The following is a 922,746-nucleotide window of genomic DNA, read 5'->3' as shown; positions in this document are numbered from 1 at the left end:
AACTGAAAGACAGAATCGTGCCCAGCGTCGCGCCCAGGTAAGTCGCGAAAAACGGCTTGGCGATACCGATGTCCGCCGGCAGGTAACGCGAATAGTCGGATACGTATGGCGAGAAGCTGATCTGCCAGATGATCCCCAGCGACACCGTCGCCAGCCAGCCCGACAGGTTGAAGCTACCGCGCGTCAGAAAGTCCGCTGGCAAATCGTGAGCAAAGATGTAAATGAAACCGGCGAGCAGCGCGCTGCCCATCACCCAGGTGCCGATGCGGTTGAGCGTATGGATGAAGTTGTAGCCGATCACACCAATCGCCGTGGCCGCCAGCGCACCCGTCAGAATGCTCAGCGGCGCGGGCACCGACGGCGCAATGCCGACAATCGATTTGCCGGCAAGGACGATGTTGGAAATGAAGAAACCAATGTAGATGAGCGCCGCGAAGAACACGATCAACAACGCGCCATAACGCCCGAACTGGCCGCGACTCTGGACCATTTGCGGAATGCCCATGCGCGGGCCTTGCGCCGACGCCAGGGCAATCACTACCCCGCCGATCAGGTGCCCCAGCGCAATTGCCAGCAACCCCCAGAGCAAATCGAGATGAAACACCTGAACCACCATGGCGCCGGTGACGATGGGCAGTGGCGCGATGTTGGTGCTGAACCACAAGGTGAAAAGGTCGCGGGCCTTCCCGTGGCGTTCCGCGAGTGGGACGTAGTCGACCGTATGATTCTCGATCAACGGATCTTGCCGGGACATCTGGGACATATGCATGAACTCGAGTTTGTCTGTTCTTATCTTTGTATGAAGCCAAATCGGGGGAGCTCTGTGGCCGCCCCTCAGATGCAGACCATATTATGGTATTCCAAACATTTCACAAGACTGATCCGTAGTTTGCAGCGCTATCTGATACGCCATCCTCACTGATACCGCGGCCTGCAGGCCAGCCAGAAGTCCAATAAACGCTGAGTTTCCGACGAAACAACTACGTTTATCGGTTTAGCCCAAAAGCCCTTGCAAAGAAAAAATACTGGTATACCATCAGACCAACAAACACATAAAAATAGCGTTACAACACCCGAGGACCGTCCAATGATTGATGCCGCCATCTACAAACAAGTCATGGGCTCGTTCCCGTCCGGCGTAACCGTTATCACCACGCTGGACGATGACGGTCAGATTGTCGGCCTGACCGCGAGTGCGTTCAGCTCACTGTCGATGGACCCGGCGCTGGTGCTGTTCTGCCCCAACTACAGCTCTGACTCCTACCCCGTGCTGATCAAGAACAAACGCTTCGCGATCCACGTCCTGTCCGGTGGCCAGCAAAGCGAAGCCTATGCCTTCGCCCGTAAAGGCAAGGACAAGGCGCAAGGCATCGAGTGGACATTGAGCGAACTGGGCAACCCGATCCTGGCCAACGCGACAGCTATCATCGAGTGTGAGTTGTGGCGCGAATACGAAGGCGGCGACCACGCGATCATGGTCGGCGCGGTGCAGAACCTGATCGTGCCCGAGCAGCACAGCGGACCGTTGGTGTACTGCCACGGCAAGATGGGCGCCCTGCCGGTTCTGGCCTGAGCAAAATTTCAGCCCCACAAAAATCCACTGTGGGAGGGGGCTTGCTCCCGAAGGCGGTGTGTCAGCCACCAGAGATTTCGATTGATCCACCGCTTTCGGGAGCAAGCCCCCTCCCACACAGTTTTGTAGCCTCAACAATAAAAGATCCGAGGAAGCGTCATGAAATTTTCCCTGTTCATCCACATGGAACGCTGGGACGAAAGCGTCAGTCACCGCCAACTGTTCGAAGACCTGACCGAACTGACCCTGATGGCCGAGGCCGGTGGTTTCAGCACTGTGTGGATCGGCGAACACCACGCCATGGAATACACCATCTCGCCGAGCCCGATGCCGCTGCTGGCCTACCTCGCCGCCAAAACCACGACCATTCACTTGGGCGCCGGCACCATCATCGCGCCGTTCTGGCACCCGCTGCGAGTGGCCGGTGAATGCGCCCTGCTCGACGTCATCAGCAACGGGCGCATGGAAGTTGGCCTGGCGCGTGGCGCCTATCAAGTCGAGTTCGATCGCATGGCCGGTGGCATGCCCGCCTCCAGCGGTGGCCAGGCCCTACGAGAGATGGTTCCGGTGGTCCGCGCCCTGTGGCAAGGCGATTACGCCCACGACGGCGACATCTGGAAATTCCCGACCTCGACCAGCGTGCCGAAGCCGATTCAGAAGCCAAACCCACCGATGTGGATCGCCGCCCGCGACCCCGACTCGCACAACTTCGCCGTGGCCAACGGCTGCAACGTGATGGTCACGCCGTTGATGAAGGGCGACGAAGAAGTGGTCGACCTGAAGAACAAATTCCAGACCGCCCTGGACAACAACCCCGACGTCCCGCGTCCGCAACTGATGGTGCTGCGCCACACCCACGTGCACACCGCCGATGACCCGGACGGCTGGAAAGTCGGCGCCAAGGCGATCTCCCGCTTCTATCGCACTTTCGATGCGTGGTTCGGCAACAAGCAAACCCCGGTCAACGGCTTCCTGGCCCCGAGCCCGGAAGAGAAATTCGCTGGCCGTCCGGAGTTTGAACTGGAGAGTCTGCACAAGACCGCGATGATCGGCACGCCCGAAGAAATCATCCCGCGGATCAAGTACTACCAGGAACTGGGGGTGGACGAGTTCAGCTTCTGGTGTGACAACAGCTTGCCGCATGCGGAGAAGAAAAAATCGCTGGAGCTGTTCATCCAACATGTGGTGCCGGCGTTTCGCTAAGGACTCTGCGGGTTGAGATCGAGCAAGCAAACGCCCCGACAATGTTTCGGGGCGTTTGCGTTCAACGCTTCGGTCAGTGCACAACGCCCAGTTGCGTCGCCACCTCTTGCGGTGCCAGCAGGCGGCCGTCGGCCGAACGCAATTCCAGCTTCCTGATCGGCTGACGCTGCTGCGCATCGACCATCACCGAACCCGCCTCCCCCGGCGCGTACATGTGCTCCCCACCCCATTGCGATAGCGCAACAATCACCGTCTGCAAGGCTTTGCCGCGCTCGGTCAGCACGTATTCCTTATAGGCACCGCCATCGGCGGCCGGCACCGTTTGCAGAATCCCTTGCTCCACCAGGCCCTTGAGCCGGGCACTGAGCATGTTCTTGGCGATGTCGAGGTTCTTCTGGAAATCACTGAAGCGACGAATGCCCTCCAGCGCATCGCGGATGATCAGCAGCGACCACCAGTCGCCGATCAGGTCCAGCGTGCGGGCGACCGGGCAAGCGTTGCCGTGCAGGCTTTTGCGCTTCACAGGGGGTATCTCCTTCAATCCTGGCGTGTGGTTGCATCTTACAACTGTGCTCGCGCAAAAGAACCCCACGCCGACAGCGCAGCACCTGCATACAAGTGGCGACGTTCGATTGCGCGGATAGTCAATCCTGCTTTCAAAGTCCCTCCCGTACGCCCACTCAAGCAAGGAGTTTCCATGAGCACATTCACCACCGACGACGGCACCGAGATCTATTTCAAGGATTGGGGCAGCGGCAAACCCGTGCTGTTCAGCCATGGCTGGCCGCTGGACGCCGACATGTGGGAATACCAGATGGAGTACCTGAGCAGTCGCGGCTACCGCACAATTGCCTTCGACCGCCGCGGTTTCGGGCGCTCCGATCAACCGTGGAACGGCTACGACTACGACACCTTTGCCGATGACATCGCGCAGCTGATCCAGCACCTGGACCTGCGCGAGGTCACGTTGGTCGGCTTCTCCATGGGCGGCGGCGACGTCAGCCGCTACATCGCCCGCCACGGCAGCGAACGCGTTGCCGGCCTGGTGCTGCTGGGCGCGGTGACGCCGCTGTTCGGCAAAAAATCCGACTACCCGCAAGGCGTCGACACGGCGGTGTTTGACGGGATCAAGGCCGGCCTGCTCAAGGATCGCGCGCAATTCATCGCCGATTTCGCCGCGCCGTTCTACGGCACCCATCAGGGCCAGACTGTCTCCGACGGCGTGCTGACGCAAACCCTGAACGTCGCCCTGCTGGCCTCGTTGAAAGGCACCGTGGATTGCGTCACTGCGTTCTCGGAAACCGACTTCCGCCCGGACATGGCGAAAATCGACGTACCGACCCTGGTGATCCACGGTGACGGCGATCAGATCGTGCCGTTCGAAACCACCGGCAAGCAGGCGGCGGCGCTGATCAAAGGCGCCGAGCTGAAAGTCTACGCCGGCGCACCTCATGGCTTTGCCGTGACGCATGCCCAGGCACTGAATGAAGACCTGCTGGGCTTCCTGAACCGCTGACACGCCGCGCTGACCGGGCGCCCGCCTGGTCAGCGCACGTTGCGATACAGCATCAGCCGCGCGCTCTCGTGCAGCCCCCGCGTCAATTCCAGTAGACGCTGGAACTCCTGCGGGTTTTGCTCCGCCACGTTATCCAGCGGCGTATTCGATGCCAGGTCATGCAGCGTCGGTAAACTGCCGTCATGCTCCATCTGCAGCAGGAAATCCTTCGTCACCCCGCCAATCAACGGGAACGTCCCCTCGCGCAACACCAGCGGCACCACACGCTCACCTTCCGGTGCCGGTTGCTGGACATCGCGGCCCATCGCGCCGTTGCGAAACGGTATGCCGGCCATCCCCGCCACGGTCGGCAACAGATCTGCCAGCCCCACCGCGTCCTCGATAACCCTGGGCGCCAGCAGCCCCGGTGCGTGGATCAGCATCGGCACATGATTGCTTTCCAGCCCCAATAGCTCGAACGCGGGCGGCATGTGCGGGATCTGACTGATGCGCGTGTTGTGGTCGCCGAAGAACACAAAAATCGTGTTGTCGTAATAGCCACCCGCCCTGGCCAGCGCCATCAACTTGCCGATGTTGAAATCCAGCAGGCGCACCGCGTTGTACTGCTCGACGCTGCGCGAACCGGCGGCCTGCACCTGTTCCAGCGACAGATTGCTGATCTGAAAACCGTCGTTGTCCTTGGGAATGGTGAACGGCCGATGGTTGCCCGAGGTTTGCACGTAGGCAAAGAACGGTCGGTCCTTCGGCAGATCGCGCAGGATCCGGTCGCTCTCCTTGAACAGATCCAGATCGGAAATCCCCCACACGTCCACCAGCGGCGAACGCCAGTCGCTCTCCTGATACAAGCGCACGCCGTCGATGCTTTGCTGGATCAGCGCATTGATATTGGCCCAGCCGGCGTTGCCGCCGATCATGTAGAGCTTCTGGTAATCGCTGAACGCATTGATCAGCGTGTGCTGGCGGGTGATCAGCGGATGGCGTGTCGCGGTTTCGCGACGGGTGACGTCCGGCACCCCGGTGATACTCGCCCACACGGTTTTCGCAGTGCCGGTGACCGGCACATAAAAGTGCTTGAAGAACCAGCTGCGGGCCGCCAATTGATCGAGGTTCGGCGTCGGGTTCAGCGGGTTGCCGTAGGCGCCGACGGCGCTGGTGCCGAGCGATTCGAGCATGACGAACATCACGTTCGGCGTGCCCTTCAGCTGATACGGCTGCACGGCTTGCTGACGCTCGAAAGTCAGGGTCTGCGCATTCGGCTGGTCCACTCCCAGATACCGCGCCACCACCGGGTAATGTTCGCGCACTTGCTGCTCATCGAACTGCGCCTGCCCGGCCTTGAGCGTGTCGTACAGGAACAGCACCGGGTTCAGGCCCACCGCGGCGATCTGGCCGTTGCCGGAAAAAAACGCATCGCTCCAGCGCAGCGGCACCGGATTTTCCAGATTGAGATTTTCCACCCGGCCGAGCAATGCCAGCAGCACCGCGACCACACCCAACCCTGCACCCAGTGCCAGCGACGAACGACGGATGACCTTGGGTTCACGGGCCAGCGTCAGACGCTCCAGCGCTAGAAAGCCGTAGAACCACAGGCCCAGTGTCGCCAGCCAGCCAAGGGCGATCCACACCACCGGATAGGTTTCCCACACCATCTGCTGCGAGATCTGCGTGTCGTCCAGAAAACGCAGCACCGTAGCGTTGATCCGCACGCCGAGGTAGGCGTAATGGCCGAAATCGATGATGTACAGCAGGCCCACCGCACCGAGCGCCAGCAACCAGTAAACCCGCACCAGCACGCGCAACCAAGGCAGGCGCGTGAGGTTCCAGCGTGGCAGCCAGGCCAGCAGCGCCAACGGCAATATCAGCAACACCGCCAGACGCAGATCGAAGCGCAAGCCGATGCCCAGGGTTTCGCGCAGCGCCGGATTATCGATGAACTCGCCGGGCGCGATCCCGGAAAATCCCAGCACGAATACCAGCCTGAGCACAGCAAACAACAAGAACGCCAAACCTGCCGCACCCACGCCGTAGCGCAGGCGGCGCGATTGCAACCAGCCCATCATTGACCTCTGTGTCATTGGTTCAGATAGAAGATGTCGGGGCCGCCGGTACAGGTCGCAGCAAACGCCAGACCTCGCGCAGGCACAGCGTCGCACCGGCCACCAGGCAATAACCCGCCAGGAGCGGATCGATCAGGTAATCCCAATAGTTTTCCGAGGCCTTGAGTCGCAGCGCAAAGGCCAGCGTACCCAGCGCGAGCATCAAGACTGCCAACGCATTGCCCAGCCACAACAACGCCAGCGTCAGCAGGCCGATAGCGACGATCAGCGACCGTGGGTTGAAGCCCCAGCGGTACGGATCGACATACGTCAGGCCCATCGTCGCCGGATACAACAGCGCGGCCAGCACGGCAAACAGCACCAGCACCTGAACCCGCGCCGACAGTGCCTGCTTCCTTACGACGCCGAGCCGGACCAGACTGGCCCAGCCGAGCAACACCAGGGTGGTGATCGCCAGATCGTCGGTAAAACTGCGCAGGTACGCCGCCACAGGCAGATCACCGACCGGAATGAAACTGACCGCCGCCAGTACCGGCAGCAGCCACGGACGCCAGCGTTGCGTGCAGTGCATCGAACCCAGCAGGACGAAACCGAGCAGGATGAAAGTCAAATGGGCTTGCCAGAGAAACAGCATCACAGGCGCTCCGCCAGCCAGGCTTCATTGAAGCTGACGTGTTTGATGAAGGTGTTGTTCCACGAATACACCAGGTGATACAGCCCGTCGCTGCCCCGGCTGAAGTACGGATATTCGTACTCGAAATCACAGCCCTGCGGCTTGCACACCCGGTAATCCAGATTGCTCAGAAAGCGCTGTTCCAGCGGCAAGCGTCGGGCACCGCTGGAGGCGCGAAAGCCTTCGCCGATGATCGCCTTGTAGGCTTGCGGGGCGAACGGTTGGCCGAGCGGGTCGGGCGACTGATCAAGTTCGATCACATTGCGCCAGTGATTCAGGTCGGCATCGGTACCGTACAGGCTGAGCTTGAAGCGTCCGTCCTGCAGATCGTTCAGCGCCACCAGCAAACCGTTGTCATCGGTGCCCACCGCCGCCAGCGACGAGTTGGGATTGGCCGGCTCCAACGGGTACGGCTCGCTCCAGGTCTGCCCGGCATCCTCGGTGCGGCTGGCCAGCACCCGATGATGGGTCTCGCCGGCATAGCGCAGCATCGCCACGGCACGTCGCCCGTCCAGCGGCACGATGGTCGGCTGCAACGAATGCTTGCCACGGCTGATGCGGAATTTGTCGATCACCGCGCCGTCCGCGCTCAGGTACAGATACTCGGCGAATTTGCCCATGAACTCGTGGTACACCGGCAGGCCGATCGAGCCGTCGGCATGGAACACCGGCGCCGCGCGCACCAGCGTGCTGATGTTGAAAAAAGGCGACGTGATCAACTGCCGTGGCGCCGTCCAGTTGCGCCCGAAATCATCGGAGACCATCACGTTGATCGCGCTGGTGGCCCAGCCACCGACGGACACTGACACGTAAAACATCCACAGGCGCTGATCCGGCGCGAGGGCAATTACCGGGTTGCCCAGTTTGCGGATGTAACGCCGGGTGCCGTCGCGGGTCGATTCGCGGGTGGCCAGCACTTGCTCGGCGCCCCATTCCGCCGTGTCGGCGTCGTAACGCGCGGTGCGGATCTGCACGTCGGCAGCGCCCTCGCGGGAGCCGGCAAACCACACCGCCATCAGGTCGCCGCCCGGCAGCGCCGTGACCGACGACGAATGCACGAAATCATTCAATTGCGAGGAGACGAAGCGGCTGTTGTACAGCGGTTCCGGCGCCTGCAACGACGCATCGATCCGCGGCGTCGCCACGGCAAACGGCGCCAGTACATGGGCCGGGTGACTGCGCCAGGCACCCCAGAAAATCAGGCACACGGCCAGTCCGCCAAGGGTCAGTTTCAAGCGATAGGACAGCGCACGCATAGTGGACTCACGGCAAGGACAGGATGGAGGGTCATCGGCAAAACATCCTTGTCAGCGCGTCGGATCGTCCGGCAAGCGGCGACGGCGTCCTGTGAGCATCGACAACGGCAAGTTGTCGCGAACCAGATAACTTTCGAACAGCGCGGCGGCGATATGCAGACACACCAGCACCAGCAAGGTGTCGACCGCGGTTTCGTGCACCTGCAACGGCCAGTCGGCGCCCCACAAGGCGTCGACCTCTTCCATGGCCCAGCCGCTTGCGCCAGCGGTGAACATCGCCAGCAGCATCAGAATCATCACCAGCGCGCCAATCGGCGAATGCCCGAGGCGATGCTCGGGCCTGCCGGCAATCAGCGAACGCGCATGGGCGATCAGCCGCGCCGGCGTCGGCCAGAAATCCGCCCAGCGCGCACTGCGTGGCCCGACAAAGCCCCACAGCAGTCGGACCAGCAGCCAGCCCATCGCGTAATAGCCGAGCCAGACGTGCCAGTCATCCCCGGCTTCATTGAAGAAATAATTGGCGACGAAGACGCCCGCGATGGACAGATGAAACAGCCGCACCACGGGGTCCCACAGGCGCAGGGACGCGCTCGGCATCAGCCCTTGATCTCGGTCTTCACCGCTTTGCCACTGACCGGGTCGTGGTAGATCTCGACCTTGCGCTTGTCCTTGTCAAAGCCATAGATCTCGTAGCAGTTGCCGTCGGTGACCTTGAACTTGCTGATTTCGTAGCCTTGGGCCTTGAGCTGCTCCTGAAAGGCTTTCTGGTCTTGCCATTGCGAGCGTTCGGCGGTGGTGCATTGCGGGCCAGCGACGGCCAACGGGCTGGCAACGATCAGGGACAACAGCAGAAGTTTGCGCATGGAAACACTCTCGCTCGATGAGGAAGGCCTCACTGTGCAAAAGCAACCTTAGTGAAAGCTTAGTTGGCAACGAGTCGTTACATCTTTCCCGTCGGGTGAGCTGCCACAGCCGGCTGCGCAGCGGCATGATGCGGCCGGTCACCCGCCCTGTTTCTGCAAGAGAATCCGCTATGCGCCTACTGCTGGTCGAAGATGATCGCGCCCTCGGCCAAGGCATTCGCGTTGCCCTCGGCAGCGAAGGCTACACCCTCGACTGGTTGCAGGACGGGGTCAGCGCCTTGCATGCCCTGCGCAGTGAAAGCTTCGATCTGCTGCTGCTCGACCTCGGCCTGCCGCGCCTCGACGGCCTGGCGCTGTTGCAACGGCTGCGCGGCGAACAACTGGATCTGCCGGTGCTGATCCTCACCGCCCGCGACGGCACCGCCGAACGCATTGCCGGGCTGGACGCCGGTGCCGACGACTACCTGATCAAGCCGTTCGATGTCGATGAATTGAAAGCGCGTATCCGTGCCCTGTTGCGCCGCAGTCAGGGCCGCGCGCAACCGGTGCTGGAGCACGCCGGAGTGTGCCTCGACCCGGTCACGCAACAGGTCAGCTGGCACGGCAACGAGGTGGTGGTGACGCCGATGGAATATCAACTGTTGCACCAACTGCTGGCCCGCCCCGGCAAGGTTGTCACTCGCGAACGCCTGTCCCGGGCGCTGTATGGCTGGCAGGAACGAGTCGAGAGCAACACCCTCGAAGTGCTGATCCACAACCTGCGCAAAAAGCTCTCGACCGAGTTGATCCGCACCGTGCGCGGTGTCGGCTATGTGCTGGAGCTCAAAGCATGATTTCCATCCGTGCGCGGATTCTGGTGCCGGTGCTGATACTGGTGTTGATCGGCGATGTGCTGATCAGTTGGCTGGTGCTGCGTGACAGCCACCATGAGATCGAAGAAGTCTACGATGCCCAGTTGGCGCAAAGTGCCCGTCTGTTGCAAGGCGTGCTGGCCCAGCGCGCGCCGGGCGACAACGACTGGAGCCGGCTCTATCAGGCCTTCGATGAAGCCATGAGCCGGGTCGGCGACGGCGAGGCCGCGCACCCTTACGAAACCCGGCTGACCTTTCAGGTCTGGCGCAGCGACGGGCAGTTGCTGGTGCGCTCGGCCGAGGCGCCGGAACTCGCGGCGCCACCGACCACTCCGGGCTCGCATGACCTGATGGAGAATGGCCGCGACTGGTGCGCCTTTCTGCTCAAGGATCCGCAACAGGGGCTGCTGATCTGGGTCGGCGAGCGCGACGATATTCGCCAGGACCTGATCGAGCGCATCGTCGGCCACACGCTGTGGCCGAGCCTGATCGGCGTACCGTTGCTGGCCGCGCTGATCTGGCTGACCATCGGCTGGGGCCTGCAACCGCTGCGCGCCATGGCGCAGAGCATTCGCGGGCGTGACACCGAAACCCTGAAACCGCTGCACCTCAGCCCTCTGCCGCATGATCTGGAGCCGATGCAAACCGCGCTCAATCGCCTGTTGCAGCAGATCGACAATCTGCTGGCCCGCGAGCGCCGCTTCATCGCCGACGCCGCGCACGAACTGCGCACGCCACTGGCGATCCTGCGGATCCATGCGCAAAACGCGCAACTGGCCGCGACCTCGCAACAGCGCGAAGAAGCCCTGGAATATCTGGTCAGCGCCGTGGATCGGGCGACGCGCATCGCCAGCCAATTGCTGACCATGGCGCGTATCGAACCGCGCCTGGCCAACCCCGAAACCAGCGCGGTGGACCTGACCGAACTGGTCCGCGAAGAGCTCGCCGAACTGGCGCCGCTGGCCCTGGAAAAAGACGTCGAACTGATCCTCGACAGCGAGCACCCCTGCCCAATCGAAACCGACCCGGTAGCCCTCGCCATCGCCCTGCAGAATCTGGTGACCAACGCCCTGAATTTCGCCCCGCCCGGCAGCGAGGTGCGGGTGCAGGTGCAACCGCAGGCAGGCGGTGCGGTGTACATCAGCGTCGAGGACGCCGGGCCCGGAATCAACGAATTGGAATACGCGCGGCTGTTCGAGCGTTTCTACAGCCACGGCCACGGCAATGGCGCCGGACTCGGGTTGGCGATCGTGCAGATGATCGTCAGCAAGATCGGCAGCTCGCTGCAGTTGTATAACCGAGCGCAGGGCGGGTTGTGTGCCGAGTTGCGGATCAACGAAGTTCCCAAGGGCCTGGCATCGGCCAGTTAAAATCCAGTGGCTCGCCACAGGAAATTCTGATCACAGAAGGCTCAAGGTGAGTGGACCTCTTCAGCTCGACTCTTTTGACAAAATTTTCATATTTGCCCGATTAAGATCCGGGGCCTCGTTGGGGAGTAGCCTGTTTCCGAGTCCCTCGGAAGCGTTCGTATCAACATTCTCGGCAACACGCCGTGGTGCGAACACCTTTTGGTTGGTGAGACCGACGACACATCCATGCCTAAAGTCGGGCGTGTGGTTGTGTCGTTGACTCATAGCCCGACTGGAAGTGTGCCCCCGTGAATCCTGTTTCCCTCATTTTCCTCGCCCTGGCCATGTCCACGGACGCGTTCGCCGCGGCCATCGGCAAAGGCTCCAGCCTGCACAAACCGCGTCTGAGCGAAGCACTGCGCACCGGTCTGATCTTCGGTGTGATCGAAGCCATCACCCCGATCATCGGCTGGCTGATCGGCCAGGCCGCCACCCGATGGGTCGCCGAATGGGACCACTGGATCGCCTTCACCCTGCTGGTCATCCTCGGTCTGCACATGATCTACAACGGCCTCAAACACGAAGACGAGGAAGAAGAAAAACCCGGTCAACACTCGTTCCTGATTCTGGCGGTCACCGCGTTCGCCACCAGCATCGACGCGCTCGCGGTCGGCGTCGGCCTGGCATTTGTCGACGTGAATATCTGGGTGGCCGCAGCGGCCATCGGCCTGGCGACCATGACCATGGTGACCATCGGCGTGATGCTCGGTCGGGTACTCGGCGCAGTGGTCGGCAAGCGTGCGGAAATCGTCGGTGGCGTGGTGTTGATGATCGTCGGCGCGACCATTCTGTACGAACACTTGTCCGCCTGATTCAACCCCTGACCAATGCTGCCAGTGCCAATGCGTTCCCCAAGGCGGCGCCACTGGCGGTGTTGTCGAAGATACACCAGGTCGCGGCGCCTTCTGCTGTCGCGACTTTCAGCTGCTGTGCCAACGCTTGCAGATAACGTTCGTCGTAGGTGCTGTGGTAAATGCGTGGTGAGCCGTGCAGCCGCCAATAGCGTATACCCGGCCAACCCTGCACTGAGCCATCGGTACTGATCCGCGAGGGATCGACCACCACTTGGGCGATGCGATACGCCCGCAACATCGGTTCCGCCGCCACCCACGATTCATGCCGTGGTTCAAGCACCACGTCACCGTCGAATCGCTGTCGCAACGCCACGAAAAATGCTTCAGCACTGGCCGGCGCAAATGCCAGCGATGGCGCAAGCTGTACCAGCAAACATCCCAGCCGATCCGCCAGGCCGCCGCACTGGCCGAGGAACTCATCCAGCGCCTGATCACAGTTTTCCAGGCGCAATTCATGGGTGATCCGTTTCGGTACCTTCACCGAAAAACGAAAGTCCGACGGTACCGAATCCGCCCAGCGCTCATAGGTCTGACGACGATGCGGGCGATAGAACGAGCTGTTGATTTCCACCGCATTCAGCCGCAACGCATAGCGCTGGAGGTGAGTGCCCTGCTGCGCAAACTCAGGCCGATACTCGCGCCCGAGGCTCCAGCCCGCGCAGCCGATGAAAATCGTTGGTGCCGTCAATCGCTCTCCCTCATCGCTATTTCTTGTGCGGCAGCACCGCGCCCAGCACTTGCTTGGCAGCCTGCACGATGATGCCCGCTTCGTCCGGGTCGCCCTTGAGCAGCGTCGTGGCAAATTTCTTCGCCTGTTCGAGCTTGATGTGTGGCGGCAACGGCGGCACGTTGGGGTCGGTCTTGAACTCGATCAGCACCGGTACGTCCGAGGCCAGCGCCTGCTCCCAGGCGGCGGCGACGTCTTCTTCGCGATCGACGAAAATCCCTTTCAGGCCGATGGAAATGGCGAACAGGTGATACGGCACGTCGGGGATGCTTTGCGAGGCTTCAAACTTCGGATCGCCCTCCATCACCCGCTGCTCCCAGGTGACCTGATTCAAGTCTTCGTTGTTGAACACTGCGCAGATCCACTTCGGGCTTTCCCACTGACGCCAGTATTTGGCGACGGTGATCAGCTCGGCCATGTTGTTCATCTGCATCGCTCCGTCGCCCACCAACGCAATCACCGCGCGCTCGGGATGTGCGAACTTGGCGGCAATCGCATACGGCACCGCTGCGCCCATTGAAGCCAGGCCACCGGACAGCGAACACTGCATGCCGCGGCGAATCTTCAGGTCGCGGGCATACCAGTTGGCGCAAGAGCCCGAGTCGCTGGTGATGATCGCCTGCTCCGGCAGACGCGGTGACAGCTCATACACCACCCGCTGCGGATTGATCGGGTCGGCTTTGGCCATGGCGCGTTTTTCCAGGGTTTTCTCCCAGCTGCCGCGCCAGCCTTCGACTTTTTTGCGCCACTTGCGCGAGGTCTTCTGTTCGAGCAAGGGCAGCAGCGCGGCGAGGGTTTCTGCGGAGTCGCCGACCAGATTGACCTCCATCGGATAACGCAGGCTGAGCATGTCCGGCTGCAGGTCGATCTGCACGCCGCGCGCCTGACCTTCCTTCGGTAGAAATTCGGCGTAAGGGAACCCCGAGCCAATCATCAGCAAGGTGTCGCACTCGCTCATCAACTTGTAGCTCGGCTCGGTGCCCAGCAGGCCGATGCTGCCGGTGACCCACGGCAAGTCGTCCGGCAACGCGGCTTTGCCGAGCAGTGCCTTGGCCACCCCGGCGCCGAGCTTTTCCGCGACAGCGATCACCTCATCGGTCGCCTGCAATGCACCGGCGCCCACCAAAATCGCGACTTTTTCGCCGCTGTTCAGAACGTCGGCGGCACGCTGCAGATCCGCCTCATAGGGCAGCACTTTCGGCTTGGTATAACCGACGCCGGAGTGCGCGGTGCCGTGCGCTCGCGCCGGTGGCTCGTACTCGAGATCCTGCAAATCATTGGGCAGGATGATCGCCGTCACCCGCCGCTCGCCAACCGCCGTGCGTACCGCTCGGTCGAGCAGATGCCGGACTTGCGACGGCGCCGACGCCTGCTGCACAAAGGCGCCGGCCACATCCTTGAACATCGAGACTAGGTCCAGCTCCTGCTGATAGTGGCTGCCGAGTGCGGTGCGCGCCTGCTGGCCGACAATCGCCAGCACCGGCTGGTGATCCATGCGGGCGTCATACAGCCCGGTGATCAAGTGCGAAGCTCCGGGGCCAGAGGTGGCAATACACACGCCCAGTTCGCCAGTGAACTTGGCATGGGCCGAGGCCATGAACGCGGCCATTTCTTCGTGCCGCGCCTGAACGAATTCGATCTTGCCGTTGGCTCGGGCGAGCGCGCCGAACACGCCATTGATGCCGTCTCCCGGATAACCAAAAATCCGCGTGACGCCCCATTGGCCAAGCCGCTCAACCAGAAAATCTCCCACTGTCGTCGTCATCTCGTTCCTCGCCTGTCACCGATGCATGAAGCTTGCCCGGCGTGATATCCGCCGGGCGGTACAAGGGTCTGGACAGTCGAGGCGCGCGCGAAGTTTCGATTGTTTTTGCCGCTAACCCGTGACGACCGGCGCTGTCTGCGCCCAGTCGGCCTCGTCGATCTGCTCAAGACTAAGGTGAGCCGTCTCCTTGAGAAGCAATGAACACAGCGCCACGATGCCCAGCGCAATCGCGCCGTAAACTGCCACCCCGAACGCGTCGTGATGGTTGGCGATCAGAATCGCTGTGGCCACACTGGATGCCGTCCCGCCACCCAGCGCCGCGCCGATCTGATAGGCCGCCGACATCCCCGAATAACGCATCTGCCGTGGAAACTGTTCGGCCAGGAACGCCGGAATCGGACCTTGCGTCGCCCCCATGAATGCACCGATGGCGATGTACGCAGCGGTAGAAATCCATAGGCTCTTGAGGCCGACCAACGGGAAGAACGCGAAGAAGCCGAGGGCCATGATCACCGCGCCGAGAACCATCACCTTGCGACGGCCGATCCGGTCGGAGAGCAAGGCAAACAGCGGCGCGGTCATCACGATGGCGATCGACAGCGACAAGTCGAAAACCAGCGCGTCAGTGCTGCCATAACCCAGCTGCGTGGCGTACGACAGAAAGAACGTGCTGCCGATGTAGGCAATGGTCACGTAGCCAAAGGCAATGCCGGTGCACAACAGCATGGCTCTGGGCCGTGCGCGCAGTGCTTCGAGCAGCGGCATGCGCACGTGCGCCTGCGGTTCGGCCGTTGTTTCGAGCGGCTTCTGCAAACGCGCATACAGGCCGATCAGCACCAGCACACCACCGAGCCAGAACGGAATGCGCCAGGCGAATCCGGCCAGGTCATCGTGCGACACGACACTGACGATGGCGAACACCCCGGCACCGAGAATCCCGCCGATACCGATGCCCATGCTGGTGAAACTGCCCCACAGCCCCCGTCGTCCGGGTGGCGCCGATTCGATACCGAACAACGCCGCACCGCCCCACTCGCCACCGGCGGCAAAGCCCTGCACCAGCCTGAGCAGCACCAGCAACACCGGCGCGCCGGCGCCGAGGGTGGCATAGCCCGGCAGGCAACCGATCAGCAGCGTGCTCAAGCCCATCAGCAGCAGCGTGATCACCAGCATTTTCTGCCGGCCCAGCTTGTCGCCGTAATGCCCGAACACCATGCCGCCCAGCGGCCTGGCGAAGAAGCCCGCACCGAAAGCCCCGAACGCCACCAGGGTCGCGGTCAGCGGATCCATCTGCGGGAAGAACACCTTGGGAAACACCAGCGCGGCGGCGGTGCCGTAAATCACAAAGTCATAGAACTCCAGGGCGGTGCCCATGCCGGAGACGAAAAACGTCCTCAGCGCAGACGGGGAACCGCTCTTGCGATCAATCTCGGTAGCCATGTGCAATGCTCGTTTTGTTTTTATTGGAAGCAGCGACTCAGAAACGCAGATAGCCGTTTCGGGCCAGTTGTTTAGGGTTGCCGGCAGCGTATTCGAGCACGCTGTTTTCAGTGTCGATGCCAATCGTCAGCAGGGTTTCCCAGCGCTCGGTGGCCGGCATGCTCAGGTCGGGGTGGAAGCAGATCGGCGCGTCTTCGCCCGCCTCGCCGCACATGGCGTCAGCCCGACGGCTCAGCTTGCCACTGGCCATGCTTTGCCGCGCCGCGTTGACATGGGCGAAGCGCGCGTAAGTCGTCGAAGCGTCAGGCGTGCGTTCGCCGAGGCTCAGTTCGGGGTCGAGAAAGTGGTTGGTGTGGGTGATCCAGCCCTCGGCATCAGGTCGCACCACAGCGGTGAAGGCCGGTGACATTTCAATGCTCACCGCACGAGGGCTGGAGTCCTCACGGGAGAACACGGTCAGCACCGTGGAGGCGCTCACCCGCGCCGAACGCGCCAGGGCAATCGCTTCATCAATACAGGTGGCTTCTTCGAGAATGCGCCGGGCAATCGCATGCACCGGTACTCCGGCAGACCCGTTGTCGCTGGCATGGTGCAGGATATTGAAGTGCAGCCCCAGCCCCGCACTGTTCACGCCGATCTTGCCGAGCATGCCGAATTCGGTGAACAGCTTGACCGTCATGCCCCCGGCCGTGGTCAGTTGCAGGAGCAGCCCGTTGGGCACCAGCGAATCGTGCCAGTCCCAGGTCTGAATGGTGCGCGGCGGCAGTGCGCCGTTGGGCGCGAACACGGCGGTCGAGCACTCGCCTTCGGTGGACGCCGGCATCACCGCCAGAATCTCGGTGCGGGCGTTGAGGCTGGCGAGCTGCCAAAGCGGCACGCCAGCACCTTCAGCGGTGGCGACGATTTCTTCGGCGAGGCTCGGGCACCAGCCTTGCAGGGTTTGCAGGCTGGCTTCGCCGATGGCCTGCACCTGTGCCTGGGGCACACCGACCTGATTGAAGAAATCCAGATAGAGCGCCACCGTCTGGCGGATCTGCGCGGCCCAGGTGGCGCCAATCTGATGCCCGCGAATCTGCGGATTACGGGTGTCGGTGACGAAGCAATGAACATTCACGAAAGGGTTTCCTTGTTTACGTTGCACAGAGAGGCCATCAAGGCTTGCGGCGGTAGATTTCGCGACCGGCAAACCAGGTAGTGAGCACTTGGGTGTCGCGCAGGGCTTCGGACTCGACACTGAACACATCGCGGTCGAGCACGATCATGTCCGCCTGCTTGCCGGGCTTGAGCGAACCGATCTGGTCTTCCAGGCGCAGGACCTTGGCCGCGTTGAGGGTGTAGGCCTGGAACATGGTCTGGCGATCGATGTCTTCGGCGGCGTTGAGCACACCTTTCGGGCCTTTGCGGCTGACGGCCTGATAGATCGCTTTCCAAGGCTCGGGGGTGGTGATCGGCCAGTCACTGGCGCCGGCGATAGTCGCGCCGTTCTTCAGCAGCGAGCGCGCCGGGTAGGTGTACATGAAGGCCATCGCGCTGACGTAGGGCTTGACCAGATCCATGCTCGACTCATCGGCGGCGGCCCAGAACATCTGCATGGAAGCGATCACATTCAGCGCCTTGAAGCGGGCGAACTCCTTGGGGTTGACCATTTGCAGATGGGTAATCGAGTGCGCGATGCCACTCTGGCGATCCTTGCGCGCCTGCTCGATGCCGTTGAGCGACTCACGCACCGCGCGGTCGCCAATGGCGTGGATATGCACCAGCCAGCCGCGCGCATCGGCGGCGTTGACCAGTTCGCCGAAATGCGCGGGGTCGATCAGCAGCTCGCCGGTCTTTTTCGAGTTGCTGTACGGCTCAAGCATCGCCGCACTTTGCGCCGGCACTTCGGCAACGCCGTCGGCGAAGATCTTGATCCCCGGTAAAGTCAGGTTGCTGACACCGAGGAACTGTTGACGGACCTTGTCCAGCTCATCGAGGTCGGCCGGTGTAGCCTTGGAATCGGCCATCAGCAACGCCGCAACGTGGGCGGTCAGCTCGCCGTTCTCCGAGAGTTGCTTATAGGTCGGCAACACCCCGAGCGTGCTGTTGGTGACGTCACTGCCGGGGACTTCGTTGGCAATCGGGTCCATCCACCCGGTGATTCCCAGACGCTTGTAATAGCTCAGCGCCGCGCGCCCGCCGGCCAGCAACGCCTCAGCCGTCGGCGGCGGCAGCAAGGCCTGCACCGGGTACAGACCGGCATCGACGAGGAAGCCATCCGGGGTGCCGTCGGGGTGATGGCCGATGGTCGCCTGCTCTTCACCTTTGAGGGCCTTGACCTTTTCAGGCGTGACGCCGGCACGTTCGAGCATGGCCCGATTGGCCCACCCGGTGTGCAGATCCCAGCCCAACAGCAGGATCGGCTGGTTCGCCCATTCGCCCTGATTGAAGCGCTGTTCGAGAGCCGCGACGTCACTCCAGTAGGTCGACGGCAACCCGCCGACACTGAGGAATTCCCCGCGTTGCGCCTTGCCGTCCTGGCGCCACTGGCGCAGGCGTTGCTCCAGTTGTTCGAGCGGCAACAACTGCCCATCGAGGTTGGCCTGCAACAACTGCAGCCCGCCCTTGATCGTGTGGGAATGCGAGTCGATGAAGCCCGGCATCAGCACTTTGCCGTGCAGGTCGATCACCTGCGTGGCCGCCGTTTTCAGGCGCAACACCTGCGCATCCGTACCCACTGCGAGGATCTTGCCGCTCTCCACCGCGACCGCTTGCTGCAAGGCCTGGCCGGGTTCGGCGGTGTAGACCTTGGCGTTGTGCAGGATCAGCTCGGCTGACGCCAGACTTTCCAGTGAGGCACAGGCCAGTGCCGATGACACCATCAGGGTCAGTAGCTGCTTCATGAGGTTTCTCGTTATTTTTGTTAGGCTGCGAACAAGCCTATCCAAGCCCTGGCGATAACTGAATGCCACCTCGCGCACAACTTCTGTGCCCAGCAGGAATAGATCAATGGACAAGATGAGCGCCCTGACCATGTTCGTCGCCACCGCCGAACACGGTAATTTCAGCCGCGCCGCCGAGGTGCTCGGCAAGACCCCGTCAGCCCTGACCAAAGCCGTGGCACAGCTGGAAGAGGAACTCGGTACACGGCTGTTCGACCGGACTACGCGGCGCATGGCGCTGACCGAGGCCGGGCGGATTTATCTGGACGGCGCGCGGCAGGCGCTGATGCAACTGCAACTGGCCTGCGAAGGCGTCGAACAGCTCAAGCACGAATTGAGCGGCGGCTTGCGCATCACCGCCCCGCCCTCCTTCGCCCCGGCGTTTCTCAACGAAGTCTGCTGCCGTTTCCTCGACGCCCATCCGCAGGTGCATCTGGAGGTCGACTTGAGCGACAGCTATGACGATCCGGTGGATGGCGGTTACGATCTGGCGCTGCGCGACGGCCCGATCGATCTGCCGGGAGTGATCGCCCAGCCCATCGTCGAAAATCAGGTGGTGTTGTGCGCCAGCCCGGCGTATCTGGCACGCAAAGGTCAAGAGGTGTCGCTGGACAACTATCAGCAACATGATTGGCTGATCTTCCGGCACCCGCTGCTCAACCGGCATTTCTGGTGGGTCAAGCAAGGGGACCGGCGGATACGTTTGACCCAGCCGAGCCCGCGCGTGGCCAGCGACAATTACGACTTTCTGCTGGCCTGCCTGCTACAGGGCCAGGGCCTGCAGTTTCTGCCGCAATGGAGCGCCGCGCCGTATCTGGCGCGTGGCGAACTGGTCGAGGTGATGCCCGAATACTGGCGTGAGCCGAGCGCATTCGGCCCGTGGATTTACGTGCTGTATCTGGCCCACCGCCGCAGCACGCGCAAGGTCAAAGTGTTTATCGAGTTTCTGAAGGCGCACTGGCGCCCATTACCGCAAGGGACGAATGAAAATGCAGCTACCACAGACATGGCGCAGCCGCTTCGCTGACAGCGCCTGCGAACAACAGACCATCGGCGAATCCCGCGCCGACGTGTTTCGCCTGACGCCCGCCGGCTCGGCGCCGCTGTTCGTCAAATCGGAACCACGCATCTCCTTTGCCGAACTGCCCGGCGAAGTGCAGCGCCTGCGCTGGCTGGCAGAGCAGGATTTGCCGGCGGCGCGGGTCCTCGACAGCATCGATGAGCAGGACCGCTATTGGCTGCTGATGAGCGCTGTACCGGGGCGCGACCTCGCCAGCAGCGAGCACCTCACCCCACAGCAAATCGTCACACTGGCGGCGAATGCCTTGCGCACATTGCACGCGCTCGACATCACCCAATGCCCGTTCGACCATCGCCTTGATCCGAAAATCGCCCTGGCCCGGGAGCACCTGCTGGCCGGTCTGATCGACGAAGAAGATTTCGACGATTCGCGCCTCGGCCAAAGCGCCGAAGCGGTGTTCCAGCAGATGCTCGACGCACGCCCGGCCAGCGAAGACCTGGTGGTGACCCACGGCGACGCGTGCCTGCCCAACCTGCTCGCCGACAACGACCGCTTCAGCGGTTTCGTCGACTGCGGGCGACTGGGAGTGGCCGACCGTTTTCAGGACCTGGCGCTGGCGGCCCACAGCATTGCCTACAACCTCGGCGAACAATGGGTGCCGGTGTTTTTCGACGCTTACGGGGTCCAGCCGGATCAGCAAAAAGTCGCCTTCTATCAGCTGCTGGACGAGTTTTTCTGAGGTGTGAAATCAGCGATGCGGGTGCACCGTCATTGACACAAGCTTGATCACAATCGGCCGCACCACGAGGATGCACAGAAACGCCACCGGCATCGCCAGCTTGTAGGCGTGCAACGCATTACTCAGGTAGTCGTTATCAATGCCGGAGTTGGCGGCGGTGATCACCAGCGACATCAGGAACGCCATGATCGTCGCCATGTACAGCGCAAACACATACGGCGTCACCCGCGACGACAGCTTGCGACGCGAGGGATACAAGGCTTCGGTGGTTGTTCTTTGATTCATATGGCTTTTCCATCCATTGACAGGGAGCCGGCACCTTAGCAAAGCCCCTGCCCCCCAACTAGACGGCCCGCCACAGGTACTTTATAAAGCAGAACTTACGAATCGAACCCACTCGGCGGGACACGGATGAATCTGTTGGCGGCGATTGCCAGTTTTATCAAAGTGGTCGAAGCCGGCTCCATCGTCGGCGCCGCCAAGACTCTGGGCGTCAGTGCGGCCGCCGTGAGCCAGACCCTCAATCGCCTCGAAACGCACCTCGGCGTACGCCTGCTGCAACGCACCACCCGCCGCATGGCCCTGACCGAAAACGGCGCGCAGTATTACGTAAAGGTCAGGCGCATCGCGGCGGATCTGGAGTCAGCCCAAAGCTCGATCATCAGCGATCAAGGCGAGCTGCAAGGTCGCTTGAGCATCGCCTCGACCTCCGCGTTCGGCCGGCATGTGCTGGCACCGCTGATTGCCGGTTTCGCCGCGCTGCACCCGCGCCTGCTGGTGGAACTGTCGATCACCAATGGCAAGATCAACCACATCCAGAACGGCATCGACCTGAGCCTGCGGATCAAGCCACAACTGGAAGACGGCATCGTGGCACGCAGGATCGTGTCCCTGCCCTTCGTCTTCTGCGCCGCCCCTGCCTACCTTGAGCGCGCCGGTGTACCGCAAGCGCCGCAAGACCTGCAGCACCACGCCTGCCTGGCGTTCCGCTACCCGCTGGACGGGCGCTTTCTGCGCTGGGGTTTTATCCGCGACGGCCAGCACTACGACACCCCGATCAACGCCACCGCCATCAGCGACGACATCGACGCCCTGGCGCAAATGGCCGTCAACGGCGCAGGCGTCACACGCCTGGCCGAATTCGTCGCCGCCCCCTATCTCGAAAGCGGTCAGCTGCTGCCGCTGTTCGAGCAATACCAGGCTGAACACCAGGCTTACGGCGAGCCGATGGAGATCTTTGCCTGCGTGCAGGAGCGTGCGGCGCTGACGCCGAAGGTCCGAGCGTTCATGGAATATTTGACGGAACATTTGAAGAAGCGCTGGCCGATGGAAAATGCTTTGGCCACCGCGTTTCACACACCTGATGAAAAGGGTTTGCAGTGAACACGCCACGTTATGCAAAAGACTCAGGGCAGCCCCCCGTACATCTGGCGTCGATCAAATCGACCGATTCGATGACGGGCCATCTGGTGTTTGCCGGTGCTGCAGCCGGAGAACGCACGCTAACGTTCACGTCCCACGCCGAGCTCGTACGCCTGCTCAACGAGCTGATGCTTGCGCGCGTACCTTTCGCGGCCGGAGGCATGTGCCCCGGCCCGGCGGATGAAGCGAGCTTGCTGATCGCCAACGCGCAGCTTGCAGGCCCCTACCTCGAGCTATCCTGGACGGGCCCGCAGCAATGGGTTGTACGCCAGATCACAGGCACCTGCGGTCAATGGCAGCTAGCACCTGACGTCAGCGAGATCGCCAACACATCATTCGATCCGGACTCGCTAAAAAGTCCATCCGAGACCTTGCGAGGCAGTTGCCTTTGCGGCGCAGTCAAATACCAGATCAACTCAAAACCAAAAGCGGTTGCTCACTGCCATTGCAGTCAGTGTCGCAAAAGCCATGGTGCAGCATTTGCCAGCTATGGCAGCGTGCTGCGTAATGACCTCGAGTTGTTGCAGGGCAACGACGACATCAAGTCTTATCCATCTTCTGAAGCAGTGCTGCGTCAATTTTGCACTCACTGCGGGGCTTCGCTGTTTTGGTCCCGCAGCCGAGGTGAGTTCTCGGACTGGATCTCAATAGCGCTGGGAACACTGGATACGGTTTTTATCCCTGACAAACAGCAGCATGTCGAGGTGACATCCAAAGCTTCGTGGTATGAAATTCAAGATCACTGGCCACATCGCTAGCACTGAACTGTCGATCACAGGCCGATTTTCCCGGCACTGATGGTACACAGCGGCGACTGATGGCGGGGTTAAACAGACTCGGGTGAGCGAACCGTAATTCCATCCCCGAGTTGCCGACCGCACGCACTCATCTGCTGCGTCACCCATTCGCGAAACAGCATGGCATTGGTGCTCTGCGCAAACGGTCGCGCTGACAACAGGCAATAGCTCGAACCGTCGCGCACAAAACCGAATGGCGCGATCAACTGGCCGGACTTGAGTTCGTCCTGCACCATCAGAAACGACGCCATGCCAATCCCCAACCCTGCCAGCGCCGCCTGAATGCACAGGTAGAAATGCGCGTAATCGACCCGGCTGGCGTCTGCCGCGGTCATATCCGCCAGCCGCAGCCAGTTGTTCCACGCCTGCGGGCGGGTCTTGCTGCGCAATAAGCAGGCGCTGCGCAAATGATCGCTTGCGGGACGACTGGACGGCACGCAGACCGGGCCGATCCACTCCTCGCAAATCGTCACGCCATGCACGCTTGCATCCCAATGGAAATCGTCACGATCGACAAGGTGATTGGTGCCGCTCTGATTGGCCTGGCAGCCTGTTTGATGATCCCGGGGGTTGCGCAGACTTGAGCCAGAGCGTTTATGCTGTCGCGTCTGATACCCGTCAGGTCATTCTCGGCACAATCACGATGAGGCCCGTTTCATGAGTAAAGCGCCCTACGTACCGCCCAAAGTCTGGAAGCACGAAGCACCGTCCGGCGGCCAGTTCGCCAGCATCAACCGCCCGATTGCCGGGCCGACGCATGACAAAACGCTGCCCGTGGGCAAGCATCCGCTGCAGCTTTACTCGCTGGCAACGCCCAACGGCGTGAAGGTGACCATCCTGCTGGAAGAGTTGCTCGCACTGGGGCACACCGGTGCCGAATACGATGCGTGGCTGATTCGCATCAACGAAGGCGATCAGTTCTCCAGCGGCTTTGTCGAGATCAACCCGAATTCGAAAATTCCGGCACTGCTCGACCGGAGCGCACAGCCGCCGATTCGGGTGTTCGAGTCCGGCTCGATCCTGTTGTATCTCGCGGAGAAATTCGGCGCCTTCCTGCCCAAAGACCCAGCCGGGCGCACCGAAACCCTCAACTGGCTGTTCTGGCAGATGGGCGCGGCGCCTTATCTGGGTGGTGGCTTCGGGCATTTCTACGCGTATGCACCGGAGAAGCTCGAGTACCCGATCAACCGCTTCACCATGGAAGCCAAGCGACAGCTCGACGTGCTTGACCGCCGTCTCGGTGAAAGCCGCTATCTGGCCGGCGACAGCTACACCATCGCCGACATCGCCGTCTGGCCGTGGTACGGCCAACTGGTGCGCAACAACGTGTATTCGGCTGCCGAGTTTCTAGCGGCCCAGGAGTACACCCACGTGCAACGCTGGGCAGAAGACATCGCCCAGCGACCGGCAGTCAAGCGCGGGCAACGCGTCAACCGCACCTGGGGTGACGAGGCGAGCCAGGTCGCGGAACGGCATCAGGCCAGCGACCTGGATTGATTCCAGGGCTTAAACGGTTTGCCGGCGCATGGTCAAAATCGCCGCACCAAAACCGATGAACGTGGTGCCCACCACCCGGCTGACCCAACGCGACAACGCGGGCCGGGTCAGCACACCCTTGGCCCGGGAGGCCAGCGCGGCATACAGGCTCAGCGACGTCACCGACAATGCCATGAAGATTGAGGTCAGGATCAGGAACTGCGGCAACAGCGTTGCGCCCTGATCAATGAACTGCGGGAACAGCGCGGTGAAAAACATCGTCGCCTTGGGGTTGGTCACCGCCGTGAGGAACGCCGACTTATACAGCTTCGTCCGGGTCGGCCGGCTCTTGCTCACGTCATCGGCAATGCCGTCGGGCAGCATCGGGCCTTTCTTGAACAACTGCTTGAGCCCCAGATAGAACAGGTAGCCGGCACCAAGAATTTTCACCGCATTGAACAGCCACTCGGAACTCGCCAGCAACGCCCCCAACCCCAACATCGCCGCCGCCGACAGGCAGAACAGGCCGCTGGCATTGCCCAGCGATGACCAGATCGCGCTGCGCTGCCCGTGAGCCAGGCTGTTGTTGATCGCCATCAAAGTCGCAGGCCCGGGACTGGCGATGGCAATTGCCGCAACCAGGGTGAAGGTCAGAATCGAGTGAGAATCCATTTTCAATGCTCGTGGGTAGTGAGGTGAGGCATGTTACCGCAGCTTCAGCTCTCTGCACGCGGATTCAGGCGATGGAAAAAAGTACCGGGCCTGACCCGGAGGCAGTGGCGGGTAAAGAGCTGGATACGCTGATCTACAAACCTGGGAATACGCGAAGAGTTCGCCTTTGATCCGGCGTACGACTTCCTCGCTGCCGGCGATATATGATGAGCGCTTTTGATCGCTGGCCATTGTCGGCAAAGGAACTCGCAATGCCCCCTGGAAAACGTGAACTGGCGCGGATCGAGCGGCGCTTGATTGCCACGCTCACTGACGCGTGTGAAACCGCAAAAGGTGAAATCAAAGGGTTCACCTGGCTGACCCACACCGCTGACCTGAACGAGTTGCCGGAAACCCTGACAGTCATCTGGGTGTTCGAAACCGAGGCAGACAAAACGCTCGCCCTGACGCAAGCCAAAGCACGCATCTTCGAACTGACGGCCACCGCACTGAGGGAAGCCGACATCGAACTGATCCCTTCAGACCGCTGCGTGCGTTTCGACTCCGAACAAGAGTGCCTGCGCACGCACGGTGGCAACTGGCGTGAGCGTCTGGCGCAAAACACGCGGGGGCAACGGTGATGGAGCTGTAAGCACCCGGCTTTCGATCAGGTTCGCTATCATCCTTCGCAGCTGGCTTTCTCCTTCAGGGACAGTTAAACCATGGAAAAGTCCAAACCAGATCCAGGTTCCGATTGGGTAGTGCGCAGCACTCAGCCGGGGCGGATAGAACGCATCGAGGCCTGGTTTGGCGGCCATGGCTACCAGCCACATCGGCACGACACTTATTCGATCGGCCGCACACTCTCCGGCGTGCAGAGCTTTCACTACAAGGGCACCTTGCGCCACGGTTTGCCGGGAAACACTTTGCTGCTGCATCCAGATGAACTGCACGACGGCATGGCCGGGACCGAAGCAGGTTTCCACTATCGCATGGCCTATATCGACCCGGCCCTGATTCAGCAGGTTTTAAAGGGTGAGCCGTTACCCTTTATCGCCGGCGGCCTCTCCAGCGATCCGCGTCTGTATCGGGCCAGCGAATCCTTCGTGCAGGCGATGGATCACGCACTCGATCCGCTGGAAGAACAGGACGCCCTGTTTGAGCTGGCAATGGCCCTGCGAGCGGTGGCGGGCAAACCTCGTGGACGCAAACTGCTCGACTACCCGGCAGCCGAGCGCGCCAGAGAATTCATCATGGCCCACCTGCACCAGAGCGTGACGCTGGAGATGCTGGAGCACGCCAGCGGCCGTGAAAAGTGGAGCCTCTCCCGGGACTTCAGAGTGCTGTTCGGCACCAGCCCTTATCGTTTCGTGACCCTGCGTCGCCTGGATGTATTCCGCATGCTGGTACTTGACCGGTTCTCGCTGGTGGACGCCGCGCTGGCGGCGGGTTTTCACGACCAGAGTCACATGACCCGACACTTCACCCGCACTTATGGTGTATCTCCGTCGCGTTGGCTGGAGCGCGTGCGCGCACAGGATCAACTTGCAGGATCGTACAAGCATTGCCAATCGCCCCTTCGCTAGGCTGACGACTCCCGTTTGAGAGAGGATCTGTCATGCCACACACCCGCAAAGAACCGAGTCTGCACGCCATCAATCTGGCGCAAAAAGCCGCACTGATCGACCAGCAATGGAGCCCGCGAGTGGTCGCCGAAATGAATGACTACCAGTTCAAGGTGGTTCGCATCGAAGGTGAGTTCATCTGGCACTCCCACCCGGAAACCGATGAAGCCTTTATCGTGATCGAAGGCACGCTGCGGATCGATCTGCCCCATGGCAGCGTCTACATCGGACCAGGTGAGTTGTACGTCGTGCCACGCGGGATCGAGCATCGGACGGCAGCAGAGGGAGAAGCGCGATTGATGATGATCGAGCCTCGGGGCGTACGTAACACCGGGCACGAAGGTGGGGAGCGCACGGCGGACAACGACGTCTGGATCTGAACAGAATGCGCCGTGAAACCGTGGCTTGACGGCGCCTTTGATGAGTTTTCCAGCCCTAGCGTTGCCGCTGATACTGTGCCACCAACTGGTCGAGAAACTCGAAGAGCTTGAGGTTCATCTCCTCATAGACATTGGTTCGAAGCGCCGCCGGCTGCTGCACGAATCGACGTCCAGTCGCCGCTGCCAACTCGTCGCCGGACGCGCCAATCAAGGACTCCACGGCATCCGCCGTGAACTCCATGTGGCACTGAAAGCCGTAGACCAGATCGCTGTACTCGACAATCTGTCGCGGGCAACCTTCACTTGCGGCGAGGATCTTCGCATCCGCCGTCAGCCCCGGCATATCGTTGTGCCAATGCCCTACCTCCAGCACATCGCCGAAGTGCGCCACCTTCGCATTGCCCTTCCCCGCCTCCGTCAGCCTGATCGCAAACTTGCCGATTTCCTTTTCCGGGCTGTGACCGTGTGCAGCCCCCAGCGCCTCACCCACCAGTTGCGCCCCCAGGCAGACGCCCACTACCGCTTTGTTCGCCTTGATGGCTTTAGCGATCAATCCGCACTCGGCAGCCGCGTCGAAATGCGGGCATTCCTCAAGCGTAGTCGCCGGCGATTGCGGGCCACCCAGCACCACCAGCAGGTCAATGCTCTCCACGCTTTCGGGCAAGGCATCGAACGCGTGGACATGCGAATAGCTTGCCTTGTACCTTCGCTGCAGAATCCAGGTCTCATAGGCACCGGGCAACTCGAATGCTTCGTGAACCACGAAATGAACGTTCATTGAAAATCCTTGATGGGAGGCGCGATGGAGCGACACGCAAAAGACTATATGACACACAGTGTCATTAGCAAGCCTGGCTTTCGGCCGGAAACGCTCCCGCTACATGCCCTGCGGATCTTCATAATTCGGCAGGTCGATTGCGTCAGCCTTCGGTGAAAGAATCTTTGCGAACAAGCTCCTCAACCCCGGTGCGGTGGCCATCCTCAACACTGCGTGGCCGAGTGCAATGCCCAGACGTGAATGTGGCGATGCCAGTCTCGGCGCGAACCCGGGCACGCTTTGCGCCTGCGTCACGTAAGGACGCAGGCGCTTTTCGTAAGCCGCGAACGCTTGGGTGTGGTCGGCGTGGCGGCCCAGTTCACCGGCCAGCACATACGCGCCGCACAATCCCAGGCTCGTGCCCATGCCGCTGATGGGCGAGGCACAATAGGCTGCATCGCCCACCAGCGCGATGCGCCCCTTGGACCAACGGGGCATCTTGACCTGCCCCACTGCGTCCAGATAAAGGTCGGTTGCATCCTCCAGCGCAGCGAGCACGCGAGGCGTCTCCCAACCGGCATCGGCGAACATGTGCTTGAGCAACGACACCTGCTGATCCTTCGGCAGTTTCTCGTACCCGCTCGGCGCTTGCTGGAAAGACAAAAAGGCCCGCGTGGTGCCCAGATTATCCGGGCGCAAACACACACAGCGGCCGCCGGGGATGTTGTACCAACGCATGACCTGACCATCGCTCGGCTGCCGAGGCACGGTGAAATAGGCGGTGTAGAGATTCAGGAGGCGGCGCTGGACTTCATCGCCAAATACCTGATTGCGCGTCGCCGAGCCGATGCCTTCGGCGACAATCACCAAATCGTAAACCTGCTCACTTCCCTGCTCGAAGCGCACCTGCACCTGCTCGCCATCGTCCTCGATGGTTTCGATGCTGTCGCCGAACCGATACGTGACCCGCTCCTGGCTGTGGCGGATCAAGAGTTTGGCGAGTTCGCCGCGCAGGATTTCCAGTTCGGCGATAGGGCCGTCACCCTCAAACGCATCCACATCAATGAACGCTTTGGTCTGATTGCCCCGGTCAACAAAGGCGATGCCCTGCTCATGGGTCGTGTTCGCCCGGATCTGGCCCTCAAGCCCCATACGCTGAACGACGATACGACCGGCACCCCGCACGTCGATCGTCTGCCCGCCATCGCGAAACGCCGGCGCCCTCTCGACCACGGTGACGTCCATGCCCTGCCGGGACAGCCAATAGGCCAGGGCAGGCCCGGCGATGCTTGCTCCGCTCACCAGCACTTTTTTTGCTTTCATCGCGCGCCCTGCTGTTCAGCGTCAGGATCAGCGCTACCGGGCAAGGTACTGCGGTAGACCTCGATCACCTGCCCGAGAAACCCCTCGACCACCGCGCGCTCCCGCCCTTCGAGCGCGCCGAGCACAGCGCTCAGGCCATTGAGCATTGGCGCGACATGCCGATAAGCCTGCGCCACCGACTCGGCTACGGGACAGACCAGCACCCGACGCTTGTCATCGAGCTGGCGCTCACGGACCACATGCCCGGCGCGCTCCAGTCGGTCGATGACTTGAGTAATGCCTGCGGTGGTCACAGAAAGCCGCGCTGCAAGCTCGGTGGGTGGCAGCGGTCCGTCCGTGATCAGGTGCTCCAGCGCGGCCATGTCGGTCTGATTGATGCCCAGGGCCATGCCCAGATGGCTCGCCGATTTTCGGGTCAGGATAGCGATCTGCTGCAGCTGCTGGCCGACGGTGTCGCTGGCGATTTGCAGATTGCGTGGGTCTTCGGCGGGGGGTGAAGGTGACTTCATGCTTAGCGGCTATCCAGAATTTCGAGGCTGATCGTGATGAGAAAAGCCAAGCTAACATATAGCTAACTTGCTTAGCTAGTTTCCGAAGCCGGGTTGATGAATGGCCCGCATTGCCGAAAAGACTCTAGGTAGGTTTCAAGTACCGATAAAGCGTCTGACGACTGATATCAAAATCACGTGCCAATCTGGATTTGCTTTCCCCGTTGCTGGCTCGGCCAATCAAACTGACAACCTGACTGTCAGACAGTTTTTTCTTGCGGCCTCTGTAGGACCCCCGACTCTTTGCGGTAGCAATTCCTGCGGCCTGTTTTTCCCTGGTCGCCGCACGCTCGAACTCTGCGAGCTGCTCCATGACGGCAATGATGGGCTCCACCACTTCAAGACAGTCATGGCGAAAAATCAGGCTTTCATTCAGAAACTCGAGCGTTACCTGTTTTTCCATCATCTGCCGAATGATGCTGCACAACTGTTCGGTGCTGGAGGTGAGCGATGCCATGCTGTCCACCACCACGGTGTCTCCGCATTGCACGTAACGAATCAGCCTTTGAAGGCCTGCGCGATTCACGGAATTGTCGGCAAGCTCATCGAAAAACATTGCGTCAAATACATCATGACGGCTGATTTTCTCTGTGTTGTCCTCGGACGGTTGTAGAGACAGCCGGAAATATTTTATGCGGTGCAATCTCATGGTGCCTCCTTGGCAATACTTGTACGCATGCATTTTATATTTGTACAAACTGTAACTAAATAATCAAATAATTACACAACACCTGTAACACTTGACCCACCCAAAATACACAGTTGCAAAGACGGGTACTTGCCTTATCATTTCAAAACCCGAAATGATTCTAGCAAGCTTTTTGGAATGCCGTCGATTTGGCACTTATTGAATAGCGCGCACGCACTTTGCGCGGTGTTTTTTAGCACCTGATGTTTTATCGCTCGAACAATTGACGTGACCGGCTTGACGGGACGGGTAACTCCCCGGCGCAAACAGAGGATGAATAAATGAATGTCATGGAAAACACCAGCCCACTTGAACGCCCTGATACCGATCAGGAAAAGATCGAGAATGTAACCAGGCGCATTACCGAACATGGCAATTATCTACGCAAGCGTTATCCGGTCCTGCAGTATCAGAATGCTCTTGGTGCGAGCGTCATGGCGTTTTCCCTGATAGGGATGGTCGTCACGGGTGGCCTCTACCTGGAGGGTTTTATCCCCGGATGGCTGTGTATTCTGGTCAATGCGCTGCTGACTTCGTTCATTCATGAAATCGAACATGATTTGATTCATCGTCTTTACTTCAGAAAACAGCCGCTTGCGCACAATGCCATGATGTTTTTGTGCTGGCTGGCCCGGCCGGGAATGCCCAGTCCGTGGCTAAGGCGCAATTTGCACTTTCATCATCACAAGGAATCCGGAACCGAGACGGATGTCGAGGCGTGGATCACCACCAGTGGCAATCCGTGGGGAATACTTCGGTTATTGAAACTCATGGATGGATTTGTATTTGGTTTTCTAAATGCAGTTTTTGCTCCGGGATGGCGGCAAAAGGTAAAATTGTTGGGCAAGATTATCCGCCTCAATACACCGTTCGGTCTTTTATATTGGGGATGCTGGTATCTGTTCCTCGGCTACCATCTGTATGTCTGGCTTGGCTCGATCATTGGACAGGAAATCCATAGCTCTGCTGCGACGCTGACGTTAATGAACATCATCAATAGCGTAGTTGTTATTCTGATCGCCCCAAACATGATACGGCAGTTCTGCCTGTTCTTTATAAGCTCAAACATGCACTACTACGGCGATGTTGCCCCACGCAATGCGCTACAACAAACCCAAGTAATGAATCCTTGGTGGTTGTGGCCGTTTCAGCTGTTCTGTTTCAACTTTGGCAGCACTCACAGCATTCACCACTTCGTGGTGAGAGACCCGTTCTATCTTCGTCAGATGACGGCACCTTATGCTCATAAAGTCATGGCCGAGGCAGGTGTCAGATTCAATGACTTCGGCACCTACAAGCGTGCGAACCGCTTCTCCATGGATCACTCTCACACTCGGTCGCGGGGGTGAATTTCCCAACAAACACTAATTGTTTGAAGCACTTCAAATAGGAGGAACTCGAGGGATGAAAGCGCAAGGGATGTGTGCCAAGCAGTTCGAAGCGGTCAAGCAAGCCTTCGAAGACATGTTTGATGATCCTCAAGAGCGCGGGGCCGGGCTCTGCGTGCAGGTCGGCGGAGAAATGGTTGTCGACCTGTGGGCCGGCATGGCCGATCAGGAGGGCAAGAAGCCCTGGGCCCGCGATACGCTGGCCAATACCTTTTGCGTTGTAAAACCCTATGTTGCGGTGGCCATTCTGATGTTGGTCGAGGCCGGCAAGCTCGAACTGGATGCGCCTGTGGCCCGCTACTGGCCGGAGTTTGCCCAAAACGGCAAAGCCAGGGTCACCCTGCGTCAGGTGATGAACCACACTGCGGGCCTGCCGGCACTGCGCGCACCCGACCATAACCCCATGATGTATGACTGGGAGCATATGGTGCGGATCCTCGCGGCCGAGCCGCTTTGGTGGGAAGCAGGAACAGACCTGGGGTACGGCACCACCACCTTTGGCTGGATTCTTGGTGAGTTGATTCGTCGGGTGGACGGACGAGATCCCTGTGTCTTCATCCACGAAGAGATTCTGGCCCCCCATGAACTCGACGTTCACCTTGGCGTGGACGACCAGGACTTTCATCGAATTGCTCGTTTCGACAGTGCCACGGGACGCGTTGGTGATCCGTACTCGCAAGCCTTGCGAACCGTGCTGAAAAACCAGCCAGCACATGTCGCGACACTCGCCTTCACCAACCCCGGGATGGTGCCTCGACGAACCAGTGATCCTCGCTGGTGGGCCTACCGTCAGCCGGCTGTGTGTGGTCACGGCACCGCTCATGGCCTCGCCGGTTTCTACAGCGCATTGCTGGCCGGACGCTTTATCGGTCGCGAACTGCTCAGCGAATTCACTCAAGAGCACAGTCATGGCATGGATCGGGTATGGATGCGCCCAATGCGTTATGGATTAGGCTGCATGCTGGAACAGCAAATCGACCCGACAGCTTCCCACGCCATGGGCCCGGACACCTTTGGTCATATCGGCCTGGGTGGCCCGATAAGTTTTGCCGACCCCGAAAAGCAAGTGAGCTTTGGTTTCGTTACCACGACCTCGGGCAGCCATTCGATGATTGATCCGCGCCCTGGCCGGCTCTCATCGCTGGTCTATGCGGCGCTTTGAGCGGGATATCCATCAGGCAGGGTGCGTGCTCAAGGCTACGCACCAGCCACTCTCTGCCCAGGCTCTTGCCGCAACGGGCCAAGGCCTCGAAACCCGATCCACCTGGCACCTCATCTGCCGCCGTTCAGGCGCAACGCCAATACCTGCAAATGCCCCGAACTTATGGCAATCGCCAACAGCACCAGCATGATCAACAGCCAATCAGTGGCACCTGGATGCTGGCCGAGGATCGCCATCGAACTGAAGATGCCAAACACCGGAATCAACAGTGACAACGGTGCTACCCGCGACATCGGGTATTCACGCAACAACAGGTTCCAGCCCCAGTAACTGAAATGCGTCGCGGCGTAGACCTGGAAAGCCAGTGAAAACAAGGTCATTGCATTGAACTGTGAAGGCAGCGCGCTGAACGGCGCCGAGCCATGCAACAACCACGTCAGCAACAGCAGCGGAATCGGCGGAAACAGGCTGGCCCACACCACGAAGGCGAAGATCTCACGGACCTTCGAGACCTTGATCACAACGTTGCCGATACTCCATGCCATTGCGCTACCGATGACCAGCGCCACACCGGCCCTCGATGCATCGCCGGGGCTGCTCACCACGATCCCGAGCAACCCTGCGGCTGCCAGCACGCTCCCGACCCATTGCGCCCGCCGCAGACGCTCACCGAAAAAAATCACTCCCCAGCCCAAAGTGAAAAATGCGCTGCACTGGATCAGCAGCGACGCAGTGCCGGGTGGCACGCCCCAAGCGATTCCGACGTTGATCAACGCCCACATCGCCACGCCAAAAATCAGCCCGTAGGCGGCCAGCCAGCGCAAGGCAACGCGCGGCCGTTTGACGAAAAACACCCAAGGCAAGGCAGCCAGCGCAAAACGCATCGCGGTCAATAGCAGCGGGTCGATGCCGGCAAGCCCAAGCTTTGTCACGGGGAAATTCAATCCCCAGACAGCCGTTACCAACACGGCGAGTAATACATGTTTTTTCTGCATATTCAGTCTTTCTCGACGCACAGCGGAAATGCTCGTGCGCAGAGAAATATGCAGGCAATCGATCTGGCCTGCTTTCCGTGGCAGGCCAACTTTCATTAGAATCGGGCCATGCGAGAAACAATCCAGGATACCTATCAGAATATTGCGCGCGATGCCGTCGTGACGGCGCGCGACTACGCCGACGGCGCACTGTTCCCGCGCCATGACCATCAACGTGGTCAGTTTGCGTACGCCGCCAGTGGTGTCATCACCGTGTTTACCGATGACGGCAACTGGGTCGTGCCACCCCAACGCGGCATCTGGGTTCCGGCGCAACTCCCCCACTCCATGCAGATGCGCGGCCCGGTCACCCTGCACAACACCTATATCCGCAAACACGCGGCTCGCCGACTGGGCCTGCCGGAGCAATGTCAGGTGCTGGACGTCTCGCCGTTGTTGCGCCAGTTGTTGTTGAAGGCCATCGATGTGCCCCCGCGATACTCCATTCAGGGACGTGACGGTCATTTGATGGGATTGCTGCTGCACGAAATTGCCGACATGCCCGCGCTGTCCCTCAATGCCCCGCTGCCGACAGACCCGCGTCTTGCGAGGGTCTGTCGTGAGTTTCTGGCCCAACCTTCGCTGGAGGTGAGCGTCGACGATATGGCCCTGCGCGCCGCAATGAGTCGCCGGACCTTCACCCGGCATTTTCGGCTGCATACCGGGATCAGCTACATCGAATGGCGACAGCAAGCCTGCCTGCTCGCAGCGATTGTCCAGCTAGGCAAAGGTCAGCCGGTGACACAAGTCGCCCTGGCGTTGGGTTACAGCAGCTCAAGTGCTTTCGCGACGGTGTTCAAGCAATTGCTGGGGGAAGTGCCCAGCCGTTATTTTGTCGAGCCATAGGTTCAGGGCGCATGATTGATAACGTTGCCCCCGGCCACAGCCGAAAGCCGTCAGCCATTAACAGCAGAAAACCACCGTATGCAAACACTGAACATGACCAACGCTACAGCGCCAGCATCGTCCGCTTCAATTGGAGGGCCACACCATGGACGCTATTGCCGATTACTCAAATGAACACCATCTCCAGCCTTTATTACAAACAAATGACAGGAATTACGCCCGATTAGTCCACAAACGCGACACCCACGTTGAGCCCGAATCCCGGCTGAGATAGAACACCTTGGCAGCATTGGCCGCAGTGGCTCAATCCGTGTTTTAAGGGCTCAAACGTGAAAATAAAAATAAACCAGATCTCCCCCTTGTTCCTCTCTCTACTGATGCTGCATGGCGCTCCCGCCTTTGCCGAAGAAGCCGCCAGCCCGCCATCGAATCTTCTGACCGCCGCCGTCGCCTGGAAGCAGACCGCCGCCGAGTTCGAGGCGCTTTATTACCAAGGGTTCAACATCGCCCGAATGCAACTGGATCGAGCGCTGCAGGCGCACAAGCCGGGCGATAGACCATTGGCGATCATCAGCGATGTCGACGACACCGTGCTCAGCAGCAACAGCTATTGGGGCTACATGATCAATGCCGACAAGGAGTTTTTCGACGACGCGGCCTGGGACCAATGGGTGGCTGACAATGGCCCGGTTGCCACGCCCGGTGCGGTGGACTTCCTCAGCTATGCGCAATCCAAAGGCGTTGAGATTTTTTACGTCACCAGCCGCGACCAGGGTGAAAAAACCTATGAATACGCCTTGGCGAACCTGCGCAAAAACAACCTGCCGGTGGCCGACGAGAAACACCTGACGGTTTACCGTGACAGCTCCAACAAGGAGCCGCGTCAACAGGAGATCGCCAAGGATTACGATGTGGTGGTGATGCTCGGTGACAACCTCAACGACTTCAAGCGCAAGTACTACGTTGCAGACGTCAAACAGCGCACCAGCCTGATGACCGAGGACAAGGAGCAGTTCGGGCGCAAGTTCATTATTTTCCCGAACCCGACCGATGGGCACTGGCTCAAAGCGATTTTCGGCGACTCGGAACCACCGGCCACCGCGCAGAATCGTGCGAAGTTCAAGGCGGCAGCGGGTTCTACGGCCTGGCAGCCCAAGCAGTAACTTGCTAATGCGATTGTCAGTCAGCGGGGGCGGCAACTAATGTCGTCCCCTGCTCGGCCCGACCGGGATCCGCGAATTCTCAGATAAACGCAGCCTCGACAAAGGCCTCCAGCGTTTTCTCTTGCAGTATCTCGATGGAAAAATGCCCGAAGCGCTTTGGCAACCAGATAATCCGTCTCCCGGAGGTGGCTCCCATCGAAACGATACTCATGGTAAGCACGACGCGATTGTTCATGTAGTCGGTTTCATCACCGATTTCCCCATTGGAATACCTTCCCGTCTGTGAGACAAAAGCCCGAGCCTTTCGAGGCAACCACGCCATCAAGGAGCGCTGCACCCCATGGATGAAACCATCACTTACCGAACTGCGACGGTCGAAGACGCACTGAGCATGTGTGAGCTGGGCCAACTGCTCAATGAGGTGCACCACACGGCCCGCCCCGACATTTATGCCCCGGCCACCGTGGAGTTTTCCCGCGATCTGCCTCACTGGTCAGGCCTTTTCGAGAAGCCGGGCCATGTTGTTTTCATCGCCAGTGTCGATGACCAAGCGGTGGCGTTTATCACCGCCAGCCTGTCGGCCAGCTCAGGGCCATTGATGCAGCCGCAAAACGTTGTGCGCATCGGCTCGGTGTGTGTCGCCGAACCGTTTTCGGGCAAAGGCATAGGGCGCGGGCTGATGGCGCTCGTGAAAAACTGGGCAGTCGAACAGGATGCTCAGGATCTGCGTTTGACCGTCTGGCCGTTCAATAGCCGTGCCGCGCGGATGTATGCGGAGTTCGGATTTGAACCCCGCGCCTTTGAAATGGGCATGCGTTTGTAGACGCTTGCCCGCTCGCAGAACCCTGCCTCAACCCAAGCGCATCGACAGTTCGATGTCGTCGGCAAACGGCACGGACAGGTAACCGTTCTGCGGTGCGCGCACGTAAGCCAGGTACTCCGGGCAATAGTTGGTGTTATCCGCCACCACCAGCGCGCCCGGTTTCAGGTGTTTTTCCACCAGGTTCAACACGTCGCCATACAACGCTTTGGCGCCATCGAGCAGGAGCAGATCAACTGAAGGCGGCAGGTCGCTGGCGAGGGTGACGAGTGCGTCGCCTTCACGGATCTGCACCAAGTCGCTGACGCCGCCTTCGACGAAGTGATGACGCGCCAGGGCGATTTTCTGCGGTTCGAATTCGCTGCCGATCAACACGCCGCCACCGTTGTCGCGCAGCGCCGCCGCCAGGTGCAGGGTCGACAGGCCGAACGAGGTGCCGAACTCGACAATCGCCTTGGCCCTGGCATTGCGCGCCAACATGTACAACAGCTTGCCGGTGTCACGGGAGACCGGCAGCCACAAGTCCTTGAGCATTGCGTAGAGCTTCAGGTACTCGGTCTTGCTGTGCATCAGGCGTTCGCGCTCCGCGCCGGATACCGTTTCCAGCAGCGGACTGGTGGCGGCGCTGGCCTGGTTGTAGAGGCGTTCGATCAGGCTCGCCAGTGGTTCAGTGGTCAGGGTTGTCATGATTGCTTTCCGTCAACAGGGGATTAAGATGCGAGCAATTCGTCGCATTTAAATGATGCGAGTGATTCACCCGATCCGCTATTCGCGTTTCCCCCGAGGCCCGAGCCGCCAATGAGCAATCGCCAGACCGCCCGTATTTCCTCACGCAAACAGCCGCAGCAGGCACGCTCCACCGATCTGGTCGCGGCGATTCTGCAGGCGGCTGTTCAGGTTTTGACCGAGCATGGCGCCACCCGATTCACCACCGCACGGGTCGCGGAAAAGGCCGGTGTGAGCATCGGCTCGCTGTATCAGTACTTCCCCAACAAGGCCGCGATCCTGTTCCGTTTGCAGCGCGATGAGTGGCTGCACACCACGCAGATGCTGCAGCGGATTCTGGAAAATCTCGAGCAGCCACCACTTCTGCGCCTGCGCACATTGGTGCAGGCATTTGTCCGTTCGGAGTGTGAAGAGGCACAGATGCGCGGCGCGTTGAACGATGCCGCGCCGCTGTATCGCGACGCCCCCGAAGCGCACGAAGTGCGCGCGGCAGGACGGCAGATCTTCGCCGCGTTCATCTCGCAACTGTTGCCCGAAGCCAGCGGGCCAACGCGCGCGGCGGCCTGCGAACTGATCCTGACCACGCTCAGTTCGGTGGGCAAGGATTTTTCCGCCAGCCCACGCGCCGATCTGGAAATCACCGCATTCGCCGACGGCCTGGCGGACATGTTCAGCGCTTACGTGGTGGCGCTGAATCAACCTTCAGGGTAAATCGGCTGCGTGCGGTCTGATGCGGGTGAACTGCTGTTCTGTCACGAGCGTGCCCCACTGATTGCCCTGCTCTTCCTTGCTCAGTTCGAAGCCGGACGCTTCATACAGTCGGCGCGCGGCGTCGAGGCCCTTGAAAGTCCAGAGCTGAATGGCGTCAAAACCCTGCTGATCACAAAACGCCACGGCCGCATTCAGCAGCTGCCGGCCGACACCGCACCCGCGGCAACCATCGTCGAGGATGAACCAGCGCAAATGCGCTTGCTGATGACCCAGGTCCTGCCCGTCGATCGCGATCGAACCGACGATGCGCTCGTTGAGGGTCGCGACCCAGATCTGGTTGCACGGCTGATCGAGGCGCCCGACGAACTCTGCCACGCCACTGGCGACCCGGCTTTCGAAGATCGCGCCGAAACCGGCATGCCGCGAGTAGTAATCGGCATGCATTTGCGCCACGCGGCCAATCAGGCCCGGGCGGTAGCCGGCGCTGATCGACAGGTTCGGCGTGAGTGTCTGTTCAGCGCCCAGGCGAATGCTCTTGAGGGCGTGGGCGTAGGTCGTGAGGCCTTGCGCCACGCTCTGTTGCTGCGAGGGATTGAGCGCCTGCAATGCCTTGTTGACCTGCGCCTGCCCGAAAGCGTGAATGGCGGCGACGGTCTGCCGGCCTTGCGGCGTCAGCTGCAAGCGCTTGACGCGAGCGTCCTCGGCGGCACGCTCCTGGATCTCGCCGGCCTTGATCAGCTTGCCGACCATGCGGCTGACACTCGACTTGTCCAGCCCCAGGCTTTGCGCCAACTGCGCAGCGCTCACACCGTCCCCTGCCTCGATTTCCAGCAACGCGTGGACACCCGAGGCGGAGTAGTCGGTCGCTGCCAGCGTGGCGCGCATGAAGCCCAGTTCCCGCACCATGGTGCGCGACGCCGTGCGGATGTCTTCGATCAACGCTGGGGCAATCGTCATGACCAATCGCCTCTGAAAAATGGTTGTACGATACAACCATAATCCGCTACCGCTGTGCAACGGGCCGACTACGCTGAGTAACAGCCAAACGCATCGGGTCGACAAATCCGGCAGCAGGTTCCACCATGGCCCCTTTCCTTGAAATGACAGCGAGGCGTTGTAATGAGCCAATCCACCATCCGCGCGTTGATCCTTGATGACTACGCCGACAACAGCTTTCGCGAAGCACAGATCGAACGCCCGGTGCCGCAAGCCAACGAGGTACTGGTGCGCATCGTGGCCAGTGGCGTGAACCCCATCGACTACAAGATCCGCACCGGCAACGCACCGTACGCCATGCCGCAGCTGCCAGCGATTCTCGGAACTGACATGGCCGGCGTGATTGAAGCGGTCGGCGCCAACGTCAGCCATCTGTCAGTGGGCGACGAGGTGTTCGGCATGGTCGGCGGCGTGCGCGGCCTGTCGGGGTCGCTGGCCGAATACCTGGCGGTGGATGCCGACCTGGTGGCGCTCAAGCCGAAGAACCTCGGGTTCCGTGAGGCGGCAGCAGTGCCGCTGGTGTTCCTCACGGCGTGGGAAGGTCTGGTCGACCGCGCGCACGTCAAGGCCGGTCAGAAGGTGTTGGTGCAAGGTGGCGCGGGCGGTGTCGGGCACATGGCGGTGCAAATTGCTGCGGCCTTGGGCGCTGAAGTGTTCGCCACGGTGTCGCCGGGCAAACGTGCGATTGTCGAAGGCTACGGCGCCACCGCCATCGACTATAAAAGCGTGCCGGTCGAGCAGTACGTAAACCAATTCACCGACGGCAAGGGTTTTGACGTGATCTACGACACTGTCGGCGGCCAGAGCCTGGATGATGCGTTCGCAGCGATCCGCCTCTACGGCCACGTCAGCAGTTGCGCGGCGTTCGGCACCCACAACCTGGCCACCGGTTCGCTGCGCAGTGCGACTCTGTCGGGGATTTTCGTGTTGCTGCCGATGCTCACCGGGATCGGGCGCAAGCACCACGCGGAAATCCTCGGTTACGCCACGCGGTTGATCGAGGAAGGCAAGGTCAAGCCGTTGATGCACGCTGAACGCTTCAGCCTCAGCCAGGCGCGACAGGCACACGACGCGGTGCAACAGGGCACGGCGATTGGCAAGGTGGTGATCGACGTCGCCTGAGCGGCAAAAAATCAGGGAAAAAAAAAGCCCCGCAACCGAATGAGGTGCGGGGCAAAGGATTGGTTGGTTGCGGCCAACCAAAGGAGCGCGGTTAAAACAGTTCGCAAGCCTGGGTCAGAGGCAATCCTGGGCAGCGCGTTCAAAGCTTGATGGCAGGAAGTTGGAGGCCAGCAAGTGGCGCTCGTAGATGAACACCTTGCCGCCGCTGCCGGCCTTGTAGGCTTCCAGCACGTTGTCCGCCGAGACTTTGCTCGGTACCACGATCCGGTAGCTGCGCTGCGTTTGCGAGACAGTCGGGTTCAGCGCACTGAGCTGCAGCTTCGGCACCACGCAATCGGCGTACTGCGCCGGGGTCTTGCTGGTCTGCAAGGTCAGCGTCGGGTCATTCGGCGCGGAAGCGCAACCGGCGAGCAGCAACGTGGCAACGGCCAGGGTCGGGGCAAATAAAGAACGCATCGGTGTAATCCTGAAAATAAAGGTTCGGTTCAACTGGCAGTGGTTCAGCGTCACGGCGCCGCCTCTGCCCTTTATGTTTTTGAGTATTCAGCTTGAAGCCACCAACGCCTTGAGCGAGGCATCGAACTGCTTCAAGGCATTGAGTTGCAGGTCACGTTGTTTCTCGATCTGCGCGGCAATCTCATGCGCCGCCTTGTCGTGTACCCAGACCGACGGGATCTGTTTCTCGACGGAGCCTTCGGCCTTGCCGATGTACTGCAGGTCGGCGTCGTAGAAACGCGCGATGAAGTGCGCTTCGAACAGGCTGTTCTGCTGGGTCAGCAAGCGGTTGAAGGTGTCGAGTTTCACCACGATGTCCGGATGTGCCTGAATCAGCGCATCGAGGTTGTCGTAGACAGTCACTGACATGAACTGGCGCTGCAGCGAGCTGAGCAACCAGTCGATCGCCAGCTCCGGATCAGAACTGCGCACAAAGGCTGCGCGAATCTGCGAGTCCAGCGCATCTTTGGCCCCGTGCAGCGCCATGTCGTGGTAACGCGTCAGGTACTGCAGGTTTTCCCGGGTGTTTTCGCTGTACAGCACACCCACGCTCTGCGAATGCTGCAACGTCGCGACGCTGCCGGCGATCGGTTGAAGATGACACGCACAGGCGTCGTCTGCGAAAGACGGTGCGGTGGTCATCACCCCGCCCATCAGCAGGGCGATCAGCGCCAGTCGGGTCAGTGTCTTCATCGCGCAATTTCCTTGAGCTGCGTGTTCAATGAAGGCAATTTTCCGCCTATTGCATACAAAGCTGAACTTGCGTTTCGTGATGGTCACTATTACTTCTAGCGATAGTTGCGCACGATAAAGACAGGTACACACTCATCCACAACGACCAGAACAACAGTGAGGTAGCCGATTTGAGAACCTTTGACCTGATCCGCGACGCGGTCTTGCCCGACTTTCGCGAGCGGGTGGCCGAATATCTGGTGCAGTACGAAAGCGTGTTGCTGGACAAAGGCATCACCGATGCGCAGCTCAAGCGTGACACCGCCAATCAGCTGCGCGGCTACCTGCGCGGGTTGAACACCACACGGGTATTGGGCATGGCCTACTGGGAAGAACTGGATCGACGGGTCATCGACACCTGGCTCGCGCCGGCGCCATGACCGACTAGACTTGCCGGGCTGCCAATGTCCCGTCAGTCGAACCGGAGGTGTCCCCATGAGCAACACCGAACCTGCAACTTTCAACGGCTGGGCCGCCACCGCTGCCGGCGCCCCGCTGGAACGCTACAGCTACGACCCCGGCCCGTTAGGCGCAGAAGACGTGGAAGTCGCGGTGGAATACTGCGGCGTCTGCCACTCCGATCAGTCACTGATCGACAACGACTGGGGCATCAGCCGCTACCCGTTCGTGCCGGGCCACGAGGTGGTCGGCAAAATCGTGCGCGTGGGTCCGCAGGTGCGCGGTCTCGAACTGGGCCAGCGCGTCGGCATCGGTTGGTACAAGGGCAGTTGCATGCACTGCTCATCCTGCATCAGCGGCTCACAACAGCTGTGCGGCACCGCCCAACCGACCATCATCGGCAGCCACGGCGGCTTCGCTGACCGTTTGCGCTCGCACTGGGCATGGGCAATTCCGGTGCCCGCCAATCTTGATCCGGCCATGGTCGGCCCGCTGTTCTGCGCCGGCTCCACCGTGTTCAACCCGTTGCTGCAGTTCGGCGTCAAACCCACCGACCGCGTCGGCGTGGTCGGTATCGGCGGCCTCGGTCATCTGGCGCTGCGCTTTCTCAACGCCTGGGGCTGCGAAGTCACCGCGTTTACCTCGTCGTTGAACAAACAGGACGAAGCCCGGCGTCTGGGCGCGCACAACGTGGTCGCCTCGACTGACAGCAATGCGCTGAAAGCGATTGCCGGTACCCTGGACTTCTTGCTGATCAGCGCCAACGCCGACCTTGACTGGACGGCGATGCTCGCCACCCTGCGCGGCAACGGCCGGCTGCATTTTGTCGGCATCGTGCCCAGCGCGATTCCGGTGCATGTGTTCGACCTGATCCCGCAGCAGAAATCCCTGTCCGCCTCCCCGGTCGGCTCGCCCGGGACGATGGCAACCATGCTCGAATTCTGCGCCCGGCATCAGATTCTGCCGCAGGTCGAGATGTTTCCCATGAGCAAGGTCAACGAGGCGGTCGACCATCTGCGCAGCGGCAAGGCGCGCTATCGCGTGGTGCTCGACGCCAGCCAGTAACGAAACCGTGCGGCGCCTGCCCGTGCAGACGCCGCCGTTCCTGCCAAAACAGGCCCAAACGCTTACAATCGCCGGTCTAACCGAACTTCAGACAGGCTCTTCAAGAAATGCCGCTCGATCCACCAACGATGCTGACCATCTCGATCGCTCTAGCGGCCGCTGCCGCGCTCTACCTGGCGGTCGAGTGGCGCAGTATTCGTGAGCCTTCGCTGCTGTTGTGGAGCGCCGGTTTCGCCACGATTACCGTCGGTTCCACCTTGGCCCTGCTGCGCAGCAACGGCTTTTTGCTGATCGGCATCTGGTTCGCCAACGGCCTGCTGGTGACCGCCCATTTCCTGTTTCTGCTGGGGGTGGCGCGCTTCACCCGGATTCGGCTGTCCCGGGCCTGGTACCTGATCTTCGTCACCTGGCTGGTGATGTTGCTGCTGCCGGACGGGCCGCTGTGGTCGAAGGTGATGCTGGCCGCCAACTCGCTGCTGGTGGCCGCCTCGACGCTCAAGGCCAGTCTGCTGCTGCGTCCGCATGGCAAATCGCTGAGCGTCGGCGCGGTGCAACTGCGCTACGTGTTGCTGGGCCACGGTATTTTCTATGTGGCCAAGGCCCTGACGGTGATGATCCCCGGGACACTGATCGATCTGGCCGCGTTCCGTGGCGAAATCATCCAGATCTCGCTGGTCGAGGGCGCGATGGCGATCATGCTGATCGCGCTGTCGATGACCGGCACCGAACGCTACCGGCGTGAAGAGCAGATCGCCCGGTTGGCCGCCCGTGATCCGCTGACCGCCCTTTTCAACCGCCGCGCCCTCGACGTGCGCGCCCCGCGCCTGCTGAGGGACGTCTCTGCGCAGCAACCCGGAGCGCTGCTGCTGATTGATATCGACAACTTCAAACTGGTCAACGACCAGTACGGCCACACTGCCGGCGACCGCCTGCTGGTGGCCTTGAGCGAGATGATCCGTGCCGAATCACCCGACGGCGCACTGGCCGCCCGACTGGGCGGAGACGAGTTCGTGATATTGCTGAATAACGCGCCGAGTGAACGCATCGTCGCCCTCGGCGACACCCTGCGCGATCAGTTTCAGCGCAGCGCCATTCAGGCATTCCCGACCTCGGAGCCGGTGACGCTGAGCATCGGCGCCACCCTGTTCAACAAGCCGCCAGCCAGCCTCGCAGCACTGATCGAGCAAGGCGATGCCGCACTCTACGAATCCAAGCGCGGCGGACGCAACCGCCTGCGCCTGACCGGACTCACCTCTTCAGGATGACCAGACCCATGCCCTGTTTCGACACTCCCCTGCAAGACCTCGCCGCCCCCGAAGGCGTCTGCTACGGCTGCGGCGGCCGCAATCCGCACGGGCTGCACGTGAAAAGCTTCTGGCACGAAGACGGCGTGCACGTCATGGCCGAACACCTGCCGGACGACAAATACTGTGGCTGGCCGGATCTGGTGTACGGCGGCTTGCTGGCGATGCTGGTCGATTGCCATTCCAACTGGACGGCGATGGCCTGGCACTACCGCAACGAACAGCGTGCACCGGGCAGCCTGCCGCGTATCGACTGCGTGACCGGCAACCTCGGCATCAAGTTCATCAAACCCACACCGATGGGCGTGCCACTGACCTTGCGCGCCAAGGTCGAGGGCGACGTCGGGCGCAAGACGCGGGTGATCTGCGAGGTGTACGCCGGGGATGTGCTGACGGCGATTGGCGATTCGGTGTTTGTGCGGGTCGATACCGGGCAACTGGCAGACGCAGCTCACGGGCGACAGGCATAGAGCAAACGCGGCTAGGCGCGACCCTGTCGAAAACGCAGAAGCTATCGCAGACCGCACTTCCCAGGAGTTTCCAACCCGTGTCCGAGCTGCCGATCCACTTCGCCTACACCCGACGCTTCAACGCCGTGCTCGCCTATATCGAGGCCCATCTCGAGGACGACTTGTCGGTGAGTACGTTGAGTCAGGTGGCGAACTTTTCGGTGTTTCACTTCCATCGGCAATTCAGCGCCTTCGTCGGCGTGCCGGTCTCGCGCTACGTGCAGCTGATGCGATTGCGCCGAGCGGCGCATCGGCTGGCCGCGCAACCGGAGCACTCGATACTCGACGCCGCGTCTGACGCCGGGTTCGAGAGTCCGGAAGCGTTCAGCCGAGCGTTCAGGCGCGACTTCGGCATGACGCCGAGTGCCTTCAGGAAGCAGCCGAACTGGCAGACCTGGAATGCGGTGTTCGCCATCCCTCACTTTTCCAGGAGCGTCATCATGCACACCAGAATCATCGATTTCCCAACCGTACGGGTCGCCGCACTTGAGCATTGCGGCTCGCCGGGTGAGGTTCAGCAAAGCGTGCAGAGATTCATTGCGTGGCGCATGCACAGCGGGCAGTCGCCCGTGGCGTCGAGTCGCACCTTCGGCATTCCCTACAACAACCCCGACACCACACCCGCGGAGGATTTTCGCTTCGCCATTTGCGGTGAGATTGACCAGGCCGTCACACCCAATACGTTCGGCGTGCGCGAAATGGTCATTCCCGGCGGTCGTTGTGTGGTGGTACGACACGTGGGTTCACCGGATCACATCGGCGAAACGATCTACCCGATCTACCGCGACTGGCTGCCAACCAGCGGCGAGGAATTGCGCGATCATCCGCTGTTTTTCCATTACCTGAGCGTGTATCCGCAGACGCCGCAGGAGCAATGGCAAACGGACGTGTACGTGCCGTTGCAATCGTAAGAGCCGCCGAGGTGTTTTTCCGCTTGTCGTGTGCAATGCCAACCCCTTATAAGAGCGGCTCTTTCTCTCGAACTAAAGGATGTACACATGAGCAATGCCTGGAACGAAGGGTATTTCACCGACGAGGGCTACACCTACTCGTACAGCCGGGAAATCAACCCGGTGTTCCAGCGCTTTTGTCTGTTGTTGCGTGGCTTTGCCACGCTGGAAAATGCCGGCGGCTATCACTGCGAGCTGGGCTTCGGTCAGGGCGTCTCGATCAACATCCACGCCGCCGCCAACCCGGGAAACTACGTCGGCACGGACTTCACGCCGTCCCAGGCGGCGCATGCCATCGCTCTGGCCAACGACTGGAACAGCCAGGCGCGGCTGTACGATGACAGTTTCGAGCAACTGCTGGCCCGCGATGATCTGCCGGCGTTCGACAGCATCAGCCTGCATGGCATCTGGACGTGGGTCAGCCGGGATAATCAGCAACTGATCGTCGAGTTCGCCCGTCGCCACCTCAAGCCGGGGGGCCTGTTGTATGTCAGCTACAACTGCTTCCCGGGCTGGTCGCCTTCGGCGCCATTGCGCAATCTGTTCAGCCTGCACAACCGCTTTGCCAGCCAGATTTCTACCAGCCCGGCCAAACGCATCGATGCCGCACTGCAGTTTTCCGAAGCGCTGCTGGCGGCCAATCCGAAATATGCTCACGCAGCGCCGAGCCTGGGCGCCCAGTTGAACAGCATCAAGGGCCAGAATCGTCAGTACGTGGCCCATGAGTATTTCAACCGCGACTGGAACTGCATGTATTTCACTGACGTGGTCGACGCCATGACCGCAGCCAAACTGGACTACGCCGCGACCGCCGTGCCGCTGGACACTGTGGCCCCGCTGAACCTGAGCGCAGAAGGCATGGACTTTCTCGAGGGCATCGAGCATCCGGTCATGCGCGAGCAAGCGCGTGACTACTTCGTCAATCAGAATTTCCGTCGGGATCTGTACATCCGTGGCGCCAATCGGCTGTCTGCCGCCGAGCACCGTGACGGCCTGCTGAGGACCCGCTTTGCCCTGTTGCAGACCGTTGAAAGCATTCCGGGCACGGTGACCGGTCCGGCGGGCGAGGCTGCGCTGCAAGCGGAGATTTACAGTCCGGTGCTCGCAGCGCTCGCCGCCAACGCCTGCCAGCCGAAAACCCTGCAGCAATTGTTGATGGCGGTCGGCTCCGTTTCGTATGACGATCTGTTGCAGGCCGTCACCGTGCTGATTGGCATGGGCGTTGTTGCGCCGTGCCAGAGCGAAGCCGCCGAACGACAGGTGCAGGAGCGTTGCAACACCCTCAACCTGCAACTGTGCAAGCGTGCGCTGTTCAACAGCAACATTCAGGTGCTGGCCAGCCCGGTTACCGGCGGTGGCGTGCCGGTCGGCCGCTTCCAGCAGTTGTTCCTGATTGCGCTCAAGCAAGGCATGACGCATCCAGGCGAATGGGCAGAGTTGGCGTGGGGCGTCATCAGTGCCCAAGGCGAAGCGCTGCTCAAAGGTGATCAGCCGCTGCTCACCGCCGCAGAAAACCTTTCCGAACTGACTGAGCAGGCCCAGGCATTTGCCGAGACATCGCTGGGCATTCTCCAGGCGTTGAAAATTGCTTGATCCTTGCCTGCGCAGCGACTGACGCGCAGGCAACCCGGGCGACTGGCCGCCATCGAAAGCGCCAGTCGTCTGCGTTTACCGCTCTGTGTGCCGTCATCTGAGCAGCCACACCGCTTGCCTCGCCCCGCGCCCCGCGCCCCGGCAAAAAAGCAAAATTGCCATGTGTTTCCATCGTTCCTTCTTGCGTCGCACTGTTCATTGCCCGTTCCTGTCTGGAGTTCCTCGATGCCCGCGTCAAAATCCCTGCCCACTGCCCTGTTGGGCCTCGCCCTCGCCTGCCCGGCCATGGCCGAGGAACCCAAAGGCATGGAATTGGGCCAGGTGCTGATTTCGGCCGAGGAACAGAGCGGCGCCGATGCCTCCGTGGCCGAGGCCGAGGCGCGCCTTGCGCAGGTGCCCGGCGGCACCAACGTGGTCGACCTGCGCCAGCCGCTGCAAGGTCGGGTGGCGAGCAATCAGGACGTGTTGGCGTATCAGCCGGGGGTCTACGCGCAGTCGGCGGGTAATGAAGGGGTGAAGATCTCGATCCGTGGCTCGGGAATCAACCGTGCACCCGGCGCTCATGCTTCGGGGCTGTACACCATGCTCGACGGCCTGCCGCTGACCGGCCCGGGCGGCACGCCCTACGAATTGCTCGAACCGCTGTGGCTCGACCATGTGGAGGTGCTGCGCGGCGCCAACGGCTTCGATCGGGGCGCTCTGGCGCTGGGCGGTGCCATCGATTACGTCAGCCACACCGGTTACGACGCGCCGAAATTGCAGGTGCGCTACGCCACCGGCAGCCATGGTTATCAGCAGCGTCAGGTCAGCTCCGGGCAGGTGCTGGGCGACTTCGACTACTACGTGTCGTTGACCGATTCGAACGCCGACGGCTATCAGGATCACACCGCCAGCGACAGTCAGGGGGTGATCGCCAATTTCGGCTATCGCTTCAACCCGAACCTGGAAACCCGTTTCTATTTCCGCTACCGGCAGACCGACAACGACCTCGCCGGGCGCATGACCAAGCACTCGATCGAGCACGACCCGCGAGCGGCCAACCCGGCCTACGTGTCGCGCGACGACAGCCGCAAGCAACCGGGCAGCACCTTCATCGGCAACAAGACCACCTACTACATCGATGATGATTCGAGCATTCAGACCGGGCTGGTCTACCACGACTACCCGATGGACCTGCGCGAAGGCCCGAACCGGCTGAAAGTGGCCTACACCGACGTCAGCGGCACCTTCGATTACAAGCGCCGCGACAGCATTTTCGGTATGGAAAGCCGCAGCACCGTCGGCCTGCGCACCACCAAACACCTGCCCAATGACGGCGCCAGCGAGTTCGTGCGCATCCCCAGCGGCAACACCGCCGGCTATGCGCCTGGCACCCGCATGCGTAACTTCACCTATCAGGGTTCGGACACGGTTCTGCACGTCGGCAACGACCTGGAAATCGCCGATGACCTGTGGCTGACGACCGGTCTCGCCGCTATCTATACCCGCCGCGAAAGCGCCGTCACCTACCCGCAAAGCGGCGGCAAGACCAGCCTGAGCGACTGGGACTACGCACCGCGCCTGGGCTTGCGCTATCAGCTCACGCCGGACCTGCAACTGTTCGGCAACCTCAGCCGTTCGGTCGAGGCACCGCATCCGTGGTCGCTGATCTACAGCTCGAACATCCGCTTCCCGGCCGGCAACGGTGCGGCGACCGGCACCCAGAGCGACCCGATCAAACTGCAAAACCAGACCGCCACCACCCTCGAACTCGGCGGGCGTGGCGACAGCGCAATCGGCCAGTGGAGCCTGGCGTGGTACTACGCGCAGGTGCGCCACGAACTGCTTTCGGTGCTGCCGGACGCCAACGCCGTCACGCCTTACGAACTCAACGCCAGCCCCACCGTGCATCAAGGCGTGGAAGCCAGCCTGCAAAGCACCCTGTGGTCAGCCGCCGACGGGCGCAAATTGAGCCTGCGCCAGGCTTACACCTTCAGCGACTTCCATTACCGCGACGATGAGCGTTTCGGCGACAACCGCCTGCCCGGCCTGCCGATGCACTACTACCAGGGCGAACTGCGCCACGACTGGCCGCAAGGCTTCTTCGCGGCGGTCAATACGCAACTGGTGTCCAAAGTCGCGGTGGATTACGCCAACAGCTACTACGCCGATCCCTACGCGCTTTTCGGCGCCAGCGTCGGCTACAACGCGCCGAAAAACGACTGGCAAACCTGGCTGGACCTGCGCAACCTGACCAACCAGCACTACGCCGCGACGGTCACTCCGGGGTATGACGACAAGGGCCAGGACGCGGCGCGGTCTACGCCGGGTGAAGGATTGGGGGTTTATGTCGGGGTGTCGTGGAGCCTGCTCTGACCGCATGAGCTGACCGTCACTCAAGGCATGCAGCGGGTCAGAACGGCCCCTGCGTCATCACCCGCGTCTCGATGATATTGCGCAGAGCCTCGACCCGCCGCTGATACAGATCCGTCAGACAACCGACCTTGGCGCCACAGGCCTTGCGGCTTTTCAGAAAGGCCTGTTGCTCGCCGATCAAGGCGTCGCGCCCGCCCATCGGCAGCAAGCGTTTGTCGAGGCTGAACAGCTCGCCCATGGTCACATCCAGATCGTTCAGCGCGCGGTTGGCGCAGACCACTTTTTCGTCCGCAGCCTTGGCCTTGGCGCAATCGAAGCTGGCGGCGCATGCCATTTCGGCGGCCAGCAGCAAACCGGCGCCGAGCAGCGCGCCGATCACCGATGAAATTTCTCGAACTCGCGTCATGTCGTGGTATCCAACGTGGTAAGCCAATGGAGGTATGAAAAATGAAAAGTACCGATGACAGCAAGCCTGCAACCCCTCACAACGCACCACCGCTCGACGCGGCGGGCAAACCGGTGGATGTCGTTCGCCGCGATCTGCAGGACGGCGACGACGACACCAGGGCCGTGGACGAGGTGATTACGCCAACCTCGATCCGCACCAAGGAACAGGAGGCCGAGGAACTCAAGCGTAAGACCGATGCGATCGAACGCAAGGTTGCCGACGGCAATTAGTTCGCCCAGCACCGGACAGCGCTGCTCGAATATGCCTGGCGGGTGCATTGCTTATTGCCAATGAATCCATCCGTTGTGTGCTCCTTTCTGTCCTACCGATAACCGTGTCCGCTCAAAGGCTTGGAGGCCTTGAGCGAGCACGCCCGGTTTACCGTCAATGTCCCGCGCACGACCGTTCGGCGCTTTCTCTGGCAGGCCTGCGAAATCGGATCTAGGGTTGCGTGGCTGGCGATATGCCAGCGACCCGCGAACGTCAGACAGACGCTCGCCCGTAGCGGCACTGGAAAAGAAATCAGGGATGGTTTTTGTGCTTGCGGTTCCCTCTGCGCTCTAGCCGAGCGCACCACTGATCCCTGCGTTTCGTTGTGTTCTATCAAGGACAGAAAGATGAACAACGTACCGGTCAATTCCTCTCGCCTGTCACTGCGACAGGCCACGCGCGACGCTCCGAAAGCCCAGCCCGGCGGCTTCGGCTGAGGACTCGCGCGCCAGCGCCGGTGTCTGCGCGCCGATGCTGGGCAAACTGAAAATACCACTCGATCAGATCCCGACGGATCAGGTTGCTCGCTCGCCGAGAACGCCGCTTGCCGGTGTTCTTGCAGGCAGAGGCTGCCTGTCTGTCAGGTAAGGCGCCCCTTCACCAGGGGCGGTTCTGCAGCACGGATGAGGAAACCCTCGTTATGACCCGTTCAACGGCCAACATCCCGCCTTACGGGGTCGCCATTCAAAGTGCGATCAAACAAGGCGATGTGCAGCACATGAAGACGTTGTTGCAACAACGCGACACCAGCAAACCTGAAGCGCAAGACCTGAAAGACGCGTACGAAAACCTGGCCAGGGAAGTTTCCAGGCACGAAAAGTCCTGAAGCCATCAATCACATTGCAATGGAGGCAAACAACATGTCCGGTTCTACTGAAAATGTCGGCCTGTTTCCGGTGAGCTACCGCATCGGCACCGGCGCGCCCGGTGCCCAGTCGCTGGCACTGCACCTGCTGGTCTCGACACCCAATACGAAGGTCAACGGTACTGCAGCGATCACCCAGGCAACCAATCCGCCACTCGACGTGCATTCAGACGTCTGGGGCGAGTACACCTACCTCACCGTGATGTCGCCCGGGGTCAGCAAAATCCTCGTGACCGCCCAAGGCAATCACGGCGGCCCGGGGTCCAACTCGATCATTAACTTCGATGTGCGCCTGGTGGTGGGTACCGACTGGCGCGAAGGCGTCGCCAACTATCGCTACTTCGATGGTCAACGCTGGCACGAGGTCAATAACGCCCCGGCGCATCTGCAGGAATCGCTGCCATCACCGTACAACCCAGGCCCTGTGATCATTCCGCACCCGCCAATCCTGCCGCTGTACGCCGCGCCGATTCAGAGCGCAATCGCCAGCGGTGATCTGGCCCAGATGAAGAATCTGGCCAAACTCGCCCAGCAGCAGCTGGACCAGCAACCGCAACTGCAGAGCGCACTGGAAGCGGCGAAGAAAGAAGTCAGCCGGCTGCAGAGCCGCTGAGTCAGGCCACTTGATCCGCCATTCACTTTAGGGAGTAGCACCATGTCGATCGGACTTTTTCACACCCGTCTCAGCATCAGCAATGCACTGCCGGGCGCACCGGTTCTGACCCTTGATCTGCTGGTCGATACCGCGCACAAACGTGTCAGCGGGATCGCCAGCGTGTTTCAAGCCACCTGGCCGACGGTCAATTACCGGGCGCAGGTCTGGGGCAGCTTTTCCGAAACCAAGCTGACGGCCAACGTCGAGAACCACATCATCCTTACCCTCGACGGCGGCCCGAGCGGCCCGCTCAGCCAGATTGCCCAGACGTTCCACCTAAGAGGCATTCTGGGCAGCGACTGGGCCAGCGGCTTTGTCGATTATCGCTACGAAGAACAGGGCCAGTGGCACGAAGTGAAGCACGTTGCAGTGCATCAGGCTCCCAACGAGCAGCCGCATCCGGGGCCACATCCGCAGCCGCTGTACGCCGTGGCTGTGCAGCAGGCGCAGACCAGCGGCGATCTGGCGCAGCTCAAAATCGTGGTGCAACAGGCCGAGCAACAAGTGGCGCACGAAGGTGCATTGCGCAGTGCCCTTGAGCATTTGAAAGCGGAAATCGCGCGACTGGAAGCGCGCTAACCGGTAGCCCCGGGCGAGATCGCAACGGATCTTGCCCGGGGCTTGTCCAACCGCGGTCAATCCCTTCGTAGCGCGCACAGGATTGTGCGCAAGGATTTCCCATGTCAGACGTGCGCCCCGCCCGTTACCTCAGCGACACCGATCTCAAACGCTATGTGCCGGTGCACGTAGTCTGGGAGATCACCCTGGCCTGCGACTTGAAATGCCTGCATTGCGGCTCCCGCGCAGGGCATCGACGGCCTGACGAACTCAACACCCGCGAGTGCCTGGACGTCATCGACGCGCTGGCCGCGCTCGGCACCCGCGAGATCACTCTGATCGGCGGCGAAGCCTATCTGCGCAAGGACTGGACGCAACTGATCAAAGCCATTCACGACCACGGCATGTACTGCGCGATCCAGACCGGCGGACGCAATCTGACGCCGGCGAAAATGCAGGCGGCGGTCGATGCCGGACTCGACGGCGTGGGCATTTCCCTGGACGGCCTGGCGCCGCTGCACGACGCGGTGCGCAACGTACCCGGCTCGTTCGACAAGGCCGTGGACACCCTGCGCCGGGCCAAGGCCGCGGGGCTGGCGGTGAGCGTCAATACCCAGATCGGCGCCGCCACACTGCCGGACTTGCCGGCGCTGATGGACACCATCATCGAACTCGGCGCCACCCACTGGCAGATCCAGATCACCGTGGCCATGGGTAACGCGGTGGATCATCCGGAGTTGCTGTTGCAACCCTATCAACTGCTGGACGTGATGCCGTTGCTGGCTCGGCTGTATCGCGAAGGCGTCGACCGTGGCCTGCTGATGAACGTCGGCAACAACATCGGTTATTACGGACCGTATGAACACCTGTGGCGCGGCTTCGGTGACGAACGTGTGCACTGGACCGGTTGCGCCGCCGGCCAGACGGTGCTGGCGCTGGAAGCTGACGGCACGGTCAAGGGCTGCCCGTCCCTGGCAACCGTCGGTTTCTCCGGAGGCAATGTGCGCAACATGAGCCTGCACGACATCTGGCACTACAGCGAAGGCATGCATTTCGGCCGTTTGCGCTCGGTGGATGATATGTGGGGTTACTGTCGCGGCTGTTATTACAACGATGTCTGTCGCGGCGGTTGTACCTGGACCTCGCACTCACTGCTCGGCAAACCCGGCAACAACCCCTACTGCCATTACCGAACGCTGGAACTGCAAAAACGTGGACTGCGCGAGCGCATCGTCAAGGTCGAGGAAGCCGCGCAGAAATCATTTGCAGTCGGCCGTTTCGACCTGATCACCGAACGCATCGACACCGGCGAGAAGGTCAGCAGCGTCAGTGACAGCGGCCAGGTGGTCAAACTGGCGTGGATCAATCAGGGCCAGCAGTCTCCGGAACAAGGCCGGATCGCCCCGCAGCTGAGCCTGTGTCGCAGTTGCCTGCAGTACATTTATCCGCACGAGGTCAGCTGTCCGCATTGCGACGCCGATGTCGCCACCGCCGAAGCCGAGTATCAGGCCAATCGCGCGCGGCAGCAGGCGATCATGAACACGCTGACCGGGCTGCTGGGCATCGCCCCCAGTCACTTGAACTGAGCGCCTGGCGCCCTTGCAGTAGATATTTTCCCTGTCTGTCCCGGGTTTTCCCGCCCGGGACAACCCTCCCCCTGCCCTGCAGGCCACGGTTTTACTGGGCTTGTCCTTTCTGCTTCAGCAATTTGTATTCACATCCCAGCTTAATAATATTTTACCGATACCCCCCTCCTGCCTAGTCTGACCGCAAGCAAAACGGACAAGCCTGAAGCGATCCGAATCCACTTGCCTTGCCAGGAAGGATGTAGAAATGACCACTGAAATAATAAAAACAGACACGCTTGTCGTGGGGGCCGGACAGGCCGGTGTGGCGATGAGCGAGCACCTGAGCAAACTCGGCGTGCCGCACCTGGTGCTGGAGCGCAGCCGCATTGCCGAACGCTGGCGCACCGGACGCTGGGACTCGTTGGTGGCCAACGGTCCGGCGTGGCACGACCGCTTTCCAGGACTGGAATTCGATGACGTCGACCCTGATGGTTTCGCCCATAAAGAACGGGTGGCGGACTACTTCGAAGCCTACGCGAAGAAATTCAATGCGCCGATCCGCACCGGCGTCGAAGTCAAAAGTGTCGTGCGCAATGTCGGCCGTCCGGGGTTCACCGTCGAGACCTCCGAAGGGGTGATCGAGGCCAGCCGCGTCGTGGCGGCAACCGGTCCGTTCCAGCGTCCGGTGATCCCGCCGATCGCCCCGCAGGATCCGCGTCTGTTGCAGATCCACTCCGCTGACTATCGCAATCCGCAGCAACTGCCCGACGGCGCGGTGCTGGTGGTCGGTGCCGGCTCGTCTGGTGTGCAGATCGCCGATGAATTGCAGCGCTCCGGCAAGCAGGTCTACCTCTCGGTCGGTGCCCACGACCGTCCGCCGCGGGCCTACCGCAACCGTGATTTCTGCTGGTGGCTGGGGGTGCTCGGCGAGTGGGATCAGGCCGCGATGAAACCCGGTCGCGAGCACGTGACCATCGCCGTCAGCGGTGCCCACGGTGGGCGCACCATCGACTTCCGCGGTCTGGCCCATCGTGGCATGACTCTGGTCGGCGTGACCGAATCGTTCAACAACGGCGTGGTGACCTTCAAGCAGGACCTGGTCGACAACCTCAAACGCGGCGATGACAACTACCTGGCCCTGCTGGACGCCGCCGACGCCTACATCGAGCGCAACGGCCTCGACCTGCCGCAGGAACCTGAAGCGCGCGAGACCTATCCGGATCCCGAGTGCGTGAAAAATCCGCTGCTCGATCTCGACCTGGCCAAGGCCGGCATCACCTCGATCATCTGGGCCACCGGGTTCGCCGTGGATTATTCCTGGCTGCAGGTCGCGGCATTTGATGACAAGGGCAAACCGCAGCACCAGCGCGGTGTGTCCAGCGAGCCGGGGGTGTATTTCCTCGGGCTGCCATGGCAGTCGCGGCGCGGTTCGTCGTTCATCTGGGGCGTGTGGCACGACGCCAAACACGTGGCCGATCACATCGCCACCCAGCGCAAATACCTCGACTACAAAGATGCCGAGCAGCGTGAAGCCGCCCTGCATTCGACCGCCAACACGAAAACCGCCGACACCGTCGACGCTTGACCTCCCTCTTTCGCGGCGGTGCCCGGTGCACCGTCGCCGCCACTGTCTGGAGCTGTACATGAGCAAGCCAACCCACACCCGCATCCGTATGTTCAACACCAAGGACACCTACCCTAACCAGACCCTGGACAACGACCTGTGCCAGGCCGTGCGCGCCGGCAACACCGTGTATGTCCGTGGGCAAGTCGGCACCGATTTCGACGGTAATCTGGTAGGCCTCGGCGACCCGCGTGCACAGGCCGAACAGGCTATGCGCAACGTCAAGCAGTTGCTGGAAGAAGCCGGCAGCGACATGAGCCACATCGTCAAGACCACCACCTACCTGATCGACCCGCGCTACCGCGAGCCGGTGTACCAGGAAGTCGGCAAGTGGCTCAAAGGCGTGTTCCCGATTTCCACCGGGCTGGTGGTGTCGGCACTGGGGCAGCCGCAGTGGCTGATGGAGATTGATGTGGTGGCGGTGATTCCCGAGTAAGTCGGCAGACCGCGTCGCGGCTATCGCGAGCAGGCTCACTCCTACAGGGGAATGCATTCCAATTGTGGGAGCGGGCTTGCTCGCGAAGAGGCCCGCAAGGACAACAAATTCCTGGAACGGAGTTAGACCATGACCTTTTCAATCGCAGCCCGTTGCCCCGAAACCGGCCAGTTCGGTGTCGCCATCAGTTCTTCCAGCATCGCCGTCGGCGCGCGCTGCCCCTGGCTGCTGCCGGGTGTCGGCGCAGTGTCGAGCCAGAACATCACCCTGCCGTCCCTCGGCCCGGAAGTCCTCGCGTTGATGGAGCAAGGTCTGGCGCCTGACGCTGCGCTGGACAAAGTGCTGACCCGTAACGGCTACAGTCAATACCGGCAGATCACCGCGATCAACCACCTCGGCCAGACCGCGCATTTCAGCGGCGCACAAACCCTCGGCGTGCACAACGCGGTCAGCGGCGAACAATGCGTGGCTGCCGGTAACATGCTCGCCGGACGCGCGGTGATCGAGGCGATGGTCAGTGCCTTTGAAGACGGTGAAGGCCAATTGGCCGACCGTTTGCTCAAGGCCCTGCACGCTGCACAAGCCCTCGGAGGCGAAGCCGGACCGGTGCATTCGGCGGCCGTGGTGGTGGTCGGCGAACAGACCTGGCCGATCGTGAATTTGCGGGTCGACTGGGCTGACGAAGACCCGATCGGCCAGTTGCAAAAACTCTGGGACGCCTATCAGCCGCAGTTGCAGGATTACATCGACCGCGCGCTCGACCCGGCCAAAGCGCCGGGCTATGGCGTTGCCGGTGATGATCGATGAACAGCGTCGCGTTGCTCAAGACGCTGGTAGGGTTCGACACCACCAGCCGCGAATCCAATCTGCAACTGATCGAGTTCGTGCGTGATTACCTCGCCGGTTTCGATGTGTCGTGCACGCTGATCTATAACGCCGAGCGCAGCAAGGCCAATCTGTTCGCGACGATTGGCCCGGCCGATCAACCGGGCATTGTGCTCTCGGGGCACACCGATGTGGTGCCGGTCGACGGTCAACCTTGGACCGTGGCGCCGTTCGAGCTCAGCGAACACGACGGCAAGCTGTTCGGACGCGGCACGGCGGACATGAAGGGCTACATCGCCTGCGTGCTGGCCCTGGTGCCGACGCTGGTCGCCGCAGCACTGCGCATGCCGGTGCACATCGCCCTGTCCTACGACGAAGAAGTCGGTTGCCTCGGAGTGCGTTCGTTGCTCGCCGAACTGCAACAGCGCCCGGTCAAACCGCTGTTGTGCATCATCGGTGAACCCACCGAACTGAAACCGGTGCTCGGCCACAAAGGCAAGCTGGCGATGCGCTGTGACGTGCACGGTCATCCATGTCATTCCGCCTACGCACCGCTGGGGGTCAACGCCATCGAGTACGCCGCCGAACTGATCGGCGAACTGGGGCGCATCGGCCAGCAACTGCAAGCGCCCGAGCATCACGACGGGCGTTTCGACCCGCCCTACAGCACGGTGCAGACCGGGGTGATCAGCGGCGGCAAAGCGCTGAATATCGTCCCTGCCGACTGCCGCTTCGACTTCGAGATCCGCGCCCTGCCCTCGCAGGATCCGGCGCGGGTCGCGCAGCAGCTGCAAACCTACGCCGAGCAGCAGGTGCTGCCGCGCATGCGTGCGGTGAGTGCGCACAGTGAAATCCGCTTCAGTGAGCTGTCAGCCTATCCGGGCCTGGTCACCGATGCGCAGAGTCAGGCGGCTGAACTGATCGCGGCGTTCTGCGGTTCCCGGGAATTCGGCACCGTGGCGTTCGGCACCGAGGGCGGGCTGTTCGATGCGGCGGGTATACCCACCGTGGTCTGTGGTCCCGGCAGCATGGACCAGGGGCACAAACCCGATGAGTTTGTCAGTCGTGCACAACTCGATGCCTGCGATGCGATGCTGCAACGAATGCTGAGCTCGATTCGCGCCTGACCCCTTCGGCCCGGCTGCCTGCCTTCAGGCGTACAGTCGGGCCAACTCCTCGCGACAATGATCGACGAACAACTGCACCGGTTTGGTCAGTTGCACCCGGCGCAGCCAGGCCGCTGACAATCCCGAGCCGGTCACGGTTTCCACCAGCGGCACGCACACCACTTTCTGCCCGTCGTAGGTGTACTCGCCGAACGGTCGGGTCACCAGAATCGAAAAGCCGAAACCACGCCCGACCATGCCACGCACCATTTCGATCGATGGCGAGCTGAAGACGATGTGTGGGGTCAGTCCGCGCTCTTCGAAGATGCTTACAAAGTAGGTGCGGCTGGGCACCACGTCGAGCAGGATCATCGGTTCCAGCACCAGATCGTGCAGCGAGACTTTCGCCTGTTGCGCAAAGCGATGATCGGCCGGCAGCAAGGCGTAAGGCTGTTGCGGCGGCATCAGCGGCGTGGTGTCGATAGTGGTGTCGAGGTCGTGTTCGAACAGCATTGCCACATCGATGCTGCCAGCGGTCAGGGCCTGCACCAGCTCCTGTTGTTCGCCATCGCGAATACGGATTTCCACCCCCGGCCAACGCTCCTTGAAACCGGCGATCAGACGCGGCAGGTACAGCGGCGCGACCGTTTCGAAACAGCCGATATCGATCTGCCCCGAGACCACGTCGTTATCAGCCAGCGCGTTCTGCTCGAACTCATGCGCCACTCGCAGCAACTCCATAGCCTTGCGATAAAACCGCGAGCCGCTGGGCGTCAGTGACACACCCTGGGCGTGATGACGGATGAACAGCTGCACACCAAAGCTTTCTTCCAGATGCTTGATCGCGGTCGACACCGACGGCTGGGCGATATAGAGCTTGCGCGAGGCTTCGGCGACGCTGCCGCAATCGGCGGTGGTGACGAAGTATTTGAGCTGGCGCAGGTTGTAGGCAGCCATATAAAACCTCTGCAGAGAAACGACGCGTTTGTGGCGAGGAGATTCATCCCCTCACCACAGAACTGTGTAAATCCAGAAAAGAGCGAAGCCTGAACATACCGGACAGCCCCCGGACCCGGGGCATATATTTTTTAAGGTCTGAAGCAACAAACTTACTAATTTATCTATCCCGGGCCTTTGCACATGATCGCTTCAACAAGAAATGCGCCGTCCGTGTCGGCGCTTACCGAAGTACGTCCACGTACTCATCCTTGCCTTGGAGTTCGTCATGTCCACCTCTGCAACAACGTCCGCCCCGCTCATTGAAAAACACACGATAGGATACGTGCCCCCCGAAGATCGCCACGGAAAGGTCAGGGATCTGTTCACGCTGTGGTTCGGCGGCAACATTGCGCCGTTGCCCATCGTCACCGGCGCGCTGGGCGTGCAGTTGTTCCACTTGAATCTGGTCTGGGGCATCGTCGCCATTCTGGTCGGTCATCTGGTCGGCGGCGTGCTGATGGCGCTGCATTCGGCGCAAGGCCCGCAGATGGGCATTCCGCAGATGATCCAGAGCCGCGCGCAGTTCGGCTCGCTCGGCGCCCTGCTGGTGGTGCTGATTGCCGGCGTCATGTACATCGGCTTCTTCGCTTCCAACATCGTGCTGGCCGGCAAGTCGCTGCACGGCGTGGTCGATAGCGTGCCGGTGCCGGTCGGCATCGTCATCGGCGCCCTCGGTTCGGGGATCATCGGCATCATCGGCTACCGCTTCATCCACGTGCTCAATCGCATCGGCACCTGGGTGCTGGGGATCGGCATCGTGATCGGTTTCGGCTACATCTTCACCCATATCCAGACCGATGATTTCCTCACCCGGGGCAGCTTCAACCTCTCCGGCTGGCTCGCCACCGTGTCGCTCGCCGCGCTGTGGCAGATCGCGTTTGCCCCTTACGTGTCCGACTATTCGCGTTACCTGCCGGCCGACGTCAAAGTCTCGTCGACGTTCTGGACCACGTATCTGGGTTCGGCGCTGGGCTCGAGTCTGGCGTTCATCTTCGGTGCCGTCGCCGTGCTGGCGACGCCCGTGGGGATGGACACGATGGACGCGGTGAAAATGGCCACCGGCTCGATCGGCCCGCTGATGCTGGTGCTGTTCCTGCTCAGCGTGATCAGCCACAACGCTCTCAACCTGTACGGCGCAGTGCTGTCGCTGATTACCCTGGTGCAGACCTTCGCGTACCGCTGGATCCCGACCGCCAAAAGCCGTGCGGTGATCTCGATCATCGTCCTGCTGGCCTGCTGCTTCGCCGCGGTGGGCGCGTCGAAGGACTTCATCGGCCATTTCGTCGACATGGTGCTGGTGCTGCTGGTGGTGCTGGTGCCGTGGACTGCGATCAACCTGATCGACTTCTACGCCATCCACAAAGGCCAGTACGACATCCAGTCGATCTTCCAGGTCGACGGCGGCATCTACGGACGCTACAACCCGCAGGCGCTACTGGCCTACGCGATCGGCATCGCCGTGCAGATCCCGTTCATGAACACCCCGCTGTACGTCGGCCCGATCTCGGCACACATCGACGGCGCGGACCTGTCGTGGCTGGTGGGCCTGCTGGTGACCTCGCCGCTGTACTTCTGGCTGGCCAGTCGTGACAGCGCCTATCGCCGGCGGATGCTGACCGGCGCGAAGCTGGTGGGCAGTCTGTGAGGGTGCCCGCATGACAAAAGAAGGCCCTCCATGCGCGGGCCTTCTGCATTGCAGTGTGGTATTTGTTGAGGCCCGACAGGCACCCACGAGACAGGGAATCCCATGCTGCGAATTCTGGGCAAGGCGTCATCGATCAATGTGCGCAAAGTGCTGTGGACCTGCGCCGAACTGCAGTTGCCGTTCGAACGCGAGGATTGGGGCTCGGGCTTCAAACCTACTGACACACCGCAGTTTCTGGCCCTCAACCCTTGCGCCATGGTGCCAGTGATTCAGGACGGTGATTTCACGTTGTGGGAATCGAACACGATCATTCGTTACCTGGCGGCCACCCATGACGGCGCAGACCTCTACCCCGCCGAGCCGCGAGCCCGCGCGCGGGTTGATCAGTGGATCGACTGGCAGGCCTCGGAACTGAACCGCTCGTGGTCGTATGCGTTTGTCTCGCTGGTGCGCCAATCACCGGATCATCAGGACAGCGCTGCTTTGGCTAACGGCATCGCGCAATGGTCAAGGAACATGGCGATCCTCGACCGGCAGCTACAGAAGACTGGCGCCTACGTCAGCGGCGAAGCATTTTCGCTGGCCGATATTCCCATCGGACTGTCGGTGAATCGCTGGTATGAAACGCCGCTCGCGCATCCGGACTATCCCGCCGTCAGCGCGTATTACGAGCGTCTGAGCCAACGCGAAGGCTTTCGGCTCTACGGCAGAAACGGTACGCCGTGACGCAAAAAAACCTCTGATTCCAGCGTTCGGAATCAGAGGTTTTTTATTGACCTGAACAGCAGATCAGGCAGGCACGCCCAGAATGATATGCGAAGCCTTGATTACCGCCGTGGCGCTGACACCCTTGGCCAGACCCAACTCTGCAACGGCATCACGGGTGACGATCGAGTAGACCTTCGAACCACCGGCCAGCTCGATCACCACTTCAGCATTGACCGCGCCGTCAGTCACGCTCAGTACTTTGCCTTCCAGGCAGTTGCGTGCCGACAGGCGAATGTCGCTGGACTCGGTCATCAGCATCACCCACGGCGCCTTGACCAGCGCCACGGCTTCTTTACCAACGGCAATGCCGAGGTTCTTGATGCTTTCCATGGTCACGACAGCAACCAATTGCTCGCCCCCGGGCAGAGTCAGAACCACTTCGGCGTTGACTGCGCCGGCTTGAACCTGGCTGACTTGGCCTTTGAATACGTTGCGTGCGCTGACTTTCATGACGGGCTTCCTTTTTTGACTTTAGAGTTAGGAAAAACGGCCTGCATCATCGGAGTAAACGCTATGTAGAAACAACTATAGCGCTGCGCCCTGTTGCCACACTTGAGAGCTGCCGAACAACGATAGATCAGATCAGCAGATCTTCATAAAACGCGCCGAACGGTCGCTGCGGGTGGGCAATCTGGATTTCCAGAATCCATACACCGGCATGCGGTGCCTGGTCGAAATCGCCGAGATTGCCACCCTTGTAAATCGCATGAGGGAAGTCGCTGACCCGGTGACCCTTGATGTCGAGGTGCAACACCCAGCCCATGGCGTTGGCCTGATCGGTGGCATAGCGGTACAACTCGACGCCGGACACGCCTTCGCGCCAAAACGCCTCGACCCGATCAAACAGCTCCTTGGCTGCCGCAGCACAAGCGATCATTTCCGGGTCGGAACCGGTGGTGAACGTCGCGCCGGCATCGCCTTCGTGCCCCTGCCAGACCACGCCCATGTCGATGAGGAAAATGTCGTTTTCACCCAGCACCGGATCGCCGTCGGAACGCTGCTTGAAGGTCTTCAGGGTGTTGGCGCCAAAGCGGATCAGCAGCGGATGCCAGATGCGGTCCATGCCCAGTTCGACGAGGATCTGCTTGCCCTGCTCCTGCGCTTCGGATTCACGCATGCCGGGCTTGATCACCTTGGCGATGGCGTCGACGGCTTTCCATGTCAGGCCTTGCGCGTGACGCATCGTTTCCAGCACAAACCGTTCGCCGACCGCTTCTTTACCGCTAAGGGCTGCACTCATTTCCTTGTTCCTCATGGCTACGCTGTATAGTTTTTTATATTGCGAAACGCAGATAAAGATACAGCCATGACACAAGGTGTCAATTACTCTTCTGCACGCACCACACCGCGCTCTTCCAGCAAGCGCACGAACATGCTCAAGCTACGCGACACTGTGCCCCGTCGCCACACCAGCCACGTGGTCAGATAACGAAAATCCGCCGCCAGCGGCCAGACGCTGATTGTGGCGCTGCCGGGCATGCTCTGCAGCATCTTGCGCGGCATCAGCGCCAGCCCCGCCCCGGCGCTGACGCAGGCGAGCATGCCGTGATAGGACTCCATCTCGAAAATCTTGCCTGGCACGGCGGCGTCGGTGCTGAACCATTTTTCGAAGTGGTGACGGTAGGAACAGTTGGAGCGGAACGCATAAATGTTCTCGCCGTTGACGTCCGCTGCGCGCAGCACCGGGGAGTGATTGAGCGGCGCGATGATGACCATTTCCTCTTCGAACGCCGGCACACCTTCGAGGGCCGGGTGCAACACCGGGCCGTCGACGAACGCCGCCGCCAGCCGCCCGGACAGCACGCCATCGATCATCGTCCCGGACGGCCCGGTCGACAGGTCCAGATCGACCTTGGGGTGCAACTGGTTGTACGCCGCCAGCAACTCGGGAATACGCACCGCCGCGGTACTTTCCAGCGACCCCAGAGGAAACGCGCCCTGCGGCTCTTCACCCGCGACGGTGGCGCGGGCTTCCTGCACCAGGTCGAGAATGCGCCGCGCGTACTCAAGAAAACTCCAGCCGGCGGGCGACAAGCGTAAACGGCTTTTCTCGCGGATGAACAGGTCGACGCCCAGATCCTGCTCCAGCTGTTTGATCCGCGTGGTCAGGTTCGACGGCACGCGATGGATCTGCGCCGCGGCGGCGCTGATGCTGCCGTGCTCGGCAACGGCCTTGAAGATTTCCAGTTGCACCAGATCCACAGTCATTCTCCAAACGTGAAAGAAACGATCTTTATTATTCAGTTTCCAGAAAACAAACGCCACCCTACTCTAGGCCCATCCACTGAACTCGCAGGAGCCAGCCATGAGCCCGATTTCCAGCCAGACCCACGCCATCTCGATCAACCCCGCCACCGGCGAGCAGATTGGTCATTACGCCTTTGAATCCGCCGCCGCCCTCGACGCCGCGCTGACCCGCGCCGCGTTCGGTTTTTCGAAGTGGAAACGCAAGCCGCTGCAGGACCGCTCCCGCGCCCTGAGCGCTCTCGCGGGTGCGCTGCGTGACAGCGCCGAAGCCATGGCGACCATGATTACTCTGGAAATGGGCAAGCCGATCGCCCAGGCCCGTGGCGAAATCGAAAAATGCGCCAAGCTGTGCGAGTGGTACGCCGAAAATGGCCCGGCCATGCTCGATGCCGAACCGACGCAAGTCGAAGGCGGCAAAGCGCGGATCGAGTACCGTCCGCTCGGCCCGATCCTCGCGGTGATGCCGTGGAACTTCCCGATCTGGCAAGTGCTGCGCGGCGCAGTACCGGCCCTGATCGCCGGCAATACCTACGTGCTCAAGCACGCGCCAAACGTGATGGGCAGCGCCTACCTGCTGCGCGATGCCTTCAAGAACGCCGGTTTCGCTGATGGCGTGTTTGAAGTGATCAACGTCACCCCGGAGGGCGTTTCCAGTGCCATCGCTGACCCGCGCATCGCAGCCGTAACCCTGACCGGCAGCGTGCGCGCCGGCATGGCCATCGGCGCCCAGGCCGGTGCCGCGTTGAAGAAATGCGTGCTGGAACTGGGCGGTTCCGACCCGTTCATCGTGCTCAACGATGCCGATCTCGACGAAGCCGTGCAGGCTGCCGTTATCGGTCGTTATCAGAACTCCGGCCAGGTGTGCGCCGCCGCCAAGCGCCTGATCATCGAAGAAGGCGTGGTCGAGGAATTCACCCGCAAATTCGTCGAGGCCACTCGCAAGCTGAAGGTTGGCGATCCGCTGTCCGCTGACACCTACATCGGCCCGATGGCACGTTTCGACCTGCGTGACGAACTCGATCAGCAAGTGCGCGACACCCTCGAAGAAGGCGCCACCCTGCTGCTCGGCGGCGGCAAGGCGCAAGGCCAGGGCAACTACTACGAGCCGACCGTACTGGCCGATGTCACCGACCGCATGACCTCATTCAAACAGGAACTGTTCGGCCCGGTGGCGTCGATCATCACCGCCCGCGATTGTGCCCACGCCATCGCCCTGGCCAATGACAGCGACTTCGGCCTGACCGCCACGATCTACACCGCCAACGTGCAACTGGCCCAGCAATTGACCAGCGAACTGGAAACCGGTGGCGTGTTCATCAACGGCTACTCCGCCAGCGACCCGCGCGTGACGTTCGGCGGCGTGAAGAAAAGCGGATTCGGGCGCGAGCTGTCGCACTTTGGCGTACGCGAGTTCTGCAACGCACAGACGGTGTGGCTGGATCGCAAATAACCCGAGACATCACCTTCCGCAGCGCCTACAGGTCTGGGGCCTGGCAACGACCTTGCGAGCGACACCGAAATCTGTAGGAGCGGGCTTGCTCGCGAAAGCGCTGGAACAGTCACTTTTGCAGTGATTGACCTGCCCTCTCGCGAGCAAGTCCGCCCCCACTGTGGCCTGGCGTCAAGCCGCTGCCTGTTGCGCCTTTGCGACCGTTCGATCCTTGCTCAACAGCCCGAGCACCACCGCCGCCGAGGCCAGGGTGATCACGGTCAGGATGTGCAGCAAGTATTGAAACGCTGAGGCATAACCCTGCACCAGACGCTCATTGGCCAGCCCCGGAAGCGTGTTGATCGCATGCACCATGTCCCCCGTGGTGACCCGGTGCGCCGTCTCGGCAATCAGCACCGTATCGACATTGCCTGTCACTGCACTCGACAGATCGTTCTGCAGCAGCGAAGCCAGAATCGCCGCGACACTCGCCAAAGCAATACCCTCACCCGCCACCCGCACCGTGTTGAAAATCCCCGCGGCCATCCCCGCGCGCTCTTTTGGCACGACGCTCACCGACAAACCATCCATCAGCCCCCACGGCAGGCCGGCACCGATACCGATCAATACCATCGGCACGATCAGCGCATGTTTCGGCTCGCCGACGTTGTACAGACTCAGCCAGTGCAGCCCGAGCGCGGCTATCAGAAAACCGCCCCCCGACAGGATGCCCGCCGAGACAAACCGGGTCATCGATGCCGCCAGCATCGGTACCACCAACATCGGAGCGGACAGCGCCAGCAACAGCAGACCGGCGTCGATTTCGCTCAAGCCTTCCACGCCGATAAAGCGCAGCGGCAACATAACCACCAGCACGATGTAGCAAAAGCAGGTGCCGATCGGCAGCATTTGTACGCCGATGAAGCGCGGAAAACGGAACAGGGTCAGATCGAGCATCGGTCGTTTGGCACGCATTTCGATCATCACGAACAATGTCAGCATCAATGCCGAAGCACTCAGCAGACCGACCACCAGCGGGCTGCCCCAACCACTTTCCGGTGCCTGGATCACACCAGAAGTGAACAGCGCCAGCATCGCGCTGAAGGTGATTGTGCCCGGCCAATCCAGCCCCTTGGCATCCGGATCGCGGGTTTCGCGCATGCGTGGCAGGCCGAAGACCATGGCAATCACGCCGATCAGCGCGGTGAAGACGAAAATCGCCCGCCAATTGAACGCTTCGATCAATGCCCCGGCCACTAACGGGCCAAACGCCAGACCGATACCGAACGTGGTGCCGAGCATGCTGTAGGCACGAGTGCGGGCATGGCCTTCGAACTCCTGCGCCAACGCCGCCGAACCACTGGCCAGCGCCGCAGCCCCGGCCACACCTTGAACAGCTCGCAGCACGTCCAGCCAGAACACCGACGGTGCCACGCTCTGGGCAAGCGATGCCGCCGTGAACAGCAACATGCCGAAGGTGAACAGGCGTTTACGCCCATAGACATCGGCCAACGCCCCTGCCGCCATCAGCAAACTGCCGAACGACAACATGAACGCATTGGTGATCCAGGTCAGGGCAACGGGACTGCCGCCCAAATCACGGCCAATGGCGGGCGTCGCCACCGCGCCACCGGTAAAACTCAAGGGCAGTACCAGTGCCGACAGGCACACCGCTGCGAGGATCAGCTGCTGGTTACGCGCTCCTTGCTGTTGAGCGACAGGTGTCATGAATTCGTCCTTTATGAAGTTTGCCAGGCTGCGACTGTAAGGCCGTGCTATTGATGTGATAATCCCAGCAAACCTGCATGACTTTATGAAAGGCATTCACAGATGAAATCACCCTCAACGGCAGACCTCTCAGTATTCCTCTGCACGGCACAACACTTGAACTTCAGCAAAGCCGCCGTCGAACTTGGCCTGACACCATCAGCCCTGAGCCATTCGGTAAAGGCACTGGAGAATCGCCTTGGTGTGCGCCTGTTCAATCGCACCACCCGCAGCGTGGCGTTGACCGAGGCCGGCGAGCGCCTGTGCGCGCGACTGAAACCGGCGTTCCGCGACATCGAAGACGCACTGGAAGACCTCGACCATTTTCGCGACAAACCCACGGGCAACCTGCGCATCACCTGCGGACGCCAGGCATGCGAACTGGTATTGCTGCCGATTGCCAGCGAGTTCCTGCAGGCGTATCCGGACATTCGAATGGAAGTGGTCGAAAGCGAGGCGCTACTGGATATCGTCGCCGGCGGATTTGATGCGGGCGTGCGCTTTGGTGATCGACTGGAGGCCGACATGGTATCGCTGCCGATTGGCCCGGCAATGCGTTCGGTGGTGGTCGCTTCGCCGGCATTCCTTGAGCGCCATCCTGCGCCACAACAACCCGAAGACCTGCACGACTTGCCGTGCCTTCGCCACCGCTATCCCAGTGGCACGATGTATCGCTGGGAGTTCGAACGTGAAGGCATTGCCCGGGAAATCGAGGTCAGCGGCCCACTGACCCTGGGCGACGTCAGCCTGATGGTCGGCCCTGCGCTGCAAGGCCTGGGGTTGGCGTATGTGTTCGATGAAATGGTCAGCGAACACCTGGCATCAGGGCGTCTGATTCAGGTGTTGGCCGATTGGTGCCCTTACTACCCGGGCCTGCATCTGTACTACCCGAACCGGCGCCATGTACCGGCGCCGCTCAAGGCTTTTATCGAGTTCGCGCGCGAGCGCAGTGGTTGCTAGGGTTTTACAGGTATTTCAGCCAGCCAATGTCGCGGCGCCGCGCCTTCAGCGCCGAGAACCAGCGCACTGCCGGGTACAGCGCAAGCGTCAACAGCGCCGATACCAGCCATATCGCCGCCACTGAATCGAAGCCGAAGTAGCTACCGTGGTTAAGGCCGAACAGCGCCACGGCGATCAGATACAGCACCTTCAGCACGTACAGGTGCAGCAGATAGAAAAACATCGGCGCCGAACCGAAAACGCACAGCCAGCGAATCCAGCGACGCGTCTGCACTCGCTCAAACACCCGCAACAACAGCAGTCCCACACTCAACGTCAGCGTGATGAACAACAGCGATGGCGGGTACTTGGTGATATTGAAAAACGCCATCAGCGTCTGCACGGTCGTGTCGTGCAGCGCCCAGGGCTTTTCGCCGTAACCGTTGAGCAGCCGCAGCCCCACGAAACCCAGCAGACCGGCGACACCGCCCAGCAACAGGCACTGCTGACGAGTCCCGGCATCGGCCATGCGCGCGAACCAAGGGCCCAGCGCATAACCCAGCCCGATCACACCGATCCACGGCAACAGCGGATACGAGGTACGCAAGCGCAAGCTGTCGCCGGCGTCGATCCAGCCGCGGTCATGCAGAATCGCCCATGGCACATGCAGTGCCGACTCCGGCGCGAAATGCAGCCCATCGAGCACGTTATGCCCGGCGATGATCGCCAGACTCAGCGTCAGCAGCAGCCAGCGCGGCAGCCACACCAGCAGCGACAACGCGATCATGCTCAGGCCAATCGCCCAGATCATCTGCAGATAGATCACACTCGGCGGCAACTGAAACGTCCAGGCGAAGTTCACCAGAGTGAATTCCAGAACCACCAGAAACAGCCCCCGCTTGAATAGAAAGGCACTGACGTCGGTCTTGCCCGCGTACTTCTCGCCAAACAACCACGCAGACAATCCGGTCAACAACACGAACACCGGCGCGCACAGATGCGCCAGCGTGCGGCTGAAAAACAACGCCGGCTCGGTGCTGGCGATGTCCATCGGGTCGGAGACCTGACGGTGCAGCACAAACGTCTCGCGCACGTGGTCCAGCAGCATGAACAGGATGACCAGACCTCTTAGCGCATCAATGGACAACAAGCGCCCGGTCGGCGCCGGGCTGGAAGGAGCACACGCAATCGTCATGGACATTTCGCTATCGAATGGATGAATCGGGGTGATCGCAACGGCGCGGCTTCCCTGTGAATTCTCGTTACTCTATAACATTAATAATCGAAGCCCAACCCAGACGCTACCGGTTCTCAAAAAAGCCGCAGAACCTTAGCCGCCATTTGCCCTATCACGTCAGGCTTCTATAGTGATCAGGCGCCCCCCGCCCTTTGCGCCTGCTGTCGAGCCTTGTCCATGACCCAGACCGAACACCTGATCATCTGCGAGCACTGCGATTGCGTGTACGAGAAAGTCGTGCTCGGCAAACACCAGAAAACCTCCTGCGTGCGTTGCGGTGGCGTGCTGCAGCGCTATAACGGCCTGACCGTCGAGCAGCGCCTGGCCCTGAGCTTCACCGCAGCCATGCTGTGGCTGTTCGCCAATTTCTACCCGGTGATGAGCATCAGCATGAAGGGCCTGAAAAACAGCGCGACGCTGTGGGATTCGGTGCTGGCGTTGAGTCAGGGACCGATCACGTTCATGGCGATGGTCGCGGCAATTTCGATCATCATCGCCCCGGCGTTTCAGCTGGTGCTGTTGATCTGGGTCCTGAGTTTCGCCCTGTCCTCGCGGCGCGCGCCGGGGTTCAGGTTGTGCATGCGCTGGCTGGAGACGCTGCGCCCGTGGAGCATGCTCGAAGTCTGTCTGCTGGGGGCGATGGTGGCGGTGTTCAAATTGGCCGGTCTGCTCGATGTACTGCCGGGCATCGGTCTGTTCGCCCTGGCGGTGTTGAGCCTGATGATGATCCGCATCGCCGGTCGCGACATTCGTGATTTGTGGGACATTCTATGAAGCGACCACCGACCGCCAGCGAACTCAACCTGTGCCTGTGCCACAGCTGTGGGCTGGCCTGCGACATGACCGATGAGCCGCACCAGTGCCCGCGTTGCGAGGCGCCCCTGCATCGACGCAAGACCAATTCCCTGGCCCGCACCTGGGCCTACATGTTCGCTGCGCTGGCGTTTTACGTGCCGGCCAATCTGCTGCCGGTGATGAACACCGTGATGCTCGGCAATGGCGCCGACAGCACGATCATGAGCGGCGTGCTGGAATTTTGGGAAGGTGGTGCGTGGGACATCGCCCTGATCATCTTTATCGCCAGTATCGCGGTGCCGGGGATCAAGTTCGTCGCCCTGACACTGCTGCTGATCACCGTACAGCGCGACAGCGGCTGGGCGCGCCGCGAGCGCTCGAAGCTGTACCGTTTCGTCGAATTGATCGGTTATTGGTCGATGCTCGACGTGTTGGTGGTCGCACTGGTTGCGGCGCTGGTGAAGTTCCAGGCGCTGGGCGATATCGAGCCACGACCGGGCATTCTGTTCTTCGGCCTGGTCGTGGTGTTCACCATGCTCTCGGCGATGAGCTTCGATCCGCGACTGATCTGGGACAACGCCCCGGAGGACGAGCCACTCAGCGACGCACCACCTCAAGCAACACCTGCAACGGATGGCGCAACGCCCGATCCGACTGGCGCTTGACCTGACTGCGGCACGAATAACCGGTGGCCAGCGCCTCGCCGCGCTCGCCCGGCGCCTCGATCTGGTTGGCCCAGGATTGCTCGTAGATCACCGCCGAGGTTTCGCGGTTGCGCGCCTCGTGGCCGTAGGTCCCGGACATGCCGCAACAACCGGTGGCCTGCGTCGCCAGTTTCAACCCGACCCGCTCGAATACCTGCTCCCACTGCCGGGTGGCGGCCGGTGCGTTGGTTTTCTCGGTGCAGTGCGCCAGCAGACGGAACGCCTGGGCCGAATCTGCGGCGGCCTGCTCCGGGATCACCTTGAGCAACCATTCCTGGACCAGCGCGACTTCCGGGCACTGCTGCATGCCGGGTACTTTCAAGTATTCCTGGCGATAGACCAGGGTCATCGCCGGGTCCAGTCCCAGCAACGGCACACCGACATCGGTCAGCTCACGCAGTTGCTGCGCATTGCGCAACGCCGCGCGGTTGAACGCCGAGAGGAAGCCCTGCACATGCAGCGGCTTGCCATTGGCACTGAACGGCGCCAGGTACACCTGATAGCCGAGTCGCGAAACAAGCTCCAGCAAATCCGCCAGCAGCGGCGCCTCGAAGTAACGGGTGAACGCATCCTGCACCAGCACCACACTGCGCTCGCGTTGCGCCGGGGTCAGTGCCGCCAGCCTGGCAACCGTCGCCGGCTGCACCTTCCAGCGGCGCAGCGCCGCGTGGAAATCAAAGCGGCTGAGCAACGGCACATCGACCATGCCACCGAGACGTTCAAGCAGATTGCGGACAAACGACGCGCCCATCACACCGTTGTACAGCGCCGGAATCCGCGCCATGTACGGGATGCTGTACTCCAGCGAGGCGATCAGATAGTCCCGCGCCGGGCGCAGATAACGGGTGTGATACAGCTCGAGAAAGCGCGAACGGAATTCCGGCACATTGACCTTGACCGGGCATTGGCCCGCGCAGGACTTGCACGCCAGGCAACCGGCCATGGCGTCGTAGACCTCATGGGAAAAGTCGGCGCCCTGGCTGCGGCTGTTGCGCCAGCGCGTCCAAAGGCTGCTGAAGAAGCCCGGACGACGGATCGCATCGGACAACACATCCACGCCCGCCTCGCCCTGTAACCGTAGCCATTCGCGGATCAGCGATGCGCGGCCCTTGGGCGATTGCGCACGCTCGCGGGTGGCTTTCCACGACGGGCACATGGCGTCATCGGGATCGAAGTTGTAGCAGGCGCCGTTGCCGTTGCAATGCAGGGCCGCGCCGTAGCTTTGCCAGACTTTCTCGTCGATCTGCCGATCCAGTTCACCGCGCAGGGTTACCTCGTCGATCTTCAGCAGTGTCGCGCCGCTGTTGGCCGCAGTGGCGATCTTGCCCGGATTGAACTGGTTGAACGGGTCGAACGCGGCCTTCAACGCTTGCAGCGCCGGGTACAACTCGCCGAAAAACGCCGGTGCGTATTCCGAGCGCAGGCCTTTGCCGTGCTCGCCCCACAGCAGGCCGCCGTAGCGCTGGGTCAGCGCTGCCACGCCATCGGACACCGGTCGCACCAGCGCGGCTTGCTGCGGATCTTTCATGTCGAGAATCGGCCGTACGTGCAGCACGCCGGCATCGACATGGCCGAACATGCCGTACTGCAACCCATGGCTGTCGAGCAGCTCGCGCAACTCGGCGATGTACTCGGCCAGGTGCTGCGGCGGCACCGCCGTGTCCTCGACAAACGGCTGCGGCCGCGCTTCACCGGCGACGTTGCCGAGCAGACCCACCGCGCGTTTGCGCATGCCATAGACCTTGTTCACCGCCGCCTGACCGACCGCCAGCGTATGGCCCAGGCGTTCGACCGTGGTGTCGTTGCTCAAGTGTTCGAGGAACGCTTCGACTCGGCGCTGCAGGTCTTCGGGATCATCACCGCAAAACTCCACCAGATTGATCCCCAGCGTTGGCCGTTCGGCACTTTGCGGGAAGTATTCGGCGACGCCGTGCCAGACGATATCCTGCATCGCCAGCAGCAACACTTTCGAGTCGACGGTTTCAATCGATAGCGGCCTGAGCGCCATGAGCGCCCGGGCATCACGCAATGCGTCCATGAACCCGGCGTAGCGGATGTTCACCAGCATCGTGTGTTTGGGAATCGGCAGCACATTGAGCCTGGCCTCGACCACAAACCCCAGCGAGCCTTCGGCGCCGCACAGCACACTGTTGAGGTTGAAGCGCTTGTCAGCCTCGCGCAGGTGCGCAAGGTCGTAGCCGGTCAGGCAGCGATTGAGATCAGGAAAGCGCTGTTTGATCAGTTCGCCCTGCTCATCAATGATCTGCCGCGCACAGCGGTAGACTTCGCCAACCCGATCTTCCCGCGCACACAGCGCTGCCAGATCGTCTTCAGCCAGCGCCTCGCCGTGCAGGCGCTCGCCGCCACGCAGGATCATCTCGAGTTGCAGCACATGGTCACGGGTCTTGCCGTAGGTGCAACTGCCCTGACCGCTGGCATCCGTGTTGATCATGCCGCCGACAGTGGCGCGGTTGGAGGTCGAAAGCTCCGGAGCGAAGAACAGCCCGGCGGACTTCAGCGCGGCGTTGAGCTGATCCTTGACCACCCCGGCCTGCACGCGTACCCAGCGCTCTTGGACGTTGATCTCCAGAATACGGTTCATGTGCCGCGACAGGTCGACAACAATGCCATCGGTCAGCGACTGACCGTTGGTACCGGTGCCGCCGCCACGCGGGGTGATCACCACTTTCTGGTAAGCCGGCTCGGCGATCAGTCGTGCGACCCGCGCCACATCCTCGGCGTCCATCGGAAACACTGCCGCTTGCGGCAGGCGCTGGTAGATCGAATTGTCAGTGGCGAGCACCACGCGGCTGGCGTAATCGGCGCTGATCTCACCGCGAAAACCGCTGGCTTTCAGGGCGTTGAGGAACTGCTGGTAATCGGCAGTCAATGCGGTGGCGGGCGACAGCTGGGCAATCATCGGTCAGGGAATCTCGGTCAAAATCGGGCCGTGTGGCGGTGAACAGTTGTGCGCAATGAATGATTGCGTCACGCTCCCGCCATCTCATGGTGCTTATGTTCATTGCTTGGCGCCATCGGGACAAGCGTAAAATCGACCCGCAATCCATGACTAAAACGAATGAATCCGCGAACCCTCACCCCTTCCATGTCGTTGTTGCTGGCCTTCGAGGCCGCCGCGCGCCATGAAAGCTACACCCGCGCCGCCCACGAACTGTCGCTGACACAGAGTGCGGTCAGCCGCCAGGTGCAGATTCTGGAAAAGATGCTCGGCATGCGTCTGTTCAGCCGCGAAGGCCGGCAAGTAGTGCTGACCGATGTCGGGCGCATGTATCAGCGCGAACTGGCCCAAGCGCTCGGACAGATCCGCAGCGCGACCTTGCAGGCCATGGCGTTTGGTTCGGGCATCCACAGCCTGCGGCTGGCGACGCTGCCAACCTTCGGCTCGAAATGGCTGCTGCCACGACTCAAGGATTTCTACACCGCGCACCCGGGCATGACCGTGCACTTGCATTCGCGGATCGAAGCGATCGACTTCGACACCAGCGAGATCGATGCCGCGATCTGTGTCGGTGGTGGTCACTGGCCGGGACTGAGCGCCCTGCCCCTGCACACCGAAGAACTGGTGGTGATCGCCAGTGCACAGCTGTCAGCAGTCGAGTATCAGGACGCCGAACAGCAGATTGCCGAACAGCTGCTGCTCAATGTCAGCAGCAACGCCCAGGCCTGGGCGGAATGGTTCACTCATCACCGCCTGCCGCACCGCAGCATGCGCATCGGGCCGAGCTTTGAAATGACCTCGCACTTGATTCAGGCGGTGCGGGCCAATATCGGCGTGGGGCTGGTACCGCGGATTCTGGTGGAGGATGAATTGCTTAACGGCGAGCTGCTGCAACTGGGGGAACCGATTACCAGTCGGCGCAGCTATTACCTGGTGTATCCGCCGCGTAACGAGGCGTTGCCGTCGTTGAAGGCGTTTCGGGATTGGTTGGTGGACATGCTGTGATCGGCGCCCCCGCACATGCAAAACATAACGAAACGCCGCTCGATGAACGGCGTTCAGTCAATCCCTGGACTGGCGCTTTAGCGGAGGCGGCGCACTCGGCCCTTTGACGAGGGGCTTGGCCAGCAGTTTGCCGTCCGGGCCATAAAAGAGGCGTCTGACGCTAGGCGGCATGGGAGTAGGCTCTTTTGCGCTCATGTTGAAACCTCTTCGATAGAACTGAATTCGACCCACTGAACTTTCGAGGAATCTATCACTAATAGTTCGGCGCCAAAAGGCAGCGCCACGCCATCCTCCCCCAGCCAGCCTGGATTGAGCATGATGAACTGTCCCTCCAGAGGTCCGGAAGGCCACTCGACGGGCCAGCCAAACAATCGCCTCTCATCCGTCAAATGCAGAGTTACCAGCCGATTGTGGCGGACAAACGTGCTGTACCACTCGTTGGGATAAGAGTTTTTATTCGTTACATTTTTACTTCGTAACCATTTGTGCAGTTTGTCATTCGAAGCCAGAGCACACGACAACAGCCCAAGCGCCATTGAAACGATAAACGCCCACAAAGCCTCGGCTTTACCATCCCACTTTCCTACAGAGATACCCTTCGAGCCTATCCACAAACAGGCAGCCCCGATCCCCAGCACCACCCCATGAATCACAAACGTAAAAATCAACGCCTGCACAATCTGCCCAAACGTGTCGGGTCGCTTGAATGCGGTGAGCGTATAAAAAATCCAGGTCGAGACAAACCCGGGAATCAGATACTGCAACAACGGAATCACTTCTTTGACCAGATCATCCATGATCCGTGGCTCCTTGAAAGACTTGCCGGCCCGATAAGTGACCGGCAATCAAAGCCTAGTGCACGCTGAAAGAATGCCTTCGCCCAACTGTCACAGCGCATTACGCCAGCCGCTAAACCTGCGCATCCTGCAAAATCAGATCCGCACCCTTTTCCGCCACCATCAGCACCGCCGCATGGGTATTGCCCGACGTCACGTTCGGGAAGATCGACGCATCGACAATCCGCAACCCTTCGAAGCCATGTACCTTCAGGCGCTTGTCGACCACCGATGTCTGCTCGTCCGCCCCCATCGCGCAAGAACCACAGAGGTGATAGATCGAGCCACAGTTGTCGCGAAAGTACTGCAACATCTGCTCATCGGTCTGCACCGCCGGGCCGGGCAACACTTCATCGACGGTGATGCTCTTGAGCGCCGGGGCGTTCATGATCTTGCGCATCAGGCGACTGCCCTGAATCACTTCATCGATGTCCTTCTGCGTGCTCAGGTAGTTCGGGTCGATCAACGCCGCGTCCCGTGGATTTTTCGAGGCGATTTCGACGCGCCCGCGACTGGTGGGCCGGCACGGATTGAAGCACAGCAAGAAGCCCGAATACGGTTCCGGCTTGAGACTGGCCTTGTTGTTTTTCGGGATCTGGTACGACAGCGGGTTGAAGTACAACTGCAAGTTGGGATGCACCTGCTGCTGGTCGCCGCGAAAGAACCCACCCGCCTGATTGACGCTCATCGCCAGTGCGCCCTTGCGGGTCAGCAGGTATTTGATGCCGAGCTTGAGCTGGCCGAACAGCGAGCTCAGTTCATCATTGAGCGTCGGGATGTTGGCCTTGTAGTAGTAACTGGCACACAGGTGATCCTGCAGATTCTGCCCCACCGCCGGCAGGTGCCTGACCAATGGAATCTGGTGCCTGGCGAGCAACTCGCGATCGGCCACGCCGGACAATTGCAGGATTTTCGGCGTATCGACCGCGCCCGCACACAGGATCACCTCCTTGCGCGCCGTAAACGTGCGCGTCACACCGTGCTGGGTGATCGAGATGCCAGTGGCGCGCTGCTGCGCAGCGTCAAACAGCACGCGATCCACCAGGGCGTAATGCTCGACCGTCAAGTTCGGCCGGCTCAGTGCCGGATGCAGATGTGCAAAGCTGCTGGAGCAACGCTGGCCGTTTTTGGTGTTGACGTCGTACAAGCCCGCACCTTCGAATTTCGCCCCGTTGAAATCGTCGCTGCGTGGATAGCCGAGCTGCGAACAGCCCTCAAGAAACACATCACAGATCGGGTGGGTCTGGCCCTTCATCGGGGTGATGCTGATCGGGCCGCTGCCGCCATGGTATTCGCTGTCGCCCAGCGGATGGTTTTCCAGTTTGCGGAAATACGGCAGCACTTCCTTGAAGCCCCAGCCGTCGTTGCCGTTGGCCGCCCAGTCGTCGAAGTCATGGGCCTGGCCACGCACGTAGATCATCGCGTTGATCGAACCCGAACCGCCCTGCACCTTGCCGCGCGGGGCGTAGATTTCGCGATTGCCCAGTTGCTTCTGCGGCTGGCTGTAGTACATCCAGTTGAAGGTCGGGTTGTAATACATTTTGGCGAAGCCGACCGGAATCCTGAACCACAGCGAGCTGTCTTTACCGCCCGCTTCCAGTAGCAGCACCGTGTATTGCCCGCAGGCCGAGAGCCGATTAGCCAGCACGCAGCCTGCTGCGCCGGCGCCAGCGATGATGTAGTCGTATGTCATGCACGGTTACCGCGTAAGTCGTTGTACAAATCGAAAAGCGCACCACACTCCCCTGTGGGAGCGAGCCTGCTCGCGAAGGCGTCGTATCAGCCGCCACTTTCAGAGGGTGACCCAGCGCTTTCGCGAGCAAGCCCGCTCCCACAATGGATCTGCGTCAGCCTTTGGCCGGGGATGTGTCTTTGACGTCCACTGGCGTCGGCGCCATTTGCAGGTGCAGGCGCTCGCCGGTGTACGGCGAATGCCTGCGCACCACGTCCATGTTCAGTTCCACGCCCAGGCCCGGTTCGGTGGACGGGATGATGTAGCCGTCCTCCCACTGCAGCGGCTTGTTCAGGATCTCGGCATGGAAGCCGCCCCAGGTCTCGATGCTTTCCTGAATCAGGAAGTTCGGGGTGCAGGTCGCCAACTGGAAACTGGCCGCAGCACCAATCGGTCCGTTGTACAGATGCGGAGCGATCTGCGCGTAGTAGACCTCGGCCATGCTGGCGATTTTCTTGGCTTCGAGCAGGCCGCCGCAGCGCGCCACGTTCATCTGCAGAATCGACGCGCCGCCGGCCTGCAACAGCTTGAAGAACTCGTACTTGGTGGTCAGCCGTTCGCCCGTGGCAATCGGGATGCTGGTCTTGGCCGCGACTTGCGCCATGGCCTCTTCCTGCCCCGGCGGCACCGGCTCTTCGAACCACAGCGGGTCGTACTTTTCCAGGCGCCTGGCCAGACGAATGGCCGATGACGGCACCATCTGCCCGTGAGTCCCGAACAGCAGGTCGCACTTGTTGCCCACCGCTTCGCGGATCTTGCGGCAGAAGGTTTCGCAGCGCTCCAGCACCTCCAGCGAAATCTGGTGCCCGGAATACGCGGTGTACGGGCCGGCCGGGTCGAACTTCACCGCCGTGAAGCCCTTGTTCATATTCTCCACGGCGCATTCAGCCGCCAGATCCGGATCGTCGTAGTCGTACTCGCCACGGCTGTTGACCGGGTACAGATAGGTGTAAGAGCGCAGGCGCTCATTGACCTTGCCGCCGAGCAGTTCGTAGACCGGCTTGTTCGCCGCTTTACCGATGATGTCCCAACAGGCCATTTCCAGGCCGCTGACCACCCCCATCATGGTCAGGTCGGGGCGTTGGGTGAACCCGCTGGAATAGGCCTGGCGGAAGAAGCGTTCGATATGGTGCGGGTCCTGATTGAGCAGGTAGCGTTCGAACACGTCGTCGATGATCGGCAGCATGGCGTTGGGGCCGAAGGTCGCGGCGTAGATCTCGCCGACGCCTTCGATGCCGCAGTCGGTCCTGAGCTTGACGAACAGCCAGTACATGCCGCCAATGTGCGGTGGCGGTACGGCGACGATATGGGTTTCCAGGGCGATGATTTTCATGTCAGGCACCAGTTTTCTTCGAGGATTTGCGATTGATTCGGGCACGCAAGGTCACAGCAGCCAGAGTGCCGAGCAGTCCGATAAAGGCGATGTAGCCGAAATACAGCTTGTAACCAAAGGCTCCCGGGAACCGTTCGGTGAGGTAGCCGTTGATCAGCGGAATAAAGGCATCCGGCATATAGCCGACCACCGAGACGATGCCGATGGCCAGACCGGTGATGCGCAGCGGAATGTTGCAGCTGTCGAGAATTGCCCAATACAAACCGCGAATCGCGTAAGTCATCAGGCCAATAAAAATCACCGTGGCAATCAGCAGCCCCATGCTGTTGAGCGCCGGGAATACGATCAGGCCGACGATCGCCAGACTCGCCAGCAACAGCGCGACGATCAGCACCGAAATGTTCGAGAACCTGTCCCCCAGCCAGCCGCCACCGATGCCGCCGATCGGGCGCATCCACAACTTGATCGTGGTGATAGTGCCGGCCATGACGGCGGTCAGGCCGCTGCCTTGCAGGTAGTCCGAGAAGCTGTAGGTGGCCCAGAAGATGTGATAACCGCAAAACACGATCGCAGTGACCAGCCATAGCTCGGGAATCTTCACCAGCGTCGCCAGATCCGTGAGCAGGTTGAACTTGCCCTTCTCCACCGGCGGCGTGTCCGCCATCGATTTCGGATCCTTGATCAACACCAGCACGCAGCCGATGGCGATACAGGTGAAGGCGTACAGATAGACCACATGGCGGAAGCCTTCGGCGGTGGATTCACCACGGGTTTCGGTGGCGAAGGCGAACAGCGCCAGCGCAACCGTCGCCAGCAGCGCCTCGACCAGGCCGCGACCCCCATCAAGGATGCCGAAGAAGCGCCCCTGTTCGGTGTGATGAGCAATCATCTTCACCCGTTTGAGCACCGAGGCCCAGAAGGTCAAACCGGTGGTCAGGCCCCAGCAACCGAAGATGATCATCAGCCCGCTCATCGACGGCGCCGTCGAATACCACAGGCCCAGCGCGCCGGTCGCCACCAGCGAAAAGAAAATCAGAAAGCGTGGCGCAATGCGGTCGGCCAGCCAGCCGCTGGGCAAGTAGCTGAGGAGGAAAATCGTGCCGAGCATCGAGTACAGATAGCCCAGTTCACTGTGGTTGATCTGGAACACTTCGAGCATCGTGGTCTGGTAGACCTGACGCAGGTACAGAATCGGATAGATCGCGCCGGCCGCGAGCACCAGCAACATCAATTGGACATAGCGACTTCCCTTGTCACTCTGGCTTTTCACAGCCGAGTTGGAACCCTGAACAGCGGCAGCAGAGGATGCATGCTTGGACATTGAAGTGACCTCGGGCGACCCGTGCTCCGGGCGCCCCTGATAATTGTTTTTATAGGTGCAGCATGAGGCGTGTTGCGGTGGATCAGTACTTCATGACCACGAGGCGGGTCTGGGTGAATTCGAGCATGCCGTGCTTGCCGTCATCGCCGCCCAGGCCCGAGCGTTTCCAGCCGGCGTGGTAGCCCTGATACGGGTCGGCCGGGGTGCGATTGACGTACAGCTCGCCGGCTTCGATAGCGTTGGCGACTCTCTGCGCGGTGCGATAGTTCTCGGTGTAGAGCACCGACGACAGGCCGAACTGATGATCGTTGGCCATCGCCAGTGCCTCATCGATGTCGCGGTACTTGAGCACCGGCAGTACCGGGCCGAAGATTTCTTCCTGGACAATTTCCATGTCCTGGCGGCAGCCGCTGAGCAGGGTCGGCGGATAGAAATGCCCACGGCCTTGTGGCAATACACCGCCGCTTTCGAGGACCGCACCGTCGGCGATGGCGCGCTCGACCATGGCGTGGATGTTCTGCTGCGAACTGGCGTTGACCAACGGCCCCATCAGGCTGGCGTCCGTGGCGCGATCGCCGAATTTCACGGCGGCAATCTTGGTCTTGAGCAAGGCGAGGAAGCGGTCATGAACGCTTTCCTGCACGTAGACCCGCTCCACCGCCGTGCACAACTGGCCGCAGTGGGTGGTTTTCGACGCAACGATCGCCGTGGCTGCGGCTTCCAGATCGGCATCGGCCTCGATGATCGCCGGGGTCTTGCCGCCCAACTCCAGCGATGGCTTGGCGATGTTGGCCTTGCAGTAGTCGAGGACGATGCGCCCGGCGTTGACGCTGCCGGTCAACGTAATCAGGCCCACGGCTCTATGGGTGCAGACTGTCGCTGCGGTCGCGTGATCCATGGTCAGAATATTGATGACGCCCGCCGGCATGCCCGACTGTTGCACCGCTTTGGCGATTTCGAACGCCGAGGTCGGGGTGTTGTTGCTCGGGCGCACCACCACGGTGTTGCCGGCAATCAGCGCCGGGGCAATTTTGCGCAACAGGGTATAAACCGGGTAGTTGAACGGGATCAGGCAGGCAACGACACCGATTGGCTCGCGGTGCAGAAACAGGTTTTCGTCGGGGCTGTCGCTGGGAATGATCTCGCCTTCGATGCGGCGTGCCCACTCGGCGTGATAGCGGGTGATCTGCGCGGCATAACGCGCTTCGTTGCTGGCGTCGGCGACGCTCTTGCCGGACTCGGCAGCCAGTGCGGCGCCGATGGCTTCGGCACGCTCTTCAAGGGCAGTGGCAAAGGCTCGCAGATGTTCGGCGCGTTCGATGCTGGTGAGCTTGCCCCAGACCTTTTGTGCGGTTGCTGCCGCATCGACGGCTGCGGTGGCTTCCTCGACGGTCGCGGCCGACACATGGCCGAGCAACGCTTCAGTGGCCGGGTTATAGACCTCGATCAGCGCCGCGCTGGCAGGCTCGATGAAGTGGCCGTTTACATAATTTCGCTCGATTCGCATGTGCATCGCCCATCGTTTGTTTTTATCAATGCCGCCAGTCTTGTCATCGCTGGCGGGTTGAACAAACGATTTAAAGGGCGCTTAAACATTCGAAAAATGCAGGTTACCCTCGCGTGCGCAGAATCCTGTGTGGGAGCGGGCTTGCTCGCGAAAGCGGGGTGTCAGGCGTTGACGATGCAAGCTGACGCACCGCATTCGCGAGCAAGCCCGCTCCCACGAGGGGATTTGGGGTGGGTCAGGTTGCAGCGGTCGAGGGCTCGAGTTGGCGCTGCGCCAGCCAGATTTCCTCCTGCAGCCATTGCGCAAACACCTGCAACTGCGGCATCTCGGTCTGCTCCGGCCGGGTCACCAGCCAGTAGGACTGGTGCCCTTCCACGTGCACATTCAGCACTTGGGTCAACTGCCCGCTGGCCAACTCAGCGGCGACCATGTGCCAGTCGGCAATGGTGATCCCCAGCCCGTCGGTCGCGGCCCGAATCGCCAGGTCCAGCAGATCGAATTCGTAACCGCCCTGGGTATCGACTCCGCTGATGCGCGCCGCGTCCAGCCAGTGTTTCCAGGTCAGATAGCGCTGATCTTCCTTGGCCAGCACGTGCAGCAGCGTCAGGTGATTGAGGTCGATGCCCTGCTCGCCGCCCTCGCGGGCATACAACGACGGCGCGCACACCGCAATGTGCCGTTCCTGAATCAGCAGCGAACTGTCGAGGCCGTCCCATTCACCGTCGCCAAAACGGATCGCACAGTCGAGTGTGCTGGTTTCCGCCAGGCTGTCCTGCAAGCGCGTGGTGATGCTCAGTTCGAGTTCCGGGTGCTGCTCGCGCAAACGCCCCAGGCGCGGCATCAGCCAGCGACTGGTGAAGGTCGGCGGCGCGTTGATGTGCAACCGGTTGGAATGGGTTTTCTGCTGGATGCTGCGCACCGTCAGTTCGATCTTGTCGAACGACTGGTGCAGTGCCCGCAGCAGCACCTTGCCGGCGGCGGTCAGCTCCAGATGATGATGCCGGCGTTCCAGCAGGCTTTCACCGAGTTGTTCTTCCAGCTGCCGCACCTGACGGCTGACCGCACTCTGGGTGACGTTGAGCAACTCGGCGGCGCGGGTGAAACTGCCGGTGCTGCCGGCCACCTCGAACGCCTTGAGCGCGTTCAGGCCAGGCATTTTGCGTTTCATATCAAGGCACTCGAAAACCACTGACAAGGCGTAAAGCATCCCATGCCTGTGCCGGACTGTCCTACAGGGTTTTTTGAGTAACATGCATTCGATGCAGGTTTGCGCATCGTTTTTATCGTTTGTTCAACCTCCAGCGGATGGCAAAACTGCGCGGCATCTCTAATAAAAACAATCGAGAGCCGCTCCATGCCCTTCCCTGCATCCTTGCGCCTGCGCACCACGTCTATCGTTCTGTTCTGCAGCGTTGCCGCTCCGGCGATGGCGGTACAAGTCACCGACAACCTTGATCTTGGCGGCGCCATTCGTGCGCGCTGGGACGTGGACCCGGATCGCGACATTCAGAAGTTTGGCCTCGACACGGTCTTCCTCAGCGCCAAATACAATTCCGACAGCTGGATCGGCGAGGCGCAGTATCGCTTCTACGGTCGCTCCTACCCTTACCAGTACACGAAAAACTATGGCGACATTCAGTTCGCCAAGTTCGCCTGGGTCGGCTACAAGTTCAATCCGGACCAACAGGTACAAGTCGGCCTGAACAGTGTGCCGTTCGGCCTGCAGCCGTATTTCGGCAGCACTTTCTACGAAACCCTGGGCAACGTCATTGGCCTGGAAGACGTGCAACAGGTCGGCGCCAAATACATCCAGCAAAGCGGCGACTGGAATGTTCAGGCCGGTTACTACTTGCGTCCGGCGTGGCAAGGCAAAGGCACCAGCAAAGGCGTCACCTATTCCAGCGTGGTGTCCGGGGCTGACAGCTACGTGGCGGACGGCAGCGACAACCAGGAACGCAACACCGTGGTGCTGCGGGTGGCGAAAGCGCTGGAGCTGGGGCCGTGGAAATCCGAAGTGGGGATCTCCGGCCTGACCTCGACCTTGGAAAACAAGGACACCGACAACGATGGCCGGCGCAACGCCGTGGCCGTGCATTATCTGGGCAAAAATGGCCCGTGGGGCGTGCAGTTGCAGGCAGCACGCCAGCAGATGTCGCCGCGCAATGCCGGCACTGATGAGCGGGTGACCCTTGGCGGTTACGACGGCACTTACAACGTTGCCAGTCGCGGCAATCTGTACGTGGCGGATCTGAGTTACGACGTGGCTGGCAAATACCTGTTCGATCAGGTCAGCGGAATCAAGCTCTACGCCAACTACAGTGCCTTCGACAAATCCGCCAGCGGCTTCAAGACTTCTGAACGGATGATCCTCGGCAGCTCGTTTTCAGTGAGCAAATTGTGGGTCGCAACCGAGTGGTTGTTTGGCAGGAATGACCCGTACATCGGTGGCAGCAGTTACACCCAGAGCCTCGGTGCGGGTGGGCTGGATCAGTGGGAGAATCAGCTGTATGTGAACGTCGGTTACTACTTCTGATCCGGGATTTACCGCGCCTGAAAGTCAGCCTTCGCGAGCAAGCCCGCTCCCACCGGATGTGTGTCTGACACACATCCAATATGGGAGCGGGCTTGCTCGCGAAGGCGTCCTGCCAAACAACGCTTGCATCCGCCCCCTCACCAATAGTCAGATAACCCCTACCAACAAAACCTACAAAAACAAAACCGAGCCAAACGCTCGACCCGGAGTTCCACCTCCATGCGTCAACTGCCCTCGCTCAACACCCTGCGCGTGTTCGAAGAAGTCGCGCGGCATCGCAGTTTCAGTCAGGCCGCACTGGGCCTGAACGTCACCCAGGGCGCCGTCAGTCGCCAGATCAAACAACTCGAAGACTACCTCGGCGTCGCGCTGTTCGTGCGCACGCCGCAAGGCCTGTCACTGACCGAAGCCGGCAGCAACCTCAAACCGCATCTGGCCGAAGCTTTCGATCACATGGAGCGTGCGCTGCAAGCGGTGCGCGTGCCCAATCTGCGCCAACGCCTGCGCGTGCTCGCGCCACCGACCTGGGCCACGCGCTGGCTGTCGCCGCACCTGCGCGCGTTCTGCCAGCGCTACCCGGACATCAGCCTCAGCGTAACCAATCAGGCCAGCCACGACAGCCTCGCCGAGATCGATTGCCACATCCGTTTCGGCCTCGCAGCGGCCACCCATTGCGCCAGCCAACTGCTGGTGATGGAACGCCACATCGCCGTTGCCAGCCCGGAGCTGTTCGACGGCGAGCAAGCACCGGATCTGCGGCAATTTCCATTGCTGCACATTCTCCACGACGGCAAGCGCTTGAAGGTCTGGGAAAACTGGCTGGCAGCCATGGGACGCGATGACATCGATGCTGCCCGAGGTCTGGAATTCAGCACCCTGGACCAGGTGATTCACACCGCATTGGCCGGCGGCGGGCTGGCGGTGATCGACCGGCAGATGATCGAAAAGGAACTGGCTAACGGCAGCCTGTTGCCGATCACCCCGATTGAAGTAATCGGCCCGTATGGCTACTGGCTGGACGTGGCGAATGACAAGCAGGGCTTGTCGAAAGTGAAGCTGTTCACCGACTGGCTGAGCCTGGTGAGCAACCCCTGACACCGCAAAACCAATGTGGGAGCGGGCTTGCTCGCGAAGGCGGCAGATCAGTTGAAATCAATGTCGACTGACACACCGCTTTCGCGAGCAAGCCCGCTCCCACAGTTTTTAGGGGGCAGGCCGTTAGATCGGGGTGGCGATTTTGGTCACGGTGATGACGCTTCCCTCCACCGGACTTTGCGCCTTGCACGCCTGGCTCAGTGTCAGCGACTTGGTCTCCGGCGCCCACGCCCATGACAGCCATGCGCCAATCGCCAGGATCGCCGCGAGAATGCCCATGGTCGGGCTCAGGCCGATCCCCGCCACACTCACCGGCAGCAGAAAGGTGCTGACCGCCGAGCCCAAACGGCTGACTGCCGTGGCCAGGCCAATGCCGCTGGCACGCACTTCGGTCGGGAAACTCTCCGCCGGGAACACCCCGACCAGATTGCTCACCGCCGACAGCACCAGGGTGAACACACCGAACACCAGCACCATCAGCCACGCTGCGCTACCCGGCAGCACCGCCAGCAGGAACAGCGCCACCGCGAGGATGATGAACGAGTTGATCAGGAAGCCGCGACGGCTGAACCTGATCGTGCACCAGATACCGATCAAGGCGCCGAGGATCAGCAACAGGTTGAGCATCAGTTCAGTGCCGAAACCTTCGGCCAGGCCCATCTTCTGCAGGATCGACGGCAGGAACGTGTAGATCGCGAAGTACGGCATCACGATGCAGACGAAAAACAGGCAGTTGAACGCCGTGCGTTTGCGGTACTCGCGGCTGAACAGTACCGCATAGCCGGAGCGGGTTTGCGTGGTGCGGGTTTCGTCCAGTTCGACATTGTCGCCCAGATGCTTTTTGACGATCGCCCGCGCCTCGGCGATGCGCCCCTGGTTGACCAGCCAGCGCGGTGATTCCGGGGTGCCGATGCGCGCGATCAGAATCAATGCCGCCGGGATCGCCGACGACGCAAGCATCCAGCGCCAGGCATCGTCGCCGAGGCTGAGCATGGCGGTGCCGACGAAGGTTGCGGCAACGTAACCGAAGGTCCAGATCACGCTGAACGAACCGAGCAGTACGCCGCGATGTTTCTTCGGCGAGAACTCGGCGAGCATCGCGTGTCCGACACTGAAATCACCGCCCAGGCCAATGCCGATCAATACCCGGCAGAGAAACAGGCTCATCGCGCTTTCGACGTAGAACTGCATCACCGAGGCGATCGTGATCAGCACGAAGCTGACGAGGAAAATCTTCTGCCGGCCGACCTTGTCCGAGATCCAGCCGAAAAACAGACTGCCGAGAAACAGTCCGATCAACGCCGACGCGCCGATCAATCCCTGCCAGAACGCATCCAGGTGCATCTGCGGGCTGAGCAAGGTAAACGCAATGCCGATCAGGCCGAGGATGTAGCCGTCGGTGAAGTGCGCGCCGAAGGTCAGCCCGGCGATCTTGATATGAAACCGGCCGATGGGCAGGTCGTCGATTTTTACTGGTTGAGCGGACATGTTCGTCTCCAATTGTTGTTATTGACGGAGAAACGGATTGCTCTTGCTTCTTCTGTAGGAGTGAGCCTGCTCGCGATAGCAGTGTGTCAGTCAAAGCCGTATTGCCTGATGCACCGTCATCGCGAGCAGGCTCACTCCTACAAGGGGTGGTGGGGTTCAGAGACCGCCCATCAACAGGTATTTGATCTCCAGATAGTCATCCAGACCGTACTTCGAACCTTCGCGCCCCAGGCCCGATTCCTTGATGCCACCGAACGGCGCCACTTCCGTGGAAATGATCCCTTCGTTGATCCCGACCATCCCGGCTTCAAGGCCTTCGGCCATGCGCCAGACCCGGCCGATGTCGCGGCTGTAGAAATACGCCGACAAACCGAATGGCGTGTCGTTGGCCCGCGCCAGCACTTCGGCCTCATCCTTGAAGCGGAAGCACGCGGCTACCGGCCCAAAGGTTTCGTCCTGGGCGATCAGCATGTCGCCGTTGACCTCGGTGAGGATGGTCGGCTCATAGAAGGTGCCGCCGAGAGCGTGGCGACGACCGCCACACAGCAACGTGGCGCCCTTCGCCAGCGCATCGCTGACATGGCTTTCGACCTTGGCCAGCGCGGCGGTGTTGATCAGCGGACCTTGCTCGGTCTCACCCTCGAGCGCGCTGCCGACGCGCATCGCGGCGACTGCTTCGGCAAGCTTGCCGGTGAAGGCCTCGTAGACGCTGTCCTGAACAAAGAAGCGATTCACGCACACACAAGTCTGCCCGGTATTGCGGAATTTCGAGGCCATCGCGCCTTTGACCGCGGCGTCCAGATCGGCATCGTCGAAGACAATGAACGGCGCGTTGCCACCCAGTTCCAGCGAGACTTTCTTCAGGGTGTCGGCAGCCTGACGCATGAGCAGTTTGCCGGTGCGCGTGGAGCCGGTGAACGACAGTTTGCGCACGACGCTTGAGGCTTGCAGCGCACCGCCAATCGCCACTGCATCGCCGGAAACGATGTTGAACACACCCGCTGGAATCCCTGCCTGCTCAGCTAACACTGCCAGGGCAAATGCCGACAGCGGGGTCTCCTCCGACGGTTTGAGAATCATTGTGCAGCCCGCCGCCAGCGCCGGGCCGACCTTGCGGGTGACCATCGCCAACGGGAAGTTCCACGGGGTGATCGCCGCGACCACGCCGATGGCTTCCTTGACCACGATGATCCGCGCATCGGCCTTGTGGCTCGGGATCACGTCGCCGTAGGCGCGCTTGGCTTCCTCGCCGAACCACTCGAGAAAACTCGCGGCGTAGACCACCTCGCCCATGGCTTCGGCCAGCGGTTTGCCCTGTTCGCGACTGAGCAATGTCGCCAGGTCCTTCTGGTGGGCGAGCATCAGATCGCTCCAGCGTTTCAGGCGCTGGCTACGCTCCTTGGCGGTGAGTTTGCGCCACGCCGGCAGGGCACGGTTGGCGGCATCGATGGCCAGATTGGTTTGCTCGGCGCCAGCCTTTTGCACGTCGGCAATCAGTTCGCCGTTGGCCGGGTTGCGCACCGCGTAGGTCGCACCGCCCTGCCCCCACTGACCATCGATGAAATTGCCGTGACGGATCAACTCGCTCATGCCACCGCCCCCTGCAAGGTGAACCGCTCAAGCCCCGGGCGTGCCGTGCGCAGGATGCGCTTGCCGGCGGTGTAGTCGTTGATCACATCGCACGGGGTGTAATTGCGCTCCAACTCGTGCAGCTCATCGGCATCCAGCCTGGTTTCCAGCGCCGCCAGCGCACTGTCGAACTGCGCGGTGGTATCGGCGCCGACCAGCATGCAATCGACCCCCGGATGGTTGGCCACCCACGCCTGGGCAATCTGCGCATTCGACACGCCACGGGCGCGGGCCACGCGCTGCACTGAGTGGGCGATTTCGAACGAGGCTTCGTCGCTGTACATCTGCTGGGTGAAGAAGTCGGTCTGGTTGCGGGTCGACTGCACGTCGCCAGTCAGCAGGCCACGGGCCAGCGGGCTGAACACCGAGACGCCGATGCCCTGATCGCGACAGAACGGAATCATCTCGCGCTCTTCTTCGCGGTAAGCGCAGTTCAGCTGCAATTGCATATTGATCGGCTTGACCCAGCCATTGCGTTCGCAGGCCATGAGGATCTTCGCCAACTGCCCGGTGAGCATGGTCGACACGCCGATATAACGGGCCTTGCCGGAGCGCACGATGTCGTTCAGCGCCGACATGGTTTCTTCGACCGGGGTGTTCACATCGAAGTAATGCAGCATGAACACGTCGACGTAATCCATGTTCAGGCGTTTCAGCGAGGCGTCGATGCTGTCCATGATGTGCTTGCGCGAATGGCCGCTGGCGTTGATCCCGCTGCGGGTGCCGTAACCGACCTTGGTGGTGATCACCAGGTCCTCGCGGCGAGCCAGGCGCTTGACGATGCGCCCCACCACTTCCTCGCCGACACCGGCGGAATAGAAGTCCGCCAGGTCGATGAAGTTCACACCCTTGCCCAGCGCGTGGGCGACGATCGGCTCGCTCTGTTTTTCATTGAAGATCCACGGTTTCCAGTCCGGCGTGCCCATGTTCATGGTGCCCAGGCACAGACGGGAAACCTGCAGGCCGGAGTGGCCCAAACGAATGTATTGCATGGCGCGGACCTCAGGCTTTTGGCGTGTAGAAAGGGTTGCTGATGTGATTGACCACATCGGCCAGCTGCGCGGTTTGCGGCTTGCCGGTCAGGGCGGCGCGGATCGCGGTGCAACAGGCGTTGTAGTTGTTCAGGTAGACCGCATCGAGGTCGTCGCAGGCCGGGTTGACCCAGTTGGCGGTGACAATCGCCCACTCGTCCTCGGCTTCCGGCGGCAAGGTGCCGTCGAGCAGCGCTTCGAGCACGGCTTTGGCGATCCCGGCCTGCGACGCGCCCCAGGTGGCATTGCCGTGCAGGTCGCTGCTGATCGCGGCCTTGTTCACATACAGGGTCATCGGCTTGACCGGAATGTTCGGCTGGGCGATCACCATGAATGGGCAATGGCCCTGACTCGGCGACGCCAGGCTGTTGGCGAACGCCTGTCCGGCCGGGCCATTGCGCGGGCCGATCAGGATATTGATGTGTGCGGCGTTCAAGCCCGGGCCTTCGAAACCTTCACCGATGTACAGGTCGAGTTCTTTCATCAGTCATTACTCTTTTGCGCTGCGAGGGATGGTCGATAGCTCACGCGGGCCGAATGGCCGGTGCGCTCAATAACGGGCGTAGGGAGATGTGGCGAGGGAAACGGGACATGGCTGCAAACGCTCTCTGGTTGTTATTGATGAGCTGTGTTTGCGATTTTTTAACACCGGGGTTTGCGCGGGCTGTAACCATTAAAAATCATGGGGCCATGAGTTTTGGTCATAGCCTTCGGGCGCAACATCGCGGCCTGAGCAAAAAGCCAAAAAAAAACAGAAACCGGTGATCCGGTTTCTGCTTTTTTTGGCGGCGGGCTTTTGCAGCTGAGGCTGGGTTTTACAGGCAGTCACGCACCGATTTGCGCAACGACCCGGACTTGGCCCATGGCGGCCCTTGGTACAGCGAAACCCGGCTGCCGTCCTTGTACTTGATGATGTCGAGAATCTCGTCAGCAGTAACGATGCTGGGCGCAGTGATCCGATAACCGTTGGAGATCGCCGTCTGCGTGGTCTTCGGAATGTCCTTCTGCCACAACGGCAACAGGCACGCGGCATAGTCTTTAGGCGCCTTGGTGCTGGTCTTGCTGAGATTCGGCTCACCCGGTACCAGTGACGCCGGCAACGAGCAACCTGCAAGCAATGCCAACGCCAAACTCCCGATCCATATCCGCATGGTGTTTCCCTGATCTGAAAAAAAGCGAATGTAACGTGTAACTGGGTGCACATCCATCGTGGCACCACGCCCACAGGGGAAATTGGACAAATATTTACATCCATTGCGTCCGGTGGCAGACGAGCTGTGCACCCTCGATGAAAAAATACGGCTACTCTTTTCTACCGAGAATGTTCCGGAGGTGATCATGCGGCTCAATGAATACGAACACGAACTTCAGCGCGACCTGCAAGCCGTTGCATCGGACCTGAGGTGGTCGGCGGTCGACCTCAAGCGCATTGCCGAACAACTGCGCAAGAGCGGCAATGAAGCGGATGCCCAGGCAGTGCTCAGGTCTTGCGAGGTGCTGCAAAGCGATGAAGAGCGGCTGCAGTTGTATGCCAGGGAAGTAAAGACGCGCACCATCAGCCGAAGCAAAGTCCACTGACAGCGCCCGCCCCTCAACAGAAGCCCCGGCAATCACCGGGGCTCTTTCGTTACATTTGCGTCAACTTGTGGTGTGACTTCGCGCCCGCGCCGAGCGTTGTTTGTAACCCGGCAACGCGGCGGCGTAAGCCAGCGCCTCTTCTCTGCTACCAAACGACGCAAGGCGGTCGCCCTGGGTACAAACCCGCCATGGGCCGTTGTTCACGCTGAGTACGTCGTAGCCGTTCATGTGCATCTTGTTCAGTACAGGAATGCTCATGGGTACCTCCTTTTCTGCCGGCGATTGATTCAGCCATACCTTTTTACCTTACACCCAGCTGCTGCCGGTGTGCCGACCGAGTGTCGCGCCAGCGTTCCGGCACTTTTTGCTCGACCGGGCAATCCAAGATCCCACGGAACCTCTGGTTTGCGGCCCGGCTCGAATATTGCAGATTTATTTCATCTATGTGACACGCAGTAAACAGGTAACAGATGAAAGTACGTGCAACCGTCATTTGCGAGCAGGATCGACACATCCTCCTGGTGCGCAAACCCAGATGTCGCTGGACCTTGCCGGGTGGCAAGGTGGAGCCCGGGGAAAGCAAAGCCACCGCAGCAACGCGCGAGCTGCAGGAAGAAACCGCACTGGAGGCGGAACAGATGCTTTATCTGATGGAGTTGCGCAGCGGCAGCACCCAGCATCATGTCTACGAGGCGTCAGTGCTGAACCTCGAACAGTTGCGCCCGCAAAACGAGATCACCGAATGCATCTGGCATCCGCTGGACGCCGTGCAGAATCTGCCCACCAGCGAAGCGACGCTGCGCATCGTGCAGGCATTTCAGCGACGCTTGTGAGGTTTCAACCGGCGAACGCTCGGCGTCCGGCGCTCATTTCCGTGCGCAATTCGCCGATGAAGTTGGAAATATCGCGGATCGTCACCAGGTGTTCCGGCGACACACCATTGAGCAACAACTCGACCCGTCCGGAGTCAGGCTCATAAACCTTGATCCGCAACAGTCCCTGCTCCACTTGGGTGCATTCGCATTCAAGCGACGGAAAGCCGGATTCGACTATCCGGCAAATGTCGGCAATGGCTAGCATGGGCGCACGCCTCGCAGGCGATGAGTCGGTCGACCCGTTTAGCATAGATGAGGCTTCGCCGACCTGCCGCCCCGGCAATTGCCAACCCGATCACATTTCTGGCGCAGCCTCAGTGCGCATCATGATCCCAGATCCAGTTCCACATCCCCGGCAGTTGCACCGGCTCCGAACTTTGCTGAACCGTACGCGCCAGCGCCGCTTTCTGCAACGCCGCATGATCATCGTAAAACGGCTTGTCCGCCAACCTCACGCCAGTGGCTGCGGCACTGTCGAGGAGGATTTGCAGGTACTCGCGGGTATGGCGTGCGGTATAGCGGTTGAGGTCATGAAAGGTCACCACCACCGGAATCACCCCGTCCACGGTCGGAAATTCCCCGAGGGCAATCCGCTCGCGGACTTCCGACAGCTGCCGCAACATGTTCGCCCGACGCCTGGGGCTGGCGTTGAAGCCCCAGATCTTGCCGTCGTTGGCGCTCAAATCGGTCAATAACACGTGCAGGCCGTGCTGTTGATAGGCCGCGAACGTGCGTTTGTCGTAATTCCAGAATGGCGGCCGCAGCAGGATTGGCGCCGCCCCGGTGATCGCGGCGATATCTGCACTGCCGTTGGTCAACGACTGCTCCAGTTCCTGCGGGTCGAGCGAGCGATGGTTGGTGTGCCAATGAGTGGCCGTGTGAAACCCCAGGATGTGCCCTTCGGCGTGCTCGCGGCGCATGATGCCGCGGCCGATCTCACTGTTGCCGGCACGGGGCGCGCGGGTCTGGACGAAGAACACCGCTTTGATGTCCGGTTGCACCGGGTTGACCTTGAGGCTGTCGAGCACCGTCGCCGACGGGTTCCAGAAGCTCGAAGCGCTCGGGCCGTCATCGAACGTCAGCAGAAACCGCACCGGCGCCTGGGATTCGAGACGGGTGGCGGTTTGCGCGGTCATCTCGATGGGCGCCGCTATGCAGCCGGCCAGCCCGAGCGCGATGGCCGCAGCACAGAGAAAGTTGAAAGCGTATTTCATGTTTTGCCTTGCGCCTGACCGTTGCGGCCCTGTTGTCGACTGGCAAAACTCCCTCGCCCTGATCCATCCCTGCGCCCGGCTGTTCGAGCCAGGTTTGGATAGGGTACACAGGCTTTGGTTCCGGCGCTCGTTCAGTCAGCCAGTGCCTGCTGAAACGAGGTGTCGATGATCCCGGCGGTGGCCAGTGGCGCCGGCAATGCCTTGACCTTGAACAGAAAGTCCGCGGTGCTTTGCAGGTCTGCTGCGGCCTGTTGATCCACTGGCCCGACCGTCATGTGCGCCTGACGCAACCAGTGGCGTGACACCTGCTGATCGAGGTTGGCTTTCTTCGCCCAGAGATCTGCGTATTCGTCGGTATGGCTGTCGACCCAGGCTCGTGCCTGCTTCAAACGTCCGAGAAAATCGGTGATCGCTGCGCGTTTACTGTCGATTGATGGCGCCGACGCCGCAATGGCGCTGAGGCCCGGCATCAGGTTCTTCGCGGTGAGAATCGGTCGCGCACCGGAAAACACGATTTGCTGGGATATGTACGGCTCCCACACCGGGAAGGCGTCGATACTGCCTTGCGGCAACGCAGCCGCCGCATCGATCGGCATCAGCTTGACGAACTCGACGTAATTTTCCGGCAGACCGCCCTGCTCCAGCGCACGCAAGGTCAATTGCTGGCTCCAGGCCCCGGGCCAATAAGCGACTTTCTTGCCTTTCAGATCGGCGATGGTTTTCACCGGCGAATCTCTCGGCACCAGCAACGCGATGGTGTCCGGGTTCTGCCGCGATACACCGATGAGCTTCACCGGCGCCTGTTTGGCGGCGAGAAACAGAAAACCGGAATCGCCGAGAAAGCCCAGATCCAGCGAACCGGTCTGCAACGCCTCGGCCAATGGCGCAGCCGCCTGGAAATGCTTCCAGTCAACGCTGTAAGGCGCGTCTTTCAACACCCCGGACGCTTCTATCGAGGCGCGGATGTTGTAGTAATTCTGATCACCGACGTGCAGGACCAATGGCTCAGCGGCGTAGGCCAGCGGAGTGGCGAACAGTCCGGCAATCAGGGTGGTACGGAGGAAACGGGAGAGCTTCATGGCGGGTCCTGCAATGGATTTTGCATAGACCATAACGCTCTTGATCAGTCATTTTTAAATTCGATTAATGCATAAGCTCAGTACCCTGAATGCTCGCTGTCCGTTACGCAACAGCCCCTCGTCACACTGTTGCTCCAGCAACAGCTGAACACCAGCAAACCTGGCAATCCTCCCGTAAACACGGGCTCAGACACACATGGCACAGAGCCTGCAATATTCCATTGATGCAGGACGCAGCCGTTAAAAATATATTTTCGGACATAAAAACAGTGCTTTTGCCGGAGCGCCCCCCATGACATCGTTCTTACCGTTTTCCCGTCTCAAAACGCTGCTGGTCGCCAGCGCCATGGCGCTGGGCCTGCAACCGCTGGCCCACGCCACCGAAGCCGCGCCCGCCGAGGTTCATCTGGATTACGCCTATTACTCCCCCGTGAGCCTGGTGCTCAAGCATTTTGGCTTCCTCGAAAAAGCCCTGCCTCAGACCAAAGTCAGTTGGGTGCTCAGCCAGGGCAGTAACCGTTCGCTGGAATACCTGAACAGCGGCGGCGTCGATTTCGCCTCCAGCGCCAGCCTCGCTGCCGTACTGAGCCGCGCCAACGGCAGCCCGATCAAATCGGTCTACGTCTACAGCCGCGCCGAATGGACCGCGTTGGTGGTGCGAAAAGACTCGCCGTACCAGAGCGTTGCCGACCTCAAAGGCAAGAAAATCGCCGCCACCAAGGGCACCGATCCTTACCTGTTCACCCTGCGCAGTCTGCAACAGGCCGGGCTGAAAAAAGACGACGTGGAGTTGGTACACCTGCAGCATCCGGACGGCCGCACCGCGCTGGAAAAGGGTGATGTCGACGCCTGGGCAGGCCTTGACCCGCACATGGCGGCCAGCCAAGTCCAGGCCGGTTCGCGCCTGCTGTATCGCAACCCGGCGTTCAACAGTTATGGCGTGGTCAGCGTCACCGAGCAGTACGCCAAGGAGCATCCGCAAACCATCGCCAGCGTGATCAAAGCCTACGAACAGGCGCGGGAATGGGCATTGAAAAACCCGGATGAGTTCGCCGCCCTGCTCGCCAAGGAGTCCGGCCTGCCGCTGGACGTGGCCAAGCTGCAACTGTCGCGCACCGACCTGAGCAGTCCGCAACTGACCGCCAAGGATGTGCAGGCCTCCAAGGCAGCGGCGCCGATTCTGGTTTCCGAGGAGCTGGTACGGCGTGGGGGGAATGTCGATCAAGTCATCGATCAGTTGCTCGACAGCGGTGTGCAGCAAGCCGTCGCCCGACAGTAATCGATCAGACTCACCGCGAACCTGCGCCTGACGCGGTTTCGCGGTGAACGGAGCCCACGTATGACCACACGCAGTAATGAACTGCCCGCACCTCGGCGCCTGTCGAAGACGCGTCCTTCCCCGCTCAATCCAACCTGGCGACGGCGCTTGAAAGGCCTGGCCCTGCCGCTGCTGATCGTAGTCGCACTGGAGTTCATCGTGCGCATCGGCTGGCTGCCGTCCTACCAAATGCCCGCCCCGAGCGAGATCGCCCTGACCCTCACCGACCTCGCCGAAGGCGCTTTGTGGAAGCACATTGGTGCCAGCCTGACTCGCGTGTTGCTCGGGTTTGCGATCGGCGCCAGCCTGGCACTGGTGTTTGCCGCCTGGGTCGGTCTGAGCCGTGAGGCCGAAGCGTATCTGGAGCCGACGTTCGCCGCCCTGCGTTCCATCCCGAGCCTGGCCTGGGTGCCGCTGTTGCTGCTGTGGCTGGGCATCGATGAAACCTCCAAAGTCGTGCTGATCGCCATCGGCGCGTTCTTTCCGGTCTACGTCAACGTGGTCGCGGCGATTCGCAACATTGATCGAAAACTGGTGGAGGTCGGGCACATTTATGGCTTCAGCCACCTGCAACTGGTTCGGCGAATTCTGTTGCCGGCCGCCCTGCCCGGTCTGTTCACCGGGCTGCGCAGCGGCATGAGCCTGGCGTGGATGTTTCTGGTGGCCGCCGAACTGATCGCCGCGACCAAGGGTCTGGGCTATCTGCTCAGCGATGGGCGTGAAACCTCGCGACCGGACATCGTGCTGGCGGCCATCATCGTGCTCGCCCTGCTCGGCAAACTCAGCGACGGGTTGCTTGCGGGGCTGGAGCGCCGCTGGCTGGCCTGGCGCGACACGTTCTCAGGTCAAGAGGCGAAGGCGTGATCCTCAATCGTCCCGCGTCAAAACCTCGAGCAACTCGATCTCGAACAGCAGATTCGAATTCGGCGGGATCTTGCCCATCGTCCGCTCGCCATAACCCAAGTGCGCGGGCACCAGCAGCTTGCGCTTGCCGCCCACCTGCATGCCCATGAGTCCCTGATCCCAGCCCTTGATCACCCTTCCAGTGCCAATCACGCACTGGAACGGTTTGCCACGACTGTGGGAAGAATCGAACTCGCTGCCGTCTTCCAGCCAACCGGTGTAATGAGTGGTGATCAGCGCGCCTCTGACGGCGGCCTTGCCCTCGCCCACCTGGAGATCGATTACCTGCAGTTCATCATTCATAACATTCACTCTATTGTTCAGCTGGCGGCCGTTTTCCCAGAATTGTCGGTGATTGGCAACCCGCAAGCGCAGATCAACGCTGTATCCGAAGTGAGTGACCAAGCATTAACATAGCAAACCGCCATTACTTCTCGGATCGACTCCTCATGCTGGCAGCGCCCCAATGATTCAGCTCTGGATCGGCCTTGCCATTGGCGTCGTCATGCTTGCTGTGATTGCCGTGCTGGTTTTGCGCGAACGCGACTTGCGCCGGCAGTTAGCCGAATACCGAGAACTGCTGGCCCGCGCCGCCGAAGGCAGAAACATCCATCAGGATCACGACGCCGAGCGCTTCAAGCGCAGCCAGTATTTTGCGCGGATCGGCACCTGGGATTGGGAAGTCGACACCGATCGACTGTACTGGTCGGACGCGATCTACGGCATGTTCGGGTTCAAGATCGGCGAGATCACTCCGTCCTATGCGCTGTTCTGTTCCTGCGTGCACCCGGACGATCGCCTGCGCGTGCGCGACGGCGAGTTGCGTTGCCTGGAAACCGGCGAAAACCACGACGAGGAGTACCGCGTGGTCTGGCCCGATGGCACGATTCGCTGGCTGCGGGAGACTGGTAACGTGGTGCGCAACGACCACGATGCGGTCATCAAAATGATGGGCGTGGTGCGCGACATCACCGAAGAAAAAGCCTCGGCCAGTTACCTCAAGCACCTCGCCCACTACGACCCGTTGACCGGACTGCCCAATCGACTGGTGCTGGAAGAGCGCCTGGCCGAAGCACTGGACCAGGCGCGACAAACCAACACTCGCGTGGCACTGGTGTTCGTCGACCTGAACGGTTTCAAAAACATCAACGACCACTACGGCCACGCCGCTGGCGACCGCGTCTTGATCACCACCGCCACCCGCCTCAAACGCATCCTGCGCGCCACCGACACCGTCGCGCGCATCGGCGGCGACGAGTTCGTGGTGATCCTGCAAGGCCTGGCGCCGAGCCTCAATCTGCAAGACGAAGCCCGCCGCATCTGCCAGAAGATTTTCATCGAATTGTCGCCACCGATCGGCATCGGCAACGACCAGCGCCACATCGGTACCAGCCTTGGGGTGGCGGTGTTTCCCGACCATGCGCCAACCATGGATCGGCTGCTGCACATTGCCGATCTGGCGATGTATGAAGCCAAGCGCAGTGGGAACAATCAGTATCGGTTGGGCGGCGAAAGCCCTGCACGAGTGCATGTGCAGGGCCTTTGAGCCCGGTGCTTAACGCTCGACTGGTTGCATCTGGACGATGGTGCCGTTGGTGATCATGACCATCACGTACTTGTCGTTGATTTGCACCCACTGCGCCTGTTCGATCGGTGCTTTCAAGCCTTTCTGTTTCCAGTTTTTCAAGGCTTTGTCGCTGCGCTGATAAATGTCTGGAGCCCGGTCGTTGACCTTCAATTCACGGTCGCTGGTCGGGGACTGGACAGCAGGTTCGCTTGAGGTTTGCGCCGCTTGAACAAGTGGACTGATCCCGGCAATGCCGGCGACGAGGGCCAGGCTGGCGATTAGGGTTTTGCTGTTCATCGGTGAACCTCCTTCAGATGTGTGATACCTGAACTCCGACTGCGGAGTCACAGAATCATTCCTTGTTTTTTTGCCTGGGCTGGCCGGGAGAGTGTAGTTGGCAGACAGGCCGTTTTCGCGAGCCAGCCCGCGCCCACAGGATCCGGGCTCAACCGCGTGTTTTTGCGCTAACATGCCGCGCAAAATCCCGCCGAGTGAACAAGGACATCACCGTGAACACCTATCTTGTCGTCAATCTGGTTTTGCTCGGACTCTGCGCGCTCTATTGCGTGTACCTGTTCAATGCGCTGGTTGCCCGGCGCAATGAAATCAAAAACGCCTTTGCCCAGGTTGAAGTCCAGCTCAAGCGCCGCTACGACCTGATCCCCAATCTGGTAGCGGTTGCCAAAGGCTACCTTGCCCACGAGCGTGAAACCCTCGAAGCGGTGATTGCAGCGCGCAATGCCGCAGTGGTCGGGCTCGAGGCTGCACAGGCGCAGCCGGGCAGCGCAAAAAACATCGAACAGTTGGGCCTGGCGGACAGCACCCTCAGCAGCGCTTTGAGTCGGCTGAATGTGACGCTGGAGGCTTATCCCGACCTCAAGTCTTCGCAAAACATGCAACAACTCAGCGAAGAGTTGAGCAGCACTGAAAACAGGGTCAGTTTTGCGCGCCAGGCCTACAACGATGCGGTAATGGCCTACAACACGCTCAAGCAGGGCTTTCCGGCCTTGCTGCTGGCCCCCGGATTCGGTCACGGCAGCGACGCGGCGCCGTTGAAATTCGCCGACACGCTGGCAATCAAAGTCGCCCCCAAAGTTTCTTTCTGACCCCTCTCTGCCCACGGACGGCCTCATGAATTTCTTCCAACAACAACGCCAGGCGCGTCACCAGACCGCTTTGCTCGTCGCGCTGATGATCATCGCAGTGCTCTGCCTGATCACCCTTGCCAGTCTGCCATTTGTCATCGGCGTCCTTGATAACCAGCATGACAGCGAGGCCAGGACCAAAGCCCTGCACACCACAGCCGTGGTCGCCCTGATCGTTTCGGGCATCGTGTTGCTCGGCAGTCTGTTCAAGTATTTTCAACTGTTGGGCGGCGGCAAAGTGATCGCGGAAAAGCTTGGCGGGCGTCCGGTCAACGACGACGTGCGCACAGCGGATGAGCGTCGACTGATGAATGTGGTCGAGGAAATGGCGCTGGCCTCCGGCGTCGCCATACCGGCGGTGTATCTGCTGCCCGACGAAACCATCAATGCATTCGCAGCGGGTTTCACCCCCAAGGATGCGGTGATCGGCGTCACCCAGGGCGCGATATCGCTGCTGACGCGCGAGGAACTGCAAGGGGTGATCGCTCACGAGTTCAGCCATATCTACAACGGTGACATGCTCCTCAATACCCGCTTGGTGGCGACTGTCCACGGGATTCTGGTGGTGGGTCTGGCCGGCGCCTATTTGCTGTTTGGTCTGACCAGGTCGAAGAAAAGCAAAAAGAACGATGACGGATATCTTTTGCTGCTGCTGGGGTTCATGGGCGTGGTGTTGTGCGTGGCCGGTTTCATCGGCAGCTTCTTTGCCAACGTGATCAAGGCTGCCGTGAGCCGACAGCGCGAATACCTCGCTGATGCCAGCGCCGTGCAATTCACCCGCAACCCACAAGGCATTGCCGGCGCGCTGAAAAAAATCGGCAGCCAGGGCTCGACCCTGAGTTCGCCACGGGCCAAAGAATTCAGCCACCTGTATTTCAGCGCCGGCTCGACGACATTCTTCAAGAGTCTGTTCGCCACCCATCCTGACTTGAGTGAGCGCATCCGGCGGATCGATCCGCAATGGGACGGCCAGTTTACGTTACCGCCCGCGCAGTAACCGCCTGCACACCTGAGCACGATGCCTCAGGCGCACTCGACAATTTCAGGACATTACGATGAATTTCTTCCAGCAACAGCGCCAGGCCAAGCGCCGCACCGTGTATCTCATTTTCTTGATGTTCATGGCAGTACTCAGTCTGATCGCAATGTCGTGTGTGCTGATGACCATCCCGGTCGAGGATGGCAGCGGTAACGTCCTGATGGATTTGAAGCTCGATCGGCAGTTGGTCATGACCGTATCGGCGGTGGTCGTCAGCATCGTGCTGCTGGGCAGTCTGACCAAGCTTGCGGATTTGTCAGAAGGCGGCAAAGTGGTTGCGCGACGCCTCGACGGGCGCGTGATCAACCACAGCGCACAGACGCTGGAAGAGCAGCGATTGATGAACGTGGTGGAAGAAATGGCCATCGCCTCCGGAACCGCCGTGCCCACGGTGTACTTGCTGCCCGATCTGGGCATCAACGCCTTCGCGGCGGGACTCACGCCACAGGACGCCGTCATCGGCGTCACCCAAGGCGCAATCAGTGTGCTGACCCGTGACGAGCTCCAAGGGGTGATCGCCCATGAGTTCAGTCATATCTATAACGGTGACATGCGCCTCAACACCCGACTGATTGCCATCGTCCACGGGATCATGGTTCTCGGGTTGACCGGCAGCTATATCCTGGAAGGCACAGAACAGGTCGGCAAAACCCCGCTGCAGCGCAGTAAGTTCGTCGCGATACCGATGTTGATTGGTTTTGTACTGTTGTTTGTGGGTATCGCGGGGACGATTTTTGGCAATCTGATCAAATCTGCAATCAGTCGACAGCGTGAATTCCTCGCCGATGCAACTGCTGTGCAATACACCCGCGACCCGCAAAGCATCGCCGGTGCGTTGAAGAAAATTGGCGGTTATGAATTGGGCGCAACCATCAGTTCCGCGCGCGCGGAGGAATACAGCCACTTGTACTTCGGACCGGGTTACTCGAACACCGACTCGACGGCTTCCCATCCTGATCTGCAGGAGCGAATTCGCCGAGTCGATGCGCAATGGGACGGCAGCTTCATCAAAATCGCAGCAGCGCAAACCGAGACGCAGTCCACCGCCAGACCGCCCCTACCGGAGGCGTTCGGCGGTGTTCCCGCTGCGGCCAAGTCGGTGCTTTACGATATGAATGCAGTTCAGGCTTCTGTTGCGGCCATGGGTGCCCCGCAAAAAGAACACCTGATGGAAGCTCGCCGTGTGCTGGAAGACATTGAGCAAACGCTCAAATCCGCAGCCCGCAACATTGAGGGCGCACAGGCCATTGTTTATGGGCTGCTGCTGTCACGTTCCGGTTCCCTGCAAGGGGCTCAACTTGATGCACTGCGGCGGGAAATCGACGAGAGTGTGTTTGATGCCGTGGGTCTGTTGCGTGAACCGCTAGCGCAGCTCAATCCCGGCCTGCGTCTGCCATTGCTTGATCTGGCGATTCCAAGCCTGCAACAGCTGGACAAAAAATCGTTTGCCAAGGTCAAGCGCAACCTGAATCTACTGATCGACGCCGATAACGAAACCGAGTTGCTGGAGTGGACGCTGCTGCGCATCGTCGAACGCAATGTCGAGGGCGCGCCAGCGGTACAGTTCAAATTCGGCCTGTTCCAGTGCGCCGAACAACTGCTGGTGCTGTTGAATGCGCTGGCGCGCGCCGGTCAGCAGAATCAGCAAGTGGCGTTACAGGCGCTGCATTTTGCCTGGGAGGAATTGCCGTTCGAGCGACCGTTGGAATTGCCTGTCGAGCTTGAGGATCTGCAAGGGCTCGAAGCCTCAATCAAACGCCTGCGTCACCTGATGCCCGAGGAGCGCCCCGCCCTGCTCAATGCCATGACCCGGTGTGTGATGCATGACGGGGTGATCACTGTGGCGGAGGCCGAGTTGTTTCGTGCGGTGGCGGATCTGCTCGATTGCCCGCTACCACCCTTCCTGGTCACACCACCCGAAACGCAAACCAGCAAGAAAGAAATTGCAGGCGAAGAAGCCAGACAATCCAGCATTGGCGTTGCCTGACACACCGCTTTCGCGAGCAAGCCCGCTCCCACAGGGCCCAGTGGCGTTAACGAGATTTGCAGACAACCCACAAACCTGTGGGAGCGAGCCTGCTCGCGAAGAGGCCGGCACATCCAATATTTTCTTCGCCTGATACACCGCTTTCGCGAGCAAGCCCGCTCCCACAGGGCCCAGCGGCGTTAACAAGATTTGCAGACAACCCACAAACCTGTGGGAGCGAGCCTGCTCGCGAAGAGGCCGGCACATCCAATATTTTCTTCGCCTGATACACCGCTTTCGCGAGCAAGCCCGCTCCCACAGGGCCCAGCGGCGTTAACAAGATTTGCAGACAACCCACAAACCTGTGGAAGCGAGCCTGCTCGCGAAGAGGCCGGCACATCCAATATTTTCTTCGCCTGATACACCGCTTTCGCGAGCAAGCCCGCTCCCACAGGGCCCAGTGGCGTTAACAAGATTTGCGGACAACCCACTAACTTGTGGGAGCGAGCCTGCTCGCGAAGAGGCCGGCACATCCAATATTTTCTTCGCCTGATACACCGCTTTCGCGAGCAAGCCCGCTCCCACAGGGCCCAGTGGCGTTAACAAGATTTGCAGTCAAACCACTAACTTGTGGGAACGGGCTTGCTCGCGAAGAGGCCGGTACATCCAATATTTTCTTCGCCTGATACACCGCTTTCGCGAGCAAGCCCGCTCCCACAGGGCCCAGTGGCGTTAACAAGATTTGCAGACAACCCACTGACTTGTGGGAACGGGCTTGCTCGCGAAGAGGCCGGCACATCCAATATTTTCTTCGCCTGATACACCGCTTTCGCGAGCAAGCCCGCTCCCACAGGTGCGGTGGTAATTCAGAGGATTGATCCACTTGGCGCATCAATCCATACCAATAATGCAATTAACATCCGGTTACACCTGCGCCACTATCCGCCGCAATAACAACCGTGCGCCGCTTCCACGTCGCGCACGTCATAAAAGCGGTGGAGTTCTTTTCTATGACAGCCTCAATCCCTCACGGCGGCTCGCGGGCCGGCGCCATTTTCCGGGTGACCTCGGGCAATTTCCTCGAACAGTTCGACTTCTTTCTGTTCGGTTTCTACGCCACGCAGATCGCGGCGGTGTTCTTCCCGGCGAGCAGTGAGTTCGCTTCCCTGATGATGACGTTTGCCGTGTTCGGCGCAGGCTTTCTGATGCGCCCGCTGGGGGCTATCGTGCTTGGCGCCTACATCGATGATGTCGGTCGGCGCAAAGGGCTGATCGTCACCCTGTCGATCATGGCCAGCGGCACGATCCTGATCGTGCTGGTGCCCGGGTACGAAACCATCGGTCTGTTCGCTCCGGCGCTGGTGTTGATCGGGCGGCTGTTGCAAGGCTTCTCCGCCGGTGCGGAACTGGGCGGGGTTTCGGTGTACCTCTCGGAGATCGCCACCCCGGGCCGCAAGGGCTTTTTCACAGCCTGGCAGTCGGCCAGTCAGCAAGTGGCGATCATTGTCGCCGCTGCGCTGGGCTATGCGCTGAATGCGTGGATGGCCCCCAATGTGATTGCTGATTGGGGCTGGCGGATTCCGTTTTTCGTCGGTTGCATGATCGTGCCGTTCATCTTTCTGCTGCGCCGTAACCTGGCGGAAACCGAGGAGTTCGCCGCACGCAAACACCGCCCGAGCATGGGCGAAGTTTTCCGCACCCTCGGCCAGAACTGGGTGGTGGTGCTTGGCGGCATGCTGATGGTCGCACTGACCACTACCGCGTTTTACCTGATCACCGTCTACGCGCCGACCTTCGGCAAAACCGTGCTGCACCTGAGCACCTCCGATGCGCTGCTGGTGACCTTGCTGGTGGGTGTGTCGAACTTCTTCTGGCTGCCGATTGGCGGCATGTTGTCCGACCGTATCGGCCGGCGTCCAGTGCTGATCACCATGTCGCTGCTGGCCCTGGCCACCACGTATCCGGCGCTGTCATACCTGGTGCAGGCGCCGAGCTTCAGCCACATGTTGCTGTCGCTGCTGTGGCTGTCGTTCATTTACGGCATGTACAACGGCGCAATGATTCCGGCGCTCACCGAGATCATGCCGGTGGAAGTGCGGGTGGCCGGTTTCTCTCTCGCTTACAGCCTGGCGACCGCAATTTTCGGCGGCTTCACCCCGGCGATGTCGACCTTCCTGATCCAGTACACCGGTGACAAGGCCGCGCCCGGTTACTGGATGAGCGTCGGCGCACTGTGTGCGTTGTGCGCCACGTTGTACCTCTATCGCCGCGCAGGCGGCCGGTTGCAACCGGTTGCCGCATAAGGAGCAATCACTTTGAAAAAACTGATCAACCTCAGCGCCGTCGCCCTCTTCGCATTCAGCGCCCTGGCACACGCTGAACAGCTGAACGTGATGACGTCGGGCGGCTTCACCGCCGCGTACAAAATCCTCGGGCCGAAATTTGCTGCCGCCACCGGCAACACCCTCGACACCCAACTCGGCCCCTCGATGGGCAAAGCCCCGGAGGCAATCCCCAATCGGCTCGCTCGTGGCGAACACGCCGACGTGGTGATCATGGTCGGCTATGCCCTCGACGACCTGATCAGACAAGGCAAGGTCGACCCGGCCTCGCGAGTCGAACTGGCGGACTCGCGCATCGGCCTGGTGGTGCGTGAAGGCGCGGCGAAACCCGACATCAGCAGCGTCGAAAGCCTGAAGAAAACCCTGCTCGACGCACAGTCGGTGGCCTACTCCGACAGCGCCAGCGGCGTGTACATCGAGCAGCAGTTGTTCAAGAAGCTCGGCGTTGAGGATCAACTGAAACCGAAGGCGAAGATGATCCCGAAAATCCCGGTCGGCTCGGTGGTTGCCACTGGCGACTATCAACTGGGCTTCCAGCAGGTCAGCGAATTGCTGCCAGTGCCGGGGGTGAGTTTTGTCGGCAAGATTCCGGAGTCGGTGCAGTCGGTCACACGCTTCGCCGCCGGCATTCCGGTCGGCGCGCAGCATCCAAAAGAGGCCAGAGCCCTGATTGCCTACCTCGCCGCACCCGCCGCCCAGGCGGATGTGCAGGCCACCGGGCTGGATTCGGTCAAGCGCTGATCGTGGGCGGCTGGACCTTCATTTCCACCACCAGCCGCTCCAGTTCCAATGCCGCCGGGGTCAACGTGCGATCCCGGCGCTTGATGATGCCGACACTGCGCATCACTTGCGGATCGGTCAGCGGCACCCGCGTCAGGATCGGATGATCCGGGCCGGGCATCGCCATCAGCGGCACGGCCGCCACGCCCAACCCTGCTTCCACCAATCCAATCATGGTCGTCACGTGCCGCGTCTCACAGATGCTCGGGCGCTGCGGCACCACGCTGCTCAAGGCCTGATCGAGGAGGAAGCGGTTACCCGAGGTCTTGTCCAGCGAGATGTAGTCCTGCTGATAGAACTCATCCCAGGTCACGCTGCTGCGCCCGGCCAACGGGTGATCGCGGCGACAGGCAACCACGTAGCTTTCCTGCACCAGCGGTTCGAATTCGACTTTGGCCTCCTGGGTGCCCATGAAACTCAAGCCGAAATCCGCCTCGCCGTTAACCACCGCGCTGAGCACATCGTGGGCGCTGGAATCGAGGACTTTGACTTTGATTCGCGGAAACTGCTGGTGATAACGGGCGACCACACGCGGCATGAAGTAGTACGCCGCCGACGGCACGCAGGCGACCGTGACATGCCCCAGTCGCGTCGAGGCCACTTCGCTGATGCCCAGCAGCGCCACGTCCAGGTCATCGAGCAAACGTTCGACGCTGGGCATGAAACCGCGTCCGGCCTGGGTCAGGCTGACCTTGCGCGTGGTGCGCTCGAACAGCTTCACGCCGAGGGCGTCTTCGAGCTTTTCGATGCGCCGGCTCAGGGCCGGTTGCGACAGGCGCACGGTGTCGGCGGCCTTGCGGAAACTGCCTTGCTCGACCACGGCGCGAAAGGCTTGCAGGTCGTTGAGATCGAAGTTGATGGCCATGGCGGGACTCGCAAAGGACTGATTCGCAGAGGCTATCAATGTAACCAATTGATGCGTGCTTTTACACAGCGCGTTGCGTCGAGAATTGCCGCTGAATCGAAGCCAGGTTGCGCCGCCGGATCCAGCCGCTGGCCAGGCGGATCAGCAGCCAGTAAGGGGTAAACAGCATTTTCGTGCGGGTATTGGCGCAATAGACGAAGGTTTCGGTGCGCAGCGTGCGAATGCCCTGAGCATGCTCGATGACCTGAAAGCGCAGTACCAGTTTGGCGACGTTCGGGTCGTCCAATGCCTTGAAAGCTTGAGCGTCAGGGATGCGGCCGGTCTTCAGATCCGGGCGCCAGAAGCGTCCCGCCAAACCGAAGGTCACTTCAGAGGCGGTGCGCTCAAGGAGCGTGAAGGCATCAAAACCAAAGGGCGCGGTTTGCTGTTGCAGTGTGGGGTCGCCGAACTTGCGCAGTATTTTTCCGGGTAATTCGCGCAGCGATAGCAGCGTATCGACCACGCGGTCTTCGCGCATGTCCAGCGCGCAAACAGCAGCGATGATGGCCTCGGGTTGCGCACTGATCGCACCCGATTCGTGGCACTCGTGAAACTGGAACAATCGCAGAAAAGGCGACGGATATTCCCACAGCAGATTGTCCCTGCGCCCGATGATGCCCAGTGCGTTGCAGAATGTGCGGTTCATGAATCAGCGGTCCCGTGTGATCAGACGATGTGAACCAGAGCGCGGCACCTTTGCGGATCGATGCGGGCATCGCCGCAAAGGTGCTGCGTATCGCCGGTCAATGGCTGGGTCAGGCTTGCAGGCGCTCACCTGTTGCCTGCGCCGGCGTGTCCGCCAGGCCGGACTTCTCCGGCACCTCGCAGGGTGCCACAGCGAGGGTCTGGCGCAGGTCGACCTTCAACGCGCCCCACGACAACCCGGCGCCGAAACCGCACAACACAACGTGTTCGGCCTGCGGCGTGCCGATCGCGGCATGGCGCGACAACACGATCGGAATCGAGGTGGAACTGGTGTTGCCGACACCATCGATGTCGACCGGCATTTTTTCCGCCGCCACACCAATCATCCGCCGCAGGTAATTGAGCATGAACGCGTTCGCCTGATGCAGCACCAGCAGGTCCAGCGTGGCGGGGCTCGACCCGGTGGCGTCGAGCAAGGCCTTGACGGTCTGCGGTACCCGGTTGAGGGCAAAGTTCATCACCGCCGTGCCATCCATCTGCAAACGCTGGATGGTCGCGCAGACGTGGCTGCCCTCCTCCCGGGCGTAGCCGATGTCCGACTGCAGCGCCGCACCGCCGCTGCCGTCGGCGCCGCAGATGAACTCGAACTTGCCTGCACCCGGCTCCAGCAAGGTCGCCGACGCAGCGTCGCCAAAGAGCATCTTCACGTGGCGGTCGCGCTCGTCGAGGATCCGCGTGGTCACGTCACCGGTACACAGCAGGATCTTCTTGCAGACGCCGGACGAAATCAGTGCGCCCGCTTGCACCAGCGCACTGATGTAGCCAGAGCAGCCAGCGGCCACGTTCAGCACCAGACAATGCTGCGGCAGGCCGAGAGCCTGCTGCACCATGAACCCGACACCCGGCACCCAGGAATCGGGCGTCTGGGTCACCACGATCAGGCCATCGATGTCCGCTGCCGCAGCATGCCCTTGGTCGAGCAGGTTGCGGCACGCGGCGATGATCAGGTCGGAGGTGTGCAGGGTCTTGGTTTCCCGAATCGACTGGATGCCGGTGCTCTTGGCGATGCGCGCAACTTCCTTGGCGCCGAACAGTTCGGCGAAGTCCTCTTCAGTCACACGGCGCTCGGGCAGCGCTGCCGTGACCGCACGGATGGCGACGCCTTCAATGGTCAGCAGGCTCATGCGGCGTCCTTGATTTTCCGGTCGATCAGATCGAACAGATCCTGCACCGTGACCACGCGCTCGATCTCTTCGCCCGACACACTCACGCCGGTCTGTTCGAACACCAGGGCGACAATCCCGATTCGCGCCATCGAGTCCCAGTTGTCGCTGTTTTCCAGCACGGTTTCGCCGTGCAGCTCGGCCAGCGGAATGAACAGGATTTCAGCGATGCTTGCGCGCATTTTTACCAGATCAACCATTTGTCATTTCCTTATAACGTGATGAGTAAACCGGTCTCACGACTGGGCGAGAACGCCGGGGTGACGCATTTTCTTGAAGCGGCTGGTGTACAGCGGAGTCTCGGCAATGGACACCACCCGTGGCAGTTGCTCCGGGGCCAAAACGCCGCGAACGTGCTGATACAGGCGGACCTTGAAGGCCTCCAGCGCTTCCGGTTCGAACAAGGTGAACTGCGCGGCAACAATCTGCCCGAGCAGCGGGTTGGGCTGCGCGTAGACCACCACGTCGCAGACGTTTTCCAGGCCCATCAGCACGCTTTCCACGTGCGACGGAAACACCTTCTTGCCACCGACGTTGATCAGATCGACCGCCCGCCCCGTGACCCGAAAGTAGCCCTCGTGTTCCTCGGCCAGATCGTGGGTGATCAGGTAGCCGTCACTCGACAGGTCGCCGGCGCTCGCCAGGTAGCCAAGCATGTTGGTTGCGCCACGCACGTGCAGAATGCCGTCGACCACCCGCAGGCTGTAATTCGGGTCCTCGATTTTCATCCACGCGCTGTCGCCATCCTTGCTGCGGCACGGCAGCACACCGATTTCCGACATCCCGTACAGCTGCTGCAATTGCACTTGCGGCATCACGTTGGCAATGCGCTGGATGGCTTGCGGCGAACTCGGCTCGGAGCCGAAATAGATGCGCTGCAGACTGGTCGTGTCCCACTTCTGGAAAACGCCAGTGATCGTCGCCAGGTTCAGCAGCGTCGGCGACACGTGCAGGGTTTGCACGTTGAACGATTCGATGCAGCGACCGACCTCTTGCGGCGAACGCTCCTTGGGCAACACCAGCGTGCCATGGGTCGCCAGCGCCTGCAGCACGGTGACCAGGCCACCGATATGATCGAACAACAAAAACGCCAGAATGGTGCCGCAGCGTTCGGCACTCAGGTAGCGCTCGAAAAATGGCGCGATGCTGTGCACCACGCCTTTGGCCGGCCCGGTCGAACCTGAAGAAAACACAATGAAACCGGCCTGATGTTGCGACAGCAGTCCGTCGACCGTGGGCGGTACCTGATTGTTGCCGTGAGCAATGACTGCCGACTCCGCCCCCCCGCCGATCACCGAAAACCGCGCGCCCGCAGCGCCCGCCAACTGCGCCAGTTGCTCCTCGCCCTTGGGCACAGAAAGCGCGACGACGTTGTTGTGCAGCCACAACGCGAACAGCATGCAGACACTGTTGAAGCTGTAGTTGTCGACCAGCAGCACGCACGAATCGCAGACGGACTTTGCCGCCAGTTCCGCACCATAAGCGTTTATTTGCGCGTGCAACTGATCATAGGTAAAGCGCCCCTCATCACTGACGATCGCCAATTGGCTGCCGGCGCTTTTCAGATGAGCCAAAAATGCTGCTACTTGCATACCCCAACCCCTCGTTCGGTCAAACGGCTGGAACCTGAGCTTGCGCTGCAGACAACCGGTCCATGATGTAGGCGATCAGCGTGCCCAGCGTGGCAAACGGTGTGGCGGCTTCGGGCAGGTCGGTGGTATCGGCCAGACGCACGTCAACGCCCAACTGGCTGCGCAGTTTTTCTTCGACATCGACGATGATCGACACCAGGGTCAGCGAGTCGATGCTGCCGTCCACGCCATAGAGGCGGCTGTCTTCGCCATGGGACAAATCGATCGGGGTACTCAACAACAGATCCTGTTGCCGAATGGCTGACTCGGTCAGCGCTTTGACTTCATTGAACATTCCAACATTCCTTTATTGGCTGATGCAGGTCCCAGCGTTGACTACGCCTGAGACAATGGCTGGTGCGCTTTCTGGTGATCGGCCAGCGCCGTGCGCATGTCGACAAATATCCCGCTCTTGATTCCGTAGGCATCGGGTGCGTCGATCATCGCCAGGATGTCGATTGCACGTTGCGCGGGAGAGACCATGTAGCCGGGCGCCAACGCCCTTTGCTGCAAGGACTTGAGATCGGCAAAGTCGGCGGTACGCTGGCTGAAGCTCACCTGCCGCGACAGCCCGGTGTCGACATTGCACAGGCCGAGCACGGCGAAGAAGATCTCCGGATTTTCCTCGGCATACACGCCGCCCAATGCCTTCAGCGCAGCTTTCGACAGGCTGTACGGCAGCGTACCCGCACGAAAGCGTACGCCGGCCATCGAGGCTGACAGCACGCAGGTCGCTGGACGGTGCGCGGCAGACAGCATCAAGTCGAGAATGGCCTTGTTCGCCAGCACGTTGACGTTGAGCACATGCTGCAACTCATCCAGCGAGAACTCCCCACCACGCCCCGGCACATTTCCGCTGACCCCGGCATTGAGGAAAAACCGGTCGACGCCCTGCTCCAGAACGGTGGCAAAGTTGTCCTTGAACAACTCGCCCATCTCGCTCGGCCGGGAGAGGTCGAACGGCCGAAAGTGGAAGTTCGGATGGCCCATCAGCTGATACGGCTGACGGCGCGAGGTGCCAAAAACCGTGTGCCCGTTTTGCAGATGCAGTTGCGCCAGCGCCTCGCCGATGCCGCTGCTCACGCCGGTGATGTACACCCGCTGTTTGCCCTTCTCGCGGGGACCTGTGGTGGCGTTGCGTTTGACCGTGTGCATCAGAATTTACCGGCCGAAAAACCGCCATCAACCGGCATCACGGTGCCGGTGACAAACGACGAGGCGTCGCTCAGCAGCCACAGGATCGCGGCAGAGATTTCGCCCGGATTGGCGAAACGCTTCATCGCCGTCACCTGCAACTTGTGTTTGGTCGATTCCGGGTTGGCCTTCAGGCGTTCTTCCGAGTTCATGCCGCCCAATGTCGGGCCGGGGCACACGGCGTTGACGCGAACCGAATGGCGCTCAGGCAAGGCTTCTTCAGCGCACTCGATCGCGCACACCTGGGTCAGCATGTTCAGCGCAGCCTTGCTGGTGGAGTAGGCGCTTTGCTTGGCCACCCCGAGCAGACCGGCGCAGGACGAGACGTTCACGATCGAGCCGCCGGCATGTTTCGAGATCAGGTTGGTCTCGTGCTTGAGCAACAGCAGCGGGCCCAGCAGATTGATCTCCAGTACGCGTTTCCAGTCTGGGAAATCCATGTCGCGGATCGGCGCGTGTTTGGAGGTGACGCCGGCGTTGTTGACAGCCAGATCAAGGCGACCGTGTTTGTCGTTGATGATGCGAAACAGCTCGATGATCGAGGCTTCATCGGTGACGTCGCTTCTGATGAACGTGCAGTTGTCGCCGAGGCGACTTTGCGCCGTCAGGCCATCGTCCTCGTTGCGCCCGGTGATGTAACAGATGCAGCCGGCCTCGATCAGCTTCTGGCTGACATCGAAACCGATCCCGCGTGTGCCGCCGACAACGAGGGCGATCTTGGCGTTGAAGTTCATTTCAGGGTTTCCTCATAGTGCTGTTGTAGTTGTTCTGGCCGTCGATAGTCAGGATTGACGCAGCAGTAAACGCGCTCGGCCATGGGGTCTTTTTTGTCGCGGAAACAAAAGGCATCGCCTCGGCAGCGGTTGACCTGATCCGCTCGGCCCGCCAGTTGCTTGGCGACAAAGCGCTGATCGGCGAGCATGGCGCGGCCGAACCCGACGAAATCGGCATCACCGCTGGCGATGATTTCATTGGCTTGCGCCACGTCCGCGACCGAACCGGTAAAGCCCAGTGGTATCCGCACGAAACGCTTCAGATAGCGGCATCCGGCGCGCGACATGGCCAGGGCCTGTTCGGTATTTTTGAAAAAGAAGCGGAAGGTCTCACTGATGCCCAGCGAACAGGTAATCGCCGCAACCCCACTGGCCTCCAGAGCGGTGACGACATCCCCCAGCAACGCGGCGTGCTGCCCTTCTTCGCCGAGGCCATCGTCCATGCCCAGGCGCACGGTGACCGCGACCTTGTGGTCGGTGGCCTCGCGGATGCCCGCCACGATGGCGAGCAACAGCCTGGCGCGCTTGAGCGGCGTGCCGCCCCAATCGTCCTCGCGCCGGTTGGTCTTCGGCGAGAGGAAGCTGCTGATCAGATAACCGTTGGACGCCTGCAACTGGATCAGCGTGGCCCCGGCCTGCTGCGCATAGCGTGCGGCGGCACAGAAATGCTCGATGCAGCGCTGGATCTGCGCCTCGGTCATTGCCACCGCCCGCGCCTCGGGATGCGCGCTGAGGATGGTTGGGGACGCAATGGCGCTGGGGGTCAGAATAATCCCCTGCTTCGACGGCAGAGACTGCGGCCCGTAATGCTGCAGTTGTACCCCGAGCGGAAAACCCCGCGCCCGCGCCGCATCAAACAGCGGACGCAGGGCCTGCGCGTGGGCCGCCGAAGTCAGCCGCAGCCCACGGCTGTTGTAACGCGCATCGGCGTCGACGCTGGCATTACCGAGAAACCCGAAGCCGGCGCCGCCGTCCATCAAGGTTTGATAAACCGCGAAAAACGCCGGCTGCGGGAAGCCATGTTCGTCACACAGATCCATGCCGAGCGAGGAAAAATACAGCCGATTCTTCGCCACCGCATGCGCACCGAAATGCAACGCCTGCGTGGCGGCCTCGAAGGTCGGGGGTTGCTTGATCATTGCTTCAGCGCCGCAAGCGCCGCCTCATCGAGGTAGACAAAACCGCGCTTGATGATGTCGCTGATCACCTGCAAGCCGTTGAAGTCCACCTCAGCGAACTCCCACGACGAATGCTCGCCCTGACCGGCACGGCGAATGCCGGTGGTAAAACTGAATTTGCCTTCGAAGACAATATTCAGGCTGACCGGGTCAGGCAGATCCGATGTCGTCGTCACGCAACCGCTCTTGCCCAGGCCCAACAGCTGCACCCCGGCGCTGCGGCCCTGCTTGTCGCTCAGGGTGCAGGCCAGCTTCAATGGTTGCAGCGGGGCAAACCAGTCGTTGGAGTGGATGAAGATGTTGCGCGTCTTTTCGAACAGCGGCATATCGATCACAGTGGCCTTGGTGTCGACCGTGGCGAACAAGGTCTGGCGTTGATAGAACGCAACCCGCAAATGGATTTTCTTCGGCGATGTGGCATCACTCGGGGTCATGTTGTCGACCACCAGTTCGATCGGATACATCAGCTCGGCGTAGGCGAAAAAGCTCGCGTTCAGCTCGTTGACGCTGACAGTGACGGCACCGCGTGCATGATCGGTGTGGTGGTACAGGTGGTGATAGACCGCCTGGCGCGCCGCCTCGATGAACATCGTACCCGGCACATGTTCGTGCGCCTTGCGGTAGAAGAAGTAGTTGTCGGCGTTATTGATGAAGCGAAACGAACTGGCGCGGCGAATGGCCGGAATCGATTCGCACAGTGCGGCCACCGAGAACTCCAGGTTGTCGCCCTTCGTCTGGACCGCCCCCAACTGCGCAGCGACGATCTGATAGGGCAGCGCCCTGACCTTGTTCCATTCATCATCGGCGCCGACGCCGGCCATCCGGGTCTTTTTCTGCAGCTCGGGCGCAATGTCGAAGCGCGGCTGCTGGTTGGCGCTCAAGGCATAGTTGCGCACCAGCGGGTTATGCCCGTTGGCCTCAATCAGGGCTTCGTCCAGATACAACGGAAGCGCGTCTCTGGGGGCGCAAATCAATACGTCGTCCGCCGAACCTTTGTGCAGGAGATCGGGCGAAATGCTGTCGTTATTCATCATGGTCAGCTCATCTCGGTAGTGGTTGTATTTTTTGTTGTACGGGGCTGGCGACAGCCTTCGGTTACGAGGCTTCCATCACGTCGCGTTCCTCTTCTTCACTCAGTTGCCTGGCGATGACAGCGGATGGCTGCCATGACTCGACACCGTGGATGACCGGTTTGTCCGCCAGAATCTGTTCGATGAGTTCTTTCTCGCGCAGACGTGCCGCCGCAATCGAACGGTCCTTGACGTGGCCGTAGCCGCGAATCGAATCCGGCAGACTCGCCCAGGCAACGAACGCCGACAGATTCTCCGAGCTCAATTTCGGCAACAGGCGTTGCAGGGTTTGCTCGTAATCGCTCAGCAGACGGCGTTCTTCGCGGCGCTCAGCGGAATAACCCAGCGGATCAAACCGGGTATGGCGCAACACGCGGCCCTTGGCCAGGACCTTCAGCAGCGGCAGGATCCAGCCGGAGAACGCGATTTTTTTCGGCTCGCCGGTGCTCTCTTGGTTCTTGCGCAGCAGCGGCAAGGCAAAGTGGAATTTCAGGCGAATGCCCCCGTCGAACCGGGCTTTCAGCGAGTCGGTGAAACTGCGCGTGGTGAGCAACCGCGCGACTTCGTACTCGTCCTTGTAGGCCATCAGCTTGAACAGATTGCGTACCACCGCCTGAGTCAGCGCGCTGTCATCACCGGCTGCCGGCAGCGCCCGCAGTTGCGCGATGACCTTGCGATAACGTGCTGCATACGCAGCGTTCTGGTAGTGGGTCAGGAACTCGCTGCGGTTGTTGATCAACTGCTCGAGACTTTCGCGGCGACCACGCATGTCGCTGATGTCGCGAATCGCAATCGTCGACACGGCGTCCACCGGTTGATCGAGATAAGGCGCAACAAAGGCTGCGTCCTGCGCCCACAGCCGGCCCCAGGCAAAAGCCAGATGGTTGGTGGCGGCGCTGCCGGCCAGGTCGATGGCCTTTTTCAACGCTGCCAGCGACACCGGCACTGTGCCCTGCTGCCAGGCATAACCGAGCAACAGCATGTTGGCTTGCATCGGACTGACCAGCGAGTTCGCCAACTCCCCGGCATCGAGGCTGTGGAAGTGCTCGGCGCCGACCTTTTCTTTCAAAAAGGCCTGAATCGCGTCGGTCTCGATATTCAGTTGGGTATTGCGCAGCATCGCGCCGGTCTGGGTCATGGCACTGTTGGCAATGACCACGGTCTTGTTTGGCCGCAGCGTCACCAATGCATCGTCCTCGCTGGCCACCACCAGATCGGCGGCAAGCAGCAGGTCGGCCCCGCCGATATCGATGCGGTGCTGGTGCAGCGCATCGGCACTGCCGGCCAGGCGCACATGGCTCAACACAGCACCGCCCTTCTGCGCGAACCCGGTGAAGTCAAGCACGCTGACTGCACGCCCATCCAGGTGAGCGGCCATGGCAATCGCCCGCGCCACGGTCACTACACCCGTACCGCCAACACCCGCCAGCAGCATTTCATACGGCAGCTCGAGCGAGCGCGGCACTGGCGGCATCGCCAGCGCTTCGGCCCGCGCCAGCACCTGGGCGCTGTCGGCCAGTTTGCGCGGACGCTGCCGTGGTTTGCCGGTCACCGTCACGAAGCTCGGGCAAAAGCCCTTGATGCACGACAGATCGGTGTTGCACGAGTGCGGATCGATGCGACGCTTGGCGCCGAACGGTGTTTGCACCGGGATCACCGACAGGCAGTTGGATTTGACCTGGCAGTCGCCACAACCTTCACAGACGGCTTCGTTGATCACCACTTCAGTCTTTACCAGCGGTGCCGGCAATTGCTTCTTGCGGCGGCGCCCTTCAACAGCGCAGACCTGATCGAAAATCAGCACGCTGACACCGCGAGTGTCGCGCAGCTGCAACTGCACTTCTTCCAGCCTTTCGCGGTGAAACACTTCGATGCCCTGGGGCAGACTGTCATGCGCCTGATAGCGCTGCAGGTCATCCGCCACCACCACGATGCGCTGCGCGCCTTCGGCCTTGAGCAGCTCAACGGCTTTTTTCACCGTCAGCTTGCCGTCGATAGGCTGACCACCGGTCATGGCCACCGCATCGTTGTAGAGCAGTTTGTAGGTGATGGTCGCACCGGCCGCGATGGCCTGGCGCACCGCGAGGAACCCAGAGTGGAAAAAGGTCCCGTCGCCGATGTTCTGGAAGATGTGCGGCGTCTGCACGAACGGTGCCTGGCCCAGCCAGTCGACCCCTTCCCCGCCCATCTGCACGCTACCGGTGGTCGAGCGTTCCGGCATGCGCGCCGCCATTGCGTGGCAGCCGATGCCGAGCCGCGCTTCACTGCCCTTCTGCACCTGGGTCGAGGTGTTGTGCGGGCAGCCGGAACACAGATAAGGCGTCCGCCGGATCCAGTCGCCAGCCCGCGAAATACCAGGCATACGCCAGAAATACGGAAGGCTGAGGTCGATGCCCAGGCCTTGCAGGCGCTGCTGCAACAGTGCGGCGATGCGCGACGGTCGCAGCTCTTCGTGGTCCGAGATCAGCGCCTGGCCATCCTCGTCGGTCTTGCCGATGATCACGGCACGCTGGTCGTGGGCCGCGTTGTAGTACTTCTGTTTGAGCTGCTCTTCGACGATCGCCTGCTTCTCCTCGATGACCAGCACCTTGCCGGCGCGCTGGGTCCAGGCGTCCAGCACCGGCGACAGCGGATACACCAGGTTGATCTTGAGCAGCGCGACGCCGGCGTTTTCCAGTTGTTCGAGGGAGATACCGCATTGCTGCAAGGCCTGGCGCACGTCGCCGTAGGCCTTGCCGACTGCCGCGATGACCAGCGTTGGCCGGGCTGGCGCGGTGACGGCGGTATCGATCGGATTGGCCTGGGCAAAGGCACGGGCAGCGTCGAATTTGAACGCGGTCCGGCGTTCGATCTGCATGCCTGGCAGGTCCGGCCAGCGCCAATGCAGGCCGTCCGGCCCCGGATCGATATCCGGGGTGACGAATGTCGGCAGCGTGATCGACTCGACGGAGGTGGTCGCCTCGACAGTTTCGGTGATGGCCTTGAACCCCACCCACAATCCCGAGACCCGGGACAGCGCCCAACCCCACAGGCCACATCGCTCATAGTCGCCAAGGCCGGCCGGGTGAATCACCGGCAAGCCCCAGGCGATCAGCGTGCGGTCGGATTGATGCGACATCGACGACGACACGCAACCGTGATCGTCACCCGTGACCACCAGGACGCCACCGTTGGGCGAGGAACCATAGGAGCTGCCGTGCTTGATCGCATCGCCCGAGCGATCTACCCCCGGCCCCTTGCCGTACCACATGCCGAACACGCCGTCATACAGACGTTGCGGGTCGGTTTCCACGCGCTGGGTGCCGATCAGGGCCGTGGCCGCCAGATCTTCGTTGATCGCCGGTAGAAAGCGGATGTTGGCGTTTTCCAGAACCGCCTTGGCCTTGACCAGCTCGCGGTCCACGCCGCCCAGCGGTGAGCCGCGATAACCGCTGACAAACCCCGCCGTGCGAATGCCGTTGGATCGATCAAGTTCGGCCTGGGACAGCAGCAGCCGCACCAGCGCCTGCTGACCGCTCAAAAAGATCCGTTCGTTGGGCTGCGCGTGTTCCCGGCAATACATCGAGCGACTGTCGTACTGCTCGATCCGCGACAGCGCAGCCTGAGCCTCAGTACTCGCGAGTTTGTCGGGTTGCAGGCGTTGACGTTCTGAATCAATGGAATCTAAGTACACAGTTTCAAATCCTTATGAAAACTTCACATTAAATGTGCTTTTTTGCGCACTACAGCAGAGGTTGCATCAAAACTTTCGGCCGCTATACGACGGAAATACGGGAGTACCAGTACCTGATTGGCCGCACGAAAAGACGCACCCGCATGGCTCCGCGACTTTTCGGGAGCACATCGAGTTATTTCAGTCCTTTTAAGCAGGCAGCAGAAAAACAGGCACAAAGTTTCAAATCCTTGTGAAAGCTTTACTTCAAATAGATGGATATTCTCGCCTCGGCGAGCACAACTTCAGACTGGCGAATTCGCCCCGGAAAGAGTGACGGCGTTATAAGCGCGTGACGGCTCGCGGGGATCCGATTCAACTGAAGTTGCCGACGTCATGAACCGTTCGGAAACGCATCACCTGCGGCTTGGAGAGCAAGCTGCTGCACAGGGGCTATTCGGTTTTTTGAAATGATCGATCCGGCCGAGTCCACGATTCTTCGGGACCCGGTCAAATGATTGTCATGAATTTGGCGACGTGACAATGGCGCCATGATTTCTGCCTGTCCACGATCTTGTGTCACGCCCCGGACAAAACAGGAAGCGAGCTGATCGAGCCGAAATCGCAGAGGTTCCGATCCAATGGAATCCAGATACAAGTTTCAATTCCTTATGAAAACTTTGCGACCATCCTGGCCGCTTTATTACGGCCGTTATAAACGGCCAGCATCTTGGCGGAAAAATAGTAGGTTCGGAGTGTGCACCTTGTCAATCGCTGTAACAAACATTTAATGGTCATTTGCAAACTATGAACTATCTGGTTCACGCAATCACAACGGGCACACATCTAGAACATGGCACTGCAAGCTTTACATTATCGAATCGGCTGTCTAAGTCTCCGACTTACCGCAGCAAGCGCTTTATCTTTCACAACTTCGCCCATCGCCAGCGATTATCGAGCCATCACACAATGGCTCGGCGATATCGCGCCCGCCACCCATAAGACCAAAGTCTAACTTTACTTAATCATATAACTGCAAAACCAACTTTAACTCGTTGACGGCAATTCGATAACTTTGAAGTTATTTCGATGATCATCGGCACCTGGCACTTGCGACAAAAAAGACATTGATCGATCAAACGCTGGCCAAGAGCGCCTGTGGTGCGACTGGGAATCAGCCTTTATCCTTGACGCCCCCGCCGTACCGCTGTCAGGAGACAACCCATGCCCCATGAAGGCAACCTGTTACAAGCCGCTGTCGTATTTCTGTTGGCGGCAGTGCTCACCGTACCCTTGGCCAAGCGCCTGCAACTGGGTGCCGTGCTCGGTTACCTGTTGGCGGGAGTGATCATCGGCCCGTCAGTGCTCGGCTTGATCGGCAACCCGCAAAGCGTTGCGCACATCTCGGAACTGGGCGTGGTGTTGCTGCTGTTCATCATCGGCCTGGAACTGTCGCCCCGCCGTCTTTGGGTGATGCGCAAATCAGTGTTCGGCGTCGGGCTGGCGCAGGTGCTGCTGACTGCTGCGGTCATCGGCGTGCTGGCGCTGTACGTGTTCGGGCAACCGCTCAACAGTGCGATTGTGCTCGGCCTGGGCCTGGCGTTGTCGTCCACGGCTTTCGGCCTGCAAAGCCTGGCCGAGCGCAAGGAGCTGACCAGCCCCCATGGGCGGCTGGCGTTCGCGATTCTGCTGTTTCAGGACATCGCTGCGATCCCGCTGATCGCGCTGGTGCCGATGCTCGCCGGCGGTGCTCACGACACCAGTAACGCCGCAAGCCTGAACCACGGTTTGCAGGTGCTCGGCGGGATTGCTGTGGTGGTGGTCGGCGGGCGTTATCTGTTGCGTCCGGTGTTTCGCGTGGTGGCGAAAACCGGTCTGCCTGAAGTCTCCACCGCCACCGCATTGCTGGTGGTGATCGGCACGGCGTGGCTGATGGATCTGGTCGGTGTGTCGATGGCGCTCGGCGCATTCCTCGCCGGCCTGCTGCTGGCGGACTCGGAATATCGCCATGAACTGGAAGCGCAGATCGAGCCGTTCAAAGGCCTGCTGCTGGGGCTGTTCTTCATCAGCGTCGGCATGGGTGCGAACCTGAGCCTGTTGCTCAGTGCGCCGATCACCGTGCTGGGACTGACGCTGTTGCTGATCGGTTTGAAGCTGCCGCTGCTGTTTGTGGTCGGGCGTCTGGCGGGTGGGCTGAACAAGGTCAGTGCGATCCGCCTGGGCATTGTGCTCGCGGCCGGTGGTGAATTTGCTTTCGTGGTGTTCAAGATCGGTCGCGATCAGGGTCTGTTCGAACCGCGCCTGTACGACCTGCTGGTGCTGACCATCACCCTGTCGATGGCGTTGACGCCCTTGTTGCTGTTGATCTGTGCACGGCTGGTCAGCCCGAAGGTGCAGCCGGTGGAGGTGCCGGAGAAATTCCGCGAAATCGATACCGAGACGCCGCGTGTGGTGATCGCCGGCATGGGCCGGATGGGGCAGATCGTGGCACGGATTCTGCGTGCGCAGAACATCAAATTTGTGGCGCTGGACACCTCGGTGGAAACCATCGAACTGTCGCGCAGCTTCGGCGGGGTGCCGGTGTTCTACGGCGACCCGATGCGCCCGGAGATCCTCAACGCGGCCAAGGTTGGCGAGGCGGAATATTTTGTCATCGCCACGGATGATCCGGAGACCAACATCAAGACCGCCGAGATCGTGCGCAAGCTGTATCCGCACATGAAAATCATCGCCCGGGCACGTAACCGTCAGCACGTGCACCGTTTGGTCGATGTCGGCGCCGAGCCGATTCGAGAGACGTATTACTCCAGCCTGGAAATGAGTCGCCGCACCCTGGTAGGGCTTGGTCTGACCCAGGCTCAGGCCGATGCGCGGATCAAACGCTTCAAGCACCACGACGAACAGGTGCTGGAAGCCCAGCACGCGATCTACGATGACGCTGCAAAAGTCCTGCAGACCGCCCAGGAAGCCCGGGCGGAACTGGCGCGATTGTTCGAGTCGGATCAGCTTGAAGAGGAATCGCGCAAGGCCTGACCTTCACACAAATCCAATGCAGGAGCGGGTTTGCTTGCGATGGCGCGGTGTCAGGCAACACAGCCGCAACTGACAGATTGCTTTCGCGAGCAAGCCCGCTCCCACAGGGTTTGGTGTCGTGCGCAAATGATCGGCATGCCATTGGTCAATGTGGGAGCGAGCCTGCTCGCGAACGCGGTGTGTCAGCCAACACGCAGGCAACTGACAGATTGCATTCGCGAGCAGGCTCGCTCCCACACGGTGCCGTACCTGGACTTTGTGAACACCAGAGAAAACGGTGGGAGTGGGCTTGCTCACGAAGAGGCCGGCACATTCAACATCGATTGCGCCTGTCCGGACGCCTTCGCGAGCAAGCCCGGTCCCACAGTGTCCAAGGTGTGGCCGAGACTGCATGCACAACCCCATCCTGTGGGTGTGACGCCCGAATCAGCGCCGCTTCAACGCCTGCTTGTGCGCATACATCGCTCCGTCGGCATCCGCCAGCAGGCGATCGACGCTGTCGTGACGCGGCGGGTCGTATTCGATCTGGCCAACACTGAAACGAATGTCATAGCCGCGTTGCAACATCGCATTGCGTTCGTCGAGGATGTCTTTGAGTCGCGTCATGATCGCCGTGGTTTCGACGTGACTGGAGCCAGTCAGCAACACCACGAACTCGTCACCACCGAGGCGTCCGACCACGTCGCTCTCGCGAAAGGCAATGCGCAGCACGTCGGCAAATGTCTTCAGCGCACTGTCACCTTCGGCATGCCCGTAAAGATCATTGATCTGCTTGAAGTCATTGAGATCGAAGAACAACAACGTCGCCGGTTTCTGCAGGCGCGCGCAGGCGTCCAGACCGTGTTGGGCAAGGGCCTTGAAGCCGCGGCGGTTGGACAGCAGCGTCAACTCGTCCATGCTCGCCATCTGCACCGCCATCAACTCTTGCTCGGCCATGCGCGCCAGATCGCGCAGCAGTTCACGCTCCTCGTCATCGAGTTGCCGGGGTTTGGTGTCGATCAGGCACAAGGTGCCCAGTTTGCTGCCATCGCTCACTTGCAGCGGACAACCGGCATAGAAGCGGATGCCCGGCGCACCGGTCACCAGCGGATTGTCGTGGAAGCGTTCATCCTGTGCCGCATCACTGATGTGCAGAATCTGGTCCCCCAGAATCGCATGCCCGCAAAACGACACGTCGCGTCCGGTCTCACTGGCATCCAGCCCCACGCACGACTTGAACCACTGCCGATTGGTATCCACGAGGCTGACCAGGGCAATCGGCACGTCGAACACTCGCCGCGCCAGGCGCGTCAGCCGATCGAATCGCTCTTCGGGAGCGCTATCGAGCACATTGAGCCCGCGCAGGGTCGCGACACGGGCCTGTTCGTTGGCGGGTTTTTCCGGGGCCAGCATGGGTTACTCCATCGAGGGGTCTACCGCTTCAGAGTAGACCATGCGGTGTTTGACTCCTCTGCGCTGTTACCTTTGGTCAGCCGCCCGCCACCGGGCATGGGCCACCGGCATCGGCCCAAAGCTTGAACTGCTCGACAAAAATGTCATGCGGCACCGGCACCGGCGTGCGCCCTGCCCCGGGATTCCAGCCCCACAGCACCAGTTTGTCGTCGCTGACGTGCTTGATCAGCGCCGCGAAATCACGGTCGCCGTTGCTGGAACGATCCTTGATCATGGCGCATAACTTGTCGGGCGGCAGGCCGATCCAGGCCATTTTGTGTGCCGCCGGCGGCAGGCTCCAGTGCGGTGCACCCGGCGGCGCATGCGGGCCGTAACTGGCCGGCGGGTTGCTTTCGGCGTGGCAGGTGGCGCAAGGCAAACCGGCGGCGCCCTTGCCGTCCATGCCGCGCACTACATTCATCGCGTGCGGGGTGCCGGCGTCGAACTGCAGCGGCGAATCACCCGGGATGTGGCAGTTCTGGCAGCGCGGGCTCTGGAACACCTTCTGCACCGTGCCGAACGCCTTGAGCGCTTCCTGGTCATCGGCAAACAGGTCCGAGGCGTAACCGCCCAGACCCAGCAGGATCACCGTGCCCAACAGCAAATGTCGTTTCATCTCACACCCCCGACAGTTGCAGCGGCAGTTCACGCAGGCGTTGCCCGGTCAGGGCAAAGACCGCATTGGCCACCGCCGGCGCGGTTGGCGGGACACCGGCCTCGCCGATCCCCCCGGGCTTGTCGCTGCTGGGCACGATATGCACCTCGACCAGCGGCATCTCGTTGAGCCGCAGCACCTGATAATCGTGATAGTTGGACTGCACCACCATGCCGTTCTTCACCGTCAGTTTGCTGTGCAGCGCCATGCCCAGGCCAAAGGTGATGCACGATTCCATCTGCGCCGCGATGCTCTGCGGATTGACCGCAATCCCGCAGTCCACCGCACACACCACCCGGTGCACGCGAATCGCCAGGTTGTCCTGCGAGACCTCGGCGACCTGCGCCACGTAACTGCCGAACGATTCGTGCACCGCCACGCCCAACGCATGCCCGTCCGGCAGCGGCGCGCTCCAGTTGGCCTTCTCCACCGCCAGGTTCAGCACGCCCAGATGCCGTGGATGATCCTTGAGCAGTGTTCGTCGATACTCCACCGGGTCCTTGCCCGCCGCCGTGGCCATTTCATCGATCAGCGACTCCATGACAAACCCGGTGTGGCTATGCCCCACCGAACGCAACCACAACACATTGATTCCGGTCTGCGGCGAATGCAGCTCCACCTGCTGATGGGCCAGGCCTTTGAGATACGGGCTGTCGGCCACGCCTTCGACCGAGGTCGGGTCGATGCCGTTCTTGACCATGGTCGCTTCCAGCAGCGTACCCGTCATGATCGATTGGCCGACCAGCACATGCTGCCAGCTCAGCGGCATACCCTGCCCGTCCAGACCGATGCGCGCCTGATGCAGGAACATCGAACGGTAATAACCGCCACGAATGTCATCCTCACGGGACCACACGGTTTTCACCGGCGCCCCGGCGGCTTTCGCCACCTGCACCGCTTCGGCGACAAAATCCGACGTCGGATTGGCCCGGCGCCCGAAGCCGCCACCGAGAAACTCGGTGTGAATCTCCACCTGCTCGGGCTTGAGCCCGGTGATCTTGCCGGCGATCATCTGGTCGAGGGTCTGGAATTGCGTGCCGGTCCAGATCTCGCACTTCTCGGCGCTGATCTTCACCGTGCAGTTGAGGGGTTCCATCGGCGCGTGGGCCAGATACGGCACGCTGTACTCGACGTCGATTTTCTTCGCCGCCTTGTCGAAATTACCCTTGGGGTCCCCGGCCTGGGCGGCCGATGTGCCCGGCGTCGCCGCCAGTTTGCGGAAACTGTCGAGCAGGCCCTGGCTGCTGAGGTCGGCGTGCGGCCCCATGTCCCAATCGACTTTCAAGGCGTCGCGGCCCAGTTTGGCCGCCCAATAATGCTCGGCGATCACCGCCACACCGGTCGGCACCTGCACCACTTTGTGCACGCCAGGCACTGCCAGCGCCTCGGCGCCCTCAAAGGATTTGACCGTGGCACCGAACACCGGCGCCCGCACGACCATCGCGGTCATCAAGCCTTCGAACTGCACGTCCATGCCGAACTTGGCGCGCCCGGTGATTTTCTCAGGGGTGTCGAGGCGCCTGGTCGGTTTGCCGATGACCTTCCAGTCCTTGGCCTCCTTGAACGTGATCGACTTCGGATCCGGTACCGGCAGTTGCCCGGCGTCGTCCGCCAGCTCGCCGTAGGTCGCGCGTTTATCGCCGGCAATCACCACGCCCGATTCGGTGCGGATCGTCGACGCAGCGACATTGAAGCGCTTGGCCGCTGCTTCCACCAGCATCTGCCGTGCCGTGGCCCCCGCCAGCCGGTAACGGTCGAACTCCATCCAGGTCGAGGTCGAGCCGCCGGTAATCTGCATCCCGCCAAACGCCGGCATGCCGTAATTGGCCGCCGAGGCCGGCGAGTGTTCGACGCGGATCTTCGACCAGTCGGCGTCCAGCTCTTCGGCAATCAGCATGGTCAGGCCGGTCCAGATGCCCTGGCCCATTTCCGAATGCCCGAGCAGAACCGTCACGCTGTTGTCCGCGGCTATCCGTAAAAACGCATTCGGCGCAAAGACCTTGCCTTCATTCTCCGCCGCCCGGGCAAACCGATGGGCACCGGGCACGACAAACGCCACCACCAGACCGCCACCCAGCACGGCACTGCCCTTGAGAAAGCCGCGACGCGATACAGGACTGTTCATCGTCTACCTCCCAATCAGCCAATCTCGGCCGCACGTTTCACCGCCGCGCGGATTCGCGGATAGGTGCCGCAGCGGCAGATGTTGCCGGAGAGCGCCTGATCGATATCGCTGTCGGTGGGCTTGGGGATTTTCGCCAGCAGCGCGGCGGCCGACATGATCTGCCCGGACTGGCAGTAACCGCACTGCACCACGTCCAGTTCGGCCCAGGCTTGTTGCACCGGGTGCGAGCCGTCCGTGGACAGGCCTTCGATGGTGAGGATTTTCTGGCCGTTGGCCACCGCGGTGGCGGGCGTGATGCAGGCGCGCAACGGCGCCCCATCGACGTGCACGGTGCAGGCACCGCACTGCGCCATGCCACAACCGAATTTGGTACCGGTCAGGTGCGCCACATCACGCAGGACCCAGAGCAGCGGCATGTCGGCCGGCACATCGAGTTCCTGATCCTTGCCATTGATATTCAAGGTCAGCATCGGGGGATTTCCTCAGACTCACGGTGTTCTGAAGGGGGCGTCGCTACAGCCGGCAAAGCCTGTGCGCGCCTCGGCTTATCCCTTTCAGCAAAGCCTAATTTGCGCCGCAAGCCAGACGTTGCGACCACCGGTCATGCCTCAACGCAAAAATGTCGACTTTAATCCTACGGCTGATAACGGCGCTCACCCGAGCCATCACGACCGGTCTGCAGCGTGCGCGCTAATTCATCACATTGCTCAGGAGTCGCGAACATGGGATTTGTCACCACCAACGACGGGGTCGATATTTTCTACAAGGACTGGGGCCCGAAAGACGCGCCGGTGATTCACTTCCACCACGGCTGGCCGCTCAGCTCGGACGATTGGGATGCGCAAATGCTGTTCTTTCTCGGGCAAGGTTTTCGGGTGATCGCCCATGATCGCCGGGGCCACGGCCGCTCGAGCCAGGTGTGGGACGGCCACGACATGGACCACTATGCTGACGACGCCCTGGCCGTGGTCAAACACCTGGGGCTGAAGAACGTCGTGCATGTCGGCCACTCCACCGGTGGCGGCGAGGTGATCCATTACATCGCCCGGCATGGGCAGGACAACGTCGCCAAAGGTGTGTTGATCAGCGCCGTGCCGCCGTTGATGGTCAAGACCGAGAACAATCCCGGCGGGCTGCCGAAATCGGTGTTCGATGATTTTCAGGCGCAACTGGCGGGGAATCGGGCGCAGTTTTATCGAGACATTCCGAGCGGTCCTTTCTATGGCTACAACCGGCCCGGCGCCAAGCCTTCGGAAGGGATCATCGGCAACTGGTGGCGCCAAGGCATGATCGGCGGGGCCAAGGCGCACTACGACGGCATCGTCGCCTTCTCGCAGACCGATTTCACCGAAGACCTGAAGAAAGTCACCGTGCCGGTGCTGGTCATGCATGGTGAGGATGACCAGATCGTGCCGTATGCGAATTCGGGGCCTTTGTCGGCGAAACTGCTGCCAAATGGCACACTGAAGTCATACCCGGGCTTTCCGCACGGGATGCCGACGACAGAGGCGGCAACGATCAACGCGGATCTGCTGGCATTTATACGCGGTTGAAATAAGTGGCCTTCACACAACATCGGGGCCAACCGAACCACCGCTTTCGCGAGCAAGCCCGCTCCCACAGGGGGTACCTGCTAACCACAGGATCGATGGCTGGCAGAAATCCCTTGTGGGAGCGAGCCTGCTCGCGAATGGGCTCAGGCCGGCGCCCAGCGCCGGTGCAGCCACCGCGCAAACGCGTCCAGGGCGAAGCCCAGCACACCGATCAGCAGCACCATCGCCATCAGTTCCGAATACGCCAGGCGGTCCCGCGTATCGAGGATGAAATAGCCCAGCCCCGCGCTGACCCCAAGCATTTCGCACGGCACCAGGACGATCCACAGAATGCCGATCGACAACCGCACACCCGTCAACACATGGCCGAGGACGCCGGGCAAAATCACCTTGCGCAGGGTTTCCCAACGGGTGGCGCTGAGACTGCGACTGAGCTGCAGCCAGCGCGGATCGAGTTGGCGCACGCCAGCCACGGTGTTGAGCAGGATCGGCCACACCGCAGCAAAGGTCAGCAGAAAGTAGATCGGCTGATCACCCACGCCCATCAGCATCACCACCACCGGCATCCACGACAGCGGCGAGATCATCCGCAGAAATTGAAATGCCGGGGTGGTCGCTGCTTCCAGATGCCGGTAGCTGCCGATCATCAGCCCCAGCGGCACGCCAATCAGCAACGCCAGCAGCAGGCCGAGCAGAATCCGCTTCAGGCTGACCAGTACATGCTCGTACAGCTCCGGGCGCAGCAGCAGTTCGCCGAGGCTGGCCAGCGTGGCTTCCGGGGAAAAACGCAACGCCAGGCTGTCGTTGCCGCCGAGCAGGTGCACGCCCAGCCACCACAGCAGCAACAGGCACAACAACCCGGCAACACCCAGCGCGCCGTGCAAGGTCGAGGAAGATCGCTGACGCATCAGAGGCTGAACTCCTCGCTGCGCTCGAAGCTTTCCGGCAAGCCGAATGCCTTCATCCCGCCGACTGCAGCAATGGCATTCCGCACGAAGCGATCGTCTACCAGATCCCTGGCGGTCTGCTGCGGATCAAGGCTGGCGAGGAAACCCTTGTCGCCTTCGATCAAGGTGTCCTTCAGGCGCCTGACCAGCTCCTCGGTGTAGCTGGGGAACGGGTACGGCTGGAAGTCGATGCGCTGCTCATCCCAATGGCTGTGCTGGATCGCCCCGCTGCTCAGGTACAACTCACGATCACTGGCGGCCGGCGCCAACACCCGGTCGAGCACCGTTTGCGCGTGGGGCGTGTAGCGATTGGCGCCGTCCCTGGACAGCAGTTTGGCCGCCTCGGTGCGGTTGTCGCGGGTCCAGACCTGCGCCTTGACGATCGCGTTGACCACTTTCTGCGACCACTCGGGACGGTTGTTCAAGTCCTGCTCGTGCATGAACACCACGCAGCAGGCGTGATTGCGCCAGACGTCGCCGGTAAAGCGCTGCACGCGGCCCACCTTTAGCTCCTCGGCCAGAGCGTTGAACGGCTCGGCGACGATGTAACCGGCAATCCGCTTGGTGGCCAGGGCTGGTGGCATGTCCGACGGCGGCAACACCAGCAGGTTGACCTCGTTCGGCGCCAGCGCGGCGCTGGCCGGCTTGCTCACCGGCACCAGCCCGTGGTCGCGGAACAGCTGCTGCACCACCACGTTATGGATCGAATACCAGAACGGAATCGCCACCGACTGCCCGCCCAGTTGCTTGACCTCGGTGATGCCCGGCGCCACGGTCAGGCCCGAGCCGCCGACGTGGTTCCACGCCACGACCTTGGCCGGCACCTTGCTGCCGTAGCGCGCCCACACGGTCATTGGCGACAGCAGGTGAATCACATTGACCTGCCCGGAAATGAACGCCTCGATCACCTGCGCCCAACTGCGCAACAGCACCGGGCGCTCGGCCTGAATGCCTTCGGCCTCGAACAGGCCATTGTTGTGCGCGACCAACAACGGCGTGGCGTCGGTGATCGGCAGATAACCGATGCGCACCGGCGCGTTTGGCTCGGATGCAGCGCGGGCGTTCAGGCTGTTGAGCAGCGGCAACGCGCCGCCAGCGGTCAGCAAGGCGCTGAGTTTGAGGAAGTCACGACGTGTGTGAGTGAAGTCGTCCAGGCACATGGTCAATCTCCGACGTAGCGGGCACAGGTTGAGTAAGAGGATTGCGGCTCGCCCGCCGAAGGGTTTTGAGAATGTCGATACGCAGCGCGCCCAGTTCCTCGACCAGCTCGGCACGCGGCTGAGGCAGGTCGATGCGCCACTCGCCGAGGATGTGCGCCGGGCTGTTACCCAGTAGCAGGATCCGCTCGGAGAGCAGCAGGGCTTCGTCGATATCGTGGGTGATCAACACGGCTGCGGTGTGGTGTTCGGCAATCAGTTGCAAGAGCAACTGCTGCATGTCGGCACGGGTGATTTCATCCAGCGCGCCGAACGGTTCATCAAGCAACAGCACCTGCGGCTGCCGCGCCAGACAGCGCGCCAACGCAGTGCGCTGGGCCATGCCGCCGGACAGCTGCGCCGGGTGCTGCAACCGTGCGTGCTCAAGGCCGACGGCGGCAATCGCGTGGTCGATCCGCGCCTTGCGTTGTTCGGCGGTCAGGTGCGGCTGCCGGGCGAAATCGAGGCCGAAGGCGACGTTCTTTTCCAGGGTCAACCACGGCAGCAGGCTCGGGTCCTGAAACGCCACCGCCACCCGAGGATGCGCGCCGGTCAACGGCTCGCCAAGCAGGCTCACGCGGCCCCGCTGCGGCGCCTGCAAACCGGCCAGCACCCGCAGCAGACTGGATTTGCCGACGCCACTGGGCCCAAGAATCGTCACCACTTCGCCGGGCTGCAGTTGCAGGTCGAAGTGTTCCAGCACGGTGTGCCAGCCCTGCTCCCGAGGGTAACCGAGGCTGATGCCCTGCGCCTCCAGCAACGGCGTAGTCATGCCGTCGCTTCCCGTTTCTGCCGCTGCAATTCGGCGCGCAGTTGCACCAGGCTCGGGGTGACAATCGGCACGAACGCCGACTCACGCCAACGCCGGGCGAAACCACTGCCGTGCGCGGTCAGATAAGCCTTGCCACCGCTGGCCTGCAATTCCAGTTGCACGGCGCTGGCGGCGGACTCAGCCAACGCGATGCGAACCCGGAACAAGGCCGCCGGATGCGTCAGGAAACGCCCATCCTGCAAGCCTTGCTTGAGCTCGCCAACGGTCTTCGCCAGTTGCTCGCGTTGCTCATGCAGCGGCTCCAGCAGAACCGAGCGACCGTCTTGCAAATGCCCTTCGACCTCGGCCAACGCACGTCGCGCCAGACCGATCGCCATGCCGCACTGCAAGCCGAGAAACGCCGGACGCACCGCTGGCAGAAACGTGCGCGCATCCTCATGCAACAACCATTCGCGAGCGACCGTCACCTGGGTGAAATCGATGGCCGCGGTGTTACTCGATTGCAGTCCCATCAATTGCAGATCGGCCGAACGTTGCACGCCGCCAGCGTCATCCGCGATCGCCAGCACGAACGGCGAACCGCCCTCTACGTGCTCGATCGCTGCGGCCACTACAAAACCGCTTTGACGCAGGTTGGTCACCCAGTGCAGACGCCCGTTCAAGGTCCAGCCGTCGGTGGCACTGGCCGCGCGCACTTGCAGCGCTTCGATGCCGGACAGGAACTTCATCGCGTTGGACAAACCGGTCGCCCCAGCGAGTTCGCCGCTGAGCAACGACGGCAGCAGTCTGTCGCGCAGCACGGTGTTGGGGCTGTGCAGCAGGTATTCGATAAAGGCGCGCTGGCCCCAGAACACGAACGCCGCCGCCAATGAATGGCTGGCAACGGCGGCCAGGGTTTCCACGGCGTCGCTGACGTGCCCCCCGCTGCCGCCTAGCGCCGGGGCGATGCCGACGCGCAGCACCCCGGCCTGTGCCAGCTGCGTCAGCACCTGCTGCGAATCGCCGTCGCCCGTATCCAGGGCCTGGGCGTTGTGTTCCAGCCATTCAATCAATGCCGGATTGAGCATGTCGTTTCTCTCCTTGTACGCAGCCGCATCAACCATAGACGATGCAGCCTGAAGCGCTCGCCGATCACGCGCGATACGGGGCCAGCTCAGGGTTGAGCGGCGTGTCGGCAAACACGTTGGCGAAGTTGCACAGGGTCGCGAGGCTGACACCGAGGATCACTTCCAGCGCGTTGCCTTCGGTGTAGCCGGCGGCCTTGAACTCATTGAAGGTCTGATCACTGACCTTGCCCCGGGTGGCAATCACTTCACGGGCGAACGCGGCCAGGGTTTCCAGTTTTTCCACGGGCACGGTGGCTTTCTCACGCAGCGCACTGACCACCTCCGGCGGCAGTTTGGCCTTATTCAGCGCGACGGCGGTATGACCTGCGACACAGAAATCGCAACCATGGTTGGTCGCGGCAATCAGTTGCACCACTTCGCGCTCGGCGAGGCTGAGTTCGGCTTTGCCATTGAGCACCGATACCGTAACGTAGGTTTCCAGCGCGGCTGGGGCGTTAGCCAATACGGCCAGCAGGTTGGGGATGAACCCGGAGTTCTTCTGCGCATTTTCGAGGAACGGCCTGGCCGCTTCGGGTGCGCTTTGCACGGTGTGTAAGGTAACTCGCGACATGGTGGAGACTCCTGCTGATGAGTGTCCGGCAAGTCTGTTAGTTATAAAAATTCCGATCCATATTCTAAAGTAGCGATTACTTGCTCCTGAGTGTTTCCATTAGATGATTTCGTCCAGCCCACTGGTTGATTGGTTATTAGAAAGCCTCGAACTCGACGCCCGCCTGTTCCACGTCGGCCGCTACTGCGGTGCGTGGCACGCGAGCACTCATGGGCTGGCGCGCGCAAGTTTCCATCTGATCGTGCAGGGCCATTGCTGGCTGCACATCGAAGGTCATCCAGTGGCCCTGCGCCTGGACAGCGGCGATGCGGTATTCCTGCTGCGCGACCTCAACTACCGGCTCTCCAACGCCGAAAATCCGGCCATCGCCCACACGTTGCCGCGCGTGGCCATGACCGCGCTCGACAGTCAGGCGCAGGACGGTGTCGGGCTGGTCTGCGGCTTCTTTCACTTCAAGTCCGGGTTGTCATCGCTGATCATCGAAGGCTTGCCGGACTGGATCATCCTGCGCGCAGGCGACCCGAGCTCGAGTGCGGCGCGGGCCTTGTTCGAGTTGATCCTGCACGAGTGCGAACGCCTGCCTGCCCCCTCCTCGGCCCTGCTGGAGCGCTTGAGTCATCTGCTGTTTCTTTACGTGCTGCGTCAGCAAATGGCCGACAACCAGCGCCTCGGCGGTCTCGTGGCACTGGCACGCAATCCGCAGTTCGCGCCGCTGCTGGATCAGTTGATCGAGCAGCCGCAATTGCCGTGGTCACTGGAAAGCATGGCGGCGCGCATCGGCCTGTCGCGCTCGGCGTTCTTCAAACGCTTCAACGAACTCGCCGGGCAATCACCAGGGCAAGTGCTGCTGGCGCTGCGCATCCGCCACGCCTGCCAGTTACTGCGCGCCAACCACACGGTGGAGCATGTGTGTGCGGCGGTGGGGTATCAGTCGATTGCCGCGTTTACCCGGGCGTTCGCCAAGTCGGTGGGCGTGCAACCGGGGGCCTATCGCAAGCAGCATGAGGGGCGCTGAGCGCATGTTAATATGCCATCACTTTTTTTCTTGATGGCGTGTCCCCGCATGGATGCCTTGATTCGGCGCTTCAATTGCTTGTCGTTAGTTACTCTGGCCGTGGCGCTCGCCGCCTGCCAAAGCCCTGCGAAGAAACAGACCTCGGCCGACCTCGACGCAATGGGCCGTGAAGAACTCAGCGCAGCCCTGGCCCTTCAACCGGAATCACATTCGATCGTGCGTGAGGGAGACTACGTCACCTACGTGGTGATGGAACTCAACGGCCGCAACATCCGCCATCTTGTGCGCTTCGATGCCAACTGCCACCTGCCAGACGCGCAAATGGCTCACCTGACCACGGGTGGAATGCTGCGCTTGGCGGTCGATCGAAAAAGTGCAACGGCGGAAGGCAGACAAATGCCTGGCGCAGAGAAACAACTGTTTTTGCAGAGCGCCCAACTCAAGCAGGTGTGCGCCCAGACGCCCGTACCTCAATGGCGTGTCATTGCCGCGCCCGAACAGCAGGACTGGCAGTTGCTGGATCGCGCCAGCCTGATTCAAAAGGACGGCCAGACGTTGTTCTGGTCTGCCCGGGTTCCCGCTGCCGAGGCGTTGATGCCGTCGGATAAAGACCTGTACGCGCAAGTCCGGCAACGCTGGAGTGCCGACTGCGCTCAGCAGCGATTGACCTCGCTCAGCACGTTTTATCTGGACAGGGACAACCGCGTGATCGGCGGCGCGATGGTCCAGCAACCCGCCGTGTTGCAAAACCCGGATGCCGATGAGCGCCAGTTGCTGACGCTGGCCTGCGGTACGCAGCAGGCGCTGGATCAATACAAGCCTTTCCCGGGCCGGACGCAAACTGCCTTCGTATTGCCGGATCCGCAACTGCCAGCCTCGGTTGTGAAGTCCATCGATGCGTTGAAATTGCCGGCGCCGGAAAAAAGCATCGAGCATCTGCGCCTTTCCTATAAGAGCTTTAACGAAGCACACGAACAAAAGATCGCAGAACAACTGGATCTGTCGATCCTCAAGGACAGGCTACGCAACCCCGGGCGTGACACTCGCTATCTGCCCTACCAGCCTGGCAAGCAGTTTATGGAGCGCTACGATGGCAACACGCGCCAAGTGGTCAACGTCAGCTTTCGCGGGCTGACCGAGCTGGCCAGCATTGACTACACCAAGGACCATTACGGAGTCAGGGTCAGAAAAAACGCCATCACCGATCTCCGATTCGAAGGTGACTGGACGAACATGCCGGTCGGCAGCCACCTGGCCTATACCGTGCAACGCGCCTCCGCCCGATATCAAAAAGCGCCTGAACCGGAGGACTCCAGATTTGACTGCCAGGTGGAGTCGCACAAACCTGCCAGTGAGTTCTATCCATCGTTGAGCGGCACCGCCAAGGTCATCACCTGCGCACGCAAAGACAAGGGCCAGGACAGCGCCACCTACGCCTATCTGCAAACCTACGGGTTATTTGTCCCGGTCGATGCCGGAAGTGCATATGGCTATGGTCAGTACAAGATCGAAGCGGCGGAGTGAGGCGTCACTGCAGCGAGAAAGCTGTTGCGAAACCCGTGGAAGCCGACTTGCCCGCGAAGGCGTCGGCACATCCGGCATCGCCTTGACTGACCCGGCGCTTTCGCGAGCAGGCTCGCTCCCACAGTGTTCGTGTCGATCAGCGGATTTGGGCATGCCACAAAACCCGTGGGAGCGAGCCTGCTCGCGAAGGCGTCGGCACATCCGGCATCGTGTCGACTGACCCGGCGCTTTCGCGAGCAAGCCCGCTCCCACAGTGTTCGTGTCGATCAGCGGATTTGTGCATGCTGCGAGACCTGTGGGAGCCGGGCTTGCTCGCGAAGGCGTCGGCACATCCGGCATCGCATCGACTGACCCGGCGCTTTCGCGAGCAAGCCCGCTCCCACAGTGTTCGTGTCGATCAGCGGATTTGTGCACGCTGCGAGACCTGTGGGAGCTGGGCTTGCCCGCGAAGGCGTCGGCACATCCGGCATCGTGTTGACTGACTCTGCGCTTTCGCGAGCAGGCTCGCTCCCACAGTGTCCGTGTCGATCAGCGGATTGGGGCACGCTGCGAGACCTGTGGGAGCCGGGCTTGCTCGCGAAGGCGTCGGCACATGCGGCATCGTGTCGACTGACCCGGCGCTTTCGCGAGCAAGCCCGCTACCACAGTGTTCGTGTCGATCAGCGGATTTGGGCATGCCACAAAACCCGTGGGAGCGAGCCTGCTCGCGAAGGCGTCGGCACCTCCGGCATCGCCTTGACTGACCCGGCGCTTTCGCGAGCAGGCTCGCTCCCACAGTGTTCGTATCGGTCGCCAGACTTGTGTTCGCAGTGAATCGTTTGGAAGCCGCGATTCTGGTACAAGGTATCGTTCAAGCCCCGGACAGATGACTTTTCTTATTCCAGAAATAGAACACAGAACCATTTTTTAATCTTTTATCGCTATTAACCTCGCCTTCTATAATTGCGCGTCGGCACTCAACTCATCAAAAGGGATGTTCCATGCAAAGACGCCTGTTATTGGCTGCGCTGTTCGTCGCTGTCGCCGGGTGCGCCAGTCCTCCTGCGGTTTCCGTGCACACCAAAGACCCCGCCAGTTCGACCCTGCAAGGCGACGCCACGCGTCCGGCGCAGGCACAGTGGATTCGCACCGAGTTGTACTTCTCGGTGGGCACGGTGGATGGCAAGGAAGGTGCGGTCAGCCCCGCGCGCTGGCGCGAGTTTCTCGATAAGGAAGTCACCTCCAGATTTCCCGACGGATTCACCGTCTTCGATGCCTACGGACAGTGGCGCGATCATGGGGCAAAGGAGCCTGAGCGCCTGAGCACCAAGGTCATCGTGATTTTGCACGAGAACAATCCGCAGAATGACGGCAACATCGAGGCGATTCGGCTGGCGTACAAACGCATCACCGGAGACTTGTCGGTATTGCGCCTGTCGCAACCGGCGCACGTTTCGTTTTAATCAGCGACAGGTCCAAGAGCTTGCCGAGGCGTCGACGCCAGGCGGCTCAATCCCGCCAGCAGCAACGCGCCCACCAGCAACACGCCAATCCCCAGAAACGCGCCCCAGCCCACCACTGTCACGCTCGAATAGAGCATGTACAGGCACAGACCGAAAAACAGCAGCGGCAACAGCGGATACAACGGCACCCGAACCGGCCGCGGCACCTCGGGAAAGCGCCGCCGCAAAATGATCAAGGCCAGGCTGCTCAAGCTGAGAAACAGCCAGTACACCGGTGTCAGGTACTCGACCATGGTGTTGAAACCGCTCTGGGTGAAACTGCCGAACAGCACCAGCAACAACGCGACCGCGCCCTCCGCCAGCAAAGCCTTGCGCGGCACGCCGTCGCGTTCATTCCACTCGCCGAAGCGGCGCAATTGCGGTACATCGCGGGCGGCGGCGTAGGTGGTGCGGGCGCCGACCAGCAAGGTCGAATTGATAGTGGCGATGGCCGCGATACCGACCATCAGCAGAATCAACAGCACGCCCGGCGCACCGAACGCCCGGTTCAGCAGTTCCACCGCGGGCGCGTTGCTCGCGGCCAGTCCGGCAAAACCCAGGCCTTGGACAAACGCCCAGTTCAGCGCCAGGTAGATCGCCATCAGCACCGTCAGTGCGCCGAGCATCGCAATGAATATGCCGCGTTGACCGTCGCGCACTTCCGCCGACAACGTTGCCGCATCGCTCCAGCCGCCGAATGCGAGAAACACGAAAATCATCGCCGCCGAGAACCCGGCCATGCCAGTGTTTTCCGGCGTGACCGATACGCTCGGAGCCGCTGCTTCGTTCCCCTGCCACGCCAGCCACACACCTGCGCTGGCAATGCTCAAAAAGCCCAGGGCCAACAAGCCCACCAGCAAGGTCTGAGTGATGAACCCGATGTGTTTGCCGGTGAGATTGAGCAGCACCAGCGCCGCTATTATTCCACCGGCAAACAGTCCCGGGCCGTATCGACCGAGCGGCACCACGGCGTTGAAGTAATCGGCAAACATGAACGCCGACAAGGCAATCCACCCGGTGTGCATCACCGAAAAACGCGACCAGGCGAACAGGAGCCCCATGCGCTCGCCATAGGCGGTGCGCAGAAAGTGATAGTCGCCACCCGGATGCGGAAAGGCCGTGGCCATTTCGGCGAAGCACAAGGCTCCGGCCATCGACGCCAGACCGCCGAGGACCCAGACCCAGTAAAAACAGGAAGGCCCGACGTTCAGTGCCACGGTCGGCGCAGTCTTGAGGATGTCGGTAGTGATCACCATGCCCAGCGTGATCAGCAACGCCTGCAACACCGGCAAATGGCGCTTGGGGCCGTTCGAGTGGCTCATAAACAGTCCTGCAGAAGATCCGCCGTCCGTGGCGGTTCGGCTCAGAAGCCGTAGGTGGCGCTGGCGTAGTAATAAGCACCATTGGTGCCGATCGGCGACAGCACGTCATACGGCAGGTTGCCACCGTAGTTGATCGCCGAGCCGGAGCGTTCCGGGTAGTTGTCGGTGAGGTTGTTGCCGCCCAGCGCCACGCTGAATTTCGGGGTGAATTTGTAGGTCACCTCAGCGTCCAGTTGCCACACCGCGCCATAGGTCTGCTCCGGTTGCGAGTCACCGAAATCGAACACCCGGGTGGTCTCGCCCTGACGGGTCAGACGACCGAGCAGGCCCCAGTGTTCGCTGGCCCAGTTGGCCGTGAACACGAAACGATCCTTGGGCGCGGCGTCGGTCAGGGTGTTGGTTTCTTCGACGCCGACCAGAGCGTCGCCACCGATGCCCAACGCGCTGAGCTGCGACGGCGTGCCTTTGGTGTGGGTGACGCTGGTGTGGTTATAGGTGTATGCGGTGGTCAAGCCCAGTTGTCCGTCATACAGCGGCTGGTGGTAGTTGAGCACCAGTTCGGCGCCGTGGGTGCTGGTGTCGGCGGCGTTGGTGAAGAAATTGACGTCGTGCACCCCCGGCACGCCGAAGGTGTCGTTGATGTATTGCTCCATGGCGTCGCTGCCGATGCGCTGCGACAGGGTGATGCGGTCCTTGACGTCGATGCGGAACACGTCGAGCGAGGCGTCGAAACGTTCGTTCAACTGGAAGGTCAGGCCGAGGCTGAAGTTCTTCGAGGTTTCCGGATCGAGCTTTTGCGCCCCCAGCGCACGGGCGATCGGGTCGTTGACCGAGAGCACGCGAATGTCAGTCAGGGTGCCGCCTTCGCCGAAATTGCTGGTGGTGTTCTGGAAACCGCTCTGGGCCAGCGACGGCGCGCGGAAGTTGTTCGACACCGCGCCGCGCAACGCCCACTGTTCGGTCAGTTTGTAGCGGCCACTGAGCTTGCCGGTGAGTTTGCTGCCGGCATCGTCGTAATGTTCCCAGCGAGTTGCGGCGTCGACGAAGAAGCGGTCAGTGAGATCACCCGAGACCTCGGCGTAAGTGGCAAACACGTTGCGGTCCAGGTCCGACTCTTCGCTGGGGCGCAAGCCATTCGCACCGTCAGCGCCAGAGCCGATGTAAGAGGCTTCGTCGCCGGCGTAGGTCAGGTAGTTTTCGTAGCGGTATTCGCCGCCCAGAGCCAACACAAACGAGCGCCCGCCGAGGCGCAATTCTCGGCTGAAGTCGAGGTTGGTGGTGGTTTGGCGCAGCTCGTAATCGCCAGTGTCGAACTTCGTCGGCGAATCTTCTCCGAGGCTGACGTTGAGGGTGCGGCGGGTGGACCCGTCAAACCGGTTGCGGCCATGGGTGACGCTGCTGTCGAAATCCCAGTCTTCGCCGATCATGCCTTTGAAACCGGCCGTGGCGGAGATGTCCTTGTTGTCGCCCAGCGACTGCGGCAAATAGCCGTTGGGATAGAATTGCGGCTGCTCGTAGGGGTAGCGATAGAACTCGGCGCCGGTGGTATGGCGCTGGTTGTAGGTGCCGAAGCTATAAGCCTTGCCGCCGGCCAGCGGTACCTCGCTGTTGAACCACAGGTTGACGTCCCGCGCCAGACCGTCCCCCATCACATAGTTGCGCTGCTCGGGGCTATCGGCGAAACCGTCGAAACCGGCGCGGTTGGTCGGGTTGCGGTTTTTGTACTCGGTACCGCCGCGAATGAAACCGCCCTCTTCGCCCAGACGCGTGCCGATCTTGGCGGTGGTCACGCTGTTCTGGCCGTCGGTGGTGGTGCGGCCGATCGCATCCTGATGGGTGTGATAGGCACCGTAACTGGTGGACACTTCACCACCTTCGGGGGCGTCGTCGAGGATGATGTTGATCACCCCGGCAATCGCATCGGAGCCGTACTGCGCCCCGGCACCGTCGCGCAGTACTTCGATGCGTTTGATCGCGCTGATGGGGATTGAGTTGAAGTCCACCGGCGCCGTGCCGCGGCCGATTTTTGATGAGTCGTTGACCACCGCCGAAGTGTGGCGGCGCTTGCCATTGACCAGCACCAGCACTTGATCCGGGCTCATGCCACGCAGCTGCGCGGCGCGCACATGGTCAGCGCCACCGGAGTTGGACTGACGCGGCATGCTGAAGGACGGCAGCAACGTCTGCAGCGCCTGGCCCAGCTCACCGTCGGCAGCGCCAGTGGACTTGAGGTCGGCGGCGGTCAACACGTCCACCGGCACCGGTGAGTCCAGCACCGTGCGCGCAGTGCCACGGGTGCCGGTGACCAGCACGGTACCCAGCCGTGTGTCATCGTCAACACGCGTGGACGTGTCCTCGGCTTGCGCCGGAAGTTGCCAGATCGCACCGACAACCGCGATGGCGAGTAATGAACGGGAACGCTGATGCATGTTACGGCTCCTTTATCGCAGCTAATACCCGGCCGTTGCCGACAATAAAGAGTTCGGCAATCAATGCGCGGCAATGTCTGCTGTAGTTTTAGAAATCAGGAAGGCGGTGAAGGCTGTTCTAACGTGGTTAGTGGCTGAAGCGCAGAACCCCCAAAGTAAGTCATTCCCCCTTGAATGCTGATGCTAGACGAGCCGGTGCCGGGCGCAAAAGAACCAATAACACTTAGGTTAGATCAGCCCCGTTAGTTGTTTTAAGGGCAACACAAGTGTTGCCAGAACAACAGCAATTCAACTAACCAACAACTAACTCAAGCATAACCACCACACCTGTGGGAGCGAGCCTGCTCGCGATGGCGGTGTATCAGTCTCCGAATATGCCGACTGGACTGGCCTCTTCGCGAGCAGGCTCGCTCCCACAGTTTTTATTGGGGGGGAACACAGATTTTCCGTACGACATAGATCCAATGTGGGAGCGAGCCTGCTCGCGATGGCGGTGTATCAGTCACTGAAAATGCCGACTGGACTGGCCTCTTCGCGAACAGGCTCGCTCCTACAGTTTTTATTGAGGGGAACACAGATTATCCGTACGACATAGATCCAATGTGGGAGCGAGCCTGCTCGCGAAAGCGGTGTATCAGTCTCCGAATATGCCGCCTGGAATGGCCTCTTCGCGAGCAGGCTCGCTCCTACAGTTTTTATTGGGGGGAACACAGATTATCCGTACGACATAGATCCAATGTGGGAGCGAGCCTGCTCGCGAAAGCGGTGTATCAGTCTCCGAATATGCCGCCTGGACTGGCCTCTTCGCGAGCAGGCTCGCTCCTACAGTTTTTATTGAGGGGAACACAGATTTTCCGTACGACATAGATCCAATGTGGGAGCGAGCCTGCTCGCGAAAGCGGTGTATCAGTCTCCGAATATGCCGCCTGGACTGGCCTCTTCGCGAGCAGGCTCGCTCCCACAGTTTTTATTGGGGGGAACACAGATTATCCGTACGACATAGATCCAATGTGGGAGCGAGCCTGCTCGCGAAAGCGGTGTATCTGTCTCCGAATATGCCGACTGGACTGGCCTCTTCGCGAGCAGGATCGCTCCCACGGAATCTGTCGTTGGATGATAGTTTTCAGTTGGCCACAGGTATCCACTCGGCCCGCGCCACATTGGCGGTATCACCGAAGGCCGGGAGTTTCTGCGCCAGGTCGCGGACGTTTTTCACGTCCAGGTCCAGCAACTGCTGACGGGTGATCAAGGTCGGTGGCACCAGCACCTGATGCCCCGGATTTTCGCCGGCAATCAACATCGCCAGACTGCGCACGCTGATCGCCCCCGCCACTTGCGGATTGACCGCCGCGGTCGCCGCCCAGGCGCTGTCCGGTTCTTTCATGATCTGGATGTCGGCGGTGGAAATGTCGGCGCTGTAGATCTTCACCTTGCGCCCCAACCCGGCCTCGTCGACAGCAATCTTCGCGCCTTTGGCAAACTCGTCGAACGGCGCGAAGATCACGCTGATCCCCGGATTGGCGCGTAACACCGCGCTGGCCTGATCCGCCACCGAGTTGGCAATCGGCGGGTTGAGCGTGCCGAATCGCGCCTTTTCAATGATGCCCGGATTAGCCTTCTTCACCTGACTCCAGATCTCGTCGCGACGCTCCATCGGCGTGAAGCCACTGATGTACACGTAACCGGCGTCGAACCGTGTGCCGTTGTCCTTCACCGCCTGCTCCAGCGCCAGTCGCGCCAGCGCGTGGTGATCCTGCTCGACCTGCGTCACTTGCGGGCTGTTCAGGTCGACGTCGAACGCCACCACCTTGATGCCTTTGGCGATCGCCCGGTCAATCGGCCCCTTGAGGGTTTCCGCCAACCCCAGTTGCACAATGATCCCGTCGACCCCGAGATCGATCGCCTGATCGATCATCTCGCCCTGACTCGCCGCCTGCTGCCGCGCATCGAATACCCGCAGGTTGGCTCCCAGCGCTTCGGTCTGTTTCTCCACGCCGCGCAGATACGCCTCGGGAAAGTCCCCGGAAAACAGATAACCGACCAGAGCGATCTGCACCTGGCCCTTGTCAAACGGTGCCGGCGCACCCGGTAAGGCCTTGGCCTGAGCGCTCAAGGCCAACGCCGAGAGCATGGCGCCGGCGAGGCAATGGCGCGCGAACTGTTTGAGTGAACCATGCATACGACTTTCCTTGAACGATGTCGACTCAGCGCGCCCGATGCGCGAGGCCGAAGGTGAACATCAGGGCCAGCACCAGCACCAGTCCCTTGACGAAATCCTGCGCGTAATACGGCGCGTTGAGCATGGTCAGGCCATTGAGCAGCGAGGCCACCAGCAATGCCCCGACCAGCGTGCCGAAAGCGTTTGGCTTCTTCGCGCCAAGCACGGCAAAACCGATCAGCGCCGCACCGAGCGCGTCCAGCACCAGACCATTGCCGGAGCTGACGTCGCCCCGACCCAAGCGAGCAGCCAACAACAAACCGCCGAGCGATGCGAGCAGCGCCGACAGCACGTAAGCGAGCAACTTGAAGCGCTGCACCGGTGCCCCCGCCAGCCGCGCCGCCTGCTCGTTGCCGCCAATCGCATAAAACAAACGCCCGACGCGCGTGCGCTCGAGAAACAACCACACCGCCAGCGCCACCAGCGCAGTGATCAACACCGGCACCGGCACCACCTCCCACAGCCGTCCGCGACCCAGGGCGAGAAACGCCGCACTGAAGGCCCCTTCAGTTTCCTCGCCACTGGGCAAAGTCATGCCCACCGCAATCGAGCGCCCACCGGTGGGAATCAGTTGCACCCCGATCACCAGAAACATGCTGCCCAGCGTCGCGAGAATGTCCGGCACCCGCAGCTTGACGATCAGCCAGCCATTGAGCAGTCCGACCAATGCGCCGCCGGCCAGACTGATCAGCACCGCCGGCACCGCGCCCCAACCGAGCACCACCATGACGTAGCTGGCAATCATCAGGCTCATCGCAGCCACCGCACCGATCGACAAATCCAGCCCGCCAACGGCCATGGTCAGCGTCACACCAAGCGCCAGCAGCGCAACAATCGATACCGACTGCAAGATGCTGAACAGGTTGCCAACGCGTAAAAACGCTGGCTCCGCGACGCTGAAAAACACCACGATCAGCGCCAGCAGCCACAACAGGCCATAGCGGATCAACGCTTGTAGCAAGCGCTCGGCGGGTGCCGCTGCGCTCGATAACAGTGAACTCGAATCAGGCACTCGCTCTGCTCCTTGGCGTGGCATGAAAGGGATGTTCGATCACCTCGGTGCCGGCCAGCGCGGCGACCAGCGTGGCGCGTTGCAGACCGGCGCGCGGGAAGTCGGCGACCACCGCGTGATCACGCAACAACAGAATTCGATCAGCGATTTCCAGGGCTTCGTCGACATCCGCGCAAATCACCAGCGTCGCCCGGCCGACGGCACTGTCGCGCAGCAGTTGACCGATCTCACGGCGGGCCCGGACATCAACGCCCTGAAACGGCTCGTCGAGAATCAACACCCGCCCTGCCCCAAGCAACCAGCGACCCAGCACGACCTTCTGTTGATTGCCGCCGGACAGCGCGCTCATCGGCACTTCAATTCCAGCGGTCTTGATCCCCAGCGCCGCAACTTGCGCCTCGACCGCCGCTGCTTCAGCGCGGTTGCGAATGAAACCGGCGCGGGTAAAGCGCTGCAGAAACGGCAGCGTCAGTGTGCGGCGCAAAGAAAAATCAGGCACCAGCGACTGGCTGGCCCGGTCCTGCGCCGCGAGAAACACGCCGCGATGAATGGCTTCCCTTGGCGAGTTCGGCTGCCAGTCCACGCCATCCAGTTGCAGGCTGCCAGCCACAGCTTGACGCAGGCCGAACAACACTTCGGCAATCTCGCTTTTGCCGGCGCCGAGCAACCCGGTCAGCACCACCACCTCACCTTCGTGCAGGTCGAAATCGAACCGTTGCGAGCGTGGCAAAATCTGCAGGCCGCGCACACCCAGGACTTTTCGCCCCACAGTCCCTGGCCTGTAGACATGCCCGTCAAGCGCCTGCCCGAGCATCGCGTGAACCGCTTCGGGCAACTGCCGCGCGCTGAACTCCCCGGCCAGGCGCCCGTCACGCAAGACAATGGCGCGATCCGCCACTCGTTGCAGATCGGACAGGCGATGAGAGATGTAGATGATCGCCACTCCACGGCTGCGCAAGGTGTCGATCAGACCGAACAGGCGCTGCGCCTCGGCGTCGGACAACGCCGCCGTCGGCTCATCCAGAATCAGCAGGCGCGGCTGCAAGGCAAAGGCCCGAGCCAGCACCACCAACTGCCGTTCGGCCTGGCCCAGATGATCAATGGTTTGCTCCAGCGGCAACACCAGCCCCAGCCCGGCGGCGATGCTCGCAGCGCGTTCCAGCAGGCGCTTGCGATTGAGCCAGAAGTCGGCGTCGGGTTTGCACAACTCATCGAGCAGCAGGTTTTCCGCCACACTCAAACCGGGGGCAATGCCCTCGTTGATCTGTTGATGCACCGCGACAATTCCCACCCGCCGCGCCGACAGCGGCGAGCTGAACTGCCGGAGCTGCCCATCAACATGAATCGCGCCAGCATCGGCACGTTGGCTGCCGGCCAGAATCTTCACCAGCGTCGATTTGCCCGCACCGTTGGCACCGAGCAACGCCACCACTTCGGCAGGATGAATCTGCAGGCTGACGCTATCCAGCGCGCGGTTCGAACCGAAGGTCTTGCTCAGTTCGCGCACTTGAATCAGCGGCTTTTGAGCCACGACGACACTCATACAATTCCTTAACGTCGATGGGCCAGCGACCGCACCAGCCGGTCTCCGAGGCTTTGCACGCCCTGAACCAGAATGACCAGCACCACCACGGTGGCGACCATCACTTCATTGTTGAAACGCTGGTAGCCATAACGGATCGCCAGATCGCCCAGACCACCACCGCCAATCACCCCGGCCATGGAAGAAAAACCGATCAGCATCACCAGCGTCAGGGTGATCCCCGCCAGCAACGCCGGCAGCGCTTCGGGCAGCAACACTTTGCAAATCACGTGGCGGATGTCGCCGCCCATGGCGAGGATCGCTTCGATCCGGCCCTTGTCGACTTCATCCAGCGCGTTCTCGACGATCCGCGCAAAAAACGGAAACGCGCCAATGGTGATCGGCACCACCGCCGCCGTGCTGCCCAGTGTCGTACCGACCACCAGCCGGGTCAGCGGAATCAGCGCGATCAGCATCACCACGAACGGCAGCGAGCGCCCCAGGTTGACCAGCGAACCCAGTGCCGCATTCAGCCGTGGCAGCGGCCACAGTCCGTCGCGCCGGCTGACAAACAGCAACACCCCCAGCGGCAGACCGATCAGCAGCGTGAACAGCCCGGCGAGCAGCACCATGTACAGGGTTTCGCCGGTGGCGTTGAACACCAGTTGCAGGATTTCATCCCAATTGATTGTGCGGTTCATGACTGGGCCGCCCGTACGCCGTATTGCTTGAGGAAGCTCAGCCCCGGCGCGGCATGCCCCAACGGCAGACCACAGGTCGGACGCAGCGAGGCGCCCAGCAGCGACTGCGGATCCGCCAGCAGTCGCGGCACCGGCCCGGCCTCGACCAGTCGCCCGCCAGCCATGGAGGCGGCGTGATCACAGATCGATTTGACCACGTCCAGCTCATGGGTGATCAGCACGATGGTCAAGCCCAGTTGCCGATTGATGTCGCGCAACAGGTCGAGAATCGATGCGGTGGTGTCCGGGTCCAGCGCGCTGGTGGCTTCGTCCGACAGCAGATACGCCGGCTCTGCTGCCAGCGCGCGGGCAATCCCCACGCGTTGCTTCTGGCCACCGGACAACTGCGAGGGAAAGGCTTGCGCCTTGTCACTCAAGCCGACCAGTTCCAGCAGTTCGCGCACCCGTACATGGCGCCACGGTTTGCCGACGTTGGCGATCTCCAGCGGCACCGCAATGTTGTCGAACACGGTGCGCGAGTGCAGCAGGTTGAAGCCCTGGAATATCATCCCGATGCGCTGACGCTGGCGGCGCAGGTCGCTGGCGGACAGCGTCAGCAAGTCCACGCCGTCGATCAGGATGCGTCCGCTGTCCGGGCGTTCGAGCAGATTAAGGCAACGCAGCAGGGTCGATTTGCCCGCACCGCTACGCCCGAGAATGCCGTAGATCGCGCCGTCGGGAATGCTCAGCGACACCTGATCGAGTGCCGGCGCGGTGGATGCCGGATACGTTTTGCTGACCTGCTCGACGACGATCATGGCGTGGCATCCACCACTGGGATCACCGAGCCATTGAAGGTGTCGGTGATGTATTTCGCCACTTGCGGCGAAGTCAGGTCCCTGGCCAGTTGCGCGATCCGTGGATCGTTCTGCAATTTCGGCGTGGTCACCAGAATGTTGGCGTACGGATTGTGCTCAGCCTTCTCCAGCCCCAGCGCATCCCTGGCCGGCACCAGCCCGGCTTCCAGCGCGTAGTTGCCGTTGATCACGGCGAGGTTGACATCGTCCAGCGCCCGGGGAATCTGCGGCGATTCGATTTCTAGGATCTTCAGCTGTTTGGGGTTCTCGGCGATGTCCTTGGGCGTCGCCTGATCGGCCGCCGGGTCCTTGAAACCGGGCTTGAGTTTGATCAGGCCGTTGTCCTGCAAAAGGTACAGCGCACGGCTCAGGTTGGTGACGTTGTTGGGGACGGCCACGGTGCCTTTTTCCGGCACTTGGGCGAAGTTTTTGTGCCGGCGTGAATAAATCCCCAACGGCTCGATATGCACCGTGGCCGCCACCGCCAGTTGCTGCCCCAGCGCCTGCTCCTGGGATTTGAGGTACGGCAGATGCTGGAAGTAATTGGCATCGACATCGCCGTGCACCAGCAGCTCGTTGGAGTTCACACCGTTGGGGATCTCGATGACCTTGAGGTTGAGTTGCGGATCGATCTTCTGGATGTAGGCGAGGATCTGCGCGTGCGGCACCGGGTCCGCCGCCACCCGCAATGGCTCCAGCGCCTGAGCGCCAAACGAAGTCACCAGCGCGCCGAGCACGGCCAGGGTCAAACCTGCTTTTTTCAACATGGGCGTAATCCTTGTGCGAGTGATGAATCAGGCGTTGGCGGTCTTGCGAACCGGTGCAACGGGCATCAGTGCGTCGGCATAAAAGCGTCGGGCGACGTCGGGGTGCGAGCGCAACCGGCCCTTGAGGTAGTTCCAGCCGACATCGCGAAACAACGGATTGAGCGGATCACTCGCCGGGCCGCGTGCTTCACGCAGCAGCACGGTGGGCAAGGGATACAGCGGCACCACGGCGTCGAGTTGCGCGCCGAGGAAAAACGCGATGGACAGACGTTCGCTGCCTTCAGGTGGCGACACCACCCGATGCACGGTGGCGCGCAGATAACCGTTGGTGGCCAGCTCCAGCAGTTCGCCGATGTTCACCACCAGCGTGTTGTCGCGGGGCAGCGCATCGATCCAGCGCCCCTCCTCGACTTCCACTTGCAGCCCCGCCTGCTGGTCTTGCAGCAAAAAGCTCAGGAACCCCGAATCCTTATGCGCGCCAACCCCCTGATGACTGGCCTCACGTGCCTGCCCCGGATAGCGCATCAGCTTGATGTGTTCGTTGGGCTTGTCGCCGTACAAGCGGTCGAAGGCATCGGCCGGCAGCGACAGCGCCTCGGCAAACGCCCGCAACAGACGCAGCGACATACGCGTCATCGCCTGCTGCCAGTCGAGCAGCAACGGCTTGAGTTGCGGCAGGGCCTGCGGCCATTGGTTGGGCCCCTGCAACCGCGTCCAGAAAGGGCTGTCCGGCGACCACGGCAACGCTTCGCGCTCGGCACCAAGATCGAACTGCTCGCGCAGGTCAGGTTGCCCGCGAGTGATTTCGGAAGCGGCACGGTTGTAACCACGAAAGTGCGGCGAATTGATCATGCCGACAGCGGCTTTATCGCTTTGCGGCAAGGCAAAGAACTGCCGTGCCTGATCCTGGACCTGTCTGAGCAGGGAACCGTCGATGCCATGCCCGGCCAGGTAAAAGAACCCGACGTCACGGGCGGCATGGCGCAGGTCTTCGAGAAATTGCCGGCGCTGCTGCGCCGAGCCGTCGAGCAGCGAAAGATCAAGAATAGGCAGCGTGTTGATGACTGATGCGTGCGGCATGATTCACTCCCGTGTGAATCAAACCTGAAGAGCCTGTGATCGATTCAGCGTGTGCCGTCATGGCAATCGGGAGGTCTATCGGTTTGATGCTTTGGTTCGTCTGTGAGCCAAAACTAAACGATATTAAAAACACCGAACAAATATCTTTTTTGCATTAGCTTAGCGCTGGGGATGATCAGCGCTGCGGGTGTCGAAAAAACAAAAGCCTGCTCTCCAAAGCAGGCTTTCAGTCTGGCACCAACGCTTACTTCTGCGCTGCGGTAATCGCCGAGTAACTGTTCATCAGGTTGCGATAGTTCGGGATCCGCTGCGACAGCAGATTGCCCAGCCCTTCGATGTCGTTGCGCCAGTCGCGGTGCAGTTCGCAGGCGACCGAGAACCAGTTCATCATTTGTGCGCCGGCCTGGGTCATGCGGCTCCAGGCGGCTTGCTGGACGGTGGTGTTGAAGGTGCCGGAGGCGTCGGTGACAACGAATACGTCGAAGCCTTCCGCCAGTGCCGACAGGGTCGGGAACGCTACGCAGACGTCGGTCACGACGCCGGCGATGATGATCTGTTTGCGGCCGGTGGCCTTGATCGCCTTGACGAAGTCTTCGTTGTCCCAGGCGTTGATCTGGCCTGGGCGGGCGATGTACGGTGCGTCGGGGAACATTTCCTTGAGTTCCGGAACCAGCGGGCCGTTGGGGCCTTGTTCGAAACTGGTGGTGAGGATGGTCGGCAGGTTGAAGAATTTTGCCAGGTCGGCCAAGGCCAGGACGTTGTTCTTGAACTCGTTCGGCGAGAAGTCCTGAACCAGAGAAATCAGGCCAGTCTGGTGGTCGACCAACAGGACTACGGCGTCGTCTTTGTTCAGGCGGTTGTAGGTTGCAGTGCTCATGGTTGAATCCCTTTTCTTGGTTGTGATGGTTGGGGTTGCGTTGAACATGGGCACAGATTACGGACACGACCTGATCGGATAAATCCGTTGAAACGCGTTTTACTGTCAACTTAAAAGGGACAATCGATCAAGAGCTGCAGGCGCTGCCTACAGAAATCCCGAGGGTCGGCAGTTATGAGCTAATAACACCTTCATTAAACCGTCTTCCAAACGTTGTACTAGGATAGGATCCAATTCCTGAAGTTTGCCTCGGCCAAGGAATACGGTCGACGCAGGCCAGGAATGGATTGTTTCACCTGTAATCATGGATGACGCTTATGAACTCACACCTGTTCCCCCACATCGGTAAAGTCATCGCCAGCACCGGCAGCCGGCACTTTCCGCGGATGCTGCATGACCTGATCCAGACCCAACTGGCGGTGGACGCCACGCATATTCGCCAGGTGCGCGTTGAGCCGGTGGGCCGTACCGCCAGTCACAATCAGCCGGACATCGGCAAAGACCCGGCCCTGCTGGCCGAGACAGTGTTCTCCGAACACAGTGCCGCACGCTCCGCTGAGCCGGCCGCCGCATTACCGGCGGCCAGTACCGACGCCTCGCAACTGCACCTCACCCGGCGCAAGGACGGCTACCGCTATGTGATCTCGGTGTATCGCAACGATCAGTCGCAGCGCTTCTCCGCCCAGGAGCGAAGTTTGTTGCAGGATATTTCCCCAGTGCTGTTACCGATGGTGGAAAAACACATCCATGCGCTGCAACCGGTACGGCCCGGCGCAGACGATCAATTGATCCACGCCGACGGCACGCAACCGGGTCTGGAAAACCTGCGCCAACGCTTTGCCGAGCGCCTCGATCAACTGGGTCTGAGCCTGTCCAATCGCGAAACCGAGGTGTGCATCGGTCTGCTTGCCGGGCGCACCGCACCGGAGCTGGCCGGGCAGTTGCAGTTGAAGGTCAATACGGTGGAAAGCTATCTCAAGCGCGCCGCGATCAAATTGGGCATCAGCGGCCGGCATTCGTTGATGCGCTGGATGTATTCACCCGAGGACACCAGCCACGCCACCACGGCGGCCTGAGCCCGCGACCGAACGCAAAAAACCGCCGCCCTCCCCGGGCAGCGGTTTTTTTTGGCGTCGTTCAGTCCCGGGCCAGCGCCTCGATCGGATCAAGACGCGAGGCGTTGCGCGCCGGTACGAAGCCGAAAACGATGCCGATCAAGGTCGAGCAGATCACCGCCGTGATCACCGAGGCCAGCGAGAAGACCATTTCCCATTCCTTGATGAACACCGAAAACAGGTGCCCGATGGCGTACGACAGGGAAATGCCGATCGCCCCACCCAGCAGGCAGACCATCACCGCCTCCACCAGAAACTGCTGGCGAATATCCGACTGACGCGCACCGACCGCCATGCGAATGCCGATCTCCCGCGTGCGCTCGGTGACCGACACCAGCATGATGTTCATCACCCCGATGCCACCGACCACCAGCGAAATCACCGCGATCAGCGACAGCAGCAACGCCAGCGAGCGGCTGGTTTTCTGCACGGTCTGCATCACGCTGTCGAGGTTGTTGGTGTAGAAGTCCTTGATACCGTGGCGTTGCAGCATGAGTCGGTTGACGTGCTCTTCCACCACTTTGCTCGACTGACCGTCCTTCATCCGCACGCTGATGCTGTCGAGAAACCGCTGGCCCAACAGGCGGCCGGCGGCGGTTTCGTAAGGCACCCAGACGTTCAGGGTCTTGCCCGAGGCAAACAGGTTTTTATTCTCCGCCGCGACCCCGATCACCGTGCACGGCAGGTTGCCGATCAGGATCACCTGGCCCAGCGGATCGACGCCCTCGGCAAACAACCGATGCCGGGTGTTGTAATCGATCACCACCACCTGCGCCTGACGTCGGGCATCGTTTTCACTGAAGGTGATGCCCGCCTCCAACTTGATCCCGCGTACCTGGAAATACTGGTCGCTGACACCGTTGATCTGTGCGTCGAGGTCGATGTTGCGATAACGCAGGAGCATGCTGCGGCCGACCACCGGGGTGGCGCTGTCGACGTAATACAGCTGATTCAGCGCGGTAACGTCGGCCGGCACCAGCGTCTCGATCGAGGCCGCGCGCTTGTCGCCGAAACTGGTGCCGGAATAGATATCGATGGTATTGCTGCCGATCGCCGAAATGTCCTTGAGCACGTAGCGTTTGGCGCCCTCGCCGATGGCCGAAATCGACACCACCGAAGTGATGCCGATGACAATCCCGAGCATGGTCAGCAAGGTGCGCATGCGGTGCGACACCAGCGCCACCCAAGCCATGTTGAACGCCTCCTTGAACAGGCCCAGGCTGGCCACCAGCCGGCGGGTCGCCGCTGGTTTCGGCGCGACGTCCTCTTCGCTCGGCAGTTGCCCGCTGTCGCGCACGTTGAGGCGGTCACTGAGGATTTCGCCGTCGCTGACCTCGATGATGCGTTCGGCGTTGGCCGCGACTTTCGGGTCGTGGGTCACCAGAATCACCGTGTGCCCCGCCGCGTGCAGCTCCAGCAGGATGCGCATCACTTCCTTGCCGCTGGCCGTGTCGAGGGCGCCGGTGGGTTCGTCGGCGAGGATCACTTCACCGCCGTTCATCAAGGCCCGGGCGATACTCACCCGTTGCTGTTGGCCCCCGGAGAGCTGACTTGGACGGTGCGTCAGGTGCCCCTCCAGCCCCAGCCGCGCCAGCAACTCGCGAGCGCGGGCGTGACGCTGCGGTGCAGGCGTGCCGGCGTAGATTGCCGGCATCTCGACGTTGTGCATCGCGCTCAGGTGCGGCAGCAAGTGATAACGCTGGAAGATGAAGCCGAAGTAATCGCGGCGCAGTTCGGCCAGCGCCTGATCGTCGAGGTCGCGGGTCTCCTGACCGTTGATCTTGTAGCTGCCGGCGGTGGCGTAATCGAGGCAACCAAGGATGTTCATCAAGGTCGATTTGCCGGAACCGGAAGCACCGATAATCGCCACCATTTCTCCGGCTTCGATCGTCAGATTGATGTTTTTCAGCGCCAGGAACTCGCGATCGCCAGCGGTGAAACTGCGGGTGATGCCGGTCAGTTGCAGCAGCGGTTGCGTCATGCTCAAGCCCCCGCCACGGCAGGTAACGGATCACCGATCACGACCCGGTCGCCTTCACTCAGGCCCTGATTGATCTGCACTTTGACGTTGTTGTTGATCCCGGTCTGCACGTTGCGCGACTGCGCCTGGCCCTTGGCATCCAGAACCCGCACCGTAAAGCTGCCATCGGCATTGCGCGGCCCGAGCGCCGCCACCGGCACCGTCAGCACCGATTGCGCGGTGTCGAGGACGATGCGCACCTGCGCGGTCATCGAAATGCGCAAGCGGTGGTCGGGGTTGGGCACCTCAAACAACGCGTTGTAGAACACTGCGCTGTTTTGTTTCGGCGTACCGGCCGGCGGCGTTTCGAGGAAATTCTGCGGCGCCGGTTCAGTGCCGCGCAATTTGCCGTAATAGCGTTTGTCCTCCCCCAGAATGGTGAAATACACCGCCTGCCCCGGTGCGATGTGGATCACGTCGGCCTCCGACACCTGAGCCTTGATGGTCATGGTGTCCAGGTCCGCCAGTTTCAGCAGGATCGGCGCCAACTGGTTCGCGATCACCGTCTGGCCTTCCTGAGTGACGATCCCGACCACGTCGCCATCGATCGGCGCGACAATCCGCGTATACGCAAGGTTGACCTTGGCGGTGTCGATCTGGATGTGTGCGCTCTTGATCTGCGCGTCCAGCGACAACAGGTTGGCCTGCTGCACTTCGTAGTTCGATTGCGCGGTTTCGAAATCCTGACGCGAGATCGACGCGTCTTCCTGCAGGTTCTGATAGCGCTCGTAGATCGCCTTGGTCTGCCTGAGCTGAGCCTGTGTCGCGCGCTTTTGCGCCTGCAGGTTTTCCTCATCGACCTGCGCTTGTCGCAGGGTGTTCTGCAGTACCAGCGGATCGATTTCCGCCAGCCACTGGCCCTTCTTCACCTTGTCACCAACCTTGATCTTGAGCGACTTCAACTGCCCCGACACCTGAGCGCCGACGTCCACCTGCTTGATGCCCTCCAGCAAGCCGGTGGCGAGTACGGTGTTTTCGATGTCCGTACGCTCGACCGGCGCCGTCTGGTATTTCGGTGCCTCGGCGGGGGCCTGCACCGTGTACAGCACCAACCCGGCCACCGCCGCCAACGCCAACCCCATACCGACTTTGCGCAACTTCGACTTTTCCATAAATAACCACAAGTCCGTTCAGGGATGAACCCGGCCAGCGGCCGGGTCTTGATAGAAAAACACCATTCAGGACAGCACTTGGCCGACCGCGACCGACAGGCCGTCGTGCCACCACGCCGCGAAACTGAAGACGTTGGGCGCCTTGAGAATCGTGAAGTGGTTGCCCGGCCCGTACCACACCGCCAGATCGTCGACCTGACGCTGCCAGCCCTCGAGCACCGCCGCCTGTTCGCGCTGATTGCCCCATTCGTCCAGCGTCGGGTCATCGACCAGTACCAGTCGCACCGGCCCGGTATAGGCCAGACGCGGTTGATAAACCGTGCGCAAGGCGCTGGAGAAGGTGCGTACCGGGCCGTGCATCGCGTTGGGCGCCGCCCGCTCCGACAACACCCCGGCGCGCACCATGCCTTCGTGCAGCAAGCGCAATTGCGTGGTGTCATCGGCGTTGGCGAACAGCGCAGGATCGATGCCCAGCGATTTGCCGCAGGACAACTGCAGGGTGTCGATCAGCCGTTGCAGCGCGGCAGTGGCCGTGTACGGTTTGCCGGCCGTGCCGTCGCCGCCCGGCGCCTCGCTGTCGATCAACGTCAGCGAAGCCACCTCACGTCCTGCCGCCTGCAACTGCGCGGCCATTGCATGCGCCACCCAGCCACCGAAGGAATGGCCGATCAGATGCACCGGCCCTTGCGGGTAGATCTGCGCGATCGCCTGCAGGTAGAACGCCGCGGCCGCCTCCACTTCGCTGTGCGGCACACTGACGCCGTCCAGCCCCCGGGGTTGCAGGCCGATGATCGGCCATTCCGGGCCGATGGCTTCGGTCAGGTGAATGAACCCGGTGACACTGTCACCCGCCCCCGGCACACAGAAAATCGGCGCATGCCCTACGTGTCCGGTCTGGATCGTCAGCAGCGGTTGATACGGCGTCGGCTCCGGCGCCACCAGAGTTTCCAGCGCCTGGGTAATCGCCTGACCGAGGGCCTGGATATGCGGCTGTTTCATCATCGTGCGGTGATCGCCGGGGATGTCGATGCAACGCAGCAATGTCGGGTCGAAACGCTCTTCCCAGCCACGGGTCGGGCTCGGCAAGGACTGCCCGTCCATCAACGCCTGGGCGCGGAACAGGTGGATCGTCTGGCTCGCCGGGCTGACCCGGTAATGCGCCAGCGCCAGGCGATGCGCCGCTTCGCGATCAAAGTAGTGCCAGGCATCCGCCGCGCTGACCGTCGCCAGTTCCGGGTCGGTCAGTTGTTGCGCCTGGCAACGCTGGAACAGCTCAATGAAATCCAGCTGTTCGACCTGCGCTTCCAGCGCTTGCACTGCCGCCAGTGCCGCCTCGCCTTCGGCACCGAGCATCATCGAACGCCCACGGCAATGGCCGAGCAACTGACGTTTGTCCAGCCCTTCACCGCTCCACATCGCCTTGTCCTGGGCCAGCGGATTGGGTGCATAGCTGTCGAGCATGCCGATGAACGCCACCGGTTCATCGAGGCCAAGCAATTGCTGCGCGACCTCATGCGCCAGCACGCCGCCAAACGACCAGCCGGCCAGACGATACGGCCCGTGCGGCTGCACCGCGCGGATGATCCCGACCATGCGCTGCGCCATGCACTCGAGGGTGCGCAATTGCGCTTGCCCAAGTGTCACGCCGGGCAAGCCGTAGATCGGGAACTCGCCGCCAATGTGCTGGGCCAGCGTCGGGAAATACACGTCGCGGCCGCTGAATTCATGCATCAGGAACAACGGCGTACCGTGCTCCCCGGCGCGCACCACGACCAGCCCGTCCGGCTGCCCGCCCGCCTCGTCCTGACTCAGCAGCGTGGCGGCAGATTCGACGCTCGGATGCTGGAACAGCTCGGCCAACGACAGTTTCAGCCCGGCCCTTTGCATCAGATTGACCAGCCGCACCGCCAGCAACGAATGCCCGCCCAACTCGAAGAAGTTGTCGTGCCGCCCGACCTGTTCAACACCGAGCACCTCGCCCCAGATCTGCGCCAGCGTGGTTTCGACGTCACCCTGCGGCGCCACGTAAGGCCGGTTGATCACCGCGTCCGCCCCCGGTTCCGGCAGGGCCTTGCGGTCGATCTTGTCGTTTGGTGTCAGCGGCAAGGCGTCGAGCCGCACGAACGCACCGGGCACCATGTACTCCGGCAAACGCTCCAGCACGTGGGCGCGCAAGGTCTCCAGGCTGGGTTCATCCACGCCAGAGCGCACGCTGTACCAGGCCACCAGACGTTCGTCGCGCACCATCACCACCGCTTCGCGAATTGCCGGATGCTCGATCAGCCGCGCCTCGATTTCTCCTGGCTCCAGACGCAAGCCACGCAGCTTGATCTGGAAGTCGTTGCGACCAAGGAATTCCAGTTCGCCGTCGTTGTTGTAACGCACCAGATCGCCGGTGCGGTACAGCCGATCACCCGCTACAAACGGGCTGTCGATGAAACGCTCGGCCTGCATCTCGGGCAAGCCGTGATAACCCCGCGCCACTCCGACACCGCCAATGTGCAACTGACCGCTGACGCCTTGCGGCACCGGTTGGTCGTAAGCATCGAGCACGTACAGGCGCGTGTTGCTCAACGCTTTGCCAATCGGCACCACGCTGTCCGGCACCGGCATTGCCGGTTCCAGCGTCCAGCCGGTGCTGTCGACCGTGGTTTCGGTCGGGCCATAGACGTTGTGCAAACGCACCCACGGCAGCCGCGCGCGCACCTGCCGCGCCAGCGCGGCACTGAGTTCGCCGCCACCATTGAGCACGTCGGTGAGGCTGGTACATTGCTCGACACCCTCCTGCTCGATGAACTGCTGGAGCAACGCCGGCACGAACTTGACCACCGTCACCTGTTGCTGGCGGATGGTCTGCACCACGTACGCCGAATCGCGGTTGCCGTCGGGCCGCGCCAGCACCAGACGCATGCCGGAGCACAGCGGCCAGAAGATCTCCCACACCGAACTGTCGAAGCTGAACGGCGCCTTTTGCAGCAGCGCACCGTGTTCGGTTGGCGGACTGAGCTGCGAACCCCAGTGCACCATGTTGCAGGCGCTGCGGTGCTCGATCATCACGCCCTTCGGCAGGCCCGTAGAACCCGAGGTGTAGATCATGTAAGCGAGGTTCGAAGCGCTCAGGCCCGGCACCTGCGAGTCATGCTCCGGCAGGGTCTGCCAGGTGCTGTGGTCAAGGTCGATCAGCGTCGCTGCCGCGTTATCGAACAACCCGCGAGTCGCCGTCTGCACCAGCACCGCCGTCGGCGCGCTGTCCTTGAGCATGTAGGCCAGACGCTCCGTCGGGTAGCTCGGGTCCAACGGCACATAGGCGCCGCCCGCCTTGAGGATGCCGAGCAGACCGACCACCAGATCCAGCCCGCGCTCGACGCAGATCGCCACTCGCGCATCCGGCTGCACACCAAGTTCGCGCAGGTGATGGGCCAGACGGTTGGCGCGTTCGTTGAGTTCACGATAGCTCAGGCGCTGTTCCGCCGTCTGCACGGCGACCGCGTCCGGTCGGCGCCGCACTTGTGCTTCGAACATCACATGCAGCGGTTGCTCCAGCGGGCACTCGACTTGCGTCGCATTGAAGTCCATCAACAAGCGCTGACGCTCGTCCGCCGCCAGCAACGGTACTTGCGCCAGCACCACCTGATCATCGTTGACCAGCGTCGCCAGCAGTTGCTGGAAGTAGCCGACAAAGCGGCGAATGGTCGCTTCGTCGAACAGCGCCGTGGCGTAGTTCAGCGCCCCGCGAATCCCGCTCGGGTGCTCACCGAGGGTCAACGACAGGTCGAATTTGACGAATCGGCTCGGCCCGGCCACGCCTTCAAGGCTCAGTTCACCCAGGGTCAGGGCCGGCCCGTCGTTGTTGTCCCAACTGAGCAGCGTCTGGAACAACGCGCTGTGGGACAGGCTGCGCAGCGGCTTACAGATTTCCACCACCTGTTCGAACGGCAAGTCCTGATGCGCCTGCGCTTGCAGGGTTTGCGCCTTGACCCGCGCCAGCAACGCCTCGCCGCTCGGCTCGTCCGAGGTGTCGATGCGCAAGGCCAGGGTGTTGACGAACATGCCGATCAAGCCTTCGATCTCGGCGCGAGTGCGGTTGGCCACCGGCGAGCCGATCACCACCTCGGTCTGGCCGGACAGGCGACTGAGGGTCATCGCCCACGCGCTCATGATCACCATGTACGGCGTGACTGCGCGGCGCTGACACAGGGTCTTGAGCCCGGCACTCAGCTGTTCGCCCAGCTGTATTTCGACACTGCCACCACTGTGGTCCTGCTGCGCCGGACGCGGTCGGTCGGTGGGCAGGGTCAGCAACGCCGGTGCGCCGGCCAGGGCCTGTTGCCAGTAATCGCTCTGGCGTTGCAGCACCTCACCGCTGAGCCAGCGGCGTTGCCACACCGCGTAGTCGGTGTATTGCAGCGCCAGTGGCGGCAACGGATCGGGTTGGCCGTGACTGAACGCCTGATACAACGCCGCCAGTTCACGGGTCAGCACGCCCATCGACCAGCCGTCGGAGACGATGTGGTGCAGGGTCAGCAACAGCACGTGGTGATCGTCCGCCAGCCGCACCAGACGACCGCGCATCAACGGATCGTCCAGCAAATTGAACGGCGCGCAGGCCTCGGCCTCGGCCAGTCTGTGCAGGGCCTCGTCGGCCTGCGGATAGCCACGCAAGTCTTCGACACGCAGGACCACACCGGTGTCCACCGGCAGGATCTGCACCTGGGCCTCATCGTCAAGCTGATGGAAACGGCTGCGCAGGGTTTCGTGGCGCGCAACGATCCGCGCCAGCGCCCGTTGCAGCGCGTCTTCGTCCAGCCGGCCGCGCAGGCGCAAGCCGACCGGGATGTTGTAGGCGCTATTACCGCCACCCATCTGCGCCAGGAACCACAGCCGTTGCTGAGCGAACGACAGCGGCAGCACTTGATCACGCGGGGCCGGCAGGATATCCGGCAGCGTGCTGCGTCCGGCACGGCTGAGCACGTCCGCCACGGCGGCCAGTTCCGGGTTGGCGAACAACTCACCCAGCGCCAGCTCGATCCCCAGTTGTTGGCGCACCTGCGACAACATGCGCATCGCCAGCAGCGAATGCCCACCCAGTTCAAAGAAGTTGTCGTGACGACCGACCTGCGCAACCTGCAACACCTCGGCCCAGACCCGCGCCAGACTGGCTTCCAGCGCCGTGACCGGGGCCTCGTAAGCGCGACTGAGCAGCGCCTCTTGGGTCGGCGCGGGCAACGCCTTGCGGTCGATCTTGCCGTTGTTGTTCAGCGGCAACGTCGCAAGTTGCACCCAGGCACTCGGCACCATGTATTCCGGCAACCGCGCCTGCAATTGCGCGTGCAGGTCGGCGCTGTCCAGCGGCTGATCGTGCACGGTGTAATAGGCCACCAGACGCGGGGTTGCCTGGCCGTCGCGACGCGCCAGCACCACCGCTTCCTTGACCCCGGCGCAACTGAGCAAGCGGCTCTCGATTTCTCCCAGCTCGATGCGGAAACCCCGGATCTTCACCTGATCGTCATTGCGCCCGATGCAATCGAGTTGCCCCGGTGCCAGCCAGCGTGCGAGGTCGCCGGTGCGATAGAGCAACGCGCCAGGCCGGTCGCTGAACGGATCACGCAGGAACTTCTCGGCGGTCAGGTCCGGGCGGTTCAGGTAACCCAGCGCCACGCCCTGCCCGCCAATGTACAACTCGCCGGTCACGCCCATCGGCACCGGTTGCTGGTGCGCGTCGAGCACATACACCTGGGTGTTGGAAATCGGCCCGCCAATCGGCACGCTCTCGGCGTTTTGCGCCACCTCAAGCACCTCGAAGGTGGTGGCGTAGGTAGTGGTTTCGGTCGGGCCGTAGCAATGCACGATACGTAGTAGCGGCGCAGCAGCCCGCAGCGTGCGGAACGCCGCCGGATCACCGCGCTCACCACCGCACAGCAGGATGCGCAAGCCTTTGAGCGCCTGCGGAATCAGTTGCACGTACTGGTTGAACAGCGCGGTGGTGACGAACAGGATCGTCGCCCCGGAGTTGCTCAGTTCGCGGCCAAAAGCGTTCGGATCGAGCAAGGTCTGGTGATCGATCACCACCACGCGCCCGCCGTTGAGCAGCGGGCCCCAGATGTCCATGGTGCTGGCGTCGAACGCCGGGTTGGAGGCGAACACCACGCGGTCCTGCGCGTTGAAATCGGCATAACCGTTGTTCAGCACCAGACGCCCGATGCCACGGTGCGGAACCATCACGCCTTTCGGGGTGCCGGTGGAGCCGGAGGTGTACATGATGTACGCCAGCGCCTCCGAGCTTTGCGCCAGGTTCGGGTTGTGCGTCGGCTGGCCGCTGAGCTTGAGCCGGTCAAGGTCGATGCGCGGCGCGGCGTAATCGATGGTTTCACTGCTGAGGGTCAGCAACGCCACTGCGCGGCAGTCCTCGACCATGAACGCCTGACGCTCGCTCGGCGCATTGATGTCCAGCGGCACATAGGCCGCCGCGCACTTGGCAATCGCCAGTTGCGCCACCAGCAGCTCCAGCGAGCGCGGCAACAGGATCGCCACGTGGTCGCCCGGCTGCACGCCTTGGCCGATCAAGTGGTGCGCCAGGCGGTTGGCCTGGGCGTTCAGTTCAAAGTAGCTCAGCGAATGCTCGCCATGCACCGCCGCCACAGCCTTTGGATGCGCTGCGGCCTGCTGCTGGAATACCCCGTGCACGGTCAGCGTCTGCGGGTACTCGCGCGCGGTGGCGTTGAACCCGCACAGCAAGCGCTGACGCTCATCCTCGGCGAGTAACTGCACCCGCTCCAACACCGCCTGATCATCACTGACCATCGCCGCCAGCAAGCACTGCAAGTAGCCGACATAACGCTGGATGGTCGACTGATCGAACAACGCCGTGGCGTATTCCAGCGAACCGCGAATCACCCCGTTGGCTTCGCCCAGGGTCAGGGTCAAATCAAACTTGGCGACCTGCCCCGGGGCGGCCACACCTTCGAGGCTCAGGTCGCCCAGTGCGAGGTTCGGTCCGACGCTGCTGTCCCAGCTCAGTGTGGTCTGGAACAGCGGGCTATGCGCCAGGCTACGTACCGGTCGTGCGATTTCCACCACCTGTTCGAACGGCAAGTCCTGATGCGCCTGGGCTTGCAGGGTTTGCGCCTTGACCCGCGCCAGCAGCGTGGCCACGCTCGGCTCACCCGAGGTGTCGATGCGCAAGGCCAGGGTGTTGACGAACATGCCGATCAGACCTTCGATCTCGGCCCGGGTACGGTTGGCCACCGGCGAGCCGATCACCACATCGGACTGCCCGGACAGGCGACTCAGCAGCAGCGACCAGGCACTCATCACGGTCATGAACAGGGTCACGCCGTGACGCTGACTCAAGGCTTTGAGCCCGGCGCTCAGACGTTCGTCCAGCAGCACCTCGACCGTGCTGCCGGCGTAATCCTGTTGCACCGGACGCGGACGGTCGGTGGGCAGGGTCAGCAAGGCCGGCGCACCGTCGAGGGTCTGTTGCCAGTATTGGCTTTGGCGCTGCAGCACTTCACCGCTGAGCCAGCGCCGTTGCCACACGGCGTAGTCACCGTATTGCAGCGCCAGCGGTGGCAGCGGATCGGGCTGGCCCTGACTGAAGGCCTGGTACAACGCCATCAGTTCGCGGGTCAGAACGCCCATCGACCAGCCGTCGGCGACAATGTGATGCACCGTCAGCAACAGCACATGGTGTTCGTCGGCCAGTTTTACCAGCCGCCCGCGAATCAGCGGGTCGTGCTGCAGGTCGAACGCCGTCGCTGCTTCTTGCGCAAGCAGCGCCTGCAACGTCGCTTCGGCCTGAGGGTCTTGGCGCAGGTCTTCCACCTGCAACAGCAGGCCGCTATCAACCGGCGCAATCGTCACCTGCGCCTGATCGTCAAGGCTGATGAAACGGCTGCGCAAGGTTTCGTGTCGCGCCACGATCTGCCCCAGCGAGTGTTGCAGCGCTTCGCCATTGAGCCGCCCGCGCAGGCGCAGGCCAATCGGAATGTTGTACGCCGAGTTGCCGCCAGCCATTTGCGCCAGGAACCATAGGCGCTGCTGGGCGAACGACAGCGGCAGCGCCTGATCACGCGGTGCCGGCACAATCTCCGGCAGCGTGCTGCGCCCGGCGCGGTTCAGCACTTCGGCCACCGCGCTCAGGTGCGGATCGGCAAACAATTCACTCAAGGGCAGCTCGACGCCCAGACGCTGGCGCACCTGCGACAGCATGCGCATCGCCAGCAACGAATGCCCGCCGAGTTCGAAGAAGTTGTCATGCCGCCCGACCTGCCCGGTTTGCAGGACCTCGGCCCAGATCTGCGCCAATGCAATTTCCAGCTCGCCCTGCGGCGCAGCATATTCGCGGGTGAACAGCGCCGCCTCATCCGGCTTGGGCAAGGCTTTGCGATCGACCTTGCCGTTGTTGTTCAACGGCAGGTTGTCGAGGGCCACCCACGCACTCGGCACCATGTATTCCGGCAGCCGCGCCTGCAAATGCTCGCGCAGAGTGGCAATGTCCACAGCGCCATCGTGGGCGGTGTAGTAAGCCACCAGCCGCAGCGGCTCCTGAGCATCACGGCGCGCCAGCACCACGGCTTCCTTGATGCCCGGATAGCCCAGCAGACGGCTCTCGATTTCCCCCAGCTCGATGCGGAAACCCCGGATCTTCACCTGATCGTCATTGCGCCCGATGCAATCGAGTTGCCCCGGTGCCAGCCAGCGTGCGAGGTCGCCGGTGCGATAGAGCAACGCGCCAGGCCGGTCGCTGAACGGATCGCGCAGGAACTTCTCGGCGGTCAGGTCCGGGCGGTTCAGGTAACCCAGCGCCACGCCCTGTCCGCCAATGTACAACTCGCCGGTCACGCCCATCGGCACCGGTTGCTGGTGCGCGTCGAGCACATACACCTGGGTGTTGGAAATCGGCCCGCCAATCGGCACGCTCTCGGCGTTTTCAGCCACCTCAAGCACCTCGAAGGTGGTGGCGTAGGTGGTGGTTTCGGTCGGGCCGTAGCAATGCACGATACGTAGTAGCGGCGCAGCAGCCCGCAGCGTGCGGAACGCCGCCGGATCACCGCGCTCACCACCGCACAGCAGGATGCGCAAGCCTTTGAGCGCCTGCGGAATCAGCTGCACGTACTGGTTGAACAGCGCGGTGGTGACGAACAGGATCGTTGCCCCGATTGCGCTCAGTTCGCGGCCAAAAGCGTTCGGATCGAGCAAGGTCTGGTGATCGATCACCACCACGCGCCCGCCGTTGAGCAGCGGGCCCCAGATGTCCATGGTGCTGGCGTCGAACGCCGGGTTGGAGGCGAACACCACGCGGTCCTGCGCGTTGAAATCGGCATAACCGTTGTTCAGCACCAGACGCCCGATGCCACGGTGCGGAACCATCACGCCTTTCGGGGTGCCGGTGGAGCCGGAGGTGTACATGATGTACGCCAGCGCCTCCGAGCTTTGCGCCAGGTTCGGGTTGTGCGTCGGCTGGCCGCTGAGCTTGAGCCGGTCAAGGTCGATGCGCGGCGCGGCGTAATCGATGGTTTCACTGCTGAGGGTCAGCAACGCCACTGCGCGGCAGTCCTCGACCATGAACGCCTGACGCTCGCTCGGCGCATTGATGTCCAGCGGCACATAGGCCGCCGCGCACTTGGCAATCGCCAGTTGCGCCACCAGCAGTTCCAACGAGCGCGGCAACAGGATCGCCACGTGGTCGCCCGGCTGCACGCCTTGGCCGATCAAGTGATGCGCCAGGCGGTTGGCCTGGGCGTTCAGTTCGCCATAACTCAAGGTTTGTCCGCCATGCACGGCGGCGATGGCTTGTGGGTCGGCCAGCACTTGCCTTTCAAACAGGGCATGCACGGTCAGCGTCTGCGGGTATTCACGCGTGCTGGCGTTGAACTCGACCAGCAGTTGCCGGCGCTCGTCCTGCGACAGAATCGACAACTGATCAACGCTCGACTGCGGCGCCTGTTCCAGCGCGTGCAACAGATTGCCCACGGCCAGTTGCATGTACTCGCAGATGCGCCCGGCGTCGATGCCGTCGCCGGCCATTGCGGTGAAACTGAAGCCTTCGCCCAGGTCATCGACACTCAGGCTCAGCCGGTAGTTGGTGCGTTCCTCGGCATTGAGCAACTGCATGCCTTGCCACGCGCTTGCTGCAGCCCGGGAAGACGCGCCGGCAGTGGCGCTGTGGCGATAGTTGAACAAGGTGCTGAACAACGGCGTGCCGGCAGGCATGGCGCTGCAATGTTGGGCCAGAGCCAATTGCGCATGCTCGTGTTGCAGCAGCGCGTTCAATCGTTGGTGGGTGGCGAGCGCGGCGTCCTTCACCGAGCGCTGGCCCAGATCAATGCGCAATGGCAAGGTGTTGATGAACACCCCCAGCGCCCGCTCGGCGCCCTCGCCCGCTTGCAAGCGGCCCAGCAGCACGGTGCCGAACACCACCGTTTCCCCCCCGGACAGTTGTCCCAGCACCTGCGCCCAGGCCAAATGCATCAGGCTCGCCGCGCTGATGCCCAGACGCCGGGCCTTGGCCCTGACGCGCTGACTCAGATCCAGGTCGAGCGAGCGCCGGGCTTCTTCACCGAGACCTTGCGCAACACTGCTTTGGCCATACGGCACGCTCGGTTCGCTGACGTCTCCAAGCATTTCGCGGAAGAAGCTTTCGTGCGCCTGAGCGCTCAACCCGGCACGGGTGTGCGCCACATAATTGCGGTACGCCACCGGTTCGGCCAGACGCTGCGCCTGACCGAGCAGGAACGCCTGCATTTCGTGTTGCAGCACTTCCAGTGCCACGTGGTCCATCACCAGGTGATGGAACAGCAGGATCGCCACCACGCGCTGATTGACCGTGTCCGGCGCGTGGACCACACGCAACAGCGGTGCCTGATCGATCGGCATCCGATAGTGACCGGCGTCAAAGCGGCTGCGCAGTTGCTCCAGCGCATCAGCATTCGCCGCGTCCAGCAGCACGCCCTCACACGCCAGCGGCGCGTGGCGCCAGACCACCTGCACCGGCTCCTCCAGTCCGTCCCAGAACAGCGAAGTACGCAGAATGTCGTGACGCTCGATCACCTGTTGCAAAGCCTGGGTGAAAGCTTCAAGACGTTGCTCGTCGGCGAAGGCAAACTGCGCTTGCAGCACATAAGGGTCGCCCTGAGGCGCCGACAGGTGATGGAAAAAGATCCCCGCCTGCAGCGGCGCCAACGGATAAATGTCCTGCACGTTGGTGACGCCGCCCGGGATGCTGGCGACGATGCGGTCAATGGCGGCCTGGTCGAGTGCCACCAGCGGCAGCAGCTCGGGGGTGATGCGCGGGCAATCCGCCGCAATGCGGTTGGCCGGCACGTCAGCCTGCGGCTCGCCACCGACAGCCGCGGCCAGTGCAGACAGGGTCGGCTGGTTGAACAACACGCGAACGTCTGCCGTCAGCCCTGCACGACGCATTTTCGCCACCAGGTTGACCGCCAGCAGCGAATGCCCGCCCAGTTCAAAGAAATGATCGTGGCGCCCTACGCGCTCGACGTTGAGCAGCTCGGCCCAAAGCGCGGCGAGCACGGTTTCCACTTCACCGACCGGTGCTTCGTATGCGCGACCCGGTAGCGACGCCAGATCCGGCACAGGCAGTGCCTTGCGGTCGAGTTTGCCGTTGGGGCTCAGTGGCAATGTGTCGAGGTGCACGAACACGGCAGGCACCATGTAATCCGGCAACTGCTCCAACAGATGGCTGCGCAACGCGTCGATGTCCAACGGCTCACCGGTGTAGTACGCCACCAGACGCTTGTCACCGGGCACGTCTTCGCGGGCCAGCACAGCGGTTTCCTGCACGCCGTCGAGCTGGGTCAGGCGTGCCTGGATTTCACCCAGTTCGATGCGCAGGCCACGGATCTTCACCTGATCGTCGTTGCGCCCCAGGTACTCGATATTGCCGTCGGCCAGATAGCGCGCGACGTCGCCGGTGCGGTACAGGCGCCCATGGGCCTGGAAAGGATCGTCGAGGAAGCGTTCGACGTTCAGTTCCGGGCGGTTCAGATATCCGCGGGCCACCTGCACACCACCGATGTACAGCTCGCCGACCACGCCGTGCGGCACCGGTTGCTGCTGTGCGTCGAGGATGTACAGACGGGTGTTGGCAATCGGTTTGCCGATCGGTGTGTTGCCCGGGGTCTGCTCCAGCGGCCCGGCGCAGTTCCACGCGGTCACGTCTACGGCGGCTTCGGTCGGGCCGTAGAGGTTATGCAATTCGCTGCCCGGCAATTGCCGTTTGAAACGCCGCACTACACTGCCCGGCAACGCTTCGCCGCTGCACATCACCTGACGCAAGCCACCGCAGCGTGCGGTGTCGGCGTGGGCGAGGAACACGTCGAGCATCGACGGTACAAAGTGCAGCGTGGTGATGTGTTCACGCTCGATGATTTCGCTCAGATACAGCGGGTCCTTGTGCCCGCCCGGCTGCGCCATGACCAGTCGCGCACCGGTCATCAACGGCCAGAAGAACTCCCACACCGACACGTCAAAGCTGAACGGGGTTTTCTGCAGAACGGTATCGGCCGCCGTCAGTTGATAGGCGTCCTGCATCCACAGCAGACGGTTGACCACCCCGCTATGCTCGTTGATCACGCCTTTCGGCTGACCGGTGGAGCCGGAGGTGTAGATGACGTAGGCGGTGTGCTGCGGGGTCAGTCCAGCGACCGCGAGATTATCCGTCGGCAGCAACTGCCAGTGCGGCTGATCCAGATCGATCAGCGGCACCGCGCCCTCGCCCAGCAATGCGCGGGTCGAACCCTGCACCAGCACCGCCAATGGCGCGCTGTCCTCCAGCATGTAGGCCAGGCGCTCCAGCGGGTACGCCGGATCCAGCGGTACGTAACCGCCGCCGGCCTTGAGGATCGCCAACAGCCCGACCACCATGTCCAGACCACGCTCGACGCAGATTCCGACCCGCGAATCCGGCTGCACACCCAATCCACGCAGGTGCCGCGCCAGTTGATTGGCCCGGGCATTGAGCTCGGCAAAACTCAGGCGCAGCTGATCACTTTGCAACGCGATGGCCTGCGGCGTGCGTGCCACTTGCGCCTCGAACAGACCATGAATGGTCTGTTCGAGGTTGTAATCCACCGCCGTGGCATTGAACCCCTCCAGCAAACGCTGCTGCTCTTCCTGCGCCAGCAGCGGCGCATGTTCCAGTACGGCCTGATCGTTGGCGACCATTGCCTGCAACAGGCGCTGGAAGTAACCGACAAAACGCTGCACGGTTGCCTCGTCAAACAGCGCCGTGGCGTATTCCAGCGAGCCACGAATCGCCCCGCTGGATTCGCCCAGGCTCAGCGACAGGTCGAACTTGGCAAAGTGGCTCGGTTCGGCCACGCCTTCCAGTGTCAGTTCGCCAAGGGCCAGCGCCGGGCTTTCGAGGCCGTCCCAGCTCAGCAACGTCTGAAACACCGGGCTGTGCGCCAGGCTGCGTACCGGCCGGGTGATTTCCACCACCTGCTCGAACGGCAGGTCCTGATGCGCCTGCGCTTGCAGGGTTTGCGCCTTGACCCGCGCCAGCAGCGCTTCGACGCTGAGGTCGCCCGACGTATCGATGCGCAGGGCCAGGGTGTTGACGAACATGCCGATCAGGCCTTCGATCTCGGCGCGGGTGCGGTTGGCCACTGGCGAGCCGATGACCACGTCCGACTGCCCGGACAAGCGGCTGAGCAACATCGCCCAGGCACTCATCAGCGTCATGTACAAGGTCACGCCATGGCGCTGGCCCAAGGCCTTGAGCCCGGCGCTCAAACGCTCATCGAGCAGCACTTCGACGCTGCTGCCGGCATAGTCCTGCTGCGCCGGACGCGCACGGTCGGTCGGCAGCATCAGCAGCGCCGGAGCGCCGGCGAGCGTCTGTTGCCAGTACTCGCTCTGACGTTGCAGCACTTCGCCGCTGAGCCAGCGCCGCTGCCACACCGCGTAGTCGGTGTATTGCAGCGCCAGTGGCGGCAACGGGTCCGGCTGACCGTGACTGAACGCCTGATACAGCGCCATCAGTTCGCGGGTCAGTACCCCCATCGACCAGCCATCGGAGATGATGTGGTGCAGGGTCAGCAACAGCACATGGTGATCGTCGGCCAACCGCACCAGCCGTCCGCGAATCAGCGGATCGTCCTGCAAGTCGAACGGCCCCGAGGCTTCGCCCTGAATCAGCGCTTGCAGGGTTTCGTCGGGCTGCGGGTGCTGGCGCAGGTCTTCGACCCGCAGCAGCAGGCCGGTATCCACCGGGGCGATCAGCACCTGGGCTTGGTCGTTGAATTGGGCGAAGCGGCTGCGCAGGGTTTCGTGGCGGGCGACGATGCGCGCCAGTGCGCGTTGCAGCGCCGCGTCGTCGAGACGGCCACGCAGGCGCAGGGCCACGGGAATGTTGTAGGCGGTGTTGGCGCCTTCCATTTGTGCGAGGAACCACAAGCGCTGCTGGGCGAACGACAACGGCAAGGCGCCGTCACGCGGTACCGGCAGGATCTGCGGTTGCGCACAGCGTCCGGCCTCGCTCAGCACAGAAGCGACCGCCGCCAGTTCGGCGTTGGCAAACAGATCACTCAGTGCCAACTCGACACCCAGCCGTTGCCGCACCTGCGAGACCATGCGCATCGCCAGCAGCGAGTGGCCGCCCAGTTCGAAAAAGTGATCCTGACGCCCCACCCGCTCGACCTGCAGCACATCAGCCCAGATCTGTGCCAGCGCGGTTTCCACCTCGCCTTCGGGCGCCACGTACTCGCGGGTGAACAACGCTGCCAGATCGGGCGCCGGCAAGGCCCGGCGATCAACCTTGCCATTGGCGGTCAGCGGCAGCGCGGCAAGTTTGACGAACGCTGCCGGCACCATGTATTCCGGCAACCGGCTGAGCAATTGCGCACGCAACTCGCCCACCGGCAGCGCCTCGACCTGCGCCTGTTCGGTGAAATACGCCACCAGTCGCGGCTGCCCGGGCTGGTCTTCGCGGGCCAGCAGCACCGCTTCCTGAATCCCCGGCAACTGGTTGAGGCAGGTTTCGATTTCCCCCAGTTCGATGCGCACGCCACGGATTTTCACCTGATCGTCGTTGCGCCCCAGGTACTCGATCGTGCCGTCTTCGCGCCAGCGCGCGAGGTCACCCGTGCGGTACATCCGCGCGTTGGCAGCCGTACTGAACGGGTCGTGCAGGAAGCGCTCGGCGGTCATTTCCGGGCGATTCAGGTAGCCACGGGCGACACCGGCACCGCCGACGTACAACTCACCGGCAACGCCGATCGGCACCGGGCGTTGCTGCTCGTCGAGCAGGTACACCGTGGCGTTGCTCACCGGTTTGCCGATGTGCAGCGCATCGCCGCTTTCCACCAGGCCCGAGGTCGCGACCACCGTGGCCTCGGTCGGGCCGTAATTGTTGATCACGTCGAAATGCTGGTGGCGGTTGAACTGCCGCAAGCGATCGCCGCCGATCAGCAGCGTGCGCAAGGTCGGGTGTTCGAGGTGCTGGCTGAAGGCGTATTCGGCCACCGGCGTTGGCAGGAAGCTCACGTCCAGCGGCTGCGCGCACCACCAGGCCAGCAGCGCGTCGATGTCTTCAACGCCCTCGTGGGTCGGCGCCAGATGCAGGGTCGCGCCCGCGCACAGCGCCGGCCAGACTTCCCAGGCCATGGCGTCGAAACCGAAACCGGCCAGGCTCGAGGTGTGGCGCCCGGCACACAGGTCGAACGCTGTGCAGTGCCAATCGACCAGATTACTCAAGGTGTGATGCTCGACCATCACGCCCTTGGGCAAGCCGGTGGAGCCGGAGGTGTAGATCACGTAGGCCAGGTGCCGAGGCGTCAGGCCCGGCACTTGTGGGTCAGGCGCCGCACTCGACGGCCAGGTGCAGCGGTCGAGTTCAATCACCGGCACGGCCAGCGCCGGCAAGCGCTCGCGCAGATTGCTTTGGGTCAGGACCACCACTGGCGCGCTGTCGCCCAGCAGATAGTTCAGGCGCTCGGCCGGGTGCGTCGGATCGATCGGCACATAACCGGCGCCAGCCTTGAGAATCGCCACCAGGCCGATCAAAGTGTCCAGGCCCCGACGCGCGACGATCGCCACGCGGGCGTCCGGGCGTACGCCCAGATCGATCAGGTGCAGGGCCAGGGCATTGGCGTGCTGATTCAACTCGGCGTAGGTCAGCGTCTGCCCCTGAAACTCTGCCGCGATGGCTTGCGGGCGCTCGGCCACCTGAGCCTCGATCCGCTGTGCGATGGTCAGTGGTTGCGGATAGTCGGCCCGGGTGGCATTGAACGCGACGAGCACTCGCTCGCGCTCCGCTTCGGGCAGGATCGACAATTGATCGAGCGGTGTCTGCGGCGCCTGCTGCAGCGCCAGCGTGAGGTTTTCCAGCGCGCACATCATGTAGGCGCAAACCCGCTGCGGATCGATCTGGCGACTCGCCAACAGGTTCAGGCTGAAGCTGTCGCCATAGTCATCGATACTCAGCGCCAACGGATAGTTGGTGCGTTCCTCCGAATGCAGCATGCCGATGCCTTCCCAGGCGGCGTGCGCCTCGGCGTCGGTTGCGTGGGCGTTGTGACGGTAATTGAGCAAGGTACTGAACAGTGGCGTCGGCGCGCTGACCCCGCTGCATCGCTGGGCCAGTGCCAGCGGTGCATGTTCGTGGCGCATCAGGGTCGTCAGGCGTGCATGCGTGGCCTTCACCGCGGCGCGCACGTCTTGTCCGTTCACATCCACCCGCAGCGGCAAGGTGTTGATGAAAATGCCCAGCGCCCGCTCGGTGGCCTCGGCGCCCTGCAGACGGCCCATCAGCACCGTGCCGAACACCACTTGCGGCTTGCCGGCGACCACCGCCAGCACTTGCGCCCAGGCCAGGTGAAACAGGCTCGCGGCACTCACGCCGAGCTGCCGCGCCTGCTCCCGCAGTCCCTCGCCCAGCGCCGCCGTCAGCGGCAGGCACAGCTCGGCAATGTCATGCCCTTCACCCTGCACGTCGTGCAGACCGAACGGCAGCGTCGGCTCGTCGATGTCACCCAGCATCTCGCGAAAGAACGCCTCATGCTGCGCTTCACTGATCCCCAGCCGCGCCTGCGCCACATAATTGCGAAACGGCACCGGTTGGCCCAACTGTGCGAGCCGCCCGGACAGGCAAGCCTGCATTTCCTGGCTGAGTACCGCCAGTGCCGAGTGGTCCATGGCCATGTGGTGAAACAGCAGAATGCCGACCACTCGCTGACCGATATCGTCCCAGGCATGCACCAGGCGCAGCAGCGGCGCCCGGGTCACGTCGAGGCGAAACCGCCGCGCATCGAAGCGTTGCTGCAACTGCGTGAGCACGTCGCCATCGGCGCTGTCGAGCAGCACCTCCTCGACCGGCAATTGCGCCTGGCGCACCACCACTTGCAGCGGCGTATCCAGGCCATCCCAGACCATCGCGGTGCGCAGGATGTCATGCCGATCGATGACGGCCTGCAACGCACCGATGAACGCCTGCAAGCGTTCGCGCCCGGCGAACTCGAACTGCGCCTGCATCACGTAGGGGTCGCCCTGGGTGGCACTGATGTGGTGATAGAGCATGCCTTCCTGCAACGGTGCCAACGGATAAATATCCTGCACATTGGCGGCACCGCCCGGCACGTCGCCGACGATACGCGACAGGGTCGGCTGATCGACCTCGGCCAGCGTCACCATCGCCGGGGTGATGTGTGTGCTGCCGGGCACGATGCCATTGGCCGGCACCTCGACCTGACCGGTGCGCGCCGCCGAATATTCACCGGCCGAGATCAGCTCGATCAGCGCCGGTTTGTGCTCACGCAACGCCGCCAGCAGTGCCGGATCGCTCAAGGCCTGCTTGTTGCCGTTCACCCGCAACTGGTCGTCCGTGACCGTCAACTGGATGTCTTTTGCCTTCAGTGTCGCCAACAGTTCGAGCACATTCACAGGACGATCTCCATTCTTTCTGTAATTGCGGCGTAGCCGGCCAGGGTCGGTTGTTCGAACAACGCCCTGACATCAGCTTCCATGCCTTCCTGACGCAAGCGGCCGATCAGGCTGACCGCGAGCAATGAGTGACCACCCAGTTCAAAGAAATGATCGTTACGCCCTACCCGTTCCACGTTGAGCAACTCGGCCCACAGCCGTGCGAGGAGGATTTCCACTTCACCGACCGGTGCTTCGTATTCACGGCTGAGGGCCGCGGTCTGATCAGGCAGCGGTAAGGCATTGCGGTCGAGTTTGCCGTTGGGGCTCAGTGGCCAGGCATCGAGGTGCACGAACAGCGCCGGCACCATGTAGTCCGGCAGATGCTCGAGCAGATGGCTGCGCAACGACTCGATTTCCAGCCGTTCGCCGGTGTAGTACGCCACCAGTCGCTGGCCACCCGTGGCCTCCTCGCGGGCCAGCACCAGGGCATCCTGCACGCCGCTGATCTGGCTCAGGCGCGCCTGGATTTCCCCCGGTTCGATGCGCAGGCCGCGAATTTTCACCTGATCATCGTTGCGCCCCAGGTATTGCACGCTGCCGTCGGGCAGATAACGACCGACGTCCCCGGTGCGATACAGACGCGCGCCCGGTGTTGCGCTGAACGGGTCGTCGAGGAAGCGTTCAGCACTCAATTGCGCCCGGTTGAGGTAACCGCGCGCCACCTGCACGCCACCCAGATACAGCTCGCCGATCACGCCTTGCGGCACCGGCTGGCGCTGCGCATCGAGAATGTACAGGCGGGTATTGGCGACCGGTTTGCCGATCGGTGGCAGGTTGCCCGTCAGTGGTGTGTGCGGCTCGAGCGTCCACAGCGTGCTGTCGACAGTGGCTTCGGTCGGCCCGTAGACGTTGTGCAGGCGCACCTGCGGCAGACGCTCGCGCACGCTATGCACCAGCGCCGCCGTCAACTCGCCTCCGCCGCAGAAAATGTCGGTCAGACTGCGGCACTCGGCGACGTCCCGGGCTTCGAGGAACTGCTGCAGCAAGGCCGGCACGAACTGGATCACGCTGATCTGTTGCTCGCGAATCACTTCGCTCAGGTAGTCAGGATCACGCTGCCCGTCCGGGCGTGCCAGCACCAGACGCAGGCCCGAAGTCAGCGGCCAGAACAGCTCCCACACCGAGGCATCGAAACTCAACGGAGTCTTGTGCAGCAACGCACCTTGCGCAGAGGTCGGGCAGGTGCGCGCGCTCCATTGCACCAGGTTGCACAGGCCCCGGTGCTCGACCATCACCCCTTTCGGCGTCCCGGTGGAGCCGGAGGTGTAGATCACGTAGGCGAGGTTCGCCGCACTGAGCCCCGGCACCTGCGGATCGCTGTCCTGGTGGCCCTGCCAGTCGTGCTGATCCAGATCCAGCAGCGGCACGCCGAAATCGCCGAGCAACGTGCGGGTCGAGCCGTGCACCAGTGCCACCCGCGGCGCACTGTCGCGCAGCATATGGCTCAGGCGCTCGGCCGGGTAACCCGGATCCAGCGGCACATAGGCACCACCCGCCTTGAGGATGCCGAGCAGACCGATCAACAGCTCCAGCCCGCGCTCGACACAGATCGCCACCGGGATGTCCGGCCCGACGCCTTGAAGGCGCAGGTGATGGGCGAGTCGGTTGGCCTGCGCATTGAGTTCGCGATAACTCAATTGACGTTCACCGGCTTGCGCGGCAATCGCCTGTGGCGTGCGTCGGGCCTGAGCCTCGAACATCCCGTGAATGGTCTGCTGCAGATCGAAATCGACCTCGGTGGCATTGAAGTCCACCAGCAACCTGTGCCGTTCTGGCGCCTGCAACACCGTCAGGCGATTGAGCGACTGTTGCGGGGCCTGCTCCAGCGCCTGGGCCAATGCCGCCAGCGCCATCTGCATGTACCCGCCTATCCGCGCAGCGCCGATGTGCGCCGGGGTCAGCGTGGTCAGGTAAAAACCGTCGCCCAGATCGTCGACACTCAGGCTCAGCGGATAGTTGGTGCGCTCCTCGCTGGAGAGGTTTTCGATACCTTGCCAGGTCAGGCGATTGGCTTGCTGCTGTTGTTCGTTGACGCTGTGCCGGTAATTGAGCATCGCGCTGAACAGTGGCGCCGGCGCCGCCACCCCGCTGCAACGCTGGGCCAGCGCCAGCGACGCATGCTCATGGCCGAGCAACGCGGTGAGTTGCGCATGGGTCGCACGCACGCCGGCCCGCACCGAGGTGTCGCCCAGGTCCACGCGCAACGGCAAGGTGTTGATGAACATCCCCAGGCCGCGATCGGCACCGGTACCGCCCTGCATCCGCCCCAGCAATACCGTGCCGAATACCACACGGTCCTGCCCGCAGGTCGCTGCCAGGACTTGCGCCCAGGCCAGGTGGAACAGGCTCGCGACGCTCACGCCCAACTGCCGCGCCTGACTGCGCAAGCGCAGGGCCAGGGCCTCGGGCACGCTCTGGCGCACTTCTTCGATGTCATTGCCGTCGCCGCGTACATCCAGCAGACCGAACGGCAGCGTCGGCTCGTCGATATCACCGAGCATCGCGCGAAAGAACGTTTCATGTTCCTGCTCGCTGACGCCCAGACGCGTCTGCGCCACGTAATTGCGGTACGGCACGGCCGGCATCGGCGCTTCGCCCTGCCCGAAGAGAATCGCCTGCATTTCCTGCTGCACCACTTCCAGCGCGGTGTGGTCCATGGCGATGTGATGGAACAGCAGCATGGCGACGACCCGGTCATTGACCGGATCCTGCGCATACACCAGACGAATCAACGGTGCCTGACTGATATCGATGCGGTAATGCCGCGCGTCGAAACGCTCGTACAACTGCGCCAGAACATCACCGGCCGCCGGGTCGAAAGCGACTTCCTGCACTGGCAGTTCGGCGTCGCGCCAAACCACCTGCACTGGCGTTGCCAACCCTTGCCAGACCACCCCGGTACGCAGGATGTCGTGCCGGCTCATGACCTGGCGCAGAGCGGCAGCGAAAGCCTGGAAACGCTCAAGGCTGTCGAAGGCCAGGCGCGATTGCAACAGGTACGGATCGCCGCGCTCGGCGGTGATGTAGTGATAAAGAATGCCTTCCTGCAACGGCGCCAGCGGATAAATATCCTGCACGTTGGCCGCCCCGCCCGGCACCGTCGCGACGATGCGCTCGAGGCTGTCATGATCCAGCTGCACCAGTGGCAGCATGTCCGGGGTGATGCGCGTACATCCGGGCGCAATCAGGTTGGCCGGCACCGCGACTTCGCGACCGCTGCCCACGGCGGCGGCCAGTGCGGCGAGGGTCGGCTGGCTGAACAGCACGCGCACGTCGGTGCTCAGGCCGAGCTGACGCATGCGCTCGATCAGGGTCACTGCCAGCAACGAATGGCCGCCCAGTTCGAAGAAGTTGTCGTGTCGCCCGACCTGTTCGACCTGCAACACCTCGGCCCAGACCTGCGCCAGCGCAGTTTCCACCGAGCCTTGCGGCGCCTCATATTCGCGGCTGAGCCAGGCGTCCTGATCCGGTTCGGGCAAGGCCTTGCGGTCGAGTTTGCCATTGGCGGTGAGCGGCAGCGCTGGCAGGCGCACGTAAGCGGCGGGCACCAGTGCCTGCGGCAAGCGTGCCTGCAGATGCAGCCGCAGGTCTTCGATGTCGACCGCCGTGCGCGCAGTGAACCAGGCAATCAGGCGCGCCTCGCGCACCAGCACCACCGCATCCTGCACCGCCGGATGGCTGGACAGCGCGGCGTCGATTTCCCCCAGTTCCACCCGCACGCCGCGCAGTTTGACCTGATCGTCGTTACGCCCCAGGTACTCGATGTTGCCATCGGCCAGCCAGCGCGCGAGGTCGCCGGTGCGGTACATGCGCGCCTGCGGTTCGTCGCTGAACGGGTCTTCGAGGAAGCGTTCGGCAGTCAGCTCAGGACGGTTCAGGTAACCCCGGGCCACGCCCGCGCCACCGACGTACAACTCGCCGGCGACCCCGACCGGTACCGGGCGTTGCAAGTCATCAAGCAGATAAACCCTGGCATTGCTCATCGGCCGGCCGATGTGCAGCAACTGTCCGGCATTGACCTGTCCGGAGGTTGCAACCACCGTGGCCTCGGTCGGCCCGTAGTTGTTGATCACCGCAAAGCTTTGCTCGCGATTGAACTGGCGCAGGCGATCGCCGCCGATCAGCAGCGTGCGCAACGTCGGGTGCTGCAGTTCACGGCTGAACGCGTATTCGGCGATTGGCGTCGGCAGGAAACTCACCTGCAATGGCTGCCCGCGCCACCAGTCGAGCAAGTCATCCAGGTGTTCGTTGCTGATCGACGGCGGCGGCAGGTGCAGGGTCGCGCCGACGCACAACGCCGGCCAGACTTCCCAGGCCATCGCGTCGAAACCGCAACCAGCGACACTCGCGGTGTGGCTGCCGGCGCGCAGGTCGAACGCCTCGCAGTGCCAGTGCACCAGGTTTTCCACGGTCGCGTGTTCGACCATCACACCTTTCGGCTGGCCAGTCGAGCCGGAGGTGTAGATCACGTAGGCCAGATGCGCCGGGGTCAGCGTCGGCAGCAGTGGATTGGAGTCCGGCAGGGCCTGCCAGACGGGGTTGTCCAGATCGATCACCGGCACCCGGCCCAGCAGGTCGCGGGTCGAAGCCTGCGCCAGCACCGCCACCGGATCGCTGTCCTGCAACAGGTACGCGATGCGTTCGGCCGGGTATGCCGGATCGACCGGCACATAACCGGCGCCGGCCTTGAGGATTGCCAGCATCGCGACCAGCATCTGCGGGCCGCGTTGCAGGCACACGGCAATCCGGTCGTCCGGTTGCACGCCGAGGCCGAGCAAGTGATGGGCCAGGCGATTGGCCTGCTGATTGAGTTGCGCATAGGTCAGTTGCTGCGCGCCTTGCACCACCGCCAGCGCCTGCGGTTGCTGCTCGGCCTGCACTTGCACCAGGGCCTGAATCGTCGCGCCGCGCGGGTATGCCGCCGCTGTCGGGTTGAAACCGACCAGCAAGTGCTCGTATTCCTCCACCGAAAGAATCGGCAAGCGGTTGAGCGGGCGTTGCGGCGCCTGTTCCAGCGCGTTCACCAGATGCTCAAGCGCGGTGTGCATGTAGCCGCAGATGCGCTGCGCGCCGATCTGCGCCAGCGCCAGCACTGCCAAGGCAAAACCTTCGCCCAGGTCGTCGACGCTGAGGGTCAGCGGGTAGTTGCTGCGCTCTTCACCACCGAGCAACTGCACACCTTCCCAGATGCCCTGACCGTCACGCGGCTGCGCTTCGGCCGCGCTGTGCCGGTAGTTGAGCAAGGCGCTGAACAGCGGCGCGCCGGACACCGCACTGCAGCGTTGGGCCAGCGCCAGTGGCGCATGCTCGTGGGCCAGCAGCGCGGTCAGCCGTGCGTGGGTAGTCTTGACCGCGCTGCGCACGCCTTCGCTGACGTCCACGCGCAACGGCAAGGTGTTGATGAACACCCCCAGCGTACGGTCGGCGCCCTCGCCGCCCTGCAGGCGGCCCATCAGCACCGTGCCGAACACCACGTCGCGGCGGTTGGCAAGCACGCCCAGCACCTGCGCCCAGGCCAGGTGCATCAGGCTCGCCGGGCTGACACCGAGTTGCCGGGCCTGCTCACGCAGACGCCAGGTCAGTTCGGGATCGACCGCTTGCTGCGCCTCTTCGATGTCACCGCCATCACCCTGCACGTCGTGCAGACCGAACGGCAGCGTCGGTTCGTCGATATCGCCGAGCATGTCGCGGAAAAATGCCTCGTGTTCCTGCTCACTGGCGCCCAGTCGCGCCTGCGCCACGTAGTTGCGGTACGGCATCGGCGTGCTCAGGCGGTCGGCCTGATCGAACATGAACGCGCGCATTTCCTGCCCCACCACCTCCATGGCGGTATGGTCGAGGATCAAGTGCTGGAACAGCACGATGGCCACCACCCGTTGCTGCGCCGGGTCTTCGGCGTAGACGATGCGCATCAGCGGCGCCTGGGTCAGGTCGAGACGGTTGTGCCGGGCATCGAAGCGCGCGTGCAACTGTTCAAGGACATCGCCCTGCGCCGGGTCCAGCGCCACGTGCTGCACCATCAGCGGCGCCTGGCGCCAGACTACTTGCTGCGGGCTCGCCAACCCTTCCCAGACCACGCTGGTGCGCAGAATATCGTGACGGGCGATGACTTTTTGCAGGCTGTCGGCGAAACCCTGCAAACGGTGGAGGTTGTCGAACGCCAGCCGCGATTGCAGCAGGTACGGATCGCCCTGCTCGGCGCTCAAGTGGTGGTAAAGAATGCCCTCTTGCAACGGCGCCAGCGGATAGATGTCCTGCACGTTCGCCGCCCCGCCCGGCACCGTGGCGACAATGCGCTCGATGCTCGGCTGATCGAGTTCGGTCAGGGTCAGCATGTCCGGGGTGATGTGCGTGCAGCCATCCGGAATGCGGTTGGCCGGCACTTCGATCTCGCGACCGCTGCCCACGGCGGCGGCCAGTGCGGCGAGGGTCGGCTGGCTGAACAGCACGCGCACATCGGCGCTGAGGCCGAGTTGGCGCATGCGTTCGATCAGGCTCACCGCCAACAGCGAATGCCCACCCAGTTCAAAGAAGTGGTCGTGGCGGCCGATGCGCTCGACCTTGAGCAGATCACTCCAGATCTGCGCCAGGGCGATTTCAACCTCGCCCTGTGGCGCGGCGAATTCGCGGCTGAGCAGCGCGCCTTCATCCGGCGCCGGCAAGGCCTTGCGGTCCAGCTTGCCATTGGCGGTCAGTGGCCAGGCTTCAAGGCGTACGTAGGCCGAAGGCAACATGTAGTCCGGCAACCGACCTTGCAGTTGTTCGTTCAGGTCGCTGATTGCCGGCGCGTGAGCGTTGTCCTGCGCGGTGAACCAGGCCACCAGTCGTTTGTCCCCGGGCACGTCTTCACGCAGCAGGACCACGGCGTCGCGCACACCGGCGCATTCGGCCAGGCGGTTTTCGATCTCGCCCAGCTCGATGCGATAGCCGCGAATTTTCACCTGCTGATCGTTGCGTCCCAGGTACTGCAGGGTGCCGTCGGCCAACCAGCACACCAGATCGCCGGTGCGGTACATCAGCTCACCCGGGACTTCGCTGAACGGGTCGGCGAGGAATTTCTCGCGAGTCAGTTGTGGCTGGTTCAGGTACCCCTTCGCCACCCCCGCGCCGCCCATGTACAGCTCGCCGACGGCGCCCACCGGCAACGGCTGCTGACGCGCATCGAGCACGTAGGCGCGGGCGTTGCCGATCGGCCGGCCAATCGGAATGCTGCCGGCCTCCAGCGCACGGATTTCATGGGTGGTGGAAAAGGTCGTGGCCTCGGTCGGGCCGTAGCCGTTGAGCAGGTGCTGCGGCGCGCCGTCACGCAGAACCCGGGCGATCACCGCCGGGTCCAGCACATCACCGCCGACCAGCAGATAACGCAAGCGACGGAACGCCGGCATCAGGTCATCGGCGTATTGGTGAAACAGTCCGGCGGTCAGCCACAACACGCTGACGGCTTGCGCCAGCAGCTCGTTGAGCAAGCCTTCGCGGGACAGCACCTGGTTCTGATCGATCACCACTACCGCGCCGCCGTTGAGCAGCGGCGCCCAGACTTCGAGGGTACTGGCATCGAACGCCGGGTTGGAGGCGAAGGCGACCCGATCACTGGCGTTGAACTCGGCGTAGCCATTGTTGATGACCAATCGGCTGATCGCCCGGTGCGGCACCAGCACGCCTTTCGGTGCGCCGGTGGAGCCGGAGGTGTACATGATGTACGCCAGCGCTTCGGCGGACTGCGGCAGGTTCGGGTTGTGCGCCGGATACTCGGCCGGCGTCAGCGTGTCGAGGTCCAGGCGCCGCGCCGGGTAGCCGACGGTTTCGCTGCTGCGGGTCAACAGCAGCACCGCGCGGCTGTCCTGCACCATGTAGCCCTGCCGGTCGGCCGGGGCGTTGATGTCCAGCGGCACGTACACCGCGGCGCACTTGCTGATTGCCAGTTGGCACACCAGCAACTCCAGCGAACGCTCAAGCAAGGTCGCAACGCTGTGCCCCGGCTGCACGCCGAGGCCGATCAGATGATGGGCCAGGCGGTTGGCGCGCTGGTTCAGTTGCTCGTAGCTCAGGCGCTGTTCGCCCTGCACCGCCGCCAATGCTGCGGGACGGCGTGCAGCCTGGGCTTCGAACAAGCGATGCACGGTCTGCTCGCGCGGATACTCGCGACCGGTGATGTTGAAACCGACCAACACCCGTTGACGTTCGCCCGGCGAGAGAATCGACAACTGTTGCAGCGGAGTCGCTGGGTTGTCTTCCAGCGCCAGCAGCAGATGGTGCAACGCGGTTTGCAGGTAATCGCCGACCCGCGTGCCATCGACCTGCGGCAAGGCCTGCACCGTCAGTCGGAAGCCTTCGCCCAGATCGTCGACGTTGACCACCAGCGGGTAGTTGCTGCGCTCGCGGGAGCTGAGAATTTCGATCCCGTCCCAGGCCACGCCTGCCGATTTCTCAGAACTATGGCGGTAGTTGAGCAAGGTGCTGAATAGCGGCAGCGCCGCAGAAACGCCGCTGCAACGCTGGGCCAGCGAGAGTGATGCCTGTTCGTGCGCGAGCAGTTGCGCCAGACGTTCATGGGTAGCACGCACGCCCTGTTGCACCGCGGTCGCGCCGGCACTGACCCGCAGCGGCAAGGTATTGATGAACATGCCCAGGGCCCGCTCGGCACCTTCGCCACCCTGCATGCGCCCGAGCAGCACGGTGCCAAACACCACCTCTTCGCGCCCCGAGACCTGCGCCAGTACCTGACCCCAGGCCTGATGCACCAGGCTCGCCGCGCTGATACCGAGCCGCCGCGCCTGTTCACGCAAACGGCGGGCAACACTTGAATCCAGTGCCTGTACGGTGTCGACAACCGTGCTGCCGTCGCCATGCACGTCCTGCAGACCGAAGGCCACGGTCGGCTCGTCGATGTCGCCAAGCATGTCACGAAAGAACGCTTCATGCGCCTGGGCATTGGCCTGCTGTTGCGCCTGCGCGACGTAGTTGCGGTACTGCACCGGCGTCGGCAGGTCGCGACCACTTGGCTGCAGACTGTCGTTCATTTCCGCCAGCAACACTTCCAGTGCGGTGTGGTCGAGCACGATGTGATGCAGCAACAGGATGCCGATCCAGCGCTGGTGTTCGCGGTCTTCGGTGTAGGCCAGGCGCATCAGCGGTGCGCGGCGCAGGTCGAGGCGATAGTGGCGCGGGTCAAAGCGCGCCTGCATCTGCTCCAGCACGTCGCCTTGCAGCAGGTCGGCGTCGATGCGCTCCAGCGCCAGTGGCGCTTCACGCCAGACCACTTGCATCGGTTCTTCAAGGCCTTCCCAGACCACGCTGGTGCGCAGGATGTCGTGACGTTCGATCACCGCGTTGAGTGCACGGACGAAAGCCTTGATCTGCGCCAGACCGGCGAAGGCGAATTGCGCCTGCAGCACGTACGGATCCCCGGCACTGGTCGCCAGGTGGTGATAGAGAATCCCCGCCTGCAACGGCGCCAGCGCATAGATGTCCTGCACATTGGCGACGCCGCCGGGGACCGTCGCCACGATGCGGTCGATCCCGGCCTGATCCAGCACCGCCAACGGCAGCAGGTCCGGGGTGATTTGCGTGCAGTCGGGGCCGATCAGACTGGCCGGGGCCGCAACGGTGTGGCCGCTGCCCAGGGTCGCGGCCAGCGCCGCCACGCTCGGTTGGCCGAACAGCACGCGCACGTCGCACTGCAAATCGTGCTGACGCATGCGCTCGATCAGTTTCACCGCCAGCAGCGAATGGCCGCCAAGTTCGAAAAAATTGTCATGCCGCCCGACCTGTTCGACACCGAGCAGGGTCTGCCAGAGGCCGGCGATCAGCGTTTCCACGTCGCCCACCGGGGCCTCGAAGCCGCGACGGGCGAAGGCATCGCTGTCGGGTTGCGGCAAGGCTTTGCGATCGAGCTTGCCGTTGGTGGTCAGCGGCAACGCCTCGAGGCACACAAAGGCGCTCGGCACCATGTATTCGGCCAGCGACAGCAGCAACTCGTCACGCAATTGCGCGGCGCTCGGCTCAGGCCCTTCGGCGGCCAGCCAGTAGGCGACCAGCCGCTGATCGCCGGGGCTGTCTTCGCGGGCGATCACCACCGCCTCGCGCACACCGGCGCAAGCTGCAAGGCGTGCTTCGATCTCGCCCAACTCGATGCGGAAGCCCCGGATCTTCACCTGATCGTCGTTGCGCCCCAGGTATTCAAGGCTGCCATCTGCGGTCCGCCGTGCGAGGTCGCCGGTCTTGTACAGACGCGCCTCGGCACGCCCGCTGAACGGGTCGGCAATAAAGCGTTCCGCGGTCAGCGCCTCGCGATTGAGGTAGCCTCGGGCAACACCCGCACCGCCCACGTACAACTCGCCGATCACGCCGGTGGGCACCGGTTCGCGCTGTTCATCGAGCACGTACAGTTGCAGGTCGGGAATGCCCACGCCAATCGGACTGCGCCCAACAGATTGCGCATCCGCCGCCACCAACGGTCGATAAGTGACGTGCACGGTGGTTTCGGTGATGCCGTACATGTTCACCAGCCGCGTGCCGGCATTGCCGACCCGGGCGTACCAGGGTTTGAGCACACCCGGTTCCAGGGCCTCGCCACCAAAAATCACTTCACGCAGCGAATGCTGCAACGGGCTGCGGCCCTGCGCCGAGATCAACTGACGGAAGGCGCTTGGGGTCTGATTGAGCACGGTCACGCCGCTGCGGCACAGCAACGCGTAGCAGTCGTCCGGCGAGCGGCTGACCGCCTGCGGCACCAGCAGCAACTGGCCGCCAAACGCCAGCGCGCCCCAGATTTCCCACACCGAGAAATCGAAGGCGAAGGAATGGAACAGCGCCCACACGTCCTGCGGATTGAAGTTGAACCAGTCATGGGTTGCCGAAAACAGCCGCACCACGTTGCGGTGTTCGACCATCACGCCTTTGGGCAGCCCGGTGGAACCCGAGGTGTAGATCACGTAGGCGAGATGACTTGGAGTGAGCTCGGGAATGTGCGGATTGCTGCTGAGTTCAGCCTGCAACTGCACACTGTCCAGATCGATGATTGGCACGTTGAGCGCGCCAACCCTGTCCAGCGTATCGGCCTGGGTCAATACCGCCACCGGGGCGCTGTCCTGCAAGGTGTAGGCAATGCGCTCCAGCGGATACGCCGGGTCGATCGGCACATAACCGGCGCCGGCCTTGAGCACGCCGAGCAGAGCGATGATCATTTGCGGGCCACGCTCGACACAGATCGCCACGCGCTGATCCGGGCGAATGCCCCGCGCCAGCAGGTGATGCGCAAGTTGATTGGCGCGGCGGTTGAGTTCGCCGTAGCGTAGCGTCTGCTCTTCGAAAATCAGCGCGGTGGCCTCGGGCCGCGCCAGTGCGTGGGCTTCGAACTGTTGATGAATCAACGGTGTTTCGGGGAACTGTGGCAACGGCGAGTTGACCCCGTGCACCAGGTATTCACGCTCGGCGGCCGGCAGAATATTCAGCCGTTGCAGCGACGCATCCGGGGTCGTTTGCAAGGCTTGCAACAGGCTGCGCAATGCCGTGTGCAGATAGCCGGCAATGCGTTCGGCGCCCAGCGCTGCATCCGCCAGCGCGGTGATGCGCAAGTCCTCGCCGAGGTCATCGATGTTGATCGTCAGCGGATAGTTGGTGCGCTCGCGGGCGCCCAGCACCTGCACACCCGGAACCAGCTCGCTGACGTCAGCAATCTCTTCGCGGCTGCTGTGGCGGTAGTTGAGGATTGCGCTGAACAACGGCGTCGGCACTGCCACCGCGCTGCAGCGCTGGGCCAGCGCCAGTGACGTCTGCTCATGGCCGAGCAATGCGGTCAGGCGCCGATGAGTGGCCAGCACCCCGGCACGCACGCCGTCCTGCCCGACATCCACTCGCAGCGGCAAGGTGTTGATGAACATCCCCAGCGCTTGCTCGCCGCCCTCACCCGCCTCCATCCGCCCCAGCAGTACGGTGCCGAACACCACCGCCGTGCGCCCCGACAACTGCCCGAGCACCCGCGCCAGCGCCAAGTGCATCAGGCTGGCGACGCTGACCCCGAGCTGACGCGCCTGGCCGCGCAGTTGCCGGCTGAAATCGGTGTCGAGCATCAGCAAGGCTTCTTCGATGCCCTGGCCGTCGCCTTGCACATCCTGCAAACCACAGGGCAAGGTCGGCTCGTCGATGTCGGCGAGCATCTCGCGGAAGAACTGTTCGTGAACCTGTTCATCCAGGCTCAGGCGCGCCTTGGCCAGGTGATCGCGGTACGGCACCGCCGGCCCGACCTGCGCGGCCTGCCCGAGCAAATGCGCACGGGTTTCCCGGCGCACCACGTCGAGGGCGACGTGGTCCATGATCAGGTGATGGAACAGCAGCAAGGCGACCACGCGCCCGTTGATCGGGTCTGCGGCGTGAACCAGACGCAGCAGCGGTGCCTGCTGCACGTCGAGCCGGAAGGACCGTGGATCGTGGCGCTCCAGCAGTTGCGTCAGCACATCCACGCCCGGGTCCAGGGCAATTTCTTCGCAGTGCAGCGGTGCATGCCGTTGCACCACTTGCAACGGTTCATCCAGGCGCTCCCAGACGAATGAGGTGCGCAGGATATCGTGCCGCTCGATCATCCATTGCAGCGCCTCGGCGAAGGCGTCCAGGCGTTCGCGACTGTCAAAGGCGAACCGCGCCTGCGACACATACGGATCACCAGCAGGCGCCGACAAGTGCAGGTAAAGCATGCCTTCCTGCAGCGGGGCCAACGGGTAAATGTCCTGCAGGTTGGCAGCGCCGCCGGGTACGTTGGCGACCAGCCGATCGATGGTTGGCTGATCCAGCTGCACCAGCGGCAGCATGTCCGGGGTGATGCGAAATGCCGGGCTCAGCCAGTCGCCACCGTGACGGGCGACCAGCTCCAGCAATTGCGCCTTGTGCGCAGCGAGGCTGTCCCACAACGCATCGTCCAGCGCGTCGTCGCTGCCCAGAATGACCAAGTCTTCATCTTCCTGTTGAAGGCGGATCGCATGGGTGGAAATAACAGCCATCAGTTCGCTGAAATGCATGGGATAACCTGCTGTAAATACGAGAAAAAGGAGCGCGCAGCCGCGAGTCCGTGCGAGATGCGCGCAGCCGGGAAAAGCTAAAACATCGAGGCCTGGGGGGCTGACATGGGAAGCGGGGACAAGCGGCCGGCCTTGGCGCCGCAGATCCTCCCTGTGGGTGCGGGCTTGCTCCGGGCGGCGTTCCGACGAATGCGCTGGTTCAGTCGATATTGATGGCGACTGTTACAGCGCATTCGGGAGCAAGCCCCCTCCCACAGGGTTTGGTTTGCACAATCAGTTCCGGGTCAGAGCCGGCGTTTGCGGTTGAGGCTCGGGATGGTGGTTTGTGGAATGAGCACTTGCTGCGCCTGATCGGTGGTGCTGAGCGCCAGCGCCGCCAGCGTCGGCTGGCTGAACAGCGCCCGGGCGTCGGTGTGCAGACCACTCTGACGCATGCGCGCCACCAGACTCACCGCCAGCAACGAATGCCCGCCCAGCTCGAAGAAGTTGTCGTGCCGCCCGACCTGTTCGACGCCGAGCACCTCGCCCCAGATCTGCGCCAGCGTGGTTTCGACGTCACCCAGAGGCGCGACGTAAGGCCGGTTGATCACCGCGTCCGCCCCCGGTTCCGGCAGGGCTTTGCGGTCGATCTTGTCGTTTGGTGTCAGCGGCAAGGCGTCGAGCCGCACGAACGCACCAGGCACCATGTACTCCGGCAAACGCTCCAGCACATGGGCGCGCAAGGTCTCCAGGCTGGGTTCATCTACGCTAGAGCGCACCGTGTACCAGGCCACCAGACGCTCGTCGCGCACCATCACCACCGCTTCGCGAATTGTTGGATGCTCGATCAGCCGCGCCTCGATTTCTCCTGGCTCCAGACGCAAGCCACGCAGCTTGATCTGGAAGTCGTTGCGGCCAAGAAACTCCAGTTCGCCGTCGTTGTTGTAACGCACCAGATCGCCGGTACGGTACAGCCGATCACCCGCTACAAACGGGCTGTCGATGAAACGCTCGGCCTGCATCTCGGGCAAGCCGTGATAACCCCGCGCCACGCCGACACCGCCAATGTGCAACTGACCGCTGACGCCTTGCGGCACCGGTTGGTCGTAAGCGTCAAGCACATACAAACGCGTGTTGCTCAACGCTTTACCAATCGGCACCGCGCTGTCCGGCACCGGCATTGCCGGTTCCAGCGTCCAGCCGGTGCTGTCGACCGTGGTTTCGGTCGGGCCATAGACGTTGTGCAAACGCACCCACGGCAGCCGTGCGCGCACCTGCCGCGCCAGCGCGGCACTGAGTTCACCGCCACCATTGAGCACGTCGGTGAGGCTGGTGCATTGCTCGACACCCTCCTGCTCGATGAACTGCTGGAGCAACGCCGGTACGAACTTGACCACCGTCACCTGTTGCTGGCGGATGGTCTGCACCACGTACGCCGAATCGCGGTTGCCGTCGGGCCGCGCCAGCACCAGACGCATGCCGGAGCACAGCGGCCAGAAGATCTCCCACACCGAACTGTCGAAGCTGAACGGCGCCTTTTGCAGCAGTGCGCCGTGTTCGGTTGGCGGACTGAGCTGCGAACCCCAGTGCACCATGTTGCAGGCGCTGCGGTGCTCGATCATCACGCCCTTCGGCAGGCCCGTAGAACCCGAGGTGTAGATCATGTAAGCGAGGTTCGAAGCGCTCAGGCCTGGTACCTGAAGACTGCCTGTCGGCTGCTGCTCCCAACTGCCGCGATCCAGGTCGATCAGCGCCACACCCGGGTCACCGAGCAGTTGGTGTGTGGCGCCGTGCACCAACAGCGCGACCGGCGCGCTGTCCTGCAACATGTAGTTCAGACGTTCCAGCGGATAGTCCGGGTCCAACGGCACATAGGCGCCGCCCGCCTTGAGAATGCCGAGCAGACCAACCACCAGATCCAGCCCGCGCTCGACGCAGATCGCCACTCGCGCATCCGGCTGCACACCAAGTTCGCGCAGGTGATGGGCCAGGCGGTTGGCGCGTTCGTTGAGTTCGCGATAGCTCAGGCGCTGTTCCGCCGTCTGCACGGCGACGGCGTCCGGTTTGCACTGCACTTGTGCTTCGAACAAGGCGTGCAGCGGTTGCTCCAGCGGGCACTCGACTTGCGTCGCGTTGAAGTCCACCAACAAGCGCTGCAACTCATCGGCTTGCAGAATCGGCAAACGGTTCAACGGCTGTTGCGGCGCCTGCTCCAACGCCTGCACCAGGCCGCTCAACGCCGCGTGCATGTAACCGCAGATCCGCTGCGCGCCGATCTGCGCCACAGCCCGGCCGGTGAGGCGCAAGCCGTTGCCATAATCATCCACGCTCATGGTCAGCGGATAGTTGGTGCGCTCTTCGTTGGCCAGGGTTTCGATGCCTTGCCAGGACTGCCGGGACGGTTCCAGCAACTCCGATTCATCACTGTGCCGGTAATTGAGCAGCGCGCTGAACAGCGGCGACGGCGACGCCACCCCGCTGCAACGCTGGGCCAGCGCCAATGAAGCGTGTTCGTGCCCGAGCAGCGCGGTCAGCCGCGCGTGGGTGACACGCACGGCGTCCAGCACTCCGGCGTCGACGTCGATGCGCAGCGGCAAGGTATTGATGAACACCCCCAGCGCCCGGTCAGCACCCTCGCCGCCCTGCATGCGTCCCATCAGTACCGTGCCGAATACCACACGTTGCTGACCGGACGTCGCCGCCAGCACCCGCGCCCACGCCAGATGAATCAGGCTCGCGACGCTGACACCGGCCTGGCGCGCCTGATGGCGCAAACGCTGATAGACGTCTGTCGGCAGCGCCTGCTGCGCCTCGTCGATGCCGCGCCCGTCGCCCTGCACTTCTTGCAGGCCGAACGGCAGGGTCGGTTCATCGATGTCCGCCAGTTGTTCGCGGAAAAAAACCTCGTGCTCCTGCTCGCTGACGCCCAGCCGCGCCTGCGCCACGTAATTGCGATACGGCACTGGCGGCGCCAGCGCCACAGCCTGCCCCGACAGACTGGCCTGCAACTCGCCGCGCATCACTTCGAGGGCGATGTGGTCCATCGCCAGGTGATGGAACAGCAGAATCCCCACCACCCTGCCCAGCGCCGGGTCACGGGCATACACCAGACGCATCAGCGGCGCCTGACTGACGTCAAGACGATAACGCCGGGCGTTGAAGCGCGCGTGCAACTGCTCGAGGATCGGCCCGTCAAGCGGATCAAGTTCGACTTCCTGCAACGGCAGCAGCGCGTCACGCCACACCACCTGCACCGGCGTGCTCAAGCCTTCCCAGACCACCGCCGTGCGCAGAATGTCATGACGCGCCATGACCTGGCGCAACGCAGCGGCGAAGGCCTCGACGCGCTCGATACTGTCGAACGCCAATTGGGATTGCAGCAGGTACGGATCGCCCTGCGCGGCGGTGATGTGGTGGTAGAGAATGCCTTCCTGCAACGGCGCCAGCGGATAAATGTCCTGCACGTTGGCAGCTCCGCCCGGCACCGTGGCGATGATTCGCTCGATGTCCGCCTGCTGCAGTTGCACCAGCGCCAGCATCGCTGGAGTGATGTGCGTGCAATCGGCGGCGATGCGATTGGCCGGCACCTCGATTTCGCGCCCGCTGCCGACCGAGGCGGCCAGTGCCGCCAGGGTCGGCTGGCTGAACAGCACGCGCACGTCGCTGCTCAAATCGAGCTGGCGCATGCGCTCGATCAGAATCACCGCCAGTAACGAATGCCCGCCCAGTTCAAAGAAATGGTCGTGACGCCCGACCCGCTCGACTTGCAGCACTTCAGCCCAGATCTGCGCCAAGGCCATTTCGACCTCGCCTTGCGGCGCTTCGTATTCGCGACGAATCAGATCGTCCGGCCCGGGCACCGGCAGCGCCTTGCGGTCAACCTTGCCGTTGGCGGTCAGCGGCAGAGCCGGCAGGCGTACGTAGGCGCTCGGCAGCATGGCGCTGGTCAGGCGCTCTTTGAGGTGCCCGTGCAATTGATTGATGTCCAGCGGCGCCTGCTCGGTGAACCAGGCCAACAACTGCCCGTCGCGCACCAGCACCACGGCTTCGCGTACTGCCGCATGGCTGGCGAGTGCGCTCTCGATTTCCCCCGGCTCGATGCGTACACCACGGATTTTCACTTGGTCGTCATTGCGCCCCAGATATTCCAGATGGCCGTCGGCGCGCCAGCGTGCAAGGTCGCCGGTGCGGTACATCCGCGCCCCCGTTTCAGCGCTGAACGGGTCGCGCAGAAAGCGTTCGGCGGTCAGGTCCGCACGGTTCAGGTAACCACGGGCGACCCCGGCCCCGCCGACGTACAACTCACCGCTCACGCCAAGCGGCACCGGTTGCTGCTGCTCATCGAGCAGATACACCGTGGCGTTGCTCACGGGTTTGCCGATATGCAGCGCCTGCCCGGCGTCGATACGCCCGGAGGTCGCCACCACCGTGGCTTCGGTCGGGCCGTAGTTGTTGATCACCGCGAACGATTGCTGGCGCGGGAACTGACGCAGGCGATCACCACCGATCAGCAGGGTGCGCAAGGTCGGGTGATCGAGTTGCCGACTGAACGCGTATTCGGCAATCGGGGTTGGCAAAAAGCTGACATCCAGCGGCTGCGCACGCCACCAGTCGAGCAGCGCATCGATGTCTTCGCTGCCATCGCTGGCGGGCGCCAGGTGCAGGATCGCGCCCACGCACAGCGCCGGCCAGACTTCCCAAGCCATCGCGTCAAAACCGAACCCGGCGAGACTTGAGGTATGGCTGCCGGCATTCAAGTCGAAAACGTCAGCGTGCCAATCCACCAGATTGCACAAGGTCCGGTGCTCGACCATCACCCCTTTGGGCAGGCCGGTTGAGCCGGAGGTATAAATCACATAGGCGAGGTTTGCCGGGGTCAGTCCGGGCACTTTCGGCGCGCCAAGGTTGGCGGCGGACCAGGTCTGGCGATCCAGCTCGATCACCGGCACCGACAACGCCGGCAGATGCCCGCGCAATGCACTTTGAGTCAGCACCGCCAGCGGCGCGCTGTCATCCAGCAGATAGCTCAGGCGTTCGGCCGGGTGCGCCGGGTCGAGCGGTACATAGGCGGCGCCAGCCTTGAGAATCGCCAACAGCCCGACCAGCGTGTCGAGCCCGCGCCGCGCGATGATCGCCACCCGGTCATCCGGGCGCACGCCGAGATCGAGCAGATGATGAGCAAGCGCGTTGGCGCGCTGATTGAGCTCGGCATAAGTCAGGCATTGCCCTTGGTGAACCGCCGCCAACGCCTGCGGCCGTTGCACCGCTTGAGCCTCGATGCGCTGCTCAATCGTGGTTACGCTCGGATAGTCCACCCGCGTCGCATTCCATTGTTGCAGCAGCGCGACTTCTTCAGGAGTGCTCAGGCTGAACTCCATGACCGGCAGGTTCACCGCCTCCAGTCCTTGTTCCAGGATCAGCAGCCAGCGTTCGGCCAGAGCCTTGACCTCCTCGGCACTGAAATACGCCTCGCTGTAAATCAGGTACAGGCGCGCGTCATCGTTGGCCAGATTACTCAGCAGGTGCACCGCCAGTGGCGTCGCCTCTTCCACGTTGGAGACCTTGGTAACCCGCGCCAGCGCCTCGCCATAGCGGTAATCGTGGGTGTCCTGCTCGTAGGAAACGGTCAGTTCGAACAGTTGCGAACGGTCCTCGCGCAACAGGCCCAGGGCGCGGTTCATCTCACTCAAGGGAAAGCGCTGATGACGGAAATCCTTTTTCAGTTCATCGCGAATGGCCCTGATCAGCTCACCGAATGTCTGTTCGCGGCCAAAGCCCATGCGCACTGCACTGATTTGCGCGAACAGCCCGAGGGTGGATTTGAAGCGTGCACCGGAGCGGTTGAGGATCGGCAGCCCCACCACCCATTCGTCACGCTGCGCGGTGCGGCTGAAATACACGTGCAACGCCGCCAGCAGGACATGGAACGCCGAAGCGCCAAACTCCCGCGCCACCTGTTTCATGCGCTGGTGCAGCAGCGCCGGCAGGGGCTGCGCAAGGACCTGAGTCTGGGCAGCGGCGCCGGCCAGACTCTGTTGGTGGCGCGGCAGCAGCAGCGGCTCGGGCAATTCTCGGTACTTGTCCAGCCAGTAGGCACGGTCCAGCGTATAGCGGGGCGAGCCGTGATAGCGCGCATTGTCTTCGATGAAGTCGATGTACGACGGCGCGGTGGCCGGTGCGGGCCGGCCGTGCGCCAAGGCGTTGTAGATCTCGTCCAGCGACTTGAGCATTTCTCCGAAGCTCCAGCCATCGACGATCAAATGGTGGGCCAGAATCGACAACCAATGCCGCTGCTCGTCGAGGCGGATCAGCAGGAAACGGAACAGGGGACCGCCATCCAGCACGAAGGGCTGATCGATGCGCTGCTGAATCAATGCCCGCGCTGCCGACTCCGGGTCGGCGTGCGCCGACACATCGTGAATCGGCATCGGTGCAGGCAAAGCGTGGGCAAATCGCTGCAAAGGCAGGCCATCGACACCGGCGCCCGGCAACAGGACCGTGCGCATGGCGTCATGCCGGGCCACCAGACCTTCGAGGGCCGCCTGCATGCAAGCCGGATCCAGTGGGCCGCTCAGGTTCATATACCCGCCGATGTTGTACAACGGCGAATCGCCGCGACTCAGCTGATCCAGCCAGATGTCCAGCTGCGCAGCAGTCAGCGGATACGTCTGGAGCGATGCGGACGGAGTGTCCACCGCAGGGGCAGAAATAGGCGGCATAAGATCCTTCTCATGTGATTTTGCGCCTATTCAAGCATCGCCCCCGGCGCTGACATGACACGTGAAACCCGGACAATCCGGTCCGCCGCACGGGGCTGTCAGCCCTTGTTGTGCCTGATAGGGCCGGAACTTTCTAAAAGTTCGGAGAGGAAACACTGAAAAGCTTGTAGGAAAAATGCCACACGCTAGCGCTGCCATCGACCTGCTCAGCCAGCACACAACAGCGCAACTTCCCCGGTTTCCGGGGCTTTAACGTGACCAAACAGTCATACAAAGCACGGCACCTGTACCAAACACCGTCAGAAGCCCGGCGCCAACTTTCAGAAATGATGGCACTTTGTGTCCCCGGTTTCCCCTACAGACGCAGGGCAAAACCATAGGCTTAAATCCCGCCCCAGATCAGTTTCAAGGAGAGATGATTGCGTGGGCGGCTTTTGCATAAACAGCGGACGACTCGGTGATGACTCGGAACCAGGGATGACAAGGATATGAATCTGACCGGCAGCATTCGCAACATGGAAAACCCGCATTTCTACTGGCAACTGGGAGAACTGATTGCCAGCACCGGCGACGATCATTTCGCCAGCAACCTGTTCCAGTTGGTCGACACCCTGGTGCCGGTCAACCGGGTCGATCTCAGCGAATGGACGCTGGACGAACGCCAGGCCAGCGTGGTCGAGATCAAGGCGCTGGGCAGCGCGGGCCTGCCGCAGACCTTCCCGCCGCCGGATCCGTTGCAACGCCCGGACGATCATCCGCTGTTGCAGAAGATGATCGAGATGAATGATTCACTGCTGATTCAACTCAAAGCATCGCTCCAGCCCAGACATCCGCAGCACAGCGTGCACCAGTGCAATCTGGTATCGCGCACCTCCAACCGCCGTTGTGTCATCTCGTTCTATCGGCCGCATACGCAACGGGTGTTTTCCCTGCCGGAGCTGTCGTTTCTCAAAAGCCTGTCCGACACGCTGTTGCCGCTGATCGAGCGCCACGCGCACCTGAGTCGGCAGATCATCGCCAAACAGCCACGCCAGCCATTGGCCGATCTGGAACAGGCACCCTTGCAGCAGGTGTTCGATGAGCGTCTGGCGCTGGGCGGCGTCGTCCTGTCGGCGCGGGAAAAAGAAGTCTGCCTCGGTCTGCTGACCGGCGGCACCGTGCCGCAGCTGGCCGAGAAGCTGCGGGTCAAGAGCAGTTCGGTCGAGACCTATCTCAAACGTGCGACCGCCAAACTCGGGGTCAGCGGGCGGCATGGCCTGGCACGGTGGATGGCCGGGGCCTGATCCCCGACAAGCGCAATCAGGATTTTCCATTGGGCCGAGGGGCTGCAGTGCCCTGGCCCGACCGTGCCGAAACGGGCACGCCTTTTTTCTGCATGAGAACGTTCGATGTTGCGCATTTCCTTATTGTCCCTGGCCGTTGTGTTGGCCGGTTGTTCGTTGATTCCCGAGTACCAGCGCCCTGCCTCGCCGAGCGCTGCGCAGTATCCGCAAGGCGCCGTTTACCCGGCACAGACACAGCCTGCAACGCGCACTGAAGACTGGCGCACGCTGTTCAACGACGCGGCGCTGCAACAGTTGATCGAAAGCGCACTGGTCAACAATCGCGACTTGCGGGTGGCGGCGCTGAACGTCGAAGCGTTTCAGGCGCAGTACCGGATCCAACGCGCCGACCTGCTGCCGGCGGTGTCGGCCAACGCCAGTGAATCGCGCCAGCGCGTGCCGCCCAGCGTGACCCGCAGCAAAGCGCTGATCAATTCGACCTATGGGGTGAATCTGGGCGTCAGCGCCTATGAACTGGATTTTTTCGGCCGGGTACGCAGCCTCAGCGAGCAGGCGTTGCAGACCTGGCTATCGACCGAACAGGCGCGGCGCAGTGCCGAGCTGAGCCTGGTGGCCAACGTCGCCAATGCCTACCTGACCTGGCGTGCCGATCAGGAGCTGCTCGAATTGACCCGCCAGACCCTCGCGGCCGACGAACAGAGCCTGCGCCTGACCACCCGCAACCGGGATGCCGGCAAGTCCTCGGCGCTGGAACAGGCTCAGGCCAAGACCAGCGTCGACAGCTCGCGAGCCAATCTGGCGCGCTATCAACGCCAAGTGGCTCAGGATCTGAACAGCCTGACACTGTTGGTCGGCACTCAGGTCCCCGCGACGTTGCCCGCGCAGCCGCTGTCCAGCGATCTGGTGCAGCAACTGCCGGCCGGGTTGCCGTCGGACCTGCTGCAACGGCGCCCGGACATTCTTCAGGCCGAGTCGAAACTCAAGGCCGCCAACGCCAATATCGGCGCGGCGCGTGCGGCGTTTTTCCCCAGCGTGAGCCTGACCGCCAACGCCGGCACCTCCAGCCGCGATCTCGCCGGGCTGTTCAGCGCAGGGTCCGGTGCGTGGACTTTCCAGCCGCAAATCAACCTGCCGATTTTCAACGCCGGTAGCCTGCGCGCGAGCCTGGATTATTCGAAACTGCAAAAAGACGTGGCCGTCGCCGAATACGAAAAATCGATTCAGACCGCGTTCCAGGAGGTCGCCGACGGACTGGCGGCACGAGGCACCTACCAGCAACAACTGCAGGCGCAACGCGACCTGGTGCAGGCCACGCAGGACTACTACAACCTGGCGCAACACCGTTACCAGAACGGCGTCGACAGCAGCCTGACGTTTCTCGACGCACAGCGCTCACTGTTCAGTTCGCAGCAGGGTCTGATCACTGACCGGCTGGCGCAGCTGGTCGCCGAGGTCAACCTGTACACCGCGCTGGGCGGCGGCTGGCGGGCCGATGAGGTCAGCGTTCAGTAGTCACTCGTCACTTTTTCTTACACCTTTTGTCGCCCGATCCTACGCTGCGCGGCGATCCGCGGCCGGCGTCTGCCTGCAGTTTGGTATCATGCGCCGCTTTTACGGTTAACCCCCCGCCAGTCATGCTGACTGACGGGCTGCAAAAGGCGGTATTAGATGACGGCTTTGTTGACTCGCCGCAAGGTGCTTGCGGGAATGGGCGTGCTGGGCCTGGGCCTGCTCGCCGGCTGCGACACCCGTGGCCAACTGTCGTACAAGTACGGCAAGGACCTGAGTGACAAGATCCTCGGACGCACCTTCAAACTGAAGAACACCGACGGCGAAACCATGTCGCTGTCGAGCTTCCGTGGCCTGATGCCGATGATCTTCTTCGGCTTCACCCAATGCCCGGCGGTGTGCCCGACCACCCTCGCCCGCGCGGCGCAAATCAAGAAACTGATGGGCAAGGACGGCGACCGTCTGCAGGTGATTTTCATCACCCTGGACCCGGAGCGCGACACGCCGCAGATCCTCGACGCCTACGTCAAAGCCTTCGACCCGAGCTTCGTCGCGCTGTACGGCACGCTGGAAGAAACCAAGGCCACCGCCAAGGAATTCGACGTGTTCTACGAGAAGGTGCCGGCGGGCGACACTTACACCATCTCTCACACGTCCACCAGTTACGTCTACGACTCGCGCGGCCAGCTGCGCATGGGTCTGTCTGTATCGCTTTCGGCACAAGAGTGCACGGAAGATTTGCTCACCGTTATGGAGGTCTGCTGATGCACCCCGTTCTGAACAACATCAAACGCGCCGTTTTCGGTCTGTCCCTGCTGGGCCTGGCATTTCAGGTTTCCGCCCAGACCAAGGTCGACGACGCCTGGGTGCGTGCGACCGTGCCGACCCAATCGGCCAGCGGCGCGTTCATGACCGTCACCGCCGACAGCGACAGCAAACTGCTGAGCGTTGCCTCGCCAGTGGCCAAAGATGTGCAGATCCACGAAATGTCGATGAAGAACGACGTGATGAGCATGGGCCCGGTCAAATCGGTTGACCTGCCGGCCGGCAAAGCCGTCAAGTTCGACCCGAACGGCTACCACGTGATGCTGATGGGCCTGAACGGCCAGCTCAAGGAAGGCGAAAGCGTGCCGCTGACCCTCACCGTGGAAAGCGCCAAGGGCGAGAAAGAGACCGTTGAAGTCAAAGCCCAAGTCCGTTCGCTGACCACTATGGAAGGTCACGATCACAGCAAGATGCATTGATCCGACTTTGCGGTAATGAAAAAGGGGCGGCCCGATCGATTGATCAGGCCGCCCCTTTTTTTTGCGCGTTACACGTTGGCGCAATCGCGCGGGTGATCATGTGTCTGGCCGCCCAAACGCAGCCGCTGTGTTCATAAATGAGTCGTCGGCGAATAACTGTCCCACATCCCTTGGTTCAAAGATTTCGCGCGAGCAACCGCGTGATCCTGCGCCGAGTCGCTTCACGCACATAACCCTTGCTCAATTTCTCCAGATGCAGATTCAGACCATTGACCAGAAGCATGTTGCGTTTGGCGCTCTCGGCTTTCAGCAGGTAGTAAACGACAAAGCCCGCAGACGCGCCCCACCAATCGAAGTAGGCCCCCGCCACTGCGCAAGTCGCCAGGCAGGCAATAAACGGGAGGTTCTTCCGGCTGCGAGGAAACAATTCTTCGTGAAGTGCTTTCCCCTCCGACAGCGGCGTGAGTCGGCCCTCGCAGTGGTTGAACACACAGATCGCGCTCCTGAGCTCGCCGCCCGGCACGCAACCGTAGAGCACCGATATCTCATGGCCCCGCTTGACCGGCAGGTCCTTGTTGAACAGATCCAGCGGCAGGTCACCCTGTGCAGTCCTGACCCAATATCGATCCTGACGCCCGCTGTCAGGCATCAAAAACTGCTCATGGCGAACCATCGTTCCTCTGAAATCAGCGAACTCGACGACGACCTTTCCACTCTTGAACGCTTGCATGGCTAATTCTGACCTGTCGTCATCAATGCTTTCGTGCCAATGCATCACGCACACTTTGCCGAGACATCCCCGAGCTGGAACTGATACGGGTTTTATGGTGAATCTCGCCGTTGACCAGGGTCACGACCGTTCGTTGTTGGCCATTGGGGGTGTTGCGCATGTCGATTCCTTGAGAGTTCCACGCCGGGCGACGTGCAAAGGGAAAATCCGTTGGGCGCAAATGCTACTGAGTGCCTACCACCCTGTCCACAAAGCACATCGACCGGAGCCTGCGACGGCGCCCCTTAAACAGTCTGAAACAATAAATCCACCGGAGCACACCACTCGTCATCGGTCCCCTATTCGGCTGACACGAACGCCTGGCACGGCGTGAGGGCATCTGCCGGGCTGACGAGAGCAGATCAGGCATGTGTTTAAAAAGGCGATCAGACAGCCCACCCTTGGTATCATCGCGCACACTTTTATGACGGTTTGATGGCTGGAAGATCTTTTTGTGAGCGTTCTTTTTCGTTGGTTGCGGCAACCACACGCCCGCCTCTTTTCTCTGATTCTGCTGGTACTGATCGTACCGGTGTGCCTGCGCGCGGCGCTGGGCTGGTCATCGCCGCTGGGCTACTTGTCCGATCTGGCGATCGGCAGCCTGCTGCTGGTGTTGCTGCATCGCCGTGCGTGGTGGTTGGCGTTGCCGTTGCTGTTGTTCTGGGGCCTGCTGGCGGTGGCTACGACCGAGCTGGTCAGCGCGGTCGGCCGACTGCCGAACCCTGCCGATCTGCATTATCTGATTGACCCGCAGTTCGTGGAAAACTCCACGGGGGGCGGTCTTGCCCATCCTGCCGTGGGCATCATTCTGGGACTGGCGCTGATCCTCTGGCTAGCGACCCGTTTCGCCAATCGCGCCCAACCCGCGCCCGCACTGCCCCGCTCGCTGTGGGCGGCACCGGCGCTGCTGTTTGCCGCGCACTGGGGTGTGCAGAACCTGTGGCCGAACGATCAAGACCCGTGGCGCCTGTACAACCTGCCGCACCACTTGCTCGCCACGCAGGTGGCCGATCTGCAATTGCAGGCCGAAGAATGGCTGGACGGTGACGCCGAAGAACCCGCGCCGCAGATGACCGGACTGACGGATCTGGACCTCAACGGACGCAAACTGCTGGCCGCGCCGGGGCAGGCGCGCAACGTACTGATCATTGCGCTGGAAGGCATTCCCGGCGCCTACATCCGCGCCAACCGCGAGGCGATCGGCAGCCATTATCAGGAAGACCTGATGCCCAACCTCAGCCGCTGGGCCGAGCGCGGCATGAACACGCCCGATTACGTACTGCATACCCACCAGACCATTCGCGGCCTGTACGCCATGCTCTGTGGCGATTACGACAAACTCAACAACGGTACGCCCAAGGGCGTGGAAATGCTCACCCAGCACGAACGCAATCAGGCATGCCTGCCGGCGCAACTGCGGCAGAACGGGTTCAGCACCCACTACCTGCAAGGCGCCGGGCTGCGCTTCATGGCCAAAGACAAGATCATGCCGCACATCGGCTTCGATGCGACCCATGGTCTAGAGTGGTTCACCAACGCCAACTACCTGGAATTCCCCTGGGGCAAGGATGACAAGGCGTTCTTCGAAGGCGCACTGGATTACGTCAGCCAACTGAAGAAGCAGAAACAACCGTGGATGCTCACCCTGCTGACCGTCGGCACGCACCAGCCCTACTCCGCACCGGAGCAATACCTGGAGCGTTACGACACACCGAAACAGGCCGCCGTCGGTTATCTCGACGATGCGCTGGAGCAGTTCCTCAGCGGTCTCGAACGCCAGGGCGTGCTCAAGGACACGCTGGTGGTGATCACCTCGGATGAATCCCACGGCATCGATGGCGTGCGCCTGGCATCGTCCTGGGGTTTCAACCTGACGCTGGCGCCGGAACACGAACAACTGCCGCGGCTGAATGCCGGAGTCTATGGGCATGTCGATCTGAGCGCGTCGATCCTCGACTATTTCGACCTGCCGGTGCCTACGGCATTGAGCGGCCGCTCGCTGTTTCGCGACTACGCCAGCGGGCGTGAAATCATGTCTTACACCAACGGCAAACTGCGCTACCACAACGGTCAGGGGACGTTCTCCGAGTGCGACATGCCGCGCCGTTGCCGCTACTACGAAAGTGCCGGGTTCATTGCCGACAGCGCCACCTTCAAGGGCAACGAAAGCAGCCAGCAGGCCCGACAGATTGCGGCGCGCGCCATGGCGCTGGACCTGTCGCTGCTGCGCACACCGCTCAATCAGCGCTATCAGTTCGGCAGCAACAACGTGATCCCGCTGCAGGCGCAGATCAAGGATGACTGGGCCGACAACCTGATCGGCGCGCAATACCTGGAAATGCCCAAGGGCTCGCACACTCGCGTGCGCCTGACCGTGCGTTCAGTCGATCCACAGCAGACGGCGTACATTCAGCTCAAGGCCAAGGAGTTCGAACAGGACGTGCAATTGGGACTGCCGACCGAGATGGTCGCCACGGCGGACCAGCCACTGGAGATGGATTTCAGTTTCGACAACCCGAAACAGCGCAAGGCCTTCTCGTTCCACTTGCTGGGCTATGGGCTGGGGGCGGTCGAGGTCACGGATTTCAGTGTGATCACTGAGTTGCCAGGGCAGGAAGATCCACTGGATGCGCTGCCAGACGACGACACCGCGCAATCGAGTTGAGGTATTGCCAACGTCACGCACCTGGCGTGACGTTGGCAATCGCCGGGTCCAATCAGAACGTCGTGCGCAACCCCACCTGAATGCTGCGCCCTTCTGCCGGCGCAACGTCGCGCAGGATCGAACTGGCGTAACGCACGGTCTGGTTGGTCAGGTTCTCGGCGTTGACGAAAGCCAGCCATTTGCTCTGACCGACATCAAAGTGATAACCCACATTGGCGCCCAGCGTGGTGTAGCCATCGGTGCTGCTTTCGCTGGCCGGCACGCGATGTTGCGAGCTGGCGTGCTCGATATCGATCCTCGCCTGCCAGCGATCCAGTTCCCACAACAAACCACTGTTCAAGCGCAACGGCGCGATGCGCGGCAGGTCTTGGCCGTTGTCGAGGTTCTTCGCACGGGTGTAATCGCCCGACAGTTCCAGGGCAAACTTGCCGTAGGCATTTTCGCCAAGCGTCCAGCGATCCTGCGCTTCGATGCCGCTGAAACGTGCGCGCACGCCCGAGTAGGTGTATTCGGGAATGCCACCGGCGTCCTGTTCCCCTTCGTCATTGAGCGTGCGACCCGTGCCTAGCAGACCGATGTAATTGGAGAAATGGCTATAGAACACGCCGACACTGCCCTTGTGCGTGCCATTGTCGAAGCGCAACGCCAGGTCGCTGGACACCGCTTTTTCTTTCGACAGTCCGGCGTCGCCGACTTCATAGGTGCCGGTCGCGACGTGCGCGCCGTTGGCGTACAACTCATAAAACGTTGGGGCGCGTTCGGTGTAGCCCAGTGTCGCGGCGACCGACCAGATCGGCGTCAGCGTGTACACCGCGCCGGACGACAGGCTGCCGGCGGTGAAGCTGCTGGAGCGGTCGGCGTTGGCGAAGCGCTCGTTGCCTTTGGCATCCGGATCGACCGTGGTGTGTTCCAGTCGCCCGCCGAGGGTGAACAGCAGTCGCTCGGTGGCCTGTAACTCTTCCAGAATGAACAGTGCGCCGGCATCCGTATCGGTGTGCGGCACGAATGCCTCTTCGCCCAGCGCCGAAAATTCGTTGCGACTGACCTGAGCGCCGATCACCCCATTGAACGGCCCCAGCGGCCGGTGCCGAGCCTCAACCCTTGCTTCGTAACCCTTGTTCTTGAAGGTTGTACCGACTTCACCGCCCTCGATTTCCCGATGCTCATAATCGGTGTAACCCGCGTCGAGTTTGATTGAGCTGAACGGGCCGTCGAGGTTGCGGATTTCCGAAGCAAACGCGTAGTGCTCCTGCTGCATGCGGATGCGCACGTCATCTTCGGCGGGTGAGCCGTAGTTCGAATCGTAATTGCTGTAGGACAGACCGGCGTAACCGTCATCCCAGGTGTAGGAACCGCCAACAGCGCCGCCGTCCTGGCGCCCGTCGCTGTTGGCCAGCCGATGCTTGCGCGAATCACCGTCGTCGTTGGCGCGCGCAGCGCCGGTCTTGGCGTAACCGGGGATTTTCAGATCGTTGAATTCACGGGCGCTGGCATCCAGGTGCAAGGCGAACTGGCCGTTGCCCGCTTCCAGTTTCCCCGCACTGCTGCGGGTCGTGTCGGCGCCACCGTAGCGCAGCTCGCCGGCGCCATGGATGCCGTCGATGGCTTCGGTAGGAATGCGGTTATCGAACGTGTTGACCACCCCGCCGATCGCGCTGCCGCCGTACAGCAGCGCTGCCGGGCCGCGGACGATTTCGATGCGCTCGACATTGACCGGATCCAGCGGCACCGCGTGATCGTAGGACAGCGACGAAGCGTCCAGCGCGCCGACGCCGTTGCGCAGGATGCGAATGCGGTCACCGTCCTGACCCCGAATGATCGGCCGACTCGCGCCCGGGCCGAAGTATGACGAGGACACGCCGGGCTGCTTGTTCAGGGTCTCGCCCAGGCTGCCTTTCTGCTGATACGTGAGGTCGTCGCCACTGAGGACGGTCGAGGGCGATGCCAGGGTCTGGCTGCCCAGTGGATTGCCGGTGATGACTTGTGGTTGCAGCTCGAGCGGTTCGGCGGCGAACACCGGCGAGGCAAGCAGCAGCGCGGCGGCCAGAGGCGTCAGGCGTCGTTGAAGGGGCTGGGAACGGGCAGGCATTTCAGAACTTCCATGAGCAGAACAATGAGAATCGCTGCCGGCGTTTTGCTGATGATTACCGGCAGAAACAGAATGAAATCTTTTTTATGTTATACAATAACATTTCTTTCTGTCATCCCGATTCTTGCAATTTGTTGTACAGCAAGCGCTCAAGGACGCGGATTTGCGGCTTTGGTCAAACGGCCCGGCAGCCTGCAAGAGCGCCTGAAGGCGCTGAAAGACTGCGGCTATCAGCCTCCAATAGTCGGCCTATTAGCTGACTGCCCGAGTCGGGTCTAGCCTTACTAGTCCGAAGTCGGCACGAGCCGGCCGTAGAAGACCTGATAAGGACCCGAACATGGCAAACGAATCGAAATGCCCGTTCAACCACGCCGCCGGTGGTGGTACGACGAACCGTGACTGGTGGCCGAATCAACTGAACCTGAAGATCCTCAGCCAGCACTCGCCCAAGTCCGATCCGCTGGGCAAGGACTTCGACTACGCCAAAGCCTTCAAGAGCCTCGACTTCCAGGCGCTGAAACAAGATCTTCGCGCGCTGATGACCGACTCTCAGGACTGGTGGCCGGCAGACTTCGGCCACTACGGCCCGCTGTTCATCCGCATGGCCTGGCACAGTGCCGGCACCTATCGCACCGCCGATGGCCGCGGTGGTGCCGGTTCCGGACAACAGCGTTTCGCCCCGCTCAACAGCTGGCCGGACAACGTCAGCCTCGACAAGGCCCGCCGCCTGCTGTGGCCGATCAAACAGAAGTACGGGCAAAACATTTCCTGGGCCGACCTGATCGTCCTCACCGGCAACGTCGCGCTGGAATCGATGGGCTTCAAGACCTTCGGTTATTCTGGCGGCCGTCCTGATGTGTGGGAGCCGGATGAAGACGTGTACTGGGGGTCGGAACATGAATGGCTGGGCGGCGACAGCCGTTATGGCAAAGACAAGGCCGCCATGCAGGAACCCGGTGACGGCACGCTGGTAGCCGAACCCGATTTGCACGGCAAAGAGCAAAGCCGCACCGATCAGGGCGAACGCAATCTGGAAAACCCGTTGGCCGCCGTACAAATGGGCCTGATTTATGTGAACCCGGAGGGCCCTGAAGGCAATCCAGATCCGGTCGCATCGGGTCGCGACATCCGCGAAACCTTCGGCCGCATGGCCATGAACGACGAAGAAACCGTGGCCCTGATCGCCGGCGGTCACGCCTTCGGCAAGACCCACGGCGCCGGCCCCGCCGACAACGTCGGGCCTGAGCCGGAAGCCGCCGGGCTGGAAGAACAAGGCCTTGGCTGGCGCAACGCATTCGGTAGCGGCAAGGGCGCCGACACCATCACCAGCGGTCTTGAAGTGACCTGGACCACCACCCCGACCCAGTGGAGCAACAACTATCTGGAAAACCTGTTCGGCTTCGAGTGGGAACTGTTCAAAAGCCCGGCCGGTGCGCACCAGTGGAAACCGAAAAACGGCGCCGGGGCCGGCACCGTTCCGCATGCCCACGATCCGAGCAAGAAACTCTCGCCGACCATGCTCACCTCCGACCTGGCCCTGCGTTTCGACCCGATTTACGAGCCGATCGCCCGGCGCTTCCTGGCCAACCCGGATCAACTGGCAGACGCCTTCGCCCGCGCCTGGTACAAGCTGATCCACCGGGACATGGGCCCGCTCTCGCGTTATCTTGGCCCGGAACTGCCCAACGAGGAACTGCTGTGGCAGGACCCGATTCCTGACGCCACTCACCCGCTGATCGACAGCAACGATGCGCAGGCGCTGAAAAGCAAAGTGCTGGCATCCGGCCTCTCGGTGTCGCAACTGGTCTCCACCGCGTGGGCCGCGGCGTCTACGTTTCGCGGTTCCGACAAACGCGGTGGCGCCAATGGTGGCCGTCTGCGTCTGGAGCCTCAACGCTCCTGGCAGGCCAACCAGCCTGAGCAACTGGACAAGGTGCTGAAGACCCTCGAAGGCATTCAAAACGAGTTCAATGCCGGCGCCTCCGGCAAGAAAGTCTCGCTGGCGGACCTGATCGTGCTGGCGGGCAATGCCGGGGTCGAGCAAGCGGCGAAAAACGCCGGGCACTCGGTTTCTGTGCCGTTCAATCCAGGGCGCACGGATGCGACTCAGGAGCAAACCGACGTCGAGTCGTTTGGTTTCCTCGAACCGATTGCCGATGGCTTCCGTAACTACAGCAAGGGCAAATACACCGTTTCAGCCGAAGCATTGCTGATCGACAAGGCCCAACTGCTGACCCTTTCCGCCCCGGAAATGACCGTGCTGCTGGGTGGTCTGCGGGTATTGGGAGCCAACGTCGGGCAGAGCCGGCATGGCGTGTTCACCACACGCACCGAAGCGCTGACCAACGACTTCTTCACTAACCTGCTCGATATGGGCGTGGAGTGGAAACCGACGTCACCGGCGGCGGACGAGTTCGAAGGACGCGACCGCAAAACGGGCAGCGTGAAATGGACGGCGACGCGGGTTGATCTGGTGTTTGGTTCCAACGCAATACTGCGGGCATTGGCCGAGGTGTATGCCAGTTCGGATGCCAAAGAACAGTTCGTGAAGGACTTCGTGGCAGCCTGGACGAAGGTGACAAACCTGGATCGGTTTGACCTGAAGTAGCTGGCTAGACGCAACCCCCTGTAGGAGTGAGCCTGCTCGCGATTGCGGTGTATCAGATGACATCTCCTTGTCTGACACACCGCATTCTCAAACAAGCTCACTCCTGCCAAGGATCTGTGGCGGGGACAGAATACGTGTTCGCCCCAATAAAAACGGTGGGAGCGGGCTTGCTCGCGAATGCGGTGCATCAGTCGACATCTCTGTGTCTGACACGCCGTATTCGCGAGCAAGCCCGCTCCCACATTTCGTTACGGGTTACGCCAGGCTTTTGCTCACCACCTCGTACACATCGCTCGACAACTGCCCCGAAGCCAGAATCCGCTCCAGTTCGGCCTTCATCAACGCCTGCCGCGCAGTGTCGTATTTACGCCAGCGGGTCAGCGGTGCCAATTGGCGCGAAGCGATCTGCGGGTTGAAGCCGTTCAGCTCGATTACCAGGTCCGCGAGGAAGCGGTAGCCCGAACCATCGGCGGCATGGAAGTTGATCAGGTTTTGCCCGGCAAACGCACCGACCAGCGCGCGCACCTTGTTCGGGTTCTTGATGTTGAACGCCTTGTGCTGCATCAAGGCTTTCACACGCTCCAGACCGCCCGGCAAAGTACTGCCGGCCTGCACGCTGAACCACTGATCCATGACCAGCGGATTGTCCTTGAAGTGCTCGGCGAAGCTCGCCAGCGCCCGCGCTTTCTGCTCGTCGAACGGCGAGTTGACCAACACAGCCAGCGCGGTCAGACGCTCGGTCATGTTGTCGCTGTTTTCGAACTGCTCAAGGGTGGCGGCCAGCACCTCGGGCTTGCCGCTGAGCATCAGGTACGACAGCGCAATGTTCTGCAACGCACGACGAGCGAAATGCTCGGCCTCGGCCACGTAAGGGGTTTGCTTCGACAAATCACGGTTGGCCTGATAACGCAGCCACAGCGCTTCGAACAGGTTGTCCGCCAATTGTTTGCGGGCAAATTCGCGAGCGTTGTGGATCGCCTCGACGTCCGCCACTTCGCTGATTTCGGTCAGGTAGGCTTCGCTTGGCAGCGAGAGCATTTCGGCGACCATGGCCTGATCCAGCGACTCATCGGACAGCACGGTTTTCAACGCCGAGATCAGACGCGGATCGAGCACCAGGCTCTCGCCCTTCTGCTGCTGGGCGATCAGCTCCTGCAGCACCTGTACCGACAGTTGCTGACCGGCATCCCAGCGGTTGAAGCCGTCGCTGTCGTGCTGCATCAGGAACATCAACTGGTCGCGGTTGTACGGGAAGCTCAGCTTCACCGGCGCCGAGAAACCGCGCAGCAGCGATGGCAGCGGCTGTTCGGCGATGTCGACGAAGGTGAACGTCTGCTCGGCTTCGGTCACCGAGATCACGCGGCTGGTGCCTTGCGCCGACGCTTCACCGGCCAGACGCAGGGCAATCTCGTTGCCTTTGCTGTCGAGCAGGCCCAGTTCGACCGGGATCACGAACGGCAGTTTTTCCACCTTGTCCGGGGTTTCCGGGCAGCTCTGGCGGAAGGTCAGGCTGTAGGTTTTTGCCGCCGCGTCGTAGGACTCGCTCACCGCCAGACGCGGTGTGCCGGCCTGGCTGTACCAGCGCTTGAACTGGGTCAGGTCGACCCCGTTGGCATCTTCCATGGCCTTGATGAAATCGTCGCAGGTCACGGCCTGGCCATCGTGGCGCTCGAAGTACAGGTCACTGCCCTTGCGGAAGCCATCGGCGCCCAGCAGGGTGTGGATCATGCCGACCACTTCCGAGCCCTTTTCGTACACGGTCAGGGTGTAGAAGTTGGAGATCTCGATGAAGCTGTCCGGACGCACCGCGTGGGCCATCGGCCCGGCATCTTCGGCGAACTGGTGGGTACGCAGGTACGCCACGTCCTGAATGCGCTTGACCGTGGCCGAGTTCATGTCCGAGGAGAAGCCGGCGTCGCGGAACACGGTGAAGCCTTCCTTAAGCGACAGCTGGAACCAGTCGCGGCAGGTCACGCGGTTGCCCGACCAGTTGTGGAAGTATTCGTGGGCGACGATCGCCTCGACCCGCTGGTGCGCGGCGTCGGTGGCAGTTTCGGCGCGGGCCAGCACGGCGCTGGAATTGAAGATGTTGAGGCCTTTGTTCTCCATGGCACCCATGTTGAAGTCGTTTACCGCGACGATCATGAAGATGTCCAGGTCGTACTCACGACCGTAGACCTCTTCGTCCCAACGCATCGACTTCTTCAGACTGTTCATCGCGTGCTGGCACTTGTCGATGTTTTCCGGCTCGACATAGATGCGCAGCGCGACGTTGCGCTGGGTCATGGTGGTGAACGTGTCTTCGACGCACCACAGATCACCGGCCACCAGCGCGAACAGATACGCCGGTTTCATGAACGGGTCTTCCCAGGTCGCCCAGTGCCGGCCATCTTCGCCCGGGCCGGAGGCGATCGGGTTGCCGTTGGACAGCAGCACCGGGTAGCTGTGCTGCTCGGCGACCACCGTGGTGGTGAACTTGCTCATCACGTCCGGGCGGTCGAGGTAGTAGGTGATCTTGCGGAAGCCTTCAGCCTCGCACTGGGTGCAGAACATCGTGCCGGACTTGTACAGGCCTTCCAGCGCGGTGTTGGTTTCCGGGTGGATCCGGACGCTGGTGTCGACGGTGAAGCTGGCGCTGGCCGGCTGCAGGGTCAGGGTGTTTTCCGTCAGCTGATAGTCGTCGGCGCCGAGTTCCTGGTCAGCCAGGGTCACCGACAGCAACTCCAGCTGCTGCCCATCCAGCACCAACGGCGGCAGGCCCGGGCCGCGCGCCGGGTTACGGCGCATCACCAGTTGCGCGTGAACCAGGCTGTGGTCCTCGAACAGCTCGAAGGTCAGGTGCGTCTCGTCGATCAGGTACTCGGGCGCCTGATAGTCCTTCAGGTAAATCATCTTCGGTTGTTCGGTGCGCATGCTGGAATCCTTATTGATGCACGGCGAGCTGATAAGCCGTGTACTTACGAATGTTGATCACGCCGGTGTCGAAGATCAGGTACTGGCCCTTGATCCCCAGCAGCGTGCCTTCGGCAATCGGGTTCTTGTCCAGGTTGAAGCTGACGATTTTGGCCGGGTATTGCTCGACCGGATAGCGGATTTCGAGAGGTTCTACATCAGTAATCGTCTGAATTGCTTGTAGGCCGAATCGCTGTTGCAGCCCCTGCAGCCCTTCGGCGCAGCTGGCGAACAGCTGATCGCGTACCTGGGCCAGATCCACCGCCGCCGCGTCGCCCTTGAGCAGCGCGCGCCAGTTGGTCTTGTCCGCCACCTGGCTGCGAAACAGGTCTTCGACGAAGCCAGACTGCTGCCGAGTCGCCACGCGCATGATCGGCAATGCCTGACTCGCGCCCTGATCGAGCCAGCGGGTCGGCAGTTGCGTCGCGCGAGTGATACCGACCTTGATCCCCGACGAGTTGGCCAGATACACCACATGATCGGTCATGCAGAATTTCTCGCCCCACGCAGGCTCGCGGCAGGTGCCGGCCTCGAAGTGGCAGCGCTCCGGGCTCATGATGCAGATGTCGCACTGCGCCAGTTTGGTCATGCACGGATAGCAGTAACCCTGGCTGAAACTGGTTTTGGTCTTGCGCCCGCAATGGGTGCAATGGATCGCCCCCAGGTATTCCAGACGCACCGTGGTGCCGATCATGGGATTGACCGGCACCTCGACGTCATCCAGACGAAACGCGTATTGCACATTCGGCCCGTCCAGGCGCGCCGACATTTTGCTGATTGCACCGCGGCCAATCTCGATCAATGGATAGCGTCCGACTTGAACAGGATGTTCGGCACTTCGATCGACTTCGACGCACACTCTTGCGGGCCCATGTAACCGGTACGCTGGTCTTCAGGCAGGTTCTGGATCTCCCAGGCGATCATCGCCTGCAGCGATAGCTCACGCTGTTCGGCGGTGAGCTTGCCACCGTCGGACCACTTGCCGATTTCCACGGCCAGTTTCAGGCTCTCGTAGATGTCCGGGGTAATGTTGTTGATCATGTCGTTAAAAGAGGACATCAGGGTCTCCGTGCTCTTTATTCACTGAAATTTTAGGCGGCCAGTTTACGGCGGTTATACAAACCACCCAACAAACCGGTGAAGCATCCGATGAGTAACCCGCCGACGTGGGCGGCGTTGGCGATCTGGCCGAAACCGATCATCGAGACCAGCCCGGACATGCAGATCACCAGCCACACCAGCATCATCACCAGCACACCACGCGGCAGGCGATACGCCGGGTTCGGTGCCAGCAACTGGAAGATCCAGCAGTGACCGAGCAGCCCGTACAACACGCCGGACAGGCCGCCGAACAGGGTCGGGCCGCTCCAGGCAAACTGCGCGTAGTTGGACACCAGGCTGAACAGCAGCGTCAGGCCGAGCAGATTGATGCTGCCCTGGCGCGATTCGATGCGCCGCCCCAGTTCCCAGTACCACATGCCGTTCATGGCCAGGTGGAGGATGCCGAAGTGCAACAGCATCGGCGTAAACAGCCGCCACCACTGCCCCGCCGCGAGGCTGTCGGCCAGTGGTGTGAAGTGGATGTAATCGCCGACGACGCGAAAGTCGAGGAAGGTCAGCCAGCGCACGGTCTCAAGGTTGTCACCCAGGTACGTCAGGCCGCCGACCAGCAGGCTCAGCAGCAGGATGAAACCGGTGGCCCTGGCGTGTTTGAGTTGCTCGGCGAAGCTTGGACGCTTGAAGGTCGGGGCCAGCGGGATGTCGAGTTGCTGATCGGGATCGCCGGCCGGAAAACGCTCGTACAGCGAACGCACATCCTCACTGATTTCCGACGGTGCCCACAGCACCTGCTCCCCCGCCTCCTCGCTGACCCGATGGGGCACCTGCATGCGTTGCAACAGTTTGACAAAACCGCTCAGGTCTACCGCCAACGGCAGACGCAATACCGCTACCGCACTCATTGCAGCACCTCCGGCCGCTCGACATCGACCCAGACAAATTTATGCGGATCCAGGCGTGTTTCCTGATCCAGACGATAGGCCACCAGTTTGCCGTAGAGCACCGCGCTGTAATCGAGACACGCGAGGTTCGGGCGGATCGGTGCCGGTTTGCCGCTGCGCCAGTAATGGCCGACGAACAGCAAAGGCTCATCGACGCCGTAGCGCAGCAGGTTGTTTTTTTCGCTGGAGGTCAGCGGCTTCTGCGCCACCGGCTCCGGCAGTGCATCCGGCTGGAAGACGATGTCGCCGTAGGTTTTCGGGTCGTCTTCCCAGAACTTGGTACGAAAGAACGAACGCACCAGACCGTCGCCGCTGGTCATGGTCAGCCCATCCGGCAGGCGCATGTCGGTGCCGCGCAACAGGCGATCGAACACGGTGCAGGCAAAGCTGTCCGGGACTGCCGAGGCCTGCAGGAAGTGTTCGTCGATGCAGCCATTGGGGAACAACGCGCGCAGCGGCTCGATCAGCCCGGCATCCCAGCAGGCGTGGACCACGCGGAACCGCCCGGCATCGACAAACAGCGGCAACTCGTAGAACCAGCGCTGGAAATCGTGCCAGTCGCCGGAGTGGCCCTCGAACTGGGTCAGGGTCTCGTGCAACAGACGCGCATGGCGCGGCGTGTGCTCGCGGACAAACTGCTTGCCGCTGCCCGGAGGGGCCGGCGTGCTCCAGCCCAGTGCGTTGAATTCGTGGTTGCCCATGATGCACAGCGCCTGTCCGGCCTCGACCATGTCGTGGACGATGTGCAGTGCCTCGCGGATCCGCGGGCCACGGTCAATGATGTCGCCGACGAACACGGCCATGCGCGATGGATGCCGCCAGACCCCGCCTTGCTTGTGATAACCGAGTCGGTCAAGCAAGTGTTCCAGGGTCAGGGCGCATCCGTGCACGTCACCAATCAAGTCATAACTGCGCGCGGGATCGAGCATCAGTCGCCTCCACCACCCAACTTGCTGCCCCAGCCGAGCTTGGTCCGGCAGACTTCGTAGTAGTTGTGGTCGAGCGGGTGAATCAGCCGCAGCTTCTGCGCTTTCTTGCTGACGGTAATGGTGTCGCCCGGCGCACAGGTGAAGTGGTTCTGCCCATCGCAGGAGACCTGCGGGTAGATCTGCATGTTTTTCGACACGACGATTTTCAGCTCACTGTTGCCATCGACCACAATTGGCCGGCTCGACAACATATGGGGGTACATCGGCACGATCACAATGGCGTCCAGCTTGGGATGCATGATCGGCCCGCCGGCGGACAGCGCATAAGCGGTGGAACCGGTCGGGGTGGCGACGATCAGGCCGTCGGCCTTCTGGCTGCAGACGAACTGGCCGTCGATGTACAGCTCGAACTCGATCATCCGCGTCGATTTGCCCGGGTGCAGCACCACGTCGTTGAGCGCATCGCCCTGGCCGATGGCCTCGGCATGGCGGCGAACTTCGGCTTGCAGCAGGAAGCGGTTTTCCACCAGGTAATGGCCGTCGAGCACCTTGGCCACTTCGACTTCCAGCTCATCGGGACGAATGTCGGTCAGAAAGCCGAGGCTGCCACGGTTGATCCCCAGTACCGGAATATTGTGCTTGGCCAGCGCCCGTGCAGCGCCGAGCAGGCTGCCGTCGCCACCGACGACGATGACCATGTCGCAGACTTCGCCGAGCATCTTGCGCGATGAGGTCTGCAGGCCATGGCCCGGCAGGACTTCGGCGATGGTGTCTTCGAGAATCACGTGCAGGTGACGATCGAGCAGAAAGCGTTTCAGTCGGCGGACGGTATCCAGCACCTGGGAGCTGCCCAGGCGACCGATGATGCCGATATTACGAAATTGCTCCATGGGACCTCTGCGGACAATCGAAAACGCGAAAAACACGATTATGGGCGAAAGCCCGCCATAGACAAAATCCTTTCAGCCTCAAGGGTGCGCTCGTGTTTCAGGCTATGCTCGCAAGATGATCCTGTTTCCCGAGCTGCTCCAGTTGCCACACCAATTACGCCATCCGGAGGTGCGGGATCTGGCGTGGGTGATTCTCGCCCCGCCAATGCTCGCAACGACGCCGTGGCCGCAGCGTCACCCGCTGGCGGGCAGCGATTGGGTGAGCGATCCGCAGCGCCTGGAGCAGTGGCTGCGGCAACTCGATCGCGACAGTTATGGCTTGCTGCATTGGCTGTCCCAGGCGCGCACCCGGCGGCTGGGTCTGTATTACGAGCGGTTGTGGCAGTTTGCCGTGGAGCATGCGCCGGGCATTGAACTGATTGCCGCCAACCTGCCGATTCGCCGCGAGGGCCACACCCTCGGCGAACTGGACATGCTGCTGCGCGATCGTGACGGCGTGCATCACCTGGAACTGGCGATCAAGCTCTACCTCGGCCCGCAGCATGGCAACGGGCATGATACGGCGCAGTGGCTGGGCCCGGGCTGTCACGATCGACTGGACCGTAAACTGGCGCACCTGGCGGAACACCAACTGCCGATCTCGGCGCGCCCGGAAAGCCGCGCGGTGCTGGCGAAGCTGGATATTGAAGTGTTCAGTGCGCAGTTGTGGCTGGGCGGTTATCTGCTGTATCCGTGGCCCGGTCAGGCCGAACCACCAAAAGGCGCGCATCCGCAGCACCTGCGCGGCAGCTGGCTGCACCAGAAGGACTGGCCGGCGTTTGTCGACCAGCGCCCGCCCGGGCGCTGGCAACCCCTGCCCCGGCATGCGTGGCTGGCGCCGGCGCATTACCCGGCGGATCAGACCTGGAACGCTGACCATCTGCAGATGTGGCTGGAGGCCCTGGAACCGCTGGCCCCGGCGCAACTGATGGTACGCCTGATCGAGAACGCACGGGGCGAATGGGAAGAGGCGGAGCGGTTGTTTCTGGTGTCGGATCTTTGGCCGAATGTACCTGGCCAGGCGTGAGTTTTTGTAGCGTCTGTTCCGGCCCTTTCGCGAGCAAGCCCGCTCCCACAGGGGGACTGCATTCCAATTGGAATGCCGTTCAAAATGTGAGAGCGGGCTTGCTCGCGAAGGGCTCAACGCGGTCTAGATGGAAAGCCGCAGCGCCAAAGCCGCCAAGGTAATCAACAGCACCGGCACCGTCAGCACAATCCCGACCTTGAAGTAATACCCCCAGCCAATCCGGATATCCTTGCGTGCCAGCACATGCAGCCAGAGCAAGGTCGCCAGACTGCCGATCGGGGTGATCTTCGGCCCCAGATCGCTGCCGATCACGTTGGCATAAATCATCGCTTCCTTGACCACACCGCTGGCCTGACTGGCATCGATCGACAACAGGCCGATCAGCACCGTCGGCAAGTTGTTCATGATCGACGACAACAACGCCGTCAGCACCCCGGTGCCCAGCGCCGCGCCCCACACGCCATACCCGGCAAACACGTCCAGCCAACCGGCCAGATACCCGGTCAGCCCGGCATTGCGCAGGCCATAGACCACCAGGTACATGCCCAGCGAGAAAATCACGATCTGCCACGGCGCTTCTTTCAGCACCTTGCGCGTGGAAATCTTGTGGCCATGGGCGGCAATCGCCAGCAGCAGCGCAGCGCAGGCCGCCGAGATCGCGCTGATCGGAATGCCCAGTTGTTCGAGGAAGAAGCAGCCGATCAGCAGGATCACCAGCACCACCCAACCGGCGTAGAACGTGGCTTTGTCGTGGATTGCCGTGTGCGGCTGGTCGAGTTGTTCGGGGTCGTAAACCTTGGGGATGTCACGACGGAAGAACCACAGCAACACGCCCAGCGTCGCGGCCACACTGACGAAGTTGACCGGCACCATCACCGCGGCATAGCGGTTGAAGCCAATGTGAAAGAAGTCCGCCGAGACGATATTGACCAGGTTCGACACCACCAGCGGCAGGCTCGCCGTGTCGGCAATAAAACCGGCGCCCATCACGAACGCCAGGGTCGCCGCCGGTGAAAAGCGCAGTGCCAGCAGCATCGAAATCACAATCGGGGTGAGGATCAGTGCGGCGCCGTCATTGGCGAACAGCGCCGACACCAGCGCGCCGAGCAGCACCATGAAGGCAAACAGCTTGCGTCCACTGCCCCGCCCCCAACGCGCCACGTGCAGCGCAGCCCAGGCGAAGAAACCCGCTTCATCGAGCAACAGGCTGATGATGATCAGTGCGACGAACGTGCCGGTGGCGTTCCAGATGATCTGCCACACCAACGGAATATCGCTCAGGTGCACGACGCCGCAGATCAGCGCCAGCACCGCGCCGAGCGTCGCGCTCCAACCGACCCCGAGGCCTTTGGGTTGCCAGATGACAAGGGTAATGGTCAGCAGGAAGATCAGTGACGCAGCGAGCATTCGCGACAGCCTTCAAATTTCAAATGAGTGGAGACCCCAATGTGGGAGCGGGCTTGCTCGCGAAGGCGGAGTGTCGGATGCAAAATTGTCATCTGACACACCGCCTTCGCGAGCAAGCCCGCTCCCACAGGATCTCTGTTTTACCGCAGATCTGACCAGATTATTTTTTGTGTTGTTCCACAAACTGCCCATACGCATTGATGAAGTTCTGCAGGAACGGCTTGACCGACTCGCTCAGCTTGCCCGCTTCGTCAAACGCCGAGCCCGCGCCGCCCAGATACGCTTCCGGCTGCTGCATGCACGGCACGTTGAGAAACACGAAGGATTGACGCAGATGCTGGTTGGCACCAAAACCACCGATGGCCCCCGGCGAGACGCTGATCACCGCCCCCGGCTTGCCACCCCAGACGCTTTGGCCATAGGGCCGCGATCCCACGTCAATCGCATTCTTCAACGGCGCCGGCACCGAGCGGTTGTATTCCGGGGTGACAAACAGCACCGCGTCGGAAGAGCCCACCTGTTGGCGGAAAGTGCTGTAGGCTGCCGGCGGTGAATCGCCGTCGATGTCTTCGTTGTAGAGTGGCAGATCGCCAATTTCGACAATCTTCAGTTTGAGGTTCGCCGGTGCCAGCTCGGCCAGCGCCAGTGCGACTTTGCGGTTGATCGATGCTTTGCGCAGGCTGCCGACGACTACAGCGACGTTGTAGACATTGCTCATGGAAGACTCTCGACTGTCCGTGGGAAGAGCGTGTAGTTATAGATGATTCGATGACGGTTTCACCAGTGAGCGAGGGAAATTCCTCCGCGTTGATTATTTTTTTCCTGTAGGAAAACTTACAGGGCTTGATGACGGTCTACCAAGCCGCAAATCAAGCGTTTTATCTCCAGAGGTTCTAAGCAGATGGCAGCAGTACTCGTCGGTCAGTTCCATGCAAGAGATGCGGAAGGCCGCGTTTATTCCGTGCATGAGTTCCAGGAATCCACCCCGTCGGCAGACGGTCTCACCGGCATGGAGCCTGTCACCACCTACAAGCTGGCCATTGGCGATCGCGTCAAAAAGCTCAGTGACAGCGAGTTTTTGCTGGTTCAGTCGGACATCACCCTGATCCGCGAACCCGAGCCAACCGTCGCTCAATAACCGCGCGTTATGAGCAGAAGTCATATGCGCAGACTTGGGGTAGGATTCAGCCACTGACCCCACCTGCTGAACATGGACTTCACGCATGCGTTTACGTCATATCGAAGTGATTCAGGCGCTCTTGCAGACCGGTCACCTGGGCACCGCTGCCGAATGGCTGCAGCTCCCAGTGACCGAGGTCGAAGAGCGATTGCGCGAAGCCGAGAGTCAGTTGGGGTTCATGTTATTCGCCAGCGTTCGCGGCCGGCTGCAATCGACGCCTGAAGCGCGGGCGCTGCAAGTCGAGATCGCTCACGTCTATGAAGCGCTGGAGCCGGTGCAGCGCCTTGCCAGCAGCCTCAAGCAATACCTCGCCGCGCCCCTGCGCATCATCGGTACCCCGCCGCTGGCGCAACACCTGTTGCCACAGAGCATCGCGCTGCTGCGTCGGCGTTTGCCTGATGCGCCGTGCCGTCTGCTCAGCGCTGCCACGTGCGACATCGTGCGCAGCCTGCTGTTGCGCGAAAGCGATCTGGGCCTGAGCCTGCACGACCCCGAACACCCCGACATCCACGCCCGGCCGCTGGCCCAAGGCAAGCTGCAATTGCTCGCGCCCCACGGCTGGCTGCAGCCGAAGCAGAAATACATCTCCCTGCAGGACCTGGCCGGGCAGGCGATGGTCGGCCTCGAAGGCCACGACCCACTGAACCCGGCACTGGACAACAAACTCCAGGCCCTGCACCCGGCGCCGAGCATCCAGACCCGGGTGCAAACCCATCAGATGATGCGCAGCATGGTCGAGGCCGGTGAAGGACTGGCCATCGTCGACCCGTTCACCGCCCTCGGCGCGCGAGCGGGCGGACTGGACGTCTGCCCATTGTCACCGGCGGTGCCGATCAGCCTGTATGCACTGACCTACCAGCACAGCGCCACGCCGGCGGCGATTCAGACCCTGCTGACGATCGTCACGGAACAAGCCGGGGCGATGCTGGCGAGTTGAGCGGGTTTTCCAACGGGTTACCGAACAGTCGATACCAGAACAACGCGATTTCGGCGGTGTTCGGATCGATGCCGCGATAACGCAAGTGGTCGACGCCACCAATCTCGTAGCCGCAACGCTCATACAGGCGACAGGCACCGAGGTTGTTGTTCTGGGTTTCGAGCATGATCCCCGGCAGCTTCTTCTTGCGACTCCAGAACTGCGCCACATCCAGCAACGCCTTGGCCACGCCATGTCGGCGCGCCGGTGCATGCACCGCCAGTTCGTCGATGTGCGCGAAGCCGTTCCAATTGGTGCTGATCACCAGATGACCGACCGGCTCGTCGTCCAGATAAGCCATGAAAATCGCGCTGTCGGCGGCATCACGATAGCTGCTGAACTCCTCGGGATCGATGCCATAGCATTTGCGGTACGGCACAATCGGCGTCACTGCCCACTGCGCCACGGGCTGACCGATCACCGCCGCGCCGTAGGACGCCACTTCGAAACTGAAGTCGCTGCCCCAGATGTAGGCGGCAAAACCATCGTCGGCAACGCGCACCGACAGCCCTGGGTATTTTGGATTCATGACCGGTTGCATACTCGGAAAAGTCCTCATTCCTTGACGCAATCGACGGTGTACTGCCGTCCATTGCCTTCATCTTCATGTTGCAGTCCATGCACATCAGCGACAAAACCGGGGAAGCTGCTATCGAACGTGCGGGCAAATTTCAGGTAATCGATGATCGAGCGAGTCGATTCGGTAAAGCGCTCGCCGGGCATGATCAATGGAATGCCCGGTGGATACGGCACCAGCATCACCGCGGCGATCCGTCCCTCCAGCTCATCGATCGGCACGGCCTCGACCTCGCCCCGTACCAGATGATCGTAGGCGTGGGCCGGCTTCATGGCGATTTCCGGCAGCACCGTGTACATGCGCTTGAGGTGTTTGGCGGTGGCGTTGCTGCGGTAGCAGGCGTGCAGTTGATCGCACAAGTCACGCAGACCCATGCCGCGATAGCGCGCGGTATCTTGCTGCGCGACACAGGGCAGGCAGCTCGCCAGACTGACGTTGGCGTCGTAACTGCGCTTGAACTCGAGCAGCTCGGTGAGCAGCGTGCTCCATTTGCCCTTGGTGATCCCCATCGAGAACAGCACCAGGAACGAATACAGCCCGGTCTTCTCCACCACCAGCCCGCGCTCCCAGAGGAACTTGCTGACCACCGCCGCCGGAATGCCCTTCTCGCTCAGCGCGCCACCGGCATTCAAGCCGGGCATCACCAGCGTCACCTTGATCGGATCGAGCAGCACGTAGTCGTCGCTGACCTCGCCGAAGCCGTGCCAGTCGGCGTCCGGCTGCAACAGCCAGTCTTGAGTCTGCACCCGGTCGATGCCTTCGACACCCGGCGGCTGCCAGATCGAGAACCACCAGTCATCCGCAGCGATATGCTGGCGCAGATTGGCCAGCGCACGACGGAAACTCAGGGCCTCGTCGAAGGTTTCCTGCAACAGCGAACGCCCGGCCGGCCCTTCCATCATCGCCGAGGCCACGTCCAGCGAGGCGATGATGCTGTATTGCGGCGAGGTCGAAATGTGCATCATGAACGCTTCGTTGAAACGGTCACGATCCAGTTGCCGCGCGCCGCCGTCCTGCACATGAATCATCGAGGCCTGGCTGAACGCGGCGAGCAGCTTGTGCGTGGAATGGGTGGTGAACACCAGCGGGCTGTCTGCGGTGCGCGAAGTGGCCATGCCATAGCGCCCGGCGAAGAACTCGTGAAACGCCGCATAGGCGTACCACGCCTCATCGAAATGCAGCACTTCGACACTGTTGCCCAGGCTTTGCTTGATCAGCTCGGCGTTGTAGCACAAGCCGTCGTAGGTCGAGTTGGTGATCACCGCCAGTTTGACTTTCGGCGCGCGCCCCTTGGTGAGCGGACTGGCGTCGATCTTGGCCTGGATCGATTCGCGGCTGAATTCGCTTAGCGGAATCGGCCCGATGATCCCCAGCTCGTTGCGTTCCGGACACAGGTACAGCGGAATCGCCCCGGTCATGATGATCGCGTGCAGCACCGACTTGTGGCAGTTGCGGTCTACCAGCACCAGATCATCACGGCCGACCATCGAATGCCAGACGATCTTGTTGGCGGTCGAGGTGCCGTTGATCACGAAAAAGGTGTGATCGGCGCCAAAATTGCGCGCCGCACGCTCTTCCGCCTCAGCCAGTGGCCCGGTGTGATCGAGCAGCGAGCCGAGCTCCGGCACCGATACCGACAAATCCGAACGCAGGGTATTTTCGCCAAAGAACTGGTGAAACGCCTGCCCGACCGGGCTTTTGTGATACGCCACGCCACCGCCATGCCCGGGGGTGTGCCAGGAATAGTTGGAATCAGCGGTGTGCTGCACCAGCGCCTTGAAAAACGGCGGCAGCAGGCCATCAAGATACTTGCGCGCCGCCCGCGCCACTTGCCGGGCCAGAAACGGCACAGTGTCTTCGAACAGATAGAGAATGCCGCGCAGTTGATTGAGCTCGGCCATGGCATCGGCCGGGGCGTTTTCCAGGGTGACTTGTTCGCCCAGGGCAAAGATCGGCAGATCCGGCGCCCGCACCCGGGCCAGGCCGATCAGCTCGGCCATGTTCTGCAGCAAGTGCGAATGGGTGCTGGCGTCTTCGGCAGCGATCAGCATGCACGCCAGACCGTGATGGGTCGACGCCACCAACCGCCCTTCGGTGTAGTCGATGGCCGAAACGATATTGAAACCTTCCTGCTCCAACTCACGGGCGATGCCACGGATACGGTCACCGGCGACCGTGTCGGCCTTGATGTCGCGGTGGACGATCAACACCGGAAACTTCAAATCTTTGTACATGAGGCTCAGTGTCCTGAGGCGGCGGATCAATGTCTGCCAATGCACTCAGGGTAGAGGGTTGCAGCGAAAGTGGCGAGGGTGGCCAGTTGGCTTCATTGAGCACAGTGGCCGAGCAGCCCAGAGAGCAGTGCTTTTTGTGACGAGGGAGCAAGCTTCCTCGCCACAGAGGGGATCAGGCCTGAGCATCAGCCTCGGCGATCTGCGTCCACAGCGCCGGGCCGCCAGCGGATTTGGCAATGATTTCCAGCCGCACCTGATGCGCCGCCAGCTCTTCTTCCGTCGCACGAATGATCCGCGCAGGCTGACGATCAGCCGGCAGGCGGCGGATTTCAGTGGCGGAGTTGTCCGCGCCCTCGCCCGTGCCATTACCGTCAGAGGCATTGCCGGCCAGCGACAGGCTGGTCTGGCCTCCTGTCATGGTCAGGTAGACGTCGGCGAGAATTTCCGAGTCGAGCAAGGCGCCGTGCAGTTCACGGCCGGAGTTGTCGACACCATAACGCTTGCACAATGCATCGAGGCTGTTGCGCTGCCCCGGGTGACGTTCCCGGGCCATCATCAGGGTGTCGAGGATGCTGCAGTGCTGCGTGATGTCAGCACGATCGTGCTGGCCCATCAGAGCGAATTCGTTGTTGATGAAGCCAACGTCGAACGCCGCGTTATGGATGATCAACTGCGCGCCGTTGATGAACTCGAAGAACTCGTCGGCCACTTCGGCGAAACGCGGCTTGCCGACGAGAAACTCGTTGGTGATGCCGTGGACGCCGATCGCGCCCTCGTCACTCTCGCGATCCGGTTGCAGATAAACGTGAAAGTGTCGGCCCGTCAGGCGCCGACCGATCAGTTCGACACAGCCGATTTCAATGATCCGGTGACCATCGGTCACCGGCATGCCGGTGGTTTCGGTATCGAGTACAACGGATCTGGTGGCCATCAGTGTTCAATTCTCAACGGGGTCAATCGTGCAAAGGCGGCGATGTTAACACGCTCGGCGGGGTGTTTCAGTCAGACCGTATCGCGCCCATTCGCGAGCAGGCTCGCTCCCACAGGTAACCGCATTCCAATGTGGGAGCGAGCCTGCTCGCGAAGGCCACGACTCGGTGCAATGGAGGGAATCAGCTCTGCTTGTAACCGCGCACTTCGTCAACCCCCCGGTTGGCCAACTGGTCAGCCCGCTCGTTGCCGTGATGACCGATGTGCCCGCGCACCCACTTCCAGGTGACCTTGTGCCGGTTGACCTGCTCGTCCAGCTCTTTCCACAGGTCGGCGTTTTTCACTGGCTCCTTGGCTGCGGTTTTCCAGCCGCGTTTTTTCCAGTTGGCCATCCACTCGTTGATGCCCTTCATCACGTATTGCGAGTCAGTCACCAGCAGCACTTCGCACGGCCGCTTCAAGGCTTCGAGGCCACGAATGGCGCCGAGCAGTTCCATGCGGTTGTTGGTGGTGTTGGCTTCGCCGCCCCACAGTTCCTTTTCGACGCCCTTGCACACCAGCAAGGCGCCCCAGCCGCCGGGGCCGGGATTGCCCTTGCAGGCGCCGTCAGTGAACAGTTCTACGCTATCGACGCTTTCGCTCATGCCACTCTATCCAGAAAAATGCCTGGCCCCGTCAATCGCGGATCGACGATGGCCGCGGCCGGAGCAAGTCCGGCCACTATAAAAAGAAGGTTTACGGTTCGATACGACGGCGGTTGACCTTGGCCATCGGCAGCGGAATCAGCTTGCCCATCGGCTCGCGGCGCTCCTGGCGCACCGGACGCAGGCCGACCACGATCTTGCGCGCGACCAGTAAATAGAAGCCGCCGCCCGACAGTTGCCAGTCACCGGCCTTGCGTTCCCAGCCGGCCAGTCGGGCCTGCCACTTGGGCGACGCGAGCGGCGGACGATAGCACCCGAAGCGGCGTTTCTCCAGCGCAAAGCCCAGCAGATTAAGCCAGTCAGCCACCCGTGACGGCGAGATACAGCGCGCCTGGCGCAAGGCGTCGTGGGCGAAAACATGGCGCAGCCCCCAGGCGCTCCAAGGGTTGATGCCGATGATCAGCAAATGCCCGCCGGGCCGCACGCTGCTCGCCGCTTCACGCAGCAAACCGTGGGGCGACAGGCAGAAATCCAGGCCATGCTGCAACACCACCACGTCGGCGGCGTGCTCGCTCAACGGCCAGGCCTGCTCCTCGCAGACGATCTCCACGCCCGGCAACGGCGCACCGAGGCGCACGTTGCGCTGCACCTGCGGCGCTGACGGCGGGGTCTGGGCCGAGGGCCCGTAATGCACCAGATAACCGCCGAAGAAGCGGCCCAACTCGTCTTCGAGCATGCGCCGTTCTTCATCCAGCAGAAATTGCCCGAGCGGGCCGGCCAGCCATTCACGGGCCGCGCCGATCAACGCCAGCCAGTCGGGATCGGCCTGAGCGAACGCTTTATCGGTCATGTCATTCTCCAACGCCGCTAGAAGCTCTAAGATGCGCCAATGTTTTCCGCTTGGCGAATTCCGACGATGATACAGATCAGTGCCCTGCCCGCGTTCACCGACAACTACATCTGGTTGTTACAGGATCACCGCACCCAGCGTTGCGCCGTGGTCGACCCGGGCGATGCCGCGCCGGTGCAGGCCTGGCTGGCCGCGCACCCGGGCTGGGTGCTGAGCGACATTCTGATTACCCATCACCACCATGATCACGTCGGTGGCGTCGAGCGTCTGAAAGCGGCGAGCGGCGCCAAAGTCTACGGTCCGGCCAGCGAGAACATTCCGGGGCGCGACGTGCCGCTCCAGGACAACGACACGGTCAGCGTCCTCGGCTGGGACTTCGATGTCTATGCGGTGCCGGGTCACACCCTCGGCCACATCGCCTATTACCACCACGGCCTGCTGTTTTGCGGCGACACCCTGTTCGCCGCCGGCTGTGGACGCTTGTTCGAAGGCACGCCGGAACAAATGCACCAGTCGCTCAGCCGTCTCGCCGCCCTGCCCGAGGATACGCTGGTGTATTGCACCCATGAATACACCCTGAGCAATCTGAAGTTTGCCGCGGCGGTCGAACCGAGCAACCCGGACATCGCCGCCCGTCTGAAAGAGGTCAGCGAAAAACGCGAGAAAGGCGTCATGTCCCTGCCCTCGACCCTGGCCCTGGAAAAGCTCACCAATCCGTTTTTGCGCACCGCTGAAACATTGGTTACACAAAAAGTGGACGAACGGGCAGGCGCTCAAAACCGGGCGCCGAGTGAGGTTTTTGCGGCTCTGCGGGCCTGGAAAGATACGTTCTAAGTGACTCACCACTCGGTACAAAAATTCTGAATGGTTGACCGCAGGGGGTGCGCTTTCTAGAATCGCCCGACATTTTTGCCCGGAACTTACTTCCAGCCAATGTCGTCATCCATACGTAAGTCCGTCAATTCAGACACGTTGACCCGCTTGGCGCAAGCCATCGCGGTGGCTGTGTCCGCCACGCTGGCGGGCTGCTCCAGCCATGCTCCGCAGACTGAAGCGAGCCATACGCCGAACATTGCTGCGCGAGCCAAGCAGAAGCCGATCTGGCTGACTGAAAAGCCAAGCCCACAGGTGCCTCAGGACATCTGGGAGCGCATGCGCGGCGGTTTCCAGCTGCAGGACGGCCTGGGCGTGAACCCGCGCATCGAGCAACAGCGCCTGTGGTTTGCCAGCAACCCGTCCTTTCTCGAGAACGCCGGCGAACGCGGCAGCCTCTACATTCATTACATCGTCGAGCGTCTTGAAGAGCGCAACATGCCGCTGGAACTGGCCCTGCTGCCAGTGATCGAGAGCGCCTACAACCCGATGGCCTATTCCCGGGCCGACGCGTCGGGCCTGTGGCAGTTCATCCCGTCCACCGGCCGCTACTACAACCTGCGCCAGACCCGTTTTTATGATGGCCGTCGCGATATCACCGCCTCGACCACCGCCGCGATGGATTACCTGACCCGTCTGCACGACATGTTCAACGGTGACTGGCTGCTGGCCCTGGCGGCTTACAACGCCGGTGAAGGCACCGTCAGCCGCGCCATCGAGCGCAACGAGAAGCTCGGCCTGCCCACCGACTACTGGAACCTGTCGTCGTTGCCGGCGGAAACCCAGGCCTACGTGCCAAAACTGCTGGCCTTATCGCAAGTGGTGCTGGCCCCGGAAGCCTACGGGGTGAACCTCAACCCGATCGCCAACGAACCGTACTTCCAGGTCGTCGAAATCAACCAGCGCATGGACCTGTCCAAGGTCGCGGCAGTGGCCAACATCGACGAAGACGAACTGTTCCAGCTCAACCCGGCGTTCAAGCAACGCACCACCGTCGATGGCCCTCAGCATCTGCTGGTGCCGACGTCCAAGGCGCAACTGCTGACCGCCAGCCTGCAGACCATGCGGCCTGAAGAACTGATCAGTCCGCGTTCGCTGAAACCGGTGTTCGACGGCGCCGACCCAAGCGAAGTGGCGAAGCTCAAGCGCGCCTACCGGGTCAAACGCGGTGACAACCTCGGCTCCATCGCCAAGGCCAACAAGGTCGAAGTCAAGGATCTGCAGCGCTGGAACAAGCTGACTGGCAAGAACCTCAAGGTCGGCCAGACCCTGGTGATGCAGGACACCACCAAGCGCACCCCGGCGCGCAGCGGTGGCCGGGTCAACACGGTGATCGCCGCCAACAGCAAGACCAAAGGCAAGGCCGACAGCCAGCAGCAGACCCAGTACAAGGTCAAGCGTGGCGACACCCTGTACGTAGTGGCCAAGCGTTTCAACGTCGAGATGCAGCATCTCAAGCGCTGGAACCCGGGTGCCGGCAAGGCGTTGAAACCTGGGCAGATGCTCACGGTTTACCAGCCGCACTGACAGAAGAGCCCCTGACATTCAGGGGCTTTTTTTGCTTTTGGCTCCCACAAAAGCAAAAGCGATAGAACACGATTAACAGCGCATTAAACCGCTGTCTTTTTCCTGTCCAGACAAGCTGTTACTGTACGGCCCACAAAGCCCAAGCCGCCTGGACCGGATCTGACTTGAAGCGTCCCCTCCTCCTGCTCCTGATCAGCCTGGCCTTGAGCTCACCCGCAAGCGCGACGATTACCGAAAGTCATGGTTATGCGCAGTTCGGCACGCTCAAGTACCCGGCCAGATTTACCCACTTCGACTGGGTCAACCCGCAAGCGCCCAAGGGCGGTACGTTGCGGGTGATGGCGTTCGGCACCTTCGACACGGTCAATCCGTACACCTTCAAGGGCACCAGCCCGGTCACTACACCGAACTTCCTGCAGTACGGCATCAACGAACTGAACGAACCGCTGATGGTCGGCACCGGCCAGTATTCGCCGTCTGGTGACGAGCCGGCGTCGAGCTATGGCCTGATCGCACAATCGGTGGAGTACAGCGAAGATCGCAGCTGGGTGGTGTTCAATCTGCGCCCCGAGGCGCGCTTTCACGATGGCACGCCGATCACCGCCTACGACGTGGCGTTCTCCTATCGGTTACTGCTCAAGGAAGGACATCCGCTGTACCGTACCGCCCTGCAGGAAGTCTCACGCGTCGACATCCTCAACCCGCAACGCGTTCGCTTCGTGATGAAGCGCTCGGGCAATCCGCTGCTGATCCTGCGTCTGGGCGAGCTGCCGGTGCTGCCACAACATTACTGGAAAGGTCGCGACTTCAAGGCCACCACCTTCGAACCGCCGCTGGGCAGCGGGCCGTACCGCATCACCTCGGTAACGCCAGGTCGCCAGTTGATCTTCGAGCGGGTCAAGGACTATTGGGGCAAGGACCTCGCCGTCAATCGCGGCAAGTACAACTTTGATCGCATGGAGGTCGAGTTCTACCGCGACAGCGACGTCGCCTTCGAAGCGTTCAAGGCCGGTGAATTCGACATCTACATCGAACATCAGGCAAAGAACTGGGCCAACGGCTACAAATTCCCGGCCGTGCGCCGTGGCGAAGTGATCAAGGCGCAGATCCCGCACCAGATCCCGACCCAGAGCCAGGGTCTGTTCATGAATACCCGCCGCGCAACGTTTTCCGATGTGAAGACTCGCGAGGCGCTGGGGCTGATGTTCGACTTCGAGTGGACCAATCGCGCGTTGTTCAGCGACGCCTACAAACGCACCACCAGTTATTACCCCAACAGCGAATTTTGCGCGACGGGGCTCCCGGTCGGGCATGAATGGCTGATGCTCAAGCCGTACAAGGAGCAACTGCCGGCCAAGCTGTTCACCGAGCCGTTCACGTTGCCGCAAACCGACGGTCGCGGCATCCCGCGGGAAACCATGCGCAAGTCGCTGGCATTGCTCGCCGAAGCCGGCTGGAAACTCAACGGCCAGCGTCTGCAAAACGCCTCAGGACAGCCGCTGAGTTTCGAGTTGCTGCTGGTCAACCCGAACCTTGAGCGGATCCTGCAGCCGTACATCGAGAACCTCAACAGCATCGGCGTCGATGCGCGCCTGCGCACGGTGGATCGCGCCCAGTACAAACAACGTCTGGACCAGTTCGATTTCGACATGATCCTGATGACGCTCAACCAGACCCTCAGCCCGGGTCTGGAGCAATGGCAGTACTTCCATTCCAGCCAGGTCGGGGTCAAAGGCAGCAAGAATTACGCCGGCATCGCCAACCCGGTGGTCGATCACCTGCTCGAACAACTGCTCGCCGCGCAAACCCGCGATGAACAGGTCGCCGCCGGCAAGGCGCTCGACCGCGTGCTGCTGTGGCAGCACTACAGCATTCCCAACTGGTACCTCAATTATCACCGACTGGCCTACCGCAACCGGTTGGCTTTCGTTACCACGCCGCCCTACACCCTGGGCCTGAGCGCGTGGTGGCTGAAATCTTCGGAGAACAATAAATGAAGCCCATCCGCGCCCTGCTCGTGCAGGCCAGCGGTCTGCTGTTCGCCGGGCTGGCCTGCGCCGCCCCGCAACACGCCGTGACCCTGTACAACGAGCCGCCGAAATACCCGGCCGATTTCAAGCAGTTCGACTATGTGAACCCCGACGCGCCCAAGGGCGGGATCTTCCGTCAGGCCGGGTTCGGCGGCTTCGACAGCCTCAACCCGTTCATCAGCAAAGGTGTACCGGCCGATGACGTCGGGCAGATCTATGACACCCTGACCAAGCACAGCCTCGACGAACCGTTCACCGAATACGGCCTGATCGCCGCCAAAATCGAAAAAGCCCCGGACAACAGCTGGGTGCGCTTCTACCTGCGCCCGGAAGCACGTTTTCATGACGGCCATCCAGTGCGCGCCGAAGACGTGGTGTTCAGCTTCCAGACCCTGACCAAGGACGGCTCGCCGCTGTTTCGCGGCTACTATAGCGATGTCGAAGAGGCCATCGCCGAAGACCCGCTCAAGGTCCTGTTCAAGTTCAAGCACAACAACAATCGTGAGTTACCGCTGATTCTCGGGCAGTTGCCGGTGCTGCCGAAGCACTGGTGGGCCACTCGCGATTTCACCAAGGGCAACCTGGAGATTCCGCTGGGCAGCGGCCCCTACAAGGTCGCCGACGTGAAGGCTGGGCGCTCGGTGCGTTATGAGCGGGTCAAGGACTACTGGGGCAAGGACCTGCCGGTCAATCGCGGGTTCTACAACTTCGACGTGATGACCACCGATTACTACCGCGACAACACCGTCGCCGTCGAAGCGCTGAAGGCCGGCCAGTTCGATTACTGGCTGGAAATGACCGCGAAGAACTGGGCCAACGCCTACAACATTCCGGCGGTCACCGAAGGTCGCTTGATCAAGGAACAGATCGCCAACAGCAACCCGACCGGCATGCAGGGCTTTGTCTACAACCTGCGCCGCCCGGTGTTCCAGGATGTGCGCGTGCGTCAGGCGCTCGGCCTGCTGTTCGATTTCGAATGGACCAACAAACAACTGTTCAACAGTGCCTACTTTCGCACCCGCAGCTATTTCGAGAACTCGGAAATGGCCGCCACCGGCCTGCCGGACGCCGAACAACGGGCGATCCTCGAACCGTTTCGCAGCAAGCTCCCGGCCCAGGTGTTCAGCGAAGCGTTCGAGAACCCGAAGACCGACGCCAGCGGCATGATCCGCGCCCAGCAGCGCGAGGCCTATCAACTGCTGCAAGAGGCCGGCTGGAAGATCGTCGACGACAAAATGGTCGACGCCACGGGCAAACCGGTGGTCATTGAATTCCTGCTGGCGCAGACCGAATTCGAACGCGTGCTGTTGCCGTTCAAGCGTAACCTCGCCGACCTCGGCATCGATCTGGTGATCCGCCGCGTCGACGTTTCGCAGTACATCAACCGCGTGCGCTCGCGGGACTTCGACATGATCGTCGGCAGCTTCCCGCAATCCAACTCGCCGGGTAACGAGCAGCGCGAATTCTGGATGAGCGCCGCCGCCGACAAACCGAGCAGCCGCAACACCATGGGCCTGAAGGACCCGATCGTCGATCATCTGGTGGAAAACCTGATCAACGCCGATTCGCGCAACAGCCTGGTGGCCCATGCCCGGGCGCTGGATCGGGTGCTGCAATGGGGTTACTACGTGGTGCCCAACTGGCACATCAAAACCTGGCGCGTGGCCTACTGGAACCACATCGGTCACCCGAAAGTCTCGCCCAAATACGACATCGGGATTAACACCTGGTGGGTCAAGCCCGACGCGAAACCCGCCATAGAAGTCGAAACCAAACTGCAAGCCGACCCTGTGGGCACGGAGTAATCAGATGCTGGCGTATATTTTTCGGCGACTGTTGCTGATCATCCCGACCCTGTTCGGCATCCTGCTGATCAACTTCGTGATCATCCAGGCCGCTCCCGGCGGCCCGGTGGAGCAGATGATCGCCAAGCTCGAAGGCTTCGAGGGCGCCACCAGCCGCATCGCCGGTGGCGGTGCCGAGGTGTCGGTGGCAGGTTCCGCCTATCGCGGCGCGCAAGGCCTGGACCCGGCGCTGATCAAGGAAATCGAGCACATGTACGGGTTCGACAAGTCGGCCCCGGAACGCCTGTGGATCATGGTCAAGAACTACGCGAAGCTGGACTTCGGTGACAGCTTCTTCCGCGACGCCAAGGTCATCGACCTGATCAAGGAAAAGATGCCGGTCTCCATCTCGCTGGGGCTGTGGAGCACGCTGATCATGTACCTGGTGTCGATCCCGCTGGGGATCGCCAAGGCCACGCGGCATGGCAGTCACTTCGACGTCTGGACCAGTTCGGCGATCATCATCGGTTATGCGATTCCGGCGTTCCTGTTTGCGATCCTGCTGATCGTGGTGTTTGCCGGCGGCAGTTATCTGGACTGGTTCCCGTTGCGCGGGCTGACCTCGAACAACTTCGATGAGCTGAGCCTGGGCGGCAAGGTCCTCGACTACTTCTGGCACCTGGCGCTGCCGGTGACCGCGCTGGTGATCGGCAACTTCGCAACCATGACCCTGCTGACCAAAAACAGCTTCCTCGACGAGATCAACAAACAGTACGTAGTCACCGCCAAGGCCAAGGGCCTGACGCGCAATCGCGTGCTTTACGGCCACGTGTTCCGCAACGCCATGCTGCTGGTGATTGCCGGTTTCCCGTCGGCGTTCATCGGCATTTTCTTCACCGGCTCGTTGCTGGTGGAAGTGATCTTTTCCCTCGACGGGCTCGGCCTGATGAGTTTCGAAGCGGCGATCAATCGCGATTACCCGGTGGTGTTCGGCACCCTGTTCATCTTCACCCTGCTGGGGCTGGTGGTGAAACTGATCGGCGACCTCACCTACACCCTGGTCGATCCGCGCATCGACTTCGCCAGCCGGGAGCATTGAGATGAACCTGTCCCCTCTCAACCGCCGCCGGTTCGAACTGTTCAAGGCCAACAAGCGTGGCTGGTGGTCGCTGTGGCTGTTCCTGATCCTGTTCGGCCTGAGCCTGGGCGCCGAGCTGATCGCCAACGACAAACCGCTGGTGGTGCACTACGACAACAACTGGTACTTCCCGGCGATCAAGCGCTACCCGGAAACCACCTTCGGCGGCGAATTCCCGCTGGAAGCCAACTACAAGAGTCCGTACATCCGCGAACTGCTCAAGGCCAAGGATGCGTGGGTCTTGTGGGCGCCGATTCCCTACAGCTACCAGAGCATCAACTACGACCTGAAAGTCCCGGCACCCGCGCCACCCTCGGCAGACAATCTGCTGGGCACTGACGATCAAGGCCGTGACGTACTGGCACGGGTGATCTATGGCTTCCGTATTTCGGTCCTGTTCGCCCTGACGTTGACGGTATTGAGTTCGATCATCGGCGTGATTGCCGGGGCCTTGCAGGGTTTCTATGGCGGCTGGGTCGATCTGGCCGGGCAGCGCTTTCTGGAGATCTGGTCGGGGTTGCCGGTGCTGTACCTGCTGATCATTCTGGCCAGCTTCGTCCAGCCAAATTTCTGGTGGCTGCTGGGGATCATGCTGCTGTTCTCGTGGATGAGCCTGGTCGATGTGGTGCGTGCCGAGTTCCTGCGTGGGCGCAACCTCGAATACGTGCGCGCCGCACGGGCGCTGGGCATGCGCAACGGCGCGATCATGTTCCGCCACATCCTGCCTAACGCGATGGTCTCGACCATGACCTTCATGCCGTTCATCCTCACCGGCGCCATCGGCACCCTCACCGCTTTGGACTTCCTCGGCTTCGGCTTGCCGGCCGGCAGTCCGTCGCTGGGTGAACTGGTGGCTCAGGGCAAATCCAACCTGCAAGCGCCGTGGCTGGGCATGAGCGCGTTCGCCGTGCTGGCCCTGATGTTGAGCCTGCTGGTGTTTATCGGCGAGTCCGCTCGCGATGCCTTCGACCCGAGGAAGTGAAATGAATCAGGACAATCTGATCGAAGTGCGCGACCTGGCCGTCGAATTCGGTTTCGGCGAGCGCGTGCATCGCGTGGTCGAAGGCGTGAGTTTCGACATCAAACGCGGCGAAACCCTGGCACTGGTCGGCGAGTCCGGCTCGGGCAAATCGGTGACTGCGCACTCGATCTTGCGTTTGCTGCCCTACCCGATGGCCCGGCATCCGGCCGGCAGCATCAATTACGCCGGGCAGAATCTGCTGGGGCTGAGCGAGAAAACCATCCGCCACATCCGTGGCAACCGGATCGCGATGATCTTTCAGGAGCCGATGACCTCGCTCAACCCGCTGCACTCGATCGAGAAGCAGATCAACGAGATCCTCGGCATCCACAAGGGCCTGAGCGGCAAAGTCGCGACCAAGCGCACGCTGGAGCTGCTGGATATGGTCGGCATCCCCGAGCCGCACAAGCGCCTCAAGGCCCTGCCCCACGAATTGTCCGGCGGCCAGCGCCAGCGGGTGATGATCGCCATGGCGCTGGCCAACGAGCCGGAACTGCTGATCGCCGATGAACCGACCACTGCGCTGGACGTGACCGTTCAGCTGAAAATCCTCGATTTGCTCAAGGAACTTCAGGCTCGATTGGGCATGTCGCTGTTACTGATCAGTCACGATTTGAACCTGGTGCGAAGAATTGCGCATCGCGTATGTGTCATGCAGCGCGGTTGCATCGTCGAACAGGCATCGTGCGAAGAGCTGTTCCGTTCGCCGCAGCATCCGTACACTCGGGAATTGCTCGGCGCGGAGCCCAGCGGAGGCCCGGCGAGCAATAAAATCGGCGCGCCGCTGCTTGAGGTCGAGAACCTGAAAGTCTGGTTCCCGATCAAGAAAGGCCTGCTCAAGCGCACGGTGGATCACGTCAAGGCCGTGGACGGCATCAACTTCAGCCTGCCTCAGGGTCAGACTCTGGGGATTGTGGGGGAAAGCGGTTCCGGTAAATCCACGCTGGGTCTGGCGATTTTGCGGTTGATCGGCAGCAAAGGCGCGATCCGCTTTGAAGGTAAGCAGCTAGACTGCCTGACGCAGAATGAGGTTCGCCCGTTGCGTCGGGAGATGCAGGTGGTGTTTCAGGACCCGTTTGGCAGCCTGAGCCCACGGATGTGCGTGAGCGACATCGTTGGCGAAGGCCTGCGGATTCACAAGATGGGCACCGCAGCCGAACAGGAAGCGGCGATCATTGCGGCATTGAAGGAGGTAGGTCTGGATCCGGAAACCCGGCACCGCTACCCCCACGAGTTTTCCGGTGGGCAACGGCAACGTATCGCCATTGCCCGGGCTTTGGTGCTGAAACCGGCGCTGATCCTGCTGGACGAGCCGACCTCGGCGCTCGACCGGACGGTGCAGCGGCAAGTGGTGGAGCTGTTGCGTTCACTGCAAGCCAAGTACAACCTGACGTATTTGTTCATCAGCCATGACCTGGCTGTCGTCAAAGCGCTGAGCCACCAGTTGATGGTGGTCAAGCATGGCCAAGTGGTCGAACAGGGAGACGCGCAAGAAATCTTTGCCGCCCCTAAACATCCGTATACACAGCAGTTGCTGGAAGCCGCTTTTTTGGCACCAGCCACTGCGCAATAACCTGAAAGAGGAGCAACACATGGGTTTTCTCGCCGGTAAGCGCGTACTGATCGTCGGTGTCGCCAGCAAGCTGTCCATCGCATCCGGCATCGCTGCCGCCATGCATCGCGAGGGCGCTGAGCTTGCCTTCACTTATCAGAACGACAAACTCAAAGGTCGTGTTGAAGAATTCGCCCAAGGCTGGGGTTCGAGCCCTGAGCTGTGCTTCCCGTGCGACGTGGCCAGCGATGAAGAAATCGCCAAGGTCTTCGAAGCACTGAGCAAGAAGTGGGACGGCCTGGACTGCATCGTGCACTCCGTTGGTTTCGCCCCGGGCGACCAACTGGACGGCGACTTCACCGAAGCCACCACCCGTGACGGTTTCCGCATCGCTCACGACATCAGCGCCTACAGCTTCGTGGCCCTGGCCAAGGCGGGTCGCGAAATGATGAAAGGCCGCAATGGCAGCCTGCTGACCCTGTCGTACCTGGGCGCCGAGCGCACCATGCCGAACTACAACGTCATGGGCATGGCCAAGGCTTCGCTGGAAGCTGGCGTACGTTACCTGGCCGGCTCCCTGGGCCCGGACGGCACCCGCGTCAACTGCGTATCGGCTGGCCCGATCCGTACCCTGGCAGCGTCGGGCATCAAGAACTTCCGCAAGATGCTGGCCGCCAACGAAGCGCAAACCCCGCTGCGTCGCAACGTCACCATCGACGAAGTCGGCAATGCCGGCGCCTTCCTGTGCTCCGACCTGGCGTCGGGCATCAGCGGTGAAATCATGTACGTGGACGGCGGCTTCAACACCACCGCCATGGGCAACATCGAAGAGTAATCTTCGCTTAGCCAATAAAAAACCCGCCCATTGGCGGGTTTTTTATTGCCTGCAATTTCTTGAACACCCGATAAACCTGTGGGAATGGGCTTGCTCACGAAGAGGCCAGTACATTCAACATCGATTTCGCCTGACCGGACGCCTTCACGAGCAAACCCGCTCCCACGGGGTTTTGTGCCGTACCTGGATTTTGTGAACACCCGATAAACCTGTGGGAGTGGGCTTGCTCACGAAGAGGCCAGTACATTCAACATCGATTTCGCCTGAGCGGACGCCTTCGCGAGCAGGCTCGCTCCCACGGGGTTTTGTCCCGTACCTGGATTTTGTGAACACCCGATAAACCTGTGGGAGTGAGCTTGCTCACGAAAAGGCCAGTACATTCAACATTGATTTCGCCTGACCGGACGCCTTCGCGAGCAAGCCCGCTCCCACAGGGTTTTGTGCCGTACCTGGATTTTGTGAACACTGGAGAAACCTGTGGGAGTGGGCTTGCTCACGAAGAGGCCAGTACATTCAATATTGATTTCGCCTGACCGGATGCCTTCGCGAGCAGGCCCGCTCCCACGGGGTTTTGTCCCGTACCTGGATTTTGTGAACACTGGAGAAACCTGTGGGAGTGGGCTTGCTCACGAAGAGGCCGGAACATTCAACATTGATTTCGCCTGACCGGACGCCTTCGCGAGCAAGCCCGCTCCCACGGGGTTTTGTGCCGTACCTGGATTTTGTGAACACTGGAGAAACCTGTGGGAGTGGGCTTGCTCACGAAGAGGCCAGTATATTCAACATCGATTTCGCCTGAGCGGACGCCTTCGCGAGCAAACCCGCTCCCACGGGATTCTGTGCCGTACCTGGACTTTGTGAACACTGGAGAAACCTGTGGGAGTGGGCTTGCTCACGAAGAGGCCGGCACATTCAACATCGATTTCGCCTGTCCGGACGCCTTCGCGAGCAAGCCCGCTCCCACGGGGTTTTGTGACGTACCTGGACTTTATGAACGCCCGATAAACCTGTGGGAGTGGGCTTGCTCACGAAGAGGCCGGCACATTCAACATCGATTTCGCCTGGCCGGACGCCTTCGCGAGCAGGCCCGCTCCCACAGGGTTTGGTGTCGTGCGCAAATGATCGGCATGCCATTGATCAATGTGGGAGCGAGCCTGCTCGCGAACGCGATGTGTCAGCCAACACGCCGGCAACTGACAGATTGCTTTCGCGAACAGGCTCGCGCCCGCTGGGGTTGGCCCTGGACGTGGGTCAGGCCAGTTCCAGTTCGCGCACCTCTTGCACTGGTGCGACCTCAAACCGATCTGCCAGAAACGGCGTGATGTCCAGGGGCAGCGCTTCGTGATTGACCAGTTTGTCCAGTAGCACCCCGGTAATCGCCGAGGTCAGGATGCCCGTGCGGAAGTGCCCGCAGGCATTCAGATAGCCCTCCACCCCACGCATCGGTCCGAGTATCGGCAGCTCATCCGGCGACCCCGGACGCAGACCGGCCCAGGTGCGTTTGAGATTGACGTCCTTGAGTTCCGGCAGGCAGCGCACTGCGCCCTGCACCAGTCCGGCGATTTCCGGGTAGGTGGTGGTGACGTCGAAGCCTTTGTCCTCGGTGGTGCTGCCGATCAGGATTTCACCGTTGTCCTTTTGCGCCACATAGCAATCGCTGGTGGTCAGGCAGCCGTTGAGGATCTTCGGCATGCGCTCGGTCAGCAGGATCTGGCCCTTGACCGGTTTCACCGGAATGCGCACCCCGGTGGCCCACTCGCTCAGGTCCGCCGCCCACGCACCGCCGGCGTTGATCAGGGTCTTGCAGTGGAACACACCCTCCTCGGTCGTCTGCACACCGGTCACACGGGTGCCGTGGTGCAACACGCCGGTGACGTTGGTGTTGACGTAAATGTCTACGCCATTTTGCCGCGCGCCTTCCATGTAGGCATCCGCGAGGCGGAACGGGCTGACCTGGTGATCGCAGAGGAACTCCAGCGCACCACGGGCCTCGTGGCTGACGCTCGGCTCGGCTTCGCGCAGCGCCGCCTGATCAAGCCAGCGCACCTGATCGGCGAGGTGCGGAATGCAGCCGACGATGTGCTCGGCGTAGAGCCGGTCTTCGTCGTCATAGATGACGAATTTCAGCCCGGTCTTTTCGAACTTGAAATCCATGCCGTGATTGTCTTTCAGCTCTCGGTGCAACGCCGGGTACAGCGCGTTGGACTGCAAGGCGAAATCGAAGAACGACTCCGGCAGGATGTGCGGCGTACTGGCATCCACCGCCACAGCGGCGCCCTGGGTTTCGCGCTTGCGATTGGCCGACATCATGCGGAAGAAAATCACCCCGCACCCCAGCCCCACCGACTCGCCGATGGCCCATAAACCACCCGCCGACGCACGGGTCGCATTGCCCGGGCGTTTGGCGTCGATCAGCGCGACCTTGAGGCCTTGGCGTTTGGACAATTGATAGGCGCAGGACGCCCCGATCACACCGCCGCCGGCAATGATCACGTCATAGAACTTACTCATGGGAAGCGGCCTCCGTGCCGACGGACTGGAACGCGGAAAAAGGAATCGGATCGATCGGGAAACGCGGGCGCAACCAGCCGACGTCCTTGCGCCCGGTGGCCTGGCGCAGGCGGTCGCTGCAATAGCCGACGCACATCCGCCCCTGACAATCGCCCATGCTCACCCGGGTACGCATCTTCAGGCTGGCGATGTCCTGCACGCCCTGCTCCAGCGCCAGATCGATGTCGGCGCGAGTGGCATGCTCACAGCGGCAGATCACTGTGTCAGCGGCCGGCAGCGCAGTCTGGCCGACACCGCGTTCGGTGTAGCGGTCCACTGCCGCGCGGAAACGCACGATGGTTTTCAGCTTGCTCAGGAAGCGGTCGCGACGCACCCGCGCCAGATCTTCTTCGATAATCTCGCGCTGGAGCAGGATCGAGGTCGCGGCGATCTTGCCGGCGAGCATCGCCGCTTCACCGCCGCGAATCCCGCCCATGTCGCCGGCCAGGTGCACGTGCGGCTCGTTGCTTTGCTGCCAGATATTCGAATTGGCGCGCAGGTAACCGTCGTCACTGAAGCCGTGATCCAGGCCCATTTGCTGACTGAGCTGGGTGCGCGGAATGAAGCCGTAGCCGACGGCGAGGGTCTTGGCTTCGAAGCGCTCGATGCGCGTCAGATCCGGCTCCCAGGTGGCCGAGTACGGTGCCACCGAGACGCTTTTCAGCTCACCGTCGCCGTGCGCTTCGACCACACCCCAGCCGTAGTTCATCGCGATGCCGTGCAGTTTCAGATAGGCGAGCATGCTCAGGCCATCGAGGAACAGCTGTGGTTTGTTCAGCAGCGCCAGGCTTTCGCGGGCAATCCTGCCGAACGCGCAGGCTTCATACACGCCCGCGACCTTGACGCCGGACGCATGCAACTGGGTCGCCACCAACGGCAGCAGCGGCCCGGTACCGGCGATGATCACCGGCCCCTGCGGTTTGACCACGCCACTTTTGATTTGCAGTTGCAGGCCGCCGAGCATGATCACTCCCGGCAGTGTCCAGCCGGGGAACGGCACGCTGCGCTCATGACAACCGGCAGCCAGCAACAGCTGCGGGTAGCCAATCTCGTGCAGTTGCTCGTCGCCATCGAGCACCACCAGCGCCCGGGTGCCTTCGGCGCCAACCACGCGGTGGTTCAGGCGCACGTCGATCAGAGCGGCGTGTTCCTGGAAATCACCGTGCAGTTTGCCCAGTGCCTCGGAGTAGCGTGGCCCCAGATAGTCGAGCTGCACACCGTCGCGCAACGGCCCGCGATAGACCACACCTCCAAGGCGCGATGCTTCTTCGAGTAACGTGCAGCGCACCCCGTGGCGCGCCAGTTCGATGGCTGCCGCCATCCCCGCCGGGCCGCCGCCGACGATCACCGGTTGCTGGCTCATACGACCTCCTGCGCAGCAACGCGATTGACCTGGGTTTCGATCTGCATGCCGTCACGCACGACGGTCTGGCAGGCACGGCGCTTGTGCCGACCGTTGATTTTCACCAGGCAGCACTGGCACACGCCCATGCCGCAGTAGGCACCGCTGATCTGGTCATGATCATTGCGCGCAATCTGGCGCACACCGATGGACTGGATGACGCTGAGGACGGTTTCGCCGATGGCGGCAGTCACCGCTTGGCCGTTGATGTGGACGGTCATATCCGCCTGGGTCAGGGGCTGGATATCGAAGGTTCTTTCTAGGCAGTGCATTGCAATGTTCATCCGTGAATGTTCGGTTGAGGTTGTGTCAGCTCCTTGCTGCACTACACCGTGTCGACTTTTATTGCTTTGATTGGGGCGTCGACGCGGGTACTTCGTCAGCGCAACGAGATGCGCGTGAAGCACTGTAGTTCATACCTCAGCAAAGGCCTGGATCATTTACGTTAGGCGAAATGACCGAACGAAATATTGATCCAGGCCAGTGAAAGCGGTCGGATTGTTCAACGATCTCAGTTGGAGAAGACGAACTGCCCCTTGATCTTTTTCGAGCCCATGAAACCGAGGTCGGGAAACAGCAGGTTTTTCACCCAGGCCACGAAAAACACCATGGCCAGCGTGATGACCGCACCGATGATGACCGACACCGGGTCTTCGGCGTAATCCTTGAACAGCCGTGGCAACTGGCTGATCGAAAGCAGCATGTACACGGTGTAGGTCTGCGCCGAGTTGCGGTAAAAACCCCAGGCGAACAGCAGCGGCACACCGCCACCGAGCAATCCGAGGAAGATCGCAAAACCACTGCTGATGGTCAGCCCCAGTAGATAGCCGCCCAGCAGCCCGATCAACGCCTGCACGTAAATCAGCCCCAACAACACTTTGATCTTGCCGGCATGACGCTCAAGCAATTGCGGATCCGGGCGGGAGCCGATCCAGTAAGCCAGCACCTTGTCCTTGACCGCACCACCTGCCAGCGCCTGGAAGGTCTCGGTTTTCGAGCGCCCCGCCTCAAGCATCTGCATGGCCTGACGTTTGATTTCCTTCTTGTCCAACGTACTTTTCCTTAAATAGAGGGCTCGCGGTATGAAGCGCAGCGCTTCAGCCGCCGATTCTCGCCTTGTTGGACTGCAGAAAGCAAAAAGCCGCTTCCACCGTGAAGTGGAAGCGGCCGAGGCAATCGCCTCAGAGGGATCAGTGTACGAACAGGGCGATCAGGATGATGATCGGGATCGGCACGCCGAGGAAAAACAGCAGTAATGAGCGCATGGTGATTCTCCTTGCTTAACGGACTGGAGGCAGCGTGGTGGTAGTGGTGGCGTAGGTGTCGACTTCTACGTACTCGACCGCATCCCGGCGACGACCGCCGAAGGTAGCGGCGAGGCTGGCGAAGAACGCACCGGCAAGCAGCGCGATGAACATCCACAACGAAGTCCAGGCAGCGACTTTGGCAGCGGTGTCGGCAGCCTGTTGGGCTTTGACTTTGGCGTCGGCAATGGCTTTCTGGGTGCGGGCATAGACTTCATCGACACGACGTTCGGCGTCGGCCTGACTCAGGTTGGTCCGTTGGGCGACCAGTTGCGCCAGGTAGGTACGGTCTTCAGGGCTGAGTTGGCCGTTGGCCAGGCTTTGGGCGAAGATCCGGGTCACGGCGCCATGGGCGGCGTCATCGCTGACGGATGCCGGGCGATCGTCGCGGAACAGGCTGTCGACAAAGTAACCGTACTGGTCGCTGCTGGTGTTCGCAGCAGCGGTACCGGCCGCTTGAGTCACGGCAGCTGCGGCGCCACCGGCCACACTGGCACCGGCCTGCACACCGCCACTGATCACACTGCTGACCGAGCCGACCACCAGGACCGCGGTCACCAGCGTGGCCACGCACCAGGCAAGGAAACCATGGGCGGTATCACGGAAATACACTTCATCACCGTGCATGTTGGCCCACTTCACCCGCAGGCGACCGGCAATATAGCCGCCAAGACCCGACGCGATGATTTGCGTCGCCGCCAGCCAGACAATCGTCGAAATCCCCAGGCTCTTGGCGCTGACGCCCTCCCCGGCCCAGGGTGAAACGGCAGAAAATCCCAAACCGAAGCCGAGCAGCACCAAAATCATCGACAGTGCTGCGGCCGCCGCTGCGCCCGCGAAAATCGCGCCCCAGGACACGCCTGACACGTTGCTCGATTCTCCTTCGAAGGCAGGATAAAACCCATCAGAGGATCTATTCATTGTTGTAGTGCTCCAGGCATGAAAAATGGTGTTACAACTCGTCATCAGAGGAATTGCAGCGACCGTGCCATCTATCAACTTTAAATAAATCCTTATTTTTCAACAGGTTAAAAAGACTGAACTTCTAGAATCATTGCAATTTGCAACAAAGCACTGAAAGCAGCGGGTTTTATGCATTGGCACAAGGCGAGTCATTTGCGCTTGTAGCTTTTGTTTCCGCTTGGCGTCAGGCAATACACGCCGCCACGCGGCCCGGTGCAGAATGAGCCGGTACCGCAGGTGCAGCCATCATCGCTTTGCAGAAATTGCTGTGAGCGCGCCTGGCCCTTGATTCCGAACATTGCTGCGCAACTCTTCTTCGAACCACTGATGGAGCCGTCGTTGCACAAAAACAGATCGCCGTCGCAGCGATCGATGCCGCCCTTCTTCCCGGAACACGGTGTGTTGCCGGCCAGGGTTGCAGTGCTCAGCAGCATCAGCAACAAACCGGTGATCGGCATCCAGCCGCGGCGAATCGAAGTACGCACGGAACCACTCCTGTCGAAAATTATGGCCAGATGATATCAATGATCGCGGAAATAATTCCGCAGCCTTGGCAAATCGCAGCTAAAACATGAAAGTTAATTTAAAGCGTCACGGAAAATACTTGGCAAAATGCTGCCATTCCGTTTGAACCGATCAAGGCCTGCCCTATGACTCGTATTTTGACCATCGAAGACGACGCCGTGACTGCCCGTGAAATCGTCGCCGAACTCAGCAGCCACGGCCTGGAGGTGGACTGGGTCGACAATGGCCGCGAAGGCCTGGACCGTGCCGTCAGCGGCAACTACGACCTGATCACCCTCGATCGCATGCTGCCCGAACTCGATGGCCTGGCCATCGTCACCACCCTGCGCACCATGGGCGTGGCCACGCCAATTCTGATGATCAGCGCGCTCTCCGATGTCGATGAACGTGTGCGTGGCCTGCGCGCTGGCGGTGATGACTACCTGACCAAGCCGTTCGCCACCGACGAAATGGCGGCGCGCGTGGAAGTGCTGCTGCGCCGCCAGAACAGCGTCGCCACTCAGGCCACCACGCTGCAGGTCGCCGACCTCGAACTGGACTTGATCAGCCACGAAGCGCGCCGCGCCGAACAGGTGCTGACACTGCTGCCGACCGAATACAAGCTGCTGGAATTCCTCATGCGCAACAGCGGACAGATTCTGTCGCGGATGATGATTTTCGAAGAGGTCTGGGGTTATCACTTCGACCCGGGCACCAACCTGATCGACGTGCACATCGGTCGTCTGCGCAAGAAGATCGACGCGGCGGGCAATGTTCCGCTGATTCGCACGGTACGGGGCTCGGGTTATGTCATTGCCGAACCCGTCTGACGGCTGGCGTTCCTCCAGCAGCCGTTTGCTGGCGCTGTACAGTTCACTGTTCGTGGCGTGGAGCGCGATCCTCATGGGGGTCATGTATTTCGAGGTCTCCGGTTACCTCGACAACCTCGCCAAGCATTCGTTGATGCAGCGTCAGCATCTGTTTTCGCACTTTCGCGGTGAGCAACTGGAAGAAGCGCTCGCCGCCAGCATGACCTTCGACATCCGCGGCATCGACGCCTATGGCCTGTTCGACGCCCAGGGCGTGTACCTCGGCGGTGCGCTGCAGCAACTGCCCGAAGGCCTGCCGCTGGACGGCAAGATCCACACCCTGGATGACTGCGCTGACTCCGACGACCCGACCCTGCCCGCCGACAGTTGCGACGCGGTGGCGACCCAGACCCGTGACGGTCGCTGGCTGGTGTTGCTGCGCGACAACGGTTCGCTGTTCGCAGTGACGCGGATCATTCTGCATGCGTTGTTCTGGGGCGTGTCGCTGACGATTCTGCCGGGGATTGCCGGTTGGCATCTGCTGCGCCGCCGACCGATGCGCCGCATCCGGGCCATTCAGGACAGCGCTCAGGCGATTGTCGCCGGCGACCTGACCCACCGTTTGCCGCTGTCCAATCGCCGCGATGAACTGGACATGCTCGCCGCCATCGTCAACGCCATGCTTGATCGCATCGAACGGCTGATGCATGAAGTCAAAGGTGTGTGCGACAACATCGCCCACGACTTGCGCACGCCGCTGACGCGTTTGCGCGCGCAGTTATATCGCATGCAGCAACAGGCGGGCGAAGGCTCACAGGAAGCCGCGCAACTGGATCTGGTGCTGGCCGACGCGGATACGTTAATGGCGCGGTTTCGCGGGTTGCTGCGGATTTCCGAGCTGGAAGACCGCCAGCGCCGCTCAGGGTTTATCGAACTCGATCCGGTGCAGTTGCTGGAAGAGTTGCATGAGTTTTACCTGCCGCTGGCCGAGGAAGGCGAACTGCTGTTCGTGTTGAACATGCCGGAAACCCTGCCACGCCTGAACGGTGACCGGGCGCTGCTGTTCGAGGCGTTGGCGAATCTGTTGAGCAACTCGATCAAGTTCACCCCGACTGGCGGGACTGTGATCTTGCGTGGCGTGAATAACGGCGGGCATACGCGGATCGAGGTCCACGATTCCGGGCCGGGGATTCCCGAAGCCGAGCGTGAGGCAGTGTTCCAGCGTTTTTATCGGGCCGAAGGTGGACAACCGCAAAGTGGCTTTGGCCTGGGACTGTCGATTGTCGCGGCGATTGTCAGCCTGCATGGCTTCAATCTTGAGGTGGGCAGCAGTGAGCTGGGGGGCGCGAAACTGGTGCTGGATTGTCGGCAGAGTTTGATCGCCAATACCTGACAGGACATGGCCCCCCTATGGGAATCGTCGCACCGCCGCTCCCATAGGGGGATCTTTGTCACCTCACGCGGGGTAGTTCGCCCGCAGCGCCTCAAGACCACCCTGGTAGATGCCGCTGAACAACGCCACCACTTCCTCATCGCTCACGCCTTTGGCGGTAAAACGCCCCGACCACGTCACGCGAGCGCCCTGTCCATGGCTTTCAACCTTGAGGGTCGCCAGATAGTCAGTGGCCGGAAACGGCGCCTGTTCAATCGAATAGCTGTAGGTCTTCGCTGCGTTGTCGAACGCTTGCAGACGCTCGATGACTACGCCGCCATCGGCGGTTTGCAGGGTGCGCACGCGCCCGCCTTCGCTCAGTTCACTCTTGGGAATGAACGGCAGCCAGTCCGGCAGCGTGTTGAAGCCGCCGATCAATTGCCAGACCTGATCGGCCGAGGCCGGGATGTCGATGGTTGCAGATGCAGTTGCCATAAATAAACGTTGCTCCAGAAAGATTCGGGGTCAGATCGCCATGCTGTCGACGACGCCGCCATCGACCCGCAGGGCCGCGCCGGTGGTGGCCGAAGACAGCGGCGAAGCGATGTAGGTGACCAGATGCGCGACTTCTTCGACATCGGCCACGCGCTGGATGATCGAGGTCGGGCGGGCCTTTTGTACAAAGGCGTCAGCCTCATCACGCAGGCTGCGCCCGGACTCGGCCGCGGCGCCTTTGAGCATCTGCTCCAGGCCATCGGTGAAGGTCGGCCCCGGCAGAATGGCATTGACCGTGACGCCAGTGCCGGCCAGCCGTTTGGCCAGACCATGGGACACCGCGAGGTTAGCGCTTTTGGTCACGCCATAGTTGAGCATGTCGGCCGGCGTCGCCACACCGGATTCAGAAGACAGGAAAATCACCCGGCCCCAGCCCTGCTCGACCATCGCCGGCACGTAATGCCGCGACAGGCGCACGCCGGAAATCACGTTGACCTCGTAGAAACGTGTCCACTCGCTGTCCGGGGTATCGAAGAAATCCACCGCGTCGAAGATCCCGAGGTTGTTCACCAGAATGTCCGCGCGCGGTTCGGCGGCGAAGAGTTTTTCAGCGCCTTCGGCGGTGCCCAGATCGGCCGTCAGACCGCGCAACTGCGCCCCTGGCACCTTCTGCCGAATGCTCGCCAGTGCCTGTTCGACCTTGGCCGTTTCGCGACCGATCACCACTACGGTGGCGCCGGCCTCGGCCAGCGACTGACTGATGCCCAGACCAATGCCGGCGGTGCTGCCGCTGACGATTGCGAGTTTTCCACTCAGATCGATTTTCATGCTTTCACCTCATCGATTGGCAACGGTGCACGTTCGGACACCAGTTTTGCGTCGCGCAGGGCCTGCCAGAAACCGGCCGGAATCGTGGCCGACAATGCTGCGACATCTTCAGCAATGCGCCCCGGCTTGCTCGCACCGGGAATCACCGCTGCCACTGCCGGGTTGGCCAGCGAAAATTGCAGGGCGGCGGCTTTTACATCGACGTTAAACGTAGCGGCGATGCGTTTGATCTGCTCGACCTTGGCGATGATCTGCGGGCTGGCTTTCTGGTATTCGAAGTGCGCGCCGCCGGCCAGGATCCCCGAGCTGTAAGGGCCGCCGACCACGATCTCGACGTTCTGCACCAGTGCCGCGTCCATCAGACGTTGTAGCGCACGCTCGTGATCAAGCAAGGTGTAGCGCCCGGCGAGCAGGAAGCCATCGGGCTGCGCTTCCGCAAGGTCGAGGGTCAATTCGCACGGCTCGACCTTGTTCACACCCAACCCCCAGCCCTTGATCACGCCTTCCTCGCGCAGGCGGGTGAGGACTTTGAAGGCCCCGGTGCGGGCCTGATTGAAGTACTCCAGCCACTGATCGCCGTAGAAATCCTGAGCGATGTCGTGAACCCAGACGATGTCCAGGCGATCGGTCTGCAGGCGTTTGAGGCTGTCTTCGATCGAGCGCAGAGTGGCGTCGGCGCTGTAATCGTTGACGATCTTGTTCGGCCGACCGTGTTCGAACACCCCGCTTTTTTCGCCCAGGTCGCGGGCGGCGGCGTCCTCGACTTCATCGAGAATCACCCGGCCGACTTTGCTGCTCAATACGTAGTCATCGCGGTGGTATTGCTTGAGCGCCTCGCCCAAGCGGATTTCCGACAGGCCCGAGCCGTAGAACGGCGCGGTGTCGAAGTAGCGTACGCCGGCGTCCCACGCGGCGTGCACGGTGGCTTGCGCTTCGTCTTCAGGGATGGCGCGGAACATGTTGCCCAGTGGCGCAGTGCCGAAGCCCAGTTGGCCAGGCAGTTTGTCTTTCAAACTCATTGAGGAGTCCTCGTAGGTGTCTGGGTCTGTGTGACCGTTGGGCAGATCCTAGATTGCGGCGCCGAGACCGTCCAAGACATAATGTGCAGCACTTGAGTCCCTATAGGTCTTACATGATCGACATCCGCCAATTGCGCTACTTCGTCGCCGTCGCCGAAGAAGAACACGTCGGCCGCGCCGCCGAACGGCTGCACATTTCCCAGTCGCCACTGAGCCGGCAGATCGCCCAGCTCGAAGAGCGCCTGGGCCTGACGCTGTTCGAACGCAGTCAGCAGCGCATCCGCCTGACTCGCGATGGCCAGACTTTCCTCGCCGAAACTCGCGCCCTGTTGACTCACGCCAGTCGCCTGGAATCCCTCGGCAAACGCCTGGGCCGCGGTGAAGAAGGCGGCCTGTGCATCGGCTACAGCGAGAACGCCATGCACGCCGGGGTGTTGCCCAATGCGCTGCGGGTGTTGCGGGTCGATCGGCCGAATGTGCATGTCGCGCTGTACAACCTGAGCGCCGCTGAACAACTCGAAGGCCTGCGTCAGCGTAGTCTCGATATCGCCCTGGTGAGTGAGCCGCCGACCGATGACGATCCGGACCTTTTGGGCTTTCAGGTGCTGGACGATCCGATGCTGCTGGCGCTCCCGGAACAGCATCCACTGGCCCGGCTGGCGGTGCTGCGTCCGGCGGATCTGGCCGATCAGGAGTGGATCGGCGTGCAATCGCGTCAGGGCGCAAGCGACGAGTTTGTCAGTGCCTGCATCCGCGCCGGGTTCACTCCGGATGTGCGCATGCAGGCCACCGAACCATTCACCGCGTTGGGGCTGGTGGCGTCCGGGCTGGGGATCGCGATGATTCAGAAAGGCCTGAGCCACAACGCACCACCCGGCGTGATCCTGCGCGAAGTGCCGTGGCTGGCGTTCACCACACCGTTGTGGGCGGCGTGGCACCGGATCAATTTGCGGCCGTTGGTGGAGACCTTCCGCAAAGTCCTGACCGCCCCCGCAGACCAGCACACACTCCCCTGCAGGAATGAGCCTGCTCGCGATGGCGCCGACACATCCAACATCATCAGCGACTGACACACCGCCTTCGCGAGCAGGCTCGCTCCCACATGGGGCCGGCGCTGCGCCAGCGTCCCTGACACCACCCAATTAAAACCGTGGGAGCGGGCTTGCTCGCGAAGAGGCCATATCAGCCACTTCATATGCTGACTGACACCCCGCCTTCGCGAGCAAGCCCGCTCCCACATGGGGCCGGCGCTGCGCCAGTGCCCTGACACCACCCAATTAAAACCGTGGGAGCGGGCTTGCTCGCGAAGAGGCCATATCAGCCACCGCATATGCTGACTGACACTCCGCCTTCGCGAGCAAGCCCGCTCCCACATGGGGCCGGCGCTGTACCAGTGCCCCTGACACCACCCAATTAAAATTGTGGGAGCGGGCTTGCTCGCGAAGAGGCCATGTCAGCCACCTCATATGCTGACTGACACTCCGCCTTCGCGAGCAAGCCCGCTCCCACATGGGGCCGGCGCTGTGCCAGTGACACTGACACCACTCGATTAAAACAGTGGGAGCGGGCTTGCTCGCGAAGAGGCCACATCAGCCACCGCATATGCTGACTGACACTCCGCCTTCGCGAGCAGGCTCGCTCCCACTTGGGGCCGGCGCTGTGCCAGTGACACTGACACCACTCGATTAAAACGATGGGAGCGGGCTTGCTCGCGAAGAGGCCATGTCAGCCACTTCATATGCTGACTGACACTCCGCTTTCGCGAGCAAGCCCGCTCCCACATGGGGCCGGCGCTGTGCCAGTGACACTGACACCACTCGATTAAAACAGTGGGAGCGGGCTTGCTCGCGAAGAGGCCACATCAGCCACCGCATATGCTGACTGACACTCCGCCTTCGCGAGCAAGCCCGCTCCCACATGGGGCCGGCGCTGCGCCAGTGCCCTGACACCACCCAATTAAAACCGTGGGAGCGAGCCTGCTCGCGAAGAGGCCATGTCAGCCACCGCATATTCTGCCTGACACTCCGCCTTCGCGAGCAAGCCCGCTCCCACATGGGGCCGGCGCTGTACCAGTACCCCTGACACCACCCAATTAAAATTGTGGGAGCGGGCTTGCTCGCGAAGAGGCCATATCAGCCACCGCATATGCTGACTGACACTCCGCCTTCGCGAGCAAGCCCGCTCCCACATGGGGCCGGCGCTGTACCTGTGCCCCTGACACCACCCAATTAAAATTGTGGGAGCGGGCTTGCTCGCGAAGAGGCCATGTCAGCCACCTCATATGCTGACTGACACTCCGCCTTCGCGAGCAAGCCCGCTCCCACGGGTACAGCGCTACCACTGGCGATCTACACTCAGGGGACGAGCGATCTGCCGTGAGGTGCCCATGAAGATGTCTGCACAAATGATCGTGGTCGCGGTGCTCGCCACCCTCGCCTACCTGGGCCTTGCGGTGTGGGGCATTGGCGGGCCGGCGGTATTCTTTGCCCACGGGGCGCTGGTGGTGATTGCGCTGGCAACCGTGCTGATGGTGGTGGCGTCACTGTTCACCGATGTGAACATGAGCTCCGGCGAGCGTGAGGATCGCGCCAATCGTTGGGTGATTCCGGCGTTCGCGGTGATCGGGTTGGTCAGCGGTTTTCTGCCGGCGTATTGCGACCGCGTCGACTTCTGGACCTTCGGCGCCGAAGGTGTGCGCTGGCTCGGTGCCTTGCTGTTTATCGTCGGTGGTGCGCTACGACTGTGGCCGGTGTTTGTGCTGGGCCGGCGGTTCAGCGGGCTGGTGGCGATTCAACCGGGGCATCGCCTGGTCACTGACGGCATTTACAGACGCCTGCGCAATCCGAGCTATCTGGGGCTGGTGGTCAACGCGATGGGCTGGGGGCTGGCGTTTCGTTCCAGCGTCGGGTTGATTCTGGCGGCGCTGACACTGATCCCGCTGATCGCCCGCATCCACTCGGAAGAGGCACTGCTGCGTGGCCAGTTCGGCGCTGAGTACGATGCCTATTGCGCGCGCAGCTGGCGGTTATTGCCGGGGGTTTACTGACCTGAGGTCACCGCAAATCCCTGTGGGAGCGAGCCTGCTCGCGAATGCGGTGGATCAGTCGACATCGCCTGCCACTGACAGACCGCATTCGCGAGCAAGCCCGCTCCCACACGGGCTGTTTTGTGTCAGCTTTTTTGCAGGTGCAATTGACCTTTGCCGTCGACGGTAACGCTGAGCGCTTCGTAACTGCCGACGGTCGCATGGCTGGTTTCGAGGGGATGCTGGTGCGTCGTGGTGATGATCATCAGCGCTGCGCCCGCCGCTTCTGCTGCGTGGATGCCAACGGTGGCGTCTTCGAAAATCAGGCAGTCGCCAGGTTCGACCCCAAGGCGCTTCGCCGCCAGGCGATAACCGGCCGGATCAGGTTTACCGACGCTCACATCCTCAGCAGTGATCATCACCGCAGGCTCGGAAATCCCCGCCGCCGCCATCCGGCGCAAGGCCAGGTCCCGTGGCGCCGAGGTCACCATGGCCCAGCGCCCGGCGGGCAGGCTGGCGAGAAACTCGGCAGCGCCGGGAATCTGCACAATCCCTTGCACGTCGTCGATTTCCGCCTGGGCAATGAACGCCGCTTGCGCCTCGGCGTCCACTCCCGGCAGGCTCAGGCGGCGGATGGTGTCGATGGCGCGCACACCGTGGATGGTCGGCAGAAACGTCTCGACATCAACCCCGTGGCGCTCTGCCCACGCGGCCCAGACCCGCTCGGCAGCGGCGATGGAGTTGAGGACGGTGCCGTCCATGTCGAACAGGAACGCGCCGAACGCGCGGTCGAAGACGTTATCGTGAGCAGACAAAAGGTCGCATCCTTTGACAAGACTTGGCAGATTGGCCGGGCAATGTAGCATTTTTGCCCTGCGATTCGACCTGCCACTTCAGTGCAGGCGCGGAGCCTTGGACTTGAACGCGCTGTCCACGCAGTCGAGCAACTGGCCGATAGCCCAGGGCTTCTTGATAAACGCCACCGGATGCTTGACCCCGGACGTCTCCGGGGTTTCATAACCGGACATGACCATTACCGGTTTGTCCGGCCAGCGCTCGCCGACCAGATTGGCCAGCCCAGCGCCATTGATTTCACCGGGCATGGTGATGTCGGTCAGCAGCAAGGCCACCTCGGGCGCGTGCTCTTCCAGATACAGCTTGGCGTCATCCGCGCTGGTCCGCGGTTCGACCACAAAACCTTCCTCCTGAAGAATTTCGCAGAGAAACTCCAGAATCAACGGATCGTCCTCAACCACTAGAATCAACCCGCCAGGAAGGTGCGCGCTCGACGTCGGTATTGGACTCATGAACTGGCACTCCCTGAATTGCATTAACGATTTAGCGGCTCGAATCCGCTGCTTATCTGGTATGAGCAGCGCGACCTGCATAAATTCATTTTTGATACAGGTCTTTTCTTAACAGTGCGGAGCGGCCTTGGGCGACAGGCGTTCGCCAAGCGGTTTTTGTGGTTAAAATGCCGGCCCTTTTACTTGCCGACCATGACTGATGAACCCTGAAGCCCTCGCCACCCTCCGCGCCCATCTGCTGCCTGCACTCGCCGCGGCACCGAGCGAAACCCGCCGCCTGTTCCATGGGCGCGGACGTTGCTGGCCGGGGCTGGAGCAACTGACGGTGGACTGGCTGCAAGGCGTGGTGCTGGTCTCACTGTTCAAGGAACCAGCGCCGGAGCAGCTCGAGGCGCTCAAGCAATTGCTGCTCGACATCAGCACCTCGGCGCAGTGGCAACAGTGCGGCGCCCACACTTTGCTGCTGCAACATCGCTACTTGCCGCAAAGCACCGCCGAATGGCTGCTGGGGGATGAAATCGACGAGATAAGCATTGTCGAGGGCGGCTTGCAGTACCGCGTCGATCTCGGTCGCAAGCAGAATGCCGGGCTGTTTCTCGACATGCGCTACGGGCGCAACTGGGTCCGCGAGCAGGCGGCTGGCAAACGGGTGCTTAACCTGTTTGCCTACACCTGCGGCTTTTCCGTGGCCGCGATCGAAGGCGGCGCCAGCCATGTGGTCAATCTGGACATGTCCCGCGCCGCCCTCAGCCGTGGCCGCGACAATCATCGCTTGAACGGGCATGACCTGAGCAAGGTGAGTTTTCTCGGCCACGACCTGTTCAAGTCCTGGGGCAAGGTGATCAACAGCGGCCCGTACGACCTGGTGATCATCGACCCGCCGTCGTTCCAGAAAGGCAGCTTTCTGCTGACCAAGGATTACCAGCGGGTGCTGCGCCGCTTGCCGGAATTGCTGACGCCACAAGGCTCGGTGCTGGCGTGCATGAATGACCCCTCGTTCGGTTCGGACTTTCTGATTGATGGCGTGACTCAGGAAGCACCCAGCTTGCGCTTCGAGCAGCGGCTGGAGAATCCGCCGGAGTTTGCGGATGTTGATCCGCAGAGTGGCCTTAAAGCGCTGGTCTTCAAACGCACGGAGTAACCTGACACCCCGCGCGCCCCTGTAGGAGTGAGCCTGCTCGCGATAGCAGTGTGTCAGTCACCACATGTGCTGGATGAACAGGCGCTATCGCGAGCAGGCTCACTCCTACAGGGGGTGTGGTGGGTCAGGGAGTGGGTGGGCGCAGTACCAGCGCAAACAGCTCGCCATGCCCGTTCACATTGAGTTTGTGATAGAGATTGCGCCGATGCACCTTCACCGTCTCCGGCGAAATGCCCATCTGCTGAGCGATGGCCTTGCTGGAGAAACCCTGCAGAATCAGCCGCGCGGTATCGACTTCGCGCGCGGTCAGGCGCGCATCGAAGCGGTCGAGCAAGGTCGCCAGGTCCCCCGCCACAGGTTCGGCGCCCGCCCCTTGCGGCGGCAACAGTTGCACATGGCGACGCATCGCTGCCAGCACCCAGTCGCGCACACACAGCAAGCGCCCCTGCTCGGCCAGATCGAAAGCGGTCGAGCGCCCCAGTGACAAGCCAAGCACACCGCCTTCGACGTTGATCATGAACTGCAACTCGTCCTCGCCCACCACCGAACGGAAATAACTCTGGTAATACTCGCTGTGCAGAAACTGGTCCGGCGCCACCGAGGCCAGGCTGTGCAAGCCGTCGGCAATGCCGGTCGAAGCGGTTTGATAAAACGGATCGAGCAGGTACATCCCGGCGCTGTAGCTGGCCAGTTCCTCCTGCTCATCGGCGCGCCCCTTGCTGTCGAAATCGATCAGTAATCGTGGCGCCTGCCCCGTCTTCATCAACGCCACCAGCGCATTGTCCAGCGGCACCAGCAGCCGCAACGTGTCCACCAGCGCGCGCCAGAAAGCGTCCTGGCCGACCGCGGCAAATACCCGCGCCAGACTTTGATGCACCGGCAACTCCTGCAACAACGCGTCCACGCACTACCCCTTTTGAGTAACCCATGATGGGAATGGGTCAGGCGTGACCGGCCCGATAGGCTGAGCACTCCCGATCATCACCGGCCTGCCGCAGGCCAGGAGTGCCGCATCATGCGTTGTCACCGTGGCTATATCAACTTGGGCCTGCTGGCCTGCATCAGCGTCGCAGGCGCCGCCAGTGCCGCCGATGCACCGAGCGTGCACGTCTACAACTGGTACGACTACATCGGCCCCACGACCCTGGCTGACTTCAAGCGCGACAGCGGCATTCAACCGGTCTACGACACCTTCGACAGCGCCGAAGTGCTCGAAGGCAAACTGCTGACCAGTCGCAGCGGTTACGACGTGGTGGTGGCGAGCAACTACAGTTTGCCGACGCTGATCAAGGCCGGCGCCCTCGCCCCGCTGCCGCGCGATCAACTGCCGGGCTGGAAGAATCTGGACAACGACCTGCTGAGCAAACTGGCCAATAACGACCCCGGCAATCAATACGCCGTGCCGTACCTGTGGGGCACCAACGGCATCGGTTACAACGTCGACAAGGTTCGCGCCGCCCTCGGTGACAAGGCGCCGGTGGATTCCTGGGACCTGGTGTTCAACGAAGAGAACCTCGCCAAGCTTGGCCAGTGCGGTGTGGCGATGCTCGATTCGCCGTCGGAAATGCTCCCGGTGGCCCTGCACTACCTCGGGTTGCCGCCCAACAGCACCCGCCCCGAGGACTACCAGAAAGCCGAAGCGCTGCTGCTCAAACTGCGCCCGCACATTGCCTACTTCAACTCGTCGAAATTCATCAGCGACCTGTCCAACGGCAACATCTGCGTAGCCGTGGGCTGGTCCGGCGCGATGCTCGAAGCCAAGACCAATGCCGAGCAGGCCAACAACGGCGTGAAGATCGCCTACAGCCTGCCCAAGGAAGGCGCGCCGGTGTGGTTCGACACACTGGTGCTGCTCAAGGATGCGCCGAACCGCGCTCAGGGCCTGGCATTCATCGACTACCTGCTGCGCCCGGAAGTGATCGCGCCAGTCAGTGATCACCTGTCGTATCCAAACGGCAATCGCGCCGCGACGCCACTGGTGGCCGAAGCCACTCGTGATAACCCGGCGGTGTATCCGTCCGCCACCGCGATGGCCACGTTGTACACCCTCGAACCGCTGCCCAAAGCCACCGAGCGGGTGCGCACGCGGGTGTGGAGCAAGGTCAAGAACGGCCAGTAAACCCACCACTATTTCCCTTGTGGGGTCGGTGAACAATCCAGCAACTTTAGAGAGACTGAATTCGATGAAACCGCGTGCCCGTGACCTCAATATCCGCATCGGCCAATTGCAACCCGGCCCGCTCAACGCCATCACCGACGTCCCCGGCGTGCGCGTCGGCCACAGTAATGTGCGCGGGCGCAGCGATGCCGGACGCGACATCTGCACCGGCGTCACCGTGATCGAACCGCGTCGCGGCTCGACCAACCAGCAACCGTGTTTCGCCGGGGTGCACGTGCTCAATGGCAATGGCGATGCCACCGGCCTTGAGTGGATTCGCGAGGCCGGGCTGCTGACCAGTCCGATCGCCTTCACCAACACCCACAGCCTTGGCGTGGTGCGCGATGCGCTGATTGCACTGGATCGCCAGCAGCAACCAGACGACGGCCGACTCTACTGGAACATGCCGGTGGTGCTGGAGACGTTCGATGGCTTGCTCAACGACATCAATGGTTTCCACGTGCGCCCCGAGCATGTCGCCGAGGCGCTGAATGACGCGCATGACGGTGCCGTCGAAGAAGGTGCAGTCGGCGGCGGCAGCGGCATGATCTGTCATGAATTCAAGGGCGGGATCGGCAGCGCATCGCGCCGTTTGAACAGCGCGCAAGGCGGATGGACGGTGGGGGCGATTGTCCAGGCCAACCATGGGATTCGCAGCGAGTTGCGGGTCGACGGTTATCCGGTAGGTCGTTACATGGAGCAGGTGGATTCGCCGTTCCTGCGCGCGGCGCTGCCACACCCGGGCATGGGTTCGATCGTGGTCTGCCTGGCCACCGATGCCCCGCTGCTGCCGCATCAGTGCACGCGTCTGGCGCAACGGGCCAGCCTCGGCCTGGCGCGCAGCGGCGGCGGCAACGAAGACCACAGCGGAGACATCTTCATCGCCTTCGCCACCGGCAATGATCACGTCCCGCCCGCCGCGTATGAAGGCAAAGGTGCACCCACCTGCGACGGTTTGCGCATGGTCAACAACGACCACATCAGCGAGTTGTTCCTGGCTGCCACCGAAGCGGTAGAAGAGGCGATCATTAACGCCCTGCTCGCCAGCGACAGCACCGCAGGCAACGGGCATGCGGTGCCGGGGCTGGACAAGGAAACCTTGCTCGCCGCCCTTGCCAGGGCAGGCTGGCCCGGCACCCGCTGACATTAAGATGCCCTGTGTGAGCGAGCCTGCTCGCGAAAGCGGTCTGTCAGTTGGCAATCAGTTCAACGTCATGGGCGCCTTCGCGAGCAGGCTCGCTCCCACCCAGAACCGGGAATATCCGGGTACCGAGCTTGCGCGCCGTCTGCAGATGCACCAGCGGATCACTCGACTCCGATTCCAGCAGCAACGTCGAACTCTGCACCATCGCCCCGCTGTAATCGAAAATGCCGTGCTCGATCTGCGCTTTCATCGCCGCGCCATAGCCGTGGCGTTCAAACGCCCCGGCGTCCGCCCCTCCCAGCCCGACCAAGTGCACCCGCAGACGCTGCAGCTTCTTCACATGCTTCTGGTCACTGCCGTAATCGAACGCCCAGCCATTGCTGAACACCCGATCGATCCAGCCCTTGAGCAGCGCCGGCATCGACCACCAGTACACCGGGAACACCAGCACCAGCGCGTCGGCGCGGTCAATTCGCGCATGCTCGGACTGCACGTCGGCGGGCGGATGCGCTTCGCGGTGATGCACGGCAAAATCCGCTGCGCCGAAAACCGGCTGGAAACCTTCGGCGTACAAATCAGCGATTTCAAAGGTATTGGCGGAGTCGGCCAGGGTCAGGCCCTCGGCAATCTGCATCGCCACGCTGTGCGTCAGCGAACGCGGTTGGTGATGCGCAATAACAATCAATGCGTGCATGGGGATTCTCCTGTAAGTTTGCGCTGACCAAGGGCTATATACTCTTGGTAAGTTACGAACAGTAAGTTACGTTTGGTATATTAGCGATGTCAACCACTGAAATGAGCGAAGCCGATTCCCCTGCCCAACCGCGCCGCCGTCTGTCGCGCGAAGACCGCAATCGCCAACTGCTCGACGTCGCCTGGCAGATCATCCGCGCCGAAGGCACCGATGCCTTGACCTTGGGCTATCTTGCGGAACAGGCCGGGGTGACCAAACCGGTGGTCTACGACCACTTCGTCACACGTGCCGGCCTGCTCGCCGCGCTGTACCGGGATTTCGACACCCGCCAGACCGCAGTGATGAACGCCGCGATTGCCAATGCCGAGCCGACATTGACCGGCACCGCACGGGTGATCGCCACGGCGTATGTCGATTGCGTGTTGTTGCAGGGCAACGAGATACCGGGGGTGATTGCCGCGCTGGCAAGCAGCCCGGAGCTTGAGAGAATCAAGCGCGATTACGAGGCGATCTTCCTCGAAAAATGCCGCAGCGATCTGGCGCCCCATGCCAATGGCGGACAGATCACCCAGGCCGGACTGCGCGCCATGCTCGGCTCGGCCGAAGCGCTGTCGCATGCCGCCGCCAATGGCGAGATCAGTGCTGCAGAGGCCAGCGACGAGTTGTTTGCGACCATCGTTGCAATGGTCGAACGCGCCGCCGCCCGTGCGACTGGCGGTACTTGAGCCGACCCCGGCACACTCCTAGGATGGAGTTACGCAGCGACTTGGCTCCTCCAGCGCTGCGTAGGCGCGGGTGTTCTGAACCCCAATCAAGCCCACGCCTTGTTCCACGCGCACCTTGAGCCTCACGGGCTCTACTTCCTCCCCATCAAAGAGCTTTGAGGCTCTTTTTTTGTCTGTGCATTTCAGGTGTCAGCGCCGTCAGCACCACGAATCGAACGCCACGCCCGGCAATAACTGTCGGCCTGGCCGATGATCAGCACCGCCACCGCCCTTTCCTGTTGCCGAAATGGTGAAAGATCGCGCCGACGCTGGTGTCGCATTCGGTCCCCTGCTTCGAATTCATAGCCACAAAAAAGCCCTTGCTGCGGGACGCGCAACAAAGGCTTTTGGAGGCAGACGGATAATCAGTGCAGCGTCAGGCGCTGGCGGACAAATGCCTCGGTGTGCCGGGTGACCTGATCCAGCTGCCGGTCGCGCTGTTTCTCGGCATCAAGCATCGCGCGCTTGCCGTTCTTCTGCAGCAGGTAGGTGTGGATCTGCTGCACTTCCAGTGAGCGGTAGATCGGCGTAGTGTCGATAAAACCGCGCAAGCCGTTGCTGCGGTAATGCCGGGTACTCATCAGCACCTGAGTCTCACGCGCGCCGATCACCTCGAAACCCAGCACCTCGAAGTACGGCACTTTGCCGACACTGCAGGTCAGCTCGGCATGCGGATAACGGGTGACCATCTCGCCGATCATCGCCCGCGCCACACCCTGGCGCCGGTACCCTTCGCGCACGGCCATGTAGGCGACGCTGCACGCTTCCCAATCGCCCTGCACCGGCAGGTACAAGAGGAAACCGATGACCAGCTCCGGGTCGTCCTCGGCCGTCGCGACCAGCAACTCCACCTCGGTGCCCTTCTCACCGTTCAGCGCTTCCAGATACAGATGCACCTCATAGCCAACCGCGTACTGATAGACGTTGTACAGCAGGTTGCTCGGGCCGAGACCGACCGCGCTGATGTCGGTCAGATAGTCGACCACCAGTTGCAGAATCTGACTGTTGACGCTTTCGGGGCATGGGGATTTGTAGTGGGTGATGCGTGGCATGACAGCTGAACTCCGGCGGTAAAGACATGTTGCCGGCGGTCGGGCTGCCAGCGAACCGCGACATCATACCGTGCCCGGCCCGGCCACGGCCTAAAGTTCCCGGATCCAGCGCCGATGCAGCGACTTCCAGCGTCTGCCATCACCAAGGATCAGGTCATGTTCTATCCCCGCGAATCTGCAAGAGACCACCTCTACAACCGTATCGTCTTGCTGACCGTCGCCTGCTGCGTCTTGTTGCTGCTGGCCGGCATGGCCCGACAGCAAGGCATTGTGTATGGCGCGCTGAATTTCAACGGCTTGGAAGTCAGCGGCACCGTCACGGAGCTGGAAGAGATCATGATGAACCGCAACGGCAAGATCATTCATTATCGTTACAGCGACACTCACGGCCAGACTCACGAGGGCCAGTATCAGGACGAACGCTACGCCGAGCACAGCCAATACGCAGTCGACGGCCCGGTGCCGCTGCTGGTATCGCGCTGGCTGCCGGACAAGAGCACCCTGGCCAGCGAGCTTCACACCTATCGTCCAGGCTTCTACATCATGACCGGCGGCTTCCTGCTCGGGCTGCTGTGCCTGCTGATCTCGGGCCGCACCTTCTGGCAGATCCAGGCCATGAAAGAGCAAGACCGGTTTTATTGATGCGCTGCGCATCCTTTGATGCCATGGCATGTTGGCGTGTTTGCCGATTGCGAACTACAAACAGGATGAGCGGGATACGCCCGCTCCCGCTTGCACGGGTGGCGCTGACCAGGATGCTCGGAGCATGGAATGAACACACGACGTCGATTTTTGCTGGCAACTTTGCTGTTCCTTGCAGCACCTGTGAGTTCCGCCGCCGACGGCCCCACGTTTAACGCGCCACACATGGATGTCCCTACCGCAGAGGTGCTGCAGAAGGAGTTCGCGATTCCTGCTCATCTGATCCCGCTGTATCAGATAGGTGGACACTTCTACACCGTTTCTTATATCGCCGAGCTGGCAGGTGTCGAACGCAGCAGAGCCGACAGATTGACGTGTTTTTCTCAGGCGCCGGACGCAATAAGCACTTACAACGCCATTCCGGTCTCGATCAAAAATACCTTCTACGACCGAGCCTGGCGGCACCAGATCGTCAATTCACTGCATTCATTGCATGGCGGCGACAGCCAGGCCGTCGCTGCCAGACGGTCCAACCTGCAAAGACTGGTGGCTGCCTCGTATGCGAGGGGCACAACGTCGGACTGGAAAACCGGCTTCCTGATCCACGCCCTCGGCGATAGCTATGCCCATGTCTACGGACCGCTTGAAGCCCCCCATGCCTACCCCGAGGCCTACGGGCATCTCTTCGCGCTGTTCCAGAGCCCGGATGACGTTTATGCCGGCGAGAATTACCGAGCGTTCGATGTTTACATCCACGCCCTGTTCGACACGCTCAAAGATCCGCAACACGCCGGGGAGCGCAGCAAAGTCGATGATCTCGCTGCGATCATCAAGAACAATGCCGGACAGGGTAATAAACAAGACTACCGACTCATTTCTCTGATGATCAGCCTGACACATGCGCCCATTTCGGAAAGCGATTGCACCCGCATCAATGCCGAACTGAACGAAGCGGATGTCCGCATATTCCTGGCCGAACTCACCCGTGAACTGAAAGCCCCTTAGCGCTCGACGAACCCTGCTGCCACCTGCTCGACCCTGAAGAAAATTTCATCTGCTGCAAACCGGATCTTTCGCCGATTTGGCGTCCAATTCTTCAACTGCGATGTCTTTTTCACGCAGGCCTTGAGGAGTTGTCATGAACGTTTTGCGTTCCCTGTTCAAATGGCGAAAGACCCTGCTGCTGGTGCCGATGACACTGGCGGCGCTGGCCAGTGCGCCGGTGTTCGCCCAACAAGTGGTGATCGTCCAGCAAGCCCCGCCGCCGATGCGCATGGAAGTGATGCCCGGGCCGCGTCACGGTTATGTCTGGGACCAGGGCCATTGGCGGTGGGAAGGACGTGGTTATGTGTGGATGCCCGGTCACTGGCAACCGGTGCGCTACGGCGCGCATTGGCGGCCGGGGCACTGGCAGGCTCGCGGGCCGAACTGGTTCTGGGTTGAAGGGCGCTGGGTGCGCTGAAATCTCGTCAACCTGAGCCTCTCAACTATAAGGAACTTCCCATGTCCAGAACCGTTAAAGCCTTGCTCGCTGCTTCACTGGTGGCCATCACCCTGTCCGGATGCGTCGTTGCCCCGGCGCGTCCGCACCGACCACCGCCGCCGGTGGAAGTCGTGCCGGTCATGCCTGCGCCGGGTTATCACTGGGTCGCCGGTCATTATCGCTGGGGCGGCAATGAATGGCGCTGGGTGCCAGGACACTGGCGGGCCTATTGACCCAAAGGGCTGGCGTCACTGCTGTGGCGCCACCACTTTGAATTTGATGGCGATGTCGTTGGACACCACCGTGTCCGCCCACTCCCCCGCCCCCAGCCCGAACTCGCTCCTTTTGAGTACCAGTTCGCCGTCGAAAATGCCGATCGCGCTGTCCGGTTTAAGCTCGACCGGCACCTGCACCTCGCGGGTGATGCCTTTGACGGTGAGCTGGCCGGTGACCAGATAGTGATTGTCCGCCACCTGGGTAAACCGACTGGACTCGAACAGCGCCACGGGAAAGCGCTGGGTATCGAACCACGCCGGCTTCACCAGCTCGGTGTTGGCATCGGTGCTGCCGGCGTCGATGCTGTTGAGGTCAATGTGCAACGTGGTGTGGGCGCCGGCGAGGTTGTCGCTGTCGAACTGCAGCGTCGCGTCGAACTTGCCGAAGGTGCCGTACATCTGCGAGCCCATCTGGTTGTAGGTGAAACTGATCTGGCTGGCAGTCGTGTTGACGCGGTTGTATTCAGCGGACTGCGCGACATGCATGACGCACAGGCAGGCAGACAGTGCCGCAGCGGTGAATCGGGCACGCATGGGATTCTCCGGACAGGGCAAACCTTCAAGGCTTCGACTGACTTAAGCAAACAACCTGCGAATGCGCCATGTCACCTGTCTGCCGAAGAGGCTCAACCTCAGACCAACCGCTCGATCTTCTGATGCTGCCAGACCAGTTTGTAATACAGGGTCTGCAACACCAGCATGCCCAGATACGCCACCGGGAACGCCATCCACACGCCTTGCAGGCCGTACTGCCCATCCAGCCAGTAAGCCGCCGGCAGTTGCACGCCAACCACACAGACAATCGCAATCGCCACCGGCACCAGCACCGTGCCGCTGGCGCGCATGATCCCGCCAATGATCGCCTGGAAGCCGAACACCAGCAGACTCCAGAGCATGATGTGCAGCAAGTGTTCTGCCATCACCCGGGTCGAATCTTCGGTCAGGAACAGCCCCAGCAACCAGTGCGATAACAGGTAACCCAGCACAATCAGACCGCCAGTGAGGCACACGTTGATCAGTAGCCCGGTGCGCAGGATAGGCGCCATGCGTTCCAAGCGCCCGGCACCGATGGCCTGCGCGCCGAGGATCGAGGCGGTGATCGCAATCGACAGCGCCGGGAATTGTACGTAGTTGACGATTTGCGTTACCGCGCCGTAGGCCGCCGTGGCCTGCGAGCCGTGCTGGTTGACCAGCGCGAGAATCACCAGCTCCGAGAGTGACAACACGATCATCTGCACCCCGGTCGGCAGGCCGATGCGCAGGACCTTGCCGAGAATCGCCGCGTCCAGCCGCAGTGCGGCGAAGAACTCGCGATCCGGTGCCAGCGGATGGTTCTTGCGAATCAGCCGCCACGCCAGCCACGCCATCGCCGACAGGTTACCCACAAGGCCGGCGTAGGCAGCACTCTGGATGCCCAGCTGAGGCAAACCGAACCAGCCACGAATCAACGCCGGGGTCAGCGCCAGCCCGACCGAGGTCGACACCATCAACGCCAACAACGGCGACACGGTATCGCTGACCCCGCGCAGCAATTGCGTGAACAGCACAAACACCAGCATCGACGGCAGAATCCACATCATCACGTGCGCATAGGCCACTGCATCGTCCAGCACATCCGCCGGCGTGCCCAACCCCTGCAAAGCCTGCCGCGCGAACACACTGCCGAGCACCGCCGCCGCCAGCCCGATCAACACGCCCAGCAACAACGTCGCCCCGGCAATTGCCTTGACCATATGCGCCTCGCGCGCGCCCCACGCCTGGCCGATCAACACCCCGGCGCCCGCGCCCAGCCCGATCACCAGCGCGATAAAGAAAAAGATGATCGGAAACATCCCCGACACCGCCGCCAGTGCCTGCGTACCGAGCATCTGCCCGATGTAGATGCTGTTGACCGTGCCCGACATCGACTGCAGGAAGTTGGACAGCACCATCGGCGCAAGGAACAGCAGATAGGTTTGCCAGAGGGGTTTGGTGGCACTGGGGGTTTGCATTGAGGGCAGATCCATCTCGGCTGCTGGGGACTGATAGACGACAGCTTCGGTGAGTTCAGGGCGATGATCAACGAACTTCTCGGTGAATGTTGAAGTTTTCATCTCGATGTCCTCGGCCCCACGGTTTACACGCGTTTTTTATTATTGCTGCGAGGATTACCGTCGAACCGTAGAGAGTGACCACTTTTTATCGGTCGCCGGCAGACCGGGTCGAGTGCGCGTAACCGGTACCCTCTTCAACACAATCGTGATAAACCGCAGGTTCGTTCATCCACTGAGACACTGTTCATGTCCTGCACCTTGCGTGTATCTGCAGGCGCCGTGCTGGCTCTGCTCGCCAGCACGGCCAATGCCGCCATGCCCTCTGCGACACCTGATCCACTGCAGCCTTTGCTGACGACCCTGAACCAACGCCTGAACATCGGCGACCTCGTAGCGCTGACCAAATGGGACAGCGGCAAGCCGATTCAGGACAGCCCGCGCGAAGCACAGGTCATCGCCAATGCCCGGACGCTGGCGAGCGAATACAAGCTTGATCCCGAAGAAGTCGCCCAGTTGATCGCCGCGCAAATGGAAGCGAACAAACTGGTGCAGTACGGGCTGCTGGCGCAATGGCAGGCGGCAGGTCGCGCGCCGGACACGCCGCGACCGGATCTGGCGAAACAGATTCGCCCGCAACTGGACCAATTGCAGAGCCGTCTGCTGCGCCAATACGCCGACTTCGTCCCTTATCGTCGTGACCCTGATTGTCCGGTCTGGCTGGCCAGGGCGCGTCAGGGTCTGACCCACGATGCATTGCACGATCTGGCCCTGACCCGCGCCACCGGGGAGCTGTGCATTCGGGCGGCGGGCCTCTGAATCGCGGGTTCCGGCACACATCGCTGGCGTCGATAGTCACCATCACGCCAATGAAGTTCTCATAAAAAATCCGCGGCGTAACATCGGCTCCAGACAAACCAACTACACCCCGGAGCACACGATCATGAAACGCCAAACCATCCTCGGCATCGCTTTCTCGGTTCTCGCAGTCAACGCTTTTGCAGCAACGCCCGCTCACACCCTGGTCGCTGAAGGCGGCTCGGACAAGTTGATAGAAAGCCGTCTGGCTGAAGGTGGTTCTGATCGTTTGCTGGAACGTCGCGTTGCCGAAGGTGGCTCCGATCGTTTGCTGGAACGTCGCGTTGCTGAAGGTGGCTCGGATCGTCTGCTGGAACGTCGTGTCGCCGAAGGTGGCTCGGATCGTTTGCTGGAACGTCGCGTTGCTGAAGGTGGCTCGGATCGTCTGCTGGAACGTCGCGTTGCTGAAGGTGGCTCGGATCGTCTGCTGGAACGTCGTGTTGCCGAAGGTGGCTCGGATCGTCTGCTGGAACGTCGCGTTGCTGAAGGTGGCTCGGATCGCCTGATCGAAAGTCGCAACGCCTGAACCAATGGTTCTCCCCGGAAGCCCGGCCTGATCAGCCGGGCTTTTTTTCATCTCGATTTTTTGCAGTTGTGGCTTGTTTCAACACAGGCCGTCAGCAATGACGACGCGGTAGCGAGCACTGGCGAAAGCTCCGACAAGAAGTGACCGAATCGACTGACTGGCAGCCCGACGCTCATTGCGCATACCATGCGCCGACAACTCCAAAACAGAATTCGCCCGCCCATGCTCAAAGCCAGTCTGCGAAGCCACCTGACCCTTTGGTTTGCCGGTTTGTCCCTGTTGACGCTGGTGAGCGTCGGTTTCTATGTCGGTCATATCGCCACCGAACAGATGAAACAGGCCAGCGGCAATGCGTTGTTGAATACCGCGCGTTCGGCAGCGACGTTGCTCGGTGATCAGTTGCGCGAACGCCAGTTGGAGGTTTACCTGCTCAGCCGCGCGCCGCACCTCGAACGGGGCGATCTGGACAACCCGGCGATTCTCAAATCAATGCAACTGCGCACCCAGGCCCGTGCCGAATATGCGTGGATGGGCGTGACCGATGCTCAAGGTCAGGTGCATCAAGCGGTCAACAATCTGCTGGTCGGTCAATCGGTGCAACAGCGACCATGGTTTCAGGCCGGTCTGCGCGGCGAGTACACCGGCGATCCGCACGAAGCCGTGTTATTGGCCAAATTGCTACCGGGAATGCCCAACGGCGAACCGCTGCGTTTCATCGACTTTGCCGCGCCTATCCGCAACGCCGACGGCCAGCTGATTGGTGTGCTGGGAGCGCACGCGCATTGGAGCTGGGTGACCCACATCGTCGAGTCTGCGGCGTTCTCCCATAAAAACACATCGCCGGATATCGAGGCGCTGATCATCGATCACGACGGCAAGGTGCTGTACCCCGAAGCGCTGGTGGGCCAGCAACTGGCGGTGAATGATGCGAAGTCGTCGGGCTGGTCGGTTGGCAACGGTTACCTGACCAGCATGGTCAGCGTACCGACGCCGCCGAGTACCGCGCTGTCCTGGTCGATCGCCGTACGCCAGCCGTTGGACACCGCCCTGGAGCCGGCGCGTCTGCTGCTCTATAAATTGTTGCTGCTGGGCGTTGCGGCGGCGGTCGGATTCGCCCTGGTGGCGTACTACCTGGCGCAATACCTGAGCCGCCCGATCGAGCAACTCGCGCACTCGGCCAAACAGGTACAGAACAAGCAGCCTGGCGCACACTTCCCGTTACAGCACCCGGTACTGGAAATCGCCCAGCTCGGTCAGTCAATCGACGCCATGACCCGGTCGCTGCTGGCCAAGGAACGCGAGCTACAGGAAGCGAACGCCTCGCTTGAAGCCATCGTCACCCAGCGCACCGCCGCGCTCATGCAGGCCAACGCCGAGCTGTTGAACCTGGCGACCCACGACGCGCTGACCGGCGTCTACAACCGGCGTCGCCTTGATGAAAAACTCAGTGAATACAGCCTGCTGTTCCGCCGTACCGGGCGACCGTTTGCCCTGTTGCTGGTCGACGCCGATCACTTCAAGCGCATCAACGATACCTACGGCCATGCGATTGGCGACGACGTGCTGCAGCAGTTGGCGCAGATCATTGAGGTCAACGTCCGCGCCACCGATTTCGTCGCCCGTTACGGCGGCGAGGAGTTCGCCGTGCTGCTGCCGGAAATCGCCCAGCCCGATACGCCGGACGTGGTCGCGGAGAAAATCCGCGCCGCCGTGGCCCAGTCGCACTTCCCCAACATCGGACAGGTTACCGTGAGCATCGGCGTCGGCCTGGCCGATCCGGCGGACAACAGCCACGCCATGCTGATCAAACGCGTCGACCAGCAGCTATATCAGGCGAAAGCGGCAGGACGCAATCAGGTGGCTTGATCAGCCTGAATGCCTTGCACAATGCCTCGGGATCGATGGCGTATTGCTCGGGTGAATAGCCGATGGGGTTGGCGTCATTGAACACGCGGACGCCATCCCGATTGCGGTGTCAGCGCACAGACAAGAGTGAAGCCTTGCGGGTACAGGCCGTGCATCCCTGCACAGCGCGAGTCGAGTGCGTGCACTCAGGTATTGGTTTTCAACTTGGTCCACAAGCGCGTCGACAACCGCGCAATCGCTGCCGGCAACTCTTCTACCGTGAACAACCGTTGCATCACGTCCTTGGGCGGGTAGATAGCCGGATCCTGCTTCACGTCCGCATTGAGGAACGGCTCGGCCGCCGCATTCGGATTGGCGTAGTGAATGCTGTTGCTGATGTTGGCCACCACTTTGGGGTCGAGCAGGTAGTTCATGTAGGCGTAACCGTTCTTTTCATGCGGCGCGCTTTTGGGCATGACCACCATGTCGAACCACAAGGTCGTGCCTTCTTTCGGAATCGAGTACGCGATGTTGATGCCGTTCTTCGCTTCCTTGGCACTGGCGGCAGCCTGAACGATGTCGCCGTTGAAGCCGATCACCGCGCAGACGTTGCCGTTGGCCAGGTCACTGATGTACTTCGAAGCGTGGAAGTACTGAATGTACGGGCGAATTTTCAGCAAGGCCTGTTCGGCCTGTTTGTAATCCGCTGGCTCATGACTGTGCGCTGGCAAGTGCAGGTAGTTCAGCGTGATCGGCAGCACCTGTGTCGGGTTGTCGATGAACGCCACGCCGCACTGGCTGAGCTTCTTGATGTTTTCTTCGTTGAAGAAAAAGTCCCATGACTGGGTGACATCGGTGCTGCCGAAGATCGCCTTGATCTTCTCGACGTTGTAACCGATCCCGGCCGTGCCCCACATGTAGGGGTAGCCGTACTGGTTGCCGGGATCGTTGACTTGCAGCTTTTGCAGCAGCACCGGGTCGAGGTTTTTCCAGTTCGGCAGTTGCGCCCTGTCGAGCTTCTGAATCGCTCCGGCCTTGATCAACCGCGAGAGAAAGTGGTTCGACGGACTGACCACGTCATAACCGGTGTTGCCGGTCATCAATTTCGATTCCAGCACTTCGTTGCTGTCGTGAATGTCGTAGGTAGTCTTGATCCCTGTGGCCTGGGTGAAATTGGCCAGGGTGTCCGGGGCGATGTAGCTGTTCCAGTTGGAAATGTTGACGGTTTCGTCGGCACAAGCGGCCGTGCTGGCCGCGAGCAGAATCGCCAGGGAAAGTGGATTGACGCGCATGGTCTGTCACCTGTGTTGAGTGGCTTTTGTTGTTGTGCGGTAGGCGAATATTCAGATTTCTGTTCTGGCCCTGACTGCCTCCACGCGCATGCGAAGCATGGCACCGATGTCGAAAAAAGGTCGCGGCGGCAGCCAACCGGGTTCGGCCCGTTGCATCACCGATTGCAGCAGCGGTGAATCAACGCCGGATGCCAGTTCCGCCAGTAAACGCCCCCACAGCGTGCCGCGCGCCACCCCTGAACCATTGCAACCGGCCACGGCAAACACGCCCTCTTCCACGCGCTGGAAAAACGCCTGACCGCTGCGGGTCGCGCTCAAGTGACCGGACCAGGTGTATTGCAGGTCTTGCTCACCGAGGAACGGAAAGCGCCGTTGCAGGCCGCGAACATGGTGCTGACGGCGCACTGCCAATTCACTCTCGGACAGATCCCGCGTGCGGTATTCGGCAGTGTTACGGATCATCACCCGACGATCCGGCGTCAGCCGCACCGTGGCACCCAACGGCCGGGTCGACAGCACGCCCCACGGCTCGACCGCGCCGATGGCCTGAAACTCCTGATCGCTGAGCGGCCGAGTCAGACTGGCGCTGAGTTCCATCGGGAAGGTACTGCTGTCATGGATTCCGACCCGGGGGATGAAGGCATTCAGGCACACCAGCACCCGTTTGGCCTCGACGCTGCCACTCACCGCATTGGCTCGCAGTCGCCCGTGGCTCATGCGCTCCAGGCGGGTGATGTCGGTGTGTTCGTAAACCGTGACGTTGCCCGGCAACGCATTGAGCAGACCTTTCACGTATTTGCCAGGTTGCAGCAGTGCATTGCCGTTGCCGCACCAGATCGCCGCCGTGTAGTGCGGTGTGCCGAGCTTTTGCGCCAGTGCCGCGCCCTGAAGAAATTCAGCGCGGGCACCCAGGGCGCGCAAGGTCGCCAGTTTGGCGTCGACATGGCTGAGCTTGGCGGCGTCGCTGACAGCGAAGAAATACCCGTTGTCACGAAAGTCGCAGTCAATCGCATGGTCGGCGATGCACTGGCGTACGGCGTCGCTGGCCGCACGGGAAATCGCCGTGTCGATTTCAAACCCGGCAAAGCCTGGTGCGCCGATCAATTCACTGTCGGCGGGATGCTCGTGGGCCACGACAAATCCCGAGTTACGTGCCGAAGCGCCTTGCGCCGCGCGCTGCCGATCCACCACTACGATGCGCGCCTGCGGGTGCATTTGTGCCAGGTTGTGCGCGGCGCTGAGACCGGTGATGCCAGCGCCGATCACCAGCCAGTCGGCGTGTTGCGTATCGCTCAGGCGACCGCGCTGTGGCGAACTGCCGGCCTGCGCGATCCAGCCACATACGTTTTCCATTACTGACCTCATTCGACTGTCGTTCCACGGCTTGCCTTTCGCCCTGCTCCATGCGTGAATCGCATGAAAAAACTGCAAAGGTCGCCGCCAGAGCTAAAATCTATAAGGTCCTGGCTTGCCCAACCAACGTTATAAAATCATCGAGCCATTCTGAAAACGCATGGATAAAATCCGCCACGTGCCCTCGCTGCAAGCCATGCAGACGCTGGTTGAAGTCGCCCGCTGCGCCAGCTTCACTCAGGCTGCACAGCAACTGTGCCTGACCCAGAGCGCCGTCAGCCGGCAGGTTCAGCAACTGGAAAGCCATTTCAACGTCGCGCTGTTCATCCGCACCAGCCGCAGCCTGCGCGTGACTCCGGAAGGCGAACAGGTTCTGGCCAGCGCCATCAGCATTCTCGACCAACTGAAAACCCTCGAAGAACGCCTCGTCCCGCAGAAGCGCCCGTTCCGTATCCGTATGCACGTGTCACTGGCGGTACGCTGGCTGCTGCCCAGACTCAGCGACTTCTACCTCAGCCACCCCGAGGTCTCGCTGGCGATTGAAACCGTTGCCACCGAAGTCGTCGAACCGGCCAGTGACAGCGACGCCTACATCCTTTATCTGTCGCAGCCGTCCGCTGGCGCGGATTGTCTGACGCTGTTCGAGGAAACCCTGGTGCCGGTGTGCGCGCCCAGCCTTGCGGGGGCACCCCGGTCAGTTGATGAGTTACAGCGTTTCGCCTTGCTGCATCGCTCGGCCGATCGGCAGGCCTGGATCGAATGGCTGGCAGCCAATGACGGCCAGCCGCTGGAGCGCTACCGGCACATCCCGTTCAACCTCGATGAGTTGGCGCTGGATGCGGCGGCGCGAGGTCTGGGCGTGGCGGTGACGGACATGACGCTCGCGGCGGAGTCCATCGAGCGTGGAGTGTTGGTGGTGCCGTTTGGGCAGCCGTTGAAGACCGGCGGAATTTACGCGTTGTGCCTGCAGCCGGCAGCGGCTTCAAATCCGGCGTGCGAGGTGGTCATGCAGTGGTTTGCCAGGCAGGCCGAGCACAATCTTTAATCGGAGAATTGCTGCAGATACGCCAGCAGGTTATCAATTTTCTCCTGATCACTCAGGCCCCAGAAAATCATCCGCGTGCCCGGCACCACGCCTTTGGGGTCTTTCAGATACGCAGTCAGCGTGTCGCGATCCCAGGTCACGCCAGAGTTTTTCATGGCGTCGGAATACACGTAATTGGCCGAGGTTCCGGCCGCTCGACCGATGATGCCGTTGAGCTGCGGGCCGAACCCCGGACGGGCGTCCGGCCCCACCTGATGGCAGCCGCCACACAGACGCGGGAAGATTTTTTCGCCAGCGCCTGGGTCGCCTGCGGCGCGGGTGGTCGAGCTGAACAGAACCGCGGTGGCGGTCAAGGCTAGCAAGAGTGCAACGGTGTTTTTCATCTAAGGTTCCGGAACGGCTTGAATCTGGCTGCGCAAGGGTAGCATTTGTACTCAGGGTCTCGTTTTACAGGTAAGCAGCGATGATCCTCCTGACAGTGATCAACGCCTGCTCCAACACATCCATTTCTACCGACCCCAGCGCCAGCCGAATCGCATGCGGCACATGCGCCGATACCGCAAACGGCTCGGCCGTGGTCACCGAAATCTGCTCGTGCATCAACTCCACCACGATCTGATCAGCGCGCACGTCTTCCGGTAATGGCAGCCACAGGAAGTACGAATTCGGATGGGCAACGCACGGCAAGCCTTTGAGCAACCGGGCGGCCAGTGCCTGGCGGGCCTGAGCGTCGCTGCGCTTTTGCGCTTCCAACTCGATCACGGTGCCATCGTCAAGCCAGCCACAGACAATCGCGGTCATCAGCCCCGGCGTGTTCCAGGTGGTTGCGCGGATAATCCGCTCCAATGCCGGCACGCTGGCTGCAGGTGCGCCGATGAAGCCAACGCGCAGGCCGGTGGCGATGTTCTTCGAAAGACCAGAGACGTAAACCGTGCGCTCCGGCGCAAGATCAACCAAGGGCCGCGGCGGGTTTTCCACCAGAAAGGCGTAGGCCGCGTCTTCGATGAGGGTCAGATCATGCCGCCGCGCGATGGCTACCAGTTCCTCGCGCTGCGCAAGCGGCATCACCCAGCCCAGCGGATTGTGCAGGGTCGGCATGCTGTACACGGCACGTACCGAACGACTGCGACAGAGTTTTTCCAGCGCTGGCAGATCCGGCCCGTGCTCGTTGACCGGGATCGCCACCACTTCCAGATGCAACGCTTCGGCCAGCACCTTGAACCCGGAATAAGTCAACGCATCGGCGGCAATCACGTCGCCGGGCTTGAGCAACGCCATCAGCGTCACCGCCAGCCCCTGCTGGGCACCGTTGACGATCAGCACTTGCTCGGCATCCACCGTCACCCCGCGACTGCGCAAATGCCGGGCAACCGAGGCCCGCTCATGAGCACGACCGGCATGCGGCTGATAGCGCAACAAGGCTTCCAGGTCACCGGACAACGCCAACTGACGCAAGGCGCTGCGCAACAACTGCGTCTGACCGGGCAACGACGGGTAGTTGAAATTGAGGTCGATCATGCCGGCCGCGACATCTTTCTGATCGATGCCCTGCCCCGGTGACAACGAAGTTTCACGCACAAAAGTACCGCGCCCGGTTTCGCCGCTGACCAGCCCCATGGCTTCGAGTTCGGCATACACCCGCGAGGCCGTGACCAGCGCCAGCCCTTCCTGCGTGGCCAGTTGCCGGTGCGTCGGCAGTCGCGTGCCGGGCGCCAGTCGACCGGTGCGAATGTCGGCGGCGTAAGTGTCAACGAGGGTCTTGTAACGGGAACGCGACATGTCGGGATGTATCCATGACAATTTTTTGATTGTCCTGATTCTCGATCATAGGATTCTCTCAAAGCAACCCACAATGAGCGTGAATCGTATGGAACGGACTTCGAACCTGAGCAGCCCTGCACTGGAAAAAACCAGCGGATGGATCAACGGCTTTATTGGCGTGGTGTTCTTCAGCGGCTCGCTGCCGGCCACGCGCCTGGCAGTGCTGGAGTTTGACCCGGTGTTTCTCACCGTCGCGCGTGCGGCCATTGCCGGCGTGCTGGCCGTGGCCTTGTTGTGGTTGTTCCGTGAACGGCGACCGGCAAGGGATCAGTGGTTGTCATTGGTCATCGTGGCATTGGGCGTCGTGCTCGGCTTCCCGCTACTGACGGCGCTGGCCCTGCAACACGTGACGTCGGCACATTCGATTGTGTTCGTTGGCTTGCTGCCGCTGGCGACTGCGTTGTTTGGTGTGTTGCGCGGTGGCGAGCGTCCGCGCCTGGTGTTCTGGATCTTCTCGATCCTCGGCAGCGCGCTGGTGGTTGGATTTGCCTTGTCGCAAGGGCTGTCCGCCTCGCCCACCGGTGACCTGCTGATGCTGGCCTCGATTCTGGTCTGTGGCCTCGGTTATGCCGAAGGCGCAAAGCTGTCGCGCACGCTGGGTGGCTGGCAGGTGATCTGTTGGGCGCTGGTCTTGTCGCTGCCATTGATGGTCGTCGCGAGCCTGTGGCTGGCGCCGCCGTCGTTCAGCGGCATCAGCGTGTCGGCATGGGTCTGCCTGGGCTACGTTTCGCTGTTCAGCATGCTGATTGCCTTTGTGTTCTGGTATCGCGGACTGGCCCAAGGCGGGATCGCGGCCGTCGGACAGTTACAGTTGCTGCAACCGTTTTTTGGCCTGGCCTTGGCAGCGACGTTACTGCATGAGCACGTCAGCATCGGCATGCTGGCGGTGACGGTAGGCGTCATCCTCTGCGTGGCCGGGGCCAAGAAATTCGCCCGGTAGTCCTCTTTGGGATCCCACTGGGATTGGTGGTGGATGAAGGATTTGGGGGCTGGCCAAGATCGAGGGTGGGAGTGGGCTTGCTCACGAAGGGGGCGGTACATCCGGCATCATTGTTGATTGATCTGACGCCTTCGCGAGCAGGCCCGCTCCCACAGTGGATTGGTGGTGGATGAAGGATTCGGGGGCTGGCCAAGATCGAGGGTGGGAGTGGGCTTGCTCACGAAGGGGGCGGTACATCCGGCATTGATGTCGACTGATCTGACGCTTTCGCGAGCAGGCTCGCTCCCACAGGGGGCGGCATATCCGGCATCGATTTTGATTGACCTGACGCCTTCGCGAGCAAGCCCGCTCCCACAGTGGATTGGTGGTGGATGAAGGATTCGGGGGCTGGCCAAGATCGAGGGTGGGAGTGGGCTTGCTCACGAAGGGGGCGGTACATCCGGCATTGATGTCGACTGACCTGACGCTTTCGCGAGCAGGCTCGCTCCCACAATTGATCAGTGGTGTTCCACTCCGGCGCGTTTCAACAGTTTCTTGCAGCGCTCGGACAGGTGAAACACCTGCAACTCCTTGCCAGCCTTGGCGTAACGCTCGCGCAAGGTTTTCAGCGCGGCAATTGCCGAGTAATCGACAAAGCTCAGATGCCGGCAATCCAGCGTGACTTTGGCTGGGTCATTGGCCGGATCGAACTGGTTGAGGAACGGCGTGGTCGAGGCAAAAAACAGCGTGCCGTGCAGGCGGTAGAGTTTGCTACCGTCAGCTTCGAGGTGCGCGTCGGCGTACAACTCACGGGCCTGCTGCCAGGCAAAATTCAGCGCAGCGATGATGATCCCGCACAGCACGGCAGTAGCCAGGTCGGTGAACACGGTGATGGTGGTCACCGCGATGATCACCAGCACATCGTTGAGCGGCACTTTGTTCAGTACCCGCAACGAGGCCCAGGCGAAGGTCTGCTGCGACACCACAAACATCACGCCCACCAGCGCCGCCAGCGGAATACGCTCGATCAGCGGCGACAGAAACAGGATGAACAACAGAATCAGCCCCCCCGCCACTACCCCGGACAAGCGCCCGCGTCCGCCGGAGCTGAGGTTGATCACAGTCTGGCCGATCATCGCGCAACCGCCCATGCCACCGAATGCGCCAGAGACCATGTTCGCCGCACCCAGCGCCACGCACTCGCGATCCGGGTAGCCACGGGTTTCGGTGATTTCGTCGGTGAGGTTGAGGGTCAGCAGGGTTTCCAGCAGGCCGACCAGCGCCATCAGAATCGCGTACGGAGCGATGATCTGTAGAGTCGCCAGGTTCCACGGGATGTCCGGCAGCGCGAAGCTCGGCAGGCCGCCGGCGATATGCGCCATGTCGCCAAGGGTTCGGGTCGGTAAACCGAACAGGTAAACCAGCAGCCCCACACCAAGGATCGCCACCAGTGCCGGCGGCACCGCGCGGGTCAGGCGTGGCAAGAGGTAGACGATGGCCATGGTCAGCAGCACCAGCCCGGTCATCAGGTACAGCGGTGTGCCGCTGAGCCAGTGTTCGCCGCTCTTGAAGTGCTCCAGTTGTGCCAGCGCGATGATGATCGCCAGGCCGTTGACGAACCCGAGCATCACCGGGTGCGGCACCATGCGCACCAGTTTGCCAAGGCGCAGCAAGCCGAAAGCCATCATGATCAAGCCGCCGAGCAGCACCGTCGCCAACAGGTATTGCACCCCGTGCTGCACCACCAGCGCAACGATCACCACCGCCATCGAACCCGCGGCCCCGGAAACCATCCCCGGCCGGCCGCCGAACAACGCGGTCAACGTGCAAATGATAAAGGCGCCGTACAGGCCCATCAGCGGATTGAGGTGGGCCACCAGCGCAAATGCAATGCATTCGGGCAACAAGGCAAACGAGGTGGTGAGTCCGGCCAGGACATCGGCGCGCAGACGTATCGGTTTCATGGCTTACCTGACTGAGCGGCCGACGAGCGTGGCCGCGGATGTTCGTAAAAAAGCGGGGTGCGGATGTTACGGAATAGTTCGGAATCGAGCCAGCGATCGCTGACACCCGTCGACTCGCGATTTATGCTGACGCGCTTCTGCCACCATCGAGTACGACCATGACTGCATTGCTGAGTGCCCGCGACGTTTGCCAGCGCCTGCGCGAGGCAGCGCTGGGTGTACTGAAGTTCGAAAGATGCATGACACCCGTCGACGGCGGACTGGCTGCGGTCGATATCGAGGGCTGGCGTCTGTTGCTGGATGTTGAGGGTGGGCGCTTGCATCACTGTGACCATTGCCGCTGTCCGGACGGCCGCGAATGGCGGTTCGACAGCCGTTACGGCACCGACCCGGTGAATCTGCTCAGCACCTGGGAGCTGGCACAGATCGAGAGTCTATTGAAGCACTGAGCGCTTCATGGGCGAAGACGGTTGCCCAATGATGGCACTCTGCCCATAATTCGCCCCCCCTTTATTCCGCACGCAAGGAAACGCCGTGAAAAAGTCTCTGTTGTTGATCCCGATGCTGGCCGTGCTGCTGCAAGGTTGTGGCATGACCATGACTCGCTATGAGCCAAGCTACGAAAACGTTCAGAAGCTCAAGCAGACCCCTCCCCTGCATGCGATCAGCAATCCGCAAGTGAGTGCCGAGTCCGGCGAAGGTTCGCTGACGGTGCGGGCCAACCCGGTGCGCTCGCCGTCCGGCAGCATCCCGGCGCACATTCAGGACGCCATCACCGAAGAGCTGCGCAAGGCCGGCCTGCTTGATCCGCAAGCCCAGCGTCAGCTGAAAGTGCTGGTGGTGAAGAACAACTTGTCGGCCGGCATGGGCACAGGCGATGGCGAACTCGCTGCACGCTTTACGCTGCTTGACGGTCAGCACGTGGTCTACGACGCGACCAAGAATGTCAGCAGCCAGTGGAGCAGCAGCTTCTTCGGTTTCATTGCGATTCCGAATGCGGTGAATGCCTACAACCCGATGCTGCGCGATCTGCTGAAGGAACTGTACAGCGATCCTCAGTTCATTCAGGCCCTGAAATAAGGGCAAAAAAAAGAGCCGCGATTGCGGCTCTTTTTTTTCGCATCACGCCCGTGGAATACGCGTCTCGAGCGCCGAGTATTTCAGGTGGTTGTTGTCGATCATTTGCTTGAGCAGCGCATTGACCTGACGGGCGAACGTGTCATTGACCGCCGCCTTCGGGGTATTGCCCATCAGCGGAATGAACCAGATGCCGATCCAGGTACCCACCGCATCGTGGTTGCTCGCGGAGGTCAGGGCCTGACCCGTTCCGTCCACGGCTTCGAGGCTCATGGTGTATTGATCAGTGCCGTATGCCGGGATCACCCCCAGACTGAAACCACTGATGAAGCCCAGCACCATCGAACCGGCATTCGGCGGATGGTTGTACATTTTCAGGCGCAGGCTGTAATCGCCCGGTTGCTTCTGGAACTCGTCCAGCGTGACACGGCCAAACAGGCCGGAATCGCTCAGAATCTTTTGCAGCTCTGGTTTGAGCTGGTCACGTGCCTGCGGCACCTCTACAGCCGAAGCGCTTTTCGGCTCGCCCTGATAGAAGTCGAAATCCACATAGACATTGGGCTTGTTGGCGTAGCTGGCCATCGATGGCAGTTTGACCGGCGCCACTTCGTCTTTGGTGAAACTGGCACAACCACCCAGCGTAAACACCAGCCCCAGCGCCAGGATTTTCCCGAATTGCATATTGTCTTCCCTATCTGAACCGAGCCAAGTGATATCAAAGAGCCTCCATTGCGGAGGCCGGGCGGATTCTAGAGAGAGCAGTCGCTTGAGGAAAGACTGAATCGGGAAATTTACACAAAAAGTCAGTCCTGTCGCAGATCGAGCATATAGGTGTAATAACCGCTATCACGCACATAACCCAGTGACTCGTACAACCCCTGCGCAGTGAAGTTGTCGGTAGCGGTTTCCAGCACCAGCCCTTTGGCGCCGGTCTGCAGCGCAAAGTCGCGGGCCGTGTTCATCAGCAATCGTCCGACCCCGCGACCACGGGCGGCAGGCGCGGTGAACAGGTCGCTGAGCAGCCAGGTGCGGTGGGCATCGATCGAGGAAAACGTCGGATACAACTGTACAAAGCCCAGCGCTCCGCCGTTTTCATCCTGCGCAAGAAAAATCGCCGACTCATCGCCGGCCATGCGCTCGGCAATGAACGCTCGCGATTGCGCCAGATTCGACGGCTGCTGATAGAAACCGCGATAAGCGTCGAACAGCTCTGCCACCGCCTCCAACTGAGCCGTGGTCGCGCGCATTACCTGAATAGTCATATCCCCTCCCCGTTATTCCAATGATCGAACCAGCATAGCGCTGTCCGACGAGTTAGCTGGCCTCACCGCTATATAGTTTTGTATATTGCGAAACCGAATTCGCCAGAACCTGCCCATGCCATCCACTCACATCGTATTCCCATGAGCGCCATCCGCGTACGCAACGAGCAACTGATCCTCACCGCCGCCAGCGAGGAGTTTGCCGCCAACGGCTTCGACGCGACCCAGACACGCGACATCGCCGCCCGCGCCGGCGTGCCCAAGGCCAACCTGTATTACTACTTCCAGACCAAGGAAAACCTGTATTGCAAAGTCCTGCTGGGGTTCGTCGAACCGCTGCTGGAAGCCTCGGCAGCGCTGCGCGAAAGCGACGATCCGCTGATTGGCCTGCGCGCCTATGTCGCCGCACGCATCCGCATCGCCCGCGAGCATCCGGCGATTGCCAAAGTGTTCAGTGGTGAACTGCTGCTCGGCGGTCGACAGTTGCCGGACGAATGCCGTGACCTGCTGCACGCCGAAGCCCGACGCAACGTCGACTGCCTGCGCAGCTGGATCGAGCGCGGCTTGCTGGCACCGGTGGACCCGGAGCATCTGATGCTGTTCATCTGGTCGGCAACCCGCACCTACACCAACATCGGCTGGCAAATGGGCTGCATCACCGGGCGCCCGGTGCCGCAGGATGAGGACTACCAAACGGCAGCGGATACGATCACGCGGATGGTGCTGGAGGGGGTGGTGTCGGAGCCGGTGGCGAGTGCGCGAGGGTGGATGTTTGCGACTTGAGCCAAGCGGGGCCTGCAGGGCAGCCCCGTCGATGTGTCGCTCAGTCCCTCGCGGCAGAGAATCAGGGCATGAAATCCAGCGGCAAAGTCTCACCGTTTGCTATTCGCTTATGCCAGGCAAGCAGTGCTTCGGGCACACGTTTTTTCCATTGCGGTACGTTGGTGTAATAGCGGGCACGCAATTGACGCTGCTCATCGAACACCAATAACACGAGCCATATCCGAGCGTCCGGCGCTCGCATCAGGATGCCTGCATTGGTATTGGCCAGCCCACGTAACCAGAACTCATCGACCTGAGCATCCGGCACATCGCTGGAAGCCTCCCCCGTCACCATCGAGCCGCTGTTTTGCAACAACGTCTGATAATCGCCTTTGAGCAGCGTGTGCAACAGCTCGTTTTCCTGCTCAGTCCGCGCCACCCCCAGACTGAGCAGGTCGTAATCAATCGACAGTGACTGTTCCGACGCCACGTAGCGCCCGCCGTAATAGACCCCCATACCACCACCGCAAGTAGGGTCTGCACCATCTTGTGCAATGTCCAACAGTCCGTTGAATGCGCTGAACTTCAACGAACAGTCGTCTTGGGCATAGTGCGCTTCGCTGCCCTCAATGGTGGCGACGCCATCCATGTCGCCGGAGTTGGCGCCGGCCACGCCTGAAATATCAAAGGCGATATGAGTGGCATCGATACGCTTGGTATTCACCACAACCGCCGCTGAGACGCCCCATGGAATGAGCTGCCATGTCGCATCCCAATTGAAGGGTTTTGTCATGAACTCCAGGGCCTTGAGGCGCATCAGGTATTGCCGGCGCAAACAAGCAACATCCGCAGCACATTCATTGCGTTGCTTCAGCCAGCCTCGTTGATCGACCTTCAAGGCTTTCGAATCCACAACGTTCGGCAACGTAGCACGCCACAGCGAGCCCAGTTTCTCATCAAGATTCGAGATATAGGGATCAGAGCAAATGGTTTTTTCAGCCGGACTGGTGGCGCTAGCGCAATCGAAACTGCTGGCGTGTACAGCGGGAATGAACATCAGGGACGCCAGCAGAAAAGCGTGGCGGGGTTTCAAAGACAACATCGACAGATTCCATTCTTCGGGGCGGCGGCATTATGCCAGCGAAGTGTTGTCAGTGCTGCCACCTTCGCGAGCAGGCTCGCTCCCACAGGGGACTTATGCCGGACAGGGAAACCTGCGAACACCACACATTATTGTGGGAGCGGGCTTGCTCGCGAAGGCGTCAGGTCAGTCGACATTGATGCTGGCTGTGCCGGCGCATTCGTGAGCAAGCCCACTCCCACTTTCGATCTCGGTCAGCCGCAAATCCTTCATCCACCCACAATCCCCAGTGGGAGCGGGCTTGCTCGCGAAGACGTCGTGTCCGCCAACACATGCGTCACTGGCACACCGCTTTCGTCGGAACGCCGCCCGGAGCAGGCTCGCTCCCACAGGGGACTTATGCCGGACAGGGAAACCTGCGAACACCACACATTATTGTGGGAGCGGGCTTGCTCGCGAAGGCGTCAGGTCAGTCGACATTGATGCTGGCTGTGCCGGCGCATTCGTGAGCAAGCCCACTCCCACTTTTGATCTCGGTCAGCCGCAAATCCTTCATCCACCCACAATCCCCAGTGGGAGCGGGCTTGCTCGCGAAGACGTCGTGCCCGCCAACACATGCGTCACTGGCACACCGCTTTCGTCGGAACGCCGCCCGGAGCAGGCTCGCTATTACAGGGGTATTCGCGGGCTCTAGAAAACGATATCGGCTGCGGGTTTGACGTCGATACGGCCGGTAGCACCCGTCAGGTGCGCCAAGTCTTTGTTGTGTTCGGCGATGATGTCTTCGGCGCTCATGTTGCCGTTGTCGAGGGTGGAGTGGGCGTCCGCGACGAGCACCACGTCATACCCCAGTTGATGGGCCTGACGCACGGTGGCGTTGACGCAGTAATCGGTTTGCAGGCCGCAAATGATCAGGCGTTCGAAGTCTTCGCCGGGCAGCAGTTTGCCCAGGTCGGTCTGGTAGAACGAATCCGGGGTGGTTTTGCGTACACGCAGGTCCTGCGTGTCAGTCAGCAAGCCTTCGGCCAGTTGCCAGCCTTCGGCGTCGTTGGCCAGCGGGCTGTCCTTTTCTTCATGCTGAATCAGCACCACCGGCACACTGGCCTCACGCGCGCGCGTGCTGAGCTGGTTGATGGTGGCGATGACGCGGTGGATGTCGAAGCACTGGTACTGGCCGGAGCAGAGGACCTGCTGGACGTCGATGATCAGCAATGCGCTAGACATGATGGGCCTTCCTTGATCGATCCTTGAGACGGGGGCGGACCAGAGTCCGCCCCCCTCTTTTACGCCTGTCAGTAACCCAGTGACAACCCGGTATTGCGCCGTGGATCGTTGGCGCCGTAGAAACGGTTTTTGCCCACCGGCTTACCGTCCAGCGACGGCGCACCGACCAGGATCGCAGCGATATGGTTGGCGTCCTGCGGCCCCGCAAACTTGTGGCCCCAGCTCTCGAGGATCTTCTTCGTGTCGGGGCTGGCGGCGAAGTCTTCGAGGTTGGTTTGCTCCGGCATCCATTGCTGGTGGAAACGTGGTGCGTCGACCGCTTCCTGCAGGCCCATGCCGTAGTCGATGACGTTGAGCATGGTCAGCAAGGTAGCGGTGATGATCCGGCTGCCACCCGGCGTGCCGACCACCATGACCACTTTGCCGTCCTTGGTGACGATGGTCGGGCTCATCGACGACAGCGGGGTTTTACCCGGCGCGATGGCGTTGGCTTCACCCTGGACCAGACCATACATGTTCGGCACGCCGACCTTGGAGGTGAAATCGTCCATTTCGTCGTTGAGGATCACCCCGGTCTTGCTCGCCATCACGCCGGCGCCGAACCAGTCGTTGAGGGTGTAGGTCACCGACACCGCGTTGCCCCACTTGTCGACGATCGAATAGTGCGTGGTGTTGTTGCCTTCATGCGGCGCGACGCCGGGTTTCAACTCGGCGGAGATCCCGGCCTTCTGCGGCTGGATCGCGTTGCGCAGTTTGGTTGCGTAGTTCTTGTCCAGAAGGTGCTCAATCGGGTTCTTGACGAAATCCGGGTCGCCCAGATAGCTGTTGCGGTCCACATAGGCGTGGCGCATCGCCTCGATCTGGTAATGCATGCCCTGGGCCGAATGGAAACCCAGGTCCTTCATCGGATAGCCTTCGAGAATGTTCATGATCTCGCAGATCACTACCCCGCCAGAGCTTGGCGGTGGCGCCGAAACCACGTGGTAGCCACGGTAGTCGCACTCCACCGGGGCCAGTTCGCGGGTCTTGTATTTGTCGAGATCGGCCTGGGTGATGATGCCCTTGTTGGCCTGACTGGAGGTGACAATGGCGTCGGCTACCCAGCCTTTATAGAAACCATCGGCGCCTTTTTCAGAAATGGTGCGCAGGGTTTTCGCCAGATCCTTCTGCACCAGTTTCTGCCCGACCTGCATCGGTTCGCCGTTGTGCAGGAAGATCGACCCGGAATCGCGCATGTCCTTCTTGAACACATCGGTGGCGTAGTCCAGCAGATCGACGTCGCCCTGCTCCAGTTCGAAACCGTCTTCAGCCAGTTTGATCGCCGGGGCGATCATGTCCTTGCGCGGCTTGGTGCCGTACTTGCTCAGCGCCAGCTCCATGCCTGACACGGTGCCTGGCACTGCCACGGCGAGATGGCCACGGGTGCTCAGGTCCGGGACGACGTTGCCGTCCTTGTCCAGGTACATGTTGGCGGTCGCCGCCAGCGGGGCTTTTTCGCGGAAATCGAGGAACGTCTTGCGCCCGTCCGCCAGCTGAATGGTCATGAAACCGCCACCGCCGAGATTGCCGGCTGCGGGATAGACCACCGCCAGCGCATAGCCAACGGCAACCGCAGCATCCACGGCGTTGCCACCGTTTTTCAACACATCGACGCCGACGTGGGAGGCCAGGTGTTGGGCGGTGACCACCATGCCGTTCTCGGCGGCAACCGGTGCCACCGACGCAGCGTGGGCCATGAGGCAGCTCAGTGCCAGTGACGTCGCAATCAGCGTTTTGGCCAAAGGTTCGTACTTCATGAGTCGATCTCTTTTATTGTTTTTGGATTCTGTGCAGGACAGACGGGAACGCTTCAAAAGCAACAAGCAGTATGGTCGCTATTGCGATTTGCGCCTCCTCGATCAGGCAGTATGCTGGGCGCTCTTGCCGTGCCGAACCGGAGTTCTGCCCATGCCTTACACGTTCATCACCCTGCCCTCACCGGTCGGCGAATTGAAGCTGGTCGCGAACGGCGCACGACTGGCGGCCATCCTCTGGGAAAACGATAAACCAGGCCGGGTGCGCCTCGGGCCGATGACGCAAGCGCCGGACGATCCGTTCCTGCAGAAAGCCGCTCGGCAGCTACAAGAATATTTTGCCGGCAACCGCGACTGCTTCGATCTGGAGCTGGATTTCGTCGGTACCGATTTTCAGAAGAAGGTCTGGGCTGCGCTGCTGACCATCCCCTTTGGCGAAACCCGCACCTACAGCCAGATCGCCGAACAGATCGGCAGTCCATCCGCCTCGCGAGCGGTGGGCGCTGCGAACGGGCGCAATCCGATTTCCATTGTCGCGCCGTGTCATCGGGTGATCGGCGCGTCGGGGAAGTTGACCGGATTTGCCGGAGGGCTTGAGGCCAAGGAGCGCTTGCTGACGCTGGAGGGTGGCCAGTGGTCAGCGATTGGCACAACCGGGGATCTGTTCTGACTCAGGCACTGAACAGATTATTCATTGCCGCATACTGCAACAGCATGATGGTCTTGGCGTCGCAGATCTCGCCGCGATGGAACGCCGCCAACGCGTCATCAAAAGCCCATTCCAGCACTTCCAGTTCTTCGGTCTCCTCTTCCAGGCCACCACCCTCGCTGACCTTCGACTTCGCGTCGTACTCGGCGATGAAGAAGTGCAGTTTCTCGGTCACCGAGCCAGGGCTCATGTAGGCCTCGAACACCTTCTTCACCTCGTGCACGCGGTAGCCGGTTTCCTCTTCGGCCTCGTCGCGGATCCGCTGTTCCGGCGCCGCACCTTCCAGCAGCCCCGCCGCCACTTCGATCAACAAGCCATCGTGGCCATTGACGAATACCGGTAGCCGGAACTGTCGGGTCAGCACCACGCTGCGCTTGTCGCGGTTGAACAGCAGAATCGCTGCACCGTTGCCACGGTCGTAGACCTCACGGGTCTGGCGCTGCCAGTCGCCATTGTTGCGCAGGTAGTCAAAGGTGATTTTTTTCAACAGGTACCAGTCGTGGGACAACACCTGGGTGTCGACAATGTTGACCCGCTTGGCTGTGTCGGACATGACGCATGATCCTTCTGTCATCGCAAAGCCCCCATAGTCGAATAATCGCGCCCACAAAAAAAGCCCGGCAGTGCAGCCGGGCTCGTTTACGGGCGTCAACGTGGCTTCACAGATCAACCAAATGCCGATCGATGCGCTTGAGCACGCCCTGGATCAGGTTCATCGCACTGTCAGCCCGAAACGGCAGGTTGAGCGACGGCTCGCATATTTCCATCTCCATGATCATCGGCCGGCCGGCATAATCGCGGATCACATCGACCCGGCCATAGAGCAGCGGCAGCTCCAGGCCCAACACCTGCGCAGACGCCACAAGCGCGGAAAGCGCCACCGCCTGCTCTTCGGCATCCGCCTCTCGCGGCTGGCGAAACTCGGGGGTCGGAACGTTGACCGTGCCGTCCGCCATGAGCATGGCGCCCTTGCGGATGGAATGGCTGAACGTGTCATCGAAGAACGTCAGGTCCGTTTCGCCATACGTGTCGATGGTGGTGATGTACGGCTGGATGATCACATGCGAACCACGCTGTTGCAGCGAACGGATATGCGTCAGCGCCGCAGCGCTGTCATCGCGGACAAACCGTTTGACCCCGCGCGAATACGAGCCGATGGTCGGCTTGACGACAAACTCATGGCTGTCGCTGTTCGCCCGCAGGAAGTCCGCCAGAAATCCTTCGGGAGTATCGTCAGGCGCCAGGAACACGCTGGGAATGATCGGCACGCCGCGCGCAGCAATGTCCTTCAAGTACAACTTGTTCAATCCCCAACGGGCCACGGACGGCACGTTCAACAGGCAGGTCAGTGCGTGCACCTTGTCGCACCAGGCAAAAAACGCGTCGAGGTTTTCAATGCAATCCCACGGTGAGCGGATCAACACGGCGGTGTAGGCCGCCCAATCGATTGACTCATCGTCCCAGAAGCACACATCAGCCTTGATCGACAGTTGCTCGCAAGCCTGGAGCAATGGCGGCATGTCGTAATCGATGTGCAGGTTCGGCTTATCTGTGACGAGTGCAAGCTTAATCATGAAGAATCCCTTCTACTGAACAACAAGAATAAAAACCGCCATTGACTCACCAGGGGATGACGCGGTCCTGATGCCGGTAGGTGCCCGTGGGGCCATCGGCGCCGATCATTGCCAGCGCGACACTGGTCCGCGCGCCCTCCTGCACCTCAAGATCACCGGCACCGTCATTCATGCCGGTTTTGGTATAACCGGGATGTACCGCATTCACCTTGATCGGCGTGTCGCGAAGTTCGTAAGCCAGGTGCACCGTCCACGAATTCACGCCACTTTTACTGGCGCTATACCCCGGCAAGGATTTGAACATCGGTGAATAGGCGTACGAATCAACGTCGGTATGAGTGGTGAGCGATGCCAGCAGGCTGGAGACGTTGACGATGCGTCCGGCCGGGGATTTGTGAATCAACGGCAATAAGTGCTGCGTCACCGCGACCATGCCGAACAGGTTGGTTTCAAACGTCTGTCGCCACTGTTCGAGTGGCTGTTGCGAAGGGTTCAACCCGTAGGATTCGATGCGAATCGCGGCGTTATTGATCAGGATGTCGAGCCGACCGAACCGCGCCTCCAGCAGTTTGGCCGCCGAGGCGATGCTGTCTTCATCCGTGACATCCAGCAGGCACGGAAAGGCCTTCAGACCCATGCCGACCAGCGTATCGCAGGCCTGCGCGACAGCCTGATAATCCCTGCCGCTGAGCACGACCGTCACCCCCTCACCGGCCAGTTGGCGTGCCACCTCGAAACCGATGCCACGGTTGGCGCCGGTCACCAATGCAACCTTGTCAAAATCGTTCATCGTGCAACTCCAGGCGACGCTCCGCCCTGCCCGCAGGAAGGACGGAGCCAATACGATTCATGAAATTTTCCAGCAGTGGCCCGAACGCTTGCAGATCGGTCAGAAAGGCATCGTGCCCGTCACGGCAATCCAGCCGGACAAAGGTCACCTGCGCGCCATCCTGTCCGAGTCCTTGGGCGATGTATTGCTGTTGGGCAACAGGAAACAACGTGTCGCTCTCGACCCCCACCACCAGAACCTGCTCAAGGCCTACAGTCTGAAAACCGCCCCGGGGGCTTTTCAGGCAGGCATAAAGGTCGATCGCGCGGCTCAGTTGCAAATAACTGTTGGGATCGAAGTCCCGGGCGAATCGACAGGCATTGGCTTGCAGATAATCCTCAACTTCGAAGTCGTGAGCCGTGCCCGCTGATTTCCCTGCCGACTCATCCGGGCGGGCAAATCGGCGATTCAACTCCGCGCCGGAGCGATAACTCAGCAGGCCCATCTTGCGGGCGAGCGTCATCCCGTGAATCGGCCGCGCATCCGGCGAGTACTCGCCACCGGCCCAGAGCGGGTCACTGCGAATGGCTTCCCGCTGCAATGACCGCAAGGCCGTGGACACCGGAAGCGAACTGGCGGCGCCGCAGAGGTTGATGTGATGCCGGACAAACCCCGGATGCCGGGTCAACAGGGCCAGCGCGCACATGCCGCCCATCGAGGTACCGATCAGGCAGGCCACTTCATCCATGTCCAACGCCTTCATGGCCATGACGATCGTGTCAGCGATGTCTTCGATGGCCAGCTCGGGAAAACGCGACCGGTAAGGTCTGCCGCTCCTCGGGTCGATGGACATCGGCCCGGTCGTTCCCTTGCAACCGCCCAGGTAGTTGAAACAGATCACGAACCAGCGGTCTGTATCTATCGGCTTGGCCGGGCCGGCAAAGTCTTCCCACCACCCGCTCTCAGGATCGCGGGCGACACTGCAGACATGGCTGTTGGCCGACATGCCGGGGAGGATCAGAACGACGTTGTCGCGACGTTCATTCAGTTGCCCGAACGTCTCATACGTTAGCCTGAGATCTTCCAGTACACCACCACGGTGCATTGGAAACGGGCGCGTGAACGCTATGTAATCTGCTGCTGCCGGAAGAGTTTCCACCATGATGCCAATCCCTTAGAACAGGTGCTCTGCGAAGTAACCGTTCCCTGTTACTGATCGAGCGATTGCAGCCAGTCATCGTCGGAACCTTCGGCGATGCCGTCCATCAGGAAGGTCGAGAGATAACGCTCACCGGTGTCCGGAAGCATGGCCAGCAGCACCGAACCTGCCGGCGCGGTCTCGGCAATTTTCAGCGCTGCGGCAACCGAGGCCCCGGAAGAAATACCGACAAAAATGCCCTCTTCCCTGGCCAGCCGTTGAGACGTATCGCGCGCTTCATACTCATTCACGGTCAGGACGGTATCGATGACCGTCTTGTCCATGATGGTCGGCGTGAAGTTGGGCGCCAGCCCCTGGATCTGATGCACGCCCCAGGTACCGCCCGACAGCAGCGCGGCGTTTTCCGGCTCCGCTGCCACGATCTGCACCGCCGGCCGGGCGAGTCTCAGCATCTGGCCGACGCCGGTCAGCGTGCCGCTGGTGCCGAAACCGGTGACGAAGTAATCCAGCCGTTTACCGGCAAAATCGCCGAGTATTTCCGCAGCGGTGGTTTCGCGGTGATAGGAAGGGTTGGCCGGGTTATCGAACTGCCGGGACCTGAACCAGCCGAATTTCTGCGCCAGCTCATCGGCCAACTGGTTGCCGCCGCTGCTGCCCAGGTGGGCAGGGAACAGCAGGACCTTGCCCCCATAGGCGCGAATCAGTTTGCGCCGCTCCATGGAATAGCTGTCGGACATCACCGCCACAAAGTTGTAGCCACGTGCCGCTGCCACCATCGCCAGCGCAATCCCGACATTACCGGAGGTGCATTCGGCGATCGTATCGCCAGGCTTGAGCAGCCCCTTGGCCTCGGCATCGAGGACCACGGCCAGTGCCAACCGGTCCTTGACCGAACCACCGGGATTGAACGACTCAACCTTGGCATAGACGGTGACGTGTTCCGGGGCGAGTCTTTGCAACTTGACGATTGGCGTACGGCCGATCGTGTCCAGAATGCTTTCATACAACGGCATGAGCGAGTTCTCCATCAAATACGAATTCAGCAGGGCCGGAGAGATACATCGCGGACAAATCACTCTCCCATGTCACTCCAAGGGTTCCGCCGGGCAGTTCGACATCGACCGAACGGTCGACCCGTCCGGCACGCGCCAACACCGCGACAGCCGCGCACGCGCCGCTGCCGCAAGCCAGGGTTTCGCCGGCGCCGTATTCGTAAACCTTGAGTTTTATCTTGTTTCGCGACTCCAGCTGTACAAACCCGACGTTGACGTCTGGAGAGAAATACCCGGAGTTTTGCAGGGCGCTGCCGACAGCCGGGATTGGGTAATCCTTGTCCTGGGCATCGATCACCGCGTGGGGATTGCCCATCGATACGGCGGCACACACAAGGTTCTGCCCGGCGACTTCGACCTCATAATCCGCCTGCGGCTCAGTGAAGCCGAAGACCGGTATTGCAGCGGGCGAGAAGTTCGGCGCGCCCATGCTGATCTGATAATTGCCACCCTCCATGACCCGGACCCGATGGGTCCCGGAAGGACTGTCGAGGGTGAACTCGCACGCGTCAGTCACGCCTGCACGTACCAGCCATGCCGCCACACATCGCGCGCCATTGCCGCATTGCCGGGACGACTCGCCCTGTGCAGTCCAGATATCGAACGAGGCGACAGACAACGGATTGCGCGGCGCCTTGACGCCCAGGACCATATCGCCACCGATTCCTTTATTGCGATTCGCCAGGTACTTGCACAGCTCGCGCGACGGATCCTGTGCATTGCGCAGATCCAGAATGATCATGTCATTGCCCGCGCCGTGCATTTTGCTGAAACGCAGCCGCCCAGTATCGGCGGTGTGTTTATGCATGACACACGCTCGCTTCAAGGTGCGCCTTGGACAGGATCGGGTCGACGATATCGATGATGTAGTTCGTCGCACGCTGGGCCGTGGCGGCATCGCAGGAGGCATTGAACTCGGCGATTTCCAGGCCCACGATCTGCTCGAGCGGAATTGCTCCCAGAATCGAGCTGAGTTGTTGCGGCAGCAGGCCGCCGGGCACCGCGTAGTCGGCTGGCACATAACCCGGCTCAAGGGAGTCCCAATCGATGTGCACCCAGACTTTCGATTGTCCGATGGCGCGGCGCACGTTCTCGGCAGTGGCGTCCTGCGGTGCAATCGTGCGCACGTTATGGGCGCTCAACAGTTGGCGCTCTTGCGCGTCGATGTCGCGAGCGCCCAAAAGCACCACGTTCTCCGAGCGTATGCCCGCGCCGCAGCCGCTGTCCCAGAGACCGCACAGCGCAGACACCACCATCCCGCCAAGGTAGCCCGTGTCGGTCGTCGCCGGGATATTGAAATCGCCGTGGGCATCAACCCACAACAGGCACAGGTCAGGGTATTGCCGGGCTGCGGCAGGGATGCTGCCCAGACTGGCCGGGCAGGTTCCGTTGATGACCACAGTGAGCTGCTCTTGCTCCAGCGCGCAGGCCACGGCGCGGTGCAGTGAATCAATCTGTTCACGCCCGGCTGGCAGACTGACCGTCCAGTCATCGGCTGCCGGTTCGCACTTTGCGTTACCGACATACAGCGGCGCTACCGCGTACTTTTCTTCGAGTGCCGAAGCGGCTTTCAATGCACCGATGCGTGTAAAGGCAGTTCGGTCCGCTACCCTGCCGTTGGATACAATCAACTTGAACATCAGGCTTCCTCTTTATTTTTATGGCTGGAATGTTTGAATGGACAAACATCCGTGCGCTCTGCATTTTCTTCAATCAAACCGTATTGCCACCACTCTTTGGCGCCAGATCCAAAACCGCCTAATTGCAAAGCGTGGGGCGCCGAATCATATTTAAGAATGCGTTTACGTATATTCGCCCGAACATTACGTCCACCCACGGTATCGCCGGCAAACACATCAAAGCGTTCACGCGGATTAATCACCAGCGCAAATCTTGACCCCAGGTTTCTGCTCTTGCGTTGTTGATGTGCCGGAGAACTCATATTCACAAACAGTTGCATGCCAGCGAAGCACATCGACCAGAACGGAGACTCCGGATCGACATCGACACTTTCCGGCCAGGGACTTTCGTCCAGCCAATGCAGGCTCTGCAGCACGCCCCACCCGGCCGAGTGATAGGCCTGGGCGGTATCGGCGCTAATGGCACCAGTTGCGAAAAACACGATGAGCGGATAAGCGTCTTCGATTGAACCGCTCCAGGTTCTGGAAAGCGTTACATACTCTTTCAAACCTTCGGCCAGTTTTGCCAGGCCTGTTGCATCCAGCGTTTCGACAAACACAAACTTGATCGCCGACTTCTTGAACGCGTTTTTCGAAAAGATGCAGGGAAAATCAGAGCCTGCCTCAAGTCGCTCTGCCAACTCGCCCAAGGCATCTTTCTCCCAATCGGCCCCGCGATGTTTTACATCATCCTGAGAGAGCATGACTCGATAAGAAACTTGCATATCAAAGTTCCGCATACTAATTCCCTTTATGCTGCACAACCTGGAAAGATGGCCGAGCGTGGCATCCAGCCTGACGCGCGCCGCTGACACGCCTGCCACAAACTTGCGTCTGGCACCGACAACTTGATTACTTGATTGCTGTTTGAATCAGAACACTGGCCACAGATCCCGGGCGCTATTCAACGCACGGCGAGTACTCAGGTTTTTGACCGACTTACGGCTGATGAATCGATGAATCCGCGCCACGGCATCCTCCAGATCCGGAACAGCTGCCAGCGTCACCACACGGAAATGGTCCGGCTCGGGCCAGTTGAACGCGGTGCCTTGAACGACCAGCAAGCGTTCCGACATCAGCAGCTCAAGGACAAACGTCTCGTCATCCATGATCGGGCAGACCTTGGGATCGATTTTCGGGAACGCGTACAGCGCGCCCATCGGCTTGACGCAACTGACGCCGGGAATATCGTTGAGCAATGCATGTACCCGGTTGCGCTGTTCGAGCAGGCGGCCTTGGGGCAACACCAGGTCATTGATGCTCTGGTAGCCACCCAGCGCGGTCTGGATCGCGTGCTGTGCCGGCACGTTGGCGCACAAGCGCATGTTCGCCAGCATGTCGATCCCTTCGATGTAGCCGGCCGCGTTGTGTTTAGGCCCCGAAATGATCAACCAGCCAGAGCGAAAGCCGGCCACCCGGTAAGATTTGGACAAACCATTGAAGGTCAGGCACAGCAGGTCCGGCGCAAGCGAGGCGGTGCTGATGTGCACGGCCTCGTCGTAGAGAATCTTGTCGTAGATCTCATCGGAGAACACCACCAGGTTGTGCTGGCGCGCAATCTCCAGCATCCCCAGCAGTACTTCTCTGGGGTACACCGCGCCCGTGGGATTGTTGGGGTTGATGATGACCAGCGCGCGGGTATTGGAGGTGATTTTCGCGCGGATGTCGTCAAGGTCTGGCCACCAGTCCTGCTGCTCGTCGCACCTGTAGTGCACCGCGTTGCCACCGGCAAGACTGACCGCGGCGGTCCATAACGGATAATCCGGTGCAGGCACCAGGACTTCATCCCGGTTGTTGAGCAACGCCTGCAGCGACATGACAATCAGTTCGGAGACGCCATTACCCAGATAGATGTCGTCGATGCCGACACCCTCGATCTGCTTCTGCTGGCAGTACTGCATGACCGCCTTGCGCGCGCTGAACAAGCCTTTTGAGTCGCTGTAGCCTTGCGCTGTCGGCAGATTGCGGATCACGTCCTGGAGAATTTCGTCGGGTGCCTCGAAACCAAAGGGGGCCGGATTGCCAATGTTCAACTTGAGAATGCGCTGGCCATCCTCCTCCATCTTTTTGGCCTGCTCGAGTGCCAGGCCACGAATGTCATAACACACACTGTTCAGTTTCAGCGATTTCAGATACTGCACGATCAAACTTCCTTGTTGTTTTTATCAGGACCGCGGCAACAACAATCATCAGGTCCGAGAGACTGCTTTCAATTCCTTGGGCGCAGACTTCGACAGCGCCCGCGACATATTCAGGAAGACAAACAGCACGACGATGGGAATTGCGATAAACAGTGCCAAGGCACGAACACCCAGTTCAGGAAACGAACTGACGAACAACCCGTAACCCGCGCCGGCCGCCATCTGGAAAAAGAAAAACTGTCCCGAGGAAATACCGATATCGCGGCTGACACTCTTCAACAGCCCAGCCTGAGTCGCAGGAATCACCATGCCGACCGACAACAGAATGAACACCATCGGAAGCAGCAGCGCTGGCAACACACTGCCAAACACCGACAACAAAATGGCCAGCAAAATACAACCGACCATGCCCACCCGGCTCCCCAGCAACAGGATTTCGTTCAACGCCCACCGGGTACTCAATGCGCGCGCCAGCGTACTGCCAACGACATAACCGACCGCACACAGGGAGATCACCGCACCGTAGCCGATGCTGGACATTCCCAGTTCGGTCTGCAGCGCGTAAGTCGAACACGACAAAAAGACGAAGTAACTCATCCAAACCAGACTGATGCCCGCTGCATAAATCAGATAATCGGTGTTTTTGAAGTTATCGGCGTAGACGGCAATGATGCTCCGTCCCGTCGAATCGCTCGCGCCCGGGGATGTCTCGACGCGCCAGAAGAGCAGCAACGCGCCAAGATTGAAGACCGCCACGCCGCCCATCATCCAGCGCCATCCCATCGTCGGCAGTAACAAGCCGCCTAACAACGGTGCGATACACGGTGTGAGGGCGATGGCCGAGGCCAGGGTCGTGAGTATTCGAAGCCGCCCGCTTTCCGGGTAGTTCGATTTCACAATCAGCCGCGTGGTTACCGTCCCCACACAGCCGCCCAGGGCCTGCATGAAACGCGCGATCGCAAACAGGTAGAAAGAATCCGAGAACGCGGCAAGCACGCAACCGGCAGCGCAAATCAGCAACCCCGAAAGTTGTACGCGGCGGGGGCCGATACGATCGGCAAGAATTCCTGCCAATACCACGGACAACGCATACCCGACCATGTAAACAACGAATGTTTCCTGAATGGCTTCTTGGGGAACTCGAAACTCCTCGGCCAGTTTTGCAACGGTGGGAGTCATCAGGCCGAGCCCAAGCTGCGGCACAATTACAGCTGCCAACAGTGCGGCAGGCAACAGGATTCCGGGACTGCTGGATTTCACGCAGAAAGCTCCTTGAGGTATTGATCACTCGTCAACAAGTGCGGCAGAACCCGGTCAATCTGACGCGTGATCATCGCCAACGAGCTGGTGTAGTAGTGGTTGCCTGCCGCCAGTTGTCCCAGGGCATAAATGACATCGCTGGCCTTGCCGCTGCGGTCGATCACCTTGTGCGAACCGAAAGACACATGCAGGCCGCCAAACGGGTGGTGTTGAGCAACGCCATTGTTGACCATCGACGACACCAGCTCGGTCCCGGCCTGGCCTACTCCACCTGTTTCAGATCGCGTGGCGTTGATGACCCAGTCCGAATGACAGGCCCCTGCCTGGTAATTCAGAACGAAACCGCCATCAGGGCACAGCTCCACTTCTTTCAGGCCCGGACGAATAACCAGTTGCCCGGCTTCGAGCATGTTGCGCAACTTGTTGGCTGTGGCCGGTGGCATCGGATTGCACAGGCTCATGAAGATCGAGTGATAGTTGGCCATGTAAAAGCGGCGGTCAGCGGCACTCAGACTGTCCCAGGCCAGCTCAACGTAATCGTTGGCGATATCGATCAGGATGGACAACCACTTGTCGCCATTGGTCGAGGCTTGCAGATGGCGCTCAAGCCGCTCGAACGGCAGTTGGCCGGGTGCCAGTTCGGCCTTGAGTTTTTCCAGATCGACGCCTTGCGCCGTCATTTCGAAGGTGATCAGGCCAAGCCACTTCGACCAGGAAATCAGCCCTTCGTCATCGCGAAGTTCTTCGATTCGATCTCGGGTGATGACCTTGTAGGAGAAGTCGTGATGCGGCATGCGGACCGCCGGCAGCAATGCATTGCGCGACAACATGACGATCTTCCCTCGATGCCCCTGGGCGTTCAGAGCCAGGACGGCATCGACTGCGGACAGACTGGAACCGATGATCGACACCTGGTCTTCAACACCAATGGCGGAAAACTTTGTCCACATCGGATAAGGGTTGCCAATGTAGTTCTGGGAACAGGCCAACGAGAAGATATCCGCCGGCTCCGCTGTACCGATACACAGAATCACACGGTCAAACACCTGCTGCGGCCCGTTTTCGATGCCCACGACCGCTTTATCATCATGCATCGACAAACTGGTGACCTTTTGCCCGATAACGCGAATCGGACGTTTCAGTTCTCGTGCCAGAGCAACTTGCTCGGCAAAACAATCGGACAGGTACTCACCGAAATAATGGCGTGGCAGAAAATCATGCTGCGCCAGCGCGCTGCCATATTTATGGGTGACCCATCCGACAAAGTGCTTGGGGTCATCACTTTTAACGGACATGAATCTGGCCTGACGATTGATCAAGCCATAATCACCATCGTTTTGATAGGCGCGACCAGGCCCGATTTTCTTGTCGGGTTCATAGAGGGTAATTGCAACATCCATATTGTTCAGCTTTGCGTCTCGCTGCAACGCATCAATTACACTAATCGCTGTTGCTCCACCACCGACTATCGCAATCTTTAGTTGCGGCTCGCGATGATTAGTCTTATTGAGTGTTGACAGTTTTTCAAAAGCAGTCATTGCCGACGATATCCCTATACCAATCCAGTTTTTCTTGACCCCAATGACTCGCGCGTCGCCTCTCAACGCGTTAGCTTGAGCGGCGTTGAGCGTATTTGTATGCCGCGATAAGATGAAGATCCATTAAATGGATTTTGGTGTGTACCACTATGACCAGAGGTAAGCGGCCAATTGGCCTCGATCTAGTCTTGCCGTTCGAATTGACCTCACATTCGCTGTCCACCAAACACCAGCTTTTGTATCGTTTCCTTGAACACCTCATCAGCTCGCGGCGGCTTGCGCCCGGCGAAGCACTGCCCTCCACCCGCACGCTCTCGCAAAGATGGGGCGTTTCCCGAGGTACTCTGGAGACGGTTTTCGATCAATTACGCGAAGAAGGTTTCATCCTTCGCAAACGAGGTGCCGGTTCGATTGTCTGCGCGACATTGCCGGACAATCTGCTCGCGGCAGCCAAAACCTCAGAACTGCAAGTCAGGCCTAATACCGACCGGTCATCTGAAACATCTGCGCCAATCACCTATTTACAGCCTTATGTACCGTTTATTTCCAGGCTGGCCGATCCCGGTTTGCTTGAAGAGAAAGATGTGAAATCGCTCTGCACACCTTCGGCCAAAGACCTCGCCACCGCAGTATCGGCTTCGTCGCTGGGAGGCGATGAAAACTTGCGCAAGTCTATTTGTGATCATATCCAGATCTATCGGGGCATTGATTGTTCGCCTCAGGACATCGTGATCACTCACGGCATCAGGCACTGCCTTGACTTGATCAGTCGGGTACTGGGAAAAGATGCAGTAGTTGCAATGGAAGATCCTGGTTATTACTGGGCAAGGCGAATATTCAATTGTTCCGCCAACACCATCATCGATATTCCAGTCGACAATGCGGGTTTGATCGTTGAAGCGTTGTCTCGAATCAAGCAAGTCCACGCTGTTTATGTAACGCCTTCACATCAGGCCCCGTTGGGCGTTTGCATGAGCATGGAAAGACGCCAGGCACTACTGGCCTCGGCGAAAGAAATGAATGCGATCATTATCGAAGACGACTATGACAGCGAGTACAACTATGGCAGTGCTCCCCTTCCCGCCATCAAATCGATAGATAAACATGACCGGGTTATTTTCTGCGGCAGCTTCAATAAAACCCTGTTCAGCAACTTTCGCCTGGGCTTCATGGTTATTCCCAGGCACTTGCAGAAGAAAATAATCAACCTTATCGAAGACACCGGGCAGACCCCAGGCATACTCGGCCAGCTCGCGCTCAACCAGTTTCTTTGCACCGGAAAATATGTCCGACACCTGCGGATTTCCCGGCAGACGTATCAGCATCGAAGAGATTTGTTGATCGCCAAACTGCGAGAAAACCCTGATCTGGAAATTTCCGGCGAGCAATCCGGGCTGCACTTTGTGCTGTCACTCCCGGCCGGCATTGATGAAGAAGAGTTCTGCGCACGCGCGACCCTCTTCAACCTCTGCCTGCAACCCGTCTCGGCGTTTACCAGCAGCCACACGGTCAAACCGGGCGTATTGATTGGCTACGCAGCCCTCACTGATGAGCAGATAAACCATGCTGCTGCCTGCCTGCTGGATCTTATCAACTCATTCACTCAAGGCGCCGAACACCACGCTTGAATAAACGACCCGCCCGATGGCCATTCACCTCAGCCCCTTCAGCACTCTGGCTGCACAAAAAAGCCCGGCAGCGCTACCGGGCTTCTTTATTTGCGTTTAACGGGCGAGGCGCGACAACGCGTCATCCGTCTCCTGCGCCGCTGTGCGGGCTCCGTGAATCAGCGGTCCATAACGCCGACTGAATTCCCAGTTGTACGGCACGCGGTCCTTGCTGGCGCCGTTGTCCCAGTTCACCGACCAGGTCATCAGCCCCTTGATCGGCAGACCTTTGATCGCCAGGCGCTTGAGCGCATTGCCCACTGCGGTGCTGTCGATCACATAACCGGTAGCGGCGGCGTCAACGTTGGCCGGCAGGCCGATAACGAATTTGTCTGCCGGGATTTTGGTGAAGCCACGGGTACCGGTCACCAGACTTTCGGTCAGGTAATAGAGGAAGTCCTCTTTCAGCGCGTCGTTGTTCTGCGCGATCCACGCACCGTTGCCGTTGTTGGCTTCCGGCACCCAGACCCCGTCGCCGCCCTGGTTATAGAACTGCGGGGCGATGAAGTCGTAGTAGCCTTCGAGCGCCTGCAGGTAACCGACGTACTTGCCATTGGTGGTCAGGTACGGAAACTCCGGGGCCATGCTGATGATGAAGTGCTTGCCCTGGCCTGCGTAGTGATCCTTGACCAGTTTCAGTGCGGCCGGGAGCACGGTCTTGTTGGCAGCGAAATCAATCGCGCTCTGTTCAAGATCGATGTCCAGTCCATCGAAGCCATAGGTTTCCACCAGGCGGATGATTTCATTGGCCAGCGGCTGTTCTTGTCCGGCACGCAGTTCGATGTGCGCATCGGCGCCACCCAGGGAGATCAGTACCGCCCGCCCCTGACTGTTGAGCACGCCGACCTGACGACGAAACTCGGCATCGGAGACGTTGTATGGCTTGAAGGTCGGAATTCCGCTGCCCTTCATGAACGCCACCGCGACCACGTTGTACTCCTTGGGCACTGCCTCCAGAGGCATTTCGGCGAACCGGCCCTGACGGTAGCCGTCACTCGGACCGGCCGGCCAGTTGTGCCAGAAGCCCATGAGGATCTTCTTGCCGGCGATGCTCGGCATTAACGAAGCAGCATCACCCGCCGCGTTTTGCATCAATGAAAAGTCGATTTTTGACATGTTCTAATCCTTCAGAACCTGTGAATTTGACGACGTTGCGCCGTTATTTGAAGTCGACGTCGAACGCCTGATAGAACGCGTTGCCCGTGTTGGCGACGATCCACATCAGCACGATGACGTGATGCCCCTTCTTGTTGGCCGGCAGTTTCACTTCGTGATCGACCTTGGCCTTCATCTCACCCGCATGACTGTAGTACGGCACTTGGGTGTAGAAATCCTCGAAGAACGGCTGTGCTTCCAGTTGCGCACGGCTGATGCGCTGCTGCGGATCCCAGCCATCCTTGGTGATCAGCCAGCGATAACCACGGGTGGTGTGCGGCGCGGTGTACACCCAGTTGACCTTGAGAGTCTGGCCCGGGGTGACGTTGAGCAGCGGCCACTCGAATGGGCGATTGAGCTTCTTGCTCATTTCGGCGCTGGTGAAGTTCACGCAATCACGGGCATCGGCCTTGCCGCCACTGAGGACGTAGCCATCGGCCGGCGGCGTGACGCTGTCACTGTCGGAGCCATACGGCGCCGGGAACGGCCCGGCCGCCAATGCCGGGAAGTTCTTGCCGCCTTCCATTTCGTTGACTTGCCAGCCGGCCAGCAGACCAAGGTCGATGGCGACCGAGCCACGGCTGGCTGGGGAGGTGACGCGACCGTGTCGCAGTTGGGTTTCAGGATTTGCTTGATTCATGTTGTTCACTCCGTTGATTTAAGAACTCTCCTTCCCGAGGAGAGGCCTTCAAGCTAACGGAGGTGGATTTTTTGTCCATCGGCGGTTTTGTCACAGGCATTCACCCTTGATGGCTGAAAACGCCGAAAATACTGGATGCATATACAGTTTATTACGACAAAACCCACCCGACGCATGGCTAAAAGACTACACGCCAACGCTGCAAAAACCGCCATTCACCGCTCACGGCAGTTGTGCCTGGTATTCCTTTTCGTATTGGCCCGCGAGCTGTTCCTTTTGCTTGTCGTCGAGCAACTTGCCGGCCATCTGGAAGAACTTCTGCTCCTCTTCCTTGAGATGGTGATGGACCTTGTCCGAGAGCTTCTTCGCGATTGCCAGCCACGCCGGGCTGGACATCTCGGTCTCGTCCAGCTCTTCCATCATTTCATCCATTTCATGGTGCTCGGCGATGGCATGGCGACTGAGGTCGACACCGTTGTCGAACTCCATCAGCGGGATGTAGAAGTGGCGCTCCTCAGCCGTTTCGTGGGCCTGCAGCTCAGCCTTGAGCTGCTGGTAGGCCTCAACCCGTTCGGGGGTGTCGCCGCTGGTTTGCACCAGAATCCTGGCGTAACTGCGCTGGCGGTCGTGGCTTTCGCGAAGGGCTTCGAAAATGTTCATGGAGGGTCCTCATCAACCGCGTTCGGAAATGACGCTGTAAAGGCTAGACCCCAGCGCATCAACGACGGTTCCAAAGGGTTGAGGAAGGACTTGGAACACGCCCTCCGGACAGGATAGGCTGCGAGTTCATCTCACAAGGAAGTTGCACATGACGTTGCGAATCGAGTTGTCGCAGAACCCCACCGAAGAACAACGCAAAGCCATTCTCGAGCCACTGATTGCCTATAACGACGCCAAGACCGGCGGCTCCACGTCGGAACCTTTCGCGCTGATGGTGCGGGATGAACACGACGCGATTCTCGGCGGTTTGTACGGCCGGGTGATTTTCCAGTGGATGTACATCGAGTTGCTTTCAGTGCCGGAACAGGGACGCGGCCAGGGCATTGGCTCAAGACTGATGGCCATGGCCGAAGAACTGGCCAACGAGAAGCGTTGCCTGGGGATCTGGCTGGACACCTTTGATTTTCAGGCGCCGGAATTCTACAAGAAGCTGGGATTCAGCCAGTTTGGCGAGATCATCGATTACCCGCCGGGGCACAGCCGCCATTATTTCCAGAAGCGGTTGATCGGCTGATCCGCAGGACTCTTCGCGAGCAGGATCACACCTACAGGATGGTGGCAAACGCAAATCCAACGTAGGAGTGAGCCTGCTCGCGATGACGGCAGTTGCCTCAACGCCTGATCAGAGACAGGTCGCCAACGCCGCCAACCGCCGCTTGGCAACAAAGTCATCCTTCTGCGCGTAGTAATTGAGCACGGTCCCGGAAGCATCGGTGGATACGTCGACAAACGATTCCGCCGAACGGGTATAAACCGTCGACCCGCCCTTCTTGCCCGGTTGCAGATACGCCCCGGCATCCACGCCGAACACCGCTTCGTCCTGCCAGCCGAATTGCACGCACTGGGCCACGACTTTCTCGGGTTTGTCCGAGGTCAGGACCTTGTAGGGGGCTTTGGTGCGAGAATCGTCCATTACCGATCCCGCGCAGCCGGCCAACACCGTCGCGGCCAGCGCTACCATCAGAATTCGCATTGCATTCGCTCATTCAGAAAAAAGCGGACTGTATCACCGCAACAGGCAAAATCGTTCTGCTTTACTGCATTAATAGCGCGACACGCACGGGCCGCTCCGGCACCCTAGGGTCATCAGCCTCACAAGGAACGCACATGGCGCCCACCGATCAGCGACATGAACAAGCCCTGAAACTGTTTCTCGACGCACGCCCCGAACTGCGCGAAACCCTCGATCATCTCAACCCGCTGCTGGCCCAGGCCAAAGGTGAAACGGCGGCGCAATACCGTGAAGAGCGCCTGCACGAGGCCTTCGAGGCCGAGGCTGAGAATCAAGGCCTGTTCGCCTGGGAATTGACCTTGCTGCTGACGGCGGCAACGCCCGAGGAGTATCAGGCCCAGCGCATGGAGGTGCATCGCGAAGTGGCGGAAATGGCGCACATGAGCTGGGCGGATTATTGCGACCTGTACGGGCTGGAACCCTAACCACCGCTCAAGGATATCGATGCTGCCCTCCACCTCCACTCACCGCGCCACTTCCGGGCATCTGCATCGGCAGAAATGGCGCGGGCGCATCGGTCTGGCACTGGTGGCCAGCCTTTCGGTACTGGCCGGGATGACCGACGCCATCGGCTTCATGGCCAGCGGCGATTTCGTCTCGTTCATGAGCGGCAACACCACACGGCTGGCAGTGGCGATCAGTGTCGGCGATCTGGGGCTGACATTGCGCCTGGTCATCCTTGTCGCCACGTTTGTGCTCGGCAATGCCCTGGGGATTGTGATCGGGCGTGTGGGCGGTCGGCGCACACTGCCGTTGTTGCTATGCATCGCCACCCTGCTCTGCGTGGCCGCCGCGTTGCCATCTGACACGCAACTGCCGGCGCTGCTGGCGGCGATCGTCGCGATGGGCATGCTCAACGCCGCGGTCGAGGAAGTGAACGGGCTGCCGGTCGGCCTGACCTACGTGACCGGGGCGCTATCGCGGTTTGGTCGAGGACTTGGGCGCTGGATGCTTGGCGAACGCCGGAACGGCTGGCGGGTGCAACTGGTGCCGTGGACCGGCATGTTCATCGGCGCGATCCTGGGTGCGGTGCTGGAGCATCATTTCGGGCTTCGGGCATTGTTCGCCAGCGGATTGCTGGCGGCGGTGCTTGGCGTGCTGTCGCTGAGCATTCCGCGGCGCTGGCAACTCGGCTACATGCCACGCTGAAATGCGCTCTTGCGGGAGCAGGCTTGCTCGCGAATGCGCCGTGTCATTCGAAACATCTTTGACTGAACCGCCGCTTTCGCGAGCAAGCCCGCTCCCACAGGGGGCATGTGCATGACTTCATAAAGCTTTATCATGAGCGCAGTTTTGCTGATCGAGTCTGTCATGAAGTTCGCCATTGCGCTGTTTTCCGCCGCCCATGCGCCCTCCTCTCGCCGCGCCCTGCTGTTCGCTCAGGCAGCGCTGGCCGGTGGGCATGAGATTGTCCGGCTGTTTTTCTATCAGGACGGCGTCTACAACGCCTCCGACGCGGTGGTTACCCCGCAGGACGAACTGGACCTGCCCAAACAATGGCGCGCATTTATCACCGAGCAGCAACTGGACGGCGTGGTGTGCATCGCCGCCGCTTTGCGCCGTGGCGCATTGAACGGCGAAGAAGCCAAGCGCTACCAGCGTGAGGCGGTCTCGGTCAGCGCACCGTGGGAACTGTCCGGCCTCGGCCAGTTGCACGATGCGGTGCAGGACGCCGATCGACTGATCTGTTTCGGAGGCGCGTGACATGGCCAAATCCCTGTTGATCATTAGCCGCCAGTCGCCGTGGTCTGGCCCCGGCGCCCGCGAGGCGCTGGACATCGTGCTGGCCGGTGGCGCGTTCGACCTGCCGATCGGCCTGCTGTTTCTCGATGACGGCGTGCTGCAACTGGCCGCCGGGCAAAACGCCAAGGCCTTGCAGCAGAAAGACCTGAGCGCCAACCTGCAGGCACTACCGATGTTCGGCGTTGAAGAGTTGTTCTATTGCGCCGACAGCGCCAGCGTGCGTAGCCTGAGCGATCTGTCGCTGGACGACGCGCAGCCACTTGGCGCCGAGCAAATCACCGCCCTTATTGACCGTTACGACCAGGTGATCACCCTCTGATGTCGACTTTGCATGTGTTGTCTCATTCCCCGTTCGGCGACGAGCGCCTGACCAGTTGCCTGCGCGTGATCGGCGCCAACGATGCCTTGCTGCTGACCGGCGACGCGGTGTATGCCCTGCAACCCGGCACCGCGCCGTTCACTGCGCTGCAAAGCCGTCAGGTGAAACTCTGGGTGCTGGCCGAAGATACACAGGCGCGTGCCGTGCAGGTGCCGGACTGGGCCAAAGCCATCGATTACCCGGGCTTTGTCGAGCTGTCGATTCATCACGACAAGGTCAACAGCTGGCTATGAATTCTTTGACCGTCGGCGCCCGCGCCATCGAACTGGACAAGGACGGCTTTCTGGTCGACCTCAGCGACTGGTCCCGTGATGTCGCCGGCGCCCTCGCCGCCGCCGAAGGCATCGAACTGACCGCCGAACACTGGGAAGTCCTCGAACTGCTGCGCAACTTCTACGCGCAATTCCAGTTGTCGCCGGCCACGCGTCCATTGATCAAGTACACCGCACTGAAACTCGGCCCGGACAAAGGCAACAGCCTGCACCTGAACCGACTGTTCAAAGGCACCCCTGCCAAACTCGCCGCGAAACTGGCGGGCCTGCCCAAACCGACGAATTGCTTATGACCGACTTTCCAGCGCTGACCCTTGAAACGCCCGCCGAACACCCGTTCGCTCAATTCGTGCGGATCCTCGGCAAGGGCAAGCGCGGCGCCCGCGACCTGACCCGTGAGGAAGCCCGGGAAGCCATGGGCATGGTGCTCGACGACAAGGTCGAAGACACCCAGCTCGGGGCCTTCCTGATGTTGCTACGGCACAAGGAAGAAGGCGCCGAGGAGATGGCCGGTTTCACCGAAGCCTTGCGCGAGCGCTTGCAGGCGCCGGCGTTGAACGTCGATCTGGACTGGCCGACCTACGCCGGCAAGAAACGTCATCTGCCGTGGTATCTGCTGGCGGCCAAATGTCTGGCGCAAAACGGCGTGCGCATTTTCATGCATGGCGGCGGCGCACACACTGCCGGGCGCCTGTACACCGAACAACTGCTCGGCGAGCTGAACATCCCGCTGTGCCGCACCTGGCAGCAAGTCGGCAGTGCGCTGGACAATGGCGGCCTGGCGTTCATGCCGCTGATGGACTGGGCGCCGTCGTTGCAGAAGATGATCGACCTGCGCAACACCATGGGCCTGCGCTCGCCAATCCATTCGCTGGCCCGGATTCTCAATCCGCTGCGCGCGCGGTGTGGCCTGCAAAGTATTTTCCACCCGGGCTATCAAGCTGTGCATCGCGATGCCAGCGGCCTGCTCGGTGACACGGCGATCGTGGTCAAGGGCGATGGCGGCGAAATCGAGATCAACCCGGATGCCGACAGCCACCTGTACGGCACCACTGGCGGCGAGAGCTGGGACGAGGAATGGCCGCAACTGTCGAGCCAGCGCCACGTCAAGCCAGCCACGCTGGACGTGGAACACCTCAAGGCCGTGTGGCGCGGCGAGACGCTCGACAGCTATCCGCAAATGGCCCTGATCTCGACCATGGCCCTGGCCCTGCGCGGCCTTGGTCAAAGCCGCGAGCAAGCGTTCGAAACGGCCGAACAGTACTGGGCAGCACGCAACAAATCGATTTAACCGATCATTGACGCCCGATCTTTGCGCTTTTTGTTCGAACTCATCGGAATAGACTCGGCTCCAACGCTTATTGGATTGTGGAGTCTTGATCATGGGTTTACTCGTCGATGGCCGCTGGCAGGACAAGTGGTACGAAAGCAGCAAGGACGGCGCGTTCCAGCGCGAACAGGCACAACGCCGCCACTGGGTCACCGCTGACGGCCAGCCCGGGCCGAGCGGTGAAGGTGGTTTTGCCGCCGAAGCCGGGCGTTATCATCTCTATGTCTCCCTCGCCTGCCCTTGGGCGCACCGCACGCTGATTTTGCGCAAACTCAAAGGCCTGGAAAACCTGATCGACGTGTCCGTGGTCAGTTGGCTGATGCTGGAAAACGGCTGGACCTTCGACAAGGCCCACGGCTCGACCGGCGACAAGCTCGATCACTTCGATTTCATGCACCAGCGCTACACCGCCGACACACCGGACTACACCGGCCGCGTCACCGTTCCGGTGCTGTGGGACAAGAAACTCAAGCGCATCGTCAGCAATGAATCGGCGGAAATCATCCGTATGTTCAACAGCGCCTTCGATGACTTGACAGGCAACGAACTGGACTTCTACCCCGCGCCCTTGCGTGGCGAGATCGACGCGCTGAACGAGCGGATCTACCCGGCGGTAAACAACGGCGTGTATCGCGCAGGCTTCGCCACGTCACAGTCGGCCTATGAACAAGCCTTCGACGAGGTGTTTGCCGAGCTCGATCACCTGGAACGGGTGCTGGGCGCCAACCGTTATCTGACTGGCGAGTACCTGACCGAAGCCGACGTACGCTTGTTCACCACGATGATTCGCTTCGATGCGGTGTACCACGGGCACTTCAAGTGCAACCTGCGACGGATTGCCGATTGTCCGAACCTGTCGAACTGGTTGCGTGAGCTGTATCAGATGCCGGGCATTGGCGAGACGGTGGATTTTCAGCACATCAAGCATCACTACTACGGCAGTCACAAGACCATTAACCCGACGGGGATAGTACCGAAGGGACCGGAGCAGGATTTCAGCGTGGCGCACGATCGGGCGCGGCTAAACGGGAAAGGAGTTTGGCGCAGGGGTTGATATTTGTGCGATTTTTGAGGGTCCCCTTCGCGAGCAAGCCCGCTCCCACACTGGATCTGTGTCATGCACAAATCCAGTGTGGGAGCGGGCTTGCTCGCGAATGAGGGCTGCTCGGTGTTCAGACTTGCGCCTGAGCCCCCTCGAACCACGCCAGTTTCTCGCGCAGTTGCACCACTTCCCCTACGATCACCAATGTCGGCGCATGCACTTCATGCTCCGCCACCAGACGCGGCAGGTCGGCCAGCCTGCCAGTAAAGACCCGCTGATTGACCGTGGTGCCCTGCTGGATCAACGCCGCCGGGGTAGCCGCCGAGCGGCCGTGTTTGATCAACTGCTCGCAGATGATCGGCAAGCCCACCAGGCCCATGTAGAACACCAGCGTCTGTGCCGGCGCGACGAGGTCGGCCCACGGCAGATCGGTGGAACCGTCCTTCAGATGCCCGGTAACGAACCGCACCGACTGCGCGTAATCGCGATGGGTCAGCGGAATTCCGGCATACGCCGCGCATCCGCTGGCCGCCGTAATACCCGGCACCACCTGGAACGGAATCCCGTGGGCCGCCAGCTCTTCAATCTCTTCACCACCACGACCGAAGATGAACGGATCACCGCCCTTCAACCGCACCACACGCTTGCCAGCCTTGGCCAGGTTGACCAATTGCTGGTTGATCTGATCCTGCGGCACCGCGTGGTCGGCGCGACGCTTGCCGACGTAAATGCGTTCGGCATCGCGACGGCACAGCTCAAGAATCGCCGGCGCGACCAGACGGTCGTACAGCACCACGTCGGCTTGCTGCATCAGGCGCAAGGCGCGGAAGGTCAGCAGGTCCGGATCACCCGGCCCGGCGCCCACCAGATACACCTCGCCGGTGGTGATATCGGCTTCACCATCGATCTTGGCTTGCAGCAGTCGTTCGGCCTCGGCGCCCTGCCCGGCCAGTTGGCGGTCGGCAATCGGGCCTTGAAACACGTCTTCCCAGAAACCGCGACGTTGCTGAACATCCGGAAACAGGTTTTTCACCTGATGACGGAAACGCGCAGCCAGTCCGGCCAGCTGGCCGTAGGTCGAAGGAATCCAGGTTTCGATCTTGGCGCGAATCAAACGGGCCAGCACCGGCGCATCGCCGCCGCTGGACACCGCAATGATCAATGGCGAACGATCGACGATCGCTGGGAAGATCACGCTGCACAACTGCGGCGCGTCGACCACGTTGACCGGCACACAGCGCCGATGAGCATCGCTGGACACTTGCGCATTCAGCGCTTCATCGTCGGTGGCGGCGATGATCAGCCCGCAACCGTCCAGGTCCGCTTCCACGTACCCACGCAACAGGCACTCGCCACCGCTGGCAGTGACCAGTTCACGCAGTTGGCTTTCGATCTCAGGTGCGACCACCCGCAGCAGCGCACCGGCATCGGCCAGCAGGCGGGATTTGCGCAAGGCAATTTCCCCCCCACCGACGACCAACACACGACTGCCGCGCAGGTTGTGAAACAGCGGCAGATATTTCATTTAGCCGATGACCTCAAGGCCACCCATGTACGGTTTCAGCACGTCCGGCACACGGATCGAACCGTCGGCCTGCTGGTAGTTCTCCAGCACGGCAACCAGGGTACGACCGACCGCCAGACCGGAACCGTTCAGAGTGTGCACCAGCTCAGGCTTGCCGGTTTCCGGGTTGCGGAAACGCGCCTGCATGCGGCGGGCCTGGAAGTCGCCGCAGTTGGAGCACGACGAGATTTCACGGTATTTGTCCTGGCTCGGGATCCACACTTCCAGGTCGTAGGTCTTCACGGCGCTGAAGCCCATGTCGCCGGTGCACAGTGCCAGGGTGCGGTAAGGCAGGCCCAGCAGTTGCAGCACTTTCTCGGCGTTAGCGGTCAGGCCTTCCAGCGCGTCCATCGACGTCGACGGCTCAACGATCTGGACCATCTCGACCTTGTCGAACTGGTGCTGACGGATCATGCCGCGAGTGTCGCGACCCGATGCGCCAGCTTCGCTGCGAAAGCACGGGGTATGAGCGACGAACTTGATCGGCAGCAGTTTCGAGTCGACGATTTCACCGGCCACGATGTTGGTCAGCGACACTTCGGCAGTCGGGATCAGGTACAGATCCGCTTCGCCTTCGCGAGCGATCTTGAACAGGTCTTCTTCGAATTTCGGCAGCTGACCGGTGCCTTGCAGCGCCGGGGCCTGAACCAGATAAGGCGTGTAAGCCTCTTCGTAGCCGTGCTCGTTGACGTGCAGGTTGATCATGAACTGCGCCAGCGCGCGGTGCAGACGGGCGATCGGGCCGCGCAGCAGGGCGAAACGGGCGCCGGACAGCTTGGCGGCAGTTTCGAAATCCAGCCAGCCGAACTTCTCGCCCAGGGCGACGTGGTCTTTGACCTCGAAGTCGAACGCGGTCGGCGTGCCCCAGCGGCGCACTTCGACGTTGTCGTCTTCGTCTTTACCGACCGGAACGGATTCGTGCGGCAGGTTCGGGATGCCGAGCAGGATCGAGTCCAGTTCGGTCTGGATCGCGTCCAGCTCGACTTTACCGGCGCTCAGTTCGCCCGCCATGCGCTCGACATCCGCCATCAGCGGCGCGATGTCTTCGCCGCGCTGCTTGGCCTGACCGATGGATTTGGAACGCGCGTTACGCTCAGCCTGCAGTGCTTCGGTGCGGGTCTGGACGGTCTTGCGCTGTTCTTCCAGCGCTTCGATGCGCGCGGTATCCAGGGCAAAGCCACGGGAAGCCAGGCGGTCCGCTACGTCCTGAAGGTTGCTACGTAACAGTTTGGAATCGAGCATGTCGGTTTCTCGTTATCAAAGTTTGGTCAAAGACAGGCCAGCCCACGTTGCGAGCAGCCCGCCGAATACGCTGAGTGCCGCATAGCCCAGGGCCAGCGGCACTTGCCCGCTTTCCAGCAGGCGCACCGTATCCAGTGAAAAGGATGAAAAAGTCGTCAGCCCCCCGAGGAAGCCGACCATCAACCCGGCACGCACCTCGATCGGTACTTCCGGGCGTATCAAAAACAGGCCGTACAACACGCCAATCAACAGACAGCCCACGATATTAACGGCCAGCGTCGCGGTATAGAAGTGCCGCGGCCAATTGGCGTTGACCCAATTGGCCGTTGCGAAGCGCAACAAGGTGCCAGCGACTCCGCCGGCGGAGACTGCAACGATCAATGGAAGCACTATTTTCTCCGCTGCCTTGGGCTTAAACGGTCGAGCTGGGCGAGGTGGTTGAGCTTCTCGCCGATCTTCAATTCCAGGCCTCGGGGCACCGGTTGATAGAACGGGATCGGGTCGAGTTCTTCCGGGAAATAATCTTCGCCGGCGGCATACGCATCCGGCTCGTCGTGGGCATAACGGTATTCGTCACCGTAACCCAATTGTTTCATCAGCTTGGTCGGCGCGTTGCGCAGGTGCAGCGGCACTTCCAGCGAGCCGTGTTCGGCGGCGGCGCGCAGGGCGGTTTTGAAACCCATGTACACAGCGTTGCTTTTTGGCGCGCAGGCCAGATAGGTAATGGCCTGCGCCACTGCCAACTCACCTTCCGGGCTGCCGAGGCGCTCCTGCACTTCCCACGCCGCCAGGCACAGGCTCAACGCGCGCGGGTCGGCATTGCCGATGTCCTCGCTGGCCATGCGCACCACACGTCGGGCCAGGTACAGCGGATCGCATCCGCCATCGATCATCCGCGCGAACCAGTACAGGGCGCCGTCGGGATTGGAGCCGCGTACCGATTTGTGCAGCGCGGAAATCTGGTCGTAGAACGCTTCACCGCCCTTGTCGAAACGCCGACGGGTGTCGCCGAGCAGGCTTTGCAGCAGCTCAGTGCCGATCTCGCTGTTGTCTTCGGCCAGGTCCGAGGCGTTTTCCAGCAAATTGAGCAGACGCCGACCATCGCCATCGGCGGCCGACAGCAACATCTGGAAGCCTTCATCGTTCAACGTCAGATTGCGCTTGCCCAAGCCACGCTCTTCGGTGAGCGCGCGGTGCACCAGCTTGCGCAGCGCCGTTTCGTCGAGGCTTTTCAGCACGTAAACGCGCGCCCGCGACAACAGGGCGTTATTGAGTTCGAACGAAGGGTTTTCGGTGGTGGCGCCGATGAAGATCAACGTACCGTCCTCAACGTACGGCAGGAACGCATCCTGCTGCGACTTGTTGAAGCGGTGCACTTCATCGACGAACAGGATCGTGCGCTTGCCGTACTGGCCGGCCTGCTGCTTGGCGATTTCAACCGCCTGACGGATCTCCTTGACCCCGGCAAGCACCGCCGAGACCGTTTCGAAGTGCGCATCCGAGACTTCCGCGAGCAACCGCGCCAGTGTGGTCTTGCCCACGCCCGGCGGGCCCCAGAAGATCATCGAATGCAGGGCACCCTGCTCCAGCGCCTCACGCAGAGGTTTACCGCGAGCGAGCACGTGCTCCTGACCGACATACTCATCCAGATTGGTCGCACGCAAACGCGCGGCCAGTGGCTGGGCAATCGGTGCACTGCGAAACAGATCCATCACGTAGCGTTGAAACCTCTATTTGATCTCAAGATCGATCATTTACCCCTGTGGGAGCGGGCTTGCTCGCGAAAGCGGTGTGCCATCCGACCTCGATGGCGGCTGATCCACCGCCTTCGGGAGCAAGCCCCCTCCCACAAAGGTTATGGGTTTATTCCTGGATCACGTCGGCACCTTTGGGGATGTCGAACTTGAACTTCGACGCCGGTACCGCTTCGTTGGCCTTGACCCCGGTGAACAGGATGTTGGTGCGCTGGCCGACGCTGTCGATCAGTTGCATGTCATTGACCAGGCCATTGCGGAACGACAGACGCAGGTTGTCGAACAGGGTGTCCTTGGTTTTCGGCTTGAGAGTGAAGTCGATCACGCCGCCCGCTTCTTTCGCGGTGATGTCGAAGCTCTGGCTGATCTTCGATACGTCACCGGACAGCAGCAGTGCCGGAGTCTGAGTCAGGCGCTCGTCGAGCTTCTTGATGGTCGCCTGTTCCAGATCAGGGTCCCACAGGGTGACCTTTTTGCCGTCGGAGACCATGGTCTGCTCGTTCGGCGCATTGGTGTGCCAGTAGAACAGACCTGGACGCTGCAGGGTCATCTCACCGGTGGTTTCCTGCAACTGGGTACCGCTGCCGTCGAGGGTCAGCTGGGAAAAGTTCGCGGTCAGGGTTTTCGATGTTTCCAGCAGTTGGGTCAGACGCGCCACGTCCTTGTCATCGGCGTGGGCCGTGAGCGTGGTCAGCGCCAGTACTGGCAACAGCATGCGGATAAGACGCATGGGAGTCCTCGTGAATACTCGTTGGGAGAGCGGCGGCACATCATTGTCCCGCCTCTTGCTTTTGCAATCAGTCGCGTACCGGGCCCGGGGCCAGAACTTCACGCGAACCGTTGGTGTTCATGGAGGTGACGACCCCGGCCATTTCCATGGCTTCGATCATCCGTGCGGCACGGTTGTAGCCGATCTTCAGCTTGCGCTGTACCGCGGAAATAGAAGCACGGCGGCTTTCCAGGACGAACTGCACGGCTTCGTCATACAGCGCGTCGGCTTCAGGATCATCGCCGTCGCCACCACCGCTGCTGCCTTCAAAACCGCTGCCCGCCTCTTCGACACCGTTGAGGATGTCGTCATTGTATTCAGGTGCACCACGCAGCTTCCATGCTTCCACCACACGGTGGACTTCATCGTCGGAGACGAACGCGCCGTGAACCCGGATCGGCAGGCTGGTGCCCGGCGGCATGTAGAGCATGTCGCCGTGGCCCAGCAGTTGCTCGGCGCCGCCCTGGTCGATAATGGTCCGCGAGTCGATCTTGCTCGACACCTGAAACGCCATACGGGTCGGAATGTTGGCCTTGATCAGACCGGTGATCACGTCCACCGAAGGACGCTGGGTCGCGAGAATCAAATGGATACCGGCGGCACGCGCCTTCTGCGCGATACGGGCGATCAGCTCTTCGACTTTCTTGCCGACGATCATCATCATGTCGGCGAATTCGTCCACGACCACGACAATGGTCGGCAGCTTCTGCAGCAACGGCGCTTCGTCGTGAATGCTTTCGCGCTTGTACAGCGGATCGCTCAACGGCTCGCCGGCGTCCTGGGCTTCCTTGACCTTGGCGTTGAAGCCGGACAGGTTGCGCACGCCCATCTTCGCCATCAGCTTGTAACGGCGCTCCATCTCGGCAACGCTCCAGCGCAGGGCATTGGCGGCGTCCTTCATGTCGGTGACTACCGGGCACAGCAGGTGCGGAATGCCTTCGTAGATCGACAGTTCGAGCATCTTCGGGTCGATCATGATCAGCTTGGCGTCTTCCGGGCCGGACTTGAACAGGATCGACAGGATCATCGCGTTCACACCCACCGACTTACCGGAGCCGGTAGTACCGGCCACCAGCAGGTGCGGCATCTTCGCCAGGTCGGTGATGACCGGCTTGCCGCCAATGTCGTGGCCCAGAGCGAGGGTGACGGGCGACTTGAAGTTGTCGTACTCGGGGGTCGACAGCACTTCGGAGAAACGCACGATCTGCCGGTCTTCGTTGGGAATCTCGATACCGACCGTGGTCTTGCCCGGAATTACCTCGACCACCCGCACACTGGTCACCGCCAGCGAACGCGCCAGGTCTTTCGCCAGGTTGGCGATGCGGCTGACTTTGACGCCGGCGGCAGGCTGGATTTCGTAACGGGTAATCACCGGCCCCGGGTGGATCGAGTCCACTGTGACCTCGACGCCGAATTCCTTGAGCTTGATCTCCAGCAAGTGGCCGACCGCTGCCAGGGATTCAGGCGAATAATTGAGTTGTTTCTTTTCCGCAGGATCGAGAATCGAGATCGGTGGCAAGGTGCCTTCCACGGCGCTGTCGACAAACAACGGCACCTGTTTCTCTTTCTGCACGCGCTTGCTCGGCTCGGGCGCCTTGACCGGTGCCGGAGCGATGACCGGCGGTACCTGCTTCTCGCGATCGGACATGTGTTTGCTCAGGGCCTGCTCGCGTTCGATCAGGCGCTCCTTGACCTTGGCCTGTTCGCGCTTGTCGGTGACGGTCGGCGCGACCACATCATGGACGCGATCATCGACTTCACGCAGTTGCGCGACCAGTTGCTTGCGCTCGGTACGGGCCGACCACCAGCGGTTGATCGCGCCCTGGAACAGTTCGAACAGGTCGAGGGTGATCTTGCCGGTGACGTCCATCACCTTGAACCACGACAGGTCGGTGAACACCGTCAGGCCAAACAGGAACAGCGCGATGAACAACAGCGTGCTGCCCTGGATATTCAGGGCGTTGCGCGCCAGATCGCCAAGACTCTCCCCCAGCGCCCCGCCCGCACCCGCCGGCAGACCGGTGGCGGCGTGGAAATGGATATGCGCCAGCGCAGCACCGGAGAGCACCAGGAACACCAGACCGATCAGGCGCCAGGAAAACAGCCAGCCGCTCCACTGCCACGGTTCGTGGCGTTGACGGAAGATCTGATACGCCTTGATCGCCAGCAGCAGCGGAAAGATGTACGCGAAGTAACCCAGCACCATGAACAGGATGTCGGCGCTGTATGAGCCGGCCGGGCCGCCGAAGTTCTGCACGTCGTCGATCTTGCTGTTATGGCTCCAGCCCGGATCATCCTTGCCGTAGGTCAGCAAGGCCATCATCAGGAACAGGCACAAGGCACCGATGGCGATCAGTGCACCTTCCTTGAGCCGGTAGTGCAATTGCTGACGCCAGAGCGGAACGACTGTTTTTGGTGCTGCGGTGGATTTCTTCAAAACGCTTCTTTTCCTGCGCCCGGGGCGCGTCCATCTATTGAATGACGATAAAAAACTGCCCAATCCAGGCAGGTAAAAAAGTGAACCGGCACATCTGAGACTACTTTTAACACTGTGCCGCAGCTTTTATAAACACGGCTATAAACACGGCTCACGGCGAATATTTTGTAACAGCCCGGCATTGTACGGGTTTGTGCGGCTGATGCCATGCTTCAAACCCCATAGCAGAGCATAGCCAACCCCACAAATCCTGCGGCTCAATTTGAGCATGCATTGTCTTTTGTGACAAAGGCTTATGAGGTGTATTTGATGAACGCAGCGAAGCATTCACGCCTGATCATTCTTGGCTCCGGCCCCGCCGGTTACAGTGCCGCCGTGTACGCCGCCCGCGCCAACCTCAAACCGGTGGTCATTACCGGGCTACAGGCCGGTGGCCAGCTCACCACCACCGTCGAGGTCGACAACTGGCCCGGTGACGTCGAAGGCCTCACCGGCCCGGTACTGATGGAGCGCATGCAAAAACACGCCGAACGCTTTGCCACAGAGATCGTTTACGACCACATCCACACCGCCAAGTTGCAGCAGCGTCCGTTCGAGCTCATCGGTGACAGCGGCACCTACACCTGCGACGCGCTGATCATCGCCACCGGCGCTTCGGCGCAATACCTGGGCCTGCCCTCGGAAGATGCCTTCGCCGGCAAGAGGGTATCAGCCTGCGCGACCTGCGATGGTTTTTTCTACCGCAACCAGGTCGTCGCCGTGGTGGGTGGCGGCAACACCGCCGTCGAAGAGGCGCTGTACCTGTCGAACATCGCCAGGGAGGTGCATTTGATCCACCGGCGCGACAAATTGCGCTCGGAGAAAATCCTCCAGGACAAACTGTTCGAAAAAGCCGCCAATGGCAACGTTCGCCTGCACTGGAACCAGAATCTGGACGAAGTGCTGGGCGACGCCAGTGGCGTGACCGGGGCACGCTTGCGCGACAGCCACACCGGGCAAACCAGTGAACTGGCACTGGCTGGCGTATTCATCGCCATCGGCCACAAACCCAACACCGATCTGTTTCAGGGCCAGTTGCCGATGCGCGACGGCTATCTGCTGATCAAAGGCGGCAGTGACGGTGACGCGACGTCCACCGAAATCCCCGGCGTCTTCGCTGCCGGCGACGTGGCCGACCACGTCTACCGCCAGGCCGTGACCTCGGCCGGGGCCGGTTGCATGGCGGCACTGGACGCGGAGAAGTATCTGGACGACATTCCTGTCATTTAACGGCACACTTTATCGCGGGCCCTGCGCCCGCACCGCCCTCCCCTTCTGCAAGCCTGGACGCCATGCTGACTTGGTTACAACGCAACTCCCTGACCTTCCCGCCCCTGGAAAAGGCCATGCGCGATCCCAATGGATTGCTGGCTGCGGGTGGCGATCTGTCCGCCGACCGCTTGGTGCAGGCTTACCGGCACGGCTGTTTTCCGTGGTTTTCCGAAGGCCAGCCGATTCTCTGGTGGTCGCCGGATCCGCGTACCGTGCTGTTTCCCGACGAACTGCACGTCTCGCGCAGCCTCGGCAAACTGCTGCGCAAGGAACGCTATCAGGTGACCTTCGATCAGGATTTCGACGCCGTGATTCGCGCCTGCGCCGCGCCCCGGGATTACGCTGACGGCACCTGGATCACCGAAGCCATGCAGGACGCCTACCTGGAACTGCACCGCCGCGGTTTCGCCCACTCCGTCGAGGTCTGGGATCAAGGCCAACTGGTCGGCGGCCTCTATGGCCTGGCGATGGGGCAGCTGTTTTTCGGCGAATCCATGTTCAGCCGCGCCGACAATGCGTCCAAATATGGCTTTGCCACCCTGGTGCAGCACCTGAAAGACGCCGGATTCGTCCTGATTGACTGCCAGATGCCGACCGATCATCTGCACAGCCTCGGCGCCCGGGCGATCCCTCGCCACGAATTCGCCGACTATCTGGCCCGCCATCTGGATCAACCCAGTCGTGCCACCTGGGTTTGCTGAGCGACTTTTGCGCGCGTGGCTTACACTTAATTCACCAGCTTATCCCGAGGGTTGATCATGACCGAGTTGGCGCGCTTGAAGTTCTATGCCACTCAGCCTCATTCCTGCAGTTATCTGCCCGAGGAGCAGGCGACGACGCTGTTTCTCGACCCGAGTCAGCCCATGGATGTGCACGTCTACGCAGATCTCTCGGAAATGGGCTTTCGTCGCAGCGGCGATCACCTGTATCGGCCCCATTGCCAGAATTGCAATGCGTGCGTGCCTGCGCGCATTCCGGTGGCGCAGTTCAACCCAAACCGTCAGCAGAAACGTATTTTCAAACGCAATGCCGATCTGCAGGTGCGCCCGATAAAACCGCATTTCAGTGAAGAATATTTCGACCTGTACCAGCGCTACATCGAGCAGCGGCATGCCGACGGCGACATGTACCCACCCAGTCGTGACCAGTTCTCGACCTTTCTGGTACGTGACCTGCCCTTCTCGCGCTTCTATGAGTTTCGTCTCGACGGACGGTTGCTCGCCGTTGCGGTGACCGATTTGCTGCCCAACGGCTTGTCGGCGGTCTACACCTTTTACGAACCTGACGAGGAGCGCCGCAGCCTGGGACGTTTCGCGATCCTGTGGCAAATCGCCGAAAGCCAGCGGCTGGGGCTGGAAGCGGTGTATCTCGGTTATTGGATCAAGAACTGCAAAAAGATGAACTACAAGACCCAGTATCGCCCTATCGAATTGCTGATTAATCAGCGCTGGGTGATCCTGAACTAATCGCAGGCCCTAAACCCCTTGGCTTAAACCCCCTTTTTCGGGCACAATGCACGCCGCTTTTGCCTGGCGCAGTTGCACCGGGCCATTCATTGGACACCGAGGGCTTTACTGCATGTCGAAAGAAGACAGCTTCGAAATGGAAGGCACTGTCGTCGACACCCTGCCCAACACCATGTTTCGTGTGGAGTTGGAAAATGGGCACGTCGTAACCGCGCATATTTCCGGCAAGATGCGCAAGAACTACATTCGTATTCTTACCGGTGACAAAGTGCGCGTCGAGCTGACGCCCTATGACTTGAGCAAAGGGCGCATCACTTACCGCGCTCGCTAATCAAGTCAATACAAGACGCCCGGCTATGCCGGGCGTTTTTGTTTGTCTGCGATTTGGGTTTTGGTTTTGGGTGTATATCCGTTGCTGCGGGTGTTGCGGCTGGCGGTTTCGCTTTTACAGCGAGTCCCTTTTTCAAACGCCAAAAAGGAACCAAAAGGCTTTGCCCCGGCGTACGGCACTTCGCTGAGGCTCAGTGTTCCCTCCCTACGGTGTCCATCAGGGGGCATCGCCTACGGTTTGCTTCGCTGCACCTCCTCTCGATGTATGCGGCTTCGCCGCACGGCGCTGCGCGCCTACCCCCTGATGAACACCTACGCTCGGCCTGCCGAAGGGGCAAAAAATCAAGAGCCAAAGCCAAAGCCAAAACAAGATCAAAAGCCCCTCACCCCAAAGCCAAGCACGCTGTGCTTTTCACCACTCAACACGATGAGCGTTAGCTCGAGTAAAGCTTTTGATCTCAAGGCCCGTCGGCAGGCTGAGTGGAGGGATTGATCCGGGGGTGGGAGCGCAGCGACCGTGCGGCGCAGCCGCATGCATCGAGAGGAGGTGCAGCGAAGCAAACCGTAGGCGATGCCCCCGGATCAATCCCGGAGCGAAGGAACCCGAGCCACAGCGAGGGCCGAACGTCAGGGTAAAGCCTTTTTGGTTACTTTTTCGGCGTCTGGAAAAAGTGACCCGCCGTAAGGGCGGAACCCTAACAAGCCGTTACCGCAGCAACGGATATACACCCAAAACCCAAAAACTCCAGATAACAAAAAAGGCGCCCGAAGGCGCCTTCCGAAGCCACAACCAAGCCGTCAGGCCATCTCAGCCGTAGTCTCGAAGTCAAACGTCAGCTCACCATCCTTGATGTCGATGTGAACCACACCGCCATGCTCGGCCAGCTCGCCAAACAGAATCTCCTCCGCCAACGGACGCTTGATCTTGTCCTGGATCAAGCGCGCCATCGGACGTGCGCCCATGGCCGAATCGTAACCACCGGCCGCCAGCCAACTGCGCGCCGCGTCGGTAACCTCCAGCAACACACGCTTGTCTTCCAGTTGCGCCTGCAGTTCGGTGAGGAACTTGTCCACCACACTTTTGATGACCTCATGGCTGAGGCGACCAAACTGGATGATGGTGTCCAGGCGGTTACGGAATTCAGGCGTAAAGCTCTTCTTGATCACTTCCATCGCATCAGACGAGTGGTCCTGATGGGTGAAACCGATCGAAGCACGCGCTGCGGTCTCGGCACCGGCGTTGGTGGTCATGATGATGATCACGTTGCGGAAGTCCGCCTTGCGCCCGTTGTTGTCGGTGAGCGTACCGTGGTCCATCACCTGCAGCAGCAAGTTGAAGACTTCCGGATGCGCCTTCTCGATTTCATCGAGCAGCAATACGCAGTGCGGCTGCTTGGTGATCGCTTCGGTCAACAGACCGCCCTGATCGAAACCGACATAGCCCGGAGGCGCACCGATCAGACGCGATACGGTGTGGCGCTCCATGTACTCGGACATGTCGAAGCGCACCAGTTCGATCCCCAATGCCTTGGCCAGCTGCCGCGCAGCCTCGGTTTTACCGACACCGGTAGGCCCTGCGAACAGGAACGAACCGACCGGTTTGTCAGGCGACTTCAGGCCGGCACGGGACAGCTTGATCGCGGTCGACAGCGAATCGATCGCTGCGTCCTGACCAAACACCGTCAGCTTCAGGTCGCGCTCCAGGTTACGCAGAAGCTCCTTGTCGGAACTGGTGACGTGTTTCGGCGGAATCCGCGCGATTTTCGCCACGATGTCTTCAACCTGCGGCACGTCAATGCGCTTCACGCGCTTCTCGACCGGCTGCAGACGCTGATAGGCGCCCGCCTCGTCGATCACATCGATGGCCTTGTCCGGCATATGCCGGTCATTGATGTAGCGCGATGCCAGTTCAGCAGCGGCGCGCAACGACTCATCGCTGTATTCGATGTTGTGATGCTGTTCGAAACGCCCTTTCAGGCCGCGCAGGATACCGATGGTGTCTTCCACCGATGGCTCGACGACATCGACCTTCTGGAAGCGCCGCGCCAGAGCACGGTCCTTCTCGAAGATGCCGCGAAATTCCTGGAACGTGGTCGAGCCGATGCAGCGAATGTCGCCAGACGACAGCAATGGCTTGAGCAGGTTCGAGGCATCCATGACGCCACCGGACGCAGCACCCGCACCAATAATGGTGTGGATTTCGTCGATGAACAGAATCGCCTGCGGACGTTTTTTCAGTTCATTGAGCAGCGCCTTGAAGCGCTTCTCGAAATCACCGCGATACTTGGTGCCCGCGAGCAGAGCACCGAGATCGAGCGAGTAGACGACGCTGTTGGCCAGCAGATCCGGCACCTGGTTGTCGACAATACGCTTGGCCAGACCTTCGGCAATCGCGGTTTTACCCACGCCAGCCTCACCCACCAGCAGCGGATTGTTCTTGCGCCGACGCGCAAGAATCTGCGCGACACGCTCGACTTCCATTTCGCGGCCGACCAACGGGTCAATGCGGCCCTGGCGCGCGAGTTCGTTCAGGTTGCTGGCATAAGCATCCAGAGGATTGCCTGAGGAAGAAGACTCACCGCCCTCGTCGTCCTGCATATCTTGTTCACCTTCAGAGTGATCGCCGTGCCCAGGCACCTTTGAAATGCCGTGGGCGATGTAATTGACGACATCAATGCGCGCAACGCTCTGCTGTTTCAGCAGAAACACGGCCTGACTCTCTTGCTCACTGAAGATTGCAACCAGCACGTTGGCGCCAGTCACTTCGCGTTTGCCCGAGCTCTGTACGTGAAAAACAGCACGTTGCAGTACACGCTGGAAGCCCAGGGTTGGCTGGGTTTCGCGATCTTCGTCATGGACGGGGATCAATGGCGTGGTGGAGTCGATGAACTCCTGCAGGTCGTGCTTGAGTTTGTCGAGGTTTGCGCCGCAGGCACGCAATACGGTGGCGGCAGCCTCATTGTCCAATAGGGCCAGCAGCAGGTGTTCGACGGTCATGAATTCATGACGCTTCGAACGAGCCTCCTTGAAGGCAAGATTGAGGGTGACTTCGAGCTCGCGGTTTAACATAGCTTCACCTCATACCCAAGTGGTCGGCGATTAACCGTCCTTCTCGATTTCACAGAGTAGCGGATGCTGGCTTTCCCTGGCGTACTGGTTGACCTGCATGGCCTTTGTCTCGGCGATGTCGCGGGTAAACACTCCACATACTGCCCGTCCTTCTGTGTGGACGGCCAGCATGACCTTGGTCGCCAGCTCGCGATTCAGGTTAAAAAACACCTCGAGCACTTCGACGACGAAATCCATCGGTGTGTAGTCATCGTTGAACAAAACCACCTTGTACATCGGCGGCGCCTGTAACGCAGGCTTTGCTTCCTGAACAGCAACGCCTGCCGAATCGTCGTCGTGCTCCTGTGGAAGATCCTTTTGGAGAAGCGGGCGATCCTGATTGAATGTTAGTCGAATCTGGCTGATTGCATGCATGGAAAGAAAGGTTCGTCAGTTGTGCAAATACAGTGGTGGGGGCGGTTGTGCACCTTTTCAACTCCGACTGCCCGGTCACCTTGACTATCGGGAAAACGGTGTTACAACCAATAGAGCCCACAGTGGGTAAAAAAGATCCGCGGAGTCAATTCATTTAACCGAATTCGATTGCGGATGTCCTGGATGATACTCCAGCGATGGAGTCTGTTGCAGAGGGATTTGAGCATGGCTGTCGGCAAGGTCAAGTGGTTCAACAATGCCAAGGGATTCGGCTTCATCAACACCGATGCCCGCGAAGGACGCGACGAGGATGGCAAAGACATTGATTTCTTTGCGCACTACTCCGCCATTGAGATGGACGGGTATAAAACCCTCAAGGCCGGACAGGCCGTGAGCTTCGACATCGTTCAAGGCCCCAAAGGCCTGCACGCCGTCAAGATCAAAGCTGCGACAGCTGCCAGCGAGCCGGCCGTGCCTGCGCACCATACCGAAAAGGTGTCGAGCTGACGCTACCCGTCACTCAGCCATGAAAAAACCGCCCGAAGGCGGTTTTTTTGTACCCGCATCGCTTACATGTGCGAAATCAGCGCATCTCCGAAGCCCGAAGACGAAACCAGCTTGGCCCCATCCATCAGACGTTCGAAGTCATAAGTCACGGTCTTGGCACCGATGGCGCCGTTGGTGCCCTTGATGATCAGGTCCGCCGCTTCGGTCCAGCCCATGTGGCGCAGCATCATCTCGGCCGAGAGAATCAGCGAACCCGGGTTGACCTGATCCTTGCCGGCGTACTTCGGCGCAGTACCGTGAGTCGCTTCGAACATCGCCACGGTATCGGACAGGTTGGCGCCCGGCGCGATACCGATACCGCCCACTTCCGCCGCCAGAGCGTCGGAGAGGTAGTCGCCGTTGAGGTTAAGGGTCGCGATCACGTCGTACTCGGCCGGGCGCAGCAGGATCTGCTGGAGCATGGCGTCGGCGATGGCATCTTTCACGATGACGTTCTTGCCGGTTTTCGGGTTCTTGAACTGCATCCACGGACCGCCGTCGAGCAAGGTCGCGCCAAACTCCTCGGCCGCCACTTCATAGGCCCATTCCTTGAAGGCACCTTCGGTGAACTTCATGATGTTGCCTTTGTGCACGATGGTCAGCGAGTCGCGATCGTTGTCGACCACATATTGCAGGGCCTTGCGCGCCAGACGCTTGGTACCTTCGAGCGAAACCGGCTTGACGCCGATGCCGCAGTTTTGGTCGAAACGGATCTTGGTGACGCCCATTTCTTCTTTAAGGAATTTGATGACCTTGGTGGCCTCCGGCGAACCGGCCTTCCACTCGATGCCGGCGTAGATGTCTTCGGAGTTCTCGCGAAAGATGGTCATGTCGACGTCGCCAGGCTTTTTCACCGGGCTTGGCACACCTTCGAACCAGCGCACCGGGCGCAGGCAGACGTACAGGTCGAGTTGCTGACGCAGGGCCACGTTCAGCGAACGGATGCCGCCACCGACCGGCGTGGTCAGCGGGCCTTTGATGGAAACCACGTAATCCTTGACCGCGTCCAGGGTTTCCTGGGGCAGCCAGGTGTCCTGGTCGTAAACCTGAGTGGCTTTTTCGCCGGCATAGACTTCCATCCAGGAAATCTTGCGCTTGCCGCCGTAGGCCTTCTGAACAGCAGCATCGACAACCTTGATCATCACCGGGCTGATGTCGACACCAATGCCGTCACCTTCGATGAAGGGGATGATCGGGTTATCAGGAACATTGAGAGAATGGTCTGCATTGACGGTGATTTTGTCGCCGACGGCTGGAACCTGAATCTTCTTGTAACCCATGCTGAACTCCATTGTTTGGATTGAACATCTGGCTTGGTTCGAGCGTAACCCAGTTAAATCAACACGCAAACCCTCTGTTCACGGCGCGGGCACATCTGGTTTCGTACAAGCCTGAAAGCAAAGGGAAAAGCGCCAAACTCAAGCATTCACAGCGACTCTACGCGCCACCCTGCCCTGCGACCTTTAGACCAATGGACGAGAATCGTTGCATATGAACCATCGGCAGATTGCCAGCTACCTATGTATAATGCCGCCCGCTGACCAAAGGGTCACGACGGCTGGCCTCTCTAGCACGAGACTTTCCGCCTGATTGGTCGGGTTGTTACCGCAGTCCGACTGCTTGACGCTCTACTGATGCACCCAACATCACCGCGAAGAATCTCGACATTCGGTTCATGGATGACTTTGAACGAACGCGCTTACCCGGCGCCCCTCGAGTTTCTGCGCACGCTTTAGCAAAGAAGAGAGAGTTAATCCGAATATGCCCACCCGCTCGAAGATCATCTATACCTTCACCGACGAAGCTCCAGCCCTCGCCACCTATTCCCTGCTGCCGATCATCGAGGCTTACACCGCCTCGGCCGATATCGCCGTGGAAACCCGCGATATCTCTCTTGCAGCACGCATCCTGGCCAGCTTCCCCGAGCAACTGGGCGACAAAGCCGTAGCCGACCACCTCGCCGAACTGGGCGCTCTGGCCGTTACGCCTGAAGCCAACATCATCAAGCTGCCGAACATCAGTGCTTCGGTTCCTCAGCTGCAAGCGGCGATCAAAGAGCTGCAAGCCCAGGGTTACAACCTGCCGGACTACCCGGAAACCGTGACCAGCGACGCCGACAAAGACGCCAAGGCGCGTTACGACAAGGTCAAGGGCAGCGCCGTGAACCCGGTTCTGCGTGAAGGCAACTCCGACCGCCGCGCTCCGCTGTCGGTCAAGAACTACGCGCGCAAGCACCCGCACAAAATGGGCGCCTGGGCCAAGGACTCCAAGTCCCACGTCGCTCACATGAGCACCGGCGATTTCTACGGCAGCGAAAAAGCTGCCCTGATCGACGCCGCTGACGCTGTGAAGATCGAGCTGATCGCCAAAGACGGTACCGCTACCGTCCTGAAAGAAAAAACCACTGTTCAGGCCGGCGAGATCCTCGACTGCGCCGTGATGAGCAAAAACGCCCTGCGTGCGTTCATCGCCGCTGAAATCGACAGCGCCAAGGCACAAGGCGTGCTGCTGTCGGTTCACCTGAAAGCGACCATGATGAAGGTCTCCGACCCGATCATGTTCGGCCAGATCGTTGCCGAGTTCTATAAAGACGCCCTGACCAAGCACGCTGACGTGCTGGCCCAGATCGGCTTCAACCTCAACAACGGCATCGGCGATCTGTACGCGCGCATCAAGGCCCTGCCAGCCGAGCAACAAGCTCAGATTGAAGCCGACATGGCAGCGGTCTACGCCGCTCGCCCATCGCTGGCGATGGTCAACTCCGACAAGGGCATCACCAACCTGCACGTGCCAAGCGACGTTATCGTCGACGCCTCGATGCCGGCGATGATCCGTGACTCCGGCAAAATGTGGGGCACCGACGGCCAACTGCACGACACCAAGGCTGTGATCCCGGATCGCTGCTACGCGACCATCTACCAGGCCGTGATCGAAGATTGCAAAGCCAATGGCGCTTTCGACCCGACCACTATGGGCAGCGTGCCAAACGTTGGCCTGATGGCGAAGAAAGCCGAAGAGTACGGCTCGCACGACAAGACCTTCCAGATCAAGGCTGACGGCGTGGTTCGCGTGACCGACAGCAAAGGCACCCTGCTGATGGAACAGGCTGTTGAAGCCGGCGACATCTTCCGCATGTGCCAGACCAAAGACGCCCCGATCCAGGACTGGGTCAAACTGGCCGTCAACCGCGCTCGCGCAAGCAGCACCCCGGCAATCTTCTGGCTGGACCCGATGCGCGCCCACGACGGCGTAGTGATCGAAAAAGTTCAGGCTTACCTGAAGGATCACGACACCACCGGTCTGGACATCCAGATCATGGCCCCGGTCGACGCGATGAAGTACACCCTGCAGCGCACCCGCGAAGGCAAGGACACCATTTCGGTCACCGGTAACGTTCTGCGTGACTACCTGACCGACCTGTTCCCGATCATGGAACTGGGCACCAGCGCCAAGATGCTGTCGATCGTGCCGCTGATGAACGGCGGTGGTCTGTTCGAAACCGGCGCCGGCGGCTCGGCTCCGAAGCACGTGCAGCAACTGGTTGAAGAAAACTTCCTGCGCTGGGACTCGCTGGGCGAATTCCTCGCACTGGCAGCGTCCCTCGAGCATCTGGGTGTGAACTACAACAACCCGAAAGCGCTGGTGCTGTCCAAGACCCTGGATCAGGCTACCGGCCAGTTCCTCGACAACAACAAGTCGCCATCGCGCAAAGTCGGCAACATCGACAACCGCGGCAGCCACTTCTACCTGGCGCTGTACTGGGCTCAGGCCCTGGCCGCCCAGACCGAAGACGCTGCACTGCAAGCGCAGTTCGCGACCCTGGCCAAAACCCTGACCGAGAACGAGGCGACCATCGTTGCCGAACTCAACGCCGTTCAGGGCAAGCCAGTGGACATCGGTGGTTACTACCACGCCGATGCCGAGCTGATCAGCAAGGCCATGCGCCCAAGCGCAACCTTCAACGCGGCGATTGCTGCGCTGGTATAAGGTTGTAGCGCGGTAAACAAACCCCGGCCCCGTGCCGGGGTTTGTGTTTCTGCCTGCAATACCCCCCCCTGTGGGAGCGAGCCTGCTCGCGAATGCGGTTTATCATTCAACATCTTCATTGACTGACCCACCGCTTTCGCGAGCAGGCTCGCTCCCACAAGGGATCGGGTTTTAACCAAGAGATTGAGGAAGTTTTATGGAATGGCTCCCCCACATCACTGTCGCCACCATCGTCGAAGACAACGGCCGCTTCCTGATGGTCGAAGAGCACAAGGCCGGACGTAATGTGCTTAACCAGCCCGCCGGCCATCTCGACCCCGACGAAACCCTGATCGAAGCCGCCGTGCGCGAAACCCTCGAGGAAACCGGCTGGGACGTCGAACCCACCGGCGTGATCGGCATTTACCTGTATACCGCTCCGAGCAACGGCGTGACTTACCAGCGCGTGTGCTTCAGCGCCAAAGCCGTGCAACACCACCCCGACTATCAACTCGATGACGGCATCGTCGGCGCCAAGTGGCTGACCCGCGACGAATTAATCGCCCAGCGCGATAACTGGCGCAGCGAGCTGATCATCCGCTGCATCGACGATTATCTGGCCGGTCATCACTTCAGTCTCGAACTGATCCGCCCTTCTCTTTAGCCTTGAGGCCATGAGCCTGATAGAATCGCGTCCTTTTTCAAGACACTCATTGAATCCCTATGCGTGATCCAGCCCCTTCTGACACATCCAAGAAGCGCGTCATTGTCGGCATGTCCGGCGGCGTGGACTCTTCCGTTTCCGCTCTCCTGCTGATCGAGCAGGGTTACGAGGTGGAAGGCCTGTTCATGAAGAACTGGGAAGAAGACGACGGAACGGAATACTGCACCGCCATGGACGACCTGGCGGATGCTCAGGCTGTGTGCGACAAAATCGGTATCAAGCTGCACACCGCCAACTTCGCCGCCGAGTACTGGGACAACGTGTTCGAGCACTTCCTGGCCGAATACAAGGCCGGGCGCACGCCGAACCCTGACATCCTCTGCAACCGCGAGATCAAGTTCAAGGCGTTCCTCGATTACGCCATGATGCTCGGCGCCGACCTGATTGCCACCGGCCACTACGTGCGTCGCCGTGACATCGAGGGCCGCACCGAACTGCTCAAGGGCCTGGATCCGAACAAGGACCAGAGCTACTTCCTGCACGCCGTCGGCGGCGAACAGATCGCCAAGACCCTGTTCCCGGTCGGCGAACTGGAAAAACCGGAAGTACGCGCAATTGCCGAGAAATACGAGCTGGCGACCGCCAAGAAGAAGGATTCCACCGGGATCTGCTTCATCGGTGAACGTCGTTTCAGCGACTTCCTCAAGCAATACCTTCCGGCACAACCGGGCGAAATCAAAACCACCGAAGGCGAAGTCATCGGCCGTCACCACGGCTTGATGTACCACACCATCGGCCAGCGTCAGGGTCTGGGCATCGGCGGCCTGAAAGATGCCGGCGACGAACCGTGGTACGTGCTGCGCAAGGATCTGGACACCAACGAACTGATCGTCGGCCAGGGCAATAATCATCCATGGCTGTTCTCCAGCGCCCTGCTCGCTTCGGAAATCTATTGGGTCAACCCGATCGACCTGAGCCAGCCGCTGCGCCTGACTGCCAAGGTTCGCTACCGCCAGAGCGATCAGGCCTGCACCCTGGAAAAAACCGCCAGCGGCTACCGCGCCGTGTTCGACGAACCGCAACGCGCGGTCACTCCGGGCCAGTCCGTGGTGTTCTACGACGGTGAAATCTGCCTTGGCGGCGGCGTGATCGAAGTCGCCGAGCCGTGGAGCGGCCAGGCATGAGCCCGACTCAGGAGCAACTGACGGCGCTGGGCGGCGTGTTTCTCGCCGCCGTGCTGGTCGACCGGATCGCCAAGACCGGCCAGACCAGCGAGGCGGGCCTGAGCTGCATGCTCGGCAGCCTGCTGGTGCGCGACCCGAAGGACACACTGGACGTGTACGGCGGCGACGACATCAATCTGCGCGAAGGTTACCGGGCCTTGATCGGCGCGCTCGAACGCGACCCGAGCACCCTGCAGCGCGAGCCATTGCGCTACGCCCTGTCGATGCTTGGCCTCGAGCGGCAACTGGCCAAACGTAACGACATGCTCGACACCATCGGCAAGCGCCTGCCGCAGATCCAGTCGCAGGTCGAACACTTCGGCCCGGCCCACGAAAACGTGGTCGCTGCCTGTGGCGCGCTGTATCAGGACACCCTGAGCACCCTGCGCCAACGCATTCAGGTGCATGGCGACATGCGCAACCTGCAGCAACCGAGCAACGCTTCGAAGATCCGCGCCCTGCTGCTGGCCGGCATCCGCTCGGCACGCCTGTGGCGACAGCTCGGCGGCCACCGCTGGCAGTTGGTGATCAGCCGGCGCAAGCTGCTCAAAGAGCTGTATCCGTTGATGCGCAGCGAGTAAATCGTCGCGCAATAAAAGTTTTGTAGTCTGTAGCGCGTAATACGCCGGTCAGTTGGCAACGGACCGGCGGATTTTTTCATGTATGATACGCGCCCCATTTCGTTGCCCGACTGTCCGAGAACACCCCATGCAGCTCTCTTCGCTCACTGCGGTTTCCCCTGTTGACGGCCGCTACGCCGGCAAAACCCAGGCCCTGCGCCCGATTTTCAGCGAGTACGGCCTGATCCGTGCCCGCGTTCTGGTTGAAGTGCGCTGGCTCCAGCGCCTGGCCGCCCACGCCGGTATCCCGGAAGTGCCAGCCTTCTCCGCCGAGGCCAACGCCGTTCTGAATGAACTGGCTGAAAACTTCTCGCTGGAGCACGCCGAGCGCGTCAAAGAGATCGAACGCACCACCAACCACGACGTCAAGGCGATCGAATACCTGCTCAAGGAGCAGGCGGCCAAGCTGCCGGAGCTGGCCAAGGTCAGCGAGTTCATCCACTTTGCCTGCACCAGCGAAGACATCAACAACCTGTCCCACGCCTTGATGCTGCGCGAAGGCCGTGACGACGTAATGCTGCCGCTGATGCGCCAGACCGCCAACGCCATCCGCGAACTGGCGATCCGCTTCGCTGACGTGCCGATGCTGTCGCGCACCCACGGTCAGCCAGCCTCGCCGACTACTCTGGGTAAAGAGCTGGCGAACGTGGTTTACCGTCTCGAGCGTCAAATCGCTCAAGTCGCTGCCGTGCCGCTGCTGGGCAAGATCAACGGCGCTGTCGGCAACTACAACGCGCACCTGTCGGCCTACCCGCAGATCGACTGGGAAGCCAACGCCCGCGCCTTCATCGAAGACGAGCTGGGCCTGGGCTTCAACCCGTACACCACGCAGATCGAACCGCACGACTACATCGCCGAGCTGTTCGACGCGATCGCGCGCTTCAACACCATCCTGATCGACTTCGACCGTGACATCTGGGGCTACATTTCCCTGGGTTACTTCAAGCAGCGCACCATCGCTGGCGAAATCGGCTCGTCGACCATGCCGCACAAGGTCAACCCGATCGACTTCGAAAACTCCGAAGGCAACCTGGGCATCGCCAACGCACTGTTCCAGCACCTGGCGAGCAAACTGCCGATCTCCCGCTGGCAGCGCGACCTGACCGACTCCACCGTACTGCGTAACCTCGGTGTCGGCTTCGCCCACAGCGTGATCGCGTACGAAGCCAGCCTCAAAGGCATCAGCAAACTGGAGCTCAACGAGCAGAAGATTGCTGCTGACCTGGACGCTTGCTGGGAAGTCCTGGCTGAGCCGATCCAGACCGTAATGCGCCGCTACAACATTGAAAACCCGTACGAGAAACTGAAAGAACTGACGCGCGGCAAAGGCATCAGCCCGCAAGCGCTGCAGACTTTCATCGACGGCCTGGACATGCCAGCCGAAGCGAAAGCCGAGCTGAAACAGCTGACTCCGGCCAACTACATCGGCAACGCTGTAGCACAAGCCAAACGCATCTGATCGACCGCTTGACCCGTTTGAGACGCCCGGCCGCGCCGGGCGTTTTTATTCCCGTCTGAAAAGTGCTTTTTTTCAATAGGTTACATATGAATCCCGATATTCCTCTTCAACTTCTGGGTGGCATCACGGCGCGCGAGTTCCTGCGCGACTACTGGCAGAAAAAGCCATTGCTGATCCGCCAGGCGATTCCTGACTTCGAAAGCCCGATCGACGCCGACGAACTGGCCGGCCTCGCCCTGGAAGAAGAAGTCGAATCGCGCCTGGTGATCGAACACGGCGAGCGCCCATGGGAACTGCGTCGCGGCCCGTTCGCTGAAGACGAGTTCAGCAAACTGCCGGAAACAGAGTGGACCCTGCTGGTGCAAGCGGTTGACCAGTTCGTCCCGGAAGTCAGCGAGCTGCTGGAAAACTTCCGTTTCCTGCCGAGCTGGCGCGTTGACGACGTGATGATCAGCTTCGCCGCTCCGGGTGGCAGCGTCGGTCCGCACTTTGACAACTACGACGTGTTCCTGCTGCAAGGCCACGGCAAGCGCAACTGGAAAATCGGCCAGATGTGCGACTCCGAAAGCCCGCTGCTGCAACACGCCGACCTGCGCATCCTCGCCGAATTCCACGAGACCGAAGAGTGGGTTCTGGAACCGGGCGACATGCTTTACCTGCCGCCGCGCCTGGCCCACTGCGGTGTAGCCGTGGACAACTGCATGACCTACTCGGTCGGCTTCCGTGCGCCGAGCGCTTCCGAAGTGCTGACTCACTTCACCGATTTCCTCAGCCAGTTCCTGACTGACGAAGAGCGCTACACCGATGCCGACGCCAAGCCAGCCGTCGATCCGCATCAGATTCAGCACGATGCACTGGATCGCCTGAAAAGCCTGCTCGCCGAGCACATGAGCGATGAGCGCCTGCTGCTGACCTGGTTCGGCCAGTACATGACCGAGCCGCGCTACCCGGAACTGGTGGTCGGTCCGGAAGACGTCGAAGAAGATGACTTCCTCGCTGCCCTGCAAGACGGTGCCGTGCTGATCCGCAACCCGAGCGCGCGCCTGGCCTGGTCGGAAGTCGATGACGACCTGCTGCTGTTCGCCAGCGGCCAGAGCCGTTACCTGCCGGGCAAGCTGCGCGAGCTGCTGAAGATGATCTGCGCCGCCGACGCGCTGCACGCGGACAACCTCGGCGAGTGGCTGAACGACGAAGACGGCCGCGGCCTGCTGTGCGAGTTGGTCAAACAGGGCAGCCTGGGATTCGCCGATGAATAAGATTCGCGTACGTGTCGCAGACTGGCAGAAGGACATCGCCGAGATCCGGCGCATTCGTGAAACGGTGTTCATTGCCGAACAATCGGTGCCACCTGAGTTGGAATGGGACGCGGATGACGCGACCGCCGTGCATTTTCTGGCGTTCGAAGGCGACTTTCCGATCGGCACTGCGCGCCTGTTGCCTGATGGGCACATCGGTCGCGTTTCAGTGCTCAAAGACTGGCGCGGGATGAAGGTGGGCGACGCACTGATGCAAGCAGTGATCGCCGAAGCTGAAGCCCGCGGGCTGAAGCAGCAGATGCTCAGCGCGCAGGTGCAAGCCACGGCGTTCTATGAGCGTCTGGGCTTCAAACTGGTCAGTGAGGAATTCCTCGAAGCCGGGATTCCGCATGTCGATATGGTTCGGCATTCGGCGTAAGACCGAGGCGCTCCTTTCGCGAGCAGGCTCGCTCCCACAGGATTTGCACTGAACCTGTGGGAGCGAGCCCGCTCGCGATAGCGGCGTCAAGAACACTCAAAACGCCCCGCCATCTCACGATGCCGGGGCGTTTTGCTGTCTACGATTCAACTTGCCCCACCCCGGGCCGACAAACTGGCAATATCAAGCCTTTCGAAAGCGGAGATAACGGACATGTCCCTACGCACCCTGCTCACCACCCTGCTGCTCGCCTGCAGTTTTTCGGTGATGGCAGCCACTGAAATCGTGCCCCTCAAGTACCGCACCAGCGCCGACATGCTGCCGATGGCGCAAGACTTCATCGGCAGGGACGGCCAGGTCAGCGCCTATGGCAACCAGCTGATCATCAAGGCCGAGCCAGACAAGATCCAGGAACTCAAAGCCCTGATCACTCAGCTCGACACCGTGCCCAAGCGCCTGCTGATCACCGTCGACACCAACGAGAACAACCAGCAGAACACCGGCGACCAACAGACCAGGATCATCAACTACAGCACCGCCAGCCGTGATGGCGGTATCCAGCAGGTACAGGCCAGCGAAGGCGCACCGGCACTGATCCAGGTCGGCCAGAGCGTGCCGATCACCAGCAGCCAGACCAACTCCTACGGCGATTACAGCAGCCAGACCCAATACCGCAACGTCACCCAGGGCTTCTACGTCACCGCCAGCGTCACCGGCGACATCGTTCACCTGGCAATCAGTACCAACCGTGACCGCATGAGCCAGGAACGTCCCGATGTAGTGAACGTGCAAAGTACCGACACAACCGTCAGCGGCCGGTTGGGAGAGTGGATCACCCTCGCCGGCATAAACCGCGAAACCCAGGCCGACAAACAGAGCCAGACCCGCAGCTACTCTACTCAAGGCCGCGATGACATGACTTTAAGGGTGAAAGTCGACACGCTGGACTAAAGCACCGAAAACTGACTGATTAGTCGTATTAGACGAAAGATGTAGTGCTTGAAAAAAAGCACTACAAAACGTTTGACGAGGCAAAAAAGCGAAGGCATGATGGCCTCGCTCCCGCTAATCAGAGGCCCTGGCAAGGGCCTTCGAAGCGATGTTTCGCACCTACCCCGCGAACCGCTTCGTGTCTGTACCGCCCACAAGGTGTGTTTGACGAGGTTGCCGACTGGAACGAAGTTGTCCCGAGGGACGGAAGCGTAATTAGGTAACCCGGCTTCACGCTGTAGTTCGTATAAAGGCCCACGACGCCCGAATGCGCTCCGCAGTGCGCCACTACCTGCTCACTTCCCCTCGAGCCCATCGTTCATCCCGTCGCCTACCCCGCCGAATCCGACTTGACCACCTAAGCTTCTGGTCAGCGAGCGCAGGAATTTTCCACCGCAGAACAACTTTTCATAAAGACGCGACGAGGTTTATCTCCATGGCACTGACACGCGAACAGCAAATTGCAGCCCTTGAAAAAGACTGGGCTGAAAACCCGCGCTGGAAAGGCGTGACTCGCACTTACTCCGCTGCTGACGTCGTCCGTCTGCGTGGCTCGGTTCAACCTGAGCACACCTTTGCGAAAATGGGCGCCGAGAAGCTGTGGAACCTGGTGACCCAGGGTGCCAAGCCGTCCTTCCGCCCAGAGAAAGATTTCGTCAACTGCATGGGCGCCCTGACCGGCGGCCAGGCTGTTCAGCAGGTTAAAGCCGGTATCCAGGCAATCTACCTGTCGGGCTGGCAGGTAGCTGCGGACAACAACTCCGCAGAATCGATGTACCCGGACCAGTCGCTGTACCCGGTGGACTCGGTGCCAACCGTGGTCAAGCGCATCAACAACTCGTTCCGTCGTGCTGACCAGATCCAGTGGAAAGCCGGCAAGAACCCGGGTGACGACGGCTACATCGACTACTTCGCGCCAATCGTGGCTGACGCTGAAGCCGGTTTCGGCGGCGTGCTGAACGCGTACGAGCTGATGAAGAGCATGATCGAAGCAGGCGCCGCCGGCGTTCACTTCGAAGACCAACTGGCTTCCGTGAAAAAATGCGGCCACATGGGCGGCAAAGTACTGGTTCCAACTCAGGAAGCCGTGCAGAAGCTGACCGCTGCACGTCTGGCGGCTGACGTTGCCGGCACGCCAACCATCATCCTGGCCCGTACCGACGCCAACGCTGCTGACCTGCTGACGTCCGACTGCGATCCGTACGACCAGCCGTTCGTAACTGGCGAGCGTACTCAGGAAGGCTTCTACAAGGTACGTGCCGGCCTGGATCAGGCAATCGCCCGTGGCCTGGCTTACGCGCCGTACGCCGACCTGATCTGGTGCGAAACCGCCAAGCCGGATCTGGAAGAAGCCCGTCGCTTCGCTGAGGCGATCAAGAAGGAATACCCGGACCAACTGCTGTCGTACAACTGCTCGCCTTCCTTCAACTGGAAGAAAAACCTGGACGACGCGACCATCGCCAAGTTCCAGCGCGAACTGTCCGCCATGGGTTACAAGCACCAGTTCATCACTCTGGCCGGCATTCACAACATGTGGCACAGCATGTTCAACCTGGCGCACGACTACGCCCGCAACGACATGACTGCCTACGTGAAGCTGCAGGAGCAGGAATTCGCTGACGCCGCCAAGGGTTACACCTTCGTGGCTCACCAGCAGGAAGTGGGCACTGGCTACTTCGACGACATGACCACCGTGATCCAGGGTGGCTCGTCCTCGGTCACCGCACTGACCGGTTCGACCGAAGAAGAACAGTTCCACTGATTCGGCTTCGCTGAGCAAACGGCCTTTGCGGATCGGATAGAAAGCTAACCGCAGAGCTGCACGACTGACGCCCCGACTGGTTCGGGGCGTTTTTTTTGCTTTTGAAAACCTCACCGGCACCGCAAATCCCTTGTGGGAGCGAGCCTGCTCGCGAAGGCGCTGTGTGAGCTTGCACATGCAGCGACTGATCCACCGCTTTCGCGAGCAGGCTCGCTCCCACAGGAAAAGCGTCAGCCGCGACAAAAAACATTGATCCAGAGCGGTACCCGCGTCACAAAAAACCGGTAAAACGCTCGCCACCGCTACTTGCAGTAACGGGCATATAAGACAACTTTCCGATTACTGCACCGCTAAACAGTTACAAAACCACTCCAAACGATATCAATTATCATTTAGCAGCAACTATGTTCGTTACATTTCCCACAAAACATAATTCGCGTAAACCCGGCTAATGCCCGCAACGCATGGGCTGCAGGGCATTGGAGGTGCGCTATGTCCTTATTCCAATAAATAATTTCGCTATAGGAATTTTACTTGCTGGGTGTTTAGCCATAAAATCAGCCCGATTGATTGCTGCGACATATCGTCACTGCCTTATTTCTTTATCAAGCTCAGAGACCTTTGCTCTCTGTTAAGGATTACCAGCATGCCCGAAGCGACAGGACTCATGGCCCACAACTGGGGCTTTGCCATTTTCCTTCTGGGTGTAGTCGGCCTGTGTGCCTTCATGCTCGGCGTCTCTAGCCTCCTCGGGTCAAAAGCCTGGGGCCGCAGCAAAAACGAACCGTTCGAGTCCGGCATGCTACCTACCGGTGGCGCCCGCTTGCGGCTCTCAGCCAAATTCTATCTGGTCGCGATGCTGTTCGTGATCTTCGATATCGAAGCCCTCTTTCTCTTTGCATGGTCTGTGTCCGTCCGCGAAAGCGGCTGGACCGGATTCGTCGAAGCTCTCGTTTTCATAGCAATTCTGTTGGCAGGTCTTGTCTACCTGTTCCGAGTGGGCGCCCTTGACTGGGCTCCGGAAGCTCGTCGCAAGCGGCAGGCGAAGCTGAAACAATGAGGCTTTGGCAATGCAATACAATCTCACCAGAATCGACCCCGATGCTCCTAACGAGCAATATCCGATTGGCGAACGGGAAACCGTTTCCGATCCGTTAGAAGATCAAGTCCACAAAAACATTTTCATGGGCAAGCTCGAAGACGTGCTGAGTGGCGCGGTCAACTGGGGGCGTAAAAACTCCCTGTGGCCGTACAACTTCGGCCTTTCGTGCTGCTATGTGGAAATGACCACCGCCTTCACGGCGCCCCACGACATCGCGCGCTTTGGCGCCGAAGTTATCCGGGCATCACCGCGTCAGGCCGACTTCATGGTTATCGCCGGCACCTGCTTCATCAAGATGGCGCCGATCATTCAGCGTCTCTACGAGCAAATGCTCGAGCCGAAGTGGGTGATTTCCATGGGCTCGTGCGCCAACTCCGGTGGCATGTACGACATCTACTCCGTGGTTCAAGGGGTGGACAAGTTCCTGCCCGTGGACGTCTACGTACCTGGCTGCCCGCCCCGTCCAGAAGCATTTCTGCAAGGCTTGATGCTGTTGCAGGAATCGATTGGCCAGGAGCGTCGCCCACTGTCCTGGGTCGTTGGTGATCAAGGCGTTTATCGCGCCGACATGCCTTCGCAGAAAGAACAGCGCCGCGAACAGCGAATCGCAGTCACCAACCTGCGCAGCCCTGACGAAGTCTGATCCAGTCTGTTCTTACAAAGAAACGAGAAGCTGGCTTCATTCTTTACGTTGACCGAAAGCGAAAAAATAACCATGACTACAGGCAGCGCTCTGTACATCCCGCCTTATAAGGCAGACGACCAGGATGTGGTCGTCGAATTGAACAACCGTTTTGGCGCCGAAGCGTTCACCGCTCAGTCGACCCGCACCGGCATGCCGGTGCTGTGGGTGGCTCGCGCCAAACTTGTCGAAGTCCTGACCTTCCTGCGCAACCTGCCCAAGCCGTACGTCATGCTCTATGACCTGCACGGCGTGGACGAGCGTCTGCGCACCAAGCGTCAAGGGCTGCCGTCGGGCGCCGACTTCACCGTGTTCTATCATCTCATGTCGCTTGAGCGTAATAGTGACGTGATGATCAAAGTCGCCTTGTCCGAAAGCGACCTGAGCTTGCCGACCGTCACCAGCATCTGGCCGAACGCCAACTGGTACGAGCGTGAAGTCTGGGACATGTACGGCATCGACTTCAAAGGCCACCCGCACCTGTCGCGCATCATGATGCCGCCGACCTGGGAAGGTCACCCGTTGCGCAAGGACTTCCCGGCGCGCGCCACCGAATTCGATCCGTACAGCCTCAACCTCGCCAAGCAACAGCTTGAGGAGGAAGCCGCGCGCTTCCGTCCTGAAGACTGGGGCATGAAGCGTTCCGGTGCCAACGAGGACTACATGTTCCTCAACCTCGGCCCGAACCACCCTTCCGCGCACGGTGCTTTCCGCATCATTCTGCAACTGGACGGTGAAGAGATCGTCGACTGCGTGCCGGACATCGGTTACCACCACCGTGGTGCCGAGAAGATGGCCGAGCGTCAGTCCTGGCACAGTTTCATCCCTTACACCGACCGTATCGACTACCTCGGCGGCGTGATGAACAACCTGCCGTACGTGCTCTCGGTCGAGAAGCTGGCCGGCATCAAGGTGCCCGAGAAGGTCGACGTCATCCGCATCATGATGGCCGAGTTCTTCCGGATCACCAGCCACCTGCTGTTCCTGGGGACTTACATCCAGGACGTCGGCGCCATGACTCCGGTGTTCTTCACCTTCACCGACCGCCAGAAGGCGTACACGGTGATTGAAGCCATTACCGGTTTCCGTCTGCACCCGGCCTGGTACCGCATCGGCGGTGTTGCCCACGACCTGCCACGCGGCTGGGACAAACTGGTGAAAGACTTCGTTGAATGGCTGCCAAAGCGCCTCGACGAATACACCAAGGCTGCCCTGCAGAACAGCATCCTCAAGGGCCGTACCATCGGCGTCGCTGCCTACAACACCAAAGAGGCCCTGGAGTGGGGCGTCACCGGTGCCGGCCTGCGTTCGACCGGTTGCGACTTCGACCTGCGTAAAGCGCGTCCGTACTCCGGCTACGAGAACTTCGAGTTCGAAGTTCCGCTGGCTGCCAACGGCGATGCCTACGACCGCTGCATGGTCCGCGTCGAAGAGATGCGCCAGAGCATCAAGATCATCGACCAGTGCCTGCGCAACATGCCGGAAGGCCCGTACAAGGCGGATCACCCGCTGACCACGCCGCCGCCGAAAGAGCGCACGCTGCAGCACATCGAAACCTTGATCACGCACTTCCTGCAAGTTTCGTGGGGCCCGGTCATGCCGGCCAACGAATCCTTCCAGATGATCGAAGCGACCAAGGGCATCAACAGTTATTACCTGACGAGCGACGGCGGCACCATGAGCTACCGTACCCGGATCCGCACTCCGAGCTTCCCGCATCTGCAACAGATCCCTTCAGTGATCAAAGGCAGCATGGTCGCGGACTTGATTGCGTACCTGGGTAGTATCGACTTCGTTATGGCCGACGTGGACCGCTAAGCATGAACAGCACGCTTATCCAGACAGACCGTTTCACCCTGAGTGAAACCGAGCGCTCGGCCATCGAGCACGAGCTGCATCACTACGAAGACCCGCGCGCGGCGTCGATCGAAGCCCTGAAGATCGTTCAGAAAGAACGCGGCTGGGTGCCGGATGGCGCCCTGTACGCGATCGGCGAGATCCTCGGCATCCCGGCCAGCGACGTTGAAGGTGTGGCGACGTTCTACAGCCAGATCTTCCGTCAGCCGGTTGGCCGTCACATCATTCGCGTCTGCGACAGCATGGTCTGCTACATCGGTGGCCACGAGTCGGTGGTCAGCGAAATCCAGAACAATCTGGGCATCGGCCTGGGTCAGACCACCGCCGACGGTCGTTTCACCCTGCTGCCTGTCTGCTGCCTCGGCAACTGCGACAAGGCACCGGCGCTGATGATCGACGACGACACCTTTGGCGACGTGCAGCCTGCTGGCGTGGCCAAACTGCTCGAGGGCTACGTATGACCCTGACATCTTTCGGTCCTGCCAACCGCATCCAGCGTTCGGCCGAGACTCACCCGCTGACCTGGCGTCTGCGTGACGACGGCGAAGCCGTGTGGCTCGACGAATACCAGGCCAAGAACGGTTACGCCGCTGCGCGCAAAGCCTTCGCCGACATGGATCAGGACGCCATCGTCCAGACCGTGAAAGACGCTGGCCTCAAAGGTCGCGGCGGTGCAGGCTTCCCCACGGGCGTGAAGTGGGGCCTGATGCCCAAAGACGAATCCATCAACATCCGCTACCTGCTGTGCAACGCGGATGAAATGGAACCGAACACCTGGAAAGACCGCATGCTGATGGAGCAACTGCCCCATTTGCTGATCGAAGGCATGCTGATCAGTGCCCGCGCACTGAAAACCTACCGTGGCTACATCTTCCTGCGTGGCGAGTACACCACCGCCGCCAAGCACCTCAACCGTGCCGTGGAAGAAGCCAAGGCAGCCGGCCTGCTGGGCAAGAACATCCTGGGCAGCGGCTTCGATTTCGAGCTGTTCGTCCACACCGGCGCCGGGCGTTACATCTGCGGTGAAGAAACCGCACTGATCAACTCCCTTGAAGGCCGCCGCGCCAACCCGCGCTCCAAGCCGCCCTTCCCTGCCGCCGTGGGCGTGTGGGGCAAGCCGACGTGTGTGAACAACGTAGAAACCCTGTGCAACGTGCCGGCAATCATTGCCGACGGTGTTGACTGGTACAAATCGTTGGCTCGCGAAGGCAGTGAAGACATGGGCACCAAGCTCATGGGCTTCTCCGGCAAGGTCAAGAACCCTGGCCTGTGGGAACTGCCATTCGGCGTCACCGGTCGCGAGCTGTTCGAAGACTACGCCGGCGGCATGCGCGACGGCTTCAAGCTCAAGGCCTGGCAGCCAGGTGGGGCCGGTACCGGTTTCCTGTTGCCGGAGCACCTCGACGCACAGATGTACGCCGGCGGCATCGCCAAAGTGGGCACCCGGATGGGTACCGGCCTGGCCATGGCGGTGGACGACAGCGTCAACATGGTGTCCCTGCTGCGCAACATGGAGCAGTTCTTCGCTCGCGAGTCGTGCGGTTTCTGCACCCCGTGCCGTGATGGTTTGCCATGGAGCGTCAAGCTCTTGATGGCGATCGAACAAGGCCGCGGTCAGCCAGGTGACATCGAGACCCTGCTGGGTCTGGTCAACTTCCTCGGCCCGGGCAAGACCTTCTGTGCTCACGCACCGGGTGCCGTGGAGCCGTTGGGCAGTGCCATCAAATACTTCCGTCCAGAGTTCGAAGCCGGTATCGCGCCTGCAAGCGCCGCCGTCCCGCCTCTGGCAAGGCCGATCGTAGTCGGCGCGTAAACGCTTAAAAAGGCGAAGGGTCCGTGCCCTTCGCCTTTCGTCCGATGACGCCTTTCGGGGCTGACTGGATTCGGACGAATAACAAGATTCCATTAGCCACGCCCGCTGACACCGGGCCAACGAAGACCTTTGAACCATGGCCACTATCCACGTAGACGGCAAAGCGCTCGAAGTCGACGGGGCAGACAACCTGTTACAGGCATGTCTGTCGCTGGGCCTCGACATCCCTTATTTCTGCTGGCACCCCGCGCTTGGTAGCGTCGGGGCCTGCCGCCAGTGCGCGGTCAAGCAGTACACCGACGAGAACGACACCCGTGGTCGCATCGTCATGTCCTGCATGACGCCTGCCACCGACAACACCTGGATCTCCATCGACGACGATGAGTCCAAGGCGTTCCGCGCCAGTGTTGTCGAATGGCTGATGACCAACCACCCGCACGACTGCCCAGTGTGCGAAGAAGGCGGTCACTGCCACCTGCAAGACATGACCGTGATGACCGGCCACAACGAGCGCCGTTATCGCTTCACCAAACGCACCCACCAGAACCAGCAACTGGGCCCGTTCATTTCCCACGAAATGAACCGCTGCATCGCCTGCTACCGCTGCGTGCGTTTCTACAAGGATTACGCCGGCGGCACTGACCTCGGTGTATTCGGCGCCCACGACAACGTGTACTTCGGTCGCGTTGAAGACGGCACCCTCGAAAGCGAGTTCTCCGGCAACCTCACCGAGGTCTGCCCGACCGGCGTGTTCACCGACAAGACTCACTCCGAGCGCTACAACCGCAAGTGGGACATGCAGTTCTCGCCGAGCATCTGCCATGGCTGCTCCAGCGGTTGCAACATTTCTCCGGGCGAGCGTTACGGCGAACTGCGTCGTATCGAAAACCGTTTCAACGGTTCGGTGAACCAGTACTTCCTGTGCGACCGTGGCCGTTTCGGTTATGGCTACGTCAACCGCACCGACCGTCCACGTCAGCCGCTGCTGGCCGACGGCACCAAGTTGGGCCTCGACGCCGCACTGGATAAAGCTGCTGATCTGCTGCGTGGTCGCAACATCGTCGGTATCGGTTCGCCGCGTGCCAGCCTCGAAAGCAACTACGCGTTGCGTGAACTGGTCGGCGCCGAGCACTTCTACTCCGGTATCGAAGCATCCGAACTGGAGCGTATCCGCCTGGTTCTGCAAGTGTTGAAAGACAGCCCGCTGCCTGTGCCGAACATGCGCGACATCGAAGACCACGACGCGGTATTCGTGCTCGGTGAAGACCTGACCCAGACCGCCGCCCGTATGGCCCTGGCCCTGCGTCAATCGGTCAAGGGCAAAGCCGAAGACATGGCCGAAGCCATGCGCGTTCAGCCTTGGCTCGACGCGGCAGTGAAGAACATCGGTCAGCACGCGCTGAACCCGCTGTTCATCGCCAGCCTGGCTGAAACCAAGCTCGACGACATCGCTGAAGAATGCGTACACGCAGCGCCTGACGATCTGGCGCGCATCGGTTTCGCCGTGGCTCACGCCCTGGACGCCAGCGCACCAGCCGTTGAAGGTCTGGACGCCGAAGCACTGGAACTGGCCAAGCGCATTGCTGATGCCCTGCTCGCGGCAAAACGTCCGCTGATCATCGCCGGTACTTCGCTGGGCTCCAAAGCCTTGATCGAAGCCGCTGCGAACATCGCCAAGGCCCTGAAGCTGCGCGAGAAGAACGGTTCGATCAGCCTGATCGTGCCGGAAGCCAACAGCCTTGGCCTGGCCATGCTCGGTGGCGAATCGGTTGATGCAGCGCTGCAAGCGGTGATCGACGGCAAGGCCGACGCCATCGTCGTGCTGGAAAACGATCTGTACACCCGCACCTCGAAAGCCAAGGTCGATGCGGCATTGAACGCGGCGAAAGTCGTGATCGTTGCCGACCACCAGAAGACCGCCACCACCGATCGAGCGCAACTGGTTCTGCCAGCGGCAAGCTTCGCTGAAGGCGACGGTACGCTGGTCAGCCAGGAAGGTCGCGCCCAGCGCTTCTTCCAGGTTTTCGATCCGCAGTACATGGATGCGAGCATCCTGGTTCACGAAGGCTGGCGCTGGCTGCACGCCCTGCGCGCGACCCTGCTGAACCAGCCAATCGACTGGACGCAACTCGACCAGGTTACCGCTGCCGTTGCCTCGAGCACTGAGCAACTGGCGCGTATCGTTGATGCCGCTCCGTCTGCCGCGTTCCGCATCAAGGGTCTGAAACTGGCGCGTGAGCCGCTGCGCTACTCCGGTCGCACCGCAATGCGCGCCGACATCAGCGTTCACGAACCACGCACTCCGCAGGACAAAGACACCGCGTTCGCCTTCTCCATGGAAGGTTACTCGGGTTCGGTTGAGCCGCGTCAGCAGGTTCCTTTCGCCTGGTCGCCAGGCTGGAACTCGCCGCAAGCCTGGAACAAGTTCCAGGACGAAGTCGGTGGTCACCTGCGCGCTGGCGATCCGGGCACTCGCCTGATCGAAAGCACTGGCGACTCGCTGAACTGGTTCGCTGCCGCTCCGCGTGCGTTCAACCCGGCGCCGGGCACCTGGCAAGCCGTGCCGTTCTACCACCTGTTCGGCAGCGACGAAAACTCGTCGAAAGCCGCGCCGGTTCAAGAGCGCATCCCGGCTGCTTATGTTGCTCTGGCGAAATCCGAAGCAGATCGCCTGGGCGTCAACGACGGTGCCCTGCTGAGCCTGAACGTGGCCGGTCAGACCCTGCGTCTGCCGCTGCGCATCAATGAAGAACTGGGCGCTGGTCTGGTGGCCTTGCCTGCGGGCATCGCCGGCATTCCACCGGCATTCGCCGGCGTGTCCGTCGACGGTCTGCAGGAGGCAGCGCAATGACCTGGTTCACCCCTGAAGTGATCGATGTGATCCTGACGGTCATCAAAGCCATCGTGATTCTGCTGGCCGTTGTGGTCGCAGGCGCGTTGCTCAGCTTTGTCGAACGTCGCCTGCTGGGCTGGTGGCAGGACCGTTACGGCCCGAACCGCGTTGGCCCGTTCGGCATGTTCCAGATCGCCGCCGACATGCTCAAGATGTTCTTCAAGGAAGACTGGACCCCGCCGTTTGCCGATAAAGTGATATTCACTTTGGCGCCGGTGGTGGCCATGTCCGCCCTGCTGATCGCCTTCGCGATCATCCCGATCACCCCGACCTGGGGCGTGGCGGATCTGAACATCGGCCTGCTGTTCTTCTTCGCCATGGCCGGCCTGTCGGTCTACGCGGTGCTGTTCGCCGGCTGGTCGAGTAACAACAAGTTCGCCCTGCTCGGCAGCTTGCGTGCCTCGGCGCAGACCGTGTCCTACGAAGTGTTCATGGGCCTGGCCCTGATGGGCATCGTGGTGCAGGTCGGCTCGTTCAACATGCGCGACATCGTCGAGTACCAGGCGCAGAACCTGTGGTTCATCATTCCGCAGTTCTTCGGCTTCTGTACCTTCTTCATCGCTGGCGTGGCTGTGACTCACCGTCACCCGTTCGACCAGCCGGAAGCGGAACAGGAACTGGCCGACGGTTACCACATTGAATACGCCGGTATGAAATGGGGCATGTTCTTCGTCGGTGAATACATCGGCATCATCCTGATCTCGGCGCTGCTGGTCACCCTGTTCTTCGGTGGCTGGCACGGTCCGTTCGGCATCCTGCCGCAACTGTCCTTCGTCTGGTTCGCACTGAAGACCGCGTTCTTCATCATGCTGTTCATCCTGCTGCGCGCTTCCATCCCGCGTCCGCGTTATGACCAGGTGATGGATTTCAGCTGGAAATTCTGCCTGCCACTGACCCTGATCAATTTGCTGATAACCGCTGCGGTTGTGTTGTGGAACACACCTGCGGTTGCGGTTCAGTGAGGATTTGACCCATGTTCAAATATATTGGCGACATCGTTAAGGGTACCGGTACCCAGTTGCGCAGCCTGGTCATGGTCTTCGGCCATGGCTTTCGCAAGCGCGACACCCTGCAATACCCGGAAGAAGCGGTCTATCTGCCGCCACGCTACCGTGGCCGTATTGTCCTGACCCGCGACCCCGATGGCGAAGAGCGTTGCGTAGCCTGCAACCTGTGCGCCGTGGCTTGCCCGGTCGGTTGCATCTCGCTGCAAAAAGCTGAAACCGAAGACGGTCGCTGGTACCCGGACTTCTTCCGTATCAACTTCTCGCGCTGCATTTTCTGCGGTCTCTGCGAGGAAGCCTGTCCGACCACCGCAATCCAGCTGACCCCGGATTTCGAGATGGCCGAGTTCAAACGTCAGGACCTGGTGTACGAGAAAGAAGATCTGCTGATCTCCGGCCCCGGCAAAAACCCTGATTACAACTTCTATCGTGTTGCAGGTATGGCAATCGCTGGCAAGCCGAAAGGCTCTGCGCAGAACGAAGCCGAACCGATCAACGTGAAGAGCTTGCTGCCTTAAGGAAGAACGATGGAATTCGCTTTCTATTTCGCATCGGGTATCGCGGTTGTGTCCACGCTACGTGTGGTCACCAACACCAACCCTGTGCATGCCCTGCTCTACCTGATCATCTCGTTGATCGCCGTGGCCATGACCTTCTTCGCACTCGGCGCACCGTTCGCCGGCGTGCTGGAAGTGATCGCCTACGCTGGCGCCATCATGGTGCTGTTCGTGTTCGTGGTGATGATGCTGAACCTGGGCCCAGCCTCGGTTCAGCAGGAACGCAGCTGGCTCAAGCCCGGTATCTGGGCGGGCCCGGTGATTCTCGCCGCCCTGCTGCTCGCCGAACTGCTGTATGTACTGTTCGCTCACCAGAGCGGTCAGGCCATCGGCCACACCACCGTGGACGCGAAAGCCGTGGGCATCAGCCTGTTCGGCCCGTACCTGCTGGTGGTCGAACTCGCCTCGATGCTGCTGCTCGCCGCAGCCGTCACGGCGTTCCATTTGGGCCGTAACGAGGCGAAGGAGTAAGACATGCCTGCTATCCCTCTCGAGCATGGATTGGCCGTTGCCGGCATCCTGTTCTGCCTTGGTCTGGTCGGCCTGATGGTCCGCCGCAACATTTTGTTCGTGTTGATGAGCCTGGAAGTGATGATGAACGCCTCTGCACTGGCCTTCATCGTGGCGGGCGCTCGCTGGGCGCAACCGGATGGACAGATCATGTTCATTCTGGTGATCAGCCTTGCAGCCGCCGAGGCCAGTATTGGTCTGGCGATCCTGCTGCAACTGTATCGCCGCTTCCACACGCTCGATATCGACGCTGCCAGTGAGATGCGCGGATGAACCTAATCTTTCTGACTTTTGTATTCCCCCTGATCGGTTTCCTGCTGCTGTCGTTCTCCCGTGGACGCTGGTCGGAAAACCTCTCGGCGCTGATCGGCGTGGGTTCCATTGGCTTGTCGGCGATTGTCGCCGCCTACGTCATCTGGCAATTCAACGTCGCGCCACCCGAAGGCGGTCACTACACCCTGGTGCTCTGGAAGTGGATGGCGGTGGAAGGCTTCAAGCCTGACTTCGCCCTCTACGTCGACGGCCTGTCGGTCACCATGCTCGGCGTGGTGGTGGGCGTAGGTTTCCTGATCCACCTGTTTGCGTCCTGGTACATGCGCGGCGAAGCGGGTTACTCGCGCTTCTTCTCGTACACCAACCTGTTTATCGCCAGCATGCTGTTCCTGGTGCTCGGCGATAACCTGTTGTTCCTGTACTTCGGCTGGGAAGGCGTGGGCCTGTGCTCGTACCTGTTGATCGGTTTCTACTACAGCAACCGCAACAACGGTAACGCCGCACTCAAGGCCTTCATCGTGACCCGGATCGGCGACGTGTTCATGGCCATCGGCCTGTTCATCCTGTTCCAGCAAGTGGGCACGTTGAACATCCAGGAACTGCTGGTGCTGGCACCGCAGAAATTCCAGGTCGGTGACTTCTGGATCACTCTGGCAACCCTGATGCTGCTGGGTGGCGCAGTCGGTAAATCGGCGCAACTGCCACTGCAAACCTGGCTTGCGGATGCGATGGCCGGTCCGACCCCGGTTTCGGCACTGATCCACGCCGCGACCATGGTGACCGCCGGTGTCTACCTGATCGCCCGTACTCACGGTCTGTTCACCCTGGCACCGGAAATCCTGCACCTGGTCGGCATCGTCGGTGGTGTGACTCTGGTTCTCGCAGGCTTCGCGGCACTGGTACAAACCGACATCAAACGTATCCTCGCCTACTCGACCATGAGCCAGATCGGCTACATGTTCCTGGCGCTGGGCGTTGGCGCATGGGATGGCGCGATTTTCCACCTGATGACCCACGCCTTCTTCAAGGCCCTGCTGTTCCTTGCTTCCGGTGCGGTGATCGTTGCCTGCCACCATGAGCAGAACATCTTCAAGATGGGCGGCCTGTGGAAAAAACTGCCACTGGCCTACGCCAGCTTCATCGTCGGTGGTGCTGCGCTGGCCGCTCTGCCACTGGTCACCGCGGGCTTCTACTCCAAGGACGAAATCCTTTGGGAAGCGTTCGCCAGCGGCAACCACGGTCTGCTCTACGCAGGTCTGGTCGGCGCGTTCATGACGTCGCTGTACACCTTCCGCCTGATCTTCATCACGTTCCACGGTGAAGCCAAGACTGAAGCCCACGCCGGTCACGGCATCGCTCACTGGCTGCCACTGTCGGTGCTGATCGTGCTGTCGACCTTCGTCGGCGCCATGATCGTTCCACCGCTGCACGGCGTACTGCCGCAAAGCGTTGGGCATGCCGGTGGCGAAGCCAAGCACAGTCTGGAAATCGCTTCGGGCGCCATCGCCCTGGCCGGTATCCTGCTGGCGGCCCTGCTGTTCCTCGGCAAGCGTCGCTTCGTGACGGCAATCGCCAACAGCGGCATCGGCCGTTTCCTCTCGGCCTGGTGGTTCGCTGCCTGGGGCTTCGACTGGATCTACGACAAACTGTTCGTCAAGCCGTACCTTGCGATCAGCCACATGCTGCGCAAAGACCCGCTCGACCAGACCATCGGTCTGATCCCGCGTATGGCCAAGGGTGGTCACACCGCCCTGAGCCGCACCGAGACCGGTCAACTGCGTTGGTACGCTGCTTCGATGGCTGCTGGTGCCGTGCTGGTAATCGGCGCCATCGTGCTGGTAGCGGTCTGATATGAACCTTGCGAATTTGCGAAAGGAAACGAGCCCGTCATGATTCTGCCTTGGCTAATCCTGATCCCCTTCATCGGCGGCCTGCTGTGCTGGATGGGTGAGCGCTTCGGCGCTACCCTCCCCCGCTGGATTGCGCTGTTGACCATGACCCTGGAACTCGCCCTCGGCCTCTGGCTGTGGGCCCACGGTGACTATTCATTTGCTCCGGCGCCTGGCGCCGATCCGACCTGGGCGCTTGAGTTCAAGCATGTCTGGATCCAGCGCTTCGGCATCAACGTGCACCTGGCCCTCGACGGCCTGTCGCTGTTGATGATCCTGCTGACCGGTCTGCTGGGTATCCTCTCGGTACTCTGCTCGTGGAAAGAGATTCAACGTCACGTTGGCTTCTTCCACCTGAACCTGATGTGGATCCTGGGCGGCGTTGTCGGCGTGTTCCTCGCCCTCGACCTGTTCATGTTCTTCTTCTTCTGGGAAATGATGCTGGTGCCGATGTACTTCCTCATCGCGCTCTGGGGTCACAGTTCTTCGGACGGCAAGAAAACCCGGATCTACGCAGCAACCAAGTTCTTCATCTTCACTCAGGCTTCCGGCCTGATCATGCTGGTGGCGATCCTGGGTCTGGTGCTGGTCAACTTCAACAACACCGGCGTGATTACCTTCAACTACGCCGACCTGTTGAAAACCAAGATGTCGATGACCACCGAGTACATTCTGATGCTCGGCTTCTTCATCGCCTTCGCGGTCAAGCTGCCAGTGGTGCCGTTCCACTCGTGGCTGCCTGACGCTCACGCCCAGGCACCGACCGCAGGTTCCGTCGACCTCGCCGGTATCTTGCTGAAAACCGCGGCCTACGGTCTGCTGCGTTTCGCCCTGCCGCTGTTCCCGAACGCCTCGGCCGAGTTTGCGCCGATCGCCATGACCCTCGGTCTGATCGGGATTTTCTACGGTGCATTCCTGGCGTTCGCCCAAACCGACATCAAGCGTCTGATCGCCTTCTCGTCCGTTTCTCACATGGGTTTCGTCCTGATCGGCATCTACTCCGGCAGCCAACTGGCGCTGCAAGGCGCTGTGATCCAGATGCTGGCGCACGGTCTGTCGGCAGCGGCACTGTTTATCCTCAGCGGTCAGCTGTACGAGCGTCTGCACACTCGTGACATGCGTGAGATGGGCGGTCTGTGGTCGCGTATCGCTTACCTGCCGGCAATCAGCCTGTTCTTCGCCGCCGCATCCTTGGGCTTGCCGGGGACCGGTAACTTCGTCGGCGAATTCCTGATCCTGATCGGCACGTTCGCCAGTGCGCCATGGATCACTGCGATTGCCACGTCCGGTCTGGTGTTCGGTTCGGTCTACTCGTTGATCATGATCCACCGCGCCTACTTCGGCCCGGCCAAATCGGATTCGATCCTGCACGGTATGGACGGTCGCGAACTGATCATGGTGCTGGGCCTTGCGGCGTTGCTGGTTTACCTCGGCGTCTACCCGCAGCCGTTCCTCGACACTTCCGCCGCCACGATGCATGGCGTGCAGCAGTGGCTCGGCACCGCCTTCACTCAACTCGCTTCGGCCCGGTAAGAGCGCTATGGAATTCACGATTCAACACTTTATTGCGCTTGCGCCACTGTTGATCACCAGCCTCACCATTATCGTGGTGATGCTGGCAATCGCCTGGCGCCGCAACCACTCGCAGACCTTCCTGATCTCGGTCGCCGGTCTGAACCTGGCCTTGCTGTCGATCCTGCCGGCACTGAAAGTCGCGCCTCTGGCCGTGACCCCGTTGCTGCAGATCGACACCTTCGCCTGCCTGTACATGGCGCTGATCCTGGTCGCCACCCTCGCCTGCGTCACCCTCGCCCACGCCTATCTGGGCGATGGCGGTTCGGGTTACCCGGGCAACCGTGAAGAACTCTACCTGCTGATCCTGATGGCCGCCGCCGGCGGTCTGGTTCTGGTCAGCGCGCAGCACCTCGCCGGTTTGTTCATCGGTCTGGAACTGCTCTCGGTACCGGTCTACGGTCTGGTGGCTTACGCCTTCTTCAACAAGCGTTCGCTGGAAGCCGGCATCAAGTACATGGTGCTGTCGGCCGCCGGTTCCGCGTTCCTGTTGTTCGGTATGGCGCTGCTGTACGCCGACTCGGGTTCGCTGAGCTTCGTCGGTATCGGTCAGGCACTGGCTGCAACCGGCCTGCCTAGCTCGCTGGCGCAACTGGGCCTGGGCATGATGCTGATCGGTCTGGCGTTCAAGCTGTCGCTGGTACCGTTCCACCTGTGGACGCCTGACGTCTACGAAGGTGCTCCGGCACCGGTCGCAGCCTTCCTTGCGACCGCTTCGAAGGTTGCGGTGTTTGCGGTCATGGTGCGTCTGTTCCAGATCTCCCCTGCTGCCAGCAGTGGCGTGCTGAGCGACGTACTGACCGTCATCGCCATTGCCTCGATCCTGTTCGGTAACCTGCTGGCCCTGACTCAGAGCAACCTCAAGCGTCTGCTCGGTTACTCGTCCATCGCGCACTTCGGCTACCTGCTGATCGCACTGGTGGCGAGCAAGGGTCTGGCGGTGGAAGCCATCGGCGTCTACCTGGTCACCTACGTGATCACCAGCCTCGGCGCGTTCGGCGTGATCACGCTGATGTCCTCGCCGTACAACGGCCGTGACGCCGACGCACTGTACGAGTACCGCGGCCTGTTCTGGCGCCGTCCGTACCTGACCGCCGTACTCACCGTGATGATGCTGTCCCTGGCCGGTATCCCGCTGACCGCTGGCTTCATCGGCAAGTTCTACATCATCGCGACCGGTGTCGAATCGCACCAGTGGTGGCTGGTAGGTTCGCTGGTTCTGGGCAGCGCCATCGGCGTCTTCTACTACCTGCGCGTGATGGTCACCCTGTACCTGATCGAGCCAAACCTGCGTCGCCATGACGCCCAGCTGCACTGGGAACAGAAGGCAGGCGGCGTAATGCTGCTGGCCATCGCCCTGGTCGCATTCTTCCTGGGTGTGTACCCGCAGCCATTGCTGACACTGGTTCAGCAGGCGGGTCTGGCGGGCTGATTGCTCCGTTAGAACTGGCAACAAAAGAAACGGCACCTTCGGGTGCCGTTTTTGTTTTTACAGGATTCGATATCTCGAGCGCTTGCGCTGTCCTCATCGCGGGCAAGCCCGGCTCCCACAGGTTTGTGCGTCGCTCACAAAATCCGGGTACACCCAAAAACCAATGTGGGAGCGAGCCTGCTCGCGAAGGCGTCGGCACTTCCACCATATTCAGTGCCTGACACTCCGCTATCGCGAGCAGGCTCACTCCTACAGGCTGTGTGTCATTCACAAATTCTGTGCCACCCCGGATTACTGCAGGAGCGTGGCTTGCCCGCGATGGCGTCGGCACATCCACCCTCTTCATAGCTTCACACCCCGCCACTTTCGCCATTCGGCGCTGGACACTGCTGCGCGATTGTTCCGACACGCCAGTTGCGAAGCCTCTTCACAGATCAGTCGAACGTTCCTACAGCTCCCGTCAATTCGTCCTACAGGTGTTTTTACGACCGGCGTCTACCGTTGAAAAAGGGACGAAAAGCAGGGCCAGGAGGCCTTGACCGATTCGATTATCGAGACAACACTATACGTAGGTAGCGTACAGAACATGGATGCTCTATTTATCGAATTGCCTGTGTTTCAGAAGCACCGAGACGACTATCTGGATGACGAACTGTTTCGCAGCTTTCAACTGGAGTTGCTGAAAAATCCGCAAGCGGGCGATCTCATTGAGGACACAGGCGGGCTTCGTAAAATTCGCTTTAGCGACCAACGAAGAGGCAAAGGTAAGCGCAGCGGATTACGAGTGATTTATTACTGGTGGTCAGGCTTCGATCAGTTCTGGCTCTTTACCGTCTACAACAAAAACGAGCAGGACGATTTGACACCTGCCCAGAAAAAACTTTTCAGAAAAACACTGGATAGAGAACTCAACGCGAGAACCCACTATGAAACGTGACATTTTTTCCGAATTGATGGATGGACTGGAAGCACTGGCCGATGAACGCCAAGGCAAAATCACCTTGCGTACCCACAAGGTTCAGCTGCCAAAACTGATGCCGATCACTGCGGAGGAAGTCGTAGCCATCCGTCAGCAACTTAATCTTTCCCGGTCAGTATTCGCGATGTATCTACGCACCAACACGCGAACACTCGAAAACTGGGAGCAAGGACGAGCAACGCCCAATGCTCAGGCCACAACCCTGATCCGTCTGGTCGAACGTTTCCCCCAAACTATCGAACAGCTCGCAGCCCTGACCTGACCGTTTTCACTCCACTCACATGACGAAATTGTAATTCCCCCATCACCTTGGCGTTATCCGCAGCTTGTAACGATGTCACCCGGCGACCAATGCCGGCGGGCCCTGCCCCGCCGAACAATAAAACTTACGCCGAAGCACGTTCCCGCTCTGCCGATCCCAAGGAGTGTTTGATGGTTAACCATAAAAAAATGTCGATGGCCGCTTTAGCGGTGGTGGTCGGCTCCGGGCCGTCCATGGTGTTTGCCGAAGACAAGCCCGAGGGCTTTGTCGAAGGCAGCAGCCTGACGGTGCTCAACCGCAATTTCTACTTCAATCGTGATCATCGTAACGGCCAGTCCAGCCCCACCGGCAACGGTTATTCCGAAGCCTGGGCGCATGCGGTGATCAGCAAGTTCGAATCCGGTTTCACCCAAGGCACCGTCGGGGTGGGTGTCGATGCGTTTGCGATGATCGGGCTGAAGCTCGACACCGGCGACGGGCGCAACGGTGGCCGCAGTTCGTTTGATGTGTTGCCGGTCAACAGCGACGGTCAGGCGCGGGATGAATACACCAAGGTCGGTGGCGCCGCGAAAGTGCGGGCGTTCGATACGGTGGTCAAGGTCGGTGATGTGTTCCCGGCCAACCCGATGGTGGCGGCCGGTGACTCGCGCCTGCTGCCGGAAAGTTTTCGCGGGGTAACAGCGAGCAACACCAGCATCGAAGGCCTGTCGATTCAGGGTGGACGCCTGCACGCGATGAGCCAACCGGTTTCCAGCGACATGCGCGAGAACTTCGCAACCTTCTACGCAGGCCCGGTCAATTCGCCGTGGATCGCTTACGGCGGTGGCGATTATGCGCTGAACAAGAACCTCAGCTTCAGCCTCTATTCCAGTCGCCTCAAGGACGCCTGGAATCAGTATTACGCCGGCACCGCATGGACCTATCCACTGTCCGATGACGTGTCATTGTTCGGTGGCCTGAACTATTACAAGGCTGTCGACGAAGGCAAGCAATTGCTCGGGCGGTTCGACAACAACATCTGGAGCGGCCGTGTCGGCGTGAAATTCGGCGCCCACTCCGTCGCCCTCTCCCACCAGCGCAACAACGGAAACGACGACTTCGACTACCTGCGCCAGTCCGACTCGATCTTCCTCGACAACTCCATCCAGTACAGCGACTTCAACTCGCCGAAAGAACGCTCGTGGATGGCGCGTTATGACCTCGACATGACCGCGTACGGCGTACCCGGTTTGTCCTTCATGACCCGCTACGCACGCGGCACTGACGCGGACTATTCCAACGCCAACGCCGTGTACATGCGCCGCGATGCCGAGGGTAATCCGCTGACCGACCAGAAGCGCTGGGAGCGGGATGTCGAAGTCAAATACGTGGTGCAAAGCGGTTCGATGAAAGACCTGTCGCTGCGCCTGCGTCAGGCCACCACCCGCGCCACGGCGTTCGAATCCGACCTGGATGAAGTACGCGTGATCGTCGAATACCCGCTGGCGATTCTCTGAGTTTAACGAGCAATACCATTCACCTTTTAGAAGCTCCTTGCTCCTTTGGTCAGAGGTGAATTTTTGGCGTCCTTCGGGACGCCTTTTTTGTGCCCCGATCGATATCACACCGCAGATACCTGTGGGAGCGGGCTTGCTCGCGAAGAGGCCGTGTCAGTCGACATCAATATTGAATGGACACACCGCTTTCGCGAGCAAGCCCGCTCCCACCGAGTTATGCGGCAGGATTGACGTTATCCAGTGCCTTGTTCACCGCCAGTTCGCCGAGCATGACGACTTGGGCGATGCCGAGCAGCGTCTTGCAATGCGTGCCTTCCAGCAACGCAGCAAAGTCGCCGAGCATCACCGTGGCCGAGGCGAAGGAAAGGGGGAAGTTGTACGCAGGTTGGAACATTGGGTAGAGAGCGGATGTCCGACGGGCAACCTGAAAACTTGTGTGGGAAAGCTCAGCATTTCCCACACAAGTTTTAAACATTCCGAATTGAAATACGCAACGTGTGCGTCCTCAGCCACCGCTGTTGCGGCACACACCCGCCACGCTGTACTTGAGCGTATTGAGCTGTCCTTTCGAATCCTCGTAGGTCATGGCCGTCGGGACCACCGCGCAACCTGGCTGCGGCTTCACCACACTGACGATTTTCACCACGTCCAGCTTCATGCCGTATTCGTAGTCCTTCACCACTGGCGCCGCTTTGCCTTGCTCGGCGGCGTATTGCTCCATGGCTTTGGCGTTGGCGCTGAAGGCGCGCTCGAAGGTGCGGTCACCGCCGCCTTCGGCCATGACCAGAGAAGACATCGCCATGACACCGGCGAACGCGATCAACTTGAGCATTTTCATATCCATTTCCTTCCCACCCAGGCTTAAAAAAAAGCCCAGCATCGATGCGCGATGACGGGCTTGATCAAGTGCTGTCGCTTACAGGCTCTTGCTGTTGTCGACGGCTTTTTCATTAACCACCACCGGGTTGCCGGCGGCTTTTTCCTTGGCCACGAACAGCTCCATGGAGCGGTCGTTGTTGGTCATCATCCGGTCGAAAGTGCGGTCGCCGCCGCCTTCAGCCACGACCAGGGAAGACATCGCCAACGCCACTACAAAAGCACCCATCTGTACGATTTTCATCTTTGATTCCTCGTTTAAGTAACTGACGGGATCAAGGTAACAATCCGAACCTTTCGTGACGGTGGCGTGGAAATTACATATCCGTAATGTGCCTGGCACAGGTTCCAGACCAGACAAAAAACGGTGGGAGCGGGCTTGCTCGCGAAGGCGGTGTGGCATTCAACATTGATGTCGACTGACACGGCCTCTTCGCGAGCAAGCCCGCTCCCACAGGGGGAATCACCTACCGAGTGAGAAGCGGATCCTCATCCCGCAGGTGGGCAAGTTGATACAGCGCGGGCAGGATCAGCAACGTAAGGATCGTGGAGGACAGGATTCCGCCGATCACTACGGTGGCCAGCGGTCGCTGCACTTCGGCCCCCGTACCCGTCGCCAGCGCCATCGGAATAAAGCCCAGCGACGCCACCAGCGCGGTCATCAACACCGGGCGCAATCGTGTCAGCGCGCCGACATTAATCGCATCCGCCAGCGACCGCCCTTCCTCACGCAGATTACGAATGAACGCAATCATCACCAGGCCGTTGAGCACCGCCACCCCGGACAAGGCAATAAACCCGACGCCCGCCGATATCGACAACGGAATATCGCGCAGCCACAGCGCCATCACGCCGCCGGTCAAGGCAAACGGGATCCCGGTAAACACCAGCAAACCGTCCTTGAGGTTGTTGAACATCATGAACAACAAGCCGAACACCAGCAGCAACGCCACCGGCACCACAATCTGCAGGCGCTTGGCCGCCGATTGCAGTTGCTCGAACTGCCCGCCCCAACTGGTCCAGTAACCGGCCGGGACTTGCACGTCGCGTTCGATCACCTCAGCGGCCTCGCTGACGAACGAGCCGATATCGCGCCCACGAACGTTGGCGCTGACGATCACCAGACGCTTGCCGTTTTCACGGCTGACCTGATTCGGCCCGAGCACCAGGTCGAGGCTGGCGACGTCCTTCAGTGCGATAAACCCGATCTGGTTCGCCGCGCCGCTCAGCGCCGGTACCGGAATCAACAGCGCCGACAAACCGTCGATGTCCTTGCGCATGGCATCGGACAAACGCACCACCATGTCGAAACGTCGATCACCCTCGTACAAGGTGCCGGCCTGACGCCCGCCCACCGCCACGGCGATGGTGTCCTGCACATCGCCAACGTTGAGGCCATAACGCGCGGCCTTGTCGCGGTCGATGTTGATGGTCAGCACCGGTAGCCCGCTCGTCTGCTCGACCTTCACTTCAGAGGCGCCGGTGACCTTCTGCATCGCCGCCGCGATCTTCGCCGCCGTGGCGTTGAGCACGTCCATGTCATCACCGAACACCTTCACCGCGACATCGCTGCGCACGCCGGAGATCAGTTCGTTGAAGCGCAGCTGGATCGGCTGCGACAGTTCATAGTTGCTGCCCGGCAGCGTCGCGGCGGCCGCTTGCAGTTCGGCCATCAGGGTTTCGCGGGACTTGCCCGGGTCCGGCCATTGATCCTTGGGCTTGAGCATCACGTAGCTGTCGGAGATGTTTGGCGGCATCGGATCGGAAGCGATTTCCGCGGTGCCGGTTCGGGCAAAGACGCGTTCGACCTCCGGCACTTTGGCCAGAATCAACTTTTCCAGACGCTGCTGCATGTCCACCGATTGCGTCAGGCTGGTGCCCGGTACGCGCAAGGCTTGCAGGGCGAAATCACCCTCGCTGAGGCTCGGTACAAACTCGCTGCCCATGCGACTGGTCAACACGCCGCTGAACACGATCACGCCCAACGCCGCGCCCACGGCCACCGTGCGATGCGCCATGACCCAGTCCAACGCCGGTGCGTACACACGACGTGCGCCACGCATCACCGCGCCCTCTTCTTCCTTGACCTTGCCGGTCACGAACAACGCAATCGCCGCCGGCACGAAGGTCACCGACAACAACATCGCACCGAGCAATGCGATGACCACGGTGAACGCCATCGGATGGAACATTTTCCCTTCGACACCGCTCAGGGCGAAGATCGGCAGGTACACCACCATGATGATCAACTGGCCGAAAATCAGCGGACGCCGCGCCTCTTTCGCCGCCGCAAAGACTTCCTTGAAACGCTCGGCACGGGTCAGCAATCGCCCGTGATGCTGCTGCGCATGGGCCAGGCGGCGCAGGGTGTTTTCGACAATCACCACGGCGCCATCGACGATGATGCCGAAGTCCAGCGCACCCAGGCTCATCAGGTTGGCACTGACCTTGTTGCTGAACATGCCGGTGAAGGTGAACAGCATCGACAGCGGAATCACCATCGCGGTAATCAGCGCCGCGCGAATGTTGCCGAGGAACAGGTACAGAATCGCGATCACCAGAATCGCGCCTTCGACGAGGTTCTTTTTCACCGTGGCGATGGCTTTATCGACCAGGTGCGTGCGGTCGTACACCGGTACAGCGATTACGCCTTGCGGCAGGGATTTGTTGATCTGTTCAAGCTTGCTCGCGACCGCTTGCGACACTGTGCGGCTGTTCTCGCCGATCAGCATGAACACCGTGCCAAGCACCACTTCGCGACCATTTTCCGTGGCCGCACCGCTGCGCAGTTCACGACCGATTTCCACGGTGGCGACGTTCTTCACCCGGATCGGCGTGCCGTCGACATTGGCCATGACGATGTTGGCGATGTCCTCGGTGCTCGCGACTTGGCCTGGGGCGCGAATCAACAACTGCTCGCCACTACGCTCGATATAACCTGCGCCGACGTTGGCGTTGTTGCGCTCAAGCGCAGTGATCAGATCGGTGAGCGTGAGTCTGTACGCGGCCAGGCGTTTCGGATCAGGCGCAATCTGGTATTCCTTGGCAAAGCCACCGATGGTGTTGATCTCGGCCACGCCAGGCACGTTGCGCAGTTGCGGCTTGATGATCCAGTCCTGAATCACCCGCAGATCGGTCGGCGTGTAGGCGCTGCCGTCATCCTTGAGAGCACCTTCCTTGGCTTCCACCGTCCACAGGAAGATCTCGCCGAGGCCGGTGGAAATCGGCCCCATCATCGCTTCCACGCCTTCGGGCAATTGCTCCTTGGCGATCTGCAGACGCTCGTTGACCAGTTGGCGGGCGAAGAACAGGTCGGTGCCGTCTTTGAAGATCACCGTCACTTGCGACAGCCCGGAGCGCGACAGCGAACGAGTCTGCTCCAGCGCCGGCAAACCGGCCATCGCGGTTTCAATCGCAAAGGTAATGCGCTGCTCGGTTTCCAGCGGTGAGAATCCGGCGGCGCCGGTATTGATCTGCACCTGGACGTTGGTGATGTCGGGCACGGCGTCGATCGGCAGCTTTTGATAACTGGCGATGCCGAGGCCGGCCATGAGCAGAACGGCGAGCAGCACGATGATGCGCTGCTCGATGGCAAACTGGATCAGGCGTTCGAACATGAGGACCTTCCAGAATTAATGACTGTGCTCGGCTGAGGCTTTGCCCAGCTCCGACTTGAGAACGAAGCTGCCAGCGCTGGCGACTTGCGCGCCGGCGTCCAGCCCTTGAGTGACTTCCACTAAACCGGCGGCGCGACTGCCCAGCTCCACCGCTTGCGCCTTGAAGCCATCGTCGGTGCGCACGAATACCGTGGGTTTGTCCTCGACGGTCTGGATCGCGGTTTCCGGCACGGCGACTTTTGCCAGACGGCTGTCGGTGGCGACCAGCGCGTTGACGAACAGCCCCGGGCGCCACGAGCCTTGCGGGTTTTCCAGGGTGACGCGAACAGTCGCGGTACGGGTTTGTTCACCAAGCAAGCTGCCCACATAGGCCACGGTGCCGGTGACCTCGGCTTTCAATTCCGCAGCGCTGACGGTGACCGGTTTGCCCACCTGCACCTTGTTCAGATCCTTGGGCGAAACACCGAAGGTGACCCACACCCGCGACAGATCCGAAAGGGTAAATGCTGCCGTGGTCTCATCGACCACCTCCCCTGGCGTCAGGTGTTTTTCCACCACCACGCCGTCGAACGGTGCGCGCAGTTCGTAACGATTGCCGCCAGTGGCGACCACGCTGCCGCTGAGCACGCTGATTTTCTGTCGGGCGTTGTTCATGGCGATTTCCGCCTCTTCCAGCGCCTGCTTCGCCTGCAGGAAATCCTGCTCGGCGGAGATTTTGTCCTGCCACAGCTTTTTCTCGCGTTCGTAGGTAGTCCGCGCCAAAACCAGACGCCGTTGCGCGGCAGCCTGTTCGCTGCGTTGATCGGAGATCTGCTGACTGGCGATCACCGCCAGCAACTGGCCCTTTTTCACCGATTGCCCGAGGTTGACCGCCACCGACTCGACCACCCCTGGCACTCGCGGCACGACATGCGCCGTGCGATCCTCGTCGAAGCGCACTTCGCCGGGGAACGACAGGCCGAGACTGATGCTCTGCGCCCGCGCCTCGGCCAGTTGAATGCCTGCGGCAGTGATCTGCTCGGTGCTTAGTTCGATGTGCCCTTCTTCGTCATGTTCGCCGTCGGCCGCAGCGCCTTCCTCGGCGTGATCAGCGTGTTCGGAAGCCTCGTCGGCGTGCGCTTCGATATTGCTCGAGGCCGGCCACATCGCGCCGATGCCGATGCCCAATGCCAACGTCGCCACCGCGACAACCATCAGTCTTTTGTCCATGGAAACTCCTCTGCGCCGTGCCATCGCGCAGTTGTCTGAAAGTGAAATTCAAGGGCGGACGCTGAGGTCGCCGAAGATCCGTTCGATGCGCACGCGAGCGTCGGTCGCCTCGCTGACGGCCTGGATGTATTGGCTGCGGGCGGCGATCAGCGTGCGCTGGGCGTCGAGCACGTCGAGGAAACCGAACTTGCCCATTTCGAAGCCGCGCGTAGCGCTGTCCACCGCACTTTGCGCGGCGGGCAGGATGGTCTGGTTGAACGCTTTGACTTCGCCGTTGGCGGTCTGCCATTGCTCGAGGCTGGTCTGGATTTCGGTGCGCAAGCGCAGCTCGGTGGCGTTGCGCAGATCGCGCGCCTGATCGGTCCGCCGTGCTGCGGCAAGCACGTTGCCCTGATTGCGGTTGAACAGCGGGATCGGCATCGACAGGCCGACCACGTTGACCCGCTCACGCTCGGTTTCGCTGTACTGACTGCCGATGCTCACGGTGAGGTCAGGGATACGCTGGGACTTTTCCAGGCCCAACGACGCTTCGCGCTGATCGATCTGCAACTTCGCCAGACGCAGTTCGGCAGTCTCGTTCAAACGCTCGAGCAAACGGGTCGGCGGCGGCACACTGGTGAGGTTTTGTGTGGCGGCCTGCACGTTGGTCGAAGTCGGCAACGGTGCGCCCATGACCTGCGCCAGTTGCTGATAGGCGTTGGCCTGATCGCGCTCGGCGCGACTCAGTTCCAGGCGCACTTCAGAAAGCTGCACCTGTGCCCGCGTGCCTTCGACCGGCGACGATTTGCCGGCCTCGATGCGCCCTTGGGCCACACGCAAACCGTGCTCGGCCAGTTGCAATGACTGGCGCGACAGCTGCAGACGTTGCTGCGCAGTTTGCGCGCTGTTGAAGGCTTGAATCACATCGGCACGCAAGGCGTTGCGCTTGCGCTCCAGCTCGATGCCGGCAGCATCCTGCGCGCGGCTGGCGACGTCGATGCGGGCGCCGCGTTTGCCGCCCAGCTCAATCGGCTGGCTGAGCATCACTGTGGTGGTGCGCGAGTTGCGCCGGGTGTCTTCGGCTTCCCAGGAAACTTCGGGGTTGGGAATCAGGCCCGCCTGCTTGCGGTCGCCCTCGGCAATGCCGATTTCCCATTGCGCGGCGGCCAGATCCGGGTTGCCGGCGAAGGCGCTTTGCAGGGCTTGATCCAGGGTCAGGGTCGATGCGCTGGCCAGGCTGCTGCCGACCAGCAACAAGAGCCCGCTGGCGGTTTTTTTCAGGCGTGATCGCGCCGTCAGTTCTATTAAACCGGGCAATGGAAGACTTCCTTTAGTTCAGGATTTTTCGATGCCGCCACGGTAGGGTTTTGAACTTATCGACAAGGTGACTGAAACATTACAAATCCGTTATCCACGGTTTACGGAAGTTGTTTTGTTCTAGGATGCGAAGTGCAAAAGGCTTTGCCGCAACACACGGAAACAAATACACAGTAGTTATCTGCCGAATAGCACTTGCCTGAATGCAATACATGTTTTTAGCGCACTCAAGCTGCGACAGGCTGTCGCGGATGGCCATTTTAAAGGCCTTTTTGGTTGACCCTGTAGCCGCTACAGCCTTTACCGTATATGCCATTCACTTATTGAAATCCGTCCGGAAGCTCTTACAAAAACAATAACTTTCCCGACCACCTTAATTAAATATCCATTAAATAAAAGTGGTGATAGATCATGCGAATCCTTGTCGTCGAGGACGAGCTTAAAGCGGCCGAATACTTGCATCAGGGTTTGACCGAAAGTGGTTATGTCGTTGACCACGCCATCAATGGCGCCGACGGTTTGCATCTGGCGCAACAGCAGACGTATGACCTGATCATTCTCGACGTAAACTTGCCGGAACTCGACGGCTGGGGCGTGCTGGAACAACTGCGCCGCACGCACTCAACGCGGGTGATGATGCTCACCGCACGCGGGCGCCTGGCCGACAAGATTCGTGGTCTGGATCTGGGTGCCGACGACTATCTGGTCAAGCCGTTCGAATTTCCCGAACTGCTGGCGCGGGTGCGTACATTGATGCGCCGCAGCGAAAACATCCCGGTGCCGCCGGTGCTGAAAGTCGCTGATCTGGAACTCGATCCGGGCCGACATCGGGCGTTTCGTGGCGAGCAGCGCATCGACCTGACCACCAAGGAATTCGCCCTGCTGCATCTGTTGATGCGCCAGTCTGGCGAGGTGCTGACACGTACGCAGATCATCTCGCTGGTGTGGGACATGAATTTCGACTGTGACACCAACGTGGTCGAAGTGTCGATCCGCCGCTTGCGGGCAAAGATCGACGACCCGTTCGACCACAAGCTGATCCACACCCTGCGCGGTGTCGGCTACGTGCTGGAGGCGCGGGAATGAAGCCCGCCAGCCTGTCGATGCGCCTTGGTCTGACGGTGAGTACGCTGGGCGCAATGTTGGTGGTGTTTCTGGCGATCCTGGCGTATTTCGCCCTGACCCATGAGCTCAATGCGCTGTCCCGCGACAGCCTGCAAAAGAAGATGGCGCAGGTTGAACACAGCCTGTCGCTGTACATCGATGCCAATGAAGTCAGCGGCAAGCCGCACATTCTGCTTGATCAGGTGATGGGCCACGACAACCTGACACTGACGATTTATGACCGTTTGAATCTGCGCTCGCCGCTGCTCAAGTCTGGCTCGGGGCTGGCCGATCCACGGGTGGAACTCAGAGCTGTTCGCGGGACCACCGATCAACTGGCCTACAGCGACAGCACCGATGCCGAAGGCGCCAGATTCCTCACTGCCTCGAAGCTGATTCGCCTCAAGGATGGCAGCAGCGTGCCGGTGCTGTTGTCGATGGACAATGCCCATGATCAGACGCTGCTCAGTGCCTATTTGCGTTCGACGCTGGTTGCCTTGCCGTTGCTGCTGGTGTTCATCGGCCTGACCGCCTGGGGCGCAGTGCAACGCGGATTGGCACCGCTGCGCGAGTTCCGCAAGGTGGCGGCGATGGTCTCGACCCAGGATCTGGAGCATCGACTGTCGGTGGTGAACATGCCGCAGGAGTTGAGCGCACTGGCACAAGGCATCAATTTCATGCTGGATCGGCTGGACGCCGGCGTGCAGCAGTTGTCGCAGTTTTCCGATGATCTGGCCCACGAATTGCGCACGCCGATCAATAACCTGATGGGCAAGGCGCAGGTAACCTTGTCCCGCGAGCGCACGACCGAAGAGTACAAGGACGTGCTGGTGTCCTGCACTGAGGAGCTGGAGCGCGTCGCGCGGATTGTCTCGGACATGCTGTTTCTGGCGCAGGTCAGCCATCCGTCGGCGCTGGCGCCGTTTGAGCCGGTGGCGCTGGAGGATGAAGCAGCGAAGGTCGCGGAGATGTTTTCGCTGTCGGCGCAGGACAAGGACATTCACCTGAGCGTGGTGGGCTGCGCGACGGTGGCGGGCGATCGGCTGATGATTCAGCGGGCGATTTCAAATCTGCTGTCGAATGCGCTGCGACACTGCCCGAACGGTAAAACCGTGACATTGCTGATCGAGCAAGGTGCAACGCAAAGCTCGCTGCTGGTGAGCAATCCTGGGCCCGGCATCGAGGCCCGGCATCTGTCGCACCTGTTCGACCGTTTCTACCGCGTCGACAGCGCCCGCTCGCGCTCGCAAGGCAGCACCGGGCTGGGCCTGGCCATCGTGCGCTCGATCATGAGCCTGCATCAGGGGGTGGCCGAGGTGAAGAGCCTGCCGGGGGTGATGACGGTGTTCAGGCTTGGTTTTCCTGCGGTGACAGGAACGCCCCCATCGCTTGCAGGCAAGCTCCCACAATGATCGGCGTTGTGAACACTTCAAAACCTGTGGGAGCTTGCCTGCAAGCGAAGGCGTTGGGTCAGTCACCTTTTTGTTATCTGACACACCGCCTTCGCGAGCAAGCCCGCTCCCACAGTGATCGACGGTGAGCCCTGCAGTTGTGAACACCGCGAAACCTGCGGGAGCTTGCCTGCAAGCGAAGGCGTTGGGGCAGGCACCTTTTTGTTATCTGACACACCGCCTTCGCGAGCAAGCCCGCTCCCACAATGATCGGCGGTGAGCCCTGCAGTTGTGAACACCGCGAAACCTGTGGGAGCTTGCCTGCAAGCGAAGGCGGCGGGTCAGTCCCCTCTTTGTTATCTGAGACATCGCATTCGCGAGCAAGCCCGCTCCCACAGTGATCGGCGGTGAGCCCTGCAGTTGTGAACACCGCGAAACCTGTGGGAGCTTGCCTGCAAGCGAAGGCGTTGGGTCAGGCACCTTTTTGTTATCTGACACACCGCCTTCGCGAGCAAGCCCGCTCCCACAGTGATCGCGGTCATCCGCAAAATGTGTGGACGCCGCCGAAACCTGTGGGAGCGGGCTTGCTCGCGAAGGCGGCCGCTCAGGCACACATGAAAACGGCACCTTTCGGTGCCGTTCGCCTTTCACAGTGCCGCTATCACTTGCGCGCATCCGCCCACGATTTCAGCAGTTCGTTGTAGCTCACGGTCTCGCCTTTCGGCTTCTCGTTCGCCAGTTTCGGTTTTGGTGCGCCCGGCTGATCGAACCAATACTGCGCGTCGCGTTCCGGATTCATCTTCGGTGCGCAAACAGCCTGGGCCTTGGAGCGTTCCAGGCGCGTCATGATCGCGTCCTGATCCTTGGCCAGGCCATCCAGCGCCTGTTGCGGGGTCTTCTCGCCGCTGGCAGCTTCCGCGATGTGGCTCCACCACAGTTGCGCCAGCCGTGGATAGTCCGGCACGTTGGTCCCGGTCGGGGTCCATTGCACGCGGGCCGGGCTGCGGTAGAACTCGACCAGGCCACCGAGTTTCGGCGCCATATCGGTCATCGCCTGCGAGTTGATGTCCGACTCACGAATCGGTGTCAGGCCGACGATGGTTTTCTTCAGCGAGACGGTTTTCGACGTCACGAACTGCGCATACAGCCACGCCGCCAGCTTCTGCTTCTCAGGCGTGGACTTCATGAACGTCCACGAACCCACGTCCTGATACCCCAACTTCATGCCCTCCTCCCAATACGGCCCGCGTGGCGACGGCGCCATGCGCCATTTCGGCGTGCCGTCGGCGTTGACCACCGGCAGGCCGGGTTTGGTCATGTCGGCGGTGAACGCGGTGTACCAGAAAATCTGCTGCGCGATGTTGCCCTGCGACGGCACCGGCCCCGACTCGGAGAAGGTCATGCCCGCCGCTTCCGGTGGTGCGTAGGCCTTGAGCCAGTCAACGTATTTCTGCGTGGCAAACACCGCGGCCGGGCCGTTGGTGTCGCCGCCGCGGGTCACACTGGAACCGACCGGGTGGCAATCCTCGACGCGAATCCCCCACTCGTCCACGGGCAAGCCGTTGGGCAGGCCCTTGTCGCCGCCGCCGGCCATGGAAAACCAGGCATCGGTGAAGCGCCAGCCGAGCGATGGGTCTTTCTTGCCATAGTCCATGTGCCCGTAGACGCGTTTGCCGTCGATTTCCTTGACGTCTTCGCTGAAGAACTTGGCGATGTCTTCATAGGCCGACCAGTTCACCGGCACGCCGAGTTCATAGCCGTACTTTTCCTTGAACTTGGCTTTCAGGTCCGCCCGTTCAAACCAGTCGGCGCGGAACCAGTACAGGTTGGCGAACTGCTGGTCGGGCAGTTGATAGATCTTGCCGTCCGGCGCGGTGGTGAACGAAATGCCGATGAAGTCTTTGATATCGAGGGTCGACGAGGTGAAGTTCTTGCCTTCGTTGGCCATCAGGTCGGTGATCGATTCAGTCTTGCCGTAGCGAAAGTGCGTGCCGATCAGGTCCGAGTCGTTGACCCAGCCGTCGTAGATGTTCTTGTCGGACTGCATCACCGTCTGCATTTTTTCCACCACGTCACCTTCTTGCAGCAGGTCGTGGGTGAGCTTGATCCCGGTGATTTCGGTGAAGGCCTTGGCCAGCACTTTCGACTCGTATTCGTGGGTGGTCAGGGTCTCGGAAACCACCTTGATTTCCATGCCGCGAAACGGCTCGGCAGCCTTGATGAACCACTTCAATTCTTCGAGTTGCTGATCGGCCGTCAGGGTGGACGGTTTGAATTCGCTGCCGATCCATTTTTTCGCAGCGTCTTCATAGGCATCGGCCCAAGCAGATGCGCTCAAACCGCTGAGTGCCAGCATGGCTGCCAATGAAATGCTATGTCGCAGCTTATTGTTTTTATCGAACATAGAGACCTCCAGTTAGAGTTTCGGAGCACGATTGCCGAGCGACTCGACTAGCCCCAGCGCATCACAACCAACAGCCACACCAGAGACAGCGCGGACGCTACCCAGATGCTCCAGTCGGTGGCGCCGATGACCAGCAAATGCAGGTAGGCGCTGCCGAGAAGACCGATGAACAAGCGATCGCCACGGGTGGTGGCAATCGGTAGAAAACCTCGCCGCAGGATGCTCGGCGAGCGCAATTCCCAGGTGGTCATGCCCACCAGCAACAGGCCGATGGCGATAAAGAACCCCGCCGTGGGGGTGGTCCAGCTCATCCATTCCATCATGCGTTCCTCAGACCCGACCCAAGGCAAAGCCCTTGGCCACGTGATTGCGAACAAACCAGATCACCAGCATGCCCGGCAGGATGGTCAGCACCCCCGCCGCTGCCAGCACGCCCCAGTCAATGCCTGACGCCGAGACCGTGCGCGTCATCACCGCGGCAATCGGCTTGGCGTTGACCGAGGTCAGCGTGCGCGCCAACAACAGTTCGACCCAGGAAAACATGAAGCAGAAAAACGCCGTGACGCCGATCCCGGAGCCGATCAGCGGGATGAAAATCTTCACGAAGAACTTGGGAAAGCTGTAGCCGTCGATGTAGGCGGTTTCGTCGATTTCCTTGGGCACGCCGGACATGAAGCCTTCAAGAATCCACACCGCCAACGGCACGTTGAACAGACAATGCGCCAGCGCCACGGCGATGTGCGTATCGAACAGCCCGATCGATGAGTACAACTGGAAGAACGGCAGCAAAAACACCGCCGGCGGCGCCATGCGATTGGTCAGCAGCCAGAAGAACAGATGCTTGTCGCCCAGGAAGCGATAGCGCGAAAACGCGTACGCCGCCGGTAACGCCACGCTCAGCGAGATCACCGTGTTCAGGCTGACGTAGTACAGCGAGTTGATGTAGCCGCTGTACCAGCTCGGGTCGGTGAAGATCACCTTGTAGTTGTGCCAGGTGAAGTCCTGCGGAAACAGGGTCAGGCCGCCGAGGATCTCGGTGTTGCTCTTGAACGACATGTTCAGCAGCCAGTAGATCGGCACCAGCAGGAACAGGATGTACACCAGCAACGGAATAAGCTTTCTTTTGCTCATGGCCGGGCCTCAACGATTGGCGTCGGAATGGGTCATGGCGGTGTAGAACAGCCACGAGACCAACAGGATGATCAGGAAGTACACCAGCGAGAACGCCGCTGCCGGTCCCAGATCGAATTGGCCGACAGCCATCTGGGTCAACGTCTGGCTGAGGAAGGTCGTGGCATTGCCCGGCCCGCCGCCGGTGAGCACGAACGGCTCGGTGTAGATCATGAAACTGTCCATGAAGCGCAGCATCACCGCGATCAGCAGCACGCTCTTGAGCTTCGGCAACTGAATGTGCCGGAACACTGCCCACGCTGAAGCGCGATCGATGCGCGCGGCCTGGTAATACACGTCGGGAATCGCCCGCAGCCCGGAAAAACACAGCAGCGCCACCAGCGAAGTCCAGTGCCAGACGTCCATCACCAGCACCGTCACCCAGGCGTCCATGGTGTTGGCCGCATAGTTGTAGCTGATGCCCAGCGCATTCAGGCTCGACCCGAGCAAACCAATATCGGCGCGACCAAAGATCTGCCAGATGGTGCCGACCACGTTCCATGGAATCAGCAGCGGAATCGCCAGAATGATCAGCACCACCGACGACCAGCGGCCCTTGGTCGGCATGGTCAGGGCGACGGCGATGCCCAGCGGGATTTCGATCAGCAGCACACACGCCGAGTAGATGAACTGACGCAGCAACGAATCGTGCAGACGCGGATCGAGCAGCACCTGCTTGTACCAGTCGGCACCGACGAAGTAGCGGCTGGACTGGTCGAAGATGTCCTGCACCGAATAGTTGACCACGGTCATCATCGGGATCACCGCACTGAACGCCACCAGCAGGAACACCGGCAACACCAGCCACCAGGCCTTGTTGTTCTGTACCTTGTTCATGGCTGCACCTCGGCAGGGTCGGTGTCTTCCAGGAGGAACTCGTCGGCATAGACCATCAGCCACTGCGCCGGAAAACTGATATACGCCGTGCCTTGCGGCACCGGTTTGTCTTCCGCCAGGCGCACCTTCAGCGGCGCACCATCGAGGTCGAGGGTGAGGATCTTGTAGGTGCCGAGGTCTTCGACGTGTACCACCCGGGCCTGCATCGCGTCGTCAAACGGCTCGTCCCAGACGTGAATGAATTCAGGACGGATGCCGACCTTCAAATTTTTCCACTGACCGTGTTCGATATGCCGCTGCAAGGCCTCGGACAGCGGCAGGTGCGTCGAAGCGAAACCGACCCCGCCCGGCTGCGGCTGCACTTCGATGAGATTCATCCCGGGGCTGCCGATGAAGTAGCCGACAAAGGTGTGGCTGGGCCGCTCGAACAATTCGCGGGGCGTACCGAACTGCACGATCTGCCCGCCGTACATCACCGCGATCTTGTCGGCAAAGGTCGAGGCTTCGAGTTGATCGTGGGTGACGTAGACCATGGTGATGTTGAACTGCTCGTGGATCTGCTTGAGCTTGCGCCGCAGCTTCCACTTCAGGTGCGGGTCGATCACCGTCAGCGGTTCATCGAAGAGGATCGCCGAAACGTCGTCGCGCACCAGGCCTCGGCCCATGGAGACTTTCTGTTTTTCGTCGGCAGTGAGGTTGCGCGCCTTCTTGCTCAACAGGTTTTGCAGGTCGAGGACTTCGGCGATTTCCTGCACCTTGCTGTGCACTTTCGCCTCGGCCATGCCCTGATTGCGCAGGGGAAAAGCCAGGTTATCGAACACGGTCATGGTGTCGTAGACCACCGGAAACTGGAACACTTGGGCGATGTTGCGCTTCTCCGGCGTCAGGTCGTTGACCGCTTTGCCGTCGAACAACACATGGCCCTGCGAGGGGCTGAGCAGGCCGGAAATGATGTTGAGCAACGTCGACTTGCCACACCCCGAAGGGCCGAGCAAGGCATAGGCACCGCCCTGTTCCCAGACGTGATCCATCTCGCGAATCGCATAATCATCAGGCCCGCTCGGGTTTTTGCTGTAGCTGTGGGCGAGGTGCTGCAAACGGATTTCGGCCATCAGGCAACCCTCGCGACACGCAGGCCCGGTGCCTGCACCAGACGGCCCTGCGCATCGAACACGAACAGCTTGTGGGTCGGGATGTAAATGCGGATCGGCGCATCGACGTCGTACTCGTGAACCCCGGGCAGGTGCAGCACCAGCAGGAAATGCTCGTTGCGCACATGCAGGAAAGTTTCCGAACCGCTGATCTCCGCCACTTCGACAGTGACCGCCAGTTCCAGGTCGTCATCGTTGCTCGGCACCAGCGAGATATGGCTTGGGCGCACGCCAAAGCGGAACTCGCCCTCACCCACCGGGCGCAGATCGACGTTCAACGGGAAGTGCACGAAGTTGGCGAAGCTGACTTCATTGCCGACAATGCGCCCGGGCATCAGGTTGATCGGCGGCTCGGAGAACAACTCCGCCGCCAGCACCGATTGCGGCTGGTGATACACCGAGGTCGACGGGCCGCTCTGAATCACCCGGCCCTCGTGAAGAATGGTGGTGGTGCCGCCCAGTGCCAGCGCTTCGTTGGGCTCGGTGGTGGCGTAGATCGCGATGGTGTGGCGCAGCTTGAACAACTCGCGCATTTCCTGGCGCAGTTCTTCGCGCAGCTTGTAGTCGAGGTTGACCAGCGGCTCGTCGAACAGGATCAGCTCGGCGTCCTTGACCAGCGCCCGGGCCATCGCCGTGCGCTGCTGCTGACCGCCGGAAAGCTCCAGCGGATAGCGTTGCAGAAACTTCTCGATGCGCAGCATCTTCGCGGTTTCCTGCACTTTGCCGTGAATGATGTCTTTCGAGACCCCAGCCTGACGCAGCGGCGAGGCGATGTTCTCGAACACGGTCATGGTCGGGTAATTGATGAACTGCTGATAGACCATCGACACATTGCGCAACCGCACCGGGCGCTGGGTGACGTCGACGCCGTTCATCAGGATGCGCCCGCTGTCGGGCTTGTCCAGACCTGCCATCAGGCGCATCAGGCTGGTTTTGCCGGACAGTGTGCGGCCGAGCAGAACGTTGAAGGATCCGGGTTCGAATTTCAGGCAGGCATCGTCGATCCAGATCTGGCCCTCGACGGTACGGCTGACGTGCTCCAGGGTGAGTGACATGGCTCGGCCTTTTTTATTATTGGAGTCAAGCGACCTGTGCAGCAGAGCGACATTCGTGCCAGAAATGGCAAGTGGTTGATTTGTCGTGAAAAGTGCCGAAAACGTGGGAGATGGGTATTCATCGCTGAACACATTTGAACAGTTGGGCGATTGACAATGAACAATCGTGAACAACACTCTATGAACGCTTTTTGCCCGAATTTCGTGAACAATGAACATCCAGTGTGGGAGCGGGGTTGCTCGCGAAAGCGGTGTGTCAGCCAATCTGAATCTGTCTGATATACCGCTTTCGCGAGCAAGCCCGCTCCCACCGTTTTGGTCTGTGCAGCTTTTGAAAGTAGTGCCATAACAACAATAAAAATGCCCTTTAGAGGCTGACCAGCATGGCCACACCTGCCCCGCCGCTGTCCCACGACGCGCTCGTCCAGACCTCCTGGCAACGTTGCCGCGCCTTCGGTCTCAGCCATCAAAGCGCTCCGGCCTTCGATCAATTGCCTGCCGCCGGCATCGCGCAGTTGCTCGACCGTCATCACTCATTGGTGCAAACCACCCATCAGGAAGTGCTGCCGTACTACGAGAACATCCTGAGCAACTCCAATTGCCTGATCATGCTCGCCGACAATCAGGGCCAGGTGCTGACGTCGTGGGGTACCCAGCGTTTTATCGAACCGAACCTGGCCCGAGGATTCAGCGCCGGGGCGAGCTGGATGGAACGCGCCAGCGGCACCAATGCGATCGGCACCGCACTGGCCTGCGAACAAGCGGTGCACATCGAGCACGATGAGCATTTCCTCAAGGCCAACCGGTTCATGACCGGTTCCGCCGCACCGATTTTCGACGCCGAGCGTAAGGTCATCGCGGTGCTCGACGTGTCCAGCGACAGCTACCTGCCGCCCTCGCACACGTTGGGCATGGTCAAGATGATGAGCCAGACCGTGGAAAACCGGCTGATCCTCAACCTGTTCCACGGTCAGCACTTTCAACTGACCTTCAACACAGGGTTGAACAACCTCGACAGTCAATGGGCCGGGTTGTTGATTTTCGATGAGAGCGGTCAGGTGCTCTCGGCCAATCGCCGGGCGGACAATCTGCTCGGTGTGCGCCTGTCGCGGGTCAGTGTCGAAAGCCTGTTCAATGTGTCGCTGCTGGAACTGATGAACCAGCCCGACGGCTTGCCGTTCGCTCTACAGACCGCCGGACGCAACCGCTTCCAGTGCTTGTTGAAGCGACCGAAACAGGCGCCGGTTCAGCCTCGAATCTTTGCCGAACCGAAATCCGCGCCAACGCCTGCCACGGTGCCGGGGGCGATCAGCCTCAACGCCCTGCACTTCGGCGACAGCCGCGTGGAAAAAGCCGTGCGCCAGGCCGAAAGGCTGCTGGAAAAAGACATCCCGTTGCTGATCCACGGCGAAACCGGGGTCGGCAAGGAAGTCTTCGTCAAAGCCCTGCATCAAGCCAGCTCGCGCAGCAAACAGGCATTCATTGCCGTCAACTGCGCGGCGATCCCCGCCGAACTGGTGGAGTCGGAGCTGTTCGGTTATGAGAAAGGCGCATTCACCGGCGCCAACCAGAAAGGCAGCATCGGCCTGATCCGCAAGGCTGATAAAGGCACGCTGTTTCTTGACGAAATCGGTGACATGCCGCTGCCGACTCAGGCACGGCTGTTGCGGGTGTTGCAGGAGCGCTGCGTGCAGCCGGTGGGCAGCAGCGACTTGTTCCCGGTAGACCTGCGGATCATTTCGGCGACCAACCGTTCGCTGCGCGAGCAAGTGCAATTGGGGCGGTTTCGCGAGGACCTGTATTACCGCATTGGCGGCCTGACCCTGGAATTGCCACCGTTACGCGAACGCAGTGACAAGCAAGCGTTGTTCAAGCGCCTGTGGGAGCAGCATCGCGAACCGACGCAATGGGCCGGCCTGAGCCACGAGGTGCTGGAGCTGTTCAGCCGGCATCCGTGGCCGGGCAATCTGCGTCAGGTCAGCAGCGTGATGCAGGTGGCACTGGCGATGGCCGAGGAACAACCGGTGCGACCGGAGCATTTGCCGGATGATTTTTTTGTCGATCTGGAGATGGAACCGGTTGAGGTGGCGCAGCCGCTGGGGGTTGATCTGAATGATGGCGAGGCGTTGAACCGCGAGTTGTTGGCGGCCGGGGGGAATATTTCGCATTTGGCGCGGCGGCTGGGGGTGAGTCGCAATACCCTCTACAAGCGCTTGCGTCAGGCTGAGTGACAGGGTGGCTGAACCGGCCTCTTCGCGAGCAAGCCCGCTCCCACAGGGGGGAATGTCGTACACAAAAGTCAGACATGCCCAAAATCCAGTGTGGGAGCGGGCTTGCTCGCGAAGGCGCCAGCCCCGTCACCACACAACTATCAATCCGCCCTCATTGACCGAACCGACTAGACTGTGACGAAATGTTTCAGCTTTTCGCCATGCCTTTGATCCAGACACCTCCCTCCTCCTGATTCTCACAGGATAAGTGCTTTGACCAACATCTGTTCTACCGGCCTTGATATCGGCTTTGCCTCTCTGGACTACCTGCAGATCGGCATCCTCGGCATCATTCAAGGCATCACTGAGCTGCTGCCTGTTTCCTCCACCGCGCACATGCGCATCGTCCCGGCCCTGCTCGGCTGGCCGGATCCGGGCTCGGCGTTTTCCGCTGCCATGCAGCTCGCAGCGCTGGCCGCAGTGGTCAGTTATTTCTGGCGTGACGTCAGGCAGGTGGTGGGCGGCAGCGTCGAGGCAGTGCGTCAACGTGACTTCAACAATCAGTGGTTCATCCTCGCGGTGGCCATCGTGCTGGCAACCATTCCCATCGGTATCGCCGGCATAGCGTTGTCTTCGACGCTCAATGCCTGCAACTCGCCCCTGCGCGGACTGATGGTGATCGGGATCTCCTGCGTGGTCATGGCGATCCTGCTGGCTGCGGCCGAGCTCACCTGCCGGCATCGCCGCACAGTGAGCGAAATGCGCCTGCGTGATGCGCTGATCGTCGGCATTGCGCAGATCGGCGCGCTGATTCCCGGGGTGTCGCGCTCCGGGTCGACGCTGACGGCGGCACTGTTCCTCAACTTCAAACGTGAAGAAGCGGCGCGCTTCTCGTTCCTGCTGGGTTTGCCGGCGATTGCGCTCGCGGGCCTGAAAGAGCTGTGGGTGCTGTTCCATGCCGACCTTCCCGCCTCAGTCTGGGGGCATCTGATTTTCGGTCTGGTGATCGCCAGCATCTCCGCGTTCTTTGCGATCTGGGGCCTGATGCGCTTTCTGGAGAAGTTCTCCACCTGGCCATTTGTCATCTACCGCGCAGTGCTGGGGATTTTCCTGATCGTTGCGGTCAGTACCGGGCTGTTGAGTTGATTTGAGCGAGAAAAACAAAACCCGCACTTGGCGGGTTTTGTTTTTAATGCCTGTGCACACAGCACATTAAGGATAAGCCGACTCAACACTCCTGGTTGAAACGGCACTCAATGTACGCAGCCCGATCAGCACTACCGACACCATCACCAATCCCGCAAAAATCGATACGCCAAACCCTGCCCGAGCGCCGCAGGCATCAATGATCAACCCCGCCAGCATGCCGCCAAGCGCCACCCCGATGCTGATGCCGGTGGTCATCCATGTCAGCCCTTCGGTGATCCTTGACGGTGGGATGATGATCGTCCCCAGCTTCATGACCACGACCATCGTGGGTGCAAACGATATGCCGGCAATAAACAGCATCGCCGAGAGGACATAAACGTCAGGAGAAAACATCGGTAATACGCCTGTGATGGCCGTGACCAGTATGCCGATAAAGAACTGTTTTTCGATTGGCAGGGAAACCCTCAAGGCACCGAACGTCAGGCCCGCCACCAGCGATCCGAACGCATAGGCTGCGAGAATGAAGGTCGCAGAAGCAGGCCAATCTTGCGCATTGGCGAAGGCTACAACGGCGACATCGATTGAGCCGCCGATTGCGCCCATCGCCAACAGCGCCAGCACGATGGTCGGAACGCCCGGAATCCGCAGGGTTGAGCCCGTATGCCTCGCATGACCCACGACAACCTGGGGTTCAGTCTGGCGCTGCAGGACAAACGCCGTCACTCCGACGGCCAGCAACGCGACCGCGACAAGCGGCCCGGCTTCGGCGAAAAAGCTCACGCTCAGGCCGATCGCCAGTGGCGGGCCAATGATATAAGCGAGCTCGGTCAGCACCGTATCCAGAGAGAACGCCGTGTGCAGCTGCGGTTTGCCCCGGAACAATTGCGTCCAGCGGGCCCTGATCATCGACGGCATGCTTGGCATTGTCCCGGCCAATGCCGCCAGAACGAAAAGCAATGCCGCCGGCGCCCTCATGTAGACGGCGCTGATCAGCGCCAGCAACATGCCAATGCTGAACGTCGTCACGACAGGCAGCACACGGCTTTGGCCACGCTGATCAACCAGTTTCGAGATGTACGGGCCGATCAGTGCGTTGGCGAGGGTAAACGTACCGGCGACTGCACCAGCCAGCCAGTAGACACCCGTTTGCTCCACGAGCATGGTAATGATGCCAATGCCGATCATTGCCTGCGGCAATCGCGCGATAGCGCTCGCGAGCACCAACCCCTTGGCACCCGGGGTTGTCAGGAGTTCGCGATAGTGGTTTGCCATGATGTCTCCATTCCATAAACGTCGCCGACCAGCATCCCGCTGCAAGGGCTGCAGCCCATGTTGGCCGCGTCAGACATCAAGACCTACGCGCAGAGCAAAAGCAACCACCGCCTGAACAGCAGAAAAACAAAAACCCGCACAAGGCGGGTTTTGTTTGTAGCACTCACAGCAGTCAGTCAGCCAGACGCCAGGTCGTGCCGCCCTTGCCGTCTTCCAGCACCACGCCCATGGCGGTGAGCTGGTCGCGGATGCGGTCGGACTCGGCCCAGTCTTTGCCAGCCCGAGCCGCCAGACGCGCAGCGATCAGCGCGTCGACTTCGGCTGCATCGACACGCCCTTCGGCGCCGGCCTGCAGGAAGTCGTCGGCTTCCAGTTGCAACACACCCAGCACGCTCGCCAGTTCTTTCAGACGCGCCGCCAGACCGGCCGCTGCATCGAGATCGCTCTCGCGCAGACGGTTGATCTCACGAACCATCTCGAACAGCACGGCGCAGGCTTCGGGCGTGCCGAAGTCGTCGTTCATCACTGTAGTGAAACGCTCGACGAACGCTTCGCCGCCAGCCGGCGCAACGTTCGGCAGGCCTTTCAACGCGTGGTAGAAACGCTCGAGGGCGCCCTTGGCGTCCTTGAGGTTGTCTTCCGAGTAGTTGATCGCGCTGCGGTAGTGGCTCGACACCAGCAGGTAACGCACGACTTCCGGGTGGTACTTGTCGAGCACGTCGCGAATGGTGAAGAAGTTGTTCAAGGACTTGGACATCTTCTCGCCATTGATACGGATCATGCCGCAATGCATCCACGCGTTGGCGTAGGTCTTGCCGGTGGCCGCTTCGCTCTGGGCGATTTCGTTTTCGTGGTGCGGGAATTCCAGGTCGCTGCCGCCACCATGAATGTCGAAAGTCTCACCCAGGCAGCAGGTGGACATCACCGAGCACTCGATGTGCCAGCCCGGACGCCCGGCGCCCCACGGCGATTCCCAGCTCGGTTCGCCCGGCTTGACGCCTTTCCACAGCACGAAGTCCAGCGGATCTTCTTTGGCTTCGTCGACTTCGATCCGCGCACCGATGCGCAGGTCTTCGATCTTCTTGCGCGACAGCTTGCCGTAGCCCATGAACTTGCCGACGCGGTAGTACACGTCGCCATTGCCCGGGGCGTAGGCGTAACCCTTGTCGATCAGGGTCTGGATCATCGCGTGCATGCCCGGAATGTGATCCGTGGCGCGCGGCTCCATGTCCGGCTTCTTGATGTTCAGGCGCGCTTCGTCTTCGTGCATCGCCGCGATCATGCGCTCGGTCAACGCTTCGAACGACTCGCCGTTCTCGTTGGCCCGGTTGATGATCTTGTCGTCGATGTCGGTGATGTTGCGCACGTAGGTCAGGTCATAACCGCTGAACCGCAACCAGCGGGTCACCAGGTCGAACGCGACCATGCTGCGGCCGTGGCCCAGGTGGCAGTAGTCGTACACGGTCATCCCGCAGACGTACATGCGCACCTTGTTGCCATCCAGCGGCTTGAAGACTTCTTTGCTCTTGGTGAGCGTGTTGTAGATCGAAAGCACGATGGTTCCTTAAGACTTGATCACTGGCCCCACGAATCACGCAGGGTCACGGTACGGTTGAATACCGGCTGACCTGGTTTCGAGTCCTTGATATCCGCGACGAAGTAGCCTTCGCGCTCGAACTGGAAACGGTCTTCCGGCTGTGCATTGCCGAGCGATGGCTCAGCACGACAACCGGTCAGCACTTGCAGCGAGTCAGGGTTGATGTTGTCCAGGAAACTCGCGCTGTCTTCGGCCTTCTCAGGGTTGGCCGAACGGAACAGGCGATCGTACAGACGCACTTCGCACTCGATGCTGGCAGCGGCCGGCACCCAGTGGATCACGCCCTTGACCTTGCGGCCTTCAGGGTTCTTGCCCAATGTTTCCGGATCGTACGAGCAACGCAGTTCGACGATGTTGCCGTCGGCGTCCTTGATCGCTTCGTCGGCACGGATCACGTAACTGCCGCGCAGACGCACTTCGCCGTTCGGCTCCAGGCGCTTGTAGCCCTTTGGCGGCTCTTCCATGAAGTCATCGCGGTCGATGTAGATTTCACGGGCGAACGGCAGCTTGCGCACACCGAGTTCTTCTTTCTGCGGATGACGCGGCAGTTCGAGGTTGTCGACCTGATCTTCCGGGTAGTTGGTGATCACGACCTTCAATGGACGCAGCACGCACATGGCGCGCGGGGCGTTCGCGTCCAGGTCCTGACGGATGCTGAATTCAAGCATGCCGAAGTCGACCACACCGTCGGAACGGTTGGTGCCGATCATGTCGCAGAAGTTGCGGATCGACGCCGGGGTGTAGCCACGGCGGCGGAAGCCCGACAGCGTCGACATGCGCGGGTCGTCCCAGCCATTGACGTGCTTTTCATCGACCAGTTGTTTGAGCTTGCGCTTGCTGGTGATGGTGTAGTTCAGGTTCAGGCGGCTGAACTCGTACTGACGCGGGTGCGCCGGCACTGGCAGTGCGTCGAGGAACCACTCGTACAGCGGACGATGGCTTTCGAATTCCAGGGTGCAGATCGAGTGGGTGATGCCTTCGATGGCGTCCGACTGACCGTGGGTGAAGTCGTAGTTCGGATAGATGCACCACTTGTCACCGGTCTGATGGTGATGCGCGTGACGGATGCGGTACATGATCGGGTCGCGCAGGTTCATGTTCGGCGAGGCCATGTCGATCTTCGCGCGCAGCACGCGGGCGCCGTCCGGGAACTCACCGGCGCGCATGCGGGCGAACCAGTCGAGGTTCTCTTCAACCGAACGGTCGCGGAACGGGCTGTTCTTGCCCGGCTCGGTCAGGCTGCCACGGTATTCCTTGGCCTGCTCAGGGGTCAGGTCGTCGACGTAGGCCTTGCCGGCCTTGATCAGCTCGACGGCCCAGTCGTGCAACTGGTCGAAATACTGCGAGGCGTAGCGCACTTCGCCGGACCACTCGAAGCCCAGCCATTTGACGTCGCTTTCGATCGCGTCGATGTATTCCTGGTCTTCCTTGGCCGGGTTGGTGTCGTCGAAGCGCAGGTGCGTGACGCCGCCGAACTCCTGGGCCAGGCCGAAGTTCACGCAGATCGACTTGGCGTGGCCGATGTGCAGGTAGCCGTTGGGCTCAGGCGGGAAACGGGTAACGATCTGGGTGTGCTTGCCCGAGTCCAGGTCTGCCTGGATGATCGGCCGCAGGAAATTGACCGGCACGGCAGGGCCGGACTTGGCATTCGAGGTAGGGTCGACAGTGGGCTTGCTCATTAGGATCCTTGACTTACATGTGCGCGGCCGCAAAAGGGGGCCAGACAAAACAAAGCCGCTATCATAGCCGATGCTGTCAAGGGGCTGACAGAGCGCGGCTTATAAAGGAGCGCATTTAATCGCCGGGATTTGAAAAACAGCCTCGAAATTCGCGCCTGTCACGCTAAACTGCGCACCTTGGCCGAAGCAGGCTGAACCGGTTGTGGGGCTGAATGTCCCAGAACCACGAATTCTTTATAAAATGCTTCATTGAAAAAGAGCACCGATCATGACTCAAGTCAAACTGACCACCAACTACGGCGACATCGTCATCGAACTGGACGCGGAAAAAGCGCCGATCACCGCTGCCAACTTCCTCGAATACGTTAAAAACGGTCACTACGAAAACGTGGTATTCCACCGCGTGATCAAGGGTTTCATGATCCAGGGCGGCGGTTTCGAGCCTGGCATGCAGGAAAAGAAAGACAAGCGCCCGAGCATCCAGAACGAAGCCGACAACGGCCTGAAGAACGAAAAGTACACCCTGGCCATGGCCCGCACCATGGAGCCGCATTCGGCCTCGGCGCAGTTCTTCATCAACGCCACCAACAACAGCTTCCTGAACCACACCGCCAAGACCGCTCAGGGTTGGGGCTACGCCGTGTTCGGTAAAGTCGTTGCAGGCACCGACGTTGTCGACAAGATCGAAGGCGTTGCGACCACTTCCAAAGCTGGCCACCAGGACGTACCGAAAGACGACGTGATCATCGAGAAAGCCGAGATCATCGAAGCGTGATATTGCTGATTTCAGACTTGCATCTGGAAGAGGAGCGCCCGGACATCACCCGGGCGTTTCTGGATTTGCTCGCCGGACGCGCCCGCTCGGCGAGTGCGTTGTACATCCTCGGCGACTTTTTCGAGGCGTGGATTGGCGACGATGCCATGACGCCCTTCCAGCGTTCCATCTGCCAGGCCCTGCGCGAATTGAGCGACAGCGGCACGGCCATCTTTGTGATGCACGGCAATCGCGACTTCCTGCTCGGCAAGGCCTTCTGCAAAGCGGCCGGCTGTACGCTGTTGAAAGACCCGAGTGTCGTGCAGTTTTACGGCGAACCGGTATTGCTGATGCACGGCGACAGCCTGTGCACGCGCGACGTCGGCTACATGAAGCTGCGTCGCTACCTGCGCAACCCGATCACCCTGTTCATCCTGCGCCATTTGCCCCTGAGCACCCGCCACAAACTGGCGCGCAAGCTGCGCAGCGAGAGTAAGGCGCAGACGCGGATGAAGGCCAATGACATTGTTGACGTCACCCCGGAAGAGATTCCGCGGCTCATGCAGCAATACCGGGTGAAAACCCTGATTCACGGCCACACCCACCGCCCGGCGATCCACAAGCTGCAGCTCGGCGAGCAGGCGGCGAAGCGGATTGTACTGGGGGATTGGGATCGTCAGGGCTGGGCGTTGCAGGTGGATGAGAACGGGTTTGCCCTGGCGCCGTTCGATTTCGCCCCGCCTCCAGCCCTGCCCGCCCCGTCAATCTAAAACCCAGGCACAAAACAAATGTGGGAGCGAGCCTGCTCGCGAAAGTGTTGTGTCAGGCACTTCAGTGCTGAATGACACACTGCATTCGCGAGCAGGCTCGCTCCCACATTTGATCGTGTTGCAGGTCAGTGCCCGGAAGCAGCCGGGCCTGCTTTTGCAGCAAACGGCGGTTTCGCCAGCCACACAATCAGAATCAGCCCCATGAACCCCCAACCCAACAACGTGAAGTAATCCACGGTGGAGAGCATGTACGCCTGGCTGGTGAGGATCTGGTCCATCTGCGCGTAAGCCGATTGGCTCGCCCCGCCTAAATGATTCAAGGTCTCGCGGGTCGCCGGCTCGAAGGTGCTGATGCTTTCGCTCATGTACGCATGGTGCTGATCGGCGCGGCGAATCCAGATCCACGTGGTCAGCGACGCCGCAAAGCTACCGCCCAAGGTCCGCAGAAAAGTCGCCAGCCCGGCGCCGTCAGCAATCTGGCTCGGCGGCAGGTCCGACATCAGGATGCTCAGGGTCGGCATGAAGAACAGCGCCACGCCAATCCCCATGAACAGTTGCACCAGGGCGATGTGCTGGAAGTCCACCTCGTTGGTGAACTCGGCCCGCATGAAGCAGCTCAGGCCAATCGCCAGGAACGCCAGCCCGGCCAGCAGACGCAGGTCGAACTTGTGCGCGTACTTGCCGACAAACGGCGACAGCAATACCGGCAGGATACCGATTGGCGCCACGGCGAGACCGGCCCAGGTCGCGGTGTAGCCCATCTGGGTTTGCAACCACTGCGGCAGGATCAGGTTGATGCCGAAGAACCCGGCGTAACCCAACACCAGCACCAGCGTGCCGATGCGGAAGTTGCGGTGAGCGAACAATCGCAGGTTGACCACCGGATGTTTGTCAGTCATTTCCCAGATGATGAACACCGCCAGCGCAATCACCGAAATCGCCGCACCGATGATGATGAAGTTCGATTCGAACCAGTCCAGGTCATTGCCCTTGTCGAGGATGATCTGCAACGCACCCACACCAATGATCAGCGAGATCAGGCCAACGTAATCCATCGGCTGCCGACTGGTTTCCACTGGGCGCTTGGCCAGTTGCGAGCGCACCACCATCACCGCAAAGATGCCGATCGGCACGTTGATGAAGAAGATCCACGGCCAGCTGTAGCTGTCAGTAATCCAGCCACCGAGAATGGGACCTGCAATCGGCGCCACCACCGTGACCATCGCCAACAGCGCCAACGCCATCCCGCGCCTCGCCGGTGGATACACGGCGATCAACAGGGTTTGCGTCATCGGGTACAGCGGCCCGGCCACCAGGCCTTGCAGTACGCGGAAGCCGATCAGTTCCGGCATCGACGTGGAAATACCGCAGAGGAACGAGGCCAGCACAAACAGAATGGTGGCCCACAGAAACAGCTTCACTTCGCCGAAACGCCGACTGAGCCAACCGGTCAGCGGCAGCGCAATGGCGTTACTCACGGCGAACGAGGTGATCACCCAGGTGCCCTGCTCCGAACTCACCCCCAGGTTGCCGGAAATCGTCGGCAGGGCCACGTTGGCAATGGTGGTGTCGAGCACTTGCATGAACGTCGCCAGCGACAGGCCGATGGTGCTGAGCAACAGGCTGGGCGGCGTGAAAGAGGCGTTATTGCTCATTGTGAATCCTATGAAACCGGGTTGGCGCTGCGCCCTATGTGGGAGCGGGCTTGCTCGCGAAAGCAGTGCGTCAGTCAACATCCATGTTGAATGTCAGTCAGCATTCGCGAGCAAGCCCGCTCCCATTGGGCCGGAGTCGATATCAGCGTTGCGCGGTTTTGCTGACCGCAGCGCTGTTGTCGTGAATCAGCTGGGCGATCATCGCGTCGGCTTCGGCCAGTTGCTGGTCGTAGACGTTGGTGCTGAACGAGGCCTTTTGCGGCGGCTGCTGCGCCAGCACCGGACCGCTCTGGTCGTGCAGGTTCACTTCAACGTTGGTCGACAGACCGACCCGCAGTGGGTGTTTCGCCAGCTCTTCGGCGTTGATGTGAATCCGCACCGGCACGCGCTGCACGATCTTGATCCAGTTACCGGTGGCGTTCTGCGCCGGCAGCAGGGCAAACGCACTGCCGGTACCGGCGCCGAGGCTGTCGACGGTGCCGCTGTACTTCACGCTGCTGCCATAGATGTCGGACTCGATGTCCACCGGCTGGCCGATGCGCATGTCGCGCAGTTGGGTTTCCTTGAAGTTGGCGTCGATCCACAACTGATCCAGCGGAATCACCGCCATCAGCGCGGTGCCCGGCTGGACGCGCTGGCCCAGTTGCACGGTGCGCTTGGCGACGTAACCGGTGACCGGCGCGATCAGGGTGCTGCGCGCATTGTTCAAGTAAGCCTGACGCAGATCGGCAGCCGCCGACATCACGTCCGGATGCGAGGAAACCACCGTGTCATCGACCAGCGCGCTGGTGGTTTTCAGTTGCTGTTTAGCGTTGGCCAAGGCGTTTTGCGCCGAGGTCAGGTCGTCGCGGGCGTGGGACAGTTCTTCCTGGGAAATTGCCCCGCCAGCGGCGAGGTTTTTCCGGCGGTTGAAGTTGTCCTGGGCTTTCTGCACTTCAGCCTGTTGCGCGTTGACCTGGGCTTTCATGCCATCAACGTTGCTGTACAGGCCGCGCACCTGACGCACGGTGCGCGCCAGTTTCGCCTGGGCACTTTGCAGGCCGACTTCAGCGTCGTTGGGGTCGAAGTTGATCAATACCTGGCCTTCGTGAACCAGATCACCATCGTCAGCGCCAATGCTGACCACGGTGCCGGTGACCAACGGGGTGATTTCCACCACGTTGCCGTTGACGTAGGCGTCGTCGGTGCTTTCGTTAAAGCGCCCGATGAATTCGTGATACGCCCAGACGCCGGCACCGGCGAGCAGGACCACCACGGCCAGCACCAGCAGCATCACTTTGCGCTTGCGCGGATTGCCGGTGTCCGGGGTGTTGTCTTGAGTTTGAGTGTTTTCGGCAGTGGCCATGACAAATACCTGAATTAGTTGTGCGACGTGGCTGGGGTGGTGTTGGCGGCGGTCAGGGCTTCACCCTGGAAGCCGCCCCCCAGCGCTTGCATCAGTTGAATCGACAGGTCGATCTGCTCGGCATTGAGGTTGGCCAACTGACGCTGGGCCTGCAGCAATTGCTGCTCGATGCTGAGCACGTCCAGGTAGTTGCCGATGCCGGAACCGTAACGCTGGACGACGGTGTTGTAAGAATCCTGAGCAATGTCGGTGGCGTGTTGTTGCGCGCCGATCTGCCGGCCGATATCACGCAGCTGGTTGATCGTGTCGCTGACATCGCCCAGTGCTTTCACCAGGCTTTTGTTGTACTGCGCCACCGCCAGATCGTAATCGGCGTCGCGTGCATCGAGGTTGGCGCGCAGGCGCCCACCGTCGAAGATCGGCAGCGAAATGGTCGGGGCGATGCTGAAGAAACGACTGGCCGAACCGAACATTGCGTCACCCAACAAGGATTCGGCACCGGCGGACGCCGTAAGGTTCAGATTGGGGTAGAAGCGGGTCTTCGCCGAGTCGATGTCTTTGCTCGCCGCCTCCACGCGCCAGCGCGCGGCGACCAGATCCGGGCGACGACCGAGCAGCTCTGCCGGCAGTACCGACGGCACGGCCACGGCGCTGGCTTGCAGAACTTTCGGCCGGGCGATTTCGTTGCCACGATCCGGGCCTTTGCCGAGCAACACGGCCAGGGCGATCTTGGCGCTGTTCAAGCGTTTTTGTGCATCGATCAGGCTGGCTTCGGAGCTGGCCTCAAGGCTTTGGGTTTGCTGGAACTGGTACTGGCTGTCGATCCCGGCACTCAAGCGACGCTGGCTCAGGTCGAGCATCTGTTGGGTGCGTTTCAGATCGTCGTTGGACAGGTCGTAGACGATGTGTGCCTGCCCCAGATCGCTGTAGGCCCGGGCCACATCGGCGGCGAGGGTCAGTTGCGCGGCCTGACGGTCGACTTCGGCGGCGCGGGCCTGACCGAGTGCGGCTTCCCACGCATCCCGCTGGCCGCCCCACAGGTCGAAGTTGTAATTGAAGCCGGCGCTGACGTTACGCACGGTGGCGTAGGCATCGCCCTGCCCTCGCGGGTCCTGATCCTTGGCCAGACGCGAACGGCTGATGCCGGCGCTGGCGTCGAGGGTCGGATAGCGTTCGGCATCGGCGGCATACGCCGCGGCGCTGGCCTGATGCGCACGGGCTTGGGCGATCTGCATGTCCGGGCTGTCGTGCAACGCTTCGCGAATCAGGCCGTCGAGTTGCGGGTCGCCGAGGCTGGTCCACCAGTCGCTCTTCGGCCACGCGGCCGGCGACAAGCTGACACCGTTGAGGGACTGGCTGACGTTGAGGTTTTTCGCATCAAGGTTTTTGCCTTGAGTGTCGAGGCCGCTGTAGTTGGCACAGCCGGCGAGGATCATCGCCGACAGCACCAGGGTCAGGCTGCTGCGCAAGGTTTTACCGCTCATTGTGTTCACCTAACCGCTGGATAGTGATCGGGTCACCGGCTGCCAGCAGGATTTTCTTGAGGATGTATTCCAGGGTTTTCAACTCGTCCGTAGTGACGGCACCGGCCAGTTCATTCATTGCGTCGGCGCCGATGTGCGGCAGGCGATCGGCCAGTTGCTGGCCTTGCTCGGTGAGCTTGAGCTGCACCTGCCGGCGATCGCCTTCGCTGCGTTGGCGAGCCAGGAAACCTTTCTGCTCCAGACGATCGAGCATGCGCGTCATCGAACCGCTGTCCAGCGACAGGTGCCGGCACAACTCGGCCGGGGTATCGACGCCGTACTGGGCCATGATGATCAACACCTTGAACTGCGCGGCGGTGATGCCGTGGGGTTCCATGTGGGTGTCGATGATCCGGTCCTTGAGCAGCGCAGCACGGCCAAGCAACAGGCCGAGATGGCAATGTTTGAATTCGTCCGGGGTGAAGTGCTTCATGTGCTCACCTAATAACTGCCTAGGCAGTGAATGTATGTCGAGATGTTACTGCCTAGGCAGCGAATGTCAACGTAATAGTTAGGTTGCTTTGTAATTAGTTGACCAATGGAGTTGGTTTTTGCGCTGAGCACGCGGGCGCCGTCGCGAGCAGGCTCGCTCCCACAGGGTTCCACAGCGCACACAAATGTGTGTCCGCCAGAGATTCAATGTGGGAGCGAGCCTGCTCGCGAAGGCCGTAATTCGGTGGAACGCCGGTCAGTTCTCGTCGGAAGATTTGGCAGGCGCTGACGGTTGCAGCGGATGCACCTCGCGCCCGCGCATGGCCGTCACCGCATAACCCCAGGCGCGCTTGGCCCCCGCGTACATGCTGTGCCAACCCGGCGGCGCGGGCTCGATGGCCGCGTGCAGCGCCAGTGCGTAGTCGAGCACCAGCCCGGGTGTCCAGGCCATCACCTCGGCGCGTTTACGCACTTGAGCCGCCACCCAGAACTCTGGACTGAGAAAGACCCGGGCGAAATCACGCATGCTCGAATGCCCCCGGTTCATCGCCCCTTCAAGGGCCGCTTCAAGGCTATGGGCAACGGCACTCGAACAATTGCGGCTGGTGAGGTTGTACGTGCTGTTGCGCCGATACTCGGCCCAGAATGCCTGCAACCGCCGCGCGTCATAGTGGGCAAAGCTGACTTGCACTGAAGACGGGCACCAGTCAGCCACCTCGCCGGCATAGTCCGGCAGAAACCGGCCGGCAACATCGTTGTTCGGCGTCGCCCGCAGCAAGCGCACGAAGTCCCCCGCCGACCGGTCGATGTCGTCCAGCGGGTAATGGCTGATGTAGATATCCGGGCCACATTCGAGGGCCGCGTGGCCGGCGGAAATCACACCGTTGATGTCGACTGCCGCGATGTAGCGGTTGAGCAACCGGTTGCGCACCAGGACGTCATCAACGGTGCCACTGGGTGTCCAGACATGGATCACCAGCGCGGTGTCGTGTGCCGGCACACTGACCGCGGAAGGGCTTGTCATCGCCGGCTGTTTTTTGAAGCGCACCGCCTGCTGCAGCAAGGCACAACCCGAGAGAAAGATGCTCATGCCAATGCAGAACGGCACCGTGCCCTTGTACAGCGTCGGGTACGGTTCGAGGATGAACAGGCCAAAGCCGATTTCGAACAAACCGGTCAGCAGCGACAGTCGCCAACCGACAAAGCGCACCACCACCGCAGCCGCCAGCCGAAAACCGCCATCAAGCAGAAACGCCACACCAAACAGCACCGCCAGAATCAGGCTGGCGGCATGTTGCCGGTCGACGATCAGCAGCCCGAGTATCAGGAACGCCAGCCCCCGCGCTTTGCGCAACGCCGCCGCAGTCCCGGTTTGCGGTGCCGGCACCAGCAGAATGATCAGCGCTTCGAGCAACAACAGGTAGCCAAAGACATGCAGCGGGAAATACAGCACGCCGTCCAGCGCATCGATGAAGATGGCCACCCCGGCCGCGCCCCAGACAATGCCGGTCAGCGCCAGCGTTGACCAGCGTTTGCGGACAAAGTCGTTACCGAGCAAAACCATACTCAAGCGGATCATATGCGCCCCTGTTCTCTTCGGGCAGCCGCCAACCGCGCAGCGCTTGAACTGCGATGAGTCTAATTCATTCTGGAAAAGCCGGATCGCGGCGGTGCGATCCGGCTATTGATTGCGCGACCTAAAAATCGCGTTTGTAGAAGATATCCAGCGAGCTGGCGACGCCGCTCGCTGCTTCCAGATAAACCTTCTTGCTCAGCTTGTAACGCAGCGCGATGGTGTTGGCCGGTTCGAACACGCCGACGCCATAACGCAGACTGAGCTTCTCGGAAATGTTGCCACTGGCGACCACGCTGGTGGTGTTGCCACTGCCCTGGGTGTCGAGCTGGAAATCCTGAATCCCCAGGTCTTTGGCCAGACCGCTGGTGACCCCGGAACTGCCCATCAAGCCCAGACCCAACGCCGCTTGCGCGAGCATGTTGTTGTCTTCGCCGTTGGTGCTCAGCGGACGTCCGAGCACCAGGTACGACAACGCCTGCTCCTGGCTCATGGCCGGCTCGGAGAAGATCTGCGTGGTCGGCTGCTCGGCGCTGCCGCTCAGGCGAATGCCGGCGATGACGTCGTCGGTCTGGCGAATCGCTTCGATGTCCAGATACGGCTGATCAATGGGGCCGGCAAACAACAGCCGCGCGCGGCGCACGCTCAGGCGCTGGCCATAGGCGCGGTACTTGCCGTCGTTGAGCCACAGCTCGCCACGGGTGTCCATGTTGTCGCCGATGTGCACGTGACCTTGCAGGTTGGCGGTCAGGCCGAACCCGGCAAAACTCAGTTTGTCTTCGCCGACTACCACGTCGATGTCCATTTTCATGGCGATCGGCGGTTTGCCCTCTTCGGTCTGCGCGCCGACAATGATCGTGTCGTCGGAGACTTTCACCGTCGATGGCGGCAGTTCACGCACGGTGATTTCGCCTCTCGGCACTTGCACCTTGCCGGCAATCTTCAGCTCATCATCGGCCATGGAAATTTTCAGGTCCGGCGCCACTTCCAGCTTGGCGTACGGCTCAACGGTGACTGGCAGCTGCGTGCCCTTGAGCGCCAGATCGACCACCAGCGCCTGACCCCAAGCGACATTGCCGTTGAGGCTGCCCTGGCCGGTCTTGCCGCTTTTCCAGCCGCCGTCCAGACGTACCGACTCACCGGCAATCACCGCTTGCAGTTGCAGGTCCTGCAACTCCATCGGCAACTCGGCGCCGGACACTTCCCCGTCGCTGAGCTTCACCGTGCCGTTGACCAACGGTGCCAGCAGGCCGCCGGAAATCGTCCCGCTGCCGTTCAGACGCCCGGTAAGTTTCTCGACCATCGGCACAAACGGCCGCGCCACCGACAAGTCCAGCCCGCTGAGACGGAACGAGCCGCTCAACGGTTTGTTTTTCGGCAGCGGATTGAGCTGCGCCTGCACCATCAATTCGCCGAGTTTGCCGCCAACGAAGTTGAGGTCCGTGTCGATGCGCTTCGGTGTGAGTTTGCTGGTGAGTTTCAGGGTCTGGTACGGAAAGTCCAGCCACTGATCCTTTTCCTTCATGCGCAAGGTGCCGCCGCTGGCGTCGATGCTGACCACGCCGTTCGGGCCGCTTGCCGGAAGATCCAGTTGCAGGTCGGCGTTGAGTTTGCCCTGCCAGGCGAAGTCTTTCGGCAACCATTGCGCGAGGCTTTCGATCGGGAACTGCTTGAGGTGGTAACGCAGTTTCGGCTCGGGCATCAGCCGCTGGTCTTCACCGCACAGGCTGGCATTGCCAGACATCCAGCAATGCGCGCCGAAGTTGATCTTGCCGTCAGCCAGGCGTTCGAGCCTGGCCGGATTCTGCAGTTTCCAGTCCTGGCCGCCGGCCTGAATGTCACCACTGGCCAGACGTCCGCGCCAGTTGCCCTTGTCCAGATTGCCGTCCAGGCCGAGGGCCAGTTTCAGCTTCGGCCCAAGCAAATCGAGGTTGAGTTTCTGGCTCTTGATGTCGCCCTGAGCGCTGGCGGTCAACACGCCGAGGTTGGTATCGCCGGCCTGAATCCCGCTGCCTTTCAGATCGATCTTCGCCCGTTGCGCACTGTCGAGGCTGGCGTCGAGGTTGAGGCTTTGCAGGCGATTGTCCTGGAACGCCAGTTGCGAACCTTGCAGACCGAGTTTGCCTTGCGGCGCCTTCAGCGTCCCGGCGACGTTGACCTGGCCGGTGACCTGCCCGCGCAGCTGCGGCCAAAGTTGGGCCAGCCGCGCCAGCTTGATGTCGATCTGGCCGCTGAGTTTCTGTTGCAGGCTGCCTTTGCCGCTGATGCTGTTGTCACCCAGGCGGATTTGCAGGGCGTTGAGGTTCCACTGCTCGCCGGCACCGTCAGCCTTGGCCTGAAGGATCGCCGGTTGGCCGCGCAGTTTGCCCTTCAGGTCGAGGTCGGCGGTGAGGCTCACGCGCTCGTTCTTCATTTCGCCCGTGCTTTTCAGCGGTCCAGCTAAAGTGCCCGGCAACTCCGCGACCCAGTACGCCGGGTTCAGCGCCGACAGTTCGAGCGCGGTGTCCCAGGCGATGCCGTCGGCGAACTGCACGTTGACATGACCTTCGGCCTTGCCCTGCCCGGCTTCCATCTTCAGTTGCGGCAAGGCGATCTGTTTCAGGCTGCCGCTGAACGGACTGCTCAGGCTGAACGCCCCCGCCGGGCCGTCCAGTGCGGCGGCGAAATTACCGATGTATTGGCCGTCGGTGTAGGAGACTTCGCCAGTGAAGGTGCGCAACGCGACTTGCGGCTCGTCGATTTCGTTATAGAGCCGATGCCACGGGAAATCCTGCCAGTTGATGTTGGCTTGCGCGGCAAGGCCTTTGCTCCAATCGACACTGCCGGTGAGCTTGAGGCTTTGCTTGTCGTTGGCCGTCAGGTCGAGGCCGGCGATCTGCGCACCGCTGGCATCTACCTTGCCTTTGAGCAGCAACGCCACCGGGCCTTTATCGGCGGGCAGCGTGGCATTGCCGTTTAACTGGTAACCGTTTTTCAGGTCGCCGTCGGCGGTCAATACCAATTGATTGAGTTGCAGGGTATCCGGCAGGTCGGCGCTGGGTTTGAACGCGTCCGCGGTGATGCGCACCTTGGCCGGCAGGTTTTCCGTCAGTGGTTGCAGCTCACCGCTCAACTGACCGTCGAGGTAACCGTGGCTGTCGGCATGCAGGTTGAGGGTTTTCAGCAGATCGCCGTCAACCTTCAGCGCCAGCGTCCAGGGGCCGACACCGGGCGATGGCAGGGTCAGGTCGCCGGCCATGTTCAGCGGCCAGTTGCCAGTCGGCTGCAGCAGGCCGGAGAGGTTCAGGCTGAGGTCGTCGCGCTGCAGCTTCACGCTGTCGATCTGCAGGCCTTGGGCACTCCAGTACGCCGCCAGTTGCAGGCCTTTGAGTTGCTCGCTGCCGTTGAACAGCAGACTGCCGACCTGCACGTCGCCCAGCTCGATCGCCAGCGGCAGTTGCAAGTCAGGCAGTTTGATCGGGCCGCTGTCGCCGGTGTCTGCGCTCGGCGGGAATTGCAGAATGACCTGATCAGCCTTGAGCTGTTCGATGCACAGGGTCATGCGGGTCAGGCACAGCGGCGACCAGGCGAAGATCGGCTTGTTCAGCTCGACCCGGCTGCTGTCCTGCTGCCATATCAGGTGATCGGCGCTCCATTGCCCGCCGAGGCGGCCCTGGAAATTCTCTACGCTCAAACCCGGCACCAGACCCAGCACCCAACGGCTGCCAGCCTGTGTTCCGAGTACAGTGGCGATACTCAATACCACCAGCAACACCAGCGCCAACAACGCCAGTGCAGTCATTTTCAAACCACGCTTCACAGCTCAGGCCCCATGGAAAAGTGCAGCCGGATGCCGCCATCGTCGTCCAGCGCGTGGGCCAGGTCGAGGCGGATCGGCCCCACCGGCGAGACCCAGCGCACACCGATACCGACCCCGGTCTTGAGGTTCGGCAATTCGAGTTTGTTGAAGGAGTTGCCTTGGTCGACGAAGGTCGCGACTCGCCACTTCTCGGCAATCGAATATTGATACTCGACGCTGCCGGCGACCATGTAGCGTCCGCCGATGCGGTCGCCCTTGGAGTTCTCCGGAGACAGGCTCTGGTAGTCGTAACCGCGCACGCTCTGATCGCCACCGGCGAAGAAGCGCAGCGATGGCGGTACCGAGTTGTAGCCGTTGGTGGCACTGCCGCCGACCTGCACCCGACCAAGGAAGCGGTGGTTGTCGAATACGGTGGTCAGGCCTTTGATCAACGCGGTGCCGTACAACAGGTTGTTGTCCGAACCGAGGCCTTCCTTCGCCACTTTGCTTTCAAAGGTCAGGCGATAGCCGTTGTGCGGGTCGATGCGGTTGTCGCTCTTCAGGTAGGAATAGCTGATGCCGGGCATCAACAAGGTGCTGAGGCCCGAGTCGTCGCCGAGCTGATATTCCTCGCGCTGCCATTTCAGCGAGATGACCCGCTGCCAGCCACTGGGCAACTTGCTGTGCCATTCAGGGCCGAAGGTCAGCAGCTTGCTCAGGGTGTCGGAACCGTCGATGTCTTCATATTGATAACCGCCGGCCCAACGCAGTTTGTCGGTCAGCGGCGGGTCGAGCGGGATGTCATAGAACAGTCCGACGTTTTGCCGTGGCGCCGACAGTTCGGCCTCCCAGCCATAACTGTCACCTTGTGGGTTGACCCAGTGGCGAGTCCAGTTGGCCTTGATCCGTGGGCCGACGTCGGTCGAATAACCGAGGCCCAGGCCCATGGTGCGCGGCTTGCGCGTGTCGAGTTTGACGTCCACCGGGATTACGTCGTTCTTCGCTGCGGTCGGTGCGGCATCGACCCGCACGCCTTCGAAGTAGCCGCTCGATTGCAGGTCGCGGTTGAGTTCGGCGATCAGTTCGGAGTCGTATGGGTCGCCCGCCTTGAACGGCACCATGCGCTGCAACAGGTCTTCGTCGAACGGCGTGTCGCCCTCGAAACTGACTTTGCCCAGCGCATAACGCGGGCCGCTTTCGTAGATCAATTCAATATCGGCCACCCCGGCGCGCGGGTTGACCAGCAGTTTCTGGCTGGTGAAATGGCCGCTGAAAAAACCGAAGCGCGACGCCTGGTTCTGGATCAGGCGTTTGGCGTCTTCATAACGCCCATGGTTGAGGACGGCACCGGACTTGAGCGTGTCGCTGCTCGGCACACGAAAGGATTTGAGGGAGGCAGCAGGCCCGTCGACCCGGAGGGTGACGTTGCGCAGGCGAATCGGTTCGCCGGGATCGATGTTCAGCACCAGGCGCGGTTTTTCACCGCCCTTCACGTCACTGTCGATCTGCGGCTGATAATAGCCCAGGGCCTGCGCTGCTTTGCGCGCCTGTTCTTCGGCCCCGCGACTGAAGCGCAGCAAGGCTTCTTCGTCACGATCGCCGAGGCTACCGATATAGCCTTCTATGTTGGCTTTCAGTTCATCGTTGGACGGTTTGATCCGCACGTCCAATTCACTTTGCGCCAGCGCCGCGCAGCTGGTTAACAGCATGAGCACGCCACTGGTAAATCTTCCTGGAAACTTCATAGGCGCGGATGCTATCACGGGCTTGGGAGCGTGATAGAACAGGAAATTTCCCAAGAAGTTCGATTGTCATGCTGTTGCAGTTTGTAACACCTGCGGATTGGCGTGGAAAAATACGTGTTCGCGCACCGGGCCGACGGCAACTTCGCCAATCTCCTCATAACCCTGACGTTTATAGAATTCCAGGTAACGCGGGTTGCCGGTGTCGAGCACCACGCCTTGGGAGGTTTCGTCGACTGCGCACCAACTGTGCACCGCTGTCAGCAACTGCTCGCCGAAGTGTTTGCCTTGAAACTGCGGATGAATCCCCAGCAGCGGCAACATGTGCACCGAGTCGCTGGGCACACACGCGGTCACCGCATCGTGATATTCCAGATAACGCCGGGTGCAGCGAAAACCGGTGCTGAGCACCATGCGCAGGCGCCACGCCCAACTCTCGGTGATGCCCAGACGACGCTGCGGCGGAGCGATCAGGGCGATGCCGATCAGGCGATCGTTGACCAGCAGGCCGATGGCCGGCAGATCCTGCAGAAAATGCTGTTTGACCAGCTCGCGCACCGTCGCCCGCACGCGTTGCTCGTAGCCCGGGCGCTCGGCCTCGAACAGGTAGCCGAAGGTCGGCTCGTGGCGATAGGCCTGATACAGCAGCGATCGGGCTTCACGCGAGTAACCGCGGTCGAGCATATGAATGTCGGCGATGGCAGTCTGGGTTTCAGGCATGACAGTGATTCTCCCCCGGGGCGCATGCAAAGGGCGGCGCTCTTGTTGGTACGAACCTTTTGCGGGTGGTGCGGTTCCCCACAGGTATAGACCACGGCTGGATCTTCATCGACTCGACTGACGCCTTCGCGAGCAAGCCCGCTCCCACATTTGGAATGCATGCCCCTGTGGGCGCGGGCTTGCTCGCGAAGAGGCCTGTCCAGGCAACGCAAATCCCACAGATGAAAATGATTTCTCCCACCCCACACTGGCCCCCACCCCACATGTCAGCTAGCATCGCCCTTTTGCCAGGACTGCCGACCATGAAGATCGTTTCCTTCAACATCAACGGACTGCGCGCCCGTCCGCATCAGCTGGCAGCGCTGATCGAAAAGCATCAGCCAGACGTGATCGGCCTGCAGGAAACCAAGGTCCACGACGACCAGTTCCCGCTGGAAGAAGTGCGCGCGCTGGGTTATCACGTTTATTTCCACGGGCAGAAAGGCCATTACGGTGTTGCCCTGCTCTCGCGCAACGAGCCGATTGCCATTCACAAGGGCTTCGCCAGCGATGAAGAAGACGCCCAGCGCCGCTTCATCTGGGGCACCTTCGCCGACGCCAACGGCGTGCCGGTGACCATCATGAACGGCTACTTCCCACAGGGCGAAAGCCGCGACCACCCGACCAAGTTCCCGGCCAAGCAACGCTTTTACAGCGACCTGCAAACCCTGCTGGAAAGCCAGTTCCACAACGAACAGCCGCTGGTGGTGATGGGCGATGTGAACATTTCCCCGGAAGACTGCGACATCGGCATCGGCCCGGACAACATGAAGCGCTGGCTGAAAACCGGCAAATGCAGCTTCCTGCCGGAAGAGCGCGAGTGGATGGCCCGCCTGAAAAACTGGGGCCTGACGGATAGCTATCGTCACCTCAATCCAGACGTGACCGACATGTTCAGCTGGTTCGACTACCGCAGCCGCGGCTTTGAGGATGAGCCCAAGCGTGGCCTGCGCATCGACGTGATCCTCGCCTCCCATGGCTTGCTGCCTCGGGTGAAGGATGCGGGTGTGGACTACGAACTGCGCGGCATGGAAAAACCGTCGGATCATGCGCCGATCTGGCTTGAGTTGGCCTGACCTGCAAATCGCTTGAAATCTCCTTGTGGGAGCGGGCTTGCTCGCGAACGCGGTTTATCAGAAACACATTTGTCGACTGACACTGCGCATTCGCGAGCAAACCCGTTCCCGCAGGGCCTGGCTGTCATGTTTTGGTCATGCGCCTGACTTAATCTCCCCGGCAATCCCCTTGGCTTGATTCGGTGCCGGCATGACCCTGCGTGTTCTGTTCGTCTGTGTGTTGAGTGCATGGCTGTCGGTGTCCGCCGCCGCCCTGCCCATCCCCGAAAACGGTCCGGCACTGCGCATTCAGGGCTCCAACACCATTGGCGCCGACCTCGGCCCCGCGCTGGTCGAAGGTTTCCTGCAGGAACAGGGCCTGCTGAAGATTCACCGCGAAAACCCCGACACCGCCAATGAACAACACATCGTCGGCCAGACCGCACAAGGTCAACGGGTCGTGATTGAGGTCGCCGCCCACGGTTCCAGCACCGGTTTCACCGCGCTGAAAACCGCCAGTGCCGATCTCGCTGCATCCTCCCGTCCGATCAAGGACAGCGAACTGCTCGGCCTGCAAGCACTCGGCGATCTGAAAAGCCCCGCCGCCGAACAGGTCATCGCCATCGATGGCCTGGCGATCATCCTGCATCCCGACAACCCGCTGCAGCAGCTGGACACCGAGCAACTGGCGCGGATCTTCGCCGGCGAGGTGAAAACCTGGGAAGACCTTGGCGGTCGCGGCGGTGCGATTCATTTATATGCGCGCGATGATCAGTCCGGCACCTACGACACGTTCAAGGAACTGGTACTGGGTCGTCGTGGGAAAAATCTGAGTGCCACGGCGAAACGCTTCGAGTCCAGTGAGCAATTGTCCGATGCGGTGAGCAGTGATCCGCAAGGCATCGGTTTCATCGGCCTGCCGTATGTGCGCCAGGCCAAAGCTGTGGCAATCGCTGACGGTGCGTCGCAATCGATGTTGCCGCTCAACAGCCTGATTGCCACCGAAGACTATCCACTGTCACGTCGCCTGTTCTTTTACCTGCCTCCAATCAGCAAAAATCCCTGGGCATCGGCGCTGGTGGCGTTTGCGCAAAGTCCGCAGGGTCAGAAGATTGTCGCGGGCAACGGTTTTATCAGCCAGACCGTGCACGCGATGACCGTCACGCCGAATGCGCTGATGCCCGAGGGTTATCAATCGCTCAGCCGACATGCCCAGCGTCTGACAGTGAACTTCCGTTTTGAAGAAGGCAGCGCGAGCCTCGATAACAAGGCGCGACAGGATCTGGCGCGGGTGCTCGACTATATAAAGCGCCACGACAAGACCGAACGTGCGGTGACGCTGGTGGGCTTTGGTGACGAGAAAGACGACCCGGCGCGGGCCGACTTGCTGTCGAAGCTGCGGGCGATGGCAGTACGGCGCGAGTTGGTGAAGAACGGCGTGGTGTTACGCGAGGTGCGCGGGTTTGGTGCGTTGATGCCCGTGGCGGCGAACAGCGCGGATGAGGGGCGGATCAAGAATCGGCGGGTTGAGGTTTGGGTGTACTGAGCCTGATGGTGATGTGTTGGCTGCATCGGCCCCTTCGCGAGCAAGCCCGCTCCCACTTTTGATCGCATTGTTCCAACAGGAATGCGGTCGAATGTGAGAGCGAGCCTGCTCGCGAAGCAGGCGGTGCGGTCTTAATGACCGCTGCGCAGCAGTTCCTTCGGCACATACTTGCCGATCTCGAACTTGCCGATCGCCGCGCGGTGCACTTCGTCCGGGCCGTCGGCCAGGCGCAGGGTGCGCTGCATGGCATACATGTAGGCCAGCGGGAAATCGTTCGACACCCCGGCCCCGCCATGCATCTGGATCGCCCGATCTATCACGCGCAACGCGACATTCGGCGCGACGACCTTGATTTGCGCAATCTCGCTCTTCGCCACTTTGTTGCCCACGGTGTCCATCATGTACGCCGCTTTCAGGGTCAGCAGGCGGGCCATGTCGATGTCCATCCGCGAGTCGGCGATCTTGTCGACGTTGCCGCCCAGCCGCGCCAGCGGCTTGCCGAATGCGGTGCGGCTGACCGAGCGTTTGCACATCAATTCCAGCGCACGCTCAGCCATGCCGACCGAACGCATGCAATGGTGAATCCGCCCCGGGCCAAGGCGACCCTGAGCGATTTCAAAACCGCGGCCTTCACCGAGCAACACGTTTTCGTACGGCACCCGCACGTTGTCGAACAGCACTTCGGCGTGACCGTGCGGTGCATCGTCGTAACCGAACACTGGCAGCGGACGGACGATTTTCACCCCGGGGGTGTCGACCGGCACGAGGATCATCGAGTGCTGCGCGTGGCGCGGAGCATCCGGGTTGCTCAGGCCCATGAAGATCAGGATCTTGCAGCGTGGATCGCAGGCGCCTGAAGTCCACCACTTCTTGCCGTTGATCACCCACTCGTCACCATCACGCACGGCGCGGGCGGCCATGTTGGTGGCATCGGACGAGGCCACGTCCGGTTCGGTCATGGCGAACGCCGAGCGGATTTCGCCGCGCAGCAACGGTTCGAGCCAGCGCTGTTTCTGTTCTTCGTTGGCGTAGCGCACCAGCACTTCCATGTTGCCGGTGTCCGGCGCCGAGCAGTTGAATGGCTCTGGGCCGAGCAACGAGCGGCCCATGATTTCCGCCAGCGGCGCATATTCCAGGTTGGTCAAGCCCGCGCCGAGTTCCGATTCCGGCAAGAACAGGTTCCACAGGCCTTCGGCTTTGGCCTTGGCCTTGAGCTCTTCCATGATCGCGGTCGGCTGCCAGCGATCGCCCTCGGCAACCTGGCGTTCGAATACGGCTTCGGCCGGGTAAACGTAAGCGTCCATGAACGCGGTCACGCGCTCACGCAGTTCTTGCACCTTGGGCGAATAAGCGAAATCCATGAGCAATTACCTTCTATGGGCAGAGGTTGTTCAGATCATGCAATCGATGCTAGAACAGCGCTGATAATTTACCTAGCCTATTCTCGGCGTGTATAAACATTCATCACCGATATATGATTCGCTGATCGCCAGCCCCTAAAACACCCGCCCTTAAAACAAGAGAAGCCGCGTTATGAATCTGAGTAAGGTCGACCTCAACCTTTTCATCGTCTTCGACGCGATCTACACCGAAGCCAACCTGACCCGCGCCGGGCAGATTGTCGGCATCACCCAGCCGGCGGTGTCCAACGCGTTGGCGCGGCTGCGCGAGACCTTCAACGATCCGCTGTTCGTACGTACCGCCCAGGGCATGGTGCCGACGCCGATGGCGCAGAACATCATCGGTCCGGTGCGCAACGCGCTGTCATTGCTGCGGGTGTCGGTGCAGGAGAGCCGGATCTTCAACCCGGCCCAGGCGGTGAAGACTTACCGCATCAGCATGACCGACCTCACCGAGGCCGTCATTCTGCCGCCGCTGTTCCAGCGTTTGCGCCGTCTGGCACCGACAGTGATCATCGAAAGTTTCCTGTCCAAACGCCGCGAGACCACCAAGGAACTGGCGGCCGGGCGTCTGGATTTCGCCGTGGATGCACCGCTCAATACCGACCCGCAGGTACGCCACGTCAAGCTGATGGAAGACCGTTATGTCTGCGCAATGCGCAAGGGCCATCCGCTGGCGGGCAAGGAAAAACTCAGCCTCGACGATTACCTGTCAATGACCCACATTCACATCTCCAGCCGCCGCAGCGGTCTGGGTTATGTCGATCTGGCGCTGGGTAAAATGGGCATTCAGCGCAAGATCGCCCTGCGCTCGCAGCATTACCTGATGGCGTCTCAGGTGATGCAGCAGACCGATATGGTGATGACCGTGCCCGAGCGCTTTGCCCGGCGTAACGACTTGCATGCCGTCAACCTGCCGGTCAACGACGTGCCGCCGGTGGAGACCCACCTGTACTGGCATGAAAGCACTGATCAGGACCCGGCCAACCGCTGGATGCGCGAGCAGATCATCGAGTTGTGCCAGCAGGTGGTGGCGCAGGAGAAGAAGCTGGATAAGGTGTAGGGCTTTTTACCGCGTCATCGTTCTTCGCGAGCAGGCTCGCTCCCACATTGGAATACGGTGCCCATGTGGGAGCGGGCTTGCTCGCGAAGAGGCCAGCACTCACACCACACACCTTGAACCTTGACGTAAACGTCAACCACCCATTAGCTTAGCGCCAAGACCTTTTTTCGAGCGCTTTCATGAGCAGCCAGACCTACAGCATTTCCGACCTCGCCCGCGAGCTGGACATCACCACCCGGGCGATCCGCTTTTATGAAGAGCAAGGCCTGCTCAGCCCTGAGCGCCGTGGCCAGGAACGCATCTATTCACCGCGCGACAAGGTCAGCCTGAAGTTGATCCTGCGCGGCAAACGCATCGGCTTCTCGCTGGCCGAGTGTCGCGAATTGATCGAACTCTACGACCCGTCCAGCGGTAACACCAAACAGCTGAACAGCATGCTGGCGAAAATCAGCGAACGCCGCGAGCAGCTGGAGCAGCAGTTGCTCGACATCGAACAGATGAAACTGGAACTCGATACCGCTGAGGAGCGCTGCGTGCAGGCGCTGGAGCAGACGCTCAAGAGTCAGCAGATAGCGCAGTAATTGAACCCAACATCTCCCACTGTGGGAGCGGGCTTGCTCGCGAATGCACTGTGACAGTCGACACATTGGTATCTGACACTCCGCATTCGCGAGCAAGCCCGCTTCCACAGGGGAACTCATGTCATTCCGAAAATGAGCAGGTCAACCGCCATGTCCCTCCCCTCCCAAGTACGCCTGATCGAAGTCGGCCCGCGTGATGGCCTGCAGAACGAAGCCCAGCCGATCAGCGTGGCTGACAAGGTGCAACTGGTCGACGCCCTGAGCGCCGCTGGTCTGGGTTACATCGAAGTCGGCAGTTTTGTCTCACCGAAATGGGTACCGCAGATGGCCGGTTCGGCCGAGGTGTTCGCGCAGATCCAGCGCAAGCCCGGCGTGACCTATGGCGCGCTGGCGCCAAACCTGCGCGGCTTTGAAGACGCGCTGGCCGCCGGCGTGAAAGAAGTCGCCGTGTTCGCCGCCGCGTCCGAAGCGTTCTCGCAGCGCAACATCAATTGCTCGATCAACGAAAGCCTGGCGCGATTTGCGCCAATCATGGAAGCGGCGAAACAGCACGGCGTTACCGTGCGCGGTTACGTGTCCTGCGTGCTCGGCTGTCCGTATGAAGGCTCGGTCGCCCCGGAGCAAGTGGCGATGGTCGCCCGCGAGCTGTATGCGATGGGCTGCTATGAAGTCTCTCTCGGCGACACCATCGGCACCGGCACCGCTGGCGCGACTCGCAGATTGTTCGAAGTGGTTTCGGCACAAGTGCCACGGGAAAAGCTCGCCGGCCATTTCCACGACACTTACGGCCAAGCCATGGCCAACATCTATGCCAGCCTGCTCGAAGGCATCGCGGTGTTCGACAGCTCTATCGCCGGCCTCGGCGGCTGCCCGTATGCCAAAGGCGCGAGCGGTAACGTTGCCACCGAAGACGTGGTGTACCTGCTCAACGGCCTGGGGATCGAGACCGGTATCGACCTCGACGCCTTGATTGCTGCGGGTCAGCAGATCAGCGCAGTACTCGGTCGCCCAAGCGGTTCGCGCGTGGCCAAGGCCCGTAGCGCACAGTGAGGGCGAAGGTGTTACCGCTGTGTCCGAAACGTGGGCATAGACGAGTAACACGGAAACAAATTGTCTGGTTTGCACTGAAGGAAAATTCCTTCAAAAACTCAACTCATTGATTTAAAAGGATTTTTAAAAGTTGGCACGGCTTCTGCTATCTCTATGGCATAACAAGAATAAAAAGCAGCAAACCAATAAAAATAAGACGTACCGACTCTGACATAACAAAAACAACACGGCAGAGACGCAGCTAACAGATTTTTTTGGAGAAGGTGTGCTTTTCAGGGTGCTCTCAGGAGTGACCCGCAACCGGGCAGAGAACAATAAAACTACCTTCAGGTAGCTCCCGAATCGGTTGGATCGCTTGGCGAGAAAGCAGATCAGCGCTCAAAAAAATACGTTTGCTCTTGACCCCGGATGGGGGTCGCCAAAAAACAGCGGTAAAGGGCCACGGTTGCCAAAAACAACAACAGACCGCCCCTCAATAATAAAAAAGAGCACGCGACGACAAAATTAAAGGGGAGCTTCGGCTCCCCTTTGTGCTTCCTGTGATTCCTGTTTTCACCGCCGCCCCCTTTGTGGGAGCGGGCTTGCTCGCGAATGCGTCAGGTCAGTCAACATGCTTGGTGAATAGAACACGGCATTCGCGAGCAAGCCCGCTCCCACATTTGATCTTTGTCAGGCGTGCTTTTCGCGTAATTCTTCGATACTGATCTCGCGCATCCGGAATTTCTGGATCTTGCCCGTCACCGTCATCGGAAACTCTTCGACAAACTTGAAGTAACGCGGCGTTTTGAAGTGCGCGATGCGTTCCTTGCACCAGGTTTGCAGCTCAAGCTCAGAGGCATTGTGCCCGGGGTGGAATTTGATCCAGGCGACAATCTCTTCACCGTAACGCGAGCACGGAATGCCGATCACCTGCACGTCGGCCACCGCCGGATGGGTGAAGAAGAACTCTTCCAGTTCACGCGGGTAAACATTCTCGCCACCACGGATGATCATGTCCTTGTTACGCCCGGCGATGTTCACGTACCCCTCATCATTCATGCTCGCCAGGTCGCCGGTGTGCATCCAGCCGGCCTCATCGATGGCGTCGGCGGTGGCCTGCGGGTTGTTCCAGTAACCGAGCATTACGCTGTAACCGCGGGTGCACAGTTCGCCGATGGTGCCGCGCGGCACCAGGTTGCCGGCCTCGTCGATGATCTTGCTTTCCAGTTGCGGCTGCGTGCGGCCGACGGTGGTCACGCGCAGTTCCAGCTCATCCGCCGGACCGGTTTGCAGTGACACCGGGCTGGTTTCGGTCATGCCGTAGGCAATCTGCACTTCGCTCATGTGCATCTCGCTGATGACCCGGCGCATCACCTCGATCGGGCAAGTGGCCCCGGCCATGATCCCGGTGCGCAGGCTCGACAGATCGAACTCGGCGCGCAGCGGCTGATCGAGCATGGCGATAAACATGGTTGGCACGCCGTACAGACCGGTGGCCTGTTCTTCGGTGACGGTTTGCAATGTCAGCAACGGATCGAACGCATCATTGGGGTAAATCATGGTGCTGGCGTGGGTGATGCAGCCGAGATTGCCCATGACCATGCCGAAGCAGTGATACAGCGGTACCGGAATCACCAGACGATCGCTCGCGGTCAGGCCGATGCTTTCGCCGACCATGTAACCGTTGTTGAGGATGTTGTAGTGACTGAGGGTCGCACCTTTGGGAAAACCGGTGGTGCCGGAGGTGTACTGGATATTCACGGGTTGATCGAAGTGCAGGCTGTCGCTGCGTTCGCTCAGTTGTTCTGGGGTAACGCCGCACGCCATGTCGGTCAATTGTGACCACGGCAGGAAACCTGAAGGGGGTTGTGCGTCGAGGCTGATCACCCCGCGCAAATCCGGCAGACGCTCGCTGCGCAGTTCGCCGATGGATTGCTCAGCCAGTTCCGGCACCAGGCCTTGCAACATGCTGTGGTAGTTCGAAGACTTGAATGCCCCGGCACACACCAGCCACTGACAGCCTGACTGCTTGAGCACGTATTCCAGCTCGGAGCTGCGGTAGGCCGGGTTGATATTGACTAGAATCACGCCGATTTTCGCCGTGGCAATTTGCGTGATGCACCACTGCGCGCAGTTCGGTGCCCAGATGCCGAGCCGATCCCCTGCTTGCAAACCCAGCGCCAGCAAGGCTCTGGCGTGTACGTTCACCGCCCCGGCCAATTGCCGCCAGGTGTAACGCTGCTGCTGATGACGCACCACCAGCGCTTCGCCATCCGGGTACTGCGCGACAGTTTCGTCGAACTTCTTTCCGATGGTCATCGCCAGCAAGGCTTTGTCCTGGGAACCACGGGTATAGCTGCGCTGCGGATTTGCACTGGGTTGATCCATGACGACCCCGATTGTCTTTATTAGCGGGTGTTGGACCGGAGCCATATCAGCTCCGACCATTCAGAACTGTCCCTACTCTCGCTCAAGTTGACGTTAACGTAAAGGGTGATTGACAGCCATTCGCCACAGGCTTACGTTAACGTAAAGGTGAGAGCCGAACCGCCGCTCTCCCCGCCCTACAAAAAAGCCAAAAGGTGACCCATGAGCTATCCATCCCTGAACTTCGCCCTCGGTGAAACCATCGACATGCTGCGCGATCAGGTTCAGTCCTTTGTCGCCAAAGAGGTCGCTCCGCGCGCCGCGCAGATCGACAGCGACAACCTGTTCCCGGCCGACATGTGGCGCAAGTTTGGCGACATGGGCCTGCTCGGCATCACCGTCCCGGAAGAGTACGGCGGCGCGGGCCTGGGTTACCTGGCGCACGTGGTGGCGATGGAAGAAATCAGCCGCGGCTCGGCTTCGGTGGCGTTGTCCTACGGCGCTCACTCCAACCTCTGCGTCAATCAGATCAACCGCAACGGCAACCACGAACAGAAAGCCAAGTACCTGCCGAAACTGATCAGCGGCGAACACGTCGGCGCACTGGCGATGAGCGAGCCGAACGCCGGTTCCGACGTGGTTTCGATGAAACTGCGCGCCGACAAACGCGGCGACCGTTTCGTGCTCAACGGCAGCAAGACCTGGATCACCAACGGCCCCGACGCCAACACCTACGTGATCTACGCCAAGACCGATCTGGAAAAAGGCCCGCACGGCATCACCGCATTCATCGTCGAGCGCGACTGGAAAGGCTTCAGCCGCAGCAACAAGTTCGACAAGCTCGGCATGCGCGGCTCCAATACCTGCGAGCTGTTCTTCGATGACGTCGAAGTGCCGGAAGAAAACATTCTGGGCGTGCTCAACGGCGGCGTGAAAGTGCTGATGAGTGGCCTCGATTACGAACGCGTGGTGCTGTCCGGCGGACCGACCGGGATCATGCAGTCGTGCATGGACCTGATCGTGCCGTACATCCACGACCGCAAACAGTTCGGCCAGAGCATCGGCGAATTCCAGCTGATCCAGGGCAAAGTCGCCGACATGTACACCCAGCTCAACGCCAGCCGCGCCTACCTGTACGCGGTGGCCCAGGCCTGCGAGCGCAACGAAACCACCCGCAAGGACGCCGCAGGCGTGATCCTCTACACCGCCGAACGCGCCACGCAAATGGCCCTCGACGCAATCCAGATTCTCGGCGGTAACGGTTACATCAACGAATTCCCCGCCGGCCGTCTGTTGCGTGACGCCAAGCTGTACGAAATCGGCGCCGGCACTAGTGAGATCCGTCGCATGCTGATCGGTCGCGAACTGTTCAACGAAACCCGCTAACGGAGCTGTCCATGGCTATCCTGCATACCCAGCTCAACCCCCGTTCAGCGGAGTTCGCCGCCAACAGCGCGGCGATGCTCGAACAGGTCGACGCCCTGCACACCCTGCTCGCGCAAGTGGCCCAGGGTGGAGGCGCGAAAGCCCAGGAGCGTCACACCTCGCGGGGCAAACTGCTGCCGCGTGAACGCATCAATCGCCTGCTCGATCCTGGCTCGCCCTTTCTGGAAATCAGCCAGCTCGCCGCACACGCCGTGTATGGCGAAGATGTACCCGCCGCAGGCGTGATCGCCGGGATCGGCCGGGTCGAAGGCGTCGAGTGCATGATCGTCGCCAACGATGCGACGGTGAAGGGCGGCTCGTACTACCCGCTGACCGTGAAAAAACACCTGCGCGCGCAGACTATCGCCCAACAGAACCGCCTGCCGTGCATCTATCTGGTGGACTCGGGCGGCGCCAACCTGCCACGTCAGGACGAGGTGTTCCCGGATCGTGAACACTTTGGCCGGATCTTCTTCAACCAGGCCAACATGAGTGCCATGGGCATTCCGCAGATCGCCGTGGTCATGGGCTCGTGCACTGCCGGCGGCGCGTATGTGCCGGCGATGGCGGACGAAGCGATCATGGTGCGCAATCAGGCGACAATCTTCCTCGCCGGCCCGCCGCTGGTGAAAGCGGCGACCGGCGAAGTGGTCAGCGCTGAAGACCTCGGCGGTGCCGATGTGCACTGCAAGATTTCCGGGGTGGCCGACCATTACGCCGAGAGCGACGAACACGCCCTCGCCCTCGCCCGCCGCAGCGTCGCCAACCTCAACTGGCGCAAGCTCGGCGAGGTGCAGCAACGCGCGCCGGTTGCACCGCTGTACGCCAGCGATGAGTTGTATGGCGTGGTCTCGGCCGACGCCAAGCAACCGTTCGATGTCCGTGAAGTGATTGCGCGGCTGGTCGACGGCTCGGTGTTCGATGAGTTCAAGGCGCTGTTCGGCACCACGCTGGTGTGTGGTTTTGCGCACCTGCACGGCTACCCGATCGCGATTCTGGCGAACAATGGCATTCTCTTTGCCGAAGCCGCGCAGAAAGGCGCGCACTTCATCGAGCTGGCCTGCCAGCGCGGCATCCCGCTGCTGTTCTTGCAGAACATCACCGGCTTCATGGTGGGGCAGAAATACGAGGCCGGCGGCATCGCCAAACACGGCGCGAAACTGGTGACGGCGGTGGCCTGCGCCAAGGTGCCGAAGTTCACCGTGATCATCGGTGGCAGCTTCGGCGCCGGTAACTACGGCATGTGCGGGCGCGCTTACGACCCGCGCTTCCTGTGGATGTGGCCAAACGCACGCATCGGCGTGATGGGCGCCGAGCAGGCGGCCGGCGTGCTGGTGCAGGTCAAGCGCGAGCAGGCTGAACGCAGCGGCCAGGCCTTCAGTGCCGAGCAGGAAGCGGAGATCAAGCAACCGATCCTCGACCAGTACGAGGAACAGGGTCACCCTTACTACTCCAGCGCACGGCTGTGGGACGACGGGGTCATCGACCCGGCGCAGACCCGCGATGTGCTGGCCCTGGCCTTGTCCGCGTCGTTGAACGCGCCTATCGAACCGAGCCGCTTCGGCGTGTTCCGGATGTGATGCTTTTTTGTGGGAGCGAGCCTGCTCGCGAAGGCTTCCGCGCGGTTTGTCGGCCTGACCGCGTCATCGTTCTTCGCGAGCCGGTTCGCTCCCGCAGAAACCGTGGAGACGGATGAATATGAGCGATTTCAACACCCTTGAGCTGCAGAACGACCCACGCGGTTTCGCGACCCTGTGGCTCAACCGCGCAGAAAAGAACAACGCGTTCAACGCCGAGATGATCCGCGAGCTGATTCTGGCGCTGGACAAGGTCGCCAGCGACGCCAGCCTGCGTTTCCTGTTGGTGCGCGGGCGTGGCAAACACTTCAGCGCCGGCGCCGATCTGGCGTGGATGCAGCAGTCGGCCGAACTCGATTACCACACCAACCTGGACGATGCGCGCGAGTTGGCGGAGCTGATGTACAACCTCGCCAAGCTGAAAATCCCGACGCTGGCCGTGGTGCAAGGTGCGGCGTTCGGCGGCGCGCTGGGCCTGATCAGTTGCTGCGACATGGCGATTGGCACCGATGACGCGCAGTTCTGCCTGTCGGAAGTGCGCATCGGCCTGGCACCCGCGGTGATCAGCCCGTTCGTGGTGCAGGCCATCGGCGAACGCGCCGCACGTCGTTATGCGCTGACCGCTGAGCGTTTTGGCGGCCAGCGTGCGCGGGAAATCGGCTTGTTATCCGAGAGCTATCCAACTGCAGAAATGGATCAACAGGTTGAACAATGGATCAACAACCTGCTGCTCAACAGCCCCGCCGCGATGCGCGCCAGTAAAGATCTGCTGCGCGAAGTCGGCAACGGCGCGCTGACTCCGGCCCTGCGCCGTTACACCGAAAACGCCATCGCCCGCATCCGAGTCAGCCCTGAGGGCCAGGAAGGCTTGCGCGCCTTCCTGCAAAAACGTGCGCCGAGCTGGCAAGCCGCAACCACCACCAAGGAGCCGCGTTGATGAGCGCACCTGTTCTCACCACCCTGCTGGTGGCCAACCGCGGCGAAATCGCGTGCCGGGTAATGCGTACCGCCAAGGCACTGGGCCTGACCACCGTCGCCGTGCACAGCGCCACCGACCGCGAAGCGCGGCACAGCCGGGAAGCGGATATCCGCGTCGACCTGGGCGGCAGCAAAGCGGCGGACAGCTATCTGCAAATCGACAAACTGATCGCGGCGGCCAAGGCCAGCGGCGCGCAGGCGATTCATCCGGGCTACGGCTTTCTCTCCGAGAACGCCGGATTCGCCCGCGCCATTGAGCAGGCCGGACTGATTTTCCTCGGCCCGCCCGCCTCGGCCATCGACGCCATGGGCAGCAAGTCTGCCGCCAAAGCCTTGATGGAAACCGCTGGCGTGCCGCTGGTGCCGGGTTATCACGGCGAGGCGCAGGATCTGGAAACCTTCCGCGATGCCTGTCAACGCATTGGCTATCCGGTGCTGCTCAAGGCCACTGCCGGTGGCGGCGGCAAGGGCATGAAAGTGGTCGAGGAGGTCAGCCAACTGGCTGAAGCCTTGGCCTCGGCCCAGCGTGAGGCGCAATCATCGTTCGGTGACTCGCGGATGCTGGTGGAGAAATACCTGCTCAAACCACGTCACGTGGAAATCCAGGTGTTCGCCGATCAGCACGGCAACTGCCTGTACCTCAACGAGCGTGATTGCTCGATCCAGCGCCGCCATCAGAAAGTCGTCGAAGAGGCACCGGCGCCGGGCCTGACCCCAGAGCTGCGCCGCGCCATGGGCGAAGCGGCGGTGCGTTCGGCGCAGGCGATCGGTTATGTCGGTGCCGGTACCGTGGAGTTTCTGCTCGACGCCCGTGGCGAATTCTTCTTCATGGAAATGAACACCCGGTTGCAGGTCGAGCACCCGGTGACCGAAGCGATTACCGGCCTCGATCTGGTGGCGTGGCAGATTCGCGTGGCACGCGGTGAAGCGTTGCCGATCACTCAGGATCAAGTGCCGCTCAACGGTCACGCGATTGAAGTGCGGCTGTATGCTGAAGACCCGTCGAATGATTTCCTGCCAGCCACCGGGCGCCTGGCGTTGTACCGCGAATCGGCTGCCGGCCCGGGGCGACGGGTTGATAGCGGGGTTGAAGAAGGTGACGAGATTTCGTCGTTCTACGACCCGATGCTTGGCAAGCTGATCGCCTGGGGCGAGGATCGCGAGCAGGCGCGGCTGCGGCTGTTGAGCATGCTCGACGAGTTCGCGATTGGCGGTTTGAAGACCAACATCAACTTCCTGCGGCGAATCATCGCGCACCCGGCCTTTGCCGCGGCGGAGCTGGATACCGGCTTTATTCCGCGGTATCAGGAGCAGCTGTTGCCGGCACCAGGCGCGCTCAGCGACGACTTCTGGAATGCCGCAGCGCAGGCTTTCGCGCAGAGTCTGCCGGGCGCGGTGCGAGCGGACGACCTGGGCTCGCCATGGGCATTGAACAATGGTTTGCGCGCGGGGCTGCCGGCGGAAATCACTTTGCACTTGAGCTGTGAAGGTCAGGATCGAGCGCTGACCTTGGGCAGCGCCGGCAACGCCAAACTGTCGGATGAAGCACTGGTGGTCGAGCACGATGGCGTGCGCCGTACTTTGCGCACCCTTCGCCAAGGCGATTCACTGTATCTGCAATGGGACGGCGAGTTGCGCCGCATCGAGGCCTACGACCCGATCAGCGCCGTAGACGCGAGCCATAGCCATCAGGGCGGGCTGACTGCACCGATGAATGGCAGCATCGTGCGGGTGTTGGTGGAGGCCGGGCAAGCGGTCGAGGCCGGCGCGCAACTGGTGGTACTGGAGGCGATGAAGATGGAGCACAGCATCCGTGCGCCCCATGCGGGAGTGATCAAGGCGCTGTATTGCCAGGAAGGCGAAATGGTTGGCGAAGGCAGCGCCTTGGTTGAACTGGAAGCCGTGTAAATGGGTAGATCGATCCTACGCCGGGCGAGGATCGATCTGACTAGAAACGCGCCGTTGCCTGAACCACTACGCCGATAATTCGACACTCGTCGGTGAACAGGGCTTTCGGCCAAGTCGGATTGAGCGGTACCAGGTAACGCTGGCCGCCCTCTTCGTCCAGTTTGCGGAAGATCGCTTCTTCACTCGCCTGCCACTGGACAATCACCAGTTTGCCGGGCACCGCCTCCACTTCCGGGTCCACCAGGATCAGCATGCCTTCGGCAATGCTCTGGCCGGTGGGTGCGGTCATCGAATCCCCCGCCACCGTCAGCCAGAACGCCGCACCACGGGCGTGATAATCCGTCAACTCGAAGCGCTGCTTGTCCTGCGCCGGGGCATAAGCCGTGGTTGCACTCTCACGTGTTTCGCACGAGGTGCGCCAGTCGCTGACCGGGTAGCGAAAGTACGGGTTGTACTTCTGCGCCAGCGGCATTTCGTCATCCGCCGCTTCCTGCGGTTCACGGATCACCAGCACCACTTCGAGGAACTCCATCCCCAGCGCCTGCAACACTCGGTTCATTTGGGTGATGCCCGGTTCGCGACGCTTGTTCAGCCAATGGCCGATGCCGCCCTGGGACATGCCGACGCGCTCTCCGAGCTCTGTTTGAGTGATTTTGAGTTCACTCATCTTGGCCTTGACCAACTCAATCCATTTATCCATATGGGGCACCTTACGTGGACGCCTTCGGCCAGCAAAACACATATTGTAGTATTTAAATTCTGGTCACAACTACGTACCGTACTATTCTGAAAGCACGGATTTTCAATCGAACAAGGAGTGACCTTTCACCATGAATATCAGCAGCAAAGACTTGCCCGATCTGCAGATGGACACCACGTTCACCTCCCCTCAAGGCAACGCGGCAGCGCAGCGGGCGCTGGATTATTACTTGAAACCGGCTGTGTCAGAACCCGAGGTCGAGGAGCGTTTTTTCGATGTAAAACGTCATCTCAGTGGCGAAGAGGCTCTGGTGCATGCCTCCGACCTGTTGCGTTGTGCAGCCGCCACCGCCTTCAAGGCAGCAGAAAACCTGCAGGGCGCGAGTCGCGACCTGGCATTTTCGGTGGTGCACATGGTGGATATGGCGCGAGCGATGGTCGACCATTCAATTGATGGCGAACAGCTCTGAAGAACGCGGAAAGGAGCGGACAGGAAAGAATTTCCCCATCGCACAGATAAAAACATTTGACTTGCAAATGATAATGATTATTATTGCAAGCAACTGGTCGCGAGATCAGTCGATGGACCAGAGACCTTAGGTCGGTCTTCTGGACTATCTCCTCATCAGGCTAATCACGGTTTTTGACCCGGCTTTTTGCCGGGTCTTTTTTTTGCCCGTTTTCGGGCTTATGGCTTCAGGCTAATGAAGTCTTTAGGTGCTGCAAATTCGATGGCGCGGATAATATCAAAAGAATATCGCTTGGCAAGCGAAGCCCGGCCAGATTGGGGCAAACTAATGACAATTAGCACTTGAGAATCAATCGCACAGTCTCTAAGCTGCTTGCGCGTCATGGAAGACGCCCCCCACCGCAACCCCGCAATTTCCCTCGGTTTCCCCCCAGTCTTGCGTGTAAAGTAGCCGCCATAAAAATCATATTCAGGAACCGATTATGACCGTGGCCAAATCTTCGTTCGACATCAGCGCCAACTTCGACAGCGGCAACATTCAAGTCATCGACATCTCCAATCCGCTCAACCCGGTTCTGGCCATCCGTCCGGATACCCGCAGCGCGCATTTTCAGTGGTTTCACTTCAAGGCCAGCGGCCTGCATGTTCATCAAGAGCACTGGTTTCGCTTGGTCAACGCCAGCCAATCCTCCTATAACAAAGCCTGGACCGGCTATCAGGCTGTTGCTTCCTACGACCACGTCAACTGGTTCCGCATTCCTACCAGTTTCGAAGGCGATAGCCTGCGCTTTTGCCTCGAAGCCGAGCAGACCCACGCCTGGTTCGCCTACTTCGAACCCTACAGCCGTGGCCGTCATGACTGGCTGATCGAACAGGCGCTGACCAAGGCCGGCACTGAACTGCTGGCCACCGGCAAAAGCGTCGAAGGTCGTGACATTCAGTTGCTGCGCAAGGGCAGCGGCGCCGAGGGCCAGCGCAAAGTCTGGATCATCGCGCAACAGCACCCGGGCGAGCACATGGCCGAATGGTTCATGGAAGGCGTAATCGAGCGTCTGGAACGCCACGAAGATCCGGTGCTGAACAAACTGCTGGCCAGTGCCGACCTGTATCTGGTGCCGAACATGAACCCGGACGGTGCCTTCCACGGCCACCTGCGTACCAACGCCATGGGTCAGGACTTGAACCGTGCCTGGCAAAGCGCCAGTCAGGACATCAGCCCTGAAGTCCTTTTCGTACAGCAGCAGATGGAAAAGTACGGCGTCGATCTGTTCCTCGACGTACACGGAGACGAGGAAATCCCCCACGTGTTCACTGCCGGTTGCGAAGGCAACCCGGGGTACACGCCGCGTATCGAGAAGCTCGAAGAGCATTTCCGCACGCACCTCAAGCACACCACCAAAGACTTCCAGACCAAATACGGCTACACCCGCGACGAACCAGGCCAGGCCAACATGACCCTGGCGTGCAACAGCGTTGGCGAGAAATACGACTGCCTGTCGCTGACTCTGGAAATGCCGTTCAAGGACCACGATGACGCGCCGAATCCGCTCACTGGCTGGTCGGGCAAGCGCTCTAAACAATTGGGCAAGGACGTACTGACCACCATCGCCGACATGGTCGATACCCTGCGCTGATCCCTCCCCCGCCACACCCAAAAGATCGCAGCTGTGTCTGCGATCTTTTTTTTGCGCAATCAAACGCCACGACCAACAAGGTTGCAAATTAAAACCAGAATGCTTACCGTGATTCTGGTTTTATTTTGAAACCCGAAAAGGAATCAGGGCATGCAACCTCAATCACTCAAAAACAGCGTGGTGCTGCTGTTCGCCGTTGCCTGCGGTCTGGCCGTGGGCAACGTGTATTACGCGCAGCCGCTGCTGGACGCCATGGCCGAGGCATTTGCCATGTCGCCGGCAACCATCGGCATCGTCATCACCCTGACGCAGATCGGCTATGGCATCGGTCTGGTGTTGTTGGTGCCGCTCGGCGACCTGCTCAACCGACGACGGCTGATCGTCACCCAGACCCTGCTCTCGGCAGCCGCCCTGCTGCTGATCGCGGTGGCCCCCAGCAGCGTGTGGCTACTGCTCGGCATGACCCTGACCGGCCTGCTCGCGGTGGTGACGCAGGTTTTGGTCGCCTACGCCGCGACATTGGCCCTCCCGGCGCAACGTGGCCGGGTCGTCGGGGTCGTCACCAGCGGCATCGTCGTCGGTATCCTGCTCGCGCGTACTGTGGCCGGGGCCATGGCTGACCTGGCCGGGTGGCGGGCGATCTACATGCTGTCGGCAGGGCTGACGCTGCTGATGGCGCTGTTGCTGTTGCGCGTCTTGCCTAAGGATGAGTCCGCGCAGCCGGCCAGCGGCTACGGCGCGCTGATCACTTCGGTGTTCAGCCTGTTCAGGCAAGAACCAGTGCTGCGACAACGGGCGATACTCGCCTTGCTGACCTTCGCCAGCGCCATGGTCCTGTGGACGCCGATGGTGCTGCCGCTGGCCGCGCCGCCGCTGTCGTTGTCCCACAGTGAAATCGGTTTGTTCGGCCTGGCCGGTGCCGCCGGTGCACTGGCTGCGGCACGCGCCGGACATCTGGCTGACCGGGGGCTTGGCCAATGGGTCAGTGGACTTTCGTTATTGCTGATGCTGGCGTCGTGGCTGCCGATCGCCCTCACTCAGTCGTCGCTGTGGGCCCTGTTGCTCGGCGTGATCACGCTCGATCTGGGCTTGCAGGCCGTGCACGTCACCAGCCAGAGCATGATCTACAGCGTGCGCCCCGAAGCACAAAGCCGCCTCACCGCCGGCTACATGCTGTTTTATTCGATCGGCAGCGCAGTGGGTTCGCTCATTTCGACGGCGATGTACGCATGGGCCGGCTGGACCGGCGTGTGCCTGCTGGGTGCCGGTATCAATGCGCTGGCGCTGGGTTACTGGTGGCTGACCCTGAACAGTGGCGCACCGCAGCGGTGCGCCACCCAGGCAGGCTAGTCGCGATCCCGACCGTGCAGCATGCTGTCGAGCACCTCGTCGCGGCGCACCCAACCATGGAACAGCGCCGCCGCCAGGTGCAGCAGCACGGTCAGGAACAGCAGATACGCCAGGTAGCCATGCGCCTTGCGCAGCACGGCAAACAGCTGCGCATCGGCCGGCAGGATCGACGGCAACTGCAACGTACTGCTGAGCATCACCGGCTCGCCTGACGCACTGATCATCGCCCAGCCGAGCACCGGCAGCACCAGCATCAACGCGTACAACAACACATGCGACGCCTTGGCCGCCATCACCTGCCAGCCGGGCAGATCTGCCGGTAACGGCGGCTGTCGGGTGGAAAACCGCACAAACAGGCGCACGACCACCAGCAGCAGAATCGCGATGCCCAGCGGTTTGTGCAGGTGAATCAGCCATTCATGCCGCTGCGAAACGGAAGTGACCATGCCGGCGCCAATGAACAACATGGCGATGATCATCAGCGCCATCAGCCAGTGCAGCAGCCGCGCCAGCAGTGCGAAATGAGTCGGTTGCGTGCTCATGGGCGAGCCTCCTGCTTGGCGGCGGGCAATTGGCTGACTTCACTGGTACGCCGCAGGTAAGAATCGGCGTAACCGGCAGAACGCGCGGCGAGCAATGGGTCGTCGGAGCCTTCGATACCGGCCGGCAGCACCAGCGGATCGTAGTTGATGTCACGGCATTCGCCGCTGAGTTGCGGCTGAGTCTTCTCCAGCACCAGCGTGCCGGCGTTCAACACCTTGCGCCCCTCGGGCCAGGTCTTGCTGGCGTCGTTCACCGGATCACCGGGATTGGCCAGGGTGATGTTCAACTGCCAGCGCAACGGCCCTTCCGCCAGACGCTGCACCAGATCCTTCTCGAGAAAATCCGCACCCTCCGGCGCCGTGGCTCCGGCGGCATCACGCGCCAGTGGCGTGACGCTCCAGCGCACAGCCTGCTTCTGGCCACTGGCGTTGACCAGATAGAACGCATTCACGCTGTTGTAGGTTTCGGTGGCATAGCTGGCCGACGGTTTGGCAGTCTTCACCCAAGTCAGGAATGGCACCGCCTCCGGATGTGCGGCAAAGAACGCTGGCACCTTCGACGGGTCCGGTTTGCCAGTGGCCGGATCCGGCGATTGGGCTTGCTGCAACTGATAGAACGCCTCGGGCGTGCCGACCGGGAACACCGGCATACTGTTCATCCCGGTGCGCCATTGCTGACCGTTGGCCTGGGTGAAACGCAATGCCAGGCTGCGGATCGGCACGCTATTGTCCGGTGCGTAAGGATTACCCGCCGGCAGTGCGAAACGACCGACCACCGGGGTCTGCGGCTCGTTGAACACCTGCGCGGAGGAAAACGCCCGCGCTTCGCCGCTGCTCTCGAAATGCCCGATCACGCACACGCCCTTGGCATGGTTACGACGAAACCCGGGATGCACGCCGTTGTTTTTCTCCAGCACATCGACCAGTGCCTTGGGCGTCAGACGTTGTGGGTCAAGGTTACCGTGCACGTAGGCAAACGCCCCGGCCACTGCGGCAACCACCACGGCTATGGCCGTCAGGCGCAACACTGCGCTTGCGGCACTCAAGGGCGGACGCGGCGGCCTGCCCGGCGGTGAAGTGCGATCAACCATGAACAACTCCAGGGCCATCGGCCACAAGTAGGAAGAATCAGCAAGACGCACCCCGGCAGGATTTATTCCATGGCCCGGTATTTATTTTTCCGAACGTGGAATAACCTCGAACGGTAGACGTCTCCCTAGTCCACAGCGTAGTGACTAGCAGAATTTCATGAGCGAATTCGACGAACAGTTGAGAGAAATCATTCCCAGATTGCGCCGCTTTGCCGTGTCACTGACCCGCAACAGCAGCAGCGCCGACGATCTGGTGCAGGCCAGCCTTGAGCGGGCCCTGTCCGGCTGGGGTGGCAAACGTGCCGACGGCGACGTACGCGCCTGGCTGTTCTCGATCCTCTACCGGCAGTTTCTCGATGCCCATCGCCGTTCCCGCCGTTATGCGCGGATGCTGGAGTTCTTCACCGGCCGCGACGATGCCGAGCCGTCGACCGAGCGCACGGTGATCGCCCAAGCGACCCTGCAAGCCTTCGATCGCCTGCCCACCGAGCAGCGTGCCCTGCTATTGATGGTCTCGGTGGAAGGCCTGACGTACAAGGAAGTCGCCGACATCCTCGACGTCCCCACCGGCACCGTGATGTCACGCCTGTCCCGTGCGCGCCAGGCGTTACGCCAGCTCAGCGACGGCGAAATCAGCAGCCCTTCTTTGCGGATTCTCAAATGATCAGCATGCCCCCCAGCGAGCGCGACCTGCACGCTTACGTCGACCACCAACTCAGCGAAGCCGATCGGCGCGTACTCGACGCCTGGCTGGCCAATCACCCGGACGCAGCCGCGCAGGTTCATGCTTGGCAGCAGGATGCCCAACAATTGCGTGCGGCACTGGGCGGCGCATTGCAGCAACCGGCCAATCCGCACCTGGATCCGGCGTTGATTCGCCAGCGCCTCAAGCGACAGGCGCGGCGTCACCTGGCCAGCGCGGCGGTGTTGCTGATCGCAGTGGGCATCGGCGGTTTCAGTGGCTGGCAGGCGCGGGAGATGACCTTGGTGCGCTCCTCCCTGCTACCGATGACCGACGCCCTGCAGGCCTATCGACTGATCGCTCAGCAAGGGATTTTGCCGGCGGACTACAAGGTCGACTCCGACGGCGACATGCAGCGCTGGCTCGACCGTTATTTCACTCGGGCCAGTCGCCTGCCGGACCTGAAATCCGCTGGATTCGAACCGGTCAGCGGCCGTCTGCTCAGCACCGACGAAGGCCCGGCGGCGATGGTGATGTACGAGGATCGCGGCGGCCACAAGGTCAGTTTCTACGTACGCCCACCGGGGCCGAAGAACACCTTCCTGCCGCGCGGCAGCCGCAGCGATGGTGATCTGCAGGCCGATTACTGGTCCGGTGGCGGGTACAACTATGCGATGGTCAGCCCGACAGATTCGCCAGCGGCAAAACAACTCAAGCAATCAATGCAATTCTGAAAGCGCCTCAAATCCCCTCCAGGAGTGAGCCTGCTCGCGATAGCGGTGTACCCGTCAGATCAGATGTCACTGACAGAAAGCTATCGCAAGCAGGCTCACTCCAACAGGGACTGTGTGAATTCAGAACCCCACGTCGAGCACCACATTGTCCAGATACGTTCCAGCCGGTGGCGTGGTCTGGTCGGTGTAGATCTTCGCATTGTAATTGAAGATCTGGCTCCCGGTGCCCAGACCGTTCCCCGGATTGACCTCGGCGTCGGTGCTGTTGCGACGGGCACTGCCAACACTGCCCCAACGGGTAGTGCCGGCGCTTTTGAAGATGTCGTAGGCCAGATAATTGCTCCCGGAAATCATCCGCCGTCGGCCGCCAACGCTGACCGGGTTTTGCCCGTCGCTCAAACCGACGGTGTAGGCGCTGCCCTTGGTGCAGGCCAGATTGATTGTCTGCCCGGTCACCGGGGTGAAAGCGCTGATCACCGGCGCGCTGCCGAAGGCGATGTTCGGCGCACTGATCGTGCAATCGTTGGACACGGTCAGGTTCACCGTCAACGTGGCAGTGCCGTTGGCGATATCACGCCCGAGACAGATGGCACCGATGCCAATGCCCGAGCAGTAATTCCAGTTCCAGAAAATACTCAGGGTTTCCGTATAGACCCCGGCGGCGACGTTGCTGCCAATGGTCGTGCCCAGGTACAGCGGCACGGTTTTCGGCGTGGTGCCATTGAGCAGCCCCAAGGCGTCGATGATGCCGTTGCGGGCAAAGTCGTAGGCGGTGCCACGGGTCACCGGGTAGCTGGTGCTGTTGTTGGCGTAGATCGTGTAGCCGATGACATCGCCCGTGGGTCCGAGCAGACCGCTCTGGGTCGATGTGATGGTGGCGTAGAAGTGGTCGTTGCTGGTCAGCAGTGACAGCAGCGAGCCGGTGCAACTCAACCCGGCATTGAGCGTGGAACTGGGCTGGGTCGTGGTGCGCACGGCAATCGAACTGATCGAGCCGAACGCCGCCGGCGTGGTGCTGGTCACCGAACACAGGGCCTGCGCTGCCCCCGGCAGCAGCAACACCAGGCACAGACAGATCCGGGCAGCGATCACTGGCACACCAATGGGCCGATCAGCGGCACCTGGCTCTGCTGCATGTCCACGCTGAACTGCGCCTTGCAGGTCTTGCCGTCCGCCAGTGTCACCTGCAACGAGTTCTGCGCCTGCAGGTTTTCCAGGTAGACCAGGCCATCCCAGCCGACTACCGTGCGCGTGCCGCTCTGCTCATGCAGCACGCCCGCGCCAAGCGGCAGTTCTCGTTGCTGCGCGTCCACCAGCACGAGGCTCGCGGCGATCACTCGGGTCAGTGGAAACTCCAGCAAATAGCCACTGCCCCGACGCACGGCAATACGCTGCTCGACATTGGGACTGCGCACATTGGCCGGCAGATTCAGTGGATCGATTTCGTATTTGCCTCGGTAGTAAGCGCTGCTCCACGGCACCAGTAAATGGCCATTCTTGTCGGTCTGACCGACCTGCTGGTTTTCGTAGCGTACCGGAATGTCGGCAAAGCCCTCAGTGCTGACCACCACAAATGCGTCGTCGATACGATTGGCAGCGAACACCTGCCGATCCATCCACACCAGCGAACCACTGGCATCGGCCCAACGGGTTTCGGCGTCTGAGGTGCCGTAGACCCCGGCCTGCAACTGTACCGATTGCAGACGCCAGGTCACGTCGGCCTGTCGATAATCCGCACCATCACCCTTGGCGTACCCCAGATTGAAGCCGACCCCGCCCTCGGTCGGCACCGAACGGCTGTAATTGACCCGTTGCTGACTTTGCCCGGTCTTGCTGCGTTCGCTGCTGATCGCCAGGCTGCCGCGCAGATCGAACGGGATCACCAGTTGCGCCTGCACCGCCCAGTTGCTGTCACCAATCTCGCGGTTGGCCGACAGGTAGAAACTGCTGTTGCGCCACAACGGCTTGCTCCAGCTCAGGTTGAGCAGTCGCGTGCGCGAATCGTCCGCCGCGCGCACGTCGAAATAGCCGGCACCGAGGCTGCCCCAGCGGTCGAGGTTGACGCTCAGGGTCGCCTGTTCGCTACGACGGCTGAGGCTGACGTAAGGGGTATCGATCACGCTCAGGTCGGCATACTGGTCGCGGCGTTGCAGGCGTTGATAGGAAAAGCTGTAGCGCTGGCTGCTGTACTGATAACCGAGGCTCAACTGGTCGCCACCGTCACCTTCGAAACGGCTCTGACTGATGGCGCTGTTGAGTACGCCGAAGTTGCCCAGGCGCAGGTTGCCGCCAATCCCGCCGAGGGTCAGCGAGTCTGCTGCTTCGGCATGGCTTTCCAGGGTGAAACTGTCACTGACGCCATAACGCAGGCTGCCGGAGGTGACGCCGGTGCCGTAGCTGAAGTCCTTCAAACCGTAATCGCGGCGCAACGTACCGGCTGCCACGGAAAAATCGCTCAGGCCTTTTTGCAGCAAACTGCTCGTGACATAGAACGGGACCGTGGTCGACACCTGCCGCCCCAGCGCATCAGTGGTCACCACCACCGCCTCCCCCGCACCGTTGATGAACGGAATGTTGGTCAAGGTGTACGGCCCCGGTTGCAGGTCGGCGCTGCTGGACTTGTAGCCGTTGATGAACAGATCCACCGACGACGGCACCGCCGCTTCACCGGCAAACTGCGGCAGTGGATAGGTCACCAGATCCGGGCGCACGGCGAAGTCCCGCGAGAACTGCACGCCGCCCAGACGCACCGAGTTGCTCCAGGGCAAGGCGCCGCTGATCACGTCGCCGCCCTCGTAAGTGAGCATTCGTTCGTCATCGGAGTAGCGCCAGGTGGTGTCGTAGCGCAGATAGCCATTGTCGAGCGTGCTGACCGAGTCACCCGACAAGGTGCGCCGGTACTGCCCGGTGTTGGACAGCGTGCCCCAGCTGTCGAACAGTCGCACCTCGTTCCATGCCGCCAGATAGGTGCCGGCATCGTCGGTGTCGTTGAGGTACAAGTCATAGTTGAACAGTGCGCCGAAGCTGCTCAGGGCCGGGGTGCGCGGATAGTTCTGACGGTTGCCGATGAACTGGTCCGGCAGCCACTGCGGCGGCACCTCCAGCAGCAGGCGCTGGCCGACGCTGTCGTATTCGCTGTGCAGCCCCGGCAGACCGTCGAGGTCGACGTCTTCACCGCTGCTGTCTGGCAGCGTCATCCCGGTTTCACGCAACGCGGTAGCCGGCAGGAACAGATGCCCGTCACGCTGCTGCACCGCCACCACCCGCCCGGTGTTCATCTGATTGACCACCAATTCCAGAAACAGCTGTGCATCACTCACGGCCTCCATGCCGCTGGGAGGCGGCGGCAGTTCCCCGGCCCCGGATGGTTGAACGAACATCAGGCACCACGCGCCGGTCATGAGCCACAACGGACGCTGAATACGGCGAGCCCATCCCGGGCTCATACACGCTTTACGTCCGTCAATGGACTGAATCCTCCTGATACCACTGCCCTCTACAAGAGGCTGATCACCTCATTGTGGCGAGGGTGCTTGCCCCCGTGGGGCTGCGAAGCGCCCTTGCTTTTACCCACGCCACTGAGTGGCGCGTATCACAACTGCAGCGCCGTTGGACGGGGGCAAGCTCATGCGCCACAGAATCACTTAACGAGCACTGCTCGGCCCGGCCATTACTTCGCTGGCGCAATACTCTGCACCTGCGCTCCGCCATTGACCCGCACCTGCAGCGCCGACTCGCCGGCCAGCGGCCCGGGTGCCGGCCAGCGCATCGCCGCGCCCGGCAGCACGTAACCCAACAGCCCCTCGGCCACTGGCTTGCTCTGTCCACCCTGTTTGAGCACCACGTCGGTCAGCCGCGCATGCACCGCGCCCTGGTTGCGCACTTCGACATAAGGCCGACCGTCGACCGCCACCGTGCGCCAGCTCAACTGTGGCAGACCGATCCCCTTGGGATCACGTGGACGGGTGGTGTCTTCCTTGCTCCACAGCCCCGCGCCGTAGGCAAACAACGGCACCGAATAACGCATCTGGAAGCGGATCGCAGCCGCAGTCTTGCCGCCCTCGGCAGCAGGCGGCTGAGCGGAAGGGATTTCGTCGATGATGATCCGGTAGGCCAGTTCCTGCCCCGGCGGCACGTCCTTGGTTCGGGTCAGGCGCACCAGTTGCTTTTGGCCCGGCTCGATCTTCGCCACCGGCGGACTGCCGATCACGTCGCGCTGGTTCTGGTATTGCTCTTCAAAGCCACTCTGGCTCCAGCCGAATACGCGGATCTGCAGGTTGGCGGTTTCCGTACCGCGGTTCTCCAGCCACAGCGCACTGGCCTGTTGATCGGCTTCCAGCACCGGATCGATCGGCCAGATCAGCACCGAACTGGCGGCCTGCGCACTGCCGGTTCCGAGCATGACCAACGCCAACATCGCGTACTGCACACACCCATGCCGTGACGTAACTGCCCCCATGAACCTGCTCCTTGTCGGCCATTCAAATTCGCCTCACCACGACAGTTGCACCTGCAACACGTCGCTGTACGCCCCCCCAGGCTGATTGCCCGGCAATTGCACCTGACCGTAAATCGGCAGGCTGATGTTGTTCGCATCGCTGTAGGCCACCGCCACACTCTGGCCAATGCCCAGGCTCTGGCTGTAAGCCGCATCGCGAAACAGCGCGTATGCCACCCGCGCACTGCCGCTGTTGAGCTGCATGTGACGGCCACTGCTGTTGTACTGACCACCATCGACGCTCATGTTCAGCGTCACTCCCGGTGTGCATTGCAGTTGTACGCCTCCGGTCAGCGCCACTTTCACGGTGCCGGTGGAAAGCGCCGAATTCGAGCCAAAATTCAGCCCGCCATAGTTCGATACCCCGCCGACCACCAGGCACCCCGGGGTGATGGTGGCGCTGACCTGAAAGCTCTGACTGGTCGCCGCTGCGACGGGAATTGGCACACTGCCCGCACAGAGCAGGAACAGCGCGACGCAGCCATGGCGGCGCATGGCATCAGAATGTCAGTTCAACAGCGACGGTGTCGGTGTACGTCCCCGCCGGCAACCCGGCCTTGCCCACTGCCTGACCATAGAGGTTCACCGTTTGCGCCACACCGGTGCTGGTTGCCAGGTTGATCGTCCCGTCAATCGGCAGCAGCGTCGAATGCCCGGCATCGGTGTAGAAGTCGTACGGCACGTAGTTGGCGACACCGTCGTACAGCGCACGAGCGCCACCCGGCGATTGTCCGTCGTGAGCGCCGGCGCGAACTTTGACCACCGGTGTCGTGCCGCTGGAGCAAAGAATCGACAGCGCGCCGCCGCCACCGCCCAATACCTGACCACTGGCGGTGGTGAACAGGCTGTTGGCGGTGCCGAAGTTCAGGGCACCGAAGTTCAGCCCGGTGGAACCACCGGCGCCATTGACCTGACAGCTGCTGATCAGGGTCAGACTGGCAGTGATCTGGCCGGTGACAGTGGTGGCGGCGTTGACACTGGAAACCAGCGTCAGGCCAAGCAACGACAAACCAATCCTTGATGCAAACTTGCGCATGGTGTCCGTCCTCTACGGGGTTACCAGTCGAGCGTCACTGTCAGCGTGTCGGTATAGACACCTGCCGGTACCGCGCGGGTATTCGCCACCACCGAGCCAAATACCGGAATCGGTATCTGCGCACCGCTGGTGACAGCGAAATTGTGTTGTTGGCCGATGCTGTAACGCTGGCTGCCCGAGGCGTCCAGGAACAGCTGATAAGGCAGGGTCTGGCGCCCGTTGCTCAGGCGGCGAGTGGTGCCGTCACCGTGGGAGCCGCCGTCGATGGAGACGGTGAATCCGGTGACCGAAGGATTGCAGGCGACATTCAGCTTGCCGCTGCTGTCACCGTCGAGACTGGCCTTGATCGGTGCGGTCCAGGTCGGCCCCTGCTGACCGAAATCGAGGGTACCCAGATTGCTCACGGGGATTGCCGGCGTGGCGCTGTTGGTGACTTCGCAGCCGGCGATCAGGATCAGCCGCGCATGTATCTGCCCACTGACCGCCGCCTGTGCGTCTTCAGCGAGCAACAGCAGCGTGCCTGTGGCGATGACCATCCAGTGCTTGCCTGTCATTGCGCCCGTCCCTACTCCTTCAGGATGCTTGCGAACCTTGCGTTCATCATTGAACGCCCCTTCCCTGCGCAAACCGCCTCCAGCGGAATGCCTGAAATCCTGCCGTCACCAGGTCACGGTGACCTTGACCAGATCCGAATAGCGGCTGACTTGCGGCACCTGCGCCAGACGCTCGATGCGTGCGTACAGCGGCAGTTCCACGGTGCCGGTGTCCGGCACCCGGCCGCTGAGCGGCACGTCGACCACCAGCGGCACCCGGCGCGCCGCGTCCTGATACAAGCGATACGGAATCGGCTTGCTCCCCGCCGCCCCCGCCATGTAACGAACCTCACCGACACCACCATGCAAGCCACCGTCGACACGCAACTGATACGGCGTGTCGGGGTTGCACTCCAGGCGTGGCAACCGTTGGTTGGTCAGCGCCGCACTCAACGGCCCGGCCGGGTCGTCGAGACGCGCAGTGCTGCCGAAATCCAGCACGCCCAGTTGTTCAATACCCGCCTCACGTTGCTGGCCGACCAGTTGGCATCCACGCTGCACGTCAACACGGACTTCGACCTGAAGATCCGCCGCGTACACCAAGCCGCCAAGCAACCCGAGCAAGCCCACCACCACACGTGCAATCACTGTCCCATTCCTTGTGAGGGAACACCTGGATGACGTTACTGTGTTTCAGGTTAGCAACGGTCGACGAATCCGCCAGTCGATTGGATCCATCGAACTGTCGGGATATGTTTCGAAAGGTTGGCAACAAGGCGAATTACATCGCTGAAAATTGCTGTACGTACCGCACAATGCTGTTCAGTTATCGCCCACTGTCGACGAGCCGCGATGGCAGGCTGCTGCAGCCTCTGGTTACACTACGTCGCCGCGCTCCCGGGAGCCGGTCTGATGAACACGGAGTGACCGCACTGTGCCCTCTCGAGCGCCCAAACGATCGCCACTGACCCAACGCTGGTCGGCGCTGCGCCGCTGGCTCGCCAATGGCCGGCCGGGCAACTGCGGGCATGACGCCAGTGGCCAAGCAATCCGTGATTACTTTCGCCACAAGGCCCATGGCCAGGGTTACACCCTCAGCCACAGCCAACAGCGGGTGATCGACTGCATGGCGCAACAGGCCAGCCAGTTGTTCGGCGCCCGCGCGCAAACGCCAGTGAGCCTGTACCTGCACGGCGCGGTCGGACGCGGCAAGAGCTGGCTGCTCGACGGCTTCTTCCAGGCGCTGCGGACTGCGCAGAAACAACGGGTGCATTTCCATGCGTTCTTTGCCCGACTGCATAAGGGCATGTTCAACCACCGTGAACATGACGATGCCCTCGCCGTTACCCTCGACGAGTTGCTGGACGATTGCCGGGTGCTGTGTTTCGACGAATTTCATGTGCATGACATCGGCGATGCGATGCTCATCACCCGACTGTTCAAGGCCCTGTTCCAGCGCGGCATCCTGTTGCTGGTGACCTCCAACTATCCGCCGGAAGGTTTGCTGCCCAATCCGCTCTATCACGCTCGTTTCAAGCCGGTGATCGACCTGATCAACGCACGGATGCAAATCATGGAGGTCGGCGGCCCGCTCGATTACCGCAGTCACGCGAGCAACCACGCGCACCAACTGTTCACTCAGGGCCACTATGTATGGCCGGCCACACCGACACAGCGCCAGACCCTGAACCTGCCCCCCGAGGGTGCCCCGGCCATTGCATTGGCGGTCGGCAGCCGGCACGTTCAGACGCGCCTGTGCGATGGCCGCCGGGTCGCTTTCACCTTCGACGATCTGTGCGAGCAACCGACGGCAGTGATGGACTATCTGGAGCTGTGCCGGCGTTTCGACCAGTGGATCATCGACGATCTGCCGGAACTGGATGAATGCTCGATCGCCGCGCAACAGCGCTTCATCAACCTGATCGACGTGCTTTACGACCAGGACAAACACCTGACCCTGCTCAGCCGCTTGCCGCTGCGCGAGGCCCTTGGCGGCAACGCCATCGACCTCGCTCGCACGCGCAGCCGTTTGGGGCAGTTGCAGGAAATCCACTGACCCTGGAGATCCCTTTTCGTGGAAGCGGGCTGCTCGCGAAAGCGGAGTGTCAGCGACGGATTACTGACTGACAGTACGCCTTCGCGAGCAAGCCCCCTCCCACAGGGATTGCGGAGTTATCGAGGGTCAGATCAGTGCAAATCCAGCCATTGCCGTTATCATGTCGCCCATTCCAGGCGCCTGGCGCTTCTTTCCCTTGATAGTGACCACCTTCATGCACACCCTTGCTCAATTGCGCGCCGGCGAGTTGTCGGGCATCACCCGGTTGGACCTGTCCTGCGGACTGACCGAGTTTCCCCGGGAAATTTTCGAGCTGGCCGATACGCTGGAGGTGCTCAACCTCAGCGGCAATGCCTTGAGCAGCCTGCCGGACGACCTGCATCGGCTGACGAAGATGCGCATTCTGTTTTGCTCGGACAACCACTTCACCGAGGTACCGGCCTGCGTCGGTCAATGTGCGGCGCTGACGATGATCGGCTTCAAGGCCAACCGCATCAGTCACGTGCCGGGCGCAGCCCTTCCGCCGCTGTTGCGCTGGTTGATCCTGACCGACAACTGCATCGAAACCCTGCCGAGCGAACTGGGCGAGCGCCCCTATCTGCAAAAATTGCTGCTGGCCGGCAATCGCCTGCAAGCGCTGCCGGCGTCCATGCACCAATGTCATCGCCTGGAGCTGATCCGCATCGCCGCCAACCAGATGCGCGAACTGCCGCAGTGGCTGCTGACCCTGCCGAGCCTGACCTGGCTGGCGTATGCCGGCAATCCGCTGGAAACCGAAGCCGACGCCGCCGCACTGGAGGCCACGCCGCTGATCGACTGGTCGCGGCTGCGTCTGGAACAACGTTTGGGCGAAGGCGCTTCCGGGGTGATTTCCCGGGCGCTGTGGCAGCGCACCGAACACTCGGCGGTGCCGGTCGCGGTGAAGCTGTACAAAGGTGAAATGACCAGCGACGGTTCGCCGCTGCACGAAATGAACGCCTGCATCACCGCCGGCCTGCACCCGAACCTGATCCGTGTGGAGGGCCGCATTCAGGGACATCCTGACGGGCAACAGGGGCTGGTGATGCAACTGATCGACCCGAGCTTTCGCAACCTTGCGGCACTGCCAAGCCTGGCGAGCTGCTCGCGGGATGTTTACAGCGAGGATTGCCGGTTCAGTGCCGAGGTCGCGTTGAACATTGCCCGAGGCATCGCGTCGGCGGCCGAGCACCTGCATCAACAGGGCATCACTCACGGTGATCTCTACGGGCACAACATCCTGTTGAACGATCAGGGCGATTGCCTGCTGGGGGATTTTGGCGCGGCGTCGTTCCATGCCACGACCGACAATCTGGAAACACAGGCGCTGCAACGCATCGAAGTACGGGCGTTCGGGGTTCTGCTCGGCGAATTGCTGGCGCGCATCGACGCGGGGTTGAGTGTCGAACGGCGCAAGGTACTGGAGGATCTGGAACGGCGTTGCTGCCAGGCGGATGTGCTGGCGCGACCGGGGTTCAGCGAAGTGATTGAGGTGCTGGAGCGGCTGTGACCGTTGCGCGGTCAATCGCGAGCAGGCTCGCTCCCACAGGGGATTTGTGAACGCCACAGATCCAGTGTGGGAGCGAGCCTGCTCGCGAAGACGGTATCAGTGACTCAGCCGATCAACCTGCCAGACCGACAAACATGTCCTGCACGTCATCGTGGTTGTCGAGGCCTTCGAGGAACGCTTCGACTTCAGCCATCTGCTCGGCGCTCAGTCCGCTGACCGGGTTCTTCGGCTGGTAGCCGAGTTTCGCCGACAGCACGGTGAAGCCTTGCTCAGGCAGCGCTTTCTGCACAGCGTCGAGGTCGGTCGGATCGGTCAGGAACAGGGTCGCGCCCTCTTCAGCCGGTTCGAAGTCCTGGGCACCGGCCTCGATCGCGGCCATTTCCGGGTCGGCGTCCGGAGTATCCGGCGACGCTTCGATCATGCCGACGTGGTTGAAGTCCCAGGCCACGGAACCGGAAGCACCCAGTTGACCCTTGCGGAATGCCACGCGGATTTCCGCGACGGTGCGGTTGATGTTGTCGGTGACGCACTCGACGATCAACGGAACCTGATGCGGCGCGAAACCTTCGTAGGTCACACGGTGGTATTGCACGGTTTCGCCCAGCAGACCGGCGCCTTTTTTGATGGCGCGGTCCAGGGTTTCCTTGGGCATCGAGGCTTTCTTGGCCTGTTCGACCACCAGACGCAGGTGTGCGTTGGTGGCGGTATCGGCACCGTTGCGGGCAGCGATGGTGATTTCTTTCACCAGTTTGCCGAAGATCTTGCCCTTGGCGTTGGCTGCCGCTTCTTTGTGTTTAACCTTCCACTGTGCGCCCATTACTCACTCTCTTGATCTGTGGCGCCGAGACATCTATTGGCCGACGCGTGGCGCCAAGTTTATACGGCCTAAAGTCGGCAATCGACCAAAAAAATGCATTGTTGAATCGACATCTTCACCACACCTTGTAGGGCGATTCTGAAAAACCCACTGGCCATGACCATTCGTGCTCGCGTTTTCGTACCCTCTGCCGTCCGTACTGCCCCACAGAGCCCGTATGCATGCTCAATGATCAGCAAAGCCCGTTCACCCTGACCCTGACCGACGGCCCACTGTGCCTGCCGGTGCTGCGTTTCAGCGGCACGGAAGCACTCAACCAGCCTTTTCGATTCGAGATTGACGTGATCGGTCTGGCCCCGGCCCTGCCTCCAGGCAGCCTGCTGCACCAACCGGCATATTTGCGCCTGGGCACCGATCACGGAATTCACGGCCTGATCCACAGCGTCAGTTGCGAGCACCGCGCCAGCCACCGGATCGGCTATCGGCTGATTCTGGTTCCGCAGCTGCTGGGGCTGGCGCAGGCGCCGCGGCGCCGGGTCTTCGTGCAATCGAGCGTACCGGCGATCCTCGCCCAGATACTTGGCGAGCACGGGCTGACTTCAGACAACTACCGGATCGAGATGAGCGTCGGCCATTACCCGCCTCGGCCGTTTTGCATTCAATACGAGGAAAGCGATCTCGCCTTGCTGCAACGCCTGTGCGAGGAGGAAGGCATTCACTATCACTTCGAACATCGCCCGGATGGCCACGTAGTGGTGTTTGCCGATGACAACCTGAGCCTGCCCCAGGAGCCGCTGCCGCTGCCGTTCGCCGGCGCTGACGATACCTCCTCACCTCGCCTCAGCACACTTTTTCAGCGCCATGACGCGACACCGTTCATGCCCGCACAGGGCATTCGCAACCGGGGCCAGCAGGTGATTGCCGAAGACGCGGCCAATCACCCCGTGCCCACACTTGTCCCCTTGCAACTGTCGGGCGCACAGCGCCACGCCGAACAACGCAGCCGTCGCCACTTGCAGCGCCAACGCTGCCAGTCCCGCTCGATCCAGGGGCGCAGCGATTGCAGCGCACTGCGCAGCGGGCACCTGCTGCAGATCAACGGGCACCCGATCAATGCGTTCAACGAGCAATGGCTGATCACCGAGCTTCAGCATCAAGGCCAGCACCCCTCGATCCTCGATCCGACAACCAATGTGCATCACTACCACAACGATTTCAGCGCCCTGCCCTGGTCCACCGACTTTCGCCCGCCGCTGGTACAGCCACGTCCGAATATTGGTGGCTATTTCTTGGCACGGGTGGTGGGTTCGCCCGGTCAGCCCGCGCAACTGGATGATCTGGGGCGCATCGCTGTCAACTTGTGGCCTGCGCAGACTGAGGATGTTGATTGTCTGTGGTTGCCGATTGCGCTGACCGGCGCCAATGGCCGCCTCGCCGCCCACGAACTGCCCCACGCCGGCAGCGAAGTATGGGTGAGTTTCCTCGACGCCGATCCGGATCGACCGATCCTGTGCCTCGCCAACCCGCGCCCAGCGCCACCGCGTGAAACTGCGCCAAACCGCGACAGCAGCCTGTTACTCGACTGGCTGCTCAACAGCGCCGATCCGTAGCCGCTCCATACAGTGGATTCGAGTACACCTGCCGGAAACCGGTTGGCCGCTTTCGCGAGCAAGCCCGCACAGTGGGTTCGGGTACATCAGCAATGGATTTTCCCGGTGCATTCAACCCTTGTCAGCCTTACCCGCCGCCGCCGCAAACTTCGCCAGACGCACGTCCAGATGCCGCGGCCGACGCCCATGATCTTCGGCACGCTCCTTGCGGCGAATGGCGTTGCGCACCATCAACGACCCCAGATAACGGATCGGCTCCGGCGGGAAATACCCCAGCGGCCCGTTGACCAATGGCGAGCGCGTCCAAGGGTTGTCGAGCCCCTGCACCAGCGAGGCAAGAATCTGCCCGCCCATATGACACGGACCGACGCCACTGCCGGAATAACCGAAACCATAAAACACATTGCCACTGGCGCTCATCTGCCCGAAAAACGGTAAACCGGTGACCGAGCGATCGGACGGCCCGTTCCATGTCGCATCCACTTTTACCTCGGCAAACGCCGGGAAGAAGTCGCCAAGGCTGTGCTTGAGCAACCCGGCATACGGCGAAGGCTGATCGAACACCGGCAGCATCCGCCCGCCATAAGCGAAGGTGTTGCCGCCCTTGCCGAGCATGATCCGGCCGTCCGGGGTGTTGTGGTAGTAGTGCACGAAAATCCGCGAGTCGAGCACGGTGACGCCACTGGTCAAACCGATTTCCTGCAGCAGATCCGGACGCGGTTCGGTGATCAGCATGTCGCTGGAAACGATCGCCACGCTGCGCTCGAACTGCGGGAACGCCCGAGCCATCCACGCGTTCATCGCCAGCACCACTCGGTCGGCGATCACCCAGCCATTGGCGGTGTGGATTCGCGCCGGACGGCCTTCTTCCAGACCGGTCATCGCCGTGTTTTCGTGGATCTTCACGCCCAGTTGCAACGCCACCCGACGCAGCCCGCGCACCAGTTTGCCCGGTTGCACACTGGCTGCCGCCGGCGAGAACCAGCCTTCCAGATGCTTACTCGAACCGGCCATGCGCTGCACGTCGGCCACCGGGCGCTGCGTGAAGGAGTTGATGCCATTGCGCTCCAGCGCCGCGATCACCGCGTCGGTCGAGCCGACCTGCGCCTTGTTGGTCGCGGTGTACAGCGTGCCGTCGAGGCGGTAATCGGCATCGACGCCGTACTGTTCGCAGAACGCGCCGATGGCGTGGATGCTGCGCTCGGATTCCTTGACCAGGCGCACCGCTTCCTCGACGCCGAACAGGCGCTCCAGGGTGAAATACTTGGCTGACCACGACAGCGCACACCCACCGTTACGCCCACTGGCACCGGCGCCGCAGATGTCGGCTTCGATCAGCAGCACGTCGAGTTCAGGGTTCTGCTGCTTGAGCATGATCGCCGTCCACAACCCGGTGTAGCCGCCGCCGACGATGCACACGTCGGTGCGCACTTCACCTTGCAGTGGCGGGCAAAGCGAGGATGGATCAGCCTGCAAGGCTTGCTCGAGCCAAAACGGTCTCATGGGATTCTCCAGTCATACGGCCACGCCACAGCCTGCCGCGAACACCGCAGCAGGCCGCGAGGCCAAGGGTTTCAGGAACGCAGCGGTTTGATTGTCAGCGGGCAATTGGGAATGGACGCGCGCGGCTCCATCACCCCGACCGGGCGGCTGTTCCAGTGCGGAATCAGCACCAGCGCCGAGAACAATGCGCAGCCAGCGAAGACGATGAACACCGTCACCGAATCGAAGTAACCCGGCAGCAACCCGCCGAGCACCGCGCCGACCGAGCCGCAACCGTTGACGAACCCGGCCGCCGTGGCACCGGCCTTGGCCTTGCCAAAATCGATGGCAGCGGCACCGCTGATCATCGAGTCCGGCCCGTACAGGGTCAGGCCCATGACAAACAGCAGCGCCACCACCAGCATCACGCTGCCGGTGTGTAGCGCACCCATGAACAGCGCCAGGGTCACGGTCAGCGCCAGCAGGCTGAGCACGCAGGCTGGCATGCGCCGGGCGCCGAACAGTTTGTCCGAGGCCATGCCGATCATGATCGGCCCGAGCAACCCGGCCAGCTCGAACGAAGTGGGAATGATCGCCGCGCCGACCTTGCCGACACTCGGCATCTGTTCGAAGACGATCACCGGCCCCCACAGCAGAATCGCGTAACGCGCCGGTTTCAACATGAAGTACGCCAGGCCCAGCACCAGCACCGTGCGGTTGCGCAGGATTTCCTTCAACGGCTCCCAGACGCTGAGTTTGCTGTTGGCTGCGGTTTCTTCTGCGCTCAATTCCGGCTCCGGCTCTACCGCCGGCAGGCCGACGTCTTCCGGTTTGTTGCGTTGGAAGATAAAGAACAGCACCGCCACCGCCGCCACTACCGCTGCGCTGGAAATGAACGCCGCGTGCCAGGTGCCCATCAGCGTATACGCCCACCAGCCGGCGAACGGCGAGGCGACCAGACCACCAAACGCGTAGCAGGAACTCCACAAACCGAGCACGCGCCCGCGCTGTTCGGCGGGGAAGAAACTGCCGAGGTTTTTGCACAACCCCGACCACCCGGTGGACTGCGCCAGCCCCTGGATCAACATGCACGTGGCGAAGATCGGCAGCGTGGCGAAACTGCCCATCACCAACGCGGCACCAGCGGAAATCAACAAGCCGCCGAGCACCACGACCCGCGGGCCAAAGCGGTCGGCGAGCATGCCCCAGGTGAATTGACCGATGGCGTAGGCCGCCAGATAGATTGCGTCGAGGTTGGCCATGGCCATCTTGTCGAGCATGAAGGTCGGGTCTTCGGCGATGCCCAGTTTGGCCACCGAAAAGGCTTTGCGGGTGAAGTAGAAAGCCGCGTACGCGAGCCAGGTGACAGCGAAGATCTGCATGCGCCAACGCGCAATGGTGCCGATGTGCTTGTTCATTGTGGTTCTGACCTCAGGGTGTGAGTGTGCCGGCAGAATCGTTGAGTAAACGCCTGTGTTTTTTATTGTTGAGCACTGCGCTATCGCCCCCATCCCTATGGCGATAACGGTCAGATGAGTCCTGTTGATGCACGCCCAGGCTCATCGCCAGCGTTGCTGCCCGAACGGGCAGTCAGCGCTGGCGTGAGCGGATCAAAGCAATTACTGTTTAATAAATAAAATCGATTTATCGTATTTCACACATAAGCTCAGCTTGTTACTGGAGTCACGATGTCTGTCTCCCACGCCCAGCTCAAAGCCTTCCACGCCGTGGCCGTGCATGGAAGCTTCACCAAAGCCGCCGAACGGCTTTTCCTCACCCAACCAGCGATTTCCGACCAGGTGCGCAAGCTCGAAGAACGCTTCGGCGTGTTGCTGTTTCACCGCAATAAACGTTCGGTGCGCCTGACCGATCTCGGTGAGCGCCTGTTGGCAATCACCCAGCGGTTGTTTGTGATTGAGGCCGAGGCGCAGGAACTGCTGCAGGAATCACAGGCCCTGCAGACCGGCAGCCTGATCCTCGCGGTCGACGCCCCGGTGCACGTGCTGCCGCAGATTGCGCGGTTCTGCGAGCGCTACCCGGGAATCAGCGTAAAGATCGAGACCGGCAACACCGATGAGTCGCTGTTTCGCCTGTTCAACTATCAGGCCGATCTGGCGCTGCTCGGGCGCGATGTCAGTGATGAGCGCCTGCTCTGCGTGCCGCTGCGCAACGACCCGATGGTGGCGTTCGTCTCGCGCCATCACCCATGGGCCGAGCGTGAGTCGATCTGCCTGGCGGATCTGGATGACACGCCGCTGGTGCTGCGCGAGCACGGCTCGGTGACCCGACAGACGCTGGAAGAGGAAATGGCGCGGGCCGGATTTCGCATTCGTCCGGCGATTCAGGTCGAGGGCCGGGAGGCGGCGCGCGAGGCGGTGGTGGTAGGAATTGGTGTGGGGGTGGTGTCGGCGGCGGAATTTGGTGCCGACTCGCGGGTGTGCGCGTTGCCGATCACCGATTGCACCCGGCGTTTGACCGAGACCCTGGTGTGCTTGCGTGAGCAGAGCTCGCGGCGGGTGGTGGCGACATTCCTCGATATGGTTCGCGAGAGTCTGGTGTGAACAGTTCTGGCCCCTTCGCGAGCAGGCTCGCTCCCACATTGGTCTTGCGGCACATACAAATCCCCTGTGGGAGCGAGCCTGCTCGCGAAGGACGCACCACGGTGTATCAGGCCGGCGCCAGACCAAAAAACGCCTGAATCAGACGCAGCTCCCGCCGCCGCTCCATGCACCCGATCATGTGCCGATTGACCAGCCCGTCCCCGACAATCGGAATCGCCACCACCCGTGGGTCATGACTGACTTCCACCGATGACACCACGCCCACCCCCAGTTCAGCTGCCACCGCCTCGGTCACCGCCTCGCGGCTGTCCAGTTCCAGCAACACTCGCGGATTGACCGCCGCCTGCGCGCACGCCTGATCAAACGTGCGCCGGGTAATCGAACCCGGCTCACGCAGGACCATGATCACCTGATCCAGCTCCCTGAGCCGCACCTCGCCAGCGCGCTGCGCCCAAGGATGCGTCGCGGGCACCAGCGCGCAGATCCGCGATTCGCTCAAGGCTTGCAGGTGCAGGCCCTTGCGCGGTTCGACTTCGGTCAGCACCGCCACATCGGCGTGCTCCGACAACAACGCGGCGAGAGTTTCCTGGGCATTGCCCAGTCGCAGGTTCACCGTGATCCCTGGATACCGCGCGCGCAGGCTCGCGAGCATCGGCATGACCATGTGCGGGCCGTCTGCCGCCACTTCCAGGCGCCCGGTGAGCAATTGGCGGTTGGCTTCGAGCAGGGTCTGCGCTTCCTCGGCCAGACCGAACATGGCCCGAGTGATCGCCGCCAGTTTGATGCCCTCCTCGGTCAGCTCCACGCGTCGCGCGGTACGCCGTAACAAGGTGATCTGGTAATGCTCCTCCAGCGCTTTGATGTGCCCGGTGACCGCCGGCTGGCTGATGAACAACCGCGCGGCGGCGCGGGTGAAGCTACCTTCCCGGGCCACGGCGTCGAAGGCGCGCAGCTGGAACAGATTCATGAATAACCCTCACTGATGGCTGGCATAACAACAAACAATTTGATTGATGCGACGCTCAATTGCAACGTATGCCCCGTAGCTTCATCCCACAGCGCTATCGCGAGGACACACGAATGAGTACTGCCGCACCCATCCTGCTCACTCCCGGCCCGTTGACCACCTCGGCCCGCACCCGCCAGGCAATGATGGTTGACTGGGGGTCATGGGATGACCGCTTCAACCAACTGACCGCCAGCCTTTGCGAACAATTGCTGGCGATCCTTGACGGTGCCGCCACTCACCATTGCGTGCCGTTGCAGGGCAGCGGCACTTTCGCTGTCGAAGCGGCCATCGGCACGCTGGTGCCGCGTGACGGCAAAGTCCTGGTGCTGATCAACGGCGCCTACGGCAAGCGTCTGGCGAAGATCTGCGAAGTGCTCGGGCGCTCGTTCAGCACCTTCGAAACCGCTGAAGACGAACCGACCACCGCCGCTGACGTCGACCGTCTGCTGCGCGCCGATGGCGACATCACCCACGTCGCGCTGATCCACTGCGAAACCAGCACCGGTATCCTCAACCCGCTGCCGGAAATTGCCGAGGTTGTGGCGCAACACGGCAAGCGCCTGATCATCGACGCCATGAGCTCCTTCGGCGCATTGCCGGTGGATGCGCAAAAGGTGCCGTTCGATGCGCTGATCGCCGCTTCGGGCAAGTGCCTGGAAGGCGTGCCGGGGATGGGCTTCGTGTTCGCTCGCAAGGAATCGCTGGCTGCAGCGGCCGGCAATTCGCACTCGCTGGCGATGGACCTGCATGACCAGCACGCCTATATGCAGAAGACCGGCCAGTGGCGTTTCACCCCGCCAACCCACGTGGTCGCCGCGCTGCACGAAGCGTTGCTGCAATACAACGAAGAAGGTGGCCTGCCGGCGCGCCATGCACGTTACGCCGCCAACTGTCAGGCACTGATGGAAGAAATGGGCAAGCTGGGGCTACGCAGCTTCCTGCCGGCCGCGATCCAGGCGCCGATCATCGCCACCTTCCATGCCCCGCGGGACCCGCGCTACCAGTTCAAGGATTTCTACGAGCGGGTCAAGGCCAAGGGCTACATCCTCTACCCCGGCAAACTGACCCAAGTCGAAACCTTCCGCGTCGGCTGCATCGGCCACGTCAGCCCGGACGAAATGCGCCAGGCCGTGGCGGCAGTGGGTGAAGTGCTGCGCGAGATGGAAGTGCTGGAAATCTGACCCACACCAAAAATCCCTTGTGGGAGCGGGCTTGCTCGCGAAGGCGTCGTGTCAGCCGCCATCAATGTTGAATGTGCCAGCGCATTCGCGAGCAAGCCCGCTCCCACCATTTTGAATTGCATTGCCAACTCAGGAATTGATTGCCATGAACTATGTAAACCCAAACAAACTGCAAGCCGCCATCCTCGACTGGGCCGGCACCGTGGTCGATTTCGGCTCGTTCGCGCCAACCCAGATCTTCGTCGAAGCCTTCGCCGAGTTCGACGTTCAGGTCTCCATCGAAGAGGCCCGTGGCCCGATGGGCATGGGCAAGTGGGACCACATCCGCACCCTGTGCGACCAACCGCAGGTCGCCGAACGTTATCGCAAAGCGTTCGGCCGCACCCCGACCGACGATGACGTGACCGCGATCTACAACCGCTTCATGCCGCTGCAGATCGAGAAGATCGCCGAACACTCGGCGTTGATTCCCGGCGCGCTGGAAACCATCGCCAACCTGCGCCAGCAAGGGATCAAGATCGGTTCCTGCTCCGGCTACCCGAAACAGGTGATGGACAAGGTCGTGGCCCTCGCCGCCACCAACGGCTACGTCGCCGACTATGTTGTCGCCACCGACGAAGTGCCGAACGGTCGCCCATGGCCGGCTCAGGCCCTGGCCAACGTGATCGCGCTGGGCATCGACGACGTCGGCGCCTGCGTGAAGATCGACGACACCGTGCCGGGCATTCTCGAAGGCCGCCGTGCCGGGATGTGGACCGTGGCGCTGATCTGCTCGGGCAATGCGCTGGGCCTGGATTACGCCGGCTACCGCGCGCTGGGCAGCGACGAACTGGCCAGCGAGCGCGAGCGCATCCACGCGCTGTTCGCCAGTTCGCGCCCGCACTACATGATCGACACCATCAGCGATTTGCCGGAGGTGATTGCCGACATCAACAAACGCCTGGCCAAGGGTGAAATGCCGCAATCGAGCTGATCGCGCCACTTACGCAGTTCGTTGCAGCACTAAAAAACGCCAGAGTCTTTATGACACTGGCGTTTTTTCATGAAAAAGCAGCAGAACCCCTGATTCAGCGCATTGAAAGACCGATCAGCATCAGGCAAATCCGCCAAAGCGGATTACAGTTAAAGCATGCCGTCGCACAAGAGCGGCAGTAGTGACCCTGATCTGTGAGGAAATACCGTATGCCGTGGACAAGTTCCGAATCACGCTACAGCACCGTGTCCGTCCTGCTGCACTGGCTGATGCTGGTCCTGTTGGTGCTGGTGTATGCCAGCATGGAGTTGCGCGGGATCTTTCCCAAAGGCAGTGGCGGGCGCACGCTGATCCGCGAAGTGCATTACATGCTCGGCCTGACCGTGTTCGTGCTGGTGTGGTTTCGCCTTGTGGCGCGCAGCATTGGCCCGGCACCGAAAATCTTCCCGGCTTCGCCGCAGTGGCAAACCCTGTTGGCGCGGGTGATGCACTGGCTGTTGTACCTGTTCATGATCAGCATGCCGATTCTCGGCTGGCTGATCACCAGCGCCGAGGGGCATCAGGTGATGTTCTACGGTTTCGACTTGCCGTTGCTGGTCCATGAAGACAAAGCTTTCGCCAAGCAGGTGGAGCACTGGCACGTGTTGATCGGCAACACCGGCTACTGGCTGATCGGCCTGCATGCGCTGGCGGGGCTTTATCACCATTATGTGGTGGGCGATAACACTTTGTTGCGGATGATGCCCAAGCGCGGCTGAACATGGCCTCGGTGAAATCCCCAGTGGCGAGGGAGCTTGCTCGCTCGCCACAGACGTTCAACTGCCGGGGATGAATCCTCGACGCCCCTGCAACCCTCCCGTATGCACGAAGATCAGCCGCGTGCCTTGCTCGAACCTGCCCGCTGCAACCTGCTGCTTCAGCGCCAATAACGCCTTGCCGGTATACAGCGGCTCCAAGGGGACGCCGCTGCTCTGTTCAGCATGCTCGATGAACTCAAGCAACACCGGATCAACCTTGGCGAAGCCACCCCGGCTAGCATCGAACAACGCGTAACCCGCCGCACTCAGTCCCGCTTCCCGCACAATCGCCTCAACCTGCGGTGCCACGCCATGATCATCAGGCACCGCCAGCGCGCCGTACACCGGATGCTCCCCGGCCTCGGCGAGCACCAGCCCGGCGAGTGTCGTCCCGGTGCCGCAGGCCAGCCACCAAGCGTGATAATCGCGCCAGCCCAGCTTGCTCAATTGCGCGCTCACCTGTTCCTTGAGCGCCTTGCAGCCCAAGGCACCCGCCAATCCGCCACCGCCCTCCGGTACTGCGTGCAGTTTCGGGTACTGCGCCTGCCAAGGCTCCCAGAACCCCGGTTCATGCCGCGCCCGATAGCCGCCGTAACCGAGCCAGTGCAATTGCATGCCGAACACCTGCAGATCCGTCACCGTGGGCGTCTGCTGCGGATGCCCGCGCAACAGGCCAACGGTTTCGAATCCCAGACGTTTACCGGCAGCCGCCAACGCATGCAGATGATTGGAATGCGCGCCACCGAGGCTGATGATGCCCTGCGCGCCGGCGCGGTCAGCGACCTTGAGGTGTTTAATGAGCTTGAACCATTTGTTGCCGCTGATCAGCGGGTCGATCTGATCCAGACGCAGGATCGCGACTTCGATGGCGGCGTGGGTGAGCCAGTCGAGTTGAAGCCGTTCGAGAGGGGCTTGGGGTAGCCAATCGGAGGGAGGCAAAAGCATGGGCGGCGATTCGATCTGGACAGAGCCGGCATTCTAGTCGCTCATCAGCAGCCGTCGCGAGCAGGCTCGCTCCTGCATTGGATCGATGGTGCTCACCGAATCTGTGAACAACACAAACCCTGTGGGAGCGAGCCTGCTCGCGAAGGCGTCGTGTCAGTCGACATGTGTATTGGCTGATACTCCGCTTTCGCGAGCTGGCTCGCTCCCACAGGTTAAGCGGCGGAGCTTAAAGTTCAGCGGCGAGGCGCGAACCCTGATTGATTGCACGCTTGGCATCCAGCTCCGCCGCGACATCGGCGCCGCCGATCAGGTGCACGTTCTGCCCCGCTGCCACCAGACCTTCCTGCAGATCACGCAGTGGATCCTGGCCGGCGCAGATCACGATGTTGTCCACCGCCAGCACTTGCGGCTCGCCGGCTTCGCCGATGCGGATGTGCAGGCCTTCGTCGTCGATCTTCAGGTATTCAACGCTGTTGAGCATCTGCACCTGCTTGTTCTTCAGACCGGTACGATGGATCCAGCCGGTGGTCTTGCCCAGACCGTCGCCGACCTTGGTTTTCTTGCGCTGCAACAGGAATACTTCGCGGGCCGGCGCATGAGGTACGGCTTTGATCCCGGCCACGCCACCCCGCGCTTCCAGGTGAGTGTCGATGCCCCATTCTTTCCAGAATGCGGTGCGATCCAGGCTGGTGGCCACGCCTTCATGCACGAGGAATTCCGAGACGTCGAAACCGATACCGCCCGCACCGATCACTGCGACACGTTTGCCAACAGGTTTGCGCTCAAGGATCACGTCGATGTAGCTCAGCACCTTGGCGTTCTCCACGCCGGGAATCGCTGGCACTCGCGGCGCGATGCCGGTGGCAAGGATGATTTCGTCGTAGCCACCTTCAACCAGTTTCGCCACGTTGACGCGGGTGTTCAGGCACACCTCGACGTGGGTGGTTTGCAGCTTGCGCTTGAAATAGCGCAGGGTTTCAAAAAACTCTTCCTTGCCCGGTACTCGCTTGGCGATGTTGAACTGGCCGCCAATCTCGCTGGCCGAATCGAACAGGGTCACCTGATGGCCACGCTCGGCAGCCACGGTCGCGGCAGACAAACCGGCAGGCCCGGCACCGACCACGGCGATCTTTTTGATCTGCTGCACCGGCAGGTAGTTGAGCTCGGTTTCATGGCAGGCACGCGGGTTGACCAGGCAACTGGTGAGTTTGCCGCCGAAGGTGTGATCGAGGCACGCCTGATTGCAGCCGATGCAGGTGTTGATTTCGTCGGCGCGGCCTTCTGCGGCCTTATTGACGAAGTCCGGGTCGGCGAGGAATGGCCGCGCCATCGAAACCATGTCCGCGTCGCCTTCGGCGAGAATCTGCTCGGCGATTTCCGGGGTGTTGATGCGGTTGGTGGTGATCAGCGGAATGTTCACCGATCCGCGCAGCTTGGCGGTGACCTTGCTGAACGCCGCGCGCGGCACTTTGGTGGCGATGGTCGGGATCCGCGCTTCGTGCCAGCCGATACCGGTGTTGATGATGGTCGCGCCGGCCTGCTCGATGGCTTTGGCCAGGGTCACGATCTCTTCCCAAGTGCTGCCACCCTCGACCAGATCGAGCATCGACAGACGGAAAATGATGATGAAATTCGGGCCGACCGCTTCACGCACGCGGCGCACGATTTCCACCGGCAGGCGCATACGGTTCTCGTAGCTGCCGCCCCAGCGGTCGGTGCGGTGGTTGGTGTGTGCGGCGAGGAACTGGTTAATGAAATAACCTTCCGAACCCATGATTTCCACACCGTCGTACTCAGCGGTCTGCGCCAGCACCGAGCAAGTAACAAAGTCGCTGATCTGCTTCTCGATGCCTTCCTCGTCCAGCTCTTTGGGCTTGAACGGGTTGATCGGCGCCTGAATCGCACTCGGCGCGACCTGTTTCGGGCTGTAGGCATAACGCCCGGCGTGGAGGATCTGCATGCAGATCTTGCCGCCCGCCTCGTGCACCGCGCGGGTGACGATGCGGTGTTTGAGCGCTTCTTCCTCGGTGGTCAGCTTGGCCGCGCCGGAGTACACGCCGCCCTCGTCGTTCGGACCAATGCCGCCGGTAACCATCAGGCCGACACCGCCACGGGCGCGCTCGGCGAAGTAGGCCGCCATGCGTTCGAAGCCGCCCGGTTTCTCTTCAAGGCCAGTGTGCATCGAGCCCATCAGGGTACGGTTGCGCAGCGTGGTGAATCCCAGGTCCAGCGGGGCCAACAGGTGCGGGTAATGAGCGGCGGTCATCGGTAACTCCACAACGAGCGATCACGGAAATTGCGGGAGCTCTGCGTCCCCCATCAGTCATGTTCGACAGCCTAAGAGTCGCACTGCTGTCACTCAATGACCGAAACTGACAACTTATTGATCCAAATGCGCAGCGCCCCTTGGCAAGCGCGAGCATGCGCCCTACCCTAGTTGCCATTCTCTGTACCCGGTTGTTGTTGGTTTTCATGCGCAAACTTCTGTACCTGTTCTTTTCCATGGCCATCGTTGCCGCCCTTACCACCTACGCCATGTGGGCGGCGGACCGGCCGGCGGGGCATTACCTGTCTGACCTGCGCATCAAACTGGCGGTCGATCAGGGCACACCGGCCGATCGCGGCAACTTGCTGGGGATTCAGCCAGAACTGTTTCCTACCGACTACCAAAGCCCTGAACGCCTGCACCGCAAACTCGCGGCCTATCTGCAGCAGGCGCAGGATCAGGGGCTGTTGAACGAAAAAACCGTGGTGGTCCTGCCTGAGCATGTCGGCACCTGGCTGATGATCAGCGGCGAGAAAGACGAGCTGTATCAGGCTCCCACCCTCGCTGAAGCAATGAACTGGCTGGCGGCGAGCAATCCGCTGCTGTTCGCCCGCGCCTGGCTCAGCGCCAAGGGCGAGAACCGCCTCGACGACGCGCACCTGCGCATGAAGTCCAGGGCCATGGCCAAGGATTACCAGGCCCTGTTCGGCGGTCTTGCCAAAGAGTTCCATGTAACGCTGGTGGCCGGCTCCATTGTGCTGCCCGAGCCGAGCATCCGTGATGGCCAACTCAAGCCCGGCAGCGGTTCGCTGTTCAACAGCAGCGTGGTGTTTGGCCGTGATGGCGTGCCGCTGGGCCAGCCCCAGCGGCAGATGCACCCGATCTTCGAACAACGCGACGTGATCGAAAGCGAAGACGAGCATGCGATCACCGTGGTCGATACCCCGGCCGGGCGTCTCGGCGTGCTGATCGGCAGCGACAGCTGGTACCCGGACAACTATCGCCAACTCGACGAACTCGGCGCGCAACTGGTGGCGGTCCCGGCGTTTGTGGTCGGTCACGGTGCGTGGAACCAGCCGTGGGGCGGTTACAAGGGTTCGAGTACACCGGACTCGGTCAGCCTCAAGCCCGGGGAAATCAGTGAAGGCCAGGCCTGGCATCGCCTGACCCTGACTGCGCAGCCACCGAGCAGCCGTGCCATCGCCGGCATGAGCGTGTTCCTGCGCGGGCAGTTCTGGGACAAGCCCAGTGCGGGGCAAAGCTTCCTCAGCAGCAACGGTCAGCAATTCGCCGATGGCGAGGCCCGTGGCGCGCGCCTGCTGAATATCTGGTTGTAAGCCATGAAACCACTGCCGATGCGCCTTGGGGATCTGTCGGTAGGTTTCGTCCACAGCCTTGCCGATGCGGTGCGCAGCCATGGCGCCGATCCGCAACCGCTACTCGAACAGTATGGCCTGGACACCGCGCGACTGGCCGAGGCCGGTGCGCGGCTGTCGATCCCGCGCTACATGCGTCTGGGGCACAGCGCGATCCAGTTGACCGGCGATCCGGCGCTGGGCCTGCGCATGGGCCAGCTCAGCCGCTTGAGCCAGGCTGGACTCGCCGGAGTCACCGCCGCGCAAGCGCCGACCGTACGCGAAGCGGCCCGCTGCCTGATCCGTTTCGAGCCGTTGTATGGCTCCAACTACCGTGGGCAATCGAGTTTTCACGAAGACGCCCATGGCGCGTGGCTGCGCTTCTACTCGATCAGCCCGTACAACGCCTATAACCGCTTTGTGGTGGATTCGATCATCGCCGGCTGGCTGCATCAGCTGTCCAGCGTCGGCCGCGAGCCACTGCGGGCCGAGCGTATCGACATCGAGTTTGACCAGCCGGACTACCGCGATGCCTACAGCGTACTGGGCGACTGCCCGATCCAGTTCGGTGCCGAACGCAATCAACTGCGTCTGAACCTGAACAGTCTGGCCCTGCGCAACCCGGAACACTGCCCGAGTACCTGGAAGCATTTGCTCGCGTTGTGTGAGCGGGAACTGGAACAATTGACCCGCACCCGCAGCCTGCGTGAACGCATCACTCAGTTGCTGGGGCCGTTGCTCAATGGTGGCAGGGAACCCGATCTGGAAGAAGTGGCGGCACGCCTGAAGCTGCCGACCTGGACTTTGCGACGCAAACTGGCCGAGGAAGGCACGCAGTTTCGCGCGATCCTCAATGACACCCGCCGCGACCTGGCAATGACCTACATTCGCGACACCGAACTGGCGTTCGGCGAGATTGCCTACCTGCTGGGCTTTGCTTCAGCCGAGGCGTTTCAGCGCGCCTTCAAACGCTGGAGCAGTCAGACACCCGGCGAGTTTCGCCGCAGTCACCGCAAAAGCGCCTGACACCTTACAACTCGGTAGCGTCTTCGGCCGGCTCTGGCTGATCCAGTTCAAACGCCTGGTATTCGAGCAGTTCTTCTTGATAGTCGTCCATCGTGTCATCCCCCTACTGCCCGCTTGAAAAATAGCCCGGTCAAATGACCAGTGCCTCGAGCATATCGTGCCCGTATGAAGGAAAAGTGAAACCTGGCCTTCATGAATAAAACGTAGCAGGTGGTCAGGAATTTATCGCGGGATTTTTGTCGGGGGAATGTAACGAGATTTCACATGTTGCAGAAACAACTGTGGGAGCGGGCTTGCTCGCGAAGGCGCAGTGCCAGTCAATGCCTATGTCGACTGATACAACGCTTTCGCGAGCAAGCCCGCTCCCACAGGGTTCGCAGCTTGTTGGCCGGTTACTGCATCGCAGGAATCGGCTCGGAGGGCGGCGGAATATTGCTCGGGTTGGCCGGCGGCGTGATCGTCTCGGTGGCCGGTGCAGGGTCTGCACTCGGCGCCGGAGTGATCGGCGCAGACTCGGCCGGCGGCACCACCGGCTCGGAACCCACCGGCGCCGGTAAAACCGGGGCTGGCGCGGGTGTCGCTGCCGGGGCTGCCGGTGTGATCGTCTGGGCTGGCTCGACAATCCCTGCCGGAGGTGGCGCGGGCGCTGTCTCTACTGCGGGCGCTGGTGTTGCAGGAGTTGTCGGCGCTACAGCGGCAGGCTTCGGCTCCGGCACACCCAGATCAGTCTTGGGCTTTTCTTCGATGTGCGCGGCTTTCTTCGCATCGGCCGGCAGGAACAGCTCAACCAGGGTGAAGAAACGCTCATAGAATTTCTGCGAGGTCACAGTCTCACTGGCAACCTTGACCATCGAGTCGTCCGAGGAGCCGATCGGCATCGACACCGAACCCAACACGCCGACCCCAAGGCTGGCGGAGTTGTTGGTCTTCTTCAACGCATAGCGGTCCTGCAAGGCGTTGGCGAACACCGTGGCATGGTGCTTGGCACTGCCGTCTTCGGCACACACTACGTTGAAGCTGATTTCCAGGTGGGTTTCACCGGTCTGCTGGAAGCTCTTGTGGCCACTGACCAGTTTCGGGTCACTGCTGGTGATGATGTAGCCCTGGCTGAGCAGCGCACGACGGGCCGCCTCGCAACTGGCGACATCGGCCACCGGGTAATTGCGAGAATACGTACCGGAATCGTCGAAATTCTCATGCTCATAGATCGGCTTGTCTTTCGAACAGCCGGCAACAGCGGTCAACAACAGCGCCAACCCAACGACACGCATGGGAGTTGAAATCAACATTAAACATCCTGAGGGAAAACGGTCCGGGGCGTATTGTGCTACAGATCGCGGCCCCGCGGCGTATGGATTAGTGTCTTAAAACAGTTACAACTTTACCGATGATGAGCGTCTGGAAAAAGCCGCGTCGATAAATGATCGATGAATACCCGCAATTTGGCGGTTGCATGGCGGCTTGAAGGCCACAACACCCAGAACTGACCGACATGTTGCAGATGCTCATCGAGGACTCGTTGCAGGCGTCCTTGCCCCACCGCCTCGTGGGTCATGAAGTCCGGCAGGCAGGCGATGCCCATCCCGGCGAGGGCGGCATGGCTGACGGCTTCGATGGAGGTACTGACCAGCCGCGTCGGCAAACTCGGCTCAGGCGCGCCCTCCTCGCGGATCAACGGCCAAGGCTCCAGCTTGCCGGTGGCGTGGAAGGTATGCCGCAGGCAGGCATGCTCTGCCAGATCGGCAGGTGCCTGCGGTACACCGCGCTGCTGCAGATACGACGGACTTGCCACCAGCACCATGTGAAATTCACCCAGGGGCCGTGCCATCAGCCGTGAATCCCGCGGTTTACCGGTACGGATCACCGCATCGAAGCCCTCCTCGACCACATCGACCATACGATCGGTGAGGTCCAGATCCAGCTCGATCTGCGGGTACAGCGCCATGAATGCGTTCATCACCGGCATCACCAGCCCGTGCACCTGCGGCAGGCTGATGCGCAGCTTGCCATGCGGCTGTGATGCCGAATTGCACAGTTCGAACTCGGCGGCCTCCACCTCGGCGAGAATTTTGCGACAGCGCTCCAGGAACAGCGCGCCTTCGCTGGTCAGCGTGATACTGCGAGTGGTGCGATGGAACAGCCGTACGCCGAGTCGCGCTTCGAGCCGCGCAATACTCTTGCCGACCGCCGAAGACGAGACCCCCTGCAACCGCCCGGCCTCGGTAAAACTGCGGGTTTCGGCGACCTGCACAAACACCGAAATACTGCCCAGGCTGTCCATCCCGATCCTCCCATTCACGACACTTGTGTCCGATATGTTCGGAACCGTAACCCATTTTTCTCTAATGCGCAGCGCCCTAGCCTATGGCCTTCACCCTCTTGGGCAAATGGACGCTGACTCATGAACGATGCACAACTGACCTCCGCAGACCTCACCCAGCCGGCCGAGGCACGCGAACGACTACCCTTGGGCGCCCTGCTGGCCCTGGCCACCGCCGGCTTCATCACGGTGCTGACCGAAGCCATGCCCGCCGGCCTGTTGCCACAAATGAGCGCGGGCCTGAATGTCTCACAGGCGCTGATCGGGCAACTGGTAACGCTGTATGCCATCGGCTCGATGCTGGCGGCCATCCCGCTGACCATCGCCACCCGAGGCTGGCGTCGTCGACCATTGCTGTTGTCAGCCATCGGCGGGTTTGCCATCGCCAACAGCATCACCGCCCTGTCGGAGCTGTACTGGCTGACGTTGATCGCACGCTTGCTCGCCGGGGTCTTTGCCGGACTGTTGTGGGCGCTGCTGGCAGGCTATGCGAGCCGCATGGTTGCCCCCCACCTGCAAGGCCGGGCGATCACCGTCGCCATGCTGGGCGCGCCGCTTGCACTGTCGCTGGGCATACCAGCCGGCACGCTGCTCGGCACCCTGGTGGGCTGGCGCCTGAGCTTCGCCATCATGACCGCACTGACGCTACTGCTGGTGATCTGGGTGCGTTTGCAAGTGCCGGATTTCGCCGGCGAACGCACAGGAAAACGCCTGCCCTTGCGTCAGGTCTTTACCCTGCCCGGAGTGCGCTCAGTGCTGTTCGTAACCCTGTCCTACGTGATCGCCCACAACCTGCTGTACACCTACATCGCACCGTTCCTGCAACCATCGGGACTGGGTAGTGATATCGATCGGGTGTTGCTGGTGTTCGGTCTGGCCTCGGTGCTGAGTCTGTGGATCGTCGGCAGCCTGATCGATCGCTGGCTGCGCGAACTGGTGCTGATCAGCACGGTGCTGTTCATGCTCTCGGCCGTCGCTCTTGGCCTGTGGCGTGAATCGGCGTCAGTGGTCTACAGCGCTGTCGCCGTGTGGGGTCTGGCATTCGGCGCGATGCCTTCCCTGCTGCAGACTGCCTCGGCAAAATCCGCTGGAGAGGCTGCCGATACGGCGCAATCGATGCTGGTGACGCTGTGGAATGTCGGGATTGCCGGGGGTGGGCTGGCGGGTGGTTTGCTGCTGGGGAATCTGGGAGTTGGGGGCTTTCCGTGGATTGTGGTGGGGCTGCTGGTTTTGACCTTGGGTGCGGCGGTCAGGGCGCGGGGGCATGGGTTTGCTTGATTGGGATTTTGAGGGGGTGGGTGGCTGCCAGGCCGCCTTCGCGAGCAGGCTCGCTCCCACAGGGGGATTGGGTTTGTTCAGTGGGGGAATGCTCGGCGGTCAGGCCGCCACGACCAAAAACCCAGGCCAAAAAAAAGCCCCGACCATCAGATCGGGGCTTTCCTGTCACGACTCAGTCAAACATCAATACCGCTTGATGTCCGCCTGACTTTCCAACTGCTTGCGGAACGCCGCAAAGTCCTGCTGCCCCTCACGAGAAGCAAGGAAGCGACGGTACTGCGCCTTCTCTTCATCAGTCGGCGCCACCGCTTCGTTCACGCCATTGAGGCGCACGATCATCAGGCTACCGTCCTGCAACGTCACGCTGCTGAAAGTCGGCTTGTCCTTGGACACTGGTTTCGGCATACGGAACAACGCCTGCAGCACAGTTGGGTCAACCCCTTCCTGAGCACGAGTCGCCGCAGCAACAACCTTCCAGTTCTGACCATCAACCGCTTTGTCCAGAGGAGTCTTGCCATCGCGCAGGCTGGCAATCAACTGATCAGCCTTGGTCTTGGCAGCAGCGCTGGCGTGCTCTTTGGTCAGTTGGGCACGGATTGCCGTGTTCACGGCTTCCAGCGGCAACTGCTCAGGCTTCAGATGTTCCTTGGCGCGCAGCACAACCACGGTTTCCGGATCCAGCTCAATGCCGGTGCTGTTGGCGTTTTCTTCCAGCACTTCCTGGCTGAAGGCAGCCGCCACCACAGCACGGTTGGCCGCGATACCCTCGCCACCTTCACGGCCGAACGGCTTGGAAGTGTGCACGGTCAGTTTCAGATCAGCCGCTGGCTGGGCCAGGTCAGATGCTTCGAACGCCGAATCTTCCAGTTGCTTGGTCGCCTCGACGAAACGCTGCTCAACCTGTTGGGTCTTCAGCTCGCGGGTCAGCTTGTCTTTCAGGCTGGCCAGGGTCGGCACTTCAGGCGCTTCAACACCCAGCAGCTTGATCAGGTGATAACCGAAGTCGGTACGCACCGGCTCGGACACCTGGTCCTTGTTCAGCGAGTACAGGGCTTTTTCGAAGGCTGGATCGTAGACGCCAGGACCTGCGAAACCGAGGTCACCGCCATTGTTGGCCGAACCCGGATCCTGCGAGAACTCCTTGGCCAGCGCTTCGAATTTCTCGCCCTTGGCCAGACGCGCCTGGACTTCTTCGATCTTCGCCTTGGCCTGAGCATCGGTGGTCTTGTCGTTGACTTCGATCAGGATGTGCGCCGCGCGACGCTGTTCCGACAGATTGGCAATCTCTTTCTGATACGCCGCCTGCAGGTCCTCGTCCTTCACGGCAACCTGGTCGAAGAACGAAGACTTCTTCAGCTCGACGTAATCGACAACCACCTGTTCAGGGGTCATGAATTCCTTGGCGTGCTCGTCGTAGTAAGCCTTGACCTCATCGTCGGTCAGCTTGACTGCGGCAGGGTCGGCCTTGACGTTCAGCGAGGCGAAATCGCGGGTCTGTTTTTCCAGACGGGCAAAGGCCAGCACTTCGGCGTCAGTGACGAAACCACTGCCCGCCACGCCGGCACGCAACTGACCGATCAGCATTTCCTGAGCCAGCATCTGGCGGAATTGCATGCGGGTATAGCCCAGTTGACGGATCACCTGGTCGAAGCGCTCGGAGCTGAACTTGCCGTCCACCTGGAATTCAGGGGTCTGCAGGATCACCTGGTCCAGTGCACCTTCGGAGAAAGCGAATTTCGACTGTTCTGCGCCTTGCAGCAGCAGCTTGCGATCGATCAGACCCTTGAGGGCCGATTCGCGGAGCATTTTTTCGTCAAGCAAGGAAGCATCGAAGTCCTTGCCCAGCTGTTGCATCAGCTGACGGCGTTGCATGTCAACGGCCTGGCTCAGCTCGTTCTGGCTGATTTCTTCACCATTGACCTTGGCCGCATCGTTGGTGTGCGTGGTGGCCTTGAAAATGGCATCGAAACCGGTCAAAGCCATCAGTGCAACGATGACCCCGATAATGGTCTTGGCAATCCAGCCTTGTGAATTGTCCCTGATATTCTGCAGCATGCGTCCCCCAGAAACGGTTGAACTTCAAAAATTTGGCAACCGTGGAGCGTGGGTAGAATCCGGATAGAAGAAAGGCGCATCCGAGGATGCGCCTTCTCGTAACTGGCGGAGCGGACAGGGCTCGAACCCTCGATCCCGGCGTTACAGGCCACTGCTTCAGCGACCTGCTCTACCGCTCCGCTGCCAAGTCAGGCATGACCCCGACCCGGATGGGTAAAAACCTGAAACAAACTAACTTAGTTAACCGCTTCTTTCAGTGCTTTACCGGCTTTGAAACCTGGCTTTTTAGCAGCAGCGATTTGCAGCGTCTTGCCGGTCTGTGGGTTACGACCAACGCGAGCTGGACGATCAGTCACGGAGAAAGTGCCGAAACCAACCAGAACAACGGAGTCGCCAGCCTTGAGAGCGCCAGTGACGGATTCGATTACAGCGTCCAGCGCACGGCCAGCAGCAGCTTTCGGGATATCAGCGGATGCAGCGATAGCATCAATCAGTTCCGACTTGTTCACTCTAAGTCCCCTTATATCTATTTTGAGATGATTCTAAGTTTTTTGGTGAAAGCAAAAACGAGTGCTGAATGGCCTACAGACACTTAAGAGCCGCTTTATAACAAGGGCTCTAAAAAGCTGTCAAGGAAGCCCCCCAGGCAAAAACGTATTAATGCGTGCTAATTCTTTCCTTTGAATCAGACTCACGTTTTTCGTCCTTGGAAACTATCTCCGGAGCCACATCCGGCAAGGGCTCCGGCGCGTATTGCAGCGCAATTTGCAGGACCTCGTCAATCCATTTAACCGGTTTAATCTGCAGATCCTGCTTGATATTGTCAGGAATCTCCTTCAGATCACGCACGTTCTCTTCCGGAATAATCACAATCTTGATTCCGCCACGGTGAGCCGCGAGCAGTTTTTCCTTCAGACCACCAATCGCCAGCACCTGACCACGCAGGGTGATCTCGCCGGTCATGGCGACATCGGCGCGTACCGGAATCCCGGTCAATGCCGAAACCAGTGCCGTGCACATGCCCACACCGGCGCTAGGACCGTCTTTCGGGGTCGCCCCTTCCGGCATGTGGATGTGCGTGTCGCGCTTCTCGTGGAAGTCCACCGGAATGCCCAGACTCTTGGCGCGGCTGCGCACCACCGTCAGGGCTGCGGTGATCGATTCGACCATTACATCGCCCAGCGAACCGGTCTTGATCAGCTGGCCTTTACCCGGCACGACGGCTGCTTCGATCGTCAGCAGTTCGCCGCCCACCTGAGTCCAGGCGAGGCCGGTGACCTGACCGATCTGGTCCTGCTGCTCAGCCAGACCATAGCGAAACTTACGCACACCGAGGAAGTGTTCCAGCGCATCAGCTGTCACTTTCACCGAGAAGCGTTTTTCCAGCGCATGCTCTTTGACGGCCTTGCGGCAGACCTTGGCAATCTGCCGCTCAAGGCCACGCACACCGGCTTCACGGGTGTAGTAACGGATGATGTCGCGGATGGCTTCTTCGTCGAACTCCAGCTCGCCTTTCTTCAGACCGTTGGCGGTGATCTGCTTAGGCGACAGGTACTTGACGGCGATGTTGATCTTTTCGTCTTCGGTGTAGCCCGGCAGACGAATCACTTCCATCCGGTCCAGCAGTGCTGGCGGGATGTTCATCGAGTTCGAGGTGCACAGGAACATCACGTCGGACAGGTCGTAATCGACTTCCAGATAGTGATCGTTGAAGTTGTGGTTCTGCTCTGGATCGAGCACTTCCAGCAACGCCGACGCCGGGTCGCCACGCATGTCGCTGCCCATTTTGTCGATTTCATCGAGCAGGAACAGCGGGTTGCGTACACCCACCTTTGTCATCTTTTGAATCAATCTTCCCGGCATCGAACCAATGTAGGTTCGGCGGTGACCACGAATTTCCGCCTCGTCACGCACACCACCAAGGGCCATGCGCACAAATTTACGGTTGGTGGCATGGGCGATCGACTCCGCGAGCGAGGTTTTACCCACGCCAGGAGGACCCACCAGGCACAACACCGGGCCACGGATCTTCTTCACACGCTTCTGCACGGCGAGGTATTCAAGGATGCGCTCCTTGACCTCTTCGAGACCGTAGTGATCGGCATCAAGAATGTCTTCAGCACGCGCCAGGTCGAGGCGTACCTTGCTTTGCGCCTTCCACGGCACCTGCACCAGCCAGTCGATGTAGGAGCGCACCACGGTGGCTTCAGCGGACATCGGCGACATCTGCTTGAGCTTGTTCAGCTCGGCGGTGGCCTTGGCCAGGGCATCTTTTGGCAAGCCGGCAGCATCGATGCGCTTTTTCAGCTCTTCGATTTCGTTGTGACCTTCGTCACCGTCGCCCAGCTCCTTCTGAATGGCCTTCATCTGCTCATTCAGGTAGTACTCGCGCTGGCTGCGCTCCATTTGCTTTTTGACGCGGCCGCGAATGCGTTTTTCAACTTGCAGCAGATCGATCTCGGCATCCAGCAAGGCGAGCACGTGCTCGACCCGGGCCGACAGATCGATGATTTCGAGGATTTCCTGCTTCTGCTCGATTTTCAGCGCCATGTGCGCGGCCATGGTGTCGACCAGGCGGCCAGGCTCATCGATGCTGTTGAGCGACGACAGGACTTCAGCCGGGACTTTCTTGCCCAACTGAACGTATTGTTCGAACTGCGACAGCAGGCTGCGCACGAACACTTCCGACTCGCGCTCGGCAGCGTCGACTTCGTCGATCAGCGAGACCTCGGCACGGCAGTGCCCGTCGACTTCGCTGAAGCGCTCTACAGCCCCACGCTGCTCACCTTCGACCAGAACCTTGACGGTGCCGTCCGGCAGTTTCAGCAACTGCAGTACGGTGGCGATTGTACCTACGCGATAGAGAGCGTCTTCACCGGGATCATCGTCAGCCGGGTTTCTCTGGGCCAGCAGCAGGATCTGCTTGTCGCCCGTCATCGCGGCCTCGAGGGCTTCGATGGATTTCTCGCGCCCCACGAACAGCGGGATAACCATGTGCGGATAAACCACGACATCACGCAATGGCAGGAGAGGCAATTCGATGGTTGTCTTCATGATTTCGCCTCTACGGCGGCCATATGGCCGTAATCAGATGGAATTAAGCTTGAAACCAAGATGGGGGCTGCCTTGAAAAAAAACAAGCGCAAAGCGGATGTAAAAAACGACATAAAAAAAAGAGGCCCGAAGGCCCCTTCTTTGTTCCGGCAGTGTGAACGCTTACGCGTCCGGCGCTGCCTTGGCCGTCGGCTCACTGTTTTCGTAGATATACAGTGGCTTGGACTTGCCTTCGATCACGCTTTCATCGATGACGACTTTGCTCACCTCGGACTGCGAGGGGATTTCGTACATCGTGTCGAGCAGCACACCTTCGAGAATCGAACGCAACCCACGGGCACCGGTTTTACGTTCCAGGGCACGCTTGGCGACCGATTTCAGTGCGTCGGTCCGGAACTCCAGATCCACGCCTTCCATCTCGAACAGCTTGGCATACTGCTTGGTCAGAGCATTTTTCGGCTCGGTGAGGATCTGCATCAGCGCAGCCTCGTCAAGCTCGTCCAGCGTCGCGAGGACCGGCAGACGACCGACGAATTCCGGGATCAGACCGAACTTGACCAGATCGTCAGGCTCGACTTCACGCAGGGATTCACCGACTTTCTTGCCTTCTTCCTTGCTGCGCACTTCTGCGTTGAAACCGATGCCGCCCTTGGTGGAACGGTTTTGAATAACCTTTTCCAGACCAGAGAACGCACCACCGCAGATGAACAGGATGTTACGGGTGTCGACCTGCAGGAATTCCTGCTGCGGATGCTTGCGGCCACCTTGCGGCGGAACGGAAGCGACCGTGCCTTCGATCAACTTCAGCAAGGCCTGCTGCACGCCTTCACCGGAAACATCGCGGGTGATCGACGGGTTGTCGGACTTGCGGGAAATCTTGTCGATTTCATCGATGTAGACAATGCCCATCTGGGCTTTTTCCACGTCGTAATCGCACTTTTGCAGCAGTTTCTGAATGATGTTCTCGACATCTTCACCTACGTAACCGGCCTCGGTGAGGGTGGTTGCGTCGGCAATGGTGAACGGAACGTTCAGCAGGCGGGCCAGTGTTTCGGCCAGCAAGGTCTTACCCGAGCCTGTCGGGCCGATCAGCAGGATGTTGCTCTTGCCGAGTTCGACGTCGTCAGCCTTTTTGTCACGCTGGTTCAGACGCTTGTAGTGGTTGTACACCGCTACGGCCAGAACCTTTTTCGCACGTTCCTGACCGATTACGTACTGGTCAAGGATGCCGCTGATTTCTTTAGGCGAAGGCAATTTATGCGCGCTGCTTTCGGCCTGTGCTTCCTGCACCTCCTCGCGGATGATGTCGTTGCACAGGTTGACGCACTCGTCGCAGATAAAGACCGAGGGGCCGGCAATCAATTTGCGCACTTCATGCTGGCTTTTGCCACAGAAGGAGCAATAGAGCAGCTTGCCGTTGTCCTCGCCGTTGCGGGTGTCAGTCATTCGTTCGATCCAAATCCGATAGGCTTGCAACACAAGATGAAGGCTATTGCGGGCTTTTTCAAGCCCGCTGGTGGTCGGACCTGCCGACCAACCTTATTTTGAGCTGCTTATTTTACGCGGGACGCTGGCTGATGACTTCGTCGATCAGGCCGTATTCCTTCGCAGCTTCTGCACTCATGAAGTTGTCGCGATTGGTGTCGCGCTCGATTTCTTCAAGCGTACGACCGCTGTGCTTGGCCATCAGTGTGTTGAGGCGCTCGCGGATGAAGAGGATTTCCTTGGCATGGATTTCGATGTCCGATGCCTGGCCCTGGAAACCGCCCAGTGGCTGGTGAATCATCACGCGCGAGTTCGGCAGGCAGAAACGCTTGCCGGGAGCACCGGCCGTCAGCAGGAATGCACCCATGCTGCAGGCCTGACCAATGCAGGTCGTCGATACGTTTGGCTTGATGAACTGCATGGTGTCGTAGATCGACATGCCCGCTGTCACCGAACCGCCTGGGGAGTTGATGTAAAGATGGATGTCCTTGTCCGGGTTTTCCGCTTCAAGGAACAGCAATTGCGCACAGATCAGGTTGGCCATGTAGTCCTCTACAGGACCCACCAGAAAGATTACGCGCTCCTTCAGAAGGCGCGAGTAGATGTCATAGGCGCGCTCGCCACGAGCAGATTGCTCGACAACCATCGGGACCAGGCCGCCTGCGGCCTGGATATCAGAGTTCTGCTGAATATACGAATTACGGAACATGCTCTGCAGTCACTCCCAAATAGTTATGTCTTGAATACGCATAAGCCAGCTCGAAGGCTGGCTTATGTGTGTACTTCTTAACGCAAAAACAATCAGTCGGCTTTTGGAGCTTCTACCGGCTTGACCGCTTCTTCGTAAGAGACCGATTTGTCGGTCACGCTAGCTTTCTGCAGAACAGTATCCACAACTTGTTCTTCCAGCACAACCGAACGAACTTCGTTCAGTTGCTGCTCGTTCTTGTAGTACCAGGACACGACCTGCTCAGGCTCTTGATAAGCCGAAGCCATTTCCTGAATCATTTCACGAACGCGGGCTTCGTCAGGCTTCAGGTCGAATTGCTTGACCACTTCAGCCACGATCAGACCCAGCACTACACGGCGCTTGGCTTGTTCTTCGAACAGCTCGGCCGGCAGTTGGTCAGGCTTGATGTTGCCACCGAACTGCTGAACAGCCTGCACGCGCAGACGGTCAACTTCGTTGGACAGCAGAGCCTTCGGCACTTCGATCGGGTTGGTGGCCAGCAGACCGTCCATCACCTGATTTTTGACCTTGGACTTGATGGCCTGACGCAGTTCACGCTCCATGTTCTTGCGAACTTCGGTGCGGAAACCGTCGATGCCGCTCTCCTTGATGCCGAATTGAGCGAAGAACTCTTCGTTCAGCTCAGGCAGTTTAGGCTCGGAAACGGTGTTGACAGTCACGGTGAACTCGGCGGTTTTGCCAGCCAGGTCCAGGTTCTGATAGTCCTCTGGGAAGGTCAGGTTCAGAACGCGCTCTTCGCCCGCTTTAGCGCCAACCAGGCCTTCTTCGAAGCCCGGGATCATGCGACCGGAACCCAGCACCAGCTGAGTGCCTTTGGCGGAGCCGCCAGCGAATGCTTCGCCGTCAACCTTGCCAACGAAATCGATGTTCAGCTGGTCTTCGTTCTGAGCAGCGCGATCGGCCACTTCGAAACGGGTGTTCTGCTTGCGCAGAATGTCCAGCATCTTGTCCAGATCAGCGTCAGCCACGTCAGCGCTCAGGCGCTCGACAGTGATGCCGTCGAAACCGGCAACGGTGAACTCAGGGAACACTTCGAATACGGCTACGTATTCCAGGTCCTTGCCTGCTTCCAGCGATTTTGGTTCGATCGAAGGCGAACCGGCCGGGTTCAGCTTCTGCTCAACCACAGCTTCGTAGAAGGACGACTGGATGACATCACCAACAGCTTCCTGACGAGCGTCAGCACCGAAACGGCGCTTGATTTCGCTCATTGGCACTTTGCCTGGACGGAAGCCAGCAATCTTGGCCTTTTGGGCAGTCTGCTGCAGACGCTTGTTGACCTGGCTCTCAATACGCTCAGCCGGCACGGTGACGCTCATGCGGCGCTCAAGAGCAGTAGTATTTTCAACAGAAACTTGCATGGATATTCCTCGTTGCACAGACGTAAGCCGGCCGTTTCCGACCCCAGAATCAAGGGCATGCATTCTAGTGGGTCAAACTCAAGAAGTCACCCTACTGAAAACGGGTAAAAAAACAGCAGGCCATTTATAGGTGTGAATGCATCAATGCACCCCACCCCGAAGACGAATAAAGATCATCACGCCAGGGCTCTGCTTCAACCGCTTCTATATATAGAAGCATTGCGCGCCATCTCCCTGACGGCCGATCCCGTGAACATGGCCGGCGGTCGGCACGATAATCCCAGGCCCACGAACACGACGAAACGCCCTGCCCTTGCGGCCCGAAACCTGCACAACCCAACCACAAGCCGTAAAACAAAAAAGGCGCCAGACTGTTAAATCTGGCGCCTTTCGAAATATGGGGTGGACGATGGGGATCGAACCCACGACAACGGGAGTCACAATCCCGTGCTCTACCAACTGAGCTACGCCCACCATATTGCATTGCAAAAAAGCCTTTCGACTTGCTTGCGGAACTTCATCAGGCCTGCGGCATGAATGAAGCTTTAATTGGTGCGGATGAAGAGACTCGAACTCTTACGCCTCGCGGCGCTGGAACCTAAATCCAGTGTGTCTACCAATTCCACCACATCCGCAGATGAAGCTTTAAAGCAAAGGCGCCAGACTGTTACATCTGGCGCCTTTCGAAATATGGGGTGGACGATGGGGATCGAACCCACGACAACGGGAGTCACAATCCCGTGCTCTACCAACTGAGCTACGCCCACCATATCGCGTTACTTGTGCCAAAGCTGCCTAATGGCGCACCCGGCAGGACTCGAACCTGCGACCATCCGCTTAGAAGGCGGATGCTCTATCCAGCTGAGCTACGGGCGCCTTATTAATCTGTACCCTTGAAGGACTACAAACTAAATGCTTTCCAGTCTTGCAGAACGTTAATTCCGCTCGACCTTCTTAACCAGTGCTAGGCTGTGCCCGACAAGTGCGACGAATAGTATAGAGCGCTCCCAAGGTCGTCAAATCCTTTTTGAAAAAAATTCATTTAATTAAAGGAGTTAGGGGAATTTGCTGACCAAGCGCCTTTGCCCTCACCGCCTGACATGCGAGAATGCGTTCTCTTTTTTTCCCCTCTCGATGGTTAATCACGCGCAATGACTGCACAACTAATCGACGGCAAATCGATCGCCGCCAGCCTGCGCCAGCAGATCGCCAAACGAGTTGCCGAGCGTCGCCAGCAAGGCCTGCGCACTCCCGGCCTCGCGGTGATCCTGGTCGGCAGCGATCCTGCCTCTCAGGTTTATGTCTCGCACAAGCGTAAAGACTGTGAGGAGGTTGGCTTCCTCTCTCAAGCCTACGACCTGCCTTGCGAAACCACTCAAGAAGCGCTGACCGATCTGATCGATCGCCTCAACGACGACCCGGCCATCGACGGCGTGCTGCTGCAACTGCCGCTGCCCGAGCATCTGGACGCCTCCAAACTGCTGGAACGCATCCGCCCGGACAAAGACGTCGACGGCTTCCATCCTTATAACGTCGGTCGCCTGGCCCAGCGTATCCCGCTGCTGCGCCCCTGCACCCCGAAAGGCATCATGACCTTGCTGGAAAGCACGGGCGTGGACCTCTACGGCCTGGACGCGGTGGTGGTTGGCGCGTCCAACATCGTCGGTCGCCCGATGGCGATGGAACTGCTGCTGGCCGGTTGCACCGTGACCGTCACGCACCGTTTTACCAAGGATCTGGCCGGCCACGTCGGCCGCGCTGATCTGGTGGTCGTGGCCGCCGGCAAGCCGGGCCTGGTCAAGGGCGAGTGGATCAAGGAAGGCGCGATCGTGATCGACGTCGGCATCAACCGTCAGGACGACGGCAAGCTGGTCGGTGACGTGGTGTACGAAACCGCCCTGCCTCGCGCCGGCTGGATCACTCCGGTTCCGGGCGGCGTTGGCCCGATGACCCGTGCCTGCCTGCTGGAAAATACCCTCTACGCAGCAGAAACCCTGCACGCCTGAGGCAAATTTTCAGCAGTAAAAGAACCCCGCCTTGTGCGGGGTTTTTTGTATCTGAGAAAAAACACTAACCGTTCGCCGGAAACCCCTCTTTTTACAGGCGTTTTCACGAGATTTTCAGCTCATTCAAACAACCATCGACAGTTCTTCAGCCATACTCCTAAAATGCGCCGTTTCTAAGAAATAACCCGTTACAAACTAACGGAATATCCAACCTTTATGAGTTCGCCCGCGTGAAAATTCGTCTTTCGATCCTGAGCCTGGTTTTTGCTGTTTCAGGCACATTCGTCACGCCAACCGTCAACGCCGCTGAAACCACCGCCGCGCCTCGCGATGCCTCGCAACTGAAGATCGCCTCCGGCAGCGCCCTGCTTATGGATTTGCAGACCAATAAAGTCATCTATTCGAGCAACCCGGACGTGATCGTGCCGATCGCCTCGGTGAGCAAATTGATGACTGGACTGGTCGTGGTTGAAGCGCACCAGAACATGGACGAATGGATCGACGTCGACATCAGTCACACCCCGGAAATGAAAGGTGTGTTCTCCCGAGTCAAACTGAAGAGCGAACTGCCGCGCCGAGAGATGCTGCTGATCGCCCTGATGTCCTCGGAAAACCGCGCGGCCGCCAGTCTGGCCCACCACTATCCGGGTGGCTATGCCGCGTTCATCGCAGCAATGAACGCCAAGGCCAAGGCGCTGGGCATGACCAACACGCACTACGTTGAGCCAACGGGTCTGTCCGAGCGCAACGTCTCTACAGCCCGCGACCTGAGCAAATTGCTGGTGGCCGCGAGCAAGCACCCTATCCTCAGTGAGCTGACCACCACCAAGGAAAAAACCGTGTCGTTCCGCAAACCCAATTACACCCTGGGTTTCCGCAACACCGATCACCTGGTGAACAAGGCCGACTGGGACATCAAGATCACTAAAACCGGCTTCACCAACCCGGCCGGTCATTGCCTGGTGCTAGTGACCCGGATGGGCAACCGCCCAGTCGCGCTGGTGATTCTCGATGCGTTTGGCAAGTACACCCATTTCGCCGACGCGAGCCGCATCCGCAGCTGGATGGAAACCGGACGCAGCACCAGCGTCCCGGCAGTAGCGCAGCAATACAAGGCCGAGAAAAACCTCAAGGGACGCCAGAGCGGCGTGGTCGAAGCCTCCAAGTAATTCGCGAAACAATAAAAAGCCCCGACATGTCGGGGCTTTTTATTGCCTGCACATCAGTCATTGGGCAGCGGCATCTGCTCGTCATCGGGAATGCCATCGCCGGCACTCGGATCACGATGATGCTCAGGCGTCAGCACATTAGGCCGAGCCAACGGATCACGCAGCGGGCTGTCCGGGTCCAGCACCGGGTCCACCTCCTCTTCAGGCGTGGTCGGCAGACTGTCCGGATGTTTATCGTCGAAGCTGGAATCGGTACTCATACGCACCTCACTTCAGGGTTTCAGATCGGCTAACGGGTCATACGGTTTGGCCGGGCGCTTGCTGCCGTCGTCGGATTGCACGTCTTTCGGTGCCTTGGCCGGGCCGACCGGGTCTACCTGGGGATCGTCGAGGTCCGGCGAATCCGGATCGAAGCCCAGCTCATGACCGGAGGAATGCTCGCTTGAGTGTGGGCCTTTCGGGGATGGGGAATCTGCCATGCTCGCCTCCTGATTCACCCGCGCATTCGGGCTCTATCAATAAGAGGTCTGCCGGACGTGAGGGTGCCCGGCAGATGACGAACGGAACTTAATGTGCGGCCAAGGCCTTTTTGGCTTGCGCCGCTTCACGCTCCTGACCAGCCTGCGCCAACTCGTCAGCAGCCTTGAGCCAGCGCTGGCGGTCGACCTCGGCGGGAATCTGCGAGGGTTTCTGGATCAGCACGGCCCAGCCGCCCGACTTTTCGAATGCCGACTCAAAAGAGCTGAAGCTCATCAGTTCACGATGGTTCATGCCAGCACGCAACAGCACTTTCTGCTTGCGCCGGTCATATCCGGAAAGAATTGCGTACCGCGGTTCAGCCCAGAACGCCGAGCCTTCGCTGAAACGCACCATCACCGGATAACCGGCCGCGACCTGGGTCAGCAAGGCCGGCAGGTTGCTGTCCAGCGGATAAACCACCATGCCGTATTCGCGGGCAAGATTCTGCAGGTTCTGCTGCAACTGATCCTGCGCGCCTGGCAGATGCAGCGGTTTCTCCAGCAGACCGGGCGTGATCATGACGCCCTGTTGCGACAACAGGCTGGCCAGCACTTGCGGACCACTCTGGTTGGCTTCACCCCGATAGAAGGTGCCGCTGAGTTCGACCCGCTCCGGCAAGCGCTTGACCTGCGGCGCCACACTGCCCGCACACCCCGCCAACACGGCCATGCAACCGGCCACCAGCAACGCCCCTCGCAATCGAGTCAATACCTGCACCATCGTCACTCTCTGATCAGACGCCGGTCATCGTGTTCCGGCAACGCCTGCGATCATAGGGCGGCGCACGCCTGCGGTATAGCCTTAAACCGCAGACCGATCGATTGCATAGAGCGAACTGATTGGTCATCACCGACCTTTGGTCAATAGTCTGAAACACCTCATTGACTAGACTGTCACTGAAACAGAGCGAATTGAAAAAGTGTGTGCCCGACGCAGGGCAAAGAGGAGGCACTGATGAGCCTGACCATGACCATCGTAATGTTGATAGCCGGCTGGCTGGCCGTTGCCGCCGCCATGCTCTGGGGCGTGCTGCGCATTGCCCGGCGCCACCATCACCCACTGCCGCCTGCAGCGGTCGAGAAACCGCAAAAACACAACGCCCGCCACGCGACCGCGCACTGAAACCTCAAATGCACCCGCCATAAAAAAAGCCCCTTGAACATCCGGTGTTCAAGGGGCTTTTGGCTTTACGGTGTTTACACGTGCTCAGCCAGTTTCTTCTGCTTCGCCCGGCGCGACATCATGTTCAGCACTTCAATCGCTGCCGAGAAGGCCATGGCCGCGTACACATAACCTTTCGGCACATGAGCGCCAAAGCCTTCGGCGATCAGCGTCATGCCGATCATGATCAGGAAGCCCAGGGCCAGCATCACCACTGTCGGGTTGTCGTTGATGAACTTGGCCAGTGGCTCAGCGGCGAACAGCATCACCATCACCGAGACCACCACTGCGATCACCATGATCGGCAAGTGTTCAGTCATGCCCACCGCGGTAATGATGCTGTCGATGGAAAACACCATGTCCAGCATCAGGATCTGACCGATGGCGGCAGCAAAGCCGAGGGTCACGGTCGATGTTGCGCTTTTCGGGTCTTGCGGCGCCGGGTCCATGCTGTGATGGATCTCGGTCGTGGCTTTCCACACCAGGAACAGGCCACCGGCGATCAGGATCATGTCCTTCCAGGAGAACGCCTGACCCATGATGTCGAGCACAGGCTCGGTCAACTGGACGATGAAGGCGATGGTGCTCAACAGGGCCAGACGCAAGATCAGCGCCATGCCGATACCGATACGACGGGCTTTCTGCCGATGCTGCACGGGCAGCTTGTTGGTCAGGATCGAAATAAAGATCAGGTTATCGATGCCGAGCACGATTTCCATCACCACCAGTGTGGCCAAAGCAACCCAGGCGGCGGGGCTGGCGGCGAGTTCTAACAGATATTCCATGGGTCAGTCCTGACTCTTTGTAAGACGGTTTAGATGGTCTTGGAGGAAGATTCGGATTTTTCCGCGTCTTTTTCCGGTGCTTCTTTTTTCTCGATCAGGCCGCCGGTGGCGTCACTGAGCGCTTGTTCAGCGGCTTTGTGCGTATCGTCGATCGCCTGCTTGGCGCTTTCCGCCGCCTTGCCCATCAACTGCTGAGCGCTTTTCTCGGCCTGGTCGCAACCGGCCATAAGCAGTAAAGACGTAAACATCAGTGCTGGAATTGTGTATTTCATGAGGCTTCCTTCGAATGAACAGACCGGGTCACAGACCACACGTCGATGGCTGGGCATTCTAGGGAGACAAACACTTCAGGAAAATTCGTATTTTTAGCGGCTATACTTCGATTTTTACGAACCCAGCATTCTCCCCGCAGAGGCCATTGCGCGATGCTCAATTACCGACAACTGCATTACTTCTGGGTGGTCGCCAAGACCGGCAGCATCGTGCGCGCCTGCGAACAGCTGAACCTGACGCCGCAGACCATCAGCGGGCAGATTTCGCTGCTCGAACAAACTTATGGCATCGAACTGTTTCAACGGGTCGGCCGCCAACTGGAACTGACCGAAGCCGGGCGCCAGGCCCTGCCCTACGCCGAGCAGATGTTCCAGTTAGGTGGCGAGCTGGAGTTGATGCTGCGTGCCCAGCCCAACGAACAGCAGATCCTGTTCCGCGTCGGGGTGGCGGATGTGGTGCCCAAATCCATCGTTTATCGCCTGATTGCGCCGACCATGGAGCTCAACGAGCCGCTGCGCATCACCTGTCGCGAAGACAAACTCGAACGCCTGCTGGCGGACCTGGCGATCCAGCGCCTGGATCTGGTGATCTCCGACAGCCCAATGCCCTCGCACCTCGACATCAAGGGCTACAGCCAGAAGCTTGGGGAATGCGGGATCAGTTTCTTCGCCACCGCGCAGTTGGCGGCGCAATACGGACAGGATTTCCCGCGCAGTCTCAGTGGCGCGCCGTTGTTGATTCCCGGCGCCGAAACCGTGGTGCGCAGCCGTTTGCAGCGCTGGTTTGCCGAGCAGCAGATTCAGCCGCAAATCGTTGGGGAATTCGATGACAGCGCCCTGATGCAGGCCTTCGGCCAATCGGGCAGCGGGATTTTCATCGGCCCGAGCGTGATTGCCGACGAAGTCAAACGCCAGTACGGCGTCGAGGTGATTGGCCAGACCGATGCGGTGACCGAGTCGTTCTATGCCATTTCGGTGGAACGCAAGGTCAAGCACCCCGGCATCGTTGCGATTACCGAAGGTGCCCGACGCGAACTGTTTACTGCGTTATGACACCTGGGCGCTGGCTTCGCGCGGCTTGAGCGTCATCAGCACCATGGCGAGGAAGACCGACAACAGAATGAACCCGGCCGCCGCGAACCCGAGAAACCCAAGACCGGCACTGTCGATCACCCGGCCACCGATCATCGCACCCAAGCCGATCCCGAGGTTGGCCCCGGCGATGTTCAGCGAGGCGGCAAAGGCCGGTGCCTGGGGTGCGGCTTTCATCAGACGCACATGGCTGACCAGGAACAGCGCGGCCTGGGTGATGCCCCAGATGCCCATGGCAACCGCCAGCCCCAACGTCGAGTGAATGTTCGGCACCAGCGCCACCATGCCGGCAATCATGAACGCGCAGAACAGCACTGAAGCGCCCAGCGGATGACGATCCACCGCGCGGCCGCCCAGCGAGTTGCCGATCAGCCCGACCGCACCAAAGCCCATCAGGCACCAGCCGACCACGGTGCCGTTGAACCCGGCCAGACGCTCAAGGATGTCGGCCAGATAGGTGTACGCGGTGAACATGCCGCTGAACACCAGGATCGACAACAGCACATGGCCAATCATCAGTGGGCTGCGCAGGATCTTGAACTGCGAGGCGAAGCTGACCTGATGCTGATGCAGGCTGGTTTTCGGCAGATAGACAAACAGCAGCAAGGCCTTGGCGAAGGCGATGACCGCCAGAATCGCGAACGCACTGCGCCAGCCGAACGCATCGGAAATCAACGTGCCCACCGGGATGCCGAACACCGTGGCGCAGACAATACCGAAGCCGATCTTGGCAATCGCGCGGCCGGCGTAGTCCGGACCAACGATGTCCACTGCCGTTTCACTGGCCAGCGCCCAGAACACCGGCAGGCCGAGCGCCGGGATCAACCGGGCGATCGCCATCACCCAGATGTTCGGCGCCAGCGCCGCAACGGTGTTGGCCAGGCCGAACATGATCAGGATGGTGATGAACAGTTTGCGCCGCTCGAAACGGGCGAAACAGGCAGTCAAGAATGGACCGAACATCGCTACCGTGAACGCGAATAGAGTCACCAGCAGACCGGCTTGCGGGATGGTCACCGCCAGGTCGCGGGCAATCGCCGGCAGCAGGCCGACAATGACGAACTCCGTGGTCAGCACCGTGAATCCGGCAGCGGACAACAGAAGGATGGGCAACAGCATGAGCAACTCCAGCAAAACGACGACACCAGCGATGACCGAAAGGCCCGCTGGCAACTATTAAAATGAGGATGGCGAATCTTAACAGAGTGTTTCAGCGCTGACTTGCACAAACCTGCCGACTTGCCGATCAATCGGGTGGCAGATCGTCACAGGCCTGAGGGATAACGCCTACGCTGTGATAAAGTCCGCGCCCCGAAAAACGTACACCCAGATCAACGACCGGTTTAATGCCGTTGGTAGCGCACCAACCCTTTCGGTTCGTGCCGGTGACCTGCCCCCGATGTATCACCGGCTGCACGCAACCTTGCACCCTATAAAAAACCAGAGATGCCGTTATGACCGCTTCATCCCCTTCTCTATTGCAACGCCTGAAAAATCTCAGCCTGGTCACGCAGATCCTGATCGGCCTGATTGCCGGCATCGCACTGGCGCTGTTCGCCCCGGAAGCGGCGAAAGGCTCGGCGTTCATCGGCAAAGTGTTTGTCTCGGCGCTGAAAGCCGTGGCACCGATTCTGGTGTTTGTGCTGGTGATGGCCTCGATTGCCAACCACAAGCACGGTCAGGAAACCCATATCCGGCCGATTCTGTTCCTGTACCTGCTCGGTACCTTCGCGGCGGCCGTGGTCGCGGTTGTCGCCAGCATGGCATTCCCTTCTCACCTGGTGCTGTCCACCGACAACGTGGCAGTGACGGCGCCGGGCGGTATCGCTGAAGTCCTGCAGAGCCTGTTGCTGAGCGTGGTCGATAACCCGGTCAGCGCGCTGATGAACGCCAACTTCATCGGCATTCTGGCCTGGGCGATCGGCATGGGCGTCGCCATTCGCCATGCCGGCGTCACCACGCGTGAAGTGGTCGGCGACCTGTCCAACGGTGTGACGCTGATCGTACGCGTGGTGATTCGCTTCGCTCCGCTGGGGATTTTCGGCCTGGTGGCCTCGACTCTCGCCACCTCGGGCTTCGGCGCGCTGATCGGTTACGCGCACCTGCTGGCGGTTTTGCTGGGCTGCATGCTGTTCGTGGCGCTGGTAATGAACCCGCTGATCGTGTTCTGGAAACTGCGCCGCAACCCTTACCCGCTGACCCTCAAGTGCCTGCGCGAGAGTGGCATCACCGCGTTCTTCACCCGCAGCTCGGCGGCGAACATTCCGGTCAACCTGGAACTGAGCAAGCGTCTGGGTCTGCACGAAGACACCTACTCGGTCTCGATCCCGCTCGGCGCGACCATCAACATGGCCGGCGCGGCAATCACCATCACCGTGCTGACCCTGGCCGCCGTACACACACTGGGCATTGCCGTGGACATTCCGACCGCGATCCTGCTCAGCCTCGTCGCCGCGATCTGCGCCTGTGGCGCCTCGGGCGTGGCCGGCGGTTCGCTGCTGCTGATCCCGCTGGCGTGCAGCCTGTTCGGCATCCCGAGCGAAATCGCCATGCAGGTGGTGGCGGTTGGTTTCATCATTGGTGTGCTGCAGGATTCGGCTGAAACCGCGCTGAACTCCTCTACCGACGTGCTGTTTACCGCTGCGGCTTGCCTGGGCGAAGAAGCGAAAGCCCAACGCACCGCATAACCGCCGTCCCGCACGGGAAATGAAAAAGCCCGCCAAGGCGCAAACCTTGGCGGGCTTTTTTGTTGCCGGGTGTTTTAGTACGCGCCCATGAAATCGCGTTTACCCACTTCAACACCGTTGTGACGCAGCAGCGCGTAAGTGGTGGTGACGTGGAAGAAGAACTGCGGCAGACCGTAGCTCAGCAGGTAAGCCTGGCCGCTGAAGCGCTTTTCTTTCGGGGTGCCCGGACGGGTAACGATCTCGATGCCTTCCTTGCCGTTGATCTGCTCGGGCTTGATCTCGCCGATGTAGGCCAGGACCTTGGCGATCAGCGCCTGCAGCTCGGCGAAGGTGGTTTCGGTGTCGTCATATTTCGGGATCTCGACTTCGGCCAGACGCGAAGAAACGCCCTTGGCGAAGTCGACGGCGATCTGTACCTGGCGCACCAGCGGGAACATGTCCGGGTACAGGCGCGCTTGCAGGAAGGCGTTCGGGTCGATGTTTTTCTCGGTGGCGTGGGCTTCAGCCTTTTTCAGGACATCGCTCAGGGCGTTGAGCATTTGTTGAAAAACCGGGACGGATGCGGCGTACAGGGAAATGGTCATGGCAGTCTCGTGTGGGGGCTGGGTGGAACGTGGAGGCGATTATAGCCATGCTTGATGACCACACGGCTTGCCTTTTGTTAGCCAAGGATTAGGCTAGGCGCCTTCGACTGCAGAGGGAACGCGCGATGACCACCGAACTTGAAACCATCACCGACGAACCACGGCTCAACGCCACGGAAATCCGCATTCTGGGTTCGCTGATCGAAAAACAGGCCACCAGCCCGGAAACCTACCCGCTGACCCTCAACGCACTGGTGCTGGCCTGCAATCAGAAAACCAGCCGCGAACCGGTGATGAACCTGACGCAGGGCCAGGTCGGCCAGAGCCTGCGGGCGCTGGAGAGTCACGGTTATACCAAGCTTGTCATGGGCAGTCGCGCTGATCGCTGGGAGCACAAGATCGACAAGGCGCTGGAGTTGGTGCCGGCCCAGGTGATTCTCACCGGGCTGATGTTTCTGCGCGGCCCGCAGACGGTCAACGAACTGCTGACCCGCAGCGGGCGCATGCATGATTTCGAAGATGCCGAACAAGTGGTGCATCAGCTTGAGCGCCTGATCGCGCGCGGGCTCGCGGTGTTGATCCCGCGTCAGGCCGGTCAGCGTGAAGACCGCTACACCCACGCACTGGGCGATCCGGCGGACATCGAGGCGATTCTGGCGGCGCGGCACAATCCCGGGGAACGCGCGAGCGGCGGTGTTTCGGTCGAGCGCATCGAGGAGCTGGAAGCACGGATCGCCGCGCTGGAAGAGCGCCTGGCCCGCCTCGAATAGCACCACAATCCGTTGTAGGCGTGAGCCTGCTCGCGATTGCGGTGGCTCATTCAAAAATTCATTGCCTGACAGGCCACCATCGCGGGCAGGCTCACGCCTGCATGGGATCTACGGATTATTCGCCATCCCAGTAATCCACCCCATCCGCCAGCCGCGCCACGGCGACGAAGCCTGACGCATTGCCCTGGGCATCGACCTTGAAGTTATCCATCACCGCGTATTTGTTGGAGTCCGGATACTCACAGATGTCCGGCTGTTGCTGGGTACTGACCGCCAGATAACGCAACTCGGCGTCACTGGTGTTGATGATCTGATGCGCCATTTCGGGGCCGCCCGGCGGACAGGCAATCACATCGCCCTCGCGGATCGGGAAGCGTTCGGAGCCCAGGCGCACTTCGCCCGCGCCCGCCACCACATAGAACATCTCTTCATTGACCCGATGACTGTGAAACGGACTGCCGCGCATGCCCGGCGGAAGTGCGTACAGCCGATAGCCCAGTTTCTGCGCGCCCAACTGCTGGCCGATGCGGGCCATGCGTTGCTGGTAACGAGCCGCGGTTTCGCCTTCGGGGGCGAGGGCTTCGGGTAAAGGTTCGAGTTCGACCTGGTGCAGGTTGAGGATGGGCGGATGCATGGGGAGCCTCGATCAGGTTTTTATGAGGGGGCAAGTCTTTGCTTGCTGATATCGCAGTATAGGTAACCCGATCTGAGACCGGGTTGCTGCCTTCGCGAGCAGGCTCGCTCCCACAGGGCCATGCATTTCATTGCAGGAGTGAGCCAGCTCGCGATGAGGCCAGTCCTGCATACACGCAATCAACTACGTGCAAACGCCACCGCTGCCGCAAACTGCTCTTCAGTCGGTCGCACACCCGTGTACAACACGAATTGCTCCAGCGCCTGGATCGCAATCACTTCCAACCCGGTAATGACCTTTTTACCCTCAGCCCGGCCACGCACGATCAGCGGCGTTTCCGACGGAATCGCCACCACATCAAACACGGTGTCAGCCGCCTTGATCACTTCAGGCGCGAACGCCAGTTGCCCCGCCTCCGGCCCACCGTCCATGCCCACCGGTGTGACGTTGATCAGCATTTGCGGACGTTCTTCGCCCAGTTCCGCCTGCCAGCGATAACCCAGCGAGTCCGCCAGTGCCCGGCCGGCGCGCTCATTGCGCGCCACGATCAAACCGTTTTTGTAGCCACCATCGCGCAAGGCGCTGGCCACCGCTTTGGCCATGCCGCCGCTGCCGCGCAGGGCGAACGTCGTACCTTGCGGCACCGCGTGGGTTTCCAATAACTGCGCGATGGCAATGTAATCGGTGTTGTAGGCCTTGAGGTGGCCCTGGGTGTTGACGATGGTGTTGATCGACTGGATCGCCGCCGCCGACGCATCCAGTTCATCGACCAGCGCGATGCACGCTTCCTTGAACGGCATCGACACGCCGCAGCCACGAATCCCCAGTGCGCGAATTCCGCCCACGGCACCCGACAGGTCCTGACTGCTGAACGCCTTGTAATAGAAATTCAGGCCCAACTGCTCATACAGATGGTTATGAAAGCGCAGACCGAAATTCCCCGGGCGCCCGGACAGGGACATGCACAGCTGGGTGTCTTTGTTGGGATTCATCTGCATGAAACTTCTCCTTCAAACGGACTTTCGGATGGACGGAGTTAGCCATTCCATCGGGTTCTGAACGATCATGAGCGCCTGTCTGCAACGGGCCGCGTGCCCCTTTGACCCACCGGTAAAGAAGCCGGTACAGACCTTACACAAAATTTACCCAGCGGCTGTGCTGATTTTCAGAATTTCGCTGTCATAGAAGTATCCCCGCGACAACTTTGGGCCTGGTGCAGGCCCGGACGCCGGGTCGAAGAACCGAGGAATTATCATGATTCGTAAACTCCCCATCGTGGCCTTGTTGATTGGTGCATTCGCTATCACAGGTCAGGCAGAAGCCCACGGCGGTGGCTGGCAGGGTCCGGCAGTATTTGGTGCGATTGTCGGCTCGGCCATCATCGGCTCGGCATTGATCAATCAGGACCGGCCGGTCTATGTGCAACAGCCTGTTTACGCTCAACCGGCACCGGTTTATGTGCAACAGCCGCCGCCACCGGTCTACTACCAGCCAGCCCCGGTTTACGTGCAACAACCGGTTTACGTGCCGGGCCCGGTTTACTACGGCCCACCACGCGGTTACTACGGCCACCCGCACTACTACGGTGGTCGCTGGTAACAGCAATACGAAGCCCCGCTTTATAGCGGGGCTTTTTTATGACCGTCGGTCGGGCAAAGTCTGAAAAAATCTTGTAAAGGTCGCTGTCGGGACAGTTTGAACCGTTAAAGTCGGCATGATGGACTTGACCGTTGGGGGCAAATCGCAAAACGGTCATTTATTTGTCATGACGGAACCGCAATCTGAATCCGTCCGTAAACAACAGGTTGATAACAACAAGGACGACTGTATGCCTACTCAAAACCCGCACCGCATCGTCGGCTTATGCACCTCAAGCAAGGTGTACAGCGCGCTGACCGAACTCAAGCACCTGGAAGGCCACCGCTGCGCCAAGTTTCTTTCGCTATTGGCCGAGAATCTGGTGCACAAGGGCCTGCTCAATGAGCGCGAAGTGGTGCACATGCTTGATCAGGTTGTCGACTGAAACAGTCCTCACTGTTATCAATGACGACTATCGAAAGCGTTGATTGTCCCTGAGCGCAGCGAATCCATAAGGTAGCTCCATAGATTGATGGAGGTACTTTTCATGGCTCAGGTTCAAATCATGTCCGTTATCGGCAGCGCTGTTCCCGCCTCCCTCAGAGCGACGGGATTGCTCGCCTGCTGGTATCTGGTGCGCGACGGCGAGCCGATCAGTGGCCCGCTCACGTCGCTGCCGGCGGCGCAGGCCCTGTCGCAGAAAATCGTCAGCGCGCCGTTCCACGCTTAAGGCAACTGGACTTTCGGTTTGGTCTCGATGAACAGCGCCCAGCTGGACATGAACAGCGCCGCGATCAGCGGCCCGATCACGAAACCGTTGAGGCCGAACACCGCCAGGCCGCCAAGGGTCGAGATCAGAATCATGTAATCGGGCATGCGGGTGTCCTTGCCCACCAGAATCGGCCGTAGCACGTTGTCGACCAAGCCGATCACGAAGACCCCGAACAACCCCAGCACCACGCCCTGCCAGATCATCCCGCTGAGCAGGAAGTACACCGCCACCGGCGCCCAGACGATCCCCGCCCCCACTGCCGGCAGCAGCGACAGAAACCCCATCAACACCGCCCACAGCAACGCGCTGGGGATATCGAGAAACCAGAAAATCGCCCCGCCCAATGCGCCCTGAGTGACCGCCACCACCAGGTTGCCTTTCACGGTCGCGCGCACCACCCGATTGAATTTCAGCTGCAAGCGGCGTTTCTGGTGCTCCTCCAGCGGCACGGCGGTGCGGATCTTGCGCACCAGTTCGGCGCCATCGCGCAGAAAGAAAAACAGCAGGTACAGCATGATGCCGAAGCTGACCACGAACTCGAACGTGCCCTGGCCGAAACTGAACGCCTGAGTGGCCAGCACCTGGCTGCCCTGCATCGACGCCTTGACGATTTTCTCGCGCAGCCCGTTGAGTTCGCCCATGCCGAAGCGGTCGAGCAAGTGCTGAAAGTACGGCGGCAGGCTGTGTTTGAACTGTGCCAGATAGGCACCGATGTCCAGTTGGCCACTTTCGATGTTGTTGTACAGCGTCGCGCCTTCCTGGACCAACAACACGCTGAGGATGATCACCGGCAGAATCGCGATGATCAGGCAAATGCCCAGCGTGCATAAAGACGTCAGGTTGCGTTGCCAGCCGAATTTCTGCTGCAAACGGCGTTGCATCGGCGCAAACAGTATGCCGAGGATCACCGCCCAGAACACCGCGCCGTAGAAGGGCAACAGAATCCAGATGAAAGCGACCGTCACCAATAACAGCAACACGGTGAGGGATTTGAATTGCAGGGTTTTCTCGTTCATGTCCGATCCATGTCAGTCAGGCGTCTCGCACGCCCCGCAACTTAGTCCGCCGGGGCGCGCGCGAGTGCCATCTTTGTTCATGGAGCATAGTTGCCGAACGGCAAACGCCGTCAGCGCACTGGCAACTGCACAATCTGCTCGGTGCTGAGCACGTCGCCGAAGGTGTCTTCGACTTCTGCCAGTGCCGCCTTGTGCAGGGAGTCCTTGTCGATGGACACGCCGTTGATCCGGGTGATGGCGCGGGTCGCCGAGGCATCGGCGGCGACGATCACGTTGTAGCCCAATGGCGCGGCATCCCGTGCCGCACCCGCTACACAAGCGTGGGTCATCAGGCCGGAAATGATCAGCGTCTGGATGCCGGCTTTTTTCAACTGCTGGTCAAGGTCGGTACTGGCGAACACGCTGACGGTGCTCTTTTGCAGCACCACATCCCTGGCCCGTGGCTGCATGTCCTTGTGGAACTTTACCGTCTCGCCATCGATGGCGAACACCGCCGAACCCGCCGGCGCGACGTGCTGTACGTGATAAACCGGGATTTTGTGGCGGTCGGCGAAGGTGATCAGTTCACGGGTTTTCGCCAGGGCGGCAGCACCGTCCGGGATCGGCATCCTGCCGCTGAAGTATTCATTCTGGAAATCGATCACCAGCAGTGCCGATTTGCCGGCCGGCAAATGATCGACCGGTGTCGCGCCAGACATCGCCCGAATGGTCGGGTGGTTGTCGGCCATCGCTGCGGTGCTGGCCAACACACCGGAAAATGCACAAGCGGCAAGCCAACGACGAGTGAAGTTCTGCATGGGATGTTCCTGCTTCGGTTGAGTGGATGCGCCCATCTTAAGAAGCCTGCACTGCACCGAACACAGTGAAACCTGCACATGATCTGTGCTTGTTCTGCACAGATCAGCGCGACCTGCGCAAAGGTAGATCCAGATCAATACTCCACGATGGCAGCTGCACTACCCTGCCGCGCTTTTGCGACCGATGCCGCCATGATCCCTGACCTGCCCCTCGCCGTCCCGGAACTGCTTGCCCCCGCCGGCACCCTGAAGAACATGCGCTACGCCTTCGCCTACGGTGCCGATGCGGTCTACGCCGGGCAGCCGCGTTACAGCCTGCGGGTGCGCAACAACGAGTTCGACCACGCCAACCTCGCACTCGGCATTCGCGAAGCGCAGGCTCAGGGCAAGCGCTTCTACGTGGTGGTCAACATCGCCCCGCACAACGCCAAACTGAAAACCTTCCTCAAGGACCTGGCGCCGGTGATCGAGATGGCGCCGGACGCGCTGATCATGTCCGACCCGGGGCTGATCATGCTGGTGCGCCGGCACTTTCCACAGATGCCGATCCACCTCTCGGTACAAGCCAACACGGTGAACTGGGCAAGCGTCGAGTTCTGGCAGCAACAAAGACTGAGCCGGATCATCCTCTCGCGGGAATTATCGCTGGAGGAAATCGGCGAAATCCGCGAGCAGGTGCCAGGCATGGAGCTGGAAGTGTTCGTTCATGGCGCGCTGTGCATGGCCTACTCCGGGCGCTGCCTGCTGTCGGGCTACATGAACAAGCGCGACGCCAATCAGGGCACCTGCACCAACGCCTGCCGCTGGAAATACTCAGCGCAGCAGGCCACGGAAAATCAGCTCGGCGAAATCGTGCAGACCTTTCAGCCCGAGCCGACGCTGGGCATCGGTGCACCGACCGATCAAGTGTTCCTGCTGCAGGAAGCCAATCGCCCGGACGAACTGATGCCCGCATTCGAGGATGAGCACGGCACTTACATCATGAACGCCAAGGATCTGCGCGCGGTGCAGCACGTCGAGCGCCTGGCCCGCATGGGCGTGCACTCGCTGAAGATCGAAGGCCGCACCAAGTCGCACTTCTATTGCGCGCGCACCACTCAGGTCTATCGCCGGGCGATCGACGATGCCGTGGCCGGGCGCGAGTTCGACCGCAGCCTGATGACCGATCTCGAGTCACTGGCGCAGCGCGGCTACACCGAAGGCTTCCTGCGCCGGCATGTGCATGACGAATACCAGAATTATCAGAACGGCAGCTCGGTGTCGGAGCGCCAGCAGTTCGTCGGCGAGTTGACCGGCGAGCGCCGCGACCGGCTGGCCGAGGTCAAGGTGAAGAACCGCTTTGCACTGGGTGATCACCTGGAGCTGATGACGCCCAAGGGCAATTTCCACTTCGATCTGCACCAGTTGCAGAGTGCCAAGGGCGAGGCCATCGAAGTCGCCCCGGGCGATGGGCACACGGTGTATCTGCCGATTCCGGATGCGGTGGATTTGCGCTTTGGATTGTTGATGCGCGATGTCACCGGCTCTCAGGCCTGAAACTCCTCGCGCAACATCGCTACAAATGCCTCACGCGCCGGGTGCACCCCGGCGTTTTCGTGCCAGTAGAACAGGTTTTCGATGGCCGTCAGCTCGGGGAATTCGTAGCCGACACACCCGGCCCCTTTGGCGTATTGCTCGTACACGCCTTTGGGCACCAGCGCGACCCCGGCACCGGCACTCACGCAACCGACAATCGCCCCGTAACTCGCCAGGCTGACAATCGGCAGCGCCTGCCCCTGACGCAACAGCCAGTGCTCCAGTGCCGCCCGATATGGACAGCCCTGCGGCCACATGAACACGGTCTTGTCCTGCAGATCGTGGATGTCGCGCACCGTCCCGAATGACGTCGAGGCAATCAGCAACAGCTCCTCGCGGTACATCGGTGTGCGCTTGAGCTGCGAGCGCTCGACATCCACCGCAACGATGGCGCCGTCGAGGCGATGGCTGACGGTGTCGTCGAGCAACTGGCCCCAGGTGCCGGTGGTCAGTTCCAGCGCCACCTGCGGGTAGCGCTGATGAAATTTCGCCAACAGCCGAGGCAAACGCCCGGTGGCCGAAGACTCGATGGCGCCAATGCGCAGCGGGCCGGACGGTTCGGCAGCGGGATCAACTGCACGCTTGGCTTCGGCGGTCAGCGCCAGAATCTTCTCTGCATACGCCAGAAACGTCTGCCCCGCCGGGCTGATTCGCAGCCCGCGCCCTTCGCGCAGAAACAGCGCGACACCCAGTTCCGCCTCCAGCGCCTTGATCCGCGCAGTGATGTTGGACGGCACGCAAAACAACTTTTCAGCGGCCCGGACAATGCTGCCCTCATCGGCCACGGACTTGAACATGCGGATCTGTGCCAGCTCCATACTCATCACTCAAAGTGAACATTGAGCACAGTATAAGTCAGTTGTGGCGAATGATTTCGCGCCCGGATACTCGGCGCATCAACCTCACTGGTGCGCTCATCATGTCGTCCCCCTCCCCTTTGAAAGTCGTTCTGGCCATGGTCTTCGTGGTCGCCTGCTGGGCCTATTCGCCGACCGGCATCCATCTCGGACTGCAAGCCTATGAACCCGGCCATCTGGCGTTGCTGCGGTTTCTCCTGGCATCGCTGTTCATGGCGCTGATCGCGGCGTTCAAGGGCATTCGCCTGCCGCAACGACGCGACGTGCCGCTGCTGTTCGCATTGGGGTTGTTCGCGGTCAGCCTGCATCACGTGGCGCTGAACATCGGCCAGCAAAGCGTCAGTGCCGGCGCCTCCAGCGTACTGGCGCAAACCAGCCCGCTGTTCAGTACGCTGCTGGCGCGCTACCTGTTCAAGGATCAGGTCAGTGCCTGGCGCTGGAGTTGTGTGCTGCTGGGGCTGATCGGCGTGGTGATCGTGGTCAGCGCCGATCGGGGCCTGGGGCGGATCGATGCGCATGGCTTGCTGATCCTGCTGGCAGCGCTGTCGTGGAGCATTTATTTCGCTCTGCAGAAACATCACGCGCGGCGTTATGACGGTTTTAGCCTTGCGTGTTACGCGGTGTGGTCGGGGACGCTGCTGTTGCTGATTTACCTGCCGGGGCTGAGTGACGCGGTGTTGAAGGCGCCGCTGCGGGTGCAGTGGGCAGTGCTGGCATTGGGGATATTTCCCAGTGCGCTGGCGTATCTGGCCTGGGGCTTTGTGCTCAAGCATGTGGATTTGAGCCGGGCGACGATGAGCCTGTACCTGATTCCGCCAACGGCGATGGCCTTTGCTTCGGTAGGTCTGGGCGAGCAGCCGTCGCTGATGGTGCTGGTAGGGGCTGCCGTGGTGTTGATCAGTGTGCTGGCGTTGAATCTGGAACGGCGGGTGGTGGTGCGACCGGTTGAAGTCTGATCGAGGATCTTTAGTGAGGCGAATGACCTTATCGCGAGCAGGCTCACTCCTACAGCGCGCGCATTCAACCTGTGGGGGGGGTGTATCAGGCGGAGATTTGTAGCATCCACTGTTTGAACGCGCTCATCGCCGCCGTTTCCGGCCGCGACTGCAATCGTGTCAGCCAATAGCTGCCGGTGGTGATTTCAATCGCGAACGGCTGGCAAATCAAGTCCGCCGCCAGTTGCCGGGCGAACATCAACGGCGGCGCCAGCGCCACCCCGCTGCCCTGCAGCGCGGCCTCCATCATTGCCAGCGATGAGTCGAACACAATGCTCTGTGGCGGCGCGGCGTGGGTCGCCAGGCCGGCAGCGTGAAACCACTCTGGCCATTCATCGGTGCGATAGGAGCGCAGCAGACGCTGTTGCAGCAGGTCTCCCGGCGTGTGCAGTTGCCGGGCGATTTCCGGTACGCACAGCACCGACAGCGGCGCCTCGATCAGTCGCGTTGCCTCAATGCCATGCCACGCCCCGGCGCCGAAACGAATCGCGTAATCCAGCCCTTCAGCAGCGACGTCGACCCGGTTGTTGTGGGTCGACAGGCGCAAATCAATCAGCGGGTGGGTTGCCTGAAAGTCCGCCAGCCTGGGCAACAACCAGCCGACCGCGAACGTCCCCACCGCCCCGACGGTCAACGTTTCGCGGTACTGTCCACCGGCCAGTCGTTCGAGCATCTGCGCAATGTGATCAAATGAAGTGGTCAGCACCGGCAGCAGGGTTTCGCCTTCACCGGTGAGCATCAACCCACGCGGCAGGCGCTTGAACAGGGTAACGTTGAGTTGCGCCTCGAGGCTTTTGACCTGATGGCTCACCGCCGCCTGGGTCACGCACAGCTCCACGGCAGCGCGGGTAAAGCTCAGATGCCGCGCCGAAGCTTCGAATGCGCGCAGTGCATTGAGCGGCAATTGCGGTCGAATCATGCCCAGTCCCAAATTTTTCTAATGGCTCATGCGAAAATTCATCGTTTGTCGATTGCCCCCGGACTGCCTAAATTGACGGCGCTGATCAGCCGCCCAACGGGAAAATCGCCCGCAGTGTAGCGGGATAACACCATCAACACTCATGGAAAGTGGTTCACTCATGTCCTTCATCACCCCGAGCAAAGTCATTTCCTGCAGCGCCGTCGGCCTTATTTTCGGCGCCACCGCGTGCATCGCCGCCACGCCCAGCGACGAGCAACTGCAAGTCCTGGTGAAAAACACCGTGGCCCCGGTGATGCAGCAACAGCACATCCCCGGCCTGGCCGTGGCCATCACGATTAACGGCCAGGCGCATTACTTTAACTACGGCATTGCCGCCAAGGACACCGGACAAGCGGTCAGTGAAAACACCCTGTTCGAAGTCGGCTCAGTGAGCAAGACCTACACCGCGACACTCGCCGGTTATGCCCAGGCCACTGGCAAACTGGACTTGGCGACCCAGGCCAGCCATCTGTGGCCGGACCTCAAGGGCAGCGCCTTCGACAACATCAGCGTGTTGCAACTGGGCACCTACACCGCTGGTGGCCTGCCGCTGCAATTCCCGGCCGAAGCGGATTCGGCGGACAAGATGCTCGGTTACTACCAGCAGTGGAAACCGTTGTATCCGGCCGGCAGCCATCGCCTGTATTCCAACCCGAGCCTGGGCCTGTTCGGCTACCTGGCGGCGAAAAGCCTTGGCCAGCCGTTTGATCAGGCGATAGGCGAAACCCTGCTGCCAAAACTCGGCCTGCAACACACCTACCTGCAGGTGCCGGCGTCCGAAGAAAAACTCTACGCTCAGGGCTATGACAAGAACGACCAGCCGGTGCGCGTCAGCCCCGGCGCACTGGATGCCGAAGCCTATGGCATCAAGACCAGCGCGGCGGACCTGTTGCGTTACGTGCAGGCCAACCTGAAACCGGCCGGCCTTGAACAACCGCTGCAACACGCCATCGCCAATACCCACACCGGGTACTACACCGTCGGCGACATGACCCAGGGTCTTGGCTGGGAACGCTACCCCTACCCGATCAGCCTCGCGCGGCTGCAAGCCGGCAACTCCACGGAAATGGCCATGGAGGCGCACAAGGTCACATGGCTGGCCTCACCACAGCCTGAACCGGCCAATGTGCTCTACAACAAAACCGGCGCCACCGGCGGTTTCGGTGCCTACGTGGCCTTCGTGCCGTCGAAAGACCTCGGCATCGTGATTCTGGCGAACAAGAACTACCCGAATGCCGAGCGGGTGAAGATTGCGCATAGCATCTTCAGTGCACTGACTGACTAACGCTCAAAAGCAGCGAAAAAAATGGGCGACCTGTGCAGGTCGCCCATTTTTTGTTTCAGGTCGCGGGATTAGTCATCCGGCATTTCCGGTGGCTTGGCGGGTTTTGCGGGTTTCGCTGGTTTGGCCGACTTGGCGCCCTTGTCGCCTTTTTTGGCTGAAGGCTCAGCGGCAGCGGCGGCGGTTTCGGCCACGGTCGGTGCGCTGATGTCTTTCTCACTCGCCGGCAGCGCATCCACCGTGTCGAAGATTTTCTTCAGATCGACCGACTTCGCTTCATCGCCCGAGGCCGACAGCTTGGTCTCGCCGTCCTTGCCCAACAGGAACACTTTCGGATACGCCCCCGCGCCCAGCTTCAGCGAGCGCAGCAGGGCCATGGTGTCCTGCTGGCCGAGATCCTTGCCGTCAAGCTGACCGGCCATATTGAGGATGGTGTAGACCTTGATGTTGCGATCGGTGACGCCCTTCTTGTTCGCCGGATCTTCCAGCGACTTTTTCAGGCCTACCCACACCGGATCGACGGTGCTGGAGGCGATGACGATCAGCGGTCTGGATCGGCCCATGTCCCCGGCGATGGGCGAATCGTTTTCTGCGGCGAACAAGGGGCCGGCAATCGCCAGCAAGAGTGTCAGGGTCAGTGACCTGATGAGCATGCGCATCTCCTTTTGATATCCACGCTCTAATGATTGCGCATCGTGGCGATTGTTCCGGGCATGCCCGGCAAATATGTTTCGCCTTGTCAGAAGCTTAGGACAGCCACGACATTGCGCAACATCATCGGCGTGATCGCAATGGGGATTTGATTACCTTTTATGAGCACAGTAGGGTGGCTGCTCTGCCGACGAAATGGAGTTCACCCGCATGCACATCGATTATCTGTGTGACCATCCGCACCTGATTGAGGAACTGGCCGAGCTCAATTTCAAGGAGTGGGGCCAATTCCGCCCCGCAGACACCCTTGAGGCCCGGACCAATCGTATGCGCGCGGCTTGCGGCAAGGGCACGATCCCAAGCGTGGTGGTGGCCATTGAAGACGGCAGGTTGCTCGGTGGCGCTCTGCTGATCGCCAGCGACATGAAGATCCGCCCGCAACTGACGCCGTGGCTGGCAGGGGTCTATGTGAAGGCAGAAGAGCGCGGACGTGGCGTCGCTTCGCAACTGGTCAACAGGATCGTCGATGAAGCCGCCGCACTTGGCGTCTCGCAGCTGTATCTGTACACCGACGCCGCGCAAGCGCTGTATGCGCGCCTGGGTTGGGAGGTGGTCGAGGATCTGGTGTACGACGATCTGCCGGTGACGGTGATGACGTTTGTCATCCAGCGTTGATCCTTTGACGAGGAGTCAGCCCAGCGCGGACTCCAGCATTGCAGCATCGACAAGGCGCCCGGCAATCCTGAGCTGTCCGTCCTCCAGGCTGACACTCAGCGTTAGCGCCGGGCCATCCCCCGGATACTTGCGCAGCACCAGATCAATGCCACTGGCCGTTTCGTCGGCCGTGGACAGCAGATCCCACAGGCTGTCACTCAGATCCAGCAGCACCCGCCCGCTCTGTTGATCGACCACGCGCGGCGCATACAGCCAATGGCTCATGCGCATTTCCCGGGGGGCGACGGTGATGGCCAGACGCTCGTTGCAATGCAGGGTGGTTTCGCTCATGGCAATCGATCAGAACGCCAGTTTGTAGCCGATCAACAGCAGCATGGTCGCCAGGCACGGGCGCAGCAATTCATCGGAAATGCGCCCGGTGAGATGGCTGCCGAGCCAGATGCCCGGCAGCGAACCCACCAGCAGGAAACCCAGCACGCCCCAATCCATGTTGCCCATGCTGGCGTGGCCGAGGCCGGCGACCAGGGTCAATGGCACGGCATGGGCGATTTCCGTGCCGACCAGACGTCGGGTCGGCAGCAACGGATAAAGGATGAACAACGCCACGGTGCCCAGAGCGCCGGCACCGATCGAGGTCAGAGCAACCATGGTGCCAAGGATCAGACCGGTGATCACGGTCATCACGTTCAGGCGCACGCCACTCGGGTTGTAGTTGCCGCCAGCGCGTTTGTGGGCGAATGCCAGCAAGCGCTTCTTGAACAGAATCGCCAGCGCCGTGGCGAACAGCACGAAGCCCAGGGCTTGCTTGATGATCGCGTTCATCGCGTCGGGTGCAGTGTGCAGGGTGCTGAGGAACCACAGGGTCATGGCAACCGCCGGCACGCTGCCGAGGGTCAGCCAGCCGGTGATGGCCCAGTCGATGTTGTTGTTCTTTTTATGAACGAGCACGCCACTGGATTTGGTAATGGCCGCGTACAACAGGTCGGTGCCCACTGCGGTTGCCGGGTTGATGCCGAACCACAGCAGGATCGGCGTCATCAACGAACCGCCGCCGACTCCGGTCATACCGACAATAAAACCCACCACCAACCCGGCGATGACCAGGCCGAAATTTGCCAATTCCATTAAGACGTCCAGAAAAACGACAGGAAAAATCTGGCCCGCAGCATAGCGATTTTTCATATAACCACATATATCGATGCGGTCTATGGTTATGCCTTCCCGCTACACCCCCTATCCGCTGTGGGAGCGGGCTTGCTCGCGAAGGGGGCGTAGCAGTCGACGCATGAGTTGACTGACAAGCCGCTTTCGCGAGCAAGCCCGCTCCCACAGGGTGATGCGGTGTTTGGTAGATCAATGCACGCGCCGGCCCGGTTTGAAGCTGTGATGACGGTTGATCCACACCGTCGCCAGTGCGATCAGCGACAAAATCAGCAGCGCCCACGGAAACGACATCGCCCCCGCCCGGTCCAGCAGCAACCCGCCGAACAAGCCACCGCCGGCAATCGCCACGTTCCAGGAGGTGGTGAGCATCGCCTGTACCACGTCCACATGCTCCCCGGCCGAGTCCGCCGCTGCCGTCAGCAGTAACGTCGCCGAGCCGCCGAACGACAGGCCCCACACGGCCATGCAGGCGTAGATCAGCCACGGCGACGGTGCCACCAGCGCCAGCACCAGTGCGGTCACGGCAAACACCGCGAGGCTGATCAGGGTCAGCCAGCGTAACCAGCGATCCACCAGCACGCCGATGATCCAGATTCCCACCAGCGAACACAGGCCGAACACCAGCAGCACCAGATCGACCCGCTCGGCCAGTCCGGCCTGCATCAGAAACGGTGCAATGTAGGTATAGAGAATGTTGTGCCCGAGCATCCAGGTCAGGACCACGAACAGCACCGGTCGCACGCCCGGCAGACGCAGCGATTGCAGCAACGGCAGGCGCTCGACGCTGGCCTGGCCCGGACGGTCCGGCACCGCAATGACGATCCACGCCGCCAGCACCAATGCCAGCGCCGACATGATCCCGAACGAAGCGCGCCAGCCGATCAGGTTGCCCAGCCAGGTTCCCGCCGGAGTGCCCAGCGACAGCGCCACCGGGGTGCCAAGCATGGCGATCGCCAGTGCTCGCCCCTGCTGATGCACCGGCACGATTCCCCGCGCGTAACCCGCCATGATCCCCCACGACAGCCCCGCCGCCATCCCGGCGAGGAACCGCGAGGCCAGCGTCAGGCCGTAGTGGCTGGAGAAGGTGGTCACCGTGTTGAACAGCAGGAAACCACCAACCGTCATCAGCAGCACCCGCCGCCGTGGCCAGCCTCGGGTGGCCACGGTCAGCGGGATCGCCGCGACAATCGAGCCCAGCGCATACAGGGTCACCAGTTGCCCGGCGAGCACTTCGCTGACCCCAAGCCCTTCGCCAATTTGTGGCAGCAGTCCGGCCGGCAGTGTTTCGGTGAGGATGGCGATGAAGCCGGTCATGGCGAACGCCAGCAACGCCGCGTATGGCAGTTTTTCGCTGCGGGCGGCGTGATCGATGCGGGTGAATTCGGTGCTTGCGGAGTCGGTCATGACAGGTGCAGCTCCCTTGGAGTCAAGATGACGGAAGATTGTATACAAACCATCCGGCCGCCACTCTACCCGACTCGGCTTACTGCACCGGCAAAAAATTCAGGAACAACAGACTTTGCGCGTAATTCAGGCCAATGCGCCGGTAGCGCTCGTCGAGCATCTGCGTCAGCAAGTCGAGCCGCGCGACGATCTTGCCGAACTCGGTGGCAAAACTGAGGTTACTGCCCTCCTCCGAGATTTCATTGGAGAACAGCAGCGGCTGACCTTCCTTGTTCTGCCGCTGGGACAGAATCCACGTGGCTTTCTCGATGTTGCGCGCCGCGTTGTGGACGAAGGTCGGGTTGATCGCATCGGTCATATAGAACTCGATGCGATTGCCGTGGGCGGTGACCAGCATGCTGCCGATGGCATAGATGAACGCGCCGACCCGGTCACCGAGAAATTGCGGACTCATCGCGTAACTGAGCGCCGCCAGATCCTTGCGCCCGCCCAGCACTGGCAACGGTTGCTGCTGCTCGACCGCCAGGCGTACCTGTTTCACGGCGGTGTTGATGTCGAGGAAACCCGACTTGCGCAGTTCTTCCGGATTGCGCAAATACAGTTTGCCCATCAACCGGTAAAGGCTGTTGAGGTTGTCGCGCATCGCCAATGTGGCCATGCGGTCGACACTGGTCTGCAGGAATTCCTGCGGCTGCCCCTCACGTATCTGAGCGATGAAACCGTTGCCGTCCTGGTGGCTGCAACCGCTGAACAACAACGACAACAGGCACACCAGCAGCAGGCACGGGCGGCGAACAACAGCAGCGATCAGGTCACAAACACTCGGCATGAATTCTCGAACGGGCACATTCCTGCGCGGCGGGCGTCGCCGCATCCTGGCCATGGATAGAGCCGGTAATTGCGAAAAAGTGCAGTGGCGGGTTGGCTCAGTCGATTTTTGGCGAACGAACGCCAAGCAAATTAGTCAGTCTTTATTGTTGATATAAACGATTAACCCGCTATAAATTTTTACCTGACAACTATTTAGTCCGACTAATTTCGACATCCATCCATTCGGTTTTACCGATGGAACGTCGCGCTCGAAAACAACAACAAAAAGGAAGGTCAACCATGCATCATTCCCGTCACCTGCTTTGCGGTATAGGACTGTCCCTGATGATCGCCACTGCCAGCGCCCACGCCAGCGGCCTGACTGCTGAACACAAAACCTTCGGCAAAACCAATGACGGCACGCCTGTCGAGCAGTACGTCCTGCGCAACAGCCACGGCATGCAGGCGACTGTCATTACCTACGGCGCGACCCTGCAATCGCTGCTGGTACCGGACAAACACGGCAAGTCTGCCGATGTGGTGCTGGGCTTCGACGATGTTCAGGGCTACCAAAAGGGCACGGCGTATTTCGGTGCGACCATCGGCCGTTTCGGCAATCGCCTGGCCGACGGCACGTTCGAACTCGATGGCAAGCGCTATCAGGTGCCGCAGAACGACAAATCCAACGCCTTGCACGGCGGCACGCTGGGTTTTGATAAAAAGGTCTGGAAAGCCGAGCCGGTCAAAGACAAGGATTCAGTCGGTGTGACCCTGACCTACCTGTCGGCGGACGGTGAAATGGGCTTCCCCGGCAACCTCACCACGCAAGTGACCTATCGCCTGACCGACAGCAACGAACTGCGCATCGACTACAAGGCCAGCACCGATAAACCGACGGTGCTGAACCTGACCAACCACAGCTACTTCAACCTCGCCGGTGCCGGCAATGGCGACGTGCTGAAACAGCTCGCCACCCTGCATGCCAGCCGTTACACGCCCGTGACCGGCAAACTGATCCCGACCGGAGAACTGGCCCCTGTGGCTGGCACGCCGATGGATTTCACCCGGCCCACCGCCATCGGCGCGCACATCAAGGCCGATCACCCGCAGCTGAAATTCGCCGAACCGAAACAGGGCGGCTTTGATTTCAACTGGGTGCTGGATACCAACGGTGAGGTGAGCAAGGTTGCCGCCGAGGTCAGCGATCCGCATTCCGGGCGCCATTTGCAGTTGTTCACCAGCGAGCCGGGCGTGCAGTTCTACACCAGCAACTTCCTCGATGGCACGGTCAAGGGCAAGGGTGGCAAGGTCTATCCGCACTGGGGCGCGTTTACCCTGGAGACCCAGCACTATCCGGATTCGCCGAATCAGCCGGATTTCCCAAGCACGCGTCTCGATCCGGGACAGACTTACCACCACAGCGTGGTGTTGAAGTTTTCCGCGAAAGAGCCTGCCTGACACCCGCAAAGGGTGAAGCGGGTTCCTGTGGCGAGGGGATTTATCCCCTCGCCACAACCCCGATTTACTTCCTTTCTGGAAGCCATTGGAACCCCTGGGCTATCCTGCTGCCCACCAAGGTATCGACCATCAGCACAGGAGGTTTGAATGCGTACCCTCGAACTGGCAGGCGTGCAGGTTCCGGTCATCGGCCAGGGCACTTGGCGCATGGGCGAAGACCGCTCGGCGCACAAGCGTGAAGTAGCGGCGCTGCGCCAAGGCATCGAACTCGGCATGAGCCTCATCGACAGCGCAGAAATGTACGCCGAAGGCGGCGCCGAATCTATCGTCGGCGAAGCCATCGCCGGCCTGCGCGACCAGGTGTTCCTGGTGAGCAAGGTCTATCCGCATAACGCCAGCCGCAAAGGCATCCCGCAAGCGTGCGAGCGCAGCCTGCGCCGGCTCGATACCGATTACATCGACCTCTATCTGTTGCATTGGCGCGGCCAGTATCCACTGGAAGAAACCGTCGAAGCCTTCGAGCGTTTGCGCGCGGACGGCAAGATCGGCCGTTGGGGCGTGTCGAATTTCGACGTCGACGACCTACAAGAGCTGGCCTCCCCGGCCTGCGCGACCAATCAGGTGCTGTATAACCTGGAAGAGCGCGGCGTCGAATTCGATCTGCTGCCCTGGTGCCAACAGCAGCGCATGCCGCTGATGGCGTACTGCCCGATTGGCCAGGGCGGTGCGATGCTGGCTGAACCGGTGCTGAACAAGATTGCCGCTCGTCACAACGTGACCCCCGCGCAGGTTTCGCTGGCGTGGATTCTGCGTCAGGATGGGGTGATTGCGATTCCCAAGGCTGTGCGGCCCGAACACGTGCAACTCAATGCACAAGCGGCGCAGTTGCAACTGGACGCCGGGGATCTGGCGGCGCTGGATCAGGTATTCAAAGCGCCACAACGCAAGCAGCGGCTGGCGATGGTCTGAGTCGCTGACCACTGGCGAGGGCTTCGGCATGAGAAGCACTGATCAGTACGACCCGTTCAACCTGCAGCGTTTCGTCCAGGCTCAGGACCCGGTCTTCGAGCGCGTCCAGCGGGAGCTCGACGAGGGGCGCAAGCGCAGCCACTGGATGTGGTTTGTGTTCCCGCAGTTCGCCGGGCTGGGTGGCAGCGAGATGTCCCGGCGCTTCGCCATTCAGTCTGCCGAGGAAGCCCGGGCCTATCTGGCCCACGACCTGCTCGGCGCGCGGCTGCGCATCTGCACGCAGCTGGTGCTGAACATCCGCCAGCGTTCGATTGCCGAGATTTTCGGTCACCCTGATGATCTGAAGTTCCACTCCTCAATGACCCTGTTTGCCCAGTTCAGCGCCGCCGACTGCCCGTTCACGCAGGCTCTGGAACGCTACTTCCACGGCATCCTCGACGAATGGACCCTGCAACTGCTGGATTCAAAACAAGCCCAGTTGCCCCCCGATCAGGGTTGAGAAATCGTCATCGACAAACGGCAGAATCGCATCCGCCACCGGTTGCAGCTGACGGCTGATGTAGTGGTCGTAATCGATCGCGGCACGGCGCACTTCCAGCGGTTCCGGCCCGGCCAGGGTGATGACGTAACTGATCCAGCCACCGTTCTGATACTGCCGCGGGCGACCGTGCTGCGCGTTGTAATCGTCGGCCAGCCGCGCCGCTCGAACATGCGGCGGCACGTTGCGTTCGTAGTCGTCGAGGGTACGGCGCAGGCGCTTGCGGTAAACCAGTCGATCATCGAATTCACCGGCGAGGGTCTTGCGCACGTAATCGCGCACGTAATCCTGATACGGCTTGCGCTGGAAGATTCGCTCGTAGAGTTCCTGCTGGAACTGCCGCGCCAGCAGCGACCAGTCGGTGCGCACGGTTTCCAGGCCCTTGTAGACCATTTCTTCGCTACCGTCGGCGCGGGTCACGAGCCCGGCATAGCGTTTCTTGCTGCCCTCTTCCGCGCCGCGAATGGTCGGCATCAGAAAGCGTTTGTAGTGGGTTTCGTACTGCAATTCGAGGGCGCTTTGCAGGCCGTATTCCTCGCGCACATGCTCGCGCCACCAGTCGTTGACGTGCCTGACCAGCGCCTGCCCGATCTGCGCTGCTTCTTCCTGTCCGTGCGGGCGACGCAGCCAGACGAAGGTCGAGTCGGTGTCGCCGTAGATCACCGCGTGGCCCTGCGCTTCGATGAGTTTGCGCGTGCGCAGCATGATCTCGTGGCCGCGCAGGGTGATCGACGACGCCAGGCGCGTATCGAAAAACCGGCACCCACTGGAACCAAGCACGCCGTAGAAGGCGTTCATGATGATCTTCAGCGCCTGCGACAGTGGCGCGTTGTGCTCGCGCTTGGCGGTCTCGCGGCCTTCGGCGACCCGCGCGACAATCGACGGCAGGCAATGCCGGGTGCGCGAGAACCGCGCACCGCGAAACCCCGGCACCGAATCGGCATCGTCCGGGTGCTGCAGGCCTTCGATCAGCCCCACCGGGTCGATCAGAAAGGTGCGGATGATCGACGGGTACAGGCTTTTGTAATCGAGCACCAGCACCGACTCGTACAGCCCCGGCTGCGAATCCATGACGAAGCCGCCCGGGCTGGCCTGTGGCGGATTGGTGCCCAGGTTCGGCGCCACGAAGCCCTGACGGTGCATCAGCGGCATGTACAAATGGGTGAACGCCGCCACCGAGCCGCCGCTGCGATCGGCCGGCAGGCCGGTGACGCTGGCGCGTTCGAGCAGAAACGTCAGCAATTCGGTCTTGGCGAAGATCCGCGTGACCAGTTCGCAGTCCTTGAGGTTGTACTTGGCGAGCGCCGGTTTGTCCTCGGCAAACATGCGGTTGATTTCGTCCATGCGCTGGTACGGGTTGTCGATCGACTTGCCCTCGCCGAGCAGGGTCTGGGCGACATTTTCCAGGCTGAACGAAGGGAAACTCCAGGTCGCCGAACGCAGCGATTCAATGCCGTCGATGATCAGCCGCCCCGCTGCCGAAGCAAAGTAATGGGTGCGGCTGCCGTGTTCGCGCCACTGCATTTCGTCGCCGCCACGGCCGATTTTCAGCGGTACACCGAGGCGTCGCGCGTGCTCGTGGAGGATGCGCAAGTCGAACTGCACGACGTTCCAGCCGATGATCGCGTCAGGGTCGTGGCGGGCAAACCAGTCGTTGAGTTTCTTCAGGATGACGGTGCGCGAATCGCAGTACTCCAGATCGAAGTCGACGATGCTCGCGTCACCGTTGGGCGCGCCGAGCATGTACACCTGGCGCTGGCCACAGCCCTCAAGAGCAATGGAATACAGCTCGCCGGTTTCCGTGGTTTCGATGTCCAGCGAGACCAGCCGCAGTCGAGGTCGGTACTTGGGATCAGGTTTGAGCTGGGCATTGAGCAAGACGCCGTCGGCATCAGGCGTACCGCCGAACAACACCGGTGCGGTGATGAAACGCTCCATCAGGTAGCGCTCCGGCGGGCGCACGTCGGCCTCGAAGATGTCGACGCCGGCGCGGCTGAGTGCGGTTTCCAGGCGCATCAACTGGCCGTGTTGCTGGCAATACAGGCCGAGCACCGGGCGATGTTCGAAATCCAGCAGGGCCAGCGGGCGCAGTTCGACGTTTTTCTCGTCGTGCAGCAGGCGCTCGGCCGCCTCACGCTGTGCGGCGGGGATAAACGCCACTGACGTCTGCGGCGCCAGGCGCACACGGCGCGGCCCGGCGTCGGTCGCCAGCCAGAACTCGACTTCGGTGCCGGCCGGGGTATCGCGCCAATGCCGGGTCAGGACGAAGCCCTGCTGTAAATCCACCACTGCGACCTCAGGAATTGAATCAGAGGGGCATTCTACGCTGCCCGTCCTGATACAGGGTTTCCCTGTTGACCTGACTCCTGTGGTGATGGGGCAAGAAAATTCGGCAAATGACGTTTTTTGCGTGCTATCTGCCGCTTTGCCACCTTGCCCTGCGCGCAAGGGTCTACGATGCTTGGAGAACAACGACAACACCTGAGTAACCGCCATGAAGACCGTCGCCCAACTGCTCAAGCTCAAAGATCAGAAAAATCAGGAAGTGCACCAGATCAAGCCCGATCACATGGTGCTCGAAGCGCTGATGAAGATGGCCGAGAAAAACGTCGGGGCCTTGCTGGTGGTAGAAGACGACCAGGTAGTCGGCATCATCAGTGAGCGTGATTACGCGCGCAAACTGGTGCTGCATGGGCGCTCGTCGGTAGGCACGCCGGTGCGCGACATCATGGTTTCGCCGGTGATCACCGTGGACACCCATCAGACCGTCGACACCTGCCTGGGCATCATGTCCGACAAACGCCTGCGGCACTTGCCGGTGGTGCAGGATGGCAAGCTGATCGGCTTGCTGTCGATTGGCGACCTGGTGAAAGAAGCGATCGCCGAACAGGCGGAGCTGATCAAGCAGCTGGAGCAGTATATTCGCGGAGAATAGCCCCTCAGAATTCCCCTCCATACCCTGTGGGAGCGAGCCTGCTCGCGAAAGCGTCCTGTCAGTCGCAGCATTTTTGACTGATATAGCGCTTTCGCGAGCAGGCTCGCTCCCACATGGGCTTATAGGGTGTTCAGGATGGCCAATGCCGCGCAAACACCGGTGCCAGCACCGGGTGCCGGTCGATGCGCTGCAACCACGCATAAAACCCCGGGCGGGTCTGGCGCAGGTGTTCGCGACTGCCCGCCCAGCGCGTCACCACCGCCGCCAGCAGATCCAGCGCTCCAGGCGTCTCGTCGTCCAGGTACAGCTCGGCGGAAAACTGGTCGGCAAACACTTCCCAACTCCAGTGCAAGCGCTCACGGGCGCCGGCCATCAGGTTCTGCCGCGAGGCTTCGTCAGGCATCACCAGCCAGCGCTCGGGGTAATCGATGACACCGATGGCCGCATAGCAATTGCTGGCGATGTAGACCATGCCACGAATCGCCTGATCGCGATCGACGGCCTTGGCCGGCAACAGACCAGACTCGGGAAAGCTCAGGCCCAGGTGAATCAGAATCGCCACACTCTCGGTGATCGCACTGCCGTCGGGCAATTGCAGGGTCGGTACCTGTTTCAGTGGATTGAGGCGCGACAGTGCCTCGGCCGCTTCGGTCGAGGCTTCGATATCGATGAAGCGATAGGCGATCTGGCACAACTCCAGTGCCGCTTCGATGGCCGCTGCGCCCGAGTTTCTGTGCCCATAGAGTTGATACATGACGCCTCCCTTTAACTTGTGTGCGCGGTCTTCAGGGTCAACTGTAGCTGCTTCGCTGCCAACGGCAGGTTCAACCCTTGGCCATGCAACGCCTGTAACGCTCATCCACTCGTTTGGCGAACCATGCGGTGGTCAGTTTGCGGGTGATTTTCGGACTCTGCAGCACGATCCCCGGCAATATCGCACGGGGCAATGTCTTGCCTTCCGCCTGCTCGGCCAGCTCGAACACGCGTCGATAGAGCTTGGTTTCCTCGAATGCCAAAGTCTTGCCCTGCTCCAGTTGATCGCGAATGGTCGGGTTGCGCATGCCCAGCGACTTGCCGAGGGTGCGCACCGCCAGCTCGGTGCTGCCGGGCATGATCGAGTCGTAGCGGATCAGATCGCCATCCAGCGCCAGCGCAATGCCCGAGGCGCGGCTGACCGCGTTCTGAAACGCCGCATTGCGACTGGCGTACCAACCGGCATTGAAGTCGGCGAAACGGTACAGCGGTTCGCGGTAACTGACCGGGTAGCCGAGCAAATGGGCGATACCGAAATACATGCCACCACGGCGGGTAAACACTTCATGGCGGATCGTGCCACCGACCGGGTACGGATACGCCTTGGCGTGTTGCTCGGCGAATTCGATGCTGACCTGCATTGGCCCGGCGGTGTGCACCGGGTTGAATCCGCCAAACAGCGTGCGACCCATCGGCACCATGCCGATGAAATCGTCGAAGATCGCGCTCAACTCTTTTTCGCTGCGCGCCGCGCTCAGGCGTTCGCTGTAAGTCTTGCCGGTGGGCGAACGCACCGCCAGGGCGGCGCTGACCAGCATCCCCGGGATGTGCGCCTTGCCGGCGCGGCGGTCGATTTCGTCGCGGGCGATCTTGCCCAGACCCGGCACGGTCGGGTCGACCTGAAAAGTCGATTCCTGCTCGGCCACGGCCAGCACCGAACAGAGGTTTTGCGTGGTCGGACTGATGTCCTGCGCGGCGAACGCGGCGTAGATATCAGTGGCCCAGCCTTGGCGGTCGGGCACTTTTGCCGGCATCAGCCGCACGATCTCGGCCTTCACTTCGGCGGGCGCGCGCGGTACCGCCTCTTGATTGCGCTGGCCGGCGCAACCGGCCAATACCAGCAGTGCGGCAAGGGTGATCAGTAATCGAGGGGGGTGCATAGCGCTCCTTGGCATGCGTTGAGCCGGGTTCACCATACGATCAAAGGTGTGTTGCAGGCTAGGACTGCAACCGCGCAAGCCCCGTTCCCTTGGCACAGTCCGGATACAGGCAGACTCGATAAAAGAGTTTGCAAAACGTTACTGCGAACTCCTATCATTTGCGCCTGGAGTCGCATTTGCGCAAGGAGTTCCCCGCGCCGTTCAACATTTTCTCATCGGCGGCGCGCCGCCAGGTACGAAACATGCCCACTCCAGCTCGACCCGGTGTCCCTTTTCGCCCGACCCTTCTCGCCCTGCTGTGCTCCCTGAGCGTTACCGCCTACGCAGCCGATGAAAACGGCAAAGAGCTGGTCCTCGACAACGTCAACATCAATGCCCAGGCACCCACCCCCAACGCCCTGCCCCCGGCCTACTCCGGCGGTCAGGTAGCCCGTGGCGGCCAGCTCGGCGTGCTGGGCAATCAGGACATGATGGACGTGCCGTTCAGCGCCGCGTCGTACACCGAACAGCTGATTCAGGATCAACAGGCCGAAAACGTTGCCGACGTCCTGCTCAACGATGCATCGGTGCGCCAGGCTTCCGGTTTCTCCAACCAGGCGCAGGTGTTCATGATTCGCGGCCTGCCGCTCAATGGCGATGACATTTCCTATAACGGTCTGTACGGCGTGCTGCCACGGCAGATCATTTCCAGCGATGCGCTGGAGCGTGTGGAAGTATTCAAAGGCCCGAACGCCTTCATCAACGGCGTGACCCCGACCGGCTCGGGCATCGGCGGCGGCGTCAACCTGCAGCCCAAACGCGCCGGCGACGAGCCGCTGCGCCGCTACACCACCGACATCAACAGTGAAGGCCGCATCGGTCAACACTTCGACATTGGCCAGCGTTTCGGCGAAGACAACCGCTTCGGCGCACGGATCAACCTGTCTCAGCGCGAAGGCGATACCGGCATCGATCACGAAAACCAGCGCTCGAAACTGTTCGCCATCGGCCTCGACTACCGTGGCGACGCACTGCGCCTTTCCGGTGACTTCGCCTACCAGAAGGAACGCGTCAACGGTGGCCGCAACTCGGTCAACCTGGGTACCGCCACGCACATCCCGGACGCGCCATCGGCCGACACCAACTACGCGCCGAAGTGGGGCTACACCGACATCGAAGACACCTTCGGCATGCTGCGCGCCGAGTACGACCTGAACGACAACTGGACTGCATACGTCGCCGGCGGCGCCAAGCACACCCGCGAAGTCGGTCGTTACAACTCGACCACCCTGGTGGGCAACAGCGGCGCCTCGTTCACCACCGGCTCGTTCATCCCCCACGATGAAGACAACACCAGTCTGATGGCCGGACTGAACGGCAAATTCACCACCGGCGCCGTCAGCCACAAGCTCAACTTCGGCCTGAGCGGTCTGTGGGCCGAACAGCGCAGCGCCTACGATTTCGACCTGACCAAGTACGCCAACAACATCTACCACCCGGTAGAGACCCCGTCGCCGGTCGGCAACTTTTCCGGCGGCGACGTCAGCGATCCGGGCATTGTCGGCAAGACCTTCAACCGCAGCCTCGCGCTCTCCGACACCCTCGGTTTCTTCGATGACCGTCTGCTGATCACCGCCGGCCTGCGTCGTCAGCAACTGGTGGTGCAAGGCTACAACTACGCCAGTTATGGCAGTGGCAGTCGCAAGTCGAGTTACGACGAATCGATCACCACACCGGTCTACGGCATCGTGTTCAAGCCGTGGGAGCATGTCTCGTTTTACGCCAACCACATCGAAGGCCTGGCCCAGGGCCCCACCTCGCCGACCAGCACCGGCGGTTTCAAAGTGACCAACGGCAACGAAGTCTATGCACCGGCACGTTCCAAGCAGACCGAGGCCGGGGTCAAGGTCGACATGGGCACTTACGGCGCGAGCCTGGGCGTCTATCGCATCGAGCAGCCAAGCGACGGTTACTGCGAAATCAACAGCGCCACCACCTGCACCTACGTGCGTGAGGGCGAGCAGATCAACAAAGGTGTGGAAATGAACGTGTTCGGCGAGCCGCTCAGCGGCCTGCGCCTGATCAGCGGCCTGACCCTGATGGACACCGAACTGCGCAACACTCAGAACGGCGCCAACGACGGCAATCGCGCGATCGGCGTGCCGAGCTTCCAGTTCAACGCCGGCGCCGACTGGGACGTGCCGGGCTTGCAAGGCGTGGCACTGAATGCGCGGATGCTGCGCACCGGCGGCCAGTACGCCGACGCGGCCAACAACCTCAGCCTGCCGACCTGGAACCGCTTCGACGCCGGTGCGCGTTACGCCTTCAAGGTTTCGCAGAAAGACGTGACGTTGCGTCTGGGCGTCGAGAACCTGGCCAACAAGAAATACTGGGAATCGGCTCAGGGCGGTTATCTGACCCAGGGTGAGCCACGGGTGGCGAAACTGTCGGGGACAATCGACTTCTAAGCCTCGCCGCACAATGAAAAGGCCCCGCAGCTTTACGGTTGCGGGGCCTTTTTGGCTTTTGTGGCGTGTGGAAAGACTTTTCGCGAACAGGCTCGCTCCCACATCGCGTTGCCGTACATCCTTCAGTGTGGAGCGCGCCTGCTCGCGATGACGGTCGGACTGGCCGCCCTGCCCTGCTGATCCATACTTGCTGCACAGCCACCAGAGGACAGGCCCATGAACCGCAGCGACGTACTGATCATCGGCGCCGGCCCGACCGGTCTGGTGCTGGCTCTGTGGCTGAGCAAACTGGGCGTGCGCGTGCGCATTCTCGACAAGACCTCCGCCCCCGGCACCACCTCGCGGGCGCTGGCGGTGCAGGCGCGGACCCTGGAGTTGTACCGGCAACTAGACCTGGCCGACACCGTGGTGCGCAACGGTCACAAGGTCGCGGCGGCGAACTTCTGGGTCAAGGGCAAGCCGGTCGCACAGTTGCCGCTCACGCGCATCGGCGAAGGCCTGACGCCCTACTCGTTCATTGAAATCTTCCCTCAGGACCAACACGAACGGTTGCTGCTCGAACGCCTCGAAGACTATGGCGTGGTGGTTGAGCGCAACACCGAACTTGAGAGTTTCGAAGAAACCGGTGACGGCCTCACGGCGCATCTGCGCTTGCCGGACGGGCGCCAGGAAGTTTGCCAGGCGTGCTTTCTCGCGGGTTGCGACGGCGCGCGCTCGGTGGTGCGCAAAACCCTCGACACCGGTTTTCCCGGCGGCACCTATCAGCAGATTTTCTACGTCGCGGATGTGCAAGCCAGCGGCCCGGCGCTCAATGGCGAACTGCACCTGGATCTGGACGAAGCGGATTTTCTTGCGGTATTTCCGCTGGCCGGCGAAGGCCGTGCGCGGCTGATCGGCACGGTACGCGACGAACGCGCCGACCACGCCGAAACCCTGCAATTTGCCGACGTCAGCAGCCGCGCCATCGAACACCTGAAAGTCCACATCGACGAGGTCAACTGGTTCTCCACCTACCGCGTGCATCACCGGGTGGCCGAGCACTTTCGCAGCGGCCGGACGTTTCTGCTCGGCGATGCGGCGCACGTGCACAGCCCCGCTGGCGGCCAGGGCATGAACACCGGCATCGGCGATGCAATCAACCTGGCATGGAAACTCGCCGCCGTGCTCGACGGCAGCGCTACGACGAAACTGCTCGACAGTTATGAAACCGAACGCATCGCCTTCGCCCGCCGACTGGTCTCGACCACTGACAAGGTGTTCACCTTCGTCACCGCCGAGGGGCGCATTGCCGATCTGCTGCGCACGCGCCTGGCGCCGTTTCTGATTCCGAAAATGGCCACCTTCGAGGCCAGTCGCGAGTTCCTGTTTCGCACCGTCTCGCAAGTCACCCTCAACTATCGCGGCATGCCGCTGAGCCAGGGCAGCGCCGGCCACGTGCACGGCGGTGACCGCTTGCCGTGGGCGCATGATGGTGAGGGCGATAACTATGAGCCGCTCCGGCAGCCCTGCTGGCAGGTGCATGTGTACGGCGACACCAGCGACGAGATGATCGCCTGGTGCAACGAACACCACCTGCCGCTGCACGTGTTCGACTGGCGTCCTGCGTTTGAAACGGCGGGGTTGGGACGTAACGGCTTCTACTTGCTGCGCCCGGACACCTATGTGGCGATTGCTGATAACAGCGCCGATCCGAAGGTGATCGAGCGGTATTTTCGCGATCACGGGATCCGGCCATTCTTTGCCGGCCCCTGACACAGCACAACGCCAATGTGGGAGCGGGCTTGCTCGCGAAGGCGATGTAGCAGCAACGAATAGGTTGACTGACACGACGCCTTCGCGAGCAAGCCCGCTCCCACAGGGGGGGTGTGGTGTTTGTCAGATCCCCGCCAGCGCCAGATCCATCGCAAAGTAAGTGAAGATCAGGTCCGCACCCGCACGCTTGATCGCGCCCAGGCTTTCGCGCACCACGCGATCCTCGTCGATCGCTCCGGCCTGAGCGCCGAACTTGATCATCGCGTACTCGCCGCTGACCTGATACGCCGACAGCGGCAGGTTCGAGGCTTCACGAATGTCACGGATGATGTCCAGGTACGCCCCGGCCGGTTTGACCATCAGCGCGTCGGCGCCTTCCTGCTCGTCGAGCAGCGACTCACGCAGGGCTTCGCGGCGATTCATCGGGTTCATCTGATAGCTTTTGCGATCGCCCTTGAGCGCGCTGCCACCGGCTTCGCGGAACGGACCATACAGCGCCGAGGCGAATTTGGTCGAGTAAGCCATGATCGCGGTCTGGGTGAACCCGGCCTCGTCCAGCGCGCGGCGAATCGCCTGCACCTGGCCGTCCATCGCCGCCGACGGCGCGATCACATCGGCACCGGCACGCGCCGCCGCCACGGCTTGCTTGCCGAGGTTGATCAGGGTCTGGTCGTTGTCGACTTCGTGGTGGTGCATCACGCCGCAGTGGCCGTGGTCGGTGTATTCGCAGAAGCAGGTGTCGGACATCACGATCATCTCCGGCACCGCGTCCTTGGCAATGCGCGACATGCGCGAGACCAGGCCGTTTTCGCGCCAGGTGTCACTGCCGTTGGCATCCAGATGATGGGACACGCCGAAGGTCATCACCGACTTGATGCCGGCACGGGCATAGCGCTCGATTTCACTGGCCAGCTTGCGCTCGGGAATACGCATCACCCCCGGCATGCTCTTGATCGACACGAAGTCGTCGATCTCTTCTTCGACGAAAATCGGCAGCACCAGATCATTCAGGGTGAACTCGGTTTCCTGGAACAGACTGCGCAGGCTCGCATTGCGGCGCAGACGGCGGGGACGTGCTTCGGGGAACTGGCTGGACATGGGGCTTTCCTGAAATCGGAAGATGAGACGAAAGTCGTAGGGGGCGAAGCTTATGCCTTCGTCGGGCGCAGGTACAAACCTGGATCAATCAAGAGTGCATTACCGGCTGCGCAATAATCCTTGCGTCACAGCACAAATCCCCTGTGGGAGCGGGCTCGCTCGCGAAGGCGTCGTGTCAGGCAACGCGTTTGTTGCTGATACACCGTCTTCGCGAGCAAGCCCGCTCCCACAGGGGGGGAATGCGCAAATCAGGAAGGAATGGTCAGGCCCCGAATGACCGCCGGGCGCGCCAGAAAGCGCTCCAGCACCCGAGTGACGTTCGGGAAATTGCTGATGCCAACCAGATCCCCGGCCTCATAAAAGCCGATCAGGTTGCGCACCCACGGGAACGTGGCGATGTCGGCGATGGTGTAGCGCTCGCCCATGATCCAGTCACGGCCGTCCAGGCGTTTGTCGAGTACGTTGAGCAAGCGCCTGCTCTCCTCGACATAGCGATCACGCGGACGCTTGTCCTCGTAGTCCTTGCCGGCAAATTTGTTGAAAAAGCCCAGCTGGCCAAACATCGGACCGATTCCGCCCATCTGGAACATCAGCCACTGAATCGTCTCGTAGCGCAGCGCGCCTTCCTGCGCCAGCAACTGGCCGCTCTTGTCGGCGAGGTAGATCAGGATCGCGCCGGATTCGAACAGCGGCAGCGGTTGGCCTTCGGGGCCGTGCGGGTCGAGGATCGCCGGGATCTTGTTGTTGGGGTTCAGCGACAGGAACTCGGGGGACAACTGGTCCTGCGTGTCGAAGCCCACGCGGTGCGGCTCGTACGGCAGGCCGATCTCTTCGAGAATGATCGAGACCTTGACGCCATTGGGGGTCGGCAGGGAGTAGAGCTGAATCCAGTCAGGGTATTGCGCCGGCCATTTCCGGGTGATCGGGAACGCGGACAGATCAGTCATGGGAAGCATCCAGTCACAAATTAAAGGCCTGAGCATAATCCATGATCGGCCGCTCAAGCTCGGGTTCTTTACCGGACAGACACAGGCGGGACTTAAATCCGCAACATCCTGTGGTTAACCTCTGCCATCAGTCGCTCATCGTTGCCGTTAGAGTGCGGCGCTCTGGCGCGAATCGAACCAAACCGGCCTCAGGGGACTCTGAGCTATGCCTTTCGCAAGGGAAGCGCGACACACGACATGGACAACACCTGGTGCTGGGAGCCTGCGGTGTAAGGGTTTGTCAGCCTTAACCGAACACGCTGAAGAAACTTTTAATACATGACGAACCTTATGCGTTTCGCCAAACGCTTCAAACATCGTGCTTATGTGGCTCTGCCCGCCCTGCTGGCAGTCAGTGCGTTGCTCCTGTCGCTGGAATCGAGCCAGATTCGCGCCCAACCGGTAGACGGCACCCAGACCCTGGTCTTCCTGCGCCACGCGGAAAAACCCGCCGGCGGTCTCGGCCAGTTGAACTGCCAGGGCCTGAACCGGGCGATCGAGCTGTCGACCCTGCTGCCGGAAAAATTCGGCAAGGCCGATTACGTGTTCGCCGCCAACCCGACGCGCAATGTCGAGGAAGGTGAGCAGGACAACTCCTACAGCTATATCCGCCCCCTGATGACCATCAGCCCCGCCGCGATCAAGCTCGGCCTGCCGGTGAACATCGAGTTCTCGGCCAACGACACCAGCGACCTGGCGCGTGAATTGACCGAAGACAAGTACCACAACTCAACGATCTATACCGCGTGGTCGCACGGCTACCTGCCGGAGCTGATCAACAAGGTCGCGGGCAAGGCGGTCGGCGAAAAGCAGACCATCACCGACGACTGGGCGGCCGGCGACTTCGATTCGCTGTATGTGCTGACCCTGACCTGGCACAACGGCAAGGCCAGCTTGCAGAGCCACAGCTACAAGCAGGGGCTGGATAACGGCAAGGTTACCTGCCCGACTTGAGGCCTGCGGTGCCTGTGCCGACCCTTTCGCGAGCAAGCCCGCTCCCACAGGGGATGCCTGCCCCGTGAAGATCCAGTGTGGGAGCGGGCTTGCTCGCGAAGAGGCCCGCCCAGACACCCTCAAATCCGCTGATTCACCCGCTCGCGCAGATACTCCAGCACCGCCCCCTGCTCCCCGGCAAACTCGATCCGCCCGCCCTTCTTCTCACGCTGGAACGCATACATCGGGTCGTAATACTCACGCAGTAGCCCTTCGATCCAGCCACGGTGCAGATCCACCGCCCCGCGACCTGCCTGCTCGGCCAGCGCGTCCTCCATCAAAAACAGCAATCGCCGATGCCGCTCGCCACCAAGCCGCTTCTGCACATTGTTCAGGCTTTCCAGCAAACGCTCGGAAAACAAATCGAAGCCGTCTTCGCCATGCACTGTGGAAAACTCGGCTGAAAGGTCCACCACGTAATCACGCAGGATCCGCTCGACCCGATCCTCAAAACTGTCTTCCAGCCAGACCATCGGGTACTGCTGCATGCCCTGATACAGCGGCAACGGCAGCGCACAACTGCCGACCACCCGACTCTCGTCTTCCAGCACGAACTGCTCGATACCGACATCGCGCTTCTTGAGGATGTCGATGGCCAGACGGTTTTCAAAATCGATGTTCGACGGTTGCCCGGTGGCGCGTTTGCCGAAACTGGAGCCCCGATGATTGGCGTGGCCTTCCAGATCCAGGCCGTTGCGCAACTGCACCAGCACCTCAGTCTTGCCGGTGCCGGTCATGCCACCCAACAACACGAAATCACACTGGGCGAGGCCCTGCTCAAGGGTGTCGATCAGAAAGTTACGCATGGCCTTGTAACCGCCACCGACACGCGGATAGTCGATACCGGCCTCGTCGCGCAGCCACTGTTGAGTGATCTGCGAGCGCAAGCCGCCACGAAAACAATAGAGGTATCCATCAGGATGGGCCCGGGCGAAATCGGCCCAGGCCTGAATGCGCTCGGCCTTCACCGTGCCAGACACCAACTGCTGGCCCAGTTCGATGGCAGCCTGCTGGCCGTGTTGCTTGTAGCAGGTGCCAACCTTCTGCCGTTCGATGTCGTTCATCAGCGGCAGATTCACCACACCGGGGAACGCGCCTTTGTGAAACTCGACCGGCGCACGGGCGTCCATCATCGGCCGGTCGTTGAGGAAAATGTCGCGGTAATCGGTGCAGTCGCGTGACATCAAATCACCTCGACTGCGTGGGTCTGTCGTTCGACCAGTTCGCCGATCGGCGCCAGGTTCAAGCCCAGTTCGGCGGCGACCGCGAGGAACTCGGCGTTGCCTTCAGGGGTGACCGCAATCAGCAGGCCGCCACTGGTCTGCGGGTCGCACAGCACGCGTTTGTGCAACTCCTGCAGACGGCCGAGCTTGCTTGAATAGCTGTCGAAGTTGCGCAAGGTGCCGCCGGGCACGCAGCCCTGTTCGAGGTAGTACTCGACGCTGTCCAGACGCGGCACATGGTTGTAGCCGATACGCGCAGTCAGGTGGCTGCCGTCGGCCATTTCCACCAGATGCCCGAGCAAGCCGAAACCGGTGACGTCGGTCATCGCAGTGACGCCGGCGAGTTTGCCGAAACGGCTGCCGGGTTTGTTCAGGGTGCACATCCAGTCGCGGGCCACGCCGACGTCATCGGGGCGCAGTTTGCCCTTCTTTTCGGCGGTGGTGAGGATGCCGATGCCCAGCGGTTTGGTCAGGTACAACAGGCAGCCGGCGGTCGCCGTGTCGTTGCGTTTCATGTGGCGTTTTTCGACCAGCCCGGTCACGGCCAGACCGAAGATCGGCTCCGGCGCATCGATCGAATGCCCACCGGCCAGCGGAATGCCGGCGGCGTCACACACGGCTCGACCGCCGCGAATCACTTCCCGCGCCACTTCCGGCGCCAGTACATTGACCGGCCAGCCAAGGATTGCGATCGCCATCAACGGATCGCCGCCCATCGCATAGATGTCGCTGATCGCGTTGGTCGCGGCTATCCGGCCGAAATCGAACGGGTCGTCGACAATCGGCATGAAGAAGTCAGTGGTCGATACCACACCGCGCTCGGCATCGATCTCGTACACCGCCGCGTCATCACGCGAAGCATTGCCGACCCAGAGTTTCGGATCGAGGTTTTGCGCACCGCTACCGGCCAGAATCACTTCCAGCACCTGCGGGGAAATCTTGCAGCCACAACCGGCACCGTGGCTGTATTGGGTCAGACGAATCGGCTCGCTCATGGGAGAGTCTCTGGCAGGGAATGGGGCGAATTCTAGCAGAGCGCGAGCTGGCAGATTTTTGCGCTGAATGTCATGGCCCCTTCGCGAGCAAGCCCGCTCCCACAGGGGGAACGCATTCCAATGGTGGGAGCGGGCTTGCTCGCGAAAGCGATCGACCGGTCGCCACCACTTCATCGCCGGACCGATAAAAGCCGCTCTATTACGCCCGGCAAAAAAAAACCGCCCTTTCGGGCGGCTAAAGTACTTCGACCATGATTCAGAAGCTTTGACTGAAGCTGATGTTGAACGCGCTGTCGTTGTTGTCGCTCGACACCTGACCCGAGTAACCGATGCCCAGCTTGCCGGTCGGGGTGACCTGGAAGTCGATGCCGGCTTCGAGCAGTGCGCTGTCCTTGGCAATCGGCACACCTTGGGTGCTGAACGAGGCGCCGCCGTCGATGAAGGTCAGGTCGGCGTCAGGCTTGGTGTCGCCGTAGGCATGACGCCAGCCGATGGCCGCACGTGGCGTCAGTTGGCTGCCGTTGGCCAGGGTCACCAACTTGCCGATGCGCACACCGAGGGTCGAGTAGGTGATGTCCTGATCGGCGTCGGCCTTCAAGCGCCCCACTCCGCCTTTTTCCTTGGCGGTGTCGCTGTCGTAGTTGACGTAAGCCAGACCGGCGAACGGTTCGATGGCGACGCCTGCGGCGCTGATCGCGTAGCCCACTTCACCGAACACCTGAGCACTGCGCGCGTCGTAATCGGCCTTCAGGCGATCGTTGTAGCTGCCGACGCTGACATCGCGTTTGGTTTCGATGCTGTGCCAGCTGTAAGCCGCGCCGAGACGCACGGCCAGTGCATCGAACTGCGAGTTCAGATAACCCGCCAGGTGGTAGCTGTCGACCTTCGCATCGGAGTTGCGATCATGTGCGTTGAGGTTGCTGCGGGTGTAGCCGGCCGCCATCCCGGCACGCCAGGTATCGTCCAGCGCCTTGTCGGTGCCGAGCATGAAACCGCCGAGGTTGCGATCGACTTTCGCCGTGTTGCTGTCGCCGCCCATGTCACCCCATGCACCGATGGCCCGAATCCAGCCGACCATTTCCCCGTGGCAACCGTTGCTGCTCAGTTGCGTATCGCTCGGTGCCAGGGTTCTGCGTGGGTCGTCCGAGGCGCTGCACGACGGCTGACGCATGCGGTCATTGACCGCTTCGCGGATGAAGCGCGAATCCTCAAGCATGGCGCTTGCGGTGCTGGCGTGGATTTCGCCAGACAGGCTGTCGAAGGCGTTACGCGCACCGGCCACACTGAGGTTGACGATCTGGTTCTGCAGCGCCGCGCCGGCCGCCCCGTTATTGGTCAGTGCCGTGGCGGCACCGCGCTGGTTGCCGGTGGCCGCGACGTCGGCGAACGAGTTGCCGTTGCGGCTCACGGCCAGGGTGACCGAATCGGCACCATAGACCAGCGAGCTGCTGAGGAACGCGTACTGCGGCAGATCGGCCGCACTGAAGGTGCCGGTCACGCCGCCACCCGCGGTGATCAGCGAGTAAGTGGTGTTGCCGGTGAACGGCGCAAGGCTGTTGACCACCAGACCGCCACCCAGCGCCGCCGTGCCACCCACTGCCAGTGGTGTGGCGGTTGGCGAACTGACCGTCAGCGCCAGCACACCGTCCGCCGCGTTGGTCAGGTTGCCGGCCACGCTCAAGGTGCCGTCGGCACCACCGGAAGCCACCACACCGTGGTTGACCACCGAACCGACGCTGCCATTACCGCTCAGGCCTGCGCCGTTGGCGACGGTGACCTGCCCGCCCAGCGAAGCCCGCGCTCCACGGCTGCCGACTTGCAGCGCGCCTTGATCGACGGACACGGTGCCGCTGAACGGTTGATTACCAGTAAGCAACAAGGTGCCAGTGCCGCGTTTGGCCAGCTCCCCGGTGCCGCTCAGGATGCCATTGAACTGGCCATTGGCATTTTGCTGGAACACCAGCGTAGCGTTGTCGGTGATGTTGCCTTGCAGACTGGTGGTGTTACCGATCAGCGTACCGCCGCTGACCGTGGTGCCACCGCTGTAGGTGTTGGCGCCAGTGAGAATCAGAGTACCGGCGTCAAGTTTCTCGATACCTCCGGTGCCGATCAGCGGCACATCGATTTCTGCGCTGCCCCCGGCATTGACCCGCACCGGCGCCAGGCTACCGCCGGCACCGTTGACCGGCGTCAACGTCCCGCCAGCCCCCGGCACCAGGCTATAGCCGCTGGTGAGGAACTGCAGGCCGGTGAAGTTCTGATTGCCCAGCACGGTGACGGTGCCGGCCTGACCGCCGAACACGGCGAACTGACCATTGTTAGCCAACGCTTGAGTGCCGCTTGGATCGGTCCAGTTGGTCCCTGGCCCCCACACGCCACTGCCGCCGCCGATGCTGCCGTCAGGGTTGGTGGTGCCACCGTTCCAGAACTGCACTTCACCCGGTGTGCCCTGCACCAGCAGGTTGACCTGATTGGCAATCGCGGTTTGCAGGGTCAGGTTGGCTGCCGAGACCGGCAGGCTGCCGTAGACCAGACCGTTGTCGGTCAGGCTGCCGCCGTAGCGGAACAGTTGATAGACCCCGGTGCCGAAGCCGCCGGCGTTGCTGATGTTCAGCGTGCCGTCGAGGGTCAGGTTGCCGGCGACGTTGACCACCGTGGTGGAACTGGCGGCCGAGCCGAGACTGAAGTCCAGATTAGTGCCCGAGGACAACGTCAGCGCGCCGACCGACAGCGGTGTGGCCGTGCCGCCACCGGTCAGCGTTGCACCGCTGGCCAGTTGCACGTTGCCGCCCAGTTGCCCGCTGCCACCGATTTTCGCGCCGCTGGCGACGCTGACGTTGGCGCTGTTGAGTACGCCATTGACGAGCAGGTTGCCAGCCTGCACCGAGGTGTTCCCGGTGAAGGTGTTATTGCCAGTCAGCAGCAACTGGCCGGTGCCGGTTTTGGTCAGCGTGCCGGCGCCGGTGAGGTTGCCGGTGTAGCTGCCATCGGCGTTCTGCGCGAAGGTCAGCGCCGCGTTGTTGACGATGGCGCCTTGCAGGCTGCTGGTGTCGCCGGTAGTGCTGCCGCCGTTCAGCGTGGTGCCCCCGCTGTAAGTGTTGGCGCCGCTGAGCAGCAGGCTGCCGCTGCCGTTTTTCACCAGGCTGCCGGTGCCAGTGACAGCGCCAAGCAGCGTGGTGTTCTGGTTGCCGGCCAGGGTCAGTTGCGAGCCGAGGTTGATCGCGTTGGCCAGTTGCGCCGCCGAGGTGCTGTCGAGGGTGCCGTTGCCGGTCACGCTCAGTGCGCCGCTGCTGATTGCGCTGTTGTTACCCAGCACCAGCGTGCCGCCAGCGAGCTGAGTGCCGCCGCTATAGGTGTTGCTGCCGTTGAGGGTCAGGCTCGATGCGCCGGCCTTGATCAGGCTGCCTGCGCCGCTGACTACGCCGTCGAGGGTCAAGGCGTTGCTGCCGGCGACGCTCAGGCCGCCATTGAGCACCACATTGTTGGCGAGGCTGACCGCCGCGTTGCTGTCCAGTGCCGTGCCGGCCGCAGCCGTCAACACGCCGGTACCGAGCGCCGAGTTATTGCCGACGACGATCTTGCCGCCGTTGAGCGCGGTGCCGCCGGTGTAGCCGTTGGCGGCGTTGAGCACCAGCGTACCGGTGTCGTACTTGCCCAGGGTGCCGGCGCCGTTGAGCGCTACGCCGAGGGTCGCGGTGGCGTTCGGATCGACGCGCACCGTGGCGTTACCCAGCGAACCGTTGACCAGGTTCAGCGAACCCGCCGTGCCGTTCTGCAGGCTGTAGCCATCGGTGACGAACTGCATGCCGGTGATGGTTTGCGCGCCGTTGACGGTGACCGTGCCCGGCGTGCCCTGGAACACCGCGAAGTTGTTGGTCCAGGCCTGATTGGTGGTGCCGTTGACGTCGGTCCAGTTGGTGGTGCCGGTGCCCCAGGTACCGCTGCCGCCATCGACCGAACCGTTGGCCACCAGTTGGTTGCCGTCCCAGAACTGCACGGTGACGCCCGGTGCGGTGACCAATAGGTTGATCTGGTTGGCCAGCGCGGTTTGCAGGGTCAGATCACCCGGGGTGACGCTGCCCGGCACCGTGCCGATCAGCATGCCGTTGTCGGTCAGGCCGCCGGTGTAGTTGATCAGGCGATACACGCCGCTGCCAAAACCACCGATGTCGCTGACGTTGAGGGTGCCGTCGAGGGTCAGATTACCGCCGACATTGACCAGCGCATTGCCGCCACCGGAGACCGGAGCGCCGAGGCCGACATCGAAGTTCGAGTTGGCGTTGAACACCAGCGAATTCACCGACAGGGTGCTGCCAGTAGCACCGGCCAGATGACCACCATCAGCCACCGTAACGGCTCCGCCGAGCGAGCCGCTGCCACCCAGCGTGCCGCCGTTGTTGACTAGCACACTGGCGCTGTCCAGCGAGCCGTTGACGTTCAAGGTGCCGGCATTGACCGTGGTGTTGCCGGTCAGGCTGTTGATGCCGGTCAGCGTCAGCGTACCGGTGCCGAGTTTGTTCAACTCGCCGGTTCCGGTGAGCACGCCGTCGAAAATGCTGCTGGCGTTGTTACCGCCGATGCTCAGCGTGTTGCCGCCGCCGATCAGTGCGGTGCCGCTGCCGGTCAGGCTGGCAAGGCTGCCCGAACCGCCAAGGTTGAGAGTCGCCGCAGCGCCGAGATTGACTCCGGCGTTGCTGCCCAGTGCCGAGTTGCCCAGCGTGGTCAGGCTGCCAGACTGCACATCGAAGGTGCCGCTGAAAGTGTTGTTGCCGGACAGCGTCAGGTCGGCCAGACCGTTCTTGGTCAGGGTACCTGCCCCGGCGATCACGCCACCCAGGGTCAGGTTGTTGTTGCCCGCCACGCTGAGATTGGCATTGACGTTGAGGTTATTGGCCAGTACCAGAGGCGCCGTGGTGTCGAGGGTCGAAGCACCCGCCACGGTCAACGCGCCGGAGCCCAGGCCTGACGAGGTGCCGAGGGTCACGGTGCCGGCGTTCAGCGTGGTGCCGCCGCTGTAGGTGTTGATGCCGTTGAGGGTCAGGTTGGAGGCGCCGTTCTTGATCAGGCCGCCCGCGCCGCTGACGACGCCGCTGAGGGCTACGTCGCTGGTGCCGGTGTTGGTCAGGTTGGCGTTGAGTACCACGTTGTTGCCGAGGGACACCGCACTGTTGCTGTCCAGTGCCGAGGCACCGGCCACGGTCAGGTTACCCAGACCGAGGGCGCCGTTGCTGCCGGCGGTCAGGGTGCCGGCATTGAGGGTGATGCCGCCGAGGAAGTTGTTGGCGCCGCTCAGGATCAGGTTGGCCGCGCCGTTCTTGGTCAGGCTGCCGGCGCCGTTGATGGCGCCGCTGAGTGTCAGGTCGTTGCTGCCGACGATGCCGAGGTTGCCCGCCAAGTTGATCGCATTACCCGCCGTAAAGGCGCCGTTGGCATCCAGTGTGGTGCCATTCGCCGCGTTTAGGGTGGCCGAGCCCAGCGCGCTGTTCGACGCCAGAATCAGACCGCCCGCGTTCAGTGCCACCGGCCCGAGGAAGGCGTTGTTGCCGCCGAGGGTCAGGCTGGCCGAACCGTTCTTGATCAAGCCGCCTGTGCCGGAAATGACACCGTTGAGGGTCAGCGCATTGCTGCCGAGCACGGTCAGGTTGCCGTTCAGGGTGGCCGCGTTGGCCAGTGTCACGGCGGTGTTGCTGTCCAGTTGCGTACCCGCATTGGCGATCAACGCGCCAGTGCCCAGCGCGGTATTGCTGCCGACCACCAGCGTGCCGCCATCCAGTTGGGTGCCTCCGGTGTAGGTGTTGGCCCCGTTGAGCACCAGAGTGCCGGCGTCGAGTTTGTTGAGGATGCCGCTGCCGTCGATGTTCACGCCGACGGTGGCGGTCACGCCCGGATCAACGCGCATCGCCGTGGTGCCACCGCTGCCATTGACGGCGGTGAGCAGCCCTGACGTGCCATTGACCACGTTGTAGCCGTCGGTGAGGAATTGCATGCCGGTGAACAGTTGCGTGCCGTTGACCGACACGGTGCCGGCCGTGCCCTGGAAGACTGCGAAGTCGCCGGCCCAGGTCTGGTTCAGCGTGCCGTTGGAGTTGGTCCAGTTGGTGCCGCCGGCATTCCACGTGCCAGTGCCGCCATCCACCGTACCGTTGGGGATGGTCTGGCTGCCGTCCCAGAAACGCAGGTTGGTATTCGGCGCCGACACGATCAGGTTGACCTGATTACCCAGGGTCTGCACGAGTATGTCGCCGAGGCCGTAACCCACCGGCACACCGGCCACGGTCAGGCCGTTGTCGGTCAGCGCACCGATGTAGTTGAACAAGCGATAAACACCGACACCGAACCCGCCGGCATCGGTGACATTGAGATTGCCGTCGAGGGTCAGGTTGCCGCCGATGTTCATCAGCGAGCTGGTCGATGGCGTTGCAAGGCTCGCGTCGACATTACTGTTGGCGGTGAGGATCAGCGACGAGGTGGACAAGGTATTGCCCGAGGACAACGCCAGATGACCGCCGCTGTTGATGGTGATGAAACCAAGCGCCGAACCGGTGCCTGTGAGGGTGGCGCCGTTGTTGATGTTGAGCTGGGTGCTGGCCAGCGAACCGGTGAGATTCAGCGTACCTGCGTTAACGTTGGTATTGCCGGTGATGCCGCTGCTGCCGGTGAGGTTCAACGTCCCGGTACCGACTTTGGTCAGGGCACCGCTGCCACCGAGGTCGCCGTCGAAGGTGCTGGTATTGCTCACACCGCCGACGGTCAGAGTATTACCGCCGGCGATCTGCACACTGCCGCTGCCGCTCAGCCCGTCGAGGCTGGCGCTGCTGTTGAGATAGAGATTGGCACCGGCGCTGATGTTGGCGCCGGAGGTGTTGCCCAGCGCCCCGCTGCTCACGGTGGTGACGCTGCCGGAAGCGATGTTCAGCGCGCCAGTGAAGGTGTTGTTGCCGCTGAGCGTCAGATCGCCAAAGCCATCCTTGGTCAGGCTGCCGGCGCCATCAATCACACCGCTGAGGTTCAGGGTGTTGCTGCCGGCCAGGGTCAGGCCGGCGTTGAGGGTGATGTTGTTGCCGACGGTCATGCCGGTGCTGGTATCCAGCGTCGAAGCACCGCCGACGGTCAGGCCGCCACTGCCCAGTGCAGAGGCCGAGCCCAGTGTCAGCGTACCGGCATTGAGCGTGGTGCCGCCACTGTAGGTGTTGGTGCCGTTGACGGTCAGGTTGGCCGCGCCGTTCTTGATCAACTGACCGGCGCCGCTGATCACGCCGCCGAGGGTCAGGTCTTGGGTGCCGCCGACGCCAAGTGCCGCATTGAGCACGACTGCGTTAGCCAGACTGGCCAGCGGCGAACTGCTGTCCAGCGTCGCCGCGCCGCCAACCGTCAAGGCACCGGTGCCCAGCGCCGAACTGTTGCCGACGGTTACCGTACCGGCGTTGAGTGTGGTGCCGCCGATGTAGGTGTTGGTGCCGTTGAGGTTCAGGTTGGCCGCACCGTTTTTCACCAGGCTGCCAGCTCCGGCGACGGTGCCGGTAAGGGTCAGATCCGCACTGCCGCCGATGTTCATAGCACCGGCCAGGTTGACCTGATTGCCCAGAGTAACGGCAGTGTTGGTATCCAGCGTGGTGCCGGCCGCCGCGTTCAATGCACCGCTGCCCAGCGCGGTGTTGCTGCCGACGATCAATTTGCCGACGTTCAACGCGGTGTTGCCGAAGTAAGTGTTGGCGCCGTTGAGAATCAGGTCGGCGGGACCGCTTTTGGTCAAGCCACCGACACCGGAGACCACACCCGCGAGGGTCAGCGCGTTGCTGCCGCCGATGGTCACGTTGCCACCGAGATTGACGTTGTTGGCCAGGCTCGTCGCGGTGCTGGCGTCCAGCGTGGTGTTGTTGCCGGCGTTGAGCACGCCGGTGCCGAGGGCGGTGTTGGAGCCGACGATCAGTGTCCCGGCATTCAACGACGTAGCGCCGGTGTAGGTGTTGTTGCCGGTCAGGGACAGGGTCGAGGCGCCGGTCTTGATCAGGTTGCTGCCACCACTGATCACGCCGCCGAGAGTCAGCGGGTTGGCGCCGCCGGCGGTGAGGTTGGAGTTCAACGCAATCGCGTTGTTCAGCGTCACGTTGGCGCTGCTGTTGAGTGTTGCGCCCGCACCACCGACGGTCAGCGTGCCGGTGCCGAGTGCCGCGCCGTTGCCAACGGTCAGGCTGCCGGCATTGAGCGCCGTGCCACCGGTGAAGGTATTGACGCCGTTCAGGGTCAGGTTGGCGGTGCCGTTCTTGATCAACTGACTGGCGCCGCTGAGCACGCCACCGAGGATCATGCCGTTGCTGCCGCCGATGGCCAGGTTGCCGTTGAGCGCGACGTTGTTGTTCAGGATGACCGAGGTGTTGCTGTCGAGGGTCGCGGCGTTGGCGACGGTCAGGCTACCGCTGCCCAGTGCCGCGGCATTGCCGACGGTCAGGGTGCCGGCATTGAGGGTGGTGCCACCGCTGAACGTGTTGGCACCGTTGAGAATCAGGTTGGCCGCGCCGTTCTTGGTCAAACCGCCGCTGCCGCTGACGACGCCACCGAGGGTCAGGTTGGCGTTGCCGGCGACGTTCAGATTGCCACCGAGGGCGACAGCGTTGCTCAGCGCCACAGCGGTGCTGGCGTCGAGGGTGGTATCCGCCGCCGTGGTCAGTGCGCCGGTGCCGAGCGCGGTGTTGGAGCCGACGATCAGCGTACCGGCATTGAGCGCAGTGCCGCCGGCAAACGTGTTGTTGCCGCTGAGGGTCAGGTTCGCGGTGCCGTTCTTGATCAGATTGCCGGCGCCGCTGATGACGCCGCTCAGGCCCAATGCCTGCGTGCCGCCAATGGTCAGATCCGCCGCCAGCGCCACAGCGTTGGCCAACGTCACCGCAGTCGTTGCATCCAGCGTAGTGCCAGCCGCTGCGTTCAACGCACCCGTGCCGAGGGCGGTGTTACTGCCTACCAGCAAAGTACCGCCATTGAGCGTGGTGGTACCGCTGTTGGTGTTGTTGCCGGTCAGGGTCAGGCTGGCGCTGCCACTCTTGGTAATGCCGCCGGTGCCGGAGACGATGCCGGCCAGGGTCAAGGCATTGCTGCCGAGCACGTTCAGCGCGCCAGTGATCCCGACGTTATTGGCCAGTGTCACGTTGGCGGTGCTGTCGAGGCTGGTGCCGGTGCTGGTGTTGAGTACGCCGGTACCCAATGCGTTGTTGTTGCCGACACGCAAGGTGCCGGCGCTCAGGGTGGTAATCCCGCTGAAACCGGTGTTGGCGCCGTTGAGGGTCAGACTGCCGCTGCCGGTTTTGGTCAGGTTGGCGGCGCCGCTGATCAACCCGCCAAGGGTCAGTGCACCGGTGCCGGTCGCGGTCAGGGTGCTGTTGAGGGTCAGCGCATTGCTCAGCGAAATCGGTCCCGACGTCGACAAGCTGGAAGAGCCGCCGATGGTAATGCCGCCAGTGCTGAATGCCGAGTTGTTACCCACCGCCACCACGCCACCGTTGAGAACGGTGTTGCCGGTGTAGGTGTTGATGCCGTTGAGGTTCAACTGGCCGCTGCCAATCTTGGTCAGGCCGCCGCTGCCGGAGATCACTCCACTCAGGGTCGAGCCGTTGATGCCTTGCACGGTCAGGCCGCCGGCGCCGAGCGAGATCAGGTTGCCGAGGTTCAGACCGGCGTTGCTGGCTTGAATGATCCCGCCGTTGGAAGTGATCACACCGCTGCCAAACGTGGCGTTGTTGTTGAACTGCGCAACACCGCCGTTGAGGGTGGTTGCGCCACTGACCAACGGCCCCTGCAAAGTCCAGGTGCCGCTATTGAGGGTCAGGTTGTTGAAGTTGACGTAGGTCGAGCTCGACGCGGTGCCGGTGCCGGTGGTGCCGCCGCCGAGGCCGATCGGGTTTTGCAGGATCAGGCTGTTGGTACCGCTCGCACCACCATCGATGGTCCCGGTCGGAGCGAAAGTCAGGTTGACGCCGATCAGGCCACCGAGGCCGACGGTCACTTGCACGCCGTCACCGACGTTAACGCTCGAACCGGTGATCGCGTAAAAGGTGTTGGTACTGCCCGCGCCCATCGACACGCCGCCAGTGATGTTGCCGGCGTTGGTGAAGGTGTTGCCCGCCACCGACGTCTCGAACGCGACCCGGCCGTTGATCGTACCGCTGGCGCTGTTGGTCATGTTGACTTGCGAACCGCCATACACCCCGACCACTGGCGTATCGGCCAGGGTGATACCGCCGACCGACAGCCCGGTCGAGGTAATCGTACCGTCGTTGGTGATGGTCGTAGTGCCCGACACCGAGTTGTTCACGGCAATCCCCAGCCCATCGATGCTGGTCAGGTTGAGGCCGAGCAGCATGCCGGTACCGCGAATGAGCCCGGTGGTGTTGTTGACGATGCTCACCGTGCTGGTCGCGCCGGTGCCGATGAATGCGCCGCCACTGAGGATCGAGACCAGGCCCAGTAAGGCCGGGTCGAGGGTGCCGGAGTTGTTCAGGTTGATATTGGCCCCGGTCAGGTTGATCACCTTGCCGCCAAGGGTCGCGTTCATCTGCGCGCCGTTGGCGACGTTGACCGTCAGGCCGCTGGTGGCGCTGCTGTAGTCATTGAGAAACAGCGGCAGGGTCGGAACACCCGTACACGTAATCGTCGAGCCCGCCGCCGAGCAGGTCGCGAGCGCCTGCTCGCTGACCCCGCCGAACAGAAGGCCGGCAACGCTCAGGTGCACAGCAAGGGAAAGAGGGGAAAAACGCGAAACGAGGGCGACACCGAACCTTGCTTCCACGGGCTACTCCTTGTCGTGGCCAATTTCTTCCTTGAAGGCGTGCAGCCGTGCTTATTCCACACGCGAATCAAGACTGCGACGGTCATCACAAAACCGTTGATTGGGGACAAAGCTAGTAGACGCCCCGCCATGGGGCACTGATTAAATGGTGTTAATACTTTAATACTAGGCCGTCTAAACCGAGGCTTTCGACCAGCAAACACAGGATTTTGACCTCATGGTGCCCCCCCGTGGGAGCGGGCTTGCTCGCGAAAGCGGTGTAACGATGAAGCCTGTGTCAGCTGACCCGACGCCTTCGCGAGCAAGCCCGCTCCCACAGTGAAATAGCTGTATCTGGAAAACTGGTACGCCTTGTGCAAACGTTTGCGACCTGCCTATAACGGCTTTTTCGTGACAAAACCGTACAGACCCGCAGAACCCGGGCCTCGATCCGCAAAAAAGGACTTTGAATGCACGCCGCTTCCCCTCTTCGCGCCCCATTTGCGCGCACGTTTGCTGTTTCCTTGCTACTGACCGGCGTTACCGGAGTTCTCAGCCACAGCGCGCTGGCGCAGCCGGCCTTGCCCGAAGAATCTGCCCAGGGCGAAACCCTCAGCCCCGAAGCCAGTCCGCCGAAACAAGGCGCCTATCTGTCGGACTGGTACAACCAGGACCTGACGCTGATCGGCAGCAAGGACATCAGCTTCGGCCCGCAACCGGCCGACGATATCTACCTGGAATACGAATACTTCGGGCGCAAGGGGCCGTTCGAGCTGTACGGCTACGTCGACATTCCGAAGATCTTCAACATCGGCAACAGCCACGACAAAGGCGTGTGGGACCACGGCTCACCGGTGTTCATGGAGCACGAACCACGCATATCCATTGACTACCTCGCCGGCCGCAGTCTGGCCATCGGTCCGTTCAAGGAATGGTACGTGGCGTTCGACTGGATCTACGATCACGGCAGCCGTAAGGAGAATCGCGCCAACACGCTGTACAGCGGCTTGGGCACCGACATCGACACTCATTCGCGGGTCAACCTGTCGGCCAACCTGTACGGGCGCTACCAGTGGGAAAACTACGGCGCGAGCAATGAGTATTCGTGGGACGGTTACCGCGCGCAGCTCAAGTACATCGTGCCCATCGACAAATTCAGCAACGGTGCCTCGCTGACCTACATCGGCTTCACCAACTTCGATTTTGGCTCGGACCTGCACAAGGACAACCCGGCGCGCACCGCCAATGCCACGGTGGCGACCAACGTGTTGCTGTACTCGTTCACCCACTTGCGCTTCACCCTGGTCGGCCGTTATTTCCACAACGGCGGCAACTGGGAGGACGGCAGCGAGCTGAACTTCGGCGACGGCAACTTCCGCGCACGCTCCAACGGGTGGGGTTACTACGCCGGCATCGGCTATCAGTTCTGAATTCAGGAGATTCTCATGCAAGCAATGACGCGTCTGACCCTGGCCGCTGCGGCCCTGCTCTCTTCCACCACATGGGCGGCTGAAGCGCCGATCCAGCCGAAAGTGGTGCTGATCACCATGTTCGCCCCCGAGGCACAGCACTGGATCGAGCGCCTTAACCTCAAGCAGGAAATCCGCGTGTCGGGGTTGTCCGCCGAATACCCGACCATCCGCTGCAACGCGCAGCAGGTGTGCCTGTTGACCACCGGCATGGGCCAGACCAATGCCGCCGCCTCGACCCTGGCCTTGGCCCTGTCGCCGAAATTCGATCTGCGCAAAAGCTACTTCCTGATCGCCGGGATCGCCGGCATCAGCCCGAAACACGGGACCATCGGCACCGCCGCGTGGGCGCACTATCTGGTGGAATTCGGTACGCAATGGGAACTGGATTCGCGCGACGCGCCGTCGAACTGGCCGACCGGTTATATCGGCATCAACACCAAGGGCCCCAACGAAAAACCGCCGCTGGACTACAAGACCGAAGTCTTCGAACTCAACCCGACATTACAGGCGAAAGCCTTCGCCCTGAGCCACAAGGTCGAGCTGAGCGAAAGCAAGGAATCGGCGGCGTGGCGCCTGAAATACCCGTCTGCCCCGGCCAACCAGCCGCCAGTGGTTACCCGCTGCGATACGCTGGCGGGCAACACCTGGTTCTCCGGCACACGCCTGAGCGAACGCGCCGAGGTCTGGACCCAACTGCTGACCGACAACAAAGGTGAATATTGCACCACGCAACAGGAAGACAACTCGACCTACGAGGCCTTGCAGCGCGCCAGTCGCGAAGGTCTGGTGGACGTGCAACGGCTGGCGGTAGTGCGTGCTGGCTCCGACTTCGACCGGCCCGCACCGGGCGGCAGCGAAGTGGATAACCTGCTCAAGTACGCCGATCAAGGCGGCTTCGTGCCGGCGCTGGAGAATCTCTATCGCACGGGTAATCCGCTGGTGCAGGACATCCTGAAAAACTGGTCGGCGTGGGAGAACGGCGTCCCGCAATCCTGAAACCTGTGCAGCAAAAAATGTGGGCGCGGGCTTGCGTTCTGACTGTGGGAGGGGGCTTGCTCCCGAGGGTGGTGGGTCAGGCGGTTTTTGGTTGAATGAAATACCGTTTTCGCGAGCAAGCCCGCTCCCACAGGGGGATGCGTTTCAAATGTGGGAGGGGGCTTGCTCCCGAAGGCGGTGGGTCAGGCGGTTTTTGGTTGAATGAAATACCGCTTTCGCGAGCAGGCTCGCTCCCACAGGGGGATGCGTTTCAAATGTGGGAGGGGGCTTGCTCCCGAAGGCGGTGGGTCAGGCGGTTTTTGGTTGAATGAAATACCGCTTTCGCGAGCAGGCTCGCTCCCACAGGGGGATGCGTTTCAAATGTGGGAGGGGGCTTGCTCCCGAAGGCGGTGGGTCAGGCGGTTTTTGGTTGAATGAAATACCGCTTTCGCGAGCAGGCTCGCTCCCACAGGGGGATGCGTTTCAAATGTGGGAGGGGGCTTGCTCCCGAAGGCGGTGGGTCAGGCGGTTTTTGGTTGAATGAAATACCGCTTTCGCGAGCAGGCTCGCTCCCACAGGGGGATGCGTTTCAAATGTGGGAGGGGGCTTGCTCCCGAAGGCGGTGGGTCAGGCGGTTTTTGGTTGAATGAAATACCGCTTTCGCGAGCAGGCTCGCTCCCACAGGGGGATGCGTTTCAAATGTGGGAGGGGGCTTGCTCCCGAAGGCGGTGGGTCAGGCGGTTTTTGGTTGAATGAAATACCGCTTTCGCGAGCAGGCTCGCTCCCACAGGGGGATGCGTTTCAAATGTGGGAGGGGGCTTGCTCCCGAAGGCGGTGGGTCAGGCGGTTTTTGGTTGAATGAAATACCGCTTTCGCGAGCAGGCTCGCTCCCACAGGGGGATGCGTTTCAAATGTGGGAGGGGGCTTGCTCCCGAAGGCGGTGGGTCAGGCGGTTTTTGGTTGAATGGCGAGCCGCTTTGGCGAGCAGGCTCGCTCCCACAGTTGTTTTGTGGCGTTAAGGGATAAGGATAGTTTTGTCGCCACTGCCCTGATTCACCTCGGCATAGCGCTGCAACCCCTCCGCCAATGGCACCTCGACCAAACCCTGCGGCAATGGCAGCCGATCCTCATCGAAGAACCGCCCGAACTGCTCCAGCATCGCCGCGCAAGCTTGCACGCCATACAGCAGCGAGTTGATCCCGACCACCGAACCGCCCTTGCGGTACAGCGCCAGCGCCGGCAACTGCACATGGCCGTCGACCGGGGCCGCGATAATCGCGATACGACCGAACGGTGCCAGCGCCGCTACCGAGGCCGGCAGCCAGAAACCGGTGGTGTCGAAGATCACATCGGCGCCGCCGCTGTACACCGCGTGGACCTGTGCACCGAGGTCTTCGGGCTTATCCAGCTGAATTGTCTGAAAACCCTGTGCCTGCAAGTCCTTGACCTGCTCTGGCCGCCGCGCCGCCGCGAGTATCTGCGCCCCACGGACCTTGGCCAACGCCAACGCCGCCGTCGCCACCGCACCGCCACCGATCACCAGCAAACGGGTTTCAGCACTCACCAGGCTGCGTTCCAGCGCATCCCATGCCGTGGTGTACGGCACGCCGAGGCTGGCAGCCTGGGCGAAGCTCAGGTGCGACGGTTTATGCGCCACGCCGTTGGCCGGCAGCTTGACGAATTGCGCATGCGAGCCATCGGCGAAAAAGCCCAGTTCGCGCCCGGTGCCCCACACCTCCTGACCAAGTAAGGCCTGCGGCCCTGCAACCACGACGCCGGCGAAATCGCGCCCGGGAATCCGTGGCAATGTGGTGTAGGGGAAACGCCCGAGCACGTTCTTTACGTCGCTGGGGTTCAGACCGGCCGCCTTGATCTCGACCAGCACGTCGTCAGCGCCGGGCACCGGAGTGGCTACGTTGACCAAACGCAGGGAGGACAGGTCGCCGGTTTTATCGAATTGCAGTGCTTTCATGAGGACATCCACCGAAGAGAGAAAGAAAAATTCACGAGAACCAGCCAGCGACCAGTTGCCGACCCAGCGGCCACAACTGCTCACCCGCGAGCATGCCGAGCAGCCCCACCAGGGCGATGGCCGGAGGTGCCGGCGAACGAAAATGCAGCGCGCCATAGAGCAGGCCGACGCCCAGACCGATGGCCAGCGAAATCAGGTAGTTCATGGGGGAACTCCACCGCGTGAAAGGGATGGGCAGAGTCTAGGGAAGGATCGGCGGAGGCGCCGGCCAAGGACTTCTGAATTTCGGCCAAATCCGTTGAATTCGCCACACGCCACTGTAGGAGCGAGCCTGCTCGCGAATGCGATATGCCTGTGAAGAATGAAGTCACTGACCCGGCGCTTTCGCGAGCAGGCTCGCTCCCAAAGGGGTTGTGTTCAGGTGCTCATGAATTGCGAGGGTGCTACGCCCAGTTCCCGGCGGAACATGTCGCTGAAACTGCTCGGCGAATAGCCCAGCTGCCGAGCGATCGCACTCACTGGCACGCCCTGAATCAACTCCGCCACGGCCGTCGCCAGTTGCACCTGCCGCCGCCATTCGGCGAAGCCCATACCGAGGCTGTCCTTGAACAACCGCGCCAGCGTACGCACACTGGCCCCGGCGTTTTCCGCGTGCTGCTCGAAAGGAATGTCCAGCGACGGCGCCGCCATCACCGCCTGACACAGGTTCATCAGGCGCCGGTCGGAATCGTCCGGCATTGCGATCTTCAATTGCGAGCGCCGGGCACGCTTGAGCTCCAGCAACGCCAGACCGACCAATGCGTCGTAATAGGCCGGCTCACCGCTGTCACCCTGCTCGACCAGCCCGACGATCAACTCGCGCAGCAGCCCTGCAACCTCGATCACCTGCACCGTCGCATCCAGCGTCGCCGCCAGCGCCGGACGCAGGTAGATGTTGCGCATCTGCAAGTCCGAAACCACGCGAATCCCGTGCGGCACCCCGGGCGGCAACCACACCGCCCGTTGCGGCGGCACCACCAGCGCTTCATGCGGGGTCTCGACCCACATCACCCCGCTCATCGCATACAGCAACTGACCCCAGACATGCTCGTGCGGCTCGATGAATAACCCACGCGGATAGGTGCGCGCCAGCGGTTGCACCGGCACATCGGTATCACTCAGATCGGGAGGCGCAGCGAGGGCCATGGCGAGCATTCATTGGGGTTGGCAGAGCGGCCATGGTACCCAGTGCGCCGATGTGTCGCCAACGATAGATACCGTCGGACAATCCGAGTGAATTTTCCCGGCGCGCCGCGATCCTTCTAATACCACAGGGAGGAATACGGGCTTTATGAACAACGCAAAACTGTTTGTCATCGACTACACCCTTCACGGCACGCCCAAATCGTTCATTATCCGTTCGGACAAAATGGATAATGCCGAGGCGTGGCACTGGGCAAGCTGCGACGCCGGCGTGGGTCGCATCCCGCGTTTCGGCCGGGAAAAAGTGCAAAAGACCAGCAAACCGATGGCGGAAAAATTCGGCGTGGAAAATGTCACATGGCGACCGGCGAGCTAGACTCTCGCCAGGCAATGGGGACATTTGGGGGAATACACATGACCAGCATCTTCAGCCCGGCGCATCTGGACTACGGCCTTGACACCCTGTTCGGCCGCATCACCAAAAGCGTCGACTGTCGAGTGGGCCTGGAACCCGTCGAAGATGACCCATACTGCTTCGCCCTGCGCGTACCGGCACCGTTACCGGAAGACCTCGACCAGGCGAAAACCGTGGTGGTCAGGGTTGAAGGTCGACGGCTGCAAGGCACGGTACGCCATACCGAACGGCTGGATGATGAAAGCCTGAAACTGGAAGTGGAGCCTGATTAGGCTCCACTTTTTTTTGCATGTCGTCATTTGGGGTGGGCGCAATGGCAGCCCTTGCTTGAACACTCCTCGCCACCCTTGTGGTGGTGCGCGCAGGCTTCACAGCAGTAGTGTTTGCCGTGTACGGCGTAGGCGTGGTCGCCTTCCTTGATTGTGCATTTGCAGTTGGGGCAATCGCATTTTCTATCTGGCATGGGGGCGGACTCCTTTTTTGGTGGTTGTCTGCGGCTTGCCGGGGCAAGCCGTAAAGATCAGTGTAGGAGCTGCCGAAGGCTGCGAACTTTTGATCTGGATTTTTTCGAAGCAAGAGCAGTTCTGTTCTGCGTTTTACCTGCGGATTGGGGGATATCCGTTTCTGCGGGTGCTGCCGCTGGCGGCTTCGCTCTTACCGCGAGTCTCTTTTTCAAACGAAAAAAAGGAACCAAAAGGCTTTGCCTCCGGCGTACGGCACTTCGCTTAGGCTCAGCGTTCCCTCGCTGTGGTGTCCATCCGAAGGGGCTTGAGATCAACAGCCACGTCGAGAGCCAAAGGCATAGCAGATCAAAAGATCACAGCCTTCGGCAGTTCATGCATGGGATTGGGTGTATTCAGTTAGAGATTGGTTGGCGGGTAGGCCGTCTTCGCGAGCAAGCCCGCTCCCACAGTGGGGATGTGGGTGTTCAGTTGGAGATTGGTCGGCTCGTAGGCCGTCTTCGCGAGCAAGCCCGCTCCCACAGTGGGGATGTGGGTGTTCAGTTGGAGATTGGTCGGCTGGTAGGCCGCCTTCGCGAGCAAGCCCGCTCCCACAGTGGGAATGGGCGGGGTCAGTTGGAGATTGGTCGGCTCGTAGGCCGCCTTCGCGAGCAAGCCCGCTCCCACAATGGGAATGTGGGTGTTCAGTTGGAGATTGGTCGGCTCGTAGGCCGCCTTCGCGAGCAAGCCCGCTCCCACAATGGGAATGTGGGTGTTCAGTTGGAGATTGGTCGGCTCGTAGGCCGCCATCGCGAGCGGGCTCCTACAGTTTAAAGAGCGTGCCCGGCATGCGGCGAAGCCGCCCCACTCAAATGGCCGAGTGTCAGCTCGCCGAAAGCTCTTGATCTTGCCGTACCGGCCCCTTCGGCAGGCTGAGTGGAGGGGTTTATCCGGGGGTGGGAGCGCAGCGACCGTTTGGCGCAGCCAAACACATCGAGAGGAGGTGCAGCGAAGCAAACCGGAGGCGATGCCCCCGGATGAATCCCGCAATGAAGGAACCCGAGCCACGGCGAGGGCCGAACGCCGGGGCAAGCCTTTTTGGTTACTTTTGAGGCGTTTGTCAAAAGTGACCCGCCGTAAGGGCGGAACCCTGCTCAGCCCCCAACCCAAAAAACGGATATGCACCCAAAACTCAATCAGAACGACGAACACCGCTCCGGTACATAAAAACCAACGCCAACCCCAGACAAACCATCGCCAACACCCGAGAAGACGAAAGCTCGATCGCCGGATTCCCCAACCAGCCAAAATTATCGATCAACATCCCCATCCCCAACTGCCCGACAATCACCGCAACAGTCGCCACCGCCGTCCCCACCACCGGCACCGCACCGACCATCACCATCATGTAAACCACCCCGAACAAAGCACCGCAGACCTGCCACTTCGGCACATCGAGCAAACTCACCGCATGCGCCGGCTCGAAAAACACAATCAACAACCCGGTCGTCACCGCGCCGACAAAAAACGTCAGCAGACTGCTGCGCAACACCCCGACGGTCTCACCCAGGCGTCCATTGATCGCCGCCTGCACACTCAACACCGCACCGGCCAACACCACCACCGCCAACAAAATAACCAGACTCATCTTCAACCCCGCGCAATCAAAACCAGTGCCACCACAATCAGGCCCAGCGCCAGCCAGCGCTCGGCATTGACCTTCTTGCGCGTCGCGCCGAACCAGCCGAAATGGTCGATCAGCACACTCTTGCCCACCTGCCCCGAGAGAATCGCGATCATCGTCATCGCAATTCCGATATGTGGCGTCGCCAGGGTCAGCACCACCACATACATCGGTCCGAGAAAGCCGCCGATCAATTGCCAGCGCGGCAGATCGGTCAGCGCCGTGCCCTTCTGCGGCCCCGCGAACAGCAACAGCAGAAACAGGATCGCCGAGCCCACGCCGAAGATGCTCAAGGTCGCCCACAGATGCCCGACCTGAACCCCCAACGGCCCGAGCAGACCCGCCTCCACCGACAAGCCCATACCGGCCAGAATCACCAGCGGCAGCAACAACAGGCGCAACCCCGGCTTGCGCACCGGCGTCGCCACACTCACCTCATCCAACGTCTGCATAACCAAAACCTGTGCAAATAAACGATGGCGCGGATTATCGGCTGGCGACGCTGTGCGATAAATGGGAGCATCCGGACAACACTTTTGCGCAACCCGCACAGCAGGACGACTCATGCACGGGCTCAATGAACTGGGATTCAAGACACTCAGGCTGTTTGTGGCGGTGCTCGACCATGGCAGCTTTTCCGAAGTCGCCCGCCGCGAGGGTGTTGCGCCCTCTTCGATTTCGCGGCAAATCCAGTTGATGGAGCAGGCGCTGAACCAGCAATTGCTCTACCGCCACACCCGCGCCGTGACGCCAACGGAAGCCGGGCGCATGCTCGGCCACCACGCGCGGCTGGTGCTGGTGCAATTGGAGGAAGCCGAACAGGCGTTGCAGGAACAGCAAAGCGACCCCACCGGACTGGTGCGGATCAACGCGCCGGTGGTGTTCGGCCAACGGCATCTGACACCGTGGCTCGGGCAGTTATGTGCGCGCTATCCGAAGCTGCAACTGGACATCCAGCAGACCGACCATTACGTCGACCCGCTGCAGGAAGGCGCCGACCTGCTGTTCCGCATCGGCCCGCTGCACGATTCGAGCATGCAGGCACGGATTCTCGCACCGCACCGCTTTCAGGTCGCGGCCAGCCCGGCGTATCTCAAGCAGCACGGCACACCACAACATCCCGACGAACTCGCGCAACACCAGTGCCTGGCCTACAAAGGTGCGACCGGCCAGCAGCGCTGGTTCTTCCGGCAGGATCAGGGCGATTGGACACCCTACTCGGTCAAAGGCCCGATCACCGGCAACCACGCCGACACCCTCACCCAAGCCGCCGAACAGGGTCTGGGGCTGGTGATGTTTCCGTCATGGCTGATTGGTGAAGCGGTACGCGAAGGCACGCTGGTGCCGGTGCTGGGGGAATATCAGGTGTCGAACAGCCTGGAGCCGCAGCAGATTGCCGTGCTGTGGCCGGGGAGCCGGCGGCTGTCGGTGAAGGTGCGCACGGTGATTGATTTTTTCATGGAATGCTTCGGCGAAATCCCCTACTGGGACAGACCCTGAGCCTTGCACAAAACCCAATGTGGGAGCGGGCGTGCTCGCGAAAGCGTCGTGTCCGTCAGCCATTCTGTATCTGACACAGCGCATTCGCGAGCACGCCCGCTCCCACAAAGTTTTTGCAGCAACCTTTAAATACGGAACTGGCCCACCAGTTTGCCCAATCGCTGGCCAAGTTCGGCCAAGCTGCGCGAGGTCTGCGCGCCCAACTGGGTCTCATCCGCCACGCTGTCCACCGCCACCGCAATCTGATGCACGCTGCGGTTGATTTCCTCGGCCACCGCCGTTTGTTCCTCGGCAGCACTGGCGATCTGCGCGTTCATCGAGTTGATGGTCGCGATCAGCTCCGCCATCGCATCCAGCGACGCCCCGGCCTGATTGGCCTGCGCCGAGGTGCCATCGCCCGCCTCGCTGGACCGGCGCATCGCCTCGACCGCCGACTGCGTGCCCGCTTGCAAGCGATCGATCATGCCCTGAATTTCCTGGGTGCTGATCTGCGTGCGGCTGGCCAGTGCCCGCACTTCGTCCGCCACCACCGCAAAGCCACGCCCGGCCTCCCCGGCACGCGCCGCTTCAATTGCAGCGTTCAGCGCCAGCAGGTTGGTCTGCTCGGCAATCGAGCGGATCACCCCGAGCACGCCGACAATCGACGACACGTCCTGCTGCAGGCTGTCGAGTGACACGCCGCTGCTGCGAATGTCATCCACCAGCGCATGAATCTGTTTGATGCTGCCGGCCACCACGCGCTTGGCGCTCTGACCTTCTTCATCGGTCTGCTGTGCGGCGACGGCGGCATTCTGCGCGCTCTTGGCCACTTCCTGAGCGGCGGCAGACATCTCGTTGATCGCCGTGGCGACTTGATCGGTCTCGTGGCGCTGACGCTCCATCGCCTGATCAGAGCGCTGGGCCTGATCCGAGACCTGGGTCACCAGGCCAGTCAGTTGCGTGGTCATCTCGGTGATCTGCCGCACCAGGCCGTGGATCTTGTCGACGAAACGGTTGAACGAGCCAGCCAGTTCGCCGAGTTCGTCCTGGCTGGTGATGTTCAGCCGGCGCGTCAGGTCGCCCTCGCCCGCCGCGATGTCGTCGAGGTTGGCTTTCATCAGAGTCAGCGGCCGCAAAATGGCATTGGCCAGCAGCATCCCCGCTGCGGCGATCACCAACAGTACCAGCACCGCCACGCCGACGATGCTGAGGATCACGCCTTCCATCCGCTCCTGCACCTGGCCTTCGACCACCGCCACCTGCGCTTCAATGCCGTCGAGGTTGACCGACGTACCCACCGCCATGTCCCACTTCGCCAGGTACTCGGTGTAGCCGAGTTTCGGCACCAGCACGTTGGCGTTACCCGGCAACGGCGAGCTGTATTGCAGATAGTGGGTGCCGTCCTTCGCCACGCTCACCAGGCCGCGATTGACGTAAACGCCATTGGGGTCGCGGTTGTCCTTGAAGCTTTTGCCCACGCCTTCAGGGTCGTTGGCCTTGAACAGGCGCACGGTCTCGGAGTCGTAGCCGAAGAAGTAGCCGTCCTTGCCGTAGCGGATCCCCGACAGCAGCTTGATCGCCTGCGCCCGCGCCTCGTTGTCACCGGGGGCGGCTGCGTCATACAACGGCTTGATCGTGGTCATGGCCACGGCGACGTAACTTTGCAGCGTGGCCTTGGCGTCGGCGAGCAAACGCTCGCGGGTCTGCTCGACCTCGGTGTGCGCCTGTTGCTTGAGGATGAACAGCGTGGTCAGGCTGATGACCAGCGCAAAGAGCAACACCGGCAGGACGGCAAGCGACAGGACTTTGGCCTTGAGACTCAAGCGCATGGGGGGAGCTCACTCTTTTGGTTTTATTGGCGTGGTTAAAGGCGTTAACGGCACGCGCAAACAAAAGTTGAGTCTGGAGATGCCTCGTATCCCTGTGGGAGCGGTCTTGCTCGCGAAGGCGGTGTATCAGAAACACAATTGTTGACTGACACGACGCTTTCGCGAGCAAGCCCGCTCCCACAGTCTGGGATTTGTGGTGGTCAGAGGACCATCGCGGCCACCCAGCCGAACGCCAGCAACGGCAGGTTGTAATGCAGGAAGGTCGGGACCACCGTGTCCCAGATATGGTGATGCTGGCCGTCGATGTTCAGACCGGAGGTCGGCCCGAGGGTCGAATCCGAAGCCGGCGAACCAGCGTCGCCCAAGGCCCCGGCAGTGCCGACGATGCAGACGATCGCCAGCGGGCTGAAGCCCAGTTGCACGCACAGCGGCACGAAAATCGCCGCAAGGATCGGCACGGTGGAGAACGACGAACCGATGCCCATGGTCACCAGCAGCCCGACCAGCAACATCAACAGTGCGCCGACGCCCTTGCTGTGATTGATCCACGAAGCCGACGATTCGACCAGGGTCTGCACCTGCCCGGTGGCCTTCATCACTTCGGCGAACCCGGACGCGGCGATCATGATGAAGCCGATCATCGCCATCATCTTCATGCCTTCGGTGAACAGGTCATCGGTCTCGCGCCACTTGACGATGCCCGACACCGAGAAGATCAGAAAACCGACCAGCGCCCCGATAATCATCGAGTCCAGCAGCAGTTGCACAATGAACGCCGCTGCAATCGCCACACCGGCGATCATCAGGCTTAGCGGGTTGTACTGCACCGCTACCTGCTCGACTTGCTCGATTTTCGCCAGGTCGTAGACGCGCTTCTTGCGGTAACTGATGAATGCCATGGCCAGGCCGAACACCATGCCCAGCGCCGGAATGCCCATGGCGTGGGTGACGTTGATGCCACTGATGTCGACGCCACTGCGCGCGACGTTGGCCAGCAGGATTTCATTGAGGAAGATGTTGCCGAAACCCACCGGCAGGAACATGTACGGGGTGATCAGGCCGAAGGTCATGACGCAGGCGATCAGACGACGATCGAGTTGCAGCTTGGTCAGCACATATAAAAGCGGCGGCACCAGCAGTGGAATGAACGCAATGTGGATCGGCAGGATGTTCTGCGAGGCAATCGCCACCACCCAGAGCAGGCCGATCAGCAGCCATTTGACGCTGCCGCCACCGGTCGCGTGTTGCCGGTCAACCATCGCCAGGGCCTTGTCGGCCAGCGCATGGGCCAGACCGGACTTGGCAATCGCCACCGCGAAAGCGCCGAGCAGCGCGTAGGACAACGCCACGGTCGCCCCCCCGCCCAGGCCGCTGTTGAACGCCTTGAGCGTGGCGTCGATGCCCAGACCACCGGTCAGGCCACCGACCAGCGCACCGACGATCAGGGCGATCACCACGTGCACACGGGACAGGCTGAGGATCAGCATGATGCCGACCGCAGCAATCACTGCATTCATTTCACTACCTCAAAAAACACTGCGATGAAATTATCACCGCCAGACAGGATGAGTCCGCCCACGGAGCACCGGCGGATTTGCAAAGAGGGTCTTATTAGAAGGGCGCGCACTGTGCCGCAGAGTGACCGCAGTGTCAAAGCGAGCGAATGTAACAACCGATGAAGAACCCTGTAGGCGGAATTCGGCGACTGCGGCAATCGGTCATATTGCACTTGAACAATAAAGAAAGCTGAAACGCGGCCGTTACAGTGCAAAGTCTCAGATATTTATCGAATAAGGACGTCTCCATGTCGCTCAGACAACTTTCCATTCAATGGAAAATCACCCTGCTCGCCGGCCTCTGCCTGGCGGGCATCGTGACCCTGCTGGTGGGTCTTTCGCTGTACCGCATGGAGCACAGCTCCGAGCTGGTGAAGGCGTCGAGCATGGAGATGCTGACCGAATCGGCCCAGGCGCGCATTGAATCGCAAGGCGAAGTGCAGGCTGCCGGCATTCGCCAGCAGTTCATGGACGCCTATCAATACGGCCATGGCTTCTCGCGCCAGGTGCTGTTCCTGCGTGAACAGGCAGAAAAGCGCTTCCTCGATGCCTTCGATCTGCGCGAAGACATGACCCGTCAGGTCAAATCCGCCCTGCAGGCCAACCCGGAACTGCTCGGCCTGTCGCTGGTGTTCGAAGCCAACGCACTGGACGGCAAGGATGAACTGTTCGCCGGTCAGGCCGAACTGGGCAGCAACGACAAGGGCCGTTTCGCCTTGTACTGGTCGCAGCCGACTCCCGGCAAAGTCACCTCGATGGCCCTGCCGGAAAGCGACATGGCCGACACCAGCACCGGCCCCAGCGGCCAGGCCGCCAACGCCTGGTTCACCTGCCCGCGCACCACGCTCAAGCCGTGCGTGATCGAACCGTACTTCTACGTGATCGACGGCCAGAACGTACTGATGACCAGCATCGTCTTCCCGCTGATGGTCAACGGCAAAGTGATCGCCTCGCTGTCGGTGGACATCAACCTCAACAGCCTGCAAGCGATCAGCCAGGGCGCGAGCAAAAAGCTCTATGACGGCCAGACCGCCGTGAGCATCATCAGCCCCACCGGCCTGCTCGCCGGTTACAGCCCGGACGCGAGCAAGCTGAGCAAGCGTCTGGATGCCGTGGACACCGTCAGCGGTGCTGAACTGCTGCGTCAACTCGGCGCCAGCAGCAGCGTCAGCAGCCTGCACAGCAACGGCCAGTTGAAAGTGCTGTCGCCGTTCCAGCCGATCCCCGGCGGCCCGGCGTGGGGCGTATTGCTCGATGTGCCGGAAAAGGTCCTGGTCAGCCGCGCCGAAGCACTCAAGCAGCAACTGGATGCGAGCAACAATTCAGGCACCCTGATCGAACTGAGCCTCGGCGTGCTCGCAGCCTTGGTCGGCTTGCTGCTGGTGTGGCTGATGGCGCGCAGCGTGACCCGGCCGATCCTCGGCGTGGCCAACATGCTCGAAGACATCGCCAGTGGCGAAGGTGATCTGACCCGCCGTCTGGCCTATGACAAACAGGATGAGCTCGGGCAGTTGGCCGGCTGGTTCAACAAGTTCCTCGACAAGTTGCAGCCAATCATCGCCGAGGTGAAACGCTCGGTGCAGGACGCACGCAACACCGCCGACCAGTCTTCGGCCATTGCCACCCAGACCAGCGCTGGCATGGAGCAGCAATACCGCCAGGTCGATCAGGTCGCCACCGCGTCTCACGAAATGAGCGCCACCGCGCAAGACGTCGCACGCAGCGCCGCGCAAGCCGCCGAAGCGGCAAAGGACGCCGATCGCGCCACGCGTCAGGGCCTGACCGTGATCGACCGCACCACCGCGAGCATCGACACCCTCGCCGCCGACATGAGCGCAGCGATGGTCCAGGTCGAAGGCCTGGCCGCCAACAGCGAGAAGATCGGCACCGTGCTGGAAACCATCCGCGCCATCGCCGAACAAACCAACCTGCTGGCGCTCAACGCCGCGATCGAAGCGGCGCGTGCCGGTGAGGCCGGTCGTGGTTTTGCCGTGGTCGCCGACGAGGTGCGCAACCTCGCCCGCCGCACGCAGGAATCGGTGGAAGAAACCCGTCAAGTGATTGAGCAACTGCAGACCGGCACCCAGGACGTGGTCGGCTCGATGGGCAACAGTCATCGTCAGGCCCAGGGCAGTGTCGAACAGGTCGGGCAAGCGGTGACCGCACTGCGCCAGATCGGCGATGCAGTGACGGTGATCAGCGACATGAACCTGCAGATCGCCAGCGCGGCGGAAGAACAGAGCGCGGTGGCCGAGGAGATCAACAACAACGTGGCGACCATCCGTGACGTGACCGAATCGCTGTCCGGGCAGGCCAACGAGTCGGCGCGGGTGAGTCAGTCGCTAAACAGCCTGGCGAATCAGCAGCAGAGCCTGATGGATCAGTTCCGGGTCTGACGCGGACTTGCATCCAGCTGAATTCCAATGTGGGAGCGGGCTTGCTCGCGAAAGCGGTGTATCAGACAAAGCAATACTGACTGACACACTGCCTTCGCGAGCAAGCCCGCTCCCACAGGGGGTTGGGGACTGACCGGGATCAGCGTTTAGGCAACTCGATCACCACCTTCAACCCGCCCCACTCGCTCTCGCCCAACACCAGCAACCCGCCCCACGTCTCGACGATGTCCCGGACGATCCCCAGCCCCAGACCATGACCATGAGTCTGCTCATCCAGTCTCGTGCCCCGACTGAACACCTGACTGCGCTGCTGTTCGGGGATCCCCGGGCCGTCATCTTCCACGCTCAGGGCAAAGCCATCCGTGCGCTCGATCACACTCAGGCGCACTTCGGCGTCCGCCCATTTGCAGGCGTTGTCCAGCAGGTTGCCGAGCAGCTCCAGCAAATCCTCACGGTCCCATGGCAGTTGCAGACCCGGCGGCGCGACGTAGCTCAGCGCCAAATGCTCGCCGTGGATCATGTTCAGCGTCGCCAACAGTCCCGGCAGTTCCGCGTCACAATCGAACAGCGCACCGGGCAGCGCATCACCGGACAGGCGCGCGCGATTCAGTTCGCGATTGAGCCGCTGCTGCACCTGTTCCAGTTGGTCCTTGAGAATCTTGCGCAACTCCGGATGCGCATCGAGTTTTTCGCTCGACGCCAGGCTCAACAGCACCGCCAGCGGCGTCTTCAACGCATGCCCCAGATTGCCCAGCGCATTGCGTGAGCGCTTGAGGCTGTCTTCGGTGTGGGCGAGCAAATGGTTGATCTGCGCCACCAGTGGCTCCAGTTCCACCGGCACCTGATCGTCGAGTTGCGAACGCTGGCCCTGCTGCAACTGGGCGATCTGCTCGCGCGCCCGCTCCAGCGGGCGCAAGGCGCGGCGCACGGTGATGCGCTGCAGCAGCAGAATCAGCAGCAAACCGGCCAGCCCGAGACCAAGCCCGATCTGACGCATGCGCTGGAAGCTCTCGCGCACCGGGGTGTAATCCTGCGCGACACTGATCGAGATCGACTGCCCCAGGCGCCGGTAATCGGAACGCAACACCAGCAACTGCTGGCCGTCCGGGCCCAGTTGCAGGTTGCTGTGCAGACCGGGATGTTCGAGCAGCGGCAAGTCCTGATCCCACAGCGACCGCGAGCGCCAGTGGCTGTCGGCAAAATCGATACGGAAGTAATGCCCGGAAAACGGTCGCTGATACGCCGGCGACAGGTGCCGCTCATCCAGTTGCAAGCCTTGCGGGCCACGCACCAGCGCCACCAGCAGGCTTTCGCTGTCGTTGCGCAAGCCGGCTTCGAGATAGCGCTGCAGCCCCACTTCGAACAACCACAGGCTGATCTGCGCCAGCACCACGCCGACGATCACCATCACGCTGATCAACCCCAGGCTCAAGCGGCGCTGGATCGACCTCACGAAGCTTGTCCGCCGAACAGGTAACCCTGGCCGCGACGGGTTTCGATCACGGCTTTGCCCAGCTTGCGCCGCAGGTGATTGACGTGGACTTCGAGAACGTTGGAATCACGCTCGGTCTCGCCGTCGTAGAGGTGCTCGGCGAGGTGGGTTTTCGACAGGATCTGTTCCGGGTGCAGCATGAAATAGCGCAGCAGGCGGAATTCGGCGGCGGTCAGTTGAATCTCGCTGCCGTCGCGCATCACGCATTGACGACCCTCATCCAGATGCAGCCCCGCGGCCTTCAGCGTCGGCTGGTTGGCCTGGCCCTTGGAGCGGCGCAACAGCGACTGCACCCGCAAGTGCAGCTCTTCGGGATGAAACGGTTTGGTCAGGTAATCGTCGGCACCGGCCTTCAGGCCTTCGATGCGCTCGGCCCAGGAATCGCGGGCGGTGAGGATCAGCACCGGGGTCGACAGGCCTCCGGCGCGCCATTGCGCCAACACCTCAAGCCCCGGAACGCCGGGCAGACCGAGGTCAAGGATGATCAGGTCATAAGGCTCGCTGCTGCCCTGATAGACCGCATCGCGCCCGTCCGCCAACCAGTCCACCGCATAACCCTGACGTTGCAGGCCGGCGAGCAATTCGTCGGCCAGCGGCACGTGGTCTTCCACCAGAAGCAAACGCATCGATCAATCTTCCTTGTCTTTCAGTAATTCGCCGCTGTCGGCCTTCAGGTGCAACTCGCGCGCCACCCCGTCGACTGTCAGCAGCTCGACTTCGTAAACATAGACGTCGTGCTTTTCCTCCAGCTCGACTTCCAGCAGTTTGGCCCCCGGATAGCGATCCAGCGCCTTTTGCAGCACTTGCTCCAGCGGCAGAATCACCCCCTGCTGACGCAGGCGCAGCGCTTCATCGGGGCCAAGATCACGGGCCACCGCCACCGAGCAGAATGCCAATAGCACCAGGGCCAGGCGGCTCCCGGTGCGTGGCTGTAACAAATACGGCTTCATTAAGTATCCTGATGATCCTTGAGCACTTGCCCACTGACCGCGTCCAATTCCAGGTCCCACTCCAACCCCTGTGGGTCACGCATTTCGATCTGGTAGATGTACTTGCCGTACTGCTCTTCCAGCTCGGTATCGGTGATGGTCGAACCCGGGTGTTTGGCCAGCGCCGTGGCGTTGAGCTTCTCGAAGGACACGATAGTACCAGCGTCGCGCAGGCGCAGGGCTTCATCGGGGCCAAGATCGCGGGCGTGGGCGAGGCTGGCAGTCAGGCCGATGATCGAGGCAATGGACAGGGCAGTCAGGGTTTTCATGAGTGTCTCCGTTTTTTATGTGTTGCTCCGGTCGGCACCTTAGCGGGATCAACTTAACTGAAACTGAATGGCCATCATTGCCCCGGCTCAACACATTTCCCCCTGTAGGAGTGAGCCTGCTCGCGATAGCGGTGTGTCATTCAACATTCACGTATCTGATACAACGCTTTCGCGAGCAGGCTCACTCCTACAAGGTTTTGCAACATGTGCTTATAATTGTTCGCTTGCTAACGATCGAGACCGGTATGACCGCCATCCACATCAAGTTCCCCGCCCTCACCCTCAAGGCTGGCCCTCGGGCCATGGCGCGCATTCGTGCCCAGGGCCTGAACGCCGCTGACGTCGGCACCCTGCCCGGTGCCGCCGGAGGGCCGAAGGCACTGGGGATTCAGGGGCTGGATCTGGCGTTGTTCGGCGAATGGCTGCCCAGCGCGCCGCGTGAGCGCTCGCTGATCGGCGCGTCGGTCGGCTCCTGGCGCTTCGCCAGCGCCTGTCTGCCGGATGCAGCCGAAGGCATTCGCCGTCTCGGCCAACTGTACACCGAGCAGAATTTCAACAAGGGCGTGAGCATGGCCGAGATCAGCCAGAGCTCGCAGCGCATGCTCAATGACCTGCTCGACGGCCGCGATGCCAGCATCCTCAACAATGCCGACTACCGCCTGAACATCATGGTGGTCAAAAGCCACGGGCGCCTGGCCGATGACCATCGCGCTCGCCTCGGCCTGGCGCTGGGTTCGGTGATCGCCGATAACCTGCGCGGGCGCGCGCGGCTGTCGCGGCACTTCGAACGCCTGATCATTCACGACCCGCGCCTCGCGCCACCGGTCAACGCGCTGCACGACTTCCCGTCACGCTTCGTCGCCCTCAACGCCGGCAACCTGCGGCAGGCGCTGCTGGCCTCCGGCTCGATCCCGATGGTCATGGAAGGCGTGCGCGACCTGCCGGGTGCCGGCGCCGGCACGTTCCGCGACGGCGGTCTGCTCGACTATCACCTCGACCTGCCCTACAGCGGCGACGGCATCGTGCTCTATCCACACTTCACCGGCCGGGTGATCCCCGGCTGGTTCGACAAGACCCTGCCCTGGCGCCGCGCCTCGGTCGAGCGCTTGCAGGACGTGCTGTTGCTCGCGCCATCGAAGGAGTATCTGGCGCGCCTGCCTTACGGCAAGCTGCCCGACCGCAACGACTTCAAGCGCTTCATGGGGGATGCGCCGAGCCGGCAGAAATACTGGCACGCGGCAATGGACGAGAGCCGCCGCCTGGGCGACGAGTTTCTTGAGCTGAGCGCCAGCGGTCGCCTCGCCGAGCGCTTGCTGACCCTTTAGTCAGTGTTTTCCCGCATCGCCAAACACAAGCTGGTAAACTCGCCGCCTGCCCGAATCGCTGCGGCGAACGCCACCTGAACAGAGCCGAAAATACTGTGGAAATCTTCAAGGAATTTACATTCGAATCCGCCCACCGCCTGCCGCACGTACCGGACGGCCACAAGTGCGGCCGCCTGCACGGTCACTCGTTCAAAGTGGCGATTCACCTCAGCGGCGACCTCGATCCGCACACTGGCTGGATCCGCGACTTCTCGGAAATCAAGGCGATCTTCAAGCCGCTGTACGAGCGTCTGGACCACAATTACCTGAACGATATTCCCGGCCTGGAAAACCCGACCAGCGAAGTGCTGGCGAAATTCATCTGGAATGAATTGAAGCCACTGCTGCCGGAACTCAGCGCGATCCGGATTCACGAGACCTGCACCAGTGGTTGCATCTATCGCGGCGAATAACGCAACGCGAATCCCCCTTGTAGGAGTGAGCCTGCTCGCGATAGCAGATTGAGATTCAACATAGATGTCGACTGATACACCGCTATCGCGAGCAGGCTCACTCCTACAAAGGATCGGTGTTTGTCAGGAAAACAGAGAACAGCCCCCGAGGCTGTTTTTTTATGCCTATGCTTTTTGGCTCAAACCCGCCAAGAGGACAGGCCGATGACGGACTGGCTGCTGGATCAGGTCTTTGATTTCAACGGGCATCAAATACGCCATGCCGTGCGCGGTGACGGCCCGCCGCTGGTGTTCGTGCATGGCACACCGTTTTCTTCCTGTGTGTGGCACCGCATCGCGCCGCATTTCTTCGCCAGCCACCGGGTGCATTATTTCGACCTCCTGGGCTACGGGCGCTCCGCTAAACCTCACGCCGATGTTTCCCTCGGCGTGCAGAATCAACTTCTCTCGCGGTTGCTCGATCACTGGAACATCCAGCGCCCGGACGTGGTCGCCCACGACTTCGGCGGCGCCACCGCGTTGCGCACGCATTTGCTCAATGGCAAGGACTACCGCAGCCTCACGCTGATCGATCCGGTGGCGCTGACGCCGTGGGGTTCGCCGTTCGTGCAGCATGTCCGCCGGCATGAAGCGGCGTTCAGCGGCCTGCCGGACTACATCCAGCGCGCCATCGTCCCGACCTACATTCGCGGGGCGATTCACCGCGACATCCCCGACGCCGAACTGGCGCCCTACGTGCAACCGTGGCTCGGCGATCCGGGGCAAGCGGCGTTCTATCGGCAGATCGCGCAAATGGACGAACGCTATACCCAAGAAGCCGAAAGTTTGTACCCGATGATTCGCTGCCCGGTGCAGATTCTCTGGGGGGAAGAGGATCAGTGGATCCCCATCGAACGGGGCCGGGCGTTGCACGCGATGATCCCCGGTGCGCAATTCCACGCCATCCGCAACGCCGGCCACCTCGTCCAGGAAGACGCCCCCGAAGCCATCGTCGCCGCGTTATTGAGATTTCTCTGACCCATACCCAATCCCTTGTGGGAGCGAGCCTGCTCGCGAATACGGAATGTCAGTCACTGCAGAGGTCGCGTGACACTCCGCTTTCGCGAGCAGGCTCGCTCCCACATTGGGCTTCGGTGCGCCCAGTTGCACTGCTTTCGCGCCAATCCACACGACTCGTCTATACATACCCGCGCCAATCGGCATTTGGCACGACCACTGCAACCCACCCCGCGTCCTCCCCTTTCAGCAAGGAACGCCCCCATGACGCAGAACGATCCCGGTAACGACTACCCCCTCAGCGAAGTCCCCCTGCACGCACGCAAAGGCCTGGCCTCGACGGCGATGGTGCTGCTGGGTTTCACCTTCTTCACCGCGACCATGTTTGCTGGCGGCAAGCTCGGCGTGGCCTTCAGTTTCAGTGAGATGCTCGTGGTGATCATCGTCGGCAATCTGCTGCTCGGGCTGTACGCGGCAGGCCTGGGTTACATCGCCTTCAAGAGCGGCCTCAACTCGGTGTTGATGGGGCGATTCTGTTTCGGCGAGGTCGGCAGCAAGCTCAGCGACCTGATCCTCGGTTTCACTCAGATCGGCTGGTACGCCTGGGGCACCGCGACCGCTGCGGTAGTGCTGGGCAAATACTTTGAACTGGATCAAGGCACAGTGCTCGGCCTGATGGTGCTGTTCGGCCTGATGTTCTGCGCCACGGCGTATGTCGGTTATCGCGGTCTGGAGATTCTGTCGTACATCGCGGTGCCGGCGATGATGCTGCTGCTGATGCTGTCGATGTGGGTCGCCACGGTCAAAGTCGGCGGCCTCGACGGTTTGCTCAGCGTGGTGCCGACGGGTTCACTGGACTGGTCGACCGCGATCACCCTGGTGTTCGGCACCTTCGTCAGCGGCGCGACCCAAGCCACCAACTGGACACGCTTCTCGCGTTCGGCACGGGTAGCGGTACTGGCCAGCCTGATCGGTTTTTTCATCGGCAACGGTCTTATGGTGCTGATCGGCGCCTACGGTGCGATCGTCTATCAGCAGCCGGACGTGGTTGAGGTGTTGCTGTTGCAAGGCTTCGCCATGGCGGCGATGGCGATGCTGTTACTCAATATCTGGAGCACTCAGGACAACACCATCTACAACTTCGCCGTCGCCGGTTGCAACCTGCTGCGCACCGGACGGCGCAAGACGGTGACCCTGGCGGGTGCGGTGATCGGCACCCTGCTCGCCTTGCTGGGCATGTACGACATGCTGGTGCCCTACCTGATTCTGCTGGGCACGGTGATCCCACCGATTGGCGGGGTGATCATGGCCGACTTTTTCTTCCGCTGGCGCGGGCGCTATCCACGCCTGGCCGACGCGCGGCTGCCGGCATTCAACTGGCCGGGGCTGGGAGCTTACGCGGTCGGCACGCTCGCTGCGTTCCACTCGCCGTGGATCGCGCCGCTGGTAGGGATCGCCGCCGCCGCGCTAACGTATGTCATCGTCACCGGCCTGCTCGGCGCCCGTCGCGCCACTGCGCCACTACAAGACCTATAAGAAGGATTCGCCTGATGCACATCATCAACGCCCGACTGCGTAACCAGGAAGGTTTGCACGAATTGCACCTCGAAGACGGCCTGATCCGCAGCATCGGCCGCCAGACCGAAGCCCCGAACCTCAACCCCGGCGACCTCGACGCCGGCGGCAATCTGGTGGTGCCGCCGTTCGTCGAACCGCACATTCATCTCGACGCCACCCTCACCGCCGGCGAGCCGCGCTGGAACATGAGCGGCACACTGTTCGAGGGCATCGAGTGCTGGGGCGAACGCAAGGTCACCATCACCGAAGAGGACACCAAGACCCGCGCCAAGAAGACCATTCAGACGCTGGCCGCCCATGGCATCCAGCACGTGCGCACCCACGTCAACGTCACCGACCCGCAGCTCACGGCGCTCAAGGCGATGCTCGAAGTGCGCGAGGAAAGCCGTCATCTCATCGACCTGCAAATCGTTGCGTTCCCGCAGGAAGGCATCGAGTCGTTCCGCAACGGTCGCGAGCTGATGGAAGAAGCGATTCGCATGGGCGCCGATGTGGTCGGTGGCATTCCGCATTTCGAGTACACCCGCGATCAGGGCGTCAGCTCAGTGAAGTTTCTGATGGACCTGGCCGAACGTACCGGCTGCCTGGTGGACGTGCACTGCGACGAAACCGACGACCCGCATTCGCGCTTCCTCGAAGTGCTCGCCGAAGAGGCGCGCAGCCGCGACATGGGCGCACGGGTCACCGCCAGCCACACCACGGCGATGGGCTCTTACGACAACGCCTACTGCGCCAAACTGTTCCGCCTGCTCGGGCATTCCGGGATCAGTTTTGTCTCGTGCCCGACCGAAAGCATTCACTTGCAGGGGCGCTTCGACAACTTCCCGAAACGCCGTGGCGTGACCCGGGTCAACGAGCTGCTCGAAGCCGGCATGAACGTGTGTTTCGGCCAGGACTCCATCGTCGATCCGTGGTACCCGCTGGGCAACGGCAACATCCTGCGCGTGCTCGAAGCCGGCTTGCACATCTGCCACATGCTCGGTTACCGCAACTTGCAGAACGCGCTGGATTTGGTCACCGACAACAGCGCCAGGGCCATGCACCTGGGCGAACGTTACGGGTTGGAACCGGGTCGCCCGGCAAACCTGCTGATTCTGTCGGCGGACAGCGATTACGAAGTGATCCGCAGCCAGGGTCTGCCGCTGTATTCGATTCGCGGTGGCAAAGTGCTGATGAAGCGGCAGATGCCGGTGGTGGAGTTCAGTGCCGATCTGAGCTGAATCGACTGGCCCCTTCGCGAGCAGGCTCGCTCCCACATGGGCTGCATTTCCCTGTAGGAGTGAGCCTGCTCGCGATCACGCACGGGGCTGCATTCCCTGTGGGAGCGAGCCTGCTCGCGAAGGCGATTGCCGCTTCAACCCATCGATCGAGCCGTACCAAACAGCCTCACCCGCACCAATTCCCCCCGCTCCTGTTCAAGCAAAACAGGCGCCGTCCCGCCCGGCATGACCACCTGCACCGCACCGCTCGCCACCCAGCCCACCGACCACGCCGCACAAGCCACCGCGCTGGCACTGGTGCCGGAAGACGCCGTCGGCCCTTCCCCGCGCTCGAACACCCGGGCGACGATGCGTTGCGCCGATTCGCGCGCGGCCCACTGCAGATTAACGCCCGCCGGACAAGGTTGCCCGGCGCCGACGGGCATGGCGTAAGCGATACGGGTCAGGCCTTCGGCCCAGGGCGATTCGCCCATTTGCCGATTGCTCGGCAACGCGGCAACGTCGGTCAGCAACGTCACGCAATGCGGGTTGCCGATGCGCACGAACTGACTGTGCTGCCACGCGGGATCGAGCTGGGCCAATGGCGCTACGTGGCTGACTTCATGACCATTGAACTCACGACGTTCAACAGTCTGCGCACCCACCGCCGACGGCCCGAAGCACGGTTGACCGAGGTCCAGCCAGAAGCCGCGCACACCGTCGACTTCCGCTGGTTTCACCGAGGTTTCCACGGCGTCACCCTTGTCGTGATAAACCCGCAATAACGCGCCTTCCGCCGGCATCAATGCCTGCTCCAGCAACGATTGGGAAAAAATCGTCAGGCCGTTGCCGCTGCGCTCTGCCAGGGTGCCGTCGGTGTTGACGATCAGCACGTCGAACGGCGGCGCTGACTGGAACGGACCGATCAACAGGCCATCGCTGCGGTGGGATTTGCTGCCGGCCGGGCGTTCGCCTTCGGGCCAGTCGCAACACAGGGCAATCGCCGCCTGACTCCATGCCGGTCTCGACAAAGCACACTGCGCGGCACCGATCGGCAAATCGATCCCCGAATCGCGAAGTGTCTGCGGCGAAATCACCCCGTAAATATTGCCCCGCGCATCAAAGAACTGCGTCATCACCGACCCTTACTGTTAAATCCCCTGAAGCGGCCACTGTAAAACGCAATCGCCTGCGGGAGCGAGCCTGCTCACGAAGGCGGTCTGTCAGGCACCCGGTGTTTCGCCTGAACCACCGCCTTCGCGAGCAAGCCCGCTCCCACAGGAATCCGTGCATGACAGCAGATCTGTGAGCGCCCGCCTTTCAATGTGGGAGCGAGCCTGCTCACGAAGGCGGTCTGTCAGGCACCCGGTGTTTCGCCTGAACCACCGCCTTCGCGAGCAAGCCCGCTCCCACAGGAATCCGTGCATGACAGCAGACCTGTGAGCGCCCGCCTTTCAATGTGGGAGTGGGCTTGCTCACGAAGGCAGTCTGTCAGGCACCCGGTGTTTCGCCTGAGCCGCCGCTTTCGCGAGCAAGCCCGCTCCCACAGGAATCCGTGCATGACAGCAGACCTGTGAGCGCTCGCCTTTCAATGTGGGAGTGGGCTTGCTCGCGAAGGCGGTCTGTCAGGCACCCGTTGTTTCGCCTGAACCACCGCCTTCGCGAGCAAGCCCGCTCCCACAGGAATCCGTGCATGACAGCAGACCTGTGAGCGCTCGCCTTTCAATGTGGGAGTGGGCTTGCTCACGAAGGCGGTCTGTCAGGCACCCGGTGTTTCGCCTGAACCACCGCTTTCGCGAGCAAGCCCGCTCCCACAGGAATCCGTGCATGACAGCAGACCTGTGAGCGCTCGCCTTTCAATGTGGGAGTGGGCTTGCTCGCGAAGGCGGTCTGTCAGGCACCCGGTGTTTCGCCTGAACCACCGCCTTCGCGAGCAAGCCCGCTCCCACAGGAATCTGTGCATGACAGCAGACCTGTGAGCGCCCGCCTTTCAATGTGGGAGTGAGCCTGCTCACGAAGGCGGTCTGTCAGGCATCCGGTTTTCGCCTGAACTGCCGCTTTCGCGAGCAAGCCCGCTCCCACAGGAATCTGCGCATGACAGCAAATCGCTGAGCGCCCGCCTTTCAATGTGGGAGTGGGCTTGCTCACGAAGGCGGTCTGTCAGGCATCCGGTTTTCGCCTGAACCACCGCCTTCGCGAGCAAGCCCGCTCCCACAGGAATCTGTGCATGACAGCAGATCTGTGAGCGCCCGCCTTTCAATGTGGGAGTGGGCTTGCTCACGAAGGCGGTCTGTCAGGCACCCGGTGTTTCGCCTGAACCACCGCTTTCGCGAGCAAGCCCGCTCCCACAGGAATCTGCGCATGACAGCAAATCTGTGAGCGCCCGCCTTTCAATGTGGGAGCGGGCTTGCTCGCGAAAGCGGCGCATCAGTCGATATATTTTTTGACTGACACTGCGCTATCGCAAGCAGGCGAACGCCTACAGGTTAGGATGTCGGCTGCACTTCCCCGTGACCTGCGATCGAACCTCGCCGCGCCAGTATGGTCATTCGGGGACGCGACGTTTTTTGCCAAGGATCGATATGACCAGCCTCAACCCCCAAGACACCTTCGTCCCCGGACGCCTGCAACAGATGTCGACGCGCATCGCTTTCTTCATCGCCGGACTCGGCATTGCCGCGTGGGCGCCGCTGGTGCCGTACGCCAAGGCCCGGGCCGGGCTCGATGAAGGGACGTTGGGCATGCTGTTGCTGTGCCTGGGGGTTGGCTCGATTCTGGCGATGCCGCTGGCGGGGATTCTCGCCACTCGGTTCGGTTGCCGCAAAGTGGCCACCGGCGGCACCCTGCTGATTTGCGCGGCGTTGCCGTTGCTGGCGACGGTGTCGTCGATTCCGGCGTTGATCGCCACGCTGTTCATGTTCGGCGCCGGTTTGGGCACGGTGGATTCAACCGTCAACCTGCAAGCGGTGATCGTCGAACGGGCCAGCGGTAAAAACATGATGTCGGGGTTTCACGGCCTGTTCAGCCTCGGCGGGATTGTCGGCGCGGCGGGTGTCAGTGCCCTGCTCGGCCTTGGGCTGACGCCGCTGGCGGCAATGCTGGTGGTGGTTGCGGTGTTGATCGGTGCGCTGTTCAAAGCGGTGCCCCACATGCTGCCGTACGGCAGTGAAAGCTCGGGACCGGCGTTCGCCGTGCCCCACGGCATCGTGCTGTTCATCGGCGGGATGTGTTTCATCGTGTTCCTCACCGAAGGCGCGGCGCTGGACTGGAGCGCAGTGTTCCTCGCGCAGGAACGCGGAATCGACACGGCGTACGCGGGTCTGGGTTACGCAGCATTTGCCCTGACCATGACGGCGGGACGCTTGATGGGGGACCGGATCGTGCGCAGTGTGGGGGCCACGCGGATTATTCTGTTCGGCGGTCTGTTGGCGGCGGCCGGCCTGTTTCTGGCGACCTTCGCCCCGAGCTGGGAGGCGGCGCTGGTGGGCTATGCGCTGGTTGGTGCCGGTTGCTCGAACATCGTGCCAGTGCTCTACACCGCTGTGGGCAAGCAGACGGTGATGCCGGAAAGCATCGCGGTGCCAGCCATTACTACATTGGGTTATGCAGGGATTCTGGCGGGGCCGGCGGTGATCGGTTTTGTCGCCCATGCCAGCAGTTTGAGTTTCGCTTTCGGGCTGATGGCGGTGCTGCTGGTGGCAGTGGCCATCGGCGGCAAAACACTCAAAGTCTAAAAGCCTCGCGAGCAGGCTCACGCCTACAAGTATCACCCTGAATCTGTAGGAGTGAGCCTGCTCGCGACGGGGACGACACGGTTTATCAGAAACCTACACTGGCCTGCACAAAGAACGTCCGCGGCGCGCCTACATACATCCCCGAGTTGTTGTCGCTGGAACGGGTGAAGTACTGCTTGTCGAAGATGTTTTTCACCCCGGCGCCGAGCTTCAGGTTCGAAACCTGCGGGCCGAAGTCATACCCGCCGCGCACGTTCCAGGTCACGTAGCCCGGGATGTCGCCGTACTGTCCGTCGGCCGTGCCTTCGGTGATGTAGTTGCCGTTGAAGCTGCCATCGGCGTTGACCCCGGTGCCCGGCGAGCGCTGCTTCGATTGGGCAAAACCGTCGATGTTGTATGTCCAGCGATTGATGTCGTAGCGCAGCCCCACGGTCGCCACCTGCCGCGAATAGAACGGCAGATCACGGCCCTTGAAACCCGGAATCTCACCTTCGTAGGTCGCACGGGTGTAAGTGAAACCGGCGTTGGCGGTCAGCCCGTCGAGGCGCGGATCGAGCGCCGCCATGTCGTAATGCACCGACGCTTCGATGCCCTGGTGCTTGGTTGCGCCAAGGTTGGTCCAGCCCACGTCGTTGCTGATGTATTGCAGCTCGTCATCGAAGTCGATGTAGAACAGCGTCACTTCCCCGCCCCACACGTCATCGTTATAGCGCGTGCCGATCTCGTAGGTCTTGGCCTTTTCCGGCTCCAGACCGTTGGCGGTCTGGTCACCCGAACCGCCCTGGCCGAGCTGGAAATACTGCAGGCTGCCGAACGAGGTTTCGTAGTTGGCGAACAGTTTCCACGCGTCCGACAGGTGATACATCACGCTCAGCGCCGGCAGCGGTTCGTTGCTTTCGATGCTGCGGTTTTTCTCCGGCACGCGTTTGCCCGAAGTATCGAGCACGGCGCGGTCATGCCAGTCGGTGCTGATGTGTTCGAAGCGAATGCCCGGGGTGATGGTCCAGTTGCCAACGTCGATCTTGTTGTCGACATACACCGAGTTGGCCTCGGTGCCACCGGTGCGGTCCTGGAACACATGGCCGTCTGAGGTGCGAGTGACCACCGGTTGGTTGTTGACCAGCGCCAGACGGCTCGACTGCTCGTGCATGGCCTCTTTCAGGTAGCGATAACCGACGCTGACTTCCTGCGTGGTCGGGCCCACGTCAAACACCCGCGACACGCGCGGCTCGACACCCAGGGTGTAGTAGGAACGCGGGTACGAGCTGAGGGTTTTCTGGTCGCGAGCAGCGATGGTGCTGCCCCGGAAGCTGTCGGTGTAGTAGGTCAGAATTTCTGCCTGAGTACGCTCGTCGATCTGGCGGATCCACTTGAACGACACGTCTTTGCGCCGGCCGCTGAAGTTGTCGTAGTCGCGCACCGAGTCGTACGGTTTGTCGTCGTACTGCTTCTGCGTCAGGCCGCCGGGCATGTCGGCGCTGGCGTCGTAATAATGGAAGTTGAGGCTGAAATCGTCCTGATCGGTCGGTGCCCAATGGGTCTTGAGCAGCACGTCGTCGATATCGTTGTCGTTGTTGCGCTCGCGGTAACCGTTGCCGTTGACCCCGGAATACAGCAGCGCCACGCCCATGCCATTGTCGGCGGTGCCACCGAGGAACGCCGTGTCGATGTGCTTCCAGCCGCCGTAACGGGTGGTTTCCAGAGTGGTGCCGATTTCCCCGGTGGCTTTTTCCGGGATGGCACGGGTAACAAAGTTGATCACGCCGCCAACGTTTTGCGGCCCGTACCGCACGGAGCCGGCGCCACGCACCACGTCGATGCTGTCGAGGTTGCCCGAGGAGATCGGCGCCATCGACAATTGCGGCTGGCCGTACGGCGCGAACGCGGCCGGTACGCCGTCAATCAGCACAGTGGAGCGTGGCGACAGACGCGAAGTCAGCCCCCGCACGCCGACGTTCAACGCGATGTCGCTGCCGCCAGTGCCGTTGGAATCCTGTACCTGCACGCCCGGCACGCGCTTGAGCACCTCACTGACGTTCATCGCGCCCTGCTCGACCATCGCTTCGCGGCGGATCACCGTGCGTGCGCCCGGGTGGTTCTGTACCACGGCGGCATCGGCGTCGCCGAGCCAGTCGCCGACCACTTTGATGTCGGTCACGCCCAGTTCCAGTGGACCGTTAGTAGCGGCAGTGGCGGCCGGTGCCAAGGTCACCGAGCCTTCGTTGAGCTGGTAGTCCAGACCGCTGCCTTGCAGCAACTGACGCAGCGCCTGCTCCGGCGAAATATTGCCATCGACCGCCGGTGCCTGTTTACCGGCGACCAGGTCCGGGCTGAAAAACACTTGCAGCGAAGTTTGCTGACCCAGTTCACTCAGGGCCTGGCCCAAGGGCTGTGCACGGATGTGAATGGCGTCACCGGCGAAGGCCAGCGGCACAGCAGCGTTGACCGCCAGCGCAAGAGCCAGCGGCAACCAAGGGGATTTTTTGTTGTTGGCTGAGGTGTTTTTCACGTCGAACGTTGTCCTGTGGATCGCAAGAGTGTGCGTCTGTTAATGCAAACCAGTTGCAGTTGAACAGGAAGACGATGAACTCGAAAAAAACCTGAATTTTATTTTGAAATTATTTCCTGACTGCCATCGGCATGGGTGCGAACGGCCACCGGAAGGATGCCTGGAAGGGCCTTGAGCAAGGCATCAGTGTTGTCGGATTTGAACACGCTGGTCAGGCGCAGACTGCCTACCGCAGGGTTGCTGACAGTCAGCGGTTTCTCGCGATAACGCGACACTTCGGCTACCACTTCACTGAGGCTGGCGTTGGTGAACACCAGTTTTCCGCCACGCCAGGCCGTCAGTTCGCCAGGGTTGACCGCATAGGCTGCAGCGACTTTGCCCTCGGCATCGATATGGGTGCCGAGACCTGCGGTCAGGTTGATGAACTGATTGTCCGGCGCATTGCGCCCCTGCACCTTGACCGTGCCCTGCTCCACCGCAACCCGGGTTTGCGTCAGATCGCGGCGCACATCGAAACGCGTGCCGGTGACCGTGACCTTGCCGCTGCCGGCCTCGACCACGAACGGTCGCGAGGTGTCGTGCTCGACGCTGAACATCGCCTCGCCCTCGGTCAATTCAATCAGCCGGCGATCCTGTTCATAACGCACCTGCAAACGGCTGCGGCTGTTGAGGTCGATCACCGATCCGTCCGGCAACGCCACATGCTTGCGCTCGCCCAGTGCCGTGACGAACTCGGCGCGGTAGCCGCCCGGATGATTGAGCCCGCTGAACAGACCGAGCCCGAGTGCCACCGCGAGCATACTGGCGGCCACCGCATAACGCAGCAACGGACGTCGTTCGCGACGCGCTGGCGGTGTTGCAACAAGGGCCTGCAGACGCGGCGCCGGCAGCAGATCAGCCGCCGTCCACAAACCTTGCAGCAACTGAAATTCGTCACGGTGTTGCGGATGCTGGTTCAGCCAGGCGTCGAAGCGCTGCTGTTCGTCGGCACTGATGAGTGGCTCCTGCAAACGCACAAACCAGCGTGCTGCCTCATCGCGCACCGTTGTTTGCCCGCACGCGCAATCACGGGTATCCATCATGGAATGTCCTGTCGGGCTGGGGATGAAAAGCGGCGAGCACTCATGACTGCAAGCCGTCGAGACGATCGCGCAAGTGCCGCAGGGTGCGGATCATATACTTTTCGACCATGTTTCTGGACAGCCCCAGGCGCTCGGCGATTTCGGCCTGGGTCAGGCCTTCGATCTTCTGCCAGACGAAAACCCTGCGGCAATTGACCGGCAATTCCTGAAGCGCCCGCTCGATGGAGTCGGCCAACTGGATCGCATGCATGTAATGCTCCGGGTCGCCAGTTGACGACACACTGTGATCGATTGCCTGCGACTCCATGGCACCCCGCCGGTCCTCACGCCGATAACCGTCGACCGCAATGTTGCGTGCGGTCTGGTGCAGATACGCCCGTGGCTGCTGCACCGCTGCCGAATCGGATTCGAGCACCCGCACAAAGGTGTCGTGCGCCAGATCCTCGGCCTGCGCGCGATTGCGCAGGCGGCGGGTCCAGGTGCCGATCAACTCTTCGTAATGCTCGAAAAAGCCGGGTCTGCGGGGCAGCATGGGGTTCATGACAGCGTGCTGTGGAAAGGGGCGTGAATAGTAATGCTTCCTATTAAGCCCGGCAATTTATTCCTTGGAAGCCGGGTTCGCCGCTCATCTCTGGATCATCGTGATTTTGCAATCACCTCACTCATGTACTGATGCAGATCGCGCAGATCCCTGACGCTCCAGGCGTGCGGCGCGATCTTTACGCCGTTCTCCCGCAAGGTGTCTGGAATCAGGTTTCCATTGGGCCGAAGGATTATCGACGATACGATAACGCCCGGATAATCATTCAGGCGCTTCTTGAAAGCGCCTGTTGTCAGGTCAGGGGTCGGCGGATTGCTTTTGTTGGCCAAAGGGCCTGTTGCCTTGATATCTGCGCCGTGGCACACGGCACATCGCTGCGTATACAGATTCTTGCCGTTGGCATTATCCGCAACGGACGGTGCCGCTTGAGTGACTGATAACAAACCGAGTAAAGCGACGAATGCTATTTTCATTTTTGTATAAGGTCAGAGGCTAAAACAAACGGCGTACAGCTAAGCACACAACTGCAAGGCCCTTTCTTCGTATCGAGAAATTGCCGGGCAGCGACCCACCGTCGCTTTCCTTGCAGCCCTTCACAGCCCCGGGCGTACCTGTCAGCGAAACTGCGCCCGCGTTCCCCCCAAGCCCCCCGCTATTGTGTAAAATGCCGCCCGGGTGCCACCGCAACAACGCGGCAGGGCAGGTTTAATTCAGCGCAGGTCGGGCCGCCGCGCGGAGTTGCCGTGCCTATGAGCCACGATCCGTCACGCCTGCATGCTACCCAAGCCCGTCAGGGCTCGCCGTCTGCGATGGCCTTTCTCTCCCGTTTTTTCGCTGCCGAATCTGCCGGTGGCCTGATCCTGATGGCGGCTGCGCTCGCCGCACTGCTGATCGCCAATTCGCCGTGGGCGGCCACGTACTTCTCGACCCTGCACATCAAGATCGCCGGTTTGTCGATCGAGCATTGGGTGAATGATGGCCTGATGGCGATCTTCTTCATGCTGGTGGGCCTGGAAATCAAACGCGAAATGCTCGCCGGCCAGCTGTCGACCTGGGGCCAACGCGCGCTACCGGGTTTCGCCGCCTTGGGCGGAATGCTGGTGCCGGCACTGATCTATGTCGCGATCAACTGGGGCAATCCGCAAACCTTGAGCGGCTGGGCGATTCCCGCTGCCACCGACATCGCTTTCGCCTTGGGCGTGCTGTCGCTGCTGGGCAAACGCGTACCCGTTTCGCTGAAAATCTTCCTGTCGGCGCTGGCCATCCTTGATGACCTGGGTGCGGTGGTGATCATCGCGATTTTCTACACCAGCGGGCTATCGGTGAGCATGTTGCTGGCGTCGCTGGCAGTGATCGCGTTTTTGGTGATCCTCAACCGTTGCGGTGTCAGAAAACTCTGGCCGTACCTGATCGCCGGCGCCCTGCTGTGGTTCTTCATGCTGCAATCGGGCATCCACGCGACCCTCGCCGGGGTAATTCTGGCGCTGTGCATTCCGCTGGGTAATCCGGAAGACGAGCACAACTCTCCGCTGCTGTACCTCGAGGAAAAAATGCATCCGTGGGTGGCGTTCGCTGTTGTGCCGATCTTTGGCTTCGCCAACGCCGGCGTGTCGCTGGCTGGCATTTCCCCGAGCAACCTGCTCGAGCCGGTACCGCTTGGCGTGGCGCTGGGCCTGTTGTTCGGCAAGCAGATCGGCATCCTCGGCCTCGGCGCACTGGCGATTCGCAGTGGTCTGGCGCAACTGCCGCAAGGTGCCAGCTGGCTGCAACTGTACGGTGTCGCCCTGCTCTGCGGGATCGGCTTCACCATGAGCCTGTTCATCGGTGCGCTGGCGTTCCCGGGCGCACCGCAGTTGGTCGACTCGGTGAAGGTTGGCGTGTTGCTGGGTTCGATCCTGTCCGCGCTGCTGGCGGTGATCGTGCTGCTGAATGCGGGTAAGGCGAAGGCGTCGAACTAATAGTCGGATCTGGTCGAGACAGAAGACTAATGTGGGAGCGGGCTTGCTCGCGAAGGCGTCGATTCAGTCAGCTGATTTATCGACTGAATCACCGCCTTCGCGAGCAAGCCCGCTCCCACAGCTTTTACAGCGGTAGTGCTTAGCCTTTTTCGTCGATCCCGGCTTGCAGGGTCTGGCTGTCCAGATTGCCGCTCAGGGTCACCGGACCGACTTTCAGATTGCCGTTATCGAAGGACACCTTCGGTGCGTTCTCGTCGGTTTTCTGCGGCAGGTCCAACCCGGCTTTCACGCCGTACTCACGGTTGACCAGATCGCTGCTACCCACCTTCGAACCGCCCAGATCGACCTTGCCTTCAGGCGCCGATATCCGCGCGCCGGTCCGTTGGGTGCCACCACCAACGTTCAACTTCACACCTTGATTGCCACTGATGCCGGAGGCCTGCGCCACGCTGTCCTTGTGCGTGTATTCGCCCTGCGCCTTCAGCGTCGGCTTGTAGTCGGTGCCAGCGAGTTTTTCCTTGTCGCTCGGTGGATTTTTCTTCGCGGTCAGGCCCAGATCAACATCAACCTTGGCTTGGGTCTTCGAGTCCTGACGGCTGTCGACAGTCAGATCACCGGCAACCTTGCCGCTGACCGTATTCGCGTCGATCCGCGCACCCGACAGCTGTGCATCACCGGCACTGTTCAGCACCACAGTGTCAGCCTTGATCTGGCTGTTCTGCTGGGTGGTGCCTTGCAGGTAATCGACGCCAACCTTGGCCCCGGCGTTGAAGCCGTGATCGCTGCTGGCCTTTTCGTCAGCGGCGGTCGGGGTCTTGCTGCTCAGGTTACCGCCGGCATTCAGCGCGACGTTCCAGTTATTGCGACTCTCGGTGGACTGCGCCGACTCCTGGACGAAACCGCCCTTCTGCGCATCGACGGTGACGTGCGGCGCGCCGACTTGCGTGCCTTGCAGGTGCACTGCATCACCGCTCAACGCGATACCGCTGTAGCTGTTGAGCTGGCCACCGGTCAGGGTTTGCGAGTTTTCGTTGACCCGACCGATGTTGAAGTTGCCGCTCAGATTGCCGCCCTGATCCCGACTCTTCTCGCTACTGGACTTGCTGCCGCCACCCTTCAAGCCACCGCCGAGATTGCTCCCGGTTGCGGTATGCGTATCGGTGGCCGCTTGCAGGTCAAGCTTGCCGTCAGCGTGCAGATCGATGGCGCCCGCGCTGTCGATCTGCGTGCCTTGCTGGACCTGATTGCCGCCGCTGCTCAGTTGCACCGCACCGTTGCCGCTGATGCTGGCGACGTGGGCCTGACTGTCATTGGTCTGCTTGCCGGTGTGGTCGAGCTGGAACCCGGCGCCGAGGTTGACGTTGGTGCCATCGGTGCCCGGCAAGGTGCCGACGGTCAGCGAGCCGTTGCCGCGCAGGCTGGAGTCGCTGCTGCTTTGGCGGTCGTTGGCCTGGTTCAGCGCCAGATCGCCGCCAGTCTTGATGCTCACGCCGCCCTGCCCGCCATCGAAACGGCTGCCGGCGAACTGCGCGTCACCCCCGACATTGATGTTCACGCCCTGGTTGCCGGCATAGCCGCCAACCACCGCCGTGCTGCTGTCCTTGCTGCTGTAGCGATTGCCGCCCGCGCCGCTGCCGGCGACGTTCACGTCTTCGCCGGTCTTGGTGTAAACGCGCACGTCGACCTTCGCGTCCACCGAGTTGTCGGTGCTGCTGTGGGTGTTGCTCGCAGCATCGGCAACCAGTTTGTCGGCGCTGATGTTGACCTTGCCGGTGCTGGCGCTGTACTGCGTGCCCTGATCGTGCAGGGTACCGGCGGTTTTCACGTTGACGCTGCCACCGTCGAAACGGCTGACCACCGCGTTGCTGTTCTGCTCGGACTTGTCCGCGCTGCCGTGACCGATCGCGACGTCGATGCCGACGTTCGGCTGGCCGAGATTGCTCAGGGCTTCCTTGTCCGGCACCTTGCCGTTGAGCACATCCTTGACCGCACCTGCGATCGGACGGGCGACATCCTTGTACTCGACATTGGCGCCGATGTCCGCCGACCAGTTGCTCTGGCTGTGCGTGCTGCTATCAGTGTTGCTGGCCGCGCGGTTGTCGATCTCGTTGGCCACGACGTTCAGACCGTTGCCGGCCTTGACCTGCGCGCCTTCAGTTACCAGTTTGTCGGCGTTGATGTTCAGGGCGCCGCTGCTCTGCACTGCGGTGGTTTGCGCGGTGGTCTTGCTGCTGGTGTCTTGTGTGGTGCTGTGGGCGAAATCAACGCCACTGCCGGCGCGGTCGAGGCCACCGGTGTAGTAGAAACCGCCGCCGGTGCTGGAGGTATCGGTCGAGGTTTTGTGGCTGTCCTGCTCGGCCAGCAACGACACGTTCTTGCCGCTCAGCGTGGTGTCGCCCGCAGTGGATTTGACCTCACTGCCCTTGATTGTCAGATCGCCGCCGGCATTCACCTGCACGCTGCCACCGCTGAGGCTTGAGCCTTGCTGGTTGACGTCGTTGCGGGTGACGGTCTGCTGCTTGTCTTCGTAATGCACCCCGGCGCGGTATTGCTCCGCAGTTTGCTCCTTGGCATAGGCGTCGAAGCCACGGGTCTCGGTGGTCGAGCTGCTGTCGTGGGTGTTCTGCGTCGCATGCACGTTCACATCACCCGCCGCGTCCGCCGTCAGCTCAGCGCCGGCCTTGACCGTGGAGCCGGCCACCTCGATGTCCTTGGCGCTCTTGAGCTTGAGGTTGCTGTCCGAGACCAGTTCGCTGCGCACCGTGGTGCTGTCCTTGGCGTTCTGCCGCGACTCGTCCTTGGTGATGCCGAAGAACTTGCTGTCCTTGTCGTGGTTGTTGCTGTGCGAGGTGTCCTGCACGCCGTCGATCACCAGCGAACCCTGGTCGCTGATCACGCTGGCCTCGGTGCCGCCACGGACCTGGCTGCCGCTGATGCGCACTTCGTCAGCCTTGACGAGCAGTTTGCCGGTGGCGTTGATTTTGCTGCCCTGGTGCTGGGTCTGGCCCTTGTCGGCGTCACCGGTCTTGCCGAAGAAACCACCGCCGACCAGGTCGCCGGAATAACTGTTGTCATTGCTGCGATGGGTGCGTGTGGCCGTGGTGACGTCCACTTGCTTGCCCGCCAGTTTCACATCGCCGGCGCTGTTCAGTTCAGCGCCCTCGGAGCGCAACAAAGCAGCGGTTTGCAGGGCAATATTGCCGCCCTTCAACTGGCTGCCGATGCTGCGCTGGTCTTCGCTACTGGTGTTCCAGTCGGCCTTCCACAGGTGCTTGCGGTGGTTGCCCTGATCGGTCTGGGTGTGGCTTTCGGTGGCTGCGGTCAGGCGCAGGTCGCCGCCGCTCTGCACATCGAGATTCTTCGCGGCTTCCACCTTGGCGGCTTTGAGTTCAGTGTCTTTGCCGGAGGACAGTTTGGCGTCGCGGCTGGCGACGATCTGGCTGCCATGCTGGCGCGAATCGCTGTCGGTCTGGGTGCGGTCGTAGGTTTCCCAGGTGATGCCGATGGTGCTGTTGCTCCAGTTCTCGCGCTTCTCCTGGAGCTTGCGGCTTTCGACGGTGCTCAGGGTCAGGTTGCGCTTGGCATCGACGCTGACGTCGCGACCGCTGACATCGGCAGCGGCCAGCGTCAGGTCCTTGCCGCTGTGCAGGCCGACATCGCCCTGGCTGCTGCGGATACCGGCACGGGTCACTTCCAGGCTGTTGGGGATCGCTTCGCCGCTGACGCTGAGGTCGCCAGCAGAGCGAATCTGCACGCCGTCACGCCCGGCCACTTGCACCGCCCCCACGCGCACACCGGCACCTTCGGCGGTGCTGACGATGTTGATGCGCCCGGCCTGCATCGCCCCGAACAGGCTGGCGTCGATGCGTTGGTCATTGGTGTTGCCCGCAGGGTCCACGTTTTTCACCTGACCACTGGCATAGTCCAGCTGATTACGCCCGACCGTGAGGTTCAGTTGATCGCGCGCATCGATGCGACCCTGACTGTCGATACGCGGGGCGATCAGGTTGATCGAGCCCTCGCCGTTGCGCAGACCGGCGCTGTGAATCTGCAACTGACCGCTGGCGTCACGGGTACTCAGAGCCTGCAGTTTGCCGTCGTTCAATTCCGGACGACCGACCACCAGATTGGCGTTCGGCGTGTTGATGAAACTGCCGCCGTTTACCGAAATGCCGTTAGGGTTGGCCAGCACATAATCGGCGGCGCGGCCGAAGATTTCCTGGGCACCATTGATCGCCGAAGGGTTGCGGCTGATCACCTCGTTGAGGATCACGCTGGCCGCCTGGCCCTGCAGTTGCGGGTTGGCCGCCAGTTGCCCGGCGAGCTGCGATTGGCCGGCCTGCAAGGCGTTGTTCAGCACCAGGCCCTGACGGTCGACGTTGTAGTCGAGGAACTGGTTGTGCGACAGGCCCGAGCCGTTGGGCGCGACGATATTGACGATGGGCACGCCGCCCTGCGTCTGCAATTGCGCGGTGCCGCCGGGGCCGGGGGCGACCACGACACCGCCGGCGATGGCGCTGGGCAGGTGCACGGCGAAGAACAGGCTGGCGATCGCCCAGCGCAATTTGCCCCGAGGAGAAAGATGGAATGCAAAGGTGTGTGCTGGCATAAAAACGTCTCCATGTAAGTACGGCATCACGGCGCGCGATTGAGTATTGGCCGTGGCTGTCGCGCTCAGATCCGACGGCTGTCTGTTCACTGCTTGTTGAGTCTTGGTGGTGCTCATATCTGCAACCCCACGCGCATCAGCCAGGTCTCCGGCTCGTGCTGCAAACCGTTGGGGGTGTTGAGGGCGCGTTGGTAATCGACGTCCACTTGCAGATTCTTCCAGCCCAGGTTCAGCCCGACGCTGGCGCCGCTCAGGCGTTGACCCGGTGCACCGTGGTCGGCCTTGAGCCAGCCGTTGTCCAGGCCCACGCGCGGGGTGATCTGCACCGGCCAGTCGGTGCGCAGCGGCAGGCGCAACGTGTTGCGCCAGATCGCGCCGCTGGCACCAGAGGCGCTGCTGACCCGATAGCCGCGCACCGCTGAATCGTCGGTGCCGAGCAACTGTTCGATGGCCGGCAACGGGTCGGGGCTGTATTGCAGATTGAGCTGGCTCTGCCACTGCCAGGCCTGCGCGCCGAACTGGCCGTTGCGCCACTGGCTGAGGCCGGCGCGATACTTGCGAAATTGCGCTTTGGGCACGTTATTGACCGCATGATTGGCGTCATCATCGGCGCCCAGCCAGCGCAAGCCTTGTGAATAGGTGAAGTCGAGGTTCCACACCGCACGGTCGAGCCAGAACAGATTGAGCCCGGCTTCGGCCACGGTCAGGGTCGGGCTCTGAATGCCCAGGCGAGCATTTTCCAGATAGCTGTCGACGTCCTTGTGCGCCAGTTGCAGGTTGGCGCTGAGCTGGCGACTCTGGTCGCGCCACAACACGCGGTCGGCACGCAGGCTCAGTTGATCGGTGATACCGGTGCTGTGGAAAGTCACGCTGGGCAGTTTGAACGGCGCGCGGTATTCGGCGTGGCTGGCGAACACGCTGTAGGTCCAGTAGCCGTAGGGAATCGCGTAATACAGGCTGGCGTTGCGGTTGTAACGGTCGCCCTGATTCAAGGTATCGCTGGCGCTGAGGCTCAACAGATCGTTGAGTTGCAGCGGGCTGTCGAAGCTCAGGCTGACGCTGTTGCGATCACGCCCGGTGCTGGCGCTGCCGAGGTTGTCGATCCCCAGCCCCAGCGCCCAGCGCGACTGCCCGGAGGTGCGCGAACGCAGGATGATCCGCGACGCACCGGGCTGGCTGCCGGGGGCAATGTCGGCAGTCAGGTCGATCGAGCGCAAGCGGTTCAACTGATCCAGACCCTGCTCCAGATCGCGCAGGTTCAACGGCTGGCCGAGCATGTGCGGGAACGCGCCACCCAATGACACGGGCAGGCTCTGATCGGCCAGTTCGATGGACTCGATGTAGCCCTCGTCGATCATGATATCCAGCGACTGCCCCGCCGCCGGCGCGCTTGACAGGTACGGGCGGCTGGCGATGTACCCTTGCTCGACGTAGATCGCAGTGATGGTCGCCAGCAGATGGTTGATCTGGCCGACGCCCATGCACGGCGCCAGCAACGGTTTGATCCGTGCGTTGAGTTTGTCGCTGTCGATCAGGGTGACGCCGCCAATGCGCGTGCCACTTAACGGCCAGCAGCGTTCATCGGGGGCGACTGTCTGCGGGATCGCCGGTGTGGCGGGCGCCGGGCCGAACGCGCCGCGCTCCAATTGGCGCTTGCGTTGCTCCAGCTGAAGTTGTTGCAGATCGCGCTGTTGCTGTTGCTGCTGGCGCAGCACTTCCTGGCCCGGCGCAACAGGGTCAGCCGCTTGAATCGAGGAGGCACACGCACTCAACACCAAGGCCGACAACAGCGGGCAACGCGTGGAACGACGACGAAAAACAGCGCGAAGCAAATACGGCACGCAACATCCTTGCAATCATAAAATGGCGTAATGCCACTTCATCAATGCTGGTGATAGTCAGAGCCTTCCTACACAAATGCAAGATGCTTCCTACAGCGCTTACATTTCTTAAACATTTGATTTATCAGCCTTGAAGGTCAGCAGCAAGGCCACGCCGCTGCAGGCCATCAGGGTTTCCCCGAGGGCTTGCGCCCAGCCAGCGAGCATCAGTCCGACGCCGATCAGCAGGTAATAAAACAGCCCCAGCAGGGCCCCGGCGGTGCCCAGGCGATCGGCATAATTGACCAGCGCCGAACCGAGAATATTCGGGATCGCCATGCCGAAAGCCAACACCACCAGCAACATCGGCAGCACGAATGCGCCACTGTCCTGCAGCCGCCACACACCCAGCCCCCCGAGCAGAGCGCAGATCGCGGCAAGGCGAATCAGTTGCAGCGCGTGGCAGCCGCGCCGCAGCAACCGTTGGTTGAGCCATGCTCCAAACCCTGAGCCCAACGCGAGAATCACCCCGCTGTAGCCGAATGCGGCGCCGCTCAGGCCAAGCCGTTCGAACAGGAACGGGCCGAGGCTGTAATAACTGAACAGGGCGACGTTGAACGCGGCGATCCACAGGGCCGAGCGCCAGATGCCAACATCCCTCAGCATGCGCCCGAGGGTGTCCAGCAACCCCACAGAGCGCCGCGCTGACGGGCGGGTTTCCGGCAAGGCGCGCCAGCTCCAGAGCCACAACGCCGTTGCGATCAACAGCAAGGCCCCAAGCACCCCGCGATAACCAAAGCCATGCACCAGCCCTGCGCCACTGAACAGGCCAATCGCCGGGCTGGCCGCCAGCGCCATGCCCACCAGCGAAAACACCTGCGCCAGTTCCGCGCCGTGGAAGCGGTCGCGCAACAGGGTCTGGGTCACCACCGAACCGACCGCTGCGCCAAACGCCGCCACGGCCTGAGCCAGCAACAAGCCGTTGAAACTGCGCACACTCAAACCGATGACGCAGGCCGCCGCGTAGATCGCCAGCCCCGTGAGCATCGTTGGACGCCGACCGATCCGGTCGCACACCCGCCCCCACGTCACCACCCCGAAGGAGAACGCCAGGAAATACACCGACAAGGTCTGCGCCGCCGCTTGTGGCCCGACGCCAAAGGCCCGGCCGATATCGCCGAGCGCCGGGCTGTAGAGCGTCTGGGCGAGCTGCGGAAACATCAGCAGGGCAATCGCCAGCAACAATAGAGGTTTGTTGTTCATCGAGATTTTCTCCTCAAAGTGAAAGCGTCGAAGAGTTTAAAAAGTCTCGACTGACGTATTATCCAAACCCTGCCAACTTATCGCTGAAATCGGACAATCCATGGCCTGGCTCGACGCCCACGCGACCTTCAACCCTGATCACTTCAGCGCACCGGTCATCGGCATCGCTTCCACCCTTGGCGATCACGATTCCGGATTGCACTGCCATCAACGCGGGCAACTGCTCTACACCCGGCAAGGCTGCACGCGCATCACCCTGGCGCAGCAGTTGTGCCTCCTGCCGCCATCACGAGCGGCGTGGATTCCCGCCGGTATCAGCCATCGGGCGGTGATGCAACAGAGCGTCGATTACCGTTCGATCTGGCTGCTGCCCGAACTGTGCCGCGAGCTGCCGCAGCAGGTGTGCGTGATTGAAGTCAGCCCGTTGCTGCGCGCGGTGCTGGAACCGATGGCGCAGGCCGAATTCGCCAGCGACTGGCATCAGGGCAGGCTGTTTCATCTGCTTGGCCTGTGCCTGAGCGAGATTCGAGAGGCTGCACAACAACCGATGCTGCTGCCCCTGCCCCGAGACAAACGCCTGGCGTCGCTGCTGTCGGCGCCCGAACAACTGCCGCCGCAATTGCACGTGCTGGAGCAACAGATCGGCGCCAGCAGCCGCACCATCGGGCGGATCTTCCAGCGGGAAACCGGCATGAGCTATCAGCAATGGCGCCAGCAGTGGCGCTTGATGCGTGCGATGGAATTGCTCGCCACCGGGCGCAGTATCAGTTACTGCGGCTACGCGCTGGGGTTTGCCAGCGACAGCGCGTTCATTGCGTTCTTCAAGGCCATGAGCGGCACCACTCCCAGCCATTGGCTGAGATAAGCAACTGACGACCGGCATAAAAATTCAATTGCCACAAAATATTACTCGCGTCATATTACAGCCGTAATAACGATCCGTTTCCGCAGGTATTACGCCATGACCAGCATGCCCACCCTCGAGCCCGACCTGTCTGTTGCAGTCGCCACTGCCCAACCGCTCCTGCGCAAACGCCTGCTGCTGACCGGCGCCGGCCTGATCGCGCTGGTGGCGGTCGGCGTGTACGCCGCTCACTGGTGGGGCACCGGGCGTTTTCTGGAGGAGACCGACGATGCCTACATCGGTGGCGATGTCACGGTGATCGGGCCGAAGGTTGCCGGGTACATTGAAGAAGTGCTGGTCAGCGACAACCAGTCGGTGAAGGCCGGCGACGTGCTGATCCGTCTCGACGCACGGGACTACCGCGCCAACCTTGCCAAAGCCGAAGGCGCCGTGGCTGCCGAAGAGGCGCTGCTGGCCAACCTCGACGCCACCGAACAACTGCAACAAGCGGTGATCGGCCAGGCCCGTGCCGGCATCGATGCCACTGGCGCCGAAACCGCTCGCTCGCGGGACGACAACACCCGCTACAAACGGCTGGTGAGCACCAATGCCGTGTCGGTGGAAAGCGCCCAGCGCGCCGACGCCACTTTCAAGACCGCGCAAGCTTTGAGTGCCAGAGCCCAGGCCGAACTGCTCGCCGCACAACGCCAACTGGCGGTCATCGACACCCAGAAACAACAGGCCCGCGCCGCCCTGCAACAAGCCCGCGCTGAACGTGAGCTGGCGCAGTTGAACCTCGGCTACACCGAACTGCGCGCACCGGTTGACGGAGTGATCGGCAACCGCCGCGCGCGGGTCGGCGCCTATGCCCAGGCCGGTTCGCAGCAGTTGTCGGTGGTGCCGGCCAGCGGGCTGTGGGTCGATGCCAATTTCAAGGAAGACCAACTCGCCAGAATGCACCCCGGACAACGGGTGAGCATCCGCGCCGACGTGCTCTCCGGCCAAGAGTTCCATGGCCGCCTCGACAGCCTCGCCCCCGCCACCGGTTCGCAATTCAGCGTGCTGCCGCCGGAGAACGCCACCGGCAACTTCACCAAAATCGTCCAGAGGGTGCCCGTGCGAATCCTGCTCGACCCGGCCGACGGCGTGCTCGGCCACCTGCGGCCGGGGTTGTCGGTCACCGCCGAAGTCGACACCCGCGCGCCAGCTGAAACCGCCGCCGTGGCCGTCGCGCCATGAGCACTGCCCTCGCAGCCCCGGCGCAACCGTTCAATGCCGCCGACATGGCCACCGCGACCAAAGTGTTCGCCTTCGCCACGATGTGCATCGGCATGTTCATCGCGTTGCTGGACATCCAGATCGTTTCGGCGTCGCTGCGTGACATCGGGGGCGGACTCTCGGCGGGCACCGACGAAACCGCGTGGGTGCAGACCAGTTACCTGATCGCCGAAATCATCGTGATTCCGCTGTCGGGCTGGCTGTCGCGGGTGTTCTCCATGCGCTGGTTGTTCTGCGCTTCGGCGGTTGGCTTCACCCTGGCCAGTCTGCTCTGCGGGGTGGCCTGGAACATCCAGAGCATGATCGCCTTTCGCGCGCTGCAAGGTTTTCTCGGCGGCTCGATGATCCCGCTGGTGTTCACCACGGCGTTCTTTTTCTTCACCGGCAAACAGCGGGTGATTGCCGCTGCGACCATCGGTGCGGTGGCGTCGCTGGCGCCGACCTTGGGGCCGGTGATCGGCGGCTGGATCACCGACATTTCGTCGTGGCACTGGCTGTTCTATATCAACCTGGTTCCAGGCATTTTCGTCGCCGTGGCGGTGCCGATGCTGGTGAAAATCGACCAGCCGGAGTTGTCGCTGCTCAAAGGCGCGGACTACCTGAGCATGGTGTTTCTCGCGCTGTTTCTCGGCTGCCTTGAATACACCCTCGAAGAAGGCCCGCGCTGGAACTGGTTCAGCGATCAGACGATTCTGACCACGGCATGGATCAGCGCATTGGCGGGTCTGGCCTTTATCGGCCGCACGTTGCATGTGGCCAATCCGATCGTCGATCTGCGCGCCCTCAAGGACCGCAACTTCGCGCTCGGCTGCTTCTTTTCCTTCGTCACCGGCATTGGCCTGTTCGCGACGATTTACCTGACGCCGCTGTTTCTCGGGCGAGTGCGCGGTTACAGCGCGCTGGACATTGGACTGGCGGTTTTTTCCACCGGGGTGTTCCAGATCATGGCGATTCCGCTGTACGCCTTTCTCGCCAATCGTATGGATTTGCGCTGGATCATGATGATCGGGCTGGGCTTGTTTGCGTTGTCGATGTGGGAATTCAGTCCGATCACCCACGACTGGGGCGCCGCTCAGTTGATGCTGCCGCAAGCGTTGCGCGGGATCGCCCAGCAACTGGCGGTGCCGCCGGCAGTGACTCTGACTCTGGGAGGCCTGGCACCGGCGCGGCTCAAGCACGCCTCGGGCCTGTTCAACCTGATGCGCAACCTCGGTGGAGCGATCGGGATTGCCGCCTGTGCGACCATTCTCAACGACCGCACCAACCTGCACTTCACCCGTTTGGCCGAACATCTGAACAGCAGCAACGAGGCGATGAACCAGTGGCTGGCGCAGGTCAGCGGCAATCTCGCGACGCTGGGCCAGAGCGGTGACGTCGGGATCACCGCCGGCCTGCATCAACTGTGGCTGCTGACGTACCGCGAGGCGCAAACCCAGACCTACGGCGACACCTTCCTGATGATCATGCTGTGCTTCGTCATCGCCACGGCGATGGTGCCCTTGATGCGCAAGGTGCAACCACCGGCCGCGCCGAGTGCGGATGCGCACTGATCACCCTTCTGAGTGGTATGCACTTTCCACTGTGGGAGCGGGCTTGCTCGCGAAAGCGGTGTGTCAGATAACCACTAATGTGACTGACACGACGCCTTCGCGAGCAAGCCCGCTCCCACAGTTATCGACCGTGAACGGTCAGAGCTGTGGGGTTTTACGGAAGCCTACCGCCAGACGGTTCCAGCTGTTGATGGTGCTGATCGCCACCGTCAGGTTGACCATTTCCTTGGGCGAGAACTGCGCGGCGACGACTTCGTAGTCTTCGTCCGGGGCGTGAGTCAGGCTCAGTTGGGTCAGCGATTCGGTCCACAGCAGCGCAGCGCGTTCACGCTCGGTGAAGAACGGCGCTTCACGCCATGCGGTCACCGCGAACAACCGGCGTGGGGTCTCGCCACCTTTGATCGCATCGGCGGTGTGCATGTCGATGCAGAACGCGCAGCCATTGATCTGCGAAGCGCGCAGCTTGACCAGTTCGACCAGGGTCTTTTCAAGCGGCAGTTTCGAGACCGCGGTTTCCAGCGCGATCATCGCTTTCAGGGCGTCAGGGGAAGCGGTGTAGAAATCGGTACGAGCTTTCATGGTGAGTGTCCGGGGCCAGTGAATGTGTGACTAAGGTAGTCCCGACCCTGCCCCGGGCAAATAGCCAATCTCCCGGAAGACGAGTAGACCACCGCGTCACACCCGGTTGCGCAACCACTGCAGGAAGCCGGTTTTTGCCACCACGGCCGGCACGTCCTGGGTCAGCGTCTGGGCCTTGTGCAGTCGGTAATCGAGCAAGGCCTTCATCGCCTCGTTGATGTCGTGGCGGGCATCCAGGCAGGGTTTGAGGTAGGTCTTCTCGATGCGGTACAGCGCGCAGAAGGTTTTCGCCGCGAAGGTGGCCGGCACCGAAGAATCGGACAGGATACCGGCCTCGCCGATCACCTCCCCCGGCCCCATGCGCCCGGATTCGAACGGGCTGCCGTGGCGGGTCAGGGTCACGGTGACCACACCGGATTCGATGATGAACAAATGATCGCTGACCTCCCCGGCGTCGAGAATCGTCTCGCCGGCACGAAAGGTTTGCAGGGTCATGTTCTGGCTGAAGGTATCTTTCTCTTCCTGGCGCAAGGTGGAGAAAATCGGTGAACTGTCGAGCAGCGCCCGTGGCCGCGACAGGCCGCTTGGCGCATTCGGTTCCACACTCGACAACAGATTGACCCCGGACGCCTGCAAGTGCCGGTAGGCCAGATCGAACAGCTGATTGCGCACCGGACGTTTCTGGTCCATCGACGACACGAAGCCACTGATTTCGTATTCGACGCCGGTGCTGCTGGAGCTTTTCAGCGCCACGCTCGGCGAAGGGTTGTCCAGCAACGGACGGCAACCCTGCATCGCCCGTTCGAGTGCGTCGATCACCGTGGTCGGTCGCGCATGCGGGCTGACCTGCACACTGACGGCCAGGCCGAACATATTGCTCGGCCGGCTGAAGTTGATGATCTTGGCCTTGGCCGCCAGCGAGTTGGGGATCACCGCCATGCTGCCCTGACTGGTTTGCAGACGCGTGGCGCGCCAGTCGATGTCGATGACCCGGCCTTCGGTACCATCGATCGAGATCCAGTCATCGATCTGGTACGGCTTGGTGGTGTTGAGCACGATCCCGGAGAACACGTCGCTCAGGGTGCTCTGCAACGCCAGACCGACGATGATCGCCAAGGCTCCGGAGGTCGCCAGCACGCCTTTGACCGGCAGATCGAGCACATAGGCCAGCGCGGCGATGATTGCAATCAGGAAGATCACCGCACCGAGCAGGTCCTGCAACAGGCGCCCGGTGTGCCCGACCCGCTGCATCATCACCGCGCCGATCAACACGGTCAGGGTGCGCGCGCCGAACAGCCACCAGCCGATCTGCAACCCGGTCGCCGCCAGGTGCAGCGGCACGTTGTCGGCCCACGGCGCCGGCTCCATCGGGTTGAGGCCTTCGTTGAACAGTACCGCACTGAACAGGCCGAAAATCAGCACCCGCACCAGCAGCTTCCACTCGCTGCCACGGGAGCTGATCAGGCGCCACAGGCCCAGATCGAGGAGGATCAGGATCAACGCGCAAAACAACGGATGTTCAGTCAAAAAAGACAACATCAAAGCACTCCGACACGGGCCAATCGCGAGAAGATCGCACAGATTGGGCAAGTGTAGGAGTAATTGATTTGGCAGGATGAACCCGTCCCCGAAAACACCCCAAAATCCCTGTAGGAGTGAGCCTGCTCGCGATGGCGGTGTGAGCCAACATCATCGGTGACTGACCCAGCGCTTTCGTGAGCAAGCCCACTCCCACAGGGGTTTTGTGGTGTGTCAGAGGTCGAGTGTGTCTGGGTGACTCAGAGCAAAGTGCAGGAACTGTCTGGAATAGAGATTCCTGTGGGAGGGGGCTTGCTCCCGAAGGCGGTGGGTCAGCCAGCATCATCGCTGAATGACCCGCCGCTTTCGTGAGCAAGCCCACTCCCACATGGGTTTTGTGGTGTGTCAGGGGTCGAGTGTGTGGCTTGTTGCCTCGGAGCAAAGTGCAGGAGCTGCCTGGAATACAGTTCCCCTGTGGGAGGGGGCTTGCTCCCGAAGGCGGTGGGCAGGCCGTCCCTGGCCTTCGAACCGGCCTACGCGTCCTGTGTAGAGCGCAGTGTTTTTTGCGTCAAGCATGCATCTGGCCGAAACGGCCGGACTGGAAGTCGGCGAACGCCTGGTGAATTTCCTGTTCGGTGTTCATCACGAACGGGCCGTGGCCGACAATCGGTTCGTCGATAGGCTCGCCGCTGAGCAGCAACACCACTGCGTCCTGGCTGGCTTCAAGCGTCAACTGATAACCGTCACGCTCGAACAGCGCCAACTGCCCTACGCGCACCGTTTCCAGACCGTTGACCTGCACCGAACCTTTCAACACCACCAATGCCGTGTTGCGACCTTCGTGCAGGTCCAGCGTCAGCAATTTGCCGGCATTCAGGCGCAGGTCCCACACGTCGATCGGGGTGAAGGTGCGCGACGGACCGGTGTGGCCATCGAACTCACCGGCGATCAGGCGCAGGCTGCCGGCGTTGTCCTTGAGCGCGATGCTCGGAATGTCGCTGTCGAGAATGGTCTGGTAGCCCGGCGCAGCCATTTTGTCCTTGGCGGGCAGGTTGACCCACAGCTGCACCATCTCCAGGTTGCCACCGGTTTTGGCGAAGTTATCCGAGTGGAATTCTTCATGCAGGATCCCCGAAGCGGCGGTCATCCATTGCACATCGCCCGGGCCGATAACACCGCCACTGCCGGTCGAATCGCGGTGCTGCACTTCGCCCTCGTAGACGATTGTCACGGTTTCGAAACCACGGTGCGGATGCTGACCAACGCCACGGCGCTCGGTGGTCGGGGTGAATGACGCCGGACCGGCGTGATCGAGCAGCAGGAACGGGCTGATGTGCTTGCCCAGATTGTCGTATGAAAACAGTGTGCGAACCGGGAAACCATCGCCGACCCAATGGCCGCGCGGGCTGGTGTAGATACCAATGATGTTTTTCATGGTTGTCTCCAATTGGGGTGAGTGATGCACTGGATTAAGCATAAATCCGTATCCATTAATGCACTAGACTGCAAAAATCGGCCTTAGCGTTCTATCTGGAGAACGATGGTGGAAGACCTCAACAGCCTCTACTACTTCACCCAAGTGGTGGAACATCATGGATTCGCCGCCGGAAGGGCGTCGGGGACTGCTACCGTCGGTGCGCACGTTGATTGATTTTCCTGGGGAGGATTTTGCGCAGAGCGATATAGCCTGAATCGTTGGTGCGGCCTTCGCGAGCAGGCTCGCTCCCACAGGAGACCGCAATCCAATGTGGGAGCGAGCCTGCTCGCGAAGAGGCCAGCCCAGACCACACAACTCCTGGGAAAGATTCATGACTTCTGCTCAACAGTGCTTTGCCCCACCAGCGGTTTTTCTCAAGGACGCAGACGCGGATACTCCTGCCCATTCCCACTGCAACCCTGGAGTCATCAATGTCTGTTCCCGCTTTTGGTCTGGGTACGTTTCGCCTGCAAGGTCAGGTGGTCATCGATTCGGTGAGCACGGGCCTTGAACTCGGTTACCGGGCCATCGACACCGCGCAGATCTATGAAAACGAAGCCGAGGTCGGCCAGGCCATCGCTGCCAGCGGTATCGCCCGCGACGAGTTGTTCATCACCAGCAAGATCTGGGTCGCCAACTTCGCTCAGGACCGCCTGATCGACAGTCTCAAGGAAAGCCTGCACAAGCTGCAAACCGATTATCTGGACCTGACGCTCATTCACTGGCCATCACCGGAAAACCAGGTGCCGGTCGCCGAATTCATGGGCGCGCTGCTGGAAGCCAAGCGTCTGGGCCTGACGCGGCAGATCGGTATTTCCAACTTCACCGTCGAGCTGATGCAACAGGCGATCGCAGCCGTCGGTGCCGACCACATCGCCACCAACCAGATCGAATTGCACCCGTACCTGCAAAACCGCAAAGTGGTCGAGTTCGCCCAGAGCCAGGGCATCCAGATCACCTCGTACATGACCCTCGCCTATGGCGAAGTGCTCAAGGACCCGCTGATCCAGCAGATCGCCGCACGCCTGCAGGCCACCCCGGCGCAAGTCACCCTGGCCTGGGCGATGCAACTGGGTTACGCGGTGATTCCGTCGTTGACCAAACGCGCCAACCTGCAAAGCAACCTCGGCGCGACCGCGCTGACCCTGAGCGACGCCGACATGGCGTTGATCGCCACGCTGGACCGCGGCCAGCGCCTGACCAGCCCGAAAGGCATCGCCCCGCAGTGGGATTGATCGGTCAGCCTTGAAGACGCTGCGCGAGGCTCAGCATGGCCACGCGCAGCGCCTCCACCGAGCGCTCGACCGCTTGGGTTTCAGCGTCTCGACAGGCCTGTTCAAGATCCGCACAGGCCGCCGCCACTCGCGCGGCACCGACCATCTGCGCACCGCCCTTGATGTGATGCGCCAGAGTGCGTAAATCGCCCGGATCAAGGGTGGGACGCAAATCTTCCAGCCGTTGCAGATCGTCCTGCAGGCTGCGCAACACCTGGTCGCGCAGTCGTTGCATCACCGCGTGATCGTCTCCGGCCATCTGCTCCAGCGCGCTCAGATCGAGTTCGGTCAACGGCGCTGCCAGGTTCGGGTCGAGGTCTCTCTCCTGGTGACTGGCAGCGCGCAACGCCAGATCCAGATCAGCCAGGCGGATCGGCTTGAACAGGCAATCGTCCATGCCAGCCGCAAGACAGCGCACCTTCTCCTCGATCTGTGCATTGGCGGTAAAGCCGAGAATCAGGCAACGCGCCCTGCCACTCGCCGCCTCGGCGTCACGAATCGCCCGAGCGAGTTCGTAACCGTTGCGTCGCGGCATGTTGCAGTCGGTGATGAGCGCATCAAACGGCTGTGCCCGCCAGCGCTCCAGGCCCTGCTCACCGTCGTCAAGGTCGACCGTACGGTGGCCGAGTTCACTCAGTTGCCAGCACAGCAACAGACGGTTGACCGGATGGTCGTCCACCACCAGCACACTCAATGAGCGCGCGGGTTTATCCACGACTTCGGGGCGTGTCGACTCAAGCTTGCGCGGGCTCAGCCGTGGCAACTGCAGTCTGACTTCCACCCGGGTTCCGTGGCCCGGCGTGCTGTCGAGGTGCAGCGTGCCGCCCATCATTTCGCAGAGGCTGCGGCTGATCACCAGCCCCAGTCCCGAGCCGCTGCGCGCTGACTGGCCAGGATTGCCGGCCTGAACAAACGGGCTGAACAGGCGCTGTTGGTCTTCGGCGCTGATACCGATGCCGCTGTCGGCAATCTCCACCGTCACGTCCAACAGCCCGAGCGGCGTCGCGCTCACCGACAATTGCAGGCTCACCTGGCCGTGTTCGGTGAACTTGATCGCATTGCTCAACAGGTTCGACAGCACTTGCTTGAAGCGTGTCGGATCGAGCATCACGTCGACTTCACTGTGAGCATCCAGCTCGACGCGCCACACCAGGTGTTTCTGTCGCGCCAGCCCTTCGAACACCCGGCACACCGAGTTCACCAGTTCGTGCAGATTGGCCCGTTCCGGTGCCAGGGAAAGATGCCCCGACTCAATGCGCGCGATGTCGAGAATGTCGCCGATCAACGCCAGTAATTGCTGGCCGGCACCGGACGCCACCTGAATCGCCAAGCGGTCGGTCACACCCTCCTCGGCCCGTTTAAGCGCCAGTTCGAGCATGCCGATCAAGGCGTTCATCGGGGTGCGGATTTCATGACTCATGGTCGCCAGAAACGTGGTCTTGGCCCGGTTGGCGTCGTCGGCGGCATCCTTGGCCTGCTGCAGTTGATGCAGCCATTGCTGACGCTGACGCAATTGCCAGCGCTGAAAACCGATCCAGGCCAATGCCAGCAACAACAACCCCGCTGCAGCGGCAAACCCCAGCACAATCTCGCGCCGGTGGCGCAGCCAATAGCTCTCCTCCACCACCACATCATGGCTCCAGCGCTCGACCAGTTCGTCCATCTGCTGCGGTGCGATGCTCAGCAGCGCCTTGTTCAGGATCGTGTGCAGCGCCGTGGCCTGCGGTGCGGTAGCCAGAGCGATGCGAGCCGGCTGATCGCCGATGGTGTTGGTGACGCGCAGGCGCTCGCGGTAATGGCGGGCAATCAGAAAGCGCGCCACCAGCAATGAACTGACGGTCGCATCGGCCTGGCCTTTGACAATCAGTTCCATGCCCTCGGCGGGGCTGCTGACCTCGACCAGACGCACTCGCGGCAGGCGCCGCAGAATGTAGTCGCGCAACGGATGACCGCGATAAATCGCCAGCCGTTTGCCTTGCAGGTCGTCGAGGCTACGAGGGCTGCGGGGCGCTGTCGATCCGACCAGCACAAACGGATTGTTCAGGTATGCACGGGTGAACTGCAGCTCGGCTTCGCGCTCACTGCTGGGCGTCACCACCGGCAACACGTCGAGTTCACCGGCCTTGAGCTGCTCGATCTGGCGGTCCAGCGATCGCCCCCGGACAACTTCGAAATGCAGCCCGGTGCGTTGACTGATGAGGTTGAGCAGTTGCGCCGACAACCCGCTGAAACGCCCCTCGGCATCAAAAAACGTCAGCGGCGCGAAGTCTTCGATCACCCCCACTCGTACCACCGGATGCTGGTCCAGCCACTCCCGCTCACTGACACTGAGGCGTACCCGAGACTGTGCGGCCACTTGCGCGCGCCCCGCACTCCAGCGTTGCTCGATCAGTTGCCGGCGTTCCATGGGAATCACCGCCAGCGCCCTGTCGATGATGCGTTTGAGGCGTACCTCGCTACGCAACAGGGCGAAACCGAAGGGGTTGGCGTCCAGCCCCGATGGCCCGGCCAGTTGCAGGTCATTGCGGTAATTGGTGTTGATCAGGTAATTGGCGCTGATCAAGTCACCCAGGTACCCGTCATCGACCCCGAACGCCACCGCACCGAGTGCGTCCATCGCGGAGGGGTAGCGCTGCACGTCCGCCCGGGGATAGAACGCCTGCACGCTGGCCAGTGGCAGATAGTCCTCGACCATGGCGATGCGTTTGCCCGCCAGATCCGCCGGTAACGTTTCATCGAGCCGGGTCACCAGCATCGGCTGGTCTTCGGCGTAGGGGCGCGACAGCCTGAAGTCCGGGTCGGCCAGTTCAAAATTGTTGGAAGTGCCCAGCAGGTCCAGCTCGCCGCGTTTGAGCGCGGCCATCACCGCGTCACGGTTGGCGTAGCGCTGCACGTCGATGCGCACACCGAGCAATTGCGCCAGCAACTCGGCGTAATCGGCGGTGAGCCCTTCCAGCTCTTGCTGATTGCGGGTGATTTCGAACGGTGGATAATCCGGGCCGGAGATGCCCATGCGCAATACCGGGTGCTGGCGCAGCCATTGCCGGTCACGCTCATCGAGCGCGATGTGGATATTGTCCAGTCCGGCTTGCGGCAACAACTCAAGGCGTTGCGGCGAGTCACTGGCCCAACAGGTGGTCGTGATGCTCAACCACAACACACACAACCAGCCTCGCGAACTCATCAGGTCACTCAGATCAGATGATTGCGTTTGGCGAATTCGCGCAAGTGCACTGTCGAGTTCACCCCGAGTTTTTTCATCAAGCGGGTTTTGTAGGTGCTGACGGTTTTATGGCTCAGGTGCATGTCTTCGGCGATCAGTTTGTTGGGCTTGCCGTGCGCCAATTGCTCGAGGATGTTCAGCTCGCGATTGGAGAGTTCGTCGATCATCTGCTTTTCGCTGCGGTGCAACGGGGCCGACGTATAGTCGTTGTCAGACGGCGCCGCAAAATAGGAATAGCCCGACATCAGTGCCTGGATCGCCTTGTGCAATTGCAGCAGCTGGTTGGTTTTGGCGACGTAGCCCAAGGCGCCGGCACGCAGGCAGCGGTCCTGATAATACTGCGGGTCCTGGGAAGTGAAGATCAGCACCTTGCACCCGGGATCGTTGGCCTTGAGCCGCTCCAGCACTTCCAGGCCGCCGACCCCTGCCAGCTTGAGGTCGAGCACCACCAGTTTGGGCTTGTGCTCTCGGTGCAATGCCATGGCTTCGCTGGCGCTCGCTGCTTCGTGAATTTCCTTGAAGCGCTCGGTTTCGAGCACCAGTTTCACGGCAGCCCGCACCACCGGGTGATCGTCGACGATCAGCGCTGACTTCATGACGGCTCCCCGTGCAACAACATGACAAAGGCGCCACCGGCATCGGCTGCTCCTGACGCAGTGGCTGCGCTATGACTGTTACACGGGAATCACATGGGATCTACCTGTCAGATCTGACAGTTGCGACAAACACCAAACCGTGCTCAGGCCCGTCGTTGCAAGGCCGACGCCGGGTTCCAGACATTCGATGCGCACACCGGCCGAACATCGACGCGGGCCATCAGGTGCTCGATCGCTGCCAGGTTCGGCAATGCGGCATGGCTGATCTGCACGTTCTCCTGAGCGAAGCCTGCTGGGGTCTGCACCGGGGCTGATGGCTCGTTGTAAATCAGCACATGACGCACATGCAGGTTGTTCAGGAAAAAGTCCGGCAGGTCCAACGACCCGGCCGCCAATTCGGCATTGATGACCACTGCGTCGAACGGCTCGCAGCCGTATTCCACCAGCGTCAGCAACTCCAGCAGGCTCTGCACCGGAGCGACGCGGAAGTATTGGAGGTGGTTGAACAGGCGCTCGATTTTCATCCGGTGAAAATGCTGTGGGTCGGCAATCAGGATGCGCAGGGTTTTATTGATCATGCTCGATCTCCCGAAGGTCAGGTGGGGGTGCGCCAAGACTACGCATCGCGCCAGAACTGCTCTGTAGGATCTTTCCTAAAAATCCGCTCATTCATCTGTTCCTTTGCCATGGTTGCGCCGTTGCAGCCAATTCAACAGATCGGCCCCCGCCATCGGCCGTGCGTACCAGTAGCCCTGCCCTTGCGTACACCCCAGCGCCAGCAATTCACGACGCTGCGCATCGGTTTCGATGCCTTCGATCACCACCGCCATGCCCAGTGTTTCACCCAGCGCCAGGGTGCTGCTGATTGCCGCCCGGCAACGTGGCTCATGCTCAAGGCTGCGGATGAACTCGGCGTCGAGCTTGATTTCGTTGAACGGCAACTGACACAGACGTTGCAATGAAGAAAACCCGGCGCCGAAGTCATCGATGGACAAGCGACAGCCCATCATCCGCAGCCGCACCAGGCTCTCCAGACTGGTGGCCGGTGCTTCCAGCAAGCCACTTTCGGTCAGTTCGAAAGTCAGGCTCGAACCCGTCACAGCATGCCGCGCCAGCGTGGTTTTAAGGGTGTTGGCCAGTTCCGGATGGGCCAATTGCACGGTTTGCAGATTGAACGCCATGTTCAGTGCAAAGCCTTTGGCCCGGGCGCTCTGGTGCAGCTTCAGCGCCTGCTCCAGCTGGGAAAACAGCAAGTCGTCGAGCAAGCCGCAGCGCTCCAGCACCGGCATGAACTGCGCCGGGGCAATAATTCCCCGGGTCGGGTGCAGCCAGCGGCACAACACCTCGACACCGCAGACCTCACCGGTGTGCAGATTGAATTTGGGTTGATACCAGGCATGCAGTTGCTGCTCGGCCAACGCCTGGCGTACCGAAGCCTCACTGGCCAACGTCACAGCCCCCGCCGGGCTATCGGCGACGGGCGGCCGGTCGATGAACGTGTCCAACAGCCCGGCCAACACCTGCGCTTGCATCGGTTTACCGACATCGCCCAACAGCTTCAGGCCGAGCAGCGTGACCATCTGATGCACCGCGCGACGCAGATCCGCCGACAACGAACTGCAGATGATCACCGCCTTCACTTGCCCCGATGCCCCGATCCGTTGCAGGAATTCCAGGCCGTCCATGCCCTCCATCTGCAAATCGCACAGGGCGATGTCGACCGTGCCAACCTCATCCAGCAGCGCCAGCGCCTGCGCCCCATCACTGGCTTCAAACACCTGATGGCATCCCAGGCTCTGCAGCATGCTCACCGCCACCGAACGCTGGAACGGGTGGTCTTCAAGCACCAGGATACGAAGCGGCGGGTTGCACATGGTGGTGGGCTCGTTGTGGGTGAAAGGCCTGTGAGTGTCCGCTACCTGAGCGTTCAACTCGTGAGGAAAGGTCTGAAGCTGCGTGGGAAATGTCCTAGACATCGAGGTGCTCCAGCACGGCGCCAAGGCTCTGGCGATCCGGCGTACGCAGCATCAACAGCTGTCTTCGACCGGTTACGAATATCGCCTCGGCCCGGGGCTGACCACGCCGGGCATCGTGAATCACGCCATGGCGGATCTGCGGGTTGCCCTGAAAGAACCGCACCGGATCAATCCCTGCGGCGGCAATCAGTTCGCCATTGATGATCAGCAGATCGTATTGCTCGAACGGGTCATGAGCGTAGTGCGTCAACGCCAGCAGTTCACGAAACGAACGGATTGGCGTGAGATCGCGATAGCCCAGCTCGTGAAAGACTCGAACAATCCGGGACTGCAGAACGGGCTGCTCTTCGACGATTACAATTCGCCTGCACTTGTAGGACATAGAATTCAACAGCGTGGGAAATGTGCTGATCACGCTAACCAAGTCCCCTGGTGATCTATGTAGGACAAGTCCTAAAGACAGGCAGAAACCTCTGGAAAGCCGACAAGATCGCCGCACAGGTCTGACCCATGCGGCGATTATTCTTACCAGAGGTAGCGATAGCCCACGGTCACACCGAAGGGTTGCTCGATGTCATTGCCTTTGGCGTACTCGGCATCCAGCGAAATCTTGCTCTTCTCGCTGACCTGCAATACACCGCCGAAACCCAGTTCGACACGATTGCCCGGCAGATCGGCATCGAGCGAATTGCCATTCACCCGCACCTTGCTGGCGCCTGCATGCTCGGTGACGTAGGACGCCTTGACGTACGGCTGGGCTTTCATGCCGTTGCTCAGTTCCAGACTGCGCCCAAACAACGAGCCGACGCGGCTCTGCAGCGAATCGAGGTCATCGGACTTGACCCGCAGCCCGTTGCTGGCGGTGTAGCTCGCACCTTGTACGCGGGTGGCGGTGATTTCGACTTGCGGCTCGACGAACCAACCGTCCTTCAGCGCAATGCGTTTACCCACCTCGATGTCCGCACCAATGCCGTTGGTGTTGTAGGACGCCTTGACCGACTCGCCCAGATTGCTCGGGGTCTTGATGTCGTTGTCGAAGCGGCTGTACTTCAACACGCTGTCGACATAGACACCGTTGTCATTCAGGTAGGTGGCATAGACACCGAACATACGGCTGTCGATCTCGCCGGACGCACCTTCTCCGAAGTCCAGGTCCGAGCGGGCCGTGCCGAGCATGCCACCGATATAGACTTTGCCGCTGTCGAGGGCGAACGCCTTGTCGGCGCCCACTTCCAGACCGCTGATGTCTTGGCGGTAGGCACGGCTGGAGTGCTCGCTGACATCCAAGCGCTTGCCGATGGCCCGAGTCCAGATACCGCCGTCATCCTGGCCCATGCGCAACTCGCCCAGGCGTTTGACCAGTGCGTTCATTTGCGCACTCCAGAGACCTGCACTTGCGGTGTGTGCGGCAATCGCGGCGTTGCTGCCCTTGGACAGATGCTCCGGCCCCGGGTCCACCGGACGCGGGGGAGTGACCGGATCAACCGGCGTTATCGGATCGACGGGCGTCACCGGACCCACCGGTTTACCCGGGTCGACAGGCGCCACCGGATCCACCGGTTTACCCGGATCGACAGGCGTTACCGGTTCCACCGGTTTGCCGGGATCGACAGGCGCCACCGGATCCACCGGTTTACCCGGATCGACAGGCGTTACCGGATCAACCGGTGTACCCGGATCTACGGGCGTAACCGGATCTACTGGCGTGTTCCCGGAACTGGCCAACACCCAGTCATTGCCTTGCTGCTGCAAGGTGTAGCGGAACGCGCCGGCATCGACATGCCCGCCATAGAGGCCGAACTTCGCGCTGCCGCCATGGGTGTCCACCAGCACTAGACGCCCGTCCGCCGAGGTCGGTTCGCGGCCTGAATCGCCGACGATCAGCGTGTGGTCGCCACTGGCCAGGCCAGCGCCCTGCACTACCAGCAAGTCATCATGCTGACTGGCGATATCGGTGTTCATCAGAATGCTGCCGCTGCCGGACAAGGCGTTGACGGTGAAGGTCTTGAAGCTGCCGTCGGTGCTCGGCACGAAGGCCAGGCGACCGCCGTCGAGGGTCAGCGAGTCCACGGTTTTCACGCCGTTGTCCATGATATTGACCGTGCCACCGGCGCCTGCCACTACACCGTTGGCCTGCGCGCCGCTGTACAGATTGATCTGGCCGCCGTTACTCACCGTGCTGCGGTTGGCCGTGCCAGTGTCGTAAACGCTTTGGGTACCTCCCTGGACCTGAGTGTCATTGGCCACCGCCCCACCCAAAACACCTCTGCGCAGCGTCTGTTCGCCGCCGGCTTCGATCACGCTACCGTTGGCAACGGCCATGTTGATCAGGTTCTGCACGCCGTTATTGCCAATCTGTGTGTCATTGGCGATGGACATGACATCCAGGGTCTGCACGCTACCGGCGTTGATCAGCGTGCGGTTGGCCGTAGAACGGGTCACCGTCTGCTGGCTGGCGTTGAGAACGGTGTCATTGGCAGTGCCGCTGGCACCGACCAGTTGTGTACCGCCGTTGTTGACCACCGTGCCATGGCTGACACCACTGGAGACACTCTGCGTCGCACCGTCGACCAAGGTGTCGTGCGTGACGCCATTCATGAACACATTTTGCGAGCCACTGCCACTCACGGTCGTACGATACGCCGTGCCAGAGGTGCCGATCGATTGCAGTCCGGCGGTGACATTTTCGTCATAGACCACTGCTCCGCTGTTGACCGAAGCGGTATAGGCGCTGGCGTGCAGCGGTACAAGCAAGGCTACCGCTACCGCGACGGGCGTTCGACGAAATGCAGGAACAAAGGCTTTCATGCGCTTGACCTCAGGGGGGCCGATCTCGACATCGGCGCTTTTCGGACTGAGTTCGAAACACGCCATGGCACTGTTCAAACCCGAAGAGGCTGCCAATTTAGAGAGCTGAGCGAAAATTCTGAGTAGGAAAATTCCCTATGCTTGTAGGAAATTTCCCAAGAGAACTGATCGGTGTTGACCGCCAGTGTCAGCACAATCAAACAAGCGAGCCCATTGCAGGCTCGCTTGCCATGGATCAACCGCGAGTACCGACGGGCGCCGCACCGTAGGAAATAATCACCTCCACCCGACGATTGAGCTGACGCGAGTGCGCACTGCCGTTGTCGGCAATCGGAAACTGCTTGCCGTAACCCTTGGTGATCAGGCGATCAGCGCTGATGCCCATGCGCTTCAGCGCAAATGCCACCGCATCGGCACGCCGCTCCGACAGACGCTGATTGAAGTCATCGCTGCCCACGTCATCGGTAAAGCCTTCAATCCGCACTTTGCGCTCCGGGTTGGCCGTCAGGTACTGCGCCAACTGCTCGAAGTTGCGTTGGCTGCCGTACTTCAAATCGGCCTTGCCGGTGTCGAACAGCACGTCACCGAAAGTCACCACTTCGCCACGCTCGGTCTTCTGCGCCTTCATTGCCTGCAAGGCCCTGAGCTGCTGGGTGCGCACGTCCAGTTGCACCTGCGTGCGTTCGGCATCAATCTTTTTTAGCCCGCCTTCTGCCTGGCGCATGGCGATGGTCTGCTCGGCGACAGCGATTTTCTGGCTGGCGAGGTAGGTCAACTGCTCGACGTCCGGAGCCTTGCGATCCTTGAGTGAAGCCTGGTCGGCCTTGTTCAGGGCAATGAACGCCTCGCGGGTTTCGAGGGCTGCCAGCGTGTTCGATTCAGGTTTGTGTTGCAGTGCGGCGAACTGCGCACGGGCTTGCAGCAATTGCGGGTTCTCCGGCGGTGTGGCGCAGCCGGCGAGCACCAGCGCGCACAACGAAACGACGGGCAGTAATTTGAAAGTCGACATGAAACGTTCCTTATTGAGCGCTGGCTGGCGGGTTGAAACCGGTGGCCGGGTCTTGCAGCATTTCCTGCTTGAGCACCTGAATGCCGCTGCGCGCATCGACCAGTTGTTTCTGCCACTTGACCGCGCGCGCCTTGCGCTCGGCGAGGTTGGCATCGGCTTCGATCTGTTCGGCCAGGGTTCGCACTTGAACGTAATCACGTTCGCCCATGGCCCGCTCCATCAGAAACATCTTGTCCTGCGCGGCTTTCATCTCCAGTGGCGCGTATTGCGTCGCTTCGGCGGACACCGCGCGACTGACGGCATCCCTCGACAGGGTGATCTGCTGCTCGGGCACCGGTGCGCTGGCACAGGCACTCAAGGCCCCGGCCACGATCAGCAGGCAGGCCGATACGCGCGCGTGGGAAAACACACGTTCAATAGTCATCTAACACTCCTAACAGTGGAGTCCGGGGCCGGTCGTTATTGATCTGTGGACCCGGACGGGTTGCGCTCAATCAAGTCGGCCAATCAGTAGTAATTGATGGTGAAGGTCGCCGTGGCATTCGCGGGACCTGCGGTGATGCTGTCCCCGGTCTGGATGTAGCGGGCCTTCAACGGGATGGTGTAACTGGCGCCCTCGACGGCACGCGGAGTGATGCCGCTGGCGCGCAGCGTCGCCAGCGGCAGCGGCGTGCCGTTGCTATCAGCGACTTGCAGGCCGACGCCGGTGGCCGCCGGGTCTTCGCCGGGTGCACTGGGGTTGAGGCTCATGATCCCGAGGTTGGGGGTGATGGCCGCGCGGGTCGGTTCCAGGCGCACCTGCAGGACGTTGTTCCTGCGTGAGTCGAGGTTGTTGCTGCTGCCGTCGCTCAACCAACGCGGGCCGGTATTCTGGTAGTAACCATTGAACGCCGGGCAGTTGTTCAGCGCGATGGCGAAATCCTTCCACGCCGTAAACGAGTTCTTGCCGGAAAACTCGTTGAGCATGTGCGTGCCCATCGGCACTGAAACGTCCGGGGTCTGGCAGGTACGCGAGACGATGTTGATGCTGCCGGAGAAGTTCACACGGCTGACTTCAAGGTTGTTGCTGGTCACCCGTTGGTAGCTGGGCGCCCTGAATAGTGCCAGGAGACACGTCACCAATTTTGATGAAGGACATGTCGAAAGTCAGGGTGTTCTGTATCGTCCAGACACACACATTGGTGCCGCTGCCGCAGTTGGTCCCATTCCCGGAAAATGGCAATGCATTACCGGCATACCAGATCGCAACGCCAATGCCGGGCACGCCGCTCTGATAGACATTTCCCGCCCACGGCGTGCCAGCCCAGGAGGACAAGGCCAGCGGCCTGACCGGCAGACCTCGACGAGTCTCGATGTTGTACAACCCGGCAGAGCACGACAACCGCACAAACGTGGCCGCCTGAAACGTCTGCCGATAAATCTCCGCGCCCAGCGGCACGTCGCGGCCGACGGTCAAATTGCCGCCCAGCAACGGCTGGGTTCTGACCATGCTCGATGTGCCATCAATGAAGCCGCAGTCAGCCATGGCGGCACCCGCTGCCAACGACAAACCCGCCACCGCCGCACCCGATTTGAGCAAACGCATCATCTTCATCACTTGTACCCCTGTGCGCTGTTCACAGAAGCAACGCGATTATCTGAATGGTTCACCGAGCACACCGCGCTCACTTGTTGCAACTGCTTGCCTTCGCTCTTGCCCGGCGGCAACGGCAACGCACATTGCTGATCGGCCTTGGTGCCCCAGCTGATCAACAACCGGCGTGCACCTTCCTTGACCCGGGCATACAGCTGCCCGCCCTGCCCGACCACCCCCACCGAAACGCCACGGTCATCGACCACGCCGGCGCCGAACGGCAACGCACTGCCATCGTCCAGCGTCACGTTGAGCAGCAAGGCCTGGCCGTTCTGGGTGCCGTATTTGAGCGCGACCACGGCACCGGCACGTGGCGCGACTTGCTGACTGGTTTCGCTGAGCTCAACGTCCAGCGAGGTGCCCAGCGGATCGATTGCCACTTCGTTCAGTTCATACGGACGCAGGTACGGCACCACGGCGTTGCCATGGCGATCGAGTTTCAGCCCCGGGAAGCCAACGACCTTGGCGCCCTCGGCACCTTCGGCAGTGATCACCGCCATGGTTTCGCCGCGATACGGGGTCAGGGTCACGCCGTTGGGGTGCGCGACCACGCTGCCGCTGGCGTTGAGCGACAGGCTGTCGTAACCCGCGCCCTGGCTGACAGTCGCACCGACGATGGCTTTCGGGCCGATGTACTGACCGTTGACCGACGTGCTGTTGGTGCGGCTCGCACCATCGTGGCCGGCAGTCACGCCATAGTTGTACTGGCGGTCTTCACCGGCGGTGCCGCTCAGGGTCGCCTGCTGGCTGTACTGGCCATCGGTATCACGCATGACCCGCGCCGACAGCTGCGGGCGGTTCACGGAGGAACCGAACTCCAGCGGCATGCTCACGGTGAACAGCAGGCTGGTGTCCATCTCGCCCAGACCGACCCGTGCCCGGTTGGCGCTGACGCCATAACTGACCGCGCCGACCTGCTTGTTGTAGCTGAACTGGTACTGCAGATCGCGGCCCGGCAGGTTCCAGTAATTCTGCGAATAACCACTGAACGCCACTTGCCCCCAGTCGCCCAGACTCTGGTTGGCGGTCAGTGACAGTCGACTGCGCGGACGCCCGAACAGGCTGGTGTCCAGCCCATTGCGCTCGGCGTCGAGCAACTGCACGGCGTTGCTGAAATCCAGGTAGTTTTGCGTGGAGAACCGGGTGGCTGCCACGGCAAAGTTACTGCCGGTTTCAAGGATGTTTTTGCTGTAGCTCAGGCGCGCACTCTGGCCGCTGGCGGTGCCGCTTTTGAGGTCGGTCTGGGCGTGCGTGACGTCTACTGCCATCGCTCCGACCGGCGTACTGAACGCCAGACCGCCGAGGGCCGATCGGTAATCATCACTGAGTTGCGAACCACCGTAACCGGTGAAGATATTGCTCAGGCCAAGCTGATACGTACCCTGAATCAGCTTCGCCTGGCTGTCGATGTAGTTGTTGCGGGTTTCACCGGCGGTGACGCTGAAACGCGAGGTGCCCGGACGCAGCAATTGCGCGGTCGAGGCGAACGGCACGATAAACGTCTGCTCGCTGCCATCGGCTTCGTAGACGGTGACATCGAGGTCACCGCCATAACCGGTGGAGTACAGGTCATCGATCACGAAGGCGCCCGGCGCCACCGTGGTTTCATACAACAGATTGCCGGCCTGACGCACCGCCACCCGCGCACTGGTGCGAGCGATACCACGGATCACCGGGGCGTAACCGCGCTGGGATTCGGGCAGCATGCGGTCGTCGGTGCCCAGTTGCACACCGCGATAGGCCAGGGTGTCGAAGATCTCGCCGCTGGTATTGGCCTCGCCCACGGTCAATTGGCTCTTGAGCGAGGTGATGTCGCGTTGGGCATAGGTGTTGAGGGTCTGGTAGTCCTGACCGTTGAACTTGTCCCAACTGAGCGAGCCGTTGTGGCGCAAACGCCAGTCACCGACGTTCAGCCCGGCGTTCAAGCCCAGGTACGCCGAGTCATAGTTACCGGTGTCGGTCTTGTTATGGTTGGCGTTGAAGTTGTAGCTCAGGGTGCCGGCGGTCACACCGCGATCCCACAGATCAGGGCTGACATAACCACGGGCATCACGGCGCAGGGCAACCTGTGGAATGCTGACATCCAACTGCTGGGTGGACGGCGAAAACACCGCGCCCGCGCCCTCGATCAACTGTGCGATGTCCAGGCACGCAGCGCCACTCTCGACACTGGCTGTGGCTTGGACAGACAACCGGCGCAAGTCCACGCCGATCAGCTCGAGCACGCCCCGGCTGAAACACACGGTCGGGTGACTGCCATCGGCCTCGGCATTGATGCGAATGTCCTGACGGGTCACCAGTTTGCCGTTGACGGCGACGTCGGCGCGGTACTCACCGGGCAACACCGGGTTGCCCTGCTGGTAGGCGCTCAGATCGAGCGTACGCGAGTCTTCCGGCAGGAACGCGTCGTTGAACTGCACGTCTTCGGCCAGCGCGGCCGGGGTGGCGAACGCGCCCGAGAACCCCGCCAGCGTCTGCAGCACCAGCGCGGTCAGCGGATTCAGGGCAAAGCGAGGGCGAGCCTGCGGGCTGGCCCCCAGGCGTGGATGAGCTTTCATAGGTTACTCGTGCACTAAAACGTTCGCGGAGAGGTCAGGGCTTGAGCGGTTGTTTGATCGGCACCAGCGCGCCGTAGTCGTTGATCGCGTTGAACTCGACCTGGGCAGCACCTGCGGGCATCGACTTGAGCCCGGGCACGGCAAACAGCTTGGTTTCACCCGGCTCGACCATGCCGTTTTCACTGTCGTAGCGCTGGGTGCCGACCGTCAGTGCGAGCTCGACCTGAGACATGTGAAAGGCGCTCGGGTTGAAGGCTTGCAACGCATAGCCCTTGTCCACCGCGACGACTTTCCACTGCATCTGCTGCGGTGTTTCATTGGGGTTGCCGGGCAGTCCGTCGGGACGGTAGAAAATCTTGATCCGCGAGCGGAACGCCATTTGCAGCACGTTGAGGTCCGTCGGGCCTTCGGCCTTCGGCGGGATCTCCAGTACGTTTAGCCAGAACACCGACTCTTTGCTGGCCGGCAGCGCCGCACCGGTGAACATCAGGCGCAGGCTCTGGCCTTTGTTCGGGTCGATACGCGACACCGGCGGCGACAGCACGAACGGCGCCTTGGAACTGGTCGGGCTCGATTGCAGATCACCGCTGTCGACCCACGACTGCACCAGTACCGGACGTGCGCCGTTGTTGTTCAATTTGACAGTGACTTCTTTCTGACTCGCGGGATACACCACACGCGTCCCGGTGATCACCACACCGGCCTTGGCTTGCGCATACATGAGCATGGACAGCGTCAGTATTGCGCCGATTCGAATAACACTTGCGTAACGCATGCGCACCTCATTGCCCGCACGCTGACGCGCCATTGCCCCCCCTGGCCGGGCGCGTCAGTGTGACTATGGCTTACTGGTAGTCGACGTTGTAGGTCACGGAACTGATCACCGTGCCCGGTGTGGTCGCGCCGGTGGCGAAGTACTGCACGGCGTACGGCATGTTGGCCGCGCCAGTACCGTCGATGGTGTTGCGGGTGGTGTTGGTGATCTGGTTGGTGTTACCGGCCTGAATCACAGCGCCGCCCTGTTGGTCGACCAGTTGCAGTTGCACGTTGTTGGCGGTGCCGGTCATGTTCTTCAGGTTGCCGCTGATCGGGTCAACGGTGGCGCCCGAGTTGAAGAACGCAGCGGCGGTGGTCGCGGTGCCGACGCAGTTGCTCAACTGAATGTTGAAACCGGTCTGGCCTTCAACCTGCCCTGGAGCGGTCAGCAGACCGGTGGAGATGGTCGGCAGGGTCACGGTGGCGATGGCTGGCGAAACCACGCCGTCAACGGCGATGGTGCAGGTCTGGTTGCGCAGTTCACCGTTGAAGTTGATGGTGCCGTCGGCGGCGTTGGCGAATTGAGCGCCAGTGGCGGCAACCAGTACGGCGATGGCGAGAGCTTTGCGATTCATGGGACAACTCCAAAAGTAAGAGACGAATCTGTCGCGAAAGTCTGGATGGTTGTCCGACGCGAAATGCGTCGAGAGTTACAAGCCATCTGCCTGGGCGACGGAGTTATCTTGGTCTTTTGGAGAGGTCAGTCCCGTAGGCGCATTCCCTGCGGCATGTAGGACATTTCCCAGCAACAACTTAAACGAGTAACGGTTCCAACTGATCGGCCAGCCGTTCCATGGCTTGCTGCAAGCCATCGACGGCCTCGGTCAGTTGCGCCGGATCCAGCCCGTTGCAGGCTGTCTCGAGGTGCTCGCAGGCATTGATCAGCGCACGCGCCTGGATGATCCGCGCCCCGCCCTTGACCCGGTGCGCGAGGTCGGCCATGCCCGGCAAATCGTTGCGAGTGAACAAACGCATCAGTCGGGCCATGTCTTCGTCATTGCTGTTGGCCAGATCACCGAGCAGGCTTTTGATCGATGCGTGGTCGCCTCGGGTCAACTGTTCGAGGCTGGTCAGATCAATCTCATCGGTCAACGGCGTATCCGCAGACTTAGTGGCCTGCTGCACCGGTTGCGGTTTCACTTGGGCCAGTTGCGCATTCAGATCCTTGAGGCTGATCGGCTTGAACAGGCAGTCGTCCATCCCGGCCACACGACAGCGGCTGACCTCTTCGGGCTGGGCATTGGCGGTGAAGCCGAGAATCAGGCAGGGCGATAACTGACGCGTCGTCTCTTCTTCGCGGATGGCCCGGGCCAGTTCATAGCCGTTCATGATCGGCATGTTGCAGTCGGTGATCACCACATCAAAGGTCTCGCCACGCCAGGCGCGCAAACCATGGGCACCGTCCTCGGCATCCTTGACCCGGTGCCCGAGATAACTCAATTGCTGCGACAGCAACAGGCGATTGGCCGGGTAATCGTCGATCACCAGAATATTCAACGCATGCCCGGGAGCTGCCGGTTCAGCGTTTTCACGAGGCACTTCCTTCAGCGGTTGCAGGGTCGGCAAGGCCAGTTGCACGTCGATTCGCGTGCCCTGCCCCAGCTCACTGTGCAGGCTTAACTGGCCGCCCATCATTTCGCACAACGTACGGCTGATCACCAGGCCCAGCCCGGAACCGCTGCGCGCCGACTGCGTGTTGTTGCTGGCCTGGGTGAACGGGCTGAACAAGCGCTGCTGGTCTTCGGCGCTGATGCCGCTGCCGCTGTCTTCGACCTGCAGCGCGAGGTTCAGACGCTCATCGTCACGGCCCGGCTCGACCTTGACGCTGATCCGCACCCGGCCCTGTTCGGTGAACTTGATTGCATTGCTCAGCAGGTTCGACAGCACCTGCTTGAAGCGCAGCGGATCGATCAGCACATCGCGATTGGCCGCTGCATCCAGTTCCAGCACCAGACGCAAATGCTTCTGCCGCGCCAGCCCTTCGAAGATGCGCACCACCGACTCCACCAGTTCGCGCAGATTGGCACGTTCCGGGGTCAGCGACAGGCGCCCCGACTCGATACGCGCGATGTCGAGGATGTCGCCGATCAGGTCCAGCAACCCCCGGGCAGCCCCCGACGCCACTTCGATGGCGAAGCGATCCATGATGCCCTGATCGGCTTTTTTCATCGCCAGTTCGAGCATGCCGATCACCGCGTTCATCGGCGTGCGGATCTCATGGCTCATGGTTGCCAGGAACGTGGTTTTCGCTCGGTTGGCGTCGTCGGCGCCCTCTTTGGCTTCGCGCAGTTCCTGCAGCAGATGCTGACGTTCACTGACGTCGATCCAGCCGCCAATCATACCGCTGACCTCGCCGTCGCTGCCGCGATACGGCAGCATCCAGTGATAGATGGTCAGCACCTTGTCGCCCATGCTCAGGCTGCGATCCTGTACCCGCGGCAAGCCTTCGCTCATCACGTGCAGGTAGTCGCGGTGATAGGCCTGAGCCTCATCGCGATTACTCAGCACGCCTTCGAGCACGGTCTTGCCGATCACCGCATCGCGCTGGACGTCGAACACCTGCAAATAACCTTCGTTGCACACCAGCAGCTTACCGTCGCGGTCGCGCACATAGATCGGGTGCGGCGTACCGTCGATCAATACGCGCATGAATTCCAGTTGATCGTTGAGGGCGATTTCCGCCTGCCGGCGTTTGCGCATCAGCAACCGCAGATAGGCGATCCAGCCCAGCGCCACCAGCAACAGCACCGCCGCCAGGGCAAAGCCCTGAATGATCGCCGTGCGGTTGCGCAGCCAGTAACTGTCATCGACCACCACTTCGCTGCGCCAGCGATTGGTCACCTCATCCAGCTCTTCGGGCGGGATGCTCAGCAGGGCTTTTTCCAGGATCGAATACAGCTCCAGCGAGCCGCGTGCGGTGGCAAACGACACCTGTGCCGACTGGGTACCGACGGTGCTGGTGATGCGCAGACGCTCGCGGTACTGGCGCGAGATCATGTAACGCGCGGTGATCAGCGAATTGACCGCCGCATCGGCCTGACCGTTGGCCACAAGCGTCATCGCCTGCTGAGCGTTTTCGGCATCGACCAGCGTCACGCGCGGGTAATCCGCCACCAGCATTTCACGCAGCGGATTGCCGCGGATCAGCGCCAGACGCTTGCCCGCCATGTCATCCAGCGTGCCCGGGCTGTCGGCGCCAATCCGGCTGACCAGAACGAACGGCATGCTCAGGTACGGACGGGTGAAGCGCAGGGTGCCTTCGCGCTCGGCGCTGGGGGTCAGGGTGATCAACAGGTCGGCACGATTATCGCGAATCTGCTCGACCAGCTCCGACACCGACTGCGCACGTTGCACGTCGAATTTCAGCCCGGTTCGCAGCGCGACCTTGGCCAGCACGTCGGCGCTGATACCACGGAACTCGCCGTCCTGACCGTAAAACGACAGCGGCAGGAAACTGTCATCAATCGCCACCCGCAGGCGTGGATGCTGCGCCATCCAGCGTTGCTCGCTGGTGCTGAAATGCAGTGTCTGCTGACCGGGCATGCTCGAACCGCCGGCACTCCAGCGTCGCAGAATGGTCATCCGCTCGCCCACCGGAATACTCGCCAATGCCGCGTTGACGATGCGCAACAGCTGCTCATTGTCACGCGGCAGGGCAAAGGCAAAGTTCTGCACCTCCATCTGCGAGAAGTCGGCCAGTTGCACGTTGTTCAGGTAGTTCTTGCTGATCAGGTAATTGGCACTGATCGCATCGCCCAGATAGACATCGACATTGCCGAACGCCACGGCGCCGATGGCGCTGAGGGTCGACGGATAGAGCTGCACATCGGCCTTGGGATAGAAGGCCTTGACCGTCTCCGGCGGCAAGTAGTGATAGAGCATTGCCACGTGCTTGCCGGCCAGGTCCGGGGGCAGATCGGAGCTGTCGCCGACCCGGGTTACCAGGGTTGGCAGGTCATCGGCATAAGCGCGGGACATCGCCAGTTCCGGGTCGGCTGCCTCGAAACCATTGGCGGTGCCGACCAGGTCCACTTCACCGTTCTTCAGCGCTTGCAGCACTTCGGCGCGCGAGGCATAGCGTCGCACCTCGACGCGCACGTTGAGCAACTCCGCGAGCAATTGCACGTAATCAGCCGTCAGCCCTTCGTAGTCAGTGCCATTGCTGGTGATTGCAAACGGCGAGTAATCCGGCGCCGAAGCGCCCAGATGCAAAATGCCTTTGCTGCGCAACCAGCTCCAGTCCTGCCCGTCGAGGCTGACACTGTAATTGTCCACCGTCGAACGGCCGAGTACGCGCAGGGTTTCGGCCGGGGCCGCCAACGCCATATTGAACGTACCGGTCAGCGCCAGCGCCAGTAGCCAGGTTCGAATGATCGGGCGCATTCAGATCAGGTTGTTGCGCTTGGCAAAATCGGCCAGGTACACCACCGACTTTACATTGAGCTTTTCAATCAGGCGGGTCTTGTAGGTACTGACGGTCTTGTTGCTCAGGAGCATGGCGTCACCGATTTCCTTGTTGGTCAGACCGTTGGACAGCTGTTGCAAAATGGTCAGCTCGCGATCGGACAGGCTCTGGATCATTTCCTGTTCGGTCGCTTCGACGTCGGAGCGGCGCACGGAACTGGTCGCAAGATTGGGAAAGTAGGTGTAGCCATCCATGATCGCCTTGATCGCCTTGATCAACTCATCGATGTCATTGGTCTTGGACAGGTAACCCGCCGCACCGGCCTTCATGCAGCGCATGGAGTAGAACAGCGCCGATTGCGAGGTCAGCACCAGAATCTTGCTCTTGACGCCCAGCGCACCGATGCGGCCGATCACCTCCAGCCCGTCGAGCTTGGGCATGGCAATGTCGAGGATGATCAGGTCCGGCGCGTGCTCACGGGTCAATTGCACCGCGTCGGCACCGTTGTCGGCCTCGGCCACCACGTCGAAGCCTTCCTGCTTGAGCAGCATTTTCACCGACGAGCGGATAAACGGATGATCGTCTACAACCAACGCTTTAAACATGTGAACCCCTATAAGGCACGCCGGAATGACCCCGAAATATACGATCGTCCATGAAGTGAAAAAACCGGGATGGAGACCGTCCGGAGCGCGGTTCAAAAATACACCAGCATCCGGACAGTGTAGGAACTTTCTAGAGCTTTTCCGCGAAGTCTGCGCGAAGGCTCACAGCGCGCTGTCGGCAGACGACAACCACTGCAGCAGGACATGCCCGGTCATCGGCCGCGCGAGGTGAAACCCCTGCCCCATTTCACAGCCCAAGGCGAGCAGCGCCTCCTGCATCGAACGACTGCTGACGCCCTCGATCACCAGTTGCATGTCCAGCGAACGGGCCAGCGCCAGGGTGGTAGCGACCAGCGCCTGCCAGGATGGCTCGTAGCTGTGCTGCAGCAGTTCGCCGTCAAACTTGAGCTGATTGAACGGCAATTGGCAGAGCAGTTTCAGTGAAGAAAACCCGCTACCGAAATCATCGATGGCCAGACCACACCCCAGCAGACGCAGGCGCAACAGGCTTTCCCGGGTGTCGGGCGGCAGTTCGAGCAGACCGTTCTCGCTCAATTCGAATTGCAGGACCGAACCGCTGAAGCCATGGCGCTGCAGCGCACGCTGGATGTGCCCGACCAGTTCAGTGCCGGCCAGTTGCGAAGCGTGCAGGTTGAACGACAGCGTCAGGTTCGTACCCTGGCGCCGCAGGATGCCCAGCAGGCACAGGCCCTGCTCCAGCAATTGCTTGAACATCGTATCGATCAGGTCATACGCCAGCACCGCCGCGAGAAACTCACCCGGCAGCAATACGCCTTTGCCAGGATGTTCCCAGCGCACCAGCACTTCGGCGCCAGCGACAGCACCGTTGGCGAGCAAGAGCTGCGGCTGGAACCAGGCACGAAACTCGCCGAGTGCCAGGCCGCGCCGCACTTCGTCTTCGCCGGGCAGTTCCCTGGGCGGCTCCAGCACTGTCAACGCCGGATGCGGTAACCGGTAACGCTGCAACAGCTTGTGCAAGAGGCGCAACTGCAGCGGCGCCGGCATGACCCCGAGCAATTGCAGACCGGACAACGAACGCATCTGGCTCAACGTGCGATGCAGCGCCGGGCGCAAATCGCTGCACAGAATCACCGCGCGCACCATGCCGGTTTCCCGGGCATGGGCGAGGAACGCCAGGCAATCGAGGTCTTTATCGATCAGGTCGCAGACCACAATGTCGACCCCGCCGCAAAGGTGTATCTGCACCATCGCCTGCTCACCGTTATTCGCCTGCACCACTTCGCGCACACCCAGACGATGCAGCATCTTGACCAGGACGCTGCGGGCAAAAGCATGATTTTCCAGTACCAGTACGCGGGGTGAGGTCATTTTCCATCCGTCGCTGCGCAGACCCGAGGATCGGCATAGTGACGGCCGAGGCGCAATGTATCTGACGGATTAATCCTGCGTGCTTGTAGGAAATTTCCCAAGCGAAGCCTTACTCGGTGGTACTCGGACTCCAGAACGCCTGCACCACCAGCGCCGACGTTGAAATCCGCGCCACCAGCGCATCCAGTTCGTCGCCGTCCACCGAAGTGGTCGCCAGCGTGGCTTCGATCTCGATTTCGTCGGCGCCGAAAGCATGCACATCGACGTCGCTGGCCGGGTAGTTGCTGCGCTCCAGCTCGGCCTCGAGCAAGGCGAACACGGCTTTCTGCTGTGAGCGCCGGGCGATCACGTAAACGATGTTGGTGACTTCGGCCGACACCACGTCCAGTGGCTGGCGGTTGATGTTATTGACGATCGGCCGCAGCAAGGTGTTGGCGGCCAGAATGAACAGCGTACCGAGCACCGCTTCGGCCAGCAGGTCGGCACCGGCGCAGGCGCCGACGGCGGCTGAAGTCCACAGGGTGGCGGCGGTATTGAGGCCGCGCACGTTGCCCTCCTCGCGCATGATCACCCCGGCACCGAGAAAACCGATGCCGGAGACCACGTAGGCGACGACCCGCACCGCGCCTTCAGCGCCGCCAAGGCGGTTGGCCATGTCGACAAAAATGGCCGCGCCGACGGCCACCAGCACATTGGTGCGCAGGCCCGCCGTACGTTGCCGATACTGGCGTTCGAAACCGATCAGGCCACCGAGGATGAACGCCGCGCTGAGGCTGACAAGGGTGTCGAGCAGCGAGGTGAGGTTGAGGTTGTTGATGGCTTGCATCGTCATCTCCTTGAAAAAACACAAATCCCCTGTGGGAGCAAACCCGCTCCCACAGGGAAACAGTGTTGTCCTGCTGTTATTGCCAGCCGAACCGGCGGATGTAGAAGCCCTTCACCGCCTGGGTCAGCGCCATGTACGCCAGCAGGATCATCGGCAGGAACACGAAGTACATCGACGGCAGCGCCTGCAGTTTGAAGTAGTTGGCCAGCGGCCCCATCGGCAGGAAGATCCCGACCGCCATGATGATCCCGGTCATCACCAGCAGCGGCATGGCTGCACGGCTTTGCAGGAACGGAATCTTCGGCGTGCGGATCATGTGCACGATCAGCGTCTGGGTCAGCAGCCCCACCACGAACCAGCCGGACTGGAACAGGGTCTGGTGATCCGGCGTGTTGGCATCAAACACATACCACATCAAGGCGAACGTCAGGATGTCAAAGATCGAACTGATCGGGCCGAAGAACAGCATGAAGCGTCCAACATCCCCCGGCTGCCAGCGTTGCGGCTTTTTCAGCATCTCCTCGTCGACGTTGTCGAACGGAATCGCGATCTGCGAAATGTCATAGAGCAGGTTCTGTACCAGCAGGTGCATCGGCAGCATCGGCAGGAACGGGATGAACGCACTGGCCACCAGTACCGAGAACACGTTGCCGAAGTTGGAGCTGGCGGTCATCTTGATGTACTTGAGCATGTTGGCGAAGGTCCGACGCCCTTCGAGCACGCCCTCCTCCAGCACCATCAGGCTCTTTTCCAGCAGGATGATGTCGGCGGCTTCCTTGGCGATGTCCACCGCGCTGTCGACCGAGATCCCGATGTCGGCAGTGCGCAGCGCCGGGGCGTCGTTGATGCCGTCGCCCATGAAGCCGACCACATGCCCGTTGCCTTTGAGGATGCGCACGATGCGCTCCTTGTGCGACGGCGTCAGCTTGGCGAACACGTTGGTGTTCTCCACCGCCACGGCCAGTTCGGCATCGCTCATGCGCTCGACATCGTTACCCAGCAGCAAGCCTTGCTGCGCGAGGCCGACTTCGCGGCAGATCTTCGCCGTCACCAACTCGTTATCGCCGGTCAGCACTTTGACCGCCACGCCATGCTCGGCCAGCGCCTTGAGCGCTGGCGCGGTGCTTTCCTTCGGTGGATCGAGGAAGGCCACGTAACCGATCAGCGTCAGCTCTTGCTCATCCGCCAGGCTGTAAGTGTCACGACCTTGCGGCATCGAACGGGCAGCCACCGCCACCACGCGCAAGCCTTCAGCGTTGAATGCTGCAGTGACCTGACGAATCCGGGTCAGCAATTCATCGCTCAAGGCTTCCTCGACGTCACCGTGCTGCACACGGGTGCACACTGCCAGCACTTCTTCCACCGCGCCTTTGCAGATCAGCAGATGCGGCTCGCCGCGCCCTTCGACCACCACCGACATGCGCCGACGATTGAAGTCGAACGGGATCTCATCGACCTTGCGAAACGCTGTACCGACTTTCAGCTCACGGTGGACTTCCACATGCTCCAGCACCGCTACATCGAGCAGGTTTTTCAACCCGGTCTGGTAGTAGCTATTGAGGTAGGCCATTTCCAGTACGTCGTCGGAATCGTCACCCCAGACGTCGACGTTGCGTGCGAGGAAAATCTTGTCCTGAGTCAGGGTGCCGGTCTTGTCAGTGCACAGCACGTCCATCGCGCCGAAGTTCTGGATCGCATCCAGGCGCTTGACGATGACTTTCTTGCGCGACAGGAACACCGCGCCTTTGGCCAGCGTCGAGGTGACGATCATCGGCAGCATTTCCGGGGTCAGGCCGACGGCGATCGACAGCGCAAACAGCAGCGCTTCGGTCCAGTCACCCTTGGTGAACCCGTTGATGAACAGCACCAGCGGCGCCATGACGAACATGAAACGGATCAGCAGCCAGCTGACTTTGTTCACGCCCAGCTGGAACGACGTCACTGCCCGATCAGTCGCACCGACCCGTTGCGCCAGCGCACCGAAATAGGTGCTGTTGCCGGTGGTGAGAATCACTGCCACGGCGGTGCCGGACACCACGTTGGTGCCCATGAACAGGATGTTGTCCAGCTCCAGCGGATTGCGCGTGTCGCGGTCGGCCTGGCGCGCAAACTTCTCCACCGGCATCGATTCGCCGGTCATCGCCGCCTGGCTGACGAACAGATCCTTGGCGCTCAATACCCGGCAGTCGGCTGGAATCATGTCGCCGGCCGACAGCACGATCAGGTCGCCCGGTACCAATTGCTTGATCGGCAGTTCGATGCGCGGCTCATCGCGGCGCATCACCGTGGCGGTGTTGCTGACCAAGGCCTTGAGCGCGTCGGCGGCCTGGTTGGATTTGCTTTCCTGCCAGAAACGCAGCAGCGTCGACAGCACCACCATCGAGAAAATCACGGTGGCGGCTTTCAGGTCCTCGGTCAGCCAGGAGATTACCGCCAACAGGGTCAGCAGCAGGTTGAACGGGTTTTTGTAGCAGTGCCACAGGTGGGTCCACCACGGCAGCGGCTGCTCGTGTTCGACTTCATTGAGGCCGTACTGCGCTCGCAGTGCGTCGACTTCAAAGTCAGTCAGGCCGTCAGTGTGGGTGCCCAGCGAAGACAGCAGTTCGCCGCTGTCGCGATGGGCCGCATCGACCAGGGTGTTGGCCAGGGTGGGCGGCACTTCACGGCTGACCGTGGTGTCGTTGATTGACTCCAGCAGCGCCAGACGGCGGAAGTGCCGGGCGATGTGGCGTGTACGCAGGAAACCTGCGAAAAATTCCTTGAGCGTAAGTTTCATGGCTGTTGCCCCTATGGTCAGCCGGGAAACCGTCGAGCAGGTACGACCGCGCCTCGTGCGCCGGAAAAACCAGCACGGCAAGGCTTGGCGCGCCAGTCAGGAAAGACTGGCGTGTCGATAGAGTTGCGATGACGACCATAAAGGTCGAAACCACACTTTTTCAGTGTCGATGAGAAGGACGTCGGGACATGACCTTGCTGGTCATGATCGGGATGCCGCTGCTCGCTTTACGGCGAGACAACGGCAGAGAAAGGCTGCGCGTTATCTTGCCGAGAATCTGCCGGTTACCGAGACCGGCCGACAACTGTCACTCGAACAAGTACCCACTGTGGGTCTCCGCTATTGATGAAAACGCGCGAAGCTTACGCCTCGATGATGCGAGAGTAAACCCGGGAAAGGATGTGTGTCGGGGAATGTCGGGGATGTTCAGGAAGGGTTCAGGAATGAGTTTTTGCGGTGTGTTTGAAGGCCTCTTCGCGAGCAAGCCCGCTCCCACACTGGATCTCTGCTGACCACAAAATCTGTGTTCAATGAAGATCCCCTGTGGGAGCGGGCTTGCTCGCGAAAGCGGTGTGTCAGGCGCTCAAAAATCAGCTGGCCGTCGCCAACAACAGATCCGCCATCGAACGGCTGTGCCCGCGGTTCTTGCCATGCTCATACAGCGAGCCGGCAATCTCGTCAGCACGCACCGGCAACACCGACAGCAGTGTGTCGCTCAAACCATGGCTGGCCTGGCAGAAGCCCTGCATGTACAGACCGGCCTTGCAGCGCTCGTCGGTGATCAGTTTGTAGTTGCGATCAACCTCGAAGTCGCCCAGGTACTCTTGCAGCGGCGCCAGCAGTTTGCGGTGCATCTGGCGCTCGTAACCGGTGGCCAGCACCACGGCGTCGTAGGTGCGCACGGTGACTTCGCCGGTGGCGTTGTTGCGCACCGCCAGTTCGATGCCGCGCTCGGTGGCGGTGGCTTTCTCGACGGTGGTCAGGGTGCGGAACGCATGACGGGCAATGCCCGAGACTTTCTGACGATAGAAGATGCCGTAGATGCGTTCGATCAGGTCGATGTCCACCACCGAATAGTTGGTGTTGTGGTACTCGTTGACCAGACGTTCACGCTCGGCGCTGTTCTGCTGGAACACCAGGTCGGTGAACTCCGGCGAGAACACTTCGTTGACGAACGGGCTGTCGTCGGCAGGCTTGAGGGCTGAGCCGCGCAGGATCATGTCGACCTGTACCGACGGGAACGAATCATTGAGGTCGATGAACGCTTCCGCCGCGCTCTGCCCGCCGCCGATGATCGCGATGCTCATCGGTTGATTGTTCACACACGGCTGTTTGGCCATCTGCGAAAGGTACTGCGAGTGGTGGAACACGCGGCTATCGCCCTTGAGCGCCTTGAACGCTTCGGGAATACGCGGCGTGCCGCCGGCACTGACCACCACCGAACGCGCAGTGCGCACGAATTGCTGGCCTGCGGTGTCACGGGAGATCACGCGCAGCGCTTCAACCTGATGGTTGTGCAGCACCGGCTCGATGGTCAGCACTTCTTCGCCATAACGGCTCTGCTCGGTGAACTGCCCGGCGACCCAGCGCAGGTAGTCGTTGTACTCCATGCGGCACGGATAGAAGGTGCCGAGGTTGATGAAGTCAACCAGACGGCCGTGGGCCTTCAGGTAGTTGACGAACGAGTACGGGCTGGTCGGGTTGCGCAGGGTTACCAGATCCTTGAGGAAGGAAATCTGCAACTCGCTCTGGGTCGACAGGGTGTTGCCGTGCCAGCTGTAGTCGGCCTGCTTGTCGAGGAACAGCACATCCAGCTCGCCGTGGGTCGGGCCGCGCTCTTGCAGAGCGATGGCCAGCGCCAGGTTCGAAGGGCCGAAACCGACGCCGATCAGGTCGTGAACGATGGGCGATGCAATTGCCTGAGTCATTTCCAGTGTCCTCTGGATGAACCCCTCAACAAGGGGAAAGGAGAGCCTAAGTGACCTGACCGGCCTTGAGCAGGACAGCAGGTCGTCTGTTGAGTAGGAACGAGGACAGTGAAATAAAATTTAACGACGCCGGCTCAATGGGCATCCCATTGCTTGATGCGCAGGCGGCAATGCTTCATCGCATTGACGATGTGTTTTTCCACCAGCGCCTTGGAAATGCCCAGATGTTCGGCGATCTGCGGGTGGGACAGGCCGTCGATCTTGCGCAGCAGAAAACTGTCGCGGCACAACGGCGAGAGTTCCGCCAATGCGCGCTGGAGCATCTCCAGACGCTGGCCATGATCGAGGGTGCCGTGGGGCGAGGGGGTGAAATAGCGCTCTTCGCTGTCGAGCACTTCCAGTGGTTCGACCTGGCGCAAGGCGTTGCGCCGATGATCGTCGATCACCAGATTCAACGCCGTGCGATAAAGAAAGGCCCGGGGTTGCTCGATCGGCGTGTCGCTGGAACGCTCCAGTACGCGCACATAAGCGTCATGCACCACATCTTCGGCGACCTGGCGGTTGCCGAGCTTGGCGTTCAGGAAACACACCAGCTCGCGATAGTAGTTTTCCAACATGACTCCCGGCCGCTTCGATGCGGATTCGATCCTTGAGCACACTGATCGAAAGCCCCCGATTACGGGGTAGCAAGATAGTGGCAACTTGAGGTGCGTAATTTATAGTAATTCTCATATAGATTTAAAGTGGCGTTTGTCGTTGCCCGCCAAATAGTGCCGTTCTATACCTGTAACATCCTGTGTCTCCGCTTAAATTCCCCGCAGCTTTCATCGTTTACAGGACAGCTCCCCGTGTCTGTCGCGCCCTGCGACAGCGTTCAGCGGCTGCCCGCTTTCTGCGTGTACCCGAACGACGGGCCGAATTCCACTGGCCGGAACCCTGCATGAAACGTCCCCGCCCCGCCCGACGCGCCCTGCTCGTAGTCCTTTGTCTGATTCCTGTTGTTGCCTACGCCGCGTGGCAAATCATGCCGCCGGGCCGGGACCGCTTCGCCACCGTACAAGTCACCCGTGGCGACATCGAAAGCAGCGTCACCGCGCTGGGCACCCTGCAACCGCGACGCTATGTCGATGTCGGTGCGCAGGCCTCGGGACAGATCCAGAAAATCCACGTGGAAGTCGGTGATGTGGTCAAGGAAGGCCAGTTGCTGGTGGAAATCGATCCGTCCACGCAGAAGGCCAAACTCGACGCCGGGCGCTTCTCCATCGAAAACCTCAAGGCGCAATTGCAGGAACAACGCGCCCAGCATGAACTGGCGCAGCAGAAGTACCAGCGTCAGCAGCATCTGGCCGCCGGCGGCGCTACCCGCGAAGAAGATGTGCAGACCGCCCGCGCCGAACTGAAAGCCACTCAGGCGCGCATCGACATGTTCCAGGCACAAATCCGCCAGGCCGAAGCCAGCCTGCGCAGCGATCAGGCCGAACTCGGCTACACCCGGATCTACGCGCCGATGGCCGGCACCGTGGTCGCCCTCGACGCCCGCGAAGGGCAGACCCTCAACGCGCAACAACAGACACCGCTGATCCTGCGCATCGCCAAACTGTCACCGATGACGGTGTGGGCCGAGGTGTCCGAGGCCGACATCGGCCACGTCAAACCGGGCATGACCGCCTACTTCACTACCCTCAGCGGCGGTCAGCGACGCTGGAGCAGCACTGTGCGGCAGATTCTGCCGGTGCCGCCCAAGCCACTGGATCAGACCAGCCAGGGCGGCGGCAGCCCGGCCAGCACCAGCAAAAGCGGCAGCGCGCGGGTGGTGTTGTACACCGTGCTGCTCGACGTCGATAACGCCGACAACGCCTTGATGGCCGAGATGACCACCCAGGTGTTTTTCGTCGCCGACCAGGCCAGGGACGTACTCACCGCGCCGGTCGCCGCGTTGCAGGGCAGCGCCACCGCCAACCTGCAGACCGCACAGGTGATCGCTGCCAATGGCGACATCCAGCACCGTGAGGTGCGCACCGGCATCAGCGACCGACTCAAGGTACAGATTGTCGACGGCCTCAACGAAGGCGATCACCTGCTGATCGGCCCGGCCGACGGCAACGGGGGCTGAATGCAAACGCCTCTGATCGACCTGCAGGACATCCGCAAATCCTACGGTGGCGGCGACGCCCCCGAGGTTCACGTGCTGCGCGGCATCGACCTGTCGATCCACGCCGGAGAGTTCGTGGCGATTGTCGGCGCTTCCGGCTCCGGCAAATCGACCCTGATGAACATCCTCGGCTGCCTCGACCGCCCGACCTCCGGCGAATACCGCTTTGCCGGGGAAAACGTCGCCGGCCTCGACAGTGACGAGCTGGCGTGGCTGCGTCGCGAAGCCTTCGGCTTTGTGTTTCAGGGCTATCACCTGATTCCATCCGGCTCAGCCCAGGAAAACGTCGAAATGCCGGCGATCTATGCCGGCACCCCCGCCGCCGAACGTCACGCCCGCGCCGCTGCCCTGCTCGACCGGCTCGGTCTGGCCTCGCGCACCGGCAACCGTCCGCATCAGTTGTCCGGCGGTCAGCAGCAACGGGTGTCGATTGCCCGGGCGCTGATGAACGGCGGCCACATCATCCTCGCCGACGAACCCACCGGCGCCCTCGACAGCCACAGCGGCAAAGAGGTGATGGCACTGCTCGACGAACTGGCGAGCCAGGGCCACGTGGTGATCCTCATCACTCACGACCGCGAAGTCGCCGCCCGAGCCAAGCGCATCATCGAAATTCGTGACGGCCTGATCATCAGCGACAGCGCTCGCGACAACCCCGACGCCCAGACCAGCGCCAACCCCGGCGCCCTGCAAGCGGTCGACCTGCGCAAGCGCCTGGCCGAGGGCGCCGAAGCTACCGGCGCCTGGAAAGGTGAATTGGTCGATGCCCTGCACGCGGCATGGCGGGTGATGTGGATCAACCGCTTTCGCACCGCGCTGACCCTGCTCGGGATCATCATCGGCGTGGCGTCGGTGGTGGTCATGCTGGCGGTCGGCGAAGGCAGCAAGCGCCAGGTGATGGCGCAAATGGGCGCGTTCGGCTCGAACATCATTTACTTGAGCGGTGCGTCCCCGCATCCACGGGCGCCCTTGGGCATCGTCACTCTGGACGATCTGGCGGTGCTCGCCACCCTGCCGCTGATCAAGCAGATCATGCCGGTCAACGGCGCCGAAGCGGTGGTGCGTTTCGGCAACCTCGACCACAACAGTTATGTCGGCGGCAACGACACCAACTTCCCGAAAATCTTCAACTGGCCGGTGGCCGAAGGCAGCTATTTCACTGCCGCCGATGAAGCCGCCGGTGCCGCCGTGGCGGTGATCGGGCACAAGGTCCGGACCAAGCTGCTCAAGGATGTCGCCAACCCGATCGGCCAATACATCCTGATCGAGAATGTGCCGTTTCAAGTGGTCGGCGTGCTCGCGGAAAAAGGCGCCAGCTCCGGCGATTCCGACAGCGACGACCGCATCGCCGTGCCCTACTCCGCCGCCAGCACGCGGTTGTTCGGCACCTACAACCCCGAGTACGTGGCGATTGCCGCCGCCGATGCGCGCAAGGTCAAGGAAACCGAGCAGGCCATCGAGCGCATGATGCTGCGCCTGCACAACGGCAAGAAGGATTTCGAACTGACCAACAACGCCGCGATGATCCAGGCCGAGGCGCGCACCCAGAACACCCTGTCGCTGATGCTCGGTTCGATTGCCGCGATTTCGCTGCTGGTCGGCGGCATCGGCGTGATGAACATCATGCTCATGACCGTGCGCGAACGGACCCGCGAGATCGGCATCCGCATGGCCACCGGCGCTCGCCAGCGCGACATCCTGCGCCAGTTCCTCACCGAAGCGGTGATGCTCTCGGTGGTCGGCGGGATTGCCGGCATTGCCCTGGCGCTGATCGTCGGCGGCGTGCTGATCCTCAGCGAAGTCGCCGTCGCGTTCTCGTTGATGGCGGTGCTCGGCGCATTCGGCTGCGCGTTGGTGACCGGTGTTGTCTTCGGCTTCATGCCTGCCCGCAAAGCTGCCCGGCTCGACCCGGTCACGGCCCTTACCAGTGAATGATCGATCTATGAAACCGCGCCTCAGCCTGTTGACCGTGTGCCTGATCCTCAGCGCCTGCGGCAGCCCCGCTCATCGTCCGGACAGTGGCGTGCCAACGCCTGCCGCCTGGCAATCGCCCCATGCTGCCAGCGTGGCACGTATCGATCCACAATGGTGGACGCAGTTCGGCAGTCCCGAACTCGACCACTTGATCGAACAGGCACGCCTGGGCAGTTTTGACCTCGCCGCCGCCGTCGCCCGCGTGCGTCAGGCGCAGGCAGGAACGGTGATCGCCGGCGGCTCGCAGTTGCCGGAAATCAAGGCTGGGTTCAACGCCAATCGGCAGAAACTGCTGCGCGGCAGCGGCTACAGCCAACTGGACGCGGACAGCAGCAATCAGGCGGTGGATTACTTCGACACCAACCTGAGCGCCAGCTACGAAGTCGATTTCTGGGGCGGCAAACGCGCCTCTCGCGACAGCGCGCAGTTCACCTTGCAGGCCAGCGAATTTGATCGCGCCACCGTCGAGCTGACGTTGCTCAGCGGGGTCGCCAGCACCTACGCGCAAACCTTGTCGCTGCGCGAACAGGCGCGCATCGCCGAGCTGAATCTGGGTAACGCGCAAAGCGTCTTGCAACTGGTGCAGACCCGTTACGACGCAGGCTCAGCCACCGCCCTGGAGCTGGCTCAGCAGAAAAGCCTGGTGGCCGCGCAGCAACGGCAATTGCCGCTGGTGCAACAACAGGCCCGGGAAGCGCTGATCAGCCTCGCCGCCCTGCTCGGTCAACCGGTGCAGCAACTGCCGGCCACTCAGCAACCCTTCGATCGGCTGCAATGGCCAGAGATTGCCAGTGGCGTACCCAGCGATCTGCTCAACCGCCGCCCGGACATTGCCCGCGCCGAAGCGCAACTGGCAGCGGCCGAGGCCGACGTCAAAATCGCCCGCGCGGCGATGCTGCCGAGCCTGACCCTTACCGCTCAACTCGGCTCCGGTGCCGACCAGTTCGATCAACTGCTTCGCAGCCCGTTCTACAACCTCACGGCCGGCCTCGTTGCCCCGATCTTCAACAATGGCCGTCTCGGCGCCGAGCGCGACAAGGCCACAGCACGCCAGCAGGAACTGCTGGAAAGCTACCGCGGGGCGATCATCAATGGTTTCGCCGATGTGGAAAAAGCCCTGAACAGCATTCGCGGCCTCGACCAGCAACGGCAATGGCAAAGCGAAGAGCTGAATCAGGCACAGACCGCATTCGACATCGCCCAGAGCCGCTATCAGGCCGGTGCCACCGACCTGCTGACCGTGCTGGAAACCCAGCGCACCTTGTACGCCGCGCAGGACCTCAACGTGCAACTGCGCCTGGCGCGATTGCAAGCGAGCATCGCGTTGTACAAGGCGCTGGGGGGTGGATGGCAGACGGCGAGCCGGTAATCCCTCGGCAAGAGGACTGCCAGCGATGGGGGCGTGCCAGAAAACTCATCCTTGAATGCCCCACCGCTTTCGCGAGCAAGCCCGCTCCCACAGGATTTGTGTTTCACGCCGGCAGGTAAATGTGCGGGGCGGGTGGTCAGGGATTGGGCTGTGTCAGGGGAATCATCCTTGAATGACCCACCGCTTGCTCGCGAATGAACGATGACGCGGTTTCAGACCGATGCTTGTTTAGCCTTCAGATGCCGCGCATACCACGGCCGCTTCGGTACTTTGCGGAACAACTCCGAGAGCTTTTTCTCGTCATCGCTGAAGGTGATGCGCAGCGCCAGCTTCATGGTTTCCGGGTCCATCTCCACCGACTTGCCCACCTGCAACCCCGGCACGGTGCTGCAGCCGTGGGTGATCGGGCCGAGCCACGGGTCATTGACCTCGACCCAACGTCCCGGAGCGAACCACGGCACGCCATTGACCTGCAGACGCGTGACCTCACCCGGATGAAAGCGCTCGTGGGCGCGGAACCAGTCTTCCAGACGGTCATCGATCCAGCCATGGAACGCCCAGAACACCGGACTTACGTGAGAAGAAAACGGGTCGCCGAGAAAGTCGTTTTCAGCGGCGTACCAGCGTGCGGAAAAGTCTGCCGGGTCGCGGGCAAACGGCACCGGATGCCCGTTGGACGGATCGCGCGGTACCGACGCCCAGCGCATGTGCAACCAGTCGTGCAGCCCTAGCTCAACCTCTGAACCGAACTGCCCCAACGTCAGCTTCGCCAGATAGCGCGGATCGCGGTAACGCGACTCCCAGACCAGGAAGTTGCTGTGATAGGTCTCGGCAGTCTTGATGTCGCTGACCCATTGCGAGTACTCGTCATCCTCCTCCGCCAGCCAGGTCGGCGGCAGCGAGGTGCCGTCGTGGTTGTCGAAATAGTCGGCAAAGCCCCGGCGATCGCGAATCAGCTCCGGCTGCGGCAACGGGAAATGCTGCCACGAAGGCAGGTCCTGCATCGACCGCGCCGTGCCCAGCATGTGCCGGTGCATGAAAAAGAAATCGATGCCCGAACCGTTGCGGTCTTTTTTCGCGCCACGCGCGGCGCGCTCCTTGTCGCGGGGGCCGGGTTGCCAGCCGATACCGCGCAAGGCACCGCGCTTCTCTTCGGACAAGGTGTGCCACTTGTCACGTGAGGCATGCCAGAGCTGGTGGAACAAACGGTGCTCGGGCGAGATCAGCCACGCCAACAAGGTCGGGTTGAGACCGATGCGTTCGCGTGCTTCAGGGAACACCCGCTTGACCGCGACAAAGCGGTTGTCCTGCGCCGGCAACATCAGTGGCCGATCCAGATTCAACACCCGTCCGCTGAGGCTGCCGCTGCCGGCATTGCCGAAACCGGCCCAGACCTCATCCAGGGCCATGCTGAATTCATAATCGGGGGCACCATCGACCGCCGTGTTGCTGACCAGCCGCCAGCTCAGTTGCGCGGCACTGACATCGGCCAGATCGGCGAGCACCCGGTAGCGCGGTGGTTCAGGCGAGCGCAGACGTTCGGCGGTATCCAGAAAACCGATCACCCCACGGCCCTTATGAGCGATGTCGAGGAACACCTCCAGGCCATCCTTCGGCAGCCCGGCAATGCCCGCATCACGACCCTCGAAACGGATCTGCCAGACACCTCGCAGGGTATCGGCCAGACGCTGGCCAGCCACATCCGCCACGTCGAACGAAGCTTCGCCGGGAGTGATCGTCGGGTCCGGCTTCGTCCATTCACGATGCCCAAAATACGCTGCAGGCACGGCGGCGCCGGTCAGTGCCAGACCCGCCATGAACCATCGTCGAGAAATCGTCATTGCCCTACCTGTGTCAGCCATGAAGCAGGCTTTATCCAAGCTAGAACGTTTGCTGCGCGTGCAAATTTAAGCGCTTGGGCACCGGACTAAATTTCCCTTGCAGCCAGACGTTCCTCCCAGATAGCGAAGGCCCACGTGCCTGCACCTCGACGGCGAACCTGACTGAGATGGCAATGACAAAACCACGTTCGAAAAAGGCTCTTTACATCGGCCTGCCGCTGGCCCTGGCGATCAGCGCCGCGGCAGGCTTTGCAGTCTGGGAGCATTGGTTCAAGGACAACCCCGGCTACCCGCCCAAAGTCATGAAGCAGGCCGATGAGTTGCAGGACCGGATTATTTCCTTCGACAGCCACATCACCGTGCCGCTGGATTTCGGTACTGCCGGCAACGAAGCCGACAAAGACGGCAGCGGTCAGTTCGATCTGATCAAGACCGCTCGGGGCAGGCTTTCCGGCGCAGCGCTGACAATCTTCGGCTGGCCGGAGATCTGGAACGGCGCCAACGCCCCGCACCGGCCTACCGCGGGTTTCATCGAGGAAGCACGCTTCGAGCAGGAGACCCGCTACAAGATCATCACCACGCTGGTGCGCGACTTCCCCAATCAGGTGGCCATCGCCTACACCCCGGACGATTTCCGGCGCCTGCACGGCGAAGGCAAGTTCGCGATCTTCATGAGCATGCTCAACGCCTATCCGCTGGGCAACGACCTCAACGCCCTCGACAAATGGGCCGCGCGTGGCATGCGCATGTTCGGCTTCAGTTACGTGGGCAACAACGCCTGGGCCGACTCGTCGCGACCGCTGCCGTTTTTCAATGACACCCGCGACGCCCTCGGCGGGCTGTCCGATATCGGCAAGCAGGCGGTACACCGGCTCAATGATCTGGGGGTGATCATCGACGTGTCGCAGATGTCGACCAAGGCCGTGGAGCAAGTCGCTCAATTGAGCCGCGCCCCGATTGTCGCCTCGCACTCGGCGCCACGGGCACTGGTGGACATCCCGCGCAACATCAGCGATCAGGAAATGCAGCTGATCAAGAACAGCGGCGGCGTGGTGCAGATTGTCGGCTTCCCGACCTACCTGCGCCCGTTGAGCCAGCACACCCAGGACAAGCTCAACGCCCTGCGTGCCAAATTCGACCTGCAGCCGCTGCAGGGTCTGGAAATGGCGCTGATGCCCGGCGATCCGATCATCACCGTGTGGCCCGAGCAGCGCTTTGGCGAATACGCCAGTCAGCTCTACGGAATCGTCGACGAAGAACCGAAAGCCACCCTCAAGGATCTGGGCGACGCCATCGATTACGCGGTGAAGAAGATCGGCATCGACCACGTCGGCATCAGCTCCGACTTCAACGACGGCGGCGGCATCGACGGCTGGAAGGACGTCAGCGAGGCGCGCAACGTGACCGCCGAACTGATCTCGCGGGGCTACAGCGAAGCCGACATCGCGAAATTATGGGGCGGCAACTTCCTGCGGGTCTGGGAACAGGTGCAGCAATCGTCGAAACCCGTGGCCAGCCACTGACGCCCATTTGAACAAGCGAACCGACTTCATGACCAACCGCCGTTCTTTCCTCAAGCAGGCCGGGATTCTGGCCGCCGGCCTGCCCTTGGGCGCCGCCATCAACCTGCCGGCGCGGGCCGCCACCTCGCAACCGGAGTCCGCAGACAAATGGGTGCAACTGCGCCAGTTGTTCGAGCAGGACCCGGACTACCTGCACTTCGCCAACTTCCTCGTGACCTCGCACCCCAGACCGGTGCGCGAAGCCATCGAACGCCATCGCGCCACACTCGATCGCAACCCCGGCCGGGCGATGGACTGGGACCTGGGCGAGACCGAAAAGCGTGAACAGTTCGTGCGCGAATGGGCCGGGCGTTACCTCAAGGCCAAACCCGAACAGATCGCCCTGACCGGCAGCACCACCGAAGGCCTGGCAATGATCTACGGCGGCATTCACGTGCGCCCGGGGCAGGAAATCCTCACCACCGAACACGAGCACTACTCGACCAACTACACCCTCGGTTATCGCCAGCAACGTGACGGGGTAAAGGTGCGCAAGCTCAAGCTTTTCGAGAGCAGCGCGAAGATTTCGGTCGACGAAGTGCTGAGCGGCATCGATCGCGGCATCCGCCCCGAAACCCGCGTGCTCGGAATGACCTGGGTGCAATCGGGCAGCGGCGTGAAACTGCCGATCGGCGAGATCGGCAAACTGGTCGAGCAACACAATCGCCAGCGCGACGACAAAGACCGCATTCTGTACGTGGTCGACGGTGTGCATGGCTTCGGCGTCGAGGACCTCGACTTCCCCGACATGCACTGCGATTTCTTCATTGCCGGCACCCACAAATGGATGTTCGGCCCGCGCGGCACCGGGATCATCTGCGCACGCTCCAGCGAGCTCAAGGACGTCACCCCGATCATCCCGACCTTCTCCGAAGCCACCACTTTCTCGACCACCATGACCCCGGGCGGTTACCACTGTTTCGAGCACCGCTGGGCGCTGGACGAAGCGTTCAAGCTGCATCTGGAGCTGGGCAAGAACGAGGTGCAGTCGCGCATCCACGCGCTCAACACCTACGCGAAAAATCGCCTGCTGGAACAGCCCTCCATCGAGCTGGTGACACCGCGCAGCGCAGCGTTGTCGTCCGGTTTCACCTTCTTCCGGATCAAGGGCCGCGACTGCGATCAGGTCGCCGCGCAACTGATGGCGGATCGGGTGGTGTGCGATGCGGTGGATCGCGACGTCGGTCCGGTGATCCGCATCGCCCCGGGCCTGCTCAACAGCGAAAACGACATCGAGCGCTTCATGGCCGTGCTCAACAAGCACCTGTGAAGCGCCCCGCTTTCCTTTAATCGAGATGACTCATGAAACGTGATCTGTTGTCCCCCGTCACCGGCATCGGCGCACTCAAGGCCCTGGCCCTCACGGCCCTGCTGGGCAGCCTGCTGCCGAGTGCCGCGCTGGCCGCCACACCGCCCGTGCCGGGCAAAGTCTTCAAGGACTGCAAGGACTGCCCGGAAATGGTCGTGCTGCCGGCAGGCACCTTCACCATGGGCACCCCGGACGATGAAGTCGGTCGTGAACCGGACGAAGGCCCGATGCATGACGTGACCTTCGCCAGACCCTTCGCCATGAGCCGCTTCCAGGTCACCGCCGCAGAGTGGGACAACTACGTGCGCGAAAGCGGCGTGACCATCGCCAATGGCGATACCCGCCCGGGGCGCGAATGCGTCGCCAGCAAGCCGCGCTACCCGCAGGGGCCTCGGCAACCGGCGGTGTGCATGAACTACTACGACGTGAAGAACTACGTCGCCTGGCTGTCGAAAAAAACCGGGCAGAAATACCAGATGGTCAGCGAGGCCCAGCGCGAATATGCCGCACGCGGCGGCACCAAGGGCCCGTTCCCCTTCCCGTTCGACGAAGGCAAGGAATACAGCATCGCCAAGCACGCCAACACCTACGGCCCGGCGGACGGTTTCAGCTACAGCTCGCCGGTGGGCAGCTACCCGCCCAATGCCTTTGGCATGTACGACATGCACGGCAACGTCTACGAATGGGTTGAAGACTGCGAACACCCGGACTACGTCGGCGCGCCGACCGATGGCAGTGCGTGGCTGGAAGCCAATTGCGAAGCCGTGCGCATTCGCGGCAATGACTGGGGTGAAGCGCCAGTGTTCTCGCGCTCCGGCAACCGCAACAGCCAGTACCCGAACGAGCGTGGCGACTGGATGGGCTTTCGCGTAGTGCGCGAACTCTGACCAGCACCGAAATGCCCCTGTGGGAGCGAGCCTGCTCGCGAATGCAAACGGTCTGCCGCCGACAAGGTTGACTGACACAACGCTTTCGCGAGCAAGCCCGCGCCCACAGGTTTGTAACGGGTCGCCGCCAGTCGGCACCCGGCTAAATTAAGCCTGCCACCAGACGTTCTACTGGGTATCTGCCTTTATACCCAAGGAACTGTCTTCCATGACCCAGCCTACCCGTGGCGCCATCGGCGAATTGTTCGCCCTGTTGAAACCGTTTCGGCTCATCGTCGCCGCGTCCATTTTCCTGGGCATGGTCGGCGGCCTGAGCGTCACGGTGTTGCTGGCGACCATCAACAACGCCCTGCATTCGCAAAGCGGCCTGACCCAAGGCGTGGTCGCGCTGTTCGCCGGCCTGTGCCTGCTGGCCCTGGCCAGTTCGATCTGCTCGGACATCGGCACCAATTACGTCGGCCAGCACATCATCGCCAAACTGCGCAAACAGCTGGGTGAGAAAGTCCTCTCGGCGCCGATCGAACAGATCGAACGCTACCGCAGCCATCGGCTGATCCCGGTGCTGACCCACGACGTCGACACCATCAGCGACTTTGCCTTCGCCTTCGCGCCTTTGGCGATTTCCGTCACCGTGACGCTCGGCTGCATGGGTTATCTGGCGCTGCTGTCGTGGCCGATGTTCCTGATCATGGTCGCGGCGATCCTGATCGGCACGGCGATCCAGGCCTACGCCCAGAGCAAGGGCGTGCAAGGTTTCATGGCCGCACGGGATGCCGAAGACGAACTGCAAAAGCACTACAACGCAATTGCCGAAGGCGCCAAGGAGCTGCGCATTCACCGCCCGCGCCGTCAGCGCATGTTCGTGTCGGGGATCAAGGCCACCGCCGAATTCATCTGCAACACTCAAGTGCGCTCGATCAACACCTTTGTGATCGCCAAGACCTTCGGTTCGATGCTGTTCTTCGTGGTCATCGGCCTGGCCCTGGCGCTGCAAACCTTCTGGCCGAGCGCCGACAAGACCGTCATGAGCGGCTTCGTCCTGGTGCTGCTGTACATGAAAGGCCCGCTGGAGCATCTGATCAGCACCCTGCCGATTGTCAGCCGGGCGCAGATCGCCTTCCGCCGTATCGCTGAACTGTCCGAACAATTTTCCACCCCCGAAGCGCACCTGTTGCTCAGCGATCAGGGCCAGGCCGAGAAGACCGTGCACAGCCTGGAACTGGCCGACGTGCGTTACGCCTTCCCGGCTGTCGATGGCGCCGCGCCGTTTCAACTGGGCCCGGTCAACCTGACCATCAAGCAAGGCGACATCACCTTCATCGTCGGTGAAAACGGCTGCGGCAAAACCACCCTGATCAAATTGCTGCTGGGCCTGTACACCCCGCAACAGGGTGAGATTCGCGTCAACGGCATAGGCATCGATGCGCACAATCGCGATGACTACCGCCAGTTGTTCACCACGATTTTTGCCGACTACTACCTGTTCGACGATGTGGTCCAGGGCGACATGCAGATCCCGGCAGATGCCAACAAATATCTGCAACGGCTGGAGATCGCGCACAAGGTCAGCGTCAAGGACGGCAATTTCACCACCACCGACCTGTCCACCGGTCAGCGCAAGCGCCTGGCGCTGGTCAATGCGTGGCTGGAAGAACGCCCGGTGCTGGTGTTCGACGAGTGGGCGGCCGATCAAGACCCGACCTTCCGCCGCATCTTCTATACCGAGCTGTTGCCCGACCTCAAGCGACTGGGCAAAACCATCATCGTGATTTCCCACGACGACCGCTATTTCGATGTCGCCGATCAACTGGTGCGCATGGAGCGCGGCCGGGTGGTCAGTGAATTGACCCCGGCCTGACACGCCCGCCAGACGCCTTGCGCGATTTGATCCGCAAGGCGCCCCCCCTCTTTTCAGTGCACAGGACCGGACCGGCAGCGATTTATTTGTCGGGTTTGTTTCCGGTTTTTCGCCATCACTCCGTCTTAATAATAATTCCTATTAACAAAAACTCTGCACAACACGTTCAGGAGCTCAGGCAAGTAATGCACCCTCTTCCACGCCGCACACCTCTCGCGCTGGCCGTACAGCGTCCGACTTTGCATAAAACCCTGTTGACCAGTGTCCTGCTGACCGCCACCTTGCTGGGGAGCTCGATGGCCAATGCGGCACCGGTCAAGGTCAACATTGCGGTGCAACCGCTGTCCAGCGCGCTGACCGAACTGGGCCTGCAAACCAACCTGCAGATCCTCTACAGCCCGGACCAGGTGGCCGGGATCAAATCCCGTGCGGTGTCCGGTTCGCTGGAGCCTTCCGAAGCGCTGGCCGCGATGCTCAAGGACAGTGGGATTTCCTTCCAGATCAATGGCAGCAGCGTCACCCTGGTCTCGGGCGGCGCGGGTTCGACCCTGCAACTGGGCGCGACCACCATTTCCGGCCAGGCCTTGGGCCTGACCACCGAAGACAGCGGCTCCTACACCACCGGCGCCACCACCACCGCGACCAAGCTGCCGCTGACCATTCGCGAAACGCCGCAATCGGTGACCGTGGTCACCCGTCAGCAAATGGACGACCGTGGCGAAAAGAACATCGGCGACGTGCTGCGCAACACCCCCGGCATCTCCGTGCAGCAATATGACAGCGACCGCACCGAATACGCGACTCGCGGCTTTGCCATCACCAACTTCCAGTACGACGGCGTCAACAACGTCTACGACGGCGTGTACGACGAAGGCGCGACCCACGTCGACATGGCCACCTACGATCGCGTCGAAATCATCAAGGGCGCCACTGGCCTGATGACCGGCTCGGGCGACCCGTCGGCCACCGTCAACCTGGTGCGCAAGAAGCCGACCAAGGAATTCAAGGCGTCGGTCACCGGCACGGCCGGCTCGTGGGACAACTATCGCACTGAAGGCGATATCTCCGGCCCGCTCAACGACAGCGGTTCGGTGCGCGGGCGCTTCGTCGGCGCCTATCAGGACAAGAACTCCTACATCGATCACTACACGCAGAAAAAGGATGTGTACTACGGCATCCTCGAAGCCGACCTCAGCGAAGACACCCTGCTGACCTTCGGCATCGACAAACAGAGCGTGACCCCGCGCGGTTCGTCATGGACCGGCAACCCGGTGTACTTCTCCGACGGCGGACGGACTGACTTCCCGCGCAGCTTCAACCCGGGCGCCGACTGGAGCCGTCGCGATTTCGACTCCGTGACCTACTTCACCTCGCTGGAGCAGGCCCTGGCCAACGACTGGAAACTCAAGGTCAGCCTCAACGAAAAAATCACCGATCACGACACGCAACTGGCCTCGGCCAGCGGCGGCAATCCAAATCGCGCCACCGGCGAAGGCATGTTCCTCTACTGGGGCCGCTGGGAAGGTCACCGCGTCCAGGATTCGGCGGACATCAACGTCTCCGGTCCATTCACCCTGGGCGGTCGCGAGCACGAACTGGTGGCCGGCTTCATGGCCTCGCACTCGCGCCAGACCGGTGCGACGTTTGACACCAGCGCTTTCAGCCAGGTACCGGGCAGCATCTATGACTGGAACGGCCATCTGCCGAAACAGGAGTTCCCGAAGAACGGCAAATACGAGCGCACCCAGAGCCAGAACGGCATCTACCTCGCCACGCGCCTGCGCCCGACTGACGACCTCTCGGTAATCCTCGGCAGCCGCCTGAGTACCTTCAAGTACAACGAGGACTACTCCTACAATGCGGGCACCGGCATGTCCGACACCCATGCCAGCTACAAGGAACACGGCGTCGTCACGCCTTACGCCGGTGTGGTCTACGACCTCAACGACACCTACTCGGTGTACGGCAGCTACACCAACATCTACCAGCCGCAGATTTACAAGGATGCCGACGGCAAGACCCTCGCGCCGGTCGAAGGCAACGCCTACGAAACCGGTCTGAAGGCTGCCTACTTCGATGGCCGCCTCAACGCCAGCCTGGCGTTCTTCCGCATCGAGCAGGACAACGTTGCCGAATCGATCGGCACCAACCCGGTGACCAACGAAGGCATCTACAAAGCCATCGACGGCGCCACCACCAACGGTGTCGAACTGGAACTGGCCGGTGAACTGCAAGAAGGCTGGAACCTGTCCGCCGGCTACACCTACGCCCGTACCCGTGACCAGGACGAGCAACGGATCTACGGCTACCCGCTGTCCACCACCAAACCCGAGCACGTGTTCCGCACGTTCACCACTTACCGCCTGCCGGGTGTGCTGAACAAGGTCACCGTCGGCGGCGGTGTGAGCTGGCAGAGCGCGTTCTACGGCAAGATCTACAGCGCACCGGCCGGCGACTACACCCGCATCAAGCAAGGCGGCTACTCGCTGGTGGACCTGATGACCAAGTACGAGTACGACGAGCACCTGAGCTTCACCGTCAACGCCAACAACGTCTTCGACAAGAAGTACCTGACGGGCCTGGGCAACTTCGACACCACGTTCTACGGCGAGCCACGCAACCTGCAACTCACCGCCAAGTACAACTTCTGATTCACATCGCAAACGCCAATGCCCGCATCGCAAGATGCGGGCATTTTTTTTGCCCCGTCGTTGGCCTCGCGGGCTGTGTGTCGGGCACAAAAAAACCGCCATTGCCGACTCGGCAATGGCGGTTCCGGGATCAGGTCAGAGGTGTGAGCGCACCCACTGCGCCACCTCGGCATGGATCGCCTCGACCTCACTCAGCAGCCCGGCCATGCGCAGAAAGTCGTGGGTCATGCCCGGTTGTTCGAGCTGGGTCAGGTCATTGCCGGCGGCGCGCAGACGCTCGGCATAGGCACGGCCTTCGTCATACAACGGGTCATGGCCGGCCAGGTACACCAGCGCCGGCGCGATGCCAGACAAGTCGTCCGCCAGCAACGGCGAGCAGCGCCAGTCGGCCAGATCTTCCGGGGTACGGGCGTAATGCGCGTAGAACCAGTCCAGCGTCGGGGTCTCCAGCAGATAGCCTTCGGCGAAATCGCGATGCGAGGCGCGATGCGTCGTGGCGTCCGTCACCGGGTACACCAGGACCTGCGCCTTGGGCCGCAGACTCAACGCCTCAGGCTCACGAACCGCGATCAACGCCAATACCGTCGCCAGCGTCGCTCCGACACTGTCACCGGCCAGCACCGTCCGCGCCGCGTCCAGACCCAGACTTGCGCCTTCGCGCACCAGCCAGTTGGCGGCATCGCAAGCGTCCTGTACCGGGGTCGGGAACCGCCATTCCGGCGCCAGTCGATAGTCCACCGTCAATAGCGCGAAACCACCCTGCGCCGCCAGACGTCGGCACAGTGCATCATGAGAATCGAGACTGCCGACCACGTAGCCGCCACCGTGGAAGTACAACATCACCGGTTGCAGACCGTCGGCGGCTTGCCCGGTGCGATACAGGCGCGCCGCCAAACTGTGACCATCGCGTGCAGCGAGGGTGAAATCCTGACAGCTGACGCTGTCCAGCGGCACATCGAGAAAGCCCGACGCCGCTTCGAAATCGACACGTGCCTGTTGCGGGGTCTGCTCATGCATCGCACGGCTTTTGCCGGTCAGTCGGCCGAACTCGGCGAGTTCGAGAAATGCTTGCAGTTCTGGCAGTACAGCCATCGTTTACATCCTTCCAAAAACAGGTCAATGACCGGGCAGCCTTGGCTGCCCGGCAGTTATCAAGCGACAGTGGTGCGCCGTTCGAGCAACGCTTGCAGCTGATCGAGCAACTCGTCGCCGCGCATCAGTTCGTAGTGCCCGCCGGCCAGTAAACGGTCGACGCCGTGGCGCCCGACCTGGGCGGCAAACACCTCGCGTTCATCGTCGCGTTCAGCCACCCACCAGCGATGCGCCGCCACTTGAGCCATCGGCAATTGCCGCTGGGCCAGCGCCAGTTGCTTGAGCGCAGCACCGGTGACGAAGATCCGCGTGAACTCATCGGCGCCCAACGCGGCATCGCCGCTGGAACCGTGCATGGCGGCCTCGATGACTGCCGCGGCGGCGGCTTGTTCGTTGAGGCCAGCGGCTTTTTCAGCCATCAGCACCTGAGCCTCTTCGAGCGACAGGCCGAGCACAAACTTCAGGAAGTCCGCGAGGTCTTCACGCCAGTCTCCCGCCTCGGCGGTGCCGGCCACGTAGCTGTCGACCAGACCGGCAAACGCGACGGTTTCGCCCTGGCTTTCCAGCTCGTGGGCCACCAGTTGCACCAACGCCCCGCCCAGCGACCAGCCCAACAGGTAATACGGGCCTTCCGGTTGCTGCGCACGAATGCGCTGTGCGTAGGCCTGAGCCATGGCCAGCAACGATTCATCCTGCCATTGCGGGTCGAGCAGCATCCGGCATTGCAGGCCGTAGACTGTGCGCCGACCTTCCAGACGCCGGGCCAGCGGCTCGTAATCGAACACCGTGCCGAAACCGGCGTGCAGGCAGAACAACGCCGGCACATGGCTGAGGCGACTATTGAGCGCCAGCAGCGGATCCGGCGCAGTGGCCGTCTCCTGCGCCTGATAGCCGCTGAGTTCGGCGATGCACGGCTTCTGCATCAGATCGCGTAGCTTCAGTTCGAAACCCAGTTGCGGTTGACTGCGCACCCGCGAAATGACCTTGAGCACCTGCAACGAGTCGCCACCGAGTTCGAAGAAGTTATCGTCGATGCCGATTTGCGGCACCCCGAGGACTTCCTGCCAGATCGTTGCCAGTGCTTGCTCCAGCGCATTGCGCGGGGCGCGATAGCCACCCAGCGCCCACTCCGGTTGTGGCAACGCCCGACGGTCGATCTTGCCGTTGGCCGACAGCGGGAAGCGCTCCAGCACCATGATCCGCGCCGGCACCATGTAGTCGGGCAACTGCGCCTGCAGCTCAGCCTTGATGCGCCGATCCAGACCGGTCACACCTGCCGCAACCACGTAGCCCACCAACTGCTTGCCGGTCGGCGTGTCGTGCACCACCACGGCGGCATCCAGCACCCCGGCGCATTCACGCAAGCGTGCTTCGATTTCGCCGAGTTCGATGCGGAAGCCGCGAATCTTCACCTGCTGGTCGAGACGCCCGAGGTAGTCGATCAAGCCGCATTCACGCTGGCGCACCAGGTCGCCGGTGCGGTACATGCGGCCGCCCGCCTCGAACGGATCGGGAATGAAGCGTTCGGCGCTCATGCCCGGACGCTGGTGGTAACCGCGCGCCAGACATTCGCCGCCCAGATACAACTCGCCACTGACCCCGGCCGGCAACGGATTGAGATCGGCGTCGAGCACGTACAAACCACGCCCGGCCACGCCACGGCCAATCGGCGCATAGGCCGCCTCGCAGCGTTCGCTGGCTTCGGCTCGCCACAGCAGCGGCGTGACCACGGTTTCGGTCGGGCCATAGCCGTTGACCAGACGCTGTGGCCGCAGGGCACGCTTGACCTGTTCGAAACTGGCTTCCGGCACCGCATCACCGCCAAAGCAATACACCTGCACCGCTGGCGGATTGCCCAGACGCTCAGCCACTTCGGCCATCTGTTGCAGGTAGGCCGGCGGGAAGCAGGCGACGGTGACCTGATGACGTTCCAGCACTTGCAGGGTCTGCTCCGGCGTCCACAGATTGTCCTCGCGAACCACCAGACTGCCACCGGCCAGCAACACGCTCAGCCAACGCTCCTGAGCACCGTCGAAGGCAAATGACATGAAGTGCAATTCACGGCTGTCCGGCACCAGTTCGTACAGGTCGATGATGCCGCGGCAATGCCGGGCAATCGGTCCGCGCGCCACCGCCACGCCTTTGGGCTGGCCGGTGGAACCGGAGGTGTAGATCAGGTACGCGAGGTGCCCTGCCAGCGGCTGGGACAACGGGCATTGCGCATTGTTGTCGTGCGGCATTTGATCGAGCAACAGGCGCGGCACGTTGTCGGCCAGGGTCAGGCGCTCACCCAGATCGCTGTCGCAGAGCAACAGGCTGGCCGCCGAATCGTCAAGCATGTAGGCCAGACGCTCCGGCGGATACGCCAGGTCCAGCGGCAAGTACGCCGCGCCAGCCTTGAGCACCGCGAGGAACGCAATGATCGTGCGTTCCGAGCGCGGCAATGCCACCGCCACCAGACTTTCCGCACCGATGCCACGCTCGATCAATTGCGCGGCCAGGCCATTGGCCCGTGCTTCTAGCTCGGCGTAGCTGACTTCACGATCCTCACAGAACAGCGCGGTTTTCTGCGGCTGGTTGCGCACGTGCTCATTGAAGCTATGCAACAGATCGCTGTCGTCGGCCGATGCTTGTGGCAGGCCCAGACGCGCGCCCGGCAGACCGAGATTGCCGATCAGGCAGTGCTCATCTTCCGGCAGAGTGCGCAGCAAACCTTCCAGTTGCGCGCGGATCTGCTCGACCTCGGCGTCACTGAAGCGATCGCGCAGGTACAGGTATTCGACCTCCAGGCCGTCTTCGTTGGCGCTGACCATCAAGTCCATCGGCACGTTGGTGACGCCGGCGCTGCCGACTTCGGCAAAGCGCAACTCGCCCTCCTCGCCACCGCGCAAGGCACGATCAACCGGATGGTTTTCGAACACGATGATGCTGTCGAACAGGCCCTGGCCACCGAGTCCGGCCCAGCGCTGGATGTCCGACAACGGCGTGTGTTCATAGTCACGCACGGTCAGGTTGTAGTCCTGCAATTCACGCAACCACTCGCCCAACGGCTGTTGCGGGTCGAGGGTCTGGATCACCGGCAAGGTGTTGATGAACAGGCCGAGCATTTCCTGCGCACCCGGCAGGCCAGTCGGGCGCCCCGCCACCGTGGCGCCGAACGCCACGCTGCGCTGGCCGCTGTGACGTTGCAACAGCAGCAGCCAGGCGGCCTGCACCAAGGTGTTGAGGGTCACGCGCTGACGCTTGGCAAAACCGTGCAGTCTGCGTGTCGCTTCGGCGTCAAGATCGGTGTACATCACGCCGTGCCCGGAACCGGTCGCACCGCTGGCCTTGGCCAGAATCGTCGGCGCTTCCAGCAGCGCCAGACGCTCGCGCCAGAAGCCTTCGGCCTGCGCGCTGTCCTGACGTTGCAGCCAGCCGATGTAATCGGCGTAACGGCCATTGAGTGCCGGCAGGCTGGCGTGGTGATACAGGCGCAGCATCTCGCCGAGCAGGCGCGACGCACTCCAGCCGTCGAGCAACAGGTGATGGTAGACCCATATCATCTGATAACGCTCAGCGTCCAGACGCACCAGCACAAACCGCATCAGCGGCGGGCAGCTCAGGTCGAAACCCTTGGCCTGCTCGGCAGCGGCCAGTTCGCTCAGCGCCTGTTCGGTGTCGCTGCGCTCGCGCCAGTCGAGTTCTTCGATTGGCAGCACGACATCGGCGAACACCGCCTGCAGCGGATCGGCCAGGCCGTCGCGCCAGCGGAACGCCGCACGCAGCACCTCATGGCGCTTGATCAAGGTTTGCCAGGCTGCACGGAAACGCGGCACCTGCAAGCCGTCCACCGCCACGCTCAACTGGTTGACGTAGGGGTTCAGTTCCGGTGAATCCAGGCAATGGAACAACATGCCCTGCTGCATCGGCGACAGCGGATACAGGTCCTGCAGCCCTTCGCGAGCGGCGACGTCGATGTGCGGCACCAGTGCGAACGGCGCGACGGTCGGCGCCTCGCTCAAGGTCGCTTCACGAGTGACCGCCACGGCTGCCAATGCACGGATGGTCTGCTGTTCGAACAACTGCTTCGGACTGAACACCAACCCGCGTTGCCCGGCGCGGCTGACCGCTTGCAGAGAGATGATCGAGTCACCGCCCAGCTCGAAGAAGTTTTCGGTAACGCCCAGCGCGTCCAGGCCCAGCAGCTCCTGCCAGATCTCCACCAGCAGCGCTTCGGCCGGTGTCGCAGCCGGCACCTGGTCCTGACTCTGGCGCGCAACGTCCGGTGCCGGCAAGCCCTTGCGGTCGAGCTTGCCATTGGGGGTCAGCGGCAATGCCGCCAGGCACATCAGGTGCGCCGGCAACATGTGCGCCGGCAGACGGCTGCGCAGGTGCGCGGTCAACGCGGCCTGCAGATCCTGCTCGTTGGCCAGTGGATCGCGCGGCACGATGTAGCCGACCAACTGGCGGCTCACCGGTCCGTCACGATCGATCACCAGAGCTTCGCGCACGCCTTCGTGCTCAAGCAGACAGGCTTCGATTTCACCCAGTTCGATGCGGAAACCGCGAATCTTCACTTGCTGGTCGATACGGCCCAGGTATTCCACCACGCCGTCGGCACGAAAGCGTGCCAGGTCACCACTGCGATACAGGCGCGCACCCGGCACGAACGGATCCGGCACGAAACGCTCGGCGGTCAGGTCCGGACGCTGGTGATAACCCCGGGCCACGCCCTCGCCGCCCAGGTACAGCTCACCGGCCACACCCACCGGCAATGGCTGCAAGCCGCCGTCAAGAATGTAGGCGCTGCGGTTACCCACCGGCCGGCCGATCGGCATGAAGGCCGAGTCGAATTCAGTGTCCGGGTAGGCCAGCCAGATCAGCGGCGTGATCACGGTTTCGGTCGGGCCGTAACCATTGATCAGGCGCTTTGGTTGCAGCACCTGCTGAACTTCGTCGAACGCATGCTTGGGCATGCCCTCGGCGCACGGCGTGTAGGAACGAATCGGCAGCTCTCGCCCCGCTTCGCCCATGAAATCGGCGATCTGCAGCAGATAGCTTGGGGTAAAGCAGGCGATGGTGATGCCGTGCTGCTGGATTTCCGCACAGGTGCGCTCAACGCTCCACAACTCATCGTCACGCGGCATCACCGCCGAACCGAACACCAACGGCGTCAACCAGCGTTCGTGGGCGCCGTCGAAACTGATCGAGGCAAACTGCAACTCGCGATCCTCGGGGGTCATGCCGTACAACTCGCCGATCGCCAGGCAGTGCATCGCCAGCGGGCCGTGGGCCACGCTGACGCCTTTCGGCCGTCCGGTGGAACCCGAGGTGTAGATCAGGTACGCAAGGTTTTCCCCGCAGGTCAGGTTGACCGGGTTGCTGTCGGCCATCATCTCCAGCGGCTCGCGGTCGATGTCCAGCACCGGCAGATCGTCCGGCAGCGCCAGTGTTTCCCGCAGCCACGATTGGCTGAGCATCAGCACAATGCCGCTGTCCTGCATCAGGTATTGCAGGCGCTCGGCGGGGTACGCCGGGTCGAGCGGCACGTAGGCACCACCGGCCTTGAGGATCGCCAGCAGGCCGACGATCATTTCCGGCGAACGCTGCATCGCCAGGCCGACCCGCACCTCCGGGCCGACACCGAGGTTGCGCAGGCGATGGGCCAGGCGATTGGCGCGGCGGTTGAGCTCGGCGAAGGTCAGCTCCACTTCGCCAAAAATCAGCGCCGTGGCCTGCGGCCGGATCTCGGCCTGGGCTTCGATCAGTTGATGCACGCACAGCGGATTTTCGTTCGCGGCAAAGGCCGGGTTCCAGGTATGCAATTGCTGCACGCGCTCGCTGGCGGTCAGCAAATCCAGTTCGCTCAAGGCGCCCTCGGGTGCATCGACCATTGCATTGAGCAACGCCGCCAGATGCGCGCTCATGCGGGCGATGGCCTCGGCGCTGAAGTGGCCGCACTGGTAACTCCAGTTCAGGCTCAGGGTGTTTTCTGCGGTGGCCGCCAGGGTCAGCGGGAAGTTGGTGCGTTCATGGTTCTGCGGGATCGAGAAGCTCAGGCCGGCCGGCGCGCCCTGTTGCAAGGCCTCGGCCACCGGGAAGTTTTCGAACACCAGCAGGCTGTCGAACAATGGTTCACCGGCACGTCCGGCCCAGCGCTGAATATCGCCCAGCGCGGTGAACTCGTGCTCACGCAGCTCCAGGTTCTGCGCCTGCAAACGGCTCAGCCACTGGCTGACGGTTTCCACCGCGTCCGGGCAACTGATCACCGGCAAGGTGTTGATGAACAGACCCAACTGGCTCTCCGCTCCCGGCAGATCCACCGGGCGCCCGGCAACGGTCGCACCGAACGCCACGCAACGCTGGCCGCTGTAGCGTTGCAGCAGCAGCGCCCAGGCGCCTTGCAGCAAGGTGTTGAGGGTGACTTTCTGCTGACGGGCGAACTCGCTCAGGCGCTGGGTCGCGGCCACGTCGAAGCGCTGCAGATGGTCGGCAAAAGCCTGGCTGTCCGACTGTTTCAGATCGCCATGCGCCAGGCTCTGGGCCAACAGGGTCGGGTTGTCCAACGGCGCCAGTTGCTCCAGCCAGAAGCGCTCGTCAGCCTGTGCATCCTGGCGTTGCAGCCAGCCGATGTAATCGGCAAACCGCCCGCTCGGGGACTGCACCGCTTCCCCGGCATAACGCTGCAGCACTTCACTGAGCAGCAGCGAGTTGCTCCAGCCATCGAGCAGCAAATGGTGGTGGGTGTAGATCAATTGCTGACGCTGATCGTCCAGCCGCACCAGGGTCAAACGCATCAGCGGCGCCTGAGCCGGGTCAAGTTGCAGACGCTCGCTGTCGATCAGTTGCGCCAGCGCCTCGGCCTGATCGGCACGGCCACGCCAGTCCAGGCAACGGAACGGCAGTTGCAGCTGACGATGCACCAGTTGCACCGGCGCCTCGAATCCCTGCGGGAAGTGGAAACTGCTGCGCAGAATCGGATGCGCATCGATCACCGCCTGCCAGGCCTGCCCCAGTCGCTCGGCGTCCAGCCCCTTGGCCTCGACATTGAGTTGATTGACATAGGCCCCGGACGCCGACTCGAACAGGCTGTGAAACAGCAGGCCGGCCTGCATCGGCGACAGCGGGTACAGGTCCTCGATCTGCGTCGCCGTCACCGGCAAGCCATCGAGTTGCGCCTGATTCAAACGTGCGAGCGGGAAATCCGCCGGAGTCACGCCACCGGCCTCATCGCTCAGGCAGTGCTCGATCAGCGCCAGCAACTCTTGGCGATAGTCTGCCGCCAGTTGTTCGATTTCAACGTGGTCAAAGCATTCGCGGCTGAAGGTCCAGTCCAGCTTCAGTTCACCGCCATACACCTGACCGTCCACCGACAACCAGTTGGGCAACGGTGCATCGGCCGCTTGCGCAGCGCCGCTGGCTTCGCTGGCGGGGCTGAACAGCGCGTCCTCGGCAAAACTCTGGTCGAACTGCCCCAGGTAGTTGAACGTCACCCGCGCCTGCGGCAATTCGCTCAGCGCCGCCTGGGCCGCGGCATCGCCCATGTAGCGCAGCAGCCCGTAACCCAGGCCTTTGCCGGGGATCTCGCGCAACTGCTGTTTGATCGCCTTGATCGAACCGGCGATGTCCGCCGTCGGTGTCAGGCACACCGGGAACAGGCTGGAGAACCAGCCGACCGTGCGGGTCAGGTCGATGTCGTCGAACAGGTCTTCGCGACCATGCCCTTCGAGCTGGATCAGCGCCGACGCGTTACCGCTCCAGCGACTCAGGGTACGGGCCAGCGCGGTCAGCAGCAGGTCATTGACCTGGGTGCGATAGGCGGCCGGTGCCTGTTGCAGCAAACGACGGGTCTGCTCGCGGTCCAGCGCAATGCTCACGCCCTGACGCAAATGCCCGGCCTGACTGGCCTGAGCATTGGCCGCCGGCAAGCGGTCGCTGGCCTGGCCCAGTTGCGTCTGCCACCACGCCAGTTCAGCGAGCGCCGCCTCACTGCGCGCATAGTCTTGCAGCTTCAGCGCCCAGGTCTGGAACGCGCTGGTCTTGGCCGGCAGTTCCTTGTCCTGATAAGCCGCCTGCAAGTCTTCCAGCAACACCCGCCAGGAGACCCCGTCCACCGCCAAATGGTGGATCACCAGCAACAGTCTCTGGCTGCCGTCAGCCTGCGCGATCAAGGCGATGCGCAGCAACGGGCCGTCCTGCAGGCTCAGGCTGCGCTGGGCTTCTTCGCACACCGATTCCAGCGACGCATCGCTGGCGACCCGGGCAGTCCAGAGCATGTCGATGACGTCGGCACTGTCGGCACCCACGTAGCGCGCCGACCACTGACCGTCGACCTGGCTGAAGCGCAGGCGCAAGGCGTCGTGTTGTTTGAGCAGACGTTGCAACGCCGTTTGCAGGCGCGGCAGTTCCAGCGGCTGACGCGGTGCCAGCAGCACCGCCTGATTCCAGTGCTGGCGTTGCGGGATCGGCTCGTCGAAAAACCAGCGCTGAATCGGCGTCAGCACCTGCCCGCCCTCCACCGGCCCCTGTGGAGCCAGCGGTGCGGCCTGGACCTTGACCACGGCGGCCAGCGCTTGCAGCGTCTGCTGCTGGAACAGATCACGCGGTTGCAGGCTCAGGCCGGCGCGGCGGGCGCGGCTGACCACCTGAATCGAGATGATCGAGTCGCCGCCCAGCTCAAAGAAGTTGTCCTGACGCCCGACCTGCTCGACGCCGAGCACGTCCTGCCAGATCTGCGCCAGCGCTTGTTCGTGCGTGGTTTGCGGTGCCTCGAACGCACGCTGGCTGACTTGCAGCGTGGGCGCCGGCAGACGCTTGCGTTCGAGTTTGCCATTGGGGCTGAGCGGCATCTGCTCGATCAGTACGGTCTGCGCCGGCACCATGTAGTCCGGCAGGCTCGCCAGCAAATGCGTTTTCAGGGTTTCGCGCCAGGCATTCTGCCGCGTGAGATCGGCATTGGGCAGCGCCCGATCCTGCGGCACCACGTACGCCACCAGCTGCTTGCCGCTCGGCCCGTCCAGCGCCAGCACCACCGCGTCCTGAACTTCGGGGTGTTCTTGCAGGCGCGCTTCGATTTCGCCGAGTTCGATACGCAGCCCGCGAATCTTCACCTGATGGTCGATCCGGCCGCAGTACTCGATGGCCCCGTCGCCGCGGTAACGCGCCAGGTCACCGGTGCGGTACAGACGCTCGCCGCTGCCGAACGGGTCGACAACAAACCGTTCGGCGGTCAACGCGCCGCGTCGATGGTAACCGCGAGCCAGGCCGATACCGCCCAGGTACAACTCACCCACGGCGCCCAGCGGTAATGGCTGCAATTCGCTGTCGAGAATCAAGGTGCGCAGGTTGGCAATCGGAAGACCGATCGGCACGCTGTCACGACCCTCTTCCACGCAGGTCCAGTGGGTCACGTCGATGGCCGCTTCGGTCGGGCCATAGAGGTTGTACAGATTGGCTTGCGGCAGACTGCGCAGGGTCTGGCGCTGCAACTCCATCGGCAACGCTTCGCCGCTGCAGATAATCCGCGTCAGCGAAGTGCAGGCCAGCGACTCGTCGGCGCTGATGAACGCCGAGAGCATCGACGGCACGAAGTGCAGCGTGGTGATCGACTGTTCGACGATCAGCGCAGCAAGACGTTGCGGATCGCGATGCTCGCCAGGCGCGGCGATGACCAGTGTCGCGCCCTTCATCAACGGCCAGAAAAACTCCCAGACCGACACGTCGAAACTGAACGGGGTCTTCTGCAGCACCCGGTCGCTCGGTTGCAGGTTGTAGGCCTGCTGCATCCATTCCAGACGGTTGTGCAGCGCCACATGACGGTTGCCGGCGCCCTTGGGCTTGCCGGTGGAACCGGAGGTGTAAATCACATAGGCGAGGTTTTCCGCCAGCGCCAGATTGGGCAAGTCGCTGTCCGGCAGTTCGCTCAGCCAGTCGGCATCCGCATGCAGGCACAGGGTGCGCACCGAGTCCGGCGTCGGCAGTTGCGCCAGCAGATGCTCTTGGGTCAGCAGCAAGGAAATGCCGCTGTCTTCGATCATGTAGCTCAGGCGATCGAGCGGGTATTCCGGGTCCAGCGGCACATAGGCGCCGCCGGCCTTGAGAATCGCCAGCAAGCCGACGACCATTTCCAGCGAGCGCTCGCAGGCGATCCCGACGATCACTTCCGCACCGACGCCTTGCGCTCGCAGGTGATGGGCCAGACGGTTGGCGCGCCGGTTCAGTTCGGCATAACCGAGGCTCTGGCCCTGGAACACCAGCGCCGTCGCGTCAGGTTGCCGTGCTGCATGCGCTTCGAAGTGGCGCTGCACACAGACCTCGCCCGGGTACGTCTGCGCGGTGTCATTGAGTTCATCGAGAATGTGCAGACGCTCCTCCGCGTCCAGCAGCGGCAGCTCGGCCAGCGGGCATTGCGGGTTCGCCAGCGCCCCGGCCAGCAGATTGCGCCAATGCCGGGCCAGGTGTTCGATGCGCTCGGCGTCGAACAGATCGGTGGCGTAGGTCAGGCTGGCGAACAACTGGTCGCCGACTTCCTGAGTATCGAGTTGCAGATCGAACTGGGTGGTCGGCGTCGTGGTGTTCAGCGCCTCGACCCGCAGCCCGGCGAGCAAGCCACCGACGGCGCTCGCTTTGGTCTGTTGATGGTTGAACATCACCTGGAACAGCGGGCTGTGGCTGAGGCTGCGATCGCCTTGCAGCGCCTGCACCAGACGCTCGAACGGCAAGTCCTGATAGTCCTGCGCGTCCAGCGAGGCGGTGCGGGTCTGCTCGAGCAACTGGCTGAAGGTCTGACGCCCATCGACCTCGACACGCATCACCTGGGTGTTGACGAAGAAGCCGATCAGGCCACGGGTTTCATCGCGGTTGCGGTTACCGATCGGCACACCGATGCGCAGGTCCGACTGCCCGCTGTAGCGATAGAGCAAAGCCTGGAAACTGGCCAGCAGCAACATGAACGGGGTGACACCGGCCTGTTTCGCCAAGGACATCAGACCGGCAGCCAGATCGGCCTCCAGGGCGAATTCCAGGCGTGCACCGCGCTGGCTTGGCTGGGCCGGACGCGGACGGTCGGTAGGCAGTTCCAGCAGCGGCTGCTCGCTGCCCAGGGTCTCGCGCCACCAGTTCAACTGGCGCTCCAGCTCGCCGGCTTCCATCCAGCGGCGTTGCCAGGCGGCGTAGTCCGAATACTCGATCGGCAACGCCTCAAGCTGCGCGTCCTGGCCCTGCGAATGGCCGGCATACAGGCGCGAGAATTCTTCGATCAGCACGCCCATCGACCAGCCGTCGGTGACGATGTGGTGCAGGGTCAATACCAGCACGTGGTCTTCGGTATCCAGTTGCAACAGGCTGACGCGCAACAGCGGACCGTGCTGCAAATCGAAAGGCCGGGCAATGTCCGCTTGCACCTGACGCAGGGCGCAGGCCAGACGCTCGGCCGCTGGCTGCGCGCGCAGGTCATGCCGTTCGATCGGCAGCGAGGTGACCGCCGCCAGGGTTTGCCTGACCTGACCGTCGTCTTCGACGAAGCGGCTGCGCAGGCTCTGGTGACGCTCCAGCAGCACGTCGAAACTGTGTTGCAGCGCAGCGACGTTCAGCGGCCCTTGCAGACGCAGGACAGCAGGAATGTTGTAGGCGGCGCTCTGCGGGTCAAGCTGCCAGAGAAACCACTGGCGTTGCTGCGCGTACGACAGTTCGAACGCCGTTTGTGGCTCGGCGGCCGGCGGGATCGGCAGTTGGCCGAAGCTCACGCCCTGCTCTTGCATGCGTTGCAGAAATTCGCGGCGCTTGTCTGCCGGCAACGCGGCAAAACGGGTAGCGATGCGCCAGGCGGTAGTGTGTTCCATCAGTTGATCTCCATCTCGTCGAGAAGCGACTCAAGCGCATCCAGACGTGCATCGTTGTCAGTCGGGGCGAGTTGCCCGGCCATGGCGGCATAAGCCTGAAGGTCGCTGGATTCGAACAGCGCACGCAGCGCCAGCTCGATGCCCAGTTCCAGCTCCACACGAGCGCTGGCCTGGGCGGCGAGCAGCGAGTGCCCGCCCAATTCAAAGAAGTTGTCGCGTCGCCCGACCTGCGCCACGCCCAGCACGTCGGCCCAGATCGCCGCCAATTGCCGTTCGAGGTCGCCTTCGGGAGCTTCATAAGGACGCTGCAGGGCCTGGGCATCGGGCAACGGCAGGGCCTTGCGGTCGAGCTTGCCGTTGCTGGTCAGCGGCAAGGCATCGAGCAGCAACCAGTGGCTCGGCACCATGTAGTCCGGCAGATCGACCTTGAGCGCCGCGCGCAGGTCGTCACGCCAGGCGATCGGGTCGGCCGGGGGTTGCTCGGCCACCACGTAGGCGCACAGTTGCGGCCCGCCCTCGTCGCTGTGCACGCTCAGTACCGCGTGGCGCACGCCGGGTTGCGCGAGCAGCGCGGCCTCGATCTCTCCCAGTTCGATGCGAAAGCCACGGATCTTCACTTGCTGGTCGATGCGCCCCAGGTAGTCGATGCTGCCGTCGTGCCGCTGGCGCGCCAGATCGCCGCTGCGATACAGGCGCTGCGCGGCATCGAACGGGCTCGGCACAAAACGCTCGGCGGTCAGGTCGAAGCGCCCGTGGTAACCGCGCGCCAGGCCTGCACCGGCGATGTACAACTCGCCCGCCACGCCCACCGGCACCGGTTGCAACTGGCTGTCGAGCAAGTACCAGCGCAGGTCGCGAATCGGCAGGCCGATCGGGCTCTGCGCCTTGCCGTCGAGGTCCGCCAGGCGGATCGCACGGTAGGTGACGTGCACCGTGGTTTCGGTGATGCCGTACATGTTCACCAGGGTCGGTTGTTGATCGCCGAAGCGCTCGAACCATGGCCGCAGGCTCGCCACTTCCAGCGCTTCACCACCAAAAATCACCTGGCGCAGGGCAAGGTGGCGCGGACTGGCGCAGGCAATCGGCAACAGTTGGCGGAACGCGGTCGGGGTCTGGTTCAACACCGTCACACCTTCGTCGCACAGCAGGCGATGGAACTCCTGCGGCTCGCGGCTGATGTAATACGGCACGATCACCAGACGCCCGCCGGTGCACAGCGCACCGAACAGTTCCCACACCGAGAAATCGAACGCGTAGGAATGGAACAGGGTCCAGACATCGTCCGCGCCGAAGTTGAATTCACCGGCGGTCGCGCTCAACAGGCGCCCGACGTTGGCGTGGCTGAGCAACGCCCCTTTTGGCCGACCGGTGGAGCCCGAGGTGTAGATCACATAGGCGAGATTGTCCGGGCTGCTCAGGCTCGGCAGATCGTCCGCGCTGTAGGCGTCCAGCGCCAGCGCGTCGAGGCACAGCACCTGCACCGTATCGCGCGCCGGCAAGCCGTCGCGCAGGTGTTGCTGAGTCAGCAGCAAGGTGATGCCGCTGTCTTCGATCATGTAGCTCAGGCGCTCTGCCGGGTATTGCGGATCGAGCGGCACGTAGGCACCACCGGCCTTGAGAATCGCCAGCACACCAACCACCAGCGGCAACGCACGCTCGGTGGCGATACCGACCCGCACTTCCGCACCGACACCCTGCTCGCGCAGCTTGCGCGCCAGGCGGTTGGCCTGGGCATTCAGTGCGGCATAACTCAGGCGTTCGCCCTCGTAGACCAGCGCAATCGCCTGCGGACGCAGCGCGACCTGTGCTTCGAACAACTGGTGCAGGGTCGGCGACGGCGGTTGCACCTCGAACCGCGGGTTCCACTCGGCGATCAACGCCTGACGCTCGGCGCTCGGCAGCAATGGCAACTCGGCCACTCGCTGCTGCGGATCAGCCGCCACCGCGCGCAGCAGGTTCAGCCATTGCTCGGCGAAGCGCTGCATCGAGGCCGGGTCATACACGTCGGTGGCGTAGGTCAGGCTCGCGTCCAGCGTGTCACCCTGCTCCTGCGTGTCGAGGACCAGGTCGAACTGCGTGGTGGTTTGCTGCCAGTGCAGACGCTCGACCTGCAAATCGGCCACCGTGCGCTCGACACTGGCGCCCAGTTGCTGCTGATGGTTGAACAGCACCTGGAACAACGGGCTGTGATTGAGGCTGCGATCCGGCTGCAACGCATCGACCAGTTGCTCGAACGGCAGGTCCTGATTGGCCTGCGCCTGCAACGCCACCTGCTTGATCTGTTGCAGCAGGCTGCTGAAGGATTGCTGACCGTCGATCTCGGCACGCAGCACCTGGGTGTTGATGAAGAAGCCGATCAGGCCTTCGGTTTCCAAGCGCGAACGGCCCGCACTCGGCACCCCGACGTTGATCGACGCCTGCCCGCTCTGGCGGTGCAGCACGGTTTGCAGGCTCGCCAGCAACAACATGAACAAGGTCACTTGCTGCGCCTGTGCGCATTCACGCAGCGCTGCCAGCAATGGCGCATCAACGTTCAGCAACAGGCTGGCACCACGCTCGCTGCGGCGCGCCGGACGGCTCAACTCACTTGGCAGCTCAAGCGGCGCCTGACTGCCGGCCAGGCGCTCGCGCCACTGACCGAGCTGACGCTCGCCCTCGCCCGCTTCCAGCCAGTCGCGCTGCCAGAGCGCGTAATCGCTGTAGCTCACCGGCAGTTGCTTGAGGTCGGCGGCACGCCCTTCGACAGCGGCCTGATACAGCGCACTGAACTCATCGACCATGATCTGCATCGACCAGCCATCGGCGGCGATGTGGTGCACGGTCAGCACCAGCACATGTTCCTCGGCGCCGAGCTGCAGCAACAGCATCCGCCACAACGGGCCGTTGCGCAGGTCGAATGGCCGGGCGATTTGCGCGGCGATAGCCGCGTCGAGGGACGCCGCGTCGATCTGATGCTGATCGAGTTGCAGCGGCAACTGCGCATGCAGCCGTGGCTGCGCCTGCTGCCCGTCCTGTTCGAAGGTGGTGCGCAAGCTGGCGTGGCGTGCCTGCAATTGCTCGAACGCCAGACGCAACGCTGCTTGATCCAGGCGGCCCTTGAGGCGCAAAGCGGCAGGAATGTTATACGCCGGGCTCTGCGGATCCAGCTGCCAGACAATCCACTGCCGCTGCTGGGCGTAGGACAGCACCGCCGGCCGGTCACTGGCCGCAGGCTGCAACACCGGTTGCGCGCTGCCGCTGGCCAGCGCGGCGCGCTCGGTAAATTCGGCCAGGCTGGCCGCCGAGAACAGGCTGTTGACCGGCAACTCCAGGAGCAGTTGCTGGCGCACTCGCGAGATCACTTGCAGCACCAGCAGCGAATGGCCGCCGAGCGCAAAGAAGTTGTCCTCACGACCCACGCGCTCGACCTGCAATACCTCCTGCCAGATCTGCGCCAGCTGCGTTTCCAGCCCTTGGGCCGGGGCCACAAACTCGCGCTGACCGGTGCCGGCGCAAACTCGTGGCAAGGCGCTGCGATCGAGTTTGCCGTTGTTGTTGAGCGGCAGCGCGGTCATCAGCACCAGATGGCTCGGCACCATGTAATCCGGCAACGACTGGCGCAGGGCCGCGTCAAGGGTTTCTCGGTACTGCGCCTCATCGGCCAGCACGCCGCTGGCCACGATATAGGCCACCAGCTGCGCACCGTCCTGAGCGATGACCGCTGCATCCCGCACATCGGCACGTGCTTGCAGGCAGGCTTCGATCTCACCCATTTCGATGCGCAAACCGCGAATCTTCACTTGGTGGTCGATACGCCCGACGTACTCCAGATCGGCGTTGGCGTTGTAGCGCGCCAGGTCGCCGCTGCGGTATAGACGTGCGCCCGGCTCAACGGCAAACGGGTCCGGCAGGAAGCGTTCGGCGGTCAGCGCCGGACGGTCGAAATAGCTTTGCGCCAGACAGGCCGGCGCGCCGATGCACAACTCGCCGATGCCGCCGGCCGGCAGCAATTGCCCGGCGCTGTCCAGCACATACAGAGCACGCCCGGGGATGGCGCGGCCGATCGGCACACCGAAGCTGTCGCTGGCGTCTTCCAGACGGCAATCCTGCACGCTGGACACCACGGTGGCCTCGGTCGGGCCGTAGGTGTTGAGCAAACGCACATGGCCCTGGCCGGCCTGATGCCAGAGGCGCAGGCCCTCGACGGACATCGCCTCACCGCCGACGTGCACCTGGCGCAACTCGCCCAGGGTGCTGATCGCGCCGCTCGCGCACTCGCGGGCCAGCAAGTACCAGTAGGCGGCCGGCAGGTCGGCCACGGTGACGCCGTGGCGCACGATTTCGCTGGCCAGTTGCCCGGCATCCCACAGCGCGTCGCCGCGCATGATCAACGCGGCGCCGACGCACAACGCCGGGAAGCACTGTTCAACGAAACCGTCGAAACTGAACGTGGCGAACTGCAATACGCGGTCCGCCGACGACAGCCGCGAATACTCGGCAGCGCTCTGGCAGAACTCTCGCAGCGCGCCCTGGGCAATCGCCACGCCTTTTGGTTGACCGGTGGAGCCGGAGGTGTAAATCACATAGGCCAGATCCTGCGCGTCAGCCTGCGTGAGCGGGTCGTTGTCGGCAAAACCGGCGCTGTCATCCAGCACCAGACGCACCACCGACGGCAACGACAGATCCTCCAGCAGGCCCGACTCGCACAGCAGCACGTCGAGGCGGCTGTCGTCGATCATGTAGCGCAGGCGCTCGCCCGGGTATTTGGGGTCCAGCGGCACATACGCCGCGCCGCTCTTGAGCACCGCCAGCAGGCTGACGATCAACTGCGGGCCGCGGTTCAACGCCAGTCCCACGCGGGTGCCGGGGCCGGCACCATGAGCGATCAGACGATGGGCCAGACGATTGGCCTGCGCGTTGAGCTGGCCGTAGCTCAAGGTCTGGCCGTCGACCAGCAATGCCAGTGCCTGGGGGGTGGCCGCGGCGCGGGCGGCGATCTGTTCGTGGGCCAGGCGCGAGTCCTGCAACGCCACCACGGGCGCTCGGCTGACCGCCAGCAATGGCGCCTGGCCGTCGGCATCGAGCAGCGCCAGCGAACCCAGGGCGACATCGGCACTGCTGACCAACTGATTCAGCAGGTGCTGCAGATTGGCCGACAACGTCGCCACTTGATCGGCACTGAAACGCGCGCTGTCGTAGCTGAAGTCGAGGGTCAGGGTCGCGCCGATTTCGACACCCAGCGTCAGTGGATAGTGAGTGCGTTCATGGTTGTGCAGATTGCTGAACGACAGCCCCGCCGGTGCGCCCTGTTTCAGCGCCTCGGCCACCGGGAAGTTTTCGAACACCAGCAGGCTGTCGAACAGCGCACCACCCTGCTGACCGGCCCAGCCTTGGATGTCATACAGCGGCACGTGCTCGAAATCGCGCATGGCCAGGTTCAGGCCCTGCAGGTCGCCGAGCCATTGGCTGACGGACTGTTGTGGATTGGGCGCGCACACCAGCGGCAAGGTGTTGATGAACAGGCCGAGCTGTTGCTCGATCCCCGCCAACGGTGCCGATCGCCCGGCCACCGTGGCGCCGAACGCCACACAAGCGTGGCCGGTATAGCGTTGCAGCAACAGGCCCCAGGCGCCTTGCAGCACGGTGTTGAGGGTGACTTTCTGCTGGCGGGCGAACTCACCAAGGCGCAGGGTCGCGTGGCTATCGAGGACCACGCGATGCTCCGCACTGCCCTCGCCCGCCACCGGCGCACGCAAGGCGTCGGCGAGCAACGTCGGCGCTTGCAGCGGTGCCAGTGTGGTCTTCCAGAACTGCTCGCCAGCGCTGGCCGACTGCGCTTGCAGCCACGCCAGATAATCGCGGTATTGCCCGAGCGGGGCCGGCAACGCCTGACCGGCGCTGTAGTGCTCGATCACTTCGGCGAGCAACTGTGCATTGCTCCAGCCGTCCATCAGAATGTGGTGGCTGGTGTAGATCAGGTGCCAGTCAGCCGTGCCGCTGCGCACCAGCTTCAACCGCAACAGCGGCGCGCACTCCAGAGCGAAACCCTGCGCGCGTTCGGCATCGGCCAATGCGTCGGTGTCGGTCAGTTCAAGCACTTCCAACGGCAACACCACGTTACGCTCGATCGCCTGATGCGCCGCGTCGAGGCCATGCCAGTGGAAGCTGCTGCGCAGAATCTGATGACGCTCCAGCGCCGCCTGCCACGACTGGGCAAAACGCTGTGGATCGAGGCCGTGAATGTCCAGGCGCAACTGGCTGATGTAGGCGCCGACTTGCGGCTCATACAGGGTGTGAAAGAGCATGCCTTGCTGCATCGGTGACAGCGGATACAGATCCTCGAGTTGCCCGGCCGATAGCGGCAGCGCATCCAGTTGCGCCTGCGTCACACGAGCCAGCGGGAAGTCCGACGGCGTCGCCTGCGGCGCGTCGAGGGCACAGCAGTGCTCGATCAGCGCGTTCAACTCGCTGGCGTACTCATCGGCCAGGCGCTGCACGGTGGCGCGGTCGAACATCTGGCTGCTGAAGCCCCAGTTCATCGACAGCTCGCCGCCGTACACCTGACCTTCGACGGTCAGCCAGTTGGCCAGCGGCGCCGACGGATCCTGAGCGACCCCGCCGCCTTCGCTGGACGGCACGAACAGCGCCGCCTCGTCGAACTGACGGTCGAATTGCCCGAGGTAGTTGAAGGTGATGCGCGGCTTGGCCTGAGCGGCCAGCGTCGCCGCCGTCTGCTCATCGCCCAGATAACGCAGCGCGCCGTAGCTCAGGCCTTTGTCCGGCACTGCGCGCAACTGTTCCTTGATGGTTTTGATCGAGGCGCCGAGGGTGTCCGCCGGCACCAGATTGACCGGGAACAGGCTGGTGAACCAGCCGAGGGTGCGGGTCAGGTCGATGTCGTCGAACAGGTCTTCGCGGCCATGGCCCTCCAGTTGAATCAGGCTGGCGGTGTGACCGCTCCAGCGGCAGACCACCCGGGCCAACGCGGTCAGCAGCAGGTCGTTGACCTGAGTGCGATAGGCCGCCGGTGCCTGTTGCAGCAACTTGCGGGTTTGCTCGGCGCTGAAGGTCAGCTCGATTTTCTGCTCGTGGCGGTTTTCCAGTGAGCCCTGCGGCCGCTCGCACGGCAAGTCATCCTGCGCCGCTTCGCGCAGTTGCGTCTGCCAGTAATCGAAGCTCTGCGCGAAGTTCGGCAAGTGGCCTTGCAGGCGTGCGACCCAGTGCTGATAGGCGCTGGTCTTGCCGGGGAAGGCGATGGCCGTGCCGTTCAACGCCTGGGCATAGGCTTGCTGCAAGTCCTCCAGCAGCACCCGCCACGAAACGCCGTCTATCACCAGGTGATGGGCCACCAGCAGCAAGCGCTGACTGCCGTCGGCGAAGTCCACCAACAGCGCGCGCAGCAACGGCCCGCGACTCAGATCAAGGCTGCGCTGAGCTTCGTCGCACAGCGCCTTGAGGTCTTGCGTGGAGGCGGCGTTGCGCTGCCACAGCACCGACTCGTCGGACAGCACTGCATAGGCCTGTTGCCAGCTGTCGGCATTCAAGGTGTAGCGCAGGCGCAAGCCGTCGTGATGATTGACCAGTTGCTTGAGCGCACGATCCAGCGCCTCGGCGTTCATCGCCTGTTGTGGCACCAGCAACAGCGACTGGTTCCAGTGCTGGCGCTGGGCGATGTCCTGCTCGAAGAACCAGCGCTGAACCGGCGCCAGTGCGACCGCACCCACGACAGGTCCCTGATCGATCGAGCGCTGTTCACCGTGCCGCGCAACTTGCGCCAGGCTGCGGATGGTCTGGTACTGGAACAGCTCTTTGGGGCTGAGGACGATCCCGGCCTGCCGTGCCCGGCTGACCACTTGCATCGACACGATCGAGTCGCCGCCCAGTTCGAAGAAGTTGTCTTCCAGGCCGACGTTATCCAGCGACAGTACGTCCTGCCAGATCGCCGCCAGGGCTTTCTCCATGACGCTGCGCGGTGCCACGTGTTCACGCTGCTGCTGGCGTCCGTCGACCGCCGGCAAGGCCTTGCGGTCGAGTTTGCCGTTAGGGGTCAGCGGCAACTGTTCGAGGAACAGCAGGTATGTCGGCACCATGTAATCCGGCAGGTGCTGACGCAGCGCCGCTTTCAGGGTTTCGCGCAGGCTCGCCTGTGCATCGGCATCTGCTGCCAGCACCGAGGTGTCGGTCGGCACGATGTACGCCACCAGTTGCTGACCATTGGCGCCGTCCTGTGCCAGTACCGCCAGTTCGCGCACGGTGTCCTGCTGCAACAGCCGCGCTTCGATTTCACCGAGTTCGATACGGAAACCGCGCACCTTCACCTGATGGTCGATACGTCCGACGTATTGCAGCGCGCCATGCGGCTGATAACGGGTCAGGTCGCCAGTGCGGTACAGCCGCTCGCCGGTCGCGGAAAACGGGTTCGGCACGTACTTTTCTGCGGTCATTGCCGCACGCCCCAGATAACCCCGGGTGATGCCGGCGCCGGCCAGATACAGTTCAGCGGCCACACCCTGCGGCACCGGTTGCAGATCGGCGTCCAGCAAGTAGCTGGCGGTGCCGGTCAACGGCCGGCCGATGTTCGCCGCACCTCCCGCCTCGCGGCGCGTCCAGGTCGAGTACGTGGTGTCTTCCGAAGGCCCGTACAGATCAAACACCTGCTCGACCGCGCTCTGCTGATACAACGCCTCGACCAGACTCTGCTTCAACGGCTCGCCCGCGAGGTTGATGATGCGCACGTTCGAAGCGATGGCGCCGTCGCGCAGCAAGGGATTGATGGCCGACGGCACGGTGTTGATCAGGCGCACCTGATCGCGCGCCGGCAGTTGCGGCAACTCAAGGGCGTTACGCGCGATGATCAGCGAGCCACCGTTGGCGAGGGTGACAAACAGCTCCCACACCGACAGGTCGAAGCACACTGAAGTCGAGGCCAGCACACCCTGAATGTCATCACGGCTGTAGACGCTGCGCGACCAGTCGATCAGCGCCTGCACGTTGCGGTGTGCGATGGCCACGCCTTTCGGTTTGCCGGTCGAGCCGGAGGTGTAGATCACGTAGGCCAGGTTATCCGGCGACACGGCGCTGACCGGGGCATGGCCTGGGTACGTCGCCAGCTCGGCTTCGATCACGTCGAGCAGCAACACTTGCGTGTCAGCGCCCGCCGCTAGCGTTTGCGCGATGGCGTGCTCGGTCAGCAGCACGCGCGCGCGGCTGTCTTCAAGCATGTAGGCCACGCGATCGGCCGGGTAGTCCGGGTCCAGCGGCACATAGGCACCCCCGGCCTTGAGCACGGCGAGCAAAGCCACCAGCAGGGTGTCGGAACGCTGCATGGCGACGCCGACCCGCACCTCCGGACCGACCCCGAACTCGATCAGTTTGTGCGCCAGGCGATTGGCCCGAGCGTCGATGTCGGCGTAGCTGAATGCCTGCTCACCGAACGTCACTGCCAGCGCCTGCGGCTGGCTGGCGACCTGTTGCTCGATCAACCGATGGATGCACGACGCTTCGGCAGATTCGGTATTCGCCAGGTTCCAGTCGTGGACGATCCGTTGATACTCGGCACTCTCCAGCAGCGGCAGATCACTGATGCGCTGGCGGCTGTCCTCGACCATGCCGCGCAACAGGTTGAGCCAGTGTTGCGCCATGCGTTCGATGGTCTGCGGGTCGAACAGATCGTTGGCGTAGGTCAGCGCGGCGTGCAGCTTGCCGGCCTTCTCATAGGTGTCCAGGGTCAGGTCGAACTGGGTGGTGCGGCCCTGCCATTCGATCACGCCCAGCTCCAGCCCGGAGGCGGTGCTGACGGTGCTGATGTCGGCGACTTGCGGCTGATGGTTGTACATCACCTGGAACAGCGGCGTGTGGCTGAGGCTGCGTTCCAGTTTCAGCGCTTCGACCAGACGCTCGAACGGCAAGTCCTGATGGGCCTGGGCACCGAGCGCGGTTTCCTTGATCGCGCGCAGCAGCTCGTCGACGCGAGTCTGGCCATCCAGCTCGGTGCGCAGCACCTGAGTGTTGACGAAGAAGCCGATCAGGCCTTCGATTTCGCCACGATTACGGTTGGCAATCGGCACGCCGACGCGGATATCGGCCTGCCCGGTGTAGCGATGCAGCAGCACGTTAAATGCGCCGAGCAACAGCATGAACAAGGTGATGCCGTGCTGCTGGGCGGTGCCGCGCAGTTGTTCGGCCAACGCGCCATCGATGGCGAATTCGTAGCGCGTGCCGCGATAGCTCGGCATCGCCGGGCGCGGGTGATCGGTGGGCAATTCCAGTACCGGATGCTCAGCACCCAGTTGCGCCTGCCAGTAATCGAGCTGCCGCGCCTGTTCGCCGGCTTCCAGCCAGCGGCGCTGCCACAGGGCGTAGTCGCTGTACTGGATCGGGAGCGGCGCCAGTTGCACCGGCTGGCCGGCATCAAACGCGTCGTAGCAACGAATGAATTCGTCGATCAGCACGTTCATCGACCAACCGTCGGAAACGATGTGGTGCAGGGTCAACAGCAGCACATGTTCCTGCGCGTCGAGCTTGAGCAGCTTGATCCGCAGCAGCGGGCCCTCGCCCAGATCGAACGGCAGCAGTGACTGCTGCTGGGCAGCGTCGGCGACCGCAAGCTCACGTTCGGCCGGGGTCAAGCCGGTGAAGTCCACCTGTTCGATCAGCAGTGGTGCCGTCGCCGGCACTTGCAGCAGGCTGTCGTCGGCCTGGCGCTGGAACACCGTGCGCAGGGTTTCGTGACGCTCGACCAGATGGGCGAAGGCCTGCTCCAGTGCCGTCAGGTTCAAGTGCCCGGTCAGGCGCACCGCGCCCGGCAGGTTGTAGGCGCCGCTGTGCGGATCGAGCTGCCAGAGAAACCACATGCGCTGCTGTGCGTAGGACAGCGCCTGCCGGTCATCGGCCTCGACCCCCTGCGGGATCGGAAAGCGGGCGAAATCCACGCCCTCCTTGTGCAAGGCCGCGAGGAACATCTGGCGCTTTTCCAGGGGCAACCCGATAAACCGGCGAGCAAGTTTCAAGGAGTCTTCAGCATTCATTTCTCAGCATCCGGATCAGTAGGCAGGAAGCACAAAGGCACGTCGTCCCTATAAAACGAATGCAGACCGGAAAAATTAGCGAATGAGAACAACTATCAGGCGGGGGAGAAAATGAAGCGTGCGAACTTGCACAAACCCTTGTGGGAGCGGGCTTGTTCGCGAAGAGGAAGTGTCAGTCGACGGAGATAGTGACTGACCCTGCGCTTTCGCGAGCAAGCCCGCCCCCACAGGTTTGGCGGGGAGTCAGGCGGTTGCGGCCATCTGACTGTGCCGGCGATGGTGCACATCCAGCTGATCCTTGATCACCTTCAGCACCTTGGCTTCATGCTCATGAATGAAAAAGTGCCCGCCGGCGAGCATGTCCACGGAGAAGCTGCCAAGGGTTTCCTTGCTCCAGCCGATCAACTGTTCGGTGGTCGCGCGGTCGGTGGTGCCGCCCAGCACATGCACCGGGCATTTGAGCAGCGCACGCTGGACCGGGCGGAAGGTCCCGCATAACAGAAAATCGGCGCGCAGGATCGGCAGCGTCAGGCTCATCAGCTCGGCGCTGGCCAACACCTCTTCGCTGGTGCCGTTGAGGGTGCGCAATTGTTCAATCAGTTCTGCGTCGGTTTTCGGCTCGGCGAAACCCCGGTCATAGTCGCTGCGCATCGTTGGCGCCGCCGTGCCCGAGGCGAACAGCGCCACCGGCTCCGGCAGGCCCAGCGCGCGCAACGCATGCGCCAGCTCACAGGCCAGCAAGGCGCCCAGGCTGTGGCCAAAAATCGCGTACGGTGCACGCAAGGCCGGTTGCAACTCGGCGGCCAGTTGCCGGGCCAGGCCGCGCATGTCGGTTTGCAGCGGTTCGCTGAACCGCGCGCCGCGCCCCGGCAACTCCACCGGTTGCAGAGTCAGCCACTGTGGCAGTTTGCGCCGCCAGCGGCTGTAGACCATGGCACTGGCGCCCGAATAAGGAAGGCACAGCAAGGTCAGCTGAGTCACCCGGGTTACCTCGAAAAGTTGTCTGTATAGAAGAACGAAGACAACCTGGCGCAAATTAGCCCTGCGCCTCGGCATGACTCATTTCAGATGGCGGAAACTCTGCACCGCCGCGCCCAGCACCACCGCCCCGGCGACAATCGCCAGCCAGAACCCGCTGCGCGCATCAAAAGCATCTACCAGTGCGCCGGCGCCCGCCGCTCCCAGCGCCACACCGATACTCAGACCGGTCACCAGCCAGGTCAGCCCTTCGGTGAGCTTGGCCGGTGGCACGATACGTTCGACCAGCGCCATGGCGACAATCAGCGTCGGCGAAAAGAACAACCCCGCGACGAACACCGCCAGCGACAACCCGAAAATATTGCTCGCCAGCAACAGCGGCAGCGTGGTCACGGCGGTCGCGATGCCGCCATACAGAAACAGACGCGGCAACGGCAGTTTCGAGCGCATCGCACCGAAGGCGATACCGGCCAGGCAAGAGCCAATGGCGTACACCGACAGGACAATACTCGCCGCCGCCGGCTGCCCCTGTTGCTGGGCGAACGCGACGCTGACCACATCAATCACGCCGACAATGACGCCCATGGCGATCATTAACGCCAACAGCCATTGAATATCGGTCGAACCAATAATCGAACCTTGATGCTGCAACGCCTGCGGGTGTACCGCCGGTTCGGTACTGCGCTGGGCGACAAACGCCGTCACCCCGACCGCCAGCGCCAATAGCGCCGCCAACGGCCCGGCCTCGGGAAACGCCACCACGCACAACCCCACCGACAGCGGCGGGCCGACAATGAAACAGACTTCATCAAGCACCGACTCCAGCGCATAGGCGGTCTGCAATTGCGGCTGACCGCGATAGATTTCAGTCCAGCGCGCCCGCACCATCGCCGACATGCTCGGCATGCAGCCGGCCAGTGCGGCGAAGATGAACAGCGTCCAGGTCGGTGCCTGCAAGCGCGTGCACAGCAACAACATCAGCAGCGCCCCGCCACCGATCAACGCCGACAGCGGCAGCACCTTGCCCTGACCGAAGCGGTCGACCAGACGCGACACCTGCGGCGCGCAAAACGCCGTGGCCAGGGCAAACGTCGCCGCCACCGCACCCGCCAGCGCGTAGCCGCCCTTGAGTTGCGAGAGCATGGTGATCACGCCGATGCCGGTCATGGAAATCGGCATGCGCGCGATCATCCCGGCCAGTACAAAATTTCGCGCACCGGGGGCGGTGAACAGTTCGCGGTAGGGATTTGCCATGGGTTGCAGCCTCATCAAGGGCCGCCAACTTGCCATAGGGTCGGGTGGCGGGGAAGCGCGCAATTGTTGGTGGAATGTGAAGGCCACTTCGCGAGCAAGCCCGCTCCCACAGGGGCGATGCATGCCAGCCGTGGGAAGGAGCCTGCTGGCGAAGAGGCCGGCAAATTCACCACAGCACCTCGCCGTCGAATGAACTCTCAAGGCTTGCGACCAGTCAGCTAGATAGGCCCTCACTCAAGGCACGACTTCGCATGCAGATATCTCTCGCCCGACAAGTGGCCCTGATCACCGGCGCCAGCTCCGGCATCGGTCACGCCGCCGCCAAAGCACTGGCCGCAGCCGGCGCCGCAGTCGTCATCAATTACAACCGTCAGGCCGAACCGGCCGAAGCGCTGGCTCGACAGATCGTTGCCGACGGTGGTCAGGCCATCGCGATTGGCGCGGATGTGTCGAGGGAAGACGAGGTCGAACGGCTGTTCGCCCAGACCCTCGAAGCCTTTGGTTCGCTGGATATTCTGGTGGCCAATTCCGGCCTGCAAAAGGACGCCGCAGCGGTGGACATGACACTGGAAGACTGGAACACGGTGATCGGCGTCAACCTCACCGGCCAGTTCCTCTGCGCCCGCGCCGCGCTGCGGATTTTCAATCGGCAAGGGGTGCGCGAAGGCGTGTCCCGGGCGGCCGGCAAGATCATTCACATGAGCTCGGTGCATCAACGTATTCCGTGGGCCGGACACGTCAACTATGTCGCGTCCAAGGGCGGCGTCGATCAGTTGATGCAGACCCTGGCCCAGGAAGTCAGTCATCAGCGCATTCGCATCAACGGCATCGCGCCGGGAGCGATTCGCACAGCAATCAATAAAGAGGCCACCGAAGGCGCGGCAGGTGAAAAGCTGCTGGAGCTGATCCCCTATGGGCGTATCGGCGATGTCGAGGACGTGGCCAACGCGGTGGTGTTCCTTGCCTCCGACGCCGCCGACTACATCGTCGGCACCACCCTGTTCATCGACGGCGGCATGAGTCTTTATCCGGAGTTTCGCGGCAATGGCTGAGCATCATCTCGAACGACAAAGCCCGATCGACGCCCACGGCATCATCGGCGACATGCGCAGTGCGGCACTGGTCAACGACAAGGGCAGCGTGGATTTTTTCTGCTGGCCGGAGTTCGACAGCCCGTCGATTTTCTGTTCGCTGCTGGACACGCCTGACGCGGGGATATTCCAGCTCGCACCGGACCTGCCCGATGCCCGCCGCGAGCAGATCTACCTGCCGGACACCAATGTTCTGCAGACCCGCTGGCTCAGCGAATACGCCGTGGTGGAAATCACCGACCTGCTGCCGGTGGGCGACAGCGAGGATGACCTGCCGATGCTCATGCGTCGGGTGCGAGTGGTCAGCGGCGAAGCGACCTTTCACATGCGCTGCGCGGTGCGCCATGACTACGCACGCGCCAGTACCACTGCGCAGATGGACCAGCAGGCGGTGATTTTCAGCGCCCAAGGCCAGCCGTCGCTGCGTCTGGTGGCGGATCAGGCGCTGCACATCGATGACGCAGCAGCCGTCGCCTCGTTCAGCTTGAAGCAGAACCAAACCGCCGAATTCATTCTGGGTGGCGCCGATGACCCACGCTTTCGCAATGACACCGCCAAACTGTGTCTGGAGCGCACGCTGAAGTTCTGGCGCGACTGGATCGGCCAATCCAACTATCGCGGGCGCTGGCGGGAAATGGTCAATCGCTCGGCGCTGGCGCTGAAGCTGCTGACCTCACGCAAGCACGGCGCAATCCTCGCCGCCGCCACCTTCGGCTTGCCGGAAACCCCCGGCGGCGAACGCAATTGGGACTACCGCTATACCTGGATCCGCGACGCCTCGTTTACCGTCTATGCGTTCATGCGCCTGGGCTTTGTCGGTGAGGCCAACGCCTACATGACCTGGTTGCGCGGGCGGGTCAGCGATTGCCGTGGCCAGCCGATGAAGCTCAACATTCTGTATGCGGTGGACGGACGCCAGGAGTTGCCGGAAACCGAGCTTTCGCACTTGTGCGGCCACGGCGGCGCGCAACCGGTGCGCATCGGCAACGGCGCGTATGAGCAGATTCAGCTGGATATCTTCGGCGAGCTGATGGACGCGGTGTATCTGGTCAACAAATACGGCGACGCGATTTCCCACGAGGGCTGGAAACATGTGCGTGAAGTGGTCGATCAAGTGTGTGAGACCTGGCAGACCACCGACGTAGGCATTTGGGAAATGCGCGGTGAGCAGCATCACTTCCTGCATTCGCGACTGATGTGCTGGGTGGCGCTGGACCGGGCTATTCGCCTGGCCTCGAAACGCTCGCTGCCGGCACCGTTCGCCCAGTGGGACCAGACCCGACAGGCGATCTACGCCGACATCTGGGACAACTTCTGGAACGAGGAGCACGGGCATTTCGTCCAGTACAAGGGCGGCACCGCCCTCGACGGCTCGATGCTGTTGATGCCGCTGGTGCGTTTCGTCAGCGCCAAGGACCCGCGCTGGCTGTCGACCCTCCAAGCCATCGAAAAGCACCTGGTGCGCGACGGCATGGTTTACCGCTACCGCAACGATGACAGCAACATTGACGGCCTGGACGGCACCGAGGGCGCGTTTGCGGCGTGTTCGTTCTGGTACGTCGAGTGCCTGGCCCGCGCCGGTCAGGTTGAAAAGGCCCATCTGGAGTTCGAACAACTGCTGCGCTATGCCAACCCGCTGGGGCTGTACGCCGAAGAGTTCGACAGCCATGGCCGGCATCTGGGCAATACACCGCAGGCGCTGACGCATCTGGCGCTGATCAGTGCGGCAAGCTTTCTGGACCGGCGTTTGAGTGGGGAAAAGAGTGAGTGGCAGCCGTAATTTCGTCAGCGTGTGTAGGAAATCTGCCGCATCGCGGCTCTTTAACTGGCTAATCCCTACACAGAAATAAACAGAATCAGATCCCCTGTAGCGAGGGGATTTATCCCCGTCGTGCTGCCAAGCGGCCCCGCTTCTGGCCTTCCGATTTCTCCGGCAACACCGCGTTGCCGGGCTTTGCAACGGCTGCGCAGCCGTTCGGACATGAATCCCCTCGCCACAAATGGCGTGATCGGATGCCCGCATCTATTAAACAAATCCCACCCAATCCTTCCCCCCGCAACTTGCAATTACACCCTGAAATACCTTGTTGCCAGCGGTTACATCCCCCCCTACCATCCACCGCAACGGGCACAGCGGAGCTGTCCAATAAAACCCGAATTCAAGGAACCAGAATGACCCAGCACGTCCACCGTCCCATCGCCACGCCCCTGCGCACCGGTCTGACCCGCACCCAACTCTGGGAAGCCGCCGACAAAGGCCTGATCAAATGCTGGGAAATCGGCCGCCAGCGCGCCGCCCGCTTTCCCGACCTCGCACAACAATGCCTCGCAGGCGAACTGCCGGTGCTCGGCTGGAAAGGTGGTGTGAGCCGCAGCCTGAAGAAAAACGAGAAATACGGCTCGCTGAAGTATTTGGCGCAATGGCAAGGGTTGCGTGGCGAGGATCTGGATATTGATCTGGGTGAAGAACGCGCACTGACCTGTTCGCGGACGAAGATGCGGGTGACGTTTACCCCGGATCGGACGAAGTATTTCAATCAGGTGGCGGAAGCCGAGGCTTGATCTGCAACAGCACTGACCGAAAACCGCTCCCGATACGCCTGCGGCGTCACGCCAATCGCCCGCAGGAAACTGCGGCGCAATGTCTCCTCGCTGCCAAACCCGCAATTGGCGGCGATGCGTTTGACCGGCAGCCCGGTGTCACTGAGCAAGCGCCGCGCTGTCTCGACGCGGATCAGTTCGATGGCGCGGGCCGGGGTCTGGCCGGTGTCGGCGCGGTAGTGGCGCACGAAGCTGCGCTCGCTCATGCCGGCCTGTTCGGCCAAGGTCGGCACGCCGAGGTCGCAGGTGAGGTTTTCGGCGATCCAGGCGTGCAGCTCGTCAAAACGGTTGCCCTGATTTTGCAGCGCCAGGGTCACGCTGAACTGTGACTGCCCGCCGGGGCGTTTGAGGAACACCACCAGATGCCGGGCGACGTCGAGGGCGATGTCGCGACCGAGGTCCTGTTCGACCATCGCCAGCGCCAGATCGATGCCGGCGGTGACACCCGCCGAGGTCCAGACCGGGCCGTCGTTGATGAAGATCGGATTGGCTTCGACCTGCAGCTTCGGATGCTGCTGCGCCAGTTGCTCGCAGCGGGTCCAGTGGGTAACCACGCGGCGGCCGTCGAGCCAGCCGCTGGCCGCCAACAGAAAAGCGCCCGTACACACCGAGGCCACGCGTCGGCAGGTGGCGGCGTGTTCGCGCACCCAGTCCACCAGCGCCACATCTTCGGCCGCCGGGTAAATGCCCCAGCCGCCGGCAATGATCAAGGTATCGCTGGCCTCTTGCGGCAACGGCTCGGCCAGCACCGCCAACCCAGCCGATGACATCACTGCCCCGCCCTCGCGGGCAATCACCGACGGCGCATACGGCACGGGCAAACCGCGCTGACGGGCAATGTCGTTGGCCGAGGCGAACACCTGCAATGGCCCGGTGACGTCGAGGATTTGCATGTTGGCAAACGCGAGTACATGAATGGCTTTGGGCATTTTGGCGTAATTGGTGGGGTTATTGGCGTATACGCCAGAACCTACGCGCCTACAGTGAAGCCGTCCACCCCTTAATGGAGAAATACCCCATGACGTTGCAGATCGGTTTTCTGTTGTTTCCACAGGTGCAGCAACTGGACCTGACCGGCCCTTATGACGTGCTGGCCTCGCTGCCGGACGTAAAGATGCACCTGATCTGGAAGGATCTGGTGCCGGTCACCGCGAGCACCGGCCTGCTGCTGAAACCGACCATCAGCTTCGACGACTGTCCGGACCTGGATGTGATCTGCGTGCCCGGCGGCGCGGGAGTCGGCGCGTTGATGGAGGACGAGCGCACGCTGAGTTTCATCAAGCGCCAGGCGGCGCAGGCACAGTATGTGACCTCGGTATGCACCGGTTCGCTGGTGCTGGGCGCCGCGGGTCTGCTGCAAGGTAAACGCGCCACCACGCACTGGGCCTATCACGAACTGTTGCCGAAACTCGGCGCGATTGCAGTGCAGGATCGGGTGGTGCGCGACGGCAATCTGTTTACCGGTGGAGGGATTACGGCGGGGATCGACTTTGCATTGGTGCTGGCCGAAGAACTGGTGGGGACCGAGGCCGCACAGTTGATTCAACTGCAACTGGAATATGCACCGGCGCCGCCGTTCGAGTCGGGCAGCCCGCAGACAGCGCCGCGCGCTATCGTCGAGGAGGCCCGCCTGCGCGCAGCGCCATCGTTGAAACTGCGCACGGAAATCACCGAGCGCGCGGCGGCGAAACTCAACTTGCGCTGATGCCTCATTCACACACAGATCCCCTGTGGGAGCGGGCTTGCTCGCGAATGCGGTGTGACAGCCAGTGGATGTGTCAACTGACGCACCGCATTCGCGAGCAAGCCCGCTCCCACCATGAGTTTTGCGTCTGGTCACAGCTTTGTGTGTTGTCCCCGCATCCCGCCGCACCTTTACTTGTCCCCACGCCTGCGTCCGTGTAGAAAGCCCTTCCACCCAATTCTGCACAAGGACTTTCGATGAAGGCGTTGCCTTGGCTCTATCTGGCACTTCTCAGCCTCGGTTACGGATGGGCGCTGAGTATTGGCCACCTCGGCTGGCTCGCACTGATTACTTTGGGTCTGTTGTTGATAACCGCTTTTGCCGTGCGCCAACAGCAGGTGCCGGTGGCGCGTCTGCTGGGGCATGCGGTGTTCATCTTCCTCGCCCTGTCGCTGGCGCTGCACTGGTTACCGGGGTTCGACAACGGTCGGGCCATTGCCCGGCTGCGGTTCACCGACGACGCCGTGCCATTCGTGATGTACCTGAATCTGGACAAGCCCTTGATCGGCTTCTGGCTGTTGCTGGCCTGCCCATGGATTGTCGCGGCACGCTCACTGCGTCAGGCGGCGTACGCCAGCGTCTTCGCCCTGACATTAAGCGCAATCCTCGCGCTGGGCGGCGCGCTATTGCTCGGGATGATTGCCTGGGCGCCGAAATGGCCCGATCAGGCATGGCTGTGGCTGCTGAACAATCTGCTGCTGGTGACACTGGTCGAGGAAGCACTGTTTCGCGGCTATATACAGGGAGGCCTGAGCCGGCTCTTCAAGCACTTGCCCCATGGCGACAACCTCGCCCTGCTGCTGGCTTCGCTGGTCTTTGCCCTGGCGCACTTTGGCGCCGGGTGGCACTGGGTGCTGCTGGCGGGTCTGGCGGGGGTTGGCTATGGTCTGGCCTACCGTTTTGGCGGCCTCGGCGCGGCGATTGCCACGCACTTTGGGCTGAATCTGCTGCATTTTGGCCTGTTCACTTATCCGATGCTCGCCGGCTGAGACAAGTGCCGTTTTGCGACGCCGTGCTGAATATTGAAAAAAAATTTCAATAAAAAGCTGTCACCGCCGACAACCTTTCAAAGCCTTGCGGATTGAAAAACCATGCGTAATAACCAGCCCATTACACAACGCGAACGGACTTTCCCGGCTCAGCAGCGGTTGATTTCCACAACCGACGCCAAGGGCGTGATCACCTACTGCAACGACGCTTTCGTCGAGATCAGCGGGTTTTCGCGTGAAGAGCTGATCCGTGCGCCGCACAACCTGGTCCGTCACCCCGACGTCCCGGCTGCGGTGTTCTCGCACATGTGGGGCACACTGAAACAAGGCTTGCCATGGATGGGCATTGTCAAGAATCGCTGCAAGACCGGTGACCATTACTGGGTTAACGCCTATGTAACACCGGTGTTCGACGGCAATCAGGTGGTCGGTTACGAGTCGGTGCGGATCAAACCCACCGCCGAACAGATCCGCCGAGCCGAAGCGCTCTACCAACGCATCAACCAAGGCAAGTCGGCGATCCCTTCCAGCGATAAATGGCTGCCGGTGCTGCAGGACTGGCTGCCGTTCATTCTGGTCAGCCAACTGAGCTTCGTGATCGGCGCGACCCTGAACTCGCACTGGGGCTTCGCCCTCGCCGCCGGTCTGTCGGTGCCGCTGGGCCTGATGGGCCTGCAATGGCAGCAACGCGGGCTCAAGCGCCTGCTGCGTCTGGCCGAGCAGACCACCTCAGACCCGCTGATCGCGCAGATGTACACCGACAGCCGTGGCGCGCAGGCGCGTCTGGAAATGTCGATCCTCAGCCAGGAAGCGCGTCTGAAAACCTGCCTGACCCGTCTGCAGGACACCGCCGAACACCTGACCGATCAGGCCAAGCAATCCGACGCGCTGGCGCACAACAGCTCCAGCGGCCTGGAGCGTCAACGCGTGGAAACCGAACAGGTCGCCACCGCCGTCAACCAGATGGCCGCGACAACGCAAGAAGTCGCCAGCCACGTGCAGCGCACTGCTGATGCAACGCAGGAAGCCAATCGCCTGACCGGTCGTGGCCGTGATATCGCCGGGGAAACCCGCGAGGCCATTCAACGTCTGTCCGTGGTCGTGGGTGAAACCGGCCTGACCGTGACCCAACTGGCCAAGGACAGCGACGAAATCGGCGGCGTGGTCGACGTGATCAAAGGCATCGCTGACCAGACCAACCTGCTGGCTCTGAACGCTGCGATTGAAGCAGCGCGTGCCGGCGAGATGGGCCGTGGTTTTGCCGTGGTAGCCGACGAAGTCCGCCAATTGGCGCAACGCACCAGCGAATCGACCGGGCAGATCCATGCCTTGATCGCGAAGTTGCAGCAGACCGCGTCAAGCGCCGTGCAAACCATGGAAGCCGGGCATCGTCAGGCCGAAGAAGGTGTGGCGCGGGTGCTGGAAGCGGATCAGGCGTTGGTCGGCATCAGCGAAGCAGTGGCCAACATCACCGACATGACCACGCAGATTGCTGCGGCGACGGAAGAGCAAAGTGCGGTGGCTGAAGAAATCAGCCGCAACATCAGCAATATTTCGGAACTGGCGGACCAGACCTCGGAACAGGCGCATAACTCGGCGTTGCTGAGTGAAGAGCTGACGAAGACGGCTAATACGCAGTATTCGTTGGTGGAGCGGTTTAACCGCTGATTGTTCTGCAATACAAAAAACCCGGATAGCGAGAGCTTCCGGGTTTTTTATTGTGGCTCACGCGTGACTACACATTGGGGCGTCATGCCCTACAAACACGCCAGAATCCGCTGACTGGTGCGTTTTTTGGGAGGGCTCTATCGTTTGCCGGTAGATACCCAATCCCTTAAGCTGGTCAGTATGAATACATCTCCTTTGGAGGCTCCGATGGCCACCACCAGAAAGATCGACAAGCCGGTTAAAAAAGTCATTCGCGATGAACTGACTTTTCTTGATGTCCGGCAAGCCGCGCGTGATGGGCAGAAAGCGTTCGATAAATATGTGATCACTGGCAAGCTACCCATAACAAAGTAGCCATAGATGCCAGCAGTCAAAATCTCTGCGCTTTTCGAACAAATCAACAACTGCAAAAACTTCGCCGCTCATTTTTATAACTACAAAGTGTGCGGTGAACTGCCCGTTCTTTTCGGGCGAGACGAACGACTCGACCTCAGCGATATGCACCACATCCACCTGGCCAGCACCCAAGCGAACCAGTCGCGGTGGGCGAAAATAGACCGCCAGTATTATCGAACTGCCCTGATTGACGATCCTGACAACGACTTCTGGCTTATCTACGCCTACGATGCTTTCCGGGATGAATACCTTTTGCTGACAATCACTGGCCCCGATGCCCATAACCGGAGTGAGTGGGGTTCATTTCTGCGCACGGTGCATTGCGAGATTGTTGAGCCATGGGTTTTGGGAAAAATCATCTATTCCGACCTCGACGACTTTTGATTAACTGGCTGGCCGGTTCTCGGAAAATGTATTGAGTGGGTGATAACAAAAAAACCGGATAGTGAGAGCTATCCGGTTTTTTATTTTTGATTTGGCGTTACACGCGGTTACCAGCGATTACTGCTGTAAACATAGCCTGTCCAGCAGTCGATTCACCAGCAACTCGTTCAACATGATCAGCTGTTGCAGCGCCAGCAGCGGTTTGCGCTCTGGGCCGCCGATCGAGTTGGCGATGTTGCCGGCCATGGCGTGGGCGTATGAAAGCGACTCGCTCGCTTCGACCAGCAGGGTTTCGTCATCCAGCGTGGGGTCGACGAGATAGACGGGGCGAAATCTGGACGAGTTTTGGGGAGCGCCCAGGTCTTCGGGTTTGAGGTAATAGTCGAGGGCGCGATCGGTGGCCTCTTTGACCTTTTGCGGATCAAGCGCGGGGGCGTGGGGGATTGGATCTGTGTGCGGTGGGTTTGGTGTGATTTTGAACATGGATGAAGTCTCGTATCGAAATAAATAAGAGCCATCACCCTCGCTACCAAACGATGGGTGGCGGCCATGCGCGGGTTGGTAGACCGGTCGATACGGAAACCCGGCGCTCACGAATGAGCCCCACGCATGTCCACCATATAAAACGCAGCCGCAAAAATAAGGCTGAATAAGGTGGCGCCATACGGCGGTACCGAATCGGGCTACCAAACCCGATCACTGTTTTTCAGTGACAGGGAAACGATACAACCACTTCATAGCCGCGTAAGCCGGCGGATTCTGGCGTACGTGTAGGTAATGGCGCAAGGTGTTGTAGCCCTTATCACGTAACGCTTCGTGTAATGTAAACGGGGCATGAAGAGCCGGAAATTGTCCTCGATTTGGGCGGTGACTGGGCCGCCACTTTCGCGAGCAAGCCCGCTCCCACAGTTGGATTGGGTGGACTCAGGTGGAGATTGGTCGGCTCGTAGGCCGCCATCGCGAGCAGGCTCACTCCTACAGTGGGAATGGGTGTGCTCAGTGGGGCATTGGTCGGCTCGTAGGCCGCCATCGCTGGCAGGCCAGCTCCCACAGTTGTAATGAGTGGACTCAGGTGGAGATTGGTCGGCTCATAGGCCGCCATCGCGAGCAGGCTCACTCCTACAGTGGGAATGGGTGTGCTCAGTGGGGCATTGGTCGGCTCGTAGGCCGCCATCGCTGGCAGGCCAGCTCCCACAGTTGGAATGAGTGGACTCAGGTGGAGATTGGTCGGATCTTAGGCCGCCATCGCGAGCAGGCGAAGGCCTACGGCTTTGATTTGTGTATCCCCCACGCGGCAAAGCCGCCCCACTCAACAGGATGAGCGTTAGCTCGGCTGCAGCTCTTGATCTTGATCCACGGGCGACGTCGGAAGGCTGAGTGGAGGGATTGATCCGGGGGTGGGAGCGCAGCGACCGTTTGGCGAAGCCAAACACATCGAGAGGAGGTGCAGCGAAGCAAACCGTAGGCGATGCGCCCGGATCAATCCCGGAGCGAAGGGACCCCGAGCCTTAGCGAGCGGGCCGCACGTAGGAGCAAGCGTTTTTTTGCTTACTTTTTTGAGGCGTTTGTCAAAAAAGTGAGTCGCCGTAAGGGCGAAACCCTAAGCAGCCATAACCGCAGCAACGGATATACACCCAAACCTCAACGAAGAAACGCAGCCACCTTCTGCGCGGTGCTAGCCAAATGCTGCTCATGCGTAAACCCGGAAACCTTGAGCGGCTTCAAATCATGATCCCCAGCGGCCAACCAAAACACCTCAATACTCGGCGATAGATCGTAAGCCCCGACAGCGTCCCGATTGCCAAGAGCATCCCGCTCCCCCTGAACAATCAGCGTCCGAGTCCGCAAAGAACCCAAATGCTCAACCCGAGGCTTCTCCGGCTTCCCCACCGCATAAAACGGATACCCCAGACAAACCAACGCATCAGCGCCCAACTCGTCGGCCAAGAGACTGGCTATCCGCCCCCCCATCGACTTCCCGCCAACCGCCAAAACCCCAGCGACATGACGTCGCACTTCAGCGAAAACCTCACGCCAGCACTCCTGCAATTTCCCCGCAGGATTCGGCGGTCGCTTGACCCCATCAACCCGCCGCTGCGCCATATAAGGAAACTCAAACCGCAACACGTTGATACCAAGCCCCGCAAGGCGCCCAGCCATATCGTTCATCCAGTCACTGTCCATAGGCGCCCCTGCCCCATGCGCCAGGATCAACGTCGCCTCAGCCTCGCCATCAGCGGCATTCCAAAGCCACCCACGATCCCGCACGCACTGCGCCCATTGATCCCCGTCAATACTGGCCTTGTGCTGTTTGTCCATGCTTGCCTCGCTTTTAGTCTGCCTATAACTCCAGGCGAAGGATTCGCGGCGTTTTCTGCGCGCGCTCACTTCGGCTGAACCGTGGATGGGGAACCATGAACACTTCTATCAGTACCGCCTACAACTACAAGGTGGTCCGCCAATTCGCCATTATGACGGTGGTGTGGGGCATCGTCGGCATGGGGCTCGGGGTTTTTCTCGCCGCCCAATTGGTCTGGCCTGAACTCAACTTCAATTTGCCCTGGACCAGTTTCGGCCGTCTGCGCCCGCTGCACACCAACGCGGTGATCTTCGCGTTCGGTGGCTGTGCGCTGTTCGCCAGTTCGTTCTACTCGGTGCAACGCACCTGCCAGACGCAATTGTTCGCGCCGAAAATCGCCGCGTTCTGCTTCTGGGGCTGGCAGCTTGTGATTCTACTGGCAGCCATCAGCCTGCCGCTGGGCTACACCAGTTCCAAGGAATACGCGGAGCTTGAGTGGCCGATCGACATCCTGATCACCATCGTCTGGGTCGCCTACGCGATCGTGTTCTTCGGCACGATCATGCAGCGCAAGACCAAGCACATTTATGTGGGCAACTGGTTCTTCGGCGCGTTCATCATCACCGTGGCGATCCTGCACATCGTCAACAACCTTGAGTTGCCGGTGAGTTTCACCAAGTCGTACTCGGTGTACGCCGGTGCGACCGACGCGATGGTGCAATGGTGGTACGGCCACAACGCCGTAGGCTTTTTCCTCACTGCCGGTTTCCTCGGGATGATGTACTACTTCGTGCCGAAACAGGCCGAGCGTCCGGTGTATTCGTATCGTCTGTCGATCGTGCACTTCTGGGCACTGATCACTTTGTACATCTGGGCCGGCCCGCACCACTTGCACTACACCGCGCTGCCGGACTGGGCGCAGTCGCTGGGCATGGTGATGTCGCTGGTACTGCTGGCCCCGAGCTGGGGCGGCATGATCAACGGCATGATGACCCTGTCGGGCGCCTGGCATAAGTTGCGCAGCGACCCGATCCTGCGCTTCCTCGTGGTATCCCTGGCGTTCTACGGCATGTTGACCTTCGAAGGTCCGATGATGGCGATCAAGACGGTCAACGCCCTCTCCCACTACACCGACTGGACCATTGGCCACGTACACGCCGGCGCACTCGGCTGGGTGGCGATGATTTCCATCGGCGCGCTGTACCACATGATCCCGAAAATCTTCGGCAAAGAGCAGATGCACAGCGTCGGCCTGATCAACGCGCACTTCTGGCTCGCGACCATCGGCACCGTGCTCTACATCGCTTCGATGTGGGTCAACGGCATCGCCCAGGGCCTGATGTGGCGCGCAGTGAACGAGGACGGCACGCTGACCTATTCCTTCGTCGAAACCCTGGTGGCCAGCCACCCAGGCTTCGTCGTGCGGCTGATTGGTGGGGCGATCTTCCTCAGCGGCATGTTCCTGATGGCTTACAACACCTGGCGCACCGTGCGGGCCTCGCAGCCTGCTGACGTCGTTGCTGCCGCGCAGATGGCCTGAGGAGTCCGCCATGAAACACGAAACGATTGAAAAGAACGTCGGCCTGTTGATGTTGCTGATGGTGTTCGCCGTGAGCATCGGCGGCCTGACCCAGATCGTCCCGCTGTTCTTCCAGGACGTCACCAACAAACCGGTGGAAGGCATGAAGCCCTACACCGCGCTGCAACTGGAAGGCCGTGACATCTATATCCGCGAGGGCTGCGTCGGTTGCCACTCGCAGATGATCCGCCCGTTCCGCGCCGAAACCGAACGCTACGGACACTATTCGGTGGCCGGTGAAAGCGTCTGGGATCACCCGTTCCTCTGGGGCTCGAAACGTACCGGTCCGGACCTGGCCCGGGTCGGCGCGCGTTACTCGGATGACTGGCACCGCGCGCATTTGTACAACCCACGCAACGTCGTACCGGAATCGAAGATGCCAGCCTACCCATGGCTGGTCACACAAGCGGTCGACAGCAGCCACACCGAAACCAAGCTCAAGGTCATGCGCACCCTGGGCGTGCCGTACACCGACGACGACATCAGCGGCGCAGTGGCCAGCCTCAAGGGCAAGACCGAGATGGACGCCCTCGTCTCCTACCTGCAAGTGCTTGGCACTGCGATCAAGAGCAAGAGGTGATCGAGATGGCCTTAGAAATGAGCGCGGGGCTGATTCGCGGCCTCGGCACGGTCGTGGTGTTCGTGGCCTTCGTCGGCCTGACCCTCTGGGTGTTCAATCGCAAGCGCACGCCGGAATTCGCCGAAGCGCGCCTGCTGCCGTTTGCCGACGAACCGCAACCCGACCCAACCCCTGCAACTGAAACAAGGAGTACCCGGCCATGACCACCTTCTGGAGTACGTGGATCTGCGTACTGACCATCGGCAGCCTGATCGGCCTGACCTGGCTACTGGTCGGCACCCGCCGGGGCGAGACCAAGGGCAGCGTCGACCAGACCATGGGCCACAGCTTCGACGGCATCGAGGAGTACGACAACCCGCTGCCGCAGTGGTGGTTCATGCTGTTCGCCGGCACGCTGGTGTTTTCCGTGGGCTATCTGATCCTCTATCCGGGCCTGGGCAACTGGAAAGGCATTCTGCCGGGTTACGAGGACGGCTGGACGGGCGTGCACGAGTGGGAAAAGGAAATGAGCAAGGCTGACGCCAAGTTCGGGCCGATCTTCGCCAAATTCGCCGCCATGCCGGTGGAAGAAGTGGCGAAAGACCCGCAAGCGCTGAAAATGGGCGGCCGCCTGTTCGCTTCAAACTGCTCGGTGTGCCACGGCTCCGACGCCAAGGGCGCCTTCGGCTTCCCTAACCTGGCTGACAAGGACTGGCGTTGGGGCGGCGATGCCGAGACCATCAAGACCACCATCATGGGTGGCCGGATGGCGGCAATGCCGGCCTGGGGCGAAGTGCTCGGTGAAGCCGGGGTGAAGAACGTCGCGGCGTATGTGCGTCATGAACTGGCCGGCCTGCCATTGCCTGCCGACAGCAAGGCTGACCTGCAAGCCGGACAGCAAGCGTTCAGCACCACTTGCGTAGCCTGTCATGGGGCAACCGGCCACGGCACTGAAGCCATGGGTGCGCCGAATCTGACGCACCCGGCCGGATTTATCTATGGCACTAGCCTGACCCAACTCGAGCAGACCATCCGCCATGGCCGCCAAGGCCACATGCCGGCGCAGAACGAGCTGTTGGGCAACGACAAAGTGCAATTGCTGGCGGCTTATGTGTACAGCCTGTCGCACGGATTGAATACAGAAAAACTGATTACTGAAGACAACAAACAGTAAGCATTGCGTACACCTCTGCCGCACCGTTCTCGGTGCGGCAGCACCCAGCCCCTTTGCGACGCATTGTCGCACCCCTTCGTACCCTCTCCTTTCGGATCCCCCGATTCGGGTCTACGCTTGCTCGATGCGGACTGGCCCGTGCCGGTTCCAGGTCGACCTTGAGCGATGTGTTCGACAAATCGCCTGACTGACAGAGCGCAAAGCCCGGTAGATACCGGCTGTCGCGCCAATGACCGTCCGTCACCCGATCACTGCGTTCGAACACACCTCGTTACAACTGACCTGAACCCCTCGCTTTTTTCGTCCGCTGCGACATTTTGTCCGAGGCCAATTTTGTCCTTACGCGGCGCATGGAAAGGCCGCAGAATCAGCGTTGGAAAGCATTGACCCAGGTCATGGCGCGTTGCAATGACCCCCTGCTCTCTGCATACTTGCGGCCGATTTTAATCCTAATAAAACACCCAAACCGTGGAACCTTAGAATGAGCACAGCAATCAGTCCGACTGCTTATAACTATAAGGTAGTCCGCCAGTTCGCCATCATGACGGTGGTCTGGGGGATCCTTGGCATGGGGCTCGGTGTCTTCATCGCCTCGCAACTGGTCTGGCCGGAATTGAACTTCGGTCTGCCGTGGACGAGCTTTGGACGCCTGCGCCCGTTGCACACAAACCTGGTGATTTTTGCCTTTGGTGGCTGTGCACTGTTTGCCACTTCCTACTATGTCGTGCAGCGAACCTGCCAGACGCGACTGATCTCCGACAGCCTCGCGGCCTTCACCTTCTGGGGCTGGCAAGCAGTCATCGTCGGCGCGATCATTACCTTGCCGCTGGGTTACACCACCACCAAGGAATACGCGGAACTGGAATGGCCGCTCGCCATTCTGCTGGCGATTGTCTGGGTCTCCTACGGGCTGGTGTTCTTCGGCACCATCACCAAACGCAAAACCAAGCACATCTACGTCGGTAACTGGTTCTACGGCGCGTTCATCGTCGTTACCGCGATGCTGCACATCGTCAACCACGCCTCCTTGCCGGTCAGCTTCTTCAAGTCCTACTCGGCTTACGCCGGTGCGACCGACGCGATGATCCAGTGGTGGTACGGCCACAACGCCGTGGGCTTCTTCCTGACCACCGGCTTCCTCGGGATGATGTACTACTTCGTACCGAAACAGGCCGAACGTCCGATCTACTCCTATCGCCTGTCGATCGTGCACTTCTGGGCGCTGATCACCCTGTACATCTGGGCCGGCCCGCACCACCTGCACTACACCGCACTGCCGGATTGGGCACAATCGCTGGGCATGGCGATGTCGATCATCCTTCTGGCGCCAAGCTGGGGCGGCATGATCAACGGCATGATGACCCTGTCGGGCGCCTGGCATAAGCTGCGCACCGACCCGATCCTGCGTTTCCTCGTGGTCTCGCTGGCGTTCTACGGCATGTCGACCTTCGAAGGTCCGATGATGGCAATCAAGACCGTCAACTCGCTGTCGCACTACACCGACTGGACCATCGGCCACGTACACGCCGGCGCACTCGGTTGGGTAGCGATGATCTCGATCGGCGCGATCTACCACATGATCCCGAAACTGTTCGGTCGTGCGCAGATGCACAGCGTCGGCCTGATCAACGCGCACTTCTGGCTCGCGACCATCGGCACCGTGCTGTACATCGCCTCGATGTGGGTCAACGGCATCACCCAGGGCCTGATGTGGCGTGCGATCAACGATGACGGCACCCTCACCTACTCGTTCGTCGAAGCGCTGCAAGCCAGCCACCCGGGCTACATCGTCCGTGCCCTGGGCGGTGCATTCTTCGCCAGCGGCATGCTCCTGATGGCTTACAACGTCTGGCGCACCGTGCGCGCCTCGAACCCGGCTGAAGCCGAAGCCGCCGCCCAGATCGCTGTCGTTGGAGCTCACTGATGAAGCATGAAGCTGTCGAGAAGAACATTGGCCTGCTGGCCTTCTTCATGGTCATCGCCGTCAGTATTGGCGGCCTGACCCAGATCGTTCCGCTGTTTTTCCAGGACGTCACCAACAAGCCGGTCGAAGGCATGAAGCCGCGTTCGGCGCTGGAACTGGAAGGCCGCGACATTTACATCGCCAACGGCTGTGTCGGCTGCCACTCGCAGATGATCCGCCCGTTCCGTGCTGAAACCGAACGCTACGGCCACTACTCGGTCGCCGGTGAAAGCGTCTGGGATCACCCGTTCCTGTGGGGTTCCAAGCGTACCGGTCCGGACCTGGCCCGTGTCGGCGGTCGTTACTCCGATGACTGGCACCGTGCGCACTTGTACAACCCGCGCAACGTGGTGCCTGAGTCGAAAATGCCGGCTTACCCGTTCCTCGTGGAAAACAAGCTCGACGGCAAAGACACGGCCAAGAAAATGGAAGTGTTGCGCACGCTCGGCGTCCCTTACACCGACGAAGACATTGCCGGTGCAAAAGACGCTGTGAAGGGTAAAACCGAAATGGACGCGCTGGTGGCCTATCTGCAAGGCCTGGGCACCATCATCAAAAGCAAACGGTGATCTAGATGGATATCGGGATGATTCGTGGCCTGGGCACCGTTGTCGTGATGGTGGCCTTCATCGGTCTGGCGCTGTGGGTGTTCAGCCCCAAGCGCAAGTCGGAGTTTGAAGACGCGACCTTGCTGCCTTTCGCGGATGATCCCGAAGCCATCAAGCACGTCGAGCAAGCTTCTAGGAGTAACAAAGAATGACTACATTCTGGAGTCTGTACGTCACAGTCCTCAGTCTCGGTACGATCTTCGCCCTGACCTGGCTGCTGCTGTCGACCCGCAAGGGCCAGCGCAGTGAACAGACGGAAGAGACCGTGGGCCACTCCTTCGACGGAATCGAGGAGTACGACAACCCGCTGCCGAAATGGTGGTTCATGCTGTTCGTGGGCACCATCGTGTTTGCGCTGGGCTATCTGGTGCTGTACCCAGGCCTGGGCAACTGGAAAGGCCTGCTGCCTGGCTACAACTACCTCGATAACGACAAGCAGACCGCGTTCGCCAACGGCAAGACCGGCTGGACCGGCGTTCACGAGTGGGAAAAGGAAATGGCTCGCTCGGACGCCAGGTTCGGTCCGATCTTCGCCAAGTTCGCGGCCATGCCGATCGAAGAAGTCGCCAAGGATCCGCAAGCACTGAAGATGGGGGGCCGCCTGTTCGCCTCCAACTGCTCGGTCTGCCACGGCTCCGACGCCAAGGGCGCCTATGGCTTCCCGAACCTGACCGACGCCGACTGGCGCTGGGGCGGCGAACCGGAAACCATCAAGACCACCATCATGGGCGGTCGTCACGCGGTGATGCCGGCCTGGGCCGACGTGATCGGTGAACAAGGCGTGGCGGACGTGGCTGCATTCGTGGTGAGCAACCTCGATGGCCGCAAGCTGCCGGAAGGCACCAAGGCTGACGTTGCCAACGGCCAGAAACTGTTCGCCGCCAACTGCGTGGCCTGCCACGGTCCGGAAGGCAAAGGTACCCCGGCCATGGGCGCGCCTAACCTGACCCACCCGGCCGCATTCATCTACGGTTCGAGCTTCGCGCAACTGCAGCAGACCATCCGTTACGGCCGTCAGGGCCAGATGCCTGCGCAGGAACAACTGCAAGGCAACGACAAGGTGCACCTGCTGGCAGCGTATGTTTACAGCCTGTCCCACGGTGATAAACCAGCGGAAGCCGAGGCCCAGTAAGGCCAACGCCTGATGCAAGGAAAAGCCCCCGCCAGCGATCTGGCGGGGGCTTTTTCATGGACGACTGGCCCAGATCGACTTCACCGGCACCGTGGCCACCGGCGTACGTTTGCGCCACTGATTGTCCTCGACCAGACTCACCTCCAATTGCTTGCGATCCTTGGAAAAACTGGCGGTCAGGTACGTCTGCTGAGACGCTGAACCGCTGAGAAACATCGGCACCCCGCCCTTGTAACTCTTCATGCCGCCATCGGCATGGAAATGCCCGGCGAAGATCGCCGTCACCTGATACTTCTCAATCATGTTCAAGAAGCGCTTTTCCTGATCCCAACTGCCTTTCCACTCGTAAGGCTTGTGCATGTTGATGATGATTGCGTAGCCCTGCGCCCGCGCCGTTCGCAAATCATTTTCCAGCCAGTCCAGCGACGCCCCGATATCGAATGTGGTCGGATTCAAGGCATGGGAAATTTTCACTGCGTAAGTGGGTTCATTGTTCAACTGCACCAGATGCACTTCACCGACATTTTTTGAATAAGCCAGACTCCCCAGATAGTGTTTGTTCACAAAGCTACCAGTGACTTCCAGATCGAACTCATCGACTTTATCAACATGATGATCACGGTAATCAACAATACTGCCCGCTGCACAACTTTCACTGAAACAATCATTCACGTTGTTCTGATAATCGTGATTACCCAATCCGTAGAGCACGTGATCGCCAAAGTGTTTCTTCAGCATCGAACCGATGTAAGAGCGCTGCCAGCCATGGCCGAACGCGGTCATGTCACCGTTGATCATCAAGGGCACGGCGGCCTGCCCGCCCATCTCGCTGCGAAACTGGGCAATGCTCGCGAACTGGGTTTCCACCAGCCATTTCGCGCGTTTTTCGAAATCCGCTCTCGATTCATCCTCACCACTGTCCGACTTTTCCGTCCACGGGTATTGCGGATCCGAGGCGAACACCATGTGCTGCGGAGCACCTTCATTGGCACTGGCGAGAGAAGACAGTGACAACAGGCACAGACACGCGAAAATTTTTTTAACTTCCTTGATTTTCATAACAATCCATTATTCCGTTAATTTTCAAAACATGAACATGCAACTAACACGCTGCAGAACAGCCACTAAGCTATTCGAAAAAAACCAGAAAACAAAACCCATCAATTAACTAATGATATTTCTGGAATATTGAAATTTCCTTTGAAATTAATACTTTGAGACACATGCCTGATGGACTCGATTCACGATGCTCTGTAGGGTCTTCCACAGCCCGATGATCCACATCGGAGCCACTTCAAGGATGAAGCCGCTATGTTGAATGACGACAAAAACCCTCTCCCGGTTGATCAGCCTCTTACTGAACCTGATCATCCAATCGAATCATCGGAAAACCCCGTGGAATCCATTGCCGTGACACTCGGCAGCCCGTTGCAACCCAATCCCAACAGAACCACAAAACCCCACAGAAATACCGGCAGTCTCGACAGCTTGGGCGGCGGCAGACTTCCCTGAGTCTTGAAGCCACGTCTGAATCAACCCGAGCCGGCCTGCGCCTTGTGCGAGGCTGGCTCGACTAATGTCAGCCACGGACCGACCAGCGGACGGCTGAGTCCTGTCTTCCTCGATTGCCGCCCCCAAGGCGAAGTAGTAACGTTGCTACATCTGTATTGCGAGAGGTCCACCATGATGGCAATCACCACCATCTCCAGCCGTGAATTCAATCAGGACACCAGCAGCGCCAAAAAGGCTGCGCGTCTGGGTCCTGTGATCATCACCGACCGTGGCAAGGCCTCTCATGTACTGTTGAGCATCGAGGAATTTCAGAAACTGAGCGGCGCTCACGCAAACATCGTCGATTTGCTGGTCATGCCAGAGGCTGCCGACATCGAGTTCGAAACCGAGCGTGCAGTCATCACCCATCGCCCTGTGGATCTGTCCTGATGTATTTACTCGACACCAATGTGATTTCCGAACTTCGCAAGCCGCAAGCCGATGCCAATGTGGTCAGTTGGGCCAAAGGCGTCATCGCCCCACGTCTGTACATTTCCGCCATCACCTTGAAAGAACTGGAAACCGGGGTACTGCGAATGGAACGGCGCGATCCCGCTCAGGGAAAACTGCTGCGCAGCTGGCTGACGCGCCACGTCATGCCGGCCTTCGAAGCGCGAATCCTGCCGGTCGATGCCGCCGTGGCACTGCGCTGCGCCAGCCTGCATGTGCCTGATCAGGCCAATCAAAGCGATGCGTTGATCGCCGCCACAGCGTTGGTGCACGGGCTCACGGTCGTCACCCGCAATGTCGGTGATTTCCAGGCGAGTGGCGTTGCCCTGATCAACCCCTGGGAACAATGAATTAGCGACCGCGCCAAAACTGTCCATACTCAACAAGTCAATTGACCTGCATCAGGCTTTGCTGCATTCGCTACACCATTCACGTTTTTTCCCCAACGCGACCAAAGGTCGCACCCTTGAGCCAGAGCGACCGGCGTATCATTGCGCCACTGCAACACCTCTTTCTGACCGCGGTCGGCACGTATCGACCGAGGCATTTTTCCACTGCCGTGGGATGCAATGATGAGCAACCAGATTCCGGTACACGACGTCACACCACCCAGCAAGAACGCCAACAACAGCGTCGACCTTTACGCCTCTCGAGAAAAAATCTACACCCGCGCTTTCACTGGCCTGTTCCGCAATCTGCGGATGATGGGCGGCGCCGCCCTGTTCCTGTTGTATTTCGGCACGGTCTGGCTGAACTGGGGCGGCCATCAGGCGGTATGGTGGAACTTGCCGGAACGCAAATTCTTCATCTTCGGCGCAACCTTCTGGCCGCAGGACTTCATCCTGCTGTCGGGCCTGCTGATCATCGCCGCGTTCGGCCTGTTCTTCATCACCGTGTACGCCGGCCGCGTCTGGTGCGGCTATACCTGTCCGCAAAGCGTATGGACATGGATTTTCATGTGGTGCGAAAAGGTCACCGAAGGCGACCGCAACCAGCGCATCAAACTCGACAAGGCGCCGATGAGCGCCAACAAGTTCCTGCGTAAAGCCGCCAAGCATTCACTGTGGCTGCTGATCGGTTTCGTCACCGGCATGACGTTCGTTGGCTATTTCTCGCCGATCCGCGAACTGGTGTTCGAGTTCTTCACCGGCCAGGCCGATGGCTGGTCGTACTTCTGGGTCGGTTTCTTCACCCTCGCCACCTACGGCAACGCCGGCTGGCTGCGCGAACAGGTGTGCATCTACATGTGCCCGTACGCACGCTTCCAGAGCGTGATGTTCGACAAGGACACCCTGATCGTTTCCTACGATCCGCGGCGCGGCGAAAGCCGTGGCCCGCGCAAGAAAGGCGTCGACTACAAGGCCCAGGGCCTGGGCGACTGCATCGACTGCACCATGTGCGTCCAGGTGTGTCCGACCGGCATCGACATCCGTGATGGCCTGCAGATCGAGTGCATCGGCTGCGCGGCGTGCATCGACGCCTGCGACGCGATCATGGACAAAATGGACTACCCGCGCGGGCTGATCAGCTACACCACCGAACACAACCTGTCGGGCCAGAAAACCCATAAACTTCGGCCACGCCTGATCGGCTATGCGGTGGTGCTGCTGGCGATGATCAGTCTGTTGGTGACCGCATTTTTCATGCGCTCACTGGTCGGCTTCGACGTCAGCAAGGACCGCGTGCTGTACCGCGAGAATGCCGAAGGCCGAATCGAAAACGTCTACAGCCTGAAGATCATGAACAAGGATCAGCGCGACCACACCTACGTGCTGGAAGCCACCGGCCTGCCAGACCTGCGCTTGCAGGGCAAACGCGAGATCAAGGTCCCGGCCGGCGAAATCTTCAGCATGCCGGTGGAATTGTCGAGCGCACCGGAACAATTGCCGTCGAGCACCAACGAGGTGAAATTCCTCCTCAAGGATGCCGACGATGACAGCGTCCACGTTGAAGCCAAGAGCCGATTCATCGGCCCACAAAACCGTTGAGAGAACTGAACATGCCCGCAGCAAACGCCGCAAGTCCTTGGTACAAGCACCTTTGGCCATGGATCATCATCGGGATTCTGGCCTGCTCGGTGACCCTGACGCTGTCCATGGTGACTATCGCGGTGAACAATCCGGACAACCTGGTCAACGACAACTACTACGAAGCCGGCAAGGGCATCAACCGCTCACTGGATCGCGAGCTGCTGGCGCAGAACCTGAAGATGCGCGCCAACGTGCACCTGGATAGCGTCACCGGCGAAGTCGACCTGCGCCTCAGTGGCGACAGCCAGCCGAAAACCCTGGAGCTGAACCTGATCTCGCCGACCCAGCCGGAGAAGGATCGCAAGATCGTCCTGACCCGCAGCGAAACCGAAACCGGCCGCTACATCGGCCAGTTGGGCGACAAGGTTGAAGGGCGCCGCTTTGTCGAGCTGCTGGGCACTCAGGATGACCACGTATGGCGCATGTTCGAAGAAGAACAGGTCAGCCATGACAAGGATCTGCTGCTGGGTGATGAACCGCTGCAGGGCGCGGAAGACCTGGATAAATAAAACCTGCGCTTCGCGCATTCGCGAGCAGGCTCGCTCCCACAGGTTGTGTGAACAGCGCAAATCAAATGTGGGAGCGAGCCTGCTCGCGAAGAGGCCCTTGCCGACAACATAGATGTCTTTGATGACCACCCCACTCCCCTGCTACCACTGCGCACTGCCCGCCCCGTCCGGCAGTCGCTTCACCGCCGTCGTGCTCGGGGAGTCCCGCGAGTTCTGCTGTCCCGGCTGCCAAGCCGTGGCCGAAGCCATTGTCGCCGGTGGTCTGGAAAGCTATTACCAGCATCGCAGCGAAGCCTCGGCCAACCCCGAAGCACTGCCGGTGCAACTGACCGATGAACTGGCACTGTACGACCGCGCCGATGTGCAAAAGCCGTTCGTGCGACACGAAGGCGATCTCGCCGAAACCACCCTGCTGATGGAAGGCATCAGCTGCGCTGCCTGCGGCTGGCTGATCGAGAAACACCTGCGCACCCTGCCAGCGGTGGCCGAGGCGCGCTTGAACCTGTCCAACCATCGCCTGCATGTACGCTGGGCCGACGCGCAATTGCCGCTGAGCCAGATCCTCGCCGAACTGCGCCACATCGGTTACGCCGCGCACCCATACCAGGCCGACCGCGCCAGCGAACAACTGGCCAGCGAAAACCGTCTGGCCCTGCGCCAGCTCGGCGTCGCCGGACTGCTGTGGTTCCAGGCGATGATGGCGACCATGGCCACCTGGCCGGAATTCAACATCGACCTCAGCCCCGAGCTGCACACGATCCTGCGCTGGGTCGCGCTGTTCCTCACCACGCCGATCGTGTTCTACAGCTGCGCGCCGTTCTTCAAAGGCGCGATGCGCGATCTGCGCACACGCCACCTGACCATGGACGTTTCGGTGTCGCTGGCGATCGGCAGCGCCTACATCGCCGGGATCTGGACCTCGATCACCGGGGTCGGCGAGCTGTATTTCGATGCGGTCGGCATGTTTGCGCTGTTCCTGCTCGCCGGGCGCTATCTGGAACGCCGCGCCCGCGAGCGCACCGCCGCCGCGACGGCGCAACTGGTCAATCTGCTGCCGGCCTCGTGCCTGCGCCTCGACGCCGACAGCCAGAGCGAACGTATTCTGCTCAGCGAATTGCGCCTGGGCGACCGGGTACTGGTGCAGCCCGGTGCGATTCTGCCGGCCGATGGCAAGATCCTCGATGGCCAGTCGAGCATCGACGAATCGTTGCTCACCGGCGAATACCTGCCACAACCGCGTGCGCAGGGCGACGCCGTGACCGCCGGCACACTGAATGTCGAAGGCGCATTGACCGTCGAAGTGTTGGCGCTGGGCCAGGACACACGGCTGTCGGCCATCGTCCGCCTGCTCGATCGCGCCCAGGCCGAAAAACCCCGGCTGGCGGAAATTGCCGACCGTGCCGCGCAGTGGTTTCTGCTGCTGTCGCTGATGGCGGCGGCAGCCATTGGCCTGCTGTGGTGGGAGCTGGATTCGTCACGCGCGTTCTGGATTGTCCTGGCGATGCTGGTGGCGACCTGCCCCTGCGCACTGTCGCTCGCCACGCCGACCGCGCTCACTGCCGCCACCGGCACCCTGCACAAACTCGGCCTGCTGCTGACACGCGGCCATGTGCTGGAGGGCCTGAACCAGATCGACACGGTGATTTTCGACAAGACCGGCACCCTGACCGAAGGTCGCCTGGTACTGCGTTCGATTCGCCCGCTGGGCACGCTGAACAGCGATCAATGCCTGAGCCTTGCCGCGGCGCTGGAAAACCGCTCGGAACACCCGATTGCCCGCGCCTTCGGCCGCGCACCGCTGGCCGCCGAAGAGGTGCACAGCACACCGGGGCTTGGTCTCGAAGGACGGGTCGGCGCGCAGCGCTTGCGCATCGGTCAGGCAGAATTCGTCTGCGAGCTCAGCGGCGCGCCTGTGCCAGCGATGCCGCATGAGCCGGGGCAATGGCTGCTGCTCGGCAACGATCACGGGCCGTTGGCCTGGTTCGTTCTCGACGACCGCCTGCGCGACGATGCCCCTGCCCTGCTCGCCGCGTGCAAGGCGCGCGGTTGGCGCACGTTGCTGCTGTCGGGCGACAGTTCACCGATGGTTGCCAGTGTTGCCGCCGAGCTGGGCATTGATGAGGCCCGTGGCGGTCTGCGTCCGGATGACAAACTGCAAGTGCTGCAACAACTGCACGCACAAGGTCGCAAAGTGCTGATGCTCGGCGACGGCGTGAATGACGTGCCGGTGCTGGCCGCTGCCGACATCAGCGTGGCCATGGGTTCGGCCACCGACCTGGCGAAAACCAGTGCCGATGCGGTGCTGCTGTCCAATCGCCTCGACGCGCTGGTGCAGGCCTTCACACTGGCACGGCGCACCCGCCGGGTAATCATCGAGAATCTGCTGTGGGCGGCGCTGTACAATGGCCTCATGTTGCCGTTCGCTGCCCTCGGCTGGATCACCCCGGTGTGGGCCGCGGTCGGCATGTCGATCAGTTCGTTGACCGTGGTGCTCAACGCCCTGCGCCTGACTCGCCTGCCGAGCGCGCCGGTCGTCGGCACCCGCTCAGAAACCCGCCCGTTGCCGGCTTGAGCCGCACGAGCCTGGAGTACCGATGCCAGCCCTTTACGTGATGATCCCCGCCGCCCTGCTGATCGTGGCCATCGCCGTGTACATCTTTTTCTGGGCGGTGGACAGCGGTCAGTACGACGACCTCGACGGCCCGGCCCACAGCATCCTGTTCGATGATCAGGACCCGAACCACACCGCTGCCGTGGACGAAGCCAAGTCCGACAAACCGCAGGACAAGGCGCCACCCCATGCTTGAGCTGGCGCCCCTGCTGGTTTCGGCACTGATCCTCGGCCTGCTCGGCGGCGGTCATTGTCTGGGCATGTGCGGCGGCCTGATGGGCGCGCTGACCCTGGCGATCCCCAAGGAACAGCGCAGTCGGCGTTTTCGCTTGCTGCTGGCGTACAACCTCGGTCGCATCCTCAGTTACGCCACTGCCGGCCTGCTGATCGGCCTGGCCGGCTGGGCGGTAGCGAACAGCCCGGCAGCGATGTTCATGCGTATCCTCGCCGGGTTGCTGCTGATCGCCATGGGCCTGTATCTGGCCGGTTGGTGGAGCGGCCTGACCCGTATCGAAAGCCTCGGTCGTGGCTTGTGGCGCTACATCCAACCGGTGGCCAACCGTTTGCTGCCGGTGTCGACACTGCCTCGCGCCCTGCTGCTTGGCGCGTTGTGGGGCTGGCTGCCGTGCGGACTGGTTTACAGCACGCTGCTGTGGTCGGCGAGTCAGGGCAATGCGCTGGACAGTGCGTTGTTGATGCTCGCGTTCGGCCTGGGAACATGGCCGGTGCTGCTCGCCACCGGGCTTGCCGCCGAACGTGTAACCGCGCTGCTGCGCAAGCGCAGCGTGCGCATGGCCGGTGGCTTGCTGGTGATTCTGTTCGGGGTCTGGACCTTGCCCGGCCCGCATCAGCATTGGCTGATGGGGCATTAGATTGGCGGTGCGGCCTTCGCGAGCAGGCTCGCTCCCACACTGATCGTGTGTAGCCCACACATCCCCTGTGGGAGCGAGCCTGCTCGCGAAGAGGCCCGCCTGACCAACACCCCTCCTCCCCGTTGATGCAAATCAAGAGCCCCCGCGCTGCGCCCCGATAGACTCGCCACACTGCCAGCCTATCCGGGGAATGCCCGCATGCTCGACGCCATTCGTTGGGACACTGATCTGATCCGCCGCTACGACCTGGCGGGGCCGCGCTACACCTCGTACCCGACGGCCGTGCAATTCAACAGTCAGGTCGGCACCTTCGACCTGTTCCACGCCCTGCGCGACAGCCGCAAGGCGCTGCGTCCCTTGTCGCTGTACGTGCACGTGCCGTTTTGCGCGAACATTTGCTACTACTGCGCCTGCAACAAGGTCATCACCAAGGATCGCGGTCGTGCACAACCTTATCTGCAACGGCTGGAGCAGGAAATCCAGCTGATCGCCTGCCACCTGGAACCGGCGCAGAAAGTCGAGCAACTGCATTTCGGTGGCGGCACCCCGACCTTCCTCAGCCACGACGAGCTGCGGCAGTTGATGGCGCATTTGCGCAAACACTTCAATCTGCTGGATGACGATTCCGGTGACTACGGTATCGAGATCGACCCACGCGAGGCCGACTGGTCGACCATGGGCCTGCTGCGCGAACTCGGCTTCAACCGGGTCAGCATCGGCCTGCAAGACCTTGATCCGGCGGTGCAACGGGCGGTCAATCGCCTGCAGAGTCTGGAAGAAACCCGCGCAGTGATCGACGCCGCGCGCACCCTGCAATTTCGTTCGATCAATATCGACCTGATCTACGGCCTGCCCAAGCAGACGCCGGAGAACTTCGCGCGCACCGTCGAAGAAGTCATCAGCCTGCAACCAGACCGGCTCTCGGTGTTCAACTATGCGCACCTGCCGGAGCGCTTCATGCCGCAGCGGCGGATCAACAGCAACGAGCTGCCGAGCCCGGCGCAAAAACTGGAAATGCTCCAGCGCACCATCGAACAACTGACCGCCGCCGGTTACCGCTACATCGGCATGGATCACTTCGCCCTGCCCGACGATGAACTGGCGATCGCCCAGGAAGAACAGACCCTGCAGCGCAATTTCCAAGGCTACACCACCCACGGGCATTGCGACCTGATTGGCCTGGGGGTGTCGGCGATCAGCCAGATCGGCGACCTGTACTGCCAGAACAGCAGCGACCTGAACCAGTACCAGAACACCCTCGCCGCCGCGCAACTGGCGACCAGTCGGGGCCTGGTGTGCAACGCCGACGACCGCCTGCGCCGCGCGGTGATCCAGCAACTGATCTGCAATTTCAGCCTGGAGTTCGCCGCGATCGAGCAAGCGTTCAACATCGATTTTCAGGGTTATTTCGGCGCGCTGTGGCCACAACTGCAAGGCATGGCCAACGATGGCCTGATCACGCTGGATCCCGAAAGGATCGAAGTACTGCCGGCCGGACGCCTGCTGGTACGTTCGGTATGCATGGTGTTTGACGCGTATCTGGAACAACAGAACCGTCAGCGCTTCTCACGGGTGATCTAGTTCTTTGTCAGCAGTGAGCCAAGCTTGAGGTTTTGCTCGGCGGACAGACCGGACTGGTCCATGACTTTGGACAGGGCAAGATTGGCGCTGATCAGGCCTGTGTTCAACGCCGCAATGGCACCGCGCAGCGCGGCGAGCATGTTGACCTTTTGCTCGTTGGACAGCCGCTTGTCGGCCATGACCGCGGCCATCCGGGCTTTCTTCTCGGCGATCTCTTTTTGCAGTTTGCGAATCATCTTCAGCAATTGCTGGACGTTCTCGGGCAAGCCGCTGTCTTCGATGTCGCTGTTCTCGCCCCCGGCGCTGAAGGCTTTTTCGATGGAGGCATTGGACAGCGACACTTTGACGCCCTCGACCAAGGTCGGGGTTGCCAACAGCGACGTGTCGGCATTCTGCTCAGCCCCGGCGCCAGCCCTGGCGGTGTTCGGCACAGGCGCAACGCCGCTGTTACCGGGGTTCAGCGTGTCAATGGCGGCCATCGAAGCGGTTCCTTGCATACGTGGTGATACCCCTTTATCGGCCACTTGCCCCGCGGCTTTACGCCCGTGGGACAAAGTCGCCATGGACTGGCCTGAATGTCCTCCCGTGGGTTACCCTTACGGCTTATGTGTGTTTTCCCACAAGGATTCAAGAAATGTCCGAGCCAGTTAAACTGCGCGCTCACAACCAGGCCCATTGCAAGGATTGCAGCCTGGCCCCTCTCTGCCTGCCACTTTCTCTGAATCTGGAAGACATGGATGCGCTGGACGAAATCGTCAAACGTGGTCGCCCACTGAAAAAGGGCGAGTTCCTGTTCCGCCAGGGCGACACCTTCGATTCCGTTTATGCAGTACGCTCCGGCGCCCTCAAGACCTTCAGCCTGAGCGATACCGGCGAAGAGCAGCTCACCGGGTTCCACCTGCCGAGCGAACTGGTCGGCCTGTCCGGCATGGACACCGAAAAGCACCCGGTGTCGGCTCAGGCGCTGGAAACCACTTCGGTCTGCGAAATTCCGTTCGAACGCCTCGATGAACTGGCCCTGCAACTGCCGCAACTGCGCCGCCAGTTGATGCGCGTGATGAGCCGCGAAATTCGTGACGACCAGCAAATGATGCTGCTGTTGTCGAAGAAAACCGCCGACGAGCGCATCGCCACGTTCCTCGTCAACCTGTCGGCCCGTTTCCGCGCTCGCGGGTTCTCGGCCAACCAGTTCCGCCTGAGCATGTCGCGTAACGAAATCGGCAACTACCTGGGCCTCGCGGTGGAAACCGTGTCCCGGGTGTTCACCCGCTTCCAGCAGAACGAACTGATCGCCGCCGAGGGCAAGGAGATCCACATCCTCGACCCGATCCAGCTCTGCGCCCTGGCCGGCGGCTCGCTCGAAGGCTGATCTCGATCCGCGGTTGAGCGAAGCGTTTCAGCCGCGGGTATACTGCGCCGTTTGCAGCCCTGCCAGGACACCTCGACGATGGCCTTCGACTCCTTCGACATCAAATCCCTGATCCGCCCCGTGATCGACTTCCCGAAACCGGGCGTGATCTTTCGCGACATCACTCCGCTGTTCCAGTCGCCCAAGGCCCTGCGCCTGGTGATGGACAGCTTTGCCCACCGCTATGTGGAAGCCGACTTCACTCACATCGGCGCGATGGATGCGCGTGGTTTCCTGATCGGTTCGGTGTTGGCTTATCAGTTGAACAAGCCGCTGGTGCTGTTCCGCAAGCAGGGCAAATTGCCGGCGGACGTGCTGGCCGAGGGTTACGCGACCGAGTACGGCGAAGCGTTCCTGGAAGTGCACGCCGACAGCCTGTGCGAGGGCGACTCGGTGGTGATGTTCGATGACCTGATTGCCACCGGGGGCACGCTGATCGCAGCCGCCAACCTGATCCGCCGCATGGGTGCGCGAGTGCATGAGGCAGCGGCAATCATTGATCTGCCGGAGCTGGGTGGCTCGCAGCGTCTGGAAGACATGGGGATTCCGACGTTCTGCCTGACGCAGTTTGCTTTGACTGACAAGTAAGCAGCGCCCATCCGGTCGCCATCGCGAGCAGGCTCACGCCTACAATCTGGAACGCGTTCCTCTGTAGGAGTGAGCCTGGCCGCGATGAGGCCTGCAGACCCACCGCAAAATCTAAAGCCCCATCTGCTTGCTGATGATCTCGTTCATCACTTCCCGCGTCCCGCCGCCAATCGACAGAATGCGATTATCGCGATACAGCCGTTCCACCAGACTCTCGCGCATGTAACCCAGCCCACCGAGTATCTGCACCGCTTCGCGGGTGATCCGGTCCGAGGTGTCCGTGGCAACGTTCTTGGCCATGGAAATTTCCTTGATCACACTCTGCCCCGCCGCCATCTTCGCCGCCTGCCGATAGGTGAACTCGCGCGACACTTCCAGCGCCGTGGCCATTTCGGCCAGTCGATGCCTGATCACCTGAAACTTGCCGATCGGTTTGCCGAACGCCTCTCGCTCGCGCGCCCACTTCAAAGCCTCCGCCAGCGCCAGCTGTGAGGTCATGTTGGCCATCAGCGCCAGCGCCAGTCGCTCGCTCTGGAAATTGCCCATGATGCAGGCAAACCCCATGTTCTCGGCACCGATCAGATTGGCCACAGGCACCCGACAATCATCGAAGAACAGTTCAGCGGTGTCCGAGGCCCACCAACCCATTTTCTTCAGCTGGCGGCCTACGGTGAAGCCTGGGGTGCCCTTTTCGATCAACAACAGGCTGATGCCGCCGAAACCCGGCGCACCAGTGCGCACCGCGACAGTGTAAAAGTCGGCGCGGACGCCGCTGGTGATGAAGGTCTTGCTGCCGCTGACTCGATAGAACTCGCCGTCACGCACCGCGCGGGTTTGCAGGTTGGCGACGTCCGAGCCGCCGCCGGGCTCGGTGACCGCCAGTGCACTGATTTTCTCGCCGCTGAGCACCTGCGGGACGACCCGCTCGCGCACCTCGGGCCGCGCCCATTTGACGATCGGTGGCAGCCCGATATCCAGCGAACCCAGCCCGGCGACCAGGCCGCCGGAACCGCAGCGCATGAGTTCTTCACTGGCGGCGACCTTGGCGAACAGATCACCTTCGTGGCTGCCGCCCAGCGCTTCGGGATAACCGATGCCGAGAATCCCCGCAGCGCCCGCCTTCAGGTACAGCTCGCGGGGAAAGCTTTCGGCTTCTTCCCACGCATCGATGTCCGGCAAAATCTCGCGCTCGACGAAGCGCCTGACGCTGTCGCGGACCATTTGGTGGCTGGGGTCGAAGTATTCCTGGAAGGCAGGCATCGGCGAACTCCATCGAAGGGTTGGCCGACGTTAACCGAGCGCTTGCTTGGTTTTCAATACAATTGTGCGAATCAGATGAACCGAGGTGCGCCCTTCGCGAGCAGGCTCGCTCCCACATTCGATCGCGTTCATTCAGATTGAATGCGGTCCAATGTGGGAGCGGGCTTGCTCGCGAAGGCGTCTGTTCAGACGCCCTGTAACTCAGAGAGAGATCGGTTTACGCCCGGCAAACGAATGCGCCAGCGTCCCGCCATCCACCAGTTCCAGCTCGCCACCCAGCGGCACACCGTGAGCAATGCGCGAGGCAATCAGACCCTTGTTACTCAGGAGCTGAGCGATGTAATGCGCCGTGGCCTCACCTTCCACCGTCGGGTTGGTGGCGAGGATGACTTCGGTAAAGGTGCCCGCCTCTTCAATCCGAGTCATCAACTGCGGAATCCCGATCGCCTCAGGCCCCAGACCGTCGAGCGGCGACAGATGGCCCTTGAGCACGAAGTAGCGGCCACGGAAACCGGTCTGCTCCACCGCGTAAACGTCCATCGGCCCTTCCACCACGCACAGCAGCGTGTCGTCGCGGCGGGTATCGGCACATTGCGGGCACAGATCGTCTTCGGTCAGCGTGCGGCACTGACGGCAGTGACCAACCCCTTCCATGGCCTGGCTCAAGGCCTGGGCCAGGCGCGTGCCGCCGCTGCGATCACGCTCGAGCAATTGCAACGCCATGCGCTGGGCGGTTTTCTGACCCACACCCGGCAAGGTTCGCAGGGCGTCGATCAGTTGGCGAATCAAAGGGCTGAAGCTCATGGGTAAAAAGTCCGACAAAACAACGAGACGCGGTTTATACCCGCGCCTCCGGCCAGCGTCAAATGCTCAGTCCTGGGCGACCTTCACCACCAGTTTGCCGAAGTTGCGCCCCTCCAGCAGACCGATAAACGCCTCGGGCGCCTGCTCCAGGCCTTCCACCACATCCTCACGGAACTTCACCTTGCCATCGCGCACCCACGGCACCATGTGACTGATGAATTCCGGCTGGCGGTCGCCATAGTCGTCAAACACGATAAAGCCCTGAATGCGCACACGCTTGGTCAGCAGCGTGCGTTGCAGCATTGGCAGACGATCAGGGCCTTTCGGGGCCTCGGAGGCGTTGTAGCCGGCGATCAGCCCGCACAGTGGAATCCGCGCCTTGGGGTTGAGCAGCGGCACCACGGCATCGAACACATGCCCGCCGACGTTCTCGTAATAGATGTCGATGCCTTTCGGGCAAGCCTTGGCCAGTTGTTCGGCAAAGTCCGGCGCCTTGTGATCGATGCACGCATCAAAACCCAGCGTCTCGACCACGTACCTGCACTTTTCGGCCCCACCGGCTACGCCGACGGCGCGCAGGCCCTTGATTTTCGCAACCTGGCCGACCACCGAACCGACCGCCCCGGACGCAGCCGCCACCACCAGGGTTTCGCCTTCCTTGGGCTGACCGATGTCCATCAGCCCCATGTACGCGGTCATCCCCGGCATGCCCAGCACACCGAGGGCCATCGACGGGCTCGGCAGGCCGGACGGGATCGGGATGATGTTGCGTCCGTCGCTGATGCTGTGACTCTGCCAACCGGTGAGACCGACCACCAGATCGCCCTGGTGGAATTTCGGATGGCGCGAATCCTCGACACGACTGACAGCACCACCGGTCATCACTTCGCCGATTTGTACCGGCGCGGCGTAGGACGGTGCGTCACTCATGCGCCCGCGCATGTAAGGGTCGAGCGACAGGTACAGGGTTTTCAGCAGCACCTGGCCGTCTTCGAGGTCCGGCAGCGCTTCGCGTTCCAGTCGGAAATTTTCCGGGGTCGGCGCGCCGACCGGGCGCGAAGCGAGGACGAAGCGTTGGTTGAGCGTCAGAGGGTCGGACATGTCAGCGTCTCCTGTGAATGGGGGAATTCAGGGGTATAGGGAGCAGACCTTTGTGGCGGTAGCGGGTTCGATGTTTATCAGATCAACCGAGTCGACGCCTTCGCGAGCAGGCTCGCTCCCACAATTGAAAGGCATTCCCCTGTGAGAGCGAGCCTGCTCCCACATTTGAAATGCATTCCCCTGTGGGAGCGAGCCTGCTTCCACATTTGAAATGCATTCCCCTGTGGGAGCGAGCCTGCTTCGAAGGCGTCAGCCCTGCCAACACATGACGATCCGGCAGAAACAAAAATGCCAGGCGCGATGCCTGGCATTTTGTGTAGCTCATCTGCCGCGCAATGGCGAATCAGAATGGCAGTTTCATACCCGCTGGCAGGTTCATGCCGGCAGTCATGCTGCCCATTTTTTCCTGGCTGTTGGCTTCGATCTTGCGCACGGCGTCGTTGACGGCGGAAGCCACCACGGCTTCCAGCATCTCTTTGTCGTCTTCGCTCATGCCTTCAACCAGGCTTGGGTCGATGCTGACGCTTTTCACGTCGTGACGACCGGTCATCACCACGGTGACCATATCGCCACCGGCCTTGCCGATGACTTCGGCGTTGGCCAGTTCTTCCTGCATCTTGGCCATTTTTTCCTGCATCTGCTGCGCCTGCTTCATCAGGCCGGCCATGCCACCTTTCATCATGGGAATCACCTCAAACGTACTTGGATCAAAACAGCGCCCGGCGATTGCTCGCCGAGCACCTTCAGTTATTAGCCCTGAGTGACCAGGGCGTCGACAGGTTCAATAGTATCGTGTCGGACGACCGCACCGAACTGCTGGACCATCTGCTGGATGAACGGATCACCGTGGATCGAGTCCTCCGCCTCGCGCTGACGGTTGGCCCGACGGCGGGACGCGGCCTGCGCCGGGGTTTCCTGTTCGGGCTTGATCAGCTCGATGGTCAGGGTCAGCGGGCGACCGTGGAACTGGTTCAACGCATCGTTCAGGCGCCGTTGTTGCGTGGCGTTGAAAAGCGCACTGTGCGCCGGGTCCAGGTGCATCAACCAATGGTCGCCATCAACCGCGATCAGCGTGCAGTTGGCAGCGATGCTGCCGGTCATGCCGGAGATCGGCAGTTGCGGGAACAGCTCCAGCCATTGCAGCGCCAGACCGGTGGCCGGCGCGGCGGCAGGCTCAGGCTCAGGTTCCGGGACTGGCTCGGCGGTGTGTTCGCTGGCCAGATCGTCAAGGTAGCTGTAAGCCGAATCCATGTCCGGCTCGATGTAGTCTTCGTCCAGCGGCGGCTCGTCGTCCAGATCCATGCCCGGCGTGGCGGCATCAACGTCGGCGACCGACGGCTCGGGAATCGGCGCAGCGGCCCATTCCGGAGCCTGCGGGACGACGCTGTCCGGGGTCGGCAGTGGCATCGGCGGCAACTCGGGTTGCTCGGCGGTGGTTTCCAGTACGGGCTCGACGGCGGGTTGTTGCGCAGGTTCGGGCTCGACCGGGTCGTTCCACGGCAGATCGACAACCTCTTCGGCGACGATCGCTTCGGGCTCTGGCTGCGGTTCTGGCGCAGGCGCGGGCTCGGCGACCACCACAGGCGCCGGAACTGGCGCCGGAGCAGCAGCCGCTGCAGGTACGGGCGTCGGCGCAACCGCCGCAGCGACTACCGGAGCAGGTTTCGGCGCGGCAGCCACTGAGTTTGCGGAATCAACTGTGGCCTGGCTGATCCCCACTGGCTTTAGCGGTTGCCTCGGGGCGTCCGCCGTGTCGGCTGGCCGGAAGGCCAGCATCCGCAGCAGGACCATTTCGAAACCGCCACGGGGATCCGGCGCCAGCGGCAAGTCGCGGCGGCCGATCAGGCCCATCTGGTAATAGAACTGCACATCTTCGGCCGGCAGCGCCTGAGCCAGTGCCAACACACGATCACGGTCACCATGGCCGTTGTCGACGCCTTCCGGCAACGCCTGGGCGATGGCGACACGGTGCAGCACGTTGAGAATTTCCGAGAGCACGCCGTTCCAGTCCGGGCCTTGCTCGGCCAGGTGACGCACGGCTTCGAGCAACGCCTTGGCGTCACCTTCGATCAACGCATGCAGCACGTCGTAGACCTGACCGTGATCCAGCGTGCCGAGCATCGCCCGCACGTCAGTGGCCAGTACCTTGCCCTCACCGAAAGCGATGGCCTGATCGGTCAGGCTCATCGCGTCACGCATCGAACCGTCAGCGGCGCGCCCCAGCAGCCACAGTGCATCGTCTTCGAACGGCACGTTTTCGGCCGTCAGCACGTGGGTCAAATGCTCGACGACGCGTTCCGGCGTCATGTTCTTCAGGGAGAACTGCAGGCAGCGCGACAAAATCGTTGCCGGAAGTTTCTGCGGGTCGGTGGTCGCCAGGATGAACTTGACGTACGGCGGCGGCTCTTCAAGGGTTTTCAGCAGCGCATTGAAGGAATGGCTGGAGAGCATGTGCACTTCGTCGATCAGGTAGACCTTGAAGCGCCCACGGCTTGGGGCGTACTGCACGTTGTCGAGCAGTTCGCGGGTGTCTTCGACCTTGGTCCGGCTCGCGGCGTCGATCTCGATCAGGTCGACGAAGCGGCCCTCGTCGATTTCACGGCACACCGAACACTCGCCGCACGGGCTGGAAGTGATACCTGTTTCACAGTTCAGGCATTTGGCAATGATCCGCGCAATGGTGGTCTTACCGACCCCGCGCGTACCGGTGAACAGGTACGCGTGGTGCAGCCGCTGGCTGTCCAAGGCATTGATCAGAGCCTTGAGCACATGGGTCTGGCCGACCATTTCGCGGAACGAGCGCGGACGCCATTTACGTGCAAGAACCTGATAACTCATCGAAAACCGTCGCAACGAAGGAAGCTGAAGCGGCTAATGCTAGCGGAGCAAGGGCAAAATTGCATCCGGTGTCCTCGTCTAATATGGCTAAGCTGCATGACCAGAGGCTTTTATCGGCCCGGGATCGAGAATTACCGGAGCGTTTATGCGTTGGGCCGTGGGAGCGTTGCTGGGAATCTGCCTGAGCGCGGCGGCGGCCGAGCCCCCGCTGCGTTTCGTCGTGGCTGACAGCTGGGCAATGCCGATGGTGCAACTGGAACGTGGCCGGCCGACCCAGGGCATCCTCCACGACATCATGCTCAGCCTGGCAACGCAGGTCGGTGTGCCGGCCGAATTTCACGTCCTGCCGCGTACCCGGGTGCAGAACGCCATGGAACGCGGCGAAGTCGACGTGCGCTGCTATGCCGCACAATCGTGGCTGCCGAATCAGTCCGGGGATTACATCTGGAGTATTCCGCTGCTGTTCCAGCGCGACCTGCTGATCAGCCGCCGGGATCAACCACCCCATGTCGATCCCGCCCGCCTCCCCCGCCAGTCGATCGGCACCGTGCTCGGCTACAGCTACCCGACCCTGCAACCACTGTTCGACGCCAATCGCCTGCAACGCGACGATGCGCGCAATCAGGAGCAAGTGCTGGAAAAACTGCTGGCCGGCCGCTACCACTTCGCCGTGAGCAATCAATGGACGCTGGACTGGTTCAATCAGCGCCTGCTGCCCGAGCAGCAACTGCAAGGGGTGGCGGTGCTGCAGGAACAACATGTCGGCTGTTACGTGAGGAATGATCCGCAGGTGCCGGTGCAGCGGATCTTGCGTACGTTGCTGCGGATGAAAATGTCGGGGGAGATTGATGACATTATCCGGCTGTATACCGGATCCTCTGAAAACACCCCATAACCCATTGTGGGAGTGTTGTCAGGTGCTCAGTAACCGTGCGACTCGCGGAATTTCTGATAGTCGTGAAACTCGATCCATTCGACCACGTCGTACGGCAGAAACAGCTGCTGCCGGGCGCGGGAGATGGCGATGTACACGGCGCAGATCCGCTCATCGAACGCATAGGCGTCCTTGAATTTGACGTTGGTCAGCAGCTCGGGCGTCAGTAGCACCCGATCGAACTCCATGCCGCCCGCCTCCTGCGCCTGCATCAGCAGGCAGCTTTTGCCGGGGCCACCGATCATCCGGTTCAGGCGGGTCAGATCCGCCACCTTGAAGCCCTTTTGCAACTCGGCCTCGACCCACAGAAACGCCTCGTCGAACTGATTGGCATCGCGTACCTGCTGCCAGTCGGGCAAGTCGCTGAAATACCGATGCGGCCCCTTTTCGCTGTGCTCGGCACTGTAGAAGTCGACCCTGAACAGCTCGATGGCGGTGGTCATGAAGTGTTCGAGGTCGCGCTGCGCTTTCATGTCGGCAAAGCTGAACAGGCAATTGGCATCGTGCAATTGCATGGCCCACTTCATCGTGTCCCACGCTGACGCCGTCAGCACCACGCAACCTTCAGGCGGCACAAAGCCCTGTGGATAAAACTCGATGCCGACGTCCGCCTCGCGCGCGCCTTCGAAAGGCACCTTGCTCTTTTCCGAGTGCCGGGAAATCAGCGGATTGACCAGACGCTCGACGTTACGCCCCGAGCGGACCGAATAGGTGATATCGCTCTGGCGCACTTCGCGCTTTCTTCTGACCAGATCGCGGCTCGCGTGCTGGTACTCATCGCCCAAGGTAATCAGCACTTGGCGGCCGCGTTCGATGATCTGCAGCAGCGAGGCGGGAATGTCCTGGCTCTCGTCGATCAGCACGTGAGTATAGCGAGGCGGCACCACGCAGCCGGCCAGACTCGCGCGTTTGATCAACAACAATGCTTCGAAGCCAGTCTGTCGGCCCCATGCCGGGTTGGCCTCGAGGTAAGTCCAGACTCGACTGGAATACTCCAGCAGCACCTTGGATTCGAGACTGGACAACGACAGCTGGAAATACGGCAGATGCTGGGCGCTCAGGCTGTAGTCCCGGGACTGACAGTAGCGCTCGAGGGTTTCCAGGCAAACGTTGAAGGTGCGTTGCCCGTCATGGCCGCGAAAGCCGAGGATATTCAGCTCCTGCGCCACCTTCTGCTTGCTCGCCAACCTGGTAACCGCCCCTGCCGGCTGCGGTTTGCGGCCGTGAATCAGCCCGCGCGCGAAGGCTTCGAAGGTGATGCCGGGCTTGCGGTCAGCGGTCACGCCCATGCGCTGGCAGAGCGTCGCGAGTTTCTCCGGCGTGCGCGCCAGCAGCAGGGTTTTCTGAGGCGGCAGGCATTCGGTCAAGGCACCGAGCAAATGGCTCTTGCCAATCCCGGCATAGCCTTGCACGTGCAGGTCTTCGTCCAGATTGGCGCGGAAAGTCCTGACCAGTTTGTCTTGCGCCGTGCTCAGCCAACGCTCGCGATGGATCGGGCTGATCATCTGTTGGCTGAACGGATTATTCACGGCGTGATGCCGAGTCTTGAACTCGTCATCCCATTTGCCGTCAGGCAGCAGGTAATCCTGCGCCGACACTTCCTCAGTCAACAGCAACCGCAGGTTCAGTCGCCGGATCGCATTCAGCCCGAAATACAACTGACGCGGATCGAACAGTCGCTGCGCTTCCGACAATAACCCTGCCCGGCCATCGACCGCCCAGGCGATCAGCCTGGCCAGGACCTTCTCCGCCGCTGCTGCGGTGAGATCCTTTTCGGCGGCCTGGGCCAGATTCTGGATGACCAGCACCGCGGCCAGTTGCGCATCCGTCAGCTCGCCGAGGATTTTCGCGCCCTCGGGCTGCAACAGGCTTGTGCAGGTTTCATCCGTCACGGGCAAGTAAACGGCGGTGGATAAATCGTGATGTTCCGGGTGCATACAACCTCGTAGCCAGGGCGCGAACTTGTCAACGACGCGCGCAGCAAGACGGTGGAGTATGCCACTGTTCAACCTCGGTGGCTGAACAGGCATTGGGGATATTGCCTTCGCGAGCAGGCTCGCTGCCACCAGGATTGGGGTGAAGACTCAAATCGCAGGCATAAAAAAACCGCAGTGGGCGAAACCCATGCAGTTCGGTGTTGATTCGTTCGATGTTCGTTTAGGTGGTAACCCTACCAGCCACACCCCGGCACACAATGTTCCCGCTGTGGCTGCTGCCTTCCGGCTCTGACCAGGTTCACGGGTAATCGTTGCGGGGGGACCGATAGGGTCACCATAACGACACTCACCTGTCGGCGAGCCGCGCCATTGTACCTATCTGAAGCGAAGTTACAACCGTTGGTTTCAGATTAAAAATATGAAGGGCTTCAAGCACTTGCTATTGCGCCTGAAGCACCTCGTCCGCCCTGCCGCCCGCCTGCTGGATCACCAGATGGATAAAGTGCAGCTTGGCAATCGCCGCCGCCGGCAGCACGAACGGGTAGAAATCCGGCTGACCCATGCTGCGGGACAGCTCGTTGAGCATACCGGCCAGTTCGATCCACGCATTGACGAACGAGAGGAATGCCGCGCCGCCAGGGTGCTGCGGGTCGTACAGGGTGCTGGGTGGAAACGGCTGGTAGTCGAAATCCATTTCCCGCGCACTCATGCCGAAGCCCAGCGCGGTGTCCACCGCGTCCATCATGTGCAGGTAGTGCGCCCAGGTTTCGGCCCAGTCTTCCCACGGGTGCATGGTCGCGTAGGCGCTGACGTAATGTTGCGGCCAGTCCAGCGGTGCGCCCTGCTGATAGTGACGGTCCAGCGCTTCGGCGTAGCTGGCGCGCTCATCGCCAAACAGGTTGCGAAAGGCTTCAAGCCACGGGCCGTCGGCAATCAGCCGATCCCAATAGTAATGCCCGACTTCATGCCGGAAATGCCCGAGCAGCGTGCGATAGGGTTCATGCATCGCTGCCCGCACCTGCTCGCGGTGAGCGTCGTCGGCTTCTTTGATGTCGAGGGTGATCAGGCCGTTGGCGTGGCCGGTCATTGGCGCATTGCCCTCAAGATCGACGCCGATGAAGTCGAAGGCCAGGCCGGTGTCTTCATCCACGCTTTTCGCAATGACCGGCAGGCCGAGGGTGATCAGCTGCGCAACGAGTCGCCGCTTGGCGATTTCGACTTTGCGCCAGCGCTCGGGATTTTCCGGGGCGGACAGATCGGGAATGGTGCGGTTGAGGCTGCAGGCGACGCACAAGGCATCATCGACATTGGCGGGAAGCAGCCAATTGCATGCGGCGGGGGTATCGAGGTTGGCGCAGCGGCGAAAGAGGCCGGCATCGGGATCGGCATCCAGCGTCCAGGTGCCGTTCTCCACACCGGGCGACAATGACGTGATGCGACTTTCTTCAGGCTGGTAGCCCAGCGCCGCATTGCAGGCCAGGCACTGGCTGTTGCGAAAGAACAGTGACTGGCCACAGCGGCACGGCCAGATTTTGCTGTTGCGTGAAGACTCGCCCATGAACGGCGCGACGATGCGAGAACTGAGCTGCTCGAAAAAGCGGTACATGGCGATCTCTCCCTGGGGCTTGCCAAGACTAGATCATTGCCAGGACAACATCGTTCCCACGAGTACCACGAGGCAATCATTGTGGTGAGGGGGCAAGCCCCCTCACCACAGGGTTTTGCGTTAAACCTGAAGGCCGTGGGTTTTGAGGAATGCGATAAACGCTTCTTCGTCCATCACTTTCACACCCAGCTCATTGGCTTTGGTGAGTTTCGAGCCAGCACCGGGACCTGCGACCACGCAATGAGTTTTCGCCGACACCGAGCCGGCCACTTTCGCGCCCAGACTTTCGAGATGTTCCTTGGCCACATCACGGCTCATCAGCTCAACCTTGCCGGTCAGCACCCAGGTCTCGCCGGACAGCGGCAAACCTTCGACGACTTTCTTCTCGCTCTGCCAGTGCATGCCGAAATCGCGCAGTTGCTTTTCGGAATCTTTGGCAAGCTGTTGATTGTCTTTCGACTTAAAGAAATCGCGAACCGAATTCGCCTGCTTCTCCGGCAGCGCCTGTCGCATGTCCAGCCAGTCGGCGTCCATCACCGCTTCCAGCGAACCGAACTTGTCCGCCAGTTTTTGCGCGCCGCCCGGGCCGACCGAAGGAATGTGCAGCTTGTCGAGGAAGCCACCCAGCGTGGTGCTGGCCGCAAACTCGGCGCCCAGCTCGCCCTGATCCTGAATCTGCAGACCGTGCCCCAGCAGTTCGGTGATCACCTGCTGGTTGTGCGCATCTTCAAAGAAGCTGTGAATCTCGTGAGCCACTTCCAGCCCGACGTCCGGCAGGTAGGTCAGCACTTGCGGCAACGCTTGCTGAACGCGCTCCAGCGAACCCAGCGAGCGCGCCAACACCTTGGCCGTCTCTTCGCCGACATCGGGAATACCGAGGGCGTAGATGAAGCGCGCCAGCCCTGGCTTCTTGCTGTCTTCGATCGCAGCCAGCAGCTTGTTGCTGGAGACCTCGGCGAAGCCTTCCAGATCGACAATATCGTCGAATTTCAGCGCATACAGATCGGCCGGCGAACTGACCAGACCTTCGTCAACCAGTTGCTCGACGCTCTTGTCGCCGAGACCTTCGATGTCCATGGCGCGGCGCGAGACGAAGTGGATGATCGCCTGCTTCAACTGCGCGCCACAGGCCAGTCGGCCGACGCAGCGATACACCGCGCCTTCGCTGATGGTTTCCTTGCCTTTGCTGCGCTTGACCAGTTGCGTGCGCTCGACGTGGGAGCCGCAGACCGGGCAACGCTCGGGAATCTGCACGGCGCGTGCATTCTCGGGACGACGATCCATGACCACTTGCACCACTTGCGGGATCACGTCACCGGCGCGGCGGATGATCACGGTGTCGCCAATCATCAGCCCCAGACGCGCCACTTCATCCATGTTGTGCAGCGTGGCATTGGCCACGGTGACGCCGGCGACCTTGACCGGCTTCAGACGCGCCACCGGGGTGACGGCGCCGGTGCGGCCGACCTGGAATTCCACATCGAGCAGCTCGGTAAGCTCTTCCATCGCCGGGAATTTGTGCGCGATCGCCCAGCGCGGTTCGCGGGCGCGGAAGCCCAGCTCGCGTTGATCGGCGATGCTGTTGACCTTGAACACCACACCGTCGATTTCGTAGGCCAGCGCGTTACGTCGCTCGCCGATGTCGCGGTAGTAATCCAGGCATTCACCGATGCCTTTGGCCAGTTTCAGCTCATGGCTGATCGGCATGCCCCACGCCTGCAATTGCTTGAGGTTGCCGATGTGCGTATCGGCGATATCGTGAGATACCTGACCAATGCCGTAGCAGCAGAATTCCAGTGGGCGGTTGGCGGTGATCTTCGAATCCAGCTGACGCAGGCTGCCAGCCGCGGCGTTGCGCGGGTTGGCGAAGGTCTTGCCGCCGACTTCCAGTTGCGAGGCGTTGAGGCGCTCGAAACCGGCCTTGGACATGAACACCTCACCGCGCACTTCCAGAGTCGCAGGCCAGCCTTCGCCATGCAGCTTGAGCGGGATATTGCGCACAGTGCGCACGTTGACGCTGATGTCTTCGCCGGTGGTGCCATCGCCACGCGTGGCGCCGCGCACCAGCACGCCGTCCTGGTACAGCAGGCTGACCGCCAGGCCATCGAGTTTCGGTTCGCAGCTGTATTCCACCGCCGCGCCGCCACCGAACAGATCACCGGCCGGCAGATCCAGCCCTTCGGTCACCCGGCGATCGAACTCGCGCATGTCGGTTTCTTCGAAGGCGTTGCCAAGGCTGAGCATCGGCACTTCGTGACGCACCTGGGTGAACGCGGTCAGGGCCACGCTGCCGACCCGCTGGGTCGGCGAATCGCTGGTAATCAGTTCCGGGTTGGCCGCTTCCAGCGCCTTGAGCTCGTGGAACAACCGGTCGTACTCCGCGTCCGGAATGCTCGGCTCGTCGAGGACGTGGTAACGGTAGTTGTGCTGATCGAGTTCAGCGCGCAGCTCTAGAATGCGGTTTTTGGCGGCGGTCATGGGTGTTCTCTCATAAAGCAAAAGAGCAGCCGAGGCTGCTCAATCTATTTTTGCCGATTGCCTCTGATCACGAGGCAATCTTATCAATCAGCGCTTCTGGGTCAGGGCGCGACGTTCGAACTCGACGATGCGCTGACGGTAGTGCTCGATCGTTTGCGCGGTCAGTACGCTGCGCTGGTCATCTTTCAACTCGCCGTTCAACTCCTGCGACAGCTTGCGAGCGGCGGCCACCATCACATCGAAAGCCTGCTTCGGATGACGCGGGCCTGGCAGGCCGAGGAAGAAGCTCACCGCCGGGGTGCTGAAATGGTCGATGTCGTCCAGATCAAAGATGCCCGGCTTGACCGCATTGGCCATGGAGAACAGCACTTCACCGTTGCCGGCCATGCTTTCGTGACGGTGGAAAATATCCATCTCGCCAAAACGCAGACCGCTTTCCAGAATGTTCTGCAGCAGGGCCGGGCCTTTGAAACCGGCGGCGTCGCGGCAGATCACGCTGATCACCAGCACTTCTTCAGCTTGCGGTTGATCCTTGTCGGCCACCGCCGGCGACGGCTTGATGTCCTCGACAAAATCATCGTCACGGCTGCTGAAGCTCGGGCCGCCGTCCAGATCCAGGTCAAGGTTCAAGTCGCCCTGGGCCGGACCATTGCTGCCACGCTTGCCACGTTTGGAGCCGGATTCGCGAGGCTCGCGTGCTTCGCGGGCCGGCATGCTCACCGACGGCAGATCGTGTTCGTCCAGTTGCGGCTCTTTATGGGTGTCCAATACGCGGGCCGGGCCCAACAGCTCAGCGCTGGTGTCCTCGTCCGGCAGGTTGGACAGACTTCGGTCAAGACGGAATTTCAGTTTTCCCTTGCCGCCGCGCATACGGCGCCAGCCATCGAAAAGAATACCGGCTATCACAATGATGCCGATGACGATCAGCCACTCGCGCAGACCGATTTCCATGTAATCCCGTGCCTCTATAAAAAATGCTGAAAAATAAGGGGTTTACACTGTGCAAACCGCTTTAAAACGTGGCGCCAACTCTATGTTCTGACAGGCGTTTTGCCCACGTATACGAAAAATTGACATTAAACTAGCACGACCAAAGACAACTTTACACCGTCTGTCACATTGGCTTGCGCGAATATGTCGATTGGCCAGCAAGTCGAAGTCGGTAAAAAAGTCCTACAGAACATCAATACCCTTCCGACACCACGCTGGCTCAGGCGTCCACCATCGCCATCGCCTCCTCGACATCCACGGCTACCAGACGCGAACAACCCGGTTCGTGCATCGTCACACCCATCAGTTGATCGGCCATTTCCATGGCGATCTTGTTGTGGGTGATATAGATGAACTGCACGGTCTGCGACATCTCTTTAACCAATCGTGCGTAGCGTCCAACGTTAGCGTCATCCAGTGGCGCGTCAACTTCATCGAGCATGCAGAACGGCGCCGGGTTCAACTTGAAGATGGCAAAAACCAGTGCCAGCGCGGTCAGGGCTTTTTCCCCGCCGGAGAGCAGATGGATGGTGCTGTTCTTCTTCCCTGGCGGCTGCGCCATGATCGTTACCCCTGTATCGAGTAGATCTTCGCCCGTCAGTTCCAAATACGCGCGCCCGCCACCGAAAACTTTTGGAAATAGTGCCTGTAAACCGCCATTGATCTGATCAAAGGTATCTTTGAAACGGTTACGGGTTTCCTTGTCGATCTTGCGAATGACGTTTTCCAGCGTTTCCAGCGCTTCGACCAGATCGGCGTCCTGCGCATCCAGATAACGTTTACGCTCGGATTGTTGCGTGTACTCGTCGATGGCCGCGAGGTTGATCGCGCCCAGGCGCTGAATCCGCGCATTGATCCGTTCGAGCTCATCTTCGGCGGCGCGCTCACTGGCCTCAGGGGTCAATGTCGCGAGCACGCCATTGAGATCGTAGCCGTCTTCGAGCAATTGATCCTGCAACGCCTTGCGGCGCACGGTCAGCGCTTGCCATTCCATGCGCTGCTGTTCGAGCTGGCCGCGGATCAGTTGCGATTGCTGTTCGGCCTGGGTCCGGCGTTTTTCCGCCTCACGCAATTCGCGGTCGGCATCCTCCAGCGCGATCTGCGCGGTCTTGAGTTCTTCGTCGACCGTCATGCGCTTGTCGAGCAACTCTTCGAGTTTCAGGCGCAGCTCTTCCAGCGGCGCTTCGCCCTCCTCCAGATTCAGGCTCAACTGCTCGCGTTTTTCAGTGAGACGCTCGGCCTGCATTTCCAGACGCTCAAGCGCCTGGCGCGTGGAGTCGTGCTGCGCGCGCAACGAGCCGAGACGCACAGCCAGTTGATGCGCGTGATCCTTGTGCTGCCGCGCTTCCTGACGCACGCGGTCGAGGCGCTCGCGCAGGCTGTCGCGCTGGGCCAGCAGCAACTCGCGCTGCTCGGTGTCCAGCGCCATGGCATCCAGCGCTTCCTGCAACTGCATGCGCGCTTCGCCGACCTGTTCGTGCTCAAGCTCGCGTTGTTCGCCGAGCTCTACCAGCTCTTCATCGAGGCGCGTGCGACGCAGGGTCAACTGTTCGGCCTTGGCCTTACCGGCGGACAGTTGGGCTTTCAGTTCACCTTGCGAACGGGCTTCGTCTTGCAGCAAGCGACGCAAATGTTCGCGGCCGTTTTCCTGCTGGCGCTGCTGTGCACGCAAGGTCTGCAAACGGGTTTCCATGGCTTCGACCGTGGCTTCGCGCTCTTCGCGCTCGGCATGCAGCGTCTCGATTTCCTGACCACGGGCGAGCATGCCGCTCTCGGCTTCACTGGCGCGGCGCACGCGCAAAAAGTGTCGACCGACCCAATAACCATCGCGGCTGATCAGGCTCTGCCCGGCAGTCAACTGACCGCGCAGGGCCAGCGCCTGCTCCAGGCTGTCGACCGGTTTGACCTGGCCCAGCCAAGGCGACAGATCAATTGGCGCTTCGACTTTATCCAGCAGGCTGCCTGCCACCCGCACGCCATCACTGGCGGGGCTGAGCAAGCGCAGATCACCCTGAGTGAAACCGGACAAGTCGAAGCCGCTGAAATCGTCGACCAGCACCGCTTGCAGGTCGGCGCCGAGCACGGTTTCCACCGCGAGTTCCCAACCCGCCTCGACCTTCAGGCCTTCGGCCAGACGCGGGCGTTCGGCGAGGTTGTGTTCACGCAGCCATTCGGCGGTGCCAGTGCCCGGATCAAGCGCGGCCTGCTGCAAGGCTTCCAGCGACGCCAGACGACCGTTGAGCCGCTGCAGATCACCCTGCGCCTGTTGCTGCGCAGTCAGCGCCTGCTGCAATTCCTGACGCAGTTGCTCAAGCTTTTCGACCTGAGCTTCTTCGCTGGTCTGCAAGTCTTCAAGGGTCGCTTCGGACTCGGCGAGTTGTTCGTTGAGCGCCATGATCGCCGCGTCTTCCGGATCAGCCGAAAGCAAGTCGCGCTCCTCGGCGAGCCGCTTTTGCCGGTCGGCCAGGCGCTCCATGCTGGTTTCCAGCTGCTGGATGCGTGACTGCTGCACTTCGGCCTGACGCCGTGGCTCGGCGGCGGTCAGGTTGAAGGTGTCCCACTGCTCCTGCCAGCCGTGCATGACACTTTCGGAATCTTCCAGCGCAGCGGCGGCTTCTTCGGCGGCGGCGCTGGTGACTTCCTGCTCGGGGGTGAGCATGTCCAGTTCTTCGCCGAGGGTCAGCAGCAGCGTGCGGTCGTGGCCCAGGTGCGATTCGGTTTCCAGGCGCGCGCGCTCGGCCTCTTTCAGATCGTCCTGCAACTGGCGCAGGCGTTGCTGGCCGTGCTGGATGCTCTGCTCGACCCGGGCGATGTCGCCGCCGACCGAATAGAAGCGCCCTTGCACCAGATTGAAGCGTTCGGACAGTTCATGGTGCCCGTCGCGCAAGCGCTCGATGGCTGCATCGGCATTGCGCTGCTCGGCGACCAGCGCCTCGAAACTGACTTCCTGGGTGCCGATGATCGACTCGCGCTGGCCGACCTGATCGTTCAGATCCTGCCAGCGCAGGGCCGACAGTTGCGCCTTGAGCTGACGTTCCTCGGCTTTGAATTCCTGATACTTCTTGGCGGACTCGGCCTGACGGTGCAAGCGTTCGAGCTGGCGTTCGAGTTCTTCGCGCAGGTCGGTCAGACGGGCAAGGTTTTCGTGGGTGCGGCGGATGCGGTTTTCGGTCTCGCGCCGGCGCTCCTTGTACTTGGAGATACCGGCCGCTTCTTCGATGAAGTTACGCAGGTCTTCGGGCTTGGACTCGATCAGCTTGGAGATCATCCCCTGCTCGATGATCGAATAACTGCGCGGGCCCAGACCGGTGCCAAGGAAGATATCGGTGATGTCGCGACGACGGCATTTGGTGCCGTTGAGGTAATACGTGGTCTGGCTGTCGCGGGTCACCTTGCGACGGATGGAAATCTCCGCGTAGGCCGCGTACTCGCCAAGCAGTGTGCCGGCGGAATTGTCGAACACCAGTTCGATACTTGCCTGACTGACCGGTTTGCGGCTGGTCGAGCCATTGAAGATGACGTCGGTCATCGACTCGCCACGCAGGTTTTTCGCCGAGCTTTCGCCCATTACCCAGCGTACGGCATCGATGATGTTCGACTTGCCGCAACCGTTCGGCCCGACGACCGCCGCCATGTTACTGGGGAAGTTCACCGTGGTCGGGTCGACGAAGGACTTGAACCCCGCCAGTTTGATGCACTTCAGCCGCACCTTCAGGCAACCGTCAGGGCGGAAACCACCAGATCGCAGCTGCGCTGGGCATAAGCCGTCAGCACGATGCGGATCTGCGGCAAATCACGGGCGAGGACGGCGGCCAGCAGGCGCTCGAACAGTTCGAGGAACTCGCTCATTTCGGCCTTGCGCTGTTCGAGGGCGAGAAAGTACGCACGGCTCATGGCCGGCTGCAGGTTCTCGACGGTCTCTTGCAGGTACGGATTGTTGGCGAACGGGTACGCAGCGCGCATCACGCTGAAACTGTCATCGACGAAGGTGCGGATGTCCTGACGCTCGTAACTGGCAGTCAGGCGCTGCTGGATCTGCACGAACGGCGCCATGTCGGCCTGGGTCTGCCAGCCATTGGCGACCGCGTTGCCGAGCAGGATGTACAGTTCGCTCATCAGCGTGCACAGGCTCTGCACCTTGTGCGCGGTGAGTTCGGTGACATGGGCGCCACGTCGCGGCAGGATCGCGATCAGGTGGCGGCGTTCGAGAATCAGCAGGGCTTCGCGGACCGATCCGCGGCTGACATTGAGGGCCAGCGTGACCTTCTGTTCCTGAATGCGCTCTCCCGGCTTCATTTCGCCACGAATGATGCGTTCGGCGAGGTGGTGAGCAATTTGCTCGGCGAGGCTGTCCGGCGCCTTGAACGTCATGGTTGTCCTTCAAACTCTTCGATCTGCACAAGCGGCGCAGTGTAGCGCAAATGCGGGCTCATGGCGGAGTGCCCGCAGCGCGGTTTTTGGCACGATTCAAGCAAAAAAAGCAGTGGATCCGCTCAGGGTCAATACTCAATGGAGCACAGGTTAATCGACAAAACGGATTTTCCTGACCTTTAAGTCAGAAAACCATTGACCGAAAAGTCAGACCTGCTAAATTCGGCTCAAGTCGGTTAACAACAATAATGAGTCTGCGAGGCCTTCCGTGATCCAGTTTTTACTTAACCAGGAACTCCGTAGCGAGCACGCCCTGGACCCGAATCTGACCGTGCTCAATTACCTGCGCGAACACGTAGGCAAATCCGGCACCAAAGAAGGCTGCGCCAGCGGCGACTGTGGCGCCTGCACCGTGGTGGTCGGCGAGTTGCAAACGGATGACGACGGCCGCGAACACATTCGCTACCGCAGCCTCAATTCGTGCCTGACCTTTGTTTCGTCGCTGCACGGCAAACAACTGATCAGCGTCGAAGACCTCAAGCACCAGGGCGAACTGCACAGCGTGCAGAAAGCCATGGTCGAGTGCCACGGCTCACAGTGCGGTTTCTGCACCCCCGGTTTCGTCATGTCACTGTTCGCCCTGCAAAAGAACAGCGATGCGCCCGATCATGCCAAGGCCCACGAAGCGCTGGCCGGCAACCTCTGCCGTTGCACTGGCTACCGGCCAATCCTCGCCGCCGCCGAGCAATCGTGCTGTGGCAAGCAACCGGACCAGTTCGATGCCCGCGAAGCCGAGACCATCGCCCGCCTCAAAGCCATCGCCCCGACCGATATCGGCGAACTCAACAGCGGCGACAAGCGCTGCCTGGTGCCGCTGACCGTCGCCGATCTGGCTGATCTCTACGACGCTTACCCACAAGCGCGGCTGCTGGCTGGCGGCACCGATCTGGCGCTGGAAGTCACCCAGTTCCACCGCACCCTGCCGGTGATGATCTACGTCGGCAACGTCGCCGAAATGAAGCGCATCGAAACGTTCGAAGAGCGTATCGAAATCGGCGCTGCCACCGCCCTCTCCGACTGCTACGAAGCGCTCAACGCCGAGTACCCGGACTTCGGCGAGCTGCTGCACCGCTTCGCCTCGCTGCAGATCCGCAACCAGGGCACCCTCGGCGGCAACATCGGCAACGCCTCGCCGATCGGTGACTCGCCACCGCTGCTGATCGCCCTCGGCGCGCAAGTCGTGCTGTGCAAAGGCGAAACCCGCCGCACCCTGAACCTGGAAGATTACTTCATCGACTACAAGGTCACCGCGCGCCAGGAAAGCGAATTCATCGAGAAGATCATTGTTCCGCGCGCCAGCGCCGAGCAGTTGTTCCGTGCCTATAAAGTCTCCAAGCGTCTGGATGACGACATCTCTGCCGTCTGCGCCGCCTTCAACCTGCGGGTCGAAAACGGTGTGGTCACCGATGCCCGCATGGCCTTCGGCGGCATGGCCGCGATTCCGAAACGCGCTGCCCACTGCGAAGCCGTACTGCTCGGCCAGCCGTTCAACAACGCCGTGGTCGAACGTGCCTGTACCGCACTGGCCGAAGACTTCACGCCACTCTCGGACTTCCGCGCCAGCAAGGAATATCGCCTGCTCAGTGCGCAGAACCTGCTGCGCAAATACTTCATCGAACTGCAAACACCGCACATCGAGACTCGGGTGACCGCTTATGTCTAACCATCACGGCGTAGAGAAAACTCAAGCTGAACTGGCTGAACTGTTCGCCAGGGACCTGACCACCGGCGTCGGCCGCAGCGTCAAGCACGACAGCGCCGCCAAGCATGTGTCCGGTGAAGCGCAGTACATCGATGATCGCCTGGAATTTCCGAACCAGCTGCACCTTTACGCACGCATGTCGGACCGCGCCCACGCGAAAATCATCAGCATCGACACCAAGCCTTGTTATGCCTTCGAAGGCGTGCGCATTGCGATCACCCACGAAGACGTGCCGGGTTTGAAAGACATCGGCCCATTGATGCCTGGCGACCCGTTGCTGGCCATCGACGACGTGCAATTCGTTGGTCAACCGGTGCTTGCCGTTGCCGCCAAAGATCTGGAAACCGCGCGCAAAGCCGCCATGGCCGCGATCATCGAATACGAAGACCTCGAACCGGTACTGGACGTGGTTGAAGCCCTGCGCAAACGTCATTTCGTGCTCGACAGCCACACCCATCAGCGCGGCGATTCGGTTTCCGCGCTGGCGACGGCTGAGCATCGCATTCAGGGCACGCTGCACATCGGCGGTCAGGAACACTTCTACCTGGAGACGCAAATCTCCTCGGTGATGCCCACCGAAGACGGCGGCATGATCGTTTACTGTTCGACGCAGAACCCGACCGAAGTGCAGAAACTGGTCGCCGAAGTGCTCGACGTGTCGATGAACAAAATCGTTGTCGACATGCGCCGCATGGGCGGTGGTTTCGGCGGCAAGGAAACCCAGGCCGCCAGCCCGGCATGCCTGTGCGCCGTGGTCGCCCACCTCACCGGCCAGCCGACCAAGATGCGTCTGCCGCGCGTCGAGGACATGCTGATGACCGGCAAGCGTCACCCGTTCTACGTCGAATACGACGTCGGCTTTGACAGCACCGGTCGCCTGCACGGGATCAACATGGACTTGGCCGGCAACTGCGGCTGCTCGCCGGACTTGTCGGCGTCGATTGTCGACCGGGCGATGTTTCACTCGGACAACTCGTACTACCTCGGTGACGCAACGATCAATGGTCACCGCTGCAAGACCAACACCGCGTCGAACACTGCCTACCGTGGTTTTGGCGGCCCGCAAGGCATGGTCGCGATCGAAGAAGTGATGGACGCGATTGCCCGGCACCTCAACCTCGATCCACTGGCCGTGCGCAAGGCCAACTACTATGGCAAGACCGAGCGTAACGTCACCCACTACTACCAGACCGTCGAGCACAACATGCTCGAGGAAATGACCGCCGAACTGGAAGAAAGCAGCCAGTATCACGAACGCCGCGAAGCGATCCGGCGCTACAACGCCAACAGCCCGATCCTGAAAAAAGGCCTGGCGCTGACCCCGGTGAAATTCGGCATTTCCTTCACCGCCAGCTTCCTCAATCAGGCCGGTGCACTGGTGCACGTCTACACCGACGGCAGCATCCACCTCAACCACGGCGGCACGGAAATGGGCCAGGGCCTGAACACCAAGGTCGCGCAGGTGGTGGCCGAAGTGTTCCAGGTGGAAATGGACCGGGTGCAGATCACCGCGACCAACACCGACAAGGTGCCGAACACCTCGCCGACCGCCGCCTCCAGCGGTGCCGACCTTAACGGCAAGGCAGCGCAGAACGCCGCCGAGATCATCAAGCAGCGGCTGGTGGAATTTGCCGCGCGGCACTACAAGGTCAGCGAAGAAGACGTCGAATTCCACAACGGCCACGTGCGCGTGCGTGACCACATCCTGACCTTCGAAGCGCTGATCCAGCTGGCGTATTTCAATCAGGTGTCGCTGTCGAGCACCGGGTTCTACAAGACCCCGAAAATCTACTATGACCGCAGCCAGGCCCGTGGTCGGCCGTTCTATTACTTCGCCTTCGGCGCGGCATGTTGCGAGGTGATCGTCGACACCCTGACCGGCGAGTACAAGATGTTGCGCACCGACATCCTCCACGACGTCGGCGCCTCACTGAACCCGGCAATCGACATCGGCCAGGTCGAGGGTGGCTTCATCCAGGGCATGGGCTGGCTGACCATGGAAGAGCTGGTGTGGAACAACAAGGGCAAGCTGATGACCAACGGCCCGGCCAGCTACAAGATCCCGGCCGTGGCCGACATGCCGCTGGACCTGCGGGTGAAGCTGGTGGAAAACCGCAAGAACCCGGAAGACACGGTGTTCCATTCCAAGGCTGTGGGTGAGCCGCCGTTCATGCTCGGGATTGCTTCGTGGTGTGCGATCAAGGATGCGGTGGCCAGCCTTGGCGACTACAAGCATCAACCGCAGATCGACGCGCCGGCGACCCCGGAGCGGGTGTTGTGGGGTTGTGAGCAGATGCGCCAGTTGAAAGCGGTGAAAGCCGTCGAGGCTGAAACCGAGTTGGCTCCGCTTTAAGGACCGAGGCGCGGCCTTCGCGAGCAAGCCCGCTCCCACAGGGATATGTGCTGACTGTTGGACTGGTGCAAATCCAAATGTGGGAGCGGGCTTGCTCGCGAAGAGGCCCGAACAGACAACGACAGATGTCGAGGTGAACATGTACAACTGGATCGACGCCCTCGCCGACCTGCAGAACCAGGGCGAACCCTGTGTTCTGGTGACGATCATCGAAGAACTCGGCTCGACCCCGCGCAATGCCGGCTCGAAAATGGTCGTCAGCGCGAATCAGACCTTCGACACCATCGGTGGCGGGCATCTGGAATACAAAGCCATGCAGATCGCCCGCGAAATGCTCGCCAGCGGTAAGCAGGACACCCATCTGGAGCGCTTCAGCCTCGGTGCCAGCCTCGGCCAGTGCTGCGGCGGCGCCACGGTGTTGCTGTTCGAACCGATGGGCCAGGTGCAGGCGCAGATTGCTGTGTTCGGCGCCGGCCACGTCGGCCGCGCACTGGTGCCACTGCTCGCCAGCCTGCCCTGCCGCGTACGCTGGATCGATTCGCGGGAAGATGAATTCCCCCAACAGATCCCCCACGGCGTGCGTAAAATCGTCGCCGATGAGCCTGTGGATGAAATCGACGACCTGCCCGCCGGCAGCTACTGCATCGTCATGACTCACAACCATCAGCTGGACCTGGAACTCACCGCCGCGATTCTCAAGCGCAACGACTTTGCCTACTTCGGCCTGATCGGCTCGAAGACCAAACGCGCCAAGTTCGAACATCGCCTGCGTGATCGCGGTTTCGACAGCGGCGTCGTGCAACGCATGCGCTGCCCGATGGGCATCGGCGAAGTCAAAGGCAAGCTGCCTGTGGAAATCGCCATCTCCATCGCCGGCGAAATCATCGCCACCTATAACGCCAATTTCGGCCAGCACACCGCCAGCGCCGAACCGATTGCCAAACTGCTGCCGGTTTCCCGGCGCAGCCAGGCCGCCAAACTCAAAGCCTCAAACTGATTAGAGAACCCTCATGCCTCTGACTCGCAAAGCCTACCGCGCCGCCATCCTGCACAGCATCGCCGACCCCGCCGAAGTCGGGATCGAAGCCTCCTACGAATATTTCGAGGATGGCCTGCTGGTGGTCGAAGGCGGCAAGATCAGCGCCCTTGGCCACGCCAGCGACCTGCTGCCGACCCTGCCGGCAGACATCGAGATCACGCATTATCAGAATGCGCTGATTACTCCGGGCTTCATCGACACCCACATCCACCTGCCGCAAACCGGCATGGTCGGCGCCTACGGCGAGCAACTGCTCGATTGGCTGAACACCTACACCTTCCCGTGCGAAAGCCAGTTCGGCGACAAGGCTCATGCCGACGACGTCGCCGACATTTTCATCAAGGAACTGCTGCGCAACGGCACCACCACCGCGTTGGTGTTCGGCAGCGTGCACCCGCAGTCGGTGAACTCGTTCTTCGAAGCCGCCGAGAAGCTCGACCTGCGGATGATCGCCGGCAAGGTGATGATGGACCGCAACGCTCCGGACTACCTGACCGACACCGCCGAATCGAGCTACGTCGAGAGCAAGGCGCTGATCGAACGCTGGCACGGCAAGGGCCGTCTGCACTACGCGGTCACCCCGCGCTTCGCCCCGACCAGTACCCCGGAACAACTGACCCTCGCCGGCCAGTTGCTCACCGAATACCCGGATCTGTACATGCAGACCCACATCAGCGAGAACCTCAAGGAAATCGAGTGGGTCAAGGAACTGTTCCCGGAGCGCAAGGGCTACCTCGACGTTTACGATCACTATCAATTGCTCGGCGAGCGCTCGGTATTCGCCCACGGCGTGCACCTGTGCGATGACGAGTGCGCGCGCCTGGCCGAGACCGGCTCGGCGATCTCGTTCTGCCCGACCTCGAACTTCTTCCTCGGCAGCGGCCTGTTCAACCTGCCAATGGCCGAGAAGCACAAACTGAATGTCGGCCTGGGCACTGACGTCGGCGGCGGCACCAGTTTCTCGCTGCTGCAAACCCTCAACGAAGCCTACAAAGTGATGCAACTGCAAGGTGCGCGCCTGAGCCCGTTCAAGTCGCTGTACCTGGCGACCCTCGGTGGCGCGCGGGCGCTGCGTCTGGAAGACAAGATCGGCAACCTGCAACCGGGTTCCGACGCCGACTTCCTGGTACTGGATTACAACGCTACACCGCTGCTGAGCTATCGCCTGAAGCAAGCCAACAACATCGCCGAAACGCTGTTCGTGTTGATGACGCTGGGGGATGACCGGACGGTGCAGCAGACGTATGCGGCGGGCGCGCTGGTGCATCAGCGCTAGTTTTCTGCGGGCAAAAAAATCCCCCGGTGGTGTTAGCCCCGGGGGATTTTTGTTGCCTGCTGGATCGTATTCGCGAGCAAGCCCGCTCCCACAGGGGGGTATCAGTCACTCACAAATCTTGTGTTCACTGAGGGTCCGGTGTGGGAGCGGGCTTGCTCGCGAATGCCGCGACTCGGTGCCGGTCAGAGCTTGGCCGCAGGCCGCCCAGGCTTCTTGGTCTGCAACAGATGCGAGAACACCGCATGCAGGTCGTCCGAAGCGCTTTCCTCGTCGAGGTTGAGCTTGCTGTCGATGTGGTCCATGTGATGCATCATCAGGTCCACCGCCAGTTCACCGTTGCGCGCTTCGATGGCGTCGATCAACTGGGTGTGTTCGTCATACGAGCAGTGCGAACGGTTGCCGCTTTCGTATTGAGCGATGATCAGCGACGTCTGCGAGACCAGGCTGCGCTGGAAGCTGATCAGTGGCGCGTTTTTCGCCGCTTCAGCCAGTTTCAGGTGGAATTCGCCCGACAGCCGGATACCGGCGCCGCGATCGCCACGGGAAAAGCTGTCGCGTTCGTCGTTGACCATCTGGCGCAACTCGGCGATCTGCTCGGCAGTGGCATGCTGCACCGCCAGTTCGGTGATCGCGCGCTCTACCAGACGCCGTGCCATGAACACCTGACGCGCTTCTTCAACGCTCGGGCTGGCGACCACAGCGCCACGGTTCGGCCGCAACAGCACCACGCCTTCATGGGCCAGACGCGACAGCGCGCGGCGAATGATGGTGCGGCTGACCCCGAAGATTTCCCCCAGCGCTTCTTCGCTCAATTTTGTGCCGGGCGCCAGACGCTGTTCGAGGATGGCCTCGAAGATATGCGCGTAGACAATATCGTCCTGGGTTCCGCTGCGGCCGGCTTTGCCTGCTCGCGGTTGTTTCTTGAGGGGTTGCAACTGTTCGTTCATGGGCACTCGAGTCGGGAGAACTGCGGCGAATAGACCGTGACTGTAATACGGCACAGTAGGTCGCTGGCAAGTATCGCGTAAAAAACAGCGCGATTGTACACAATGGAAGGTGGCAACACGACTGTATGGCTGTTTGTGTCCACGGCTGTATTGCAACGATCCGTTACGATTGAGTTTAGGCTTGATCGCAGAATCCGCCTTTTACACACAATCCCCCTGTGGTGTGGCGGGGATCTTCATCTGTATAAGGAACATCGCCGTCATGAACGACGCCACCTACACCCGGCTGCGCCCGCTCGCCGACACTTCGCCTTCGGCCATCGTCGCCGGGTTCATTGCGATGATGACTGGCTACACCAGTTCCCTGGTGCTGATGTTTCAGGCCGGGCAAGCGGCGGGCCTGAGCAGCGGGCAGATTTCCTCGTGGATCTGGGCAATCTCGATCGGCATGGCGGTGTGCTCGATCGGCCTGTCGCTGCGCTACCGCACGCCGATCACCATCGCCTGGTCGACACCGGGCGCGGCCCTGCTGATCACCAGTCTGGGCGGCGTCACGTACGGCGAGGCCATCGGCGCCTACATCACCTGCGCGGTGCTGGTAACGATCTGTGGCCTGACCGGCAGCTTCGAACGCCTGGTGAAAAAGATCCCGGCCTCGCTGGCAGCGGCGTTGCTGGCGGGGATTCTGTTCAAGATCGGCAGCGAAATCTTCGTCGCCGCGCAGCACCGCACCGGGCTGGTGCTGGGGATGTTCTTCACTTACCTGGTGGTCAAGCGCCTGTCGCCGCGTTACGCCGTGCTGGCTGCGCTGCTGATTGGCACCGCACTGTCGGGCTTCATGGGCCTGCTGGACTTCAGCGGCTTTCATCTGGAAGTGGCGACGCCGGTGTGGACCACGCCGCATTTTTCGCTGGCCGCGACCATCAGCATCGGCATCCCGCTGTTTGTGGTGGCCATGACTTCGCAAAACATGCCCGGCATCGCCGTGCTGCGCGCCGACGGCTACAACGTTCCGGCCTCGCCACTGATCACCACCACCGGCATCGCCTCGCTGCTGCTGGCGCCGTTCGGCTCCCACGGCATCAACCTCGCGGCCATCAGCGCGGCGATCTGCACCGGGCCGCACGCCCATGAAGATCGCAACAAGCGCTACACCGCCGCGGTGTGGTGCGGGATTTTCTACGGGATTGCCGGGGTGTTCGGCGCAACTTTGGCGGCGTTGTTTGCCGCGTTGCCGAAAGAACTGGTGCTGTCGATTGCCGCGCTGGCGCTGTTCGGCTCGATCATCAACGGACTGAGCATTGCCATGACCGAAGTGAAGGAACGTGAAGCGGCGCTGATCACCTTCATGGTCACGGCGTCGGGGCTGACGCTGTTTTCCATCGGTTCGGCATTCTGGGGGATTGTGGCGGGTGTGCTGACGTTATTGATCCTGAATTGGCGCAAAACCCAGGCATAAAAAAACGGCGACCCGAAGGTCGCCGTTTTTTTCAGTATCACTTAGCCGCGTTGATCGGCTTTTCCGGATACCAAACGTCCAGCAGCGGGCTGACGGTCATGCCGGTCAGTTCGCTACGGTTTTTCAGCCAGGCTTCAACGGCAGCGCGCTGCTCTTCGTTGACCGAGCCACGCTTCTGCAGGCACACCAGACCGAAGTCGTCGCCGCCGACATAGCCCAGACCGTTGGCTTCCATGGCTTCTTTGATGAATGCTTCGAGGAAAGCGTCAATGGCTTCTTCGGACAAGTCTTCTTTGAAGTCCAGGTTCAGTTCGAAACCCAGCTCTTGGAATTCATCAACGCACAGTTTTTTGCGCAGACGCTGGGAACGGTTAGTCGCCATTGGAACAATCCTCTTAAGTAATAACGGCCGGCACTTTACCAGTTTAAGCGGTCAATTGCCCGACTCTCTGGGTACCGTGGCCGACCAGCTGTAAAAAAAATAACGAAATGGCCGCCACGGGCAAGGCACAAGCTGTTACACCTTGGGGCATAATGCCGACACTTTCATGACCACTGAGGGCTTTTTCATCCATGCCCTCGTTATTTTTCCCCTCTTCTGCAGGGTTTTAATTCATATGATCAAATCGTTGCGTCCACTGTTTCTCGCCGGCCTTCTTCTGCCCCTGGCCCTGCCGGTTTCTGCGGCCACCATCAACACCGCCCTCACGCCTAACGTCGAAAAAGCCCTCAAGGCCAGCAAACTGCAGCCCACTGCACTGTCGCTGGTGATGATCCCGCTCGACGGCCCGGGCAACCCGACCGTGTACAACGCCGACGTCTCGGTCAACCCGGCCTCGACCATGAAACTGGTCACCACCTACGCCTCGCTGGAAATGCTCGGCCCCAACCATCAGTGGAAAACCGAGTTCTACACCGACGGCGACCTGAGCGGCGGCATCCTCAACGGCAACCTGTACCTCAAGGGTGGCGGCGATCCGAAGTTGAACATGGAAAAACTCTGGCTGCTGATGCGCGACCTGCGCGCCAACGGCGTGACCCAGGTCACCGGCGACCTGATCCTCGACCGCAGCTTCTTCATCCAGCCGCAACTGCCCGAGTTCAACGACGACGGCAACGACGAGAACAAGCCGTTCCTGGTCAAGCCGGACTCGCTGCTGGTCAACCTCAAGGCCCTGCGCTTTGTGGCGCGCAATGACGGTGGCCGGGTGCTGATCTCGGTGGAGCCGCCGATTGCCAGCGTGCACATCGAGAACACGGTCAAGGCGCTCAATTCCAAACAGTGCACCGGTGGCGTGCGCTACAACCCGGTGACCCAGCCTGATGGCAGCGTGACCGTGACCGTCGCCGGTCAACTGGGCGATGGCTGCAGCTCGCAGACTTACCTGTCGCTGCTCGACCACGCGACCTACACCGCCGGTGCTGTGCGCGCGATCTGGAAAGAATTGGGGGGCAGCATTCAGGGCAAGGATCGCCTCGCCGCGACCCCGAGCAGCGCCAAATTGCTGGCCCGCGCCTATTCGCCGGATCTGGCGGAAATCATCCGCGACATCAACAAATACAGTAACAACACCATGGCCCAGCAGCTGTTCCTGAGCCTGGGCCAGAAATACCGCAACGAAGCCGACGGTGACGACGCCAAGGCCGCGCAACGCGTGGTCCGCCAATGGCTGGCGAAGAAAGGCATCACCGCGCCGCACCTGGTGATGGAGAACGGCTCCGGGCTGTCGCGCGCTGAACGCGTCAGCGCCCGCGAGATGGCCAACATGCTGCAAGCGGCCTGGCACAGCCCGTACGCCGCCGAGTACATCAGCTCGCTACCGATTGCCGGCACTGACGGCACCATGCGCAAACGCCTGAAGACCACCGCAATGCGCGGCGAAGCCCACGTCAAGACCGGCACCCTGAACACCGTGCGTGCCATTGCCGGCTTCAGCCGTGACGTCAATGGCAACACTTGGGCGGTGGTGGCGATCCTCAACGACAAGGCCCCGTTCGGCGCATCGTCGGTGCTGGATCAGGTGCTGCTGGATCTGTACAAGCAGCCGCGCTTGCCGCAGACCGCTTCGGCGCTGTGAAAACACAGCCGATCTAATGTGGGAGCGGGCTTGCTCGCGAAGGCGGCGTGTCAGTCACCAAAAATACTGACTGAACTGACGCATTCGTGAACAAGCCCGCTCCCACAGGGGATTGGCGTAACAGGCTAGCTCATCTGCTCAACCCGATCCCGTCCGGCCTGCTTCGCCGCGTACACGCCCGAATCCGCTCGCAACAACAGCGCATCTGCGCCCTCCCCCGGTCGCCAGCTGGCGATGCCGAAACTGGCCGTCACCACCCCGACGACATCCACCGGCGAACTGCGCAGCCCCTGCCATAACTCCTTGGCAAGGATATAGGCGTGCTTGCCGTCGATATCCGGGCACAGCACCATGAATTCCTCGCCGCCCAGACGGCAGAACACATCGGTGCGGCGCAAGCGATGGCCGATGCGTTCGCACACTGCCTGCAACACGCGGTCGCCCACGGCATGGCCGTACTGGTCGTTGATCCGTTTGAAGTGATCGATGTCGAGCATGATCACCGACAGCTCGCCGCCGCCACGCTCGACCCGGGCCATTTCGGTGGTCAGGCGTTCCTGGAAATAACGCCGGTTGTGGATGCCGGTCAGTGAGTCGGTAACCGACAGCGCCCGCAGTTCCTCTTCCACCCGCTTCAGATCGGAAATGTCCGAGATGTAGCCGTGCCACAGCACACCGCCGCCCGGCAGCTCTTCCGGCGTCGCCTCACCGCGTACCCAGCGCAGGCCGCGCTCGGGCAACTGCACGCGGTATTCCTCGCGCCACGGGCTGAGGCTGTCTGCCGACGCCCGGATCGAGCTGCGAACCCGCGAGACATCCTGCGGATGAATGCGGGTGAAAATTGCCTCGGCATTGAGCAGCAGCACATCCGGCTCCAACTCGTAGATCTCGCGGATGCCGTCGCTGGCGTAGATCACGCTGAAGCGTCCGTCGAACTCCATCTTGAACTGGTAGATGCCGCCGGGCACATGGGCGCTGAGTTTTTTCAGCAGCACATCCCGCGCCGCGAGTGCCTCGTGCACGCGCTTGCGCTCGGTGATGTCGATGCAAATCGCCAGATGACCGACCCACAGGCCCTGTTCATCGAGCACCGGGGTGGCGAGCATGTTCACCGGCAGATGACTGCCATCGCTGCGCACCAGCGTCCACTCGCGCGCCTCATGACCGCCCACCTCGCCGCCCTCGACCAGCATCGCGTGACAGGTCGGAATGCTCTTGCCGTAACGCGCGCTCAACTCCGCCGAGCGCGCTGTGAGTTCGCGCGGCAGGTGCAGGTTTTCCAGAGTCATATGGCCAACGACATCGGCGCTGCTGTAGCCGAGCATCTGTTCCGCGCCGGGGTTGAAGGTGTTGATCACCCCGCGCAAATCGGTGGCGATGATTGCAACCTGGGTCGCGGCGTTCAGCACCCCGCGCAATTGACCGTGGGTGCCGCGCAGTTCCTGCTCGCGAGCGTGCAGTTCCTGAGTGCGCAGTTCGACCATGCGCAAGGCGCGCTGGCGCTGGCTGACCAGCACGTAGAGCAACGCGCTGAGCAACACACTCAATAATCCGCCGAGAATCACCACACTGCCGACTGACGAATGATTGGCCTGCATAAATGCTTCGCTCGGCAGAATATCGACCTGATAGTCGTGATCGGCCAGGCGTACAAGGCGCGTCGCCGACAATTCACTGGCGGCCGGTTGATTGCTCGACTCGAACAGTACCTCGTGTTGATCGCTGGTCGACAGATCGAGGATGCGCACCGAGAGGTAGTCATGGAACGCATCCGGCAAACCATCGGCCAGCAACTGACGCATGCTGATCACCGCCATTACGTAGCCAAACGGCCGCCGCCCGGCCTCACGGGTTACGGGCGCCACCAGCAGCACACCGCGCGCGTAAGAGGGTTCGATACTTACCAGGTGCATCGGTTGCGACACCGCAAGATTGCCGAGTTTTTCGGCGCGCTGCAGGGTGTCGCGGCGCAGCGGTTGCGCGAGCAAATCGTAGCCCAAGGGCGAGCCGAGGCGGCTCTGGGTCTGGCTGTACAACACCGGCACGTATTCATCACGCACGGCCGCCAGTTGCAGTTCGTCCTGTGCGTTGAGTTCGCGAATGGTAAAGGTGTTCAGGCCTTCGTCCCGCACACGCTGCTCGAACGCCGGGCGCTCGGCCGCACTGACCCGCGGCGCATACGAATAGGCCTGGGTGCGCAGTAATAGAGGTTGGGTGTAGCCGTCGAACTCGGCACGGGACACGGATTCGGAGTTGGCGAAGAAACGGCGCAGACCGTCGAGGCGCTGCTCCTGATCCTGAAAGCGTTCTTCGATGCGGCTGTAGCGCTCATTGGCGAGCAGTTGAAAACGCTGAAGCAATTGATGATGAAACTGATTGAGGGTGGCCCAGGCGAGCAGCCCCGTGAGAATCCCGCCGGCGAGCAATACCAGCAGCGCGACCAGCCAGGCCGAGACTTCTTCGCTGATAAAACCCAGAATCCTTGGGCGCACGGGGTGCAACGACATAAGGGCAACTCACTACGCCAGTGTTCCGGGAAAGCCCCATTGGCCATGAGTGAGTTATAGCTATTAGCCATTAATTTGGCTAGCGTTGATCGGATCCAAGAGCCGTTAAAAATCAAGGCTCTGTGGATCCAACCTGGACAAGTGTCAACGAGCCGTGATTTTCCAGGCGCGATGAATCTTGGTGTTGCGGGCGAAATCCGGGTCGATGGTCTTCGCGCTGATTTCCTCGACCGCGTAACGCTCGGCCAGGTTCTCCTCCAACTGGAACTTGCGGAAGTTGTTGGAGAAGTACAGCACGCCACCCGGCGCCAGGCGCGCCATGGCCAGGTCGATCAACTGCACCTGATCACGCTGTACGTCGAAGATGCCTTCCATGCGCTTGGAGTTGGAGAAGGTCGGCGGATCGATGAAGATCAGGTCGTACTCGTCCCGGCTGTTTTCCAGCCATGCCATCACGTCGCCCTGCTCCAGACGGTTCTTGTCGGAGAAACCGTTCAGCGACAGGTTGCGGCGCGCCCAGTCGAGGTAGGTTTTCGACAGGTCGACGCTGGTGGTGCTGCGCGCACCGCCCTTGGCCGCGTGCACGCTGGCCGTCGCGGTGTAGCAAAACAGATTGAGGAAGCGCTTGCCGGCCGCCTCTTTCTGAATGCGCATACGCATCGGCCGGTGGTCGAGGAACAGCCCGGTGTCAAGGTAGTCGGTAAGGTTTACCAGCAGCTTGACGCCGCCTTCGCTGACTTCGTTGAACTTGCCTTGCGCGGCCTGACGCTCGTACTGCTTGGTGCCGCTCTGGCGCTCGCGGCGCTTGACCACCACGCGGCTCTTGTCGACGTTCAGCGCCTGCGGAATCGCGGCCAGGGCATCGAACATGCGCGCCGAGGCTTTTTCCGGATCAATGGACTTCGGCGCAGCGTATTCCTGCACGTGCACCCAATCGTGATACAGGTCGATGGCCATCGCATATTCCGGCATGTCGGCATCGTAGACGCGGTAGCAATCAATGCCTTCGCGCTTGACCCACTTGCCCATGGCCTTGAGGTTTTTTTGCAGACGGTTGGCAAACATCTGCCCGCCTTCGCTCAAGCGCGGCTGCTCGATCACCGGAGCCGGGGCTGGCGTCGGCTTGATCGGGTTGCCGTTTTTGTTGAACTTGCGCTCTTGCGGCTCGTCCGGGGTCTGGTCGTAAGCGGCTTGCTCACGCTCGGCCTGACGCTGCTCCGGGGTGCGGCGCTCGCCAGTGACGAACTGATCCGGCAGCACTTTGATCAACAACAGCTTGCACGGCAGCGCGCCGTTCCAGAACGAATACTGTTTGTGGCTGCGAATGCCCATGCGCTTGCCCAGATCCGGCGCACCGGTGAACACCGCTGCTTCCCAGTTCAAGCAGGCCTGACGCAGGCGCTCGCCAAGGTTCTGGTAGAGGTACAGCAGGCTGGCTTCATCACCCAGACGCTCGCCATACGGTGGGTTGCAGATCACCAGACCTTTCTGGTTCTGGTCCGGACGCGGCTCGAAGGTCGCGACTTCACCCTGGTAGATCTTGATCCACTCGCTCAGACCCGCACGCTCGACGTTGTTGCGGCCCGGTTGAATCAGGCGCGGGTCGGCTTCGTAACCGCGAATCCACAGCGGTGGTTTGGCCAGACCGGCAGCGGCACGCTCGACCGCTTCTTCATGGAGTTTTTTCCACAGCGCCGGCACGTGGCCCAGCCATGCGGTGAAGCCCCACTGCTCACGGCGCAGGTTCGGCGCCATGTCGGCGGCGATCATGCCGGCCTCGACCAGGAACGTACCGACACCGCACATCGGGTCAGCCAGCGCGCCGCCTTCGGCAGCAATGCGCGGCCAGCCGGAACGGATCAGGATCGCCGCCGCGAGGTTTTCCTTCAGCGGTGCAGCGCCCTGCTGCAGGCGGTAACCGCGCTGGTGCAGGCTGTGACCGGAGAGATCGAGCGACAGGATCGCTTCGCCGCGATCCAGGCGCAGATGGATGCGCAGGTCCGGGTTGAGCTTGTCGATGGACGGGCGGTCGCCTTGCGGGGTGCGCAGTTTGTCGACGATGGCGTCCTTGACCTTCAAGGCGCCGAAGTGAGTGTTGTCGATCCCCGAGCCGTGGCCGCTGAATTCAACGGCCAGGGTGCCGTCGCTGAGCATGTGGTCCTGCCACTCGACGTCGAGTACACCGTGGTACAGGTCTTCGGCGTCCTTCATCGGGAAACGCTTGAGCACCAGCAATACACGGTTGGCCAGACGCGACCAGAGGCACAGGCGGTAGGCGGTTTCCATGGTCGCCATGCCACGCACGGCGGAGGTGTGCTCGCGGGCTTCTTCAAGGCCAAGCCCGACGGCTTCCTCGATGAGCAGGCCTTCAAGGCCTTTGGGGCAAGTGAGGAAGAGTTCGAAACGATCGGACATGGTATTTCCAGAGCCTTTGGCTAGTGAATCGGCAACGCATTGCCGATCCGGTTTTCAATCAGGCGCTTTTCTAAAAGAGCGCCCGCGTGGCACGAAGGTGTGCCGTTCCATCCCTGCTGCTCGGGTTAAAAGAGCTTAGATGCAAGGACAGATAAAAAAGTTGATGAAACAAAAAGTCTTAAAGCGACCCTTCGTCGCTTAGTACCCCAGCGCAAACGTAGGTCATTCTCACTAAAGGATTAACCCCATCATCCAGCGCGGGGCCGATCATACCGGGGTTTGGTGAAAAAACGTTCATGAAACCCGTCGTTACTTATGGCTGTAGCACTATTTTCGTTACGTCCTTATGACAAAACGATCATTCCCTCGGTGTGACTCATTGGTTAGAACTGAACACAGGTTGACGTCGCAACGGCGTCAACACCTTGGCTCGCCACGCCGGCAGCGAGCCGCCCCCGGCAGAGTTTTTCTGCCAGACCTCGGTTGAGGTCAACGCGACACAAACAGTCAACAAGTGAGGGAAACACCCTATGAGAAGACTTAAGCGTGATCCGTTGGAAAGAGCATTTTTGCGCGGATATCAATATGGCGTTGGTGGCAAATCCCGCGAGCTTTGCCCATTTACTCTACCGTCGGTACGTCAAGCCTGGATCAACGGCTGGCGAGAAGGACGCGGCGACAACTGGGACGGTATGACCGGCACTGCGGGGATCCACAGACTCAACGAACTTCACGCCGTCGGCTGACACAGGGCATTAATTCCGACACGACAATCTGAATTTTTAGCGACTTACCATGCACGTCCTTCCCGGACGGCGGGCTGCGGCCCAGGGGCTCCTTCGAGGAGCCCTTTTTTATGCCTGCAAAATCACTTGAACTGCACACATAACCTGTGGGAGCGGGCTTGCTCGCGAAAGCGGTGCTTCTGTCAGCATCTTCGGTGACTGATACAGTGCTTTCGCGAGCAAGCCCGCTCCCACAAGGGGATCAGCGCAGGGCGGCGATCGCGTCAACGGATTCGCGAATCAACGCCGGGCCTTTGTAGATGAACCCGGAATAGATCTGTACCAGGCTCGCACCCGCCATGATCTTCTCGGCCGCGTGCTTGCCCTCGGTGATACCGCCAGCGGCAATGATCGGCAACCGACCACCCAGCTCAGCCGCCAACACCTTCACCGTGTGCGTGCTCTTCTCGCGTACCGGTGCGCCGGACAGACCGCCGGCCTCGTCACCATGTTCCATGCCTTCGACGCCCACGCGGCTCAGGGTGGTGTTGGTGGCGATCACCGCGTCCATACCGGTCTCAATCAACGCCTGAGCCACTTGCGCGGTCTCTTCGTCGGTCATGTCCGGGGCTATCTTGATCGCCAGCGGAACATGTTTGCCGTGACGCAGGGCCAGTTCGGCGCGGCGCGTGGCCAGGTCCGCCAACAACTGCTTGAGCGAATCACCGAACTGCAGACTGCGCAGGCCCGGGGTGTTCGGCGAGCTGACGTTGACGGTGATGTAGCTGGCGTGGGCGTAAACCTTGTCCAGGCAGATCAGGTAGTCATCCACTGCACGCTCGACCGGGGTGTCGAAATTCTTGCCGATATTGATCCCCAGCACGCCCTTGTATTTGGCCGCCGCGACCCGCGCCAGCAGGTTATCGACACCGAGGTTGTTGAAGCCCATGCGGTTGATGATCGCCTCGGCTTCCGGCAGGCGGAAGATCCGTGGCTTCGGGTTGCCCGGCTGCGGACGCGGGGTCACGGTGCCGATCTCGACAAAACCGAAACCCAGTTGCGAAAAGCCGTCGATGGCCGCGCCGTTCTTGTCCAGACCGGCCGCCAGACCCACCGGGTTCGGAAAATCCAGACCCATGACGGTCAGCGGCACGTTCGCAGGCTTCTTGCACAGCATGCCGTTGAGGCCCAAACGCCCACCCGCGCCGATCAGATCCAGCGACAGATCGTGGGAGGTTTCCGGGGAAAGTTTGAACAACAGCTGACGGGCCAGGGTGTACATGGGCGGCGATGACTCGGGCGGCGAAAAGAGGCGGCGATTATAGCCGGGCAACGCCCCTCGGCGCGAGGCACACAGGCAAATCAGCCCGACTGGCATATGGCGGCCTGCAGGCACGGACAATGGGGTCGTCAGCGGTTTGGTCTGGGCAAAGCCCGGGAAGGTCGCCCGCAGCCCGTACGGGCTGATTTACGCCGTGCATCTGGGCACCGGCGGCTTAGCCCTCCCCCCCCAGCGACATGGCAGTGCTAATGAGGCTGAACCCAGGACGGGTGTGCAGTCTGTCGGCCATTGTGTGGGCGTAAATATTTGCGCTTCACCAAATCGCAGGCAAAGAAAAGCCCGGCCTGAGCCGGGCTTTTCTCAAAGCGGCGAGCTAATTACTTAGCTTGAGCTTCAACCTGCGCTTCTACGCGACGGTTAACAGCGCGACCAGCTTCAGTTTTGTTGTCAGCAACTGGGCGGGATTCGCCGTAGCCGATCGACTGAACGCGGGACGACTCAACACCGTACTGCTGGGTCAGAACTTGCTTAACGGCGTTTGCACGACGCTCAGACAGTTTCTGGTTGTAAGCGTCAGGACCGACGGAGTCAGTGTGACCTTCAACAGTGGTGTGAGTGGCTGGGTACTGCTTCATGAAGTCAGCCAGGTTCTTGATGTCAGCGTAGCTGTTTGGCTTGACGACCGACTTGTCGAAGTCGAATTTCACGTCCAGCTCTACACGAACAACTTCAGCAACTGCTGGGCAGCCATCAGCGTCAACAGTTACGTTGGCTGGGGTGTCCGGGCACTTGTCAACGTTGTCGCAAACGCCATCGTTGTCGCTGTCGGAGCAGACTTCAGCTGGAGCTGGAACTGGAGCAGCAGCTGGCTTGCCGCCGCCACCGAAGTTCACACCCAGGCCAACAACTGGAGCGTAGTTCCAGCGACCGTTGTCCAGTTTGTAGTCAGCATCTACACCAGCGCGGGCGTAGAAGTTTTCAGCGAAGTAGTACTTAACGCCAGCGCCAGCAGTCAGGTAGGTCGACTGGTCGCGACCGGTGTGGCCGTCAGCAGCTACGTTGGTCAGGCTGCCATGCTTCACACCACCAGAAACGTAAGGACGCAGAGCGTCGCCAGCGTTGTTGAAGTGGTATTGAGCGTTCAGACCGAAGTTGTCGCCGTGCAGTTTCTGGCTGCCGGTGCCGTCGTTCGAACGGGTGTGGTTGTTCTTGTCGTAGGTCAAGTTCAACGATACGTCGTCGGTCAAGAAGTAACCGATAGAGGCGCCTGGGTTGAAGCCGTCTTCGACGTGGTTAACGCTGTCGTTGTACTGCTTCTTGTAGAACAGTTCGCCTTCAACTGCGCCTTGGCCTTGTGCCAGTGCGCCGAACGAAGTAGCGGCAATCAAAGAACCAATGGCCAAGCCCAAGGTGTTTTTCAGTTTCATCCGTTAAATCCCCATCTGGTGATTGTGAAGCAGTCCCGCAAACCGGGGGACAACTCGGCGGCAAGTCTATCAGAACTTGCCTACACGTAAGAGATATTTGCGCTGAACTAAGTTTCAGCAATGCCTGCAAATTTCTCACGCAATTTGTCTAGAGCACGTTTGTACCGCATTTTTGTCGCACTCAAACCCATGTGCATGATGTCTGCGATCTCCTGAAACTCCAGCTCTGCGACAAATCGTAGCACCAGAATTTCACGGTCAATCGGGTTCACATACACCAGCCAGCGATCGAGTCCGCCCTTCTCCTCGGGTTTCGGCGCCTTTTCTTCCGACGCTTCTTCCAGGGGGTCCAGACTCAAGGCGTCCATCAAGCGACGCTTTCGCCGTTCCTTCCGATACTGCGTGATGCATTCGTTGTAAGTGATGCTGTACAGCCACGTTTTGAACTTCGATTTCCCCTCGAAGTTCTTCAGGCCGTACAGCACCTTCAGCATCACTTCCTGACAGACATCGTCTGCGTCGCGATCGTTCCCAAGATATCTCGCACAAACGTTAAATAATGTTCGCTGGTAACGCCGCATCAGCTCTTCATAGGCGCGCGTCACGTGAAACAGCTCGGTATGCGAGCGCGCGACCAACTCCTCATCAGAGAGCTCACGGGGGTCATAGCGCGTGGATAGCGTTTGGGCTTTATTCAAAACAAGTCGTGCCGACAGTCAGGTCAATGTCCGCCGCTACCCTCTCAGGGCATTTTGCGGCGGCATACATTAGCAGGGTTTGCCGGGTTAGCGGCTACTCACATGCTGTTCCAGCAGGATCCGATTGGAAAGTGAGACTAGCTCACCCTCATCGGTCAGCAATGTGGTTTTAACCGTGCCGATCTCTTCGATCTGGCCTTCGACCTCACCAACACGCACTTGTTGCCCAACCTGATACAACTCACGCACATAGATTCCCGCAAGAATCTGACCGGCAATTTCCCGGCTTCCCAAACCCATGGCCAGCGCAACGGCCAGACCAACGGTAATCAAAACGATGACGATCACATGGTTCAACAGGTCGGTTTTGACCTCAAGCTGACTGATCGCCACCGAGATACTGATGATGATCACCAGCCCTTGAGCAATTCGACCCAAACCCGAAGCGTAGTCCAGCCCTACGCCTTCTGCCGCACCGCGCACCAGTCCGTTGGCCAGTTGGGCAAGCAAAACACCCACCAACAGCACCAGCGCGGCGCCGAAAACTTTCGGCAAATACAACGCCAGCATGTCCAGCGTAGCTGAAACTCGCTCAAGTCCAAGGGACTCTGCTGCAGAAACCAGGAAAATCAGCAGAACGAACCAGTAGACGATTTTACCGATCAGGGTCGAGATCGGCACTTGCAGCCCGGCCCGCGACATCAATTTGGTCAACCCGGTGCCGCCCATCAGGCGATCGAGGCCCAGCTTGGCGAGCAACTTGGACAGCAAGGTATCGAGCAGCTTGGCCACCACGAAGCCCAACAGCAGCACCACCAGTGCGCCGAACAGGTTCGGGATAAAGTTGGCGACTTTGGTCCACAACGCAGTCATTGCAGTGACGAGGCTCTGAGTCCAGAGATCAAGTTCCATATTCAATCAGCCTTATCAGCAGTGCGAGCGGTAGTTTTACGAAGACGGGAAACCGGCGAAACGTGGGCCGAGCCGTTATTCAGGGCGATCATCAGCGCGGGCAGCCAGCGGCCCAGCAGGCTGAACAGATCACCGGCGCCGACCTGGCGGTTGGCGGTTTTGAGTACGCGACCCAGGCAGGCATCGTCGTCGCGGCTGGACGGCGAGGCGTTGAGCATGTCGCGCAAAGACTGTTCAAACGGATCGTGCATACGCACCTCTCGTGATGTCTGTGAAAGACGCGGGCAAATTTGGTCGGGTCACATGCTGCATTTTCATACCCAGCGCAAACGGCGGAATAACCACCATTGACCAAAGGCCATGGCCAACACCGTCAGACAGGCAATGAGGAAACCATAAGGGCTGCTCGAGAACGGAATTCCGCCCACGTTGATGCCCAACAGACCGGTGAGAAAACTCATCGGCAAAAAGATGCAGGTGATGATGCCGAAACGGTACATCGTGCGATTCATGCGCACGTTCAAACGCCGGTCTTCGGCCTCCAGCACAAGCCCCATGCGCTCTCGAGTCAATTCGAGCTCTTCGAGATAGCGGGTCAGGCTGTTGTTCAATTCGTTCCAGTAGTCGGCGTCATCGTCGACAAACCACGGCAGTTTTATCCGCGTCAGCTGTCCGAAAATATCCCGCTGCGGCGCCAGGAAACGCTTCAGTCCGGCAGCCCGGCGACGGATGTGCAAAATCGAGCCATGCTCGGGGGTATACCGTTCGTCGGCATCCAGTTTTTCTTCCTCTTCATCGACCAGTTCCGACAGGCACGTGACCAGATCCTGCACCTTGTTGGTGAGGAATTGCGCCAGATACAGGATCAGTTCGGAGGAGGTTTTCGGGCCTTTGCCCTCGCTCAACAGCGCCAGCAGTTCATCGGTGGCACGCAGCGGGCGCAGACGCAACGAGATCACGCGCTGGGCGGAGGCGAAAATCCGCACAGAGACCATGTCTTCCGGCTCGGCACCCGGGTTGAGGTTGACCCCGCGCAGAAACAGCAACAGCTCGGCATCCGGCAACGGCAACAGGCGCGGGCGGGTGTTTTCTTCCAGCAGCAGGTCGCAGCTGAATTCATTCAGGCCGCTGGATTTGCGCAGCCAGGTCTGGGTTTGCGGATGACTGCGATCCCAATGCAGCCACAGACTCTCATGAGCCTGCAGTTGCAGATCGTCGAGCTCAGTCCGGGCTATCGAACGCGCACCGCCTTTACCGTCCAGTACCAGGGCATGCACCAGCCCCCACTGCGCGTTTTCTTCCTCGAACATCCGCATCCCTTTGTCGAAAACTTTATTCAGGCATCTTCAGCGGGCTCGGCGAAACGATCACGCCGTTGTTGTCCGCATAAATGAATTGGCCTGGGTGGAACGTCACACCGGCAAACGTCACCGGCACGTTGAGGTCGCCGATACCGCGCTTTTCGGTCTTCATCGGATGGCTGGCCAGCGCCTGGACACCGAGATCGGTCTGAGCGATGACGTCGACGTCACGGATGCAACCGTAGATGACCATTCCTTCCCAGCCGTTTTTCGCCGCTTTCTCGGCGATCATGTCGCCCAGCAGCGCACGACGCAGCGAACCGCCGCCATCGACCACCAGCACTTTGCCGTTGCCCTTGAGTTCGGCCTGCTCTTTGACCAGCGAGTTGTCTTCGAAACATTTGATGGTCACGATTTCGCCGCCGAAGGAATCGCGGCCGCCGAAATTGCTGAACATCGGTTCCAGCACCTGCACCAGCTCCGGATAGGCGTCGCACAGGTCAGGCGTGAGGTAATGGTTCATCGAAAAACTCCTGTAACAAGGAAGACGATCAAGGATGTCGCACTCTGTTGAAACGAGTCCCGGCGGTCGCTGTTTACCTTAGTTCATGCAATGGTCGCTGAACGAACCTGAACAAATGCTGAAACGTAATAGCTAAACAGCCACCAAATATGACCAGAATTGCACAATGCGTCATATCTTAGCCGCAAGCCGATACGAACGAAATGCCCTTTTCAGAGCCTGCGCTCAAACCGCCGCGGCCAGGTCCGGCTTCTCGCCCAGCAGCGGTGTGTGCTGATCCTGCAGCCAGCGCGCCACCAGCGGCCAGACCTCGGCCTGTGCTGCCTTGCTCACCAGCATCTCGACATGCCCGAAATTGTCGCTGAAGCCTTGTTCCCGCCCCAGATTGACGAACTGCTTGTGCTCGGAGCCGATCTGTTCGAACAGTTTGCGACAGGCCCACGCCGGATCCTGATGATCCCCCGCCGCCGTCACCGCCAGCACCGGCACTTGAACCTCGGCAAGCCCGGCCCACCAATCCTTGTCCTTGTCGCCAAAGCGGCCGAACAGGCCGTACCAGCGCATGCTTTCCAGCGCCAGCCCGATCGGTTCGTCTTCCGGGCCGCGCTTGAGGCGCGAGCCAGACAATTGCGCGAAACGCTTGAGAATGAAGCGCCCGCTCCACTCCACCGGCGGGATCTTCAGCGGCCAGTACGTGCGGCTGACCTGGGTGCCGAAAAACGCCGCCGAAGCCACCGCCGGTTCGCCTAAGTATTCACCGCCCAGCGCCGCCGCCAGGGTGATGCCGCCCAGCGAATGACCGATCCAGTGCGGCACCTGCCCGCTCTGCTCACGCACGAACGCGGCAATCGCCGGCAGATCGTATTTGGCGTAGTCGGCAACACGGTTCCTGCGGTATTCCTCGTTGCGCTGCGACAGACCATGGCCGCGCATCTCCGGAATCCACACATCAAAACCCAGTCGCGTCAGATACGCGCCAAGCCCGAGGCCTTTTGGCGAAAACCAGAAGCGTCGATTGGAAAAACTGCCGTGCAACAAAATCACCGGCACGCCACGGGGCGCCGTGTCGTCGGCCATGCCCAAACGGGTGACGGCGATCTCCACGGACCAGTCCGGGCTGTTGCCGGGTTTCAATCGATAAACGTCTTCGCTCAGATCACCGCGTCGTTCGGCGCTGATCAGGGCGACAGGAAACAGGTTGCTGCTGCTTTGCATAATGCTCTTGCACAAAAAAGGGCGGCATCTACAGGAGCCCGCCCTACTCAAATCTCAAAACCCGCCCCTTGCAGGAGTGAGCCTGCTCGCGAAAGCGGTACATCCGTCGACATCATTGTTGCCTGTCAGTCCGTCTTCGCGAGCAGGCTCGCTCCCACAGGGGGAGCGGGCCATTCACCTACTTATCAAGCCTGCGCCTGGCCTTCGGCGAGGAAGAACCAGGTTTCCAGTACGGAATCCGGGTTCAGCGACACGCTTTCAATGCCCTGCTCCATCAGCCACTTGGCCAGATCCGGGTGATCCGAAGGGCCCTGACCGCAGATGCCGATGTACTTGCCGGCCTTGTTGCACGCGGCAATGGCGTTCGCCAGCAGCTTCTTGACCGCCGGGTTACGCTCGTCGAACAGGTGCGCGATGATGCCCGAATCGCGGTCCAGACCCAACGTCAGTTGAGTCAGGTCGTTGGAACCGATCGAGAAACCGTCGAAGAATTCGAGGAACTCTTCAGCGAGAATCGCGTTGGATGGCAGTTCGCACATCATGATGATGCGCAGACCGTTTTCGCCGCGAGCCAGACCGTTTTCGGCGAGCAGATCGATGACCTGGCTGGCCTCGCCCAAGGTGCGCACGAACGGCACCATGATTTCGACGTTGGTCAGGCCCATCTCGTTGCGCACACGCTTCAGCGCGCGGCACTCGAGTTCGAAGCAGTCGCGGAACGATTCGCTGATGTAACGCGAAGCGCCACGGAAGCCCAGCATCGGGTTTTCTTCTTCCGGCTCGTAGAGCTTGCCGCCGATCAGGTTGGCGTATTCGTTGGACTTGAAGTCCGACAGGCGCACGATGACCTTCTTCGGCGTGAACGCCGCAGCCAGAGTGCTGATGCCTTCCACCAGTTTGTCGACGTAGAAGTCGACCGGATCGCTGTAACCGGCGATGCGCTTGTCGACGCTGTCCTTGATTTCCTGCGGCAGGCCGTCGTAGTTCAACAGCGCTTTGGGGTGTACACCGATCATGCGGTTGATGATGAACTCCAGACGGGCCAGGCCCACACCGGCGTTCGGCAGCTGTGCGAAATCGAAGGCGCGGTCCGGGTTGCCGACGTTCATCATGATCTTGAACGGCAATTCCGGCATGGCGTCCACGGAGTTCTTCTTGACGTCGAAGCCCAATTCGCCTTCGAAGATGTAACCGGTGTCGCCTTCGGCGCAGGATACGGTCACGCCCTGGCCATCTTTCAGCAATTGGGTGGCGTTGCCGCAACCCACAACCGCTGGAATGCCCAGTTCACGGGCGATGATCGCCGCGTGGCAGGTACGCCCGCCACGGTTGGTGACGATGGCGCTGGCGCGTTTCATCACCGGCTCCCAGTCCGGGTCGGTCATGTCGGACACCAGCACGTCGCCCGGCTGGACTTTGTCCATCTCGGACACGTCCTTGATGATCCGCACTTTACCGGCGCCGATGCGCTGGCCGATCGCGCGACCTTCCACCAGCACGGTACCGGTTTCTTTGAGCAGGTAACGTTCCATGACGTTGGCCTGGGTGCGGCTCTTCACGGTTTCCGGACGGGCCTGCACGATGTACAGCTTGCCGTCGTCACCATCCTTCGCCCATTCGATGTCCATCGGGCAGCCATAGTGCTTCTCGATGATCATCGCCTGCTTGGCCAGCTCGCTGACTTCGGCGTCGGTCAGGCAGAAACGCGCGCGCTCGGCCTTGTCGACATCGACGGTCTTGACCGAACGGCCGGCCTTGGCCTCGTCACCGTAGATCATCTTGATCGCTTTACTGCCCAGGTTGCGCCGCAGAATGGCCGGGCGGCCAGCTTCCAGGGTGCCTTTGTGTACGTAAAATTCGTCCGGGTTGACCGCGCCTTGTACGACGGTTTCGCCCAGGCCGTAGGCGCCGGTGATGAACACCACGTCACGGAAACCGGATTCGGTATCGAGGGTGAACATTACGCCGGCGGTGCCGGTTTCCGAACGCACCATGCGCTGCACGCCAGCCGACAGGGCGACCAGTTTGTGGTCAAAGCCCTGGTGCACGCGGTAGGAAATCGCACGGTCGTTGAACAGCGAGGCGAATACCTCTTTGGCGGCGCGGATAACGTTTTCCACACCACGGATGTTCAGGAAGGTTTCCTGCTGACCGGCAAACGAGGCGTCCGGCAAGTCTTCGGCGGTTGCCGAGGAACGCACGGCCACGGCCACGTCAGGGTTGCCGGCCGACAGCGCGGCGAACGCGGTGCGGATCTCGGCATTCAGTTTTTCAGGGAATTCGGCTTCCATGATCCATTGACGGATCTGCGCGCCGGTCTTGGCCAGCGCGTTGACGTCATCGACGTCCAGGGCGTCGAGAGCCTTGTGGATCTGCTCGTTGAGGCCGCTCAGTTCGAGAAAGTCGCGATAGGCCTGCGCGGTGGTGGCGAAACCGCCGGGGACCGACACACCGGCACCCGCCAGGTTGCTGATCATCTCGCCCAGGGATGCGTTCTTGCCCCCCACATGCTCAACATCGTGTTTGCCGAGCTTATCGAGGGAAACTACGTACTCTACCAAGGTGATCTCTCCACTAACTGTGTTGGAAAAGCTCAGAAACCGGCAGCTCGGGGGAGCGTTGGCCGGCTGTATGGCCTGGACCTGGAAAATAAGTGAGAATGCGGGCCAATGGCGGCCGGCAAATCGCGCCTATCATATCCAAGAATGCTCATTAGCTTAAGGCCCAAGGTGCAAATGAAACGATCTGCTTTCTTTATCTCCGATGGCACCGGCATTACCGCCGAAACCCTGGGTCAAAGCCTTCTGGCGCAGTTCGAAAACATTACCTTCACCAAGCTCACGCGGCCGTATATCGACAACGCGGACAAAGCGCGGGCCATGGTACAACAAATCAACAAAGCCGCTGAAACCGACGGCTTGCGCCCGATCATCTTCGACACCATCGTCAATCAGGACATCCGTGAGATTCTCGCAACCTCCAATGGTTTCATGATCGACATTTTCTCGACGTTCCTGGCCCCGCTCGAACAGGAACTGACCGAGCATTCTTCCTACACCGTCGGCAAGTCGCATTCGATCGGGCACAACTCCAATTACATGGAGCGCATCGAGGCGGTGAACTTCGCCCTCGACAACGACGACGGCGCGCGCACCCACTATTACGACAAGGCCGATCTGATACTAGTGGGCGTGTCGCGATGTGGTAAGACGCCGACGTGCCTGTACATGGCGATGCAGTTCGGCATCCGCGCGGCCAATTACCCGCTGACCGAAGATGACATGGAGCGCCTGACCCTGCCGACCGCCCTGCGCGCTCATCAACACAAACTGTTCGGCCTGACCATCGACCCGGACCGCCTCACCGCGATCCGCAACGAGCGCAAGCCCAACAGCCGCTATTCGAGCTACGCCCAGTGCGAATTCGAAGTGCGCGAAGTGGAAAACCTGTTCCGCCGCGAGAACATTCCGCATATCAATTCCACGCATTTTTCGGTGGAGGAGATTTCGGCGAAGATTCTGGTGGAGAAAGGCGTGGAGCGGCGTTTCAAATAATTTTGTGGCGTGTTCTGACGCCTTCGCGAGCAAGCCCGCTGCCACACTTTGATCGAGTTCCTCGCGTTGGAATGCGATCGAATGTGAGAGCGGGCTTGCTCGCAAAGAACGATTACACGGTCTCTGTCAATGCCTTGGCCAAGGCCTCGAAACCTGCCTGCAACAACCGGTCATCCCCCACTGAATTGCACACACTCGCCCGAATGAACTGCGGCACCGCGCCATGCCCGACCGCAAAGGCCTCGGCGGTGCTCACCAGGTAATTGTTTTCCTTCAGCTCCGCAGCAATCTGCGATGCGCGCCACAGCACGGGCACCTCGATCCAGAAGTGCGGGCTATGGGCATCGGCCTTGTAGGTCAGCCCCTCCAGCAGCGGCGCGACCAGCGCCTTGCGCCGACCGATCTCGCCGATCTGTTCCTCCAGCAAGCGCTCGGCCATGCCGTTTTCGATCCAGCGGCTCGCCACTTCCATCGCCAACGGATTGGCCATCCAGCACGTGCCACGAATCGCCGAACTCAGGCGCCCGATCAGTGCTTGCGGCGCCTGCAGGTAACCGACCCGCAGGCCGGCTGAAACCGCCTTGCTCAGACTGCCGATCAACACCGAACGCTCAGCGGCGAAATGACTCAGCGGCAATGGCCGCTGACGGGCCAGCACCGCATGCGCGTCGTCTTCGAAAATCAACAGATTGTGCTGCCGGCAGATGTCGGCAATCGCCTCACGCCGCGGGACCGACATGACCGCCGCCGTAGGGTTCTGAATCGTCGGCGTGCAATACAACGCCGACACACGGTGCTGGCGGCAGACGTCGTCCAACGCCGACGGCAGCAGCCCTTGGTCATCCATCGCGACACCGATAAGCTTGATCCCCAATTGACGCGCAACGCCGATCAACCCGGGATAGGTCAGATGCTCGGTGACCACCGTGTCGCCGGCCTTGAGCAGGCCCATCAAGGCGCACAGCAAGCCATGCTGGCCGCCGTTGACGCACAACACCTGGTCGGCGTGCGGCCGAAACGCGCCATGGCTCAACCAGTGCGCCCCCGCCTGGCGATGCCGCAGCAAGCCGCTTTCGGCGGTGTAGCCGGTCAATTGCTGCACGCTGTACGAATCGCTGGCAAGGCTGTGCAAGGTCTGGCTCATGAACGCCGCTTCCTGCCCGGGAATCGGTTGATTACGGCTCATGTCGAAACAGGCGCGCGGCTCATCGCTGACATTGCGAAAGCCTTTGTCCTGCGGCCGCTCCATGCCGCGTTCACGCACGTAAGTGCCATCGCCAACACGCGCCACTACCCGCCCGACCCGCTCCAGCTCGCCATAGGCGCGACTGATGGTGCCGATGGTCACGCCCAGGCTGTCGGCCAACAACCGGTGCGGCGGCAACTTCGCTCCCGCGCCGATCACCCCTTCAGTAATGGCTTTTTCCGCCGCATCCGCCAGGCGCTTGTACTTCACGCCCACGCCATTGACGAGCCCGTCACGCAGGATTGACACCATGGCAATACTTACTTTGACAGTCATTGTCACCCCGAATAGCGTGCTTGAAACAGGTGCAATCAGGGATAACCCTTTTCACCCACCAGGTCAATTTCTCTGCTGTGGAGGACAAAGCATGTCGACTGCCATCGGCGCACCGTTGAACGTCAGCAAACCCTGGCTCGCCGGATTGCTCACCAGCACGCTGTTTCTGATTGTCTGTCTGAGCTGGGGCACCACCTGGCTGGGGATCAAGATTGCCGTGGAAAGCGTGCCGCCGCTGACAGCGGCGGGGCTGCGTTTTCTGATTGCCTTTCCGCTATTCCTGAGCTTCGCCGTGTTGCGCAAGGAGCCGCTGCTGTTCCCACGGCAGAGTCGCTGGTTTTTCGTGTTCGTCACGCTGTCGTATTTCAGTCTGCCGTACTACTTGCTCAACTACGGCGAACTACATGTTTCATCGGGGCTGACCGCGCTGCTGTTCAGTTGCATGCCGGTGTTTATCCTGATTTTTTCCGCGCTGTTTCTGCGCGAGAAAATCCTCCCCACGCAGATGCTCGGCATCGCCATCGGTTTCGCCAGTCTGTTCATGATCATTCGCAGCCAGGGCCTGCATCTGGACCAGGCCGAATGGCTCGGCGTGCTGGCGATTCTGTGCGCCGCGATCATGCATGCGCTGTGTTACGTGGTGACCAAGAAACACGGCAGCGCGATCAGCGTGATCACCTACAACACCCTGCCGATCGGCATCGCCGGGCTGATGTTATTCATTGTCGGACTCAACCTCGAAACACCGGTCTTCAAGGACATCACTGCACGCTCCTGGGGCGCCCTGCTCTACCTCGGACTGGTGGCGTCAGTGGGCGGCTTCATCGTGTATTTCGTCTTGCTCAAACGTTTGAGCCCGGTGCTGCTGTCGTTCGTGTTCATCATTTTTCCGGTGTTCGCCCTGCTCATCGGCGCCTGGTACGAAGGCACGCCAATCTCTCGGGACCTGATGTTGTATTCGACGATCCTGCTGGCCGGTTTCGCGATCACCAAACTGCCACTCAAACGCTGAACAGCGTGAGCACAAGGGCTCACACACAACACTCAACTTTGAACATTGGAGGTTCAAATGTCGGTACACACCATGGAAACCCTCAGCCTGTTTAACAGTGAACCCTACCGGCGGGCCTTTGGTGCTCGGGTAATCGCCGTGGTCGATCAGGCCGTCGTGCTGGAGCACACCCTGTTCTATCCCACCGGCGGCGGGCAGCCGGGTGACACGGGGTATTTCAGCCTGGTGGATGGCACCCGGATCGCGGTGACCGGCACCGTGCGCGATCCTCTGTTGCCGTCGATCATCTGGCATCAGGTGCAGGAGTGTCCGCCGCAGCTGTGCACTGGCGCACTGCTCAACGCCAGCCTCGACTGGCAGCGGCGTTATCAACACATGAAGATGCACACCTGTTTGCATCTGCTGGGCGCGCTTATCGATGCGCCGGTCACTGGCTGCAGCATCAGCGCCGACAAGGGTCGGCTGGATTTCGATCTGCCGGAGATGAGCCTCGACAAGGAGCGCATCACCCGCGATCTCAACGCACTGATCGAACGAGCCTGCCCGGTCAACGTGCTGACCCTGCCGGCTGCGGAGTACCCGGCCCTGCAGGAAAAGATCGGCAGCAAGAGCAGCAGGCCACCGGCGATCCAGGGCGATCTGCGCGTGATCGAAGTCGCGGGCATCGACCTGCAGCCCTGCGGCGGCACGCATGTGCTCAACACCCGGGAAATCGGCCGGGTGTATTGCGAAAAGATCGAGAAGAAAAGCCAGCACAACCGCCGGGTGACCCTGCGTTTTGCCTGAACTGCCAAGCATGGCGAGGATGAAAATTTCTTCACCCAAAACCGACGCGTTCTTTACGTCTTTGTAACATCTCAAACCCTACAATCCGCGCAAGCAGCGCATCCGGGCGAAAACCCCGATGCGCCCGCCCTCTCGGCCTGTCGAATTCAACAGGCCTGCATCACCCACCTCCCACTTGAACCTGAAGAACGAGCGCGCGCTCATTCTCGGTGGGGCGTGCAGACAGAAGCTACGCTCAGACTGCCGCGCCCCACTTGGAACCCGCTGGAATCACTGCTCTTATGAAGAAAGTGTTCCGTCACTACATCCCGGCCACGACCCGGCGCCTGCTGCCCAATCGCTGGGACTTGATCGCCATGCCGCTGGTGATCGGCTTTTTGCTGTTTTTCTCGATCACTGCCCGGGAAACCTGGGCGCCGATCGCCACCTTGCAGAGCGAGGTGATTTCCCTCGACCCGGCCAACCTGCCGGAATATGCCATGCGCACCACCCTGCGCATGCTCGCGGCGATGGTCGCGGCACTGATTTTTACCTTGCTCTACGGCACGTTGGCGGCGAAGAGTCGCCGCGCCGAAAAACTGCTGGTGCCAGTGCTGGACATCCTGCAATCAGTGCCGGTGCTGGGCTACATCTCGTTCACCGTGACCTTCTTTCTGCTGCTGTTTCCCGGCCGGGTACTGGGCGCAGAGTTCGCCGCGATCTTTGCCATTTTCACCAGCCAGGCATGGAACATGACCTTCAGCTTTTACCAGTCGCTGCGCATGCTGCCGCGCGATCTGCTGGAAGTCTCGACCAACCTGCAACTGTCCGGCTGGCAGCGATTCTGGAAACTCGACGTGCCTTTCGCCATTCCCGGGCTGGTGTGGAACATGATGATGAGCATGTCCGGCGGCTGGTTCTTCGTGGTCGCGTCCGAAGCAATCACCGTGGGCGATCAGACCATCACCCTGCCGGGCATCGGTTCATACCTGGCGCTGGCCATCGCGCAGCAGAACCTGCACGCGGTGGGTTATGTGATCCTGACGATGATCGTGGTGATCCTGATCTACGACCAGTTCCTGTTTCGCCCGCTGGTGGCCTGGGCCGACAAGTTCCGCATGGAGAACACCGCCTCGCAGACCGCCGCACCGGAGTCATGGGTACTGAATCTGATCCAGCGCACCCGGTTGATCCAGCGCCTGCTGCGCCCGTTCTCCCGCGTCATCAGCCGGCTGGGCAACATGCGCCTGAACCTGCCGCGCGCGACACGCCAGGCCATCGCGTCGGATAACCCGGCGACGTCGAAGATGATCGACTGGATCTGGGGCACGTTGATCGCGTTGCTGACTGCTTACGCGCTGTACCACATCGTGTTGTATGTCGGCACCGAAGTGACACTCGACGAGGTCGGTCACGTGTTCCTGCTGGGGGTCTTCACCCTGCTGCGGGTAGCCGGCCTGATCCTCATCGCCTCGCTGATCTGGGTGCCGCTGGGGGTGATGATCGGCCTGCGCCCGGCACTGGCGGAAAAGATCCAGCCACTGGCGCAATTTCTCGCGGCGTTTCCGGCGAACCTGCTGTTTCCGGTGTTCGTCATCGTGATCCTGCGCTACCAGTTGAACCCGGACATCTGGCTCAGCCCGCTGATCGTGCTCGGCACCCAGTGGTACATCCTGTTCAACGTGATCGCCGGGGCCAGCGCCTTCCCCAATGACTACAAAGAGGCCGCGACCAACTTCCGCATTCGCGGCTGGTTGTGGTGGCGCAAGGTCATGCTGCCAGGGATTTTTCCGTACTACGTGACCGGCGCCATTACCGCCTCGGGCGGCGCCTGGAACGCCAGCATCGTTTCCGAATTCGTCTCCTGGGGTCAGGACAAAGTCGTCGCCCACGGCCTCGGGGCCTACATCGCCCAGACCACGGCTGCCGGCGACTTTCCGAAAATCACCTTGGGCGTGGTGGTGATGGCGTTCTTCGTCGTGGCCTTCAATCGTCTGGTCTGGCGACCGATGTACGCCGTGGCCGAAAACAAACTCCGCCTGAACTGATGGGATTCGCTGCGATGAATACCTCTACCGAACAAACCGCCGCCAGCCCGCAAATCTACTCGCTCAGCGAGGTGAACCGGGTGTTTGGCAAAGGCAAGGAAGAACTGCAAGTGCTCAGCGGCGTGGACCTGACCCTGCTTGAAGGCGAGATCGTCGGCATGCTGGGGCGCTCGGGCTCGGGCAAATCCACTTTGCTGCGGATCATTGCCGGACTGATCGAGCCTTCGTCGGGCGACGTGCTGTACAACGGCAAACCGCTGCACGGCCCGGCTGAAGGCGTGGCCATGGTGTTCCAGACCTTTGCCCTGTTCCCGTGGCTGACCGTGCTGGAAAACGTCGAAGCCGGCCTGCAAGCCTTGCAGGTCGAGCGCAAGGCTGCGCGCAAACGCGCCCTGGCTGCCATCGACCTGATCGGCCTCGACGGTTTCGAAAACGCCTACCCGCGCGAGTTGTCCGGCGGCATGCGCCAGCGTGTGGGCTTCGCCCGTGCGCTGGTGGTCAATCCGACCCTGTTGCTGATGGACGAACCCTTCTCGGCATTGGACGTGCTGACCGCCGAGACCTTGAGAAATGATCTGCTGGACCTGTGGAGCGGCAAGCAACTGCCGATCAAATCGATCCTGATCGTGACCCACAACATCGAAGAAGCGGTGCTGATGTGCGACCGTATTCTGGTGCTGTCTTCCAACCCGGGACGGGTGGTGGCGGAAATCAAAGTACCGTTCGCCCATCCACGCAACCGCCTGGATCCGGCCTTCCGGCAGATGGTCGATGATATCTACGCGCAGATGACTGACCGGCGCAGCGCGGACGCCAGCGCCGGCAAGCCCGAGCTGAAAATGAGCAGCCCGCTGCCGGAAGTCTCGACCAACCTGATGGCCGGCCTGATCGAAACCCTTGCCGCCGAGCCCTACAACGGCCACGCCGGCCTGCCTACCGTGGCCGAGCGACGCTTGCTGGAAGTGGACGATCTGTTTCCGGTGGCCGAGATACTCGAACACCTCGGTTTCGCCGAGCTCAAGGGCGCCGACATCACCCTGACCGATGCCGGCAAACTGTTCGCCGACTACGGCACCCAGGAGCGCAAAACCCTGTTCGCCGAGCACCTGATCCGCAATGTGCCGCTGGCCGCACGCATCCGCCAGGTGTTGCTGGAGCGCAACGGTCACCGCGCACCGCGGGTGCGTTTCGAGCAGGAGCTGGAGGACTCGCTGACCGAAGCGTTCGTCGAGAAAACCCTGGAAGTGGTGGTGGCCTGGGGTCGTTATGCGGAGATTTTTTCCTACGATGACCACACCGAAACGTTCAGCCTGGAGGATGTCGAGGGCAGCCTCTAGCCCGCGACACGTCCGGGGCCGCAGTCAAATGACAAACAGATCGACAAAGCGGTTCACTGGCGTCGCTTCGAGCGCTTGCTGATCCTTGCACAGGGAGAAGATCGCGTGGCTGCGCTGCCCGGTGAACCGCGTCGCCAGGTTTGCCCTGAACTTGTCCTCCAGCAACGGAATGCCCTCGGCGCGGCGACGACGATGGCCGATCGGGTATTCCACCACGACGTTCTCGGTGCTGCTGCCATCCTTGAAAAACACCTGCACCGCGTTGGCTATCGAGCGCTTGTCGGCCTCCAGATACTCGCGGGTGAAACGCGGGTCCTCGACGATGACCATTTTCTCGCGCAGCACATCGATGATCGGGTGTGCGGCGTGGAAATCGTCCTCGTACTGCTCCGCCACCAGATTGCCGAACGCCAGCGGCACAGCGGTCATGTACTGGATGCAATGGTCGCGGTCGGCCGCATTGGCCAGCGGCCCGACCTTGGAAATGATGCGTATCGCCGACTCGTGCGTGGTGATGACGATGCGGTCGATTTCGTGCAACCGGTTGCGCACCAGCGGGTGCAGGATGACGGCCGCTTCGCAGGCGGTTTGTGCATGGAACTCGGCGGGGAAACTGATCTTGAACAGGACATTTTCCATCACGTAACTGCCGTAGGGCCGCGAGAAGCTGAAGGCGCGTTTGCCTTCGGGTTTCAACGCCAGATCGTTGTTGCTGTGGCTGAACGACACGTCGTAGAAGCCCCACTGCCTGGCCGTCAGCACCCCGGGAATCCCCATCTCGCCGCGCAAGGCAATGTCGGCCAGACGCACGCCACGGCTGGTCGCATCCCCCGCCGCCCAGGATTTGCGCGACCCGGCATTCGGCGCATGCCGATAGGTGCGCAGCGCCTGACCGTCGGCGAAGGCATGGGACAGCGCCGACAACAACTGCTCGCGGTTGGCGCCCATCAGTTTCGCGGTGACGGCGGTCGAGGCGACTTTCACCAGCAGGACGTGATCGAGCCCGACGCGGTTGAAAGAGTTTTCCAGGGCAATCACGCCTTGAATCTCGTGAGCCATGATCATCGCATCCAGCACATCACGCACCGTCAGCGGTGCTTCGCCATTGACGATGCGCTTTTGCGACAAGTGATCGGCCACCGCGAGAATCGCGCCGAGGTTGTCCGACGGATGCCCCCATTCGGCGGCCAGCCAGGTGTCGTTGTAATCGAGCCAGCGCACGATGCAGCCGATGTCCCACGCAGCCTTCACCGGGTCGAGCCGATACGGCGTGCCAGGCACCCGCGCCCCGAACGGCACGACGGTGCCTTCGACAATCGGGCCAAGGTGTTTGGTGCATTCGGGGAAACGCAGCGCCAGCAGGCCACAGCCGAGGGTGTCCATCAGGCAGTTGCGGGCGGTGTCGAGGGCTTCGGCAGATTCGATTTGGAAGGTGAGGACGTAATCGGCGATGTCCTGCAGGACACGGTCGTAGTCGGGACGGTTGTTCAGGTTGACGTTGGCGCTCATGTTCGATTCACTCCTGCAGTGGTTCGTTGATGGGACCTCGGTTCAGGGCTAGTTTTTTATGGTTGAAATGCGATCCATTGTGGGAGTGAGCCTGCTCGCGAAAGCGGTGGATCAGCCAGCGCAAATGTCGACTGACACTACGCCTTCGCGAGCAAGCCCGCTCCCACAGTTTGGTTCGGTGTCGGGTCAGAAAGCGTCGCCGGGCACGCGAACAGTACTGTCCGGCACTAAATGGCCCTGCCTTGAAATGCTATCCCCTGTGGGAGCGGGCTTGCTCGCGAAAGCGGTGGATCAGCCAGCGCAAATGTCGACTGATACGACGCCTTCGCGAGCAAGCCCGCTCCCACAGTTTGGTTCGGTGTCGGGTCAAAAAACGTCGCCGGGTACGCGAACATTACTGTTCAGCACTAAATGCTCCTGCCTTGAAATGCTATCCCCTGTGGGAGCGGGCTTGCTCGCGAAAGCGGTGGGTCAGGCAGCGCAAATGTCGACTGACACTACGCCTTCGCGAGCAAGCCCGCTCCCACAGTTTTGTCCGGTGTCGGGTCAGAAAACGTCGCCGGGCACGCGAACATTACTGTCCGGCACTAAATGCTCCTGCCTTGAAATGCTATCCCCTGTGGGAGCGGGCTTGCTCGCGAAAGCGGTGGATCAGCCAGCGCAAATGTCGACTGATACGACGCCTTCGCGAGCAAGCCCGCTCCCACAGTTCTGTTCGGTGCTGGGTCAGAAAGCGTCGCCGGGCACGCGAACAGTACTGTCCGGCACTAAATGGCCCTGCCTTGAAATGCTATCCCCTGTGGGAGCGAGCCTGCTCGCGAAAGCGGTGGGTCAGGCAGCGCAAATGTCGACTGACACTACGCCTTCGCGAGCAAGCCCGCTCCCACAGTTTTGTTCGGTGTCGGGTCAGAAAGCGGCGCCGGGCACGCGAACAGTACTGTCCGGCACTAAATGGCCCTGCCTTGAAATGCTATCCCCTGTGGGAGCGAGCCTGCTCGCGAAAGAGGTGTGTCAGCCAACGCAAATGTCGACTGATACGACGCCTTCGCGAGCAAGCCCGCTCCCACAGTTTTGTCCGGTGTCGGGTCAGAAAGCGTCGCCGGGCACGCGAACATTACTGTACGGCACTAAATGCTCCTGCCTTGAAATGCTATCCACTGTGGGAGCGGGCTTGCTCGCGAAAGCGCTGTGTCAGGCAACATCAATGTTGAATGTCAGTCAGCAATCGCGAGCAGGCTCACTCCTACAGTTTTGTCCGGTGTCGGGTCAGAAAGCGTCGCCGGGCACGCGGACGTAGCCTTCCATGAGGACGCGCGCACTGCGGCTCATGATGGCTTTTTTTACCGTCCATTCGCCGTTTTCCAGACTGGCCTCGGCCCCGACGCGCAAGGTCCCGGACGGATGGCCGAAGCGCACGGCATTGCGCTCAACGCCGCCTGCCGCACGATTGACCAAGGTTCCGGAAATCGCCGCCGCCGTGCCAATCGCTACCGCCGCCGTGCCCATCATCGCGTGGTGCAATTTGCCCATCGACAGCGCGCGCACCAGCAGGTCGACATCACCGGCGGCAATCGCCTTGCCGCTGGACGCGACGTAATCCGCGGGCTTGGCGACGAACGCGACTTTCGGCGTGTGCTGCCGCTTGGCCGCTTCATCCAGATTGGCGATCAGGCCCATGCGCAGCGCACCGTAGGCGCGGATGGTTTCGAACATCTGCAGCGCTTTGGGATCACTGTTGATCGCACTCTGCAGCTCGGTACCTGTGTAACCAATGTCTTCGGCGTTGACGAAAATCGTCGGGATCCCGGCATTGATCATGGTCGCCTGGAAGGTGCCGACACCCGGCACTTCCAACTGATCGATCAGGTTGCCGGTGGGGAACATCGAGCCACCGCCGCCCTCTTCTTCCGCCGCCGGATCCATGAATTCGACTTGCACTTCGGCTGCCGGAAAGGTCACGCCGTCGAGTTCGAAATCACCGGTTTCCTGCACTTCACCATGGGTGATCGGCACGTGGGCGATGATGGTCTTGCCGATGTTGGCCTGCCACACGCGCACCACCGCGACACCGTTGTACGGAATGCGGCTGGCATCGACCAGACCGTTGCTGATGGCGAACGAACCGACTGCCGCCGAGAGGTTGCCGCAGTTACCGCTCCAGTCCACAAACGGTTTGTCGATGGACACCTGACCGAACAGGTAATCGACGTCGTGATCAGCCTTGCTGCTTTTTGACAGGATCACGGTTTTGCTGGTGCTCGAGGTGGCGCCGCCCATGCCGTCGATCTGCTTGTCGTACGGGTCGGGGCTGCCGATCACTCGCAGCAGCAAGGCATCGCGGGCCGGGCCGGGAACCTGCGCGGCTTCGGGCAAATCCTGCAGGCTGAAAAACACGCCTTTGCTGGTGCCGCCGCGCATGTAGGTGGCAGGGATCTTGATTTGTGGTGCGTGAGCCATGGTGCTCCTTAACCACAGGCGTGAGAGGTGGATCTCACGCCTGTATCAGTTGATTTAAACGGCAACCGCCGACTCTTCGAGGAAGTCCTGAGCGAAGCGCTGCAACACGCCGCCGGCCTCGTAGATCGACACTTCTTCAGCGGTATCCAGACGGCAGGTCACCGGCACGTCGAGTCGCTCGCCGTTGTTGCGATGGATCACCAGCGTCAGGTCGGCGCGCGGTGTACGGGCGCCAATCACGTCGTAGGTTTCGCTGCCGTCGATGCCCAGCGTCTTGCGGTCGGTGCCCGGTTTGAACTCCAGCGGCAACACGCCCATACCCACCAGGTTGGTGCGGTGAATGCGCTCGAAACCTTCGGCGGCAATCGCCTCGACACCGGCCAGGCGCACGCCCTTGGCCGCCCAGTCACGGGACGAGCCCTGACCGTAGTCGGCGCCAGCAATGATGATCAGCGGCTGCTTGCGCTCCATGTAGGTTTCAATGGCTTCCCACATGCGCATGACCTTGCCTTCCGGCTCCACACGAGCGAGCGAACCCTGTTTGACCTTGCCGTTTTCCATAACCATTTCATTGAACAGTTTCGGGTTGGCGAAGGTTGCACGCTGCGCGGTCAGGTGGTCACCGCGGTGCGTTGCATACGAGTTGAAGTCCTCTTCCGGCACGCCCATTTTCGCCAGGTATTCACCGGCGGCGCTGTCGAGCATGATCGCGTTCGAGGGCGACAGGTGATCGGTGGTGATGTTGTCCGGGAGCACCGCCAGCGGACGCATGCCCTTGAGTGGTCGAGCGCCAGCCAGCGCGCCTTCCCAGTACGGCGGACGGCGGATGTAGGTGCTCATTTCGCGCCAGTCGTACAGCGGCGTGACTTTCGGGCCGGTGTCTTCGTGGATGGCGAACATCGGAATGTAGACCTGACGGAACTGCTCAGGCTTGACCGACGACTTGACCACCGCGTCGATCTCTTCGTCGCTCGGCCAGATGTCTTTCAAGCGGATTTGCTTGCCATCGACCACGCCCAGCACATCCTTCTCGATGTCGAAACGGATGGTGCCGGCGATGGCGTACGCGACCACCAGCGGCGGCGACGCAAGGAACGCCTGCTTGGCGTAAGGGTGGATGCGGCCGTCGAAGTTGCGGTTGCCCGAGAGCACGGCGGTGGCATACAGATCGCGGTCGATGATCTCTTGCTGGATCACCGGATCGAGTGCACCGGACATGCCGTTGCAGGTGGTGCAGGCGAACGCGACGACACCGAAACCAAGTTGCTCCAGCTCCGTGGTCAGCCCGGCCTCATCGAGGTACAGCGCGACGGTTTTCGAACCCGGCGCCAGCGAGGATTTGACCCACGGTTTGCGCGTCAGCCCGAGCTTGTTGGCATTGCGCGCCAGCAGGCCGGCAGCGATCACGTTGCGCGGGTTGCTGGTGTTGGTGCAACTGGTGATGGCGGCGATGATCACTGCGCCGTCGGGCATTTGCCCCGGCACATCATCCCACTGCCCGGAAATGCCCTTGGCCGCCAGATCCGCCACTGCCACGCGAGCGTGCGGGTTGCTCGGGCCGGCCATGTTGCGCACCACCGACGACAGGTCGAAGCTCAGGCCACGCTCGTATTGCGCGCCTTTCAGGCTGTCGGCCCACAGGCCGTTGAGCCTGGCGTACTGCTCGACGAGCTGCACTTGCTGGTCTTCACGGCCAGTGAGTTTCAGGTAGTCGATGGTTTGCTGATCAATGTAGAACATCGCCGCCGTGGCGCCGTACTCCGGGGCCATGTTGGAGATGGTCGCGCGGTCGCCCAGGGTCAGCGCGGCAGCCCCCTCGCCGAAGAACTCCAGCCACGCGCCGACGACTTTCTGCTTGCGCAGGTATTCGGTCAGCGCCAGCACCATGTCGGTGGCGGTGATGCCCGGTTGCAGCTTGCCGGTCAGTTCGACGCCGACGCTTTCCGGCAGGCGCATCCATGAGGCGCGACCGAGCATCACGCTCTCGGCTTCGAGGCCGCCGACGCCGATGGCGATCACGCCCAGCGCATCGACGTGCGGGGTGTGGCTGTCGGTGCCGACGCAGGTGTCAGGGAACGCCACGCCGTCGCGCACCTGGATCACCGGGGACATTTTTTCCAGATTGATCTGGTGCATGATGCCGTTGCCCGGCGGGATCACGTCGACGTTCTTGAAGGCCTTCCTGGTCCAGTTGATGAAGTGGAAACGGTCTTCGTTGCGACGGTCTTCGATGGCACGGTTCTTCTCGAACGCCTGCTTGTCGAAACCGCCCGCTTCCACCGCCAGCGAGTGGTCGACGATCAGTTGCGTCGGCACCACCGGGTTGACCTGTGCCGGGTCGCCGCCCTGCAGGGCGATAGCGTCACGCAGGCCGGCGAGGTTGACCAGTGCGGTCTGGCCGAGAATGTCGTGGCACACCACGCGCGCCGGGAACCACGGGAAGTCGAGGTCGCGTTTGCGCTCGATCAGTTGTTTCAGCGAATCGGTGAGCGTGGCCGGGTCGCAGCGACGCACGAGGTTTTCCGCCAGCACGCGGGAGGTGTACGGCAGGGTGTCGTAACTGCCGGGCTGAATCGCCTCGACCGCCGCACGGACGTCGAAGTAATCCAGGGAGCTGCCGGGCAGGTTTTTGCGGAATTCTGTGTTCATCGGGTCAGGACTCAGGTCACGGTAGTTTCAAAGGGTGGGCACGACACCGGCACTGAATCCAACTCGGTCAACGGTGGGAGGGGGTTTGCTCCCGAATGCGGAGTGTCATTCAACGGATTTGTCGACTGATACACCGCATTCGCGAGCAAGCCCGCTCCCACATTGGCTCCGGTTTATCCCGTTACCTGTGTGGCAGCTTCACCATTCAGCGACGTTCGATTGGCACGAACTTGCGCTGTTCGACGCCGACGTATTCGGCGCTGGGGCGGATGATGCGGTTGTTGGCACGCTGTTCGAACACGTGCGCGGCCCAGCCGGTCAGGCGCGAGCAGACAAAGATCGGCGTGAACAGCTTGGTCGGGATGCCCATGAAGTGGTACGCCGAGGCATGGTAGAAGTCGGCGTTGGGGAACAGTTTCTTTTGCTCCCACATGGTCTTGTCGATGGCTTCGGAAACTGCGAACAGCACCTTGTCACCCACTTCATCAGCGAGTTTTTTCGACCAGCCCTTGATCACCTCGTTGCGCGGATCACTGTCTTTATAGATCGCGTGACCGAAGCCCATGATCTTGTCCTTGCGCTCGAGCATGCCAAGGGTGCCCTTGATCGCCTCTTCGGGCGATGAGAAGCGCTCGATCATTTCCATCGCCGCTTCGTTGGCACCGCCGTGCAGCGGACCACGCAGCGAACCAATGGCCGCGGTGACGCAGGAATACAGGTCGGACAGGGTCGAAGCGCACACCCGAGCGGTGAAGGTCGAGGCGTTGAATTCGTGCTCGGCATAGAGGATCAGCGACACGTTCATCACTTTGACGTGCAGCTCGCTCGGCTTCTTGTCGTGCAGCAGATGCAGGAAATGGCCGCCGATGGACTGTTCGTCGGTTACGCAATTGATGCGCTTGCCGTCATGGCTGAAGCGATACCAGTAGCACATGATCGCCGGGAACGCGGCGAGCAGGCGGTCGGTCTTGTCGCGTTGCTCGGAGAAGTCTTTCTCCGGCTCGATGTTGCCCAGGAACGAGCAACCGGTGCGCATCACGTCCATCGGGTGCGCGTCGGCGGGGATGCGTTCGAGCACTTCTTTCAGCGCTTGCGGCAAGTCGCGCAGCTTGCCCAGTTTTTGCTGGTAGGCGTCGAGTTGCGCCTGGGTGGGCAGCTCGCCGTACAGCAGCAGGTAGGCCACTTCTTCGAACTGCGCGTCCGCCGCCAGTTCACGCACGTCGTAGCCGCGATAGGTCAGCCCGGCACCGGCCTGGCCCACGGTGGACAGTGCGGTTTGCCCGGCAACCTGGCCCCGGAGTCCGGCGCCACTGAGTACTTTTGCTTCGGCCATTGTGTTCTCCAATCTTTTTGAATTTGTATGGGGAAACGTGTGGGAGCGAGCCTGCTCGCGAAGGTGGCTGGAACACCTCGGCGCATCAGGAACACCGCGTTATCGTTAACGCCCATCGCGAGCAGGCTCGCTCCCACAGGATTTTATTCAGCCTTTCTTTTGTGCAAACAACGCGTCGAGCTTCTGCTCGAAAGTGTGATAGTCGATGCGATCGTAAAGCTCCATGCGCGTCTGCATGGTGTCGATGACATTCTGCTGAGTGCCATCGCGGCGGATCGCGGTGTAGACGTTTTCCGCCGCCTTGTTCATCGCGCGGAATGCCGACAGCGGGTATAGCACCAGCGACACATCCGCTCCAGCAAGCTGCTCGGTGGTGTACAACGGCGTCGAGCCGAACTCGGTGATGTTGGCGAGGATCGGCGCCTTCACGCGGTTGGCGAACAGCTTGTACATCTCAAGCTCGGTGATGGCTTCCGGGAAGATCATGTCAGCGCCGGCCTCGATGCACGCGGCGGCGCGATCCAGTGCCGATTCCAGACCTTCAACGGCCAGCGCGTCGGTGCGCGCCATGATCACGAAGCTGTCGTCGGTACGGGCGTCAACGGCGGCCTTGATGCGGTCGACCATTTCCTGCTGGCTGACGATCTCTTTATTCGGACGGTGGCCGCAACGCTTGGCGCCGACCTGGTCTTCGATGTGAATCGCCGCCGCGCCGAACTTGATCATCGACTTCACGGTGCGCGCGACGTTGAACGCCGACGAGCCGAAACCGGTATCCACGTCCACCAGCAGCGGCAGATCGCAGACGTCGGTGATGCGGCGCACGTCGGTCAGCACGTCATCCAGGCCGGTGATGCCCAGGTCCGGCACGCCGAGGGAGCCTGCGGCCACCCCGCCACCGGACAGGTAGATCGCCTTGAAACCGGCGCGCTTGGCCAGCAGCGCGTGGTTGGCGTTGATCGCGCCGACCACCTGCAATGGGTGCTCGCTGGCGACCGCATCGCGGAAACGCTGGCCTGGAGTGTTCTGCTTGGAACTCATGACTCACCTCGTTCAGTGGCTGTCTTATTGTCGGCGCCGTCCTGGTAATGACGGGCGATGTTGCGTTTCGAGGCGCCGATGTGGCGGCGCATCAACAATTCCGCGAGTTCACCGTCACGGTCGGCGATGGCATCGAGAATCCGGTGGTGTTCGGCGAAGGCCTGGCGCGGCCGGTTGGGTGTGGTGGAAAACTGGATGCGGTACATGCGCACCAGTTGGTACAGCTCGCCGCAGAGCATCTGCGTCAGCGTGCGGTTGCCGCTGCCCTGGATGATCCGGTAATGAAAGTCGAAATCGCCTTCCTGCTGGTAATAGCCGACGCCGGCCTGAAACGCGGCATCGCGCTCGTGGGTCTCCAGCACCCGGCGCAGTTCGTCGATTTCTTCGACACTCATGCGTTCGGCCGCCAGACGGCAGGCCATGCCTTCGAGGGATTCGCGGATTTCGTAGAGTTCGAGCAATTCGGCGTGGCTGAGCGACACCACCCGTGCGCCGACATGCGGTACACGCACCAACAGGCGCTGGCCTTCGAGCCGATGAATGGCCTCGCGCAGTGGCCCGCGGCTGATGCCGTAGGTGCGCGCCAATTCAGGCTCGGAGATCTTGCTGCCCGGGGCGATCTCGCCTTTGACGATGGCCGCCTGGATGCGTCGGAAGACGTTTTCCGAGAGCGTCTCGGAGTCGTCGCCACTGATGACCGGGGGATCGAGTTGATCCAGCATATTGTCGACACCTTAAAATCCAATGCGGCAAAAACTAGCCAATTCACCCGCATCAGTCAAAGGATAAATACACATTGTCGACAATCGTCTAATAACCGTCAGTAATCTTCCAATATGGGAGCGAGCCTGCTCGCGAAAGCGCAGTGTCAGTCGAGATCGGTTCCAGGATGCCCGACCGCCTTCGCGGGCGGGCTTGCTCCCACTGGGAATCCTCAAGGGGTATAGACCTGTGCAGGCGCTGGCGCCATAAAACCACCGTGCTAGAATGCCGCCCGCATTTGCTGGCCATTTGCACGGCTTGTCATAAAAAGCTGATAGGCACACGAAGGCGCTTGCGCAAGTTTTGCCAGGAACCTGAACCGAGAACGGAACGCTGCGCACCAGGATTTATGAGACTCAAGCCCTTCCCCACATTTTTTGCACTGTTTTGCCTGCCCGGCCTGGCTGCCGCGGGGGAAAAAACCGTGTACGGCCTCAACGAATATGCATCGCTTGATGGCATCAATCTGCAAGTGGCGGCCAAACTCGACACCGGCGCCAAAACCGCTTCGCTGAGCGCCCGCGACATCAAACGCTTCAAACGCAATGGCGAGTCCTGGGTGCGTTTCTATCTGGCAATTGACGCCGCGCACTCGCACCCGATCGAACGGCCGCTGGCCCGGGTCAGCAAGATCAAGCGCCGCGCCGGCGACTACGACCCGGAAGAAGGCAAAAAGTACACAGCCCGCCCGGTGATCGAGCTGGACATCTGCATGGGGACGGCGCTGCGCAGCATCGAAGTGAACCTGACCGACCGTAGTGCGTTCCAATACCCGCTTTTGATCGGCTCCGAAGCCCTGAAACGCTTCGACGCGCTGGTCGACCCCAGTCTTAAATACGCTGCCGGCAAACCCGCCTGCACCATCGCCGCTCATACCGCCGAGTAATTTCCATGCGTTCTCTAACCTTCCACCTGAAAATCCTGATCACCATTCTGGTGCTCTTGGGCGTTTCGGTTACGGCCTATCAGATTTTCGTGCTCGGCATCCCGGTGACCGAAGACGCCACCGACGACCTGTGGAATATCGACGCCAAGGTCGAGTTCGTCGCCAGCACCAAGGATCCGGTGAAGATCCAGATGTTCGTGCCGCCGCTGAGCCGCGATTACGTCAGCCTCAATGAGAGCTTCATCTCCAATAACTACGGCGTGGCGGTCAATCGTGTCGACGGCAACCGCAAGGTCACCTGGTCGGCACGCCGGGCCAAGGGCAACCAGACCCTTTATTACCGCCTGGTGCTGACCAAGCGTTACACCGCCGAGAAAACCAAGATCAAAGGCCCGACCTTCCGCGACAGCATTGCCATCGAAGGCCCGGAAAAAATCGCCGCCGAAGCCCTGCTCGCACCGATCCGCCAGCACTCGGCCGACGTCGAAACCTTCATTGGCGAGGCGATCAAACGCGTCAACAACGCCAACGATGACAACGTCAAACTGCTGCTGGCCGGCGACCCGTCGACGCCGCACAAGGCGAAGATCGTCGAACTGCTGCTGTCGATTGCCCACGTACCGGTGGAAAAAGTCCACACCATCCGCCTCGTCGCCGATCAACCGCAAACCCCGGAACTGTGGCTGCGCAGCTTCAACGGCAACGACTGGCTGTACTTCAACCCGGAAACCGGTGAACAAGGCCTGCCGACCGACCGCCTGCTGTGGTGGACCGGTGATGAAAACCTGATCACCGTCGACGGCGCGAAGAAAGCCAACGTGACCTTCAGCCTGAACAACAGCGAGATGAACGCGATTCGTCTGGCCAAGCTGACCGACGAAAACACCGACGCCAACTTCCTCGAATACTCGCTGTACGGCCTGCCGCTGCAAACCCAGCAGACGTTCATGATCATGGTAATGATCCCGATCGGCGTGCTGGTGATCCTGATCCTGCGCAACCTGATCGGCCTGCAGACCCTCGGCACGTTCACGCCGGTACTGATCGCTTTGGCCTTCCGCGAAACACAACTGGGCTTCGGCATCCTGCTGTTTACCGTGATCACGGCGCTGGGGTTGTCGCTGCGCTCGTACCTGGAACACTTGAAGCTGCAGATGCTGCCGCGATTGTCGGTGGTGTTGACCTTCGTGGTGGTGCTGATTGCGGCGATCAGCCTGTTCAGCCACAAACTCGGCCTGGAGCGCGGCTTGTCGGTGGCGCTGTTCCCGATGGTGATTCTGACCATGACCATCGAACGCCTGTCGATCACCTGGGAAGAACGCGGTGCCAGCCATGCGCTGAAAGTGGCGATCGGCACGCTGTTCGCCGCCTCGCTGGCGCACCTGATCATGACCGTGCCGGAGCTGGTGTACTTCGTGTTCACCTTCCCGGCGATCCTGCTGATTCTGGTGGGCTTCATGCTGGCGATGGGTCGCTATCGCGGCTACCGCCTGACCGAACTGGTGCGCTTCAAGGCTTTCCTGAAGAAGGCTGACGCCTGATGTTCGGTTTCTGGAAGACCTGGAAGGCCCTGGAGGCCCGGGGCATCATGGGCATCAATCGGCGTAACGCCGACTACGTGCTCAAGTACAACAAGCGCAGCCTGTACCCGATCGTCGATGACAAGATCATCACCAAGGAACGCGCAATCGCCGCCGGCATCCATGTGCCGGAGCTGTATGGCGTGATCTCCACCGAGAAGGAAATCGACAAGCTCGACGAGATCATCGGCGGGCGCAACGACTTCGTGATCAAACCGGCCCAGGGCGCCGGCGGTGACGGCATCATCGTGATCGCCGACCGCTTCGAGGGCCGCTATCGCACGGTGTCGGGCAAGATCCTCGCCCACGAGGAGCTGGAGCACCATATTTCCAGCATCCTCACCGGCCTGTATTCGCTGGGCGGCCATCGCGACCGCGCGCTGATCGAATACCGGGTAACCCCGGACCAGATTTTCAAGAGCATCAGCTACGAAGGCGTGCCGGACATCCGCATCATCGTGCTGATGGGCTACCCGGTGATGGCCATGCTGCGGTTGCCGACCCGCCAGTCCGGCGGCAAGGCCAACCTGCACCAGGGCGCCATCGGCGTCGGTGTCGACCTGGCCACCGGCCTGACACTGCGCGGCACCTGGCTGAACAACATCATCAACAAACACCCCGACACCACCAACGCGGTGGACGGTGTGCAACTGCCCTACTGGGACGGTTTCATGAAACTCGCCGCTGGCTGTTACGAGCTGTGCGGGCTGGGTTATATCGGTGTGGACATGGTGCTGGACCAGGAGAAAGGCCCGCTGATTCTGGAGCTGAATGCGCGGCCGGGGCTGAATATCCAGATTGCCAACGATTGCGGGCTGACCCAGCGTACGCATGCGGTCGAGGCGCATCTGGAGGATCTGAAAGCACGCGGGGTGACGGAGTCGGTCGAGGAACGGGTGGCGTTTACTCAGGAAATGTTTGGGCATATTCCAGCGGTCGAGGGCTGATCCAGCACCGAGGCGCGGCCTTCGCGAGCAAGCCCGCTCCCACAGGGATCTGATCAATACTGAAGATCCAATGTGGGAGCGGGCTTGCTCGCGAAGACGGACTCCCCGCACCCAATCCGCTCATCGCCGACATCCCCTCTAGGAGCAACTCCCGCAGAGGACTACAATCCCCACCCCGCCTCAATGGCCGATCTGCCCCGCCCATGTTGACCTGTTCCGTACACCCGCTGCCCTACCGCACCAATCCCGCCGACTACTTCGCGGCCATCCGTCATGCGCCCGGTGCCGTGCTGCTCGACAGCGGCCGACCGAGTGCCGACCGTGGCCGTTATGACCTGCTCAGCGCCTGGCCGCTGGAACAACTGGCGGTGTTGCCGAACGAAAGCGGCAGCCTGTTCCTGCAACGCCTGCGCGATAACCTGACCCGCCTGGGCGAAGCGCAGCTGCCGGGAGACTATCAGTTGCCCTTCGCCGGCGGCCTGATCGGCTATCTGAGCTACGATTTCGGCCGGCATCTGGAAAACCTGCCGAGCCAGGCCCGGGACGACCTGCAACTGCCCGACGCGCGCTTCGGTCTGTACGACTGGGCGCTGATCAGCGATCACCAGACAGCCACCAGCCAACTGGTGTTTCACCCGTCGCTGGCCGACAGTGAGCGGCAGCGGCTGATCGCGCTGTTCACTCAGCCAGCTTCGGCGACACTGACGCCGTTCACGCTGAACACGCCGATGACCGCCGACCTGTCAGCCGATGACTATCGCCAGGCACTGGAGCGCATTCATCAATACATCCAGGCCGGTGATTGCTATCAGGTCAACTTCGCCCAGCGTTTCCGCGCGCCGTGTCAGGGCGATCCGTGGCTGGCCTATTGCGCGTTGCGCGAGGCCTGCCCGACGCCGTTTTCCGGCTTCCAGAGCCTGCCCGACGGCGGCGCAGTGTTGAGTCTGTCGCCGGAACGTTTCGTCAAAGTCAGCGAAAGGCAGGTAGAAACCCGCCCGATCAAAGGCACCCGCCCCCGTGGCCTGACACCTGCCGAAGACGCGGCCAACGCCGCCGAACTGCTGGCCAGCCCCAAGGATCGCGCAGAAAACCTGATGATCGTCGACCTGCTGCGCAACGACCTCGGCCGCACCTGCCGCATCGGCTCGGTGCGGGTGCCGGAGTTGTTCAGTCTGGAAAGCTATCCCAACGTGCATCACCTGGTCAGCAGCGTGACCGGGGAACTGGCGGATGACCGCGACGCGTTGGACCTGATTGCCGGCAGCTTCCCCGGCGGTTCGATCACCGGCGCACCGAAGATTCGTGCGATGCAGATCATCGACGAACTGGAGCCAACGCGGCGGGGCTTGTATTGCGGCTCGCTGCTGTATCTGGACGTGCGCGGCGAGATGGACAGTTCCATCGCCATTCGCAGCCTGCTGGTCAAGGATGGGCAGGTGTGTTGCTGGGGCGGTGGCGGGATTGTTGCCGATTCGGACTGGCAGGCGGAGTATCAGGAGTCGATTACTAAAGTGAAGGTTCTACTCGACACCTTGCAGAACCTCTAAAAGCTTAAACGCTTCGTCGGAACGCCGCCCGGAGCAAGCCCGCCCCCCCCCTGGAATGCATTCCAAATGTGGGAGCGGGCTTGCTCGCGAAGGCGTCAGACCCGACGACTAAAGACTCAAATCCCGGTTCGAGGCCTTCAAGAATTCCTGCTTCAACTCGGCAAACGTATGCACCGCCGGGAACTGCGGGAACTCGCGAATCACGTTCTCCGGCGCATGGAACAGAATCCCCGCATCCGCCTCGCCCAACATGCTCGTATCGTTATACGAATCCCCCGCCGCAATCACCCGGTAGTACAGGCTCTTGAACGCCAGGACCGACTGACGCTTGGGATCTTTCTGACGCAATTGATAGCTGGTCACCCGGCCGCTGTCGTCAGTGATCAGACGGTGGCAAAGCAAGGTCGGGAAGCCCAGTTGCCGCATCAGCGGCTGAGAGAACTCGTAGAAGGTGTCCGAGAGGATTACCACCTGGAAGCGCTCACGCAGCCAGTCGACGAACTCCACTGCACCGTCCAGCGGCTTGAGCGTGGCGATCACTTCCTGAATATCCGAGAGCTTCAGGCCGTGCTCGTCGAGGATGCGCAGGCGCTGCTTCATCAGTACGTCGTAATCGGGAATGTCCCGGGTGGTGGCCTTGAGGGATTCGATTCCGGTTTTTTCGGCGAAAGCGATCCAGATTTCCGGTACCAGTACCCCTTCAAGATCCAGGCAAGCAATTTCCACAAGACACTCCATTTGCATTGATTATTGGGTCCAGCCAGCCCGAACTCTAGCGACTCCCCTGCCACGGCGCAATGCAGCGGGCACCCCGTAACCCGCCACTTTTTGCTAACATCGCCGCCATATAGAGCGCCCAGCGCCACCGACCTGTAGGAAGCCGCCCTGATGAGCCCAACGTTCGATGTCGTGGAACTCGCCACGACCTATGCCAACAAATCCGCCCAGGACATCCTGAAACTCGCGTTTGCCGAGTTCGGCGATGAACTGTGGATATCTTTCAGTGGCGCCGAGGATGTGGTGCTGGTGGACATGGCCTGGAAGCTGAACAAGAACGTCAAGGTGTTCAGCCTCGACACCGGCCGGCTGCACCCGGAGACCTATCGCTTCATCGATCAGGTGCGCGAGCATTACAAGATCGAGATCGAACTGGTGTCGCCGGACTACACGAAGCTGGAACCGTTCGTGAAGGAAAAAGGCCTGTTCAGCTTCTACAAGGACGGCCATGGTGAATGCTGCGGCATCCGCAAGATCGAACCGCTGCGTCGCAAGCTCTCCGGCGTCAAAGCCTGGGCCACCGGCCAGCGCCGCGACCAGAGCCCCGGCACCCGCAGCGCCGTGGCGGTGATGGAAATCGATACCGCGTTCTCCACCCCGGAACGCACCCTGTACAAGTTCAACCCGCTGGCGCAGATGACCAGCGAAGAGATCTGGGGCTACATCCGCATGCTCGAACTGCCGTACAACAGCCTGCATGAACGCGGCTTCATCAGCATCGGCTGCGAACCCTGCACCCGCCCGGTCCTGCCGAACCAGCACGAGCGGGAAGGTCGTTGGTGGTGGGAAGAAGCAACGCAGAAAGAATGCGGGCTGCATGCGGGGAATATCATCAGCAAGGCGTAAGTCTCTGCCCGAATGATGTCCCCCTGTGGGAGCGGGCTTGCTCGCGAAGGCGTCGTTTCAGTCAACAAATCCAGTGACTGACAGACCGCATTCGCGAGCAAGCCCCCTCCCACATTGGTTTTGTGGTGCCATGAAAAAATGTGTACACACGAATGTCACCATCGGTGCCATTTATGTGTGCACTTTTGGTCTTCACGCCCTGAAAAGTTACATCCCTTCTGCACGTCCCGGCGTTTTGCCACCTGCGCAAAATCCCCTGTCAAAAATAAATACCTGTTCAATCGGTCAATTTATAACCAATTATTTTCAAATACTTAGCGCTCATCGATAACTTTTCGAAATGAGTACGGCTACGCATAGATCGTCAACTGGCACAGATCTGGCTTAAGTGCATACATGTTTTGTATACAAAACTGCAAAACATAAACCCACACTTTCGATCCGCAAGCCTGAAGCGCCCTATCCCGTACAGGCTGCAGATGCCCCGTAACCAGTGATGTTTGCTGGCCGCGACGAAGATTTGTCGAGCCTTCGGCTCATGCACAGTCATCGCGGCCCGCTCATCAGGAGCCTGCCGGAATGCGTACAAGTCTCTCCAACAATATCGCGCTGAATCTGCCCGCCTCGGCCCTCGACCAGCCATCGTCCCACGATGGCCTGGCTGAACCGTTACAACTCAGCCCCCGTCTGCACAACAGCGACCTGGCACCGACCCGGGCCGAAGGTCGGCGCTGGGGCAAATACAGCATCTTCGCCCTGTGGACCAACGATGTGCACAACATCGCCAACTACTCGTTCGCCATCGGCTTGTATGCATTGGGCCTGGGGGGTTGGCAGATTCTGCTGTCATTGGGGATCGGCGCGGCGCTGGTGTACTTCTTCATGAACCTGTCCGGCTACATGGGACAGAAAACCGGGGTGCCGTTTCCAGTGATCAGCCGGATCAGTTTCGGCATCCACGGCGCGCAGATTCCGGCGTTGATCCGGGCGGTAATCGCCATCGCCTGGTTCGGGATTCAGACGTACCTGGCGTCGGTAGTGTTTCGCGTGCTGTTGACGGCAATTCACCCCGGCTTCGCCGATTACGACCACAATTCGATCCTCGGCCTGTCCACCTTGGGCTGGGTATGTTTCGTGGTGATCTGGTTCGTGCAACTGGCAATCCTCGCCTACGGCATGGAGATGGTCCGCCGTTACGAAGCCTTTGCCGGACCAGTGATTCTGCTGACTGTCGCCGCCCTCGCCGCCTGGATGTACACCCAGGCCAACGGCACCATTGCCTGGTCGATCCGCGAACCGCTGAGCGGCGGCGAGATGTGGCGCAACATCTTTGCCGGCGGCGCCCTGTGGCTGGCGATCTACGGCACGCTGATCCTGAACTTCTGCGACTTCGCCCGCTCTTCGCCATGCCGCAAGACCATCAGGATCGGCAATTTCTGGGGCTTGCCGGTGAACATTCTGGTGTTCGCCACCATCACCGTCCTGCTGTGCGGCGCGCAATTTCAGATCAACGGGCGGATCATCGAAAGCCCGACCGAAATCATCGCTTCGATCCCCAACACGCTCTTCCTGGTGCTCGGTTGCCTGGCGTTCCTGATCGTCACCGTGGCGGTGAACATCATGGCCAACTTCGTCGCTCCGGCCTTCGTGCTCAGCAACCTGGCGCCGAAGTACCTGACCTTCCGCCGCGCCGGGCTGATCAGCGCGACCATCGCGGTGCTGATCCTGCCGTGGAACCTCTATAACAGCCCGCTGGTGATCGTGTACTTCCTGTCCGGTCTCGGCGCCCTGCTCGGCCCGTTGTACGGGGTGATCATGGTCGACTACTGGCTGATCCGCAAAGGCCGGATCCACGTCCCGCAGCTCTACAGCGAAGATCCCAACGGCGCTTATTACTACAGCCACGGGGTGAATTTCCGCGCGGTGACGGCGTTCATTCCTGCTGCGTTGATCGCCATCGTCCTGGCGCTGGTGCCGGGTTTCCACAGCATCTCGCCGTTCTCCTGGCTGGTGGGTGCCGGCATTGCCGCCATGCTTTACCTGATCATCGCCAAGCGTCAGCCGCACTACGCCGACGTCAGCGGCGAATCCATTGCCGTCGACAACGTCAGCCATTAACTCCCTCGCGGCCCGGGCTTCGGGCCGCTGAACTGCCCGCAATAAGGACTTCTCATGCGAATTCTCGTGGTCAACGTCAACACCACCGAATCCATCACCCAGGCCATCGCCCGTTCGGCGCAGGCGGTCGCGGCCCCCGGCACGGAAATCGTCGGCCTGACGCCGTTCTTCGGCGCCGACTCGGTGGAAGGCAATTTCGAAAGTTACCTGGCGGCCATCGCCGTGATGGACCGGGTGATGTCTTACGATCAACCGTTCGACGCGGTGATTCAGGCCGGCTACGGCGAGCACGGCCGCGAAGGATTGCAGGAGCTGCTCAACGTGCCGGTGGTGGACATCACCGACGCCGCCGCCAGCACCGCGATGTTTCTCGGCCACGCCTATTCGGTGGTGACCACGCTGGATCGCACCGTGCCGCTGATCGAGGACCGTTTGAAACTCTCGGGCCTGTGGGATCGCTGCGCCTCGGTGCGGGCCAGCGGTCTGGCGGTGCTGGAGCTGGAACACGAGCCGCAACGGGCGCTGGAAGCCATCGTGCAGCAGGCGGAACTGGCGGTAACCCAGGACAAGGCCGAAGTGATTTGTCTCGGTTGCGGCGGCATGGCCGGACTGGATGAACAGATTCGTCGCCGCACCGGAGTACCGGTGATCGACGGCGTGACGGCGGCGGTGACCATCGCCGAATCGCTGGTGCGCCTGGGGTTGTCGACGTCCAAGGTGCGGACGTATGCGACGCCACGGCCGAAACAGATCATTGGCTGGGCGGAGCGGTTTGCCCGCTAGACCGCGTTATCGTGCTTCGCGAACAGGCTTGCCCCTACAATTTGGAATGCGTTCCCCTGTAGGAGTGAGCCTGCTCGCGATGGCCGCAACTCGGTCAAAAGCCGAACTCAGATAGCACTGAACCGCTGCGCCAACCCGCGCTCGGCAAACTGCTCGATCACAAAGTCGACAAACGCCCGGGTCTTGCCCGGCAGCAACTTATGCTCGGCGTAGTAGATCGAGGTGTAGCCGTCGTCGATGTACCAGTCCGGCAGCACCCGCTGCAGCCGACCCGACTCCAGATACCCCGAGGCAAACGGCATGCTCACCAGGGCAACGCCCAGGCCTTGGCTCGCCGCGATACAAGCCGCTTCGGAGTCGCTCATGGTCATGCGCGCCTTGAGCGTCAATGGGCGACAGATCTGTGGATCACGGCCGGTCAACTGCCAGGAACGCACGCGCCCGGTTTGCGGCGAGCGGATCAGAATGCCGTCGTGATACTTGAGTTCGTCCGGTTCAGTAATGGACGGATTGGCCTGCAGATAATCCGTGGACGCCACCAACACCCGATGCGCCGGACTCAGCCTGCGGGCGACGACACCTTGGGGTAACTCGAAACCGCCGCCGATGGCCGCGTCGAACCCCTGCCCGATCAGATCGACCTGGCGGTTATCGAAGTGCCAATCCGGGCTGATTGCCGGGTATCGCCGCAAAAACTCGCCGAGCATCGGCACGATATGCAGGCAGCCGAAAGCCGTGCCCATGCTGACTTTCAGCGACCCCGCCGGAAGCCCTTCGACACTGGCCAGGTTGGCCACGGCATTCTGGATGGTCGTCAGGCTGGCGCTGACCTGACTCAAGAACAACTGACCGGCCTCGGTCGGCGCCAGGCTGCGTGTACTACGCTGGAACAGCCTTACGCCGAGGCGCACCTCGAGCTTCGCCACACTCTTGCCGACAGCTGCCGGAGTCAGGCTCAAGCGCCGGGCGGCCTCGGCAAAACTGCCGACTTCGGCACTGCGCACAAAGCATTCGATGCTACTGAACGTTTCCATGATCGCCACTATAAACTTCTGGTTTACACAGACTATAGCAATCATGGTCTACACGGTTGTCGGTGCGAGGCCGATACTCGGCTCCAACAACAAGGCACCCTGCCTTGAATTTTCTGGAGATCGAACATGACCACTCAACACCTCAGCGGTAAAGTTGCTCTGATTCAAGGCGGTTCCCGCGGCATCGGCGCCGCCATCGTCAAGCGTCTGGCTGCCGAAGGCGCCGCTGTCGCGTTCACCTACGTCAGCTCCACCGCCAAGGCCGAAGAACTGCAGGACAGCATCACCGCCAAGGGTGGCAAAGCCCTGGCGATCAAGGCCGACAGCGCTGATGAAACAGCCATCCGCAACGCGGTCAGCGCCACTGTCGAAGCCTTTGGCCGCCTCGATATTCTGGTGAACAACGCCGGCGTACTGGCCATCGCGCCACTGGAAGATTTCAAACTGGAAGACTTCGACCAGACCCTGGCCATCAACGTGCGCAGTGTGTTCATTGCTTCTCAGGAAGCCGCCAGACACATGGGCGAAGGCTCGCGCATCGTCAACATCGGCAGCACCAACGCCGACCGCATGCCCTTCGGCGGCGGCGGTGTGTATGCGATGAGCAAATCGGCGCTGGTCGGCCTGACCAAAGGTCTGGCGCGCGATCTCGGCCCGCGCGGCATCACCATCAACAACGTGCAGCCCGGCCCGGTAGACACCGACATGAACCCGGCCCATGGTGATTTTGCCGAAAGCCTGATCCCGCTGATGGCGGTCGGTCGTTATGGCACTGCCGATGAAATCGCCGGTTTCGTCGCTTACCTGGTAGGCCCTGAAGCCGGCTACATCACCGGTGCCAGCCTGACCATCGACGGTGGCTTTGGCGCCTGATTGCGCTGAATTCCGGGTACAAAAAAACGCCGCCTCTTTGCAGAGGGTGGCGTTTTTTATGCGTGCTTATCGGCTGATCAAGCCCACTCCAGCGCCGGCAAGCCACAGGCACTCGGGGCGAACGCTTTGAGCGAGCGCAAAATCCCGTCGGCATGGGCGTATTTCTCATCGGCCATGGCCGCATCGGGAATCGCGATGGCTGTCATCCCCGCCGCCTTGGCTGCGGTGACGCCAAATGGCGAATCCTCGAACACCAGACAATCTTCGGGCGCGACGCCCAGACGCCGAGCGGCGGTCAGGAAGATATCCGGCGCCGGCTTGGCGGCACCGACTTCCGGATCGTCCGCGGTGACGATGAAATCGAACAGCGCAAACCAGTCGCGGTGCAACGTGGTTTTCTGGCCAAACGACTGTCGCGACGAACTGGTGCCCACGGCGATCGGAATGTTGTGCGCCTTGAGGTGACGAATCAGTTCCTCCGCACCCGGCATCGCCTGCGCCTTGGGAAAACGCTCGCGCATCAACGGCTCGCGGATCACCAGGAACTCTTCGGCGCTGATCGGCAGATCCAGTGCCTGCACCACGTAGTTCGCCAGATCGTTGGCCCCACGACCGATGATGTTCTGTTTAACGCTCCAATCGAAAGTCCGCCCGTAACGCTCGGCAATGAGCGACGTGACTTCGGTGTAGATGCCTTCGGTGTCCAGCAACAAACCGTCCATGTCGAAAATCACGGCCTTGATCGGGCCAAACGCCTTCATCGGTGCATTCATCATCGGATCCGTTATCAAAAACATCCCAGGCGGCATCGTCGGCGCCGCTGCTCGGACCTGATTAATGGGTTCAGCAGCATAGCGAGGCCAACGGACATTCAGCAACGGGCAATGTCGGCGGGCCGTTGAATGGCTCGCTGATATTTAACGAAATGCCCTACAGCTAACGCCTACTTGCCCGACTTCTTTCCTGTTTGATCCCCCGCAAAGTCCGCGCACCTCTTTCACGTGCGCGAGTGCCTGCGAATGTTCCAAACCGATCGGCTTCTCGCCCTGAACAACAGCATCGGCCCGAGCGGCATTCTGGAAGTCAGCGACTGCTACCGGGGCCAGCGTTATCGCATCACCTTCTTTCCCGATGTTTCCACCGCGCAGGTCAAACCGCTTTACGCCTCTTACGAAGGGATTCTGGGCGGGCTGGAGGGCTGGCTTCGCGACGAGTGGGCGGGGTTTCAGCCTTTGTGGACGGAATTTTCCGGCGCCGGTTTCGGTGATCGTTACCGCCAGTTGCAACAGGCCGACTGGCGCGGGTTAGAGAAGGCCCTGCACGACATCTGGGATGACATTAAACAGCTGTTCGCCCTGCTCGCCGACCTGCAGGCCAACAGTGAAAAACTGCTGCAGCATGCGAGCGCGTTGAAGCCACTGCTGGTCAATGCCCGCGACGTGCCATTGAAGCCGACGCCGGCGATCCCGCTGAACATTCGTCAGGCTGACTCGCAGGTGTTGACCGTGCCGAACCCCGCGCCTATGGCACGGGACAAATCGCGGATCACAACCCGGATGGAGCATCACGAACCTCGCGACGACGCTTCGAATCAAGCGAAAAACCCCAACGGCGACAGCGCCGATTGCGCCCTGCTGACCTGCACCAATGGCTGTCCGGTGTCGATGGTCACCGGCGAAGAACTGCTGACCCTCACCGATGGCACGCTCGATGGGCGCCTGTCGTTCGAGTTCACCCGGTTGTATCGCACCAGCGCGGTCGAGATCGACGTCGGTCTGGGGTTTGGCTGGAGTCATTCGCTGGCGCATCGCTTGGCGTTTGATGGCGATTTTGTGGTCTGGGTGGACCACGAAAACCGCCGTACGCGGTTTCCCTTGCCCAGTGTTGAACGGCCGGCGATTCACAACAGCCTGTCGCGGGCGGCGATTTTTCTGGGGGATGAGCCGGAGGAGCTGATTGTTGCGCTGGCCGGGGATGCGGCGCGGTTTTATCACTTTCGCGCCGGGCGGTTGGGGGCGATCAGTGATGCGTATGGCAATCGGCTGACCGTTTCTCGCGATCATCAGGAGCGGATTGTTCGTCTCGACAATGGCGCGGGGCGGTCGCTGCTGTTGCGTTATGACCGGGCGCAACTGGTCGCTGTCGACTATCAGTCCTTTGGCTCTGACGGGACTGGCTGGCATACCGAACAGACCCTGATCAGCTACCGCTACGACGCCCGCCAGCGTCTGCTGGAAGCGACCCATTCGGTTGGTGACAGCGAGCGTTACGACTACGACGACGCCCACGTTATCCTGCAGCGGCAATTGACCGGTGGTGCGAGCTTCTTCTGGGAGTGGGAGCGTTCCAGCACCGCCTGATCGGCCTGACCCGCCCCGACGGCAACACCGCGTCCTACCAGTACGACGCCTTCGGCCGGCGCATCCGCAAGACCGTCGACGGGGTCAGCACCGAGTTCTTCTGGCAAGGCGACCACCTCGTCGCCGAAAGCAGCCCGACCCACCACCGCAGCTACGTCTACGAACCCGGCACCTTCCGCCCAATGGCGCTGCTCGACGGCAAAGGCCCGAAAAAAGCCTGCCCGTTCTACTACCAACTCGACCACCTCGGCACCCCGCAGGAACTCACCGACTACAGCGGCGAAATCGTCTGGTCGGCGCAGTACGACGCCTACGGCAAAGTCTCGGCGATCACCCTGGCGGGCGAAGACTACCTGGATCAGCCGCTGCGTTTTCAGGGGCAGTATTTCGATGCGGAAAGCGGACTGCATTACAACCGGCACCGGTATTACGACCCGAGGTTGGGGCGGTATCTGACGCCGGATCCCATCAAGCTGGCGGGTGGGCTGAATCAGTATCGGTATGTGCCGAATCCGACGGGGTGGGTGGATCCGTTGGGGTTGACGTCGAACTGCCCGCCGCCGGTGAATCAAGGTACTCGTGTGGAGTGTTTATACAAAGGAGAGGTGCGATCAGGGTATTTGTTATTGATGGGAAACAATCGGAAAGGTGAAGCAAAATTTGCTTTCGCAGGCACCAACTCGAATGATGAAAATTACGACGCTACACACCAAGAGTGGAAAAGAATTTTGGCGGACAATCAATGGCAACGCACAAGATAAAACTGTGAGGCCTGCTCATGATTAGGACATACAAAGCATTAGTCGTCGGAATCGATCCAGTCGTAGAAGACGCTATTGAACTGGTAATTGAGGATTTTTCGGTACGGTGCTTCGTCAGTTACAGCCCTTCAAAAATAGAGGTGGGCGGTACTTACGAAGTGGAGTTCGAAATGCTGTTGCCCGATGAAGAGTGCGTATCAGCCAGTGAATATAAAAAAAAGCAGATTGAGAGGATTGATGATGGGCTCTCCTGTGACATTTATGGCTACTTGGATGGAGAGGTCTTCCGGTCTGTTGTCGATTTTGCTGATCAGGATATCCACTACGAATACCCCCATCTGAATGGGCACTTCATTAAAGTCAGCGCGGACAGGATTGATGTCTCATTCTGTTCAATAGCCAGTTAAAGCGATGCTGTGGGCGTTTCATCGACATCATCCTCCTTCTGCTCACCACCCATCTCACACCTCGCAAAGGGCCTGACAGAACCTCAGGCCCTGAAGATTCGAAAGCAGCACTACCTCGGTCGATCAAAGGAACAAGCAATTACTGCTCATCCTCATCCTCTTCATACTCCTCATCCAAAGCATCATCCGCATCATTCAGCGGCACGGTCGCATCATCCATCAGCGACCCCGGATCCTCGTTCCCCGGATCATTGATAAACGGCAGACCGCTCGGGCCTTTTTCTTCCTTGCCTTCAGTTTCGGGCGTCATGGCAAACCTCTACGTCTAGTGGGTTGTATAACGTTCGAAAAGCCCTACGGCCAATCGTTCCAGCGTCAGACCGCCAGACACGAAAAACCCGGCGCCAGGCCGGGTTTCTTTTCAATCGTCAATCAATGATGGCGGTTTTTATGTTTGTACTTGTTGTGCTTGTGACCGCCACCGGAATGTCCACTTCCGCCGTCGCCACCCAGGTTGTTGCCCACCGCACCACCGGCCGCGCCGCCCAATCCTGCACCGATGGCTGAACCGGTGGAGCCGCCCAGGCTGTTGCCAACCACTGAGCCACCGGCAGCGCCGAGGCCACCGCCAATGGCGGCTTCGGTGCGATTGTGTTTATTCGCGCCGACCGCGCCACCCGCCGCTCCGCCAACGCCCGCGCCGACCGCCGCACCGGTGCTGCCACCGAGCTGACCACCGACGACATTACCGAGCACGCCACCCAGCCCGCCACCGACAGCGGCACTGCCATCTCCGGCGGCCATCGCGCCTTGAGCAATCAGTAATCCGAAAAACAGTGCAGACAATGACAAACGCATTTGAACCTCACAGTTCCCGAATCGGGACGGTATGCCCACAGGGCCTATGTCATTTGGAGAGGTTTTCCGGAAAAACGTTCAGCCATGAAAAAGCCCGGCATCGAGCCGGGCTTTTTCTGACAAGCGTTCGCGATCAGTGACGCTTGTGACCCTTGGACAGGTTGGCGCCCACGGCACCACCGGCCGCACCGCCGAGACCGGCGCCAATGGTCGCGCCATTTCTGCCGCCCAGGCTGTTGCCGATCACCGAGCCACCGGCCGCGCCAACACCACCGCCGATGGCTGCTTTGGTCCGGCTGCCTTTGCCCGCGGCCATCGCGCTGCCCGCTGCGCCTGCAACACCGGCACCAATCGCTGCGCCGGTGCTGCCGCCCATTTTCTGGCCGACCACATTACCCAGCGCGCCCCCCAGACCACCGCCAAGTGCAGCAGTGCCTTCGCCAGCCACCGCACCTTGAGCAACCAGAAGACCCAGAACCAGAGCGGGCAACGTTAAACGCATGACAAGAACCTCAAAAATAGGGAGATCAAAAGGGGCCGAGATTGAATGCTGCCGACGGGCTGAAGTCCAGACAAAATCAGCTGCCGCCGCGCACTTGGCGCCGATTGGACAGCGAATTGGCAAAAGGTTTTATCGCAGGCAAAAAAAAGCCCGCTGGGGAGACGGGCTGGAGACTTGCTTTCTAACGGATGGCTTCACCCTACGTCCGTGGACGTGAAAAGTTTGTGAAAAAAATCGGAATCTGCCCACCTGCTTGTAGGAGATTTCCCTTATAAACTTCAGGCATAAAAAACCCCGTTCATAGACGGGGTTATGAGGTAGCTGATTACTTTCTCGACCGGGCCGAGACCTTCGGCAGAAACTTGGCTTTCGGCCCCTTGGGCGCGGTGGACTTGATCTTGCCGGTCTGAACCGGATCCTCGCCAAAGCCCGCCTGATACTCCGTCTGGCCGCAACGGACGCAGTTGTTGAATGAAAATTCAGCGCCATCGTCTTCGATATACGGATCAGTCATACCTTCGCCCCTTTCAAATGGATCGATACCGGCAAAGCCTTTTTGCCTGAAAAAATATCGACCTCCAAGGCTTTTGAGACTAGCCGGTCATTCCTGGACTTGTGATTCAGATTGGCTGATGCCCGACGAATGGGCTGCACCGATTCAACATCTGCAATCCACAGGGCTGAACTGAGCACAAACAGCAAAAAGCCCATTCATCGCCTGAATGGGCTCTCTTGAACCGGCAACGGCATCAACGCAACTTGACCGCCGTACCCGTCGCGAACACGACAACCATGCCACCCTTACCCGCGGGCATGCTGATCTCGAAATCCAGCCCGACCACCGCATCCGCCTGCAACGCCCGCGCCCGCTCCTTGATCTCGTCAGTCGCCTGAACCCGCGCCTCTTTCAAAGCACGCTCCAGCGTCTGCGAGCGCCCACCGAAAAAATCGCGCATGCCGGCAAACATGTCACGGATCACATTCACCCCCTGCACCGACTCCGCGCTGACAATGTCCAGGTACGCGGTGATCTGCCGGCCTTCGATGGTGTGAGTGGTAGAAATGATCATGCAAGCAGTTCCTATGTCCATAAAGGTCGCGATTGTAAACCCTGAACGAGAAACGCCGAGATAGTAGCCTTATAATCGCAGTTCCTGACAGACACGTCGCTTGGCGACGACTGCACCACTGTTAACTTTACGCGCGCACAGCGATACACGAAGGATCACCCATGCAATACACGCTTCGCCTAAAAGGAATGTGCTGTTTTCTGTTCTTCGCCCTCTGTTTCAACGCCGTGCTGCTCTTCGTTCTGCTGTGGTCCGCCCTGCTCTTCCAGCCCTTGCTGGCCTGGTTTGATAATGCGAGCTTTATGGTTAACGCCAACCACTTCCTGGCGGACTTCAAAACGTTGTCGTTTACCGAAAAGTATTACTCAACCCGCGATCAACTCTTCACTCTCTCTAGCCACGCAATGATCGGAAACTGCATTGGCTGGTTCAGCTACCTGTTACTCACTTTGCGAAAAAGGGCAAAACTGGCAATCGTGCCCTTGGGCGTCATGCTGGTGCTCATGTCAGCGCTGAAGCCCGAATGGCTGGTCATGAGCATCTTTGGCTATGTGACTTCGTACATCAGCGCCGTGTTTCTTCACTACCACAGCATGAACGTGCTGCAGTTCTTCATCTCGGATCTCGCCGAAAAACATTACTCCCTGAACAATGTGTCCATGCACCACGAAGCCACGTTCAGAGAGAAATGCACAGAAATCGCCGACGCCATCGGCAGCTCGCCTGAAGCAGTCCTGGACGATATGAATAGAAGGTTGCCGGGCGTGTTATTGGGGATGTACGTCGCGGAACCGGATCGACTGTTCCCTGGGTTTGAATCGCGTTTCGTCCCGAAAAAGCAATGAGCCAAGCCAGACCTGGAACCGCGAGCAGGACGTCAGCATTCGCTCTATCTGCGCCAACACCAGGGTCCTGCCCTGGTGCGAAGAAAATCCGGACGCCAAAAACCTAAAAACCCCTGATCTCTTTCGAAATCAGAGGTTTGGCGTATTGAATTTGGCGGTGAAGGAGAGACTCGAAACTTCAGGCTGGGACAGTGGAGTTTCGGTATTTGAGGCAGCTTCCGAGCCAGCAGCAACACCCAACCGACTAAACGGTGCCTCTCAAGCGCATCAGGTTCAGCAAGGAATCTCGTTCTTGCAGAGCCTATGGTGAGTGGAACGACCTGCCCGACGAGGGCAGCGCACCTTTGATGGCAACGACCGGGACATGCAGCTTGGGTTGTGTGATGTCATAGACCTGAAGTTCACACCCTTCCCCACGATCTACGAAAACAAACTCCGCCAGATAAACCTTTTGCTTCTCGGGAACAAAGGTACTTGTGATCGGTCCGCAGGTGTAATACGAGGAGACAGTCGGATTGGCGGTTACCTTTTTCTCATACTTGTTCTTCGACGGGTTGAATACATAGTCTTCGTTGTAAAGCGTGCGATAACCTGGCGCCGGAATTTGGCTTCTGACCGTCGATGATCCGCCCACTTGCAATGTCTGGCCGGGATCGGCCAGTATTTCCAGCTGGGGGAACTGCTTGGAAACCGCACTATTGAGACGACTGAACCATGCGCCAACTTTATTGCGAAACGGTTTGACGACGGTCCCAAGTTTATCGGGTCGTTTATCCGGGTCGTTTCCTCGAACTACTTCAAAATCTACCGGGTTAGCTGCATCACCTGATGCCTGCATGATCACTTTGGCGTGTAGTTCATCTACGGTGACCGTCTTCTGCTCCAGCATGATGCCATCGGTCCAGAGTGATGGCGCGGAACTGCGAGAATCGGTAACGCAACCGCACAACCCCAAAAATAGAGCCATCATGACAACTGTCTTCACTGCACTTCCCTGCGTTGAACTGCCGATGAGCTTCCAGGCATTTAGCGCTTCCTGAAGGCGATTACAAAACGCCACTATCGCGCAGAATCACAACCTAGGGAAACCGGTGAAACGCGGAAATTTCGCCCTTTTTATTCGAAACGCCAAAGCCTGCTTGTCTGAGCCTGCTTTTGACGCACCGAAACAAAGCATCAGCCCCCCTATTGATCCTATCGGGTTATTTTCCAGACGCCAGAAACCACAAAACCCCTGATCTCTTTCGAAATCAGGGGTTTTGTGTATTGAATGTGGCGGTGAAGGAGAGATTCGAACTCTCGATACAGTTTCCTGTATACACACTTTCCAGGCGTGCTCCTTAAGCCACTCGGACACTTCACCGTATCTCTTCAAACATGTTCTGTCTGTCGAGGCGCGCTAATGTAGTCGAAAGCTTTTCCGATGGCAAACTTTTTTTCAGAATTTTCATGCGGTTAAGAGAAAAAGTCGTTTGGCCCGGCGCTGGACGATGGCAAACCGGCCAATCTCTGGTGATGCCGACCCTTCTATATAGAAGCAGAACGGCGCGCTACGCCGGGTGAGCCGGGAAACGGTGACCAGCGAGTCAGTCACGGCGCTTTACCTGGCCTACGGTGGTGGGTAACGTCTGCCCATCTTTCTTACAAGGAATTGCGTCATGAGTGAGTTGATTGCCTACCACCTCGAAGACGGCATCGCGACCCTGACCTTGAACAACGGCAAGGTCAATGCCATTTCCCCGGACGTGATTGCGGCGTTCAACGCGGCGCTGGATCAGGCGGTGACTGATCGTGCCATTGTGATCATTACCGGTCAGCCGGGGATTCTGTCCGGCGGCTACGACTTGAAGGTGATGACTGCCGGCCCTAAAGAAGCCGTGTCGCTGGTGACCGCCGGTTCGACCCTGGCCCGTCGTCTGCTCTCTCACCCGTTCCCGGTGATCGTTGCGTGCCCTGGGCACGCGGTGGCCAAGGGCGCGTTCCTGCTGTTGTCTGCCGATTACCGCATCGGCGTCGACGGCCCGTTCAGCATTGGTCTGAACGAAGTGCAGATCGGCATGACCATGCACCATGCCGGTATCGAGCTGGCACGTGATCGCCTGCGTCGTTCGGCGTTCCACCGTTCGGTGATCAACGGCGAGATGTTTGATCCAAAGAGCGCGGTGGATGCCGGTTTCCTCGACAAGGTGGTGGCTGCCGAAGAACTGCAAGGCGCCGCCCTGGCCGCCGCGCGTCAGTTGAAGAAGATCAACATGAATGCGCACAAGAACACCAAGCTCAAAGTGCGCAAGGCGCTGCTCGAAGCCCTCGACAACGCGATCATCCAGGACCAGGAACATCTGGGCTAAGCCGCCTCTTCCCGAGCCGAAGAAAAGCCCGACCGTCGTGTCGGGCTTTTTCTTGCGCGTTCGGTTGATCAACCGTCAACCGCTCTAGGACAGGTCTGACGATCACCCCGGAAACATGCGCTTAAACATCGCCTATCTCCGGACTCTATAGCAGCAATTGCCGAAAACAGTGCACATCCGTACACTGCGCCACCTTTTGTCCCGGTGGGCCTGAAAATGCTGTTTGTGTTTCGTATGTTATTGATGGGCCTGCACTTTATTCTGGCCGGTGTATTGGGGGTGATTCTCGGCCTGTGCCGTCCCTTCAACCCCGACAACAGCCGTCTGTGCGCCCGCCTCTATGCTTGGCCGGCCATGTGCATTCTGCGTCTGCGCGTAAAGTCCGACGTCCACGGCTTGATGAACAAGCCGGACAGCTGCGTGATCATCGCCAACCATCAGTCCAACTACGACCTGTTTGTGTTCGGTAACGTGGTGCCGCGTCGCACCGTGTGCATCGGCAAGAAGAGCCTGAAATGGGTGCCACTGTTCGGGCAGTTGTTCTGGCTCGCCGGCAATGTGTTGATCGACCGAGGCAATGCGCACAAAGCGCGTCAGTCGATGCTCACCACCACCAACACCTTGCAGAACGAAGACACCTCGATCTGGGTGTTTCCGGAAGGTACGCGCAACCTCGGTGAAGAATTGCTGCCATTCAAGAAGGGGGCGTTCCAGATGGCGATTGCCGCCGGCGTGCCGATCGTGCCGGTGTGCGTCAGCAGCTACATCAAGCACATGCGCCTGAACCGCTGGCGCAGCGGGAAAATCCTCATACGCTCGCTGCCGGCTATTCCTACAGCAGGGCTGACGATGGATGACATGCCCTTGCTCATGTCCCAGTGCCGCGAACAGATGCGCGAATGCATCGCCGCGATGGATCAGCAGTTGCAAGCTGCGTGATAAAACAGACCCGCCTTGTGCGGGTTTTCTTTTGCCGGGTGAACTGTGCAGATTTCACTGACTCTCAAGCAGCGACACGGCTAAGCTGAAGCCTTGTACTCCCTGCCATCTGCCAAGAAGAAGTGAACCACCACCATGGGTCGAGTTGTTGCTGCTGCGGTTTACAGCGCTGGTAAGAAAGTCACCAATATTACCCTCGATGAGGGTGCCGCCTGGGCCGCCAAGACCGGGCACTTTGTCTGGATCGGCCTGGAAGAGCCGGACGCTCAAGAGCTGGCCAAACTGCAACGTCAGTTCAACCTGCACGAACTGGCCATTGAAGACGCCCTGGAAAAACACAGCCGGCCGAAGCTGGAAACCTTTGGCGACGCATTGTTTATCGTCACTTACTCGCCGATTCGCGAGCATGGCATTTTGCAGTTCATCGAAACGCATATCTTCGCCGGCAAGGGCTACATCATCACCGCCCGCAACGGCCACTCGGCGTCCTATGCGCATGTCCGCCAACGCTGTGAGGCACGTCCATTGTTGCTGGAGCACGGGGAAGATTTCGTCCTCTATGCAATCCTGGATTTCGTGATCGAAAACTACCAGCCGGTGGGCGAGGCGATTCATGCCGAGATCGATGAACTGGAGCGCAACGTACTGTGCAGTGCGCTGAACGAACACGACATCCAGAAGCTCCACGGCCTGCGCCGCGATGTCCTGCGCTTGCGTCGCTATGCAGCGCCGATGGTGGAGATCGGTGAGGAGCTGCAGAAGCTGAGCTTTCCGTTCATCGACAAGAACATGCGCCCTTACTTCCGTGATGTGCAGATTCACGTCACGCGGCAGATGGAAGACCTGACCACGCTGGCGGACATCGCCAGCCAGACCATCGAGATCGGTGTGTTGCTTGAGGCTTCAAGACAAAGCGTGGTGCAGCGCAAGTTTGCCGCGTGGGCGGCAATTCTCGCGTTCCCGACAGCGGTGGCCGGGATCTACGGGATGAACTTCCAGAACATGCCGGAGCTGAGCTGGCACTACGGCTATTTCGGCGTGCTGGGGTTTATCACGGTGGGGTGTGTGAGTTTGTGGGCGAGTTTCAAGAAGTCGGGGTGGTTGTAGTAGCGACTGCGTTGGCCGGACAATCCGCGAGCAGGCTCGCTCCCACCTGGATCTTGTTATCGACAAGGATCAATGTAGGAGCGAAGCTTTTCAGGCCGCTTCTGGCTTGTGCGCCACAAAACGCATCATCCATTCCGCAACTGTGGTGCCATGGTGTTCCTGCTCCAGGCTGGCGACGCCTTTAGAGTAGATCTGTGAACCCAGCGCTTCCTGGCGCAGTTCCAGCAGCGCCCGCGAATAGTCGTGAATGAATTCCGGATGGCCCTGGAAGCACAGCACCTGATCGTTGATGTGATACGCGGCAAACGGGCAGAAATCGCTGGAGGCGATGACGGTGGCATTTTCCGGCAGCGCGGTGACTTGATCCTGATGACTGATCAGCAGCGTCAGCTCTTCGCGTACCGGGCTCATCCACGGCGCCTTGGCCGCCAGTTTGTAGTTGTGGGTGCCGACACCCCAGCCCTGAGTGGCGCGCTCACTCTTGCCACCGAGCAGCAGCGCCAGCAGTTGATGGCCGAAGCACACGCCGAGCAGCTTGTCGCCACGCTCGTAACGGGTCAGCAGGTATTGCTTGAGGGTCTGGATCCACGGGTCGGTGCCGAACGAATCAGCCTTGCTACCGGTGATCAGGTACGCGTCAAACGTCTGGTCGTCGCTCGGGTATTCGCCCTGCATCACGTTGTACACGGTGAACTCGGCGGCAATCGGCTGCTGCGAGAACAGGCGCTGGAACATCTGCCCGTAACCCTGATATTGATCGACCAGTTCCGGACGCAGGATGTCGGTTTCCAGAATGCAGATGCGTAGCGACATAAAAAATACCTGACACGTGATGGGAATAATGAACACCCCAGAGCCTGCCTTGAAACACCCCGGCAAGGCAAGCCCCGCAGCGTTCACCCGATCACTTAAAACAGCTCGCCTTTCGCGGCTTTTTCCAGCAACAACGCCGGCGGCGTAAAGCGCTCGCCATATTGCTCGGCCAGATACTGCGCACGCGCGACGAAGTCCTGCACCCCGTACTGATTGATGAACTGCAGCGCACCACCGGTCCATGCGGCAAAACCGATGCCGAAGATCGAGCCGATGTTGGCGTCCGCCGTCGAGGTCAGCACGCCCTCCTCCACACAGCGCACGGTTTCGAGGGCCTGCACGAACAGCAGACGATCACGCACATCCTTGGGCGAAATCTGCCCGTCCGCTTTCTCGAAACGCGTCTTCAGCTCAGGCCACAGATGCTTCTGACCACCCACCGGATAATCGTAGAAGCCAACGCCGGCGGCTTTGCCCGGACGCTTGTATTCATTGAGCAGCAAGTCAATCACGGCGAACGCCGGATGCTCTATCAGCGGTTTCCCTTCTGCTTGCAGGTCTTTGGCCGTTTGCTGGCGGATATGGCTCATCAGGCTGAGGGAAACTTCGTCGGAGATCGCCAGTGGCCCGACCGGCATCCCGGCCTTGCGCGCTTCGGTCTCGATCATCGGCGCACTCACGCCCTCGCCGAGCATGGCAATGCCTTCGTTGGTAAAGGTGCCAAACACCCGCGAGGTAAAGAAGCCGCGACTGTCGTTGACCACGATCGGGGTTTTCTTGATTTGCAGGACGAAGTCAAAACCCCGCGCCAGGGTTTCATCGCTGGTCTGCGCGCCTTTGATGATTTCCACCAGCGGCATTTTTTCCACCGGACTGAAAAAATGCAGGCCGATGAACTTGCTCCGATCCGGCACTGCCGCCGCCAGGCCGGTGATCGGCAAGGTTGAGGTATTGGAGGCAATCACCGCCTCGGCCCCGACCACTAGCTGCGCCGCCGCCGAGACTTTGGCTTTCAGCTCGCGATCCTCGAACACCGCTTCGATGATCAGGTCGCAGCCCGCCAAATCGGCATCATTTTCGCTGGGCTGAATCCGCGCCAGCACCGCTTCGCGTTTTTCGGCGGTCATCTGGCCCCGGGCGACTTTCTTGTCGAGCAATGCCGCCGAATGCGCCTTGCCCTTCTCGGCCGCCGCCAGGTTGATGTCCTTGAGCACCACGTCGATGCCGGCCGAGGCGCTGACGAAAGCGATCCCCGCGCCCATCATGCCCGCGCCGAGCACGCCGACCTTGCGCGTGACATAGGGCGCAAAGCCCTGCGGCCGCGAGCCACCGGCGTTGATTTCGTTGAGCTGAAACCAGAAGGTGCCGATCAGGTTTTTCGAGATTTGCCCGGTGGTCAATTCGGTGAAGTAACGGGTTTCGATCAAGTGCGCGGTGTCGAAGTCCACCTGCGCGCCCTCCACCGCCGCACAGAGAATTTTCTCCGGGGCCGGCAGCGTGCCCTGGGTTTTCGCCCGCAGGATCGATGGCGCAATCGCCAGCATTTGCGCAACTTTCGGATTCGACGGCGTGCCGCCGGGGATCTGATAGCCCTTCACGTCCCAACGCTGCACGGCGTTCGGATTCGCGACAATCCATGCGCGAGCCTTGGCCAGCAGTTTGTCACGATCCGCCGCCAGTTCATCGATCAAACCGGCCTGCAACGCCTGCTGTGGGCGTACCTTTTTGCCTTCGAGCAGATACGGCAGGGCTTTTTCGATGCCGAGCATGCGCACCATGCGCACTACCCCGCCGCCGCCCGGCAGCAGGCCCAGTGTCACTTCCGGCAGCCCGAGTTGCACCGTTGCATCATCCAGCGCCACCCGGTAATGGCAGGCCAGGCAGATTTCCCAGCCACCGCCGAGCGCCGCACCGTTGATCGCGGCGACCACCGGTTTGCCGAGGGTTTCCAGGGTGCGCAGTTGCCCCTTGAGGCTCAGCACCATGTCATAGAACGCTTTGGCTTCGGGTTTGCCGACCTTGATCAGCTCATTGAGGTCGCCGCCGGCAAAGAAGGTTTTCTTCGCCGAGGTTATGATGACCCCGGCGATGCTGTCCTTTTCCGCCAGCAAGCGTTCAACGCAGGCGCCCATGGCCTGGCGGTACACGGCGTTCATGGTGTTGGCGCTCTGGCCCGGCATGTCGATGGTCAGCACGACGATGCCGTCCTGGCCTTTTTCGTAACGAATGGCTTCGCTCATAACAAGGTTCCTTGAATTCGGGGCTCAGAGGCGTTCGATGATGGTGGCAATGCCCATGCCGCCGCCGACGCACAGCGTCGCCAGACCGTAGCGCAGGCGCCGGGCTTCCAGTTCATCGAGCAGGGTGCCGAGGATCGCGCAACCGGTGGCGCCCAGCGGGTGGCCCATGGCGATGGAGCCGCCATTGACGTTGACCTTGTCCGGGTCCACCGCCATGTCCTTGATGAACTTGAGCACCACCGAGGCAAATGCTTCGTTGACCTCGAACAGATCGATGTCCTCCACGCGCAAGCCAGCCTTGGCCAGAGCCTTGCGGGTGGCCGGTGCCGGGCCGGTGAGCATGATCGTCGGGTCAGTGCTGGTCACCGCCGTGGCGACGATTCGCGCCCGTGGTTGCAGGCCGAGCGCACGGCCCTTGGCTTCGGAGCCGATCAACATCAGCGCCGCACCGTCGACGATCCCGGAGCTGTTGCCCGGCGTGTGCACGTGGTTGATCCGCTCGACGTGGCTATAGACCCGCAGCGCCGTAGCATCGAAACCCATCTGGCCGATCATTTCGAAACTCGGCTTGAGCTTGCCGAGGCCCTCCATGGTCGACTCGGCCCGAATGAATTCGTCGTGGTCGAGCAGGATGATGCCGTTCTGATCCTGCACCGGCACCAGCGACTTGTTGAACGAGCCGTCAGCCCGCGCCCGCGCCGCTTTTTGTTGCGAGTGCAGCGCGTAGGCATCGACATCCTCACGGCTGAAGCCTTCCAGGGTAGCAATCAGGTCCGCGCCCACGCCCTGCGGGGTGAAGTGGCTGTGCAGGTTGGTTTGCGGATCCAGCGCCCAGGCGCCGCCATCGCTGCCCATCGGCACCCGTGACATCGACTCGACACCGCCGACCACCACCAGGTCTTCGAACCCGGAACGGACTTTCATCGCGCCAAGGTTCACCGCCTCCAGACCCGAAGCGCAGAAACGGTTGATCTGCACGCCGGCGACGCTGACATCCCAATCAGCTACCTGCACCGCGGTCTTGGCAATGTCCGAACCCTGATCGCCAATCGGCGTGACGCAGCCGAGCACCACGTCATCGACCTGACTGGTGTCCAGCGCGGTGCGGCTTTGCAGTGCGGTCAACAGCCCGGCGACCAGATTCACCGGTTTGACGCTGTGCAGCGCGCCATCGGCCTTGCCTTTGCCGCGGGGCGTGCGTAACGCATCGAAAATCAAAGCTTGGGTCATGACGTCCTCGAACCTGTGCGGTGAGTGAATTTCGTGCTGTCACTGTTGTCCCGCGCCGTCGAGGATTCAATGACCACAGCGCTCAATGACGTTGACGCGCACGCTCAGACGGACGGTCATTCAGCATCGGGTGAACCGGTTCAGGTCGGCGAGTTGTCTAGCAAGCGGGCGGCGAAGAAGCTGGCAATGCGCCTCATGCGTTTTTTATCGCTAGCAGCAGCAAATACATACGAAATGGATCTAAGCCGCGCGTGACGCGGGCTCTAAGGTAGTACATGTACGTCAGGGTCGTCGGGTTTTGCCGAGGCCGACGTTCTTCAACAGGAAGTGCAGCGTTTGCCGTCATGGATATGCAGGCAAACATCAGGAAATAACAATAAAGGCGGTCAAGCCATGTTCAAACAACCGAAAGTACGTCAAGCAGGGCTCATTCTTTTCGCCACGACGCTGTTGTTGATTTTGCCCAACCTCACCAAGGTCATTGGCTGACTCAAGCGGCAGGCGCCCGTCATCGCCACATAAAATGTGACTGGCCCGCTACCCGGGCCAGCGTGGCTGTGCCAACCTTTGCGCACTTGCACGACATGGACGGCGATCTCTTGAAAACGCTTATTGTGTTCTGGGCCTTGCTGCTGAGCATGCCTTTGTCTGCCGCACAGCTGGATTTACAGCTGGGCTCCACCAGCCGCACTTGGCAGACCGCGGAACTGCTCAAGCATCCGCAGGCGCAAACCCTCACTATAAAAAATGATGTGTCCTACAAAAAGGACATGACTTATCGCGTCGTACCTGTGGCGGCGCTGCTCACCGGCATCAAACCGGACGATCACTTGCAGGCGGTGGCGCTGGACGGATTTGCCGCCGAGCTGAGCGCTGCACCGCTGCTCAACAGCAAGGGCGCACGGGCGTGGCTGGCGATCGAGGACCCGGCGCAGCCGTGGCCACCGCTGTCCGAGGGCAAACACAGTGCAGGGCCGTTCTATCTGGTGTGGACCGACCCGCAAGCCGGCAACATCAGCCCCGAGCAATGGCCGTTCGAAGTGGCGAGCATCAAGCGCATGGCGCCAGTGGCCGAGCGCTTCCCTGCCCTGTTGCCGGATTCCAAACTGAAAACCGATGACCCGGTGAATCAGGGTTTTGCGCTGTTCCAGAAGAACTGCCTGGCCTGCCATCGCTTGAACGGTGCGGGGGACGCGCAGTTCGGACCGGACCTGAACATTCCGTTTAACCCCACCGAGTATTTCGGTGCAGATTTCCTCAAGCGTTACATTCGTGATCCGCAGAGCTTGCGTCAGTGGCCACAGGCGAAAATGCCAGGGTTTTCGGTGGAGGTGTTGCCGGATGGGGATTTGCAGTTGCTGATTGGCTATTTGCAGCACATGGCTGGGCGCAAGGTTAAGCCCTGAACACTATCCCCTTGAAGGAGTGAGCCTGCTCGCGATCGCGGTGGGTCAGTCAAAAATGGTCTGACTGACATACCTCGATCGCGAGCAGGCTCACTCCTACAGGGGATATGCGTTATTGCTGTTGCACGGAGATAACCGGCGTCGGCGAGACAAACACCTTCGCATGCATCTGCTCGCTCCCCCCGCCTCGACGCATGCCGCGTACCGGGCAGGCATCCAGGTAATCCAGGCCCACCGCCAGTTTCAAATGCCGCTCTGGCCGGGCCAGTTCGTTGGTCACGTCAAAGCTGTACCAGGCGTCATCGAGCCACGCTTCAGCCCACGCATGGCTGGCCAGATGCTCGCAATCTTCGCTGTACAGATAACCCGAGACGTAGCGTGACGGGATCCCCAGGCTGCGCGCGCAGGCCAGGAAGGCATGGGTGTGATCCTGGCAAACTCCAGCACGCCCGGCGAAGGCTTCGGCCGCGCTGGTATCGACTTCGGTGGAGCCCGGCGTGTAAGTCATGTGCTGGTTCAAGCCGTGCATCAGATCAATCAGCGCGGTGCGATCCCGTCGCTGCTTGCAGGATTTGTCGGCAAACGCCCGCAACGCCTCGTCGGCCTCGGTCAGGCGGGTGAAGCGCAGGAACGGCAGCGCCGACTGACTCTCGTGTTCGGCTTCGCGCAACTCGTCGATGTCGACCTGGCCGCGCGCACCGATGATGATCGCTTCGTGCGGCTCGTCCATGGTCAGCACATGCAGGATGTTGCCGAACGGATCGAGCTGGGCGCGCACCGGACGCGGCAGGTCGAGCTGCCAGCTCAACACGTGCTGACGCTCGCTGTCGTGCGGGGTCAGGCGCAGATACTGGATGCTCGCCCGCACCTGATCTTCATAGTGATAGGTGGTCTCGTGGCTTATGGAAAGTCTCATGCAGCCTCCAGGTATGAACTGTGAATGGCGTTGCCCAGCTGGCGCACCAGCGGGATGAATTCGGTGAGCCAGGCGTGCAGGCCTTCGGCAAGGATTTCGTTGATCCCGGTGTAACGCAGACGCGCGTCCATTTCAGCGGCCAGGCGCTGCGCCGGACGGCCGTTCGCCCCAGGTAACTGGGCGAGGATCTGGTCGATTTCCTCGGTGCAGGCCCGCAACGAGCGCGGCACATCGGCGCGCAACAGCAGCAGTTCGGCGACATGCCGGGCACCGGGGGCATCACGGTAGATCTCGGTGTAGGCCTCGAACGATGAAAGAGCCCTCAGCAGCGCACTCCACTGGTAATAGGCGTGGGCAGTGCCGTCACTGACGGCTTCGGCCTGATCGCCGGCCATTTCATAGCGCGCGTCGAGCAGTCGCAACGTGTTGTCCGCGCGCTCGATGAAGGTGCCGAGGCGAATGAAGCGGAACGCATCGTTGCGCATGATGGTGCCGTAGGACGCACCACGAAACAGGTGCGAGCGTTCCTTGATCCACTCGCAGAAACGGCTCATGCCGTAACGGCCGAGGCCCTGCTCGGCGATCCCGCGAATCTCCAGCCACGTGGCGTTGATGTTTTCCCACATGTCCGCGGTGATCCGCCCGCGCACCGCATGTGCACTGGCCCGCGCTGCGCCCAGGCAGCTGTAGATGCTCGCCGGGTTGGCCGCATCGAGGGCGAAAAAGTGCAGCAGGCGCTCGGCGTGCAGCTCACCGTGGCGCTCCAGGTAATCGTCGAGGGTACCGGTGATCAACAACGGCATGGCCAGTTCGTGCAGACCGTCGCCGCGACCGTCCTGCGGCATCAGCGACAGCGAATAGCTGACATCGAGCATCCGTGCGAGGTTTTCCGCCCGCTCCAGGTAACGCGACATCCAGTACAGATCCGAGGCAGTTCTACTTAGCATGGCAAGCTTCCTTCAATCCTCGACCACCCAGGTGTCCTTGGTTCCGCCGCCCTGGGAGGAGTTCACCACCAGGGAGCCTTCACGCAGGGCGACACGGGTCAAACCGCCGGGCACAACCCGGGTTTCACGTCCGGACAAGACGAACGGACGCAGGTCGATATGGCGCGGCGCAATGCCGTTTTCGACAAAGGTCGGACAGGTTGACAGCGACAGCGTCGGCTGCGCGATGTACGCGTGAGGCTTGGCTTTGATCCGCTCGCGGAATGCATCGATTTCCGCGGTCGTCGCCGCTGGCCCTACCAACATCCCGTAACCGCCGGAGCCCTGGGTTTCCTTGACCACCAGATCCGGAAGATTGGCCAGCACGTGGGAAAGTTCCGAGGGGTTGCGGCACTGCCAGGTCGGCACGTTCTTCAGGATCGGTTCTTCGTCGAGGTAGAAACGGATCATCTCGGTGACAAACGGGTAGACCGATTTGTCGTCCGCCACGCCGGTACCGATGGCGTTGGCCAGTACTACGTTGCCCGAACGATACGACGACAACAGCCCTGGCACGCCGAGCATCGAGTCCGGGCGGAATGCCAGCGGGTCGAGGAACGCGTCATCGAGACGGCGATAGATCACGTCCACCGCTTTCGGCCCGTCGGTGGTGCGCATGAAGACCTTGTCGTCACGCACGAACAGGTCCGCGCCCTCCACCAGTTCGACGCCCATTTCCCGCGCCAGAAACGCGTGTTCGAAGAATGCACTGTTGAAGCGCCCCGGCGTCAGCACCACCACGCTCGGGTCGTCGATCGGGCTTGAGCTTTTGAGGGTGTCGAGCAACAGGTTCGGATAATGGTCGATGGGCGCGATGCGCTGCGCGGCGAACAGCTCCGGGAACAGGCGCATCATCATCTTGCGGTCTTCGAGCATGTAGCTCACGCCGCTCGGAGTGCGCAGGTTGTCTTCGAGCACGTAGTAAGTGCCGTCGCCGTCGCGCACCAGATCGACACCGGAAATGTGCGAATAGATATCGCGGTGCAGGTCCAGGCCCTGCATCGCCAACTGGTACTGCTCGTTGGCCAGCACCTGTTCGGCGGGGATGATCCCGGCCTTGATGATGCGTTGCTCGTGATAAAGGTCGGCGAGGAACATGTTCAACGCCTTGACGCGCTGGATGCAGCCACGCTCGACGATCCGCCACTCGCTGGCGGGAATGCTGCGCGGAATGGTGTCGAAAGGAATCAGGCGCTCGGTGCCCTGCTCGTCCCCATAGAGCGTGAAGGTGATGCCGGCCCGGTGGAACAGCAGATCGGCCTCGCGTCGCCGTTGTGCCAGCAACTCGTCAGGCGTGTCGGCCAGCCAGCGGGCGAACTCCCGGTAATGCGGGCGGACCTGGCCGCCGGCATCGTACATTTCATCAAAATAGGTGCGGATCATGCCGTACTCTTTGTCACCCGGACCTACAGGCCTTCGCAAGGCCCGTGCCAGCGGCATAAACGCTTTGATTTCAATCGGTTGGATAATCACGCCAGCCACACCGCACCATTGCTGTGCGGCAAATGCCCCAACCTGATCGCCCCCGCCTCATTGCGACGCAGTGCTGTCGCCTATCACCAGCATAGTCAGAGTTGATTTCACTGCTTGCGCCGGGCTGCGGATAATCGGCGCATCCGCTGAAAACTTCCCCACTGAAGGCTTCAGCCTCACTGATCCGGACTGCCAGCGCAGTCCCCGCAGGCCGTAACCCTGACCGGTTTCCTCTCCTTATCGGTCTTCCCTTTAGCCACCCTCTCCGGTGGCTTTTTTTTGCCCGGGATTCTTGTTTCAGGGTTTTGCCACGGATGGTTCGGCGGCCAGAAACGACAACGGCCAACCCGAAGGTCAGCCGTTGCTCAATACCTGAAACCAGAGATCAGTTCAGACGATGGCGATTACGCACCTCCTGCTTCACGCCCCAGCCTTCGATGATGCCGCCCAGCGGCTCGACCACGGCAGAAAAGCCTTGCTCGAAGTCGCCGATGTCGTCATAGGTTGCGTACATGACTTTGCTCAATTCCAGCGACCAGGCGCCATCGTCGCGCGCACTGACCTGGGCATTGATGGATTCACCGCGAAATTTGCCTGCTGCTCTGCGCGCCCGCTCCTCGTCCGGGAAAATGGCGTAGAACTCGATGGGATGGAATCGGGAAAAGTCGAAACCGCCTTCTTTCATGCGGCGCAATACATTGCTGCTGATGTCTTCTTGATAGGCTGTGCTCATGAATCGTCCCCCTCGGATAGATGGATAGACTTTCCGTATTCCCGCCCCGGGCCTCTGGCCAAAGTACTGCGACAACGTGGTTGCACGCGGGAAACAAGCATGTAGCTGACAAGACCAGACCTTAGCGATTCGTTCGCTGATCTCGCTTGCAGAGTAGCCTCAAGACAGAGGCGCTGCCAAGGCCTGGCGTATCGGGTGACAAGAAGAATTTCAGATTGGGGTGATGCTGCGGATTTCGATGCTGTTCTGGGATTTCAGGCTTTTCACCCCGGCATCGGCGGTGCGGCCTTCCAGATCGTTCATATCCAGTTCGGCGGCCACGGGCAGGAGCCGTTCCTTGATCAGGCGTGCGGCCTCGTCATCACTGGGGCATTCCGCGCGCTCGAACACCTCATCGACAATTTCACCATGATCGTCCACGAAAGTGACTTTCCACTTTTGCATCGGTGCCTCCTCGATCAAACCCGCAAATGGGCTTACTACTATCTCGACTTTTGGCGAGATTGATCGTTCAAAAGGATTGCATCCGCCGAACATGAAAAAAAATACATCTACTGTGCCGTCGAGCTTCTGTGGGAGCGGGCTCGCTCGCGAAAGCGCTGGATCATTCAACAAATATGTCGAATAACAGGACGCCTTCGCGAGCAAGCCTGCTCCCACAGGGGTTTTGCAAGGTTTTAGTCGTTGCTTGGCTTGTTGATCGCCTGCAGCACGTACTGCGGCAGCGCGAATGCGCCGATGTGGATTTCCGGGTTGTAGTAGCGGGTGACGATGCCACTGCCAATGAAGCGCTGTTGCAGGGTTTCACGGCTCAGCTTGCGGTAGGCCGGGTTGGTCGAACCCCAGGCGAAGGTCATCGAACCACCGATGTAGGTCGGCACGGCCGCCTGATAGAAGTGCCAGTCCGGGAACAGGCTGCGCAGGCGACCGGAGGTGGTTTTGACTTCGTCGATCTGCATGAACGGCGTGCCGTTCTGGGTCACCAGGATGCCGCCATCGTTCAGGCAGCGATGGCAAGCCTGGTAGAAGTTTTCCGAGAACAGCACTTCGCCCGGGCCGATCGGATCGGTGGAGTCGGAGATGATCACGTCGAACTTTTCAGTAGTGGTGGCGACGAAACGCATGCCGTCGTCGATCACCAGGTTCAGCCGTGGATCGTCGTAGGCGCCCTTGGAATGGTCAGGCAGGAATTCCTTGCACATGTCGACCACGGTGCCGTCGATCTCGACCATGGTGATGTGCTCGACGCCGGCGTGCTTGGTCACTTCGCGCAGCATGCCACCGTCGCCGCCGCCGATGATCAGCACGCGTTTGGCGGTGCCATGGGCAAGGATCGGCACATGGGTGAGCATTTCGTGGTAGATGAATTCATCGGCTTCGGTGGTCTGGATCACGCCGTCCAGCGCCATTACCCGACCCATGCGCGGGTTCTGGAAGATCACCAGGTGCTGGTGTTCGGTGCGCACTTCGTGCAGCAGTTTTTCCATGCGAAAACGCTGGCCGTAGCCTTCGTAGAGGGTTTCCAGGTATTCGCTGGTCTTGGTGACGGTCATGGTCAAGTGCTCCGATGAATGCGCAGGCGTTGATCGTGGGGACGATTGCCCGGGAAAGGCGCGCATTCTACGTTGCCGAAGATGACAGGTCGAACCTCAGTTCATCGGCCAACCACAATCCCTTGTAGGAGTGAGCCTGCTCGCGATAGCGCTCTTTCAGTCACAGGTTCAGTGACTGTGGAATAGCTATCGCGAGCAGGCTCACTCCTACAAAGGGTAATGCGGTGTTCTCAGGATCAGATCCGCACGTTGCCCCGTGGCCCGGCGATCGCCCAGATGATCAGGCCGAGCACCGGCAGGAGGATGATCAGCAGGACCCAGAGGATTTTCATCCCGGTCTCGGCGCCGCTTTTCAGCACGTTGATGATGGCCCAGATGTCGAGGGCAAGAATGATCAGGCCGATCAGACCATTGAACGTGGAACCCATGGTGTCACTCCAGAATAGTGGCTTGCACTTTTAGGATAGACGGTCGCGCGCAGGGTTCCCTTTTATTGCGTTCAGACGTGAACAGCGACCTTCAGGGCTTCCAGCGACGGCGCCGCAGCAATGCCGACCTGAGCGCACAACTCCAGCACCCGTGGTACGTCGTTGCCGTAGACCAGTACCACTTGCAGCTCGTCGTCGAGCAATTGGCTGAAGTTCATCAGTGTGTAACCGCCGTTTTCCTTGTTCAGGCTGCTCATCTGCACCTGGATGCGGTTGAGGGCGGTCAGCGCTTCGGTCTTGGCCAGTTGTTTGGGCTTGAGGTTGAAGTCGATGCCCGGGCCGAACGACGCGACGATCTGCGCGAACAGGTCAACGTAGGTGTCGGCCTGGAACAGCACGGTCTCTGGCAGGCTGCCGACCACCACCCACTCGCCCAGCGGGATCGGGAACGTGTCGTCGTAGTTGATATCGGGGTTGGCTGTCAGAAAAGCATCGGCATCGGCGTAGGCCTGCGCGGCCTCGTCGGCCACGTTCAGTATCTCGTCCTCGCCCATGCAGCCGGAGCTGATTTTGCTGATGAGTTCGACGAGTGCGGCTTTCATGAGGGCGGATCCTGTGACGAAGGTGAATTTCGAGGGCGCGAAGGATAGCGCATTGCGACCTCAGACTGCACACAGAACGACTGTGGCGAGGGCGCTTGCTGTCGCTAGGGCGCGACGCAGCCCTGAATTCAATGATCTGAAAAAACGCATTCAATGAATTCATGACTGCTACGCAGTCGAGCAGAAGCAAGCGCCCTCGCCACAGGATGTCACAGCAACTGGAGAGTCGAGTTTCAGGCCAGCAGTTTTTCCAGCTGCGCCGTGGTATCGACCGCGCCCATGGTCCGGGCCGCGTCCAGCGCGGTGATGCCGTTGGCGTCCTTGGCTTTCGGGTCGGCACCTTTGCCGATCAGGTAATCGACGATTTCAACACGGTTGAACATCGCCGCCATCATCAGCGCCGTACGGCCATCAAAGGACGAACCTTCGATTTCGGCGCCCGCCTCGACCAGCGCCTTGACCACGGCCAGATCGCCCTTGAACGCCGCACCGGCAATCGGGCTCTGGCCATTGCCGTTGCGCAGTTCCGGGTCGGCCTTGTGCTTGAGCAGCACCTGCACCGCATCGATATGGCCGTAGTAACTGGCAAGCATCAGCAGCGTATCGCCCTTGCTGTTCTTCAGGTTGACGGGCAAACCGGCCGTGACCAGGCGATCGAGCATCTCGGCATCACCGTCGCGTGCCTTGTTGAAAACCTGCTCGGTGAATTCGGCAGCTTCTTCAGGGGTCATCTGGCGGCTTTGGTCAGACATGGGGCAACTCCACTTTCGGTTAATCGCAAAGCCGACAGTTTCCCGAGCGCGACGATAGCTGTCACCCCCTTTTTCTCAAGTCACACCATAGCCAATATCAATAGCGGTACTTGCCCTGATCAATATCGGCCAGCACCTGCTCCGTCACCTGCACGTAAGTCTGAGTGCCGGGCAGCCATGCGTAGATCGGGTCATCGCCTGTCTGGCCGGGGTCGAAGCCTTCGTTCTTCAGTCGGGTCTTCTGGTATTTGAAAGTCCCGGTAGTTTCCATTTTCACCTTGACCCGCAAAAACAGCGGCACCGCATAGGCCGGCATGCGCTGACGGGCGAACGCCAGCAGTTCGGCGAAATCCAGGGTCGCCAGGGACTCGGCCGGGGTGATCGCGGCCATCCCGGCACGGCCATTGGTGTTGCGCACTTGCACACCGTAGGCCACAGCTTCGGAGATGTGCGGATGTTGCAGCAACAGGTTTTCGACTTCAGTGGTCGAGACGTTTTCACCCTTCCAGCGATAGGTGTCGCCGAGACGATCGACAAACTGCGCATGGCCGAAACCGATATTGCGCAGCAGGTCGCCGGTGTTGAAGAAGCGGTCGCCCTTGCTGAACACGTCGCGCAGCACCACCTTGGCGGTTTTCTGCGGGTCGGTGTAGCCGTCCAGCGGAGCTTTCTCGTCGATCCGCGCCAGCAGCAGGCCCTGCTCGCCCTTGCCGACCTTGCGCATGAAACCGTCAGCACTGCGCAGCGGCTCACCGCTGTCGTGATCGTACGCCACCAGCTCCCAGGCCATCAGCGAGAAGCCGATGGTGTTGTCGAAGTTGAGGATGTTGCTGAAGCCGATGTTGCCGTCGCTCGCCGCGTACAGCTCGCAGATGTGCTCGACGGCAAAGCGAGTCTTGAACTCGGCCCAGGCGCCGGGGCGCAGACCGTTGCCGATCATCTTGCGCACCTCGTGACGGCTGTCGTCGGCGCTGGCCGGTTGATCGACCAGATAGCGACACAGCTCGCCGACATAGCCGATGGTGGTCGCGCGATAACGGCGCACGTCACTCCAGAACTGGCTGGCGCTGAATTTGCGGCGGATCGCGAACCCGGAAGCACCGTTGATCGCCGAGCCCCAGCACACGCAGAGGCCGGTGGCGTGGTACAGCGGCAAGGTGCAATAGACGACATCGTCGGGGTGCATGTTCAGGGCGATCATGCCGAAGCTGGCCGAGCTGCGCATCCAGCGGCCGTGCTTGAACACGCCGGCCTTGGGCAGGCCGGTGGTGCCAGAGGTGTAGATGTAAAAGCACGGATCGTCGAAGAACACTTCGCGGCTGCTGGGCGGGTTGTCAGAGCAGGCATCGGCACTGGCGCTGATCAGGTTGATGTAGCCCTCGGGCGCAATGCCCGGGTGGCAGTAGGTGTCACGGTCGGCGATAAACCAGGTGCGCTGCGCCGCAATCGACACTTGCTCGCGGATCGCGGCAAACGCCGGCTGCAATTCCTCACCGAGCACAATCGCCACCGGCGCCACCAGATTCACGCTGTGGATCAGCGTGTCGCGAGTCTGCGAGGTGTTGAGCAGCGCGCTGACCGCGCCGAGCTTGGCCAGCGCCAGAATGGTCACCAGCAATTCCGGGCGGTTTTCGATGAACACCGCCACCACGTCACCCTTGCCGATCCCCTGCGCGCTCAGATAGTGGGCGACGCGATTGGCCCACTGGTTGACCTGCCCATAGGTCAGCAGCACATCGCCCTGCAACAACGCCAGACCTTCGGGATTACGCAGCGTCGCTTGTTCGAATGTCCAGCCAAGCCCACATGCCTGGGTCGGGTCCTTGACGTTGGCCACCTTCATGCCCTTGACCACTCTCGGGAGGGCCTTGGCAATCATCGGCAGTTTGCGGAGCATCATGCCCCAGGTAATCGTGTCGCTCGGCGCGTGACTCATGGCAGCTCCCCGGTCGGCCTGGCTGGCCGTTTTTTATTGTTCGGGCTGTGGCATGACCTGCGTCGTAGGCACAGGTCGAGACCGAAAATACGTCAGTGCTTCTCAGCCTGTACACGCGGTTTTTGCAATGTTTTGTATCCGTCCTGTGACAGCACACGGCGATGATTGCACCGATGCCGTTTGGTTCCGTTGAACCGGTGACGATCCCGCAAAATGCAGGATGCACGATGGCCATTCATGCAGATTGCACGACCAGTGCAAATTGCATTATTTATAACTTATTGATTTACAAGGATTTATTGTTTTTTGAATGCTGGCACAATCACTGCAACCTCCTCTGCATGCTTGCCATTCAAGTGCATACGGAGCTGATAGACATGAGCCTGATCCAAGAAAAATTTACCTCCCTGTTCTCCAACTTCAACGTCACCACCGCGCCACGTCCCGATGGCGGGATCCTGCTGACCCTGCGCAGCAGCGAAGGCAAAGTGTTCAAGCGCGCCCTGACGTATCAGCAAATGCACAACGCCGACCAACTGTCGTGGGCAATCAGCGCGATTCGCCGCGACCTGGCAGAACAGGCCAGCGAGCTGCCGCAGATTGCGATGCTGCAAAGTCAGCAACGTTTTGCGCTGCCGACGTATCACTCGCTGTAAGGTTTAAATCGCTTTAAAAAAAACAGGCCGTGGCGCTTTCGCTTCACGGCCTGTTTACATTTGCGGTTGTCACACCCCCCCTGTGGGAGCGGGCTTGCTCGCGAAGGGGGTGTGTCAGGCAACCTGTCTACGTCTGATTCACCGTTTTCGCGAGCAAGCCCGCTCCCACAGGGGACGTGGGTTTTCTAGAATGCTTCGGGTTCGATACCGGTGAAAGTGTCGACGGTGACATGGCTCCCCAGTTCCCCGCCTTCACGCGCCAGGCCGCAGGTCTGCAGGCCGGCCGCTTGAGCGGCGTCAAGTTCTTCGACGATGTCCGAGAGGAACAGGATTTCACCCGCTTCAACGCCGATGGCTTGCTGGATGTTGGTGTACGACTGGGCCTCACGTTTAGGCCCCGACGTGGTGTCGAAGTACCCGCTGAACAGCGGCGTCAAATCCCCCGCTTCCGAACAACCGAAGATCAGCTTCTGCGCCTGGATCGAGCCCGACGAATACACAAACAGTTGATAACCCGCCGCGTGCCAGCGTTGCAGCGCTTCAACCGCGTCCGGGTAAACATGCCCCTTCAACTGCCCGGCGTGATAACCCTGCGCCCAGACCATGCCTTGCAAGGCTTTGAGCGGCGTGGCTTTGCGATCTTCCTCGATCCAGCTCAAGAGAATCTCAACAACCCGTTCAACATCGGCCTGCGGTGCATTGCTGTCACGGCGCACGGCGTCGAGTTGCTCAGCGACATCGGCACGTTCGGCGTTCTGACGAACAAAATCCGGAAGGTGTTTGGCCGCATACGGAAACAGCACATCAAAAACGAAACTCACCGCGCTGGTGGTGCCTTCGATGTCAGTGACAATGGCTTTGATCGACATCGAATCAGTCCTCAAGACGCGGGAATTGGCCGGCGATGTCTTCGCCGGTGAAGTTGGCGACCCAGCCTTCCGGGTTGTTGAACAGACGGATCGCCACGAAATGCGGATGCTCGCCCATGTCGAACCAGTGTTTGGTGCCGGCCGGTACCGAGATCAGGTCATTCTTCTCGCAGAGCACCGCGTAGACGTAATCGTCGATGTGCAGGGTAAACAGCCCACGGCCGGCGACGAAAAAGCGTACTTCGTCTTCACCATGGCGGTGTTCTTCGAGGAACCTGGCGCGCAGTTCGGCTTTTTGCGGGTGGTCGCTGTTGAGGCTGATCACGTCGACGGTGATGTAACCGCGCTCGGTCATCAGCTTGTCGATCTGCTCTTGGTAAGCGCTGATCACTTCTTCCTGGGTGGCACCGGGCTGGATCTTCGCCGCGGCTTGCCAGCGGTCGAAGCGCACGCCTTGCTCGGCGAGCGTCGAGGCGATGTCTTCGAAATGGGTCAGCACCTTGTTCGGAATGTCAGGGCTGGAAACGTGATAGACGGACAGGCTGCTCATGGGCAATTCCTCGGTATCGGCCTTGCCGTCCGGTTCTTGCAGACCGGTCGGGCAGTGCATTTCATCAGGCGAATGGGCGGCTTCTGGTGAAGTCAGCCTTGGCGGTTCATGACGCTGCGGGTTTTCAACTCGCATTCAAACAGGAATTCGAAGGCCTCGATCTGCCGCAGGGCGTCGCTCATCTGCGCGCCCCAGGTGTAGAGGCCGTGACCGCGAATCAGATAACCGACGCAATCGGGATGGGCGTCGAGCCAAGGCTGCACCTTGGCGGCGAGGCGCGCAATGTCCTGATCGTTGTCGAAAATCGGCACGCGCACCCGTGATTCGTGGGTCGAGATGCCGCTGAAGGCTTTTTGCAGTTCGTAGTCTTCGAATTCGATGAAGTCTTCAGGCGTCAGGCGCGACAGCACCGTGGCGTTGACTGAATGGGTATGCAGCACCGCGCCGATCTCCGCGCGCCAGCTGTAGAGCTGGGTGTGCAGCAGGGTTTCGGCGGACGGTTTTTTGCCCGGTTCCAGGCTGTTGCCGGACAAGTCGGTGGCGAGCACATCGTCCGGACCCAACTGGCCCTTGTGCTTGCCGGACACGGTCAGCAGCGCTTCGCTCGGCGACAGACGCGTCGAGTAATTGCTGCTGGTGGCCGGCGACCAGCCGCGACCATAAAGAAAACGCCCGGCGTCGACGATTTGCTGGGCGAGTTGTTCACGCGTAAGGCTCATGGCCTGTCCTCTTGCATACGTGTGGCAATGATAACGGCAGCAGCGAGCGCCGCGAGACTGGCAATACTAAAGGTCAATGTCGCGCCGAGGGCATTCCAGCTGTAACCGGAATACAGCGCGCCCATCGCACCACCGGTGCCGGCCAGCGCCGCGTATAGCGCCTGGCCCTGGCCTTGCTGGCGTGCGCCGAAGCTACGTTGCACGAACGCGATGGCAGCCGCATGAAAGCTGCCGAAGGTCGCCGCGTGCAGCACCTGAGCGAACAACAGCACCCACAGGAACTCGGCGAACGAACCTAGCAGCAACCAGCGCAGCGCCGCCAGCAGAAAACTCGCCATCAACACACGGCGCAGGGAAAACCGCGCGAGAATCCGGCTCATGAACATGAACATCAGCACTTCGGCGACCACACCCACGGCCCAGAGCATGCCAATCACGCCACGGCTGTAACCGAGTCGTTCAAGGTGCAGGGTCAGAAACGTGTAATACGGGCCGTGGCTCATCTGCATCAGCGCGACGCAGCCGTAAAACGCCAGCACACCGGGACTGCGCAGTTGCTTGAGGAAGCCCTCCCCGCTCGGCCGATTACCTTGCGGCGGTTGCGCATTCGGCACCCATAAACTGCTGAGGACGATACCGGCCATGATCAGCACCAGCGCCGCCGGGTAGATGTCGAGGCTCAGCCATTCGAACAGTCGGCCCAGCGCGACCACCGTGATGATGAAACCGATCGAGCCCCACAGGCGAATCTGGCTGTAGCGCGAGGTTTGCCCTTGCAAGTGCGCGAGGGTGATGACTTCAAATTGCGGCAGCACGGCGTGCCAGAAAAACGCATGCAACGCCATGACCATCGCCAGCCAGGCGTAGGTCTTGCTGACGAAAATCAGTGAGAACGTCAGCAGCGTGCACACCGCGCCGAAGCGCACGATGGCCAGCCGTTTGCCGGTGTAGTCGCCGAGCCAGCCCCAGATGTTCGGCGCCACGCAGCGCATCAGCATCGGGATGGCTACCAGTTCGCCGATACGAGCGGCGCTGAAGCCGAGGTGATCGAAGTACAGCGCCAGAAACGGCGCTGTCGACCCGAGCAAGGCGAAGTAGAACAGATAGAAACTGGACAGCCGCCAGTACGGGAGCGCCGCCACGGGGTTATGCCGCAGCGGCTTTGAGATCACCCATCAAAGCTGACCCAGCACCGGGGTGCTGACGCGCACGTCGGCGTTCTGCCCACGGTGACGCAACAGGTGGTCCATCAGCACGATGGCCATCATCGCTTCGGCAATCGGTGTGGCGCGGATACCGACGCACGGGTCATGACGGCCCTTGGTGATCACGTCCACCGGATTGCCATGGATGTCGATCGAACGGCCCGGGGTGGTGATGCTCGATGTTGGCTTGAGCGCCAGATGCGCGACGATCGGCTGACCCGAAGAGATGCCACCGAGGATGCCGCCGGCGTTGTTGCTGAGGAAACCTTGCGGAGTCAGTTCGTCACGATGTTCGGTGCCGCGCTGGGCGACGCAGGCGAAACCGGCGCCGATTTCCACGCCTTTGACGGCGTTGATGCTCATCAGCGCGTGGGCCAGTTCGGCGTCGAGGCGGTCGAAAATCGGCTCGCCCAGGCCTGGCATGACGCCTTCGGCAACGACGGTGATTTTTGCGCCGACCGAGTCCTGGTCGCGACGCAGCTGGTCCATGTAGGCTTCCAGCTCAGGGACTTTGTCCGGATCCGGACTGAAGAAGGCGTTCTCTTCCACCGAATCCCAGGTCTTGAACGGAATTTCGATCGGGCCGAGCTGGCTCATGTAGCCACGGATGACGATGCCCTGGGTTGCCAGGTATTTCTTGGCGATCGCACCCGCCGCCACGCGCATCGCGGTTTCGCGTGCCGAACTGCGACCGCCACCACGGTAATCGCGCTCGCCGTATTTGTGGTGGTAGGTGTAGTCGGCGTGGGCCGGACGGAACAGATCCTTGATCGCCGAGTAGTCCTTGGACTTCTGGTCGGTGTTGCGGATCAGCAGGCCGATGGAGCAGCCAGTGGTGCGGCCTTCGAACACCCCGGAGAGGATTTCGACTTCGTCGGCTTCCTGACGCTGGGTGGTGTGGCGGCTGGTGCCCGGCTTGCGGCGATCGAGGTCGCGCTGCAGGTCTTCGAGGGAGATCTCCAGGCCCGGCGGGCAGCCGTCGACAATGGCGACCAACGCCGGACCATGGCTTTCGCCAGCGGTGGTGACAGTGAACAACTTGCCGTAGGTATTGCCGGACATGCAGGACGCTCCGTGAAATCAAACCCAAATTCGTAATGCGCGCCAGTATACGCAGGCTAACCGACTAGTTCATCCTCGAACCTTAGTGGTGTTGGTGAGTCCAACCGGCACCTTGGCGAATGATGGCGTGATGATGCTGCGAGTTCTGATCTTGAGTCTTACCCTGTTTACCGGCTTTGCCCACGCGACTGTCCTGCAGCGCCCGATCTCTCTGGACACCGGCAGCGGAGAGCTTTTTGGCTCGCTGTTGCTGCCAAAATCCGACAACCCGGTGCCGGTTGTCCTGATCATTTCTGGCTCGGGTCCTACGGATCGTGACGGAAACAACCCCGATGGCGGGCGCAATGACAGCCTCAAGCGCCTGGCCTGGGTGCTGGCCAAACACAACATCGCCAGCGTGCGCTACGACAAACGCGGGGTGGCCGCGAGTCTGCCCGCCACACCCGACGAGCGCAATCTGTCGGTGGACGCCTACGTCAATGACGTCGTGGCCTGGAGCCAGAAGCTGAAAAGCGATCCGCGTTTCGGCCCGCTGATTGTGCTTGGCCACAGCGAAGGCGCCCTTATCGCTACCCTCGCTGCCCCGCGCGCTAACGCCGCTGCGCTGATTTCCCTGTCCGGCAGCGCCCGGCCGGTCGATCAGGTGATCCGCGAACAACTGGCCCGCAGCCTGCCGCCGCCGTTGATGCTGCGCAGTAACGAGTTGCTCGACAGCCTCAAGGCCGGCCATACCGATGCCAACGTGCCGGCGCCGCTGCAACCGATCTTCCGCCCGAGTGTGCAGCCGTACCTGATTTCGCTGTTCCGGCAGGATCCGGCCAAGGCCTTTGCGCAGTTGAAGATGCCGGCGCTGATCGTTCAGGGCAGCAACGACATGCAAGTCGGCGTAGGCGATGCGCAGGCCCTGAAAGCCGCCAAACCCGACGCCGAATTAGTGGTCATCGAAGGCATGAACCACGTCATGCGCATCGTCCCCGCCGATGTGAAGCGCCAATTGGCCTCCTACAAGGACCCGAATTTGCCACTGGCGGCGGAACTGGGCGGCAAACTCATCGAGTTTATTGACGGACTTCGCACCCGTTAACCGTAGTTTGCCCTCTAGTCTTGTCAGAAACGGCCGATAAGCCTTTGTCGCCAGCGTACCGGCTGGCGACAAGCAGGGCTTGGACAGGATCTCGCCGTTATGACTGATACCCCGACTTCACCCGACACCACCGCTGAAAAAGACGCACCGCCAGCGGTCGAGCTGCCGTGGGCGGACGTCCACGTCGAGCACCACAAGATGCTCCGCCTGGCCCCGCTGCAGACTGACCGTCACACCGGTGGCCGGCCGTTGCGCTTTGTCGAATTCGGCTACGCCGAGCGCAACAGCAAAGAACACAGCCTGATGCGCATGGCGATCAAACTCCCCGGCCAGCGCGTGCGCAAAGAGCAGAACCAGCTGGACGTGTGGGTCAATCACACCACCAAGCGTGTGCATTTCGGCCCCGACAGCGGCTTGCAGATCGAACCGTTGAACCGTGGTATCGGTCGTTTCGTGGCTGCCCAGGGCATCAACTGGGCGAAAAAACGCTGGCCCGCCTACACCGTCGACGGCATGGACCTGAGCAACAAGGACGCGCTGAACGAAGACACCCGTCTGCGTCGCGATCACTTCTTGCGCGTGCATGGTTTCGACGTGGTTTACGCCGATGCCCAGCATTTGAAGGGCAGCGTCAAAGAGGTGCAGGTCGGTGACTTGCTAGGCGACTGGAACAGCGAAAAGCTGCAGATCGTCGAGATTCTCGAAGCCGCGCAAATGCTGCAGCAGGCCGAGCAGAACCTGGCTGAGCAGGAAGTGAAGCTGAAGAAGCAGGAAGATAAGGTCAGCAAGTTCAAGCGTGAAGACGCAGGCTTGCGCTTCACCATTACCTGCCTTGTGGCGTTTGCAGTGTTTCAGGCGGGGTTGTTGATCTGGATTGCTACGCACCGATAGACCGCGTTGCGACCATTGGCGAGCAGGCTCGCTCCCACAGGGAAATGCATTCCAACGGTGGGAGCGAGCCTGCTCGCGAAGCTTTAAGGCTTAAACACGGGAGGCGAACACGGCCTGATGATCGCGGCACTGCTCGGCTGTCAGCATGAACACGCCATGCCCGCCACGCTCGAAATCGAGCCAGGCGAAGTCGACTTCCGGGTACAGCGCTTCGACGTGCACCTGGCTGTTGCCCACTTCGACAATCAGCAAGCCCTTCTCGGTCAGATGATCCGCCGCTTCGGCGAGCATCCGGCGCACCAGGTTCAGACCATCGTCACCACAGGCCAGGCCCAGCTCCGGCTCGTGCTGGTACTCGTCCGGCATGTCGGCGAAATCTTCCGCATCGACGTACGGCGGGTTCGACACGATCAGGTCGAAACGCTGCCCCGGCAGACCATCGAAACCATCGCCCTGCACGGTATACACACGCTCGTCGACGCCATGGCGCTCGATGTTCTGATTGGCCACTTCCAGCGCTTCGAATGACAGGTCCGCCAGCACTACTTCAGCGTTCTGGAATTCATAGGCGCAAGCGATACCGATGCAGCCGGAGCCGGTGCACAGGTCGAGAATACGTGCCGGCTCGTCGCCGATCCACGGCGCGAAGTGGTTTTCGATCAACTCGCCAATCGGCGAACGCGGGATCAGCACACGCTCATCGACAATGAACGACATCCCGCAGAACCATGCCTCGCCCAGCAGGTAAGCGGTCGGGATGCGCTCCTCGATGCGGCGCTTGAGCAAGCGCTGCAGGTTGACCAGTTCGTCGTCTTCCAGCGCGCAATCGAGATAGCTGTCGGCGATTTCCCACGGCAGGTGCAGCGCACCGAGCACCAACTGCCGGGCTTCATCCCAGGCGTTGTCGGTGCCATGGCCGAAAAACAGATCCTCCCCATGGAAGCGGCTGACGGCCCAACGGATGTGGTCGCGCAGGGTACGAAGTCGGGAAGTGATCACGGGGCAGAACTCCAGAAAAAACGACTGGCGATTCTACCAGCCAAAACGCGCGCCGACGACGCAGGAAAATTAGCGGAGCGACAGTAGGACTTTTCTGATTTTTGCATCAGCTATTGAACAGAACGTGTAACTTGACAAGGCTGCAGGCCAGTAACGACGGTGTCTACGATGGTAGCGGTTCACAGAACCGCTCAGCCAGAGGACAATGCCGCAAAAGCCCCACCCCAAGGAGCCCCGAATGTCCGTTCCAAAAACGATGTTTCAACTCAGCGGTCGCGGTTACGCAGCGGCCACACTGAGCCATGCCACCGTGGTCATCATCGATGCCCAGAAAGAGTACCTCAGTGGCCCGCTGGCCCTGAGCGGCATGGACGCGGCCGTCGCGAACATCAAACAACTGGTCGCTGCGGCCCGTGCAGCCGGTCGGCCGATCGTGCACGTGCGTCATCTCGGCACCGTCGGCGGCCTGTTCGACCCGCAGGGCGAACGCGGCGAGTTCATCCCGGGACTTGAGCCACAGGGTGATGAAACCATCATCGGCAAACTGCTGCCGAGCGCCTTCCACGGCACCGAGCTGCTCGATCGTCTGCAGAACCTCGGCTCGCTGGACCTGATCGTCTGCGGTTTCATGAGCCACTCCAGCGTCAGCACCAGCGTGCGCGCGGCGAAGAACCTGGGCTTCCGCTGCACGTTGGTGGAAGACGCCTGCGCCACCCGTGACCTGCCATTCAAGGGCCGTGTGCTCAGCGCCGAACGGGTGCAGGAAGCCGAAATGGCCATCATGGCCGACAACTTCGCCACCCTCGCGCTGACTCAAGACCTGATCTGATTGCGCATTGTTGAGCGGCTCACAGCGCCGCTCATCCGCAAAAGCCTCGCATTTGCTTCAATTGCCTTAGCCTCAGGAACAACCCGGTCAACTCCCGGTCGAAGGGCCGATACCCATTGAGGAAGGTCGGAATGAAGTTATCCGATGGATTTGACGCACGCCGCTTGCGGCCCAAAGGCCAAAGCAACTGGCGTTTTCGATTCGGCGCAGCGATCGCCGCCATTCTGGCGATGTTCGGTGTGCTGCTGGCGATGGCCGGGGCCGCCAGCCTGCTGGGGCACCCGCCGGCGCTCGGCGAGCTGAATGCCACGCCGATGGGTTCGGCGATCATTCTGGCGGTCGGCTTGTTGTTCCTGTACTTCGGCGTGGCCCTGTGGCGTCGCTGCCGACGTCGCGCCCGGCAATCGCGGGAACTGAACATGTCCCCGCACCTGATGAAAAAACACGACTGAATCACCGGCCTGGCTTTTTGCCGGGCCGTTTTGTTTCGACTTGGGTAAACTGGCCGCCCTTCGCGGAGGCTGACATGCAAGACGACGATTTTTCCCTGTTCAAAAGTGCGATCCAAGGCGTCAAGCCGATCAAGCACGACCGCGCCGACACCGGCAAACCCAAGGCTGACCGCGCACAGATCGCCAAGCTGCGCCAGTCCGCCACCGTGCGCACCGAAACCACCACCGTGGATGGCCTGTCCGATCAGTTCGTGATCGACGTCGGCCCAGAAGACGAGTTGATGTGGGCCCGCGACGGGGTGCAGGAAAGCCAGATGCGCAAGCTCAAGATCGGGCAGATCCCGTTCGAAGGCAGCCTCGACCTGCACGGCATGAACGTGGAAAAGGCCCGCGAGACCCTCTGGGCATTCCTGGCCGAAGCAACCAGGTTCGAAATCCGCTGCGTGCGCGTCACCCACGGCAAGGCCGTGCGTCTGGACGGCAAGCGGCCGATGATCAAAAGCCACGTCAACACCTGGCTGCGCCAGCATCCGCAAGTGCTCGGTTTCACTTCATGCCAGGCCAAACACGGCGGTGCCGGCGCGGTTTACGTGATGCTCAAACGCACCATGATGGAAGGCCGCGACGAATAATCGCGTTACACCGAACTTGCAGGGTCGTGTCCGCCACCGTACCCTTGCCCTTTGCGAAAATCCCCACAGGTAGTTTCATGTCCCTGGAACAGAATTACACCGCCATGTTTAGGGGAGCTAGTTAAGTCCCTAGCGGTAATGAAATCAGGGCATTAGCGCCGAAGGAAACTCCCAACCTCACACCGAAACGCGCCGATTGGTACAAAAATTGGTACGAGAAATTCAGCTTCGGGAAACCCCGCAACGACCAGATCGTGCGGGGTTTTTCACTTATGGTCTAAAGTCCGAAGAGCACCCAAGTATTTGACCGCACTGTCATTGTCCATATCTAGGAGTATCGCCATACTACGGTGCAGTACGTTGCTGTCATATAACGGCCAACCAGTAAAAAAAGGAGCTTCCTGTGCTGACCGAGTTACGAGTACAAAATTTCAAAGCCTGGAGGGATACCGGTAAAATCCGTCTCGCCCCCCTTACCGTAATTTTTGGAACGAATAGCTCGGGAAAATCCAGCTTAGGCCACCTGCTACTAGCACTAAAACAAACTGTCCAAATGGCGGACCGCAAACGCGCATTTCAGCTAGGAGATGATCACTCTCTAATAGATCTTGGCACGTTTGCGGACTGCCTCCATGGCCATGACTTGTCCCGAGAGTTAGAGTTCACTCTACGCTGGAAATTACCTCGCCCCATCACTGTTAAAAATGCCTCGATTCATGGGGAAGTATATGCCGGAAATGAACTTTCGTTATCAGCGGCTTTAATATCGGACCGTTCCGGACAACCGCGAACTAAGGAAATTCGCTATGTCTTACTCCAGGAAGGCGAAAAAACTCTTGATGTCGTTCACGCCGGTTCAGGCTCCCGCGGAACCCTTGAATGCTCTCCTCTGCGTTTAATGCATGCAAGTGGTAGGAAATGGCCGGCAGAACCGCCCGAGAAGTTCTACCGATTCGCTGACCGCACATTACTACGCTATCAAAACGCTGATTTCTTGGCCGACTTTGCATTGGAAACTGAACGTGTTCTAGATGCTCTTTATTATTTAGGTCCATTGCGCAGCCCCGCCAAAAGAGTCTATCAGTGGTCTGGCGATACTCCTCCTGATGTTGGTGCTCAGGGAGAGTCAAGCATCGCAGCATTATTAGCAGCGACCGAGCAAAATCGAGGACTTAACCGCGGCTATAGGAAACATCGGCAACGCTTTGATACTTTCATTGCCAGTTGGTTGGTTGATCTAGGAATAATCAAAGAGTTTCGTGTTAAGCCTGTAGCAAAAGGACGGAAAGAGTACGAAGTTTTGGTGCGCACTTATGCCGACTCGCCTGAGGTTAAATTAACCGATGTCGGCTTCGGAGTATCTCAAGTATTGCCAGCACTAGTTCAGGCTTTTTATTGCCCACCCGGCTCTACGCTTTGGATGGAGCAGCCAGAAATTCATCTTCACCCAATGGCACAATCTAATCTGGCTGACGCTATGATTAGCGCTGTCCAGTCATATGAAAACGGACAACCTCGCGGAACTCAACTGATAATAGAGACGCATTCAGAGCACTTCCTTAATCGCCTGCAACGTCGCGTTGCTGAACGAGCAATATCCACCGAAGAAATAGCGGTATATTTCGCAAAAAATAAAAAAGGCGGAGCTGAACTAGAAGAGCTGAAACTAGATGACTCAGGCGAAATACTCAATTGGCCTGAAAATTTCTTTGGCGACGAAATGGGTGACATAGTAGCTCGGACACTTGCAGCGATTCAGAATTCAAGCTCAGGAGAGAAGTGAATGTCTGTAACTGTCATAGATACCAATGTGCTTCTGGTGGCGAATGGTAGCCACGACGGCGTCTCAGAGGCATGCCGGACAGAGTGCATCAACCAGCTCAGAGCTCAACAAAAATCCGTAACCGTGATTGATGACAAGGGAAGAATACTGCGCGAATATCAGAATAAAACACAGCCTAACCAACCTAAAGGAGTGGGCGACGTTTTCCTAAAGTGGCTTTTACAGAACCAACGTAACACAAAGTTCGTTCACCAAGTGACTATCACTGAGGGCGACGACAACTCTTTCCTTGAGTTTCCTTGCGAGGATTTACAAGCTGTATTCGATCCGCCCGATCGTAAATTTGCTGCGGTAGCCAATGCACACCCTAATAAGCCTGTAATTTGGCAAGCCGCAGATTGCAAGTGGTTAGATTGGTGGGAGGCCTTGGATCGCAAGGGTATAAAGGTTAAATTCTTGTGCTCCGACGATGTTTGTCGATTTTATAATAATAAATTCCCGACTAAGCAACAACCTACATTGCCTTCACCATGAGTGATTTTTTTCGATTCCCACACACCCCTCACTTGAAGTGGCTCGCAGCTGGATCCGCTCGCGGGGACAAAATCTTAAGTCCGACTGAGGTCGACTTTTTGATTGAAAATAGCGTAATAGTAGAAGAAAAAGTTGATGGCGCAAATCTGGGAATTTCCTTAAGACCTGACGGGCAACTCCAAGTACAGAATCGCGGACAATACCTCTCCCCCCCGTTCTCAGGCCAATTCTCACGTTTGAAGGCGTGGCTAGCACAGCATGATGAAAAATTACGCACAGCCTTAACTCCCGGCCAAATAATTTTCGGTGAATGGTGTGCCGCCAAACATTCGTTGAATTACACCAAGCTCCCTGACTGGCTCCTAGTATTTGATGTATTTGATCATGAGCAGAATAAATTCTGGAGTTGCTCTAAGCGTGACAAATTAGCTTTAGCACTTGGACTACAGACCGTCCCGCGTATTTTTACTGGAAAAGTGAGCATTGATCAGCTGGTAGAGCTAGTGAAGAATCAAGATAGCCACTACCGCTCCGGTCACTTAGAAGGAATCATCATAAGACGCGACTCTGAAGAATGGTGCGAATCCAGAGCAAAGCTTGTTCGCTCCGACTTCACCCAATCCATTGAAGATCACTGGCGAAAAAAAACTATTGAATGGAACTATGTAAAACCAGATCAATAAAAACTTAGCGTACTCAATAGAGTTTCCATTAGATAACGCGCTCCAAAATTACGTTAGTTTCTTCAATGATGGATTGGTCGTAGCCCCTCGTCTGCACCCCGGCCAGCTGGTCACGCCCTTAAAAAGACAATGCTTTGTAGCAATTTCTAAGCATTGAGCGACTACCGCCCACAAAGGGCACTACCGGTACTATGCTTTTCTTTTTGCGAAAGGAGTCGATGCTATGGCTGACGAATATTCGTTATCGGATGTGCTGGAAAGGATCTACCAGAATCAGCTCGGCCTAGAAGCAGCACTGATGGAGCTGACGCTCCATGTTGAACAGCAAGGTTTCACTGAAGTCGGAGACAACGTCCGCGGTGCCTTGTGGGCGATTGGCGAAAACGCCGGATACATCAAGCAAGGACTGGCCAAGCTGAAGGGAAAGACTGGGAGCTAACCCTCACCCACCGAGGTCTGCTTTCGGCCGATTCTGTTGAAAAAGTCGGATTTTCAGCTCGCCAGAGCTCAGGCATGGCTACCACCGGAGAACCCACTCACCACATTGAGTGGTTTCTCGGCCCTTCGTTGATCTTTGCTGCTCTGTTAGTGGGTTGGTTTGAGGTTTTTTGCTTCGTGCAGGCGCACCTATCCCGTAGAAGGTGGCCCTTGAGATGCAAGTTTGGCCAGACGTCGCAGGTTCTGTACCGCGGCCGCCAGCGTGAACTCATCGGACGCGCCACTCATGCCACGTAGTCGCAAGCGATCCAGTTTCAGGATGCGTTTGAGGTGGGCAAACAACATTTCGACCTTCTTACGTTCGTGGCGAGAGCGCACGTACTCCGGCGTCGCTGCGATGCGTCGAGCCACATCACGAGCGGCTTCATGGACGCTGCGGACGATCTTGCGAATCGAAGTGTTCGGGCAGCACTTGGCTTTCATCGGACATGTCGCGCAGTCGGTCTGTCTGGATCGGAAGATGATGGTGTTGGCTTTTGTGACGTGCGAACGCTCGCTCTTGAAGGCTCGCCATTCACTGCGTAATACGTTGCCGGCTGGGCAGCGGTATTCCTCAGCCTCTTCATTCCAGTGGAAATCGTTACTCGAAAAGCTGTCGTTCTTGCGCTCGGTTTTGTCCCACACCGGCACATGCGGTTCGATGTCTTTTTCCTCCACCATCCAGGCCAGCATCGGCGCAGTACCGTAAGCGGTGTCGCCAATGAGGCGCTCTGGCTTGATGTCGAACTGCGCTTCGACCCGATCGATCATCGTCTTGGTGCTCTCGACTTCGGCGGTTCGATGAGCCGGTGTGGGTTCCACATCCATGATGACGCCGTGCTCGGTATCGATCAGATAATTCGTGGAGTAAGCGTAGAACGCTGGTCCGCCTGGAGCAGCTGTCCAGCGGGCTTGAGGATCCGTCAGCGACAGGCGCTTCGGTAGCGTTTCGGCCAAAGCCTCTTCATCGAGGCCTTCAAGGTACTCACGCACGGCGCGGGTGCTCAGGGCCGGATCGCTCCAGTTGACCTGTTCATCACCCGGTACGCCGCGCTGCCGACTCGCATCCGCTTTGATGATGCTGGCGTCCACGGCAAATCCTTCGCCTTTAACCAGGCCTGCGTCCATGCAGCGACGCAGCACTTCATTGAACAACCAGCGAAACAGATCACTGTCCCGAAAACGGCCGTGTCGATTTTTGGAAAAGGTCGAGTGGTTGGGGACTTCATCTTCAAGGCTCAACCGGCAGAACCAGCGATACGCCAGGTTCAAATGGGCCTCTTCGCACAACCGCCGTTCGGAGCGGATGCCATAGCAGTAGCCGACGATCAGCATGCGGATCATCAGTTCAGGATCAATCGACGGACGCCCAATCGGGCTATAGAAATCGGCGAGGTAATGGCGCAGGTCGCTCAGATCAAGACACCGATCAATGCTGCGCAGAAGGTGATTGGCTGGAATGTGATCTTCAAGGTTGAACGAGTAAAACAGCCGCTCCTGCCCACTCGATAACTGTCCCATCATGCTGCGTGCTTCCCTGCTGGCCAATGCAGAGATTTTGCCGCAGGCCAGACAGGGGAGCTACTTTTTCAACAGAATCGGCCAGAAGCGGACGCTCAATGGTGTTCATCAAAACAGCGGGATCCACCATTCTGATGTACCTCGGTTTATGGCATAGAACCGTCCACGAAACTCTGGGCGATTCAGTGCGGCTGCTAGAGTTTGTTAACTATTATTAGGGAAGGAATCAACAAAGAACTCTAAACACCCTTCTTCAATCTCTATTGAGGTGCCATCTTCAAACTCAATTATATACACAGCGCCCTTAGGATAGACGGTCAAAAGCTCCCCTCGGGGCATTTCCAACACCCCAACAATCCATGCCTTGCTGCCTGAGCGTGCACACGCTGGTGCTGTGCTAATAGCTGTAACAATGTCATCATAGTCAAATTTCGGCACAGTTAACTCCATATGCTAGTGAGTGGTGATTGTCCTCAGTCGTTATTAACTTTGCTTTTATACCCTTTCGCAAAGCAACGGCTAGCTGGATGATGCAAAGCCTCTTGGTGCTTAGATATCGAGGCATAACTCGATACCCTGGCGAGAGTATGCGTCAAGGCTTGGATACTGAACGGGCGCCAGACATCTCCCAAAAATCGCGCTGTAGAAGCAGCCACCGACTGCTTCTACAGACATCGACCGGTTAGGCGACTTCGATGTGATCCCGCGCCTGATTCACCGCTAGCTCGGCAATCATCACCACTTGAAATCAAAAATGGGACGACCAAAAAATGGGACAGATATATTCCAGAAAAAATCTGTCCCCATCTCTCGTTCAGTCATCAACGCATTCCTGCATCGCTCTCTATGACTTCAACGAGAGGGGTAACTGTCCGGGTTGCGGTGACAAGTATCCCAACAAATGAAAGTATGATGCTGCCCCCCGTGACAACTATTGCCAAGTGATTTTTGCTTAATAGAAAAACAAACGGCAATGCTATAGCAATGCCGCAGACCCCGAGCCGGAAGATCATCCCGCCAACCCGAAGTCTGCGATGAAGAGCCACATGCCATCGCAAAGGTGCCCCGCAAGAAACACACGGGACTGCGGGAAACTCCCCAAAAAAAGGAGTCATGCGCCGTTGCGCTGTTCGACTCAATTTTGAGGAGCAGGAGGGACACGCCAATAAAGACGAGCTTTGCATGGAAAGAATGTCTCCTGGGTAGTTGTCCGCATTAGTTTAGTGGATGATTTAATGCCTGACCTACGCGATGGTTAACCATTGGCAATGACTGCTTTTGGCCGGAGGCAGTAGTTCCCGGATGTCCGCTTCTGGGCCGATAGCAGACGTCTCCTACCTACAGTTGATCGTCCACAATTGATCCATGCGAGTCGTGTAGCTCTGGCTCATCATTTCACGCCGCATGGCCCACTCTGGCTTGCTAGGGACGCTCGCCGCTCGCAGCGTCCCCCTTCCCCAACGGTCGTTGATCTGATCCAGTACGGCCATGACCTTGGAAGATTCCGCCGGTTGAGAAGCCGCAAACAGATCGTCCGTGTATTCACCTGGCTGACACAGGTTCATCAGCAACACCTCTGCCTTGCTGTACTTAAACCCAGGGCGATATACCCGATCCAGCGCATCGACTGCAGACTTGGTCAGTAGCCGGACGTCATCAGTGGGGTAAGGCATATCGATCACCACACCATTGGCGTACTTCGCCTCCTCCGGGTTGAACATACCGGTGCGGATGCTCACTCGCACTTTCTTACACAGCGAGTTTTGCGCCCTGAGTTTTTCTGATGCGCGCATCATATACGTGGCCACCGCTTCCTTGATCGGCGCTAGTTCGGTGAGTCGAGAACCGAACATCCGGCTGCAGCAGATCTCCTGTTTGGGCGGATCGGGTTCGTTCAGCTCTAGACACGGCGTACCCGCGAGTTCTCGCGCCGTCTTTTCGATCACAACGCTGAAATTTTTACGCAGAGTACATGGGTTGGCCTTTGCCAGATCCATCGCACTCTTAATGCCCATAGCATCGAGGTGCGCTTTCATACGCCGCCCTACCCCCCAGACCTCCGCGACGTCGGTATTGCGCAACACCCAATCACGCTTTACTGAGTCACAAATATTGACCACTCCCCCTGTCTGGGCTTGCAAGCGCTTTGCGGTATGGTTGGCAAGCTTGGCTAGGGTTTTGGTGTGAGCGATCCCTACACCTACCGGAATGCCCGCACACCTAAGCACCCGGCTCCGAATCTCTCGGCCCAGGCTATCCAGTTCGTGGATGCCAGCGAGGTTGACGAACGCTTCGTCAATGCTATACACCTCGACTGCGGGTACCATCGACTCAATCAACGTCATGACCCGCTCACTCATGTCGCCGTACAGCGCATAGTTCGAGGAAAAAGCGACGATGCCGTGCTGCTTTAGCTTGTGCTTGATCTGAAAGTACGGCTCGCCCATCTTCACGAACGGCTTGGCATCGTAGCTTCGAGCGATCACACAACCGTCGTTGTTCGACAGCACGACGATGGGCACCCTTGCCAGATCCGGACGAAACACTCGCTCGCAACTGGCGTAGAAACTGTTGCAATCGATCAGGCCGAAAACCGGCATGGCGTTAGACATGGCTGCGCACGCTGCCGATGATCACACCCCAGATTGACAGCTCATCTCCCTCCAGCACGTATCGGGGTGGGTACTTCGGATTTTCTGATAGAAGGATGACGTCCTTTCCCCGGATGCACAGGCGCTTGCACAGTGGGTCGTTGTTCAGCAAAGCAACGACTATGTGCCCGTGTACGGGTTCAAGTGAGCGATCCACCACTGCCAGATCGCCATCAAAGATTCCCGCGCCCTGCATGCTCTCACCGGAAATTTTCACCAGGTAGACATGAGGCGCTCGGATGTTGAGCACCTCGTCCAACGAGATATGCGCCTCGATGTGATCCGCCGCAGGCGAGGGAAATCCGGCGGGCACGCGAAAAAGGCAGAGGGGTAATTTCCGACCGGCCACACCAATTGGGCCTACGATTGAAAAGCTCATGACGCACGACTTCCAGAACTGTACGAATATACAGTTAACTTTCAGATCGTCTTGCGGTCAATTTCTGTAGTAAATATCTGATAGGCGGGCGAGTGATGTGCGGACGGCTTTCACAGTACGATGGCATTCACGACTTCGTGGCCGCCCTCAGCATGCCGAATGCTATGATCAACTCGACCGGCGAGCAGCCGTTTCGACGTTATAACGCCGCGCCAACCATGCAGCTCGCCCTCTTCCACCAGGAAGGGGATTACCTTCACGCCGATATGGTTAGATGGGGATGGCGACCACACTGGGCGAAGGATCGTGCCGCACCGATCAATGCTCGAGTGGAAAAGGTCGCCCACGGACCATTCTTTCGCGCAATCTGGCCGCATCGGGCGATCATCGCGATCAATAACTGGTTCGAATGGGTCGACGAAGGCGAGTCAAAAAAGCAGCCCTATCTGATCAGGCATCGGGATCGATCCCCCATCCTCTGCGCGGCCATTGGCCAATACCCGCATGAACAGCAACGTGCCGGTGAGCACGACGGCTTTGTAATCATCACCGCTGACAGTGAAGGCGGCATGGTCGACATCCATGACCGCAGGCCGGTAGTTCTCTCACCTGAGTTGGCAAGGGAGTGGTTGGACCCAGCCACGCCTAAAGAGCGCGCCGAGCAAATGGCGCTTCTCCAGGGAGAACCAGCGCAGAAGTTCGAGTGGTTCAGGATTGATCGGGCCATCGGCAACGTACGCAATCAAGGCCCACATTTACTGGCCCCAATCGACGCGAATCAGGCTGATGACTTATTCAGCGCGCCAAGGCCTTGAGCCGCTCAACAAGAGCCGCTTCAAAGATGACATATAACCGGTCTGCATCGCCGTCCCTCAACGCCCTGGCGGTTTCCAAACCGAGAACAAACCCATCTGCTCTGGCGCCCGCTTTTACAGCAACAATCATAGAGTCAGCGCCCACGATTTGAGCGAGCAGGCGGTCAGCCTCTCGCTTCATTTTGTCATTAAGCACTACGCCTTCCATCGTCCCTTACCTTCACTGCGACATCAAATACATCACCAACAGCACAACAGTGACCCAGCTAAGCGTCATTAGAAAAGAAAGCGCAGCCAGGGTCTTGTTCATGTTGATCTATCACTTAGATGAATAAGCATGATGGGGCACAAATCCGGCACCAGCAATCATGGCCAAACGCCAGAATATGAAGCTCACGCTGTGTTCATTCGCATGGTTAAAAAAGGCCTCCAAGCGCCGCCGGCTCCCAGTTGAAGATCACCAGTTCGCCACTGACCTCTGCCTTCCCCTGCCGTTGATTGGCTGTGGTATAGCGGATGTCCAGAGTCTCGAAGTGGAAGCCGTCGAACACGCGGCGAATGTCCGGATGGTCGTTGATGCTGACCATCACCTTGCCTTTGCAACGGCGCATGAAGTCGGCCATCCGCTCGTAGTTCTCGAACGGAAAGTCCACACCATACCCGGCGGTTTGCCAGTAGGGCGGATCCATGTAGTGGAACGTGTGGGCACGGTCGTAGCGTTCTGCGCATTCAAGCCAGGGGAGGTTTTCGACGTAGGTGCCGGACAAGCGTTGCCACGCAGCCGAGAGGTTTTCCTCGATGCGCAGCAGGTTGATGGCCGGGGCAGTCGTCGCCGTGCCGAACGTCTGCCCCGAGACCTTGCCCGCAAAGGCGTGGTGCTGCAGGTAGAAGAATCGGGCGGCGCGCTGGATATCGGTGAGGGTTTCGGGGCGGGTCATTTTCTGCCATTCGAACACCTGCCGCGAGCTGAGCGCCCATTTGAATTGGCGCACAAACTCTTCGAGGTGGTTCTGCACGACGCGGTAAAGCGTGACCAGGTCGCCGTTGATGTCGTTGAGGACTTCGACCGGCGATGGCTGGGGCTTCATGAAGTAGAGCGCGGCACCACCGGCAAAGACTTCAACGTAGCATTCGTGTGGCGGAAAAAGCGGAATGAGGCGGTCGGCCAGGCGGCGTTTGCCGCCCATCCAAGGGATGATGGGTGTAGACATTGATAGCAAGACCTTTACTGTATGGATAAACAGGTGCTAGGCTCGCCGCGCTTTGTGCACGGAGCAAGAGCCTTGGCTGGACTTGCAGGGGCAATCTGCAGGGACGGCGGTCGGTCTGGATGTTGACGCATCCGGACCGGCCGCTCTTTTTCACTTCGGTGTTGAGACTTCTTTGGCGTATGCCTGACAGGCCGCGAGGGCAATCAGCCCCCGGTCGCCGTCATCGGTGACGCCGATAATTCGTTGAGCATGCGCTGGGTCAAGTTCGGCTCTTGTGGGGCCATGAACCACGCCGCCGGTGGCGGTGGCGGCTGACACCGATCCGTTGCCGGCGCCGTTGGTAGCGTCGAGTAGGACTGACAGGCGCAGATCAGCAGTGGCAAGGCGGTCGCGCAGGCGACCTTGATCACGTTGGACATCGCTCAAGGCTCGGTAATGGGTTTGTTCGCTGATGGCCAAGCTCTGCTCGAGCGCGAGGCGTCTATCCTGTTCGTCACGCTGCTGCGCGGCCGAGGCCAGATTCAGTTGGTTGAGAGTTTCGGTGTGGAGGCGGGCCTGCTCTGCGAGCTGTTTGCCGTAGCGCCAATCCTGTACTTGCCAGGTAATGGCCACAGAACCTCCGGCCATGAAGACCAGCATCAAGCCCTTGGCCACTAACCGATACGGTGCAGGGATCAGTTCGCCGAGACGCATAACACCGCCCTCGCCCGCCCCCACAGCTCCAGCCGATCCTGCAGGCCATTGAGACCGCCGTTGATTCTGCGGGTAATCGTGTTGAATTCGTTTTGATCAGCCAGCGCGTTCAGCCCATTCATGGACCAGAACCACGCAGCCGACTCGGCGGCCCACTGCGGGAGTTCCAACAGCTCAGGCGTGCGCAGCAATCGCTCGTCACCGAACAGCGCCAAGCTGCAGCGCAGGTAATTGTCGTGGCCGGTGACCTGGATCAGACCCCGACCGCGATAACGCTGGCCATCGCCGTCCGCTGCCAGGGTGTTGCCCAGTTTCGCGGCCAGGGCACCGGTGTCGTATTTGCTCAAGTATTGGTCGCCGCCCAGCTCCCGGACGTACTGCAGCTGACCGGACTCGTGTCCGATTTGAGCCAGGAACGCGGCTTGGCGTTTCGGGGTGTTGATCTGCCGGCGGGCCATGGCTGCGTTGAGCGCAGATACAAAAACGCCCGCTTGGCGGCGGGCGTTGGGCATGATGGATTGCAGTTGCTGTTCGGTCAGTGACATCGATGTCTCCTTGATTTGTGAGGATGCGGCGCTATTGCTTGAGCTGAACGACCTTCAGATCCTTTGCAGCTTTTTTCTTCTTGCCCTTGGCTTTCGCTTTACCCTTCTTGCCGCCGTTGCACTCGACCGTCGTGCTCCAGCCGGCTTGGGTGAACACTTGCTCCACCGAATCGACCAGGTACTCGCCATCGAGGCCGACCTTGAAACCTTGGGCATTGATCGAGCGTTCGGCGAACAGGTCGGTACGTCCGGGCATTTCCAGCCGGACACCGGCGGTGGAGCGGTTGAAGGCGGTGAGTCGAGCCTTAGCAGCGGCTTCGGCTGCAGACTTGTTCGGATAGATGTGGCGGTCGCTGTGCACCGGCGGCAACCCGTCCGGCGACTCGTCGTTGTCCAAGGTGACTACCGCGAGCTTTCCAGTTTTCTTGTCCTGGTGCTTGGTCGATACAGCCTTGTGCGTGTTGCGATCCCCGAGCCGAAACTGAAAGCGACTGACGTCGCGCCGTTGGATCAGCACCACACCGAAGGATTTGCCCGAGGCGCTCTGCCCGCCCTGACGTGACATCACCAGCAGCTTGCCGTCGGCGACCTTGGCCGTGCAGTCGTACTGCTTGGCCAGACGGGTGATGAAATTGAAGTCCGATTCATTGAGCTGATCGGCACGCGGCACCTTGGTTAGCACCGGACACACCGATTGCCAGCCATTGCGTGCGGCGACGTCGGCCACAATTCGTGACAACGGTACGTTTTCCCAACTACCGCTGCGGATCGTCTTGCCACTGCCGCGCATGTCGCTGGCCTTGCCGGTGATCACCAGCGTATCCGGCGGGCCGGATAACTCGATCTCGTCGACGACATAGCGGCCGATGCGTGTCAGCGACGTTTCAGCGTAACCCAGAAAGATCTCGATGCTGGCCCCGCGAGGGGGCAGCACTACCGCGCCATCGCGGTCATCAATGCGCAGCTCGAACTCATCGGATTCCATGCCGGGCTTGTCGGTGGTTTTCAGCTGCAGCAGCCGGTCATTGATCAGCGCGGTGATGTCGGCACCATCGGCCACCACGCGAAAGGCTGGAGTCATTTGTGCTGTCCATAAAAAAGCCCGCACAAGGCGGGCTGAGTTGATGACGTTGTCTGCAGACGAAGCGTTGCAGATCAATCGATTTTGATAATCACCAGGCTGTCTTCTCGCACAGCAATGCAGCTGTGGCACACAGGGCAGGCAAATACATCCGTCTTGGGGTCGACAGGGAGCGATTTGGTGCAGGCCGGGCAGCTTCCCTCTAAGAAGGTTTCCCGAAACCCAAAGGTTTTGTAGAGGATCGCGAACGCCATTCCCAAGGCCAGAAACCAGCCCAGCACAGGGATGAAACACAGGAGGATTGCGCCGATGGTTCCGAAAATTATCCAGTTCAGGCGATAGTTGAGTTCCCCCCAAAGGCTCCGTTTTACTTTCCTTAACTCTGTCGATCTTTCCATAAAGGGTCTCTCACGCCTTGCAAAAAAAGGCGAGTCTATCGGCGCCTGAAATTAACGGCAAATTGACATCAGCCACTTATGTCCGGTTACTCCCACAACATCACCCCATCATTACTGGGTGCCGGCAGATCCGGGAACTCGATTACGATGCCGGCGCGGTAAGGTTGCACCTCATCGGCCAAGCCCTGATTGGCATCGAGCACCCCCTCAACCGTGCCCTCAAGATGCCCATAGGCGTGGTAACACAGGGTGTCCAGCAGATCCCCATCAGACGTTCTGCAGGTCGTCGCCATAACGCACAAACTCCAAAGTAAACGCCTGCTTGCGCGGGATCCCGCCCTGCAGCAGCGCGCTCTGTTCTTCTTCAACGCTCTTCAGGCACCAGGTGCCGAGCACGTCGCCATAGCCGGTGGTCAAGGTCATCGGCTTGAGTTGGGCACCGAGGCTGCGCAGAGTGTCCAGTTGTTTGATCCCGCCTTTGAAGCCGGGAAAGATCGCGCCCTTGAGCGTGATCTTTTCCTCACCGATGCCGACCGCTTGTTGTGCCGGCCGCCGGGTCAGTCGCTCCTGCGAGGCCCATCTAAACTCAGTCGAGCGCCTCAGTTCATCAAAAGCTGCGGTGTCCAGATTGAAGTAGTAGGGCTGAGCTTGCGGATCCTGCGGTTGCACGATCAGTAGATGCGGGAACGGCTTCACCGCTTCCGGCAATGGCGTGGCATCACCACCCAACGAACCGGTCGGAACGATGTTGGCCAGCGACGGGCTGACCTTGCCGGCGACTTTGTTGATTGCGGTGGACGCCCGGGCGGCCTGTTCCTTCAGCTCACCCATGCGTTCATCGATCTGCGATACAGCACGCGTGGCTTTGTTGTACGTGGCCACCACCTGGCCGACCTTGGCCTGAGCGGCATTGACGCCACGCATGACACGCTGCAGCTTTGCCCCCATCGCCGGACCAACGAAGGGAATGCCTTCCAGCTCCGAGGCCGCGCCGCTGATCTCGCTGATGGCACCGTTGACTGGCCCCATCATGCCGTCGAGGCTACGCCGACCACTCTCTCCTGCTGCTGCAAGATTCATCAGTCCCGATTGCAGCTGTTCCATGTAGGCCATTGGCTCTCCTCGTTACACATGCGGTTCGTCGAACAGCGAGCGGTTTTGCAACTGCTGGGTGGACTGACGCCACTGCTGATCGATGTAGGGTTGAAGCTCTCGCGCCAGTTGCGCCGGATCCTTTACGTCGCCCTGTACCGTGACATGCAGGGGCGCCTGAATATCGAACCGCTGCTCAACTTTGGTCGACTGGGGTTTCGCAGCAACAGGCGGTGCGAGCATCGCCGGTACCGCCGGGGATGCCGTCTGATTCAATGCACGCGTGACATCCCCCAATGCTGTTGCAGTCGGCTCCCGTTCAGGCAACAGAGGCTTGGAAACAGGTGACTTTGGAACCTGTGCCGCCAGCGCTTGCATCGGAGCAGGTAACGGCTTGGGACTGTCGGGAGTCGCTTGAGGTACGGGCGCAGCACCGGTCAGCAGCGGCAACATTTTCGGTTGCGGCTGAACCATGTCTTTGACGACCGGTACCGGCGCAAATGAACGGGCGACATCGCCCATTACCGGCGGAATGTTCTGCCCGGCATTAACCATCATCAGCGGCCCGGCATCCGGCACTTTCTTGAGCGCTTCAGGGGTTCCGAACAGCTCTTTGCCCGCAAAACCGCCAAGTGCGTCGCCACCCATGTAACCGAGATAACCGCCAATCAATCCGCCGACCATGGTGCCAATGATGGGAATGGCCGATCCGATAGCGGCCCCCGCTGCAGCACCGGCCAATGTGCCGGCCAAGCCACCCGCCGCTTGCCCGTACCCTTCGGCTTTTTCATCCTGAGTTTCGGCGTTCTGATAGGTGTCCCAGGCCTTGTAACCTGCCTCAGCGATGGCGACCACGGCGGTTCCTTTCACCACAGAACCGACGCTAGGACCGCCCCCGCCTCCACGGGTGATACCCTCTTTACCGCCGCCCCTACCGCCTTTTCCACCCTTGCCTTTTTTCTCATCACGACCGGTATCAAAATCGCCGGCATCCAGTCCGCCGCCCATAGCCGACAGGTTGGTGACGATGACCTTTTGCGGAATGTTCGGGTTGCCCATCAAGGTGCCGCGCCCGATATTCATCAGACCCTTACCCATCTTGAATGCACTGACAGCCCCCTTGAGCGCGATCAGGCCCGCCACCGCGGTGCCGATGGCCGTCACCACACGCGGTGACTCATCGGACAGTCCCGCGAGCTGACGGCTGACATTCGTGATCCCATCCGCCACCGCATCAGTGACCGGGCGAATCGCATCACCGATGCTGCGCATGGCATCGTCCATGCTCTGGGCCATCTCGGACCACTTTTGCGCAGACGTTTGCCGGCGCTCAGCCAGGTTTTTGTCGAGGATCCCGGTGGCATTGGCCGAGTCTTTCTTCAACTGCTCATACAGATCCTTGTTCTGCATGTACGCGGTCAAAGCGGCCTTGACCTGCATGTCGGCAAACAGGTCGCCGGTACGCAAGGCCTCTTCAAGGGACTTAATCATGCCCTTGGCCTTTTCCGGATCACTCTCCTTGCTAATGCCGGCCACAGCTTTGGCCATCTCGGCGGCGCGCTTCGGGTCCGTCGCTTCGATGTACTTCTGAGCCAGCGCGAAACTGGACTCCAGTGTGGATTTGCCGTTCTGCAGACCGGTCTGCATCGACCCCTTGTAATCGATGCCCGCCTTCGCATAGGCCTTGACCGTTTCGCCGGAGCCGATTTTCTCCATCCAGTTTTTGAGGTTGTTGGCCGCTTCGTCCGAGCCGCCGGCAGTCTTCATCTGCACCTGCAACATCGCGCCCAACTGCGACACCGAGTCCATGTCGGTGATGCCCAGCTTGCCCATACCGGCCAACAGCTCAGGAAACCACTTGGCCATGTCGACCGCTTCGAAACTGCCTGCCTGTCCCTGATAGGCGATGGCCTCCAGCGCCTTTTGCATCACGGCCGGATCGGTGATCTTGGCGTTCTGCCCCAAGGCGTTGATCATCTTGGCGGTTTCAGTGCCATCCGAACCCTGCCCCACAGCGAACTTGGCCGCCGTCGGTGCATAGGCCAATGCCTTATCCAGCTCCATGCCGGCGCCGACCAGGGCGTTGACCAACTCAGCGACCTGGTTGCGCGCCATGCCCGTATCACGCGATGTGTCGACCACGGTTTTGGAGAGCTGCGTTTCTTCCGGCGTGTTGGCAATGTTGGCCTTGATCGCGATGTCACGAATGATCGCGCCGTAGTCCGCACTGACCTTGGTCGGAATCGCCACGGCAGCAGTCAGTGCACCGGCCTGGCCGAGGGTGCTTTTCATTCCCTGCCGACCTTCATCCAGTTGCCGGTGGCCGAGCGCCTTGAGTTCAGCACCGGCGGCGACACGGCCCATCGTGGCGTAGGCCTTAGTCAGCCGCCCGACCTCGACGCCCTGTTTCTTGAGAAGGTCGAGGTTCTTTTCGTATTTGGACAACAGCTTGTCGGCACCGGCGGCGCCGGTTGCGTGCGCCTTGCGCCATTCCTCGCGCAGACGCATGGTGTCGCCGATGGTGTTCTGCAACACCCGGGCTTTGCTGCCGACCGAGTCCAAGTGCTGGATCTTGCTTTCGACGTCCTTGAACGCTTTGCCCACCGTCGGATCGACGGCACCGCCGATGACAAAGCCGAGTGCGAGGTTCTTCGCCATGTGCGTGTCCTGGGGTCGAGGATGATTGGAAATGGCTCAGTCCGTGAGCCACCACACGATGTCGTTGAAGGGCATGGCCATGATCTCGGCCGCCGAGAAACCGGTCTCCTTGGCCAGCCGCTTGGCCAGCCCCTTCAACGTTGGTCCATCAAACCTCGTCGTCTTGGACCAGACGAAAATAGCCTTTCTGCAGGCGCATGTAGTCGACCAGTTTGAGGGCCATCAGATCCTGTTCAGCGGTCTGCGTCAGCGAGGAAAACAGCGACATTTCGCGCTTTTCTTCATCGCCGTTGCAGGTCGCTTGCGCGGCTCGAATGTCTCGCACGCACGGCGCCCGAAGAGTCAGCGTGTCGACCATTACACCAGACAGCTCGGTGGGGTGTCGCAGTGAGATGCGAAAGCCTTCCTCGGTCAGTTGCAGCCAGCTTGGCAGTTGTTTTTCTTGAGTAGCTTGATTGGTTTGCGTCATTTCATCGTGTCCTTAAAGGCCCAGGGCCGAACGTTCGTCAGCGAGCTGGTCGACGCCGTTGACGACCAGGACCATGCCCAGCATGTCGATCTCGTAAACCACCCGACCGGCGACTTCGAGCTTGTAGTAGGTCAGTGCCATGTTGTGTTTGGTCTCGGCCTTGTCGCCGGGCTTCCAGTCGCCCATGTCGACTTCCTTGATACCGCCACGCATGGTGACGATCACCGGGATGACCTTGCCCTTGAGGCCTTTGAACGAGCCGCGGAACACTGCGCTGCAGGCGGTGCGATCAGACAGGCCGAAGAACTTGAGCGCTTCACGGCGAACACCGTTGGTGGTGAAACCGGCTTCAAGCTTTTCCACGCCGGTCGGGATCTCGACCTCGCCGGCCATGCCGCCGCCTCGATAGGCTTCGGTTTTCAGAACCACCTTGGGCAAGGTGAGGCTCGGCATTTCACCGGCAAAACTGACGCCGTCGATAAACCCGGCGCAGTTAGAGAGAACTTCAGGAATCATCAGGATGCCTCCTTAGGCAGCTTCTAGCACTTCGGTCATCCACTCGTTGGTGACCTCAAAAAGGAAGTTCGGGTTTTCAGCCGGTGGCACGTCGGTGAAGCGGATCCGCCAGTACACCTTGCCCTGCTCGATCTGGCTGGCCGTGTTCAGCTCGTGATCCGGGAACACCTCGAAGTTGATCACCGCGCCTTGGTTTTTCAGGTCGCGCATGAACGCTTCCAGGCCGTCGGTGACGTCCTTGACGTAGGTCTTGGTGATCGAGCGGTCGACTGCCCATTTGTGGCCGGCCTGTACCGCATCCATGAGGATGAACAGCGTGCGCACGCGGGTGACGAATGCCCATTTCGGATCGCTCGACAGCGTGCGGTTACCCCAGAGACGGAAACCGTCATCACGAATGATCGTGGTGATGTTGGCGTTGTTGAGCAGGTTGGCTCGGCAGGTCTCGTCGCCGTCCAGGTACTCGACCGCACGGGTGGTACCGGTGATGCCGGTAAACTCCTTGTTCGACGGCGAGGCCCAGAAACCATAGGTCGCATCCGCCCAAGCAAACAGGCCGGCAGTCCAGGCCGAACCGGGCGCGTCCACCGTCTTGCTTTCACCGGTGTCCCAGAACTGCACACCGGGGTCGACCATGAACAGGTTACGACTGCCGAAGTTTTTCGCGTAGGCCATGGCGGCCTCATCGGTGGTGCATGGTCCGTCGATGATCCCGATAGCCCGTAGCTTCTGCGCCAGGCTATCCATGGCCGTGGCCACCGCTTGCTTTGCCGAATGGCCGGGGGCAATCAGCAATCGCGGCTGGGCATTGAACAGACTCTTGCCATCGAGCAGACCCTGCAGGCCGGTACGTTGACCGGACTCCAGGACGCCGCCGATGATGGCCGAGGTCTGCAGCGCCGGGTCATCCATCTTCGGCACGCCGATGGCAACGATCACCGCCTTGACTTTTTTATAGATCGCCAGGCAGGCCTGGGTAATTGCCGATCCCGCGCCAAATGCTGCAATGGCTTCGCGCTCGGTGGTGATCAGCTTGAGCTCGCCGGCCTTGGCCGTACCGCCGCCCACCAAGCCAGGGCTGAAGGTGTCGCACAGGCCGATGATCGATGAGGACGGCAGCGAGATGGTGCGTGCGCCGGTATCGACCGAGGTGGTCGTGACGCCGTGAAAGAAACTCATAAGGCTCATTCTCCAGAAACGAAAAAGCCCCGCGTGTGTGCGAGGCTCAAGGTGATGGTGTTACACGTGGGGGAATAAAAAACGCCCCGTCAGTGCGGGGCGTTCAGGTGGTTTGTTCGGTCAGCCAGATCGGTGCTGTCGGTCGGTGTTCCGCGAGCGGGAATTCCTCCCCTTGCGGCCAGTCACGCAACTGCCGGCGGTAAGCCTGCAGCTCTGCGTACTGCTCAGTCGTGATCGAAGTCACACCGCCGTCCTCGATCTCGTCGCGGTGCCGTGAGACCAGCGCATCCGTGGGGAGCAATTGGGCATCACGCCAGATACGTTCGACCGCCTCAAGCGCCTCAGCAGTCGGTGCAAGCCCCGCTGCCAAGACTGGAAACCCCTTGCTATCGGGCACAATGCGCCCGCCTCGGGTTTGCCCTTCAAGCAGCGCCGCCTGTTCTTCTTCGGTGATCTGGACCGCGTCCGCCGGAATCGGCGCCTCGTTCTCATCACTGAAAAAGCCGGGAGTCTTTGCGCTATAGAAAATCGTCATTCAACGCCCCTTCACATTCCAGAAAAATGAAGCGGGGAAACTCGAAAGATTCCTCACTGTGATGCTGTTTCTCGTCCACGCACGCGCTTGAAGCGCCGGCACGCGGCCAACAGCCTCATCGTTGGAAAAGTTGGCAAACGTCAGGTTCAGGCACGTCGGCGGGTCAACAAAAGCGACCGGCAACATGATCTCGACATTGGTGTTGGCTGCAAGGCTGAGGTAAGTGCCCCATTGCTCGATATCGCCGCCTGGGCCTTTTTTCCAAGACGTTCCCGAGAACGAGCAAGCAAACTCCGCTGAATACTTCAGCGCTGCGACTCCTTCCTCAAACACGTAGTTGGTGTCCCCGCACGCGATCACACCGTTAGAGGATGGCGGGATAGTGATGCTGTTCAGGTTCTTGGCCAGCGCCACAATCACATCCGCGCCCTGTCGAGACACCACGACATCGCCGGTCCCAATATTCTGAATGTAGAACTTAGAGCCGCTAGGGCTTGCACTCAACAACGGCAGCGTCAGGGTTGCGGGTCCAGTGACGACAATGCGACGCCCCGACATTGACGGCGTCAGTGCGGCCGCCGGAGCGCTGATTGTCGTTTGGCCGCTAAAGTTACCCAGCGCCCGCTGTACAAACGCGGCGTTGACCGCCAATGAGCTGGTATCGAATTGGCCCGGCGTCGGTACGGTTGGCGTACCCAAAAAAGCCGGAGAGTTCAGGGGGGCAAACCCATAAGTGACGTTCTGGAAGGTCAGCGCTGTGGTGCCGAGAACAATCGAGCCATCAGTGATCAACTGCCAGCGCGTATCAGCCAGAGTCGTCCCCTGCTCGACTGACACCAACAGGGCCGATGTCACTTCCGCACTGCTGTCAGCGTCAGCTGCTCTCGCCCATGCACCCGCTGCTGCGATGTACAGTCCGTTGTCCTTGGCGGCGATCTGATTTTTCACCAGCACCCGATCACCGACTGCCAATACAACACCATCTAGCGTCTGCAGGCCCGCCAGTGCGATGTTGGCCGTGGTGGCTGCCCGCACCGACTGTTTGTTGTCGAGTTTGTATAGCTCTTCCATGATCCGCTGATCAACATATTCCCGGGTAGCCAGCACGACAGCCGGGTCAATCCTGAGCGTGATGTTCCCGGTACTAGACACCACAAAGTTCATCCGAACCACCTGCGTGCGGCCCGAGCCTTGCGACAGCAACGGCTTGAAACTTGGCGCACAGTTTGCGACGGCGACCAGATCGCCATCCGCGTCGTACAGGCCTATTTCGCGGATCCACTTGCCGCCCTCATCGGCCGGAATGATCTGCTCGGCGATGATCACTGCCGGGTTGACCGGATCAACTCGAAGCTGATTCAGAGGCTTGCGGCGCCACTCGTTGAGTAGCTTGGTCTGGCTGGCCGACGGAATGGGATTGGCCGGAGCGGCGACACCTGCCGGGTTGCCATCCCCAATCCCCATGTCGGTGATTTTCCAGGCAATGCCGAGCGCATCGGCATTCGCCTGTTTGGCCATCCCCACATTTGTGAGGATCGCAAAAAACTGCGAATTCGCATCAATCATAATAAACGTCCAGGGTGTCTATGGTGTGTTCGCGGCCGACCACGCCAAAGCTGCCAGTGACTTCGATGTCACGCATGACTGGCGGGTAAACATCGATGACATCGCCTTCGTAAAGGGACACTCCGATATTCAGATTGCCTTGGGTCTCGAGGCTGATCGCCAACCCGGTAAGGTGCCGGCTTACGGGTTTGGCGTCGTCGATCAGGCGTTCAAGTTCGAGATACATTTCCTCGGTGATGCCGGTGTCCAGCACCCCCACCTTCAGCGCGAAGGTGCCCGGCACGCCTTGCGGCACGGTGTTGAACCATTCGACGATCTCGATCAGGTAGCCCAGCGGCTCGACCACTCGACGCAAGGCGCCGATGGTGCCCTTGTGCTTGTGGATGAAGAACGACGCCTTGATGGCAGCACGCTTGACCGACTCCGACCACGAAGGATCCCAGCGGTCGACCGACCAGGCCCAGGCCAGATGCGGCAGCAGGTGCACCGGACAGGTGTCAGGGTTGTACAAGGTGCGCAACGGAATCAACGTGTTTTCGGCGAACGTCGCCTCGATACCCCGTTCCAGGGGAGTGCTGTTGAGTGGCAAAAGACTGCGCATATCAACCTCCCAGCACGACGGTATAACCGGTGCAGTACGCTGCCTGCGCCTTGGTCGGCTTCAGATCCAGCCAGTCCTTGAGCTCCACGCGGGCCACACCGGCAATGTGCAACTGCGCATCGACACCAGAGCGCGCCACCTCGACACCCAAACGGCGGCGCGGATTGATCCAGGCCTCAAGCCGCTTGATCGCCTCGGCCAGCGCGGCGTCGTTTTCCGGGCCTGCCCCTTTCATATGCAGAACGGCGTCGACGCGGTAGCGCAGGATCTGCGCACCACGCACCGTGACGCGGTCCCCCACTGGGCGCACGTCGTCGTCATTCACCGCCGTGGCGACCAGCTTCAACAGTTCAGGACTGGCTGTGCCGTCACCTTCGAGACCCAACACCGTGACATCCACACAGGCCGGTGATGGGCTTTCAGCCGTGGCATCAGCCACCAGCGCCGAGGCGTTGCGCGCGTGCAGGATGTAGCTGTTGCGCGGGCCTGCGGTGGTCAATCCCTCATAGGCCAATTGCACACGCTCGCGCAGTGCGTCATGCGACTCCATCACCGCCTCGACCGGTGGCACCGCCAGCGGGTCGGCTGGCTGAATCACCAAGCGCTTGAGATTGACGTTGGCCGCGAGGTGGTCCAGATCGGCGCCCGTGGCATAGGCCAGAAGTTGCGACTTGGCGGCGTCATTGACCCGTGCCCGGTTGCCAAGCTTGATGTAGCTGCCGACCTCCAGCAACTTGGTCACCGGATCACTCTCCAGCGAGGCCGTCCAGTTACCTCCCATGTGGCCGCGAAACACGTCGAGTGCTTCGCCATACACCTCTTCAAAATCTAGCGGTTCCAGCACGTCCGGTGCCGGCAGCTCCGACAGATCCACTAGGGTACTCATACCCACACCTCCAACGTGCCGCGCACACCGAGGTATTCGCCGCTGACTTGTATGTTGATCTTGCCGCCCAGCACGGACAGCACCCGCACCCGTTCCAGCTTCAACCGTGGCTCCCACCGCCCCAGCGCCCGGGCGGCTTCAGCCTGCACGGCGCTTTTCCAGCCCTCGTTAACAGGCAGGTTGACCATGCGCCGCAGCTTGCTGCCGTACTCCGGACGTTCACGGCGGCTCACCAATGGCGTGCCGAGGATGTCACCGACGGACTGGCGTAAATGCTCAATGCCGGAGATGGGTTGCCCGGTGTGGCGATCCATTCCGATCATCGGGTTTACTCCTTGAGTTGCTCGAACTCGGCATGGGCTTTGAGGGTTTTCAGCGCCACATCGTCGGCGCTATCGACCGTGACTTTGTTTTTCGCCACGGCGAGCGTGCGGCCGTCCGGCAGGATGATCGTGCGCGAGGTGTAGAGCGTGTCGCGAAAGGTCACCGAAGAGGGCAGCACCACTGGGCTGACTAGGGAAGACTCAGATGCAGTTGAATCATCTTGATGTTTGGCCATGGGAACTCCAGGCATGAAAAAGCCCGAACGCGGCGGGCTGAATAAAAAGTTGAGTTAGTGCTTGTGATGATTGTCACTTTGGCCGGCGGCCAGAATATCGGCATCGCTGGTAATGCTTTGAGTAGCGTGCAGCGGGCCGTCGATGTTGACCGGCCCTTTGATGTTCACGGCGCCCTCCAGATCGATCGTTCCCGACTTCACGCTGACAGCGTTGTCGGTGACTTCGGCCAGTGTTGAACCGACCTTGATGGTGACCGTACCGCTCGGCAAAGTGATGGTGTAACTGTTGGCCTGCCAGTCGTAGACCAGAGATCCGCCATCGTCGAAACGCCAGGCTTCGACGTGATCGCGATTGTCCGGCGGCGCGCCGCCATTACCATAAAGGCCGGGAATGAATGTCCCCTGTGCTACCTCGCCGCTGGCACTGATCAGCGTGCCCTGCTCGTTGAGGCTAGGCGCCCGCCAGTGCCGCGCCTTGCCGGCGGCGATGCTGTGCCAGCGTACCCAGCCACTGACCCATTCCCCGTCGGACACCCGGCACACCGGTGGTGAGGAGGTCAGATCTACCGCGACCACGTAACAGTCCTTGACCAGGCCGGCGAGCATGCGGTCATGCTGGGCGCTGACATAGCCGCCGCTCATGCCAGATTCTCCGGTGCAAAATATTTGTCCCGGTTGGCCGGCCCAGCATCCGGATCAACGCCAAACAGCAGGGTGCCCGGTGGCTGATCTGGCCACGGCCATTGTGCTTCGCCAAGGTAGATCTGCTGCGTCCATTCCACGACCCAGACTGTGTAGCCGTCCAGCTCGGGCTTGGTCCAGTCCGGCATAGCCTGAACAAACTCGGCCGGTTCGACCTCGATACCCCAGGACTGCATCCGAAGTAACACAGCCAATTGCCCGACGATAAACACTGCTTGCTGATGGTGATCGGGCTGGATCGGGTCGGTAATCACCCGCGCTTCGAACTTGCACGACAGGCCCGTCTCACCGGTTCCCGGGTCGATGCCTGGCTCCATCTCTGCCAGTTCGACCAGCACCGCTGGCAGTGGAATACTGCTTTCGATGATGGGCCAAGTCGCGACGATCTGAAGGTCCGGCAAATGATCCTGAATGCGCCGCTCAATGGCTTGATACAACTGCTCAAGACTGAACGGCTCGTCGACTTCATCCGTCACGTCATTTCCCCTTCAAGTGCTTCTGCACTTCAAAATTGAGTTCCTGCTGCAGGACATGCACCAACTGTTCGTCAGCCTTGCGAATCCAGCTTTCGAAGTGTGGTCGTGCCTGCTCCAGCGATACCTTGGCTTTCGCCAGAGGAAAACGGCTGCCGTGTTCGGCGATCCAACCTGAACTGGCACCGCCCGCCCCACTGACCTCACTGTCGGGGTAGTCATTGGCGTCGAAATGCTTACTGGCCGTTCGGATCCAGACGTCTGCGCTGTTGCCGTAAACCTTCTTGAAGAACGCCCCCTGAAAGCGGCGCCCCGCCACTGACACACCGGACCGACTCTGCCGGGGCCGGCCGATGCGGCTCGCCTCCATGGCGTTGAGGCCGAACCACAATTTGCCGCTGTTTGCTCCACCGCTGACCGGGTAGGCCCGCAGCCGCTGCCGAACAGCAGCGACTGCAATCCGTTCCTGTCTGCCGACAGCGCGGGCAATGTGTGTGGCAAGCCAGCGCAGGGTTTTGTTGATGGCTCGGCGCTGGGCGTTGGCCGCTGCTTTTGGCACTACGGCGGCAAAGTCCTGAAAGGCTTTCAGGTCTACCGCCGATGTCTGCAACGAGATCATCCCGCCGCCAGCCGAGGGCTTGAAGTGACTGCCAACGCTCATGCTTTAGGCCTCAATAGCAATGCTACCCAGCCGGTGCCGTCTGGCTCCAGTTTGACCAGGTCGTACTGGCCTCCCCCGTCTTGCCTCGCAAGATCAACAACCACCAGCTGTCCCGGCTCTATACCTGCAGCATCGACGACGCGAATCTCAAATTGCGGCTCGCGCAATGCGGTGTTGATTCGCCCCATGCGCGGCTGCAACCAAGGCGCAGAAAAGAAACCGGCGATCTCTCGACCGCCGACCGTTGCCATATCGCCCAAGCCATCCAGAACCAAGGCATCCATGGCATCGCTCAATTCGCGAAAGCCCATCACTCACCTCCGCTGTCTTCGTCCTCATCAGCAACGGCTGACTGTTGGCGCAGCAGTTCTTGTGCTCGCGGATCCTTGAGCGGGGCGATACGCCCCTCAGCGAGTAACGCTTCCTCGATTTCTTTATTCGGCGGACTGTATGGCTCGCCCTTTACGACAACGACGCGACCATCCTGCACGCAACCATCGATCACCAGAAATTCGGCTTTCTTGGCCATGTCACACCACCTTGGCGTAGATGAAGGCATCCGGTTCGAGCAGGCCAGCCAATGCTGCACTCTGGAGCTTCAGCCAACGAGCGCTTGGTTCTTGGGTCACCCAGCTTTTCGGAAAGCGCGCCGCTTCAACCAAGCCGCTTTCCACGGCTTCCAGATCCTGGATCGCGCCATACAACATGGCGTTGCGCGTCGAGGTGGAACCCAGAATCAGGCCGCCGGCCGGAATCATCGGCTGTTCTTCTTCGTCGTCATCCAGGTACCACTCGTCATAGCTATAAAGGTCGACGCCGGGGTCATTCAGATAACCGAGATAGGTCACACCGTCGGGCAGTTCCTCGGGCTTGATCAGGCCCATATCGACGCGGCGAGTGTTGAGCTGCTTCATCACCGTCGCATTCGACTGGAAGGCATCCAGTGCTTCACCGCTCATGGCGACGGTGTTGGCTGTACGTCCAGAGTCCTTGGCGATTTTGCGTTTCCAGCCACGCAGATTGGCAATAGGGTCACCGTCAGAACTGTTCCATTGCCCGCTGCCCAGGCTGATCTTGTGATCACTGGACATCAGGAAGTCGATGGTGTCGTCCACGCCTTCGCCGATCACGCGGACTTTGCCGGTGGTGAGGGCTTGAGCACACATCCACTCCTCACGGCGTACGATTTCATCGTCCAAGTCGCGCAGATCCTTGCCGAGCAACTGCCCTGCCCGCTCCAATGGAGTACGCGAAGAAAACGGGTTGTCACCAGCCGAACGCTTGAGTACCAACTCGGCAGTGGTTTCGCGCTTGGGTTGGATGTAAGGCGGGGTGTAGTTGCTGGTGGTGTAACCCTCACGCAACGACACACTGCCAGGCAGACGCGGGTGAACAAAGGGAGCCATTTTTCGCTTGCCCTTGATAATGTCGATGTCGACCGTTTTGGTCGGGAACGTCACTGGGCTGCCACCGTTGAAAAACGTGTTCAGCAAAAAACGGCGCGCAGTCGGCATCTGCTCAACCGCTTCGAGCATGGTGCGGGTATCAAAAATATCCATTTAGAACTCCGAATTAACGAACGAACAGGCTCAGGGCACGTAGCGCGGCTTTCGCCTGCGCCAAGGTGAAGCCCTCGCCGAGAGTGAGTTGGCTGGCCTGCACTTCGCCGGTCAGGCGGATAGGCGCGATCTGCGCGCCTTTGGTCGAATCGGTGGCCTGATCGAGGATTGCCAGTGGCGTCTCGGAACCATCAGTTGCTGCCGCTTTGGCCAGGACAAACTCACCACTGGTTTTGACCTGACCGAGGACGGCGCCACGGTTGAGCTTTTGTCCGGAAGCAATCACGACGGTATCGATGATCACCGGAAAGGCGCCCGCCGACAGTTGGTCGGGGACGTAGGTTTGGCGTTCAGGATTACTCATGAGGATCTCCAATCAGCGGCGCGAGGCGCCTTCAACAATGGCGTTCACAACTGCTTTACGTTCACCCTGAGCCGCATCGCCCGTCGGATTAGATGTCGACGCGCCGGTGGCATCAGCCTTGATCGCACTCAGTGAAATACCGCGATCCTGCGCCGCCTTAAACAGCTGCAGAGCGGTGGCCTCAACCGAGGTGCCGGCATCGATGGCGGCGGCGATCTCGGTCTCGAAACCCTTGCTGGCCATGGCGTTGATACCGGTGATGCGCTGTCGCTCGGCGGTAGCACCCTCCTCACGGCTTTGGGTGCGAACACTCTCAAGATCCGGTTGACCGGCTTGAGCGATCTCGATGGTTTGCGGATCCGTGCCGGCGGCCAGCGCCTCACGCAACTCCGCCGTGCTGCTGACGGTGGTCATGTTGTATTTCCTCGGTTGGGTTGCGGCCGGTTTGGCCAGTTCTGTAATCAATGTTTCGAGTGAGCCAAGGCGGTGCGCCAAGCCGGACTCAACGGCGGCGGTGCCCACGCGCAAACCGCCGAAGTCGCCCATCTCGGGAACGCGCTCAGGATCCACGCCCAGGTTGCGGGCCACCTTGGCCACGAACACGTCGCCCATGGCGTTGACCGTCTCGCCGACCTTGGCCCGACCTTCTTCGGTGGCCAGATCCACTCGCTTGTTGGGCGCGTTGCGACTGACGATCTGGTAGCGCTTGCGACCGTTGGCTTCTTCACCGCCGACGACAGCCTCGACGACTACACCGATGCTGCCAGCGAGTGCGGTTTCGTCGATAACGATCTCGCTGGCCGCTGAAGCAATCCAATAAGCCGCGCTGGCACCAGTGCCGCCGATGTAGGCGACAATGCGTTTACGATCACGGGCAGAATGGATCTGGTCTGCCAGCTCGTTGATGCCAGCCGCTACGCCGCCAGGGCTGTCAATGTTCAGGATGATTGCACTGACCTTGGGATCATCCAGCGCCGTTTGTAGGTCGGTGGCTAACACCTGAGTGCTCGTCGCGCCGCTGATCTCCGTGAAGAGATTGGCGTAACGAAACACCGGGCCGACCACCGGAATGATGGCCACGCCATTGCGCACACTGACGGTGCGGCTGTTATCCAGCCGCATGCCGGTGCGGGTTTCCAGCGCTGCCGGATCGCCCATCCGATCTGCAATGGTCAGCAGGTTGTCCAGGGCGCCAGGCAGCATCAGCCAAGGCTGCGATGCAGCCAGCTCAAATGCGCGGGGCATGGTTATTCCTCGTTGGGATTATTAGGCGGTGGAGTTTCCTGCTCGCGTCCTTTGGGCAGGACATGCAGGCCATCCTTGCGGCGTTGCTCGACCTCGCGGACACGCTGTCGGTACACCTGCTGCCACGGTTCGCCGGTCATTGCGGCTGTTTCCAGCGTTTCATTGCTGACGCCGATTTCAATGCGCTTGCCGGCGGCGTTGGCCTCCTTCAGTTCATCAATAGCGCCACGGGCCGGACCGATCCAGATCGCTTGGCAGTACGCTTTGCGTTTGGCCGGATCAGCGTAGCCCGGCAATTTGATCAGCCCCCTTGCCACCGCTTCATCAATCAGCAGTTCTCGACTGGGCTGACAGAAGTCACAGATCAGCCACCAACGACGCAGGCTGTAGAACCGCCACGCCTGCAACATGGCGGCGCGGGCAGCGCTATAGCTGCTGCTGTAATGCAGCAAAAGCTCTTCCATTGGCTGTTCGAGCGCGGCGCCGATTTCCTTGACGACGGCGGTAAAGAACGGATCGAATTGCGCGTTGGGCCGCGCTGGGTTGGCGATCACTGGCTCTTCACCTTGGCCCAAATCGACAATGGCGCCCTCGCCCAAGGCCAACTCACCATCGCCGGTGGTGTCGCCTCCAACGCCGTCACCTTCGTTGGCCAGCGCCGTCAGCGGCAGATTGCCCACCTGAAAGTCATTGGTCTTTTTGATGAACACGGTGAACATCGCCGAGATCACTGCCGCCATCAGTTCGGCACTGCTGTAGCGCTCCAGCTTCTGCAGCGGCTCCAGCACCGGAGCCAAATAGGGCGCGCCACGCTTTTGTCCTGGCCGCTCCTTGTCCGCCATGACGTGCATCACACGGCGCCGGCCAGTGGCCTCTCCGAAGGCCGGCAAACGTTCCCACTTAAGCGCTTGGCCGGCGGTGTATTCGTTCTGGTAGCCGCTGCAGACGTGATAGGCCAACGGCGCACCGAGCCGGTCAAACTCGACTCCGTCCACCAGGTTGACGCCATCCAGTTGCCCAGCCGGGTTGCACACGCGATCCGATTCGATCAATTGCAGCCGGGTACTGAACACACAGCCAGGACGCTCATCGTCGGGACTGGCCACCAATACATCACCGCCTACCATCGACGATATCAACACCAGTGCCTGCAGCTGATAGTGATTGAGCGAGGCCTCAGCGTCACATTCCCGAGGGTCATCGGCATACAACGACCACAAACGATCAAGTTGGGCGTTGATTGCATCGGCCTGCAGCTCGTCGAGGCCAAGCGCGTCATGGTCGATCTGTGCGCGGCAAACCAGTCCGGTGCCAACGACGTTGGTACGCAAGCGAGTGATGGCTGCACGGGCGATCAGGTGATTGCGCATGGCATCCCGCGAACGAGCCACCAGCATTCGCCGCTCATTGTGATCGAGGTCCCGACGCGGGCTACCAAGACCGGGTATCCAGCTGGCCATGCTACGAAGCACCCGGGAGGCACCGCGCCACCGAGTCTCAACACCGCCACCGCCGCCTTGAGCGACGATAGGTCGGGCGTCGTTTGCCGATTTGGCGAGCTTGATCGCCTCACGCATCAGCAACTCGGCCGGGTCTTTTCGAAAAAATCCCATAGTCAGATCTTCATGTAGGAGATGCGGTTACGGCCGCGTCCCTGTTGTTGGGCCTGTTCCAGCGCGACCTCCTTCGCGTATTGCTGCTCTAGCAGGCGAAGGCTGTTCAGCTCGGCGCGATACAGTTCGCGATCCGCACGACGCAAGCGCTGGCCTTTCTTCAGGACGTCAGAGATCGCCGCCCGGACTTCCGCGAGGCGCTGTTGTGCGTCTGTCATGTTTGTTTTCCTAGTAGCCTGCGCGACTGCGGGTGCCCCGTCCACGAGCGACGGCTCGGCGCGGTACCGGTGCGACCGGTTGTTCGGTGGTGAACAGAGTTGGCTGTAGCAGTTGCTGCTCCAGCTGATCCCATTCGTGATCGCGCAGCAGGTGAGTTTTCAGACTGCGCGCCGCATGCAAGGCGTACACCTCGCAGTCGAGCGCTTCGTTGCGCCGTCCGGCCTTTTTCTGCCAAACCATCTTGCTGGGGTTGCGTGGGTGCGGCGCCAGGACTTCGTTGGTGAGCTGCTCGTAGTAGTCAGAGCGGATCTCGCTGTACCAGTGCATTCGGCCAGGCCCTGCGCCTTTCAGCCGAAGTCGGCCTTCGATCAGGGTCTTGGCTTTGTGCGTGCCAACGATGTGGACCCTCAGCCCGTATTTGGCAGCCTTGGTGTTGTCTTGCGAGGTGTCCACCGATTGCGACGGCTTGGTAAAAATCTCCTTGTCGCGGCTGTCCACGGAAGCACCTTTGATCGCCATGACGTTGTAGCGTTGACGATCACGCACATACGCATAAACCGCATCGCTGGTATTACCGTCAGAGCTGTCAATGCTGACCGCCGACACTGCCAGTTGGGCGCCGCTTGCGATGGGAATCGGTCTGGAGATGACCCTGTCCAGCTCTTGCCAGACAGCGTCATGCGGATCGATGGGGTTGCCGTGCAGCTCGCCCCAATACAGACGCCATGACTCTTCACCCCGCCCCCATCCAGTGATCACTAGCGCCAAGCGGTCGCCTTGCACGTCGACGCCGACGGTGACCAAGAGCACACCTTGGGGCGCGGTAAGTTCCGCGTAGGGTTCGGCGCGCTTCTCCAGTTCGTCAGTCTTCGGAGCATCGCTCTGGTATTCGTAGCTTTCGCCTTTGGAGCTGTTGACGAAGGCGATCATCGGGCCGATGTTGCCCTGCGCCGCCGCGTGCTCAGCCTGGAGTTTCTTTTCCATCAGCACCTCAAAGCGAGATCCCCAAAACGTTGCGTAGAGCTCGTTGAGGATGTAGCCCGCGATACCGCGAAACTCTGCTGTAGCTGACCAGCGCCCATGCTTGAGGTTGGCGTTTTTCTGGTTATCGTCCCAGATCCCGCCGCAGTGCGGGCAAGAGTAGAAAGTCTTTTCCGGACGCTTCTTGCCGTACACCTCGTGCTGGTACTCAGGATCCTCATCGCAGTGCAGGTTGTCGAAGCTCAGAGCGTGCTCTTGTCCGCACTCGTGACAGGGCACCAAGCCAACACGCTTGTCTGATAGCTCCAACTCCGCATCGATGGCCGATAGACCTTTGATGGTCGGTGTGCCGCCGATGATGATTTTCGAACGACGAAAGGTTTTGAGTCGCTCCTTCGCCAGCTTGATGCTATCGCCCTGCCCGCGCAGGTTGAGGTTGCAGTCGTCCGGTTCCTCAATGGCCACACGTGGCACTGGCGTGGACTTCACGCTCGCCGGGCTGTTGGAGCCAACCATTTTCAGGAAGCCACCAGGAAAGCGCTTGAAGTCCTGCCTTTGTTGAAGCTTGCGGCTGCGCAGGTCGACTTTCTTGCGCAGCCGTGGCGTGGCTTCAATCATTGGTTCGAGCTTTTCGCCGACGTACTGTTTGGCCGCTTCGGCTTTGGGAAACAACACCAGAATCGGTGACGGGTCAATGTCGATCCATTTGCCCAGGGCATTTCCCAAAACGCCAGACGTCCAGGCCACCTGTGCCGACTTGCGGCCGACAATCTCGCTGACGGCTGGATCGTCCAAAGCTTCCAATGGCCCACCGGGCCAGATCAGGTGGGGCGTCACGTCAAAGCGATATTTGCCGGGGCGTGCCGCTTCTTCCGGTGCGAGCCAGCGGTACTTGTCCGCCCACTCGATAATGCTCATGCGGGGCGGCGGTGCCCACTTGCGGCAGGCGCCGCGCAGCGCTTTAGTCGCCGTCTTCCTCAAGGCCCTCCGAATCGTCCGGTTCGTCAGAATATCCATCTGACGGGGCATCATCCTTGTCATAGTCAGAAAGCCTCCTCAGGATGGCTTCAATAGGGTCGCGAATGAGCTGCTCGTCAACTTCCACGTCGTAGCGCGCCGACAATTCGGCGGCTAACGCGTCCGGAAAGGAATTGAGCAGCTCCACTTTGGCAGCGGTGATCATGGCTTCGAAACGCTCAACCAGATCAGCCGCAATCACAACCTCGCCCAGATCCTTGGCCATCGCGAGTTCTTCGCGGTCGGCACGGATCCGGTCGAGCCGGTCGCGTGAAGATTCTTTTTTGCCGTTGAGTGCGGCCTGGTGCATCAGCCACTGAATGACGGCTTCGGTGTCGTATTGGTTTTCGTTGCCCCGACCGAGGCCGAACTCGGTCACAGGCATGCCGTCGTTCTGCCATCGGGTCAGGGTGCGTTCATCACGGCCGACGATCTCGCTTAAGTCGGCCTTGCTAACTGACCTGCCCATATCTATCCCTTTAAAAAGACGGACATCCCTGCCAAATTCTCAGCTGCAGAGATCCCGCGAGTTCGCTAACCCGTGTAGGGGGCGGCCCTCAGGGAGGACCCGGAAAAATGGCGCCCCCGCCCGGCCGCCGACCTAGCTGCGGTCGGTCGATGCCGACTCCGAAACGCCCAACCGCTTCGCAGCCCATCGTTCGTACAACCCGATGGCTACATCCGCACCGGCCATCGCCGTGAGGCACCCCAAGGCGCCCGCCGTCCAGATCGTCATGCCGGCGGCGATCATCAACATCATCGCTGACACCCCGCAGACAATGCAGGCACCGGATCGAAGTGCGAGGCGGCGCAACAATGCCCAGCCCCGCGCCCCATCCTTGTCAGCCCGCCACATCTCCCCCGATACGCCGCCGACCAGGGCCAGGACGATCACTAACCAGATCGGCATCTCTGCCAGCGCTTGTTGCTCGTTTGTCATCGCCAACCCCTAAACGCAAAAACCCGGCGCAATGGCCGGGTTTGGTGGTGTGGTGCCTGCCGCTCTCTGCGGTCGCACCTATCGAAGATGACTACTTTTTACAGGTCGATTCCGGTGGCAGCAACCCTGTTTTAATGCCACCCGGTGAATAAGTGGGTAACGCAGGGTGAACGCCTAGCGAATGTCGGCGAATACACCACCACGGCATTCTGTTGTTACGGTGCTGTCCCATACGTCCCACTTTTCATAATCGAAGTGGGACGCCTGAGAGCGCCTAAATGCGGGGCTTCGCCCCACTGTCCTACTTATCTTTCTGCTTTCTCGTGTATAGGAAGAAAATTAAAGAACACGCGTTCGCGCGTAAGCGCGTGCTGATGCCCGCTATGCACACATGGGCGGGAGGGAGTCGCAAGCGGGACGGTGGGACAGCCCAGCAACGACAAGGCCCGCACCTGTCCCACTGCATCAAAACGCAGCGAGACAAGACGGGCCAGTGGGACAGCAACAGCGGGAGCAATGCCTGGGGTCACGCAGCCAGCCCCATCATCACGCCGAAGATCTGCAGATGCGCCTCATGCAAACGCTGGTAGTACGTGTCGCGGCCACAACCGCAGTGGGCATACCGCAAGCGCATATCCACATCGAGCATGCAGTAATGCTCACGCACCACCGTCACCAGCTCCGGCGCGAGGTGCTTGGTCACGATCAGCTCGATGTCCAGCGAACTTTCAAGCGGCGCACGGAAGGCCCGCCGCCCCCTGATCAGTTGCCCATTGCTCTCCATCATCATCGCAACCATGTTCCCCCCAGCAAGCCCCCCTTTCGAATTTTCGGAGTGCAGCTCCTGCGCCCACAACCGAAGCAGCGAATCGATCTCCTTAATCAAAGCAAGGCTCCTCAAACGCTTCACGCTGCAACGCCGAAGCACCGCCCCACCCTGCCGGTTTCTTATAAGCCCAAGGCCGCTGTCCACTCTTCACCAATGCAGGCAACCGCACGCGCCGCCAACCCAACCGATGCATGATCGCGCCGACGCGCATCTGCTCAGGTTTGCCCCAATGCCCAAAGTCCAACTTAAGCGCATTTGCCAGCACCTCGCTCCCGGTGGTCGTCTCACCGATCTGCGACTCTTCCAGCCAGGTCAGAATCGGCCCTTCCCATTCATCCACCACAAAGCGCTCGTCCTGTTCCTCGCCGAACATAGCCGCCTCATCCAGCGTCACCCACCAGAGGTCACCCGCGTCATAGCAGAACACCGCCTCGGCCCACAGCTGATCGCGCATCGAACGCAACAGATCCAGATCCACCTTGGTACACGCCACCGGCCAGTACCGCCGGTTGCCGGTGGCGTCCTTCAGATACTCGTCTTGGTTGGTCGTACCCACGAAAACACACTGGCGTGGCACGTCCATCGTTCTGCGGCCGTAGCTCTCGCGATAAGTGTCAGTAGACGCCGAAAAGAACTGCTTAGCCTTGGTGCTCTCGGCCTTGTTGAAGCTATCCAGTTCCCCCAGCTCGACGATCCACTTACCGCGGATCGCCTGAAACCCGTCCTTGTCGCCAAGGGCGAACGGCGTATCCATAAACCACTCACCGCCGAGAATGCTCATCGCGGTAGATTTACCAGCACCCTGCGCACCTTCGAGAATCATCACCGAGTCAGCTTTGCAACCCGGCTTCATCACCCGCGCCACGGCCGACAACATCCAGCGCTTGCCAACCTTCGACGAGTAGTCGGTGGCCTTAACTCCCATGACATCGGTAAGCCAACTTTCCAGCCGGGGCACCTGATCCCACTGCAGCTTGCGCAAGTACTGGCGCACCGGATGAAATGCATGGTCATGCGCAACCACGCTCACAGCCTCAATCACATGCGAGGCCTTGACCCGCAAGTTGTACTGCTGCGCGAGCCACTTCATCACCCGCACATCATCAATGTCCGCCCAATCACCCGTGCCGCCGCCATAAGGCGCCGCACGCAGCTTCACGATCTTCGAACTGAACGCGCTGTAGCTGATCACGCCGGCCCAACGCTCATCGTTGGCCAGGATCAACTCGACGTTTTGCATGTGCGCAATCAACGCGCCGCTTTCACTGCGGGCCAGCATGTCCTTCCAGCCACCAGCGGCCGGCGGCTTGACCACCGCCAACACCTGACGACGCACCGCTTCCAACCCTTCCGCGACATGCAGGTCGTTGAAGTCGGTCCACTTGGCTTCCCGCTCTCCGGAAAAGATCGGCGCGACCACCTGGCCACCGACAATCAGCGCCGCGTTGTTCGCTTTCTCTTCACCGGGGTTCCACGCATCGCCATTCGGCTTCGTGGTCTTCCAGTCATCATCTCGGCAGATGATCAGCGGGCAACCAGCAAAGCGCTCGCGCATGGCCTTGCAAACCACCAGCAAATTGCCCGCATCAAACGCAACGGCCACGGTCAGTGACGTGGCCATATGCAGGCTTGCGCCGGTCGCGTAGCCCTCGCATACCAATACAGGCTCGCCCGGATCCGGGTGCGGTCCGATCAGATGGAAAGCGCCCTCTTTCGACATGCCATAAGGCCAATAGGACTTGTCGCGACCGGTGTCCTCTTGCTTGGTGGGGAACACCACCTGCAGGCCGACAATCTCGTCGCGCACGTTGCTCATTGGTACCAAAAACGCCCCGGTGCGCGGCGCATACCGAACCCCGAAGCCGACAATCTGCTTTCGATCCAGATAGTCGCTACGGCCCTTTTCCGGCATGCGTTTGAACATCCCCGCCGCCCGATTCGCCGCACGACGTGCCGCATTGGCCGAGATCTCGGCAGCCCGACGCTTTGCCTCTTCCTGCCGAGCGCGCATGACCTCACGTTCTTCCGGCGACATCCGCCCGGCCTTCACCTTGATCTTTTGCGACTCACCCGAACGCCAATCACCGAACGCTCCGAAAATCAGCGTCTCGCCTTTCTCCGTGCGCTGCTCGTGAACGACATACCAGCCGTTCTTTTCCTTCCCTTTGTCCTGCGCGGTCTTACACCGTGTCAGCTTGCCGAACACCAGCGGCTGCGCAGGTTCAAGCCCGTAATCGGCGAATTGCCCCAATACCTCATCGAGCATGGTGTGCCCCCTTCAATTCCACGAGAGAAAGGCACCCAACGCACTGTGTGCAACCGGGCTGCGCCAAACGACGAGCCTCAGGGATCGGGTCATCACACGTTTCGCAGAACAGAAACGAATGCGCCACCAAGGCAGGCTTGGTGGCGTTGCGTGCAGCGAGCGCCTGATCGATACGCTCCTGCACCAGGTCATTTGCGAAGTCAGCAATGTCAGCCACGATCAACACCCCGCGTCGTCTGGTTGACATACGTGGCGCGGTTGAACAACCCCAACAGCCCCTGAATCCCACGGAACACCTGCAGGCGAATCGCGGCGAGTTCCTCATCGGAAACCACCCCGTCGCCAATGCTCTTGGCCCAGGTATCCGCCAGATCCGCCACTTGCCGGAAGTACTCGGCAATCCCGGTGGTCAGCGTCTCGGGCATGTCGTTGGTGTACGCCTCAGCCAACTCCTGCCAAGTCGTGTCACCGACCAATGCATGCACCGCATCCAGAATGCGGCGATCCTTCGTCAGCTCCAGAATCTCGCCGAACTCTTGAATGTTCACTGTGTGGCTGGGATGGGTTGGGGACAGCTTGTGCTGCAGCGTGGTCGCATTACGGCCGGTGGTGGCGGCGATGGCGGCGGCGCCACCGGGGTAGTCCCGGGCAGCATGGTAAAGCGCGAGATCGAGTGGCAAAACTTGCCGCTGCGCCCGCTCAACGGAGCTCAGAATGATACGGCTCATGGCATTAATCCTTGTAAGTTGCCAGTGCCGCGCGACATGCAGTGGTGATACATTTGCCGCGTGGCTTGAAAGGGCCCAAACGCCGGCTAGATCTTAGGGATCGATACCGGCACCGTGCCGGGGCGAGCAATCCGTTGCTCACCCCTGGCGCAACAGCTGCCCAATCTGTGGTGGAAAAGGCAGCAACACCAAGGCTTCCATGCCTTGGAAAAGCGCGATAAAGAGAGGTGGTTGCATGTGGTGTGCCCGCCTTCCTTTATCGCGACCCGACAGCGCTGTGGTGGTGCGTGCCGGGAGGAACTGGGCGACCTCTGGGTCGCCTTTTTTCTTACTATTCTGCTGTACTAAGCGGATGTTTCTCAGTAACGCCGAAGTGTTCTAAGACCTCCGCGAGCGAGACATCACCTTCACTTTCACGAGCCAATGACTTGATCAAGGAAACGCTTGGATCTTTGCTTGCATATTTGACGTGAAGGCGAAGGTAGCTGATAGCGATGCCGCAACGTGCGGCGTAAGCCGTGAGTTCTTCGGAATCCAAGCTATTTATGTATTGACGTAGATTCATGCAATTTACCCTCCGAGCACCAAATTAACCTTTAAGGTTATTTTTTGCAATACCCACAAGGGAATTCACCCGCAAGGTTAATCAAGCCAGAATCAAAGGATGAAAATTTCCGATACTCGTTTACAGAATTTCCGAAGAGTCATGGCTGAGCAGAAGCTCCGCTTAACTGACATTGCCGAATTGTTGGGCAAAGCTCCGGCGCAGGTCAGCGCATTTGGCGGAAAAAACCCGACTAAAGGGATTGGCGATCAGATCGCTCGAGAAATTGAGAAAGCACTCCACCTGCACGATGGATATCTTGATATGCCGTACGGCATAGGCGAATTTAACAACGCTACGATCCTAAGTCACACTGGCCGTAAGCTACCGGTTATCGGGTCAATTGCCGCAGGTGCATGGTGTGAAATGCACGGGAATTTTGACCCTCGGAATGCTGAAGAGTGGATTGATGCACCTGGCCCCGTTGGCCCGAGAGCTTTCATACTTCGTGTTGAAGGTATAAGCATGGAGCCAAAATTTATGGAAGGTGACAAGATAGTCATCGATCCTTCCTTGGATGCTCTACCTGGCCATTTTGTCGCAGCCAAAAGAACACGAGACGAAGCAGCCACACTTAAACAACTGAAGCAAGAGGGGAGCGAGAAATATTTATTTGCCCTAAATCCGGACTGGCCAGATCGTATTATTCGAATGACGGAAGAGTGGATTATATGTGGTCGCGCCCGCTGGAAAATTACAGACCTTTAAAAAAATAATAACTCACGCCAGACTTATTCATCCTGGCCTCGAAGGGTTAACTTATTAAGTTTTGCGATCGCATCAAGGGTCGCTCTCACTTCTTTATAATCCTTTTCGGTCTTCATCTGCGAAAATCTTGAGCGAATATTAGAGACTTCTGCTTGCGAAACATAAGGTGTAACTATATTTATATCCGCATTGAAGCTGCGCCAAACCAGCAACGACTGATTGGTAGCGCTGACCATAACCCAGCCTCCAATGAATGTTACAATCGCGACTATCCATGAGAAAAAACCTAATATACGAAACGTTCTTTTTGCAGATGCATATAAAGAAGGCACCATTTTAGGAGTACGATTTTTTCGTTTTATCCGCAATGCTGCCATTTCAGCTGCAACCCGTTGTGGATCATCGCCGTAAAGCTTCTGTATTTCATCGATCCTTGCCGCTATTTCATCGTCCCTCGCAATATCTCTTAGCAGCGCGCGACTCTTGAACGATTGCTCCACGTTAAATATAACGAATAATGTTGTAACAACTGAAACAACAATCACCATGATAGACATTGAAGGCAATGTTGATGGATCCAGTGCGGCATTGCTGAATGTATAGTCTTTTGCGCGTTGCGAACCGAACGTAAAAAGATCAAATAGTATTTGAGAGAAAAAACCAAATCCGGGCTTAACCACCGCGTCATAAATTGCGGAACACACAATACCAATTAATAAGACACCCACGATAGTTAATGGGGCTTTAGCCTTAAACATCCTTAACAGCTTATCCATTTCCCACCTTTTTATTGATACCGCAACCATCAGATCGCATTTTCTGCGTCAACACGTTACGTCTCGTATACCCGATTGTCCATTGAAAATGGCGCTATGCCATCTACCTACCGAGAAAAAATCACCTAGAAAGTAAAAAAAGCTTGAAAAGTTAACCATAAAGGTTAATTTTGCCTAACTCTTCCACCACAGAGCGAGGCAAAACCATGCACACCACAGCAACCCTGCACGTCCTCCCGGCCGCTGCTGATCCATTCCGAATCTTCGAAATCCGCCGCTTGGCCCGCGAGAGTGGCTGTTCGTTTGTCACCACCAAACCGAAGCAGCAAGCGCCCACTTCTCCTACCCCATTTGATCCCAACGGCGGAGGGCACGCGGCATGATGAAGTTCAAAATCGACAACCGTACACTGCAGTTACTCAACGCCCAAGTGAACCTGAGCGAGACGTTCAACCACGTCCTCCGGACAGCGCCTAAGCGTGAGTGCCTAGCGTTCCGCCTCAAGGTCGAACGCGGCGCAACGGAGAGCACCTTCGTCGTTGAGCTGGGCAGCGAACGCCACACGCTGACCCTGGAGAACGATAAGAAGACACACCTCAAGCTAGCCGACTTCATCGAAGAGATCGCCAACGGCCCCTTCGACGCGAGCAACACCAGCGACCTGATGCACCGCTCGCACGCCAGCCGCGAATATGGCCGTTTCGAGGTCTCGGACAAACAACGCGTATTCGAACTGGTCCGCACTGGCGGCGTGCTGAGCCTCGACATGGGCTTCGACTACCCCCTACACGTTGCGCTGCACCGCACCCAATCGCGCTCGGGCGTCACCACCATCCTGAGCATCGGCAACACAAGCCCGCACACCCGGTGCTTCACCGTATACGGCAGCGATGTCGAGATCTACGGCAAGGTCACCGAGTCCATCAACCACCTCGCTTCAGCGGCCACCCCAGCCGCCCATGCGGCATGAGGGGGACGCCATGGAACGCACCCTCGCCCAGGCCGCTACCCAACTCGGCCTTACCCGGCCCAAGCTCATCGCTCGCATGCGGGAAAAAGGCTTGCTCACAGAGCGGAACCTGCCGGCCTACCCCAACCGTGACCGTGACTACCTGCGGATCAAGGACGGCCAGTGGTACCACGACCAGCTCGGCATGCAGTACAGCCAGTCGACCAAGGTGAAACAACCTGGCATCCGCTGGCTGGCCGAACAGTTGGGCATCGACCTACCTGCCATACCGGCAGACAACCGTGACGTGGCCTAGGGAATACGCCCGCCAGATCATCGCCATGCGGACACGAGAGGAGCGCAACGCCGCGCTCCTTGAAGTGCCCGAACATCTGCGCGAGCTGACCAAACGGCACTGCCTGAATGCCTGGAATCACCCGGGCAGAAAAGAACGCAAGGAGGCCCAACTAAGCCATGAGTAACACAGCACAAAACCCGCTCCGCCTGCACCCGGCCCCGGAGTCAGCCACCGTCGAATTGCTCTATCGCATCTTCGGCGACGTCCTGATCCCGCTGGACAAAGTGCGCGAGCAGTACTTCCGCAACCTCAACGAGCAATCGTTCGTGGCCGAGATCAGCAGCGGCCGCATCCAACTTCCCATCACCACGCTGGACACCAGCCGCAAGGCACCGAAGTACGCCCACATCCGGCACGTCGCCTCACTGATCGACATCCGCGCCTACAAGGCCGACGAAGACATGCAGCGACAGCAGGACGACACCAACGAGTAACACCGACTAACCAAACGGCTGCCACCACCAGCCAATGACATCACCAGGAGCACACCACATGACTGCAGTTCAGATCTGCGCACTCATCACCTTTATCACCTTGGCTGGATTACTAGTCTGGGCCGGCTACTTCATGGGGCACAGCGACGGCATGTCCGCCGGCAGGAAAGAAAGCGACGATATCCTGCGCGCCGAAAGTGCCAAGACCATCCGCGAGCTAAGAGCCTCCCTCGACTTCATCAAAGCCGACCACGCCCACTTGGCGCAATTCAGCAAACGCCTCCAGCAAGCATTGACGCTCGGTGAACCCGAACGCCAGACGCTGCTCGACATCGCTGAAAAGCTCCGCATTGCCACCGAGACATTCGCAGCATTCCGCACAGGGAAAAAACTTGAGCGCGAAACCCGCGCCTTGCGCGATCAAGCGCTCGCCATCGCAGCCCTGTTGGAGCGGGCAAATCAGGAGAACGCCGCATGAGCCAGATCTGCCCTCAATCGAACACCCACCGCAACACGGCTCACGCCCCTTCCGAGGCTGATGAACCAACGCGCACTCGAACCTCGGAGGAAAGCGGCATGCAAAAGGACCAGCACAACACCCAATCCACGACCGCTTTGCTCCGCAAGAAAACCAGCGTCGACACACTAGAAACAAACAGCCTCTGCTGCGCAGCAGCAGGCATTATTGCTTCTTCCAGCAGCACCACCGAGGCGCTTATACCCCACGAAAAGCTGCGCGAGGCAGCCACACCCAATGCAACGCTAATCGCTCAAAATCGCCCGCCCGCGCAGCCTGCTGTGGGGTATACGCACCCTGACAGCAACTCCGAAAGCCCATCACAAGCAGCCGTCGACGAGACGCAGATCGATGAGCGCGCCGAGTTCGAGAAAGAGTTCCCAGTCCCCGAAGACCTGCATTACTGCGCCCAGCGAGACACGTACATCACCGCACCTGGTGCGAAGACATCCGATTCGTTCGCCCGTGAGCATTACGCGTACCGGACCGGCTTCGCCGCATGGAATCGCAGAGCGTGGAAACACGACACACTCGTTGGCCAGCATGCTCAAGGAGTCAACCCGTGATCGAACATGCATTCCAACACTTCCACATGTGCAGCGGTCACGGAAGTTGTACCAATCCAACTCTGACTACTCAGAAACACCCGTCCGGGCTGCTTGGTGAAAACTATGCCCACATTGAGGATGCTGCTGAGTCATCGCTGCCCATCTATCACTTGGACAAGATTCCCGAAGACAAGATGGCCGAGTTGGTCGGCACAACCCGCCGGGCGCTGCAGGGAAAACGCGCCAGAGGTGTCATCCCCAAAGGTGTCTGGAACACCATCGATAGCCGCATTTACTACAGCCTAAGGAGATACGAAGCATGGCTCGAGAGCCAATGGGATTGCCCACCGGAGTTGAATTTGCTGGACAGTCCATCCGCATTCGCTTCACCTGGAACGGGCAACGCCGTTGCGAAACCCTCCCCTATCCCCAAACGCCGAAGGGGATTAAGGCTGCCGCCGACTTACGCTCTAACGTAACCAGCCTGATCAAGCATGGAGTGCTGGATGATCAGCGCTATGCCGAACTGTTCCCCAACTCCACCTATGCCAACTACTCGGCGACTCCCCGTTTCGGGGAGTACGCCCAGGAGTGGCTCAACAGTCGCGAGATCGTGGCCGGAACACGCAAGAACTACCTCGGCTCGCTCAATCTGTACTGGATGCCGTATCTGGCAATGCTGCCCATCGACAGCATCACGTCGGTGATGCTGCGCAAAGTGGTAGCGAACACTGAATGGCCGACGCCGGGCGTGAAGCGCGCGGCGATCCAGCGTCTGACCACGGTGTTCGGTACCGCAGTGAAAGACGGCCTGATCAACCGTAACCCGGTTGAGTCCATCGAGCTGCCGGTAAAAGCCAAAAAGCCAATCGATCCGTTCACGGTCGGCGAGGCTGACCAAATAATCGACCACTTATATAAGACGCTGACTCATTCGATGCGGATCTACGCGGCGTACTTCGAGTTCGCCTTCTACACCGGCATGCGCCCCAGCGAGATCGCGGCGCTACGCTGGGAAGAGGTCGATAAGGAAAAGCGATTGGTCAACGTGTGTCGGATCGTCGCGGACTACAAGATCGAGGAGCGCACCAAAACCCGGAACGTGCGCCAGGTCATGCTCAATAGCCGAGCGCTTCACGCCCTTGAGCAGGCCGAGCTGGAGGCGCAACAACGCACTCTGCAGAGCCGTCGCAAACGCGCCGAATCGCCTTATGTATTCCCGCCAACCAAGAACTTCGAGTTCATTCAACAATCCAGTGTGACCGACAAACACTTCCAGGCTGCACTGACCGAATTGGGGATTCGCGCCCGCCGGCAATACAACTGCCGACATACTTACGCTACCATGTGTCTCATGGCGGGTATGAACCCTGCGTTTATTGCCACTCAGCTCGGTCATAGCGTTCAGATGTTGCTATCGACCTACGCCCGATGGATCAACTCCAGCACCGACTGGGGTGAACTCGGAAAGCTCGAAAACAGCTTGATTGGTACAAAATTGGTACAGACAGAAACAGTACCCCTCTGAAACCCTTATGGAATCAGCCTCTGTGACACTGGAACAGAACTACACCGCGATTCTCGGCCAACTGGGCGAGGACGTGTCCCGCGAGGGCCTGCTCGACACGCCAAAGCGTGCCGCCAAAGCCATGCAGTACCTCTGCCGTGGTTATGAACAGACGCTCGAAGAGGTCACCAACGGTGCCCTGTTCAGCTCCGACAACAGCGAAATGGTGCTGGTCAAGGACATCGAGTTGTACTCGCTGTGCGAACACCACCTGCTGCCGTTCATCGGCAAGGCCCACGTCGCGTACATCCCGAGCGGCAAAGTGCTGGGCCTGTCGAAGGTTGCGCGCATTGTCGACATGTATGCCCGTCGCCTGCAGATCCAGGAAAACCTCAGCCGCCAGATCGCCGATGCGGTGCAGCAAGTCACCGGCGCGCTGGGCGTGGCCGTGGTGATCGAGGCCAAGCACATGTGCATGATGATGCGCGGTGTCGAGAAGCAGAATTCGTCGATGATCACCTCGGTGATGCTCGGTGAGTTCCGCGAAAACGCGGCGACCCGCAGTGAGTTCCTCAGCCTGATCAAGTAATCGGCTGCAGAAAAAACCGGCGTTGATCGCCGGTTTTTTTTCGCCCGTGAAAAATCGGGTAAGCTGCGCGCCTTTCTCAATTTGCACCGTGAGGCTTCAACGTGTTCGTAAAAGCGCTTCGTGTCGGCCTGGGCCAACTGATCATCTTTATCGACTTCATCACTCGTCCCGGCAAGAAACAGCGCCCGGCCGAAACTCAGGCCCAGGTCAATGCCGCCGCGAAAGGCCTGACCCTGTATCAGTTCCACGCCTGCCCTTTCTGCGTGAAAACCCGCCGCACCCTGCGTCGCCTGAACGTGCCGGTAGCGCTCAAGGATGCGAAGAACAATGAACAGGATCGCCAGACGCTGCTGGACCAGGGCGGCAAGATCAAGGTGCCGTGCCTGCGCATCGAAGAGAATGGGCAGACGACGTGGATGTATGAGTCGAAGGTGATCATTGATTATCTGGACAAGCGTTTCGCAGCTGTCTGATGTTTATTTGTCGTGCTGACTGACGTCTTCGCGAGCAAGCCCGCTCCCACAGTGGGAATGCATTCCAAATTGTGGGAGGGGGCTTGCTCGCGAAGAGGCCCTCTCAGCCAACACAAATCCCAGACAAAAATAAACCGGCCCATGAGCCGGTTTATTTTTTCAGGCTGCTTTATCTGATTGCGCCTGCCGCACCACCGCCGCCAATCGCTTGAGCCCTTCGTCCAGTCGCGCTGGATCGATATGGCTGAAATTCAATCGCAGATGCCCCAGGTTCTTATCGGGATCGGGAAAGAACGGCTCACCTGGCATAAACGCCACGTCATTGGCCAGCGCCTCATTGAGCAAGGTGCGGGTGTCCAGCGGTTGCTTCAAAGTCAGCCAGAAAAACAGCCCGCCCTGCGGCGTATTCCAGTTCGCCAGATCGGAGAAATGCGTTTGCAGTGCTGATTCAAACGCATCGCGCCGCTCTCGGTAAAAACCGCGCAGCTCGCTCAGATGCTGCTGATATTTTTCCGTGCCGATCCATTGCAGCGCCTGCCACTGGCCGATGCGGTTGGTGTGCAGATCCGCCGACTGCTTGAGCTTGAGCAGATGCGGGAACAGGTCCGGGCTGGCGATCAGGTAGCCGACACGCAAACCCGGCAGCAGGGTTTTTGACACGGTGCCGGTGTAGATCCAACTGGCCTTTTTCAGGCGCCCGGCAATCGGTTTGGCACTGCCGCCGTCGAAAGTCAGTTCGCGGTACGGCTCGTCTTCGATCAGGGTCACGCCGAACTCATCCAGCAGCGCGGCAACGGCGGCGCGCTTGGCTTCGCTGTAGCGCACGGCAGAGGGATTCTGGAATGTCGGGATCAGGTAGATGAACGCCGGACGATGCTTCTCAAGACAGCTGCGCAGTTGGGCCAGATTCGGGCCATCGGCCTCTTGCGGCACGGTCAGGCAGTCGGCACCGAACAGCTGGAAGATCTGCAACGCGGCCAGGTAGGTGGGCGCTTCCAGCAGAATTTCGGTGCCTTTGTCGATGTACAACTTGGCCGCCAGATCCAGCGTTTGCTGGGAACCGCTGACCACCAGCACCTGGCTCGCCTTGCAGTCCAGACCAAGCGCCCTCGCCTCTGCGGCCAGTGCTTCACGCAGCGCCGGCTCGCCTTCGCTCATGCCGTATTGGCCGAGGGACAACGGCATGTCGGCCCATTCGACTTTCGGCAGCATCGCTTCGGCCGGCAGACCACCGGCAAACGACATCACCTCCGGGCGCTGGGCGGCGGCGAGGATTTCACGGATCAGAGAACTTTTAAGGCGCGAGACACGTTCGGAAAAAGCCATGGGAGTCACCGGTAGCGAGGCCTGGGAAAAATGAGTCAAACTGGTTGACTGAAACTACGACAGCTTGAGCGAGTACGTCAACATGCTTGACCTTAAAAACCCCGCCAGCCAGCAACAGGCGATGGAAGCGTTTTTCTTCGGCTATCAGGCGTTCACCGCCAAGGCCGATGAAATGCTGGAGCGCCGCGGCCTGTCCCGGGTACATCAGCGGATCGTGTTTTTCATCGCGCGGTACCCGAGTTTGAGTGTGAAGGAGTTGCTGGGATTGCTCGGCGTGAGCAAACAGGCGTTGAACATGCCGTTGCGCCAGTTGCAGGAGATGCACCTGGTGGACAGCGTCGCGTCAGAGGCGGACAAGCGTAAGCGCCTGCTGGAACTGACCGCCGAGGGTGCGAAGTTCGAGCAGGCGTTGCGCCGCGAGCAGGTGAAGTTGCTTGAACGGGTGTTTGCCGAGGCTGGAGAGGCGGCGGTGAATGGGTGGTTGGCGGTGAATATGGCGTTGGGCGACAGCCAGGCACATCTCGATTGATCAGACTGGCCTCTTCGGGAGCAAGCCCCCTCCCACAGGGTTCTGCTGAGTACCCATGATCCGGGTTCACCGGAGATCCACTGTGGGAGGGGCTTGCTCCCGAAAGTACCGGAACGGGCGATATATCCCTATCGCCTGACCTTTCGTAAACAAAACCAAAAACAATATTTGCTTTATTTGTACACAAAAGCATAATCCACAGCGTGCGAGTTCCTGACCGCATGGTCAACAAATTCGCGTATGCCTCAAAGGGCTGCTGCCACCCCTCATGGGTCCGGCCCTGGAAATAACAATAAAACTCTTGAGGAGTACTCGCTGTGGAAAGCCGCAAATCCGAAGCATCGACGCTGGAACTCTCGCCGCCACTACGCAGTGGCGTGCTGGAGCGCATCTTTAAACTCAGCTTGCATGGCACCACGGTGAAGACCGAGCTGATTGCCGGTCTGACAACCTTCATCACCATGGCCTACATCATCTTCGTCAACCCGAACATCATGGCCGATGCCGGGATCGATCACGGTGCAGCCTTCGTCGCCACGTGTATCGCCGCGGCATTGGGCTGCCTGTTGATGGGCCTGTACGCCAACTGGCCGGTAGGTCTGGCGCCCGGCATGGGCCTCAACGCCTTCTTCACTTACACCGTGGTCGGCACCATGGGCTACAACTGGGAAACCGCGCTCGGTGCGGTGTTCGTCTCCGGTGTGCTGTTCATGATCCTGACCTTCTCACGGATTCGCGAGTGGCTGCTGAACAGCATTCCGGTCAGCCTGCGCTTTGCGATGGGCGCCGGTGTCGGTCTGTTCCTCGGACTGATCGGCCTGAAGACGGCGGGCATCGTGGTCGACAGCCCGGCCACTCTGATCAAGCTCGGCTCCCTGCGTGAACCCGGCCCGCTGCTGGCGGCGATCTGCTTCCTGATGATCGCGATCCTCAGCTACCACAAAGTGTTCGGCGCGATCCTCATCAGCATCATCACCGTGACCCTCGCCGGTTGGGGCCTGGGCATCGTGCACTACTCAGGCATCATGTCGACCCCGCCAAGCCTGGCACCGACCTTCATGGCGATGAACGTCGCGGGCGTGTTCAACGTCAGCATGATCAGCGTGGTCCTGGCCTTCCTCTTTGTGCATATGTTCGACACCGCCGGCACCCTGATGGGCGTCGCCCAGCGCGCCAATCTGGTCAACGCTGACGGCCGTATCGAAAACCTCTCGCGCGCCATGAAAGCCGACAGTGCTTCCAGCGTCTTCGGTGCCGTGGTTGGCGTTCCTCCTGTCACCAGCTACGTGGAAAGTGCCGCCGGTGTAGCCGCTGGTGGTCGGACTGGTCTTACCGCAGTCACCGTAGGTGTGCTATTTATAGCCGCGATGTTTTTCGCACCGCTGGCCGGCATGATTCCCGCTTACGCCACCGCCGGTGCACTGATCTACGTTGCGATGCTGATGATGGGCGGCATGGCCCACATCGAGTGGGACGAAGCCACTGACGCCATTCCGGCGATCGTCACCGCGATCATGATGCCGCTGACCTTCTCGGTCGCCGACGGCATCGCGCTGGGCTTCATCACCTACGTGGCGTTGAAGGCCGGTACCGGCAAGTACAAGGAAATTTCCGTCAGCCTGTGGGTGCTCTGCGCGATCTTCATCGCCAAGTTCATCTTCTTGTAAGCGTCACGCGGTTCAAGCGTCAAAACAGCCTCACCCTCGCGGGTGGGGCTTTTGCACATTCTTGAGTACAACAAAAAAAGGAGGAAAGTGATGAGTCTGGAAACCTGGCTGCTGTTCAGCGGCGCTGCATTGGTGGTGATCCTGATCCCGGGGCCGCTGTCGCTGCTGATGATCAGCAACAGCCTGAACTACGGTTTGCGCCGTTCGTACCCGGCGTTTCTCGGCGGCGTGATCGCCTCGATCTGCCTGCTCAGTGCTTCAGCACTGGGGCTTGGCGCCCTGCTGCTGGCGTCGGAGCAGTTGTTCAGCGCCTTGAAGATCGTCGGCGCGCTGTACCTGTTCTACCTCGCCTGGCAGAGCTGGCAGCAATCGCGCCAGCCAGCCGTGGGCGCTGAAGTGCCGCAAGCGGCGCCGGTACCGCGCTTTCGCACCTTGTTCGGGCGCGCGTTTGTATTGGGCGCGAGCAACCCGAAAGACATTCTGTTCTTCGCCGCGTTTCTGCCGCAGTTCCTCAGTGCACAACAGCCGTTCCTGCCGCAGTTGCTGATCATGATCGCCACCTGGGTGGTGCTCGATCTGTGCTGCAAACTGGCTTACGGGCTGGGTGCACACGGCGCGGCGCGCTATCTGCGCAGCGGCAAGGGGCAAAGCTGGTTCAACCGGGTGAGTGCCGGGTTGTTCAGTGGCGCGGGTGCGGCTTCACTTTTGAGCCGCTAAGAGCAAAAAGCTTCGCGAGCAAGTCCGCTCGCACTGGATGTCGTTATTCCAGAGCGGGAGCGGGCTTGCTCGCGAAGGCGTCAGATCAGGCATCACTTTTCCAAAGGCGAAAAAAAGCCCGCAGTGTGAGCGGGCGAAAGACCAAAGAAGCTATATGCGCAGTCGCTTCCCGGTGGGGGCAGCTGCTTGGGGGTCAGCTGCCCCGGTAGGTGGAATAGCTGTAAGGCGAAATCAGCAGTGGCACGTGGTAGTGATCCTGCTCGGCGGAGATGCCGAAGCGCAGCACCACCACGTCCAGAAACGCCGGTTCCGGCAACTGCACGCCACGGGCGCGGTAATAATCGCCGGCGTGGAACTGCACCTGATAAACCCCGGTGCGGTAGTCATCGCCTTGCAGCAGCGGCGCATCGACCCGGCCATCGCTGTTGGTTATCGCACTGGCGACCAATTCCAGGTGCGAACCTTCAACGCGGTACAGCTCGACCTTGATCGAGCTGCCCGGGCAACCGTGTGCAGCGTCCAAAACGTGTGTTGTCAAACGTCCCATTGATTCTGCGCGCCTGCCTGCGTGGAGCAGTCAGACTTCGCGCCTCCCGAAGTCAGGTAAAAAGGAGACCGCACCGATTCGGAGCACGAAAAGCTGCGGCGAGCGACTGATTAAGACACTTTTCAAAAAAATTGTACACAATAAAAACGACATTTTTCACCTCACCCCCGCCATTCGGGCGTTTACCCCTGATCTGCCCCTCAAGTGCCTATCTATTGAACCTCCCATCCATTAGCTGACTGGTCAGGCAGGTTTCTTGCAGGCTCACGCCATTAACAGCAAAAGATGACAGTCGGTGAAAAATGCGAAAATTCAGGCTTACAAATTGAGAATAAAGTTGTATACAATCAGCCCATCGCTGTGACGCCAGCCTGCCAGGCCGCCACACACATCTGTCAACGAATAAGAAGGAAGACTGCAGTGAGCGCTGACTACCCACGCGACCTGATCGGTTACGGCAGTAACCCTCCTCACCCACACTGGCCGGGCAATGCCCGCATCGCCCTGTCGTTCGTACTCAACTACGAAGAAGGCGGCGAGCGCAACATTCTGCACGGCGATAAAGAATCCGAAGCCTTCCTGTCCGAGATGGTTGCCGCCCAGCCGCTGCAAGGCGCGCGCAACATGAGCATGGAATCGCTTTACGAGTATGGCAGTCGTGCCGGCGTCTGGCGGATCCTGAAACTGTTCAAGGAATTCGACATTCCGCTGACTGTCTTCGCCGTCGCCATGGCCGCCCAGCGCCACCCGGATGTGATCCGCGCGATGGTCGAGGCCGGTCACGAGATCTGCAGTCACGGCTACCGCTGGATCGACTACCAGTACATGGACGAAGCGCAGGAACGCGAGCACATGCTCGAAGCGATCCGCATCCTCACCGAACTCACCGGCGAGCGCCCATTGGGCTGGTACACCGGCCGCACCGGGCCGAACACCCGCCGCCTGGTGATGGAAGAAGGCGGTTTCCTCTACGACTGCGACACCTACGACGACGACCTGCCCTACTGGGAACCGAACAACACGACCGGCAAGCCGCACCTGGTGATCCCGTACACCCTCGACACCAACGACATGCGTTTCACGCAAGTGCAGGGTTTCAACAAGGGCGACGACTTCTTCGAATACCTCAAAGACGCGTTCGACGTGCTCTACGCCGAAGGTGGCGAAGCGCCGAAGATGCTCTCGATCGGTCTGCACTGCCGCCTGATCGGCCGTCCGGGTCGTCTGGCTTCGCTCAAACGCTTCATCGAATACGCCAAAAGTCATGAACAGGTGTGGTTCAGCCGCCGCGTCGACATCGCGCGCCACTGGCACGAAACCCACCCGTACCAAGGGGCCGCCAAATGAGCCGCTTTCAAACCCTGCAACCGTCGACCCTGAGCCGCGACGCTTTCGTCAAAGCCTTCGCCGACATCTACGAACATTCGCCATGGGTGGCCGAGAAGGCCTATGACCTGGGCGCGGACGCTTCGATCGACGAGATCGAAACCCTGCACCAGCGCATGAGCGACATCCTGTTGAGCGCCGATCACACCAGCCAGCTGGCCCTGATCAACGCTCACCCGGACCTGGCCGGCAAAGCTGCCGTCCAGGGCCAGTTGACCGAAGCCAGCACCAATGAACAGGCTGGCGCCGGTATTCACCAATGCACGGCCGAAGAGTTCCAGCGCTTCACCGAGCTGAACGACGCCTACAAGGCCAAGTTCAAGTTTCCCTTCATCATGGCGGTAAAAGGCAGCAACCGGCATCAGATCCTCGCGGCGTTCGAAACGCGCATTCACAACCCGGTCGACACCGAATTCAAATGCGCGCTGGCGGAGATCAACAAGATCGCCCTGTTCCGTTTACTGACTCTTTAGCGAAGCCTGACCCGAGTGCATCAGACGCGGAGAGCACCCAGGGTCTTGCAAGCATCCCCAGCCACTTATTTAAAGGCAGACAAGAAGAATGAAAGCTTACGCCGTACCTTTCGAGAAGTTCGTCAACCTGGCCGATGCCCGTCTGGGCACCAAAATCATCTCGGTCACCGATGACTGGTTCGCAGACGCCAATCGTCTGTTTCAGCCGACTCCGGCCGTGTGGAAGGAGGGTGTGTTCGACGACAACGGCAAGTGGATGGACGGCTGGGAATCGCGCCGCAAGCGCTTTGAAGGCTTCGACAGCGCGGTGATCCGTCTGGGCGTACCGGGCTCGATCAAAGGCGTGGACATCGACACTTCATTCTTCACCGGCAACTTCCCGCCATCGGCCTCGCTGGAAGCGTGCTTCCTGGCCTCGGGCGAGCCGGACGAAAACACCCAGTGGACTGAAGTACTGTCGGCCGTCGAGCTGCAGGGCAACAGCCACCACTACCACGAAATCAGCAACGACCAAGCGTTCAGCCACCTGCGCTTCAACATCTACCCGGACGGCGGCGTGGCCCGTCTGCGCGTGTACGGCATTCCGTTCCGCGACTGGTCGGCGGTTGGCGACAACGAGCAAGTCGATCTGGCAGCAGCCCTCAACGGTGGCCGCGCCCTCGCCTGCTCCGATGAACACTTCGGCCGCATGAGCAACATCCTCAACCCGGGCCGTGGCATCAACATGGGCGACGGTTGGGAAACTGCACGTCGTCGTACTCCGGGCAATGACTGGGTGATCGTCGCGCTGGGCCATCCGGGCGAGATCGAAAAAATCGTCGTCGACACCCTGCACTTCAAAGGCAACTACCCGGACACCTGCTCGATCCAGGGCGCGTTCGTCAAGGGCGGCACTGACAGCCAAATCGAAACCCAGTCGCTGTTCTGGCGTGAACTGCTGCCGAGCCAGAAGCTGGAAATGCACGCCGAGCACACCTTCGTCGAGCAGATCAAGGCGCTGGGCCCGATCACCCACATCCGCCTGAACGTGTTCCCGGACGGTGGTGTAAGTCGCCTGCGCGTACTGGGCAAGGTCGCTAAATAAGCGTTGAACCCATTCGCGAGCAGGCTCGCTCCCACAGGGGATTGCATTCCAAATGTGGGAGCGAGCCTGCTCGCGATAGCAATAGAACAGTCAACAACGAATTCGGATAAGAAGAACAGCATGCGCACATTGACGATTGAACCGCTGACCAAAGAAGCCTTCGCCCCTTTCGGTGACGTGATCGAAACCGACGGCAGCGATCACTTCATGATCAACAACGGTTCGACCATGCGCTTCCACAAACTGGCGACGGTCGAAACCGCTACGCCTGAGGACAACGCGATCATCAGCATCTTCCGCGCCGACGCGCAGGACATGCCGCTGACCGTGTGCATGCTGGAACGCCATCCACTGGGCAGCCAGGCTTTCATTCCGCTGCTCGGCAACCCCTTTCTGATCGTGGTCGCGCCACTTGGCGATGAACCTGTATCAGGCTTGGTCCGCGCCTTCGTCACCAACGGCAGGCAGGGCATCAATTACCATCGCGGCGTCTGGCACCACCCGGTGCTGACGATCGAAAAGCGGGATGACTTCCTGGTGGTTGATCGCAGTGGCACAGGCAATAACTGCGATGAGCATTTTTTCAAAGAGGATGAGCGTTTGATCCTCGCCCCCCACCAATAAGAGAAGGTCTGATCACTCGACAACAAGAGTGACAGGCGAGAGGTAAAGACTGTGGAAGCACATCTGTTGGAATGGCTGAACCTGAGCGTGCGCTGGGTTCACATGATCACTGGCGTGGCCTGGATCGGCGCGTCGTTCTACTTCGTCTGGCTGGAGAACAACCTCAACCGCGTCAACCCGAAAACCGGTCTTGCCGGTGATCTGTGGGCGATCCACGGCGGCGGTATCTATCACCTCGAAAAATACAAACTGGCCCCACCGTCGATGCCGGAGAACCTGCACTGGTTCAAATGGGAAGCCTACTTCACCTGGATGTCGGGGATCGCGCTGCTGTGCGTGGTGTTCTACTCCAATCCAACGCTCTACCTGCTGGCTCCGGGCAGCACACTGAGCGGTCCTGAAGGCGTGGCCATCGGTATCGGCTCGCTGTTCCTGGGCTGGTTCATCTACTCCTTCCTGTGCGACTCGGCCCTGGGCAAACGCCCTGCTCTGCTGGGTTTCATTCTGTTCGTGCTGATCATTGGCGCGGCGTATGGCTTCAGCAAGGTGTTCAGCGGTCGTGGTGCGTACCTGCACGTCGGCGCGATCATCGGCACCATCATGGTCGGCAACGTGTTCCGCATCATCATGCCGGCGCAACGTGCACTGGTCGCGGCCATCGCCGAGAACCGCACGCCGGACCCGGCGCTGCCAGCCAAGGGCCTGCTGCGTTCGCGTCACAACAACTACTTCACCCTGCCGGTGCTGTTCATCATGATCAGCAACCACTTCCCGAGCACTTATGGCAGCCAGTACAACTGGCTGATCCTGGCCGGGATCGCGGTGTTGGCAGTGTTGGTGCGTCACTACTTCAACACCCGTCACGACAGCCACAAGTTTGCCTGGACCCTGCCAGTGGCAGCGGTGGGCATGATCACCCTGGCGTACGTCACCGGCCCTGCGCCGATGCCGACCGCGCCGGACGTGGCCAAGGCGCCAGCCAAAATCGAGTACCAACCGCTGCCGGAAACGGCACTGGGCGGAGGCGCGAAACCGGCTGAAGCGGCGGCACCTGCAGCGCCAGCAGCAGCCCCTGCTGCGGCACCGGCGCAAGCGTCCAACGCAGGCCCTGCGTTCGACAAGGTGCACAACGTGATCCAGGAACGCTGCGCGGTCTGCCATTCGGCCAAACCGACCAGCCCGTTGTTCAGCGCGGCGCCCGCCGGTGTGATGTTCGACACCCCCGAGCAGATCCGTCAGAACGCGGCGCGGATCCAGGCGCAAGCCATCACCACGCAGATCATGCCACTGGGCAACATCACACAGATGACCCAGCAGGAACGTGACCTGATCGGTGCATGGATCGCGCAGGGAGCCCAGACCAACTAAGCAACAAAGCTTCGCGAGCAGGCTCGCTCCCACAGAGATCGCGCATTACCTGTGGGAGCGAGCCTGCTCGCGAATCGCCTTGACGCGGTTTACCTGATGCAAAGAAACAGCTGTGAGCAACCCGGCAGCTGTTCAATCACAAGAATAAAAAGATCCGAGGTGTTGCATGTCCGAGCTGTCCAAAGCGCGCATCCCCGACGCACCCGCCATTCAGCGTTTGCCCCTTTTGCAACTGATCCTGGTCGGTTTGCAACATGTTCTGCTGATGTACGGTGGTGCCATCGCGGTGCCGCTGATCATTGGACAGGCCGCTGGCCTGAGTCGTGAAGAAATTGCCTTCCTGATCAACGCCGACCTGCTGGTCGCCGGTGTCGCCACCATCGTCCAGTCGCTCGGGATCGGCCCCATGGGCATCCGCATGCCGGTGATGATGGGCGCCAGTTTTGCCGCGGTCGGCAGCATGGTCGCCATGGCCGGCATGCCTGGTATCGGTCTGCAGGGGATCTTCGGTGCAACGATCGCCGCCGGGTTCTTCGGCATGCTCATCGCGCCGTTCATGTCCAAGGTCGTACGCTTCTTCCCGCCTCTGGTGACCGGCACGGTCATCACCTCGATCGGTTTATCGCTGTTCCCCGTGGCCGTTAACTGGGCCGGTGGCGGTGCTGGTGCCGCACAGTTCGGGTCACCGATTTATCTGGCCATCGCCGCCCTGGTGCTGGCGACCATTCTGCTGATCCACCGCTTCATGCGCGGTTTCTGGGTCAATATTTCCGTACTGATCGGCATGTGCATCGGCTACGTGCTGTGCGGCGCGATCGGCATGGTCGATCTGAGCGGCATGGCCAACGCGCCATGGATTCAGTTCGTCACCCCGCTGCACTTCGGCATGCCGAAATTCGAGCTCGCGCCGATCCTGTCGATGTGCCTGGTGGTGGTGATCATTTTCGTCGAGTCCACCGGGATGTTCCTCGCACTGGGCAAGATCACCGGCCAGGAAGTCTGCCCACGCATGCTGCGTCGCGGCCTGCTGTGCGATGCCGGCGCCTCGTTCGTTGCCGGTTTCTTCAACACCTTCACCCACTCCTCGTTCGCGCAGAACATCGGTCTGGTGCAGATGACCGGCGTGCGCTGCCGCTCGGTGACCATCGTTGCCGGTGGGCTGCTGATCGTCCTGAGCCTGCTGCCGAAAGCCGCGTTCCTGGTGGCGTCGATTCCACCGGCAGTGTTGGGCGGTGCGGCGATTGCGATGTTCGGCATGGTCGCGGCCACCGGGATCAAGATCTTGCAAGAGGCCGACATAGGTGACCGGCGTAATCAACTGCTGGTGGCGGTGAGCATCGGCATGGGCCTGATCCCGGTGGTGCGTCCGGAGTTTTTCGCCCACCTGCCATTGTGGATGAGCCCGATCACCCACAGCGGCATCGCCATGGCCACGCTCAGCGCACTGACGCTGAACCTGTTGTTCAACATTCTTGGCGGCGCCGAACGCGCGGCCATCAACGACTGCCACGCACACCAGCACTAACAAGAGAAAAATCCCCTTGTGGGAGCGGGCTTGCTCGCGAAAGCGGTATGTCATTCACCATTTGTAGCGATTGACACGCCCCCTTCGCGAGCAAGCCCGCTCCCACAGGGGTCAGCAACACCCTGCCTCAACAATAAAAACAAGAGGGAGCAACAGATGATTCGCACGCAAACCAACGTTCTGTTGAGTGGCGGCCTGCTGGCCGCGAGTCAGGCCATGGCCGGCGATTTATTGCTTTGGCAGACCAACAGCCTCAGCTACCTGTACGGCAAGAACTTCGCGATCAACCCGTCGATCCAGCAGACGGTGACGTTCGAGCACGCCGACAAGTGGAAGTACGGCGACAACTTCCTGTTCGTCGACAAGATCTTCTACAACGGTCAGGAAGACCGCAACAAAGGCCCGCACACCTTCTACGGCGAATTCACCCCACGCTTCTCGTTCGGCAAGATCTTCGACCAGAAAATCGAGTTCGGCCCGATCAAGGACGTGCTGCTGGCCATGACCTACGAGTACGGCGAAGGTGACAGCGAGGCTTACCTGATCGGCCCCGGCTTCGACCTCAAGGTGCCCGGCTTCAACTACGTGACCCTGAACATCTTCCGCCGCCAGACCGAAGGCCCGCGCCCCGGTGACGGCGTGTGGCAGATCACGCCGGGCTGGTCGTACAGCGTTCCCCTGGGCAATTCCGATGTGCTGATCGATGGCTATCTCGATTGGGTCGTCGACAACGACGAGAACTCGCGCGGCACCTACCACGCCAACCTGCACATCAACCCGCAGATCAAATACGACTTGGGCAAAGCCTTGGGCTGGCGCCAGAAGCAGCTGTATGTCGGCACCGAATACAGCTACTGGAAGAACAAATACGGGGTCGAAAGCAGCCACAACCTCGACACCAATCAGAACACCGCCAGCCTGCTGGTGAAGGTGCACTTTTAAGATGGCCCGCAACCGTGCCCCATACCTGTCGTCGGTGCTCTGTTGCGGGGCACTTGAGACCTGGCCGAGGAGTCAGTATTCTCCGCGGCCTCTTGAATTCGGTCTAAAAAAAAGCCCGAATTTAATTCCTGACCAACGGGCCAACTTATCCCGGCCCAGGTCAGTACCGAGGCATCCCGAAAACACGCTCAATCGACTGTTTTGCAGCAGCCGAACGGGCGTTTTTTTGCTTTTCGAAAGCCTTGGCTCAGCTCTTGCTAACAGCACTAAAGCTGACCGGTCGGATGACTTTTGCAGCAACGAAAAAAGGCGCCACACCAGAGCGCCGATCTTAAAAAAATAAACGTGGAACACCTACTTTGGGAGCAACCGAATGAAACGTATGTGCACCAGCCTGATGCTCGCGGGATCGATGTTGGCCGGCGGCGAGGCCATGGCCGACGGCCTGCTGCAATGGCAGAACAACAGCCTGACCTACTTGTACGGTAAAGACTTCAAGGTCAACCCGGCGATCCAGCAGACTGTCACCTTCGAGCACGCCGATGCGTGGAAGTATGGGGACAACTTCCTGTTCATCGACAAGATCTTCTACAACGGCAAGCCTGACTACAACGTCGGCAACAACACCTATTACGGTGAGTTCCAGCCACGCATCTCGCTGGGCAAGGTGCTGGATCAGAAGATCGAATTCGGCCCGATCAAAGACGTGCTGCTGGCGATGACTTACGAGTTCGGTGAAGGCGACGTCGAGTCGTACCTGATCGGTCCAGGCTTCGACCTGGCGATCCCGGGTTTCGACTACTTCCAGTTGAACTTCTACCAGCGCCACACCGACAGTTCGCGCCCGGGTGACAACGTCTGGCAGATCACGCCAGTGTGGTCCTACACCATCCCGGTCGGCAGCTCGAACGTGCTGATCGACGGTTACATGGACTGGGTCGTCGACAACGACGTCAACAGCAAAGGCGAATACCACGCCAACCTGCACTTCAACCCACAGGTCAAATACGACTTGGGCAAGGCCCTGCATTTCGGCGAGAAGCAGCTGTACGTCGGTGTTGAATACGACTACTGGAAAGACAAGTACGGGATCGAAGACTCCCGTGGCTTCACGACCAATCAGAACGTGACCAGCTTCCTGGTGAAGTTCCACTTCTGATGCTGTAGGTGGCGTCTGCAAGGACGCCTTCGCGAGCAGGCTCGCTCCCACATTGGATCTGTGTCGTGCACACAACCCATGTGGGAGCGAGCCTGCTCGCGAATGGCCTCCCACAAATCTCAGGCCGGAACCACCGCCTCGGTGATCCCCAAAAACCGGCACAGCTCCTCACGCTTGGCCAGTGCATCGCGCCGCCCCAAGTCGATCAGCTCGCTGCAATACCCCGCCTCGAACAGCAAGTAACTCAACACCCCTGCCCCGCTCGTTTTAGTCGCCCCCGGCCCGCGCAAGAACAGCCGCAACGCCGCCGGCAGTTCCTGGCGATGCCGCGCCGCGATCTCGTCGATCGGCTGACTCGGCGCAATCACCAGCACCTCCACCGGTGCCACCCCCAACTCGCGCGTCGGTACGCCCTCGGGCATCAGGTGACTGAACTGGTTCAGGCGCTGCAGCAACTCGATGTCGCTCTCCAGGCTGTCAATGAACGTGCTGTTGAGCATGTGCCCGCCGATCTGTGCCAGGGTTGGTTGCTGACCGGTATAGGCGCGCTCCAGCGGCTGCTGTGGATCGAAGCCGCGCGGGTTGCCGCTGACCCCCACCACCAGCACCCGGCTCGCGCCCAGATGCAGCGCCGGGCTGATCGGCGCCGATTGCCGTACCGCGCCGTCACCGAAATATTCCTCGCCGATTTTCACCGGCGCAAACAGCAACGGGATCGCCGAACTGGCGAGCAGGTGGTCCACCGACAATTGCGCCGGCACGCCGATCCGCCGATGGCGCAGCCACGCATCGATCTTGCCGCCGCCCTGATAGAAGGTCACCGCCTGCCCCGACTCGTAGCCGAACGCGGTCACTGCCACCGCATGCAATTGCTTGCGCGCGATGGACTCGGCGATGCCGGGCAGGTGCAGTTTTTCATTGAGCAGGTCGCGCAGCGGCGAACTGTTGAGCAGCGCCACCGGCAGGTGCCGGCCCATGCCCAGCAGGCTGTGACTGACAAAACGGCTGGCCTGGCGAATCACCCCGGGCCAGTCGCTGCGCAACACCCGATGACTGCGAAAGCCCTGCCAGAACAGCGTCAGGCGTTCGATGGCGGCGCGAAAATCACTGGCACCACTGGCTAGGCTGACCGCATTGATCGCCCCGGCCGAAGTGCCGACGATCACTGGAAACGGATTGTCCGCGCCCAGCGGCAACAACTCGGCAATCGCCGCCAGCACCCCCACCTGATACGCCGCCCGAGCCCCGCCGCCGGAAAGAATCAAACCTGTGACCGGTTCAGCTGGGCTCATCGCAACGCTCCATGGTGCCTAAAGGGATGGGTCGATCAACTACGCCGTTTGGCGTACAACTTCGGCTCGCCCGGTGGACGGCTCTTGAAGCGTCGATGCGCCCACAAGTATTGCTCAGGGCAGGCGCGCAGCGCACTTTCCACCCACTGGTTGATGCGCAGGCAGTCGGCCTCTTCGGTCTCGCCCGGGAAATCTTCCAGCGGCGGATGGATCACCAACCGGTAACCGCTGCCGTCCGCCAGCCGCTCCTGAGTGAACGGTACGACCAGCGCCTTGCCCAAACGGGCGAACTTGGTGGTCGCGGTCACTGTCGCTGCCTGAATGCCGAACAGCGGCACGAAGATGCTTTGCTTGGCGCCGTAGTCCTGATCCGGTGCGTACCAGATCGCCCGGCCCGCGCGCAGCAGCTTGAGCATGCCGCGCACGTCGTCACGCTCCACCGCCAGCGAGTCGAGGTTGTGCCGCTCGCGGCCACGACGCTGAACGAAGTCGAACAAGGCATTCTTGTGCTCGCGGTACATGCCGTCGATGGTGTGTTGCTGGCCGAGCAGCGCCGCGCCGATTTCCAGCGTGGTGAAGTGCGCGGCCATGAGGATCACACCCTTGCCTTCGCGCTGGGCCTTTTGCAGATGCTCCAGCCCTTCGACATGCGCCAGTTTCGCCAGGCGCTCACGGGACCACCACCAGCTCATCGCCATTTCAAAGAAGGCGATGCCGGTGGAGGCAAAGTTTTCCTTGAGCAGGCGTTTGCGCTCGGCGGCGGATTTCTCCGGGAAGCACAGCTCAAGGTTGCGCTTGGCGATGCGCCGCCGGTCGCCGGCCACGCGATACATCAACGCGCCCAGGGCATGACCGATCGTCAGTAACACCGGATACGGCAACTGCACGACCAGCCACAACAGCCCCAGACCGCACCAGAGCGGCCAGAAGCGGGGGGAAAGATAGGCTTTTCGAAAACGCGGGCGATCCATTAAAGCTTCCGTAAATACAGTGGCCGCGCATTCTACATCGTTCGACCCGGCTTGCGGCTCGCGGGCGTTCTCGTTATAAGTCTCGGCACTTTTAGTGACAAGCCGTTGTATGCCGATATGAGCCAAAACGAATCGCCAGACCAAGATCCCGTGTTCCAGTTGAAGGGCAGCATGCTGGCCATTACGGTGCTGGAGTTGTCCCGCAACGACCTCGACAGCCTTGATCGGCAACTGGCCGCCAAAGTCGCCCAGGCCCCGAACTTCTTCAGCAATGCACCGCTGGTCCTGGCACTGGACAAACTGCCGCCTGGCGAAGGCGCGGTCGACCTGCCCGGGCTGATGCGCGTGTGCCGCCAGCATGGCCTGCGCACCCTGGCGATCCGCGCCAGCCGTATCGAAGACATCGCCGCCGCCATCGCCATCGACATCCCGGTGCTGCCGCCGTCCGGTGCCCGTGAGCGACCGCTGGAAGCCCCGGAACCGGAAGTCAAAAAGAAACCGGAAAAGCCGCCAGAGCCGACCATCAAACCGACCCGTGTCATCACCACGCCAGTACGTGGTGGCCAACAGATATACGCCCAGGGTGGCGATTTGGTAGTGGTTTCCTCGGTCAGTCCGGGGGCGGAACTTCTGGCCGATGGCAACATCCATGTATACGGCCCGATGCGCGGTCGTGCACTGGCTGGCGTCAAGGGCGACACCAAGGCCCGGATTTTCTGTCAGCAATTGAGCGCTGAACTGATCTCCATCGCCGGGCATTACAAGGTTTCCGAGGATTTGCGTCGCGATCCGCTGTGGGGCTCCGGCGTACAGGTCAGCCTGTCGGCCGACGTGTTGAACATCATTCGGCTTTAACGGATACTGCCGCATTTTCCAAGCATCTCTAAAACGTAGCGAAAACGGCTCAAACGAAGTAGGAAAAAGGATCAAGGCGCGTTTGCCCCCGGCAACTGCGACTTGCGCCGAATTCCAGCCAAGGCTGTCCGACTGCAGTAGTTTTCAAGAGATGTTTTTCAGGGGCTAAAAAGTCCTTCTTCCTTAGGGGTGAAACACCTTGGCCAAGATTCTCGTGGTTACATCCGGCAAGGGTGGTGTGGGTAAGACCACCACCAGCGCCGCTATCGGTACCGGCCTCGCTCTGCGCGGCCACAAAACAGTGATCGTCGACTTCGACGTGGGCCTGCGTAACCTCGACCTGATCATGGGTTGCGAGCGTCGCGTGGTGTATGACTTCGTCAACGTGGTCAACGGCGAAGCCAACCTGCAACAGGCTCTGATCAAAGACAAGCGCCTGGAAAACCTCTACGTACTGGCCGCCAGCCAGACCCGCGACAAAGACGCGCTGACCCAGGAAGGCGTGGAAAAAGTCCTGATGCAGTTGAAGGAAGACTTCGACTTCGTGGTCTGCGACTCCCCGGCGGGCATCGAGAAAGGTGCGCACCTGGCCATGTATTTCGCCGACGAAGCGATCATCGTGACCAACCCTGAAGTGTCCTCGGTACGTGACTCCGACCGCATGCTGGGCCTGCTGGCCAGCAAATCGCGTCGTGCCGAACTCGGCGAAGAGCCGATCAAGGAACACCTGCTGCTGACCCGTTACAACCCACAGCGCGTCAGCGATGGCGAAATGCTCGGCGTCGAAGACGTGAAAGAAATTCTGGCAGTGACCCTGCTGGGCGTCATCCCTGAGTCGCAGGCGGTCCTGAAAGCTTCCAACTCGGGCGTTCCAGTGATTCTCGACGACCAGAGCGACGCCGGTCAGGCGTACAGCGATGCAGTTGATCGTCTGCTGGGCAAAGAAAAAGAACATCGTTTCCTCGATGTTACGAAGAAGGGATTCTTCGAGCGCCTGTTTGGAGGTAGGTAATGAACCTTTTTGACTTCTTTCGTGCCAACAAAAAGCCAAGTACCGCCTCGGTAGCGAAAGAGCGTCTACAGATCATCGTGGCGCATGAGCGCGGCCAGCGCAGCACGCCGGATTACCTGCCAGCCTTGCAGAAGGAACTGGTCGACGTGATCCGCAAGTACGTCAACATCGGCAACGACGACGTACATGTTGCACTGGAAAGCCAGGGCAGTTGCTCGATTCTGGAACTCAACATCACCCTGCCCGATCGCTGAGTCGATCCGGCAGGAACGACGGCGGCTCAGGGCCATTCCCAATGCGGAATGGCCCTGAGCCGCCGTTGGCATTTGTTACGAGGCTGTTTTAATGCCGTTGTCCAACATCCGCATCATCCACCAGGACGCCGCCGTGCTGGTGGTCGACAAACCGACGCTGTTGCTTTCGGTGCCCGGTCGCGCCGACGACAACAAGGATTGCCTGATCACCCGCCTGCAGGAAAACGGCTACCCGGAAGCGCGCATCGTCCATCGCCTGGACTGGGAAACCTCCGGCATCATTCTGCTGGCCCGTGACGCCGACACCCATCGCGAGCTGTCGCGGCAGTTTCACGACCGCGAAACAGAGAAAGCCTACACCGCTCTGGCCTGGGGTCAGCCGGAACTGGACAGCGGCAGCATCGACCTGCCCCTGCGCTACGACCCGCCGACCAAGCCGCGGCATGTGGTTGACCACGAGTTCGGCAAGCATGCGCTGACCTTCTGGCGCGTACTGGAACGTTGCGGCGACTGGTGCCGCGTCGAACTGACGCCGATCACCGGGCGCTCACACCAGTTACGCGTGCACATGTTGTCCATCGGCCACCCGCTGCTGGGCGACGGGCTCTACGCCCACGAACAGGCCCTGGCCGCCTGGCCACGCCTGTGCCTGCACGCGAGCATGCTGAGCTTCACCCACCCGCAAACCGGCGAGCGCCTGCGCTTCGAATGCCCGGCACCGTTTTAAGTGCTGCCTGAGTGGCAGCGCTGTTTTCAGACAAGGATTTTGTTTTCGGATGAGTTGTATTGATTCCCTGGTAACCCCCCTCAAGAAAGTTCGTCATCAACTGCTTTACCTGATTTACGGCAATCAGGATGTGTACCGGCGCGAAGCCAAGTTCAGCATTCTGACCGCGTTGTCCCAAGCCAAAAACGGCGAGCGTCCGGCCATCCGCATCCTCACCGACCGCCCCGACGACTACGCCGGCTGGCCGGTCGACACGGTGTTGCTGGACGCAGCGACCCAGACCCGCTGGCAAGGCACCCACGGCTATCACCACCGACGCAAGGCCTGCGCGATTGCGGCCGGCATGCAGTGGGCGGAAAAAACCCTGTTCGTCGATACCGACACTTTGTTCACCCGCCACCCGAGCCAGCTGTTCAAATTCATCGAGCCGAGCTGCTCGGTGATGGATCGCTTCGAGTACGACTGGAAAGACGTACACCTGCGCGCTGACTATCAAAAACTGGGGCGCGACCTGCGCAGCCACGGCGTGACTCCGGACAACGGCTTCAAGCTCTACAACAGTGGTTTGTGCGGCGTGACCGACAGCGATTCGGCGCTGTTCGAAGAGTCGATCCGCCTGATCGATGAATGGACACTCGGCGGCTTCGAAATCCATACCATCGAGCAGATCGCCCTGTCGTACGCCATGCGCGGGCGTCAGGTGATGGAAGCGCGCAAACACGTCTACCACTATTTCGCCGAAAAACGTTTCTTCCACGCGATGCAGACGTACTTCTTCTCCCAGCATGGCGAGCAGTTCAGCCAGCGCCTGGTGGACCTGTGCACCGATGTGCCACGGGGCAAACCGTTTCCATCGGCGTTTCAGCGCCTGAAAATCAAGTGGAAGCTGCGCAATCAGAGCGGCACGTTGCGCAAGGTCGGTCGCGATCTGCTGTACGGCAGCGCTGCGCCCGAGGATCCGTATTACAGCGCCTGCCGACACGAATGGTGGGAATGTGCCTCGCGGGAGATTCTGCGCTGGGATGAAAGCCGTCAGAAAAAACTGCTGAGCCAGAACCCCTGGCCGCAACAACTGCCGCGCCCGGATAAACCGGAAGACGAAAAAGTCATCATGAACTACCTGAAAAAACGCGTGACCGCCGCCCGCTGATCCACATCCTTCCCTGTGGGAGCAAGCCTGCTAGTGAAGGCGTCGTGTCGGTGACAGCGCTATTGACTGATACACCGTCTTCGCGGGCAAGCCCGCCCCAGAGGATTTGCGTTCGCAACCAACATCCGAATTGTCATGCCCCAAGCCCCGAGCCGATGCGTTAAACTCCCGCCCATTGCTGTCTGGAGCTTCTTATGCGCGAAGAGTTGAACCAAGGCCTGATCGACTTCCTCAAGGCCTCCCCTACCCCGTTCCACGCCACCGCCAGCCTTGTTCAGCGTCTGGAGGCCGCCGGTTACGTGCGCCTCGACGAGCGCGAGCCGTGGAACACCGAGGCCAATGGCCGTTATTACGTCACCCGCAACGACTCCTCCATTGTCGCGATCAAAATGGGCCGCAATTCGCCGCTGCACGACGGCATCCGTCTGGTCGGCGCCCACACCGATAGCCCGTGCCTGCGCGTCAAGCCGCAGCCGGAGCTGCAACGCCAGGGCTTCTGGCAACTGGGCGTTGAAGTCTACGGCGGCGCGTTGCTGGCGCCGTGGTTCGACCGCGACCTGTCGCTGGCCGGCCGTGTGACCTTCCGCCGCGACGGCAAGGTCGAAAGCCAGTTGATCGACTTCAAGGCACCGATCGCGATCATTCCCAACCTGGCGATTCACCTCAACCGTGAAGCCAACCAAGGCTGGGCGATCAATGCGCAGACCGAGCTGCCGCCGATCCTCGCGCAGTTCGCCGGTGACGAGCGCGTCGACTTTCGCGCCGTACTGACTGATCAACTGGCCCGCGAACACGGCCTGAACGCCGACGTGGTGCTGGATTACGAGCTGAGCTTCTACGACACACAAAGCGCGGCGATCATCGGCCTGCACGGCGACTTCATCGCCGGTGCTCGCCTGGACAACCTGTTGTCCTGCTACGCCGGCCTGCAAGCCCTGCTCACCGCCGACACCGAAGAAACCTGCGTGCTGGTGTGCAACGACCACGAAGAAGTCGGCTCCTGCTCGGCTTGCGGTGCAGACGGCCCGATGCTCGAGCAGACCCTGCGGCGCCTGCTGCCTGAAGGTGACGAATTCGTACGTACCATTCAGAAATCGCTGCTGGTTTCGGCCGACAACGCCCACGGCGTACACCCCAACTACGCCGAGAAGCACGACGCCAACCACGGCCCGAAACTCAACGCCGGCCCGGTGATCAAGGTCAACAGCAACCAGCGTTACGCCACCAACAGCGAGACCGCCGGGTTCTTCCGCCACCTGTGCATGGCTGAAGAGGTACCGGTGCAGAGCTTCGTGGTCCGCAGCGACATGGGTTGCGGCTCGACCATCGGCCCGATCACCGCCAGCCATCTGGGCGTGCGCACCGTTGATATCGGCCTGCCGACCTTCGCCATGCACTCGATCCGCGAACTGTGTGGCAGCCACGACCTGGCACACCTGGTCAAAGTGCTGAGCGCGTTCTACGCCTCGCGCGAGCTGCCTTAAAAGCTTCGCGAGCAGGCTCGCTCCCACATTGGAATGCATTTCAACCTGTGGGAGCTGGCTTGTTCACACATTGGAATGCATTTCAAACTGTGGGAGCGGGCTTGCTCGCGAAAGCGGTCGTTCAGATAACAATGATTCATCGTAGAACCGACATTCCTGATACACATCACCCCCTGCTGCAGAAACCGACCTAGACTTAAATCATTCCCTTCGACAAGGCAGTCTCCATGATCTCGATGTCTTCGTTCCACGCCATGCTCGTCCCGATCCTGTCCGGGATGATCCTGCTGGCCATCGGCTTCAACTTCCGCGACAAGAACGCCGGTGTCTTCGCCATGTGGATCGGCATGCTGATGATCCTGGCGACCGTGGTCTACAAGATCCTCGCCAAACTCAACGAATAAATCAGCGCTCGGCTCGCATTGATTCTGGCTGGCTCGTACACTCGCTCAATTCGCCCCTTTGCGAGGTTGACCGCCTAGTGTTCGCTCGTCTGTTTGCTCTGCCCTGCCTGTTCCTCGTCTGCCTGATGACGCTGCTGCCGCTGGCCCCTGCCCACGCGGTCGGCTTGCCGGGGTTGCTCAATACCACCAAGGCGCAACCGGAGGCGCAGGAACCGCTGGGCCAGTCGCTGGATGAAGTCATCAAGTCGCTGGAAAACGACAAGCAGCGGACGCAGTTGCTGACCGATCTGAAAAAGCTGCGCGACGCCACGAAAAAAGCCCAGGCCTCCCCCGAAGAAGGCGTGCTGGGCCTGATCGGCGGCACCCTGGCCAATTTCGAAAAACAGTTCTCCGGCGCCGACAGCCCGCTCACCCGCTGGTCCAACGAATTCGATCAGGCCCGGGATGAGCTCGACAACCTGATGCTGCCGGCCAGTGAATGGCTGCCGATCATCTTCGCCTTTGCCGTGATCCTGATGGTCTGGAGCCTGCTGGCCGCCGCACTGATCTGGCTCGGGCACCGGGTGCGCATGCGTTTCGGCCTGACCGAAGAACTGCCCCAGCACCCCAAGGCCCTCGACATGCTGCGCTTCGCCCTGCGCAAGCTCGGGCCGTGGCTGATCGCGCTGGTCATCACCGTTTACATGAGCTACGCGCTGCCGTCGTCATTGGGCAAAAGCCTGGCGATGGTGCTGGCTTACGCGCTGGTGGTCGGCACCTGTTTCTCGGCGATCTGCGTGATCGCGTTCTCGCTGCTCGACGGCCCGCACCGGCACCGGGCGCTGTACATCCTGCGCCATCAGGCGTTCCGCCCGCTGTGGCTGATCGGCAGCTTCGCCGCGTTTGGTGAAGCCCTGAACGACCCGCGCCTGGTGGAAAGCCTCGGCGTACACCTGGCACACACCACCGCGACCATCACCAATGTCCTCGCGGCGCTGTTCACCGGCCTGTTCATCCTGCGTTTCCGCCGGCCGATCGCGCACCTGATCCGCAACCAGCCCTTGTCCCGCCGCCTGACCCGCCGCGCGCTCAGCGACACCATCGATATCCTCGGCACCTTCTGGTACGTGCCGGCGCTGGTGCTGGTCGGGATTTCGTTGTTCGCCACCTTCGTCTCCGCCGGCGACACCAGCACCGCCCTGCGCCAGTCGCTGATCTGTACGGTGCTGCTGGTGATGTGCATGGTGATCAACGGCCTCGTGCGCCGCCACTCACTCAAACCGCAACGCGGCCCCAAGCGCCACGCGCTGTATTCGGAACGCCTGAAAAGCTTCTTCTACACCCTCGCCCACCTGCTGGTGTGGCTGACCTTCATCGAACTCGGCCTGCGTGTATGGGGCAAGTCGCTGATCGGTTTCGCCGAGGGCGAAGGGCATGACGTCAGCGTCAAACTGTTCAGCCTGATCGGCACACTGATTTTCTCCTGGCTGATCTGGATTCTCGCCGATACCGCCGTGCACCACGCCCTCACCCGCTCGCGCAAAGGCCTGGCGAACGCCCGCGCGCAAACGATGATGCCGCTGATCCGCAACGTGCTGTTCGTGGCGATTTTCATCATCGCGCTGATCGTCGCCCTGGCGAACATGGGCATGAACGTCACACCACTGCTGGCCGGTGCCGGCGTCATCGGTCTGGCCATCGGTTTTGGTGCGCAGTCGCTGGTGGCGGACTTGATCACCGGCCTGTTCATCATCATCGAAGACTCGCTGGCGATCGACGATTATGTGGATGTCGGCGGGCACCTGGGCACCGTCGAAGGCCTGACCATCCGCACCGTGCGCCTGCGCGACATCGACGGCATCGTCCACACCATCCCGTTCAGCGAAATCAAAAGCATCAAGAACTACTCCCGGGAATTCGGCTACGCGATTTTCCGGGTGGCGGTGCCGTACAACATGGAGATCGATGACGCGATCAAACTGATGCGCGAAGTCGGCCAGAAAATGCGCACCGACCCCCTGCAACGGCGCAACATCTGGTCGCCGCTGGAGATTCAGGGCGTGGAGAGTTTCGAGTCCGGCAGCGCGATCCTGCGCGCCCGCTTCAAAACTGCACCGATCAAACAATGGGAAGTGTCCCGCGCGTTCAACCTGTCGCTCAAACGCCATCTCGACGAGGCCGGCCTTGATCTGGCCACGCCGCGCATGAGTGTGCAAGTGATCACCGCCGGCGGTGGCCAGCCCAAGGAATAGCACTTGGGCGCGATGTGCGGGTCACAGGCAGGGAAGCCAGAAAAACAATAACCAAAAAATGCTGCCGACGCTGAAGTGGGCGGCCAGGGATGATGTGGTGAATGCACCGCTGGTGGGCGGTGCGGAAGACTTCTCGTTCTTTGCCAAGGAAGTGCCGGGGTTGTTTGTGTTTCTCGGGGTGACGCCACGGGATCAGGACATGAGCAAAGCCGCGCCGAATCATAATCCGGGGTTCTTTGTGGATGAGTCGGCGCTGGTGGTTGGGGTGAGGACAATGGCGTCGCTGGCGACGGATTATTTGTATGGCAATGCTGAGGTTGCCAGATAGAGATGGGGGATTGTGAGGACGGCTTCGCGAGCAGGCTCACTCCTACAATTAGATTGGGGGCGGTCAGTTGGAAATTGGTCGGCTGTCAGGTCGCCTTCGTGAGCAGGCCCACTCCTACAATTAGATTGGGGGCGGTCAGTTGGAGATAGATCGGCTGTCAGGCCGCCATCGCCAGCAGGCTGGCTCCCACAGAAGCACTAAAGCCGAGCACATGCTTTTCACCACTCAACAGGCCGAGTGTCAGCTCGCCGAAAGCTCTTGATCTTGCCGTGCCGGCCCCATCGGCAGGCTGAGTGGAGGGGTTCATCCGGGGGTGGGAGCGCAGCGACCGTTCGACGGAGTCGAACACATCGAGAGGAGGTGCAGCGAAGCAAACCGGAGGCGATGCCCCCGGATGAATCCCGTAACGAAGGAACCCGAGCCTAAGCGAGGGCCGTACGCCGGGGCCCAGCGTTTTGGTTACTTTTGGGCGTCTGCAAAAGTGACTCGCCGTAAGGGCGAAACCCTAAGCAGCCGTTACCACAGCAACGGATATCCACCCAAAAACCCAAGAACCCAAGAACCTGGTCGGCCCACAGGCCGCCAAGGTCAAACCACATCAACCCCTACGTGAATCGCATCATGCCGCCAAAACTCCAGATCACAATCAATCAACCGCTCATGCTGATCATAATTAACCCGAGCAATCCGCAACCCCGGACTCCCCACCGACACCCGCAAAGCCGCTGCCGCATCCACCGACAATGACGTTGGCACAATCTCGAACCGCACTCGCCCGTAGTGCAAATCGTAATGCCGCGCATACAACTCGGTCATCGACTGATTCAAATCAAACCCCAGAATCCCGGGAAAATACTGCGGATTCAGATAGTGCTCCACATACAAAACCAGCCGCCCATCAATCCGCCGTGACCGACAAATCTGAATCACGCTCGACAACGCCGGCAACTGCAATAACGCACACACCGCCACCGACGCTGGCTGCAGACGCGCCGAAATCACCTCGGTCGAAGGCACCCGCCCCTGCGCACTGACCATCGCGTGAAAGTGGCTGCGCTGCATCAGGTTGTAAGCCAGACGCGGCGGTGAAACGAACCAGCCACGCCGCTCCTCGCGATAAATCTGCCCCTGCGCCTCCAGTTGCAACAATGCCTCGCGCACAGTAATCCGCGTGGTACCGAACAACTCACTGAGCTTGCGCTCGGCCGGCAACTTGCTACCGGGCGCGAGCAGTCCGTGATCCAGTTGCTCCTGCAACACCTGGCCGATGGCTGTCACCGCTTTTGTTGCCTCATCGCGCATCAACGTTACCTATCTGGACTAGACCAGCACTGTTTCGGGGCAAAAACCGAACGGCGGCAAACCGTTTCCATGTGTTGCAAGCCTAGGCAGTGCAGATGACCGAGAGATGACAAACCCGCTCGACGGTCGCCCTCATGACTTGCAATACATCGGCCAAGTCCCTTGCCAACCGGGGCTTTGACCTTGGTCTACGCTTACCGGGCAACCGTCGAAACCGGGCCAATAAAATCCCTGCCGGACGAGCGCCGACATCAAAGTGTCATCCAGCCCCCTTAAATTGGCTCAGGTATTGCTGACCTAGACCAACACAAACCGCAATCGCAGCGTTGAACACGACCAAGGAGCTTCGGAATGAAACAGCTTTTCCTGGCAACACTGTTAGGCTCGACCATTGCAATGTGCACCGCCGCCATGGCGGCCGACACCGACCTGAAAACCCTCGAAGCCGCTGCGAAAGCGGAAGGCGCCGTCAACAGCGTCGGCATGCCCGATGACTGGGCCAACTGGAAAGGCACCTGGGAAGACCTGGCCAAGACCTATGGCCTGAAACACATCGACACCGACATGAGCTCGGCCCAGGAAATCGCCAAGTTCGCCGCTGAAAAAGACAACGCCACCGCCGACATCGGCGACGTCGGTGCTGCCTTCGGCCCGATCGCGGTCAAGCAAGGCGTAGTGCAACCGTACAAGCCAAGCACCTGGGATCAGGTTCCGGCCTGGGCCAAGGACAAGGATGGCAACTGGGCGCTGGCCTACACCGGCACCATCGCCTTCATCGTCAACAAGAAGCTGCTGCACGGCTCCGAAGTGCCGACCAAATGGGCTGACCTCAAGGGCGGCAAATACAAGGTCTCCATCGGTGACGTGAGCACCGCTGCGCAAGCCGCCAACGGCGTTCTCGCCGCCGCCCTGGCCAACGGTGGCGACGAGAAGAACATCCAGCCGGCCCTGCTGCTGTTTGCAGACATCGCCAAGCAGGGTCGCCTGTCGATGGCCAACCCGACCATCGCCACCATGGAAAAAGGCGAGATCGAAGTCGGTGTGGTCTGGGACTTCAACGGCCTGAGCTACAAGGCCAAGATGGCCAACCCGGATGACTACGTGGTGCTGATCCCGTCCGACGGCTCGGTGATTTCCGGCTACACCACCATCATCAACAAGTACGCGAAGAACCCGAACGCCGCCAAGCTGACCCGCGAATACATCTTCAGCGACGCCGGCCAGACCAACCTCGCACGCGGCAACGCCCGCCCGATCCGCGCCGAGCACCTGCAACTGCCGGAAGACGTGAAAGCCAAGCTGCTGCCAAACGAGCAGTACAAGAAGGTCACGCCGATCAAGGACGCCGACGCCTGGGAAAAAACCTCCAAGGCCCTGCCGCAGAAGTGGAACGAAGAAGTCATCGTCGAGATGAAGTAAAGCGGCGAATCACCGTAGTGTGATTGGTTGGAGATCCAAATGTGGGAGCGGGCTTGCTCGCGAAAGCGGTAGATCAGTCAAGCATTTAGCGACTGACACTCCGCGTTCGCGAGCAAGCCCGCTCCCACAGGGGATCCAGGTTGAATCTGAAATCTACTGTTTCGCGGAGTTTTTGCCCCTATGAAGCACAACGTCATCCTTGTCGTGCTCGACGGCCTCAATTTTGAAGTCGCACGACACGCCATGGGGCATCTGCAGGCTTACGTTGGCGCAGGACGCGCCGCGCTCTATCAGTTGGAGTGCGAGTTGCCGGCCCTGTCCCGACCGCTTTACGAATGCATCCTCACCGGCGTGCCGCCAATCGACAGCGGCATCGTCCACAACAATGTTGCGCGCCTGTCCAACCAGCGCAGCATCTATCACTACGCCCGCGACGCCGGCCTGAAAACCGCGGCGGCGGCCTACCATTGGGTCAGCGAGCTGTACAACCGTTCGCCGTTCGTGGCAGCACGCGACCGGCATACCGACAACCTGTCGCTGCCGATCCAGCATGGCCACTTCTACTGGAGTGACCACTACCCGGATTCGCACCTGTTCGCCGACGCGGAGAACCTGCGCCTGCGCCATGCGCCGAACTTCCTGCTGATCCACCCGATGAACATCGATGACGCCGGCCACAAGCACGGTCTCGACTCCTCGCAGTACCGCAACAGCGCGCGCTCGGCGGACGTCATCCTCGCCGATTATCTGCAAGGCTGGCTCGACGCCGGTTATCAGGTGCTGGTGACCGCCGACCACGGCATGAACAATGACCGCTCGCACAACGGATTGCTGCCGGAAGAACGCCAGGTGCCGCTGTTCGTCCTCGGTGACGCCTTCAGCCTGAACACTGACGCGGCGCCGAAGCAGACTGAAATCTGCGGCACTGTCTGCGAACTGCTTGGCGTGCCACACGACAAACCTGTGTGCCGGGAGTTGCTCAAGTGAACTCGATGACCCGTGGTAAATGGCTGGCAGCCCTGTGCCTCGTGCCCTTCGCACTGTTCTTCATCGTGTTCGAAATCGCCCCGCTGGTGTGGGTGATGATCAACAGCCTGCAGTCGGAAGAGTTCGGCTGGGGCTTCGAAAACTTCAGCAAGATCTTCAGCTCGAAGTTCTATTTGCAGGCGATCCAGTACAGCCTCGAGATCAGTTTCTGGTCGAGTGTGTTCGGCATCATCATCGCCGTGCTCGGTGCCTACTCCCTGCGCCGGGTCGACTCGAAACTGCGCAACTTCGTGAATGCCTTTGCCAACATGACCAGCAACTTCGCCGGCGTGCCCCTGGCCTTCGCGTTCATCATCCTGCTCGGCTTCAACGGCAGCATCACCATCATGCTCAAGCAGGCCGGGATCATTCAGGATTTCAACCTGTACTCGAAAACCGGCCTGATCATCCTCTACACCTACTTCCAGATTCCTCTCGGTGTGCTGCTGCTCTACCCGGCCTTCGACGCCCTGCGTGAAGACTGGCGTGAGTCCGCCGCGCTGCTGGGCGCCAACGGCTGGCAGTTCTGGCGCCACATCGGTCTGCCGGTGCTGACCCCGGCGCTGCTCGGCACTTTCGTGATCCTGCTGGCCAATGCCCTCGGCGCCTACGCCACGGTCTACGCGCTGACCACCGGCAACTTCAACGTGCTGCCGATCCGCATCGCGGCGATGGTCTCCGGCGACATTTCGCTGGACCCGAACCTGGCCAGCGCTCTGGCCGTGGTGCTGGTGGCGTTGATGACCATCGTCACCGTCGTGCATCAACTGCTGTTGAAGAGGAGCTACCATGTCTCGCGCTGAATCCGGCCCGGCCGGCGTCTACCACCGCGTCGTGGTTTATCTGTTGTTCGCGATCCTGCTGCTGCCACTGGTGGGCACGTTGATCTACTCGATCGCCAGCAGTTGGTCGGCAACCATCCTGCCCAGTGGCTTCACCTTCAAGTGGTATATCCAGCTGTGGAGCGATCCGCGCTTTCTGCACGCCTTCGGCCAATCGTTGCTGGTGTGCGTCGGCGCCCTGGTGCTGTCAGTGGTGCTGATTCTGCCGCTGCTGTTCGTGGTGCATTACCACTTTCCAAAACTCGATGCGCTGATGAACATCCTGATCCTGCTGCCCTTCGCGGTGCCGCCGGTGGTGTCGTCGGTGGGGCTGTTGCAGCTCTACGGTTCCGGGCCACTGGCGATGGTCGGCACGCCGTGGATCCTGATCGGTTGCTACTTCACCGTGGCGCTGCCGTTCATGTACCGGGCGATCACCAACAACCTGCAGGCGATCAACCTGCGCGACCTGATGGACGCCGCCCAACTACTCGGCGCCAGCACCTTTCAGGCAGCGTTCCTGGTGGTGCTGCCGAACCTGCGCAAAGGCCTGATGGTCGCGCTGCTGCTGTCGTTCTCGTTCCTGTTCGGTGAGTTCGTGTTCGCCAACATCCTCGTCGGCACGCGCTATGAAACCCTGCAGGTATATCTGAACAACATGCGCAACAGCAGTGGCCACTTCACCAGTGCGCTGGTTATTTCTTACTTCTTTTTTGTGCTGGTCCTGACCTGGATCGCCAACATCTTGAACAAGGACAAAAGCGAATGAGCTATGTCAGCGTCCAGAACCTGAAGAAAAACTACGCCGGCACCACGGTGTTCAGCGACATCAACTGCGAAATCAACAAGGGCGAATTCGTCACCCTGCTCGGCCCTTCGGGTTGCGGCAAGTCAACGCTGCTGCGCTGCATTGCCGGCCTGACGCCGGTCGATGGCGGCAAGATCCTGCTCGATGGCGTCGACATCGTGCCGCTGAGTCCGCAAAAACGCGGGATCGGCATGGTGTTCCAGAGCTACGCACTGTTCCCCAACATGACCGTTGAACAGAACGTTGCCTTCGGCCTGCGGATGCAAAAGGTCAATGCCGACGACAGCCACAAGCGTGTCTCAGAAGTGCTGCAACTGGTTGAGCTCGCCGACTTCGCCGGCCGCTATCCGCACCAGCTCTCCGGTGGCCAGTGCCAGCGCGTCGCCCTCGCCCGCTCGCTGGTCACCCGTCCACGCCTGCTGCTGCTGGACGAACCGCTGTCGGCGCTGGATGCGCGGATTCGCAAACACCTGCGCGAGCAGATTCGGCAGATCCAGCGCGAACTCGGCCTGACCACTATTTTCGTCACCCACGATCAGGAAGAAGCGCTGACCATGTCCGACCGGATTTTCCTGATGAACCAAGGGAAAATCGTCCAGAGCGGCGACGCCGAAACCTTGTACACCGCGCCGGTGGATCTGTTCGCCGCCGGCTTCATCGGCAATTACAACCTGCTCGACGCCGAGGACGCATCAAAGCTGCTGCAACGGCCGATCAACCACCGCATCGCGATTCGTCCGGAAGCCATCGAACTGAGCCTCAATGGCGAACTCGATGCGCAGATCCGCAGCCACAGCCTGCTCGGCAATGTGATCCGCTATCGCGTCGAGGCGCGCGGCGTGGAACTGGTGGTGGACGTGCTCAACCGCTCAGCGGCGGATCTGCATCCCGACGGTCAGCGCCTGGCACTTTCCATCGATCCGACGGCCCTCTGCGAAGTAGCTTAAAAGCAGCTGCAAGCTTCGAGCTACAAGCCTCAAGCTGTAGACTGCGGCGAACCTGATTCCAATTCTTGCAGCTCGAAGCTTGTAGCTCGCAGCTGTTCTCGGAGAGAACCGATGGCCCTGGCAATTTTTGATCTGGACGAAACCCTGATCCACGGCGACTGCGCCACCCTCTGGAGCGAGCAGATGGGGCGTCTGGGCTGGGTCGATCCCGAATCGTTCATGCGCAAGAACAACGAGCTGATGGACGCCTACAGCCATGGCAAATTGCGCATGGAAGAGTTCATGGAGTTCAGCCTCGAACCGCTGATCGGGCGCACTCCGGAAGAAGTCGAGCATCTGGTCGGCCCGTGGGTGGAAGACTTCATCGAGCCGATCATCTTCAGCGACGCGACCAAGACCATCGCCGCCCACCGCAAGGCCGGCGACCGGATTCTGGTGATCTCGGCGTCGGGTACGCACCTGGTCAAACCGATTGCCGAGCGCTTGGGCATCGATGAAATTCTGGGGATCGAACTGGAAGTCGCGCACGGCGTTTACAGCGGTCACACCGTTGGCACCCTGACCTACCGCGAAGGCAAGATCACCCGTTTGCTGGAGTGGCTGGACGCCGAGGAAGAAAACCTTGAGGGCGCGAGTTTTTATTCCGACTCACGCAATGACTTGCCGTTGTTGCTGAAGGTGGATTTCCCGCATGTGGTGAACCCGGATCCGGTGTTGCTGGAGCATGCCGAGAAGGCCGGCTGGCCGATCCACCTCTGGAAGTAAACATAGATTCAAATGTGGGAGCGGGCTTGCTCGCGAAGGCGGTGAATCAGTCAAGAATTTATCGACTGACACTCCGCTTTCGCGAGCAAGCCCGCTCCCACAGGTTTTCCGGTGTTATCAACTCAGGCTGTGATCAATCACCAGCACCACCTTCCCCGCCACCGTGTTGCTCGCCAGTTCGGCAAACGCCGCCTCAGCATCTTTCACCGGGAAAGCCTTGGCCAGTTGCGGACTCAACCGCCCTTCGGCAAACAGCGGCCATACGTGCTGCCCCAGGTCACTGAGCAGGTCCGCCTTGAATTGATCATCACGGCTGCGCAAGGTCGAACCAAGCAACTGCACACGCTTGGCCAGCACCTGCGCCAGGTCCAGTTTCGACTCTCGCCCGCCCATCAACCCGATCAATACCCAACGCCCGTCGAGCGCCATCAGTTTGAGGTTCAGCGCGGCGTAAGTGCCGCCGACCGGATCAAGGATCACGTCAAACGGTGCGAAGTCGCGCAGACTCTCCAGGTCGTCGCTGCGCACCACGCCGCCCTGGGCCCCCAGCGCTTCACAGTAGGCCAGGCGCTCGGCCGTACCGACGCTGACCCAGCACGGGTTGCCGAACGCCTTGCACAGCTGAATGGCCGCTGAACCAATTCCACTTGCTCCGGCGTGCAGGAGAACTTTCTCACCGGGTTTGAGCGCCGCCAGCTGAAACACATTCAGCCAGACCGTTGCATAAACCTCGGGTAATGCCGCGGCCTCGATCAGCGAGACGCCCTCGGGCACCGGCAGCACATGCCGCCCGTCGACCACCACCTCTTCGGCCATCCCGCCTCCGGCCAGCAAGGCGCAGACCCGGTCACCGACCTGCCAGGAAGAGCCGGCGCCGACCTCGCTGATCACCCCGGAACACTCAAGACCAGGCACCTGGCTGGCGCCGGGCGGTGGTGGATAAAGCCCGGCTTTCTGTAATAAATCGGCGCGATTGAGGCCGGCTGCCGCCACGCGAATGCGCACTTGTCCTACATCACACGCAGGACTCGGCTCTTCAACCCATGCCACTTGACCTTCAACGCCTTGCAATGCCTTCACAGTGCCTCCATAGTGAGTCTGGACTGAGCCCGAAGCTGTAGCGCCGGGCTTTTTGCATTATGCGACCGGCTCTCGTAGAACCGGCGACTTCAAAGACGGCCTAATATGCGTTATCAATTGTCCCCGCGTCGAATCAGCATGAAGCATTTGCTCCCCAGCACCGCCCTCGCTCTTTTCATCGGTATCGGTCTTTTGCCGATGTCGGGCAAAACATTCGCAGCCAACAGCTGGGACAACTTGCAGCCTGATCGCGACGAAGTGATCGCCAGTCTCAACGTCGTCGAGTTGCTCAAGCGTCACCACTACAGCAAGCCGCCGCTCGACGATGCGCGCTCGGTGATCATCTACGACAGCTACATCAAGCTGCTGGATCCGTCGCGCAGCTACTTCATGGCCAGCGACATCGCCGAATTCGACAAGTGGAAGACCCAGTTCGACGACTTCCTCAAAAGCGGCGACCTCAACGCCGGGTTCACCATCTACAAGCGCTATCTGGACCGCGTCAAGGCGCGTCTGGACTTCGCCATTGCGGAGCTGAACAAGGGCGTCGACAAGATGGACTTCACCACCAAGGAAACCTTGCTGATCGATCGCAAGGACGCCCCTTGGCTCAAATCCACTGCCGAACTCGACGACCTGTGGCGCAAACGCGTCAAGGACGAAGTGCTGCGGCAGAAGATCGCCGGCAAAGAGCCGAAGCAGATCCAGGAAACCCTGACCAAGCGCTACAAGAACCAGTTGGCGCGCCTGGACCAGACCCGTCCGGAAGACATCTTCCAGGCGTACATCAACACCTTCGCCATGTCGTACGACCCGCACACCAACTATCTGTCGCCGGATAACGCGGAGAACTTCGACATCAACATGAGCCTGTCCCTGGAGGGCATCGGCGCCGTGTTGCAGAGCGACAACGATCAAGTGAAAGTCGTGCGTCTGGTGCCGGCAGGCCCGGCCGACAAGACCAAGCAGGTCGCACCGGCCGACAAGATCATCGGCGTTGCCCAGGGCAACAAAGAGATGGTCGACGTAGTGGGCTGGCGCCTGGACGAAGTGGTCAAGCTGATCCGCGGCCCGAAAGGCACCGTGGTGCGCCTGGAAGTGATTCCGGCCAGCAATGCGCCGAACGACCAGACCAGCAAGATCGTGCCGATCACCCGCGAAGCGGTGAAGCTTGAAGATCAGGCCGTGAAAAAATCCATCCTGAGCCTGAAACAGGACGGCAAGGACTACAAGCTCGGCGTGATCGAGATCCCGGCCTTCTACCTCGACTTCAAGGCGTTCCGTGCCGGTGATCCGGACTACAAGAGCACCACCCGTGACGTCAAGAAACTGCTGACCGAACTGCAGAAAGAGAAAGTCGATGGCGTGGTCATCGACCTGCGCAACAACGGCGGCGGCTCCCTGCAGGAAGCCACCGAGCTGACCAGCCTGTTCATCGACAAGGGCCCGACCGTTCTCGTGCGTAACGCCGATGGCCGCGTCGATGTACTGGAAGATGAAAACCCGGGCGCGTTCTACAAAGGCCCGATGGCACTGCTGGTCAACCGCCTGTCCGCCTCGGCTTCGGAGATCTTCGCCGGCGCCATGCAGGACTACCATCGCGCACTGATCATCGGTGGTCAGACCTTCGGCAAGGGCACCGTGCAGACCATTCAGCCGCTGAACCATGGCGAACTGAAACTGACTCTGGCCAAGTTCTACCGGGTTTCCGGTCAAAGCACCCAGCATCAGGGCGTCCTCCCGGACATCGATTATCCGTCGATCATCGACACCAAGGAAATCGGCGAAAGCGCTCTGCCGGAAGCCATGCCGTGGGACACCATCAAGGCGGCGATCAAGCCTGCGGTCGATCCGTTCAAGCCGTACCTGGCGCAGCTCAAGTCCGAGCATGATGCACGCAGTGCCAAAGACGCCGAGTTCGTGTTCATACGCGACAAGCTGGCCCTGGCGCAGAAGCTGATGGAAGAAAAAACCGTCAGCCTCAACGAAGCCGAACGCCGTGCCCAGCACACTGACATCGACGCCAAGCAACTGGCGATGGAGAACATCCGTCGCAAAGCCAAAGGCGAAGAACCGCTCAAAGAGCTGAAGAAAGAAGACGACGACGCCCTCGCGGCAGCCGAGCCGGACAAGGTCAAGCCAGAAGACGACGCCTACCTGAGCGAAACCGGGCGCGTGCTGCTGGATTACCTGAAGCTGAGCAATCAGGTAGCCAAGAAGTAAGATGATGGCAATTTAGTGGTGGCGCTCCCCGGAGCGTCATCAAACAGTCATCATTCTGTCGTGAAATAAAGGACTGGGAGCGCCTCTTCAAGCAAGAGCGCTCCCAGTCCTTTTTTTATCGCCAGAGATTGCCATGACCACGACCGAACAGCTGAGTGCCTTGAGCTCGATCCTGACTCAAAGCGGTTTGCACAGTCTGTTCCAGCCAATCATCTGTCTCTCCGAACGCCGCATTCTCGGCTACGAAGCCCTGACTCGTGGCCCGTCCAACAGCCCTCTGCACTCGCCTATCGCGCTGTTCGCCGTGGCGCGACAGGCCGGCCGCTTGAGCGAACTGGAAATCGCCTGCCGCCAGTCTGCCTGCCGCCGTTTCAACGAGCAGCAACTGCCGGGCAAGCTGTTCCTCAACGTCTCCCCGGAATCCCTGCTCGAAGCGGCGCACCAGCCGGGACGCACCCTGCAGCTACTGCAGGATTTCGGCATACCACCGAGCCAAGTGGTGATCGAACTCACCGAACAGACACCGATCGACGATTTCCAGTTGCTGCAAACTGCGCTGCATCACTATCGCGCGATGGGTTTTTCAATTGCGCTGGATGACCTTGGGGCCGGCTATTCGAGCTTGCGCCTGTGGTCCGAGCTGCGCCCTGATTACGTGAAGATCGACCGCCACTTCATCGACGGCATTCATCAGGATGCGTTGAAGCGAGAGTTCGTCGGCTCGATCCTGCAAATCGCCAAGGCTTCGCGAGCGCAGGTGATTGCCGAGGGTATCGAGTTGCCGGAAGAGCTGGCGGTGTTGACCGAAATGGGCGTCGATCTGGTACAGGGTTACTTGCTCGGTCGTCCACAGGAACATCCGCCGCGCGATGCCCGAGCCCTGATGCCCAAACACGACAGCAGCGCCGTCGCGTTGAACGACGAAGGCAGCGACCTCAGTGCCCTGCTCAACGACCAACCAGCCGTGCATCGCGACACCCCGACCGCCACGGTGCTGGAAGCCTTCCGCCGCCAGGCCAATCTCAACTCACTGGCAGTGCTCGACGAACTCGGCCAGCCGTGCGGCATCGTCCATCGGCATTCGCTGTCCGACGCGCTGCTCAAACCATTCGCCACTGACCTGTTCGCACGCAAGCCGATCAGCCGCCTGATGAACGACGACTTCCTCGCCGTGGAAATGAGCCAGTCGCTGCAGCAGGTCAGCCGCCTGATCACCAGTCGCGCCCGCCAGCGCATCGAAGAAGATTTCATCATCACCCTCAACGGCGGTTATCTCGGCCTGGGTCGGGTGATCGACGTGCTCAAACTGATCACCGAACTGAAAATCCAGCAGGCTCGCTACGCCAACCCGCTGACCCTGCTGCCCGGCAATGTGCCGATCCAGCAATGCCTGACCCGCCTGCTGCAACAGGGCCGCGAATCGATCATCTGCTACGTCGATATCGACAGCTTCAAACCCTTCAACGACATCTACGGCTACGGCCGTGGCGACGAAGTCCTGCTGTGCCTGGCGCAATGCCTGAACGAACGCGTCGACCCGTCCCGCGACTTCGTCGGCCACATCGGCGGCGACGACTTCCTCCTCGTCCTCGGCCCGGAAGACTGGCGCAAACGTCTCAACCAGCTGCTCGACGACTTCCAGAGCCAATGCCGGCGCTTCTATCGCCCTGAACACCTCGATGCCGGATGTTTCATCGCCCCGAACCGTCAAGGTGTGCGGCAGGAGTTTCCACTGCTGTCACTCTCCATCGGCGTCGTTCATCTGCACCCCGCAGCTTGCGCAGAACTGGATGCCAGCCAACTGGCGGAGATGGCTTCGCAGGCGAAGCATCATGCGAAGAATGTTCCGGGGTATAGCGTGCATGTGATTGATAGCCTCAACACGCCCGACCTCCACCCTCCACAACTAATCGGCCAACGCTAACGCCCCAGACGACACAAATCCCTGTGGGAGCGGGCTTGCTCGCGAAGGGGGTAGTCCAATAAGCCTAATTGTTTGGGCCTTACCCCCCCCCTGAGTCGTCGACGTGATACTTCAATAAACAATTCAACAAAACCTGCATAAACTGACGTTGATCCTCTACGTCATCATCAAAATAAGTTGTGATTCTTGTGAATACCTCATCAAAGCTATCACCAACCTCCAAGTAGTGCTTCAGTGTGTCAATACACCACTCCCGGTCATGACCACTATAAGTAAGAAACTCAGGCTTCATAAGAATATCAAATAGCTGAGCAAGCTCTTCCCTGTCATTGACATTCTTCGAAACGATGACCTTCTCACGGGCATCGTCGTGAGTATTTTCTATATCAAATAGAAAAAGCAGACCACGCAAAACAAAATATTCAGGCTTACGTTTCAATTCATAAATTCCGTATAAGACGTTATCGGATTCGCTACGCTATCGAGAACTACTACCGCATGTGTTTGCCGCCCGTAAATGACGCCTCCCCTTTTGTACCCCTCTCCAACAACCTTCCCCATATGCATAGGCTCTTTTGACGCCATTTGGCCATTGCGCCTGAAAATAAGTTGAGCACGATGTATGGCGTTCAGTTGATCTCGATAACTAAAAAAGTGAGTGGCCGCACTGGGTATTTTTGGCTGCCCTGCTCGTCTTCCGTTGGTGTAAACCTCAATCTCCCCAGTTGTTGGGTTTCTTCCCGTCATTGAACGTTCCTGCTGAGAAGCCAGAGTGGTCTGTTTGCCATGTTTCTCCAAGGAGTGCGCGTCTCGCCTAGTTTTCTCCATTTCATCCAAACGCCGATGAGCATTTTCTTCCGCCACCTCATCAAGCCTCGCCCGCCGCTCCTGCGCCGTCATTTTTGGCAGCGGAGGCGCTCCTTCTTCGACGACCACGCGACCGGCCTCGTACCGCATCGGACGTCGCGGATCCGGCGGCGGACAACTACAGCTCAACCCCAACGGATCCACCCACCCCGTCGGATTCGGCACATACCGATACTGATTCAGCCCACCCGCCAGCTTGATGGGATCCGGCGTCAGATACCGTCCCAGCCTCGGGTCGTAATACCGGTGCCGGTTGTAATGCAGTCCGCTCTCCGCATCGAAATACTGCCCCTGAAACCGCAGCGGCTGATCCAGGTAGTCTTCGCCCGCCAGGGTGATCGCCGAGACTTTGCCGTAGGCGTCGTACTGCGCCGACCAGACGATTTCGCCGCTGTAGTCGGTGAGTTCCTGCGGGGTGCCGAGGTGGTCGAGTTGGTAGTAGAACGGGCAGGCTTTTTTCGGGCCTTTGCCGTCGAGCAGCGCCAGTGGGCGGAAGGTGCCGGGTTCGTAGACGTAGCTGCGGTGGTGGGTCGGGCTGCTTTCGGCGACGAGGTGGTCGCCTTGCCAGAAGAACTCGGTGCTGACCCCGTCGACGGTCTTGCGGATGCGCCGGCCGAAGGCGTCGTACTGGTAGGTCGCGGTGTTGCCGTCGGGGCGGGTCAGGCCGATCAGGCGGTGCTGGCAGTCGTAGCGGTATTCGGTGACCAGTAGGTGATCACGACCACGACGTTCGCGGATCAGGTTGCCGAAGGCGTCGTAGTCGTAATGACGGTCGCCCTGCATCAGCAGGCGGTTGCCCTTGATCCGGGTAGGGCCGGGACGGTCCTGCATCAGCAGGTTGCCGGCCGGGTCGTGGGCGAAGGATTCCGGCAATTCGTCGCGCGAGTGGCGCACACGAATCAGCCGGTCGAGGGCGTCGTAGGCGTAGGTGCGCTGGCCGTGGCGGGTGTCGGCAATGTGCTCCAGATTGCCGTTGGCGCTGTAGGCATAATCGCGGCGGTACAGCGAGTCGTGCTGATGGCCTACGGCGTGGGCGAGTAAACGGCCCTGGTCGTCGTAGGCGTAGTCGCTGCGCAGCAGGCCTTGCTGGCGTTGTTGTTCGCGACCCGATTGATAGATGTGGCTGGTCAGCCGTGCGCCGTTGAGGTCGATGGCGGTCAGCGCACCGCCCTTGGCGTAGTGGTAGTCGAGCGTGCTGTTGTCCGGCAGACGCTGGCGTTTGAGCTGGCCGCAGGCGTCATAGGCGTAACGCAAGGTGCCCCAGCCCTGGTGCTCGGTGATCAGCCGATCCTGCCGGTCGTATTCGAAGGCCAGTGGATGTTGCTGGCCGTCATCGACACCGGTTAACCGACCCAAGCGGTCATAGCGGTAAGCCACTTCAACCCCGTCGGGCAGGGTTTTCAGCAGCAGGCGTCCGGCCGTATCACGCGCGTAAGCGGTGACCCGCGTCGAGCCGTCATCGCCGAATTCGGTCTTTTCCAGCAGATGACCATTGCGGTCATAGGCGTACGCGGTGCGCCGCCCGTCGAAGCCGGTTTCCTGTCGGATCAGTCCGGTGGGCGTGTAGTCCAGGCGGTACTTTTCCCCGGACTCGTTCTCGATTTCCGTCAGCAGCAGTTGCGCATGGTCATAGCGATACTGCAGCCGCGTGCCGTCGGGATTGATCCGGCGCGAGACCAGGTGCAGGTCGTCGTCATACTCGTAACGGGTAATGCGTCCGAGTTCGTCGCGCTCGGCGGTGACCTGACCGTAAGCGCCGTAGCTGTAGGCGCGGGTGGCGCCGGTAGGCAAGGTCGTCTGGACCAGTCGGCCAGCGGCGTCCCACTGCTGGCGAGTGACAGCACCGTGTTCGTCGCAAGTGCTCGTCCGGCGCCCCAGCGCATCGTAGGAAAAACGCCGCACGCCGCCGTCGGGCAGGGTTTCCTCTGTCAGTTGGCCGAGATTGTTCCATGCCAGCTGATGCCGACTGCTGTCCGGGTAACGGATCGACAGCAGCTGCCCACGGGTGTCGTAGTAGTAATAGGTGACTCGCCCGTCGGGATCGACCGCCTCGGTAACATCCCCCTCGGCGTTGCGACGCCAGGTCCACGTCGCCTCGCCGCGAGAACGGCGGTGCAGGAAACCGTTGCGGTACTCGTAGGACGTCGGCTCGTCCTGCGGCGGAAGCAGCGCCACCAAGCGTCCGACTTCGTCGTAGCGGTACTCGGTGACGGCGCCGAGCGGATCCTGCTCGGCGATCAGCCGCCCTGCAGCGTCATAGGCCTTGAGATACTCACCGCCATCGGCCTCGACCTTGCGCACCAGCCGTGCGCTGTCATCGTGGACGTAGGCTTCTTCAGTGCCGTCGACGTAGTGCACGGCGACGCTGCCGTCATCCGCCCAGACGTAACGCGTGTCCATCTGCGAGAACGACGCCCAGTGCCGCACGCAACGCGCGGCTTTGCCGGAACGCTCCCACTCCCAGAAGAAGCTCGCACCACCGGTCAATTGCCGCTGCAGGATGACGTGGGCGTCGTCGTAGTCGTAACGCTCGCTGTCACCAACCGAATGGGTCGCTTCCAGCAGACGCTGGCGGGCGTCGTAGCGGTAGCTGATCAGGGTCTGTTCGGTATGCCAGCCAGTCCCGTCAGAGCCAAAGGACTGATAGTCGACAGCGACCAGTTGCGCCCGGTCATAACGCAACAGCAGCGACCGCCCCGCGCCATTGTCGAGACGAACAATCCGCTCCTGATGATCACGAGAAACGGTCAGCCGATTGCCATACGCATCACTGATCGCCCCCAACCGCCCGGCGCGAAAGTGATAAAACCGCGCCGCATCCCCGGCCAGCGCAACAATCAGCTCCTCCGGCTCATCCCCCAGAAAAATCGCCGCCCGCGACAGGCTGTTGTGAATCGCCGGCCGTTCAACACTGGGCAAGGGAAACCGTGTGCTTCGGTTCTCATGGTCGATCCAGACCACCGCATCGCCATCGAACGCCAGCCGATGCGCCAGCGAATGACTCCAGCCAAACCCCAGACCGACGTCGATCTCGACCGCGCTGGTGCGATACAACCGGGTGAACTCGAACGACAGGCGCCCATCCAGCGTGCCATCGGTGAGGGTCAGCAGTTCTTCGCCAGTGACCATCGACACCGGACAGCCATTGGTGCACGTCAGCAGGGCGCAATCGGCGCTGTCGCCGTTGGGGTTTTTCGCTTGATCGGGAGCGTTATCGTGGTGCTCGTTTTTCTTTAGTGCGGCATTGCGCTTCGCATCCCAGCGCAACTGCAGGCGGCCCTTTTTCACTCCGGCGGCAATGCCCCGCGCTGCGACAGTTTTGTACTGGTCGACGTAATGGATGAACGTGTTGACAATGCCGAAAATCGCCTTGACCAGGCGTTTCATAACCGAGAGCAGTTGGGCGGCGCGATCCGCCAGGCGCAGGGTCAGATAAGCGATACCTGCGCCAGCCCCGACGAATGTCAGCACAACGCCGATCAGCACATCGATCAGCACCTGCACGATCATCATCGACGCCGTTTCAGCGGTTTTGCCGGCGATCTGACTGGGCGGCAGCATCTCCATCCAGAGACTCGCAGCACGCAGCAGCAAACACAGTGCCGCCTCGTCGCTGACCAGCAGTTGCAGCTTCTCCATCACCTGTGGAGCGGTTTGCGCCAGCTCGATCAGATCATCCGCCGCGCTCCCCAGCCGTTCGGCAAACTTGCCGGGATCCTGCAGAATCTCCGACAGCATGCCGATGCTGTCCCACACGCCCTCGATCGCCGCCCAGCTCCCGGCGAGCATGCCGTTGCCTGCCGCCGTCGCCACCGACTGCGACCACTGCGGCCTGAACCCTTGCCACTCGCTACGCAGCCAGCCATCCAGTTCACGCGTCAACCCGCCATAAGCGGTAAACAGATCGTCGATCTGCTCCGGAGTGACCTCACTGCGCACCTGGACCCGGTAGAACTTGCCCGCCTCGCCGGCGAATGAGCCCTTCCCCTGCGCATCCAGCGTGACCGGGGTGATCGTTCCACCATCCACCGCCACCACATCGACCACGATGTCGCCCAGCGGGATGTCGTACACCGACTCGAACTTGCTCTCGATCGCCATCACCCCGCCCTGCGGGCACTGGACGACGCTGGAGAAAAAATCGTTGTCGCCAGTGCTGACGGCGGTCACGCGATCGCCGAAGCGGATGATCCGCTCCATGCCCATCAGTGACGGCAGATCCGCCGCGTGACTGACCTGATCAGCCGCACGGCTCAACCAATGCTCAAGCTGTTGGCGATAGAGGTTGAGGGTGTCGGGGAAGCTGTCGAGTTCCTGCTCGATACGGCTGACGGCGTCCATCAGCGCACGCCACCCTGCGGGGTGGAATGAAAAACCGGGTCAAACATGAACGTTCCCTCGCGCAAAAATTAGGCGCGGGGACTTTGCGGGGAATCAATCAGGAAAGAAGTCAGGCGAGTAGGCGTTTGCTGTAGGACTAATCTGCAAAAGACCTATTACTACAAAACGTATAGCGATAAACGCAAACGTGGCGTGAGGTTTCCCTCACGCCACGTTTATCGGGCCGACACAAATGAATTTACTGTGTTGAATCCCGCTCACTCAGCTCTTTGAGTTTATGCTCGGCCAACGGGTGTCCAGCCTTGGCGGCCAGGGTCCACCAACGCACTGCTTCCGTCGGATCGGGCGCCTTGCTCGCAGTGCCGGCCAGGCTGATCACCCCGACCTGATAAGCCGCTTTGCCATCACCGGCGAGGGCCGCCAGACGCAACAACCGCACACCCTCTTCGCGGGCGCCCAGGCCAACACCACGAAACGTCAGAATGTGCCCGTAAAAGCTCTGCGCGCCGACGTCGCCAAGGTTGGCCATGCGCGCGAACTGCCCTTCGAGCCAACGCCAGCCTCGAGGCTGACGGACAAACCACGACCAGTGAAACAACCGGCGTGCCAGCCAGTAACTGAGCTGCGCCTTGAGTCGTAAGAACACTCAGGCCTCCGCCGATTCCGGGTATTCGTATTCGAAAACCCTGACCACTTCCGACGCATGCCAGGAGGCTGCGGCAACGCCATCAGATGGCCCGGAAAAACGCCCCAGACGTTCAACGCATTCAAAGAAACCGGTACGTGGCAGGCGGCTTGCGCCCTGGCTGATCACCAGCGAACTGCGCAACGGTTGTTCGGCCTTGGCGTCGAGTGCGGCGAGATGTTCCAGTGCGGCGGTCAGGGTCTGCATCGCCGGCGTCGGCAGTTGCAAACGTTCGAGCAACGCCCGATAGGTCAGTAAATGGCGCTGACGGCGCGCCTGATCCAATTCCCCCAGCAATCCGTCCCAATGTTGACGACTGATGCGTACGCTCACGATTCATCCCTCCAACCGGGCACCGTCAGTTCCCAGGCCAGGCTGCGGCGAATCGCGGCGTCAGGCTGACGCTCGCCACTTTCGATCATGGCCAGATAAGACGGGCTGATGCCTACCGTGCGGGCCAGCGCCTCGATGGCGATGCCCTTCCCTTCGCGCAAACTGCGTAATTGATCCAGACCTGGAAGAATCGGGTCCGGCGATGCTGCGGCCGGCACTGGCGCCTGCTGCTGCGGTGTTTCCTTGATGCCTGCTGCTTTCAGTAGAGCCTGATACTGGACCCATGGCAGAACCGCGTATTCGGGTTCGCCATCGCGTGCAATTATCTGAATATCCATGACTACCCCGTAGGACAACAACACTTAGCGAGTCGGCACTTTTCCCTAGAAGTGTAATCCTAACAGCGGCTAAGGTCGCGGGGGGCATCTATCTGTATGCAGACAGGAAGGAATCAGGGCTTTTTCGGGCCCTGAAGCTGAAGTTGTTCCGGGGTATCGGGCAGGCGCTCCACCACCGCGAGTTTTTCCGGCTGCTGCCGGTTGCGCCAGAGCCGAAAAGCATTGAGCTCATCGTCGAGGCTTTTCATCACCCAGGCCAGAACAGCAATGTCGTCGAGCATGCCAAATACCGGGATGAAATCCGGGATCGCATCCACCGGGCTGAGGAAGTACATCAGGCCCGCCACCACCGAGACCATGGCTTTCGGGCTGATGGCCCGATATTCGCCACGCCAGTAGGCCAGGCACAGCGCCTGAAGCAAACGCAGATCATCCTTGAGCTTGCCAAGGCGATTGCCCTGCGCGGCCCCCTTGCTCGCCACCGCGAACAACAGCGTCGGCAGACGCCCACGCGCCAGCAATCGACCGGCGAGGGGCAGAAATCGGGCGAAATTCCACGGCGCTTTCATCTATTTCTCCCGTTGAAATGTTATCCACACAAATTGTGGATAACCTTGTGAACAGAGCTGCATTTCAGCGCTGAGAGCCCCGTTTTATAAGGGCCGCGCTCAGATCGGGCGTTTTTTACTCACATAAAAAACCCCAATATTTCATTGACTTGGCGGCTCAGGGCGTCTAGCGCTGGCAGCCTCAATCTCTAGGACTGCTGTAAGCGCCATCCGTTCGCTCTGTTTACCGCCAGCATCGTCCAGATGCAACAACGCCCCGCATAAGCGAGGCGTTGTCTTCGAAGCTACAGCCGATTACTTGGCGGCAGCGTCCTCTTTGGCTGGATCCTTGATGGCCAGCAGTTCCAGGTCGAAGACCAGAACCGAGTTGGCCGGGATTGCCGGGCTTGGCGATTGCGCGCCGTAAGCCAGATCGCTAGGGATGTACAGTTTGTACTTCTCGCCAACGTGCATCAGTTGCAGACCTTCGACCCAACCCGGGATCACGCCGCTGACAGGCAGATCGATCGGGCTGCCGCGCTCGACGGAGCTGTCGAATACGGTGCCGTTGGTCAGCTTGCCGGTGTAGTGAACGGTCACTACGTCGGTCGGCTTAGGCTGTGGGCCGTCGGCTTTCTTGACCACTTCATACTGCAGACCAGAAGCAGTAGTGGTCACGCCGGCCTTCTTGCCGTTTTCTTCGAGGAATTTCTTGCCGGCAGCTGCCGACTCTTCGCTCATCTTGGCCATACGCTCTTCAGCACGCTTTTGCAGCGCGGCAAAGGCTTCGACCAGTTCGTCGTCTTTCAGCTTCTGTTCTTTCTTGCCGACGGCATCTTCGATGCCCTGGGCTACCGCTTTGGAGTCCAGATCATCCATGCCTTCCTGAGCAAGGCTCTTGCCCATGTTCAGGCCGATACCGTAGGAAGCTTTTTGCGCCGGGGTTTTCAGCTCTACGCTGGTCTGCGAATCACAACCCGCGAGGACCAGGCTAACCAGGGCTACCGCCGCCGCCAACCGATGCTGTTTCATGCTATTTCCTTGTTCATGCGCCGAAAGGGCAATCGAGTAAAGCCGCGAGCTTATCAGGCCGCCACGACCAATGGCTACCGGCATGAGAGCAGGAAACCTCCGATAAGTTCAGGGATTAAAACGCATTCGGGCAAAGGGACGATGAAGCTTCTGTCATCTTGGCCTGACGAGGACTGACGAGACTTCCTACGACAGTTGGCGTAATGGCCACTTGCCGCACCTGCAACAGCTGAGGCATAACAGCGCAACAACTCGACAAGGATGTTTATCTTGCGCCTCTTATTCCGTGTACTGACCCTGATCATCGTAGTGCTGGGCCTGGTCCTCGCCGTGGTTCTGTACTACGTCGCCAACCCGAAACTGCCGTTCTACACCCCCGCCCAACAGGTGCATTATCTGAACCAGTGGAGTGAAGAGGAACGCCAGGTCTACTACTTCACCCCGCAGGGCACACAGGTCAAAGGCCTGCGTTATGAGTGGTTCCAGGCGCTCGAACTGCCCTTCTCCCAGCAGCGCTTTGCGTCCCCGGAATACCTCGCACGCTTCGGTTTTCTGGTCGATCCGCAGCAGAAAGCCACACCAAACAATCTCGGCAATCTGCCGGTTGGCTTTGCCCGCCACCAGAATCCAGGCGACACCGAGCAATATCTGGATATTACCTGCGCTGCTTGCCACACCGGCGAATTGCGCTTCAAAGGCCAGGCCGTACGCATTGACGGTGGTTCAGCGCAGCACGTGTTGCCCTCCAGTGTTCCTACGCTGCGCGGTGGCAGTTTCGGACAGGCATTGGTCGCCAGTCTGACTTCGACTTACTACAACCCATGGAAATTCGAACGTTTCGCCCAACAAGTGCTGGGCAATGACTACGAAGCGCGCCATGCGCAACTGCGCAAGGACTTCAAGGCCTCGCTGAACACCTTCGTGAAAGTCGCCTGGAACGACACCCACCGTGGCCTCTACCCGACCGAAGAAGGCCCGGGACGCACCGATGCCTTTGGCCGGATCGCCAACGCCACCTTCGGCGACGCGATCTCCCCCGCCAACTACCGCGTGGCCAACGCCCCGGTGGACTACCCACAACTGTGGGACATGTGGACCTTCGACTGGGTGCAATGGAACGGCTCGGCACAGCAACCGATGGCGCGCAACATCGGTGAGGCGCTGGGCGTCGGCGCGACTTTGAATTTCTTCGACAGCAACGGTCAACCGCTGCAGGGCGATGCGCGTTATGCCTCCAGTGTGCGCGTGCGTGATCTGCACAAAATCGAAGAAACCTTGCAACACCTGCAACCGCCCGCCTGGCCGGAAGACGTGCTGGGCGCTGTCGACAAACCGCTGGCCGCCAAGGGCCGCGCGCTGTTTGCCGAGAACTGCGCCGGTTGCCACGTGCCGCGCAAGACTCAGGAGGGCGAGCGCTGGGTGCAGCATTTGCACATGCTGCCGTTGGACGTGATCGGCACCGACCCGAACGCCGCCACCAACATTGCAAATCACCGTTTCGACCTGACGCCACTGCAATGGGACCTGAAAGAGCTTGAGCAGATGGACGTCAAGCTGCATCCGACACCCACGCAACCACTGGATCTGAGCCAGCTATCGGTGGCGAAGGGCCTGGCCTACGTCACTGCCTTCGTTGAGAACCGCGCCTATCGCGAAGCCGGGGTCACCGCGCAGGAGAAGCCTCAACTCGATGGTTTCGGCCTGCCGATCGGCGTGCGCGAAAAAGTCGCCTACAAGGCAAGGCCTCTGGCCGGCGTATGGGCCACTGCGCCGTTTCTGCACAACGGCTCGGTGCCGAGCATTTATCAGCTGCTGTCGCCGCAGGATGAGCGCGCCACGACGTTCTATAAAGGCTCGTTCGAGTACGACCCGCGCCATCTGGGGTACCGCACCGAGGCCTTTGCCAATGGTTTCCTGTTCGACACACGGATAACCGGTAACCATAACAGCGGTCATGAATTCCGCGCCGGCGAGCGTGGTAATGGCGTCATCGGTCGACTGCTGCAACCGGAAGAACGCTGGGCATTGCTGGAGTACCTGAAAGTGCTGGGCGGGCCGCTGGAGGCGCAATTGCCATGATGATCACCCCCTACAAAAGACCGTCCATGCTGGCCCGTATCTGGTTGTGGCTGGGACGACTGATTGGCAAAACCCTGTTGGCATTATTGATTGTCGGCCTGCTTGGCTGGGCCATCGCCAGCGCATGGTTTGCCTGGCAACACCGCGGCCCGGTGTCGGCGCAGGAACAGATACCCGTCGGCGAAGCGGCCATGACCCAGGACGTGATCCAGACTGCCGTACGCATCGTCGATCAGCACCGCGAAGGCACACGCTACCTGCGTGACGCGCATGCCAAGGCGCATGGTTGCGTGAAAGCCGAAGTAACGGTGTTGCCGGAACTGATACCAGCGCTGCGCCAGGGCGTTTTCAGCGAACCGGGTAAAACCTGGCAGGCGATGATTCGTCTGTCCAACGGCAACGCCTACCCGCAGTTCGACAGCATCCGCGACGCCCGGGGCATGGCGATCAAACTGCTCGATGTGCCCGGCAAGCCGTTGCTCGGCGACCGTCAGGAGCGCCACGAGCAAGACTTCGTGATGTTCAGCCACCCGAACTTCTTTGTCAGTGACGTCGCCGAGTATCGTCAGAATGTGGCGGCTCAGGCTGACGGCAAAAAAATCATGGCGTTTTTTCCCGGCCGGGATCCGCGCAGCTGGCAGATCCGCCACTTGCTCATCGCGCTGGCAACCCTGGCGCCAGCGCCGGACAGCCCGACCGGGACCACGTATTTTTCGGTATCGCCCTACAAGTTCGGTGAGGCCAATGCCAAGTTTCGGGTCGCGCCGGATCCGGACAATTGCCCGGCGTACACCCTGCCCCCGCAAAACCATGACCTGCCGAACTTCCTGCGCAGCGCCTTGAATCAGCAACTGTCGACAGATCGCGTGCCTGCCTGTTTCGTGTTGCAGATTCAGCGTCAAGACGCGAGCAAGTACATGCCGATCGAGGACACCAGCATCGAATGGCGCGAACAGGATTCAGCATTCGAAAGCGTGGCGCGGATCACCTTGCCTGCGCAGGACTTCGACACACCGGCGCTGAATCTGGCGTGTGACAACCTGTCGTTCAACCCGTGGTTTGGTATCGAGGCACATCGGCCGATTGGCGGGATCAACCGCTTGCGTAAAGCCGTGTATGAGGCGGTGAGTGACTATCGGCATAGCCAGAATGCTGCGCCGTGAGGCGGCGGGTGGGATTTCTTGAATCGCAGACAGCAAAAAGCCCGCACTAGGCGGGCTTTCTGTGGTGACCTGGCGTTCAGTGGGCCAGGTGACCGAATATGGCGCAGCGGACGGGACTCGAACCCGCGACCCCCGGCGTGACAGGCCGGTATTCTAACCGACTGAACTACCGCTGCGCGAAACGCTTGAAACGAATGGTGGGTGATGACGGGATCGAACCGCCGACATTCTGCTTGTAAGGCAGACGCTCTCCCAGCTGAGCTAATCACCCTTCGCTTCGTTACGGGACGCATTATGCCACAAGTTTTCGTAAAGTGTTGATTTAATTGAAGTTTTTTTCAAAAAAATCCGAAAACCGGTGAAACGACACAAACCCGATGGAACAAGGTACAAACTTGAGACAGAAAAAAACCCGCCTCAGCGGGTTTTCCGTGGTGACCTGGCGTTCAGTGGTCCAGGTGACCGAATATGGCGCAGCGGACGGGACTCGAACCCGCGACCCCCGGCGTGACAGGCCGGTATTCTAACCGACTGAACTACCGCTGCGCTAAACACTTGAAACGAATGGTGGGTGATGACGGGATCGAACCGCCGACATTCTGCTTGTAAGGCAGACGCTCTCCCAGCTGAGCTAATCACCCTTCGCTTCGGTGTGGCGCGCATTCTACGGAGCGACCCAACCTCTGGCAAGCACTTTTTTAAATAATTTTCTCAGGCCTTCCAAAGGCTTAGAGAAGGGTTGGCCTATGAGACGGCGAAGACAATAATGCCCCCCTTTGTATAAAGGAGAGACTCACCCCATGTGGTTCAAAAACCTGCTTATCTATCGCCTGACCCAAGACCTGCCTGTCGATGCCGAGGCGCTGGAAACTGCACTGGCCACCAAACTGGCGCGTCCATGTGCAAGCCAGGAGTTGACCACCTACGGTTTCGTCGCGCCGTTCGGCAAGGGCGAAGATGCTCCACTGGTGCATGTCAGCGGTGACTTCCTGCTGATCGCTGCCCGTAAAGAAGAACGCATTCTGCCGGGCAGCGTCGTGCGCGACGCGGTCAAGGAAAAGGTCGAAGAGATCGAAGCCGAGCAGATGCGCAAGGTCTATAAGAAGGAACGCGACCAGATCAAGGATGAAATCATCCAGGCCTTCCTGCCGCGTGCCTTTATCCGTCGCTCGTTCACCTTCGCCGCCATCGCGCCGAAACAGGGCCTGATTCTGGTCAACTCGGCCAGCCCGAAACGCGCCGAAGACCTGCTTTCCACTATGCGAGAAGTGCTCGGCACCCTGCCCGTCCGTCCGTTGACCGTGAAAACCGCGCCAACCGCCGTGATGACCGAATGGGTCACCACCCAGCAAGCGGCCCCGGACTTCTTTGTCCTGGACGAGTGCGAACTGCGCGACACCCACGAAGACGGCGGCATCGTGCGCTGCAAGCGTCAGGACCTGACCAGCGAAGAAATCCAGCTGCACCTGAGCACCGGCAAAGTGGTCACTCAACTGTCGCTGGCCTGGCAGGACAAGCTGTCGTTCATGCTCGACGACAAAATGACCGTCAAACGCCTGAAGTTCGAGGACCTGCTGCAGGATCAGGCCGAACAGGACGGTGGCGACGAGGCCCTGGGCCAGCTGGACGCCAGCTTCACCCTGATGATGCTGACCTTCGGCGACTTCCTGCCGGCATTGGTTGAAGCGCTGGGTGGTGAAGAGACGCCGCAGGGCATCTAACGCCCGGCGAGTTTCAAAACCGTGGGAGCGAGCCTGCTCGCGAAGGCGCAGTGACAGTTAACATTAATGTGTCTGACACTCCGCCTTCGCGAGCAGGCTCGCTCCCACATTTGGTTTTGTGGTGTTCATTCAATAATAAGGAACAAGCCATGCGCGCACTGGCTGCACTGAGCCGCTTCGTCGGCAACACCTTCGCTTGCTGGGTGCTGATTTTCGCTGTCGTCGCGTTCCTGCAACCGGCGTGGTTCCTGGGCCTCAAAGGCGCAATCGTGCCGTTGCTGGGGCTGGTGATGTTCGGCATGGGCCTGACCCTCAAACTCGACGACTTCGCTGCCGTCGCCCGCCATCCGTGGCGCGTGGCGCTGGGCGTGGTGGCACATTTCGTGATCATGCCCGGCGTGGCGTGGTTGCTCTGCCAGCTCTTTCATCTGCCGCCGGAAATCGCCGTCGGCGTGATTCTGGTCGGCTGCTGCCCGAGCGGTACTTCGTCCAACGTGATGACCTGGCTGGCCCGCGGCGACCTGGCACTGTCAGTAGCAATTGCTGCCGTCACCACCCTGCTCGCCCCGCTGCTGACACCGGCGCTGATCTGGCTGCTGGCTTCGGCGTGGTTGCCGGTGTCGTTCATGGAGCTGTTCTGGTCGATCCTGCAAGTGGTGTTGCTGCCAATCGTGCTCGGCGTGGTTGCGCAACGTTTGCTCGGTGGCAAGGTGCGGCACGCAGTGGAAGTGTTGCCGCTGGTGTCGGTGGTCAGCATCGTGATCATCGTCACTGCGGTGGTGGCTGCCAGTCAGGCGAAAATCGCCGAGTCCGGGCTGTTGATCATGGCAGTGGTGATGCTGCACAACAGCTTCGGCTACTTGCTGGGCTACTTCACCGGACGCCTGTTCAAGCTGCCACTGGCTCAGCGCAAGTCGCTGGCGCTGGAAGTCGGCATGCAGAACTCGGGACTGGGCGCGGCCCTGGCCAGTGCGCATTTCTCGCCGCTGGCGGCGGTGCCAAGCGCGCTTTTCAGCGTCTGGCACAACATTTCCGGGGCACTGCTCTCGACGTACTTCCGGCGCATGAGCGAAAAAGAAGATCGTGAAACGGCGGCTCAACAGGCCGCCGACTGACCTCAAAACTTGATCCCCGGATTAATGCTCGTCAATATGTTGCGCAACGCGGGGACGACCCTGCGGCTCGATCGAGTTATTAATCTGGGGACGACCCCGTCAATCGATGGAGGTCTCTCATGTCCTGGATCATTCTGTTTTTCGCCGGCTTGTTCGAGGTCGGCTGGGCCGTCGGCCTGAAATACACCGACGGTTTCACCCGTCCCCTCCCCACCGTACTGACCATTGCGGCCATGGCTATCAGCCTTGGCCTGCTGGGCCTTGCGATGAAGGAATTGCCGCTGGGCACGGCTTATGCGATCTGGACCGGGGTCGGCGCCGTGGGCACGGTGATTGCCGGGATCATTCTGTTTGGTGAGTCGATGGCGTTGATTCGCCTGGCCAGTGTGGCGTTGATCATTACCGGGTTGATTGGCCTGAAGGTCAGCGCTTAGGCCACTGCCCTATCGCGAGCAGGCTCGCTCCTACAGAGGTATGCGTTTCAACTGTAGGAGCGAGCCTGCTCGCGATGAAGCCCGATCTCACAACAACTATCTAACAGTACCGCGCAACTCCCCCACCAACCCCTGCAACTTCGCCGGTTCCGCAGCTTCCACAGCCACCGCCGAACCCGCCACCAACGTCACCCGCGACCACAACCGTTTGAACAAACCCTTGTTCGGGTCGCGACTGAAGAAACTCCCCCACAATCCCTGCAGCGCCAGCGGAATCACCGGCACCGGTGTCTCTTCGAGAATCCGAGTCAGCCCGCCCTTGAACTCATTGATCTCACCGTCCGTGGTCAACTTGCCCTCCGGGAAGATGCACACCAGTTCGCCGTCCTTCAGATACTGGGCAATCCGGGTGAAGGCCTTTTCGTAGATCTGGATGTCTTCGTTGCGTCCGGCAATCGGAATCGTCCCCGCCGTGCGGAAGATAAAGTTCAGTACCGGCAAGTTGTAGATCTTGTAGTACATGACAAAGCGAATCGGCCGACGCACCGCGCCGCCAATCAGTAAGGCATCAACGAACGAAACATGGTTGCACACTAGCAACGCGGCGCCTTCGTCCGGGATCGCCTCCAGGTTGCGGTGCTCGACGCGGTACATGGAATGGCTGAGCAGCCAGATCATGAAACGCATGCTGAACTCGGGAACGATCTTGAAGATGTACGCATTGACGCCGATGTTCAGCAGCGACACCACCAGGAACAACTGCGGAATCGACAGTTTGACCACGCTCAGCAACACAATCGAAACGATCGCCGACACCACCATGAACAGTGCGTTGAGAATGTTGTTGGCAGCGATCACCCGCGCCCGCTCGTTTTCGGCGGTGCGCGACTGGATCAAGGCGTACAGCGGCACAATATAGAAGCCACCAAAAATGCCGAGGCCGAGAATGTCGACCAACACCGCCCAAGTGTGCACAAAGCCCAGCACTTCAATCCAGCTGTGCCCGGTGATGCTCTCCGGGATACCGCCGGAATGCCACCACAGCAGCAGGCCGAACACGGTCAGACCGAACGAGCCGAACGGCACCAGACCGATCTCGACTTTGCGCCCGGAGAGTTTCTCGCAAAGCATCGAACCCAGCGCAATGCCGACCGAGAACACGGTGAGAATCAGGGTGACCACGGTTTCATCGCCGTGCATCCACTCCTTGGCGTAGGCCGGGATCTGCGTCAGATAAATCGCCCCGACAAACCAGAACCACGAGTTGCCGACAATCGAACGCGACACCGCAGGCGTCTGGCCCAGACCAAGTTTGAGCGTGGCCCAGGACTGGCTGAAGATGTTCCAGTTCAGGCGCATTTCCGGCGACGCCGCTGCAGCGCGCGGAATGCTGCGACTGGCGAGGTAACCCAGCACGGCAATGCCGACAATCGCGGTCGATACCAGCGGCGCGTAATGCGTGGAGGACATGATGACCCCGGCGCCGATGGTCCCGGCGAGAATCGCCAGGAACGTGCCCATCTCCACCAGCCCATTGCCGCCGACCAGTTCATCCTCTCGCAGCGCCTGCGGCAGAATCGAATACTTCACCGGCCCGAACAGCGCCGAGTGGGTGCCCATGGCGAACAGCGCCACCAGCATCAGCGACAGGTGATCGAAGAGAAAACCGATCGATCCTACGGCCATGATCGCGATTTCCGCGAGTTTGATCAGACGAATCAGCGCGTCCTTGGCGAATTTTTCCCCGAACTGCCCGGCCAGCGCCGAGAACAGAAAGAACGGCAGGATAAACAGCAGTGCACACAGGTTGACCCAGATCGAACGGTCACCCTCGATGGTCAGTCGATAGAGAATGGCGAGAATCAGCGACTGTTTGAACACGTTGTCGTTGAAGGCGCCCAGCGACTGCGTGATGAAAAACGGCAGGAAGCGCCGGGTGCGAAGCAGGTTGAACTGTGAGGGGTGACTCATCTTCCGTGTTTCCCTGAGGTCGGTAGAGAATGGCCTGGATCTGAATATTGGAATCCCGATCCGCGATCCAGGCCACACATTACCTAAACTTTTCAGGTTATTTCTTCAAACCTGCAATACAAGGTGAGACAAACAGTTCACCGCGCCACGCACCTTGCACGGTGCGCTTACCGACGATCAGCCACATCACCGCCAGCAACGTCACCAGCACGCAGCCCACCACACTGAAAAAGCCGAGGTTGAGCGTGCTGGCGAGCTTGAGGGTCGCCAGCGAATACACGCCCAGCGGGAAGGTGAAGCCCCACCAGCCAAGGTTGAACGGGATGCCATCACGCAGGTAACGCGCGGTGATCAACAACGCCATCAACATCCACCACAAGCCGAAACCCCACAGGGTGATGCCGGCGACCAAACCAAGCCCCGCAGCGATTTCACCGATGCCCGGCAGACCGTTGGCGGCGAAGATTGCCGGTGCATCGCTGCCCAGCAGCAACATGCCCAAGGCGCCGGTGCCGATCGGGCCGAGGGCCAGCCAGCTGGAGGCGGCCATGTTTTCGTGAGGCAATTTGTGCAGGGCCATGCGCAGCAACAGGATGGTCAGGATGCTGAACGCCACCGGCAGGGAAAATGCCCAGAGCACGTAGCTGGTAGTCAGCACCACCAGTTGCGCATGGGCGTCGGTCAGATGCGGCGCGAGCAAGCCACCGCTGGCCGCTGCCACTTCGGCCGCCACCACCGGCAGCAGCCAGACGGCGGTCATCTGATCGATGCTGTGTTCCTGCCGGGTAAACATCATGTAGGGAATCAACACGCCGCAGGCCAGCGACATCGCCACATCGAGCCACCAGAGCACTTCGGCGAGATGAATCACGCCCTCGCCCCAGCGTGGCAGACCGAACAGCAGAAAGCCGTTGATGATGGTCGCCAGGCCCATTGGAATGGTGCCGAAGAACATCGATACGGTGGAGTGACCGAAGATCCGCCGCGCCTCATCGAAGAACAGCACCCAGCGCGCGGCGTAAGCGAAGGTAAACAAGGTGAACAACAGAATGTTGAACAACCATAGGCCTTCGGCCACCGCGTGCAACCCGGGAATCGCCACCGGCAATTGCGCCAGCGCCAGGGCCAGCACGCCGGTGCCCATGGTCGCGGCGAACCAGTTCGGGGTGAATTGACGGATCACTTCACGCGGATGCTGAAGCTGGCTGAACGGCTTGATGCCGGGTTTGGTGCTGTTGGGGCAAGTCATCGTGAACTCCTGTCCTCAGGTGAGGTTGAGTCCATGGTAGAACCGAATCGAATATCTATATAACGGGTAATTTCTCTATCTGTTATCTACTTCATAGATAAGCGTCTAGACACTGCCTTCGCTCTCGATCACCAGAATCCGCGCCGCCCCCTGTGGATGCGCCACGTGCTCGGTGCCGACCGAAGCGTAGAAAATGTCCCCGACCTCTAGCAGCACCTGCTTCTCTTCACCCTGTTCGCGATAGCGCATCTGCACCTGACCATCGAGCACCACGAACACTTCCTCGCCATCGTTGACGTGCCATTTATAGGGCTGGTCGGTCCAGTGCAGGCGCGTGGTGATGCCGTTCATGTTGGCGATGTCCAGCGCGCCCCAGGCACGCTCGGCTGTGAACGATTTGCTGCGGATAATGTTCATGTCTCGATCCGTGAAAAACAGGGCCGGCCAAGGCTAACCCAAACGGCGCCACTTATGGAGCACGGCAAACCTTCGCCGCACGTGGACGCAGGCTGAGCAACAGCGCGCTCGTGGCCAGCACGATCAACGCGACGCCGTAACCATCGGTGGTCGCCAGCAGGCCGTAAGTGCGGGTCAAGTGCCCGGCCAACAACGCCGGCAGGCAGAACGCCAGATAACTCAGCGCGTAATACGCCGACATCAACCCGGCGCGCTCATGGGGCAAGGCCAACGGCACCAGGCTGCGCACCGCGCCAAGGAACCCCGAACCAAAGCCGCAACCGGCGACCAGTGTGCCGAGGAAAAACAGCGCCAGACTGGCGCTGTGCACACCGAGCAGAATCAGCAGCACGCCGATGGGCAGCAGGCTGGCGCCGATTTGCAGGGCTCTGCTGGCGGGACGATTGCGCAAGGTGAAGATCATCAGCGCACCGGTCACGGTCAACGCCGAGACAGTCGCGCCACCGATCAGATTGGACGTCGACCCGGTAGCGGTGCGCACCAACGATGGCGCCAGCGAGGCAAAAAAACCGCCAAGGGCCCAGGTCGCGGTGTTTAGCGGCAGCACGCGCCACAAGGTCGAGCGCGCCTGAACCGGGACATGCAGGGTTGGTCGCAACGATGCCCAGGCGCCGGCTTGCGGCGTCACGCTTTCCGGCATGCGCCAGATGTACGCCGCTTGCAGCACAAACAGCCCGAGCAGCAGCCAGTAAGTCAGTTGCAACGGCGCTGGGGCGAACTCGGCCAGCAAGCCGCAGCCCATGCTGCCCAGCGCCATGCCGAGCAACGGTGCGACGCTGTTGATCAACGGCCCCTGCTGGCGATCGGTGTCGAGCAGCGTCGCACTTAAAACCGCGGTGGCCATGCCGGTGGCAAAGCCTTGCAACACCCGCGCGCTGATCAGCCAGGCGACACTGTCGGCGCTGATAAACAGCAGCATCGCCAGTGCATTGAGCAGCACTGCGGTGAATATCACCGGTCTGCGCCCCAGATGATCGGACAGCGAACCGACCGTCAGCAGCGCTGCCAGCAAGCTCAAGGCATACACGCCGAAAATCAGGGTCAGTACCGCTGCCGAAAAATGCAGCTGATCCTGATACAGGTGATACAACGGCGTCGGCGCTGTGGAAGCAGCGAGAAAACTCAGTAAGGTGATCGCCAGAAAAATCAGGCTGCCACGGTTGGAAGCAAGGCTGGTCATGGGCACACTCCGCAAAAGCTAATTTTTTGCTTTTGCGGAGTGTGCTCTCGGCTTTGGCTTAAAGCAAATTCTTTGTGTTAAGGTCTGACGCATGGCTATTAAAGAAGGTTTACGCCCCGGCGGCCGCAGTGCCCGGGTGCAAGAGTCGATTCATTCGGCTGTCCGCGCACTTCTGCAAGAACAGGAGCGCAGTACCGTGACCATGCCGCAAATCGCTGCACGCGCCGGCGTGACGCCATCGACGATCTATCGTCGCTGGGGGGATCTGGCTGCGTTGCTCGCGGACGTCGCCCTCGCCCGCATGCGCCCTGACAGCGAGCCGGCGCAAACCGGCAGCCTGCGCAGCGATATCCGCGCCTGGGCCGAGCAATACCTCGACGAGATGAGCTCCGAGCCCGGGCGCAACATGATGCGCGACGTGCAAGCCAGCGCCACGCCGGGGTATTGCGTGACGATCCTCGGCGCGCAATTGCAGACCATCATTGACCGCCACCCGGACGAAGCGGCGCCGAGTGTTGACCGACTGATCAATCTGGTGGTGGCGCCAGTGGTGTTCCGGATTCTGTTTTCAGCGGCGGCGCTGGAGGTCGAAGAGTTGCATCGGTTGATTGATATCACGCTGCAGCAGGGCTGACGCCATCGCCAGCAGGCTCGCTCCCACAGGGGATTGCATACCAAATGTGGGAGCGAGCCTGCTCGCGAAGAGGCCCGACCAGTCAACTCAGAAACCACCCGGTTTCAAACCTGCGACACCCCGCCACGCCACGACCTTGGTCGACACTGACTAACCGCCGCACTCATGCGAGACTGTCCGCCCGGGCAGGAGTGCCGGGGAGTCTTCTGTCGGGAGTGTTGCATGTCGTTGTCCACCGGGCTGATCGCCGCTGTCGCCCTCGCCTACATGGCCATCATGTTCGCCATCGCCTTTTACGGCGACCGTCGCAGCGCGCCGTTGCCGCCGCGGATGCGCGCGTGGGTGTACAGCCTGTCGCTGGCGGTTTACTGCACCAGTTGGACATTCTTCGGTGCGGTCGGCCAGGCCGCCGAGCAGTTATGGTCGTTCCTGCCGATTTACCTCGGGCCGATCCTGTTGCTGCTGGGAGCGCCGTGGGTCTTGCAGAAAATGGTGATGATCAGCAAACAGGAGAACATCACCTCCATCGCTGACTTCATCGCCGCGCGCTACGGCAAATCGCAATCGCTGGCGGTGGTGGTCGCGCTGATCTGCCTGGTCGGCGTCCTGCCCTACATCGCCCTGCAACTCAAAGGCATCGTCCTCGGCGTGAACCTGTTGATCGGCGCCGGTGCCGACGCCATGGGCACCCGCGCCCAAGACACCGCGCTGATCGTGTCGCTGGTACTGGCGCTGTTCACCATCGTCTTCGGTACGCGCAACCTCGACGCCACCGAGCACCACCGGGGCATGGTGCTGGCGATCGCCTTCGAGTCGCTGGTCAAGCTGTTCGCCTTTCTCGCCGTCGGCGCGTTCGTCACCTTTGGCCTCTACGACGGTTTCGACGACCTGTTCAATCAGGCGATGCTCGCGCCACGGCTTGAGGAATACTGGAAAGAAACCATCAACTGGCCGTCGATGGTGGTGCAGACCGGCGTGGCGATGATGGCGATCATCTGCCTGCCTCGACAGTTTCACGTCACGGTGGTGGAGAACATCGACCCGCAGGACCTGCGCCTGGCCAAGTGGGTGTTCCCGGCTTATCTGGCGCTGGCCGCGCTGTTCGTCGTGCCGATTGCCCTCGCCGGGCAGATGATGCTGCCGAGTCACGTGCTGCCGGACTCGTTCGTGATCAGCCTGCCACTGGCTCAGGCCCATCCGGCATTGGCACTGCTGGCATTTATCGGCGGTGCGTCGGCGGCCACCGGCATGGTGATCGTGGCCAGTGTGGCGCTGTCGACCATGGTCTCCAACGACATGCTGTTGCCGTGGCTGCTGCGGCGCAACAACGCCGAGCGCCCGTTCGAAGTGTTCCGCCAGTGGATGCTGTCGGTGCGTCGGGTGAGCATCGTGCTGATCCTGCTGCTGGCCTATGTCAGCTACCGCTTGCTCGGCTCCACCGCGAGTCTGGCGACCATCGGCCAGATCGCCTTCGCCGCGGTCACCCAACTGGCCCCGGCGATGCTTGGCGCGCTGTATTGGAAACAGGCCAACCGCCGTGGGGTTTTCGCCGGTCTGGCCGCCGGTACGTTCCTCTGGTTCTACACGCTGATCCTGCCGATTGCCGCCCACAGCCTTGGCTGGTCGCTGAGCACTTTCCCAGGCCTGGCGTGGCTGCACAGCAACCCGCTGAACTTGCCGATAACCCCGCTGACCCAAGGCGTGGTGCTGTCGCTGGCGGGCAACTTCACTCTGTTCGCCTGGGTCTCGGTGCTGTCGCGCACGCGGGTCTCGGAACACTGGCAGGCAGGACGTTTCATCGGTCAGGAAATCAGCGCTCGGCCGAGTGCGCGCTCGATGCTCGCGGTACAGATCGACGACTTGCTGCAACTGGCAGCCCGCTTTGTCGGTGAGGAACGTGCGCGCCAGAGCTTCATTCGTTTCGCCTACCGTCAGGGCAAGGGCTTCAACCCGAACCAGAACGCCGACGGCGAATGGATCGCCCACACCGAACGCCTGCTCGCCGGTGTGCTCGGCGCTTCTTCGACGCGCGCGGTGGTAAAAGCCGCCATCGAAGGTCGGGAAATGCAGTTGGAGGATGTGGTACGCATCGCCGACGAAGCCTCGGAAGTCCTGCAGTTCAACCGAGCCCTGCTGCAAGGCGCGATCGAAAACATCACCCAGGGCATCAGCGTGGTCGACCAGTCGCTGAAACTGGTGGCCTGGAACCGGCGTTATCTGGAGCTGTTCAACTACCCGGACGGGTTGATCAGTGTCGGCCGGCCGATTGCCGACATCATTCGCTACAACGCCGAACGCGGCCTGTGCGGCCCCGGCGAGGCAGAAGTTCACGTTGCCCGGCGCCTGCACTGGATGCGTCAGGGCCGTGCGCACACTTCGGAACGCCTGTTTCCCAACGGCCGGGTGATCGAGTTGATCGGCAACCCGATGCCCGGCGGCGGCTTTGTCATGAGTTTCACCGACATCACCGCGTTCCGTGAGGCCGAGCAGGCGCTGACCGAAGCCAACGAAGGGCTGGAACAACGCGTCAGCGAACGCACCCAGGAACTGTCGCAGCTCAACGTTGCGTTGACCGAGGCCAAAGGCAATGCGGAGGCGGCCAACCAGTCGAAAACCCGTTTCCTCGCGGCTGTCAGCCATGACCTGATGCAGCCGCTGAACGCCGCCCGACTGTTCTCTGCCGCCCTCTCCCATCAGGATGACGGTTTGAGCAGCGAGGCGCAGCAACTGGTGCAACACCTCGACAGTTCGCTGCGCTCGGCGGAAGACCTGATCAGCGATTTGCTGGATATTTCCCGCCTGGAAAACGGCAAGATCAACCCGGATCGCAAGCCGTTTGCACTCAACGAACTGTTCGATACGCTCGGCGCCGAATTCAAGGCGCTGGCCCAGGAGCAAGGCCTGAGCTTCCGCGTGCGCGGCAGCCACTTGCGCATCGACAGCGACATCAAGTTGCTGCGACGGATTCTGCAGAACTTCCTGACCAACGCCTTCCGCTACGCCAAGGGCCCGGTGCTGCTGGGCGTGCGGCGACGTGGTGGTGAGCTGTGCCTGGAAGTGTGGGATCGCGGGCCGGGTATTCCGGAAGACAAACAACAGGTGATTTTCGAGGAATTCAAACGCCTCGACAGTCATCAGACTCGCGCCGAAAAAGGCCTCGGGCTCGGTCTGGCGATTGCCGATGGTTTGTGTCGAGTGCTGGGCCACACGCTGCGCGTACGCTCATGGCCGGGGCGCGGCAGTGTGTTCAGCGTCAGCGTGCCGCTGGCCCGGGCACAAGCGGTGCCGGCGAACGCAGCGGTCGAGTTGAACGGCAAGTTGCTCAGCGGCGCGCAGGTGCTGTGTATCGACAATGAAGACAGCATTCTGATCGGCATGAACAGCCTGCTGAGCCGTTGGGGCTGTCAGGTGTGGACGGCGCGCAATCGCGAGGAATGTGCGGCGTTGCTCAGTGAAGGCGTGCGGCCGCAACTGGCGTTGGTCGACTATCACCTGGACCATGGCGACACCGGAACGCAATTGATGGCGTGGCTGCGTACCACGTTGGGGGAGCCGGTGCCGGGGGTGGTGATCAGCGCCGATGGTCGCCCGGAGACGGTGGCGCAGGTGCATGCGGCGGGGCTGGATTATCTGGCCAAACCGGTGAAACCGGCGGCGTTGCGGGCGTTGTTGAGTCGGTATGTGCCGTTGTAACCGTTCGACTTGAGTGTTGCAGCGCTACCGCTGACGCCTTCGCGAGCAAGCCCGCTCCCCCCTTTGGAATGCATTTCACTGTGGGAGCGAGCCTGCTCGCGAAGCTCTTCGGGTTATTCCGGGAGTTCGACGAGGCCATCGACATCCGTCATCGCCCGCTCCAGCAAATCAGCCGGCAAACTCTTGCTTGCCCGCGCGCCCAGCAACTTGAGCTGCTCGCTGCGGCTGACCAGGTTGCCGCGACCTTCGGTGAGCTTGTTGCGCGCCGAACTGTAGGCCTTGTCCAGCTGTTGCAGGCGATTACCGACCTCGTCCAGATCCTGAATGAACAGCACGAACTTGTCGTACAGCCAGCCGGCACGCTCGGCGATTTCCCGGGCGTTCTGGCTTTGCCGCTCCTGCTTCCACAGGCTGTCGATCACCCGCAACGTCGCCAGCAACGTGGTAGGGCTGACGATCACGATGTTGCGGTCGAACGCTTCCTGAAACAGCGTCGGCTCGGCTTGCAGAGCAGCGGAAAATGCCGCCTCGATCGGCACGAACAGCAAGACGAAATCGAGGCTGTGCAAGCCCTCCAGGCGCTTGTAGTCCTTGCCGGCAAGGCCTTTGACGTGGCTGCGCAGCGACAGCACGTGCTGTTTGATCGCGACTTGGCCGATGCTGTCGTCTTCGGCGGCGACGTACTGCTGATAGGCGGTGAGGCTGACCTTGGAATCGACCACCACCTGCTTGTCGCCCGGCAGATAAATGATCACGTCCGGCTGAAAGCGCTCGCCGTCCGGACCTTTGAGGTTGACCTGGGTCTGGTACTCGCGCCCCTTCTCCAGACCTGCGTGCTCCAGCACTCGTTCAAGAATCAGTTCCCCCCAGTTGCCTTGGGTCTTCTGGCCTTTGAGGGCACGGGTCAGGTTGGTCGCTTCGTCGCTCAGACGCAGGTTCAATTGCTGCAAGCGCTCAAGCTCCTTGGCCAGCGAGAAGCGCTCGCGGGCTTCGGCCTGATAGCTTTCTTCCACGCGTTTTTCGAAGGACTGGATGCGTTCTTTCAACGGGTCGAGCAACTGACCCAGACGCTGCTGGCTGGTCTCGGCAAAGCGCTGTTCGCGCTCATCGAAGATCTTGCCGGCCAGCTCGGCGAACTGCGCACGCAGCTCATCGCGCGAGCCTTGCAGGTCGTTGAGGCGTTGCTGATGGCTATCCTGTTGCTCGCGCAGCTCGGCGTTCAGCGATGCGGCCTGAGCGTCCAGGCGCCGCAGTTCGGCTTCCTTGTTGGCGCGCTCGATGTTCCAGGCGTGGGAGGCGTCACGGGCATCATCGCGCTCGATCTGCAACAGCTCGACTTCGCGGCGCAGGGCGGCCAGCTCAGCCTGCTTGGCGGCGTTGGCCTGCGCCAGATCAACCGTTTCATCGCGACTGGCTTCCAGCTGCGCGTTGAGCCCATCCTGCGCCAGTTGCGCCATGGCCAGTCGCTCTTCGAGCAAGGCGACCTCGGCTTGTCCGTTGCTCGCCCGGCGCTGCAGCTGCCAGGCCAGTGCCAGCAACGGCAACCCCGCGCCTGCCAGACCAAGCAACACGCTGGTCAAGTCCATAGCCATAGCCACTCCTGCCGATTCGATAAAGCCTGAAGGTTAACCAAGGTGCGGGACGTTGGACAGCTCAGTCTTCGAGCAGACCGAGTTCCTGTTGCGCACGTCGATCACCGGCACGCGCGGCCTGACGCAGCAGGTCCTGACCGATACGGCGATCCCGGGCGTTGCCGCATTCACGGCACATCAACTGACCGAGACGGCTCTGCGCCGCGACCACACCTTCGCGCGCCGGTTGCTTGAGCAGGCGCCCCGCCAGGTGCTTGGCGTTGCGGCTGTCGCCCAGACGCGGACTGTCGAGCAGCCATTCGGCCACACGCACGGAAAATCGCTTGGGAGGGGTAACACGAGGGTGTTCGGAGGTAACAGAGACTGATACTGAGCGAAACTTCATAAAACACTGCGGGGTAGATCGGAAGGCGCGCCACTCTACTCTCTTTTTCGTACAGGTAAAGTCGAAAAAAACCCGGCACGCCCGTCCTAGAGCAAGCGCTAGGGACAATCCACAGAAGCTGTGGATAACTCAGTGGACAACCGCTCTCCAACCTCCGCAAAGCCTTGTGGAATGGGGCTCGCAGTCAAACTGACGATTTTTTCACCAACAAAAAAAAGCGATGTTTTTCATTGACTTAAACTTTTGATACAGGCAGCCACCGGGGTCAGGATTGATATGACAGTCGCGTGACGGTCTGCGCAACTAATGTGCACAAGTACCTGTTACCCGGTTATATCGATGCGCTTTTTCGGGTCGTTTTGCATCCCGGGCTGGGGATAAGCGGCCTGGTGATGGACAGCACTGCACGCTTTTGTGGCGACGGATGGTGCCTTCGCGAGCAGGCTCGCTCCCACAGTAGACCGTGCCCCCTGTGGGAGCGAGCCTGCTCGCGAAGAGGCCAGTCCTGTCATCCATGATCCGCGCTACCGGCCGTAATCTTTTTTGCCGCAGGGTTTGCATTGCCCTGAACGATCCGTTAGTATCCGCGGCGTTAGTACCAAGCTGAAAGTCAATTCCGGTCGAACACATCCCCACGGTCAGCCTTCTTCCAAGAAGCCCCTCACCGAAAACAGCGGGAACGACCCCTCGATGGTTTCCAGGTAAAACTTGCGCCAACACAGCCTTTGAATGAATGCAAAGGGTGTTGCCAAACACACTTACTCTGACCGAACCAACCTGCAAATTGATCAGGATCTTCACCCCGGGCCCAGAACCTCTGCCCTTGATGTGCTGCCTGCCCTCCTAAGTACCTACCTGCCAGCCCAAGCGCGCCAACTTAATAGCGCTTCAAACTGGCTGCTTTGTTCCAGTCGGGTTCTTCGTACGACCAATGGTGGTCGACGTTACTGGAACGTTTTAACGTTGCACGGTTCTTATCCGTGTCATTTGTAGGAACACCTAATAACTATGTCTACTCAAATCCAGACTCAGGATGCCATTCGCACCCTAACCAATGCTTTTGCCCCAATGAACTGCCTGATCATGGCCGCTCGCAAAGGCTGCTTCAGCTTCACCGTGGTCAATGAACACGGAATCGCCCGCCACAGCGAGCGTCTGTACCCCGATCAATACTCCAGCGCCGAGCCGCTGCAGGCCGTGATCGATCGTACACGTCAGGCATTGATTGCCTGAGAGCCGAAAAGGCTGCAAAAGCAAAAGCCCCGCACAAAATGCGGGGCTTTTTATTGCCCGATGTTTCGCTTTTAGCCATGTACACGTAAGCACCATCGGATATAACGCTTTTGGCTCGCAGCCGGAAATATTTTAAAAACAGGCCTTTACGTCGCGAATATGACACTACACTTCAACTCAAGCGGCTTGATCCGCTTCCGGCGAGCCTGAGTCGATCCACCGCTGCCAAGGCCCCCTTCAGGTATCGCCGCCCATTACAAGAATCGAGGGCATTATGGGTATCGCTGCCAGCGAACTGTGTCGCTACGTGATCCGTCCCACATTGATTTATCTGGGACGTCACTGCGCAACCGCCGAATCCCTGCTCCTGGGGATCGCCGCCAGCCAGTCCGCCCTCGGTTCCGCCCTGCATGACCGCCGTGGCCACGGCCTCTACCGGATCGCCGAACATCGCCACCAGGCCCTTTGGGATCACTACCTGGCGCTGGATCCGGAGCGTGCCAGCCTGGTTCGCGGCCTCGCCAGTCAGCATGCCTTTCTCAGTGGGCCGCACCTGGAACTGACCGTCAACCTGCGTTACGCCACTGCCATCGCCTGGCTGCTGGTAGAAGAACAAAACCCCACCCTTCCCGCCCCGAACGATCTGCTGGGCATGGCGCGAATCTGGCGCCAGACCTTCCAGCCGCAAGGGCGTCTGCGCGACTTCACCTACGCCTGGCAAACTTGTGTTTCACCGGTGAATCAGGTCGCGTGTTGACCGCCCGGTTTTACAAAATCGTTTAACAGGTCGCGAATCTGGTCGGATTGTCCTACAAAACCGCTCTAACTCAAGCCATAGGGACTATAGCGCTGGAACGAAAATGTTGGTAATTTTCGCCCCGGTGATCACCAGGAGTTCTAATAATGAAAAAAGTAATGCTCAAAACCACCCTTAGCCTCGCCGTTACCATGGCATCCACCCAGATCTTCGCAGCTGGCTTTGCCATCAACGAACACAGCATTAGCGGGATGGGCACTGGTTACGCTGGGCGATCTTCTTCTGCCGACGACGCAAGCACTGTTTATGGCAACCCTGCCGGCATGTCGCGCATCACGCGCGAACAAGTCACCGGCGGCGTTGCATTCCTCGATGCCAAGACCGATATCAAAGACGCCAGCTCCAGCCCCAACGGCGGCAGCAACAAAGGCGACATGGTGCCCTTCACCTCCGTACCTATGGGCTTCTACGTCAAACCGATCGATGAGCATTGGGCATTCGGCCTCGGCGTATACGTGCCGTTCGGCCTGATTACCGACTACGAAAAAGGCTTTGGCGGCCGTTACTTCGGCAGCAAGTCCGAAGTGCAAGTCATCACCTTCCAGCCAACTGTCAGCTACAAGTTCAACGACGTGGTGTCGGTAGGTTTCGGTCCGACCATCAACCGTATCGACGGTACGCTTGAATCCAACCTGTCGATTACCCAGGCTGCGCCGGACGGCAAGGTCAAGATCAAGGGTGACGACACTGCACTGGGCTACAACATTGGCGTGCTGGTACAGGCCACCGACACCACTCGCCTGGGTCTGACCTACCACTCGAAAGTCGACTACAAGCTCGAAGGCAACACCAAGGTCAACTACGGTGTGCTGGGCGCAGTCGGTCTGGGCGCCGAGCAGAAGTACGACGCTTCGCTGAAGATCACCACGCCTGAGTCCGTGGACTTCTCGGTCACTCAAGCGATCAACGATCGCTGGAACGTCTATGCCGGTTCGACCTGGACCCGCTGGAGCCAGCTGAAGAAGATCACCGTTGAAAACTCGGGCGTCCAGCCGCTGCTGGCCGGTCAGTTCGGCGAGATCACCGAAGACCAGAACTGGCACGACTCCTGGGCTTACGCCGTGGGTACTTCGTACCAGTTGAACAAGGAATGGGTACTGCGCACCGGTCTGACTTTCGACCAGTCGCCGACCAACAACGTCGACCGTTCGCCACGTATTCCTACCGGCGACCGCACGATCTTCAGCATCGGTGCCGGCTGGAGCCCGACCGAAGACCTGACCATCGACGTGGCTTACTCGTACCTGAAGGAAGAGTCGGTCAAAGTCCACAACGAAAACGATCGTGGCCAGACCTACGACGCCAAGTATGAAAACTCGGCAAACGGTTTCGGTGTCGGCGCGACCTATCGCTTCTGATGCTACACGGCGAGGTTAACCCCTCGCCCTTAAAAAAAGCCCCGCTCTCCTTGCAGAAAGCGGGGCTTTTTTGTGCATGCATGAACATCAATGTGGGAGCGAGCCTGCTCGCGAAAGCGCTGGTTCAGACAAACATATGTTCCGGGGCTGACCGTCTTCGCGAGCAGGCTCGCTCCCACAAAGACTGTGTCTCAGTTAGCCTGGGGTTTTGAGGCGATAGCCTTCTCGATAGCGGCGATAAATTCCGGATCATCCGGCTTGGTCAGGCTTGAGAAATTGGCAACTACTTTGCCCTGACGGTCGATCACATATTTGTAGAAATTCCACTTCGGCGCGCTGCTCTGCTCCGCCAGCACCTTGAACAGGTGAGTCGCGTCGTCGCCACGGACTTTCTGTGGCTCGGTCATGGTGAACGTCACGCCGTAGTTGGCGTAGCAGACCTTGGCGGTCTCGGCGCTATCCTTGGACTCCTGCTTGAAGTCATTCGACGGCACGCCAAGCATTTCCAGACCCTGCGCCTTGTAGCGCTGATTGAGCGCTTCGAGGCCTTCGAACTGCGGAGCGAAGCCACAGAAACTTGCGGTATTGACCACCACCAGCGGTTTGCCGGCGTAGCGCTGGCACAGGTCGATGGATTCCTTGGCGCGCAATTTGGGCAGCGAACCTTGCAGCGCGTCCGGACAGTCAGTGGCCTGCGCCAGTCCGGTCAACGCCATCAGCAACGCGGGTACAGCACACCAGCGCATGAGCATGTCGGGCATCCTTGAGCAGTCATCAGACCCCGACGTTACTCGCCCTCCAAGCCTACAGGCAAGCGCCCATGCCTAACTGCATCAGCGCCAGGCCGCCCTGATGCCAGCCCCACCACACCAGCGCCAACAACAGGGCGCCGAGTGCAGCGAAGGCGAATCGCGGCCAGGAACGCTTCATGCGGCGCTCACACTCGGTTGCAGGCGCGCCACCGGACGCTCGCGCACCGGCCAGTTCAGCGCGGCCGCCAGCAGGCTCAAGAGAATCGCTACTTGCCAGATCAAGTCATAACTCCCGGTACGGTCATACTCCACCCCGCCCAGCCAGCCGCCGAGGAATGAGCCGAGCTGATGGAACAGGAACACGATACCGCCGAGCATGGACAGATTGCGCACGCCAAACAAGGTCGCCACCGTACCGTTGGTCAAGGGCACCGTCGACAGCCACAGGAAGCCCATGGCCATGCCGAACAAGTAGGCTGACGTGGTGGTCACCGGCAGCCACAAGAACAACACAATCACCACCGCGCGCAGCAGGTACAACGCCGTCAGCAAGCGCGGCTTGGACATGCGCCCACCGAGCCAGCCGGCGGTATAAGTCCCGAAGATGTTGAACAGCCCGATCAGCGCCAGCACCGTGGTACCGACCGTGGCCGGCAGATGCTGATCGACCAGATAGGCCGGCAGATGCACGCCGATGAACACCACCTGAAAACCGCAGACGAAAAAGCCGAACGCCAGCAGCCAGAAACCGGAATGCGAACAGGCTTCACGCAACGCTTCGGACAAGGTCTGCTCATGACCCAGCACCGGCAGCGGTTTGTCCTTGAGCATGCTCACCAGCGGCACGATCAGCGCCACCAGCAGACCGAGCACCAACAGCGCAGCCGACCAGCCGAGCCAGCCGATCAGACCCAGCGTACCCGGCAGCATGGCGAACTGGCCGAACGAGCCGGCAGCGCTGGCAATGCCCATGCCCATGCTGCGTTTTTCCGCCGGCACGGCACGACCGACCACGCCGAGGATCACCGAGAACGAGGTGCCGGACAGACCGATACCGATCAACAGACCCGCACTCAGCGACAGGCTCAGCGCCGAATCGGACAAGCCCATGAACACCAGGCCCAAGGCGTAAAGCACACCGCCGACCAGCACCACTTTCGCCGCGCCAAAACGGTCAGCCAAAGCCCCGGTGAACGGTTGCGCCAGGCCCCAGATCAGGTTCTGCAAGGCGATGGCGAAGGCGAACACCTCGCGCCCCCAACCGAACTGCGCACTCATCGGTGACAGGAACAGGCCAAAACCGTGCCGCACGCCCAATGACAACGCCAGAATCAGCGCACTTCCCAGCAACACCCAACCGCACGTACGCCACATCGATGTCATTGTTATTCTCCGCTTGCGGGTATATACCCGCTTGAGTTTGGAAAAAACCGGCCTCAGGCCAGTTCATCCAGCAATCTGAGCAAGGTTTCACGCTTCTCGGCGCCCAGGCGATCGATCAATCGCTGTTGCGCCGCTTCCCAGGCTGGCAGGGCCGCTGCCAGACGCTGCACGCCGGCCTCGGTAAGCCTGACGATGCGGTTGCGCATGTCTTCGCCCTCGGCCAGCGCCACCAGCCCCTCGCCTTCCAGCACCCGCAGATTGCGCCCCAGGGTGCTGCGATCCAGACCCATGGCTTCGGCCAGTTCGGAAATGCTCGGTTGATCCAGGCGTTGCAGATTGCACAGCAAAGAATACTGGGCAACGTTGATCCCGAAGCCGTCGAGAGCGCCGTCGTAATGCCTGCTGACGCCACGAGCGGCGCGACGCAGGTTGGTGCACAAACACTGAGAAGGAAGCATGATGCGTGTATATACCCGGGACTGTGTTAAATCAAGTTACACATGAGTTTATCAATAAGGTTTATGGCGTCAGACACACTGCCTTCGCGAGCAAGCCCGCTCCCCCCTTGGAATGCATTCCAAATGTGGGAGCGGGCTTGCTCGCGAAGAGGCCAGAACAGACAACAAACACCTATCAGACCAACACCACCCCAACCAACACCGCCACCTCCAGCAATTCCAGCAACGCCCCCGCCGTATCGCCCGTGGTCCCGCCCAACCGCCGCATCATCACCTGCCGCAGCCAGACAAAAATACCGAACGCGACAACCAGCGCAACAACCGCTTCAACCCCGGCAATCAGCACACAGCCCAGCGCACTGAACCCAAGCACCCACCAACCCGCCTTGCGCGGCAGATGATCAGCCAGCGCCTGCCCCAACCCACCCGCCCGCACATACGGCGTGGTCAGAAACAACCCCAGCAATGCCGCACGTCCCAGCAGTGGAGCAACGATCAACGCCACCGCGTGCCCTTGCTCGATCAGCGCCAGCAACGCGGTGAACTTGAGCAACAGCACCAGCACCAGCGTCACCACCGCGATTGGCCCGCTGCGCGGATCCTTCATGATCGTCAGCGTGCGCTCACGATCACCGAAGCCACCGAGCCAGGCGTCGGCGCTGTCGGCCAGCCCGTCGAGGTGCAGCGCGCCGCTGAGCAGCACCCACACCGTCAACAACAACGCGGCATGCAGCAACAGCGGCGCACCGGCCACTGCCAGGTTCAGCGCCCAGAGGATCACCCCGAACAGCAGCCCTACCAGCGGATAGAACAGCAACGAGCGCCCGAGCTGTTCCGGCGCCGGCATCCCCGGCAGACGAATCGGCAAACTGCTGAGAAATTGCAGGGCGATCCACAGTGGCAGCATGTCAGTGACCTTCCTTGAGCGAACCATCGGCCTCAACGGTCAGAGAAAACAGCGAAGCATGCGCGACTTCGACATTGAGCAACTGCTCACGGGGCAAACCACGCGCCCGCGCCAGCAACAGGCGCATCACGCCGCCATGACTGATCAGCAACACGCGTTCGCCGGCATAGGCCTGATGCAACCGCGCAACCGCGCCCAGCACACGCGCAGAAAAATCGCTGACCGGCTCACCCTGCGGCGGTGTAAAGGCATACGGGTCCGCCCAGAACAACCCCAACGCCTCGGCATCTGTCGCCATCAACGCTGCGGCGCTCTGCCCTTCCCAGGCGCCGAAATGCAGCTCCTGCAGATTCTTGTCCAGACTCACCGGCAGATTCAGCTGCTCTCCCAGCTCTGCAGCAAACCGCGCGCAACGCTGCAGCGGCGAACTGACCAGCCGATCCCAGGGCCCGCCCGCAATCACCGCCGCGCGCATCTGCGCCCAGCCGTTTTGCGTCAACGCATCATCGAGGCTGCCGCGCAAACCACCGCCCAGTTCAGTCTCGCCGTGACGCAGCAGGTCCAGGCGCAAGGTCATGCCGGACGGTCCGCCACCGCGGCTTCGGCGAACGTCGCCATCTGCCCGTGGAGGTCGCACGCCAGACGCAACAGCGGTACGGCCAACGCCGCGCCGCTACCTTCGCCCAGACGCAAACCGAGCTCCAGCAACGGCTCGGCATTGAGGGCTTCCAGCACATGACGATGGCCCGGCTCGGTGCCACGATGACCGAACAATAGCCACTCGCGGCAAGCCGGATTCAGACGCACCGCCAACAGCGCAGCGACTGTGCAGATAAAGCCGTCGACCAGCACCGCAACGCCTTCCTGAGCACAGGCCAGGTAAGCGCCGACCAGTGCGGCGATTTCAAAACCGCCGAGGCTGAACAGAGTTTGCAGCGCATCGCCACGTTGCGCCGCGTGCAGCGCCAGCGCGCGCTCGATGACCTGCGCTTTGTGGCTGACACCTTCGGCATTCAACCCAGTGCCGGGACCGGTCAGATGTGTCACCGGGCAATCGAGCAAGGCGCAGGCCAGCGCACTGGCGGCGGTGGTGTTGCCGATGCCCATTTCACCACCGATGAACAACTGCGCGCCTGCTGCCTTGGCACGCAGCACACTGTCGCGACCGGCCTGCAAAGCGAGCTCGCCCTGCGTCCGGGTCATCGACGCGCCCTTGGCGAAATTCGCCGTGCCCGGGCCGACATTCAAGTGCAGCACGCCGGGCAGATTCAACGAGGGCGTCACCGTGCCCAGGTCCACCACTTCCAGTTGTGCATCGAGCTGGCGCGCCAGCACGCTGATCGCCGCGCCGCCGCTGACGAAGTTGAGCAGCATCTGCCCCGTGACTTCCTGGGGAAACGCCGAAACCCCCTCCGCGACCACGCCATGATCGCCGGCAAAAATCGCGATCCACAGCTGGTCGAGGCGCGGTTTGACCTGGCCCTGCAATCCCGCCAGTTGCACCGCCACCGTTTCGAGGCGACCGAGAGAACCGGCCGGTTTGGTCAGTTGCTGTTGCCGCGCGGCCGCTTGTTCAACGATCTCGGCATTCACGGGTTTGCACGGATTCAACCACCACGCTTGAGTCATAACGCAGGTCCTTTCAGGGTCAGGGGCAGGCCGGCGACGGTCAGGACGACACGCTGACAGCGCTCAGCCAGAGCTTGATGCAGCCAACCGGCTTCATCGACGTAGCGGCGAGTCAATTCGCCCAGCGGCACGACACTCATTCCGGTCTCGTTGCTGACAAAAATGATTTCCCCCGGCAGTGACGCCAGGCAGTCCAGCAGGGCTTCGCGCTCAGCGGCGAGACGCTCGGCGTTATCGAGCATCAGCAGATTGGTCAGCCACAGGGTCAGGCAGTCCACCAGCAGGCAACGCTCGGTGCTGGCGTGTTCACGCAGGACGCGGGCCAGCTCCAGCGGTTCTTCGATCAGCGCCCATTCGGCCGGGCGACGGGCGCGGTGATGCGCGACACGGTCGCTCATTTCGCCGTCCAGCGGTTGGCTGGTGGCGATGTAGGTGACGGCCAGTTGGCTGTCGCTGGCAAGTTTTTCCGCGAGGCGACTTTTGCCGGAGCGGGCGCCGCCGAGGATCAGTTGGAGCATGGGGACATCCTGAAAATCATGTGTTGAGGCAACCGGCCCTTTCGCGAGCAAGCCCGCTCCCACCCTGGAATGCATTCTCATGCGGGAGCGGGCTTGCTCGCGAAGAGGCCGGAACAGCCAACCTGGATCCCACAGAGCTGACGCAGTAGCCCGGTATCCAGATGCTTCTCCACCAGATCCGCCAGCCGCTCGATATCACGCTCGCGCAAGCCGTGGTAATCCACTTCCTGCACATCGCTCAACCCGGCCCAACGCAGCAACGCGGCACTGGCGTGCGGCGACTCGAACAAGCCGTGCAAATAGGTGCCGAGCACCTGCCCGTCGAGGCTCTGCGCGCCATCGCAACGACCGTCGTCCAGATGCACCGCCGCATTCTCCAGCGCCGGCCCAGCCGTCACGCCCGCATGGATTTCATATCCACTGACCTCGGCCTCTTCCAGCGCCAGACGCCCGCGCACATTGCGCAATTGCTTCTCGGCTTCCAGCGTCGTTTCGAACGCCAGCAGACCCAGGCCGGTGCTCGAACCGGGCGCGCCTTCCAGCCCCAGCGGATCGTGCACCTGCTCGCCGAGCATTTGCAGGCCACCGCAAATCCCCAGCAGCTTGCCGCCGTAACGCAGGTGCCGGTTGATCGCCGTGTCCCAACCGTTGGCGCGCAGATACGCGAGATCGCTGCGCACGCTTTTCGAGCCGGGCAGGATGATCAAGTCGGCGGCAGGAATCGCCTGCCCCGGGCCGATGAACTGCAGGTCCACCTGCGGATGCAAACGCAGCGGATCGAAATCGGTGTGATTGCTGATGCGCGGCAGCACCGGCACCACCACTTTGAGCACTTGTTCGGCCTTGTCGGTCTGGCGCTGGTCGATGCCGTCCTCGGCCTCCAGGTGCAGATCCATCACGTATGGCAGCACCCCCAGCACCGGTTTGCCGGTGCGCTGCTCGAGCCAGTCGAGGCCCGGTTGCAGCAAGGCGATGTCGCCGCGAAACCGGTTGATGATGAAACCTTTGACCCGCGCCTGTTCGCTCGGTGACAGCAACTCCAGGGTGCCGACCAGATGCGCAAATACTCCGCCGCGATTGATGTCGGCAATCAGCAGCACCGGGCAATCCACCGCCTCGGCAAAGCCCATGTTGGCGATGTCACCGGCGCGCAGATTGATCTCCGCTGGCGAGCCTGCGCCTTCGACCATCACCAGCGGATACGCCGCGCTGAGCCGTTCGTGCGAAGCGAGCACCGCTTGCATGGCGATGGCTTTGTAGTCGTGATAGGCCACGGCGTTCATGCTGGTGACCGCGCGACCATGGATGATGACTTGTGCGCCAGTGTCGCTGTTGGGTTTGAGCAGCACCGGGTTCATGTCGGTGTGCGGTTCGAGGTGCGCCGCTTGCGCCTGCACCGCTTGGGCGCGGCCGATCTCGCCGCCATCAGCAGTCACGGCACTGTTGAGCGCCATGTTCTGCGGCTTGAACGGCACCACCGCCACGCCCTGACGGGTGGCCCAGCGGCACAACGCCGTCACCAGCGTGCTTTTACCGGCATCGGAAGTGGTGCCTTGCACCATCAGGGTGGTCATGTCGATTCCTTGGCAAAGGCTTGCAGCGCTTGCTCGAGACGCGCCTCTTCAGCGGCATTGGCCGGCAGACCGAAACGCAGGCTGCTGTTGTGAGTGAAGAGACGCAGAAGGATGCCGCGTCGGGCCATGAATTCGTGCAACGCCACGGCGTGCTCGGTGATCAGCCACTGGAACAGCGCGCATCCGCCCAAGGGCTTGAAGCCGTAGCGCTCCAGCAACAACGCCAGGCGCTCGCTGGCCTCATCGCTGCGCATGCGTTGCCGGGTGTGCGCCTCGGTGTCCTGTAGACAGGCTTGGCCGAGCACCCGTGTCGGGCCGCTGACCGCCCATGGCCCGACCTGTTCGGCGAGCAACCTGAGCAGCTTGCGCTCGGCCAGCACAAAGCCCAGGCGCACGCCGGCCAGACCGAAGAACTTGCCGAACGAGCGCAACACGACCAAGCCGACCTGATGGGTGTGCGACGCCAGACTCAGTTGCGGTGTGTTGTCCATGAACGCTTCATCGACTACCAGCCAACCGCCGCGCTGGGCCAGCCGCGCGTGCCAGTCCAGCAGGCGCGCCGGGGTCAGGCTCAGGCCGGTCGGATTGTTCGGATTGACCACCACCAGCACGTCGAGGCTGTCGAGAAAGAACTCGACTTCCTGCTCCAGCACTTCGCGCACGATGTAACCGCTGCGGCGCCAGGCCTCGGCGTGCTCGGCATAACACGGCGACAACACGCCGACCTTGCCGGCGCGGCGCAGACGCGGCAGCAACTGGATCGCCATCTGCGAACCGGCCACCGGCAACACCTGGGAGGCGCCGTAGTAATCGCACGCGGCCTGCTCCAGGCCATCGTCGGTTTCCGGCAGACGCGCCCAGGCGCGCAACGGAATTTCCGGAACCGCAAACGGCCACGGCGCAAGGCCACTGGACAGGTCGAGCCAGTCGGCCTCGGCGATACCGTAATCGAGTGCAGCCTTGCGCAGCCGGCCACCGTGCTCAAGCATAGAATTCAGCCCCCACGCAGAGAATCAGCAGCCATAACCATACCCCGCGCTGGACCAATTGCCAGCCGCGATCAATCGAATCGGCATCCGCCGGCGCACCTTCGCCCAGCTGCGGACGGTCGTGCAGTTCACCGTGATAGATCGCCGGGCCGCCCAGCTCGACATTCAGCGCACCGGCACCGGCAGCCATCACCGGACCGGCATTGGGGCTGTCCCATTTCGGCGCTTGGGTGCGCCAGCATTTCCAGGCGAGCCGGGTGTTGCCCAGCAGCGCGTAGGTCAGTGCCACCAGCCGTGCAGGAATGTAGTTGAGCACGTCATCGATTTTTGCCGCACACCAGCCGAAACGCTCGAAACGTTCGTTGCGATAACCCCACATTGCATCGAGCGTGTTGCTCAAGCGATAGAGCACCACACCCGGCGCACCGGCCACGACAAACCAGAACAGTGCAGCGAACACCGCATCACTGCCGTTTTCCAGCACCGATTCGGTAGCGGCACGGGCGACGGCGGTGCTGTCCAGTTCGCTGGTCTGGCGGCTGACCAGATAGCCGACGCGCTTGCGCGCCTCTTCCAGATCTTCACTGCGCAAGGCTTTGGCCACAGGCTCGACGTGTTCGCCAAGACTGCGCATGCCCAGGGCGCAATACAGCGCAAGAATCTCGACGATCCAGCCCACGTAAGGCGCCCAGGAAAACGCGGTGGCGAGCAACGTCAGCGGCAGCACCGCGATCACCCACGCGGTGACTCCGTGACTGCGCCAGCCACGGCCGCCCGCATTGAAACGTCGCTCGATGCGCCCGGCGAAATTGCCGAACGCCACCAGCGGATGCCAGCGTTTCGGTTCACCCAGCAGCGCATCCAGCGCGACCGCAGCGACACTCAACAACGCCACACTCATTGACTCACTCCCCAATAATTTTCATACAGCAACTCATTGAGCGGACGCGCCTGCGCCCACCCTTCGAGTACCAGCATCGGCGCCGGATAGAATTCCTTGACCGGGCCCAGGCACAACACCGCCAACGGCTTGGCCCCGACCGGCAGTTGCAGCAGATCGGCCAGTGCCTGCGGCTCGAACAGCGAGACCCAGCCCATGCCCAGTCCTTCGGCACGGGACGCCAGCCACAGGTTCTGGATCGCGCAGGACAACGACGCCATGTCCATTTCCGGCAGCGTACGACGCCCGAAAATGTGCCGTTCGCGATCATCCATCAGCGCCGCGACCAGCACTTCGGCGCAATCGTTGATGCCTTCGACCTTGAGCTTCATGAACTCGTCGCTGCGCTCGCCGAGGGCAATGGCTGTACGGATGCGTTCCTCTTCGACGAGGTTCTGGATCTGCCCGCGCAAGGCTCGGTCGCTGATGCGGATGAAACGCCAAGGCTGCATCAGGCCGACGCTGGGCGCCTGATGTGCGGCCTCAAGCAGACGCCGCAGCAATTGAGGCTCGACCGTGCCACCGGTGAAGTGGCGCATGTCGCGGCGTTCGGCGATGGCTCGGTAGACCGCTTGGCGCTCGCCTTCGGAAAATGCGTTGTCGCTCATGGCCTCTTCGCGAGCAAGCCCGCTCCCACAGGGGTTGGGTGGTCCAATGCGGGAGCGGGCTTGCTCGCGAAAGCGGCCTCGATATCTGGCGCAAACAATGCGGCAATCGCCGTCGGATTCGACGGAAAGTAGAAATGCACGTACGACGCCGTCATCCGCCCCTCGCGATACACCGCCTCCGCTCCGCGCCCGCCATTGGGGCTCAGGCCCCGGGCAATCGGCATCAGTTCAGTGGTGGTCAGGGAATGGTGATAGGTGTGGCCGCGCAACGAACCTTCCGGCAGATCCACCGCTTGCAGCGCCAGTGCTGCCAGACGCTTTTGCATCACCGCATCACCGCGCAGCAGCCCGACCAGCTCAGCGCGGGCGCCTTCGACGTCAGTCAACGAATCGAGTAGATAGAGCATGCCGCCACACTCGGCGAGCAGTGGTTTGCCGGCGGCGTGGTGCGCACGGATCGCCTCAAGCATCGCAGTATTTTGCGCCAACGCGACATGGTGCAATTCCGGATAACCGCCCGGCAGATACAGGCTGTCAGCCTCAGGCAACTGCGTATCGCGAATCGGCGAGAAAAAGCTCAACTCGGCGCCCATCGCGCGCAGCAAGTCGAGGCTGGCGCCGTAGGTGAAGGCAAAGGCTTCATCGCGTGCGACAGCAATGCGCACACCTGCGAGCAACGGTTCAGCGGGGATCACTTCAGGCGCGGCGAATTCCACGGCCGGTGGCAGCGCTACCTCGCAACTGCTGGCCAAAGCTTCGGCGGCCGCGTCGAGACGCAAATCCAGGTCATTCAGTTCACTGGCTTGCACCAGTCCGAGATGGCGGCTCGGCAACTCGATCCCCGTTTCGCGGGACAGCGCACCGTACCAGCGCAAGCCTTCGGTGAGGCTGCCCTCGAGCAGTTGCGCGTGACGCAAGGTGCCGACGCGGTTGGCGAGCACGCCGGCAAACGGCAAGTCCGGCTGATAGCGCGCCAGCCCCAGCGCCAGGGCGCCAAAGGTCTGGGCCATCGCAGTACCGTCGATCACGCCGAGCACCGGCACACCAAAGTGTCGCGCCAGATCGGCACTCGAAGGCGTACCGTCGAACAGGCCCATTACGCCTTCGATCAGAATCAGATCCGCCTCGGCGGCGGCTTCCCACAACAGACGCCGGCTTTCCTGCTCGCCGACCATCCACATGTCCAGTTGATACACCGGCGCACCGCTGGCGCGCTCGAGAATCATCGGGTCGAGGAAGTCCGGGCCACATTTGAAGACGCGCACCTTGCGCCCCTGATTGCGATGCAAACGCGCGAGTGCGGCGGTGACGGTGGTCTTGCCCTGACCGGAGGCCGGCGCGGCAATCAGCACCGCCGGGCAGTGACGTGGTTGATTCAAAGTTCGACGCCTTTCTGCGCTTTGATGCCCGCCTGAAAGGCGTGTTTGAGCATGCCCATTTCGGTGACGGTGTCACCCATCTCGATCATTTCCGGCTTGGCCGCACGACCGGTGACGATCACGTGCTGCATTGGCGGACGCGCCTGCAAATCGCTGAGCACCTGATCCAGGTCGAGGTAGCCATGCTTGAGGGCGATGTTCAGTTCATCCAGCACCACCAGACCGATCGACGGATCGCGCAGCAGCTCGCGGGAGACTGCCCACGCGGCTTCGGCGGCAGCAATGTCACGCTGCCGGTCCTGGGTTTCCCAGGTGAAGCCCTCGCCCATCACGTGAAAGCGCACTTGCTCGGGGAAGCGCCGGAAGAACAGTTCTTCGCCGGTGCTGTTGCGCCCCTTGATGAACTGCACCACGCCGCACTGCATGCCGTGGCCCATGGCGCGGGCAAGCATGCCGAACGCCGAGCTGCTTTTGCCTTTGCCATTGCCGGTCAGCACCAGCACCAGGCCGCACTCGTCGGGCGAATTGGCGATGCGTTCGTCGATCACGGCTTTTTTGCGCTGCATACGCGCCAGATGGCGTTCGTCACGCTCGGGGGAATCGGTCATGGGGGAGCTCTCCGTTGAGGCTGGATAACGGCGGGCAGGCACAAGAATAGACGGCAAAAAGCCTGGCATCGCCCACCGTGATGCCGCTGGATGGATCAGGCCGGTCTCCGGGCTCATGAGCGGCGAATCGCCGGGCTGCGCGCCTTCCCGCGTCTGTCGACACAGTGGCTCAATGCGCAGCTTTGACTCATTTACCGTTGCGGGGGCAGCGCCGGGATCGCGATCGTTCTTCGCCTGAAGACAACCCTCACCGGCTTCCCTGTTTCACTCTGTCGACACACGTCACAGAGCACCTGAAACAAGCCGCGAAGGTTAGAGGGTTGGGGGTGGAGCGTCAATTAAAGAGGCGGCCGTCGGGCGAATAACTGCCGCCGATCAATTATCTGGCGCCAATCTTGTGCCACACTGATACAAGTGATATCAAAGAGCCATGCTTTTCTCGAAAAAGCCCATCACAACAATAAGGATGATTACGATGCAAGGCATGATCATCAGCAACCCGCGCCTGGAGTTCCTGCGCCCGGTGCTTGAACGCTGGTTTGACTGTTTCGACCGCTACAACGCCGTGCGCGGCGACAACGACACGCCTTACTGGCATGACGAGAAAGCCAATCTCGGATTGCTCTCCGCTGCGGCATGGATGGCCGAACTGGTGACCCTTTGCGACACCGCCACCCGCAAGCAGAACGAGGACGGCGAGCGCAATGCCCGCGCCCACCTGTTCCTCGCCGGCGCCGAAGACCGCGCCTACATCCAGGCCACGCAGCGCTGGCCGCGAGTCAGCAACCTCAACCTGACCCAGGCCCTGCTGGAAATCACCAGCGACGCCAAACGCATCAGCTTCGCCAGCGACCTCAAACTCGGTTGCCTGTTCGTCGCGCCGCAAAAAGCCCAGCACAGCGCCAGCCCCGAAGAGCTGCAGGACATGGTCGACGACCTGCAAAAGGAACACTGCTGCGCGGTCGCCTGGTATTTCCCCTACGCCTACCGCAAGTTGCGCAGCGAAGCGGGCAACTATCACCCCGGAATCGCCGTGCTGCTCAAAGAGGCCCGTGGCTGAGCGGTTGAACCATCGGGTGCGCAGGCTCCTCTATGATTAGGCATGCATTCATAGGGAAGATCAGTAATGCGCAAAACCCAACTCGCTCTCCTCATCGCCCTCGCCGGAGGGCTCGCCGCCTGCGGTGAATCCTCCAGCCTGCAAGTTTCCGACGGCACCGGCCCGTCACCGAAGCTGCCCGAACCCAACAAGACCCTGATTCCGACGGTGAACATCGCCCCGGCGATCGGCTGGCCTGCGGGCGGCAAACCGACCGCAGTGGCTGGTACGCAAGTCGCTGCATTTGCCGAAGGCCTCGACCATCCGCGCTGGCTCTACGTGCTGCCCAACGGTGACGTGCTGGTGGCGGAAACCAATGCTCCGCCAAAGCCTGACGACAGCAGTGGCATTCGTGGCTGGGTAATGAAGAAAGTCATGGGCAAGGCTGGCGCCGGCGTGCCGAGCCCGAATCGCATCACCCTGCTGCGCGATGCCGACCACGACGGCGTGGCCGAGACCCGCACGGTTTTTCTGCAGAATCTCAATTCGCCGTTCGGCATGACGCTGGTCGGCAACGATCTGTACGTCGCCGACACTGATCGCTTGCTGCGCTTCCACTACGAGCCGGGCGCGACCGAGATCAAGACGCAGCCGATCAAAGTCACCGACCTGCCAGGCGGCACACTGAACCATCACTGGACCAAAAACGTCATCGCCAGCAAGGACGGCAGCAAGTTGTACGTCACCGTCGGCTCGAACAGCAACGTCGGCGAAAACGGCCTGGATAAAGAGGAAGGTCGCGCGGCGATCTGGGAAGTGGATCGCGCCACAGGCAACCACCGGATCTTCGCCTCGGGCATCCGCAACCCCAACGGTCTCGCGTGGGAGCCCACCTCTGGCGCGCTGTGGACGGCGGTCAACGAGCGTGACGAGATCGGCAGCGACCTGGTGCCGGACTACATCACCTCAGTCAAGGACGGCGGCTTCTATGGCTGGCCCTTCAGCTATTACGGCCAGCATGTGGATGTGCGCGTAAAACCGCAAAACCTCGATCTGGTGGCCAAGGCCATTGCTCCGGACTACGCCGTAGGCCCGCACACCGCCTCGCTGGGCCTGACATTCGCCGAGGGCAACAGCCTGCCGGCGCAATTCAAGGAAGGCGCGTTCATTGGCCAGCATGGCTCATGGAACCGCAAACCGCACAGTGGCTATAAAGTGATTTTCGTACCGTTCGCCGCCGGCAAGCCGAACGGAGCACCGGTCGATGTGCTGACTGGCTTCCTCGACAAGGACGAGAACGCTCTGGGCCGCCCGGTGGGCGTGGTGATCGACCAGCAAGGCGGTTTGCTGGTGGCCGACGATGTGGGCAACAAGGTGTGGCGGGTGTCGTCCGCCAAATAATTTAGCGTCCAGCACATAACAAATGTGGGAGATTCTATGTTTGAGGGTTCCCCTCAAACATAGAATCTCCCACATTTAAAACATCAGCAATTACGGGTTATGCGCCAGATGCTCAGGCTGCAACACCCGTTTGGCGCTCAGATACGCTTTCTGCCAGTACGCCTTCGACAGGCTGTCGAGCTTCACCGTGCCACCGGTTGCCGGCGCGTGCACGAAGCGCCCTTCTCCGACGTAGATCCCCGCATGGCTGACTTGCGAGCCGCCGTTGGTGGCGAAGAAGATCAGGTCGCCAGTCTGCAAGCCTTCCTTGCCGACATTCGGCGCCTGCATCACGATCAGTTCACGCGTCGAACGCGGCAGATTGATACCCGCCGCATCGCGGTAAACGAAACCGATCAGACCACTGCAATCAAAACCCGAATCCGGCGTGTTGCCGCCCCAGCGATAAGGCGTGCCGACCAGGCCGAGCGCGCGAAACAGCACGTCTTCAGCGGCGGGCGAGAACGACTGGGAAGGTCCGAACACTACCGGGGCACGTACGACGGGCGCAGGCGGCGGTGTGCGACTGGCGCAGGCGCTGAGCAGCGCTGCGAAGAAGATCAATGCAAGGCGGGCCGACATCGTCATAAACAGAACACCCTGATCTGGCTGCGGCTTTCTCTGCCGGATGGACAGAAAACAAAACCGCCTGCGGAGCACGCAGGCGGTTTGCCATCAATATAGATACAGGATTCTAGCGGCTATACGACAAACTTCAAGTAAGACTTTAACTTCACCTTGTAAAGTCTAGGTCTACTCCGTTGCCGTGGCCGTTTTTTTGTCGCCACGGACGTGGCGACAACGGGGAATTACTTGCGAGCGGTGACCACAGTCGGTGCCATTGCGAGGGCGCGTTTGGCTTCGATGAAAGTCTTGCTCCAGTAGCTGTCACCCAGGCTGTCGATGCGAACACCGCCGCTACGACGACTGCTGGAGTGAATGAACTGGTTGTCACCCAGATAGATCCCGGCGTGACTCACACGACCGCGACGACCGTTGGTGGCGAAGAACAGCAGATCGCCCGGCTCCAGGTTGCTGCGCGAGACCAGAGGGGCATCCACGTTGATCATTTCGCGGGTGGAGCGCGGCAGATTCATGCCGGCCTCTTCGCGGAACAGGTAACCGATGAAACCGCTGCAGTCGAAACCGGCTTCCGAGGTACCGCCGAAACGGTAACGAGTACCGATCAGGGACATGCCGCGTTCAAGGATGCTGTCGGCCAGAACCGGAAGCTCGTATGGCTTCTTGCCGTTGAAATCGGCGAGTTCTTTTTCGGTGGCCAGCTCTTCCTGATAAATAACGGAAGACTGGGCAGTGGCAGAATTTTTAACCTGTTGAGGCTGCTCTTGAACTGGAGAATGAGCAGCGCAACCGAACAACAGGGTGACGAGTGCGAGAGGCACGAGGGGTGCGAAGCGATTTAGCATGGGCACGACCGTGGCTGAAGTTGTAAAGAAGCCGAGACTATGCCCGCTATCGGCCTCATTTGCAAATTCAATCGATCTTTTTGTGACTTCCCGGTTTCTCGTTTACATCTAAGCGCTTAAGCCCATTTGAATCGATACGCGGTCTGCACCCTGTGCGGAAAAGCGGATTTTCTGGCGCCTGAAATATGTCGAAACCTGCTGCAAGCCCCGTAATTCAAGGGCTGACTACCAGCCAAGGGTTTCTTTCAGAAACGGAATTGTCAGCTTGCGTTGTGCCTGCAACGAAGCCTGATCGAGCTGTTCGAGCAAGTCGAACAATGCACTCATGCTGCGGGTGCCACGCGTCAGAATAAAATGCCCGACTTCATCGGTCAGGTGCAGACCACGACGCGAAGCGCGCAATTGCAATGCGCGCAATTTGTCTTCATCGGAGAGCGGACGCATCTGGAAGATCAGCGCCAGGGTCAGGCGCGATTTGAGGTCGGCCAGCTTGACCGGCAACTCGCGTGGCGAGGTGGACGCGGCGATCAGCAAGCGCCGACCGCTGTCACGCAGACGGTTGAACAGATGAAACATCGCCTCTTCCCAGTCCGGCTTGCCGGCAATCACCTGCAGGTCATCCAGGCAGACCAGTTCGTACTGTTCAAGGTTGTCGAGAATTTCGATGCCGCGATCCATCAACTCGGCCAGCGGCAGGTATACCGCCGGCTCACCCATCTGTTCGAACCGCAGGCAAGCCGCCTGCAACAGATGCGTACGCCCTACCCCATGCTTGCCCCACAGGTAGATCAGGCTTTCGGTCCAGCCGGCGTCGGCTTCGCATAGGCGCTCGACATAGCCGAGTGCAGCGGCATTGGCGCCTGGGTAGTAGTTGATGAAGGTGGCGTCGTCACGCAGACGCACACCTAGGGGCAGCTGAATCGGTTTCATGCTGACTGAACAGTTCTCAAGGAACCGTTAGTGGCCTCTGTGTAAAGTTTGCGAAGTTTATACCCGTGAAGCTGAGCGCACAATGCGACAGACTCCAAGCAAAATCAAAGGTTTGCGTTAACGCGCTGGTTTTATGACAGTTTCTCTGACGCGATGCCGAGCAAACCCACCGCAAAACACGGGCCAACCCGGCGCAATGCCGGGCTGTCCGCGTGGAGACTACAACTCGGGATCGTCGACTCCACTGTAGATATCGGAGTCCTTGTACAAATCATGCACGTGACGCACCAGCACCATGATCACCGCCGCCACCGGCAATGCCAGCAGGACACCGGTAAAGCCGAACAACTCGCCACCGGCCAGAATCGCGAAGATCACCGCCACCGGGTGCAGACCGATCCGGTCACCCACCAGCAGTGGCGTCAGCACCATGCCTTCCAGCGCCTGCCCCACCATGAACACCGCGACAATCCCGATCATCGGATACAGATCGCCGCCGAACTGGAACAACCCGGCAATCAGCGCCGCGCCAATTCCGATCACGAAGCCCATGTATGGCACGATCGCCGCCAGCCCCGCGATCAGGCCGATCAATAGCCCCAGCTCCAGACCAACGATCATCAGGCCGGCGGCGTAGATCACACCAAGCGCCAGCATGACCAGCAATTGTCCGCGCACGAACGCGCCGAGCACCTCATGGCATTCACCCGCCAGCGAGACGATGGTTTGCTCACGATCACGCGGCAACAGGCTGCGGATCTTGGCCATCATCAAGTCCCAGTCGCGCAGCAGGTAAAAACTCACGACCGGAATCAGCACCAGATTCGCCAGCCAGCCAATCAGCGCCAGACTTGAAGCCGTCGCCTGACTCAACACCACGCTGACGATGTCGGTAGTCTGGCCCATGTGTTCGCTGATCGCCGCCTTGACCTTGTCGAACTTCCAGAAGCCATCCGACAAACCCAGCTTCGACTGCGCCCACGGCAACGCGGTGTGCTGCAGCCAGTCGAGCATCTGCGGCGCCAATTCATATAAACGCAGCAACTGCTTGGCGAGCATCGGCACCAACACCAGCAACAGGGTTGTGACGATCAGCGTGAACAGGGCGAATACCGCGATCACTCCCCAAGTGCGCGACAGGCCGAGCCGCTCAAGACGATCCACCAGCGGATCGAACAGATATGCCAGCAGCAAGGCCACCAGAAACGGCGTGAGGATCGGGTGCAGCAACCAGACAAACGCGCAAAGCAGGACTACCCCACCGAGCCAGAACCAACGCCGCGAATCAGCCATGTACCACTCCTACTGCTTCTATATAAGGAAAGACTTACCAGCGAAACCGCAACGATGGCGCCAAAGGTGCCGGGGCTGCAGCGACAACCGGCGCAGCACCGGCAACCGTCGGTTGTGGCGCCGCCACCGGTGCCGGCGCCTCAGCCGGCAATTCCTGCAACTTCGCCAATGACAATTGCGCACGCAACTGATCGGCGCTGCCGCTGACCCGATACACGATGCGATCACCCTCGACACTTTGCAGACGCACACCGAACGGTTCGAGTAACCGCAGCAGCGTGGCGTAGTGCTCCAGATTCATACCCTGCACTTCCAGGGTCTGTTGACCCGACACCCCAGGCTTGGCAACAAACCGCGGCGCCAGACGCTCGGCCACCGCCAGCATCACGGCATCGGCCACGGCAGCCTGATCGGCGCCCTGCACGCTGCCGGCCTCCTTCTGATCACCCAGCCACAGGTGCCATTTGGCCTGCCACTGCCCACCCTCTTCGTGTGCATGCACAGCCAGCAAGGCATCTGCGCCGTATCGTTCCGAAGCGCCGTGCAACGGCGCAGGATCGGTGCCGTCCAGCACCGGCGCGGTGGCCACCAGCTGTTCACTCAGATCCGCCAGCGGCAAGCGCAGCGGCAAGCCTCGGTGCTGGGCCGCCGCCCGCAACGGCGCAGCGGCGGCCTGACCGTCACCGACCAGGCTTGAGCCTTCAGTTGAATCGTTCAGCCACCAGCTAAGAATCGAAGGCCGGCTTGCGCCCCACAACGACAGCCCCGCCCGACGCAGTGCCTGCTCGGTGGTGGCCGGGTCGAAATCGACTTTCAGCACTTCCGGCGGCCCGGCATCAAAACCAAACTGACTGATGATCTGTTGCGGATCCTTGCGAATCGCCGCCAGCCCCGGGCTCTGCGGCGCCTTCGGGTCGCCGGTCAGACGCAATACCAGCGTATCCAGCGCCGCCTGCGTGGCGCGATCACGCTCTTCCGGTGCCTGGCTGCTGACCGGCTGGCGTACTTGATAGAGACCTTTGAGGTTTTCGGCATGACTCGCCAGGCTGACCACAGACAAACAACCCACAACCAACAATTTACAAAAACGCATGGAAAATTCCCGTCGACAGGAGCGGCTGGAACAGGCCGCGTGAACCGGTTAAGCAAGGCTGTGACAATCTGCCATCGCAAAACATTCACACGGTAGCGGTAAGTTTTTGCACAGTGATAACGATAGACGGTTAATCGGCACACCTTATACAGGCACTCACCCGGCACAATTGCAAAAAATTTCAGTCGATTAGCCCCTGCCCGTCGGCGCGAGGATGGCCGCTGCCCCTCAAGCCTGATAAAATCGCGCGCCTTCGCAGACCGGCAACAGCCGGGCGCCCCGAAATTCGCGTGAGGCTATCGCCCCACCGGTTTTGGCGTTCCCGCTGAACTCGGTCGTTACCCCTGAATCCCCTCCCCTAAAGGCCTGGATCATGAGCAAGCAACCCTCCCTGAGCTACAAGGACGCCGGTGTAGACATCGACGCCGGTGAAGCATTGGTCGAACGCATCAAGAGCGTCGCCAAGCGCACTGCGCGCCCGGAAGTCATGGGCGGCCTGGGCGGTTTCGGCGCCCTCTGCGAAATCCCGGCCGGCTACAAGCAGCCTGTGCTGGTTTCCGGCACCGACGGCGTCGGCACCAAGCTGCGCCTGGCGCTGAACCTGAACAAGCACGACAGCATCGGTATCGACCTGGTTGCCATGTGCGTCAACGACCTCGTCGTTTGCGGCGCAGAGCCACTGTTCTTCCTCGACTACTACGCCACCGGCAAACTGAATGTCGACACCGCTGCCCAGGTAGTGACCGGCATCGGCGCCGGCTGCGAACTGTCCGGTTGCTCGCTGGTCGGCGGTGAAACCGCTGAAATGCCTGGCATGTACGAAGGCGAAGACTACGACCTGGCCGGCTTCTGCGTCGGCGTGGTGGAAAAGGCTGAAATCATCGACGGCTCGAAAGTCGCCACCGGTGACGCCCTGATCGCCCTGCCATCGTCCGGCCCGCACTCCAACGGCTACTCGCTGATCCGCAAGATCATCGAAGTGTCCGGCGCCGACATCGAAAACATCCAGCTCGACGGCAAACCGCTGACCGACCTGCTGATGGCCCCGACCCGCATCTACGTGAAGCCGCTGCTCAAGCTGATCAAGGACACCGGCGCCGTCAAAGCCATGGCCCACATCACCGGTGGTGGCCTGCTGGACAACATCCCGCGCGTTCTGCCAAAAGGCGCTCAGGCCGTGGTTGACGTGGCCAGCTGGACCCGCCCGGCTGTCTTCGACTGGCTGCAAGCGCAAGGCAACGTCGACGAGACCGAAATGCACCGCGTGCTGAACTGCGGCGTGGGCATGGTGATCTGCGTGGCTCAGGAGCACGTTGAAGTTGCTCTGAAGACCCTGCGTGACGCTGGCGAACAGCCTTGGGTCATCGGCCAGATCGCTGCTGCCGCCGAAGGTGCAGCCCAGGTTGATCTGCAGAACCTTAAGGCTCATTAATGTCCGCAACCTGTGATGTCGTGGTGCTGTTGTCCGGCACCGGCAGTAACTTGCAGGCTCTGATCGACAGCACGCGGACCGGCGACAGCCCGGTCCGCATCGCTGCGGTGATTTCCAACCGCGCCGACGCCTACGGCCTGCAACGCGCCAGTGACGCGGGTATCGCTACCCGCTCGCTGGATCACAAAGCATTCGAAGGTCGCGAGGCCTTCGATGCTGCCCTGATCGAACTGATCGACGAATTCAATCCGAAACTCGTGGTGCTGGCCGGCTTCATGCGCATTCTCAGCGCTGACTTCGTGCGTCACTACCAGGGTCGCCTGCTCAACATCCATCCCTCGCTGCTGCCCAAATACAAAGGGTTACACACTCATCAGCGCGCGCTGGAGGCCGGCGACGCCGAGCATGGCTGCTCCGTGCACTTCGTCACCGAGGAACTCGATGGTGGACCACTGGTCGTACAGGCAGTAATACCGGTAGAGTTGCACGACACGCCGCACAGTCTGGCGCAGCGAGTCCATGTTCAGGAACACCTGATCTACCCGATGGCGGTACGCTGGTTTGCCGAAGGGCGGCTGGCACTCGGCGAACAAGGTGCTTTACTGGATGGCCAGTTACTCGCGGCCAGCGGCCACTTGATTCGACACTAGGAGATTTTATGCGTCGCGCCCTGCTCTTCGCTTGCGCTCTGCTCGCCCTGCCCTTCGCGCAGGCGGCAGACCTTCAACCGTTCTCCGCCAGCTACACCGCCGACTGGAAGCAGCTGCCCATGAGCGGCACTGCCGAGCGGAGCCTGACCAAGCAAGCCAATGGCGTCTGGAAGCTCAGCTTCAAGGCGTCGATGATGATCGCCAACCTGACCGAAGAAAGCACCCTGACCCTCGACAAGGACACGCTGCTGCCGCAGTCCTACCATTTCGAACGGGGTGGTTTGGGCAAGGCGAAGAAGTCTGACCTGGATTTCGACTGGAACGCCAAGATGGTCACCGGCATCGATCGTGGTGATGCGGTCAAGGTTCCACTCAACCGCGGCATGGTCGACAAGTCCACGTATCAACTGGCACTGCAACACGACCTGGCGTCCGGCAAGAAGACCATGAGCTATCAAGTGGTCGATGGCGGCGATGTCGATACCTACGACTTCCGCGTACTGGGCACCGAAAAAGTCGAAACAAAAGCCGGCAAGATCGACGCGATCAAAGTCGAGCGCGTGCGCGATCCGACACAAAGCAAGCGCATCACCGTCCTGTGGTTCGCCAAGGACTGGGATTACCTGCTGGTCCGCCTGCAACAGGTTGAAACTGACGGCAAGGAGTACAACATCATGCTCCAGGACGGCACGGTCAACGGCAAAACCGTTAAAGGCAGCTGATCAGCCGCTACAACGAAAAGCCCCGCCAATGCGGGGCTTTTTTGTGCCTGTAATTTTCGCAACAACACACCCCTCCTGTGGGAGCGAGCCTGCTCGCGAAGGCGTCAGTTCAGCCGATTCGTTTGTGGCTGATACACCGCTTTCGCGAGCAGGCTCACTCCCACAGGATTCAGCGCGGTATTAAAGGATCAGATCAGACCGAAAACTTCGCCACCATATTGTTCAAATCCACCGCCAGCCGCGACAGCTCCTGGCTCGCCGCGCTGGTCTGATTGGCCCCCGCCGACGTCTGCAGCGCCAGATCGCGGATGTTCATCAGGTTGCGATCCACCTCTCGCGCCACCGCCGCCTGCTCCTCCGACGCGCTGGCAATCACCAGGTTGCGCTCGTTGATCAAGGTGAATGCCGAGGCGATTTCCTCCAGTGCCACCCCTGCCGCCTTGGCCAACTCCAGCGTCGAATGCGCACGGATGTTGCTCTGCTGCATCGAACTCACCGCCGAATCGGTGCCCTGCTGGATCCCGCCAATCATCTGCTCGATTTCCTGAGTCGACTGCTGGGTCCGATGCGCCAGCGCCCGCACCTCATCGGCCACCACCGCAAAACCACGGCCGGCATCCCCGGCCCGCGCCGCTTCAATCGCGGCGTTCAGCGCCAGCAGATTGGTCTGTTCGGCAATCGAGCGGATCACGTCCAGCACTTTGCTGATGCCGTGAACCTTCTGCGCCAGATCCTCCACTTGCGTGGCGTTGGACGTGACATCCTCGGCCAGGGATTCGATTGACGTCACGGTCTGTTTGACCTGCTCGCGCCCGTGCTGGGCAATCCGGTCAGACTCTCTCGATGCCTCGGAAGTCGCCACCGCATTGCTCGCCACCTCTTCCACCGCAGCGGTCATCTGATTGACCGCCGTCGCAGCCTGCTCGATCTCCAGACTCTGCTGATGCAGCCCACGCGTGGCATCCTCCGTGACGCAACTGAGTTCCTCGGAGGCCGACGCCAACTGACTGGACGATTCGGAAATCTGCCGGATGGTGTCGCGCAAATTGTGTTGCATGCTTTTCAGCGCATGCAGCAGCCGCGCCGGCTCGTCCTTGCCGGAGATATGGATATCGCCGGTCAGATCGCCACTGGCCACCACTTGCGCCACACCCAGCGACTGCGCGAGAGGCAGGACGATGCTGCGGGTCAGCAGCAGCGCCAGACCAATGGTGATCAGCGCAGTGATGCCGATCATCACACCGACCCACACCCGCGAATTGATGAACACCAGGCGCGCCGCCTCGGTCGCGAGATTAGCGTTGTGCTTGTTCAGCTCCACCAGGTCGCGCAGGGTGACGGCGATATCGTCCGCCAACGGGCTCATCTGGCCGTTGAGAATCGCTGCCGCCTCTTCCACCCGATTCTGTGCCGACAACGCCATGACCTGCGCCTGCAGCTCCAGATACTTGTGCTCGGCGACCTTGAAGCGATCAAACAGGTTTCGCTCCTCGGGCAACACGATCAATACGTCATAGCGTTGCTGGGCTTCGCTCAATACGCCGCGCAGCTCGTTGAGCTTGGTGACATTCTGTTCCAGTGCCTGCGGATCGCGATTGAGCAACAGGCGCATGGTCAGCGCGCGCAGACGCAGCATGTCCTGACTCATCTCGCCGACCGCCATCACGCTCGGCAGCCAGTTGTTGTCGACTTCATCAGACTGCGCGCGCATGTTCGACATTTGCAGCAGGGCGAACGCCCCCAGGGCAAACACCATCAGCGCCAGCACACCAAAACCCAGGCCGGCACGCGGCGCAATATTGAGACTACGGATACTCATTACTCTGGTTCCTTCCAAAAGCGCTGCATCAACCCTGCAGCCGGTTGCTTTAGAAGGTATCGGCCCAGCGCCAATTTGCGTAAGACGAAAAGGTGATATCAAAAGGCCTTGATACTTCGAACACCTCAGCATTAACGATTTAGCGGGGTTTTCCCGGACTTTGGCGCTGTTCGCGGCAATATCGCCAGGAAGTTGTCCCGAGCGACTTTACGCGCAACGGCTTCGGGCAAGGCGTCGAGAAACGGCGTGAAGCTGTGCATTTCCTTACCGAGTTTGTTGAATCGACCTACAACATCTGATCCGAGCATAAAGCGCTCAGGGTATTTCTCCACCAATGCCAGCCATTCCGCACGCGGTTTGCCCTGTTCGTCCAGCAGATACGGTGTGAGCATGCTCCACGACAGATCGATAAACAGATTCGGATAAGCCTCAAGCAATCGGCTGACGGTAGGCAGCAGAAACTTCAGGTGGGTCTGGTGACGATGGATCTCCGCGCTGGTGCCGGCGTGAGCCCAGATAAACCGGGTGTGCGGGTGATTACGCAGCGGTTCTTCGACTTCCTTCAGGTAAAGCGGATTTTTCTCACGCTTGGAGGTGATGTTGGAATGCAGCATCACCGGCAGATCGTTTTCTGCCGCCAAGTGATAGATGCGTGTCATCGCCTCGTTGTTGGCCCGCGGCGTATCGCCGGCGGTCAGCGCCGTCAGGTCGTCATGACGGGTAAACACTTCGCCAATGCCCTGCCACAACCCCGGATACAGATCGAGCAGACGCTGGATGTGCGCAGCGGAGTTTTTGTCGTTGGGGTTGAACCCGGACAGAAATGGGTGAAAGTGCTGACGCTGCTCCGGGGTCAGTTTCTGTACGGCATCAGCGACAATCACGTCAGTGGCGCTGTACCAGTAGGCATCAGCGTCATCGCCGGCGTAATAGCGTGGACGCTTGGGTTCGTCTTCGTGCCATTTCTTCGCTACGGGAATCCCGGAAATCATCACGTGATCAATGGAATTGTCCTGCATGGCCGTGAGTAATTTCGCCATGCCGGCGGTTTCCTGGAAGAAATCCACGTAGTGCAGGTGCGCATCGCTGTAGGTGTAATCGCGGGCACTGGCGGCGCCGGCAACGACCAGCAGGCAGGCAAGACTCAAACGAAACAAGGACACAAGTAATCTCCGGCAGGTAGGCATAGCCTAGACCCTGAGCCGACAGCAAGGGTTCATCCTGCAGGAAAGTGGAACGCGTGCTTGTGGGAATGCTCTATAACTGCAAGGTCTTTTTTTATCGCACGACTTTTCCTACTGCCAGTGAGGTTGCCATGACTGTTACCGTCAATACCGTCTCCGCCGAAGGTTTTCGTCACACCGTAAAGATCGATGACCACGAATTGTTTGCCGATGTACCGAAATCTGCCGGTGGCGAAGGCACAGCCCCCGAGCCGCACGACTACTTCGACGCTGCCCTTGGCGCTTGCAAGGCCCTGACCCTGAAGATGTACGCGAAGAAGAAAGACATCCCGCTGACCGGCGTCGGTGTCGAGGTCAAACGCGACAATAGTGAAGAGCAGAAAGGCAAATACGTGCTGCACGTCACTCTCACGCTCAAGGGTGTGCTGACTGATGCGCAACGCGAGGAATTGCTACGGGTGGCCGATCGCTGCCCGATCCATAAACTGATGACCACCACCGACGTCAGCATCGAAACTCACGCCCCGCAAGGCTTCGATAGCCAGTAATCCCCCTCGTGCCAGCGGCGGGTTATGCTTCTGGCATCACCCGCTCAGCCTGGAATGCACCATGGACACGCAACCCCTGATCATCCGCCCGCGCGCCGAAGACGTCGAAGGTCAGCCGATCCTGCGTCCGCTGCCGTCAGCCAAATGTCGCAGCGTCGGGCCTTTCGTATTTTTCGACCACATGCTCGAGACGGTTTATCCGACGGGCAAAGGCATGAACATCCGACAGCATCCGCACATTGGTCTGTCGACCCTCACCTACCTGTTTGAAGGACAGATCCAGCACAAGGACAGCCTCGGCTCCGATCAAGTGGTCAAGGCCGGTGATGTCAGCTGGATGACCGCGGGCAGCGCCATTGCCCACGTCGAGCGCACGCCCGAGCCGTTGTGGGAGCAAAGCTTCACAATGCACGGCTTGCAGATCTGGCTGGCCTCGCCCAAGGATCACGAGCAAGATCCGGGGCATTACAGCCATCACCCGGCGGCAACCCTGCCGGTCAGCGATAACCTGGGCGTGCAGATCCGGATGATTGCCGGTTCAGGCTTTTGCCTGGAATCGCCGGTGCCGGTGCTTTCGCCAACGCTCTACGCGGAAGTGAAGATGCAGACGGCGACGACACTGCTGATCCCGACCGAGCACGAGGAACGGGCGATTTATGTGCTGAATGGGGATGCGCAACTGAATGGCGAGTCCCTCGAACCCCATGCGCTGGCAGTGTTGCCGGCAGGGGAAGAGATGAGCCTGTTTGCCGAGAGTGATGTGCACGCAGTGGTGTTTGGCGGCGCGGCGCTGGACGGGCCACGGCGGATCAACTGGAATTTTGTCGCGAGCGATCCGGCGGTGATCGATGAAGCGCGACGCAAGTGGGCAGCCGGGGATTGGCCGACGGTGCCGGGGGAAGTCGAGCGGATTGAATTGCCCTGAGTTTTGTACAGTGGCTTAGTCAGTCTTCGCGAGCAGGCTCGCTCCCACGGAGATTGATGGTGTGACCAGAATCTCTGGACACCACACCCCCCCTGTGGGAGCGAGCCTGCTCGCGAAGAGGACCTGTCAGGCACCGGCCATGCCAGTGCCCGATCAAATCAGCCCTTGAACACTTCTTCCAGCAAATCATGCATCGACTTGAAGGCGCGTTTTGCGGTCTTCGCGTCGTACATCATTTTGCCCGGTACGTTGGCGTGCGGATCGGTGAACGAATGCACTGCACCGCCGTAGCTCAGCAACTGCCAATCCACACCCGCTGCGTTCATCTCGTCTTCAAACGCTGGCAACTGCTCTTTGGGCACCAATGGATCGCTAGCGCCGTGCAGCACCAGCACCGCGCCCTTGATGTTCTTCGCGTCTGCCGGGTTCGGCGAATCCAGCGTACCGTGGAACGACACGGCAGCCTTCACCGGCGCGCCAGTGCGGGCCAGATCCAGGGCACAGCAACCGCCAAAGCAGAAACCGAACACCGCCAGCTTCGACGTATCGACCGCCGCCTCACCCTGCTTCTGCAACTGCTCGAACGCTGCCTGCATGCGTTTGCGCAGCAATGCACGGTCGTTCTTCAGTGGCATCATCGCGGCGCCGGCCTGATCGCCGTTCTGCGGACGCACAGCCTGGCCGTACACATCGGCGATCAACACCACGTAGCCCTTGGCCGCAACTGACTTGGCAATCTCCTCGGCACCGGCGCTGACGCCCATCCAGTTCGGCGCCATCAACAGGCCCGGGCGCGCGCCCTTGTGCTCGGCGTCGAACGCCAGACGACCTTCATAAGGCTGGCCATCAAGCTGATAGACCACGGAACGTACAGTGACTTGGCTCATTTCTGACTCCTGAAGGGTAAACACCAGAATGAAAAAACCCGCCGAAGCGGGTTTTTATGCAACGTGATTAAACCGACAGTTCAACCAGCAGCTTGTTGAGACGGCGCACGTACGCGGCCGGATCCTTCAAGCTGTCGCCGGCAGCCAGGGCTGCCTGATCGAAGAGGATGTGCGACAGGTCGCCAAAACGCTCTTCGCTCTGCTCGCCGTCGAGTTTCTCGATCAGCGGGTGGCTCGGGTTGAACTCGAAGATCGGCTTCGAATCCGGCACTTTCTGGCCGCTGGCTTCGAGGATCTGGCGCATTTGCAGACCCAGGTCCTGTTCACCGATGGCCAGAATGGCTGGCGAGTCGGTCAGACGGTGCGATACGCGAACCTCGGCAACCGAATCGCCCAGCGCGGTTTTCAGACGCTCGACCAGACCTTCCTTGGACTTGGCGACTTCTTCTGCGGCCTTCTTGTCCTCTTCCGAGTCCAGGTTGCCCAGATCCAGGTCACCGCGCGCCACGTCGACAAAGGTCTTGCCGTCGAATTCGCTGAGGTAGCTCATCAGCCACTCGTCGATGCGGTCGGTCAGCAGCAGCACTTCGATGCCTTTCTTGCGGAAGACTTCCAGGTGCGGGCTGTTCTTGACTTGCGCGTAGGTTTCGCCGGTGAGGTAGTAGATCTTGTCCTGACCTTCCTTGGCACGTGCCAGGTAGTCAGCCAGACCGACAACTTGTTCGCCGTCGTCGCCATTGGTCGATGCGAAACGCAGCAGACCGGCAATTTTTTCCTTGTTGGCGAAATCTTCTGCCGGGCCTTCTTTCATGACCTGACCGAAGTTTTTCCAGAAGCCCTTGTATTGCTCAGGCTCGTTCTTCGCCAGTTTTTCCAGCATGTCCAGTACGCGCTTGGTCAGCGCCGACTTCATCGAGTCGATGATTGGGTCTTTCTGCAGGATTTCCCGCGACACGTTCAGCGACAGGTCATTGGAATCGACCACGCCTTTGATGAAGCGCAGGTACAGCGGCAGGAACGATTCGGCCTGGTCCATCACGAACACCCGCTGCACGTACAGCTTCAGGCCTTTAGGCGCTTCACGCTGGTACAGGTCGAACGGCGCACGGGCTGGCACGTACAGCAGCGAGCTGTACTCAAGCTTGCCTTCAACCTTGTTGTGGCTCCAGGCCAGCGGGTTTTCAAAGTCGTGGGCGATGTGCTTGTAGAACTCCTGGTACTCCTCGTCCTTCACTTCAGTGCGCGGACGGGTCCACAGAGCGCTGGCGCGGTTGACGGTTTCCCATTCAACGGCAGGGGCTTCTTCGCCTTCGGCAGCAGCCGCTTCTTTCGGCAGCTCGATTGGCAAAGCGATGTGGTCGGAGTACTTCTTGATGATGTTGCGCAGACGCCAGCCATCGGCAAACTCGTCTTCAGCCGCTTTCAGGTGCAGGACGATGCGGGTACCGCGCTCTGGCTTGTCGATGGTGGCGACTTCAAACTCGCCCTCGCCTTTCGACGACCAGTGCACGCCTTCGCTGGCAGGGGTGCCGGCGCGACGGCTGTACACGTCAACCTGGTCAGCAACGATGAAGGCGGAGTAGAAGCCGACACCGAACTGGCCGATCAGGTGCGAATCTTTCTTCTGATCGCCCGAGAGATTCTTCATGAAATCGGCGGTGCCCGATTTGGCGATGGTCCCCAGGTGGGTGATCACATCGTCACGGTTCATGCCGATACCGTTGTCTTCGAGGGTGACGGTCTTGGCGTCCTTGTCGAAGCTCACACGGATTTTCAGCTCAGCGCCACCTTCGAGCAACTCAGGCTTGGCCAAGGCTTCGAAGCGCAGCTTGTCTACAGCGTCAGAGGCGTTCGAGATCAATTCGCGAAGGAAGATTTCCTTGTTGGAATACAGCGAATGGATCATGAGGTGCAGCAGCTGCTTTACCTCGGTCTGGAAGCCCAGGGTTTCCTTTTGAGTTTCCACACTCATGGTCATCAAACTCCAATCAGATGGCATTGGCCGCGACCCAGATGGTCGGCGGCGGGTTGTTCATTGAGTTGGGGGCAGCGTTCAGGATTTCAAGGGCTCATCGATTTTGAAGTGCGCACGGGCGGTGGCAATCGGCTCGCTCTCGGTACTTTGCCAGGCCGTGATCGCAACGTTGGCGACGCGGCGGCCCTGACGACAGACCTGACACTTGGCCCAAGTGTCGCGAAACTGCCCGGCACGCAGGTAATCAAGGGAGAAGTCGATGATCTTCGGCACCCCGGGCGCCCCGGTGAAGATCAATAGATGCAACGCGGCTGCCAGTTCCATGAACCCGGCAATCACCCCGCCATGGATAGCCGGCAACAAAGGGTTACCAATGTTGTCCTTGTTCGCCGGCAGCTTGAACAGCAATTCATCGCCGACTCGCGAGCATTCGACACCGATCAGCCCCGCATAAGGAATCAGCTGCAGCAGCGGCGCGTAGTCGCCCTGAGCATGAGCCTGCAGCAACTGTTGCTTCCAGTCATCACTCATCAACGCTCTCCTTTGATCTTGCCGCCAAACCCCTGAGTGCCCTTCAAGCCCTTGCCCATGCGCATAAACGTGCCGACGACATGGGCGATCGGCTGCTGTGGGTCGTCCTGATAGGCGAAACCGCGCGCGAAGATCACGTCAGTGGTGACCCGATAACATTGCGCGAAACCGTAAACGTCCTTGGTCGGCTCAGCGGCATGCATGTAGTCGATGCGCAGATCCAGCGTCGGGCAGACTTCGAATTCCGGCAGCACGCACAGCGTCGACATGCCGCATGCGGTGTCCATCAGCGAAGTAATCGCCCCGCCGTGGATCACGCCGGTCTGCGGATTGCCGACTATTTTCGCGCTATACGGCAACTTTACCGTCAGCCCTTCACCGCTGGCGCTGTGCACCGTCAAACCGAGCACCTGACAGTGGCGCAATGCCGAGAGAAATCGCGTCGCACGCTCAAAAACGGGGTTTTCGGCCATTTGATAATTACTCTTGTTAGTGCCTGTTTTCGGTAGCAAACAGAACCGCAAAAGTTCCATTGCGAAACAAACTTATATATCTGATGAAAATGAGGAACTTAACCTTGAGGGGTGCGCTCTTAAGGCCAGTAGTTATTTTCCATAAGGAGAAACACCCCATGCGTAAGACTTTAGCTATTGCCTTGATGTTGACCGCTTCCCTCGGTCTCGCTGCCTGCGATAAAAAATCCGAGGACAAAGCTCAAGATGCCAACCAACATGCTGAACAAGCTCAGCAGAAAATGAATGAAGCTCAGGATAAAGTGAACGACGCAGCGAAAGAAAACGCTGAAGCCGCCAAAGATCAGGCTGAATCGAATCAGGCTGCTCAAGAGGAAGCTGCCAAGAAGCAATAATTGCGACTTGATGCAGAAAAAGAAAACCCGCCAAGTGCGGGTTTTCTTTTGTCTGTGATTGTTGAGAGTGCCGGGTTAGAAGCCGTTTTTTACAGCAACACGGTTCTAAAAGTCGGACTAATCATCAGCAACAAACTACAGATCAGACCGACCAGCCACACCAGGCTGCGCGGAGAGGGTTTATCCGCCAGGTACAACCACAAGTAGAGAATCCGCGCGATCACAAAGATGATCGCCAATGCATCGATCAACCACCCCTGTGTCTGCGTGGTGTGCGCCATCAGCACCCCCACGGCAAACAGGATGAACGCTTCGATGCTATTCTGATGCGCCGCCAGCGCCCGCGCGCCATAACCGGTGAGTTGCGCCTGCTGTTGCGGCAGGTGGTTGTTGTAACCGCCCTGCTCTTTCATGGCTTTACCCACCGGCATACGCGCGATGTAAATCAACAATGCACTGATAAACACACACCAGAACGGAATACTCATCAAGCGGCCTCTTTATTGGTTTCGGGCAACGTCGCCTCTGTAGGGGTATAGACCATCACATCCAGCACGTCGGAATGAAACTCGCGGCGATACAACACCAGCACCACGCCAGCACTCATCAACATGAACAGCCACGGGCTGACAAACCACGCCAGCATCGTCATGCCGAAGTAATAAGAGCGCAAGCCGAAGTTGAACTGGTTGGCCGCCATCGAAATCACCCGTGCCGCCCGCAGCGCGAATGCCTTGCGCTCCTGCTCGGAAACCTGGCGTTCACCGATCATCGGCGCCGAACCGACCAGGACTGCGGCAAAGTTGTACTGGCGCATGCACCAGCTGAACGTGAAGAAGGCATAGACGAACACCAGCGCCAGGCACAGCAACTTGATCTCCGACATGCCCTGCGATGCTTGCTGGACCATCGGAATGTCCGCCAGCAACGACACGGCGCGCTCGGAAGCGCCCAGCACGGTCAGAATGCCGGCGAGGATGATCAGGGTGCTGGACGCGAAGAACGAGGCGTTGCGCTCCAGGTTGCCGATCACGCTGGCATCGGCGATGCGGTTGTCGCGCAGCAGCATGCGGCGCATCCAGTCTTCACGGTACAGGTGCAGCACGCTGGCCAGGCACGCGGTGTCGCGGGCCTTCCACGACGCATAACGGGTATAACCGCCCCAGCAGGTGACAAACCAGAGCGCGGCCAGCAGGTGGATCAGGTTGGCTTGGATGAACGACATGCAATTCCTTGTGGAGTATGAACGCTGTACCTGTGGGTGCGGGCTTGCTCGCGAAAGCGGTGTGCCAAATACATAAACAGTGAATGACCCGACGCATGCGCGAGCAAGCCCGCTCCGATATTGAGATTTGCGCAGTGCTTCGACGTTGGCTCAAGGAAAAAGACACTGCCTGACGCGCATAAAAAATGCCCCGTATCGATTGATACGGGGCATTTCTGTTTAAGCGTTGAAGACCCGCTTGTGGCGGGTCAGCAATCAGGCAACCGCTTCGCTGCGCTTGCCCAGCAGGCGATCGCAGATCACCGCGACCACCAGGGTCATGACGCATGGCACCAGCCACGCCAGACCCTGCTCGCTCAGCGGCAGGTGCGACAGCTGCGATGGCATCCAGTCAGCCAGACCGGCGCCTTTGAGGGCGTCGATGGTGCCGAATACGAAGGACACGAGCATCACCGGGCCGATGATGCGGCCGTGTTCATGCCAGAAGTCTTTGCAGAAGCTCAGGCCGACCAACACGATGCACGGCGGGTAGATCGCGGTCAGCACCGGGATCGAGAAAGCGATCAGCTTGGTCAGGCCCAGGTTCGACACCAGCAGCGAGAACGCCGCCAGAATGATCACCAGCGTCTTGTAAGACAGTGGCAACACGCGGCTGAAGTACTCAGCGCAAGCGCAGGTCAGACCCACCGCCGTCACCAGGCACGCCAGCGAGATCAGCACCGCGAGGAAGCCGCTGCCCAGCGAACCGAAGGTGTGTTGCACGTAAGCGTGCAGCACGGCCGCGCCGTTGGTAGCACCGACTGCCACTTCATGGCTGCCGGAACCGAGACGGAACAGGCTGACATACACCAGCGCCAGACCGACACCGGCGATGAGACCGGCAATGATCGCGTAACGGGTGATCAGTGCTGGCGACTCGACGCCCCGGGAGCGGATCGCGTTGACGATGACGATACCGAACACCAGAGCGCCGAGGGTATCCATGGTCAGGTAACCATTAATGAAACCCTGGGAAAACGGTGCCGCCACGTACTCCGGCGTGCCTTGGCCAATGTCACCCGCCGGCAAGGCGAATGCAGCGATACCGAGCACCGCCAGGGCGATGATCTTCAACGGCGCCAGGAAACGCCCCACGGTGTCCAGCAGACGCCCCGGATACAGCGAGATGAAGAACACCAGCAGGAAGTACACCGAGCTGTAGAGGAACAGCGCCAGTGGGCTTTCGCCAGTCAGCGGCGCCAGACCCACTTCGAACGACACGGTCGCGGTACGCGGAGTGGCAAACAACGGGCCGACCGCCAGGTAGCACGCGGCTGCCAGAATGCCGCCGGCTATCTTGCCGATCGGGCTGCTCAGCGTGTCCATCGCCCCGCCGACTTTCGCCAGCGCAACGACGGTGATCACCGGCAAACCGACGGCAGTGATCAGGAAGCCCAGCGCCGCCATCCAGACGTGAGGTCCGGCCTGCAAACCGACGATAGGCGGGAAGATGATGTTACCGGCCCCGACGAACAGGGCAAATGTCATAAAACCAAGTGCCAGGATGTCCTGACCTTTCAAAACTTTCATTAAGGAAATACCACACTACTGAATCGGAATTTAGAGGGGGATTTCCCTGTGGGGTTAGGGAAATGCTGTCAGTCCGTATGAGACTGACCCGTTTAGCGCGTTGCATGCCTTGTGGGCGGCAGACGCAAAAATGGCTGCTAGCCTAACGAATTTGTCTGACAAACGCACTGTTTGAGGGCGAACTATCCGATACGCGACGTGTCTGTGTCGCGTTTTTGCATGTTATTGGGCGAGAGCCTATAAATCGCTATCGTCAAATAAACATCAGAAACGACAAAGGCCACCCGAGGGTGGCCTTTGTTTGGTGAAGCGTCAGTTCAGCGCGAGGCTTACTTGACAGCCCAACCGGTCAGCTCGGCCAGGGCCTTGCCGATGTCTGCCAGCGAACGCACGGTTTTCACGCCTGCGTCTTGCAGAGCAGCGAATTTCTCGTCTGCAGTGCCTTTGCCGCCAGAGATGATTGCGCCAGCATGGCCCATGCGCTTGCCCGGAGGAGCAGTCACACCAGCGATGTAGGAAACAACCGGCTTGGTCACGTGTGCCTTGATGTAGGCAGCCGCTTCTTCTTCAGCCGAACCGCCGATCTCGCCGATCATTACGATCGCTTCGGTCTTCGGGTCTTCCTGGAACAGTTTCAGGATGTCGATGAAGTTCGAACCCGGGATCGGGTCACCACCGATGCCGACGCAGGTCGACTGACCGAAACCGGCGTCAGTGGTCTGCTTCACAGCTTCGTAGGTCAGGGTGCCGGAACGCGAAACGATACCGACCTTGCCTGGCAAGTGAATGTGACCTGGCATGATGCCGATCTTGCATTCGCCTGGGGTGATCACGCCTGGGCAGTTAGGGCCGATCAGGACTACGCCCAGCTCGTCGCACTTAACTTTGGCGTCCAGCATGTCCAGGGTAGGAATGCCTTCGGTGATGCAGACGATCAGCTTGATGCCGCCGAATGCTGCTTCCAGGATCGAGTCCTTGCAGAAAGGAGCCGGAACGTAGATCACGCTGGCGGTAGCGCCGGTGGCAGCTACTGCGTCTTTGACAGTGTTGAACACTGGCAGACCCAGGTGCTCGGTGCCGCCTTTGCCAGGAGTAACGCCACCAACCATCTTGGTGCCGTATTCGATGGCTTGCTGGGTGTGGAAACTACCTTGCGAACCGGTAATACCCTGGCAGATAACTTTGGTGTCTTTATTGATCAGGACGCTCATTATTTGCCCTCCGCAGCTTTGACAACTTGTTGAGCAGCGTCGGTCAGGCTGGTAGCAGCGATGATGTTCAAACCGCTTTCTGCCAGTACTTTAGCGCCCAGCTCAGCGTTGTTACCTTCAAGGCGAACAACAACCGGGATTTTCACGCCGACTTCTTTCACAGCGCCGATGATGCCTTCGGCAATCATGTCGCAGCGAACGATGCCGCCGAAGATGTTGACCAGTACTGCAGCGACGTTGGTGTCGGACAGAATGATCTTGAACGCTTCAGTTACGCGTTCTTTGGTAGCGCCACCACCTACGTCGAGGAAGTTGGCTGGCTTGCCGCCATGCAGGTTGACGATGTCCATGGTACCCATGGCCAGGCCAGCACCGTTGACCATGCAGCCGATGTTGCCTTCCAGTGCCACGTAGTTCAGTTCGAACTTGGCAGCGTGCGCTTCGCGCGGATCGTCTTGCGACGGATCGTGGAAAGTCTTCAGCTTAGGCTGACGGTACATTGCGTTGGCGTCGATGTTGATCTTGGCGTCCAGGCAGTGCAGATCGCCGTCAGCCTTGATCACCAGCGGGTTCACTTCCAGCAGAGCCAGGTCGTGATCCTTGAACAGCTTGGCCAGACCTACGAAGATCTTGGCGAACTGAGCAACCTGCTTGCCTTCCAGACCCAGCTGGAATGCCAGCTCGCGACCCTGGAATGGCTGAGCGCCAACCAGTGGATCGATAGTGGCTTTCAGAATTTTTTCTGGAGTGTCGTGAGCGATTTTCTCGATGTCCACGCCACCTTCGGTGGAAGCCATGAACACGATGCGACGGCTCGAACGGTCAACGACAGCGCCCAGGTACAGCTCTTTAGCGATATCAGTGCACGATTCAACCAGGATCTTGGTGACTGGCTGGCCATTGGCGTCAGTCTGGTAAGTCACCAGACGCTTGCCCAGCCACTGCTGTGCGAAGGCTTTGGCGTCTTCTTTGCTGCGAACCAGCTTGACGCCGCCCGCTTTACCGCGACCACCGGCGTGGACCTGGGCTTTGACAACCCACTCGCTGCCGCCGATTTTGTCGCAAGCTTCTGCTGCTGCTTCCGGGGTGTCTACTGCGTAACCAGTGGAAACTGGCAGGCCGTATTCAGCGAACAGCTGCTTACCCTGATACTCGTGAAGATTCATGCTTTTTACCGTCTTCGTTAGGTACTGCGCATTCGGCGCTGCGCTCGTTTGAGTGCCGCGCCACCTGTGACTGCTGCTTGCGTAGCTGAGCTACGCAAGACTGCGTCCAGCGGACATTCCGCGGTGAGACTTGCTCGCAAGGCTCACGACGGGCCGTTACCGCCGTGGTTTCTTATTATGTCTTAACGCTTCTTGCGGTTGGCAATGTGGATGGCGCCGCCATTCACAGCCAGAGCAGCTTCGTGCAAGGCTTCAGACAGGGTCGGATGGGAGAAAACCATCATGCCCAGGTCTTCAGCGCTGGTGCCGAATTCCATACCGATCGCGCCCTGCTGAACCAGTTCTGCAGCGCTCGGACCAATCACGTGCACGCCCAATACGCGGTCAGTCTTGGCATCAGCGATGACCTTGACGAAACCACCGGTATCGTTGGCGGCCATGGCACGGCCGGAGGCGGCGAACGGGAAGGTGCCGACGTTAACTTCAACGCCTTCGGCTTTCAAGGCCTGCTCGGTTTTGCCAACCCACGCGATTTCCGGGTGAGTATAAATAACCGAAGGGATCAGGTCATAGTTCATCTGAGCCTTGTGGCCCTTGATGCGCTCGACAACCATGATGCCTTCTTCCGAAGCCTTGTGAGCCAGCATCATGCCGCGAACCACGTCACCAATGGCGAAAACGCCCGGTACAGTGGTGGCGCAGTGATCGTCAACGTGCACGAAACCGCGCTCGTCCAGGGTCACGCCACTGTCGGCAGCCAGCAGATCAGTGGTCACCGGACGGCGACCAACGGCTACGATCAGCTTGTCGAAAGTGATGGTCTGTTCGCCGTTGGCATCGGTGTAGTTGACAACGACTTCGTCGCCGTTGACTTTCGAGCCGGTCACGCGAGCGCCCAGCTTGATGTCCAGACCTTGTTTGGTCAGGGTTTTCAGCGCTTCCTTGGAAACAGCGGTATCCGCTGCCATCAGGAAGGTGTCCAGTGCTTCCAGGACAACCACTTCCGAGCCCAGACGCGACCATACCGAACCCAGTTCCAGACCGATCACGCCAGCGCCGATCACGCCCAGACGTTTAGGTACGGTCTGGAATTCCAGAGCGCCAGTCGAGTCGACGATGACTTTCTGATCGACCGGAGCCGGTGGAATGTCGATCGGACGCGAACCTGGAGCCAGGATGACGTTTTCAGCTTCGATGACTTCAACCGAGCCGTCCGGCTTGGTGACTTCGACTTTCTTGCCAGCCAGCAGTTTGCCGTGGCCCTGGATCGAAGTAACGCCGTTGGCCTTGAACAGGGTGGCAACGCCGCCGGTCAGGTTCTTGACGATGCCAGCCTTGCGGCCAACCATCGCTGCGACGTCCATTTTGACTTCGCCGGTCGAGATACCGTGAACGTTGAAGCTCTCTTTGGCTTCCTTGTACTTCCAGGAGCTGTCCAGCAGCGCCTTGGACGGAATGCAGCCGACGTTCAGGCAAGTACCGCCGAGGGCTTGCTTGCCTTCAGCGTCGGTGTACTTCTCGATGCAGGCAGTGGTGAGACCCAGCTGCGCGGCCTTGATGGCAGCAACATAGCCGCCAGGGCCGGCACCGATCACTACTACGTCAAATTTCTGCGACATTCAAAAAATCCTCTTTAGCGAAAAGCTTCAAGCCGCGCGCTCCAAGCCAGGCTGCCCTTTCCGGCAGCTTGAAGCTTGAAGCCCGCGACTGCTTCTATCAGATATCCAGCAACAGACGAGCCGGATCTTCCAGCAGGTTCTTGATGGTCACCAGGAAGGTCACAGCTTCTTTGCCATCGATCAGGCGGTGATCGTAGGACAGTGCCAGGTACATCATCGGACGGATCACGACCTGGCCGTTGATGGCCATCGGACGCTGGATGATGTTGTGCATGCCCAGAATCGCTGCCTGCGGCGGGTTGACGATCGGGGTCGACATCATCGAACCGAAGGTACCACCGTTGGTGATGGTGAAGGTACCACCGGTCATCTCGTCCATCGACAGTTTGCCGTCACGGGCTTTTTTGCCGAATGTTGCGATGCCGCCTTCGATTTCAGCCAGGCTCATCAGCTCGGCGTTACGCAGGACCGGTACAACCAGGCCACGGTCGCTGGAAACGGCAACGCCGATGTCAGCGTAGCCGTGGTAAACGATATCGCCGCCGTCGATCGACGCGTTGACAGCAGGGAAACGCTTCAGCGCTTCGGTAGCTGCTTTCACGAAGAACGACATGAAGCCCAGGCGTACGCCGTTGTGGGACTTCTCGAACAGATCCTTGTACTTCGAACGCAGCGCCATGACTTCGGTCATGTCGACTTCGTTGAAAGTGGTCAGCATCGCCATGTTCGACTGAGCTTCAACCAGACGCTTGGCCACGGTGGCACGAACGCGGGTCATCGGCACGCGCTTCTCGATGCGGTCGCCAGCGGCGAACACAGGAGCAGCGGCAGCTGGAGCAGCAGCCTTGGCAGGTGCGGCAGCCGGAGCAGCTTTCTTGGCAGCAACAGCAGCCACGACGTCTTCCTTGGTCACACGACCACCTTTGCCGGTGCCGGCAACGGAAGCGATGTTGATGCCGTTTTCTTCAGCCAGCTTGCGTGCAGCCGGAGCAGCAACAGGATCGTCTTCGCCTTCGGCAGCAGCCGGTGCAGCGGCAGCAGCCGGAGCAGCAGCGGCGGCTGGAGCAGCGGCAGCCGCGCCGCCTTCAACGATGGAGCCCAGGACTTCGTCGGACAGGACGGTCTCGCCCTCGCCCTTGACGATGGCGCCCAGCACGCCGTCGGCGGTAGCCAGAACTTCCAGTACGACTTTGTCAGTTTCGATGTCGACGATCAGTTCGTCGCGCTTGACGGCGTCGCCCGGTTGTTTGTGCCAGGTGGCAACGGTGCCATCGGCAACCGATTCCGGGAAAGTGGGGGCTTTGATCTCGATAGCCATTATCTGTGGTTCCTTAAATTCGGTTTCAGGTGCGCGAAGGCGTTAAACAGTAAAGGCGTCGTTCAGCAGTTTTTCCTGCTGTTCGGCGTGCATCGATGCGTAACCACATGCAGGTGCAGCAGAAGCCTCACGGCCCGCGTACTCAAGTACGAGAGACTTGTTGAGGTTGCTGATGCTGCGACGCAAGTGATGCTGGCTGCAGTACCAGGCACCCTGGTTCATCGGCTCTTCCTGACACCACACGGCATGCTTGACGTTGGTGTACGGAGCCAGGACTTCTTTCAAGTCGTCCTCAGGGAATGGATACAGCTGCTCGATACGCACGATGGCGATATCTTCACGGCCTTCGGCACGGCGTTTTTCCAGCAGGTCGTAGTAGACCTTGCCGCTACACAGAACAACGCGCTCGACCTTTTTCGGGTCCAGAACATCGATTTCCGGGATCACGGTCTGGAACGAACCTTCGGCCAGATCTTCCAGCGTCGAGATGGCCAGTTTGTGACGCAGCAGCGACTTCGGAGTCAGAACAACCAGTGGCTTGCGCAGCGGGCGAATCACCTGACGGCGCAGCAAGTGGTAGATCTGGGCCGGCGTGGTCGGCATGCACACCTGAATGTTGTGCTCGGCGCACAGCTGCAGGTAACGCTCAAGACGTGCCGAGCTGTGCTCAGGGCCCTGACCTTCGTAGCCGTGCGGCAACAGCATGGTCAGACCGCAGAGACGGCCCCACTTGTGCTCGCCGCTGGTGATGAACTGGTCGATAACAACCTGTGCACCGTTGGCGAAGTCGCCGAACTGGGCTTCCCAGATCACCAGCGCGTTTGGCGTGGTGGTCGAGTAACCGTATTCGAATGCCAGTACCGCTTCTTCCGACAGGAACGAGTCGTACAGGTCAAAGCGTGGCTGACCGTCGTACAAGTGCGCCAGAGGAATGTAGGTGCCCGCGTCTTTCTGGTTGTGCAGCACAGCGTGACGGTGCGAGAACGTACCGCGGCCGATGTCCTGACCAGTCATGCGGATCGGGTGACCTTCGAACGCGAGGGTCGCGTACGCCATGGTTTCGGCGTAACCCCAGTTGATCGGCAGGCCGCCGGCTTGCATCTTCTGACGGTCTTCGTAGATCTTCGCAACCTGACGCTGAACCACGAAGCCTTCCGGAATTTCCAGCAGCTTGGCAGACAGTTCTTGCAGGGTCTTCAGATCGAAACGCGTGTCGTGACGCGCAGTCCAGGCGTGGCCCAGATACGGACGCCAGTCCACGAACAGCTCTTTGTTCGGTTCTTTGACCAGCGATTTCACTACGTGCAGACCGTTGTCCAGCGCATTGCGGTACTCGTCAACCTTGGCCTGAACACGTTCAGCGTCCAGTACACCGGCCTGAGTCAGACGATCAGCGTACAGCTCACGGGTGGTGCGCTGCTTGGTGATCTGCTGGTACATCAGAGGCTGGGTGCCGCTTGGTTCGTCGGCCTCGTTGTGGCCGCGACGACGGTAGCAGACCAGGTCGATCACCACGTCACGCTTGAACTGCATGCGGTAGTCGATGGCCAGCTGGGTCACGAACAGCACGGCTTCCGGATCATCACCATTCACATGGAGGATCGGCGCCTGGATCATCTTCGCAACGTCGGTGGCGTACTCGGTGGAGCGCGAGTCCAGCGGGTTGCTGATGGTGAAACCAACCTGGTTGTTGATCACGATGTGCACGGTACCGCCGGTCTTGAAACCGCGGGTCTGCGACATCTGGAAGGTTTCCATGACCACGCCCTGACCTGCGAATGCAGCGTCACCGTGGATGGAGATCGGCAGAACCTTCTCACCGGTCGGGTCGTTACGACGATCCTGACGGGCGCGAACCGAACCTTCTACCACCGGGGAAACGATTTCCAGGTGGGACGGGTTGAACGCCATGGCCAGGTGAACTTCACCGCCTGCGGTCATTACGTTGGACGAGAAGCCCTGGTGGTATTTAACGTCACCGGAACCCAGCTCGACCTTCTTCTTGCCTTCGAACTCGTCGAACAGCTCGCGCGGGTTCTTGCCGAAGGTGTTGACCAGCACGTTCAGACGGCCACGGTGGGCCATGCCGATGACAACTTCCTTGGTGCCGTAGGAACCGGAACGCTGGATCAGTTCGTCGAGCATCGGAATCAGGCTTTCGCCGCCTTCCAGACCGAAACGCTTGGTGCCCGGGTATTTGGTGCCCAGGTATTTTTCCAGGCCTTCACCGGCAGTGACGCGCTCGAGCAGATGGCTCTTGATGTCGGCCGAGTACGTCGGACGACCGCGCACGCTTTCCAGACGCTGCTGGAACCACTGGCGCTGCTCGGAATCGGTGATGTGCGTAAATTCAGCGCCGATGGTGCGGCAATATGTCTGCTGCAACGCTTCGTGAATTTCGCGTAGGCTCGCTTCCTCTTTGCCGATGAACAGGTCGCCGGCACGGAAGGTCGTATCAAGATCGGCATTGGTCAAGCCGTAATGATTGATCGACAGGTCTGCAGGTGCAGGACGCTGCCACAGCCCCAGCGGGTCAAGCTGGGCTGCCTGGTGGCCACGCATACGGTAGGCCTGGATCAATCGCAGCACTTCAACTTGCTTCTTCTCGTGCTCACTGCTCACGCTCCCGGCGGAAACCGGTTGGGCGCGGCGCTGGTTCTTTGCCAGCAGCACGAAATGATCGCGAATTGTGGAGTGCGAAACATCAGTGGCAGAGTTGCCGTCGGCAGGCAACTTCTGAAAGTAGGTGCGCCACTCTTCTGGCACAGCGTTAGGGTCGTGCAGGTAGAGCTCATAAAGCTCTTCCACATAGGCAGCGTTTCCACCTGAAAGGTAGGCGCTGTTCCACATGCGCTGCATCACGCTTTCTTGCATGCTTGGTCACCCTCGGTTAGGGGAACACCATCGGCGCCAATACCGAGCAAACTTGCAGAAGTCCGAATGCAGCGACCAAAACAAGCCACTTAGGATCACGCTGATAGTCCGGGTACCAGCCCGGATGCCCCTGCTTGTCTCATTTCTTCAAAATAAGAGCTGCAGCTTGTGACTACTGCTCTGGTTATAGCCATGACGCGGGTTGAAGCCCGCGCCACAGCCTCTTCGGTACAGCGGTTCTACGGTTACAGCAGCTGAATCACACGCCGCTCGAAAGCAGCATGTTACGGATGTGACCGATGGCCTTAGTCGGGTTCAGGCCTTTCGGACATACGTTGACGCAGTTCATGATACCCCGGCAGCGGAATACGCTGAACGGGTCATCGAGCGAAGCCAGACGCTCGGATGTCTTGGTGTCGCGGCTGTCTGCCAGGAAGCGGTACGCTTGCAGCAGGGCAGCTGGACCCAGGAACTTGTCCGGGTTCCACCAGAAGGACGGGCACGAGGTCGAGCAGCAGGCGCACAGAATGCACTCGTACAGACCGTCGAGCTTTTCACGCTCTTCAGGGGACTGCAGACGCTCGATGGCCGGAGCCGGCGTGTCGTTCTGCAGGTATGGCTTAACCTTCTCGTATTGCTTGTAGAAGATGCTCATATCGACAACCAGGTCACGGATAACCGGCAAACCTGGCAGCGGACGAACGATCAACTTGTTGCCTTTCACTACGGCGGACAGCGGCGTGATGCACGCCAGACCGTTCTTGCCGTTGATGTTCATGCCGTCGGAGCCGCAGACGCCTTCACGGCAAGAGCGACGATAGGAGAAACCCTCGTCCTGCTCTTTGATCAGGGCCAGCACGTCCAGCACCATCAGGTCTTTACCACCGGTATCGACCTGGAATTCCTGCATGAACGGCGCAGCGTCCTGATCAGGGTTGTAGCGATAAACACTGACTTGCAACATGGCGGTCACCCTTAATAAGTCCGGACTTTAGGTTCGAAAGTCGGAACAGTCTTCGGCGAGAAGTTCACGGCACGCTTGGTGACGCGCTTGTCACCCGGGAAGTACAGGGTGTGGCACAGCCAGTTTTCGTCGTCACGATCTTCGAAGTCTTCACGGGCGTGAGCGCCGCGGGACTCTTTACGCACTTCGGCAGCGATGGCGGTAGCTTCAGCCACTTCCAGCAGGTTTTGCAGCTCGAGCGCTTCGATACGCGCAGTGTTGAACGCCTGCGACTTGTCGTTGATCTTCACGTTGGCGATACGCTTGCGCAGATCAGCCAGCTGAGCGATGCCCTTCTGCATGTATTCGCCGGTACGGAACACACCGAAGTAGTTCTGCATGCAGCTTTGCAGCTCGCGACGCAGGGTAGCCACGTCTTCACCATCGGTACGGCCGTTCAGCGCGTTCAGACGCGACAGGGCAGCTTCGATGTCGGCTTCGGTAGCGTCGTCGTATTCGATACCGTCGGTCAGCGCCTTTTCCAGGTGCAGGCCGGCAGCGCGGCCGAACACCACCAGGTCGAGCAGCGAGTTGCCGCCCAGACGGTTGGCACCGTGCACCGATACGCAAGCCACTTCGCCTACTGCGAACAGACCAGGAATGATCTGGTCCACGCCTTCGGCGTTCTGGGTGATCGCCTGACCATGGATGTTGGTGGCAACGCCGCCCATCATGTAGTGGCAGGTCGGAACAACCGGAACCGGCGCAACAACCGGGTCAACGTGAGCGAAAGTCTTCGACAGTTCGCAGATGCCTGGCAGACGGCTGTGCAGCACTTCCTCGCCCAGATGGTCGAGTTTGAGCATCACGTGGTCGCCATTCGGACCGCAACCGTTGCCGGCGATGATTTCTTTAACCATCGAGCGGGCAACCACGTCACGACCGGCAAGGTCTTTCGCGTTCGGAGCATAACGCTCCATGAAACGCTCGCCGTGCTTGTTGATCAGGTAACCACCTTCACCACGGCAACCTTCGGTAACCAGTACACCGGCGCCGGCGATGCCGGTCGGGTGGAACTGCCACATTTCGATGTCTTGTACCGGCACGCCAGCACGCAGGGCCATGCCGACGCCGTCACCGGTGTTGATCAGGGCATTGGTGGTGGATGCGTAGATACGGCCAGCACCGCCGGTGGCCAGTACGGTGGCCTTGGCGCGGATGTAGGAGGTTTCGCCGGTTTCGATGCAGATCGCGATCACACCGACGAACTCGCCTTCCTGGTTTTTCACCAGGTCGACAGCGTAGTACTCGTTCAGGAACGTGGTACCGGCTTTCAGGTTGCCCTGATAAAGGGTGTGCAGCAGAGCGTGACCAGTACGGTCGGACGCTGCGCAGGTACGAGCAGCCTGGCCGCCCTTACCGTAATCCTTGGACTGACCGCCGAACGGACGCTGGTAGATACGGCCTTGCTCGGTACGCGAGAACGGCAGACCCATGTGGTCCAGCTCGAAAACGGCAGCCGGGCCTTCCTGACACATGTATTCGATCGCGTCCTGGTCACCGATATAGTCGGAGCCCTTGACGGTATCGTACATGTGCCAGCGCCAGTCATCGTTCGGGTCAGCGGACGCGATCGCACAGGTGATGCCGCCCTGGGCGGATACAGTGTGCGAGCGGGTCGGGAAAACCTTGGTGATCACGGCAGTCTTGTGACCGCCTTGTGCCAGCTGCAGCGCAGCGCGCATGCCGGCACCGCCACCACCAATAATGATGGCGTCGAAAGAAATCGTTGGAATGTTAGCCATGACTCAGATACCCCAGAGAATCTGCACACCCCAGACGAAGTAAGCGAACATCGCAACGCCGCATACTGCCTGGAAAAGGAAACGTATAGCCGTCGCGGACTTGCCGAACGCCATTGGCGTCAGGTAGTCAGTCGCGATGGTCCACATGCCGACCCAGGCGTGAGCGCCGAGAGCAACAAGGGCCAGGAGGCTGAAAATACGCATCCCGTTGTGGGCGAACAGTTCATGCCACTGGGCGTACTCGAGGCCTGGGTGGGCCACGACGTATCCGATCAGAAAGATGAAGTAAGCCGCGAGAACGACCGCCGACACACGCTGCGCCATCCAGTCATAGAGGCCCGAACGCGAGAGGTTCGTGACGTTAGTTACCATATCCAGACTCCTGCCAGAACGATTACCACCACGGAAACGGCGATAACGATTTTCGAGCCCAGCTTGCCGCCTTCCAGCGTCTCGCCGATGCCCATGTCCATGATCAAATGGCGCACACCGGCAACCAGGTGATACAGCAGAGCGGACAGGATGCCCCAAATCACTAGCTTGGCTAGCGGACTGGTCAGACACGCTTTCACCTGACCGAAGCCTTCCTCGGAGCTCAGCGACTTGTCCAATGCGTAAAGCATGATGGCCAGGCTGACAAAGAGGATGACACCGGAGATACGGTGAAGAATGGACGTGTAAGCAGTGACTGGGAGTTTGATGGTCCTTAGGTCTAGGTTTACAGGTCGTTGGCTTTTCACGGCTTTTTTTTCACACTGAAGAGCCCCTAACAATCAGGGCAAAGTTGTTGGGGAGTGCACTGGTCAGGTAACCACCACCCAGGGATGCGACCCCCAATGAAAGCAAGCCCAAAAGCCCTTGGCGGTCGGTGGCCGAGTATAGACAGTTAGGCTACTAATGACAACGCAATCACCTACCCCCAATAGCTGATTGCACAAGTCGCATAAAAGGCGTAAATGGCAGTCAATTTCGAGGAAAAAGTGCGCTTAAAGCCTTCTGGAGCAAGACTTTAGGCAAATTGACATTCGAATTTATCTCACTATAGTGGTGCGGGCCCTGCGTGGGGGGTCTGTCTGATGGTTCAAGCATAAATAGGAGGCCACATGGCTGACAAAAAAGCGCAGTTGATCATCGAGGGCGCAGCCCCCGTCGAGCTGCCCATTTTAACCGGCACCGTTGGTCCCGATGTAATCGATGTTCGGGGCCTGACGGCCACGGGCCGCTTCACTTTCGACCCGGGTTTCATGTCGACCGCCTCGTGCGAATCGAAGATCACCTATATCGACGGCGACAACGGCATTCTGTTGCACCGCGGCTACCCGATCGAACAGCTGGCTGAAAAGTCGGACTACCTGGAAACCTGCTACCTGCTGCTCAACGGCGAACTGCCGACCGCAGAACAGAAGGCCCAGTTCGTCAGCACCGTGAAAAACCACACCATGGTTCACGAGCAGCTGAAAACCTTCTTCAACGGCTTCCGTCGCGACGCCCACCCGATGGCCGTCATGTGCGGCGTAGTCGGTGCCCTCTCGGCCTTCTACCACGACTCCCTGGACATCAATAACCCGCAGCATCGCGAAATCTCCGCGATCCGTCTGGTTGCCAAGATGCCAACCCTGGCAGCGATGGTTTACAAGTACTCCATGGGCCAACCCATGATGTACCCGCGCAACGACCTGACGTACGCGGAAAACTTCCTGCACATGATGTTCAACACCCCGTGCGAGATCAAACCGATCAGCCCGGTACTCGCCAAGGCCATGGACCGGATCTTCATCCTCCACGCCGACCACGAGCAGAACGCATCGACTTCCACCGTGCGTCTGGCAGGCTCCTCGGGTGCCAACCCGTTCGCCTGTATCGCCGCCGGTATCGCCGCACTGTGGGGCCCTGCCCACGGCGGCGCGAACGAAGCCGTGTTGACCATGCTTGACGAGATTGGCGATGTGTCCAACATCGACAAGTTCATCGCCAAGGCCAAGGACAAGAACGATCCGTTCAAGCTGATGGGCTTCGGTCACCGCGTTTACAAGAACCGCGATCCTCGCGCGACTGTAATGAAGCAGACCTGCGACGAAGTACTGAAGGAACTGGGCATCAACAATGATCCGCAACTCGAACTGGCCATGCGCCTGGAAGAGATCGCGCTGACCGACCCGTACTTCATCGAGCGCTCGCTGTACCCGAACGTCGACTTCTACTCGGGGATCATCCTCAAGGCGATCGGCATTCCAACCAGCATGTTTACTGTGATCTTTGCTTTGGCACGTACTGTTGGCTGGATCTCCCACTGGAAAGAAATGCTCTCCAGCCCGTACAAGATTGGCCGTCCGCGCCAGCTGTACACCGGCTATGAGTCGCGTGATATCACCAAGCTGGAAGACCGCAAATAAGACCTGTCTTGCGATAACGTCTTGAGTTGTATCGGGAACGGCCTCTATTTATATAGGGGCCGTTTTTGTTTGTCCGGGATTTGGGGATTGGGGACATATCCGTTGCTGCGGGTGCTGCCGCTGGCGGTTTCGCTCTTACAGCGAGTCCCTTTTTCAAACGCCAAAAAGGAACCAAAAGGCTTGGCCCCGGCGTACGGCACTTCGCTGAGGCTCAGTGTTCCCTCGCTACGGTGTCCATCCGGGGGCATCGCCTACGGTTTGCTTCGCTGCACCTCCTCTCGATGTATGCGGCTTCGCCGCACGGCGCTGCGCGCCTAGCCCCTGATGGACACCTACGCTCGGCCTGCCGAAGGGGCCTGAAGATCAAAAGCCAAAGCCAAAGCCAAAGCAAGATCAAAAGCCCCTCACGGTAAAGACCGGGTACATCCTTTACGTTTGAGACCGGGGACATGGTTTACAGGTATCAATCATGGTCAGGAGGTACTGACCATGCCCTGGAGTCAAGAGTCCCCGATGGATCAGCGAAGCAAACCGTAGGCGCTGCGCCCGGATGGATCCCGGAGCGAAGGAACCCCGAGCCTCAGCGAGCGGGCCGGACGTAGGAGCAAGCCTTTTTGGTTACTTTTTCGGCGTCTGGAAAAAGTGACCCGCCGTAAGGGCGGAACCCTAAGCCGCCGTTACCACAACAACGGATATGTACCCATTCCCACAAAAAACCCAGCCCGCCCGATAACCGCCCACAAAAAAAAATGCCCCGATCTCTCAACCGGGGCATTTCAGTCAAAACATGTAATCAGCTGTTAGTGCGAAACCGCCCCACTCGCCCCAAGGCCAGTCTGCGAACGCACAAACTGCGGGAAGAACAGCGCCCGCTCGTTCTCGGCCGCCGCCGACTTGTCAGTGATCGAGAAGAACCAGATGCCGATGAACGCAATGATCATCGAAAACAGCGCCGGGTACTCGTAAGGGAAGATCGCCTTCTCGTGATGCAGAATCTGCACCCAAATGGTTGGACCAAGGATCATCAGCCCCACGGCACTGATCAACCCCATCCAGCCACCCACCATTGCACCGCGGGTGGTCAGCTTCTTCCAGTACATCGAAAGCAGCAGTACCGGGAAGTTGCAACTCGCCGCAATCGAGAACGCCAGGCCAACCATGAACGCAATGTTCTGGCTTTCGAACAGGATACCCAGGCCAATAGCCAGAACACCCAGTGCAATAGTGGTGATCTTCGACACGCGAATCTCATCCTTGTCGTTGGCCTTGCCCTTCTTGATCACGCTGGCATACAGGTCGTGAGACACCGCTGAGGCACCGGCCAGTGTCAAACCAGCCACTACCGCCAGAATGGTCGCAAACGCCACCGCCGAGATGAAGCCAAGGAAAATACTGCCACCCACCGCGTCAGCCAGGTGCACCGCCGCCATGTTGTTGCCGCCGAGCAGAGCGCCCGCCGCATCTTTGAAGGCCGGGTTGGTGCTGACCAGCAGGATCGCGCCGAAGCCGATGATGAACGTCAGGATGTAGAAGTAGCCAATGAAGCCGGTTGCATACAGCACGCTCTTGCGCGCTTCCTTGGCGTCACTCACGGTGAAGAAGCGCATCAGGATGTGCGGCAGGCCGGCGGTACCGAACATCAGCGCCAGGCCCAGGGAGAATGCCGAAATCGGATCTTTCACCAGGCCGCCCGGGCTCATGATCGCCTCACCTTTAGGGTGGACCTTGATCGCCTCGGAGAACAGCATGTTGAAATCGAAGTTGACGTGCTTCATCACCATCAGCGCCATGAACGAGGCACCGGACAGCAACAGCACCGCCTTGATGATCTGCACCCAGGTGGTCGCCAGCATGCCGCCGAACAGCACGTAAAGGCACATCAGGATGCCCACCAGAATCACCGCGACATAGTAGTCGAGGCCGAACAGCAGCTGGATCAGCTTGCCGGCACCGACCATTTGCGCGATCAGGTAGAACGCCACCACCACCAGCGAACCGCAGGCAGACAGGGTGCGGATCTGAGTTTGCCCGAGGCGATAGGACGCCACGTCGGCAAAGGTGTATTTACCCAGGTTGCGCAGGCGTTCGGCGATCAGGAACAGAATGATCGGCCACCCCACCAGGAAGCCGATCGAGTAGATCAGGCCATCGTAGCCGGAGGTGAACACCAGCGCGGAAATCCCCAGGAAGGACGCTGCCGACATGTAGTCACCGGCAATCGCCAGACCGTTCTGGAACCCGGTGATCTTGCCGCCCGCCGCATAGTAGTCGGCGGCCGACTTGTTGCGTTTGGACGCCCAGTAGGTGATGCACAGAGTGGCACCGACGAACACCACGAACATGGCGATCGCGGCGACGTTGAGCGGTTGTTTGTGGACTTCGCCGGTCAAGGCGTCAGCGGCCCAGACTGCCGGAGCGAACGCTGCGATGCTCAAAAGAGCCAGTAGACGCCGGATCATTGCTGAGCCTCCTTGAGAATCGCATTGTTCAGGTCGTCGAACTCGCCATTGGCGCGCCGTACGTAGATAGCGGTCAGGATGAAAGCCGAGACAATCAGGCCGACACCGATCGGGATGCCCCAGGTAATGGATGATTCGGGACTGATCTTGGCACCGAGCACTTGCGGCCCGTAAGCGATCAGCAGGATGAAGGCGGAGTAAAGCCCTAGCATGATCGCCGAGAGTATCCAGGCGAATCGTTCCCTTTTCTTCACCAGCTCCTTGAAGCGCGGGCTGTTTTGAATCGAGAGGTAAATGCTGTCGTTCATTGTTTTTATCCTCGCAGCACAGATTATTGTTGGAACGTATCCACTGTATGCGGCTGCGGAACGGCTTCCAGACGACCTTAGTATTAGAACGACATGACACTTTCGCCAATTTTCGGACTGTAAAGAGCCGAAATAATCGGAAATGACCTCTCAAACAGCCACAAACCCTGTGAACCACGCTGCGCCAGAAACAAATGTGGGAGCGGGCTTGCTCGCGAAGGCGTCCTGTCAGTCAACAATCTGGTTGACTGATCCGACGCTTTCGCGAGCAAGCCCGCTCCCACAGGGGCAGTGCTTTATCCGGGGTTATTTGGTCCAGTCGGCTACGCGATCCGGGTGTTTGGCGACCCAATCCTTGGCCGCGGCTTCAGGTTTGGCGCCGTCCTGAATCGCCAGCATGACTTCGCCGATCTCGTCTTTCGACGCCCACTGGAAATTCTTCAGGAACTTGGCCACTTCCGGGGCCTTGGTGGCGAGTTCCTTGCTGCCGATGCTGTTCACGGTTTCAGCCGCGCCATACACGCCTTTCGGGTCGTCAAGGAAGCGCAGTTTCCACTTGGCGAACATCCAGTGCGGCACCCAACCGGTGACGGCAATCGATTCGTTCTTCTTCTCGGCCCGGGTCAGCTCGGCAATCATGCCGGCACCGGAACTGGCCTTGAGGGTGTATTTGTCCAGGCCATAATCCTTGATCGCCTGATCAGTCTTGAGCATCACGCCTGAACCGGCGTCGATGCCGACAATACGGTTTTTGAAGCTGTCGTCGGTTTTCAGGTCTTCGATCGATTTCGCTTTGACGTACTCCGGCACGATCAGGCCGATTTTCGCATCCTTGAAGTTCGGGCCGTAATCGACGACCAGATCCTTGTTCTTCGCCCAGTATTCGCCGTGGGTGACCGGCAGCCACGCCGAGAGCATCGCATCGAGTTTGCCGGTGGCCACGCCCTGCCACATGATCCCGGTGGCGACGGCTTGCAGTTTCACGTCGTAGCCGAGTTTCTGCTTGATCACTTCGGCCGCCACGTGGGTGGTCGCAACGCTGTCGGACCAGCCGTCAACGTAACCGATGTTCAGGGTCTGTTTTTCAGCGCTGGCGAAAGTGGAGCTCATCGCAAGCACCAGAGCGGCACCTGCGCCTAAAAGTCGTCGCATCTTCATCGTTACTTCCCCGAAATGCTGCGCCCGACGGATGCCGGGCATCGTCAACGTATTGTTATGGTGCACAGCGCCCCCATCACGCCCGACCGCAAACTCGCTCGTACGACAGTGGAGTACTGACGCTTTCGATCATCAACCTGACGCCCGCTGCGACCTGCTCTGGCAACGACCTCAAGACAACGAGAAACGACATCAGAAAGCCATTAATCGCGTCTGAATAAATGACGCCAAATAATCCGCCCGAACTTTGCATGGGCAAATGATGCAGGCCACCAACCCGCGGATAAATGCAGGTAACATGCGTCGCTTTGCAGCCACTCGGCCTGATCATGTCCGCGACTTCCCGCTTTCCGCTTGTTCCCTATTTCTTCGCTTGCCTGCTTGGCCTGTTTGCCCTTGGCGGTTTCTGGTACGGCCTCGGCAAACCGGTGATCCTGCCGGACGCCGCCACCCCGACGCACAAGTTGCAATGCGCCTCCTACACGCCGTTCGACAAGGATCAGTCGCCGTTCGACGTGCCGTTCAAGCTGCGTCCGGAACGTATGGACGCCGACCTCGCCCTGCTGGCGACGCGCTTCGAATGCATCCGCACCTACTCGATGACCGGCCTCGAAGCCCTGCCCGAGCTGGCGCGCAAGCACGGTTTGAAATTGATGATCGGTGCCTGGGTCAACAGCAACCCGGTGGACACTGAAAAAGAAGTCGATCTGCTGATCGCCTCGGCCAACGCCAACCCGGACGTGGTCAGTGCGGTGATCGTCGGCAACGAGGCCTTGCTGCGCAAGGAAGTCACCGGCGCGCAACTGGCCAGACTGATCAACAAGGTCAAAAGCCAGGTCAGGCAGCCGGTCACGTATGCCGATGTCTGGGAGTTCTGGCTCAAGCATCCGGAAGTCGCGCCGGCCGTGGATTTCCTGACCATTCACTTGCTGCCGTACTGGGAAGACGATCCGTCGAACATCGACGTCGCCCTGCAACACGTGGCGGATGTGCGTCAGGTGTTCGGCAACAAGTTCGCGCCCAAAGACGTGATGATCGGCGAGACCGGCTGGCCCAGCGAAGGCCGCCAGCGCGAGACCGCCCTGCCGAGCCGGGTCAATGAAGCCAAATTCATTCGTGGTTTTGTCGCGATGGCCGAGAAGGAAGGCTGGCATTACAACCTGATCGAGGCGTTCGACCAGCCATGGAAGCGTGGCAGCGAAGGTGCGGTCGGTGGCTACTGGGGCCTGTTCGACGCGGATCGTCAGGACAAGGGCGTACTCGCCGGGCCGGTGACCAACGTGCCGTACTGGAAGGAATGGCTGGGCCTGGGCGGGCTGATTTTCCTCGGCACGCTGCTGCTCGGCGGCCGGGTGCGCAGCACACAATCAGCATTGATCCTGCCGCTGCTCGGCGCGGTGGCCGCCTGCTCGATCGGCGCCTGGGGCGATCTGGCGCGGGTGACCACGCGGTTTGCCGGCGAATGGCTGTGGGTCGGTTTGCTGACAGCGTTGAACCTGCTGGTGCTGGCGCATGCTGCGCTGACCTTGAGCAGCCGCCAGGGTTGGCGTGAACGCGCGTTCAATCTGCTGGAGCGCCGCGCCGGTTGGCTGGTTGCCGTAGCAGGTTTTGCTGCAGCGGTGATGATGCTGGAGATGGTGTTCGACGCACGTTATCGCAGCTTCGCCAGCATGGCGTTCATTCTGCCGGCGCTGGTGTACGTGTGCCGTCCGGTCAGCGTGCCGCGCCGGGAAATCGCCCTGCTGACCTTTATCGTTGGCGCCGGCATTGCGCCGCAGTTATTTGTGGAAGGGTTGCAGAACCAGCAGGCCTGGGGTTGGGCGCTAGTGAGTGGGCTCATGGTGGCGGCGTTGTGGCGCTGCCTGCGGGTTCGCAACCGCTGATCTCCAGAGGCCAATCTTGCCCCTTCGCGAGCAAGCCCGCTCCCACATCTGATCGGGTTCCTCCAGCTGGAACGCAATCAGATGTGGGAGCGGGCTTGCTCGCGAAGGCAGACGGTCAGGCGCTACGGGACGCCCGGACCAGGCGCAACCCGCCAATCACCAGCGCAAACACCGCTAACGTGGTGTTGTAAAGCGCCAGTGCCGGCAGCCCGAACACCAGCGCCAGCACCGCCAGCCACCACCCTGCCCGCCCGGGCAAGACAAAACCGAGCAGCGCCGTACCCAGCGCGGCCCAGCCCAGCACCTTGAAGTGAATCATCAGCCCCAGGTTCGAACGCACCGAACACTCCCAGCGGCTGGCCTCATCGACGCAGATGCCGACCCACTGCCCATCCTCCATGAAGCCATAACGCGCGCCATAACTGGCCGCCAGCCATAACGGCAGCAGAACGAGCAACAGGATCACGGGCAAGCGGCGGGACATGAATCACTCCAATCTACGGAAATCGGCGGCCAGCTTAATCGGACTTGCACCGTTGGCAAGCACTAACAACTGTTAACTGGTCATCCGCGACGTGCAAAGTGTATCGTCCAGCTACTATTACCCCGAATTCTGCCTGTTTGGTGCCGCCGCATGGCACTTTGGCGCAAACCCGGTGGTCATAGCCTGCGAACCTCATTCGGCACCTTCCTCTAAGGGATCTAGTCATGCTCCGTTCCTTGCGCTTCGCCGCGCTGTTCAGCGGCCTTATTCTGAGTGCGTCCGCACTGGCGGTGGATATCGATGCCGCCAGCTATGGCTATCCCCTGACCAACCCGTTCGAGGCGACCATCGCCACGACGCCGCCGGACCTGCGCCCGGAACTGCCGTCCAACGAGGACATCAACCAGTCCGACCACAGCATTACCCTGCGCCCGGAACGGGCGTTCATCCTCCCGGACAATTTCTGGGCGGTGAAGAAACTCACCTACCGCATCGCCGAGCAGGACAAACCGGCCCCGCTGATCTTCCTGATCGCCGGCACCGGCGCGCGCTTTGACAGCACGCTCAATGAATACCTGAAAAAGCTCTACTACAAGGCCGGCTACCACGTCGTGCAGTTGTCGTCGCCGACCAGCTTCGACTTCATCAGCGCCGCTTCACGTTTCGCCACGCCCGGCATCACCAAGGAAGACGCCGAAGACATGTACCGGGTGATGCAGGCCGTCCGCGCGCAGAACCCGAAACTGCCGGTTACCGAGTATTACCTGAGCGGCTACAGCCTTGGCGCCCTGGATGCCGCGTTCGTCGCGCACCTGGACGAAACCCGACGCAGCTTCAACTTCAAGAAAGTCCTGTTGCTCAACCCGCCGGTCAACCTCTACACCTCGATCAGCAACCTCGACAAGCTGGTGCAGACCGAAGTCAAAGGCATCAATAACAGCACCACGTTCTATGAACTGGTGCTGGGCAAGCTGACCCGCTACTTCCAGCAGAAGGGCTACATCGACCTCAACGACGCCCTGCTCTACGACTTCCAGCAGTCCAAACAGCACCTGACCAACGAGCAGATGGCGATGCTGATCGGCACCTCGTTCCGCTTCTCGGCGGCCGACATTGCCTTTACTTCGGACCTGATCAACCGTCGCGGCCTGATTACCCCGCCGAAATTCCCGATCACCGAAGGCACCAGCCTCACGCCGTTCCTCAAGCGTGCGCTGCAATGCGATTTCGACTGCTACCTGACCGATCAGGTGATCCCGATGTGGCGCGCCCGTACCGACGGCGGCAGCCTGCTGCAACTGATCGATCAGGTCAGCCTGTACGCCCTGAAGGATTACCTGCATGACAGCCCGAAAATCGCCGTCATGCACAATGCCGACGACGTGATCCTCGGCCCCGGCGACCTGGGCTTCCTGCGCAAGACCTTTGGTGATCGCCTGACCGTTTATCCGTACGGCGGCCATTGCGGCAACCTTAACTACCGCGTCAACAGCGACGCCATGCTGGAGTTCTTCCGTGGCTAAATATCTCCTGCTGATTGCAGCGCTCCTCAGTGCAGGCGTGGCCCAGGCCGACAACAGCAAAGCCAATGCGCCAGTGGTGGTCGACAGCGACGGGTTCAAGGAGCCGCTGTCCAAACTCAAGTTCAACCCGGGGCTGGACCAGCGTGAGTTCGAGCGTTCGACGCTCAACGCACTCAACGTCTATGACCCGCTGGAATCGTGGAACCGCCGCGTCTACCACTTCAACTACCGCTTCGACCAATGGGTGTTCCTGCCGGTGGTCGACGGTTATCGCTACGTGACGCCAAGCTTCCTGCGCACCGGGGTGAGCAATTTCTTCAACAACCTTGGCGACGTGCCGAACCTGGTCAACAGCCTGCTGCAGTTCAAGGGCAAGCGTTCGATGGAAACCACCGCGCGGCTGCTGCTCAACACCACCATCGGCGTCGCCGGTCTGTGGGACCCGGCCACCGCCATGGGCCTGCCGCGCCAGAGCGAAGACTTCGGTCAGACCCTGGGCTTCTACGGCGTACCGGGCGGCGCTTACTTCGTGCTGCCGATCCTCGGCCCGTCGAACATTCGTGATACCGCCGGGCTGGCCGTGGACTACACCGCCGAATCGGCGATCAACTACCTGAACGTGTCGAAAGTCAGCGAAAACCACCCGGAAATCTGGGCCCTGCGCGCGGTCGACAAGCGCTACCAGACCAACTTCCGCTATGGCCAGATGAACTCGCCGTTCGAGTACGAGAAAGTTCGCTACGTGTACACCGAGTCGCGCAAACTGCAGATAGCCGAGTAAACCCTCCCAACCGCTGGCAAGCGCCGACCTTGTCGAGCTTGTCAGCGCGTCTTCACGCCCGACATTTTTGTCATGCCTGCCCTTCTGCGCCCGCCCGGGTAAAGACTGCCACTGCCATTTCGTCTTTCAGACAGGCGCTGCTCGTTTAACGAACTCGTGAGTCAAAGCCACAAGCAGATTCGAAATCGAAAACAAAAATTTAAATGTGAATTTTTTATTAACATTCTGTGACAGCTTATGTAGACTCGCCTCAACACTGCCAAGGATGCAATGACGTGTTCAACGATATTCAAGGAATGATATCGGCTCTCCCTTATCCTCCCTTTCGACGCTGGTCTACCCGATATCTGCAACCTGTAGGTCGCAGCGGACTTTATTATTCAAGACTCAGCGAAACTTGCGCATAGCCTGTCGCTCGGCTTATCAGTAATACATCCATCGATACATTTCAATATGCCGTCCGAATGGCATGGAGTGTCGTGCATCTTCAATTAGCTGCGGATGAATTACTACAGCGATCAGCGTCGGCAATGCATTGATCCAACCACTTCAATCTGCACTTGTCGCGGGTTTGAAAAACGGCCGTCATCAACATGCATACTTCAATAAAAACCGGTATCACTCAATATATCTCCGAGATGCCACTGTTCATCTGGATATTGTTTATCGGCACCTTTGTCACCCGTGCAACTTCAATGATGGTCTGGCCGTTTATCTCGATCGTGCTGTACACCCGGTTCGGTTTCAGTGCGACGTTTATCGGCCTGATCCTGACACTGTCCATCGCCCTGTCCTCGATAGCGAGTTTTTACAGCGGTTACCTGTCGGACAAAATCGGCCGCTTGAAAATCATCGTGCTGGGCTGCGTCGTGGCTGCAAGCTCTTACCTGCTACTGGGCATCAGCAGCAGCGCTTATGGCTACATTGCCGGGACTCTGCTGGCAAACCTGTCGTGGGCACTGGTCAACAACCCGATCAAAACCATCATCGGCGATGTCATCGAATCTCGGCCTCTGGTCGAGCGCGCCATGCATCTGCGCTACTTTTTCCTCAACGCCGGTGCGGCGACAGGTCCCTACTTCGGGCTCAAACTGGGAATCTCCGCCGACTCCCTGTCCTTCGTCCTGGTAACCCTGTCCTATGTGCTGCTGCTGGTCGGCGTGGTGGTCTTCGGCAAAGGTGTGACCCTCAAGGCGGTCAATACCACCAGTTTCAAAAGCACCATGGGCGTGCTCGCCAAAGACCATCTGTTCCTGGCGCTGGTGATCAATAACATCATCATGATGTTCATCTTTGGCAGTTTTGACTCCAGCCTGCCGCAACTGATGGCCGCCCTTGCCTTCGAAGGTTACCTGCCCTTTGTCGCCTCGTTGATCGTTTTGCATGCCTCGACAATCGTGATACTGCAATTGCCGCTTGCCAGTGCACTGTCGTCGGTATCACTGAACACCAAGATTTATCTTGGCTCGGCCCTGTTGATCCTCGGCGAGGCCGGCTTTGCCTTGGCCGCGCACAACTACGACATCAAGGCGTTGTGGTACGGCGCTGTATTGCTCATGAGTATCAGCCAGACCCTGCTCTTTCCGTGCATCAACATGTTTGTCGACAGCCTGGCGCCGCCCAATCTGCGAGGTGCCTACTTTGGTGCCGCATCGTTATACAGCATCGGCTTTTCTCTCTCGCCGATTGTCGGCGGGTTGTTTATACAGAACCTCAGCGGAACCGCACTTTATATATTCCTGACATTGTCCAGCCTGCTGATGACGCTCATCTTCATGGGGATTTTCCGATTGAGGAAGTCCACGGACGAAACAGCTCGCCCCGTAGCAAACATCGAGACTTCGCCCACCACTGGCTAATCACTCGACGCAGAACTTGCAAAGCTCCATCGCTGCACGCCAATCAAGTTGGTGCGGAGTTTCTTTGCCTGAATAAACCATTTTCTCGAACTTCTCGACTTTCAGGAAAGCCTCATGAATACGCCGATTTATGACCTCATCCTATGTGGCGCCGGCCCGGCCAACATCTCGCTGTTGCCTGATCTTATTCAGAATGAACAAATACAGCGCTGCCTGATACTTGAGAAATCCAGCACATTGGGCAGCGGTGAAATCGGTCAATACCGGATCACTGCCAACTCGCTGGGCGGGGTCTTTCTGGAAAAATTCCAGGACCGCACGGACGACTTGAGTCGATTCCTGCAGGGCACGCCAGAATGGACGTATTTCACCGAACGCCGGGGTGAGGCGGTAGAGCTGCGTCATGTCGGACGCTTCCTCGAACACATCGGCACCTACGTGTCCCGGCACAAGGCGCTCTACAAACGCTTTGAAATTTCCACACAGTCGACCGTCAGCGAAATCCGCCTGACCGCGCAGGGTCACTACTGCGTCAGCTATCTGCTCGATGGCCAGCGCGTACAGGCGACGTGCAAGAAAATCATCTTCAACATCGGTGGCCGGCTGAATCAAGCCACCTTGCAGCACCCGCAACACAACATCAATTCGGATTCGCTGCTCAAGGGTGAACACGACCAGGCGCTGCAAAGCGGCAAATACCGCAACCTGGCCATCGTCGGTTCTTCGCACAGCGCCGTTTCCTGCCTGATCCGTCTGGTGGAGCAACTGGACTTTCCAGGCACCATCACCTTGCTGACCAAGCGCGATTTCAAGTTGTTCTTCGACTCCCCCGCCTCTGCGCGCGAGCAACACTATCCGTTTGTCGATGCCGATATCTGCCAGGCCAGCCAAAGGGTCAATCGTTATTCGGGCCTGCGATATGACTCGTTCGAGTTCGCTCGCAAGATCAAACAAGGCCTGATCCGCAACCTGAACATCGTCGACATCGCGCAGGCCTCCGCCGATCAGATCCTGAACCTGATCGCGCAATCGGACCTGCTGATTCACAGCACCGGATACAAGGCCGGGCTGGTGCCGATACTGGATGTCGATGGCACGGCGCTGGAACTGCAACAGGACGATTTCGGATTGCTCACCAACCAGCAACTCAACCCGGTCACCCGCGAAGGTCGAGTACTGGAAAACTTCCATACATTCGGCCTCGGGGCCGGGATCAAGACCGGTGGAGACAGCGGCGGCGAGGAGAGCTTTCACGGCAGGATCGACGGCGTGTGGATGTACCAGCACGTGGTGCCCGGACTCATTTTCGTTAAATAAGGAAATTACAATGAATAATCAGACAGCCATCATTCTTTGCGCCGGGCGCGGAAGCCGCCTGGGCAAGCGCACGCGCCACACGCCCAAGCCCTTGGTGAAAACCAACAATATCGCGTTCATCGACAACGCCCTGAACAACCTCGAAACACTGGGTATCAAACACGTAGTCGTCGTGGTCGGCTATCAGTCGGAGACCATTACCGCTCATCTTCGGGCGATGGACACCGGCATCACCTTCGAATTCGTGAGCAACCCGGACTGGGCCACGACCAATAACATCTACTCGCTGTACCTCGCCCGCGAACACATTACGCAGAACACCCTGATCATCGAGGGCGACATTTACTTCTCGGCCTCCAGCCTGCAACAGTTGCTGCAGAAGCCGGGGGATCTGGTCGCCCTGGTGTCGCCGCTGGGCAAGAACATGGAAGGCACCTACGCCATCCTCGAAGAAGCTCGGCTGCAAGGCTTCGGCTCGACCAAGGACATCGGCCACGAGGCTTGTGACGGACAATACAAGACCGTCAACCTGTACCAGGTCGGGTCAGCCACGTTCGCCGAACACATCAAAAAACAACTCGCCAGCAACGTCAGAAAAAACAACCTCAACGCCTACTACGAAGACGTATTCAAGAAAGCATCGCTTGAGGGCAAGTGGGATATTCAGACAGTCATCGTCCCGGCAACCGAATGGTATGAGGTCGACAACTATTACGACCTGACGATCTGCAACTACATTTCCAGTCGTGACCGCCTGGGCTTCGTTCAGAACCGCCACGGCGGTTACTGGCGCTACCCGATGCTGGATTTCGCCTTGATCTACAACTTTCATTTCCCGCCACAGCAGATGAAAGACAAGATCAAGGCCAACTTTGACCACATTTTCCTCAACTACCCCGGCGCCAGACGACTCATCGAGGAGTCACTCTGCGAATTCCTCGGCGTCTCCCCAAGACACCTGTGCGTGGCCAATGGCGCGGCGGAAATCATCAAACTGCTACCGTCCGTGTATGCCGGCAGCGCGCTCGTGACCGTGCCGTCCTTCAACGAATACGCCAACGTCTTTGGTGAACAGCGCACGCTCTGCCACTACACGCGGGAAGAGGACGACTTCGCGATCGACATCGATGCGCTGCTCGCTACCTGCCGGCAACAGCGCCCTGAGGTGGTGATCATCGAGTCGCCGAACAACCCGACCGGCGCCCTGACACCCGCCTCGGCCCTGTCGGCGCTTGCCAGGCAATTGCTGGAACTGGATATCTCACTGATCGTCGACGAATCGTTCCTCGATTTCTCCAACCACGCCGACAGCACCTTGCTCAACGTACTCGACGAACACCCCAACCTGGTGGTGATTCGCAGCATGAGCAAAACCTTCGGTATCGGTGGTATTCGCATCGGCTACCTGGCCAGTGCCAACCAGACCTTGCTGGCACTGATCAACTCGCTGCTGCCGATCTGGAACATCAACGGTTTTGCCGAGGAGTTCCTGTTGCATCTGCCGCAATACCAGCAGGAATACCTGGCCAGCTGCCAACAAGTCATCAGCGACACTCGCGCCTTTCAACAGGCACTGGACGCCATCGAGGGCATCAGCGGCTTCAAGACCGAAGCAAACTTCATTTACTGCAAGGCTCATTACTCTGACGCCCAGACCATTTCCAGGTTGTTGCTGGACAAGCACCACATGTACATCAAGGAGTGCTCGGGCAAACGCAATACCGACTCCGACAAGTACTTCCGCGTGTCCTGCCGCACACCTGACGAAAACGCCCGGTTGATCCAGGCCCTGAGCGACGTGATGCACGACCTGGCAGTGCAGAAAAACATCAGCAGCCACGCGAAGGAGAACGCCGTTGAACTCGCCTGAGCAGGTAGTGATTTGCGGCAAGGGCGAACTGGCCATCTTCGCCTGCGAATACTTCAATGCCTCCCCCGAACATACCGTGTCGTACGTGGTGGCCGATCCTTTCGAGCCGGTCAGCACTGAACGGACGCTGATTGAGTATTGCCGGGAGCACGGCATCGAGGTGATCGAGAGCGGTCGGATCGAAGACCTGCCAGGTTATGCCGACGGCACCTTCGCTTGCGACCTCTGCCTGGTCATTTTCCACAAGCGGATATTGCCCAAGCGCTTCATCGACTGCTGCGCGAAAATCATCAACCTGCACCTTTCCTACCTGCCCAAATACCGTGGCGTACGTCCGGTCAACTGGGCCTTGAAGAATGGCGAGCGGATGCATGGCGCCACGCTGCACGAGATCAGCGAAGGCATAGACGAGGGGCCGATCCTCAATCAGGTAGC

Annotated in this window: 782 protein-coding genes, 9 tRNA genes, 1 other RNA gene, 9 pseudogenes and 1 riboswitch (2 of these 802 running past the window's edge); of the genes and pseudogenes, 347 read left to right on the top strand and 454 right to left on the bottom strand. The window is 60.9% G+C overall.

Going from position 1 to position 922,746, the window contains the following annotated elements; all coding sequences use genetic code 11:
- Positions 1-763 carry the 5' portion of a purine-cytosine permease family protein gene (locus AC0J41_RS10295; protein WP_473015439.1) on the bottom strand. Its footprint begins 644 nt before the window's first position, so 763 of the gene's 1,407 nt are visible here — the first part of the coding sequence; the start codon lies at positions 761-763; its stop codon lies off the left edge, out of view.
- Positions 764-1,087: 324 nt separating this feature from the next.
- Here AC0J41_RS10295 and AC0J41_RS10290 point away from each other — a divergent pair, with 324 nt between their 5' ends.
- Both AC0J41_RS10290 and AC0J41_RS10285 read left to right on the top strand, forming a co-directional pair.
- A complete protein-coding gene (locus AC0J41_RS10290) occupies positions 1,088-1,573 on the top strand; it encodes a flavin reductase family protein (protein WP_025111607.1) in 486 nt (161 codons plus the stop codon).
- 159 nt (positions 1,574-1,732) lie between these two features.
- The gene (locus tag AC0J41_RS10285) at positions 1,733-2,776 is read left to right on the top strand and encodes an LLM class flavin-dependent oxidoreductase (RefSeq protein WP_473015437.1); all 1,044 of its coding nucleotides are present in this window, start codon (positions 1,733-1,735) and stop codon (positions 2,774-2,776) included.
- Between the two features lie 73 nt (positions 2,777-2,849).
- Here AC0J41_RS10285 and AC0J41_RS10280 read toward each other — a convergent pair whose 3' ends face one another.
- On the bottom strand, positions 2,850-3,299 hold the full coding sequence (locus AC0J41_RS10280; RefSeq protein WP_473015436.1) for a winged helix-turn-helix transcriptional regulator: 450 nt from the start codon (positions 3,297-3,299) through the stop codon (positions 2,850-2,852).
- Between the two features lie 174 nt (positions 3,300-3,473).
- On the opposite strand from AC0J41_RS10280, the gene AC0J41_RS10275 reads away from it, so the two are divergent.
- Positions 3,474-4,292 carry an alpha/beta fold hydrolase gene (locus AC0J41_RS10275; RefSeq protein ID WP_473015435.1) on the top strand — a complete coding sequence of 273 codons (819 nt, stop codon included), beginning with the start codon at positions 3,474-3,476 and terminating at the stop codon, positions 4,290-4,292.
- Positions 4,293-4,321: 29 nt separating this feature from the next.
- Here the strand turns inward: AC0J41_RS10275 and AC0J41_RS10270 are convergent, their stop codons facing one another.
- From AC0J41_RS10270 to AC0J41_RS10250, 5 genes are read right to left on the bottom strand one after another with little or no spacing between them, the layout of a single operon-like run.
- On the bottom strand, positions 4,322-6,349 hold the full coding sequence (locus AC0J41_RS10270) for an LTA synthase family protein (protein WP_473015434.1): 2,028 nt from the start codon (positions 6,347-6,349) through the stop codon (positions 4,322-4,324).
- 22 nt (positions 6,350-6,371) lie between these two features.
- Positions 6,372-6,983, bottom strand: coding sequence for a hypothetical protein (locus AC0J41_RS10265; RefSeq protein ID WP_473015433.1), 612 nt, complete (start codon positions 6,981-6,983; stop codon positions 6,372-6,374).
- The gene (locus tag AC0J41_RS10260) at positions 6,983-8,278 is read right to left on the bottom strand and encodes a sialidase family protein (protein WP_473015432.1); all 1,296 of its coding nucleotides are present in this window, start codon (positions 8,276-8,278) and stop codon (positions 6,983-6,985) included. Before AC0J41_RS10260 ends, AC0J41_RS10265 begins: the two co-directional genes overlap by 1 nt.
- Positions 8,279-8,329: 51 nt before the next feature.
- Positions 8,330-8,875, bottom strand: coding sequence for a cytochrome b/b6 domain-containing protein (locus tag AC0J41_RS10255; protein ID WP_473015431.1), 546 nt, complete (start codon positions 8,873-8,875; stop codon positions 8,330-8,332).
- Positions 8,875-9,141, bottom strand: a complete 267-nt coding sequence (locus AC0J41_RS10250; protein ID WP_007960465.1) for a PepSY domain-containing protein — start codon at positions 9,139-9,141, stop codon at positions 8,875-8,877. The genes AC0J41_RS10255 and AC0J41_RS10250 overlap by 1 nt, the downstream gene beginning before the upstream one ends.
- A 170-nt stretch (positions 9,142-9,311) precedes the next feature.
- On the opposite strand from AC0J41_RS10250, the gene AC0J41_RS10245 reads away from it, so the two are divergent.
- The 3 genes from AC0J41_RS10245 to mntP all read left to right on the top strand — a co-directional run bounded on the left by AC0J41_RS10245 (position 9,312) and on the right by mntP (position 12,213).
- Positions 9,312-9,974 (top strand): response regulator, encoded by a 663-nt coding sequence (locus AC0J41_RS10245; protein ID WP_025111598.1) that lies wholly within the window; start codon positions 9,312-9,314, stop codon positions 9,972-9,974.
- Positions 9,971-11,362: an ATP-binding protein gene (locus AC0J41_RS10240; RefSeq protein WP_473015429.1), complete on the top strand. Its 1,392-nt coding sequence runs from the start codon at positions 9,971-9,973 to the stop codon at positions 11,360-11,362. The genes AC0J41_RS10245 and AC0J41_RS10240 overlap by 4 nt, the downstream gene beginning before the upstream one ends.
- A 287-nt stretch (positions 11,363-11,649) precedes the next feature.
- Positions 11,650-12,213: a manganese efflux pump MntP gene (gene mntP / locus AC0J41_RS10235; protein ID WP_025111596.1), complete on the top strand. Its 564-nt coding sequence runs from the start codon at positions 11,650-11,652 to the stop codon at positions 12,211-12,213.
- Between the two features lies 1 nt (position 12,214).
- Here the strand turns inward: mntP and AC0J41_RS10230 are convergent, their stop codons facing one another.
- From AC0J41_RS10230 to AC0J41_RS10210, 5 genes are all read right to left on the bottom strand, one after another.
- On the bottom strand, positions 12,215-12,943 hold the full coding sequence (locus tag AC0J41_RS10230; RefSeq protein WP_473015428.1) for a DUF72 domain-containing protein: 729 nt from the start codon (positions 12,941-12,943) through the stop codon (positions 12,215-12,217).
- Positions 12,944-12,959: 16 nt separating this feature from the next.
- A complete protein-coding gene (locus tag AC0J41_RS10225; RefSeq protein ID WP_025111594.1) occupies positions 12,960-14,747 on the bottom strand; it encodes a thiamine pyrophosphate-requiring protein in 1,788 nt (595 codons plus the stop codon).
- A gap of 111 nt (positions 14,748-14,858) precedes the next feature.
- Positions 14,859-16,187 carry an MFS transporter gene (locus tag AC0J41_RS10220; protein WP_473015426.1) on the bottom strand — a complete coding sequence of 443 codons (1,329 nt, stop codon included), beginning with the start codon at positions 16,185-16,187 and terminating at the stop codon, positions 14,859-14,861.
- Between the two features lie 37 nt (positions 16,188-16,224).
- Positions 16,225-17,301: a C45 family autoproteolytic acyltransferase/hydolase gene (locus AC0J41_RS10215; protein ID WP_473015425.1), complete on the bottom strand. Its 1,077-nt coding sequence runs from the start codon at positions 17,299-17,301 to the stop codon at positions 16,225-16,227.
- A gap of 37 nt (positions 17,302-17,338) precedes the next feature.
- Positions 17,339-19,066: an amidohydrolase gene (locus tag AC0J41_RS10210; protein ID WP_473015424.1), complete on the bottom strand. Its 1,728-nt coding sequence runs from the start codon at positions 19,064-19,066 to the stop codon at positions 17,339-17,341.
- 106 nt (positions 19,067-19,172) lie between these two features.
- Here AC0J41_RS10210 and AC0J41_RS10205 point away from each other — a divergent pair, with 106 nt between their 5' ends.
- Positions 19,173-20,132: a LysR family transcriptional regulator gene (locus AC0J41_RS10205; protein WP_473015423.1), complete on the top strand. Its 960-nt coding sequence runs from the start codon at positions 19,173-19,175 to the stop codon at positions 20,130-20,132.
- On the top strand, positions 20,089-20,865 hold the full coding sequence (locus tag AC0J41_RS10200; RefSeq protein ID WP_473015422.1) for an APH(3')-II family aminoglycoside O-phosphotransferase: 777 nt from the start codon (positions 20,089-20,091) through the stop codon (positions 20,863-20,865). The genes AC0J41_RS10205 and AC0J41_RS10200 overlap by 44 nt, the downstream gene beginning before the upstream one ends.
- Before the next feature lie 9 nt (positions 20,866-20,874).
- On the opposite strand, the gene AC0J41_RS10195 is transcribed toward AC0J41_RS10200, so the two are convergent.
- On the bottom strand, positions 20,875-21,150 hold the full coding sequence (locus tag AC0J41_RS10195; protein ID WP_473015421.1) for a DUF2798 domain-containing protein: 276 nt from the start codon (positions 21,148-21,150) through the stop codon (positions 20,875-20,877).
- A 126-nt stretch (positions 21,151-21,276) separates the two neighbouring features.
- Here AC0J41_RS10195 and AC0J41_RS10190 point away from each other — a divergent pair, with 126 nt between their 5' ends.
- Both AC0J41_RS10190 and AC0J41_RS10185 read left to right on the top strand, forming a co-directional pair.
- Entirely contained in the window at positions 21,277-22,248 is a 972-nt protein-coding gene (locus AC0J41_RS10190) for a LysR family transcriptional regulator (protein WP_473015420.1), read from the top strand.
- 359 nt (positions 22,249-22,607) lie between these two features.
- A complete protein-coding gene (locus AC0J41_RS10185; RefSeq protein ID WP_473015983.1) occupies positions 22,608-23,045 on the top strand; it encodes a GFA family protein in 438 nt (145 codons plus the stop codon).
- Positions 23,046-23,113: 68 nt separating this feature from the next.
- On the opposite strand, the gene AC0J41_RS10180 is transcribed toward AC0J41_RS10185, so the two are convergent.
- Positions 23,114-23,566 (bottom strand): LysR substrate-binding domain-containing protein, encoded by a 453-nt coding sequence (locus tag AC0J41_RS10180; RefSeq protein ID WP_473015419.1) that lies wholly within the window; start codon positions 23,564-23,566, stop codon positions 23,114-23,116.
- Between the two features lie 175 nt (positions 23,567-23,741).
- On the opposite strand from AC0J41_RS10180, the gene yghU reads away from it, so the two are divergent.
- The gene (gene yghU, locus AC0J41_RS10175; RefSeq protein ID WP_025111586.1) at positions 23,742-24,581 is read left to right on the top strand and encodes a glutathione-dependent disulfide-bond oxidoreductase; all 840 of its coding nucleotides are present in this window, start codon (positions 23,742-23,744) and stop codon (positions 24,579-24,581) included.
- Positions 24,582-24,590: 9 nt separating this feature from the next.
- Here the strand turns inward: yghU and AC0J41_RS10170 are convergent, their stop codons facing one another.
- Entirely contained in the window at positions 24,591-25,232 is a 642-nt protein-coding gene (locus AC0J41_RS10170; RefSeq protein WP_473015417.1) for a LysE family translocator, read from the bottom strand.
- A 251-nt stretch (positions 25,233-25,483) separates the two neighbouring features.
- Between AC0J41_RS10170 and AC0J41_RS10165 the strand changes: the two genes are divergently transcribed.
- The 3 genes from AC0J41_RS10165 to AC0J41_RS10155 all read left to right on the top strand — a co-directional run bounded on the left by AC0J41_RS10165 (position 25,484) and on the right by AC0J41_RS10155 (position 27,216).
- Positions 25,484-25,852 (top strand): hypothetical protein, encoded by a 369-nt coding sequence (locus AC0J41_RS10165; protein WP_473015416.1) that lies wholly within the window; start codon positions 25,484-25,486, stop codon positions 25,850-25,852.
- Between the two features lie 81 nt (positions 25,853-25,933).
- Positions 25,934-26,797, top strand: coding sequence for an AraC family transcriptional regulator (locus AC0J41_RS10160; RefSeq protein ID WP_473015415.1), 864 nt, complete (start codon positions 25,934-25,936; stop codon positions 26,795-26,797).
- 32 nt (positions 26,798-26,829) lie between these two features.
- Positions 26,830-27,216: a cupin domain-containing protein gene (locus AC0J41_RS10155; protein WP_473015414.1), complete on the top strand. Its 387-nt coding sequence runs from the start codon at positions 26,830-26,832 to the stop codon at positions 27,214-27,216.
- Positions 27,217-27,271: 55 nt separating this feature from the next.
- On the opposite strand, the gene AC0J41_RS10150 is transcribed toward AC0J41_RS10155, so the two are convergent.
- From AC0J41_RS10150 to AC0J41_RS10135, 4 genes are all read right to left on the bottom strand, one after another.
- Positions 27,272-27,994, bottom strand: coding sequence for a glutamine amidotransferase-related protein (locus AC0J41_RS10150; protein ID WP_473015413.1), 723 nt, complete (start codon positions 27,992-27,994; stop codon positions 27,272-27,274).
- A gap of 99 nt (positions 27,995-28,093) precedes the next feature.
- A complete protein-coding gene (locus AC0J41_RS10145) occupies positions 28,094-29,296 on the bottom strand; it encodes an FAD-dependent monooxygenase (protein WP_473015412.1) in 1,203 nt (400 codons plus the stop codon).
- Positions 29,293-29,805 (bottom strand): MarR family winged helix-turn-helix transcriptional regulator, encoded by a 513-nt coding sequence (locus AC0J41_RS10140; RefSeq protein WP_025111579.1) that lies wholly within the window; start codon positions 29,803-29,805, stop codon positions 29,293-29,295. Before AC0J41_RS10140 ends, AC0J41_RS10145 begins: the two co-directional genes overlap by 4 nt.
- 124 nt (positions 29,806-29,929) lie before the next feature.
- Entirely contained in the window at positions 29,930-30,493 is a 564-nt protein-coding gene (locus tag AC0J41_RS10135) for a recombinase family protein (RefSeq protein ID WP_473015411.1), read from the bottom strand.
- A gap of 320 nt (positions 30,494-30,813) precedes the next feature.
- On the opposite strand from AC0J41_RS10135, the gene AC0J41_RS10130 reads away from it, so the two are divergent.
- Both AC0J41_RS10130 and AC0J41_RS10125 read left to right on the top strand, forming a co-directional pair.
- The gene (locus AC0J41_RS10130) at positions 30,814-31,881 is read left to right on the top strand and encodes a fatty acid desaturase (RefSeq protein ID WP_473015409.1); all 1,068 of its coding nucleotides are present in this window, start codon (positions 30,814-30,816) and stop codon (positions 31,879-31,881) included.
- Positions 31,882-31,936: 55 nt separating this feature from the next.
- Positions 31,937-33,082 (top strand): serine hydrolase domain-containing protein, encoded by a 1,146-nt coding sequence (locus tag AC0J41_RS10125; protein WP_473015408.1) that lies wholly within the window; start codon positions 31,937-31,939, stop codon positions 33,080-33,082.
- 110 nt (positions 33,083-33,192) lie between these two features.
- On the opposite strand, the gene AC0J41_RS10120 is transcribed toward AC0J41_RS10125, so the two are convergent.
- The gene (locus AC0J41_RS10120; protein WP_473015407.1) at positions 33,193-34,077 is read right to left on the bottom strand and encodes an EamA family transporter; all 885 of its coding nucleotides are present in this window, start codon (positions 34,075-34,077) and stop codon (positions 33,193-33,195) included.
- Positions 34,078-34,185: 108 nt separating this feature from the next.
- On the opposite strand from AC0J41_RS10120, the gene AC0J41_RS10115 reads away from it, so the two are divergent.
- Entirely contained in the window at positions 34,186-34,962 is a 777-nt protein-coding gene (locus tag AC0J41_RS10115; protein ID WP_473015406.1) for an AraC family ligand binding domain-containing protein, read from the top strand.
- Positions 34,963-35,339: 377 nt separating this feature from the next.
- Positions 35,340-36,125 carry a 5'-nucleotidase, lipoprotein e(P4) family gene (locus tag AC0J41_RS10110; RefSeq protein WP_473015982.1) on the top strand — a complete coding sequence of 262 codons (786 nt, stop codon included), beginning with the start codon at positions 35,340-35,342 and terminating at the stop codon, positions 36,123-36,125.
- Positions 36,126-36,204: 79 nt separating this feature from the next.
- On the opposite strand, the pseudogene AC0J41_RS10105 reads toward AC0J41_RS10110, so the two are convergent.
- Positions 36,205-36,309: pseudogene (locus AC0J41_RS10105) on the bottom strand (VOC family protein); the annotation flags it as partial.
- A 156-nt stretch (positions 36,310-36,465) separates the two neighbouring features.
- Between AC0J41_RS10105 and AC0J41_RS10100 the strand changes: the two are divergent.
- Positions 36,466-36,948: a GNAT family N-acetyltransferase gene (locus tag AC0J41_RS10100; protein ID WP_473015405.1), complete on the top strand. Its 483-nt coding sequence runs from the start codon at positions 36,466-36,468 to the stop codon at positions 36,946-36,948.
- Positions 36,949-36,975: 27 nt separating this feature from the next.
- On the opposite strand, the gene AC0J41_RS10095 is transcribed toward AC0J41_RS10100, so the two are convergent.
- Complete coding sequence (locus AC0J41_RS10095; RefSeq protein WP_473015404.1) at positions 36,976-37,632, bottom strand: O-methyltransferase; 657 nt, start codon at positions 37,630-37,632, stop codon at positions 36,976-36,978.
- 111 nt (positions 37,633-37,743) lie between these two features.
- Between AC0J41_RS10095 and AC0J41_RS10090 the strand changes: the two genes are divergently transcribed.
- A complete protein-coding gene (locus tag AC0J41_RS10090; RefSeq protein ID WP_473015403.1) occupies positions 37,744-38,382 on the top strand; it encodes a TetR/AcrR family transcriptional regulator in 639 nt (212 codons plus the stop codon).
- On the opposite strand, the gene AC0J41_RS10085 is transcribed toward AC0J41_RS10090, so the two are convergent.
- On the bottom strand, positions 38,374-39,339 hold the full coding sequence (locus tag AC0J41_RS10085; RefSeq protein WP_473015402.1) for a bifunctional helix-turn-helix transcriptional regulator/GNAT family N-acetyltransferase: 966 nt from the start codon (positions 39,337-39,339) through the stop codon (positions 38,374-38,376). The two genes, AC0J41_RS10090 and AC0J41_RS10085, sit on opposite strands and share 9 nt — an antisense overlap.
- 162 nt (positions 39,340-39,501) lie before the next feature.
- Here AC0J41_RS10085 and AC0J41_RS10080 point away from each other — a divergent pair, with 162 nt between their 5' ends.
- Positions 39,502-40,500 (top strand): zinc-dependent alcohol dehydrogenase family protein, encoded by a 999-nt coding sequence (locus AC0J41_RS10080; RefSeq protein ID WP_473015400.1) that lies wholly within the window; start codon positions 39,502-39,504, stop codon positions 40,498-40,500.
- Between the two features lie 114 nt (positions 40,501-40,614).
- Here AC0J41_RS10080 and AC0J41_RS10075 read toward each other — a convergent pair whose 3' ends face one another.
- Both AC0J41_RS10075 and AC0J41_RS10070 read right to left on the bottom strand, forming a co-directional pair.
- On the bottom strand, positions 40,615-40,956 hold the full coding sequence (locus AC0J41_RS10075) for a hypothetical protein (protein WP_025111567.1): 342 nt from the start codon (positions 40,954-40,956) through the stop codon (positions 40,615-40,617).
- Positions 40,957-41,043: 87 nt separating this feature from the next.
- Positions 41,044-41,688, bottom strand: coding sequence for a hypothetical protein (locus tag AC0J41_RS10070; RefSeq protein ID WP_025111566.1), 645 nt, complete (start codon positions 41,686-41,688; stop codon positions 41,044-41,046).
- 170 nt (positions 41,689-41,858) lie between these two features.
- Here AC0J41_RS10070 and AC0J41_RS10065 point away from each other — a divergent pair, with 170 nt between their 5' ends.
- The 7 genes from AC0J41_RS10065 (at position 41,859) to AC0J41_RS10035 (ending at position 49,902) form a co-directional block, all read left to right on the top strand.
- Complete coding sequence (locus AC0J41_RS10065) at positions 41,859-42,107, top strand: hypothetical protein (RefSeq protein WP_473015398.1); 249 nt, start codon at positions 41,859-41,861, stop codon at positions 42,105-42,107.
- 55 nt (positions 42,108-42,162) lie between these two features.
- Positions 42,163-43,191, top strand: coding sequence for an NADPH-dependent aldehyde reductase Ahr (gene ahr / locus AC0J41_RS10060; RefSeq protein ID WP_473015397.1), 1,029 nt, complete (start codon positions 42,163-42,165; stop codon positions 43,189-43,191).
- Between the two features lie 107 nt (positions 43,192-43,298).
- Positions 43,299-44,456, top strand: coding sequence for a GGDEF domain-containing protein (locus AC0J41_RS10055; RefSeq protein WP_473015395.1), 1,158 nt, complete (start codon positions 43,299-43,301; stop codon positions 44,454-44,456).
- Between the two features lie 8 nt (positions 44,457-44,464).
- Positions 44,465-44,965 carry a PaaI family thioesterase gene (locus tag AC0J41_RS10050; RefSeq protein ID WP_473015394.1) on the top strand — a complete coding sequence of 167 codons (501 nt, stop codon included), beginning with the start codon at positions 44,465-44,467 and terminating at the stop codon, positions 44,963-44,965.
- 86 nt (positions 44,966-45,051) lie between these two features.
- Positions 45,052-45,915, top strand: a complete 864-nt coding sequence (locus tag AC0J41_RS10045) for an AraC family transcriptional regulator (protein ID WP_371262581.1) — start codon at positions 45,052-45,054, stop codon at positions 45,913-45,915.
- 87 nt (positions 45,916-46,002) lie between these two features.
- Positions 46,003-47,547, top strand: a complete 1,545-nt coding sequence (locus tag AC0J41_RS10040; protein WP_473015392.1) for a methyltransferase regulatory domain-containing protein — start codon at positions 46,003-46,005, stop codon at positions 47,545-47,547.
- Between the two features lie 225 nt (positions 47,548-47,772).
- Complete coding sequence (locus AC0J41_RS10035; protein WP_473015391.1) at positions 47,773-49,902, top strand: TonB-dependent receptor family protein; 2,130 nt, start codon at positions 47,773-47,775, stop codon at positions 49,900-49,902.
- 37 nt (positions 49,903-49,939) lie between these two features.
- On the opposite strand, the gene AC0J41_RS10030 is transcribed toward AC0J41_RS10035, so the two are convergent.
- A complete protein-coding gene (locus tag AC0J41_RS10030; RefSeq protein WP_473015389.1) occupies positions 49,940-50,308 on the bottom strand; it encodes a lysozyme inhibitor LprI family protein in 369 nt (122 codons plus the stop codon).
- 41 nt (positions 50,309-50,349) lie between these two features.
- Here AC0J41_RS10030 and AC0J41_RS10025 point away from each other — a divergent pair, with 41 nt between their 5' ends.
- The 9 genes from AC0J41_RS10025 to argE all read left to right on the top strand — a co-directional run bounded on the left by AC0J41_RS10025 (position 50,350) and on the right by argE (position 58,278).
- Positions 50,350-50,580 (top strand): hypothetical protein, encoded by a 231-nt coding sequence (locus AC0J41_RS10025; protein WP_473015388.1) that lies wholly within the window; start codon positions 50,350-50,352, stop codon positions 50,578-50,580.
- 680 nt (positions 50,581-51,260) lie between these two features.
- Complete coding sequence (locus AC0J41_RS10020; RefSeq protein ID WP_025111556.1) at positions 51,261-51,446, top strand: DUF1843 domain-containing protein; 186 nt, start codon at positions 51,261-51,263, stop codon at positions 51,444-51,446.
- A gap of 34 nt (positions 51,447-51,480) precedes the next feature.
- Positions 51,481-52,098 carry a DUF1842 domain-containing protein gene (locus AC0J41_RS10015; protein ID WP_473015387.1) on the top strand — a complete coding sequence of 206 codons (618 nt, stop codon included), beginning with the start codon at positions 51,481-51,483 and terminating at the stop codon, positions 52,096-52,098.
- 42 nt (positions 52,099-52,140) lie between these two features.
- Positions 52,141-52,719, top strand: a complete 579-nt coding sequence (locus AC0J41_RS10010; protein WP_473015386.1) for a DUF1842 domain-containing protein — start codon at positions 52,141-52,143, stop codon at positions 52,717-52,719.
- Positions 52,720-52,820: 101 nt separating this feature from the next.
- Positions 52,821-54,284, top strand: coding sequence for a GDL motif peptide-associated radical SAM/SPASM maturase (locus AC0J41_RS10005; protein WP_025111553.1), 1,464 nt, complete (start codon positions 52,821-52,823; stop codon positions 54,282-54,284).
- A 247-nt stretch (positions 54,285-54,531) separates the two neighbouring features.
- Entirely contained in the window at positions 54,532-55,851 is a 1,320-nt protein-coding gene (locus AC0J41_RS10000) for a flavin-containing monooxygenase (RefSeq protein WP_473015385.1), read from the top strand.
- Positions 55,852-55,909: 58 nt separating this feature from the next.
- Positions 55,910-56,326, top strand: a complete 417-nt coding sequence (locus AC0J41_RS09995) for a RidA family protein (RefSeq protein WP_003225869.1) — start codon at positions 55,910-55,912, stop codon at positions 56,324-56,326.
- A gap of 129 nt (positions 56,327-56,455) precedes the next feature.
- A complete protein-coding gene (locus AC0J41_RS09990) occupies positions 56,456-57,133 on the top strand; it encodes a DUF1028 domain-containing protein (RefSeq protein WP_473015384.1) in 678 nt (225 codons plus the stop codon).
- Positions 57,130-58,278, top strand: a complete 1,149-nt coding sequence (argE, locus tag AC0J41_RS09985) for an acetylornithine deacetylase (protein ID WP_473015383.1) — start codon at positions 57,130-57,132, stop codon at positions 58,276-58,278. Before AC0J41_RS09990 ends, argE begins: the two co-directional genes overlap by 4 nt.
- Positions 58,279-58,302: 24 nt before the next feature.
- Here the strand turns inward: argE and AC0J41_RS09980 are convergent, their stop codons facing one another.
- Complete coding sequence (locus AC0J41_RS09980) at positions 58,303-59,214, bottom strand: LysR family transcriptional regulator (protein ID WP_025111549.1); 912 nt, start codon at positions 59,212-59,214, stop codon at positions 58,303-58,305.
- 268 nt (positions 59,215-59,482) lie between these two features.
- Between AC0J41_RS09980 and AC0J41_RS09975 the strand changes: the two genes are divergently transcribed.
- Together AC0J41_RS09975 and AC0J41_RS09970 are read left to right on the top strand one after the other, a co-directional pair.
- Positions 59,483-60,901 carry a purine-cytosine permease family protein gene (locus tag AC0J41_RS09975; RefSeq protein WP_473015382.1) on the top strand — a complete coding sequence of 473 codons (1,419 nt, stop codon included), beginning with the start codon at positions 59,483-59,485 and terminating at the stop codon, positions 60,899-60,901.
- Positions 60,902-61,003: 102 nt separating this feature from the next.
- A complete protein-coding gene (locus AC0J41_RS09970) occupies positions 61,004-61,627 on the top strand; it encodes a glutathione S-transferase family protein (RefSeq protein WP_025111547.1) in 624 nt (207 codons plus the stop codon).
- 63 nt (positions 61,628-61,690) lie between these two features.
- Here the strand turns inward: AC0J41_RS09970 and AC0J41_RS09965 are convergent, their stop codons facing one another.
- The 3 genes from AC0J41_RS09965 to ptrR form a co-directional block, all read right to left on the bottom strand.
- Positions 61,691-62,119 (bottom strand): TOBE domain-containing protein, encoded by a 429-nt coding sequence (locus tag AC0J41_RS09965; protein WP_473015381.1) that lies wholly within the window; start codon positions 62,117-62,119, stop codon positions 61,691-61,693.
- 127 nt (positions 62,120-62,246) lie between these two features.
- Positions 62,247-62,909: a M24 family metallopeptidase gene (locus tag AC0J41_RS09960; protein ID WP_473015380.1), complete on the bottom strand. Its 663-nt coding sequence runs from the start codon at positions 62,907-62,909 to the stop codon at positions 62,247-62,249.
- 83 nt (positions 62,910-62,992) lie between these two features.
- A complete protein-coding gene (gene ptrR, locus AC0J41_RS09955; RefSeq protein ID WP_473015981.1) occupies positions 62,993-63,871 on the bottom strand; it encodes a putrescine utilization regulator PtrR in 879 nt (292 codons plus the stop codon).
- 103 nt (positions 63,872-63,974) lie between these two features.
- On the opposite strand from ptrR, the gene AC0J41_RS09950 reads away from it, so the two are divergent.
- A complete protein-coding gene (locus tag AC0J41_RS09950; protein WP_025111543.1) occupies positions 63,975-65,366 on the top strand; it encodes an aldehyde dehydrogenase family protein in 1,392 nt (463 codons plus the stop codon).
- A 171-nt stretch (positions 65,367-65,537) separates the two neighbouring features.
- Here AC0J41_RS09950 and AC0J41_RS09945 read toward each other — a convergent pair whose 3' ends face one another.
- Positions 65,538-67,073, bottom strand: coding sequence for an MFS transporter (locus AC0J41_RS09945; protein ID WP_473015379.1), 1,536 nt, complete (start codon positions 67,071-67,073; stop codon positions 65,538-65,540).
- Positions 67,074-67,175: 102 nt separating this feature from the next.
- On the opposite strand from AC0J41_RS09945, the gene AC0J41_RS09940 reads away from it, so the two are divergent.
- Positions 67,176-68,072, top strand: a complete 897-nt coding sequence (locus tag AC0J41_RS09940; protein WP_473015378.1) for a LysR family transcriptional regulator — start codon at positions 67,176-67,178, stop codon at positions 68,070-68,072.
- A 4-nt stretch (positions 68,073-68,076) separates the two neighbouring features.
- Here the strand turns inward: AC0J41_RS09940 and AC0J41_RS09935 are convergent, their stop codons facing one another.
- Positions 68,077-69,246: an acetyltransferase domain-containing protein gene (locus AC0J41_RS09935; RefSeq protein WP_473015377.1), complete on the bottom strand. Its 1,170-nt coding sequence runs from the start codon at positions 69,244-69,246 to the stop codon at positions 68,077-68,079.
- Between the two features lie 219 nt (positions 69,247-69,465).
- Between AC0J41_RS09935 and AC0J41_RS09930 the strand changes: the two genes are divergently transcribed.
- Together AC0J41_RS09930 and AC0J41_RS09925 are read left to right on the top strand one after the other, a co-directional pair.
- Positions 69,466-70,062, top strand: a complete 597-nt coding sequence (locus AC0J41_RS09930; RefSeq protein ID WP_473015375.1) for a paraquat-inducible protein A — start codon at positions 69,466-69,468, stop codon at positions 70,060-70,062.
- A complete protein-coding gene (locus tag AC0J41_RS09925; protein WP_025111538.1) occupies positions 70,059-70,748 on the top strand; it encodes a paraquat-inducible protein A in 690 nt (229 codons plus the stop codon). The genes AC0J41_RS09930 and AC0J41_RS09925 overlap by 4 nt, the downstream gene beginning before the upstream one ends.
- On the opposite strand, the gene ydiJ is transcribed toward AC0J41_RS09925, so the two are convergent.
- The gene (gene ydiJ / locus AC0J41_RS09920; protein ID WP_473015373.1) at positions 70,681-73,707 is read right to left on the bottom strand and encodes a D-2-hydroxyglutarate dehydrogenase YdiJ; all 3,027 of its coding nucleotides are present in this window, start codon (positions 73,705-73,707) and stop codon (positions 70,681-70,683) included. The two genes, AC0J41_RS09925 and ydiJ, sit on opposite strands and share 68 nt — an antisense overlap.
- 159 nt (positions 73,708-73,866) lie before the next feature.
- On the opposite strand from ydiJ, the gene AC0J41_RS09915 reads away from it, so the two are divergent.
- Positions 73,867-74,751, top strand: a complete 885-nt coding sequence (locus AC0J41_RS09915; protein WP_473015372.1) for a LysR substrate-binding domain-containing protein — start codon at positions 73,867-73,869, stop codon at positions 74,749-74,751.
- Between the two features lie 191 nt (positions 74,752-74,942).
- Here the strand turns inward: AC0J41_RS09915 and AC0J41_RS09910 are convergent, their stop codons facing one another.
- The 6 genes from AC0J41_RS09910 to AC0J41_RS09885 all read right to left on the bottom strand — a co-directional run bounded on the left by AC0J41_RS09910 (position 74,943) and on the right by AC0J41_RS09885 (position 82,648).
- Positions 74,943-75,548 carry a DUF6338 family protein gene (locus AC0J41_RS09910; RefSeq protein WP_473015370.1) on the bottom strand — a complete coding sequence of 202 codons (606 nt, stop codon included), beginning with the start codon at positions 75,546-75,548 and terminating at the stop codon, positions 74,943-74,945.
- Between the two features lie 112 nt (positions 75,549-75,660).
- On the bottom strand, positions 75,661-77,280 hold the full coding sequence (locus AC0J41_RS09905) for a GMC family oxidoreductase (protein WP_473015369.1): 1,620 nt from the start codon (positions 77,278-77,280) through the stop codon (positions 75,661-75,663).
- 154 nt (positions 77,281-77,434) lie between these two features.
- Positions 77,435-78,652 (bottom strand): mandelate racemase/muconate lactonizing enzyme family protein, encoded by a 1,218-nt coding sequence (locus tag AC0J41_RS09900; RefSeq protein WP_473015368.1) that lies wholly within the window; start codon positions 78,650-78,652, stop codon positions 77,435-77,437.
- A gap of 1 nt (position 78,653) precedes the next feature.
- Positions 78,654-79,973 (bottom strand): MFS transporter, encoded by a 1,320-nt coding sequence (locus tag AC0J41_RS09895; RefSeq protein WP_473015367.1) that lies wholly within the window; start codon positions 79,971-79,973, stop codon positions 78,654-78,656.
- 82 nt (positions 79,974-80,055) lie between these two features.
- Positions 80,056-81,480 (bottom strand): aldehyde dehydrogenase, encoded by a 1,425-nt coding sequence (aldA, locus tag AC0J41_RS09890; RefSeq protein WP_473015366.1) that lies wholly within the window; start codon positions 81,478-81,480, stop codon positions 80,056-80,058.
- Between the two features lie 235 nt (positions 81,481-81,715).
- Positions 81,716-82,648 (bottom strand): LysR substrate-binding domain-containing protein, encoded by a 933-nt coding sequence (locus tag AC0J41_RS09885; protein WP_473015365.1) that lies wholly within the window; start codon positions 82,646-82,648, stop codon positions 81,716-81,718.
- 186 nt (positions 82,649-82,834) lie between these two features.
- On the opposite strand from AC0J41_RS09885, the gene AC0J41_RS09880 reads away from it, so the two are divergent.
- Both AC0J41_RS09880 and AC0J41_RS09875 read left to right on the top strand, forming a co-directional pair.
- The gene (locus tag AC0J41_RS09880; RefSeq protein WP_473015364.1) at positions 82,835-84,013 is read left to right on the top strand and encodes a hypothetical protein; all 1,179 of its coding nucleotides are present in this window, start codon (positions 82,835-82,837) and stop codon (positions 84,011-84,013) included.
- Positions 84,014-84,232: 219 nt separating this feature from the next.
- Complete coding sequence (locus AC0J41_RS09875; protein ID WP_473015363.1) at positions 84,233-85,108, top strand: LysR substrate-binding domain-containing protein; 876 nt, start codon at positions 84,233-84,235, stop codon at positions 85,106-85,108.
- Between the two features lie 123 nt (positions 85,109-85,231).
- Here the strand turns inward: AC0J41_RS09875 and AC0J41_RS09870 are convergent, their stop codons facing one another.
- From AC0J41_RS09870 to AC0J41_RS09850, 5 genes are all read right to left on the bottom strand, one after another.
- On the bottom strand, positions 85,232-86,596 hold the full coding sequence (locus AC0J41_RS09870) for an MFS transporter (protein ID WP_473015362.1): 1,365 nt from the start codon (positions 86,594-86,596) through the stop codon (positions 85,232-85,234).
- Between the two features lie 156 nt (positions 86,597-86,752).
- Entirely contained in the window at positions 86,753-88,186 is a 1,434-nt protein-coding gene (locus AC0J41_RS09865; RefSeq protein WP_473015360.1) for an NAD-dependent succinate-semialdehyde dehydrogenase, read from the bottom strand.
- Positions 88,183-89,217 carry an aldo/keto reductase gene (locus AC0J41_RS09860; RefSeq protein ID WP_473015359.1) on the bottom strand — a complete coding sequence of 345 codons (1,035 nt, stop codon included), beginning with the start codon at positions 89,215-89,217 and terminating at the stop codon, positions 88,183-88,185. Before AC0J41_RS09860 ends, AC0J41_RS09865 begins: the two co-directional genes overlap by 4 nt.
- A gap of 10 nt (positions 89,218-89,227) precedes the next feature.
- Positions 89,228-89,740: a formaldehyde-activating enzyme gene (fae, locus tag AC0J41_RS09855; RefSeq protein WP_473015358.1), complete on the bottom strand. Its 513-nt coding sequence runs from the start codon at positions 89,738-89,740 to the stop codon at positions 89,228-89,230.
- A 331-nt stretch (positions 89,741-90,071) separates the two neighbouring features.
- Positions 90,072-90,407, bottom strand: coding sequence for a hypothetical protein (locus tag AC0J41_RS09850; RefSeq protein ID WP_473015357.1), 336 nt, complete (start codon positions 90,405-90,407; stop codon positions 90,072-90,074).
- 187 nt (positions 90,408-90,594) lie between these two features.
- On the opposite strand from AC0J41_RS09850, the gene AC0J41_RS09845 reads away from it, so the two are divergent.
- Positions 90,595-90,834 (top strand): hypothetical protein, encoded by a 240-nt coding sequence (locus AC0J41_RS09845; RefSeq protein ID WP_025111521.1) that lies wholly within the window; start codon positions 90,595-90,597, stop codon positions 90,832-90,834.
- A gap of 60 nt (positions 90,835-90,894) precedes the next feature.
- On the opposite strand, the gene AC0J41_RS09840 is transcribed toward AC0J41_RS09845, so the two are convergent.
- Positions 90,895-91,092 carry a hypothetical protein gene (locus AC0J41_RS09840; RefSeq protein WP_025111520.1) on the bottom strand — a complete coding sequence of 66 codons (198 nt, stop codon included), beginning with the start codon at positions 91,090-91,092 and terminating at the stop codon, positions 90,895-90,897.
- Between the two features lie 212 nt (positions 91,093-91,304).
- On the opposite strand from AC0J41_RS09840, the gene AC0J41_RS09835 reads away from it, so the two are divergent.
- Entirely contained in the window at positions 91,305-91,667 is a 363-nt protein-coding gene (locus tag AC0J41_RS09835; protein WP_473015356.1) for an NUDIX hydrolase, read from the top strand.
- Between the two features lie 4 nt (positions 91,668-91,671).
- On the opposite strand, the gene AC0J41_RS09830 is transcribed toward AC0J41_RS09835, so the two are convergent.
- From AC0J41_RS09830 to AC0J41_RS09820, 3 genes are all read right to left on the bottom strand, one after another.
- A complete protein-coding gene (locus AC0J41_RS09830) occupies positions 91,672-91,914 on the bottom strand; it encodes a DUF1652 domain-containing protein (RefSeq protein ID WP_003225919.1) in 243 nt (80 codons plus the stop codon).
- Between the two features lie 109 nt (positions 91,915-92,023).
- The gene (locus AC0J41_RS09825; protein ID WP_025111518.1) at positions 92,024-92,923 is read right to left on the bottom strand and encodes a polysaccharide deacetylase family protein; all 900 of its coding nucleotides are present in this window, start codon (positions 92,921-92,923) and stop codon (positions 92,024-92,026) included.
- Between the two features lie 131 nt (positions 92,924-93,054).
- Positions 93,055-94,002 (bottom strand): ABC transporter substrate-binding protein, encoded by a 948-nt coding sequence (locus AC0J41_RS09820; protein WP_473015355.1) that lies wholly within the window; start codon positions 94,000-94,002, stop codon positions 93,055-93,057.
- A 292-nt stretch (positions 94,003-94,294) separates the two neighbouring features.
- Here AC0J41_RS09820 and AC0J41_RS09815 point away from each other — a divergent pair, with 292 nt between their 5' ends.
- Both AC0J41_RS09815 and AC0J41_RS09810 read left to right on the top strand, forming a co-directional pair.
- Positions 94,295-95,281 (top strand): aliphatic sulfonate ABC transporter substrate-binding protein, encoded by a 987-nt coding sequence (locus AC0J41_RS09815; RefSeq protein WP_473015354.1) that lies wholly within the window; start codon positions 94,295-94,297, stop codon positions 95,279-95,281.
- 60 nt (positions 95,282-95,341) lie between these two features.
- Positions 95,342-96,184 (top strand): ABC transporter permease, encoded by an 843-nt coding sequence (locus tag AC0J41_RS09810; RefSeq protein ID WP_473015353.1) that lies wholly within the window; start codon positions 95,342-95,344, stop codon positions 96,182-96,184.
- 3 nt (positions 96,185-96,187) lie between these two features.
- Here AC0J41_RS09810 and AC0J41_RS09805 read toward each other — a convergent pair whose 3' ends face one another.
- On the bottom strand, positions 96,188-96,526 hold the full coding sequence (locus AC0J41_RS09805; protein WP_473015352.1) for an FKBP-type peptidyl-prolyl cis-trans isomerase: 339 nt from the start codon (positions 96,524-96,526) through the stop codon (positions 96,188-96,190).
- A 163-nt stretch (positions 96,527-96,689) separates the two neighbouring features.
- On the opposite strand from AC0J41_RS09805, the gene AC0J41_RS09800 reads away from it, so the two are divergent.
- A complete protein-coding gene (locus AC0J41_RS09800; protein WP_025111513.1) occupies positions 96,690-97,769 on the top strand; it encodes a sensor domain-containing diguanylate cyclase in 1,080 nt (359 codons plus the stop codon).
- Between the two features lie 9 nt (positions 97,770-97,778).
- Here AC0J41_RS09800 and AC0J41_RS09795 read toward each other — a convergent pair whose 3' ends face one another.
- The gene (locus AC0J41_RS09795) at positions 97,779-98,087 is read right to left on the bottom strand and encodes an RcnB family protein (protein WP_025111512.1); all 309 of its coding nucleotides are present in this window, start codon (positions 98,085-98,087) and stop codon (positions 97,779-97,781) included.
- A gap of 212 nt (positions 98,088-98,299) precedes the next feature.
- Here AC0J41_RS09795 and AC0J41_RS09790 point away from each other — a divergent pair, with 212 nt between their 5' ends.
- The 5 genes from AC0J41_RS09790 (at position 98,300) to AC0J41_RS09770 (ending at position 105,023) form a co-directional block, all read left to right on the top strand.
- Positions 98,300-98,896, top strand: coding sequence for a LemA family protein (locus tag AC0J41_RS09790; protein ID WP_049828019.1), 597 nt, complete (start codon positions 98,300-98,302; stop codon positions 98,894-98,896).
- 25 nt (positions 98,897-98,921) lie between these two features.
- The gene (locus AC0J41_RS09785) at positions 98,922-99,932 is read left to right on the top strand and encodes a M48 family metallopeptidase (protein WP_473015350.1); all 1,011 of its coding nucleotides are present in this window, start codon (positions 98,922-98,924) and stop codon (positions 99,930-99,932) included.
- Between the two features lie 58 nt (positions 99,933-99,990).
- Positions 99,991-101,961: a M48 family metallopeptidase gene (locus AC0J41_RS09780; RefSeq protein WP_473015349.1), complete on the top strand. Its 1,971-nt coding sequence runs from the start codon at positions 99,991-99,993 to the stop codon at positions 101,959-101,961.
- A 989-nt stretch (positions 101,962-102,950) separates the two neighbouring features.
- Positions 102,951-104,243: an MFS transporter gene (gene tcuC, locus AC0J41_RS09775; RefSeq protein ID WP_025111508.1), complete on the top strand. Its 1,293-nt coding sequence runs from the start codon at positions 102,951-102,953 to the stop codon at positions 104,241-104,243.
- Between the two features lie 12 nt (positions 104,244-104,255).
- Entirely contained in the window at positions 104,256-105,023 is a 768-nt protein-coding gene (locus AC0J41_RS09770) for a substrate-binding domain-containing protein (RefSeq protein WP_473015347.1), read from the top strand.
- Here the strand turns inward: AC0J41_RS09770 and AC0J41_RS09765 are convergent.
- The 11 genes from AC0J41_RS09765 to AC0J41_RS09715 all read right to left on the bottom strand — a co-directional run bounded on the left by AC0J41_RS09765 (position 105,013) and on the right by AC0J41_RS09715 (position 117,353).
- The gene (locus AC0J41_RS09765; protein WP_473015346.1) at positions 105,013-105,927 is read right to left on the bottom strand and encodes a LysR family transcriptional regulator; all 915 of its coding nucleotides are present in this window, start codon (positions 105,925-105,927) and stop codon (positions 105,013-105,015) included. The genes AC0J41_RS09770 and AC0J41_RS09765 overlap by 11 nt on opposite strands.
- Before the next feature lie 61 nt (positions 105,928-105,988).
- Positions 105,989-106,612, bottom strand: a complete 624-nt coding sequence (locus AC0J41_RS09760) for a hypothetical protein (protein ID WP_473015345.1) — start codon at positions 106,610-106,612, stop codon at positions 105,989-105,991.
- A gap of 109 nt (positions 106,613-106,721) precedes the next feature.
- On the bottom strand, positions 106,722-107,795 hold the full coding sequence (locus AC0J41_RS09755; RefSeq protein ID WP_473015344.1) for a ketoacyl-ACP synthase III: 1,074 nt from the start codon (positions 107,793-107,795) through the stop codon (positions 106,722-106,724).
- A complete protein-coding gene (locus AC0J41_RS09750) occupies positions 107,792-108,034 on the bottom strand; it encodes an acyl carrier protein (protein WP_025111503.1) in 243 nt (80 codons plus the stop codon). The genes AC0J41_RS09755 and AC0J41_RS09750 overlap by 4 nt, the downstream gene beginning before the upstream one ends.
- A 36-nt stretch (positions 108,035-108,070) precedes the next feature.
- Positions 108,071-109,426, bottom strand: coding sequence for an ANL family adenylate-forming protein (locus tag AC0J41_RS09745; RefSeq protein ID WP_025111502.1), 1,356 nt, complete (start codon positions 109,424-109,426; stop codon positions 108,071-108,073).
- Between the two features lie 19 nt (positions 109,427-109,445).
- Positions 109,446-109,760, bottom strand: coding sequence for a hypothetical protein (locus AC0J41_RS09740; protein WP_473015343.1), 315 nt, complete (start codon positions 109,758-109,760; stop codon positions 109,446-109,448).
- Between the two features lie 41 nt (positions 109,761-109,801).
- Complete coding sequence (locus AC0J41_RS09735; protein WP_473015342.1) at positions 109,802-110,620, bottom strand: SDR family oxidoreductase; 819 nt, start codon at positions 110,618-110,620, stop codon at positions 109,802-109,804.
- Positions 110,620-111,393 carry an SDR family NAD(P)-dependent oxidoreductase gene (locus AC0J41_RS09730; RefSeq protein ID WP_025111499.1) on the bottom strand — a complete coding sequence of 258 codons (774 nt, stop codon included), beginning with the start codon at positions 111,391-111,393 and terminating at the stop codon, positions 110,620-110,622. The genes AC0J41_RS09735 and AC0J41_RS09730 overlap by 1 nt, the downstream gene beginning before the upstream one ends.
- Positions 111,390-112,571 (bottom strand): oxidoreductase, encoded by a 1,182-nt coding sequence (locus AC0J41_RS09725; protein ID WP_473015341.1) that lies wholly within the window; start codon positions 112,569-112,571, stop codon positions 111,390-111,392. The genes AC0J41_RS09730 and AC0J41_RS09725 overlap by 4 nt, the downstream gene beginning before the upstream one ends.
- Entirely contained in the window at positions 112,568-113,644 is a 1,077-nt protein-coding gene (locus AC0J41_RS09720; RefSeq protein ID WP_473015340.1) for an AfsA-related hotdog domain-containing protein, read from the bottom strand. The genes AC0J41_RS09725 and AC0J41_RS09720 overlap by 4 nt, the downstream gene beginning before the upstream one ends.
- 61 nt (positions 113,645-113,705) lie before the next feature.
- Positions 113,706-117,353, bottom strand: coding sequence for an indolepyruvate ferredoxin oxidoreductase family protein (locus AC0J41_RS09715; protein WP_473015338.1), 3,648 nt, complete (start codon positions 117,351-117,353; stop codon positions 113,706-113,708).
- Positions 117,354-118,556: 1,203 nt separating this feature from the next.
- On the opposite strand from AC0J41_RS09715, the gene AC0J41_RS09710 reads away from it, so the two are divergent.
- Positions 118,557-120,365 (top strand): monovalent cation:proton antiporter-2 (CPA2) family protein, encoded by a 1,809-nt coding sequence (locus AC0J41_RS09710; RefSeq protein ID WP_473015337.1) that lies wholly within the window; start codon positions 118,557-118,559, stop codon positions 120,363-120,365.
- Between the two features lie 426 nt (positions 120,366-120,791).
- Here the strand turns inward: AC0J41_RS09710 and AC0J41_RS09705 are convergent, their stop codons facing one another.
- From AC0J41_RS09705 to AC0J41_RS09690, 4 genes are all read right to left on the bottom strand, one after another.
- Positions 120,792-121,757: a GGDEF domain-containing protein gene (locus AC0J41_RS09705; RefSeq protein ID WP_025111494.1), complete on the bottom strand. Its 966-nt coding sequence runs from the start codon at positions 121,755-121,757 to the stop codon at positions 120,792-120,794.
- Between the two features lie 76 nt (positions 121,758-121,833).
- A complete protein-coding gene (locus tag AC0J41_RS09700; RefSeq protein WP_473015336.1) occupies positions 121,834-122,412 on the bottom strand; it encodes a hypothetical protein in 579 nt (192 codons plus the stop codon).
- Position 122,413: 1 nt separating this feature from the next.
- On the bottom strand, positions 122,414-124,576 hold the full coding sequence (locus AC0J41_RS09695) for a xanthine dehydrogenase family protein molybdopterin-binding subunit (RefSeq protein WP_473015335.1): 2,163 nt from the start codon (positions 124,574-124,576) through the stop codon (positions 122,414-122,416).
- A 14-nt stretch (positions 124,577-124,590) separates the two neighbouring features.
- Positions 124,591-125,046 carry a (2Fe-2S)-binding protein gene (locus AC0J41_RS09690; RefSeq protein WP_025111491.1) on the bottom strand — a complete coding sequence of 152 codons (456 nt, stop codon included), beginning with the start codon at positions 125,044-125,046 and terminating at the stop codon, positions 124,591-124,593.
- 252 nt (positions 125,047-125,298) lie between these two features.
- On the opposite strand from AC0J41_RS09690, the gene AC0J41_RS09685 reads away from it, so the two are divergent.
- On the top strand, positions 125,299-126,129 hold the full coding sequence (locus AC0J41_RS09685; RefSeq protein ID WP_025111490.1) for an alpha/beta fold hydrolase: 831 nt from the start codon (positions 125,299-125,301) through the stop codon (positions 126,127-126,129).
- A 143-nt stretch (positions 126,130-126,272) separates the two neighbouring features.
- On the opposite strand, the gene AC0J41_RS09680 is transcribed toward AC0J41_RS09685, so the two are convergent.
- The 5 genes from AC0J41_RS09680 to AC0J41_RS09660 form a co-directional block, all read right to left on the bottom strand.
- On the bottom strand, positions 126,273-127,037 hold the full coding sequence (locus tag AC0J41_RS09680) for an ABC transporter permease (protein ID WP_473015334.1): 765 nt from the start codon (positions 127,035-127,037) through the stop codon (positions 126,273-126,275).
- Positions 127,037-128,236 carry an ABC transporter substrate-binding protein gene (locus AC0J41_RS09675; RefSeq protein ID WP_473015332.1) on the bottom strand — a complete coding sequence of 400 codons (1,200 nt, stop codon included), beginning with the start codon at positions 128,234-128,236 and terminating at the stop codon, positions 127,037-127,039. The genes AC0J41_RS09680 and AC0J41_RS09675 overlap by 1 nt, the downstream gene beginning before the upstream one ends.
- Positions 128,202-129,044 carry an ABC transporter ATP-binding protein gene (locus tag AC0J41_RS09670; protein ID WP_025112363.1) on the bottom strand — a complete coding sequence of 281 codons (843 nt, stop codon included), beginning with the start codon at positions 129,042-129,044 and terminating at the stop codon, positions 128,202-128,204. The genes AC0J41_RS09675 and AC0J41_RS09670 overlap by 35 nt, the downstream gene beginning before the upstream one ends.
- Positions 129,041-130,111 (bottom strand): acyl-CoA dehydrogenase family protein, encoded by a 1,071-nt coding sequence (locus tag AC0J41_RS09665; protein ID WP_473015331.1) that lies wholly within the window; start codon positions 130,109-130,111, stop codon positions 129,041-129,043. Before AC0J41_RS09665 ends, AC0J41_RS09670 begins: the two co-directional genes overlap by 4 nt.
- Before the next feature lie 64 nt (positions 130,112-130,175).
- Positions 130,176-130,721, bottom strand: a complete 546-nt coding sequence (locus AC0J41_RS09660) for a carboxymuconolactone decarboxylase family protein (protein ID WP_473015330.1) — start codon at positions 130,719-130,721, stop codon at positions 130,176-130,178.
- Between the two features lie 103 nt (positions 130,722-130,824).
- Between AC0J41_RS09660 and AC0J41_RS09655 the strand changes: the two genes are divergently transcribed.
- The 3 genes from AC0J41_RS09655 to AC0J41_RS09645 all read left to right on the top strand — a co-directional run bounded on the left by AC0J41_RS09655 (position 130,825) and on the right by AC0J41_RS09645 (position 134,702).
- Positions 130,825-131,736 carry a cupin domain-containing protein gene (locus AC0J41_RS09655; protein WP_473015329.1) on the top strand — a complete coding sequence of 304 codons (912 nt, stop codon included), beginning with the start codon at positions 130,825-130,827 and terminating at the stop codon, positions 131,734-131,736.
- A gap of 48 nt (positions 131,737-131,784) precedes the next feature.
- Positions 131,785-133,260 carry a hypothetical protein gene (locus AC0J41_RS09650; RefSeq protein WP_473015328.1) on the top strand — a complete coding sequence of 492 codons (1,476 nt, stop codon included), beginning with the start codon at positions 131,785-131,787 and terminating at the stop codon, positions 133,258-133,260.
- Positions 133,261-134,240: 980 nt separating this feature from the next.
- Positions 134,241-134,702 (top strand): DUF3574 domain-containing protein, encoded by a 462-nt coding sequence (locus tag AC0J41_RS09645; protein WP_473015327.1) that lies wholly within the window; start codon positions 134,241-134,243, stop codon positions 134,700-134,702.
- Here AC0J41_RS09645 and AC0J41_RS09640 read toward each other — a convergent pair.
- From AC0J41_RS09640 to ycaC, 10 genes are all read right to left on the bottom strand, one after another.
- Complete coding sequence (locus tag AC0J41_RS09640; protein WP_473015326.1) at positions 134,699-136,063, bottom strand: APC family permease; 1,365 nt, start codon at positions 136,061-136,063, stop codon at positions 134,699-134,701. The two genes, AC0J41_RS09645 and AC0J41_RS09640, sit on opposite strands and share 4 nt — an antisense overlap.
- A gap of 41 nt (positions 136,064-136,104) precedes the next feature.
- Complete coding sequence (locus tag AC0J41_RS09635) at positions 136,105-138,492, bottom strand: TonB-dependent receptor plug domain-containing protein (RefSeq protein WP_473015325.1); 2,388 nt, start codon at positions 138,490-138,492, stop codon at positions 136,105-136,107.
- A 1,123-nt stretch (positions 138,493-139,615) separates the two neighbouring features.
- Positions 139,616-140,671 (bottom strand): substrate-binding domain-containing protein, encoded by a 1,056-nt coding sequence (locus tag AC0J41_RS09630; protein ID WP_025109125.1) that lies wholly within the window; start codon positions 140,669-140,671, stop codon positions 139,616-139,618.
- Between the two features lie 25 nt (positions 140,672-140,696).
- The gene (locus AC0J41_RS09625; protein WP_025109124.1) at positions 140,697-141,722 is read right to left on the bottom strand and encodes an ABC transporter permease; all 1,026 of its coding nucleotides are present in this window, start codon (positions 141,720-141,722) and stop codon (positions 140,697-140,699) included.
- Positions 141,715-143,265 (bottom strand): sugar ABC transporter ATP-binding protein, encoded by a 1,551-nt coding sequence (locus tag AC0J41_RS09620; protein WP_473015324.1) that lies wholly within the window; start codon positions 143,263-143,265, stop codon positions 141,715-141,717. The genes AC0J41_RS09625 and AC0J41_RS09620 overlap by 8 nt, the downstream gene beginning before the upstream one ends.
- Before the next feature lie 8 nt (positions 143,266-143,273).
- The gene (locus AC0J41_RS09615; protein ID WP_025109129.1) at positions 143,274-143,945 is read right to left on the bottom strand and encodes a methionine ABC transporter permease; all 672 of its coding nucleotides are present in this window, start codon (positions 143,943-143,945) and stop codon (positions 143,274-143,276) included.
- Positions 143,942-144,742, bottom strand: a complete 801-nt coding sequence (locus AC0J41_RS09610) for a methionine ABC transporter ATP-binding protein (RefSeq protein ID WP_473015323.1) — start codon at positions 144,740-144,742, stop codon at positions 143,942-143,944. Before AC0J41_RS09610 ends, AC0J41_RS09615 begins: the two co-directional genes overlap by 4 nt.
- On the bottom strand, positions 144,739-145,548 hold the full coding sequence (locus tag AC0J41_RS09605) for a MetQ/NlpA family ABC transporter substrate-binding protein (RefSeq protein ID WP_473015322.1): 810 nt from the start codon (positions 145,546-145,548) through the stop codon (positions 144,739-144,741). The genes AC0J41_RS09610 and AC0J41_RS09605 overlap by 4 nt, the downstream gene beginning before the upstream one ends.
- 27 nt (positions 145,549-145,575) lie before the next feature.
- A complete protein-coding gene (locus tag AC0J41_RS09600) occupies positions 145,576-146,628 on the bottom strand; it encodes an isopenicillin N synthase family dioxygenase (protein WP_473015321.1) in 1,053 nt (350 codons plus the stop codon).
- A 244-nt stretch (positions 146,629-146,872) separates the two neighbouring features.
- Entirely contained in the window at positions 146,873-147,505 is a 633-nt protein-coding gene (ycaC, locus tag AC0J41_RS09595) for an isochorismate family cysteine hydrolase YcaC (protein WP_102359026.1), read from the bottom strand.
- Between the two features lie 317 nt (positions 147,506-147,822).
- On the opposite strand from ycaC, the gene AC0J41_RS09590 reads away from it, so the two are divergent.
- Positions 147,823-148,581, top strand: coding sequence for a helix-turn-helix transcriptional regulator (locus AC0J41_RS09590; RefSeq protein ID WP_473015320.1), 759 nt, complete (start codon positions 147,823-147,825; stop codon positions 148,579-148,581).
- Between the two features lie 61 nt (positions 148,582-148,642).
- Here AC0J41_RS09590 and AC0J41_RS09585 read toward each other — a convergent pair whose 3' ends face one another.
- The 6 genes and pseudogenes from AC0J41_RS09585 to AC0J41_RS09560 form a co-directional block, all read right to left on the bottom strand.
- Positions 148,643-150,601, bottom strand: coding sequence for a MacB family efflux pump subunit (locus AC0J41_RS09585; RefSeq protein ID WP_473015319.1), 1,959 nt, complete (start codon positions 150,599-150,601; stop codon positions 148,643-148,645).
- 2 nt (positions 150,602-150,603) lie between these two features.
- Positions 150,604-151,752: a macrolide transporter subunit MacA gene (gene macA, locus AC0J41_RS09580; RefSeq protein WP_473015318.1), complete on the bottom strand. Its 1,149-nt coding sequence runs from the start codon at positions 151,750-151,752 to the stop codon at positions 150,604-150,606.
- Positions 151,753-151,818: 66 nt separating this feature from the next.
- Positions 151,819-169,656, bottom strand: coding sequence for a non-ribosomal peptide synthase/polyketide synthase (locus tag AC0J41_RS09575; RefSeq protein ID WP_473015316.1), 17,838 nt, complete (start codon positions 169,654-169,656; stop codon positions 151,819-151,821).
- Positions 169,653-182,711, bottom strand: coding sequence for an amino acid adenylation domain-containing protein (locus AC0J41_RS09570; RefSeq protein ID WP_473015315.1), 13,059 nt, complete (start codon positions 182,709-182,711; stop codon positions 169,653-169,655). The genes AC0J41_RS09575 and AC0J41_RS09570 overlap by 4 nt, the downstream gene beginning before the upstream one ends.
- Positions 182,712-182,995: 284 nt before the next feature.
- A pseudogene (locus AC0J41_RS09565) lies at positions 182,996-187,966 on the bottom strand (amino acid adenylation domain-containing protein); the annotation flags it as partial.
- Positions 187,967-188,092: 126 nt separating this feature from the next.
- Positions 188,093-189,409 (bottom strand): annotated as a pseudogene (locus AC0J41_RS09560) (condensation domain-containing protein); the annotation flags it as partial.
- A 488-nt stretch (positions 189,410-189,897) separates the two neighbouring features.
- Here AC0J41_RS09560 and AC0J41_RS09555 point away from each other — a divergent pair.
- The 4 genes from AC0J41_RS09555 (at position 189,898) to AC0J41_RS09540 (ending at position 193,445) form a co-directional block, all read left to right on the top strand.
- Positions 189,898-190,692, top strand: a complete 795-nt coding sequence (locus AC0J41_RS09555; RefSeq protein ID WP_025109113.1) for a helix-turn-helix transcriptional regulator — start codon at positions 189,898-189,900, stop codon at positions 190,690-190,692.
- A gap of 105 nt (positions 190,693-190,797) precedes the next feature.
- The gene (locus AC0J41_RS09550) at positions 190,798-192,204 is read left to right on the top strand and encodes an efflux transporter outer membrane subunit (RefSeq protein ID WP_029977436.1); all 1,407 of its coding nucleotides are present in this window, start codon (positions 190,798-190,800) and stop codon (positions 192,202-192,204) included.
- Between the two features lie 156 nt (positions 192,205-192,360).
- Positions 192,361-192,966, top strand: a complete 606-nt coding sequence (locus AC0J41_RS09545; RefSeq protein WP_473015313.1) for an SCO family protein — start codon at positions 192,361-192,363, stop codon at positions 192,964-192,966.
- A complete protein-coding gene (locus AC0J41_RS09540; RefSeq protein WP_473015312.1) occupies positions 192,966-193,445 on the top strand; it encodes a copper chaperone PCu(A)C in 480 nt (159 codons plus the stop codon). Before AC0J41_RS09545 ends, AC0J41_RS09540 begins: the two co-directional genes overlap by 1 nt.
- Positions 193,446-193,620: 175 nt before the next feature.
- On the opposite strand, the gene AC0J41_RS09535 is transcribed toward AC0J41_RS09540, so the two are convergent.
- Positions 193,621-194,220 carry a hypothetical protein gene (locus AC0J41_RS09535; protein ID WP_473015311.1) on the bottom strand — a complete coding sequence of 200 codons (600 nt, stop codon included), beginning with the start codon at positions 194,218-194,220 and terminating at the stop codon, positions 193,621-193,623.
- A 448-nt stretch (positions 194,221-194,668) separates the two neighbouring features.
- On the opposite strand from AC0J41_RS09535, the gene AC0J41_RS09530 reads away from it, so the two are divergent.
- The gene (locus AC0J41_RS09530; RefSeq protein WP_473015310.1) at positions 194,669-196,879 is read left to right on the top strand and encodes an LTA synthase family protein; all 2,211 of its coding nucleotides are present in this window, start codon (positions 194,669-194,671) and stop codon (positions 196,877-196,879) included.
- Between the two features lie 52 nt (positions 196,880-196,931).
- On the opposite strand, the gene AC0J41_RS09525 is transcribed toward AC0J41_RS09530, so the two are convergent.
- Positions 196,932-198,968, bottom strand: coding sequence for a TonB-dependent receptor (locus tag AC0J41_RS09525; RefSeq protein ID WP_473015309.1), 2,037 nt, complete (start codon positions 198,966-198,968; stop codon positions 196,932-196,934).
- A gap of 337 nt (positions 198,969-199,305) precedes the next feature.
- Here AC0J41_RS09525 and katG point away from each other — a divergent pair, with 337 nt between their 5' ends.
- Positions 199,306-201,576: a catalase/peroxidase HPI gene (gene katG / locus AC0J41_RS09520; RefSeq protein WP_473015308.1), complete on the top strand. Its 2,271-nt coding sequence runs from the start codon at positions 199,306-199,308 to the stop codon at positions 201,574-201,576.
- 255 nt (positions 201,577-201,831) lie between these two features.
- Here the strand turns inward: katG and pepN are convergent, their stop codons facing one another.
- Genes pepN through AC0J41_RS09490 form a run of 6 tightly spaced genes read right to left on the bottom strand, consistent with a single transcriptional unit; the run spans position 201,832 to position 208,347 of the window.
- Positions 201,832-204,489, bottom strand: a complete 2,658-nt coding sequence (gene pepN, locus AC0J41_RS09515) for an aminopeptidase N (RefSeq protein WP_473015307.1) — start codon at positions 204,487-204,489, stop codon at positions 201,832-201,834.
- Positions 204,490-204,499: 10 nt separating this feature from the next.
- Complete coding sequence (locus AC0J41_RS09510; protein WP_473015306.1) at positions 204,500-205,330, bottom strand: DUF2797 domain-containing protein; 831 nt, start codon at positions 205,328-205,330, stop codon at positions 204,500-204,502.
- Positions 205,327-205,587 carry a YeaC family protein gene (locus AC0J41_RS09505; protein ID WP_007919229.1) on the bottom strand — a complete coding sequence of 87 codons (261 nt, stop codon included), beginning with the start codon at positions 205,585-205,587 and terminating at the stop codon, positions 205,327-205,329. Before AC0J41_RS09505 ends, AC0J41_RS09510 begins: the two co-directional genes overlap by 4 nt.
- A 32-nt stretch (positions 205,588-205,619) precedes the next feature.
- Positions 205,620-206,489: a rhomboid family intramembrane serine protease gene (locus AC0J41_RS09500; protein ID WP_025109103.1), complete on the bottom strand. Its 870-nt coding sequence runs from the start codon at positions 206,487-206,489 to the stop codon at positions 205,620-205,622.
- The gene (locus AC0J41_RS09495) at positions 206,486-207,457 is read right to left on the bottom strand and encodes a metallophosphoesterase (RefSeq protein ID WP_025109102.1); all 972 of its coding nucleotides are present in this window, start codon (positions 207,455-207,457) and stop codon (positions 206,486-206,488) included. Before AC0J41_RS09495 ends, AC0J41_RS09500 begins: the two co-directional genes overlap by 4 nt.
- The gene (locus AC0J41_RS09490) at positions 207,457-208,347 is read right to left on the bottom strand and encodes an NAD(+) kinase (protein ID WP_003224174.1); all 891 of its coding nucleotides are present in this window, start codon (positions 208,345-208,347) and stop codon (positions 207,457-207,459) included. The genes AC0J41_RS09495 and AC0J41_RS09490 overlap by 1 nt, the downstream gene beginning before the upstream one ends.
- Positions 208,348-208,462: 115 nt before the next feature.
- On the opposite strand from AC0J41_RS09490, the gene AC0J41_RS09485 reads away from it, so the two are divergent.
- The gene (locus tag AC0J41_RS09485; protein WP_473015303.1) at positions 208,463-209,413 is read left to right on the top strand and encodes a DUF1853 family protein; all 951 of its coding nucleotides are present in this window, start codon (positions 208,463-208,465) and stop codon (positions 209,411-209,413) included.
- 123 nt (positions 209,414-209,536) lie between these two features.
- On the opposite strand, the gene AC0J41_RS09480 is transcribed toward AC0J41_RS09485, so the two are convergent.
- The gene (locus tag AC0J41_RS09480) at positions 209,537-210,820 is read right to left on the bottom strand and encodes an arsenic transporter (RefSeq protein ID WP_473015302.1); all 1,284 of its coding nucleotides are present in this window, start codon (positions 210,818-210,820) and stop codon (positions 209,537-209,539) included.
- A gap of 160 nt (positions 210,821-210,980) precedes the next feature.
- Complete coding sequence (locus AC0J41_RS09475) at positions 210,981-211,538, bottom strand: NADPH-dependent FMN reductase (protein WP_025109099.1); 558 nt, start codon at positions 211,536-211,538, stop codon at positions 210,981-210,983.
- Between the two features lie 183 nt (positions 211,539-211,721).
- Between AC0J41_RS09475 and AC0J41_RS09470 the strand changes: the two genes are divergently transcribed.
- Entirely contained in the window at positions 211,722-211,958 is a 237-nt protein-coding gene (locus AC0J41_RS09470; protein WP_025109098.1) for a hypothetical protein, read from the top strand.
- Positions 211,959-212,043: 85 nt separating this feature from the next.
- The gene (locus AC0J41_RS09465; RefSeq protein WP_473015301.1) at positions 212,044-212,937 is read left to right on the top strand and encodes a LysR family transcriptional regulator; all 894 of its coding nucleotides are present in this window, start codon (positions 212,044-212,046) and stop codon (positions 212,935-212,937) included.
- Here AC0J41_RS09465 and AC0J41_RS09460 read toward each other — a convergent pair.
- The 5 genes from AC0J41_RS09460 to AC0J41_RS09440 form a co-directional block, all read right to left on the bottom strand.
- Positions 212,903-213,517: a GNAT family N-acetyltransferase gene (locus tag AC0J41_RS09460; RefSeq protein ID WP_473015300.1), complete on the bottom strand. Its 615-nt coding sequence runs from the start codon at positions 213,515-213,517 to the stop codon at positions 212,903-212,905. The genes AC0J41_RS09465 and AC0J41_RS09460 overlap by 35 nt on opposite strands.
- A 14-nt stretch (positions 213,518-213,531) precedes the next feature.
- On the bottom strand, positions 213,532-215,787 hold the full coding sequence (locus AC0J41_RS09455; protein ID WP_473015299.1) for an Orn/Lys/Arg family decarboxylase: 2,256 nt from the start codon (positions 215,785-215,787) through the stop codon (positions 213,532-213,534).
- A gap of 172 nt (positions 215,788-215,959) precedes the next feature.
- Positions 215,960-216,718, bottom strand: coding sequence for a DNA polymerase III subunit epsilon (gene dnaQ / locus AC0J41_RS09450; RefSeq protein WP_473015298.1), 759 nt, complete (start codon positions 216,716-216,718; stop codon positions 215,960-215,962).
- Positions 216,719-216,899: 181 nt separating this feature from the next.
- Entirely contained in the window at positions 216,900-217,361 is a 462-nt protein-coding gene (gene rnhA, locus AC0J41_RS09445; protein WP_003224162.1) for a ribonuclease HI, read from the bottom strand.
- 91 nt (positions 217,362-217,452) lie between these two features.
- The gene (locus AC0J41_RS09440) at positions 217,453-218,211 is read right to left on the bottom strand and encodes a methyltransferase domain-containing protein (RefSeq protein ID WP_025109093.1); all 759 of its coding nucleotides are present in this window, start codon (positions 218,209-218,211) and stop codon (positions 217,453-217,455) included.
- A 66-nt stretch (positions 218,212-218,277) separates the two neighbouring features.
- Here AC0J41_RS09440 and gloB point away from each other — a divergent pair, with 66 nt between their 5' ends.
- From gloB to fabI, 8 genes are all read left to right on the top strand, one after another.
- Positions 218,278-219,045 carry a hydroxyacylglutathione hydrolase gene (gene gloB / locus AC0J41_RS09435; RefSeq protein ID WP_473015295.1) on the top strand — a complete coding sequence of 256 codons (768 nt, stop codon included), beginning with the start codon at positions 218,278-218,280 and terminating at the stop codon, positions 219,043-219,045.
- 99 nt (positions 219,046-219,144) lie between these two features.
- Positions 219,145-220,611, top strand: a complete 1,467-nt coding sequence (locus AC0J41_RS09430) for a LysM peptidoglycan-binding domain-containing protein (RefSeq protein ID WP_025109091.1) — start codon at positions 219,145-219,147, stop codon at positions 220,609-220,611.
- Between the two features lie 164 nt (positions 220,612-220,775).
- Positions 220,776-222,608: an extracellular solute-binding protein gene (locus AC0J41_RS09425; protein WP_473015294.1), complete on the top strand. Its 1,833-nt coding sequence runs from the start codon at positions 220,776-220,778 to the stop codon at positions 222,606-222,608.
- Complete coding sequence (locus tag AC0J41_RS09420) at positions 222,605-224,446, top strand: extracellular solute-binding protein (RefSeq protein WP_473015293.1); 1,842 nt, start codon at positions 222,605-222,607, stop codon at positions 224,444-224,446. The genes AC0J41_RS09425 and AC0J41_RS09420 overlap by 4 nt, the downstream gene beginning before the upstream one ends.
- Before the next feature lie 4 nt (positions 224,447-224,450).
- Complete coding sequence (locus AC0J41_RS09415; RefSeq protein WP_025109088.1) at positions 224,451-225,524, top strand: microcin C ABC transporter permease YejB; 1,074 nt, start codon at positions 224,451-224,453, stop codon at positions 225,522-225,524.
- A 1-nt stretch (position 225,525) separates the two neighbouring features.
- Positions 225,526-226,545: an ABC transporter permease gene (locus AC0J41_RS09410; protein ID WP_025109087.1), complete on the top strand. Its 1,020-nt coding sequence runs from the start codon at positions 225,526-225,528 to the stop codon at positions 226,543-226,545.
- 1 nt (position 226,546) lies between these two features.
- Complete coding sequence (locus AC0J41_RS09405) at positions 226,547-228,157, top strand: ABC transporter ATP-binding protein (RefSeq protein ID WP_473015292.1); 1,611 nt, start codon at positions 226,547-226,549, stop codon at positions 228,155-228,157.
- 19 nt (positions 228,158-228,176) lie between these two features.
- Positions 228,177-228,971 carry an enoyl-ACP reductase FabI gene (gene fabI, locus AC0J41_RS09400; RefSeq protein WP_007910591.1) on the top strand — a complete coding sequence of 265 codons (795 nt, stop codon included), beginning with the start codon at positions 228,177-228,179 and terminating at the stop codon, positions 228,969-228,971.
- Positions 228,972-230,222: 1,251 nt separating this feature from the next.
- Here the strand turns inward: fabI and hcnC are convergent.
- From hcnC to AC0J41_RS09380, 4 genes are all read right to left on the bottom strand, one after another.
- Positions 230,223-231,482 (bottom strand): cyanide-forming glycine dehydrogenase subunit HcnC, encoded by a 1,260-nt coding sequence (gene hcnC, locus AC0J41_RS09395; RefSeq protein ID WP_473015291.1) that lies wholly within the window; start codon positions 231,480-231,482, stop codon positions 230,223-230,225.
- Positions 231,475-232,884, bottom strand: coding sequence for a cyanide-forming glycine dehydrogenase subunit HcnB (gene hcnB / locus AC0J41_RS09390; RefSeq protein WP_473015290.1), 1,410 nt, complete (start codon positions 232,882-232,884; stop codon positions 231,475-231,477). Before hcnB ends, hcnC begins: the two co-directional genes overlap by 8 nt.
- A complete protein-coding gene (locus AC0J41_RS09385; protein ID WP_025109083.1) occupies positions 232,881-233,195 on the bottom strand; it encodes a (2Fe-2S)-binding protein in 315 nt (104 codons plus the stop codon). Before AC0J41_RS09385 ends, hcnB begins: the two co-directional genes overlap by 4 nt.
- Before the next feature lie 239 nt (positions 233,196-233,434).
- Positions 233,435-233,974 (bottom strand): hypothetical protein, encoded by a 540-nt coding sequence (locus AC0J41_RS09380; protein ID WP_473015289.1) that lies wholly within the window; start codon positions 233,972-233,974, stop codon positions 233,435-233,437.
- Positions 233,975-234,005: 31 nt separating this feature from the next.
- Here AC0J41_RS09380 and AC0J41_RS09375 point away from each other — a divergent pair, with 31 nt between their 5' ends.
- On the top strand, positions 234,006-234,179 hold the full coding sequence (locus AC0J41_RS09375) for a hypothetical protein (RefSeq protein WP_157836051.1): 174 nt from the start codon (positions 234,006-234,008) through the stop codon (positions 234,177-234,179).
- Positions 234,180-234,203: 24 nt separating this feature from the next.
- Here the strand turns inward: AC0J41_RS09375 and AC0J41_RS09370 are convergent, their stop codons facing one another.
- The gene (locus AC0J41_RS09370) at positions 234,204-235,148 is read right to left on the bottom strand and encodes a hypothetical protein (protein ID WP_025109081.1); all 945 of its coding nucleotides are present in this window, start codon (positions 235,146-235,148) and stop codon (positions 234,204-234,206) included.
- 191 nt (positions 235,149-235,339) lie between these two features.
- Positions 235,340-235,675 (bottom strand): YdcA family protein, encoded by a 336-nt coding sequence (locus AC0J41_RS09365; RefSeq protein ID WP_025109080.1) that lies wholly within the window; start codon positions 235,673-235,675, stop codon positions 235,340-235,342.
- Between the two features lie 165 nt (positions 235,676-235,840).
- Here AC0J41_RS09365 and AC0J41_RS09360 point away from each other — a divergent pair, with 165 nt between their 5' ends.
- Both AC0J41_RS09360 and AC0J41_RS09355 read left to right on the top strand, forming a co-directional pair.
- Positions 235,841-236,524: a response regulator transcription factor gene (locus AC0J41_RS09360; protein ID WP_003223938.1), complete on the top strand. Its 684-nt coding sequence runs from the start codon at positions 235,841-235,843 to the stop codon at positions 236,522-236,524.
- Positions 236,502-237,896, top strand: coding sequence for a sensor histidine kinase (locus AC0J41_RS09355; RefSeq protein ID WP_473015287.1), 1,395 nt, complete (start codon positions 236,502-236,504; stop codon positions 237,894-237,896). Before AC0J41_RS09360 ends, AC0J41_RS09355 begins: the two co-directional genes overlap by 23 nt.
- Positions 237,897-237,959: 63 nt before the next feature.
- On the opposite strand, the gene AC0J41_RS09350 is transcribed toward AC0J41_RS09355, so the two are convergent.
- Genes AC0J41_RS09350 through AC0J41_RS09340 form a run of 3 tightly spaced genes read right to left on the bottom strand, consistent with a single transcriptional unit; the run spans position 237,960 to position 240,217 of the window.
- A complete protein-coding gene (locus tag AC0J41_RS09350) occupies positions 237,960-238,370 on the bottom strand; it encodes an SRPBCC family protein (RefSeq protein ID WP_473015286.1) in 411 nt (136 codons plus the stop codon).
- Between the two features lie 30 nt (positions 238,371-238,400).
- Positions 238,401-239,198 carry an SDR family NAD(P)-dependent oxidoreductase gene (locus AC0J41_RS09345; protein WP_025109077.1) on the bottom strand — a complete coding sequence of 266 codons (798 nt, stop codon included), beginning with the start codon at positions 239,196-239,198 and terminating at the stop codon, positions 238,401-238,403.
- On the bottom strand, positions 239,195-240,217 hold the full coding sequence (locus AC0J41_RS09340) for an aldo/keto reductase (protein ID WP_473015285.1): 1,023 nt from the start codon (positions 240,215-240,217) through the stop codon (positions 239,195-239,197). Before AC0J41_RS09340 ends, AC0J41_RS09345 begins: the two co-directional genes overlap by 4 nt.
- Positions 240,218-240,330: 113 nt before the next feature.
- Here AC0J41_RS09340 and AC0J41_RS09335 point away from each other — a divergent pair, with 113 nt between their 5' ends.
- Together AC0J41_RS09335 and AC0J41_RS09330 are read left to right on the top strand one after the other, a co-directional pair.
- On the top strand, positions 240,331-241,287 hold the full coding sequence (locus tag AC0J41_RS09335) for a LysR substrate-binding domain-containing protein (RefSeq protein WP_473015284.1): 957 nt from the start codon (positions 240,331-240,333) through the stop codon (positions 241,285-241,287).
- Between the two features lie 1,316 nt (positions 241,288-242,603).
- The gene (locus AC0J41_RS09330; protein WP_473015283.1) at positions 242,604-243,263 is read left to right on the top strand and encodes a methyltransferase family protein; all 660 of its coding nucleotides are present in this window, start codon (positions 242,604-242,606) and stop codon (positions 243,261-243,263) included.
- A 125-nt stretch (positions 243,264-243,388) separates the two neighbouring features.
- On the opposite strand, the gene AC0J41_RS09325 is transcribed toward AC0J41_RS09330, so the two are convergent.
- Both AC0J41_RS09325 and AC0J41_RS09320 read right to left on the bottom strand, forming a co-directional pair.
- Positions 243,389-244,057 carry an HAD-IA family hydrolase gene (locus tag AC0J41_RS09325; RefSeq protein ID WP_473015282.1) on the bottom strand — a complete coding sequence of 223 codons (669 nt, stop codon included), beginning with the start codon at positions 244,055-244,057 and terminating at the stop codon, positions 243,389-243,391.
- 78 nt (positions 244,058-244,135) lie between these two features.
- Entirely contained in the window at positions 244,136-244,549 is a 414-nt protein-coding gene (locus AC0J41_RS09320; protein ID WP_025109072.1) for a response regulator, read from the bottom strand.
- A 199-nt stretch (positions 244,550-244,748) separates the two neighbouring features.
- Between AC0J41_RS09320 and AC0J41_RS09315 the strand changes: the two genes are divergently transcribed.
- Positions 244,749-245,690, top strand: coding sequence for a class I SAM-dependent methyltransferase (locus tag AC0J41_RS09315; protein ID WP_473015281.1), 942 nt, complete (start codon positions 244,749-244,751; stop codon positions 245,688-245,690).
- A gap of 124 nt (positions 245,691-245,814) precedes the next feature.
- Here the strand turns inward: AC0J41_RS09315 and AC0J41_RS09310 are convergent, their stop codons facing one another.
- The gene (locus tag AC0J41_RS09310) at positions 245,815-246,594 is read right to left on the bottom strand and encodes a helix-turn-helix transcriptional regulator (RefSeq protein ID WP_473015280.1); all 780 of its coding nucleotides are present in this window, start codon (positions 246,592-246,594) and stop codon (positions 245,815-245,817) included.
- 111 nt (positions 246,595-246,705) lie between these two features.
- Between AC0J41_RS09310 and AC0J41_RS09305 the strand changes: the two genes are divergently transcribed.
- Together AC0J41_RS09305 and AC0J41_RS09300 are read left to right on the top strand one after the other, a co-directional pair.
- On the top strand, positions 246,706-247,809 hold the full coding sequence (locus AC0J41_RS09305; protein WP_025109069.1) for a polyamine ABC transporter substrate-binding protein: 1,104 nt from the start codon (positions 246,706-246,708) through the stop codon (positions 247,807-247,809).
- 64 nt (positions 247,810-247,873) lie between these two features.
- Positions 247,874-248,992, top strand: coding sequence for a DmpA family aminopeptidase (locus AC0J41_RS09300; RefSeq protein ID WP_473015279.1), 1,119 nt, complete (start codon positions 247,874-247,876; stop codon positions 248,990-248,992).
- 46 nt (positions 248,993-249,038) lie between these two features.
- Here the strand turns inward: AC0J41_RS09300 and AC0J41_RS09295 are convergent, their stop codons facing one another.
- Entirely contained in the window at positions 249,039-249,686 is a 648-nt protein-coding gene (locus tag AC0J41_RS09295; protein WP_473015277.1) for an NAD(P)H-dependent oxidoreductase, read from the bottom strand.
- Between the two features lie 86 nt (positions 249,687-249,772).
- On the opposite strand from AC0J41_RS09295, the gene AC0J41_RS09290 reads away from it, so the two are divergent.
- The gene (locus AC0J41_RS09290) at positions 249,773-250,411 is read left to right on the top strand and encodes a TetR/AcrR family transcriptional regulator (RefSeq protein ID WP_473015275.1); all 639 of its coding nucleotides are present in this window, start codon (positions 249,773-249,775) and stop codon (positions 250,409-250,411) included.
- A 182-nt stretch (positions 250,412-250,593) separates the two neighbouring features.
- Here the strand turns inward: AC0J41_RS09290 and AC0J41_RS09285 are convergent, their stop codons facing one another.
- Complete coding sequence (locus AC0J41_RS09285; RefSeq protein WP_473015273.1) at positions 250,594-250,731, bottom strand: hypothetical protein; 138 nt, start codon at positions 250,729-250,731, stop codon at positions 250,594-250,596.
- A gap of 84 nt (positions 250,732-250,815) precedes the next feature.
- Positions 250,816-251,502 carry a GNAT family N-acetyltransferase gene (locus AC0J41_RS09280; RefSeq protein ID WP_473015272.1) on the bottom strand — a complete coding sequence of 229 codons (687 nt, stop codon included), beginning with the start codon at positions 251,500-251,502 and terminating at the stop codon, positions 250,816-250,818.
- 114 nt (positions 251,503-251,616) lie between these two features.
- Here AC0J41_RS09280 and AC0J41_RS09275 point away from each other — a divergent pair, with 114 nt between their 5' ends.
- The 4 genes from AC0J41_RS09275 to AC0J41_RS09260 all read left to right on the top strand — a co-directional run bounded on the left by AC0J41_RS09275 (position 251,617) and on the right by AC0J41_RS09260 (position 253,860).
- Positions 251,617-252,144, top strand: coding sequence for a hypothetical protein (locus AC0J41_RS09275; protein WP_473015271.1), 528 nt, complete (start codon positions 251,617-251,619; stop codon positions 252,142-252,144).
- Between the two features lie 129 nt (positions 252,145-252,273).
- Positions 252,274-253,149 (top strand): hypothetical protein, encoded by an 876-nt coding sequence (locus tag AC0J41_RS09270; protein WP_473015270.1) that lies wholly within the window; start codon positions 252,274-252,276, stop codon positions 253,147-253,149.
- Positions 253,150-253,282: 133 nt separating this feature from the next.
- Complete coding sequence (locus AC0J41_RS09265; RefSeq protein WP_473015269.1) at positions 253,283-253,606, top strand: YXWGXW repeat-containing protein; 324 nt, start codon at positions 253,283-253,285, stop codon at positions 253,604-253,606.
- Positions 253,607-253,647: 41 nt separating this feature from the next.
- Positions 253,648-253,860, top strand: a complete 213-nt coding sequence (locus AC0J41_RS09260) for a YXWGXW repeat-containing protein (RefSeq protein ID WP_025109061.1) — start codon at positions 253,648-253,650, stop codon at positions 253,858-253,860.
- Positions 253,861-253,875: 15 nt separating this feature from the next.
- Here the strand turns inward: AC0J41_RS09260 and AC0J41_RS09255 are convergent, their stop codons facing one another.
- The gene (locus AC0J41_RS09255) at positions 253,876-254,436 is read right to left on the bottom strand and encodes a YceI family protein (protein ID WP_473015268.1); all 561 of its coding nucleotides are present in this window, start codon (positions 254,434-254,436) and stop codon (positions 253,876-253,878) included.
- Between the two features lie 98 nt (positions 254,437-254,534).
- Complete coding sequence (locus AC0J41_RS09250) at positions 254,535-255,893, bottom strand: MATE family efflux transporter (protein WP_473015980.1); 1,359 nt, start codon at positions 255,891-255,893, stop codon at positions 254,535-254,537.
- Between the two features lie 288 nt (positions 255,894-256,181).
- On the opposite strand from AC0J41_RS09250, the gene AC0J41_RS09245 reads away from it, so the two are divergent.
- From AC0J41_RS09245 to AC0J41_RS09235, 3 genes are all read left to right on the top strand, one after another.
- The gene (locus AC0J41_RS09245; RefSeq protein WP_025109058.1) at positions 256,182-256,751 is read left to right on the top strand and encodes a chorismate mutase; all 570 of its coding nucleotides are present in this window, start codon (positions 256,182-256,184) and stop codon (positions 256,749-256,751) included.
- A 124-nt stretch (positions 256,752-256,875) separates the two neighbouring features.
- Positions 256,876-257,316 (top strand): phage infection protein, encoded by a 441-nt coding sequence (locus AC0J41_RS09240; protein WP_204894789.1) that lies wholly within the window; start codon positions 256,876-256,878, stop codon positions 257,314-257,316.
- Positions 257,317-257,538: 222 nt separating this feature from the next.
- On the top strand, positions 257,539-259,182 hold the full coding sequence (locus AC0J41_RS09235) for a sensor domain-containing diguanylate cyclase (protein WP_025109056.1): 1,644 nt from the start codon (positions 257,539-257,541) through the stop codon (positions 259,180-259,182).
- A 185-nt stretch (positions 259,183-259,367) separates the two neighbouring features.
- Here AC0J41_RS09235 and AC0J41_RS09230 read toward each other — a convergent pair whose 3' ends face one another.
- Both AC0J41_RS09230 and AC0J41_RS09225 read right to left on the bottom strand, forming a co-directional pair.
- The gene (locus AC0J41_RS09230) at positions 259,368-260,453 is read right to left on the bottom strand and encodes a polyamine ABC transporter substrate-binding protein (RefSeq protein ID WP_473015267.1); all 1,086 of its coding nucleotides are present in this window, start codon (positions 260,451-260,453) and stop codon (positions 259,368-259,370) included.
- A gap of 51 nt (positions 260,454-260,504) precedes the next feature.
- A complete protein-coding gene (locus tag AC0J41_RS09225) occupies positions 260,505-261,806 on the bottom strand; it encodes an NAD(P)/FAD-dependent oxidoreductase (RefSeq protein ID WP_473015266.1) in 1,302 nt (433 codons plus the stop codon).
- 160 nt (positions 261,807-261,966) lie between these two features.
- Between AC0J41_RS09225 and AC0J41_RS09220 the strand changes: the two genes are divergently transcribed.
- Positions 261,967-262,851 (top strand): LysR substrate-binding domain-containing protein, encoded by an 885-nt coding sequence (locus AC0J41_RS09220; protein WP_473015265.1) that lies wholly within the window; start codon positions 261,967-261,969, stop codon positions 262,849-262,851.
- Here the strand turns inward: AC0J41_RS09220 and AC0J41_RS09215 are convergent.
- The gene (locus AC0J41_RS09215; RefSeq protein ID WP_025109052.1) at positions 262,848-263,234 is read right to left on the bottom strand and encodes a c-type cytochrome; all 387 of its coding nucleotides are present in this window, start codon (positions 263,232-263,234) and stop codon (positions 262,848-262,850) included. The genes AC0J41_RS09220 and AC0J41_RS09215 overlap by 4 nt on opposite strands.
- Positions 263,235-263,298: 64 nt before the next feature.
- A complete protein-coding gene (locus AC0J41_RS09210) occupies positions 263,299-264,630 on the bottom strand; it encodes an aminotransferase-like domain-containing protein (RefSeq protein ID WP_473015264.1) in 1,332 nt (443 codons plus the stop codon).
- Positions 264,631-264,718: 88 nt separating this feature from the next.
- Here AC0J41_RS09210 and AC0J41_RS09205 point away from each other — a divergent pair, with 88 nt between their 5' ends.
- A complete protein-coding gene (locus AC0J41_RS09205; protein WP_473015262.1) occupies positions 264,719-265,612 on the top strand; it encodes a DMT family transporter in 894 nt (297 codons plus the stop codon).
- Between the two features lie 497 nt (positions 265,613-266,109).
- Here the strand turns inward: AC0J41_RS09205 and AC0J41_RS09200 are convergent, their stop codons facing one another.
- Positions 266,110-267,555, bottom strand: a complete 1,446-nt coding sequence (locus AC0J41_RS09200; RefSeq protein WP_473015261.1) for a SulP family inorganic anion transporter — start codon at positions 267,553-267,555, stop codon at positions 266,110-266,112.
- A 158-nt stretch (positions 267,556-267,713) separates the two neighbouring features.
- Between AC0J41_RS09200 and AC0J41_RS09195 the strand changes: the two genes are divergently transcribed.
- Together AC0J41_RS09195 and AC0J41_RS09190 are read left to right on the top strand one after the other, a co-directional pair.
- Positions 267,714-268,004 carry a DUF7693 family protein gene (locus tag AC0J41_RS09195; protein WP_473015260.1) on the top strand — a complete coding sequence of 97 codons (291 nt, stop codon included), beginning with the start codon at positions 267,714-267,716 and terminating at the stop codon, positions 268,002-268,004.
- 85 nt (positions 268,005-268,089) lie between these two features.
- On the top strand, positions 268,090-268,635 hold the full coding sequence (locus AC0J41_RS09190; protein ID WP_025109047.1) for a hypothetical protein: 546 nt from the start codon (positions 268,090-268,092) through the stop codon (positions 268,633-268,635).
- Between the two features lie 42 nt (positions 268,636-268,677).
- On the opposite strand, the gene AC0J41_RS09185 is transcribed toward AC0J41_RS09190, so the two are convergent.
- Positions 268,678-269,313, bottom strand: a complete 636-nt coding sequence (locus AC0J41_RS09185; protein WP_473015259.1) for a hypothetical protein — start codon at positions 269,311-269,313, stop codon at positions 268,678-268,680.
- Positions 269,314-269,435: 122 nt separating this feature from the next.
- The gene (locus AC0J41_RS09180; protein ID WP_473015258.1) at positions 269,436-269,894 is read right to left on the bottom strand and encodes a GNAT family N-acetyltransferase; all 459 of its coding nucleotides are present in this window, start codon (positions 269,892-269,894) and stop codon (positions 269,436-269,438) included.
- A 141-nt stretch (positions 269,895-270,035) separates the two neighbouring features.
- Between AC0J41_RS09180 and AC0J41_RS09175 the strand changes: the two genes are divergently transcribed.
- A complete protein-coding gene (locus tag AC0J41_RS09175; protein WP_025109044.1) occupies positions 270,036-270,677 on the top strand; it encodes a TetR/AcrR family transcriptional regulator in 642 nt (213 codons plus the stop codon).
- Positions 270,678-270,738: 61 nt separating this feature from the next.
- On the opposite strand, the gene AC0J41_RS09170 is transcribed toward AC0J41_RS09175, so the two are convergent.
- The 3 genes from AC0J41_RS09170 to ggt all read right to left on the bottom strand — a co-directional run bounded on the left by AC0J41_RS09170 (position 270,739) and on the right by ggt (position 274,757).
- On the bottom strand, positions 270,739-271,758 hold the full coding sequence (locus AC0J41_RS09170; protein WP_473015257.1) for a lysozyme inhibitor LprI family protein: 1,020 nt from the start codon (positions 271,756-271,758) through the stop codon (positions 270,739-270,741).
- Between the two features lie 669 nt (positions 271,759-272,427).
- Entirely contained in the window at positions 272,428-272,961 is a 534-nt protein-coding gene (locus AC0J41_RS09165) for a cysteine hydrolase family protein (protein WP_473015256.1), read from the bottom strand.
- A 68-nt stretch (positions 272,962-273,029) separates the two neighbouring features.
- Positions 273,030-274,757 carry a gamma-glutamyltransferase gene (ggt, locus tag AC0J41_RS09160; RefSeq protein WP_473015255.1) on the bottom strand — a complete coding sequence of 576 codons (1,728 nt, stop codon included), beginning with the start codon at positions 274,755-274,757 and terminating at the stop codon, positions 273,030-273,032.
- Positions 274,758-274,908: 151 nt separating this feature from the next.
- Between ggt and AC0J41_RS09155 the strand changes: the two genes are divergently transcribed.
- Complete coding sequence (locus tag AC0J41_RS09155) at positions 274,909-275,424, top strand: methylated-DNA--[protein]-cysteine S-methyltransferase (RefSeq protein ID WP_473015979.1); 516 nt, start codon at positions 274,909-274,911, stop codon at positions 275,422-275,424.
- Between the two features lies 1 nt (position 275,425).
- Here AC0J41_RS09155 and AC0J41_RS09150 read toward each other — a convergent pair whose 3' ends face one another.
- The 11 genes from AC0J41_RS09150 to AC0J41_RS09100 form a co-directional block, all read right to left on the bottom strand.
- Positions 275,426-276,016, bottom strand: coding sequence for an NUDIX domain-containing protein (locus AC0J41_RS09150; protein WP_473015254.1), 591 nt, complete (start codon positions 276,014-276,016; stop codon positions 275,426-275,428).
- 106 nt (positions 276,017-276,122) lie between these two features.
- On the bottom strand, positions 276,123-277,037 hold the full coding sequence (locus AC0J41_RS09145; RefSeq protein ID WP_473015253.1) for an ATP-grasp domain-containing protein: 915 nt from the start codon (positions 277,035-277,037) through the stop codon (positions 276,123-276,125).
- A gap of 46 nt (positions 277,038-277,083) precedes the next feature.
- A complete protein-coding gene (locus AC0J41_RS09140) occupies positions 277,084-277,827 on the bottom strand; it encodes an SDR family oxidoreductase (protein WP_473015252.1) in 744 nt (247 codons plus the stop codon).
- Entirely contained in the window at positions 277,814-278,968 is a 1,155-nt protein-coding gene (gene metX / locus AC0J41_RS09135; RefSeq protein WP_473015251.1) for a homoserine O-acetyltransferase MetX, read from the bottom strand. The genes AC0J41_RS09140 and metX overlap by 14 nt, the downstream gene beginning before the upstream one ends.
- A gap of 47 nt (positions 278,969-279,015) precedes the next feature.
- On the bottom strand, positions 279,016-279,978 hold the full coding sequence (gene cysK / locus AC0J41_RS09130; RefSeq protein ID WP_025109035.1) for a cysteine synthase A: 963 nt from the start codon (positions 279,976-279,978) through the stop codon (positions 279,016-279,018).
- Entirely contained in the window at positions 279,965-280,825 is an 861-nt protein-coding gene (gene dapF, locus AC0J41_RS09125; RefSeq protein WP_473015250.1) for a diaminopimelate epimerase, read from the bottom strand. The genes cysK and dapF overlap by 14 nt, the downstream gene beginning before the upstream one ends.
- Positions 280,818-281,657, bottom strand: a complete 840-nt coding sequence (locus tag AC0J41_RS09120; RefSeq protein WP_473015249.1) for an arginase family protein — start codon at positions 281,655-281,657, stop codon at positions 280,818-280,820. The genes dapF and AC0J41_RS09120 overlap by 8 nt, the downstream gene beginning before the upstream one ends.
- Positions 281,657-282,421: a YqcI/YcgG family protein gene (locus AC0J41_RS09115; RefSeq protein ID WP_473015248.1), complete on the bottom strand. Its 765-nt coding sequence runs from the start codon at positions 282,419-282,421 to the stop codon at positions 281,657-281,659. The genes AC0J41_RS09120 and AC0J41_RS09115 overlap by 1 nt, the downstream gene beginning before the upstream one ends.
- Before the next feature lie 147 nt (positions 282,422-282,568).
- Complete coding sequence (locus AC0J41_RS09110) at positions 282,569-283,837, bottom strand: pyridoxal phosphate-dependent aminotransferase (protein ID WP_473015247.1); 1,269 nt, start codon at positions 283,835-283,837, stop codon at positions 282,569-282,571.
- Positions 283,838-283,885: 48 nt separating this feature from the next.
- On the bottom strand, positions 283,886-285,097 hold the full coding sequence (locus AC0J41_RS09105) for an MFS transporter (protein ID WP_473015246.1): 1,212 nt from the start codon (positions 285,095-285,097) through the stop codon (positions 283,886-283,888).
- The gene (locus AC0J41_RS09100; protein ID WP_081794839.1) at positions 285,094-286,635 is read right to left on the bottom strand and encodes an FAD/NAD(P)-binding protein; all 1,542 of its coding nucleotides are present in this window, start codon (positions 286,633-286,635) and stop codon (positions 285,094-285,096) included. The genes AC0J41_RS09105 and AC0J41_RS09100 overlap by 4 nt, the downstream gene beginning before the upstream one ends.
- Positions 286,636-286,823: 188 nt before the next feature.
- On the opposite strand from AC0J41_RS09100, the gene pdxR reads away from it, so the two are divergent.
- Positions 286,824-288,263, top strand: a complete 1,440-nt coding sequence (gene pdxR / locus AC0J41_RS09095) for a MocR-like pyridoxine biosynthesis transcription factor PdxR (protein WP_473015245.1) — start codon at positions 286,824-286,826, stop codon at positions 288,261-288,263.
- Between the two features lie 153 nt (positions 288,264-288,416).
- On the opposite strand, the pseudogene AC0J41_RS09090 reads toward pdxR, so the two are convergent.
- The 3 genes and pseudogenes from AC0J41_RS09090 to AC0J41_RS09080 all read right to left on the bottom strand — a co-directional run.
- Positions 288,417-289,418: pseudogene (locus tag AC0J41_RS09090) on the bottom strand (chitinase); the annotation flags it as partial.
- 43 nt (positions 289,419-289,461) lie between these two features.
- Positions 289,462-290,097, bottom strand: a complete 636-nt coding sequence (locus AC0J41_RS09085; RefSeq protein WP_025109026.1) for a lytic polysaccharide monooxygenase auxiliary activity family 9 protein — start codon at positions 290,095-290,097, stop codon at positions 289,462-289,464.
- 222 nt (positions 290,098-290,319) lie between these two features.
- Entirely contained in the window at positions 290,320-290,757 is a 438-nt protein-coding gene (locus AC0J41_RS09080; RefSeq protein ID WP_025109025.1) for a hemerythrin domain-containing protein, read from the bottom strand.
- 148 nt (positions 290,758-290,905) lie between these two features.
- Here AC0J41_RS09080 and AC0J41_RS09075 point away from each other — a divergent pair, with 148 nt between their 5' ends.
- On the top strand, positions 290,906-291,331 hold the full coding sequence (locus tag AC0J41_RS09075) for a GNAT family N-acetyltransferase (protein ID WP_025109024.1): 426 nt from the start codon (positions 290,906-290,908) through the stop codon (positions 291,329-291,331).
- A gap of 108 nt (positions 291,332-291,439) precedes the next feature.
- Here AC0J41_RS09075 and AC0J41_RS09070 read toward each other — a convergent pair whose 3' ends face one another.
- Positions 291,440-291,790 (bottom strand): hypothetical protein, encoded by a 351-nt coding sequence (locus AC0J41_RS09070; protein ID WP_473015243.1) that lies wholly within the window; start codon positions 291,788-291,790, stop codon positions 291,440-291,442.
- Positions 291,791-291,924: 134 nt separating this feature from the next.
- Here AC0J41_RS09070 and AC0J41_RS09065 point away from each other — a divergent pair, with 134 nt between their 5' ends.
- From AC0J41_RS09065 to AC0J41_RS09030, 8 genes are all read left to right on the top strand, one after another.
- Positions 291,925-292,254, top strand: coding sequence for a DUF6388 family protein (locus AC0J41_RS09065; RefSeq protein ID WP_025109022.1), 330 nt, complete (start codon positions 291,925-291,927; stop codon positions 292,252-292,254).
- A 19-nt stretch (positions 292,255-292,273) separates the two neighbouring features.
- Positions 292,274-292,978, top strand: coding sequence for a YoaK family protein (locus AC0J41_RS09060; protein ID WP_025109021.1), 705 nt, complete (start codon positions 292,274-292,276; stop codon positions 292,976-292,978).
- Between the two features lie 162 nt (positions 292,979-293,140).
- Positions 293,141-293,533, top strand: a complete 393-nt coding sequence (gene tusD, locus AC0J41_RS09055) for a sulfurtransferase complex subunit TusD (RefSeq protein WP_473015242.1) — start codon at positions 293,141-293,143, stop codon at positions 293,531-293,533.
- A gap of 1 nt (position 293,534) precedes the next feature.
- A complete protein-coding gene (tusC, locus tag AC0J41_RS09050) occupies positions 293,535-293,891 on the top strand; it encodes a sulfurtransferase complex subunit TusC (protein WP_473015241.1) in 357 nt (118 codons plus the stop codon).
- Entirely contained in the window at positions 293,891-294,184 is a 294-nt protein-coding gene (gene tusB / locus AC0J41_RS09045) for a sulfurtransferase complex subunit TusB (RefSeq protein WP_473015240.1), read from the top strand. Before tusC ends, tusB begins: the two co-directional genes overlap by 1 nt.
- Positions 294,181-294,516 (top strand): TusE/DsrC/DsvC family sulfur relay protein, encoded by a 336-nt coding sequence (locus AC0J41_RS09040; protein ID WP_025109016.1) that lies wholly within the window; start codon positions 294,181-294,183, stop codon positions 294,514-294,516. Before tusB ends, AC0J41_RS09040 begins: the two co-directional genes overlap by 4 nt.
- Positions 294,513-295,514: a glycosyl transferase family protein gene (locus tag AC0J41_RS09035; protein WP_473015239.1), complete on the top strand. Its 1,002-nt coding sequence runs from the start codon at positions 294,513-294,515 to the stop codon at positions 295,512-295,514. The genes AC0J41_RS09040 and AC0J41_RS09035 overlap by 4 nt, the downstream gene beginning before the upstream one ends.
- A 91-nt stretch (positions 295,515-295,605) precedes the next feature.
- A complete protein-coding gene (locus tag AC0J41_RS09030; protein ID WP_473015238.1) occupies positions 295,606-296,607 on the top strand; it encodes a glutathione S-transferase family protein in 1,002 nt (333 codons plus the stop codon).
- Between the two features lie 118 nt (positions 296,608-296,725).
- Here AC0J41_RS09030 and cysG read toward each other — a convergent pair whose 3' ends face one another.
- From cysG to AC0J41_RS09000, 6 genes are all read right to left on the bottom strand, one after another.
- Entirely contained in the window at positions 296,726-298,120 is a 1,395-nt protein-coding gene (gene cysG, locus AC0J41_RS09025; RefSeq protein WP_473015237.1) for a siroheme synthase CysG, read from the bottom strand.
- Positions 298,121-299,401, bottom strand: coding sequence for a serine--tRNA ligase (gene serS, locus AC0J41_RS09020; RefSeq protein WP_454565878.1), 1,281 nt, complete (start codon positions 299,399-299,401; stop codon positions 298,121-298,123). It lies immediately after the preceding gene.
- 15 nt (positions 299,402-299,416) lie between these two features.
- A complete protein-coding gene (crcB, locus tag AC0J41_RS09015) occupies positions 299,417-299,791 on the bottom strand; it encodes a fluoride efflux transporter CrcB (RefSeq protein ID WP_025109012.1) in 375 nt (124 codons plus the stop codon).
- Complete coding sequence (locus tag AC0J41_RS09010) at positions 299,791-301,113, bottom strand: replication-associated recombination protein A (RefSeq protein WP_025109011.1); 1,323 nt, start codon at positions 301,111-301,113, stop codon at positions 299,791-299,793. The genes crcB and AC0J41_RS09010 overlap by 1 nt, the downstream gene beginning before the upstream one ends.
- Positions 301,114-301,264: 151 nt before the next feature.
- The gene (gene lolA / locus AC0J41_RS09005) at positions 301,265-301,885 is read right to left on the bottom strand and encodes an outer membrane lipoprotein periplasmic chaperone LolA (RefSeq protein ID WP_473015234.1); all 621 of its coding nucleotides are present in this window, start codon (positions 301,883-301,885) and stop codon (positions 301,265-301,267) included.
- 67 nt (positions 301,886-301,952) lie between these two features.
- Entirely contained in the window at positions 301,953-304,361 is a 2,409-nt protein-coding gene (locus tag AC0J41_RS09000) for a DNA translocase FtsK (protein WP_025109009.1), read from the bottom strand.
- A gap of 309 nt (positions 304,362-304,670) precedes the next feature.
- On the opposite strand from AC0J41_RS09000, the gene trxB reads away from it, so the two are divergent.
- The 4 genes from trxB (at position 304,671) to infA (ending at position 307,469) form a co-directional block, all read left to right on the top strand.
- Positions 304,671-305,630 carry a thioredoxin-disulfide reductase gene (gene trxB / locus AC0J41_RS08995; protein ID WP_473015232.1) on the top strand — a complete coding sequence of 320 codons (960 nt, stop codon included), beginning with the start codon at positions 304,671-304,673 and terminating at the stop codon, positions 305,628-305,630.
- A gap of 62 nt (positions 305,631-305,692) precedes the next feature.
- On the top strand, positions 305,693-306,373 hold the full coding sequence (aat, locus tag AC0J41_RS08990; RefSeq protein WP_025109007.1) for a leucyl/phenylalanyl-tRNA--protein transferase: 681 nt from the start codon (positions 305,693-305,695) through the stop codon (positions 306,371-306,373).
- A gap of 57 nt (positions 306,374-306,430) precedes the next feature.
- Positions 306,431-307,138: an arginyltransferase gene (locus AC0J41_RS08985; protein WP_025109006.1), complete on the top strand. Its 708-nt coding sequence runs from the start codon at positions 306,431-306,433 to the stop codon at positions 307,136-307,138.
- 112 nt (positions 307,139-307,250) lie between these two features.
- The gene (infA, locus tag AC0J41_RS08980) at positions 307,251-307,469 is read left to right on the top strand and encodes a translation initiation factor IF-1 (protein ID WP_002553999.1); all 219 of its coding nucleotides are present in this window, start codon (positions 307,251-307,253) and stop codon (positions 307,467-307,469) included.
- A gap of 797 nt (positions 307,470-308,266) precedes the next feature.
- Here infA and clpA read toward each other — a convergent pair.
- Complete coding sequence (gene clpA / locus AC0J41_RS08975; RefSeq protein WP_025109005.1) at positions 308,267-310,537, bottom strand: ATP-dependent Clp protease ATP-binding subunit ClpA; 2,271 nt, start codon at positions 310,535-310,537, stop codon at positions 308,267-308,269.
- A 30-nt stretch (positions 310,538-310,567) separates the two neighbouring features.
- The gene (gene clpS / locus AC0J41_RS08970) at positions 310,568-310,951 is read right to left on the bottom strand and encodes an ATP-dependent Clp protease adapter ClpS (protein WP_011334948.1); all 384 of its coding nucleotides are present in this window, start codon (positions 310,949-310,951) and stop codon (positions 310,568-310,570) included.
- 225 nt (positions 310,952-311,176) lie between these two features.
- On the opposite strand from clpS, the gene AC0J41_RS08965 reads away from it, so the two are divergent.
- A complete protein-coding gene (locus AC0J41_RS08965; RefSeq protein WP_473015229.1) occupies positions 311,177-311,458 on the top strand; it encodes a cold shock domain-containing protein in 282 nt (93 codons plus the stop codon).
- Positions 311,459-311,520: 62 nt separating this feature from the next.
- Here AC0J41_RS08965 and icd read toward each other — a convergent pair whose 3' ends face one another.
- The gene (icd, locus tag AC0J41_RS08960; RefSeq protein ID WP_025109003.1) at positions 311,521-312,777 is read right to left on the bottom strand and encodes an NADP-dependent isocitrate dehydrogenase; all 1,257 of its coding nucleotides are present in this window, start codon (positions 312,775-312,777) and stop codon (positions 311,521-311,523) included.
- Positions 312,778-313,258: 481 nt separating this feature from the next.
- On the opposite strand from icd, the gene AC0J41_RS08955 reads away from it, so the two are divergent.
- The 25 genes from AC0J41_RS08955 to AC0J41_RS08835 all read left to right on the top strand — a co-directional run bounded on the left by AC0J41_RS08955 (position 313,259) and on the right by AC0J41_RS08835 (position 342,176).
- Positions 313,259-315,484, top strand: coding sequence for an NADP-dependent isocitrate dehydrogenase (locus AC0J41_RS08955; protein WP_473015227.1), 2,226 nt, complete (start codon positions 313,259-313,261; stop codon positions 315,482-315,484).
- A 196-nt stretch (positions 315,485-315,680) separates the two neighbouring features.
- Complete coding sequence (locus tag AC0J41_RS08950) at positions 315,681-316,127, top strand: NUDIX hydrolase (RefSeq protein WP_025109001.1); 447 nt, start codon at positions 315,681-315,683, stop codon at positions 316,125-316,127.
- A gap of 59 nt (positions 316,128-316,186) precedes the next feature.
- Positions 316,187-317,311, top strand: coding sequence for a tRNA 2-thiouridine(34) synthase MnmA (mnmA, locus tag AC0J41_RS08945; RefSeq protein ID WP_025109000.1), 1,125 nt, complete (start codon positions 316,187-316,189; stop codon positions 317,309-317,311).
- On the top strand, positions 317,308-317,931 hold the full coding sequence (hflD, locus tag AC0J41_RS08940) for a high frequency lysogenization protein HflD (protein ID WP_025108999.1): 624 nt from the start codon (positions 317,308-317,310) through the stop codon (positions 317,929-317,931). The genes mnmA and hflD overlap by 4 nt, the downstream gene beginning before the upstream one ends.
- Positions 317,932-318,058: 127 nt before the next feature.
- Entirely contained in the window at positions 318,059-319,429 is a 1,371-nt protein-coding gene (gene purB, locus AC0J41_RS08935) for an adenylosuccinate lyase (protein ID WP_473015226.1), read from the top strand.
- Between the two features lie 86 nt (positions 319,430-319,515).
- The gene (locus tag AC0J41_RS08930; protein WP_473015225.1) at positions 319,516-320,685 is read left to right on the top strand and encodes a ribosomal protein uL16 3-hydroxylase; all 1,170 of its coding nucleotides are present in this window, start codon (positions 319,516-319,518) and stop codon (positions 320,683-320,685) included.
- Entirely contained in the window at positions 320,678-321,103 is a 426-nt protein-coding gene (locus tag AC0J41_RS08925) for a GNAT family N-acetyltransferase (protein ID WP_473015224.1), read from the top strand. The genes AC0J41_RS08930 and AC0J41_RS08925 overlap by 8 nt, the downstream gene beginning before the upstream one ends.
- A gap of 213 nt (positions 321,104-321,316) precedes the next feature.
- A complete protein-coding gene (locus AC0J41_RS08920) occupies positions 321,317-322,054 on the top strand; it encodes a secretin N-terminal domain-containing protein (RefSeq protein ID WP_473015222.1) in 738 nt (245 codons plus the stop codon).
- A 475-nt stretch (positions 322,055-322,529) separates the two neighbouring features.
- Complete coding sequence (gene aceA, locus AC0J41_RS08915) at positions 322,530-323,855, top strand: isocitrate lyase (RefSeq protein ID WP_016775277.1); 1,326 nt, start codon at positions 322,530-322,532, stop codon at positions 323,853-323,855.
- 646 nt (positions 323,856-324,501) lie between these two features.
- Positions 324,502-324,915 (top strand): NADH-quinone oxidoreductase subunit A, encoded by a 414-nt coding sequence (locus AC0J41_RS08910; protein ID WP_003223812.1) that lies wholly within the window; start codon positions 324,502-324,504, stop codon positions 324,913-324,915.
- Between the two features lie 10 nt (positions 324,916-324,925).
- Entirely contained in the window at positions 324,926-325,600 is a 675-nt protein-coding gene (locus tag AC0J41_RS08905; protein WP_003223809.1) for a NuoB/complex I 20 kDa subunit family protein, read from the top strand.
- Positions 325,601-325,672: 72 nt separating this feature from the next.
- Positions 325,673-327,457 (top strand): NADH-quinone oxidoreductase subunit C/D, encoded by a 1,785-nt coding sequence (nuoC, locus tag AC0J41_RS08900; RefSeq protein WP_025108994.1) that lies wholly within the window; start codon positions 325,673-325,675, stop codon positions 327,455-327,457.
- A 2-nt stretch (positions 327,458-327,459) separates the two neighbouring features.
- Positions 327,460-327,957: an NADH-quinone oxidoreductase subunit NuoE gene (nuoE, locus tag AC0J41_RS08895; RefSeq protein ID WP_003223804.1), complete on the top strand. Its 498-nt coding sequence runs from the start codon at positions 327,460-327,462 to the stop codon at positions 327,955-327,957.
- Positions 327,954-329,309, top strand: coding sequence for an NADH-quinone oxidoreductase subunit NuoF (gene nuoF, locus AC0J41_RS08890; RefSeq protein ID WP_025108993.1), 1,356 nt, complete (start codon positions 327,954-327,956; stop codon positions 329,307-329,309). The genes nuoE and nuoF overlap by 4 nt, the downstream gene beginning before the upstream one ends.
- A gap of 136 nt (positions 329,310-329,445) precedes the next feature.
- A complete protein-coding gene (nuoG, locus tag AC0J41_RS08885) occupies positions 329,446-332,160 on the top strand; it encodes an NADH-quinone oxidoreductase subunit NuoG (protein WP_473015221.1) in 2,715 nt (904 codons plus the stop codon).
- Positions 332,157-333,164 (top strand): NADH-quinone oxidoreductase subunit NuoH, encoded by a 1,008-nt coding sequence (nuoH, locus tag AC0J41_RS08880; RefSeq protein ID WP_007964859.1) that lies wholly within the window; start codon positions 332,157-332,159, stop codon positions 333,162-333,164. Before nuoG ends, nuoH begins: the two co-directional genes overlap by 4 nt.
- An 11-nt stretch (positions 333,165-333,175) precedes the next feature.
- Complete coding sequence (nuoI, locus tag AC0J41_RS08875; RefSeq protein WP_007920177.1) at positions 333,176-333,724, top strand: NADH-quinone oxidoreductase subunit NuoI; 549 nt, start codon at positions 333,176-333,178, stop codon at positions 333,722-333,724.
- A gap of 9 nt (positions 333,725-333,733) precedes the next feature.
- A complete protein-coding gene (gene nuoJ / locus AC0J41_RS08870; RefSeq protein ID WP_025108991.1) occupies positions 333,734-334,234 on the top strand; it encodes an NADH-quinone oxidoreductase subunit J in 501 nt (166 codons plus the stop codon).
- 3 nt (positions 334,235-334,237) lie between these two features.
- Complete coding sequence (nuoK, locus tag AC0J41_RS08865; RefSeq protein WP_003180046.1) at positions 334,238-334,546, top strand: NADH-quinone oxidoreductase subunit NuoK; 309 nt, start codon at positions 334,238-334,240, stop codon at positions 334,544-334,546.
- On the top strand, positions 334,543-336,396 hold the full coding sequence (gene nuoL, locus AC0J41_RS08860; protein ID WP_473015220.1) for an NADH-quinone oxidoreductase subunit L: 1,854 nt from the start codon (positions 334,543-334,545) through the stop codon (positions 336,394-336,396). Before nuoK ends, nuoL begins: the two co-directional genes overlap by 4 nt.
- Positions 336,397-336,435: 39 nt before the next feature.
- Complete coding sequence (gene nuoM / locus AC0J41_RS08855; RefSeq protein WP_025108989.1) at positions 336,436-337,968, top strand: NADH-quinone oxidoreductase subunit M; 1,533 nt, start codon at positions 336,436-336,438, stop codon at positions 337,966-337,968.
- A 7-nt stretch (positions 337,969-337,975) separates the two neighbouring features.
- A complete protein-coding gene (gene nuoN, locus AC0J41_RS08850; protein WP_007920173.1) occupies positions 337,976-339,439 on the top strand; it encodes an NADH-quinone oxidoreductase subunit NuoN in 1,464 nt (487 codons plus the stop codon).
- A 586-nt stretch (positions 339,440-340,025) separates the two neighbouring features.
- Positions 340,026-340,376, top strand: a complete 351-nt coding sequence (locus AC0J41_RS08845; RefSeq protein ID WP_473015219.1) for a toxin — start codon at positions 340,026-340,028, stop codon at positions 340,374-340,376.
- Positions 340,366-340,680, top strand: a complete 315-nt coding sequence (locus AC0J41_RS08840) for a helix-turn-helix domain-containing protein (protein ID WP_007964870.1) — start codon at positions 340,366-340,368, stop codon at positions 340,678-340,680. The genes AC0J41_RS08845 and AC0J41_RS08840 overlap by 11 nt, the downstream gene beginning before the upstream one ends.
- A gap of 170 nt (positions 340,681-340,850) precedes the next feature.
- A complete protein-coding gene (locus tag AC0J41_RS08835) occupies positions 340,851-342,176 on the top strand; it encodes an OprD family porin (protein WP_473015218.1) in 1,326 nt (441 codons plus the stop codon).
- A gap of 214 nt (positions 342,177-342,390) precedes the next feature.
- Here AC0J41_RS08835 and AC0J41_RS08830 read toward each other — a convergent pair.
- The 6 genes and pseudogenes from AC0J41_RS08830 to AC0J41_RS08805 form a co-directional block, all read right to left on the bottom strand.
- Positions 342,391-342,540 (bottom strand): annotated as a pseudogene (locus tag AC0J41_RS08830) (DUF6124 family protein); the annotation flags it as partial.
- A 141-nt stretch (positions 342,541-342,681) separates the two neighbouring features.
- Entirely contained in the window at positions 342,682-343,014 is a 333-nt protein-coding gene (locus AC0J41_RS08825; protein WP_025108986.1) for a co-regulatory protein PtrA N-terminal domain-containing protein, read from the bottom strand.
- Between the two features lie 78 nt (positions 343,015-343,092).
- Entirely contained in the window at positions 343,093-343,296 is a 204-nt protein-coding gene (locus tag AC0J41_RS08820) for a co-regulatory protein PtrA N-terminal domain-containing protein (RefSeq protein WP_473015216.1), read from the bottom strand.
- Positions 343,297-343,519: 223 nt separating this feature from the next.
- Positions 343,520-346,669, bottom strand: a complete 3,150-nt coding sequence (locus AC0J41_RS08815) for a CusA/CzcA family heavy metal efflux RND transporter (RefSeq protein WP_473015215.1) — start codon at positions 346,667-346,669, stop codon at positions 343,520-343,522.
- Positions 346,670-346,684: 15 nt separating this feature from the next.
- Positions 346,685-347,878 (bottom strand): efflux RND transporter periplasmic adaptor subunit, encoded by a 1,194-nt coding sequence (locus AC0J41_RS08810; protein ID WP_473015214.1) that lies wholly within the window; start codon positions 347,876-347,878, stop codon positions 346,685-346,687.
- 48 nt (positions 347,879-347,926) lie between these two features.
- Entirely contained in the window at positions 347,927-349,174 is a 1,248-nt protein-coding gene (locus AC0J41_RS08805; RefSeq protein ID WP_473015213.1) for a TolC family protein, read from the bottom strand.
- Between the two features lie 411 nt (positions 349,175-349,585).
- Here AC0J41_RS08805 and AC0J41_RS08800 point away from each other — a divergent pair, with 411 nt between their 5' ends.
- Positions 349,586-350,260, top strand: coding sequence for a heavy metal response regulator transcription factor (locus AC0J41_RS08800; protein WP_473015212.1), 675 nt, complete (start codon positions 349,586-349,588; stop codon positions 350,258-350,260).
- Positions 350,257-351,690, top strand: coding sequence for a heavy metal sensor histidine kinase (locus AC0J41_RS08795; protein ID WP_473015211.1), 1,434 nt, complete (start codon positions 350,257-350,259; stop codon positions 351,688-351,690). The genes AC0J41_RS08800 and AC0J41_RS08795 overlap by 4 nt, the downstream gene beginning before the upstream one ends.
- Before the next feature lie 640 nt (positions 351,691-352,330).
- Here the strand turns inward: AC0J41_RS08795 and AC0J41_RS08790 are convergent.
- From AC0J41_RS08790 to AC0J41_RS08765, 6 genes are read right to left on the bottom strand one after another with little or no spacing between them, the layout of a single operon-like run.
- Positions 352,331-354,073, bottom strand: coding sequence for an ABC transporter substrate-binding protein (locus AC0J41_RS08790; protein WP_473015210.1), 1,743 nt, complete (start codon positions 354,071-354,073; stop codon positions 352,331-352,333).
- Positions 354,074-354,120: 47 nt separating this feature from the next.
- The gene (locus tag AC0J41_RS08785; protein ID WP_025108976.1) at positions 354,121-354,393 is read right to left on the bottom strand and encodes a DUF2160 domain-containing protein; all 273 of its coding nucleotides are present in this window, start codon (positions 354,391-354,393) and stop codon (positions 354,121-354,123) included.
- A 10-nt stretch (positions 354,394-354,403) separates the two neighbouring features.
- Positions 354,404-355,204 carry a carbohydrate ABC transporter permease gene (locus tag AC0J41_RS08780; protein ID WP_025108975.1) on the bottom strand — a complete coding sequence of 267 codons (801 nt, stop codon included), beginning with the start codon at positions 355,202-355,204 and terminating at the stop codon, positions 354,404-354,406.
- Between the two features lie 9 nt (positions 355,205-355,213).
- A complete protein-coding gene (locus AC0J41_RS08775) occupies positions 355,214-356,080 on the bottom strand; it encodes a carbohydrate ABC transporter permease (RefSeq protein WP_007961995.1) in 867 nt (288 codons plus the stop codon).
- The gene (locus AC0J41_RS08770; protein WP_473015209.1) at positions 356,077-357,192 is read right to left on the bottom strand and encodes an ABC transporter ATP-binding protein; all 1,116 of its coding nucleotides are present in this window, start codon (positions 357,190-357,192) and stop codon (positions 356,077-356,079) included. The genes AC0J41_RS08775 and AC0J41_RS08770 overlap by 4 nt, the downstream gene beginning before the upstream one ends.
- A complete protein-coding gene (locus AC0J41_RS08765; protein WP_473015208.1) occupies positions 357,192-358,286 on the bottom strand; it encodes an ABC transporter ATP-binding protein in 1,095 nt (364 codons plus the stop codon). Before AC0J41_RS08765 ends, AC0J41_RS08770 begins: the two co-directional genes overlap by 1 nt.
- A 383-nt stretch (positions 358,287-358,669) precedes the next feature.
- Here AC0J41_RS08765 and AC0J41_RS08760 point away from each other — a divergent pair, with 383 nt between their 5' ends.
- Positions 358,670-360,517 (top strand): sigma-54-dependent Fis family transcriptional regulator, encoded by a 1,848-nt coding sequence (locus tag AC0J41_RS08760; protein ID WP_473015206.1) that lies wholly within the window; start codon positions 358,670-358,672, stop codon positions 360,515-360,517.
- A gap of 252 nt (positions 360,518-360,769) precedes the next feature.
- Positions 360,770-361,642, top strand: coding sequence for an undecaprenyl-diphosphate phosphatase (locus tag AC0J41_RS08755; protein WP_025108971.1), 873 nt, complete (start codon positions 360,770-360,772; stop codon positions 361,640-361,642).
- Between the two features lie 66 nt (positions 361,643-361,708).
- Here the strand turns inward: AC0J41_RS08755 and AC0J41_RS08750 are convergent, their stop codons facing one another.
- The 3 genes from AC0J41_RS08750 to AC0J41_RS08740 all read right to left on the bottom strand — a co-directional run bounded on the left by AC0J41_RS08750 (position 361,709) and on the right by AC0J41_RS08740 (position 366,193).
- Positions 361,709-362,917, bottom strand: coding sequence for an MFS transporter (locus AC0J41_RS08750; protein WP_473015204.1), 1,209 nt, complete (start codon positions 362,915-362,917; stop codon positions 361,709-361,711).
- 172 nt (positions 362,918-363,089) lie between these two features.
- Positions 363,090-364,472 carry a cysteine--tRNA ligase gene (cysS, locus tag AC0J41_RS08745; protein WP_096822283.1) on the bottom strand — a complete coding sequence of 461 codons (1,383 nt, stop codon included), beginning with the start codon at positions 364,470-364,472 and terminating at the stop codon, positions 363,090-363,092.
- A gap of 20 nt (positions 364,473-364,492) precedes the next feature.
- Positions 364,493-366,193, bottom strand: coding sequence for a glutamine--tRNA ligase/YqeY domain fusion protein (locus AC0J41_RS08740; protein WP_473015202.1), 1,701 nt, complete (start codon positions 366,191-366,193; stop codon positions 364,493-364,495).
- Positions 366,194-366,461: 268 nt separating this feature from the next.
- Between AC0J41_RS08740 and AC0J41_RS08735 the strand changes: the two genes are divergently transcribed.
- Together AC0J41_RS08735 and lpxH are read left to right on the top strand one after the other, a co-directional pair.
- A complete protein-coding gene (locus AC0J41_RS08735) occupies positions 366,462-366,968 on the top strand; it encodes a peptidylprolyl isomerase (protein WP_473015201.1) in 507 nt (168 codons plus the stop codon).
- A complete protein-coding gene (gene lpxH, locus AC0J41_RS08730) occupies positions 366,965-367,717 on the top strand; it encodes a UDP-2,3-diacylglucosamine diphosphatase (protein ID WP_473015200.1) in 753 nt (250 codons plus the stop codon). Before AC0J41_RS08735 ends, lpxH begins: the two co-directional genes overlap by 4 nt.
- A 125-nt stretch (positions 367,718-367,842) precedes the next feature.
- Here the strand turns inward: lpxH and AC0J41_RS08725 are convergent, their stop codons facing one another.
- The 8 genes from AC0J41_RS08725 to AC0J41_RS08690 all read right to left on the bottom strand — a co-directional run bounded on the left by AC0J41_RS08725 (position 367,843) and on the right by AC0J41_RS08690 (position 380,485).
- On the bottom strand, positions 367,843-369,372 hold the full coding sequence (locus AC0J41_RS08725) for a DHA2 family efflux MFS transporter permease subunit (RefSeq protein ID WP_473015199.1): 1,530 nt from the start codon (positions 369,370-369,372) through the stop codon (positions 367,843-367,845).
- 142 nt (positions 369,373-369,514) lie between these two features.
- Positions 369,515-370,717, bottom strand: a complete 1,203-nt coding sequence (locus AC0J41_RS08720) for an EmrA/EmrK family multidrug efflux transporter periplasmic adaptor subunit (protein WP_473015198.1) — start codon at positions 370,715-370,717, stop codon at positions 369,515-369,517.
- 14 nt (positions 370,718-370,731) lie between these two features.
- Positions 370,732-372,201: an efflux transporter outer membrane subunit gene (locus AC0J41_RS08715; RefSeq protein WP_473015197.1), complete on the bottom strand. Its 1,470-nt coding sequence runs from the start codon at positions 372,199-372,201 to the stop codon at positions 370,732-370,734.
- Positions 372,191-372,673, bottom strand: coding sequence for a MarR family winged helix-turn-helix transcriptional regulator (locus tag AC0J41_RS08710; RefSeq protein WP_025108962.1), 483 nt, complete (start codon positions 372,671-372,673; stop codon positions 372,191-372,193). The genes AC0J41_RS08715 and AC0J41_RS08710 overlap by 11 nt, the downstream gene beginning before the upstream one ends.
- Positions 372,674-372,928: 255 nt before the next feature.
- Entirely contained in the window at positions 372,929-374,251 is a 1,323-nt protein-coding gene (locus AC0J41_RS08705) for an HdeD family acid-resistance protein (RefSeq protein ID WP_473015196.1), read from the bottom strand.
- Positions 374,252-374,369: 118 nt separating this feature from the next.
- Positions 374,370-378,044 carry a translocation/assembly module TamB domain-containing protein gene (locus tag AC0J41_RS08700; protein WP_473015195.1) on the bottom strand — a complete coding sequence of 1,225 codons (3,675 nt, stop codon included), beginning with the start codon at positions 378,042-378,044 and terminating at the stop codon, positions 374,370-374,372.
- Positions 378,041-379,768, bottom strand: a complete 1,728-nt coding sequence (locus AC0J41_RS08695) for an autotransporter assembly complex protein TamA (RefSeq protein ID WP_473015194.1) — start codon at positions 379,766-379,768, stop codon at positions 378,041-378,043. Before AC0J41_RS08695 ends, AC0J41_RS08700 begins: the two co-directional genes overlap by 4 nt.
- Before the next feature lie 66 nt (positions 379,769-379,834).
- Positions 379,835-380,485, bottom strand: a complete 651-nt coding sequence (locus AC0J41_RS08690; protein ID WP_473015193.1) for a GNAT family N-acetyltransferase — start codon at positions 380,483-380,485, stop codon at positions 379,835-379,837.
- Between the two features lie 302 nt (positions 380,486-380,787).
- On the opposite strand from AC0J41_RS08690, the gene xthA reads away from it, so the two are divergent.
- Together xthA and AC0J41_RS08680 are read left to right on the top strand one after the other, a co-directional pair.
- The gene (xthA, locus tag AC0J41_RS08685) at positions 380,788-381,600 is read left to right on the top strand and encodes an exodeoxyribonuclease III (RefSeq protein WP_007961102.1); all 813 of its coding nucleotides are present in this window, start codon (positions 380,788-380,790) and stop codon (positions 381,598-381,600) included.
- Positions 381,601-381,790: 190 nt separating this feature from the next.
- Positions 381,791-383,125, top strand: a complete 1,335-nt coding sequence (locus AC0J41_RS08680) for a substrate-binding domain-containing protein (protein WP_473015191.1) — start codon at positions 381,791-381,793, stop codon at positions 383,123-383,125.
- A gap of 131 nt (positions 383,126-383,256) precedes the next feature.
- Here the strand turns inward: AC0J41_RS08680 and AC0J41_RS08675 are convergent, their stop codons facing one another.
- Positions 383,257-384,486 carry an acyl-CoA dehydrogenase gene (locus tag AC0J41_RS08675; protein WP_473015189.1) on the bottom strand — a complete coding sequence of 410 codons (1,230 nt, stop codon included), beginning with the start codon at positions 384,484-384,486 and terminating at the stop codon, positions 383,257-383,259.
- Between the two features lie 172 nt (positions 384,487-384,658).
- Between AC0J41_RS08675 and AC0J41_RS08670 the strand changes: the two genes are divergently transcribed.
- The 3 genes from AC0J41_RS08670 (at position 384,659) to AC0J41_RS08660 (ending at position 387,219) form a co-directional block, all read left to right on the top strand.
- Positions 384,659-385,588: a LysR family transcriptional regulator gene (locus AC0J41_RS08670; protein WP_473015187.1), complete on the top strand. Its 930-nt coding sequence runs from the start codon at positions 384,659-384,661 to the stop codon at positions 385,586-385,588.
- 179 nt (positions 385,589-385,767) lie between these two features.
- Entirely contained in the window at positions 385,768-386,169 is a 402-nt protein-coding gene (locus tag AC0J41_RS08665; protein WP_003223708.1) for a MerR family transcriptional regulator, read from the top strand.
- 150 nt (positions 386,170-386,319) lie between these two features.
- On the top strand, positions 386,320-387,219 hold the full coding sequence (locus AC0J41_RS08660) for a hydroxymethylglutaryl-CoA lyase (protein ID WP_473015185.1): 900 nt from the start codon (positions 386,320-386,322) through the stop codon (positions 387,217-387,219).
- A gap of 669 nt (positions 387,220-387,888) precedes the next feature.
- Here the strand turns inward: AC0J41_RS08660 and AC0J41_RS08655 are convergent.
- Positions 387,889-389,586, bottom strand: coding sequence for an AMP-binding protein (locus AC0J41_RS08655; protein WP_473015183.1), 1,698 nt, complete (start codon positions 389,584-389,586; stop codon positions 387,889-387,891).
- A 201-nt stretch (positions 389,587-389,787) separates the two neighbouring features.
- On the opposite strand from AC0J41_RS08655, the gene AC0J41_RS08650 reads away from it, so the two are divergent.
- From AC0J41_RS08650 to AC0J41_RS08635, 4 genes are all read left to right on the top strand, one after another.
- Positions 389,788-390,951 (top strand): isovaleryl-CoA dehydrogenase, encoded by a 1,164-nt coding sequence (locus tag AC0J41_RS08650; RefSeq protein WP_473015182.1) that lies wholly within the window; start codon positions 389,788-389,790, stop codon positions 390,949-390,951.
- 11 nt (positions 390,952-390,962) lie between these two features.
- Positions 390,963-392,570: a carboxyl transferase domain-containing protein gene (locus AC0J41_RS08645; protein WP_473015181.1), complete on the top strand. Its 1,608-nt coding sequence runs from the start codon at positions 390,963-390,965 to the stop codon at positions 392,568-392,570.
- Positions 392,571-392,688: 118 nt separating this feature from the next.
- A complete protein-coding gene (locus AC0J41_RS08640) occupies positions 392,689-393,504 on the top strand; it encodes a gamma-carboxygeranoyl-CoA hydratase (RefSeq protein WP_473015180.1) in 816 nt (271 codons plus the stop codon).
- Complete coding sequence (locus tag AC0J41_RS08635) at positions 393,504-395,453, top strand: acetyl/propionyl/methylcrotonyl-CoA carboxylase subunit alpha (protein WP_473015179.1); 1,950 nt, start codon at positions 393,504-393,506, stop codon at positions 395,451-395,453. Before AC0J41_RS08640 ends, AC0J41_RS08635 begins: the two co-directional genes overlap by 1 nt.
- Before the next feature lie 40 nt (positions 395,454-395,493).
- Here AC0J41_RS08635 and AC0J41_RS08630 read toward each other — a convergent pair whose 3' ends face one another.
- Positions 395,494-396,153: a LexA family protein gene (locus AC0J41_RS08630; RefSeq protein WP_473015177.1), complete on the bottom strand. Its 660-nt coding sequence runs from the start codon at positions 396,151-396,153 to the stop codon at positions 395,494-395,496.
- Positions 396,154-396,283: 130 nt separating this feature from the next.
- Between AC0J41_RS08630 and AC0J41_RS08625 the strand changes: the two genes are divergently transcribed.
- Positions 396,284-396,622: a DUF6124 family protein gene (locus tag AC0J41_RS08625; RefSeq protein ID WP_025108948.1), complete on the top strand. Its 339-nt coding sequence runs from the start codon at positions 396,284-396,286 to the stop codon at positions 396,620-396,622.
- Positions 396,623-396,840: 218 nt separating this feature from the next.
- Here the strand turns inward: AC0J41_RS08625 and AC0J41_RS08620 are convergent, their stop codons facing one another.
- Positions 396,841-397,005 (bottom strand): hypothetical protein, encoded by a 165-nt coding sequence (locus tag AC0J41_RS08620; RefSeq protein ID WP_157836049.1) that lies wholly within the window; start codon positions 397,003-397,005, stop codon positions 396,841-396,843.
- A 98-nt stretch (positions 397,006-397,103) separates the two neighbouring features.
- Here AC0J41_RS08620 and AC0J41_RS08615 point away from each other — a divergent pair, with 98 nt between their 5' ends.
- Together AC0J41_RS08615 and AC0J41_RS08610 are read left to right on the top strand one after the other, a co-directional pair.
- Positions 397,104-398,255 (top strand): M14 family metallopeptidase, encoded by a 1,152-nt coding sequence (locus AC0J41_RS08615; protein ID WP_025108947.1) that lies wholly within the window; start codon positions 397,104-397,106, stop codon positions 398,253-398,255.
- A 150-nt stretch (positions 398,256-398,405) separates the two neighbouring features.
- Complete coding sequence (locus tag AC0J41_RS08610; RefSeq protein ID WP_473015176.1) at positions 398,406-399,605, top strand: MFS transporter; 1,200 nt, start codon at positions 398,406-398,408, stop codon at positions 399,603-399,605.
- Here AC0J41_RS08610 and AC0J41_RS08605 read toward each other — a convergent pair.
- Together AC0J41_RS08605 and AC0J41_RS08600 are read right to left on the bottom strand one after the other, a co-directional pair.
- Positions 399,602-400,147, bottom strand: coding sequence for a cytochrome b (locus AC0J41_RS08605; protein WP_473015175.1), 546 nt, complete (start codon positions 400,145-400,147; stop codon positions 399,602-399,604). The genes AC0J41_RS08610 and AC0J41_RS08605 overlap by 4 nt on opposite strands.
- Positions 400,144-401,238, bottom strand: coding sequence for a catalase family peroxidase (locus AC0J41_RS08600; RefSeq protein ID WP_025108944.1), 1,095 nt, complete (start codon positions 401,236-401,238; stop codon positions 400,144-400,146). Before AC0J41_RS08600 ends, AC0J41_RS08605 begins: the two co-directional genes overlap by 4 nt.
- A 157-nt stretch (positions 401,239-401,395) precedes the next feature.
- Here AC0J41_RS08600 and AC0J41_RS08595 point away from each other — a divergent pair, with 157 nt between their 5' ends.
- Together AC0J41_RS08595 and AC0J41_RS08590 are read left to right on the top strand one after the other, a co-directional pair.
- Complete coding sequence (locus AC0J41_RS08595; protein WP_025108943.1) at positions 401,396-401,902, top strand: RNA polymerase sigma factor; 507 nt, start codon at positions 401,396-401,398, stop codon at positions 401,900-401,902.
- Positions 401,899-402,654, top strand: a complete 756-nt coding sequence (locus AC0J41_RS08590) for an anti-sigma factor family protein (protein ID WP_473015174.1) — start codon at positions 401,899-401,901, stop codon at positions 402,652-402,654. Before AC0J41_RS08595 ends, AC0J41_RS08590 begins: the two co-directional genes overlap by 4 nt.
- 120 nt (positions 402,655-402,774) lie before the next feature.
- On the opposite strand, the gene AC0J41_RS08585 is transcribed toward AC0J41_RS08590, so the two are convergent.
- The 7 genes from AC0J41_RS08585 to AC0J41_RS08555 form a co-directional block, all read right to left on the bottom strand.
- Positions 402,775-403,746: a Csu type fimbrial protein gene (locus AC0J41_RS08585; protein ID WP_025108941.1), complete on the bottom strand. Its 972-nt coding sequence runs from the start codon at positions 403,744-403,746 to the stop codon at positions 402,775-402,777.
- Positions 403,743-406,100 (bottom strand): fimbria/pilus outer membrane usher protein, encoded by a 2,358-nt coding sequence (locus AC0J41_RS08580; RefSeq protein ID WP_473015173.1) that lies wholly within the window; start codon positions 406,098-406,100, stop codon positions 403,743-403,745. Before AC0J41_RS08580 ends, AC0J41_RS08585 begins: the two co-directional genes overlap by 4 nt.
- A 224-nt stretch (positions 406,101-406,324) precedes the next feature.
- Positions 406,325-407,113, bottom strand: a complete 789-nt coding sequence (locus tag AC0J41_RS08575) for a fimbrial biogenesis chaperone (RefSeq protein WP_473015172.1) — start codon at positions 407,111-407,113, stop codon at positions 406,325-406,327.
- Positions 407,114-407,146: 33 nt separating this feature from the next.
- Positions 407,147-407,647, bottom strand: a complete 501-nt coding sequence (locus AC0J41_RS08570; protein ID WP_473015171.1) for a Csu type fimbrial protein — start codon at positions 407,645-407,647, stop codon at positions 407,147-407,149.
- A gap of 4 nt (positions 407,648-407,651) precedes the next feature.
- The gene (locus tag AC0J41_RS08565; protein ID WP_025108937.1) at positions 407,652-408,188 is read right to left on the bottom strand and encodes a Csu type fimbrial protein; all 537 of its coding nucleotides are present in this window, start codon (positions 408,186-408,188) and stop codon (positions 407,652-407,654) included.
- Positions 408,189-408,208: 20 nt separating this feature from the next.
- Positions 408,209-408,742: a Csu type fimbrial protein gene (locus AC0J41_RS08560; RefSeq protein ID WP_025108936.1), complete on the bottom strand. Its 534-nt coding sequence runs from the start codon at positions 408,740-408,742 to the stop codon at positions 408,209-408,211.
- 105 nt (positions 408,743-408,847) lie between these two features.
- On the bottom strand, positions 408,848-409,369 hold the full coding sequence (locus tag AC0J41_RS08555; RefSeq protein WP_473015170.1) for a Csu type fimbrial protein: 522 nt from the start codon (positions 409,367-409,369) through the stop codon (positions 408,848-408,850).
- Positions 409,370-409,655: 286 nt separating this feature from the next.
- Between AC0J41_RS08555 and zapE the strand changes: the two genes are divergently transcribed.
- Together zapE and AC0J41_RS08545 are read left to right on the top strand one after the other, a co-directional pair.
- Positions 409,656-410,777: a cell division protein ZapE gene (zapE, locus tag AC0J41_RS08550; RefSeq protein ID WP_473015169.1), complete on the top strand. Its 1,122-nt coding sequence runs from the start codon at positions 409,656-409,658 to the stop codon at positions 410,775-410,777.
- A gap of 214 nt (positions 410,778-410,991) precedes the next feature.
- Positions 410,992-412,305, top strand: coding sequence for a protein kinase (locus tag AC0J41_RS08545; RefSeq protein WP_473015168.1), 1,314 nt, complete (start codon positions 410,992-410,994; stop codon positions 412,303-412,305).
- Between the two features lie 112 nt (positions 412,306-412,417).
- Here AC0J41_RS08545 and AC0J41_RS08540 read toward each other — a convergent pair whose 3' ends face one another.
- Positions 412,418-413,122, bottom strand: coding sequence for a YebC/PmpR family DNA-binding transcriptional regulator (locus tag AC0J41_RS08540; RefSeq protein ID WP_025108932.1), 705 nt, complete (start codon positions 413,120-413,122; stop codon positions 412,418-412,420).
- A 221-nt stretch (positions 413,123-413,343) separates the two neighbouring features.
- Here AC0J41_RS08540 and AC0J41_RS08535 point away from each other — a divergent pair, with 221 nt between their 5' ends.
- Complete coding sequence (locus tag AC0J41_RS08535) at positions 413,344-414,732, top strand: type VI secretion system Vgr family protein (protein WP_473015166.1); 1,389 nt, start codon at positions 413,344-413,346, stop codon at positions 414,730-414,732.
- A 111-nt stretch (positions 414,733-414,843) separates the two neighbouring features.
- Here the strand turns inward: AC0J41_RS08535 and AC0J41_RS08530 are convergent, their stop codons facing one another.
- Together AC0J41_RS08530 and AC0J41_RS08525 are read right to left on the bottom strand one after the other, a co-directional pair.
- The gene (locus AC0J41_RS08530; protein ID WP_473015165.1) at positions 414,844-416,235 is read right to left on the bottom strand and encodes an FAD-dependent oxidoreductase; all 1,392 of its coding nucleotides are present in this window, start codon (positions 416,233-416,235) and stop codon (positions 414,844-414,846) included.
- A gap of 71 nt (positions 416,236-416,306) precedes the next feature.
- Positions 416,307-417,632 (bottom strand): MFS transporter, encoded by a 1,326-nt coding sequence (locus tag AC0J41_RS08525; protein WP_473015164.1) that lies wholly within the window; start codon positions 417,630-417,632, stop codon positions 416,307-416,309.
- Positions 417,633-417,902: 270 nt separating this feature from the next.
- On the opposite strand from AC0J41_RS08525, the gene AC0J41_RS08520 reads away from it, so the two are divergent.
- A complete protein-coding gene (locus AC0J41_RS08520; protein ID WP_473015163.1) occupies positions 417,903-418,775 on the top strand; it encodes a LysR family transcriptional regulator in 873 nt (290 codons plus the stop codon).
- Positions 418,776-418,881: 106 nt separating this feature from the next.
- Here AC0J41_RS08520 and AC0J41_RS08515 read toward each other — a convergent pair whose 3' ends face one another.
- The gene (locus tag AC0J41_RS08515; RefSeq protein ID WP_473015162.1) at positions 418,882-419,742 is read right to left on the bottom strand and encodes a LysR substrate-binding domain-containing protein; all 861 of its coding nucleotides are present in this window, start codon (positions 419,740-419,742) and stop codon (positions 418,882-418,884) included.
- 113 nt (positions 419,743-419,855) lie between these two features.
- On the opposite strand from AC0J41_RS08515, the gene AC0J41_RS08510 reads away from it, so the two are divergent.
- The 3 genes from AC0J41_RS08510 to AC0J41_RS08500 all read left to right on the top strand — a co-directional run bounded on the left by AC0J41_RS08510 (position 419,856) and on the right by AC0J41_RS08500 (position 422,696).
- Positions 419,856-420,965 carry a 2-aminoethylphosphonate--pyruvate transaminase gene (locus AC0J41_RS08510; RefSeq protein WP_473015160.1) on the top strand — a complete coding sequence of 370 codons (1,110 nt, stop codon included), beginning with the start codon at positions 419,856-419,858 and terminating at the stop codon, positions 420,963-420,965.
- A 145-nt stretch (positions 420,966-421,110) separates the two neighbouring features.
- On the top strand, positions 421,111-421,938 hold the full coding sequence (gene phnX / locus AC0J41_RS08505; RefSeq protein WP_025108925.1) for a phosphonoacetaldehyde hydrolase: 828 nt from the start codon (positions 421,111-421,113) through the stop codon (positions 421,936-421,938).
- Positions 421,939-422,147: 209 nt separating this feature from the next.
- Positions 422,148-422,696 (top strand): cytochrome b, encoded by a 549-nt coding sequence (locus AC0J41_RS08500; RefSeq protein WP_025108924.1) that lies wholly within the window; start codon positions 422,148-422,150, stop codon positions 422,694-422,696.
- 57 nt (positions 422,697-422,753) lie between these two features.
- Here AC0J41_RS08500 and AC0J41_RS08495 read toward each other — a convergent pair whose 3' ends face one another.
- Together AC0J41_RS08495 and AC0J41_RS08490 are read right to left on the bottom strand one after the other, a co-directional pair.
- A complete protein-coding gene (locus tag AC0J41_RS08495) occupies positions 422,754-423,680 on the bottom strand; it encodes a 1-aminocyclopropane-1-carboxylate deaminase/D-cysteine desulfhydrase (RefSeq protein ID WP_473015159.1) in 927 nt (308 codons plus the stop codon).
- A gap of 226 nt (positions 423,681-423,906) precedes the next feature.
- The gene (locus tag AC0J41_RS08490; RefSeq protein WP_473015158.1) at positions 423,907-425,946 is read right to left on the bottom strand and encodes a 2,4-dienoyl-CoA reductase FMN-binding domain-containing protein; all 2,040 of its coding nucleotides are present in this window, start codon (positions 425,944-425,946) and stop codon (positions 423,907-423,909) included.
- Positions 425,947-426,152: 206 nt separating this feature from the next.
- Between AC0J41_RS08490 and AC0J41_RS08485 the strand changes: the two genes are divergently transcribed.
- Positions 426,153-427,283, top strand: a complete 1,131-nt coding sequence (locus tag AC0J41_RS08485; protein WP_473015157.1) for a nitrilase-related carbon-nitrogen hydrolase — start codon at positions 426,153-426,155, stop codon at positions 427,281-427,283.
- A gap of 3 nt (positions 427,284-427,286) precedes the next feature.
- Positions 427,287-428,327: an AraC family transcriptional regulator gene (locus AC0J41_RS08480; protein ID WP_025108920.1), complete on the top strand. Its 1,041-nt coding sequence runs from the start codon at positions 427,287-427,289 to the stop codon at positions 428,325-428,327.
- Positions 428,328-428,719: 392 nt separating this feature from the next.
- Here the strand turns inward: AC0J41_RS08480 and AC0J41_RS08475 are convergent, their stop codons facing one another.
- Both AC0J41_RS08475 and AC0J41_RS08470 read right to left on the bottom strand, forming a co-directional pair.
- Positions 428,720-429,616 (bottom strand): DUF2242 domain-containing protein, encoded by an 897-nt coding sequence (locus AC0J41_RS08475; RefSeq protein ID WP_473015156.1) that lies wholly within the window; start codon positions 429,614-429,616, stop codon positions 428,720-428,722.
- Positions 429,617-429,708: 92 nt separating this feature from the next.
- A complete protein-coding gene (locus tag AC0J41_RS08470) occupies positions 429,709-430,608 on the bottom strand; it encodes a LysR family transcriptional regulator (RefSeq protein WP_473015155.1) in 900 nt (299 codons plus the stop codon).
- A 120-nt stretch (positions 430,609-430,728) separates the two neighbouring features.
- Here AC0J41_RS08470 and AC0J41_RS08465 point away from each other — a divergent pair, with 120 nt between their 5' ends.
- Positions 430,729-431,925 (top strand): MFS transporter, encoded by a 1,197-nt coding sequence (locus tag AC0J41_RS08465; RefSeq protein ID WP_473015154.1) that lies wholly within the window; start codon positions 430,729-430,731, stop codon positions 431,923-431,925.
- A 183-nt stretch (positions 431,926-432,108) separates the two neighbouring features.
- Here AC0J41_RS08465 and AC0J41_RS08460 read toward each other — a convergent pair whose 3' ends face one another.
- The 10 genes from AC0J41_RS08460 to AC0J41_RS08415 all read right to left on the bottom strand — a co-directional run bounded on the left by AC0J41_RS08460 (position 432,109) and on the right by AC0J41_RS08415 (position 441,507).
- Positions 432,109-433,980 (bottom strand): SurA N-terminal domain-containing protein, encoded by a 1,872-nt coding sequence (locus AC0J41_RS08460; RefSeq protein ID WP_473015153.1) that lies wholly within the window; start codon positions 433,978-433,980, stop codon positions 432,109-432,111.
- A gap of 236 nt (positions 433,981-434,216) precedes the next feature.
- Complete coding sequence (locus AC0J41_RS08455) at positions 434,217-434,489, bottom strand: HU family DNA-binding protein (RefSeq protein WP_008077714.1); 273 nt, start codon at positions 434,487-434,489, stop codon at positions 434,217-434,219.
- A gap of 148 nt (positions 434,490-434,637) precedes the next feature.
- Positions 434,638-437,034 carry an endopeptidase La gene (lon, locus tag AC0J41_RS08450; protein WP_025108914.1) on the bottom strand — a complete coding sequence of 799 codons (2,397 nt, stop codon included), beginning with the start codon at positions 437,032-437,034 and terminating at the stop codon, positions 434,638-434,640.
- Positions 437,035-437,196: 162 nt separating this feature from the next.
- Complete coding sequence (clpX, locus tag AC0J41_RS08445; RefSeq protein WP_473015152.1) at positions 437,197-438,480, bottom strand: ATP-dependent Clp protease ATP-binding subunit ClpX; 1,284 nt, start codon at positions 438,478-438,480, stop codon at positions 437,197-437,199.
- Positions 438,481-438,592: 112 nt separating this feature from the next.
- A complete protein-coding gene (gene clpP / locus AC0J41_RS08440; RefSeq protein ID WP_003223631.1) occupies positions 438,593-439,228 on the bottom strand; it encodes an ATP-dependent Clp endopeptidase proteolytic subunit ClpP in 636 nt (211 codons plus the stop codon).
- A gap of 92 nt (positions 439,229-439,320) precedes the next feature.
- The gene (gene tig, locus AC0J41_RS08435; protein WP_025108913.1) at positions 439,321-440,631 is read right to left on the bottom strand and encodes a trigger factor; all 1,311 of its coding nucleotides are present in this window, start codon (positions 440,629-440,631) and stop codon (positions 439,321-439,323) included.
- Between the two features lie 398 nt (positions 440,632-441,029).
- Positions 441,030-441,105 (bottom strand) — tRNA-His (locus AC0J41_RS08430).
- Positions 441,106-441,181: 76 nt separating this feature from the next.
- Positions 441,182-441,266 (bottom strand) — tRNA-Leu (locus AC0J41_RS08425).
- Positions 441,267-441,322: 56 nt separating this feature from the next.
- A tRNA-His gene (locus AC0J41_RS08420) sits at positions 441,323-441,398 on the bottom strand.
- A 32-nt stretch (positions 441,399-441,430) separates the two neighbouring features.
- Positions 441,431-441,507, bottom strand: a tRNA-Arg gene (locus AC0J41_RS08415).
- A 275-nt stretch (positions 441,508-441,782) separates the two neighbouring features.
- On the opposite strand from AC0J41_RS08415, the gene folD reads away from it, so the two are divergent.
- Entirely contained in the window at positions 441,783-442,637 is an 855-nt protein-coding gene (folD, locus tag AC0J41_RS08410) for a bifunctional methylenetetrahydrofolate dehydrogenase/methenyltetrahydrofolate cyclohydrolase FolD (RefSeq protein ID WP_025108912.1), read from the top strand.
- Between the two features lie 230 nt (positions 442,638-442,867).
- Positions 442,868-443,806, top strand: a complete 939-nt coding sequence (gene pbpG / locus AC0J41_RS08405) for a D-alanyl-D-alanine endopeptidase (protein WP_025108911.1) — start codon at positions 442,868-442,870, stop codon at positions 443,804-443,806.
- Positions 443,807-443,859: 53 nt separating this feature from the next.
- Here pbpG and AC0J41_RS08400 read toward each other — a convergent pair whose 3' ends face one another.
- The 3 genes from AC0J41_RS08400 to AC0J41_RS08390 all read right to left on the bottom strand — a co-directional run bounded on the left by AC0J41_RS08400 (position 443,860) and on the right by AC0J41_RS08390 (position 445,045).
- Positions 443,860-444,066, bottom strand: a complete 207-nt coding sequence (locus tag AC0J41_RS08400) for a hypothetical protein (RefSeq protein ID WP_473015151.1) — start codon at positions 444,064-444,066, stop codon at positions 443,860-443,862.
- A 12-nt stretch (positions 444,067-444,078) separates the two neighbouring features.
- On the bottom strand, positions 444,079-444,285 hold the full coding sequence (locus AC0J41_RS08395; protein ID WP_473015150.1) for a DUF6021 family protein: 207 nt from the start codon (positions 444,283-444,285) through the stop codon (positions 444,079-444,081).
- A gap of 88 nt (positions 444,286-444,373) precedes the next feature.
- Positions 444,374-445,045: a hypothetical protein gene (locus AC0J41_RS08390; protein ID WP_025108908.1), complete on the bottom strand. Its 672-nt coding sequence runs from the start codon at positions 445,043-445,045 to the stop codon at positions 444,374-444,376.
- A gap of 234 nt (positions 445,046-445,279) precedes the next feature.
- Between AC0J41_RS08390 and AC0J41_RS08385 the strand changes: the two genes are divergently transcribed.
- On the top strand, positions 445,280-445,447 hold the full coding sequence (locus AC0J41_RS08385) for a hypothetical protein (RefSeq protein WP_473015149.1): 168 nt from the start codon (positions 445,280-445,282) through the stop codon (positions 445,445-445,447).
- 74 nt (positions 445,448-445,521) lie between these two features.
- On the opposite strand, the gene AC0J41_RS08380 is transcribed toward AC0J41_RS08385, so the two are convergent.
- Positions 445,522-446,271, bottom strand: coding sequence for a TerC family protein (locus AC0J41_RS08380; protein ID WP_473015147.1), 750 nt, complete (start codon positions 446,269-446,271; stop codon positions 445,522-445,524).
- A 29-nt stretch (positions 446,272-446,300) separates the two neighbouring features.
- Complete coding sequence (locus AC0J41_RS08375; RefSeq protein ID WP_025108906.1) at positions 446,301-446,543, bottom strand: hypothetical protein; 243 nt, start codon at positions 446,541-446,543, stop codon at positions 446,301-446,303.
- A gap of 153 nt (positions 446,544-446,696) precedes the next feature.
- Between AC0J41_RS08375 and nhaR the strand changes: the two genes are divergently transcribed.
- Complete coding sequence (nhaR, locus tag AC0J41_RS08370; protein WP_025108905.1) at positions 446,697-447,596, top strand: transcriptional activator NhaR; 900 nt, start codon at positions 446,697-446,699, stop codon at positions 447,594-447,596.
- Here the strand turns inward: nhaR and AC0J41_RS08365 are convergent.
- Positions 447,591-448,754, bottom strand: a complete 1,164-nt coding sequence (locus tag AC0J41_RS08365; protein WP_473015146.1) for an MFS transporter — start codon at positions 448,752-448,754, stop codon at positions 447,591-447,593. The genes nhaR and AC0J41_RS08365 overlap by 6 nt on opposite strands.
- Before the next feature lie 335 nt (positions 448,755-449,089).
- Here AC0J41_RS08365 and sstT point away from each other — a divergent pair, with 335 nt between their 5' ends.
- A complete protein-coding gene (sstT, locus tag AC0J41_RS08360; protein WP_473015144.1) occupies positions 449,090-450,322 on the top strand; it encodes a serine/threonine transporter SstT in 1,233 nt (410 codons plus the stop codon).
- 74 nt (positions 450,323-450,396) lie between these two features.
- Here sstT and AC0J41_RS08355 read toward each other — a convergent pair whose 3' ends face one another.
- Entirely contained in the window at positions 450,397-450,906 is a 510-nt protein-coding gene (locus tag AC0J41_RS08355; protein WP_025108902.1) for a DUF1993 domain-containing protein, read from the bottom strand.
- 125 nt (positions 450,907-451,031) lie between these two features.
- Between AC0J41_RS08355 and AC0J41_RS08350 the strand changes: the two genes are divergently transcribed.
- A complete protein-coding gene (locus AC0J41_RS08350) occupies positions 451,032-451,676 on the top strand; it encodes a YceH family protein (protein ID WP_025108901.1) in 645 nt (214 codons plus the stop codon).
- A 115-nt stretch (positions 451,677-451,791) separates the two neighbouring features.
- Here the strand turns inward: AC0J41_RS08350 and AC0J41_RS08345 are convergent, their stop codons facing one another.
- Together AC0J41_RS08345 and AC0J41_RS08340 are read right to left on the bottom strand one after the other, a co-directional pair.
- The gene (locus AC0J41_RS08345; RefSeq protein ID WP_025108900.1) at positions 451,792-452,310 is read right to left on the bottom strand and encodes a cupin domain-containing protein; all 519 of its coding nucleotides are present in this window, start codon (positions 452,308-452,310) and stop codon (positions 451,792-451,794) included.
- A 179-nt stretch (positions 452,311-452,489) separates the two neighbouring features.
- On the bottom strand, positions 452,490-453,308 hold the full coding sequence (locus tag AC0J41_RS08340) for a shikimate 5-dehydrogenase (protein WP_473015142.1): 819 nt from the start codon (positions 453,306-453,308) through the stop codon (positions 452,490-452,492).
- A gap of 256 nt (positions 453,309-453,564) precedes the next feature.
- Between AC0J41_RS08340 and AC0J41_RS08335 the strand changes: the two genes are divergently transcribed.
- The 3 genes from AC0J41_RS08335 to AC0J41_RS08325 all read left to right on the top strand — a co-directional run bounded on the left by AC0J41_RS08335 (position 453,565) and on the right by AC0J41_RS08325 (position 454,618).
- The gene (locus tag AC0J41_RS08335) at positions 453,565-453,909 is read left to right on the top strand and encodes a hypothetical protein (RefSeq protein WP_025108898.1); all 345 of its coding nucleotides are present in this window, start codon (positions 453,565-453,567) and stop codon (positions 453,907-453,909) included.
- A 229-nt stretch (positions 453,910-454,138) separates the two neighbouring features.
- Positions 454,139-454,333 carry a hypothetical protein gene (locus AC0J41_RS08330; protein WP_025108897.1) on the top strand — a complete coding sequence of 65 codons (195 nt, stop codon included), beginning with the start codon at positions 454,139-454,141 and terminating at the stop codon, positions 454,331-454,333.
- A 102-nt stretch (positions 454,334-454,435) separates the two neighbouring features.
- Positions 454,436-454,618 (top strand): hypothetical protein, encoded by a 183-nt coding sequence (locus tag AC0J41_RS08325; protein WP_025108896.1) that lies wholly within the window; start codon positions 454,436-454,438, stop codon positions 454,616-454,618.
- Here the strand turns inward: AC0J41_RS08325 and AC0J41_RS08320 are convergent.
- Together AC0J41_RS08320 and AC0J41_RS08315 are read right to left on the bottom strand one after the other, a co-directional pair.
- On the bottom strand, positions 454,615-455,676 hold the full coding sequence (locus tag AC0J41_RS08320; protein ID WP_473015140.1) for an AI-2E family transporter: 1,062 nt from the start codon (positions 455,674-455,676) through the stop codon (positions 454,615-454,617). The two genes, AC0J41_RS08325 and AC0J41_RS08320, sit on opposite strands and share 4 nt — an antisense overlap.
- A 110-nt stretch (positions 455,677-455,786) precedes the next feature.
- Positions 455,787-456,473 carry a cysteine hydrolase family protein gene (locus tag AC0J41_RS08315; RefSeq protein WP_473015139.1) on the bottom strand — a complete coding sequence of 229 codons (687 nt, stop codon included), beginning with the start codon at positions 456,471-456,473 and terminating at the stop codon, positions 455,787-455,789.
- A 192-nt stretch (positions 456,474-456,665) separates the two neighbouring features.
- Here AC0J41_RS08315 and trhP point away from each other — a divergent pair, with 192 nt between their 5' ends.
- Positions 456,666-458,009, top strand: a complete 1,344-nt coding sequence (gene trhP, locus AC0J41_RS08310) for a prephenate-dependent tRNA uridine(34) hydroxylase TrhP (protein WP_473015138.1) — start codon at positions 456,666-456,668, stop codon at positions 458,007-458,009.
- Here the strand turns inward: trhP and AC0J41_RS08305 are convergent.
- Entirely contained in the window at positions 458,000-458,866 is an 867-nt protein-coding gene (locus tag AC0J41_RS08305; RefSeq protein WP_473015978.1) for a LysR family transcriptional regulator, read from the bottom strand. The two genes, trhP and AC0J41_RS08305, sit on opposite strands and share 10 nt — an antisense overlap.
- Positions 458,867-458,967: 101 nt before the next feature.
- Here AC0J41_RS08305 and AC0J41_RS08300 point away from each other — a divergent pair, with 101 nt between their 5' ends.
- On the top strand, positions 458,968-459,861 hold the full coding sequence (locus tag AC0J41_RS08300; RefSeq protein ID WP_029977406.1) for a DMT family transporter: 894 nt from the start codon (positions 458,968-458,970) through the stop codon (positions 459,859-459,861).
- Between the two features lie 85 nt (positions 459,862-459,946).
- Here AC0J41_RS08300 and AC0J41_RS08295 read toward each other — a convergent pair whose 3' ends face one another.
- Positions 459,947-460,819, bottom strand: coding sequence for a LysR family transcriptional regulator (locus AC0J41_RS08295; RefSeq protein WP_473015136.1), 873 nt, complete (start codon positions 460,817-460,819; stop codon positions 459,947-459,949).
- Between the two features lie 160 nt (positions 460,820-460,979).
- Between AC0J41_RS08295 and ampC the strand changes: the two genes are divergently transcribed.
- Positions 460,980-462,146 (top strand): class C beta-lactamase, encoded by a 1,167-nt coding sequence (gene ampC / locus AC0J41_RS08290; protein WP_473015134.1) that lies wholly within the window; start codon positions 460,980-460,982, stop codon positions 462,144-462,146.
- Positions 462,147-462,214: 68 nt separating this feature from the next.
- On the opposite strand, the gene AC0J41_RS08285 is transcribed toward ampC, so the two are convergent.
- Positions 462,215-462,796, bottom strand: coding sequence for a DUF4174 domain-containing protein (locus AC0J41_RS08285; RefSeq protein WP_025108888.1), 582 nt, complete (start codon positions 462,794-462,796; stop codon positions 462,215-462,217).
- Positions 462,797-463,004: 208 nt separating this feature from the next.
- Here AC0J41_RS08285 and AC0J41_RS08280 point away from each other — a divergent pair, with 208 nt between their 5' ends.
- Positions 463,005-463,469 carry a GNAT family N-acetyltransferase gene (locus AC0J41_RS08280; RefSeq protein WP_473015133.1) on the top strand — a complete coding sequence of 155 codons (465 nt, stop codon included), beginning with the start codon at positions 463,005-463,007 and terminating at the stop codon, positions 463,467-463,469.
- Positions 463,470-463,484: 15 nt separating this feature from the next.
- On the opposite strand, the gene AC0J41_RS08275 is transcribed toward AC0J41_RS08280, so the two are convergent.
- The 4 genes from AC0J41_RS08275 to AC0J41_RS08260 form a co-directional block, all read right to left on the bottom strand.
- On the bottom strand, positions 463,485-463,799 hold the full coding sequence (locus AC0J41_RS08275; RefSeq protein WP_025108886.1) for a hypothetical protein: 315 nt from the start codon (positions 463,797-463,799) through the stop codon (positions 463,485-463,487).
- Positions 463,800-463,808: 9 nt separating this feature from the next.
- A complete protein-coding gene (locus AC0J41_RS08270; protein ID WP_025108885.1) occupies positions 463,809-464,594 on the bottom strand; it encodes a sulfite exporter TauE/SafE family protein in 786 nt (261 codons plus the stop codon).
- 228 nt (positions 464,595-464,822) lie between these two features.
- The gene (locus AC0J41_RS08265; protein ID WP_473015130.1) at positions 464,823-466,037 is read right to left on the bottom strand and encodes an MFS transporter; all 1,215 of its coding nucleotides are present in this window, start codon (positions 466,035-466,037) and stop codon (positions 464,823-464,825) included.
- A gap of 79 nt (positions 466,038-466,116) precedes the next feature.
- Positions 466,117-466,866: a hypothetical protein gene (locus tag AC0J41_RS08260; RefSeq protein WP_473015129.1), complete on the bottom strand. Its 750-nt coding sequence runs from the start codon at positions 466,864-466,866 to the stop codon at positions 466,117-466,119.
- A gap of 281 nt (positions 466,867-467,147) precedes the next feature.
- Here AC0J41_RS08260 and AC0J41_RS08255 point away from each other — a divergent pair, with 281 nt between their 5' ends.
- The 3 genes from AC0J41_RS08255 to AC0J41_RS08245 all read left to right on the top strand — a co-directional run bounded on the left by AC0J41_RS08255 (position 467,148) and on the right by AC0J41_RS08245 (position 469,773).
- A complete protein-coding gene (locus AC0J41_RS08255) occupies positions 467,148-468,305 on the top strand; it encodes an aldose epimerase family protein (RefSeq protein WP_473015127.1) in 1,158 nt (385 codons plus the stop codon).
- Positions 468,306-468,452: 147 nt separating this feature from the next.
- Positions 468,453-469,274, top strand: coding sequence for an aldo/keto reductase (locus AC0J41_RS08250; RefSeq protein ID WP_473015126.1), 822 nt, complete (start codon positions 468,453-468,455; stop codon positions 469,272-469,274).
- Positions 469,275-469,302: 28 nt separating this feature from the next.
- Positions 469,303-469,773, top strand: a complete 471-nt coding sequence (locus AC0J41_RS08245; RefSeq protein WP_025108880.1) for a DUF1810 domain-containing protein — start codon at positions 469,303-469,305, stop codon at positions 469,771-469,773.
- On the opposite strand, the gene AC0J41_RS08240 is transcribed toward AC0J41_RS08245, so the two are convergent.
- A complete protein-coding gene (locus tag AC0J41_RS08240) occupies positions 469,738-472,098 on the bottom strand; it encodes a DNA polymerase II (protein ID WP_473015124.1) in 2,361 nt (786 codons plus the stop codon). The two genes, AC0J41_RS08245 and AC0J41_RS08240, sit on opposite strands and share 36 nt — an antisense overlap.
- A gap of 208 nt (positions 472,099-472,306) precedes the next feature.
- Here AC0J41_RS08240 and AC0J41_RS08235 point away from each other — a divergent pair, with 208 nt between their 5' ends.
- The gene (locus tag AC0J41_RS08235; protein ID WP_025108878.1) at positions 472,307-472,747 is read left to right on the top strand and encodes a CBS domain-containing protein; all 441 of its coding nucleotides are present in this window, start codon (positions 472,307-472,309) and stop codon (positions 472,745-472,747) included.
- Positions 472,748-472,877: 130 nt separating this feature from the next.
- On the opposite strand, the gene AC0J41_RS08230 is transcribed toward AC0J41_RS08235, so the two are convergent.
- Positions 472,878-473,501, bottom strand: coding sequence for a glutathione S-transferase N-terminal domain-containing protein (locus tag AC0J41_RS08230; protein WP_025108877.1), 624 nt, complete (start codon positions 473,499-473,501; stop codon positions 472,878-472,880).
- 70 nt (positions 473,502-473,571) lie between these two features.
- A complete protein-coding gene (locus tag AC0J41_RS08225; protein WP_025108876.1) occupies positions 473,572-474,660 on the bottom strand; it encodes a DUF1615 domain-containing protein in 1,089 nt (362 codons plus the stop codon).
- A 242-nt stretch (positions 474,661-474,902) separates the two neighbouring features.
- On the opposite strand from AC0J41_RS08225, the gene AC0J41_RS08220 reads away from it, so the two are divergent.
- Positions 474,903-477,107: a TonB-dependent receptor gene (locus tag AC0J41_RS08220; RefSeq protein WP_473015122.1), complete on the top strand. Its 2,205-nt coding sequence runs from the start codon at positions 474,903-474,905 to the stop codon at positions 477,105-477,107.
- Between the two features lie 216 nt (positions 477,108-477,323).
- On the top strand, positions 477,324-478,859 hold the full coding sequence (locus AC0J41_RS08215; RefSeq protein WP_473015121.1) for an FAD-dependent oxidoreductase: 1,536 nt from the start codon (positions 477,324-477,326) through the stop codon (positions 478,857-478,859).
- A gap of 123 nt (positions 478,860-478,982) precedes the next feature.
- On the opposite strand, the gene hemB is transcribed toward AC0J41_RS08215, so the two are convergent.
- Together hemB and AC0J41_RS08205 are read right to left on the bottom strand one after the other, a co-directional pair.
- Positions 478,983-479,957, bottom strand: a complete 975-nt coding sequence (gene hemB / locus AC0J41_RS08210; protein WP_473015119.1) for a porphobilinogen synthase — start codon at positions 479,955-479,957, stop codon at positions 478,983-478,985.
- Positions 479,958-480,205: 248 nt separating this feature from the next.
- Entirely contained in the window at positions 480,206-480,904 is a 699-nt protein-coding gene (locus AC0J41_RS08205; protein ID WP_473015118.1) for a glutathione binding-like protein, read from the bottom strand.
- Between the two features lie 318 nt (positions 480,905-481,222).
- Between AC0J41_RS08205 and AC0J41_RS08200 the strand changes: the two genes are divergently transcribed.
- Positions 481,223-481,897, top strand: a complete 675-nt coding sequence (locus tag AC0J41_RS08200) for a hypothetical protein (protein ID WP_025108871.1) — start codon at positions 481,223-481,225, stop codon at positions 481,895-481,897.
- 119 nt (positions 481,898-482,016) lie between these two features.
- Here AC0J41_RS08200 and mnmH read toward each other — a convergent pair whose 3' ends face one another.
- The 3 genes from mnmH to AC0J41_RS08185 all read right to left on the bottom strand — a co-directional run bounded on the left by mnmH (position 482,017) and on the right by AC0J41_RS08185 (position 494,934).
- Positions 482,017-483,120, bottom strand: coding sequence for a tRNA 2-selenouridine(34) synthase MnmH (mnmH, locus tag AC0J41_RS08195; RefSeq protein WP_473015116.1), 1,104 nt, complete (start codon positions 483,118-483,120; stop codon positions 482,017-482,019).
- Positions 483,120-484,154, bottom strand: a complete 1,035-nt coding sequence (gene selD, locus AC0J41_RS08190) for a selenide, water dikinase SelD (RefSeq protein WP_025108869.1) — start codon at positions 484,152-484,154, stop codon at positions 483,120-483,122. The genes mnmH and selD overlap by 1 nt, the downstream gene beginning before the upstream one ends.
- Positions 484,155-484,410: 256 nt before the next feature.
- Positions 484,411-494,934: an autotransporter-associated beta strand repeat-containing protein gene (locus AC0J41_RS08185; RefSeq protein WP_473015115.1), complete on the bottom strand. Its 10,524-nt coding sequence runs from the start codon at positions 494,932-494,934 to the stop codon at positions 484,411-484,413.
- Between the two features lie 449 nt (positions 494,935-495,383).
- Here AC0J41_RS08185 and AC0J41_RS08180 point away from each other — a divergent pair, with 449 nt between their 5' ends.
- Together AC0J41_RS08180 and AC0J41_RS08175 are read left to right on the top strand one after the other, a co-directional pair.
- Entirely contained in the window at positions 495,384-496,343 is a 960-nt protein-coding gene (locus tag AC0J41_RS08180; RefSeq protein ID WP_025108867.1) for a nucleoside-specific channel-forming protein Tsx, read from the top strand.
- Between the two features lie 15 nt (positions 496,344-496,358).
- Positions 496,359-497,381: a purine-nucleoside phosphorylase gene (locus AC0J41_RS08175; RefSeq protein ID WP_473015114.1), complete on the top strand. Its 1,023-nt coding sequence runs from the start codon at positions 496,359-496,361 to the stop codon at positions 497,379-497,381.
- A gap of 994 nt (positions 497,382-498,375) precedes the next feature.
- On the opposite strand, the gene AC0J41_RS08170 is transcribed toward AC0J41_RS08175, so the two are convergent.
- From AC0J41_RS08170 to AC0J41_RS08160, 3 genes are all read right to left on the bottom strand, one after another.
- The gene (locus AC0J41_RS08170; protein WP_473015113.1) at positions 498,376-499,332 is read right to left on the bottom strand and encodes a quinone oxidoreductase family protein; all 957 of its coding nucleotides are present in this window, start codon (positions 499,330-499,332) and stop codon (positions 498,376-498,378) included.
- Positions 499,333-499,363: 31 nt separating this feature from the next.
- Positions 499,364-499,537 (bottom strand): DUF1427 family protein, encoded by a 174-nt coding sequence (locus AC0J41_RS08165; RefSeq protein WP_081794837.1) that lies wholly within the window; start codon positions 499,535-499,537, stop codon positions 499,364-499,366.
- 212 nt (positions 499,538-499,749) lie between these two features.
- Positions 499,750-500,517, bottom strand: coding sequence for an AraC family transcriptional regulator (locus AC0J41_RS08160; RefSeq protein ID WP_177327304.1), 768 nt, complete (start codon positions 500,515-500,517; stop codon positions 499,750-499,752).
- Positions 500,518-500,662: 145 nt separating this feature from the next.
- Between AC0J41_RS08160 and AC0J41_RS08155 the strand changes: the two genes are divergently transcribed.
- Both AC0J41_RS08155 and AC0J41_RS08150 read left to right on the top strand, forming a co-directional pair.
- Positions 500,663-500,890 (top strand): DUF6555 family protein, encoded by a 228-nt coding sequence (locus AC0J41_RS08155; RefSeq protein WP_003223528.1) that lies wholly within the window; start codon positions 500,663-500,665, stop codon positions 500,888-500,890.
- A gap of 38 nt (positions 500,891-500,928) precedes the next feature.
- Positions 500,929-501,201, top strand: a complete 273-nt coding sequence (locus AC0J41_RS08150) for a hypothetical protein (RefSeq protein WP_025108863.1) — start codon at positions 500,929-500,931, stop codon at positions 501,199-501,201.
- 23 nt (positions 501,202-501,224) lie between these two features.
- On the opposite strand, the gene AC0J41_RS08145 is transcribed toward AC0J41_RS08150, so the two are convergent.
- From AC0J41_RS08145 to AC0J41_RS08130, 4 genes are all read right to left on the bottom strand, one after another.
- Positions 501,225-501,392 (bottom strand): metallothionein, encoded by a 168-nt coding sequence (locus AC0J41_RS08145; RefSeq protein ID WP_081730276.1) that lies wholly within the window; start codon positions 501,390-501,392, stop codon positions 501,225-501,227.
- A 397-nt stretch (positions 501,393-501,789) separates the two neighbouring features.
- Positions 501,790-502,179: a hypothetical protein gene (locus AC0J41_RS08140; protein ID WP_473015112.1), complete on the bottom strand. Its 390-nt coding sequence runs from the start codon at positions 502,177-502,179 to the stop codon at positions 501,790-501,792.
- A 382-nt stretch (positions 502,180-502,561) separates the two neighbouring features.
- Positions 502,562-503,017, bottom strand: coding sequence for a DMT family transporter (locus tag AC0J41_RS08135; protein ID WP_025108861.1), 456 nt, complete (start codon positions 503,015-503,017; stop codon positions 502,562-502,564).
- Positions 503,018-503,019: 2 nt separating this feature from the next.
- On the bottom strand, positions 503,020-503,505 hold the full coding sequence (locus AC0J41_RS08130) for a DMT family transporter (RefSeq protein WP_473015111.1): 486 nt from the start codon (positions 503,503-503,505) through the stop codon (positions 503,020-503,022).
- Positions 503,506-503,617: 112 nt separating this feature from the next.
- Here AC0J41_RS08130 and AC0J41_RS08125 point away from each other — a divergent pair, with 112 nt between their 5' ends.
- Positions 503,618-504,553, top strand: a complete 936-nt coding sequence (locus AC0J41_RS08125; protein WP_025108859.1) for a LysR family transcriptional regulator — start codon at positions 503,618-503,620, stop codon at positions 504,551-504,553.
- A 125-nt stretch (positions 504,554-504,678) separates the two neighbouring features.
- Here the strand turns inward: AC0J41_RS08125 and AC0J41_RS08120 are convergent, their stop codons facing one another.
- Positions 504,679-506,361: a methyl-accepting chemotaxis protein gene (locus AC0J41_RS08120; RefSeq protein WP_025108858.1), complete on the bottom strand. Its 1,683-nt coding sequence runs from the start codon at positions 506,359-506,361 to the stop codon at positions 504,679-504,681.
- A 200-nt stretch (positions 506,362-506,561) separates the two neighbouring features.
- Entirely contained in the window at positions 506,562-507,878 is a 1,317-nt protein-coding gene (locus tag AC0J41_RS08115; protein WP_025108857.1) for a Na+/H+ antiporter family protein, read from the bottom strand.
- Positions 507,879-508,165: 287 nt separating this feature from the next.
- On the opposite strand from AC0J41_RS08115, the pseudogene AC0J41_RS08110 reads away from it, so the two are divergent.
- Positions 508,166-509,455 (top strand): annotated as a pseudogene (locus AC0J41_RS08110) (cache domain-containing protein); the annotation flags it as partial.
- Positions 509,456-509,557: 102 nt separating this feature from the next.
- The gene (locus AC0J41_RS08105; protein ID WP_371262551.1) at positions 509,558-510,313 is read left to right on the top strand and encodes a methyl-accepting chemotaxis protein; all 756 of its coding nucleotides are present in this window, start codon (positions 509,558-509,560) and stop codon (positions 510,311-510,313) included.
- A 139-nt stretch (positions 510,314-510,452) separates the two neighbouring features.
- Here AC0J41_RS08105 and AC0J41_RS08100 read toward each other — a convergent pair whose 3' ends face one another.
- Genes AC0J41_RS08100 through AC0J41_RS08085 form a run of 4 tightly spaced genes read right to left on the bottom strand, consistent with a single transcriptional unit; the run spans position 510,453 to position 513,063 of the window.
- Positions 510,453-511,766 (bottom strand): sensor histidine kinase, encoded by a 1,314-nt coding sequence (locus AC0J41_RS08100; RefSeq protein ID WP_473015110.1) that lies wholly within the window; start codon positions 511,764-511,766, stop codon positions 510,453-510,455.
- On the bottom strand, positions 511,763-512,431 hold the full coding sequence (locus tag AC0J41_RS08095; protein ID WP_473015109.1) for a response regulator transcription factor: 669 nt from the start codon (positions 512,429-512,431) through the stop codon (positions 511,763-511,765). Before AC0J41_RS08095 ends, AC0J41_RS08100 begins: the two co-directional genes overlap by 4 nt.
- Positions 512,432-512,434: 3 nt before the next feature.
- Positions 512,435-512,755 carry a PepSY domain-containing protein gene (locus AC0J41_RS08090; RefSeq protein ID WP_025108853.1) on the bottom strand — a complete coding sequence of 107 codons (321 nt, stop codon included), beginning with the start codon at positions 512,753-512,755 and terminating at the stop codon, positions 512,435-512,437.
- Positions 512,755-513,063, bottom strand: a complete 309-nt coding sequence (locus tag AC0J41_RS08085) for a PepSY domain-containing protein (protein WP_025108852.1) — start codon at positions 513,061-513,063, stop codon at positions 512,755-512,757. Before AC0J41_RS08085 ends, AC0J41_RS08090 begins: the two co-directional genes overlap by 1 nt.
- Positions 513,064-513,308: 245 nt before the next feature.
- Here AC0J41_RS08085 and AC0J41_RS08080 point away from each other — a divergent pair, with 245 nt between their 5' ends.
- From AC0J41_RS08080 to codA, 5 genes are all read left to right on the top strand, one after another.
- The gene (locus AC0J41_RS08080; protein ID WP_473015108.1) at positions 513,309-514,388 is read left to right on the top strand and encodes a patatin-like phospholipase family protein; all 1,080 of its coding nucleotides are present in this window, start codon (positions 513,309-513,311) and stop codon (positions 514,386-514,388) included.
- Between the two features lie 95 nt (positions 514,389-514,483).
- A complete protein-coding gene (queD, locus tag AC0J41_RS08075) occupies positions 514,484-514,840 on the top strand; it encodes a 6-carboxytetrahydropterin synthase QueD (RefSeq protein ID WP_007955941.1) in 357 nt (118 codons plus the stop codon).
- 204 nt (positions 514,841-515,044) lie between these two features.
- The gene (locus AC0J41_RS08070; protein ID WP_025108850.1) at positions 515,045-515,857 is read left to right on the top strand and encodes an alpha/beta fold hydrolase; all 813 of its coding nucleotides are present in this window, start codon (positions 515,045-515,047) and stop codon (positions 515,855-515,857) included.
- Between the two features lie 243 nt (positions 515,858-516,100).
- Positions 516,101-517,372 carry a cytosine permease gene (gene codB, locus AC0J41_RS08065; RefSeq protein ID WP_473015106.1) on the top strand — a complete coding sequence of 424 codons (1,272 nt, stop codon included), beginning with the start codon at positions 516,101-516,103 and terminating at the stop codon, positions 517,370-517,372.
- Between the two features lie 14 nt (positions 517,373-517,386).
- Positions 517,387-518,634, top strand: a complete 1,248-nt coding sequence (gene codA / locus AC0J41_RS08060) for a cytosine deaminase (RefSeq protein WP_473015105.1) — start codon at positions 517,387-517,389, stop codon at positions 518,632-518,634.
- A gap of 134 nt (positions 518,635-518,768) precedes the next feature.
- On the opposite strand, the gene AC0J41_RS08055 is transcribed toward codA, so the two are convergent.
- The gene (locus tag AC0J41_RS08055; RefSeq protein WP_473015104.1) at positions 518,769-519,749 is read right to left on the bottom strand and encodes a diaminopimelate epimerase; all 981 of its coding nucleotides are present in this window, start codon (positions 519,747-519,749) and stop codon (positions 518,769-518,771) included.
- A gap of 1,446 nt (positions 519,750-521,195) precedes the next feature.
- Here AC0J41_RS08055 and AC0J41_RS08050 point away from each other — a divergent pair.
- Entirely contained in the window at positions 521,196-522,347 is a 1,152-nt protein-coding gene (locus AC0J41_RS08050) for an MFS transporter (protein WP_473015103.1), read from the top strand.
- 85 nt (positions 522,348-522,432) lie between these two features.
- On the opposite strand, the gene AC0J41_RS08045 is transcribed toward AC0J41_RS08050, so the two are convergent.
- The 4 genes from AC0J41_RS08045 to AC0J41_RS08030 all read right to left on the bottom strand — a co-directional run bounded on the left by AC0J41_RS08045 (position 522,433) and on the right by AC0J41_RS08030 (position 526,952).
- Entirely contained in the window at positions 522,433-524,856 is a 2,424-nt protein-coding gene (locus tag AC0J41_RS08045) for a TonB-dependent siderophore receptor (protein ID WP_473015102.1), read from the bottom strand.
- Between the two features lie 98 nt (positions 524,857-524,954).
- Positions 524,955-525,938, bottom strand: a complete 984-nt coding sequence (locus AC0J41_RS08040; protein ID WP_473015101.1) for a FecR family protein — start codon at positions 525,936-525,938, stop codon at positions 524,955-524,957.
- Between the two features lie 40 nt (positions 525,939-525,978).
- Positions 525,979-526,479: a sigma-70 family RNA polymerase sigma factor gene (locus AC0J41_RS08035; protein WP_473015100.1), complete on the bottom strand. Its 501-nt coding sequence runs from the start codon at positions 526,477-526,479 to the stop codon at positions 525,979-525,981.
- Positions 526,480-526,574: 95 nt separating this feature from the next.
- On the bottom strand, positions 526,575-526,952 hold the full coding sequence (locus AC0J41_RS08030; protein ID WP_473015099.1) for a c-type cytochrome: 378 nt from the start codon (positions 526,950-526,952) through the stop codon (positions 526,575-526,577).
- A 276-nt stretch (positions 526,953-527,228) separates the two neighbouring features.
- Here AC0J41_RS08030 and nhaA point away from each other — a divergent pair, with 276 nt between their 5' ends.
- Entirely contained in the window at positions 527,229-528,437 is a 1,209-nt protein-coding gene (nhaA, locus tag AC0J41_RS08025) for a Na+/H+ antiporter NhaA (RefSeq protein ID WP_025110425.1), read from the top strand.
- Positions 528,438-528,576: 139 nt separating this feature from the next.
- Here nhaA and AC0J41_RS08020 read toward each other — a convergent pair whose 3' ends face one another.
- From AC0J41_RS08020 to AC0J41_RS08010, 3 genes are all read right to left on the bottom strand, one after another.
- Entirely contained in the window at positions 528,577-533,046 is a 4,470-nt protein-coding gene (locus AC0J41_RS08020; RefSeq protein WP_473015098.1) for a hemagglutinin repeat-containing protein, read from the bottom strand.
- 113 nt (positions 533,047-533,159) lie between these two features.
- A complete protein-coding gene (locus AC0J41_RS08015) occupies positions 533,160-534,887 on the bottom strand; it encodes a ShlB/FhaC/HecB family hemolysin secretion/activation protein (RefSeq protein ID WP_025110423.1) in 1,728 nt (575 codons plus the stop codon).
- A gap of 108 nt (positions 534,888-534,995) precedes the next feature.
- The gene (locus tag AC0J41_RS08010) at positions 534,996-536,129 is read right to left on the bottom strand and encodes a multidrug effflux MFS transporter (RefSeq protein WP_473015097.1); all 1,134 of its coding nucleotides are present in this window, start codon (positions 536,127-536,129) and stop codon (positions 534,996-534,998) included.
- Positions 536,130-536,229: 100 nt separating this feature from the next.
- On the opposite strand from AC0J41_RS08010, the gene AC0J41_RS08005 reads away from it, so the two are divergent.
- The 3 genes from AC0J41_RS08005 to AC0J41_RS07995 all read left to right on the top strand — a co-directional run bounded on the left by AC0J41_RS08005 (position 536,230) and on the right by AC0J41_RS07995 (position 539,801).
- The gene (locus tag AC0J41_RS08005) at positions 536,230-536,994 is read left to right on the top strand and encodes an AraC family transcriptional regulator (protein WP_473015095.1); all 765 of its coding nucleotides are present in this window, start codon (positions 536,230-536,232) and stop codon (positions 536,992-536,994) included.
- Positions 536,995-537,090: 96 nt separating this feature from the next.
- The gene (locus tag AC0J41_RS08000; RefSeq protein WP_473015094.1) at positions 537,091-538,212 is read left to right on the top strand and encodes an HlyD family secretion protein; all 1,122 of its coding nucleotides are present in this window, start codon (positions 537,091-537,093) and stop codon (positions 538,210-538,212) included.
- Entirely contained in the window at positions 538,209-539,801 is a 1,593-nt protein-coding gene (locus AC0J41_RS07995; RefSeq protein ID WP_473015093.1) for a DHA2 family efflux MFS transporter permease subunit, read from the top strand. Before AC0J41_RS08000 ends, AC0J41_RS07995 begins: the two co-directional genes overlap by 4 nt.
- 138 nt (positions 539,802-539,939) lie before the next feature.
- On the opposite strand, the gene AC0J41_RS07990 is transcribed toward AC0J41_RS07995, so the two are convergent.
- The 3 genes from AC0J41_RS07990 to AC0J41_RS07980 all read right to left on the bottom strand — a co-directional run bounded on the left by AC0J41_RS07990 (position 539,940) and on the right by AC0J41_RS07980 (position 543,333).
- Positions 539,940-540,380 (bottom strand): carboxymuconolactone decarboxylase family protein, encoded by a 441-nt coding sequence (locus AC0J41_RS07990; protein ID WP_473015092.1) that lies wholly within the window; start codon positions 540,378-540,380, stop codon positions 539,940-539,942.
- A 96-nt stretch (positions 540,381-540,476) separates the two neighbouring features.
- On the bottom strand, positions 540,477-541,919 hold the full coding sequence (locus tag AC0J41_RS07985) for a mechanosensitive ion channel domain-containing protein (RefSeq protein ID WP_473015091.1): 1,443 nt from the start codon (positions 541,917-541,919) through the stop codon (positions 540,477-540,479).
- A gap of 547 nt (positions 541,920-542,466) precedes the next feature.
- A complete protein-coding gene (locus tag AC0J41_RS07980; protein ID WP_473015090.1) occupies positions 542,467-543,333 on the bottom strand; it encodes a pirin family protein in 867 nt (288 codons plus the stop codon).
- 473 nt (positions 543,334-543,806) lie between these two features.
- Here AC0J41_RS07980 and dkgB point away from each other — a divergent pair, with 473 nt between their 5' ends.
- Positions 543,807-544,610, top strand: a complete 804-nt coding sequence (gene dkgB, locus AC0J41_RS07975; RefSeq protein ID WP_473015089.1) for a 2,5-didehydrogluconate reductase DkgB — start codon at positions 543,807-543,809, stop codon at positions 544,608-544,610.
- A gap of 4 nt (positions 544,611-544,614) precedes the next feature.
- Here the strand turns inward: dkgB and AC0J41_RS07970 are convergent, their stop codons facing one another.
- The 20 genes from AC0J41_RS07970 to AC0J41_RS07875 form a co-directional block, all read right to left on the bottom strand.
- Positions 544,615-547,833: a transporter substrate-binding domain-containing protein gene (locus tag AC0J41_RS07970; RefSeq protein WP_473015088.1), complete on the bottom strand. Its 3,219-nt coding sequence runs from the start codon at positions 547,831-547,833 to the stop codon at positions 544,615-544,617.
- Positions 547,834-547,841: 8 nt separating this feature from the next.
- Positions 547,842-548,468 (bottom strand): response regulator transcription factor, encoded by a 627-nt coding sequence (locus tag AC0J41_RS07965; protein ID WP_025110413.1) that lies wholly within the window; start codon positions 548,466-548,468, stop codon positions 547,842-547,844.
- Positions 548,469-548,611: 143 nt separating this feature from the next.
- Positions 548,612-549,046, bottom strand: coding sequence for a chemotaxis protein CheY (locus tag AC0J41_RS07960; RefSeq protein WP_473015087.1), 435 nt, complete (start codon positions 549,044-549,046; stop codon positions 548,612-548,614).
- Positions 549,047-549,133: 87 nt separating this feature from the next.
- A complete protein-coding gene (locus AC0J41_RS07955; protein WP_473015086.1) occupies positions 549,134-550,342 on the bottom strand; it encodes an EAL domain-containing response regulator in 1,209 nt (402 codons plus the stop codon).
- Positions 550,343-550,436: 94 nt separating this feature from the next.
- On the bottom strand, positions 550,437-550,859 hold the full coding sequence (locus AC0J41_RS07950) for a hypothetical protein (protein ID WP_473015084.1): 423 nt from the start codon (positions 550,857-550,859) through the stop codon (positions 550,437-550,439).
- A gap of 110 nt (positions 550,860-550,969) precedes the next feature.
- Complete coding sequence (locus AC0J41_RS07945; protein WP_473015083.1) at positions 550,970-553,318, bottom strand: autotransporter outer membrane beta-barrel domain-containing protein; 2,349 nt, start codon at positions 553,316-553,318, stop codon at positions 550,970-550,972.
- 169 nt (positions 553,319-553,487) lie between these two features.
- Entirely contained in the window at positions 553,488-554,261 is a 774-nt protein-coding gene (locus AC0J41_RS07940; protein ID WP_473015082.1) for an OmpA family protein, read from the bottom strand.
- Between the two features lie 10 nt (positions 554,262-554,271).
- The gene (locus AC0J41_RS07935; protein WP_025110407.1) at positions 554,272-554,685 is read right to left on the bottom strand and encodes a DUF4398 domain-containing protein; all 414 of its coding nucleotides are present in this window, start codon (positions 554,683-554,685) and stop codon (positions 554,272-554,274) included.
- 83 nt (positions 554,686-554,768) lie between these two features.
- Positions 554,769-555,335 carry a fimbrial protein gene (locus AC0J41_RS07930; RefSeq protein WP_473015081.1) on the bottom strand — a complete coding sequence of 189 codons (567 nt, stop codon included), beginning with the start codon at positions 555,333-555,335 and terminating at the stop codon, positions 554,769-554,771.
- Entirely contained in the window at positions 555,316-555,855 is a 540-nt protein-coding gene (locus AC0J41_RS07925) for a hypothetical protein (RefSeq protein WP_473015080.1), read from the bottom strand. The genes AC0J41_RS07930 and AC0J41_RS07925 overlap by 20 nt, the downstream gene beginning before the upstream one ends.
- A complete protein-coding gene (locus AC0J41_RS07920; protein WP_473015079.1) occupies positions 555,855-558,452 on the bottom strand; it encodes a fimbria/pilus outer membrane usher protein in 2,598 nt (865 codons plus the stop codon). The genes AC0J41_RS07925 and AC0J41_RS07920 overlap by 1 nt, the downstream gene beginning before the upstream one ends.
- A 34-nt stretch (positions 558,453-558,486) precedes the next feature.
- The gene (locus AC0J41_RS07915; protein ID WP_025110404.1) at positions 558,487-559,227 is read right to left on the bottom strand and encodes a fimbrial biogenesis chaperone; all 741 of its coding nucleotides are present in this window, start codon (positions 559,225-559,227) and stop codon (positions 558,487-558,489) included.
- Between the two features lie 70 nt (positions 559,228-559,297).
- Positions 559,298-559,843: a fimbrial protein gene (locus AC0J41_RS07910; protein WP_025110403.1), complete on the bottom strand. Its 546-nt coding sequence runs from the start codon at positions 559,841-559,843 to the stop codon at positions 559,298-559,300.
- 178 nt (positions 559,844-560,021) lie between these two features.
- A complete protein-coding gene (locus AC0J41_RS07905; protein ID WP_473015078.1) occupies positions 560,022-563,651 on the bottom strand; it encodes a transporter substrate-binding domain-containing protein in 3,630 nt (1,209 codons plus the stop codon).
- The gene (locus AC0J41_RS07900; protein WP_025110401.1) at positions 563,652-564,278 is read right to left on the bottom strand and encodes a response regulator transcription factor; all 627 of its coding nucleotides are present in this window, start codon (positions 564,276-564,278) and stop codon (positions 563,652-563,654) included.
- Between the two features lie 162 nt (positions 564,279-564,440).
- The gene (locus tag AC0J41_RS07895; protein WP_473015077.1) at positions 564,441-565,628 is read right to left on the bottom strand and encodes an EAL domain-containing response regulator; all 1,188 of its coding nucleotides are present in this window, start codon (positions 565,626-565,628) and stop codon (positions 564,441-564,443) included.
- 109 nt (positions 565,629-565,737) lie between these two features.
- Positions 565,738-566,454, bottom strand: coding sequence for an MgtC/SapB family protein (locus tag AC0J41_RS07890; protein WP_007968289.1), 717 nt, complete (start codon positions 566,452-566,454; stop codon positions 565,738-565,740).
- 76 nt (positions 566,455-566,530) lie between these two features.
- Positions 566,531-569,230 (bottom strand): magnesium-translocating P-type ATPase, encoded by a 2,700-nt coding sequence (gene mgtA, locus AC0J41_RS07885; RefSeq protein WP_025110399.1) that lies wholly within the window; start codon positions 569,228-569,230, stop codon positions 566,531-566,533.
- Positions 569,231-569,820: 590 nt separating this feature from the next.
- Positions 569,821-571,158: a lysine N(6)-hydroxylase/L-ornithine N(5)-oxygenase family protein gene (locus tag AC0J41_RS07880; protein WP_473015076.1), complete on the bottom strand. Its 1,338-nt coding sequence runs from the start codon at positions 571,156-571,158 to the stop codon at positions 569,821-569,823.
- 134 nt (positions 571,159-571,292) lie between these two features.
- Positions 571,293-571,775: a sigma-70 family RNA polymerase sigma factor gene (locus tag AC0J41_RS07875; protein ID WP_025110396.1), complete on the bottom strand. Its 483-nt coding sequence runs from the start codon at positions 571,773-571,775 to the stop codon at positions 571,293-571,295.
- Positions 571,776-572,098: 323 nt separating this feature from the next.
- Between AC0J41_RS07875 and AC0J41_RS07870 the strand changes: the two genes are divergently transcribed.
- From AC0J41_RS07870 to AC0J41_RS07860, 3 genes are read left to right on the top strand one after another with little or no spacing between them, the layout of a single operon-like run.
- Positions 572,099-573,271, top strand: coding sequence for an efflux RND transporter periplasmic adaptor subunit (locus tag AC0J41_RS07870; protein ID WP_025110395.1), 1,173 nt, complete (start codon positions 572,099-572,101; stop codon positions 573,269-573,271).
- Positions 573,272-575,245 carry a MacB family efflux pump subunit gene (locus AC0J41_RS07865; protein ID WP_025110394.1) on the top strand — a complete coding sequence of 658 codons (1,974 nt, stop codon included), beginning with the start codon at positions 573,272-573,274 and terminating at the stop codon, positions 575,243-575,245.
- A gap of 7 nt (positions 575,246-575,252) precedes the next feature.
- Positions 575,253-576,653 carry an efflux transporter outer membrane subunit gene (locus tag AC0J41_RS07860; protein ID WP_473015075.1) on the top strand — a complete coding sequence of 467 codons (1,401 nt, stop codon included), beginning with the start codon at positions 575,253-575,255 and terminating at the stop codon, positions 576,651-576,653.
- A gap of 212 nt (positions 576,654-576,865) precedes the next feature.
- Here AC0J41_RS07860 and pvdP read toward each other — a convergent pair whose 3' ends face one another.
- Complete coding sequence (pvdP, locus tag AC0J41_RS07855; RefSeq protein ID WP_473015074.1) at positions 576,866-578,494, bottom strand: pyoverdine maturation tyrosinase PvdP; 1,629 nt, start codon at positions 578,492-578,494, stop codon at positions 576,866-576,868.
- 173 nt (positions 578,495-578,667) lie between these two features.
- On the opposite strand from pvdP, the gene pvdM reads away from it, so the two are divergent.
- The 5 genes from pvdM to AC0J41_RS07830 all read left to right on the top strand — a co-directional run bounded on the left by pvdM (position 578,668) and on the right by AC0J41_RS07830 (position 586,761).
- Positions 578,668-580,017, top strand: a complete 1,350-nt coding sequence (pvdM, locus tag AC0J41_RS07850) for a pyoverdine-tailoring dipeptidase-like protein PvdM (protein WP_025110391.1) — start codon at positions 578,668-578,670, stop codon at positions 580,015-580,017.
- Positions 580,018-580,045: 28 nt separating this feature from the next.
- Positions 580,046-581,326, top strand: a complete 1,281-nt coding sequence (gene pvdN, locus AC0J41_RS07845) for a pyoverdine-tailoring periplasmic protein PvdN (protein ID WP_473015073.1) — start codon at positions 580,046-580,048, stop codon at positions 581,324-581,326.
- Positions 581,327-581,358: 32 nt separating this feature from the next.
- Positions 581,359-582,252 carry a dihydropyoverdine dehydrogenase gene (gene pvdO / locus AC0J41_RS07840; protein WP_025110389.1) on the top strand — a complete coding sequence of 298 codons (894 nt, stop codon included), beginning with the start codon at positions 581,359-581,361 and terminating at the stop codon, positions 582,250-582,252.
- 208 nt (positions 582,253-582,460) lie between these two features.
- Positions 582,461-584,110 carry a cyclic peptide export ABC transporter gene (locus AC0J41_RS07835; RefSeq protein WP_025110388.1) on the top strand — a complete coding sequence of 550 codons (1,650 nt, stop codon included), beginning with the start codon at positions 582,461-582,463 and terminating at the stop codon, positions 584,108-584,110.
- Between the two features lie 185 nt (positions 584,111-584,295).
- Positions 584,296-586,761 (top strand): TonB-dependent siderophore receptor, encoded by a 2,466-nt coding sequence (locus AC0J41_RS07830; RefSeq protein WP_473015072.1) that lies wholly within the window; start codon positions 584,296-584,298, stop codon positions 586,759-586,761.
- 135 nt (positions 586,762-586,896) lie between these two features.
- Here AC0J41_RS07830 and AC0J41_RS07825 read toward each other — a convergent pair whose 3' ends face one another.
- The 5 genes from AC0J41_RS07825 to AC0J41_RS07805 all read right to left on the bottom strand — a co-directional run bounded on the left by AC0J41_RS07825 (position 586,897) and on the right by AC0J41_RS07805 (position 612,913).
- Positions 586,897-587,853, bottom strand: a complete 957-nt coding sequence (locus tag AC0J41_RS07825) for an alpha/beta hydrolase (RefSeq protein WP_473015071.1) — start codon at positions 587,851-587,853, stop codon at positions 586,897-586,899.
- Positions 587,854-587,912: 59 nt separating this feature from the next.
- Entirely contained in the window at positions 587,913-599,675 is an 11,763-nt protein-coding gene (locus tag AC0J41_RS07820) for an amino acid adenylation domain-containing protein (RefSeq protein WP_473015070.1), read from the bottom strand.
- Positions 599,675-610,681 carry an amino acid adenylation domain-containing protein gene (locus AC0J41_RS07815; protein WP_473015069.1) on the bottom strand — a complete coding sequence of 3,669 codons (11,007 nt, stop codon included), beginning with the start codon at positions 610,679-610,681 and terminating at the stop codon, positions 599,675-599,677. Before AC0J41_RS07815 ends, AC0J41_RS07820 begins: the two co-directional genes overlap by 1 nt.
- 243 nt (positions 610,682-610,924) lie before the next feature.
- Complete coding sequence (locus AC0J41_RS07810; protein WP_473015067.1) at positions 610,925-611,662, bottom strand: thioesterase II family protein; 738 nt, start codon at positions 611,660-611,662, stop codon at positions 610,925-610,927.
- Between the two features lie 78 nt (positions 611,663-611,740).
- Positions 611,741-612,913 carry an MFS transporter gene (locus tag AC0J41_RS07805; RefSeq protein ID WP_473015065.1) on the bottom strand — a complete coding sequence of 391 codons (1,173 nt, stop codon included), beginning with the start codon at positions 612,911-612,913 and terminating at the stop codon, positions 611,741-611,743.
- 251 nt (positions 612,914-613,164) lie between these two features.
- Here AC0J41_RS07805 and AC0J41_RS07800 point away from each other — a divergent pair, with 251 nt between their 5' ends.
- The 3 genes from AC0J41_RS07800 (at position 613,165) to AC0J41_RS07790 (ending at position 616,566) form a co-directional block, all read left to right on the top strand.
- Positions 613,165-613,965 (top strand): glucose 1-dehydrogenase, encoded by an 801-nt coding sequence (locus AC0J41_RS07800; protein WP_473015063.1) that lies wholly within the window; start codon positions 613,165-613,167, stop codon positions 613,963-613,965.
- Positions 613,958-615,784, top strand: a complete 1,827-nt coding sequence (locus AC0J41_RS07795; protein WP_473015062.1) for a glycoside hydrolase family 15 protein — start codon at positions 613,958-613,960, stop codon at positions 615,782-615,784. The genes AC0J41_RS07800 and AC0J41_RS07795 overlap by 8 nt, the downstream gene beginning before the upstream one ends.
- 392 nt (positions 615,785-616,176) lie before the next feature.
- Positions 616,177-616,566 (top strand): hypothetical protein, encoded by a 390-nt coding sequence (locus AC0J41_RS07790; RefSeq protein ID WP_473015061.1) that lies wholly within the window; start codon positions 616,177-616,179, stop codon positions 616,564-616,566.
- Here AC0J41_RS07790 and AC0J41_RS07785 read toward each other — a convergent pair.
- Positions 616,542-617,534 carry a GlxA family transcriptional regulator gene (locus AC0J41_RS07785; RefSeq protein ID WP_473015059.1) on the bottom strand — a complete coding sequence of 331 codons (993 nt, stop codon included), beginning with the start codon at positions 617,532-617,534 and terminating at the stop codon, positions 616,542-616,544. The two genes, AC0J41_RS07790 and AC0J41_RS07785, sit on opposite strands and share 25 nt — an antisense overlap.
- Before the next feature lie 89 nt (positions 617,535-617,623).
- On the opposite strand from AC0J41_RS07785, the gene inhA reads away from it, so the two are divergent.
- The 5 genes from inhA (at position 617,624) to AC0J41_RS07760 (ending at position 621,786) form a co-directional block, all read left to right on the top strand.
- On the top strand, positions 617,624-618,310 hold the full coding sequence (gene inhA / locus AC0J41_RS07780) for an isonitrile hydratase (protein ID WP_473015058.1): 687 nt from the start codon (positions 617,624-617,626) through the stop codon (positions 618,308-618,310).
- Positions 618,311-618,546: 236 nt separating this feature from the next.
- The gene (locus AC0J41_RS07775) at positions 618,547-619,338 is read left to right on the top strand and encodes a lysostaphin resistance A-like protein (protein WP_473015057.1); all 792 of its coding nucleotides are present in this window, start codon (positions 618,547-618,549) and stop codon (positions 619,336-619,338) included.
- Positions 619,339-619,440: 102 nt separating this feature from the next.
- Entirely contained in the window at positions 619,441-621,006 is a 1,566-nt protein-coding gene (locus tag AC0J41_RS07770; protein WP_025110374.1) for a methyl-accepting chemotaxis protein, read from the top strand.
- A 207-nt stretch (positions 621,007-621,213) separates the two neighbouring features.
- A complete protein-coding gene (locus tag AC0J41_RS07765; RefSeq protein ID WP_165369536.1) occupies positions 621,214-621,360 on the top strand; it encodes a hypothetical protein in 147 nt (48 codons plus the stop codon).
- Between the two features lie 6 nt (positions 621,361-621,366).
- Positions 621,367-621,786, top strand: a complete 420-nt coding sequence (locus AC0J41_RS07760) for a type II toxin-antitoxin system YafO family toxin (RefSeq protein ID WP_473015056.1) — start codon at positions 621,367-621,369, stop codon at positions 621,784-621,786.
- A gap of 117 nt (positions 621,787-621,903) precedes the next feature.
- Here AC0J41_RS07760 and AC0J41_RS07755 read toward each other — a convergent pair whose 3' ends face one another.
- On the bottom strand, positions 621,904-622,269 hold the full coding sequence (locus AC0J41_RS07755; RefSeq protein WP_473015055.1) for a DUF6124 family protein: 366 nt from the start codon (positions 622,267-622,269) through the stop codon (positions 621,904-621,906).
- 1,158 nt (positions 622,270-623,427) lie between these two features.
- Positions 623,428-624,105: an alpha/beta family hydrolase gene (locus AC0J41_RS07750; protein ID WP_473015054.1), complete on the bottom strand. Its 678-nt coding sequence runs from the start codon at positions 624,103-624,105 to the stop codon at positions 623,428-623,430.
- 95 nt (positions 624,106-624,200) lie between these two features.
- Between AC0J41_RS07750 and ccoN (AC0J41_RS07745) the strand changes: the two genes are divergently transcribed.
- The 8 genes from ccoN (AC0J41_RS07745) (at position 624,201) to ccoP (AC0J41_RS07710) (ending at position 631,100) form a co-directional block, all read left to right on the top strand.
- On the top strand, positions 624,201-625,625 hold the full coding sequence (ccoN, locus tag AC0J41_RS07745; protein WP_473015053.1) for a cytochrome-c oxidase, cbb3-type subunit I: 1,425 nt from the start codon (positions 624,201-624,203) through the stop codon (positions 625,623-625,625).
- Between the two features lie 10 nt (positions 625,626-625,635).
- Positions 625,636-626,244, top strand: coding sequence for a cytochrome-c oxidase, cbb3-type subunit II (gene ccoO, locus AC0J41_RS07740; RefSeq protein WP_008082031.1), 609 nt, complete (start codon positions 625,636-625,638; stop codon positions 626,242-626,244).
- A gap of 5 nt (positions 626,245-626,249) precedes the next feature.
- Positions 626,250-626,447 (top strand): cbb3-type cytochrome oxidase subunit 3, encoded by a 198-nt coding sequence (locus AC0J41_RS07735; protein WP_248741074.1) that lies wholly within the window; start codon positions 626,250-626,252, stop codon positions 626,445-626,447.
- Positions 626,444-627,397 (top strand): cytochrome-c oxidase, cbb3-type subunit III, encoded by a 954-nt coding sequence (gene ccoP, locus AC0J41_RS07730; RefSeq protein ID WP_473015052.1) that lies wholly within the window; start codon positions 626,444-626,446, stop codon positions 627,395-627,397. Before AC0J41_RS07735 ends, ccoP (AC0J41_RS07730) begins: the two co-directional genes overlap by 4 nt.
- 481 nt (positions 627,398-627,878) lie before the next feature.
- Positions 627,879-629,321, top strand: a complete 1,443-nt coding sequence (gene ccoN / locus AC0J41_RS07725; protein ID WP_003223381.1) for a cytochrome-c oxidase, cbb3-type subunit I — start codon at positions 627,879-627,881, stop codon at positions 629,319-629,321.
- On the top strand, positions 629,321-629,929 hold the full coding sequence (ccoO, locus tag AC0J41_RS07720; RefSeq protein WP_025110367.1) for a cytochrome-c oxidase, cbb3-type subunit II: 609 nt from the start codon (positions 629,321-629,323) through the stop codon (positions 629,927-629,929). Before ccoN (AC0J41_RS07725) ends, ccoO (AC0J41_RS07720) begins: the two co-directional genes overlap by 1 nt.
- A 5-nt stretch (positions 629,930-629,934) precedes the next feature.
- Positions 629,935-630,120, top strand: a complete 186-nt coding sequence (locus AC0J41_RS07715; protein WP_003175465.1) for a CcoQ/FixQ family Cbb3-type cytochrome c oxidase assembly chaperone — start codon at positions 629,935-629,937, stop codon at positions 630,118-630,120.
- Entirely contained in the window at positions 630,117-631,100 is a 984-nt protein-coding gene (gene ccoP, locus AC0J41_RS07710) for a cytochrome-c oxidase, cbb3-type subunit III (RefSeq protein WP_025110366.1), read from the top strand. Before AC0J41_RS07715 ends, ccoP (AC0J41_RS07710) begins: the two co-directional genes overlap by 4 nt.
- Positions 631,101-631,154: 54 nt before the next feature.
- Here ccoP (AC0J41_RS07710) and AC0J41_RS07705 read toward each other — a convergent pair whose 3' ends face one another.
- On the bottom strand, positions 631,155-632,159 hold the full coding sequence (locus tag AC0J41_RS07705; protein WP_473015050.1) for a metallophosphoesterase family protein: 1,005 nt from the start codon (positions 632,157-632,159) through the stop codon (positions 631,155-631,157).
- Between the two features lie 627 nt (positions 632,160-632,786).
- Between AC0J41_RS07705 and AC0J41_RS07700 the strand changes: the two genes are divergently transcribed.
- The 8 genes from AC0J41_RS07700 (at position 632,787) to hemN (ending at position 640,704) form a co-directional block, all read left to right on the top strand.
- Positions 632,787-633,041, top strand: a complete 255-nt coding sequence (locus AC0J41_RS07700) for a type II toxin-antitoxin system Phd/YefM family antitoxin (protein WP_025110364.1) — start codon at positions 632,787-632,789, stop codon at positions 633,039-633,041.
- A complete protein-coding gene (locus tag AC0J41_RS07695; RefSeq protein ID WP_473015049.1) occupies positions 633,041-633,451 on the top strand; it encodes a PIN domain-containing protein in 411 nt (136 codons plus the stop codon). The genes AC0J41_RS07700 and AC0J41_RS07695 overlap by 1 nt, the downstream gene beginning before the upstream one ends.
- A 222-nt stretch (positions 633,452-633,673) precedes the next feature.
- Positions 633,674-635,089: a cytochrome c oxidase accessory protein CcoG gene (gene ccoG / locus AC0J41_RS07690; protein WP_025110362.1), complete on the top strand. Its 1,416-nt coding sequence runs from the start codon at positions 633,674-633,676 to the stop codon at positions 635,087-635,089.
- An 11-nt stretch (positions 635,090-635,100) separates the two neighbouring features.
- On the top strand, positions 635,101-635,640 hold the full coding sequence (locus AC0J41_RS07685; RefSeq protein WP_025110361.1) for a FixH family protein: 540 nt from the start codon (positions 635,101-635,103) through the stop codon (positions 635,638-635,640).
- Positions 635,641-635,761: 121 nt separating this feature from the next.
- The gene (locus AC0J41_RS07680) at positions 635,762-638,212 is read left to right on the top strand and encodes a heavy metal translocating P-type ATPase (protein ID WP_473015048.1); all 2,451 of its coding nucleotides are present in this window, start codon (positions 635,762-635,764) and stop codon (positions 638,210-638,212) included.
- A gap of 22 nt (positions 638,213-638,234) precedes the next feature.
- The gene (ccoS, locus tag AC0J41_RS07675; protein WP_025110359.1) at positions 638,235-638,447 is read left to right on the top strand and encodes a cbb3-type cytochrome oxidase assembly protein CcoS; all 213 of its coding nucleotides are present in this window, start codon (positions 638,235-638,237) and stop codon (positions 638,445-638,447) included.
- On the top strand, positions 638,440-639,123 hold the full coding sequence (locus AC0J41_RS07670) for a sulfite exporter TauE/SafE family protein (protein ID WP_025110358.1): 684 nt from the start codon (positions 638,440-638,442) through the stop codon (positions 639,121-639,123). Before ccoS ends, AC0J41_RS07670 begins: the two co-directional genes overlap by 8 nt.
- Before the next feature lie 198 nt (positions 639,124-639,321).
- Positions 639,322-640,704 (top strand): oxygen-independent coproporphyrinogen III oxidase, encoded by a 1,383-nt coding sequence (gene hemN / locus AC0J41_RS07665; RefSeq protein ID WP_473015047.1) that lies wholly within the window; start codon positions 639,322-639,324, stop codon positions 640,702-640,704.
- Here hemN and AC0J41_RS07660 read toward each other — a convergent pair.
- The gene (locus AC0J41_RS07660; protein WP_473015046.1) at positions 640,701-641,183 is read right to left on the bottom strand and encodes a hypothetical protein; all 483 of its coding nucleotides are present in this window, start codon (positions 641,181-641,183) and stop codon (positions 640,701-640,703) included. The two genes, hemN and AC0J41_RS07660, sit on opposite strands and share 4 nt — an antisense overlap.
- Before the next feature lie 155 nt (positions 641,184-641,338).
- On the opposite strand from AC0J41_RS07660, the gene fnr reads away from it, so the two are divergent.
- Complete coding sequence (gene fnr, locus AC0J41_RS07655) at positions 641,339-642,073, top strand: fumarate/nitrate reduction transcriptional regulator Fnr (RefSeq protein ID WP_025110355.1); 735 nt, start codon at positions 641,339-641,341, stop codon at positions 642,071-642,073.
- A gap of 78 nt (positions 642,074-642,151) precedes the next feature.
- Entirely contained in the window at positions 642,152-642,700 is a 549-nt protein-coding gene (locus AC0J41_RS07650) for an adenine phosphoribosyltransferase (protein WP_025110354.1), read from the top strand.
- 111 nt (positions 642,701-642,811) lie between these two features.
- Here AC0J41_RS07650 and AC0J41_RS07645 read toward each other — a convergent pair whose 3' ends face one another.
- The 5 genes from AC0J41_RS07645 to dnaX form a co-directional block, all read right to left on the bottom strand.
- Positions 642,812-643,960 (bottom strand): acyl-CoA dehydrogenase family protein, encoded by a 1,149-nt coding sequence (locus AC0J41_RS07645; RefSeq protein ID WP_473015044.1) that lies wholly within the window; start codon positions 643,958-643,960, stop codon positions 642,812-642,814.
- Between the two features lie 201 nt (positions 643,961-644,161).
- Entirely contained in the window at positions 644,162-644,764 is a 603-nt protein-coding gene (gene recR, locus AC0J41_RS07640) for a recombination mediator RecR (RefSeq protein ID WP_121184536.1), read from the bottom strand.
- A gap of 66 nt (positions 644,765-644,830) precedes the next feature.
- A complete protein-coding gene (locus tag AC0J41_RS07635) occupies positions 644,831-645,865 on the bottom strand; it encodes an NADP-dependent oxidoreductase (RefSeq protein WP_473015043.1) in 1,035 nt (344 codons plus the stop codon).
- Between the two features lie 343 nt (positions 645,866-646,208).
- The gene (locus AC0J41_RS07630) at positions 646,209-646,547 is read right to left on the bottom strand and encodes a YbaB/EbfC family nucleoid-associated protein (RefSeq protein ID WP_025110351.1); all 339 of its coding nucleotides are present in this window, start codon (positions 646,545-646,547) and stop codon (positions 646,209-646,211) included.
- Positions 646,548-646,615: 68 nt separating this feature from the next.
- On the bottom strand, positions 646,616-648,703 hold the full coding sequence (gene dnaX / locus AC0J41_RS07625; RefSeq protein ID WP_473015041.1) for a DNA polymerase III subunit gamma/tau: 2,088 nt from the start codon (positions 648,701-648,703) through the stop codon (positions 646,616-646,618).
- A gap of 145 nt (positions 648,704-648,848) precedes the next feature.
- Between dnaX and AC0J41_RS07620 the strand changes: the two genes are divergently transcribed.
- On the top strand, positions 648,849-649,598 hold the full coding sequence (locus tag AC0J41_RS07620; RefSeq protein ID WP_473015039.1) for a substrate-binding periplasmic protein: 750 nt from the start codon (positions 648,849-648,851) through the stop codon (positions 649,596-649,598).
- 26 nt (positions 649,599-649,624) lie between these two features.
- On the opposite strand, the gene AC0J41_RS07615 is transcribed toward AC0J41_RS07620, so the two are convergent.
- The 7 genes from AC0J41_RS07615 to AC0J41_RS07585 all read right to left on the bottom strand — a co-directional run bounded on the left by AC0J41_RS07615 (position 649,625) and on the right by AC0J41_RS07585 (position 661,019).
- A complete protein-coding gene (locus AC0J41_RS07615) occupies positions 649,625-651,574 on the bottom strand; it encodes a hypothetical protein (protein WP_473015038.1) in 1,950 nt (649 codons plus the stop codon).
- A 231-nt stretch (positions 651,575-651,805) separates the two neighbouring features.
- Positions 651,806-651,902: signal recognition particle sRNA small type (gene ffs / locus AC0J41_RS07610), an RNA gene on the bottom strand.
- A gap of 111 nt (positions 651,903-652,013) precedes the next feature.
- Positions 652,014-653,180: a zinc-binding metallopeptidase family protein gene (locus tag AC0J41_RS07605; protein WP_473015037.1), complete on the bottom strand. Its 1,167-nt coding sequence runs from the start codon at positions 653,178-653,180 to the stop codon at positions 652,014-652,016.
- Positions 653,181-653,300: 120 nt separating this feature from the next.
- Entirely contained in the window at positions 653,301-655,658 is a 2,358-nt protein-coding gene (ligA, locus tag AC0J41_RS07600; protein ID WP_473015036.1) for an NAD-dependent DNA ligase LigA, read from the bottom strand.
- 87 nt (positions 655,659-655,745) lie between these two features.
- On the bottom strand, positions 655,746-656,609 hold the full coding sequence (zipA, locus tag AC0J41_RS07595) for a cell division protein ZipA (RefSeq protein WP_025110345.1): 864 nt from the start codon (positions 656,607-656,609) through the stop codon (positions 655,746-655,748).
- A gap of 259 nt (positions 656,610-656,868) precedes the next feature.
- The gene (gene smc / locus AC0J41_RS07590; protein WP_025110344.1) at positions 656,869-660,357 is read right to left on the bottom strand and encodes a chromosome segregation protein SMC; all 3,489 of its coding nucleotides are present in this window, start codon (positions 660,355-660,357) and stop codon (positions 656,869-656,871) included.
- Between the two features lie 2 nt (positions 660,358-660,359).
- On the bottom strand, positions 660,360-661,019 hold the full coding sequence (locus AC0J41_RS07585; RefSeq protein WP_025110343.1) for a GntR family transcriptional regulator: 660 nt from the start codon (positions 661,017-661,019) through the stop codon (positions 660,360-660,362).
- Positions 661,020-661,287: 268 nt separating this feature from the next.
- On the opposite strand from AC0J41_RS07585, the gene xdhA reads away from it, so the two are divergent.
- The 4 genes from xdhA (at position 661,288) to guaD (ending at position 667,449) form a co-directional block, all read left to right on the top strand.
- On the top strand, positions 661,288-662,742 hold the full coding sequence (xdhA, locus tag AC0J41_RS07580) for a xanthine dehydrogenase small subunit (RefSeq protein WP_473015034.1): 1,455 nt from the start codon (positions 661,288-661,290) through the stop codon (positions 662,740-662,742).
- On the top strand, positions 662,735-665,134 hold the full coding sequence (gene xdhB, locus AC0J41_RS07575; protein ID WP_025110341.1) for a xanthine dehydrogenase molybdopterin binding subunit: 2,400 nt from the start codon (positions 662,735-662,737) through the stop codon (positions 665,132-665,134). Before xdhA ends, xdhB begins: the two co-directional genes overlap by 8 nt.
- A 139-nt stretch (positions 665,135-665,273) precedes the next feature.
- Complete coding sequence (gene xdhC, locus AC0J41_RS07570; protein WP_473015032.1) at positions 665,274-666,131, top strand: xanthine dehydrogenase accessory protein XdhC; 858 nt, start codon at positions 665,274-665,276, stop codon at positions 666,129-666,131.
- A gap of 13 nt (positions 666,132-666,144) precedes the next feature.
- Positions 666,145-667,449 carry a guanine deaminase gene (guaD, locus tag AC0J41_RS07565; RefSeq protein WP_473015031.1) on the top strand — a complete coding sequence of 435 codons (1,305 nt, stop codon included), beginning with the start codon at positions 666,145-666,147 and terminating at the stop codon, positions 667,447-667,449.
- A gap of 182 nt (positions 667,450-667,631) precedes the next feature.
- Here the strand turns inward: guaD and AC0J41_RS07560 are convergent, their stop codons facing one another.
- Positions 667,632-668,396, bottom strand: coding sequence for a GntR family transcriptional regulator (locus AC0J41_RS07560; RefSeq protein WP_007961054.1), 765 nt, complete (start codon positions 668,394-668,396; stop codon positions 667,632-667,634).
- A 262-nt stretch (positions 668,397-668,658) separates the two neighbouring features.
- Here AC0J41_RS07560 and AC0J41_RS07555 point away from each other — a divergent pair, with 262 nt between their 5' ends.
- A complete protein-coding gene (locus AC0J41_RS07555) occupies positions 668,659-669,855 on the top strand; it encodes a benzoate/H(+) symporter BenE family transporter (protein WP_025110338.1) in 1,197 nt (398 codons plus the stop codon).
- A 37-nt stretch (positions 669,856-669,892) separates the two neighbouring features.
- On the opposite strand, the gene AC0J41_RS07550 is transcribed toward AC0J41_RS07555, so the two are convergent.
- Positions 669,893-670,237, bottom strand: coding sequence for a YggL family protein (locus AC0J41_RS07550; protein ID WP_003223308.1), 345 nt, complete (start codon positions 670,235-670,237; stop codon positions 669,893-669,895).
- A 235-nt stretch (positions 670,238-670,472) separates the two neighbouring features.
- Here AC0J41_RS07550 and dacB point away from each other — a divergent pair, with 235 nt between their 5' ends.
- Positions 670,473-671,933 (top strand): D-alanyl-D-alanine carboxypeptidase/D-alanyl-D-alanine endopeptidase, encoded by a 1,461-nt coding sequence (gene dacB, locus AC0J41_RS07545; RefSeq protein ID WP_025110337.1) that lies wholly within the window; start codon positions 670,473-670,475, stop codon positions 671,931-671,933.
- A 125-nt stretch (positions 671,934-672,058) separates the two neighbouring features.
- On the opposite strand, the gene AC0J41_RS07540 is transcribed toward dacB, so the two are convergent.
- Both AC0J41_RS07540 and rlmKL read right to left on the bottom strand, forming a co-directional pair.
- Complete coding sequence (locus tag AC0J41_RS07540; protein ID WP_473015030.1) at positions 672,059-674,440, bottom strand: sensor domain-containing diguanylate cyclase; 2,382 nt, start codon at positions 674,438-674,440, stop codon at positions 672,059-672,061.
- A gap of 144 nt (positions 674,441-674,584) precedes the next feature.
- Positions 674,585-676,855 (bottom strand): bifunctional 23S rRNA (guanine(2069)-N(7))-methyltransferase RlmK/23S rRNA (guanine(2445)-N(2))-methyltransferase RlmL, encoded by a 2,271-nt coding sequence (gene rlmKL, locus AC0J41_RS07535; RefSeq protein WP_473015029.1) that lies wholly within the window; start codon positions 676,853-676,855, stop codon positions 674,585-674,587.
- 530 nt (positions 676,856-677,385) lie between these two features.
- Here rlmKL and rmf point away from each other — a divergent pair.
- Positions 677,386-677,601, top strand: coding sequence for a ribosome modulation factor (rmf, locus tag AC0J41_RS07530; RefSeq protein WP_003223300.1), 216 nt, complete (start codon positions 677,386-677,388; stop codon positions 677,599-677,601).
- A gap of 241 nt (positions 677,602-677,842) precedes the next feature.
- Here the strand turns inward: rmf and AC0J41_RS07525 are convergent, their stop codons facing one another.
- From AC0J41_RS07525 to ppsA, 9 genes are all read right to left on the bottom strand, one after another.
- A complete protein-coding gene (locus AC0J41_RS07525) occupies positions 677,843-678,862 on the bottom strand; it encodes a quinone-dependent dihydroorotate dehydrogenase (protein ID WP_473015028.1) in 1,020 nt (339 codons plus the stop codon).
- Positions 678,863-679,239: 377 nt separating this feature from the next.
- Positions 679,240-680,289: an OmpA family protein gene (locus AC0J41_RS07520; protein WP_473015027.1), complete on the bottom strand. Its 1,050-nt coding sequence runs from the start codon at positions 680,287-680,289 to the stop codon at positions 679,240-679,242.
- A gap of 107 nt (positions 680,290-680,396) precedes the next feature.
- The gene (gene sigX / locus AC0J41_RS07515; RefSeq protein WP_011333251.1) at positions 680,397-680,987 is read right to left on the bottom strand and encodes an RNA polymerase sigma factor SigX; all 591 of its coding nucleotides are present in this window, start codon (positions 680,985-680,987) and stop codon (positions 680,397-680,399) included.
- Between the two features lie 87 nt (positions 680,988-681,074).
- Positions 681,075-681,899: a mechanosensitive ion channel family protein gene (locus tag AC0J41_RS07510; protein ID WP_007916401.1), complete on the bottom strand. Its 825-nt coding sequence runs from the start codon at positions 681,897-681,899 to the stop codon at positions 681,075-681,077.
- Between the two features lie 2 nt (positions 681,900-681,901).
- Positions 681,902-682,150, bottom strand: a complete 249-nt coding sequence (locus AC0J41_RS07505; RefSeq protein ID WP_003223293.1) for a hypothetical protein — start codon at positions 682,148-682,150, stop codon at positions 681,902-681,904.
- Positions 682,151-682,213: 63 nt separating this feature from the next.
- A complete protein-coding gene (locus tag AC0J41_RS07500; protein ID WP_025110332.1) occupies positions 682,214-683,209 on the bottom strand; it encodes a zinc transporter ZntB in 996 nt (331 codons plus the stop codon).
- A gap of 22 nt (positions 683,210-683,231) precedes the next feature.
- Positions 683,232-683,723 (bottom strand): ribonuclease E activity regulator RraA, encoded by a 492-nt coding sequence (gene rraA, locus AC0J41_RS07495; protein WP_025110331.1) that lies wholly within the window; start codon positions 683,721-683,723, stop codon positions 683,232-683,234.
- A gap of 225 nt (positions 683,724-683,948) precedes the next feature.
- Entirely contained in the window at positions 683,949-684,938 is a 990-nt protein-coding gene (locus AC0J41_RS07490; protein WP_473015026.1) for an alpha/beta fold hydrolase, read from the bottom strand.
- Positions 684,939-685,123: 185 nt separating this feature from the next.
- The gene (gene ppsA, locus AC0J41_RS07485) at positions 685,124-687,499 is read right to left on the bottom strand and encodes a phosphoenolpyruvate synthase (protein WP_025110329.1); all 2,376 of its coding nucleotides are present in this window, start codon (positions 687,497-687,499) and stop codon (positions 685,124-685,126) included.
- A 174-nt stretch (positions 687,500-687,673) separates the two neighbouring features.
- Between ppsA and ppsR the strand changes: the two genes are divergently transcribed.
- On the top strand, positions 687,674-688,492 hold the full coding sequence (gene ppsR / locus AC0J41_RS07480) for a posphoenolpyruvate synthetase regulatory kinase/phosphorylase PpsR (protein ID WP_025110328.1): 819 nt from the start codon (positions 687,674-687,676) through the stop codon (positions 688,490-688,492).
- 112 nt (positions 688,493-688,604) lie between these two features.
- On the opposite strand, the gene AC0J41_RS07475 is transcribed toward ppsR, so the two are convergent.
- Positions 688,605-690,014: an aminotransferase-like domain-containing protein gene (locus tag AC0J41_RS07475; RefSeq protein ID WP_473015025.1), complete on the bottom strand. Its 1,410-nt coding sequence runs from the start codon at positions 690,012-690,014 to the stop codon at positions 688,605-688,607.
- A 91-nt stretch (positions 690,015-690,105) separates the two neighbouring features.
- Between AC0J41_RS07475 and AC0J41_RS07470 the strand changes: the two genes are divergently transcribed.
- The 4 genes from AC0J41_RS07470 to AC0J41_RS07455 all read left to right on the top strand — a co-directional run bounded on the left by AC0J41_RS07470 (position 690,106) and on the right by AC0J41_RS07455 (position 695,176).
- A complete protein-coding gene (locus tag AC0J41_RS07470) occupies positions 690,106-691,026 on the top strand; it encodes a DMT family transporter (protein ID WP_473015023.1) in 921 nt (306 codons plus the stop codon).
- Between the two features lie 57 nt (positions 691,027-691,083).
- On the top strand, positions 691,084-691,812 hold the full coding sequence (locus AC0J41_RS07465; RefSeq protein ID WP_473015022.1) for an alanyl-tRNA editing protein: 729 nt from the start codon (positions 691,084-691,086) through the stop codon (positions 691,810-691,812).
- Between the two features lie 281 nt (positions 691,813-692,093).
- Positions 692,094-693,839, top strand: a complete 1,746-nt coding sequence (locus AC0J41_RS07460) for an ABC transporter permease (protein WP_473015021.1) — start codon at positions 692,094-692,096, stop codon at positions 693,837-693,839.
- A gap of 14 nt (positions 693,840-693,853) precedes the next feature.
- Entirely contained in the window at positions 693,854-695,176 is a 1,323-nt protein-coding gene (locus AC0J41_RS07455) for an ABC transporter ATP-binding protein (RefSeq protein WP_025110323.1), read from the top strand.
- A 24-nt stretch (positions 695,177-695,200) separates the two neighbouring features.
- Here AC0J41_RS07455 and prpD read toward each other — a convergent pair whose 3' ends face one another.
- The 6 genes from prpD to AC0J41_RS07425 form a co-directional block, all read right to left on the bottom strand.
- The gene (gene prpD, locus AC0J41_RS07450; RefSeq protein ID WP_473015020.1) at positions 695,201-696,685 is read right to left on the bottom strand and encodes a 2-methylcitrate dehydratase; all 1,485 of its coding nucleotides are present in this window, start codon (positions 696,683-696,685) and stop codon (positions 695,201-695,203) included.
- A gap of 1,266 nt (positions 696,686-697,951) precedes the next feature.
- On the bottom strand, positions 697,952-699,142 hold the full coding sequence (gene prpF / locus AC0J41_RS07445; protein ID WP_473015019.1) for a 2-methylaconitate cis-trans isomerase PrpF: 1,191 nt from the start codon (positions 699,140-699,142) through the stop codon (positions 697,952-697,954).
- Positions 699,143-699,196: 54 nt separating this feature from the next.
- Positions 699,197-701,791, bottom strand: a complete 2,595-nt coding sequence (gene acnD, locus AC0J41_RS07440; protein WP_473015017.1) for a Fe/S-dependent 2-methylisocitrate dehydratase AcnD — start codon at positions 701,789-701,791, stop codon at positions 699,197-699,199.
- A 205-nt stretch (positions 701,792-701,996) separates the two neighbouring features.
- On the bottom strand, positions 701,997-703,124 hold the full coding sequence (gene prpC, locus AC0J41_RS07435) for a bifunctional 2-methylcitrate synthase/citrate synthase (protein WP_025110319.1): 1,128 nt from the start codon (positions 703,122-703,124) through the stop codon (positions 701,997-701,999).
- 147 nt (positions 703,125-703,271) lie between these two features.
- Positions 703,272-704,165 carry a methylisocitrate lyase gene (gene prpB, locus AC0J41_RS07430; protein ID WP_007960897.1) on the bottom strand — a complete coding sequence of 298 codons (894 nt, stop codon included), beginning with the start codon at positions 704,163-704,165 and terminating at the stop codon, positions 703,272-703,274.
- Positions 704,162-704,884: a GntR family transcriptional regulator gene (locus tag AC0J41_RS07425; protein WP_169432611.1), complete on the bottom strand. Its 723-nt coding sequence runs from the start codon at positions 704,882-704,884 to the stop codon at positions 704,162-704,164. The genes prpB and AC0J41_RS07425 overlap by 4 nt, the downstream gene beginning before the upstream one ends.
- Before the next feature lie 392 nt (positions 704,885-705,276).
- Between AC0J41_RS07425 and rloA the strand changes: the two genes are divergently transcribed.
- From rloA to pabB, 4 genes are all read left to right on the top strand, one after another.
- Entirely contained in the window at positions 705,277-705,813 is a 537-nt protein-coding gene (rloA, locus tag AC0J41_RS07420) for a retropepsin-like aspartic peptidase RloA (protein WP_025110318.1), read from the top strand.
- Between the two features lie 5 nt (positions 705,814-705,818).
- Entirely contained in the window at positions 705,819-707,354 is a 1,536-nt protein-coding gene (gene rloB / locus AC0J41_RS07415; protein WP_025110317.1) for an osmotic stress tolerance membrane protein RloB, read from the top strand.
- Entirely contained in the window at positions 707,354-708,340 is a 987-nt protein-coding gene (locus tag AC0J41_RS07410; RefSeq protein WP_025110316.1) for an alpha-L-glutamate ligase-like protein, read from the top strand. The genes rloB and AC0J41_RS07410 overlap by 1 nt, the downstream gene beginning before the upstream one ends.
- A gap of 203 nt (positions 708,341-708,543) precedes the next feature.
- Positions 708,544-709,887, top strand: coding sequence for an aminodeoxychorismate synthase component I (gene pabB / locus AC0J41_RS07405; RefSeq protein WP_473015016.1), 1,344 nt, complete (start codon positions 708,544-708,546; stop codon positions 709,885-709,887).
- Between the two features lie 108 nt (positions 709,888-709,995).
- Here pabB and thrH read toward each other — a convergent pair whose 3' ends face one another.
- A complete protein-coding gene (thrH, locus tag AC0J41_RS07400) occupies positions 709,996-710,613 on the bottom strand; it encodes a bifunctional phosphoserine phosphatase/homoserine phosphotransferase ThrH (RefSeq protein ID WP_025110314.1) in 618 nt (205 codons plus the stop codon).
- Between the two features lie 162 nt (positions 710,614-710,775).
- Between thrH and AC0J41_RS07395 the strand changes: the two genes are divergently transcribed.
- The 3 genes from AC0J41_RS07395 to AC0J41_RS07385 all read left to right on the top strand — a co-directional run bounded on the left by AC0J41_RS07395 (position 710,776) and on the right by AC0J41_RS07385 (position 714,411).
- Positions 710,776-711,510 (top strand): phosphoadenylyl-sulfate reductase, encoded by a 735-nt coding sequence (locus AC0J41_RS07395; RefSeq protein WP_025110313.1) that lies wholly within the window; start codon positions 710,776-710,778, stop codon positions 711,508-711,510.
- 579 nt (positions 711,511-712,089) lie between these two features.
- The gene (locus AC0J41_RS07390; RefSeq protein ID WP_473015015.1) at positions 712,090-713,628 is read left to right on the top strand and encodes an NCS1 family nucleobase:cation symporter-1; all 1,539 of its coding nucleotides are present in this window, start codon (positions 712,090-712,092) and stop codon (positions 713,626-713,628) included.
- 54 nt (positions 713,629-713,682) lie between these two features.
- Positions 713,683-714,411, top strand: a complete 729-nt coding sequence (locus AC0J41_RS07385; RefSeq protein WP_025110311.1) for an aspartate/glutamate racemase family protein — start codon at positions 713,683-713,685, stop codon at positions 714,409-714,411.
- 107 nt (positions 714,412-714,518) lie between these two features.
- On the opposite strand, the gene AC0J41_RS07380 is transcribed toward AC0J41_RS07385, so the two are convergent.
- The gene (locus AC0J41_RS07380; RefSeq protein ID WP_473015013.1) at positions 714,519-715,445 is read right to left on the bottom strand and encodes a LysR family transcriptional regulator; all 927 of its coding nucleotides are present in this window, start codon (positions 715,443-715,445) and stop codon (positions 714,519-714,521) included.
- Between the two features lie 126 nt (positions 715,446-715,571).
- Between AC0J41_RS07380 and AC0J41_RS07375 the strand changes: the two genes are divergently transcribed.
- Positions 715,572-716,318, top strand: a complete 747-nt coding sequence (locus tag AC0J41_RS07375) for a 3-oxoacyl-ACP reductase family protein (RefSeq protein WP_473015011.1) — start codon at positions 715,572-715,574, stop codon at positions 716,316-716,318.
- A 77-nt stretch (positions 716,319-716,395) separates the two neighbouring features.
- Here the strand turns inward: AC0J41_RS07375 and AC0J41_RS07370 are convergent, their stop codons facing one another.
- On the bottom strand, positions 716,396-717,091 hold the full coding sequence (locus tag AC0J41_RS07370; protein WP_025110308.1) for an HAD-IA family hydrolase: 696 nt from the start codon (positions 717,089-717,091) through the stop codon (positions 716,396-716,398).
- A gap of 273 nt (positions 717,092-717,364) precedes the next feature.
- Here AC0J41_RS07370 and AC0J41_RS07365 point away from each other — a divergent pair.
- The 3 genes and pseudogenes from AC0J41_RS07365 to AC0J41_RS07355 form a co-directional block, all read left to right on the top strand.
- A pseudogene (locus AC0J41_RS07365) lies at positions 717,365-718,675 on the top strand (DUF6531 domain-containing protein); the annotation flags it as partial.
- Positions 718,666-719,464, top strand: a pseudogene (locus tag AC0J41_RS07360) (RHS repeat-associated core domain-containing protein); the annotation flags it as partial. The pseudogenes AC0J41_RS07365 and AC0J41_RS07360, both read left to right, overlap by 10 nt.
- A complete protein-coding gene (locus AC0J41_RS07355) occupies positions 719,457-719,846 on the top strand; it encodes a hypothetical protein (RefSeq protein ID WP_473015010.1) in 390 nt (129 codons plus the stop codon). The pseudogene AC0J41_RS07360 and the gene AC0J41_RS07355, both read left to right, overlap by 8 nt.
- Before the next feature lie 139 nt (positions 719,847-719,985).
- On the opposite strand, the gene AC0J41_RS07350 is transcribed toward AC0J41_RS07355, so the two are convergent.
- The 6 genes from AC0J41_RS07350 to AC0J41_RS07325 form a co-directional block, all read right to left on the bottom strand.
- Complete coding sequence (locus AC0J41_RS07350) at positions 719,986-720,156, bottom strand: hypothetical protein (RefSeq protein ID WP_177327379.1); 171 nt, start codon at positions 720,154-720,156, stop codon at positions 719,986-719,988.
- A gap of 122 nt (positions 720,157-720,278) precedes the next feature.
- Entirely contained in the window at positions 720,279-720,704 is a 426-nt protein-coding gene (locus AC0J41_RS07345) for a YMGG-like glycine zipper-containing protein (protein WP_025113330.1), read from the bottom strand.
- 133 nt (positions 720,705-720,837) lie between these two features.
- Complete coding sequence (locus AC0J41_RS07340) at positions 720,838-721,206, bottom strand: glycine zipper domain-containing protein (protein WP_007960728.1); 369 nt, start codon at positions 721,204-721,206, stop codon at positions 720,838-720,840.
- 325 nt (positions 721,207-721,531) lie between these two features.
- A complete protein-coding gene (locus tag AC0J41_RS07335) occupies positions 721,532-721,720 on the bottom strand; it encodes a hypothetical protein (protein ID WP_103521257.1) in 189 nt (62 codons plus the stop codon).
- Positions 721,717-721,917: a hypothetical protein gene (locus tag AC0J41_RS07330; protein ID WP_473015009.1), complete on the bottom strand. Its 201-nt coding sequence runs from the start codon at positions 721,915-721,917 to the stop codon at positions 721,717-721,719. The genes AC0J41_RS07335 and AC0J41_RS07330 overlap by 4 nt, the downstream gene beginning before the upstream one ends.
- A gap of 38 nt (positions 721,918-721,955) precedes the next feature.
- Complete coding sequence (locus AC0J41_RS07325) at positions 721,956-722,276, bottom strand: YbjQ family protein (RefSeq protein ID WP_025113332.1); 321 nt, start codon at positions 722,274-722,276, stop codon at positions 721,956-721,958.
- A 161-nt stretch (positions 722,277-722,437) separates the two neighbouring features.
- Between AC0J41_RS07325 and AC0J41_RS07320 the strand changes: the two genes are divergently transcribed.
- Complete coding sequence (locus tag AC0J41_RS07320) at positions 722,438-723,121, top strand: hypothetical protein (RefSeq protein ID WP_473015008.1); 684 nt, start codon at positions 722,438-722,440, stop codon at positions 723,119-723,121.
- A gap of 301 nt (positions 723,122-723,422) precedes the next feature.
- Here AC0J41_RS07320 and AC0J41_RS07315 read toward each other — a convergent pair whose 3' ends face one another.
- Both AC0J41_RS07315 and AC0J41_RS07310 read right to left on the bottom strand, forming a co-directional pair.
- On the bottom strand, positions 723,423-724,106 hold the full coding sequence (locus AC0J41_RS07315) for a hypothetical protein (RefSeq protein WP_473015006.1): 684 nt from the start codon (positions 724,104-724,106) through the stop codon (positions 723,423-723,425).
- A 288-nt stretch (positions 724,107-724,394) separates the two neighbouring features.
- Positions 724,395-724,484 (bottom strand) — tRNA-Ser (locus tag AC0J41_RS07310).
- Between the two features lie 295 nt (positions 724,485-724,779).
- On the opposite strand from AC0J41_RS07310, the gene AC0J41_RS07305 reads away from it, so the two are divergent.
- The 3 genes from AC0J41_RS07305 to AC0J41_RS07295 all read left to right on the top strand — a co-directional run bounded on the left by AC0J41_RS07305 (position 724,780) and on the right by AC0J41_RS07295 (position 727,515).
- Positions 724,780-725,469, top strand: coding sequence for a crotonase/enoyl-CoA hydratase family protein (locus AC0J41_RS07305; protein ID WP_473015005.1), 690 nt, complete (start codon positions 724,780-724,782; stop codon positions 725,467-725,469).
- 216 nt (positions 725,470-725,685) lie between these two features.
- Positions 725,686-726,408, top strand: coding sequence for a lysophospholipid acyltransferase family protein (locus tag AC0J41_RS07300; RefSeq protein WP_025113334.1), 723 nt, complete (start codon positions 725,686-725,688; stop codon positions 726,406-726,408).
- Between the two features lie 135 nt (positions 726,409-726,543).
- Positions 726,544-727,515 (top strand): magnesium and cobalt transport protein CorA, encoded by a 972-nt coding sequence (locus AC0J41_RS07295; RefSeq protein WP_473015003.1) that lies wholly within the window; start codon positions 726,544-726,546, stop codon positions 727,513-727,515.
- A 90-nt stretch (positions 727,516-727,605) separates the two neighbouring features.
- On the opposite strand, the gene AC0J41_RS07290 is transcribed toward AC0J41_RS07295, so the two are convergent.
- The 3 genes from AC0J41_RS07290 to AC0J41_RS07280 all read right to left on the bottom strand — a co-directional run bounded on the left by AC0J41_RS07290 (position 727,606) and on the right by AC0J41_RS07280 (position 731,798).
- On the bottom strand, positions 727,606-728,328 hold the full coding sequence (locus AC0J41_RS07290) for an amidotransferase (protein ID WP_025113336.1): 723 nt from the start codon (positions 728,326-728,328) through the stop codon (positions 727,606-727,608).
- A 95-nt stretch (positions 728,329-728,423) separates the two neighbouring features.
- On the bottom strand, positions 728,424-730,568 hold the full coding sequence (locus tag AC0J41_RS07285; RefSeq protein ID WP_473015002.1) for a 3-hydroxyacyl-CoA dehydrogenase NAD-binding domain-containing protein: 2,145 nt from the start codon (positions 730,566-730,568) through the stop codon (positions 728,424-728,426).
- Between the two features lie 24 nt (positions 730,569-730,592).
- Entirely contained in the window at positions 730,593-731,798 is a 1,206-nt protein-coding gene (locus AC0J41_RS07280; protein WP_150369867.1) for an acetyl-CoA C-acetyltransferase, read from the bottom strand.
- A 24-nt stretch (positions 731,799-731,822) separates the two neighbouring features.
- Here AC0J41_RS07280 and AC0J41_RS07275 point away from each other — a divergent pair, with 24 nt between their 5' ends.
- Both AC0J41_RS07275 and AC0J41_RS07270 read left to right on the top strand, forming a co-directional pair.
- Positions 731,823-732,053, top strand: coding sequence for a hypothetical protein (locus AC0J41_RS07275; protein ID WP_157836086.1), 231 nt, complete (start codon positions 731,823-731,825; stop codon positions 732,051-732,053).
- 329 nt (positions 732,054-732,382) lie between these two features.
- A complete protein-coding gene (locus AC0J41_RS07270; protein WP_473015977.1) occupies positions 732,383-733,204 on the top strand; it encodes a c-type cytochrome in 822 nt (273 codons plus the stop codon).
- Positions 733,205-733,316: 112 nt separating this feature from the next.
- On the opposite strand, the gene AC0J41_RS07265 is transcribed toward AC0J41_RS07270, so the two are convergent.
- The 10 genes from AC0J41_RS07265 to AC0J41_RS07220 form a co-directional block, all read right to left on the bottom strand.
- On the bottom strand, positions 733,317-734,120 hold the full coding sequence (locus AC0J41_RS07265; protein WP_025113341.1) for a transglutaminase family protein: 804 nt from the start codon (positions 734,118-734,120) through the stop codon (positions 733,317-733,319).
- Positions 734,117-735,067, bottom strand: a complete 951-nt coding sequence (locus tag AC0J41_RS07260; protein WP_025113342.1) for an alpha-E domain-containing protein — start codon at positions 735,065-735,067, stop codon at positions 734,117-734,119. Before AC0J41_RS07260 ends, AC0J41_RS07265 begins: the two co-directional genes overlap by 4 nt.
- Positions 735,068-735,079: 12 nt before the next feature.
- Positions 735,080-736,489 (bottom strand): circularly permuted type 2 ATP-grasp protein, encoded by a 1,410-nt coding sequence (locus AC0J41_RS07255; protein ID WP_025113343.1) that lies wholly within the window; start codon positions 736,487-736,489, stop codon positions 735,080-735,082.
- 475 nt (positions 736,490-736,964) lie between these two features.
- Positions 736,965-737,312, bottom strand: a complete 348-nt coding sequence (locus tag AC0J41_RS07250) for a ribonuclease E inhibitor RraB (protein WP_007960698.1) — start codon at positions 737,310-737,312, stop codon at positions 736,965-736,967.
- Between the two features lie 210 nt (positions 737,313-737,522).
- Positions 737,523-737,756 carry a hypothetical protein gene (locus tag AC0J41_RS07245; RefSeq protein ID WP_025113344.1) on the bottom strand — a complete coding sequence of 78 codons (234 nt, stop codon included), beginning with the start codon at positions 737,754-737,756 and terminating at the stop codon, positions 737,523-737,525.
- 233 nt (positions 737,757-737,989) lie between these two features.
- Positions 737,990-738,865 (bottom strand): polyamine aminopropyltransferase, encoded by an 876-nt coding sequence (speE, locus tag AC0J41_RS07240; RefSeq protein WP_473014999.1) that lies wholly within the window; start codon positions 738,863-738,865, stop codon positions 737,990-737,992.
- Between the two features lie 236 nt (positions 738,866-739,101).
- The gene (locus AC0J41_RS07235; protein WP_003223221.1) at positions 739,102-739,293 is read right to left on the bottom strand and encodes a PLDc N-terminal domain-containing protein; all 192 of its coding nucleotides are present in this window, start codon (positions 739,291-739,293) and stop codon (positions 739,102-739,104) included.
- Between the two features lie 71 nt (positions 739,294-739,364).
- Entirely contained in the window at positions 739,365-739,895 is a 531-nt protein-coding gene (locus AC0J41_RS07230; protein WP_473014998.1) for a hypothetical protein, read from the bottom strand.
- A gap of 233 nt (positions 739,896-740,128) precedes the next feature.
- Positions 740,129-740,647: an ankyrin repeat domain-containing protein gene (locus tag AC0J41_RS07225; RefSeq protein ID WP_025113347.1), complete on the bottom strand. Its 519-nt coding sequence runs from the start codon at positions 740,645-740,647 to the stop codon at positions 740,129-740,131.
- A gap of 97 nt (positions 740,648-740,744) precedes the next feature.
- Positions 740,745-742,583: a long-chain-acyl-CoA synthetase gene (locus AC0J41_RS07220; protein WP_473014997.1), complete on the bottom strand. Its 1,839-nt coding sequence runs from the start codon at positions 742,581-742,583 to the stop codon at positions 740,745-740,747.
- Positions 742,584-742,960: 377 nt separating this feature from the next.
- On the opposite strand from AC0J41_RS07220, the gene AC0J41_RS07215 reads away from it, so the two are divergent.
- A complete protein-coding gene (locus tag AC0J41_RS07215) occupies positions 742,961-743,239 on the top strand; it encodes a DUF3509 domain-containing protein (protein ID WP_025113349.1) in 279 nt (92 codons plus the stop codon).
- 185 nt (positions 743,240-743,424) lie between these two features.
- Here the strand turns inward: AC0J41_RS07215 and mtnC are convergent, their stop codons facing one another.
- From mtnC to aroC, 5 genes are all read right to left on the bottom strand, one after another.
- Positions 743,425-744,108 carry an acireductone synthase gene (gene mtnC / locus AC0J41_RS07210; protein WP_473014996.1) on the bottom strand — a complete coding sequence of 228 codons (684 nt, stop codon included), beginning with the start codon at positions 744,106-744,108 and terminating at the stop codon, positions 743,425-743,427.
- A gap of 4 nt (positions 744,109-744,112) precedes the next feature.
- Positions 744,113-744,658: a 1,2-dihydroxy-3-keto-5-methylthiopentene dioxygenase gene (locus AC0J41_RS07205; protein ID WP_473014995.1), complete on the bottom strand. Its 546-nt coding sequence runs from the start codon at positions 744,656-744,658 to the stop codon at positions 744,113-744,115.
- Positions 744,659-744,750: 92 nt separating this feature from the next.
- The gene (locus AC0J41_RS07200; protein WP_025113352.1) at positions 744,751-745,377 is read right to left on the bottom strand and encodes a methylthioribulose 1-phosphate dehydratase; all 627 of its coding nucleotides are present in this window, start codon (positions 745,375-745,377) and stop codon (positions 744,751-744,753) included.
- Positions 745,374-746,519 (bottom strand): MFS transporter, encoded by a 1,146-nt coding sequence (locus AC0J41_RS07195; RefSeq protein ID WP_102358406.1) that lies wholly within the window; start codon positions 746,517-746,519, stop codon positions 745,374-745,376. The genes AC0J41_RS07200 and AC0J41_RS07195 overlap by 4 nt, the downstream gene beginning before the upstream one ends.
- Positions 746,520-746,552: 33 nt before the next feature.
- A complete protein-coding gene (gene aroC, locus AC0J41_RS07190; protein WP_025113354.1) occupies positions 746,553-747,644 on the bottom strand; it encodes a chorismate synthase in 1,092 nt (363 codons plus the stop codon).
- 130 nt (positions 747,645-747,774) lie between these two features.
- Here aroC and AC0J41_RS07185 point away from each other — a divergent pair, with 130 nt between their 5' ends.
- Both AC0J41_RS07185 and AC0J41_RS07180 read left to right on the top strand, forming a co-directional pair.
- On the top strand, positions 747,775-748,728 hold the full coding sequence (locus AC0J41_RS07185; RefSeq protein WP_473014994.1) for an alpha/beta hydrolase: 954 nt from the start codon (positions 747,775-747,777) through the stop codon (positions 748,726-748,728).
- 99 nt (positions 748,729-748,827) lie between these two features.
- Entirely contained in the window at positions 748,828-749,619 is a 792-nt protein-coding gene (locus AC0J41_RS07180) for a hypothetical protein (RefSeq protein ID WP_025113356.1), read from the top strand.
- Positions 749,620-749,709: 90 nt separating this feature from the next.
- On the opposite strand, the gene prmB is transcribed toward AC0J41_RS07180, so the two are convergent.
- Positions 749,710-750,618, bottom strand: coding sequence for a 50S ribosomal protein L3 N(5)-glutamine methyltransferase (gene prmB, locus AC0J41_RS07175; protein ID WP_025113357.1), 909 nt, complete (start codon positions 750,616-750,618; stop codon positions 749,710-749,712).
- Between the two features lie 238 nt (positions 750,619-750,856).
- On the opposite strand from prmB, the gene AC0J41_RS07170 reads away from it, so the two are divergent.
- From AC0J41_RS07170 to AC0J41_RS07140, 7 genes are all read left to right on the top strand, one after another.
- Positions 750,857-751,447 carry a cysteine hydrolase family protein gene (locus tag AC0J41_RS07170; RefSeq protein ID WP_025113358.1) on the top strand — a complete coding sequence of 197 codons (591 nt, stop codon included), beginning with the start codon at positions 750,857-750,859 and terminating at the stop codon, positions 751,445-751,447.
- 131 nt (positions 751,448-751,578) lie between these two features.
- Positions 751,579-751,899: a hypothetical protein gene (locus tag AC0J41_RS07165; RefSeq protein ID WP_025113359.1), complete on the top strand. Its 321-nt coding sequence runs from the start codon at positions 751,579-751,581 to the stop codon at positions 751,897-751,899.
- 74 nt (positions 751,900-751,973) lie between these two features.
- Positions 751,974-752,531 (top strand): Smr/MutS family protein, encoded by a 558-nt coding sequence (locus AC0J41_RS07160; protein ID WP_473014993.1) that lies wholly within the window; start codon positions 751,974-751,976, stop codon positions 752,529-752,531.
- Positions 752,532-752,934: 403 nt separating this feature from the next.
- Complete coding sequence (locus tag AC0J41_RS07155) at positions 752,935-754,314, top strand: DUF3696 domain-containing protein (RefSeq protein WP_473014992.1); 1,380 nt, start codon at positions 752,935-752,937, stop codon at positions 754,312-754,314.
- Positions 754,315-754,848, top strand: coding sequence for a hypothetical protein (locus AC0J41_RS07150; protein WP_473014991.1), 534 nt, complete (start codon positions 754,315-754,317; stop codon positions 754,846-754,848).
- Entirely contained in the window at positions 754,845-755,531 is a 687-nt protein-coding gene (locus tag AC0J41_RS07145; protein WP_473014990.1) for an RNA ligase family protein, read from the top strand. The genes AC0J41_RS07150 and AC0J41_RS07145 overlap by 4 nt, the downstream gene beginning before the upstream one ends.
- Positions 755,532-755,754: 223 nt before the next feature.
- Positions 755,755-755,970, top strand: coding sequence for a hypothetical protein (locus AC0J41_RS07140; protein ID WP_085701176.1), 216 nt, complete (start codon positions 755,755-755,757; stop codon positions 755,968-755,970).
- Between the two features lie 188 nt (positions 755,971-756,158).
- On the opposite strand, the gene AC0J41_RS07135 is transcribed toward AC0J41_RS07140, so the two are convergent.
- The 4 genes from AC0J41_RS07135 to AC0J41_RS07120 form a co-directional block, all read right to left on the bottom strand.
- Entirely contained in the window at positions 756,159-757,532 is a 1,374-nt protein-coding gene (locus tag AC0J41_RS07135) for a transposase (protein ID WP_473013512.1), read from the bottom strand.
- Positions 757,533-757,733: 201 nt separating this feature from the next.
- On the bottom strand, positions 757,734-757,967 hold the full coding sequence (locus AC0J41_RS07130; protein ID WP_473013054.1) for a hypothetical protein: 234 nt from the start codon (positions 757,965-757,967) through the stop codon (positions 757,734-757,736).
- An 896-nt stretch (positions 757,968-758,863) separates the two neighbouring features.
- Complete coding sequence (gene umuC / locus AC0J41_RS07125; protein WP_473014989.1) at positions 758,864-760,141, bottom strand: translesion error-prone DNA polymerase V subunit UmuC; 1,278 nt, start codon at positions 760,139-760,141, stop codon at positions 758,864-758,866.
- Entirely contained in the window at positions 760,134-760,559 is a 426-nt protein-coding gene (locus AC0J41_RS07120; protein ID WP_473014988.1) for a LexA family protein, read from the bottom strand. Before AC0J41_RS07120 ends, umuC begins: the two co-directional genes overlap by 8 nt.
- 95 nt (positions 760,560-760,654) lie before the next feature.
- Here AC0J41_RS07120 and AC0J41_RS07115 point away from each other — a divergent pair, with 95 nt between their 5' ends.
- A complete protein-coding gene (locus tag AC0J41_RS07115) occupies positions 760,655-761,374 on the top strand; it encodes an SOS response-associated peptidase family protein (protein WP_473014987.1) in 720 nt (239 codons plus the stop codon).
- On the opposite strand, the gene AC0J41_RS07110 is transcribed toward AC0J41_RS07115, so the two are convergent.
- The 36 genes from AC0J41_RS07110 to AC0J41_RS06935 all read right to left on the bottom strand — a co-directional run bounded on the left by AC0J41_RS07110 (position 761,355) and on the right by AC0J41_RS06935 (position 789,525).
- Positions 761,355-761,582: a hypothetical protein gene (locus tag AC0J41_RS07110; protein WP_473014985.1), complete on the bottom strand. Its 228-nt coding sequence runs from the start codon at positions 761,580-761,582 to the stop codon at positions 761,355-761,357. The two genes, AC0J41_RS07115 and AC0J41_RS07110, sit on opposite strands and share 20 nt — an antisense overlap.
- 208 nt (positions 761,583-761,790) lie before the next feature.
- Positions 761,791-762,585 (bottom strand): DNA adenine methylase, encoded by a 795-nt coding sequence (locus AC0J41_RS07105; RefSeq protein ID WP_473014984.1) that lies wholly within the window; start codon positions 762,583-762,585, stop codon positions 761,791-761,793.
- 150 nt (positions 762,586-762,735) lie between these two features.
- A complete protein-coding gene (locus AC0J41_RS07100) occupies positions 762,736-763,278 on the bottom strand; it encodes a lysis protein (protein WP_473014983.1) in 543 nt (180 codons plus the stop codon).
- Positions 763,260-763,823 carry a glycoside hydrolase family 19 protein gene (locus AC0J41_RS07095; protein ID WP_473014982.1) on the bottom strand — a complete coding sequence of 188 codons (564 nt, stop codon included), beginning with the start codon at positions 763,821-763,823 and terminating at the stop codon, positions 763,260-763,262. The genes AC0J41_RS07100 and AC0J41_RS07095 overlap by 19 nt, the downstream gene beginning before the upstream one ends.
- A 31-nt stretch (positions 763,824-763,854) precedes the next feature.
- Positions 763,855-764,904, bottom strand: a complete 1,050-nt coding sequence (locus AC0J41_RS07090) for a phage late control D family protein (protein ID WP_473014981.1) — start codon at positions 764,902-764,904, stop codon at positions 763,855-763,857.
- Between the two features lie 74 nt (positions 764,905-764,978).
- A complete protein-coding gene (locus AC0J41_RS07085; RefSeq protein WP_473014980.1) occupies positions 764,979-765,302 on the bottom strand; it encodes a hypothetical protein in 324 nt (107 codons plus the stop codon).
- A gap of 86 nt (positions 765,303-765,388) precedes the next feature.
- Positions 765,389-765,595: a tail protein X gene (locus AC0J41_RS07080; protein WP_473014979.1), complete on the bottom strand. Its 207-nt coding sequence runs from the start codon at positions 765,593-765,595 to the stop codon at positions 765,389-765,391.
- Positions 765,570-766,415, bottom strand: a complete 846-nt coding sequence (locus AC0J41_RS07075) for a phage tail protein (RefSeq protein ID WP_473014978.1) — start codon at positions 766,413-766,415, stop codon at positions 765,570-765,572. The genes AC0J41_RS07080 and AC0J41_RS07075 overlap by 26 nt, the downstream gene beginning before the upstream one ends.
- Positions 766,416-766,427: 12 nt before the next feature.
- Positions 766,428-769,052, bottom strand: coding sequence for a phage tail tape measure protein (locus AC0J41_RS07070; protein WP_473014977.1), 2,625 nt, complete (start codon positions 769,050-769,052; stop codon positions 766,428-766,430).
- 148 nt (positions 769,053-769,200) lie between these two features.
- Positions 769,201-769,521 (bottom strand): phage tail assembly protein, encoded by a 321-nt coding sequence (locus tag AC0J41_RS07065; protein WP_473014975.1) that lies wholly within the window; start codon positions 769,519-769,521, stop codon positions 769,201-769,203.
- A gap of 12 nt (positions 769,522-769,533) precedes the next feature.
- A complete protein-coding gene (locus AC0J41_RS07060; RefSeq protein WP_473015976.1) occupies positions 769,534-770,043 on the bottom strand; it encodes a phage major tail tube protein in 510 nt (169 codons plus the stop codon).
- 6 nt (positions 770,044-770,049) lie between these two features.
- Entirely contained in the window at positions 770,050-771,216 is a 1,167-nt protein-coding gene (locus AC0J41_RS07055; protein WP_473014973.1) for a phage tail sheath subtilisin-like domain-containing protein, read from the bottom strand.
- 103 nt (positions 771,217-771,319) lie between these two features.
- Entirely contained in the window at positions 771,320-771,751 is a 432-nt protein-coding gene (locus AC0J41_RS07050) for a tail fiber assembly protein (RefSeq protein ID WP_473014972.1), read from the bottom strand.
- On the bottom strand, positions 771,752-773,317 hold the full coding sequence (locus tag AC0J41_RS07045) for a phage tail protein (RefSeq protein ID WP_473014971.1): 1,566 nt from the start codon (positions 773,315-773,317) through the stop codon (positions 771,752-771,754).
- A complete protein-coding gene (locus AC0J41_RS07040) occupies positions 773,310-773,918 on the bottom strand; it encodes a phage tail protein I (protein ID WP_473014969.1) in 609 nt (202 codons plus the stop codon). Before AC0J41_RS07040 ends, AC0J41_RS07045 begins: the two co-directional genes overlap by 8 nt.
- 1 nt (position 773,919) lies before the next feature.
- Positions 773,920-774,804, bottom strand: coding sequence for a baseplate assembly protein (locus tag AC0J41_RS07035; RefSeq protein WP_473014968.1), 885 nt, complete (start codon positions 774,802-774,804; stop codon positions 773,920-773,922).
- Entirely contained in the window at positions 774,801-775,127 is a 327-nt protein-coding gene (locus AC0J41_RS07030) for a GPW/gp25 family protein (protein ID WP_473014967.1), read from the bottom strand. The genes AC0J41_RS07035 and AC0J41_RS07030 overlap by 4 nt, the downstream gene beginning before the upstream one ends.
- Positions 775,128-775,132: 5 nt before the next feature.
- Positions 775,133-775,363, bottom strand: a complete 231-nt coding sequence (locus AC0J41_RS07025) for a hypothetical protein (RefSeq protein ID WP_473014966.1) — start codon at positions 775,361-775,363, stop codon at positions 775,133-775,135.
- A gap of 54 nt (positions 775,364-775,417) precedes the next feature.
- On the bottom strand, positions 775,418-776,005 hold the full coding sequence (locus AC0J41_RS07020; protein ID WP_473014965.1) for a phage baseplate assembly protein V: 588 nt from the start codon (positions 776,003-776,005) through the stop codon (positions 775,418-775,420).
- The gene (locus AC0J41_RS07015; protein ID WP_473014964.1) at positions 776,002-776,541 is read right to left on the bottom strand and encodes a hypothetical protein; all 540 of its coding nucleotides are present in this window, start codon (positions 776,539-776,541) and stop codon (positions 776,002-776,004) included. The genes AC0J41_RS07020 and AC0J41_RS07015 overlap by 4 nt, the downstream gene beginning before the upstream one ends.
- Before the next feature lies 1 nt (position 776,542).
- On the bottom strand, positions 776,543-777,199 hold the full coding sequence (locus AC0J41_RS07010) for a hypothetical protein (RefSeq protein WP_473014963.1): 657 nt from the start codon (positions 777,197-777,199) through the stop codon (positions 776,543-776,545).
- Positions 777,196-777,510: a head-tail joining protein gene (locus AC0J41_RS07005; RefSeq protein WP_473014962.1), complete on the bottom strand. Its 315-nt coding sequence runs from the start codon at positions 777,508-777,510 to the stop codon at positions 777,196-777,198. Before AC0J41_RS07005 ends, AC0J41_RS07010 begins: the two co-directional genes overlap by 4 nt.
- Complete coding sequence (locus tag AC0J41_RS07000; protein ID WP_473014961.1) at positions 777,510-777,728, bottom strand: hypothetical protein; 219 nt, start codon at positions 777,726-777,728, stop codon at positions 777,510-777,512. Before AC0J41_RS07000 ends, AC0J41_RS07005 begins: the two co-directional genes overlap by 1 nt.
- Position 777,729: 1 nt before the next feature.
- Complete coding sequence (locus AC0J41_RS06995; protein WP_463389537.1) at positions 777,730-778,758, bottom strand: major capsid protein; 1,029 nt, start codon at positions 778,756-778,758, stop codon at positions 777,730-777,732.
- Positions 778,759-778,771: 13 nt separating this feature from the next.
- On the bottom strand, positions 778,772-779,122 hold the full coding sequence (locus AC0J41_RS06990) for a head decoration protein (protein ID WP_473014960.1): 351 nt from the start codon (positions 779,120-779,122) through the stop codon (positions 778,772-778,774).
- A gap of 12 nt (positions 779,123-779,134) precedes the next feature.
- Complete coding sequence (locus tag AC0J41_RS06985; RefSeq protein ID WP_473014959.1) at positions 779,135-780,367, bottom strand: S49 family peptidase; 1,233 nt, start codon at positions 780,365-780,367, stop codon at positions 779,135-779,137.
- 2 nt (positions 780,368-780,369) lie between these two features.
- Positions 780,370-781,980, bottom strand: coding sequence for a phage portal protein (locus AC0J41_RS06980; RefSeq protein WP_473014958.1), 1,611 nt, complete (start codon positions 781,978-781,980; stop codon positions 780,370-780,372).
- A gap of 2 nt (positions 781,981-781,982) precedes the next feature.
- Complete coding sequence (locus AC0J41_RS06975) at positions 781,983-782,198, bottom strand: hypothetical protein (RefSeq protein ID WP_083366729.1); 216 nt, start codon at positions 782,196-782,198, stop codon at positions 781,983-781,985.
- A 10-nt stretch (positions 782,199-782,208) separates the two neighbouring features.
- Entirely contained in the window at positions 782,209-784,221 is a 2,013-nt protein-coding gene (locus tag AC0J41_RS06970) for a phage terminase large subunit family protein (protein WP_473014957.1), read from the bottom strand.
- Positions 784,142-784,666 carry a terminase small subunit gene (locus tag AC0J41_RS06965; RefSeq protein WP_085701143.1) on the bottom strand — a complete coding sequence of 175 codons (525 nt, stop codon included), beginning with the start codon at positions 784,664-784,666 and terminating at the stop codon, positions 784,142-784,144. Before AC0J41_RS06965 ends, AC0J41_RS06970 begins: the two co-directional genes overlap by 80 nt.
- Positions 784,667-784,798: 132 nt before the next feature.
- Positions 784,799-785,137 carry a phage holin family protein gene (locus AC0J41_RS06960; protein WP_085701142.1) on the bottom strand — a complete coding sequence of 113 codons (339 nt, stop codon included), beginning with the start codon at positions 785,135-785,137 and terminating at the stop codon, positions 784,799-784,801.
- A 526-nt stretch (positions 785,138-785,663) separates the two neighbouring features.
- Complete coding sequence (locus tag AC0J41_RS06955) at positions 785,664-786,023, bottom strand: PA0613 family protein (protein ID WP_473014956.1); 360 nt, start codon at positions 786,021-786,023, stop codon at positions 785,664-785,666.
- Entirely contained in the window at positions 786,016-788,232 is a 2,217-nt protein-coding gene (locus tag AC0J41_RS06950; protein WP_473014955.1) for a VapE domain-containing protein, read from the bottom strand. Before AC0J41_RS06950 ends, AC0J41_RS06955 begins: the two co-directional genes overlap by 8 nt.
- Positions 788,222-788,449 (bottom strand): TraR/DksA family transcriptional regulator, encoded by a 228-nt coding sequence (locus AC0J41_RS06945; RefSeq protein ID WP_098968436.1) that lies wholly within the window; start codon positions 788,447-788,449, stop codon positions 788,222-788,224. The genes AC0J41_RS06950 and AC0J41_RS06945 overlap by 11 nt, the downstream gene beginning before the upstream one ends.
- Positions 788,442-788,960, bottom strand: a complete 519-nt coding sequence (locus AC0J41_RS06940) for a phage regulatory CII family protein (RefSeq protein ID WP_473014954.1) — start codon at positions 788,958-788,960, stop codon at positions 788,442-788,444. Before AC0J41_RS06940 ends, AC0J41_RS06945 begins: the two co-directional genes overlap by 8 nt.
- Positions 788,961-789,291: 331 nt before the next feature.
- Positions 789,292-789,525: a hypothetical protein gene (locus tag AC0J41_RS06935; RefSeq protein ID WP_473014953.1), complete on the bottom strand. Its 234-nt coding sequence runs from the start codon at positions 789,523-789,525 to the stop codon at positions 789,292-789,294.
- 99 nt (positions 789,526-789,624) lie between these two features.
- Here AC0J41_RS06935 and AC0J41_RS06930 point away from each other — a divergent pair, with 99 nt between their 5' ends.
- Positions 789,625-790,272 carry a LexA family protein gene (locus AC0J41_RS06930; RefSeq protein ID WP_473014952.1) on the top strand — a complete coding sequence of 216 codons (648 nt, stop codon included), beginning with the start codon at positions 789,625-789,627 and terminating at the stop codon, positions 790,270-790,272.
- Between the two features lie 23 nt (positions 790,273-790,295).
- On the opposite strand, the gene AC0J41_RS06925 is transcribed toward AC0J41_RS06930, so the two are convergent.
- On the bottom strand, positions 790,296-791,048 hold the full coding sequence (locus AC0J41_RS06925) for a hypothetical protein (protein ID WP_473014951.1): 753 nt from the start codon (positions 791,046-791,048) through the stop codon (positions 790,296-790,298).
- A 379-nt stretch (positions 791,049-791,427) separates the two neighbouring features.
- On the opposite strand from AC0J41_RS06925, the gene AC0J41_RS06920 reads away from it, so the two are divergent.
- The 8 genes from AC0J41_RS06920 (at position 791,428) to AC0J41_RS06885 (ending at position 796,423) form a co-directional block, all read left to right on the top strand.
- The gene (locus AC0J41_RS06920) at positions 791,428-792,018 is read left to right on the top strand and encodes a hypothetical protein (RefSeq protein WP_473014950.1); all 591 of its coding nucleotides are present in this window, start codon (positions 791,428-791,430) and stop codon (positions 792,016-792,018) included.
- A gap of 10 nt (positions 792,019-792,028) precedes the next feature.
- Entirely contained in the window at positions 792,029-792,313 is a 285-nt protein-coding gene (locus tag AC0J41_RS06915) for a phage antirepressor KilAC domain-containing protein (RefSeq protein ID WP_103520660.1), read from the top strand.
- 158 nt (positions 792,314-792,471) lie between these two features.
- Positions 792,472-792,789 (top strand): pyocin activator PrtN family protein, encoded by a 318-nt coding sequence (locus AC0J41_RS06910; RefSeq protein WP_083366740.1) that lies wholly within the window; start codon positions 792,472-792,474, stop codon positions 792,787-792,789.
- Between the two features lie 58 nt (positions 792,790-792,847).
- Positions 792,848-793,267 carry a hypothetical protein gene (locus AC0J41_RS06905; protein WP_473014949.1) on the top strand — a complete coding sequence of 140 codons (420 nt, stop codon included), beginning with the start codon at positions 792,848-792,850 and terminating at the stop codon, positions 793,265-793,267.
- Positions 793,264-793,872 carry a hypothetical protein gene (locus AC0J41_RS06900; protein WP_473014948.1) on the top strand — a complete coding sequence of 203 codons (609 nt, stop codon included), beginning with the start codon at positions 793,264-793,266 and terminating at the stop codon, positions 793,870-793,872. The genes AC0J41_RS06905 and AC0J41_RS06900 overlap by 4 nt, the downstream gene beginning before the upstream one ends.
- Before the next feature lie 301 nt (positions 793,873-794,173).
- A complete protein-coding gene (locus AC0J41_RS06895; RefSeq protein ID WP_473014946.1) occupies positions 794,174-795,382 on the top strand; it encodes a tyrosine-type recombinase/integrase in 1,209 nt (402 codons plus the stop codon).
- A gap of 22 nt (positions 795,383-795,404) precedes the next feature.
- On the top strand, positions 795,405-795,950 hold the full coding sequence (folE, locus tag AC0J41_RS06890) for a GTP cyclohydrolase I FolE (RefSeq protein WP_010456659.1): 546 nt from the start codon (positions 795,405-795,407) through the stop codon (positions 795,948-795,950).
- A gap of 101 nt (positions 795,951-796,051) precedes the next feature.
- Complete coding sequence (locus tag AC0J41_RS06885) at positions 796,052-796,423, top strand: glutathione S-transferase N-terminal domain-containing protein (protein WP_025113361.1); 372 nt, start codon at positions 796,052-796,054, stop codon at positions 796,421-796,423.
- Between the two features lie 159 nt (positions 796,424-796,582).
- On the opposite strand, the gene AC0J41_RS06880 is transcribed toward AC0J41_RS06885, so the two are convergent.
- Positions 796,583-797,749, bottom strand: coding sequence for an aminotransferase-like domain-containing protein (locus tag AC0J41_RS06880; RefSeq protein ID WP_473014945.1), 1,167 nt, complete (start codon positions 797,747-797,749; stop codon positions 796,583-796,585).
- 82 nt (positions 797,750-797,831) lie between these two features.
- Between AC0J41_RS06880 and AC0J41_RS06875 the strand changes: the two genes are divergently transcribed.
- The 3 genes from AC0J41_RS06875 to AC0J41_RS06865 all read left to right on the top strand — a co-directional run bounded on the left by AC0J41_RS06875 (position 797,832) and on the right by AC0J41_RS06865 (position 800,662).
- Positions 797,832-798,278, top strand: a complete 447-nt coding sequence (locus AC0J41_RS06875) for a MarR family winged helix-turn-helix transcriptional regulator (RefSeq protein ID WP_025113363.1) — start codon at positions 797,832-797,834, stop codon at positions 798,276-798,278.
- Positions 798,279-798,595: 317 nt separating this feature from the next.
- Positions 798,596-799,945 (top strand): NCS2 family permease, encoded by a 1,350-nt coding sequence (locus AC0J41_RS06870; RefSeq protein ID WP_025113364.1) that lies wholly within the window; start codon positions 798,596-798,598, stop codon positions 799,943-799,945.
- A gap of 90 nt (positions 799,946-800,035) precedes the next feature.
- Entirely contained in the window at positions 800,036-800,662 is a 627-nt protein-coding gene (locus AC0J41_RS06865) for a LysE family translocator (protein ID WP_003223174.1), read from the top strand.
- Positions 800,663-800,855: 193 nt separating this feature from the next.
- Here the strand turns inward: AC0J41_RS06865 and uraH are convergent, their stop codons facing one another.
- Positions 800,856-801,209, bottom strand: coding sequence for a hydroxyisourate hydrolase (uraH, locus tag AC0J41_RS06860; RefSeq protein ID WP_003223171.1), 354 nt, complete (start codon positions 801,207-801,209; stop codon positions 800,856-800,858).
- 420 nt (positions 801,210-801,629) lie between these two features.
- Between uraH and puuE the strand changes: the two genes are divergently transcribed.
- The 8 genes from puuE (at position 801,630) to AC0J41_RS06820 (ending at position 809,770) form a co-directional block, all read left to right on the top strand.
- A complete protein-coding gene (gene puuE / locus AC0J41_RS06855; protein ID WP_473014944.1) occupies positions 801,630-802,556 on the top strand; it encodes an allantoinase PuuE in 927 nt (308 codons plus the stop codon).
- Entirely contained in the window at positions 802,553-803,068 is a 516-nt protein-coding gene (gene uraD, locus AC0J41_RS06850) for a 2-oxo-4-hydroxy-4-carboxy-5-ureidoimidazoline decarboxylase (RefSeq protein ID WP_473014943.1), read from the top strand. The genes puuE and uraD overlap by 4 nt, the downstream gene beginning before the upstream one ends.
- Before the next feature lie 88 nt (positions 803,069-803,156).
- Positions 803,157-804,152, top strand: a complete 996-nt coding sequence (alc, locus tag AC0J41_RS06845) for an allantoicase (protein ID WP_007913974.1) — start codon at positions 803,157-803,159, stop codon at positions 804,150-804,152.
- A gap of 120 nt (positions 804,153-804,272) precedes the next feature.
- Positions 804,273-804,776, top strand: a complete 504-nt coding sequence (locus AC0J41_RS06840; protein ID WP_008005655.1) for an ureidoglycolate lyase — start codon at positions 804,273-804,275, stop codon at positions 804,774-804,776.
- 51 nt (positions 804,777-804,827) lie between these two features.
- Positions 804,828-806,144, top strand: coding sequence for a urate hydroxylase PuuD (locus AC0J41_RS06835; protein WP_025113367.1), 1,317 nt, complete (start codon positions 804,828-804,830; stop codon positions 806,142-806,144).
- Positions 806,145-806,310: 166 nt separating this feature from the next.
- On the top strand, positions 806,311-807,669 hold the full coding sequence (locus AC0J41_RS06830) for a nucleobase:cation symporter-2 family protein (RefSeq protein WP_025113368.1): 1,359 nt from the start codon (positions 806,311-806,313) through the stop codon (positions 807,667-807,669).
- Between the two features lie 156 nt (positions 807,670-807,825).
- Positions 807,826-808,611: an outer membrane protein OmpK gene (locus AC0J41_RS06825; RefSeq protein ID WP_473014942.1), complete on the top strand. Its 786-nt coding sequence runs from the start codon at positions 807,826-807,828 to the stop codon at positions 808,609-808,611.
- Between the two features lie 373 nt (positions 808,612-808,984).
- Positions 808,985-809,770 (top strand): outer membrane protein OmpK, encoded by a 786-nt coding sequence (locus tag AC0J41_RS06820; protein ID WP_025113370.1) that lies wholly within the window; start codon positions 808,985-808,987, stop codon positions 809,768-809,770.
- A gap of 119 nt (positions 809,771-809,889) precedes the next feature.
- Here the strand turns inward: AC0J41_RS06820 and AC0J41_RS06815 are convergent, their stop codons facing one another.
- The gene (locus tag AC0J41_RS06815) at positions 809,890-811,062 is read right to left on the bottom strand and encodes a patatin-like phospholipase family protein (protein WP_473014941.1); all 1,173 of its coding nucleotides are present in this window, start codon (positions 811,060-811,062) and stop codon (positions 809,890-809,892) included.
- 35 nt (positions 811,063-811,097) lie between these two features.
- Positions 811,098-812,033: a lipid A biosynthesis lauroyl acyltransferase gene (locus AC0J41_RS06810; protein ID WP_473014940.1), complete on the bottom strand. Its 936-nt coding sequence runs from the start codon at positions 812,031-812,033 to the stop codon at positions 811,098-811,100.
- Between the two features lie 117 nt (positions 812,034-812,150).
- On the opposite strand from AC0J41_RS06810, the gene minC reads away from it, so the two are divergent.
- From minC to AC0J41_RS06765, 9 genes and pseudogenes are all read left to right on the top strand, one after another.
- Positions 812,151-812,888, top strand: coding sequence for a septum site-determining protein MinC (gene minC, locus AC0J41_RS06805; RefSeq protein WP_025113373.1), 738 nt, complete (start codon positions 812,151-812,153; stop codon positions 812,886-812,888).
- Between the two features lie 199 nt (positions 812,889-813,087).
- Positions 813,088-813,900 (top strand): septum site-determining protein MinD, encoded by an 813-nt coding sequence (gene minD, locus AC0J41_RS06800; RefSeq protein ID WP_007960626.1) that lies wholly within the window; start codon positions 813,088-813,090, stop codon positions 813,898-813,900.
- The gene (minE, locus tag AC0J41_RS06795) at positions 813,900-814,154 is read left to right on the top strand and encodes a cell division topological specificity factor MinE (protein ID WP_003223146.1); all 255 of its coding nucleotides are present in this window, start codon (positions 813,900-813,902) and stop codon (positions 814,152-814,154) included. Before minD ends, minE begins: the two co-directional genes overlap by 1 nt.
- Before the next feature lie 91 nt (positions 814,155-814,245).
- On the top strand, positions 814,246-814,881 hold the full coding sequence (locus AC0J41_RS06790) for an RluA family pseudouridine synthase (RefSeq protein WP_007960625.1): 636 nt from the start codon (positions 814,246-814,248) through the stop codon (positions 814,879-814,881).
- Positions 814,882-814,930: 49 nt separating this feature from the next.
- A complete protein-coding gene (locus tag AC0J41_RS06785; RefSeq protein ID WP_473014937.1) occupies positions 814,931-816,031 on the top strand; it encodes a hypothetical protein in 1,101 nt (366 codons plus the stop codon).
- Between the two features lie 194 nt (positions 816,032-816,225).
- Positions 816,226-817,515, top strand: a complete 1,290-nt coding sequence (locus AC0J41_RS06780) for a M18 family aminopeptidase (protein ID WP_025113375.1) — start codon at positions 816,226-816,228, stop codon at positions 817,513-817,515.
- Between the two features lie 227 nt (positions 817,516-817,742).
- Positions 817,743-817,919 carry a hypothetical protein gene (locus tag AC0J41_RS06775; RefSeq protein ID WP_177327380.1) on the top strand — a complete coding sequence of 59 codons (177 nt, stop codon included), beginning with the start codon at positions 817,743-817,745 and terminating at the stop codon, positions 817,917-817,919.
- A 77-nt stretch (positions 817,920-817,996) separates the two neighbouring features.
- Positions 817,997-820,150: a mechanosensitive ion channel domain-containing protein gene (locus AC0J41_RS06770; RefSeq protein ID WP_473014936.1), complete on the top strand. Its 2,154-nt coding sequence runs from the start codon at positions 817,997-817,999 to the stop codon at positions 820,148-820,150.
- Positions 820,151-820,202: 52 nt separating this feature from the next.
- Positions 820,203-820,478 (top strand): annotated as a pseudogene (locus tag AC0J41_RS06765) (amidohydrolase); the annotation flags it as partial.
- Positions 820,479-821,066: 588 nt separating this feature from the next.
- Here the strand turns inward: AC0J41_RS06765 and AC0J41_RS06760 are convergent.
- A complete protein-coding gene (locus AC0J41_RS06760) occupies positions 821,067-821,780 on the bottom strand; it encodes a UTRA domain-containing protein (RefSeq protein WP_025113378.1) in 714 nt (237 codons plus the stop codon).
- Positions 821,781-822,131: 351 nt separating this feature from the next.
- Between AC0J41_RS06760 and AC0J41_RS06755 the strand changes: the two genes are divergently transcribed.
- The 6 genes from AC0J41_RS06755 to AC0J41_RS06730 all read left to right on the top strand — a co-directional run bounded on the left by AC0J41_RS06755 (position 822,132) and on the right by AC0J41_RS06730 (position 827,566).
- Positions 822,132-823,199 carry an ABC transporter substrate-binding protein gene (locus tag AC0J41_RS06755; protein WP_025113379.1) on the top strand — a complete coding sequence of 356 codons (1,068 nt, stop codon included), beginning with the start codon at positions 822,132-822,134 and terminating at the stop codon, positions 823,197-823,199.
- A gap of 180 nt (positions 823,200-823,379) precedes the next feature.
- A complete protein-coding gene (locus AC0J41_RS06750; protein ID WP_473014935.1) occupies positions 823,380-824,186 on the top strand; it encodes an alkaline phosphatase family protein in 807 nt (268 codons plus the stop codon).
- Between the two features lie 5 nt (positions 824,187-824,191).
- Positions 824,192-825,028, top strand: a complete 837-nt coding sequence (locus AC0J41_RS06745; RefSeq protein WP_177327382.1) for an ABC transporter permease — start codon at positions 824,192-824,194, stop codon at positions 825,026-825,028.
- Positions 825,015-825,815: an ABC transporter permease gene (locus AC0J41_RS06740; RefSeq protein ID WP_003223125.1), complete on the top strand. Its 801-nt coding sequence runs from the start codon at positions 825,015-825,017 to the stop codon at positions 825,813-825,815. The genes AC0J41_RS06745 and AC0J41_RS06740 overlap by 14 nt, the downstream gene beginning before the upstream one ends.
- The gene (locus tag AC0J41_RS06735) at positions 825,812-826,801 is read left to right on the top strand and encodes an ABC transporter ATP-binding protein (RefSeq protein WP_473014934.1); all 990 of its coding nucleotides are present in this window, start codon (positions 825,812-825,814) and stop codon (positions 826,799-826,801) included. Before AC0J41_RS06740 ends, AC0J41_RS06735 begins: the two co-directional genes overlap by 4 nt.
- Positions 826,802-826,912: 111 nt before the next feature.
- Positions 826,913-827,566 carry an HAD family hydrolase gene (locus AC0J41_RS06730; protein WP_473014933.1) on the top strand — a complete coding sequence of 218 codons (654 nt, stop codon included), beginning with the start codon at positions 826,913-826,915 and terminating at the stop codon, positions 827,564-827,566.
- 117 nt (positions 827,567-827,683) lie between these two features.
- On the opposite strand, the gene AC0J41_RS06725 is transcribed toward AC0J41_RS06730, so the two are convergent.
- Positions 827,684-828,646, bottom strand: a complete 963-nt coding sequence (locus tag AC0J41_RS06725; RefSeq protein ID WP_473014931.1) for a zinc-binding dehydrogenase — start codon at positions 828,644-828,646, stop codon at positions 827,684-827,686.
- A gap of 138 nt (positions 828,647-828,784) precedes the next feature.
- Between AC0J41_RS06725 and AC0J41_RS06720 the strand changes: the two genes are divergently transcribed.
- Positions 828,785-830,869 carry a carboxy terminal-processing peptidase gene (locus AC0J41_RS06720; RefSeq protein ID WP_177327381.1) on the top strand — a complete coding sequence of 695 codons (2,085 nt, stop codon included), beginning with the start codon at positions 828,785-828,787 and terminating at the stop codon, positions 830,867-830,869.
- A 133-nt stretch (positions 830,870-831,002) separates the two neighbouring features.
- A complete protein-coding gene (locus tag AC0J41_RS06715; protein ID WP_473014930.1) occupies positions 831,003-832,793 on the top strand; it encodes a bifunctional diguanylate cyclase/phosphodiesterase in 1,791 nt (596 codons plus the stop codon).
- Between the two features lie 79 nt (positions 832,794-832,872).
- On the opposite strand, the gene AC0J41_RS06710 is transcribed toward AC0J41_RS06715, so the two are convergent.
- The 7 genes from AC0J41_RS06710 to AC0J41_RS06680 all read right to left on the bottom strand — a co-directional run bounded on the left by AC0J41_RS06710 (position 832,873) and on the right by AC0J41_RS06680 (position 840,937).
- Complete coding sequence (locus AC0J41_RS06710; protein ID WP_473014929.1) at positions 832,873-833,232, bottom strand: hypothetical protein; 360 nt, start codon at positions 833,230-833,232, stop codon at positions 832,873-832,875.
- Positions 833,229-838,001, bottom strand: coding sequence for an RHS repeat-associated core domain-containing protein (locus AC0J41_RS06705; RefSeq protein ID WP_473014928.1), 4,773 nt, complete (start codon positions 837,999-838,001; stop codon positions 833,229-833,231). Before AC0J41_RS06705 ends, AC0J41_RS06710 begins: the two co-directional genes overlap by 4 nt.
- 238 nt (positions 838,002-838,239) lie before the next feature.
- The gene (locus AC0J41_RS06700) at positions 838,240-838,647 is read right to left on the bottom strand and encodes an SEL1-like repeat protein (protein WP_473014927.1); all 408 of its coding nucleotides are present in this window, start codon (positions 838,645-838,647) and stop codon (positions 838,240-838,242) included.
- Positions 838,648-839,019 carry a hypothetical protein gene (locus tag AC0J41_RS06695; RefSeq protein WP_003223109.1) on the bottom strand — a complete coding sequence of 124 codons (372 nt, stop codon included), beginning with the start codon at positions 839,017-839,019 and terminating at the stop codon, positions 838,648-838,650.
- Positions 839,016-839,357 carry a helix-turn-helix domain-containing protein gene (locus AC0J41_RS06690; RefSeq protein WP_025111970.1) on the bottom strand — a complete coding sequence of 114 codons (342 nt, stop codon included), beginning with the start codon at positions 839,355-839,357 and terminating at the stop codon, positions 839,016-839,018. Before AC0J41_RS06690 ends, AC0J41_RS06695 begins: the two co-directional genes overlap by 4 nt.
- A 113-nt stretch (positions 839,358-839,470) precedes the next feature.
- Entirely contained in the window at positions 839,471-839,926 is a 456-nt protein-coding gene (locus tag AC0J41_RS06685) for a YkvA family protein (RefSeq protein WP_473014926.1), read from the bottom strand.
- A 294-nt stretch (positions 839,927-840,220) separates the two neighbouring features.
- Positions 840,221-840,937 (bottom strand): FKBP-type peptidyl-prolyl cis-trans isomerase, encoded by a 717-nt coding sequence (locus tag AC0J41_RS06680; RefSeq protein WP_025111972.1) that lies wholly within the window; start codon positions 840,935-840,937, stop codon positions 840,221-840,223.
- Between the two features lie 270 nt (positions 840,938-841,207).
- Between AC0J41_RS06680 and AC0J41_RS06675 the strand changes: the two genes are divergently transcribed.
- Positions 841,208-843,016 carry a di-heme-cytochrome C peroxidase gene (locus tag AC0J41_RS06675; protein ID WP_473014925.1) on the top strand — a complete coding sequence of 603 codons (1,809 nt, stop codon included), beginning with the start codon at positions 841,208-841,210 and terminating at the stop codon, positions 843,014-843,016.
- 26 nt (positions 843,017-843,042) lie between these two features.
- Positions 843,043-844,179 (top strand): catalase family protein, encoded by a 1,137-nt coding sequence (locus AC0J41_RS06670; RefSeq protein WP_473015975.1) that lies wholly within the window; start codon positions 843,043-843,045, stop codon positions 844,177-844,179.
- 99 nt (positions 844,180-844,278) lie between these two features.
- On the opposite strand, the gene AC0J41_RS06665 is transcribed toward AC0J41_RS06670, so the two are convergent.
- From AC0J41_RS06665 to AC0J41_RS06650, 4 genes are all read right to left on the bottom strand, one after another.
- A tRNA-Asp gene (locus AC0J41_RS06665) sits at positions 844,279-844,355 on the bottom strand.
- Positions 844,356-844,374: 19 nt separating this feature from the next.
- Positions 844,375-844,450: transfer RNA gene (locus AC0J41_RS06660), tRNA-Val, on the bottom strand.
- A gap of 198 nt (positions 844,451-844,648) precedes the next feature.
- Positions 844,649-844,725, bottom strand: a tRNA-Asp gene (locus AC0J41_RS06655).
- A 19-nt stretch (positions 844,726-844,744) separates the two neighbouring features.
- Positions 844,745-844,820 (bottom strand) — tRNA-Val (locus tag AC0J41_RS06650).
- Between the two features lie 159 nt (positions 844,821-844,979).
- On the opposite strand from AC0J41_RS06650, the gene rdgC reads away from it, so the two are divergent.
- From rdgC to sugE, 3 genes are all read left to right on the top strand, one after another.
- Positions 844,980-845,900: a recombination-associated protein RdgC gene (rdgC, locus tag AC0J41_RS06645; protein ID WP_473014923.1), complete on the top strand. Its 921-nt coding sequence runs from the start codon at positions 844,980-844,982 to the stop codon at positions 845,898-845,900.
- Positions 845,901-846,049: 149 nt separating this feature from the next.
- Positions 846,050-847,015, top strand: a complete 966-nt coding sequence (locus AC0J41_RS06640) for a bile acid:sodium symporter family protein (protein WP_473014922.1) — start codon at positions 846,050-846,052, stop codon at positions 847,013-847,015.
- Between the two features lie 119 nt (positions 847,016-847,134).
- Positions 847,135-847,449: a quaternary ammonium compound efflux SMR transporter SugE gene (sugE, locus tag AC0J41_RS06635; protein WP_122597317.1), complete on the top strand. Its 315-nt coding sequence runs from the start codon at positions 847,135-847,137 to the stop codon at positions 847,447-847,449.
- 96 nt (positions 847,450-847,545) lie between these two features.
- Here the strand turns inward: sugE and AC0J41_RS06630 are convergent, their stop codons facing one another.
- The 4 genes from AC0J41_RS06630 to AC0J41_RS06615 all read right to left on the bottom strand — a co-directional run bounded on the left by AC0J41_RS06630 (position 847,546) and on the right by AC0J41_RS06615 (position 852,326).
- Complete coding sequence (locus tag AC0J41_RS06630) at positions 847,546-849,420, bottom strand: MFS transporter (protein WP_473014921.1); 1,875 nt, start codon at positions 849,418-849,420, stop codon at positions 847,546-847,548.
- 97 nt (positions 849,421-849,517) lie between these two features.
- Positions 849,518-850,669: a TDT family transporter gene (locus AC0J41_RS06625; protein WP_025111977.1), complete on the bottom strand. Its 1,152-nt coding sequence runs from the start codon at positions 850,667-850,669 to the stop codon at positions 849,518-849,520.
- Positions 850,670-850,774: 105 nt separating this feature from the next.
- Positions 850,775-851,086: a cupin domain-containing protein gene (locus AC0J41_RS06620; protein ID WP_025111978.1), complete on the bottom strand. Its 312-nt coding sequence runs from the start codon at positions 851,084-851,086 to the stop codon at positions 850,775-850,777.
- 52 nt (positions 851,087-851,138) lie between these two features.
- Entirely contained in the window at positions 851,139-852,326 is a 1,188-nt protein-coding gene (locus AC0J41_RS06615; protein ID WP_473014920.1) for an MFS transporter, read from the bottom strand.
- A 91-nt stretch (positions 852,327-852,417) separates the two neighbouring features.
- Between AC0J41_RS06615 and AC0J41_RS06610 the strand changes: the two genes are divergently transcribed.
- Complete coding sequence (locus AC0J41_RS06610) at positions 852,418-852,960, top strand: TetR/AcrR family transcriptional regulator (protein ID WP_473014919.1); 543 nt, start codon at positions 852,418-852,420, stop codon at positions 852,958-852,960.
- A 222-nt stretch (positions 852,961-853,182) separates the two neighbouring features.
- Positions 853,183-856,653 carry a hybrid sensor histidine kinase/response regulator gene (locus AC0J41_RS06605; protein WP_473014918.1) on the top strand — a complete coding sequence of 1,157 codons (3,471 nt, stop codon included), beginning with the start codon at positions 853,183-853,185 and terminating at the stop codon, positions 856,651-856,653.
- 113 nt (positions 856,654-856,766) lie between these two features.
- On the opposite strand, the gene AC0J41_RS06600 is transcribed toward AC0J41_RS06605, so the two are convergent.
- Together AC0J41_RS06600 and AC0J41_RS06595 are read right to left on the bottom strand one after the other, a co-directional pair.
- Positions 856,767-858,131, bottom strand: a complete 1,365-nt coding sequence (locus AC0J41_RS06600; RefSeq protein WP_473015974.1) for a DNA recombination protein RmuC — start codon at positions 858,129-858,131, stop codon at positions 856,767-856,769.
- Between the two features lie 175 nt (positions 858,132-858,306).
- Complete coding sequence (locus AC0J41_RS06595) at positions 858,307-858,630, bottom strand: sel1 repeat family protein (RefSeq protein ID WP_473014917.1); 324 nt, start codon at positions 858,628-858,630, stop codon at positions 858,307-858,309.
- Positions 858,631-859,638: 1,008 nt separating this feature from the next.
- On the opposite strand from AC0J41_RS06595, the gene AC0J41_RS06590 reads away from it, so the two are divergent.
- The 3 genes from AC0J41_RS06590 to AC0J41_RS06580 all read left to right on the top strand — a co-directional run bounded on the left by AC0J41_RS06590 (position 859,639) and on the right by AC0J41_RS06580 (position 862,038).
- On the top strand, positions 859,639-859,863 hold the full coding sequence (locus tag AC0J41_RS06590) for a hypothetical protein (protein ID WP_007950419.1): 225 nt from the start codon (positions 859,639-859,641) through the stop codon (positions 859,861-859,863).
- Between the two features lie 274 nt (positions 859,864-860,137).
- A complete protein-coding gene (locus AC0J41_RS06585) occupies positions 860,138-860,620 on the top strand; it encodes a hypothetical protein (RefSeq protein WP_473014916.1) in 483 nt (160 codons plus the stop codon).
- Between the two features lie 146 nt (positions 860,621-860,766).
- Complete coding sequence (locus AC0J41_RS06580) at positions 860,767-862,038, top strand: OmpP1/FadL family transporter (protein WP_473014915.1); 1,272 nt, start codon at positions 860,767-860,769, stop codon at positions 862,036-862,038.
- 191 nt (positions 862,039-862,229) lie between these two features.
- Here AC0J41_RS06580 and AC0J41_RS06575 read toward each other — a convergent pair whose 3' ends face one another.
- The 14 genes from AC0J41_RS06575 to cobO all read right to left on the bottom strand — a co-directional run bounded on the left by AC0J41_RS06575 (position 862,230) and on the right by cobO (position 873,783).
- Positions 862,230-862,790, bottom strand: a complete 561-nt coding sequence (locus tag AC0J41_RS06575; protein ID WP_473014914.1) for a glutathione peroxidase — start codon at positions 862,788-862,790, stop codon at positions 862,230-862,232.
- A 52-nt stretch (positions 862,791-862,842) separates the two neighbouring features.
- Complete coding sequence (locus AC0J41_RS06570) at positions 862,843-862,968, bottom strand: hypothetical protein (protein WP_256214716.1); 126 nt, start codon at positions 862,966-862,968, stop codon at positions 862,843-862,845.
- Positions 862,965-864,173: an MFS transporter gene (locus AC0J41_RS06565; RefSeq protein WP_473014913.1), complete on the bottom strand. Its 1,209-nt coding sequence runs from the start codon at positions 864,171-864,173 to the stop codon at positions 862,965-862,967. Before AC0J41_RS06565 ends, AC0J41_RS06570 begins: the two co-directional genes overlap by 4 nt.
- Before the next feature lie 53 nt (positions 864,174-864,226).
- Positions 864,227-864,631, bottom strand: coding sequence for a MarR family winged helix-turn-helix transcriptional regulator (locus tag AC0J41_RS06560; protein ID WP_025111987.1), 405 nt, complete (start codon positions 864,629-864,631; stop codon positions 864,227-864,229).
- 175 nt (positions 864,632-864,806) lie between these two features.
- Positions 864,807-865,538, bottom strand: coding sequence for an adenosylcobinamide-GDP ribazoletransferase (locus AC0J41_RS06555; RefSeq protein WP_473014912.1), 732 nt, complete (start codon positions 865,536-865,538; stop codon positions 864,807-864,809).
- 1 nt (position 865,539) lies between these two features.
- Positions 865,540-866,115: an alpha-ribazole phosphatase family protein gene (gene cobC / locus AC0J41_RS06550; protein WP_473014911.1), complete on the bottom strand. Its 576-nt coding sequence runs from the start codon at positions 866,113-866,115 to the stop codon at positions 865,540-865,542.
- Positions 866,112-867,167, bottom strand: coding sequence for a nicotinate-nucleotide--dimethylbenzimidazole phosphoribosyltransferase (gene cobT / locus AC0J41_RS06545; protein ID WP_473014910.1), 1,056 nt, complete (start codon positions 867,165-867,167; stop codon positions 866,112-866,114). The genes cobC and cobT overlap by 4 nt, the downstream gene beginning before the upstream one ends.
- The gene (gene cobU / locus AC0J41_RS06540; RefSeq protein ID WP_473014909.1) at positions 867,164-867,685 is read right to left on the bottom strand and encodes a bifunctional adenosylcobinamide kinase/adenosylcobinamide-phosphate guanylyltransferase; all 522 of its coding nucleotides are present in this window, start codon (positions 867,683-867,685) and stop codon (positions 867,164-867,166) included. The genes cobT and cobU overlap by 4 nt, the downstream gene beginning before the upstream one ends.
- A 77-nt stretch (positions 867,686-867,762) precedes the next feature.
- On the bottom strand, positions 867,763-869,259 hold the full coding sequence (locus AC0J41_RS06535) for a cobyric acid synthase (RefSeq protein WP_473014908.1): 1,497 nt from the start codon (positions 869,257-869,259) through the stop codon (positions 867,763-867,765).
- Complete coding sequence (cobD, locus tag AC0J41_RS06530) at positions 869,256-870,248, bottom strand: threonine-phosphate decarboxylase CobD (protein ID WP_473014907.1); 993 nt, start codon at positions 870,246-870,248, stop codon at positions 869,256-869,258. Before cobD ends, AC0J41_RS06535 begins: the two co-directional genes overlap by 4 nt.
- Complete coding sequence (cbiB, locus tag AC0J41_RS06525) at positions 870,241-871,149, bottom strand: adenosylcobinamide-phosphate synthase CbiB (RefSeq protein WP_473014906.1); 909 nt, start codon at positions 871,147-871,149, stop codon at positions 870,241-870,243. Before cbiB ends, cobD begins: the two co-directional genes overlap by 8 nt.
- Complete coding sequence (gene bluB / locus AC0J41_RS06520) at positions 871,146-871,796, bottom strand: 5,6-dimethylbenzimidazole synthase (protein ID WP_473014905.1); 651 nt, start codon at positions 871,794-871,796, stop codon at positions 871,146-871,148. The genes cbiB and bluB overlap by 4 nt, the downstream gene beginning before the upstream one ends.
- Positions 871,793-873,175 carry a cobyrinate a,c-diamide synthase gene (locus AC0J41_RS06515; protein WP_473014904.1) on the bottom strand — a complete coding sequence of 461 codons (1,383 nt, stop codon included), beginning with the start codon at positions 873,173-873,175 and terminating at the stop codon, positions 871,793-871,795. The genes bluB and AC0J41_RS06515 overlap by 4 nt, the downstream gene beginning before the upstream one ends.
- Positions 873,172-873,783, bottom strand: coding sequence for a cob(I)yrinic acid a,c-diamide adenosyltransferase (gene cobO, locus AC0J41_RS06510; RefSeq protein WP_003223053.1), 612 nt, complete (start codon positions 873,781-873,783; stop codon positions 873,172-873,174). Before cobO ends, AC0J41_RS06515 begins: the two co-directional genes overlap by 4 nt.
- 81 nt (positions 873,784-873,864) lie before the next feature.
- A riboswitch (cobalamin riboswitch) is annotated at positions 873,865-874,095 on the bottom strand.
- 163 nt (positions 874,096-874,258) lie between these two features.
- Here cobO and AC0J41_RS06505 point away from each other — a divergent pair.
- Together AC0J41_RS06505 and AC0J41_RS06500 are read left to right on the top strand one after the other, a co-directional pair.
- Positions 874,259-874,843, top strand: coding sequence for a hypothetical protein (locus AC0J41_RS06505; protein ID WP_473014903.1), 585 nt, complete (start codon positions 874,259-874,261; stop codon positions 874,841-874,843).
- Positions 874,844-874,909: 66 nt separating this feature from the next.
- The gene (locus AC0J41_RS06500; RefSeq protein ID WP_473014902.1) at positions 874,910-876,223 is read left to right on the top strand and encodes a PQQ-dependent sugar dehydrogenase; all 1,314 of its coding nucleotides are present in this window, start codon (positions 874,910-874,912) and stop codon (positions 876,221-876,223) included.
- Positions 876,224-876,313: 90 nt separating this feature from the next.
- Here AC0J41_RS06500 and AC0J41_RS06495 read toward each other — a convergent pair whose 3' ends face one another.
- From AC0J41_RS06495 to AC0J41_RS06475, 5 genes are all read right to left on the bottom strand, one after another.
- Positions 876,314-876,850 (bottom strand): C40 family peptidase, encoded by a 537-nt coding sequence (locus tag AC0J41_RS06495; protein WP_025111851.1) that lies wholly within the window; start codon positions 876,848-876,850, stop codon positions 876,314-876,316.
- 221 nt (positions 876,851-877,071) lie between these two features.
- Positions 877,072-877,689, bottom strand: coding sequence for a C40 family peptidase (locus AC0J41_RS06490; RefSeq protein ID WP_003223044.1), 618 nt, complete (start codon positions 877,687-877,689; stop codon positions 877,072-877,074).
- A 225-nt stretch (positions 877,690-877,914) separates the two neighbouring features.
- The gene (gene hda, locus AC0J41_RS06485; RefSeq protein ID WP_025111852.1) at positions 877,915-878,619 is read right to left on the bottom strand and encodes a DnaA regulatory inactivator Hda; all 705 of its coding nucleotides are present in this window, start codon (positions 878,617-878,619) and stop codon (positions 877,915-877,917) included.
- A 219-nt stretch (positions 878,620-878,838) separates the two neighbouring features.
- Positions 878,839-879,912, bottom strand: coding sequence for an AI-2E family transporter (locus AC0J41_RS06480; RefSeq protein WP_473014900.1), 1,074 nt, complete (start codon positions 879,910-879,912; stop codon positions 878,839-878,841).
- Positions 879,913-879,946: 34 nt separating this feature from the next.
- Complete coding sequence (locus AC0J41_RS06475; protein WP_025111854.1) at positions 879,947-881,005, bottom strand: DUF2066 domain-containing protein; 1,059 nt, start codon at positions 881,003-881,005, stop codon at positions 879,947-879,949.
- Positions 881,006-881,378: 373 nt separating this feature from the next.
- Between AC0J41_RS06475 and purM the strand changes: the two genes are divergently transcribed.
- From purM to AC0J41_RS06460, 3 genes are read left to right on the top strand one after another with little or no spacing between them, the layout of a single operon-like run.
- A complete protein-coding gene (purM, locus tag AC0J41_RS06470; RefSeq protein WP_025111855.1) occupies positions 881,379-882,437 on the top strand; it encodes a phosphoribosylformylglycinamidine cyclo-ligase in 1,059 nt (352 codons plus the stop codon).
- On the top strand, positions 882,437-883,087 hold the full coding sequence (purN, locus tag AC0J41_RS06465; RefSeq protein WP_025111856.1) for a phosphoribosylglycinamide formyltransferase: 651 nt from the start codon (positions 882,437-882,439) through the stop codon (positions 883,085-883,087). Before purM ends, purN begins: the two co-directional genes overlap by 1 nt.
- Positions 883,088-883,095: 8 nt before the next feature.
- Positions 883,096-883,809 (top strand): DUF3108 domain-containing protein, encoded by a 714-nt coding sequence (locus AC0J41_RS06460; protein WP_025111857.1) that lies wholly within the window; start codon positions 883,096-883,098, stop codon positions 883,807-883,809.
- 193 nt (positions 883,810-884,002) lie between these two features.
- Here AC0J41_RS06460 and AC0J41_RS06455 read toward each other — a convergent pair whose 3' ends face one another.
- Positions 884,003-885,628: a methyl-accepting chemotaxis protein gene (locus tag AC0J41_RS06455; RefSeq protein WP_473014898.1), complete on the bottom strand. Its 1,626-nt coding sequence runs from the start codon at positions 885,626-885,628 to the stop codon at positions 884,003-884,005.
- A gap of 131 nt (positions 885,629-885,759) precedes the next feature.
- A complete protein-coding gene (locus tag AC0J41_RS06450) occupies positions 885,760-886,815 on the bottom strand; it encodes an amidohydrolase family protein (RefSeq protein ID WP_473014897.1) in 1,056 nt (351 codons plus the stop codon).
- 128 nt (positions 886,816-886,943) lie between these two features.
- Here AC0J41_RS06450 and AC0J41_RS06445 point away from each other — a divergent pair, with 128 nt between their 5' ends.
- Together AC0J41_RS06445 and AC0J41_RS06440 are read left to right on the top strand one after the other, a co-directional pair.
- A complete protein-coding gene (locus tag AC0J41_RS06445; RefSeq protein WP_025111859.1) occupies positions 886,944-887,360 on the top strand; it encodes an OsmC family protein in 417 nt (138 codons plus the stop codon).
- 61 nt (positions 887,361-887,421) lie between these two features.
- On the top strand, positions 887,422-888,285 hold the full coding sequence (locus tag AC0J41_RS06440; RefSeq protein WP_473014896.1) for a pirin family protein: 864 nt from the start codon (positions 887,422-887,424) through the stop codon (positions 888,283-888,285).
- 158 nt (positions 888,286-888,443) lie between these two features.
- On the opposite strand, the gene AC0J41_RS06435 is transcribed toward AC0J41_RS06440, so the two are convergent.
- From AC0J41_RS06435 to AC0J41_RS06420, 4 genes are all read right to left on the bottom strand, one after another.
- Positions 888,444-889,172: a dienelactone hydrolase family protein gene (locus AC0J41_RS06435; protein WP_473014895.1), complete on the bottom strand. Its 729-nt coding sequence runs from the start codon at positions 889,170-889,172 to the stop codon at positions 888,444-888,446.
- Positions 889,173-889,239: 67 nt separating this feature from the next.
- Positions 889,240-891,144 (bottom strand): molecular chaperone HtpG, encoded by a 1,905-nt coding sequence (gene htpG / locus AC0J41_RS06430; protein ID WP_025111862.1) that lies wholly within the window; start codon positions 891,142-891,144, stop codon positions 889,240-889,242.
- Positions 891,145-891,225: 81 nt separating this feature from the next.
- Positions 891,226-891,678: a PaaI family thioesterase gene (locus AC0J41_RS06425; RefSeq protein WP_025111863.1), complete on the bottom strand. Its 453-nt coding sequence runs from the start codon at positions 891,676-891,678 to the stop codon at positions 891,226-891,228.
- Positions 891,678-892,151, bottom strand: a complete 474-nt coding sequence (locus AC0J41_RS06420; RefSeq protein WP_473014894.1) for a PaaI family thioesterase — start codon at positions 892,149-892,151, stop codon at positions 891,678-891,680. Before AC0J41_RS06420 ends, AC0J41_RS06425 begins: the two co-directional genes overlap by 1 nt.
- Before the next feature lie 158 nt (positions 892,152-892,309).
- Between AC0J41_RS06420 and AC0J41_RS06415 the strand changes: the two genes are divergently transcribed.
- Complete coding sequence (locus AC0J41_RS06415) at positions 892,310-892,546, top strand: hypothetical protein (RefSeq protein WP_003223025.1); 237 nt, start codon at positions 892,310-892,312, stop codon at positions 892,544-892,546.
- A gap of 89 nt (positions 892,547-892,635) precedes the next feature.
- Here the strand turns inward: AC0J41_RS06415 and AC0J41_RS06410 are convergent, their stop codons facing one another.
- The 12 genes from AC0J41_RS06410 to sdhC form a co-directional block, all read right to left on the bottom strand.
- Positions 892,636-893,034, bottom strand: coding sequence for an MAPEG family protein (locus AC0J41_RS06410; RefSeq protein WP_473014892.1), 399 nt, complete (start codon positions 893,032-893,034; stop codon positions 892,636-892,638).
- Positions 893,034-893,771 (bottom strand): DUF599 domain-containing protein, encoded by a 738-nt coding sequence (locus tag AC0J41_RS06405; RefSeq protein WP_025111866.1) that lies wholly within the window; start codon positions 893,769-893,771, stop codon positions 893,034-893,036. The genes AC0J41_RS06410 and AC0J41_RS06405 overlap by 1 nt, the downstream gene beginning before the upstream one ends.
- A gap of 255 nt (positions 893,772-894,026) precedes the next feature.
- A complete protein-coding gene (brnQ, locus tag AC0J41_RS06400) occupies positions 894,027-895,340 on the bottom strand; it encodes a branched-chain amino acid transport system II carrier protein (RefSeq protein ID WP_025111867.1) in 1,314 nt (437 codons plus the stop codon).
- Positions 895,341-895,669: 329 nt separating this feature from the next.
- Positions 895,670-896,551 (bottom strand): succinate--CoA ligase subunit alpha, encoded by an 882-nt coding sequence (gene sucD, locus AC0J41_RS06395; protein WP_007919877.1) that lies wholly within the window; start codon positions 896,549-896,551, stop codon positions 895,670-895,672.
- Positions 896,551-897,717, bottom strand: coding sequence for an ADP-forming succinate--CoA ligase subunit beta (gene sucC / locus AC0J41_RS06390; protein ID WP_007919879.1), 1,167 nt, complete (start codon positions 897,715-897,717; stop codon positions 896,551-896,553). The genes sucD and sucC overlap by 1 nt, the downstream gene beginning before the upstream one ends.
- A 182-nt stretch (positions 897,718-897,899) precedes the next feature.
- Positions 897,900-899,336: a dihydrolipoyl dehydrogenase gene (gene lpdA, locus AC0J41_RS06385; RefSeq protein WP_102356807.1), complete on the bottom strand. Its 1,437-nt coding sequence runs from the start codon at positions 899,334-899,336 to the stop codon at positions 897,900-897,902.
- A 97-nt stretch (positions 899,337-899,433) separates the two neighbouring features.
- Complete coding sequence (gene odhB, locus AC0J41_RS06380; protein ID WP_473014890.1) at positions 899,434-900,654, bottom strand: 2-oxoglutarate dehydrogenase complex dihydrolipoyllysine-residue succinyltransferase; 1,221 nt, start codon at positions 900,652-900,654, stop codon at positions 899,434-899,436.
- 42 nt (positions 900,655-900,696) lie between these two features.
- Positions 900,697-903,528, bottom strand: a complete 2,832-nt coding sequence (locus AC0J41_RS06375; RefSeq protein ID WP_025111870.1) for a 2-oxoglutarate dehydrogenase E1 component — start codon at positions 903,526-903,528, stop codon at positions 900,697-900,699.
- A gap of 259 nt (positions 903,529-903,787) precedes the next feature.
- Entirely contained in the window at positions 903,788-904,492 is a 705-nt protein-coding gene (locus AC0J41_RS06370) for a succinate dehydrogenase iron-sulfur subunit (protein ID WP_003223007.1), read from the bottom strand.
- 11 nt (positions 904,493-904,503) lie between these two features.
- Positions 904,504-906,276, bottom strand: a complete 1,773-nt coding sequence (gene sdhA / locus AC0J41_RS06365; RefSeq protein ID WP_025111871.1) for a succinate dehydrogenase flavoprotein subunit — start codon at positions 906,274-906,276, stop codon at positions 904,504-904,506.
- A gap of 3 nt (positions 906,277-906,279) precedes the next feature.
- The gene (gene sdhD / locus AC0J41_RS06360; protein WP_003222999.1) at positions 906,280-906,648 is read right to left on the bottom strand and encodes a succinate dehydrogenase, hydrophobic membrane anchor protein; all 369 of its coding nucleotides are present in this window, start codon (positions 906,646-906,648) and stop codon (positions 906,280-906,282) included.
- The gene (sdhC, locus tag AC0J41_RS06355) at positions 906,642-907,016 is read right to left on the bottom strand and encodes a succinate dehydrogenase, cytochrome b556 subunit (RefSeq protein ID WP_017127965.1); all 375 of its coding nucleotides are present in this window, start codon (positions 907,014-907,016) and stop codon (positions 906,642-906,644) included. Before sdhC ends, sdhD begins: the two co-directional genes overlap by 7 nt.
- A gap of 363 nt (positions 907,017-907,379) precedes the next feature.
- Here sdhC and gltA point away from each other — a divergent pair, with 363 nt between their 5' ends.
- Positions 907,380-908,669, top strand: a complete 1,290-nt coding sequence (gene gltA / locus AC0J41_RS06350; protein ID WP_003222994.1) for a citrate synthase — start codon at positions 907,380-907,382, stop codon at positions 908,667-908,669.
- An 800-nt stretch (positions 908,670-909,469) separates the two neighbouring features.
- Here gltA and AC0J41_RS06345 read toward each other — a convergent pair.
- The 3 genes from AC0J41_RS06345 to AC0J41_RS06335 all read right to left on the bottom strand — a co-directional run bounded on the left by AC0J41_RS06345 (position 909,470) and on the right by AC0J41_RS06335 (position 912,594).
- Positions 909,470-911,128 carry a cation acetate symporter gene (locus tag AC0J41_RS06345; protein ID WP_025111872.1) on the bottom strand — a complete coding sequence of 553 codons (1,659 nt, stop codon included), beginning with the start codon at positions 911,126-911,128 and terminating at the stop codon, positions 909,470-909,472.
- Positions 911,125-911,436, bottom strand: a complete 312-nt coding sequence (locus AC0J41_RS06340; protein ID WP_025111873.1) for a DUF485 domain-containing protein — start codon at positions 911,434-911,436, stop codon at positions 911,125-911,127. Before AC0J41_RS06340 ends, AC0J41_RS06345 begins: the two co-directional genes overlap by 4 nt.
- Before the next feature lie 306 nt (positions 911,437-911,742).
- Positions 911,743-912,594 carry a glycine betaine ABC transporter substrate-binding protein gene (locus AC0J41_RS06335; RefSeq protein ID WP_025111874.1) on the bottom strand — a complete coding sequence of 284 codons (852 nt, stop codon included), beginning with the start codon at positions 912,592-912,594 and terminating at the stop codon, positions 911,743-911,745.
- A gap of 287 nt (positions 912,595-912,881) precedes the next feature.
- Here AC0J41_RS06335 and AC0J41_RS06330 point away from each other — a divergent pair, with 287 nt between their 5' ends.
- Positions 912,882-914,477: a glycoside hydrolase family 17 protein gene (locus tag AC0J41_RS06330; protein ID WP_473014889.1), complete on the top strand. Its 1,596-nt coding sequence runs from the start codon at positions 912,882-912,884 to the stop codon at positions 914,475-914,477.
- Positions 914,478-914,592: 115 nt separating this feature from the next.
- Here the strand turns inward: AC0J41_RS06330 and AC0J41_RS06325 are convergent, their stop codons facing one another.
- The gene (locus tag AC0J41_RS06325) at positions 914,593-914,961 is read right to left on the bottom strand and encodes a hypothetical protein (protein WP_025111876.1); all 369 of its coding nucleotides are present in this window, start codon (positions 914,959-914,961) and stop codon (positions 914,593-914,595) included.
- Between the two features lie 224 nt (positions 914,962-915,185).
- Between AC0J41_RS06325 and AC0J41_RS06320 the strand changes: the two genes are divergently transcribed.
- From AC0J41_RS06320 to AC0J41_RS06295, 6 genes are all read left to right on the top strand, one after another.
- Entirely contained in the window at positions 915,186-916,484 is a 1,299-nt protein-coding gene (locus AC0J41_RS06320) for a serine/threonine protein kinase (RefSeq protein WP_025111877.1), read from the top strand.
- The gene (locus tag AC0J41_RS06315) at positions 916,477-917,265 is read left to right on the top strand and encodes an MlaA family lipoprotein (protein WP_262142796.1); all 789 of its coding nucleotides are present in this window, start codon (positions 916,477-916,479) and stop codon (positions 917,263-917,265) included. The genes AC0J41_RS06320 and AC0J41_RS06315 overlap by 8 nt, the downstream gene beginning before the upstream one ends.
- Before the next feature lie 593 nt (positions 917,266-917,858).
- Positions 917,859-919,124 (top strand): MFS transporter, encoded by a 1,266-nt coding sequence (locus tag AC0J41_RS06310; protein WP_473014888.1) that lies wholly within the window; start codon positions 917,859-917,861, stop codon positions 919,122-919,124.
- 114 nt (positions 919,125-919,238) lie between these two features.
- Complete coding sequence (locus tag AC0J41_RS06305; RefSeq protein ID WP_473014887.1) at positions 919,239-920,441, top strand: hypothetical protein; 1,203 nt, start codon at positions 919,239-919,241, stop codon at positions 920,439-920,441.
- A 10-nt stretch (positions 920,442-920,451) separates the two neighbouring features.
- Entirely contained in the window at positions 920,452-922,311 is a 1,860-nt protein-coding gene (locus AC0J41_RS06300) for an aminotransferase class I/II-fold pyridoxal phosphate-dependent enzyme (RefSeq protein WP_473014886.1), read from the top strand.
- Positions 922,298-922,746 carry the 5' portion of a formyl transferase gene (locus AC0J41_RS06295; protein WP_473014885.1) on the top strand. Its footprint extends 226 nt past the window's final position, so only the first 449 of its 675 coding nucleotides appear in the window; the start codon lies at positions 922,298-922,300; its stop codon lies beyond the right edge, outside the window. Before AC0J41_RS06300 ends, AC0J41_RS06295 begins: the two co-directional genes overlap by 14 nt.

It is taken from the genome of Pseudomonas sp. Arb-4-2C (genome assembly GCF_055755015.1).
Note: the sequence above shows the minus strand (reverse complement) of the source record. Positions and strands in the feature narration are given on the sequence as shown.

What these genes read in the sequence shown, in the direction of transcription:
- AC0J41_RS10290 (WP_025111607.1), top strand. Translation starts at nt 1,088, where the DNA reads ATGATTGATGCCGCCATCTACAAACAAGTCATGGGCTCGTTCCCGTCC.
- AC0J41_RS10285 (WP_473015437.1), top strand. Translation starts at nt 1,733, where the DNA reads ATGAAATTTTCCCTGTTCATCCACATGGAACGCTGGGACGAAAGCGTC.
- AC0J41_RS10275 (WP_473015435.1), top strand. Translation starts at nt 3,474, where the DNA reads ATGAGCACATTCACCACCGACGACGGCACCGAGATCTATTTCAAGGAT.
- AC0J41_RS10270 (WP_473015434.1), bottom strand. Translation starts at nt 6,349, where the DNA reads ATGGGCTGGTTGCAATCGCGCCGCCTGCGCTACGGCGTGGGTGCGGCA.
- AC0J41_RS10265 (WP_473015433.1), bottom strand. Translation starts at nt 6,983, where the DNA reads ATGCTGTTTCTCTGGCAAGCCCATTTGACTTTCATCCTGCTCGGTTTC.
- AC0J41_RS10260 (WP_473015432.1), bottom strand. Translation starts at nt 8,278, where the DNA reads ATGCGTGCGCTGTCCTATCGCTTGAAACTGACCCTTGGCGGACTGGCC.
- AC0J41_RS10255 (WP_473015431.1), bottom strand. Translation starts at nt 8,875, where the DNA reads ATGCCGAGCGCGTCCCTGCGCCTGTGGGACCCCGTGGTGCGGCTGTTT.
- AC0J41_RS10250 (WP_007960465.1), bottom strand. Translation starts at nt 9,141, where the DNA reads ATGCGCAAACTTCTGCTGTTGTCCCTGATCGTTGCCAGCCCGTTGGCC.
- AC0J41_RS10245 (WP_025111598.1), top strand. Translation starts at nt 9,312, where the DNA reads ATGCGCCTACTGCTGGTCGAAGATGATCGCGCCCTCGGCCAAGGCATT.
- AC0J41_RS10240 (WP_473015429.1), top strand. Translation starts at nt 9,971, where the DNA reads ATGATTTCCATCCGTGCGCGGATTCTGGTGCCGGTGCTGATACTGGTG.
- AC0J41_RS10225 (WP_025111594.1), bottom strand. Translation starts at nt 14,747, where the DNA reads ATGACGACGACAGTGGGAGATTTTCTGGTTGAGCGGCTTGGCCAATGG.
- AC0J41_RS10220 (WP_473015426.1), bottom strand. Translation starts at nt 16,187, where the DNA reads ATGGCTACCGAGATTGATCGCAAGAGCGGTTCCCCGTCTGCGCTGAGG.
- AC0J41_RS10210 (WP_473015424.1), bottom strand. Translation starts at nt 19,066, where the DNA reads ATGAAGCAGCTACTGACCCTGATGGTGTCATCGGCACTGGCCTGTGCC.
- AC0J41_RS10205 (WP_473015423.1), top strand. Translation starts at nt 19,173, where the DNA reads ATGGACAAGATGAGCGCCCTGACCATGTTCGTCGCCACCGCCGAACAC.
- AC0J41_RS10200 (WP_473015422.1), top strand. Translation starts at nt 20,089, where the DNA reads ATGAAAATGCAGCTACCACAGACATGGCGCAGCCGCTTCGCTGACAGC.
- AC0J41_RS10195 (WP_473015421.1), bottom strand. Translation starts at nt 21,150, where the DNA reads ATGAATCAAAGAACAACCACCGAAGCCTTGTATCCCTCGCGTCGCAAG.
- AC0J41_RS10190 (WP_473015420.1), top strand. Translation starts at nt 21,277, where the DNA reads ATGAATCTGTTGGCGGCGATTGCCAGTTTTATCAAAGTGGTCGAAGCC.
- yghU (WP_025111586.1), top strand. Translation starts at nt 23,742, where the DNA reads ATGAGTAAAGCGCCCTACGTACCGCCCAAAGTCTGGAAGCACGAAGCA.
- AC0J41_RS10170 (WP_473015417.1), bottom strand. Translation starts at nt 25,232, where the DNA reads ATGGATTCTCACTCGATTCTGACCTTCACCCTGGTTGCGGCAATTGCC.
- AC0J41_RS10165 (WP_473015416.1), top strand. Translation starts at nt 25,484, where the DNA reads ATGCCCCCTGGAAAACGTGAACTGGCGCGGATCGAGCGGCGCTTGATT.
- AC0J41_RS10160 (WP_473015415.1), top strand. Translation starts at nt 25,934, where the DNA reads ATGGAAAAGTCCAAACCAGATCCAGGTTCCGATTGGGTAGTGCGCAGC.
- AC0J41_RS10155 (WP_473015414.1), top strand. Translation starts at nt 26,830, where the DNA reads ATGCCACACACCCGCAAAGAACCGAGTCTGCACGCCATCAATCTGGCG.
- AC0J41_RS10150 (WP_473015413.1), bottom strand. Translation starts at nt 27,994, where the DNA reads ATGAACGTTCATTTCGTGGTTCACGAAGCATTCGAGTTGCCCGGTGCC.
- AC0J41_RS10145 (WP_473015412.1), bottom strand. Translation starts at nt 29,296, where the DNA reads ATGAAAGCAAAAAAAGTGCTGGTGAGCGGAGCAAGCATCGCCGGGCCT.
- AC0J41_RS10140 (WP_025111579.1), bottom strand. Translation starts at nt 29,805, where the DNA reads ATGAAGTCACCTTCACCCCCCGCCGAAGACCCACGCAATCTGCAAATC.
- AC0J41_RS10135 (WP_473015411.1), bottom strand. Translation starts at nt 30,493, where the DNA reads ATGAGATTGCACCGCATAAAATATTTCCGGCTGTCTCTACAACCGTCC.
- AC0J41_RS10130 (WP_473015409.1), top strand. Translation starts at nt 30,814, where the DNA reads ATGAATGTCATGGAAAACACCAGCCCACTTGAACGCCCTGATACCGAT.
- AC0J41_RS10125 (WP_473015408.1), top strand. Translation starts at nt 31,937, where the DNA reads ATGAAAGCGCAAGGGATGTGTGCCAAGCAGTTCGAAGCGGTCAAGCAA.
- AC0J41_RS10120 (WP_473015407.1), bottom strand. Translation starts at nt 34,077, where the DNA reads ATGCAGAAAAAACATGTATTACTCGCCGTGTTGGTAACGGCTGTCTGG.
- AC0J41_RS10115 (WP_473015406.1), top strand. Translation starts at nt 34,186, where the DNA reads ATGCGAGAAACAATCCAGGATACCTATCAGAATATTGCGCGCGATGCC.
- AC0J41_RS10110 (WP_473015982.1), top strand. Translation starts at nt 35,340, where the DNA reads ATGCTGCATGGCGCTCCCGCCTTTGCCGAAGAAGCCGCCAGCCCGCCA.
- AC0J41_RS10100 (WP_473015405.1), top strand. Translation starts at nt 36,466, where the DNA reads ATGGATGAAACCATCACTTACCGAACTGCGACGGTCGAAGACGCACTG.
- AC0J41_RS10095 (WP_473015404.1), bottom strand. Translation starts at nt 37,632, where the DNA reads ATGACAACCCTGACCACTGAACCACTGGCGAGCCTGATCGAACGCCTC.
- AC0J41_RS10090 (WP_473015403.1), top strand. Translation starts at nt 37,744, where the DNA reads ATGAGCAATCGCCAGACCGCCCGTATTTCCTCACGCAAACAGCCGCAG.
- AC0J41_RS10085 (WP_473015402.1), bottom strand. Translation starts at nt 39,339, where the DNA reads ATGACGATTGCCCCAGCGTTGATCGAAGACATCCGCACGGCGTCGCGC.
- AC0J41_RS10080 (WP_473015400.1), top strand. Translation starts at nt 39,502, where the DNA reads ATGAGCCAATCCACCATCCGCGCGTTGATCCTTGATGACTACGCCGAC.
- AC0J41_RS10075 (WP_025111567.1), bottom strand. Translation starts at nt 40,956, where the DNA reads ATGCGTTCTTTATTTGCCCCGACCCTGGCCGTTGCCACGTTGCTGCTC.
- AC0J41_RS10070 (WP_025111566.1), bottom strand. Translation starts at nt 41,688, where the DNA reads ATGAAGACACTGACCCGACTGGCGCTGATCGCCCTGCTGATGGGCGGG.
- ahr (WP_473015397.1), top strand. Translation starts at nt 42,163, where the DNA reads ATGAGCAACACCGAACCTGCAACTTTCAACGGCTGGGCCGCCACCGCT.
- AC0J41_RS10055 (WP_473015395.1), top strand. Translation starts at nt 43,299, where the DNA reads ATGCCGCTCGATCCACCAACGATGCTGACCATCTCGATCGCTCTAGCG.
- AC0J41_RS10050 (WP_473015394.1), top strand. Translation starts at nt 44,465, where the DNA reads ATGCCCTGTTTCGACACTCCCCTGCAAGACCTCGCCGCCCCCGAAGGC.
- AC0J41_RS10040 (WP_473015392.1), top strand. Translation starts at nt 46,003, where the DNA reads ATGAGCAATGCCTGGAACGAAGGGTATTTCACCGACGAGGGCTACACC.
- AC0J41_RS10035 (WP_473015391.1), top strand. Translation starts at nt 47,773, where the DNA reads ATGCCCGCGTCAAAATCCCTGCCCACTGCCCTGTTGGGCCTCGCCCTC.
- AC0J41_RS10030 (WP_473015389.1), bottom strand. Translation starts at nt 50,308, where the DNA reads ATGACGCGAGTTCGAGAAATTTCATCGGTGATCGGCGCGCTGCTCGGC.
- AC0J41_RS10025 (WP_473015388.1), top strand. Translation starts at nt 50,350, where the DNA reads ATGAAAAGTACCGATGACAGCAAGCCTGCAACCCCTCACAACGCACCA.
- AC0J41_RS10020 (WP_025111556.1), top strand. Translation starts at nt 51,261, where the DNA reads ATGACCCGTTCAACGGCCAACATCCCGCCTTACGGGGTCGCCATTCAA.
- AC0J41_RS10015 (WP_473015387.1), top strand. Translation starts at nt 51,481, where the DNA reads ATGTCCGGTTCTACTGAAAATGTCGGCCTGTTTCCGGTGAGCTACCGC.
- AC0J41_RS10010 (WP_473015386.1), top strand. Translation starts at nt 52,141, where the DNA reads ATGTCGATCGGACTTTTTCACACCCGTCTCAGCATCAGCAATGCACTG.
- AC0J41_RS10005 (WP_025111553.1), top strand. Translation starts at nt 52,821, where the DNA reads ATGTCAGACGTGCGCCCCGCCCGTTACCTCAGCGACACCGATCTCAAA.
- AC0J41_RS10000 (WP_473015385.1), top strand. Translation starts at nt 54,532, where the DNA reads ATGACCACTGAAATAATAAAAACAGACACGCTTGTCGTGGGGGCCGGA.
- AC0J41_RS09995 (WP_003225869.1), top strand. Translation starts at nt 55,910, where the DNA reads ATGAGCAAGCCAACCCACACCCGCATCCGTATGTTCAACACCAAGGAC.
- AC0J41_RS09990 (WP_473015384.1), top strand. Translation starts at nt 56,456, where the DNA reads ATGACCTTTTCAATCGCAGCCCGTTGCCCCGAAACCGGCCAGTTCGGT.
- argE (WP_473015383.1), top strand. Translation starts at nt 57,130, where the DNA reads ATGAACAGCGTCGCGTTGCTCAAGACGCTGGTAGGGTTCGACACCACC.
- AC0J41_RS09980 (WP_025111549.1), bottom strand. Translation starts at nt 59,214, where the DNA reads ATGGCTGCCTACAACCTGCGCCAGCTCAAATACTTCGTCACCACCGCC.
- AC0J41_RS09975 (WP_473015382.1), top strand. Translation starts at nt 59,483, where the DNA reads ATGTCCACCTCTGCAACAACGTCCGCCCCGCTCATTGAAAAACACACG.
- AC0J41_RS09970 (WP_025111547.1), top strand. Translation starts at nt 61,004, where the DNA reads ATGCTGCGAATTCTGGGCAAGGCGTCATCGATCAATGTGCGCAAAGTG.
- AC0J41_RS09965 (WP_473015381.1), bottom strand. Translation starts at nt 62,119, where the DNA reads ATGAAAGTCAGCGCACGCAACGTATTCAAAGGCCAAGTCAGCCAGGTT.
- AC0J41_RS09960 (WP_473015380.1), bottom strand. Translation starts at nt 62,909, where the DNA reads ATGAGTGCAGCCCTTAGCGGTAAAGAAGCGGTCGGCGAACGGTTTGTG.
- AC0J41_RS09950 (WP_025111543.1), top strand. Translation starts at nt 63,975, where the DNA reads ATGAGCCCGATTTCCAGCCAGACCCACGCCATCTCGATCAACCCCGCC.
- AC0J41_RS09945 (WP_473015379.1), bottom strand. Translation starts at nt 67,073, where the DNA reads ATGACACCTGTCGCTCAACAGCAAGGAGCGCGTAACCAGCAGCTGATC.
- AC0J41_RS09940 (WP_473015378.1), top strand. Translation starts at nt 67,176, where the DNA reads ATGAAATCACCCTCAACGGCAGACCTCTCAGTATTCCTCTGCACGGCA.
- AC0J41_RS09935 (WP_473015377.1), bottom strand. Translation starts at nt 69,246, where the DNA reads ATGACGATTGCGTGTGCTCCTTCCAGCCCGGCGCCGACCGGGCGCTTG.
- AC0J41_RS09930 (WP_473015375.1), top strand. Translation starts at nt 69,466, where the DNA reads ATGACCCAGACCGAACACCTGATCATCTGCGAGCACTGCGATTGCGTG.
- AC0J41_RS09925 (WP_025111538.1), top strand. Translation starts at nt 70,059, where the DNA reads ATGAAGCGACCACCGACCGCCAGCGAACTCAACCTGTGCCTGTGCCAC.
- ydiJ (WP_473015373.1), bottom strand. Translation starts at nt 73,707, where the DNA reads ATGATTGCCCAGCTGTCGCCCGCCACCGCATTGACTGCCGATTACCAG.
- AC0J41_RS09915 (WP_473015372.1), top strand. Translation starts at nt 73,867, where the DNA reads ATGAATCCGCGAACCCTCACCCCTTCCATGTCGTTGTTGCTGGCCTTC.
- AC0J41_RS09910 (WP_473015370.1), bottom strand. Translation starts at nt 75,548, where the DNA reads ATGGATGATCTGGTCAAAGAAGTGATTCCGTTGTTGCAGTATCTGATT.
- AC0J41_RS09905 (WP_473015369.1), bottom strand. Translation starts at nt 77,280, where the DNA reads ATGACATACGACTACATCATCGCTGGCGCCGGCGCAGCAGGCTGCGTG.
- AC0J41_RS09900 (WP_473015368.1), bottom strand. Translation starts at nt 78,652, where the DNA reads ATGAAAATCATCGCCCTGGAAACCCATATCGTCGCCGTACCGCCACCG.
- AC0J41_RS09895 (WP_473015367.1), bottom strand. Translation starts at nt 79,973, where the DNA reads ATGTCCAAGCATGCATCCTCTGCTGCCGCTGTTCAGGGTTCCAACTCG.
- aldA (WP_473015366.1), bottom strand. Translation starts at nt 81,480, where the DNA reads ATGCGAATCGAGCGAAATTATGTAAACGGCCACTTCATCGAGCCTGCC.
- AC0J41_RS09885 (WP_473015365.1), bottom strand. Translation starts at nt 82,648, where the DNA reads ATGAAACGCAAAATGCCTGGCCTGAACGCGCTCAAGGCGTTCGAGGTG.
- AC0J41_RS09880 (WP_473015364.1), top strand. Translation starts at nt 82,835, where the DNA reads ATGCCCTTCCCTGCATCCTTGCGCCTGCGCACCACGTCTATCGTTCTG.
- AC0J41_RS09875 (WP_473015363.1), top strand. Translation starts at nt 84,233, where the DNA reads ATGCGTCAACTGCCCTCGCTCAACACCCTGCGCGTGTTCGAAGAAGTC.
- AC0J41_RS09870 (WP_473015362.1), bottom strand. Translation starts at nt 86,596, where the DNA reads ATGTCCGCTCAACCAGTAAAAATCGACGACCTGCCCATCGGCCGGTTT.
- AC0J41_RS09865 (WP_473015360.1), bottom strand. Translation starts at nt 88,186, where the DNA reads ATGAGCGAGTTGATCCGTCACGGCAATTTCATCGATGGTCAGTGGGGG.
- AC0J41_RS09860 (WP_473015359.1), bottom strand. Translation starts at nt 89,217, where the DNA reads ATGCAATACATTCGTTTGGGCCACTCCGGCCTGCAGGTTTCCCGTCTG.
- fae (WP_473015358.1), bottom strand. Translation starts at nt 89,740, where the DNA reads ATGAAAGAACTCGACCTGTACATCGGTGAAGGTTTCGAAGGCCCGGGC.
- AC0J41_RS09850 (WP_473015357.1), bottom strand. Translation starts at nt 90,407, where the DNA reads ATGCGGATATGGATCGGGAGTTTGGCGTTGGCATTGCTTGCAGGTTGC.
- AC0J41_RS09845 (WP_025111521.1), top strand. Translation starts at nt 90,595, where the DNA reads ATGCGGCTCAATGAATACGAACACGAACTTCAGCGCGACCTGCAAGCC.
- AC0J41_RS09840 (WP_025111520.1), bottom strand. Translation starts at nt 91,092, where the DNA reads ATGAGCATTCCTGTACTGAACAAGATGCACATGAACGGCTACGACGTA.
- AC0J41_RS09835 (WP_473015356.1), top strand. Translation starts at nt 91,305, where the DNA reads ATGAAAGTACGTGCAACCGTCATTTGCGAGCAGGATCGACACATCCTC.
- AC0J41_RS09830 (WP_003225919.1), bottom strand. Translation starts at nt 91,914, where the DNA reads ATGCTAGCCATTGCCGACATTTGCCGGATAGTCGAATCCGGCTTTCCG.
- AC0J41_RS09825 (WP_025111518.1), bottom strand. Translation starts at nt 92,923, where the DNA reads ATGAAATACGCTTTCAACTTTCTCTGTGCTGCGGCCATCGCGCTCGGG.
- AC0J41_RS09820 (WP_473015355.1), bottom strand. Translation starts at nt 94,002, where the DNA reads ATGAAGCTCTCCCGTTTCCTCCGTACCACCCTGATTGCCGGACTGTTC.
- AC0J41_RS09815 (WP_473015354.1), top strand. Translation starts at nt 94,295, where the DNA reads ATGACATCGTTCTTACCGTTTTCCCGTCTCAAAACGCTGCTGGTCGCC.
- AC0J41_RS09810 (WP_473015353.1), top strand. Translation starts at nt 95,342, where the DNA reads ATGACCACACGCAGTAATGAACTGCCCGCACCTCGGCGCCTGTCGAAG.
- AC0J41_RS09805 (WP_473015352.1), bottom strand. Translation starts at nt 96,526, where the DNA reads ATGAATGATGAACTGCAGGTAATCGATCTCCAGGTGGGCGAGGGCAAG.
- AC0J41_RS09800 (WP_025111513.1), top strand. Translation starts at nt 96,690, where the DNA reads ATGATTCAGCTCTGGATCGGCCTTGCCATTGGCGTCGTCATGCTTGCT.
- AC0J41_RS09795 (WP_025111512.1), bottom strand. Translation starts at nt 98,087, where the DNA reads ATGAACAGCAAAACCCTAATCGCCAGCCTGGCCCTCGTCGCCGGCATT.
- AC0J41_RS09785 (WP_473015350.1), top strand. Translation starts at nt 98,922, where the DNA reads ATGAATTTCTTCCAACAACAACGCCAGGCGCGTCACCAGACCGCTTTG.
- AC0J41_RS09780 (WP_473015349.1), top strand. Translation starts at nt 99,991, where the DNA reads ATGAATTTCTTCCAGCAACAGCGCCAGGCCAAGCGCCGCACCGTGTAT.
- tcuC (WP_025111508.1), top strand. Translation starts at nt 102,951, where the DNA reads ATGACAGCCTCAATCCCTCACGGCGGCTCGCGGGCCGGCGCCATTTTC.
- AC0J41_RS09765 (WP_473015346.1), bottom strand. Translation starts at nt 105,927, where the DNA reads ATGGCCATCAACTTCGATCTCAACGACCTGCAAGCCTTTCGCGCCGTG.
- AC0J41_RS09760 (WP_473015345.1), bottom strand. Translation starts at nt 106,612, where the DNA reads ATGAACCGCACATTCTGCAACGCACTGGGCATCATCGGGCGCAGGGAC.
- AC0J41_RS09755 (WP_473015344.1), bottom strand. Translation starts at nt 107,795, where the DNA reads ATGAGCCTGCTGACCATTGAAGGCGTCGCCATCCGTGCGGTCACGGCA.
- AC0J41_RS09750 (WP_025111503.1), bottom strand. Translation starts at nt 108,034, where the DNA reads ATGGTTGATCTGGTAAAAATGCGCGCAAGCATCGCTGAAATCCTGTTC.
- AC0J41_RS09745 (WP_025111502.1), bottom strand. Translation starts at nt 109,426, where the DNA reads ATGCAAGTAGCAGCATTTTTGGCTCATCTGAAAAGCGCCGGCAGCCAA.
- AC0J41_RS09740 (WP_473015343.1), bottom strand. Translation starts at nt 109,760, where the DNA reads ATGTTCAATGAAGTCAAAGCGCTGACCGAGTCAGCCATTCGGCAACAG.
- AC0J41_RS09735 (WP_473015342.1), bottom strand. Translation starts at nt 110,620, where the DNA reads ATGCACACGGTCAAACGCAACGCCACCACAGGTCCCCGCGAGAAGGGC.
- AC0J41_RS09730 (WP_025111499.1), bottom strand. Translation starts at nt 111,393, where the DNA reads ATGAACTTCAACGCCAAGATCGCCCTCGTTGTCGGCGGCACACGCGGG.
- AC0J41_RS09725 (WP_473015341.1), bottom strand. Translation starts at nt 112,571, where the DNA reads ATGATCAAGCAACCCCCGACCTTCGAGGCCGCCACGCAGGCGTTGCAT.
- AC0J41_RS09720 (WP_473015340.1), bottom strand. Translation starts at nt 113,644, where the DNA reads ATGATGAATAACGACAGCATTTCGCCCGATCTCCTGCACAAAGGTTCG.
- AC0J41_RS09710 (WP_473015337.1), top strand. Translation starts at nt 118,557, where the DNA reads ATGCCCCATGAAGGCAACCTGTTACAAGCCGCTGTCGTATTTCTGTTG.
- AC0J41_RS09705 (WP_025111494.1), bottom strand. Translation starts at nt 121,757, where the DNA reads ATGCTGGCCCCGGAAAAACCCGCCAACGAACAGGCCCGTGTCGCGACC.
- AC0J41_RS09700 (WP_473015336.1), bottom strand. Translation starts at nt 122,412, where the DNA reads ATGAAACGACATTTGCTGTTGGGCACGGTGATCCTGCTGGGTCTGGGC.
- AC0J41_RS09695 (WP_473015335.1), bottom strand. Translation starts at nt 124,576, where the DNA reads ATGAACAGTCCTGTATCGCGTCGCGGCTTTCTCAAGGGCAGTGCCGTG.
- AC0J41_RS09690 (WP_025111491.1), bottom strand. Translation starts at nt 125,046, where the DNA reads ATGCTGACCTTGAATATCAATGGCAAGGATCAGGAACTCGATGTGCCG.
- AC0J41_RS09685 (WP_025111490.1), top strand. Translation starts at nt 125,299, where the DNA reads ATGGGATTTGTCACCACCAACGACGGGGTCGATATTTTCTACAAGGAC.
- AC0J41_RS09680 (WP_473015334.1), bottom strand. Translation starts at nt 127,037, where the DNA reads ATGCGTCAGCGATCTTCCTCGACCTTGCACGGCGCGCTGGGTGTTGCC.
- AC0J41_RS09675 (WP_473015332.1), bottom strand. Translation starts at nt 128,236, where the DNA reads ATGTGCCTGGACGACTTCACTCACACACGTCGTGACTTCCTCAAACTC.
- AC0J41_RS09670 (WP_025112363.1), bottom strand. Translation starts at nt 129,044, where the DNA reads ATGACTACGCCGTTGCTGGAGGCGCAGGGCATCAGCCTCGGTTACCCT.
- AC0J41_RS09665 (WP_473015331.1), bottom strand. Translation starts at nt 130,111, where the DNA reads ATGCTCAATCCGGCATTGATTGAATGGCTGGAACACAACGCCCAGGCC.
- AC0J41_RS09660 (WP_473015330.1), bottom strand. Translation starts at nt 130,721, where the DNA reads ATGTCGCGAGTTACCTTACACACCGTGCAAAGCGCACCCGAAGCGGCC.
- AC0J41_RS09655 (WP_473015329.1), top strand. Translation starts at nt 130,825, where the DNA reads ATGATTTCGTCCAGCCCACTGGTTGATTGGTTATTAGAAAGCCTCGAA.
- AC0J41_RS09650 (WP_473015328.1), top strand. Translation starts at nt 131,785, where the DNA reads ATGGATGCCTTGATTCGGCGCTTCAATTGCTTGTCGTTAGTTACTCTG.
- AC0J41_RS09645 (WP_473015327.1), top strand. Translation starts at nt 134,241, where the DNA reads ATGCAAAGACGCCTGTTATTGGCTGCGCTGTTCGTCGCTGTCGCCGGG.
- AC0J41_RS09640 (WP_473015326.1), bottom strand. Translation starts at nt 136,063, where the DNA reads ATGAGCCACTCGAACGGCCCCAAGCGCCATTTGCCGGTGTTGCAGGCG.
- AC0J41_RS09635 (WP_473015325.1), bottom strand. Translation starts at nt 138,492, where the DNA reads ATGCATCAGCGTTCCCGTTCATTACTCGCCATCGCGGTTGTCGGTGCG.
- AC0J41_RS09630 (WP_025109125.1), bottom strand. Translation starts at nt 140,671, where the DNA reads ATGCATGGTTCACTCAAACAGTTCGCGCGCCATTGCCTCGCCGGCGCC.
- AC0J41_RS09620 (WP_473015324.1), bottom strand. Translation starts at nt 143,265, where the DNA reads ATGAGTGTCGTCGTGGCTCAAAAGCCGCTGATTCAAGTGCGCGAACTG.
- AC0J41_RS09615 (WP_025109129.1), bottom strand. Translation starts at nt 143,945, where the DNA reads ATGAACCGCACAATCAATTGGGATGAAATCCTGCAACTGGTGTTCAAC.
- AC0J41_RS09610 (WP_473015323.1), bottom strand. Translation starts at nt 144,742, where the DNA reads ATGATCGTCGTCGAGCAGGTCAGCAAAACGTATCCGGCATCCACCGCG.
- AC0J41_RS09605 (WP_473015322.1), bottom strand. Translation starts at nt 145,548, where the DNA reads ATGTTGAAAAAAGCAGGTTTGACCCTGGCCGTGCTCGGCGCGCTGGTG.
- AC0J41_RS09600 (WP_473015321.1), bottom strand. Translation starts at nt 146,628, where the DNA reads ATGCCGCACGCATCAGTCATCAACACGCTGCCTATTCTTGATCTTTCG.
- ycaC (WP_102359026.1), bottom strand. Translation starts at nt 147,505, where the DNA reads ATGAGCACTGCAACCTACAACCGCCTGAACAAAGACGACGCCGTAGTC.
- AC0J41_RS09590 (WP_473015320.1), top strand. Translation starts at nt 147,823, where the DNA reads ATGAACTCACACCTGTTCCCCCACATCGGTAAAGTCATCGCCAGCACC.
- AC0J41_RS09585 (WP_473015319.1), bottom strand. Translation starts at nt 150,601, where the DNA reads ATGACGCAACCGCTGCTGCAACTGACCGGCATCACCCGCAGTTTCACC.
- macA (WP_473015318.1), bottom strand. Translation starts at nt 151,752, where the DNA reads ATGGAAAAGTCGAAGTTGCGCAAAGTCGGTATGGGGTTGGCGTTGGCG.
- AC0J41_RS09570 (WP_473015315.1), bottom strand. Translation starts at nt 182,711, where the DNA reads ATGCATTTCAGCGAACTGATGGCTGTTATTTCCACCCATGCGATCCGC.
- AC0J41_RS09555 (WP_025109113.1), top strand. Translation starts at nt 189,898, where the DNA reads ATGAATCTGACCGGCAGCATTCGCAACATGGAAAACCCGCATTTCTAC.
- AC0J41_RS09550 (WP_029977436.1), top strand. Translation starts at nt 190,798, where the DNA reads ATGTTGCGCATTTCCTTATTGTCCCTGGCCGTTGTGTTGGCCGGTTGT.
- AC0J41_RS09545 (WP_473015313.1), top strand. Translation starts at nt 192,361, where the DNA reads ATGACGGCTTTGTTGACTCGCCGCAAGGTGCTTGCGGGAATGGGCGTG.
- AC0J41_RS09540 (WP_473015312.1), top strand. Translation starts at nt 192,966, where the DNA reads ATGCACCCCGTTCTGAACAACATCAAACGCGCCGTTTTCGGTCTGTCC.
- AC0J41_RS09535 (WP_473015311.1), bottom strand. Translation starts at nt 194,220, where the DNA reads ATGCATTGGCACGAAAGCATTGATGACGACAGGTCAGAATTAGCCATG.
- AC0J41_RS09525 (WP_473015309.1), bottom strand. Translation starts at nt 198,968, where the DNA reads ATGCCTGCCCGTTCCCAGCCCCTTCAACGACGCCTGACGCCTCTGGCC.
- katG (WP_473015308.1), top strand. Translation starts at nt 199,306, where the DNA reads ATGGCAAACGAATCGAAATGCCCGTTCAACCACGCCGCCGGTGGTGGT.
- pepN (WP_473015307.1), bottom strand. Translation starts at nt 204,489, where the DNA reads ATGCGCACCGAACAACCGAAGATGATTTACCTGAAGGACTATCAGGCG.
- AC0J41_RS09505 (WP_007919229.1), bottom strand. Translation starts at nt 205,587, where the DNA reads ATGTCCTCTTTTAACGACATGATCAACAACATTACCCCGGACATCTAC.
- AC0J41_RS09500 (WP_025109103.1), bottom strand. Translation starts at nt 206,489, where the DNA reads ATGAGTGCGGTAGCGGTATTGCGTCTGCCGTTGGCGGTAGACCTGAGC.
- AC0J41_RS09495 (WP_025109102.1), bottom strand. Translation starts at nt 207,457, where the DNA reads ATGCTCGATCCCGCGCGCAGTTATGACTTGATTGGTGACGTGCACGGA.
- AC0J41_RS09490 (WP_003224174.1), bottom strand. Translation starts at nt 208,347, where the DNA reads ATGGAGCAATTTCGTAATATCGGCATCATCGGTCGCCTGGGCAGCTCC.
- AC0J41_RS09485 (WP_473015303.1), top strand. Translation starts at nt 208,463, where the DNA reads ATGATCCTGTTTCCCGAGCTGCTCCAGTTGCCACACCAATTACGCCAT.
- AC0J41_RS09480 (WP_473015302.1), bottom strand. Translation starts at nt 210,820, where the DNA reads ATGCTCGCTGCGTCACTGATCTTCCTGCTGACCATTACCCTTGTCATC.
- AC0J41_RS09475 (WP_025109099.1), bottom strand. Translation starts at nt 211,538, where the DNA reads ATGAGCAATGTCTACAACGTCGCTGTAGTCGTCGGCAGCCTGCGCAAA.
- AC0J41_RS09470 (WP_025109098.1), top strand. Translation starts at nt 211,722, where the DNA reads ATGGCAGCAGTACTCGTCGGTCAGTTCCATGCAAGAGATGCGGAAGGC.
- AC0J41_RS09465 (WP_473015301.1), top strand. Translation starts at nt 212,044, where the DNA reads ATGCGTTTACGTCATATCGAAGTGATTCAGGCGCTCTTGCAGACCGGT.
- AC0J41_RS09460 (WP_473015300.1), bottom strand. Translation starts at nt 213,517, where the DNA reads ATGCAACCGGTCATGAATCCAAAATACCCAGGGCTGTCGGTGCGCGTT.
- AC0J41_RS09455 (WP_473015299.1), bottom strand. Translation starts at nt 215,787, where the DNA reads ATGTACAAAGATTTGAAGTTTCCGGTGTTGATCGTCCACCGCGACATC.
- dnaQ (WP_473015298.1), bottom strand. Translation starts at nt 216,718, where the DNA reads ATGGCCACCAGATCCGTTGTACTCGATACCGAAACCACCGGCATGCCG.
- rnhA (WP_003224162.1), bottom strand. Translation starts at nt 217,361, where the DNA reads ATGAGCGAAAGCGTCGATAGCGTAGAACTGTTCACTGACGGCGCCTGC.
- AC0J41_RS09440 (WP_025109093.1), bottom strand. Translation starts at nt 218,211, where the DNA reads ATGACCGATAAAGCGTTCGCTCAGGCCGATCCCGACTGGCTGGCGTTG.
- gloB (WP_473015295.1), top strand. Translation starts at nt 218,278, where the DNA reads ATGATACAGATCAGTGCCCTGCCCGCGTTCACCGACAACTACATCTGG.
- AC0J41_RS09430 (WP_025109091.1), top strand. Translation starts at nt 219,145, where the DNA reads ATGTCGTCATCCATACGTAAGTCCGTCAATTCAGACACGTTGACCCGC.
- AC0J41_RS09420 (WP_473015293.1), top strand. Translation starts at nt 222,605, where the DNA reads ATGAAGCCCATCCGCGCCCTGCTCGTGCAGGCCAGCGGTCTGCTGTTC.
- AC0J41_RS09415 (WP_025109088.1), top strand. Translation starts at nt 224,451, where the DNA reads ATGCTGGCGTATATTTTTCGGCGACTGTTGCTGATCATCCCGACCCTG.
- AC0J41_RS09410 (WP_025109087.1), top strand. Translation starts at nt 225,526, where the DNA reads ATGAACCTGTCCCCTCTCAACCGCCGCCGGTTCGAACTGTTCAAGGCC.
- AC0J41_RS09405 (WP_473015292.1), top strand. Translation starts at nt 226,547, where the DNA reads ATGAATCAGGACAATCTGATCGAAGTGCGCGACCTGGCCGTCGAATTC.
- fabI (WP_007910591.1), top strand. Translation starts at nt 228,177, where the DNA reads ATGGGTTTTCTCGCCGGTAAGCGCGTACTGATCGTCGGTGTCGCCAGC.
- hcnC (WP_473015291.1), bottom strand. Translation starts at nt 231,482, where the DNA reads ATGAGTAAGTTCTATGACGTGATCATTGCCGGCGGCGGTGTGATCGGG.
- hcnB (WP_473015290.1), bottom strand. Translation starts at nt 232,884, where the DNA reads ATGAGCCAGCAACCGGTGATCGTCGGCGGCGGCCCGGCGGGGATGGCG.
- AC0J41_RS09385 (WP_025109083.1), bottom strand. Translation starts at nt 233,195, where the DNA reads ATGCACTGCCTAGAAAGAACCTTCGATATCCAGCCCCTGACCCAGGCG.
- AC0J41_RS09375 (WP_157836051.1), top strand. Translation starts at nt 234,006, where the DNA reads ATGAAGCGCAGCGCTTCAGCCGCCGATTCTCGCCTTGTTGGACTGCAG.
- AC0J41_RS09370 (WP_025109081.1), bottom strand. Translation starts at nt 235,148, where the DNA reads ATGAATAGATCCTCTGATGGGTTTTATCCTGCCTTCGAAGGAGAATCG.
- AC0J41_RS09360 (WP_003223938.1), top strand. Translation starts at nt 235,841, where the DNA reads ATGACTCGTATTTTGACCATCGAAGACGACGCCGTGACTGCCCGTGAA.
- AC0J41_RS09355 (WP_473015287.1), top strand. Translation starts at nt 236,502, where the DNA reads ATGTCATTGCCGAACCCGTCTGACGGCTGGCGTTCCTCCAGCAGCCGT.
- AC0J41_RS09350 (WP_473015286.1), bottom strand. Translation starts at nt 238,370, where the DNA reads ATGGCAACTGCATCTGCAACCATCGACATCCCGGCCTCGGCCGATCAG.
- AC0J41_RS09345 (WP_025109077.1), bottom strand. Translation starts at nt 239,198, where the DNA reads ATGAAAATCGATCTGAGTGGAAAACTCGCAATCGTCAGCGGCAGCACC.
- AC0J41_RS09340 (WP_473015285.1), bottom strand. Translation starts at nt 240,217, where the DNA reads ATGAGTTTGAAAGACAAACTGCCTGGCCAACTGGGCTTCGGCACTGCG.
- AC0J41_RS09335 (WP_473015284.1), top strand. Translation starts at nt 240,331, where the DNA reads ATGATCGACATCCGCCAATTGCGCTACTTCGTCGCCGTCGCCGAAGAA.
- AC0J41_RS09330 (WP_473015283.1), top strand. Translation starts at nt 242,604, where the DNA reads ATGAAGATGTCTGCACAAATGATCGTGGTCGCGGTGCTCGCCACCCTC.
- AC0J41_RS09320 (WP_025109072.1), bottom strand. Translation starts at nt 244,549, where the DNA reads ATGAGTCCAATACCGACGTCGAGCGCGCACCTTCCTGGCGGGTTGATT.
- AC0J41_RS09315 (WP_473015281.1), top strand. Translation starts at nt 244,749, where the DNA reads ATGAACCCTGAAGCCCTCGCCACCCTCCGCGCCCATCTGCTGCCTGCA.
- AC0J41_RS09305 (WP_025109069.1), top strand. Translation starts at nt 246,706, where the DNA reads ATGCGTTGTCACCGTGGCTATATCAACTTGGGCCTGCTGGCCTGCATC.
- AC0J41_RS09300 (WP_473015279.1), top strand. Translation starts at nt 247,874, where the DNA reads ATGAAACCGCGTGCCCGTGACCTCAATATCCGCATCGGCCAATTGCAA.
- AC0J41_RS09295 (WP_473015277.1), bottom strand. Translation starts at nt 249,686, where the DNA reads ATGCACGCATTGATTGTTATTGCGCATCACCAACCGCGTTCGCTGACG.
- AC0J41_RS09290 (WP_473015275.1), top strand. Translation starts at nt 249,773, where the DNA reads ATGTCAACCACTGAAATGAGCGAAGCCGATTCCCCTGCCCAACCGCGC.
- AC0J41_RS09285 (WP_473015273.1), bottom strand. Translation starts at nt 250,731, where the DNA reads ATGCGACACCAGCGTCGGCGCGATCTTTCACCATTTCGGCAACAGGAA.
- AC0J41_RS09280 (WP_473015272.1), bottom strand. Translation starts at nt 251,502, where the DNA reads ATGCCACGCATCACCCACTACAAATCCCCATGCCCCGAAAGCGTCAAC.
- AC0J41_RS09275 (WP_473015271.1), top strand. Translation starts at nt 251,617, where the DNA reads ATGCAGCGACTTCCAGCGTCTGCCATCACCAAGGATCAGGTCATGTTC.
- AC0J41_RS09270 (WP_473015270.1), top strand. Translation starts at nt 252,274, where the DNA reads ATGAACACACGACGTCGATTTTTGCTGGCAACTTTGCTGTTCCTTGCA.
- AC0J41_RS09265 (WP_473015269.1), top strand. Translation starts at nt 253,283, where the DNA reads ATGAACGTTTTGCGTTCCCTGTTCAAATGGCGAAAGACCCTGCTGCTG.
- AC0J41_RS09260 (WP_025109061.1), top strand. Translation starts at nt 253,648, where the DNA reads ATGTCCAGAACCGTTAAAGCCTTGCTCGCTGCTTCACTGGTGGCCATC.
- AC0J41_RS09255 (WP_473015268.1), bottom strand. Translation starts at nt 254,436, where the DNA reads ATGCGTGCCCGATTCACCGCTGCGGCACTGTCTGCCTGCCTGTGCGTC.
- AC0J41_RS09250 (WP_473015980.1), bottom strand. Translation starts at nt 255,893, where the DNA reads ATGCAAACCCCCAGTGCCACCAAACCCCTCTGGCAAACCTATCTGCTG.
- AC0J41_RS09245 (WP_025109058.1), top strand. Translation starts at nt 256,182, where the DNA reads ATGTCCTGCACCTTGCGTGTATCTGCAGGCGCCGTGCTGGCTCTGCTC.
- AC0J41_RS09240 (WP_204894789.1), top strand. Translation starts at nt 256,876, where the DNA reads ATGAAACGCCAAACCATCCTCGGCATCGCTTTCTCGGTTCTCGCAGTC.
- AC0J41_RS09235 (WP_025109056.1), top strand. Translation starts at nt 257,539, where the DNA reads ATGCTCAAAGCCAGTCTGCGAAGCCACCTGACCCTTTGGTTTGCCGGT.
- AC0J41_RS09230 (WP_473015267.1), bottom strand. Translation starts at nt 260,453, where the DNA reads ATGCGCGTCAATCCACTTTCCCTGGCGATTCTGCTCGCGGCCAGCACG.
- AC0J41_RS09225 (WP_473015266.1), bottom strand. Translation starts at nt 261,806, where the DNA reads ATGGAAAACGTATGTGGCTGGATCGCGCAGGCCGGCAGTTCGCCACAG.
- AC0J41_RS09220 (WP_473015265.1), top strand. Translation starts at nt 261,967, where the DNA reads ATGGATAAAATCCGCCACGTGCCCTCGCTGCAAGCCATGCAGACGCTG.
- AC0J41_RS09215 (WP_025109052.1), bottom strand. Translation starts at nt 263,234, where the DNA reads ATGAAAAACACCGTTGCACTCTTGCTAGCCTTGACCGCCACCGCGGTT.
- AC0J41_RS09210 (WP_473015264.1), bottom strand. Translation starts at nt 264,630, where the DNA reads ATGTCGCGTTCCCGTTACAAGACCCTCGTTGACACTTACGCCGCCGAC.
- AC0J41_RS09205 (WP_473015262.1), top strand. Translation starts at nt 264,719, where the DNA reads ATGGAACGGACTTCGAACCTGAGCAGCCCTGCACTGGAAAAAACCAGC.
- AC0J41_RS09200 (WP_473015261.1), bottom strand. Translation starts at nt 267,555, where the DNA reads ATGAAACCGATACGTCTGCGCGCCGATGTCCTGGCCGGACTCACCACC.
- AC0J41_RS09195 (WP_473015260.1), top strand. Translation starts at nt 267,714, where the DNA reads ATGACTGCATTGCTGAGTGCCCGCGACGTTTGCCAGCGCCTGCGCGAG.
- AC0J41_RS09185 (WP_473015259.1), bottom strand. Translation starts at nt 269,313, where the DNA reads ATGCAATTCGGGAAAATCCTGGCGCTGGGGCTGGTGTTTACGCTGGGT.
- AC0J41_RS09180 (WP_473015258.1), bottom strand. Translation starts at nt 269,894, where the DNA reads ATGACTATTCAGGTAATGCGCGCGACCACGGCTCAGTTGGAGGCGGTG.
- AC0J41_RS09175 (WP_025109044.1), top strand. Translation starts at nt 270,036, where the DNA reads ATGAGCGCCATCCGCGTACGCAACGAGCAACTGATCCTCACCGCCGCC.
- AC0J41_RS09170 (WP_473015257.1), bottom strand. Translation starts at nt 271,758, where the DNA reads ATGTTGTCTTTGAAACCCCGCCACGCTTTTCTGCTGGCGTCCCTGATG.
- AC0J41_RS09165 (WP_473015256.1), bottom strand. Translation starts at nt 272,961, where the DNA reads ATGTCTAGCGCATTGCTGATCATCGACGTCCAGCAGGTCCTCTGCTCC.
- ggt (WP_473015255.1), bottom strand. Translation starts at nt 274,757, where the DNA reads ATGAAGTACGAACCTTTGGCCAAAACGCTGATTGCGACGTCACTGGCA.
- AC0J41_RS09155 (WP_473015979.1), top strand. Translation starts at nt 274,909, where the DNA reads ATGCCTTACACGTTCATCACCCTGCCCTCACCGGTCGGCGAATTGAAG.
- AC0J41_RS09150 (WP_473015254.1), bottom strand. Translation starts at nt 276,016, where the DNA reads ATGTCCGACACAGCCAAGCGGGTCAACATTGTCGACACCCAGGTGTTG.
- AC0J41_RS09145 (WP_473015253.1), bottom strand. Translation starts at nt 277,037, where the DNA reads ATGATTAAGCTTGCACTCGTCACAGATAAGCCGAACCTGCACATCGAT.
- AC0J41_RS09140 (WP_473015252.1), bottom strand. Translation starts at nt 277,827, where the DNA reads ATGAACGATTTTGACAAGGTTGCATTGGTGACCGGCGCCAACCGTGGC.
- metX (WP_473015251.1), bottom strand. Translation starts at nt 278,968, where the DNA reads ATGGTGGAAACTCTTCCGGCAGCAGCAGATTACATAGCGTTCACGCGC.
- cysK (WP_025109035.1), bottom strand. Translation starts at nt 279,978, where the DNA reads ATGCCGTTGTATGAAAGCATTCTGGACACGATCGGCCGTACGCCAATC.
- dapF (WP_473015250.1), bottom strand. Translation starts at nt 280,825, where the DNA reads ATGCATAAACACACCGCCGATACTGGGCGGCTGCGTTTCAGCAAAATG.
- AC0J41_RS09120 (WP_473015249.1), bottom strand. Translation starts at nt 281,657, where the DNA reads ATGTTCAAGTTGATTGTATCCAACGGCAGGGTAGCGGACCGAACTGCC.
- AC0J41_RS09115 (WP_473015248.1), bottom strand. Translation starts at nt 282,421, where the DNA reads ATGCAAGTTTCTTATCGAGTCATGCTCTCTCAGGATGATGTAAAACAT.
- AC0J41_RS09100 (WP_081794839.1), bottom strand. Translation starts at nt 286,635, where the DNA reads ATGACTGCTTTTGAAAAACTGTCAACACTCAATAAGACTAATCATCGC.
- AC0J41_RS09085 (WP_025109026.1), bottom strand. Translation starts at nt 290,097, where the DNA reads ATGAATCAAGCAAATCCTGAAACCCAACTGCGACACGGTCGCGTCACC.
- AC0J41_RS09080 (WP_025109025.1), bottom strand. Translation starts at nt 290,757, where the DNA reads ATGAACATTTTCGAAGCCCTTCGCGAAAGCCACGACCGCCAGCGCAGT.
- AC0J41_RS09075 (WP_025109024.1), top strand. Translation starts at nt 290,906, where the DNA reads ATGACGTTGCGAATCGAGTTGTCGCAGAACCCCACCGAAGAACAACGC.
- AC0J41_RS09070 (WP_473015243.1), bottom strand. Translation starts at nt 291,790, where the DNA reads ATGCGAATTCTGATGGTAGCGCTGGCCGCGACGGTGTTGGCCGGCTGC.
- AC0J41_RS09065 (WP_025109022.1), top strand. Translation starts at nt 291,925, where the DNA reads ATGGCGCCCACCGATCAGCGACATGAACAAGCCCTGAAACTGTTTCTC.
- AC0J41_RS09060 (WP_025109021.1), top strand. Translation starts at nt 292,274, where the DNA reads ATGCTGCCCTCCACCTCCACTCACCGCGCCACTTCCGGGCATCTGCAT.
- tusD (WP_473015242.1), top strand. Translation starts at nt 293,141, where the DNA reads ATGAAGTTCGCCATTGCGCTGTTTTCCGCCGCCCATGCGCCCTCCTCT.
- tusC (WP_473015241.1), top strand. Translation starts at nt 293,535, where the DNA reads ATGGCCAAATCCCTGTTGATCATTAGCCGCCAGTCGCCGTGGTCTGGC.
- tusB (WP_473015240.1), top strand. Translation starts at nt 293,891, where the DNA reads ATGTCGACTTTGCATGTGTTGTCTCATTCCCCGTTCGGCGACGAGCGC.
- AC0J41_RS09040 (WP_025109016.1), top strand. Translation starts at nt 294,181, where the DNA reads ATGAATTCTTTGACCGTCGGCGCCCGCGCCATCGAACTGGACAAGGAC.
- AC0J41_RS09035 (WP_473015239.1), top strand. Translation starts at nt 294,513, where the DNA reads ATGACCGACTTTCCAGCGCTGACCCTTGAAACGCCCGCCGAACACCCG.
- AC0J41_RS09030 (WP_473015238.1), top strand. Translation starts at nt 295,606, where the DNA reads ATGGGTTTACTCGTCGATGGCCGCTGGCAGGACAAGTGGTACGAAAGC.
- cysG (WP_473015237.1), bottom strand. Translation starts at nt 298,120, where the DNA reads ATGAAATATCTGCCGCTGTTTCACAACCTGCGCGGCAGTCGTGTGTTG.
- serS (WP_454565878.1), bottom strand. Translation starts at nt 299,401, where the DNA reads ATGCTCGATTCCAAACTGTTACGTAGCAACCTTCAGGACGTAGCGGAC.
- AC0J41_RS09010 (WP_025109011.1), bottom strand. Translation starts at nt 301,113, where the DNA reads ATGGATCTGTTTCGCAGTGCACCGATTGCCCAGCCACTGGCCGCGCGT.
- lolA (WP_473015234.1), bottom strand. Translation starts at nt 301,885, where the DNA reads ATGCGTCTTATCCGCATGCTGTTGCCAGTACTGGCGCTGACCACGCTC.
- trxB (WP_473015232.1), top strand. Translation starts at nt 304,671, where the DNA reads ATGAACGCAGCGAAGCATTCACGCCTGATCATTCTTGGCTCCGGCCCC.
- aat (WP_025109007.1), top strand. Translation starts at nt 305,693, where the DNA reads ATGCTGACTTGGTTACAACGCAACTCCCTGACCTTCCCGCCCCTGGAA.
- AC0J41_RS08985 (WP_025109006.1), top strand. Translation starts at nt 306,431, where the DNA reads ATGACCGAGTTGGCGCGCTTGAAGTTCTATGCCACTCAGCCTCATTCC.
- infA (WP_002553999.1), top strand. Translation starts at nt 307,251, where the DNA reads ATGTCGAAAGAAGACAGCTTCGAAATGGAAGGCACTGTCGTCGACACC.
- clpA (WP_025109005.1), bottom strand. Translation starts at nt 310,537, where the DNA reads ATGTTAAACCGCGAGCTCGAAGTCACCCTCAATCTTGCCTTCAAGGAG.
- clpS (WP_011334948.1), bottom strand. Translation starts at nt 310,951, where the DNA reads ATGCATGCAATCAGCCAGATTCGACTAACATTCAATCAGGATCGCCCG.
- AC0J41_RS08965 (WP_473015229.1), top strand. Translation starts at nt 311,177, where the DNA reads ATGGCTGTCGGCAAGGTCAAGTGGTTCAACAATGCCAAGGGATTCGGC.
- icd (WP_025109003.1), bottom strand. Translation starts at nt 312,777, where the DNA reads ATGGGTTACAAGAAGATTCAGGTTCCAGCCGTCGGCGACAAAATCACC.
- AC0J41_RS08955 (WP_473015227.1), top strand. Translation starts at nt 313,259, where the DNA reads ATGCCCACCCGCTCGAAGATCATCTATACCTTCACCGACGAAGCTCCA.
- AC0J41_RS08950 (WP_025109001.1), top strand. Translation starts at nt 315,681, where the DNA reads ATGGAATGGCTCCCCCACATCACTGTCGCCACCATCGTCGAAGACAAC.
- mnmA (WP_025109000.1), top strand. Translation starts at nt 316,187, where the DNA reads ATGCGTGATCCAGCCCCTTCTGACACATCCAAGAAGCGCGTCATTGTC.
- hflD (WP_025108999.1), top strand. Translation starts at nt 317,308, where the DNA reads ATGAGCCCGACTCAGGAGCAACTGACGGCGCTGGGCGGCGTGTTTCTC.
- purB (WP_473015226.1), top strand. Translation starts at nt 318,059, where the DNA reads ATGCAGCTCTCTTCGCTCACTGCGGTTTCCCCTGTTGACGGCCGCTAC.
- AC0J41_RS08930 (WP_473015225.1), top strand. Translation starts at nt 319,516, where the DNA reads ATGAATCCCGATATTCCTCTTCAACTTCTGGGTGGCATCACGGCGCGC.
- AC0J41_RS08925 (WP_473015224.1), top strand. Translation starts at nt 320,678, where the DNA reads ATGAATAAGATTCGCGTACGTGTCGCAGACTGGCAGAAGGACATCGCC.
- AC0J41_RS08920 (WP_473015222.1), top strand. Translation starts at nt 321,317, where the DNA reads ATGTCCCTACGCACCCTGCTCACCACCCTGCTGCTCGCCTGCAGTTTT.
- aceA (WP_016775277.1), top strand. Translation starts at nt 322,530, where the DNA reads ATGGCACTGACACGCGAACAGCAAATTGCAGCCCTTGAAAAAGACTGG.
- AC0J41_RS08910 (WP_003223812.1), top strand. Translation starts at nt 324,502, where the DNA reads ATGCCCGAAGCGACAGGACTCATGGCCCACAACTGGGGCTTTGCCATT.
- AC0J41_RS08905 (WP_003223809.1), top strand. Translation starts at nt 324,926, where the DNA reads ATGCAATACAATCTCACCAGAATCGACCCCGATGCTCCTAACGAGCAA.
- nuoC (WP_025108994.1), top strand. Translation starts at nt 325,673, where the DNA reads ATGACTACAGGCAGCGCTCTGTACATCCCGCCTTATAAGGCAGACGAC.
- nuoE (WP_003223804.1), top strand. Translation starts at nt 327,460, where the DNA reads ATGAACAGCACGCTTATCCAGACAGACCGTTTCACCCTGAGTGAAACC.
- nuoF (WP_025108993.1), top strand. Translation starts at nt 327,954, where the DNA reads ATGACCCTGACATCTTTCGGTCCTGCCAACCGCATCCAGCGTTCGGCC.
- nuoG (WP_473015221.1), top strand. Translation starts at nt 329,446, where the DNA reads ATGGCCACTATCCACGTAGACGGCAAAGCGCTCGAAGTCGACGGGGCA.
- nuoH (WP_007964859.1), top strand. Translation starts at nt 332,157, where the DNA reads ATGACCTGGTTCACCCCTGAAGTGATCGATGTGATCCTGACGGTCATC.
- nuoI (WP_007920177.1), top strand. Translation starts at nt 333,176, where the DNA reads ATGTTCAAATATATTGGCGACATCGTTAAGGGTACCGGTACCCAGTTG.
- nuoJ (WP_025108991.1), top strand. Translation starts at nt 333,734, where the DNA reads ATGGAATTCGCTTTCTATTTCGCATCGGGTATCGCGGTTGTGTCCACG.
- nuoK (WP_003180046.1), top strand. Translation starts at nt 334,238, where the DNA reads ATGCCTGCTATCCCTCTCGAGCATGGATTGGCCGTTGCCGGCATCCTG.
- nuoL (WP_473015220.1), top strand. Translation starts at nt 334,543, where the DNA reads ATGAACCTAATCTTTCTGACTTTTGTATTCCCCCTGATCGGTTTCCTG.
- nuoM (WP_025108989.1), top strand. Translation starts at nt 336,436, where the DNA reads ATGATTCTGCCTTGGCTAATCCTGATCCCCTTCATCGGCGGCCTGCTG.
- nuoN (WP_007920173.1), top strand. Translation starts at nt 337,976, where the DNA reads ATGGAATTCACGATTCAACACTTTATTGCGCTTGCGCCACTGTTGATC.
- AC0J41_RS08845 (WP_473015219.1), top strand. Translation starts at nt 340,026, where the DNA reads ATGGATGCTCTATTTATCGAATTGCCTGTGTTTCAGAAGCACCGAGAC.
- AC0J41_RS08840 (WP_007964870.1), top strand. Translation starts at nt 340,366, where the DNA reads ATGAAACGTGACATTTTTTCCGAATTGATGGATGGACTGGAAGCACTG.
- AC0J41_RS08835 (WP_473015218.1), top strand. Translation starts at nt 340,851, where the DNA reads ATGGTTAACCATAAAAAAATGTCGATGGCCGCTTTAGCGGTGGTGGTC.
- AC0J41_RS08825 (WP_025108986.1), bottom strand. Translation starts at nt 343,014, where the DNA reads ATGAAAATGCTCAAGTTGATCGCGTTCGCCGGTGTCATGGCGATGTCT.
- AC0J41_RS08820 (WP_473015216.1), bottom strand. Translation starts at nt 343,296, where the DNA reads ATGAAAATCGTACAGATGGGTGCTTTTGTAGTGGCGTTGGCGATGTCT.
- AC0J41_RS08815 (WP_473015215.1), bottom strand. Translation starts at nt 346,669, where the DNA reads ATGTTCGAACGCCTGATCCAGTTTGCCATCGAGCAGCGCATCATCGTG.
- AC0J41_RS08810 (WP_473015214.1), bottom strand. Translation starts at nt 347,878, where the DNA reads ATGGACAAAAGACTGATGGTTGTCGCGGTGGCGACGTTGGCATTGGGC.
- AC0J41_RS08800 (WP_473015212.1), top strand. Translation starts at nt 349,586, where the DNA reads ATGCGAATCCTTGTCGTCGAGGACGAGCTTAAAGCGGCCGAATACTTG.
- AC0J41_RS08795 (WP_473015211.1), top strand. Translation starts at nt 350,257, where the DNA reads ATGAAGCCCGCCAGCCTGTCGATGCGCCTTGGTCTGACGGTGAGTACG.
- AC0J41_RS08790 (WP_473015210.1), bottom strand. Translation starts at nt 354,073, where the DNA reads ATGTTCGATAAAAACAATAAGCTGCGACATAGCATTTCATTGGCAGCC.
- AC0J41_RS08785 (WP_025108976.1), bottom strand. Translation starts at nt 354,393, where the DNA reads ATGGAATGGATGAGCTGGACCACCCCCACGGCGGGGTTCTTTATCGCC.
- AC0J41_RS08780 (WP_025108975.1), bottom strand. Translation starts at nt 355,204, where the DNA reads ATGAGCAAAAGAAAGCTTATTCCGTTGCTGGTGTACATCCTGTTCCTG.
- AC0J41_RS08775 (WP_007961995.1), bottom strand. Translation starts at nt 356,080, where the DNA reads ATGAACAAGGTACAGAACAACAAGGCCTGGTGGCTGGTGTTGCCGGTG.
- AC0J41_RS08770 (WP_473015209.1), bottom strand. Translation starts at nt 357,192, where the DNA reads ATGGCCGAAATCCGTTTGCAGCACCTCGCCCACAGCTACAGCAAAAAC.
- AC0J41_RS08765 (WP_473015208.1), bottom strand. Translation starts at nt 358,286, where the DNA reads ATGTCACTCACCCTGGAGCACGTCAGCCGTACCGTCGAGGGCCAGATC.
- AC0J41_RS08760 (WP_473015206.1), top strand. Translation starts at nt 358,670, where the DNA reads ATGGCCACACCTGCCCCGCCGCTGTCCCACGACGCGCTCGTCCAGACC.
- AC0J41_RS08750 (WP_473015204.1), bottom strand. Translation starts at nt 362,917, where the DNA reads ATGGCAAACCACTATCGCGAACTCCTGACAACCCCGGGTGCCAAGGGG.
- AC0J41_RS08740 (WP_473015202.1), bottom strand. Translation starts at nt 366,193, where the DNA reads ATGAGCAAGCCCACTGTCGACCCTACCTCGAATGCCAAGTCCGGCCCT.
- AC0J41_RS08735 (WP_473015201.1), top strand. Translation starts at nt 366,462, where the DNA reads ATGACTCAAGTCAAACTGACCACCAACTACGGCGACATCGTCATCGAA.
- AC0J41_RS08725 (WP_473015199.1), bottom strand. Translation starts at nt 369,372, where the DNA reads ATGAGCAATAACGCCTCTTTCACGCCGCCCAGCCTGTTGCTCAGCACC.
- AC0J41_RS08720 (WP_473015198.1), bottom strand. Translation starts at nt 370,717, where the DNA reads ATGGCCACTGCCGAAAACACTCAAACTCAAGACAACACCCCGGACACC.
- AC0J41_RS08715 (WP_473015197.1), bottom strand. Translation starts at nt 372,201, where the DNA reads ATGAGCGGTAAAACCTTGCGCAGCAGCCTGACCCTGGTGCTGTCGGCG.
- AC0J41_RS08710 (WP_025108962.1), bottom strand. Translation starts at nt 372,673, where the DNA reads ATGAAGCACTTCACCCCGGACGAATTCAAACATTGCCATCTCGGCCTG.
- AC0J41_RS08705 (WP_473015196.1), bottom strand. Translation starts at nt 374,251, where the DNA reads ATGATCCGCTTGAGTATGGTTTTGCTCGGTAACGACTTTGTCCGCAAA.
- AC0J41_RS08695 (WP_473015194.1), bottom strand. Translation starts at nt 379,768, where the DNA reads ATGAAGTTTCCAGGAAGATTTACCAGTGGCGTGCTCATGCTGTTAACC.
- AC0J41_RS08690 (WP_473015193.1), bottom strand. Translation starts at nt 380,485, where the DNA reads ATGCCTGAAACCCAGACTGCCATCGCCGACATTCATATGCTCGACCGC.
- xthA (WP_007961102.1), top strand. Translation starts at nt 380,788, where the DNA reads ATGAAGATCGTTTCCTTCAACATCAACGGACTGCGCGCCCGTCCGCAT.
- AC0J41_RS08680 (WP_473015191.1), top strand. Translation starts at nt 381,791, where the DNA reads ATGACCCTGCGTGTTCTGTTCGTCTGTGTGTTGAGTGCATGGCTGTCG.
- AC0J41_RS08675 (WP_473015189.1), bottom strand. Translation starts at nt 384,486, where the DNA reads ATGGATTTCGCTTATTCGCCCAAGGTGCAAGAACTGCGTGAGCGCGTG.
- AC0J41_RS08670 (WP_473015187.1), top strand. Translation starts at nt 384,659, where the DNA reads ATGAATCTGAGTAAGGTCGACCTCAACCTTTTCATCGTCTTCGACGCG.
- AC0J41_RS08665 (WP_003223708.1), top strand. Translation starts at nt 385,768, where the DNA reads ATGAGCAGCCAGACCTACAGCATTTCCGACCTCGCCCGCGAGCTGGAC.
- AC0J41_RS08660 (WP_473015185.1), top strand. Translation starts at nt 386,320, where the DNA reads ATGTCCCTCCCCTCCCAAGTACGCCTGATCGAAGTCGGCCCGCGTGAT.
- AC0J41_RS08655 (WP_473015183.1), bottom strand. Translation starts at nt 389,586, where the DNA reads ATGGATCAACCCAGTGCAAATCCGCAGCGCAGCTATACCCGTGGTTCC.
- AC0J41_RS08650 (WP_473015182.1), top strand. Translation starts at nt 389,788, where the DNA reads ATGAGCTATCCATCCCTGAACTTCGCCCTCGGTGAAACCATCGACATG.
- AC0J41_RS08645 (WP_473015181.1), top strand. Translation starts at nt 390,963, where the DNA reads ATGGCTATCCTGCATACCCAGCTCAACCCCCGTTCAGCGGAGTTCGCC.
- AC0J41_RS08640 (WP_473015180.1), top strand. Translation starts at nt 392,689, where the DNA reads ATGAGCGATTTCAACACCCTTGAGCTGCAGAACGACCCACGCGGTTTC.
- AC0J41_RS08635 (WP_473015179.1), top strand. Translation starts at nt 393,504, where the DNA reads ATGAGCGCACCTGTTCTCACCACCCTGCTGGTGGCCAACCGCGGCGAA.
- AC0J41_RS08630 (WP_473015177.1), bottom strand. Translation starts at nt 396,153, where the DNA reads ATGGATAAATGGATTGAGTTGGTCAAGGCCAAGATGAGTGAACTCAAA.
- AC0J41_RS08625 (WP_025108948.1), top strand. Translation starts at nt 396,284, where the DNA reads ATGAATATCAGCAGCAAAGACTTGCCCGATCTGCAGATGGACACCACG.
- AC0J41_RS08620 (WP_157836049.1), bottom strand. Translation starts at nt 397,005, where the DNA reads ATGACGCGCAAGCAGCTTAGAGACTGTGCGATTGATTCTCAAGTGCTA.
- AC0J41_RS08615 (WP_025108947.1), top strand. Translation starts at nt 397,104, where the DNA reads ATGACCGTGGCCAAATCTTCGTTCGACATCAGCGCCAACTTCGACAGC.
- AC0J41_RS08610 (WP_473015176.1), top strand. Translation starts at nt 398,406, where the DNA reads ATGCAACCTCAATCACTCAAAAACAGCGTGGTGCTGCTGTTCGCCGTT.
- AC0J41_RS08605 (WP_473015175.1), bottom strand. Translation starts at nt 400,147, where the DNA reads ATGAGCACGCAACCGACTCATTTCGCACTGCTGGCGCGGCTGCTGCAC.
- AC0J41_RS08600 (WP_025108944.1), bottom strand. Translation starts at nt 401,238, where the DNA reads ATGGTTGATCGCACTTCACCGCCGGGCAGGCCGCCGCGTCCGCCCTTG.
- AC0J41_RS08595 (WP_025108943.1), top strand. Translation starts at nt 401,396, where the DNA reads ATGAGCGAATTCGACGAACAGTTGAGAGAAATCATTCCCAGATTGCGC.
- AC0J41_RS08590 (WP_473015174.1), top strand. Translation starts at nt 401,899, where the DNA reads ATGATCAGCATGCCCCCCAGCGAGCGCGACCTGCACGCTTACGTCGAC.
- AC0J41_RS08580 (WP_473015173.1), bottom strand. Translation starts at nt 406,100, where the DNA reads ATGAGCCCGGGATGGGCTCGCCGTATTCAGCGTCCGTTGTGGCTCATG.
- AC0J41_RS08575 (WP_473015172.1), bottom strand. Translation starts at nt 407,113, where the DNA reads ATGGGGGCAGTTACGTCACGGCATGGGTGTGTGCAGTACGCGATGTTG.
- AC0J41_RS08570 (WP_473015171.1), bottom strand. Translation starts at nt 407,647, where the DNA reads ATGCGCCGCCATGGCTGCGTCGCGCTGTTCCTGCTCTGTGCGGGCAGT.
- AC0J41_RS08565 (WP_025108937.1), bottom strand. Translation starts at nt 408,188, where the DNA reads ATGCGCAAGTTTGCATCAAGGATTGGTTTGTCGTTGCTTGGCCTGACG.
- AC0J41_RS08560 (WP_025108936.1), bottom strand. Translation starts at nt 408,742, where the DNA reads ATGACAGGCAAGCACTGGATGGTCATCGCCACAGGCACGCTGCTGTTG.
- AC0J41_RS08545 (WP_473015168.1), top strand. Translation starts at nt 410,992, where the DNA reads ATGCACACCCTTGCTCAATTGCGCGCCGGCGAGTTGTCGGGCATCACC.
- AC0J41_RS08540 (WP_025108932.1), bottom strand. Translation starts at nt 413,122, where the DNA reads ATGGGCGCACAGTGGAAGGTTAAACACAAAGAAGCGGCAGCCAACGCC.
- AC0J41_RS08535 (WP_473015166.1), top strand. Translation starts at nt 413,344, where the DNA reads ATGCTCAATGATCAGCAAAGCCCGTTCACCCTGACCCTGACCGACGGC.
- AC0J41_RS08530 (WP_473015165.1), bottom strand. Translation starts at nt 416,235, where the DNA reads ATGAGACCGTTTTGGCTCGAGCAAGCCTTGCAGGCTGATCCATCCTCG.
- AC0J41_RS08525 (WP_473015164.1), bottom strand. Translation starts at nt 417,632, where the DNA reads ATGAACAAGCACATCGGCACCATTGCGCGTTGGCGCATGCAGATCTTC.
- AC0J41_RS08520 (WP_473015163.1), top strand. Translation starts at nt 417,903, where the DNA reads ATGTCTGTCTCCCACGCCCAGCTCAAAGCCTTCCACGCCGTGGCCGTG.
- AC0J41_RS08515 (WP_473015162.1), bottom strand. Translation starts at nt 419,742, where the DNA reads ATGAATCTGTTCCAGCTGCGCGCCTTCGACGCCGTGGCCCGGGAAGGT.
- AC0J41_RS08510 (WP_473015160.1), top strand. Translation starts at nt 419,856, where the DNA reads ATGAGTACTGCCGCACCCATCCTGCTCACTCCCGGCCCGTTGACCACC.
- phnX (WP_025108925.1), top strand. Translation starts at nt 421,111, where the DNA reads ATGAACTATGTAAACCCAAACAAACTGCAAGCCGCCATCCTCGACTGG.
- AC0J41_RS08500 (WP_025108924.1), top strand. Translation starts at nt 422,148, where the DNA reads ATGCCGTGGACAAGTTCCGAATCACGCTACAGCACCGTGTCCGTCCTG.
- AC0J41_RS08495 (WP_473015159.1), bottom strand. Translation starts at nt 423,680, where the DNA reads ATGCTTTTGCCTCCCTCCGATTGGCTACCCCAAGCCCCTCTCGAACGG.
- AC0J41_RS08490 (WP_473015158.1), bottom strand. Translation starts at nt 425,946, where the DNA reads ATGACCGCCGCTCATTACCCGCACCTGTTGGCCCCGCTGGACCTGGGA.
- AC0J41_RS08485 (WP_473015157.1), top strand. Translation starts at nt 426,153, where the DNA reads ATGCGCAAACTTCTGTACCTGTTCTTTTCCATGGCCATCGTTGCCGCC.
- AC0J41_RS08480 (WP_025108920.1), top strand. Translation starts at nt 427,287, where the DNA reads ATGAAACCACTGCCGATGCGCCTTGGGGATCTGTCGGTAGGTTTCGTC.
- AC0J41_RS08475 (WP_473015156.1), bottom strand. Translation starts at nt 429,616, where the DNA reads ATGTTGATTTCAACTCCCATGCGTGTCGTTGGGTTGGCGCTGTTGTTG.
- AC0J41_RS08470 (WP_473015155.1), bottom strand. Translation starts at nt 430,608, where the DNA reads ATGGACAGCCTGGGCAGTATTTCGGTGTTTGTGCAGGTCGCCGAAACC.
- AC0J41_RS08465 (WP_473015154.1), top strand. Translation starts at nt 430,729, where the DNA reads ATGAACGATGCACAACTGACCTCCGCAGACCTCACCCAGCCGGCCGAG.
- AC0J41_RS08460 (WP_473015153.1), bottom strand. Translation starts at nt 433,980, where the DNA reads ATGCTGCAGAATATCAGGGACAATTCACAAGGCTGGATTGCCAAGACC.
- lon (WP_025108914.1), bottom strand. Translation starts at nt 437,034, where the DNA reads ATGAAGACAACCATCGAATTGCCTCTCCTGCCATTGCGTGATGTCGTG.
- clpX (WP_473015152.1), bottom strand. Translation starts at nt 438,480, where the DNA reads ATGACTGACACCCGCAACGGCGAGGACAACGGCAAGCTGCTCTATTGC.
- clpP (WP_003223631.1), bottom strand. Translation starts at nt 439,228, where the DNA reads ATGTTCCGTAATTCGTATATTCAGCAGAACTCTGATATCCAGGCCGCA.
- tig (WP_025108913.1), bottom strand. Translation starts at nt 440,631, where the DNA reads ATGCAAGTTTCTGTTGAAAATACTACTGCTCTTGAGCGCCGCATGAGC.
- folD (WP_025108912.1), top strand. Translation starts at nt 441,783, where the DNA reads ATGACTGCACAACTAATCGACGGCAAATCGATCGCCGCCAGCCTGCGC.
- AC0J41_RS08400 (WP_473015151.1), bottom strand. Translation starts at nt 444,066, where the DNA reads ATGAGTACCGATTCCAGCTTCGACGATAAACATCCGGACAGTCTGCCG.
- AC0J41_RS08395 (WP_473015150.1), bottom strand. Translation starts at nt 444,285, where the DNA reads ATGGCAGATTCCCCATCCCCGAAAGGCCCACACTCAAGCGAGCATTCC.
- AC0J41_RS08390 (WP_025108908.1), bottom strand. Translation starts at nt 445,045, where the DNA reads ATGGTGCAGGTATTGACTCGATTGCGAGGGGCGTTGCTGGTGGCCGGT.
- AC0J41_RS08385 (WP_473015149.1), top strand. Translation starts at nt 445,280, where the DNA reads ATGAGCCTGACCATGACCATCGTAATGTTGATAGCCGGCTGGCTGGCC.
- AC0J41_RS08380 (WP_473015147.1), bottom strand. Translation starts at nt 446,271, where the DNA reads ATGGAATATCTGTTAGAACTCGCCGCCAGCCCCGCCGCCTGGGTTGCT.
- AC0J41_RS08375 (WP_025108906.1), bottom strand. Translation starts at nt 446,543, where the DNA reads ATGAAATACACAATTCCAGCACTGATGTTTACGTCTTTACTGCTTATG.
- nhaR (WP_025108905.1), top strand. Translation starts at nt 446,697, where the DNA reads ATGCTCAATTACCGACAACTGCATTACTTCTGGGTGGTCGCCAAGACC.
- AC0J41_RS08365 (WP_473015146.1), bottom strand. Translation starts at nt 448,754, where the DNA reads ATGCTGTTGCCCATCCTTCTGTTGTCCGCTGCCGGATTCACGGTGCTG.
- sstT (WP_473015144.1), top strand. Translation starts at nt 449,090, where the DNA reads ATGACCGCTTCATCCCCTTCTCTATTGCAACGCCTGAAAAATCTCAGC.
- AC0J41_RS08355 (WP_025108902.1), bottom strand. Translation starts at nt 450,906, where the DNA reads ATGACCATTTCCCTGTACGCCGCATCCGTCCCGGTTTTTCAACAAATG.
- AC0J41_RS08350 (WP_025108901.1), top strand. Translation starts at nt 451,032, where the DNA reads ATGACCACCGAACTTGAAACCATCACCGACGAACCACGGCTCAACGCC.
- AC0J41_RS08345 (WP_025108900.1), bottom strand. Translation starts at nt 452,310, where the DNA reads ATGCATCCGCCCATCCTCAACCTGCACCAGGTCGAACTCGAACCTTTA.
- AC0J41_RS08340 (WP_473015142.1), bottom strand. Translation starts at nt 453,308, where the DNA reads ATGCAGATGAATCCCAACAAAGACACCCAGCTGTGCATGTCCCTGTCC.
- AC0J41_RS08335 (WP_025108898.1), top strand. Translation starts at nt 453,565, where the DNA reads ATGATTCGTAAACTCCCCATCGTGGCCTTGTTGATTGGTGCATTCGCT.
- AC0J41_RS08330 (WP_025108897.1), top strand. Translation starts at nt 454,139, where the DNA reads ATGCCTACTCAAAACCCGCACCGCATCGTCGGCTTATGCACCTCAAGC.
- AC0J41_RS08325 (WP_025108896.1), top strand. Translation starts at nt 454,436, where the DNA reads ATGGCTCAGGTTCAAATCATGTCCGTTATCGGCAGCGCTGTTCCCGCC.
- AC0J41_RS08320 (WP_473015140.1), bottom strand. Translation starts at nt 455,676, where the DNA reads ATGAACGAGAAAACCCTGCAATTCAAATCCCTCACCGTGTTGCTGTTA.
- AC0J41_RS08315 (WP_473015139.1), bottom strand. Translation starts at nt 456,473, where the DNA reads ATGCAGAACTTCACTCGTCGTTGGCTTGCCGCTTGTGCATTTTCCGGT.
- trhP (WP_473015138.1), top strand. Translation starts at nt 456,666, where the DNA reads ATGATCCCTGACCTGCCCCTCGCCGTCCCGGAACTGCTTGCCCCCGCC.
- AC0J41_RS08305 (WP_473015978.1), bottom strand. Translation starts at nt 458,866, where the DNA reads ATGGAGCTGGCACAGATCCGCATGTTCAAGTCCGTGGCCGATGAGGGC.
- AC0J41_RS08300 (WP_029977406.1), top strand. Translation starts at nt 458,968, where the DNA reads ATGTCGTCCCCCTCCCCTTTGAAAGTCGTTCTGGCCATGGTCTTCGTG.
- AC0J41_RS08295 (WP_473015136.1), bottom strand. Translation starts at nt 460,819, where the DNA reads ATGATTCGACCGCAATTGCCGCTCAATGCACTGCGCGCATTCGAAGCT.
- ampC (WP_473015134.1), top strand. Translation starts at nt 460,980, where the DNA reads ATGTCCTTCATCACCCCGAGCAAAGTCATTTCCTGCAGCGCCGTCGGC.
- AC0J41_RS08285 (WP_025108888.1), bottom strand. Translation starts at nt 462,796, where the DNA reads ATGCTCATCAGGTCACTGACCCTGACACTCTTGCTGGCGATTGCCGGC.
- AC0J41_RS08280 (WP_473015133.1), top strand. Translation starts at nt 463,005, where the DNA reads ATGCACATCGATTATCTGTGTGACCATCCGCACCTGATTGAGGAACTG.
- AC0J41_RS08275 (WP_025108886.1), bottom strand. Translation starts at nt 463,799, where the DNA reads ATGAGCGAAACCACCCTGCATTGCAACGAGCGTCTGGCCATCACCGTC.
- AC0J41_RS08270 (WP_025108885.1), bottom strand. Translation starts at nt 464,594, where the DNA reads ATGGAATTGGCAAATTTCGGCCTGGTCATCGCCGGGTTGGTGGTGGGT.
- AC0J41_RS08265 (WP_473015130.1), bottom strand. Translation starts at nt 466,037, where the DNA reads ATGACCGACTCCGCAAGCACCGAATTCACCCGCATCGATCACGCCGCC.
- AC0J41_RS08260 (WP_473015129.1), bottom strand. Translation starts at nt 466,866, where the DNA reads ATGCCGAGTGTTTGTGACCTGATCGCTGCTGTTGTTCGCCGCCCGTGC.
- AC0J41_RS08255 (WP_473015127.1), top strand. Translation starts at nt 467,148, where the DNA reads ATGCATCATTCCCGTCACCTGCTTTGCGGTATAGGACTGTCCCTGATG.
- AC0J41_RS08250 (WP_473015126.1), top strand. Translation starts at nt 468,453, where the DNA reads ATGCGTACCCTCGAACTGGCAGGCGTGCAGGTTCCGGTCATCGGCCAG.
- AC0J41_RS08245 (WP_025108880.1), top strand. Translation starts at nt 469,303, where the DNA reads ATGAGAAGCACTGATCAGTACGACCCGTTCAACCTGCAGCGTTTCGTC.
- AC0J41_RS08235 (WP_025108878.1), top strand. Translation starts at nt 472,307, where the DNA reads ATGAAGACCGTCGCCCAACTGCTCAAGCTCAAAGATCAGAAAAATCAG.
- AC0J41_RS08230 (WP_025108877.1), bottom strand. Translation starts at nt 473,501, where the DNA reads ATGTATCAACTCTATGGGCACAGAAACTCGGGCGCAGCGGCCATCGAA.
- AC0J41_RS08225 (WP_025108876.1), bottom strand. Translation starts at nt 474,660, where the DNA reads ATGCACCCCCCTCGATTACTGATCACCCTTGCCGCACTGCTGGTATTG.
- AC0J41_RS08220 (WP_473015122.1), top strand. Translation starts at nt 474,903, where the DNA reads ATGCCCACTCCAGCTCGACCCGGTGTCCCTTTTCGCCCGACCCTTCTC.
- AC0J41_RS08215 (WP_473015121.1), top strand. Translation starts at nt 477,324, where the DNA reads ATGAACCGCAGCGACGTACTGATCATCGGCGCCGGCCCGACCGGTCTG.
- hemB (WP_473015119.1), bottom strand. Translation starts at nt 479,957, where the DNA reads ATGTCCAGCCAGTTCCCCGAAGCACGTCCCCGCCGTCTGCGCCGCAAT.
- AC0J41_RS08205 (WP_473015118.1), bottom strand. Translation starts at nt 480,904, where the DNA reads ATGACTGATCTGTCCGCGTTCCCGATCACCCGGAAATGGCCGGCGCAA.
- AC0J41_RS08200 (WP_025108871.1), top strand. Translation starts at nt 481,223, where the DNA reads ATGACGAACCTTATGCGTTTCGCCAAACGCTTCAAACATCGTGCTTAT.
- mnmH (WP_473015116.1), bottom strand. Translation starts at nt 483,120, where the DNA reads ATGTCACGCGACTGCACCGATTACCGCGACATTTTCCTCAACGACCGG.
- selD (WP_025108869.1), bottom strand. Translation starts at nt 484,154, where the DNA reads ATGAGCGAGCCGATTCGTCTGACCCAATACAGCCACGGTGCCGGTTGT.
- AC0J41_RS08180 (WP_025108867.1), top strand. Translation starts at nt 495,384, where the DNA reads ATGCACGCCGCTTCCCCTCTTCGCGCCCCATTTGCGCGCACGTTTGCT.
- AC0J41_RS08175 (WP_473015114.1), top strand. Translation starts at nt 496,359, where the DNA reads ATGCAAGCAATGACGCGTCTGACCCTGGCCGCTGCGGCCCTGCTCTCT.
- AC0J41_RS08170 (WP_473015113.1), bottom strand. Translation starts at nt 499,332, where the DNA reads ATGAAAGCACTGCAATTCGATAAAACCGGCGACCTGTCCTCCCTGCGT.
- AC0J41_RS08165 (WP_081794837.1), bottom strand. Translation starts at nt 499,537, where the DNA reads ATGAACTACCTGATTTCGCTGGCCATCGGTCTGGGCGTCGGCCTGCTC.
- AC0J41_RS08160 (WP_177327304.1), bottom strand. Translation starts at nt 500,517, where the DNA reads ATGGCCCTCGCTGCGCCTCCCGATCTGAGTGATACCGATGTGCCGGTG.
- AC0J41_RS08155 (WP_003223528.1), top strand. Translation starts at nt 500,663, where the DNA reads ATGAACAACGCAAAACTGTTTGTCATCGACTACACCCTTCACGGCACG.
- AC0J41_RS08150 (WP_025108863.1), top strand. Translation starts at nt 500,929, where the DNA reads ATGACCAGCATCTTCAGCCCGGCGCATCTGGACTACGGCCTTGACACC.
- AC0J41_RS08145 (WP_081730276.1), bottom strand. Translation starts at nt 501,392, where the DNA reads ATGCCAGATAGAAAATGCGATTGCCCCAACTGCAAATGCACAATCAAG.
- AC0J41_RS08140 (WP_473015112.1), bottom strand. Translation starts at nt 502,179, where the DNA reads ATGGCGGCCTACGAGCCGACCAATCTCCAACTGAACACCCACATTCCC.
- AC0J41_RS08135 (WP_025108861.1), bottom strand. Translation starts at nt 503,017, where the DNA reads ATGAGTCTGGTTATTTTGTTGGCGGTGGTGGTGTTGGCCGGTGCGGTG.
- AC0J41_RS08130 (WP_473015111.1), bottom strand. Translation starts at nt 503,505, where the DNA reads ATGCAGACGTTGGATGAGGTGAGTGTGGCGACGCCGGTGCGCAAGCCG.
- AC0J41_RS08125 (WP_025108859.1), top strand. Translation starts at nt 503,618, where the DNA reads ATGCACGGGCTCAATGAACTGGGATTCAAGACACTCAGGCTGTTTGTG.
- AC0J41_RS08120 (WP_025108858.1), bottom strand. Translation starts at nt 506,361, where the DNA reads ATGCGCTTGAGTCTCAAGGCCAAAGTCCTGTCGCTTGCCGTCCTGCCG.
- AC0J41_RS08115 (WP_025108857.1), bottom strand. Translation starts at nt 507,878, where the DNA reads ATGAATGCAGTGATTGCTGCGGTCGGCATCATGCTGATCCTCAGCCTG.
- AC0J41_RS08105 (WP_371262551.1), top strand. Translation starts at nt 509,558, where the DNA reads ATGGAGCAGCAATACCGCCAGGTCGATCAGGTCGCCACCGCGTCTCAC.
- AC0J41_RS08095 (WP_473015109.1), bottom strand. Translation starts at nt 512,431, where the DNA reads ATGCGTTTGCTTCTGGTGGAAGACCACGTGCCGCTGGCCGACGAATTG.
- AC0J41_RS08090 (WP_025108853.1), bottom strand. Translation starts at nt 512,755, where the DNA reads ATGAAGCCGTATTTGTTACAGCCACGCACCGGGAGCCGCCTGGCCCTG.
- AC0J41_RS08085 (WP_025108852.1), bottom strand. Translation starts at nt 513,063, where the DNA reads ATGAAAACCCTGACTGCCCTGTCCATTGCCTCGATCATCGGCCTGACT.
- AC0J41_RS08080 (WP_473015108.1), top strand. Translation starts at nt 513,309, where the DNA reads ATGACCGCCATCCACATCAAGTTCCCCGCCCTCACCCTCAAGGCTGGC.
- AC0J41_RS08070 (WP_025108850.1), top strand. Translation starts at nt 515,045, where the DNA reads ATGACGGACTGGCTGCTGGATCAGGTCTTTGATTTCAACGGGCATCAA.
- codB (WP_473015106.1), top strand. Translation starts at nt 516,101, where the DNA reads ATGACGCAGAACGATCCCGGTAACGACTACCCCCTCAGCGAAGTCCCC.
- codA (WP_473015105.1), top strand. Translation starts at nt 517,387, where the DNA reads ATGCACATCATCAACGCCCGACTGCGTAACCAGGAAGGTTTGCACGAA.
- AC0J41_RS08055 (WP_473015104.1), bottom strand. Translation starts at nt 519,749, where the DNA reads ATGACGCAGTTCTTTGATGCGCGGGGCAATATTTACGGGGTGATTTCG.
- AC0J41_RS08050 (WP_473015103.1), top strand. Translation starts at nt 521,196, where the DNA reads ATGACCAGCCTCAACCCCCAAGACACCTTCGTCCCCGGACGCCTGCAA.
- AC0J41_RS08040 (WP_473015101.1), bottom strand. Translation starts at nt 525,938, where the DNA reads ATGATGGATACCCGTGATTGCGCGTGCGGGCAAACAACGGTGCGCGAT.
- AC0J41_RS08035 (WP_473015100.1), bottom strand. Translation starts at nt 526,479, where the DNA reads ATGAACCCCATGCTGCCCCGCAGACCCGGCTTTTTCGAGCATTACGAA.
- AC0J41_RS08030 (WP_473015099.1), bottom strand. Translation starts at nt 526,952, where the DNA reads ATGAAAATAGCATTCGTCGCTTTACTCGGTTTGTTATCAGTCACTCAA.
- nhaA (WP_025110425.1), top strand. Translation starts at nt 527,229, where the DNA reads ATGAGCCACGATCCGTCACGCCTGCATGCTACCCAAGCCCGTCAGGGC.
- AC0J41_RS08020 (WP_473015098.1), bottom strand. Translation starts at nt 533,046, where the DNA reads ATGCCAGCACACACCTTTGCATTCCATCTTTCTCCTCGGGGCAAATTG.
- AC0J41_RS08010 (WP_473015097.1), bottom strand. Translation starts at nt 536,129, where the DNA reads ATGAACAACAAACCTCTATTGTTGCTGGCGATTGCCCTGCTGATGTTT.
- AC0J41_RS08005 (WP_473015095.1), top strand. Translation starts at nt 536,230, where the DNA reads ATGGCCTGGCTCGACGCCCACGCGACCTTCAACCCTGATCACTTCAGC.
- AC0J41_RS08000 (WP_473015094.1), top strand. Translation starts at nt 537,091, where the DNA reads ATGACCAGCATGCCCACCCTCGAGCCCGACCTGTCTGTTGCAGTCGCC.
- AC0J41_RS07995 (WP_473015093.1), top strand. Translation starts at nt 538,209, where the DNA reads ATGAGCACTGCCCTCGCAGCCCCGGCGCAACCGTTCAATGCCGCCGAC.
- AC0J41_RS07990 (WP_473015092.1), bottom strand. Translation starts at nt 540,380, where the DNA reads ATGAAAGCTCGTACCGATTTCTACACCGCTTCCCCTGACGCCCTGAAA.
- AC0J41_RS07985 (WP_473015091.1), bottom strand. Translation starts at nt 541,919, where the DNA reads ATGTTGTCTTTTTTGACTGAACATCCGTTGTTTTGCGCGTTGATCCTG.
- AC0J41_RS07980 (WP_473015090.1), bottom strand. Translation starts at nt 543,333, where the DNA reads ATGAAAAACATCATTGGTATCTACACCAGCCCGCGCGGCCATTGGGTC.
- dkgB (WP_473015089.1), top strand. Translation starts at nt 543,807, where the DNA reads ATGTCTGTTCCCGCTTTTGGTCTGGGTACGTTTCGCCTGCAAGGTCAG.
- AC0J41_RS07970 (WP_473015088.1), bottom strand. Translation starts at nt 547,833, where the DNA reads ATGAGTTCGCGAGGCTGGTTGTGTGTGTTGTGGTTGAGCATCACGACC.
- AC0J41_RS07965 (WP_025110413.1), bottom strand. Translation starts at nt 548,468, where the DNA reads ATGAAGTCAGCGCTGATCGTCGACGATCACCCGGTGGTGCGGGCTGCC.
- AC0J41_RS07960 (WP_473015087.1), bottom strand. Translation starts at nt 549,046, where the DNA reads ATGATCAATAAAACCCTGCGCATCCTGATTGCCGACCCACAGCATTTT.
- AC0J41_RS07955 (WP_473015086.1), bottom strand. Translation starts at nt 550,342, where the DNA reads ATGTGCAACCCGCCGCTTCGTATCCTGGTGCTTGAAGACCACCCGTTC.
- AC0J41_RS07945 (WP_473015083.1), bottom strand. Translation starts at nt 553,318, where the DNA reads ATGGCGTGTTTCGAACTCAGTCCGAAAAGCGCCGATGTCGAGATCGGC.
- AC0J41_RS07940 (WP_473015082.1), bottom strand. Translation starts at nt 554,261, where the DNA reads ATGTCGACTTTCAAATTACTGCCCGTCGTTTCGTTGTGCGCGCTGGTG.
- AC0J41_RS07935 (WP_025110407.1), bottom strand. Translation starts at nt 554,685, where the DNA reads ATGACTATTGAACGTGTGTTTTCCCACGCGCGCGTATCGGCCTGCCTG.
- AC0J41_RS07925 (WP_473015080.1), bottom strand. Translation starts at nt 555,855, where the DNA reads ATGAAGATGATGCGTTTGCTCAAATCGGGTGCGGCGGTGGCGGGTTTG.
- AC0J41_RS07920 (WP_473015079.1), bottom strand. Translation starts at nt 558,452, where the DNA reads ATGAAAGCTCATCCACGCCTGGGGGCCAGCCCGCAGGCTCGCCCTCGC.
- AC0J41_RS07915 (WP_025110404.1), bottom strand. Translation starts at nt 559,227, where the DNA reads ATGCGTTACGCAAGTGTTATTCGAATCGGCGCAATACTGACGCTGTCC.
- AC0J41_RS07910 (WP_025110403.1), bottom strand. Translation starts at nt 559,843, where the DNA reads ATGAATCGCAAAGCTCTCGCCATCGCCGTACTGGTTGCCGCCACTGGC.
- AC0J41_RS07905 (WP_473015078.1), bottom strand. Translation starts at nt 563,651, where the DNA reads ATGCGCCCGATCATTCGAACCTGGCTACTGGCGCTGGCGCTGACCGGT.
- AC0J41_RS07900 (WP_025110401.1), bottom strand. Translation starts at nt 564,278, where the DNA reads ATGTTTAAAGCGTTGGTTGTAGACGATCATCCGTTTATCCGCTCGTCG.
- AC0J41_RS07895 (WP_473015077.1), bottom strand. Translation starts at nt 565,628, where the DNA reads ATGACCTCACCCCGCGTACTGGTACTGGAAAATCATGCTTTTGCCCGC.
- AC0J41_RS07890 (WP_007968289.1), bottom strand. Translation starts at nt 566,454, where the DNA reads ATGCAAGCCATCAACAACCTCAACCTCACCTCGCTGCTCGACACCCTT.
- mgtA (WP_025110399.1), bottom strand. Translation starts at nt 569,230, where the DNA reads ATGAAACTTACGCTCAAGGAATTTTTCGCAGGTTTCCTGCGTACACGC.
- AC0J41_RS07880 (WP_473015076.1), bottom strand. Translation starts at nt 571,158, where the DNA reads ATGACTCAGGCAATTGCATCGCCCATCGTTCACGACCTGATCGGCGTC.
- AC0J41_RS07875 (WP_025110396.1), bottom strand. Translation starts at nt 571,775, where the DNA reads ATGTTGGAAAACTACTATCGCGAGCTGGTGTGTTTCCTGAACGCCAAG.
- AC0J41_RS07870 (WP_025110395.1), top strand. Translation starts at nt 572,099, where the DNA reads ATGAAACGTCCCCGCCCCGCCCGACGCGCCCTGCTCGTAGTCCTTTGT.
- AC0J41_RS07865 (WP_025110394.1), top strand. Translation starts at nt 573,272, where the DNA reads ATGCAAACGCCTCTGATCGACCTGCAGGACATCCGCAAATCCTACGGT.
- AC0J41_RS07860 (WP_473015075.1), top strand. Translation starts at nt 575,253, where the DNA reads ATGAAACCGCGCCTCAGCCTGTTGACCGTGTGCCTGATCCTCAGCGCC.
- pvdP (WP_473015074.1), bottom strand. Translation starts at nt 578,494, where the DNA reads ATGACGATTTCTCGACGATGGTTCATGGCGGGTCTGGCACTGACCGGC.
- pvdM (WP_025110391.1), top strand. Translation starts at nt 578,668, where the DNA reads ATGACAAAACCACGTTCGAAAAAGGCTCTTTACATCGGCCTGCCGCTG.
- pvdN (WP_473015073.1), top strand. Translation starts at nt 580,046, where the DNA reads ATGACCAACCGCCGTTCTTTCCTCAAGCAGGCCGGGATTCTGGCCGCC.
- pvdO (WP_025110389.1), top strand. Translation starts at nt 581,359, where the DNA reads ATGAAACGTGATCTGTTGTCCCCCGTCACCGGCATCGGCGCACTCAAG.
- AC0J41_RS07835 (WP_025110388.1), top strand. Translation starts at nt 582,461, where the DNA reads ATGACCCAGCCTACCCGTGGCGCCATCGGCGAATTGTTCGCCCTGTTG.
- AC0J41_RS07830 (WP_473015072.1), top strand. Translation starts at nt 584,296, where the DNA reads ATGCACCCTCTTCCACGCCGCACACCTCTCGCGCTGGCCGTACAGCGT.
- AC0J41_RS07825 (WP_473015071.1), bottom strand. Translation starts at nt 587,853, where the DNA reads ATGGCTGTACTGCCAGAACTGCAAGCATTTCTCGAACTCGCCGAGTTC.
- AC0J41_RS07820 (WP_473015070.1), bottom strand. Translation starts at nt 599,675, where the DNA reads ATGGAACACACTACCGCCTGGCGCATCGCTACCCGTTTTGCCGCGTTG.
- AC0J41_RS07815 (WP_473015069.1), bottom strand. Translation starts at nt 610,681, where the DNA reads ATGAATGCTGAAGACTCCTTGAAACTTGCTCGCCGGTTTATCGGGTTG.
- AC0J41_RS07805 (WP_473015065.1), bottom strand. Translation starts at nt 612,913, where the DNA reads ATGGCAAATCCCTACCGCGAACTGTTCACCGCCCCCGGTGCGCGAAAT.
- AC0J41_RS07800 (WP_473015063.1), top strand. Translation starts at nt 613,165, where the DNA reads ATGCAGATATCTCTCGCCCGACAAGTGGCCCTGATCACCGGCGCCAGC.
- AC0J41_RS07795 (WP_473015062.1), top strand. Translation starts at nt 613,958, where the DNA reads ATGGCTGAGCATCATCTCGAACGACAAAGCCCGATCGACGCCCACGGC.
- AC0J41_RS07790 (WP_473015061.1), top strand. Translation starts at nt 616,177, where the DNA reads ATGACCCAGCACGTCCACCGTCCCATCGCCACGCCCCTGCGCACCGGT.
- AC0J41_RS07785 (WP_473015059.1), bottom strand. Translation starts at nt 617,534, where the DNA reads ATGCCCAAAGCCATTCATGTACTCGCGTTTGCCAACATGCAAATCCTC.
- inhA (WP_473015058.1), top strand. Translation starts at nt 617,624, where the DNA reads ATGACGTTGCAGATCGGTTTTCTGTTGTTTCCACAGGTGCAGCAACTG.
- AC0J41_RS07775 (WP_473015057.1), top strand. Translation starts at nt 618,547, where the DNA reads ATGAAGGCGTTGCCTTGGCTCTATCTGGCACTTCTCAGCCTCGGTTAC.
- AC0J41_RS07770 (WP_025110374.1), top strand. Translation starts at nt 619,441, where the DNA reads ATGCGTAATAACCAGCCCATTACACAACGCGAACGGACTTTCCCGGCT.
- AC0J41_RS07765 (WP_165369536.1), top strand. Translation starts at nt 621,214, where the DNA reads ATGGCCACCACCAGAAAGATCGACAAGCCGGTTAAAAAAGTCATTCGC.
- AC0J41_RS07760 (WP_473015056.1), top strand. Translation starts at nt 621,367, where the DNA reads ATGCCAGCAGTCAAAATCTCTGCGCTTTTCGAACAAATCAACAACTGC.
- AC0J41_RS07755 (WP_473015055.1), bottom strand. Translation starts at nt 622,269, where the DNA reads ATGTTCAAAATCACACCAAACCCACCGCACACAGATCCAATCCCCCAC.
- AC0J41_RS07750 (WP_473015054.1), bottom strand. Translation starts at nt 624,105, where the DNA reads ATGGACAAACAGCACAAGGCCAGTATTGACGGGGATCAATGGGCGCAG.
- ccoN (WP_473015053.1), top strand. Translation starts at nt 624,201, where the DNA reads ATGAACACTTCTATCAGTACCGCCTACAACTACAAGGTGGTCCGCCAA.
- ccoO (WP_008082031.1), top strand. Translation starts at nt 625,636, where the DNA reads ATGAAACACGAAACGATTGAAAAGAACGTCGGCCTGTTGATGTTGCTG.
- AC0J41_RS07735 (WP_248741074.1), top strand. Translation starts at nt 626,250, where the DNA reads ATGGCCTTAGAAATGAGCGCGGGGCTGATTCGCGGCCTCGGCACGGTC.
- ccoP (WP_473015052.1), top strand. Translation starts at nt 626,444, where the DNA reads ATGACCACCTTCTGGAGTACGTGGATCTGCGTACTGACCATCGGCAGC.
- ccoN (WP_003223381.1), top strand. Translation starts at nt 627,879, where the DNA reads ATGAGCACAGCAATCAGTCCGACTGCTTATAACTATAAGGTAGTCCGC.
- ccoO (WP_025110367.1), top strand. Translation starts at nt 629,321, where the DNA reads ATGAAGCATGAAGCTGTCGAGAAGAACATTGGCCTGCTGGCCTTCTTC.
- AC0J41_RS07715 (WP_003175465.1), top strand. Translation starts at nt 629,935, where the DNA reads ATGGATATCGGGATGATTCGTGGCCTGGGCACCGTTGTCGTGATGGTG.
- ccoP (WP_025110366.1), top strand. Translation starts at nt 630,117, where the DNA reads ATGACTACATTCTGGAGTCTGTACGTCACAGTCCTCAGTCTCGGTACG.
- AC0J41_RS07705 (WP_473015050.1), bottom strand. Translation starts at nt 632,159, where the DNA reads ATGAAAATCAAGGAAGTTAAAAAAATTTTCGCGTGTCTGTGCCTGTTG.
- AC0J41_RS07700 (WP_025110364.1), top strand. Translation starts at nt 632,787, where the DNA reads ATGGCAATCACCACCATCTCCAGCCGTGAATTCAATCAGGACACCAGC.
- AC0J41_RS07695 (WP_473015049.1), top strand. Translation starts at nt 633,041, where the DNA reads ATGTATTTACTCGACACCAATGTGATTTCCGAACTTCGCAAGCCGCAA.
- ccoG (WP_025110362.1), top strand. Translation starts at nt 633,674, where the DNA reads ATGAGCAACCAGATTCCGGTACACGACGTCACACCACCCAGCAAGAAC.
- AC0J41_RS07685 (WP_025110361.1), top strand. Translation starts at nt 635,101, where the DNA reads ATGCCCGCAGCAAACGCCGCAAGTCCTTGGTACAAGCACCTTTGGCCA.
- AC0J41_RS07680 (WP_473015048.1), top strand. Translation starts at nt 635,762, where the DNA reads ATGACCACCCCACTCCCCTGCTACCACTGCGCACTGCCCGCCCCGTCC.
- ccoS (WP_025110359.1), top strand. Translation starts at nt 638,235, where the DNA reads ATGCCAGCCCTTTACGTGATGATCCCCGCCGCCCTGCTGATCGTGGCC.
- AC0J41_RS07670 (WP_025110358.1), top strand. Translation starts at nt 638,440, where the DNA reads ATGCTTGAGCTGGCGCCCCTGCTGGTTTCGGCACTGATCCTCGGCCTG.
- hemN (WP_473015047.1), top strand. Translation starts at nt 639,322, where the DNA reads ATGCTCGACGCCATTCGTTGGGACACTGATCTGATCCGCCGCTACGAC.
- AC0J41_RS07660 (WP_473015046.1), bottom strand. Translation starts at nt 641,183, where the DNA reads ATGGCCGCCATTGACACGCTGAACCCCGGTAACAGCGGCGTTGCGCCT.
- fnr (WP_025110355.1), top strand. Translation starts at nt 641,339, where the DNA reads ATGTCCGAGCCAGTTAAACTGCGCGCTCACAACCAGGCCCATTGCAAG.
- AC0J41_RS07650 (WP_025110354.1), top strand. Translation starts at nt 642,152, where the DNA reads ATGGCCTTCGACTCCTTCGACATCAAATCCCTGATCCGCCCCGTGATC.
- AC0J41_RS07645 (WP_473015044.1), bottom strand. Translation starts at nt 643,960, where the DNA reads ATGCCTGCCTTCCAGGAATACTTCGACCCCAGCCACCAAATGGTCCGC.
- recR (WP_121184536.1), bottom strand. Translation starts at nt 644,764, where the DNA reads ATGAGCTTCAGCCCTTTGATTCGCCAACTGATCGACGCCCTGCGAACC.
- AC0J41_RS07635 (WP_473015043.1), bottom strand. Translation starts at nt 645,865, where the DNA reads ATGTCCGACCCTCTGACGCTCAACCAACGCTTCGTCCTCGCTTCGCGC.
- AC0J41_RS07630 (WP_025110351.1), bottom strand. Translation starts at nt 646,547, where the DNA reads ATGATGAAAGGTGGCATGGCCGGCCTGATGAAGCAGGCGCAGCAGATG.
- dnaX (WP_473015041.1), bottom strand. Translation starts at nt 648,703, where the DNA reads ATGAGTTATCAGGTTCTTGCACGTAAATGGCGTCCGCGCTCGTTCCGC.
- AC0J41_RS07620 (WP_473015039.1), top strand. Translation starts at nt 648,849, where the DNA reads ATGCGTTGGGCCGTGGGAGCGTTGCTGGGAATCTGCCTGAGCGCGGCG.
- AC0J41_RS07615 (WP_473015038.1), bottom strand. Translation starts at nt 651,574, where the DNA reads ATGCACCCGGAACATCACGATTTATCCACCGCCGTTTACTTGCCCGTG.
- AC0J41_RS07605 (WP_473015037.1), bottom strand. Translation starts at nt 653,180, where the DNA reads ATGTACCGCTTTTTCGAGCAGCTCAGTTCTCGCATCGTCGCGCCGTTC.
- ligA (WP_473015036.1), bottom strand. Translation starts at nt 655,658, where the DNA reads ATGACCGCCGCCAAAAACCGCATTCTAGAGCTGCGCGCTGAACTCGAT.
- zipA (WP_025110345.1), bottom strand. Translation starts at nt 656,609, where the DNA reads ATGGAAATCGGTCTGCGCGAGTGGCTGATCGTCATCGGCATCATTGTG.
- AC0J41_RS07585 (WP_025110343.1), bottom strand. Translation starts at nt 661,019, where the DNA reads ATGACGTTCAAGGCGCCGGACAGCCTCGCCGAGCAAATTGCTCACCAC.
- xdhB (WP_025110341.1), top strand. Translation starts at nt 662,735, where the DNA reads ATGTCTAACCATCACGGCGTAGAGAAAACTCAAGCTGAACTGGCTGAA.
- xdhC (WP_473015032.1), top strand. Translation starts at nt 665,274, where the DNA reads ATGTACAACTGGATCGACGCCCTCGCCGACCTGCAGAACCAGGGCGAA.
- guaD (WP_473015031.1), top strand. Translation starts at nt 666,145, where the DNA reads ATGCCTCTGACTCGCAAAGCCTACCGCGCCGCCATCCTGCACAGCATC.
- AC0J41_RS07560 (WP_007961054.1), bottom strand. Translation starts at nt 668,396, where the DNA reads ATGAACGAACAGTTGCAACCCCTCAAGAAACAACCGCGAGCAGGCAAA.
- AC0J41_RS07555 (WP_025110338.1), top strand. Translation starts at nt 668,659, where the DNA reads ATGAACGACGCCACCTACACCCGGCTGCGCCCGCTCGCCGACACTTCG.
- AC0J41_RS07550 (WP_003223308.1), bottom strand. Translation starts at nt 670,237, where the DNA reads ATGGCGACTAACCGTTCCCAGCGTCTGCGCAAAAAACTGTGCGTTGAT.
- dacB (WP_025110337.1), top strand. Translation starts at nt 670,473, where the DNA reads ATGATCAAATCGTTGCGTCCACTGTTTCTCGCCGGCCTTCTTCTGCCC.
- AC0J41_RS07540 (WP_473015030.1), bottom strand. Translation starts at nt 674,440, where the DNA reads ATGTCGTTGCACCCCGTGCGCCCAAGGATTCTGGGTTTTATCAGCGAA.
- rlmKL (WP_473015029.1), bottom strand. Translation starts at nt 676,855, where the DNA reads ATGTCCGATCGTTTCGAACTCTTCCTCACTTGCCCCAAAGGCCTTGAA.
- rmf (WP_003223300.1), top strand. Translation starts at nt 677,386, where the DNA reads ATGAGAAGACTTAAGCGTGATCCGTTGGAAAGAGCATTTTTGCGCGGA.
- AC0J41_RS07525 (WP_473015028.1), bottom strand. Translation starts at nt 678,862, where the DNA reads ATGTACACCCTGGCCCGTCAGCTGTTGTTCAAACTTTCCCCGGAAACC.
- AC0J41_RS07520 (WP_473015027.1), bottom strand. Translation starts at nt 680,289, where the DNA reads ATGAAACTGAAAAACACCTTGGGCTTGGCCATTGGTTCTTTGATTGCC.
- AC0J41_RS07510 (WP_007916401.1), bottom strand. Translation starts at nt 681,899, where the DNA reads ATGGAACTTGATCTCTGGACTCAGAGCCTCGTCACTGCAATGACTGCG.
- AC0J41_RS07505 (WP_003223293.1), bottom strand. Translation starts at nt 682,150, where the DNA reads ATGCACGATCCGTTTGAACAGTCTTTGCGCGACATGCTCAACGCCTCG.
- AC0J41_RS07500 (WP_025110332.1), bottom strand. Translation starts at nt 683,209, where the DNA reads ATGTTCGAGGAAGAAAACGCGCAGTGGGGGCTGGTGCATGCCCTGGTA.
- rraA (WP_025110331.1), bottom strand. Translation starts at nt 683,723, where the DNA reads ATGAACCATTACCTCACGCCTGACCTGTGCGACGCCTATCCGGAGCTG.
- AC0J41_RS07490 (WP_473015026.1), bottom strand. Translation starts at nt 684,938, where the DNA reads ATGCAAAGCAGCAGCAACCTGTTTCCTGTCGCCCTGATCAGCGCCGAA.
- ppsR (WP_025110328.1), top strand. Translation starts at nt 687,674, where the DNA reads ATGAAACGATCTGCTTTCTTTATCTCCGATGGCACCGGCATTACCGCC.
- AC0J41_RS07475 (WP_473015025.1), bottom strand. Translation starts at nt 690,014, where the DNA reads ATGACTGTCAAAGTAAGTATTGCCATGGTGTCAATCCTGCGTGACGGG.
- AC0J41_RS07470 (WP_473015023.1), top strand. Translation starts at nt 690,106, where the DNA reads ATGTCGACTGCCATCGGCGCACCGTTGAACGTCAGCAAACCCTGGCTC.
- AC0J41_RS07465 (WP_473015022.1), top strand. Translation starts at nt 691,084, where the DNA reads ATGTCGGTACACACCATGGAAACCCTCAGCCTGTTTAACAGTGAACCC.
- AC0J41_RS07460 (WP_473015021.1), top strand. Translation starts at nt 692,094, where the DNA reads ATGAAGAAAGTGTTCCGTCACTACATCCCGGCCACGACCCGGCGCCTG.
- AC0J41_RS07455 (WP_025110323.1), top strand. Translation starts at nt 693,854, where the DNA reads ATGAATACCTCTACCGAACAAACCGCCGCCAGCCCGCAAATCTACTCG.
- prpD (WP_473015020.1), bottom strand. Translation starts at nt 696,685, where the DNA reads ATGAGCGCCAACGTCAACCTGAACAACCGTCCCGACTACGACCGTGTC.
- prpF (WP_473015019.1), bottom strand. Translation starts at nt 699,142, where the DNA reads ATGGCTCACGCACCACAAATCAAGATCCCTGCCACCTACATGCGCGGC.
- acnD (WP_473015017.1), bottom strand. Translation starts at nt 701,791, where the DNA reads ATGAACACAGAATTCCGCAAAAACCTGCCCGGCAGCTCCCTGGATTAC.
- prpC (WP_025110319.1), bottom strand. Translation starts at nt 703,124, where the DNA reads ATGGCCGAAGCAAAAGTACTCAGTGGCGCCGGACTCCGGGGCCAGGTT.
- prpB (WP_007960897.1), bottom strand. Translation starts at nt 704,165, where the DNA reads ATGAGTTCCAAGCAGAACACTCCAGGCCAGCGTTTCCGCGATGCGGTC.
- rloA (WP_025110318.1), top strand. Translation starts at nt 705,277, where the DNA reads ATGAGACTCAAGCCCTTCCCCACATTTTTTGCACTGTTTTGCCTGCCC.
- rloB (WP_025110317.1), top strand. Translation starts at nt 705,819, where the DNA reads ATGCGTTCTCTAACCTTCCACCTGAAAATCCTGATCACCATTCTGGTG.
- AC0J41_RS07410 (WP_025110316.1), top strand. Translation starts at nt 707,354, where the DNA reads ATGTTCGGTTTCTGGAAGACCTGGAAGGCCCTGGAGGCCCGGGGCATC.
- pabB (WP_473015016.1), top strand. Translation starts at nt 708,544, where the DNA reads ATGTTGACCTGTTCCGTACACCCGCTGCCCTACCGCACCAATCCCGCC.
- AC0J41_RS07395 (WP_025110313.1), top strand. Translation starts at nt 710,776, where the DNA reads ATGAGCCCAACGTTCGATGTCGTGGAACTCGCCACGACCTATGCCAAC.
- AC0J41_RS07390 (WP_473015015.1), top strand. Translation starts at nt 712,090, where the DNA reads ATGCGTACAAGTCTCTCCAACAATATCGCGCTGAATCTGCCCGCCTCG.
- AC0J41_RS07385 (WP_025110311.1), top strand. Translation starts at nt 713,683, where the DNA reads ATGCGAATTCTCGTGGTCAACGTCAACACCACCGAATCCATCACCCAG.
- AC0J41_RS07380 (WP_473015013.1), bottom strand. Translation starts at nt 715,445, where the DNA reads ATGGAAACGTTCAGTAGCATCGAATGCTTTGTGCGCAGTGCCGAAGTC.
- AC0J41_RS07375 (WP_473015011.1), top strand. Translation starts at nt 715,572, where the DNA reads ATGACCACTCAACACCTCAGCGGTAAAGTTGCTCTGATTCAAGGCGGT.
- AC0J41_RS07370 (WP_025110308.1), bottom strand. Translation starts at nt 717,091, where the DNA reads ATGAATGCACCGATGAAGGCGTTTGGCCCGATCAAGGCCGTGATTTTC.
- AC0J41_RS07355 (WP_473015010.1), top strand. Translation starts at nt 719,457, where the DNA reads ATGATTAGGACATACAAAGCATTAGTCGTCGGAATCGATCCAGTCGTA.
- AC0J41_RS07350 (WP_177327379.1), bottom strand. Translation starts at nt 720,156, where the DNA reads ATGACGCCCGAAACTGAAGGCAAGGAAGAAAAAGGCCCGAGCGGTCTG.
- AC0J41_RS07345 (WP_025113330.1), bottom strand. Translation starts at nt 720,704, where the DNA reads ATGCGTTTGTCATTGTCTGCACTGTTTTTCGGATTACTGATTGCTCAA.
- AC0J41_RS07340 (WP_007960728.1), bottom strand. Translation starts at nt 721,206, where the DNA reads ATGCGTTTAACGTTGCCCGCTCTGGTTCTGGGTCTTCTGGTTGCTCAA.
- AC0J41_RS07335 (WP_103521257.1), bottom strand. Translation starts at nt 721,720, where the DNA reads ATGACTGATCCGTATATCGAAGACGATGGCGCTGAATTTTCATTCAAC.
- AC0J41_RS07330 (WP_473015009.1), bottom strand. Translation starts at nt 721,917, where the DNA reads ATGGGCTTTTTGCTGTTTGTGCTCAGTTCAGCCCTGTGGATTGCAGAT.
- AC0J41_RS07325 (WP_025113332.1), bottom strand. Translation starts at nt 722,276, where the DNA reads ATGATCATTTCTACCACTCACACCATCGAAGGCCGGCAGATCACCGCG.
- AC0J41_RS07320 (WP_473015008.1), top strand. Translation starts at nt 722,438, where the DNA reads ATGCAATACACGCTTCGCCTAAAAGGAATGTGCTGTTTTCTGTTCTTC.
- AC0J41_RS07305 (WP_473015005.1), top strand. Translation starts at nt 724,780, where the DNA reads ATGAGTGAGTTGATTGCCTACCACCTCGAAGACGGCATCGCGACCCTG.
- AC0J41_RS07300 (WP_025113334.1), top strand. Translation starts at nt 725,686, where the DNA reads ATGCTGTTTGTGTTTCGTATGTTATTGATGGGCCTGCACTTTATTCTG.
- AC0J41_RS07295 (WP_473015003.1), top strand. Translation starts at nt 726,544, where the DNA reads ATGGGTCGAGTTGTTGCTGCTGCGGTTTACAGCGCTGGTAAGAAAGTC.
- AC0J41_RS07290 (WP_025113336.1), bottom strand. Translation starts at nt 728,328, where the DNA reads ATGTCGCTACGCATCTGCATTCTGGAAACCGACATCCTGCGTCCGGAA.
- AC0J41_RS07285 (WP_473015002.1), bottom strand. Translation starts at nt 730,568, where the DNA reads ATGAGCGAAGCCATTCGTTACGAAAAAGGCCAGGACGGCATCGTCGTG.
- AC0J41_RS07280 (WP_150369867.1), bottom strand. Translation starts at nt 731,798, where the DNA reads ATGACCCAAGCTTTGATTTTCGATGCGTTACGCACGCCCCGCGGCAAA.
- AC0J41_RS07270 (WP_473015977.1), top strand. Translation starts at nt 732,383, where the DNA reads ATGGACGGCGATCTCTTGAAAACGCTTATTGTGTTCTGGGCCTTGCTG.
- AC0J41_RS07265 (WP_025113341.1), bottom strand. Translation starts at nt 734,120, where the DNA reads ATGAGACTTTCCATAAGCCACGAGACCACCTATCACTATGAAGATCAG.
- AC0J41_RS07260 (WP_025113342.1), bottom strand. Translation starts at nt 735,067, where the DNA reads ATGCTAAGTAGAACTGCCTCGGATCTGTACTGGATGTCGCGTTACCTG.
- AC0J41_RS07255 (WP_025113343.1), bottom strand. Translation starts at nt 736,489, where the DNA reads ATGATCCGCACCTATTTTGATGAAATGTACGATGCCGGCGGCCAGGTC.
- AC0J41_RS07250 (WP_007960698.1), bottom strand. Translation starts at nt 737,312, where the DNA reads ATGAGCACAGCCTATCAAGAAGACATCAGCAGCAATGTATTGCGCCGC.
- AC0J41_RS07245 (WP_025113344.1), bottom strand. Translation starts at nt 737,756, where the DNA reads ATGCAAAAGTGGAAAGTCACTTTCGTGGACGATCATGGTGAAATTGTC.
- speE (WP_473014999.1), bottom strand. Translation starts at nt 738,865, where the DNA reads ATGACCGTCACCAAGACCAGCGAATACCTGGAAACCCTCTACGAAGGC.
- AC0J41_RS07235 (WP_003223221.1), bottom strand. Translation starts at nt 739,293, where the DNA reads ATGGGTTCCACGTTCAATGGTCTGATCGGCCTGATCATTCTTGCCCTC.
- AC0J41_RS07230 (WP_473014998.1), bottom strand. Translation starts at nt 739,895, where the DNA reads ATGAAAGCCGCACTCGTCGAACTCATCAGCAAAATCAGCTCCGGCTGC.
- AC0J41_RS07225 (WP_025113347.1), bottom strand. Translation starts at nt 740,647, where the DNA reads ATGTCTGACCAAAGCCGCCAGATGACCCCTGAAGAAGCTGCCGAATTC.
- AC0J41_RS07220 (WP_473014997.1), bottom strand. Translation starts at nt 742,583, where the DNA reads ATGAGTCACGCGCCGAGCGACACGATTACCTGGGGCATGATGCTCCGC.
- AC0J41_RS07215 (WP_025113349.1), top strand. Translation starts at nt 742,961, where the DNA reads ATGAGCCTGATCCAAGAAAAATTTACCTCCCTGTTCTCCAACTTCAAC.
- mtnC (WP_473014996.1), bottom strand. Translation starts at nt 744,108, where the DNA reads ATGTCGATCAAAGCCATTGTCACTGACATCGAAGGCACCACCAGCGCG.
- AC0J41_RS07205 (WP_473014995.1), bottom strand. Translation starts at nt 744,658, where the DNA reads ATGAGCAGCCTGTCCGTCTATCACGTTTCCAGCCCTGACATTCCGAAC.
- AC0J41_RS07200 (WP_025113352.1), bottom strand. Translation starts at nt 745,377, where the DNA reads ATGAGCCTTACGCGTGAACAACTCGCCCAGCAAATCGTCGACGCCGGG.
- aroC (WP_025113354.1), bottom strand. Translation starts at nt 747,644, where the DNA reads ATGTCCGGCAATACCTACGGCAAGTTGTTCACTGTCACCACCGCTGGC.
- AC0J41_RS07185 (WP_473014994.1), top strand. Translation starts at nt 747,775, where the DNA reads ATGATGCTGCGAGTTCTGATCTTGAGTCTTACCCTGTTTACCGGCTTT.
- AC0J41_RS07180 (WP_025113356.1), top strand. Translation starts at nt 748,828, where the DNA reads ATGACTGATACCCCGACTTCACCCGACACCACCGCTGAAAAAGACGCA.
- AC0J41_RS07170 (WP_025113358.1), top strand. Translation starts at nt 750,857, where the DNA reads ATGTCCGTTCCAAAAACGATGTTTCAACTCAGCGGTCGCGGTTACGCA.
- AC0J41_RS07165 (WP_025113359.1), top strand. Translation starts at nt 751,579, where the DNA reads ATGAAGTTATCCGATGGATTTGACGCACGCCGCTTGCGGCCCAAAGGC.
- AC0J41_RS07160 (WP_473014993.1), top strand. Translation starts at nt 751,974, where the DNA reads ATGCAAGACGACGATTTTTCCCTGTTCAAAAGTGCGATCCAAGGCGTC.
- AC0J41_RS07150 (WP_473014991.1), top strand. Translation starts at nt 754,315, where the DNA reads ATGTCTGTAACTGTCATAGATACCAATGTGCTTCTGGTGGCGAATGGT.
- AC0J41_RS07145 (WP_473014990.1), top strand. Translation starts at nt 754,845, where the DNA reads ATGAGTGATTTTTTTCGATTCCCACACACCCCTCACTTGAAGTGGCTC.
- AC0J41_RS07140 (WP_085701176.1), top strand. Translation starts at nt 755,755, where the DNA reads ATGGCTGACGAATATTCGTTATCGGATGTGCTGGAAAGGATCTACCAG.
- AC0J41_RS07135 (WP_473013512.1), bottom strand. Translation starts at nt 757,532, where the DNA reads ATGATGGGACAGTTATCGAGTGGGCAGGAGCGGCTGTTTTACTCGTTC.
- umuC (WP_473014989.1), bottom strand. Translation starts at nt 760,141, where the DNA reads ATGTCTAACGCCATGCCGGTTTTCGGCCTGATCGATTGCAACAGTTTC.
- AC0J41_RS07120 (WP_473014988.1), bottom strand. Translation starts at nt 760,559, where the DNA reads ATGAGCTTTTCAATCGTAGGCCCAATTGGTGTGGCCGGTCGGAAATTA.
- AC0J41_RS07115 (WP_473014987.1), top strand. Translation starts at nt 760,655, where the DNA reads ATGTGCGGACGGCTTTCACAGTACGATGGCATTCACGACTTCGTGGCC.
- AC0J41_RS07110 (WP_473014985.1), bottom strand. Translation starts at nt 761,582, where the DNA reads ATGGAAGGCGTAGTGCTTAATGACAAAATGAAGCGAGAGGCTGACCGC.
- AC0J41_RS07105 (WP_473014984.1), bottom strand. Translation starts at nt 762,585, where the DNA reads ATGTCTACACCCATCATCCCTTGGATGGGCGGCAAACGCCGCCTGGCC.
- AC0J41_RS07100 (WP_473014983.1), bottom strand. Translation starts at nt 763,278, where the DNA reads ATGCGTCTCGGCGAACTGATCCCTGCACCGTATCGGTTAGTGGCCAAG.
- AC0J41_RS07095 (WP_473014982.1), bottom strand. Translation starts at nt 763,823, where the DNA reads ATGTCACTGACCGAACAGCAACTGCAATCCATCATGCCCAACGCCCGC.
- AC0J41_RS07090 (WP_473014981.1), bottom strand. Translation starts at nt 764,904, where the DNA reads ATGACTCCAGCCTTTCGCGTGGTGGCCGATGGTGCCGACATCACCGCG.
- AC0J41_RS07085 (WP_473014980.1), bottom strand. Translation starts at nt 765,302, where the DNA reads ATGGAAAGATCGACAGAGTTAAGGAAAGTAAAACGGAGCCTTTGGGGG.
- AC0J41_RS07080 (WP_473014979.1), bottom strand. Translation starts at nt 765,595, where the DNA reads ATGGCGACGACCTGCAGAACGTCTGATGGGGATCTGCTGGACACCCTG.
- AC0J41_RS07075 (WP_473014978.1), bottom strand. Translation starts at nt 766,415, where the DNA reads ATGGCCTACATGGAACAGCTGCAATCGGGACTGATGAATCTTGCAGCA.
- AC0J41_RS07070 (WP_473014977.1), bottom strand. Translation starts at nt 769,052, where the DNA reads ATGGCGAAGAACCTCGCACTCGGCTTTGTCATCGGCGGTGCCGTCGAT.
- AC0J41_RS07065 (WP_473014975.1), bottom strand. Translation starts at nt 769,521, where the DNA reads ATGACGCAAACCAATCAAGCTACTCAAGAAAAACAACTGCCAAGCTGG.
- AC0J41_RS07055 (WP_473014973.1), bottom strand. Translation starts at nt 771,216, where the DNA reads ATGAGTTTCTTTCACGGCGTCACGACCACCTCGGTCGATACCGGCGCA.
- AC0J41_RS07050 (WP_473014972.1), bottom strand. Translation starts at nt 771,751, where the DNA reads ATGACGATTTTCTATAGCGCAAAGACTCCCGGCTTTTTCAGTGATGAG.
- AC0J41_RS07045 (WP_473014971.1), bottom strand. Translation starts at nt 773,317, where the DNA reads ATGATTGATGCGAATTCGCAGTTTTTTGCGATCCTCACAAATGTGGGG.
- AC0J41_RS07040 (WP_473014969.1), bottom strand. Translation starts at nt 773,918, where the DNA reads ATGCGCAGTCTTTTGCCACTCAACAGCACTCCCCTGGAACGGGGTATC.
- AC0J41_RS07035 (WP_473014968.1), bottom strand. Translation starts at nt 774,804, where the DNA reads ATGAGTACCCTAGTGGATCTGTCGGAGCTGCCGGCACCGGACGTGCTG.
- AC0J41_RS07030 (WP_473014967.1), bottom strand. Translation starts at nt 775,127, where the DNA reads ATGATCGGAATGGATCGCCACACCGGGCAACCCATCTCCGGCATTGAG.
- AC0J41_RS07025 (WP_473014966.1), bottom strand. Translation starts at nt 775,363, where the DNA reads ATGGCCAAACATCAAGATGATTCAACTGCATCTGAGTCTTCCCTAGTC.
- AC0J41_RS07020 (WP_473014965.1), bottom strand. Translation starts at nt 776,005, where the DNA reads ATGAGCGGCGGCTATGTCAGCGCCCAGCATGACCGCATGCTCGCCGGC.
- AC0J41_RS07010 (WP_473014963.1), bottom strand. Translation starts at nt 777,199, where the DNA reads ATGAGCGTTGGCAGTCACTTCAAGCCCTCGGCTGGCGGCGGGATGATC.
- AC0J41_RS07005 (WP_473014962.1), bottom strand. Translation starts at nt 777,510, where the DNA reads ATGGGCTTTCGCGAATTGAGCGATGCCATGGATGCCTTGGTTCTGGAT.
- AC0J41_RS07000 (WP_473014961.1), bottom strand. Translation starts at nt 777,728, where the DNA reads ATGGCCAAGAAAGCCGAATTTCTGGTGATCGATGGTTGCGTGCAGGAT.
- AC0J41_RS06995 (WP_463389537.1), bottom strand. Translation starts at nt 778,758, where the DNA reads ATGGATATTTTTGATACCCGCACCATGCTCGAAGCGGTTGAGCAGATG.
- AC0J41_RS06990 (WP_473014960.1), bottom strand. Translation starts at nt 779,122, where the DNA reads ATGAGTAATCCTGAACGCCAAACCTACGTCCCCGACCAACTGTCGGCG.
- AC0J41_RS06985 (WP_473014959.1), bottom strand. Translation starts at nt 780,367, where the DNA reads ATGCCCCGCGCATTTGAGCTGGCTGCATCGCAGCCTTGGCTGATGCTG.
- AC0J41_RS06980 (WP_473014958.1), bottom strand. Translation starts at nt 781,980, where the DNA reads ATGGGATTTTTTCGAAAAGACCCGGCCGAGTTGCTGATGCGTGAGGCG.
- AC0J41_RS06975 (WP_083366729.1), bottom strand. Translation starts at nt 782,198, where the DNA reads ATGACAGACGCACAACAGCGCCTCGCGGAAGTCCGGGCGGCGATCTCT.
- AC0J41_RS06970 (WP_473014957.1), bottom strand. Translation starts at nt 784,221, where the DNA reads ATGACAAGGATGATGCCCCGTCAGATGGATATTCTGACGAACCGGACG.
- AC0J41_RS06965 (WP_085701143.1), bottom strand. Translation starts at nt 784,666, where the DNA reads ATGGGCAGGTCAGTTAGCAAGGCCGACTTAAGCGAGATCGTCGGCCGT.
- AC0J41_RS06960 (WP_085701142.1), bottom strand. Translation starts at nt 785,137, where the DNA reads ATGACAAACGAGCAACAAGCGCTGGCAGAGATGCCGATCTGGTTAGTG.
- AC0J41_RS06950 (WP_473014955.1), bottom strand. Translation starts at nt 788,232, where the DNA reads ATGCTCGATGAGGTATTGGGGCAATTCGCCGATTACGGGCTTGAACCT.
- AC0J41_RS06940 (WP_473014954.1), bottom strand. Translation starts at nt 788,960, where the DNA reads ATGAGCCGTATCATTCTGAGCTCCGTTGAGCGGGCGCAGCGGCAAGTT.
- AC0J41_RS06935 (WP_473014953.1), bottom strand. Translation starts at nt 789,525, where the DNA reads ATGAATCTACGTCAATACATAAATAGCTTGGATTCCGAAGAACTCACG.
- AC0J41_RS06930 (WP_473014952.1), top strand. Translation starts at nt 789,625, where the DNA reads ATGAAAATTTCCGATACTCGTTTACAGAATTTCCGAAGAGTCATGGCT.
- AC0J41_RS06925 (WP_473014951.1), bottom strand. Translation starts at nt 791,048, where the DNA reads ATGGATAAGCTGTTAAGGATGTTTAAGGCTAAAGCCCCATTAACTATC.
- AC0J41_RS06920 (WP_473014950.1), top strand. Translation starts at nt 791,428, where the DNA reads ATGATGAAGTTCAAAATCGACAACCGTACACTGCAGTTACTCAACGCC.
- AC0J41_RS06915 (WP_103520660.1), top strand. Translation starts at nt 792,029, where the DNA reads ATGGAACGCACCCTCGCCCAGGCCGCTACCCAACTCGGCCTTACCCGG.
- AC0J41_RS06910 (WP_083366740.1), top strand. Translation starts at nt 792,472, where the DNA reads ATGAGTAACACAGCACAAAACCCGCTCCGCCTGCACCCGGCCCCGGAG.
- AC0J41_RS06905 (WP_473014949.1), top strand. Translation starts at nt 792,848, where the DNA reads ATGACTGCAGTTCAGATCTGCGCACTCATCACCTTTATCACCTTGGCT.
- AC0J41_RS06900 (WP_473014948.1), top strand. Translation starts at nt 793,264, where the DNA reads ATGAGCCAGATCTGCCCTCAATCGAACACCCACCGCAACACGGCTCAC.
- AC0J41_RS06895 (WP_473014946.1), top strand. Translation starts at nt 794,174, where the DNA reads ATGGCTCGAGAGCCAATGGGATTGCCCACCGGAGTTGAATTTGCTGGA.
- AC0J41_RS06880 (WP_473014945.1), bottom strand. Translation starts at nt 797,749, where the DNA reads ATGGCTTTTTCCGAACGTGTCTCGCGCCTTAAAAGTTCTCTGATCCGT.
- AC0J41_RS06875 (WP_025113363.1), top strand. Translation starts at nt 797,832, where the DNA reads ATGCTTGACCTTAAAAACCCCGCCAGCCAGCAACAGGCGATGGAAGCG.
- AC0J41_RS06865 (WP_003223174.1), top strand. Translation starts at nt 800,036, where the DNA reads ATGAGTCTGGAAACCTGGCTGCTGTTCAGCGGCGCTGCATTGGTGGTG.
- uraH (WP_003223171.1), bottom strand. Translation starts at nt 801,209, where the DNA reads ATGGGACGTTTGACAACACACGTTTTGGACGCTGCACACGGTTGCCCG.
- uraD (WP_473014943.1), top strand. Translation starts at nt 802,553, where the DNA reads ATGAGCCGCTTTCAAACCCTGCAACCGTCGACCCTGAGCCGCGACGCT.
- alc (WP_007913974.1), top strand. Translation starts at nt 803,157, where the DNA reads ATGAAAGCTTACGCCGTACCTTTCGAGAAGTTCGTCAACCTGGCCGAT.
- AC0J41_RS06840 (WP_008005655.1), top strand. Translation starts at nt 804,273, where the DNA reads ATGCGCACATTGACGATTGAACCGCTGACCAAAGAAGCCTTCGCCCCT.
- AC0J41_RS06830 (WP_025113368.1), top strand. Translation starts at nt 806,311, where the DNA reads ATGTCCGAGCTGTCCAAAGCGCGCATCCCCGACGCACCCGCCATTCAG.
- AC0J41_RS06825 (WP_473014942.1), top strand. Translation starts at nt 807,826, where the DNA reads ATGATTCGCACGCAAACCAACGTTCTGTTGAGTGGCGGCCTGCTGGCC.
- AC0J41_RS06820 (WP_025113370.1), top strand. Translation starts at nt 808,985, where the DNA reads ATGAAACGTATGTGCACCAGCCTGATGCTCGCGGGATCGATGTTGGCC.
- AC0J41_RS06815 (WP_473014941.1), bottom strand. Translation starts at nt 811,062, where the DNA reads ATGAGCCCAGCTGAACCGGTCACAGGTTTGATTCTTTCCGGCGGCGGG.
- AC0J41_RS06810 (WP_473014940.1), bottom strand. Translation starts at nt 812,033, where the DNA reads ATGGATCGCCCGCGTTTTCGAAAAGCCTATCTTTCCCCCCGCTTCTGG.
- minC (WP_025113373.1), top strand. Translation starts at nt 812,151, where the DNA reads ATGAGCCAAAACGAATCGCCAGACCAAGATCCCGTGTTCCAGTTGAAG.
- minE (WP_003223146.1), top strand. Translation starts at nt 813,900, where the DNA reads ATGAACCTTTTTGACTTCTTTCGTGCCAACAAAAAGCCAAGTACCGCC.
- AC0J41_RS06790 (WP_007960625.1), top strand. Translation starts at nt 814,246, where the DNA reads ATGCCGTTGTCCAACATCCGCATCATCCACCAGGACGCCGCCGTGCTG.
- AC0J41_RS06785 (WP_473014937.1), top strand. Translation starts at nt 814,931, where the DNA reads ATGAGTTGTATTGATTCCCTGGTAACCCCCCTCAAGAAAGTTCGTCAT.
- AC0J41_RS06780 (WP_025113375.1), top strand. Translation starts at nt 816,226, where the DNA reads ATGCGCGAAGAGTTGAACCAAGGCCTGATCGACTTCCTCAAGGCCTCC.
- AC0J41_RS06775 (WP_177327380.1), top strand. Translation starts at nt 817,743, where the DNA reads ATGATCTCGATGTCTTCGTTCCACGCCATGCTCGTCCCGATCCTGTCC.
- AC0J41_RS06760 (WP_025113378.1), bottom strand. Translation starts at nt 821,780, where the DNA reads ATGCGCGATGAGGCAACAAAAGCGGTGACAGCCATCGGCCAGGTGTTG.
- AC0J41_RS06755 (WP_025113379.1), top strand. Translation starts at nt 822,132, where the DNA reads ATGAAACAGCTTTTCCTGGCAACACTGTTAGGCTCGACCATTGCAATG.
- AC0J41_RS06750 (WP_473014935.1), top strand. Translation starts at nt 823,380, where the DNA reads ATGAAGCACAACGTCATCCTTGTCGTGCTCGACGGCCTCAATTTTGAA.
- AC0J41_RS06745 (WP_177327382.1), top strand. Translation starts at nt 824,192, where the DNA reads ATGACCCGTGGTAAATGGCTGGCAGCCCTGTGCCTCGTGCCCTTCGCA.
- AC0J41_RS06740 (WP_003223125.1), top strand. Translation starts at nt 825,015, where the DNA reads ATGTCTCGCGCTGAATCCGGCCCGGCCGGCGTCTACCACCGCGTCGTG.
- AC0J41_RS06735 (WP_473014934.1), top strand. Translation starts at nt 825,812, where the DNA reads ATGAGCTATGTCAGCGTCCAGAACCTGAAGAAAAACTACGCCGGCACC.
- AC0J41_RS06730 (WP_473014933.1), top strand. Translation starts at nt 826,913, where the DNA reads ATGGCCCTGGCAATTTTTGATCTGGACGAAACCCTGATCCACGGCGAC.
- AC0J41_RS06720 (WP_177327381.1), top strand. Translation starts at nt 828,785, where the DNA reads ATGAAGCATTTGCTCCCCAGCACCGCCCTCGCTCTTTTCATCGGTATC.
- AC0J41_RS06715 (WP_473014930.1), top strand. Translation starts at nt 831,003, where the DNA reads ATGACCACGACCGAACAGCTGAGTGCCTTGAGCTCGATCCTGACTCAA.
- AC0J41_RS06705 (WP_473014928.1), bottom strand. Translation starts at nt 838,001, where the DNA reads ATGGACGCCGTCAGCCGTATCGAGCAGGAACTCGACAGCTTCCCCGAC.
- AC0J41_RS06690 (WP_025111970.1), bottom strand. Translation starts at nt 839,357, where the DNA reads ATGGATATTCAGATAATTGCACGCGATGGCGAACCCGAATACGCGGTT.
- AC0J41_RS06685 (WP_473014926.1), bottom strand. Translation starts at nt 839,926, where the DNA reads ATGAAAGCGCCGTGGAATTTCGCCCGATTTCTGCCCCTCGCCGGTCGA.
- AC0J41_RS06680 (WP_025111972.1), bottom strand. Translation starts at nt 840,937, where the DNA reads ATGAAACAGCATCGGTTGGCGGCGGCGGTAGCCCTGGTTAGCCTGGTC.
- AC0J41_RS06670 (WP_473015975.1), top strand. Translation starts at nt 843,043, where the DNA reads ATGCTGGCCCGTATCTGGTTGTGGCTGGGACGACTGATTGGCAAAACC.
- rdgC (WP_473014923.1), top strand. Translation starts at nt 844,980, where the DNA reads ATGTGGTTCAAAAACCTGCTTATCTATCGCCTGACCCAAGACCTGCCT.
- AC0J41_RS06640 (WP_473014922.1), top strand. Translation starts at nt 846,050, where the DNA reads ATGCGCGCACTGGCTGCACTGAGCCGCTTCGTCGGCAACACCTTCGCT.
- sugE (WP_122597317.1), top strand. Translation starts at nt 847,135, where the DNA reads ATGTCCTGGATCATTCTGTTTTTCGCCGGCTTGTTCGAGGTCGGCTGG.
- AC0J41_RS06630 (WP_473014921.1), bottom strand. Translation starts at nt 849,420, where the DNA reads ATGAGTCACCCCTCACAGTTCAACCTGCTTCGCACCCGGCGCTTCCTG.
- AC0J41_RS06625 (WP_025111977.1), bottom strand. Translation starts at nt 850,669, where the DNA reads ATGACTTGCCCCAACAGCACCAAACCCGGCATCAAGCCGTTCAGCCAG.
- AC0J41_RS06620 (WP_025111978.1), bottom strand. Translation starts at nt 851,086, where the DNA reads ATGAACATTATCCGCAGCAAATCGTTCACAGCCGAGCGTGCCTGGGGC.
- AC0J41_RS06615 (WP_473014920.1), bottom strand. Translation starts at nt 852,326, where the DNA reads ATGACCAGCCTTGCTTCCAACCGTGGCAGCCTGATTTTTCTGGCGATC.
- AC0J41_RS06610 (WP_473014919.1), top strand. Translation starts at nt 852,418, where the DNA reads ATGGCTATTAAAGAAGGTTTACGCCCCGGCGGCCGCAGTGCCCGGGTG.
- AC0J41_RS06605 (WP_473014918.1), top strand. Translation starts at nt 853,183, where the DNA reads ATGTCGTTGTCCACCGGGCTGATCGCCGCTGTCGCCCTCGCCTACATG.
- AC0J41_RS06595 (WP_473014917.1), bottom strand. Translation starts at nt 858,630, where the DNA reads ATGAAGTTTCGCTCAGTATCAGTCTCTGTTACCTCCGAACACCCTCGT.
- AC0J41_RS06590 (WP_007950419.1), top strand. Translation starts at nt 859,639, where the DNA reads ATGTCTACTCAAATCCAGACTCAGGATGCCATTCGCACCCTAACCAAT.
- AC0J41_RS06585 (WP_473014916.1), top strand. Translation starts at nt 860,138, where the DNA reads ATGGGTATCGCTGCCAGCGAACTGTGTCGCTACGTGATCCGTCCCACA.
- AC0J41_RS06580 (WP_473014915.1), top strand. Translation starts at nt 860,767, where the DNA reads ATGAAAAAAGTAATGCTCAAAACCACCCTTAGCCTCGCCGTTACCATG.
- AC0J41_RS06575 (WP_473014914.1), bottom strand. Translation starts at nt 862,790, where the DNA reads ATGCTCATGCGCTGGTGTGCTGTACCCGCGTTGCTGATGGCGTTGACC.
- AC0J41_RS06570 (WP_256214716.1), bottom strand. Translation starts at nt 862,968, where the DNA reads ATGAAGCGTTCCTGGCCGCGATTCGCCTTCGCTGCACTCGGCGCCCTG.
- AC0J41_RS06565 (WP_473014913.1), bottom strand. Translation starts at nt 864,173, where the DNA reads ATGACATCGATGTGGCGTACGTGCGGTTGGGTGTTGCTGGGAAGTGCG.
- AC0J41_RS06560 (WP_025111987.1), bottom strand. Translation starts at nt 864,631, where the DNA reads ATGCTTCCTTCTCAGTGTTTGTGCACCAACCTGCGTCGCGCCGCTCGT.
- AC0J41_RS06555 (WP_473014912.1), bottom strand. Translation starts at nt 865,538, where the DNA reads ATGCTGCCACTGTGGATCGCCCTGCAATTTCTCAGCAGTTTGCCGATT.
- cobC (WP_473014911.1), bottom strand. Translation starts at nt 866,115, where the DNA reads ATGACCTTGCGCCTGGACCTGCTGCGTCACGGCGAGACTGAACTGGGC.
- cobT (WP_473014910.1), bottom strand. Translation starts at nt 867,167, where the DNA reads ATGACTCAAGCGTGGTGGTTGAATCCGTGCAAACCCGTGAATGCCGAG.
- cobU (WP_473014909.1), bottom strand. Translation starts at nt 867,685, where the DNA reads ATGCTCCAACTGATCCTCGGCGGCGCCCGCTCCGGCAAAAGTCGCCTC.
- AC0J41_RS06535 (WP_473014908.1), bottom strand. Translation starts at nt 869,259, where the DNA reads ATGACCACCCTGATGGTGCAAGGCACCACTTCCGATGCCGGTAAAAGC.
- cobD (WP_473014907.1), bottom strand. Translation starts at nt 870,248, where the DNA reads ATGCTTGAGCACGGTGGCCGGCTGCGCAAGGCTGCACTCGATTACGGT.
- cbiB (WP_473014906.1), bottom strand. Translation starts at nt 871,149, where the DNA reads ATGAGTGTGGCGTTGTTGAGTGTCGCTGCGGTCGCGCTGGATGCGCTG.
- bluB (WP_473014905.1), bottom strand. Translation starts at nt 871,796, where the DNA reads ATGAGCGACAACGCATTTTCCGAAGGCGAGCGCCAAGCGGTCTACCGA.
- cobO (WP_003223053.1), bottom strand. Translation starts at nt 873,783, where the DNA reads ATGACCGATTCCCCCGAGCGTGACGAACGCCATCTGGCGCGTATGCAG.
- AC0J41_RS06505 (WP_473014903.1), top strand. Translation starts at nt 874,259, where the DNA reads ATGCAAGGCATGATCATCAGCAACCCGCGCCTGGAGTTCCTGCGCCCG.
- AC0J41_RS06500 (WP_473014902.1), top strand. Translation starts at nt 874,910, where the DNA reads ATGCGCAAAACCCAACTCGCTCTCCTCATCGCCCTCGCCGGAGGGCTC.
- AC0J41_RS06495 (WP_025111851.1), bottom strand. Translation starts at nt 876,850, where the DNA reads ATGACGATGTCGGCCCGCCTTGCATTGATCTTCTTCGCAGCGCTGCTC.
- AC0J41_RS06490 (WP_003223044.1), bottom strand. Translation starts at nt 877,689, where the DNA reads ATGCTAAATCGCTTCGCACCCCTCGTGCCTCTCGCACTCGTCACCCTG.
- hda (WP_025111852.1), bottom strand. Translation starts at nt 878,619, where the DNA reads ATGAAACCGATTCAGCTGCCCCTAGGTGTGCGTCTGCGTGACGACGCC.
- AC0J41_RS06480 (WP_473014900.1), bottom strand. Translation starts at nt 879,912, where the DNA reads ATGGCTGATTCGCGGCGTTGGTTCTGGCTCGGTGGGGTAGTCCTGCTT.
- AC0J41_RS06475 (WP_025111854.1), bottom strand. Translation starts at nt 881,005, where the DNA reads ATGCGTTTTTGTAAATTGTTGGTTGTGGGTTGTTTGTCTGTGGTCAGC.
- purM (WP_025111855.1), top strand. Translation starts at nt 881,379, where the DNA reads ATGAGCAAGCAACCCTCCCTGAGCTACAAGGACGCCGGTGTAGACATC.
- purN (WP_025111856.1), top strand. Translation starts at nt 882,437, where the DNA reads ATGTCCGCAACCTGTGATGTCGTGGTGCTGTTGTCCGGCACCGGCAGT.
- AC0J41_RS06460 (WP_025111857.1), top strand. Translation starts at nt 883,096, where the DNA reads ATGCGTCGCGCCCTGCTCTTCGCTTGCGCTCTGCTCGCCCTGCCCTTC.
- AC0J41_RS06455 (WP_473014898.1), bottom strand. Translation starts at nt 885,628, where the DNA reads ATGAGTATCCGTAGTCTCAATATTGCGCCGCGTGCCGGCCTGGGTTTT.
- AC0J41_RS06450 (WP_473014897.1), bottom strand. Translation starts at nt 886,815, where the DNA reads ATGCCTACCTGCCGGAGATTACTTGTGTCCTTGTTTCGTTTGAGTCTT.
- AC0J41_RS06445 (WP_025111859.1), top strand. Translation starts at nt 886,944, where the DNA reads ATGACTGTTACCGTCAATACCGTCTCCGCCGAAGGTTTTCGTCACACC.
- AC0J41_RS06440 (WP_473014896.1), top strand. Translation starts at nt 887,422, where the DNA reads ATGGACACGCAACCCCTGATCATCCGCCCGCGCGCCGAAGACGTCGAA.
- AC0J41_RS06435 (WP_473014895.1), bottom strand. Translation starts at nt 889,172, where the DNA reads ATGAGCCAAGTCACTGTACGTTCCGTGGTCTATCAGCTTGATGGCCAG.
- htpG (WP_025111862.1), bottom strand. Translation starts at nt 891,144, where the DNA reads ATGAGTGTGGAAACTCAAAAGGAAACCCTGGGCTTCCAGACCGAGGTA.
- AC0J41_RS06425 (WP_025111863.1), bottom strand. Translation starts at nt 891,678, where the DNA reads ATGAGTGATGACTGGAAGCAACAGTTGCTGCAGGCTCATGCTCAGGGC.
- AC0J41_RS06420 (WP_473014894.1), bottom strand. Translation starts at nt 892,151, where the DNA reads ATGGCCGAAAACCCCGTTTTTGAGCGTGCGACGCGATTTCTCTCGGCA.
- AC0J41_RS06415 (WP_003223025.1), top strand. Translation starts at nt 892,310, where the DNA reads ATGCGTAAGACTTTAGCTATTGCCTTGATGTTGACCGCTTCCCTCGGT.
- AC0J41_RS06410 (WP_473014892.1), bottom strand. Translation starts at nt 893,034, where the DNA reads ATGAGTATTCCGTTCTGGTGTGTGTTTATCAGTGCATTGTTGATTTAC.
- AC0J41_RS06405 (WP_025111866.1), bottom strand. Translation starts at nt 893,771, where the DNA reads ATGTCGTTCATCCAAGCCAACCTGATCCACCTGCTGGCCGCGCTCTGG.
- brnQ (WP_025111867.1), bottom strand. Translation starts at nt 895,340, where the DNA reads ATGAAAGTTTTGAAAGGTCAGGACATCCTGGCACTTGGTTTTATGACA.
- sucD (WP_007919877.1), bottom strand. Translation starts at nt 896,551, where the DNA reads ATGAGCGTCCTGATCAATAAAGACACCAAAGTTATCTGCCAGGGTATT.
- sucC (WP_007919879.1), bottom strand. Translation starts at nt 897,717, where the DNA reads ATGAATCTTCACGAGTATCAGGGTAAGCAGCTGTTCGCTGAATACGGC.
- lpdA (WP_102356807.1), bottom strand. Translation starts at nt 899,336, where the DNA reads ATGTCGCAGAAATTTGACGTAGTAGTGATCGGTGCCGGCCCTGGCGGC.
- odhB (WP_473014890.1), bottom strand. Translation starts at nt 900,654, where the DNA reads ATGGCTATCGAGATCAAAGCCCCCACTTTCCCGGAATCGGTTGCCGAT.
- AC0J41_RS06375 (WP_025111870.1), bottom strand. Translation starts at nt 903,528, where the DNA reads ATGCAAGAAAGCGTGATGCAGCGCATGTGGAACAGCGCCTACCTTTCA.
- AC0J41_RS06370 (WP_003223007.1), bottom strand. Translation starts at nt 904,492, where the DNA reads ATGTTGCAAGTCAGTGTTTATCGCTACAACCCTGATCAGGACGCTGCG.
- sdhA (WP_025111871.1), bottom strand. Translation starts at nt 906,276, where the DNA reads ATGGCTAACATTCCAACGATTTCTTTCGACGCCATCATTATTGGTGGT.
- sdhD (WP_003222999.1), bottom strand. Translation starts at nt 906,648, where the DNA reads ATGGTAACTAACGTCACGAACCTCTCGCGTTCGGGCCTCTATGACTGG.
- gltA (WP_003222994.1), top strand. Translation starts at nt 907,380, where the DNA reads ATGGCTGACAAAAAAGCGCAGTTGATCATCGAGGGCGCAGCCCCCGTC.
- AC0J41_RS06345 (WP_025111872.1), bottom strand. Translation starts at nt 911,128, where the DNA reads ATGATCCGGCGTCTACTGGCTCTTTTGAGCATCGCAGCGTTCGCTCCG.
- AC0J41_RS06340 (WP_025111873.1), bottom strand. Translation starts at nt 911,436, where the DNA reads ATGAACGACAGCATTTACCTCTCGATTCAAAACAGCCCGCGCTTCAAG.
- AC0J41_RS06335 (WP_025111874.1), bottom strand. Translation starts at nt 912,594, where the DNA reads ATGAAGATGCGACGACTTTTAGGCGCAGGTGCCGCTCTGGTGCTTGCG.
- AC0J41_RS06330 (WP_473014889.1), top strand. Translation starts at nt 912,882, where the DNA reads ATGCAGGTAACATGCGTCGCTTTGCAGCCACTCGGCCTGATCATGTCC.
- AC0J41_RS06325 (WP_025111876.1), bottom strand. Translation starts at nt 914,961, where the DNA reads ATGTCCCGCCGCTTGCCCGTGATCCTGTTGCTCGTTCTGCTGCCGTTA.
- AC0J41_RS06320 (WP_025111877.1), top strand. Translation starts at nt 915,186, where the DNA reads ATGCTCCGTTCCTTGCGCTTCGCCGCGCTGTTCAGCGGCCTTATTCTG.
- AC0J41_RS06310 (WP_473014888.1), top strand. Translation starts at nt 917,859, where the DNA reads ATGCATACTTCAATAAAAACCGGTATCACTCAATATATCTCCGAGATG.
- AC0J41_RS06305 (WP_473014887.1), top strand. Translation starts at nt 919,239, where the DNA reads ATGAATACGCCGATTTATGACCTCATCCTATGTGGCGCCGGCCCGGCC.
- AC0J41_RS06300 (WP_473014886.1), top strand. Translation starts at nt 920,452, where the DNA reads ATGAATAATCAGACAGCCATCATTCTTTGCGCCGGGCGCGGAAGCCGC.